An 875,957-nucleotide genomic window follows, 5' to 3' on the forward strand; every position below is an offset into this window, starting at 1 on the left:
CAACATACGCCACAAATTAGCAGATATATAGTTTTTTACTCCAAAAATTAAATAAAGGAAGATGCTATACATCTTAAAATATAGCCAATAGTAGCTTGTACATTTTTTAATATCGGAATTCAAAAAAAACTTAAACCGCACTCAGCCATTCCCTAAAAATACAAATTGACAATAAATTATTTAAAGTTTAAATATGCGTTCACTATAACTACATTCAAAATTTATTATAACTCGCTGAGATCATCATTAATAAGAAAAGCCATGTACTTGCCGGTAGAATTGGGAAATGTATGTTGTATGTTAAGAACAACTCCACCTATCCTGCCACTGAGCAGCTAATCAACCACGTTAAAAACGATTTACATTAAGATGAAATAGACTGCAAAAATGATAATAACGAGATTTTTTATCTAAAAGGAAGTAATTATTATAAATTTAATCAACTTACCTTTATTGGTATCTGTGCAAAAAAAGAAGACAGTGATTACCCTTCTTGCAGAACGATCAGGATTAACTCGGGAGAAGCACGATGAAAAAAAGGTTACCTTACCGTGGTTTACCTGACGATATTAGCTGCCGTCGCCATTTTCTGGGTCTATCAACTATTGCCTAAAGTTGTTTTACAGTGCGATTCTGAGCTATACCTGAAAAAACATTAATACCTATGATTCTGTTTCATTACTGGCAGATATGAGTATCTTTTTATCCCGCAATGGTGAGGGTTTTATAAAATTCACCGGAACGGCGCAGGATAAAACATCATCATATATATTAAATCGCGCTCTGCCATTCAACTACACCACCTTGGATAATAACGGTGTTTATACAGTCAACTTCACCACTCAAATTATAAGAGCTATTGATGATGTTCCAGATAATGTCTGGTCGAAATTCATTCAGACAACACGTGATGATGTACAGTATCTTGTCAGTGTAAAGAATATAGATAAAAACCTCTATGTCATTAATGGGTTATCATCTCCTGTGTTAATTTGTGCAACCCCCTGAATGACATCCCCTATCGCCAAAAGAAAGCCCCTTTATTTCTATGATTAATGAAGCAACTCGAGAGGTTGTGAGGTATTTGTCATTTTACCCATCACAAAAGCCAGATTGGCAGCGGCGACCAGCGAAGCGGCGTGGGCATCGGTACTCATCTGTTGTGCATTCAACAAGCCATTGGCCGCTTCGTTAGCGACCGTGATGGTACCTACACCATTAAGATAAGATTCCAGTGCAGCGTCATAGGTGATAAATGACGTTTTCACCAGATTGAGTGCCGCCTGATTAGACTCAAGTGCCGAGTGCAAAGTATCCGCCGCCACCACGATTTCACGCACCGCCAACTCCTGAGTTTTCTTAAATCCTTCCGCTGCAACTGCCGCACGAGACTCCGCCTCTTTGACCCGCGCCGCCCGTATCCCGCCATCGTAAAGAGGAACACTGACCCCCACCAAAATGCTAGAGGATGAAGTCTGCTGGCTAATCCCAGGTAGACCCTGAATATCAAAGCGCCCATCACCGCCTGCGACTGCTCCGGCAAGATAGACTTTTGGCAAAAAGTCGGCCTCAGTGGCTTTGATACCTGCCTTGGCAGCTTCAACCGCCGCATAGCTAGCTAACACATCAGGCCGCTGGGAAAGGGCCAGACGAATCATATTTTCGGTCGGCGTGCTGGCAACATCTGGCAAAGCGCGGTCTTCGGCATAAGCGATGTTGATATCTAATGAGGGAGAAACCCCCATCGCCCCCAGTAATGCCTGATAAGCATCACGTTCCGTACCTTTTGTCATTACGCGGCGCAGTTCAGACTGTGCCACCTGTTGGCGCGCCAACGCCACTTCGACGGTGGTGGCAATACCATTTTTTTGACGTTGTTCGGCAGCATCTTGAATCTTTAAGCTATTTTTCAGCGTTTGCTCTGCTATCTGCCTCTGGGTCTGCGCGGCACCATATTGGAAATAAGTCCGTGTGACATCGTAGATTAGCTTCTGATGCATCCCATTAAAGCTAACATTGGCGGCATAAGAGGTTTGTTTAGCTGCGTCAAGTAATGCACTACGCTGCCCGAAATCAAAGATAAGCCACTGTAATGCCAGCGCCGGAACAACTGCGCTCCCGGAGGTATTGACATCCTTATGGCTGCCAATCGCGTAAGGTAACGGTGTGCTGGTACTCTGGTAGCCACCAATAACACTGGCTGAAATGATCGGTAAAAATACCGCCTCCCCCATGCCGACAGCCAATGCAGCCTGTCGCGCTTGCTGCCAGGCAATGCGGGTATCTGGATTCTGATTCTGGGCAATATCAATCAGCTCAGGTAATGAGTAAAGATGTCCGCTCTTTATTGCCGGTGGCTGAGGAAGTTCTGCCACCAGCGGATTAGCTGGCACAGAGAAATTACCCGCGCCCGCAGCACTGCCCGTATTGGCATCCGTGACCCAAGGTTCGGAATAGGAGGCTGGCGCGAGGTCAAGTCGCTCAGTGGCACACCCCGTAATCAATATGCATAAGCCAGCCGCCGTGCAAATAAGGCCCATTTTGGCTATCCTGGCCATTAGTACCGCGTGAGTCGTCATGTCATCAAGTTCCCAGAAGTTCCCCGAGTCTTTTTATACGTTGCCCAATAGTCAGTTCAACTGGCGATAACCCCTGCCATGAAGATTCTCTCTCTGGCACGTGCTCGCCTTGTTGCGCGGTAATGTCACCGACAAGCGAGAGCTGACGCAGTTGTTCCACATCAGACGCCGACTTTTCAGTCGGTAGAAACAGCACTGGGCACAATTTACTCATTTCTGCCAGTATCGCGTACAAGCGTGCGCACTCTTCTCGTGAAGGGCGTAATTGTGCTGGCTCAAAGGGAACCAGTGCCAGTTCTTCTCGCGCTTGGGTAATCTCCGCCTCAATGGTTGTCGCTTCTCTTAGTGCCGCAGGCCGTGCATCAGGCGACAGCGCTGCCAAATTTGTCAGTCCCGTCAACGTGTTACTAATATGTATGCGCACCGCATCTACAATAGCCACCGGCCACAACCGGGTAAAAATCAAATACACCACCAGATTACCCAGTAAGATCCCAAGCACCCTATCGAGTGCCACCCCCAGATCTGTACTTGGCCCGAAGCCTTGCAACACCGTCAGCAGGAATGCCAGCCCGACCTGCACACCGGCATAAGCGATACGCTCGCTGCCACAGGAAACCCAAGCGGCCAATAGAATGCAGCCAAACACCAGCGCCATCAATTGACCAATATCGCTCAGGTAGGGAATAATGAAAATGATCGCCAGAACCCCCATTAACGCGCCGATCAAGCACCCGATAATCCGCAGTACCAGTTTATGCACTGTCTCACCGGTGGTACCTAACGCCGCGACATAGCAGGTGATCATGGCAGTATGGATATCCTGCCAATCCAATGCGGTATAGACCAGATAGCAAATTAGGGCGGCGGCGGTCGTCTTTAGCGCAAAACGCTGATGAGCAGGATTGGTCAGTGCATCTGCGGCAAAGAATGAGGATTTCGGGGCAGCCAAATCTTGCCCATTATCCGCATTCGCCAGTGCTAGCAGTGCGTTTCTGATTTCATTGATCTCATCACCCGCATTCTCAATAGCAAAGTGAGGGGTAACAGCAAGATTGCCCGCCGCTATCGCCTGTGCCGCATCGCAACAGTAGCCCGCGAGTTCAATACGCTCATTCTCTGGTGAGCCAGCAGATAAAGCTGACGTTGCCAATAGCAGGCGATAACTGCTTTTTACGGCACTTTCCAACCAGGCTGCTTCAGACGAGGGGCGTAGATGGAAGATACGTACAAAAAGCGCCCGCTGTTGATGCTCATTTTGCCCTTCCTGTAGTAGCTCGGTTAGCTTAGCCATATTGGTGGCATCGGGTTGGCGCAATGTCTCGGCTACGGTGAAAAGTCGCTCGGCTAAACTGGCCCGCAATAACGTCTGGGGTGCCCGGCCAAAGAAAAGGTTAAAGCCAATAATCAGCAACATCGGGGAAACCGCCATTAACCAGGCATACAACAGCCCCCGCGTTGCTACCTCACCCATAGGTATATCACTGAGCAGCGTCATCACAAACGCAATAACCAGCGCAATAATACTCCCCACCGGGCCGAGCTTACTGGCTGAGCCAAGATAGAGAAACAAAAACGAACTGACAATCAAGGCTGCCATGCGCAGTGGCGCGGCTTCCAACGTGAAATGAATAAGCAGAAACACCAGACCAACCACCAGCGACACCAGAATGGTGATAGCAATCGCCATCACCATGCTTTCTACGCCATCCGGTTTCATGACGAAAATAATCAGATAGCAACTGATCGCGGATTCCGGGATGCCATACACCATGGCAACCATAGCCATCAATGCACAGAGTGCAGCAACCCGCCAGGCCATCGCCACTCGCCCAGGGAAATAGGCTAAATCCGCTTTTGCCTGACGGATTATGCCACCGAGCGTACCGTCAGCAACCGTCGTCATTGCGCACAACAACCACAGCAGTCGCCCCGATTCGCATCAGGTCCTCCGGCGGTTTTTCCAGACTGATTCTCACTGGGAAACGCTGAACAACACGTACCCAATTTAATGATTTCGGGACATAAGGCAGACCACGTGGAATATTCAGCATATCCTCAGAGCTGACACCCCAACCAATCCCCTCAACTCGCCCCTGAATCGCACGCTGTCTGTCCGCCATGACATACACGGTAGCGCAATCCCCCACGTTGATATGCTTCAATTCCGTTTCACGGAAAAAGGCCGAGGCATGCCAATGTTCAGTATTGATAAGGGTAAAAATGGCCTGATCCGGGACGATAAACTCCCCGGCCGAGACCGTCAGCCCCACCACCCGACCATCATGGGGGGCACGTACTTGTGTATTCGCCAGCTCCCGTTCAGCAATAGCCAGCGCCGCGCGCCGTGCGACTACCAACGCTTCAGCGGCCGCAGTCGTGCTGACTAAAGCCTCCGCAGCAAATGACTGTTTTAATGCCTGTTTCAGGCTGACCTCGGCGTCGTGTTTCGCCGTCGCCGCATCATCGACCTGCTGGGCGGTGACATAACCTTTAGGGAGCAGAGGTTGTAGCCGGGCCAATGTCTGAGTCGCTAACTTGAGATTGGCTTGCGCCCGTACAATTTGTTCATTGGTAATCGCGGCATTGGATTGTTCAGCGACCACCGTCCGTTGCTGGGTATCGCGAGCAGCCTCTGCCATTTGCAATTCAGCTTGCGCCTGTGCGACTTGCAGCCGATAGAGATCCGGCTCGATGGTAAACAGCAGGTCACCCCGCCGAACTTTGCTGTTTTCCACGACATTAATCGAGATAATACGGCCAGGTACCGAACTGGCAACATGCACCACACTGGCCCCTAATTCTGCATCTTCAGATAATGGATTCAGTGTAGTCTGCCGCACGGAAAGCCAGCCTGATATCACTGCCGCGACGATGATAACGCCGGCGACGATGAGCGCCAGTTGCCGCTTACGCCCACTCCCTGATAGTTTATTCATATTCATCATTCATCGTGTAAACAGTAATAGGGAACTGATAAATGCCACAGCAAGCGCCAGGCAGACATACACCAACAGCCGCCATGGCAGCACCTCATCAATACCCATCCGAATAAACAGAATGCGAGCCATCACCGCCACAACTATTCCGATAAAAGCGCACGCCATCCAGGAAGGAAAGTAAGAGCCCACCAATGAAAATGAAGGCGCCGCTACGCCGGTGCAGCCGCTCAGAGCAATAACCGATAACAGAACTAACGACCCGCGCCATAAGTTCAGGTTGGTACTCGCTAACCCCCTGAAAAAAAACCACTCTGGCTTCCTAAGGGAAGTCATATCATTCATTATTCGGCCTCAGTTAATGTGGCGTTAACAGGCAGAAAAACAGCTATTCGATCATAAAAAGTCACTACAGATCGCTGCCCAACGTATTTTTGAAGATTTGCCCATCTTTCATAATGAGCCTGAATGCTTTCTCTGGCCGAGCAATGAGTTGAATATCACTCAGTGGATCACCATCAACCAGAATCAAGTTAGCCAGTGCGTCATTCTCTACCACACCCAACTTACCGGGATACGGGTTTCTTGGACCGGAGAAGGCACAGAGTTCAGCATTAACGCTGGTGGCCATCTTGAGAATTTCAAGCGGTGAGTACCAGCGAGTCAGCTTGGCCAATTGAGCACCCTGTCGGGTTGCCAGTCGGGCATCGAATAATGTATCGGTGCCCCACGCTGTCTTGATGTTATATTTTTTCGCCAACCTATAGGCCGTATCAGTACCGGCAACCATCTCAAGCTGCTTGGCACGTGATGCCGGACTGGCCATTGGCACCGCATCCTCGTCATCAAGGAAGGGTTGCAAGCTCCACCAAATGCCTTTTTCTGCCATTAACTGGACGGTCTCCTCATCCACCAACTGGCCGTGTTCGATACATTTAACCCCACCTTTAATCGCCATGGTGACCGCCCGTGCCGTATAAGCATGGACGGTGACATAGGTACCCCAATTCTCAGCCGCCGTAACTGCCGCTTGAATCTCTGGTACCGATCCCTCGGTCACACTTATAGAGTCATACATAGAGGCTACACCACCCCCTGCCATGTATTTGAGTTGCGACGCGCCTCGCATCAATTGTTCTCTGGCACGCAGTAACACCTGATCGGCACCATCGGCAATCGCCGTCATACCTACGCGTTCGGCATAACTCAAGGGGTCTGATGGCGTATGCGGTAATTCACCAATCAGACGGAAATCGCCGTGCCCACCAGTTTGAGTGATAAATGCGCCGGAAGGATAGATGCGTGGCCCGACCGTCACCTGCTCATCAATGGCGCGTTTCAAGCCAAAAACCGGCCCGCCCATATCACGCACCGTGGTGAAACCACGCATTATAGTCGCCTGCGCCTCTGCAATTGCCAGCGCCTGGATATAATTAAAATCTGCTGTCATCGCCGTCATCATTGATGGCCGAGCCATAATGGCGTGCCAGTGTGCGTCGATCAGCCCTGGCATCAATACACCGCCACCACCGTCTATCCGTTCCACATCCGGTGGCAATGCTTTATCAGCCGGCTCTACCGACTTGATCCTGTTACCTTCCACTAATACTTGCAATCCATCGCGCAAATGGTCTGAAACACCATCAAAAAGGCGAATATTAACAAAGGCCATCACACGCACAGTATTGGCCGCGACATCTCTTCTTTGCTGAGTCGCGCCTGGGATCGCCGCAGCAACGGTTGCCGCTGTTATAGGGGCAGAATGAGCAGCTTTCTGAGCAAACACCGTATTGATACGAACGAACGCCGGACTATGGCAAAGACAACAATCAGAATGAGTGTGGGGAAGCGCTATCAAAGGCATATGAGGCATTGTGTTCTCCTTATATGAACTCTCCCTCCATCAATAACTAGAGGGCCGGTTCTCAATCATAGAACAAATTTATTACGTAACGACTTATTTTAATGGAAAAAATCAACCAGAAATCGTGACAATGCTCTGATCCTGACATGATAAAGCGGATGTTGCCGTGATGAACCGACCTAAGCACGCCCTGCAAGTAGAACGTGCTTTTTACTCATTTCTGCTGTGCCGCCCACCAGGATAATAAGCGTAAACAAGAGGAGTAATAGTCTTCTTCTGGTTGTAATACTGCCGTTAATTGAGCAGCATCACCTAAGGTAAGATCCCGTATCGCCAGCATCCCAGGTGTCAGTGCATATTCCGCGGTAGCCCCCGTAACAACATTGACCCATGCCGGTGTTTTTAAACGCGAAAAACCTTGCCAATAGCCAATAAAAGGCGCCAATGTACTGCCATTATGTCCTCCCCAACTGAGATATAATGGAATACGCACCGCATCAAAACTAAAACGTGCAGGCCAACCATTGGCTGGTGCGAAACTACCATCCGACTGCAATGACACCCAATCAGTCGGCAAATTGACTTTGCCAAGCTTCATCGCTGATAACTGCTGGATAGCATCGTCATTCAAGTCTTTCCATATTTTCAAATGACTGTATTGGTAGAATGCATTCCAGGCTGGAAATATGTAATAAGACGGGTTGATCACAACATAACTGGTATGATTAAAACTTGCAGAGCCTGGCAATAATACATGATAACCGGCAAAGTTAATGACCGTGTGCTTAATAATAGCATTCTGTATCTGATTAGATTGACTCGTATAGTCGCGATTGTGCCATTTATCCCCAGCCAGTAATAATGCCCAAGCAATCAATATATCGCCATCTGTAGCATTATTTTTATCCGCAACTTTTACTTTAGCATTCGGCTCATAACGCCATGAAAATAATCCGGTATCTGCATTGTATAATGTCTTTTGAGTCCAACCCAATAATGAATCAAAGGTAGGCCGGTCATCATTGAATACGGCAAGTAGCATACCAAAACCTTGCCCTTCGGTATGGCTGATATCATGGTTACCCGTATCAACAATTCGGCCATCGGGCTTAAGAAACCGGCTTTTAAATTGTTCCCAGCCGGGCTGATAAGCCTGTACCCCGGTGGAAAACAGTAGGCCAAATAGCACACCGGCGGTAACAACAACACGCATGACCTTCATAATTAGCATAATATGCCTCAAATGCCGTTTTTATAACGGAACACTAATGGACCTTCGGTTTTATTATCCAGCCAACGGACATTCACTTCTGACTGCCCTCCCTGCTGCCTGAGCCACTCCTTATAAATACCTTCCAAAAATGTTGCAAATGCAGTTTTCCACTGCGACTGTTCAGTCAGATTGTCCGTGTCCGGCCATGCACAGTGACTTAACTGCATTTCCTGTTCATTCGCGGCAATGCGCAAAAATCCCCAATGATATCTGGACCATAGATGATTAATTTGATCTTCAAACTCACCCACGGTCTGACTTATCGGTAAGGGGTTATGCTGTGCCAGTTGAGTCCCCATGTTGCGGATAAAAGCCCTGCCATCCGCACTGTCAGCATTAGCCTGAATACCTGAAAAAAGCACTTGCACCACATTTTGCCATCCCGGCTGATGCTGCTGCTGACGGTAATAATCCTGTTGTTCCGAAAGATAGTTATTCTCTTGCATGATTATTTCCCATCCAACAAATATCTGAAGTAGACCAAGGCGGTAGTTTCGGAGTAGTCGCCAAAAGTATCATAGCCAACCTGTCCGCCGATCTGCATATTCTTCTGTAAGTTGTAACTGCCATCAGCCTTGAAGTTATATCCGATGCCATTTTTACTTTGCGCAGCATAACGGGATTCAGTGCTATAACCATCGCGCACCAATTGCTCCAGTTGAGCCTGCAACTCTGGATTATTCGGGAAATATTTACTCTCATCCTGCGAATAGGATTGATAGCCTACCGCCCCACCCAATTTATAATTCCAGTTACCATAACGTTGGCTATACTCAACCGGGAAAGAGACACTGACATAATCTTGCGGGCTGAAATAGCCCCCTTGACCGTAACTGAAATAACTGAGATTTTTAGAGAAATTCATATAACTGATATTGATGCCCGTTTTTAATTCACGGTCATCATAGCGGTAAGGACGAATATACGCGCCGACTGAAGAGTTAATTGAACCATTACTCGGAACATTATCACCGATATAATTGTAATAATTTAATCCTGCATAAAGGCCGGCATCGCCATCGTCATAGCTCAGGTTTAAGCCACCCCCATTCTTAGTGACTGCCCCCCATCGCGATCCGCTGATCTTATCGGTTGCACCCACGTATGAAAGCAAGCTATCCGTCACTGGCCGACGTTCTACTGTCATCGCCAGTTTAGCGAATTCGCCAAGCTTAGGTGCCCATTGCACGCCGCCAATAAGGGCACTCATATCTTGCCCTAACGGCGTGGTACCAATGTCGGCTTTATAATCTTCCCCCGCCAAGGCCAGGGCCAGTTCTACCCCTGACTCACTTTGTGAGCCTGGGGAGTCGGCGGTGAAATCATTTGGACTAAAGGTTTGGGCTGTGACCAGATTATTAGCCGCCAGTTGTTTAGCACTGTTGGCATCATTTTCCACTACCCTGGCATCAACACAACCTTGCGTTCCAGCACCTGCGCCATTACACGCACTTTCTCTATCCGCCTGAGCCTGCAATTGAGCAGTTGTCGCCGCCGCTAATACCGCCGCTGAGTTAGTTGCGGCAAGTGCTGATGTCTCTGTCGCATTTTTAACTTCCAAACCCTGCTGCAATGCCCCGGTACCAAAACGATTACTGCCCGTACCTGAGGTTGAACCTGCATTGAGGGATACCGGCGTGACGGTAAAACTCAGGCGGGAGGTATCAAAAGGCACACCGGAAAAGGTGAGCGGGGCTTTGGCTTCAGTCAATTGACTCAGGCCCGATTCACCATCGCGACTGCGAATACTGATATTGGCCTGCGCCCAACTGGCAGTTTTATCCTGTAAAGTATCCAGCATCTGATCAACTTGCTTCAGGGTGCCGTTTTGCGCAACGTTAGCGGTAGGTGCCAGATTATTGACGCCCTCCATGGCAGCGCCTTCTGTGCCCGCATTTTGCCACGGCAACACCGCGCCATAGCTTGAATTGGTCCGCGGCTGCGTGCGGGTGGTCTGGTTAATAAACGGATTGTCGCTAAGTTGTAAACCAGCAATATTCGCGCCACCAACACTGTCTGCCCCTTCCAGCCCAATCATTTTACCTTTGGCGGAACGTAACAAAGCCAGAGCCTGCTCATGATCCCCTTCAGCTTCCGCGACCCGGGCAGCAAGCAATAAGCGCTCAGGGGTTCTTGGCCCGCGCATGCCCAACATCAATTGTCTGGCGCTCTGGACATCACCATTAGCCAGTGCCACGTTTACCGCCCCTACCCGCGCCCCTTCATTAGTAGGATCACGTTTTAATAAATAAGCATAAACTTTACCGGCTTCATCATTCATTTTACCGGATTGGTAAAGACGCCCCATCGCCAGCATCAGGTCAATATTTTGCGGATCACTTTGTAGCGCAACAATCAACTTGTCATACGCCGCAGCATACTGGCCTTGCTCACGCAATGCATCGGCCTGATTGATAGTGGTCCCTAGTCGTAATCGACTGATCTCTATCGGCGAACTGCCACTTTGAATCGCGGGATTACTCAATAAGGCTTCCGCTTCTTGCGTCAGGCCAGATTGCGTCAAGACACTGATTTGTGCCGCATAATCGCCCGCCTTGCCATGAATGCCGTTATTGATATTTTTACGCACTAAACTAACCGCCGTGGTGCTGTCACCGGCAGCCATCAAATCTTTAGCCAGATTACCGACATCGGCAGGGGCGGTAGGCGGATTTTGTGCCAGTCCGCGCAATATTGCCGCAGCACTGGCTGAATCACCCTTTGCCAGAGCCGTTTCTGCTGTCGCTATTTTTTGATTGAACTCCACACGGTCAGCGAGCGCACGGACCTCTTTAGTTTGGCGGGCTGGCGGGATCTGATTGAGTAAAGCATTACTGGTTGCCCAATCTTTGTTTTCAGCGGCAAACAAAGCGGCAGCATATAGATTATCCGCCGGTGCGCCGGGAGCCGAAGCTTCAGCCATCAGACTTTGCGCCTGGGCTGTATTTCCTTGTTGTTGCAGTATTCTCGCCATATCCAGACGAACCCAGATATTCGATGGCTGCTTAGTTAGCGCCTGTTGTAACAGATTTAATGCCGCCGTAGGATCATTACGTTGCAGCGCTAATGCAGCCTCACGGCGAATCGGATCAACATTGATCCCAGCGGGCGCGGCGGCGGGTTTGAGATTGTTTGGCACGGTTTGTAGCACTTGCTGTGCCTCGGCATCATTCTTTTGCTGCCGCAATACATAATACAGCCCCAATTTCGCATCATTATTTTGCTGTTGCTGCGCCAGGATATTGCGGTAAGCCTGTTCAGCAGCACTCAAATCACCTTTGCGCCGCAACAAATCAGCCCGGAACAGCGCCACCGCAGTGCCTTTGTCCCCTGTGGCCTGTGCCAATGGGGCGCTCAATGCCAGCGCACCGTCAATATTCCCGCTGGCAAAGGCTTTTTTAGCTTTATCCAACTCGCCGTAGAAATGGGCATCTTGCGCTTGCGCCGCCAGTTGTGCGCTGTTTGCCCCACCTTGTTTGGCCGCCTGAGTCAGGTAGTTTTCTGCATTGGCGAAATCACCACTGCGCAAAGCGATAAATCCCAAACCCGCTAATGCATCGCCATCGTTAGGGTTGATCGCCAGCACTGACTCAAACTGGCTTTTCGCATTGGTTAAATCACCGCGATTAAGTTCACTGTAACCCTGGCCTTTTGCTGCTCCACCGATATTCTTTTTATAGTAATCGGCGACAACCTGATCATCGGGATGGCGTTGTTGATAGGCCTGATAAAGCCCTTCATCTGCCGGTTGCGGTGTTATCCACATCAGTGCCTGGCGCAAAGCAGCATCAGCTTCGCGGTTAGTCGCCGCCAGACTATTAAGCATGGCAATACCATCACGGCGGGTTGTCTGTTGGTAGGTCAGCACTTTACCCAGCGCCACGCGGGCAGCAACATCATTTGGGGACTGTGCTACACGTTGCTGTAATTCGGCAATAGCTGTTGGTAACGTCGCCGCATCCCCCGCCATGGTCAAATAATATTCTACCGCTAAATTATCCAACGGTTTATTACCGTTAAATAAATTCTGATAACTCTCAATCGCCTTGGGAATATTGCCCTGGCTGGCAAACTGGCGCGCTGCCGCTAATTGGCTCGGCGAAATGGACTGCATGACTTTGGCATTATCTAACGACTGCAAACGTGGGTCATCCGGGGAGGCCGCATTTAATTTTTTACGCCATTCAAGCGACTCGGCTTTATCCCCTTTTTCAGAGGCATAAAGGGACATTAGATATAAAGCATCAACGTTGGTAGGATCGACCATCAGGATCTTTTGCAGCGCGTTAGTCGCCAGATCATTATGGGCTTTCTCATGCCAGTAGGTGGCCTGATCTAACAATGCCTTTATCGCTGGCGTATTCTCTGCCGCCTGTCCCCAGACAGGGATTGCAGCAAATCCGACCATCCCAGTAAGCAACAGGGCATTAATCAATGGTGACTTTACATGACTTGATTTCATATCAACCCCGCTCCATACAATAGGCCCACATCATCAACAGTTTTATTATCATTCTTCAGGATCTTTGCCTAAGCGTATTGCTGCACGGCGTTTTAATAACCCAAACATGCTCACACCAATGATGACTGAGATCAGTAAAGCAAGTAACGCCAAAATCACGATATGCTGACTGGCATACCAGATAACCATTTGATACCAAGGCAGCTCACCACGAGGGAATTGCTCCCCAACACTAAAACTGCGCACACCATTTTCATTGGTAATAATCGCCAGATCACCACGCACGCCGGCATTAACCGTCGATAACTTCAAATCGCCGTGAATACTCGCTAATTGATCATCACCTGTTGCGGTTGCCAGCACCACGACCTTCTGCGGATTCCAGCCAGAACGGAAACTCAGGAAGCCGCGCCAGTTATCGGTCGATGAAAGGTAGCGATCGGCCTCAACTTGCTGGCGGAACCAAACCCCAGTGAGGTAATCCGCCAACTTTTCTAACGTCGACGGTTCTTTCACTGATAGCACACCATTTTCCAGGCCAAATGATGTCGCGGTTAATAGTGTTTGGGTGAAATCAGCATGGTCTAATGTCGACACCACCAAAATATCGTTATCAGCAAACAGTGAAATATCTTTTTCATTTGCGGACACGCCCAGCTTCACCTTGACGTGGATAACTGGCTTTCCGGTTGAATTACCGGCACGAGCCGCAAGACCAAGTAATGTACGAACTTCTGTTTTGCTTGGTTTTTCGGGCAATAATACCAAGGTTTGTGAGAAATCAGCCAAGCGGGTGAAAGGGAAGGATGCGCCGACAAAATACGAAAGATTAGGCAACAGGGTAAAGTGATGGGTGTGACTCAAGTCAATATAAGAATCAGGTTCGATACGGCTCTTAATATTATTGTTGTTTAGTAGATTACAGGGGGTTCCGGCTTTCGGATTAATCGCGAAATAGAACTCTAACTGGTTATCACCATAAATCAGATAAGGAGCCAAACGCAGGGTATAACTCTCCTGACGAGTATCGCCACCAACCGCCCGCCACAGGGACTCAATCAACCCCTTCTTATTTACCGGCAGGTTATACAAGAAAATATTGTTAATCGATACGTTAAGTTGGGAGCTATTTTCATCAATCCAGTCTTCAATCGGGAAACGGTAGCCGATATGGATGGGTATAGTTTCTCCATCCCACATAAATAGATCGGGTGCCGCCCGGAAATCAACATGAATACCGTCATGATAAATACCATTAGCAGTCAAAGCATCGAGATTTGGCACTAAAGATTTAAGTAATACGGGATGTTCAGTATTAATCCAGCGTGGAGCGTCATAGGGAATGCTACGCGGGATAGCTTGCGCTTTAACACTTAGGCTATTCGCCTCTGGCGGTAATGGCCCGGAAGTTAAACGCCATGCAGCCTGACGCAACTCCTCCTCATTATTGCCAATAACCAAGAGTAATTTAGCCACCGGATTGTGCGGGTTATCAATCAATTGCAGACTTGGGCCGGTGCTTTGCGGTAACACAAAATCACCGATATGCTCACCCGGCTTACCAAATAAAATACCATTACCTTCGGGTAGTGAATCAAATTGTACCGGGAAATCAATATCACGGTAATTAGCCTGATAACCAAACCATGAAGCAACACCGGCGGCAGCACCAATCACATCAGCACGAATATTAGCCGGGAATGCCATAACCACTTTGGTCTCTTTCATCTGCATAGCATCAAAGAATGGCCGGGGGAATAGTCCCAAATTCTTACCAATATTCAGTTGTTGCCCTTCTAATTGAATACTTGAGGTCGGTAAAATACTGACCCAAAATTTATTCAATTGATCTGTTTCACACTGCAATACCGTGTTGTCACCAGTAATACTCATACTCAGATTATTGGTCGCGACCACCATCGCCGCAGGGACATCAACTTGGTATATCGCGCTGTTTTCACTTGACGGCGTTAGTGGCAATGTCCCTAACGGCTGCCCGTTCAGCATTAACTGTAAGCTGTAATTCTTACCAGCCAGCTCTGATGATAATTTTAGCGCCAGAGATAGTTTTGCATTGGTAATCACCAAATCATTGGGTAACGTGAAGACAATGCCTGATTGCAATTGACCGCCACTTAACAGCAACCCATTGGGCTGCCCCATATCTTTAATGGTAATCGTGGTATTCACTATCGCGTTGTATGAGGCCGGGCGGGTCACCACTACCGTGTTATCAACTACGGGTGTCGGTAGAGTTGAATCATACAAAGGGCGGTTTTCAGGGGCGCTGGCGATTTGCGGGTAATTATCAACCGCAGGAGCCACTGCCCCAGCGGTTGAGTCATCACTGTTCGGCCGAGGTAATAAAGGGAAATCTCCCGCGGTGGCTGCATCTTCAGTTTGCTGTTCCTGGCCCGCGATACGATTAGTGTCTACAGCAAACCCATTGATGGGAAAAAATGCCAGAGAGCACGCGGCCACAACACCTGTAAACCACAATGACGGAAATATCTTGCTCAATATCCCTTTCATGCCGCATTTCCTTTTTTCTGGAGGGCCAGCTTTCTTTTTCTAGCCCGACGTTGCTTCCACGGCAGATAAAAGAGTTCAAACGCACAACGAATAATGCTGAGTAATGAATGTAATGGTCGATCCTGAGGATAAGGCTCGGTAATCCAGGCATCTGCACGGGCCAACACAATACGAACCAGTTCCCGACGTTTAACCAGTGGAATATCACCAAACATCAACCGCACAGCACCGAGTTCAACATCAATAAGCGTGACAGGTAGACTGACAGCACCGCGTTGTAACATCAGCTCCACCTCTTCAATACCCTCAGTTGGGAAATGTTGGTCTTTAATCGCCAGACGAACCCCGCCCATTGACAAGTCCAGGGTGTGAGTACGCAGTGATATGCCATTACTATAATGAATAATGGCCGGTAACTGGACGTCAATGCGGATCGTTTTACGTGTCTGACGAGTCTCGCGCGCAACAGAAATAGCCGCAAATAATAGAATGACACTGAAAGTAGCCCAGGCGATATTAAGTGCAATTACATTCGGATTAACACCAAAATAATCTGGCAATGCTACGCGCACTAATCCCCATATAATGCCGAGCAACATCAGAACAACTGCAATAATATGCGGTCGAACAATATTGAAATCGAAATAACTCTTATCCAGTAGGTCGCCTTTATCCGTCACGTTAAACTTGCCACGTTTTGGTGAAATCATCGTAACGATGGTTGGAATAACCAAATGGAATGCCATTACGGTTTCATAAACTTCACCCCAGAAAGAGTAGCGGAAGCGGCCATTACTGCGTGAGTTGATGGCAATAGACATAATTAAATGGGGCAAAACATAGGCGAAAATCAATTCGGCTGACGAGGCAATAATACTCTGGTTAAAGAGAAGATAGCCCAGTGGCGCGAGTAAAAAGACCACGCGTGGCAAACCAAATTGGTAATAAATCATGGCGTTGAGATAACACAAACGCTGAGGAAGGCTCAACCCACGCCCTAACAAGGGATTATCCACACGGAAAATTTGTGTCATCCCCCGCGCCCAACGGGTCCGTTGGATCACATGTAACGCCAAACGTTCAGTCGCCAGCCCCGCGGCGAGTGGGATGGAAATAAAGGCTGAGTTCCAACCTAAACGCTGTAATTTCAGCGCAGTATGGGAGTCTTCGGTGACTGTTTCTACCGCAAAACCACCAATTTCATCTAATGCCTTACGGCGAATAACAGCACAAGAACCGCAGAAAAATGCCGCATTCCAGTTATCGTTCCCTTGCTGAATAGGGCCATAAAAAAGGGCCCCTTCATTAGGAACAGAACGGCCTGTTGATAGATTGCGCTCAAACGGATCGGGGGAGTAAAAGTAGTGTGGCGTCTGGAGCAACGCCAACCGCTTATCAACCAGGAACCCACCCACCGTGGCCTGTAAAAAACCGCGGGTAGCTACGTGGTCACAATCAAAAACGCAGATTAACTCCCCCTGCGTAATCTTCATCGCATGGTTAAGGTTACCGGCTTTAGCATGACGGTTATCATTTCGAGTGATATAACCAACCCCTACATCCGCAGCAAATACAGCGAACTCAGTTCGTTTTCCGTCATCCAATACATATATTTTTATTTTTTCTTTTGGGTAATCAATACATTGGGCTGCCAGAATCGTATCTCTAACCACATCCAGACTTTCATTATAGGTAGGAATGTAAACATCAACCGTTGGCCATAAATCGGTATTCTCAGGCAGCGGTTCAATCGTTCGTTTTAATGGCCAAATAGTCTGTAAATAACTAAGACTTAGAATAATCCAGATGTAAAGTTCTGCACTATAAAGAAGTATGCCTAATATTGTCTCGGTTACAGAACCAAAATGAAGCGTTTCAGTCGTGCGCCAATAAATATATCGGGATGACATCAAAAATGACAATACTGTCATTACTATTGTTACTTTTCTGCTTTTACTTATGCCAAGTAAAAAGAACGCAGCAATGCTGAATAATGCAAAAATGTACTGCTTCTCACTGTCCATTGGTGTAACAACAACCAAGATAGCGATTGGAAATAACAGTAACAACAGAAGATAAAATTGAATTTTCTTCATCTTGAATTCAGCCAGTATTTAATAGAAGTCATGTTTAGGCGTAGAGTAAACCTCCCCCCCGCCGATCTTTATTCCCAAAATAGCTGCAACTTTTTTACTAATAAGCTCAATATCAAATGCGGCAGCTGACACGGGGCTGAAATCAATAATTGAACGTTGAGAAGCATTCGCTTCTGGCACACATTCATCCCGATGAATCATTCCTAACAATTTATCGCCCAGACGTTGATCAAAGAATTGTGAGACATCATGGCTGAGTTGACGACGATTATCACTTTGATTAACAACAAAATAGGTTCCCATTTTGTTATCTAAAGGGGCGCCGATAAGTTTGCCTTTCTCTATTTGAGGTAATAAAGATAAAGATGCAGTGTCTGCCAACATCACCACCAAATGCATATCCGCAATCCCTTGCATCGCTTTTAACGCCGGGCTTGGTCCCGGAGGAAAATCAGCGATAACCACTAATCCAGGATAATTGAGGACTGAATGTAGCCCCCGTTGTAAAAAATGTGGATCAGCCGTTAATTCATGCTCGAAAGCCAGACGTTTCGCTTCATCCACCTCGCCATAAGGCAAGACAAAGGTATTCGTTCCCGCTTTAAGGATAAATTGGCTCCAGTCAGATGCATTACCTGACTCAGAAACATAACCACGTTCATCCGACAAAGGGACACCAAAGTGCAAGCGCAGAGCATTTTGTACATCGAAATCAATAAGTAGAACCTTGCTACCACTACGTGCCAGTGAGTGCGCCAAATTGGCTGCAAAAGTAGTTTTACCGACACCACCTTTCGGTGAACATACACAAACTAACGGCATAAGGCGATGCTCTCTAACAACGTTTGTAAAGGAATATCCCGCGATGACTCGGCAAAAACAACCTGCTCTTTTGGTGGTTCTTTTTGTGAAAAAATGTTTTTAAATTCAGTTTTTTTACCTGATTCCAACGGGCCAGTTGGTGAGGATGAAAATTGTGTCGTAAGTATAGGTTTAGAAACCGCTTGCGGTATAGCAGGTTCGTTTAAATTGACTGGCTGCGGAGCTAGAGTATGGGCAACCGGTGGCGCAGGAAACAGTGATCGCATTGCGGCTGGCCGGTTTGTTACCTCGGTATTTAGCAGAGGATCACTATTTATAGCGTGAGGTTCACTCATCACGTTTAACACATCAGGCTCGGCGAACTCAGTGGCTGAAACAAGCTGAGGTGTCGGCTGTATAGTTCGACCATTTTCTAAAAATGAATCATTGTCTTGTGAAGCCAACTGTTTAATAAGCGGCCATGAAAAAGCATCCGCTTGAACTTCTTTTTCAGAAATTTCTTTATAATCAATATCGTGCATGTCTATTTTATCTTTGAACTGCTTAATATCATCATATTTATTCATAAATAACACACCTATTTTGATACAAAGCTCTGCAAATAAATTTGCATCATGGGTTTATTTTTTAAGGGTCGCCCACTAAAAAACTCCCCTGAATAATCTTGTTGACTCTGGAACTGATGATTGGTATCGGTTTAATACTGACATTAGCATAATGTCAGTATTTATATAGGTTATTAATACATTACGCAGTTCGTAACATCGGTGTTTGCGAGGGGGAGAGGGAAAGATATTTGAAATTGTCACTGCCCCGCCATTTTTATGACGGGGATTGAATAACTGGCCCAGAGGGGCTAATTTTGCAGGGGCATTTGATATAGCAAATTGATTAACACCAGTACGCCATAAAGTTTACGCAAGTACGGTCCAGACAGCGTTCACCAATCAGATAGCGGCGCAAAGCTTTCACTGTTGAGGATTCAGCCGCCACCCAGGCATAGAAACTACTGGCACCTTCGGCTCGCTCCCATAACACATCACCACCCAGACTATTCTCTGCTAATGATTGTGCCGCGACTTGCGCCGCAGCCGGAATTTGTACCCATTGACGTACCGCGTCAACTAACAAGCTGCCATGGGCGGGGTGATGCGACTTATCACGTGGCAACCAGTAAACCTGCGCAAACGGAAATCGCTCAAGATTGATGCAATCACCCACCAGCGGTACCTCAAAAAAAGCTTGAACATGTGGAGGGTTAGCTTGTAATGCCAGCTGTTCCAAAATAGCCACCGCCGCCGGTAATGCTGTTTCGTCGGCAATCAGTAACGCCTGCATCATCTGCGCTGGCGGGATCCACTCATAACCGCCACTGTCAGATTGATACTCGGCATTCGGCGCAACAACCTGAATGGCATCGCCTGGTTTGGCATGTGTTGCCCAAGCCGATGCTGGGCCGGTCACGCCGTGCAAAACAAATTCCACGTCCATCTCGTTCTGCTCAGCACGCAATGCACGCAGTGTATAAGTGCGCATTATCGGTCGCTGCTCTTTCGGGATAGCCAGGTAATTACGATACCAATCGTCGCCTTTTGATACCTGAGTAATCAGACCGTTGTCTGCGGGCAATAGCAGCTTAATACGCTGATCTGGCGCTTCAAGTTTCATACGATTGACTTCTGGCCCTTCAAATACGCAACGTAACAGTGACGGTGAGATATTTTCTTTTACTTTCAATTTGATATCGAAAACTCGGTAGCTTGATGCGCCGGACATGACAGTTACTCTCCCGCAGAATGTGCTGTGACCCGATGCTGGCACCACAGCCAGCCACTTATGCCGCCCAACAGAACGGCCATCATCAGAGCCGCAGCAATCAACTGCGACTCACCGTAAAATTTTGCTACTAACGGCACCATCAACGCACTCATGCCATAACCCAATGTATGGCTGGTCGCTATCACCCCGGAACCTTTGCCCGTGGATAATTTATCGTTCAGCATCAATTGGTAACCCGGCGTTGCCATCGCCGCACCGAAAGAAGCTAGCGCACACCCCGCATAGAATAATACCAATGGCTGGGTACACATCAATCCTAAACCACCTACCATGAATAACGCTGCCACCAACAGAAGCTGAGAGGGGCTGAAACGTTGGGGGCGTACCACCAAAAACTGAGCCAACAAGGTACAACCTGCGGCCACGCTAAGCAAAATTGCCACATGGTGGCTCACCATGGTGGCTGAATGCCTGAATAATTGGTTTAAATGCGGTGCCAGACCAAGCTGCATCAGGCTGACAACTGCCGCCAGCAGCAGTGCACAGAGTAAATAGGGTAGCATGCTGAAACGTAAATGATTTTGTTGATGTGCAGCCGGCGGCAATGGCGGATCATTGTATTGGCAACAGACCACCAACAGTGCGATCAATGGTGCTATTGCCATCAACCACAGCGGTGCCATTGGGTGTATTGAGAGGGCAAGAGCGGCACAAAGTGGGCCAAGAAGACGACCACAACTCAAGCCTGAACTGATGGTAGCTAATGCAGCCATGCGCTGCTCATACACTGCGCGCTGCAAGGCCCAGGTCTGGCAGGCGGGCACCATGCCTGAGACTGTCAGGCCATAGATAATACGTGCCACAATCAGCCCACCCAGCCCGACCATCTCCGGTAACCATCCCGCTGCTAAGCCCCATACCGCCAGCGTCAACAACACAAAACTTAGCAAGTAGCCAGCCAGCGCCATGATGACCACAAATTTACACCCACGAACCTCCGATTGCCGTCCCCACCACGGTGATCCGATCAAAAACAGCATGGATCCGAGGGTAAGTAAACCGGCCCACACCGACAGTGACAGATGTGTTCTGCTAACCAATACCGGTAACATGACCAATAAACCGTTCTGCCCAATCCCCAGCAAGCCGGCACAAAAGGCTAACGGCCAATTAGAAGAAGGTATATGCCCGCTTGAACGTGTTTCAGACTGTGATGAAATTTGCATTAAAAGTGAATTAACCGTTAATAACATAGGGGATTTATGCATATTTAATAGAAAAACTGTATCATAAGTTAATTGATAATGATAAATATTATTGATATAAGAATGATTCTCAATTGAATCAAGAGTGGCATGGAATAATGACTATCCAGTTAGAAACCGCGACAACCGATGTGGCTGCGCAATGTTTCCTCAACGCATTGATGCGTGAAACCCGGGACTGGCAAATCCTTCCGACAGCAAACAATCAACCCTATCCACAGCTCCATATCCCTCTTTCATCGTCACAAGCTATTCGTATTGCTTTACGCCATATATCCCCAACACAACATCATCACTATCTGTTCCCAGCCTATCTATATCAGCAGGACGATGGGGCGGGTACGGCACTTGGCATGGAACAGTTGGTGACCTTGTTGTTGGATAAACCCGCAGTAAAAGGTGACCTGTCAGATGAGGTGGTTACACGTTTCCGCCAGCGGGTTCTGGAAAGTCATGACAACACCCAACAGGCTATCAATATTCGTCTGGATTGGCCGTCACTGCGTGATAAGCCACTCAATTTTGCTCAGGCTGAGCAAGGCTTATTGGTCGGTCATGCCTTCCATCCAGCGCCAAAATCCCATGAACCCTTCAATGAAAAAGAGGCCCATCGCTATCTGCCAGACTTTGCCGCTCGTTTTCCACTACGCTGGTTTGCCGTGGATAAACGCTTTTTGTGCGGTGAGAGTCTCACCCTGACACTGCAACAACGTCTGCAACGTTTTGCCAGCGAGAGTGCACCACAGCTACTGGCACACTTTACCGATGATATTTGGCTGCTGCCGATGCACCCCTGGCAGGCTGATCACCTGTTGTCCCAGGAGTGGTGTCAGCAGTTGGTACAACTGAAAGCACTGCAAGACTTGGGTGAAGCAGGTGAACGCTGGCTGCCGACCAGTTCCTCGCGTTCGCTGTATAGCCCATCAAATCGCGACATGATCAAGTTTTCCCTCAGTGTCCGCCTGACCAACTCGGTACGTACGCTATCGGTAAAAGAAGTTAAACGTGGAATTCGCTTGGCCCGCTTGGCTCAAACCCCGCGCTGGCAAGCACTACAAACGCGCTATCCAACCTTCAGGGTCATGCAGGAGGACGGTTGGGCCGGTTTATGTTCCGCTGATGGCACGGTGCAAGAGGAGAGTCTGATGGTGCTACGCGACAACCTGTTGTTCAGCCAGCCAGATGCTCAAACCAATGTGCTGGTCACCTTAACTCAGGCCGCGCCAGATGGAGGCGACAGTTTGCTGGTTGCCGCAGTGCGCCGTTTGGCGGCGCGTCTAAATCTTCCGTTACGCCAGGCCACCCACTGCTGGCTGGATGCCTATTGCCAACAGGTCTTATTACCACTGTTCAGCACCGAAGCTGATTACGGTTTGGTGCTATTAGCCCATCAGCAAAACATTCTGGTAGAAATGCAACAAGACTTGCCGATCGGTATGTTGTATCGCGACTGTCAGGGCAGCGGCTTTACCCAAGATGCCACACCGTGGCTGGAAGAAATTGGCGAAGCCGGAGCGGAAAACCGCTTCACTGAACAACAACTACTGCGCTATTTCCCCTATTACTTGCTAGTCAACTCCAGTCTGGCAGTAACCGCCGCATTAGCGGCTGCCGGTTTCGACAGCGAAGAGAATCTGATGATGCGGGTCCGCGACGCACTCCATAACCTGCGGGCTACGGCTAAAAATACCCTTTGTTTAGATTACGTACTCGATAGCACGCATTGGAACTGCAAGGGTAATTTCTTCTGTTATCTGCATGACCACAATGAAAATACCATCGTTGATCCGGCAGTTATCTACTTTGATTTCGCAAACCCATTTCGTTTCCCTCACCAAGAGCGCCTGGGAGTTGCCCAATGATGCCACAAGCTAAGTTGATGCACTCCGCAGGCAGTTTTCGCTGTGAACAGTTGGAAAAAAATCTGACCCTCAGCTTAGGGTTGGACGGCAGCGCGGTATTGCACTCACCCGGACCATTGCCACAAGGCTGGCTGGTACCGGCATTGGATCAGTTGTTCGTTGCTGCACCGCAATTAACCGGTATTGCGTTGCCCTATGCAGAGTGGCGGGAAGAGCCGCAAGCACAGGCCGTGTTTGCCTTGAGCTATGGCGACTATCTGGCACGGGATCTATTTTATCAACTACCACTGTGGCTGGGAGCGGAACGCCATCGGGCGACTGATCAGATGCAGTATGACGCCGAGCAAGATATCTGGTTCCCACAACGTGCTGCGCGCCCTAACGGCGAAGTTTATCGCCGTTTCGATCCGCACATTAAACATACCCTGAGCTTCCGCTTACCGGAAATTGATCGCGACACAGAGCAGTTTACCCGCTGGATGAACTCGCCGCGCGTAGATGCTTTTTGGGAAATGAGTGGCCCGCTTGAGGTTCAGGCAGCGTATCTGCAACGTCAGTTGGATTCGCATTATTGCTATCCGCTCTTGGGTTGCTTTGACGATCAACCTTTTGGTTATTTCGAAGTTTATTGGGCAGCAGAAGACCGGATTGGTCGCCATTACCGTTGGCAGCCTTTTGATCGTGGACTACACATGCTGGTAGGTGAAGAGCGCTGGCGAGGAGCGCAATACATCCGCAGTTGGTTACGTGGCCTGACACACTATCTGTATCTGGATGAACCACGCACAACCCGGGTAGTAGCTGAGCCACGCGCCGATAACCAGCGCCTGTTCCGCCACCTGCCTGCCGCGGGCTACCACACCTTGAAAGAGTTTGATTTCCCGCATAAACGCTCGCGGCTGATAGTGAATCAGCGCGCAGATTTCTTCCAAGAGGGTACGGTATGACCACTGACAATTACGCCAACTGGCAGCGCGTTAACCGTCAGATGATCGCCAAGATCCTGGCTGAACTGGAATATGAACGCACCCTGTGTGCCGCGCCAGCAGGCCAGGCATGGATCATCACCTTACCGGGCGCGGTTTATCGCTTTAGTGCCGAACGGGGTATCTGGGGCTGGTTGCATATTGACCCCGCCTCATTGCACTGCGAAGGAGTGCCGCTGACCGCTGACCATATGCTACGCCAACTGGCGCAAGTGTTGCAGATGGACGATGCACAGGTTGCTGAACACCTGGAAGACCTCTATGCCACGCTGCGCGCAGACATGCAGTTACTCTCTGCCCGTCAGGGCATGAGTGCCGAAGATCTGATTGCCCTTGATGCTGATGCACTACAATGTCTGCTGGCTGGCCACCCAAAATTTATCTTCAACAAAGGCCGCCGTGGCTGGGGTCTAACCGCCCTGCATCACTACGCGCCAGAATATCAAGGGCAGTTCCGCCTGCATTGGGTCGCCGCCAAACGTGGCAGTTTTGTCTGGTGCGCGGATGCACAATTCCCGTTGGACAGGCTGCTCGACAGTGCGATGGATAGCTCGGAACGCCAGCGATTTGAGCGCCACTGGCAGCAGCTCGCGTTGAATGACGACTGGGTACCGGTGCCCTTACACCCATGGCAGTGGCAGCAAAAAATCGCCCTGCACTTCCTGCCACAATTAGCCGAAGGTGAATTGATCGAACTGGGTGAGTTTGGTGACCATTATCTGGCGCAACAATCATTACGTACCTTAACGAATGTCAGTCGCCGCGTACCATTTGATATCAAATTGCCACTGACCATCTACAACACCTCTTGTTATCGCGGCATCCCCGGTAAATATATCAGCGCAGGTCCTGCGGCTTCGCATTGGTTACAGCAAGTCTTTGCACAAGACCCTACGCTACGAGCAAGCGGTGCTGAGATCCTCGGAGAACCCGCTGCCGGTTATATGATGCACCAGACCTATGCCACCTTGAGTAAAGCGCCCTATCGCTATCAGGAAATGCTTGGCGTGATTTGGCGAGAAAATCCGTCCTGCTATTTACAACCGGGCGAACAGGCAATTTTGATGGCCACACTGATGGAAACCGATAATCAGGGGCATCCGTTGATTGCCGCCTATATTGCACGTTCGGGGCTGAGTGCCGAAGCCTGGTTAGCACAGATGTTTCGGGTGGTCGTGGTGCCAATGTACCACCTGATGTGTTGTTACGGTGTGGCACTGATCGCCCACGGCCAAAACATCACTTTGGTGATGAAAGACCACATTCCACAACGTGTGCTATTGAAAGACTTCCAGGGCGATATGCGCCTGGTTGATAAAGAGTTCCCGCAAGCGGCCTCACTGCCCAGTGTCGTGAAAGCCGTCACCGCACGCTTATCTGCCGACTACCTGATACATGACCTACAGACCGGGCATTTCGTCACCGTGCTGAGATTTATCTCACCACTGATGCATGTGTGTGGCATCAATGAACACCAATTCTATCAACTGCTGGCACAGGTACTGCAGCGCTACATGGCACAGCATCCAGACATGGCAGAGCGTTTCTCCCTATTTGATTTGTTTAAACCACAAATTATTCGTGTAGTCCTCAACCCGGTGAAACTCACCTATTCAGAGCAGGATGGTGGCAGTCGAATGTTGCCAAATTACTTGCAGGATCTGGATAACCCTCTTTATTTGGTCACCAAGGAGCTAGCCCAATGAATCAAACTTTAGATTTCATCGGCATTGGCATAGGCCCATTTAACCTCAGTATTGCCGCCCTCGGCAGCGAAGTTTCCGGCTTTAACAGCAAATTCTTTGAGCGTAAATCGCACTTTACCTGGCATCCCGGCATGATGGTGCCTGATTGCCACATGCAGACCAGCTTTTTGAAAGATTTGGTCAGTGCGGTGTCGCCAACCAATCCCTATAGCTTCCTTAACTACTTAGTCCAAAGGAAGAAATTCTACCGATTCCTGACGACTGAACACCGAACGGTTTCACGGGAAGAGTTTGCAGACTACCTCAGTTGGGCTGCCCATGGGTTGAGTTCGCTAGAGTTCAGCCAGGATATTCAGAGTGTGGATTTTGACGACCAGCAGCGCCATTTTGTCGTGACCACAACACGCAATGTCTACCATGCACGCCATGTTTGTCTGGGGATCGGCAAACGTATCAAGTTGCCGGAATGTGTCGGCGAGCAAAACGATCGCTGTTTCCATGCCAGTGAAATGGCACTGCGCAATCCCGATCTGGCCGGTAAACGTGTCACCATCGTCGGTGGTGGTCAGAGTGGAGCTGACCTGTTCCTCAACATCTTCCGCGCAGAGTGGGGCCAACCGAAACAGTTAGATTGGATTTCACGCCGGAATAATTACAACGCACTGGATGAAGCCGCTTTTGCCAATGAGTACTTCACCCCGGAATACGTTGACGGTTTCTATACTCTGAACGACAACGCCAAGCAACATATGCTGGCTGAACAGAAGATGACGTCTGACGGCATTACCAGTGAGTCGCTACTGGCTATTTACCGTGCTATGTACCATCAGTTTGAGGTGTTACGTGAAAAGCCTTGGGCGCGCCTGCTCCCTAGCCGCTCACTGACAGCGATGCATCCGCAAGGTAACGGTTACCAATTAGTCACCCATCACCATCTCGATCAGGGCAAAGAAACCTTTGACAGCGACGTGACTATCTTCGCGACCGGTTATCAACAGGAACGTCCGGCATTCCTTAAACCACTGGCCAGCCGCCTGATGACCACTGCCGATTATCAATACCGCGTGGCTCCCGACTTCACCCTCGATTGGCGCGGCCCACACGATAACTGCTTATTTGCAGTCAACGCCGGTATGCATAGCCACGGCATTGCAGAACCGCAGCTCAGCCTGATGGCTTGGCGATCGGCGCGTATTCTCAACCGGGTTTTAGGTCGTGAACAGTTCGATTTAACATCCACCCCGGCGGTGATCCAATGGCGCAGCCAGCCGCCGGCCGTTATCCCCCGCACAGATCCCCTCGTCCTTGAAACCGCAGGGGGGTTAGCTGCACGTGCGCGCGCAAATCACTTACTTGAGTAAGCTCATCGGGATGTGTTTGCAGGCTGCCTACCTGCAACTCCAATGAGTTTGGGTTTAAAACAATCGTTAAACCAACTTTAATTTTTAACATAACCTCCAATATGGGAAAAAGAGAATAACAATGAAACGCAGACACCTCTGGGTATTAAATCCGTGCCTGTTAGCTATGCTCGCGCCCGCAGCATGGGCAGAAGATCAAATGGTGGTTTCTGCCAGCCGCTCACACCGCAGCGTGGCCGAAATGGCACAAACCACCTGGGTGATTGAAGGTCAGGAACTCGAACAACAAGTTCAAGCTGGCAAGGAAATCAAAGATATTTTGGCGCAATTGATTCCTGGCATGGATGTTAGCAGTCAGGGCCGGACCAACTACGGTATGAATATGCGTGGCCGCTCAATGATGGTGATGATCGATGGCGTGCGCCTGAACTCTTCACGCAGCGACAGCCGTCAGCTTGACTCCATAGATCCGTTTAATATTGGGCATATAGAAGTTATCTCCGGTGCCACTTCGCTTTACGGTGGGGGTAGCACTGGCGGCTTGATCAATATTGTGACCAAAAAAGGTCAGGCAGAAAAACAGGTCGAACTACAAGTTGGCGGCAAAACCGGTTTTAACAGCCATAACGATCACGATGAGAATATCGGGGCTGCGGTGAGCGGCGGGAATGAGCAAGCATTCGGTCGTTTTTCTGTTTCCTATCAACGTTATGGCGGCTGGTATGACGGTAAAGGCGATGAGGTGTTGATCGATAATACCCAGACCGGCCTGCAATATTCCGGTCGCCTTGATGTGATGGGCACAGGTACCTTCAACATTGATGACCATCAGCAATTGCAGTTAACCACCCAGTATTTCAACAGCGAATCCGATGGCAAACACGGATTATATCTGGGGGAAAACTTCTCGGCAGTGACGGGTACCGGCCAGGCATCTAACAGCGGCAATCTGAACTCAGATCGTATTCCGGGCACTGAGCGCCATCTCATCAACCTGCAATACTCCAATACCGACTTCTGGGGTCAGGATTTGGTGGCACAGGTGTTTTACCGTGATGAATCATTGACCTTTTATCCGTTCCCAACCCTGAACAAAGCAGGTACTGCGGTAACCAGTATTGGTGCATCACAGCAGAAAACCGACTTTTACGGCGGTAAACTGACGCTAAACAGTAAACCCATCGACAGCCTCACGCTGACTTATGGTGTCGACGCGGAGCATGAAAGCTTCAACGCCAACCAGCAGTTCTTCAATCTGGCACTGGCACAGCAGTCTGGCGGGATGACCTTACAAAATGCCTACAATGTTGGCCGTTACCCAAGTTACACCACCACCAATCTCGCGCCGTTCCTGCAAACCAGCTATGACATCAACCCCATCTTTACCCTGAGTGGTGGAGTGCGTTATCAATACACCGAGAACAAGGTCGATGATTTCGTCGGCTATGCGCAACAACAAGCTATTGCTAACGGCAGCGCGACCTCCGCAGATGCAGTGCCAGGCGGGAAAACGGATTACAACAACGTCCTGTTCAATGCCGGTTTGCTGGCGCATCTGGCACAAAACCAGCAGACGTGGTTCAACTTCTCTCAAGGGTTTGAGATCCCCGATCTGGCGAAATATTACGGCTCCGGGACCTATCAGTTGGTCAATGGCCACTACCAACTGCAAAAAAGCGTCAACGTAAATGACTCCAAGCTGGAGGGTATTAAGGTTAATGCTTATGAATTGGGCTGGCGCTATACGGGTGATAACCTGCGCACTCAAATCGCCGGTTACTACTCACTGTCTGACCAAACTATTGCCATCAACAAAACAGACATGACCATCAGTGTGTTGCCGGACAAACGCCGGATCTACGGGGTTGAAGGCGCAGCGGATTATTTCTTCGAAGACAGCGAATGGAGTACCGGAGCAACATTTAACCTGATTAAATCTGAGACCAAAACTGACGGCAAGTGGCAGAAACTCACTGTTGATACCGCCAGTCCGTCAAAAGCCACCGCTTATGTTGGTTGGGCACCGGGTGATTGGAACCTGCGGGTACAATCCCAGCAGACCTTCGATGTGTCAGACAGTAAAGGCCGTAAACTTGATGGTTATAACACGATTGATTTCCTGAGCAGCTACACCTTGCCAGTGGGTAAAATCAGCTTCAGCATCGAAAACCTGCTGGATAAAGAGTACACCACCGTTTGGGGCCAGCGCGCACCAATTCTGTATAGCCCCACCTACGGAGCACCTGATCTCTATACCTATAAAGGACGTGGCCGTACCTTTGGTGTGAACTACTCTGTGTTGTTCTAATCACGGGATAAAAACGGGCGTAAATATATAGTTACGCCCGTTTTTCACCTTAACGATAATAGACCGCGATATGCTGATCTTGTACTTTTTCGATACGGATTTTTATATCGAAAATCTCTTCAAGAATATCGGGCTGCATAATCTCTGCGGGTGCCCCTCGATAAATAACCTCACCATTCTTCATCGCAATAATGTGGTCAGAATACGCAGAAGCAAAATTGATATCGTGGATAACGAGAATAATGGTTTTGTGCAATTCATCTGCGGCACGCCGCAATTGTTTCATCATCGCAACGCAATGTTTCATATCTAAATTATTTAATGGCTCATCCAGCAGGATATATTTTGTATCCTGACAAAGCACCATTGCTACATAGGCGCGTTGCCGTTGCCCCCCCGAAAGCTCATCAAGATAGCGATCCTTCAGCGGCACCAGATTAAGAAACTCCATCGCAGCATCAATATACTGACGGTCATTTTCGTTGAGCCGCCCTTTTGAATAGGGATAGCGCCCGAAGCCAACCAAATCTGCTACAGTCAGGCGGCTGGTGAAGTGATTTTCCTGACGTAAGACTGACAAAATAGTCGCCAGTTTATCGCCAGAGGTTTTCGCCACATCCAAACCATTAAACAGCACACTACCAATATCAGGCGCCAGCAATCGGCTCATAATCGACAATAACGTAGATTTGCCAGCACCGTTTGGTCCAATGATTGAAGTAACACCACCAGAAGGAATGCTCTCATTTATATTATTGAGAACCGCTGTATCCTGGTATTTTTTATTAATGTCATTAATTTCAATCATACCGGAGCCTTTTTTATTAAAAGATAAATAAACAGCACACCACCGACAAACTCAATAACCACCGATAATGTCCCAGACATATTCAGTAAGCGCTCCAAAATCAATTGCCCACCAACCAATGTAATGGTTCCCAGCAGAAAAACACCGGGTAGCAAATATTGATGGCGGAATGAACCAACAATTGGATAAGCCAAATTAGCGATAAGCAAACCTAAAAATGTCAGCGGCCCCACCAGTGCTGTAGAGATGGCGACCAACAGCGAGACCAGCAGCAAAATAGTGGTTATCTTTTTCTGATAGGCAACGCCGAGATTAATTGCGGTATTTCGACCAAGGGCGATAATATCGAGACAATGGCGCATGCGCCAAACAATAAGGCCCACAATCACAACTATCCCCGTAGAAACGGCAATAATCTCTGCTGGCGCTCGGGTAAAGGTGGCAAACACCCTCCCCTGCAATATGGCAAACTCCCCCGGCGAAAGAAGACGTTGCATCAGGCTCGATAGACTGCGGAACAACGTGCCACAAACCAAGCCAACCAGCAGCACCTTATGCAGATTGATCCCCACACCGGTCAGTAACCAACGGTAAAGAAACACCGAGAACAATAACAGCAGTGCCGACTCACAGAGAAATTTCCCCGTAATACCTAGCACTCTGAAACCATTGGCATCAACAAAAAACACCAACATGGTCTGGATGAGAATAAACAGTGCTTCTAATCCCATCACTGATGGCGTCAAAATACGGTTATTGGTTACTGTTTGGAATAAGACAGTAGCAACTCCCGCAGCAAAGGCCACCAACAGCATGGTGGCTAGAATAAGACCGCGATGCACCAGAATATACTGGATGTTGCTTCCCAGATTAATTGTCATGAAGATGACAATCGCAGCGACTGCAATAATGCTCAACAGTAACAACCGCTTTGCCGGTATGCTTAATGCCCGATTTGCGCCCTGAAGCCAATTCCCTTTTGATGAATACTCATTAACCTGCATGGCGTTTTGTCCTAACAATTAATAATAGGAAAACCAGTGCACCAATCGCGCCCAGAATAACGCTGGCAGGGATTTCAAATGGGTAGCTAATTAATCGACCAATAATATCGCATAACACGACCAGACCACCGCCACAAAGACTCACCCAAGGTATGGTTCGGCGCAGGTTATCTCCCATCGCCATACTGACAATATTGGGTACAATCAAACCGAGAAAAGGAAGCACGCCAATCACGACCACAACCACGCCGCTGATGATGGCTATAATAGACATTCCCGTCAGCATAACGCGTTGATAATTTAGCCCAACATTGACCGAGAAATCCCGCCCCATGCCTGCCACGGTAAAACGATCAGCGATTAGGCAGGCAATCAGCGTTAAGGCTCCCACTATCCACAACAACTCATAGCGACCCTGCAAGACACCCGAGAAATCACCAGACTCCCAACTGCCCAACGATTGCAGGAGATCAAACTCCATCGCCACAAAGGTTGTTACTGCACTAAATACCGCCCCCAGCATAATGCCGGTCAGCGGCACCATCAGCGCTGATTTCATCCGCATTCGCGCCAACAACATCATAAAAAGTGCCGTCCCCCCCATCGCGAATACCGTAGCCACCAACATTTTCACCATCACCGGAGCTGATGGACTGAAAACCATGACCAACAATAAACCAAGGCTGGCGGACTGGGTCGTACCCGCAATAGAAGGTTCGACAAAACGGTTCTGCGTCAGCATCTGCATGATGAGGCCAGCAACACTCATGGCGCTGCCAGCAAGGACTAATGCCAACGTTCGTGGCACCCGGCTAAGTATAAAGATGTCGCGCATATCGGGATCCGACCAGACATCGGCAAAAGTGACATGGCCGGCACCGATAAACAGGCTACAGATCATCAGGCCCAGTAAAATAACCAGGCCAACTAGAAAGCTAAGATTCTTCATCAGTGAGAATTACTGCGCTGGCGCTGATTTATCCAACACAGCACTGACCTTATCCATCAGTTTTGTATAACTCTGTACGCCACCGGCAATATAGAGCGAGGAAGAGTCGAGATAGATAACCTGATCATTCTGCCATGCTTTGGTTTTATGGATCAGTGGGTTATCAAGAATCTGTTGTGCCGATTGGCCTTCAGTACGCCCAATGGCATTGTCTCTATCCAGTACAAACAACCACTCAGGATTAGCATTGAGAATGAATTCAGAGGTCACTACATTCCCATGACTACCCGTTTGTTCGAAAGTGGCCGCAGGGGTGAAACCTAACTCATCAAACACAAAACCGAAACGGGAACCCGGCGTGTAGGCCGACATTTTCCCGCCGCTGACCATCACTACCATGGCTGATCCGGCATTAGCTGATTTTTGCTTTATCTCGTTTATCTGAGATGAGAATTTGCCCAGCAGTGCCTTCGCTTCTTCTTCTTTACCAAAGATAGAGGCCAGTTGCTCAGTACGCTGAGTCAGACTCTGGGTAAAGTGCTTGGTATCGACATCAAGTGCGATAGTCGGTGCGATAGCGCTAAGTTTGTCATAAGCATCATGAGCACGGCCACCGGCAATGATCAGGTCAGGTTTAGCCTGACTTAACGCCTCGTAATCGGGTTCGAATAATGTGCCAGCATTCAGGTATTCAGTGCCGCTGTATTTGGATAAAAATGCGGGTAGATGAGTACTGGTTTGCGGGACACCTGCCACCTTAATGTTCAGGGCATCGGCAGTATCGAGCACGGATGGGTTCAGTATGATGACTTTTTGCGGGTTTAGTGGAACCTGAGTAGTTCCTTGCGCATGTTCAATACTGATTTTGGCTGATTCTTCTGGCGCGGCAGATGAATCATCACACCCTGTCATCGCAACAGTTGCGGCCAGTAATGACGAAAATAAAGCTAGACGTAATTGCATTTTCTCTCCTGAAAAGTGGGGATGTAAATATCCTTGAGTGCTAACGCTAATGATTTGCATTACTAATGTCGGAATGATACCCATCTATGCATACGATGAACAGGTTCCGTCATCAAGCTTCTGATAAATTGACAGGATTAATAGATCGCTTAGATACATTTGGCAGAATTAATACACAGAAGAAAAAATCGTAAAATATTGTATTTACTTAATATAGTTACCAAATTAAATATGTTTATCATGACCTGATTATATTATGGAGAAATTATGAATTTTCTACGCCAATGCCACCAGTTCTCTTGCCCAAGGTAGATAGAGCTGCTCATCCGCCTATTCTTATCAGCACTAAAAATGGGCGAATGTCAGGCTTATAGGTCTATATTCAACGCGCAACAGCCTCTATTATCGATACGTAACTGCCGGTATTTATGATGCAGTTTAGTTTCAGATCGGCTCCGGCGAGTATCACTTTCAGCTCAGCTTCGGGGCGTTCTCTCCCACCGTCAAAGCTCCCCATCAAGAGCAGATCCATATTTTTCCCGAAGTGAGGGATATTACCTTCAGGAATAATGGTATCCATAATGAGGACTTTTCCATTAGGAAGCATGGCCTTACGACAATTATGGAGTATTAGTGTTGTCTTTTCATCCGGCCAGTCATGAGTGATATATTTTAATAAGTAAAAATCTGCCGGAGGACATGATTCGAAGAAACTGCCAGGCTGGGCCCCATTCCCGAACGAAACGCAACAAACCATCATGCGTTATGCAGCGAGTAGATACTCTAAAAATACCTCATTCGGTGAGCTGTATTCCAGAGATTTGCGCCCCCGAGTGTTGAGGATGTGCTCCAGTCTCGCAATATCTTCATCGCTGACGCCATTAAAATCGGTTCCTTTCGGATAAAACCGCCGTATCAGACCGTTGGTATGCTCATTCAACCCCCGCTCCCAGGAATGATAAGGCCGGGCAAAGTAAACCTTTGCGCCCGTTACCTGAGTGATGTCCTTATGTTTCGCAAACTCGGGTCCGTTATCTGCCGTCAGGGTTTTAAACTCGCAGAAAGTATTCGCCACGATGTCCCTGAACGCTTCCACGACGCTCTCAGCGCACTTATTGGGGAGTTTACGGATAATGACCTGCTTTGTGGCTTTGTCCACGACCGTCAGCAGGAATGACTTCTGGTCTTTGCCAAAAATCGTATCGATTTCAACATGCCCGGGAACCTGTTTGAGTTCAGCCTCAGCAGGCCTGTGCTCAATGCCAACCCTGTCCGGGATGGGCGTGCGTCCGGGCTCACCCGTATCATAGCGATAGCGTTTACCCCGGTGAGGGAGCTGAAGGTAAAGCTTACCGCCAGCCTGTCTGTCCGAACGGATATAGCGGTAGAGGGTATTTTTGCTGACGGCGATATCAAACTGGATTTTCAGTCTCCCAGAGATAACCTCAGGGGAGGTATGTACAGCCAGCGCCTGCCGGAGAAAGTCTTGTGTCTGCTGGCCCAGAGGGAAACAGGCATTGTGTGCCGAGGTGGCGCCCCGCCGTTGTCTGGCTAAGGCATCAGCGCGTCTGGAGGAGTAAAGTCCGTTGAAGGCGGGGTCCGTATTACGCCTGAGCTCCCGGCTCAGCGTAGAGCGAGAGACGCCGAGCTCTCTGGCAATGCAGGACTGATTAACGCCTTCAGCTTTTCGTTTTTCGATGTAAAAGCGCTCATGCTGAGTCAAATGTTTTCCCTTCATGCAACAGGGTCTCCGACAGGGTCAATACGGCTATTTTATCCGTACCTGACCGGTGGGTCACTTTGTTGCATTTCGTTTGGGAATTGGCGTGGAGCCTCCATCTTGAGTCATCCCCCAGTTCACCAAGACGATGTCTTTCCAGCACCGGAGCTTGATCGAACAAAATACCGTGCAGTGTCGTATTAGCCTGTAATACTTTTAGCAGCAATCCGCCTAACCCTCCCGCAATATCAACAACGGTGGCATGGTCTGGGAAATGATAGCTACGTACCAGAGCCAGGTTTTCCACCGCCGACATCCCGGTGTGAAAATCATATTCAGGAGAGCGAGTCTGTGGTTGCGACCAGTATTCGAAGAACGACACACCATACAGTTGTTTAAAAGCAGAGTGGCCGCAAACGCTTTCAACGATATTCCCCTGCGGGCCCCAAAATGTCTCATCGGTTAACATCAGTACAGCAGAACGAAGCGAATGCGAGGTCGCTGCACACAAAAACTTAGCCGCTGCCCGCAGTGATGAGTTGAAAAAGATGGAAAAGCTGACAGAGGTAATCATTATAGATTAAAATTTTTTCTCTATTTATCGCGTAAAAACTAATGTTCACATGCGATTATCTGGCAGATTGAGTCATCTCACCCAATAATAATCTCTGTAGGAATATGATGGCAAAGATTGTTATGGTGATGTTTATAAATGGTTATCTTATGTTTCGCTTAGTATACTTATTGGCATGTTATTCATAATTCTGGTGTGAGCAATATGTCGACTTATGCTGTGCGTAGTGTCATTTGGGTTGGGATATACCTTTTTTTTATTCTGGCCCCTCTGTTGGCATTATTAACCGGTACATTACCCCCAGCTCGAGATTTCTGGACGGAGTTTTCGATTGCCCTTGGTTATGCCGGATTGGCAATAATGGGGCTACAATTTGGTCTGACTGCCCGTTTTCGTTATGTCACCGAACCTTGGGGTGAGGATATTATCTATCACTTCCACCGCCGAATCTCTTTGATTGCAGTCGGGCTGGTTATCGCACATCCCTTAATCCTGTTTGTTGTTCGTCCAGAGTTATTGGCACTACTAAACTCCTTCGACGCGCCGTGGCGAGCCCGTTTTGCCGCCCTATCAACCTATGCATTAATTGCTTTGGTTATTACCGCATTGTGGCGAGTTCAACTAAAAATACGCTATGAAATCTGGCATTTATCTCACATTATTCTGGCCGTAGTGGCGGTTGTTGCCGGGGTCATGCATATGGTTGGCTGGGGGTTTTACCTCGACGACCCATTAAAAAGAGCACTTTGGGTTGGCCTGATTCTATTTTGGTTTGGTTTGCTACTGTATGTGCGGATAGTCAAACCGCTGTTTATATTGCGACGCCCCTATCGCGTGGTAGCAGTACGGCAGGAACGGGGTGATACCGCCACCTTAGTTATGATGCCCGATGGCCATGACGGTTTTCGTTTCACTCCCGGACAGTTCGGTTGGTTAACCATTTGGGGTAGCCCGTTTAACATTACCGCCCATCCGTTCTCTTTTTCATCCAGCGCACAGGTGAGTGACGGGCGCGTGGAAATGTCGATCCGCAATCTGGGGGATTTTACCTCTAACATACCTAAAGTCCCCATCGGGCAACGGGTCTATTTGGATGGTCCCTATGGAGCATTCACATTAGGAAATCCGGCAGACATGCATGTTCTGGTTGCCGGTGGTGTTGGGATAACGCCAATGATGAGTATGTTGCGAACACTGGCTGATCGCGGTGACCAACGGCCAGCCCTGCTACTTTATGGCAGCAAAGATTGGGAATCGATCACCTTTCGTGAAGAGTTAGAAGCATTAAAATCACGGCTTAATTTGGTCGTGGTTCATGTGTTGTCGAACCCCGCGCCAGACTGGACAGGGGAAAAAGGATTCATTGATGCCGAGGTGTTCAAACGGCACTTGCCCCCTCCCTATGCCAGTCACGAGTATTTTATATGTGGCCCCAATGTCATGATGGATGCTATCGAGTCTGCACTGAATGAAATCGGTGTTCCTATGTCGAAGTATCATTCAGAACGCTACAGTTTTGCCTGAGGAGTTTACCGATGCGACGTCTATTTGCTGAACGTTTAGTGATTGCCACGGCTGTGGTTGTGATTATGGTGGCGCTGCTATTTGCCTGGCTGCGGGTGGCTGGGTAACAGCATAAAAGCGGTCAAGAGAGCGCACACCACCAGATGGCAAACCGCACCTTGGCCGCACTGTATTGTTACCAAAACCCACAACTGACGTCATTGGCAGCAAAAATTGCTATAATGGGGCATGTTTAGTGTCGATATCGTCTTGCAAGTCCCCTTTATCTGGGGAATGACCTTACATCTACCCCTAACTCACCCGCGTGTAGATGTCGGTCGCCCTGCACCACAAGGTAACCCTGTTAAAACACTGCAACATCCATCAACGGGCCGTTTTATCGTCAAATGGCCGTAACCTCAAACTGTACAGACTTAAATAGGATCTAACTTACACAGAGCCAGGCCCACCCGCCTTTTCAGGTGTGTTCAACCGTCGTTGAGGCAGTTCAACGATATGGGTCTTGCCACAACTGAGATTAACTATGCTGACTCTGCTTCATCTGCTTTCTTCTGTCGCCCTGCTGGTGTGGGGAACACACATTGTTCGCACCGGTATCATGCGTGTTTATGGTGCCGATCTGCGCCGGGTTCTGAGCGCCAGTATTCAGAAAAAACCCACGGCTTTTATCGCCGGTATTGGTGTCACGGCGCTAGTACAGAGCAGTAATGCTACCGCGTTACTGGTTATCTCATTTGTATCGCAGGGGCTTATCTCCTTGTCGCCGGCCTTAGTAATTATGTTAGGGGCAGATGTCGGGACGGCTCTGATGGCGCGGGTGCTGACATTTGATCTCTCCTGGCTCTCACCGTTGCTAATCCTGGGTGGGGTTATTGTTTTCCTCGGTCAGCGCAAAAGTCGGATTGGTCAGATGGGGCGGGTAGGCATCGGTCTCGGGTTGATTATTCTGGCACTGCAACTGATTGTCACTGCCGCCGGGCCGATTACGCAAGCAACCGCCGTGCAAGCCATTTTTTCATCTCTGACCGGTGATACCATTCTGGCATTATTGATTGGCGCACTGTTCGCCATGATCAGTTATTCCAGTCTGGCCGCAGTATTGCTGACCGCCACACTGGCCGCTACCGGTTTAGTTCCACTAAATATCGCTCTCTGTATTGTGATTGGCTCTAATCTGGGCAGTGGTTTGCTGGCACTGATCAGCAGCCGTGGGCAGAATGCCATCTCCCGACAAGTGGTGCTGGGCAGCCTACTGTTTAAAGTGATCGGCTGTATTTTAGTCCTCCCTTGGGTCAATATGTTAGGGCAATGGCTCATTAGCCGTAATTTGCCCGCCGCCGAAGTCGTCATTTACTTCCACGTATTCTATAACCTGCTGCGCTGCTTGTTGATGCTGCCATTTGTTGGAGTGATGACTCGTATCTGTAGCCGATTAGTCAGCGATGACCAAACTACCCTACAACACTCGGCCCCGCGCTACCTTGATATTACCGCCATCGATACTCCTTCGTTAGCCTTAGCAAACGCAGTGCGGGAAACCCTGCGAATGGGTGATGTGCTGGAGCAGATGCTCGTGCGGTTTAAAGAAGTACTGGAGGGGAATAAACAGCAAAAGCATGAAGTCAGTTTGTTGGAAGATGAAGTCGACATGCTGTATAGCGCCATTAAACTCTATTTAGCGCAAATACAGCAGGATGAGTTGGGTGAGATTGATTCCCGTCGTTGGGCTGAAATTATTGATACGGCGGTTAATCTGCAACAAGCCGGCGATATTATTGGCCGCATGACTGCTGATGTGGCAGCCAAGTCACTCAATGCTCGTAAGCCATTTTCGGCCGAGGGGTTTGAAGAGTTAAATACCCTGCACACCCGTCTGGTAGCCAATCTGGATTTAGGAATGTCGGTGTTTTTATCCCGCGATATCAATAACGCCAAACGCCTACGTCGTGCCAAGCATCGTTTCCGTTTATTAAATCGCCGCTATTCTCACTCTCACGTTGAACGCCTGCATCAACAAAATGTGCAGAGTATTGAAACCAGCAGTCTGCACATGGGGCTATTAGGTGATATGAAACGTTTGAATTCACTGTTCTGCTCAACCGCATACCATGTGTTAGAAGTGCAGGAAGAGGCATTAGATTAAGGTAATAGCGGGGTTTACATTGAGGAAGGGGGCTATATACCCCCTCCCCTGATAAGCTATTTAGCGGCAAACAAGCAGATAGTTCGGGTTAACTCATACGATTTTACAAAGGAGCTAATTGGCAAAAATTCAAACGGTGAATGGAAGTTATGGGCTCCGGTGAAATAGTTTGGTGTCAATAACCCCTGAGTCGATAACGCTGCACCATCGGTGCCGCCACGCATTGGGATCACCTTAGGTTCAATATCCAACGCGGCCATGGCAGAGAAAATCAAATCAATCGCCTGGGTATCTTCACCTATCGAGTTGCTGATATTGCTGTAAACGTCGGTGACTGAATGGCTGATTTTCGCTCGTGGATACTTCGCTGCAATCTGTGTAACCACCTCACCAATTCGCTGTTTGCGTGCCTCGAATAACGCATTATCAAAATCGCGAATCGCAATCTTCAGTTTGGCGTGATTGGGGTTGGCAACCATATCAGTAAACCAGACATACCCTTCCCGCCCTTCAGTATGTTCCGGTGTTTCCTGTGGGTCGAACTGACTGATAATGTCATAAGCTACGCGGATAGGGTTGATCAGCACATTTTTGGCAGACATAGGATGAGCCGTTACCCCAACAATATCAATTTCGGCTGAGGCGGCGTTAAAGTTCTCAAATACCACCTCCCCCAGTTCGCAACAATCAATCGTGTAGGCGAAATCAACATCAAACCGTGCCAGATCCAACGCTTTGGCACCGCGCAAACCAATCTCCTCATCCGGCACAAATGCCACCACGATATCCCCATGGCAATCATCGGCACTCAGGTTCTCCAACAGCGTCATCACCACCGTGACCGCCGCTTTATTATCCGCCCCCAACACGCTGGTGCCATCACCAAAAATAATTTCTTCATCTTGGTAACGAAGGATTTCCGGGTGCTCTGATGTGCGCAGATAGATACCCTGTTCAGGATTCAGGCAGAGATCACTGCCGGTAAAGCGCAACCGCTGCGGGTGGATATCAGGCGATAAACCAACATCAACGGTATCAATGTGCGTAATGAAACCAATTCGTGGTGCGGCGGGTTGGTTGCCGGGTTTACGGGCAGTTACCGTCGCATAGGCATCAATGACGATATCTTCCAATCCTAACTGGCGCAGTTCTTCTGCTAACATTTGCGCCATCTTATGCTGCCCGACCGTGCTGGGTAGCGTCATTGACGCGCCATCACTCTGGCTGCTCACCGCCAGATAACGGAAGAAGCGTTGGGTCAGTTGTTCTGAGAGTGCCATTGTCATTTCTTATTCCTTATAGACTTAATTCATATCATCAGCATTGCAGGTAAACAGGGGATTAACTGCCAGCCGGATAGGTATACCCACTCTGGAATCCTAGCGGGATACCCAACCCCCAGAACAGATATAGCATCAGGGTTAATACAATGGTCAGCCCAAGAGTATAAGGCAACATCATGGCACAAAGCGTCCCAACCCCGGTTTTAGAGCAATACTGACGGCAATACATAATGATCAACGGATAGAAGGCAAACATCGGTGTCGAGATATTCACCGTTGAGCTAACACGGAAACTGGCCTGGGTCAGTTCAGGGGAGATACCAACTGCCATCAACATCGGGACTAATACCGGTGCCAGAATCGACCATTTGGATGAAGCCGATGTGATAATAATATCTAAGGCGCAAGACAGCAGAATCACCCCAAGAATAGTGAAACCGGCTGGCATTGCCAGGGTGCGCAGGAAATCCGCCCCAGAGATTGCCAACAACGTGCCGATATTGGAATGGCTGAATGAATAAAGAAACTGGGCGCAGAAGAAGCTGAACACTAAAAACGAAACCAATGAACGGGTAATATTTTCCATGCTGCTGGTAACGTCTTTGGTGCTTTTGAAGGTACCGGCACTAAAGCCATAAATCAGCCCGGGAATGGCAAACATAAAGAACAACAAGGGTACTATCGCCTGCATAATCGGTGCATCAGGGCGGGTCAGGCTGCCCTCGGGCGAGCGCAATAAGGAATTTTCCGGGTAAAGCGCAGCCGCCAGGCCAATCAGCATCAACAACATGGTCAACCCGGCTTTTTTAAACGCTTTACTCTCTTGAGCTGTCACTTTTTGCAGTTCATCACTGTTGTGGAGCACGCTGAGATCGTCATTTAATGGCATCGACTTAACCAGACGTGGCTCAACAATTTTCTCGGTAATAAACCAACACACCAAAATCACCGCAAAGGTACTGCCAAAGCTCAGGAAATAGTTACACAACACATTGACGTTATAACTCGGGTCAATTATATGTGCCGCACCTTGGGTGAAGCCCTGCATGATCGGATCGATAATCGATGGCGTGTAACTGGCAGAAAATCCGCCGGCCAAACCCGCGAAAGCGGCGGCGATGCCCGCCAACGGATGGCGACCACTGGCATAGAACATCATGGCAGACACTGGCATCAAAATAACATACGCCGAGTCAGATGCGACGTGACTCACCACCCCGATAAATATTACTGCGGGTGTCAAAATTCGTTGTGGCGTGACGTTAAGCATCTTTTTCAGCATCACCTGAATAAAGCCACTGCCCTCAGCAACCCCGATCCCTAACGTTGCCACAATAGTGATAGCCAGTGGTGGGAAGTTGATAAAATTTTTGACCATAGTGGTAATAAAGGTCACCAACTCAACGGGTGCCAACATATTAGTCACTTTAATCTGATCACCCGTCAGAGGGTGGTAATAGTCGAAATTGATAAATGACAATGCAAAGGAGAGCGCCCAGCACACACCCAATGCATAAATAAATAACATAGTGATATCTGGCATCGCATTACCGATACGCTCGATGGTATTCAGTATTCCGGTCTGCCGGTTTTCCTGCGGTTCTATAGCTGACATATCCTGTCCTTTCCCTGTAAAGCGGCCGAGGCCAAAACGGACAAGAAATACGCGTGACTTCCTGTCGCGAGAGAGTGATTGCGGGGTGTGGGAGAAAACAAAGCCAATATCTAACGGGGTGAAAAACTGATAAACCCTGTCAATACAAAACCAATAGATCAAACTAACTTAATGAATAATATAATATTTTTATGTTCAATTTTTTATAACAAAAATCTTAAATCGTCAATTTAATTTCATTACACATTTAATTTAATGCAATATTAAATACCATAATTTAAATAATGATATTAATTTAGCATCGTACAATACAGGAAACTCAGCTTAATAAGCTGCCAACAAAATAAATTCAAAATATAAAACCAAAAGAATCAACTACAGCCACCACTGTCATTAATATTTTTCAGTACAGCTTTAACCATAAAAAAACGGCACATACCTGATGATATGTGCCGTTAATGGCTTATAACGGCTGATTTCAGTTAGAAATTATATTTAACCCCTAACGTGATACTGCTGTCGCTGTAGCCATTATTACCCACTTGCTGGCCGACATTACCCCACAGATTCAGCTTGTTATTGATCTGGCCTTCGACACCCAATTTCAACTCAGCAATATTGGCTGCACCCGCTTGCTTCACGGTTATACCATCGAGGGTGGTGCCAAAATCTTTGGTGTTATGGACCCAATTGGCCTCAACATATGGCTTAAATGCCGGAACGTTGGCTTTTTCAGCGGTAGGTATTGGGCTGATAAAGGCCTTCACACCCAAGCGGGTTTGAATGTTGTTATTCCCCTCGCCGGAGACTACTGTGCCATTGGTTTCTGTATGAGAATCGGCTTTCACTCCCATCCACACCACTTGAGCTTTTGGCTGAATAAAGTAATTTTGGTTAACGCTCTGGCCCACTTTGAAGGCATAGCCACTCTCGACCGCAGCAGTGAACCCTTTCGAGTCATATTTCTCGGTGGTGAGATCTTGTCCATCAACCTGATTATTAAACCAACTGTATTGCAGCCAGGTGTCAACATAAGCACCGGTATTATCCTGACTATCAGCAAACCATGTGCCATATACCCCCACACTGTAGCCATCTACCGAACCGTTGGACCGATAACCGGTTTCCTGTGCCACAGAAGAGCTGCTGCTATTGGCATAACCCGCCATAACCCCGACGCGCCACAGATCTTGTGTGTTGCGGCTCCATTGCGCCACATCACCCCCCAACTGCATCACATATCGGTTATCTTGCGTTTTCAATTCGCCACTGTCATCACGGGAACGGTTATGGCTGCCTTCATTGCGTAACCACAGGCTGGTCGTTTTCTCTTCACCCGTAAAGACATCGGTATACACTGTTTCACCGGAGCGATCAGCCAAACTGGTTACAAACATTGAGTTGGCTGCGGCCAGGTTCGCGGTATAACTTGCCGGTTCAGGGCGGCGCTCATCTGCTTGAGTGCGCAGATACCAGTCACCATCGGTCGGCGAGCTAACACCACCTTGATACAAGAAGTACTCATAGGCACCCGCCACAGCACGACCATTCAGGGTAAACTGCCCGGCAGAATCGCCACCGACATCAATGATTTTGATGCCCTCAGAGGTCCGCGCACCATTACCACCAATATTGTTCACGGTGACAAAACTTTGCCCTGCGGTATTGCCAGTAATCAACAGCCGATCGGTTACTGATGAATCACCGGCCAGAATAGTATTGAAGACCACAGTGCCGTTATCGCCGGTATAATTACCATCAATAATGAAGGTCCCGAAATCGCCGCCGGTTAAGGCATTTGGCATAATCAGGTTGCCACGGTTTTCCACATTCCCTGTCACCTGGCCGTATCCACCTAATGAGCCGGTGTTAGTAATCAACACGTCACTGACCAGATTGACGACATTGGATGCCAGTGTGGCCACCAATGTACGGGCCAATGGTGACTCATTCACCGTCAGGGTCGAGGTGGCTGTTGAACTGCCCAGTTGCAGCAAACCGTTTTCAATCGTCGTCAAACTGGCACTGACTGTACCACTATCAATTTTTACCGTGCCGCTGCCACGTTTAACCAATGTACCGCTACCGCTGATCGCGTTGGATAAATTCCAGACTGACGCCGTATCCAAGATTAGCTCACCGTTGTTTGCAACACTGCTGCTCCCCAGATTGCCTGCATTATTGGCGGTCAACACCGTCCCTGCGTCAGTGGTAAATAAGCCCGAATAGCCACTATTGTCTGCGGCCAGTTGGACATTGGCACTGTTGGAAAGTTGGACGTTGCCGCTACCCGCCAACGCGTTCAGCAGCTCCCCGCTGGTATTATCCAGATTAAGCAGGCCGTTATTGTTAATCGCTCCCGAGCCTAGCCCTTGGACCTGATACAGATGTGCTGTCGCGCCACTGGCAATGTCAGTGCTGCCAGTAAAACCACTATTAGCTTGAGTGATACTCAGTAAACCGCCGGCCAGATCCAGCTCACCAACGCCCGTCAATACGCCATCAACCTGCCCGCCATTAGTGACGGTTAACTTGCCGCTATTGAAGTCCAATGTACTGCCGGTTTCAGTGGCTAACTGACCCACCGTCTGCTGAGTCCCGTTGAGATCCACATTCGTCGCCGTGCTCATCGCCAGCAGAGAAGTTTGCCCCAGTGCTGAATCCGCAGCCAGACGGACATTGCCTGCACGCACCCATGTCGCGCCGGTATAGCTGTTGGTCGAATTCGATAACGATGCAATGCTGCCGTCATTAGCGGAAACAAAGGCCAGGTCGCCACTGCCCGTCACCTGAGCGGAGAGATCATTAGCCTGTGTACCATTGTTTGCCAAGGTTGCCGTTAATATCAGCGCGTCATTACCTGTGCTCTGCAACTCCAACGCCTTCAGCCCATAATTGACGTACAACCCATCAAAACCGGTCCCGGTGGTCATGCCGTAATTAAACGAACCCAGTGCCGCCGGTGAGAGTGCACCAGGGTTAGAAATAGACTGATAAACGGTCGCACTTAACGGGTCACCAAGTGCATCAGATAACGTCAGCTCATGCCCGGTTCCGGTCGCAGCGCCGGAGGCCAAGGTCACAATGATCTCCCCTTCATCCAGTTGCATCACCGACAAACCGCCAAGATCTGGTGTGACATTCGCTGGTAAATTAACCCGAACCTCACCGCCACCGGTGGTATCGATATTATTCGCCGTGAGGGTTCCTAAGGAGCTGATGATACCTGAGTTATCCACCAGATTATTAAACAGCAACGTACCGCCATTGAGCGCCAGCCCACCGATATTCTGTACACCGTCGGCCACGGAGGCCAGACTGCCGCTGGATAATTTCAGTGTGGAATTCGTCAACGCTGTTGTATTCAAACCATCGATATTGAAAATGGTATTTTGCAAATTCACAATGCCGCTGAACGCACCGCCCACTGAAGAGCCGAAATCAAATGCCGTGCTGGCATCATTCTTCGCCACATTCAGTGTGCCGCTGCCGGTCAGTACATGGTCAAACAGCGCGATATCAGCCAGATTCAAGGTGGCATCCGTGATATCCACCGTGACCGCATTGTCCACACTGTTGGTGTTATTCAGGGTCACATCACTGCCGCCGGTGACCTGCAAGATACCGCTGCCGGTGACCGTATTGCCAAAGATGCCGTTAAAGCCGCTCAGCGCCAGAATATCCTGTGCGCCCGCCAGGGCCACAGAGGAAGCAGCCCCCAAATTATTGGTTGAGGCCACCGTCAATTTACTGCTGTCCGCCAGCGCATACTGACCGAGGAAGCCACTGTTATTGCCGGTCAGCGACACATTCGCACCATTGTTGATATCAACAGTTGAATCCGCCACGCCGCTGAGAGCATTGGCAACCGCGCCGCTAAGGCCGTTCAGCACCAGACTGGAGGTGGCGGTATCCAGATTCACAGTAGCGGTTGAAGCACCGAGATTACTGACTTGACCGACGCTCAACGTACCGGCAGCACCGATATGGTGTGCGCCGCTAAAGCTGTTAGTGCCGGTCAGGGTCACCGCAGCGTTGGTATTGATGTCGCCCGTGCCGCTCAGCACATTGGCCAGTGCCGCATTGGCCCCGTTCAGGTTTAAATCACCCAGCACATTAATGGTACTGCTGCCCAGTGTACCGGCCCCGTTCAGGGTTGCCGACGCGCCCGACGCAATCAGGGTCTGGCCGCTTAAGCCGCTGTTAGCACCACTGACTGCCAAGTCACCGCCGTTGATGTTCAGAGTACCCGCACCAGTCAAACCGCCGGTCGCCGTTGATACTCCGCCCGCCGCCAGATTCAGTGTCCCGCCCGCAATATTCAGGCTATTGCTGTTGGTCAGCGCCCCTGTACTACTCAGTACGCCGCCCGTACCCAACGTTACCGTACCAGCATTGGTCAGTGCGCCCACGGTTTGAGTGTGACCATTGATGTTGGCGCTGGCACCGCTGGCGATATCCAGTAATGACGTCTGACCAAAGGCACCGTTAGCCCCCAGGATCAGTTCACCGGCATTGACCGTGGTCGTGCCCTGATAGCTGTTACTGCCGTTGGCCAGCGTCAGCGCCCCATTGGTGGCATCCACCTGCAAACCGCCCACCCCTGATACCAGTGCATTCAGCTCTTTATTCGAGGTCGCGCTGCTGTCTGTTGCCAGCAACAAGGCATCGGCACCGTCCGTTAACAGTTCCAGCGCGCTCAGGCTGTAATTGACATACAAACCATTACTACCGCTGCCGTTGCTGCTGGTCAGACCGTAATTATGGGTGGCATTCGCTACCGTCGTCCCGCCCTGCAAGATGGCAGAGACCACGCCTTGCGCGGTGTCGGTGACCGTCGTGCCGTTGATCATCAGATTAAGACCGCTGGCCGCCCCACTCACCGTACCGGCATTAATCAGCGCCAGCATAATATCGCCCCGATCCTGATCGAGGATCGACAGATTCGGTGCCAGCACCGGATTCTGGTTAGTCCAACTGTCAGTGCCCGTCACGCTGATGGTGCCGCTGTTCAGCGCCAGATCAGTGACCGTCACCACACCGCTGGCCTGTGACTGCGGCGCTGCCCCGTCAAAAATCAGGGTGCCGCCACTCAGATCCAAGCCGTGCAACGTGCGATCATCCGTACCAACGGTGGTCACGTTATTGGCTGAGAGTTGCAGTGTGGCATTTGCCAGCGCGGCTGTGTTGCCCGCGTTTAACGCAAAGGTCGAGTTGGTCAGGTTCACAATGCCGCTGAACGCACCGCCCACTGAAGAGCCGAAATCAAATGCCGTGCTGGCATCATTCTTCGCCACATTCAGTGTGCCGCTGCCGGTCAGTGCATGGTCAAACAGCGCGATATCAGCCAGATTCAAGGTGGCATCCGTGATATCCACCGTGACCGCATTGTCCACACTGTTGGTGTTATTCAGGGTCACATCACTGCTGTCGGTGACCTGCAAGATACCGCTGCCGGTGACCGTATTGCCAAAGATGCCGTTAAAGCCGCTCAGCGCCAGAATATCCTGTGCGCCCGCCAGGGCCACAGAGGAAGCAGCCCCCAAATTATTGGTTGAGGCCACCGTCAATTTACTGCTGTCCGCCAGCGCATACTGACCGAGGAAGCCACTGTTATTGCCGGTCAGCGACACATTCGCACCATTGTTGATATCAACAGTCGAATCCGCCACGCCGCTGAGAGCATTGGCAACCGCGCCGCTAAGACCGTTTAGCACCAGATGGGAAGTGGCGGTATCCAGATTCACAGTAGCGGTTGAAGCACCGAGATTACTGGCTTGACCGACGCTCAACGTACCGGCAGCACCGATATGGTGTGCGCCGCTAAAGCTGTTAGTGCCGGTCAGGGTCACCGCAGCGTTGGTATTGATGTCGCCCGTGCCGCTCAGCACATTGGCCAGTGCCGCATTGGCCCCGTTCAGGTTTAAATCACCCAGCACATTAATGGCACTGCTGCCCAGCGTACCGGCCCCGTTCAGGGTTGCCGACGCGCCCGACGCAATCAGGGTCTGGCCGCTTAAGCCGCTGTTAGCACCACTGACTGCCAAGTCACCGCCGTTGATGTTCAGAGTACCCGCACCAGTCAAACCGCCGGTCGCCGTTGATACTCCGCCCGCCGCCAGGTTCAGTGTCCCGCCCGCAATATTCAGGCTATTGCTGTTGGTCAGCGCCCCTGTACTACTCAGTACGCCGCCCGTACCCAACGTTACCGTACCAGCATTGGTCAGTGCGCCCACGGTTTGAGTGTGACCGTTGATGTTGGCGCTGGCACCGCTGGCGATATCCAGTAATGACGTCTGACCAAAGGCACCGTTAGCCCCCAGGATCAGCTCACCGGCATTGACCGTGGTCGTGCCCTGATAGCTGTTACTGCCGTTGGCCAGCGTCAGCGCCCCATTGGTGGCATCCACCTGCAAACCACCCACCCCTGATACCAGTGCATTCAGCTCTTTATTCGAGGTCGCGCTGCTGTCTGTTGCCAGCAACAAGGCATCGGCACCGTCCGTTAACAGTTCCAGCGCGCTCAGGCTGTAATTGACATACAAACCATTACTACCGCTGCCGTTGCTGCTGGTCAGACCGTAATTATGGGTGGCATTCGCTACCGTCGTCCCGCCCTGCAAGATGGCAGAGACCACGCCTTGCGCGGTGTCGGTGACCGTCGTGCCGTTGATCATCAGATTAAGACCGCTGGCCGCCCCACTCACCGTACCGGCATTAATCAGCGCCAGCATAATATCGCCCCGATCCTGATCGAGGATCGACAGATTCGGTGCCAGCACCGGATTCTGGTTAGTCCAACTGTCAGTACCCGTCACGCTGATGGTGCCGCTGTTCAGCGCCAGATCAGTGACCGTCACCACACCGCTGGCCTGTGACTGCGGCGCTGCCCCGTCAAAAATCAGGGTGCCGCCACTCAGATCCAAGCCGTGCAACGTGCGATCATCCGTACCAACGGTGGTCACGTTATTGGCTGAGAGTTGCAGTGTGGCATTTGCCAGCGCGGCTGTGTTGCCCGCGTTTAACGCAAAGGTCGAGTTGGTCAGGTTCACAATGCCACTGAATGCGCCGCCCACTGAAGAGCCGAAATCAAATGCCGTGCTGGCATCATTCTTCGCCACATTCAGTGTGCCGCTGCCGGTCAGTACATGGTCAAACAGCGCGATATCAGCCAGATTCAAGGTGGCATCCGTGATATCCACCGTGACCGCATTGTCCACACTGTTGGTGTTATTCAGGGTCACATCACTGCTGTCGGTGACCTGCAAGATACCGCTGCCGGTGACCGTATTACCAAAGATGCCGTTAAAGCCGCTCAGCGCCAGAATATCCTGTGCGCCCGCCAGGGCCACAGAGGAAGCAGCCCCCAAATTATTGGTTGAGGCCACCGTCAATTTACTGCTGTCCGCCAGCGCATACTGACCGAGGAAGCCACTGTTATTGCCGGTCAGCGACACATTCGCACCATTGTTGATATCAACAGTCGAATCCGCCACGCCGCTGAGAGCATTGGCAACCGCGCCGCTAAGGCCGTTCAGCACCAGATGGGAAGTGGCGGTATCCAGATTCACAGTAGCGGTTGAAGCGCCGAGATTACTGGCTTGACCGACGCTCAACGTACCGGCAGCACCGATATGGTGTGCGCCGCTAAAGCTATTCGTGCCAGTCAGGGTGATGGCAGCGTTGGTATTGATGTCGCCCGTGCCGCTCAACACATTGGCCAGTGCCGCATTGGCCCCGTTCAGGTTTAAATCACCCAGCACATTAATGGCACTGCTGCCCAGCGTATCGGCCCCGTTCAGGGTTGCCGACGCGCCCGACGCAATCAGGGTCTGGCCGCTTAAGCCGCTGTTAGCACCACTGACCGCCAAGTCACCGCCGTTGATGTTCAGAGTACCCGCACCAGTCAAACCGCCGGTCGCCGTTGATACTCCGCCCGCCGCCAGATTCAGTGTCCCGCCAGTGATATCAAGGATACTGCTGTTGGACAGCACGCCGCTGTTCAGCACCCCACCCGTGCCCAACGTTACCGTACCAGCATTGGTCAGTGCGCCGACAGTCTGGCTGTGACCATTGATATTAGTATTAGTACCCGCCGCGGTTGTTAATCCAGAGGTCTGTCCCAGCGCATTATCGCTGCCCAGATTCAAGATACCGCCATTCACCAATGTGCTACCGGTGTAATCGTTCGTGGCATTGTTCAGCGTCATTTCGCTGTTATCCGCGCCAATAGCTAAATTACCCGTACCAGTCACTTTCGCCAGCAAGGTGTGATCAGCATTCACCGCGCCCTGTGACGTCAGCGTCAAACTTTGGCCGGAAAGTAACGTCAACTGAGTCAGACTTGACGTCACACTTAAGCCACCGCCATTGCCCGATAATCCGTAGTTATAAAGTGCCTCAGCAACTATATTGCTCCCCTGAGTAATATCTTCAGTTGTGCCATTACCCAGGCTATTACCCAAACTGTCTTGTAATGTCAGGAGCGCCAACTCAGGTGTAGAGAGCGTATTATTACTGCTGATTAATTGGGCTGAACTGCCAGTGTCCTGATCAAGTAAATTCCCGCCAGTGGTGAGAGCCGGATCAACTTGGATGATACTGCTATTCGTCACCGCCAACGTGTCAGTGACGATTAAGCTGCCAGAGCCAAATACTGTCGTCGCACCATTGAGGGTAAAGTTACCCAGTATCTGATTGCCACTGCCTACGGTCATCAACGTACCGCCAGAGGCCACAAACAACGCATTGCCCAATGTGCTGGTATTATCGCCACTCAGGGCAAAAACAGTGTTTTCCATATCAATCGTACCGGCGAATGCCGTGCCAGTATTAACACCAAAATTGAAAATGTTATTGGCAGTATCAATGTTCAGCGTGCCAGTGCCGGTCAGTGCATGGTCAAACAGCGCGATATCAGCCAGATTCAAGGTGGCATCCGTGATATCCACCGTGACCGCATTGTCCACACTGTTGGTGTTATTCAGGGTCACATCACTGCTGTCGGTGACCTGCAAGATACCGCTGCCGGTGACCGTATTACCAAAGATGCCGTTAAAGCCGCTCAGCGCCAGAATATCCTGTGCGCCCGCCAGGGCCACAGAGGAAGCAGCCCCCAAATTATTGGTTGAGGCCACCGTCAATTTACTGCTGTCCGCCAGCGCATACTGACCGAGGAAGCCACTGTTATTGCCGGTCAGCGACACATTCGCACCATTGTTGATATCAACAGTCGAATCCGCCACGCCGCTGAGAGCATTGGCAACCGCGCCGCTAAGGCCGTTCAGCACCAGATGGGAAGTGGCGGTATCCAGATTCACAGTAGCGGTTGAAGCACCGAGATTACTGACTTGACCGACGCTCAACGTACCGGCAGCACCGATATGGTGTGCGCCGCTAAAGCTGTTAGTGCCGGTCAGGGTCACCGCAGCGTTGGTATTGATGTCGCCCGTGCCGCTCAGCACATTGGCCAGTGCCGCATTGGCCCCGTTCAGGGTTGCCGACGCGCCCGACGCAATCAGGGTCTGGCCGCTTAAGCCGCTGTTGGCACCACTGACCGCCAAGTCACCGCCGTTGATGTTCAGAGTACCCGCACCAGTCAAACCGCCGGTCGCGGTTGATACTCCGCCCGCCGCCAGATTCAGTGTCCCGCCAGTGATATCAAGGATACTGCTGTTGGACAGCACGCCGCTGTTCAGCACCCCACCCGTGCCCAACGTTACCGTACCAGCATTGGTCAGTGCGCCGACAGTCTGGCTGTGACCATTGATATTAGTATTAGTACCCGCCGCGGTTGTTAATCCAGAGGTCTGTCCCAGCGCATTATCGCTGCCCAGATTCAAGATGCCGCCATTCACCAATGTGCTACCGGTGTAATCGTTCGTGGCATTGTTCAGCGTCATTTCGCTGTTATCAGCGCCAATAGCTAAATTACCGCTACCAGTCAGTTGAGCAGTCAGCAGTTTATTGGTATCCAATGCGCCCTGTGACGTCAGCGTTAATGTCTGCCCGGAGATTATTGCCAACCGAGTCAGCACAGAGGTTATGCTCAAGCCGCTACCGACGCCGGATAAGGTATAGTTATAAAGGGCTTGTGCTACCGTATTCGCCCCCTGAATAACACTCATTGAAGTATCAGGACCTAAACTCGCACCCGACAAATCCATGAGTGTCAGTCGCGCCAAATCTGTTGCTGATAGGGTATTGCTACTGTCAATTAATTTGACTGAGCTGCCAGTGTCTTGATCGAGTATGTTTCCGGCGGTACTCATGGCCGGATCGACTCTGATATTGCTGTCGTTTGTTACCGCCAACGTGTCGGCAGTAATTAAACTGCCATTAGAAAATGCAGAGGTACCGCCGTTGAGAATAAAATTACCTATCGCCTGATTGCTATTATCCACCGCAACCAGAGCCCCTGCAGACGCAATAAAGGAGGCATTGCTCAATGCGGCTGTATTATCACCACTCAGGGTGAAAACAGTGTTTTTCATATCAATCGTACCGGCGAATCCCGTGCCTGTATTAGCACCAAAATTGAAGGTGTTATTCGCGGTATCAATATTTAATAAACCGGTTCCCAACAGGGAGTTGTTATACGTAGCCACACCATTCAAATTCAGTGTGCCATCCAGTGAAAGGTTACTCGTCCCCAACTGATTGCTGTTGCTGACTGTTAGAGTACCGCTCTGATTCACTTGCCAATCGCCAGCAAAAGTACTGGCCTGGCTCAACGAAACATTAGCACCGTTATCAACAATGGCTAAACCATCCCCGCCGGCAACATGGCCTAATGAGGCGTTCAGTGTGCTATTGAATGTGCTGCCAAAAAGTAACTCGCTACTCGCGCTGATATTAATTGCCCCGCTACCGACGTTATCGTCAGAATTCAGGGTAATTTGGCTATCGATAAGATTGATATTGGTAAAGCCCTGTAACGACGTACCACTCGCCAGAGAATCAAATGAGTTATTGAAGTTCAGGGTATTTGAGCCACTACCGGCATTTAGAGCACCTAAATAAGTGCTCCCCAGCGTCATATTATTAAGAGTAAAAGTATCGTCGCCTGTGCCTGTTGTAATGGAGGATACCTGTGCGCCATTCTCGATAGTGACATTGTTATTCCCGTCACCCAGATTAATCGCACCATTACTTTGCGATGTGCTACCAAGAGCTAATGTATCGCTGCCGGAACCTGTGGTTAATGATCCATTCAATATCGAGTTATTATTGATTATATTTGCCGCTGTTCCGGCAAATGTCACCGCACCATTAATCGTCCCGTTATTATTCAATGTCTTTGCTGTGGTGCCTGCGAAATTAATCGCCGTTGCACCCGTTGCATTGATCAGGGTATTCGCACCAATAGTGGTCGCCGTTACTGCACCATCGGCTACTTGCAGCCCGGTGCCAGCACTGTCGGTCACATTAATGTCCAAATACGCATTACTGAGATCGACCCCACCAACAGAATTTATCCCGGTCCCCGCACCTGTCACATTAATAATATTATTGCCATTAACACTGTTGGCAAATGTCAGACCGGCCAGGCTATTTAGCGCAGTGCCCGTCACCGTGTTGAAGATGATATGGTTTAATGCCAGATTAACACCCGCCGCCTTTGAGAAAGCGGCACCGGTACCATTCAGATTAAGAATCAAGTCAGTCAAAACATGGCTATTGCTAGTGCCAGCAAAAGTTAAAGCATTCGCCGCACCCGTCGTGGTAATCGCCCCACCGACCATATTTAGCAACGCATTGGTTAGAACATTAATACCTGTTCCAGCACTGGCACTCACTGTGCCACCAGTATTATCAATATTGATTGTTTGTGCCGTGGCAGCTGAAACTGCAATCCCCGCCGTGGTGCTAGTAATCGAACCACTGTTGGTCAAACTAGCCGTGCCACTGCCATTATGGGTAAGGACTATCCCGGCAGTAGTACTGTTGATCGTGCCCGCGTTAGTGACATTAACCGTCCCACTACCGGTATCAGTGACACTGATACCGGTTGCTTTTCTGATAGTACCCTCAGCCTCATTACGAACGACCACATTGCCCGATGAGGCAGCACTGATATTAATCCCAGTACCCGCGGTGGTATTTTGCGTGCCATCAGAGATGGTCGCCGCTGAACGGATATAAATATTCCCCGTCCCTGCAAGGGTTTTGCTGGCAATAATCCCATCATTGGCCGCTCCGGCAGCAACAACAAGATTTGAACCCGCGGCCAGATTGTAGATAACATCATTAGGCGAGGCCGGACCATTGTAAATATATGAAGTTGTTGTCGTACTGGGGGCATTACTGATGACATCACCCGCCAAGTTATTCATGTTAATCACTGCACCGGAACCAAATAATCCGGTAACCGGATTATAAGAACCTATCTGTACACCATAGTTAGCCACCCCTAACGGGTTTTGGCTATCGATAGTCAGGGTTAATTTGGCACCATCATCAATCATATAGTTATACGAGGCCACGCCAACACCAAGAACACCGGGTCCATTAGTGAGCCGCGTGCCCGTAATATTAACATCGGCACCATTGGCAAAATGAAGCACGCTATTCGCTGCTGTATCATTACTCCAGAATACCGCCGGATAATCAGGGCTTGTTATCCCTGTTAAGTTGAAATGTCCCGTAAATGTAATATTACTGCCTAAAACTGATTGTCTATAAGTGCCAAAATTTAAGGTAATAGGCTGGGTAATATTGCCGAATATCACTCTACCGATCTTATTGGGTGCGACCGCAGCGCTATCAACACCCATCGCAACCAGTTTTCCATTGGGTACTGACTTGATGTTATCCAAAGTGACGTCTAACCGAGTCGTGTCGTCTTGTACATACACCAGTCGGGAAACTATGCCGCTTGTGATCGCAAGCGTTGACGTAATGTCGCCAAAGTTGACGAGTTGGAACGTTGCATTTTGCGAACTCCAGGCGGCATTGTTTGTGGTTCCTGCCGCCATGAGGAAAGCATAGTTCGCGTAGTTTAAGTTATAGCCACCACCATCAATCACCAGATTTTGCCGGGCATTTGCGGCTTGGTTTACTGTGATCCCCCCAGCATATGCAGTTGCAAGATTGATATCTGCTGTCAATAGGATCGTGGTGGCAGTACTTCCCGCCCCCGCACTACTTAATGCAGCGACTAAACCTGCCGCGGTTGATACCGTCACGCAGTTTGTGCCCATAGCAGCACAATCGCCGACACTGATAGCAAAAGCAGGTTGAATACCAAACACCCCCATCACGGCGGCGGCTACAATAGCTATTTTAGGAGAAAGATGTTTACCTGATTTCTCAAGTAAAGGTGTGGCTGTGGAGCCTCGCTGGGTAGTTTTTGATTTTTGTTTTCCCTTGGCAAACTCACCGACCGCAACCCATATACTCAAGGATATATTCCAAATAACTTTAAAAATTGCGTTCATATATATCCTTAAAAGATTAAAATCTTATTGAAAGTGTATTGATGGCATCGCACCTTACAAATCAGACGAAAGAGGAAAACGTCATAAACTAATGATTCAATAAGTAAGCGATTTTCGTTTAGAGGAGAGAGAGTCCCAGGCTATCAGTCGGCGAACACACCCAAGGTGCTTCGTTTTAAATCCAGCCATCTAAAGACTAAAATAAAGTTAACATCCAACATACCTTATCTATATGTCTTTATTTATACGTATATTTAAAAAATAGAACAAGATTTGTCCCATAAGAAAATATATTGAATGGTTATTTTTATCGGAATAAAAAACTATATTTAAAGAAAAAGTCAGCATTTAAATCTAACTTAAGAAAAATATCAAAATCAATCACCAACTAGACTTCAATTTACAGATGTATATTTTTTATTGATTATCATCAAAAAAAAGATTTATCACACAAAGAAAGAGAATAATCCTACAAGGAATTAGGAATTACATTACTTTAATTACAATGCATAGCCCCATTCCCGAACGAAACGCAACAAACCATCATGCGTTATGCAGCGAGTAGATACTCTAAAAATACCTCATTCGGTGAGCTGTATTCCAGAGATTTGCGCCCCCGAGTGTTGAGGATGTGCTCCAGTCTCGCAATATCTTCATCGCTGACGCCATTAAAATCGGTTCCTTTCGGATAAAACCGCCGTATCAGACCGTTGGTATGCTCATTCAACCCCCGCTCCCAGGAATGATAAGGCCGGGCAAAGTAAACCTTTGCGCCCGTTACCTGAGTGATGTCCTTATGTTTCGCAAACTCGGGTCCGTTATCTGCCGTCAGGGTTTTAAACTCGCAGAAAGTATTCGCCACGATGTCCCTGAACGCTTCCACGACGCTCTCAGCGCACTTATTGGGGAGTTTACGGATAATGACCTGCTTTGTGGCTTTGTCCACGACCGTCAGCAGGAATGACTTCTGGTCTTTGCCAAAAATCGTATCGATTTCAACATGCCCGGGAACCTGTTTGAGTTCAGCCTCAGCAGGCCTGTGCTCAATGCCAACCCTGTCCGGGATGGGCGTGCGTCCGGGCTCACCCGTATCATAGCGATAGCGTTTACCCCGGTGAGGGAGCTGAAGGTAAAGCTTACCGCCAGCCTGTCTGTCCGAACGGATATAGCGGTAGAGGGTATTTTTGCTGACGGCGATATCAAACTGGATTTTCAGTCTCCCAGAGATAACCTCAGGGGAGGTATGTACAGCCAGCGCCTGCCGGAGAAAGTCTTGTGTCTGCTGGCCCAGAGGGAAACAGGCATTGTGTGCCGAGGTGGCGCCCCGCCGTTGTCTGGCTAAGGCATCAGCGCGTCTGGAGGAGTAAAGTCCGTTGAAGGCGGGGTCCGTATTACGTCTGAGCTCCCGGCTCAGGGTAGAGCGAGAGACGCCGAGCTCTCTGGCAATGCAGGACTGATTAACGCCTTCAGCTTTTCGTTTTTCGATGTAAAAGCGCTCATGCTGAGTCAAATGTTTTCCCTTCATGCAACAGGGTCTCCGACAGGGTCAATACGGCTATTTTATCCGTACCTGACCGGTGGGTCACTTTGTTGCATTTCGTTTGGGAATTGGCGAACCGCTACGCCAACGGCTCCTACAAAACACAACGCTTCTACATCGACTCTGCCGCCAACGGACTGGATAAACACAGTGATCCGGCCCTCAGAAAAGCCGACGAAGATAACCGGGCGGAAATTCAAAAAACCACGGATAAAGAGCGCCAGAGCATGGCCGCTGCCGCTAAAGACGGTGAGTTTCTCCTTCTCCCTCAGGGGCCTAAGGACTTCGATGCGTCACTGGGACAGACCCAGTTACGCCAGGCCGCAGAGGAGTTCCGAGAGGATTATCAGGGAGTATCACGCACCAACACGCAGGAATGGTACTTTGAGCCGGTCTATGGGCTAAAAAACGCGATTTTCCTTCTGAGTACCGACGACCGATACCCGGAATGGCTGCGCATGAAAACCGCCGGTGAAGTGCGATGTACCGTGCTATTCCCTGTGGCCGGTGAAGCCAGTAATACCGAATTACCCGGGGGGCAGCTCCGCGCGCTGTTTGATGATCAGGTGCATGATTCCCGCGCCTGGTTTATGCACAATGCGTTTGGGGCGCGCGAACCCTGGGGCAGTTATTTTCTCGAGCGGATGATCTATTTTGGCGATAACAGCAATAAACCGCTGTCACCGCTGATGGTGGCGGGCGCGGTCGTTGGGGCGGCAACCCTGGTGGGCGGTGTCGCCTTTATCATTAAACAGAAAAAAATACAGGGTAAACTTCTGGGGTTGGCCGGCATGGCGGGAGCCATTTCGCTGGAAGCCCAGGCGATGGATATTCTGTCCGGTAAGCCGCTGCCCATGTTACCCGGCGCGGAACTGTTGCAGGCATTTACACTCCAGCCCGGGGCGATGGTTGCCCAGCAAAAAGGCGTCATTGAAGAGCAGCGACTGGCACAGGCAAAAGCCACCATTCAGGAAAGATGGCTGGCGCAGGCACAGTCTGCCCTGACCTCATAAAAAGCCCTTCGGGCCTTTTTTTATATCGACCTTAGAACAAACAAACGAAGGCAGACGGGAGGCCAAGCTTAAGGGGGTAAGATTTAGGAGGAAGGGGAACCGGAGCGACAGAAATAGCAAAGATGATAAGTATCGCACGTTCTACGGTCTATAAAATCATCGATGAGTCGAAAACGTGAGCGGCGACAGTCGATTTTTTAAAGTCAACATAGTGAAAATAAATGATTTTTAGCGATTAGGTTAGCATTATCGGGGAAATGTGCACGGAACCCCTATCACGCCGGATAATGGAACGGCGGTGGCGAATAAGGCGTACATGCGGCCACGGCGGTTAGTTGGGAACCAATAAGAAAGATAAAGAATGACGCCGGGATAGAATCCAGCCTCTGCAATTCCCAGCAAGCAACGCATTACGTAAAATGACATCGGTGTGGTGACAAAAGCCATCCCTGCCGAGATGATGCCCCAGGTGATCATAATGCGCGCAATCCACAACCGTGCCCCTACGCGGTGCAGCATCAGGTTACTGGGGATTTCCAGAAAGAAGTAGGCAATAAAAAAGATCCCGGCGCCGAATCCATACACCGCCTCTGAAAATTGTAAGTCATCCGCCATCTGCAATTTGGCGAAGCCAACGTTAACCCGATCTAAATAAGCGACGACATAGCACAGCATCAGTAAGGGTAAAATATGCCACGCAGCCTTGCGATAGGCATGGTTCTCCGCGGGGACCACGTTAGGTATCACTAATTGTTCAGTGGGTGATTCAGACATGATGGAGCCTCTTATTTTAGTTATTTGCAGGGGAACAAGGTTCAGCGAAAATCCGTTTGGTTATCGCGCTGGCGTTGTACAGAAATAGAGGATGTTAATTTTAGTTATTTAATGTTTAATAAAGTTAAAAGTAAGGGTTTTTTCAGCAAGTAAATGCGATTAAACTCACAATTGTTAACAATAGGTAAAGGAGGTAATGTAATGCTTTGATTTAAAGTGGATTTAAAATTCAAATTTTCACAAAAATAAACATCAATCCAGCTATAGCGAGTTATAAATGGAGGAACAATAGGGAATAGAGGGCAACAGGTGTGACCGGCACTGATGTAACAGGAAACTCGGTTGTATCGGCCAACAGACAAGAACACCACGATTTATCGATGCCGCTGAAAGGGAGGAGTATCTGTGCTGGTATGGGCGTCATGCTGTTGGTGGTGGCCATCAGTTAGCATCATGGGTTTTCTGGCAGTGAAAAGGGGTGGGCGCTGTATTTAATTGAAAGGACCGGGATAGCACCAAAAGGCGATAATCACGTGAATCGGTCAGCGTGGACGATGGTTAAGGGGGATAGGTGTGAAAATGTTGAATAGCAAAGGTGGTGTGCTTCAGCCATTAGTGATTGTTTGGGCACCGCTCACCTGAGCGGTGAAAATCAATCTTCATCAAAGCCGGAATTAAATAACTCAATCACTGCCGCCAGCGCCTGAATTTCATCAGGGCCGGTCGCTTCAACCTCAATCTGACGGCCTTTGGCTGAATCCAGCATCAGCAGTGCAATAACACTGCTGGCCTCAGCTTCGGTACCGCTATCGTTGCGTAACATTACTTCAGCATCAAAACTCTGAACCAGTTCGAACAATTTCATTGCGGGTCTGGCGTGCATCCCCAACTTGTTTTTGATCTCAACGGTCTGCTTGATTGTCATTATTTACGCTTTTCCAGAGTACGGTGGCGTGATTGGACATTTTTGCCGCGAGCGCGGAAATAATCGGCCAACTGTTCAGCGACATAAACCGAGCGGTGTTTACCACCAGTACAACCAATGGCAACCGTCAAATAACTGCGGTTATTGGTTTCCAGCATCGGCAGCCACTGTTCCAGATAGCTGCGGGTCTGATACACAAAGTTATGTACTTCGGTATGGCGATCCAGGAAAGAGATTACTGGCTTATCCAAACCTGTCATTGGGCGTAATTTAGGGTCCCAGTGCGGGTTTGGCAAGAAACGCACATCGAAAACATAATCGGCATCGATGGGGATACCGTGTTTAAAGCCAAAAGACTCAAACACCATCGTCAATTCGCGTTCACGTTTACCCAACAGGCGGGTACGCAGCATCTCAGCCAATTCATGCACTGACATTTCAGAGGTATCAATGATCAGATCAGCCCGTGAGCGCAGAGGCTCCAACAGGTCACTTTCTTCATCAATAGCACTTTCTAATGACAGGTTTTTGGTCGATAACGGATGCAAGCGACGGGTATCGCTATAGCGACGAATCAGGGTATTGCGATCGGCATCCAAAAACAGCAACTGTGGTGAAAAGCTGTCCGGCAGTTGAGTCATGGCATGTTCAAATACCTCAGGTGATTCAGGCATATTACGTACGTCTATGCTCACTGCGGCAGAGATATTCCTATCGGCAAGTGTACTCGCCAATTGCGGCAGCAGAACCACAGGCAAGTTATCGACACAATAAAAGCCCATATCTTCCAATGCGCGCAAAGCAACAGACTTCCCTGAACCGGAACGGCCGCTGACAATCATCAGCACCATGTGAGTAACTCCCCTTGGTATTTATCCCCGTCATCTTTCAAGTTGTAGGCGTGTTGAGCGCTTGCCCACATCTTGAAATTTATTGGGTATACATTAGAACCCTATATTCCGGCTACAAGATCCGGGCATAACGGATAAAATAGTTTCCACTTTCCCAATTACGCCGTTTCCGGTGGTAATTCAGTAATGATTTGATAGAGCTCATCATCACTTTGTGCTGCACGCAGACGCCGACACACTGTTTTATCAGCTAATCGCTTGGCCACTAAAGACAAAGTGTGTAAGTGAGTTTTACATTGATCTGCCGGAACCAACAAGGCAAATAACAGATCAACCGGTTGGTTATCAATAGCATCGAAGGCAATAGGTTGTTCCAGACGGATAAATACACCCACTGCACGCAGTGTGTCTTCTTCCAACTTGCCATGAGGTATCGCGATACCACTACCAATACCGGTGCTGCCCATACGTTCGCGGGTTAAGACAGCATCGAAAACCACCTGTGAAGGTAGGTTAAGTTGCTTGGCAGCCAACTCGCTGATAATTTCCAAAGCCCGTTTTTTACTTGAGCAATGTACGGAGCTTTTGGTGCACTCGATATTTAATACCGAGCTTAATTGCAATGCTGGATCGTTGATCATCTCATCTTTCACTTAAGCGCTGTTTTAAACCGTTTCCGGCGGGGATTCACTCCCGACGCTGGAAACGGTTATGTAGCGAGTGTAGAACCTTTATGGGTGAATATACCCTTTGTACTTGAAGCTACAGGGTTGTTCGCTATGTTTACTTACCCGAATCACTGACTTTAGTCAGTTCATCGAGATGAATAAGCCTGCTTGCAGAAATACGATTAAAATCGGTTTCTGGCCAATTTGTCATTCGTTTGCTGCCTACCTGCAACGCCATGTTCTTTGGGTATAACAGTCGCAAGGATTCTTAGTGTTGTTTCAATTTGTCTTTATGTTTGTTCAACTGGCGGGCCAGTTTATCAACCAAAATATCAATTGCGGCGTACATATCCTCCTGCTCTGAGCTTGCGTGCAACTCGCCTCCATTCACATGTACCGTTGCTTCTGCAATTTGTTTTACTTTCTCAACACTTAAAACCACATATACCTGGTTAATGCGATCAAAATATTGCTCAAGTTTGGCAAATTTAGTGGTAACAAACTCGCGTAATGCTTCGGTTATTTCGACATGATGTCCGGTAATATTGAGCTGCATAGTGTCTTCCTTCTCAGTTCAGGTCAAACCAACTGTTTACGCTGATTTGACGGCGGGATGGATAACGACTCTCGGTACTTCGCGACGGTACGCCGTGCCACCATGATGCCTTGTTCACATAATAATGTGGTCAGCTTACTGTCACTAAGAGGTTTAGCAGGATTTTCTGCTGCAACCAATTTTTTCACCAGTGCACGAATTGCAGTGGAAGAAGCTTCACCTCCGCTATCAGTATTGACGTGGCTGGAGAAGAAATATTTTAGCTCGAAAATACCCCGTGGACTGTGCAGGAACTTCTGCGTGGTCACGCGAGAGATTGTCGACTCATGCATATCCACAGCCTGGGCGATATCGGCCAGTACCATGGGTTTCATAAATTCAGGCCCATTCTCAAAAAACGCTACTTGCTGCTCTACAATACAACGCGCCACCTTCAGCAGTGTTTCATTGCGGCTTTCAAGACTTTTTATCAACCATTTTGCTTCTTGCAAATTGCTACGGATAAACTGCCCGTCACTGTCATTGCGGGTACTGCTACCCATCGCCGCATACTGCTGGTTGATTTTTAGGCGTGGAATGCTATCGGCATTCAGCTCGACCGTCCATTGATCTTTGTCTTTACGCACCAAAACATCGGGAATGACGTACTCGGACTCCCCGGTATTGATGGATTGACCCGGACGCGGATCCAGAGACTGAATCAGGCCGATCGCTTCTTTAAGTGTATCTTCTTTTAGCCGACTCAAGCGGATCATCGTACGGAAATCATGGTTACCCAGCAAATCCAGATAATCGCTAACCACCAGACGTGCTTCGGCAAGATAGGGGGTATCTTTGTCATATTGTGACAACTGTACCAACAGACATTCACGCAGGTTACGTGCCGCGACACCAATAGGATCAAAGTGTTGTATCCGCTTAAGCACCGCTTCTACTTCATCCAGTGCGACGTTCTCGTCCCCCATGCTTTCCAGAATATCTTCCAGTGGCACCGTAAGGTAACCGGTTTCATCGACCGCATCCACGATAGAGGTCGCAATGGCAACATCAGTATCAGAGAATGGGGTTAAATCCACTTGCCACATCAGGTAGTCTTGTAGCGTTTGGGTCGTTTCCCCTTGATAAACCGGCAACTCATCATCGCTATAATCATTGCCCATTCCTGATGGCGTGCCTGCGGTGTAGATCTCATCCCAGGTGGCATCAAGTGGCAACTCTTCGGGCATATCTTTTTGTTCCAGCGCCTCGCGGGTATCAAGCGATTCACTGTCTACGGTCTCTTTTGCATCTATTTCTTCATGAAGATCAGTTTGCTCAAGCAGGGGGTTACTCTCCAGCGCTAACTGAATCTCCTGCTGGAGTTCAAGTGTAGAAAGCTGCAACAAGCGAATAGCCTGTTGAAGCTGCGGAGTCATAGCCAGTTGTTGGCTGAACTTGAGTTGCAAACCTTGCTTCATAATGCGGTATCAATTTTCCTTTATAGATGAAGGAATATCCGTCATCTTTCAAATTGCAGGGGTATTGGCTGCCGGTTACTTGGCCGCACCTGCGGGCTAGCATAAATGCTGTTTAAATCGATTTATGACCGATTTTATTGTTTGCCGCCTTCCTGCACCTTGAAATCTATTGGGTATTGGAAAAAGGTCAGAGACGGAATTCTTCACCGAGGTAAACACGCTTAACTTGTTCGTCAGCCAGGATTTCCTGTGGCGTACCGTGAGCGATTAAATGACCCTGGCTTACGATATAAGCCCGCTCACAGACGTCTAACGTTTCACGCACGTTATGGTCGGTAATAAGAACGCCAAGACCACTGTCGCGTAGATGTTCAATAATTTTTTTAATATCGATAACGGAAATCGGATCAACCCCGGCAAAAGGCTCATCCAGCAGAATAAACTTAGGATTTGCCGCCAGTGCACGGGCTATTTCAACACGGCGGCGTTCACCACCGGAAAGCGATTGCCCCAAGTTGTCACGTAAATGGGTGATATGGAACTCTTCCATTAATTCATCAGCCCGTTCCTCACGCTGCTCAACAGAGAGGTCTTTACGGATCTCCAGCACCGCCATTAAGTTGTTAAATACACTCAGGCGGCGGAAAATAGAGGCTTCTTGCGGTAAATAACCAATACCGCGACGAGCGCGTTCATGGAGAGGCAAGAGGCTGATATCTTCGTCATCAATCACAATACGCCCGGCGTCACGCTGGACAATGCCGACGACCATATAAAAAGTGGTAGTTTTCCCTGCGCCGTTCGGCCCAAGCAGGCCCACTATCTCACCGGATTTCACATTGAGGCTTACGTCTTCGACCACTTTACGGCCTTTGTACGCCTTAGCCAGCTTTTCTGCGATTAATGTTGCCATAAATGATTACTTACTCTTCTTTTGGCCTGAAGCTGCTGGCCCTTTGTCTTGTAATTGGGACGGTAATAACACGGTGGTGACGCGGTTGCCTTTATCACTGAAGGCTTCCATCTGCTGTTTTTTCACCAGATAAGTGATGCGATCACCTTTGATATTACTATCAAGTTGCTCCAGATAAGCATTGCCAGTCAACACCACAAAATCATTTGCGACTTCATAACGCAGTTTCTGCCCATGGCCTTTTACGGGTTTGCCACTGTCTTGCATCTGGTAGAAAGTGACTGGATTACCATAACCTTCAATGACCATTTTGCTTTGATCACCGCCTGGGCGCGTAACCACGACTTTATCAGCTTTAATCTCAATGGTACCTTGCTTGATAACCACATTGTCGGTAAATGTGACAGTATTGGCCTCCATATCTAACGCTTGTTTAACGGAGTCAACCGTGACGGGCTGATCAGTATCACCCGTTAACGCCAGAGCGGGCAGGCTTGCGGCCAAAAGTGAACTGGCAAGCAAAAAATGACGAAGTTTATTTTTGGATTTCATAAGAGGTTTTAACCTTTTCAATCAGCTCAGCGGTTTTGTCCCGCAAGTTCCCACGCATTTTCATGCCGTTAGATGTGAATCCAACACCAAAGAGGGTAACTTCATCGTCTGAGGATACATCCTGAGTGATCAAATTAACCTGGGCGTTATCGGTTTTAATTTTTTGTAACTGTGCGTCTGGTGTCAGGCTATCAACTTCAACATGACCATACAAATACAGCATCTTATCATTGGTCAATTTGGCGCGGTCGGCGCGCACTGTCCAAGTAGCGACTGCATTCTCCGCAAACAGAGTCATGACCGGTTTGGTAAACCAGGTTAACTCTTGAGTGCTGAAGTTTTGTACGTCTTCAGCCACCAATTTATAATTCAATTGCCCGACCGGATTGAATACCACGGTCACAGTATGCTGGCTCTGCGAAGAGGGCTCATTATCAGTGGCCACGGTTTGCGTGTCCTGCTGATTAAAGCCGGATATATTCCAGCCAATCAATGCCAAAGCAATCAGTGCCAAGGATAATGTTATCCATAGTCTTGTTTTACTCATATCGACAATCCTTTGGCACCTTCAAGTTTATCTTGAGCTAATAATATCAAATCACATATCTCGCGTACTGCACCGCGCCCGCCATGGATTCGCGTCACATAATGTGCCTTGGGAAGAAGTAACGGATGGGCATCCGCGACTGCAACAGATAACCCAACTTGTGCCATGACCGGCCAATCAATCAGGTCATCCCCAATATAAGCAACCTGCTCAGGCTGGCATGCTAATGCTACCAACAATTCGTTATAGGCCACCAGCTTATCAGATTGCCCTTGATAAAGGTGGGTAATGCCTAAGGTGTTGGCGCGGTCTTCCAGTAATTTTGCGCGACGGCCAGTAATAATGGCCACTTCAATACCTGAGGTTATCAGGCAGCGGATACCATAGCCATCACGCACGTTGAAAGCTTTCAGCTCTTCGCCCTGATTACCCATATAAATCAGGCCGTCGGACATCACACCATCGACATCACAAATCAGTAGGCGAATTTTCGCCGCACGTGACATCACAGTGTCGGCTACTGGTCCATAGCATGTGTCCTGATATACGGTGTCGCTCATTTTTCCCTTCTTACTTGACGTTGCGGCGTTGTTAGCTGCTCTCTTTCACCCGAATCACTTGACTATGCAAGCTCATCGGGATGCATTCGTTTGCAGCCTAGCTGCAACCCCAATTAATTTGGGAAACTCTTCTTACTTGACGTTGCGGCGTTGTTAGCTGTTTTATTCACCAGACAGTCCACGGTTAGACCACGCCGGCTCTCAGCATGTCATGCATATGCACCACACCCAGCAACTGATCGCCATCTGCGACCAATACGGCGGTAATATGGCGCAACTCCATCAGGTTGAGTGCATCCACAGCCAACATGGTTGGAGGGACTCGAATACCGCCACTGGTCATTACATCTGCAATTTTCGCGTTATTCAGATCGACACCCAAATCAAATATTCGGCGCAAGTCACCGTCGGTAAAGATACCTTTAATCATCATCAAATCGTCACAGATGACAGTTAAACCCAGATTCTTCCGAGTAATCTCCAGTAACGCATCGCGTAATGACGCATCGGGACTGATGTGCGGGAGCTTTGCACCAGTGTGCATGATATCGCTGATTCGCAACAGTAACTTGCGCCCCAGTGCTCCGCCTGGATGGGAGAGAGCAAAATCTTCTTGAGTGAAGCCTCGGGCCTGTAACAATGCAACTGCAAGCGCGTCCCCCATCACCAAGGTGGCTGTGGTACTGGTGGTCGGCGCCAACCCTAATGGGCAGGCCTCTTGTGGGACCTTGATGCACAAATGAATATCGGCCGCTTTACCCATGCTACTTTCAGGATTATTGCTCATGCAGATTAGCGGAATTTTTTGGCGCTTTAGAACCGGGATGAGAGCGAGGATCTCGTTAGATTCCCCTGAATTAGAGATGGCGAGCACAATATCTTGTGGCGTGACCATGCCGAGATCGCCATGACTGGCTTCACCGGGGTGGACGAAAAAGGCAGGTGTTCCCGTGCTGGCGAAGGTGGCGGCAATTTTGCAACCAATATGGCCAGATTTGCCCATCCCCATAACTACAACTTTGCCATGGCAGTTAAATATTGCATCGCAGGCTTTGGCAAAATCGTCATTAATATATTGATCGAGTTGTGCCAGTCCTTCGCGCTCAATCTGCAGCACCTGTTTACCCGCCTGTTGAAAATCCACTCTTGGCAATGAGTTAATACCCGACGGTGAATCAGCTGCTGGCTGTAAATCATAAGAAGACATACTTGGTTCCCATTGAATGAACATGGTTATGCCACATTAAAGGGTGCAAAAAACAGCACCGCTAGATAAGCGATAAACCCACATAATAACAGAGCACCTGCCATATGACCGATGCGATGTTTACGCCCCAGGCAAAGAAGGGTAAATATCACACTGACACCGAGCATCACCCAATAGTCGCGCTGGAAAGCTTCTGGATTAATATCGCCAGGGGAGAGCAGAGCAGGTACACCTAACACAATCACAATATTAAAAATGTTCGAACCGATGATATTGCCGACCGCCATATCATCTTCCCCTTTCAGCGCGCCAGCGATAAAAGTAGCCAGTTCAGGCAAACTGGTGCCAATGGCAATAACAGTCAGCCCTATAACCAGTTCACTGACACCTGCGACCCGGGCAATGACCGTGGCATTATCGATAATCATTTTGGCCGAGAGTGGCAAGATAATGAAAGCTAACACTAACCACAAAAGAGCGACGGTATTGCTACTGTCTTGAGGCAATTCAGCCAACTGTTCGCGAGTCAGGATGTCATTGCCTTCCACATGGGCCAGACGGGCAATTTTCAGCATCAGAATAATAAACGCCGCTGCTGCTACCAGCAAAATAATACCATCTCCACGGCTGAGATGGTTATCAGCCAGCAGGAAACCACATAGCACCGTCACTACCAGCATCAACGGTAATTCACGGCGTAAAATCTCTGATCGTACTGTTAATGGGCGTATAAGGGCTGCACCACCGACAATCAGCAGTAAATTGGTAATATTAGAGCCAAGCACATTCCCAACCGCCATATCGGTTTGATTATTCAGTGCTGCAGTCACCGAAACGATCAACTCAGGTAGCGATGTGCCGATACCGACGATGGTCATCCCAATAATAAGGGGGGGGATGCCGAAAGAACGGGATAACACAGCGGCGCCATAAACTAATCGATCAGCGCCATACACTAATAAGACCAAGCCGATGATTAATAGTGTTATCGCAAGAGGCATGCAGAGTCCTTTATTAGGTATAATCCCGATCCGTTGGTAGAAGCTGACTGTTGGTAACCCATTTTCGGTGGAAAACAGCTAGCCCATGGGTAAAAACCACTAACAGCGTTTTACGCTCTTTTTTGAGTTAACCCTAATTTTGACTGTGAGTGCCAGAAAAGTAAAACTTATGGCAACTTTGGCTACGAAAAAGTGACAATAAGTTGCCAAAATACTTCCCATTGTGCTCGTTGCCGCCATTTGATGTAGCATTGGCGCTCGGATGAGTAATTAAAGGCCTAAAGGGACGAATGATAATGAAGCAATTGTCGTCGAATTTGATAGAGATCCGCGGGATGAGTTTTACCCGTGGTGAGCGTCCGATATTCGCCGATATCAACATGACGGTCCCCCGCGGCAAAGTGACTGCGATTATGGGGCCATCAGGAATTGGTAAAACCACATTGTTGCGCCTGATCGGTGGGCAACTTGTACCGGATGCAGGTGAAATCTGGTTTGATGGTGATAATATTCCGGCGCTTTCACGTCAGCGTTTGTATGATGTGCGTAAGAAAATGAGCATGCTGTTTCAATCTGGTGCGTTATTCACTGATTTGACCGTGTTTGAGAATGTGGCTTTCCCATTACGCGAACATAGCCGTTTGCCGGAGGAATTGCTGCACAGTACGGTGATGATGAAGTTGGAAGCCGTAGGGCTGCGTGGGGCGGCTAATCTGATGCCTGCCGAACTTTCCGGCGGTATGGCGCGGCGTGCTGCACTGGCAAGGGCCATTGCCCTTGATCCTGAATTGATTATGTTTGATGAGCCATTTGTGGGTCAGGACCCTATAACTATGGGGGTGCTGGTAAAACTGATTGATGAGCTGAATCATGCATTAGGCGTGACTTGTGTGGTGGTTTCCCACGATGTGCCTGAAGTCCTTAGTATTGCTGATTATGCCTATATTGTTGCCGATCAGCATGTTATTGCCGAAGGAACACCGGAACAGTTGCAAGCCAATAGCGATATGCGGGTGCGCCAGTTCCTTGATGGTATTGCCGACGGGCCGGTGCCTTTCCGTTTCCCAGCCGGTGATTATAAAACTGAGCTGTTATACCCAAAGTAATTGGAGTTGCAGGTAGGCAGTAAGCGAGCTATCCCCGATGAACTTACTCGGTTAAGTGGTTCGGGAGTTATCGTAGCTAACCCCCTGTAGCTTTAAATACGAAGGAGATAGGCTGATGGAGTATTCATGTTAGTACAGGCGTTAGCGTCTTTAGGGCGTAGGGGCATTAATGTCAGCGCATCCTTTGGTCGCGCGGGTTTAATGTTATTCAATGCCCTTGTCGGGCGGCCTGAACCGCGAAAACAATGGCCATTATTGGTTAAACAGCTCTATAGCGTCGGTGTGCAATCGCTACTGATTATCGTGGTTTCCGGTCTGTTTATCGGCATGGTTCTGGGGTTACAGGGCTTTTTGATCCTCACCACATACAGTGCTGAAGCCAGTCTTGGGATGATGGTGTCTTTATCACTGCTACGTGAGCTGGGGCCAGTGGTAACCGCACTGTTGTTCGCCGGTCGCGCCGGTTCTGCTCTAACCGCGGAGATTGGCTTGATGAAAGCCACTGAACAGATTTCCAGTTTGGAAATGATGGCAATCGACCCGCTGCGTCGAGTGGTGGCTCCCCGGTTCTGGGCAGGTCTTATCAGTATGCCATTATTAACCGCTATTTTTGTTGCCGTCGGTATCTGGGGTGGCTCTGTGGTGGGGGTTGACTGGAAAGGGATCGATGGCGGTTTCTTCTGGTCGGCGATGCAAAATGCTGTGGAGTGGCGTACCGATTTACTGAATTGCCTAATTAAGAGTCTGGTATTTGCTATTACTGTGACCTGGATTGCGCTGTTCAATGGTTATGATGCGATCCCAACATCTGAAGGGATTAGCCGGGCAACGACCCGTACCGTAGTGCATTCATCGCTGGCGGTATTGGGATTGGATTTTGTGCTGACAGCACTGATGTTTGGGAATTGAGTCGATGCAAACGAAGAAAAGTGAAGTCTGGGTAGGTTTGTTTATACTGATTGCTATTCTGGCGGTCGTATTTCTCTGCCTGAAGGTTGCGGATATCAAATCAGTAGGCAACCAGCCGACTTATCGAATTTATGCAACGTTTGACAATGTGGGTGGTCTGAAAACCAATTCGCCGGTCAAAATTGGCGGTGTTGTGGTGGGGCGGGTGGCTGACATCACGCTGGATACCAAAAACTACAGCCCACGTGTGGCGATAGATATTCAGCAACGTTATAACCATATCCCGGATACCAGCTCTTTGGCGGTACGCACTTCTGGCTTATTGGGTGAACAGTTCCTGGCACTAAATGTCGGTTTTGAAGACCCGGATATGGGCACCACTATTTTGAAAGATGGCGGTATAATTCAAGACACCAAATCTGCACTGGTGTTGGAAGATCTTATCGGCCAGTTCTTGTACAAGAGTGGCGGGGATGGTAATTCTGATGCGCCAGCAAGTGAGCCAGTAGCCCCAACGGCAGCGGCGCCCACTCCGACAGATAACGGCAGCTTACCTGCAACTCAACATCCTTAAGAGGGTCTCTGAATGTTTAAACGTTTACTTATGGTTGCGTTGCTGGTGGTAGCACCACTGGCGAATGCTGTCGATCAAACTAATCCATACCGAATGATGGATGAAGCCGCGCAAAGAACATTCACGCGCTTAAAAACCGAACAACCTAAGATCAAACAGAACCCAGACTATTTGCGCACCATCGTACGTGAAGAACTGTTGCCATTTGTCCAGATCAAATACGCCGGTGCGTTAGTCCTGGGTAGCTATTATAAAGCGGCGACCCCTGCGCAGCGCGAAGCGTACTTCAATGCGTTCAGTCAATATCTGGAACAGGCTTACGGTCAGGCATTGGCGCTGTACCACGGCCAAACTTACGATGTTGCACCAGACCAACCACTGGGTGATGCCAATATTGTTGCTATTCGCGTGACTATTCTTGATCCAAATGGCCGACCACCTGTGCGTTTAGATTTTCAGTGGCGTAAAAATAGCCAAACCGGTAACTGGCAGGCGTATGACATGATAGCCGAAGGGGTTAGCATGATTAGTACTAAGCAAAATGAGTGGGCTTCTATCCTGCGTCAGCAAGGGGTTGATGGCCTGACTAAGCAGTTGTTGATCGCCGCGAAACAGCCAATTACGTTAGATAAGCAATAATTATGGTAGATAAATTGAGCTGGCAGTCACAGCAAGAAACGCTGGTGCTGCGAGGTGAATTAGATCGTGAAACACTGTTACCACTTTGGCAGCAGCGTGAGGCGTTATTGGCGGGTAAGACTCATATTGATGTCAGCCAATTACAGCGTGTCGACTCATCCGGTCTGGCATTGCTGGTGCACTTTCGCGAACTGCATTCTCTTCATGAACCGGCAGGCAAACAAAGTGTCTCATTAACGATTACTGGTGTCAGTGATCGGTTGTCTACTCTAATTGAGCTGTACAACCTCCAGCACATCATTCCGGTAGAAATGGCTCGTTAGTTAAGTTCGCGGCTTTCTGTGTCGTCTATACCAAAAGCTATACCCAGGTAAGAAGGGTATAAAAGCCAAAGATATTCAAAGGCCCCTGTGCGTAACAACGAAACAGGGGCTTTTCTTTAGTTTCGGAGCTCGCCGTATTCCACTAATATGTTTGGCTGGCTATGCTTCACTTAAAAATAACGATCCTCTTAAAATAGAATGAATCTTATGGATACTAACGAAATTAAAGACGTGCTGATGCAAGCATTAGCATTACAAGAAGCGCATGTTACCGGTGATGGCAGCCACTTTCAGGTGATTGCTGTCGGTGAGTTATTTGCCGATATGAGCCGGGTGAAAAAACAGCAGGCTGTGTATGCGCCTTTGATGGAATATATCGCTGATAACCGTATTCATGCCTTATCAATTAAGGCCTATACGCCGCAAGAGTGGCAACGGGATCGCAAACTAAACGGCTTTTAATGCTGTTGGCCCGGGAGCTGTTTAACGAAGCGTCGACAGTTCTAAGGCGGGCAGTAAATTCGAATTGACAACAGAGAGTGGTCACAATGGATAAATTTCGTGTGCAGGGGCGGACTCGCCTAAGCGGTGAAGTCACTATTTCAGGAGCGAAAAACGCCGCATTGCCAATAATGTTTGCTGCATTGCTGGCTGAAGAACCAGTAGAGTTGCAAAATGTCCCAAAGCTAAAAGACATTGATACCACCATTAAGCTGCTCAGCCAATTAGGCACAAAAATTGAGCGTAATGACTCTGGTTCAGTTTTTGTTGATGCCAGCGGCGTGGATGAGTTTTGCGCTCCTTATGATTTAGTCAAAACCATGCGTGCCTCTATTTGGGCGTTGGGGCCACTGGTTGCCCGTTTTGGCAAAGGCCAGGTTTCTTTACCCGGCGGCTGCGCTATCGGTGCGCGTCCGGTTGATTTGCATATTTCCGGTTTGGAACAACTGGGTGCTGAAATCAAGCTGGAAGAGGGCTATGTTAAAGCGTCCGTCGATGGCCGCCTGAAAGGCGCGCATATCGTCATGGATAAAGTCAGCGTTGGCGCGACTGTTACCATTATGAGTGCTGCCACATTAGCTGAAGGCACCACCGTAATTGAGAATGCGGCCCGTGAGCCAGAAATTGTCGATACGGCTAATTTCCTCAATACGCTGGGTGCGAAAATCAGTGGTGCAGGTACTGACAGAATTACCATCGAGGGCGTTGCTCGCTTGGGTGGTGGTGTTTATCGTGTGCTGCCTGATCGCATTGAAACCGGTACTTTCCTGGTTGCTGCGGCCATCTCTGGTGGTAAGGTTGTGTGCCGTCAAACTCGGCCTGATACGCTGGATGCGGTATTGGCTAAACTGCGTGAAGCGGGTGCTGATATTGAGATTGGCGACGACTGGATAAGCCTTGATATGCACGGGCAGCGTCCGAAAGCGGTTACGCTACGCACTGCGCCGCACCCTGGTTTTCCAACCGATATGCAGGCTCAATTCAGCTTATTGAATTTGGTGGCGGAAGGAACCGGTGTTATCACTGAGACCATTTTTGAGAACCGCTTCATGCATGTGCCTGAGCTTATTCGGATGGGCGCACATGCAGAAATCGAGAGCAATACCGTGATTTGTTATGGTGTTGAGCAACTATCAGGTGCCCAGGTGATGGCCACTGATTTGCGTGCTTCAGCCAGTTTGGTATTAGCGGGCTGTATTGCTGACGGGGTAACTATCGTTGATCGTATTTATCATATCGACCGTGGCTACGAGCGTATCGAAGATAAATTGCGTGCCTTGGGTGCCAAGATTGAGCGTATAAAAGGCGAATAAACCCGCTAAAACGCAAGAAAAACAGATGCCAGCCGATGATATCGCGCTGGCATTTTTTATGGCTAAACTCTTCTTCTATCACGACGTAAGTGCAGTTGGCTGCTTTTTTACCCGAATTTCAAGATGACTATTACGGTTGTGGGGTTGTCTGATGACCTAGCACGGCATTTTGATCTAACTCGCTGATAGTGATTTGTGCCGTCATCTGTTGGCCGTTACGTAACAATAAGATAGGGATGGTGGTGCCGGGGCGGATTTCTGCTACCTGATCCATAGTTTCGATAACGGATGTCGCCGGTTTATTATTAACACTAAGGATGATATCGCCAATTTGCAGACCTGCATCTACTGCGGGGCCATGAGCTGATATGTCATTGACCTTAATCCCATGCACCCGATCCGTACTATTGCCGCTGGCATTGAAGGGCGGATATTCCTCGCCGGTAACTCCGATATAGCCACGTATCACTCGACCGTCACGGATAAGTTTCTCCATCACTTTGGTCGCAAGTGCTGTCGGAATCGCAAAACCAATCCCTTCCGGTGTTTCGCCGTTACTGCTCTTATCAAAGGACAGAGTGTTAATTCCCATCAGTTCGCCCAAGGTATTCACCAGCGCACCGCCAGAATTCCCCTGATTGATTGAAGCATCGGTCTGAAGGAAGTTTTGTCGCCCGGAATCACTTAAACCAATACGCCCAGTGGCGCTGATAATCCCTTGGGTGACGGTTTGGCCAAGGTTATAAGGGTTACCAATTGCCAGCACGACATCACCGATATGGGGGGCACGATTAATATTGATTGGAATTACTGGTAGGTTCACCGCATCAATTTTTAGTACCGCTAAATCAGTTAAGCCATCGGAACCCACGAGTAATGCCTCGGATACTCGGCCATTTTGTAGTGCCACAATTATCTGTTCAGCATTATTGATAACGTGCTTGTTGGTAAGGATATATCCCTTATCACTCATGATTACGCCAGAACCCAATGTACGAATAGCCAGTCCATCTTGTGTCGAGCTTAGGCTACGGTTATAGACATTAACCACCGCAGGGGCAGCTCTGCGTACCGCCTGGTTATAACTGGCTGGAGCCTCTTCATCTATGCTATTGCTCTTGCCGGAAAAGATATGGCCCGGACTACGGAGCATAGGTATTGCGACCAGCAAGACACCGGCAATAATTAGCCCCAAAATAATAGAACGCAATAGCTTAAGAAACATGAGGTTTAAGGCGTAAATGAATGGATGACAGGAGGATAGCATGAGTTTGGCGGACACAGCATTGTGCTGTGTCCGATTTTTCTGCAAATTAGCGTATTAACAGGTAAATATTCTCTTCACCGCGCACAATATTCAGTGCAATTACCGCCGGTTTCGCATCAAGGGCTTTGCGCAACTGAGTAATATCCTGAACCCGGACACGGTTTACAGCAATAATCACATCATCTTTCTGCAAACCAGATTGCGCTGCAGGTGAGCCTTTGGTCACGCTCTCAACTTTGATGCCCTTACTGCCCCCTTTTATTTCCCCATTGCTCAGGGATGCACCCTGCAATGATGGCGATAAGGTTTCTGCGCTAGTTGACGTTGGGCTGCTGTTTTCCAGGGTTACGGTGACTTCAAGCGGTTTCCCATCGCGCAGCATGCCAACTTTAATGGCTTTACCTGGCCCGGTGGTGCCCACTTTGGCCCGCAACTCAGCAAAGCTACTGATGGGTTTCCCATCAACAGAAACCAACACATCACCGGCTTTGATGCCTGCTTTAGATGCGGCTGATTTTGGTAGCACTTCACTGACAAAAGCACCACGCTGAGCATCAATATTAAAGGCTTTGGCCATGTCAGCGGTCATTTCGCTGCCACGAATGCCCAACAGCCCGCGCTTCACTTCGCCAAACTCAATCAATTGTTGGCTGAGGTTTTGCGCCATGTTACTTGGAATAGCAAAGCCGATACCGATGTTGCCGCCACCTGGGGCCAGAATTGCGGTGTTAATCCCAATCAATTCACCATTGAGGTTAACTAGCGCGCCGCCAGAGTTACCACGGTTGATGGAGGCGTCGGTCTGGATAAAGTTTTCCAACCCTTCCAAATTCAAGCCACTACGACCCAAGGCTGAAATAATCCCCGATGTTGCTGTTTGCCCCAGACCAAATGGATTACCGACAGCAACGGCAAAATCACCCACTCGCAGGTTATCGGAATCGGCCATTTTAATCGCGGTCAGATTTTTGGCATCGGTTAACTGCAATAACGCGATATCGGTTTGTTCATCACGTCCTAGCAGCTTCGCATCATATTCACGACCATCATTGAGCTGAACGCGAATTTTATCCGCATTATTGATAACGTGGTTGTTTGTCAGCACATAGCCTTTTTCGGCATTAATGATAACACCCGACCCTAACCCCTCGAATGGACGGCTGCTTTCTTTACCGGCGGGTGCATTCGGGCCAAAGAAGAATTTGAATTCTTCTGGCAAACGTTGCTGTTGTGCCTGTGTTCCTGACACATGAACACTGACTACCGCGGGCAAAACTTTTTCCAACATCGGTGCCAGGCTAGGGACTGCCTGCCCGGCTACTGCCGCTGGGAGAGCTGCTGCGTTCACCATTGGAACAGACGCGAGACCTAAGCCGACACTCAATGCCAGCGCACTAAGAAATAATGACTTTTTCTTCATTGATTTAAACTCTCTCAATACCTAACGGTGAATGAATAGGATGGATGGCTGTTACAGGCCCGTTGTAAATTAAGACTCTGGATTAGCTAAAAAATTCACTTATTTCAAAAGGCTACTGCTGTCCTAAATATAAGCATCCTAAGATATGGCTTGATATAAGGCTCGCTATGAAGCAATTCAAGGAGAGGTAAGTATAGAAGTGTAAATGTACTGACCACGGTAATGTGAGATACACCCCACCGTAGTCAGTATGATAGCTAAACGTGTGCTTAATCGCGGGTCTGATGCTCCGGGCGTAATAACCCCGATGCGCCTTCAGAGTAATCCCGAGGTGGCATTTTTACCGGTGCCTGATCATTATCTGCTTCAGATTCAGTCAGACGGTAGCGGAACGGGTTATCTTGCAGTGGCAAGTCCGGTAATAAGTTATTGGAGCTTTTCGCCATATGTTGGTAGAGCTGGCGATAGTCGCGAGCCATATTATCCAACAACTCAGCACTGCGGGCAAAATGCCCAACCAGTTCCTGACGGTATTCTTCCAAATCAGTTTTGCTTTTCTCCAGCTCATTTTGCAGCACTTGCTGCTGACGCAATTTGCGGTTGCCAAAGCGCATAGCCACCGCGCCAATCACGATACCAACAACCAACCCAATAAGCGCATACTCCCAGGTCATGATGACTCCTTTTTTGACTTCATTGTTCAGCAGGACTTTTTCACTTAATAATACCCACTATAACCGTTAACCTTGTCGGAGTGGAATCCTGATGCAACTTTGCTTATGGTTATCAGGCTTTCTTCGCAGTGGCAGTGTCGGTAAATGCGGCGATTGCCCGATAAATCAGCAACAAAGTCGCGCAAAAAGTAGATAACTATTTTATCAGGGATTGTTGATAAACATGCAACCAAGTACACCTACAGCACTTTACCAGCAGGCACTTGATGCTGGCGACTACCAACCTGATGAGGTACAACGGCGTGCTGTAGCACGGTTGGATAGGCTTTATCAGGAACTAAATCAACGCCAGAGTATAGCGCCGACCAGCACGAGTCTGCGCGGGCGGCTGAACCGTTTGATTGGGCGAGCTGTACCCCGGACCCCCATACGACCCGCCCAGGGGCTATATATGTGGGGCGGTGTTGGGCGGGGTAAAACCTGGCTGATGGATCTGTTTTTCCACAGCTTGCCGGGTGAGCGCAAGCTGCGACTGCATTTCCATCGTTTTATGCTACGGGTACATCAAGAACTGACTGAGCTGCAAGGTCATGAAAATCCGCTGGAGATTATTGCCGACGGTTTCAAAGCGCAGACTGATGTGCTGTGCTTTGATGAGTTTTTTGTCTCGGATATTACTGATGCCATGTTACTGGCGACATTGCTGGAGGCACTCTTTGCCAGAGGTATCACGTTGGTTACCACCTCCAATATTCCACCGGATAATTTGTATCATAACGGTTTACAGCGTGCCCGCTTCTTGCCAGCCATTGAATTGATTAAACAGTATTGTGATGTGATGAATGTCGATGCGGGGATTGATTACCGCCTGCGGACCCTGACTCAGGCAAATCTTTATCTGACGCCCTTGAATCCACAAACTGAACAGGCGATGGACGATATTTTTGTCAAACTGGCCGGTAAAGAGGGGGACCAAGCGCCGATACTGGAAGTAAATCATCGGCCATTGCCTGCTATTTGTTCAGCACAGGGTGTTCTGGCGGTAGATTTCCATACATTGTGTGAAGAAGCCCGCAGCCAGTTGGATTACATTGCGCTATCCAAACTCTATCACACGGTATTACTGCACAACGTCCACCGCATGGAGACGCGAGATGAGAATACGGCCAGGCGTTTTCTGGCACTCGTGGATGAGTTTTATGAACGGCGGGTAAAATTGATTATTGCGGCGGAAGTATCAATGTTCGATATTTATTGCGGTGAGCGCCTTAAATTCGAATATCAACGCTGTTTATCGCGGTTACAAGAGATGCAAAGTGAAGAGTATCTCTCTTTACCGCATCTGCCATAGGGATAATCTGCACGACCGTTATTCACTTCTGACCCGCTAAAATGCTATTCTGTGGTGGGCGATTTTCCTTCGCCCTAACTTAACATGTTTAATTTATACCTTTCTCGTCAAAAACAGTTCGATTTTTAACGTCGACTTCTCTATAATCTTGCGACCCCACGTTACAACAAAGTTTTTTTCCCAAAAACTTTGATAGTGCCGGCATTGGCTATTCGAAGGGGTAGGTTTGCTGGACTGATGGTCGTGTGAGCCTCAACTGTTTTTGAACGTTTGGGTGTTCACCAACGTGTAACTTATTAATTGGGTAAGCTTTTATAATGAAAACTTTCACAGCGAAACCAGAAACTGTAAAACGTGACTGGTATGTTGTTGACGCGAACGGTAAGACCTTAGGTCGCCTCGCTACTGAACTGGCTAGTCGCCTACGCGGCAAGCACAAGGCGGAATACACCCCGCACGTTGATACTGGTGATTACATCATCGTTCTGAACGCAGAAAAAGTTGCTGTAACCGGTAACAAGCGTACAGACAAGATTTATTACCGTCATACCGGCTACGTCGGTGGTATCAAACAAGCGACCTTTGAAGAGATGATTGCCCGCAGTCCTGAGCGTGTGATTGAAATCGCGGTTAAAGGCATGCTGCCGAAGGGTCCGCTGGGCCGTGCAATGTTTCGTAAACTTAAAGTTTACGCAGGTACTGAGCACAATCATGCGGCGCAGCAACCGCAAGTTCTGGACATTTAATCGGGATTATGGCAATGGCTGAAAATCAATACTACGGCACTGGTCGCCGCAAAAGTTCTGCTGCACGCGTTTTTCTTAAGCCGGGTAGCGGTAATATCGTTATTAACCAACGTAGCATCGAAGAGTACTTCGGTCGTGAAACTGGCCGTATGGTTGTTATGCAACCGCTCGTACTGCTAGATATGGTTAGCAAGTTTGACATGTACATCACTGTTAAAGGTGGTGGTATTTCTGGTCAAGCTGGTGCTATCCGTCACGGTATTACCCGTGCACTGATGGAATATGACGAGACTCTGCGCCCAGAACTGCGTAAAGCTGGCTTCGTAACGCGTGATGCGCGTGAAGTTGAGCGTAAGAAAGTGGGTCTGCGTAAAGCACGTCGCCGTCCACAGTTCTCCAAACGTTAATTTTTTGCCTTTATGGCATCAGATTAATGGCAAAAACCCGGTGTCTCACCGGGTTTTTTTATGCCTGAAAAACCACTTTTCATAGCATCACATATTATATTTTCGTTGCTAAACCGTTGTCTGATAAACAATTAATCACGAAATCGCAGCACCATCCCCACAAAACATGCAAAATCTGGTAAACTATCACCCACTTTTGTGCCTGTTCGGCGAACTGTTGGCGTCCGTGTATCTCCCTGGCTGAATAACTATCTCGACCAAGGCTTATTTACGGCAACAGCTGTCGAGATGACGAACCGGCGGTAAAACGACTCAGGATAGCAACCTAACCGTGGGCTATTCGCACTGTTTTCTAGATAATCTTGGAGGTTTTCATGGCTGTCGCTGCCAACAAACGTTCGGTAATGACGCTGTTTTCCGGCCCGACCGACATTTTTAGCCATCAAGTACGTATCGTACTGGCGGAGAAAGGTGTCAGTGTTGAGATTGAGCAGGTTGAAGCTGGTAATCTGCCGCAGGACCTGATTGACCTCAATCCCTACCAGACCGTTCCTACTTTGGTTGATCGCGAGTTAACATTGTATGAATCCCGTATCATCATGGAGTATTTGGATGAGCGTTTCCCTCATCCTCCATTGATGCCGGTATACCCTGTTGCACGTGGTAGCAGTCGTTTGATGATGAATCGCATCGAGAAAGACTGGTATTCCCTGATGCATAAGATCGAACAAGCTAATGCTCAGGAAGCTGAAGCAGCCCGCAAGCAGCTACGTGAAGCTCTGTTGTCTATCGCGCCGGTATTTAATGAAATGCCTTTCTTTATGAGCGAAGAATTCAGCTTGGTTGATTGCTATCTGGCTCCGCTGCTGTGGCGTTTACCTGTCTTAGGTATCGAGTTAACCGGTGCTGGCTCTAAAGAGTTGAAGGGTTATATGACACGTGTGTTTGAGCGTGATGCGTTCCTGGCTTCCCTGACTGAAGCTGAACGTGAAATGCACCTGAAAACCCGAGGTTAACTGTTATGGAGATGTCGGATATGTCTCCGCGCCGTCCCTATCTGTTGCGCGCATTTTACGAGTGGTTGATTGATAATCAACTGACTCCGCATCTGGTTGTGGATGTCACCCGGCCGGGTGTTTCGGTGCCGATGGAATTTGCCCGTGATGGGCAGATTGTATTGAATGTAGCACCGCGTGCCGTGGGTAATTTGGAGCTGGGTAACGAGGGTGTAAGTTTCAATGCCCGTTTCGGTGGCGTTCCTCGTCAAGTTACCGTGCCGATGGCTGCGGTAATGGCTATCTATGCGCGTGAAAACGGCTCTGGCACTATGTTTGAGCCTGAAGAAGCTTACGATTCTGATGCTGATGGCAATTTTGAGGCTTTCACAGAGGAAGGCAGCGAGACGGCACCGGCTGAGAACCTGACATTAGTCACTGGTGATACTCAGGTATCACAGGACGATAGTCATTCCCCGGATGATGAGCCACCAAAACCGCCACGTAGCGGTGGTCGCCCAGCATTACGGGTTGTTAAGTAACGAACAACACTGTTCTCTTGCACCAAGCGTTACCATACCCAATAAGGGCGTCATTAGCCGCCCTTATTATTTCTGCCAAATAACCAATAATTAAGACAGTTTTTTCAACTCAGCCAGACAACTATCACGTTGACTCATCATATCGCTATTTCTGATAGTCGATAAGGTATGAGATGCGCGCTGTTGGAAGCTGGCTTTGGCGGCACTGTCTTTGACATCTGCCGGTGCGGTACAAATATCTGATACTGTCAGTGTTTTACTGTCGCTCACCGCTTTTAGTACTGCGGCCGGGTTATAAATCAGTGCAGAAGAGAGTGCCGATTTCACCCCAGCAGTGAAATTCGCATTACCGGCATCGACCAGTTTAGGGGCCATGGCAATCCAGTTGTCATCACCCAGCTTAATATTATTTTCTACCGCAGGCAGTTGCCCCGCTTTTGCCAGCTCGGCTACCACAGCGCGCGCGCCACGCGCCTCAATATTATAACCAACTTCTTGATAATTCAAAGACATAGCCAATGTGCTGCTGCTGATCGCCAGCAAGCCGCCAGCAATAAAAAGTAAGTGAGATTTCATAACAGATAATCCTTTATTTAAAACAAGGCGTAATAATAAGGCTAGCCATGGGGTCAGGCCAAAAAACATAGATACAGAAAGTATAAGTACGGAAAGCATAAACCTATCGGAGCTCGGCCTTTACTATAGCGCTTCAGCTATAAATTGCTGCAAATAAGGTGGTTGAGATTGTTACAAAATCTTGAGTTGAAGTGGATGTGCGTGGAAAAAAAGCAGTAAAAAGGGCTGGATAACCAGCCCTCTAGTGTTAAGTCTATGGCAGGATACTTTTACTGTCAGACTTCCAGATAATTCATGATGCCATCTGCGGCTTTGCGGCCTTCAGCGATGGCTGTCACCACCAGATCAGAGCCACGGACGATATCGCCACCGGCAAAGATTTTCGGGTTACTGGTCTGAAACGCATTATCAGTGCTATCAGGGGCCACTACGCGGCCCTGCTTATCCAATGCCACGTCATGCGCCGCCAACCACTCCATGCTGTGTGGACGGAAGCCAAATGCCATTATGACAGCATCTGCTGGCAGCACATGTTCAGACCCTGGGATCTGCTCAGCCACGCTGCGGCCTTGTGCATCAGGTGCGCCCAGTTGGGTACGAACCATCTTCACACCACAGACGTTGCCGTTGTTGTTAACTTCGATGCTTAATGGTTGCAAGTTGAATTTAAACTCAACTCCTTCCTCACGGGCGTTTTTCACTTCCCGCTTGGAACCTGGCATGTTGACCTCATCACGACGATAGGCGCACACCACATCTGTTGCCCCTTGGCGAATCGATGAACGCACACAGTCCATTGCGGTATCACCGCCGCCCAGCACCACGACACGCTTACCTTCCATATTGATATATGGCTCGTGGACGGTCGCATCAAAGCCCATCAACTGCTTGGTATTGGCAATCAGGTATGGCAGCGCATCATAGACACCCGAGGCATCTTCATTTGCCAGACCACCGCGCATCGATTGGTAAGTACCCACACCGAGGAACACCGCGTCATACTCCTTCAGCAGCGCATCCATGGTGATATCTTTACCGATTTCAGTATTGAGTTGGAATTCGATACCCATCTCGGAGAAGATTTTACGGCGCTTAATCATCACTTCTTTTTCCAGCTTAAAGGCTGGAATACCGAAGGTCAGCAAGCCGCCAATCTCTGGATGGCGGTCAAATACCACGGCTTGTACGCCGTTGCGTGCTAATACGTCGGCACAGGCCAGCCCGGCAGGGCCAGCACCGATCACCGCGACACGTTTACCGGTCGGGTGAACATGCGACATATCAGGCTTCCAGCCCATCTCAATGGCTTTATCGCTGATGTAGCGCTCGATGTTGCCGATAGTCACCGCACCGAATTCGTCGTTCAGGGTACAAGACCCTTCGCACAGACGGTCCTGTGGGCACACACGGCCACACACTTCCGGTAAGCTGTTGGTCTGGTGGGCCAGATCCGCCGCTTCCATGATGCGTCCTTCGTTGGCCAGTTTCAGCCAATTAGGAATGTAGTTATGAACCGGGCACTTCCATTCGCAATAAGGGTTACCACAAGACAGGCAGCGGTCTGCCTGTGCTTTGGCCTGGGTTTCCGAAAACGGCTCGTAAATCTCAACAAATTCAATTTTACGGATCTTCAGCGGCTTTTTTGGCGGATCTACGCGCTGTAGGTCGATAAACTGATAAACATTCTGACTCATTTCAACCCCTTACTGCGCTTGAACCCGCAGCTCGGCTGCGGAACGGCTACGGTGGCCCAACAGTGCTTTCACGTCGCTGGATTTCGGTTTAACCAAAGCAAATTTGGTCACCCACTCTGGCCAGTTAGCCAGAATTTCTTCGCCACGGCTAGAACCGGTCAACTGAACATGCTCAGTGATCAGCCCACGCAGATGCTCTTCATGGATTGCCAATTGATCAACATCCAGGACTTCCACCAGCTCAGGGTTAACACGTTTACGGAATTCACCATCTTCATCAAGAACATAAGCAAAACCGCCGGTCATACCAGCACCGAAGTTAATCCCAGTGCGACCCAGTACGCAGACAATACCACCAGTCATGTATTCACAACCGTTATCACCGATACCTTCAACAACGGTGATAGCCCCAGAGTTACGCACGGCGAAACGCTCACCTGCACGGCCTGCGGCGAATAATTTGCCGCCAGTCGCGCCATAGAGACAGGTGTTGCCGACAATGCTGGCCTCATGGCTGCGGAAGTTAGAGCCGACAGGAGGGCGCACTGCAATACGGCCACCGGCCATCCCTTTACCGACATAGTCGTTGGCATCACCGGTCAGGGTTAACTCAACGCCACCGGCATTCCAGACACCAAAGCTTTGACCGGCAGTACCGGAGAAATAAGCTTTGATGGGGTCGGTTGCCAGACCTTGATCACCATGTTTAGTGGCAATCGCGCCCGACAGCGCGGCACCTACGGAACGGTCAGTATTACGGATATCGAAGTAGAACGTCTTGCTGTGTTTCGCTTCAATGTGCGGTTCAGCTTGCGACAGTAACTCTTTGTTCAGTATGCCTTTATCGAACGGAGGGTTACTTTCGGTACAATATAGTGCCTTACCCGGATGTGGCGTAGCGGTTTTCAGCATCGGCGACAGGTCCAGTTTATTCTGTTTGGCTGAGATGCCATCCAGCTCCAGCAGCATGTCAGTACGACCAATTAAATCAACCAGTTGGCTTACACCCAACTCAGCCATGATTTCACGGGTTTCCCGCGCGATAAACTGGAAGTAGTTAACCACCCTTTCAGGCAAGCCGTGATAATGGTCACGACGCAGTTTTTCATCCTGAGTTGCTACACCGGTGGCGCAGTTATTCAGGTGGCAAATACGTAAGTATTTACAACCGAGTGCCACCATAGGCCCGGTACCGAAGCCGAAGCTTTCTGCACCCAGAATCGCGGCTTTAACAATATCGACGCCGGTTTTCAAGCCACCATCCACTTGTAGACGGATTTTATGGCGCAGGCCGTTGGCAACCAGCGCTTGTTGCGTTTCAACTAATCCCAGCTCCCACGGGCAACCGGCATATTTCACTGAAGAGAGCGGGCTGGCACCGGTACCACCGTCGTACCCAGCAATGGTAATCAGGTCGGCATAAGCTTTCGCTACACCGGTAGCAATGGTACCCACGCCCGGCTCAGATACCAGTTTCACCGAAATCAAAGCTTTCGGATTGACCTGTTTCAAGTCGAAAATGAGCTGTGCCAGGTCTTCGATTGAGTAAATATCATGGTGCGGTGGTGGGGAGATCAATGTTACTCCCGGTACGGAATAGCGCAGTTTGGCGATATAGGGTGTGACTTTATCACCCGGTAACTGGCCGCCTTCACCCGGTTTTGCACCTTGTGCCACTTTGATCTGGATAACATCGGCATTTACCAGATACGCCGGTGTCACACCGAAACGACCAGAGGCCACCTGCTTAATACGAGAAACTTTATTCGTACCGTAACGGGCTGGATCTTCGCCACCTTCACCGGAGTTAGAGAAGCCACCCAGACTGTTCATGGCGATAGCCAATGATTCATGGGCCTCCGGGCTAAGTGCGCCGATAGACATTGCCGCCGTATCAAAGCGAGTAAACAGTGATTCAGCCGGTTCCACTTGATCCACCGGGATCGGGGTGCCTTGCGGTTTAATGGCTAACAGATCACGCAGTGTGGCAATCGGACGCTCATTAACCAGCTTGGCATAAACCTGATAATCGCTGTATTCACCACTGTGAACCGCTTTTTGTAAGGTGCTGACCACATCCGGGTTATACGCATGGTATTCGCCGTTGTGAACAAACTTCAATAAACCGCCCTGATCCAACGGCTTGCGTTTCAGCCAGGCACGTTTAGACAGATTTTGCAGATCCTGTTGGAAATCACTGAAGCTAGCTCCACCGATACGACTGACCACGCCCTGGAAACAGAGATTAGACAAATCACGATGCAGGCCAACCGCTTCAAACAGCTTGGCACAGCGGTAAGAGGCCACAGTTGAAATGCCCATTTTGGACATAATTTTGTATAGGCCCTTGTTGATCCCATTACGATAGTTAAGCATCACATCGCGATACTTCTTATCAATCGCTTGGCTATCAACCAATTTAGCCAATGATTCATAAGCTAAATAAGGGTAAATCGCAGTCGCACCAAAACCGAGCAGCACGGCGAAGTGATGCGGGTCGCGGGCACTGGCAGTTTCAACAATAATGTTGGCGTCGCAGCGTAGATTTTTCTCAACCAGGCGGGTCTGGATAGCGCCGACAGCCATTGGTGCGGGTACCGGCAGGCGGTTAGGGGCGATGGCACGATCAGACAGTACCAGCATCACGGCACCGTCACGGACTTTGCGCTCTGCTTCTTCACATAATCTCAGAACTGCTTGTTCCAGGTCAGTTTCGGCAGGGTCAAAGGTCAAATCCACACGATCAGCACGATAATGTTCCCCTTCCAACGTGGTTAACTGTTGGAAATCAGAGAACAACAGGATCGGCGATTTAAAGCTCAGCCGGTGCGCCTGACCTTCTGCTTCGCAGAACACGTTCATTTCACGACCGATACTGGTCGCCAGTGACATAACGTGTGCTTCACGCAGTGGATCGATGGGCGGGTTGGTGACCTGCGCAAATTGCTGGCGGAAGTAATCGTAAATAATACGTGGGCCGCTGGATAGCACCGCAAATGGGGTATCATCGCCCATTGAGCCGGTGGCTTCCTGACCAATTTCACCCAGCACACGGATGACTTGGTCCAGCTCTTCACTGCTGTAACCAAATTGCTTCTGGTAGGTTTCCAGTGTCGAATCATCTAACTGACGGCTACCCACCTGATCTTCTGGCAGATCTTCGAACGGCACCAGACGCTTAACGTTCTTCTCCATCCACTCTTTATACGGGTGGCGGCTTTTCAGATCGTTATCCGTTTCGGCTGAATGGAGGATCTTACCGCTGCGGGTATCGATCACCATCAGTTCACCGGGGCCGACGCGACCTTTTTCAATCACTTCATCGGGCTGATAATCCCAGATGCCCACTTCAGAAGCACAAGTGATCAGCTTATCTTTGGTGATAACGTAGCGCGCAGGGCGCAAGCCATTACGATCAAGGTTACAAGCGGCATAACGGCCATCTGACATCACAATCCCGGCCGGGCCATCCCACGGCTCCATATGCATGGAGTTGAAGTCAAAGAAGGCGCGCAGGTCGGTATCCATATCTGGGTTGTTCTGCCAGGCCGGTGGCACTAACAGACGCATGGCACGAATCAAGTCCATACCGCCACTGAGGAACAGTTCCAACATGTTATCCAGTGAACTGGAGTCAGAGCCGGTCTCATTGACGAAAGGAGCCGCATCCTGCAAATCCGGGATTAATGGCGTTTTGAATTTATAAGCACGTGCACGCGCCCATTGGCGGTTACCGGCGATGGTATTGATTTCGCCGTTGTGGGCCAGATAACGGAACGGCTGAGCCAGTGGCCAGCGTGGCACGGTATTGGTTGAGAAGCGCTGGTGGAACAGGCAGATTGCCGACTCCATGCGCAAATCAGCCAAATCAAGATAGAAGCGCGGTAGATCCGCAGGCATGCACAAGCCTTTATAGATCGTCACCAGATTAGAGAAACTACATACGTAGAAATCTTTATCTTCTGAAATACGCTTTTCGATACGGCGACGCGCCACAAACAGGCGGCGTTCCATATCACGTGGACGCCAGCCAGCAGGGGCGTTCACAAAAATTTGTTCAATCCGAGGCAGGGAGGAGAGGGCAATTTCACCGAGAACATCCGGGTTGGTCGGCACTTCACGCCAGCCGATAATCGACAGCGTTTCGTTTTGCAATTCTTCTTCTACAATGCGGCGGCTTGCCTTGGCGAGTTCTTCGTCCTGACTGAGAAACATCATGCCTACGGCATAGTTTTTGGCCAAACGCCATCCGCGTTCTTCAGCGACCATCCGGAAAAAACGATCCGGTTTTTGTAACAACAAGCCACAACCGTCGCCAGTCTTGCCATCAGCAAGTATCGCGCCACGGTGTTGCATGCGGGCCAGTGCGTGTATAGCGGTACGCACTACCTTATGGCTAGGTTCGCCTTCTATGTGGGCGATTAGGCCGAAACCACAGTTGTCCCTCTCAAGGGATTTATCGTACAACATATCAGTGAACCTCCCCAGGCTCTGCGAGACTCTCACAAACCGACTCCAGAAGGACATGGTTACATCAGGCGGGGTGGGCTGAGAGCCGCGTATTTCGCGACAAATCTGCTTTTCCGCCCTCCGCCAATGGCCTCTTGTGACGGTTCTCACAAGTGGTATAAGACTTGTTTTAAGAGGGAGTCTTAAATTACTGCATAATTATGACTAGACGTTTGCCCGTCTAGAAAGCTTCCAGCGGACCTCCAACTTAGCGAGAAAGAATACTCAGGTCAAATATAGGCTTAAGATATATCTTTAAGGTAATAAATGGGGTTATCACAATGAAAAATATATATTTATTGGTACTTTTAACCCATCTCATACTCAATGAGATAGGCGTGAAATTGTGAGCTGTCTCACTATAGTGCAATCGACAAATCTCTGCACCATGCTAGTGCTGGCGGGGATGTTAGAATTAAACTCTGCTATTTAAATATTTATTGGTTTATAAAACTATTTTTCACTGAATTGTAATAGAAGCGCTAACAGGTTGGTGGAAATAAGAAAATTTAATCATTGGTCAAGTGATTTTATTTGCATTTATAATGAATGGTTATGCGGGGTTGCACCCAAGGGCGTGGGAGTTGATCTCTGTCATCGCGAATTGCATCGCTAGCGGGTAGCCTTAAGCTCTTTTTTGACAGGCAGTGCCAAGATTATGCAGTTGCAGAAATTAGTCAATATGTTTGGTGCGGATTTACAGCGCCGTTACGGTGAAAAAGTGCATAAACTCACGTTGCACGGCGGGTTTAGCTGCCCTAATCGTGATGGAACACTCGGTCGAGGGGGCTGTACCTTTTGTCAGGTGGCTTCATTTGCCGATGAGAACATGCAGCAACAGAGTATTGCGCAGCAGCTAGCGGCGCAGGCAAAAAAAACTAATCGGGCAAAACGTTACCTGGCCTACTTCCAGGCCTATACCAGTACTTATGCAGAGGTTAATGCTTTAGCTGTGATGTATGAACAGGCTTTAGCCGAAGCTGACATTGTCGGTTTGTGTGTGGGAACCCGGCCCGATTGTGTCCCGGATGCGGTATTGGATTTATTGAGTAGTTATCACCAGCAAGGTTATGAAGTCTGGCTGGAGTTGGGGCTACAGACCGCTAATGATAAAACGCTCAAGCGTATTAACCGTGGGCATGATTTCGCCTGTTATCAGCAAACAGCCCGCCGCGCCCGTGCCCGTGGGCTGAAAGTATGCTGTCATTTGATTGTCGGCTTACCCGGCGAAGATAAGCCACAGAATATGGCAACGCTAGAACAAGTGGTGGCAACCGGTGTTGATGGGTTAAAACTGCATCCGCTCCATATCGTGGAAGGTAGCACGATGGGAAAAGCATGGCGGGCAGGGCGGTTGGCGGAACTGGCGTTGGAACAATATGTTGTGACTGCGGGTGAAATGATCCGCCATACTCCAGCGCAGATTGTCTATCATCGGATCTCTGCCAGTGCGCGCAGACCCACGTTGTTGGCCCCGTTGTGGTGCGAGAATCGCTGGACCGGTATGAATGAGCTGAATAATTATATGCTTACCCATGGCGGGCAAGCCTCGGGGTTGTGAGCGGCTACTGCGCGTGCGTATTCGGGGTTTAGGCTGTGCTCGCCATCCTCACGTAACTGGTATTTATAAGGGCAGGTGTACGCTCCGGTAGCTGCACCCAAACTACTTTCGCGCGCTACGCCCTGGCCTTTGCGAGCTGCCGATTGGCAGATAATCGGCTTATTTCCCAATCTCTCACCGTGATTTGCAATCTTTTCCACACTTCTAAGCAAGCCATCTTATCTCTTGGCGGTTTTACGGTATGATTTATACCCTTCGTCCTTGAAGCTACAGAGTTGTTAGCTACGCTCGCTCACCCGAATCACTTACTTGTAGTTGACCCTACATGAAAAAGCTCATCGGGATTCGCTTGCTGGCTGCCTACCTGCAACTCCAATGACTTTGGGTGTAGATTCCAAGGCATATTCAGAAACACTGACAGGGGTTGCTATGAAGCAAATCAGGGTATTAGCCCAGTACTACGTTGATTTAATGGTTAAGTTAGGACTGGTTCGCTTCTCACTGCTACTGGCCTCTGTGCTGGTGTTACTGGCCATGGTGGTGCAGATGGCGGTGACGTTGGTGCTGAGTGGCTCTGTTGAAACCCTCGATCTGGTACGTTCCATTTTCTTTGGTTTGTTGATTACGCCTTGGGCAGTCTATTTCTTGTCGGTAGTGGTTGAGCAATTGGAAGAGTCGCGCCAGCGCTTATCGCGTCTGGTTGAAAAGCTTGAAGTGATGCGTTATCGCGATTTAGAGCTGAATAAACAACTGACCGAAAATATTGCTCAACTCAATCAGGAAATTGTTGAGCGTGAAAAAGCGGAAAAAGCGCACCTACAAGTGGTTGATAAACTAAAAGAAGAGATGGGACACCGTGAGCAGGCGCAGGTTGAGCTGGGGCAGCAGTCGGCGTTATTGCGATCCTTTTTGGATGCGTCGCCAGATCTGGTTTATTACCGCAATGAAGATAATGAGTTCTCTGGCTGCAACCGGGCGATGGAGCTGTTGACGGGCAAGAGTGAGAAACAGCTGGTTGGGCTGACGCCCAAAGATGTCTATGCGCCGGATATCGCCGAAAAAGTGATGGAAACCGACGAGAAAGTCTTCCGCCATAACGTCTCTCTTACCTATGAGCAGTGGCTGGTTTATCCCGATGGCCGCAAAGCCTGCTTTGAACTGCGTAAAGTGCCCTTTTATGATCGTGTTGGTAAACGGCACGGATTGATGGGGTTTGGGCGTGATATAACCGAGCGTAAGCGCTATCAGGATGCGCTGGAGAACGCCAGTAGGGATAAGACTACCTTCATCTCAACAATCAGCCACGAGCTGCGTACGCCGCTTAATGGCATTGTTGGCCTAAGCCGTATCCTGCTTGATACCGAATTAGACAGCGAACAGCTAAAGTATCTGAAAACCATTCATGTCAGTGCTATTACTCTTGGGAATATCTTCAACGATATTATTGAGATGGATAAATTGGAAAGGCGTAAAGTCCAGCTTGATAATCAGCCAATTGATTTTACAGGTTTTATGGCAGATCTTGAGAACCTTTCGGGCCTGTTGGTTCAGCCAAAAGGGTTGAAGTTCATTATGGAACCGCAATTGCCGCTGCCGGAGAAAGTGATTACCGATGGCACCCGCTTGCGCCAGATTCTGTGGAACTTAATCGGCAATGCCGTGAAATTTACTCAGCAAGGTAAAATTGTGGTGCGGGTACGGCGTGAGGGGAGTGACCGTTTGATCTTTGAAGTAGAAGATTCAGGTATGGGCATCCCCGAAGATGAACAGGATAAGATTTTCGCCATGTATTATCAGGTGAAAGATCGCAATGGTGGCCGCCCGGCAACCGGTACTGGCATTGGTCTGGCGGTATCTAAACGCTTGGCACAAAGCATGGGGGGCGATATTACGGTGAAAAGTACCCAAGGGGCCGGTTCATGCTTTACCTTGACCATTAAAGCACCTGCGGTGCAGCAAGCCGCGAGTGTGCCATCAGGCGATGACATACCTCTGCCTGCGTTGCATGTATTGCTGGTGGAAGATATCGAGCTGAACGTCATTGTCGCGCGCTCGGTATTGGAGAAATTAGGCAACAGCGTTGAGGTGGCAATGAATGGCCATGATGCACTGGCGATGTTTAAACCTGATGATTTTGATTTAGTGCTGTTGGATATCCAGTTGCCGGATATGAGCGGGTTGGACATTGCGCGCCAAATTCGGGCGGAATATGTGGCAGAGTCATTACCACCACTGGTGGCATTGACCGCCAACGTACTTAAAGACAAAAAAGAGTATTTAGATGCTGGGATGGATGACGTGCTGAGCAAGCCGTTGTCAGTTCCTGCGCTCACGGCGATGATTAAGCAATTTTGGGATCATAAGCCCTCAACCTCGGCGAAAAAACAGGAGCATAAAGTGATGCAAAGCCATGAATCGTTACTTGATACTGCAATGCTGGAGCAATACATCGATTTGGTTGGCCCACAATTAATTCATCAAAGCCTGGAAATGTTTGAACAGATGATGCCCAGCTATTTGTCGGTGTTGGACTCAAACATGACGGCACGGGACCAAAAGGGCATTACCGAAGAGGCGCATAAGATTAAAGGCGCTGCCGGTTCTGTCGGTTTGCGTCATATCCAGCAGCTTGCACAGCAGATCCAAACCCCGACACTGCCAGCATGGTGGGATAACGTGCAAGATTGGGTCGATGAATTAAAATTAGAATGGCGCAATGATGTGCAGGTGTTACGTGAGTGGGCGGCGGAAGCTGAAAAAAAATAACCCCGACCGAGGCCGGGGTGCGCGAATACTGCGCCAACACCAGGGAAATCGTCAACCTGCGATACTCGTCATACTTCAAGTTACATGTGCGTTGGCTGATTTCATTCACCCCAGTCACTTACTTATGTAAGCCGCTGGGGATTCGCTCAGTTACCGCCTTCCAGTAATTCGAAATACTTAGGGTATATTATTTCGATTTCGAGTGGATTCGCAGGTTGTAAGGATTCTTCCATACATCATACAAGCAACAACATAGCAAATGTAAGCGCTCTTGTTACAAGATTCATTAAAATTTGTGATAGAGATTCGTCTTTGTCACTAGAACGGGTTAAGCGATTGACAGAGTAAGAAAAGGAGAGGTGTGATGAAAACGGTCGGTGTAGTGCTTAGTGGATGTGGGGTATTTGACGGTGCTGAGATACATGAGTCTGTCTTAACAATCCTGGCATTAGATCGTGCGGGCGCAAGTGTTTTGTTCTTCGCCCCCGATAAACCACAACTGCATGTTATTAATCATGTTACCGGCGAAGAAATGGTCGAGAAACGGAATGTGTTAGTGGAGTCGGCGCGCATTACTCGCGGCCAGATTAAGCCTCTTTCTTTAGCCAATTCAGAGCAATTGGATGCCTTGATTGTACCCGGTGGTTTTGGTGCCGCAAAGAACCTCTGCGATTTTGCAGCTCAAGGTTCTGAATGTGTTATTGACCCAGATTTATATAAACTTATTCAATCAATGCATAAGTCAGGTAAACCAATTGGTTTTATGTGTATTGCGCCAGTGATGTTGCCAAAACTGTTGGGTAAACCGATCCGTCTGACAATTGGTAACGATCCCGATACTATTGATGCAATTGAAGTTATGGGTGGAGAGCATGTTATTTGCCCTGCCGATGACGTGGTGGTCGATGCTGAGAATAAAGTGGTCACCACACCTGCCTATATGTTGGCAACATCAATTTCTGAAGCGGCTAAAGGGATTGATAAGTTGGTAACTAAGGTACTGGATTTAACCGAATGACGTTAGCCAGACGCAGATTAAACCAGCTATGGTATTGGGGAAAACGGGGCGTGATCGGCATCGTCACACTGTGGTTGGCGGGCATTTTGATTTTCGCTTTTTTGCCGGTCCCTTTTTCCATGGTGATGATCGAAAGGCAACTGGGCGCCTGGTTGACCGGTGATTTTTCCTATGTAGCGCACTCTGACTGGGTGCCGATGGATGAAATTTCGCCTTACATGGCGCTAGCAGTGATGGCGGCTGAGGATCAAAAATTCCCCGAGCATTGGGGATTTGATGTGGGTGCTATCGAATCGGCACTCTCCCATAATCAGCGCAATCAAAATCGTATCCGAGGTGCCTCGACTTTGTCACAGCAAACAGCGAAAAATCTGTTTCTTTGGGACGGGCGTAGCTGGGTGCGAAAAGGGTTGGAAGTGGGATTGACCGCCGGTATCGAACTGATATGGACCAAGCGCCGTATTCTGACGGTGTATCTCAATATTGCCGAGTTTGGTGAGGGCATTTTTGGTGTGGAAGCCGCTGCACGCCATTTCTTTAATAAACCCGCCAGTAAATTGAGTGCTTCAGAAGCCGCCTTGCTGGCAGCGGTCCTGCCTAATCCACTGCGTTTTAAGGTTAATGCGCCATCAGGTTATGTTATTTCCCGCCAGCAGTGGATTTTACGCCAGATGCGGCAGTTGGGTGGGAAAGACTTCATACAGGCGAATGATTTAGATTAATGGCTTGATGTTTTGGATAGCTAAAAATGGGCCTGGATTTCTCCCGGCCCATAATAGGATTGCTCTTTCTAACTAATTGATTATTTTACAATAGTAAACGCAGTGGTGACGTGCTTAACGCCACTAACCTGGCTGGCAATCTGTGCCGCTGATTGCCCTTCCTGCTGAGTCACCAGACCCAACAAGAACACTTCGCCGTTCTCGGTGGTGACTTTCACATTTGAAGATTTAACTGAATCTGCGGTCAGTAACTGTGAACGAACTTTGGTGGTGATCCAGGTATCCATTGAGGCGGTAGTCAGATCAACCGGCTTGCCTAAGCGCATCTCGTTATACACTTCCGTTGCGCCATCGACACCTGCGGCAATTTGTTTGGCGCGGTTAGACAGCTCTGCGGTTGGCGACTGCCCGGTCAGCAAAACTTTCCCTTGATAAGCGGTCACCACAAAGCGTGTTTGGCTTTTTATCTGCTGATCTTTGCTCAGCGCATTGACGACTCTGGCCTCAAGTGTGCCATCGTCTACCTGAGTGCCGACAGAGCGTGGGTCTGTGGCAGATTTAGTCGCAACGGCTGCGCTGCCGACAACCACGGCACCGACACAGCCTTGCAATAGCAGGGCGCTGAATAGCATGGCAAAAATATAACCAACCTTCATTCGTGCTCCTTTAATCGTCCTGATGAGGAAATAGAGTGTTATCAATTAAGTCACACAAGCAATTCACTGTGAGCATGTGCAATTCTTGAACGCGTGCACTGCGGTGCGAAGGTATACGGATTTCAACATCCTGCTGACCCAACAGGCCAGCCAGCTCACCGCCATCGTAACCGGTAAGGGCAACGATGGTCATATCACGGGTTACAGCTGCTTCGACCGCTTTCACAATATCACGGCTATTGCCACGAGTGGAAATAGCGAGCAAAACATCACCAGCATGGCCGAGTGCTCGTACCTGCTTGGCATAGACCTCATCATGTAAACGGTCGTTGGCAATAGCGGTCAGAACAACATTATCAGCATTTAACGCAATTGCAGGCAGACTTGGTCGTTCTGTTTCAAAACGGTTTATCATGCTGGCGGCAAAGTGCTGCGCGTTAGCCGCTGAAGTCCCATTGCCGCAGCAGAGAATTTTATTGCCGTTGAGCAGTGACTGAACCAACGTCATTGCTGCACGGGATATGGCATCAGGCAAAGCCTCAGCCGCGGCAATCTGGGTTTGAATACTTTCTGTAAAGCAGCCTTTGATTCTATCCAGCACGTTGATTTAATCCACTCAGTAAAATTAATATGCCCTTGGTACTTGAAGCCGCAGGGGTGTTGGCTACGTTCGTTACTCGACTCAGCCAGTGGAGCAATGCAAGTGACGTTAAAAATGGTTTACAACCAATTTGTCATTCTCTTGCCGGCAACCAGCGACTCCAACGTCTTAGGGCATAGCCCGGTAGTAAACCGGAAAAATTGTTAATCCGTATTGAAAGCATTAGGCAGCCACTCTACTTGGCTACCCGTGATGGCAAAAACATCAAAACGGCACGATGTTGTGGCAAAACTGGCGCCTCGCTGTGCCAGCCAAATGGTGGCAGCCCGGAGTAACCGCTGTTGTTTGCTGTGAGTGACGCTGGCAGCAGCGCCACCAAATAGGGCATTACGCCTAAAGCGAACCTCAACAAACACCCAAGTTTCCCCGTCGCGCATAATAAGGTCAATCTCACCACATTGGTAGGTGACATTAGCCGCCTGAAAAATTAAACCAACCCGCTCCAGATAGCTGCGGGCCTGATTTTCGTAATGTGTGCCAGTGTTCCGTTGGCTCATATTCCCTTCATCCTTGAAGTTGCAGGGTTGTTAGCTACATTCGTTACTCAGCCCGTCCATGGGCCTCGCCTCTGCGAGGCCGCTGCAAGCAGCGTTCAAATCTGTTCCAGACAGATTTGTCACCCGAATCACTTACCTGAGTAAGTTCATCGGGACTCGCTCATTTGCTGCCTACCTGCAACTCCAATGACTTTGGGAATACTCTTTATAATTGAAGTTGCAGGGGTGTTAGCTACATTCGTTACTCAGCCCGTCCATGGGCCTCGCCTCTGCGAGGCCGCTGCAAGCAGCGTTCAAATCTGTTCCAGACAGATTTGTCACCCGAATCACTTTACGCCGCCGGTACTACCATACCTTGACGGTATTGCAACCAAGGCAGCTTACGGGTAATAACACAATCGGCTGATGCCGTTAAATCACCGGTTGTACCGCTGACCTGGAAACCAGGAATTTGGCGCATTTGCGCAAAATGATTCGATAATGTCCACGCATCGATCCCCATGGCGTACAGGCGTACCAGCGAATAGTCGTTGGCATATTTAGCCGACGCCTGCTGCATTAGTGCTGGATTAGCACCGGCCATCAATGGAATATCACTAAACTGAATGCCTTCCATCTCCAAACGGTAATCCGGGCCAGCACCGGCCTGATAGCTACGTGAACTGGCAAACAGCGCCGGTTTGCTACGCGAGCTGGTGGCCATATCAATCATTGGTTTAATCAGTGTCAGTTCAGCCGGAGTCGCAATGATATAAACTGCATCAATGTTACCACCAGCGGAAGTGGAAACGACGGGCGCATCTACTGGTGGTGCCGGGATTGTCAGACCTGCAATGGTGACAGATGCTGGTGCCGCAGCAGGCGTGCCTGAAACGGCAACTGGCTGGCCAGTTAGCCGGATACCCGCACCACTGTTGATAGCTTGTTTCAGTTCAGCAGTTGAACCGAAGTTTTGCTGCAATACTGTTTGCCCACCCTGCTTCTGCCACTCTTCAGCGAAGGCTTTGGCGATACGATCGCCAAAAGTACCGCGCGGGGTCAGCAACAATGGCATTCTCTTTTCCTGCCCCCATAAATGATGCGCGGCATCGCGAGCTTCATCTTCTGGCGATAAGGCGAAGTAACAGATGTTGGGACTGTTAGTACTGGCTTCCGGCTGATTTAACGCCAAGATATTCAATGTACTTGTTGTGGCCTTCAGTTGTTCAACTTCAGGTTTAAGCAGTGGGCCGACAACCAAAGTCGCGCCATCCTGCTGGGCCTGAGCCAGTAATGCCGCAATAGGCTGCGTTGTTGTGTCGTAGACCTTTACCTGTGCATTGTTGGCGGCAACAGGAGCAGCTACCGGCGCCGGTGTGGTAATCGGTGCTACCTCAGCAGGTGTTGCAGCGGCGGTATCAGTTGGCGTGGTTGCTGCTGTATCGGGGGGCGCAGCAGCAGGTGCGGCTACCGGTAACCCATTTTGAGCGGCAGTGAAACCTTGCTGGATAGCATCGGCAAATACCTGTGCCGGGCCACTGAGTGGCAGCAACAGTGCAATTTTCGCCGTCGAGGCCTGGCTGAAGTTACTGATCTGCGTTAATCCCGTTGGCAGGGTTTTCGCTGCCGGGTTTTGAGGATAACGGTTCTGCCAGTCTTTAATAGCGGCTTTCAGTAGCTCGGGATCTTGTTTGTTATCCTGATACACACGCAGTAAATCCAGCCAACCTTGCAGCACGTTTTCATCTGCATTAATCACAATATTGTTCAATTCTTGTGGTGTCAGTTGTGCCAGAGATTGCCAGGTGCCATCAATATTGTCCTGATGGGCTTTATCTTTCAGTAACGGTTCCTGAGCGATAAACGCACGAATCAGTGGCAGAGTGGCTTTACCTTGATTGGCGGCAATTTGCGCCTGATAGAAACGAACTTGCTGGTTAGCCGAGAGTTGGGTCGCATCCAACTTACCAAGAATATCAGCAGCAGCAGGGTTATTTTTCTGCGCAATCAGCAGTTCTGCGGTCAGTAATTGCTGTTCCTGACGCTGCGTATCGCTCAGATTAGCCGGTAGTGTACCGAGCTGTTCTGCCGCCTGAGGCGTTTTCCCTTCACGTAACAGGGCACGAATGGCGAGTAATTGCCAGTCAGCCTTGTTATCATCACCACTCTGTTGCAACTGTTGCAGATAATAATCAGAGTTCGCGCTTGCTTCGTCCTGTATATTTGCGGGTGGCGGCGTCTGTGGCGCTCTGCCTGAACAGGCTGCCAGAATCAGTGCGGCCAGAACTACAGGGACAAGCCCTGCTTTGGAACGAACGAATGTTGAGGAAAGCATACTGTATCCAGTGATGTTTTTTTCAAGATGCTCAATATTAAATCGGTAATTCGGATGAAACAATGAATCAACACGATCGAGCAGTGATTTCTGCATCTACGCTTTATGTGGTACCCACCCCAATCGGTAATTTAGGGGATATTACCCACCGGGCGTTAGAGGTACTGAAAGGCGTTGATTTGATTGCGGCAGAAGATACACGCCATACAGGGTTGTTATTACAGCATTTTGCGATCAACGCCCGCCTGTTTGCACTTCATGACCATAACGAACAACAAAAAGCCGATCATTTGCTGGCGAAACTGCAAGCAGGCCAGAGTATTGCACTGGTTTCAGATGCAGGTACGCCACTTATCAACGATCCGGGCTACCACTTAGTGCGCCGTTGTCGTGAAGCGGGCATCAGGGTGGTGCCACTCCCGGGCGCTTGTGCGGCGATTACAGCACTTTCTGCCGCCGGTATTGCCTCGGATCGTTTTTGCTACGAAGGCTTCCTGCCTGCGAAAACCAAAGGACGTAAGGATACTCTGCAAGCGCTGATTGAGGAACCTCGAACACTGATCTTCTACGAATCAACGCATCGCTTGTTGGAAAGTTTACAGGACATGGTAACCGTACTTGGCCCACAACGCTATGTGGTACTCGCCAGAGAATTAACCAAAACTTGGGAGTCTATCCACGGCGCACCGGTTGGCGAGTTGTTGGCTTGGGTTCAGGAAGATGAAAACCGCCGCAAAGGCGAAATGGTCTTGATTGTCGAAGGACATAAAGTACAAGCCGATGATGCTTTACCGGCCGTTGCGTTACGTACTCTGGCATTATTGCAAAAAGAGTTGCCGCTGAAAAAAGCCGCAGCGTTGGCGGCAGAGATTCATGGCGTGAAAAAGAATGCGCTCTATAAGTACGCACTTGAGCTGCAAGATGGTGCTCAAGAGCAAGCGGAAGATGACATTCAACAGTAATGTGATTATAATCCGCCGCGGAGTTGACCAGACAGTCGCCGCTTCGCTGCCGTCCCTTTCGGGGGAGACAGGTGAAGGGGAGGAAAGTCCGGGCTCCATAGGGCAGGGTGCCAGGTAACGCCTGGGAGGCGCAAGCCTACGACAAGTGCAACAGAGAGCAAACCGCCGATGGCCCGCGTAAGTGGGATCAGGTAAGGGTGAAAGGGTGCGGTAAGAGCGCACCGCACGGCTGGTAACAGTTCGTGGCAGGGTAAACTCCACCCGGAGCAAGGCCAAATAGGGGTTCACATGGTACGGCCCGTACTGAACCCGGGTAGGCTGCTTGAGCCAGTGAGCGATTGCTGGCCTAGAGGAATGACTGTCCACGACAGAACCCGGCTTACCGGTCAACTCCACTCATTCCACAAGACCCCGCTTCGGCGGGGTTTTTGTTTTGTGCGATATGGTTTGCGAGGAATGACTGTCCACGACGCTTTTCATAAAAGAAAGCGGCTTACCGGTCAACGCCACTCACTCCACAAGACCCCGCTTCGGCGGGGTTTTTGTTTGGTCTTAACGCTTATAGCGTAAGGCATCCACGAACAACGAAAATGCGGTGGTATGCTGTCTGCGGCTCGGATAGTAGAGGTAATAACCGGGGAAAGGCTCACACCACTCTTTCAGCACCCTGATTAGATTGCCACTGGTAATTTTAGCTTTTACCGCATCCTCTGGTACGAATGCCAGACCAAAACCCATGACGGCGGCATCAATGCGTTGTCGCAAACTGTTAAAGGTCAGTTGCCCATCAACACGAACTCTTAATTCATGCCCCTCTTTTTCGAATTCCCACGCATAAAGGCCCCCCATTGTCGGCAGGCGCATATTGATGCAACGATGATTTTGCAGATCTGCCGGAGTGGTGGGTATGCCATATTTAGCCAAATATGAAGGTGAGCCAACGACAGCCATACTCATATCCGGCCCAATCCGTACCGCAATCATATCTTTTGCTACCTGTTCTCCAAGGCGGATGCCGGCATCAAACCGCCCGCTGACAATGTCAGTTAAGGTGTTATCGACCGTGATTTCCACATTAATGTCCGGGTAATCGGCGAGAAATGATTTCAGTACCGGCCAGAGGGTCGAGTCCACGGCATGCTCGCCAGCAGTAACGCGAATATTCCCCGCAGGCCGCTCGCGCATTTCGCTTAAGGCATCCAGTTCACTCTCAATTTCTGCAAAACGTGGTCCCAGACTATTTGCCAGTCTTTCGCCCGCTTCTGTCGGGGCAACGCTGCGGGTCGTGCGGGTCAATAAGCGAAGCTCAAGTCGTTCTTCCAACCCACGAATGGAATGACTTAAGGCCGATTGTGAAACCCCCAGTTTTGCCGCCGCTTTGGTGAAGCTTCGCTCCCTGGCAACCATAAGAAAGGAAATTAAATCGTTAAAATTCTCTTTTAACATCAGTCTCTATACCTGTTTATCTGCCTGTGTGTTCCAGTATAAATAAATTTATGAGTTAAATTCATATACACATGCGCATTTATCCATCTAATCCTCTGCTCGGACATTTGCTACCTTTTTTGCTACCGACATTTATTTAATGAATGCCTCGTAATGACAAATAAATTACAAGTAGGAGTAAAAGAAATGCAAAAGCGCACATTGGGTCGCAGTAATCTCGACGTGTCCGCCATGGGCTTAGGCTGCATGGGGATGAGTTTCAGTTATGGTCCGGCCGCCGATAAACAGGAGATGATCTCTTTGTTGCACAAAGCGGTGGACCTTGGCGTGACATTCTTCGATACCGCAGAGGTCTACGGGCCTTACACCAATGAAGTATTATTGGGTGAGGCGCTGGCACCTCTGCGCGATAAAGTGGTGATTGCGACCAAATTTGGTTTTCAGGCTGATCCGAACGGCGGGCCAAAATGGATCGGTTTAAACAGCCGACCAGAGCATATTAAAAAAGTGGCGGAAGCCTCACTCAAACGGCTGAAAACGGATGTTATTGATCTGTTTTATCAACATCGCGTCGATCCCAATGTACCCATTGAAGATGTGGCCGGTGCAGTACAGGATTTAATCAAAGAGGGTAAAGTAAAACACTTTGGTTTATCTGAAGCTGGGGCGGCGACCATTCGCCGAGCTCACGCTGTTCAGCCGGTAACCGCCCTGCAAAGTGAATACTCATTATGGTGGCGTAAGCCGGAGCAAGAAATCATACCAACGCTGGAAGAACTTGGCATTGGTTTGGTGCCTTATAGCCCACTGGGTAAAGGTTATCTGACGGGTAACATGAATCAATCAACCCAGTTTGCCAGTGATGATTTTCGTAGCACGTTACCACGATTTACTCCCGAAGCCTTGGCCGCTAATCAGGCGTTAATCACCTTGATTCAGCAGGTCGCTCACCAAAAGGGTAGCTCGCCTGCGCAAATCGCTCTTGCCTGGTTGCTGGCGCAGAAACCCTGGATTGTACCGATCCCCGGTACGCGCAGACTGAATCGGTTAGAAGAAAATATTGGTGCGGTGAATGTAGAGTTGACCACTGCTGATCTGCAACAGATTAATAACGCGGCTGCACAAGTAACGATAATGGGTGATCGCTATCCCGAAACATTGGAGAAGCTTACTGGATTGTAATTTGTTCGCTTAATATCAGAGCAGAAATAGAGGCAGGATTGCTACTTTACAGGCCTATACTCTCTAGGTAGCAATTTCCTTGAAACTAACTTTCCCTATACTCAAACCGTTTACCCTCGACGTTTTTTAAGGTTTATCGAGCTTCAAATCACAGTGTTTATGATACCGGAGATACATCATGACGATAAAAGTTCTCGGTTATGCAGCCAAATCCGCACAAGTTCCCCTTGCCCCACTCGAGTTTACCCGTCGCGATCCGCGTCCTGATGATGTGGTGATGGATGTGCTCTATTGCGGTGTCTGTCACTCAGACCTGCATCAGGCGCGTAACGACTGGGGGTTCAGCAGCTATCCGCTGGTACCCGGGCATGAAGTGGTTGGGCAAGTCACCGCCGTGGGTAAAAGTGTCACGAAATTCAAGGTGGGTGATTTTGCCGGAATTGGCTGCATGGTGGACTCCTGCCGAGTGTGCCAACCCTGTCAACAGGGTCTGGAGCAGTATTGTGCAGAGGGCAATGTGCAAACTTACAATGGTGTTGATCGTCACGACCATACACCAACCTATGGTGGCTACTCACAATCCATTGTAGCTTCTGAAGATTTTGTGCTGAAAATGCCTGCTGGTTTGGATTTGCAAGCTGCCGCGCCACTACTGTGCGCCGGTATTACCACCTGGTCGCCGCTGCGCCATTGGAAAGTGGGTAAAGGCAGTAAAGTCGCGGTAGTTGGCCTGGGTGGTTTGGGTCATATGGCATTAAAGCTGGCGAATGCATTAGGGGCTGAAGTGACGCTCTTTACCCGTTCACCGAGTAAAGAGGCTGATGCTCGTCGTTTAGGTGCACATCATATTGTGTTATCCACCGATGATGCACAAATGGACGCGACCAAAGGGCAATTCGATCTGATTATCGATACCGTGCCTTATGTCCATGATATCAACCCGTACATGCCGACACTGAATGTGGATGGCACCCTGGTATTTGTTGGTTTTCTTGGTGATCTTAGCCCAATGATAAACACCATGCCATTGATTCTGGCACGGCGTTCGGTGGCCGGTTCATGTATTGGCGGCATTGCTGAAACACAGGAAATGCTCGATTTCTGTGCTGAACACGGCATTGCTTCAGATATAGAGATGATCAAGATTCAGGATATCAACGACGCCTATGAGCGGATGCTGAAAAGCGATGTGAAATACCGTTTCGTGATCGATATGGCGTCGTTAAAACCGTAATTATACTGGGAGTCACGCGGGGGGAACCTCGCACTTTTCCCATTAAATCTTAGCTGGCGTGCTCGCCCATATTCACGCAGGCAAATCGATGAGCAGGGCACGCAGCGGCGTTTCAGCTTTAATCACCAGATGCCGTTCTTCTTGTACAAAAGCACCATCACCGCAGGTCAGGCGCTGAGTTTCACTGGCTTGCGGCCCATCCACCGTTACTGTTCCGTGAATGGATTGCAGATAAGCCCTTGGGCCGTGTAGGTCAATGGTGTACTGTTCGCCCGCGGCTAAATCCAGATGATGAATCCATACTTGCTGACGCAGTTTCAGGCTGCCCTGCTCACCGTCAGGAGACGCTAGTAGCCTTAGTGGCTGCGTGCATAATGACAGGTGCTGGGCGGGATTGCTTTCCTGCTCAGGGCAGGCATTGAGCCATAACTGAATGCGAGTTAATGGCTTATCAGTACTCAAATTATGCTCGCTATAGCTGACACCTGATTGAGCAGAAAAGAGCAACACATCGCCAGTTTTACCGCGCACATAGTTACCCAGACTATTTCGATACTCAGCCTCACCTTGTAAAATCAGGTTTAAAATATCAACCTGCGGATAAGTTCGTGGTTGAAATGAGGATCCCGGTGCTAACACTTCCTGATTCAAAACGCGCAGTGAGGCATAACCCAATAGCTTCGGGTCAAAATAGTGGCCGAATGAGAAAGTATAACGGGCTTGGAGCCAACCATAGTCAGCTTGCCCGCACTGTTTTGCTGTTCTGCATGTGATCATGACAATGATTGCCCTATCCTGATATTAATTGATAAAGAGATGGTAAGCGTCTGGACGACGGATTGTTAGCCAGTTAATCTGGTCGCTATATTCAAATTTCCTGATTGAGAAAATGATGGCCAAAGATCGGGCGCTAACGTTAGAAGCATTGAGAGTAATGGATGCTATTGACCGCCGTGGTAGTTTTGCCGCGGCGGCTGATGAATTGGGACGGGTACCTTCTGCGCTGAGCTATACCATGCAGAAACTTGAAGATGAGCTTGATGTGGTGTTGTTCGACCGCTCCGGGCATCGCACCAAATTTACCAATGTTGGGCGGATGCTACTGGATCGCGGGCGGGTGTTACTGGAGGCCGCAGACAAACTGACTACCGATGCTGAGGCACTGGCGCGCGGCTGGGAAACACATATCACGATTGTCAGTGAGGCATTGTCTCCGGCATGGAAACTGTTCCCGTTGATCGACAAACTGGCGCTCAAAGCTAATACTCAGGTCTCCATATTTACCGAAGTATTGGCCGGGGCATGGGAACGGTTGGAGCAAGGGCGGGCTGATATCGTCATTGCGCCCGATATGCATTTCCGTGCATCTTCAGAGATTAACAGCCGTAAACTGTACAAAGTGACCAGTGTCTATGTTGCCAGCCCAGACCACCCCATTCATTTGGAACCAGAACCTCTGTCAGAACTGACCCGAGTGAAATACCGTGGTGTCGCTGTAGCGGATACCGCTCGTGAGCGGCCAGTTATCACGGTGCAATTGCTGGATAAACAGCAACGTTTGACGGTCAGCACCATCGAAGATAAGCGGCGGGCCTTATTAGCTGGTTTGGGTGTGGCGACCATGCCCTATGAAATGGTAGAAAAAGACATTGAAGCGGGCCGTTTACGGGTTGTCGGGCCAGAGTTCAGCCGTGAGGCCGATATTATTATGGCATGGCGGCGCGACAGTATGGGGGAGGCTAAGTCGTGGTTCCTGCGAGAAATCCCTAGATTGTTCGCTAATAAGTAAACGGCTACTGCGCGTCGTCATACTGAGATTGTGCAGTGCTCACAATCCTCACGTACTACGTGTACGCTCCGGTTTTTCCGCGCTGTACGCACTTAGTCTGACTTAGCTCGCTACGCCTTAAGCTGTTATGGCTACTGCGCGTTAATCTGTTAATAAAGTGAAACGTGTATCTCGTCCATGTGGCTCCAGCAGGTCTTGCTGTGGGCCGATGGAGATAATCCCGTAAGGGTTTATAGTGCCGTGGCTGCGATAGTAGTGATTGCGGATATGGGCAAAATCTACTGTTTCAGCGACGCCTTGAATTTGATAAATATCGCGTAAAAAGCCATATAAGCTGAGATAATCGCTGATACGGCGCTTATCACATTTGAAATGAGTGACATATACCGGATCAAAACGCACCAATGTGGTCCATAAACGCAAATCCGCTTCCGTCAGTTGGCCTCCAGTCAGATATCGCTGTTTCACCAGAATCTGTTCCAGCTTGGCCAATGCATCAAATAAGGTATTAACTGCCTCGTCATAGGCTTCCTGTGTAGTGGCGAATCCCGCCTTATACACCCCATTATTGACCTGATCGTAAACCCACCCGTTGATATCATCAATATTACTGCGTAACGCTGTAGGGTAATAATCCCCCGCCTTGGCGCCGACGCCATCAAAAGCAGTATTGAACATACGAATGATATCGGCAGATTCATTGCTAACGACTGTCTGTTGCTGCTTATCCCATAACACCGGAACGGTTACCCGCCCGCTATAATTTGCATCGGCGCGCAGATAAAGCTGATAGAGATAGTCAAGATGATAGAGTTCGTCGCCGGTGGCGGCAGGGAAATCATTAGCGAAGGTCCAGCCATTCTCCAGCATCAGTGGATGTACCACAGAAACTGAAATCAGTGACTCTAAGCCTTTCAGTGTGCGCATGAGTAAAGTGCGGTGTGCCCATGGGCAGGCAAGAGAAACATACAGATGGTAACGGTGTGCTTCGGCTTTAAAGCCAGCTTTACCTTGTGGGCCCGCCTGCCCATCAGCAGTCACCCAATTGCGGAACTGTGAGGTACTGCGTTTGAAATGGCCACCGGTAGATTTTGTGTCGTACCAGATGTCTTTCCACATGCCGTCTACGAGCTGTCCCATCCAATCCCCCGTGTTCTTGAAATTGTAGCGTTGTTAGCTGCTCTTATTCACCCGAATCACTTACCTGAGTAAGTTCATCGGGATTAATGAGCCTCATCCTTGAGGCTCACCCTACGGCTAGACTATAAATGCTGTTCAAATTGGAAACCAATTTGTCATTCGCTTGCTGCCTGACTGCAACTCCAATTACTTTGGGGATTGCATTTTATAGTATAGCCTTACCACTTCTTACCCAGCAGGCGGTCAATACTGAAACCACCCGGGCCGGCAACCGCCAACACAATGAAACCGCCAGCGATGGTTAGGTTTTTCATGAACATCAACTGGTTAACGCCTTCCGCAAAGTTAGTGTGGAAGATAAGTGCCGTCAGAATAGTGAAACCCGCGGTGAACAGTGCAGTGGTACGGGTCAGGAAACCAAACAAAATTGCCAGACCGCCGCCAAATTCCAGCAAAATGGTCAATGGTAGGAAGAAGCCTGGGACACCCATCGCTTGCATATATTGTTGCGTGCCAGCATAGGCATCACCCATTTTGCCGTAACCGGCTACAATAAACAGAATCGGCATCAGAATGCGTGCTACCAACAGGCCAGTATCTTGTAATTTGTTCATCGACGACTTCTCCAAAAAGTTGTTCTATTAATGCCTGGCATCTGCGGGCGTTAATGGTTAATCAAAGGTGCTTGTGTGTGGTCGCTTGCCGGTGTTATCCCGCAAACTCCCTCGCCAATTCCCAAACGAAATGCAACAAAGTGACCCACCGGTCAGGTACGGATAAAATAGCCGTATTGACCCTGTCGGAGACCCTGTTGCATGAAGGGAAAACATTTGACTCAGCATGAGCGCTTTTACATCGAAAAACGAAAAGCTGAAGGCGTTAATCAGTCCTGCATTGCCAGAGAGCTCGGCGTCTCTCGCTCTACCCTGAGCCGGGAGCTCAGACGTAATACGGACCCCGCCTTCAACGGACTTTACTCCTCCAGACGCGCTGATGCCTTAGCCAGACAACGGCGGGGCGCCACCTCGGCACACAATGCCTGTTTCCCTCTGGGCCAGCAGACACAAGACTTTCTCCGGCAGGCGCTGGCTGTACATACCTCCCCTGAGGTTATCTCTGGGAGACTGAAAATCCAGTTTGATATCGCCGTCAGCAAAAATACCCTCTACCGCTATATCCGTTCGGACAGACAGGCTGGCGGTAAGCTTTACCTTCAGCTCCCTCACCGGGGTAAACGCTATCGCTATGATACGGGTGAGCCCGGACGCACGCCCATCCCGGACAGGGTTGGCATTGAGCACAGGCCTGCTGAGGCTGAACTCAAACAGGTTCCCGGGCATGTTGAAATCGATACGATTTTTGGCAAAGACCAGAAGTCATTCCTGCTGACGGTCGTGGACAAAGCCACAAAGCAGGTCATTATCCGTAAACTCCCCAATAAGTGCGCTGAGAGCGTCGTGGAAGCGTTCAGGGACATCGTGGCGAATACTTTCTGTGAGTTTAAAACCCTGACGGCAGATAACGGACCCGAGTTTGCGAAACATAAGGACATCACTCAGGTAACGGGCGCAAAGGTTTACTTTGCCCGGCCTTATCATTCCTGGGAGCGGGGGTTGAATGAGCATACCAACGGTCTGATACGGCGGTTTTATCCGAAAGGAACCGATTTTAATGGCGTCAGCGATGAAGATATTGCGAGACTGGAGCACATCCTCAACACTCGGGGGCGCAAATCTCTGGAATACAGCTCACCGAATGAGGTATTTTTAGAGTATCTACTCGCTGCATAACGCATGATGGTTTGTTGCGTTTCGTTCGGGAATGGGGCCCTGAGTTGATGAGAGAATGTTAGTTGAGAAGTTGAGAAGTTGTTAGCAAGTAAAACTGTCTGTTTTTATCAAAAAAACTGAAGTGTAAGCAGATTAAAGCCGAAAAATGGTCTGTTTAGGCATAAGAAATGGGGAAGGGCAGTCAGTAGCCCGCATGAGATACCGATATGCCACCAAGTGAAGTAACGGCAGGTTAACGTAAGAGAAAAGTGTTACGAAACAATCGGATAGTTCCCCATAACCCAACCGCCCGACGCGACCAGCGGATGAATTTACTCGGGTGGCGGATACCGTATAGCGCGACCAGGCTGGAGCCAATCATCAAATATTTTCGCATACCGACGATTTGTGCCCAACCGCGATCATAAGGTGCAGTGACCTCAAGCCAATGTGTGGCACTGTTGGCGAGATCCAGACGTTGCTGCTGGATCTCATGTAACAATGCGGCCTTTTCCTGTGCTAATTTACGGCGGCTCAACGCTCTTTCTCCAATAACTCGCGATCCGTTTCCAGTTGCTTACGGGTAGAACCCAGCAGTGTGGAGCGGCGCGCCTTGGTGAGAGTCCAGATAATACCGATTATCGCTAGTGCTAATAGCACGGCAGTGGTAGTGCCAAGCGCCATTAAACGATAGGCAGGATCAATACCCCATATGACTAATACCAGCAGACTCATCAACCCGAAAGCGGTAAACAGCAAGGTAATCCCTGCCATCATCAGCAACTGAACCAGTGTTGCTTTTTCCTCTTCCAGCTCAATAGCAGCCAGACGTACACGGGTTTCAACCATGCCTACCACAATGGTAGCGATACGATGAACAGTATCGAGGACCCCTTTACCGGGGCCCTGAGTGTGAGGAAGCTCAGCCATAATCAGCGGCGAGACAACAGAACGCCTAACACCACGCCGACAGCAGCACCGATGCCTACGCCAGTCCAAGGATTGTCGTGAACATAGGTATCTGCTTTATCAGCAATTTCTTTAGTTTGGGCTGCGATTTTATCGCCGGTTTCGCTCAGACGCTCGCGAGTATCTTTCAACGCGCTTTCCGCTTTGGCTCGCAGCTTTTCTAACTCAGCTTTCGGCTTATCGGTCGAAGTTTGCAGCACTTCTTCCAAAGTATCTGCCAGTGACTTAAGTTCAGCGCGTAAATGTTCAGAGGTTTTATCTTGTGGCATGTAATAGCTCCTTAACATAACTGAGGTGAATACATAACGTAGCGAATATTTTACAAGGTTAAAAGGTTAATAATCTTAAATAACCCTGATGAGTCGCCATTCTCGTATTTAAAACCGGAGTTGCTACTTTTGTGCCTGAGCTTGCTTTAACTCAGCTTGTGCTTCCACTAACTTCTTCTGCTGCTTGGTAATTTTGCTAGCATCACCTTTTTGCTGAGCCTCTTTTAACTCTTGCTGACGCTCAGTGACTTTGTGCTGCTTTTGTCTGATTTTTTGTTGTCGTTCGGCCTTTAGGCTCTCCGCCGTGCAATTGCTCTTTACTTCTTTTAAGGCTGTTGCCAGACCAGCAGCGCGGCGGGTATTGCCATGTTGTTTGGCATAATCTATCTGTTGTTGGATTTCTTTGGCTTTTATATCGCATTCATTGTCTACCACTGCCTGAGCAACATTACAAAACACGACAATGGGTAAAACCAACAGGAGAGAGTGACGTAACAACATAGTATTGCTTCCTTTTACAGCAAGAGTCAGGGACGAAACAGGTTGCCGTGAATGTTTAAGCATAGCGCTGAATTATGTGATACCCAAGTTTACCACAGGATTTTTTATAGATTAATCAGATATCAGCGGAATAAATGGACGAAAAACAAGAGATGACTACGGGGATTTCGCTCCCCGCAGCAATAATTATCCCACTTTCTGTGGGGTATTTCTGAATGCAGGCAACAGACGCTGACGTTTCTTGGACTCGCTCGAGACAATCACATAACCACTCGGCAAGATATCCTGTAAAACGACAATGGCTTCTTTCTGCTGTTCTGGGGATTCCAGGCTCACCACCAGGCTATCATCCTCTGGAGTGATGCTTTTTATCCGAATTCCACGTTGATCGAGATGTTGATACAGATAAAACCCATCAGGCAAGGACAACCCCTGTTGGTTAGGTCGAATTTTCAACGCACTTTCTGTGCGCAAAATGATCGGCGTAAACAACAGGGCTGCCAGCAACAACGCTGTAACTGGCAAGATAAGATAGTGCCAGACCGGGCGGCCGAAACGGCCCCTGAGGTTGATCACTCTGGCTTACCTTTATTATTGTCATTGCTATCGGCAACCGGCGGCGTATTTTTTTTGCGCCAAAGCACATATAAAGAACCAAACAAGCCAATCACCAATAGTGCCAGTGGCAATAACATCAGGACGAACATCACTTCGTCTTCATATTTTAGGAATACGGGGGTTTTACCAAAGGCAAAGCCCATGGTTGTCAGGATCAATACCCACAGGAAACCGCTCATCCAGTTGAAGAACTGAAAACGGGCGTTGTTCAGGCCTGAAAGCCCGGCAATAGTTGGCAACAAGGTACGCACAAATGCCAAGAAACGGCCTACCAGTAGGGCTGATAAACCATGGCGATGGAACAAATTATGGGCGCGCTGGTGGTAATGAGCGGGTAGATGAGACAACCAGCCCTGTACTACTTTCGTATTCCCCAGCCATCGACCCTGAATATAACTGACCCAGCATCCAAGGCTGGCGGCAGTAGTCAATACCACGAGGGTCACAGGGAAACTCATTGCACCTTTTGCAATCAGTACACCAACCAGAATCAGCAGACTATCGCCTGGTAAAAAGGCTGCTGGCAGCAAGCCATTCTCCAGGAAAAGTATGACAAACAGCAGGATATAAATGGCCCATACCAGAGACGGGTTCGCGAGTGTCTCATAGTCTTGTGCCCATAGAGCATGTAAGAGTTCTTTAATGATATCCATCTGGTATTCCTAAAACGTCATTGTTGTATACCCTTCTTACCTGACGTTGCAGCGGCGCTTTCTTACCCGAATCACTGAGATGCTAATCAATGGGCGGGATTCGTTCGTTTTGCCTGACTGCAATACCAATTACTTTGGGTATATTCGTTAGTTTATAAACACGACTCGCAAAAATAACGGATGGCTTTTCGTGTTTAAGCGATGGTTTTGATAAATGTGTTAAAAACAAACCAATTCGCTGATATCAATAGGTAAATATACTTCTCGCTGTAACTGCCTGGACAGCTACGACAACTGACCATCATGGTGGTAGGTAAGCATCCCGCTATATTGAATATTACTCTCTTTCCAGCCACCCACACGATTTTGCTGTGTCGATACATGGAACATCCAGTTGGAGTAGTTAAGCAGTGGCAGTGATTGCCTCGGCTGTTTGTATATTTCATCCGCCCGACTGTTGCGAGACATCGGCAGATATGCCCCAGACCATGAGTTATTGGCCAACGACGGATTGGCTGAGCCAGTAAACTTGGTGGCACCCAGCCGATTCTTTATGGCCGTTTTTTTGACCGGCAAACCCATCAGACGTAATTGGGAGGAGATGACCTTATTTTGCAGGTGCAGGTAAGGTGAAAATGCACTTACAGATGATGGCGTGTCGCTAACATCGTGGTGGTCATGATAAACAGAACTCAGCGCTGAGAGCGCCATGCCGGATGGGGTAGAATGAGTGGGCGATAGCAGGTTGCCGGAGACCGAACCGGCCCAGCCAGACACTGCAATAAATAGAGCAAACAACCAGCGCATGTTTTTGCGTTTCGCTCCCAAAGCACCCAAGTAAAAAAGTGCTGCCACTTTAGCAAAATAGCGGGATATGAAACAGGGAAATATAGAGACCTACTGGGTGTTTATTAAGCAATGGTTTAAAAATAGGCTTGATACTGACGTTTGTTGACAGAAGTCGACATTTACTGACTACAAAGCAGCATAATCAGACCGGGAAGAGAAAGAAAAGAATCAGTTTCTCTTCCCATGGCCTGCAACAATCCGGGCAAGGATCAGCTTTTACTATTCGCGACCATATTGTTATTCATCATCAGATTATCGAGATGAACAACGGGGTTTTCTGTGAATAAATAACGATCCACATTAAATTCAAAATCATCGGTAGTAGCACGAAACAGCATCTGCTTGGTATTTTCCAGATGTTGCCACATAGCAAGTTTACTGGCGTAAGGATCTTTACGCATCAGTGCCTCAAGGATCCTGTCGTGATCTTCGCACCAGCTCTCGATCGATTTATCATCGATATGCTCATGCAATTTGATCCAGTAAGGGTTATGTACCCGCTGGCTCCACATTTTTTCGACAATCGTTGCCATGGCGGTATTTTGGGTGGCCAGAGCAACCTGCACGTGGAATTTCAGATCCCATTGTGAATCACGGAAGCGATCTTCCTGGCGCGCATGCTTTTGGATCTCGATTAATTGCACGATATCTTGCCGCGTAACCTGAGTGGCGGCAAATTCAGCAATATTACTTTCGATCAACTGGCGGGCCTGTAATAGCTCAAAGGGGCCTGCGGTGGCGAATTCAATGCTGTGGTTGGGCATCACGAGGTGCTTTTGCTGATTCGACATCACGTGGATGCCGGAGCCTTTACGCACTTCGACGTAACCCTCTACTTCCAGCATGATAATCGCTTCACGGACCACGGTGCGGCTGACATTCATCTCTTCTGAAATGTAGCGTTCTGCCGGCAATTTATCCCCCACCGGATAAACACCCGCTTCGATGCGCTGCTTTAACTCTGCGGCTAACTGCTGGTACAACCGTCTGGTTTCTGTGAATTCCATGATTAAGGCTCTTGGGATCAATTGAGGCAGCAAATTTTGCGGCTCATTTTGTCTGGAAGGCATGATATCCCGAACGAGATACAATTGGACTTGTTATACCACTTATCCCTATTGGGTTCTAGTCATTGCTATCACAGTTGTGATGGAAAATACGTCCTAAACTCAGGGCAAAGAAGAAGTAAAAAGCCCGGTAAATGATTACCGGGCTGGAGTCGAACCAATGGCTCAATAATGACTAGTCAGATTAGTTCTGTCCGGCAGGTGCCTGTTGTATCGGATCGATTGCAGGTTCAACCGCCGGGCGGTTTTGCAGTACCGTCCAGATAACCACTACTGCTAACACATCAAATACCGCCAGTGCAGCAAACAGCGGGCTGAAGCCCATGGTGTCTGCCAACGCACCCACCACCAGAGCGAACATGGTACTGGCAGTCCAGGCCGCCATACCGGTTAACCCGTTGGCGGTGGCCACTTCGTTACGACCAAATACGTCGGAAGATAGCGTAATCAGTGCGCCGGACAGTGATTGGTGAGCAAAGCCCCCAACACACAGCAGTGCGATAGCGGCATAAGGGCTAGTGAACAGGCCGATAGTCCCCGGTGCAATCATTAACAGACCACCCATTGTTACCACCAACTTACGGGAAACAATCAGGTTAACTTTGAAGTGTTTCTGGAACAACGGCGGCAGGTAGCCACCCAAAATACAGCCTAGATCGGCAAACAGCATTGGCATCCAGGCGAACATGGCGATTTCTTTCAGGTTAAAGCCATAGGCTTTAAACATGAATAGCGGGATCCAAGCGTTAAATGTTCCCCAAGCTGGTTCTGCCAAGAAACGCGGGATCGCAATGCCCCAGAACTGACGGTTACGGATAATCTGCAATGCAGACATCTTTTTCGCGTTAGCAGTGGAGTGCTGTGCTTCCTGACCACTGAGGATGTATTCACGTTCTTCATCAGTCAGTTTTTTCTGGTCTTTCGGGTGTTTGTAGAGGATTAACCAGGCAATAGCCCAAATCAGACTGAGCACACCGGTGATGATAAATGCCATCTGCCAACTGTGCATCACGATAGCCCACACCACTAGTGGTGGTGCAATCATGCCGCCGATAGAGGAACCGACGTTAAAATAACCTACAGCAATGGAGCGTTCTTTTGCCGGGAACCATTCGCTACTAGCCTTCAGGCCCGCTGGGATCATAGCAGCCTCTGCCATACCTACCGCACCACGAGCGATAGCTAAACCGCCCCAACTGCTGGCTAACGCGGTACTCATACAGAAGATGGCCCACATAATGGCAAACATGGCATAGCCCACTTTGGTGCCCATCACATCCAGAACATAACCGGCTACCGGTTGCATCAGGGTGTAAGCAGCAGAATAAGCGGCAATGATGTAAGAGTATTGCTGTGTCGTGATATGTAACTGCTCTTGCAACGTCGGTGCGGCAACCGCAATAGCATTACGTGTTAAGTAACCCAATATGGTGCCGACGGTGACCAAAGCGATCATGTACCAGCGTAAGCCTTTAATTTTACGCATCATTTATAACTTTCTCCCAGTCTAAGATTACTGCTATGAAGCGCGACCTGTAGCGGCGTCTCATGGCGCAATTTGGTCCAACCTACATCGCTGTGCATGTGGTGGTACCCGACCCTGCTTAATTGACGTTACAGCGGTGTTAGCTGCTCTCATTCCCCCGCATCACTGACTGGAATCAGTTTTGCCGGATTCACTCGTTTGCCGCCGACCTGTAACACCAATTACGTTGGGTCATACCTTCTTATTGGCGTTGAGGCTACGTGCTGTCACGAGCTTCAACTGCTTTGGGTATCCCTTCCTATTGAGAGCAACTGTGCTGTAGCTGCTCTCATTCTTGCTTGTGTCTTCCCGCTTGGGTCAAATCAGCGCATTTGATAGAGCAATGCGGATGAGATGACTGAGGGCGACGCAACAATAACTTGTCATACAGATTTAAAAGTTGAGTGATATCACAAAAACCACTTTTCAATTAGGGAATAATAGAACCCGACAGACTTAGTGCCGCAAGGGGCTAAATAGATTATAAATGTTGAGTATTTGTTCTTTTTGTTAGGTTTTTGCGATCTCTATCGATAAAAAAATGCTGGACGATAGATGAAATTGGTGTGATAACTTCGCGATAACAGAGAGCAGTGCTCTAAGATGTACTCAAGTGAGGAACCTAATATGTCGCAGTTTTTGACCGAAGACTTTTTGCTGGACACCGAATTCGCCCGTCGTCTGTATCATGACTACGCAAAAGATCAGCCGATCTTTGATTATCATTGCCATTTACCCCCTGAACAGATCGCAGAAAACTACCGCTTTAAGAATCTGTATGACATCTGGTTGAAAGGTGACCACTATAAATGGCGTGCTATGCGGACTAATGGTGTAGCAGAACGTTTGTGTACCGGCGATGCCAGTGATCGTGAGAAGTTCGAAGCTTGGGCTGCCACGGTTCCACATACTATTGGTAACCCGCTGTATCACTGGACTCATCTTGAATTGCGCCGTCCATTTGGTATTACAGGTAAATTATTATCTCCTGCAACGTCAGAAGAGATCTGGCAACGCGGTAACGAATTACTGGCTCAGGACCGTTTCTCTGCGCGCGGCATTATGCAGCAGATGAATGTAAAAATGGTCGGTACCACTGATGACCCGATTGATGACCTACGCCACCATAAAGCTATTGCTGCTGATGGCAGTTTCAACATCAAAGTGTTGCCAAGCTGGCGTCCAGATAAGGCCTTCAACATTGAAGCCGCTGGTTTTAATGACTACATGCAACGCTTGGAAGCTGCCGCTGATACCTCTATCAGCCGCTTTGCCGATCTGTGCACGGCACTGAACAAACGGATGGACCACTTTGCCGCGCACGGCTGTAAAGTATCGGATCATGCCTTGGACGTCGTGGTCTACGGTGAAGCAGATGAAGCCACGTTGGATGCGATTCTGGCGCGCCGTCTGGCCGGTAATCAGCCCACTACTGAAGAGATCGCCCAGTTTAAAACCGCAGTGTTGCTATTCCTGTCTGGCGAATATCACCGCCGTGAATGGGTGCAGCAATACCACATCGGCGCTCTGCGTAACAATAACAGCCGCATGTTTAACCTGGTGGGGCCGGATATCGGTTTTGACTCCATCAATGACCAACCACTGGCGCAGCCACTGTCCCGTCTGTTGGATGCTCAGGGCCTGCGTAATGCATTACCAAAAACCATCCTTTACTGCCTGAACCCACGTGATAACGAAGTTATCGGCACGATGGTTGGCAACTTCCAGGGCGAAGGTGCTGCGGGGAAAATGCAGTTCGGTTCCGGCTGGTGGTTTAACGACCAGAAAGATGGCATGCAACGCCAAATGACCCAACTGGCACAACTTGGTTTGCTAAGCCGCTTCGTTGGCATGCTGACGGATAGCCGCAGCTTCTTGTCTTATACGCGCCATGAATACTTCCGTCGCATCCTGTGCCAGATGATTGGTCGCTGGGTGGAAGATGGCGAAGCTCCGGCAGATATTGAACTGCTGGGTTCAATGGTGAAAAACATCTGTTTCGATAACGCGAAGCAATATTTTGCCATCGAGCTGTAATCGCTTTGAATAACAAATAACAGGGCCGGTTAGCGGCTCTGTATAACTCTAACTCATTATTTATTTAACGCCCGGCTGCACTGCGGTAAAGACCTTCTCTACAAAGAAAGGATTGCCTGCAAAGCACGGACTGTCAGTAATGCCGGTCCATGGCTGTATGCGTTATGAGGTGAACCCTGATGCAAACTCTAAACCGTCGTGACTTTCCCGGCCGTAGCCACCCTGACAAGATCATTCAATTTGGCGAAGGTAACTTCCTGCGTGCTTTTGTTGACTGGCAGATTGATTTACTCAATGAACACACCGATCTGAATGCCGGGATCGTGGTGATCCGCCCGATCGATACTGATTTTCCACCGTCACTCAGTACTCAGGATGGTCTGTACACTGCGGTGATCCGTGGTTTGAATGAGCAGGGCGCAGCGGTGCGTGAATCCCGCCTGATCCGCTCAGTTAACCGTGAGATCAATATTTACCGTCAGTTCGATGAATATTTGGCGCTGGCCCGCGATGCCAATATCCGCTTTATGTTCTCAAATACCACCGAAGCGGGTATTGCCTGGAATGAAGCCGACCAATTCAGTGACGCACCCCCAAGCTCTTTCCCGGCTAAATTGACCCGTTTACTGTTTGAACGTTTCGAGCATTTTGCCAGTGCCGCAGATAAAGGTTGGGTGTTACTGCCTTGCGAACTGATTGATTACAATGGTGAAGCACTGCGCGAACTGGTGTTGCGTTATGCCAGTCACTGGCAGTTACCTGCCGCTTTCACCCAGTGGTTAACGGAAAACAATACTTTCTGTTCAACGCTGGTTGACCGCATCGTTACAGGCTATCCGCGTGATGAAGTGGCTGCCTTACAGACCGAACTGGGTTATCAGGACAGCTTCCTGGATACCGCAGAATACTTCTATCTGTTTGTTATTCAAGGGCCAAAAGAACTGGCTCAGGAACTGCGCCTCGATCAGCTTGAGCTGAACGTGCGTATCGTTGATGACATCAAACCCTATAAAGAACGCAAAGTTGCCATTCTGAACGGTGCACACACCGCGCTGGTACCCGTGGCATACCTCTCTGGGCTGGACACTGTCGGCCAGACGATGGATGACGCACAAATCAGCAGCTTTGTAGAGAAAACCATTACCGAAGAGATTGTACCGGTATTGGATTTACCAGAAGACGAATTATTGTCGTTCTCGCAAGCGGTATTAAGCCGGTTCCGCAACCCGTTCATTCAGCATCAACTGCTGTCTATCGCCTTGAATGGTATGACTAAATTCCGTACGCGTATTTTGCCACAGTTGCTAACCTACCAGCAGCAGCAAGGTAAGTTACCACCGCGTCTGACCTTTGCTCTGGCAGCCCTTATCGCCTTTTACCGTGGTGAGCGTGAGGGTCAAACTTACCCGTTGCAGGATGATGCTCACTGGCTGGAACGCTTTTCCACCTTGTGGAGTGGTGTAAAACACAGTGATATCACTCTGGCTGAGTTAGTTAACAGCGTACTGTCTGATGCGACCCATTGGGGGCAGGATTTGACCGCCGTTCCACAACTGGCCAACCAGGTGACAGAGCAACTGCAAACAATCATTGATCGTGGCATGAGAGCTGCGGTAGCGGCCTATAGCTAAAGGTTTAACTATGCAAAGTATTATAAAAATTCACCCGCTGGATAATGTTGCTGTCGCACTGCAAGACCTGGCCGCAGATGAAGTCATTGAAACCGGTGAGCTCAGCGTTAAGCTGGCTCAGCCGGTGGCCCGTGGCCATAAGTTTGCTTTAACAGCGATCGAACCGGGTCAGATGATCGTTAAGTATGGTTTGCCTATTGGCCATGCATTAATTCTCATCCAACCGGGCGAACATATTCATTCGCAAAATGCCAAGACTAACCTCAGTGATCTGGATGAGTATCAATATCAGCCGGAATTCAGTGACCTGCCACCACAAATGGCAGATCGTGAGGTACAAATCTACCGTCGTGCTAACGGTAATGTGGGGATTCGCAACGAATTGTGGATAGTGCCGACTGTTGGTTGCGTGAATGGCATCGCCCGCCAAATCCAGCAGCGTTTCCTGAAAGAGACTCAGGATGCAGAAGGTATTGATGGTGTTTATCTGTTCAGCCACCCATTCGGTTGTTCACAACTGGGTCAGGATCATGAAAATACCCGTACCATGCTGCAAAACATGGTACGTCACCCTAACGCGGGTGCGGTGCTGGTGATTGGCCTGGGTTGTGAAAACAATCAGGTAGATGTTTTCCAAACTACGCTGGGCAAGGTTGATGAAGATCGCGTGCACTTTATGGTCTGCCAGCAGCAGGATGATGAAGTTGAAGCCGGTTTAGAGCATTTACATGCGCTCTATCAGGTGATGCGTAATGACCAACGGGTGCCGGGCAAACTGAGTGAACTGAAATTTGGTCTGGAATGTGGCGGCTCTGATGGTTTGTCCGGTATTACGGCTAACCCTCTGCTGGGGCGCTTCTCTGACTATGTTATTGCGAATGGCGGAACTTCTGTACTGACCGAAGTACCGGAGATGTTTGGTGCGGAACGTATTCTGATGAGCCGTTGCCGCGATGAAGCGACTTTTGAAAAGACGGTCAGTATGGTCAATGATTTCAAACAGTACTTTATCGCTCACAACCAACCGATTTATGAAAACCCATCACCGGGTAATAAAGCGGGCGGTATCACCACATTGGAAGAGAAATCCCTTGGTTGCACCCAGAAAGCGGGTCAGAGCAAAGTGGTCGATGTACTGAAATATGGCGAGCGCTTGCAACGTCCCGGCTTGAACCTGCTCAGCGCACCGGGCAATGATGCGGTGGCAACCAGTGCTTTGGCGGGTGCTGGCTGCCATATGGTGCTGTTCAGTACTGGTCGTGGCACACCTTACGGTGGTTTTGTACCGACGGTGAAACTGGCAACCAACAGTGAATTGGCAGCGAAAAAGCCACATTGGATTGATTTTGATGCTGGTAAGTTGATTCACGGCACCTCAATGGACACCTTGTTGACTGAGTTTGTCGAGTTGATTGTCGACATTGCCAATGGTAAACCGGCGCGCAATGAAGTGAATGATTTCCGCGAACTGGCGATCTTTAAAAGTGGTGTAACCTTGTAAATAGTATGTCTTTCGAATAATATGAAACGGTGTTTTATTTTTTATAAATAAGCTCCGATACCCAAAGTAATTGGCGTCATAGGTAGGCCGCCCGCGAATAAACCCCGATGAGCTTACTCAAGTAAGTGATTCGGGTGACAAATCTGCCGAGCTGATTTGAACACTGCTTGCAGTGGCCTGAACGAGATAAAGCCCATGGATGGGCCGAGTAAAGGGCAGCTAACAATCCTGTGGCTTCAAGCACGAAGGGGGTTCATTATTAACAGTCAGACTCAGTGCGGGTAACTGCACTTCAGGACTCCCCACCATGACCTTCTATTGGTTTGCTCAATCCATTGGTGTACTGGCATTTTTTGTCGGTATCACCATGTTTTTCAACCGTGATGAACGGCGTTTCAAACTTCAACTTTCCGCATACAGTGCCATTATTGGTTGCCACTTCTTCCTGATGGGAGCCAGTGCTGCCGGCAGTAGTGCCATGCTTAACGCATTACGTAATCTGGTAGCCGCTAAAACGCGCAGTAATATTGCGATGATGGTCTTTATCATCCTGACGCTGACTTTTGGTATTTGGCGTATGCAACATGCGGTGGAAATATTGCCCATTTTTGGCACGGTAATTAGTACTTGGGCACTGTTTCGCACCCATGGGCTGACCACCCGTTGTGTGATGTGGGTCTCCACCGTCTGCTGGGTTATCCATAACGTATGGTTGGGCTCTATTGGTGGCTCATTAATTGAAGGCAGTTTCTTACTGCTAAACGGTTTTAATATTATCCGTTTCCGTCGCCTGCAACTTAAAGGAATAGACCCTTTCCGGGTTGAGAAGAAAGCGGTAAAAGAAGACGCCGCCCAATAAAACTGGGGGCTGTAATCGCCCCCACGGGTTATGACACTATCCTGATTCAGATGCTTTTACGGTTCGCCAGTGGATCTGGATTAGCCAATCTGGCATCGTCTGCCTGGCAGGCTGCGGCAGTGAACAGCACATCGGTGGAGGAGTTCAGGGCGGTTTCGGCTGAATCCTGTAACACACCGATAATGAAACCAACTGCGACCACTTGCATTGCTATTTCGTTTGGAATACCAAACATGCCGCAAGCCAATGGGATCAGCAACAGCGAGCCACCGGCAACCCCGGATGCACCACAGGCACAGACCGCAGCCACTACACTCAGCAACAGCGCTGTGGGTAAATCAACCGGAATACCCAGCGTATGTACCGCCGCCAGTGTCAGCACGGTGATAGTAATTGCCGCGCCGGCCATGTTAATGGTGGCACCCAATGGAATGGAGACTGAGTAAGTGTCTTCATTCAGGTTCATCTTCTTACACATTTCCATATTTACGGGAATGTTAGCCGCTGAACTGCGGGTAAAGAAGGCGGTTACACCACTTTCACGCAAGCAGGCAAAGACCAGTGGATATGGGTTACGGCGAATTTTCCAATACACAATCAGTGGGTTTATTACTAATGCCACCAGTAACATACAGCCAATTAATACGATGAGTAGCTGTGCGTAACCCAGTAACACGCCAAAACCCGTTTCTGCCATGGTGGAGGCAACCAAGCCAAAAATACCCAGCGGCGCAAAACGGATAACCACTCGTACCACTTTGGTCACCGCATCAGACATATCATTAATTAAGGCTTTAGTGGTATCCGCAGCATGACGCAAGGCAATACCCAAGCCCACGGCCCAGGCCAGAATGCCGATATAGTTGGCATTGAGCAGCGCATGAATCGGGTTAGCAATTATGCTGTTCAGCAAGCCTTTCAGTACTTCTACAATCCCACCGGGAGGGGTGATTTCAGCAGTATTGGTCGCCAGAATAAGGGTGGATGGGAACATAAAGCTAACCACCACAGCAATCAATGCGGCTGAAAAGGTACCCAATAGATACAAAAACAGAATAGGGCGGATACTGGTTTTTTGCCCCTGTTTATGGTTGGCAATGGAGGCCATGACCAGCATCAAAACCAATATCGGTGCAACAGCTTTCAATGCACCAACGAATAATGTACCGAGCAGACCAACGGCTGTAGCTGCAGGGGTAGAGACCACGGCCAAAATGATACCCGCCACCAAACCGACCAGTATTTGTTTAACTAAACTACCACGGGCGATAAACCCGATAAATCCAGATGGTGTCTTTTCCATAGTTTTCCAGTGATGCCTCTTCCCAAGTTAAACTTGTTTTATTTTTTTACCCATTTAGCACTCAAACCGGAACGGGACTGAGCGCTTATGTTCACACCTGTAACTTAATATTATTTGTAACTGGGTGTGTTTGCTTTGACAGTATAAGGGAATCTATTGGCGAGGAAAAAGACAATCAGCAAAATCCAATACGGATCAATATTGTATAACATTTCGTTTACATTTATGTGATCGTAATAACATTTGGTGAGTGGCGAAATATACGGGATAAATGCGGGGTTATTACTCCCCCGCATAATAGATTGTAGCGTCAGGCAGCTTACTTGTGGATAGTCTTATCTGCTGCTAAACGGCGGTCTGCACGATGATTTACCCAGACATTAATTAACAATGTCAGTGCCAGAATACCGGCTACCACACCTAATGAAATGCCAATAGGGATATGGAACAGGTCAATAATCATCATTTTGATACCGATAAACACCAGAATGACGGATAAACCATACTTCAACATTGAGAAGCGTTCGGCCACGTTTGCGAGTAAGAAATACATGGCACGCAGACCTAAAATAGCGAACAGATTAGAGGTCAACACAATAAAGGGATCGGTGGTCACCGCGAAGATAGCTGGGATGCTGTCAACGGCAAAAATCACATCACTTAGCTCAACCAGAATTAATACCAGCACTAGTGGTGTTGCATAGAGCAGGCCATTTTTACGCACAGTAAAGCGGTCGCCATGTAACTCATCCGTCATGCGTAAGTGATTACGAATCCAGCGAACCAGTGGTTTCTCACCGATGGGAGTATCGTCTTCTTTTGCCAATGCCATTTTGATACCGGTAAACAGCAGGAAAGCACCAAACAGATACAGGATCCAACTGAATTGCGACACCAGCCAACTGCCGGCGAAGATCATAATAGTACGCAGTACAATCGCACCCAGCACACCGTAAATCAGTACCCGGCGCTGCAAATTGGCAGGAACAGCAAAATAGCTAAACAGCATTAACCAAACGAAGACGTTATCTACGGCGAGTGCTTTCTCGATCAGATAGCCAGTCAGGAAGGCAAGTGCTTGCTTGTCGGCGATATCACGCCCCACTGTTTCGGCCAGATACCACCAAAAACCAGCATTAAACAGTAAAGACAAACTAATCCACACTAGAGACCAGCAGGCAGCCTGACGCAGTGTCATGGTTTGTGCACCACGACGCCCCTGTAGGAGTAAATCGATGGCAAGCATAATCGTCACGATAACAGCAAAACCACCCCACAATAAGGGAGTACCCACGGTATTCATCATTCATAAACCTCTTAAAAACAAAAACGGCCAACGTCGGAAGACGCTAGCCGCTATGTCTGAGCTGCAAGCAAACCTCGCCTTCCGGCAAGGTCTCACTTACAACACCGATAATGTAACAACACCCATAGGTGCTAGTACATAATGAGGTTGCCCGGTAACCGGGTGCTTTCGCACCGTAATGACGGCTGACCGGCAATGAAGTTACTCCCCTTTGCCGCGCAAAAATAATGGAAAATGGGCTGCTGGTCAATCATTGAAAGTAAATTAACTTACAGCCGGTGGCTGGGTATCGGCTGGGAAAATAACCCCAGTCTGGCGGCGAATATCTGTTTGAATACGCGAGGTGAGCAACGACAACTGCAAACCAGCGTGTTCTACCTGCGCATTTTCCACCAAATTGGCAAAAACCTCAGCTTCATACAGCATAGTATTAATATGCTGTGGCAGCGTCAGATCCACCGAATGGCCCCCTCTTGGGGTAAAGGCGATAGACAGACATTCAGAGATACTTTCAATAATCAGCGAACCATCCTCCCCCTGAATTTCACTGGGGATATCTGATTGGCTGACTTTTGAATGGATGAGAACCACATCAAAATCGCCATAATTCATACAGACGGTGCCGTGGGCATCGACCCCACTGGGGAGCAAACTGGCGCTGGCCAGTACTGATTTCGGCTCGCCCCATAATGCCAGTGCGCTAGCCAAACAGTAGTAACCAATATCCATGATTGAGCCATTAGAAAAGGCCGGGTTAAAGGTGTTGGGATTTTCGCCGTTCAGGTAGCGCTGGTAACGTGATGAATATTGGCAGAAGTTAATGGTGACTTTACGTAATTTTCCCACCTTGGGCAGTGCCTGCTTTAACTGAATAAAGTTAGGCAGATAGGCAGTTTTAAAAGCTTCAAATAGCACGACCTGATGTTCGCGGGCACAGGCAACCAGCGCTTCGACTTCAGCCAGATTTGATGCCAGCGATTTCTCGCAAATAACGTGTTTTTTATGGCTGAGGAACAATCTTGCCTGGGGATAATGTAGGGAGTTCGGGCTGGCAATATACACCGCATCAATCTGGTCACTCGTCGCCAAGGCTTCCAGATTATCAAAGCAGTCAGTAACGTTGTAATCATCGCCAAACTCTTGGGCCTGTTCCAGCTTACGGGAGTAAACGGCAACCAGTTTCATCTTGCCACTTTCGTGGGCGGCATCAACAAAGCGTGCGGTGATCCAATTAGTGCCAATAACAGCGAAGCGAATCATAGTGAACTCCGTTACTACAGAAGAAAAACACGTTGAACCGCCAGATGGTTACACCCACAGGGAGATTTTCTTGGCGAATTCCCTTCGTACTTGACGTTACAGGGGGCGCTATGTTCACTTGCTTGCCGCCTGTCTGCCCCTTGAAATCTATTCGGTATGGCTTTGTAAATCAAATACTAATAAATCGCACCAAACAGATCCAAATGAGTCAGATAGAGGCGAGTGTCAAACTCTAACTGATGATATTGCGGCTCCATATGGCAGCACAAACTATAGAATGCTTTGTTGTGATCTTTCTCTTTCAAATGCGCCAATTCATGAACCACTATCATTTTTAGGAAGGCTTCTGGCGCGTTTTTAAACACAGTGGCGACCCGAATCTCTGCTTTTGCTTTCAATTTGCCACCTTGCACCCTGGAAATTGCGGTATGCAGGCCGAGAGCATGCTTCATCACCTGAATTTTACTGTCGTAGGCCACTTTACTTAACGGCTGAGCGTTGCGTAGATACTGGTTTTTTAAATCAACCGTGTATTGATACAACATCTTATCCGTATTGTAATCATGGGATTGTGGATAGCGCTGACGTAATACATTCCCCAGACGCTGCTCGGTGATGAGTTGGCGTACCTGAGACTGTAAGTTTTCGGGATAACCTTGCAGATAAGTCAGTTCCTGCATATGTATTTGCTCTGGCTAAGTTAGGCAATCAATTGATGGCTGATATGGGCCGATAATAACGTTTTCCCATCGTTTAGACAAAATCCTATTGTGCAGTTGGGCCAAATCTAATGACTTAAATAAAAAGTATCAGTACCAGCATCACGTTACACTTTGCTGGTACTGGTTTTTCGTTAAGAAATTAGTATCTAACTAATTTAAAATTGGTAATTGATACCCAAAGTCGCTTGGGTATCTGAGTAATTGTGCTTACCTAACTGCTGACCAAGGTGGCTCCATAGCTTAAGGTTGTTATTGAACTTGCCCTCAACACCTAGTTTCAACTCAGCAATGTTGTTAATTCCTTGCGGTGTAATATGGGCATCATCCAGTAATAGCCCTTTATTCCCGTTGCTATTTATCCAATTAGTTTCAATGAACGGTTTGATTTTTAAGGTGTTAGTAGTAGATAAAGTATCAGTGCCAAGTTCTAGCGTTGTAAGTAATCCTAATTTGGTCGTAACCGTATTGTGCTCTTCTATCTTTATCTGTGGCCCGGTGAGTTCTTTATGTTGCAGCCCACTGCTACGTTGCAACAATACTTTCGCCTGCGGTTGTACAAATAACTTAGCCTTCTCTTTTTCGATCAATTGAATTTTGTAACCTGTTTCTAACGCCGAGGTGAATATATAAGACTTATAATTCGCACCGGTGACGACTTCTGGTGCCTTAACCTGATTATTAAACATTCCGTATTGTGCAAGTAAACCAATATAAGGCCCAAGTTGACTGATGTTGTTGGCATGCCAGACGCTATATAACCCTAAGTTATAGCCAACTACAGACCCATTAGCTTGATGCTGAGATGTGGTGGAATTGCTACGACTGCTGGCTTTACCGATACCGGCAGTTATTCCCAGAATTCCTAGATCATGTTCACCGCTGCTCCATTGGCTTATTTCGCCCCCTAATTGAGTTGAATAGCGGGTGCCTTTGGTGTGGAGTTGGTCCTGACCGGAGCTAAAGCGGGTTATCGCCCCATTGGTGTTTAACCACATGCCGGTAACTTTTTGCTCGCCCGTCATTGGGTCAATGTAGGGAGTTTCTCCTTGGCGATGCTGTAGGTCGTCAGTAATAAACATCTGTTGTGCAGCCATTTGGTTGGCAAGATAGCTACCGGCTTGCGGATTGTGGCCAATGACAAGTGTTGATTTAGCTATATTGTCTACGATATCCGCTCGTGGGATATTGATGCCTGCTTTCGGTTTTTTTCTCTCTTGTAGCTGCTGTTGTTTTTGAGCAATAGGCTCTGGGGAGAGCACTTTAGCAGCAACGGGTTTTATCGCCTGGAAGAGATCGCTGGCTTCAGTAAATACAGCACCTACTTCATCGAGTAAACTATCTTTACTATCAGCCCAGGCAGTTGTGCTACCCAATACTAATAACAGAGCGCCAATAGCTTTAGCACAAGGCGTTATACGATAAGGTGATAAATGGGCGTCAGTAGGTTGCAGTGTTTCTTTGCCACTATCGGGCTGAGTAATATTTGACATATACATTTTTTATTTACCTTCCTGGTAATTAATGTTAAAAATTTATCAATGACGAGATATATTATTTTCCAACGACAAACATTGGTTTCCTCTCAATGTGTTGCATTTGAATTTGGTTAAAATAAATATAATTTTTGATGCGATTTAATTAAATAATGATATATTAATTATTTAATTTGTTATGTGAATAAATAATAATATATAATTAATAAACTGTTTAAGTTCGTCTGGTTGGGTATTTTATATTGAGCCAAAAGAATTTGAGTCATTTGATAATGAGTTAACATGAAAGTAAGCTTTGGTAATGATTGGTATCAGGGTAAAATACGCCATTGATTAAGCTATGTTGAGCTATTGGTCAGATTGCTTATCAGGTCATGCCTCTGGCATTTCTGCCTTTTAGCTAGCTTTGGCCTTGCTAAAATGTCATTTAAGCAAAAAAACATTTTACTGATCGCCCGTTTTAGGGGATAAACAGCCCAAATTTATTATTCAGGAGCGGTGATGAGCCAACTCTTACTGGGAACGCAAAGCCTTGAGCTTGAGCGTTTTCCACCACAAGAAAATTCCAATACCCTACAGGCGTGGGAAGCAGCAGATGAATATCTGCTACAAAACATTGACTTAAGCCAAATTGATGGCCGCCCGGTGCTGGTATTTAATGATCAGTTTGGAACGCTGGCCTGCGCTTTACATGCTTATCGTCCATTCAGTGTCAGTGACTCTTATATGAGCCAGTTGGCGACGACGCATAACGTGCAGTTAAATCAGTTAGATGAAAATGCCGTTACCCTATTAAGCAGTATTGATGCGTTACCCGCCGCTCCTAAGCTGGTGGTGATTAAGATCCCTAAAGCTTTGGCGCTGTTGGAGCAGCAATTACGCGCATTGCGCCTGGTCGTAGCCCCAGATACGGTGATTATTGCTGGGGCGAAATCCCGCGATGTGCATAATTCAACTTTGCAATTGTTCGAAAAAATTCTTGGCCCGACCAAAACCACGCTGGCGTGGAAGAAATCCCGCCTGATTCACTGCGAAGTGGCAGATATTCCACTGGCAGATGCGCCGGAAACCACCGATTGGCCGCTGGCGAATACCGAATATGTCATCCATAACCATGCTAACGTTTTCTCTCGCAATAATTTGGATATCGGTGCGCGCTTCTTTATGGAGATCCTGCCGTATGATGTGGCGGGCAAAATCGCGGATCTGGGTTGTGGTAATGGTGTCGTCGGTTTAATTGCATTGGAACAAAATCCATTGGCAGAAATGCTGTTTGTCGATGAGTCCTATATGGCCGTTGCATCCAGTGAGCTGAATATCACCTATAACCGCCCACAAGACTTACCACGCTGTGAATTCATGGTAAGCCATGGTTTGGCCGGTGTTGAGCGTGAGTGCCTGCAACTGGTGCTATGTAACCCTCCGTTCCACCAACAGCATGCGGTCAGTGACCATGTGGCCTGGCAGATGTTCTGTGATGCTAAACGTTGTCTGAAGGTGGGGGGGGAACTGATGATTGTGGGTAATCGCCATCTGGACTATTTCCACAAACTTAAACGTTTGTTCGGTAACTGCGAAACATTAGATTCAAACCAGAAATTTATGGTGCTGAAAGCAGTGAAAACGGCATCATCCCGTTCCGAGGGTGGTGGTAGCGGCAGTCTTGATATGTCGTATAGCGATTTCTAAATACCCTTCGTACTTGAAGCCGCAGGGGTGTTAGCTACGTTCATTCACTCGAATCACTTACTTATGTAAGCTCATCGGGATTTGTTCACTTGCTGCCTACCTGCGACTCCAATTACTTTGGGTATTCCCTGCTTGAAGCCACAGGGGTGTTAGCTACGTTCTTTACTCGGCCCGTCCATGGGCCTCACCTCGTTGAGGCCGCTGCAAGCAGCGTTCAAATCAGCTCCCGGCAGATTTGTCACCCGAATCACTTACTTATGTAAGCTCATCGGGGTTTGTTCACTTGCTGCCTACCTGCGACTCCACTTACTTTGGGTATTCCCTGCTTGAAGCCGCAGGGGGGGGTCATGCCACCCCCTGTTTTGCTTATTCCTGCTTATATAGCCAGCGCCAGACGCGTCCCTTGATCAATTGCCCGGCGTGCATCCAGCTCAGCGGCGATATCAGCGCCACCAATCAGATGCACGGTTTTTCCCATATCCAGCAAGGGCTGATGTAATTCCCTACGCGGTTCCTGGCCCGCACAGATAATGATGGTATCGACGGGTAAACAGCTCGCCTGTTCTGCACGGGTGATATGCAAACCTTCATCATCAATGCTGTCGTAACTCACACTGTTAAGCATTTTCACCCCACGCATCGCCAGGCTGGTACGGTGGATCCAACCGGTGGTTTTACCCAAGCCTTCACCCACTTTACTGGTTTTCCGTTGTAACAAGAAAATCTGTCGAGGTGACGGATGCACTTTGGACCCCGTCGGGGATAATCCGCCACGATGTGCCAAATGTTGATCGATGCCCCATTCGCGACTGAATGCAGCACTGTCCAGACTGCTGGAATCACCGGATTGGCTGAGGTATTCGGCGGTATCAAAACCAATTCCCCCCGCACCAATAATGGCCACGCGCTCACCGACCGGTTTTTTATCGCGCAATACATCCAGATAAGTAAGGACTTTCGGATGCTCAATCCCCTTGATAGCTGGCAGGCGTGGCTGGATACCACAGGCGAGGATAATTTCATCAAAATCAGCCAACTGCTGTGGCTGTACCGAGGTATTTAGCTGCTGAATAACACCATGGAGCACCAACTGACGGCGGAAATAGCGCAGCGTTTCATAAAATTCTTCCTTACCTGGGATCTGCTTGGCAATGTTGAATTGGCCACCGATATCTGTTGCAGCATCAAATAGCGTCACTTGATGACCACGGCTGGCAGCGGTAACGGCGAAAGCCAGTCCGGCCGGCCCGGAACCGACGACGGCTAACCGTTTTGGTGTTTCTGTGGGGAGTATGGGCATTTCGCTTTCACGGCACGCGCGAGGGTTGACTAAGCATGAAGTGAGTTTGCCTTCGAAAATCTGGTCCAGACAGGCCTGATTGCAGCCGATACAGGTGTTAATTTCGTCGGCCCGATGTTGTGCTGCTTTTTGGACAAACGCCGCATCAGCGAGGAACGGGCGCGCCATTGACACCATATCCGCGCAACCATCAACCAGTACCTGCTCAGCAACCGCAGGGTCATTAATGCGGTTAGTGGTGATCAGCGGAATAGCCACTGCCCCCATCAATTTGCGCGTCACCCAACTGAATCCGGCCCGTGGCACCATGGTAGCGATAGTGGGAATACGTGCTTCATGCCAACCAATGCCAGTATTAATCAGGGTGGCACCGGCCTGTTCAACCGCCTGCGCCAATTGTTCAATTTCTTGCCAACTGGAACCTTCTTCCACCAGGTCAAGCATCGAAAGGCGGTAAATCAGTATAAAATCAGTTCCGGTCGCCTCACGGACTGCCCGCACAATTTCTACGGCAAAGCGCATTCTGCGGGTAAAGTCCCCGCCCCAGTCATCATCGCGCTGATTAGTTCTGGCAGCGAGGAACTGGTTAATCAAATAGCCCTCAGATCCCATCACCTCGACACCATCGTAACCCGCTTGTTTGGCAAGCTGTGCACAGTTGGCAAAGTCGGCAATAGTTTGCCGTACTTCATCACTACTCAATGCCTGTGGGGTAAAGGGGTTAATCGGCGCTTGCAATGCGGAAGGAGCCACGGGGTGTTTCTGATAGCTGTAACGGCCGGCATGTAGGATTTGCAGCGCGATCTTACCGCCCGCCTGATGTACTGCATCCGTCACGATTTGATGATGGGGGACTTGCGCCGCATCATTTAATACTGAGGCCCCCTGATACACCACGCCTTGCTTATTGGGGGCGATACCCCCGGTGACAATCAGGGCGACACCACCGGCGGCCCGCTCAGCATAGAATGCGGCCAAACGTTGAGGTCCATCGGGTAATTCCTCTAGCCCGGTATGCATCGAACCCATTAATACGCGATTTTTCAGGGTAGTAAAGCCAAGATCAAGGGGCGCGAGCAGGTGAGGGTAAGCTAACATTGCAGTCTCCATCGGGTGCATTCTGGCTATATTGCAGCAACGTAAATCTGCGCAATATCACCAAACCGTTATTGTTATGTCTCTGCCGCTCTGGCCGAATGCAGCAAGTGGTCGGATGAGATTTTTTATTCAAATTTAGACGGTGCAGTGCAACTTGGGAAATCGCAGTGTGCTGATTGTGATAGCCGTCATGAATATGACATCAGGGAAGGGGCAGTAACATGAAGTATTAAACGAAGGAATTATACCTATAAAGTATATCCCCTTCGTTTCTCGCGATGGCTATTTATAACTTGGCTATTAATCAGTCACCAAAAACCCGCAAGCGGTGGCCATCAGGATCTAAAGCCACAAAGGTATAGCCGAAATCCATCTGTAATGGTTGTTGCAAAATAGGTAAGCCGCGTTGTTGCCAGTCATTATATAACGATTGCACCGCCGCTTTATCGGTCAGGGCAAAAGCCACTTCACCGCCACCGCCCGTGGCTGTCGCCGCCGGTTCAACCGTATGTTTTGACCATAAGCCCAGCATTACCCCTGAATCCAGTGCAAACATGGCAAAGGTTGGGTGAAGTTCTACCGGTGCCTTTGCCAGCAAGTCACCATAAAACGTAGCGCTGTTGGCCGGGCTATCAACATAAAGAATAATGAAATTCGGATCTGCCATGGTTTTTCCCCTTATCCCTTTGGTACTTGAAATTGCAGCGCCCAAATCGGTGCTCGACCGGCCTACCTGAAATTCCAAATACTTTAGGTATGTCATCAAATGGATAGTTTTTTTGTTAACCGAATATCGCTTAACTGGGTTCTATCCTAGCGGGGCATACTGACAGTTTCTGTCAGTAGTGATTATTGATTTGTAGTGACAATAAAAAACTACGGTTTTGGTGGTGTCGACAGCAGCGACTGATCATCGATGCCTTCCGCTTCCCGCCACTGTTTTAGCAACAGCTGTCGGCGCTGAGGATAGCGTTGATCCGTAAGAGAAATAGCGCTTATTCGATCCGCGCGAAAGTTACGGATGGTTTGGCGTAGCTCACACCAGGCCACCACTACGCGCACCTGTTCAAAAAAACCGATAGCAAAAGGCCAGATGCGGCGACATGAGTTAGCCCCTTTCAGGTCTTGATAGGTAATATCCACTTTGCGCTCGGCACGGATTGCGCGGCGCAATACCGGTAGCGCCAGTTCACAGTCAGGCATATGGCCGACAGGGCCGATGAGCAGTGTCGAGGCATCTAATTCGTCACGTAAATCTGTAGGTAAAACCGCTGCGATTTTCGCCAAAGCATTACGGGCAGCGGCACTCAGATGGGTATCTCCACGCCCCATTCCCGAACGAAACGCAACAAACCATCATGCGTTATGCAGCGAGTAGATACTCTAAAAATACCTCATTCGGTGAGCTGTATTCCAGAGATTTGCGCCCCCGAGTGTTGAGGATGTGCTCCAGTCTCGCAATATCTTCATCGCTGACGCCATTAAAATCGGTTCCTTTCGGATAAAACCGCCGTATCAGACCGTTGGTATGCTCATTCAACCCCCGCTCCCAGGAATGATAAGGCCGGGCAAAGTAAACCTTTGCGCCCGTTACCTGAGTGATGTCCTTATGTTTCGCAAACTCGGGTCCGTTATCTGCCGTCAGGGTTTTAAACTCGCAGAAAGTATTCGCCACGATGTCCCTGAACGCTTCCACGACGCTCTCAGCGCACTTATTGGGGAGTTTACGGATAATGACCTGCTTTGTGGCTTTGTCCACGACCGTCAGCAGGAATGACTTCTGGTCTTTGCCAAAAATCGTATCGATTTCAACATGCCCGGGAACCTGTTTGAGTTCAGCCTCAGCAGGCCTGTGCTCAATGCCAACCCTGTCCGGGATGGGCGTGCGTCCGGGCTCACCCGTATCATAGCGATAGCGTTTACCCCGGTGAGGGAGCTGAAGGTAAAGCTTACCGCCAGCCTGTCTGTCCGAACGGATATAGCGGTAGAGGGTATTTTTGCTGACGGCGATATCAAACTGGATTTTCAGTCTCCCACAGATAACCTCAGGGGAGGTATGTACAGCCAGCGCCTGCCGGAGAAAGTCTTGTGTCTGCTGGCACAGAGGGACACAGGCATTGTGTGCCGAGGTGTCGCCCCGCCGTTGTCTGGCTAAGGCATCAGCGCGTCTGGAGGAGTAAAGTCCGTTGAAGGCGGGGTCCGTATTACGTCTGAGCTCCCGGCTCAGGGTAGAGCGAGAGACGCCGAGCTCTCTGGCAATGCAGGACTGATTAACGCCTTCAGCTTTTCGTTTTTCGATGTAAAAGCGCTCATGCTGAGTCAAATGTTTTCCCTTCATGCAACAGGGTCTCCGACAGGGTCAATACGGCTATTTTATCCGTACCTGACCGGTGGGTCACTTTGTTGCATTTCGTTTGGGAATTGGCGCACGATGGCTGACCCAGCGCGACCCTAATACCAGTGCTTCTATCTCTTCTTCGGAGAACATCAAGGGCGGCAGCATAAAACCTGGGCGCAGCACATAGCCCAGACCGGGTTCGCCTGCAATATCAGCGCCTTGCTGTTGTAGGGTGGCAATATCGCGATAAAGTGTCCGCACACTGATAGCCAGTTCCTCCGCCAGCGCAGCACCTGTTACGGGATAGCGATGGCGGCGTAGCACTTGAATCAGGTCAAGCAGACGCTGGCTGCGGGACATAATAGCTCTCGTCGGAGTATAAAAGCTGACTATAGCACCTTCAGTCAGGCCATTTTACTGGGTGGCAGCAAAACTAGGGAGCCATTGAGAATTTCCTCTGTAGCAAGCCGATAAGCCGCCTACCGTAGAGGCCGATAATCAGCCCACTGATAATCAGTATCATCGCGACAATTTTCGCGGCGGGAATGCTTTCACTAAAAATCATCACGGAACCTAGCAGGCCAAAAATCGGGACTAGCAAAGATAATGGCGCGACAACAGAAACCGGGTATTTGGTCAGTAATGAATTCCAAATCCAATAGGCAAACAGCGTATTGGGATAGACCTGAAATAGAATAGAGAACAGCGTGGTTACATCGAACTGGGTGGCTAACTCAGTAAAACCGCTGGAGCCATTAAATAAATAGCTCAGTAGAAATAGTGGGATAGGGGAAAATAGGCTCGACCAAACTAGAAAGGCAAAAACCTGTTTGGTATTGGCTTTTTTAATTATAATACTCACCAGCCCCCATACCACTGCACCGCACAATACCAATATCAGGCCAGTAGGCGTGACAGAACCATCACTGATGAAAATAATACTGATAAGCCCTAAGAGCGCAACGGCGATACCAATACATTGATATCTTGAGAGTTTTTCGCGAAACAGCAATGCGCCAAGGATCATGGTGAAGAACGCGCCGAATTGCAGCACTAACGAAGCGATTCCTGCGGAGACACCCGCTTTAATACCCAGATTGACAATACCCCATAAACCGATACCAAACAGTAGGCCGTAACCTATTATGTATCGCCATGAAGTATCAGGTTTTTTGATAAAAAGGACTGCGGGTAGGGCGCAGAGCGTGAAGCGAATCCCGGCTAAAATAAGCGGGTCTGCGGCAATCAGGCCAAGTTTTATTACCGAAAAATTAGCCCCCCAAATTGCGGTAATGCATAGAGCAATTAAAAAATCAGTTAGTTTCACGCAGCCTACCTAGGGTGAGAGAATTAGTCGGTTGTTGTTATTTCACAGTGGCAGTTCACAAACTGAGTAGTGATAATCAGTAGCGAACATGAGAATATTTCCAGGACAGCGGTATCGCAATTCAGGATACCACTGCGAATAATGTGTTATTAATTCTGTTTATATAAACCAGCGACCATAAAGCAGCTAAATGAACTAAATAGCATCTCAATCCCGACCAGAGTCGTAACCATGGTGATCGACATCAGTGGGCCAGCACTCACCAATAGATAGGTAATAATCAGATCTAAGACGCCGAGCAAGATTTGTAGCCATGCCCCCGGCATTCCCCATGTTCTAAAACCGGTTATCAACCGCATCACTCCACCAAAGGCAAACAGCACCGCCAGCACCACTGCCAGACTTATCATCCCTATTGCTGGATTGGTAATAAATACATAACCCATCACAATATATGCGATGCCGAGTAAAATACCGGTCACCATTGGCCAAAGATTATGGGAACGGTTGGTTACCATACCCACGATCATTGCAATCCCACTGAGTAGCAGTAGGACACCAATAATTTTGCTGAGAACAACGCTGGAGGCCAGTGGGTTAATAAGGCAAAAGATCCCGCCCAGTAATAGCAGGATTGCGATGACCCGCATGATAATCCGTTGTTTTTTTAAGGTACTTTCATCAAGGCTCATAAGGTATTTCCGATCTATATTCAGCATGACGATGACTCCTGTATAGTCTGAACTAGGTTATCGATAACTATCATGAGTATAGGTCGAACAATAGATGTATAAATAAAATCAATGATATTCAACTAATTATACTGTGGAATATTTCCTGTACGCCAGATGTGCAAATAGCATTGCAGTGGCACTTATCATCCCCCCCAGAATACAAACACCTGACCATCCCGCATTCGCATATACCATCGTTGCACTGATAGCTCCGATGGCGCTACCGATGGAATAGAACAACATATAGCCAGCAACCAGGCGGCTTTGGGCATCAGGACGTAGCGCCAATATGATGGTCTGATTGGTTACATGCACCGCCTGAACGGCAAAATCTAATATCACGACACCGATAACCAGCCACCAGAGTGAATGAGGCAAAAAAGCGATCGGCAGCCAGGAGAGCAGTAGTAACGCCAAGGCGACTTGCGTTGTTTTCACTCCCAACCCTCGATCTGCCAACTGCCCCGCATGAGCGGCGGCGAATGCGCCAGCGATACCTGCCAGCCCAAATAAACCTACCTGACTAGGCGATAATACGTATGGCGGGCTGCTGAGTGGTAACACCATTGCGGTCCACAGCACACTAAAAGCCATAAATATCAGTAAGGCCAGAGTAGACCGTACACGCAACTCGCGCTCACGGGTAAATAACCCCCACAGCGACAGCAGTAGCTGCCGATATGACGATACAGCCGGTTTGGCAACGGGTGGGATAATGCGATAAAGCATAATAACCATCAATAGCATCACTGCTGCGGAGCAAAAATAGACGGAACGCCAACCGGCAAAGTCGGCCATCGTACCTGAGATAAAGCGCGCGAGTAGAATCCCCAACACGATACCGCTGGTGATTTTACCCACTATTTTGCCTCTTTGTTGCTCTGGAGCCAGTGCCGCAGCAAAAGCCACAATCACCTGTACCACGACAGCCATCAGGCCGATAATCAGCATCGCCACCAAAAGTAGTGAAAAAGTGGGGGCAAGGCTAACCGAAATCAATGCCACAGCAGATAACAATAACTGCCCGATAATTAATTTTCGGCGATCCCACAGATCACCCAAAGGCACAATGAATATCAGCCCCAAGGCATACCCTGCCTGCGTCAGAGTAACCACCAGACCGATCGCCGACGGACTAACGTTAAGATCCGTTGCCATTGTATCGAGTAGGGGCTGAGCAAAATAGACATTGGCGACCGCCATGGCGGATACCATCGCCAAGAGTGGCACCACTATTGATGTGAGGTGTGGTGCCAGAGCTGTTTGTGGTAATCGCCGGGTGCGACTCTTTGCTGATTCTTTTCTGATGGACATAAAAATACCTGATGCCTTTCTGGTTTTTATTTGAAACCACTTAATTGATTTTTAACAGAGGTGGTTTTAATATGCAACCAGTTTATCCAGCAAATGATCGGAGTAAAAGAATGACTAAAACGAGTGAAGGCCAGATAGGGGCAGAAGAATGCCCGGTTGCCAGAGCGCTTAAGGTTTTGGGGGATCGCTGGTCACTCATGATAATTCGTGATGCTTTTGATGGGATCCGCCGTTTTGGTGAATTTCGGAATAACCTTGGCTTGGCAAAAAATATCTTGGCGGGTCGCCTGCGTGAGTTGGTTGAACACGGCATTCTGATGATAGTCCCGGCCTCTGATGGCAGTGCTTACCATGAATATGTGTTGACGGATAAAGGCCGCCAATTATTCCCTATTGTGGTCAGCTTGCGCCAATGGGGCGAAGATCACTTGTTTGCTGTTGGCGAAAAGCACTCTATTTTAGTTGATAATCAGAGTGGGCATCCCATCAGTAAGCTGACAGTATCCTCACAAAAAGGTAAGGTATTGGATGCCAGCGAATGCCATCGGGGAAAAGTGATTAAGCGGTAAGGAAGGTATCTGCGGCGGGAAACATAATCTCAATGGATATTAATGACAGGAAAGGCAAAATGGATTCTCGGATACTGGAAATACTGCAATACACATTGAAGCCAGGTAGTGGTGTGGAATTCCACCGAATTATGCAAGAGATCAGCATTCCCTTGCACGCCAGGGAGGGGATGGACGTCGTCGCTTATGGTCAATCGCTGCACGACCCAGATGCTTATTACCTGATGCGTGCCTTTGACAGTCAAGAGGCATTAGTGAATGCTGAGGCACGTTTTTACAGCAGTGACGGCTGGCTTGCTGGCCCGCGGGTGGCAATTGTTGAACGTATTGAAAATAGTCTCAAATCCGTAATATCGATGCCAACTGCCGCCATTGATGCTTTAAGAACGTAATTGGTCAATTCATAGCATTCTTATACTGAATACGTTATCAACTGATAACGTATTTAATTGCCTCTGGGATTGATTATTGCTCTGCCTGATAAGTGTCGCGTAAGAAAAGGGTTAGCACATCTTTTGGTGGTGTCACCTCACATTCAGACAGCAGCCACCCCACCGCGCCTCGGTGATAAGCACCATGATGCTCAACATGGGAAAACATCTCTTTTCTACTCATTGCCCCTTTTCCCCCATCGACAAATTTGAAGTTAATCATTTCATCCAATTGTTGTTCAACCAGAGAGTGAAGATACTCGAGATAGCGATTATCACTGATAGCAAAGGCGTTATTCAGCACCTCTAGAGGCGGTGTTTCAACCGTATTCAGCGCAGTATAACGGTGGGGAACTCCCTGAATATTGGCGATAAATATTTGATCAACTACATAAATATGATTCATCAGGCGAATCATAAGATGACGTTTATCTTTATAAGCCGCGGTATCAACATTGGCGATAGCGGAGAGGATCTCTTTATCAGCCCAGGCCTTGTATTGAAAAAGCATATCAAAGTGAGTAAGCACAGACATTTTCAGATCTCAGCGGAGAGTTAGATGGCTATTTTATAGTACGAGAATTATTGTAGGTCGTTAAGTAGCGTTGAATTTTAGCCGACTAAAACATTTCATCAACGAAGGGACTGTCTATTGAATATTCGGCAAGAAAATAGCAATGACCTATATATCTTAAGATAATTAGGTAAAGCGAGAGGCTTGGGGGATGAGTAAATTGCTATAACCTGAATCGATGACGTTATCGCCATCTCAAGGTGCTTTTCTCTTCTTCTACTAGAATATCCAGCCAATCCGCATTGAACAATTTTCGTTCAAATTGGCTAGCCACTGAGACAGATAAAATCAGATAAAGTGTAATTGTATCCGTGAGATTCCATTCAACAGTCTCTATTCAAGATTGTGCAGTTATGCTTCATTGAGTTGAGCAAATATAGCGCGGCGTCACTTTAATGTTTGTGTAACCAAGGATTTTATAATCAAATTGATGATTTATTAATCTAAATCAATAAGGATTTCTACTGATAGTCAAATACTCTCCTTTTCACAAGGAAGTACAAAATAATGTTTTTCCCTAAGAAATATTCAATATCAATTCTGGCATTAGCGTTTGTTTTATTCTCTTTCCCTACTTCCGCCAAAGTGACTAATTCATCTGATGACCATGTAAAACAGATGATTATCAACGAGTCTATAGAGTCGTACCCTGGCAACTGCCCATGTCCTTTTAACTCTGCCAGCAATGGAAGTAGTTGTGGAAAACGTAGCGCGTGGAGTCGGGCAGGTGGTTATTCCCCCATTTGCTATAAAAAAGAAGTTACCAAGGAAATGGTTACTGAATGGCGTGAATCTAACAAAGCCTAAGATATAAAATTTTTAGTACATGAATGGCAACCCACCCTAGAAAATGCTGCGACACAGGTTACCAGATACAAAAAAGCCAACTCGAAAGTTGGCTTAATATACTGATTTAACAGCTAAAATTTGGTGGCCCCTACTGGACTTGAACCAGTGACCAAGCGATTATGAGTGTCAAATTAATGAGTTACCGATAAATACCTTTCGTTATATTTCAACTATTTAACAACATCCTTGACACTGTATAAATACCCATAAATACTGGTTAATACCGCTCTGAGGTATCCCATAAGTATCCCAGAGCGACCAAGCGATTATTTGGGGATACCGTATTGTGAATCATTTTAAGTTTACTAAAGCCAGCATAGCGGCCTTGCCTCCAGATCCTGCTGGTGGACGACTGGAGTTCAGGGATACCGCCGTTAATGGTCTTATCCTGCGTGTTGGCGCTTCTGGCGTGAAGAGTTTCTGCATCTCTCGTAAACGGAATGGAAAGTTTATCCGGGCAACTCTTGGGCGTTTTCCTGATCTCAGTATCGAGAACGCCAGAGCCAAGGCTCTAGAGCTGCTTGGTGAAGTGGCCACCAATGGCAGAAATCCCAATGATGTTCGTCGTGTTCATGCAATGAGCAAGGTCACACTGGAAGATGCTATACAAACCTACATCGATAACCGTGGCCACCGCCTGAAACCCGTCACAGCAAAACAGTACCGTTCTATTCTTGGCAACTTCTCTGGTGATTGGATGAAGCAGCCTATGGCTAATATTAGCCGTGAGCGGGTTGAAGCCCGTCACAAAGCGGTTACTCAAGGCTCAGTGTGGTTCGGTAAAGATAAATCACTTTTACGAGCTGGTGTGGGGTCAGGGAGTCGGGCGCAAGCGGATCTATGGGCTAGGGCGTTAAGGGCTGTTTATCGCTTCTCCCATGACCACTATCGCGATGAGGAAGGTAAAACCCTCTTACCAGATCCGCCGACGATGGTTCTCAGCACTAAACGGCAGTGGCATGGAACAGTAAGAAAAACAGAGCGAATCAGGACTTATGACCTTGGACGTTGGTTGAGTGCTGTTGACCAGGTAAGAAATATATCAGCAGACGAGAGGGATGATGTGGCTTTGTCGGTCTGCGATGCTATTGAAATGGCGCTTTTTACGGGCCTAAGAAAATCAGAAGTATTTAATCTGACATGGGATCGGGTAAATGTTGGTGGGCGCTTCTTCTGGATAGATACTACCAAAAATGGCGATCCGCTTGAACTACCAATTACTGACACGTTGTTAAACCTTTTTCGTAGGCGGCTCAAGCTCAAATTAGGCGAACAACATTATGTATTTCCCGGTCAGAAAGGAATTATTACTGAACCGCGCCGAATAATAGCCAGAATAACGGAAGCCACAATCCCTTCTCCTAACCCTGACGGATTATTGCTAATACCTTTCAAGTGGCATGATGCGCGGCGCACGTTTGGCACTGTAGCGGAGTTGGTTGGCGTTGGATCATATATTCTTAAACGGTTGATGAACCACCGCACATTACGAAGTGCTGATGTAACCCAAGGCTACTTACATTTTGGGGCTGATGAATTGCAGGAGCCAGCCAGAAAGGTAGAGCGCGCGATTTTGGAACATGCAGGGTTGGTAGAAAAAATCGGTGCGATAGACCAGCGTTTGTTGTCACTGTTAGCAGATATGGATGATGAAGAAAAAAGACGAGTTCTTTTTCAGTTATCAAATCAAGAAATAAAAAGGAATGCATAATGAAAAAAAGAACATTAAGCGAATTAGAGGGTGATATCAATTTTTTTAATTCATTTATAAAAGAATGTGTCGATTCCACTGGAAATAGAGATATGAGTTTCAAGATACATGGCGAAATTATGTCTTATGAAAAAATCCAAAAGCTTTCATTAGAGGAAAGGCACAGTTTAGCGATCAATCTAATTAACGATAATGATTTTTTTGGGACTGAATCCTCGGCTGATATCCATAAATCAACAAGGGTACTTTACTTGCTTGGCTTTCGTGAGTTAGCTAGTTCGGTACAAAAATTAGCTGTTGAGTTTTCTATATCAAAACACTATGAAAAGAAAATAGAAGAACTAACCGTTCAGCTAGAACATAAAAAAATAACAAGCAAGGGCGGGATAGGGCGGACAAATAAGCATAAAGAGTTGGCATTGAAAATAGCATTAGATACATGGGAAAATATACCGAATGCTAGCATTAATAGCATGGGTCATAAAATATATGATCATCTGTATTTAAAAAGTAGAGAATTGCCAACAATAGATACCATTAAAACATGGCTTTCAAAATCAGGGTTAAACCCCGGAGTGGAACCCAAAGTAAATACCTATGATCTAGTGATTAAGTACTAAAACAGGTGGTTTAGTACTTAGCTAATTGCGAAACTACTTAAGTAAACAGTTAAGTAGTTTTCACCTCTTATAAAGTAATAATATGAATATTAAAGTATCTCTATCAATCACTATTCGTCACTGGAGATACTAATGGAATTTATTAAATCTCGACTCACCCGCAAAGAAGCCGCTGATTATATCGGTGTCAGCCCTCAGACTCTTGCAAATTGGGCTTGTACTGGCCGCGAATCCATTCCTTTCTACAAAATTGGTAAGAAAAAGGTTATTTATCATAAGGTCGATCTGGATACTTATCTTTCTTCTGCTCGTCAAAATTAAACTGCTTAATTAAGGTCTGAAATATGAAAACTAAAGATATGGCCGAATTCGGTCAGGTACAAACTCACGCCAAAATTCAGCCGGTCAATATTCCGGTTATTGAGTGGAATGCTATCCGGGTGGTAACAACCGAAACGTTAGCTATTGGTTATGGCGCTACGACATCCAATATCCGCGCCAATCTTTCTAATCACCGCTCTCGCTTTTTGGAGGGTGTTCATGTGATCACTCTAACCGGCGATGAAGTACAAATTTTGTGCGCTAATAATATTGACGCACAAATTTCGAACAAGGCTCGCAGCTTAACGCTATATACAGAGAAAGGCGCGGCCCGCATGTCAAAGATTGTTGATACTGATGAAGCCTGGTCATTCTTTGAGAAGATGGAAGACAGCTATTTCAGTAGCCGCCAGAATACAGCGCTATTACAAAACATCCCCGATTTTACTGATCCAGCTTCTGTTGCTCGTGCTTGGGCTGATGAATATGAGGCCAAAAATAAAGCGGTGGCCATTACCCATCAACAAGCCGAATACATTACTCAGCTCGAGAGCCTTTTCACCGAAGGCTTATCCCCTGTTCAGTTTTGTAAGCGTCTGAATGGCGTCAACACCAGCAAGGTAAGCGCCTACCTTCAATCTGTTGGATGGGTCTATGACGATAATCTAAACGGCCATAACGCGCGCTGGCGGGTTTATTCCTATGCGCGTGATCGATATCTGACGGAGAAGGCCAGTACGGTTAACCCGCCAGAGTCCGAAGGCTTCACCGCTTATAAGCCAGTTCTATTGCGTAAAGGGGCGGCATGGCTTTACCGGCGTTATCTGAAAGGTGAATTACCGATGAAAAGTAATTGGGACGGGAAATTTACGAACGATAAAGAGCTGGTGGAGGTGCAAGATGCAGGGGCTAAATAAAACAAAAGCGGCCCTGCAAGGCCGCCAATGTAACTACAGAAAAATTAAGCCAAGCCAGATTACCACACTGATCGATCAGGTCAATAATCTTGGGCGAGTAAAGGGATGCTCAGAAGTGAGCAACGGTTATAAGTTAACCGCGCCATTGGCGCAGTTCAACCGAGATACTCGCAAATTCCCGCACACCGAAAATTCCACGTATTTAAAATCATTCGCTACCTGGTGGGTATGTCCAAATCTGGATAGACCTGATATGTCGGATTGCCCCCAATGGGGGAAGTCTACGCCAATGGCTGACACCCTAAACAGGAATTCCGGCTTAGCCGCAGGGGGAATCCCACCCTCGAAACAAAATCATAGGGCTATAGTTCAACCCTTTGGTGCTTCCTTGGCCTTCTTGCGCTGGCGGCGTTTGATTTCGCCTTGCAAAGCAGATACTACAAATTGTCCGATGCTTTCGCCTTCCTCTTTGAGTTCTTCAACTGAGTTGGCAATATCGTGTGGGACACGAACATCAAATCTTTTTGATTTTGCATTTACAGATTTTGTCGCCATCACTGGTTTTCCTGTTTATTGGTGTCCGACAATAATACATGTTTTTTTCTGCATTGAAAGTATTGACTTGTCCGACACCTTACATCTATTCTGTGTCCGACACCTTGGTTATTCCCAAGGCGTAGAAACAGCGAAGCCCGGAAGTGTCTCACCACTAACCGGGCCTCTTACCACCAACGATAGGTTGAATATCGAGGTAGCTATGTTAAATCATACCCAAACTCGCCCTAAATATCAGTATCGTTTTCTGGCCCTGCATCGTTCAGATCGCAGTGCTGCACCCTGTCGCTTATCGGTCGAGGCTTTTACTGAGAAAGAAGCCCGTCAGGTTCTGTCTGCTCACTTCATCCTTTCCCTTGCTGCTCGTCTGCCAGTTCAGGAGGTTCGTCATGCGTAAATCAGAAATGACGGCAGTTATGACAACCCTTCAACAGGCGCAGAAGGCGAGTGCGGTTATTCGTGCACTTCGCTATTCACTTTGGGAACTTTCAAGCCATGAGATTGAAACACTGCTTGAAATGTCTTCGGAGTGTGTCGACTCAGCAACCGAATGTCTGATTAATCTTTCAGGCGAGGAGGTTAGCCATGCGTGAACTAAAAACCAATGAGCAGATAAACGTGCTGCGCGCCGCTATCACAGATATGGATTGTCTGTCACAGCATGCATTGTTGGAGATCGTAGCCATTACCGACATGTTGCTGCACTGGATGGAATCCCCAGAATGTTATCAACGCATGCATATGATGGCAGACGCGCTAAATCTCATCTCCTACAGGGCGCAGGAAACCATTGAGAATGTTGGGCGTGAAGCGGAATCAGTGGGTTGCGAATACATCGATCATGACCGTCAGCGCCGCCTAGTAGCTGCGAAAAAGTACAAGATGGGAGGGGCTGCCCATGGGTGATATTTATCATGTTCTTGTAACTCATGATTTTAGCAAGGTATCTGACGAGAAGTTAGATGAGCACAACAGTATCTACTGTGGTGCCAGTATGGCTATTAATTCTGCGATACAGGTTATCGGCAATCTGCTGCTGGAAGTTTCAGAGAGCGAAGGATATTCAGGGGAAGAAGCTATGCGCGACCTGCATTTAATAGGTTCGGTACTCAGACACCTTCCCCGCATGGCCCAAGCACTAGAGCAAAACGGTAGTTCTATTGCGTTCGAGCAAGAGAAGCGCAAGGGGGCCAAAAAATGATTAGCACATTGAAATTTAACGAATTGGAAAAGCGCGTTGCGGCCCTCGAGCTGGCACTAACTGCCATGCAACGTAAAGGCTCAGTACCGGAAGGGATGGCACCTCTTACCACTCTGGCGGCTGAAATGGGGCTATCCACCAGCAAAGCGGAAGAACTGGCGAGAAATTGTGGTGTGATGATAGTTCGTCATGGCAATGGTCACGCAGTGCATGAGGCTAAATTCCGTGAAGCGGCGCTGATCATTATCAAGGGTGCTAAGCGTAAATACGGTAGCAAGTACTGGTATCACCCGCTGATCGGCAAGTTCACCATGTCAGTGAGGCCACAGCCATGAGTAAGCCACAGAAGACTAGTGTTAACCAATGGCCCAATGAACTATTTTCCTGTGTTTATCGTTGGGTTAATGGTCGCCCGATTGAGAAAGCCGTGATAGCAAAAGCCATACTGCAAACCACAACGGGGACGCATCTCAATTGCCTGGCGGTAAGACTGGGTTCTTTCGCTATTGGGGCGGTTACGCCGGAGTGGTTAGCCGACAATGGCTTCCATTCAGCAAAATCACCGGAATACGCACGGGAGAAACGCGAAGCGGTTGTACTGGAATTTATCAGCCGTCCTGATCTGGTGGCGGTGTTAGCCAATGATGAGCGTATTAATTCTCTATTTAATGTAGTTCCCACTGCTGAACCAGCCGTAATCCCGGCACTTAACCAAATGGGGCCAAGCCAGCGCGGTGAGGTGCTTTTGGCCCGTTATGACGGTGATTTAGCCGTGCATGGCGATTCGGACGCTGTACACCACTACAACGGCATAATCTGGCAACCTGTTTCAGATAAGGCGCTGTCGCGTGAGATGGCGGCAATATTTATGGAATCGAGGGTTCCTTACTCCATGCCAGCCATGAAGAACGCCGTTGATACCATGAAATTGAGTCTGCCAATAATGGGTACCACAGCACGCAATCTGATTGGGTTTAGCAACGGTGTATTTGATACCCGAGAGGGGTTATTCAGAGAGCACCGTCAAGAGGACTGGTTATTGATCGCCAGTGATGTGGAGTTTATCCAGGCAGAGAAAGGGGAATCACTGGCCACCCACTCCCCCGCGTTCTGGAAGTGGCTTAACTGGTCAACGGCCGGTAATGCCCGGAAAGCCGATAGAGTACTGGCAGCACTCTATATGGTGATGGCGAACCGGTATGACTGGCAGCTATTTCTTGAGATAACCGGCGCTGGTGGTAGTGGTAAAAGTGTACTGGCGGAGATCTGCACCATGCTGGCAGGGAAAGCCAACACCGTATCGGCCAGTATGAAGGCACTCGAGGAGCCAAGGGAAAGGGCGCTGATTGTGGGGTACTCTCTTATCATCATGCCTGATATGTCGCGCTATGCCGGTGACGGGGCTGGGATCAAAGCCATCACAGGTGGGGATAAGGTCGCGATAGACCCGAAACACAAAGCGCCTTACTCGACACGGATCCCGGCTGTTATTTTGGCAGTGAACAATAATGCCATGTCATTTAGCGACCGAAGCGGCGGTATATCCCGGCGTCGGGTTATTTTCAATTTCTCGCAGGTGGTGCCAGAGAATGAGCGTGATCCGATGTTGTCAGAAAAGATAGAGGCAGAGCTGCCGGTTATCATTCGCCACCTACTGACACGCTTTGCAGATCAGGGAGAAGCTAAGCGGCTTTTGTTCGAACAGCAGAAATCAGAAGAGGCGTTGGCTATCAAGCGTGAAGGTGACTCGCTGGTGGACTTCTGCGGCTACCTAATGGCATCGGTGCAGTGTGACGGCTTGTTTATCGGCAATGCTAGCATTATACCGTTCAGCCCACGGAAGTACCTGTACCACGCCTATCTTGCTTATATGCAGAGTAATGGGTTGAGTAAGCCGATCTCACTTAACCGGTTCGCTACTGATATGCCGGGTTCAATGGCTGAGTATGGAAAAGAGTACATCAGGAAGAAAAGCACCAAAGGAAATATGCGCTCTAACATCCGGCTGGCTGATGATGCCGATGAGTGGCTACCGGCTGCAACAGGGGGTACAGAGTAAAAGTTATTGAATAAGTCTCCACCTGTCTCCACTCAGTAAAATATATATTATAAAACATGTAGTTAATGGGTGGAGACCTTTAAATAGAGTCTCCACCTAGTCTCCACCTCTCCACCCATTTCTAAAAAGGTGGAGGCCTAGAGTGGTGACTTACGGAGACTTAAAACAGGAGTCACCACCCATTATCATAATGATTTATATAGTGAAAATGGCTTGGGTGGAGAGGTGGAGACCTAAAAGCATAATTTATTTTTTTGATAAGAGGATTTGGTTATGAACAGTAAAAATAAAGATGAAATTACATATTCAAAAGTCAGTATTCAGAAGCTTGTCGAGCACAAAAATATGTTTGGCATTCCTGACGGTAAAAGTGATTTACAAATGATGCCCCTAAGCGAATACCGAGACATGGTTAAGCGAGAAGCATTCTTTTTTATCGATCACAACGGCTTCTTAAGACACCAGCTATCTGGTGAAATCTTTGCAGCCAGCAAGGAGCATTTGGATATTATTATTGAGCATCTGGCCGGAAAACGGCGGTTATTGGATGATGCTATGGACTGTGCCAAAGAGTAGTTTTGTAAATGTTTTGTCCTCATGTTTACCTGTGCTTACCCCTCGATATGTGAGGGGTTTTCTTTATTATTTTCATGTATATCTTGAAGGGTGACACTCCGACGGGAGCCGTCACTTTAGCCGTTTAACCCCCTGCGCGATGCCGGGTTTTCCTGCGAGACGCTGGAAGTGTTAAACGGCTTCCCTCCTGAATTGGTTTCCCGTCTGTATTCACACTTACGGAAACCACCATGAAAAAATTGTTAGAGTTACGCCAGAAGAAAGCCGAGTTAGCCACGCAAATGCGTTCCCTGCTGACCAAGGCCGAAGATGAAAAACGCAGCCTTACCCCCGAAGAAGCCACCCAGTTTGATGAAATCCGTGTTCAGGCAGATGCCCTAGTTACTGATATCACCCGTTATGAATCCCTTGCTGATGAAGAACGCACTCAGGGCGGTAAAGCCAAGCCTGTAGACGATGGTAAGAAAGTGACCAACGACGAGTTACGCCATTACATCATGACCGGCGAAACCCGCATGTTATCCACTACCGTGAATGAGAGCGGCGGCTATTCGGTTATCCCTGAGCTGGACAGTGAAATCATGCGCATGTTGGCTGATGAGTCCGAAATGCGCCAGATTTGCACCGTCAAAACCACCAAATCCAACGAGTATAAAAAACTTGTGTCCGTGGGCGGCGCGGCGGTAGGTCGAGGCGTAGAAGGTGAAGCCCGTCCCGAAACCGCGACGCCTAAGCTGGAAGAGGTCAGTATCAAGCTGAACCCTATCTATGCTTACCCGAAAACCACGCAAGAAATCCTTGATTTTAGTGATGTCGATATCATGGGCTGGTTGACCGAAGAAATCAGCGACACCTTTATCGAAACCGAAGAAACCGACCTGGTTAACGGTGACGGTACCAAAAAGGCCAAAGGCTTCTTGTCCTATCCTCGTGCCGCTACCGGTGACCGTGCTCGCCCATTCGGAACGCTGGAAAAAATGGTTGCTGCTGGTGATACCCCCACCGCTGACGAACTGATTGATCTGGTCTTCAAACTGCGCCGCCGCTACCGCAAAAATGCTGTATGGGTGATGAACTCCAACAGCGCCGCCATGCTGCAAAAGCTGAAAAACGGTAATGGTGATTATATCTGGCGTGACCGTCTGCAAGCTGGTGATCCGGATATGTTGCTGGGCCATCCCGTGCGCTATCTGGAAAATATGCCCGATGCTGAACCAGGTAAGCCGGTTATTGCGATAGGTGACTTCAAGCGCGGTTATTTCATTGTCGATCATGAAACTGGCACCCGTACCCGTCCCGACAATATCACCGAACCGGGCTTCTACAAGGTGCACACTGATAAGTATCTGGGCGGTGGGCTGGTGGACTCCAACGCGATCAAAGTTCTCGAAATCGCAGAGTAAGCAACAGGGGCTACGGCCCCTTTTTTGTCAGGGAGTTCACCAATGAAAGATACCGATTTTGAGATCCGCACCGCCAGCTTATCCACCAGCGATAAAAAGTTAGTGGGCTATGCCGTGAAATGGAATAGCCGCTCAGAGGTGTTGTGGGATGAGTTTGTAGAGCAGTTTGCCCCCAATGCCTTTAAAGCCAGCCTCGCCGCCGGTACCGATGTTCGTGCTTTGTTTGAGCATGACTTAACCGCGCTGTTAGGTCGCACCCAGTCAAATACCCTGGTACTGAATGAAGATGCTACCGGTCTGCGTTTTGAATTAACCCCGCCCGATACTCAGCTAGGCCGTGATGTGCTGACGATGGTTGAGCGTGGCGATATATCAGGCATGAGCTTTGGTTTCAGAGCATTAAAAGACCAGTGGGACAGTACCAAGCTGCCTTATGTCCGTACTGTGTTGGTGGCAGAGCTACGGGAAATCACCGTGACCAGCTTACCGGCCTACCGTGAAACGGATGTTCAGATTGCTAAGCGCTCACTGTTAGCCCAACACCCGGAGCTGGTGGATCTGTCCGTGCGCTCCTATTGGGCTTATCTGGCGGGGTTGTGATATGTGGCCGTTCAAACGCAAGACCGAAAGCCGAGCAATGACCATTGATGAGTTTATGGCGCTGGCTGGCATCCCCAATACGGGAGCTGGTGAACATGTGTCTGCTGCTACTGCTGAATCTCTGCCGGCTGTTATGAATGCTGTGACCGTTATCAGCGAAGCGGTGGCCTCGATGCCATGTTACCTGTACCGAGTTCAGAATGAGAAAAGAGAATGGTTATCGGAGCATCCAGTTGATTACCTGCTGAATGAATACCCGAATGACTGCCAGACACCTTACCAGTTCAAGCGCACGATGATGCGTCATTGTCTGCTGAACGGTAACGCCTATGCGGTTATCGACTGGGGCAAGGATGGCAAGCCGCAATCACTGCATTCTTACCCGCCTCGCGCCGTGGTACCCAAGCGACTGAGCAATCACCGATTCGCCTACACCATTACGCACCCAGACGGCACGGTAAAAACGTACCTTCAAGAAGAAATCTTGCACCTGCGACATGCTACTGAAGATGGTTTCCTTGGGCGTTCTCCGATCACTGTCTGCCGTGAAACCGTTGGGCTTGGACTGGCTCAACAACGTCATGGTTCGTCGGTGATGAATAACGGCCTGATGGCGTCCGGCGTATTGACAACCGGTGACTGGTTAGACGGGCCAAAAGGCGCTAAGGCATTGGAAGCACTGGAACGTTACAAAGGCGCACGGAACGCCGGTAAAACGCCGATTATCGAAGGCGGCATGAAGTACGAACAGTTAGGCATGAGCAATCAGGATGCTGAGTGGTTGGCCTCTCGCCGCTTCACCATTGAAGACATTGCCCGGATATTCAATATCAGCCCGATATTCCTGCAAGAGTATTCCAACAGCACCTACAGCAATTTTAGCGAGGCGAGTCGCGCTTTTCTGTCTCAGACCTTGCGCCCCTGGCTAACTAATTTTGAGCAACAGGTTAAAGCCTCTCTTCTGGTGGCCAGTCACCCGATTCAGGTTCGCTATCAGGTGGAGTTTGATACTGCTGACTTGCTACGGGCCAATCCTCAAGAACGTTTTCGCAGTTACGAAACCGCCATTAAATCTGGCGTGATGTCTCCGAATGAAGCGCGTGAGCGTGAGGGGATGCCAGCGTATGCCGGTGGTGAAGAATTCAGTCAGGCATGGAAACAAACGGTTGAAGTCAAAGGGAATACGAGTGAGGAAGATAAATAATGGCCGATTTAATTACCTTAGACGAGGTGAAGGAACACTGTCGAATTGATGGTGACTTGGATGACGTTACCCTGAAACTTTATCTTAGCGCCGCGCTGGAAGTTAGCCAGACCCATATCGGTAAACGGTTTGATACTGGCTTGGAGTTCACTCCGGCGATCAAGGTTGGATGTCTGATGTATATCAGCTTTCTCTATGAAAATAGAGAGATGGTAGCGGATGTTGATAAATCAGAAGTGCCTCTGACTATTTCTGCATTGTGGAGTACTTATCGTGATCCGGGGGTGTACTGATGCCAGTTCATCCACTTAAGCGCTGTAGTTATCCTGGATGCCGCTCACGGGTAAATGCTGGGCGCTGTGCTGAGCATAAACGTGAAGCCAACGCGCAGGTTACAGCCAACCGAGGCACCCGCACCACGCGCGGTTATTCCAACCGTTGGGGCAAGTACCGCCTGATGTATCTGAAAGCCAATCCCTTATGTGTCGATTGTGAGAAGAAAGGCACCTACACCCCAGCCAAGATAGTTGATCACATCATTCCGATTGATGGCGAGAGTGACGTGTTGTTCTGGCCTGAAAGTAATCATCAAGGTTTGTGTGCCAGTTGCCACAGTCGTAAGACCACCACGCAAGACCCGCTAACCAAACAGCAGCGCAAAGCGGGTAAGTTCCGTGAGCAAGAGGAAGCCGCCAGACATCGCAACGATTGGATATATGAGTACAACAAAAATGTGTGAAGAAGAGATGCAGCGATTAATCAACGAGTTACAGCGTAGTCGCGAGGGTTTTATACAGAGCCATCGCAAGGCGTCTAAGCAAGCCACAGGCAAGCGCATGACGGAGCGTGACCGTGAGCTAATGGATGCGTTCCGAAACCGGTGACGAGGCGCAGGGCTAGGGGTGGGGGAGGTTTGAGGACAAAGGGCCTCCCCTCTGGAACCACCCGCCTCCTCAAATTTTTACGCGCGGCACTTTTTTTCGTAGCAGTAAAGGCACAGGAAACAGCAATTTATGGCTAGACCACCCAAAGCCCCCACTTATTTAGATGAGATCGCTACCGCAGAGTGGAAGGCAAGAGCAAAGCAATTGATGGAGCGCGGCGATCTGATTGATGCCGATTGGCGAAACCTTGAATTGTATTGCCTCAACTACTCGATGTACCGCCGAGCCGTGGCTGACCTCGCGGCACGGGGTTTTTCGGTTGAAGGCTCTCGCGGTGCGACCACCACGAACCCTGCGTTGAAAGCCAAGTCTGACGCTGAGAAAATTATGATAAAAATGTCCTCACTGATGGGCTTTGATCCGGTATCCCGCCGCCGTAATCCGGTAGAAGTTGATGAGGAAGACGCGCTTGACCGCTTATAATCAGTACGCGCTGGAGGTGCAAGGTGGTAAAATACCCGCCTGTGAGCGGCTAAAACAAGCGGTAAATCGTTACTTTAACGACCTAAACAACCCACTTTATGCGTTCGACAGTGCCACTGTGGAGCGCTTTATTGCCTTCTCTCACCTTTGCCCCCACGTAAAAGGCCCGTTACGGGGCCAGCCTATCGCGCTGGAGCCGTGGCAGCAGTTCGCCTTTGCCTGTTTGCTCGGCTTCAAGGTGGCAGCGACAGGCCGCAGGAAATACCGCAGTGCTTACATTCAGGTACCCCGCAAGAATGCCAAATCAACGGTAGCCGCTATTCTGGCTAATTGGTTTCTGGTGATGGAACCGGGACAGCAGGATATCTATACCGCCGCTGTGAGTCGCGATCAGGCGCGTATCGTGTTTGATGATGCCCGTCAGATGAGCCTTATCTCAAAACCCTTGAGAAAGCGCCTTACTATCCAGCAGCACAAAATGATTTACGCCAAAACCAACAGCCTGTTAAAGCCACTGGCCTCCAAAGCCTCGACCATTGAAGGAACTAACCCCAGCCTGGCTGTGGTGGATGAGTACCACCTTCACCCGGATAACGCTGTTTATTCAGCGCTTGAGTTGGGAATGGGTGCCCGGCCAGAAGGGATACTCTTTGCCATCACTACAGCGGGTAGCAACGTGGTTTCAGCTTGTAAGCAACATTATGATTATTGCTGCCAGATATTGGCCGGTGAAGAACAAAACGAATCGTTATTTGCCCTGATCTACGAGCTGGACGACGAGAACGAGGTTGAGCAGCCGGAACAATGGATTAAGGCTAATCCTAACCTGGGTGTTTCTGTTGATATTACGGCACTGACTGACACCATCAATAAGGCGCGGGGCATTCCCTCGCAATGGGTCGAGATGCTGACCAAGCGTTTTAATATTTGGTGTCAGGGCGAAACACCGTGGATGGGTTCCGGTGCCTGGGATGCCTGTATAGCTGATTACAGCGAAGATGATTTAGCCGGGCTGGACTGTTACGCCGGGTTAGACCTGTCATCAACCAGTGATATTACCAGTGTGTGCTACTCGTTCCCGGTTGAGAACCGTGTATTGCTGCTTACCCGCCACTATATCCCCGAATCCCAGTTGAATAATGCCGCCAATAAGAACCGGACTATCTATCGGCAATGGGTTAAAAGTGGCTGGATACGTACCACACCGGGCGACTGTATCGATTATGACCGCATCCGTGATGATGTGCTGGCTGATAGTCAGCGGTTCAATATCAAGCTGACGGGGTTTGATACGTGGAACGCCACTCACCTAAGAACACAATTGCAGGGTGCCGGTCTGGATGTAGAGCCGTTCCCGCAGACCTACATGAAATTTAGCCCGGTTGCCAAGTCTGCCGAGGTATTTGTTAACCGCAAGGTGATTCAGCACAACGGCGATCCGGTCTTAGCCTGGGCGATGAGCAACGTTGTGATGGAAACCGACGCCAACGCCAATATCAAGCCAAACAAGAAGAAAGCCGCCAACAAGATAGACCCGGCTATTGCCTTTCTGATGAGCTTTGGCACTTATCAGATTGAACATGAAGATTTTGCCTACGCCTTGAGCGAAGAGCAGCAACAACGGCTTAAAGAGTTTAGCGGGGTATGAAAATGACTACTTTCACTGGCAGGATCATTAAAATCCCAAAGCGCGTTAAGACCCAAACAGGCAAGGTCATGGTGGTGGCCACTATTCAGGTTGAGACAAACAAACGGACGCCTTACCCGTTGCGAGTGGTTGGGTTTGATGTGTTGGCACTAGAGCTGATGTTATGTCAGTTCGGGCAGAGAATAACGGTAACTGGGTTTATTGGGTTTCATTGCGGTTATCAAATTACTGCAAAGTTAATACAGCATTGGGCATAGTTTAGTGTTCAAAGTAGGTATATTCATTATCTAATTGATTGAGGGATGGTGCTATATTTAGATATTACTTATAAAAAAGGAAATTTAACGTGGCAGGACAATTAGATGAAGCAGCGAAACAGATTCTAGGTACATTATTAGCTGATTTTACTGATCGGGAATTAAGTACCAATGATCTAAAAAAGACCTATGAGGGGCCTAAAATAGAAGTGCTTGCTACAGCGGTTTGTAATATTGATGATATTACCAAGGTAGACTTTGAAGTAGCATTCGCAGATCTTGAAAAAGCAAACTTAGTGAAAACCGGCCCAATGGAAGCTTACAAAAATAAGCCGGGGGGGAACTTCTTTGTAATTGCCTCATTTAGTAAACGTGAATACGCATATTTAACAGAAAATGGTTATAAAGCAGCAAGAAAAGCACCAAACAGACCTCAGCGGGTACAAAGAGTAGTTAATAATGTGCATATTTCTGGTGGGCATTTTAGCAATATGCAACTTGCAGCAGGTGAAAATGTACAACAGAGCATGAGCGTGAGTAGTGGTGACTCAGATAGCGTATCAAGATTGATTGCTATTTTGGAGGCGCAAGGGCTACAAGTAAGTAATGATCAGCGTGTGGGTATTGAATCGGCTGTATCGGAAGCTGAGCAAGGTAATGCAGGTACTGCAAAGTCATTTTTGGCAAAAGTGTGCGGCCCTATGTGGGAATCGCTGCAGCCAGTTATGTGGCCTATAGTCGGTGAAATTGTGAAGAAGAGCATGGGGTTTTAAGTAATACTCAAAATCATAAAGGTCGCTTAGTCGGCCTTTTTGTTTGCCTACGTTTAGCCAAACTATACTCAGTAATACCTATGGCAGGTATCCCATAAGTATCCCAGAAATAACAAAGGAGCTACGCTATTAACGTAACTCCTTGTTTTATTTGGTGGCCCCTACTGGACTTGAACCAGTGACCAAGCGATTATGAGTCGCGTGCTCTAACCAACTGAGCTAAGGGGCCAGACTTGGGCGCTGATTATACGGTAGTTTTTATACTGCGGTCTAGAGCTGATAAATCAGATGGCTGTTTTATGCACAAAATTAAGGTTTTTTACGCACATAGCAGGTAATTACGTGCGGATGCAGGCTTGAGAATCGGTGGTTTGGGACCAAAAAGAAAAACCCCGGCACGCCGGGGTTTTGTGTGTGTTTGCTGCTGTCACTAACGATTAATCGTCCAGGAAGCTGCGCAATACTTCAGAGCGGCTTGGATGACGCAATTTACGCAATGCCTTGGCTTCAATCTGACGAATACGTTCACGGGTTACGTCGAACTGTTTGCCCACTTCTTCCAGGGTGTGGTCAGTGTTCATATCGATACCGAAACGCATACGCAGAACTTTCGCTTCACGAGCGGTCAGGCCAGCTAACACATCGTGGGTGGCAGAGCGCAGGCTCTCTGATGTTGCAGAGTCCAGCGGCAGTTCCAGAGTGGTATCTTCAATGAAATCGCCCAGATGTGAATCTTCATCATCACCGATCGGGGTTTCCATTGAGATTGGCTCTTTGGCAATCTTCAGCACTTTACGGATCTTGTCTTCCGGCATCAGCATGCGTTCAGCCAGTTCTTCCGGTGTTGGCTCACGGCCCATCTCTTGCAGCATCTGGCGTGAGATACGGTTGAGTTTGTTAATGGTCTCAATCATATGTACCGGAATACGGATGGTACGCGCCTGATCCGCGATAGAGCGGGTAATGGCCTGACGAATCCACCACGTGGCGTAAGTTGAGAACTTATAACCACGGCGGTATTCGAACTTATCTACTGCTTTCATCAGACCGATATTGCCTTCCTGAATTAAATCAAGGAATTGCAGACCACGGTTGGTGTATTTTTTCGCAATAGAGATAACCAAACGCAGGTTAGCCTCAACCATTTCTTTCTTGGCACGACGCGCTTTCGCTTCACCAATAGACATACGGCGGTTGATGTCTTTCACTTGCTCAATTGTCAGACCGGTTTCTTCTTCGATCTGGCGCAGTTTCTGCAAGCTACGTTGAACATCGTCCGAGACATCTTTCAGTTTTTCAGACCAGGGTTTACCCATCGCAATTGCTGCGGCAAACCAGGTATCACTGGTTTCATTGCTGGCAAACAGAGTAACGAAGTTTTTCTTCGGCATTTTGCACTGCTCAACACACAGTTTCATGATGATACGTTCTTGAGTACGAACGCGATCCATCATGGTACGCATGTTGTTGACCAGATAGTCGAATTGCTTCGGTACCAGGCGGAACTGTTTGAACACTTCAGACAACTTCAGAATTTCAGCAGCAGCATTGGCGTGGCTACGACCATTTTTCTTGATTTCCATGCGTGCGTTTTCGTACTGCTCGCGCAAATCGCTGAATTTCTGGCGTGCCAGCTCTGGATCGATGCTGTTGTCGTCTTCTTCTTCGTCTTCGTCTTCATCTTCGTCGTCATCGTCATCCATCTCTGCGGTGGATAATTCAGAACCAACGTGAGTCGCCGTCGGCGCAATATCTTCTTCGGCGTTTGGATCAACAAAGCCGTTGATCAGGTCAGATAAACGGGCTTCACCCGCTTCAACGCGATCATATTGTTCTAACAGATAAGTAATCGCTTCAGGGTATTCAGCAACTGAACACTGAACCTGATTGATACCGTCTTCAATACGTTTGGCGATATCAATCTCGCCTTCACGTGTTAACAGCTCAACGGTACCCATTTCGCGCATGTACATACGCACCGGGTCGGTAGTACGCCCGATTTCGGATTCAACACTGGATAACACCTGCGCAGCAGCTTCTGCCGCGTCATCGTCGGTATCAGTGGTGTTCTCGGCCAGCATCAAATCATCGGCATCAGGTGCTTCTTCCAGCACTTGGATGCCCATGTCATTAATCATCTGGATGATGTCTTCGATCTGATCGGAATCGACGATATCTTCCGGCAGATGGTCATTGACCTCAGCATAGGTCAGATAGCCTTGCTCCTTACCACGGGTGACAAGTAGCTTCAGCTGTGACTGCGGGTTTTGCTCCATAAGACGGTATCCACACTTCAGAGTATTTGGGTTGGTGTCGGTCGGCGAAACCGCCAACAATAGCATTTGGGGCCTTTTTTTGTCGCCGCTGCCCGCTATGGCGGCATATTGTAGGGAGTCGCCCCCACATTTATCGGCAATTAAGCCGTTGGGTGTTTCATTTTTTTCTGGCTAATGCCAGATTCAAAGACCAAAGCTCTTTACGTTCTTCGGCGTTTAATCCATGTGTCCGGTCACGCGCTATCAGGGTTTCCTGACGTTGCTCCAAGATGGAGTCATACAGGCTCGTTAGCGTGTCGACAAAAGTCGGTTCGACCATGTCCTCAACAATCATGTGGTTCCATGTTGCGAGAGTTTCAAGCTGTTGGCTGAATTTATTATCCCGATACAGTTCCAATAACTGCCCGGTTGTCAGCCCTGGCTGAGCCAGACAAGTCTCAACCAACTCAATAAATAACGGTAAACCGGCTAACTTGGCTTGCTCGACGCCCTGTAGTGAGGGAATAAGTGTAGCTAGTTGTGGGTTTTGTACCAGTAGCCCTATAAGTATACGCATGGTTGTGCGTTTTAGCTGGGGCGGTTGGTAGGTATTCGTGTTTTCAGCCTGTTTTGGCATCAGCTTATCGAGCTGGCTATCATCGAGCAGGCCCAACTTATTACCGAGCTGCTGGCGCAGATAAAGACGTAATGTCTCACCGGGTACCTGACTGATTAAAGGTAGTGCCAGAGTGCTTAACTTGGCGCGCCCGTCGGGGCTGCTCAAATCCACCTGTGGCATCAACGTTTCAAACAAAAAGGTTGAGAGTGGCTGTGCCCCTTCCATCCGCTGTTCAAATGCGTCTTTCCCTTCTTTACGTACCAGAGTGTCTGGGTCTTCGCCATCGGGCAAAAACATAAAGCGTAGCTGACGGCCATCATTTAGATAGGGCAGCGCCGTTTCTAATGCTCGCCATGCCGCATCTCTGCCCGCCCGATCACCGTCGTAACAACAAATTACGTTATCGGTGGCACGGAATAATAATTGAATATGCTCCGCAGTGGTCGCGGTCCCCAACGAGGCAACAGCATAGTCAATACCAAATTGCGCGAGTGCTACCACATCCATATAACCTTCCACCACGAGTAAACGCGTTGGATTGGGATGATTCACTTGCGCTTCATACAAGCCGTAAAGCTGGCGGCCCTTATGAAAAATTTCTGTTTCTGGGGAGTTTAGATACTTTGGCACTCCGTCACCCAGAATTCGCCCGCCAAAAGCGATAACCCGCCCACGTTTATCGCGGATAGGGAACATGACGCGCTCACGAAAACGATCGTAAGTTCGCCCTGTATCATTAGTCACCAGCATTCCTGCATCGTTCAGCGCAGTACGGCTCTCACCATCACGGCCAAAACGTTTTAAGGCATTGTCCCAACCTGGGGGGGCAAAACCAATAGCAAAATGTTGGATGATTTCTTCACTCAAACCGCGATGCTTAAGATATTCGCGTGCCTGATTGGCATTCGAGCCGTTGAGTGACTGTTGATAGAATCCGCTAAGGCTTTCCATCAGTTGATAGAGACTTTGTCGTTGATGACGTTCGATCTGGGTGGTGCCGGTTCCTGCCTCGTAAGGCACTTCCAGCCCATGCATGGTGGCTAATTCCTCAATACTTTCGACAAATTCGAGTCTGTCGTAATTCATCAGGAAATCAACAGCGTTACCATGTGCGCCACAGCCGAAACAGTGATAAAACTGTTTTTCGCCGTTAACAGTGAATGAGGGTGTTTTCTCATGATGGAACGGACAGCACGCATGGTAATTTTTGCCTTGCTTCTTCAGCTTTACCCGTGCGTCGATAAGATCAACGATGTCGGTGCGCGCTAGCAAGTCATTGATAAATACGCGTGGAATTCGTCCAGCCATAAGCCCCTATTCGGTCAGTCCATAAACGAGAACAAGCCGCGCATTCCTTTCGGAAAGCACGGCCTTCGTATGCAACTACTCGATCTGCGCGTTCTTAGAACATAAAAAACTACGCGGTGGGGTTACCCCCGAAGAATTAATACAGACGAGTGCGGCGTGCGTTTTCGCGAGCCAATTTCTTCGCGTGACGTTTTACAGCAGAAGCTTTAGCGCGTTTACGTTCGGTAGTCGGTTTTTCATAGAACTCACGACGACGAACTTCAGCTAAAACACCCGCTTTTTCACAAGAGCGTTTGAAACGACGAAGAGCTACGTCGAATGGCTCGTTTTCACGTACTTTAATTACCGGCATGTGCCTCTCACCTCAATAGAAATCGGTTTGCTGCTGGCCAATCGCCAGCCTTCTCAAAATGGTGCGGAATTTTACTTCAATGGATGCTGCTTTGTAAAGCACCACAGCAAATTGAAACAGGCACGCCCCTGTGATGTCGCCCTCGTTCTTTACAAGAAAGTTGGTGCCGAGAGTGCGACGGCCGCTGATTATATACTAAACAAGGCTGTTGATCGAATTAATCAACACTCTTTTCAAATATGACCACTATCAACAACATTTAGGTGCTCAAAGCGTGAAAATGCCGTCTTTACCGTCAGAGATCATGACTGGCGGCGCTGTTATGCTAAACTATCGGCCGCACGTGAATGATGGGAAATGTAATGCGAGTTTTGGGTATAGAAACGTCCTGCGATGAAACCGGTATTGCAGTATATGACGATAAAGCCGGTCTGTTAGCTAACCAACTGTACAGTCAGGTTAAATTGCATGCTGATTATGGCGGTGTAGTGCCTGAGCTGGCTTCCCGTGATCATGTGCGCAAGACTGTACCGCTGATTCAGGCAGCATTGAAAGAAGCCAATCTGAGCGCTAAAGACATCGATGGTGTGGCGTATACCGCAGGCCCGGGTTTGGTTGGCGCATTGCTGGTCGGGGCGACAGTCGGCCGCGCATTGGCATTTGCGTGGGGGGTTCCGGCGGTGCCGGTCCACCATATGGAAGGCCACCTACTGGCACCGATGTTGGAAGAGAACGCACCAGAGTTCCCGTTTGTCGCTCTGCTGGTCTCTGGTGGTCACACTCAGCTAATCAGCGTGACCGGTATTGGTGAGTATCTGCTATTAGGGGAATCTGTCGATGATGCGGCAGGTGAAGCCTTTGATAAAACTGCAAAATTATTAGGCCTGGACTATCCTGGGGGGCCGATGCTGTCGCGTATGGCACAACAGGGTACGGCGGGTCGTTTTACTTTCCCGCGGCCAATGACCGATCGCCCTGGACTGGATTTCAGTTTTTCTGGTTTGAAAACGTTCGCCGCAAATACTATCCGTGCTAACGGTACCGATGATCAGACCCGTGCTGATATTGCCCGTGCATTTGAAGATGCAGTGGTTGATACGTTGGCGATTAAATCCAAACGAGCGCTGGATAAGACCGGCTTCAAACGTTTGGTCATTGCCGGTGGTGTCAGTGCAAACCGCACTTTACGTTCAAAATTGGCGGAGATGATGCAAAAACGGGGCGGTGAAGTATTCTATGCTCGGCCAGAGTTTTGTACTGATAATGGTGCAATGATCGCCTATGCTGGGTTGATCAGGCTGAAAAGTGGTGTGAGCAGTGAGTTGAGTGTTTCGGTTAGGCCGCGCTGGCCGTTAGCCGAGTTGCCGAAAGTCTGAGTGGGGCTGTGGCGGTGTTGCCGCGTCATCTCGTGATGCTCACATACTGATGTATGCTCCGCTCTCTCAATTCCTTGCGCCTTGCCTCGCTCCCGCTCAGCCATTCTAAGATTGGTGCCGAAAGTCTGAGCGAGGCTGCGGCGCTGTTGCCGCAGTCATTCAAAATGCTCATGGATGAGAGTCCACGCCGTTTTTTCATTCCTTGCGCCTTGCCTCGCTCCCGTTCAGTCATTCTCGTTTTGAGGAGAATCAATCTTCTTTCTCTTCCAACTCTGCGGCTTCTTCGGCCGGGGTTTTCTGCTTTTTCTTTCTGAGTTTATCCCAGATTTTACTTTCCTTGCCGCGCCATAAACGTTGAATGTTATCGTGGTGGCGCATCAAAATCAGGCAAGAGAGCATGGCGACTGGGAAGGTGAATTGAGGTTTAAACCACCAGACGTAGAAGGGCGCAATTAGCGCACTGATAATTGCGCCTAAAGATGAATACCCACTCAATAACACCGTCAACAACCAAGTACCGGTCATCAGACCGGTTAGATCCCAGCCGATAGGGGCGATGGCGCCAAAAGCAGTAGCAACGCCCTTGCCACCTTTAAAATGGAAAAAGACCGGATAGATGTGACCAAGACAAGCAGCGATAGCGGTCAAGCCAAGATACAGCGGGGAAACGTGCAGCAGGTAAGCAATCCAAACGGGTAACATGCCTTTCAGCACATCGAAAATCAGCACTGTTGCTGCGGCTGCTCGACCACCGATACGCAGCACGTTGGTCGCACCGGGATTACCGGAGCCATGTTCACGCGGATCTGGTAGCTTAGCAACCCGACACACCAGGATTGCACTGGAAATAGAGCCACACAAATACGCGAAGATAATCATGCCAAGCGCGATAGCACTCATAACACCGCCCTGTTGAATAATGATCGTTTTAATCGCAACATCAGTGGATAATACGCATATTCCGCTGGAAGTGGTATCCGGCAGGCGCAAAAACAGAGAATGACGTGATGGACATCGTATTTATTGAAGAACTTAGTGTCATAACCACCATCGGTGTTTATGACTGGGAGCAGACCATCCAGCAGAAGCTGGTGTTCGATATCGAAATGGGTTGGGATAATCGTAAAGCTGCTGCCAGCGATGATGTGAATGATTGCTTGAGCTATGCAGATATCAGTGATGCGGTGATACAACATGTAGAGTCACAGCGTTTTGCCTTGGTTGAGCGGGTGGCAGAAGAGATAGCCGAGCTGCTATTAGTCCGTTTCCAATCGCCGTGGGTGCGGATTAAAGTCAGTAAACCAGGGGCGGTGGCACAAGCCCGTAATGTCGGAGTGCTCATTGAACGTGGTCAACGACCTAACTGATTTTTTGTGTGTTGTGATGACATAAAAGTGCAACCCTGAATAGATAATGTAGTCTGATTGGTTGGTGTGATAATTATCGAGTTTGAACGGCATTGTTTTTTTAGCATATGGTTTTGTTAATCCTATGCTTTGTAACATTGCCGTTTTTTGTGTTTTCTATTACATGGCATTGGGTATCGTAGATGACGGATATGTATTCGCTGTTTGTGGCTGTTGTTTTAGGTGTGGTAGAGGGATTGACTGAGTTTTTACCCGTGTCATCCACTGGGCATATGATTATCGTCGGTGAGCTATTGGGCTTTACCGGCGACAAGGCAAAAACCTTTGAAGTTATCATTCAGTTAGGGTCGATTCTGGCGGTTGTCGTGGTGTTCTGGCGGCGGTTATTTGGCCTGATTGGTATCCATTTCGGCGCGGTACCTCATGAGGGGAAAACCAGCGGTCACCTGACTTTGGGCCATATTTTACTGGCAATGATCCCCGCCGTGGGGCTGGGGTTGGTATTCCATGACCTCATCAAATCGCTGTTTGATCCGAGAAATGTCATGTATGCCTTGGTTGCGGGTGGGGTGCTTTTGCTAGTCGCAGAATGGTTCAAACCTAAAAATCCTAAATCTGTTGGTTTGGATGATATTACTTACCGTCAGGCTTTCGCGATTGGCTGCTTCCAGTGTCTGGCGTTGTGGCCGGGGTTCTCCCGTTCTGGTGCCACCATTTCCGGCGGTATGTTGGTCGGTGTTAACCGTTATGCCGCGTCTGAGTTCTCCTTCATTCTCGCAGTGCCGATGATGATCGGGGCCAGTGGACTGGATCTTTATAAGAGCCTGCACTTCCTGACGCTGGGTGATTTACCGATGTTTGCCGTCGGATTTATCACGGCATTTATCGTGGCTCTGATTGCTATCAAAACCTTCCTTTCACTGATTAAACGTATCTCTTTTGTACCTTTCGCCATCTATCGCTTTGTGGTCGCGGCAGCCGTGTATTGGGTGTTTATGTAACATACCCGTTATACTTCAAGCTGCATGTGCGTTGGCTACGTTCATCACCCGAATCACTTACTCATGTAAGCTCATCGGGTTCTCTCGCTTGCCGCCTTCCTGCAACTCGAATTATTTAGGGTATAAAAAGTGCAGCGAAATATAAAAAAAGCCCTGATTAATCAGGGCTTTTTCGTTATGAATGGCTTTATTCTGACGCAATTACTTGAGTTTGTTTCCATTGGACTAATGCTTGTTGGCGGCGACGTTTAAGTTCGTCGCGAATGGCCAATCCTTGTAACCCGCTGGCGACTACTTCCTGCACTGATACGCTGCTGGCAATATGGAATGCGGCGCGCAAATAATCGCCCTGCGGATAAGGATTTTCTTCAAATCCGGTACGGCCTCGGGCATCAGCCTCACTGGTCATAATCATCTGCTCAAGACGTTCCGGTTTGCGCCACACATCAATGGCATCAAACAGTTTGAGTAGAGTTTCGGGGCGAAGCTTATTCACTGTATGGATAAGGTCATGGTATTCCGCCACCAGTTTCGCCAAGTCACGTATCGGATTAGGTACCCGTAAGCGCTGACATAACTGCTCAACCAATTTAACTCCAGCTGGGCCGTGGCCGTGATGGTGTGGCCAGAATTCTTTTGGTGTCAGACCTTTACCCAAATCATGGCAGAGAGCGGCAAAGCGGACATCAACCTCAGGGCTAAGTTGAGCCGCAATGGCTAATGTCATCAGCGTATGGATACCGGTATCAATTTCTGGATGCCACTTTTCGGGAGCTGGTACGCCAAATAAACGTTCAATTTCTGGAAATAGCACCGCCAGCGCACCGCAATCACGTAACACTTGAAAATAGATCTGCGGGCTTTGTGTTTTCAGCGCTTTCTCGGTCTCTTTCCATACTCGCTCTGGCGTCAGAGCCGATAGCTCGCCACTTTGTGCCATTGCTGCCATCAATGATTGAGTCTCAGCGGCGACGCTAAAACCTAAATGGGCAAAACGGGCAGCGAAACGGGCAACCCGCAGCACACGTAGTGGATCTTCGCCAAAGGCGTCGGAGACATGACGCAGTACTCTGTTTTCCAAATCTTGTTGGCCGTGGTAGGGGTCAATCAATTCCCCCTCGGCGCTACGGGCAATGGCATTGATGGTCAAATCGCGACGCAACAAATCCTCTTCCAGCGTGACATCTGGCGCGGCATAGCAGGTAAAACCGGTGTAACCTGCGCCGGATTTACGCTCGGTACGAGCTAGTGCGTATTCTTCATGGCTGACAGGGTGCAGAAACACGGGGAAGTCTTTACCAACCTGCTGATAGCCCTGTGTGAGTAACTGTTCCGGGGTGGATCCCACCACGACCCAATCCTGTTCGGTGACCGGCAGATTTAATAAGCTGTCGCGTACCGCGCCGCCGACCAGATAGATTTTCATATAAATCCTTCGTTCTTGACGTTGCAGCGTTGTTAGCTGCTCACTTGAATCACACTTTACCGCCTGGCGACAAAGGCTTGTTTCAGTATAGTTGGGGATGAGAATAGATTAAACAACCAGGCCACCCTGGCGGGCAGCCAAACGCGTCGATTTTACAGTCTTATTAAACGGCTATCAGTTCATCCAGCGATTGTTCTTTTTACGGCTTGGGATCAGATGTGGCAGTACCAGACCAAGGAGCAGGCCGATACCGGCAACACCGCCGCCGTACATAAACCATTGCAGGATAATGGTACGCTGTTTGTCATCTAATTGCAGATTCACAGCGCTGACTTTCTTCTGAGCAACCACTAACTGATTCTTTAGTGACTCGTTTTCTTTTTGCAGCTCGGAAATTACGCTGTCGCTGGCCGCGACCTTCTGTTGCATTTCAGCAGTGCGCTGATTCCAGCTATTATCAATATTAGCCAGCTTATCTGTCAGGATTTTGACTTGTTGTTCAAGGTCCGGTACCCGAATACGCAGACTTGGCGTTTCACTCAATTGATTCAGCGCGATCCAGGTGGTTTTCCCTTTACTGTCGCGGATTTGACCGTAATTTGTGCTGTCATCAACACTTATCAGGGCGACTTCATCTCCGCCTTTTAACGTGCCAACAATACGGTATTGGTTACCGGGACCGCTATGAACGTAGGTATCCAGCTCATCAGAGATGTAGCGTTTTTCTTCAGCGTGCGCGCCCCAGGAGATACTGAGACTTAGCATCGCGAGGCAAATTAGGCGTATTTTCAGCATTAGAGAGTCATTTATGAGTGAATTTATGGAACGATAGTAGTGTGTTCAGTTTGCCGACGCAACGCATAAACCGGAATGAGAACTATCTTACTCTCATAGCCAGCGCGGCTTTAGCCACTTTGTTGTTCATTTTAACCACGCTGAAAATTTGTCTTATGAAGCCTTATGGCAGACCTGTTAAAATAGAGGCTGACTCGGGGTAGCCACGCGGTTTTTTTGTGTAAAATAGCGAAGTCTGTGTAAAACAGGCAAACCGCCGCGAAAGAGGCATAATGCCCGTAAACTCGCAACATACCGGTGTGAATGAAATTATGACCGTTGAAATAGAATTAAAATTTATTGCTACTCCTGCGGCCATTGCCGCTTTGCCCGAGCGGCTTACATCCTGGCAAAGCCAGCATTCTGCGCCGCAGACGCTGACCAATATCTATTTTGAAACTGCCGATAAGCGGCTGCGCCAACATGATATTGGCTTACGTATCCGTGGTTATGATGGCCGTTACGAAATGACGGTTAAGACCGGCGGTAAAGTGGTCGGTGGTTTACATCAACGCCCTGAATACAATGTTGATATTGATAGTGACCAATTGGATTTGGCGCGTTTCCCTGCCGATATCTGGCCGAACGGTTGGGTGATTGAGACATTACAAGCAGAACTACAGCCGCTATTCCGTACGGATTTTACTCGAGAGAAGTGGGTAATTACTTACGGCGAGAGCGAGATAGAGCTTGCTGTTGATCAAGGCACTATCAGTGCCGGTGAGCTGTCGGAACCCTTGCACGAAATTGAGCTGGAACTGAAAAAAGGCAATCAGGCAGATTTGCTGGCATTGGCCGCAGAACTGGCACAAATTGGCGGTTTACGGCAGGGCAATCTGAGTAAAGCAGCCCGTGGCTATCATTTAGCACAAGGCAATCCACCTCGTGAATTGCGCCCGTTACTGGTGTTGCAGCCAGCGGCCAAATCCACCGTTGAGCAAGGTATGGTCGCAGGGCTGGAGATGGCCCTGGACCATTGGCAATACCATGAAGAGCTGTGGTTACGTGGCGAACCGGCCGCTAAAGCTATGATCATTGAAGCATTGGCAATGGTGCGTCAGTCATTAGCTATTTTTGGTGGTTTGGTCCCGCGCAAAGCCAGTACTGAATTGCGTGCCGGGCTGCTGGCGCTTGAACCGCAGTTAGAACCGAAGAATGTCGATGCTGAGCAGCTTTGCTATAGCAGTGATTACCTAAAATGTAAGTTAGCGCTCACATCTTGGCTGGTTACCTCTGGCTGGCGGCCATTTATGGATGCCAAAGCACAGACCAAGTTTGAAGGGTCATTCAAACGCTTCTGCGACATCATGTTGAGCCGCAGCGCTGCTGATCTGAAAGACGCTTTTGGCCAGCATCTGGATGACGATGGTTATTTGGCGCAACTCCCTCGCTTGAACCGGCAGATCATGTCTTTCCAATTGCTCTCAGGCTTCTATCCGCAGAGTGAATGGTTGCCGTATATCGATGGCTGGTTTGGTTTACAGCAGGAGATTATGCACCGTCAGGGTCACTGGCGTGATACCGCCCGTAAGGAAGCGCTTGCGCAGGCAGCCTTTTGGTTGAACGGTGCTGCTAGTTAATAGATAGCAGCTTGAGGAATGCTTTATGTTGCCACTCTCTTCGGATTTACAGATTCAGGCGCAGAATATACGACAGCGCTTTTATGAGTTACCGGCTCCGCCAGATTTACACGAGGAAGATATCTCTGTGCTGGCGTTGAGTGATTTTGTCAGTGATATGTTACTGATTCACCCTGAGTGGCTGGAGGAGTTGCATCAGCAACCCCCGCAACCGCAGGAGTGGCAATTTTATCCACAATGGTTAAATCTGGCGTTGGCCGAGGTACATGACGAAGCGGCATTATTAGCCGCATTGCGGCTGTTTCGCCGCCGGATGATGGTACGCATCGCCTGGTCACAAACACAGCAAACCAGTGTGACTACTGAGACCTTGCAACAACTGAGCGGGTTGGCTGAAAGCCTGATTTTGGCGGCGCGCGATTGGCTGTACCAGGCTTGTTGCCGTGAGTTCGGTACCCCCTCTAATGCCGAGGGGGTACCGCAGCCGCTGCTGATTTTGGGCATGGGCAAGTTAGGCGGCGGTGAACTGAATTTCTCCTCTGATATCGATCTGATTTTTGCCTACCCAGAAAACGGCCAGACCCAGGGTGGGCGTCGCCAGTTGGATAATGCCCAGTTCTTTACCCGCTTGGGGCAACGGCTGATTAAAGCGTTGGATCAGCAAACCATTGATGGTTTTGTCTATCGGGTGGATATGCGTCTACGCCCGTTTGGTGACAGTGGCCCGCTGGTACTGAGTTTTGCCGCGCTGGAGGATTATTACCAAGAGCAAGGGCGCGACTGGGAACGCTATGCGATGGTTAAGGCACGTTTGATGGGCGGGGCTGAAGACCACTACAGTAAAGAGCTGCGCCAGATGCTGCGGCCCTTCGTCTTCCGCCGCTATATCGATTTCAGCGTGATCCAATCGCTACGTAACATGAAAGGGATGATTGCCCGTGAGGTCCGGCGGCGTGGCCTGAAAGACAACATTAAGCTGGGGGCCGGCGGTATTCGTGAAATCGAATTTATCACGCAGGTATTTCAGCTTATTCGTGGCGGCCGTGAACCGCGCCTGCAAGAGCGGGCTTTACTGCCGACGTTGCAGGCAGTCGCCGAGCTGGGTTTATTGCCACCACAACAAGTGAACGACCTCAGCAGCAGTTATCTGTTTTTGCGCCGTTTGGAAAATCTGCTGCAAGCTATTGCTGATGAGCAAACCCAAACGTTACCCGGTGATGCACTGAATCAGGCCCGATTGGCTTGGGGCATGGGGTATACCGACTGGATAGAAATGAGTGCTGCACTGGAACACCATATGCAGGCGGTACGGTTGGTATTTGACGACCTGATTGGCGATGATACTCCCGATATCGGTGAAGATCCTCGTCATGGTTTGTATAAAAGCTTATGGCAGGATGTGCTCGAAGAGAGTGATTTAGCCCCTTTGACGCCACATTTAGACGAACCAGCCCGCCGGCAGTTGTTGACGACGATTAATGATTTCCGCCATGACGTTGATAAACGCACCATTGGTCCTCGGGGCCGTGAGGTGCTGGATCAACTGATGCCGCGCTTGTTCTCCGAGGTTTGCTCGCGCCCGGACGCCAATGTCGCCCTCAGCCGCTTGATTCAGTTGCTGCTCAGTATCCTTACCCGCACCACTTATCTCGAATTACTGGTGGAATATCATGCGGCACTAAAACATGTTATTCGCCTGTGTTCTGCCTCGCCGATGGTGGCCAGTCAATTGGCCCGCTACCCGCTGTTATTGGATGAGTTGCTTGATCCGCAATCGTTCTATCAACCACTGGAACCCGGTGCTTATCGCGATGAATTGCGCCAATACTTATTGCGGGTGCCGGAGGATGACGAAGAGCAGCAACTCGAGGCGTTGCGTCAATTTAAGCAAGCCCAGCAATTGCGTATTGCTGCTGGTGATATCACCGAGGCACTGCCGGTAATGAAAGTGAGCGATCACTTAACTTATCTGGCAGAGGCCATGATTGATGCGGTTATTCAGCAAGCCTGGGGGCAGATGGTGGCTCGCTATGGCCAGCCGAGCCATCTACAGCACCGAGAAGGCCGTGGTTTCGCCGTGATTGGTTATGGCAAGTTGGGGGGCTGGGAGCTAGGTTACAGCTCAGATTTGGATCTGGTGTTCTTGCTCGATTGCCCGCTGGATGTGATGACTGATGGCGAGCGTAGCATCGACGGCCGTCAGTTCTACCTGCGTTTGGCTCAGCGGGTGATGCATTTGTTCAGCACCCGCACCTCGTCAGGCATTTTATATGAAGTGGATGCTCGCCTACGGCCATCAGGTGAGGCGGGCATGCTGGTCAGCACCGTTGAAGCTTTCGCCGATTACCAACAGCATGAGGCTTGGACTTGGGAGCATCAGGCACTGGTTCGCGCCCGCATCGTTTATGGTGATCCTCAATTGCATCAACAGTTTGATACCATCCGCCAGCAAATTCTGTGCCGCCACCGAGAAGACCCACAATTGCAGCAGGAAGTGCGCGAAATGCGAGAGAAAATGCGCAACCATCTGGGCAGCAAACAGCGTGGTATCTTTGATATTAAGGCTGATGAGGGGGGGATTACCGATATTGAGTTTATCGCGCAATATCTGGTGTTGCGCTATGCGGCCAGCGAGCCACGGTTGACCCGTTGGTCAGATAATGTACGCATTTTTGAGTTGATGGCTAATTACGACATCATGGCACCGCAAGAGGCAGCAGCACTGACCCGTGCTTATGTCACCATGCGTGATGAGATTCATCACCTGGCATTGCAGGAGCTATCCAGTAAGGTTTCTGCTGACAGTTTTATCACCGAAAGAGAGCAAGTTGCTGCCAGTTGGCGAAAATGGCTGGTGACGTCAGATATTGTTGCCAGCGAATAAGATAAAGTGCAGCAGTGCCCGTTATGACTGGGTACGTCGGTTATTAATAGTATGCAAGGTGTCTGTGATATTATCCGGCACCACATATATTCGTCATACTTCAAGCTGCATGTGTGTTGGCCGCGCTCAATCGCCCGAATCACTTACTGGTCTTGACCTTAAGAAATAAGTAAGCTCGTCGGGATTCACTCGCTTGCCGCCTTCCTGCAACTCGAATTATTTAGAGTATAACAAACACAAAATTGGAGCGAAGAGATGTGTGTTTTCGGGGTTAATAACAGCTCACTTTGGGGGGCTAACGTATGAAAGTCACGCTGCCTGATTTTCGCCGCGCCGGTGTATTAGTCGTTGGTGATGTCATGTTAGACCGCTATTGGTATGGGCCAACCAGCCGGATCTCACCAGAAGCACCGGTGCCAGTTGTTAAAGTTGATACCATCGAAGAGCGCCCCGGTGGTGCTGCAAACGTGGCGATGAACATCGCATCCCTTGGCGCTATCTCTCGTTTAGTTGGGTTGACCGGCATCGACGATGCTGCGCGGGCGCTGACCAACAAGCTGAATGAAGTACAGGTGCGCTGCGACTTTGTTTCGGTGCCTACCCATCCAACGATTACCAAATTGCGGGTACTTTCCCGTAATCAGCAGTTGATCCGTCTGGATTTTGAAGAAGGTTTTGACGGTGTTGATCCGCAACCTATCTTTGATCGCATCCAGCAGGCGCTGCCACAGATTGGCGCACTGGTGTTATCCGATTATGCCAAAGGTGCATTGAACAGTGTGCAGCCGATGATCCAACTGGCACGTAATGCGAAAGTTCCAGTACTTATCGATCCTAAAGGCAGCGATTTTGAGCGTTATCGCGGCGCAACACTGTTAACCCCTAACTTATCTGAATTTGAAGCCGTCGTCGGTCACTGTAAAAATGAAGAAGAACTGGTCAGCCGTGGCATGAAGCTGGTGGCTGACTTTGAGCTTTCAGCTCTGTTGGTGACTCGCTCCGAACAAGGGATGACACTGCTACAACCGGGGAAACCCCCATTACATCTACCCACTCAGGCGCAGGAAGTGTTCGATGTGACCGGTGCGGGTGATACGGTGATTGGGGTATTGGCTGCGGCACTGGCTGCGGGTAATACGCTTGAAGAGTCATGCTTCCTGGCTAATGCTGCCGCCGGTGTCGTTGTTGGTAAGTTAGGTACCTCAACGGTTTCACCGATTGAGCTGGAAAATGCCATCCGTGGTCGTGCGGAAACCGGTTTTGGGGTGATGGATGAGCAACAACTGAAAAAAGCCGTTGCGCAGGCCCGTCAGCGTGGTGAAAAAGTGGTCATGACCAATGGCATTTTTGACATTCTCCATGCGGGTCATGTCTCTTATTTGGTTAACGCCCGTAAGCTGGGTGACCGCCTGATTGTGGCAGTGAACAGCGATGCCTCTACCAAACGCTTGAAAGGCGAAAAACGGCCAGTTAACCCACTTGATCAGCGCATGATTGTATTAGGTGCGTTGGAAGCTGTGGATTGGGTGGTGCCGTTTGAAGAAGATACGCCGCAGCGCTTAATTGCCGATATTCTGCCGGATTTGCTGGTAAAAGGTGGTGATTATAAGCCGGATGAGATCGCGGGCAGTGCCGAGGTTTGGGCCGCAGGCGGTGAGGTTAAAGTACTGAATTTTGAAGATGGAGTTTCCACCACCAATATTATTCAGTCAATCAAGAATGGCCGAGGCTAGTAGGTGGGTGGACTAAAACAGGAGTTGAGTCTGGCACAGGGAGTCGGGTTGCTGTCCACTTCACTGCTGGGAACGGGCGTTTTTGCCGTTCCTGCATTGGCGGCGATGCTGGCCGGAGACGACAGTCTATGGGCCTGGCCGATATTAATTATACTGGTTTTCCCGATTGCTATCGCGTTTGCTGCGCTAGGCCGCCATTTCCCTAGTGCCGCAGGGGCGGCCCACTTTGTGACAATGGCCTTTGGCCCGAAGTTGGGGAATGTCACTGGTTGGCTATTCTTGTCTGTTATTCCTGTTGGTTTACCCGCCGCCTTGCAAATTGCTGCCGGTTTCTGGCAGGCAACATTCGGCTGGAGCGATACTGGGTTGCTGATGGTGCAACTGGTCACTTTGCTGGTTATTTGGTTGCTTGGCACGCGCAGTGCAGGTTCCAGCGCCAATGTGCAAACATTGATAGCATTACTGGTCATTGCGCTGGTGGTGGCTATTTGGTGGCAGGGTGAGATTCATCCATCACAGATACCTTGGCCAAAGCTACAAGATATTTCTCCGCCGAATATGTTCAACGCGTTGGCCGTAATGTTCTGGTGTTTTGTCGGATTAGAAGCCTTTGCACATTTGGCGACAGAATTCCGCCATCCCGAACGTGATTTCCCACGCGCACTGATCGTTGGCTTACTCGTTGCTGGTGCGGTGTATTGGGGCTGTACCGTGGCGGTGTTGCATTTCCATGCTTATGGCGAACAACAGGCGGCTGCGGCGTCGTTGCCGGGCATTGTAGTGCAACTTTTTGGTCAGCATGCACTGTGGATAGCGTGCATTATTGGCTATCTGGCCTGTTTTGCCAGCGTCAATATCTATACCCAGAGTTTTGCCCGCATGGTGTGGTCGCAGGCGCAGGTTCGGCCTGAAAGCAAACTTGCGCAGCTTTCTGCCGGGCAAACGCCGGTTAACGCACTTACTGCCGTGGTGGGGAGTTGCCTGGTATTTGCGTTACTGATTTATTGGCTATCGCTGCCACTGGACCTGCTGATTGTTTATGCCAATGGCATTTTTGTGCTGATTTATTTGCTATGTATGCTGGCGGGGATTCGCTTATTGAGCGGGCGCTCGCGGGTGATGTCGGTGATTGGCAGTATTCTGTGTTGTGTATTGCTGGTGATGATAGGTTGGAAAAGCTTATACGCTTTACTGATGTTTTTCCTATTGTGGGTGCTGCTTTCCAGAATGCGGCCAGCGGCGATATCCTCGTAAACTCAGGGCGCGATATCGAACTGCGCCCTGATTATCACTACTGACATGCGACCAAGCGTTACTCGCCGGTTTTGTCATCACCGCTGTTATCATCAATAACGGCTGGGACGTTGTTGAATTTGGCTTCCAGCTCTGTCACGCGTTGTTCCAGTAACGCCAGTTTTTCTCTGGTGCGTAGTAACACTTGAGTTTGTACGTCGAACTCTTCACGATTAACCAAATCCAGTCGTGTTAATTGCGATTGCAGCACCAGACGAATTTTCTTTTCGACGTCTTCCCCGAATTCGCGAATTCCTTTCGGCATAGACTCATGCACCTGGCGGGCGATTTGTTCAATTTTTTTCGGGTCAATCATGATATTTCCCTAATGAGATGGATTACTGCTTATTAGTGTAATGCCTCACGTTGATTGTATAAACCTCCAAACATCTACATTTTGGTAATTGCCCAGACGAATCAATAGCGCTATAGTCATAGGGCTTATTCTCAGGGCGGGGTGCAAGTCCCCACCGGCGGTAAATTGTGGTGCGGCATATCTGTGTCGTGGTGCAAAAGCCCGCGAGCGCTCACGTTGTTTCTCTTGTTAAAGAGGGCAAGGTAGAGGTCAGCAGACCCGGTGTGATTCCGGGGCCGACGGTTATAGTCCGGATGGGAGAGAGTAACGGTATCTGCCGGGCTTATAGCTCGCTTGCGTTATTTCGGCTATTTCTATTTATATATGAAGCAATGTTATATATGAAAGAGTGGCCTTTTACTCCTCAAGACCGCCCTGATTCTGGTAATCCATAATTTTAATGAGGTTTTTTACCATGAATCAGACCCTTCTATCAGATTTTGGCACGCCTGTTGAGCGTGTAGAACGTGCTGTCGACGCGCTGCGTAATGGCCGTGGCGTTATGGTGTTAGACGACGAAAGTCGAGAAAACGAAGGTGATATCGTCTTTGCAGCTGAAGCAATGACTGTTGAACAAATGGCACTGACCATCCGCCACGGTAGTGGCATTGTGTGTCTGTGTATCACTGACGAACGCCGCCAGCAGCTTGATTTGCCGATGATGGTGACCAATAACTCCAGCCAGTTCCAGACGGCATTTACCGTGACAATTGAAGCGGCTAAAGGTGTTACGACCGGCGTTTCTGCGGCTGACCGTTTGACGACTATTCGTGCGGCCATTGCTGACAACGCTAAACCTGCTGATCTTAACCGCCCGGGCCATGTATTCCCGCTGCGTGGTCAGGTAGGCGGCGTATTATCGCGTCGTGGTCATACCGAAGCCTCTATCGATTTGGCAACACTGGCGGGCTACAAGCCAGCAGGTGTGTTGTGTGAACTGACTAATGACGATGGCAGCATGGCCCATGCACCAGAGGTTATTGAGTTCGCTAAATTGCATGATATGCCGGTAGTGACAATTGATGACCTGGCTGATTACCTCCAGTCTCAGGCAAGAAAAGCCAGCTAATAGAGTGGCGATATCAATGGATATTGCCTGCTGATGGTGTTGGTTTAAACACCGGGTTGCCTCTATTTTCCTGAATAGAGTGCGGCCCGGTTATTTCCTATCATGTCTTGACCCCTAAGTTAACCCTTCTCTGACTTTCCCCATTCAATTTTATTGAATATCTTCATCACTGTTATCTGGCTGTGCAATGAAAAAAAAGCGCGTAATGTATTTCTTATGATTTCAAGCGCCATTTTCTCTCTTAACAGTAAGGATTTCTTATGAACAGCTCTCGTATGCCTGCACTGTTTCTCGGCCACGGTAGCCCGATGAACGTGCTGGAAGAAAACAGTCACACTCAGGCATGGCGTACGTTGGGTGAGACTTTACCGCGTCCTAAGGCGATTCTGGCCGTCTCCGCCCACTGGTATACCCGTGGTACCGCAGTGACGGCAATGGAGCAACCTCGGACTATCCATGATTTTGGTGGATTCCCTCAGGCGTTATTTGATACCGAATATCCAGCGCCGGGTTCACCGGATCTGGCAGCACAAGTTCAGCAATTATTGGCACCTATCGTTGTGCGGGCTGATACCAGTGAATGGGGATTGGACCACGGTAGCTGGGGGGTATTGATTAAAATGTACCCTGAGGCTGATATTCCGGTGGTGCAATTGAGTATTGATGGTACGCAACCGGCGGCTTATCACTATGAGTTAGGTCGCAAGCTGGCAGTGCTGCGGGAGCAGGGCGTGATGATTGTCGCCAGCGGAAACGTCGTGCATAACTTGCGTATGGTTAGATGGCAGGGTGATAGCAGTCCTTATCCTTGGGCTGAATCTTTCAATCAATTTGTGCGAGACAACCTTAACTATCAAGGTGATAACCATCCTTTAGTGAACTTTATGCAACATGAAGGGGCTGCGCTATCTAATCCGTCACCAGAGCATTATCTACCACTTTTGTATGTGTTGGGGAGCTGGGACGGCGTCGAGCCGATTTCGATTCCCACTGATGGGATTGAGATGGGATCGCTCAGTATGTTGTCGGTAAGAATTGGATAGTTCGACGTTATAAAAAGAAAGGTTTGAACTGATAAAGTCAGCGAGCCAGGGGGTGACCACTCCTACGGGCGTTCAGGCGGTTTACACACTTGTATTTGAAACTAAAAGTAGCCCCAACGGAGTGTTTCCCCTTCATTTGACCTTGTCAGCAGTCTGAGGGAAAGCGAGTGCTTTCCCTTAAATTATGCGCAGCCTTAGCCCAAAATAATATGCGGGTAAAAACGCGACAGATCTTGGGTAATCAGTTCTCTGTCTTCACGCAAACCAATGCCACAGGGTTGATCATTCACTAGCCAGCTACCTATCAGGGTATAGCTGTCGCCGAACTTAGGCAGCGGATGGAATTGCTGCACAATCATGCCTTCTTCCCCGTATGGCCCGTCAACTCGGGCAACTTCTTTACCGTTTTCCACTATCTGGATATTGGCACCTTCCCGTGAGAACAGCGGCTTGGTGACATAATGGTCCATCTTCGGATGGTCATCTTCGGCAAAGTAAGCAGGCAACAGGTTAGGGTGATTTGGGAACATCTCCCACAGCAGCGGCAATAAGGCTTTATTAGAGATTATGCTCTTCCACGCAGGTTCCAGCCAGCGCACGCCAGCATCTTCCAACTTGGTTGAGAACATTTCACGGAACATAAACTCCCACGGATAGAGTTTGAACAAATTACTGATAACCTGATTATCCAGGTCAGTAAATTGGCCTTTCTCTCCTAAGCCGATCTCTTCCATAAACATGAATTCAGTTGGCAGACCTGCTTCCAGCGCGCAATCTTGCAAATATTGCACCGTGCCACGATCTTCTTCACTGTCCTGACAGCAGGCCAGATGCAGTAAGCTAAAACCATGGTTATCACGCAGGTCGACAAAGCGCTCAATCAACTTCTCTTGCATGCTGTTGTATTGATCAGAATCCTGACTCAAATTGCCTGCGTTGATCTGATCTTCCAACCATAACCATTGGAAAAAGGCGGCTTCATACAATGACGTTGGGGTGTCCGCATTGTTTTCCAGCAGTTTTGCTGGATTGATGCCGTCATAGGCCAGATCAAGGCGAGAATAGAGCGATGGCTGATGAGTTTTCCATGAGCTACGAACAAAATCCCAGCAGTGTTTTGGAATGCGGAATTTTGCCATCAGTTGATCGCTATTCACCACTTTCTCAACCACTTGCAGACACATCTGATGCAATTCTGCGGTAGTTTCTTCCAGCTCTTCAATCTGTGCCAGTGTGAATTCGTAATACGCATCCTCACACCAGTACGGCTCGCCATACATGGTGTGGAAACGGAAACCGAATTCAGTGGCTTTCTCGCGCCAGTCTGGGCGTTCGCTAATCGCTAAACGTTTCATTAATCAGACCTTAACCACCCATGCTGCGTGTGCTGGTTTTAGATGATGTCGCGGCACTACGTTGCATAGAAGACTGCTTAGCCACGGACTCACCAAAGCCACCACGAGTGATAGTGTTGGTTACCGCAGGCTTGGGTGCCATGGCGGTTCTTGGCACGTTCATGGTGCGGCCAGTGGTGGCTGAACCAAAGTTTTTACCTGTCGCATCAACAAACTTGCCATTCGCTGGGCTATTTGGCGCTTTCGATGTGAATAGTGGCTGGCTTGCACCACCGCCCATCATCCGGCCCATCATATAACCGGCCATTAATGGCATCCACATACTGCCACTTTGTTGTGGTGCGGCCGCCGTGGTTTCGCCAGAAGATGATGAAGATGTTGGTACCATGCCAGCTTGAGCAGGAGCCTGAGTACACTGAGATTCACCAAACTCTGCCACACAGTCTTCGCGGGTCGCATATTTTGGTGCAGTTTTAGCCGCTTCTTGTAATGCCGTGTTGTAAGCGGTGGTACATTCCGCGCTCTTGGACGGATTCGCCTGAGAGCAATCATCAGCATTTTGATACAAAGAGACGGTTTCATCGGTTTTTTCACAGCCAGCCAGCATAAATACAGCACTGACAGCTAAAGCTACGGGCGCAAGACGGTAATTGCGCCAGGATTTACGGAAAGTCTCTTGATTGATGTTTTGAGTCCGTTTCATCATTATTTATCTCATTTCAGGGCTTTTGTGCCCTTTCCCAGTAAGTACGCTCTAGAATAGGGGAAAGATGTACGAAATTAAAGCGTGGGGGCTTGCCAGCGGCAGACTTTACAAAGCTATACGAAATGCTGCGAGTAGCTTCGCTTTTTTCATTGGCAAAAAGTGCTTGGCAGCGAAGACGTAGGGCATAGAAACCGGGCACAGCCTGATGCTGCACCCGGAGAGTCCGAGTCCGTAAAAATCAGTTACGGAATGGATTGCCACTACGCGCCGCTGCTGGTGCTGCGGTAGCTGGTTGGCTTACAGAAGTAGCACGCGGTGCTGATTGAGCACTTTCGCCATCAGCATAAGCATTCTGGTTGGCATTGTCCGGTGCGAGACTGGTGGCTGAAGTTGGCACTGGCTTGTCCAATACGCCATTCAGTTGCATCAGATCGTCCATATTCAATGTCCCCAACGCGGATTGGATGTTTAACTGATTAATCAGATAGTTATAACGCGCGTCAGCTAATTGCTGTTTGGATTGATACAAGTTAGTCGTTGCAGTCAATACATCCAGAATAGTACGGGTACCCACCTGGTATCCGGCTTCCATGGCATCTAATGAACTTTGGTTGGAAATGACCACCTGCTCATAAGCCTTGATACTACTGATGGAGGCTGAAATATTATTGAATGAGGAGCGTACAGTTTGCACCACACTACGGTGCGCACTTTCTAGCTGTTCACTGGCACCGACGAAATTGTACTGTGCTTGTTTCACCGCAGAATTGGTGGCCCCGCCGCTATACAGTGGCAAACTCAGTTGCACACCAATTTGGTTTTGCCCAGCATCATTATTCACTTGCTGGCTGGTTGGTGACCCCCCACTGTAACGTGTATTGGTTACAGAAGATGAGGCGGTCAAATCGACCGTCGGCATATAACCGGTTTCTGCTGACTTAATTTGCTCACGAGCCAAATCTTGGCTCAAACGGGCAGAAAGCAAGGCAAGGTTACGTTTTTCAGCTTCTTTCAATAAGTTAGTAACTGCTTGTGGGCGCTCAGTCTTCAAGCGACTCACATTCAGTGATGCCAATTCAGGATAATAAACACCGGTGATCTGGCGCAGGTTTTCCAACGCGTTATCCAAATTGTTACGGGCAGTCACTTCTGCTGCTAACACGGTATCGTAGCTGGCACGGGCGTTTTGCACATCGGTAATTGCGACTAAACCTACATTAAACCGCTGGGTCGTTTGGTCCAACTGGCGATAGACCGATTGCTTCTGTGCTTCGGTGTAAGACAGGCTATCAATCGCTCTGAGTACGTTGAAATAGGCTGTTGCTGTGTTCAGGATCAGTGCCTGTTCGTCGGTCTGGAATGTGACATCCTGAATACCCGCCGCCTTTTCCTGTAAGGTCAGGGCGCGCCATTTAGACATATCAAAAATAGTTTGAGTCAGTTGCAGGGAGCCTGATGTCGCGTTGCTATCCGGGCTATCGGATGCATCACGGAAACCATTAGTATGGCTGTAACCTGCACCCAAACCGAGCTGTGGTAACAGCGGGCTGCGAGCTTGATTAATTTTTTCATATGCAGCATCGCGGTCAGCAGCCGATTTGCGTAAATCCGGGTTACTATCCCTGGCTTGCTTATAAACTTGCAGCAAGTTCTCTGCCTGGCTCATGGTACTGAAACCAGCCAGACTCAGCCCGATAAGAAGGGGGAGCAGTTTCTTCATTTGCAGTCCTTGTTGTGCAGCATTTGTGCGGCAATTTTACTATGGTAGCTGTCGATAGACGATATTGTTGCCGATTCTATCAGAGTCTGCCAATGGGATAAGGTGGCTGATTGTGCCATCTCGCCTTAATTTACTTAAATCTATCACAAAGCTAAATGAGTATTCAGACAACTCATCTGTATCGAGCTATCTTGGTCAAATAATCTTTATCAAAATCATTTCTATCGGCTAACTCTATGCCTGCTATTTTAAAATCCTGTATACCCGTCATACTGCAAGCTGCATGTGCGTTAGCTGCTTTCGTTAACCCCAGTCACTCACTTATGTAAGCTTATGGGGGATTATGAGCCTCACCCTACGGGCCAGCGCAGGCGCTGTGCAAAATGGTTTACAACCAATTTGTCGCTCAATTGCCGCCTTCCTGCAACTCTAATTATTTAGGGTATAGCCTGTGTAGTTTGGCTGTCATCAAAAATCACAATTAAGCTTGGATACTTAAGTAAGGAGAACAGTTAATGACGTCAGTACAATCTTCACCGGTGACCTTTGACAAGAATGATGTGGAAATTATTGCACGTGAAACACTTTACAGTGGTTTTTTTTCACTGAATTTATACCGATTCCGCCACCGCCTGTTTAACGGTGAAATGAGTGGTGAAGTTAAGCGTGAAATTTTCGAGCGTGGCCATGCCGCGGTGTTGTTACCCTATGATCCGGTGCGTGATGAAGTGGTATTGGTTGAGCAATTACGGATTGCCGCCATTGACAGTAGCCCGTCACCTTGGTTATTAGAAATGGTAGCCGGAATGATTGAAGAGGGTGAAACCGTTGAGGCGGTCGCCCGTCGCGAGGCGCAGGAGGAAGCCGGAATTGACATTGGCCGCTGTAAGCCGGTGCTCAGCTATTTAGCCAGCCCCGGGGGCACCAGCGAACGTTTGTCTATTATGGTGGGCGAAGTTGATGCGACAACGGCGAAGGGCATTCATGGCTTGGCCGACGAAAATGAAGATATTCGAGTGCATGTTGTTAGTCGTGAACAAGCTTGTCGTTGGGTTGAAGATGGTGCTATTGATAACGCAGCCTCAATCATTGCATTACAATGGTTGGCGTTGCACCATCAATCGCTGAGAGCAGAATGGCAGTCATAAAGAGAAAAAATAATGAGTAAGCGCTATACACCTGATTTCCCTGAGATGATGCGGATATGTGAAACGAACTTCGCACAATTGCGTCGTTTGATACCTCGCGTCGATGAAGTGGGCGAAAACGTGGCTTATCAGGTTAATGGCGGCAGTTATAGGCTGACAATTATTGAGTCAACCCGCTACACTTCGGTAGTAGAGATCGTGCAAACCGAGCCTGCGGTGAGTCACTGGAGCCTGCCATCGATGGTGGTGCGGCTTTATCATGATGCACAGGTCGCGGAAGTGTGTGCCAGTCAGCAGATCTACCGCTTCAAAGCAAGTTATGATTATCCGAATAAAAAGTTGCATCAGCGGGACGAAAAGCATCAAATTAACCAGTTTCTTGCTGACTGGTTGCGCTATTGTTTGGCGCATGGAGCGGTGGCAGTTCCGGTTTGTTAGACAGACTTATAACCTTGCCTACAGAGAGTGAAGAATCGTGATAATTCTGGTTGGGAAGGGTGCAAAAACAAGGACACCATTTGGAAAGCCTGTTTAAACTGCCTATGGCGAGTGGGGCCAAAGTCAGAATTTTACAAATAACAGATACCCACCTCTTCGCAGGTGAACATGAGACCTTGCTGGGTGTGAATACGTCCCGCAGTTATCGCGCTGTGTTGGATGCGATTATTGCTGAGCAACATCCATTTGATCTGATTGTTGCAACCGGTGATTTGGCGCAGGACCATTCGGTTGCTGCCTATCAAAATTTTGCGAAGGGTATTTCCCGTTTGCCGGCGCCTTGCGTATGGCTACCCGGTAATCACGATTTTCAACCGGCGATGGTAGATGCACTGGCGGATTCAGGCATTGCGCCTTCGAAGCAGGTTCTGGTTGGTGATAACTGGCAAATTCTGTTATTGGACAGTCAGGTATTCGGTGTTCCTTATGGTGAACTGAGCGATTATCAGTTGGAGTGGATGGAGCGTTGTCTGGTGGCTTACCCAGAACGCTATACGCTGATTTTATTGCATCATCACCCAATGCCATCCGGCTGCACTTGGCTTGACCAACACAGTCTGCGTAATGCGCATATGTTGGCGGTAGTGCTGGTTCGTTATCCGCGTGTTACCACCTTATTGTGTGGCCATATCCATCAAGATTTGGATCTCGATTGGTATGGTAAACGGCTGCTGGCCAGCCCTTCTACTTGTGTGCAGTTCAAACCGCACTGTACTAATTTTACGCTTGATACTGTGGCCCCGGGATGGCGCTACCTCGACTTACTGCCTGATGGAATACTTGAAACTGAGGTTCGTCGGTTAGCCAGTGATGAGTTCTGCCCGGACATGGACTCGGATGGTTATTGATGAGTACGCTTCTTTATATTCACGGCTTTAATAGCTCCCCCAGTTCGCTCAAAGCAACCACCTTTAAAAGTTGGTTGCAGCAGCACCATCCTCATATTGAGATGCTGACACCGCAATTACCGCCGTATCCGGCACAAGCAGCAGAAATGTTGGAAAACATTGTGATGGATAAAGCTGGGCAATCTATTGGTATTGTTGGTTCTTCCTTGGGCGGCTATTTTGCTACCTGGCTTTCCCAGCGTTTCAGCATTCCTGCGGTGGTTGTTAACCCGGCAGTGCGGCCTTTTGAGCTGCTCAGTGATTATCTGGGCGAGAATGAGAACCCCTACACAGGTCAACAATATGTGTTAGAGTCTCGACATATTTACGACCTGAAGGTCATGCAAATTGAAAAGTTGGAATCCCCAGATTTACTCTGGTTATTGCAACAAACCGGGGATGAGATCCTCGATTACCGTCAAGCGGTTGCTTATTACACCCCTTGCCGGCAAACAGTAGAATCAGGTGGAAATCATGCCTTTGTTGGCTTTGATCACTATTTCTCCCCGATTGTAACTTTTTTAGGGCTAGCGACTGCCTGATAACAGGCCGTATATGTGCCACCGATACAGCAGGTTTGGTATTACTACAATTTTGGTATTACTACCGTTGGGTATCGTTACTACAGTGGGTATTGCACTGGGGCCGAGATGGCCCACCAGGCATGTCACCGCCAGCCTTCCAACCATTAGCCGAATATTAATCAACCATGACTGAATCCAGCTATAACGCTGATGCCATTGAAGTACTCAGCGGTTTAGAACCAGTGCGTCGTCGTCCGGGCATGTATACGGATACCACGCGGCCAAACCACCTTGGTCAAGAGGTGATTGATAACAGCGTCGATGAGGCGCTGGCGGGCCATGCCCGGCGTATTGACGTTATTCTGCACGCCGATCAATCGCTGGAAGTGACTGATGATGGCCGTGGTATGCCTGTTGATATCCATCCAGAAGAAGGTGTTCCCGCCGTTGAACTGATTATGTGTCGGTTACACGCAGGCGGCAAATTCTCGAATAAAAACTATCAGTTCTCTGGTGGTTTGCACGGTGTAGGCATTTCAGTTGTGAATGCTTTATCCAAGCGAGTAGAGGTCACGGTGCGCCGTGATAGCCAAATCTACAGTATCGCCTTTGAAAATGGCGATAAAGTGCAGGAACTACAAGTTATCGGGACATGCGGTAAGCGCAATACCGGTACCAGCGTGCATTTCTGGCCGGATGTCTCATTCTTCGATAGCCCACGTTTCTCGGTTTCGCGTTTATCCCATTTGCTGAAAGCGAAAGCCGTGTTGTGCCCCGGCGTAGAAATCGTCTTTAAAGATCTGGTGAATAATACCGAGCAGCGTTGGTGCTATGCCGATGGCCTGACCGATTATCTGATGGAAGCTGTTGATGGCTTGATTACCCTGCCAGAAGCACCGTTTGTCGGCTCTTTTGCCGGTGATACTGAAGCGATTGATTGGGCGCTGTTGTGGTTGCCAGAAGGCGGTGAACTGTTGACAGAAAGCTACGTCAACCTGATCCCCACCATGCAGGGCGGAACTCACGTCAACGGTTTGCGTCAGGGTTTGCTGGATGCCATGCGCGATTTCTGCGAATACCGCAATATTTTGCCCCGTGGTGTCAAACTTTCGGCCGATGATATCTGGGAACGCTGTGCTTATGTGTTGTCAGTAAAAATGCAGGACCCACAATTTGCCGGCCAGACGAAAGAGCGGCTCTCCTCACGTCAGTGTGCTGCTTTTGTGTCCGGTGTGGTAAAAGATGCCTTCAGCCTATGGTTGAATCAGAATATACAAGCGGCAGAACAACTGGCTGAATTGGCCATTTCCAGTGCTCAGCGCCGTATGCGTGCGGCAAAAAAAGTGGTGCGTAAGAAGCTGACCAGCGGCCCGGCATTGCCCGGTAAATTGGCGGATTGTACTTCGCAGGATCTGAGCATGACCGAATTATTCTTGGTGGAAGGGGATTCCGCCGGTGGTTCGGCTAAACAGGCACGTGATCGTGAATATCAGGCGATCATGCCGCTGAAAGGCAAGATCCTAAATACCTGGGAAGTTTCGTCAGATGAAGTGCTGGCCTCGCAGGAAGTACACGATATCTCGGTAGCCATTGGTATCGATCCAGACAGCGAAGATTTGAGCCAACTGCGTTACGGTAAAGTTTGTATCCTGGCGGATGCGGACTCCGATGGTTTGCATATTGCCACCCTGCTGTGCGCCCTGTTTGTGCGTCACTTCCGGGCGTTGGTGCGCAACGGTCACGTTTATGTGGCGATGCCGCCACTGTATCGCATCGATTTAGGCAAAGAAGTGTTTTATGCCTTGGATGAAGAAGAGAAAACCGGTGTTCTGGAACAACTGAAGCGTAAACGCGGTAAACCCAACGTTCAGCGCTTTAAAGGGTTGGGTGAAATGAACCCGTTGCAGTTACGTGAAACGACCCTCGATCCGAATACTCGCCGTCTGGTGCAATTGACCATTGGTGATGATGATATTGATAAAACGCTAGCAATGATGGACATGTTGTTAGCGAAAAAGCGTTCCGAAGATCGGCGCAATTGGCTGCAAGAGAAAGGGGATACCGCTGAAATCGAAGTTTGATCGATGGCAGGGTTTAATAGATGAAAGTGACGTTAGAAGAGTTGCAGGCATTTACCTCGGTAGTTGACTGCGGCTCGATTACCGCGGCGGCAGAGCAACGTAGCCAGACCACATCGGGTATCAGCCGTGCATTGAGCCGATTGGAGCAAAAGCTAGCGACCACTTTGCTACGCCGCACCACCCGCCGGTTGGAATTGACCGAAGAGGGCGAGCTGTTTCTCAGCTATGCACGCCAGATTCTTGGCGCGGTGGATGATGCTGAGGAACAGATTGCTCTGCGGCGGTTGAAGCCTGCTGGTCGGTTGCGAGTGAATGCAGCAGCCCCCTTTATGCAGCACGTTATCGTGCCGATGATCAGCGGCTTTCGCGCCTTATATCCGCAAATCATTCTTGAACTGAATACCGACGATCTTAATATCGATCTGTTGGAGCAACGTACTGATATCGCGATCCGCATTGGTGCTTTGCGCGACTCCACTATTCATGCACGTTTGCTGGGTGCCAGCCGGGTGCGTATTCTTGCCAGCCCCGACTATCTGCAATGTCACGGTACCCCGCACACTATTGATGACCTCGCAAATCACAGTCTGCTCGGTTTCACTCAGCCTGAATTCCTTAATCAATGGTCGCTACCTCATTTGCCAGGCGGGCATTCGTCGATTATCCCGAATTTAGCGGCTTCCAGCGGCGAAACGCTACGTTTATTGGCTTTACAGGGTGAAGGGATCGTCGAACTCTCTGATTTTATGACGCGTAAAGATCAACTGGCGGGGCATTTGGTTGAAGTTATGGCGGATCAAACTCTGGAAACCTGGCAACCGATCAATGCGGTGTATTATCGCAATACACAACTTGCCGCGCGGATTACCTGTTTTCTCGATTATGTGAGTGAGCAGATTCAGTTGCAGGGGAGCCATTGGCTCAGATATTAGCGGCTAACACCGCTGCAACTTCAAGCCAGAAGGGTATTAGCCAAAGTAATTGGAGTTGCAGCAAGGCAGCAAACGAATGAATCCCGATGAGCTTACTCAAGTAAGTGATTCGGGTGAGTGAGAGCGGCTAACACCGCTGCAACTTCAAGCCAGAAGGGTATTAGCCAAAGTAATTTGAGTTGCAGCAAGGCAGCAAACGAATGAATCCCGATGAAGCTTACTCAAGTAAGTGATTCGGGTGAGTGAGAGCGGCTAACACCGCTGCAGCTTCAAGTAAGAAGGCTAAGATAAAATGTGAATGTTCACATCCAACACATCATCCTTAATCACTTCACGGTGTTGATGCATATGTTCCATCTGCAAATGTAACTCCAGATGATGCACACTTTGCCACTTCTCCAGCATGAAAATAGAGTCCGGCGAGTTCTTTTGCCAGTCAAGCTGGGTGGGAACGTCAACCATCGGCACATAACCGCCACAACCTTCCTCGGCCAGTACCGCCGGAATAAGCTTCTCAATTGCCTGTAATACTGCCTGACGGCGCCCTGGTTTGACTTTGATTTCTGCAAAAACGGTAATCATTACTGCCTCTATTTATCTCTGATAGGAAATCAAACGGCCTGATAGTTAAAGTTTTCGGCTAAATGCTGACGATAACGGCTGATGTCACCTTCAATGTCTGGTTGTTTAATCACATCATTACACATAAATGTTGGCAGAGGTTCCATACCAAGGAATTGGTTCGCTTTATGGAAATGCAGATAAACACCGTCAACGCCCACCCCATGGAAGAACTGTTTCGGGTCATTGAACGCTGCAAGTGGTGCGTTCCAGGTGACTGACAGCATGTAAGTTTTACCCTGAATCAAACCGCCAGAACCATAGCCTTTAGTGGCATCAGAACGGGTACGGCCATCACTGGCATACAGTTTGCCGTGACCTGCGGTAAAGACGTCATCAATATATTTTTTCAGGATCCACGGCTCACCCATCCACCAACCGGGCATTTGATAAATAACGGTATCGGCCCACAGATATTTTTCAATTTCACTTTCAATATCATAGCCTTCATCAACCGTGGTGATTTTCACCTGATGGCCGTTTTCACGTAGAAAGTCGGCAGCGACATTCGTGAGCGTGAGGTTAAGCACCCCTTTGGAGTGCGCAAACGCTTTCATGGCGTTAATAATTAATACATTACTCATTGATATAATCCTTGTGAAACGGTGGGCTAATAACCCAAAACAGCGGCCTACCCGGAATGCTGAGTATGCTAATGGTTTTTACGCGAGAGAAAAATGGACAATAATGCACAACACTATTGCTAAATAAGCAACAAAACCCTCTATTTAAACCTTTTAAGCTGTAAATGTGCGAAGCTCCCCGCATTGGATTTCATATGACAGAAACAGCAGAACAACAGTTTTGAGGCAGCTCTCAGAACGAAGTTAATACCTGGTAGCATATAGCTGCGTACCAAGTTATAGCGGTACACTGCTTGTCTTTTAGCGACACTCGTTTACTCAGGTCAGCGCCATTATGTCCCCTCATACTTTGCTCGTGATTGATGATGATGAAGAGATCCGCAGCTTGCTGACGGAATACTTCACTAAAGCGAATTTTCGTGTGCTTTCGCTACCTGATGGCGAACATTTGCTGACAACATTGAAGCAGGAGTCCGTGGATTTAGTCATTTTGGATGTCATGTTGCCTGGTGATGACGGCTTCACCCTTTGCCGCAAAGCACGGCAAGTATCGGCAGTGCCGATCATCATGTTGACGGCGGCATCTGATGAAAGTGACAAAGTGATTGGGTTAGAGCTAGGCGCAGATGATTATCTGGCTAAACCGTTCAGTGCCCGCGAGTTGCTGGCGCGAGTTAAGGCGTTATTACGCCGTAATCAAATTGTGCAAAGCCCTGGCATTGAGGCACGATTTTTGTGTTTTAACGGCTGGAAACTGGATTTAGTCCGGCGGGAGCTTATTGATCCGCAAAAGCAGAGTGAGCCGTTGTCGGGGATTGAATTTACGTTGCTCTCGTTATTTTTACGTCATCCCAATCAGATCCTCGACCGGGATCAAATCTCTGAGATAACCCGCCGACGGGAAAATAACCCTTTGGAGCGGGGGATTGATGTGCAAATCAGCCGCTTACGTCAGCGTCTACAAGATAGCCAGCGCTTACTACTGCGTACCCTGCGTAATCAGGGTTACATGCTGTGTTGTGATGTTACCCGTGAATATTGATTCGGGCCGTTATGTCCGTTGGCTACAGGATATGTTCCGGCCACTCTGGCCGCGTTCACTTTTGAGCCGCATGCTGTGCATGCTGGTGATTGCCCTGCTGCTGGCAGAAAGTATCTCTGGTTCAATTTGGTACCGTCAGTTTAGTCTGCGCAATCAGGCCAGTCTGGAAAGTACTATCAAAGGGCTGGTGCAAGGGATGCTGACTAGCTACAACTTTATGTCATCTCTGCCGTATAACTATCGCCATTTAGTGTTGCAACAACAATTGGCGTTAGGTGGCTCGCAGTTTTTTATTTCGATCAATAACCATGTATTGGATGAAGTGCAATTGCTGAACAGTCAGGCCGCCAGAACCGTGGTCTCGCAGGCAAAACAAGAACTGTGAACACAATTAGGGGAACGGCAGGCGGCGATTATCTCCCTGACACCCGCAGATCAACTGAAAGTTTTTAACGCTGGAGTTCTGGTTGATAATCTCCCCCCTGCCTGGGTACGTTTTGGTATCACTACATCCCATAAAGATGCGCCAGTATTAGTCATTCAGTTACAACTGAATTCCAATGAATGGCTGTTTCTGGCAGCACCACTGCCACCGCCTTATGATCAGTTAGAAAGCCCGTTGTTTAGCCTGCGTCAGGTCGGCTTTACCCTGTGTAGTTTGCTTCTGGTTTTACTTTTTACCTGGTGGCTGATTCGGCGTGAACTGAAACCATTAGCACGGCTAGCCCATGGCGCACTTGAACTCAATAGTTCACTGGACAGTGAACCATTGCCAGAGGAAGGCAGTGCAGAATTGGTTACCGCGACCCGTTCTTTCAATCAAATGCAAAGCCGTCTGCGCGCTTACCTGCATAATCGTGAAATGCTATTTACCGCTATCAGTCATGACTTGAAAACCCCGCTAACCCGCCTACGGTTGCGGGTAGAAATGCTAGAAGATGAGACTTTGGGGAAAAAATTTGAACGGGATGTCGCTGACTTGGAAATGATGGTCAAAGGCGCACTGCAAAGTATGAAGGATACTGATTTACATGAAAATATGGAGTCCATAGATATCATGAATTTGCTAAGGCAAACGATGGACGCCTATCTCAATGTTACTGTTTCCGGTAAAGCCAGCCCGATCTTTGGCCGCCCTCTGGCGATTAAGCGCCTACTTAATAACATCGTGGAGAATGGGCTGAACTATGGGCAGCGAGTAGAAATAATCCTGTCAGATCACCGAGATTACATCATGCTGTTTATCCGTGATTTTGGCCCCGGAATTCTCGAGGAGCAGTGGGAGAAAGTATTTAAGCCTTACTATCGTTTGCAACAGGATAACCGTGGCAGTGGGTTGGGGCTTGCTATCTCACGTAGCATTGCCAGAGCACATGGTGGTGAAGTGACATTACGTAATCATCCCGCCAGTGGGCTGATAGTTGAAGTCCGTTTACAACGCTATAACTGAGTCTAATACGCATGTTAAAGACACTATCTCTTATTTTTCTGCTGTTGGTCGCGACCAATGCCACTGCCGTTAACGTTGAAGTCCTGCATTATTGGACTTCATCCAGTGAGCAGGCGGCACTGTTATCGGTAAAACAGGCGCTGGCCGAAAAAGGGGATAACTGGCAAGATTTTGCTGTTGCTGGTGGTGCAGGAGAGAGTGCATACAGTGTATTGCAAACGCGTGCTATTGCCGGTAACCCTCCCGGGGCGGCGTTACTAGAAGGTAAGGCTATTGAGGAGTGGGCCAGACTGGGTTTTCTCTCTAGCCCTTATACGCCGGAGCAAACCGTTGAGTGGGATCAGGCTTTGCCTCTCGCCATCAAAGCCAACATTAAATATCGTGGTGAGTATGTTGCCGTACCGGTAAACATACATCGTATCAATTGGATGTGGATTAACCCGAAACCTTTCGCCAAATTGAAATTAGCCGTACCTACCACATGGGATGAGTTTTTTGCCGTAGCCGATAAGTTACAAGCTGCCGGGTACATTCCATTGGCACATGGCGGGCAGGCATGGCAGGACGCCACGGTGTTTGAGAATCTGCTGTTAGGCATGGAAGGCGGGGAATTCTACCGCCAGGTGTTTATGGAACAGCGCAGTAGTGCCATTACCAGCGAGAAGATGGTGCGAGTGCTGGAAAAGTTTCGCAAGCTTAAAGGTTATATCGACCCCGATGCCGCCAATCGTCCGTGGCATGAGTCGGTAGAAATGCTGCGCAGTGGTAAAGCTGCCATGATGATTATGGGCGACTGGGCCAAAGGCGAGATGATGCAGGATGGTGATAATCCCGGCCAAGCGTTTTTGTGTGCGCTGGCTCCCGGTACTCAGGGCTATTTTATTTATAACACGGACAGCTTTGCTATTTTGCAGCAAAACGGTAATCCAGTCGTGGTATCGGGCCAGCGCCATTTGGCTGATGTACTGATGGATAAGCAGTTTCAGGTTACGTTTAATAAACTAAAAGGCTCGATCCCCGCCCGAATGGATGTTTCTTTGCAGGATTTTGACTCCTGCGCGCAGCAGTCAGGCAAGGCGTTCCGTCAGGCGGAGGCCTCGGGTAAATTGCTGCCGAGTATGGCGCATTCGATGGCGACAGATGCACAAACCAAAGAGATCTTCTTCCACGTACTGAACTCCTTTTTTATCCATCCAGAGCAGACTCCGCAGCAGGCTGTGCAGCAGCTCAATACTGCCTTAATCGCGGTAAAATCTTAAGTTCAAGGCGTCAAAGCAGTACGCGCAAAATTAGAGAGTGCGAAAATAATTAGACCGTTAGCAATGTTAGCCAATGCTATTTAGCTTTTCCACCACCTCAGCGGAGAGTATCAATTCAGCACTGGCCAGGTTCTCCTGTAAATGTTGCGGTGATGACGTGCCAGGGATGAGCATGATATTTGGAGAGCGTTGCAGCAGCCAGGCAAGCGCAACCTGCATTGGCGTGGCCCCCAGTGACTGTGCGACTTCACTGAGTTGTGTCGACTGCAATGGTGTGAAGCCACCGAGCGGGAAAAAAGGAACCCAGGCGATATTCTGTGCAGCAAGCTCGTCGACAAGTAGGTCGTCATTGCGATTTGCCAGATTATACAAGTTCTGTACGCAGACAATGGGGGCGATTTTTTGGGCATCGGTGACCTGTTTTGCTGTCACGTTACTCAATCCAATATGGCGAATCAGCCCTCGCGCTTGCAGTTTGACCAGTGTCTCAAGGGGGGCGGCCAAGGAACCTTCTGCCGGTTGGTGGACAGCAAACATGCTACGCAAATTCACGACTTCCAACACATCAAGCCCAAGGTGACGTAGATTATCTTCGACCGCGCGGGTGAGTTCATCGGCGCTGAATGCCGGTAGCCAGTTCCCCGTCTTATCGCGTAGTGCGCCCACCTTGGTAACAATACACAGATCATTAGGATAAGGATGGAGGGCTCGTTTAATTAATTGGTTAGTAATATGCGGCCCATAAAAATCACTGGTATCAATATGTTGGACCCCTGATTTGATAGCGTCGCGCAACACCTGAATCGCCTGAGATTCATTCGAGGGTGGGCCAAATACACCTGGGCCAGCCAGTTGCATCGCGCCATAGCCGAGGCGATTAATCTGCCGATCGCCAAGTCGATAAGTAAGAGTACGTTGTGACATGGGATATCTCCTGAGTAAGTAACGCAATGATTGTAGCTGGCTTATAGCTGTGCAACTATCTGGCTAAATGAAGACAAGTTGTACGGAGTGGCGGACAATGCAAATTGATATTGCACTGCTTCATGCGGTGGTCGCGGTGGCAAAAGCGGGCGGATTTCGTGAGGCTGCACGCATGATAGGCAGTAATCCTTCGTATCTCAGCGATGCGGTGCGGCGGGTGGAACAGCAACTGGGTGTCCGGCTATTTCATCGAACCACTCGAACGGTGGCATTGACTGAGGTAGGTAGAGCACTGATGGAGCGGTTAATGCCTGCGATGAGCGAAGTTGATGCTGCACTGGATATTGTTAATCGCTTTCGTGATACCCCGTCGGGCACATTACGTCTAAATGTCCCTGTTAGTGCTGCGCGGCTGGTGTTGCCTGCCATTGTTCCTACTTTTTTGAAACGTTATCCAGACATTCAGTTAGAAGTGGTGGCCGAAAGCAACGTGCAGGACGTATTCCGTGATGGCTGCGATGCGGGTATCCGCTATGATGAATGTCTCGAGCAGGATGTAATTGCGCTTCCGATAGGAAAACGTCAGCAGCGCTTTGCTGTTGCCGCAGCTCCTGAGTATCTCGACCTGCATGGTCGGCCGGAACATCCGAGCGAACTCCTTAACCACCTCTGTATTCGTGGCCGTTATGCCAGCGGCATAGTGCCTGAATGGGAGTTTGAGCGAGACGGCGAGGTGGTGCGAGTTAAGCCAAATGGCCCGCTAATGGTTAGCATTGGTGCTGCCGTTGACCTTGCGGTGGCAACGGCGATTGCTGGCGGTGGGATAATCTATCTATTTGAAGAGTGGCTGCGACCCGCGATTGAACGTGGCGAACTTGAAGCAATTCTAACCCCCTGGTGGCAGCAGTTTTCAGGCCCATATCTGTACTATCCCGACCGTCGTCTTATCCCTTCACCACTCAAAGCGTTTATTGATTTTATCCGCGAACTAAATGGTTAACCATTTAGCGCCGCCATTATCTGGTGTCTGAAGCCAACCGGGTGATCATCAGGGTCTTAAGATAATCCGTCGCTTGAGTTTCAGCCCCCTGATCTATTTTGAATTATGGGATTATTAAATTCCCTCCGGCTCGTCATTTTCCTCATTGTTGGGTGTTTCACTGTCAACAACAAAATGAACGATTCCCCGCTTTCCCGCCGCCAGTGCCTGTTGAACCAATTCGCGGGCTGTAGGGATTTCATCTCGGTCTAGCACTGTTTCCGCCAGCATCTGCATATTGGTACCAGTAATCACTTCAAATTGAGGTTGATGCACACTCAATTGGACTGCACTGCGAAATGGGGAGCCCCCGAGCAAGTCGGTGAAGAACACCACACCGTGCTCAACAGGTAATGTATCCAGTGCCTGCTGTAACGCATGGTCTAGCTGTTGAGTACTCATACCCACCGGAAAGTCGACCGCAATGATTTGCGGTTGTGGGCCAATGACTTGTTCCACCGCGTTATACAATCCACTGGCAAAACGCCCATGGCCGGTGATGATAATGCTTACCATAAAAGGTCCTTGGGCGCTGGCCGTTAGCCAGCGCATTAAAGATTGAGACTGATTGAGGTGCTACAACACACCGAGCCATGACAGTGCGATAGACAATACAAAAGTCACCAGAATGAGCGTAACCGGGCTGACTTTCTTGGCGCGCAACAGGTAATACATCAGCAAGGTGTAGACCATGGGCAGCAGATTTGGGAAGACTTTGTCAAAGAAGGCTTCCTGAATAGAGACCTCGTGGCCCGCGGTCACCGCGACTTTTGCCGCCACGGTAATATGGACATACGAAGCAATCAGCCCACCAACGACTGTCACACCAAGGATGGTCGCTGCTCTGGAAATAGCCCCCGAACTGGCACGCAGTTTATCGATGGCTCTTACCCCCAAGGTGTAGCCCAGATGGGTCCATACCACGCGCAGTAAAAATAGCGCCAGATAAACCACGAAGAAGATGATTGGCCCCAAAATACTGCCCTGACTGGCAAAAGAGGCACAAACCCCCGCGACAATCGGCAATAAAGTGAACCAGAAAATAGCATCACCAATTCCCGCCAGTGGCCCGAACAACGCCACTTTCAACCCTTTGATCAGGTCTCGACTTTCGTGGCGTTCCTCCAGAGAGATCAGTAACCCCATCAGGAAACCAACCGCATTGGTGTTGGTATTAATAAACTCCAGATTATCTTTCATGGCGGCAGACAGAGCGGCTTTGTCATTGCCATAAATCTTCTTCAGCAACGGGGCTTGTGCACTAGCAAAACCAGTCGCCTGCATACGTTCGTAGTTAAAACCGGACTGTAACAGTGCTGACCGAAAACCCAATTTGGTGATATCCCGGCGCGTCAACTTGGTGGTTGGTTCAGTGTTGGTATCTGTCGTTGTTGGCAAGGTATTAGATTCCATCATTCATCTCCTCAGGAGCGGCAGCAGCATGGGCGGCTTTTTTCTGTTGGTTGTAATATTCGTAGATAGCGAAAGCCGTTCCCAGTAGCGCAACAGGCAACAGATTCTGTACCGGTATAAAGGTGACAAACAGGAAACCAATAATAAAGAAAGGGGTGAACGGGGTTTTCATCATAACTTTCAACAGTAAGCCGAAACCAACCGCAGGCAAGATACCACCGGCAACCTCAAAGCCATGAGTCAACCAGACTGGCATTGATCGTACCAGGCTTTGCATCGCGCCCTGTGAAACGTAAGCGCACAAGAATGTCACGGCGGCATAAGTCACAGCAACAATGGCGGTTAACAACAAGTTCAGCCGCCCGAGAGCTGCGCCATCAGCTTCTTCTGCATAACGGTCAGCCTTCTGCATAAAGAAGGAAAATGCTGAGTAATAGAACAAAATGATGTATTGCATTAAGAAGCTAAAGGGCAGGCCCAGTCCGATGGCCGTTTTCGCGTCGACACCGGTGCTGTGGGCAATCACGGTCGTCATAATACCTGCCAACACTGGGTTTGGTGGTTGGGTACCGCCAATCGGGGTCAGGCCAGTAAAGGCCAGTTCGGTCAATGCACCGGTAATCAAACCCGTTTGGATATCACCGAGAATGGCACCCGTTAAGGTACAAACGATTAGCGGGCGGAAGATATACAACGCTTCCAACCAAAAATCGATCCCGACAATCAGTGCCATGATTGCCAGCCCAATACCTTGCATCATTGTTATTTCATGCATAAATAATTCCGTCACCAAAGGCGTTGTAGGGCAGGGTATTATCGGATTAAGTCCGAGACTCTCAGATTGCTATACCCTGATGCGGCGGCTTTTTACTGGACTTTATCTTTGCCGTCACTCGGTGTGTCCTGAATAAAGACATTTACGTTATGCTGTTGAATTGCGTGCAGGTTGGCCAGATCGTTATCATCGACATACACTTTTTTGGTTAGCGGACGTTTGCCTTCCGAAAAATGCATATTCCCGACGTTCACGTCGCGGATAGGTACCCCGCCCTCAACCAAGCGGCGAGCTTCATCCGGTGTGCGACAGACGATAAAAATCTTCTGTTCAGCAGAGGCTTTACCAATAACATCAATGGTTTTCTGGATGGAGAAGAAACGGATCCCTAACCCCATGGACTCGGCGGTCATCGACATAATTTGCTGTTGGAGTTTGTCCTGCGCGACACCGTCGTCGGCAACTAATAACAGGTTTGCCCCAAGAGATGAGGACCACGCCACGCCGACCTGACCGTGAACTAACCGGTTATCGATGCGTAACAGCAGAATGTTGGGTGATGCCATGGGTATTCTCCTACTTCTATTGCAAGCGAAACGACATTGACTGCAAGCAAAAACGACATTGTCGCTGTGTGTTGATTTGCACGCCGTCGTCCCAACCACCGTTATCGGGGGAGCAAGTAAAAGTGGAAGGAAGTCCAGCGCATAGCCAGTATATGAAGGGAAGAGAAGCGGTAGGCTACATGATGATATCGTTTTGTTACCCCGTTGATAGAAAGGGCGGCAGATGTTGCAAGCTTGAAAGATAATGCTGTAAAGCTGAAAGATTGAGTTTATCTGTGGGTTATGACAGTAACCCCGCAGATGAGGTACTATCGCGGGCAGAAATCGACAATGAACTTGCGGTGCCGATCCGCTGAAGCCAGTGATCGCCATCCCAGAGTCTGAGGATAATTGAGTAATGAGTGATTTGACTCATGACGGTGCAGAACGCTTACCGCTGCACACCTTTACTGAAAACGCCTATCTGAACTATTCCATGTACGTCATCATGGATCGGGCGTTGCCGTTTATCGGCGATGGTTTGAAACCGGTACAACGGCGTATTGTCTATGCGATGTCCGAACTGGGGCTAAACAATAGCGCCAAATTCAAGAAATCAGCTCGTACCGTGGGTGACGTGTTAGGTAAATACCATCCACATGGTGACAGTGCTTGCTATGAAGCGATGGTATTGATGGCGCAGCCTTTCTCCTATCGCTATCCGCTGGTGGATGGGCAAGGGAACTGGGGGGCACCGGATGACCCTAAATCCTTTGCCGCCATGCGTTACACCGAATCTCGTTTATCCAAATACGCTGAAGTTTTACTGGGCGAACTGGGGCAAGGGACGGTTGACTGGGTGCCAAACTTCGACGGCACCATGCAGGAGCCGAAAATGCTGCCTGCGCGCCTGCCTAATATTCTGCTAAATGGTACTACGGGCATCGCCGTCGGTATGGCAACCGATATTCCGCCACATAACGTGCGTGAGATTGCACAGGCGGTACTGGCACTGATTGATAAACCCACGGCTTCACTGGAAGAGTTGCTGGAGTTTGTACAAGGGCCGGATTTCCCAACTGAAGCCGAAATTATCACGCCGCGTGATGAAATTCGTAAAATTTACCAGAATGGCCGTGGTTCAGTCCGTATGCGGGCATTGTGGAAGAAAGAAGACGGCAGCGCGGTAATTACTGCGTTACCGCATCAGGTTTCTGGTGCCAAAGTGCTGGAACAGATCGCCAGCCAGATGCGCGCCAAGAAATTGCCAATGGTTGAGGATTTACGCGATGAATCTGACCATGAAAACCCTACACGTCTGGTAATAGTTCCACGTACCAACCGGGTCGATCTGGATCAAGTGATGAACCACCTGTTCGCTACCACTGATCTGGAAAGAAGTTATCGTATCAATATGAATATGATCGGTCTGGATCATCGCCCATCAGTGAAAGGGCTATTAGAGATCCTGACTGAGTGGCTGGTATTCCGCCGCCAAACGGTACGTAACCGCCTGAATTACCGCTTGGAAAAGGTACTGAAACGGCTGCATATTTTAGAAGGTTTATTGATTGCCTTCCTTAATATTGATGAAGTTATTCATATCATCCGCACTGAAGATGAGCCAAAGCCACTGCTGATGCAGCATTTTGCCATTTCGGAAACGCAGGCTGAAGCTATCCTCGAATTGAAACTTCGCCATTTAGCCAAATTGGAAGAGGTGAAGATTCGTGGCGAGCAGGATGAATTAGCCAAAGAGCGTGATCAACTACAGGCATTGTTAGCATCAGAACGTAAACTCAACACGCTGATTAAGAAAGAGATTCAAGCTGACGCGGCCGCTTACGGTGATGATCGCCGTTCACCATTGACCGAACGTGGTGAAGCCAAAGCGATGAGCGAACATGACATTGTCCCTTCAGAGCCGGTTACCATTGTACTGTCTGAAATGGGTTGGGTGCGCAGTGCCAAAGGCCATGATATTGATCCGAGTGGATTGAGTTATAAAGCGGGTGATAGTTTCCGTGCTGCGGCTCGCGGTATGAGTAACCAACCGGTGGTGTTTATTGACTCAACTGGCCGTAGTTATGCATTGGATCCGCTGACCTTGCCTTCTGCGCGTGGGCAAGGGGAGCCACTGACCGGTAAGCTGACTCCGCCGCCGGGAGCAACCATTGAACAGGTATTGATGGCACCGGATGACCAGAAATTATTGATGGCATCGGATGCCGGTTATGGCTTCGTCTGTACCTTTAATGATTTAGTTGCTAAAAACCGTGCAGGTAAGACCATGATAACCTTGCCGGAAAATGCCAAAGCGTTGACGCCGTTAGAAATTCATGGGCCGGATGACATGTTGTTATCTATTACTGCCGCCGGTCGTATGTTGATGTTCCCGGTCGCGGATCTGCCTGAGTTATCAAAAGGTAAGGGTAATAAGATAGTCTCCATCCCATCGGCACAAGCGGCTGCGGGTGAAGATCGTCTGGCATGGTTGTTTGTCCTGCCACCTCAGACCTCCATCACTCTTCATTTTGGTAAACGTAAGCTCACCTTGCGCCCAGAAGACTTACAGAAATTCCGGGCAGAGCGGGGTCGGAAAGGTTCGCCGTTACCACGTGGCTTGCAGCGTATTGATCGGGTTGATGTTGATGCGCCGCCAGTACCAACCAATACCGAAGAGTAATCGTCGCTAGAAATGAATGACCACCCGGCTTGAGTTGCTGTGGTGGTCATTATTATATTGTTAGTCAGGCATCACCCCGTGAATGTAATCGATGGCAGGCGCAATTTGCGTGCGTTGTCGCGTTACATAATTATGGCGATGAATCTGCGCGGTATTTTGTGGGTAAGCCGTTATACTAGCGTCGATCGCATGTCTAAGAGTGAGTGTTTAAGAGGTTGTTATGCTATTAATTTTGCGCACGGTGCTGGCAGTTTTATATTGTATTCTGGTGTGTGTGTTTGGTTCGATTTATTGCCTGTTTAGGCCGCGAAACCCACGTAATCTTGCGACGTTTGCGCATCTGTTCGGTCGGATGTCGGTATTGTTCGGGATTACAGTTGAACAACGTATCCCCAAGGAAGCGGCGGACTACGGTACCTGTATTTATATCGCCAACCATCAAAATAATTACGATATGGTCACCATGTCGAATGTGGTTCAGTCCGGTACGGTCACGGTGGGTAAAAAGAGCCTGCTATGGGTGCCTCTGTTTGGCCCGCTATATTGGCTGACTGGTAACTTGCTGATTGATCGTGATAACCGCGCCAAGGCGCATGGCACTATTGCTCAGGTGGTTGAGCAGGTCAAAAAAAGAAATGTTTCTATCTGGATGTTCCCAGAAGGTACACGTAGCCGTGGCCGTGGGTTATTGCCATTTAAGACCGGTGCTTTCCATGCCGCTATAGCTGCTGGTGTGCCTATTGTGCCTATTTGCGTGTCCAGCACCAATAATATCAATTTAAACCGCTGGTCAAATGGCAAAGTCATTGTAGAGATAATGCCGCCCGTTGATACCAGTGGCTATGGCAAAGAGCGCGTGCGTGAATTATCGGAACATTGCCGCAACCTGATGCTGGCTAAAATTGAGCAGCTCGATGCCGAAATTGCCCAACAGGCAGAGCAGCAAGCGGCGGGAAAATAATACTATTGGCTTTTATTGATAGGTTATTGCGCGGCTTGTTTTGCTTAAAGTAAATTTTGGATTTCCATTTAAACGACTCTGGTCGTGAGCGTTTTGCCGTCCTTCAGCGTTATTCGCAGTCAGGCAAAATTTTGCAGTAGGTTTGATTGTGGTTTTCACGGAGAAGATATGTCACTCAGTCGTCGCCAGTTCATTCAGGCTACGAGCTTAGCGCTAGGCGCAGGTTCGCTGCCATTGAGGGCACAGGCTAATAGTACCCAGCAACCCCCATTACCGGTTCCACCCTTATTGGAGTCTCGTCGTGGGCAACCGCTGTTTTTGACGCTACAGCGTGCACATTGGGCATTCAGTGGCGGTCAAAAAGCCGCAGTCTGGGGGATTAACGGCATGTATCTGGGGCCGACAGTCAGGGTTTTCAGCGGCGATGATGTGAAGCTGATTTATAGCAACCGTCTGGCTGAACCGGTATCCATGACAATCAGTGGGTTGCAGGTTCCTGGTACTCTAATGGGTGGCGCGGCACGTATGATCTCCCCTGGTGTTGACTGGTCGCCGGTATTACCGGTACGGCAAGCGGCCGCAACCTGTTGGTACCACGCCAATACCCCTAACCGTATGGCACCTCATGTATATAACGGGCTGGCAGGGATGTGGCTGGTGGAAGATGAAATCAGTAAAGCGATGCCATTGCCGAGTCATTATGGTGTCGATGATTTCCCGATTATTATTCAGGACAAGCGGCTTGATAATTTTGGCGTGCCTGAATATGACCCGCCAGCCAAAGGTGGCTTTGTTGGCGATACATTGCTGGTCAATGGGGTGCAAAGCCCGTTTGTCGAAGTCTCCCGTGGTTGGGTTCGATTACGTCTATTAAATGCCTCTAACGCTCGTCGCTACATCTTGCAACTCAGTGATGGCCGCCCTTTGCATGTTGTTGCCAGTGATCAGGGTTTCTTGCCTGCGCCCGTGGCCGTACAGCAGCTTTCGCTGGCTCCCGGTGAGCGGCGCGAAGTGGTGATTGATATGTCACAAGGCAATGAAGTCTCCATCACGGCGGGTGAATCTGCCGGTATCATGGATAGGCTCCGTGGGCTGTTCGAACCCTCAAGTATTTTGATTTCTACGTTAGTGCTAACATTAAAACCAACCGGTTTATTGCCGCTGGTGACCGATAATCTGCCGATGCGTTTATTAGCCGACCAGATTTTGGACGGCAACGTGATTCGTTCCCGTGAGTTCCGTTTGGGTGATGATTTACCGGGCATTAACGGCGCTATTTGGGATATGAGCCGTGTGGATGCTCAGGCCCAGCAAGGGACTTGGGAGCGCTGGACTCTGCATGCCGACATGCCACAGGCATTCCATATTCAAGGGGTCTCCTTCCTGGTGAAGAATGTCAACGGCGCACCGGCGATGGCCGAGGATCGCGGCTGGAAGGATACTGTTTGGGTTGATGGTGATGTAGAGCTACTGGTGTATTTCAATCAGGTTTCCTCTGAGCACTTCCCGTTCTTGTACTACAGCCAGACACTTGAGATGGCGGATCGTGGCTCTGCGGGGCAGTTAGTGACACAGGCCGCACCAACACTTGGGTAAGGCGTTAGGTTAAGGGTTACCGGGTTCGGTTGATATAAGATTAGTGCTTACTTGGCCTCAGATGAGCAAAGAGCGAATATCAACCGCAACCTAATCCACTCTACATTCACTCACTTGATGGTGTGAGCCTGGTAATCAAAAGATATATCCTTCCTCTTTACGTGGAGAAATGCGTATAATCGCCGCCCGGTGATGATTTCTTAACCCGAACCACCTCAACTTTCCTCAATTCAAAGAGTGTTGCCATGAGTACCAGCTTGATCCAACCAGAACGTGACCTGTTTTCCTATCAGCCTTATTGGGCTGAATGTTATGGCACCGCGCCATTCTTACCCATGTCACGGGAGGAAATGGATATATTGGGCTGGGACAGTTGCGACATTATTGTTGTCACCGGCGATGCCTATGTGGATCACCCCAGCTTTGGCATGGCGATCATTGGTCGTATGCTGGAGGCGCAAGGCTTCCGGGTTGGAATTATTGCTCAGCCGGACTGGACCAATAAAAACGATTTCATGCGGTTGGGTGAACCCAATCTGTTCTTCGGCGTTACGGCTGGCAACATGGACTCGATGATCAACCGTTATACAGCCGATCGTAAGTTACGCCACGATGATGCCTATACGCCGGATAATCAAAGCGGCAAGCGACCTGATCGGGCCACTTTAGTCTATAGCCAGCGCTGCAAAGAAGCGTATAGCCATGTGCCGGTATTGCTCGGCGGTATTGAGGCCAGCTTGCGCCGCATTGCTCATTATGACTATTGGTCTGATACTGTGCGCCGTTCGGTTATCGTGGATGCCAAAGCGGACATGTTGGTCTACGGCAATGGCGAACGGCCTTTGGTTGAAGTGGCTCATCGCCTGGCGGCGGGTGAGAAAATTGCCGATATTCAGGATGTTCGCAACACGGTTGTGATGCGCAAAACTGCATTACCGGGCTGGAGTGGGGTTGATTCTACTCGCCTGGACAAACCGGGGCGTATTGAAGCCATTCCCAATCCGTACGGTGAAGATCTGCCGTGCGCCACTGATAGCATTCCTGAATCCGAAGCTAAACCGGTTACTGTTCGTGCCGCCAAACCCAAACCATGGGAAAAGACCTACGTCTTGCTGCCTTCTTATGAAAAAGTGAAGGCAGACAAAGTGTTATATGCCCACACCTCGCGGATTTTGCATCATGAAACCAACCCCGGTTGTGCACGGGCCTTGGTGCAAAAACATGGTGATCGCTATATTTGGATTAACCCACCGGCTATTCCACTGAGTACGGAAGAGATGGACAGCGTGTTTGCGCTACCCTACCAGCGTGTGCCGCACCCAGCCTATGGCAAATCGCCGATCCCCGCCTATGACATGATTCGCTTCTCGATCAACATTATGCGTGGTTGCTATGGCGGCTGTTCATTCTGCTCTATCACTGAGCATGAAGGGCGTATTATTCAAAGCCGCTCTGAAGATTCTATTATTCGTGAAATCGAAGAGATTCGCGACAAAGTCCCTGGTTTTACCGGTATTATCTCTGATCTTGGTGGCCCAACGGCTAACATGTATATGCTGCGCTGCCAGTCGCCGAGGGCAGAACAGACCTGTCGGCGTGCATCCTGTGTTTATCCTGAGATTTGCCCGCATATGGATACTAACCATCAGCCGACTATCTCTTTGTACCGCCGGGCGCGTGATCTTAAAGGGATTAAAAAGATCCTGATCGCCTCGGGGGTCCGCTATGACTTAGCAGTAGAAGATCCGCGCTATATCAAAGAATTAGCCAGCCATCATGTGGGTGGATATTTGAAAATTGCACCGGAACACACCGAGGAAGGGCCACTTTCCAAAATGATGAAACCGGGAATGGGCAGCTATCAACGCTTTAAAGAGTTGTTTGATACCTATTCCAAGCAGGCAGGTAAAGAGCAGTATTTGATTCCTTATTTCATCTCTGCCCATCCGGGCACTGAGGATAAAGATATGGTCAATTTGGCGCTATGGCTGAAGAAAAACCGTTTCCGTCTGGATCAGGTACAGAACTTCTACCCGTCGCCACTGGCTAACTCTACGACTATGTATTACACCGGTAAAAATCCGCTGGCGAAAGTGGATTATAAAAGTGAAGACGTCGTTGTACCGAAAGGGGATCGCCAGCGGCGGTTACATAAGGCCTTGCTGCGTTATCATGATCCGGCTAACTGGCCAATGATCCGTACTGCATTAGAGGAGATGGGGTTGCAACATCTGATTGGCGGCCGCCGGGAATGCCTGGTTCCGGCAGCGACAATCGAGGAACAACGTGAAGCTCGTCGGGCGCTGCGCCACCATACTCCGGCCCTGACGAAGCACACTGCTATCACCCGCCAGCGTCAGCCAGGTAGCCGAAGCACAACGTCTGCTATCAGCAAAAAACCGCAGGTTGCCAGTAGCACGCCAGTGGCAAAACCGTCAGTAAGCAAAACTGGGGCGAGAAAATCCCCGGCAAATCAGACGGCTGCCGGCGCAAAGGGCAAAGCTAAGCATCATTAAACTGAATACATCGCCTTGAACTCAGTTGTCAGACCCGAAAACATCCGGGTCAGGCCCGAGGCGTTTATTGCTGTCTAACTTCGAAATTGCCGTCAGTTCATCTTTATGCAATTTAAAATCAAACACTTCAAAGTTTTCCTTGATACGCGCCGGTGTTACCGATTTCGGGATAACGATCAACCCACAATCGAGATGCCAGCGGATCACGACCTGTGCAGGTGTTTTATTGTATTTTTGCGCTAACTGGCGAATAACGGTTTGATCGAAAACGCCCTCACCACCTTGGGCCAGCGGGCTCCAGGATTCGGTTGCAATATGATGGGTGGCATTCCACGAATGGAGCTGGCGCTGCTGTAGCAGTGGATGTAGCTCAATCTGATTGACGGTTGGCGCCACACCCGTTTCATCAATCAGCCGTTGCAGATGAGGAATCTGGAAGTTACAGACACCAATGCTGCGAATTAAACCTTGTTCTTTCAATTTGATCAGTTCACGCCAGGCACTAACGTAGTGATCCTGTGTTGGGTTGGGCCAATGGATCAGATAGAGATCGACATAATCGAGCTGAAGTTTGCTCAGGCTCTCTTCTAGTGCTTTTTTCGGATCCTGCTGGCTGTCATTCCACAGTTTAGTGGTAATAAATAGCTCATCACGAGCCACACCCGCCGCCTTCAGTGCCGAGCCGACACCCTGTTCATTTTTATAAATTGCCGCAGTATCGACAGAGCGATAGCCCACCTCGAGTGCTTTGCTGACAGCAAGCTGTGTTTCTTCAATCGTTGCTTGCCAAACGCCAAGGCCAAGTTGTGGCATCAGGTTGCCATCGTGCAATTTGATAATGGGTTGTGTTGCCATGTCTATCTCCTTCGCTGACTGATTGGGCTGTGTTTGCCCTGTTTACCCGTAATGTAAGTTTAGTCGTGATCATTCTATTTATGATCTTGCTAGCGATTAATCATGTGTGAGAAGTATCAAAATGTGCACAGATCTATCGGCGATCTGCCACTGAGAGATGAACAGCAAAATGCGTGGTAATAAGCTAAAGCCTAGCAGTTAATAACGATAGCACCCTTTTAACGGTAAGTGAAAAGAGTAAGTAGATGTTGAACAGAAGGCATCCTGTTCAACGATGCCTTCTGTGTTGAAAACTGTAAACTGGGCTGATGCTATTATTAGACCGCAGCTTCGTAGATACGTTTACTATCAGCTAAAGTGATATCACTGTGTTCGCCAAGCTGGGTCATACCGTGCTCTTCCAGTTTTTTAATCAAATCAGGAATAGAACTGCCATCCAGTTTGTAGGCCGACAGGCGAGTAGCAACGCCCATGCTTTCAAAGAAATGACGGGTAGCTTCAATTGCGGCATCGATGCGGTGCTCTTCGCTACCGTCACGTAGGCCCCAGACACGCTCCGCGTATTGCAGCAGTTTGGCGCGCTTTTGTTGCTTCTTCGCCACTAACAGAGCGGGCAGTACTACCGCCAGCGTCTGAGCATGGTCCAGACCATGGCGGGCGGTCAGTTCGTGGCCTAACATGTGTGTCGCCCAGTCTTGTGGCACACCGGCCCCAATCAGGCCGTTTAATGCCATAGTGGCACTCCACATAATATTGGCGCGCACATTGTAGTTTTCTGGCTCCGCCAATGCTTTCGGACCTTCCTCAATCAGGGTTAACAACAGCCCTTCAGCAAAGCGATCCTGCACTTTTGCATCAACCGGGTAAGTCAGATATTGCTCAATGGTATGTACAAAAGCATCGACAACACCGTTCGCGACTTGGCGCGGTGGCAAAGTATAAGTGACAACCGGGTCCAGCACGGCAAACAGTGGCTGGACAAAGGGTGAGAAGAAGTGCTGCTTATCACCGGTTTCACGGCGGCTGATAACTGCGCCATTGTTAGCTTCAGAACCGGTAGCAGGCAGAGTCAGTACTGAACCCATTGGCAGTGCTTCTTTAATATCGCTGCCAGTGGTTTGCAGAATATGCCATGGTTCTTGTGGGTAATTGACGGCAGCGGCGATGAATTTGGTGCCATCTAATACTGATCCCCCTCCCACCGCTAGCAGGAAGTCGATTTTCTCCGCCCGGCAAAGCGCAACAGCTTTCATCAGGGTTTCATAGGTTGGATTCGGCTCAATACCGCCAAACTCCAGGAAATCAAAGCCTTTCAGTGCCTGATGGACTTGATCCAGCACACCATTTTGTTTGATGCTGCCGCCGCCATAGGTAATCAAGATGCGGGCATCAGCAGGAATTTCTTTACTCAATTGTGCTATTTGACCAGTACCGAACAGCACTTTAGTGGGGGTATGGAGGGTAAAGTTTTGCATTATTTGTCTTCCAGCTTATGGGTGATGAACAATTATGGTAATCAAAACGCGACGTATTAGCCGGTGATGCAATGATTGTTTATTGCCGTACCATTGGCAGCCATTGTCGGCAACTTAGCGCGATACCTCAATGCACATTTCTGCCTTGCTCTTGCCTATTTCTCCAAAGAACTGTAGAAAATGCGGTAAATATTGCACAATTTATATCTGATCGTTTTGGTTGCTAGATTGTCTCAGATAACTCCAGTAAGTGAGAGTATATGGTTGAGGTTAATGATATTCAGGTACAGATGGCCGAAAAAATTACACGTTTGGCTAAGGGGAATGGCTTAACGCCCTCTGCTGTGCCACGGGTGAAAATTTTGTACTCCACAGTGCACCAGCCGCGCACTCCGGTAATGTACACCCCCAGTGTAGTCATCATATTCCAGGGGCACAAAGTGGGTTATCTGGGCAGTAAAGTGTTTCAGTATGATCCGAAAAATTACCTTATTCTGACGGTTCCACTGCCGTTTGAATGTGAAACTTTTGCCAGCCCTGAAATACCTCTGGCGGGAATATCGATTCATATAGACAGCCAGATGCTACAGGATCTGCTGATAGATATAGGTGATGATGAGCTGGATAAACCGTTCGGTAATACCTCTGGCGTCAATTCATCGGCGCTGACCGAAGAGATGCTGTGTGCCACCGAGCGCTTATTGGATGTGATGTCCAATCCCCGTGATGCCAGAGTGCTCGGCCCACAAATTGTGCGGGAAATTCTCTACTATGTGCTGTGTGGTCAATGCGGAGGAGCCTTGCAGGCGCTGGTTAACCGCCATGGGCACTTTAATCAAATTACCAAAACCTTGCGGCGTATTGAAAATCAATTTGCAGATAATCTGAATGTTGAGCAATTAGCGGCAGATGTGAACATGAGTGTTTCGGCGTTTCATCATAACTTCAAAGCCGTCACTAATACCTCGCCACTGCAATATCTCAAATCTTACCGGTTGCATCGCGCACGAATGATGATGTTGCACGATGGGCTAAAAGCCAGTACCGCAGCCAACAAAGTAGGGTATGAGAGTGCTTCACAGTTCAGCCGTGAGTTTAAACGCTATTTTGGCCTCACACCCAGTGAAGAGGTCGCTAAACTGCGGACTAACTGATTTTACGGCCCAGCGAATAATGGCAATAAAAAACGGCGCGGTGAGCGCCGTTTAACTGCTTGAGTCACGAGGCAAACACAGGGTTACTCAGTGACACTTTTACGTTTACACCACACCAACACCAGTGTGCCGACCAAACCAATCAGCAACAACACTATTGGTAAAATCATCAGTGCTGTCATCACCTGGTTTTCATAGTGCTTAACGAATGGGATATGACTTAGCGCGAAACCTAACCCAACGACACTCCCCACCCATAGCAGCCCGCTTAACCAATTAAAGAACTGAAAACGTGCACTGTTCAGGCCAGAAATACCCGCCAGCGTTGGCAGTAAAGTCCGTACAAAAGCGAGAAAACGGCCAATTATCAGGGCCGCCAAACCATGGCGTACAAACAGAGTATGGGCGCGTTGCCGATAATGAACCGGTAGCTGTAACAGCCACCTTTTAACTATTTTAGTATCGCCTAACCACAGCCCTTGCAGGTAACTGAGCCAACAACCCAAGCTGGCAGCAGTGGTTAAAATTATCATGGTCGGTAAGAACCCCATGACTCCCTTGGCAATTAATGCACCCGCCAATAGCAACAAACTATCACCGGGGAGGAAAGAAGCCGGTAGCAAACCGTTTTCTAAAAATAGGGTGGTAAAGAGAATGCCGTAAATGACCCAAATCACATTCGGATCGGCAAGTTTACTAAAATCCTGCTGCCATAAGGCATGAAGGATTTCGCGTAATACATCCATTTCTGTTCCTGTTTGCCTAGCGTGTGAGGATATTGTTGTAAGGACTGGTCTAGTGTATCCGTAATGGCGCGGATCCACATTGATCTTATCCTCAATAATCGAATTTTTGAGGGATATATACGTGTCGATGAGACTATTTGTGTAAGAGAGGATTAATGCGCGGATATTGTTACCGCGCATTAACAAATCAATCGTTCAGAAACCCTTACTGCACTGTTTTGATGCGCTCAAATCCTGCGGCCAAATCGTCCTGCAAATCTTGCACATTCTCCAGACCAATATGCAGACGGAACAGTGTGCCTTTTATCCCGTCCCCTTCATACTGACGAATGGCACGGATATTCTCCGGTTGATAACCTAGAATCAAGGATTCAAAACCGCCCCATGAAAAGGCCATACTGAAGTGGGTGAAATGGTCGAGATAAGCCTCTAACTGTTGCTGACTTAACTCTTCTTTTAATTCAAAAGAGAACAAGCCATTACAGCCAGTGAAGTCTCGTTTATAGAATTCATGGCCTTTGCAGCTTGGCAGGGCAGGGTGATAGACAGTGGCAACTTCCGGGCGCTGAGCCAGCCAGTTAGCAATTTCAATACTGCTTTTCTCGTGTTGTTTTAAACGCACGCCCAGTGTGCGCAATCCACGGCTAGCAAGATAAGCTGTGTCAGCATCAACCATTTGCCCCATCAGATAAGAGTCTTCCCGCAGTTGCTCCCAACAACGCGCGTTGGCAACGGCAATCCCCAGCATCGCATCAGAATGACCAATGATGTATTTAGTTCCTGATTGGATAGAGATATCAATACCAAAATCCAGTGCTTTAAACAGCACACCCGCAGCCCAGGTGTTATCCATCATAATAATGATGTCTGGTGAAACGGCCCGGATGGCTTGTACCATTGCCGGAATATCTTGTACTTCCATGGTGATGGAACCGGGTGACTCAAGGAATACCACTTTGGTTTTTGGGGTAATTAATGAGTCGATCCCGGCACCTATCATCGGATCAAAATAGGTCGTGGTGATATTCATGCGTGATAAAATTTTATCGCAAAAACTTTGGGCCGGCTCATAAGCAGAACCGGTCATTAGCACATGGTCACCCGTTGCGACAAATGACAAAATTGCGTTGCTGATAGCCGCGGCACCGCAAGGATAAAGGACGCAACCTGCGCCACCTTCCAGCTCTGTCATCGCCTCTTGCAGCGAGAAGTGAGTCAGGGTGCCTCGGCGGCCATAGAATAATTCGCCTTTTCCCCGATTGATAGTGGCATGCTTCTTCGCTTTTACCGAGTCGAAAACCAGCGATGAAGCTCGCTGGATCACCGTATTCACTGAGCCTTGAGTAAATCGTTTACTTCTGCCCGCACTGACTAAGGCTGTTTCCAGTTTTTCTGTCGTTTCTTTGTTTGCAGACATGATCGTGTCGTCACCTTTATATAGGATATGCTGTAGTTCCAGAGCCAGCATTCATTTTAGAGATATATTCCTTACGTTAGCATGATGATTGTTATGTGGGGGTAGCTTTCACCATGAAAAAAACTAAAGAGAGTGACGCGCTGTTTTCTGACGGTTTGTAATGGAGAAATTCTGTGTAAGTGGCAAAACAAGGGATTTATTAAGGAGTCTTGGTGAGAGTTCTTTAGTTCAATCAATCACTTCTTATCTTTATATCTAATGTTATCGGCATGGAATAATTAAGGTCGCTATCATTTCTATTAATTTACATAATTGTTTCAATCAGAATAATTCTCTTTCATTCTTAAAAAATCGTCTCAAATACTAATGATAATTACTATCAATTCCCGATTTGTTTGATATGATCGGCACCTGATTTCGTCCTTAAATTGATATGCATATTGGGTGGAGGCACAGCGTGAAAATAGCTGGCAAAGAGATTAAAGATAAATCATTCGTGCAAGGCCGGATGATAGCAGGCGTAATGGCATTATTGCTGGTGGCCGGTTTGGCAGGTCATGCACAGGCCGCGCCAGGCAACAGCAGTGCAGTCGCTGCATCTGTTGCTACACCAACAACTGCAACGTCAACCCCACTACCTACACCGGAAATCACACCGGTCGCTGCAAATGCACAAGCTGTTGCACCTGCAAACCCAGCACCTATGGTCCAGCCTCTGGCGGCACCTGTGCCACAAGGGTTGGCAATGGACTTATCTGTCTGGGGCATGTATCAGCATGCAGACGTCGTCGTTAAAGGGGTGATGATTGGTCTGGTGTTAGCCTCAATCGTAACCTGGACTATTTTGTTCTCCAAAGGTACTGAATTATTCCGTGCTCGCCGCCGTTTGCAGCAAGAACATGAAGTTATCGGGGCTGTGACTGATATGGATACCGCGTCTGAGCGGGCGGAGGCTTTTAGCACCGATAGCATTAGTGCCTTACTGCTACGAGAAGCGCAAAACGAGCGCCTATTGTCGACAGAATCCAATGATAACAATGGCATTAAAGAGCGTACGGCTTTCCGGTTGGAACGCCGTGTAGCAGCCATTGGTCGCCAAATGGGTAAAGGCAATGGATTCCTGGCTACTATCGGTGCAATCTCACCGTTTGTCGGGTTGTTTGGCACCGTGTGGGGCATTATGAACAGCTTTATTGGTATTGCTCATTCGCAAACCACCAATCTGGCTGTTGTTGCACCGGGTATCGCAGAAGCCTTGCTGGCAACGGCGTTAGGTCTGGTCGCAGCAATCCCTGCGGTAGTTATCTACAATATATTTGCTCGCTTAATTGGTAGTTACCGTGCACAGGTGGGTGACGTTGCCGCCCAAGTATTGCTGCTATTAAGCCGCGATCTTGATCTGGCGAGCAGCGCTGAGGCAAAGTCATCTAAGCATCCTCACCAATTGCGTGCGGGGTGATTTATGGCCATGCGTATGAATGACAATCTTGATGAAAGCGGTGAATTACACGAAATCAACGTGACACCCTTTATCGATGTAATGTTGGTACTGCTGATAATCTTTATGGTGGCAGCACCATTGGCAACAGTCGATATTAAAGTGGATTTACCAGCGTCTTCAGCGGTACCACAGCCGCGGCCGGAAAAACCGGTATTCCTGACAGTTAAAGCCGATAATCAGCTTTATGTCGGTGACCAGCAGGTTGACCGCGACACTCTGGCCGCGGCGTTGGATAAAATGACGCAATCCAATAAAGAAACCACTATCTTCTTCCAGGCGGATAAAGTGGTGGATTATGAAACTCTGATGAGCGTGATGGATGCGCTACGCAAATCAGGTTATCTCAAGGTTGGCTTAGTCGGTATGGAAGCGGGCATGGCAAAATAGCCTGCAACGCAGGCGCGGTTACGGTTGCCGCGCCTGACATTAATCTTTCGGCGTATTACGGCCCACTTCACTGGTATCTACCGCCCCCAACGCTTGTAGAAGGTCGCCTTCCAGTTCATGAGTATTTTGTGCTTCGTAGTAATTCTCCTCACCTACGCACTCTTTCCAATCGATATATCTTGGCGAACGGGTGTTATATAAAGGTTTATATCCAATAGCGATGAAAGCCATAGTGATCCCATTCTCTTTTATTTTTTTGCACATACCTTTTTTGATAAGGCTTTGTGTGACATAAAAACCTTTATTTTCTTTATGTGCACTTTCAAAGCTATCATTACCATCAGAAAGAATTATCATCAGCTTTTTATTGGTGTTAGAGCTGATTTCATTAAATAAATTATTAGCAGATAATATCCCTGAACTTATTAGTGTACCGCCTAAAGGGGACATATTAATCATATCATCGATAATCTCATTACTATCATGTTCATTTAATGAATAGGAGTTTGCTCGATTTAAACAAACGTAGCTATTGAATATGTCATCAACTGGAAAGTTAATTACTTTCGGTGGTATCACTGCGCTGTTGCGTGGTATTGAGTTTATCGTTGCAACGTAATCAATACTCTCTCCTATTATTTCAAGTTGATATAATTGTTGGAGGATATTTTGTGAGCGGGAAAGGAATGTATAAGCAGACTCTGCATCTTCAATATTTAATTCATCAATTTTATTTTTAGTGTCATTATATATCTCGCTGGTTACTTTCCCATATGCGATATGGTCAATATTTTCTAATCCCTCCAATCCAGGGAATTTTTTTAACCCAGATAATGTATATTTACGAAGGTAATCACCATTTGGGCTATGTTGCTTTGGCACAAAAGGTAAATGGCAATACTCCTTCGTTTGTGCACCGTTCCCAATACGCTGTTTAGTCCCCCATGAAAATGGTATAAACCCTATGGTATGTATATTCTCATTTTTTAAGATGTTATTATTGAGGCGGTTAAATATGTCTCTCAACGCATCTATTTTTTTTGGCTCGGATTCATTATGATTAAAATGATCATCCATTGAACCAGAGTAATCTGCGACAAATACTACATCTATATTCTCTATCGGTGCACTGATTATATTTTTTCTTGCTGCTCCTCTATCTGTTGCATTTATCATCGCACTAAAATTGGTTACTGGATTGTTAGTTAAAAATCTAGCCAAGTAGCTCATGTTGATCTCAGCCGCATACTCAATTCTGCCATTATTATTGATTATATCTATAGTCGGTGTTGAAAATATTTCTGCTGGCAGATAAGTATGAGCATAAGAACTCACTACGGCTTCATTCTGCGCTATTTGAGTTAAACTCGGAGTACTATGGTTATTTTCTACTGTCAGTGCTAATGTTGCTTGCTCCATTGCATCTGAGAGTTTGGCTTTTTTCTGTAAAAAATGAGTGAGCTCAAAAGAAAAAAATATTAGCCCAATAACCAAGGGCAAAAATATAATAAAGGGAAATAAGATAGCCCCTTGCTCATTCTTTATCAATGGCACCAATAGTCGTACTTTAATGTGAGTAAATATATTTTTTATCATAAATAGCCTTTTTTATAAATAAGTTCATCCTCGCTAGGATTAACGCTCGATAGTTACCGCTGATGACCTTAATATAGGGATGGGTTCTATCTGGCTAAACAACGCTTGATACCCTGTGGGGGCAGGTAAACATAAGGTTACCTGGTACAGTGGCACCCATCGGCCACGATTACTGTAAGGTGATAAATCGGCCATTTCACGCAATGACCTAATGGGGTGACAAGTACCGACGATAAACTCTTCACTCTTAGTATCATTAATAATCTTATTACCAGGTGCTGCCGATTCAGCGGGATTAAAATGTAATGTTTCAACTGTTATCGCGAAATTATCACTGAATATACCCGAAGTTAATAGCATATTGCTCGCCAGAGTTGTTAAATCATTAACATTATTTTGAGTTAGTATTTCATCATCAGAATATAACCTGTTCCTTTCCCGAATTATTCCGGCAAGCGAATATGATATCCGGTCTAGTTTACCTACGGTTGATTGATATTCAGTCACTGAAATAAATAGTTTTATTAATAGCATTATTATGAAAATGACAAATGAAAACTCAATAATAGCTGAACCATTATTATTTCCAATAAAGTCTATGTTATTTATTTTCTTGTACAAAAATCACCTCGCGAGATAGTTGGATATTAGCCCAGCGTGAGGGGATAGGAAAAAAAAGAGGTTGATAGATGTAAGTTACTGTGTATTTGGCCAGTGGCGACGTTTCTGAGTCTGAATATATCTGACTAATGAGGTCAGATATACTATTGCTAAATTCTACAGTAGTATTAATCGCATTATTATTTGTTATGAAAACACCTAAAATACCATTCTGAGCATTTAAACTTTGCCTCAATATGGCACTATTACTGCCCTCTCTATTCTTAGTCGATTTTACCGCTTCTGAAACCGCCAGATCTAAACTGGCAGAGATATAGAGCAAACGGCCTATCTCTGCACAAGAGAGTAACGTCAATAAAAATAGAACAAAGACTACCGTAAAATCAATAGTGACCGACCCCTCATTCGAACGGGAGAATTGCTCTCTTATTTTACTCATTTACGCACCTTTATCACTTAATCTCTCTTGCTGAAGGCTCTGAACTTGACTTAGGGCGAGTATTAACTCATCCGGGTCTTTAGCCATTTTTTCAGCAATAATGATTTTTTTTGCATAGGTTGTATCACCGAGTTGAATCAGTGAAAAGACCAGGTTATGTAACCTTAACGAGTTTTTTTTACCCGACAAATAATCAGGTAATAATATTCTCACTGCATCGCTATAACGGTTATCAAGCATTGCTACTACAGCAAGATTATTCATTGCCGTCCCATCAGAAATAAATAAGGCTCGCGACTTTTCAATAGCCACTTCTGCTTTATGCACTTCACCACTATTAGCCAATACAATGCCGTGTAAGTTGTGAGCTTCTGCATTATTAGGAGAAATAGTTAATAATTTATTTATAACTGTTATAGCATTTGTCGAGTCATTATTGTTAATCAAGTTTTTGGCTTGCAAAATATATACAGGCTCACTCGGTTTGTTAATCATCGGTTGTAAATAATATAAAGATGACTTGGTGTCGCCGGTAAGATAGTAGGCGTTAGCCAGTTTTAATCTTATCGCATCATCTTCTTTTTGTTTTAATCTGGTTCGGTATAAAGTGACCAATCCGGCATGATTATTTGCCTTTAGCAAGATACTCTCACGATATAGAAACTCTTTATTACTTATGCCACTATTCGTGGAGCAACCACTTATCATAAAAATTAAAAGTGAAACGGTAATAGTTTTTTTACATTGTTTGTACATATTTGAGTAACTCCAAAACGCTAGGTGATATAACTAACACAACAAAAGGAATAAGAATAAAAAGAAACATAGGGAAAGTCAGTTTTGTTGATAGCTTACTGTTTTTTTCTTCTGTAATTAACAATTGCATTTCTCTCATATCTTGAGAGAGTTTTATTAGTTGTTCATAAACGGTTGAGCCGAAACTGATGCTATATTGTAATGCACTGCAAAACATTTTTATTTCTGTTTCGGTTGATAGTTGTTGAAATTCTTTAATCGCACTCTCTAGCCCATTAATTTCTGCGCGCTTAGTTATTTTTTCTACGATTAAACTTAAATCGATATTTATTAATTTGAATCTTTTAGCCGTATAGCTTAGTGCGCTATCTATAGTCATTCCTGATTGGACACAGGCAGCGGTAATATCGATAAAAAAGGGTAGCGAATTTAACATTTTTTTTATTTTTTTATTCACAATATTTCTGGTAATAACTTTTGGTAGATATATAGTTGTTATCAGCATAAGCAAACAAATCATAAGGAAACTCATGCTACTAGTCGCTATGAAACTAGTTTTTACCAATATAATCATCACTATCAGAAATAGCGAAATAATCAATATCTTTAAATAAGTCACCTTATGAAGTATATAAGGTAATTTTATAAAAGAAGATAGCGCTATTTCTTTTTTATTTTTTGACTTTTTTATTTCACGTTTAGAGGATAAAATATGGTCATTGTTAATTTTATTATATATTTCTTTCTTATTGTATTTTTTCTTGCTAATGAGTAATGAGTAATGAGATAAAACCAAATAGTACCATGGCAATAAAAATTATATTCATAGTGCTTTCCTAAGCATTGACCTTATCAGTGCTATCCCAATTATCTCGCTGGAGATAATATAATAAAAAATAATCCTACCAGTAGGATGGTTCCACATTGACTCAATAATCGTTGGATCCATAAAGTAAAGAAAAAGAGAGAATACAAAAGGTATGATAGAGAGAATATTTACTGACATCCGTGTTTGTGCCGTCATAACGGCTTTCTTCTGTTCGGATGTTTTGCTTTTTGTGATCACTTGGGACAAACGACTGGTCAGTTCTCTTAATTGCCCACCTTGTTGCAAGTTAAGCAAAATGATGGTGATAAGAAAGTAAAACTCGGGGTAACGAAAGCGTTGATAGGCATCATAAAAAACAGTTTCAGGAGACTCACCTACATTCAATCGGCGGCAAATAAGGCTTAATTCATTCCCTAATGGCCCACCTACCTCTTTCCCACAACGTTCTAATACTTGGTTAATGCTGGTACCGCTACTGGCAGCCATATTAATCATCAACAAAACCTCTGGGAAATCTCTTTTAAATAGCGTGTGATTATTTTTACGCGAAAAGTGTATTTGAAAAAATATGATACTGAACAAAATAAATGTCAATACCACCAGAGTATTTATCCCAACCCATGTTTTATTTATAATGTAAATGCATATTGCATAACCGATAGGTATGGCTATATGCATTTTATTTTTGTTTATATCAATGCTTAATAAATAGCTCACCCATTCATTGGCTGTTTTTTTTAGTGATGACGTAAGGAAAAAATCATTGGTAGTGGTTTTTTTTGGGTTTTTAATTATGGTCTTCTTTATTTTTATCCATTTTAAGTTAATGAGTAAAAGTAATAGAATCCCAGATAAAAGTATTATGTTGTAAATCATTATTTCACCGTGGAAAAAATACTACTTAGTTCATTTGATAAGCTGTATATATCAGCATTCACCCTCACAGCAGATCGGCTGAATAAACCATGATTAATAAATTCTCCTTGGATTTTTCCCTGTTCGTCACGCTCTTTGGACGGTTCAAATGAGAATATGTTTTGTAATACGACATTGTCCCCCTCCATTCCCATAATTTCACTAATATGGCGTACCTTTCGTGAACCATCATTCATGCGTGAAACTTGCACAATAAGATTGATGGCGGAGGCAATATTTCGGCGAATAGTAAATATGGGCATATTAACTGGACCCATCATGATCATGCTTTCGAGTCGGGCAATAGCATCGCGGGGAGAATTAGCATGTAAGGTGGACATAGAGCCATTATGGCCGGTATTCATTGCCTGAAGCATTTCAAATGTTTCCTCACCACGGCACTCCCCGATAATGATCCTGTCGGGGCGCATACGCAGTGAGTTTATTACTAAGTCCCGCATCGTGATTTGCCCAGTATTCTCTAGCCCGGCGAGTCGTGTCTCCATCCGTACCACATGGGGCTGTTCAAGATTTAACTCGGCAGCATCTTCTAAGGTGATAACTCTTTCGTTTTCAGAAATATATTTTGATAATGCGTTGAGCAGTGTTGTTTTTCCTGAGCCTGTGCCACCAGAGATAATAATATTGACCCGGCAACTGGCTGCAATTATCAAGAAATTAGCCATATCACTGCTCATAGCACCCATATTAACCAGATCTTCTAGTTTTCGTTTGTTGGTACTGAATTTTCGAATTGAAAGTGCTGTGCCATCCAATGTGATTGGACCGATTGCCACATTGATTCGGCTACCATCAATTAGGCGTGCATCTGCTAACGGTCTACCTTCATCAATACGGCGATTGACTCTTTGCATCAGGCGTTTGGCAATATCAGTCAGTTGACTGTTATTAATAAAACGGCGGTTGGTTAAGGTTAGCAACCCATAACGTTCAACAAATATCTTTTCAGGGCCATTGACCATAATATCGCTAATAGACTCATCTTCCATCAGTTCTCTTAACGGGCCAAAACCGGTAATCTCATCGGCGATCGTTGCAATAATATCTTTTTGCTGCTGAGTATTTAATCTATATTCATTGTCATTAAATAAATCATCGTAGGTTTGTGAAAGTAAACCAAAAAGTTTGTCATAATCATCAACCAGATGTTCTACTTTATCGATATCAATGTTAGCCAGCATTTTTTCTCGTATTTCTTCTTGGATGATTAATGATATGTTCATTTTTAATTTTTACCTTTTAGAAGCTTTCTTAACCATGATTTTCTCTTGTTTGATAAATCAATGGTTATGCCTAATGTGTATTTAGCCAATTTGGTTATTATGGTTTTCTTTCGGCCAAAGTAATTTTTATCACTTAATGATTCCGTTGTTTTATGTATGAAAGGGATTCGTATATCTATCTTACGCCCAAGTAATGACGGGATATCTGAAGTATCCAGCATATCTCTTGTTATTGGTCTGCTTTCATTTAAACAGACTAATAGTCGGGTTGCTTGCCTGTTGTCTCGTTTAAATTTTTCATAAATATCAATAAACGTTTTAGCGACACGGACTGACATCATACTATTATCAAGCAATACGATAATGCAATTAGCGTGTTCTATATAATCAGTGAGTTTTTCTTTCGGTACGTTATGAATCGGTTGATCAAATACAATAAAATTGTGCTTTATATCTCTGTGTCCATCAATTTCAGCTATATCTTGCCCTTTACCAAACATAAGAGATAAATTATTTTGATATTCGGTTATTTCTGTAACCATCTTTTTTTCTGTAACAAGATCAAGATCCTGAGATCCATTATTGCCCTGTAATAATAGAGTTGGTGATTGCTTTATCTGTGTGATCGCGGTTGCTAAGTGATAACTGATCAGGGTGGTTCCGATGCCTCCCTTACAGCCCAATATACTGATAAAAAAGGCTTTCCTTTCAGACTCTATAGGGATGCCTTTGAGTAAATGTTGCGTCAATTCAGACAACTGCGACTTTATATTTAAGTATAATATGCCACGCTGAATGAATTGTTGGGCGATACCAATTGAATCAATATCGCCAACTAAAACACACCAACAGTCACGCGGGATAAGAATTTTTATTAAATCTAATGTTTTTTCAATATTATCATTACTCCCGATGTCAATAATAGCACCAATGGTTTTATCGGATAAATTTATTTTTGGCACGAGAAAAATACTCTCATCAAATGATTTAATATCATTAATATCGGCAAGCCTGACTTTCTCCGCGGTTTCTTCGCGCAGCCATTCCCTGCTGGAAATAATAGCAATGGTGTTTTTTATCTTATTATTTTTTTTGTTTATTGCATCTTTGTTAAGAATTAATTGCATATGTCACCATTAAAGGAAATTACTTTGATTGCGTTATTTTGAAAGAATTCTATTTTTATTTACTGCGCATCCTACTTCGCTATCCCGGGACATCCGATAATCATTGCGTTGATATTTGCATCGTCGCTCGTTATCTCTTAGCAAAACAGGTGTAGATAATGACTGGTTTTTATCTGTTGCTAACAAGTCTCTTTTAGCTAATGAACAGGCTTGGTCATTCTCATTTGGCTCGATAATAAATGAGGCATGCACAACGCTAGAGAAAAAAATAACACTGCTAACTATCCATAGTTTCATTTTATGAAACCTCCTTTTCGTAGGAATTCCTTAGCCACTTTTTTCCTTTTTATTTCCATTATATGAGTGAAATTAAATAAGCGTTCCAATGTTGATGTGTGCATAAAATCAGGTAATTCCACATCCTTTCCGGCAACCGGCTTCACCAGGCTGACGGTGGCGACGACCACCAGTTCAGTTTGATTTTTTTGCGTTTGTGCATTGCGAAAGAATGCCCCTAAAATAGGAATATCACCTATGAAGGGGATCTTTTTAAGGGATTCCCGCTCTGATTTACTGATCAATCCACCTAGAATAAAGCTTTCGCCATCACCAAGTTCTAATGTGGTCGCTGCCTTACGTGTGCGTAATGAAGGATAAGCATTACCCCCTTCGACGCTAAAGACTTTATCTACACTACTGACTTCTTCTTCCATACTAATGCGGATACGATTTTTCTCATTTACCTTGGCCGCAATGTTTAGCTTGATACCATAAGTTTTGTATTTAATTACGGTGCTGCTTTGGGTGGTATTAAAAAGTGGTATTTCGCCACCAACTAAAAATGAGGCACTTTCACCGGACAGTACCGATAGATTGGGTTCGGCCAGAATACGTGCAATTGAGTCATCATTAATGGCATGAACTAATGTACTAATTCCGGTGGCATTGAACTTTAAAAATTGAAAGGAGCCAACGGATGCTTCGTTGATACTGCTCCAATCTACCCCTATATTCTCACTAAAGTCTTTAGTCACCTCAGCAATGGTTAATTTCACATTTACTTGGTTAGATTCAGGGAGTTTAATCTTATTAATTACCCCTAAGTAATCAGGGTTATTAAAATGTTGGTCTTCGCGATTTTTCTCTCTTTTCTTGTTTATTGCTTCACCGACAATAGCTGCAATAGTGTCTTTCGCCTCTTCTGACTCTGCCTTACCCGTCAGCAGATAGCCATTACCAATTTTATTGATTTCTATGTTGCTATCAGGATATTCAATTTTTATTCTCTGATATGCTGAAGTAATGATGTCATTTACCATGACGGCAGTTTTTATCATTGGATTATTATCTTTATTAAATAAGATAAACTCTGCTATTCCTTCTTTTTTTGCATAAACAATAATGCTATTTTTACCAACCAGTTCATAATCAGCAATAGCAGCGGCAGAGACAAAAACAGTATCAATCGCCTCATCTGTTTTTATTATATATGACTCGCCTGATGATAAATAAACAGGCTTGGCATATGCATGATTGACAACTATTTGGCAGGTTGCAATGGCGAAGAGTAAAAACAGTTTATTCCAAATGATATATTCTGGCCTGGGTGTTCTCATCCTCTTAGCTCTCTTGTTATGCGTAGTTTAGGTATGATGTCATATATATTTGTTGATTGATTATTGCCAGTAACTATACTCGGCGCCAGAACGATATCTCCCGACTTTTCTGCGATATGAATGATGTCAAGTTCCTCTCTTTTAATTATGACGGATATATAACCAGTTACGACTTCTCCGGTCTTTTGATTTTTGTTGTTTTTTTCTGGTAATTCGTCTGTCGAATTCTTTTTTATTCTTATTATTCTCATGGCGGGTATGATTTCATTCAACGAAAAGGTTTGACTTTTTTTATCACTCAATTCTTTCGTGTTAATGACTGTGCCACTACTCATGCCTTTATTTTTATCTGTCTCAAGCACTCTTAATTGAAATGAGAGGGAATCACCTACTTGCAATGTATCTAACAAATACCCATTTTTCTGACTAATAGTGAATTTATAAATAATTTCACCTTTCTTTAAATTAAGGTAATTGAATTCATTACTATCGGGTGAAGCCAAAACTACGGGTGTAATATAAGAACCCGCTACAAGGTTTACTTTCAATAAATGACTGTTGATATCTGTTTTTCCTGATATGTTGCTTTTTATTAATTCACTTGATTCAGGTACCATGATGGCTTTTAGTGCATAATCGTTTTGAGTGAGTAGGGTACCTGAAGAGAGATCATGTGTTGACTGTGCCAGGACAATCTCAACTTCTTTTTCTTTATTTAAATCGACGAAATTATAGGGTGTATGCACATCAGGCTTGGTATTGATCATAATGCCGGCAGCCCCGATGGCGACAATCAAAATTGAAAATAATAAAAGAAACTTACGATTCATTAAAATAACCTTGTGTCATTATTAAGTTAATGTGGCTTGATATTTTAGGTGAATAGCGACAATGTAAAACCCGAGGTAATTGCAGCAGCATAGGGAACCCCTCGTTGTTGAATATCGTGTTTGTTAATCAATAAACCTATTATCATTACCACACCGCCCATAATGGCGGTATAGATAATGAAATCTAGTGATTGTTCTGCGGTGAGTGCCAGCAGCAATGCAGTAATGAGTTTTACATCGCCACCACCGATAAGTTTAAAATGAAATATTATATAGCCCATTAGTAAGGAAAAAAGTGGAATGGTGATGTTAACCGTGCTGTTTGTTGTATACCCCAATGCTATGGAACTGAATATAATAGAAATGATAAATTTATTACTGATAATTCGATTACATATATCGCTATAACAAACGAACAGTAGCTGTAATACTAGCAGTATTATTAAGGATGATTTTATTATATCCATCATTTTTCCTAAAACAAAAACATGGCAACGATAAGTTGCCATGTGAAAATCCTGATAAATATTAGAATGACGGTGCGACGCTGTTACCCCTATTAGCCCCCTGGCGCTGATACTGCTGTTCTAGCACTAGCAACGGCCCCATTTACTAACTCGATTAGGGTTGGCCTTGCTAACGTAATAAATACGCCCGCTAATGCAATCACCATAACGTACTCAATAATAGAACCACGGGTATCTTTCAGAAATCCTCGGGTTTTAAGTCGAGTAGCAACACAACCTTTATTGATTAAATCCATCATGTTCGTTTTCCTGTTAAATGGTAGGGGAGTATTCCCCATTTTTAAGTTTTAAATGTAAAGAGTCACTGCTCTTTATTTAGCTACTATCCGACTTGATATAATCAGCCTTGCTGGTAGTGACACCTATTTAACGTTTTTTTTCGCTTGCTGGCCTTTTTATTACCATCATTTAATCTTTTTAAATCACCCTCATCTTATTATCACTATCAGAAGTGCGGTTTATCCCCACTAAATAAGATAATAATAATTAGCGTTGAGAGAAATGAGAGCCAGCAGAAAGAGAAAAAGGCCAACAGAGAAATAAGTTTCTTCCAACGGTAACTGTGTAAAAAACTTTGTTGTGTCGCGATAGGTGATATTACGCTAGCCCCTGGCTTGAATGGTTGGGTTACTGGCGCAAGCTGCTCCTTATTAGATGCAGCAGTGATAAGGGGGTCTGCGTGCATTTGTTGTTCAGCTTCATCATTGATGACAATCTGACTAACAGAACCGGTATAGCGGACACCTTTACGTGGGATGGTATGTATAAGTGATTCTTTCAGCCCGACCTGAAGAAATGCTTTTCGCAACATATAGAGCTGCCCATAGTAGCTACTTTCACTTACAGCTCCGCGCTGTTCTTTCCATACCTGATTAATAATCTGCTCTTTTTCTGTTACACCACTAAGTAGCAGTTGTAAAAATCTAAGGTTATTTTCAGTTAATATTACCACCGAACCGTCAGGACCATTTAAGCAACGTTGCGTAGGGGAAAATAGCACCGTTCCTTCTAATTTAAACATAATCTCATTTGTCTCCATACTGATGGTTACCTATCCTATATAAGACGTTATGTGTTCTTTCAGTAATTTAAGATTATTAAGAGTGCCATACTTTGTCTCTATTCTAATTCTCAATCTTCTTTAAAGGCTATTTGTGTGTATTTTTGCATTTGATAATTATTATTAACAAGAAGTTAATTAATTTTGTTGTGGTGTTTTTTATTATGTTTCATTACATATTCTTACCTGAATTTCTCTTTTCATTTTATTTAAAGGGTTAAGTAAATTTAGTTTTCTATTATTCTTCTGTTTTTGCTTTTAGTCTTTCATTTTTATAATTTTACTCTATTAAATATAATATTTGTTTTTATTGGTGGCGAAAGTTAATAGACGATGATTTAGCAGGATAAATTTCTCTGGCAGGGCGATAACAACTGGGCTAACCGATATGAATTGATCGCAAGTGATAGTGTGTGGGGTGAAGAGTAAACTGTTAAAGTCTTAATCGCTAAACAGTGATAACTACAGTAGGTACCTTTATGACCATGGATTTATTTGATCAGTTGCCTCATGATCCCTGGATTGAAACGTTAGCGCCCGGTGCGGTTGTTTTACATCATTATGCACGGCAGCAGGCCGCATTATTATTTGCTGATGTTATTGCTATCACCACTGCCGCGCCTTTTCGCTATCTCATCACCCCCGGTGGTTACCGGATGTCGGTTGCCATGAGTAATTGTGGTCAGGTTGGTTGGGTGAGTGATAGGCAAGGTTATCGCTATAGCCCGGTTGATCCTTTGACTGAGAAAAGCTGGCCTGCCATTCCGGCAAGTTTTATGACATTAGCTGTTGATGCCGCGCAACAAGCGGGTTTCTCTCAATTTGAGCCAGATGCCTGCCTGATAAATCGCTACGAGGCAGGGGCTAAATTATCATTACATCAGGATAAAGATGAGCTGGATCTGCGTCAGCCAATAGTTTCGGTATCGCTGGGGCTAGCTGCGGTATTTCAATTTGGTGGGCTGACGCGTGAGGCTAAATGCCAGAGAGTCTTATTAACGGAAGGGGATGTTGTGGTCTGGGGTGGGCCTTCCCGTTTGAACTATCACGGTGTACTGCCATTGAAAGCCGGTTTTTCCGCTACGACCGGCGCTTATCGAATTAACTTAACCTTCCGTCGCACTCGCTGATTTGAGAGGTTATAAGAAAGTGTGAGAATGCCCTCAATCTTATCTGGCAAGAGTGAGGGCGATGAGAGTTTTATTGCTGTTGACTATCTTTTTTATGCAGCAACATATACACCGCAGGAATAACCAGCATCGAAAGCAGTGGTGCACTCACCATCCCGCCAATCATCGGTGCGGCAATACGTTGCATGACCTCTGACCCTGCCCCGCCGCCCCACATAATGGGAAGCAAGCCGGCCATAATAGTGGCGACAGTCATGGCTTTTGGTCGCACCCGCAGCACCGCGCCTTCATGAATAGCTGCACTCATCTGGCTGGCCGTCATAGCAATGCCGGGTTGCTGATGTTTTTTCACCGCCTGATTGAGATACAGCACCATTATTACACCAAATTCAGCGGCCACACCGGCCAGGGCGATAAAGCCCACCGCGGCGGCAACGGAAAAGTTATACCCCAAGCCATACAGCAGCCACACCCCGCCAATCAGTGCGAAGGGAAGCGTCGCCATGATTAATGCGGCATCGCGGACACTGCTGAACGTGACATACAACAAGACAAAAATGATCATCAGGGTAACCGGTAACACAATTTTCAGTTTTGCTGTTGCCCGTTCCAGGTATTCAAACTGCCCAGACCAGCTAAGGGAGACGCCTTCCGGCAGTTCCACTTGTTGTGCCACCGTTTGCTGCATTTCAGTTACGGCTGATTTCAAATCTCGCCCGCGCAGATCAACATAGACCCAGTCAGATAAGCGCGCATTTTCACTTTTCAGCATCGGTGGGCCTTCTGTCACCTTGATATCGGCCAGTTCCGCCAGTGCGACTTGCCCGCCACCGGCAGTCACTACCGGCAAATCACGCAATTTTTGCAGTGAATCACGTATTTCCCGTGGGTAGCGCAGGTTGATTGGATAACGTTCACGCCCTTCAATGGTTTCACCGATGTTTTGCCCGCCAATCACGGTTGCTACCAGTGATTGCAGTTCTTTTACTGAAACGCCATAGCGAGCGGCCCGTTGACGGTCAATGTTGATATCCACATAGCGGCCACCTGCCAGTCGTTCTGAGAGGGCCGAAGTCACACCTGGTACTTTGCGCACCACTTGTTCGATTTGCTGTGCCACCTGCTCAATTTGGTGCACATTTTTGCCATTCACTTTGATCCCAACCGGGCTTTTGATGCCGGTAGAGAGCATATCCAGCCGATTGCGGATCGGAGGCACCCACAGATTGGCGATACCGGGCACCTTGACGGTGGCGTCCAGTTCTTCGATCAATTTGTCCATGGTCATGCCAGGCCGCCATTGATCCTTGGGTTTAAAACGAATAGTGGTTTCGATCATGGTCAGAGGGGCCGGATCTGTTGCCGTCTCTGCTCTCCCGGCTTTACCAAATACTGTCGCTACTTCCGGTATGGTTTTTATCAAACGATCGGTTTGTTGCAGTAAATGGCTGGCTTCGCGTACCGAAATCCCCGGCAGTGTAGAAGGCATATACAGTAAATCACCTTCATCCAACGCGGGCATAAACTCGCTCCCCAGACGGCTTAATGGATACAGGGTTGCCAGCAGTAATATACCCGCGATAGCCAATGTAGTTTTTGGTCGTGCCAGTACGGCGGTTAACACCGGATGATAAAGGGCGATTAGCCCACGGTTAATGGGGTTGGCATTCTCATCAGGGATTTTGCCGCGAATAAAATAGCCCATTAATACCGGTACTAACGTAATGGCTAACCCCGCCGAAACAGCCATGGCATAGGTTTTGGTAAAAGCCAGCGGAGAGAACATCCGCCCCTCTTGCGCCTGTAATGTAAATACCGGAATAAACGATAAGGTGATGATCAGTAAACTGCAAAACAGCGCCGGACCGACTTCAATGGCCGCCTGCTCTGAAATGCGCCAGTAATCCTGACTGACCGGTGTTTTCCCCGGGTTATCTCGCCGCCATTGCTCCAACACTTTGTGCATATTTTCGATCATCACGATCGCGGCATCCACCATAGCCCCGATGGCGATGGCTATCCCACCCAGCGACATAATATTGGCATTGACCCCCTGATAGTGCATGACGATAAACGCCCCGAGAATCCCCAGGGGCAGGGTGATGATAGCCACCAATGCTGAGCGGAGGTGGAACAAAAACAGTGAACAGATCACCGCCACCACTAAAAACTCTTCCAGCAATTTGAATGATAAGCTGTCGATGGCCTGAGTAATCAGGTGTGAACGATCATATACCGGTACGATTTCTACCCCAGCCGGTAAGCTGCGCTGAATCTGTTGCAGCTTCTCCTTCACGCCGTTAATGGTTTCCAGTGCATTTTTGCCATAGCGCATCACAATGATGCCACCGGCAACTTCCCCTTCACCATTAAGTTCCGCCACGCCACGGCGCATTTCTGGCCCCATCCGCACGGTAGCGACATCGGACAGTAAAATGGGAATACCTGCACGAGCAGTGATCACGATATTCCTGAAATCATCCAGCGTTTTCAGGTAACCGCTGGCGCGCACCATATATTCTGCCGCCCCCATTTCTAGCACCGAACCACCGCCTTCCTGATTACTATCAGTAATGGCGCTGGCAATTTGTTGATGGGATAGATTCAGCGCCCGCATCCGTTCCGGGTCGAGAACGACTTGATATTGGCGCACCATGCCCCCGACACTGGCCACTTCAGAGACATTGGGTACTGTTTTCAACTCAAATTTTAGTGTCCAATCCTGCAAGGCACGCAGATCGGCCAGACTGTGTTTGCCAGTTCTGTCGATTAAGGCATATTCATAGATCCAACCCACCCCCGTGGCATCCGGTCCCAACGAGGCTTTGGCTTCAGCCGGCAAGGTAGCCTGCACCTGACTGAGATACTCCAGCACCCGTGAACGTGCCCAATAAGGATCAGTGCCATCATCAAACAGCACATAGACATAGGCGTCGCCGAACATCGAGAAACCGCGTACGGTTTTAGCACCAGGTACTGATAACATGGTGGTTGTCAGTGGATAAGTCACCTGATCCTCGACCACTTGTGGTGCTTTACCAGGATAACTGACACGGATGATCACTTGGGTGTCTGACAAGTCTGGCAGCGCATCCAGTGGGGTTTGTTGCAGTGACCAAATTCCCCACGCGGCCATCATCACCGCGCCAAGCAGTACCAACAGCCGATTGCGCAGTGACCAGCGGATAATGGCGGCAATCATAGGTGGCTCCTGTGGGTATCGATGCTGCTATTGCTTGTTACCGGCTGGATTTGGCGGATTTGTGCCCCTTGTTCATTGAGAGTGAAAGTGAAATTAACCTGACTACCAGCAACGATTTCCGGTGATAACGGCTCTGCCGGTAGTTGGAAGTCCATCGTCATCGCTCCCCATTTCAACGCCGCGATCGGGCCATGGGATAAGGTGATTGTTGAGCCGTTGATAGCGGTGACTGTTCCTTGCACCGAGTAGATATCAACAGGTGCTACGGCAGTGTTATTCGCTGTTGGCGTGGTATTCTCAGTTAAGGCGGGGGTATCCTCCATTTGTGGCAGAGCGCTTTGCAGACTGGCTTCTGAATCAATCAGGAATTGGCCTGAGGTCACCACCAACTGACCGGCGTTTAGCCCGGATTTTATCTCTGTCCAGCCGTCCTGAGTTTGCCCGGTACTGACATCCACCGGCTTAAAGTAGCCATTAGCTTCAGCCAGCAGCACCCGGTTACTATTGCCTGACATCAGCAAGGCTTCTTGTGGAATAGCCAATACCGGTTTTAGATTATCTGCTGGCGCGGATTGTACATTCAGGTACATGCCCGGTTTCAGCTTTTGTTGCGGGTTTTCCAGGACGATGCGCGCTTTTAAGGTGCGGGTAGCGAGATCCATATTAGGTAATAGCTCGCTGACGGTGCCGTGGAAGGTTTCACCCGGCCAACTGGCGGTCGTGGCGGTAATCGTACTGCCGATAGTGACTAAACTGGCTTGTGATTGCGGATAGTCCACCACTATCCATACCGGATCAAGGCTGGCTAACTCAAACAGTGATTGTGTCGCAGTCACTTGTGAACCGGCCCGAATATCCAACTTACTCACATAACCCTCAGACGGAGATCGTAATGTGACCCGCGTTTGCGGCTGGCCGCTTTTTTCGACACTGCGAATCACCTCTTCTGGCATAAATTGCAGTTGTAGCCGTTGGCGAGCGGCGGCCGTTAATTGGCTATCACCCAAGGTGCGGATTGCCAGATACTCTTGTTGCGCGGCACTCCAATCGGGAACCCATAATTGCGCCAATGGCTGATTTTTACTGACCGGTTGTTGATTGGCGCGTACATACAATTGTTCAATAATGCCGTTAGCCCGCGCCGCGATAACCTGCACGCTGCGCTCATCGGTTGCCACTGTGCCGTAACCGGCAAGACGATAGTTGAGTGATCGCATTTCCACCGCGGCAGTGCGCACGCCTAAATTCTGCTGTTGGCGGGGGCTGATGCTAACGCCGCCCTGCGCTACGGCTTCATCGGCATAGCGCGGCACCAACTCCATATCCATAAATGGCGATTTGCCAGGTTGGTCGAAACGCTGACCGGGGGACATAGGATCATACCAATACAGCACCTTACGGCTATTTTTTGCTGGTGTTTTTTCAACCACTATGGCTGCCGTGGTGGAGTGTTCTGAGGTGGGTTTAGCCAACAGATAACCGGCAACGCCACTGATCACGGCGACGGCCACCAGCGTCAAACTAGATAGCTTTTTCATCGCATGCTCTCCTGCGGGGTCAGATAACGGATGGCAGCCCAGGTACGGGCTAACTCTCTGGCGGCATTACTGGTATTGAGCTGGCTATCGAGCAGGGAGCGCCGTGCTTCCAGCACACTGCTTAAATCGCTTTTATTGGCCTGATACTGCGCCATAACCAATTTAACCCGTTGTTTTTGCAGTGGTATAACTTCATCAGTCTGACGCTGCCATAATTGCTGTGTGGCCTGATATTGCGCCAGCAGAGTATCGAGTTGCGCCCGGTGGTCGCGGGTGAGTAATGTAAGCTGGTCGTTGGCTTCCATTGAGCGCGACACATCGGCGGCATAGTCTTTATCCTGACGTTGTGAGCGGAATAGTGGCAAATCAACAGTGATCATGACGCCCGCCATATCGTCATACTCGTCAGCTCGTTTAGCGTAATAGACTTCGATCCCAACGTCCGGTGTGGCGGCAATGGCTGATTGTGCGGAGCGGGCTTTGGCAACGTCAGCTTCACGGCTGGCAAGCAATACTTCAGGGTGCTGTTGGATGGCATCACGCAACACGGTGATATCCGCCGGTAGGCGGGCGAAAGGAGGCAACGGGCCGCTGATATGCTTGACCTCTACACCGGTTAACTGCGTCAATTGGGTTTGTGCCAAGGCAACATCACGTTGTGCGGTGGTCAATCTATCCTGCATGGCAGATAACGTCAGGCGCGCATCCAATACACTGCTGGGTAATGCACCACCACTGGCAACACCGGCCCGTTGCAATGCGACCTGTTTTTCGCTTTCTTTTACCAGCACTTGCGCTGCGCCCACCGCCTGTTCGGTCAGGGCGAGATCAAGCCACGCCTGAGCCGTCTCTTTTTGCAGCCTGGTGCGGATAGTTTCACTGCCTGCTGCCGTTTTGCGCGCTTCAGCACTCAGGGTATCAGCCTTTCTTTGTCGCTTATCACTACTGATATAGTCCTGCATGATACCGACCCGCTGCATGGTCATGCCCTCGCGGGTGAAGCGGCGGGCATTACTGCCGCCGACGGGGAGGTTTTCAATACCAAACTTCAATTTTGGATCGGGCAGTTGCGTGGCTGAACTGGCCATATTTTCCAGTGCATTGACCTGATGCTGATTAGCTGACAGCTCAGCCGAGTAGCGTTCAGCGGAGATCAGCGCCTGTTCCAGTGTGATATCTGCCGCGTAGCTCACCGCTGGCAGAGTGAAAAGTGCCGCCATTAACAGTGCGGTAAATCCGAATGGCAGCTCAGCCGAGTAGCGTTCAGCGGAGATCAGCGCCTGTTCCAGTGTGATATCTGCCGCGTAGCTCACCGCTGGCAGAGTGAAAAGTGCCGCCATTAACAGTGCGGTAAATCCGAATGGCAGCGCAGCCGTGGGGCGCACCTGCTGTGGGTGATTCAGTAAAGGGGTCATCATTATCCCGCCTTATGGCCGCTGTGCTGAAATGGCAGTTAGCTGATAGCCTCGTTCGGTCTGGCGGAAACTGAATGTCACGGATGTACCTGCGGGTAATGGCTGTGCGGCCAGGCTCTCCGGCAGGTCAAATGTCATGGTCATCGGTGGCCAGTTCAATGCCGGAATGGCGCTATGAGCAATAGATACGCGGGTGGCATGCCAGGTTTTTATCTGGCCCTGGGAGTGATAGCTCTCTGCTGGCGCAGAATCCGCCATTATTGTATGACTATCATGAGACATCGGGCTATTTTCACTCATGGCCGGGCTGGCGGCGAACAGCGGAGAAGAAAACAGTAATACAGCAGATACAGCGCTAAATAAGATACGCATAGCAATAACTCCAAAACATAGAATAAGCACAACACACCACGATTAAGTGGCCTGAAGAAAACGGTTATTTATGTCTGGATCTATTCTCTAAAGCGGCAGAAAGCGATTTCAGTGGGGGGGCCGACAATGGGGGGGGTATGCCAGTCAACGCGCTGGACGCGTGGTGTTTGTTGCCTATCAGCCAATACTAACTCCGTATTGGTGGGTAAGGCTGCCAGCACCAACATGCCGCTGTCAGACTGGACAGAGTCAGGGATGCAGTGTTTTTCACATAAGGAGTCTTGCGCCTGACCATGAGACATATCCATCATTGATGGCATGTCGTGCATTTGGTTTTCTGTTGCTAAAGGGTCAGGCTGTATATGCCCTTGATGCTGGGTAAATACCGGCGAGGCAGAAGGGGCAATATCACACTGATGGCCGGCGATGGCCAACTGTGCGTTGAGAATTAGCCAGCAGGCAACCAGCAGCATACCGCACATGCGCATTTTACTGGCGCGCATCCGGTGCATAAGCTGTGGTACTCCCCTAAATGCTGGCATGTTTAACCTGAATGTGTGGTGATATTAAATAATGCTGCCAGCGAGTATAGGACCATCTCCCTGTTTTTAGAATGGTTTTATCGGGTTGCACTGAGTGAAATGAAAGGTTACCAAAACGTTAGTATGCTGAATTTATTCTATTTATTTCGATATCTGAAGTCGCAATGGGGGTTGATTAGAAGAAATATTTACTTTTCTTTAAGTTATTATCCAACGCCCGCTGAGTTATTAGCCCACACCGCTATGCATCAATCGGCGTGGGCTGAATAAGCCTAAGCCTTACCAGGCATAACTGACAGTAGCGGTGGCAACACGGCCACTGCCATAGAAGCAAGCTGCCATCTGTGCACAACTGGCAACATATTCTTTGTTGAACACATTGTTGACGTTAACCTGCAAACTGATGCCTTTCATCGCTGGCAGAGCTTGTCCCAGTTCATAACGCATCATCCAGTCATACAATGTCACCGCCGGGACTTTAAAGCTGTTCTTGGCATCACCCCAACTGGTGCCGATATAGCGGACACCAACACCGGTGGATAAGCCATCGACTACTCCTTTATCAAAGGTATACATTCCCCACAGTGAGGCGGAATGGCTTGGTGTGCGGGCTGGCATTTTGCCTAATTCAGCCAGTGTTTTGGTTTCACGCACTTTCCCTTTGGTGTAGGTATAGGCAGCAATCAGGTTGATATTGTCGTTAATCTCACTGTTTAACTGCGTTTCGATCCCCTGAGATTGCACTTCACCAATTGGGACGTTGTAGGCCAGTGCCTGGTCGTATTGGCTGATATTTTTCTGGCGTAAATCGTACAATGCGGTCGTCAACAAGGTGCTGCTGCCCGGTATCTGGTATTTGAGGCCAAGCTCAACTTGACGCGCGGTAACCGGGTCCAATGCCCCAGTCCCCGGCGCGCCTTTGGCGGTGCTAGGTTCAAATGAAGTACTGTAACTGATATACGGCGAGATACCGGAATCAAAGGCATACAACACACCAGCACGGCCGGTAAAGGCATGGTCGTCTTGTTGATCCTGAGTGGCGGTTTTGCGGCTTAGCGTTTTTAACTGTGACCAGTCATAGCGCCCGGATAAGAGGAAATTCCACTTATCCAGTTCAATTTGATCTTGTAAATAGACTCCCACCTGATCGAGTTTGGTCAGATCACTGCTATTGAGTGACAAGTCACTCTCTTTAATATTCAGACCATAGACAGGTGATACCCAATCCAGATTGTATTTTGTCTGCACGGTGCCCATAAAGAACTGACTATCAATACGGCTACGTTTGTAATCCAGCCCAGTCAGCACCGTATGGTTTAACTGCCCGGTCCAGAAATCAGCTTGCAGTTGGTTATCAACGGCAAACTCAGCCATGGTCTGGCGCTCGATTTGCGGGCGGCGAGTCATGGTGCGGTTATCTGGCAGCAAATTCATAAAGACCAGATACTTGTAATCTTGCTTGTTATAGCTGTAGCGCAGGTTCTGGCGGAATTTAAAGGTGTCATTGATATAATGCTCAAGGGCATAACCGACAGAGGTCTGCTCGCGTTCAGACTGATCAAATGACGGGTCGCTAACGTTAAAATCGTAAGGTATATGGCCGTATGCAGTACCAAACACGGTTCCAGTGGCTGGCAAGAAGTTACGTGAACCGGCTTTGGGTTCTTTCTGATAACTGGTCAGTAAGGTAAAGGTGGTGTCTTCGTTCGGGATAAAGGTTAATGCCGGGGCGATAGCAAAACGCTCCTGTTTAAAGGTATTTACGGCATCATCTTGTGTTCTGCCAAGCCCGTTCAAACGATAGAGTACTTTACCTTCATCATCCAACACGCCACCGAAGTCGAATGCTGCTTCAGCCAGGCTATTATTGCCTGCACCCACCTGCACTTTATGAATACTTTCCGCTGTTGGGCGTTTACTGACCATATTGATCAGGCCGCCGGGGTTCACCTGGCCGTAAAGCACTGATGCTGGGCCGCGGATTACTTCAATTCGTTCCAGCAGCCAGGGGTCTATCTGGCCTCCACGGCGTGCACCACCTAATGAGTTGTAGCTTAAGCCATCGAGAAAACGCGGGGCATAGCCAAAACCACGAATGATCACTTCGTCATTCATATTCGAGCCGCCACGGTATTCCGGCACGACACCGGCGGTATAGCGCAGGGCCTGTGCCACAGAAGCCGCTCCTTGATCTTGCATTTGCTGGCGGGTAATAACTGAAACTGATTGTGGGGTGCGGATCAGTGGTGTGTCAGTTTTAGTCGCGGTGGCGCTGTTTTTAGCGACGAAACCATCATCTTGTTGGCCGCTGCCCGGTTTGGCGACAACCACTAATTTATCTTCTTTAGCCGCAGTGGCCGCTAATGCGTTGAGTGACGGTATCAGTATCAAGGTGGTGGTGAATAATAAGGTCTTTGCTGTGCAGCCTGCGCGAAATGGCAATGTTGTTGGTATCTTCTTGCCAGAAATATCAAACATGATTTATCCCTACCTGGAAGTACAATAATGGAAAGTATTTGAACCTCATACGTCAGGTTCTTGATGCCAACCGGGCTTTATTTGCCTCTATTTAGCTTGGTTGTTACAAAAAAACGTTATATTCCAATCCAATAACCGTCGCATAGCACATCGCCCATATCTAAATTACGATGATAGGCTGGCACACTGGAGAGAATGCTTACTATGTTATTGCAAATAATAATACTTCTCAATATTATTTGTATTTAGGTAATAGCCTTATATATATTAAGCCTTATATCCATTTGTGATGGCGCACAGTCGCCGCGCTATCAATGAATAAAGACGTAATCATAAATAGACCGTGACCGGTGTGATGACATAAAGAGGGCAGCGTGTGAGAGTGGCGAGCGAATATCCAGAGAGTCAGCAGTTATTACAGGATCCTTCGGCGGGCAGTGAATCATGGTGGCAGCGCATCGCACAATGGGGAACGCCCCTGACTGAACCGGCAGCAGCTGGCAAAGTAAAGCTGACTTTCCTGTGGCGCGACCGACAAGGAAAGGCGCGTGATTCGGTATATAGCTGCGTGTATATCGATGTTAACGGCGTGACAGATCATCATAGTGTTAATCCTGAATCGCTCACTCGGCTGGGCCAGACGGATGTTTGGTATTGGCAGGCAGAGGTAGAGTCTGATTTTCGTGGCAGTTACAGCTTTATTCCCGTCTCAGCAGAGAAATGTTTGAATTTGCCAGCCGGTAGCCCGCAAGAACAGCGTCAGGCACAGCGCGATTGGTGGATCTCATTGATGGATCTCGCTGAGAACGATCCGTTAAACCCGATTGCCGCGCATTGCAGTTATCGCGGAATGACACTTTCTGCGGTTCATTTAGCCGATGCTTTGCCGCAAACGGCCTGGCAGCCAATCGATGCGGGTAAAATTCTGCCCGCCGAACCGCAACGTTTACAACTGATTAGTTGGCACAGCCAGTTATTGGGCAATAGTCGCAATGTGTGGATTTACTCAACGACAACCGGTGCTGAAGATAAAGCCGAACGCCCATTGGCTATCTTGCTGGATGGCCAATATTGGGCACTCAGGCAGCCGGTGTTTGGCATATTGGATAGTGAAACCGCCGCAGGGCATTTACCTGCTAGCGTCTATGTGTTGATCGACATCATTGACCAGACTCATCGTTCGCAAGAGCTGCCTTGTAATCAGGATTTCTGGCAGGCATTGCAAACAGAATTACTGCCGCAGATTGCATTGCAACAGGCTTTTACGGAACAAGCGTCTCGTACTGTGGTGGCCGGGCAGAGTTTTGGCGGGTTGGCATCGTTGTACGCTGGATTACATTGGCCACAGCGTTTTGGTTGTGTGTTGAGTCAGTCCGGTTCGTTCTGGTGGCCTGATGTTGATAATTTCAAGGCACTGACGGCGGGGACTGCTGAACGTCAGGGCTGGCTGACCGAGCAGGTGTATCAGGGATTGGGGGCGAGTCAGCCATTGAATATCTTTATGGAAGCAGGTCGCCGTGAAGATGTGATTTATCAGGTCAATCAAGCCATGAGTGCAGCGCTTCGTCAGGCAGGGCATCGGTTGCAGTATCGGGTCTATGCGGGTGGGCATGATGCTCTATGCTGGCGGGGGGGCTTAATTGATGGATTACGCTGTCTGTTAACCTGATCGACTGAGTTTTAACCGCCTTCGGCGAGCAGAGGGCAGACTCGCTCTCTGCTCGCTTGTGGATTAAATTTTAAATCGCCCCTTCGGTATCACCAATGGTGTATGTGAAACCGGATCATCAATGATCAAACACGGCATACCAAATACCTGCTCGACCAAATCTGCTGTGATCACCTCGCGCGGGTGACCTTGTGTAACTACCTGCCCGTCGCGCATGGCGATAATATGGGTAGCGTAACGACAGGCATGATTAAGATCATGCAGAACAGCAACCAAGGTATGGTTATGTTGCTGATTAAGGTTACTGAATAACTCCAATAAATCAATCTGATGGGCGATATCTAAATAGGTGGTGGGTTCATCCAGCAGCAGCAGCGGCGTCTGCTGTGCCAATACCATAGCTATCCATACTCGCTGGCGTTGCCCGCCAGATAATGCGTCCACTGATCTGTCAGCCAGTTCACTGACACCGGTGGCTTGCATAGCATTATTGACCGCCAGTTTATCGGCCTGTGTCCATTGCTGTAATAACTTCTGATGGGGATAACGGCCACGCGCCACCAAATCTAACACGCTGATACCGTCGGGTACTTGCGAACTTTGTGGCAACAAACCCAAATGACGTGCCACCTGCCGGGTATCAATGCTGGCGATATTCTTGCCGTCTAAAATTACCTGACCTGCTTGCGGTTTCAGCAAACGGCTCAGTGCGCGTAGCAGCGTTGATTTACCACAGGCATTGGGGCCGACAATCACCGTAAATTCACCATCAGGAATGGAGATGCTCAGGTTCTGGCTGATTATCTTACCGTCGTAGCCCAGTGTTAGGGCGTCGGCTTGTAAGCGGGAGGAAAAAACGCTGTGGTGTAGGGTGGCTGCAGGGGTAACAATACTCATGATCGCCCGGACTCCCGGATTAAAAGCCAAATAAGATACAGGCCGCCGATGCTGGTGGTAACCACGCCGACCGGCAATTGATTAGGTGGAAATAGGTGTTGGGCGCAGAGATCGGCGGCAACCAGTAATAAGGCGCCCATCAGTGCCGATGTGGTTAACGTCACTGAAGATGTGCCCGCCAGACGCCGTGCTATTTGTGGGGCGGCTAATGCAATAAAGGAGATAGGCCCGGCGGCGGCGGTGACGGCGGCCATTAGAATGACGCCAATCGCCATCAGGCTCAGGCGAGTTTTCTCAACGGGAACCCCTAAGGCACCAGCGGCATCATCGCCCATTTCCAGCAGTGGCATGCGGCGGCTAAGCAGCATTGCGGCTATCGTCGCGGCAAAGATAAACATCAGTGATGGCAGGCCCTTAGCCCAGCTCAGACCATTCAATGACCCCGCCCCCCAAGCCGCGGCAGTCATCGCTGACTCCAGTGATGCCGTGATTGTCAGCCAGGTATTGAATGCAGTGAGCATCGCGCCAATGGCAATGCCGACAATAATTAGCCGAAAACCTTGAATCCCTTGTCGATATGCCAGCAGATACACCGCAATAGCTGCCAGTAAGCCGCCAACCAAGGCGCTGCTGGCAATCTCGAAATAGTTCCCATTAAACAGAGTAATCGCTACTAGCGCACCGGTATAGGCACCCATATTAAAGCCGATGATGTCAGGGCTGCCAAGTGGGTTACGTACTAATGACTGAAATATTGCGCCACTGATACCCAGTGCGGCACCAAAAATAAGCGCCATCACTGCGCGGGGTAAGCGCCATTGATTGACGATAATATCCACTGCACCGCGGGTTTGCCCGAACAAGGCATTAAGTACCTGTTGAGGCATTAATGCCAGAGTTCCCGCCATTAATGCCAGCAGTGCGCCCAACAAACAGGCCAGTAGCAGCAGGCTGCAAACAACTAAACTGCGTGGTCGGATGCGTAAATTTATCGCGCCATCGGGGCGACCAAATAGCCACGGCGAGGTGACAGACTTCATAGCGCGGTCATCCTTTTGTTACGTCGAACTAGCCAGATTAGCAAAGGCGCGCCAATAAATGCCGTTACGACGGAAACCCGTAACTCGCCCGGCACCAAGAAGCGGCCAATAATGTCAGATACCAGCAACAGGATAGGTGTCATCACTAATGTGAATGGGAGAATCCAACATTGATTCGGCCCAACAATCCAACGGGCGATATGGGGGACCATCAGGCCAACAAAGGCGATAGGGCCAACGGCTGCGGTAGCGGCACCGCACAACAAGGTGACGGCGATGACCGCCCAAAATTGGGTTTGGATAATTCTGGCCCCAATCGCGGCCGCCAGATCCTCTCCCATATGCATCGCATTGAGTGGCCGAGCCAGCAACAGGGAGATCACACCGCCGAGCAGGATTGCCGGAGTGACGGCCAATACCACTGACATACTGCGGATATCCAATGACCCTGCCTGCCAGAAGCGCACCCGATCAAAGACCAGTGGATGTGTCAGTGATATGCCAGAGGAAATCCCCATTAACACAGCGCCAATCGCGACACCGGAAAGTGTTAGGCGCAGGGGATTAACGCGCCCGCCGCCCTGAGCACCGACCCAATACACCACCAGTGTGGTTAACATCGCACCGATAAAAGCGGAAATAATATAGCCCTGGATGGCATTAACGCCGAAAAAAATGATCCCGACGGCGACGGCAAAACTGGCTCCGGCATTGACGCCAAGAATACCGGGGTCAGCCAGTGGGTTACGGGTTAGGGCTTGCATGACTGCACCCGATAGCCCCAGCGCTGCACCGGCGAGTACACCAATCAAGGTTCGCGGCAGACGTGATTCAACGATCAAAATGCTATCGGCGCTGTGCTCTGTGCCGAGCAAACTCTGCCAGACCACGGAGAAAGGGATGGCTTTGGCACCGAGCATCAGGCTGGCAGCCATGACCAATAGCAACACAACAATGCTGAACAGCAGCAACAGCCCGCGTCGGCGCGCTGTTGGTACCTCTGACGTCGACACCAGTGTCAGCGGTTTTATTGAATATTGATCTGGAGAATAATCAGCAGGCATTGTAACTCTTCTTTAACAAATGATTATTGTTATCGATTTGATTATCATTATTATTTGGGTGAGATATGTTAGCACGCATTATTGTTAGAATGCATCGCTGTGGTAACGCAGGGGGAAATTTAGCCTGCTCGGTCACATTCCTGAATGCGCTCAACGTCAGAAGCGGGACTTACCCAATCAATGAGCAGGTTTAAACATCCCTTCAATTCGGGCTAACAGATTACTCGCACTGTAATAATCCAAGCGGAAAGTGTCATAACCCACGGCATAAACACGGTTGTGCTCAATCGCTGGAATATGAGCTAAAAATTTATTACTTTTCAATGCATCAACTGACGGTTGATCACCGGAGAAGAGTAAAATAGTCTCACCGTTCAGACCTTCAGCCAGCTTCTCGCCACCTAACTGAATAATATCCTTACGATGTCCCATACTGGTGTTACCTTTCACGGCTTCAGGTATTTCAGCGAGCCTAAAGCCCAGCTCCTGCAACAATTTGCCCTGTGCCGAGTCTTCAGTCCACAAGTTCGCGGTGCTACCGGCGGCTTGATAGACAAAAGCCGACGTTGGCTGCGGTGGTAAGGTAATACTCTGTTTCACCTCATTGAGCCGGTTGGCAAATTTATCAATCACATCTTTCGCATCGGTTTCATGGCCAGTTGCCTGCCCCAATATCATTGCTAACTCTTGCCAGCTTTTATCATCGTAATTAATCACTAAGGTTGGCGCGATAGCAGATAACTGCTCATACAATTTCACTGCCGAATCCCCCCCGGTGGCAGAAATAATAATTAAGTCAGGGTTCATGCCGGCAACAGCTTCGGCGTTTGGCTCAGTCTGATATATCGGTACCAGTTTTTTTGCCTGTGCGACAGCCGACCATTGAGTAAAGAACCCTTGATTATCTGCGACGGTGGAGCTGGGCGCGGTCGCTCCACTGGCAATCACCGGCGCATTGATCGCCAATAAGGTGCCAGTGATGGTGATGCTGGTGGAAACAATCCGTGTAGGTTGCTGAGTTAATGTGACCGGGCCTTTAGCCGTTTCCACCGTCCGGGACCATGCTGGTGAGTTGTCGTCTGCCGCTGATGCGTTGTTCTCCTCCGCGGGTTTACAGCCGGATAACCAAAATGTCAGACACAGCAAGCCCAGTAGGGCAGGCAGAGAACGGGATGTTTTACAGGCAGGTATATAGTGGGACATAACGGCGTTTTCTCTTTCTATTTAACGGTGCTAGGTCGTAATTTATCATGCCATAAAATGAATGGTAGTAATTATTATTCCTATTACTATTTGCAATGTGGTGAGTGAAAGGGAGGATTGGCGTGCTCATCTCCAAGACAGGAAACCTAGCGAAATATCGCACCAGTCAAACCATTTAGAGGACGATCAGTCGCATGCTGGCCATGACTCATTAGCATGGTTTAAGCCAATTCAGCCGGCCTCTGGGGGCTGCGGCTAGCGCGAATTAAGGTGTAATACCGGCCAGTGATCGTTGGCCGCTCTTCTTTTAGTATCACCGTCGCCGTGCTAAGCACATGCCTATATTGCAATGAATAAAATTGTTATTTCCCCAGCCTGGTTTCCTTGCTAAAAAAATACAGAATCAACCATAGCAAATAAATAGTTAAATTTTGCTGTATCGCGTGCCTGATGGTTTGATATGGATTTTTGTTATTATTTTATTTATCTCGCCCAATCGCATTTAATAAGATATTTAATTCTGCAATTGCAAAAACAGGTAATTCTCTATCTGTAAGTAAATTAATTGATTGGCTAACTATTCTAAGAGTTAATAGGTAATGGGGCGCTGTATTTATATTCAGAATAAATACATATAATGTGGAAACTACTGAACGTTGTTAATCAGTTTTCGATCAAGATTATCGAACGTTATTTACATTTTAATAGGTGAAATCAATCGGTTGTTTAATATTGATCGGTTATCTTGATCTTTTGTGTTGGTTTCATGCTATTTTGGTGATGAGTCCTGATAATTAACCTTTTTCCCTGCGGGGATTATCAGCGATAAACACCTTGAAATCTCAAGGAAATAAACTAAAAAAATAAGACACAGGGGTATTCCCGTGAATTTTCTAAAACATATCACCATCAGGATGGCGTTATTATCTATTCTTGTTATATTTTTGTTGCTTTGGGGAGGTGTCTCGACCTTTACATTATTTTCACTTAACCAATTGACGCATTCATTACATCTGAGTTCTAACCAACAAAAAAACATTAATATTATTAATCGGGGTAATGACCAATATTTTCGTGTGGTTACTCGTTTAAGTCGTGCCGCGGCATATCGTCAAAGCGGGGCAACTGCCGATGCTGATCGTGAATTGGCTTCAGCCGGTGTAGCACTAAAAAATACCCAAGAGAGTTTGGCGAAATTTAAACTGCAATCTCATGAGTCGATGGATCCATTACTGACAGATAAAACTATTCAAAGCTGGTCAACATTATTGAGTAATGGGATTGAACCGATGGCTAAAGCGGTGGCCGAGAATCGCTTCGAAGATTATAACAATTTGTTTAACAAAGATTATCCACCATTAAGCCGAGAGTTTGGCGCTACCGTCGAGAAGTACAATTCTGCGGTTGATACTGCAACAGAGGCTGCCAGTTTGCGGGTGGAGACATTAGTCGACTGGTGTCAACGGGCGCTTTTTGCTGCATTAATTGCCGGTGTTATCATTCTGTTCTTAACCGATCGCTATATCGTCAGTTATTTGGTGCGTCCGCTGGAGTCGATCAAGGTGCACTTTAAACGCTTAGCTGAAGGGCAGTTAGGCCGGCCAATGCCTGAGTTTGGCCGTAACTGCGTCGGGCAACTGATCCCTTACTTACGTGAAATGCAAAATAGTTTGGTGAATACGGTATCAACCATTCGCAACAGTACCGATGCGATTTATACCGGAGCCGGTGAAATTGCAGCAGGAAATGCGGATCTCTCTTCCCGTACCGAGCAACAAGCGGCGGCACTGGAAGAAACCGCGGCCAGTATGGAACAACTGAATGCAACGGTGAAACAGAACGCTGAAAACGCCCATCAAGCCAGTAAGTTGGCTGAGAATGCCTCTGCAACAGCGAAAAATGGCGGGCGGATTGTCAACGATGTCGTTGCCACTATGAGCAGTATTACGGAAAGCTCACGCCGTATTGCGGATATTATCGGTGTGATAAACAGTATCGCCTTCCAAACCAATATTCTGGCACTGAACGCAGCAGTTGAAGCGGCCCGGGCTGGTGAGCAGGGGCGCGGTTTTGCGGTAGTAGCAAGTGAAGTTCGTAATTTGGCCCAACGTAGTGCACAAGCGGCGAAAGAAATCGAAGGGTTGATCAGTGAATCGGTATCCCGAGTGAATATTGGCTCACAGCAAGTATCTGAAGCAGGGGAGACGATGAATAGCATCGTGCAGGCGGTGACCAATGTAACCGACATTATGGGCGAGATTGCCTCTGCTTCTGATGAGCAAAGCCGCGGTATTGGTCAAATTGGGCAAGCTGTCGCCGAGATGGACGGCGTCACACAACAAAATGCCTCTCTGGTACAAGAGTCTGCCGCTGCGGCTGCCTCGTTAGAAGAACAGGCACGGCAACTGACAGAAGCGGTCTCTGTTTTTAATTTATCAGATAATATGCAAGCCACTCATTCTTAGTTACGCTTTGATTCAATTTAATAAATAACAATTATTGTCGTAATAAATAGTAGAGAACAGCCACCGGATTGCGCTAAGAGTCAGCGCCGTCTGGTGGTTTTCTATTACCAGTTTTAGGTATTTAGCCACAAAAACGATATAGTGAGCTAGGTTGTTATTAGCTTTCAATAATAAAAAAATTCATGTTTTAATCGGGTTAAACAATGAGAATTGCTTACTTTCGCAGCATTTTATTTTTACTGGCGATGATTATTTCATCGTCATCTTTTGCCATTAACTGCCAGCGTGCAGCGACACCGGTTGAATATACTGTATGTGGTAATGAGGATTTACACTGGCTGGATCAGACATTTAGCGATATCTATCAGTCCATGTTGGTTAAATATGATACAGAAACAGTGTATCAGCAACGACAAATATGGGAAAAATCCCTTAACAGTTGTACCAGTGATAGCTGTATTCAGCGCGCCTATTTTCAGGGCATTGCCTCGATGTCTGATATTGACAAAAAATTTGACTGGGCTGGGCAGTGGTGGAATGTCACCAAAGGGAATGACCGGGGGGGCGTTATCAAAATAACCCGGGTTGCTGAGTGGGGATTTAGTATCGATAGCCGCGCCTGGTCAGGTGAGAATACCGGTAATTTTAGAGCTGAAGCGCGTAAAATTGAAGGGTTGGCGGTTGTTGATCTTATTGAAAATACAGCAAGCTGCCGGTTATTACTGATCCCGATAAAAGATGGTTCAATTCAGGTGCACAGCAATGGCAGTTGGGGTTGCCGAATTTCGATGCCTAAAGATGTCTTTATTGACGGGCAGTATATTCGGGCTGAAAAAGATCCGCGTGAGACTCCGAGCTTACTCTCGGTCGGTATTTTTACTGATACCAACAACGATAAACTTTTCCGTGAGTTAGTCGGCGACCATTACGCCCAGTTTGTCGCCTCAGCCAACGTCTATATTTATAGCAATGACCGGGATAACCGGGGGGCAAAAGTATTATCCACCTGGGTGCGAGGTGCAGCCAATAAGCGTGCATCAATCATTATGTATAACCGTGCCGGTTTGATGTGGGCCGCGTATGTTGCGCCTGAAAAAAATGGCACGCTGCGGGTTCACTATTTTACCAATGTGCCTGAAGATAAAGATAAAAGACCCAAAACGATTGTTGAATGGCAGCAGACCTTTATGGATAACTAATTATCCCCTTTGCCTTTGAAGCGGTAGGAATTAATGAGCCTCATTCTTGAGGCTCATCTACTTTTACTCTAAGGTACCAATCACATTCAGCGCCATATCATCAGGCACTTCGTTATAAGACAACACATTCAACCCATTGCAGAATAGTCGTGCATAGCGTGCAATTAATGGCCGCAATTGCGGGGTTACCAATAAAATAGGTTGGTGATTCTCTGCTTTCATCTGCTCTTTAATGATCGGCATATTCTGCTGCAACTGGGTCAGGATATTTGGGTCGACTGGGAAGTTATCCAATACCACTTTCCCCGCTTGCTGCGCCTGATTCAACGAGCCAAGCAACATATTTTCTAATTCGTTATTAATGGTATAAACCGCCAGGTTTTTGTCATCGCCATTGATACCATTGACGATACCGGTACGTAATGCGTAACGCACATCTGAGGTGAGGAGCAGTGAATCTTTGGTGATAGTGGCACTTTCTACTAAGGTGGTGGCGATGGTGACAATATCTTTCAGCGACACATTTTCGGTTAATAGCTGACGATACACCTTCAGCAATTGGCTAAAATTCAATCCGCCAGCCAAATCTTCAGCCAAACGTGGCGACAGCGACTCAAGCCGTTGGTGTAATAGGGTTATATCATCATAATTAAACAGTTCAGATAAATGGTCACGTACCACTTTATTCACATGGGTCGCGACCACACTGGCACAATCCACCACCTGATAACCGAAGTTTAGTGCCGTGGGCTTATCTTCCGGTGCTACCCATACCACGGCCAGGCCGTAAGTCGGATCGATTGCCAGTACACCATCAACCTCGCCGTATTGTTCCGCTGTTGGAATCGCCATCAGTTTATCAATATAAACATCGCCACCGGCGACTTTGACACCATTAATATTGATGGTGTATTGGGACGGTTTTAAGCGGAAGTTTTCCCGTACTTTGACTTCCGGTAATAGAATTCCGCAGGTTTCGGAGATGATTTGCCGCACCCCTCGCAGCCGCTGAATCAGCGGTCGGCCTTTTGATTCATCGACCAGTGTGACCAGCTTATAGCCCAAATTCAGGCCGATAGGTTCAACTATCGGAATATTTTCCCAGTTGAGGTTCAGGGCATTATCTTCAGAAATGGCTTGGTCGAGGATTGTAAGATCGGGCTCAGCATCCGCTTGCTGAATTTTTTTACTTTGCTGCCAAGCGGCGAACAGGAGTAATCCGGTGAAGCTGAGAAAGGCAAGATGGGGCATCCCCGGCACAATGGCGAGTATGAACATCACGAATGCCGCAGCATACAAGATAGTCGGTTTTGCCAACAACTGATCTTTAATTTCATCAGTCATGTCACCGCCATCACTCACCCGAGTGACAATAATTGCCGCCGCGGTTGCTAATAACAGGGACGGAATTTGTGCCACCAGACCGTCACCAATGGTCAACAATACATATTGTTGAAACGACTGGCTGGCGCTGAGATCGTATTTAAAGATACCGATACAGATACCGCCGATCACGTTGATCACCAGAATCATAATACCGGCGATGGCGTCACCGCGAACAAACTTGGATGCTCCATCCATCGCACCGTAGAAGTCAGCTTCGCTGGCCACTTCTTTACGGCGCAAGCGCGCTTGCTCCTGATTGATTAACCCGGCATTAAGGTCGGCATCAATCGCCATCTGTTTACCCGGCAGTGCATCCAAGGTAAAGCGGGCCGACACTTCAGAAATTCGCTCAGCACCCTTGGTTACCACCACAAAGTTGATTGTCGGGGTGGTATCAGAAGAGGAGCGGCAAGAGATTGTGGCGCAACTGAATGGGCAAACCATCTTTTCGCAGCAATCCTTTATTTCAATTCCCTCTAAAAGCAAAAGTGGCGGCGGCAAGTTCTCTGACAGCATTGATGGTAAGGAGCAAGCGAAAGAGACCAAAAGTAATCTGGCAGTTGAGGTGCCGGAACCGGAGCAATCTCTGGAAGAGGTGGTGGATAAATCACGTAAAGAAATGGAAGAGTTATCACGCATCATTATGCAAATTACTTCTGCCTACGATGCGCAATCCAACCTGCAAATGGAAGTGGTGCCACAAGGGCTACGTATTTTGATTCAGGATGATAAGCAGCGCGATATGTTCCAACGCAGTAGCGCAGTACTGACGCCGTTCTTCAGCCGTCTACTGGCTGAGTTGGCTCCGGCATTTAATGAGATGGACAATAAAATCATTATTACCGGCCATACCGATGCTTCCCGCTACCGTGATCAGATGTTGTACAACAACTGGAACTTGTCTGGCGAGCGGGCCTTGATGGCGCATAAAGCGCTAGTAAAAGGCGGGCTGGATGACGGTCGGGTATTACAAATCAATGCGATGGCTGATCAGATGCTATTGGACTCAGTCGAACCTCTTGCGGCTAAAAACCGCCGTATTGAAATTATGGTCTTAACCAAAACGGCTTCAGACACCTTATATCAGTTCTTTGGCAACCACGGAGAGAATGTAGTGAAACCGGCAGCGAAAAAAGCCGGATAGTTATGTTCATCTTTTCACCGCCCAGTCTACCCTCGAACCTTCAGGACTGGGCGGTGCTTTTTAATACAATGACTTAACTTAAGTTGCCATACCTACACGCTGAGTTCAGGCGGCAAAACCTAACGTGGTGTGATAGTGACGGTATTCCCATGGGTAGCAATGGTGACACGTTGCCCCGGTTGGAATTGGGTAACGCCCTGAGCTTGAACCACCAGGAAGGTGGTACCGTTATCGCGGCGCACTTCCAGTTCAACACCACTACTGCGATTCATCATACTCTGGACTTGTTGGCCGACTACGCCACCGGCAACGGCACCTGCTGCGGTTCCGAGACGGCGACCAGTACCGCCGCCAATGGTGTTACCCAGAAAACCACCCACCACAGCCCCACCGACCGCACCCGCAACATTATTCCCATCTCCGCCCTGAATAGTGACTGGACGGACAGAAACCAAGGTTCCGTAAGTTACAGCTTGAGCCTGGCCGGCCTGAGAACTGCTAAAAGTATCGCCCGAAAGGGTATTATTATTGGCGCAACCACTGAGAGTGGCGATGGCGAGGGTTACAACAATGAATGGTTTTATCATAAAGACCCTTCCTACTTGAAGTTGCTAACTTATAACCGATTGAATATTGACCGGTAAAATAATCATAGCACGACTTATTTGCTTATTAATTGATAGATAGATAAAAAGTAGAGTTAACTCAAATTTTATAGGACGATTAGCCCCAATCAGAGGGCATGTTATTGTCTCTCTGGCCGACAATTTACCGGCGAAAGTAAAATCACGGCAGTGGAAACACATTTAACTCTGCGTTAAGTGAAATTTATAACCTAATACACCTATAACAGATTGTCCCTCTGGCAAGTATTCGCTATCACTGTCATCGCCATGATCCATTTTGTAACATTAAGATTTATCATTAAAAATGACAAAACAGTCTGTTAGAGTTCTCAAACTGAATGAAATTGATAAGAATCCGATTTTCTGGCTGATTTAACAATTCGCACTAGGAATAATGATTAAATTAATAACTAATCATCTTGTATGATTTATATCCGCAGGTCTGGTTGGTTTCATTTTTTATAAAATGTTCAGGGAAGGGCTAATGCTTAACACTTTTTAGGTAGAATAATGACCTAATGAAATGTTAAAAAAATCAGTTTTAGTTAATAATTGATACCAACATGGCGACCTAAAGATTGTTTTTCGTACAGATTTTTACCGCTGGTGGTGAGTATCGACAAGCGTCAGGCCCCGCAAGGGTTTGTCGCATTTTGACCGTATTTCAAAGTGTGTTAATTCAACGTTTTCAATGGCAAATTACATTCTGATGATCAATTAAATTCACTTAAAAAAGGTAAATGATGCATTTCATCTTTAAGTTGGATGGAATTTTCATTTCCAGTTAAATAACTAAAGTAAGTAATATATAATTAAAGTCATTACATTAATTTACTATTTTGGGTTAATGATATTGAATTCCATCTGCATCCTCCGCATTACCTCCTGACAGATTTTTTATTTTCTGGCAAATGAAATGTTTTGCTGAAACGGTTTTAGTTCACAGATATTTACCCCTTTCAGACTCAATCAATTATCCATTGATAAAGATCAACTTAATTATATTTGCAGAGTTACAAACTATTAACAGAATATCCTTCATCTTTTTTCAAAGTGCAGGTGTGTTGGCTGCTCTCACTTACTCTAATCACTTACTTATGTAAGTTCATCGGGGTTCTTTCGTTTGCGGCCGCCCAGCATTTCGAAATCTATTGGATATAAGACCATGCTTTTTATAGGGATATGCCCATCATTAGTATCGGGTATGTGAACAATATAATAATAATGACAGGGGAAAAAACATGCTTTCCCAGCATGGCGTTAACCGTCGTGATTTTATGAAGCTTTGTGCAGCGCTGGCTGCCACCATGGGTCTCAGCAGTAAGGCTGCCGCAGAAATTGCCAATATGGTCGGTTCACCACAACGGCCGCCGGTCATCTGGATTGGTGCTCAGGAGTGCACCGGCTGTACCGAGTCACTGTTGCGCTCAACGCATCCCACCCTGGAGAATTTGCTGCTCAGTGTTATATCAATGGAGTATCACGAAGTGCTGTCAGCAGCATTTGGTGAGCAGGCGGAAGAGAATAAGCACCGCGCTATTGAACAGCATAAAGGGAAGTACATACTGGTGGTGGATGGTTCTATCCCACTGAAAGATGGTGGGATTTACTGCATGGTGGCGGGCAAACCTATTGTCGAGCATATTCGCGAAGCGGCGGAACATGCGGCAGCTATTATTGCCATTGGCTCCTGTTCTGCCTGGGGGGGCGTGCCAGCCACTGGTGGCAACCCAACCGGCGCGGTCAGTTTGCAAGCGGCGCTACCGGGGAAAACCGTGATTAATATTCCCGGCTGCCCGCCGAATCCGCATAACTTCCTGGCAACCGTCGCTCATATCATTACCTTTGGGCGGCCGCCGGCGTTGGATGCCAAGAACCGTCCTACCTTTGCCTATGGCCGTCTGATCCATGAAAACTGCGAGCGTCGCCCACACTTTGATGCCGGTCGTTTTGCCCGTCAGTTTGGTGATGAAGGGCATCGTCAGGGCTGGTGCCTCTATCACCTTGGTTGCAAGGGGCCGGAGACCTACGGTAACTGTCCAACCCTAGAGTTCTGCGATGTTGGTGGTGGCATCTGGCCGGTCGGCATCGGTCATCCGTGCTACGGCTGCAACGAAGAGGGGATTGGTTTTACCAAAAGCATTGCTCAATTAGCCAATGTCGAAAACCCAACACCACGCGCTGAAAAACCACAGATCCATAATGTGGAAGGTGGCAAGGTTTCTACCACCGCCACCGCGTTGCTGGGTGGGGTGGTGGGATTGGTTGCCGGTGTCAGCCTGATGACGGTGCGTGAGCTGGGGCGGCAACAGAAGCAGCGCCGTAAAGATGACGATCACTCATCGCGGGAGGAATAGCCGTGAACCGACGTCACTTTTTCAAATTAGCCTCGGGCGGTGTCTTGCTGGCGGGACTTTCCCCCAGCAGTAAAGCTGAGGTCCAAAACCGACCACCGATCCCCGGTGCGCTTGGCATGTTGTATGACTCGACGTTATGCGTCGGTTGTCAGGCGTGTGTCAGTAAATGCCAACAGATTAATCACAGCGAGTTTGCCGCGCACGGTGAAACCTACGCCGGTGGTGATGCTATCTGGTCAAATAACGACAAACTTAGCCCCTATACCAACAACATTATTCAGGTGTGGACCAGTGGTGCAGGTATCCATAAAGATCAGTTGGAAGATGGTTACGCCTATATCAAAAAGCAGTGTATGCATTGCGTTGATCCCAACTGTGTTTCCGTCTGCCCGGTCAGCGCACTGCGCAAAGATGCCAAAACCGGCATCGTTCACTATGACCCGGATATCTGTACCGGCTGTCGCTACTGCATGGTTGGCTGCCCGTTCAATGTGCCGAAATACGATTACGATAATCCCTTTGGCAAGATCCATAAATGTGAGTTGTGTAATCAGAAAGGGGGGGAGCGGCTCGACAAAGGCGGCTTGCCTGGTTGTGTTGAGGTGTGCCCGACCGGGGCGGTGATATTTGGTACCCGTGAAGCGTTGCTGTCAGAAGCCAAACGGCGGCTGACGTTAACACCGGGTGAGAACTATCGTTTCCCACGTCAGACACTCAGTGCCAACGACACGTACGAGCATCCGGTTGCCCATTATGATCCGCACGTATACGGCGAAAAAGAGGGCGGTGGTACGCAGGTGTTGGTACTGGCGGGTATTCCGACCGAGAAACTTGATTTGCCACCGTTGGCAGAACTGGCAACCGGTGCGCGTTCGGAGCATGTTCAGCACACCCTGTACAAAGGCATGATCCTGCCGCTGGCGGTACTGGCCGGTGTGACGGCGCTGGTGCATCGCAATACCCGCGATGAGCGCAAAGACAGTGATGCCGACACGCACGATAAAAAGGACGGTCCAGATGACGATGCATAAATCCAGTCCATTGGGTGGGCGGCTGGTCAGTTGGCCGGTGATGCTGCTAGCGCCTTTTGTGGTGTTATGCGCGCTGCTGATAGTTAAACGTTTGGTGCTCGGGCTGGGTTCAGTCAGTGATTTGAACGGCGGCTTCCCGTGGGGGATCTGGATCGCTTTCGACTTATTGGTGGGAACCGGTTTGGCCTGTGGCGGCTGGGCGTTGGCCTGGGCGGTTTATGTCTTTAACCGGGGCGAATATCACCCGCTGGTACGCCCGGCGCTGTTAGCCAGTTTATTTGGCTATGCGCTGGGGGGATTGTCGATCACCATTGATGTTGGCCGCTATTGGAACCTGCCTTACTTCTTTATCCCCGGTTACTTTAACGTCAATTCGGTATTATTCGAAACCGCCGTCTGTATGACCATTTATATCGGTGTAATGGCGCTGGAGTTTGCCCCCGCACTGTTTGAACGCCTCGGTTGGAAGGTTTCGCTCAAGCGGCTGAACAAAGTGATGTTTTTCGTCATTGCATTGGGTGCGCTGCTGCCGACTATGCATCAGTCCTCAATGGGTTCATTGATGATTGCCGCAGGTGCGAAGATTCATCCGCTGTGGCAAAGCTATGAAATGTTACCGCTATTTTCATTGCTCACCGCCGCCATTCTGGGCTTCTCTATTGTCATCTTTGAAGGCTCTTTGGTGCAGGCCGGACTGCGTGGGCGAGGTGCCAATGAAGCACCGCTGTTTACCCGGCTGACCACCATTATCGACCTATTCCTGCTGCTATTTGTCTTGCTGCGCTTGGGTGAAGTGGTAGTGCGGCACAAAATAGATTATCTGCTGCATTTCGACCGCTACGCTATCGCCTTTTGGGCTGAAATCGGACTGATGACTTTGCCGCTCATCATCTTCCGTATCCGGCGGGCCAGAGAAGATAGCCGCTTACTGTTTATCGGTGCGCTGTGCATGATTGCGGGCGCGGCGCTATGGCGGCTCAACTACTCGCTACTGGCCTTTAACCCCGGCGGTGGCTACAACTACTTCCCAACCACCAGTGAAATCCTGATCTCAATTGGCTTCGTCGCCATTGAGGTCTGCGCCTACATTTTATTGATTCGGCTATTGCCGGTGCTGCCTGCTCACGGGCAATTACATAAGAATAATCAGACAGAGGTAAAGCATGAGCCAACGCATCACCATTGATCCCGTCACCCGCATTGAGGGACACCTGCGGATCGACTGCGAAATTGAGGACGGCAAGGTCATTAAAGCCTGGTCCTCCGGCACCATGTGGCGTGGCATGGAAGAGATTTTACAAGGCAATGATCCCCGCGATGCCTGGATGATTGTGCAGCGTATTTGTGGCGTATGTACCACCATCCACGCTATCGCCTCGGTGCGCGCCGTGGAAAATGCATTGGGGATGGAAGTCCCAGTCAATGCGCAACATATCCGCAATTTGATTCTGGCCGCGCATAGCATCCATGACCATATCGTGCACTTCTACCAACTGTCGGCACTGGATTGGGTGGATGTCACCTCAGCGCTGCAAGCCTCGCCACAGAAGGCGGCCGCCATGTTGAGTGGCTTATCGAGCTGGCCACTGAACAGCGCGGAAGAGTTCAGCCGTGTACAGCAGAAAATCAAAGACCTGGTGGCCAGTGGGCAGTTAGGCATTTTTGCCAACGGCTACTGGGGCCATCCGGCAATGGCGTTGCCACCAGAAGTGAACCTGATTGCGGTAGCGCACTATTTGCAAGCACTGGAGTGCCAGCGCGATGCCAACCGCATTGTGGCGGTATTGGGGGGCAAAACACCGCACATTCAGAATCTGGCTGTAGGGGGCGTTGCCAATCCAATCAATCTAGATATGCCAAGTGTGCTTAATCTGGAGCGCTTGATGTTGGTGAAATCCTTCATCGACCGACTGGGCAGTTTTATCGAGCAAGTTTATAAAGTGGACACGGCGGTGATCGCTGCCCACTATCCAGGTTGGCTCAATCTGGGTAAAGGGGCGGATTACTATCTCAGCGTGCCGGAGCTACCGACCGATCGCAAAGGGGAGACTTTCCTGCTGCCGGGCGGCTATCTGGATAAGGGTACTTTCCGGCCGATTGCCAACCATAACGATCCTTATCTGATCAAAGGGATTGCCGAGAGCGGCAAACATGCCTGGTATCAAGATGACGAGCCGCTGGCACCGTGGGAGGGCAAAACCAACCCGAACTACACCGGCTGGCAGGAAGAGGGCAAATACTCGTGGGTAAAAGCGCCAACTTTCTACGGCAAAACGGTAGAAGTTGGGCCGCTGGCATGGTTGATGTGCGGTCTGGCGGCTGACCACGCGCCGACTAAACAGCATTTCAGCGATATTGGCGCGGCCTATCAGAAATTGAGCGGGCAGGCTATCACTCAAGATCAACTGCCATCGACGCTGGGTCGCATCATTGGCCGCGCAGTGCATTGTTGCGTGCTGCATGAAACGCTGGCTCAGCAATGGACGGCGCTGGTGGCCAATATCGGTACCGGCGACGTAGAAACTTTTATCAAACCGAATATTCCGTTAACTGGCGAAATCCGCGGTGTTGGCTTTGAAGAAGCGCCACGCGGCATGTTGTCGCACTGGGTGGTCATCAAAGACGGCAAAATCGCCAACTATCAGGCGGTGGTGCCCTCCACCTGGAACGCCGGCCCGCGTAACTACAATGACGAACCCGGGCCATACGAACAAGCGCTGGTGGGTACACCGGTTGCTGATCCGGCCAAACCGCTCGAAGTGGTGCGGACCATTCACTCATTCGACCCGTGTATGTCTTGTGCCGTACATATTGTTGATACAACGGGCAACGAAGTGACCAAAGTCAAGGTGCTGTGATGGGGATTTTGGTATTAGGTATAGGTAACTTATTACTCAGCGATGAAGCGGTGGGGGTACGTCTGGTTGAAGCATTGGAACAACGCTTTGAGATACCCCCAGGTGTTGAGGTGTTGGACGGCGGTACCGCCGGTTTAGAGCTGATGGAAGCGATGGCAAACCGCGAACATTTGATTGTTGCTGATGCGGTATTCACCGGCCAGCCTCCGGGCAGTGTCGCGGTGCTGCATGATAAAGAGATACCGGCTATGTTCAGCCGCAAAGTCTCGCCCCACCAGTTGGGGCTATGCGATGTGTTGATGGCACTGCAACTGACCGGTGAATCCCCGCGCCAACTGACATTGGTGGGCGTGGTGCCAGAATCTCTGGCGCCAGGAATTGGCCTGACACCGACGGTGATACAGGCGATGGAACCCGCGCTGGAACAGATTCTGGTCGCATTGCGCTTAAGCGGAATTACGCTCAACGCACGGGAGCAAAACCATGTCTGACTCCTTTGACGACACTGGCATTATCGGGCTGACGCAAAACCCGGCTCCTTTACTGGAGCAGGTTTTCAGCCAGATTGCCGCGGATGAGATGCGCGGCTTGCCATTCTACCGTGACCACATACCGCTACGCGCCTGTGGCTTTCAGTTATTTGAGCAGCAATGGGTGGGCGCGTTATTAACCCCGTGGATGCTGAGTTTAGTGGTATTACCGGGGCCGCAGCAAAGCTGGCCGCGTCGGGTGGTGGGTGAGCGCTTGATGCTGGCACTGCCATGCGGCACCATCAGTTTTACGCTCGGCGAAATAGCCGGTTGCGGCCAGTACCTGAGCCGCTCGCTGATGTCGCCATTGGACACTACGCTGCAAGCGGAACAGGCGCTGCTGCTGGCAGAACAGAGCGCTCGCATGGTGCTTTCACTGCCCATTAGCAATGCTGATGCACCGGCTAATCCACGGCGGCGGGCGTTGTTTAGTCAAATGACGAATCAGCATGCATGAAATCAGTTTATGCCTCAGTACGCTGGAGCTGATTGAAACACAGGCCAGGCTTAACGGGGCCAAACGAATAACGGCGGTATGGCTGGAGATTGGTGCGCTCTCTTGTATTGAGGAGAGCGCATTGCGTTTTAGTTTTGACGCGGCCAGCCGTGAGACATTGGCAGCTAATTGCCAATTGCATATCAATTACTTACCCGCACAAGCCTGGTGTTGGGAGTGTAGCGCCAGTGTTCAGATTGAACGGCACGATGCCGGGTGCCCGCATTGTGGCAGCCATGCTCTGCAAGTGGAGAGTGGTGACAGTTTGCAGGTAAAACAGATAGAAGTGGAATAATCCTGAAGGAGTGAATTCCTATGTGCACGACTTGTGGTTGCGCCAGCGGCGAAACAAAGATCGAAGGCGACGACAGTCACCATCATGACCACCCCAACGATGCCCAGCCGCAAAAAACTCAGCATAAACATAAATATGTTGCCAAAGGCACGCAGCCGGTCATTGTCCATCATCACTATTATTACCATCAGGGCGATGTTCATCATCACTATCACGGTAAAACGCCTGAACCGGTAGCGATACCGGAATCAGCTCAGCCGGAAGCTGAAACCTTTGCGCCACAAGTGCATGCCGATCAACAAGGGCTGCATTACGGACAGGGCGAGGCTGGCAGCCATGCACCGGGCATGGGTCAGCGCCGCTTGCTGCAAATCGAGCAAGACGTGCTGAGCAAAAATAACCAGTTAGCTCACCATAATCGTGAGCATTTTGTCGAACAACATATTCTGGCGCTGAATTTGGTTTCCAGCCCCGGTTCTGGCAAAACCACGCTACTGACCTCGACCTTGCAACTGCTGGCCGGGCAAGTGCCTTGCGCGGTAATTGAAGGTGATCAGCAAACCACCCATGATGCCGAACGTATTCGCGCCACAGGCGTACCCGCGATTCAGGTCAATACCGGTAAAGGCTGCCATCTGGATGCGCAGATGGTGCACGATGCGGCACACCGTTTAGCTCTGGCTGATGATAGCCTGCTGTTTATTGAAAACGTCGGCAACTTGGTGTGTCCGGCTAGCTTTGATCTGGGCGAACGCCATAAAGTGGCGGTATTGTCAGTTACTGAAGGCGAAGATAAGCCGCTGAAATACCCCCATATGTTTGCAGCTTCCACCCTGATGATTATCAATAAAATCGATCTGCTGCCCTATCTGGATTTTGATATTGAACAGTGCATTGCCTATGCCCGTCAGGTGAATCCTGATATTCAGGTGATTGCGCTGTCTGCCAGTAGCGGAGAGGGGATGGATTTGTGGCTGGAATGGCTGGAGACACAGCGATGTGCATAGGCGTTCCCGGCAAAATTGTGGCGGTGGGTGAAGACATTCACCAACTGGCATGGGTGGAAGTGAGCGGAGTGAAGCGTGAAATCAATATCGCACTGGTATGCGACGATACCCCGGCGGCATTGCTAGGTCAGTGGGTGTTGGTGCATGTTGGGTTTGCCATGAGCCTGCTTGACGAAGAAGAGGCACAACAGACACTGGCCGCGCTGGAACATATGCAGGCAGTTGGGCTGGATTGGGATGCCAGCGCTGCAAGCGAGGCACGCGATGCGTTACGTTGATGAGTTTCGTGATCCCGCATTAGTGAGCGCATTATTGCAACGGATCGAACAGTTATTGCCGCAGATCGCGGATCAACAGCGCTTGCCACTACAAATTATGGAAGTCTGCGGTGGGCACACTCATGCGATCTTCAAATTCGGCCTTGATCAACTGCTGCCTGAGGGGTTGGAGTTTGTCCATGGACCGGGCTGCCCGGTGTGTGTGTTGCCGATGGGCCGCATTGATAGCTGTTTGGAAATCGCCACGCATCCTGAGGTGATTTTTTGCACTTACGGTGATGCGATGCGTGTGCCAGGGCGCAATGGTTCGATGCTGGATGCCAAACGGCGCGGCGCGGATATTCGCGTGGTCTATTCGCCGTTGGATGCACTGACGCTGGCACAGCATAATCCTGATCGCCAAGTGGTGTTTTTTGGCCTCGGCTTTGAAACCACCATGCCTGCCAGTGCCTTAACCCTGCAACAAGCCAAACGGCTCGGGTTGACCAATTTCACTGTGTTCTGCCAGCACATCACCATCATTCCTACCTTGCGTAGCTTGCTGCAACAACCGGATGTGCGTATCGACGCTTTTCTGGCTCCCGGTCATGTCAGTATGGTGATTGGCACCACGCCCTATGGCTTTATTTGTGACCAATTCCACAAGCCATTGGTGGTTACCGGTTTTGAGCCGCTGGATATCTTGCAGGGGCTAGTAATGCTGCTTGAACAGATGGTCAGCGGGCGTTGTGTGGTAGAGAACCAGTATCGGCGTATCGTGCCGGACAGCGGCAACTTACTGGCACAACAGGCAATGACAGAGGTTTTTGTTGCTAAAGCCAGCAGCGAATGGCGTGGTTTGGGCGAAATCGCGGATTCCGGCGTACAACTCAGCCCTGACTATACCGAATTTGATGCCGAATTACGTTTCAAACCACAGCAGCAGCAGGTGGCAGACTCTCCACGATCTCGCTGTGGTGATGTGCTGACTGGGCGTTGCAAGCCTGATCAATGCTCACTGTTCGGCGGTGAGTGTACGCCAGACAATGCCTTTGGCGCGCTGATGGTGTCATCCGAAGGGGCCTGCGCCGCTTATTATCAGTATCGATAACCCTTGGTACTTGAAGCTGCTGAGGGGAGCTGCGTTCGCTTGCAGCGCCTACCTGCAACTCCAATGACTTTGGGTTATTAATAAGGTCACAACTAAATGAATAAGAAAGAGATTACTCTGGCCCACGGCAGCGGTGCCCGGGCAATGCAGAGCTTGATCGAATCACTGTTTCTGGCGGAGTTTTCCAATCCGGCGCTGAATGAACGGGAAGATCAGGCGCGTATCGCGCTGACGGATCTAACCGTACAGGGCGATCGGCTGGCGGTATCCACCGACAGCTATGTCATTGATCCGATCTTTTTCCCCGGCGGCGATATCGGCAAGTTGGCCGTGTGCGGCACAGCAAATGATGTGGCGGTCAGTGGCGCAACGCCACGCTATCTCTCCTGCGGTTTTATTCTGGAAGAAGGTTTGCCGATGGATGTTCTCACGCGCATTGTGCAATCAATGGCGGCTACCGCGCGGCAGGCGGGGATTCAGATAGTTACAGGTGATACCAAAGTCGTGCAGCGTGGCGCGGCGGATAAGATCTTTATCAATACCACCGGCATAGGAGTGATCCCCGCAGATATTCACTGGGGAACCGCGATGATCCGTGCTGGTGATCGGATCGTTGTCAGTGGCACTTTAGGTGATCATGGCGCGACCATTCTGAACCTGCGTGAAGGGCTGGGGCTGGAAGCAGAGCTGGTGAGCGATTGTGCACTATTGGCACCGTTGATCGCTCCGCTGCGATCTATTCCCGGAGTGCGGGCGTTACGTGATGCTACCCGTGGCGGCGTGACGGCGATCCTACATGAATTTGCGGCCGCCAGCGGTTGCGGCATGGAGATCAACGAATCAGATCTCCCCCTGAAACCGGCGGTGCGGGGTATTTGCGAATTGCTGGGGCTGGATGCACTCAACTTTGCCAACGAAGGTAAGCTGGTGCTGGTGGTGTCACCAGAGGCACAAGACGTGGTATTAACAGCGCTCCATAACCATCCACTCGGCCAGGATGCCGCCGTTATCGGGCAGGTGACTGAGAATAAACAAGTGCGCTTATGCGGTGCGTATGGTGTTTCGCGTAGATTGGATTTGCCTCTGGATGAGCCATTGCCCCGTATTTGCTGATCCCATTCGTCCTTGAAGCCGCAGGGGTGTTAGCTGCGTTCGCTCACCCGAATCACTGACTGATGTCAGCTCATCGGGATTTGCTTACTTGCTGCCTACCTGTAACTCCAATGACTTTTGGGAACCCATTCGCACTTGAAGTGACAGGCGATTAACTATTTGATAAGTGGGGAAATGTGCCGAATGGGTCGTAACGGCGTGAGCCGTCGAAGCGCCCATCGGTGCAGTCGCCCCGCAATCTCCGAGCTATAAAACAGGTTGCTGGCAGCCTTGTGAAGGAGTTTCTGTGGATAAAAATGGCCTCTGCCTGCGGGTAAAAGGTAAGGTGCAAGGCGTGGGGTTCCGCCCTTATATCTGGCAGCTTGCCCACCGCTTTGCGCTAAGGGGCGATGTCAGTAACGACAGTGCGGGCGTGACGATTCACTTGTGGCAATCACCGGCGCTGGCGGATTTCTTACAGGCACTGCCGCGTCATTGCCCGCCATTGGCACAAATTGATAGTGTCACCACCTCGCCCTACCATTGGGCGCAGCCGCCACTGGATTTTGTGATTCATCACAGCGGTGCCGGGCAGATGGATACGCAAATTGTACCGGATGCTGCAACCTGCGACGCCTGTTTGGCTGAAATGAACCATCCTGCCAATCGTCGCTACCGCTACCCGTTTATCAACTGCACCCATTGTGGCCCACGTTTTACTATTATTCACCGCATGCCCTATGACCGGCCTTATACCGCCATGCGCGAATTCCCACTATGTGCCGCCTGTCAGGCAGAATATGACCATCCGGCCGATCGCCGTTTTCACGCCCAACCCAATGCCTGTGCCGATTGTGGCCCGCAATTGTGGCTAACGGGGCGAGAGGGACAATCGATTGCGCACAACTTTGCGGCGCTAGAGCAAGCCGCAGCCGCCCTGTTGGCAGGAGATATTGTTGCCGTCAAAGGGCTGGGAGGATTCCATCTGGCGGTAGATGCCACCAATGCTGCTGCGGTGGCCCGTTTACGGCAGCGCAAGCAACGGCCTTCCAAGCCGCTGGCGGTGATGTTACCGCACGCCGACTGGTTATCACGCTGCGTGCAAAGTAACGATAGCGCCGCGTTATTACGCGTGTTACGTAGCCCTGCGGCTCCGATTGTGTTGGTTTCGTCGCGGGCTGATAGCCCGCTGTGTACGGCGCTGGCACCGGGCTTACCTGAAATTGGCGTGATGCTACCCGCCAATCCGTTACAACATTTGCTGCTGCAACAGGTCGGACGGCCTCTGGTGATGACCTCCGGTAATGGCCGTGGTAAACCCCCGGCATTGAGTAATGAGCAGGCGCTAGGTGCCCTGAGAGATATTGCTGACCACTGGTTATTGCACGATAGGCAAATTGTGCAGCGGGCCGATGACTCATTAGTGCGACTCACCGGCAGCAGTGCTGAAATGCTACGCCGAGCCAGAGGGTATGTGCCAGATGCTTTCGAGTTACCTCCGGGATTTAGCCAGCAGCCAGCAGTTCTGGCGCTGGGTGCGGATATGAAAAACACGTTTTGCCTGCTGCGTGATGGTAATGCAGTGTTGAGTCAACATCTGGGGGATCTGGAAGACCGCGATATCGCACAGCAACAGCAGCAGTTAGTGGCGCTGTTTTGTGATATTTACCATTTCACACCACAGGTGATAGCGGTGGATGCTCACCCCGGATACGTCAGCCACCAATTAGGGAAAACCCTGGCAGCACAGTGGAATATCCCTTGTGTTGACGTGCTACATCATCATGCCCATCTGGTGGCTTGTCTGGCAGAGCATGGCTGGCCTCGCGAGGGTGGGGCGGTGATTGGTGTGGCATTGGATGGGCTGGGTTATGGCGCTGATGGTCAATTGTGGGGCGGTGAATGCCTACGAGTAGATTATACGAGCTGTGAATATATTGGTGGCTTGCCCGCAGTGGCACTACCCGGTGGCGATCTGGCCTCGCGTCAACCGTGGCGTAACCTGCTGGCCCAGTTACAGCGCTATGTCCCCAATTGGCAACATTTGCCTGAGAGTGCGGTGATTCCTCAGCCGGAGGGTAGGGTATTGGCGCGGGCGATTGAGCGGGGGATTAATGCGCCGTTGGCCTCTTCAACTGGGCGCTTATTTGATGCAGTAGCGGCTGCACTCAATCTTGCCCCGCTATCGATAAGTTGGGAGGGCGAAGCCGCCTGCCAGTTGGAAGCACTGGCGCGACAAAGTGCGGTTTCAGTGCCGCCAGTGACGATGCCGCTGTGCGATAACCAACTGGACTTAGCCACTTTCTGGCAGCAATGGTTGGCTTATAATGCCACTCCGGCGGAGCGGGCCTATGCGTTCCATTTTGCTCTGGCCCAGGGATTTGCTACTTTGGCGCGGCAGGCGGCCCAGTATTATCGTATTGATACTATTGTCTTTTCAGGTGGGGTGCTACATAACCGGTTACTGCGTGAGTTACTTAGCGCACAACTGCATGATTTCCAACTGTTGCTGCCCCAGCGTCTGCCTGCCGGTGATGGTGGGCTGGCTCTAGGGCAAGCACTGATTGCCGCTGCGTCAAAATGCCATAAGTGATGATTATGGCTAATGGTGTTTGATTACCGCTAATTGTGTTAATAATAAAGCTCGTTGACTCGGGGTGCCTGCCGCTAAATGCGTAATGGCTGAGATTTTACCCGTATTACCTGATCTGGATTATACCAGCGGAGGGAAGTCGCGGTATCGTTGTTGAGTCCATAAACAACGGTCCCCCTTCTTGTTCGCCGGTGGGGGATATCATGAATACTATTCGCTCTGACTTTTCAATCGCTCCTCTCCCGTACCCTGATGCACTGGCGGCGGCCTGTTTGCAACAATTCCAAACTACACCGCCATTAGTCCATTGCCTGACTAATGAGGTAGTACAGTCCTTCACTGCCAATGTGTTACTGGCATTAGGGGCTTTTCCTGCCATGGTGGTTGAAGCTGAAGAGGCCGCACAATTTAGTACAATGGCGAACAGTTTACTTATCAATATCGGCACGTTACACCGCGCTCAGGCCGAATCCATGCTGGCGGCAATCCAGGCGGCAAATCAATCCTCTACCCCTTGGGTGCTGGACCCCGTTGCGGTCGGCGGGCTTGTCTATCGTACTGATTTTGCCCATCAATTATTAGCGCTAAAACCGGCGGCAATACGGGGTAACGCCTCGGAAATCATGGCATTAAGCGGTATGGCGACTATGGGGCGTGGGGTGGATAGTGTCGATTCTTCGGTGAGTGCACTGCCTGCTGCTCGCCAATTGGCACTACAGGTGCAGACTGTGGTTGCGGTTACCGGTGAGGTGGATTATATCACCGACGGCCTGCGTGATTTTGCCGTGACCGGTGGCGATAAGCTGATGACCCGGGTAGTGGGGACGGGGTGCGCACTTTCTGCCGTGGTAGCGGCATTTTGCGCACTGGAAGGCGACCGTTTACATCATGTGGCAACGGCTTGCCGGGTGATGTCACAAGTCGGCGGGCAGGTATCTCAGCAGGTGGCAGGCCCTGGTAGCTTTATTCCAGCTTTTCTAGATGGCCTTTATCAACTGAAAATAAGCGATCTGGTATAGCCTCTCCCCGGTTAACCTCTTAAAAATAGCGTTACCGCTCAGCCCTATCGCCTTGAGCGCCAGCGGCTGAACGGCCCTCAGTCATAATGTGTATTACGGATAAGAACTAATAAATCATCCAGTTTCATTGGCTTACCCAAGAAATAACCCTGAACTTCATCACACATCAGAGTCTGTAACTGCCCGAGCTGCTCGGCGGTTTCTACCCCTTCGGCGGTCACCGTCATGGACAGCGCATGGCCGAGGTTAATGATTCCTTCGACAATTGATTGGCCTTCATGTGACTCGGCCAGTTCATCGGTAAAGCTCTTATCAATTTTCAATCCATCGAACGGGAAGCGGCGCAGATAATTCAGTGAGGAATATCCAGTACCAAAGTCATCCATCGATAAGCGCACACCCAGGGTTTTCAATGCTGTCATGGTTTTAAAGGCACCATCGGCATCTTCAATCATTATCCGCTCGGTGATTTCCAGCTCCAATCGATGGCTAGGTAGCCCAGTGAGCAGCAGGACTTGGCGCACTCGTTCTATCAGGCGCTGGTTCCTGAATTCAACCGCAGAAATATTAACGGAAACAATCAGTGACGAGGGCCATGTCGATGCATCCTGACATGCCTGTAGCATGGTCCAGTCGCTAATTGAGGTGATAAGCCCCGTCTCTTCGGCCAGCGCAATAAATTGATCCGGCATCAGCAGCCCCAAAATCGGGTGGTTCCAGCGCACCAAGGCTTCAGCACCCGTCAGTTGTGTTCCCTCAATACGGTAGCGTGGCTGGTAATAAAGGTTAAATTCGTTGTGCTTAACGGCCTGACGTAAAAAACGCTCTAGCTCACTGCGTTGCATCAGGCGCTCATTCATTTCACTGGAGTAGAAGCTCCAACGGTTACGGCCACTGTTTTTAGCTTCATACATGGCAATATCTGCAAATCGTAATAGCTCTTCGGCTTGCATTGAGTCTTGAGGTGCCAGTGCAATACCAATGCTGGCCCCGATATAAATATCCTGATCATTTATCACGTAAGGACTTTCGATTCGGGTGATAACGCGCGTACAAAGCTGTTCAATTTCTTTGCGTGACGCAAGACCTGTGATAATTAGAACAAATTCATCTCCCCCCTGACGCGCGACTAAATCTTGATCACGCAAACAACTTCTTAGGCGTTCAGATACCTGATGCAGTACCAGATCACCGGTAACATGACCAAAAGTGTCGTTAACAGGTTTAAACTTATCCAAGTCAACATTGAGGATAACCAGCGGGTGGGGGGCCGCAGCTAAATGGCGTAACTTATTTTCCAGGAATTCTTTCATTCGCAGACGGTTGGGTAAACCGGTCAATGCATCATGTAGAGAGAGGTGCTGAATCCGTTCCTGTGCTTCTATTTCACGGGTGATATCCGATGCGGTGCCACGGAACCCAATGGTTTCGTTGTTTTGGATGATAGGTTTGGCATAAATACGGCAAATGCGTTTATCGCCTTTGGCGGAGAAATAAGTGCATTGCAACTCATTGCGAGATTCAGTCAGATGGGTGTGCTGTAACCAAGAGCGCAGCGGGATAATATCGCAATTTAACAGTGAATCAAGATTACGCCCCAGCCAGCGCTCCACACTTAATCCGGTAATGGTCAAAAACCGTTGCGACAGGTAGGTGATGCGTAAATCGGCATCGGTTTCCCATAACCAGTCGGTAGCAGCTTCGGCGACATGACGAAAGCGTTCTTCGCTGGCGATTAAAGCAGATTTGTTTTCATCCGCTACCCGTGCTTCTGACATCGCCCGCCGCAGAACTAACCAGCCGGTCAGCCCAAGAATCAATGCAACCAGCGTCAGTAGTGGGAGTAATATGTTGAGCAGTTGCGCGCCGGGCATATCCTGATTCCAATGCAGCGTCAATGCGCTGTTATCACTGGCAGATAATAGAACTGACGGGCTGGATGCCGCGTCTTTTTCATCCTCAGGGGTACGCAGTTGATGAATACCATAATCTTCGCCCAAGGTATTTAGCTCGGGCTGTGTCAGTAAATCGATAAACACCAGAACAGAGGGTGCTCCAGCCACTGTTTTAACGCGTGGATCACTACCAGTAGTTAAGGCCGCAGCCGCAACAATGGCCGGTTGCCCAGCCACGTCGATGGTTTCAGTTGCAATATATTGTTTGTCTGCCCGCGCTCGGGCGGCGTCAATCAACGGGGTTATATCTTTGTTGAGCCAATCGGGCAGGCTAATATCTTTCAGTTGCCCATTGATGACCGAATAACGGGTTTTTCCTAGCCCATCAACAACAAACACTCCCTCATAATTAAAGTCGCTATACAGTGACGGCCCCAGATTTTGGCTGACAAAAGCCCAGTCAGGATCGACTTTTACATGCAAATGTTCATAAGCATCACCCCAGAAAGCATTATCTTTTATTCGGGTTTTTATTGAGTCTTGCCGCATTTTCCAGGCTTTTTCTACCAGAAAACGACTTTGAGATGTCGCTCGTTCATTTAATTGCGAGGCGATATAGATAATGCCTACCGCTGCAATAATGATGGTTGCCCCAACCAGCAAGGCCATGGCCTGTAAAGTTTGTTTTGCAAAGAAAACATTATCTCCTTTTGCCCGTGATGGTGATTCTGGCTGGCTGGAGTCCGTCATAGTGAGTTCCCTTGGCACTTACAAAATTTAGGCTGATCCTAAATAGGATAAAACATCCATTTAATCAGCAGGAAGTGAAGACTCAGAAGAAATATAAACTAACATGAATATAATCTTAGTCTCTTATCATTATAGGTGTAATACGTTACCTTCTCTTTGGCCCGCAAAAGGTTGCGCGCTCTTTATGAAATTATCACTTTTTGCCGAGAGTAAGGAATGACCATGGTTACACTGAATTTGGTTTGGTCCACGCTAATCAATTACGTGCCACGAATCCTACGGACTCGGCTGAATTTGCTCTTGCTGTTGAGTCTTGTGACACATCAGGTTTTTGCAGCAGCACCGCTGCCTGCGGTTACTGTTTCGGTCGTAACCTCAATCACACCGGATACTGCGTTACAGTATTTGGGGCGCGTGGAGGCGATTCAGTCGGTGGATGTGACGACCCGCACCGAAGGGTTTATTGCTGCGCGGTTGTTTACCGAAGGGCAGATGGTCAAGCAGGGCTCTCTATTGTATGAAATTGATCCCGCGTTGCATCAGGCCGCAGTAACGCAGGCCCAGGCGCAGTTAGACAGTGCGACTGCCAGTGCTAATCATGCTCAGGTGAACCTCACCCGCTTACAGCGTTTGGGAAGTAATCGCTCGGTCAGCCAGGCGGAAGTTGACGAAGCACAAGCGCAGCGCGATATCAGCCGCGCGGCGGTAGCTCAGGCGCAGGCGAACCTGCAAATCCAGCAATTACAGCTCAGTTTTACCCGTATTTACGCGCCGATAACCGGTCAGATTGGTCACAGCCGTTTTAATGTCGGTAGCCTAATTAATCCTGCCAGCGGCACGTTGGTCAATATTGTCCAACTTGATCCGATTCGGGTAGCTATCGCAGTGAATGAACGAGATTACATTACAGCAACCTATCAGTTGTCGGTTACAGGTCCCTCTGCGGACAGCAGCACATTGCCGTTTGGCAACTTTACTCCTCGTATTCAACTGGCGAATGGTAAGCAGTACCCGGAACGCGGCGTTTTTGAGTCCGTTGATAATCAAATTGATAAACAGACCGGTACCGTTACCCTGCGTACCCGTTTTGCCAATCCACGGCATTTATTACTGCCCGGTGGGGTGGTGAATGTGTCGCTGGCAGCAGAAATGGCAAAACCGGTTACTGTCATACCGATTGCCGCATTGCAGCAGAATAAGCAGGGACACTTTGTTTTGGTGGTGAACGATAAAGATCAGGTCGATGTGCGGCAAGTGACGTTGGGTGAGCAGTTTGAACAACAATATGAAGTGACTGACGGGCTGAAAGTGGGCGAACGAGTGATTGTGGCAGGGCTACAACATGTCCGGCCAGGGATGACGGTTAGCGCCAGCGTTGCTACACCACTGACAGTAAATTAAGGGGAAGGCCAGATGCTGCATTTCTTTATCCGTCGGCCCAAGTTTGCCATTGTTATTGCACTGGTGATAACCATTGTTGGCTGGGTGTCGTTGTATGTGATTCCGGTGGAACAATATCCTGATATTACGCCACCGGTGGTTTCCGTGAGTGCCGTCTACCCCGGAGCCAGTGCCCGCGATGTTGCACAAGCCGTGGCCTCACCACTGGAAGCGCAGGTCAACGGTGTCAGCAATATGCTGTATATGGAATCGACCAGTGCTAATAACGGCAGTTATCAGTTAAGTATTACCTTTGCCAGTGGTACCGACCCCGATATGGCGGCGGTTGAGGTGCAAAACCGCATTTCTCAGGTGAGTGCTCAGCTGCCGGCGGAGGTGAATGAAAACGGTATTTCCGTGCGCAAACGGGCCTCTAACTTGTTGCTGGGAGTCAGTGTTTTTTCACCGAAACAAACCCATGATGCGCTGTTTGTCAGCAATTACACCAGTATTCAGTTGCGTGATGCCATTGCGCGTATCAATGGTGTCGGCGATGTGCAGGTATTTGGCGCGCGTGATTACAGCATGCGGGTTTGGCTCAATCCGCAACGGATGGAATCACTGAATGTCAGCGTGCAGGATATTGTCGCAGCATTACAACAGCAGAACGTACAGGCGGCTGCCGGGCAGATTGGCTCATCACCGTCGGTGCCCGGTCAGCAGCAAACCCTGACCATCAGTGGACAAGGGCGGCTAACGGACCCACAACAGTTTGCTAATGTGATTATTCGTAGCAATCCTCAGGGCGGCATGATTCGGTTAGGTGATGTTGCTCGCGTGGCGCTGGGGGCGCAGAACTATCAGGTCAGTGCGGCGCAAAACCAGACTAAATCGGCATTTTTAGTAGTTTATCCGGTACCGGGTGCCAACGCGTTAAATGTGGCTAATGGGGTACGGGATGAAATGGCTCGGCTATCAGCCTCTTTCCCGCCAGACCTGACGTATGAAATCAATTACGACTCCACCCTGCCGGTTACCGCAACATTGCATGAAATCGCAGTGTCACTGACGTTAACCTTAATTGTGGTATTGGCGGTGGTGTATCTGTTTTTGCAAAGTATGCGGGCGACTTTTATCGTCGCGCTTACCATTCCGGTCTCCCTGCTCGGCACCTTCGCTGTACTGTATATCTTTGGTTATTCGGCCAATACCCTGAGCCTGTTTGCCATTATTCTGGCGCTAACCATTGTGGTTGATGACGCTATTGTGGTGGTGGAAAACGTCGAGCGCTTATTATCGAATGACCCTGATCTGTCACCGGCGCAAGCAACCAGACAGGCAATGACTCAAATTGCCGGGCCGATTATCGCAACCACCCTGGTACTGATGGCGGTATTCGTGCCGATTGCTATTTTGCCAGGGATTATCGGTGAGCTATACCGGCAGTTTGCGGTAACACTGTCGGCGGCGGTGATTTTATCCAGTATCAATGCATTAACCTTAAGTCCGGCGCTGTGTGCGGTATTGCTGAAACGGCGCACATTGGCAGATACCGGTCTGTTCGGCGGTATTAATCGTGGGCTTGATCGCGCCCGCGACGGTTATGTTTCATTGACCAGCCGTATCAGTAGCCGAGCGGTATTCAGTATCGCCGCGCTACTGCTGGTGGGGCTGGCAACCTGGTGGGGTTACACGCGTTTACCCACCTCGTTCCTGCCGGAGGAAGATCAGGGGTACTTCTTTGTCAGTTTACAACTACCAGATGGGGCTTCGCTTAATCGGACTCAGACGGTGATGGACCAGATGTATCAAGTGGTTACTGATAATGATGCCGTCGAGGATGTGATAAAAATCACTGGCTTCAGTTTGCTTAGCGGCAACAACTCGCCCAATGCCGGATTTGCCATTGTGATGCTAAAACCTTGGGGGCAACGGCCTCATATTGATCGCGTGCTGGCCAGTATTCAGACCAATTTGGCCGCTATCCCTTCGGCGATGATCATGGCAGTAAACCCACCGGCTATTGCCGGGTTGGGCAGTGCTTCTGGATTTGATTTACGTATTCAGGCGCTGTTAGGCCAGTCACCGCAAGAGTTGGCGCAGGTGAGCCAGGGAATTATTTTTGCCGCTAATCAGGACCCGAAACTCAGCCGGGTATTTACCACCTTCAGCGCTTCGGTGCCTGAAACTAATCTGAGTATCGATCGTGACCGCGCCGCGCTGCTACAGGTACCGGTCAGCCGAATCTTCCAAACCTTGCAAACGTCACTTGGGGGAATGAATGCGGGAGATTTCACCCTGAATAACCGTATGTTCCGGGTGCAATTACAAAATGATATGGATTTCCGCCAGCGCACCGCTCAGATAAATAGTCTGAATGTGCGCAGTGACAATGGTGCATTGGTCAGTCTGGCAAATCTGGTGACGTTAACCCCCTCGGTGGGTGCGCCCTTTATCAGTAATTTCAACCAGTTCCCTTCGGTAGCCATCAGCGGTTCTGCGGCTGATGGTGCCAGCTCTGGTCAGGCAATGGCGGCGATGGAGTCGTTATTGGCACAGAATTTACCGTCAGGTTACAGCTATAGCTGGAGCGGAATGTCGTGGCAGGAGCAGCAAACCGGCGGGCAAGTGGTGTTTATCTATCTTGCTGCATTGGTCTTTGCCTATCTGTTTTTAGTCGCCCAATATGAGAGTTGGAGTATTCCGCTGGTGGTTATCCTCTCGGTGGTGTTTGCCGTAGGCGGGGCGGTAGCAGGGCTGGCGGCAATGGGGTTTGCCAACGATGTGTACGCGCAAATCGGCTTAGTGTTGCTGATAGGGCTGGCAGCTAAGAATGCGATTTTGATCGTCGAATTCTCTAAAGCCCGCAGAGAAGAGGGCGCGAGTATCCGTGATGCGGCACAGGAAGGTGCTAAGCAGCGTTTTCGTGCGGTTATGATGACTGCTATTTCGTTTATCCTCGGGGTGATGCCACTGGTTTTTGCCAGTGGAGCCGGGGCGATGAGCCGTCAAATTATCGGTATCACCGTGTTTGGTGGCATGTTGATGGCCACTGCGGTGGGGATACTGTTTATTCCCGCACTGTATCTGCATATTCAGCGACTGCGAGAATGGGTGAAAACCCGCAAAGAGGATTCTGGCAGCGACCCGCAACCTTGAGCCGATGTGTAAAAGTGAAAACCCGCCGCTGGCGGGTTTTTCCTTATTGTGGCTCAGGCTTTGTGGTAACTCATATCGCTATCCATCACTAAATGACAGTCGGCGGGCTGGCTGAACTGCAATACCTTGAACACATTAGGGCCGTCAGTGGCGAGGTAAAAATCCTCGGCCTGTTGTGGCGATAAACCGCCACGGATCTTGCGCTCAATCAGGCGATCCCGCAGTAATTCTGGGGCGGCATTAATATAAATAGTGTAATCAGCCAGTGCTTTCAACTGCTGCCAACCGGGTTGTTGCAGTAATAACCAATTGCCCTCCAGCACGATAATCGGTGCGTCGACAATAATGGCATCTTCAACCGGGTCATGTAACCGGCGGTCATAGGCAGGCCAGGTCGCTCCAGGTTGCTGCAAGCTGTGGATAGCCTGACGTAGCTTAGGCAAATCAAAGGTTTCTGGTGCTCCCTTTTTACTGCGTAACTGGTGGGCATCAAGGTAGTGATTGTAGTGGTGAAAGCCGTCCATAGGCAGACATTGTACCGGTGTTAGAGTGGTGTCACGTTGGGAAAGCCATTGCCAAAATGTGGCGAGGGTGGATTTACCGGTACCGGGTGGCGCGCATAAAAAAACCACCATGCGGCGCTGAAGCTGCTGTTGTTGCTGAGACAGTGAGGCTAATAGTGGCAGATGCAGATGAGTAATATCGCGGTCGGGAAAATGCGCGCTGTTCTGTAGCCCATTAATGTTAAGTTCCACTCTCATAAGTCAGTTCCTGTAATAATGACGTCACTGCCAACGTCAGCCCGGTTTTCACCATATTCCCGTAGCGGGTCTGATTAAAAATGGTGAAGTCAGAAAACTTCATCTTTTCAATCATTTGAAATAAGGTTTTATTCTGGGTCACGGCATTGAGATTACCCATAAATTCATAAACGATATCGTCATGAAACTCAGTAATATCTCCGGTTTTCTGCAAATGCTCACTGAGCTGAGAAAATAACAAAATATCGGCATAAACCGCTTTTGTTATTTGCCCCAACGCATAAATTAAGCGCAAAGAAACATCCAGACTGTCCAGTGGGCCTGACTTGGCTAATAAAGGCTTGACGGCGTATTCCTGAATATCTTCATCATTATTGATAAATAAATAGGGCAGAAGGCTTTTAATACCCTGAAATAAGATCTCATTGGCATTCAGCAGAAAATCATTGAGATTTTCAGGGCTGGCGAGCCTTTCGAGTACGTCATCTTCAGTTAATGCAGTCATCCTACCCTTAACACCATTATCGATAGTGGAGGGAGTTGATGATATTACAGGTGTTATCCAGCCCGTTAATCAAAAGTGTTTGGGTTTGAAGTTGGCCCCCATTTTTTTCCTTAATACCGGTGACGATATCACCCTGAGTTATGCCGGTTGCGGAAAAAATAATCTGCCCGGAGCGCACCAATTCGGTCAGAGAATAGACCTGATTAAGGTTAACCCCCATTTGCTGGCAGCGTTGGTGCTCCGTGAGGGCAATATCCCGATTCGTCACGCTTTCCCCTTTGGCCTGACAAAAGTCGATCAATTCAGCTTGCATATCGCCGCCCAAAGCACGAATGGCACAGGCCGAGATAACGCCTTCAGGTGCGCCGCCGATGCAATACATCACATCGGCCTGCCCGTTGGATAAGCAGGTCATCAGGCTGGCGGCCACATCGCCGTCCGCAATAGCATAAACTTTAACACCGAGTGCATTGGCCTGTTCGATAGCCTGCTGATGGCGCGGTTTGTCGAGGGTAATCATGCGTAACGTATTTAAAGGTTTGTTTAACTTAGCCGCCACACAGCGCAGGTTTTCTGCCAGTGAACGGCGCAAGTCAATGGAACCTTTGGCTTGTGCACCTACCACTAATTTTCGCATATACATATCAGGCGCATGTAACAACATCCCTCGTGGGGCAAAAGCAATCACAGCCAGCGCATTGGCTTGCCCCATCGCGACCATGCGGGTACCTTCAATAGGATCAACAGCAATATCAACAGGTGGTCCACCGGCACCGAGTTGTTCGCCAATATACAGCATCGGCGCATGGTCAATTTCGCCTTCTCCGATAACAATGCTTCCTTGCATCGTCATCTGATTTAAGGCCTCGCGCATGGCGCTGACGGCAACGCCATCAATAAGGTTTTTGTTACCGCAGCCGAGCAGTGGCCAGGCCGCCATTGCTGCTTGTTCGGTGGTGCGGAAAATATCATATGCCAGTGTTTTCACTCTCGACTCCGATATCCACGTTAAAGTGCGCTAACAGATAGTGTTCTGCTTTTTCATTCCAGACCCCATGAGTTTCGGCGACCAGTTCGGCTAATTGCGCAAATAATGGATCCGTTTTACCTCGTTCGGCAAAATCGTCAATGGCGGTGAGGGGCATGGTAATGCCGTTATAAATCAGTTTCTTGCCACCCGGTATATGGGGGAGGTTGAGCACCGTTTCAGGTACAGCATCCAGACCGCCAATATGAGTAATCATAAAAGAGGGTTGTATGCGTCGCTGGGCAGAAAGCGTAAGTGCCTCTTCCATGTCACCGGTAGAGCCACCAGAAGTACCGACAATATGCGTACTGGAGTAGTGGACGTGATAGAAGTTAAACGGCACTTTAAAGTGCTTATCTGTCGGGCCGGCAAAGAAGTTCAGGCAACCATCTTCTGCCAGCAAATCATCACCCAATTCAATGACTGCTGGCACAGCTGCGTAGACAAATACATCATCAAAACCCTGATTCCCCGTGAGTTGACGTAATGTATCGATGGGGTTATCCAGCTTGCTGCTGTTTATGTAAATCAGTTCGATACCTTTATCTGCTGCCTGTTTTCTTGGTAGTAGTTGCTCAGCACGAGCCAGACGGACTTCATCTATATCTACCACCACCACGCGGGCCGGTTTGATATCACCGTTGATGGCATAATCGATAGCCCCCATTCCCATTGGCCCGGCACAAGCCAATAGGGCCAGATTACCGCCGGGCTTAATGCCCATGCGGTGTTCATAAACATATTGTGTGGTGTGATAACTGGCGTGATAGGCTCCAATAATGCAACACATCGGTTCAGCCAGCGATGCGGCGGCAAAATAGTTGCCGTGATAAGGCAGTACACAGCCGAGATCAATAGCCAGCTTGGGAATAATCATGTAGGTGGCGTTACCGCCAAAATATTCGTAGCTGTAACCTGCTGAATAGCCACTGGGTAGCCCCATCGCAGGTTGCAACACAAAACGTTCACCAGCACGATAGCGGGTGGCTAAATTCTTACCGACTTCAACAATGACCCCCGCACATTCATGGCCAGTAATGGCAGGGTGTTGCGCCACATCACCCGGTACTCGTTTGTGCTCACTACCCAGCAAAGCTGCTTTGTAAGTCGACAGGCAGACGCTGTCGGAAATGACGCTAACCAGTAATTCGTCATCGCTGATCGGGGGTAATTCAAACTCACGTAGGCGGACATCTTGCTTACCGTATATTGCAGCCACTTTCGTTTTCATACTGATTCCTTTGGCTTATCACTTGTAGTCAATTGCTCGAATAAAATATCCAGAGCCTGGTCGCCAAGGTAATTTTTAATTAGAATCAATGGCTTGTCCGTCACGCCCTGTGCTCTGCCTTCAAGGCTGGCGTGGGTAACAATGATGTCAGCATCGGTTGGAATGTTTTCGATGGCGTAATGTTTTACCGCAATCGGGTAACCGGCTTTCTCCAGTTTTTTTCTAAACGTGGTTGCTCCCATGGCGCTGGACCCCATCCCGGCATCGCAGACAAAGGCTATCAACCGTACCGGATGATCATTGTTGAGGTGATTGGCCAATATGCCCTCGGCTTTTAGATTCTTCATGGCGGTTTGCGACTCTTCAAAGCTCTCTTCGCTGGTGGCTTTGTCCATTTTCAAGATGATGGAACCCACCAAGAACGAAACTGCAGTACCGGTAAAGACACCCGCACAGGTAGCTAGGAAACCACCGCGAGGGGTTAATGCCAGATACGCGAAGATAGAACCAGGACTCGGACCTGCAACCAGGCCAGCACCTAATAATTCAAAGACATATATGCCACTCATGGCGCCGGCGATCATGGCAATGATCATCAGTGGTTTCATAAGAACATAAGGGAAATAGAGCTCGTGGATACCGCCGAGGAAATGAATAATCATCGCGCCGGGTGCTGACTTCTTACTCATACCTTTGCCAAATAGTGAGAAAGCCAGCAGAATACCTAACCCTGGCCCTGGATTTGAGGCGACCATAAAGTAAATTGATTTGCCGTGGATAGCAGTTTCCTGCATTCCCAGTGGGTAATAGATTCCCTGGTCGATGGCATTATTCAGGAACAGCACTTTGGCAGGTTCATTAATCACCGCCAGTAGGGGTAAGAAGCCAGTAGACACCAGTGCTTCGATGCCTTGTTTGACCAGATTATTCGCCTCCATCACCGCCGGGCCGATCACTTCATAGGCCAGTAGGCAGAGCAACATGCCGCTGATACCGAGGGAGAAATTATTAATTACCATCTCGAAACCGGCTGGAATGTGTTTCTCCAATCGCTTATCGATATGTTTAATTAAATAACCCCCTAGTGGCCCCATCACCATCGCGCCGATAAACATCGGAATATCAGCACCAACAATAACCCCCATAGTGCCAATACCGCCCATCACGGCCCCGCGTTTACCCCCAATCAAATGCCCACCGGTAGAACCAATCATTAACGGTAGCAGGTAGGTAATCATCGGGCCGACCAACTTGCCGAAGTGTTCGTTCGGCGTCCATCCAGTCGGGATAAATAATGCAGTGATAAACCCCCATGCAATAAAAGCCCCAATATTAGGTATTACCATTGCTGTTAGAAAACCGCCAAAGGATTGTACTTTGGCGCGTATTGATTTATTAGCCATATTAATTCCTTGTTATTGTATTATCGGAATAGGTTAATAACGCTTAAGGATATCTTTTATATTTTCGGTGTTGGCAGCATTCAGTAATGATGTAATAGATTCATCGTCACAGAACATTTCACTTAATGCCTGAATAGCATAAATATGGGAGTCCGCATCTTTTGCTGCCAGGCCTATTAGTAATTTTACCGGTTCACTGTCAGCGTCGAAAATCACGCCTTTACGCAGCAATGTCAGGCTGAGTGCGGTGTGGTTCACGCCATTTTCAGGGCGGGCATGCGGCATAGCTATTTCTGGTGCCAAAATATAATAAGGCCCTATCTCACGTGTGGCATCTTTGATCGCCTGACTATATTCAGGTTTAACCGCATGATTATCGATTAGGCTTGCCATTGATAAATCAATAGCGTGTTCCCAATGCTCGGCGGAAGGATATATCGCAATACTATTTTCAGGAAAGAAATCGATAAGCGCCTGCATAGGGAGTCCTTATATTATTATTTTATCTTGGCGACCCATTAATTCATTCTCGTGGGCATTAACTGAAATTGAGCTTATTCTTGACGACGCGCTTAATCAAATCGATGAAAAAATGTGATCTGTGATACTAATGAAATGCAAACACTGAAAAACAGTAACTGTGATCACAATTATTTTATATAAATTAGTATTTGTATAAAAATGCAATAGTCTAAATTTGAATTTAATCACAAATATTTAATTTTAATAAATTATTGATTTTGTGATTTTCGTCTTGTTTGTGGCATTGCGTAATGCATTATTTGTGAAAATTAAAGTGAGTGCTGTACTCCCAGCAGCAAAACGATGTTTTTTTGACTGGATGAGGCGTACCTTCCTCGCGGTGCTGCATCTTCGTGCATTTGCCTCTAAAAAGTGCGGGGAAAGCGCACATACAGTGCTATCTCCCGTTACATCTCCTTTTCCCATTACTTAAAGTGCGGGTATTTCCGTTGTTCAGCGGTTATCTAGCATTTGGTACAAACATTGCTTTAGCCATAGACCGCACTATTACCATTAAATTTCTTTGATAGGGATAAGGTATGTCACAGGCGAAACAAGCACCGGAATTAAAACGTACGTTGGGCAGTTTTCAATTATGGGGTATTGCCGTCGGGTTGGTGATTTCCGGCGAGTATTTTGGTTGGAGCTACGGATGGGCGCAAGCGGGCACCTTAGGGTTCCTGTTTACCGCTCTGGGTGTGGCCGCGATGTACACGGCATTTATTTTTAGTTTTACCGAATTAACCACCGCTATTCCTCATGCCGGAGGGCCGTTTGCTTACGCTCACCGCGCTTTTGGCCCAACGGGTGGCTTTATTGCTGGTCTTGCGACGTTGATTGAGTTTGTATTTGCTCCTCCCGCCATTGCCATGGCAATTGGTGCCTATATTAATGTTCAATTCCCCGCAGTTGACCCAAAGTGGGTGGCGGTTGGGGCCTATCTGATATTTATGTCATTGAATATTCTGGGTGTCAGTATTGCTGCAACCTTCGAACTGTTGGTGACGATATTGGCCATTTTTGAGTTGCTGGTATTTATGGGCGTGGTCGCACCAGGCTTTGAAATCAGTAACTTTGTCAGAGGCGGTTGGGCTGGCGCGGATACATTCAGTATCGGGTCATTATCGGGGATTTTTGCCGCTATTCCCTTTGCTATCTGGTTCTTTTTGGCGATTGAAGGGGCTTCGATGGCTGCAGAGGAAGCAAAAGAGCCACAACGTACCATTCCGCGCGCCTTTATTGGCGGTATTTTGACCTTAGTGCTACTGGCATTAGGTGTGATGGTATTTGCCGGTGGGGTGGGCGACTGGACTAAGCTATCTAATATCAACGACCCACTGCCACAAGCAATGAAAATTATCGTTGGCAGCGACAGCGGTTGGTTACACATGCTGGTATGGCTTGGGCTGTTTGGTCTGATAGCCTCGTTCCATGGCATCATTATGGGCTATTCCCGCCAGATTTTTGCCTTGGCCCGCGCCGGTTATTTACCTAAGCCGCTGGCCAAAGTAAACCGCCGTTTCCGTACCCCACACCTGGCGATTTTGGCTGGTGGTGTTGTCGGGATTGGTGCTATTTTTTCTGACTCGTTGATTATTATTGGCGGCATGCCACTGACGGCAAATATTGTCACTATGTCGGTGTTTGGTGCCATCGTGATGTATATCATCTCAATGTTGTCATTATTCAAACTGCGACAAACAGAGCCACGCCTGACTCGCCCATTCTCCGCGCCGTTCTATCCGTTTGCGCCAGCATTGGCGTTAGTTTTGGCGGTTGTCTGTCTGATTGCGATGATCTATTACAACCCGCTGCTGGCTCTGATATTCGCTGGAATGATGTTGGTCGGTTATATTTATTTTCGTCTTACCCACCGTTCACGCGCTACTGCCGCATTTGATCCACAGCTCAGTGCTGCCGAGTGATCCATTCTTGCTATTAATGTCATCATTGTTCAGGCTGTTTATGCAGCCTGAACAACTAAGGGACGCAGTATGTACCAGACAACACTGAGCCATCGTAGTTACCACTTTGGCGATTTACGCGATTTGATGGCTAAAGCTTCACCGGCACGTTCGGGCGATTATCTGGCGGGCGTTGCGGCAGAAAGTGCTGAAGAACGCATGGCTGCCCGTATGACGCTGGCAGATCTGCCGCTAAAAACGTTTTTACAGCAAATGCTGATTCCTTATGAGCAGGATGAAGTCACACGGCTGATTATTGATAGCCACGACCCGCAGGCTTTTGCGCCAATAGCGCATCTGACCGTCGGCGATTTTCGTGACTGGTTACTCAGCGAGCAGGCCGACAGTGTGACGCTAGCGCAAGTCAGTGCTGGTATCACCCCAGAAATGGCCGCCGCGGTAAGTAAAATAATGCGTAATCAGGATTTGATTCTGGTGGCGAAAAAATGCCGTGTTATTACCCGATTCCGTAACACTATTGGCCTTGCCGGCCACTTAAGTGTGCGGCTACAGCCCAATCACCCCACGGACAGTTTGCCGGGTATCGCCGCCAGCATGCTTGACGGCCTGCTGTATGGCAGCGGTGATGCTGTGATTGGCATCAATCCCGCCAGTGACAGCTTGCCATTGTTAGAAAAACTTAATTATATGCTGGATGACGTGATAAGCCGCTTTGAGATCCCCACTCAATCCTGCGTATTAACGCATGTTACTAACACGATTAAGTTGATTGAACGCGGAGCACCGGTTGATTTAGTGTTCCAGTCTATCGCGGGCAGTGAAGCTGCAAATGCCGGTTTTGGCATCAATCTGGCTTTGTTGGAAGAAGCACACTGTGCGGCATTGAGCCTCAAGCGAGGCACTGTCGGTGACAATGTGATGTATTTTGAAACTGGGCAGGGCAGTTGTCTCTCCGGTAATGCTCATTTCGGGGTTGATCAACAAACCTGCGAAGCGCGTGCTTATGCGATTGCTCGCCGCTTCTCACCGTTACTGACTAATACTGTCGTCGGGTTTATCGGGCCAGAATATCTTTATGATGGTAAGCAGATTATCCGTGCCGGTTTGGAAGACCATTTCTGTGGCAAGTTACTGGGTGTCCCACTCGGTTGTGATGTCTGCTATACCAACCATGCTGAGGCGGATCAGGATGATATGGATACCTTGCTGACCTTACTGGGGACCGCTGGACTGACCTTTATGATGGGGGTGCCGGGAGCTGATGACATCATGCTTAATTATCAAAGCACGTCGTTTCATGATGCGTTGTATATCCGGCAATTGCTCGGTCTGAAACATGCACCAGAGTTTGGTCTGTGGCTAGAAAAAATGAATATTATGGATGCTCAGGGGCGCTTGCGTGATACCACGGCCAATCATCCGTTATTAGCGCAGTTGCCACCTATGGGGGCATTCTGATGAGCGGAAATGAGATAATAAACGGGGTGTTACATCGCAATTCGTGGGCGGTTTTGCGCCAGTTCACGGCTGCGCGTATTGCTCTTGGCCGTACAGGAGCAAGCTTACCTACTGAAGAGCTGTTGAAATTTGGTTTGGCACATGCGCAGGCACGGGATGCCGTGCACCAGCCTTTTATCAGCGAGGATCTTGCTAATCAACTGGCAGATTCAGGATTACAGACACTTACCGTCAACAGTGCCGCGCCGGATCGTGCAACTTATCTGCGCCGCCCGGATCTTGGCCGAAAGCTATCGTCGCAAAGCCGTGAACAGTTGTGTGCATGGCCTGATAAGCAAGCCGATATTCTGTTAGTTATTGGTGACGGTCTGTCATCGAAAGCGGTACACCGGCAGGCAATTCCTTTGGTGATGGCCTTACGACCTTATTTGCAAACGCTCGGCTTATCACTGGCCCCGATAGTGTTGGCTCATCAATCACGGGTAGCATTAGGGGATGATGCAGGGGAGTGTTTACAAGCCAAAGCGGTTGTCATGTTGATTGGTGAAAGGCCGGGGCTTTCTTCCCCGGATAGTTTGGGGGTTTATATGACTTGGGGGCCGAACACGCGGCGGTTGGAGTCCGAGCGCAATTGTATTTCTAATATCCGGCCAGAGGGTTTGGATTATCCTCAGGCGGCTTTTAAGTTAGCCTGGTTGTTGGAGCAATCTTTCCAACGGCATTTATCGGGGGTGCAGCTTAAGGACGAAAGCGATAACCCGGCCTTGCACGGGCGGGTAAGGCCAATTTACCCACTGATAACATGAGCAGTATATATGTCTGGATTTTTACGATGTAATGGCGGAAATTGCTATTTTTTGTGCTTTTAATTCGACTTTTAACATGTATTTTGGATAATGTTAAGTTATTCTATCTAAATGTTGCAGGCCGCTCTATCCTACACATCGCCTCGCTTTACAACTATTCTTATAAATATCTCACTAAATTTGAATTTTTTAACAGGTATTACTCCGCGTCATCATTTTCATGCTTTATGCAGTGGAGCTATTGGGAACATAAGGAAGAAACAATGGGACTACGAAGAAAGAGTGTTAAACCTATGCAACTCAATGATATTACAATCATTGATGATGCCAAACTGAAGAAGGCAATCACCGCAGCGGCGTTGGGCAACGCCATGGAGTGGTTCGATTTCGGGGTGTATGGTTTTGTCGCTTTTGCACTTGGTCAGGTATTTTTCCCCGGTGCTGATCCCGGTATTCAGATGATTGCTGCGCTGGCGACTTTTTCCGTTCCTTTCTTGGTTCGGCCCCTTGGTGGCTTATTCTTTGGTGCGTTAGGTGATAAATATGGGCGGCAAAAAGTCCTGTCCGTCACCATCATTATTATGTCGGTCAGTACCTTCTGTATTGGTCTGATTCCCTCTTATGCCTCGATAGGTATTTGGGCACCGATATTATTGTTATTGGCAAAACTGGCACAGGGTTTTTCGGTTGGTGGCGAATATACCGGAGCCGCTATTTTTGTGGCTGAATATTCACCCGATAGAAAACGTGGTTTTCTTGGCAGTTGGTTGGATTTTGGTTCCATTGCAGGTTTCGTATTAGGCGCTGGAGTCGTTCTGCTTATTTCCAGCATTGTGGGTGAAGCCAGTTTCCTTGAGTGGGGATGGCGTATTCCGTTCTTCGTTGCTGCGCCATTAGGATTAATCGGTATCTATTTGCGTCATGCACTTGAAGAGACACCGACCTTTCAACAGCACGTCGATAAAATTGATAATGATTCACGCCACAATATTGCCGAGCCACCTAAGGTTTCTTTCCGTGAGATTTTAACCAAACAATGGAAAAGCCTGATTATCTGTGTCGGGATGGTTATTGCCACCAACGTCACTTATTACATGCTACTGACCTACATGCCAAGCTACCTATCCCATAGTCTGCATTATTCTGAAGATCATGGTGTATTGATTATCATTGCAATCATGCTGGGTATGTTATTCGTTCAGCCTGTGATGGGATTAATGAGCGATAAATTTGGCCGTAGACCTTTTGTTATTTGTGGCAGTATTGGGCTGTTTATTCTCGCTATTCCCAGCTTTATTTTGATTAATAGCGGCATCATCGGTTTGATATTTTGTGGTTTGTTGATCCTGGCTATTTTGCTTAACTGTTTTACGGGGGTGATGGCCTCAATATTACCCGCAATGTTCCCAACCCATATCCGCTACAGCGCATTAGCTATCGCATTTAATGTGTCGGTGTTGGTTGCAGGGCTGACACCAACGGCCGCAGCGTGGTTGGTTGAAACAACGCAAAATCTGTTTATGCCCGCTTATTACTTAATGGTGGTGGCGGTTATTGGTTTGGTTACTGGAATATTTATGAAAGAGACTGCCAATATGCCACTGAAAGGGGCGACGCCAGCCGCGTCTGATCGGGCGGAGGCCAGAGAGATATTGCAGGAACACCATGATCATATCGAACACAACATTGATGATATTGATCAAGAAATAGCCGAACTTGAGAAAAAGAGAAAGAATCTTATCGCTCAACATCCTGATATTAATTAATCAGTTTTGAGGGGTACGTCAGAGTGTTAATTTGATTTATATCAATAAAATTCATTTCTATACAATGGTTTACCTTTCTATTCAAATCTGTCTTTGACCCTCCCCCAAGGGGAGGGTTTAGATTATCAGTCATTATTCCAACTTATCTAGAACATTTCCTCTTACTGGAAGGATACCATGACAGTGAAAAAGACATTTGCAACAACAGCCCGACTGGCTATTGTTGCTTTAGCTGCAGTCACTTTTAGCCATTTCGCCGCGGCGACGACACAAACGGAATTTTTGACTCAACATGGCTTAGCGGGAAAAACTACTGAGCAAATGATTGAGACCATCGATCAATCCAAACAAGAACGCCCTTTGGCATATTCAGCTTCGGTAACGAGTGCGGAACTCACCTTATCCGATGAACAACAGCGGTATTCTTTTCCCTTGGGTGATAAGTTCTATCTCTCATTCGCCCCCTATGTAAACCAAACTCACCCATGCTTCAATCACAGTTTGTCTGGCTGTCGTGGTGAATTGGCGAATACCGCATTTGATGTGAAAATTACCGATAAAGCCGGGAAAGTTATCCTGCAAGATACACTGACCAGCTATCAGAATGGTTTTATTGGTGTGTGGTTGCCACGCAATGCTGAGGGGACTATCGAAGTGAGTTATCAAGGCCTCAAAGCTGTATCACCTTTTGCGACCCAGGCTGAAAGCCAAACCTGCATGACAACATTGCAACTAAAAAAATAAACGACTTAACGGCAAATCTTAACAATCGATAGAATAATAATAACCAGCTTAGCGGCTGGTTTTTTATTTCCTCGTGGCTGTAATAATAGATGTTTTTCTTGCTACTCTCGAGTATTTTTTAAATTATTAAATCCTGTTTATACTCCTTATGACGAGGGATAATATCTGGCGTAAGTGATATTAAGTTTACGTTATGCTAAATGAAATGACTAAGAGAAATATAATTATTTATAAATTATTATTTTTACGATATAGTTCGCTCCTTTATGGTGAAAATACGCAAAATTAAAGGAAACCTATCCGTATACGTTATAACTTTCCTTTTTCTGTTTACTTGGTTACCTGTCTCTATAGCCGAGTTCATTAAGTGTAGAAGATTATATTATGTTTCAATTGATGCAGAGTGTTTTGACAAGTTCCTTTAATGCGGTCTGTATTATCTATCTTTGCATATCATTACCTTATCTTTATATTATTACCAGACAAAAACCTAATCAGTTACATTATAAAATTCTAATGGGCGTGATTGCCGGTTTTACTGCAACCTATCTTGCTGATTTTCATAACCAAACCAGTGCGACACTCTATGGGTTAATCATTAGTCCTATTGTCCTGACAGCATTAATTTTTGGCCCAATCCCCTTATTGATAAGCTATGCTATCCATGCGGTATTTGTATTTGGATTATCGCCATTTTATGATATTTTCATTATGTCTTTCATGTTTTTATCTATAGCGCTAAAAATTTGGGATAATAAAAGATATGCTACTTTTTTCCTTTCGGTTTTCATTCCACAATGTATAAATATTGCTTTGAATTTTGAACGGCTAATCTCTTTAGGATACCTTCCCCGTTCAATATTTAAATCCGCGATGAGCATTATTTTACTCTCGATACTCTATTTTATTTTTAGCCGCTTTCAAAAAACGTTTAGTAAATTCTCTATTTTGCAATTCCAATCCTCGACGGATCAACTGACTAAATTACCTAATAGATTCAGTATTAATCACCATTTGGATAATTTTAGAGAAACGCATAAGGACTGCTTTATTGCTTTGATTGATATAGATTTTTTTAAAAGGGTTAATGATAATCATGGACATTCTGCCGGTGATAAAATTTTATATGATATCGCCCAGGAACTAACGTCAGTGATTAGAGGAAATGATTTTCTGGCGCGGTATGGCGGTGAAGAATTTTTGCTGTTAATACATACCGCAGATAACAGAATTGCCAGTGAGATCTTGGTGCGGATAACTACACATATCCGCGATACGCTGTTTATTACACCGGACAACCACTCTCTCAACATTACGATATCTATCGGTGCAGCTTTATATGTTAAAGACACCTCATTTGATGATGCGATTAAGTCAGCCGACAAAGCACTCTACCGAGCGAAGAATGGTGGTCGAGATCAAGTTGTTTTTCATTAGGTTTTGTATGATTAGGCCATTGTGTAAGTCAGGATCTTTAACTTAGCATAGGCTTTTCCCCTAAGGCCTTTGTAGCTTAACAGCGGGTCCACATACATTGTAGAGGTTGGCGGTGACCAGAGAACATGTTGTTATTGTCATTGATATGCAAAATGGGGTTTTTGCTAATCCACGTTTTGATCGTGAAGGTCGCGTCGTTCGTATTAATCAGTTGATCGACCATGCTGACCAAGTCATTTTCATACAGCATGCAGAAGATGAAATGACACAAGGGAGTGAATTGTGGCAACTGCTACCGGAATTACATTACCCGCAGAATGCTATTTCTGTTACCAAAACAGCGTGTGATTCGTTTTATCTTACCTCGCTCGACACTATTATTGCCCAGCTAGGGGCTACTCATCTGACTATTTGTGGTTGTGCCACGGATTACTGTGTTGATACCACCATCAAAATTGCCGCCAGTAAAGGGTATGCTCTGACCATCGCTTCTGATGCCCATACCACTGCGGACCGGAAATATGCCACGGCTCAGCAGCTTATCGCGCAACATAATGAGGTTTGGTCTGAGCTGTCCATTCCGGGGAACCGTATCACAGTAAAAACGACGCAGCAGATCCTCGCTGACTGGCTGGATTAAATTCCTCTGGGCATACTCGCTTAGCACTATTTTATTAGGTGATGTGTGCCCATAGTCTGATGCGATACACTAGATAAAAATGATGAGTAGGAATAAGTAAACACCATCCAGATTACGTCTACGGTACTGATGATTTGGTAAGGTTCGCTGATATTATTCTTTTCTCTTATCACCCATCCATGTTTTTTTATCTTTAAAATAGAGAAATATCAAGAATTAATCTTGTGTTCATAGAACACGAATGGCGTATTTTATATAAGATTTATGGGACTATCGCCAATTCCCAAACGAAATGCAACAAAGTGACCCACCGGTCAGGTACGGATAAAATAGCCGTATTGACCCTGTCGGAGACCCTGTTGCATGAAGGGAAAACATTTGACTCAGCATGAGCGCTTTTACATCGAAAAACGAAAAGCTGAAGGCGTTAATCAGTCCTGCATTGCCAGAGAGCTCGGCGTCTCTCGCTCTACCCTGAGCCGGGAGCTCAGACGTAATACGGACCCCGCCTTCAACGGACTTTACTCCTCCAGACGCGCTGATGCCTTAGCCAGACAACGGCGGGGCGCCACCTCGGCACACAATGCCTGTTTCCCTCTGGGCCAGCAGACACAAGACTTTCTCCGGCAGGCGCTGGCTGTACATACCTCCCCTGAGGTTATCTCTGGGAGACTGAAAATCCAGTTTGATATCGCCGTCAGCAAAAATACCCTCTACCGCTATATCCGTTCGGACAGACAGGCTGGCGGTAAGCTTTACCTTCAGCTCCCTCACCGGGGTAAACGCTATCGCTATGATACGGGTGAGCCCGGACGCACGCCCATCCCGGACAGGGTTGGCATTGAGCACAGGCCTGCTGAGGCTGAACTCAAACAGGTTCCCGGGCATGTTGAAATCGATACGATTTTTGGCAAAGACCAGAAGTCATTCCTGCTGACGGTCGTGGACAAAGCCACAAAGCAGGTCATTATCCGTAAACTCCCCAATAAGTGCGCTGAGAGCGTCGTGGAAGCGTTCAGGGACATCGTGGCGAATACTTTCTGCGAGTTTAAAACCCTGACGGCAGATAACGGACCCGAGTTTGCGAAACATAAGGACATCACTCAGGTAACGGGCGCAAAGGTTTACTTTGCCCGGCCTTATCATTCCTGGGAGCGGGGGTTGAATGAGCATACCAACGGTCTGATACGGCGGTTTTATCCGAAAGGAACCGATTTTAATGGCGTCAGCGATGAAGATATTGCGAGACTGGAGCACATCCTCAACACTCGGGGGCGCAAATCTCTGGAATACAGCTCACCGAATGAGGTATTTTTAGAGTATCTACTCGCTGCATAACGCATGATGGTTTGTTGCGTTTCGTTCGGGAATGGGGCGCTGATCCGCACTGGCTTGCCAGCGTTTTTAATCAACACGTTGACACCGTTTTCCACCTGGCAGCGATTGTCTCCAGTCAGGCAGAAGAAGATTTTGATTTGGGTATGCGGATCAATTTTGATGCTACCCGCAGTTTACTCGAGCGCGCTCGCCAGCTTGGACACTGCCCTAAAGTGATTATCACCAGTTCAGTAGCGGTATTTGGCGGTGAGTTACCGGCTGTCGTGCCGGATGAACAGGTATGGTCGCCTCAGAGTTCCTATGGTACGCAAAAAGCATTAAACGATTTATTGTTAGCAGACTATAGCCGCCGGGGATTTGTTGATGGTCGTAGCCTGCGTATGCCAACCATTGTGGTACGCCCAGGAAAACCAAACCGCGCGGCCTCCAGTTTTGCCAGCGGCATTATCCGTGAGCCGTTGCAAGGTATTGACGTGGTTTGCCCTGTTAGCCTGCAAACACCGTTATGGCTGCTATCGCCGAAGATGGCAATTAATAATCTTATCCATGGTCACCAATTGGATACCAGTCAACTTAAGGGTGGGCGGGTGATTAATTTGCCTGGGCTATCTATTACCGTACAGCAAATGATTGATGCATTGCGGCGTATTGCGGGTGACGCTGTCGCTGATCACATTAAGATTCAGCAAGATCCATTAATTGAGAAAATCGTAAGCTCTTGGCCTGGGGATTTCGCAGCACATTATGCCAAAGCATTAGGCTTTAAGAGCGATAAGGATTTTGACAGTATCATCAATGATTTCATCCTCGGTAATTTACCTGGCAAGCTAGTCAAATCACTTGAATAGCGGGCGACAAAATCAGGTTGTATTCCCTCTGGTGATAATGCCATCCAGAGGGTAGCCATTGGCGTTAATCATCAGATAATTGAAACCAATCCTGATGAGTAATCGTTTGCTAATCGCAAAAATGCGGCTTTTACCCCTTGCAGAGAAACCACACGCGAGTATAATTCGCCACAATTTGCCGGGAGATATGATGGAAAGCCAAGTGCGTTTTGTTGAAAATGACCCTCTCGATGGTCGACAAAATTGCCTGCCAACAGGCAGCCAACTGCCGTTCTTTCTCCCGTTGCTAAACCGATCCCGTAAGGCCCCTCGTTGAGGGGCTTTTTTTTGTCTGCTGATCGGTGCCGAATTAAGCATTATCACCAATTAAAATATATACCCTAAATAATTCGAGTTGCAGGAAGGCGGCAATTGAGTAAATCCCCAGGAGCTTATTTATTTTAAGGTCAACGACAAGTAAGCCACCGGGGTGAGCGAAAGCAGCCAACACACATGCAGCTGGAAGTATAACGGGTCATAGAGGAGAGCGAAAAATGGCCAACACGTTGTATCACAAACATATCATCTCAATTAACGATTTATGTCGCGACGAACTGGAGTTGGTGCTGCGTACCGCCGCCAGCCTGAAAAGTAGTCCGCAACCTGAGTTGCTAAAACACAAAGTGATCGCCAGTTGCTTTTTCGAAGCCTCGACCCGCACTCGTTTGTCATTTGAAACCTCCATACACCGTTTAGGTGCCTCAGTGGTCGGTTTTTCTGATAGCAGTAATACCTCCCTTGGCAAAAAAGGCGAGACACTGGCAGATACTATGTCAGTCATCAGTACCTATGTGGATGCCATTGTCATGCGTCACCCACAAGAAGGGGCCGCCCGTCTGGCCGCTCAGTTCTCGGGGAATGTACCGGTAGTTAATGCCGGTGACGGTGCAAACCAGCACCCGACGCAAACGCTGCTCGATCTGTTCACCATCCAGGAAACCCAAGGCCGGCTGGATAACATCAATATCGCCATGGTCGGCGACCTGAAATATGGCCGTACCGTGCACTCACTCACGCAGGCGCTAGCCAAATTCACCGGTAACCGCTTCTTCTTTATCGCCCCGGATGCTCTGGCAATGCCTGCTTATATTCTGCAAATGCTGGCAGAAAAAGGTATCGAATACAGCCTGCACGAAAGCATTGAAGAAGTGGTGCCAGAACTGGATATTCTCTACATGACCCGGGTGCAAAAAGAGCGCCTTGACCCGTCAGAGTATGCCAATGTCAAAGCACAGTTTATCTTGCGGGCGGCTGATTTGAATGGCGCGAAAGAGAATCTCAAAGTGCTACACCCGCTGCCAAGAATTGATGAAATAACCACCGATGTCGATAAGACCCCTTATGCCTACTATTTCCAACAGGCAGGTAACGGGATTTTCGCACGTCAGGCACTGCTGGCACTGGTTTTAAACGCAGAATTGGCTCTTTAAGAGGGATTGAACATGACTCAGGATTACAAACTACAGGTTGAAGCGATTAAATGTGGCACTGTGATTGACCATATTCCGGCACAAATCGGCTTTAAATTGTTGTCGCTGTTCAAACTGACCGCCACTGATCAACGTATTACTATTGGATTGAATCTACCGTCTAAACGCTCAGGTCGTAAGGATTTGATTAAAATAGAAAATACCTTCCTGACAGAGCAACAAGCCAACCAACTGGCGATGTATGCACCGGATGCTACCGTTAACCGCATCGATAACTACGAAGTGGTGAAGAAACTGACCCTAAGCCTGCCAGAGCAGATCGATGGCGTTCTCACTTGCCCAAACAGTAACTGCATCAGCCACAATGAGCCAGTCGACTCCAGCTTTAAAGTAAAAGCGCAACAAGGTGAAATCCACCTTAAATGTAAATATTGCGAGAAAGAGTTTGATCACCAGGTAGTGCTGCAAGCGGATTAAGTGCTGCAAGCGGATTAATGCTCGGCTTAAGCGAATATTGCTGCCCGTTAATATTTACAATAGTGGCAATATTCGCAGCAATGCAACATCGCAAATTTGATTCGCGTGGGTTGCCGTAACCCACCCCATCTTTATAATATAGAAATAATTAAACCCAATAGATTTCATGGTGCAGGAAAGCGGCAAACGCTGGCCCGTAGGATGAGGCTTATAGTCCCGATGAGCGCAGCCAATATACCAGCAACATGAAAGATGACGGGTTCCTTCCGCATTACGTAACCAGGAGTCAACATGTCACGCAATATCAGCACTGAGCTCGCCCCTGCCGCCATCGGCCCTTATGTTCAAGGTGTCGATCTGGGTAGTATGATCCTCACGTCAGGCCAGATCCCTGTTGATCCAAAAACAGGTTTGGTCGCCGATGATGTATCAGCACAGACGCGTCAGTCACTGGAGAATGTAAAAGCTATCGTTGAAGCAGCGGGTTTGAAAGTTGCCGATATCGTGAAAACCACTGTATTTGTGAAAGATCTGAATGACTTCACCACCGTTAATGCCACTTACGAAGCTTTCTTTACTGAACACAATGCGCCATTCCCTGCGCGTTCATGTGTTGAAGTTGCGCGTCTGCCAAAAGATGTGAAGATCGAAATCGAAGCTATCGCGGTACGTCGTTAATTCTGATGTCATTGCGTCTACGGCTGGTGATTACCAGCCGTTTTTTATTGTTATCCTACTAATATTTTCTCTGTGCCTTTCACAATGCGCTATTGCAGATCATCATGATCATGATGTGGCAACTTTCTGCTCGGTAATAATGCACTACACTCACTAATTGCACCCTAATAGGGCTGAAATCGCTCTAATCCCCTTTATTTTGCCTGTTTTACGAGCTGGCACAGTTTATGCGTGATCACCAATACAGCCTGTTCTGTTAGCGAGGTGATAATGCTGAACATCGACCTTTCCGTATCACGATTTTTCGATGAAATGTTACTGGCTGAGGGGCAACACCGAGGCCATTACGATGCCTATTGGCAATGGTTACAACAGGCCGATCAGCTAACCATTGCGCGTAAGCGTCAAGAAGCTGCACTGCTATTTCACCGGGTAGGCATTACCTTTAATGTGTATGGTGACGATGATGGCGCAGAGCGATTAATACCGTTCGATAGCGTGCCACGCATTATTCCCGCCAGCGAATGGCAAATGCTGGATCGCGGCATTCGCCAGCGCGTACAAGCGTTGAATGCGTTCTTACATGATATTTACCATGAACAACATATCCTGAAAGCGGGCATTATTCCGGCCGAACAAGTGCTGGCGAATGACCAATATCAGCCCTGTATGCAAGGGGTTAACCTGCACCGTGATACTTATGCACATATCATCGGTGTGGATATGGTCCGCAACAACGATGGTCTCTATTACGTGCTGGAAGATAACCTGCGTACCCCGTCCGGCGTCTCGTATATGCTGGAAAACCGTAAAATGATGATGCGGCTCTACCCGGAGTTGTTTGCACAACAACGCATCGCACCTGTTGAGCGCTACCCTTCTCACCTGTTACAAACGCTGCGCGAAAGCACACCGGTCAACGACCCCACCGTCGTGGTGCTAACCCCGGGGCGCTTTAACAGTGCCTATTTTGAACACAGTTTTTTGGCTCAACAGATGGGGGTTGAACTGGTTGAAAGTGCTGACTTATTTGTCAAAGAAGGGGCAGTATTTATGCGAACTACCGCAGGCCCCTGCAAAGTCGATGTTGTCTACCGGCGGGTGGATGATGCCTTCCTCGATCCGCTGGCTTTCCGCCCTGACTCCATGCTCGGTGTCCCCGGACTACTGTCGGTATATCGCGCAGGTGGGGTGGTATTGGCTAATGCGATTGGTACTGGCGTCGCCGATGATAAATCCATCTATCCTTATGTCCCTGAAATGATTCGTTTTTATCTTTCCGAAGAACCTATTCTGGCGAATGTTCCCACCTGGCAATGCCGTCAACCCACTGATCTTTCATATGTATTAGCTAATCTGGATCAGATGGTAGTGAAAGAAGTTCATGGCGCCGGGGGATATGGCATGTTGATTGGCCCTGCGGCGGCACAAGCTGAAATAGCCCAATTCCGCCAATTACTCTTGGCGCGACCACAAAATTACATCGCACAAGAAACCCTCGCCCTTTCTACCTGCCCGACCTTTGTGAATAGCGGACTTGCGCCGCGCCATATTGATTTACGTCCTTTTGCCCTGTGTGTGTAGTGGTCAACTAAAATTGGCCACGGTAGTAGACTGTTCATAGAACAGCCGTTCGGATTCATTGGGCGTTAAGCCTCCGTTGTACCAGTGCGGGCGAAGTTCGCTGTAGTAACCCGTTATATATCGGGTGATTGCATTTCTGCCCTCCCCGAAGCTCTGGTAACCTGTCGTCGGTACCCATTCGGATTTCAGACTTCTGAAAAATCGCTCCATTGGCGCGTTGTCCCAACAGTTCCCACGCCGGCTTAGGCTCTGTTTTATCCGGTAACGCCACAGCAACTGACGGTATTTTTTACTGGTGTAATGACTGCCCTGATCGCTGTGGAACATCACTCCGCCTGGGCGTCCCCTGAGTTCCCATGCCATCTGTAACGCTTTACCCGTTAGCGCTGAGTCAGGTGAAAACGACATCGCCCAGCCTATGGGCTTGCGGGCAAACAGATCCAACACCACAGCCAGATAAGCCCAGCGCTTACCTGTCCAGATATAGGTCACATCGCCACACCAAACCTCATTCGGTTGGGTTACTGCAAACTGCCGCTCCAATAGATTCGATATATCAACATGCTCCTGCCCACCCCGTTTATATTTGTGTGTGGGACGCTGGCAACTTGTCATGTTCAGCTCTGCCATCAATTTTCCGGCAAGCCAACGCCCCAGTTTTACGCCCTTATTCGTCACCATTATGGCGATATTTCGGGCACCGGCTGACCCGCCGCTAGCATGCCAGACTTCGTTAACCAGGCTGCGTTTAATGGTGCGCTCGACATCTGGGACGCGTTCTCTGTTATGCCAGTACCGATAGCTGCTACGCTGAACATCAAAAGCCTTACACAGTGCTTTTACCGAATAAAGCGCTCTCAATTTATCGACTATCGCGAACTGTTCAACGAGTCCGACATCAAGAGAGCGGTGGCCTTTTTTAGAATTTCGTTCTCCATTTCAAGACGTTGAATCCTTTTCTTCATTTCCCGAAGTTCTATTTGTTCAGGCGTCAGTGGAAGCCCAACGGGGGTTTTACCCTGACGTTCCAATCTGAGCTTACCCACCCATCGGCTAAGGGCGGAAAGACTGACATTCATGGCTTTAGCGGCCTCCGAATGAGAGTATTTCTGGTCAACAACCAGCTTTGCCGCTTCGAGTTTGAATTCAGCCGTGAAATATTTGGTCATGGATCACCTGTAAAGTTATTGAGGCAAGAATAACACCTCTGGTCAGGTGGCCAAATTCACTATGCCACTACAGTGGTGCAGAAATTCGTTTAGTGCCTGGGGGCTTAACCCGAGTCGCACTGGCAGAAGGGTCGTTGGTCGTTAACTCTTCGCAAGGTGGCGGAACCAAGGATACCTGGGTATTGGAGGACGATGCATGCTAAGCCGAACAGCCAGTGAGCTTTATTGGATGGCCCGCTATCTGGAGCGGGCAGAAAACATCACCAGGGTGCTGGATGTCACCAACCGGTTATCGATGATGCCAACCAGCAATCGGGTGAATTTTGATCTACTGGTGCCACTCAGCCTGAGCAACACCCAGACACTGTTTATCGAGCACTATCCGCAGGTCTCGATGACCCACCTGTTGAATTTCTTCGTGCTCGACAGCAACAACCCCAGCAGTATTTTTAGTTGTTTGCAGATGGCGTGGAACAATGCCCATGCAGTACGCGGCAGCTTATCGTCCGAGGTTTGGGAAAGTATCAATGCCACCTGGATTGAGATGAAACAGCTACGCCGCCAAGGTATCAGCGCTACCGGAATTGATGCCTTTTTTGATTGGGTTAAGGAGCGCTCACATCTATTTCGCGGTGCGGTATATGGCACCTTGCTGCGCAGTGATGCACTGTATTTTATTCGATTGGGTACCTTGATTGAACGGGCTGACAGCACCGCGCGCCTATTGGATGTGAAAAACCAATTACTGGATAGCGACGATGACCCGGTACGCGAATACTACCGGATGGACACCTTATTACGCGCCGTCAGTGCTCGGGAGGCATACCACAGTTTATATAAGCAGCAACTGAGTCGGGAGGCGATTGCTGAGTTACTGATTTTACGCAATGAGATCCCGCGTTCGCTGCTGGCTTGCATTAACGATATGGAACAGCAGTTGGCGTTGATTGGTGGCAATCGTAGCAACCAACCTCGGCGGCTGGTCAATATTTTGCTTGCTGAGCTGCGATTTAGCAGCATTACGGATGTGATGGCCGACGGATTACACAGCTATCTGATGGATTTTTTAGGCAAGATCAACGCTATCGCTGACAGCATCCGCCAAACCTATCTGGAGGTCCAATGAGACTGAATGTCGATCACAGCACCCATTACACCTATGCACAACAGGTGCAACACAGCACTCAGTATCTGCGCCTGACCCCACAGGATTCAGCCCACCAGCGCATTTTATCCTGGCAACTGACCTTACCGGAAGAGGCCATTTGTACCACGGATGCCTTTGGTAATGTGCTACATGTACTCACCCTGGATAAGCCTCATCAAGCCATCACCATTCAAGCTCAGGGCGTGGTAGAGATTGCAGACAATGTAGAAGATGACAGCGGCGACCACCTCTCTCCACTGGTCTTTCTTCGCCACAGCCCATTGACTCAGCCAGATGCCGCCATTCGCCAGTTTGCTTCAGGTTATTGTCAGGGTGCTACCCACGCCGATGCGCAATTAGACTGCCTGACGCAAATGATGGGTGAATTGCTGGCAAAAATGCCCTATAGCCCCGGTACCACCACGGTACAGGACAGTGCGGCACAAGCTTTTGCCGCCGAACAAGGGGTCTGTCAGGATCACACCCACGTCTTTCTTGCCTGTTGCCGAAGTTTAAATATTCCGGCACGCTATGTGAGCGGCTATCTTTATACAGAATCCTCCAGTCATGTCGCGACCCACGCATGGGCAGAAGTGTGGCTGAATGGACACTGGCAGAGCTTTGATGTCACCAATAATACCTGTCAACCGAACCAGCATTTAAAACTGGCGGTGGGCATTGATTATCTGGATGCCTGCCCGGTGCGAGGTATTCGCCGTGGTGGTGGCTTTGAAGATATGCAGACCATCGCAGCCGTGCATATGTTATCTAACCCGCGACGCGATATGTCGCAATAAAGCGCGTTGCTGGCAAATAAAATAGCCCTAGTGAGATAGGCTCTAAGGATAATGTGTTATGACCTACTGTGTGGCCATGCGGCTGTCATCCGGGTTAGTGTTTGCCTCTGACTCCCGTACCAATGCCGGGGTGGATCATATTTCCACTTTTCGCAAGTTACACCTGTTTCAGCAAGAGGGTGAACGAACGCTGGTGGTGCAAAGTGCGGGGAATCTGGCAACCACACAGAGTATTGTCAGTTTGCTGCAACGCCGCTGTCTGGACCCGGAACAAACTAACCTGCTGAATGTGCGCTCGATGTATGAGGCCGCAACACTTCTGGGCGAGACGGTGCGCGAGGTGATTAACCGAGACAGCGGTGCGCAGCAAAACAGCGGCGGAACCGATTTTAACTGTAACCTGTTGTTAGGCGGGCAAATTAAAGGTGAAGGACTGCGGCTGTTTCATATTTATCCGCAGGGTAACTTTATTGAAGCCACGCAGGACACGCCCTATTTTCAAATTGGCGAAAGTAAGTACGGCAAACCGATTATTGATCGGGTGTTGAATTACCACACCACGTTGGATCAGGCCATGCAGTGCGCGTTGATCTCGATGGACTCAACCTTGCGCAGTAATTTATCCGTCGGTTTACCGCTAGACGTGATGATCTATTCACTCGATAGTTTCAGTACCGAACAGCAATATCGCATCACCGAAGATCACCCCTACTTTATGATGATCCGTAAGGGCTGGGGCGAGGGGCTAGTGAGTATTTTTGCGCAGTTACCCGCGCTAAAGCTGGGAGAGTGATTTAGTTTTGGTGATGGATAGGCTCTGGTTTCGGTTGATATGCATTCAGTGTTCACCTAACCATTGCGGCCTCCATCCTCGTCGGCAATATTCCTGATTGCGCTCAACGTCAAAAGAGAGTCAGAATCAAAACCATAGCGTTTTGTTTTGAATTGGCCTTTGAAGTTAAAAGCACATTTGAGCTGCCGAGCAAGGAGAGAAGCCACTGATCTGAACTAAATCATTCCCTCACCCAATAAATCCCCTCATATGCCCGCAACACCATCTCCTGCGGCTGGAAAGCACTTTCGCCGTAGCTGCTCATCAACAATTGCCAGTTACCGCCCAGCGCAATCTCCTCTGGCTGCCACTGTTGCGGTTCACCGCTCAGGTTAGCCACCACCAACAACTGTTTACCCTGCCAGTGGCGCAAGTAGCACCACAACTCTGGATGTTGCGGGCAGAGATCACGATAGTCACCAAAAGTGAACACATCATGTTGTTTACGCAGGGCTATCAGATATTGATAGGCATAAAACACCGAGTCAGCATCAGCCAGCGCGCTATCAACATTAATTTCAGCATAGTTACTGCAGGGTTCGATCCATGGGGTTCCCTGACTGAAACCGGCATTACGGCTGCGATCCCATTGCATCGGGGTACGACTATTATCACGGGATTTGGCTGCCAGAATCGCTAATAACTCGTCAGGATCGCGATCTTGTGCACTCAGCTCAGCAAACATATTCAGACTTTCGACATCACGGTATTGATTAATCGAGGTAAAATTAGGATTGGTCATGCCAATCTCTTCGCCTTGGTAGATATATGGCGTACCTTGCATACCATGCAGCACCATTGCCAGCATCTTGGCCGCTGGCACGCGCAGTGCACCTTCGTCACCAAAGCGCGATACAATGCGCGGCTGGTCGTGATTACACCAGAACAACGCGTTCCACGCACGGTTATGCATCCCCTGCTGCCACTGGTTAAATATCTGTTTGAGTTCCACCCGATCCGGCGGCATTAGCGACCATTTGGCCCCATTAAGATAATCCACTTTTAGATGATGGAAATTAAAGGTCATCGACAGCTCATCCCCGCCCAATGCGGCATAACGCTGGCAATGCTCAAGGCGGGTGGACGACATCTCGCCAACTGTCATCAGGCCGCGCGGTTGAAACACATCACGGCTCATTTCTTGTAAAAATTCGTGGATACGGGGGCCATCGGTATAGAAACGGCGGCCATCACCCGCAAAATCATCCGGGAAGTCTTGCTGTTTGGATACCAGATTAATTACATCCAGGCGCAAACCATCCACACCAATATCAGCCCAAAACTCGCACACTTTCTTCAGTTCATCACGTACCGGCTGGTGCTCCCAATTAAGATCCGCCTGCTCGGTAGCGAACAGGTGCAGATAATATTGGCCGCTTTCAGCATGCCATTGCCAGGCATTACCACCAAATTTCGAGCGCCAGTTATTCGGTAAATTATCACCCTCACCATCACGCCAAATATAGAACTGACGGTACGGGCTGTTGCGCTCCGCTGATGCTTTAAACCAGGCATGTTCAGTCGAGGTATGATTGAACACCATATCCATTACGATACGAATACCCCGCTGATGAGCAGCCGCAACCAAAGTTTTGAAATCATCTAAGCTGCCGTAAGCAGGGTCAATGGCACAGTAGTCGGCAACGTCATAGCCGTTATCCACTTGTGGCGAGACATAAACCGGTGTCAACCAGAGGGCATCAACGCCGAGTTTGTGCAGATAATCCAACCTTTGCGTCACGCCAGCCAGGTCACCATAGCCATTACCGGTGCTATCCTGAAAACTCTTCGGGTAAATCTGATAAATGACGCCGTTTTGCCACCAAGGGATAGGATTATTCATAGCAGACTCTTATTCGTAGTAAAAACAGAGAAAATTAAAGAAACAGCTCCGCCACAGGATAACCTTTGGCGGAGGAATACGATTTAGACCGGTAATTCGCCACGACTCTCTTTACGTTTGTAAACCAGTATAGTCAGCACCAATGGCACCACGATCGCCACTAACATTGCCACAGCATAAATCGCCCAGAACTGTGGTTTGATGGATAAAATACCAGGCAGGCCACCGACACCAATACCGTTCGCCATCACCCCAGTCAGACCACAAATGAGGCCCGCCAACGCAGAACCAATCATGGCGCACAACATCGGGAAGCGATATTTGAGGTTGATACCGTACATTGCCGGTTCTGTGACACCCAGATAGGCTGAAATTGCCGCAGGTACCGATATTTCGCGCTCATTGATCTTGCGGCTAATGATAATAATGCCCAATACCGCAGATGCCTGTGCGATGTTAGACAGCGCAATCAGCGGCCATACCGGTGTACCGCCCATGCTCTGAATCATCTGCATATCAATGGCTAACGTGGTCTGATGCACGCCGGTAATGACTAGCGGCGCATACAAGAAGCCAAACAGTGCGGCACCAATCGGCGCGAAGCTGCCTGTCATAACAGCTTTCACTCCCCAGGCCACACCATCACCAATCATGCGACCAAATGGCCCGATAAGCGTATGGGCGAGGAATACCGCCAGCAACAGGGAAACTACCGGCACCACCACCAAATAAAGATAGGCTGGAATGATTTTCTTCAGATTAGTTTCAATCCAACCCAGCGCCAAACCCGCCAAAATTGATGGAATGACCTGTGCCTGATAACCTACTTTCTCAATGGTAAACCAGCCAAAGTTCCAAACTTCGGGGATCTGTTGCCCCAGCAGGTAGGAGTTCATCAGTTGTGGTGATACCAAGGTGATACCCAACACAATCCCCAATACTGGGGTGCCCCCCATTTTCTTCACTGTCGACCAGCAGATAGCCACCGGTAGGTAGAAGAAGATGGCTTCGCCCAGCAACCAGAGAAAGTCGTAAATGGTTTTCCATGCCGGATACATCTGTGCCAGCGTTTTGCCATCAGACATCGGAATATCGCCAATCACATTACGGAAGCCAAGAATCAAGCCTCCGCTGATCAGCGCTGGCAGCAACGGGAAGAAAATCTCGGCAAAGTGAGAAATACCACGTTCAAACCAAGTCATGTTCTGCCGTGCAGCCAGTTTGGTCTGCTCTTTATCCACTTCATTCAGGCCAATTTTAGCAATCAGCGCTTGATAGTAATCGTCAACTTCAGGCCCGATAACCACTTGAAATTGCCCGGCATTAGTAAAGCAACCTTTAACCATCGACAGATTTTCAATTTCTTTAGGTGAAGCTTTAGAGGGGTCATTCAACACAAAGCGTAGCCGGGTAATGCAGTGGCTGACGGTGGCAATATTATCTCTGCCTCCCACCAGTACGATCAATTGATCGATATCTTGTTGTTTTACTTTGCTCATTTCAACGTACCTTTCGTAAAGGTGAGATAACGTGCGACTTATTCGTTTTTCTTAATAAAAGCAGTAGGGTCAGTCTTAAAGAAAAAATACATCGATAGCCTGTTAAATATACAGCTCATTAAAGATTAGCTATGTATTGATTTTTATGGAATGGGAACGTTCCCAACTTGCGTTAGAGATCACAATTTGACAACTTTTTATGATGTTATTGGCCGTAAACCATGGGTTCGCCCATCACGCACTCCCACCACACAGGGTGGGATTTCAGATAGCATCACGTCGAGAAAAGAAGAATCAGGCCAGTTGACCAGGAATGATAATTTGTTGAATTGATTGACTATGATTAAGTTGATCAAGTAATTGTTGGGCGGCTTTCACTCCTGCGGTGCCATAACCCAGCTCGACTGACAGGGTATTTGGGAACAAAAAGTGCAACAGCGGTGTATTACCAATGCCGCAGACCTGAATGTGTTGCAGGCTCTGCTGTTGTAAATACTTACTCACCCCCATAGCGATAGTGTCAGAGGCACACACCAGCGCCGAGGTATCGGGTTTTATCACCTGAGGTGCGAGCTGGAAGCCACTTTGATAACTCAGTTCACCCAGTGCAACTGTCGGTAGCAGGCCATGTTGTTGGCTGTAATCAAGATAAGATTGATGACGACGCATACCGGTAGTGGCATCCGACGGCTGCACGCCAATATAGCTAATATGCCGATGCCCCGCGTGACGTAATTTATCCATTAACAAGCGCACTGCCCCGTCGTCGTCGTAGCATACGGAAGAAAAACCCGCATACTCGCGCGCCAGCACCACCATTCGTTCCTGCCATGGCGAGAGCATTTCTGCGGTTAACCCAGTGAAACCAAACAAAATGACGCCATCTACATGGCGCTGTTGCAACACATGTAAATGTTCACTGACTAATTCAGGATCAAACTGGCTCTCCATCAGGATAGGGTCATAACCTTGCTGATAGAACAGTGGCAGCATCGTGCGCACCGCCTGATTTTCAGATGGCGAATCCAGACGCGAGACAATAATACCCACAACTTTATCACTCTGCCCCCGCATGGCTCGGGCTGATTTGGACGGGGTAAATCCCTGCTGACGGATGACAGCTTCCACTCGTTCACGAGTTTGTGGACTGACGCTACCTTCGTTATTCAATACCCGTGAAACCGTGGATTTTCCAACTCCACTCATGCGGGCAATGTCCTTTATGGTCAAACGGTTTTGCATGGTTTACCTAATGTTTAGGTTTGGAAACATATAATAAACTGATTATTTATATTACCGAAGTTGTGGGAAGTCTAGCATGCGCAGAATCAGACTCAGCGCATGATATCCCAATGACTCGCAGCATATTACTGCCCTAACGGCATATCTTACCGTCGGGGTGGTCTTTGGCGTGGCGAGAACAGTGATGCGGTTTAATGTCTGTTTAGCTGTTAGACAGCCGCTAACAATCTTTAAATAAAACCGGAGGTTAATTACCCAGTGGACCCTGTTCCCTCGACCTACACCTTTTGGTGTGTCCGGTAAGGTAATTCCCCATTCAGGGTGGCTGCTTTATCGGATAACAATCTGATAAGCGGTCACTACGCACGTCCTTGCGTTAGTTTCTGCTGATGATGTTTTTGCTCTCTCTACGGCAGATTTGCCGTGGGCGCAACATAAAGACCGTCCGACAAACGGCTTTGTGACATGACAGTAAGGCTCAAACCATGCAAGTTAAAAATTTCACCCGGCAGTTGCTCAATGTGTTGAGCCGTAACCTGCCTCGCCGCCTAATTCGCCGGGAAACCATGTTAGATGGCTTGCCGCAGGGAAGTGCGACAAAAGATTTGCCCGCAGCGCTGACTCAACAACGTTTGCAGTGCGCGAATGAAACGCCACCACAACTTTATCTGCGTTTTCAGAGCCACCCCGAAGGGTTAACGGAACAAGAAGCAGCAGCCATTCGCCTGCAAAATGGCAGTAATCTCATTGAAAATCAGCAAGCTACCAGTTGGTGGGTCCACTTATGGCACTGCTATCGCAACCCGTTTAACTTGCTGCTCACCATTCTGGCTCTGATTTCCTACGCCACCGAAGACCTCACCGCCGCATTGGTGATTGGTGCCATGGTGTTAATTTCCACCCTGATGCATTTTATCCAGGAAGCACGTTCTAACCGCGCTGCGGATGCTTTAAAAGCCATGGTCAGCAATACCGCAACCGTGGTGCGCAGTGATGCCCATACGGGCAAGAGCGAGCATCGCGAACTACCGATCTCTCAGTTAGTGCCTGGCGATATCATCAAACTATCTGCGGGCGATATGATCCCGGCGGATTTACGTATTCTGGTGGCCAAAGATCTGTTTATCAGTCAGGCCGCCTTAACCGGTGAGTCACTGCCGGTTGAGAAAGTGGCGCAATGCCGTGAGTGTGAGGAACAAAATCCACTCGAACGAGACACGCTGTGCTTTATGGGCACCAATGTCGTTAGCGGTTCGGCACTGGCTATCGTGGTGGGCACCGGTAACCAAACCTATTTCGGTCTGCTGGCAGAGCGTGTAACGCATCAGGATGAGCAACCTAATGCCTTCCAGAGTGGCATCAGTAAAGTCAGTTGGTTGCTGATTCGCTTTATGTTAGTCATGACACCTATCGTGTTGTTGATAAACGGTTTTACCAAAGGTGACTGGTGGGAAGCCGCGCTGTTCGCGCTCTCGGTTGCTGTGGGTTTAACCCCGGAAATGCTGCCGATGATCGTCACGTCGACGTTGGCAAAAGGGGCGGTGAAACTGTCCAGGCAGAAAGTGATCGTCAAGCGCTTAGATGCTATTCAGAACTTTGGCGCGATGGATATTCTGTGTACCGATAAGACCGGCACCCTGACGCAAGATAAAATTGTGTTGGAAAGCCACACCGATGTGTTTGGGGCCAATTGTGAGCGGGTGCTGCACTACGCCTGGCTCAACAGTTATTACCAAACGGGATTGAAAAATCTGCTGGATGTCGCGGTGTTATCTTCCATGGTTGAGTCAAAAGACTCAGAATCTCGGGCAGCCGATACGCTGGCGGGTTACCGCAAAATCGATGAAATCCCATTCGATTTTGAACGCCGTCGCATGTCAGTGGTAGTCAGCGATAAAGCGGATTATCACGAACTTATCTGTAAAGGCGCGCTGGAAGAGATGTTGTCCATTTGCCGTCATGTCCGCCAAGGGAGTGAAATTATCCCATTGACCGACGCGCTGTTGGCAAGCATCCGCCGCATTACCGATGAACAGAACCAGCAAGGACTGCGAGTGGTGGCGGTTGCCACCCGTATCATGCCAGCTTATCAGCAGGATTATGCTGTTATTGATGAATATGACCTGATCTTGGAAGGGTATATCGCCTTTCTCGATCCGCCGAAAGAGAGCACAGCGCCGGCGCTGCTGGCACTAAAACGCAATGGCGTTAACGTTAAAATTCTTACCGGTGACAACGAGTTAGTTGCGCGTAAGGTATGTAAAGATGTTGGATTATCTGTCGAGCATGTCTTGCGTGGCAGTGATATCGAACAGATGACGGAGACACAACTGACGGAGGCCACCCGCACCACCACGGTGTTCGCCAAGCTGACACCAATACACAAAGAACGTATCGTACAGAACCTGCGTAATGCCGGTCATGTGGTCGGTTTTATGGGGGATGGCATCAATGATGCACCGGCACTGCGTGCTGCTGATATTGGGATCTCGGTGGATTCAGCAGTAGATATTGCTAAAGAAGCCGCCGATATCATCTTGTTGGAAAAGAGCCTGATGGTGCTGGAGCAAGGGGTAATTGAAGGCCGCCGCACATTTGCCAACATGCTGAAATACATCAAGATGACTGCCAGCTCTAACTTTGGTAACGTCTTCAGCGTCCTGATTGCTAGCGCATTTTTGCCCTTCCTACCCATGCTGCCACTCCATCTGTTAATCCAGAATCTGCTGTACGATATTTCGCAGATTGCTATTCCATTCGATAACGTTGATGAAGAGCAACTGGCAAAGCCACAACGCTGGAACGCCGGCGATTTGGGGCGATTTATGGTGTTCTTTGGTCCGATAAGTTCTATTTTTGACGTACTGACTTTTTGCCTGATGTGGTGGGTATTTAAAGCCAATACACCAGAAATGCAGACGTTGTTCCAATCCGGTTGGTTTGTTGAAGGGCTGCTATCCCAGACCTTAATTGTGCATATGATCCGTACCCGTAAAATTCCCTTCATCCAGAGCCGCGCCTCTTGGCCGCTATGTCTAATGACACTGGCGGTGGTGGTCATTGGTATCGGGCTAACCTTCTCTCCACTGGCTGGATTCCTGCAATTGCAAGCGCTGCCACTCTCTTACTTCCCGTGGCTGATGGTGATCTTAACCGGCTATATGGTGACAACGCAGTTAGTGAAAGGGTGGTTTGTGAGGAGATATGGCTGGCAGTGATTTGATTATTAACCGCGTGAGTGTTGCGCCATCCACGGTGCAGCGGCTTGTCTCCTGTCACTCCGCGGTTTCACCGGAAATGGCGGTGAAACTGACGGCAGTTCTGGGAAGCACTCCGGCAATGTGGCTCCGCCTCCAGGCGGCTTACGATCTAGGGAAAGCAGAAGAGAGCATCGATATTTCAAATCTGACTAAATTGTACAAACCAGAACCCGTATCACTACATAGCTGATACGCTCCAACGCCCCTCGGTTTTTCAACGGCTGTCTACCACTCACGGATAGCCTTTTCTATTCCATCGCTAGAAATTTGCTTTGGCATAACTCAAATTCGACTCAAACAATCAATCGCTATCGCCTTGAAGCTATCAAAATGCTGACTGCTCAATAAACGGCTCATTGAACGCTCTCGCACAAAAGTAACGAACAAGTCGTAAATCGCCATCGCTTCTTCATAGTCAGTTTTACTGATAGCTAACAGGAAAATGACATGGGCTACCTCACCATCACCCCAGGCAATGCCATTGGGAGCCAACAGGGTAACCACCACGGTCTTTTTGGCTAACAGGCCGAGTGAGTGTGGCAGTGCAATCCCCTCCCCCAGCATAGTGGAGACAATCGCCTCACGCTCCACCACCGATGGGTAAAAGTCCGCATCAACGAACCCTTCCTCTTCCAACTGACTGCACACTTTTTTAAATAACTGCTCTTGTGTCATCGGCTGGTCGATAATCATAAAATGATTACTGTCGAAAAACTTTTCCAACATATAAGGGCGAGTGCGATCCACTAGCACCAACTTACCCAGTTGTTCTAACTGATATTCAGTCGGAAACGGTGACATTACTACCACCGGCTTATTCTTTTCCGCCAGACGTGAATTAGAAATAATAAAATCTTCGTCGATATGGTCGAGATTTTCGTAATCACGCAGGGAAATGGTTTGTGTCATCACGATCTGCGGATACTTACGAGCAATCTGTGCCTGAATCATTCGGGTAGTGGAGTTACCGGTATCACACACCAACATCACCTGTGGGTGACGTTGATAACCAATATTGTAATGGCGTTCCAACCCAACACCGATGTGCAGTACCAGATAGCCTATCTCATTCTCACTCAAGCTATAAGGCGTATATTTGCCCCAACTGGATACCGCCGCCAGTGTTACGTCATAAGCCATCGGATAGTGCTGTTTAATATTGGATAACAATGGATTAGGGATAGTTATTTGATACTTCACCCGCGTAATCATGGTCTTGATATGGGTGAGTAAATCAATTCGTAACTGCTTATCGCCCTGCAAATTGTAGTTATAGTGGGCGTTGATATAAGAGAGGATGTAATCCACCAATGTCTCTTCATCATCGGCGTTGATTTCACTGGGGCGACTGGTACCAGGCTGACTGACTTGCACTCGGCGGGCGGCAATATTGACCCGCAAATACGCTTCTTCTGCTGCCGAAATGTCTTTGCCCGATAATAGTTTCAACTCATTTGCCAAACGGCCGGAGGCGAGTTTGACCGCCTCATCCACATCTTCGGCATCAAAATCTGATAACGGATAACCGTCGGCGATGCGTTTTATCGCCACAGCACAGTAGAAAATAAGGTAGTGCTCACCCTCATCAGTTAGCCGTACCGCATATTGCGCCAATAGCTCATGCAGCAATCCCGTTAATTCGGGGATAGTCTGAATGTTAAGAAACTCATTTTTTAATAATGGGTTATCAGCATCTTGCAGATGTAGCTGAAACAAAAGGTCGGTCAAACACGTGCGGACAGCCAACTCGGCACCAAACAATTTCATGCCGTAGCGTGGCTTGGTTTCAATCGTCAGATGGTATCGGTTTAGCCTTTCTCTCACCTCAGCCATATCATTTTGCAATGTGCCACGGCTAACGAACCATTCATCAGCTAAATCTTCCAGCTTCAATGAAAAAGCAGAGGTCAGAAAACGGATTAACAGGTAATGCACTCGCTCATTGGCAGTTCGCGGGGTTAGGTGCATTTTGCGGTTTTGCTGCTGTAGAGCACGAAAGCGTTCAGCATCATCGATCATCAATCGGTAGCCAAAGCCACGGTTATGGATAAAGTGCGCACCATAATGTTCAAGGATCTCATTCAACGCCGTAATATCTGCCCGCACGGTACGTGTCGAAACCGCAAAACGTTTCGCCAGCTCATCCTGAGGCAGCGTTTCCGATTGCAATGCATCGAACATGTAGGCCAGACGTTGATAGGGAAATCTCACTGCTCCACTCCGTTATTCAGGGTGTATGGGCATCCCCCCGCCACCATGGCCAGAGGGGGAGCGTTATCTCACACGGCAACACAGGCCTTCACCGCTAGTGATTTTATATAAGGTAAATCAAATAATTACGGTACTATTTTTTTCACGATAGCTAATAAGGTTCGCACATCTTCTGGGCGAGTATTGCCCGTTTTGCTGTCGATTATCGAACTGTAGATATGCGGGATAATTTTCGTTACCCCAGCATCCAGTGCAATTTGTACGATTTGTTCAAAATTATCCAGACTGATGCCGCCGGTGGGTTCCAACCAGAAGCCGGTAGCAGCACAAGCCTCAGCCACAAAACGGTACTCATCGATAGAGTCCAGCCCGTTCATTGGGAAAAACTTTAGCGAACTGCCGCCCATATCTTTCAACATAGCAATGGCGGTGGTCACTGGAACAATCGCTTCCTTTTGCTGTGAACTGAGTGGCCCGGTGGAGATATTTACGTAACCCACTTTGCCGGTCGGCGAAATCAAGCCATTCACCACAGTATCATGCTGCCCCAATAAAGCACGACTTGGGCCAACACCAGTAAATACCTGATTCACATGTTGCGGTTGCACCTGCTGTGAAATCTGGCTGACCATTGTTGATTGCTTCGGATCCCCCGCGCCCAACCCTACCGACAGGGCATTATCGATAAGAGCTGCGTATTCGCGCATATCTTTGACTGCGCTGTCGACATCAGAATAGTTCTTCGATAGCACCCCCACCAGGACATGGCCTTCAGCGGCTTGATAAATCTCGCGTGCATTCTCTTTTGAACCGGCTAACACATTCAGGCACACCCGGTCACGGTAATAATTCGGGGTCAGTTTCATTGGTCAGGCTCCCTTAGCCAGGCGGTTAATGCAGGTATAAATTATCTCGAGTTGTGATGGCGTGACACTGCGCACATCCACTTCAATTTTGCCTTCATTAGCTTTATAGGCGCGGAAGTAGATAGCAATATCGCCATTTTTCAGCGCATCCACCAGATCCGGTGTCGAGCGCCCCATTTTAGCTTCATCAAAACTGATTTCAGTACGGGCAATATCACGCCCGGCAGCATCCCAAACCACTTTCGCAGACACGCCGTCAATGGTATTTAACTGACTGATAAATGGTGTCATTTTTTCTACCATTTGCTGGCCGGTCTCTTTTTCCAGCGTCATATAGCTTTCAATAGCACGGGTCAGGCCGAGAATACCCTCTTTACCCACTTTCATCGCCCGGCCAATACCACTTGATTGCAACTTCACCCAATCAATATAGGTTTTCTTGCCTAACACCAGCCCGCTGGTTGGCCCTTCAATAGCTTTGGCACCGCTGTAAATCACCAAATCTGCACCCATCTGGTAATAACATTGCAAGTCTTCTTCTGCGGCCGCATCAACAATTAATGGCAATTGATGCTTGCGCGCAATCACTACCGCTTGCTCAACGGATAGAATGCTTTTTTGCACACAATGGTGGGATTTTATATACAAGATCGCCGCAGTATTTGGCGTGATCGCCGCTTCCAACTGTTCCGGTAAACATTCGTTGGCATAACCGGCTTCCACCACTTTGCCTCCCCCCAGCGTCACCATGGTATCGACCGGCGCACCGAAGTTAACGTTATGGCCCTTCGGCAGAACAATTTCGTGTGGCACTGCGCGCGGGGCAGCATGTAGATTAACCAGTAAATTGGCATCATCTTTCACGATCACCGCAGCGACCGACTGAGCAATACCGGCAGAAGCACAGGAGACAACCACCGCGCTCTCAACATTCAGCAAATCAGCAATGTAAGCACCGGTCTTATTGACCAAATCTTTCATTTCGAAGTAATGGTTTAGGCCCAAATCTACCGCCTCAACCACATCCTGCCGTGGCGTTGAAACGCCCAACATCGTCATGCGACCAGAAGCATTAATTACATGTTTTAACTGGTATTTTTCATAGACTGAAGACATCTTTTGACTTCCCTTCGTCAGTTAATACTACGTCACCAGCAACGACCGCCGCCAGTGGCACCAGATATGTCTCACCGGTAACCGATTTACCTTCTGAATCACTGAATAGCTGAGGTTGCTGTTTCAGCTCAAAAATCGTCAGGTCAGCGTCATAGCCCGTTGCCAGCATCCCTTTGTGAGTCAAATGCAGGGCTTGCGCGGCATTTTCTGTCACACAAGCAATAACCTGTTTAAGGCTCAAACCGAGGGTGAAAAATTTGGACATCACCGTCGCCAGGCTGTGCACTGGCCCATTAATACGGTTGCGACAATAGATGTCGGAGCTGATGGTGTGCGGGTAAATACCTTGCTTGATGGCCAGTTCGGCAACATCAAAGCTGAAACTGGCACTGCCATGCCCAACATCCAGTAATACACCGCGTTTCAATGCACGTTGGATAGAATCACGCAAGGTCCCGGCAGGGGTCAGAATACGATTGGGCTTACCGTTATAGCAGTGAGTAATAATATCGCCTTGCGTTAACAAGTCGGCAATCTCATCCAAGTCCGGCGGGTTATTGCCAATATGTACCATCAAGGGTAGCTGATTATTTTCTTGTTGAATCTCTTTGGCTCGCACCAACGGTTTAATGCCGTTTTTACCGACCACGCTGCTGCTCATGCGGGCTTTAATACCGATAATAAAATCAGGATTACGGGCAATAGCCTGACTGACACTTTGCTTATCAATCTGCGTCATATCCGCTAATTCGTTTTGCGTCACGATGCCGGTTTTCGCAATATTCAGAAAAGCATAAACATGGGTTTTGGCGGTACGGGTTAGGCGGTAAAAATCATCCACATCATTGGCACCAGTGCTGCCGGCATCCACCACCGTCGTCACGCCACTGGCGACTCCGACCAAATCAGCTTCGTCATGATAAATAGGAGATGCGGGGTAACAATGCACATGGGAATCAATCCAGCCAGCACTGATGTAATATTTCCCGGCCAAATCCAACATTTTTTTAGCGCAAGAAACTGAAGGCTCGGCTTGATTATTATCTTCAGTGGTAATAGCCGCATCGACGGCCACAATTTTTCCATCATTAATTACGATATTAACCTGACGGCCGTCAACTAATAGTGCGCGTGTGATAATAAAGTCATACATTATCTTTATTCTCCATTATGTCCTTCTTACTTGACGTTGCAGCAGTGTTAGCAGGGTAAATATCCGGTAATTTGAATATTTACCCCTGACATCATGAAATAGCTACTGGGAAAATAGACCCTAAAATCATGGCACCCAAAATCGCCCCGCCAGTAATTGGTTTATTCCACAGATAAAACAGTAAAGCGCCACCTAAAGAACCAATCCCAATTGGAATTGATGCTGTTATGGCTGACAGGATAATCAATGGCCCGAGGAAACGGCCAGAGGAGTTACCGGCCCCCATCATAACGTCGGCACCATAAGTAGAATTACTTTGGTTAATCGTAAATTTACGCGCCAAAATAATCAGATAGCCGATAGCTAAACCAATAATCAGGCCGGTTACCAGTGAGGCGGCAAAATTATCCACCGGGAAGACAAATCCGACGCCCAGTAATAATGCTGGCACACCCAGACCAACACCGGTTTGAATCGCGCCACCAATATCTAAAATACCGACAAGCGAACCTTCAATAATACGGGCGAATAAGAAGCTGGCACCAAATGCCGCCACCGCACCATAAACACCGGTATCCATACCAGCACGTAGCATTGAAACAAATGCCACTTCGTTAAATGCACCGATACCATATAAATAATACATATGAGTACCCGCAAATACGCCGGAGGATAATAATCCTACAAAGATCGGAAATGACCAGTCGGCATACCAGAAATTATTCTTGGTTTGTTCATCCATCATCAAGCTCCTCTCGTTGTATTATTTTCCGCTCAATGCGTTATGAATGGTATCGAGCCAAACCGGCGCGCTCAGGCTAAATGACTCCAGGAATTTCAGATCGAATCCGCGGAAGAAACCACTGAGCACAAATAACAGAACAATCACTGTCATCATGATCTTAGTCACTTTATTCCAGCCGCTTTCCTCAACACCTTTACCAATTAAAATACCCAACACTAGACCAGGTACAGCGTTACCCATAATTAGCTGAGCCAACCCGCCAAAAATAGTGGCCCAGAAACCAGAGCGACGCCCGGCATCAATAGCCGCCAGCCAGAAAATAACCGGCATCACGGTGTTAACCAGAATATTTGCTGCTGGTACCAATACTTTAATGGCCGTAACCTGTAATGCTGCTGGTACCGCAGAAGCAGTGGTGTTTAGGAAACTGACAACAATAACCCCGATAATCCCGCAGGCAATTGCCATCTTTTTCGGGTTATGCATGGTTTCCGCTACATTACGATTTTTAATCATTAATGCGGCGACACCCCAGTTAGGAATGATGCGGTGGTCGACGTCCTGAGTAAAGGCACCTGCTGCCACCGAAGAGGCCCAGGCGTTGAAGAAGAAACCTAATCCAAAGGAGAAGTGCGATGCAGGATCTCCCTCGCATGAGTTCAGTTCGCCCAGGGTACGAAATGCCCCCATCCCCTGTATTGTCGGTGCATGAAACATACGGGCGGCCCCAACACCTACCCCCACACCGACCAGTCCGCCGATAATAATCGACTTAAAAAGAATGATTAGAAACATCAGTATATCCTTTTCATTTAGATATGAAGACGACCTTATCCGTATTAATAATTGTCACGTTCACGGTAATATCTAATTCAACGCTATATGTCTTTCTTTCACGCGGCAGGAAAAAGAATAAAAACTTCTCATTTTTAACTGATAATTCTGCGTTTAATACTTTTACGTCTTGTGGCTCAATCCGTAACAGAATATTTTGTGTCGATTTCAACACCGTATTCTGGACATTACCGAGTGCATTAGCGAAAGCTTTTTCCTTAGTATCGCCTTTACCTTTCACTTGCACCTGAGTGGTATATTGCTCTTTCATTACGGTTGACCGTATTTCTTGATATAAGCGTCGACTAATCTCTGGCCTAATTCTTCTTTATCCATAAATCCGAAGCCCAGCACTTTGCAGCCTTCATTTATTGCCGTCACGCCTTCTTCAACAGAACGCATGCCGTATTTTGCTTTGTAACCATATTTATTTTGCGCCGTAATAGCGCCCGCACCGCCACTGCCGCAGAATGAAATGCCAAAGTCAGCTTTTTCACTGTTCATCACATCACCCAATTTCATGTCTGCGGCAACACCGGGAATAACCACTACGCGGCCACCAGCCAATTCAACACCCTGGCCCACTTTTTGGCCTTTACCTAAACGGTCGCCAATCACAACGGTAATTTGACTCATAGTCACTTCTCCAGATCACTGTTTTATGGGTTATTGTCTTTCGCTACTTCAAAATGCACCGACAACAAATAGGCTTCTTCAATGGGCAAATTGGCAAATTTATCGACCACTTGCTGGGCCATTTGCATCGAATGTGCTGAAATCTCATCAAATAATGATTTATCCACTTCAGGTAATGGCTCACCAGTTATGGAACGCAATACCATGGCACGGATATGTGATGTCAACATTTGTTGCTGAACTTTATTGGTAAAAATATTTTCACTATTTAACATTGCGGTAATTTCAGCTAATACCCGCTCAGTAATAATCATTACCTCTTCTTTTCCAGGTTCCTCGGCGGCATTTAATGCGGCTACATCATTCACGCTGGCAATCCCCTATTTTTGCTATATCCGTCATACTTCAGGTTGTAGGGCCGTTGGCTACGTTTTCTCGCCCTAGTGATTTACTTCTGGGACTCACTCCTTTGCCGCCTACCCACAACTCGAATTATTTAAGGTCTGTAACAACTTTCTGATGATAAAGATAAGTTCAGTTATCTTCTCTCTGCGCTGTAACATCACCCTACCTGCAAGCGGAATAGCTGTGTAGCGGCTTTTTTTCCAGTTCAAAGTGGAAATGTAATGTACCGGTGGGATCACTTTCGCAAAAAACGCCTGTTAGATAGTTAACTTAATCATTAACAACAAAATAACTTTTATATAAATACGTCAGTGCGGTTTGTAGTGGAAAAAAGTTCGTGATCCTGATCTCTTTCTTTTCTAGTCAGAAGCGCCTAATATCAGATCAATATTAAGCTATTTTCTAACACCCCCTCTCCTATGGCGTGGGGGTGTTGTTTTTATGTTTTGCTGAAATTGAATTGGAGAGTGGTATGACCAAGCCAACCATCACGATTAACGAGCTGGATGCTGAACGTTTGGATGCGTTACTGGCGCAACCGGCTTTTGCCGGTACAGTGGTCGCTCAAGCGCTCAATGAAGAACTGGATCGTGCAGAAATTCTGCCACCAAACGCCATTCCGGCAGATGTGGTGACCATGAATAGCCGTGTGCGTTTTCGCGATCTGAATAACCAGGAAGAGCATATCCGCACGCTGGTGTATCCGGCATCGCTACAAGACAGTAACGAACAACTTTCCGTGATGGCTCCGCTGGGCGCGGCATTGCTGGGGCTGCACGTCAATGATGAAATTAGTTGGAAGCTACCAGGTGGGGATGAAGCCCGCATTACTGTGTTAGAACTGCTGTACCAGCCAGAAGCAGCCGGTGAATATCACCGCTAACACTATTACCAAAGCCATTGGCGTTACCGCCAGGCGGTAAATGGACAAGCCCCGAATCACTGACTCAAGTCAGTGATTCGGGTGAAAGGGATTATTAACGATACTTTTTATGGTAGGTATCGCGGGTCGGTTTAAAGTCTTGCGCTGCTTTTTTAGCTTCATCGAGCTTGCCTTGATTCGCTAATGCCAGCGCACCATCAATCTGCCCGATAAATAAGTCCAAACCATGACGGAAATCCTTCACCTCCGCGCTACCCTCGCCTTTACTCTTCAACTTGGTAGGTATGCCCTTTTGTGCATCCTGCGCCGCTGCACGCATCGCCTGCAAGCCTTGCTTCATCACATCAGTAGAGTCAGCCTTCAACACTTTGCCGTAATTATCAGCAATGGTTTCCATGTTATCAGCCACGCTGGCAGCCATCGCTAAAGTGCTGGCGCTGAGTAACACCGCCGCCATTAACGCCATCATTTTCTTACCCATGCTCACATTCCTTCTATACCCTTCTAACGTGGCGTTGCAGCAGGGTTTCGCAGCAAGACCAAATTGGGGATGGGATTATTGTTATTGAAATACTGATCATTAGTACATTGCTCACACTTAACATAGGCAATAGACACTGAAACTGACAATGATTTCTTGTAATCAATTAAGAAATGAGATGAGGGCTGAATAAAAATCAAAAAAAAAGCCAGCAACCAATGCCAGCTTTAGGTGTGAAGCTACACGATGTTATTCGCCCGCAATCTTCATCGCAGGTAATAAAACAGAGCCACACTGAATGTTACTGCGGGTTTCGATATCACTGCCTACGCTGACAATATTACGCAGCATATCTTTCAGATTACCGGCAATCGTTATCTCACTGACTGGATACTGAATCTCACCGTTTTCAACCCAAAAACCTGCCGCGCCGCGGGAATAGTCACCGGTTACGGTACTGACTCCCTGGCCCATCAGTTCAGTTACCACCAAACCTTTGTCCAATTGCTTCAGCATCCCGGCGAAATCCTGCCCCTGACCGGCAATACGCCAGTTATGGATACCACCAGCATGACCGGTACTTTGCAGCCCCAGTTTACGGGCTGAATAGCTGGTCAACAGATAGGTTTGCAGTACCCCATCTTTAACGATTTCCCGTTGTAAAGTACGCACACCTTCACTATCGAACGGGGTCGAAGCCAGACCACGCAGTAAATGTGGGTGCTCTTCAATAGTTAACCACTCAGGTAAAATCTGTTTACCCAAATGATCGAGCAAGAAGGTCGATTTACGGTAGATATTGCCGCCGCTGATCGCCGAAACCAAGTGACCAAACAAGCCGGTCGCCACTTCAGCGGCAAACAGCACCGGTGATTGCATGGTCGGCAGTTTACGTGGCGATAAGCGGGATAAAGTACGACGAGCGCACTCCTCACCAACCCATTCCGGGCTGGCTAAATCTTCCATCCGTCGGCCAATGGTATAAGCGTAATCTCGCTCCATATCACCATTATGTTCAGCGATAACGCTGCTGGAAAGCGAATGGCGACTTGAGCAATAGCTCTGTAACATGCCGTGGCTGTTACCAAACACCTTGATGCCATAATGGCTGTTAAAACTGCCACCTTCGGTATTGGTAATCCGCTTATCGGCCTGCAATGCAGCCTGCTCCGCCCGGGCGGCCAGCAAGATACCTTGTTCTGCATCCAAATCGCTCGGATGGAACAGGTCCAAATCAGGCGCCTCAAAAGCCAGCAGCGATTTATCTGCCGCGCCAGCGTAGGGATCAGGTGAAGTGTAACGAGCAATATCCAGCGCAGCCTGCACCGTGCGGGCGACTGCATCTGGATTTAAATCGGTGGTAGACGCGCTACCTTTACGCTGCTGGTGATAAACAGTAATTCCCAGCGCACCATCGCTGTTGAACTCCACATTTTCCACTTCACCAAAGCGAGTGCTGACACTAATTCCGGTGGTTTTACTTACAGCGACTTCGGCCGCATCAGAACCCACACGGGCCAATTCCAAAGCCTGTGCAACCGCTTGTTCCAGCGTTTTACGCTGTTCTGCAACTTGAGTGACTACTTTCATCAGTCTGCCATAATTAATGAGATAATCGTTCAGGAAAGAGTCGTAACACGACGACTTACACGGATACAATATAGAACGCCATGGTTCTGAGTCTATCAGAGATCTTTGTACTATTTCGCAGAAAGCCAACAACCTGCTACGATTAGCCTCTTTTTAAGGAATTTGACCATGAACAAACAGCCCGAAGATTGGCTAGATGAAGTCCCAGAAGATAAAGACGAAGATGACGATGAAATTATCTGGGTCAGTAAAAGTGAAATTAAACGTGATGCCGAAGCGCTGAAAGAACTCGGCACCGAGCTGGTTGAGCTGGGTAAAAATGCGCTGGAGAAAATCCAACTGGATGAAGATCTGCTGGCAGCCGTTGAACTGGCACAGAAAATCAAGAAAGAAGGCCGCCGCCGCCAGATCCAGTTAATTGGTAAAATGCTACGTGCCCGTGATGTAGAACCTATCCAAACCGCATTGGATAAGCTGAAAAATCGCCATAACCAACAAATCTCGCTGTTCCACAAGCTGGAAATGCTGCGTGACCGTTTGGTTGAAGAAGGTGATGTCGCGATCCCTACGGTGTTGGATCTATATCCAGATGCGGATCGCCAACAACTGCGTAGCCTGATACGTAATGCCCAGAAAGAGAAAGCCACTAACAAGCCACCGAAATCATTCCGTCAGATCTTCCAATATCTGCGTGAACTGTCTGAAAAGCAGCAATAATCGGGCGGGGCCGGGTCTGACTCGGCTCCCGACTCAAGAAGGCTAATTCACACTATATTGAAACGCAGGCTGCCTGCTAACTCCTCTTCCGCTTCCTCAAGCAGCAGCACAATCGCACCGAAGCGGCGTTTGTGGCGGTGATTGAAATGAATAAATTCAATCTCTACCGGTAAGGCTATCTCACCTGTGACCACATCCCACAGAGCATCCAGATTGGCGCCAAAATCTTCGCTCAGCGCAAATTTTTGGCAAAATGCGCGGTAAAATGCAGGAAGATCGGATATATGGTCAAAATCAAATACCACTTTTACCATCTTCTCACTCCATCCGAATGAAACGCTTGTAGTGATCCTGAGTTAGATAAATCAGGCCATCATTGGAGTACAGCAAACGATCGCTACCGCGATGCCCACAACGATAATTAACATCGGCTTCACGCCAGTTACGGCCTTTCGCCTCAGGCAGTTGGCGTTCACGGTTAGAAAAACGATCGCCGCCAATCGCTCTGCCTGGCAATACTTTACACAGATTGCCGTCTTTGGGATCCCAGCCCTGCGCACGCGCCTGCTGCTTGGTAAGGTAAAAATCCGGCAGGCGATGATGCACTTGTAGGTATTTAGCCACCTGCTGGTGCTGGGTCAATTGTTCAATCGATGCAGATGCCGATAAAGGTGGGCGTTCCAGATCCGCCGATTGACCGATATCACGCGCCGTGACACCGCCAATCCCCTGCAATGCCGCCACTGCCAGCAACAGTATTGCGCCCAGAATGGCCATAAGTCGTTTATTCATGGTTCTCCTTAACCCTCAGGCTGCCAATAGCTGTTGTGCTGCTCATTGCGATAACCCATGCCCACGTTTTATTCACCAATCCAATTTATAAATTACCCAAATGCAGGGTTTTGACTTCCATAAACTCATCTAACCCCAGCACTGACCCTTCACGGCCAAGGCCAGACTCTTTAACACCACCGAAAGGTGCCAGCTCAGTAGAAACTGAACTTTCATTGACACCAATCATACCGCTTTCCAACGCATCTGAAACCCGGAATACACGTTGTAGATTCTGAGTATAGAAGTAAGCTGCCAGCCCGAACGGCGTGTCATTAGCTCGTTTGATAACTTCCTCTTCGGTTTTGAAGCGGAAGCAGGCAGCCAGTGGGCCAAATGTCTCTTCAGAGGCGACTTTCATCTGCTCATTAGCATCGGCAATAACTGTAGGCTGGAAGAAATTTCCCCCCAGTTGATGACGACTGCCCCCCGCCAGCAGGCGACCGCCCTTCTCAAGCGCATCTTTGACGTGATCCTCAACTTTCTCCAGCCCGGCGAGATTAATCAATGGCCCCATATTGACGTCTTTATCCATACCATTACCAACATTCAGTTTTTTAACCTCAATGGCTAAACGGCTGACAAACTCGTCATACACACCATCCTGAATGTAAAAACGATTGACGCACACGCACACCTGCCCGGCATTGCGGAATTTACACGCCATCGCACCAGCAACTGCGGCATCCAAATCAGCATCATCAAACACGATATACGGCGCGTTACCGCCCAGTTCCATGGAAATTTTCTTCATGGTGGCTGCGGCATTACGCATTAAGGTTTTGCCAACTTCGGTTGAGCCGGTAAAGGAGATTTTACGCACTTCCGGGCTGGCCATGATGGCATCACTGATGGCATGCGTATCGCCCGCAACACCATTGAGCACGCCAGCGGGCACACCGGCTTGCTCTGCCAATGCCAGTAAAGCAAAAGCGGATAACGGCGTGTTATTGGCCGGTTTAATCAATCCGGTACAACCGGCAGCCAATGCTGGCCCCAGTTTGCGGGTTAACATTGCCAGCGGGAAATTCCACGGCGTGATGGCCGCCACCACACCAACCGGTTCGCGAGTTGCCAGAATGCGTGCCCCCTCTTTGGCTGGCGGAATAATCTCACCATTGGCACGTTTGGCCTGCTCACTAAACCATTGAATAAAGCTGGCGGCATAGGCGACCTCGCCTAAGGCTTCTTTCAATGGTTTACCTTGCTCAGAAACCATTATCTCAGCCAATGATTGCTGATGTTCCATAATCAACAAATACCAACGCTGAAGAATTTCCGCCCGCTGCTTGGCGGGTGTTTTTCGCCAAGCGGGGAAAGCCGCACTGGCGGCCTTAATCGCGGCTTCAGTTTCTTGGGTACCCGATTTAGCCACTTTCGCCACCAACTGGCCGGTAGCAGGGTTATGTACGTCGAAAGTGTCCTGCGCCTGATGCCATTTACCACCAACAAAATAGCCGATATGGTACACACCGTCGCTGTGTCGTTGGTTTTGTAATGGATTGTGCAATGGATCGCGTAATAGATTTTGTGCTGACATCTTGTCGACCTCCTGAGGGAAAGGATGCCCCCATCAATGGAGGGCGAGGAAGGTTGCTTCACTATGAAGTATATACCCAAAGAACTTGGAGTTGCAGGTAGGCTGCCAGTGAACACATCCCGATGAGCTGACTCAGGTCAGTGATTCGGGTCAGTGAGCGCCGCTAACAACCCTGTGGTTTCACTCTAAAGGGGATACTCAAAGTCATTGGAATCACAGGTAGGCTGCCAGTGAATGCATCCCGATGAGCTGACTCAGGTCAGTGATTCGGGTCAGTGAGCGCCGCTAACAACCCTGTGGTTTCACTCTAAAGGGGATACTCAAAGTCATTGGAATCACAGGTAGGCTGCCAGTGAATGCATCCCGATGAGCTGACTCAGGTCAGTGATTCGGGTAAGTGAGCGCCGCTAACAACCCTGTGGTTTCAAGGACGAAGAGTATCGCTAGATAAGCGCACTCTGATAACGATGCAACATATCCGCCAACCGCTTTACCGGGCGGATAACAGAATCAGGCGATTGATAATCGACTAATTTTTGCTGATATTGATCTAATTCCTGTAGTAAACGGGCGAAGTAATAGCGCCGCTTCTGGTCATTTTTGGCATTAATAACCCGATCGGCGGTATAGCGGATCTGTTTGTGAAAAGCACTCAATTCAGCATTAACTGGGATCTCGGTGTTATTGAGCCGCTGATGGGCGATGATCAGCGTCAATGCCAGTCGATACTTATCAATATCACCGGGGAACATCATCAATAATTGATTCAGTTGTTGATACAACGCCGGTAGATGGTTTTCGCTGCGGCGGACTTTATTGGTGGTCAATGCCGATACCGCACTGTAAACAAAGCGGTTTAGCAAGGTTCTGCCGGTTCGGTCCTTGGCATTATCGCGGATCAACAACAGCACAATCAGAGAAACGAAACAGCCGACAATCTGCCCCAACGCACTGTCGAGGAACATACTGACATTAAACTCCATCGGGTTGCTCAACACCATGATATTGATAGTACTGGCCAATGTTCCCAGCGAGCCAAGACGGCGCTTTTGCACTTCGATACCAATAATAAATGCCAGTAATCCCAGACTGATGCACAGCAACAGCATACTTTGCTGGGTCGCAGGGATAATAAACATGAAATAGAGCGCCCCAATAGGCAGCGCCATAATCACCCCTAGCAGGAAGTCGATCGCCACCATCCGTGGATTGGGGGTGCGCATTGCCAGTGAGGTCACCACCGCAATCATGACCATACAGCCCGCCCCAGATGTCCAGCCAGTCCACAGCCAGAATAGGCCGCCGATCGCCGTAGCAATACCGGTACGCAAGCCATTGATCATCGCATGATGACCTTCGGCTGAAACATGTTTGATTGGCTCATCGCCGTCCAGAATACCTTCTTCCACCCGGCTGATACTGCTGTTGGTATGAATCCCTTTTGATAGCAATAAATAACGTGTCGCCGCCCCCACCCAACTGCTGATGGTCGCAGGGATCGCCGCACTGTGACTGCCGCCAATATATTGACGCAATTTCTTCATCTGCTGATGAATTTCAGCCGGCGTCTCTGCCGGTTCACTCAGCATCACGTTCAGCTCGGCACTGAGTAAGTCGGGATGATTGATCAATACCAGATAGGTTTCGCAGGCTTGAGTGATCAGGGCTAATGACGCCGTGTGCAACACCCGTAAGCGGCGGTTACAACGCTGCCAGCGGGAAGATTCCATCATCAGATAACTACGCATCCCATTCAGTGCCGTGGTATTTTTAACCAGATCATTCCAGGCCCGATCGATATCGTTTTTTTCTGCCGGACGAATACATAACTGCAATAATTTATATTGATCTACCAGCACCTTATCGACCAGACGATCAATATCCTGCTTGATCGATCGTGGTGAAAACAGCAGATCCGCCATCACCGCGCAGACGATCCCCAGCACAATCTCGCTACAGCGCTCGACAGCAAACTGCGGTGTCAGTAATGGCGTTTCACCGGTGGTGACAATGATAATCAGCGCAGTGTAACCCGCCAGCCCGAATGCGTAAGAGTTCTCAACCCGAACCAGTGAGGAGATCCAAGTACAAACGCCAGCCCACAAACAGCAAAGCATCAGGGTTAATACTGGTGCTCTGATAGTCAGAACGATGATAACCAAACCACCAATACAGCCGATGAATGTCCCGATAATACGTAACCAGCCTCGATGACGAATCGCACCAGAGAATGGCTCACCGCCCGCAGCAAATGCCGGGCCAGCAGCAACAATGGCCGCCGTCAGCACCGACCAACGTGGTGTTTCCAATTGCAGATGAAAGCCCAGAAACAGCGCGGCCACAATGGCAAAACTGAGTTTGAACGCAAAGCGCAGGCGAATAAATGTCGGGCTGTTCATCTTAACCAAACTCACGCAGGCGATGCATCAACTTAACAATCGGTGAAGCCTGATTAGGATTGCGATCAGTCGCCCCGGTTATCACCACGGTAGCCGTCGTCCCTGCGGGATAGGGATGCTGTTGATCTTCACTGTCCAAACGGATCTTCACCGGTACTCGTTGCGCCAACCGCACCCATTCCAGATTATTGTCAATCGTCGCCAACCCTTTGCTATCGACACTGCTGCTGCTGTTGGTGACACCGGCGGAGACACTGTCGACAGTACCGTGCAAAATACGGTTGCTGCCCAGTGGGGTGATTTCCGCCCGATACCCGGCTTTAACCCCCTCCAGCTTGGTCTCTTCCAAATAGGCCAAAATATAGAAAGTATCTTTTTTCACCAGTGCAACAGCGGTAGCGCCACGGTTAATAAACTCCCCGGCATGAACATTCAGATTCGTCACCCAGCCTTGTGCAGGCGCGCGCACGGTGGTGCGTTCCAGATCAAGTTTGGCTAAATCTCGTACCGCGATAGCTTTTGCCAACTGATGCCTGGCGGTTTGTAATCCGTTGTTGGACTGGTCAATTTCTTCTTGTGACATCGCCTGAATCCCCAAACGTTGCCGCCGGCCGGATTCACGTTGTTTCTCCGCCGCCAGTGTTTGGTAATAGGCCACATCGGCCTCGGCTTCAGCCAACGCCTGCTGGTAGCGCGGTTGGTCAATAACAAACAAAATCTGCCCTTTCTGCACCAGTTGATTGTCTTTTACCGGCACATCGGTGATCAAGCCACTGACATCCGGTGCGATAGCCACCACATCGGCAGTGAATTTGGCATCACGGGTCCAGGGTGATTCGGTATAAAAAGCCCAAACTTTGAAAATAGCGATAACCGCCAGTAAAACCACCAATAAGGTGATGCCGATACGGATTATTTTTAATGAAAAAGTACTCACGGCGACCTCAGGAAAAAAGACGGGATATTAAATAGAAAAGACAACAATACAGCGCGGTATTAAAGAGTGCTGGATGCCAGACAAACTCATAAATACCAGTAGGTTGTAGCACACGGCGCAAAACAAAGAACAGCGCCAGCGAAAGGAGCAACTCAAAAAATATTGGCGGAAAAGAGAGGCCAAATATCACCATCACCGGAAGCAACGTCATTCTGTAGATCCTTTCTATTATAGGGTGCCGGTGAACCAGCCATAAGACTAACTTGTAGGTTAAACTTAACTAAGCAACATGACTGTAACCTTAGCGAGGCGAGATAACACTTCGACAGCGTGGCTTGCAAACCTAAAACGATTCTCCCGACAGCAGTATATTAGCCTGCTTATTATCACCTTATCTACGATGTGTGATCTAAATCACTTTTAAGCTACAGTTAACAATCAAGCGTTAGCAATCAACTCAGGGTGAACCATGGAAAGACTAAAACGGATGTCAGTATTTGCCAAGGTGGTTGAGTGTGGGTCTTTTACTGGCGCCGCACGGCAGTTAGAAATGAGTGTGTCGTCGATTAGCCAAACAGTGTCAAAACTGGAAACCGAGCTGAATGTTAAGCTGCTTAACCGCAGTACTCGCCGCATTGGTTTAACTGAGGCAGGCCGAATTTACTATCAGGGTTGTCGGCGCATGTTGCAGGAAGTACAGGAAGTCCATGAACAACTCTATGCCTTTAACAACACCCCAACCGGAACCTTACGCATCGGCTGCTCATCGACGATGGCACAAAATGTACTGGCAACGATGACAGCAGAGATGTTGAAAGAGTATCCCGGCCTATCCGTTAATCTGGTCACCGGCATTCCGGCACCGGATTTAATTGCTGATGGTTTAGATGTGGTGGTCCGCGTTGGTGCATTACAGGATTCGGGGCTATTTTCACGCCGCCTTGGTTCCATGCCGATGGTGGTCTGCGCCGCCAAAAGTTATTTAGCACAACATGGTACACCAGAAAAACCCAGTGATATGACCAATTTCTCCTGGCTGGAATATAGCGTGCGACCAGACAGTAACTTTGAGCTAATCGCGCCAGAAGGTATTACCACGCAAATATCGCCACAGGGCCGCTTTGTCACCAATGACTCACAAACCATGATCCGTTGGCTTAACGCGGGGGCGGGTATTGCTTACGCACCGTTAATGTGGGTAATAGAGGAAATTAAACGCGGCGAGGTGGAAATACTGTTTAAAAAATACCATTCAGATCCGCGCCCAGTATATGCGCTCTATACCGAGAAAGATAAAATGCCACTTAAAGTTCAGGTCTGTATCGACTATTTGACCGAGTACTTTAAACGAGTGGCTGAGGTATATCAGGGATATCGCTGAATATACTATAGCTATTGGATGCCCAGTTGAGAACTAAACTGAGCATCCAACTATCAACCCCTACGCCGTGCCACCCACCGTCAGATTGTCTAACTTCAAAGTAGGTTGGCCGACGCCAACTGGCAGGCTTTGCCCCTCTTTGCCGCAAACGCCGACACCTTTATCCAGCGCCAGATCGTTGCCGACCATCGAAATCTGCTGCATGGCTTCGATGCCAGAACCAATCAAAGTGGCCCCTTTCACCGCACGGGTGATTTTACCTTTTTCGATTAAGTAAGCTTCGGAGGTTGAGAACACAAACTTGCCGGATGTAATATCCACCTGACCGCCGCCAAAGTTAGGCGCGTACAGGCCATATTCCACACTGGCGATAATCTCTTCCGGTGTCGATTTACCGGCCAGCATATAGGTATTGGTCATCCGTGGCATTGGCAAGTGCGCGTAGGATTCACGGCGGCCATTACCGGTCGGTGCAACGCCCATCAGGCGCGCGTTCAACTTATCCTGCATGTAACCTTTCAAAATACCGTTCTCAATCAGCACGTTGTATTGGCCCGGCACCCCTTCATCGTCGATGGCCAAAGAGCCACGGCGACCTTGCATGGTGCCATCGTCCACCACGGTACACAGTTCTGAAGCCACCAACTTACCCATTTGGCCGCTGAAGACTGAGCTGCCACGGCGGTTGAAATCACCTTCCAAACCATGACCGACCGCTTCGTGCAACAATACACCCGGCCAACCTGCACCTAAGACTACTGGCATAGCGCCAGCAGGGGCGGCAACAGCCGACAGATTTACCAGTGCCATTCTGACCGCTTCATTGGCAAAGTTATCAGCTCGCACTTCGCCATCCACAGTTTCGAGGAAGTAGTCATAACCAAAACGACCACCACCACCACTGGCACCGCGTTCGCGTTTGCCGTTGTCTTCCACCAATACGCTGACCGACAGCCGCACTAATGGGCGCACATCTGCCGCCAGCGTGCCGTCGGTGGCCGCGACCAGGATTTGCTCATAGACACCGGTCAAACTGGCACTGACTTCCTGCACCCGCTTATCAGCAGCACGGGCCACTTTATCGACCCGATGGAGCAGCGCAATTTTATCTTCGCGCGACAAGCTTTGTAGCGGGTCTAGCAAGGGATAAAGCGCCTGATAGTGAATCTCACCCAAGGTATGCACTTTACCGTTACCGTTATCACGCACAATACTGCGTGCGGCATGAGCACTTTGTTGTAAAGCATTCAGGGTGATTTGGTCGGCATAAGCAAAACCAGTCTTTTCACCGCTGACCGCGCGCACACCCACACCCTGATCAATATTGTACGAGCCATCTTTGATGATGCTGTCTTCCAACACCCAGGCCTCGTGGTAGCTGGACTGGAAATACAGGTCAGCATAATCGAGGCGGCGTTCAGACAACTGCCCCAACACTGAGAACAAGTCCTGATGGTTCAGCTTGTTAGCAGCGAGTAACTGCTCACTGACAAACGAGAGGCTCATAGTTTTCACTCTTTAATTAGATGATGGTTTATGCGATGACGGCAACGGAGACGGCAGGAAGCGATTGTGCTGCAATACCGGCATCTGATTACGGATAATGTTCAAACCTGTGGTTTCAATTTTTACTTTTAAGGCAGCAACCGCATCTGGGTTCTGCCCTAATATTTTACCCCAGGCATCAACCGCCATAGTGTGGCCCCAGGTGCGGCGGGTGGCGCCATGACGCCCTACCTGTGCTGCGGCCAGTATCACGCACTGGTTTTCAATCGCCCGTGCGCGCAATAAAATCTCCCAGTGAGCTTCACCGGTCATTTTGGTAAAGGCCGCCGGCACCGAAATAATCTCAGCCCCCTGCGCCCGCAAAGCTTGGAATAAGCCTGGAAAACGTAAATCATAACAAACCGTCATGCCCAAGCGGCCTACCGGTGTATCAACCACCGTCAGTTGTTCACCCGGCTGATAAGTATCAGATTCACGATAGCGGCCATGAATATCGTTAATATCCACATCAAACATGTGAATTTTGTCGTAACGAGCTTTAAGTTCGCCCTGGTCATCAAACAGCAAGCTACTGGTAGTGATAAGCTCCGGTGACTCGCGGCTTATCATCGGCATGGAGCCCACTTGAATCCACACTCCGTAATGGCGTGCCATCTCGCGAATTTGCTGTTGCAGCGGCCCGTCATTATGTTGCTCGGCATGGTGTCGATAAGAGGCAGCATTGGCAAATAACAGTGCATTTTCCGGCGTCATAACCAGTTTAATACCAGAGTTTAACTGTTTGATCTGCTGCTCAATTTGAGCCAGATTGTCACGGGTATTTTCACCGCTGCATAACTGCAATAATGCAACATTGGCATTTTTCATGGCGCCTTACTCTCCTTTAGCTGGCGTAATACTTCATGGATGGTTGGTTGATCCAAGCTACCGGTAATCTGGTAACGAATCAGCGAAACCTTGCTCCATAATGGCCCTAATATCTTCGAGGCAGCAAATACCGCAGCCCCAACCACTGGGTTGATCGCAAAGGCTGTTGCGACGCCGACAGTGGCAGAAATCTCTGGTGTAATAACCGCTTCCATGGCTATCTGGCGTTTAACCAAGTCCACATTACCACTCATGGCAATATCGGCCGCCAATCCATCCACCACTAAATCATTGGTGTGCATTACACCATTGTTAATATTGGCCGTGCCCCGAATAGAATCAAACGCAAAGTCACGACTAAACGTATCACTAAAATCAAGCTGGAGCTTACGTAATAGTGCGTCAAAGCTGACCAAACGCAGTAACTGACCGGCGCGCCCACCACCGAGATCGCTCAGTTGGCCTCTGCCCAATCTACTCTTTAATGCCCCATTCAGGGTATTAATCTGTGGCTGCCACGGGACTCCACGCCAGTTAACATCGGCATTGATATCAAAAGAGGCATCTTTTATCGGTGTTGTCAGGCCGAAGAATGAAATGGTTTCATCGATCTTCGGCCCGCTCAGCGCGATATTAAGCGCGGTTTTATCGCCATTGCTGTCTTGCTGCCATTGGCCGGAAACTTTAGCCCGCCCATTGCCAGCCTCAATCAAGCCGTTAGTTAACGTCAGCACCGAGCCTTTCGGCGTCAGATCTGCGTTAATACGCCCAACATTTTGCCCCAGAATCCAACAAGATTTGCAGCGTAATTGCAGCGCAGGCCAATCACGGAACGAAATTTTACTGGCAGTTTGTGGCTCCTGCAACGCAGCTTGCGCCAGGGGATCTTGTGCTTCGTGCGTGGTCCATTGCGGGTTGTAATAAAGATAATCGATATCAGCATGCCATGGCCCATGTTCGGCCATCAGCAGGCTACCATCCACTTCCTGACCTTTTGCCGTGACGTGAGTACCGGTTAATAATGGCTCAACCAGCAGTGTCAGTTGGTGCCAAGCCTGCCCACCAACCAAAAGCTGTGGCGTCTGTAAAGTCAGCCGGGTAGGAAGTATCACATTGGATTTATTGCCTTTTATTTTTGCTGGTACTGATGCGCTAAAAGGTGTGCTGACACTGGTAAACTCCGGTGCCAGCAACGCCAACCAACTCTCACCATCCAGTGCCGGTAGTTTAAGGACCAAACCTTTATCCTCCGGCAGTGGCGGGACTTTTTTGCTGTCGGATTGCCAGATAGCCCGCGCCAGCTCTACTTGTTCTTTTTGCAACAACCATTGGCTATTGAATGTATTGTTGCTGCCAGCACTGCCGGAGAGGGTAAACGCCTCCAGCCCCCCCACCACCTGTACATGCATGGGTAATGCCTGACCACTTGTTTTATCTAGTGGAGCAGGTAAGTGACTGCTTACTTTCTTCAGGTCAGCCGTCAGATCAATTTTATAGTCTGGCTTGCCATTTTTCGGTAATTGTACGGCGACTTTGCCTTGCCAATTGGCGCTACCACTGAGCAATTTCGCGACATCAGCGGGAACGCCGGGCAACTTGGCCGGTAACCAGTCACCACGCAACCCAACATTCACCAAAAAGTTTTTTGGCTGCTCTTGCGTAGTGAAATCAACCGTCAATGGCTGCCCAAACCAGTTAGCGGATAAGGTATCGCTATCAAGATTGCCATCGTTGAAGCGGAACTTGCCACTGATGTTTTCCAGTTGGCTTTGCAATGGCTTCACCAACAAGCTGCTGTTATTGAGCGTCACTTCGCCGCTGGCGTGGGTAATACGGTCTTCTTCCAACGGAATATCCAAATGTAAGCGCCCACTAACTTTACCGCCGACTTGCAGCTCTTCCAGAGTTTCCGCCACAGAATCATGCAGTGGTGTCTCCGTAAAGTAGTCATGAATATCACGCCCTTCGCCAACCACTTCGGCGTCGACATACAGCTTTTCTTTCAGATAGTCAGGGATAATCGCGCTGATATTACTGCCAGTGACCTTACCCAACATCGCGTGAGGGGCATCCATCCACAAACCTTCGTTGAGGAAATTGAGGTCGATTGCCAAATTCTCTAACGCAGGCCAATCTGGTTGGAATTGGAAGGTGGCGTTACGCAGTGGCACATAAACCTGGAACTGGCCCTCTTTATGTTTATAAGGAAAATCATGAGGATTGCCGTTATAAATAAGTGTTGCGTTGTCTACCTGCCCACCCTGTAACGCCTCGGTCAGATAATCTGCCAACTTCTTACCCATCAGCGGTTCAGGGAAATAGCGCCATGCATCGGCCGCATCATACAGGCGGATGCCGGTCAGGATTTTCAGCCATGGCTGCCCAATATCGGGTTGCTGATAGTGGAAGCTGCCGTTGCCCCACAGCGATTTAGCTCGGACATCGAGCTGGTCACTCCACAGTTCCCAGCCTTTATCATCAATCTGCCAGTTGACTGTACCACTGGCCTGACTAACTTCCAGCGGCGCGCGGAACATATCACCATAAGGTAATAGGCTGTCTTTGAGATTGATATCCAACCGCCCACGCGCTGCGGAACCACTCAGCGCACCGGCAAAATTATTAACCCCCGGCAACAAATCCCATTGTTGCCAACTGATATTGTGCCATTTAGCCTGAAAACGGGTTTTTTCTGGTTGGCTGATAGGAATGTCCAATGCCAGTGCATCAATATTCCCTTGTGGCCGCAAATCCGCCCAACGATTCATCAGCTCAGGGGTAAAAAGTGACAAGGTCGGTAACAGTGGCCCCACCCGCTCCAACTGAATATTGGCGGCGCGAATGCGTAACTCCTGGGATTGGTCTGGGCCAATAAACTGCGTGTTCTCCGGTAACCACAGGGCAGATAAATGCCCTTTAGGCCATGCCTGACCATCGGTTTTCAGTCTTAGCTCCGGCGCATCAACCTGCCAACCATTACCCTGACGGCGGCCTTCCAACACAAAATCATCTACCGCCAACTGATGTGATTTGCCCGCGACAGTCCAATTGGCCTGCCCCTCACTGAGTAACACATTGCCACTGTAAATAGTGCCACTCTTGATACTCAGCCAGGCCGCCAGACTAAATTCCGCATTGTCCAGCCCGGTATTGGTGTGCAGCCAGCGGCTGATCCACGGTTTCAGGTCGATCTTGTCGGCCTGCATATAGACCATGCCATTATTTAGGATGCCCTGATTATCGTGTAGATCCATCCGCACCTGCACCACACCGTGCTGACCATTAATGGTCGACAGGCTGATCTGCCCCTCGGCGCGATGCCGGTTCCGGGAGTTAAGCCAAGTGAGTTGTGGAATCTCTAATTCAGCGCGCGGGCCAGATGGGGTGAGGAATGAGACACGACTGTTACGCAGATCAAAGTGATCTAATTGACGCAGGAAGATATCAGTCAGATTACTCGCTTCAAGATTGCGGCTGCTGTTTTGCTGCATATCCAGTGTGGTGTTCAAATCTAACTGTAACTGATAGAAGGTCATATCGCGGAACTGCCAGCGCCAGTGCAACAGTGACTGCCACACATCAAGCGCAAGGGTCACCCGCTGCACCTGCCAATCGGCTTTCGGCAATTTAGCGCGAATATCGCGCAATTCCAACGTTGGGCCGAACGGTTCCCACGATCCCTGCATGAACCCCACTTCCAGTGGAATACCGCTGATGGACTGAACCTTGGCCACGATTTGCAGACGATAGTCGTTGATGAGAGGCAGCATCATGCGTAGCCCACTGACCAACAGTGCCACCACAACAATCATTGTGGCGCCTGTCGCAAATATTATCCTGGGCAGTCGCCTCACACATCTCTCCTTGCTATCCGCTGCAAGTGTGGCAGCGGGAAATCTTACATCATCACCACATCAAACTGTTCTTGGTTATACAGTGGTTCAATCTGCACTTTGACCTGCTTGCCGACGAAGATCTCCACTTCAGCCAGAGCATGCGACTCCTCACCTTTCAGTGCTTCTCCTACCGCTGGAGACGCATAGACCAGGAAGCGATCAGAATCGTAAGCGTGGTGCACTCGGACAATTTCACGCAATATCTCATAGCACACGGTTTCTACCGATTTAACGGTGCCACGGCCACGGCAGGTTGGACATTCGTTGCATAAAACATGCTCGATGCTCTCCCGCGTGCGTTTGCGGGTCATTTCGACTAAGCCTAGCTGAGAGAAACCATTAATACTGGTTTTTACCCGATCTTTACTCAATGCCTGTTCTAATGAATGCAATACACGACGACGATGCTCTTCATTACTCATATCAATGAAATCAATAATGATAATCCCCCCCAAATTACGCATGCGTAGCTGGCGGGCAATGGCCTGAGTGGCTTCAATATTGGTATTGAAAATAGTCTCGTCGAGATTACGATGCCCCACAAAAGCACCGGTGTTGATATCCACGGTGGTCATGGCTTCAGTTTGATCAATAATCAGGTAACCACCTGATTTTAGCTCAACTTTACGTTCCAATGAGCGCTGGATTTCATTTTCAACATCGTAAAGATCGAAAATTGGCTGTTTGCCCGAGTACAAATCCAGCTTTGCAGTCATTTCAGGAATGTATTCGCTGGTAAATTCCACCAGCAGGTCATAAGTCAGCTTGGAGTCGATTCGGATTTTATCCAGTGCCGCACCGGCAAAATCACGCAGTACACGTTGCGCCAGTGCCATCTCGCCATACAACTTATATTTGGTGATATTGCGTTTCTTCCGCTCCTGGACTTTAGTCCACAGGCGCTTGAGGAAGGCAGCATCGGCTGATAGCTCTTCTTCGCCAATTCCTTCAGCGGCAGTACGGATAATAAAACCGCCCTGTTCATCGCAGTAAGCCGCCACGGTTTTTCTCAGACGTTCGCGTTCGACTTCACTTTCAATTCGCTGCGACACCCCAACATGGGCCGCTCCTGGCATGAGTACCAGATAACGAGAGGGTAGAGTGATATCCGTGGTCAAACGTGCGCCTTTGGTGCCGAGGGGGTCTTTCACCACCTGCACCATTAAATCCTGTCCCTGGCGCACCAGTTCAGCGATATCGCGCACATTGAAATTTTTCTGTTCATCCCCGGCCACGCATTCGGTGTGGGGCATGATATCGGAGGCATGGAGGAAGGCGGCCTTATCCAGACCAATATCGACAAACGCCGCTTGCATGCCCGGTAAAACCCGGCTGACACGACCTTTGTAGATATTACCGACGATCCCTCTTTTCGCTTCTCGCTCAATGTGTATTTCTTGCAAGATGCCACCATCAATGTAGGCAACTCGCGTTTCAGACGGTGTGATATTGACCAGTAATTCAGCTGTCATGTATTCCTCTCACATTACGTAGCGCAATGAAATTACTTAGTAATTCATGGGTTTCTACCAACGGCAGCCCCACTACGGCATGGTAACTGCCGGTAATGGTTCTGACGAAACAACCACCTTTCCCCTGAATACCGTAAGCGCCCGCTTTGTCCATGGGTTCACCGGTAGCAATATAGTCACTGATTTCCAACTGGGATAACACACGAAATGTCACATCTGTCACCACCATGGCAGATAATACATCTTGCCGATCAGCCAGAGACACCGCAGTAATCACCTGATGTTGCTGACCGGACAGCGCATTCAATATTCGCTGCGCATCGGTTTTATCCCGTGGTTTTTCTAAAACTTGCCCATTTAACACCACGATGGTATCGGCCCCTAATACCGGCAGATCCTGTGGTGCGACCTTCACCCCAGCCTGAGCTTTCTCCAACGCTAAGCGCCGGACATACTCTTGCGCACTCTCCTCTGGATGGCGTTGCTCTTCGACCTCGGTTTTCAGTACCTCAAAAGGGACATCAAGCAGGGCCAGTAATTCACGGCGACGCGGAGAGCCAGAGGCAAGATACAGGGCAGTCATGGGTCTTAAGTCCTTATTGCACCGCAAATTGGCGGCGAATTTTACGCATTAACAAGAATAGCCAAGGCCACAAAATACCGTTAATTACACTACTCCAGAATACTTCTGGGCGGAATGAGACATTAATCACTAAAAACTCAGACCAGAACACCACGACATCCATGGTGAGTGAAAGCAGCATCACGATGAGTGCCTGCTGCCACAGTGCCATATTGCGGAATAGTTGAAACTTAAAAGCGACCAGATAAGCAATAATACTGAGTGCCAGCGCTCGAACCCCAAGTGTTGAACCCAAAATAAGATCCATAATCAGCCCGAGAACAAAGCCGGTGCCAACATTCACACGGTGGGGTAATGCCATCACCCAATAAATTAATACCAATGCCAGCCATGACGGTCGGAACATATAAATCTGTTCCGGCCACGGCATAATTTGCAGCACCATGGCAATCAGGAAGGATAACCAGATAACCCAACGGCCATTGCTGCTGTAACGGTTCATGGCGATACTCCCGGCGCAGTCACTGCTGTTGGTGTGGCGGTTGTAGCGGCCGATGGTGCCGGTGGCCCCATAGCATCTGCGGCAGGCAGCACTTGTGACATCATCGGAGCCAGTCGTTCATTGGCTACGCGGCGAACTTCAGTTGGCGGCAATGGCATCTCGCCATTACGGTCGGCCCCCCACAATAACAACAAGTAGCGTAGGCGCTGTAAATCAGCGGTTGGTCGAGCCTGAATCACGGTATAAGCCCGCTGATTATCAACTTTGACAGAAGAGACCACCGCGACCGGATAACCTTCAGGGAAACGTCCACCTAACCCGGATGTCACTAATACATCACCAACGCGAATATCTGTATTACTGGGTAAGTGCTCTAGTAATAAATCATCGGTACAGCCACTCCCTGCGGCAATCACACGAATATCATTACGCAGCACCTGAATCGGTAGCGCATGGGAGGCATCACAAATTAATAATACACGGCTGGTTAGTTTACTCACCGCGACAACCTGGCCGACGACACCACGGTCACTGATAACCGGCTGGCCTTCGTATACCCCGTTGTTAGAACCTTTATCGATAACCACCTGATCACTGTAAGGATCTGTCCCGCTGGACATCACCTGCGTGACCATTTTTTGTTCATCCTGACGCAAAGGAGAACCCAGCAATTCACGTAAGCGGTTATTTTCCTGCTTAAATTGCCCGAGCAACTGAAGATCAGTATTTTTAAGCAACAACTCTTGGCGTAATGCACGGTTTTCCAACTCTAGCTGTTCACGGGTAGCCAGAGTTTCAGAAACGTTGTCGAGAACTTTGCGTGGCCCATTGGCCAGAAAATAGAAAGGGCTAACGGCAGTGTCCATATAGGTACGTATTTTGACAAACGTGCCCAATCGGCTATCAGCGATAACCAAAACAATGGCTGCAAGAACGGCAAAGAACAGTCGCAATTGCAGGGATGGACCCCGGCTAAAAATCGGCTTCATAAATTATGCGTATTCCTCGACGACAAAAGGAGGCGCTAAATCGGACGAATTTATCCTTCTTACGTTGAGTAAGCTGGATATCGATTCATCTGATCTAGTTCTCCTCCTTTTTGGCTGACTATTATTCTTCGCTGAACAAATCGCCGCCATGCATGTCGATCATTTCCAACGCTTTGCCACCGCCGCGAGCGACGCAGGTCAATGGATCTTCTGCCACCACTACCGGAATACCGGTCTCTTCCATCAGCAGGCGGTCCAGGTTACGCAGCAATGCACCACCACCGGTCAGCACCATACCGCGTTCAGAGATGTCAGAGGCCAATTCTGGCGGACACTGTTCCAGCGCAACCATTACCGCGCTAACGATACCCGTTAGCGGCTCTTGCAGCGCTTCAAGGATCTCATTGGAGTTCAGTGTAAAGCCACGAGGTACACCTTCAGCAAGGTTACGACCGCGCACTTCAATTTCCAGAACTTCATCACCCGGGTAAGCAGAACCGATGCTGTGCTTGATACGTTCGGCAGTCGCTTCACCAATCAATGAACCGTAGTTACGGCGCACATAATTAATGATCGCTTCATCAAAGCGGTCGCCACCGATACGGACAGAAGAAGAGTAAACTACGCCGTTCAGAGAGATAACGGCCACTTCTGTGGTACCGCCACCAATATCCACAACCATCGAACCGGTTGCTTCAGAAACCGGCAGCCCGGCACCAATAGCCGCAGCCATAGGCTCTTCAATCAAAAACACTTCACGAGCGCCAGCGCCCTGAGCGGATTCACGGATCGCACGGCGCTCAACCTGAGTAGCCCCGACCGGTACGCACACCAATACACGCGGACTTGGGCGCATAAAGCTGTTGCTGTGAACCTGCTTGATAAAGTGTTGCAGCATTTTCTCGGTAACAAAGAAATCGGCAATAACGCCGTCTTTCATTGGGCGAATAGCTGCGATATTGCCGGGGGTACGCCCAAGCATCTGTTTGGCATCATGGCCCACAGCCGCAACGCTCTTCGGTGAACCGGCACGATCCTGGCGAATAGCAACCACTGAAGGTTCATTCAGTACAATGCCTTGTCCTTTAACATAAATAAGGGTATTGGCGGTACCCAAGTCGATGGACAAGTCGTTGGAAAACATGCCACGAAATTTCTTAAACATAACGAAAGGATAATCCTGCAAGCTGGGGGCGGAAAATAAAATCCGCCTACTTTACCAACCACACGAAGCAGCGACAAGGCGCAAAAACGTCCTGATTCGGTGAAAAAGTAGCTGCGTTGTTGACATCTCGTTCCATCACGAACCCATATCGCTTGAAAAGGTTGAATAAACCCTCGGCACAACACAGATTCTGCGTAACGACCGGCGTAACACAGCACATAAAATCTAACATTTAACCTGATTCTCGTCGGAAGTAAGCGCCCACCAACGATTTACGGAAATGACTGGCACATTCTACGTTAATTTTTGCTCAACGATCAGGCTAAACATAGCCCTAATACGAATATTTTTTCTTTCCGGGGTTCAAAAGTGTTGGCGGAGCAAAAAAATTGCCCTGTCCACCATAAATCCCCTTATCCTTCAGCGTTTGCCATTCTTCACGGGTAAGCACTCCTGCGGCAAAAACTTTTGTATCCGTCCCCGCACAGGCACCGGTCAGACTTTCCACAAACAACTGATTTTCATAACGTAAATTAATGCTTCTTACTAACCCAGGATGAAGTTTAATCATTTCAACCCGCAGTGATTTGATGTAAGAGGTGCTAACAACCGTTAATCCGGCCTGCGACACCATCACCTTGCAGCCCACGCCAAGCAATAAACGCATCATCGGACGGATTTGGTCGATATGTTGACACACATCTGCCTCTGCAAGTTCAAAGATAATTCGCTTTCTATCAGACTTTCTGCATTGTAAGAGCGTATCACGCAGCCAACGCTGGAAAGAACGCTGCAATAATGAATCAACGCAGATAGAAAATGCCAGAGTTTCGTCCGGCCATAAAGCTAATAAAGGAATTATCCGATCAATTTTTTGACGGTCATAACGCTCAGCCAGACCGAGCAACTGCACTAATGGTGTAAATTCAGCAGCCAACAACTCTTGCTCACCATCATATATACGGCTGATTATTTCACGGTGATGAATTTTACCGTCAACAGTAATCACCGGCTTCTGATAAAGCCTTGGCCCGCCGTTAGCCAGCGTCTGCTCCAGCAAAGTACGCCATTTGACACTACCACGCCCTTTTTCTGACACTTGAGTATCGAATACATACCAGCCATTCCCCCCATACATCGCCGCATTTTTAGTCGCTTGTCCAGCATTATCCATAATCTGTTCAACGGACTCACCACTGCGATACGCCACAATCCCCATATGCAGCAATGATTCGCGGTCAATAACATGGGGTTCAGGTAACGCCCCGACCGCATGAACCAATTGGGCAGCCATAACATCGGCATCTTTCAGCGTCTTATGGGGCAGCAAAATCGCGATATCACTCTGATGGTAACGCGCTAATAGTGCAGAGGGATGACGAGCAACAAAAGAAGAAAGCAAGTTAATCAACGAATGCATCAGTTCTTGTACCTGCTGATGGTCATCCGTATCATTTAAACTATCAAAATCAGGCAACTGCACCATGATTACTACCCCATGGGCGCCCTCTTCCTCCAATTGGGTAGTGAGTTGATTATCAAAAAACTGGCGATTACTGAGACCGGTTTTGGCATCTCGGGCGGCAAAAGCGCGAATCAGTGTATCAACACGGTTACGCTCCTCCCTCACCTCTATCAATTCGGCCAATAGCCGATCAATGGCACGACTGGCGCAAGGCGGCCATTCATGTCCGTCGCTACTGATAGCATATTCACGTTCGCCGTTAAGAATACGCCTCGCTCGGCGCTCCAGTTTTTCCTGGCCTGCGGTCTGATCACGCAACCAACGAAAACTTAGCAGTAGCATCATGGCAATCACCACAACCACCAGCGATAAAACAGCCGCAGCGTACAGAGAGCGGGCGTAGCTGCTCAAAGGGTCAATATAGGTGAAATGCATCGAAGCCCCGGGTTGATGCAGCATCGGTACCACCAGGTTGCGGTGCCTGCTTTCGCTATTCCAGGGTGTATAAATTGCAGGGAGCTTGAGATGATATAGCGTGTTGGCTTGATCCTGAATGCTAAGCTCCACCACACCAACTGTTCGCATCATAATAGGCAGCCACTCTCGCGCTTTATCCGCCGGTTGCAGCAGAAGCGACTGATCATAAGCTGTCACGATACTTTGGAGACGATGCTCCATTTTTTTCTGGCACAAATAGAAGAAACTTACCGTGCTACCCAGTAGCACTAAGCACATAGCCGAGACGACCAGTAGCGTCATAAACGCAGAAAGTTTGGTTGTAAATCGCATCCCTTAGCCTTGCGAAGCGCAATTAAGTGAAGAAAAGTCCTCATTTCCCTTGAGGAGCACACTATATGACAAAAATAGGCTATAAAACTGACTTTTTACTTCATAATGCGACAATAACACAATATTTTCGCCCCTTTCCCTGATGTTCGATTAATCCCTCTTCAAAGGATAGCCATGATAAAAATCAATGAATTGATTTTTGTTCTTGATCAGGCTCGAAGGTTGCTGTTACCGCTATATTAGCTCACTCTTAACCCATCCCTTTTTTGAATTATCCACACTATTTATACCCAACGTTATTGGCGTTGCAGAAAAATATATCGGGAGAGTGATACATGCGAGCACTTGTACTTGAGCAAATTGAAGGCCGTACTGTCGCCGAAGTGCGTGAAATATCGCCCTCGCAATTGCCAGCCGGTAATGTCACGGTTGATGTCAATTGGTCCAGCCTGAATTATAAAGACGCGCTAGCCATCACCGGTAAAGGGAAGATTATCCGCGAATTCCCTATGGTTCCAGGCATTGATTTTGCTGGCACTGTTCACAGCAGTGAAGACCCACGTTTTCATATCGGTCAGTCAGTGTTACTGACCGGCTGGGGGGTGGGCGAAAATCATTGGGGCGGTTTAGCCGAGCAAGCGCGTGTTAATGGCGACTGGCTGGTCCCCATGCCTGAAGGATTGGAACCCCGAAAAGCCATGATTATCGGTACCGCAGGGTTCACCGCCATGTTGTGCGTCATGGCTTTGGAAGACGGTGGTGTCACCCCTGAAAGTGGCGAAGTGGTGGTCACCGGGGCCAGTGGTGGCGTAGGTAGCACTGCAATTGCCTTACTGTCGGCGCTCGGTTACCAGATTGCGGCGATCTCGGGTCGTGACAGCAACAGTGACTACCTGAAAAGTCTCGGTGCGCATCGGGTGCTCTCCCGCAATGATTATCTTGATGCGTCGCGCCCACTGGAAAAACAGTTGTGGGCTGGTGCAATCGATACTGTCGGCGACAAATTGCTGGCCAAAGTGCTGGCACAGATGAATTACAACAGCACCGTTGCCGCCTGTGGCTTGGCGGGTGGCTATACTCTGCCCACCACCGTGATGCCATTTATTCTGCGCAACGTGCGCTTGCAGGGCGTGGATTCGGTGATGACACCTCAACCGCGCCGCCAGCAAGCCTGGCAGCGGCTGCTGAAAATCTTACCTGACAGCTTCTATCAGCAGGCATCACAGTCCATCACGCTGGCAGATGCGCCAACTATCGCCGCACGCCTGCTGGCGAATGAAGTCACTGGCCGGACGTTGGTTAAAGTTCGCTAATTATTGATTTTACAAAAGTCACCGGGTGGATATTGCTACCACCCGGCCCTATCACTCCGCTCTCAGAAATTTCATATTTTTCCCAGCAGCCTCGCACTTGTGTCCATAAGCCGCCATGATTAATACCATAATGGTCAGTATGACTCCCCTGCCCGATGGAGTAGGTCTATGCACAACTTGTTCTCTCATTCAAAAAATAGTCTCCGTGGTAGCAGTACCAAACCACGCAAGCTGACCGAAGCTGACGTCACGCCGGAAAGTATTTTCTATCAGCGCCGCAAGGTGTTGCAGGCGTTGGGGATCACGGCGGCGTCACTGGCCTTGCCCACCGCGGCACAGGCCGACTTGTTGGCATGGTTTAAAGGCAATGATCGCCCTAAAGCGCCCTCAGGTAAGCCACTGGAGTTTACCAAATCAACGGTGTACCACCCGGATCTGGCGATGACGCCGGAAGAGAAAGTGACTGGTTACAATAACTTCTACGAATTTGGTCTGGATAAAGCTGATCCCGCCGCCAATGCTGGCACGCTAAAAACTGAGGGTTGGCAGATACGTATCGACGGTGATGTGGCTAAACCAATGACACTGGATATCGATGACCTGATAAAACGCTTCCCGCTGGAAGAACGCATTTATCGTATGCGCTGCGTCGAGGCCTGGTCCATGGTGGTGCCATGGATTGGTTTTGAGTTAGGGAAACTGCTCAAGCTGGTTGAACCGACCAGTAATGCCCGCTATGTCGCATTTCAAACGCTGTATGCACCGGATCAGATGCCGGGACAGGAAGACCGTTTTATTGGTGGCGGGCTAAAATATCCGTATGTCGAAGGCTTACGACTGGATGAAGCTATGCATCCACTCGCCTTTATGACTCTGGGGGTGTATGGCAAAGCCCTGCCACCGCAAAATGGTGCCCCGCTGCGGCTTATCACACCGTGGAAATATGGTTTTAAAGGGATAAAATCTATCGTTCATATTCGCCTGACCCATGATCAGCCGCCCACCACTTGGAACCTCAGTGCGCCTAACGAATATGGTTTTTATGCCAATGTGAATCCCCATGTCGATCATCCGCGTTGGTCGCAAGCTACTGAGCGTTTTATCGGCGCCGGCGGTATCCTTGATGTGCAGCGCCAACCTACTCTGCTGTTCAACGGTTATGCGGACCAAGTTGCATCCCTCTACCGTGGCTTGGATCTGCGGGAGAATTTCTGATGCGCCTGAGTCTACGGCAGATTAAAGGGTTAAAAGTGGCTATCTGGCTGGCAGCAGTGCTGCCTTTGCTGTGGCTTATTTTATCGGTTAATCAGGGTTGGCTCAGTGCCGACCCCGCCAAAGATATTCAGCATTTTACCGGCCGCATGACACTGAAACTATTGCTAGCTACTTTAGTGGTCACGCCGCTGGCGCGTTATGGTAAACAGCCCCTGTTGATCCGCTGCCGCCGGTTATTAGGCTTATGGTGTTTTGCCTGGGGAACCCTGCATTTAGTCAGCTACTCCTTGCTGGAACTGGGCCTGAGTAATATTGGCCTGCTGGGGCGCGAGCTGGTCACCCGCCCCTATCTGACATTGGGAATTATCAGTTGGTTATTGTTACTGTCACTGGCAGTCACCTCCACCTTATGGGCGCAACGAAAAATGGGACCCAACTGGCAAAAACTGCATAATTTGGTGTATGTTGTCGCCATCCTTGCGCCAATTCATTATCTTTGGTCGGTGAAAACGCTTTCGCCACTGCCGATTATCTACGCCGTGGCGGCGGTTATATTGCTGGCACTACGCTATAAAAAATTTCGGCAATGGTGCCGTTAGTGGCCGGAACTTATCATGATTCTCCCCGTCATAAATAATGCTGAACGCACAGTTCGCACTCTTTTCTATTGAATATCTTCGCTGATAAGACCAGTATTTAGCTGCTAATTGCTACGATATCATTATAATGCCCGACCTTAGTGCCGATCGCAGTGTCAAATTCGTCGTAAAAAGGTGACAAATCGGTGACATCAGGTTATTTTTTACGATGATGGACTAATTGCCGGAGATACCAGCACAATGTCGGATAAGTTGCACATTTTGCTTCTGAATGGCCCTAACCTGAATCTGCTTGGAACGCGTGAACCGGAAAAGTACGGTTACACTACATTGGCTGAGATTGTCAGTCAGTTAGAGGCTCAAGCTCAGGGATTGGATGTGGCGCTGTCTCATTTGCAGTCAAATGCAGAACACGCGCTGATCGATAGAATTCATCAGGCACGGGGTAATACCGATTTTATCCTGATCAACCCAGCAGCGTTTACGCATACCAGCGTGGCACTGCGTGATGCATTGTTAGGTGTACAGATCCCGTTTATCGAGATCCATTTATCTAACGTGCATGCCCGGGAGCCTTTCCGTCATCATTCATATCTCTCTGATATTGCAGTTGGCGTAATCTGTGGACTTGGCGCAGATGGCTACAACTTTGCTTTACAGGCAGCGGTAAATCGCTTGTCAAAATCCAACTAATGCAACACACAAAGAGTACGGAATCACACTCATGGATATTCGTAAGATTAAGAAACTGATCGAACTGGTTGAAGAGTCCGGCATTTCAGAGCTGGAAATCTCAGAAGGCGAAGAGTCAGTACGTATCAGTCGTGCTCCCGCCGCACCAAACTACCCAATGATGCAACAGCCATATGCTTTTGCTGCACCACAGCAACAGCCCGCACTGGCTGCCGCCGTTGCACCAGCACCTGCTGAAGCGGCTGCACCAGCAGCAATCAGTGGCCATATCGTGCGCTCCCCAATGGTCGGTACTTTCTACCGCACCCCGAGCCCGGATGCTAAAGCCTTCATTGAAGTAGGTCAGAAAGTTTCTGCTGGTGACACTCTTTGCATCGTTGAAGCGATGAAAATGATGAACCAAATCGAAGCAGATAAATCCGGTACTGTAAAAGCCATTCTGGTTGAAAACGGTCAGCCGGTTGAATTCGACGAGCCTCTTGTCGTCATCGAGTAACGAGGCGTTCCATGCTTGATAAAATCGTAATCGCTAACCGTGGTGAGATTGCGCTGCGTATCCTGCGAGCTTGTAAAGAGCTGGGGATCAAAACTGTGGCAGTTCACTCTACTGCGGATCGTGATCTTAAACATGTGTTATTGGCTGACGAGACTGTTTGTATTGGTCCCGCGCCTTCTGTTAAAAGCTATCTGAACATCCCGGCAATCATTTCTGCGGCTGAGATCACCGGCGCGGTGGCTATTCACCCCGGCTATGGCTTCCTGTCTGAAAATGCTGATTTTGCCGAACAGGTAGAACGTTCAGGTTTCATCTTTATCGGCCCACGTGCCGAAACTATTCGCCTGATGGGTGATAAAGTTTCAGCAATAAGCGCGATGAAGAAAGCTGGTGTACCTTGCGTACCTGGCTCTGACGGCCCATTGACTGACGACACTACCAAGAATAAAGCCTTTGCCAAACGTATCGGTTACCCGGTCATTATCAAGGCATCAGGTGGTGGTGGTGGTCGTGGCATGCGTGTGGTTCGTCATGATAAAGATCTCGAGCAGTCCATCAACATGACCCGTGCGGAAGCCAAAGCGGCTTTCAATAACGACATGGTTTATATGGAAAAATACCTTGAGAACCCACGCCATATCGAAGTTCAGATTTTGGCTGACGGTCAGGGTAATGCTATCTATCTGGCTGAGCGTGACTGTTCTATGCAGCGCCGCCACCAGAAAGTGGTTGAAGAGGCACCAGCACCGGGCATCACCAGCGAATTGCGCCGTTATATCGGTGAGCGCTGCGCGAAAGCCTGTGTAGAGATCGGCTATCGTGGTGCGGGGACTTTCGAGTTCCTGTATGAAAACGGCGAGTTCTATTTCATTGAAATGAACACCCGTATTCAGGTTGAACATCCGGTTACCGAAATGATCACCGGTGTGGATTTGATCAAAGAACAACTGCGTATCGCTGCGGGCCAACCTCTCTCCATCAAACAAGATGAAGTGAAGGTACACGGCCACGCCGTGGAATGCCGTATCAACGCCGAAGACCCGAATACCTTCCTGCCAAGTCCGGGTAAAATTACCCGTTTCCATGCGCCGGGCGGTTTTGGTGTGCGTTGGGAGTCTCATATTTACGCCGGTTATACTGTGCCACCATATTATGACTCCATGATCGGCAAGCTGATCACTTACGGTGAAAACCGTGACGTGGCGATTGCTCGCATGAAAAATGCGCTGGCGGAACTCATTATCGACGGTATCAAAACCAACGTTGAGTTACAGCTGCGCATCATGAACGACGAAAACTTCCAGCACGGTGGCACCAATATCCACTATCTGGAGAAGAAACTCGGGTTACAAGAAACCTGATATTTCGCCCTCCATGCTGTTAGTCTTTTATATCAAGGCCGGTTAATCACCGGTCTTTTTTCTTTTGAGACTTTATTTCGACTTATCTATCTGAAGTTATTGGTGTTGTAGTCGAGCGGCAATCTAATGAAATCCGATAAGTAAATTCGGGTGGGTGAGAGCGGCTAACAATGCTGTCGCGCCAAGTACAAAGGTATTATTACCCACAGTAATGGGCGTGACAGCCAGGCAGCAAACGAACACATCCCGATGAGCTGACTCACGTCAGTGATTCGGGTGGGTGAGAGCGGCTAACAACGCTGTCGCGCCAAGTACAAAGATATTATTACCCACAGTAATTGGTGTGACAGCCAGGCAGCAAACGAACACATCCCGATGAGCTGACTCACGTCAGTGATTCGGGTGGGTGAGAGCGGCTAACAACGCTGTCGCGCCAAGTACAAAGATATTATTACCCACAGTAATTGGTGTGACAGCCAGGCAGCAAACGAACACATCCCGATGAGCTGACTCACGTCAGTGATTCGGGTGGGTGAGAGCGGCTAACAACGCTGTCGCGCCAAGTACAAAGGGTATGGGGAGAACAATGGAAACAAGATTCATACAAGCCCACAAAGAAGCGCGCTGGGCCTTTGGTTTAACATTGGCTTATCTGGCTTGCTGGATATTGACTGCGTATTTACCCGGTAATATCCCCGGCATGACTGGCCTCCCGGCTTGGTTTGAAGCCGCCTGTATTGCGCTGCCACTGGTGTTTATTGTGTTGTGCGCTCTGATGGTGCGTTTCGTCTTCCGCGATATTCCGTTGGAGGATGAGAATGCAAACTGATGTTGTCCTGCCATTAGTGGGCTATCTGGCAATGGTATTTGGCTTATCAATTTATGCCTATACCCGCCAAAAAACCGGAAGTTTTCTAAACGAATACTTTATCGGCAATCGCTCGATGGGAGGATTCGTACTGGCAATGACCCTGACCGCCACTTATATCAGTGCCAGTTCATTTATTGGCGGGCCGGGTGCTGCCTATAAGTATGGCCTTGGCTGGGTGTTATTGGCGATGATCCAGTTACCTGCGGTCTGGCTGTCGCTGGGTGTTCTGGGCAAGAAGTTTGCCATTCTGGCGCGCCGCTATAACGCTGTAACCCTCAACGATATGCTGTATGCCCGCTATCAGAGCCGATTGCTGGTGTGGCTGGCCAGTATCAGTTTGTTGGTGGCGTTTGTCGGTGCCATGACCGTGCAATTTATTGGTGGTGCACGTTTACTGGAAACTGCGGCAGGCATTCCTTACGATACCGGCTTATTAATATTTGGTATCAGTATCGCGTTATATACCTCTTTTGGTGGTTTCCGCGCCAGTGTATTGAACGATGCCTTGCAAGGGCTGGTAATGTTGATCGGCACTATTTTGCTATTGGTTGCAGTGATCCATGCCGCAGGCGGGTTGCATAAAGCCGTCGATACACTACAACATATTGATCCAGCGCTAGTTTCACCGCAAGGTGGTGACAAGATCCTTGATTTGCCGTTTATGGCCTCGTTCTGGATCCTAGTGTGCTTTGGCGTGATTGGCCTGCCACATACTGCCGTGCGCTGTATTTCGTATCGTGATAGCAAAGCGGTACATCGTGGCATTATCATCGGCACCATTGTGGTCGCCATCCTGATGTTCGGCATGCATTTGGCTGGCGCATTGGGCCGGGCTATCCTGCCGGACCTGAAGATCCCCGATCAGGTGATCCCGACACTGATGATCACCGTGTTGCCGCCCTTTGCTGCCGGGATCTTTCTGGCGGCACCCATGGCGGCGATTATGTCGACCATCAATGCCCAGTTGCTGCAATCTTCTGCAACCATCGTGAAAGATTTATATCTCAATCTGTGGCCAGAAGAGTTGAAGAATGAACGCAAGTTGGCGCGTATTTCCAGCTTATCGACGCTTATTCTGGGACTGTTACTGTTACTTGCTGCCTGGCGGCCGCCAGAAATGATTATCTGGCTGAATCTGTTGGCCTTTGGTGGTCTGGAAGCGGTATTCCTCTGGCCATTGGTGCTGGGGCTGTACTGGGAGCGCGCCAATGCTCACGGAGCCCTTAGCTCTATGATTGTCGGTGCGGTATGCTATACGGTATTGGCCAGTTTCAATATTAAGATAGCCGGCCTACACCCGATAGTGCCGTCACTGGTGCTTAATCTGCTGGCGTTTTATATCGGTAATCAGTTTGGCGACAGGGCTAGAGCGCGGCAGCCCGTGGTAGTTAGCGCTGATTAGAAACGATTAATTTATATCAGCTCAATTATATACCCAATAGATTTCAAGATGCAGGAAGGCGGCAAGCGAGGGCATCCCGATGAGCTTACACAGTCAAGTGATTCGGGTGGCGTGAGCACAGCCAACACCCCTGCGACTTGAAAGATGAAGGGGATTGAGCTTTTGAGAGAAAAGTCATGCCTTGGATTCAACTAAAATTAAACACCACCGGCAATCAGGCCGAATCCCTTGGGGACGCATTGATTGAAAGTGGCGCGGTGTCAGTTACGTTTCAGGATACCCACGATAATCCGGTGTTTGAGCCGCTACCAGGCGAAACTCGACTGTGGGGCGATACTGATGTGATTGGCCTGTATGATGCTGAAACGGAGATGGCCGCAGTGATCGCCATGCTGGAATACAACCCGCAACTCGGTAAAGGCTTTATCCATAAGATTGAGCAGTTGGAAGATAAGGATTGGGAACGTGAATGGATGGATAATTTCCATCCGATGCGTTTCGGTGAGCGCCTGTGGATCTGCCCGAGCTGGCGTGATGTGCCGGACCCAACCGCGGTCAACGTGATGCTGGACCCCGGTTTGGCATTTGGTACCGGTACCCATCCAACCACCGCATTGTGTCTGCAATGGCTCGATGGCCTCAGCCTGGACGGTAAAACTGTTATCGACTTCGGTTGTGGCTCTGGCATCCTGGCAATTGCAGCGCTAAAACTCGGTGCAACGCGCGCTATTGGCATCGATATCGATCCGCAGGCCATTCAGGCCAGTCGTGATAACGCACAGCGTAACGGCGTTTCAGAGCGTCTGGAGCTGTATCTCGCCAAAGACCAGCCAGCAGACTTATCTGCTGATGTGGTGGTCGCCAATATTCTGGCAGGCCCCTTGCGCGAACTGGCGCCACTGATTAGTGTACTACCGGTAACCGGCGGTCATTTGGGTCTGTCTGGGGTACTGGCGACCCAGGCTGTGGGCGTCGCACAGGCTTACGAGGATAAGTTCACCCTCGACCCAGTGGCAGAGAAAGAAGAGTGGTGCCGTATTACCGGTATCAAGCAGTAAACGCGCAAAAACCGACTCCCCTGCCAGGGCTGTTAAACCTTAGCAGGGGCCATCACATCCCTTGCTGAGTTAGCATTTCTGGCAATCCACCACACTCTCTTTTTAATCAAAATGGGAGGTCTGACTCATTTCCATCTGTGCTTTATCATTGATTTGATGAATAAATCAGCACTTTCGACCAGACAGATGTAGCATAACTAGTCGATAATTGTGATGTTTAGGAGAAAATCCTGAAGCGCACAAATTAATCAATTTCAGTTAAAACCATGTTATATATGAATAAATAATTAATTAGCACAGCTTGGCGGGTATTTTATCGCTCTTTTTTCATCAATTGGTCAAAGTTTGGCCTTTCATCTGGGCGCAAAAATGCGTAATATACGCGCCCTTACGGACACAGTGTGGTCATTCTTTGTCTATGCGTATTGGACACTTCCAGCTTACAAATTGCCTGATTGCCGCCCCGATGGCTGGTATAACAGACCGCCCCTTCAGAGCGCTATGTCATGGCATGGGGGCTGGGATGACGGTATCTGAAATGCTCTCCTCGAATCCCGAGGTCTGGCGGACGGATAAGTCACGTTTGCGTATGGTTCATAGCGATGAGCCTGGGATTCGTACCGTGCAAATTGCCGGTAACGACCCGGATGAGATGGCAGCAGCAGCCAGAATCAATGTGGCTAATGGTGCACAAATCATCGATATCAATATGGGATGTCCGGCCAAGAAAGTGAATCGCAAGCTGGCAGGTTCTGCATTATTGCAACATCCTGATTTGGTTAAACAAATCCTCTCCGCGGTGGTTAATGCGGTAGATGCGCCAGTAACGCTGAAGATCAGGACGGGTTGGTCGACCGAACACCGTAATTGTATAGAAATTGCCCAACTGGCCGAAAATTGTGGTATACAAGCCCTGACGATTCATGGCCGAACCCGTTCTTGCCTGTTTAATGGTGAGGCGGAATACGACAGCATTCGGGCAGTTAAGCAGATTGTTTCCATTCCCGTTATCGCGAATGGCGACATCACTGACCCGCATAAAGCCAGAGCGGTGCTCGACTACACTGGGGCTGATGCTCTGATGATAGGACGTGCCGCTCAGGGAAGACCTTGGATCTTCCGGGAAATCCAGCATTATCTGGACACTGGGGAGCTGCTGCCACCGATGCCACTTGGCGAAGTGCAGCGCTTGTTAAACGGGCATATACGGGAATTGCACGACTTTTATGGTCCAGGCAAGGGATTTCGTATTGCACGTAAGCACGTCTCTTGGTATCTCCAGGAGCACGCCCCTAACGACCAGTTTCGGCGCACATTCAACGCCATTGAGGATGCCAGCGAACAGCTGGAGGCGTTGGAGGCATATTTCGAAAATCTTGCGTAAACAGAAAAAAGAGCTGACAGAACTATGTTCGAACAACGCGTAAATTCTGACGTACTGACCGTTGCAACCGTAAATTCACAAGATCAGGTGACTCAAAAGCCTTTGCGTGACTCGGTTAAACAAGCACTGAAGAACTATTTTGCTCAACTGAATGGTCAGGATGTGAGTGACCTGTATGAGTTGGTACTGGCTGAAGTTGAACAGCCATTGTTGGACATGGTGATGCAATACACCCGTGGCAACCAAACCCGCGCTGCCCTGATGATGGGCATCAACCGTGGCACGCTACGTAAGAAATTGAAAAAATACGGCATGAACTGATACTAGTCAGTTAAGTTGTTGTTTAAAAAGGCGTACTCCACACGGAGCGCGCCTTTTTTATTACGCAATCTCTACCCGATTGCGCCCTTGCTGTTTCGCTCGATATAGGGCTTCATCCGCCAGTTTGAGCGAATCTTCCAGCATACCCTCGCCATTCCAGTACGCCACGCCTAGCGAAATCGTAATAGGATGAATGTCCGATATCACCATCCTTTCTACATTTTGACGCAGCCGGTTGGCGACCTGTGTGGCCACATCCAACGTAGTACCCGGCAGCAACATCAGGAACTCCTCCCCTCCGCTACGACACAAGATATCCGTGTCACGGGAGCTATCGCGGATTTGGACTGCCAATTGCTTAATAACCTCATCACCAACGTCGTGGCCGTAAGCGTCATTAATCGACTTAAAGTGGTCAATATCCAGTGCAATAACCGAAAAATGCTGCCCAAGCTGTGAGATAGGCTCGAGGGTGATGGCCAATCCACGCCGGTTAAACAGGCCAGTCATGGGATCAGTTTGTGCCTCAAACTTCAATTTACCGATTTTCTTTTGCAACAAACTGATGCCAATCAATAGCGCCCGTTTGAGTTGGGTCGATTCGAAATACCAGGAAGGAATTTCCTTGATGCTGCTGGCAATATCGGGCTTATCCATATGGTTGGCACTGCCGGCGAGCAACCACAGCGGGCGGGCAATTAACCGGGATAACAGCCAAACACCCAGCAAAGTGAGTAGCGCCAATGGCGTGATATGACCAAGCCCTTTTAGCATTAAACCTTCCAGTGGCTTCAACGTTGACGCTTCGGGCCGCAAGGTAATGATTTCCCAACCGGAGGGTTCGACAATGGCATAGCCCGCTAGCATTGATTCGCCGCTAGTACTGGTAACCATCAAGCTGCCGTTAGTGGAGGTTTTTATCGCTTCCGTGATGGGTTTAGGTTCAAGTATTTCCCCGATACGGCTGGTATCTTGGTGATAAAGGATGCGCCGATCGCTGTCGAGCACCACGATATAGGAGCCATCACGATAATAATGCTCACCCAATAGCTCATTTAAAATACTTTGCTTGCGCAGGTAAATAGTACCGCCGATATAACCGCGATAACGTCCATCCGGCGTAAAGATGGGGGTCGAGATATTGATAACCAGATTATTTGCTGCCGATACATAAGGCTTACTAATTACCGGGCGACGTAGTTTTAACGCCTCCACTGACCCTGGTGATGTCAATACGTGACCTAATAACTGGAGATTGTCCGGGGATGTTGCGCGGATAACACCATGCGCATCCGTTATTACCACCGAGTTAAAACTATCGGTTTGGTATTTTAGCCGTGCGGTTTCCGCTTGCAGCGCCTCATGATCATCAAAATTCTTGGCGACAATCATACTGCTGTAATGCAGTTGCTTTTGCGCGCTTCTCAGGAAAATATCCGTACTGGATGCCAGTTTAGTCGCATAGACACGATTGGCTTCGAGTGTGTTATCAATCAGTAGCTGCCGCTGTACCCGATAACTGGCATAGAAACTGTTCGCTAGCGTCACAAAAGCGCTCATTACAGCTAGAATAAGGATTAGTCGACCTAAGTCGAGGCGGAAAATTTTGGCGGCAAGAATAGAGCGTAGCAAGACAGCCTTCCTGAGTCGATAAATGACTATGTTTAGCATGACGGTAACATGAAAATAAGGCGAGAATCCGCCTATATGTACACTGCTATCATATTTATCTCCTCAGATTAAGAGTTCTCACGCTATAGTCATTGTTAACAATTATCTATACTCAAAGTAATTGCCGTTACAGTAAGGTAACAAGCGAATCTCGTTGAGCTGACCAAGGTTCAGAGTGAAAACAGCTAACACTGCTGCAACGTCAAGTAGGAAGGGTATTGCTGACGAAGTCTGATTTGTACCGATAATAGGGGTTTGATTATGAATAAGCTGGTCATTGCCGTAGCACTTACAGCGACAGTATTAAGTGGATGTGCCAACAACAGAACTGCGTCTGGTGATACTTTCACCGCCTCTCAGGCACGACAAGTACAGACCGTAACCTACGGCACCGTTATCTCTGCACGGCCAGTCACCATTCAGGGCGGCAGTGAAAATAATGTGGCCGGTGCCATTGGCGGTGCTGTAGTCGGGGGCTTCTTGGGTAACACTATAGGTGGTGGCCGTGGTAATAGCCTGGCAACGGCAGGTGGTGCGGTAGCCGGTGGTATGGCAGGTCAAGGCGTGCAAAGCGCCATGAACCGTAGTGAAGGTGTACAACTGGAAATTCGCCGAGATGATGGCAGCAGTATCGTCGTCGTACAGGCACAAGGGCCAACGCGTTTCAGTGCAGGTCAACGCGTCATGATTGCCAGTGACCGTAGCGGCACAGTAACAGTTTCTCCCCGCTAAATTAACCAGCCGGGGGGATCCCCCTCCGGCTATGAGCGCATTAACACAAAATATTACCCCACAATTTAGCAACAACTTTTATCGGTGTAATAGGCTGTTTAGTAACATAAAAGGCATTACGTCGCACCCCATTCCAGATGAAAAAACCATTGATACTGATTATGATAGTCAAATATTGTGTTGCCACGAGGAATGTGTTGTGGTTAAATAGCCTCATCGGTTTGGAACACAGACCTTATGAAAGCAGTTTTAGTAAAGCAGTCCTCAGTTCAAGCGTTATCCATAGATATCCCTTCTCCGTGAGTCTCCTCCTAAGTGCCCAAATAAGTAATCCGCTGAAAAACAGACCACGTTCGCCGCACTATTGTGGCAAAAAATAATTGAAGGAAGTATCCCTATGTCTAATAAAATGACTGGTTTAGTAAAATGGTTTGACGCTGGTAAAGGTTTTGGTTTCATCACCCCTGCTGATGGTAGCAAAGATGTGTTCGTACACTTCTCTGCCATCCAGAGCAATGATTTCAAAACGTTAGATGAAGGTCAAAAAGTTGAGTTCTCTATTGAGAACGGCGCTAAAGGCCCATCAGCGGTAAACGTAGTCGCTCTGTAATACAGCGTGATTAGGGGAGCAGGTTGCCGATAGCGATGACGGCCAGACCCGAGCAGTGTAACCCGCTCTCCAAATAAAGTAATAAGCAGTACCCGGTTGACAGTAACATTTATGCAAGCAGTTTTAGTAAAGCAGTTCTCCGTATTAGCGTTATCAGACAGATACCTCTTCTTCGCGAAATTCCTTCTAAGTGCCCCATAAGTTGTACCCAAGCCTATCCGTTCGCCTATGGCGGCAATCAAAAATAATTGAAGGAAGTATCTCTATGTCTAATAAAATGACTGGTTTAGTAAAATGGTTTAACGCTGATAAAGGTTTTGGTTTTATCTCTCCTGCTGATGGTAGCAAAGATGTGTTCGTTCACTTCTCTGCCATCCAGAGTAATGATTTTAAAACCTTAGATGAAGGCCAAAACGTGGAGTTCTCTATTGAGAACGGCGCTAAAGGCCCAGCAGCGGTAAATGTTATTGCGCTGTAACAGCCAATAATAGATACCAAAACTATTGGAATAACGTACGATAGATGAAGGTGATAGCTCTGAGCAGTTACGTTATTTTGAATAAAAAGAACCCGCCTTGGTGCGGGTTTTTTTGTTGCCAAAAATAGAGCTACACTCAGAATAATATTCAATTGTCAGTAGGCAAAAAGTAATAAATCCAATAAGCAACGTTTATGCATTAATCTTTACCAATAGATTTAATCTGTCCGACGTTCCTCTACTCAGATTTACCCTGGCTTTACCTTCTCGTCTATTAATGCAAAATTACGTTGTTTTAACAGATAAAATCCCGCATAGGATAATTAATAAAGTAGAGTAACCGCTAAATTCCGTCTGAATTGTTCTCGCCAGAATAATATATATCTCCCGCTACGCATCCCCATCCCGAACAATATAAGAATGACTTTGATCAAAATGACTACGTTATTTTATCTATACAGTTATTTCATATAACCATCACCTTAATCATCTCATTATTACCGCTTTTTTCACTGGCGATGATTAACACTGCACATAAAATAGCATCAGGGTAAATAATCATGTCGATATTCAAAACACGTATAGGAAGGATGTTACTTATCCTATTTATTGGGATAGGTATCTGGTTTAGCCCCGTCCCGGAATCGGTAGACCCGCGCGCCTGGCACCTCATGGCGGTTTTTGCAGCGACGGTTATCGGCCTGATCTTGTCGCCATATCCGTTAGGCGCAATGGCGATATTCAGCCTGACAGTCGTTGCGGCTACAGGCTTGCTGAGTATCAAAGAAGTGTTAGCCGGTTTTGCTGACCCGACAATCTGGATGATCGCTTGCGCCTTCTTTATCTCACGCGGCTTTATTAAAACAGGTTTTGGCCGCCGGGTCGGTTATCTGTTTATCAGTAAGTTGGGCCACAGCTCGCTAGGTCTGGCTTATGGTTTGGTGCTGACCGATTTGCTATTCGCACCGGCGATGCCGTCTACCTCCGCCCGATGTGGTGGCATCATTACGCCGCTGTTTCGCTCAATTTCTGAAGCCTATGAATCGACACCAGAACGCGGTACCGAACACAAAATCGGGGCATTTCTGGTGCAATGTATCTTCCAGTGTAATGCCATTACCTGTGCGATGTTCCTGACCTCAATGGCCGGCAACCCAATGATTGGCAAACTGGCCGGTGAAATGGGGATTACCATTACCTGGACCAGTTGGGCATTGGCCGCCATCGTCCCTGGTTTAATCTCTTTGGCAGTAATCCCGTTGTTGCTGTATCGCTTCTACCCGCCAGAAATAAAGAAAACCCCGGAAATGCGTGCCTTGGCAATGGTGAAATTGAAAGAAATGGGGCCAATGAGCCGCAACGAATGGATTGTATTATCGGTCTTCGTCGGGCTGGTGACGCTGTGGGTATGTGGCGCAGCACTGAATATTGATGCCACCATGACCGCCTTTATTGGACTGGCAATTCTATTACTGAGTGGCGCGCTGACCTGGGATGATGTGATTGCCGAGAAAGAAGCCTGGCATACGGTGATTTGGTTTGCGGTACTGCTAACACTCGCCAGCCAACTGAATAAGCTGGGTTTTATTACCTGGTTTGGCTCATCAATTGCCGGTTCAGTGCAGGGGATGAACTGGGTGCCAATGATGGGAATCCTGCTGCTGGCGTACTATTACAGCCACTATATGATGGCCAGTGCCATCGCCCATATCAGTGCCATGTATGCCATTTTTGTCTCCATTGCTATTGCAGCAGGTGCTCCGCCAATGCTGACAGTATTGGTATTTGGTATGTTCAGTAACCTGTATATGGCAACTACCCACTACTCTGGCGGCCCGGCCCCTATCCTGTTTGGTTGTAACTTTATCCCACTGGCGACCTGGTGGAAGATTGGTTTCCTGATCAGTCTGGTGGTTATCCCTATCTGGCTGATTATCGGTAGCGCCTGGTGGAAAGTGCTGGGTTTCTGGTAATACATTGAAATATTGAGAATAAAAAACACCGCGCGATGACACTGGCGCAGTGTTTTTTATCGGTTAATTACTGCTGTTTACGTAATTCGATACCCACATCTCCACCAGGGTGCACCGCCAGTAGGGCCTGTTTAGTAAAACCTCTGCGTGCCATCAGGCAGGCACAGATAGCATCGAACAGGGCTAATACCAGAACAATAGATGTGGTTGCTAACATATTCAGCGGGTCTATCTCTTGCTTCACATGTGTTTTCAGCACCAAGGCAGATACCTGCGCGATAGCCGACTGCTCGTTTTCCGTTACACTGATAATCTGCACTTGCTTGCGTTGCAGCGTTGGCAGCAACCGGGTCAGCTCATCGGAATTCCCGCCACGAGAGATCAAAATGATGATGTCCTGTGACCCGAGGAAACCCAAATCGCCGTGCGCTGCATCAGTGGCATTCAGGTAAATCGCCGGTTGCTCTACGCAAGCCAGCATATGAGCAACCTTTCGTGCGGCAATACCTGATGTGCCCACCCCAGTTACCGCGATTTTGCCACGGCACCCAGCCAACATCTCCAGCACCTGCAACCACACCTGCGGATCGACATTATCCTTTAACGCCGCCAACTCGCGGCTATAAGTCATCCATGCGTCACTGGCTATTTGCCATTCATCACTCTGGCTCATCCTTCCTCCTGCATCAGTTCCTGATAACGCATATGGTCGTGATACATCTGGTGGAACACGCGGTATTTACGGTCGTAATAGGCTTTGATTTTGTTAGTTTGCGGTGTGACCGTTTTACCAATGCGGCTCATGGCAGCCATCGCCTCCGGCAGCGACTCAAACACACCTGCTGCGACCGTGCCCATCATGGCGCTGCCGAGCAACATGGCTTCACTCTCTTCCGGCAGTAGCATGGCACAACCCGTCGCATTAGCGTGTTCTTGTACAAAGATCGGGTTTTTAGTTCCGCCGCCGCTGGCCATCATAGTGTCAATGCAATAGCCGTTCTTATTCATGGTTTCGATGATATGCCGCGTTCCCAGCGCCAGCGCCTGAATGGTCGCCAAATAGCGTAACGCCATATCTTCAAAGGTGGTAGACAGCTTCAAGCCGGTAATAATGCCCGTCAGATTCGGATTCGCGCGCGGTGAACGATTACCGTGGAAGTACGGCAAAATGTGAATATCTTTGGTGAGGAAGGCGATATTCTCCGGTTCACCGGCAAGCTGGCGCAGAATATGATTTAGCGCCTCGTAAATAGTCTCACCTTTGCTTTTGGCCTGTGCCAACAGCTCTGGGTAACACGGATGTGTTTGAATAATATGGTCAATTAATGCTCCCGTCGCCGACTGTCCGCCCTCATTTAGCCAGTACTCCGGTAGAATAGCCGAATAATAGGGTCCCCAGATGCCGCCAATAAAATGCGCGGAACGTGACATCGCCATATGTGCCGTTGAGGTACCACCAATCAGCGCAATGCGCCGATCAAAATTGGCATTTTCGCCAGTCACACCACTGGCACCGAGGATGCCAATAGTGCCAGCATGGGCATCAATAATAGAAACACTGACCGCAGTACCAGGGATCAATCCCATTTCTGATGCCGCCCGTTGGCTAAGTCCACGGCCCAACGGCTCGCCCATCGGTTTAACGCTAGCACCGATTTTCGCCGCATTGTTGTCCAGCAAATCAGCCAGCCCGACCAATTTAAAATAGGACGGATCCCAGCGATCCTCATGGCCCAGATAAGTCCATTTACACACCGTAGAACAAAGCGAACGGGTTTCGTCTTTGGTCGCTCGCCAGGTGAGAAAATCCGGTAAATCAAACAGATGACCGACATTGCTCCACGTGGTTGGCATATGCTGTTTCAACCACAGCAGTTTTGGAGTTTGCATTTCAGGTGAAATCACGCCGCCAACAAACTCCAATACCGGATGTTTGGTGGCATTAATTCTTTCAGCCTGGGTAATGGCACGATGATCCATCCAGACAATTACATTCTGTTCGCTGCGCCCCGACGGGCTAACGGTCAACGGGTTGCCTTCTTTATCCAGCACCACCAGCGAACAGGTGGCATCGAACCCCAGCCCTTTCACTTGGATCGGGTTGATATCAGCCTGATTCACCGCATCTCGTACCGCATTACACACCGCCTGCCAGATATTATCGGAAGACTGCTCAACAAAATCCGCCTTGGGCTTAAACATGGTAATTTCACGGCTGGCCTGCCCGACCATGCGGCCCTGCAAATCGAATACTCCGGCCCTTGCGCTGCCGGTCCCTACATCTACGCCGATAAAGTAACTTGCCATTGTTGTATCCCTCAATTCTTAAGCCTTACGATTCTGTAATGCGATAAAGAGGATCAGCACCCCACCCCATAACGCCATGGTCAGGTAGCTACTCACCCCCAGCAAATTCAGGCCACTTTCCAATAGTTGCAGTACCACCAGCGCCAGGATCAAGCCGATGATGCGACCAAAGCCGCCATCCGGGTTAATGCCACCCAATACCGATGCCAGAATGGTGACTAATAGATAGGATTCGCCGTAACCGGCTTTGGCCGAGTTAAATTTCGCCATCATCAGGATAGCCGCCCCCCATCCTAATATGGCTGACAGGATATAGACCGCGACCTGTACCCGATGGGTATTCACGCCACTAAAACGGGTGGCCTGCTCATTGGAGCCGACCAGATAGATGCTACGCCCCAAGGTCGTGTGTTCCAAAAGCACCCACAGCCCAGTGGAGACCAGTAAAAACAAGATCATCGCGACTGGAATACCGGCGATATCACCACTGCCAATGTATTGAATCACCGGTGGGAAATCAGAGATCACGTCACCGTTGGACAATAAAATATTCAGGCCGGTAATCAATGTCATGGTGCCCAACGTCGCCAGAATTGGCGACACCCCGACCACTGAAATCAGTAAGCCATTCAACGCACCAATCACCACCGCCACCAGCAAGCCAGCAACTAATGCCAGTAACAGGAACAGCGGCTGATCAGGGTGGCTGACAATGATGGCAGCCATGACTAATGAGCAAGCGTTCGCTCCGGCAATAATGGATAAGTTAATACCGCCGGTCAGCATGGTCAGCCCCATCCCCAGCGCCAGCATGCCTAAAATCGGCAACTGCGAGGAAATAGACTGGAAGTTACCCAAGCTGAAGAAGCGTTGTCCCAAGGTCAATGAGAAGGCCAACATCACTGCCACCAGAATCAATAATTGCAGGCGGATAATGCGGTCGTTAGGAATAATTCGGTTTAGCCAGGTCATATCAGTGCTCCCTCAGCAATTTGCGTTTTTCATTCCATGCGGTGGTACTGATACTCACCAAAATGATTGCGCCGCTGAAAACCGTATGCCAGTAAGAGGAGACACTCAGCAGCGTCAGACCGTTTTGCAAAAATGCCAGCAACATCACGCCGAGCACGGTGCCACTGAGGGATCCACGGCCCCCCGTCATACTGGTGCCACCCAAGACCACGGCGGCCAGCACGGTCAGCTCAAACCCCATCAATGAGTTAGGTGCCACTGACTGGGAAATCTGCGCCTGTACCACCGCCGCCACCCCTGCCAGCATGCCCATGTAGCCATAGACGTAGAGATGCAAACGCAGAATATTAATGCCCAGGCGGGAAGCCGCATCCTTATTGCTGCCCATGGCAAAGATCTGCCGCCCAAGACGGGTGTAGTTCATCAATACACCGGTGAAAATGATGGTCGCCGCCAGGCAGAACAGCGGTAGTGTCAAGCCATAGTCATAGCCGTCACTGCCGGTAAACGAGAACCAGTTAATCCCGGTCATAAACCAGTCAGGGAAACCGTACAACCAGGTACCGTTGGTGAAATAAACCAGCAGGCCATAGAACAGATTCAGTGTGGCAATGGTGATAATTATCGCTGGGACTTTCAACCAATACACCAGCAACCCATTGATCAGCCCCAGCACTAAACCAACTGACATGGCCAGAACAAACGCTAGCGCGAAGCTGCCGCCATGGGTAATCACCCACGACGCCATGACATATTGCGCAATAGCCGTTACCGCCGGAAAGGAGATATCAATACCACCGGCAATCAGCACCACAAACAGGCCACAGGCCAGAATACCCAAAATGGCATAACTGGTGGCGACATCGGTCAGATTCCCTAAGGTCAGGAACTCCGGGCTTTTTACACTCAGTCCGATGACTAACAGTAATACCAATAGCCCAAGATAAAACTCATGTCGCCCCGTCAGTTGCCGCAGTTTTAGCTTATCCATTGACCACCTCGGCTACCTGTTGTTCGGTGCACTGATGCGGGTAAAACTCGGCCACCAGTTCACCTTTGCGCATCACTAATATCCGGTGACTGTTGTAGTAAGCCTCCGGGATCTCGTCACAAATCATCAATACCGCCATCCCCTGCTCTGCCAAGGCTTTGGCAATATGGTAAATCCCTTCTTTGTTGGCGATATCTACGCCGACGGTCGGAGAATCGAGGATCAAAATACGCGGTTGCGTCGCTACCCATTTAGCAATAGCGATGCGCTGTGCATTACCGCCCGATAACGTTTTGACCGGCAGGGCAGTATCGGACACTTTGATGTTCAGATCTTGCACCAGTTTTTTCACCAGCGCTGCGGCTTTGGCATGATCCAACAACCCACTGCGGGTATGTAATTTGTCAAAAACGGACACGATGGTGTTGTCATAGATCGATTGCTCCATGATCAATCCCTGTGTCAGGCGATCTTCAGAGACATAACCGATCCCGTGGCGGATCGCATCACGGTTGTTACGGAAATGCACTTGTTCACCGGCGACCCACACCTCGCCACTATCGGGTTGGGTCATGCCAAACAGGCTCAGACACAGTTCAGTACGCCCCGCCCCCAGTAACCCGGTGATCGACACAATTTCGCCCTGATGTAGGGTCAAATCGATGTTACGAAACTGCTCGCCACGACTCAGTTTTTTGATTTCCAGCAACGGCGTGGCTTCTGCCGCCAGTGGCGGTAACTGGCTGTAGGTAAAGCGCTGGCCGGTCATTAGGAACGCCAGCTCATGGCTGTCCAGTTCGCTGGCCGGCCAGGTACCAATTAGTTGGCCATCGCGCATGACACTGATTCTGTCGGCCACTTCCATCACTTCATCCAGCCGGTGGCTAACAAACACCACGCAGATACCTTGCGATTTGAGATCACGTACCACGTCCAGCAAGCCTTTCACTTCCTGACTGGTTAGCGAGGCAGTCGGTTCATCCATAATCACCAAGCGGGCATCGGCAGCGATAGCGCGGCAAATCGCCACTAACTGGCGGTCAGCAATAGAGAGTTGTTCAACTTTTTTATCAGGATCAAGGGTGACACCCACTCGCTGCATGGCGGCTAACGCACGCTCACGCATACTTTTACGCTTCACCCAAAAATCACCGCCTGGCAGATAACGGTGGACGGCAATATTTTCCGAAACGGTGAGATTAGGAAATAGCGACAAGTCTTGATATATCACCTGCACGCCATAGAAGAATGAGAGTTGCGGCGTAAACTGATGGAACAGCTTGCCGTCTATCAGGATACTTGCGCCTTTCTCTGGCTGATAAACTCCTGAAATCACTTTGATAATGGTGCTCTTGCCGCAGCCGTTCTGGCCTGCCAGACAGTGCACTTCTCCTTTATTCAGTGTGAGATTCACCTGATCCAGCGCCAGCACGCCGGGGAATCGCTTACTGATATTTTCAAGAGTGATAAATGCGTTGGCCTGAGTCATGACAATACCTTCCCTAACGCCATAAGCATGGCGCTATTTTTACAGCAATTCGGTGATGATGGTGAGGGCAACGGGGATGCTCTCCCGCTGCCTGATTTACTGCCAAACACGGCTCGTTAGCCGGTAATTCCCTGGTGTGGCGTCTGAAAATCAGAAACCTAATGTTTTCGCATTATCTTTAGTGACTTCAAGGATCTTGTTGAAACGGATCACGCCTTTCTCGCTATCCACATCGGCTTTACCCAAGCCTTCGATGGTCAAGTCTGGCGTGATTTTTTGGCCTTTCAGTAATTGATCTGCAATCTGCACCACAGCAAAACCGGCGTCTTTTGGATCCCACAACAGGGCTTTTTTGATATCACCACGCATCAGGTATGGCGCTGCCTGTGCAGGCATAGCGATGCCCACTACCGCGATTTGATCTTTCGCGCGTTTCTTAGCCACTGCTTGACCGGCACCAATTGGCCCCAGTGAACCAAAACCAATGATCCCTTTCATTTTCGGATAGGTTTTCATCAGATCCAGAGTAGTGGAGTAAGACTTATCAATGTTCTCAGCCACTGGCAGGCGTGGAGTGACTTCGAACATATCGGGGTATTTTTCTTTCTGGTATTTGATAGCATAATCCGCCCAAGCGTTATGCAATGGCACAGTCAGGGAACCCACATAAATCGCATAACCCCCGTTGCCCCCCATGGCTTTCGCCAGTTCGTCCATGTTGGCCTGAGCATATTTTTCACTATCGATGGTCTCAACATCCCACTGCCCGATACGTTGATCAGGAGATTCGTGAGTTAACACCACAATGCCTTTCTCTTGCGCTTTTTTCAGTACTGGTTCCAGCACTTTGGCATCGTTCGGCACCACAATGATGGCATCTACATTTTTGGCAATAAGGTCTTCAATGACTTTAACTTGTTGCGCCGGGTCTGGCGTGGCAGGCCCAACCTGATAAGCATTAACATCCAGTTTTTTTGCTGCTTCATTTACGCCAACTTCCATACGGGTAAACCAAGGAATACCGGTAACCTTCGCGACAACAGCAATTTCATATTTTTTCTCTGCCATCGTTTGCGTAGTGAACAGCATGCATGCGGAAACGACACATGCATTCAGTAATGCGAGATTAAGTTTCATAGCAATACCTTCTTGTTTTCTTTCAGATAACGGGTTGGTTGCGAGGTGAGAAGCCCGTAGTGTGACACCGTGACTGTTTTATTTTCATGTGACTGCTTTTCACACACATGAGATTAACAAAGGAACACAATAGGCTGCGCGACGAGTCAGAGTGAATTGTGATGAAAGCCCAAAAAAGTAAAATTTAATGATTTATTATGTTAATAATTGGTTAATTAAATATAAGAAAGAATAAATGTGATCAAATACAAAGATAATAAACACAAATAAACATCAAATTAATAACATTAAAAACACAAATTGAATTTATAACTCCCTCTGTGGCACGTCAATAACCCAAAAATAGAACAACGGTAACAATAATTAATCGAAATTGAGATGAGTCTCCCATTTTCCAGCCAGTTGACTTATTTTTCCTCGATTCTAAGGCACCATTTTCTGCGATATGCCGAACAGTAACGCAGTTTATATCGCGATAATTCCGCCAGCACATCTAGCGTTGATCTTTTTCTTTCATTTATCGCGAATATGGTATAATCCTCTGAAAGCCCCCATCGCTTATAGATAGCCTGCCTTCATGACCATCCCCTACGCGACCCCGCTTTTAATGTAAAAATTATGTCAATTGTCGTATTCACCAAAACGATAGTTGACCACCGGTGTCTGAAGAAATGTATCGCTATCGAGTTACATCCATATGCGTTACAAACCCGCACTTAACGCATAACGATAGAGTTCATATGATAAAGCCGCAGAAATTCCATATCTCACTGCTCCACCCGGGCTACTGGCTGACCTGGTTTGGCCTGGGGGTATTATTTCTGTTAGTCCAACTCCCCTACCCGCTGTTAAACAAGTTAGGAATTTGGTTGGGGCGTACCTCAATGCGCTTCCTGAAACGGCGGGTATCTATCGCCCGGCGCAATCTGGAACTTTGTTTCCCTGATATGGATAAGCAGACTCTTGAACGGACTATCGTCGGTAATTTTGAATCCTTAGGCATGGGGTTGCTGGAAACTGGCATGGCCTGGTTTTGGCCCGATGCGCGCATTAAGCGCTGGTTTACCGTGACGGGTCTGGATAACCTGAAAAAAGCGCAGCAAGGACAGCGCGGCGTACTGGTGATTGGCGTCCATTTTATGTCGCTGGAACTTGGCGGCCGCGTAATGGGGCAATGTCAGCCAATGATGGCGATGTACCGCCCGCATAACAATAAAGTGATGGAATTGGTGCAGACCTGGGGCCGTATGCGCTCGAATAAGGCCATGCTGGACCGTAAAGATCTTCGTGGCATGGTGCAGGCATTGAAAAAAGGTGAGGCTGTGTGGTTTGCACCGGATCAGGATTACGGCCCACGTGGCAGTGTGTTTGCACCACTGTTCGCCGTCAATCAGGCCGCGACCACCAGTGGCACTTTTATGTTGGCCCGGCTAGCCAAACCGGCACTGTTGCCATTGGTTTTACTGCGTAAAACAGATGGTAGCGGCTATGACTTGCTGATCCAGCCAGCATTAGAAGACTATCCGCTTGATGATGAGATAGCGGCCGCCAGCTATATGAACAAAGTTATCGAAAAAGAGATCATGCGCGCACCTGAGCAATATCTGTGGCTACACCGCCGCTTTAAAACCCGCCCAGCCGGTGCGCCATCGCTGTATTAAGCATCAACAAGATCTGTCATAAAAACCCGGCCTATGTCGGGTTTTTTATTAGCTAAAATCCACTCAATATCGCGGAGCTATAACTGCGCTTCAGCTTCATCGGGATCATCTATCGCATCGTCTGGTGTGATAAGCGCACGCCCTGGCAACGTTTTGCATGCAGGCCCACCGGTAGGAGGGGCTGTAGTGGGATAACTCTCCTGCGGCGAGACATAAACTGGCGTGGTTGCCACGAAGCCATCATTGAATGTGGCCTCGATAAAGGTCGCCTGCCAACCGGTAGCTGGCGTGCTAAGTGCAACTTCAAGGGTATTACCCGGGGCCACAGCCAACGGAAATGCGCTATATCTTACATCGCACGCATAGCGGAAATCGCGAGCATCGGGGTTAGCTGCGGTCCATAACAGCACCTTTTCTGGCGTCTCTGACAGACTAACCGTGACGGTTTGCACCTTATCTTTCATTACCAGAGTGGTATTCAACTGCGGCATCGGTGTGGCTTGCCGTAAACGGTTAACAAAGGTGATCAACGACTGTTCGCTAAATGCTTTAATACCGGAGTGACTAGAGTTAGGTGCCACCCGCAACGTTTTATCACCGGGTAATTTGTCATAATAAAAATGCGTATTATCAGGCACGTAGAAATCATCACCACTGGCATTAATAATGTATTTCGCAATACTGAGCCGGGGTTGATACTCGCTCGTCAGGTACTGTAGGGGATCCATAATCTGCATCAGTTTGGCGAAGCCGGGGGTACTCAGTTTCTTATCAATCTCTTCCTGATAGTAGGGGGTGAAGGCTATAGGCCAGTTGCCACCATAAGATTGATACATATGTTCCAATGCGGCGCGGGTATCCAGCAGATCAATCACAAAAGGCACAATAGCCTCCACACGTGAATCCGCAATTGCCGTCAGCCAACTAGTCCAGCCACGCTTGGATAAACCAGTGACAATAAAACTGTCTAAGGCTTTTTCCGGCAAGGCTTGTTGCGCCATGGTCATCGCCTGAGAAATCGCCGCCACCATCGGGACATGTAGCGGTAATATTGAACGGGCTTCTGGGGCATCTATAAATAAAGTCCAACTACGTGCAACACTATAATCTTCCTTACGCGGATTCCCATCTTGTTGATATTCAAGGTACTGATTGGGAATGGTGCTAATGGCAATCACCACCGTGTCAGTCGAGCGGGCAATATTTTGCAAGGTCTCGATAGCAAAATCACTAGGACCGGAGGGAGGAATGGTTTCAGTACCATAGTTGGTACCATTATTGATGACCACCAGCGCCTTGGTGGACGTGCTATTTTCGGGAATAAAGATCTCCACTTCATGCTGCCATGCAGCAGGGGAGACCAAGCTCTCCGGCGACCAATTCTGCGAGGTCAGTTGGTAACGGCGCCACTCCAACCCCGGCAGGTTTTCCTGACTGAGCAAGTTATAGATAAGTGGCTCTGCGGCCAGCTTTTCTCTGTAACAAGACAGAACCTGAGTAAAATCGGTATCACTGCATTTTGCAGTTTCAATATTCACCTGTGCCAGACAACTGGCGGTAAACAGCAATGGCAGCCCGCACATCAGGGCGGTTAAATAACGAGGCATAATCCTTATCCTTCTCTCTAATGTGTTTACGTTAAAACACTCCCAAGAGGATTAGATAACGGATCAGAGATTTAAAAAATCCGAATTTCACCTGTCTATGCCGCTTTTTATGTTATTACATTGACGAAATGTATACCTCAGTCTGGTTCAATTACTCTTACCTCTCGTTCATCGCTGTATATAAGAATTTTCTGCACTAAAAAGTATCAATCCGCCGTTAAATGCGCCATTTAAGTGCATCCTACCCGGTCAGAAATTACCTACAAAGAGTTAACGCTAAGTAATTACTCATATCATCAATGAAATGCAACTCTGGCATCCCATTTGCTAATACCAAACTGGCTACACGCCAACAGACAGCGACGGTGCATCACTGGTGCGCTACAAAATTAAAATAGGCTCGACTTTGCCTCACAGGACGCTTTCATGAAGAAAATAATGATTTCAACACTGGTTGCCGCCGCCTCATTAGTGGCATTAGCAGGTCAGGCCCACGCGGGCACTACTTTGGATGCGGTGAAGAAAAAAGGTTTTGTACAATGTGGTATCAGTGATGGATTGCCCGGCTTCTCCTATGCAGATGCCAGCGGCAAGTTCTCTGGTCTGGATGTCGATGTCTGCCGTGGCGTAGCTGCTGCCATCTTTGGTGATGCAGAAAAAGTAAAATACACCCCGCTGACCGCAAAAGAGCGTTTTACCGCCCTGCAATCGGGTGAAGTTGATATTTTGTCACGTAACACCACCTGGACTTCATCCCGTGATGCTGGCATGGGGATGTTATTTACCGGAGTGAACTATTACGACGGTATCGGCTTTCTGACCCACAATAAAGCGGGGCTGAAAAGCGCCAAAGAGCTGGACGGGGCGACGGTGTGTATTCAAGCCGGTACAGATACTGAGTTGAACGTCGCTGATTACTTTAAAGCCAATAAAATGCAATACACTCCAGTTACCTTCGACCGTTCTGACGAAAGTGCCAAGGCATTGGATTCCGGCCGCTGTGACACATTGGCCTCTGACCAATCACAACTGTACGCACTGCGTATCAAGTTAGGTAAACCAGACGAATTTATCGTATTACCGGAAGTTATCTCTAAAGAACCACTGGGGCCGGTTGTGCGCCGGGGTGATGAGGACTGGTTCGCCATCGTGCGCTGGACACTGTTTGCCATGTTAAATGCTGAAGAGATGGGTGTGACGTCGAAAAACGTCGAAGCACTGGCAGCAAAACCAACCACACCGGATATGGCACATCTGTTAGGTCAGGAAGGCAACTATGGTAAAGATCTGAAAGTGCCTAACGATTGGGTGGTTAAAATCGTGAAACAAGTGGGTAACTACGGCGAAAGCTTCGACCGTAACGTCGGTTTGGGCAGTGAGCTGAAAATAAAACGCGGCCAGAATGCGCTGTGGAACAATGGCGGTCTCCAGTACGCGCCTCCGGTTCGCTGATTACTGATTACCTCTCCGGCAGGCCCGCCCTGCCGGATGTATTATCCAGACCGAGGCCCACACTATGTCACAACGCCCAACCGTCAAAGGTGCCTTTTCGCTGACCAATCCAGCGGTACGCGCCTGGTTGTATCAAATTATCGCGCTATTGATACTGATCGGATGCGGTGCGTATCTTTTCCATAACACCATTACCAACCTGTCGACCCGGGGCATCACCTCCGGCTTTGCTTTCCTGAATAACAGCGCCGGTTTTGGTATTGTTCAGCATCTTATCGATTATGAGCAAGGTGATACCTACGGCCGGGTGTTTTTGGTCGGGTTATTCAATACCTTGCTGGTATCAGTATTATGTATTTTCTTTGCGTCGATCCTCGGGTTCTTCCTTGGGCTGGCGCGTTTATCTGATAACTGGCTGTTACGCAAACTGTCCACTATCTATATCGAGACATTCCGTAATATCCCGCCCTTGCTGCAAATCTTCTTCTGGTATTTCGCGGTATTACGCAATCTACCAGGGCCACGACAGAGTCTGGATGCCTTCGGTGTGGCTTTTCTCAGCAACCGTGGCTTGTATCTACCATCACCGGAGTTTGCTGCCGGTTTTATACCCGCCATACTCGCTGTGCTGCTGGCCGTTGTTATCATCGTGGCGCTGTATCGCTATAACCATTTCCGTCAGTTACATACCGGTCAGTTTCACCGCACTTGGCCGATTGCCTTACTACTGTTGATAGCCCTACCAGCAGCGGCCCATTTTCTGTATGGCTCGGCACTGCATTGGGATCTACCGCAGTTACGCGGCTTTAACTTTAAAGGTGGCCTGGTTCTTATCCCTGAATTGGCGGCCTTGACCTTGGCACTGTCGGTTTATACCTCGACCTTTATTGCTGAGGTGATTCGTTCAGGCATTCAGTCCGTGCCCTATGGTCAGCATGAAGCAGCCCGTTCACTGGCGCTGCCCAACACCGTCACCTTGCGCCAAGTTATTCTGCCACAGGCGTTACGAGTCATCATTCCGCCACTCACCAGTCAATACCTGAACATCGTCAAAAACTCCTCACTGGCAGCCGCTATCGGCTATCCAGATATGGTGTCGTTGTTTGCCGGCACAGTGCTGAACCAGACTGGTCAGGCGATAGAAACTATCGCCATTACCATGTCAGTCTATTTGGTTATCAGCCTATCCATTTCATTTTTAATGAATCTCTACAACCGGCGGATCGCGCTGGTAGAGCGCTAAGGGAAGCGAATGACGATGACACTAACCCGTGAACCACCCAGCACAGTACGGCCGGGCAACCCGTTAAGCCGGATGGTGTTTTGGGCGAGAAAGAATTTGTTTTCCAGTTGGACTAATAGTCTGCTGACGCTGCTGTGCCTGCGCCAATTCCCAAACGAAATGCAACAAAGTGACCCACCGGTCAGGTACGGATAAAATAGCCGTATTGACCCTGTCGGAGACCCTGTTGCATGAAGGGAAAACATTTGACTCAGCATGAGCGCTTTTACATCGAAAAACGAAAAGCTGAAGGCGTTAATCAGTCCTGCATTGCCAGAGAGCTCGGCGTCTCTCGCTCTACCCTGAGCCGGGAGCTCAGGCGTAATACGGACCCCGCCTTCAACGGACTTTACTCCTCCAGACGCGCTGATGCCTTAGCCAGACAACGGCGGGGCGCCACCTCGGCACACAATGCCTGTTTCCCTCTGGGCCAGCAGACACAAGACTTTCTCCGGCAGGCGCTGGCTGTACATACCTCCCCTGAGGTTATCTGTGGGAGACTGAAAATCCAGTTTGATATCGCCGTCAGCAAAAATACCCTCTACCGCTATATCCGTTCGGACAGACAGGCTGGCGGTAAGCTTTACCTTCAGCTCCCTCACCGGGGTAAACGCTATCGCTATGATACGGGTGAGCCCGGACGCACGCCCATCCCGGACAGGGTTGGCATTGAGCACAGGCCTGCTGAGGCTGAACTCAAACAGGTTCCCGGGCATGTTGAAATCGATACGATTTTTGGCAAAGACCAGAAGTCATTCCTGCTGACGGTCGTGGACAAAGCCACAAAGCAGGTCATTATCCGTAAACTCCCCAATAAGTGCGCTGAGAGCGTCGTGGAAGCGTTCAGGGACATCGTGGCGAATACTTTCTGCGAGTTTAAAACCCTGACGGCAGATAACGGACCCGAGTTTGCGAAACATAAGGACATCACTCAGGTAACGGGCGCAAAGGTTTACTTTGCCCGGCCTTATCATTCCTGGGAGCGGGGGTTGAATGAGCATACCAACGGTCTGATACGGCGGTTTTATCCGAAAGGAACCGATTTTAATGGCGTCAGCGATGAAGATATTGCGAGACTGGAGCACATCCTCAACACTCGGGGGCGCAAATCTCTGGAATACAGCTCACCGAATGAGGTATTTTTAGAGTATCTACTCGCTGCATAACGCATGATGGTTTGTTGCGTTTCGTTCGGGAATGGGGCGTCTGTGGCTGATGTGGCAATTGATCCCGCCATTACTGAATTGGACTATTTTTAACGCCAACTGGCTAGGTACATCGCGCACTGATTGTACCCGTGAGGGTGCCTGCTGGGTGTTTATTCATGCGCGCTTTGGCCAATTTATGTATGGCCTTTATCCTATTGAGCAGCGTTGGCGCATCAACACCACCTTGATCATCGGATTGCTGACGCTCATTCCATTATTCTGGCGCGCTATGCCACATCGAGGCCGCTATTTGGCGGTGTGGATGGTAGCGTACCCACTGCTGGTATGGTTGATGTTATATGGCGGTTTCCTCGGGTTAACCCGGGTTGAAACCCGCCAGTGGGGCGGCCTGACACTGACGCTGATCATCGCCGCAGTAGGTATTGCCGGTGCGCTACCGCTGGGGATTTTATTGGCCTTGGCCCGCCGTTCGAGTATGCCAGTGGTGCGTATTCTGTCAGTGGTATTTATTGAGTTCTGGCGCGGGGTGCCGCTAATCACCGTGCTGTTTATGTCCTCGGTGATGTTGCCACTGTTTATGACCGAAGGCACCAGCATCGACAAACTGATCCGTGCCTTGGTCGGGGTGGTGTTGTTCCAATCAGCCTATGTGGCAGAAGTGGTGCGTGGCGGGTTACAGGCCTTGCCCAGAGGACAGACCGAAGCCGCCGAGTCACTGGGGCTGGGCTATTGGAAAACCCAAGGGCTGGTTATTTTGCCACAAGCCCTGAAGATGGTGATCCCCGGGTTGGTAAACACCATTATCGCCCTGTTTAAAGATACCAGTCTGGTTATCATCATTGGTCTGTTTGATTTGTTCAGCAGCGTGCAGCAAGCCACCGTCGACCCTGCCTGGTTGGGGATGTCGACCGAAGGCTATGTCTTTGCCGCCGCTGTCTATTGGATTTTCTGTTTCAGCATGTCGCGCTACAGCCAGCATCTGGAAAAGCGCTTTCACACCGGACGTTCCACACATTGAGGCATAACATGAGCGACAATCAGCCAACTCCAGGCGATAAAATGATGATTACGCTGGAAAACGTCAATAAGTGGTACGGGCAGTTCCACGTATTGAAAGATATCAATTTACATGTGCGCCCTGGCGAACGCATCGTACTTTGCGGTCCTTCTGGCTCAGGTAAATCTACCACTATCCGCTGCATCAACCATTTGGAAGAGCATCAGCAGGGGAAAATCATGGTGGATGGCATCGAACTTAACGATGACCTGCGCAATATTGAACGGGTACGTACCGAGGTCGGCATGGTGTTCCAACACTTCAATCTGTTCCCGCACTTAACGGTGATGCAAAACTGCACGCTGGCACCAAGCTGGGTACGTAAGATGCCCAAGAAAGAGGCCGACGAATTGGCAATGCATTATTTAGAACGGGTGCGGATTGCAGAGCACGCCCATAAGTTCCCCGGCCAACTTTCCGGTGGCCAGCAGCAGCGGGTGGCAATCGCCCGTTCGCTGTGTATGAAACCCAAAATCATGCTATTTGATGAACCAACCTCGGCGCTGGACCCTGAGATGGTGAAAGAAGTGCTGGATACCATGATCAGTCTGGCAAATGAAGGCATGACCATGTTGTGTGTAACCCACGAGATGGGTTTTGCCCGCACCGTTGCCGATCGGGTTATTTTTATGGACCGTGGGGAGATAGTGGAACAAGCACCACCCGCCGAATTTTTCTCTAACCCGAAATCAGAGCGCACCCAGGCGTTTCTGGCGCAGGTTATTCATTAACTAATTCATTACGTTGGGTTTTCCATTGAGTACTTGCGGGTGAGGGTATCCTCACCCTTTTTTTGCCTTACTCTGCCACAATATCGTCAAACAGGATTCGGTCACGAGTGATATGCGATTGCGGACACAAGAATATGAACTCGACGTCGGTTTTCGCTGCCAGTTGATGCGCGGTATTAGGGTAGATGCAAAATACAGAACCTTTAGCAAAAACATCTACACGCTTATTTTTTAATTCTCCATCAATGACATCCGCAGTCCAGATAGCACCTTCACCCGAGAGAATAATATACCACTCCTCATCTTGAGCATGACTATGGCAACTCACGCGCTTGCCTTGCTTAACGCGAGTTCCATAAGCCTGCAAACCTTCTTTCTTAAACATTTCTGCAATTGAGATCCCAACGACGGGATCTTCTATAGCATTATCATAATTAAAACCGGATATATTGATCATGTAACACTTCCTTGTGGAAAATAGAGTAAATAATAAACTAGACTGCAAAGGGTAATCGTTATTTAATAACTTAACAACCCCCATTAATACTAAAACATTACCAATAATTAAATAGTAAATTAATTAAATGGTGAAATAATGAAAACTAACTTATTAGAGTCACTTAACGTTTTAATTCGCTTTTGGGCACAGAGTTCAGAGCCTTGGGGAGCGAAAGATAATAATTCAATATTTATTTATGCAAATAAAAAATACCATGAATTATTATCCTTACCGGATAAATTCAACGTAGAAGGACGACTCGATGGCGAACTCCCGGCATCAACATCGGAGTTTCAAAATGAATTTCAACAACATGACCGTAAGGTAGAGTTATCGCAAGATCGTATAACGTCAGTTGAAATACATGCATTTGAGGGGCACCCCTATTTTCAACCTTGGTTTTTTGATAAATATCCATTAATTGATGAAAATGGCGTATCTGTAGGAACTATTTTTCATGGTCGAGCGGTAGATAATATGATATTAACTCATTTAAATAAAATAAAAACACCCACATCTCTTGTATTCACACCACCATCTGACTTATTTTCCAGAAGAGAGTGGGAAGTGTTATTTTATCTTCTACATTCATTTTCCCATGTGGATATCGCCAGAAAAATTCATCTATCACCCAGAACCATCAGTAATACCATCCAAAGTCTCTATAGAAAAACAGGGGTTTCCAGCAAACGACAAATCATAGAATACTGCCATGAGAAAAATATCAATAATTATATTCCTCAGAGTTTCTTTGAATACACAGGTTCCTTCCCATTAACATAAAACCAATATCGAGTGACTCGTCCTTAAGGGTTGCTATTACCATAATAGAATATTTTATTGATTAGTGCGGGCCGCAAAGTTGATTCCGTTAGATAAACCGGCCACCGAACGGCAGCCGGATTTAAGAAACGTTAACCCTCTTTTTCGATCAGTAACGCTTCCAGCAAATCCAAATCGTGCAGCAGTTTTTGCAGCGTTTCATTGCTGATTTTCTGCGTCGCACGCAGGTGATACAGTTCCCCACGCTCGGCTCGTAATGCGGTTAAACGAAAACGCCGCTCCAGATTCTCAACCAGCAAGGTGTTCTCAATTTCATCCTTACTGCCGGTACGCCGTCGCAATGTCCCGATAACTCGTGAACTGATCTCTTTTAGCAACTCCGGGTCAATATTCTCCTCGCTGCTGGCTGCCAGCCGCTCTTCCATTTTATTCAGGCTAACAATTGCCACCTCGGCAGTCGCCGCCCGAGCGAAACGCACTTCTTCACGGCTGGCACTTTTATCTGCTACCACCACACCACGCAGCAATGGCGGCAAAGCAATCACCCCGATAATAACCGACAGCAGAATCACGCCGGTGGCGATAAATACCAACTGGTAACGGGATGGGAAGGCTGAACCATCGCTGAGGAATAACGGAATAGAGAGGACACCGGCAAGAGTAATCGCTCCCCGTACCCCTGCAAACGATGCCACCCACAGTTCACGTGTGGTGTAATTGCCAAACTCCAGTGGCCGTTTGGTCAGGATGCGTTTACTGATTTTCTTCATCGACCATAGCCAGCTAAAGCGCAGTACCAACAACGCACCATAAATAATGGCAACATCCGCGAAGAGGTTCCAGGTTTGAATGGTTGGGTCCAGTTCAGCCTGTATGATTGATGTTTCCAAAATCCCCGGTAATTGCAGCCCCAACAGGATGAACACCATGCCGTTAAACACAAACTCCAGCATCGACCACACGCTGTCGGCACGTAACCGCATCGTCAATGGTGCGTTTCGGATAACCCCGGACTGACTGATGGTCATCCCTGCCGCCACTGCGGCCAGAATGCCGGAGACGCCAATATGCTCAGCAATCAGATAAGAAGCGAATGGCAACAGCAGCAGTAAGACAATTTGTGTTGCCGGATCATCACCACTCCAGCGGCTCATCAGGCGCAGTGACTTACTGTATAGCCAGGTTACCGCCACACCAGCCAGCAGGCCACCAATCGCCACTTTTAGGAACTCAAGTGTGGCACCAGACACGGTAAAGACCATCGTCCCCATTGCCACCGCAATGGCAAACTTTAGCGCAACCAGACCAGAGGCATCATTCATCAACGCCTCCCCTTCTAATACGCCCATAATCGATTTAGGTATGCGCCCTTTCCCCACAATGCCGGATAATGCCACAGCATCGGTTGGCGACAATACCGCCGCCAGTGCAAACGCGGCTACCAGCGGAATACCCGGCACCATCCAGTAAATCAGATAGCCGATACCCACCACGGTGACCAGCACCAATGCCAGCGCCAGACCAAATATCTCCCGCCCATGGTGAATAAACTCTCGTGTCGGTGTTTTCCAGCCGTCGGCAAAGAGCAGCGGTGGAATAAACAGCACCAGGAATAATTCCGGGTCAAAATCGACATGCAAACCAAAGTGGGGAAAGGCCAACAAGGCACCACAGACAATCTGCATCAGAGGAAGGGGGATTTGAAACGGCAACATCCGAGTGACAACGCCGGAAAGCGACACCACCAGAATCAGGATGAGGATTGTAAAAAAAATTTCCATGCTTTCCTTAGACTCAACTCAACACAACTCAATATAAGATTTAACCTCACCCGCCCGTAGACAGGGCCGGAGTTTAGCTTTTGATAGTAGATCACTTTTTTGTTAAACGGGGAAAAAACCTGTAACTGATGGCAGGAAAAAACAAAGAAAATAGGGTTATTAAAAACCGCTGTGGCATCGGGACAGCGTCACCCCGATGCCAGCAAAAACTCATCGCTTAGATTGCCCAGCCACCCGCATAGAATGCCACTAACGCGATAGCGATAATCACGGTACCGATATTCAGTTTACGCCATTCACCGGAACAGATACGGCCAATAACCAGCGAGCTGAAGCCCAACATAATACCGGTGACGATATTACAAGTCAGCACGATAAACACAGCACAAAGCAGGCCAGACATCGCATCAACAAAGTCTTCGAAATCCAGTTTGGAGACGTTGCTCAACATCAGCAACCCTACATACATCAGAGCCGGTGCCGTCGCATAAGCCGGAACCAAATAGGATAGTGGCGACAGGAACAGCATCAGCAGGAACAAAATACCTACCACGGTGGCGGTCAAACCGGTTTTACCACCAGCGGCAGTACCGGCGGCAGATTCGATATAAACCGCAGCAGGCGCAGCGCCCACCAAACCAGCAAAAATGCTGCTAACGGAGTCAGATGTCAGAGCTTTACCGCCGCTGATGATCTGGCCGTCTTTATCCAACAAATTAGCCTGACCCGCTACCGCGCGGATAGTCCCGGTGGCATCAAATACAGCAGTCATCACTAATGCCAATACACTTGGCAGCACCACAGGTTTCAATGCACCCATGATATCAAGGCTGAAAATCAATGAATTACCGTTAGCATCCGCCAGGCTAGGCATCGCAAACAGCCCTTGATAGGTCACACTCGGATCAAAAATCAGGCCGATAACCGAGATGGCGATGATCACCAGCAGAATGCCACCCGGCACTCGCAGTTTTTCCAGACCGAAAATCACCGCCAGCCCTAGCAAAGTCATTATGACCGGGAAAGAGGTAAATGCACCCAGTGCAACCGGTAAACCTTCAATCGGGTTTTTGATAACCAGGCCGACACCGTTTGCTGCAATCAGCAACAGGAACAAGCCGATACCGATACCGGTACCATGTGCCACGCCCATCGGCAAATTACGCAATATCCATGAACGGATACCGGTCACAGAGATAATAGTGAACAGCACCCCCATCAGGAATACTGCCCCCAATGCCACAGGAATACTGATGTGTTGCCCCAGCACCAAGCTGAATGCCGTAAACGCTGTCAGTGATATGGCGCAACCAATCGCCATCGGCAAGTTGGCCCACAACCCCATCAACAAAGAACCAAGACCGGCAACCAGACAGGTTGCCACAAACACCGCTGTTGGTGGGAAACCCGCTTTGCCAAGCATACTTGGTACAACAATGACCGAGTAGACCATGGCGAGAAAGGTTGTCAGGCCAGCCAGCACTTCCTGGCGTACATTACTGCCGCGTTCACTAAGCTTGAAAAATGCATCAAGCGAACCTTTTGGCGTTACTGCCCGGTTCACTTGAGGGTTGGTGCTAGACATGGTTATGTCCCCTGTGTGTCATTTTAAAGTAGTCAGCAAGTCAGGCGCCCTTCCCTACGTAATCGTTTCCGTTTTTGCCGATTAACTCGACAACGCCTCCAACATCTTCATGGTGGAGAAAATAGCAAACGATTAGCTGGAAGCACGCATGACTGAAAAAAATCGAAGAAAAACTACAATAAGCGTCATTGTTGCAGGCAGTTTGGACGCGGCCAGCGCGCAAAAACCGGAGCGTACACTCGGTACGTGAGGATTTTTAGCACTGCCCAAGTTCAAAATGGCAAATAAAATAGCCTTATTGTAAGGCAAACGATTATCTAGCTATTCGTAGCGACTAATCAACACCAGATAGCGACATTTATTGCATTTTTTTACATTAATTTGTCGGGGGAGCATTAATTTGACGGGAAACAAAAGTGTGAGTAGCCTCACACTCATTTACTTTGCGTGGCAATGATGCCGAATCATCGGTTATCAGCCTTCCAGTTTGTAGGCTCCGCCCTTCTCAATCGCCTGTTGGTAGGCTGGGCGCTGATGAATGCGCACTAAGAAATCTTGCAGTTTCAGGAACCCCTCAAGACCACCACGGGTGTTGATTGCCTCGATAGGAAAACTCATCTGAATATCCGCCGCGCTGAAATCACTGCCAGCAAACCACTGATTATTCGTCAAATGCTGTTCCAGATAATCGCGGTGAGTAGCAATTTGCTTATTCAGATAACTTTTCTGTACGCCATCACCCAGAGCCTTGGCAACCGGGCGAATAATCCACGGCACAGGCGGCCCACCCAATCGGCTAAAGATAAGTTTCATCACCAGCAATGGCATCAATGAACCTTCGGCATAATGCATCCAGTAACGGAACTGTTGACGATCATAGTGACCGGTGGGTTTAAATAGCCCCTGTGCATCATAGGTTTCCTGTAAATACTCAATAATGGCACCAGACTCCGCCAAGGTGAGATCACCGTCAGTAATCACTGGTGATTTTCCCAATGGATGGATTTTTTTCAATTCTGGTGGTGCCAGTAAGCTGCCGGGGTCGCGCTGATAGCGCTTCAACTCATAAGGAACTTGCAGTTCCTCCAGCATCCACAAGATACGTTGTGAACGTGAATTATTCAGATGGTGAACCGTGACCATGACCAAGCTCCATATGATGAACATAAGAGTATTGATTATAGTGATAAAAGAATTTTTTGGTTTGCAAAGCTGCCAATACCAATTTTAAGAAAGCAAAACAGATATATCGAGGTATAAAAATCTCATCCCTCAGGCGCGGCTTAAAACCAACAAAAAGCCCCGCCAAGGCAGGGCTTTATTTTCCTAATCAGCACTGTTGTGCTTAAAAAACAGCGCAATCAGAAGGGGAAAGGACAGCTGAGATTGAGAATGTAAAGTTTTATCCCCGGCCCCAAGGCGATTTGGAGTAATAATCTAATTGAAATTCTCTTGAACGTAAATTATCAATCCAAAAAAAGCAATATATTTGTCAAAACCTTACTGTGCTTGGCCTCACGATCGAGCCCCTTCGCTGTCTCAGCAGCTCCTGTGAGGCCATAAGCCCGAACCTATAGTGACCACTCACGGGCATCATTACAAGTCGAAATAGACCGGTGAGCAACTTCTTCAGTCAGCGGGCTTAGTACTGGATGTCTATTTGCAAAAGCTTAAAATCTTTGAGCTTAGAATTAATGACGGCGATAAGCTTCCTTCTTTCTATATTATACTGTCCGGCTCGCTCGGCTAAATGGCCGGGGGCTTTTGACTCTCTCTTTACATCTCGAAGAAAAGACTGATACAGCGTCTCTAGAGAGGATTCTATTTTGCAAACGAATTTTTGATATTGTTCGTCGCCAATCATGCTGGACGGGATGGTTTGCGCCACTAAACTTCTTGACCAATTATCGTAGAGAAACCCTGTTTTTAACATTGCTTTCGTCGCAACTAAGGCTTGCTGAAAATCCGGATAATCTCTCTCATGAATAAAGTTATCAGTGAATGCATTTCGATCAAAAGACAATCTAACTGCAGCCAGATGATTTTTAATTTCAGACGCACCGAAGCTTTCTTGAAAAGCCATGTAGCTTGACGACATAACCGCATGCGACCTATTGATGAATTGATTAATCTCATCCCAAAACCATAGCTGGACTTTGAACTTTATCGTCCCTGAAGAATTTAGTAGATTGACATGATTTTGTAGCTTTGCATCCGTCCTTGCTGTTGTGGCAATAATGAAAAGGTCTAGGGCAGGGGTAAATTTCCTCGCCTTAATTATTTCGTCATCGACATGCTTAATTGTTAAACTAGGATTCTTAGTTTCTTTGCACTGTATCCCTATACACTTTTCAAGAATATCAGTCGCATATACATCAACCCCATCCTGACGCTGCCCTTGCCTACCATACTCTTGAACGGACTCTCCAACGTATTTTGATCTTGCCACATCACCCATCAATGTTTGAAAGTCCTGCCAATTAGCAGGTGGAGGCATGAAAATTTGGATTTGATTCATTCTTGACCTTTATATTAGCGCTAGCTTTATGAAATCAAATAACCACAAGCATATCACATAGTCAGTGGGATTTTATTCGTACTTTTGTCACGTTTAATCTACGCTCATGCTTAAGCCACTGAAGTTTGTGTATCAAATCAGGATCACGACATAAAATGAGTAAAGGTGACATGATCTGTACGCATGTTACGAAGCTTATAACATTGTGTCTATGGCCTGCTTGCTGTCGAGTACTGCCAACAAAATGACTGGCTCGGGTCAACTTCTGCCCGTCGAGGTAACTTGTGCGCTGGTCAACTCCCATGCAAATCATTGGTCAGGGCAATAAAGTCACCCCCACATGAGACGAATACACTCAACTTCTTGTTCCTTTGCATGAGGGATATTTAGAACACCCCCAGAATTTAGTGCCCGCTCGTTTCCCCTTGCGAGCTGTGCGCCGTATCATTGGCGCAGCACATACAGGACAGGAATTCGATGCTGACGACACTGAAGGGCCGATTGCAGAGGAACGAGCAGGAGTCGCCGTCGCCTGATTTCGAGAAGATTGCACGATGGAGCTTTTCGGAATTTCAATTGTAACGACCGCAGGTGAAGGCACTTTAATCCCTAATGCCGTGCAGTCCTGTTGTGCCTTTGCTCGATCGGAAAGTGCCTGTAAGAAAGATTGATCTGGCGCAGTCCTAGCTAAGACGCATCGTGGTGCTGCAACTTGTAACGCAGCTAGGCCCGAACGAAGCTTTTTCTGCAAATCATTCTGTTTAGCCGCTGATGCGGAGCGCGCTGCGCTCTCGGCTTGGACATCAGATGGATTTGAAGAAGTGTTATAGCGGAACTTAGCTTCGTGACTCTGGCGCCATGCAAGCATTTTTCCAGTCAATGCCTCACCAAACCCCGGCACCGCCCGAACAGCAGAAGCCGTAATATCAGCAGCGGTCTCGATACCAAAGGAAGCCAAAGTAGCAGTCTTCGCAGGCCCGATACCTGGTATTGTTGCGCGTCTTATCAGGAACCGATCCAAGAAGTCTATTCGCTGACGCGCCTCACGTGTCGACTTCAGCTTTATCAGCACCTGCGCGAGATCCCCCTCAACCTGCCGATATTGGGACACACAATCTTCCAATTCGGCACGTAAAACAAAAATCTCCTTCAAGCCAATTCGCTGCAAATGTGCCATGGAAAGCAAACGCACCCGACTATCAGCATCCACGTAAGACTTGAGAAATGGCGCTGAATCCACCTTGGCCTTAGTGAGCAACGCGACTAGACCGAAAAGGCCCAGGCCTCCCCACAGGAGTCCTAACAGAGGCACGCTTATAAAGCCGATGATTGCCGCCAGGAGTGCTAGGACGCCGTAGATGGCTTTCTTTTGACCGTTGTTTTTTACATGTTTAACTGCCGCACTGGGCGTGGCTACATTTCCGCTCCAGGTAGGCAGGACCTCTTCAGGCCGAGGGATACGTACCGCTTTGATAGCTGCCCATACAGCGTCAAGATCGAAAGGGCCCGCAGTAGGAACACTCCCCACGACGAGCCCCAGCGGGAACATTTCGAAGCCGGACTGACTTGCGAGCCGACACCAAAGACAACTCCCTGCAGCACTAGGAAAGTAGTGAGTCGGTACATTTGCACATTGACGCAGGCCTGCTTCGAGGCCTTGAAGCAAACTTACCCACGCAACCGGATCCGGACGAGAGGCAGCAGCAAGACCGAAAGCCGACTCAAATGCGGCGGCAACCAATGGAGGGAAATCCGCCAATAGCACCGAGCCGGGCGGGGGGGTGGTACGTGTATCGTTGCGTCGCTCAACTGAAAAGGCAAAGCGGTTCTGTGCAATCGACTGTCCTAGACTGAGATCCGCACCACTAAAACGGCCGGAATAGGGGTGCTTACCCATGACCAGCAATTGGAAGATGGCAACTGCAAGACCAAAGTTGTCATGAGCCTGAGTGCGTTTGACACTACTAAAGCTAATTCCATGGAGTTCTGGCGGCGTAAAGTCTTCCATACCAACAACACAAGGATAGGACTGCCCGTTCAAACTAAACTGAAAACTATCGGCATCAATCAGTGCAACGGTGGCGTCCTGAGCTACCAGAACCCCGGAATGGTTGAGATCCCCAATTATACAGCCCGCTTGATGCACTGTTGCGACGGCACGCGCGACGTTTTGCGCAACACGCACTAGAAACCGATAGTCTGCTTTGGGGAATTGGATTTTGCGTGATTTCGGGCTGTACAGCTCATGAAGCGGCCTGTATCCCGAGACAAGCCGCATAGAAAAACCAGCGAAGTTACCCGAAGAATCAGTAACTATCTCAGATGGGAAAGCCACCAAAGTGGTCGCATCCGCCAACCGCCCCTCTACCATCGCCCTAACCTTACTTTCGCGAGAGCGCCTAAGCTCAGCCTTGTAGATTTTCACTGCACGATCGGCACGTCCCACCAGCGCGTACACATCCCCCTCGCCTCCTTTGCCGAGGCGCTTATCGATCTGCTCATTCTTACCGGCGATCCTTACCGGCGGCGCATTCATCGACATGAAACGAGGATGAGGGTTTTGTCATCATCCGTCCGCTCACAGATCGCAGGACTGTTCAGGTATCGAGCAAGTGCGCCTGACAACTCAACCAAGCGCCCCTCCACTGCTACCTGGTCTACCGGCTTAATCATCGGATCAAAGAACCGAGCAAAGGGCTGCTGTGTTGCTTGCTCCAAAGCGACTGACTCCAACCCATCCGAAAATAAAGCGAAGGCGTCATACTCAAAATCCAAACTAAAGGTTCGCAACCTAACTTCAGGATCATCCGTAACAAAGTAGGTCGTCGACGCGAACTCTCCGTTTTCTGGCCAGCATAAGGCCTCCCATACACCAGCCTTACGAGCGACAAGCGCACTGTCGCCGATCTGCAAAGCCAAGACACGCCCTTTGAAAACCACGAGCATCACCAGCGTAGCAGCGAACTGTCGCCGGGTAACACCACGCCGTGCTGCTGCCTCGGAGAGACGGTCTCGCACCAGATCAATCCAACACAGGATCAGCTCATTATCTGGCAAGCTGTCATTACGTCCGAACCATGATCGGAAGTTAGCTATCAGGCTGCGGCAAACCAAGGACGCGCCTTGCCCACCGTAACTCGCGCTGCCCGCCCCGTCGGAGACCACCGCACAGAACGTATGCGAGTTGATCCGAGTAACGCTGTAGGCATCCTGCTTTCGCGTCCCAATGCGTTGATGGGACGTGCCGATACATGAAGCCGCAGCCCAACGCCAGCGAGGGTTATCCAGCAACGGCCCAGCCCTCTGGACCAGTCGGGTTGGCGAGAGGAACAGCATCCCCCGGGTTGGACTGCGATACGGCGCTTAGCGAGCTGGAAAGCCAAGCAAAGAGCTCGCGAAACGCCAATCCCTTCAGCTTCAATGGCTGACGTGTACCCAACTGAGAAAGAGAAGTCATATCCGCACCGTCAACACCAACAGAGTAGAACATGAATTCCTTACGCTCCTCACCTTCATGGACGCGTCGGCGCGCCTCCTGCCAATCATCAGTTGGAGCACCATCGGTAATTAGAAATACCCAAGGACGGTAGTACTTCACGCCATTGGAGCGGTAACGGTCCTTTCGTTCGCGCAATAGATCCAGTGCCCGCACAACAGCTTCTCCCATTGGCGTCACACCACTTGCTTCCAGCACCTCGGGGAAAAATCCATCGACCGTCGTAAACTCAGTACGAACGTTGACGGGACCAAAGGTCACCACTGCCAACTCCACACGTTTCGCCGCCATCGCATCAGCGTACAGGTCATCTTTGAATGACTGCAAAGCATCGTTCAGCATCTGGATGGGCGCACCATTCATAGATCCAGATGTGTCCAACAAAAGTATGCAAGGGCACCGTTGCTCGGGATTTTCAGCAAACTCTGCGTCTGCAAACGGCTGCTGCTCGAAATCGCTCATGTTGTCCCTTTATCCTTTTCCATGACGAGACTGTCGTGATAGCACGATACCAGTACGTACTAAAAAACGCACAAAATGATCAAGATGAAACCCAGGCGGCAATCTCAAAGCATCCCAGTCAGCTTTGCTAGCACAGCCACAAAGTATCCACTGACGATCGAAAGCCCGATAAGTCCCCAAGGCCGTGTCCACCATCCCCCATCTGGGTTAGGTGGCATGGTTTGCTGCAAAATGTTGATCTGGCCAATCAAATTGGCAGAGATTGATGTGCCAACTGGTGTACGACTCCCCATCATCGAATTATGCCACTGCATTTCTTCGACGCGATCAATCTGACGCTGAATGCGAGCCCGGAGCCGTCGACCGGCAAGCACCAATTGCTTGCCCACGATCATGACACCAACAAGGCCCAAAAAAAGTAGATTCCCATAGGTAAATGGGTCTGCCTGATTGATGGTCGGCACGTTCCGCCAGACGAAACCGATGTAAGGCGCGGTTAGTTCAAATATGGCCGCAATAAAGTTTTGAATTATCACGCCAAACCGCCAGAGCAGAGCCGAGTCATTCATGCTCTGCGCCGTACGATATATGGCCATAAGAAGACTGATAAAATAGAAGAGTGCTCCGGTGAATAGAAGACCACCGCCAACACATCGTTGAGTTCGAGAAAGCATTACTGCCTGTTTTATATTCATAAGCCTTCCTTTTGAATCACCCCAACTAGAGGCAAATGTTTGCCCAGACGCTACTAGCGATCGCAGCACCAGACTCTTATACTAAGGATTAACGAAGTGAAACTATTGAGCAACGGTATATATAAAACATACAGACACCTTCACCGCGCTTTAACCGTATTCCAGCCCGCCCTCCAAATATACTCATTGTTTTGACCAAACTACGGAGCCTTCTCTTATCCAAAAATGGCACTTACAAACGCTATGTTGGTGTACTGACGGCGCAATCGTGGGACGTCCCCAGAAATCCTGCTCTACAGTCCAACGAGGCCTCCGATCAGGGCTCAACGAGAGCGAGATGCTGGAGTTACATCCTCCTGGGCAGGTGAGGCAAGCCCATTTGCTAATCTCACCATCAATTACTAACCAAAGCTCACCAACAGGGATCACGGTCTTGCCCGGGTGGCGAGAGACCTCCTTTATCAAATACTCGGCTTTCAGCCATCCAAACCGACGCAACGTAGTAGCGAAAAAATACCGCATGTTTCACCCTATCACGCCGAGAAACGGGTTGACGTCCCCGCGTCCCCAAACTGTTTCGTTGGAGCAAACAGGGCACCCTTGCATAGGCTTACAGGTCATGGAGCGGTCTTCTACGCGATCAAATCGACGAATCCGATTGTGAACCATGCCCTCTCCACCCCGGAATCCTGTTAGCCCTTGGATGAGCTCATCCACTGCGGCGCAGGCTATGCTTGTGGTAAACGTTACGACAGCCGGAGCAGGATCCCCCCCGCCGTCAACATAAGCTTCAGCCTTACGACGCTCATACTCGATAGGATCGCTACGCTGCAGTCCTTCGGCGGCGGCTCTCTGCGGATTGACGACCCCAAGACACATCAGGCAGGGGGAGCCCGGCTTAATAGTGGTGACCCGTCCCGTCATTTCATATTCGGTTCCACCTCTTGCGGAGCGCATACGCAATCCCAAATCAACAAGCGGGACACCATAAAAGTGAGCGAAACGGTTCAATGTCAGCCGTCCCTGGTTGTCGTCCGTGCATCCGAAAAGTACATCACAGGACTTCAACACATCACGGAGCATTGGATTGCCTACCCAAGCCTTGCTCGTGACCACGTGCGTACCAAGCCCCCAAACCTCGATTTCACGAGCAAGAATGTCCACCTTGGCCAACTGATCCCGTACATCATCTGCTCGTGAGCCATGCACACGATTGAGGTTCGTCGTGTCGATTGTGTCATTGTCGATTAGCGCAAGATGCCCAACGCCTAAACGTGCCAACAGTGAAACTACCGCACTGCCTGTGCCTCCACAGCCGATTACACCCACACGCAGCGAACGAACGATAGGATTGAATCCCTTGCCAAAGAGTGCCGCCTGGCGATCTAGCATCCCGGACTTTTCATGGTGCTTCTGACGCTGCCGAATGTCTATTTTGTTACCGACAATGGAGATCTTCGAAGCATCTGTAGTCGCGGTAGGTGATGTCCAAAGGCGTCCGGCGATGGCCCCGTTCTCCCCGAATACTAGACTTGCGAGTCCCAAACTCCGCTTGTTGAATGCTGTGCGGGCCAGCTCAGCCTCATTACGATCATCTTGGTCAGAAAAAAAAGCATCTGCACGAGGGTGGGTGTGAACCAAAGCAGGTATCAGTTCACGATCTTGTGCAACTCCCAACAGTTGCATAAAACCCTTCGTGGACCACGTCACGTGGACAGATGAGGAGGAAATAACCTCGCTTGGGGGGATCGGAACTACTTCGTGCGAGATCAATCGGATCCGTGGGTGTTTTGACCAAGGATCCTCATTGATCTCAGCTCTTCCGAAAAGGACGTAGGCAGCAGCCTCTGAACCGTCCTCTCGGTAAAGCAGCGCACGAAGCGCCGCTTCATGAGATTCGATCAAAGTAATATCCAACGTTGCGCCGGACATTACTTGGCCTCCATCAACGCATGCTCAATGCGCTTGATCATGGTGTGCAGACCATCAACTCCTGGCCGCCATGCACTATTGTGCCGAGACCAGCGCTGCCAGTTGCGTCCGGAGAAAACGTGTGGCTGATCTGCACATGTCGCATACCGACCTACCGTCACCAGTTTCAACCACGGATCGCAGAAAAACATATCAGGCGCAACCGGCGCGTGTCAAGGTAGTTGTCGCCTCAGTTAATTCATGCGGCCAACGTTTCACGTTCCGGATTTAACCAGACCTCATCCTGCCGGTGCCAGTTTCTCGTTGAACCTGACCACCGATGTGGATTCTGCATTTTCGCCGCTTCATAGACCGATTTACGCTGCGCCAGTAGTGCCCGATCTTCACCTCTGTGTCGTTGCCCTGGTGTGACGTAACGGATACCACTGTGCCGATGTTCTTCGTTATACCAGCCAACGAAGGTTTCTACCCACGCCTGCGCATCCTCCAGCGTCGCGAAGCCCTTCTCCGGCCAGCTCGGCACGTATTTCAACGTCCTGAACAGCGATTCAACATACGCGTTATCGTTGCTCACCCGTGGCCGGCTGTGCGACGGGGTTATCTTAAGTTCCGCAAGCTTTACCTGCAGCACCTGTGACTTCATCGGGGCTCCGTTATCCGCATGCAGTACCAGCGGCTCCTGCCAACAGCGTTCGCTCAGCACTGTCCGATTCATCAGCTCTGCCGCATGCTCACCACTTTCAACCAAGTGAACCTCGTGACCGACGATTTTGCGGCTGAACACGTCTTCTATCAGGTACAGATAGAACCAGTGTCCTGCCGTCAGCGACCTCAGCCAGGTAATATCCCATGACCACACCTGATTCGGTGCCGTCGCCCTCCAGGTCGATAGCGGCTTGCTTTGCGCTACCCTCTGCCGACCACGGTGCGTTGTTTCGCCAGCACGTCTTAGTATCCGATAAAACGTTGACTCACTGGCGATATAGCGCTTTTCATCCGCCAACAAAGGAACGATTTGCGTCGGTGGCAGGCTGGCGAACCGCAGTTCATGACAGAGGGCTAAAACCTGTTGTTCCTCTTCGGCAGTGAGTTTGTTCTTCGGGATGGGCCGTGACGCCGTGGGTCTGCGGTCATGCGTCCCTTTTCCCCAACGCTGTAATGTTCGCTCACTAAGCCCAATAGACTGGCAAGCCTCGCTCAGCCTCGCGCCTGCAGCAACGGCTTCCTTTACGATTGTCATCAATCGCAGCCTGTCCGGAGTCGGCGTCATTCGTCCCCGTTTTCCTCGACGAACAACGCCTTGAACTTTTTTTGCAATATCAGCAATGCCGCAGCCTCAGCCAACGCCTTATCCTTGCGGGCAATTTCACGCTTAAGCTGATGAATTTCGTTTTGCTGTTTCTTGACGAGTGCTTTCTCTTCACGCGGATCTGGCTGCATTATCTCATTCTTCCACTGCTGAATTTGCTCAGGGTAGAGCCCTTTACGGCGACAGTACTCAGCAACAGCATGGGCGGAAAGAGGTGCCGTTTCAACCAGGATGGCAAAACGAGCCTCACGGGACCATTGCTGCGGGGTTTTTACCTCAACGTGGGTGCTCGCGGTCGAAATACCTGCCTTGGAGCGCCAGGTGTAAAGCGTATTGACAGGGATCCCCTCAGAGCGTGCAATCTGAACAACCGGCTGATTGTGTGGTGGCATCATTCTGGCAATCACAGCGGCTTTAAGCTCAGGTGAATACGTTTTCATTCTTGTTGTCTCCAGCCCCTTGGATGTTTTCAGTTAGAGGCGACAACTACCCTGACATGGGGGGCAGAGCGCGCCGCAGTTGCATGGCTGGATGAACGCTCACAGAATTTTGATCCTGATAGAGATGATCCTGGCTCAATCTACGAAGCCTCCGAAGAAGCAGGTATCGAGTTTTATCTTCTTCTCGATGAAATGCGCATGCAGACGCGACTGAGCGTAGTAGCAGGAATGTTCCACAACTGGGAAAAGAAGCTTCGAGGATGGATTACAGATGAGATGCGTCACTGGCATCGCGGCCCCGCCGCGCTAACGAAGGTTTGGTCTGCCGACTTCCCATCGATCATGTCCTTGTTGGACAGCTTGGGATGGTCTATTTCTAGTCAAGAATACTTGCAGACCTTGAATGGTTGCCGGTGCCTTGTGAACGTCTACAAGCATGGAGACGGGAAAGCGCTTGCAGATCTGAAGCAGCAATGCCCGGAGTACTTAACTGATCCAATTCAGTCGGATCACACCCTCTCCGCTACCGATCTGGACTGGCTAGACCACACGCATTTAACCGTGAGCGACGATCAGATAAAACGAATCTCTGACGCAATTATCGAGTTCTGGAAGAATGTTCCTCCCAACATGTTTGATCATGATGGTCTGAACCCACCTGCCTGGTTCCTCAAAGCGTTAAGGCTAGACGACGATCTCAGTGCCTGATGCACTCAGCATCTAAATGACCGGCCCAGCTTCGCTCATCACGCCAAAGCACTCATATCTCTACCGTGACCACCGTTCGCGCTTAGAGCACTTGCCTGGGCACTACAGTGAAGATATCGCTATCTGCGCCTACCCTTTTACCAGCCTTGTGGGCCCGCCCCAATGCTGCAAAATAGACTATTGTGACATTCTGGCGGAAATCGGCTTTTCGAAGAGCTACACACCTCATTTTTAGGGCTCTCCGCACGGAATCGCGAAATCGCGACCCACACTTGTTTACAAGTAGTATAAATAGCGCTGTGTGACATTCCAGGTGAAAGACATGAGCGAAACCTCTATTGCGGAGATCCTGAAACGTGAAGGGCCAATGCTGAGCAGCGACCTAGCGAAACTGCTGCAGCAGCGGTACGGCCTGAATCCAACGGCCGCCAGAAAACGCGTTGAACGAGGCAGCGATGGAGTTAACAAACTGAGCCAAATCGTTTTTCCTCACCGGGCACGCTTTGTGTACCTGGAGCAAAGCTACGGATCCGAGTACTTTTTCTACAACCTGATGGAAGCGCTGAAAAAAACGCGTAGCGCGTATTACCTGGCTTTGAGGGCGCTAGAGCTGCGCGATAACTTGATGCCTCGAGCGCATTTCCTCATCGCGTGCGGCGCTCCCATCGCCCAGAAGAGACACATCTCTGCAGAAAGCCTGCTCGAACGACTAATCAAAGCTGGGTTAGTCAAGGAAGTTGATCTTCCCGCTGGACAGACCTCGATTATGCGATGTGATAACGAGCACCTGTCGAACATTCCAGCGATGTGGGCAAAAATGAAAGGCCGCCTAATTGCAGAGAAGGTCACACTCCTGGCCGTAAAAGACTGGGCGAGAAACCTTGGGATGGTGAGCTACGAGTCGGTTGAGACGAGGGACGACGAGAATCGCGAATCGTTGCCAAAGGTCGGCACATTCAATTGGGACCTAGCGGGCCCCTCATATCTACATCCAATGCGGACCTACACAAGCACCACTTTGAAACCTGGCTTTTTCGTTTGCGATATAGCCCTGAACGGATGGATCTCCCCGGACGATGTAGGCGCGTTCCTGCACAAATGCGCCACTCTCCGCAGCTTACCAAAAGTCGGAAAATGCCTTCAGGTATTCGTTGCTGAGGCCTATCAAACTGAGGCATTTGCGCTGCTGAAAGGTGAAGGCATCATCCCGGCGACCACTGAATCCCTCTTTGGCCACGACGTAGCTCTTGCGCTGAAAAACCTATGTAACGTTCTGAACGACACCGCCAAACTCATAGAAAGCCCTGCTGCTTTAGACCAAGTCTTCAACGACCTTTCGCGTATAGAGGGGGCGTCCTATTCGTTGCGTGGAAGTCTTTTTGAATTTGCAGTGGCACAGATCGCGAGGTCTACGTTCGCCGGATACGATCAAGAGATGAATCGCATCGTGAAAGACGTGATGGGGAAACAGGCCGAAATCGACGTTCTCGCGGTGCGTAAAAATCATGATGTTATCTTCATTGAGTGCAAGGGTATCCATCCAGCTAGCACCGTTGACGACAAGGAAGTGATCAAATGGCTGGATAAGCGAATCCCAGTGCTAAGGGGAGCTGCGAAAATCCATTCGGACTGGGCAACTCTGCCCCAGCGCTATGAGCTGTGGACTAGTGGCAAGTTTTCAGAGAAAGCATTAGCCCTAGTGAGCGCCAGACAGGCAGAAAGCAGCAAGCTGGTGATCCAGCTCCGCGACGCTGAATATGTTCTCGCTGAGGCCAAAGCCAGCAAGGAGGCAGGTCTGCTGAAGACATACGAGCAACATTTCGTGAAACATCCTATGCAGGAATTCGAGGCCGAGAAGAGACGGCAACAGCGCCGCGAGGACCGAGCAGCGAAGCGCCGCTCGGCAATCCCTGCCATGCCTCCATCACTTATTACATTGCCGACAATGGCCGATGCCACGAAGAGCGTTGCAGTAGGCCCCGAACTCTTAGGAAGGCTCAGTAATGTGCCTTCAGATGCTGCGCCTTGCATTACCGTTGACAACAACGATCTGTAGTTGTGACTTAAAGTATAAAACAGCCTAACTCAGTCACTAAAAGCGATATGTTGACTAATAACAGTAATCACAAACACGTGAAAACCGCCCGTGCGTGTGCTAAATAACTACGCTTTCTTATCAACTCGTGTAGATGGACGAACAATTCGTGCACGCTTGATGGCTGCGTCAGAACGTTCACGGTCTATCACAGGAAGTGGCATATCCAGTTGAGATTCATGTAAACCATGATTGGAAGCATTGTACTGCCAAATAAGGAAACGCTGCATCAGCATTGAATTTCGTTTCTTAAGCACGTCGATCTCCGCCTCCAAGCGAGCAATTCTGTCTGCCGCCATCCTCAAACTGGACGGCAGAGGCACCCGAACTACTTGCTCTTTACTTTTGCTTTTAGCCCAAACAAATGCGTCTTTTATTTCCGAATGAGAGGAAAGGGATTGTCGAGTTGGACGTTTCCCAACTACGGGCGACAGACGCTCACATAATAGCTCCCAGCTAAGCTGCCCCTCCCAACCAAACAAAAGGTCAACCGCAGCTTGAATATCAGTCGGAGTTAGGTGTTTAGCCATTACATAAACTCAATAAGGTTAGACAACGTTTTGGAAGACTCATCATCCAATCGACCAGATACGTCGTCATGATTCGCAGCGAGGGCCCTGGAAGCATGGCTTGGAGCAAAATCAGTTTTAATTCGTATGAGGGCTCCTTCTTCGACCGCATCATCCCTGAAGATCCCTACCAGTTCACGCAAACGGACAGCCGAAAGCGAATGGTGCTCATACCAACGGTCGGCACCAGCGTAGCCTGCGGCCATTGCTGACTCAGCTTCAGCAAGCTGCTCCTCGATCTCGCGCAAATCCTGTTCAAGTTGTGCTCTGTTAGCCGTCCGTTTTTCACACAAATGCTCATTGCAGTTCAGACAATCACGAAACATACCGCATGGAGAAGATGAAAAATCGTGCGTGCACCACCCCCACTTACTCTTATGGATCGCCCCCTTTGGAGCCAGATTGTATGCTTCACGATCTACTGGCTCACAGTGGATCAGGATTGCTCTATCGTGCGCAGACTCAGCCTGCAACCGCTCATATCTGTCGGCAACCTCTGAAGGAGTGATGTGGTTGTAAACTCTATTTTGTTTGGGGTCTGCACGCCCAGCAAACCTCGCAATTTCATCCTCACTCATACCTCCCCTATGACCCATTGTGTCGATCATGTGACGCATTTGGTGGGTGGTGATTTTCATCTCAGTACCGTCTACGTGCTTGTAGCCGTACCGTTTGAAAATGCTACTGTGGTTCACACCCTCGCCCAAAGACTCCCTTGGAGACAAATCATTATTCATAATATTTGCGTCTGGCATCCAAGGAAGGACGCGGACAGTACCGCGCTGTGCATGAAGACTGTTGGCTTGCATTGCAAGCAAAGCACCACTGTATTTGATTCCTGCTTCCTTATTAACCCAGGGAAATTCATCAGGAACACGAGACTTAATTTTACCCCACAGGCTGTCCAACGTTATGGAGTCGCCACGGCTAAAGCCATAAGAATAGTACATCCGCTGGCAAGCTTCACTATGACTCAAATTAAAACCTAACGCTTCACACGCCTCGATTTCAGAAAGTGATTTAGCCCAATCTTGAGAGACATAATCGGAATGAATAAACATGGTATCAGGATGTTGTTCTAACCACTCCGCTAAACTGCGCCCCTCCTCTGTCAACTTTGTAATACGATCAATGGCTGTCTTCACAACCTCAACCATTACCGTGGGAACCCATTTAATATTCCAGCCAAAGCCTTTTCCTGAGTAATAACGAAGTCCGAACACCGGATTTCCATCTTTATCATGATCTGAGTGTTGGCAAGCCAAGGGCAGCGTTAATACTTCTGATATCCGTACCGAGCCACTCATCAAAAGCGCGAACACGCTAGACGTGAAAATATCTCTCGGAGTATCGCCACAGCTTGCAAAAATATCAGCCATAGCAAGTACTGCATCAGGGTGAGGCAGTTTTTTATCGCGCTCCTCTCTGCCCGACTTACCGGTTCTTTTACCTCCTTCGGTTGGGCGAGCAATTGGATTCCTCCAGTCCCCGCAAGAGTGGCTGACAAGCTTGTGAGTGGTAACAAATTTTGCCAAGCGCTCTAGCTCTCTACCACATTGGTAAGCAGCACCAGAATAATGCTCGCGTGCCACGATGGCAGCGCGATCTAGCACAGTAGTATCAAGTTCAGATATGTCGGGAGAAGGCGATCGTTCGGAAAGGACGAACTCCAAGACCTTGAGCGCCTTAGTTTCATTTTTAGTGCCCGTAGGATTATGACCCTGTTGATAGCGAAAGTATGCTTTCGCAAACGAAATGAACGGCTCGCCCATACGATCATCTACTGAATGCGACCTAGAACTGGAGCCAAGCTTGGTGAAATTTGCGACTTTAGGCCATATCCAAGCAGACCAATCTGTATTTGCCCCAAAAACAGTGAGTTCTTCCTGGCACTTCCTGATGAAAAGGTCCAAGTTTTGGACTGAGTCCAAGTCTGAACGACTGGAAAATTGAAATAGATTACTCACTGCTCCACCTCAGACTTACGGTTAGCGCATTTCAAGATAACTTCAGCAACGGCTGCAATCGTTCGATCCAAGACGGACGCTACTGCCAGATCACCAGTATCCAATAGCAACCGCTGACGCTCCTCCAAAAGCTCAGCGTAGAAATCTTCATGCGGCGCATCTAACCAAGGTTGGAAACTTACACACGTATAGCAGGGGCGCGGGACGTTCATCCCACAATAAGAAAAGCTACCGCATGTACCGACTTCACCCTTGCGGTGTCGTACTCGGCTGGCTGGATCAGCGCCACGGATAGCATCCAACTCAGAATCAACCAGATTCCCAGAGAAGGCCTGAGCAAAACGCGCCAACTGAAAGCCCAGTGCTGCATCAATTTTTTTTATGTGCTCAGGTACGTTTAGAGTATAGACATCCACATGTTGAATATCTGAATGGTCCAACAATTCAGCGATAACATATTTACTCATGCCCTCACGAGCTGCACGAGTACCCAAGGTATATCTGAAACGCTTAGGGAAAACGTGCAAATATCCATCAGTGCGGTGCGAATGAATCTCACCAAGTTCAACAGCCCGTTTGACTGCAAGATCGATTACCTCGGTACGAGCATGCAATTGCTCACCCGGAAGCGCCGCGAGAAACCTTTGCCTAGAAGCAGAAAAATTAGTCTTAGGCCCGAAAGACTGAAGCTTTCGTCTCGCTGGAAAAAGAGGAACTAGGCCAAGTTCTTGATCGTTTACTTGATAGCCCATCGCCTGAACAGCTTTAAGTACCTTGGCGCGATGATTGAATAGAACATCGTATAGATCCCGAGTCAGCTGAAATGTTTTAAACTCGTCCCGAAAGTCTGCTCCCTCTTGTTTCGCACGAGGTATAAGCAAAAGATACTTGGCTGCTCCATCGCTACCGTCGACCTTTATCAGGTCTTTGCATTTGAGATGCGTTATCTGGATAGGTCGCCGTCCCGTGCTGCTCGTGAGAAGACAAATAGATAGCTCGTAAAGACTTAGGTCGCCTTCCTCATAAGCGAAGATTGCACCTTCATTAAAAGCCATTAGCTCAAAGTCAGACATCGGTCCCTGAGTAGGATCCATACTTTTGACGGCTTGGCCTTTCGCGCCGCCGGGCAATCGCCAACCATCCACCATTTCTACCACATCTTTGTTGATGCCCGGCAGTCGAAATGCTAGCCAACGTCTTAGGAAAGGCCGGACTCGATGGAGATGCGCGTAATCCCCATGTAGCGAAGCTTTGAAGTTTATGAGCTGATGGGTATCCAACTCGCCGTTCGTTGCAGAGAACAAATGGTAAACTGAGTTAGCCACTGCCAGGACCGAAGAGCCCGCTTGAGTAGTCGCATAATGTTCGAAGAGCTTGCGCACTGAATACTGATACTTGTTGGGTGTCCGTTCCATGACCAGCCCCATATTCAAACTACTGTCTTTCGACAATTTCCATAAGGTATCGGAACTGTCGAACTCGTAACCGAGGACTGACCTAAGCACTGAACCTACTGATCCAGCGCCCGTCGAGATGATCAGATTTGATAACTCAGTCATTTCGGCCCCCTGCTACTGGCCGCAGCGTTTTTTCCTGGAGTGCAAGACCAAACTCCGTGGCTTTACGCCTATCAGCACGTTTATTGTAGGTTGCCGCAGTTCCACTCCCCAGCTTCCACCCCATCAGCATTGATCGAAGCCGCTCTTCTTCGGCGGCGCCCAACTTCCTTTCATCAGCAAGGTCAGAAAAACGCTCATTCCAGTAGTGCCTCAACTGATGACCAGTAAAATCTCTAAGCGGAGGAATATGGGTACGCAAGGAATTGACAACGTCCTTATACCCTGCAATAGACAATGGCTGGCCTAACGTAGGGCCAGCCTTGTGCGTTACAAAAAGATATCCATGCTTACGAGCGCCGGGAACTTTCCTTCTGTACGTCAGAATATACTCCTGCACAGCCTTGATCACATGAGCTTTACAAACCAACTCTCTGTCGTTCGTTTTGACCAGAGGCTGTTTTACACGCGGATCAGATTTTTCATCCGCGCGCCTGACAATGTAAATGCGATTTGAATGAAAGTTTATGTCTTCACATTTGATATTCAGAAGCTCCCCCCTCCTTATACCAAGCTCGTACAAAAGGGTGAACATTAACTTATTTCTAGACTGCACACCGCCATCGTCCCACATACGATAAGATGAGTCAGGCCTTAACACCTCGCGAATTGCCGAGGCAGTTACATCGTCCAACCCATTGTCACGATACAGAAGATTTCTTTTTTTATTTAAAGGTCTGATGTCTTTCATCGCTGACAGAACCCTAGCTAAAGCTTCAGGATCTACTGGTGATTTCAGATACCGACCGGCAAGCCAAGATACGTAATCGACTGCAGCTCCGGTTCGCGCATACACGATTTCCTTCGAGACATAGACCTTCCCCGCAAAGCAGGTACGCGCTAATCCCTCGGGCTGAGCCAGTAAACGCCTCTGCATATACCCACGCAGGGCTTCTATCTCGTAGTTTTCTACCACTACGCCTTTGGAAAACCGATCTATCAGATTGATCCCACGCTCTGACAATATTTGAAGGAACACGCATAAATGGCCAGCGGTGTTTGCAAGCGTAGATGAGGAGAGGCTACGGTTACGGACTTGAGTCGTGAGATAGAGGTTGGGGTAGTAAAGTGGCATCCCCTGCATGTCCGTGATCACGCATGCCCGCTCTCCATCGTCGAATACGAACTCCTTCGTCTTCGCCACTTTCTCAATCCTAGTGATCACATTATTCTTTACACTTTTCACTAACTATCCCCCCAGGCCGCGTTTCGGTCCAAAATTTAACTTTTTCAGGGGCAAATAAAAAGCCCCGGTTGCTTATGCGCCGGGGCTTTCAGGGTAAAACTTTACATCAAGTATCTGAGCCGTATCCTAGAACGGGATATCATCATCGAAATCCATTGGTGGCTCATTGCCGCCTTGTGGTTGTGCTGCTGGTGCAGACTGGGCCGGACGTGAAGTCTGACCGCCGCTGAACTGGTTACCACCTTGTGGCTGCTGAGGTTGACCCCAACCACCTTGCGCCCCGCCGTCTTGTGGTGCACCACCACCTGCCGGAGCAGCGCCGCCCTGACGGCCACCCAGCATTTGCATGGTGCCGCCCACATTAACCACAACTTCTGTGGTGTATTTCTCAACACCAGCCTGATCTGTCCATTTACGAGTTTGCAGTGCGCCTTCAATATAAACCTGAGAGCCTTTACGCAGATATTCACCCGCCACTTCTGCCAGTTTGCCGAACAACACCACACGGTGCCATTCAGTTTTTTCTTTCTGCTCGCCGGTGGCTTTATCACGCCAGCTTTCGGAAGTGGCCAGGGTGATATTGGCAACAGCTCCGCCGTTTGGCATGTAGCGGACTTCCGGGTCTTGGCCCAAATTCCCGACCAAAATCACTTTGTTTACGCCTCTGCTGGCCATGTGAACTCTCCTGATGAAGTAAATTTTGTACAGTATAAACGAGTAAGTTTAACACGCTAACTGCTAAACGGCACAGTAGATCATAACTGCGAAATGTGTTGCAGTTTTATCATGACATCTGCCTTAATTGCACTCGAATACTGGATATCCATTCAGGTTTTTTTGTGTCATAATTATCCGTTTCGTACTGGCTGTGTCCTTTTTTGACGTTGCAAAATGCGTCTATACATTACTCAAAGTAATTGGAGTTGCAGGTAGGCGGCAAGCGAGCGAGTCCCTATGAGCTTACAGCCAGTAAGTGATTAGGGTGAGTGAACGCAGCCAACAACCCTACGGCTTCAAGTACGAAGAGTAAAAAAGGGCGCGGGAGAGGCTCAGTTTACATCCGGGAAGTGTTTGAATGGATAATATAGAAGTTCGGGGCGCTCGCACCCATAATCTTAAGAATATCAACCTGATTATCCCGCGCGACAAACTGATCGTGGTCACCGGTCTATCGGGTTCAGGCAAATCCTCACTGGCTTTTGATACCTTGTATGCCGAGGGGCAACGCCGTTATGTTGAGTCTCTTTCCGCCTATGCGCGCCAATTTCTATCGCTGATGGAAAAACCGGATGTCGACCATATTGAAGGTCTGTCACCGGCAATCTCCATTGAGCAAAAATCAACTTCGCATAACCCACGCTCGACTGTGGGTACCATCACTGAAATCCATGATTATCTGCGTTTGCTGTTCGCCCGTGTCGGTGAACCACGCTGCCCAGATCACGATGTTACGCTAGCCGCGCAAACCGTCAGTCAGATGGTGGATAACGTCATCAGTCAGCCGGAAGGCCGCCGCTTGATGTTACTGGCTCCGGTGGTAAAAGATCGCAAAGGCGAACATACCAAAACGCTGGAAGGTCTGGCTATGCAGGGCTATATCCGGGCGCGGATCGATGGCGAGGTGTGTGATCTGTCTGATCCACCGAAATTAGAACTGCAAAAAAAACATACCATTGAAGTGGTGGTCGATCGCTTCAAAGTGCGTGAAGATCTGGCTCAGCGTCTGGCTGAATCATTTGAAACGGCACTGGAGCTTTCTGGTGGTACTGCCGTCGTTGCCGATATGGACGACCCTCACGCCGAAGAGTTGCTGTTCTCCGCCAACTTTGCCTGCCCGATTTGCGGCTACAGTATGAGTGAGTTGGAACCACGCCTGTTCTCCTTTAACAACCCGGCGGGGGCCTGCCCAACTTGTGACGGCTTAGGGGTACAGCAGTTCTTTGATCCAGACCGTGTATTACAGAATCCAGAGCTGTCGCTGGCGGGTGGTGCCATCCGTGGTTGGGATCGCCGCAACTTCTATTACTTCCAGATGCTGCGTTCACTGGCAGATCATTATAAGTTTGATATCGAAACGCCATTTAACTCGCTTGATAGCGCGATACAGCACGCCGTTTTATACGGTTCTGGCAAAGATACCATTGAATTCAAATACATTAACGATCGGGGTGATACCACCGTTCGCCGCCACCCATTTGAAGGGGTGTTGCACAATATGGAACGTCGCTATAAAGAGACGGAGTCCAGTGCAGTACGTGAGGAACTGGCCAAATATATTAGCAATCGCTCCTGTGCTTCATGCCACGGTACTCGCTTGCGCCGCGAAGCGCGTTATGTGTTTGTCGAAAACACCACTCTGCCCGAGATTTCTGAACTGAGCATCGGCCACGCACTGACCTTCTTCCAAAACATGAAACTAAGTGGTCAGCGGGCGCAAATTGCTGAGAAAGTGCTGAAAGAGATTGGCGATCGGCTGAAGTTCTTGGTTAACGTCGGGCTGAATTATCTGTCGTTGTCCCGTTCGGCGGAAACACTGTCTGGTGGTGAAGCGCAACGTATCCGTTTGGCCAGTCAAATTGGCGCCGGCTTGGTGGGTGTCATGTATGTACTGGATGAACCGTCCATCGGTTTGCACCAACGTGATAATGAACGGTTGCTGGAAACATTGATTCATCTGCGCAATCTGGGTAACACCGTGATTGTAGTGGAACATGATGAAGACGCTATCCGCGCAGCCGACCATGTGATTGATATTGGCCCGGGTGCGGGTGTGCATGGTGGTGAGGTGGTGGCCGAAGGGACCGTTGAGGCCATCATGGCTGAACCTAAGTCACTGACCGGTCAGTTCCTTAGCGGCAAACGAGAAATCGCCATCCCTGCGCAACGCGTGCCGGGGGACCCAACCAAAGTGTTAAAACTGATTGGCGCCAGCGGCAATAACCTGAAAGATGTCACGCTGACACTGCCGGTCGGGCTGTTTAGTTGTATTACCGGGGTTTCTGGCTCAGGTAAGTCAACGCTGATCAACGACACCTTATATTGTATCGCCCAGCGCCAGTTGAACGGCGCGACCAGCAACGAACCGGCGCCATTCCGTGAAATTCAAGGCTTGGAGCATTTCGATAAAGTCATCGATATTGACCAAAGCCCGATTGGCCGGACGCCGCGCTCTAACCCGGCGACTTATACCGGTATCTTTACCCCCATTCGTGAGCTGTTTGCCGGTGTTCCTGAATCACGTACCCGTGGTTATACGCCAGGCCGCTTCAGCTTTAACGTCAAAGGGGGCCGTTGTGAGGCCTGCCAGGGCGACGGGGTGATTAAAGTCGAAATGCACTTCCTGCCCGATATCTATGTGCCATGCGACCAGTGTAAAGGTAAGCGTTATAACCGTGAAACGCTGGAAGTAAAATACAAAGGTAAAAGTATCCACGAAGTGCTGGCGATGACTATCGAAGAGGCTCGCGAGTTCTTTGATGCGGTTCCGGCATTGGCGCGTAAGCTGCAAACACTGATGGATGTGGGCCTGTCCTATATCTGTCTGGGGCAATCTGCGACTACGCTGTCGGGTGGTGAAGCGCAACGGGTGAAACTGTCGCGTGAATTATCAAAACGCGGCACCGGTCAGACGCTCTATATTCTGGACGAGCCGACTACCGGCCTGCATTTTGCTGATATTCAGCAACTGCTGGCGGTGTTGCATCAGCTGCGCGATCAGGGCAATACCATTGTGGTCATTGAGCACAATCTGGATGTGATTAAGACTGCTGATTGGATTGTCGATCTGGGGCCAGAAGGCGGTAGTGGCGGTGGCGAGATTCTGGTCGCCGGTACACCAGAGACTGTTGCAGAATGCGCCGCGTCACATACTGCACGCTTCCTCAAGCCAATGCTGCAACGTAAGTAGAGCATCAATTAATCTATCAGCATCCAAAATCATTGGAGCTGCAGGTTGGCAACCCGTGAACAACAAATCAGCCAGGCCCAAGGATGGGCCAAATAATGAACCAGGCTAACAACCCTGCAACTCCAAGTACCAAGGGGGTATCAAACAGCCAGCTCCTGTCGCCTATGTTCCGGTAACCCCTGCAATACCAATTGATAAGAGCGGTCAATTAACGAGTAAAATTGTGAGTTCGGTAATTGTCCATCCAGAAACACCGTGTTCCAGTGCGCTTTATTCAAGTGTTCACTCGGCACGATCTCCGGATGTTGCTCTCGCAAACTCTCCGCCAACTCAGGGCTGGTTTTTACCGAAATAGAGGGCCGCCCACCAATTTCACCCACCATCGCAAACATCACATCGGCTACTTTAATCTGATTGGTCTGCCATTCCTCATGATCACTCTGCTCTGCCCCCGGTTTAGACATGCAGTATTCCAATAATGCTGAATTATTCATTGGGTTATCTCCTGTAATGGGCCAGTGCCGTCTAGCGAAAGGGCCTCATAGCGTATTCATTCCATCGGATACAGCAACATGCTGAAGTATTAGCTTGCACTTATAACAGAAGATTTACTGTGAGCGATGAATGATCATTGGGCATGGGTCTGCCACCTTATTTAGTATATTCTTTAATCGATTTACAGCCATTGGCGAAGAGCTAACCAGACAGGTTATGTAGATAAGTGACGGAAAGATGGTGGAAAAAATAAAGCAAAAAGGCGATATTTCTATCGCCTTAAACAGTTCGTCGTGTTAGATAACGCGATAACTAATTACTGTACTGCCGCAAACGCAGCCGCTACTCGCTGAACATTACTGTGGTTGACACCTGCCATACACATCCTGCCGCTGGCAATCAGATACACGCCAAACTCGTCACGCAGACGATCCACTTGTGCAGCACTAAAACCGGTATAGCTGAACATGCCACGCTGTTGCATTAAGTAATCAAAATTGCGATTGGGTAGTGCTGCCTTCAAGGCTTCCACCAACGTGCTGCGCATTTCAATAATACGCCGACGCATCTGCTCCACTTCAGCCTGCCATTGCGCCCGTAACTCGCTGTCATGCAGTACTTTTGAAACAACCTGTGCACCAAAGTTTGGCGGGCTGGAATAGTTACGCCGCACCGTGGCTTTCAGTTGCCCCAATACCCGACCAGCAGCTTCTTCACTTTCACATACCACGGAAAGGCCACCGACCCGTTCGTTATACAGAGAGAAGATTTTAGAGAAGGAGTTACTGACCAGACAGGGTAATTCCGCTGCCGCCATGGCTCGAATCGCATAAGCATCTTCATTCAGCCCAGCACCAAAACCCTGATAGGCAATATCCAGGAACGGGATCAGATCCCGGTCTTTAGCCACGCCAATAACCTGATCCCACTGTGCATTCGTCAGATCAGATCCAGTTGGGTTATGGCAGCAAGGATGGAGCAAAACAATGCTTCTGGCCGGTAACTGCTGCAACGTTGCCAGCATTTGATCGAATTTTACGCCCAGCTTGTCATTATCAAAGTACGGGTAGGTATTCACCTTAAACCCTGCGCCACTGAAAATAGCGACATGGTTTTCCCACGTAGGGTCACTGACCCACACCTGAGAATCTGGGAAATAGGAATGAAGGAAATCAGCACCCACTTTCAATGCACCGGAGCCACCAACAGTTTGGATAGTCGCTACTCGTTGCTGAGCCAGCATAGGGTGATCGCTGCCGAATAGTAGCTGCTGAATAGCAGTACGATAAGATTGCAGACCTTCCATCGGCAAGTAAACCGGTGTCCCATGTGGCTGAGCATTCAATTGGGTTTCAGCGGTATCCACTGCCTGCATTTGCGGGATCTCACCCTGCTCATTGTAATAAAGCCCGATACTCAGATTCACTTTATGTGCTCGGCTATCGGCTTTAAAACTCTCCATCAATGACAGGATCGGGTCACCTGCATAGGCATCAACATTTTGGAACACGGCGCTGCTCTCCTAGATTGATAATAATTGTCTATACCTTGATTAGTCAGCTTACCTTATTCCCCTAAATATTCCATCGCTACACGGGAGGTCAGCTTGGTGATCAATTCATAGGCACTGATACCGGTGTAAGCTGCGATCTTCTCAACCGGTAAATCCGCCCCCCACAACAGCACTTCATCACCGACTTTGTCGCTGCTATCTGGCCCAAGATCAACTGAAATCATGTCCATCGATACCCGCCCCACAATGTGCACTTCGCGGCCATTGACCCACATCGGCGTACCCGATGGTGCGCTGCGCGGATAACCGTCACCGTAGCCAATCGCCACCACACCCAGGCGCGTATCACGTTCACTGACCCAAGTTCCGCCGTAGCCCACGGGCTCACCGGCTTTATGTTCACGTACAGCAATCAGGCTGGATTTTAATGCCATCGCTGGCAGTAGACCAAAATGGCTGGCATAAGGTTCATCCAGCGGCGAAACGCCATACAGTATGATACCGGGACGAACCCAATCACGATGCGCTTGCGGCCACAGCAAAATACCGCCAGATGCAGCAATAGACTGTTTACCCGGTTTGCCAATAGCAAAGGCGTCAAAACACGCCAGTTGCTGGCGGGTAGTATCCACTTCAGGTTCGTCGGCACGACTGAAGTGGCTCATAATATTAACTGGCTGACTAACGTTGCCACAAGCACATAGCCGCTGGTAGAAGGCTTCGGCCTGCTCAGGACGGACGCCTAAACGATGCATACCGGTATCGAGCTTCATCCAGACATTGATCGGAGCAGGGAGATTGGCCGCTTCCAGCGCTTCTAATTGTTCAATACTGTGTACTGCGGTTTCAATCCGGTTAGCCACCAGAATAGGCAAGTCCTCTGCGGTAAAAAACCCTTCCAGCAGTAGAATAGGTTTTACAATTCCGCCAGAACGTAGCATCAGAGCTTCGCCGATGCGCGCGACGCCATAGCAATCGGCATCCTGCAAAGTATGTGCTGTTTCTAATAACCCGTGGCCATAAGCGTTTGCTTTCACAACAGCAATCAGGCGGCTTTGTGGCGCCATGCGCCGTACCTGATGCAAGTTATGTCGCAGAGCGCGGCGGTCGATTACTGCTGTTGCCGCTTTCATTTCTTATCCTTAATAATTGATGTTATACCCAAAGAACCTGGTGTTGCAGGTCGCCGGCCAGCGAGGGTTCCGCGTGAGTCATCGCCGCTAACAACCCTGCAGCGTCAAGGACTAGGGGGAAACTATTCGTCGTCGTACTGTGGACCGGCATAGTTATCAAAGCGCGACCATTGACCGTTAAATTTCAGCCGGACAGATCCGATCGGACCGTTACGCTGTTTACCCAAAATAATCTGCGCGATCCCTTTCTCATCACTGTTCTCGTGATACACCTCGTCACGATAGATAAACATGATTAAGTCCGCATCTTGTTCGATAGAGCCGGATTCACGTAAGTCGGAGTTAACGGGCCGTTTATCAGCACGTTGCTCCAAACTACGGTTAAGCTGTGATAACGCCACTACCGGGACTTGCAACTCTTTCGCCAGAGCTTTGAGTGAGCGCGAAATCTCGGCGATTTCCAACGTTCGGTTATCAGAAAGAGACGGCACCCGCATCAATTGCAGGTAGTCGATCATAATCAGACTCAAACCACCATGTTCGCGGAAAATACGCCGCGCGCGGGAGCGCACTTCTGTCGGTGTCAGACCGGATGAGTCATCGATGTACATATTGCGTTTTTCCATCAATATGCCCATGGTGCTGGAAATACGCGCCCAATCCTCATCATCGAGTTGGCCGGTTCGGATACGGGTCTGGTCAACATGTGACAGCGACGCCAGCATACGCATCATGATCTGATCGCCGGGCATCTCCAAACTGAAGATCAATACCGGTTTTTCCTGCATCATCGCGGCGTTTTCACACAAGTTCATCGCAAACGTGGTTTTACCCATTGATGGACGCGCGGCGACAATGATCAAATCTGATTTCTGTAAACCGGCGGTTTTTTTATCAAGGTCGGTAAAGCCGGTTGAAACACCGGTCACCCCATCATGGGGCCGCTGATAAAGTTGCTCAATTCGCGCGACCGTGGCTTCGAGGATTTGATCGACACTTTTCGGCCCTTCATCTTTACTGGCGCGGCTTTCAGCTATCTGAAACACTTTGGATTCAGCCAAATCCAGCAGATCTTCACTGCTACGCCCTTGGGGATCATAACCGGCGTCAGCTATCTCATTAGCGACCGAGATCATTTCACGAACTACCGCACGTTCGCGCACGATATCAGCATAGGCACCAATATTCGCCGCACTTGGGGTGTTTTTCGATAACTCTGCCAGATAGGCAAATCCCCCCACCGAATCCAGATCGCCTTTTTGCTCTAGCGACTCAGACAAGGTGATCAAATCGATAGGTTTGCTGTTTTCCAGCAAACGCTGCATTTCAGTAAAGATTCGGCGATGCGGGCGGCTGAAGAAGTCATTGCTGGCAACGCGTTCTGACACGTTATCCCAGCGTTCATTATCCAGCATCAAACCGCCCAACACGGACTGCTCTGCCTCCAGCGAATGAGGCGGGAGTTTCAGCCCTTCCATCTGGCGGTCTCGTGGCTCTGTCATATTGTTGGTTGGTTTTTTTGCGGCCATGAAGAGTGTTCTTTACCTTTGTTGCGATAGGAAAATATCGAATAGAAAATATAACGGCCTAGTATATACACAAAGTAATTGGAGTTGCAGGTAGACCGCAAATGAATGGAGCTGATGAGTTCAGAAAGTTCGCTAATGAGGAAAAAAAAAGCCGCCCACATTGCCGCACCGTCTTATTCGCAGAGGTAATAATATTCCCTATTACATATCGGTATTAGCCAGATCTTGGCACTCCGTGCAGAACCCTGTAGGGTGAAAATACACCTATCTATAGGAGCTACCATGGCAAAGCATATCCAATTCAGTACCACTGGCGGGCCGGAAGTGTTGCAATACCTTGACTTTACCCCTTCTGACCCTGCAGCACATGAAGTTCAGGTAGAAAACAAAGCGATCGGTATTAACTATATCGATACTTATGTTCGCAGTGGGCTTTATTCACCATCACAGTTTCCCAGTGGGTTGGGAACAGAGGCGGCGGGAATTGTCACTAAAGTTGGTTCGTCGGTTAACACAATCAATGTCGGTGACCGGGTGGTATATGCCCAATCAGCTCTCGGGGCTTACAGCGAAGTGCATAATGTTGCGGCAGAGAAGATTGCCATACTTCCTGACAACATCTCTTTCGAGCAGGCCGCAGCATCATTCCTCAAAGGGCTGACCGTCCACTATCTGTTGCGCCAAACCCACGAGATAAAACCGGGTGAGGTATTCCTATTCCATGCGGCGGCGGGTGGTGTCGGACTAATTGCTTGCCAGTGGGCGAAAGCGCTTGGTGCTAAGCTTATCGGCAGTGTTGGCTCTGATGAAAAGGCCGAATTGGCAAAAGCCGCTGGCGCCTGGGCCACGATTAACTATCGTACAGAAAATATCGCCGAGCGGGTGGCAGAGCTGACTAATGGCGAGAAAGTGGGTGTGGTGTATGACTCGGTTGGGAAAAGTACCTGGCTGGATTCGCTTAATAGCCTTAAGCGCAGAGGCTTGATGGTGAGTTTCGGTAATGCCTCCGGCCCAGTGACAGGAGTAGATCTTGCCATCCTGAACCAAAAAGGCGGGCTATATATTACTCGCCCCTCCCTCAACACTTATGTCACCAATCGGCAAGAGTTAGCAAGTGCCAGCCACGAACTGTTTTCACTGATTGCTGGCGGAGCCATTAATGTCGATGTGGCAAAAGCACAGCAATTCCCGTTGCGTGATGCTCACCGTGCCCATCAAATCCTAGAAAGCCGCCAGACCACAGGATCCAGCTTGCTGATACCCTGAGTTGTTTGGCCATTCCTAAGGTAATATTGTTGAAAAAACAAAGGGCTCCGATTAGGGAGCCCTTCTTTACAACGCTTTCTTTGATGCACATGTAGGGGTACAGCAGCGTATTCTGTCAGAGCTAACTGCCGTTTATACGGCTATTTTTACCTCTGGCAGGGATGAAAATGCGATACCAAATCGTATCGGTTAGCATCCTAGCAAGCACGCCCGAGAAAAAATACGTTTTCCCTCTGATTCGCCCCACTAATCTTTCAGGCTGTGATCGCTACCGCAAGAAAGGGAAATTTTAGTAACGCCGGACTATCGGTTTCTGCATCGAACGCCATATCCAGACGGCCACAACCGCCAGAATCAACCAAGGTAGCAGCTTAATCATCATGACGAATAAGCCCCCTACCATCATAAAAGCAGCAGCCACCAGTAATGCAGCGAAGATCCCTAACAGGGAAATACCGGTTACCATCAGCATGATAAAAAAGCCGATAACAAAGAGAATTTCAAACATGGCTGGCTCCTTAATAATTGTGTATGTCCCACAACCACATCATTAAATATAACGAACAAATCGGGGATTTTATAAGAAGTATTACAAGAAGCATGCCAACTTTAACATATCAGCTAATTCATTGAATTTAATGATTAAGTAATATTAACATCTACCAGAAAAATGGATAGGCATGGTCAATTTGACTAACTTATAGCTAATTTACTATTCTATTATACTCAAAGTAATTGGCGTCGCAGGTAGGCAGCAAGTGAACGCATCCCGATGAGCTTACACAGTCAAGTGATTTGAACGCTGCTTGCAGCGGCCTCGCCTTGCGAGGCCCACCGGATGGGCCGAGTCACTAGCGTAGCTAACAACCCTGCGACTTCAAGGACGAAGGGTATAAGGCCGAGTGACCAGCGCTAAGGCTTGCTCTACTACAGCAACGCCAGCACCAGGCTTATGGGCATTTTCGCTTAGATGGCGACGCCATTGACGCGCACCAGGAATTCCCTGAAAAATCCCAAGAATATGCCGGGTGATGTGGCCCAAATAAGCGCCGCGAGACAACTCCTGTTCGATATAAGGATAAAGCGCTTCAATCGCCTTAATGCTATCGACCACTGGGGCATTTACATCAAATAGTTCGCGATCCACTTGGGTCAAAATGCTTGGATTTTGGTAGGCTTCACGGCCCATCATTACCCCATCAAGATGTTTAAGATGCTCTTTGGCTTCAGCCAGCGTTTTCACACCACCATTAATGGCAATAGTCAGTGTTGGGAAATCACGCTTGAGCTGATAAACCCGCTCATAATCCAGCGGTGGCACTTCACGGTTCTCTTTCGGGCTAAGCCCTGAGAGCCAGGCTTTGCGAGCATGAATGGTAAAGATATCGCATTCGCCACGGTCCGCCACCGTTTGCACAAACTCGCATAAGAACTCATAGCTATCCAGTTGGTCAATGCCGATACGAGTTTTAACGGTGACAGGAATAGAAACCACATCGCGCATAGCTTTAATGCAGTCAGCGACCAGTTCAGCCTCACCCATCAGGCAAGCGCCAAAACGACCATTTTGTACCCGATCAGACGGGCAACCCACATTTAGGTTTATTTCATTGTAGCCGCGTTGTTCAGCCAATTTGGCACAATGGGCCAGCGCCTGCGGGTCACTGCCTCCAAGTTGCAGTGCCACCGGATGATCCTGTTCGCTATAAGCCAGATAGTCAGCTTTACCATGAATAATGGCACCGGTGGTGACCATTTCGGTATATAACAAGGTCTGCTTGGTTAACAAACGATGAAAATAACGGCAATGACGATCGGTCCAATCGAGCATCGGCGCGACGGAAAAACGTTGTAGAGGGTAGTGTGGCTTATTGGCCGGGGTGCTGGAAAAAGTCTGGGCTGCGTGCATTTACGGTGATTTCATCGGTTATTATTTCATCAAATACCCTTTAAAGTTGCCCGCCGAGCGAACCCTACAAAGGGATGGAATGAGTAATTATACCATAGAAGCTGACCATAGCTGCCTGTGTGATAATTGAACTCTACGACTGATCGTTCTGTCATCGAATCCTGTGAATTAACAAAAGTGTGATACCCACCTTCCCTTCGTTTTTTCACCTATCGGCGATTAACGCTAAATATGGTAAAATCATTTCAATTCAAATGCTGCGGGATGGATATCATGAAACCTATCGATGAGGAAAAGCTGCTGGCTCAGGCTGAAAGTCTGTGTCAACAACGTAACGTCCGGCTGACACCGCAACGTCTTGAAGTACTACGCTTAATGGCACAACAACCTGGCGCAATCAGTGCCTATGACCTGTTGGATTTGTTGCGTGTGTCTGAGCCACAAGCCAAGCCTCCAACTGTTTATCGCGCATTGGATTTTTTGCTGGAGCAAGGGTTTATTCACCGCGTCGAGTCAGCTAATAGTTATGTGCTATGTCATCATTTTGAAGAGCCAACCCATACTTCAGCGCTATTTATCTGTGATCGGTGCAAAATAGTCACTGAACGCACCACCGTGGGCATTGAAGAGGCATTGTCACAGTTAGCAAAACAATCAGGTTTTGTGCTGCGTCACAGTGTGGTTGAAGCGCACGGTTTATGTGCTGAATGCGGGGAAGTTGAAGCATGCGAAAGCCATGAGCATTGTGACCATGACCACTCTATTGTTACTAAAAAGAAATAGCTGCGTACCTAATTGAAGTTGCAGCAATGTTAGCTGCTCTCCAATTACTTTTGCCTTATACCCGTCATACTTCAAGCTGCATGTGTGTTGGCTGCTCTCAATAACCCGAATCACTTACTCATGTAAGCTCATCGGGATTAATGAGCCTCATCCTTGAGGCTCACCCAGCGGGCTAGCATAAATGCTGTACAAATCGGTTACCGCCTTCCTGCAACTCGAATTATTTAGGGTATAGATAGAGATCCCTGGTGGGTATATATCGGTTAGCAAAAAGTAGACTGCCGCGAGCAATGCGACAGGGTAATAATTAATAATAAGGCACGTCCTTGTGCAGATGTAGATATAAATACAGGTGAGCTAGAATAGCTTTTATTAAAATAACCTCACCGCTTCAATATAATTGGAGTTGATACACCAATAACTAGACGGGGTTGATTAACAATGCATATTCTATGAAACGAGAGACCCGATTAATTTATATCAATATCAGTTTAATTCCATTTAATGCTGTTACCAGCGATATTTGCTGTGGTCTTCCCAGGCTTTGACTTCTTTCTCGGCTTGCTCTTTCTGATAGCCGTATTTCTCCTGGATTTTACCCACTAGCTGGTCACGCTTACCTTCGATTACCGTTAAGTCATCGTCAGTCAGCTTGCCCCATTTTTCTTTCACTTTACCTTTAAACTGCTTCCAGTTACCGTCGGCTTGATCTTTATTCATAATATCTCCGTTACCTTGGGATTAGTCAGTTTATTTAATTCAATACGATAAACATTCTCTATTGATAAAAACAACCACATTTAAATTAGTCACTCACAGTCATAATTTAAAATTAAACTTCGTTGTTTCGCTTACCGTACGAATAACTATAGCAGAGGATACTAGCAATTAAAGTCAGGATAATATTAATCACTGAGATTATAGCTATAAAGTAAAAATAAGCACTGATATTATTCAGTTAAAACAGTAGGTAATAACTTATTGTCGGAATCGTCTCAATCTAAATAACTTTTCCATACTTGGAGCTGTAGCAGGCTAGCTGTACTTGTTACTTGGCCCCTTCCCAGACATCACCTCTGAGAGGCCGCAGCAAGCAGCATTCAAATTTTCTCCCCGCAGATTTGTCATCCAAATCATCTACTTGTCGTTAGCATTGATCGGAATTAGCGAGCTTCTTTGCGGCTGCCTGCCTGCAACGTCAATTAATTTGGGCGTCTGAATCGTTTAATGGGGTCATTAATAATAAAAAGCCGCTCCTGAGCAGGAACGGCTTATCAGTTCAATATAAAACGCTAATGTTAGATCCAGTCACCATTACGGATAACACCGACGGCCAATCCTTCAATAGTGAAGCTTTGTTCGCGCAGATCGACAATAATCGGTTGGAACTCACTATTTTCTGGCAAAAGCTGTACGATATTACCTTGTTTTTTCAAGCGTTTTACCGTCACTTCATCATCAATTCGTGCCACTACAACTTGCCCGTTACGCACATCTTGCGTTTTATGCACCGCTAATAGGTCGCCATCCAGAATACCGATATCTCTCATCGACATCCCATTAACCCGCAACAGAAAATCTGCACTCGGTTTAAACATTGATGGGTCTACTTTGTAGTGCCCTTCAATATGCTGCTGTGCCAGCAAAGGTTCACCTGCGGCAACCCGACCAATCAGTGGCAGGCCATCTTCTTCTTCCATCAGCAAACGAATGCCACGGGAAGCGCCAGAAACAATCTCAATGACGCCTTTACGGGCCAGTGCTTTTAAATGCTCTTCAGCGGCGTTAGGAGAGCGAAACCCCAGACGCTGCGCAATTTCGGCACGGGTCGGTGGCATGCCGGTTTGCGCTAAGTGATCGCGAACCAGGTCATAAACCTCTTGCTGTCTGGTAGTAAGTGCTTTCATTCCGCCCCCTGTTTGTTTATACAGTCTTGCTGTGAGTATATACAGGTAAGCGGGTGTTGGGAACCAAAGAGTGAATAAAAACAGGGATTAATCACAGCTTATTTCTGCGGCATTGTTCGTCATAACATTAACCGGCATGCTGGCAAAGTACGGTTATCCAAACAAATAACGCTAACAAGATAGCGAGGAATACCGCCGCGGACCCCATATCTTTGGCGCGGCCCGATAGCTCATGGAACTCACTGCCAATCCTGTCCACTACCGCCTCAATCGCACTGTTAATGACTTCGATAATTATCACTAAAACCACGCTACCAATTAATAAAAGGCGTGCGATAGCATCTACATCCAGCCAGAAGGCCAGTATGATAGCGATTATGGCAGCAACAGCTTCCTGACGAAATGCCGCTTCGTTTTTCCAGGCAGCCGTTAAGCCTTTCACAGAATAACCGGCCGCTTTATAGACTCGGGCCAGCCCTGTTGATTGATTCGCCATGTTTTATTGCCTTTATCTTAAGTTAATGATGATTTTTGCCGCTTTCTGTTGTCTTATCACCACAGATCTCAAAACCAGTTTCTGGTATCCTTGCGACGAATTGCTAACAAGAGGCTTCATGTAGTTATGTCAGGTTGGCGTAAAATATATTATAAGTTATTGAATTTACCACTTAAAATGTTGGTAAAAAGCAAGGTTATTCCGGCAGACCCTGTGACTGAGTTAGGGCTAGACCCCTCTCGTCCTATTCTGTACGTTTTGCCTTACAATTCTAAGGCTGATTTGCTGACTTTGCGAGCGCAGTGTCAAGCACAAGACCTGCCCGACCCATTGATTCCATTGGAAATCGATGGAGTGCAACTGCCCAGCCATGTGTTTATCGATAATGGCCCGCGGGTCTTTCGCTACTACGCGCCTAAACAGGAATCGGTAAAGCTGTTCCACGACTATCTGGATTTGCACCGCAATAATCCCGAGTTAGATATCCAGATGTTACCGGTTTCCGTGATGTTTGGTCGTTCGCCGGGGCGTGAAGGCCACGGAACACCCCATCTGCGCGTGCTTAACGGAGTGCAAAAATTCTTCGCGGTATTGTGGCTGGGTCGCGATAGTTTTGTGCGTTTCTCTACCACAGTTTCACTGCGCAGGATGGCCAGCGAGCACGGTACCGATAAAACTATCGCCCACAAACTGGCTCGCGTAGCGCGGATGCACTTCTCCCGTCAACGCCTGGCAGCGGTTGGCCCTAGTCTGCCTGCCCGGCAGGATCTGTTCAAAAAGTTGCTGACATCAAAGGCGATTGAAAAGGCCGTCGCCGATGAAGCGCGGACCAAGAAAATCTCCCATGAGAAAGCACAGCAAAATGCCATTACGCTGATGGAAGAGATCGCAGCCGACTTCTCATATGAAGCCGTGCGCCTGTCTGACAGAGTATTGAGCTGGACGTGGAACCGTTTGTATCAAGGTATTAACGTCCATAATGCAGAACGGGTGCGGCAGTTGGCGCAAGATGGCCATGAAATCGTCTATGTGCCTTGTCATCGCAGCCATATGGATTATCTGCTGCTCTCCTACGTGCTTTATCATCAAGGGCTGGTGCCGCCGCATATTGCCGCCGGGATTAACCTTAACTTCTGGCCTGCCGGGCCTATCTTCCGCCGTTTGGGCGCGTTCTTTATTCGTCGCACCTTTAAAGGCAACAAACTCTATTCAACGGTTTTCCGCGAGTATTTAGGTGAACTGTTCACCCGTGGTTATTCAGTTGAATACTTTGTTGAAGGAGGCCGCTCACGTACCGGCCGCCTGCTGGAGCCAAAAACTGGCACACTGTCGATGACCATTCAGGCGATGTTGCGTGGTGGCTCACGTCCAATCACTTTGGTGCCGATTTATATCGGTTACGAACATGTGATGGAAGTGGGTACCTATGCCAAAGAGCTGCGTGGTGCGACCAAAGAGAAAGAGAGCCTGTTGCAGATGCTGCGGGGCTTGCGTAAGTTGCGTAACCTCGGTCAGGGCTATGTCAACTTTGGTGAACCGATCCCGTTGACCACCTATCTGAACACCAATGTACCGCAATGGCGTGATGCCATTGATCCGATTGAAGCTCAGCGCCCAAGCTGGCTGACACCGGCGGTAAATGATTTGGCCGGTAAGATCATGGTGAGAATAAATAATGCGGCAGCAGCGAATGCCATGAACTTGTGTTCTACCGCATTGTTAGCCTCACGTCAGCGTTCACTCACCCGTGAGCAGTTGCTTGAGCAACTTGATTGCTATCTGCAACTGATGCGTAATGTGCCTTATGCGAAAGATGTCACTGTGCCGGATAAAACACCGGAAGAGTTACTTAATCACGCCTTGAATATGAATAAGTTTGAGGTGGAGAAAGACAACATTGGTGACATTATCATCCTGCCACGGGAACAAGCCGTGCTGATGACCTATTATCGCAATAATATCCAGCACTTACTGATGCTACCGTCACTGATAGCCAGCATGGTGATGTACCACCGCCGCATTACCCGTGACGAATTGTTGCGCCAAATCAGTATGATTTATCCGATGTTGAAAGCTGAACTGTTCCTGCATTACAGCAAAGAGCAGTTACCACAGACGCTGGACACGCTGATAGATGAACTGGCCCGCCAGCAGTTGATTTGTGACAAAGGCACCGAACTAGTGCTGAATCCGGCCCGAATTCGCCCACTGCAATTACTGGCCGCCGGTGTGCGGGAAACCCTGCAACGATACGCGATTACCCTGTCGCTGCTCAGTGCCAATCCGAGCATTAACCGTGGAGCGCTGGAGAAAGAGAGCCGTATCATGGCGCAGCGATTGTCTGTTCTGCACGGGATTAACGCACCAGAATTCTTCGATAAAGCGGTATTTTCAACACTGGTCGGTACCTTGCGTGAAGAGGGATATATCAGTGACAGTGGTGACGCGGTTCAGGAACATACGTTGGAAGTTTACAATATGCTGAGTGCGTTGATGACGCCGGAAGTGAAACTGACTATCGAGAGTGTCAGTATGCCAGCCGAAACCAGCAATCAACGGCCAGAATCCGAGGCAGAGGATAAATCGGAAGATTGATTCCTCAAGCCGCTAAACAAAAATGGCCGGATTCATCATCTGGCCATTTTTTTGACTGTTTTCCAGAAACGTATTTACTGCCAATAACTAATCAGAATCCCTAAAAACAACACCAGCCCTACGTAATTATTATTCAAAAACGCACGGAAGCAGGCGTCGCGGTCACGCTGCACAATCATCTTTTGTTGGTGGATAAACAAGGCACCCGCCAGCAGGATTGACCAATAGAATGCGCCGCCCAACCCCATCAGCCAGCCGATAGCAACCATCAACACCAGTGTAGCCAGTTGCAGTAAACCTATAATCAGCTTGTCATGTTGACCAAATAAAATCGCCGTGGACTTAACTCCAATTTTCAGGTCATCGTCGCGATCAACCATTGCGTATTGCGTGTCATAAGCGACGGTCCAGCAGATGTTCGCCAGCAATAACAGCCAACAAACCAAGGGTAAGCTCTCACTCACCGCAGCGAATCCCATCGGAATTGACCAACCAAAAGCTGCGCCTAATACCACTTGGGGTAGATGAGTGACCCGCTTCATAAACGGATAAATCCAGGCTAACGCCAGTGCTGCCAATGATAACCAAATGGTCATGCTATTAAGGGTTAACACCAGACCAAACGAGAGCAGTACCAAAACGACAAACAGGATTTTGCTCTCTCGTTCACTGATAATGCCACTGGGTAACGGGCGGGATGCGGTGCGTTTTACAAAGCCATCAATATTTCGGTCAGCATAATCATTGACGACACAACCAGCCGCACGCATAAAAAACACACCCAACACAAACACAATCAGTATTTTGGTTTCTGGGATACCCTGCCCTGCCAGCCATAATGCCCACAGCGTCGGCCACAATAGCAATAACGAGCCAATAGGCTTATCAATCCGCATTAAACGGCAATAAGCCTGCCATTTGGTCTGAACAGTACTTCCCTTCAATTTATCCATCTCCAAAATCTTACTACGGCTTAAACCGAATACAGTGGCGAGGCCGGTAAAAAAACTTCCGTCAGTAACAGGGGTTTGCCTGACAGACGCAGCAACGAGCGGCGCGCCCAAAGTTCATTCTGCCGCCCTACTTGAATATAATCACGGCTTAAATTGTCCCCACCAAATAAATAGCGCCCGAGTGGGAGGGTGCCCAAATCCACCAGCGCCCTATCCGGCCCAGACAGTGTCTGCTCGGGGATAACCGTGCGACCAAGCAGCCAAGGCTCATTATCACCACACAAAATGATTTCCCGCAGCCAATAGCGTTCGCTTACAGGTAAGTGCTCCGCATCTTCCCCTAACTCATTACGCGTAATAAAGCATTCTCGCTGGGGTTCGACATGAACCCGTTGGCAATGCTGCTCAAAACGCCGGGTCATCGACCCCAACTCCATCAACCAATCAGCGATAGCAGTTGGTAAATTCGGCTGCTCAATGGCACACCATTGGATAGGTTTTATAATTGATGCATCGCCGGTAGACATGCAGTTTGCTCCCTGCTGGGAAGAAAATATCGCCCCCCGCTAATTCGTAGATAAGGGGGCATTGTAGCGCAGATTAGCTCCCCAGCGACATCAGGTTGCTTTTTTTAATACGGCTAACAAACTAAACTCTTCAATATGTTCAAAGATAAATCCAGCCCGCATTTTTATACCCCGATCTGGCTTGCCACTGTTCGGTTCACTTAGTGAATAATACCCATCCTCAGCATCACCGAAATCGATAGGGTAGAAAGTGTTGGTTTTTTCATCATATAAAACATTATTAAAATTCAAGTCATTATGGATGATATTGCAATAGCCTAAATTGTCCAGCATACGTAAAAAGCTTTCCTTCGCACCTGGCGGGAAAACTTTAGTATTAATCTCTGCCAACGTTTTGCCTGGCACTCGGTACATTCTTATATAATGTATATCACCCTTGCTAATTAACTCCGCAGCGCCTTCGCCGTAGTATCGATTAAAAAACTCAACTTCTTTCTTGAATACCTTATCTATAAGGTATGGATCTTTCGTACCTATTTTCTTGAGAAGAAAACCGGGGTTATTGGCATCAAGATAGATTTCAGCTGTCAATCCGCTGCCAATTTTCTTGCCTAATTTAATGGCAGGATTAAATTCAGGATTAGTCGCTTTTGATAGCGTTGGCCCGCCCCCTGGTAACCTGCCCTGCCGGCTAAATTCAGGGCCTTGTTTCAAGACAACACCCACGTCCTTACCGGTGGTTAAGTCGACTTCCCAATAGGTCGCGCCGCCCCCCTGTCTGACCCAAGCTTCACGCATTCCACCAGAGACGAGTGGATCTTTTAGCTCAACCCATTGCACTTCAACTGGCTTTCCAGGCGGGCTTGGTATCGTCTGACGCGTTGGTATCACTTCGCCTTCCGCAACCGGCAAACGGGAAGGTATAACAGGCCGTGACGGAGGAGCCAAAGGACCCGATGGCTTTACGCCCAGTGGCGAATTTTCAATCAATTTCACCCCGCGTTCCATTCCCCTGAGCTGACCCGCCTCCATCACCATAGCCACCATACCCGCTGCCATATTTTCATTTTCGTTACGGGAACGCGGACCTTCGACTCTGGCGATAGTACACATCGGGTTAGGTAGTGGGAGTTTACACACCCAACTCTCTTCTAACGATGTCCAGGCCGTGCGCCAAAAACGCGAATTTTCAGTTTCTGGCCGATAGTCCTTGGCAAGGGCATTGATTTTATCTTGTAGCGCACCACTCTCTGGCCGCTGACCTTTCTCAATTAATGTTTTGATTGCCTGAGAGCGAACTGCCGGATGCGATTTTATCCACTCATGATATTCAGTTTTTTTCGCATCTAGCGTCTTATAAACATCAATCGACCTACCGTTCTTACCAGGCATCGACATATTGGCGACAAAGCGATTGCTTGCATCCCGACGCCGTTTAAATTCATTAACAGGTGAATCATTTTGCTTATGCGGGTCGCTATAACGGTAATAATAAGCTCTGGAATCATCGACTTTTTCCACCCCAGCCTCTGTCAGGATCTCTCTTATCGCCTGATCGTCATCAAAAGCGGCGGGAAGATGGCGATAGGCTAGACGCATATCGAGATAAGCGAGTTGTCGCTCTATTTTTTCTTGCGCTGTTTTATAAAGTCGATAATGCGCCAAAATATATAAGGGGTGGCTTTGCTCAGTAAGTTGAGCCAGCGATTTAAGGTCCGATACAAATCTTTCATGTTCCACGTCAATGGCTGTACCGGCAACGACGTTGTCTACCATTAGATTTATTCTATTAAAGGTGACTTGAGCTGACTCAGACAAATGGGACACATCGATTGATCCGGCTATTCTTTTGATGACACCAGCCGTTTGCTCTACGGTCAGAGGCTCGACTTCATTAGATTGGCTGAAGTGAGATAAGAAGATTGCCGTCGGACTGTAGCGCGCTCCACCGCTCTTATGTAATTGCTCTTCTTCCTGAAGTAATAATGTATACAGTTGCTCGGTATTCTTATCTACCAACTCATCAAAAGCCCTACCTTGCAATTGATAATGTAACTTAAGTGTAGTTTTGAGCGAAAACGCCAAACTGCCTACTGCGTGTTCGAAATCGATAAATTGAGTGAAATCCTGTTGGCTACAGGCATCAAATCCAATCTGTCCGCATCCGGTTAAAATCATTTCCCCCAATTCCAGCGACTCCTTTTTCAGATAGCTGCCCTGGGCATTTTTCGGTGCAAATCCATTAGCAAGATAGGCCTCTGGTGCTTGCAATATCGTAGGCTGAGCATCCATCCCTTCATGGATAACCCTTAACACCCTGACCGCTCTGGAAACCGCTAGTTCCGGCGAATCTAGATGCTCCAGCCCCCAATCGTTTAAATCCGCAGTGGAAATTCCTGCTGTTTCACCATAGCGATTGCCATAATGGGAATGGTTATAAAGTATCGCCGCCTGAAGCTTGGTCTCTTTATTTTCAGGCCGATAAACTGCCATGGATAATTCAGCCAGCGTGGGCTGATACTCTTGATTCAACCACCAGGCAAGACTCAGGGCGGCGAGTGGCGTCAGTTTTTCTGCTGTGGATAGTGTCAGGCTCTTTTGGCATAACTTAAACAGGATATCCCGCTCCAGGCTGATAACACGAGCTTTTTCATACCCTTGAGCCGCGGTTAACCCAGGCCTTAAATGTGATAAATCATCTAAACTATTTGCAAACTCCAATCCCTCTACAGCATGGAGTTGTAGATAAAAATCCACAATTCGCCCGACTCGGGCGTCACTGATTGCTGGAAATTGTTGCGTCCACGTTTTCTGATCCAGGACTCTGGCACTATCAATTAACTGCATCGCCTGACTGAAAACAGGATCCGACGTCGAACTTACATTGGGCAGCTCTTGTGCCATCTTTTCTAATAACTCATGGTCTCTTGCCGTCACCTTTAATGGCAATATCTTCTCTTCCTGAAGGGATGTAAACTGAGCCATGATAGAACTCATAGTTAACAATGAAAGATTATCTTCTGTGATCGGCGGGGCCCACGGTTGCGCCATAAATGGAATCGGCCACGACTGTAGCGTGGCCGATAGGCAGAGTTGGTTTTCCTTCGGCATCAATAGCACCTTAATTTGAATGGATAAACAATAAACCGTCATTCAATTTATGATATCGGCGCAAGCTCAATCGCATGCCTTTTAAATTCTCATTTAATCTTTTTCTTTCTAGCAAAAAACTAAATAAGTGAGTTTGAGATTTAAAGCAGAATTAACCAAAACAAGGTGTCGCGAAGATAACCAATAGCAAAACGAGGCGTTGCGAGCAGCAGTAGCTGTATATAAGACCCAACGAAAAAAGGTGCGCCAAAGCGCACCAACCATCTAGCCATATTCGGCAGTGCCGGGATTTAACCCTTGCCTTTTACACTACCAATAAAGGTTTTTCGGGCTGAAGTTGAGCCCAAATGTTCCGCCTCGTTCAACAATTTCAGCGCCTTATCGACATCACCGGCTTTCACCGCATCTTTAATCGCCTGGTTGAAGTAGTTTTCAGTGTCGCTCAGCATTGGCTCCGCAGGTTTTATCGGTGCGGGTACTGCGGCTGGCGTAGGTTGAACCGCACTGCCGACCACGACTGGAGCCGAAGCCGGTGCTGACTGTATTAAGCCAATCATAACGTTGCCCATCCCCTGCTCAGCAGTTGCCTTGATTTTCAGGTTGCCTGTCGGGGTGTGTTTCGCAATAGGATCTGGGATATCCGGTACCGCATTGCCGACACCCATGGCATAAGCTTTAGCCGGATCAAGTAACTTGGTGGTTTTTGCTAAATCGTCACGGGTGGTATAAACCAGCAGATAAATTTGTTTCTGGCCCAGTGCCGGGGTCAGTTTCATCACCCCTTGCAGACGATCACTGGTCATAATGCCCGCTTTTTCATAAGTGAAATAGCTGGATGGATAGTAAGCCGCTGGGCGCATTTGCTCGTCCAGCACTAAAACGCTAGGGGAAAAGAGCTGATTATCAGTCACTAAACTGCTAAGTGTAATCTCCATCGATCCACGATCGGCGGGTAAAGCAAAAGCGGCAACAGCCCCTTCAACATTCCCTTGAGAGATTTGTGGACTCGCCGCAGTCAGTTTGATGTCCTGCGTAGTCGGTGGCACTAATGGCTGCCATGGTAACTGCTGTAAGGTGGCGGTACTGATCGTCGGCGCGATAGAAACATTCGCCGGAGAAATAGTTGACTCTGCTTGCACCGCCAGAGGTGCTGTAACCCCTAAAGCCAATGCCAGACAAAGTGACAGTAGATTCTTTTTCATTGTTATTACCCTCATACATTGAGCGTCAGCGCTAACTGTGCACAGGCAAGGTCGGCAGAGTTAACCAAATCCCCGTCATACTTCAAGCTGCATGGGCGTTGGCTGCAACTCGAATTATTTAGGGCATCTCACTTTTCTTGTTTAAACAATCAAACAGCCGCCCCAAAGGGCGGCTGCATCATGCTGTTACCACCAAGCTTCGAATTGCGCACCAAAGGTGACTTCGTTGCTCTTACCGCGGCTATCAGTACCGATAGTCCCGTTTTGTGCCAGACCGTTGTCCGCGCTACCGCTGACATCGTTATAGCCCCACTTCTCATCCCAGTTGGCATAAGTTGCGAAGACACGAATTGCCGGGCGTGACCAGATGCTATCGCCTGCCTGCCACTGTTGTGCCAGAGTCAGTTTGTACTGGCCGTTACGGTCACCGGTACGTTGTGACTTAACATTGTCGTAGCCCGCTTCCAGCAAGGTACTCATGATTGGGGTCCATTTGTACATCGGACGCACCCCCACGCTGTACCAAGTGGTGCCGTTTTGGTTGTCCCAGTCAGTGTCCTGATACAACGCGACGTACATCATGTCCCACTTCTCAGCCAGGTTGATGGCACCGTGGTCGATAACACGTAATCTGTTACCGTTGTTATTAACGTTTGCACCTTCAGAGTGACCTGATTGTGATGATGTCATTGAATCTGTTGCGTATTGCACCACGAACTTGTTAAAGCCACCCATCATGCTTTGGGTATGTTCAACCGTCAGCATGACACCATCTTTAGAGGCATCAGGAGCTAACGCGTAGTCGTCCTGAGTATTGGCGCGGCCATAATCCACACCAAACTCCAAAGTGCCGCCTGGGTTAGTTTCTAAACCGGCTAAACGCACATCGAACACATCATTAGCAGTGTGGTCAGCATCTTTACGGGCATTATCGATCCAGGCACTTGAACCACCCGCTTCTGAGTTACGGGTTGCTGCCAGAGATAACTTACCGAAGCCCAGATCAATAGCTTCTACACCTGCACCTAGACCTGAGATATCCCAGTAGTAGAAGTCAATCATATGGACGTCATGACGTTGATAGAAGCGTTTACCGGCCCACATGGTGGAACCCGGTAACCATTCGATCAGGTTTTTACCCTGCACGTTAGCCTCACGGAATGCAGGAGATGTTGACTCCCAGTCATTCTGTTGTGAAACGGAGTACGCCACGTTGGTATCGAAGTAGAAGCTCTTGTCGCCTTCTTTCCACAATTCCTGGCCTAATTTAATTTCCGCATACGTTTCACACTCGTTACCCAGACGGTATTTACTTTGGGCGCCAGTGGCTTTGAAACATTGCTGTTCGCCACCGCTTCCTGTCCAACCGATACCGGAACGTGCATACCCGTGGAAATCAACAGCCATAGCTTGAGTAGAAAGAACACCAGCGGCAACAGCCAGTGCTATCGGTAACTTGCGCAGAGTAGTCATCAGTAATCTCCTGTTATATTTGCCTGTCGGCATGCGTGCTTTACATTCTGCTTTGGCTAGACGCCCAGTTCCTGGTACAACCGCTTACACGCAGTGCCGTCCTCACGGAACAGATGACAGCGTTGCGGCGGCAGGCCAATAGCGAATGTTGCACCTTCTTCTACCAGCACCACGTCGTTCTGGCGGTAGACCAGGTTCTGACGTATTGCCGGGATTTGGATGTGAATTTGAGTTTCATTACCCAGTTGCTCTACCACCTGAATCTCACCTTCCAGCGTGACTTCAGAGGCACTGCTTGGCAGCAGATGTTCCGGGCGAATACCCAAAGACATATTTGCACCGACCTGAACCTGAGTACCTTCCACCGGCAGCCACACTAACTGGCCATTTGGATTTGGCAGTTCAATCTGTACCTGACGAGGTTCAACGGCGGTCACTTTAACCGGTAAAAAATTCATTTTTGGCGAGCCAATAAAGCCCGCGACAAAGCGATTAGCTGGGTAGTGATACAGCTCCAGCGGCTTGCCGACCTGCGCAACATTGCCGGCATCCAGCACCACAATCTTGTCTGCCAGCGTCATCGCTTCCACTTGGTCATGGGTGACGTAAATCATGGTGCGTTGCAGGCGCTTGTGGAGGCGCGAGATCTCAATGCGCATCTGCACCCGCAGTGCCGCATCCAGGTTGGACAGGGGTTCATCGAGCAGGAATACATCCGGCTCAGCGACCAGTGTCCGGCCAATTGCCACACGCTGGCGTTGACCACCGGATAGCGCTTTTGGCCGCCGGTCCAGCAGGTGAGCCAGTTGCAGCACTTCGGCTACCTGATTCACCCGTTGGTTAATTTCGGCTTTCTTCGCACCCGCCAATTTCAGACCGAACGACATGTTCTCTGCTACCGACAGATGGGGATAAAGTGCATATGACTGAAACACCATGCCAATACCGCGTTCAGATGGCGGCACTTCGTTCATCCGTTTGCCACCAATCAGCAACTCACCCGAGGTTATGTCCTCAAGACCGGCAATCATCCGCAGCAGCGTTGACTTTCCACACCCTGATGGGCCAACAAACACCACAAACTCACCGTCATCGATTTCCAGATTGATATCTCTGGAGATCACCGCCTCACCAAAGGCCTTATAAACGCCGCTCAGCGTTACATTAGCCATCTGTTACTCCTTTGCTTACGCAAACAACTTTTCATATGAACCTGAATGAAGAAAAATGGCGGAAGCAAACCCCGGCATAACCCATCGATTACTCCCAGCCCCTGATGACTCTCGTCGCACTGCGCGTCGTACCGCCATGCTTAGAGCAGGTTGCCTCGGACGACGTCGCGGCCTGAGTATAGGGCTGCACATTGCTTAACGCTTCAAGGTGCTGATCTGTCTGGGTGATAATTAACCGAACAACCACATTTTGTTGGCGACGGTGTTTCAATGCTGCCGATAGTGCGCGAGTGGCACTATTTGGTAATCATCCGTAACAAAGTTTTTCATGGGGGAGGAGATGGGAGGATGAGGGAACGACCCGCGTGGGCAGAAGTTCCACTGGAAAGACAAATACGTGATCTGGCTAGCAAATTTCGACCTGCATTAATGTGTCTGACACCACAGAATAGCCAGCAGTGTTAACTGGGTCACAATAACCTACTGGGGGGCGTAGAGGGGGGGAGGATGATGGTGTATCCGGTTGTGACTCAATATGTCGGCGTAGTGTTTTGGTCAGTGTAATAAATAATTTGCAGCCCAACATTTTTTGCAGCGCTGCCACACCCTCCTCACTTAGTGATTCACGGCTACACCAGCCTGAAAATGGGCTACAGAATTCGCAGCTAATGATTCACAAGAAAGTCGATACCCACAAAATTGGATAAAAGGATTGGATTATGACTCGCAGCTTCACAAAATCCGGCATTGGTAAGACCGCACGTGTTTTGGCTCTTTCAGCATTAGCCACGCTGGTGCTCTCTTCCTCTGCTTTTGCCAAGATTGAAGAAGGTAAACTGGTTATCTGGATCAATGGCGATAAAGGTTATAACGGGTTGGCGGAAGTCGGTAAGAAGTTCGAGAAAGATACCGGCATCAAAGTCACTATCGAGCATCCAGATAAATTGGAAGAAAAATACCCGCAAGTGGCTGCCACTGGCGATGGCCCGGACATTATCTTCTGGGCTCATGACCGCTTTGGCGGTTACGCACAATCCGGTTTACTGGCTGAGCTACACCCTTCTAAAGCCTTCCAAGACAAACTGTTCCCGTTCACTTGGGACGCCGTTCGCTTTAATGGCAAACTGATTGGTTACCCGGTCGCGGTTGAAGCACTGTCTCTGATTTACAATAAAGACTTAGTGAAAGAAGCACCAAAAACGTGGGAAGAAATCCCAGCGCTGGATAAAATCCTGCGTGCCAATGGCAAGAGCGCCATCATGTGGAACCTACAAGAACCGTACTTCACCTGGCCGGTTATCGCCGCTGACGGTGGCTATGCCTTCAAACTCGAAAACGGTGTATATGATGTGAAAAACGTTGGCGTGAACAATGCTGGCGCGAAAGCGGGTCTACAATTTATTGTCGATCTGGTGAAGAACAAGCACATCAATGCCGATACAGATTACTCCATTGCAGAAGCGGCCTTCAACAAAGGCGAAACAGCAATGACCATCAATGGCCCATGGGCATGGTCCAACATTGATAAGAGCAAAATCAATTACGGTGTGACCTTGTTGCCAACCTTCCACGGCCAGCCATCCAAACCGTTCGTCGGCGTGTTGACTGCCGGTATTAACGCCGCCAGCCCGAATAAAGAACTGGCAACTGAATTCCTGGAGAACTACCTGTTAACTGATCAGGGTCTGGCTGAAGTGAATAAAGACAAACCTCTGGGCGCAGTGGCACTGAAATCATTCCAGGAACAACTGGCAAAAGATCCACGCATTGCTGCAACCATGGATAACGCCACCAAGGGTGAAATCATGCCAAATATTCCACAAATGGCGGCTTTCTGGTATGCCACCCGCAGTGCGGTACTGAACGCCATCAGCGGGCGTCAGACAGTTGAAGCGGCATTGAACGACGCAGCAACGCGTATTACCAAATAACAGTTTCACCTGCAAAAGGGCACGATTCGTCGTGCCCAGCACCACTTGCTGTAACACTATAACAATACTCAAAGTACGAAGGGAATATTATGCAGTTATCCCACACCGAGTTCGAAAGTCGTAAAAAGAAAACCGCCTGGTGGCAGAGTGATGTGCTTAAATGGCTGATTATCGGCACATTAAGTCTATTCACCTGCTACTTGATCGTCTTGATGTATGCTCAGGGTGAATATCTTTTTGCCATCGTGACGCTAATTTTGGTGAGTCTGGGGCTGTATGTCTTTGCCAATCGTCGCGCCTATGCCTGGCGCTATGTTTATCCCGGCGTGGCAGGTATGGGGCTGTTTGTGCTGTTCCCACTGATTTGCACTATCGCTATCGCTTTTACCAACTACAGCAGTACCAACCAATTAACCTTTGAGCGTGCCCAATCAGTATTAATGGATCGGCAGTTTCAGACCGGTAAAACCTTTACCTTTGGCCTTTATCCCAGTGATAACCAATGGCGTTTGCAGCTTACCAACCCTGATGACAGCTCTGTTCTGATTTCCGCACCTTTCAGCCTTGATACGACGGGTGAGAAAAAAATCACAGTCGCCCCCACCAGCACTGAACAGACCGGCGAACGCGCGTCACTGCGTATCATTACTCAGAATCGCCAGGCACTCGCTGAGTTGGTGGCACTGCTGCCCAGTGGTGGCGAACTGCGCATGAGTTCACTGCGCCAGTTTTCAGCGACCAGCCCACTCTATAAACTGGGCGCTGACGGTAAAGAGCTGCTCAATCAGCAAACCGGGGTTATCTATCGGCCAAACCCTGATGTCGGTTTTTACCAAGCCATTAACGCCGACGGCCAGTGGCAAAACGAAAAACTCAGTCCCGGCTTTACTGTCACTATCGGCTGGAAAAACTTCCTGCGGGTGCTGCATGATGAAGGGATACAGAAGCCTTTTATCTCCATTTTTATCTGGACCATTATTTTCTCGCTACTGACCGTGGTACTGACCGTTGCCGTCGGTATGGTTTTAGCCTGCGTGGTGCAATGGGACTCGTTGAAAGGCAAAGCGGTTTATCGCGTGCTGTTAATACTGCCCTATGCGGTACCGTCGTTTATTTCAATCTTGATTTTCAAAGGGTTATTTAACCAAAGCTTTGGTGAAATCAACCTGATGCTAAGTAGCCTGTTTGGCATCAAGCCCGCCTGGTTCAGTGACCCTATTACCGCGAAAAGCATGATTTTGATCGTCAACACCTGGCTCGGCTATCCCTACATGATGATTCTGTGCATGGGGCTACTCAAAGCGATTCCCGAGGACTTATATGAAGCCTCGGCAATGGATGGCGCAGGCCCGTTCCAGAACTTCTTCCGTATCACGTTGCCACTGCTGATTAAGCCGCTGACACCGCTGATGATTGCCAGCTTCGCCTTTAACTTTAACAACTTTGTGTTGATTCAGTTATTGACCAATGGCGGCCCGGATATGATTGGCACCACCACGCCAGCAGGCTATACCGACTTGCTGGTCAGCTACACCTACCGTATTGCCTTTGAAGGGGGCGGCGGCCAGGACTTTGGCTTGGCGGCAGCGATTGCCACCCTGATTTTCATTCTGGTCGGCGCGCTCGCGATACTGAATCTGAAAGCCAGCAAAATGAACTTTGACTAAGGAGGAGATGCAAATGGCAATGGTTCAACCTAAATCCCAGCGTTTGCGTCTATGGGGCACTCATTTTCTGATGTTGTGCTTTATCGCGCTGATTATGTTCCCGTTACTGATGGTAATTACCATCTCGCTGCGGCCCGGCAACTTTGCGACCGGTAGCCTGATCCCAGATCAGATTTCATGGGAACACTGGAAACTGGCGCTGGGTATGAGTGTGACTCACGCTGATGGTAGCGTAACCCCACCGCCGTTCCCGGTGATGTTGTGGTTATGGAACTCCATCAAGATTGCGGCCATTACCGCCATTGGGATTGTCACGCTCTCCACTACCTGCGCTTACGCCTTTGCCCGCATGCGTTTTCGCGGTAAAAGCACCCTGCTGAAAGGCATGTTGATCTTCCAGATGTTCCCAGCAGTGCTGTCACTGGTGGCGTTATATGCTTTATTCGACCGTATCGGACAGTATCTGCCATTTATCGGGCTGAATACCCACGGCGGGGTGATTTTTGCTTATATGGGCGGCATCGCCCTGCACGTCTGGACCATCAAAGGCTATTTCGAAACCATTGATAACTCACTGGAAGAAGCCGCGGCACTGGATGGCGCAACCCCATGGCAAGCTTTCCGACTGGTGCTGTTACCCCTGTCGGTACCGATTTTAGCCGTGGTGTTTATTCTGTCGTTTATCGCTGCTATCACCGAAGTCCCGGTGGCATCACTGCTATTGCGTGATGTGAACAGCTACACGCTGGCGGTGGGTATGCAGCAATATCTGAATCCGCAAAACTATCTGTGGGGCGATTTCGCCGCTGCTGCGGTACTGTCTGCCATTCCCATCACCGCAGTCTTCCTGCTGGCACAACGCTGGCTGGTAGGTGGCTTAACGGCCGGTGGGGTGAAGGGTTAACGATATCATCATTCTAAATTTCATCACCCAATACCCAAAGTAATTGGAATTGTAGCAAGGCAACAAACGAGTGAAGCCCGATGAGCTGACTTAGGTCAGTGATTCGGGTGAGAGAGTGCAGTAAACAAAGCTACAATTTCAAGTAAGAAGGGTATTTTTTCCCTCTGGTACTGTGTCTTTAGGGCGGCCGTAATGGCCGCCATTTTTATTCTCTTTTTAATCTTTCGGTATTCGCCAAATACAACGTCACCACCAGCAACAATATCGAACCAGAATAAATTAATGTATCGATTGGGTTTTCATGATCAACGATGATCAAGCGGATAATCGCGGTGATGCCGATATAGATAAAATAGCGCAACGGGAAGTGATAACCCGACTCAAAATACTTAACAATCAAAGCAATAAACTCAAAGTACAGGAAATAAATTACAATCCCTTCAATCAGCATGTAAGAAGATGCATCCTGATTATTGACGAATAAGACCTTACCAAGATGGAAGGTTTCTTTTATCAAAAAGACCACCAAAATAGCGGCCAATGCAATCAACCCCACATTCAGTAAACGCTGTAGATTTTTGGCTATCCATTGAGAACGCGAATTTTTGGCCATAAATACTCCCATTGAAAGTAGGTGAAATAATCCGGGCCGAAAAAAAGCCCCTTACTGGGTAAGGGGCTAATAAGCACGGATCAAAGAGCTTAAGCCCGCAAGCTTAACGCCAGTTCTTGAAACGGTTAATCAACGCATTGGTAGAACTGTCATGACTGGTTACGTTTTTATCATCTGTCAGTTCTGGCAAGATGCGATTAGCCAGTTGTTTACCCAGCTCAACACCCCATTGGTCGAAGGTATAGATATTCAGGATAATCCCTTGGGTGAAGATTTTGTGTTCATACAGCGCAATCAATGCACCCAGGCTGAACGGCGTAATTTCACGCAGCAGGATGGAGTTGGTTGGGCGATTGCCTTCAAACACTTTAAATGGCGCGACATGAGCCACTTGCTCAGGGGTTTTGCCTGCCGCAGCAAATTCAGCTTCAACTTCAACTAGTGATTTGCCAAATGCCAGTGCTTCGGTCTGGGCAAAGAAGTTCGACAGCAGCTTCGCGTGATGATCACTCAGTGGGTTATGACTGATAGCCGGTGCAATAAAGTCACAAGGAACCAATTTGGTGCCCTGATGGATCAACTGATAGAACGCATGTTGGCCGTTAGTACCTGGTTCACCCCAGATAATAGGGCCGGTCTGGTAATCCACTGGGGTACCGTTACGATCCACATACTTACCATTAGATTCCATATTGCCCTGCTGGAAGTAAGCTGGGAAACGGTGCATGTACTGATCGTAAGGCAGGATAGCTTCGGTTTCTGCACCGAAGAAATTGTTATACCAGATGCCGATCAATGCCAGCAGGATAGGCAGGTTGTGCTCCGCAGACGTTTCGGCGAAGTGTTTATCCATGGCATGCGCACCACTCAGCAGTTGTTCGAAGTGTTCGAAACCAACCGACAGCGCGATAGACAAACCAATGGCGGACCACAGCGAGTAACGGCCACCAACCCAATCCCAGAATTCAAACATATTGTTGGTATCAATGCCAAACTCACCCACAGCTTTGGCATTGGTCGACAATGCAGCAAAGTGTTTGGCGACATGTTCCACAGAAACCGCAGTAGACAGGAACCAGTCACGCGCACTGTGGGCGTTGGTCATGGTTTCTTGGGTAGTGAAGGTTTTTGATGCCACCAGGAACAGCGTGGTTTCTGGGTTCAACGGTTTCAACGTTTCAGCAATATGGGTGCCGTCAACGTTTGAAACGAAATGCATATTCAGATGATTTTTGTACGGGCGCAGTGCTTCAGTCACCATGTAAGGGCCGAGATCTGAGCCGCCGATACCGATGTTCACCACATCAGTAATCGCCTTGCCGGTATAACCTTTCCAGTCACCGCCAATCACGCGGTCACAGAACTGTTTCATTTTAGCCAGCACCGCATTCACTTCTGGCATCACATCCTTGCCATCCACCACAATCGGGGTGTTAGTGCGGTTACGCAAAGCAATATGCAGTACTGCGCGGTCTTCAGTACGGTTGATTTTTTCACCGGAAAACATGGATTTAATCGCACCGGCCAGATCAGTTTCCTTCGCCAGAGCTTGCAGCTTTTCCATAGTTTCGCTGGTAATGCGGTTTTTGGAGAAATCCACCAGCATTTGATCATCAAAAGTGGCTGAAAACTTGCTAAAACGCTGGTCGTCCTCGGCAAACAGACTGCTGATGGTGACATCTTTCATCTGCTCAAAGTGTTGCTGTAACGCTTTCCAGGCAGCGGTTTGACTAGGATTAATATTTTTCATAGCGGCGCTCTTCTAGGCTTAAGGATAATGAAACGAATGGGTTAATTGTATCCTGTTCGGGTGTGATTGAGATCTCTTTTCTTGCGATAGGTGCTATCTCTCGAAACAACACTTGATCTCATCCCTGTTTTCGCAGTGTGTCATTGTCTAACAGTATCTATTGCCAAAGTAATGGTAGTGGCAGGTAGGCAGCAAGCAAACGCATCCCGATGAGCTTACTCGGGTAAGTGAACGTAGCTAACACTCCAGCAGCTTCAAGTACCAAGGGAATAGTCAATTTAGTGATATCACAGCGCATATTATTAAAGATGAAAATACCTCATAGCCATTTCATTGACAGAAAGTCGATAACCCGTTATTTCCTTGTACAGAGATAAATACTGATGCCCTCCGAGATGGCATCCCTGATACGAGGTTTTTTTAGATGATTCAAGCAGCACCCCAGCAGAGCCGCAGCGCCCCTTCTGCGACCGTGGTTGCCAAATTTGGTGGCACCAGCGTGGCAGATTTTGCTGCCATGAGTCGCAGCGCCGATGTGGTTTTATCGAACCCGGACGTTCGTTTGGTTATCTTGTCAGCTTCGGCTGGAATTACCAATCTGTTGGTCGCCCTTGCCGATGGCTGTGAGCCTGAAAAGCGTGAACTTCATTTAGCAGAAATTAGTCGAATTCAATCCGATATTCTAGCCAAACTCGGCAATCCGGTGGTTATCCGCGATGAAATTGAACGCATGCTGGAAAACATCGCCATGCTGTCTGAAGCGGCCAGTCTGGCAACGTCTGCGGCGTTAACCGATGAACTGGTGAGTCACGGCGAATTGATGTCTACACTGCTGTTTGTCGAGCTAATACGCCAGCGTCAGGTGGCAGTGGAATGGTTTGATGTACGTAAAATCATGCGAACCAATGACCGTTTTGGTCGTGCTGAACCGGATACCCAATTGCTGTCTGAATTAGCTCAAACGCAATTGGCCCCGCGTATCGCGCAGGCCATTGTTGTCACACAAGGCTTTATCGGCAGTGAAAGCAAAGGGCGCACCACTACCCTTGGCCGTGGCGGTAGCGATTACACCGCCGCGTTACTGGGTGAAGCACTGAATGTTGGCCGCATTGATATCTGGACAGATGTCCCTGGGATTTATACCACCGATCCACGGGTGGTTCCGGCAGCAAAACGCATCGATAAAATTGCTTTCGAAGAAGCGGCTGAAATGGCGACATTTGGTGCCAAAGTCTTGCATCCGGCCACCCTGCTGCCAGCCGTGCGCAGTGATATTCCAGTGTTTGTCGGCTCAAGCAAAGACCCAGCGGCTGGCGGCACCTTAGTCTGTAATGAAACCGAGAGTCCACCACTGTTCCGTGCCTTGGCATTGCGCCGCAAACAGACGCTGCTGACCTTACATAGCCTGAATATGTTGCATGCACGTGGTTTTCTGGCGGAAGTATTTAATATTCTGGCGCGCCACAATATTTCAGTTGATTTGATAACCACCTCTGAGGTGAGTGTCGCACTAACTCTCGATACTACAGGCTCGACATCAACGGCAGGCAGTCTGCTGACTACCTCACTGCTGACTGAACTCTCCTCACTATGTCGGGTTGAAGTGGAAGAGAATCTGGCGTTGGTAGCGATTATCGGCAATAACCTGTCACAAGCTTGTGGCGTCGGTAAGGAAGTATTCGGTGTCCTTGACCCATTCAATATCCGCATGATTTGCTATGGCGCCAGCAGCCATAACCTGTGCTTCCTAGTGCCAGGGAATGATGCTGAAAAAGTGGTGCAAACCCTGCATCACAATCTGTTTGAGTAACAATTTATTTGAATAATACGCTGTTTGAATAACACGGCTTGAGTCAGAGTAAAAACTAACTATACACTGCTAACAACAACAAACTGATAACACTGACCGGGCGATTTCGTCCGGTTTTCTTATATCTGACACTGACGACTAAGGACTTTCGCTTCATGTTAGTAAAAATCACCCGGCTGTTCCCGCTGTGGGCGCTGCTGCTGTCAGTCGCGGCCTATTTCCGCCCGACCACCTTTATCGGTATCGGGCCTTATGTCGCCCCGTTACTAATGTTGATCATGTTTGCTATGGGGGTCACTCTGCGGCTGGATGATTTCAAGCGTGTACTCTCGCGCCCAGCACCGGTAGCCGCGGCAACTTTCCTGCATTATCTGATTATGCCGCTCACTGCCTGGATTCTGGCGATACTATTCCGTATGCCACCGGACTTGTCTGCCGGTATGGTACTGGTAGGCAGCGTTGCCAGTGGGACAGCATCTAATGTGATGATTTATCTGGCCAAAGGAGATGTCGCGTTATCAGTGACCATCTCTGCGGTTTCTACCCTGGTGGGGGTTTTTGCCACGCCATTACTGACCCGTTTATATGTCGACGCCACCATCAGTGTTGACGTCGTGGGAATGCTGAAAAGTATTCTGCAAATCGTGGTCATCCCTATTAGCGCAGGGCTGATTATCCATCACACCTTTACTAAAACGGTGAAACGCATTGAGCCTTATCTACCGGCGATGTCGATGGTCTGTATTGTCGCTATCATTAGTGGCGTGGTCGCCGGTAGCCAGAGTCATATCGCTTCAGTGGGTTTCGTGGTGATTATTGCGGTTATCCTGCATAACGGTATTGGCCTGTTAAGTGGTTACTGGGGCGGGAAACTGTTCGGCTTTGATGAATCTACCTGCCGCACACTGGCCATTGAAGTCGGTATGCAAAACTCAGGACTCGCGGCTACGTTGGGTAAAATTTACTTCTCGCCACTGGCTGCCCTACCCGGCGCATTGTTCTCGGTCTGGCATAACCTCTCCGGTTCACTACTGGCGGGCTACTGGTCAGGTAAACCAGTAGAGAAAGATAAAAAGTAATACCAAAGAGTATAAATGCCCGAACCATTCGGGCATTTTCAATTTTTCTGTTTCTTTTTATTCCCCGCTTTAGACAGAAAAACAACATCAATAACACCCAGCATTACCCTGATAATATTTAAAATAATTCTGAAAACAGTCACTCAATAACCGCTTAATATTAAAAAATTATTATCTTTCCCTTCTCTCTGAATATTCCTTAATTATTATCCTCAATCCGCCGTCTCTACTCTTTAGGGACGGTAATAGTGCTGCCCGTAAATTTGACTCAAGGACGGAAAGGACTGGGTCCACTCATCGCGTTATACCCAGGAAATTCCCCCCACAAACATCATGATAAAAAAACGTACCGCATTATGTTTTTTATTGAGCACGGGCGCTCACGCTAACATGACTCCGGGGGTAGATATTCCCTCTCCGATCAATGAATCACGCCAGAACTTACAGAACAGCAGCACTGAAATTAATCACTTAATAGAAGAGCGTCGTCTGCCTCATGTTAAACAGCCTGAGGCAGAGATAGAAACGCCCGAAAATAGTGCACCTGAATTAGATGATAACGCGCAATGTCTTCCCATTAGCGGCGTCTATATTCAGGGTATTACCTTATTGACTGAGGCGGATTTAGAGACTTTAAGCCCAATACCGGAGCAATGTATTGGTAGCGAAAACATTAATCTGTTGGCGCGTGAACTCACTCAACTTTATCTTAACAAAGGTTATATTACCGCCCGCGTCCAGTTTATTCCTCCCGATAACGAGGGCGAATTGGGTTTCGATGTAACTGAAGGTTTTATTGAGAGCATCGAAAGTGTTGACCCAGAATTAAACGGTGAAAATGTTTTCCCCAATATGATCGGGGAACCATTAAATATTAAACAACTCGACCAAGGGCTCGATCAAGCTAACCGTTTACCCTCCAATAAAATAACTGTTGATATTTTACCAGGAAAAGAGGCGGGCGGCTCAATTCTCAGATTGAGTAATATCCGGTCAAAACCCTGGCATCTGACAACATCCCTGGATAATTATGGTAATAAAAGTACCGGTAAATGGTTAAGCCGCAATGCATTTTCTTTCGATAACCCCCTTGGGTTATCAGATTCTCTCAGCTTAAATATCAGCAGTACCACCGATAATCCACAGAAAAACCATAGCCGCGCCTATTCACTGTTTTATTCCGTTCCTTATGGCGCATTGACCTTTAGTGGGTTTGGCAGTTATTCCGAATACCTTTATCCGGTGCAGTTACAATTCAATACCATCGAACTACAAGGTAAAACCCAGCAGCATGGCTTACGCACCGATTATGTTTTCTATCGCGACCAAGACCAAATTAATGGCTTAAGCGCACAACTAACCTATAAACAGGCTGAAAACTACTTTAACGAACAGAAAATCGCCGTCAGCAGCCCGACACTGACGGTATTTGAATTAGGTATTAATCATCTGCACATCCTGCCCACCGGCATATTCAATGTGAATGTCAGCATTGAACAGGGATTATCCTTATTGGGTGCAGATCAAAACATATCAGCCAGCTATCAAGACAGCCAATTCACCAAAGCTAAAGCCGCTGTGACTTCCAATCAATATTTCAAACTGTTTGATGATTTCTATCTGTTTAGCAATCAGTTCTATGGCCAATACACCCGTGACCGATTACCGGGCGTTGAATGGTTGAGCGTCACCGACAGCAACGCTATTCGTGGCTTTAGTCGCAATACCTTATCGGCGGATCGAGGCTGGTATCTCCAGAATACCTTGTCGCGCAACTTTACACTCGGCAACACCACCCTAACCCCGCGGTTAGGGGCAGATGTGGGTCGTATACAACAATCATCGCCAGGCTGGAGCAGTGCTATGGGGTTAAGTGCCGGCATCAATCTCAGTTACCGCGATATCAAACTGGATATTGAAGCCAGCCGTGGCCACTTATTGTCCGGTAAAACAGAGAATAAAGACCCTACTCAGATTCTGGCGCGCTTCTCTTATTCCTTTTAATTAATCCGCTGCCAGCGAAAGCCAATTTTTATCAATACCAAACTATATGACAAAAATGGAGAAGTAAAAATGAAACAAAATAAGTTCAAGCTCTCCCCGGCAGGAAAGCTGGCGGCAGCCGTTGCTATTATTTCAGTATCAGTGGCCACCTGTTATGCTGCTGGGATTGTCGGTGCCGGTGATCCTGCCCACAATCCAGCAATTAATACGGTAAATGGCGTCCCAGTCATCGATATCGTAAAACCCTCAGCATCGGGGTTATCACATAACCAATATAATGAATTTAACGTTAACAAAGCGGGAGCCGTGCTTAATAACTCTCTCAGTACCGGTCAATCACAACTTGCCGGGCAATTATCTGCCAACCAGAACTTAAATGGTCAAGCAGCCAGTATTATTTTGAATGAGGTTATCAGCCGTAACCCTTCATTATTATTAGGTAAGCAGGAAGTCTTTGGCATGGCAGCTGACTATATTCTGGCTAACCCTAATGGAATTACCTGTAATAGCTGTGGTTTTATTAATACCAATCGAAACTCACTGGTAGTCGGTAATCCGCTAGTAGATCAAGGTAATTTACAAGGCTTTGATACTCGCAATAACACCAATTTATTAAATATAACAGGTTATATATCAACAGTTGGGCCAATAGACTTAATTGCGCCACGTATTAATATGCTGGGAGCTGTAGACTCCAGAGAGAGCATTAACATCATCCTCGGGCAAAATAAAGTTAGCGTTGACGGGGAGATATTAGAATCACAAAAATATGTGGATTCAGCATACGACAGTAAAATATTTGGTGGTATGCAGGCCAATAGAATTCGTATTGTTAACACCGCAGAAGGTAATGGGGTAAATATGTCAAGTGGGTATTCTGCCCGTGACTCGATAGAAATTTTAACACCGGGAAGATTGAATCTTGATGTTGATTCCGATCCAAATTTGAATTATAACCCGACCCCCGCCAACTTAAGCGGTAAAGATATCACAGTCAGCGCCGGTGATATCTTTACTTCAGGCGATATTATTGAATCATCTTCTGGCGGTTCGACAACACAGACACTCAAACGCACCAAAATTAAAGGCGCAAATATTTCAATTATTGCCAAGAAAAAAAATCATCTTAGTGCCGCCATCATTGATGGTAAAAACATCACTATTCAAGGTGGGGATATTAAACTGGATACAGAGAAACTCACTAATACACAGGCCAATGGCTATTCAGAAAAGGGTGGGTGGGGGCTACATAACTGGAGCAAATCTGAAGATAATAAAAACCAACAACAAACAGTTATTGGAACCACTATTATTGCGGAGAATAACATCTTTCTTAAATCAACCAAAGGGGATATAAAATTATCAAGCTCTTCTGTAAGGGCAGGCGATAATCTTTCAGTCAAAGCGGAAAAAGATTTACAACTCAAAGGCCAGATTGAACAAAGCTCAAAGCATGAAAAAGGCCATAACTATGTGCAAATGAGAGAGGATAAATCTTGGGACAATAAAGAAAACACTCAAACACTCAATAAAACCATGCTACAAGCCGATGGGAATTTGGGTTTAACGGCAGAAGGAAAAATTACCGGCAATGGTGTTAAGGCATCAGCTGGCGGCGATTTATTAATCAATGCCAATGAAGTCAAGATTGATGTGGAAAAGACCAAAAATCAGAAAACAACAAATGGTAAAAATGAACAAAATTTAGGGCTAGGGGGTATCGATCATAATAACAACAATAAGAATGCAGAAACCAATCACCGTTCTGAAATAATCGCTGATGGAACAATTCTAGTTATAGGTAATAAAGGTGTTTCCATTACCGGCAGTCAAGTCAAAGGTACCAAAGATGGTTATATTCAGGCAGATCAAGGCGGCATTAAGATTGATAACGCCATTAGTACCACCACCACTAAAATTGATGAGCGTACCGGTGTCGCCTTTAATATTACTGGCAGTTCCCATAAAGCCAATAATAGCGATGAAAAAGTTATCGGCAGCGAATTAGCGTCAGATGCTAATCTCAAAATAATCAGTAAAGATAATGTTGATGTTATTGGCAGTATGGTAGCAAGTGCCGGTGAACTGGGTATTGAAACGCTAGGTGAAGTTAATGTTAAAGCCGCTCAAGCCCAACAGAAAATTGATGAGCAGAAAAGCAAACTTACTATCTCGGGCTTTACCAGCGATGATGGTAACAACCAATACCAGGCAGGTTTGAAACTGAATCACAGCAGTGAGAGCGAAAAAACTGACAGCATCAAAAATCACGCTGCGTCACTGCAAGGTGGCACAGTCAAACTGGACGCCCAAAAAGACATCACATTTATCGGCTCTAACATCACTGCCACCAAAGGCGATGCAGAAATTAAAGGCGAAAATGTTTCATTTGTCGCTACGCAAGACACTCTCTCCAGCAATAAAACCAAAGAAACCGTTGGGGTTGATTTCCACTACACCGGCGGCATGGATAAAGCCGGCAGTGGTGTAAACGTAGGCTACGAAGATACCCAAACCAGCACTGACAAATCAACCTCCGTGGTCTCGGGTTCACAGGTAGCGGGTAATCTGAATATCACCGCAACACAAGACGTCACCAATCAGGGAACGGACCATAACGTCGGTGGCGCTTATCAGGCTCAGGGCGATAATATCCATAATCTGGCCGCTGAGAATAGTGAAAAAACGCATACCAAAACCACCAAGGTTGATGTCGGTTATGAGGCCAATATTGCTTATGGCGAAGTGACCCGCCCGGTTGAAAAAGTGATAGCCGATGGGCAAAAACTGGATATTGGCGGCATGGTTGAAGCGGTAGGCGAAGTGGGCGCGCCTAACGCTGGGATAGATCTTGCGGCTAAAGGTGGAACCAAAGAGACCCACCTCAACAGTAACCAATCTGTCGTAACATCAATCAAAGGCGGTAACATCGCGCTCAATGCCAACGGCGAAGTCAAAGATCAAGGCACAAAATATCAAGCGGACAAAGGAGCCATTACGCTGGATGCATCGCGTCATACCTTTGAAGCTACCGTTAATCGTGTTGACCAACATGTTACAGAAACCTTCGGCGAAGCCGATATTCGAGTTTACACCTCTACAGGCAAAGACATTACCCTTGATGGTAAGGGCAAAGGGGGATCGACAGATCAGCATATAAAAGGTGAAATTGCGCAAGTTGGTAGCATGAACGCAGCAAATGGCGTCAATATCAATGTGAAACAGGATGCGAGCTATCAAGGCACAAATATCAATGCAGGTAGTGGCAAAACTACGGTTAGCGCAGGCGGTAATATTGTTTTTGATCAAGTCACTAACCACACCAGTGAAAACCATAATAACGTTGAGGCTAATGCCAAAGCGAACCTTGGTACTAACGTCGGCAGTAAAAACTTCAGTGCCGGTTTAGGTGGCGGTAACAGTAAGGGGCAAAGCAGTACCTCCGTTGCCCAAGTCAGTCATCTGCAAGGCCAGCAAGGTATTGAGCTGAATGCAGGGAAAGATTTGACACTCACCGGCACCTCGTTCGGCAGTAAAGAACAAGCTACCGGTGATATTCTGCTGGCAGCCGGTGGCAAAGTCGATATTCTGGCCGCGCAATCACAGGGGTCGAAGCAGGATATGACCTGGTCAGCCAGTGCCAATGCGGGTATGAGTACAAGCAGTGGTACCGATAAAAATGGTAAAGGGATAAAGGCAGGCGCAGAAGTTAACGTTGCTAATAAAGACGAGTCAGCCACCAAACATCAAGGCAGTGTGATTAACAGCAATGGCGCAGTCAACATTAAAGCTGGCGGTCACGATAACCAAGCCATCCATATGCAAAATGCCAATATCACCAGCCAGCAAACCACACTGACGGCAGATAATGGCGGCATCATGCTGGAGTCAGCACAAGACCAGGAACACAAAAACAACTGGAACTTCACAGCCGGCGCCAATGGCAACCAAAATAGCTCTTTCAATAAAGATGATAAAGGGGTGGTCGACAAGCAAAGTAGCGAAAAACTCCATAATATCAGCGCTAAATTGGATGTCGGTGTTGAAAAACTGAATGCTGTAATGCAACAAAACACCCATATCAATAGCAACAATATCGCCCTGAATAGCGCCAAAGACACTGCTCTAGCGGGTGCTATGCTCAAAGCTAATGATATTACTGGCACTATCGGCGGTAACTTGAAAGTGCAAAGCCGTGAAGATGTCCGACAGGAAGTTAATGTCAACACTGGCTTGAGTTTCAATCACAGTAACGAGAAACAAGACAGTATGATTAATCAGGTAGCCGATGCGACCCCAATCGGCTCGGATAAAGTGAAAAAAAACCTGACCACTAAATCCAATAAGTTATTCGATAAAGTTAAAAAGCAATATGACCAAGTTTCAAGCTACTTTGGTTCTAAAGAAGAAGATAACGTACAACCCCTCAGCTATACCAAAAAGGGGAGCAATGAAACGCTAACCGAGTCTAAGGAAGAAGCAGAAACCGAAGATAAATGGCGGCAGAAAGGTGCCAAAGCAGCAGGCAAAAAAATCAAAAGTAATGTTCAGGATGAACAAGTCAAAGGTGGCAGCGGCAAAGCTAAAGTTGAAGTGGAAGTCGTTGAAAATAAAGCGGTTGAAGAACAATCAGCCATTAGCGGCACACAGTCAGTTAATTTGAACGTAGCCGGTAAAACTGAACTAATCGGTGGAAAAATAACCAATAGTGACAGCGATGTAAACTTACAAACCAATGGTCTGGAATTACAGGATATCAACGGCAAACACACCCAGGGCGGAGCGAGAGTAAATGCATCGTCTAAAGTTACCGAGATAATTGGTGGTGGCGTCAGTGAAATGATGGAAGGCAAAACACCGCTGCTAGGCGCTCATGGTGGCTCCGAACAGAAAAATGCCGTAGCCGGTGTGACGCGAGGCTAAAGCGCGCAAACCACTTGGTTAAAGAGCATTAAAAAAGGAGATAGTCATCACGGCTATCTCCTTTCATTTTACTTAACAACTAACTTAACGATCAGTCGGCATCATAACCCAAGTTCGGGGCTAACCAGCGCTCAACCTCCGCTACCGGCATCCCCTTACGGGCGGCATAATCTTCCACCTGATCACGCTGAATCTGTGCCACCGCAAAGTATTTACTGTCTGGATGGCTGAAATACCAGCCTGATACCGAGGCACCCGGCCACATGGCGTAGGATTCGGTCAACTTCATGCCCGTGTGAGTTTCTACATCCAGCAACTGCCAGATTTGGCCTTTTTCAGTATGTTCCGGGCAAGCCGGATACCCCGGTGCTGGGCGAATCCCTTGGTAGTTCTCGCGCACCAATTCCTCGTTGCTCAGGTTTTCATTCGGTGCAAAGCCCCAATACACCTTACGTACCCGCTCATGCAGATATTCTGCAAAAGCTTCTGCCAGACGGTCTGACAAGGCCTTAATCATGATTTTATTGTAATCATCATGCTGAGCATCATAAGCCTCGGCCAAGGCATCTTCTTCCAAGCCACCAGTGACAGCAAATGCTCCGTAGTAATCAATCTTGCCACTAGATTTAGGTGCAACATAATCTGCCAGGCAATAGTTCGGGAAGTCGGTCTTCTCGGTTTGTTGGCGCAGATGATGGCTGACCACCAGCACATCCTCACGCCGCTCATCGCGATAAACTTCGATATCATCGCCGACGCTGTTAGCTGGGAATATCCCCACCACGCCTTTCGGATGCAGCAAGTTTTCTGCCGACAATTTATCCAGCAGTTCATTGGCATCGGCAAATAGGCGTTTAGCCTCTTCGCCGACCACCTCATCTTCCAAAATACGTGGGTATTTACCCGCCAACGACCAGGTCATAAAGAATGGCGTCCAGTCGATATAATTGCGCAGAGTTTCGATACTGGCCTCGACAGGCTGCACACCTAATTTATGGGCAACTGGCGGCGTATAACTTTCCCAATCGATTACGGTTTGGTTATCCCGCGCGATTTGTAAACTGACCGGCGGAGTTCGCGGTTTTTTACGTGCATGCTGAATACGGACGGTTTCATATTCTTTGCGCGTTTTTGCTACGAAATCATCACGCTGCGTGTCAGATAACAACGCTGAAACCACGCCAACGCTGCGTGAGGCATTGGAGACGTAAGTGGTGGAACCACTGTAGTTCTGTTCGATTTTAACCGCGGTATGGGCTTTCGAGGTGGTCGCGCCGCCAATCAATAACGGCAAGGTAAAACCCTGTCGCTCCATCTCTTTGGCAACGTTAACCATTTCATCCAGCGACGGGGTTATCAGGCCGGACAAGCCGATGATATCGACCTTTTCCTCCCGCGCCGTGCGCAGGATTTTTTCGGTCGGCACCATCACACCCAGATCGATGATCTCATAGTTATTACACTGTAAAACCACACCCACAATGTTTTTGCCGATATCGTGCACATCACCTTTAACCGTTGCCAGCAGAATTTTGCCCGCGGTAGTGCCTTTCTGCTTACTGGCTTCAATATAAGGTTCGAGATAGGCTACTGCCTGTTTCATCACTCGGGCAGATTTTACCACTTGTGGCAGGAACATTTTCCCTTCACCGAACAGGTCACCAACCACATTCATCCCGGCCATCAATGGCCCTTCGATAACCTCGATTGGCCGCTCAGCCTGCTGACGGGCTTCTTCGGTATCCAGCTCGATAAACTCAGTGATGCCTTTAACCAGTGAATATTCCAGCCGTTTTTTTACATCCCAGCCACGCCACTCCGCTTGTTGAATCGCCACTTCACCACTTTTGCTGCTACGATATTTTTCGGCCAGATCCAACAACCGCTCAGTGCTGTCGCTACGGCGATTAAGGATCACATCTTCCACCGCATCACGCAGCTCATCCGACAGATCATCATAGATCGCCAGTTGGCCAGCGTTGACGATCCCCATATCCATGCCATTACGGATAGCGTAATAGAGGAAAACAGCATGGATCGCCTCACGCACCGGATCATTACCGCGGAATGAGAAGGAGACGTTGGAGACACCACCTGAAATCATGGCATGAGGGAGCTCAGCTTTGATATCGGCGCATGCTTCAATAAAGTCGACCGCATAGTTGTTATGCTCTTCAATCCCCGTCGCCACGGCGAAAATATTGGGATCGAAGATGATGTCTTCCGGCGGGAAGCCGACAGTTTCGGTCAATATCTTATAAGCGCGGCGACAGATTTCGATTTTACGCGCACGGGTATCCGCCTGCCCGGTTTCATCAAATGCCATCACAACCATGGCAGCACCATAACGGCGCACCAGCTTAGCGTGATGGATAAAGGCAGCTTCGCCCTCTTTCATCGAAATAGAGTTAACAATTCCTTTGCCTTGAATACATTTCAGGCCTTTTTCGATCACATCCCACTTAGAGGAGTCGATCATGATTGGCACCCGGGCGATATCTGGTTCACCGGCAATCAGATTGAGGAAGCGCACCATCGCGGCTTCTGCGTCCAACATCCCCTCATCCATATTGATATCGATGATCTGCGCGCCGCTTTCAACCTGTTGGCGGGCTACATCCAGCGCTTCATCATATTTATCTTCTTTTATCAGCCGCTTAAAACGAGCCGAACCGGTGACGTTGGTGCGCTCGCCGACGTTAACAAATAGCGAGTTAGCATCGATAGTCAGCGGTTCCAGACCAGCCAGACGGCAAGCCACTGCAATATCCGGCAACGGGCGCGGAGGGACGCCAGCGACGGCTTTAACCATCGCCGCAATATGTCGTGGTGTGGTACCACAACAACCACCGACAATATTCAAAAATCCAGCCCGTGCCCACTCACCAATCTGTTCGGCCATCTCTTTGGCTTCCAGATCGTATTCACCAAAAGCATTAGGCAAACCGGCATTCGGGTGCGCACTGACATAATATTCAGAGATACGGGATAACTCCGCCACATATTGACGTAATTCATCCGGCCCCAACGCGCAGTTCAGGCCAAAAGAGAGCGGTTTAACGTGGCGCAGCGAGTTATAAAAAGCTTCTGTGGTTTGGCCTGATAATGTCCGGCCCGAGGCATCGGTAATAGTGCCGGAAATCATCACCGGCAACAGCACACCCATGGCTTCAAATTCAGACTCAACAGCAAAGGTAGCCGCTTTCGCATTAAGGGTATCGAAGACCGTCTCGATCATAATCAGATCAACACCACCTTCAATCAAGGCGCGGGTAGACTCCCGATAAGCCTCAACCAACTGATCAAAACTGACATTACGGAACGCCGGATCATTAACTTTAGGCGAGATCGACGCGGTACGGTTGGTCGGGCCAAGAACCCCGGCAACATAGCGCGGCTTTTCTGGGGTACGGGCGGTCCATTCATCAGCGCAAATCCGAGCCAACCGAGCAGCTTCATAGTTAATTTCGGCTGACAGCGACTCCATCTGATAATCCGCCATCGCAATGGTGGTGGAGTTAAATGTATTGGTTTCGAGAATATCAGCGCCCGCTTCAAGGTAGGCATTGTGAATGGCGATAATGACTTCCGGTTTAGATAGCACCAATAAGTCGTTGTTGCCTTTCAGATCACTTGGCCAATCAGCAAAGCGCGCTCCACGATAATCAGCCTCTTCCAGCCGATAGCTCTGGATCATCGTGCCCATACCACCGTCCAGCACCAGGATCCGTTGTGCCAGTTGCTGATGCAATTGCTTAACCTTATTGTTTAATACTGTGTCCACCACTGTCTGTCGCCTCTTTACCCTGTTGCTTTGCCATTACCCGACGCATCTTGGTTGTTTATTTGTATCAGACATGCTGAAAAATTCATCCCTATATACCCAATAGATTTCGAGTTGCAGGTCGGCGGCAACGAAATGAACCCAAGGAGTTGAGATAACTCAATGACTTGGGTGAGTGACGGCAGCCAACAACCCTGCATCTTGAAAGATGACGGGTATAAACCCGTCTGTCATCCTAGCACAAGTTATCAATGTAATGAGTCCGCTAGCAGTTGAGACTTTTTCAGGTAGAGAAACCGACTCATCGGATGAGCGTTTTCTATCGTTTGCATGCATAATTGAAAAACGAAAATGAATTCCATAAAAATAGATGAGAGGTGGATTTATGGCGTTACCGATTCCGATTAAGCGGGGGAAAAAACCCAAGGCAGCTGCACAAACTACCCCTGCAGCAACCGGTCAGGTTCAGTCATTAACGCGCGGCCTTAAATTACTGGAATATATTTCCGAATCACAAGGCAGTGTCGCCCTGACGGATTTAGCACAACAGGCGGGGTTACCGAATTCTACCACTCATCGCCTGCTGACAACCATGCAACAGCAAGGTTTTGTCCGTCAGGTGGGGGATTTAGGGCTTTGGACCATGGGGGCTCACGCCTTTATTGTCGGCAGTAGCTTCCTGCAAAGCCGCAATTTGCTGGCCATGGTGCATCCGATGCTACGCCGTTTGATGGATGAATCAGGCGAAACCGTCAACCTGGCGGTGCTCGACCATAGCGACTACCAGGCCATTATTATCGATCAAGTACAATGTACTGCGCTAATGCGCATGTCAGCCCCCATTGGTGGCAAACTGCCAATGCATGCTTCCGGTGCGGGTAAAGCCTTTCTCTCTACCCTGACAGATGATCAATTAGTGCAGTTGTTACATAAGAAAGGGCTGCACGCATATACCCAACATACCCGTACCAATCCAGCCAGCCTGAAAGAGAATCTGGCACTGACTCGCAAGCAAGGTTATTCATTTGATGATGAAGAACATGCCCTCGGCTTGCGTTGTATCGCCGCTTGTCTGTTCGATGAACACCATGAAGCCTTTGCCGCAATCTCTATCTCCGGCCCGGTATCACGCATTACCGACGACCGCGTCACCGAACTTGGCGCACTGGTTATTCATGCTGCGAAAGAAATCACTCAATCCTATGGTGGCGGGAATCGTAATTAGTTAAAAAATCGAATGCATAAAAACTTTTTCGTTCGGTGAGAACAGGCAGATGGTAAAGACGCCGTAGATTAAGCGCAATGATCGACGGGTTTACCGCGCCTCGGGGCGCTCCGGTCGCTTACGCGCTTGTATTCAATCAAGGCGTAGCGAGCGAAAGGAGTTTGGGTACGCCCTGCGCGCAGAACCCGGAGCGTATATGTAATACGTGAGGAGTTCGAGCACAGCGCAAACCCAAAATCCGCACGCGCAGTAGCCGTTAATTTAACGTCCGCTGGGAGAAGCGCTGCTTACGGCGATAGGCAAAAACATCCTCCACATGCCCGTCCCTAATACGCTGCTGCAACCCACGCCAATAGCTGGCGTGAAACAGGTCGCTGTGCATCTCCTCAAAAAAATGCCGTATTTTCAGATCAGTGCATAAGAAATGACGAAACTCTTCAGGGAATACATCATTGGGCGATACGCTATACCACGGCTCGCTGGCCATCTCATCTTCCGGGTAGCGCGCTGGCGGAATATCGCGGAAATTCACCTCTGTCATATAGCAAATTTCATCGTAATCATAGAACACCACGCGACCATGGCGGGTCACACCAAAGTTCTTAAATAACATATCACCGGGGAAGATATTTGCCGCAGCCAACTGCTTAATGGCATTACCATACTCCTCGATAGCATCCTTTAGTTGCTGATCATTGGCCTGCTCCATATAAAGGTTCAATGGCGTCATCCGCCGCTCCATATAGAGATGCTTAATAATGATTTGGTCGCCTAAATCTTCTAACTTTTCCGGCACTTCCCGTTGTAGTTCGGCCAGTAACTCCGGGCTTATCCGCTGCTTATCAATAACAAAATTCTCATACTCTTGAGTATCCGCCATGCGCCCGACGCGGTCATGCTCTTTAACCAATTGATAGCACTCTAAAACTCGTGCCTGGCTGACCTCTTTTTGCGGCGCAAACTGATCCTTAATGACCTTAAATACCCGATCAAATGACGGTAGGGTAAACACCAGCATCACCATGCCTTTAACCCCTGGGGCGATAATAAACTGTTCACTGGATTGATGAACAAAGGTGAGGTATTCACGATAACTTTCAGTTTTGCCGTGTTTCTGGCAACCAATTGCCATATACAGCTCAGCTGTCGATTTACCCGGTAATATTTCCCGTAGCCATTCCACCATTGCCGCTGGCAGCGGGGCATAAACCATAAAGTAAGAGCGAGCAAAACCGAACACAATGCTGGCCTCCGCTTTACCGGTGAGGCAAGTATCAATAAATAGGGCGCCAGATTCATTGTGATGGATGGGGAGCAGGAAGGGATAAACCCCTTCAGCCAACCGCAACTTACCGACTAACCAAGCCGCTTTATTGCGATAAAACAGTTCATTAGCGATTTGAAACCGTGCGCCTATCAGTTGCTCATCAGGGAATGCTTGCCGAAGAGCCTCTGTGATATAGCCGATATCACGCGGCAGATCTTCCCACGGCAAACGTAGCGGCAAATCACTAAGAACCATCTGCAACATGCCACTCAGATCCCCTTTTGGGGAAAAATCGCGCGCTAACGGGCGGGGGATCTCACGAAAGCGCCGCTCCGGTTGCGAGCTGAAAACAAACAGCTTATCCGGCGTTAAATCACGGTGCTTAAACAAGCGGCAGTAAACAGAATTAAAAAAACTCTCCGCAATTTCAAAACGCGGGTAATCCGGCAACAACTCGGTGTAGATCTCTTTTACCCGTGCCAGAAATTCTGCATCAAAACAGCGCTGATCGGTGATGTGCTTTAGTTGCTCAACCACCAGACCGACATGGTGGTCATAGAGGTGAATACGCTTCTTCATCGCCTGCTGAACGGCATGCCAGTCCGCCTGCTCAAAACGGTGTTGAGCGCTGGCAGTAACCTCTAGAAAGCGACCATATTGTGCATCGAAGCCCTGCAAGATTGTCTGAGCGATTAATCGTTCCAGTTTTACCGCCATACTCACCCCCGCCATACGGAACAGAGCCTGCATATGCAGGCTCCTGAAAGACACGCGTTCAATCAAACCGCATTTAGAATTGCTGTTCTTCCGTCGAGCCAGTCAATGCCGTCACCGATGATTCGCCACCCTGAATGATATTGGTGACTTTATCAAAGTAGCCCGTACCCACTTCTTGCTGATGGGATGCAAAGGTATAACCGCGCTCAGCTGATACAAATTCTGGCTGCTGCACTTTCTCAACATAGTGCTTCATGCCTTCGCCCTGCGCATAAGCATGGGCTAAATCAAACATGTTGAACCACATGCTGTGGATGCCTGCCAGGGTAATAAACTGGTATTTGTAACCCATCGCCGACAGATCATCCTGGAAGCTGGCAATCTGCTGGTCGGTCAGATTCTTTTTCCAGTTAAATGATGGCGAGCAGTTATAAGCCAATAATTTACCAGGGAATTTCGCATGAATCGCCTGCGCGAAGCGTTTAGCCAGTTCCAGGTCCGGCGTAGAGGTTTCACACCAGACCAAATCAGCATAAGGGGCATAGGCCAAACCACGGCTGATCGCTTGCTCAATACCGGCATGTGTGCGGAAGAAGCCTTCGGCTGTGCGCTCGCCGGTCACGAATTCACTGTCATATGGGTCGCAATCAGAAGTCAGTAAATCAGCCGCATCGGCATCAGTACGGGCAATCAACAAGGTTGGCACACCCAGAACATCGGCGGCTAAACGGGCAGCAACCAATTTTTGAATCGCTTCTTGAGTCGGCACCAACACCTTACCGCCCATATGACCACATTTCTTCACCGCAGCCAGTTGGTCTTCAAAATGCACCCCCGCCGCGCCAGCTTCAATCATAGCTTTCATCAATTCAAAAGCATTCAGCACACCACCAAAACCGGCTTCAGCATCAGCCACAATCGGCAGGAAATAGTCGGTATACCCTTTGCTACCCGGTTCAATATTATTCGACCACTGAATCTGATCCGCGCGGCGGAAGCTATTATTAATTCTTTTAACCACCGCAGGGACCGAGTCGACTGGATATAACGACTGATCGGGATACATGCTAGAGGCGGTATTCGCATCGGCGGCAACCTGCCAGCCCGACAGATAAATTGCCTCAACACCGGCTTTCGCTTGTTGCAGAGCCTGACCACCGGTTAACGCACCGAGACAGTTGATATACCCTTTGCGCGCACCACCATGCAGTAATTCCCACAGTTTATGTGCTCCGTGCTGCGCCAGCGTGCATTCAGGATTTACTGAACCGCGCAGTTTAATCACCTCTTCTGCGCTATATGGTCGGGTGATACCTTTCCAGCGCGGCGATGTCCATTCCTGTTCCAACTGCTGAATTTGTTGAGTACGAGAGGTAGTCATGGCGATATTCCTTATTATTCAATTTTGTAGGGTTAAATAGGGTGTGATACCCAAAGTCATTGGAGTTGCAGGTAGGCAGCAAGCGAACGAATCCCGATGAGCTGACACAAGTCAGTGATTCGGGTGAACGAACGTAGCTAACACCGCTGCGGCTTCAAGGACGAAGGGTGTTTTAGGCCAGTAATGCATAGCCTGGTAGCGTCAGGAAGTCGATAAGCTCGTCTTGTGTTGTAATTCGCTCCATCAGACGCGCGGCTTCTTCAAACCGCCCGCCATCAAAGCGCTCTGCGCCAAGCTCAAGCTTCACTACCTGCATTTCTTCACTCAACATGCTGCGGAACAGTTCTTTGGTCACCGTCTGGCCATTACTCAAGCTTTTCTGGTGATGGATCCATTGCCAAATAGAAGTACGCGAAATCTCTGCTGTTGCGGCATCTTCCATCAGGCCATAAATTGGTACGCACCCATTGCCAGAGATCCATGCCTCAATATATTGCACTGCCACCCGAATATTGGCTCGCATCCCTTCTTCAGTACGATCGCCAGTGCAAGGCTCCAATAACTCAGCAGCCGTGATCGGTTTATCCTGATCACGCGTGACCTCTAACTGATTTGGCCGTGAACCTAATACCCGATTGAAGACCTCCATCACGGTATCTGCCAGCCCTGGGTGCGCAACCCAAGTACCGTCATGGCCATTGCTGGCTTCCAACTCTTTGTCAGCACGAACTTTATCCAGTACCAGAGCATTCTTTTCTGCATCTTTATTCGGGATAAAGGCCGCCATGCCGCCCATCGCCAACGCACCACGCTTATGACATGTCTTGATCAGCAGGCGAGAGTAGGCACTGAGGAAAGGTTTCGTCATCGTCACTGACTGGCGATCCGGTAATACACGATCACTGTGATTCTTCAGCGTTTTGATATAACTAAAGATATAGTCCCAACGGCCACAATTGAGAGCAACAATATGATGGCGCAGGTGGTAGAGGATCTCGTCCATCTGGAATACTGCGGGTAATGTTTCAATTAATACCGTGGCTTTGATGGTGCCTTGTGGTAAATCGAAACGTTGCTCAGTAAAGTTGAAAACATCACTCCACCAGGCGGCTTCCTGATAGGATTGCATTTTTGGTAAATAAAAATAAGGGCCGCTACCTTTGGCCAGTAATTGCTTATAGTTATGGTAGAAATACAATGCGAAATCGAATAAGCCTCCGGGGATTGCTTCCCCTTGCCATTTAACATGTTTCTCTGGCAAGTGCAGGCCGCGAACCCGGGCAATCAATACGGCAGGATTAGGTTTTAACTGATAAATTTTGCCAGATTCATTTGCATAAGAAATTGTGCCTTTTACCGCATCACGCAGGTTAATTTGACCCTCGATAACCTTATCCCAGCTCGGTGCTAATGAATCTTCAAAATCGGCCATAAAGACTTTCACATTGGCATTGAGGGCATTAATCACCATCTTGCGCTCAACCGGCCCGGTGATTTCCACTCTGCGGTCACGTAAGTCTGTAGGAATACCTTGAATCTTCCAGTCACCATCACGAATGGAATTGGTTTCCGAAATAAAATCAGGTAAAGCACCCTGATCAATGGTCTGTTGCCACGATGCCCGTGCAGCAAGGAGTTTGTTCCTCGGCTCAGCAAACTTCACCACCAATTCGGTCAAAAATTCGATGGCCTCATCTGGCAAAACTTGCCGCTCAGCAGCATTAAAATGCGGTGTGAAAACTAACTCCGTGCCAACTAACTGTTGTGTCATTACCCTTCCCCTTACCAATCTCACTTCATTCACATCAACGCTAACGTAGCGTCACTCTTGGATTCTTATCGGGTAATGCCTTCCGGCTGGAAATTTAAGGCTGGATTTCATGGTTATTTTTCACCCCGACAGGACTAAGAATAATCAATTAATCATTAAAATCAAAAACGATTTCCATTTTTATTTAAAATATTTTTTTAATCTTTATTTATCATATTGTTAACATAGGTATGTGTTATAGACAGATAGGAATAGGCTTCCATTACTAGCGTTTTTCGAAGATAACTCATTGTTTAGCAAAGAGATCAGACCAGTTTATCGAAGGGGAATAAGCTTTTTTACTGGGGAATAATAGACAGGCGGCATCGATTCAGCCGCCTTTATTAACATTTGAGGTGATAAAAAGTCAGTCGAGCGTAGGATTCATATGGCGCAAATCAAATGGGGTGATTTGGTACACGTAGTAGTTCAGCCAGTTCGCAAACAGCAGATGACCGTGGCTACGCCACGATGCTTTTGGTGGTAAAGAAGCATCGTCATCAGGGAAGTAATTGAGTGGAACTTGTGGGTTAAGACCGGCGGCCACATCACGCTGATATTCACCCGCTAGCGTGTCGACGTCGTATTCAGGATGACCGGTAACAAAAGCCACTCGCTTATCTTTACTGGCAAACAAATAAGCTCCAGCCTCTTCTGATGAGACTAGGATATCCAAATCTGTATATTGCTTAAGCACCTCAAGTGGGAAATCGGCATAGCGAGAATGAGGTGCCAGGAATGTTTCATCAAACCCTCGGGTGAGTAGTGCCAGTGGCTCTCGAGTTTGGTGTTGGTAAATACCAGAGAGTTTGACCTCGCGAGTCATCTTAGGAATGCCATACAGGATATTTAAGGCCGCCTGTACCGCCCAGCATACGAACAAGGTTGAGGTCACGTGGTCCTTTGCCCAAGCAATAATACGCTCGATCTGTGGCCAGTATGCGACGTCACAAAAATCAACTAAACCGAGAGGTGCGCCAGTCACGATCAACCCATCAAAATTCTGATCCTGGATATCTTCAAAGTCACAGTAGAAGTTATTCAGATGCTCTGCTGGCGTATTTTTTGACTCACGGCTATCAATGCGCAGCAATTGGATATCAATCTGTAAGGGTGAGTTAGAGAGTAAACGTAGGAATTGATTCTCCGTCTCAATTTTTTTAGGCATTAGATTCAGAACCAACACCTTCAGGGGACGAATTTCCTGAGTTTTCGCGCGCGATGAGGTCATCACAAAGACATTCTCATTGCGTAAGAAACTCACTGCGGGTAATTCATCAGGAACCCTAATTGGCATGCCTATATCCTCAATATATCCGTTTATACGTTTAGACTTCTAGATGCCTGAAGATAGCGGGTTTTCAGTAAAAAGTCGAGTGATCTGCCACAACCTGAAAATGTTTCATTACCACCATCTCAATAGCACTTAGTGCAGTGAACAGTCGGCATATATTTTCGATACTGCCAAAATGCAAAAACCCTCTACAAATGCAGAGGGTTATCATTTTCTATGACTCTATTTTTGAGGGCTATCTGTGATTTAGCTACATTTTCAGCATACAACAAACTCGTCACTAACATCTATTTTCGGATAGCACAAAAGCAAAAACCCCACGCTTTTGGCATGGGGTCTTTACTTGATTTGATACCTGGCAGTGTCCTACTCTCGCATGGGGAGACCCCACACTACCATCGGCGCTACGGCGTTTCACTTCTGAGTTCGGCATGGGGTCAGGTGGGACCACCGCGCTATTGCCGCCAGGTAAATTCTTTTCTACTACTACCGAACTTTAGCCCATGTAACTGGTGCTGATACCCAGAGTCGAACTGGGGACCTCACCCTTACCAAGGGTGCGCTCTACCAACTGAGCCATATCAGCACAACTAAATTTGATGCCTGGCAGTGTCCTACTCTCGCATGGGGAGACCCCACACTACCATCGGCGCTACGGCGTTTCACTTCTGAGTTCGGCATGGGATCAGGTGGGACCACCGCGCTAAGGCCGCCAGGCAAATTCTGTCTAAACTAACCCGCTATGTAATCCTACACACAGCCAGCAAGCCCAATCTCGGAACTTCGCTGAAAATTTCTATCTCTCAAATCTAAAACACCTTTGGTGTTGTAAGGTTAAGCCTCACGGATCATTAGTACTGGTTAGCTCAATGCATCGCTGCACTTACACACCCAGCCTATCAACGTCATAGTCTTTAACGTTCCTTCAGGGGGCTTAAAGCCCCAGGGAAGACTCATCTCGAGGCAAGTTTCCCGCTTAGATGCTTTCAGCGGTTATCTCTTCCGAATTTAGCTACCGGGCAATGCCATTGGCATGACAACCCGAACACCAGTGATTCGTCCACTCCGGTCCTCTCGTACTAGGAGCAGCCCCTCTCAATCTTCCAACGCCCACGGCAGATAGGGACCGAACTGTCTCACGACGTTCTAAACCCAGCTCGCGTACCACTTTAAATGGCGAACAGCCATACCCTTGGGACCTACTTCAGCCCCAGGATGTGATGAGCCGACATCGAGGTGCCAAACACCGCCGTCGATATGAACTCTTGGGCGGTATCAGCCTGTTATCCCCGGAGTACCTTTTATCCGTTGAGCGATGGCCCTTCCATTCAGAACCACCGGATCACTAAGACCTACTTTCGTACCTGCTCGAGCCGTCACTCTCGCAGTCAAGCTAGCTTATGCCTTTGCACTAACCTCACGATGTCCGACCGTGATTAGCTAACCTTCGTGCTCCTCCGTTACTCTTTGGGAGGAGACCGCCCCAGTCAAACTACCCACCAGACACTGTCCTCACCCCGGATCACGGGGCCGAGTTAGAACATCAAACATTAAAGGGTGGTATTTCAAGGTTGGCTCCATGCAGACTGGCGTCCACACTTCAATGCCTCCCACCTATCCTACACATCAAGGCTCAATGTTCAGTGTCAAGCTATAGTAAAGGTTCACGGGGTCTTTCCGTCTTGCCGCGGGTACACTGCATCTTCACAGCGAGTTCAATTTCACTGAGTCTCGGGTGGAGACAGCCTGGCCATCATTACGCCATTCGTGCAGGTCGGAACTTACCCGACAAGGAATTTCGCTACCTTAGGACCGTTATAGTTACGGCCGCCGTTTACTGGGGCTTCGATCAAGAGCTTCGCCTTGCGGCTGACCCCATCAATTAACCTTCCAGCACCGGGCAGGCGTCACACCGTATACGTCCACTTTCGTGTTTGCACAGTGCTGTGTTTTTATTAAACAGTTGCAGCCAGCTGGTATCTGCGACTGGCTTCGGCGCCGGGAGCAAGTCCCATTACCTAATGCCAGCGTGCCTTCTCCCGAAGTTACGGCACCATTTTGCCTAGTTCCTTCACCCGAGTTCTCTCAAGCGCCTGAGTATTCTCTACCTGACCACCTGTGTCGGTTTGGGGTACGATTTAATGTTACCTGATGCTTAGAGGCTTTTCCTGGAAGCTTGGCATCAACTACTTCACCACCGTAGTGGCTCGTCATCACACCTCAGCGTTGATAAGCAACCGGATTTACCAAGTCGCTCCGCCTACATGCTTAAACCGGGACAACCGTCGCCCGGCTAGCCTAGCCTTCTCCGTCCCCCCTTCGCAGTAACACCAAGTACAGGAATATTAACCTGTTTCCCATCGACTACGCTTTTCAGCCTCGCCTTAGGGGTCGACTCACCCTGCCCCGATTAACGTTGGACAGGAACCCTTGGTCTTCCGGCGTGCGGGTTTTTCACCCGCATTATCGTTACTTATGTCAGCATTCGCACTTCTGATACCTCCAGCAACCCTCACAGGTCACCTTCAACGGCTTACAGAACGCTCCCCTACCCAACAACGCCTAAGCGTCGCTGCCGCAGCTTCGGTGCATGGTTTAGCCCCGTTACATCTTCCGCGCAGGCCGACTCGACCAGTGAGCTATTACGCTTTCTTTAAATGATGGCTGCTTCTAAGCCAACATCCTGGCTGTCTATGCCTTCCCACATCGTTTCCCACTTAACCATGACTTTGGGACCTTAGCTGGCGGTCTGGGTTGTTTCCCTCTTCACGACGGACGTTAGCACCCGCCGTGTGTCTCCCGTGATAACATTCTTCGGTATTCGGAGTTTGCATCGGTTTGGTAAGTCGGGATGACCCCCTAGCCGAAACAGTGCTCTACCCCCGAAGATGAGTTCACGAGGCGCTACCTAAATAGCTTTCGGGGAGAACCAGCTATCTCCCGGTTTGATTGGCCTTTCACCCCCAGCCACAAGTCATCCGCTAATTTTTCAACATTAGTCGGTTCGGTCCTCCAGTTAGTGTTACCCAACCTTCAACCTGCCCATGGCTAGATCACCGGGTTTCGGGTCTATACCTTGCAACTAGACGCCCAGTTAAGACTCGGTTTCCCTACGGCTCCCCTATTCGGTTAACCTTGCTACAAAATATAAGTCGCTGACCCATTATACAAAAGGTACGCAGTCACCCAACAAAGTAGGCTCCCACTGCTTGTACGTACACGGTTTCAGGTTCTATTTCACTCCCCTCGCCGGGGTTCTTTTCGCCTTTCCCTCACGGTACTGGTTCACTATCGGTCAGTCAGGAGTATTTAGCCTTGGAGGATGGTCCCCCCATATTCAGACAGGATGTCACGTGTCCCGCCCTACTCATCGAGTTCACAGCAAGTGTGTTTTGGTGTACGGGACTATCACCCTGTACCGTGCGACTTTCCAGACGCTTCCACTAACACACAAACTGATTCAGACTCTGGGCTCTTCCCCGTTCGCTCGCCGCTACTGGGGGAATCTCGGTTGATTTCTTTTCCTCGGGGTACTTAGATGTTTCAGTTCCCCCGGTTCGCCTTGCATGGCTATGTATTCACCATGCAATAGTGCAACGAATTGCACTGGGTTTCCCCATTCGGGTATCGTCGGTTGTAACGCTTCATATCAGCTTACCGACGCTTTTCGCAGATTAGCACGCCCTTCATCGCCTCTGACTGCCTAGGCATCCACCGTGTACGCTTAGTCGCTTAACCTCACAACCCAAAGGTGTTTTTCGTTATTGGTGTGGCTGTGAACACACTCTGCTATGTTGTGCAGTGCGCGCAATCCTCATGAATGTTAAGTTCACTCCGGTTGCTGTGCGCTGTACGCCTTGCTGAGTGTCTTCTCGCTCACACTGCAACAATGATTACCCATTGGCATTGCGATTATTGAGAGACTCTAATACAGGTTAATCCTTACCTCAGTAATTCTACGGAGAGATAAGTTTCAGCTGTAATGTTTCAATTTTCAGCTTGTTCCAGATTGTTAAAGAGCAATATTTCACAACACACTGTGCCTTACGACCGCAGTACGTTTTGAAATAGTTTTTTTATATGGTGGAGCTAAGCGGGATCGAACCGCTGACCTCCTGCGTGCAAGGCAGGCGCTCTCCCAGCTGAGCTATAGCCCCATATAAAAAGCAAAATACCTTATCGGCATAACTCATTCTCAGACAAGGCGCAGTCACGCGACGTTTATGGGTATAAACGAGTGTGTCTGTAACGCACTATGAGGATGAGTTGGTGGGTCTGAGTGGACTTGAACCACCGACCTCACCCTTATCAGGGGTGCGCTCTAACCACCTGAGCTACAGACCCAACAAGGTACTAAAGCCCGACTAATCTCTCAGTCCGGCCTTATTTGCTCGTTACTTTCTATCAGACAATCTGTGTGGACACTACGCAATGCGTATCGTTAGGTAAGGAGGTGATCCAACCGCAGGTTCCCCTACGGTTACCTTGTTACGACTTCACCCCAGTCATGAATCACAAAGTGGTAAGCGCCCTCCCGAAGGTTAAGCTACCTACTTCTTTTGCAACCCACTCCCATGGTGTGACGGGCGGTGTGTACAAGGCCCGGGAACGTATTCACCGTAGCATTCTGATCTACGATTACTAGCGATTCCGACTTCATGGAGTCGAGTTGCAGACTCCAATCCGGACTACGACAGACTTTATGTGGTCCGCTTGCTCTCGCGAGTTCGCTTCACTTTGTATCTGCCATTGTAGCACGTGTGTAGCCCTACTCGTAAGGGCCATGATGACTTGACGTCATCCCCACCTTCCTCCGGTTTATCACCGGCAGTCTCCCTTGAGTTCCCACCATTACGTGCTGGCAACAAAGGATAAGGGTTGCGCTCGTTGCGGGACTTAACCCAACATTTCACAACACGAGCTGACGACAGCCATGCAGCACCTGTCTCACAGTTCCCGAAGGCACCGAAGCATCTCTGCTAAGTTCTGTGGATGTCAAGAGTAGGTAAGGTTCTTCGCGTTGCATCGAATTAAACCACATGCTCCACCGCTTGTGCGGGCCCCCGTCAATTCATTTGAGTTTTAACCTTGCGGCCGTACTCCCCAGGCGGTCGACTTAACGCGTTAGCTCCGGAAGCCACGCCTCAAGGGCACAACCTCCAAGTCGACATCGTTTACAGCGTGGACTACCAGGGTATCTAATCCTGTTTGCTCCCCACGCTTTCGCACCTGAGCGTCAGTCTTTGTCCAGGGGGCCGCCTTCGCCACCGGTATTCCTCCAGATCTCTACGCATTTCACCGCTACACCTGGAATTCTACCCCCCTCTACAAGACTCTAGCTTGCCAGTTTCAAATGCAGTTCCCACGTTAAGCGCGGGGATTTCACATCTGACTTAACAAACCGCCTGCGTGCGCTTTACGCCCAGTAATTCCGATTAACGCTTGCACCCTCCGTATTACCGCGGCTGCTGGCACGGAGTTAGCCGGTGCTTCTTCTGCGAGTAACGTCAATCAATCGTGCTATTAACACGACTGCCTTCCTCCTCGCTGAAAGTGCTTTACAACCCGAAGGCCTTCTTCACACACGCGGCATGGCTGCATCAGGCTTGCGCCCATTGTGCAATATTCCCCACTGCTGCCTCCCGTAGGAGTCTGGACCGTGTCTCAGTTCCAGTGTGGCTGGTCATCCTCTCAGACCAGCTAGGGATCGTCGCCTAGGTGAGCCATTACCCCACCTACTAGCTAATCCCATCTGGGCACATCCGATGGCGTGAGGCCCTAAGGTCCCCCACTTTGCTCTTGCGAGGTCATGCGGTATTAGCTACCGTTTCCAGTAGTTATCCCCCTCCATCAGGCAGTTTCCCAGACATTACTCACCCGTCCGCCGCTCGCCGGCAAAGTAGTAAACTACTTCCCGCTGCCGCTCGACTTGCATGTGTTAGGCCTGCCGCCAGCGTTCAATCTGAGCCATGATCAAACTCTTCAATTTAAGATTTGTTTGATTTGCTGCTAATAAAAGCAGCGATGCTCAAAGATTACTTTCTGCAAATATGCATTCGAACCGAAGTTCAAATGTGTACTGCTTTGGTCACTCTTCAAGACTTTGATATTTCTTCTGCCTGCCGAAACAGGCTTCGATATCGTCTTGCGAGTGCCCACACAGATTGTCTGATAAATTGTTAAAGAGCAGTGCGTTAGCAACCGGTGGTTGGTAACGCGAGGTGCGCATATTACGCTTTCCTCATTCAGAGTCAACTACTAATTTCGTTGAATTTCTCTGTTCTCTTTGCCGGTCACTTAACTACTTGATTCGTTGTGTGCCGTCTCGATGGATGCGCATTATAGGGAGTTCCGCGCCGCCCGCAACCGCTAATTTCAATAAAAATGACTGTTTGCTGCATTCCACAGCAAAACCCCGCTTTATACCCAGTTGTGCACAAACTTATCCACAGATTGAATCTGCACTCAAAATTGACGAGCATCACGCAATCGTTTTCGCTACAATTCCCCGCGGCGAAAAAGAGTGACCTTGTCGGCAAAATATCGATGACATGATGTGATTTTTTATAAAACTGGGGAATACCACTCAGGATAAAGCGTATTTTATTGTGGTAGAGGATGAATCGCCCTGCTGAAAGCAGCAAAGAGTGGCATTGCTCCCTATTTGGGACGTTATCTGAGTTTGTTCCTCTCTATATAGTTATCTATATAAGAAGGTAGGATTCAGATAACGCTCTATTGAATGATTGCGAAGAATAACTGCGACTCCAAAGCCAAGGGATAAAACCATGCAACAACGCCGCCCAATCCGCCGTGCTCTACTCAGTGTGTCTGACAAAGCCGGTATCATCGAATTCGCCGCCGCACTTTCTCAGCGTGGCATCGAGTTACTTTCCACCGGTGGAACTGCCCGCCTGCTGGCCGATGCGGGTCTGCCCGTCACTGAGGTTTCTGACTATACCGGTTTCCCGGAAATGATGGACGGACGCGTTAAAACGTTGCATCCAAAAGTGCATGGCGGCATTTTGGGCCGTCGTGGTCAGGATGATGGCATCATGGCTCAACATGATATTCAGCCAATTGATATTGTTGTCGTGAATCTATATCCGTTCGCTCAGACAGTTGCTCGCCCAGATTGCTCACTGGAAGATGCAGTTGAGAATATCGATATCGGTGGCCCTACCATGGTGCGCTCCGCCGCCAAGAACCATAAAGATGTCGCTATCGTGGTCAAGAGTAGTGACTACCCCGCCATTATTACTGAGCTAGATAATAATGAGGGTTCGTTGACGTATCCAACCCGCTTTGATCTGGCTATCAAGGCGTTTGAACATACCGCCGCCTACGACAGCATGATCGCCAACTACTTCGGCGCGCTGGTGCCAGCTTATCATGGTGACACAGAGCAACCATCAGGCCGCTTCCCACGCACACTGAATCTTAACTATATAAAGAAACAAGATATGCGCTACGGTGAAAACAGCCACCAGCAAGCGGCTTTCTATATAGAAGAAGAGGTTAAAGAGGCATCTGTGGCTACCGCACAGCAATTACAGGGTAAAGCGCTCTCCTATAACAACATCGCAGATACCGATGCGGCGTTAGAATGTGTGAAAGAGTTCAGTGAGCCTGCCTGTGTGATCGTCAAACATGCCAACCCATGCGGCGTGGCGATTGCTGATTCTCTGCTCGCCGCTTATGAAAAAGCCTATAAAACTGACCCAACCTCTGCTTTCGGCGGCATTATTGCCTTTAACCGTGAATTGGATGCCGAAACCGCCAGCGCCATTATCAGCCGCCAGTTTGTTGAAGTCATTATTGCACCCGCGGTCAGCACAGAAGCACTGGCATTGCTCGCCGCCAAACAAAATGTCCGTGTTCTGACCTGTGGCCAGTGGCAGGAGCGTGCTACCGGTCTGGACTTCAAACGCGTCAATGGTGGTTTGCTGGTCCAAGACCGCGATTTAGGTATGGTGACTGCAGCCGATCTGCGTGTGGTGTCCAAGCGCCAGCCGACGGAGCAAGAACTGCGTGATGCACTGTTCTGCTGGAAAGTAGCCAAGTTCGTAAAATCCAATGCCATTGTCTATGCGCGCGACAATATGACTATCGGTATAGGCGCAGGCCAAATGAGCCGTGTCTATTCTGCCAAAATCGCTGGTATCAAAGCAGCGGATGAAGGATTAGAAGTGGCCGGTTCTGCCATGGCCTCCGATGCTTTCTTCCCGTTCCGTGACGGTATCGATGCTGCTGCATCTGTCGGGATCAGTTGTGTTATCCAACCGGGCGGTTCAATCCGTGACGATGAAGTCATTGCTGCGGCTGATGAGCATGGCATCGCTATGATCTTTACCGACATGCGCCATTTCCGCCATTAATTAACCCGCTTAACGGAGTCATCTGATGAATATTTTGATTATTGGTAATGGCGGGCGTGAACATGCGCTGGGCTGGAAAGCAGCACAGTCGCCTTTAGCGGGCAAAATTTATGTCGCACCGGGCAATGCCGGCACAGCGCTAGAATCTGGTTTAGAAAATGTCGATATCGCGGCAACGGATATTGCGGGTCTGTTGGCCTTTGCCCAGAACCATGATATTGGCCTGACCATTGTCGGCCCGGAAGCACCGTTAGTTATTGGTGTGGTTGATGCTTTCCGCGCAGCCGGTTTGACCATTTTTGGGCCAACGCAAGCCGCGGCTCAGTTGGAAGGATCTAAAGCTTTCACGAAAGACTTCCTGGCGCGCCACAATATCCCAACTGCGTTTTACCAGAACTTCACCGAGGTGGAGCCTGCTTTAGCCTATGTTCGTGAAATCGGTGCACCGATCGTGATTAAGGCTGATGGGCTGGCCGCCGGTAAAGGCGTGATTGTTGCGATGACGTTGGAAGAAGCAGAAACCGCCGTTCATGACATGCTGGCAGGCAATGCCTTTGGTGATGCAGGCCACCGTATCGTGGTGGAAGAGTTTCTCGACGGCGAAGAAGCCAGCTTTATCGTGATGGTTGATGGTGAAAATGTATTACCAATGGCCACCAGCCAGGACCATAAGCGGGTTGGCGATGGTGATACCGGCCCGAATACCGGTGGTATGGGGGCATATTCCCCGGCACCGGTAGTCACTGATGAAGTTCATCAGCGAGTGATGGAAAGTGTTATCTGGCCGACAGTGCGCGGTATGGCGGCAGAAGGTAATGTCTATACCGGCTTCCTCTATGCCGGTCTGATGATTTCCGCTGACGGGCAACCAAAAGTGATTGAGTTCAACTGTCGCTTTGGTGACCCGGAAACTCAACCCATCATGCTACGCATGCGTTCAGACTTGGTTGAATTGTGCTTAGCCGGTGCGCAAGGCAAATTGAATGAGAAGACCTCTGACTGGGATGAGCGCCCATCGCTGGGTGTGGTGTTGGCCGCTGGCGGTTATCCGGCAGATTATCGCCACGGTGATGTCATTCATGGATTACCACAGCAGGAGGTAGCTGACGGTAAAGTGTTCCACGCCGGAACCAAACTGAATGGCAATAATGAAGTCGTCACTAGCGGCGGTCGCGTATTGTGTGTAACTGCGCTGGGTGCCACCGTCGCCCAGGCACAGCAAAACGCGTATCGGTTAGCTGAAAATATTCAGTGGGAAGGGGCTTTCTACCGTAAAGACATTGGTTATCGGGCGATTGCTCGCGGTAAATAAATCTACCCTTGTATTCTACGGGCGCAGCTTGCTGTGCCCTGCTTCTTATCAGGTCTCACAAACTACCGGCTGTCGGCTCCCAGCGGCAGAAGTCCTGATTGGCAACCAACAGCAATTGCTGACCCTCCGACGAATCCAACCACGCGACGCCCAGAGGTTGCGCACTGCCCTCTCCCCGTTTGCTCAGCCATGCCTGTGAGTTATCGTCAACTTTCAATCGCAACGTCTTCTTATCACAGGTGGTAACCACACCATCTCGCCACTGTCCCTGAATTAACCTGACATTTCCGGCGCGCAGTGCACTGCTCTGTTCGAGAATTCGTTTCGCTTCCAACTGATAGACCGCGATATTATCCGCAGAGAGCTGCTCACGCCGTTCGGCCAACTGGCGCTGCATAAAACTCACCTGTCCTTGTTCATCAAAACGCAGCTCGACGCTCTGCGGGTTATGACCCAAATCGTTGCGCCGAATTTCCCGCAAAATGCCATTTTGATATTCGTAGAAGGTTACGCGAGTGTTGTCCCCGGAATAGGGGCTGTAGACGCTCATCAGCACTTGTGGCTGCTGCTGCGCATTATCCTGACGCCATAAACGAACGACACCGCTATCGGCGATATATCCGCTGGCACTAAATTGAGGGGAACCTGACTGACTGCTACAGGCGCTGAGACCAAAGGCTAAACCGAGGGTCATCAGCACCCGCTGCATAAACAAAAGGGGCTTTGCCACCCCCCTGCTTATTATTTTCACTGACACACTATTAAGATTTAACAGAATCTTTCAGTGCTTTACCAGAAACAAACGCTGGCACATTAGCTGCAGCAATTTTGATTTCTTTACCAGTCTGTGGGTTGCGGCCAGTGCGCTCATTACGATGGTTTACCTTGAAAGTACCAAAACCAACCAATTGTACTGGATCACCGTCTTTCAGAGATTCGGTAATTGCAGCCAGTGTGGATTCCAAAGCAGCTTTAGCTTGTGCTTTAGAAAGGTCCGCTTTGTCCGCGATTACGTCAATCAGTTGAGTCTTATTCATAAGTTATCCTTACAGTGTGTTTATCGTTTGCAAAGCATCGAGTGCGACGGATATGCCGATGGACAGCACTCTCCTGCATACACGCCCCGATAGCCACTTTTTTTCGCCCCCCAAATGTAGAACAGACAGGGGGCAGATGTGAAGCCTTAAGACGTGACAAATCAGGCGTTAAATCACGTTTTCTTGCCTTATTGCGTTAAATTTATGCCAATGTTGCTAACAGCCGCTTCCCGCAGGTCAGATCGTAGCCCTTTTATCAGATCTAAGTCGCGCTCTTCACAGTCAGCTAACAGACGGAAAATCTCCCATTGGATATCCCATTCTTCTTCAATCGCAGGCAAAATTTTCAGTTCTTCATCGGTCATTTCTTTACCGGCCAACGTCATTTCCAACATTGCAACGGTACGAATTGATGCTTCGCTGATAGCGACAGCATGTTCCAGTGTTTCACCACTCAAACGCGAATGGATGGCCTCGCCCAATGCAATACAGGCATCGATGGCAGGATAAACACCGTAGATAGCATAGTCATCGGCTGAAGGAATTGCCTCTTCCAGCTTCTCTAACTGGCTATCAAAGTTAACTTTTGCGTCTTTTACGACCAAAGTTTCCCAGATCAGGTCCAGAATACGCCGGTAAACAGCCGGGTCGCCAAATTCAGTTTCCAGACAAAATTGCTGATAGTTGGGATACATCCGCTCGCATAAGCAAGCCATGAAAGTCAGGTGTTGCCAACTTTCCAGCTTCTCGAGACGTAGATGAATCGGATTACGTATCATTATAAGTTCTCATTATTCATTATCTGCGCGGCAGTGTACCCGAAATTAAATCATATCCCTATGGTTGCCAAGTAAATCAGGATTTTTCCGCACCCAACGCTGAAATTGCGGGCGGTTTGAGGCGATAGCATCAGCCCAACGGGTTGGCTCAGGCAAACGGTAGCCCGCCATGCAAGCCTGTACCCACGCCAAAGCACTGCTAACACTGACCCGATGACCGGGCGAGATAAACAGTGGATTGCAACGGACTTTGCTACGCCACACCCAGCCAAGTTGCTCATCACCATCAATGAGTGGTTGTAATGCGCCGTTATCGCTCTCTAGCGGCAGAGAGTGCCCACACAGGCGACTTTTGGCGACACCAATGGTCGGGACATCAACCAACAGCCCAAAATGGCTGGCAACGCCTAAACGACGCGGATGTGCGATACCTTGCCCATCAACAAACACCAGTTGAGGCCGTTGCTGCAACTGCCCCCAGGCGGCTAATAATGCAGGATATTCACGGAAAGAGAGTAAACCGGGGATATACGGCAGTGAAGTTGCCACGCGGGCAACCTGATATTCCACCAGTTCTAGCGAGGGATAACGCAAAATCGCGATAGCAGCACGGGTAATCTCCCCCTGCTGCTCAAAACCAACATCCGCACCGGCAATAAAGTGCACTGACCCACTATCAAAATCATCGTGAAGAATAATTTCAGATGCTCGTTGTAACTGTTCTGCCCGTAACGCTTTGGTATCTATCATCGGCCAACCTCCCTCGAGCTTGAAGCTACAGTACGGTTACCTGCCGCCCCAATGACTTTGGGTATAAGCGATTAGTTTTGATGATAAGGCTTTGATAATGTATGCACTGCATCAACAAAAGCCCCTGCATGTTCTGGCGGGACATCCTGATGAATGCCGTGCCCCAGATTAAACACATGCCCTTCACCCTGGCCAAAACTTGCGAGAATAGTACTCACTTCCTGCTCAATACGGGCAGGTGGTGCGTATAGCACAGAGGGGTCCATATTGCCTTGCAGAGCGACCTTATCACCCACCCGACGGCGCGCATCGCCGATATCCGTGGTCCAATCCAACCCTAATGCATCACAACCGGTAGCAGCCATTGCTTCCAGCCATTGCCCGCCACCTTTGGTGAACAAGGTCACCGGCACCCGACGCCCGTCGTTTTCGCGGATCAGGCCATCGACGATTTTATGCATGTAGTTCAAGGAGAATTCAAGATAATCACGCCCTGTCAGTACCCCACCCCAAGTATCAAACACCATCACAGATTGAGCGCCAGCTTTGATTTGCGCATTGAGATACAAGATGACGCTATCGGCCAGTTTATCCAGTAGCAGATGCAGGGTTTGCGGCTCGGCATACATCATTTTCTTCAGTTTGGTAAACGCTTTGCTACTACCACCTTCAACCATATAGGTTGCCAGCGTCCATGGGCTGCCGGAAAAACCAATTAATGGCACCGCACCTTTCAGCTCACGGCGAATGGTTCTTACCGCGTTCATCACATAACCTAATTCCTCTTCTGGGTCGGGAATGGGTAACTTTTCGACGTCGGCGCGACAAGTAATCGGGGATTGGAAGCCTGGGCCTTCACCGGTTTCAAAATAGAGCCCCAGCCCCATAGCATCGGGGATGGTCAGAATGTCTGAAAACAGAATCGCGGCGTCCAATGGATAGCGACGTAATGGCTGCATCGTCACTTCACAAGCCAGTTCCGCATTTTTGCACAGCGACATAAAATCCCCGGCAACCGCGCGGGTAGCTTTATATTCCGGCAAATAACGGCCCGCCTGACGCATCATCCATACCGGCGTTACATCTACCGGTTGACGCAATAAGGCTCGCAGATAGCGATCGTTTTTCAACTCATTCATGGTGGAGCTCCCTTAATTATCTGGCGGCCATCTTTTAGCGGACCATATTGTAGCATGTCAGATAATACTTTCCTGCTAACTGCCGCCGCTATTAAGGGCGTGATAATGACTCACTCTCGTGGGGTTTAAACTGCGTCGGCTATGAGGTTAGCGCTTCAGCACTCCCTTCTGATTAGATCAACTCACGGTGCTCGCGGCATAACACCACGGTATCTTCAATTAATCGTCGTGCTACGGTGCCTGGCGGCGGCAGTAATGGCAATTGGTCATAACGATACCAACCGGCATTTAGCAGCTCTTTAGGGTCATGTCGCAATTCACCACTGTCATACTCGGCCATAAACGCCATCATCAGTGAATGGGGGAACGGCCAAGGCTGTGATGTTACGTAGCGCAGATTTTTAATGTGAATATTACTTTCTTCTAAAACTTCACGGGAAACCGCCTGCTCCAGAGTCTCACCCACTTCGACAAAGCCTGCCAATACGGTATTAATGCCGCCACGATGCCGTACATGCTGCGCCAATAAAATTTCATCATCACGGCGAATGGCAACAATCACACAAGGGGCGACTTGTGGGTAATAGCGCTCACGGCAGTGATTACACAGACAAGCCCACTCGGAACGGCTGGCCTGCATTTGGTGACCGCAATAACCACAAAAACGGTGAGAACGATAAAACTCTGCCAGTTGCACACCACGCCCAGCCAATTGGAACAAGCCGCGATCCACATCCAGTAATTGCCGCACGGAACCCATATCAGTAGACATCATCTGACGGATCAACCATACCGCCTGCCCTTGCCATTCACCGATTTGCCTTGCCGTTGCGCCCTGCAATGACCAATTAGCGGCATTACCTTGTGGTAACTCCCCTTTCGGCAACCATAATTTGTTTTCATGACTGACAATCCACCAGCCACTTTCTTTACCTGTAAGTTGTAGTTCCATATCGTTGTTGCACAACCTCGACTTCACTGGCAATCTAGAATCCGGCTTGTTACATTTTTGTAACCCACTATTACTTTTCCTTACTCACGGGGTCGTTCATGCTCAACCGACTAGAAAGCCTGACTCAACGCGTTGGCGGCAGTAATGAATTAATTGATCAATGGCTTCATGCGCGTAAAGAACTGTTAGTTTCATATTGCACAGTGATCGGTATTAAGCCGCAAAAAGAAAAGCATACCCCGCTTAACGAAAAAGCGCTGGAGAACTTTTGCCATAATTTAGTGGATTATCTCTCTTCCGGGCATTTTCATATCTATGACAGAATTATCAAACAGGTGGAAGGCGCGTCTAGCCCAAAAATGGCGCTGACGACCAAAGTGTATCCTGCGTTAAAAAATAATACTCAAACGATCATGACATTCCATGATCGTTATACCAACATTGAGATCGATCAGGACAGTTGTATCGAGTTTCAACAAGCATTATCTGATATCGGCGAAGCCCTTGATGCCCGTTTCCGCTTGGAAGATCAATTGATTCAATGGGCAGCCGAGTCATGGCAAGCCGCCCAGCCAGTTATTCAAACAGGGCCGGTAAAATAGCCCGCTGAACAGCACGGGCTTGTAGTTTTAATTCAACCTCATATACTGGGGTTTCTTGTCGGAGTGCCTAGCACCTGTTTTCTTAGGAAAGCAAACGCAGGCTGAGACCGTTAATTCGGGATCCGCGGAACCTGATCGGGTTAATACCCGCGAAGGGAACAAGAGTAATTTATCGCTACAGGCCCGGTCTCTATCCTTACAGGTAGCTGCCGGTTACTGGCCAACATCGTTACTCCCGCCAAGCTCCAGACAAGCAATTTTCCCTATAAACCACACTGGTAGGAATTGCTATGTCTAATAATACAACCACTAAAAGTTCATCACGCCCACGTAAACCTATTCCACGTAAACAACAACGTGAACAAGCTCAACAGTTTATTGATACTTTGCAAGGTGTCACTTTCCCCAACTCCCAACGTATTTACCTACAAGGCTCACGGCCAGATATTCTGGTACCGATGCGCGAAATCCAGCTCAGTCCGACACTGATTGGCGGTGGCAAAGACGCACCACGCTATGAAGATAACGAAGCCATCCCGGTGTATGACACTTCCGGCCCATATGGTGACTCAAATGCCAAACTGGATGTTCACAGCGGGTTACCCAAATTACGCGATAGCTGGATAGCTGAACGCCAGGATAGCGCCGCACTGACCTCTGTCAGCTCTGGCTTCACCCAACAACGTTTGGCCGACGAAGGCTTGGATCATTTGCGTTTTGAGCATCTGCCACACCCGAAGAAAGCCATCACAGGCAAATGCGTCACCCAACTGCATTACGCCCGTCAGGGTATCATCACGCCAGAGATGGAGTTTATCGCGCTGCGAGAAAATATGGGCCGTGAACGTATTCGTGGTGAGGTACTACGCCAGCAGCATCCAGGACAGGCTTTTGGCGCTAACCTGCCAGAAAATATCACTGCCGAATTTGTACGTCAGGAAGTGGCGGCGGGCCGAGCTATCATTCCCGCCAATATAAACCATCCAGAATCTGAGCCGATGATTATTGGTCGTAACTTTTTAGTGAAAGTGAATGCCAATATCGGTAACTCTGCGGTGACCTCCTCCATCGAAGAGGAAGTAGAAAAACTGGTGTGGTCAACCCGCTGGGGTGCCGATACCGTGATGGACCTGTCCACTGGCCGCTATATCCATGAAACCCGTGAATGGATCCTACGTAACAGCCCGGTCCCTATTGGTACCGTTCCTATCTATCAGGCGCTGGAAAAAGTAAATGGTGTGGCCGAGAACCTAACCTGGGAAATGTTCCGTGACACACTGTTAGAGCAGGCCGAGCAAGGGGTGGATTACTTTACTATCCATGCCGGTGTGTTGTTGCGCTATGTACCGATGACCGCCAAACGCTTGACCGGTATCGTCTCCCGTGGTGGTTCAATTATGGCGAAGTGGTGCCTTTCCCATCATCAGGAAAACTTCCTGTATCAGCATTTTCGCGAAATCTGCCAGATCTGTGCGGCCTATGATGTCTCACTGTCACTGGGTGATGGCCTACGCCCTGGTTCCATTCAGGATGCCAATGATGAAGCCCAGTTCGCTGAGCTGCATACCTTGGGTGAATTGACCAAAATCGCCTGGGAATATGATGTCCAGGTGATGATTGAAGGCCCCGGTCATGTGCCGATGCAGATGATTCGCCGCAATATGACGGAAGAGTTGGAACACTGCCATGAAGCGCCATTCTATACCTTAGGCCCGCTAACTACGGATATTGCGCCGGGTTATGATCATTTCACTTCAGGTATTGGGGCCGCCATGATTGGTTGGTTCGGTTGCGCCATGTTGTGTTACGTCACACCGAAAGAACATCTTGGCCTGCCTAATAAAGAGGATGTGAAACAAGGTCTTATTACTTATAAAATCGCCGCCCATGCCGCAGACTTGGCCAAAGGCCACCCCGGTGCGCAGATCCGCGATAACGCCATGTCGAAAGCGCGCTTTGAATTCCGCTGGGAAGATCAGTTCAATCTGGCGCTTGATCCAGAAACCGCACGAGCCTATCACGACGAAACCCTACCGCAGGAGTCCGGCAAAGTGGCCCACTTCTGCTCAATGTGCGGGCCGAAATTCTGCTCGATGAAAATCTCTCAGGAAGTCCGCGACTATGCCGCTACGCAAGAACAGGCTGTGACGCAAGAGCTAGCAGCGACACAAGAAACAGCAGCCCAACCGATCGAAATTTTACAATCAGGTATGGAACAGATGTCAGCGGAGTTCCGCTCTCGCGGCAGCGAGCTGTATCACAGCCCCGTTAACCTCAAGAGCGAGGCCAATAATGAACCTGTCTAATCATGCCTCATTTTCTGCAAAGAAAGGTTTCCCTGCGACGGTACAGCGTCTTGGTCTCTATCCCGTCGTCGATAGCCTACTTTGGATAGAGCGCCTGCTTGCCGCAGGTGTAACCACAATACAACTACGTATCAAAGAGTTAGATGATGCGCAGGTAGAACAAGACATTGCCGCTGCCATAGCGTTAGGCAAACGCTATCAGGCACGCTTATTTATCAATGATTATTGGCGGCTGGCGATTAAGCATGGTGCCTATGGTGTTCATCTGGGTCAGGAAGATTTGGAAACAGCCGACTTGGCCGCGATTCAGCAAGCTGGATTACGGCTGGGCGTATCAACCCATGATGAGCAGGAACTGGCGATAGCTAAAGCTGTCCGGCCCTCTTATATCGCCATGGGCCACATCTTCCCCACACAAACCAAGCAAATGCCGTCATCACCACAAGGGTTGACGGTACTCAAGCAGATGGTCGACAACACGCCAGGCTACCCGACCGTTGCCATCGGCGGTATCAGCATTGAGCGCGTACCGGCGGTCCTGGCCACGGGTGTCGGTAGTGTAGCGGTCGTCAGTGCCATTACCCTGAGTGACGATTGGCAGCAGGCAACAGCACAATTACTGCACCTGATTGAGGGCAAGGAGCTGGCTGATGACAAACAAGTATGAGTTGAGTGACAGCGAATTCTTGCGCTACAGCCGCCAGTTATTACTGGAGGATATCGGCCCTGAGGGCCAGTTGAAGCTGAAAAGTGCCTGTGTGCTGATTATCGGCCTTGGCGGCCTTGGTTCGCCTGCTGCGCTCTATTTGGCGGCAGCCGGTGTCGGTAAGCTATTACTGGCTGATGATGACCAACTGGAACTGACCAATTTACAGCGCCAAATCCTGTATCGCACCACAGATATCAGCCAAACATCCTCAGCTAATCAAAGTAAAGCACGGTTAGCCCAACGTCATTTGCAAAGCCTCAATCCGTTGATTGTAATTGTCCCATTTGATACGCGGCTGCTAGGTGCGGCATTGGCCGATGCGGTAGCTAACGCTGATTTGGTGCTGGATTGCAGCGACAACATGGAGACGCGCCATCAGGTAAATTCAGCCTGTATCACTGCACAAAAACCATTAATTAGCGGTAGTGCCGTGGGATTCAGCGGGCAATTGCTGGTGATTGAGCCGCCTTATTCTCAAGGCTGCTACACCTGTCTATATCCCGATAAAGAATTACCACAACGTAACTGCCGTACTGCTGGCGTATTGGGGCCGGTGGTCGGCGTCATTGGTACCTTGCAAGCACTGGAGGCCATCAAGATGTTGGCAGGACTGCCGTCGGCACTGAGCGGGAAATTACGCTTATTCGATGGCAAGCAGCAGAGCTGGAGCACCCTGCAACTGACTCGGGCCAAGCATTGCCCTGCCTGCGGAGGTGCACAGTGAAAACGGGTTATATACAGATTGTGCTCAATGATCAGCCATTAGAAGTGGTGAGCAATATCACTGCGGCAATGCTGCTCAATCAGCTCAAACGCCACCAGCCGGGTACGGCTCTGGCAATTAATCAGGTCATCGTCCCCCGCACTGACTGGGAAAAATGCCAGTTACACGCGGGTGATAACATTTTGCTATTCCAAGCGATTGCCGGGGGCTGACATGCTGAAGATCGCCGATACCACTTTTACCTCACGTTTATTTACCGGTACGGGAAAATTCTCCACCCCGGAACTAATGCTGGAAGCATTGCGCGCCTCGGGGTCACAACTGATTACTATGGCGATGAAACGGGTTGATTTACGGGCAGGGAACGATGCAATTCTTGCGCCCTTGCAACAATTAGGTGTGCGTTTGCTGCCTAATACCTCGGGGGCCAAAACTGCGCAAGAGGCTGTATTTGCCGCCCGTCTGGCGCGTGAAGCGCTGGGTACCCATTGGATAAAATTGGAAATTCATCCCGATGTGAAGTATTTACTGCCTGACCCAATAGAAACCCTGAAAGCCGCCGAAATACTGGTGAAAGAGGGATTTGTTGTTTTGCCTTACTGTGGTGCGGACCCAGTATTGTGCAAGCGGCTGGAAGAAGCAGGCTGCGCTGCCGTCATGCCATTGGGTGCACCGATTGGCTCAAATTTGGGCTTACGTACCCGCGACTTTCTGCAAATCATTATCGAGCAGGCCAAAGTGCCCGTGGTAGTCGATGCTGGAATTGGTGCGCCAAGCCATGCGCTTGAGGCAATGGAATTGGGAGCTGATGCCGTGCTGGTCAATACCGCAATTGCCGTGGCACGCTCACCCGTACACATGGCGCATGCTTTCCGTTTGGCGGTTGAATCCGGTGAATTGGCGCGTCAGGCGGGGCTTGGCAACCAACAGTTTGGCAAGGCCATTGCCACCAGCCCACTGACTGGCTTTCTCAGCCAGTTAGAGGAGGAGCATCATGTCTGAAGATTTCAGCCAACACTGGCAACAATTAGATTGGGATGATATTTCTCTGCGTATTAACAGTAAAACCGCCGCTGATGTTGAACGGGCCATTAATGCCGTCAAACCGAATCGCGACGACTTAATGGCGTTGATTTCGCCCGCAGCACTGGCTTATCTCGAACCGATGGCGCAGAAGGCTCAACAATTAACCCGCCAGCGTTTTGGTAACACGGTGAGTTTTTATGTGCCGCTCTACCTTTCTAATCTGTGTGCTAATGATTGCACTTATTGTGGTTTCTCGATGAGCAATCGCATCAAGCGCAAAACCTTAGATGAAGCAGAAATCATCCGTGAGTGTGATGCTATCAAAGCGCTAGGCTTTGAACATCTGCTACTGGTCACTGGTGAACATCAGGCAAAAGTAGGAATGGATTACTTTCGTCGTCACTTCCCAGTCATCCGTAGTCGATTCAGTTCACTGATGATGGAAGTTCAACCATTGGCGCAAGAAGAGTATGCGGAGCTAAAAACGTTGGGATTAGACGGTGTGATGGTTTATCAGGAAACCTATCACCCAGCGACTTACCAGCAACATCACTTGCGCGGGCACAAGCAAGATTTTCACTGGCGACTGGCAACCCCAGATCGTCTCGGTCGGGCTGGGATCGACAAGATCGGACTAGGTGCGTTGATCGGGCTGTCTAATAGTTGGCGCACGGACTGTTATATGCTGGCGGAGCATCTGTTTTATCTGCAACAGACCTATTGGCAAAGTCGCTACTCTATTTCGTTTCCACGACTACGACCTTGTGCGGGCGGTATCGAGCCTGCATCTCTGATGAGTGAGCCGCAACTGCTGCAATTGATCTGTGCTTTTAGATTGTTTGCCCCCGATGTGGAACTGTCGCTATCTACCCGTGAATCACCTTTCTTCCGCGACAATGTCATTCCGGTCGCGATTAATAATGTCAGTGCGGGTTCCAAAACTCAGCCTGGTGGGTATGCAGATAATCATCCAGAACTTGAGCAATTTGCTCCGCATGATAATCGCACACCGGAGCAGGTAGCACTGGCATTGACACAGGCGGAGTTACAGCCGGTGTGGAAGGATTGGGATCGCCATTTAGGGCGTTCTCTGCAATAAACCGGCCGTTTAAATCCTAAAAAAAGCAAAAAAAACCGCCCCGTAAGGAGCGGTTTTTACGTTGGTGAACAACAAAGAGATTAGTCTTTGCTATTACCAAAACCGGCGTTAAGCAATTCAGCCAGGTTAGCCGTTGCTTCATCCGCGCTAACTTGCGGTACAACGGGAACTTCACCCAGAGCTTTACGGCGTGCACGATCCTGATGATAAGCGTAACCGGTACCGGCTGGGATCAGACGGCCCACGATTACGTTTTCTTTCAGGCCACGCAGTTCATCACGTTTACCGGCAACTGCCGCTTCAGTAAGAACGCGCGTGGTTTCTTGGAACGAAGCCGCAGAGATGAAGGACTCGGTCGCCAAGGATGCCTTGGTGATACCCAGCAGGTCACGCGTGAACGTAGCCTCGATTTTGCCTTCGGCTGCCAGCTTACGGTTAGCGATTTTAACGCGAGACATTTCTGCCTGCTCGCCTTCCAGGAAGTCAGTGCTACCTGAATCAACGATGGTGCCTTTACGCAACATCTGACGAACGATAACTTCGATGTGTTTATCGTTAATCTTAACGCCTTGCAGACGGTAAACTTCCTGCACTTCGTTGGTGATGTAACGGGTAACTGCGTGAACGCCACGCAGACGCAGAATGTCATGTGGAGATTCTGGGCCATCGGAGACCACGTCACCGCGTTCTACAATTTCACCTTCGAACACGTTGAGCTGACGCCATTTCGGAATCATCTCTTCGTATGCATCGCTACCATCCAACGGTGAGATAACCAGACGACGTTTGCCTTTGGTCTCTTTACCGAACGAGATGATCCCGCTGATTTCAGCCAGGATTGCAGGCTCTTTCGGACGACGTGCTTCGAACAAGTCAGCAACACGTGGCAGACCACCGGTAATATCCTTGGTACCGCTTGATTCCTGAGGAATACGCGCCAGGGTATCACCCGCACCGATCTGAATGCCATCTTCCAGCTGTACAATCGTTTTACCTGGCAGGAAGTATTGAGCAGGCATATCAGTACCTGGGATCAATACATCGTCGCCTTTGGCGTCAACGATTTTCAGTGCCGGACGCAGGTCTTTACCGCTACCGGTACGCTCTGCACTATCCAGTACTACCAGAGAAGACAAACCAGTCAGTTCGTCGGTCTGGCGGGTAATGGTCTGGCCGTCAACCATGTCCGCGAAGCGAATGAAACCGCTCACTTCGGTCACAACTGGCATGATGTGCGGATCCCAGTTAGCAACGGTTTCGCCGCCCTGGACTTCTGCGCCATCGCCTTTAGCCATTACAGCACCGTAAGGCACTTTGTAGCTTTCTTTAGTACGGCCGAATTCGTCGATCAGCTTCAGCTCGGTATTACGAGAAGTAATAACCAGCTTGCCCGCTGCATTGGTAACGAACTTGACGTTGCTCAGTTTCAAGCTGCCTTTGTTCTTAACCTGAATGCTGGACTCTGCTGCCGCACGAGATGCCGCACCACCGATGTGGAACGTACGCATCGTAAGCTGGGTACCCGGCTCACCGATTGACTGCGCTGCAATAACACCAACTGCTTCACCTTTGTTGATAATGTGACCACGTGCCAGGTCGCGACCATAGCAGTTTGCACACACACCAAAGTCAGTTTCACAGCTTACTACTGAACGAACTTTAACGCTGTCGACGGAGTTTTCTTCTAACAGATCACACCATTTTTCGTCCAATAGGGTGTTACGCGGAACCAGAATATCAGCCGTACCCGGCTTGATAACTTCTTCTGCAGTCACACGACCCAGAACGCGATCGCGCAGTGGCTCTTTAACATCACCACCTTCGATAACCGGGGTCATCACGATACCGTTATGGGTACCACAATCGTCTTCGGTTACCACCAGATCCTGTGCCACGTCAACCAAACGACGGGTCAGGTAACCGGAGTTCGCAGTTTTCAATGCGGTATCCGCCAAACCTTTACGCGCACCGTGGGTTGAGATGAAGTACTGAAGTACGTTCAAACCTTCACGGAAGTTCGCAGTGATTGGCGTTTCAATGATCGAACCATCTGGCTTGGCCATCAGACCACGCATCCCTGCCAGCTGACGAATCTGTGCAGCAGAACCACGCGCACCGGAGTCGGCCATCATAAAGATGCTGTTGAATGACACTTGCTGTTCGACAACGCCGTCACGGTTGACAACATCTTCTACAGACAAGTTATCCATCATCGCCTTGGCAACACGTTCGTTAGCCGCGGCCCAGATATCGATCACTTTGTTATAACGTTCGCCTGCGGTTACCAGACCAGATTGGAACTGCTCCTGGATCTCGGCAACTTCAGTTTCAGCTTCTTCGATGATCCCTGCTTTCGCTTCTGGGATAACCATGTCATCGATACCTACAGAGGCGCCTGAGCGTGCTGCGTAAGCAAAACCGGTGTACATGATCTGGTCAGCAAAGATAACCGTTGGCTTCAAGCCCAGGATGCGGTAACAGGTGTTCAGCATCTTGGAGATAGCTTTCTTGCCCAGCGGCTGGTTCACGATAGAGTAAGGCAGGCCTTTCGGGACGATCATCCACAAAATAGCACGGCCAACTGTCGTATCGATGATGCTGGTACGCGTAATGCTTTCGCCTTCGACATTACGAATTTCTTCAGTAATACGCACTTTTACGCGAGCATGTAGCGATGCCAGGCCACCACGATAAATACGTTCAGCTTCTTTCGGGCCAGTCAGAACCATGCCTTCGCCTTTGGCGTTAACACAGTCGCGGGTCATGTAATACAGACCCAATACAACGTCCTGAGAAGGAACGATGATTGGCTCGCCGTTCGCTGGTGACAGGATGTTGTTGGTAGACATCATCAACGCACGCGCTTCTAACTGAGCTTCCAGTGTTAGCGGTACGTGAACAGCCATTTGGTCACCATCGAAGTCGGCGTTATATGCCGCACAAACCAATGGGTGCAACTGGATTGCCTTACCTTCGATCAGAACCGGTTCAAACGCCTGGATACCCAAACGGTGAAGGGTTGGTGCACGGTTCAGCAGCACTGGGTGTTCGCGGATAACTTCATCCAAGATATCCCAAACCACAGCTTCTTCACGCTCAACCATCTTCTTGGCGGCTTTAATGGTGGTAGCAAGACCACGCAATTCCAGCTTGCCGTAGATGAACGGTTTGAACAGCTCAAGAGCCATTTTCTTAGGCAGACCGCACTGATGCAGACGCAGGTATGGACCAACGGTGATAACCGAACGACCTGAGTAGTCAACACGTTTACCCAGCAAGTTCTGACGGAAACGACCTTGCTTACCTTTGATCATGTCAGCCAGTGACTTCAACGGACGCTTGTTAGAGCCGGTAATCGCACGACCGCGACGGCCGTTATCCAGCAATGCATCTACTGCTTCTTGCAGCATACGCTTTTCGTTACGTACGATGATGTCAGGAGCCGCCAAGTCCAGCAGGCGCTTCAGACGGTTGTTACGGTTGATCACGCGACGATACAAATCGTTCAGATCAGAAGTCGCAAAACGACCACCATCCAACGGAACCAATGGACGCAAATCTGGCGGCAACACAGGCAGCACGGTCAGGATCATCCACTCTGGCTTATTGCCAGACTGTACGAACGCTTCCAGCAGCTTGATACGCTTAGTCAGCTTCTTACGCTTGGTTTCAGAATTTGTTTCGTTCAATTCTTCACGCAGGATCTCGCACTCAGCTTCCAGATCCATGTTTTTCAACAGGGCCTGAATCGCCTCGGCGCCCATTTTCGCGTCGAACTCATCACCAAACTCTTCCAACGCGTCCAGATACTGCTCTTCAGTCAGGATCTGACGACGTTCCAGGTTGGTCATACCGCCTTCAACAACCACATAGGATTCGAAGTACAGTACACGTTCGATGTCACGTAATGGCATATCCAGCAGTAAACCGATGCGGGATGGCAGCGATTTCAGAAACCAGATGTGCGCAGTTGGAGAAGCCAGTTCGATGTGACCCATACGCTCACGGCGCACTTTGGTTTGAGTCACTTCAACGCCGCATTTCTCACAAATAACACCACGGTGTTTCAAACGCTTGTACTTACCGCACAGGCATTCGTAATCTTTTACTGGGCCAAAGATACGGGCACAGAAAAGGCCGTCACGTTCTGGTTTGAACGTACGGTAGTTAATGGTTTCCGGCTTTTTAACTTCACCGAACGACCATGAACGGATCATGTCTGGCGATGCCAGAGCAATTTTGATCGCATCAAACTCTTCGGTCTTAGTTTGCGCTTTCAGAAACTTTAATAAGTCTTTCACGGATTGGCTCCTGTCGGAGTTAGACCTGATAGGCGCTCAAAACGAAATTTGAGCGCCCCTGTGACCAGTGCGAACCACCAGCAGACTCCCGGCTGTAAGAGTCTGCCGTCTGGCGAAGAGTTACTCTTCTTCCAGCTCGATATTGATGCCCAGCGAGCGGATTTCTTTCAACAATACGTTGAAGGACTCCGGCATGCCTGGTTCCATACGGTGATCGCCATCCACGATGTTTTTGTACATCTTGGTACGGCCGTTTACATCGTCGGACTTGACGGTAAGCATTTCCTGCAATGTGTACGCGGCGCCATAAGCTTCCAACGCCCACACTTCCATCTCACCGAAGCGCTGACCACCGAACTGAGCCTTACCACCCAGCGGCTGCTGAGTAACCAGGCTGTAAGAACCGGTAGAACGCGCATGCATCTTGTCATCAACCAAGTGGTTCAGTTTCAGCATGTACATGTAGCCGACAGTAACCTGACGTTCAAATTGCTCGCCGGTACGGCCGTCAAACAGAGTAATCTGACCAGAAGTTGGCAGACCACCTAGCTGTAACAGTTCCTTGATCTCTTTCTCTGTCGCGCCGTCGAAGACTGGTGTTGCAATTGGCATACCTTTTTTCAGGTTCTCAGCCAGACGCAATACTTCGTCATCGGTGAAGGTGCTCAGATCAACTTTCTGACAAACGTTGTCGCCCAGATCGTAGGCTTTCTGGATGAACTCACGCAGTTTGGCAACTTCTTCCTGCTTCTTCAGCATGGCGTTGATTTTCTCGCCAATGCCTTTCGCTGCCATCCCTAAGTGGGTTTCCAAAATCTGACCGATGTTCATACGCGATGGTACGCCCAGCGGGTTCAGAACGATGTCTACCGGCGTACCGTTTTCATCGTAAGGCATATCTTCGATCGGGTTAATTTTGGAGATAACACCTTTGTTACCGTGACGACCGGCCATCTTGTCACCCGGTTGAATCTGACGTTTAACCGCCAAATACACCTTGACGATCTTCAGCACGCCTGGTGCCAAATCATCACCTTGGGTGATCTTACGACGCTTGGCATCCATCTTCTTCTCGAATTCGGATTTCATTTCGTCGTACTGCTCCGCCAACTGTTCCAGTTGGTTTTGCTTGTCTTCGTCGGTCAGGCCCAGTTCGAGCCAACGATCACGTGGTAACTTGCTCAGCTTGTCAGCTTCGATGCCACCAGAAACCAGTACTGCATGGATACGTGCAAACAGGCCCGCTTCCAGGATCTGCAACTCTTCAGTCAGGTCTTTCTTAGCCTGCTTCAGTTGCATCTCTTCGATTTCTAACGCACGTTTATCTTTTTCTACACCGTCGCGAGTAAAGACTTGTACGTCAATAACCGTACCGGAAACACCGTTTGGTACACGCAGAGAAGAGTCTTTAACATCAGACGCTTTCTCACCGAAGATCGCACGTAACAGCTTCTCTTCTGGCGTCAGTTGGGTTTCACCTTTAGGTGTTACCTTACCAACCAGAATGTCGCCGCCAGTCACTTCAGCACCGATATACACGATACCGGACTCATCCAGTTTGGACAGTGCAGCTTCACCCACGTTCGGGATATCAGCCGTTATCTCTTCTGGCCCCAGCTTGGTGTCACGGGACACACATGCCAGTTCTTGAATGTGGATGGTGGTGAAGCGATCTTCTTGTACCACGCGCTCGGAGACCAAGATGGAGTCTTCGAAGTTGTAACCGTTCCAAGGCATGAACGCTACGCGCATGTTCTGACCCAATGCCAGTTCGCCCAGATCTGTTGATGGGCCATCTGCCAGCACGTCGCCGCGCTCGATTGGCTCACCCAGATTCACACACGGCATCTGGTTGATACAGGTGTTCTGGTTTGAACGGGTGTATTTGGTCAGGTTATAAATATCAATGCCTGCTTCGCCCGGATACATTTCGTCTTCGTTAACTTTAATAACGATACGGGATGCATCTACGTATTGAACCGTACCGCCACGTTTGGCTACAGAGGTTACCCCTGAGTCAACCGCTACTGCACGTTCCATACCAGTACCCACCAGCGGCTTATCAGCACGCAGAGTAGGAACCGCCTGACGTTGCATGTTCGCACCCATCAATGCACGGTTGGCGTCATCGTGTTCCAAGAATGGAATCAGAGAAGCACCAACAGACACCACCTGTTGAGTGGAAACGTCCATATAGTCTACTTGGTCGCGGCTAAACAGGCTTGATTCGCCTTTGCTACGACAAGTGACCAAGTCTTCAATGAAGCGGCCGTCTTCGTCCAGGTTGGAGTTCGCCTGAGCGATAACGAAATTGCCTTCTTCAATAGCAGACAGGTAGTTAATTTCATCGGTCACCACACCATCGCGTACGCGACGATAAGGTGTTTCCAGGAAACCATACTCGTTGGTCTGTGCGTAGACAGACAAGGAGTTGATCAGACCGATGTTTGGACCTTCTGGCGTTTCGATTGGACATACGCGACCGTAGTGAGTCGGGTGTACGTCTCGAACTTCAAAGCCAGCACGTTCACGGGTCAAACCGCCCGGGCCCAATGCAGAGATACGGCGTTTATGCGTAATCTCAGACAACGGGTTGTTCTGGTCCATAAATTGTGACAACTGGCTGGAACCGAAGAACTCTTTCACCGCCGCCGAAATCGGCTTGGCGTTGATCATGTCCTGAGGCATCAGAGTGTCGAGGTCACCCAGAGACAAACGCTCTTTAACTGCACGCTCAACACGAACCAGACCTACACGGAACTGGTTTTCAGCCATTTCACCAACGGAACGAATACGACGGTTGCCCAAGTGGTCGATATCATCCACTTCGCCGCGACCATTACGGATATCGATGAGCTTTTTCATCACTTCGGTGATGTCTTCTTTGCTCAGGATACCGGAACCTTCGATTTCGTCACGCAGCAGGGAACGGTTGAACTTCATCCGGCCAACCGCTGACAAATCATAGCGGTCTTCAGAGAAGAACAGGTTCTCAAACAGATTTTCAGCAGCTTCACGTGTTGGTGGCTCACCAGGACGCATCATGCGGTAGATCTCAACCAAGGCGCTCAAACGATCGCTGGTTGGGTCAACACGCAGGGTCTCGGAGATATAAGCACCGTGATCCAGGTCGTTGGTGAACAATGTTTCGATATGCTTGTGGCCAGACTGGCTCAGTTTAGCCAGTAAATCCAGTGACAGCTCCATGTTGGCTGCACAGATAAGCTCACCGGTGTTCGTATCGATATAGTCTTTTGCAACCACTTTACCGGCAATGTATTCAACCGGAACTTCGATGCGATCAATGCCGTCTTTTTCAAGCTGGCGAATATGACGCGCAGTAATACGACGCGCTTTCTCGACGTAAACTTTGCCATTCGCTTCAATATCAAAGGATGCCGTTTCACCGCGCAGGCGCTCTGGAACTAATTCCATCTGCAGCTTGTTGTCACGAATCTCAAAGACCACTTTCTCGAAGAACAGATCCAAGATCTGTGCAGTGGTGAAACTCAATGCGCGCAGAATGATGGTTGCAGGCAATTTACGACGACGGTCAATACGGACAAACAGGTTGTCTTTCGGGTCAAACTCGAAATCTAACCATGAACCGCGGTAAGGGATGATACGTGCGTTGTACAGCACTTTACCCGATGAATGGGTTTTACCCTTATCACTGTCAAAGAATACGCCAGGGCTACGGTGTAGCTGAGATACGATAACCCTCTCAGTACCGTTAATGACAAAGGTACCGTTTTCGGTCATGAGTGGAATTTCACCCATGTAGACTTCTTGTTCTTTGATGTCTTTGACCGTACCTTCAGGAGCTTCGCGCTCATAGATTACCAGACGCAGCTTAACGCGTAGCGGTGCGGAATAGGTCACACCACGGATCTGGCACTCTTTAACATCAAATACAGGTTCACCAAGACGGTAGCTAACGTATTGCAGCTCCGAATTGCCACTGTAGCTCTGAATTGGAAAAACAGAACGGAATGCTGCTTCCAGACCGTGCTGCCCTTCGGGATCTTGCTCGATGAATTTCTGGAACGAGTCAAGTTGGATAGAAAGGAGATAAGGTATGTCCAGAACTTGTGGACGTTTACCAAAATCCTTACGAATACGTTTTTTCTCGGTATAGGAGTAAACCATAGGGTTCCTCAGCTCGCTGAAAAGTCGACCCACTCTGTCTGCCCCGAACATAGGACAGTTCATGCAACACTATTATTTAGAATGAGAAGTTGAAACACTTCTCGAAATACTCTTTTCTATCACTCTTAAACCATTTCATCGCGTTACTTTGACTACCGAGCTACCCGAGTGGGTCGTAGCTGAGAACGCAGTATATTAAGTCGTAAATAGAAAGGAATATTGGGGGGTTAGTCAGCCGCTAAACAGTGTGAAATGCGACTAACGCCCTACAGCGCAAAAAGGCTGATGACTAAAAAGTCACCAGCCATCAGCCTATAAGTTAGGCTGCGAACTCAAAGCTAAACTTACTTGATCTCAACAGAAGCACCAGCTTCTTCCAGAGATTTTTTCAGAGACTCAGCTTCGTCTTTGTTCACGCCTTCTTTCAGAACTGCAGGTGCAGACTCAACCAGATCTTTAGCTTCTTTCAAGCCCAGGCCAGTTGCGCCGCGAACAGCTTTGATTACTGCAACTTTGTTGTCGCCGAATGAAGCCAGAACAACGTTGAATTCAGTTTGTTCTTCTACAGCTTCAGCAGCAGCAGCAGGACCTGCAGCAACAGCAGCAGCTGAAACGCCGAATTTCTCTTCCATAGCAGAGATCAGTTCAACGATTTCCATTACAGACAGAGCTGCAACGCCTTCCAGAATTTGGTCTTTAGTGATAGTTGACATAACAAGTGTTCCTAAAATACAGAAATAGTTTATACGTTAAAAAGCAGTGACTGACAAAAGTGAGGGCGATTAAGCCGCTTCAGCTTCTTTCTGATCACGCAGCGCAGCCAGAGTACGAACCAATTTGCCAGCAGCGGCTTCTTTCATGGTTCCCATCAGACGTGCGATTGCTTCTTCGTAGGTTGGCAGAGTTGCCAGGCGGTCGATCTGAGCCGCAGGGATTAACTCGCCTTCAAAGGCTGCTGCTTTAACCTCAAATTTTGCATTATCTTTAGCAAATGCTTTGAACAGACGAGCAGCTGCGCCCGGGTGTTCAGAAGAGAATGCGATCAAGGTTGGACCAACAAACGTGTCTTTCAGGCATTCGAATTGAGTGCCTTCAACAATGCGGCACAGCAAGGTGTTACGAACAACTTGCATGTGAACGCCAGCTTCACGACCTGCTTTACGCAGTTCAGTCATTTTGTCAACGGTAACGCCACGAGAATCCGCAACAACCGCAGACAGCGCACCTTTGGCTACTTCTTTAACTTCAGCAACAATCGCTTGTTTGCCTTGAAGATTTAGTGCCATTAGTTCTTGCTCCTGGATTAACCGGAGAGTAATTCCCCGGAACTCACGTCACCCAATCCACTACAAAATGCAATGAACGGGCGTTGAAAACACGGTGAGCAGAATTCAGCAAGGACAATTCTTTATAGGAAAGAAAAAAATGCTTTAGGTTCTGTCACCGTCTACGCAGGAAATTAAGTGTCTTACGACACACCTGCGGTCTTGGACGGAGGCTTGGATAAGGCCAAGCTCCAACCGAAAATTCTGGTGTTCTGCTGATAAGTAACCCCATCAACAGAAGCATGGGCGTAAGATTCTAGACAAACCTTACGCCCACGTAAAGCGATAAAATCAATTCGTGATTAGATCACTACTGCTGACAGACCGCTTTGATCGATTGCAACGCCAGCACCCATGGTGGTGGAGAGGCTGATTTTCTTGATATAAACGCCTTTCGCTGTAGCAGGTTTAGCACGCTTCAGCGCAACAACCAGAGATTCTAAGTTTTCTCTCAACTTATCTGAGTCGAAATCAACTTTACCAATGGTAGTGTGGATAATACCGTTTTTGTCGTTGCGATAACGAACCTGACCTGCTTTAGCATTCTTAACTGCTTCAGCAACGTTAGGAGTAACAGTACCCACTTTAGGGTTAGGCATCAGGCCACGTGGACCCAAGATTTGGCCCAATTGACCTACAACGCGCATTGCATCTGGGGAAGCAATAACAACGTCGAAGTTCATTTCGCCTTTCTTGATCATATCAGCCAGGTCTTCCATACCTACCAATTCAGCGCCTGCTTCTTTCGCAGCTTCAGCGTTTGCACCCTGAGCGAAAACAGCAACGCGTACTGAACGGCCAGTACCATGTGGCAACACAGTTGCACCACGAACGTTCTGGTCAGATTTACGTGCGTCGATACCGAGGTTAACGGCAACGTCTACACTTTCTACGAATTTAGCAGTAGCCAGCTCTTTCAGCAGGGCAACAGCTTCGTTGATATCGTATTGCTTAGTCACATCAACTTTGTCACGGATCACGCGCATGCGCTTGGTCAGCTTAGCCATTTATTAACCCTCCACTACCAGGCCCATGGAACGAGCAGTACCTTCGATTGAACGCATCATGTCGTCAATTGAAGCACCAGTCATATCCGCAGCTTTGGTTTCTGCGATTTCACGGACCTGAGCACCGGTCACAGTCCCTACTTTGTCTTTGTTCGGCTTGCCAGAACCAGACTTAATACCTGCCGCTTTTTTCAGCAGAACTGCTGCTGGCGGGGTTTTAGTAACGAAAGTGAAAGAGCGATCAGAATAAACAGTAATAACAACAGGGATCGGCAGGCCTTTTTCAATGCTTTCAGTCTTAGCATTGAACGCTTTACAGAATTCCATGATGTTAACACCCTGCTGACCCAAAGCTGGACCAACTGGTGGACTTGGGTTCGCCATACCAGCTGCTACTTGCAGCTTGACATAGGCTTGTACTTTCTTAGCCATTTACGATTTCCTCGATTTGGGTAGTATCGCCTCGCGTTCGAGGCTCCCCGTGTTTTGTCTCGCTATTATTTACGATGAAATAAGTTGCCACGGATGACAAAAAGCAAGACATCTAAAAACAAAAGGCGCGAAATTATATTTTAATTTCGCGCCTAAGACAAGACTCAAATTTCAATCACTGCTGAAAAATGAATCAGCCTTTTTCTACCTGACTGAAATCCAGCTCGACCGGTGTTGCACGGCCAAAGATAGAAACAGATACTTTCAGGCGGCTCTTCTCGTAGTCCACTTCTTCAACAACACCGTTAAAGTCGGCAAATGGACCATCGCTGACACGCACCAGTTCACCTGGTTCAAACAGTGTTTTAGGACGTGGTTTATCACCCACTTGTTGAAGACGATTCATAATCGCATCAACTTCTTTATCACTGATTGGTGCAGGGCGATCGGATGTACCACCGATAAAGCCCATTACACGTGGCACGCTACGCACTAAGTGCCAGCTGGCATCGTTCATCACCATCTGGACCAGTACATAGCCTGGGAAGAATTTGCGTTCACTTTTACGACGTTGACCACCACGAATTTCGACGACTTCTTCCGTTGGAACCATGACTTCGCCAAACAGCTCTTCCATGTCATGTAACTTGATATGCTCACGCAGCGATTGAGCTACGCGGCCTTCAAAACCGGAAAACGCCTGAACGACGTACCAACGCTTTTTTGGTGCTTCAGACATCTTAGAACCTCAGGCCAGTAATAAATGATACCAGGCGGACTAGGATACCATCTAGCCCCCATAGAATCAGTGACATTACAGCAGTTACCGCAGCAACGATTAACGTTGTATGCAGAGTTTCCTGACGGGTAGGCCAAATCACTTTACGCACTTCCGTGCGTGCTTCACGAGCAAACGCTACAGTGGCTTTACCTTTTGCCGTCATCAATGCAACAGCACCGGCAACAGCGATAATTACTACAACTGCCAACGCACGCAACGGCAGGCTGTAATCACGGAAATAATAGTTACCAACAATAGCTGTAACTAATAATACAGCAACGATTAGCCATTTAGCCGTTTCCAGGCCGCGTCCGCTCCCTGGAGCCTCGGTATTCGCACTCATAAACCAACCTGTCACTATGATTCAGAACAACAACTTTGCTTCGCATCGCAAAGCAAACCAAGCCGAAGGATGCTCTAGAGACTCTCTAATCGGCACCACTCGGCACTATTCGCCGTATTTCCAGAGCCCATCTCACCAGTAATTATGATGAAAAAACCACTGATGAGATAGGTTCTAGCATGACAACGTAGAAAAAGGGCATCAAATGATGCCCTTTTATCGCATGTCGCGTCAAATCTTATTCAATGACTTTAGCAACAACGCCGGCACCTACCGTACGGCCGCCTTCACGAATTGCGAAACGCAGACCATCATCCATTGCGATAGGCGCAATCAGGTTAACAATCATTTGAATGTTATCACCTGGCATCACCATCTCAACGCCGTCTGGCAATTCAATAGTACCGGTTACATCCGTTGTACGGAAGTAGAACTGAGGACGGTAACCTTTGAAGAACGGAGTATGACGGCCGCCTTCGTCTTTGCTCAGAATATAAACTTCTGATTCGAATTTAGTATGTGGCTTGATAGAACCTGGCTTAGCTAATACCTGACCACGCTGTACGTCATCACGTTTAGTACCACGCAGCAGAACACCAACGTTCTCACCCGCGCGGCCTTCGTCCAGCAGTTTGCGGAACATTTCAACGCCAGTACATGTTGTTCTAATGGTATCGATAATACCAACGATTTCAACTTCTTCACCAACTTTAACAATGCCACGCTCTACACGGCCAGTGACAACTGTACCACGGCCTGAGATAGAGAATACGTCTTCGATTGGCAGCAGGAATGGTCTATCGATTGCACGCTCAGGCTGTGGGATGTAGCTATCCAGTGCCTCAGCTAATTCAATAATTTTTGCTTCCCATTCTGGCTCGCCTTCTAACGCTTTCAGCGCTGAACCACGGATAACGGGAGTATCGTCGCCAGGGAAATCGTATTGAGACAGAAGTTCGCGGACTTCCATTTCTACCAATTCCAGCAATTCTTCATCGTCAACCATGTCACACTTGTTCAGGAAGACCAGGATATAAGGAACACCAACCTGACGACCTAACAAGATGTGCTCGCGAGTCTGTGGCATCGGGCCATCAGTTGCAGCAACAACCAAAATCGCGCCGTCCATCTGAGCAGCACCGGTTATCATGTTTTTAACGTAGTCGGCATGCCCTGGGCAGTCAACGTGCGCATAGTGGCGCGACGGGGTGTCATATTCAACATGTGACGTGTTGATGGTGATACCACGCGCTTTCTCTTCCGGAGCGTTGTCGATCTGGTCGAATGCACGAGCACTACCGCCGTAGGTTTTAGCCAGTACGGTGGTGATTGCAGCAGTTAGGGTAGTTTTACCATGGTCAACGTGGCCAATAGTACCCACATTAACGTGCGGTTTTGTACGTTCAAACTTTTCTTTAGACATCGATTGTCCCTCTAAGACACGGAATCGGTGGTTTCACCACATCAACCAAGCGCATGCTTGCTGAATCCATAACACAGAAAGAAAATCAGGGGACGAGAGAATGAGAAATGGTGCTGATAGGCAGATTCGAACTGCCGACCTCACCCTTACCAAGGGTGCGCTCTACCAACTGAGCTATATCAGCACATCTTGGAGCGGGCAGTGGGAATCGAACCCACATCATCAGCTTGGAAGGCTGAGGTAATAGCCATTATACGATGCCCGCATCTTAGAACTCGGCTACCTGACTTAATCTGCAGAAATTTGAAAGGAAGGGCTTGGCCACTTCACTCTTCATCGAGAGCGGTGCTCTCGCCTTGAGTGTGTATTAGGAGTTCGATCTTCTGAATCACCCTGAGACTCAAGGTTAAATATGGTGGTGGGGGAAGGATTATTCGTCACTTCGCTCCTCACCCTTCGGGCCGCCGCTGCGCGTCGTTGACTCGCTACGCTCGGCTCGAACCTTCGTCGAAGGTTTTCACCTTCCCCTTAAGTAACTCATTTAGATTCATGACACTGAATCGGCTTGAGACTCAAGAGTAAATATGGTGGTGGGGGAAGGATTCGAACCTTCGAAGTCGATGACGGCAGATTTACAGTCTGCTCCCTTTGGCCGCTCGGGAACCCCACCTAAATTTTAGTACTTGAATGGTGCCGGCACCAAGAGTCGAACTCGGGACCTACTGATTACAAGTCAGTTGCTCTACCAACTGAGCTATGCCGGCATCAAGTGCAGCGCATTCTAGGTAGAGCGAGCTTATGATGCAACAAAAAAATTGCATAAGTCGACCTTTCGCTCACAAAACAGCCACTTTTTAAAAGCCAGATGTATTATTAACCATAGTTAGCTCATTTCACATCCAGCACACCCGCTTTTGTAATCAACGCCATGAATGAAAAATTCCCCCTTAAATGAGTTCACCTCTCATTGTGCCACCAATTTTAGTACCACTGACTGAGTATAAATTTAGTTTTGCGCCTCAAAAAAGGGAGAGTGCCCCAATTGAGTGCATCTCGTCTAAAAAAATATTGCTCCAATGAGGGTAATCACACTACTCATATTTGGCTTGTTTATTGCTTAAACATAGACATAAGCATAGACCAGCAGCGGTTGAGGAGTTTTATCATGAAGATAGTTTTACTTAATGCGGCAACATTGCCTATATATCGCAGTGAGCTGGCAAGTTTACTGATTGATGCCGTAGCTCATGGGGCATCTGTAGGCTATGACTCCCGCTCTCTGTCGCAGAAAGAAGCTGAGAGCTATTACGATGGTCTGCGCCCGGCCATCGCCAAAGGAGCATTACTATTATGGATAGCACGCGATGAGATGGGGATTACTGGAACTATCCAATTAGACCTTTGCCAAAAGCCAAATGGTTTAAATCGAGCCGAAGTGCAGAAATTATTGGTGCATAGCCGTAGCCGTCGTACTGGTATTGGGCACAAATTGATTCTCGCGATGGAGAGTACCGCGGTTCAACTACGCCGTGGATTGCTATATCTCGATACTCAAGCAGGTTCTCCTGCTGAATCTTTTTACCGTGCACAAGGTTATCGTTGCATGGGAGAAATTCCGGATTATGCCTGCACACCCGATGGCAGCTATCATCCGACCGCAATCTATTTCAAACGTTTATTTTCAGTAAATCAATCACACACTGCCATAGCCAGTTGATGACCGTGATTGTTATCTATAAAAAGGGTAGAACCTACCATCTGTGTTCTTAATTGATTGGAATAGCAACGTACATCAAATAAATCACTCACTAAGCACAAAAATGTCTACGCCAAAAAGCAAGCTGCCTATAATATGCAGCTTGTTTCTTATCTGGAGTTGGCGTCCAGCGCCTTTCCCAACCTGCGTTAACAGGCAGAATTTGGCTTATGACAAAAAGAGATCAATCTTTAGCGACGCCTTATCTACAGTTCGATCGTACTCAGTGGGCAGCCTTGCGCGACTCAGTACCATTGACACTAACAGAAGAAGAAATCGTTAAACTCAAAGGGATTAACGAAGACCTTTCATTAGATGAAGTGGCACAGATATACCTGCCACTTTCGCGCCTGCTTAACTTTTATATTAGTTCTAATTTGCGGCGACAGGCGGTTCTGGAACAATTCCTTGGAACTGATGGCCAGCGTATTCCCTATGTCATTGGCATTGCAGGCAGTGTTGCTGTCGGTAAAAGCACCACCGCGCGCTTACTGCAAGCGTTACTGAGCCGCTGGCCGGAACATCGCAGTGTAGAACTGATTACAACAGATGGTTTTCTTTATCCCAATAAAGTCCTGAATGAGCGTGGGCTGATGAAGAAAAAAGGATTCCCACAATCCTATGATATGCATAATCTGGTGAAGTTTGTCTCAGAAGTAAAATCAGGGACAGGTTATGTTACGGCGCCGGTTTATTCTCATTTAATATATGATGTTGTCCCTGACGGTAATAAGATCATCAAGCAACCTGACATTCTCATATTAGAGGGCTTAAATGTTCTACAAAGTGGAATGGATTACCCTCATGATCCGCACCATGTATTTGTCTCTGATTTTGTAGACTTCTCTATATATGTCGATGCCCCTGAAGATTTACTTCAAAGTTGGTATATAAACAGGTTCCTTAAGTTTAGACAGGGTGCATTTTCCAATCCTGATTCTTATTTCCATAATTATGCTAAATTGCCTGAAGCAGAGGCAATCAAGATTGCCACTCAATTATGGAAAGAGATTAACGGATTGAATTTAAAGCAAAATATACTACCAACGCGTGAGCGTGCCAGTCTGATAATGACTAAAAGTGCCAACCATGCCGTTGAGAGTGTACGTTTGAGAAAATAGCCAAAGTGGGAGGTTCTAGCCTCCCATCTATTATAAGATTAAACGCCACGTAGAGATATTTCACCGCCAATATAAGGTTTTACATTGCCATTTTGCTCTAATAATAATGCACCTTGTTGGTCAATACCTCTAGCAATACCAAATATCTCTTGATTGCCAATAATCAATTTCACAGGGCGATCAAGGTAATTGTCCATTTCTCGCCAACGAGAAATAAAAGCAGATAAGCCTTCGTTTTCAAATTTAACGACTGCAAGTCGTAATTCAGATAACAGTTCAGCCGTCAGTTTATTACGATCAATATTAACACCCGCTTCCTGTAAGTTGATCCAATCCTGACTGATGACGTTAGTCGTTGATTCACGCATTGTTAAATTAATGCCGGCACCAATTACCAACTGAGCAGCATCTCCTGTTTTCCCTGTGAGTTCTACCAATATACCTGCCAGTTTTTTATCATTTAAATACAGGTCATTTGGCCATTTTACACGAACCTGCTCAGCTCCGAGTTTACGTAGAACCTCAGCCATAACAATCCCAACCACCAGGCTTAATCCCATTGCAGCAGCAGGGCCTTGCTCCAGCCGCCAGAACATAGATAAATAAAGATTCGCACCAAAGGGAGAGATCCACTGACGTCCCCGTCTTCCTCGCCCTGCATGTTGGTATTCAGCCACACAAGCATCGCCAGACTTCAATTCAGTAATGCGGTCTAATAAATATTGATTCGTCGAGTCGACGACAGGCAAGATAGCCACCTGGCCTGCGGGGAGATAATTTAATATTGTTTGTTCATTAAGCAGTTGAATAGGTGCAGGTAAACTATAGCCCTTACCAGGGACAGTAAAGACATCTAGTCCCCACTCTCTGATAGTTTGCATATGCTTGTTAATTGCGGCACGACTCATCCCAAAGGTTTCGCCTAATTGCTCTCCTGAATGGAAAGCACCATCAGCTAATATGCCAATCAACCGTAAAGGGATTTTAATATCTTTCACGACAAACACTCCACAGCATTAACCTCACCATTACTTGCGATAAATCGCACTTCTGGTTCCAACCAGATTGCAAATCTCTTAGCAACTTGCTGACGGATATAACTGGCAAGGCCTATCACATCCTGACCTGTCGCTTCTGCTAGGTTAATCAACACTAGCGCCTGCTGCTGATGCACCGCCGCACCGCCAATCTGATATCCCTTAAGCGCACATTGATCGATAAGCCAACCAGCAGCCAGCTTAACAGACCCATCGGGTTGCAGGTAATGGGGCGCATTGGGGTAGCGCTTTACAATCTCTTCAGCTACAGCGGCATCCACAACTGGATTCTTAAAAAAACTGCCTGCATTGCCGGTCACTGCGGGATCGGGTAGCTTACTACGCCGCATGGTACAAACTGAGTTGAATATCTCTTCTGCTGTAACTGTCGATGGATCCATTCGCGTTAGATCACCATAGCCCAATGTTGGGATCCATGATTTTACCAATTTAATGCCTACGGCTACGATGGCAAATCCATGACCATAGTGATGCTTAAAAATGCTGTCGCGATAGCCAAATTGACAATCTTTAGCGGAAAGGCGTAGCACTGTACCCTTATCCATATCAAGTAAATCAACGTATTCGCATACCTTTTGCAGCTCAACACCATAAGCACCAATATTCTGAATGGGTGCAGAACCGACACAACCTGGGATTAACGCCAGATTTTCTAGGCCTGGCATGTTATTTAGTAATGAATAACAAACCAATTGATGCCAATTTTCTCCAGCCCCAACATGCAGGTGCCAGGCAATATCATCCTCAGTAGAAGTGATACCCTTAATCCGATTAAGTAATACTGTTCCTGAATAGTTTTCAATAAACAGCACGTTGCTGCCTTCGCCAAGTAAAAGCACTGGCTGATGCTTAGAAACAGACTCATGCCAAGCATTAATCAATTCTTCAGGTGAGTTAACGCTAATTACTTTGCTCGCATAAGCTGCTAATGCAAAAGTATTGAGATGTTTTAGCGGGGAATGTTGATTCGACATGACATTGGATACTCATTCTAACTAGTTCTGGCGCTAGTCTAACCGATCATAATACTCATATTGTATTTTGTTTTAACTGAAGGTAAAAAAAGCCACCTATCAAGGTAGCCTTTTATTTTATTCATCGCTGTGACGGCCGGATTTGACTCACCTGCCCCTGCAATATTTGACTCGTCTGACTATGAGCCCTGCGACGCAACCACTCTAAGGTCACTATTTATACCTATTTCACTATTCTGCCCATAGCAAAAACCCCACGCTTTTGGCATGGGGTCTCGGCTTTATTTGATGCCTGGCAGTGTCCTACTCTCGCATGGGGAGACCCCACACTACCATCGGCGCTACGGCGTTTCACTTCTGAGTTCGGCATGGGATCAGGTGGGACCACCGCGCTATGGCCGCCAGGCAAATTCTGTCTAAACTAACCCGCTATGTAATCCTACACACAGCCAGCCAGCCCAATCTCGGAACTTCGCTGAAAATTTCTATCTCTCAATCTAAAACACCTTTGGTGTTGTAAGGTTAAGCCTCACGGATCATTAGTACTGGTTAGCTCAATGCATCGCTGCACTTACACACCCAGCCTATCAACGTCATAGTCTTTAACGTTCCTTCAGGGGGCTTAAAGCCCCAGGGAAGACTCATCTCGAGGCAAGTTTCCCGCTTAGATGCTTTCAGCGGTTATCTCTTCCGAATTTAGCTACCGGGCAATGCCATTGGCATGACAACCCGAACACCAGTGATTCGTCCACTCCGGTCCTCTCGTACTAGGAGCAGCCCCTCTCAATCTTCCAACGCCCACGGCAGATAGGGACCGAACTGTCTCACGACGTTCTAAACCCAGCTCGCGTACCACTTTAAATGGCGAACAGCCATACCCTTGGGACCTACTTCAGCCCCAGGATGTGATGAGCCGACATCGAGGTGCCAAACACCGCCGTCGATATGAACTCTTGGGCGGTATCAGCCTGTTATCCCCGGAGTACCTTTTATCCGTTGAGCGATGGCCCTTCCATTCAGAACCACCGGATCACTAAGACCTACTTTCGTACCTGCTCGAGCCGTCACTCTCGCAGTCAAGCTAGCTTATGCCTTTGCACTAACCTCACGATGTCCGACCGTGATTAGCTAACCTTCGTGCTCCTCCGTTACTCTTTGGGAGGAGACCGCCCCAGTCAAACTACCCACCAGACACTGTCCTCACCCCGGATCACGGGGCCGAGTTAGAACATCAAACATTAAAGGGTGGTATTTCAAGGTTGGCTCCATGCAGACTGGCGTCCACACTTCAATGCCTCCCACCTATCCTACACATCAAGGCTCAATGTTCAGTGTCAAGCTATAGTAAAGGTTCACGGGGTCTTTCCGTCTTGCCGCGGGTACACTGCATCTTCACAGCGAGTTCAATTTCACTGAGTCTCGGGTGGAGACAGCCTGGCCATCATTACGCCATTCGTGCAGGTCGGAACTTACCCGACAAGGAATTTCGCTACCTTAGGACCGTTATAGTTACGGCCGCCGTTTACTGGGGCTTCGATCAAGAGCTTCGCCTTGCGGCTGACCCCATCAATTAACCTTCCAGCACCGGGCAGGCATCACACCGTATACGTCCACTTTCGTGTTTGCACAGTGCTGTGTTTTTATTAAACAGTTGCAGCCAGCTGGTATCTGCGACTGGCTTCGGCGCCGAGAGCAAGTCTCTTTACCTAATGCCAGCGTGCCTTCTCCCGAAGTTACGGCACCATTTTGCCTAGTTCCTTCACCCGAGTTCTCTCAAGCGCCTGAGTATTCTCTACCTGACCACCTGTGTCGGTTTGGGGTACGATTTAATGTTACCTGATGCTTAGAGGCTTTTCCTGGAAGCTTGGCATCAACTACTTCACCACCGTAGTGGCTCGTCATCACACCTCAGCGTTGATAAGCAACCGGATTTACCAAGTCGCTCCGCCTACATGCTTAAACCGGGACAACCGTCGCCCGGCTAGCCTAGCCTTCTCCGTCCCCCCTTCGCAGTAACACCAAGTACAGGAATATTAACCTGTTTCCCATCGACTACGCTTTTCAGCCTCGCCTTAGGGGTCGACTCACCCTGCCCCGATTAACGTTGGACAGGAACCCTTGGTCTTCCGGCGTGCGGGTTTTTCACCCGCATTATCGTTACTTATGTCAGCATTCGCACTTCTGATACCTCCAGCAACCCTCACAGGTCACCTTCAACGGCTTACAGAACGCTCCCCTACCCAACAACACCTAAGTGTCGCTGCCGCAGCTTCGGTGCATGGTTTAGCCCCGTTACATCTTCCGCGCAGGCCGACTCGACCAGTGAGCTATTACGCTTTCTTTAAATGATGGCTGCTTCTAAGCCAACATCCTGGCTGTCTATGCCTTCCCACATCGTTTCCCACTTAACCATGACTTTGGGACCTTAGCTGGCGGTCTGGGTTGTTTCCCTCTTCACGACGGACGTTAGCACCCGCCGTGTGTCTCCCGTGATAACATTCTTCGGTATTCGGAGTTTGCATCGGTTTGGTAAGTCGGGATGACCCCCTAGCCGAAACAGTGCTCTACCCCCGAAGATGAGTTCACGAGGCGCTACCTAAATAGCTTTCGGGGAGAACCAGCTATCTCCCGGTTTGATTGGCCTTTCACCCCCAGCCACAAGTCATCCGCTAATTTTTCAACATTAGTCGGTTCGGTCCTCCAGTTAGTGTTACCCAACCTTCAACCTGCCCATGGCTAGATCACCGGGTTTCGGGTCTATACCTTGCAACTAGACGCCCAGTTAAGACTCGGTTTCCCTACGGCTCCCCTATTCGGTTAACCTTGCTACAAAATATAAGTCGCTGACCCATTATACAAAAGGTACGCAGTCACCCAACAAAGTAGGCTCCCACTGCTTGTACGTACACGGTTTCAGGTTCTATTTCACTCCCCTCGCCGGGGTTCTTTTCGCCTTTCCCTCACGGTACTGGTTCACTATCGGTCAGTCAGGAGTATTTAGCCTTGGAGGATGGTCCCCCCATATTCAGACAGGATGTCACGTGTCCCGCCCTACTCATCGAGTTCACAGCAAGTGTGTTTTGGTGTACGGGACTATCACCCTGTACCGTGCGACTTTCCAGACGCTTCCACTAACACACAAACTGATTCAGACTCTGGGCTCTTCCCCGTTCGCTCGCCGCTACTGGGGGAATCTCGGTTGATTTCTTTTCCTCGGGGTACTTAGATGTTTCAGTTCCCCCGGTTCGCCTTGCATGGCTATGTATTCACCATGCAATAGTGCAACGAATTGCACTGGGTTTCCCCATTCGGGTATCGTCGGTTGTAACGCTTCATATCAGCTTACCGACGCTTTTCGCAGATTAGCACGCCCTTCATCGCCTCTGACTGCCTAGGCATCCACCGTGTACGCTTAGTCGCTTAACCTCACAACCCAAAGGTGTTTTTCGTTATTGGTGTGGCTGTGAACACACTCTGCTATGTTGTGCAGTGCGCGCAATCCTCATGAACGTTAAGTTCACTCCGGTTGCTGTGCGCTGTACGCCTTGCTGAGTGTCTTCTCGCTCACACTGCAACAATGATTACCCATTGGCATTGCGATTATTGAGAGACTCTAATACAGGTTAATCCTTACCTCAGTCATTCTACGGAGAGATAAGTTTCAGCTGTAATGTTTCAATTTTCAGCTTGTTCCAGATTGTTAAAGAGCAATATCTTAAACACGACTCGTTAAAGTCATCTTTAAGATATTCAGTTGATAATGTCTTTCACACATTATCGGCGTGGCGTCCCCAAGGGGATTCGAACCCCTGTTACAGCCGTGAAAGGGCAGTGTCCTAGGCCTCTAGACGATGGGGACACAAAAATTTCTACTGAATCACTGATTCAGTATTTTTGTGTAAAGGTGAGAATGTGGTGACACATTCGAACGACTGATGCAGTAAAAACTCGATACCGAGGTCTTATTGCACAATCATCACCCTCATCAACAGGTGCTCTTGCTCATTTACATTCATCAGACAATCTGTGTGGACACTACGCAATGCGTATCGTTAGGTAAGGAGGTGATCCAACCGCAGGTTCCCCTACGGTTACCTTGTTACGACTTCACCCCAGTCATGAATCACAAAGTGGTAAGCGCCCTCCCGAAGGTTAAGCTACCTACTTCTTTTGCAACCCACTCCCATGGTGTGACGGGCGGTGTGTACAAGGCCCGGGAACGTATTCACCGTAGCATTCTGATCTACGATTACTAGCGATTCCGACTTCATGGAGTCGAGTTGCAGACTCCAATCCGGACTACGACAGACTTTATGTGGTCCGCTTGCTCTCGCGAGTTCGCTTCACTTTGTATCTGCCATTGTAGCACGTGTGTAGCCCTACTCGTAAGGGCCATGATGACTTGACGTCATCCCCACCTTCCTCCGGTTTATCACCGGCAGTCTCCCTTGAGTTCCCACCATTACGTGCTGGCAACAAAGGATAAGGGTTGCGCTCGTTGCGGGACTTAACCCAACATTTCACAACACGAGCTGACGACAGCCATGCAGCACCTGTCTCACAGTTCCCGAAGGCACCGAAGCATCTCTGCTAAGTTCTGTGGATGTCAAGAGTAGGTAAGGTTCTTCGCGTTGCATCGAATTAAACCACATGCTCCACCGCTTGTGCGGGCCCCCGTCAATTCATTTGAGTTTTAACCTTGCGGCCGTACTCCCCAGGCGGTCGACTTAACGCGTTAGCTCCGGAAGCCACGCCTCAAGGGCACAACCTCCAAGTCGACATCGTTTACAGCGTGGACTACCAGGGTATCTAATCCTGTTTGCTCCCCACGCTTTCGCACCTGAGCGTCAGTCTTTGTCCAGGGGGCCGCCTTCGCCACCGGTATTCCTCCAGATCTCTACGCATTTCACCGCTACACCTGGAATTCTACCCCCCTCTACAAGACTCTAGCTTGCCAGTTTCAAATGCAGTTCCCACGTTAAGCGCGGGGATTTCACATCTGACTTAACAAACCGCCTGCGTGCGCTTTACGCCCAGTAATTCCGATTAACGCTTGCACCCTCCGTATTACCGCGGCTGCTGGCACGGAGTTAGCCGGTGCTTCTTCTGCGAGTAACGTCAATCAATCATGCTATTAACACGACTGCCTTCCTCCTCGCTGAAAGTGCTTTACAACCCGAAGGCCTTCTTCACACACGCGGCATGGCTGCATCAGGCTTGCGCCCATTGTGCAATATTCCCCACTGCTGCCTCCCGTAGGAGTCTGGACCGTGTCTCAGTTCCAGTGTGGCTGGTCATCCTCTCAGACCAGCTAGGGATCGTCGCCTAGGTGAGCCATTACCCCACCTACTAGCTAATCCCATCTGGGCACATCCGATGGCGTGAGGCCCTAAGGTCCCCCACTTTGCTCTTGCGAGGTCATGCGGTATTAGCTACCGTTTCCAGTAGTTATCCCCCTCCATCAGGCAGTTTCCCAGACATTACTCACCCGTCCGCCGCTCGCCGGCAAAGTAGTAAACTACTTCCCGCTGCCGCTCGACTTGCATGTGTTAGGCCTGCCGCCAGCGTTCAATCTGAGCCATGATCAAACTCTTCAATTTAAGATTTGTTTGATTTGCTGCTAATAAAAGCAGCGATGCTCAAAGATTACTTTCTGCAAATATGCATTCGAACCGAAGTTCAAATGTGTACTGCTTTGGTCACTCTTCAAGACTTTGATATTTCTTCTGCCTGCCGAAACAGGCTTCGATATCGTCTTGCGAGTGCCCACACAGATTGTCTGATAAATTGTTAAAGAGCGTTCGTTACCCGTTTGCCTTTCGGCGAATCTTACGGTAACGCGGGAGGAAGATAATACGCTTTCCCGCTGAAGAGTCAAGAGTTTCTTTGGTTTCTTTCGAAGTCAAAATCATTCTTTTCGCTTCCTGACCCGGCGAAGTCTGTTTCGTTGTTCCCGGTCAGTGGAGGCGCATTATAGGGAGTTCCTGACAGCCTGCAACCCCTAATTTGAAAAAACTTTTCAACCGCGTTTTATTTCAACGATTTGCCGTGATAAACGGCATTATTGCTATTTTTTGTACTGTAGCGCCAAAAAATCCTGAGAAAAACTGCTTACCTGTTGCCAATCCGTATATTCAACTTCTTTACTGGTATCCGTTTCGCCGCCCGTCATACGCATAATAAGTTGAATCATCACCCGGTCTATCCAGCGATAACGGGGATAACGCAAAGCGCCCGCAAATACCGTACATAGCGTTGGCTGCCACGGGGTACTGAGTAAGAACTTACGCACATAGGCATTGGTTTGCGGGGATCGCTTTTCCGGCTTGCGTGCTGTCAGATTCACTGCAAAGAACGCACTCGGCATCTGATTAAGTTGTTCAACGTGTTTGTTGACGAATTTACTCAATACTGGGCTGAAGTGCCCATAACGCACCGACGCACCAATCATGACTTGCTGGTATTGATTCAGATCGATTTGCCCTACCTGCGATAAGTCCTGTATTTCACAGGTAGCTGCCGCTGATAACTGTTTAGCTATATAAGAAGCAATAGTCTGTGTTTGGCCATCTCGGCTGGAGTAAAGAATCAGAACTTTCATTGCAATGTTCCTTATGCAGAATTACTCACGCCAGAATGTTGGAGTGAATAGAACCAGCAGGGTGAAAACTTCTAACCGACCAAATAGCATGGTGATCACCAATATCCACTTAGCGGCCGGGTTCATCGACGTGAAGTTATCAGCTACCACCCCCAGACCAGGGCCAAGGTTATTCAGCGTCGCAGTCACCGCTGCGAAAGCAGAGAACTCATCAACACCGGTCGCGATAATAGCCAGCATGCTAATAATAAATACCAGAGCATACGCGGAGAAGAATCCCCAGACCGCCTCCAGGATTCGTTCCGGCAGCGCCCGCCGCCCCAATTTGATGGTATAAACCGCATTCGGGTGGACCAGTCGCTTTAACTCACGCGAACCTTGCAGGTAGAGCAACAGAATACGGATAACTTTCAGGCCGCCACCGGTTGAGCCCGCACAACCACCAATAAACGCAGAACATAATAAGAGTATCGGCAGGAACAACGGCCATTTTGAAATACTGTCAGTGGTGAAACCCGCAGTAGTAGCCATTGATACTACTTGGAAAAATGCCTGATTTATCGTCTCCAGACCGGATTTATAGACATTATGATACCAAAGCACCAAGGTACACACGGCGACCAGTGTCAATTGGACAAAGATAAACATACGGAATTCAGGGTCACGCCAATAAACTTTTAAACTGCGCCCACTCAATACCGCGAAGTGCAAACCAAAGTTACAACCAGAAATCAGCAAGAAGATAGCGATAATGGTGTTAATAGTTGGGCTGTTGAAGTAACCGATACTGGCGTCATGGGTCGAGAAGCCGCCAATCGCAATTGTCGAGAAGCTGTGGGAGATTGCATCAAATACCGACATCCCTGCCCCCCATAAAGACAGCGCGCAAGCAATGGTCAGTAAGACATAGATAAGCCACAGGGTTTTAGCTGTCTCCGCAATGCGGGGCCGCATTTTATTATCTTTCAATGGGCCAGGCATTTCCGCCCGATAGAGCTGCATTCCCCCGACCCCCAAGATAGGCAGGATAGCCACCGCTAACACGATTATCCCCATACCGCCGAGCCATTGCAGCATTTGGCGATAAAATAGAATGGCTTTCGGCAGTGAATCTAACCCTACTAATGTGGTCGCGCCAGTAGTAGTCAGCCCGGAGAATGATTCAAAGAATGCATCCGTTAATGAAAGATTAGGCCGCTCTGAGAATAAGAAAGGTAATGCCCCTACACTGCCCAGCACCGTCCAGAACAGAACCACGATGAGAAAGCCCTCACGAGGCTTTAACTCATGCTTCTGTTTTCGGTTCGGCAACCAAAGAAAGAGGCCAATTGCCAGAGCAACAAAAAAGGTTTCGCTGAAGGCACGGCCGGCACCATCACGATAGATCAATGCCACCAGTCCGGGAATAAACATTGTTCCAGAGAATAAGATGACCAGCAGACCAACAATACGGGTTATGGCACGAAAATGCATTCCGGCACGTTCCTTAGCAATTCACTTGGATGGGGATTATTGCGAAATGGGCGTCAATTGCAACGTACCACGACTGAGATCACGCAATTTGTCCCCAACCTGACTGGCTTGAGTTGCTGGCAAAGAGAGATGAAGCGTTACGAATTGTGCGTACTCACTCCGTATAATCTGGCCTTCAACCTGCTGTAACAAGGTTTCTACTATGGCAAGCTGCCCATAGTCACACTGCAAAGTATATTCTACCTGTGGGACTTTATATTTTACTTCGATCTGTTTTAACGCTTGTTGAACACCGCTACCATAAGCCCTTACTAACCCACCAGTACCGAGTTTGATGCCACCATAATAGCGCACAACTACTGCGGTTATCTCACCAATGCCACTCCCCATCAGTTGAGCCAAGATAGGTTTACCCGCAGTACCTGAGGGCTCACCATCATCAGAAAAACCTAATTGCTGCGAATCCGTCGGCTTGCCGGCAACAAAAGCCCAGCAATGATGCCGGGCGGTGGGATGCTGCTGCTTAACCTGCTGAACAAAATCTTTCGCTTCACTCACCCCACTGGTATGGGCCAGCAAGGTGATAAAACGACTTTTTTTGATCTCTTCGCTGATAGTCACCGGACTTGCAGGGATTAGATAAGGCTGCATCAGGCCAGTTTCAGGTCACGTGTCATGTTCTCAACCCGGTTATCGTGAATAACGATATTATCTTCTATACGAATACCGCCATAAGGCTTCAGCGCATCAATACGTTCCCAATTGAAATACTTGCTGAACTCACCGTTACGCCAAGGTGCCAGCAGAGATTCGATGAAGTACAGACCCGGCTCAATAGTCAGTACCATACGCGGTTGTAAAATACGCGTACAACGCAAGTAAGGATATTTGGATGGTGCGCCAAGATGGGTGCCTTTATCATCTTGCATAAAACCAGCAGTATCATGCACTTGTAGCCCAAGAGGATGGCCTAACCCGTGCGGCAGGAATGGGCAGGTAATGCCTTGTTCGACCATGGCCTCTTCACTGATACCGGTAACCAGATGATGCGTACGCAATAACTTCGCAATGCGCTGGTGCATCTGGATATGGTAATCGGTATAGCGCTCACCACTTTTAATGGTTTTGATCAGTTCAAGCTGCTCGGTATTAAGGTCATTAACCAAGGCGGCAAAATCGCTATCACTGTTTGCGGCGTAAGTGCGAGTCAGATCTGCGGCATAACCGTTATATTCCGCACCGGCATCCATCAAGAAACTACGCATTTCTGCCGGAGGCTGATGTTCGAACGTGGTGTAATGAAGTACCGCCGAGTGTTCATTCAGCGCAACAATATTATCGTAAGGGACATCAGTATCACGATGACCGGTAGCCATCAGATAGGCCAGATTGATATCGAACTCACTCATACCGGACTGGAATGCTTCATGTGCTGCACGATGGCCGACAACTGCCGTCTTTTGTGCTTCACGCATACAAGCCAGTTCATAATCCGTTTTATAAGAACGATAGAAATGCAGGTAATCCAATACTGGTTGCGGGTTAATGTTTTCAGCACTAAACCCCAGCGCCTGCGCACGTTGTTGGGCATAACCGATATAGGCCACACGCTCCCGTTGCACCGGTAATTGCTGGGCAATATCATCTGCATTGGCTAATGGCTGGATATCGATAGCCTTGGTCCAGAAGCTATCTGGTAATGGCTCAACACTGTGCCAATAATCAACTGGGGAATAAAACCATAATTTTGGTGTATTAACCCCATCGACCCATAACCAACAGTTTGGTACTTGAGTGACCGGCACCCAAGCTTTGAACTGCGCATTGGCTTTAAAAGGATAGTCACGGTCATCGAGAAAAATACGTTGTAACTCACCGGAATGAATCAGTAAAGCGTCTAACTGATGGCGTTCCAGCACATCGCGGGTGCGCTGTTGTAGAGTGGATAAATGTTCGTTATATAAAGAAGCCAGCGTTTCCATCACAGTACCCTTTGCTATTAGAACTTAATTTTTTTCATCTTATCATAGTCGCCAGAATCATGTTTTAGCGACCGCTTATCTGCCTATCAAATACATTACCCGCCCCCCAAAACTGAATATTTCCCCCTCTAATCCACTGCGAATAAATATGATAGAAATCAATTACCCCATCTGAATGACTGTGATCTTCACTGCAAAAAATCAATCTCTTATTTGCAATTCGTTAACAAAATATCCACACTTCCTGAATATCTGGTCATACCAGATCACATGCGCTTATTCAGGAGATAGATATGCTCTACCAAAGCGAAACACTACAGCTTCACTGGTTGGAAAACGGCATTGCCGAGTTGGTGTTTGATGCACCGGGTTCAGTAAATAAGCTGGATACTAAAACTGTAGCCAATCTGGGTGAAGCCCTAACGGTGTTAGAGAAACAAAGCGAACTCAAAGGGTTGCTGTTGCGCTCCGCCAAAGCGGCCTTTATCGTCGGTGCCGATATCACCGAATTTTTATCCCTGTTTAATGCCCCACCAGAAAAGCTGCACCAGTGGTTGGTTTTTGCTAATGATATTTTCAACCGTCTGGAAGATTTACCGGTTCCGACCATTTCTGCGATCAATGGATATGCATTAGGTGGTGGCTGTGAATGTATTCTGGCCACAGATTTCCGTGTTGCCTCGCCAGAAACACGGATCGGTCTGCCGGAAACCAAGTTGGGCATCATGCCAGGCTTTGGCGGTTCTGTGCGGTTACCACGTTTGTTAGGTGCGGACAGTGCATTAGAAATTATTGCCGCAGGCAAAGATGTGAATGCCGCTGAAGCATTAAAAATTGGTTTGGTTGATGCCGTTGTCACCCCCGAAAAACTGGCCGATGCCGCCCTAATCATGCTGAAACAGGCGATTGACGGCAAGCTGAACTGGAAAGCCGCGCGTCAGCCGAAACTTGACCCACTGAAACTCAATTCAACTGAAGCGGCCATGTGCTTTACCATTGCTAAAGGCATGGTGATGCAAGTCGCCGGGAAGCACTACCCAGCACCACTGGTTGCAGTAAAAACCATCGAAGCTGCCGCTAAACTTGGCCGAGCTGAAGCATTGAAACTGGAAACCAACAGTTTTGTCCCGTTGGCAGGTTCCAATGAAGCACGCGCGTTAGTTGGGATATTCCTCAACGACCAATTTGTGAAAGGGCAGGCGAAAAAACTGTCGAAAGGTGTTAGTGCACCGAAACAAGCAGCAGTTTTGGGCGCCGGGATTATGGGGGGTGGGATTGCCTATCAGTCAGCACTGAAAGGTGTGCCAGTCATTATGAAAGATATTAATGACAAATCCCTGATTCTGGGGATGAACGAAGCGGCCAAATTACTGAATAAACAGTTGGAACGCGGCAAAGTGGATGGCCTGAAAATGGCAAACATTTTAGCGACTATCCAACCCACTCTGGATTACACCGGCATTGAGCGTGCTCAGGTCATTGTGGAAGCGGTAGTGGAAAATCCCAAAATCAAAGCTGCGGTGCTGGCAGAGGCTGAAGCACTGATCGGCGAAGATACGGTACTTGCTTCTAATACCTCTACAATCCCTATCGACCAACTCGCAAAATCACTTAAACGCCCTGAGAATTTCTGCGGTATGCACTTCTTCAACCCCGTGCACCGCATGCCGTTGGTTGAAATCATTCGTGGCAGCAAAACCTCAGATAAAACCATCGCTGCGGTGGTGGCATACGCCACACAAATGGGTAAAACACCAATAGTGGTTAATGATTGCCCAGGCTTCTTCGTTAACCGCGTGTTATTCCCTTATCTGGCTGGCTTTGGCATGTTGGTTAGAGACGGTGCTGACTTCCGCCAAATTGATAAAGTGATGGAAAAACAGTTTGGCTGGCCGATGGGACCAGCCTATCTGCTAGATGTCGTGGGTATTGATACCGCACACCATGCACAAGCCGTGATGGCCGTTGGCTTCCCTGATCGGATGAACAAAGATTATCGCGATGCGGTTGACGTGATGTTCGATAACCAACGATTTGGCCAAAAAAATGGCCAAGGCTTCTACCGCTATACCCAAGATGCAAAAGGTAAGCCGCGTAAAGAAAATGACGAAATTGTGGATAACTTGCTGGCAACAGTTAGCCAACCGATTCAGAAATTCAGTGACGACGATATTATTGCCCGCACCATGATACCGATGATCAATGAAGTGGTGCGATGCCTGGAAGAAGGCATTATTGCCAGCCCAGCCGAAGGTGATATGGCGTTGGTATATGGTCTTGGCTTCCCTCCTTTCCACGGGGGCGTGTTCCGTTATCTCGATACTATCGGCAGTACAAACTATGTCGAAATGGCCCAGCGCTATGCTCACCTTGGCGCGCTGTATCAAGTCCCCGCAGGGCTGAGAGCCAAAGCTGAACACAACGAAAGCTATTATCCTGTGGCAGCAGCGCTGCTTGATGTTTCTACCAGTCAACCGGCATGAGGTCTGAAAATATGGAAAATGTAGTCATTATTGATGCCGTCCGTACACCTATGGGCCGCTCCAAAGGGGGCGCATTCCGTCAGGTTCGGGCTGAAGATCTCTCCGCTCACTTAATGCGTGAGGTTCTGAGCCGTAATCCTGGGCTAAACGCGGCCGAAATTGACGATATCTATTGGGGTTGTGTGCAGCAGACATTGGAGCAGGGTTTTAACATCGCTCGCAATGCTTCTTTACTGGCAGAAATCCCCCATAGCGTACCAGCCGTTACTGTTAATCGCCTGTGTGGTTCATCAATGCAAGCTTTACATGATGGTGCCAGAGCCATCATGGTGGGTGATGCACAAATCAGTTTGATTGGTGGCGTAGAGCATATGGGTCATGTGCCAATGAATCACGGTGTGGACTTCCATCCTGGTATGGGCCGAACTGTGGCTAAAGCCGCCGGAATGATGGGATTAACTGCTGAAATGCTGGCAAAAATCTACAATATCAGCCGCCAATCTCAAGATGAATTTGCTGTTCGCTCTCACCAACGCGCTTATGCCGCGACTCAGACGGGCCATTTTGCCAGTGAGATTGTCGCCACCAATGGGCATGATGCTGATGGTATCCTGAAACGTTTTGATTTCGATGAAGTTATTCGCCCGGAAACTAATCTCGCAGGTTTGGCAGCATTGCGCCCAGCCTTTGATCCGGTCAATGGCACGGTGACTGCCGGAACATCATCTGCATTATCCGACGGCGCTTCTGCCATGCTTATCATGAGTGAATCCCGAGCTAAATCATTAGGTTTAAAACCGCGAGCCCGTATTCGCTCAATGGCCGTGGTGGGTTGCGATCCGTCAACCATGGGTTATGGCCCCGTGCCCGCTAGCCAATTGGCATTAAAACGTGCCGGGCTAACCTTGGAAGATATTGGTTTATTTGAATTAAACGAAGCGTTTGCAGCTCAGTCGCTGGCTTGCATGAAAGGGTTGGGTCTGCTGGAAAGCATGGATGACAAAGTGAACCTGAATGGGGGCGCTATTGCATTAGGCCATCCACTGGGTTGTTCAGGTGCTCGTATCTCTACCACCTTACTTAATCTGATGGAACGCCGTGACGTGCAGTTCGGTTTGGCAACCATGTGTATCGGTTTAGGCCAAGGCATTGCGACCATTTTTGAACGCGTATAACCTCCAAACGAATTAACCTGAAAAATATTAAGGGCCTGAATACAGGCCCTTATAACCGCTGTACCTGGTGTTTAGTTGCCGTTTTCCCGCCTGTCAGGGGCGGGCTTTTTTTATCCGCGATACAAACAACAATATGGATAAAATTTTAATATACCCAAAATAATTGAAGTTGCACTAAGGCAGCTAACACCGATGCAGCTTCAAATATGACTGGTATATTAGATAAAGGCGAAAGCATCACCATAGATATGCGCTTCCTGAGCGCCGCGCTCAGCACAAAAACGCTCACGAGCAATTTTAGCCATTTCAAAACGGCCAGCGATATAGATATCTTGCTCAGCAAGAGAGCCATAGTCTTGTAATACAGCACTCAATACCGTTCCTGTGCGGCCACGCCACCCATCTTCCGGCTGCTCTACCACTGGGATAACTTTCAACTGTGGATACTTAATTGACAGCGCTTCCAGCTCGTTTAGATCATATAAATGCACGGCTTCGCGCCCACCCCAATAGATAGATACTTCACGGTCAGGTTGCTCGGCTAATGCCGCCAATAAAATTGAACGCACATAGGAAAAACCAGTGCCGCCAGCAATCAGGACCAATGGACGTTCACTACCCTCACGGAACCATGCTTCTCCGTGAGGAATATCCACATCCAGCGTTTTCTCTTTCAGAATACGGTCCATCACTGCCATGGCGTACAGATTCAGTTCCGACGCCCCGATATGCAGCTCGATAAAGTCTTGCTGCAACGGCGTGGATGCCATAGAGAATGGGCGCTTATCACGCTCGTCCATTACTACCATCAAATACTGCCCAGCACGGAAAGAAAACGCAGATGCAGGCACCAATTGCACCCGGTACACCGTATCGGTAATGGCCTCTACGGAGGTTACTTTACAGCTTAAAGTTGTCATGCCTTCCCTCTGTCGGGTCATCAAATGCAAAACCAAGGACAAAATCGACGCCGGTTAGCGTTTCGTCTCTTTGTCACTGAAAATGGCGAGCTCATCCCAAATAGCATCAATACGGGCGCGAACGTCTTCATCCATTTTAATTGGACGCCCCCATTCACGCGAAGTCTCAGCAGGCCACTTATTGGTGGCATCCAGCCCCATTTTCGATCCTAAACCGGAAACCGGTGAAGCGAAATCCAAATAATCTATTGGTGTATTTTCAATCAACACCGTATCGCGGGATGGGTCCATTCGGGTCGTAATTGCCCAAATGACATCATTCCAATCACGAGCATTAATATCATCATCACAAACAATAACAAATTTTGTATACATAAACTGACGTAAAAACGACCAAACCCCCATCATTACGCGTTTAGCATGCCCTGCATATTGTTTCTTGATGGTTACAACAGCCAGCCGGTATGAGCACCCCTCGGGCGGAAGATAGAAATCAACAATTTCCGGGAATTGCTTTTGTAAAATAGGAACAAACACTTCATTCAGCGCAACCCCCATCACCGCAGGTTCATCCGGTGGACGACCCGTATAAGTGGAATGGTAAATTGCATCTTTGCGCTGAGTAATATGTGTGACCGTAAAAACAGGGAAGCTATCTATCTCATTATAATAACCCGTATGATCACCATAAGGGCCTTCTGGCGCCATATCACCCTGCTCAATATATCCTTCCAATACAATTTCTGCACTCGCAGGAACTTCAAGTGAGTTGGAAAGGCACTTTACGACCTCTGTTTTATGCCCGCGCAACAAACCAGCAAAAGCATATTCAGACAGCGTATCGGGAACCGGGGTTACCGCAGCCAGAATAGTCGCAGGATCTGCGCCCAAGGCGACGGCGACGGGGAAACGTTCACCGGGGTGTGCTTCACACCACTCTTGATAGTCCAAAGCGCCGCCACGATGGGATAACCAGCGCATAATTAATCTGTTTTTACCCAACACTTGTTGGCGGTAGATACCCAGGTTTTGCCGTTCTTTATGCGGGCCACGCGTAATAGTCAGCCCCCACGATACTAACGGAGCTGCATCCTCAGGCCAGCAATGCATAACTGGAATGCGGCTAAGATCGACATCATCGCCCTGCCAAACTTGCTCCTGACAAGGAGCCGAACTCAAGCATTTCGTTGGCATATTCAACACTTGCTTAAATTTCGGCAGTTTATCGAATAAATCACGGAAACCTTTCGGCGGATCCGGCTCTTTCAGGAAAGCCAACAACTTGCCAACATCTCGCAGTGCGCTGACATCTTCTTGCCCCATGCCCATGGCAACCCGTTTGGCCGTACCAAACAAGTTACACAATACGGGCATTGTGTAACCCTTAGGGTTTTCAAACAGTAATGCAGGCCCACCGGCGCGTAAGGTACGGTCGGCAATTTCTGTCATTTCCAGATAGGGATCAATGGGCTGGCTAATACGTTTAAGTTCACCCCTCTGTTCCAGCAACGAGAGGAAGTCACGTAAGTCACGGTATTTCATGCTGATCATTTCGGCGGCTATGTGATGCGCCATTATAGGCTGTCTTTATAGCAGTTGCTGTCTTTTTGTTAAAAATGAATACAGGCTCACTCAAAAAAATATCATGCTGCAATTTATCGCTAATTATCATCAGTACAAATATGATTTTGTCGATATAAAATAGACTAAATCTTTGTATAACAAACTATATATCCTGACTGATGTATTCTTCCTCTCTATATATATCCTTCTACTTTTGTTATGCTGCCAAGTAGTACTTAAAGGCATGTGAAATTATGAAACACTGGCATTTATTATATTGTAAACGTGGTCAGCTTTTGCGCGCCAAAGAACATTTAGAGCGGCAAACTGTGGATTGCTGGACACCGATAGTGACTATCGAAAAGATAGTGCGAGGGAAACGCATTGAGGCGACTGAGGCCTTATTCCCTAACTATCTGTTTGTGGAGTTCGATCCTGAACATATTCACACCACAACAATCAGCGCAACACGTGGTGTAAGCCACTTCGTCCGTTTTGGCGCACAACCCGCTGTGATCCCAGCAATTGTTATTGCCGAGATGCAATCTCATACAACGGATAAAATCATTGCTCCAGAGGTGCCGGTTCCAGGCGATATCGTGACGATCACTGAGGGTGTTTTTGCTGGGTTACAGGCGATTTATACTGAACCAGACGGTGAAGCGCGCTCAATGTTGTTACTGAACATGCTTAATAGCCAAGTGATGCAAAGTTTGGATAATCGTCAATTCGAAAAGCAATAATATATCTGCCAAGGTAGGCACGCTCGGTACCTACCTTATCAACAACCATCCCCATGGCTTAACGTTGCATATGATCGTCATGTAACCATTGTGCGACTTGCTTGGCGAAATAAGTTAATACCCCATCAGCACCGGCACGCTTAAAGCACAACAGAGACTCCATAACGGTTGGTTTCTCTTGCAGCCAGCCATTCTGGAAGGCAGCCATATGCATAGCATATTCGCCTGACACCTGATAGGCGAAGGTCGGCACACCAAAGGTATCTTTCACCCTACGTACCACATCCAAATATGGCATCCCCGGCTTAACCATTACCATATCAGCACCTTCCTGCAAGTCCTGAGCAATCTCTTGTAAAGCCTCATCACTGTTGGCCGGGTCCATCTGATAGGTTTTCTTATTCCCACCTTTCAGATTACTGCTAGAGCCAATGGCATCACGGAATGGGCCATAGTAGCAAGACGCATATTTCGCTGAATAGGCCATAATTTGCGTATTCACCAACCCTTGTAGCTCTAGTTGATCGCGCACTGCACCGATGCGTCCATCCATCATGTCGCTTGGCGCGACAATCTCGGCACCAGCCTCGGCGTGTGATAACGCCTGACGGACTAAAATCTCTTTAGTGATGTCATTAATGACATAACCATCGGTATCAATTACCCCATCTTGCCCGTGGGTTGTATAAGGATCGAGAGCAACATCAGTAAGGATACCTAACTCTGGTACTGCGTCCTTTAACGCACGCACGGTTCTTTGTACTAAGCCATTCGGATTATAGGCTTCTTCGGCATGTAATGATTTCAAGCTAGATTCAATAACTGGAAACAGCGATATGACCGGCACACCTAGCTTAGCTATGGCCTCAGCTTCTTTCACTAGCAGATCGATCGTCATACGTGAAACACCCGGCATTGACGGAACGGCTTGCTGTTGGTTGGTCCCCTCCATAACAAACACCGGATAGATCAGATCATTGACTGTCAGCTGATTCTCTGCGACCAGACGACGACTGAAATCATGACGGCGCACACGGCGCATACGGCGACCAGGGAAGGTGCCCGGAAATGCATAGCTCATCTTGTTCTCCTAACTCAAACCAACCGGAAAATCCGGCGGGCGTTTTCATCAGTTTTCTGCCCCAGCCATTTAGGGTCTTCTTGTCGCCAGACAGCAACCTGCTGGACGATATGGGGTAGAAAGCAGGGTTCATTGCGGCGGGATGCCGGCTTAGGATGTAAATCCCTTGGCAATAAATAGGGGGCATCTGTTTCTAGCAACAATTGCTGAACAGGAATACGTGGCAGTAACGCCCGCAGCTCAAGACCACGACGCTCATCGCACACCCAACCGGTAATACCAATAGATAAGCCTAATGCCAGACAAGAGTCCAACTCATCAGCCGTGCCAGTAAAACAATGCACAACCGCAGCGGGGAGCTTATCTAGCCAAGGCGCAAGCAAGGCAATGAAACGTTCGTGGGCATCGCGGCAATGTAAAAATACCGGCAGTTCGAGTTCGGCAGCCAGCGCCAGCTGTGCAGTAAATGCGACTTCTTGTGCTACTGGAGTAGAAAAATTGCGGTTAAAATCCAGTCCGCATTCACCAATAGCGACTACTGCCGCATTCGCTGCTAATAATCTGATTTGCTGTTCAACATCTATTTGCCAACAACTCGCCTGATGGGGATGAACACCCGCAGTTGACCAGCAGTAGCCGGGATAGGCAAGGGTAAGCTCCAGTGCCGCCTGACTTTCTTCAGCATCAGTACCAGTAATAAGCATACCGGTAACTGCAGCAGTTTTGGCTCTGTTGACCACTTGATCGTAATCTTTGGCAAATTGCGCGCTGGTTAAATTCACACCAATATCAAACATGAACGTTCCAAAACAGAAGCCGCCTCAAAGGGCGGCTAAAATATCCAGGCATATACCCACAGATTTAAGGTACTTTCGGATGGCTATCCGCGTCTTCATCCTCTTCGTCAATATCTACCCGGCGTTGCTTACCCGTATAAAAACGAGCAAAGAACACCCCAACCTCAAAGAGCAGATACATCGGGATCGCCAATAATGTCTGAGACAGTACATCTGGCGGGGTGAGAAGCATGCCGACAACAAAAGCGCCGACAAATACATAAGGGCGTTTTTTCTTCAATGCCTCGGGCGTTGTAACCCCTGCCCAGCACAGTAGAATTATCGCAATTGGGACTTCAAAAGAAATACCAAAAGCCATAAAGAGCGCCATAACAAAATCAAGGTATTTAGTGATATCCGTGGCAATCAGCACGCTTTCCGGTGCTGTTTTGGCAAAAAAACCAAAAGCTAACGGGAAAACCACAAAGTAAGCAAATGCCATACCCAGATAAAACAATAGGCTGCTGGAGATAAGCAGCGGCACCATCAGACGGCGTTCATGCTTATATAACGCTGGGGCAATGAAAGCCCACACCTGATAAAGGATCATCGGTGCGGAAACAAACACCGAGACCATCATGGTCAATTTAATCGGGGTAAAGAAAGGTGATGCAACATCTGTTGCGATCATACTGGCACCGGCGGGCAACTGTTTGATTAACGGTGCTGATACCAAGTGATAAATATCATTGGCAAAAAATACCAATACCAGAAAAACCACCAAAATAGTGATTATGCAATTCAATAGCCGCTTACGCAGTTCTATCAAATGAGTGATTAAGGGTTGGGTATCATCAACAGCCATGTTTACCGATCGCCGCCAGGTTGGTGAGTTCGAGATTGTTCAGTACTGAATGAATCAGTGCTATGGGAGTCAGTTGCGGTAGTTTGGACCTTGGTTACGGATGGATTCGTAACAGTCACAAGATCCCCGGCTACAGTAGGAATAGGCTTAACAGATTCCTCAACCTGAACTACGGGTTTCTCAACGCCAGCAGGCACAGTTTCAACAGTTGGTTTAATTGTCACCAACGCGCCCGCATTATCGACATCAGGAATTTGCGGTGATGCCGAAACTTGAGTTGCGGACTCCGCAGGCGTAACACCATCATGAATCGCTTCCGGCTCAGTCACCAGTGGATTATGGATAGTATGCGGTGCCTGGGAGCTAACGTCTGAGTGATAAGAACGTTTCAGCGCTTCTGCGGCTTCCTTAAGTTCATCCATCGAAGCTTTCAACTCCGGTGTCAGATTCTGCAAGCCAGCCTGTTCTGCTTTTTTCAGGCTGTCTTGCAACTCTTGAATCTTAAGTTCTTGTGCCAACTCGTTTTGTACGGTTGCCGCCAGTGAACGTAGTGTACGAATCCAACCGGCAACCGTTCTTACAGCAACCGGTAATCTTTCCGGCCCAAGCACGACTAGGCCGATCACAAGTACCAGCAGCAGTTCACTAAACCCGATGTCGAACACAGCTTATCCCTGCTCTTTGTCGTGACTCTTAGACTCTTCAGCTTTAACTACCGGCTGCTGTTTTTCAGTAATCGATTTTGCAAAATCAGCATCATTGCTGGTTTTATCAGTGTTAGTTGGAGGAGTCTGTGGATCATCACCAATTGCCTTTTTAAAGCCTTTGATGGATGCACCCAGGTCTGACCCCAAAGTCCGCAGTTTGTTCGTGCCAAACAGCAGAACGACAATCACGGCAATGATTAACAACTGCCAAATACTTATACCGCCCATCACATTCACCTCTATATTACAGGGGTTATTCCACAGAGGGCCGCATTATACGTCATACTGCCTCTTTGGATACTAATCTAACTTACCGCATTTTGAACTCGCGCATAGCGTTTTTAACTGATGAATGACTTCTTGAACAACTTTTACATAACACTCATACATAACGCCCAAGCTATGCTCTCGCCCATTAACCGGCACTCTTAGCAATAAACAAATTAACTGGTTCGTCGCCAACCGATAAACCAAGCCAATGCGCCTGCGATAATACATCCCGTAGAGATTTCTACCGCATCCGCCAAAAATAAAATGGTACCACTGACTAATAGTGTAGCGCCAACACCGAACAAATACCGTGACTGACCCTGACGTTGTTGCTGACCTTGCATCTGGGTGGTTAGTTTATCAACACTTTGCTGTAATAATTTATGTTGCTGCAAGCTGTCGTAAACCAATTCCGGCAACTCAGGAAATTTTTCTGCCCAAAAAGGTGCCTTTTCTTTCAATGCCCGGATAACAGCAGGTAGACCGACTTGATCCCGTAGCCAGCTTTCCAGGAACGGTTTCGCTGTTGTCCAGAGATCAAGCTGAGGATACAACTGACGACCCAAGCCTTCGACATACAATAAGGTTTTTTGTAGCAGAACCAACTGTGGCTGCACTTCCATATTAAAGCGGCGCGCAGTGTTAAAGAGATTCAACAACACATGTCCAAACGATATTTCGGCCAGTGGTTTTTCAAAAATGGGTTCACAAACAGTGCGAATAGCGAACTCAAAATCCTCAACATTGGTATCACGGGGAACCCAGCCTGAATCAACGTGCAGTTCCGCAACCCGCCGATAATCCCTATTAAAGAAAGCAATAAAGTTTTCAGCCAGATAGCGCTTATCTGCTTTGTTCAGTGAGCCTACAATACCGCAGTCAATACCGATGTAAAGTGGATCATGAGGATGCTCATAGCTGACAAAAATATTCCCCGGATGCATATCTGCATGGAAAAAACTGTCACGAAAAACTTGGGTGAAGAAGACTTGAACCCCACGTTCGGCCAGCAACTTCATATTGGTACCTTGGCTTTCTAAAGCCGTAATATCAGATACCGGAATGCCGTAAATACGCTCCATCACCAATACACTTTCCCGGCAATAATCGGAATAGACTTCGGGAATATAGAGCATTGGGCTGTTTTCAAAATTACGACGTAATTGGATAGCATTAGCTGCCTCACGCAGCAGGTTCAGCTCATCAAGCAGAGTTTTTTCGTATTCACGCACCACTTCGCGTGGCCGTAATCTACGTCCATCAGGCAACAACTTAGGTACCCAGCCAGCCAGCCGGTACATCAAGCGCACATCTGCTTTGATAATCGGCAAGATATCAGGGCGAATCACTTTCAGGACCACTTCCTGACCGTTCTCTTTTAAACGCGCCGTATGTACCTGAGCAATTGAGGCGGAGGCCAAAGCTTGCTGATCAAAATCGTCAAACCAGGTTTCTAATGGCCCACCCATTGCTATTTCAATATACTTTCGTGCGAGTGCGCCATCAAATGAAGCAACCCGGTCTTGTAATAGGGCAAGTTGATCGGCAATTTCCGGTGGGAAGAGATCACGGCGAGTGGACATCATCTGACCAAATTTGATCCAGACTGGTCCTAATTCTTGTAAGGCAAGGCGTAAACGCTCACCCAATGGCTTATCTTTATGTCGATTCGGCAACCAGAAAAACAGATGACGGCCAATACGTAGTGGTAACGTCAAACGGATATTCGGGATTAACTCATCTAACCCGTAGCTCAAGAAAACCCGAATAATTAGATACAGGCGCCGAAGTTCTCCTGGCGTCATTATTTTTTCTCCATGGTTGCCAATCTGGCATTCAATGCCTCAGTTGCACGGGCTGTGGCATCAACCTCTTCGTTAAACCACACCACTTCCAGCGGTGCTGGAGCCACTTTCCATTCTTCGGTTATTGCTTCAGCCAGATAGTGTTGTTGCTGCTGCAATTGCCCACTCAGAAAATAGCTACTTTTATGCGCAACCTGCCCGATGGTTTCCGCGGCAATATCACCGATATAGGGCGCCAGCCACTCAGCCGGATCCCACTCAGCAAGATCCAAAAGCGCGACAACTTGCTGAACCACTTGTATATCGCCTTCAACAATCAGTTTACCGCTACGCATCAAAGGTGAAAGTTGCTGGCGATCCCGCAATTTTGCCAACACAGCAACTTCCGTTTTAACTATGCAATCAGCATCACCATCCCATTGACTTAACACGTCAACCTGCCGTTCACTAAATACCAGCAGCAAAGGAAAATTGATCTCACGTAACTCGATCCGCAGGACTTTTCCTACCAAGCGTAAACGCGCAGCCTTCATGCTTTTATCGCGAAACAGCACACTGTTTAATGATGTTTCTATCGCAGCAGTAATGAGTTGCGACAGCAACATAGGTTTCAGTAAGAAGGTTTTAGATATCAGTGATTTTAGCGGCATAGCCATATTCCTGTTAAAACTTAAAGCCCCGATGTAACGCAACAATGCCACCGGTTAAATTGGAATAGGTTACGTTTTCAAACCCGGCATCTACCATCATGCCTTTCAGCGTTTCTTGATCGGGGTGCATCCGAATAGACTCCGCTAAATAACGGTAACTTTCAGAGTCCTGGGCCACAAGTTCGCCAATCTTGGGCAAAATATGGAAGGAATAAGCATCGTAGGCTTTGCTCAAAGGTTCCAGAAGTGGTTTGGAGAATTCGAGAACCAACAAACGACCACCGGGCTTTAATACCCGAAACATAGAGCGTAAGGCTTTTTCTTTTTCGGTTACATTTCGCAGGCCAAATGAAATGGTAATACAATCAAAGTAATTATCAGGGAAAGGTAAAGCCTCAGCATTAGCCTGCACATAACTGACATTACCTACAATACCTTTGTCACGTAGCTTTTCTCTACCCATACGCAACATCGATTCATTGATATCAGCCAGAACCACTTCACCCTGCTCACCCACAAGGCGAGAGAACTTGGCCGTTAAATCTCCGGTGCCACCCGCCAGATCTAATACCCGTTGACCGCGCCGAACACCACTACAGTCAATGGTAAAACGCTTCCAAATACGGTGAACACCGAACGACATCAGGTCATTCATCAGATCGTATTTGGCGGCTACGGAATGAAAAACTTCTGCCACCATGCCTTCTTTCTGTTCTTTGGCTACGGTGCGGAAACCAAAATGAGTGGTTTCCTTCTCCTGATCTACCATTTTCTGTGCCTGCTTTTCAGTCAATCTTTCGAGGAAGTGTACCAGAACTCCGATGAAAGCCCCACCTCACCTGGTATTAAGGTAACTGCTTATTCGCAGTATTCTCAACATCATACAGAAGAGGACCATGCAACTAACCCTGATACTTCAGCGGTGCCGAATCATTTATATCCTTCTTACACAAAACTACAGCGGCATTAGTAGCTCTCATCCGCGTCACTGATTATAAGCTAACTCAGCGGTGCCACTCATGTTGCCTTACTGCAATCCTGATTGCTTTGGATATGTCTCTGACTCAGCATCATCAGATAGCGCTAAATCGCCTTCTGGTTGATGCTCAGCGCTGGCTCTTTCTGCCAGTAATGGGCTAATAGGCCGTTTTACCTCGACCCCCAGAGTGCGAAAACTTTCTACTTGCCCAATCAGGTTACCACGGCCTTGCGACAGTTTGTTCATTGCCTGACGATAACTTAGGTGCGCTTTATCGAGGCTTTGCCCCAACGACTCCATATCATCAACAAATAAGCGCAACTTGTCATAGAGTTTGGCTGCCCTATCGGCAATACGCTGTGCATTCTGGCTTTGATGCTCGTAACGCCATAAATTAGTAATCGTCCGCAAAGCCACCAGCAATGTTGTCGGGCTAACCAACATAATATTGTGCTGTAGTGCTTCACTTATCAACTCTGGCTGGCGATCAATGGCCACCAGAAATGCAGGTTCCACCGGAATAAACATCAATACATAATCAAGCGACCGCAACCCCGGAAGTTGTTGGTAATCCTTACGGCCTAACATTCTAATATGGGCGCGCAGCGATGATAAATGCTCATTGAGTGCTACTTCTCGCTCAGCGTCATCTTCGCTATTAAAATAGCGCTCATATGCAACCAACGACATTTTAGCGTCAATCACCACATCTTTACCCTGTGGTAAGCGCACAATGACATCTGGCTGCATACGACTGTTGCTATCAAGCTTTACACTTACCTGAGTTTGATACTCATAACCTTCACGCAGCCCAGAAGCTTCAAGCACTTTAGCCAGAACGACTTCCCCCCAGTTCCCCTGCGTTTTATTATCACCTTTCAGTGCTTTAGTCAGGTTTAGTGCTTCTCGCGCCATTTGAGCATTCAATTGTTGCAGACTGCGTATTTCATGGGTCAGCGTGTGGCGCTCTCTGGCTTCTTGTCCAAAGCTATCCTGAACCTGACGGCGGAAACCATCCAACTGTTCCCGTAAAGGCAGTAATAAGCGGTCCAGACTTTGTTTATTTTGTTCGTCCGCACGACGGCCAGTTTGTTCAAAGATGCGGTTCGCCAGATTTTCGAATTGTGTGGTCAGCCGCTGTTCACTGTTAATGAGAAGTCGCTGTTTTTCCTCGCCAGTCAGACGTGTTTCTTCCAAACGGATAGTGACTTCGCGCAGTTCCGCCTCTTGGGCGCTATTCACTTCTCTTTGAGCACGGAGTTCTTGATTGAGTTGATCACATTCATTACGCCAATGAGCTAACTGTTGCAGTTTTTCAGCATTTGCTGCCAATTGGCTGTGCAAACTACGTTGTTCCAATTCATCTTGCCGTAATTGCTGCTCATTGCGCTGTAAAGCAGTTTGTAGCTCGACAATATTCTGCTGCGCCTGCTGTAAGGACTGCTCTAGTAATCGCCGTTCTATATCCTGTTGCGCTTTATTCCGTTGCTGGTACAAGCTGGCAATTAGCCAACCAATAAGTCCACCGATAAGGCAGCCTGCCAGTCCATAAAATAAACTGATATCCACGGTTATCTCCCCATTAACCTATTGTCAGTCAAGGTAAGGGGATACTGTATGGATGTCCAGAGTGTTTTTCCGTTACATGCTATCTTGCGAAGCTGTGCGCATAAATAACACACAGTCCAAAAAACGCTCACCTTGCGACCCCAAATAGGTTAAAACAGCTATCCATTGACGAACGGCGTGCCACTTACGTACTTAATCTATCCAGTGAGATAGCCATTGAATGCCGAACGCGCCCGGAGCCAGAATACCGAAGGCCCAAATTAGAGCGGAAGTGATGTTGGCTAACTGAAAGTAGAACTTTGGCATAGCACAGATCCCGGCAACCAAAGGAACAACTGCGCGTAGTGGGCCAAAGAAGCGGCCAATAAACGCGCCAAAGAATCCCCAACGCTCAAAGAATGCATGGCCACGAACGAGTAACTGAGGATTGCGAGAAAGTGGCCACAAAGTGCCTACTCGGTCTTTGTAATGGACACCAACCCAATAGGAGAGCCAGTCGCCAAAGAAAGCACCTGCCGCAGCAGCGGCCCAAATGGGCCAGAAAGAGATACCACTTTCACCGATTAGCGCCCCCAATCCGAGCAAGATAACCGTTGCAGGTAGCAGTAAAGAAAGAAAGGCGAGCGACTCACCAAAAGCCAGAATAAAGACGATAGGAATCGCCCATGCTTCGTGTTCACGAACAAAATCGATAACGATAGTAATGACATCATTCAGGGTCACATGCATTTTCCTGTTAGCAACATAGTTGCTATTAGCATACCCAATGTGTCGTGATCTTTGTTTAACAAAAAATAAACGGCCGGAAGATTCCGACCGTTTATAGACTCAAGATCATTGCCGTTACAGCAAGGCTGCCAACGAACGAATCCTAATAATCTGACTCAAATCAGTGATTCGTTTAAGCCGGAGCCACTAGCCACACTGCAACTTCAAGTAAGAAAGAGTGCAGGTTAATACAATGAATCAAAGATATCAGGCGTTAGCCGTCACTACTTTATTGCCAGCCATTTCAGCAGAGCGGCGGATCCACAATTCACGCCATTTTTTCAGTGCTGATATCAGGATAATGACGCCCAGTGTCATCATAATAATCGAGATGATGCCATTGAACAGATTGTAGCCCTTAGCTGCTGAGTTGAAATACACGTGAGTGATCATCCAGTAACCAGCATAGTTTACGGTTACAAACAGATAGGCCAGTGGAATAACACAGGTCAGCATGTAAATACGTTTGGTTGCCAACCGCAGAATAATAGTGGCACCAATGATTAAACCAACAGAAGCCATTAATTGGTTTGATACGCCGAATAACGCCCAGACAGAGTTGATATCACCTGAGTTAAGCAGGTAACCCCACAGTGCGCAGGCAATAACACTGCATGCCAATGTACCTGGTAACCAATCAGTACGTTTCAGTGGTGCCCAAATATCACCTAAGAAGTCTTGCAGCAGATAACGAGCAACACGCGTGCCGGAGTCAACAGCAGTCAGAATAAATACCGCTTCAAACATAACAACAAATTGGAAGAAGTAAGCCGCCAGACTGCTGAACCATGGCACACGAATGAAGATATCCGTCATACCAACAGCTAAGGTTACCGCACCACCGGTACGACCATAGAGATCCAGGCCAATTTCCTGACTCAGTTTTGGCAAGTTCACCACTTCCATACCGAGCATGCTCCAGGCTTCAGCGGAAGAGTTAATCGCAAAGTAGTCAGCAGGATGCAAGGAGGTTGCCGCGATCAAGGCCATAACCCCAACCATACATTCGGCCAGCATCGCACCAAAGCCGACGGGTAAGATATCACTCCATTTGTCGATCTGTTTTGGTGTTGTCCCTGAGCCGATAAAGGCATGGAAACCAGAAATGGCACCACAGGCAATGGTAATAGAGATAAACGGCCAGACTGGGCCTGCCAACACCGGGCCTCCACCATGAATAAACTGGGTCAATGCCGGGAATTGAATTTCAGGGTTAATAAATACAACTCTAACAATCAACGCACCGAATACACCGATCTTCATAAAGCTGGAAAGATAACCACGAGGGGTTAATAGCATCCACACAGGGAGGGCGGTCGCAAAGAAAGCATACATTGGCAGGATGATACTGACGGTATCCGCTTTCAGCATTAACCAATCGCCCAGCCAGATTCCTTCAATATAAGGGCCGACAAATACGCACACCATGATAGCAGCGATACCGACATAAGAAGCGCCCTTCATGCTGCCAGTCATGCGCTCCCATAAGCCAACGCAGATAGCGATAGGGATTGTCATGAACACGGCGAAAGTACCCCAAGGGTTACGTTCCAGTGCATGTACCACCACCATCGACAACCCGGCCATGGTAATAGTAATGATGAACAACATTGCCAGACCGGTACACCAGCCAGCAACCGGACCAAGCTCTGATTTTGCCACTTCCGACAGGGATTTCCCCTGATGTTTCATGGAAGCAAACAGCACAACCGTATCGTGAACCGCGCCGCCGATCACACAACCGATCAGCAACCACAGAAAACCAGGTAAATAACCATATTGGGCTGCCAGCACAGGGCCGACCAATGGACCAGCCGCAGCGATTGCCGCAAAGTGGCTACCAAAGTTCACCCATTTTTTAGTTGGAACGTAATCTTTACCATCTTCGAAGGTGTGGGAAGGTGTTACTTCACTGTCATCGACGCGCAAAACCTTACGAACAAAAAAGATACCGTATAAACGGTAGCAGATCATAAGGATACACGCTGAAGCGATAACAAAGGTAATCGCATGTTGCATGAGCATTCTCTCCAGGGAATTTGTCAGGCGTTAACATACGCCTGACCCCTAAGAGAAATATCAGCGATCTGGTTAAGCGGTAGTTTGTATCATTAAGCGGTTAAAAAGAGCCACCCAGTGGTGACTCAATATCATAAAGATCAGAAAGAGTGCGGGTAGATAAACCACTACTCTAAAAAATAGGACTGTAACTTTTTGCGCTCAGCGCTACCCAGGCCGAACTCCTGTTGCAACCACTGTTCACGACTACCATAACGCTGTTGAATACTACGCAGAGCAGTTTGAATAAACTCTTCTTTGGCCGATAAGACAAAAGCGAATTGCCCTAACGCTTGGTCATTCAGTTTGAGTGCCAACTCTGCCAGCATATGCTCACGGAAAGGGGCCAGAGTGGTTTCAGTCAACAGATAATCTTCCAATACCGTCGATTCATCGGCACCCAAGGCAAATAACACCAGTGCAGAACCAATACCAGTACGGTCTTTCCCGACAGCACAATGTTGTACCACACCCGCAGCAGCATGCTCCGAAGATGCGCAATTTTGCAACAATCCAACCAGTTGTTTATAGGCTTGATTATTAAAAGGCAGCCGGCGATAAAGCTCTAACATAAAACCACGGGCATCAAATGCCGCTAATGTCTCGTTAGTCAGTTTTTCCAAATTGGCATTGACTTCACTGCTCAGCGGGTTGGCCGGAATATTGTGATAACTGGCGCCAGTCCACACCACATCTGGTTTAGCCTGAACTTCATCGGCATCGCGATAATCAAGAATTTGAGCGACGGAGCCACTACTGAGGAAATCACAATCTCTGGTACTTAAGCGGTCGAGTGAACCTGAGCGGAACAGCAATCCGCGCTTGATACGCCGCCCATCAGCAGCCTGATTACCGCCAAGGTCACGAAAATTAATACCGCCATCAAGTGCGATTAGGGAGGGATGGGATAGAGCAGTTTTCGTCATATTTTCCTCTTATTATTGTTCTTTATAAGAGTGATGACCTTAGCAGATAAACCGGAAAAATAAAAAACGGGCCAGAAGACTGACCCGATAACAGACAGTTTGTTGACTCGCCAATCGTCGCTATTAGCTCAGACGGCGGGCCTAGATCAAATGACGAGCTGCTTCTACCACAATTTTCACCGCGTCACTTTCAGTCGCTTTCATAGTTTCTTCGTTTGGGATCTCTTGCTGGGTGCGATTTACAATTACCCCTGCGACCATGCCGGCACGCAAGCCCTGGCTGGCACACATGGTGAGCAAGGTTGCAGATTCCATTTCATAATTCATCACGCCCATAGATTGCCATTCTTCCATGGAGCCTTTAAAACGGCTGACAACACGACCAGAGAAGGTGTCATAACGCTCCTGCCCCGGATAGAAGGTATCGGAAGAGGCGGTCACACCAATATGAGTAGTCGCCCCCACTGATTTGGCAGCATTAACTAATGCAGTGGTGCAGGTAAAGTCAGCCACTGCTGGGAACTCCATCGGCGCAAAGTGCAGGCTGGCTCCGTCTAAACGTACAGCGGCGGTGGTAACCAACACATCACCAACATTAATATGTGGCTGAATAGCACCAGTGGTACCAATACGTAGGAAAGTCCGTACACCAAGCTGTGCCAGCTCTTCAACCGCAATAGAAGTCGATGGGCCACCGATACCCGTTGAGCAGACGATCACTGCTTTGCCATCCAATTCGGCGCGCCACGAAGTAAATTCACGATGAGAGGCCAAATGTACTGGGTTATCCATCAATTTAGCGATTTTCTCAACACGCTGTGGATCACCCGGAACGATAGCCAGAGTCGCCCCTTGCAGATCATTTTTAGTCAGGCCCAAGTGAAAAACGTCAGATTTAGCCATGTGTGAGAGTCCTCTTTCATGAGAGATGTTGTAGGGAGGTGCAAAGAAATACTTTACTCAAAATTATCACTTTATTTCGTGATGACAGTCACCTTGCCAAAAGAAATGAATTACACGATACATTTTAAATGTGACAAAAATCACATTTAATGGCAGTTAAGACTATTTTTTAGACAAAGCTGGCGAGAAATGACAATTATACCCAAGCTGATTACAGTTGCAGCTAACACCACTGCAACGCCAAGTACGAAAGGTATATTTCTCTATAAGCAGGAATGATAGACCAATATCCTGCTATCAATTGCTAACTGCTATCAATTGCTAACTTCTATCGATTGTTAAACTCTATCAACTATTAGTCTGAGTTATAAAATTCAAGATATGAATCACCAAAAATTATAATTACAAAAAACCTGATCTCATTAATCTCAAAGATTACCTATAGTTAAACTCGGCAATAGCAAAAATCGGGGAGTAATGGGTAATTCAACTCGGTAATTTTTTCTCATATCGCAAGGAGACTACAGTGAAAACTGATCAACTTATGACTCCCAGGCAGGCGGCAGACGGTTTCACCTCTGCGGTAGGCCCACTGGCCTCGACGACCCGCCATACCGATCAACAAGGTATTCACTGCACAGAAACCACCATTCCGTCTCAGGGCGATGAATTACCGGCCTATATTGCCAAACCGGCCCAGCAAAACGGGTCATATCCGGTGGTTATTGTCGTGCAAGAAATCTTTGGCGTACATGAGCATATTCAGGATATCTGCCGCAGACTAGCTAAACAGGGGTATCTGGCCATTGCACCTGAGCTGTTCTTCCGCCAAGGCGATGCCAAAGAATATGATGACATCAATGCATTAGTGAAAAATCTGGTGGGTAAAGTGCCAGACCGTCAGGTTATGGTGGATCTTGATCATGCAGCGCATTGGGCATCACGCCATGGTGGGGATACCAGTAAACTGGCCATTACCGGATTTTGCTGGGGTGGACGGATTGCGTGGTTGTATGCGGCCCATAACCCACAGTTAAAAGCGGCAGTGGCTTGGTATGGCAAACTGGTCGGTGAAAAAACCTTACTGTTACCCAAATCTCCGGTTGATGTCGCGATTGATCTCAATGCTCCGGTGCTAGGGTTGTATGGCGGCAAAGATGGCAGTATTACGCAAGAACATATCGATACTATGCGTCAGGCATTACGTGCAGCAAATGCCGATGCAGAAATCATTGTTTATCCAGATGCTGGGCATGCTTTTAATGCTGACTACCGCCCAAGTTATCACGCCGAATCCGCACTGGATGGCTGGCAGCGGATGCTCGATTGGTTTGATCAACATGGTGTTGCCGCCAATCCCATATCTGAATAAGTGAAATAACGGCAATAAAAAGGGCGCGAGATGCGCCCAGAATTTAACGATTAGACTGAGATAGCATCAGAGTTGTTCTGCACGCAAACGCTGCGCAGCCAGTACCATGTTTGCCAGTGCCTGACGGGTTTCTGGCCAGCCACGCGTTTTCAAACCACAATCCGGGTTAACCCACAAACGTTCTGCCGGGATACGTTGAGCGGCTTTACGTAGTAATGCTTCAATCCACTCCACACTTGGCACATTCGGCGAGTGAATATCATAAACGCCGGGCCCAATTTCATTCGGGTAAGCAAAATCTTCGAATGATTCGAGCAATTCCATATCTGAACGAGAGGTTTCGATGGTAATCACATCAGCATCTAGCGCAGCAATGGAATCCATGATGTCATTAAACTCGCAATAACACATATGAGTATGAATCTGGGTGTCATTCTGCGCGACAGCCGCATTCAGTTTAAAGGCATCGATGGCCCATTGTAGATACGCTTGCCAATCGGCACGGCGCAGGGGTAAGCCTTCACGCAGCGCAGGCTCATCAATCTGGATGATACCAATACCGGCTTTCTCCAGATCTTCCACTTCATCACGCAGCGCCAGTGCAATTTGTTTGGCGATGGTTTCACGGCTAACATCTTCGCGCGGGAATGACCAACACAGGATAGTGACCGGGCCGGTCAACATGCCTTTTACTGGTTTGTCCGTCAGCGATTGAGCATATTTGGCCCATTCAACCGTGATAGCTTGCGGGCGGCTGATGTCACCAATAATCACTGGCGGCTTAACACAACGGGAACCGTAGCTCTGCACCCAACCATTTTGGGTAAAAACGAATCCATCCAGATGTTCGCCAAAATATTCAACCATATCATTACGTTCTGCTTCACCATGAACCAATACGTCCAGACCTAAACGCTCCTGTTCAGCAATGGCTTGCTTGATATGTTCGCTGATACCGGTGCGGTAGTTTTTCCCATCCAAACGGCCTTGCTTGAAGTCCAGACGCAGGCCACGGATCTCAGTAGTTTGCGGGAATGAACCGATAGTGGTGGTTGGCCAGGCCGGTAAGTTAAAGCGCTTACGCTGCGCTTCAGCGCGGCCTTCATAAGGCAGTTGGCGTTCAATATCCTGTGCAGTAATGGCCGCCAGACGTTGCTCCACCTGCGTATTATGAACACGACTGGAGGATTGACGGGCACGGATCGGCGCACTGTACGCAGCTAACTCGGCCAGTTTGGCTTCGCTCGGCGCGTTTAATGCTTGTGTTAATAATGCCAGTTCAGCGCATTTTTGCAGCGCAAAGGCAAACCAGCTTTTCACTTCTGCATCAAGACGTGTTTCTTCACTTAAATCAATCGGGCTGTGTAATAAGGAGCAAGAGCTACCCAACCATAATGGGCGACCATTAACCTGTGGTTGCAGGCGCTCGAACCAGTTGCTAAGGTCAGCACGCCACACGTTACGGCCATTAATCACCCCCAGCGAGAGCAGCCACCCTTTTGGCAATTTTGTATCCAGAACAGCAATATCATCTTTGCCTGCAACCACATCAACATGCAGACCTTGCACTGGCAACTCACGGATAACGTCAAGGTTATGGCCGATGCTGTCGAAATAGGTGGTCAGCAACAATTTAACCTTGCCTTCCAGCACCTGATAAGCCGACTGATAAGCGTCCAGCCACTCTGGTGGTAACTCCAGTACCAGTGCAGGTTCGTCAATCTGTACCCACTCAATGCCACGTTTCGCTAATTCAGCCAGCACTTGTTGGTACACCGGGAGGATATCTTGCAGCAGAGAGAGACGGTCAAACTGCTCGCCTTTAACTTTACCCAGCCACAGATACGTTACCGGGCCCAGCAATACTGGTTTGATTTTGTGACCTAATGCCAGCGCTTCGTCCACCTCATCCAGCAGTTGAGTCCAGCCCAGTTTGAACTGCTGACCTAGTTGGAACTCTGGCACCATGTAGTGATAATTGGTGTTAAACCATTTAGTCATTTCCGCCGCTGCCGCAGGCTTACCGGTTGGTGCACGGCCACGGCCAATACGGAAGAGCGTATCCAAATCAATAGAACCATCCGTATTTTGATGGCGCTCTGGGACGTTGCCCAACAGCAGGCTGGTGGTCAATACATGGTCATACCACGCGAAGTCACCGACCGGCACCAAATCAATACCTGCTTGCTGCTGCTGTTGCCAATGGCGGGCGCGCAATTCACGACCCACATTGAGCAGTTCTTCTTGCGTGGAGTTGCCTGCCCAGTAACTTTCTTGTGCTTTTTTCAGTTCACGTTTCAGACCTACACGCGGAAAACCCAGTGTGTGATTTAAAATTGTCATCGTCATATTTCCCATTTAGCCATCCAGATGTTTACACATCCATAATCAGCAGGTACTGTATAATCCACAAGCGCATTTTGTTCACTGTCACTGTGAAGGACTCTCATGATCGAACTGAAACACTTACGCACCCTGCAAGCTTTGCGTAATACCGGCTCGCTGGCGGCGGCGGCAACGCAACTTCATCAGACACAATCGGCCTTGTCTCATCAATTCAGCGATCTGGAACAACGTCTGGGCTACCGTCTGTTTGTGCGTAAAAGCCAGCCGCTACGTTTCACTACGCAGGGAGAGATCTTGTTACAACTCGCAGAACAAGTGCTGCCACAAATTAAACAGGCACTGCAAACCTGCAATGAGCCGCACCAAACTGCGCTGCGCATCGCCATCGAATGCCATAGCTGTATTCAGTGGCTGGCACCTGCCTTGGATAACTTCCACAAAAACTGGCCGCAAGTGGCGATGGACTTCCAATCAGGCGTGACTTTCGATCCTCAACCCGCCTTGCAGCAAGGGGAGCTGGATCTGGTGCTGACATCAGATATCTTGCCGCGCAGTGGTCTGCACTATTCGCCAATGTTTGATTTTGAGGTGCGTCTGGTGCTGGCACCAGACCACCCATTAGCCAATAAGGCCCGCATCGAGCCGGAAGATTTAGCGCAAGAAGTGTTAATGATTTATCCGGTACAGCGGCAACGGTTAGATGTCTGGCGGCATTTCCTGCAACCCGCGGGGGTAAATCCGCCGCTGAAGAATGTGGATAATACTTTGCTACTGATTCAAATGGTGTCAGCACGCATGGGGATCGCCGCCCTACCACATTGGGTGGTAGAGAGTTTCGAACGTCAGGGATTGGTCGTCACTAAAACGCTGGGAAATGGTTTATGGAGCCGGTTATACGCGGCCGTCCGTGATGGAGAGCAGCGCCAACCGGTTACTGAAGCTTTTATTCGTTCGGCCCGGCAACACGCTTGCGAGAGTCTGCCGTTTGTAAAGAATGCGGAGCGACCCAACGCCGGTGTACCCATAGCGAAGCCATTATCACAATGGCCCCAATGATAAAACTGGGCCAATGGGGCTTTTCTTGCCAAATCGCCAGATTCACCAGCAGCCCAGCCGGAACATGCACGTTATTCATGATCCCCAAGGTGCCAGCATCGACTTGTGTCGCGCCATAGTTCCACATGAAATAACCTAGCGCAGAAGCCCCGACGCCCAGCCACACCAACACGCCCCACTGCAATTGCGTCGTGGGTAGTTTTTGTGGGTTACCAAAGGCAAACCAGGCAACAACCGCGACGGCGAAAGCACCAATATAGAACCATGAGAATGCCACATGCTGTGGGATCGGGTGGACTTCCATCAAGCGTTTGTAGCCCACTTGTCCGATGGCAAAACAGAGGTTTGCCGCCTGAACCAGCAGTAGCCCCCACCAAAAATGCTCGCTCAAATGGTCGTAGCGAATGATAGCCGCCCCGACTACTGCCAGTAACGCACTCAGAGCATAGCCCCAGCGCAGACGCTGGCGGCGCAGTAAATCATAGATCAAAGTGACATACAGCGGGGTCATCACCGTGAACAGCAAGAATTCCGGTACCGTCAGGTAGAGATAGGCACGGAAGCTGAACAAGTACATGATACCTAACTGAATTGAGCCCACGGCCATGTACAGCAGAATCACCCGCCAGTGGATGTTTTTCCAGCGCAAGAACGGCAAAAAGACCAGCGCGGCTAGCCCAACCCGCATTAGCACAGAGAACCAACTATCCACCTGTCCTGCCAGATATTCGCCAATCAGGCTAAATGAAAATGCCCATAAAATGGTGGTAACGACCAGTAACAACACGATAGTTTGGCTCATTGAGAATGATAAAGTGCAATTGTAGCGGAAGCCACAACGCAACTTTGCACAAACTAGGTTTACATCTGCTCGTATTTAACCCAGTCGAACTATCTTCATCTCAGGTACTATTCCAATAATCACCTAAGAGTTACATTCCCACGCCGATAATGGTCAGGATTAACGGTGTTGTGACCGCGGCAAGCACTGTAGACATCACCAAACTGGCGGCGGCTGGGCCAGTCAGTACATTAAACTGGCGTGACATCAGATACACATTCACGCCGGTAGCCATTGACCCCAGTAATACCACCACCTGCGTTTCCAGCGCTGGCAGGCCCATCGCCCATGCCAATGCCCAGATCACCATCGGCTGAACAATCAATTTGAGAAAACAGATCGCACTGCTGATTTGCCAGCCTTCCGTGACGCGATATTCCGCCAGCCCCATTCCCAATACAATCAGCGACAACGGCGGTGCTACCTGCCCTAACATGGTTACAGGTTGATCAATAAACTGCGGTAATTGCAGGCCAGTCAGGCTGAATAAAGTGCCGGAAATAATTCCTATAATCAGAGGGTTAGTCAGCACGCTACGAGCAGTTTTCGCAAAGCCCTCCAGTGTTGGCGAGCCATTGCGCGCCCACTCCACCGAGATGGTGACTAATGTCCAGAGGATCAGGCCGTTAAACACCAAAACCAGCGCCACTGCTGGGATAGATTTCTCCCCCAACATAATGGTGGCAATAGGCAGGCCCAGCATCACGTTATTAGAGAAAATGCCGCCGAGGGCAAAAACGGAACCGGACACGCCATCCAGATGAAATATCCGGCTGGCAACAATCCGCCCGATAACAAACACCACTAGACAACTACCAAAAAAGGCAATCAGCAGGCGTGCATCCACCGCTGGGCGCTCAGAGAAATCGCACATCATACGAAACAGCATAGCGGGCAATGCGAGGGAGAAAACAAAGCGGGTCAGGCCATCAGTTATGGCAGAGGGCCACTTACCAAATCGTACCAAACAGTAACCCAGCGCAAGCAGCACAAATAACGGTGAAGACAACACAATCTGGTGCCAGAGCGAAATAACAAAGGCGGGCATGGTTCACTTCCTGTCAAGCCGGGCCAGGTCAGCCCGTAAATGTAAGAATGACTGACCTACTCTGTTTCCTGTTTTATTTATATCAAAGTCATTGGAGTTACAGGTAGGTATGCAGCAAGCTAACCCCCTGTAGCTTCAAGGACGAGGGCATATCAAATCTATACGGTCAGTACAGATACAGTCAACGCCCCACTTTAACAATTCCTGCGCGCGCGCTGGTTGGTTGACGGTATAGACCAAAATACGCAGCCCGGCGGCTTTGAGTAACGCTACTCGCTCCGCGGTCAACTGTTTGTAGTTAATGTGCAAAGAGACACAATCCAACTGACGGGTCATCGCCTGCCAGTTGTCATCCCATTTATCCAACAATAAACCACGTGGCAGCTCAGGTGCGGCGTGCTGGGCTGCAGCTAATGCATCAAACGAAAAAGAGGACAATAACGGCGGTATCGCCTGACCTTGCCACAACAAGCGGGCAGCCAGTGCAATAGCTCGGCCAGTGGCTATTTCAGTGCCAGTGGTGGGTTTAATCTCGATATTAGCAGCCATATCATGCTGTGCACAGCGAGCTGCCACTTCGGATAAAAGAGGCAGGCGCTCACCACGAAATGCTGTGCTATACCAGTCTCCGGCATCTAATTGAAAAAGTTTTTCCCATGACAAATCACCGGCAACTCCCCAGCCATTACTGGTGCGTTCCAGCGTATCGTCATGCAATAGAAATATCTGGCCGTCGTGCGATAATTTTACGTCAAACTCAATCATCTTGTGGCCATAACGAGCGCCAACATCAATGGCTGCTAAGGTGTTTTCCGGTGCCAGTGAACCACCACCGCGGTGAGCGACGATCGAAGGGTAAGGCCAGTTTTTACTCATGATTCCATCCGTAGTCCGCTATCTGAATCAAAAAAGTGCAGCGCCGTTGGTGGTAAATATAAATGTAATGTACTGCCCACCACAGGCATTTCCTCGTGGGATAGGCGGGCAATAACACTCTGTCCACCCCACTGACCATGTGCCAGATTATCTGCACCCAACAATTCCAGCGTCAATAGTGGCATCGGTATACCCTGCGCCGAAGTTACCTGCTGAATATGCTCCGGGCGAATGCCGAGGGTCAAGCGCCGATCCGCCCATTGTGGCCGAGGCTGTTCCAACGGCAGAGTTAGGCTATCAGATAAAATAAAGGCGTGCCCATCTGGGCTGACAGTGCCAGCTAACAGGTTCATCGCCGGTGAACCGATAAAACTGGCCACAAACAGTGTCGCTGGCCGTTGGTAAACCTCGCTTGGCGTACCAATTTGTTCGGCAACCCCTTTATTCATCACAATCACCCGCTGAGCCAATGTCATCGCCTCAACCTGATCATGGGTCACATATAGACTGGTGGTTTTTAGTCGGCGGTGCAACTGTTGCAGCTCAAGGCGCATCTGCACCCGCAGTTTGGCATCCAGATTGGAAAGTGGCTCATCAAACAAGAAAACCGCCGGTTCACGCACAATGGCCCGCCCCATTGCCACCCGCTGCCGCTGGCCGCCAGATAGTTCACGCGGTTTACGTTTTAGTAGCGGTTGCAGTTCCAGAATACGTGCGGCTTCATCCACTCGCTGGCGGATCTGCTCTTTGCCAAAACCACGAATTTTTAGGCCATAAGCCATGTTGTCAAACACACTCATGTGGGGATACAGCGCGTAGTTCTGAAACACCATCGCGATGCCACGATCTTTGGGTTCCATATGGGTAACCCGCTGATTATCAATATAGATATCACCACTGGTGGTGCGCTCCAATCCAGCAACCATACGCAGCAGCGTCGATTTACCACAGCCAGAAGGGCCAACCATTACGATGAATTCACCGTCGGCGACATCTAAATCAATTTGTTTAATCACTGGCGTGACGCCGTCATAAGATTTGGTTACTGCCTGAAGTTTTAAACATGCCATATCAGATTACTTCTCACTGTCTACCAGGCCGCGTACAAACCAACGCTGCATCGGAAGGACCACCGCGACCGGTGGAATTAAAGTCAGGATCATCGCTGCCATCACCTGATTCCATTGGGTTGGCGCACCTGAGCTAGAGATCATGCTCCTTATCCCAGCCACCGCGGTGCCCATAGAGGTATCGCTGGTAATCAAAATTGGCCAAAGATATTGGTTCCAACCATAGATAAAAGTGATCACAAACAGCGCGGCCAAATTAGTTTTAGATAGTGGCAATACGATATCCCAAAAAAAGCGCATCGCCCCGGCACCGTCAATGCGCGCCGCTTCCAATAGCTCATCGGGCAGGGTCATAAAGAACTGGCGGAATAAGAACGTTGCAGTGGCTGACGCCATCAGCGGCAGGGTCAACCCGGTATAACTGTCGAGCATATTCAGGTTCGCAATCACCTGAATTGTTGGGAAAATACGCACTTCCACCGGCAGCATCAGGGTCAGGAAAATCAACCAAAAAAACAGGTTACGTAGCGGGAAGCGAAAGTAAACGATGGCATAAGCAGACAACATCGACACGGTGATTTTGCCAACAGTAATCGCAAACGCCATCACGAAACTGTTAAACAGCATCAACCCGAAAGGCGCACTGTTATTCCCCACCCCGACATGCCAGATGTGGCTAATGTTCTGCCACAAATAGGGCCCGGGGATCAGGGTCATCGGTACCTGAAACACTTGAGTGTCATCCAGCGACGCGGCAACAAAAGCCACATACAGTGGGAACAGGATCAGTAACACGCCGATAATCAGCATGACGTGACAAAAAATGTCCAGCCCACGACGATTCTCAATCATTGGTAACGCACCTTACGTTCAACAAAACGGAACTGGATAACCGTCAGGCCAATCACCAGTAACATCAGCACCACCGACTGAGCGGCAGAGCTAGATAAGTCCAGGCCAGCAAAGCCTTCGCGATAAATTTTATAAATCAGGGTCGTCGTGGCTTGCATCGGCCCACCGCCCGTCGCCGCATCGATAACGGGGAAAGTATCGAAGAAGGCATAGACCAGATTCACCACCAGCAGGAAGAAACTGACCGGTGAAATCAGCGGCAGCACCAGATTAAAGAAGCGGCGTACTGGTCCGGCGCCGTCAATTGCAGCGGCTTCAACCAATGAGCGCGGAATGGATTGCAGCGCGGCAAGGAAAAACAGGAAGTTATAACTGATTTGCTTCCATACTGAAGCCAACACCACCAAGAACATGGCCTGCCCGCTGTTTTGCGCGTGGTTCCAGTTGTAACCCAATGTGGCAAGGAAATGTGTTATCAACCCCAGCCCCGGATTAAACAGGAAAATCCACAATACAGCAGCGATAGCAGGGGCCACCGCATACGGCAGAATCATTAAGGTTTGATAGATACGGCTGCCGCGCAGAACGTAATCCACCATGGCGGCCAGAAACAGCGAAACAATCAAACCAATACCAGCCACCAACGAGCTAAAAATCAGCGTGGTATAAAACGAAGCCAAATAGTATTCATCCTGAAAAAGCTGAATAAAGTTACTCAGCCCGACAAATTTATTGGAGAGGCCAAAAGGGTCCAACATTTGTACCGAGTACCACAGCGCCTCCCCGGCAGGCCACAGGAAGAAAACAGCGGTAATGGCCAGTTGGGGCAATACCAACAGGTAAGGCAACCAACTACAGGAGAAACCGGGACGGGAAGGTGACATAAAATTAACCGTTTCTCAGATGTGATATTGATTACACCAGCGTGCTAATTGAAAACGTGACGCCCTAATTTAATACCGCACAGCACTATTTGTTGGCGTTATTGGCGCAGGCAGTTTGGGTGCGAACAGTGCACCCAAACTGGCAAGTAGAGTAGCCAAATAACCTTATTGATTAGCTTGTTCAAAGCGGCGTAGTAACACATCACCACGTTTAACGGCGCTATCCAACGCTTCTTGAGCTGTCTTCTTACCGGTCCACACCCCTTCCAACTCTTCATCTACCACGGTACGGATCTGTGGCATGTTGCCCAGACGCAAGCCTTTGGTGTACGGCAATGGCGGTTTGTTCAACATCTGGCGAGTCGCCACGTCAGCACCTGGGTTCTTATCATAGAAACCTTGCTGTTTAGTCAGCTCATAGGCTGCCGTCGTAATCGGTAGGTAACCTGTCTTCTGATGCCATTCAGCAGCAATTTCCGGTTGAGCCAAGTATTGCAGGAATTCAGCGACACCTTTGTAAGTATCTTTATCTTTGCCATCCATCACCCACAGACTGGCACCGCCGATAATGGCGTTTTGTGGTACATTTTTCTCGTCAGAATCGTAAGGCATCATGCCAACGCCATAGTTAAATTTGGCGTAATGGCGAATATCCGCAAGGGAACCTGAAGAAGCAGTGGTAATGGCACAATCACCGTTATAGAACTTGGCAGTGGACTCATCTTTGCGGCCAAAATAGGTGAAATCGCCTTTTTTATTCATATCTGACAGCAACTGGATGTGCTTAATCTGTACTGGCTTATTGAATTCCAGTACCGCATCGGTGCCATCAAAGCCATTGTTACGGCTGGCAATAGGTTGGCCGTGCCAGGCACTGAAGTTTTCAATTTGAATCCAACCCTGCCAGCCGCTGGCGTACCCACAGCTTGAACCCGCAGCGCGCAGTTTTGCAGTATCGGCCGCCAATTCCTGCCATGTTTTTGGCGGTTGATCCGGGTTCAGCCCTGCTTTCTTAAAGGCATCTTTGTTGTAGTACAACACGGGAGTGGAACTGTTAAATGGTTGAGATAATAAGTGACCGGTTTTGGCATCGGTGTAATAACCGGCCACTGTTGGCACAAACACCGATTCATCAAATTTGATATTGGCATCTTTAAATACTTGGAATACCGGCTTAATCGCCTTGCTGGCCATCATGGTGGCAGTGCCCACTTCATACACCTGCAAGATTGCGGGGGCTTTACCCGAGCGAAACGCGGCTATCCCTGCCGCCAGGCTCTGTTCGTAGTTCCCTTTATATACAGGTACGATTTTATAGTCGCTATGGGACTGGTTAAATCGGTCAGCTAATGAATTAACCTCGACACCTAACTCCCCTTCCATCGAATGCCAAAAAGGAATTTCAGTCACTGCCATCGTATTGGCACTAAATGCCAATGTCAGCGCAATACCAAGCGATGTCTTACGAATGATTTTATTAAACATATTGGCCCCTGAATAAATCCGTATAGCTCACATCAATGAATTACTGTGGACAAGTGAGCGAAATAAATCAGTTTTTGTTCGCAAGCAAACATGACACCCTTTCATGACGGAAATATAACAATTACATGACATAAAAATGACATAAAAATAAACAAGACATGTCAACATCATTAATTACCCCAATAACACAAACCATTATAAAAATAAAATTACCACCATTTAAAAAACAATATTAAATTAAAAAAACTTAAAAACCCACACGTAAACACTAAAAATTCCATCAAGAATAAATATTAATAATATTACACCAGCCATCCATAACAATATTAAATGCAATATAATCAGCACAATAAAATAGGACTAACTCTTACTTGAAAAAATACCATTTAAAATGTTAGTGTTCTTTCCGGCTTATGTGGAAGTGTATTAACATGACTTTTAACACCCTCATTATCATCACCATAAAAGCCACAAGCATCATTAATCCCTTTCCAGTTGGATAAGGATTTTATATATAACGGACTATCAGGTATTTAATAATGAAAAAGACGCTACTTTCTATTATTACTATGGCGATATTAACCACCAGTGTTAGCGCCAATGCGAATGTAATGGCAAGTTTACAATCTGGTATAAATAACGCTCAAATTCAAGGTATTCAGAGTATGAATCAGTCTGATCAGAGTGTATATTTCAAACCTGCATTAACGAAAGAGATTACGGTTGAATTAGAAGTACCTCAAATAGTCAAATTTTCCAAATCAAATGGTGACGAACTGAGTTTAATTAAACTTAGCATGAACTCCACCATGAACTCATACAAGGCGACAGAGAACATCCGAGTAGAATCTAATGGCGACAGTAAAGTTCGTATTGGCCTTGGAAAACCATTTGATTTAGTGTCTAACAATGGTTCAAGAATACAATCTACCCCTACCGTAATGATAGGTAATACGATGCTGAGTAGAGCTGCTAATGTTGGGCTTGGTGGTCATATGGCAACATTCCCCTTAACTAACTCAGTACTCGATACCACTCTAGACATTAGCGTAAACGGCAACGGACTTAAGTCTGCCGAAGTATACACTGGCACACTTAATCTAGTTATTGAAACGGCTGCATAACTCAGTAAAACATTATAATTTCCTTATTATTAACACATACAGTCAGGGGGTAAACTCCTGGCTGCATGCTCCTTTGAACCAAAAACATAACGTAATGGTGTAACCAGAACCATTACCATAGAAATATATTATTCAAAGGGAGAAGGCATATCGCAATAGTAGTTAACAGTGGAATGGAATCCTATGACAAACAATCTAATGATTAATAAGGCCACTTTACTTGTTTTATTACTTGCTACAATTATTCCAGCACAGGCAGAAGAGATAACAATCGAACAATTAATACCTGTTGGTTTTTCCGCTGTGGAAGAAAATAATACACTACAATTACTGGGTATATTAGAGGGCAAAACATTACCCAGTCCATTTTTTTTCTCGGAAAAAAAACAGCAGTTAAGTTTTGATCAACAACAATATCGCAACAACCATATTGATGAACAATCAATTATTCTATTAGAAAATATTTTACCCCAAATACCTTATTTGCAATGCCAGAATGGCTGCGATTATATCTTATCTAATCATCGCGTCACCGTAGATAAGGTCAATAATGTAGTAACGGTAACCAATAACAGCAACCGTTATTTAATGCCTGTCACCACTTGGGGATTGGTCCATAATCAATCCTTTGACCTGCGTATGACTACAGAAAATTACCGCGCTATTTCAGGCCGAGGGCAAGGATATATTGGTCTACCCTTGCAATCTTTTGGCTTCGCTAATTGGTTTTATAACACTAGCCGTTCAAAAAACAGTTATCACGCCACACACCAGCCCCAATATCAACAGCAAACTCAAATAGGTATCGATAGTTGGTATTTGCAAAAGAACTTCCAAGCACACTACCTACGGGCAGGTAAACAAAATAATCTGGATAACAGTGCTGGCAGCATTCATACCCTGATTAACCCTGCTTTAGACCAATTCGTGACGCTGGGTAGCCAAAGTTACTTAACTATTAATAAGCCCTCCGCGGGCAGCTTAGTGCTATATGCCACCAGCGATGGCGATTTCGAAATCTATCGCGATAACCAACTTATCCGCCGAATCCCTGCCCAACTGGGCCGTAATGAAATTGATTACAACCAACTTCCCGGCGGCTATTACAACGTTGAGGTCCGGTTAGTCGACCGTACAGGGAAAGTCGTCAGCCAGGAAAGCCAAACCATCAGTAATATTAACACTCAAACCAATAATGGCTGGTTCCTGACTATGGGTAAAGGAATGGCGCGTAGCCATAGCTCTCCCCACCTGATGCAGTTTGGCCGCAGTATGAACCTGCAAAGCGTGCAAGCTAATATCACGCTACTCAAAGATAGCGCCAGCCACTGGGCAGCAGAAGGGAATATTTCGCGCCCCTTTATTTTTTCTGATCTCGACCTTACCCCTACTCTGGGCGTGATGTCTGGCGAAAAACGTGATGGCGGATATCTGCGCATAACCGGTGGAAGCACCGTACTAGGATATGCCTCTGTATCCCGTTATCAAACACCAGGTGTGTCTATATACGCACCAAATGCGGGTAGCACATCAGCTTCTTATAGTCGCCAATTGGGGCCAATCCAACTGAGCTATCAATTCAATCAATTTAGCACCAGCCAGCAGCACCGTATCCAAAGCCGCTGGGACTGGCGACGGCCGCAATATAACCTTGCGCTGTCCCTTGCTGTACAAAAAGGCGGGCAATGGAACAACCAGAATAATTACGGTGTATTTCTTAATACCACACTCTCCTTTCTCAAAAGCAGCGCCAGCATCAACAGTGCCTATGATCAGCAGCAGTTGGTTACCAGTGCCAGTTATCAAAAAGAATTTAACGATAACTATGGCAACAGCACCTTGGGTATTGATGGCAGTGCCAGTGGGAAAACATCCAGCATCGGCAGCTTTGCTCATCGCAGTGGCAGCCGTGGTGATGTATCGGCACGAATGGGAGTTGATAACAAGATAGCCAATGGCAGCATCAGTTATAGCGGCATGCTGGCTATCAGCCCGCAAGGCATGGCATTAGGCCGCAGCAGCTACAGCGGAACCGCATTACTGATAGAGACACCGGACTTAGCTGGCACGCCATATAGCTTCAATGCGGAAGGCCATCCGATAACCGGCGCGGGTACTTACGCTATACCGATTCCACGGTATCAGGACCGTTTCTTTGTGCAAACACATATCGAACGCAATGACCTGGATATGAATATTCAGTTACCCGTCAATATTGCTCGCGCCCATCCTGGGCAAGTTTTTTCCAGTAAGGCCGATATCACATTGAACCTGCTTTACAGCGGTTTTCTCAAGGATGAGCACGGGCAACCTGTTAGCGGGGTTATTCAGGAAACTGGAGATACCGTCCACCCCAATGGACTATTTTCTATTCACTCTCGTGCCAAGCTGAAAAATATTCAGGTTCAAAACCACTTAGCCCGTTACCGCTGCAATATGAGCCAGCAACGCGATCATATTTATCTTTGTCACTTAGATTAATACCAACAGGAATTGTTATGAAATATGCCTATTTACTCTCCACTATCGCCTTCTTGTTGGTACCGATTACCGCCACTTATGCGCAGTTAGTGGCTATCCCTACCCGTACCACAGTGGAATCACTGGACCAACACCGGACAATCCAAGTCTATAACAGCGGTGATAAGCCACTGTATCTGGATATCACACTACAACGAGTAGACAACCCCGGGGTGCATCCTGAACAGAAAACACTGATAAGTGATATCTCGCAGCCTGAAATGATTTTTAACCCCAACCGGATTACTTTAGGACCGAAACAGAAGCGTAATATTAGACTATTGCCCTTAAAATCTCCGACGCAGGAAACGCTGTATCGGCTGTATATCAACCCGGTAGTCGATATCAAAGCTGTCGGTCAGCATGAGGACAAAAGCAAAATCCATGCTCCCATGACCATCAGTATTGGTTATGGTGTGTTGATTCATCATGTACCCCCTTTAACTGCACAGACTCGTCACTCGCAGCATCAATGCTTGCCGGGCGGTCATCTCATGCTTACCTCCAGCGGCACGGTTCATAGCAAATTTGAGCAACTGAACTCCGGCGACAAGACAGATAGCCTGAATCTATATCCCGGAACCCCCATCACCCTGTCAACCAAACGACTCAGCGGTAAGGTAGATAATGAAACGTTTACTGTTCATTGCGGCTAGCCTCCTGCCGCCCTCGGTTTTCAGTGCCATAGATATTCAGCCACATGTGCTGGAAATAGAGCAGGAAAGTACGGTGGTGACAGTAACTAATTACGGTTTAGACCCTGAGTACGTGACAGTTCAACTGTACCAGCTTAATAACCCAGGTGAGTCGCCAGAACAAGAATCACTAACCTCGGTAGGCGAACAGCGACATCCCGCACTATTTGCATTCCCAGCAAAACTGACTCTGGGACCAAAGCAGAGTGGGAGAATATTTCTTAAAGCACTTAGCACGCCGGATAAAGAGCAGGTATATCGACTCGCAGTAGTACCGGTTAATAACTTGCAAGTTACCGGTGGCCATACTGCCGTGTTGGGGGTGCAGTTAAGTTATATGGGATTGGTCAGGCATCTGGCGGCATCACCGCAACCCCAGTGGGCACACCGCTGTCTTGACGGGGGGATGGTGTTGGAGAATACCGGTAACACCCGCCTACAGTGGCGTCAGTTGAAAACCCAGGAACAGGATATAGAGGACTTTAATCTCTATCCCGACCAACATCGGCAGCTGGCGGTCAGTGATGTACGAGGAATGATCGAGGATAAGCCCTTCAACTTGCGATGTATCGCAGGGTAAAGATAAGGAACATTATGAATATCATAAAAATCATCGCCCTATCCCTATTACTCCCCTCACAGGCAAGGGCAGATTCAATTCCTCTGGGGAATATCGATGTCAGGTTAGAAGTGACAGCACACCCCAGGATCGAGGTTGAAAAGCCACAAGGGGGTTGGTATAGCAGTATAAAACTGGAAAGTAGCCCCGAAAATCACTTGCTGTATCAAAAGGAACTCCCAGTAGTCGTCAAGCTACGCAGGCAAGAAGGATTTCGAATTTCGGTGAAAAATCCACTGATACTGACTCGTCACTCTACTGTATTGACGGGAGCAGATCAGGCATTCTCCCCCGCGCAAGTGCGCTGGGGCACGGATCGCGCCAACCTGCGCGTGTTATCAGCCATCCCTGAGACATTCAACATAACCCAGGGTAGAACCCGCCAAACCAGTACCGACTATATATTACATATTTCAGCATTAGCGCCCAGTGGGCCAAATTCCGCAGGGAAATATCATGGGCAGCTAACATTAATATTTGAAACGAATAGCTGAAATAAATAACTGATAGTCATGGAGAGATAATCAAGTGAATGTTAAATACAGACTATTCCTTATGGGGCTATTATTGCTAATAATTCAGCCTATAGCTATGGCAAACCTCTATTTTTATCCCTACACCCAACAATACTCTAATTGCAAAATCAAACTAAACGCTGATGACAGCGTGGAGGTTTATTTTCGGGCGATGCTGAAAGATTTATATTCCTCATCAGGAACAATGGTAAATGGAAAGCATATATTAGCCTGGGGAAAATTACTAAATATCCCAACTGATGAGATGAGAAATATCGGGTTACCTAACCGGCGTGCGCTCCTGTCACTTTATTTCTATAAAGCTGATGGTTCACGAGATTTCAGTATTCAATTTAATGATATCACTAATCTTTCGCTCAATGGCGAAGCGCCCTCAGATTCGAATGATAATACTCAGGAAATACTGTTCAACCGTGATCTCAAATCATCACCCTTTGACAAGAAGTATTACTATGTTTCATTCAAGGTTGCCGCACATGTCCTCAAGGATATCAGAATCGGTGCAACTGTAGGTGGTGCGATCCATTACAAAGGGCAATATCACTCATTGATGTCATCTACTGGCGTTTCCTTTGGTCAGAATGGCAAACAATGCACACTCTTTAATCCTCAGGCAGACGTGGCACCAGAAGCCCTTAAAATTGATCCTAAATTCCGTATGGACGCAAAAACATGGCAATTGAAGTCTTTCGATTTAGATGAATTACTTGAGAAAATTGAGCGCGGCGCTAAAGGGAAAAGCGTACACGCGCCATTGATTAATCCAGTAGGTAACCGTTTTTGTATCCGCTATCGCGCCACCGGGATTCAACGGACGCGTTATATGATTAGCGCCACCAACCGAAATGGATTAGCAGCAAACACTGTACATTTTCAGTTAAAGGAAGCTGAGAGTGATAAGACCATCGGTTATACCGTGGAATTTCAAAGCCAAGCAGGTAATACGAAAAACTTTTTACTGCCAAAAGAGAAAAAGTTTATTCAGTTGAGAAATGATAATAACGGTGAGATGTGCTGGTCACCACGCATACGGCTTTATAATACCAAGACAACCGATAAAGGAAGTTATAGCGATACACTCAATTTCACTATTACACCACAGGCATGATGCCGAACAGCTAGAAGCTAGCTTTATGATTAGCTAATAACTAAGGCCCGGAAACGGGCCTTCATAGATAATGAAAAACGACGATTTAACCGCCCAGATAAGCTGAACGCACGGCTTCATTAGCTAACAACGCAGCCCCCGTGTCTTCCAGAACAATACGACCATTCTCTAGTACATAGCCACGATCTGCTAACTTCAAAGCCTGATTCGCATTCTGCTCAACGAGGAAAATAGTCATTCCTTCTTCTCGTAATTGTTGAATAGTATCAAATATTTGCAGAATGATTATCGGCGCTAATCCTAATGAGGGTTCATCCAGTAACAGTAATTTTGGCTGGCTCATCAGGGCACGGCCTATCGCCAACATCTGTTGCTCGCCACCAGACATGGTTCCTGCTCGCTGAGCCCGACGTTCAAATAATCGCGGGAACAAGTCGTAAACCCGTTCAATACGTTGCTGATATTGCTGACGATCAGCGAAAAATCCCCCCATCGCCAGATTTTCTTCAACCGTCATCCGGGAAAATACCCGTCGGCCTTCAGGAACAATCGCAATCGCCTCACGCATAATGCGTGCGGTCTGCCAATCCGTAATATTCTGCTCACCAAAAACAATACTGCCCTCGGTCGCACGAGGCTCACCACACAATGTCCCCAACAGTGTGGTTTTACCCGCACCGTTAGCACCAATCAGTGTAACGATCTCACCTTGTTGAATATGCAGGCTAACCTGATGCAATGCCTGAATTTTGCCGTAATGGGCTGAAACGTTATTAAATGACAACATGTTATGTTTATGCCTCGCCCACTTTTTATTTACCCAAAAATACTTCTACTTAAAAATAAGTTATTCGCCCAAATAGGCCCGGATCACATCCGGGTTATTACGGATTTCGCTGGGTGTGCCTTGTGCTAACGGCGTTCCCTGATTGACCACATAAATGCGATCAGAAATTCCCATCACCAGTTTCATATCATGTTCGATTAACAATACCGAGACTTGGTGTTGGTCACGTAACTCCATAATCAACTGATTCAGTTCATCAGTCTCTTTGGGGTTCAATCCCGCAGCGGGCTCATCTAACATCAATAGCTCAAGGCGAGTCACCATGCAGCGGGCAATTTCCAGACGACGCTGCTGACCATAGGCCAAATTCCCCGCCTGTCGGTTTGCCAGCTCTAATAGGCCGACACGCTCCAACCAAGTGGCTGCACGCTCCAACGCGTCGGCCTCTGCTCGCCGAAAACCGGGGGTTTTCAGCAAACCGGCAAAAACCCCACTTTTAAGGTGCTGATGCTGAGCCACCAGCAGGTTCTCCACCACCGTCATTTCACGGAACAGACGCACATGCTGGAAAGTACGAATCACCCCCATTCGGGCAATCATCTGGCCGGGCAGCCCTTCAAGATGACGATCACGTAACTTAATCGTGCCGCCAGTCGGGCGGTAAAAACCGGTTAGGCAGTTAAAAATTGTGGTCTTACCTGCCCCATTAGGGCCAATCAGCGAGACAATCTCACCCTGATTGAGGGTCAGACCCACATTGTTCACCGCCAGTAACCCACCAAAACGCATGGACAGCCCTTCAACTGCTAACAAAGGTTGCGTATTCATACCTGCTCCCCTTTTTTAGCTTTTATCTCTGCGACTTTTAGCTTTAGCTGTGGCCGTTTCATTGGCAGCAACCCTTGTGGACGCCAAATCATCATCAGTACCATCAATGCACCTAACAGCAACATACTGTAAGCATTGAGGTCACGCATTAATTCCCGCGAAACCACCAGCAATACCGCCGCCAGGATGACCGCGAACTGCGACCCCATGCCACCTAACACCACAATCGCTAGCACGAAAGCCGATTCAACAAAGGTGAAGGATTCAGGACTAACGAAACCCTGTCGGGCGGCAAACAAAGTACCGGCAAAACCAGCAAACGCGGCACTGATAGTAAATGCGGTCAGTTTGATTTTGGTTGGGCTAAGGCCCAATGAGCGGCAGGCGATTTCATCTTCACGCAATGCTTCCCATGCTCGGCCCAGCGGCATACGCAGCAGTCGATTGATCACAAACAAGGTCAGGATCACTAATAACAACGCCACCATATACAAGAAAATGATACGGTCACTAGGATCATAAGTCAGGCCAAAGAAGTTGTGGAAAGTATCCCAACCGCCATCCTTCGCAGTGCGGCTGAACTCTAAACCAAATAGTGTTGGTTTTGGAATTTGGCTAATCCCATTCGGGCCACCGGTGATTTCCGTATTATTGAGCAGCAAAATACGTACAATTTCACCAAAACCCAAAGTGACAATCGCCAGGTAATCCCCCCGCAAACGTAATACTGGGAAGCCCAACAAGAAGCCAGACAGTGCTGCGACTATGCCAGCCAGCGGTAAACTCTCCCAAAAACCTAAACCGTAATAGTGATTCAACAGCGCATAGGTATAGGCACCAATGGCATAAAATCCACCGTAGCCTAGTACCAGCAGGCCAGATAGCCCCACGACAACGTTCAATCCCAACCCCAACATGACATAAATCAACGTCAGGGTCGCAATATCCACTGAACCTCTGGAGACCAGGAACGGCCAGGCGATTGCGGCGATAATAATTGCTGCGGCTAATAGTTTTTGACGGGGGCTGGTGCCATCAAAACTAGGCAATACCCATGCCGGACCAGAGACTTTTTTAATACCTTGCTGGATGTACGGGCGCACCAGTTGGAAGAAAAACACCACGATACAACCCGCGCCAATCCACAGCCAGCGGACTTCTGCCGCCCCTTGCACAATGAGTTTGGTGCCGTCTAACTGCAACTGCAAACCCATTACAAACGAGGCAAGGACGAAGAGCACAAAACTGGAAATAATGGCATTAACAAAGTTGAGTTGTTTCATACTTTTTCAACCTCTGGACGGCCTAAGATCCCAGTAGGCATAACAAGCAGCACCACAATCAGCAATGCGAATGAAACTGCATCTTTGTATTCAGTGCTTAGATAAGCAGAAGTTAATGCTTCAGCCACACCCAGAATCAAGCCACCGATCATCGCGCCAGGAATACTACCAATGCCACCCAATACGGCTGCGGTGAAGGCTTTCATACCGGCCATAAAACCAATATATGGGTTGATAACCCCATAGAACTGGCCAAGTAATACCCCTGCCACGGCGGCCATCAATGCCCCGATAACAAAGGTCAGCGAGATAACCCGGTCAGTATTAATACCCAGCAGGCTCGCCATTTTTAAGTCTTCAGCACAGGCACGGCAGGCACGCCCCATACGGGAATAGCGGATAAATAAGGTTAATGCCAGCATCGCCAAGAAAGTGACTACCCAGATGGTCAGTTGCATGGTGCTGATGGTCGCGGCAAACCCATTGGTTTCTGCCAAAGTCCATTGCCCAGTAACCAAACTCGGTAGTGCTAAATCCCGTGAGCCTTGCGTCAGGCTGACGTAGTTTTGCAGGAAGATTGACATCCCAATCGCCGAGATCAGTGCAATCAAACGCTTGGAGCTACGAACCGGCTTATAGGCCACCCGTTCAATACTCCAACCATAAGCACTGGCGATCACGATAGAGACGAGAAAAGCAGAGCCGATCAATAACCAGCTAGCGTCGATCCCCATCATCATCAATGCGGCGATCACGATAAACGAAACGTAGCTGCCGATCATATACACTTCGCCGTGAGCAAAGTTGATCATGCCGATAATGCCGTACACCATGGTATAACCAATGGCGATCAGCGCATACGTGCTGCCCAACGTAACACCGTTGAACATCTGTTGCAGAAAATAAAGAAACTGCTCTGACATACCCTAACCCTTTGATTCACTTGCCTGGCTGCCCTAGCCAACTGCGCCAAATCTACTGTGTGCAGAGAGGAAAATCCCCCCGAAACATGGGGGGATGCAGTTGGTAAAAGGGGCCGGGTTGCTGCGGGAGCAACCCTACAACTTAATGATTCTAATATTATTGTTATTTGACCGCAGTTGAAGAACCATCTGCGTGCCATTCAAAAATACCGAATTCAAACCCTTTCAAATCGCCTTTTTCATCCCAACTCAATGGCCCCATCACTGTTTCAACCGGCTTACCGGTTTTCAGATCTTTGACCAAATCAGCCGGCTCTTGGCTGCCGCTACGTTCCATTGCTGTGGTTAGCGATTGCAATGCAGCATAGGTTGTCCAAACAAACGGACCGGTTGGGTCAAGTTTCTTCGCTTTCAGCGCATCAACAATAGGCTGGTTAGTTGGCACCTGATCATAACGTTTCGGTAATGTCACCAGCATGCCTTCAGAAGCGTCACCAGCGATATTAGATAGTGAGGAGTTACCAACACCCTCTGGCCCCATAAAGCGAGCTGTCAGACCTGCTTGCTTCGCCTGACGCAGGATCTGCCCCATCTCTGGGTAGTAACCACCAAAGTAGACGAAATCGACATTCTCTTTCTTCAGACGAGCCACCAACGTAGAGAAATCTTTATCACCCGCGGTCACGCCTTCAAACAGCACCACTTCGGTACCTTGCTTTTTCAAGCTGTCACGTACAGAACGCGCCAAGCCTTCACCGTACTGCTGCTTATCGTGTACCACTGCAATACGTTTAGGCTTAATAGTCTCAATGATATATTTGGCAGCGGTTGGGCCTTGATCAGAATCCAAACCGGTGGTGCGCATGATCATTTTGTAACCACGCGTGGTCAGATCGGCATTGGTTGCAGCAGGAGTGATCATAATCACACCTTCATCTTCATAAATGTCTGAAGCAGGCTGAGTTGAAGAAGAGCACAGATGGCCGATAACATAACGAATACCGTCGTTAATGACTTTGTTGGCAACGGCGACAGCTTGTTTCGGGTCGCAGGCATCATCGTATTCCACGCCAACCAGTTTATCGCCTTTGATTCCACCTTTGGCATTGATATCAGCAATAGCCTGACGTGCGCCGGTAAATTCCATGTCACCATATTGGGCAACCGGGCCTGACATCGCGCCAACAATGGCGACTTTAATGTCTTTAGCCAGTACAGAGTGGCTCATCGCCATTGCTATACACCCAGCCAGCAACACTTTACCTTTTGTTAATTTCATCCGCGAATTCCCCATCTGTCATTGTGAACGTGCTTGTTGTGTCGGTCTTAACGTTTTATCGAATGTAACGTTTTATTCATAAGTAATAATGATTTAGTCTCAAAAGTAATAGATTTCTCTAATAAGACTTTATTTTTCATGTCATTAAACAGGAGTTTTATGCTGCAAATCAACTAGGACAAGCAGAAACAAGCGGTGTAAACAGCATAAAATTAGGATTAAATTGAATGGGTTTTACTCAAATGATAGTGGGTTGTGCTGGTTATGTGATCTTTTACTCCGGTAAAACTCGGAAAATGCAGTAGCGAAAAAACATTTTCCGCCGTGAACGTACAGAAAAACTTACACAACGCTCTGGTCTGTGATCTAGTACAATAAACCACAGCCCCATTACCCTTACTTTTTTGTGGTCTCTCGACGATGAAACTGACTATTGAACGATTAACAACCCTTACTCATCAGGATCTTATCGATTTAGCGAAGATCTGGCCTGAACAACAGCCAACGCTCTGGCAGCAGTGGATTAACGATGGTAAGCCGCTGTTTGGCGCGCGTTTTAACGAGCGTCTATTAGGTGCAGTCAAAATCACGGTGAATGGTCAGCAGGCTGAGTTTCAGGATTTGTATGTCAGAGAGGTGACTCGTCGCCGTGGCGTGGGATTATATTTGATCGAAGAAACGCAGCGTCAGTTACCGACAGTACAGCACTGGCAACTTAAGGATGAGCAGGTTATAGCCGAACAACATGAGGCGATGGATGGTTTTATGCACGCCTGTGGTTTTAGCCGTGGCACACAAGGCTGGCACAAATAGCCAGTATCAATAAAATAGCGATCTCAGCTCATTTGGTTTTGCTAGATAAAGCGGGTTTTGCTAAATAAATTTTGTTGATGAAGAGTGCCAAAAAAGCAAAAGGGCGACATTAATAAATAATATCGCCCTTCATGTTACGTCATATCCCGTTGTAACCTAACATCACAGTTGTGTTTAGCTGCAATGCTAATGGTTTTGGGTATATGTATTAGGCTTCAATCGCCATGCGTAATTTTTTCATCGCGTTTTTTTCAAGCTGACGCACACGTTCAGCAGATACACCGTACTGATCGGCCAGTTCCTGCAACGTTGACTTGTTGTCATCGTCCAACCAACGGGCGCGAATAATATGCTGGCTCCGCTCGTCCAATCCTTCCAACGCATAAGACAATTTATCTGCCGCATGGTTATCCCAGTTATCCTCTTCAATGCCATCAGCAAAATCAGAGGTTTTATCCTGTAAATACAGGACCGGCGCCATGGATTGGCCATCACGTGCTTCGTCATCTGGAGATGGATCAAATGTCATATCCTGTGCGGACATGCGTGATTCCATCTCGCGAACATCTTTACTGGTCACACCCAGTTCTTTGGCAACCAGCTCGACTTCATCCTGATTAAACCAACCCAGACGCTGCTTGGTTTTACGCAGGTTGAAGAACAATTTACGCTGAGCTTTGGTGGTTGCGACTTTGACAATTCGCCAGTTACGCAGAACATATTCGTGAATTTCTGCTTTGATCCAATGTACCGCAAAGGACACCAGACGTACCCCGACTTCAGGGTTAAAACGGCGAACCGCTTTCATCAAGCCAATATTACCTTCCTGAATAAGGTCAGCCTGTGGCAAACCATACCCGGAATAGTTGCGGGCAACATGAGCGACAAAGCGCAGGTGAGACAGGATAAGCTGTTTAGCCGCTCCCAGATCGCCCTGGTAATGCAGCCGTTCAGCCAGCTCCCGTTCTTCCTCTGCGGTCAGCATCGGATAGGCGTTGGCGGCCCGAATATAGGCTTCCAGACTACCTTGGGGTACTAAGGCTAAAGTTTGCATTTCTTTGGTCATTCAAAACCCTCTCATTGCATGTTTAGTGCAGTTTTGTCTCAGCGCAGATATTTTAGCATCTGCTTAAACAGATTCAAGCGCTGGGCACATTATCATTTCACTGTGTTATTGGACTGGTTATTGCCGTAAAAGTTCATACTAGATCACACTTTTTGACTCTGGATCTTAGCAGATAACCGGTCAAGCGGATCAAGAAGTGTAGATGGAATTCACTACAGCAAATACCTCTTTCCCTGCTTTAGTTCAACACCGCAGGGAAAGAGTATAACAAACATTCTTTACTGCGGTGTAAATCGACGTAAATGTTGGACCGTTGCCAGCCACGCTGCAATCCAGCCGATCATGGCAGAGATCAACACCAGCAACAGGCACTCATCCCAGCTCAAGCCATGTAAGGTAAATTGGGTACCGAACACCGCTGCCACCTGCGTAACCACCGAGCCAAGCTTCCATACCAGCCCTTCTGATAGGATCAGAGATAACACCGCACCACCAAATCCCAGCATTGCCCCGCCGTTCAGGAACGGCCGCAGAATGAACCCATCCGTTGCACCAATCAACTTCATAACATTGATAGTATCGCGGCGGCTAAAGATACTCAGACGCACACTGTTACCAATTACCAGGAACACGGCAACCACCATCAAAACACCAATCATGGCCGCGACCTGCCCGACCAGGCCTGTCAGCGCGGCCAAACGGGCAAACCAGCTATCATCCATGCGGACTTCAGCCACCCCTTCCACCTTACTAACCCGATCACGCAGGGTATCCAGCGTCCCTGAGCTTTGGAAATCCAATTGAGGGGTGATGATGGCAACAGCGGGCAGCGGATTTTCTTCCAGCATATCCAGCGCTCCACCAAAACCGGACCAGTTGCGGAACTCACCCATCGCTTCTTCCCGCGACAGATAATTAACCTTCTCCACACCTGCTTCCGCTTTCAGCGTAGTCACCACGTTCTCAGCTGCGTTATCGTCCAGTGCTTTATCTAAATAGACCGTCAGTTGTGGGGTTGGATACCATTGATCTGCCGCCTGACTGACGTTCTTCCACACGATATAGCATACGCTTGGCAGTGTTAACGAAATGGCAATCACCATCACCGTTAACAGTGTCGCCAATGGCTGGCGCATCATATCGGCAATGGCATTAACCCACGAATAGCGCCACTGTTCACGCCAACCGCCTTTTAGCGCTTTGGTTTTTGCTTTCTGTGCGTTATTCGCCATGATGCGCTCCTAACATCCGCCCCTGACTCAATGTCAGAATCGGGTAGCGCCGCCGGGCAATCAACGACGTATCGTGGGTTGCCATCAACACGGTAACGCCCACACGGTTAAATTCTTCAAACAAACGCAAAATACCTTCGGATAATGCATCGTCTAAGTTACCCGTCGGTTCATCAGCCAGTAATACTGCCGGTTTATTCACTACCGCCCGAGCAATGCCTACACGCTGTTGCTCACCGCCGGAAAGTTGAATTGGGAAGTTTTTCGCCTTATCCAACAACCCTACTTTATCCAGTGCTGCGGATACTCTGCGGCGAATATCTTCAGTGCTGGCACCAGCAATAATCAATGGCATAGCGACATTGTCATATACCGTTCTGTCCAACAACAGGTGATGATCCTGGAAGATCATCCCGATCTGGCGACGCAGGAAAGGTACTTCTCGGTTTTTCAAGCGACTTATATCGTGACCACCAAACCATATATGACCGGCACTGGGGCGCTCGATACCACAAATCAGTTTCAGCAGGGTGCTTTTCCCTGCACCGGAATGGCCGGTCAGAAACGCCATTTCCGCTGGGCGCAGATGAAAATCGACCCCTTGGAGCGCCTGTCGTCCGCCCAGATAAGCTTTACTGACCTGTTCAAAGCGAATCATCCGTATTAGTCCTCTCGGGCAAAAAGAGCCTCAATAAAATCGTCAGCCTTAAATGGCCGCAAATCTTCTATACCTTCCCCAACACCGATATAACGGATTGGGATTCCGAACTGATCTGCGATGGCAAAAATCACCCCGCCCTTGGCGGTACCATCCAGTTTAGTTAGGGTAATTCCGGTCAGACCGACTGCTTCATTAAACAGTTTCGCCTGACTCACCGCATTTTGTCCGGTACTGGCATCTAACGTCAGCATAACCTCATGGGGGGCGTCGCCGTCCAGCTTTTTCATCACTCGGACAATCTTCTTCAACTCTTCCATCAGGTGGGCTTTATTTTGTAAACGCCCGGCAGTGTCCGCCAGCAGCACATCAATACCTCGGGCTTTCGCTGCCTGAATAGCATCGAAAATCACCGAAGCAGAGTCTGCACCGGTATGCTGTGCCACCACGGCAATCTTGTTACGATCCCCCCAAACTTGCAGTTGTTCTACCGCAGCCGCGCGGAAAGTATCACCCGCCGCCAGCATGACAGATTTACCTTCAGCCTGGAATTGACGCGCCAGTTTCCCGATGGTGGTAGTTTTCCCCACACCATTAACGCCAACCATTAAGATAACAAAGGGATTTTTGCCACTGACATCCAATGGCTTGTCTACTTTAGACAGAATTTCAGACATTTCCTCTTTAAGCTTGCCATATAACGCTTCGGCATCTTTTAGCTGCTTACGACTGGCATGTTCGGTTAGAGAGGTAATAATTTTACGGGTAGTTTCGACGCCAACGTCGGCGATCAGGAGCTGTTCTTCTAACTCTTCAAACAGATCGTCGTCGATTTTCTTACCACTAAACAGCCCCATAAAACCGGAGCCAAGATTCTGCTTGGTTTTAAGTAAGCTGCGTTTTAAACGAGCAAAAAAACCTTCTTTGGTTGGGCGTTCTTGTTCCTGAACCGCTACCGGCACAATTTCGTTTACCGCTTCAAGCTCTGTTTGTGACTCAAATTCTTCTTCAATTACTGCTGTTTCGCCGCTAACCTCGACCCACGGCTCTTCCACAATAGCTTGTGGCGTAGAGACATCGAGAACCAGGTTATCTTCTGTCAATGGCAGTTCTGGCGCACTGACGGTGCCTTCATCCCATTGAGCAACATTATCGTCTTCATTCTCATGTTGTGAGAAATGATGTTGTAAATACTGAGGATCAGAAGAGAAATCTATCGGTTCTTCAACCCCCTGCGCTGTAGGGTCTACATCCAGCTCAGGCAGAATTTCAGCCGCGGCTTCACTGACAACGGCGCTATCCCATTCACCCGGTGCGGCAGTGACATGCTCTTCTACCTCAACAGGTGGATGCTCAGATGCTATCTCAATCTGTTTCTCACTGATGGCTTGCTCTTCAGCATGCTCAGCAACACCTTCTTTTTCAGTAGCCAATGGCTCTGTTGGTTGTTCTTCATTCTGACGGCCAAGGCCCAGCCAGGAAAAAAAACCACGTTTTTTTTCTTTTGCCATTTGCGACTACACTCCTCGCGGTTTAATCATGGCTTTACCCTTATGACTTCGGGTTTGCATAAAATAAGATAATAGTTTGCAAGTCTATCACTTTCCCCTGAACAGCAACACGCGCACGATGCTGGTTTCTATTGTGAATTCAGTCAACAAAGGTTTAACGTTTCCCCCACACAGCAGTCGTAGGTAGAATAGCGATTAACTCTTTTATTCAGCGCTGCAATACTGACCAACTTTCAAGCAAAGCAATCTATGGCAAAACGACCTACAACACGATCGACAACCCAACGATCTAGCGCAAAACCGGCGGTACATCAGGCAGCGGGGCAGATCCGCATCATTGGTGGCAAATGGCGAGGCCGTAAATTGCCCGTGCCTGATAGCCCAGGGCTACGCCCAACCACTGACCGGGTCAGAGAGACACTGTTTAACTGGCTGGCACCGATGATTCAGGGTGCCCGGTGTCTGGATTGCTTTGCTGGCAGCGGCGCATTGGGGCTGGAAGCGCTATCCCGTTATGCCGGTGAAGCCATATTATTAGAAGCCGATCGGCATGTCGCCAAGCAACTTGGCAGCAATCTGGCATTATTGAGTGCCGAGAATGGTCAAGTAGTGAATACCAATTCTTTGCAGTGGCTGGCTCAACCGGGGCAGCCTTTTGATCTGGTATTCCTTGATCCCCCTTTCCGTAAAGGCTTGTTAGCTGAAACCATCACACTGCTGGAGCAATATAACTGGCTGGCAGAACAGGCTTGGATTTACGTTGAAGCTGAGGCTGAAAGTGCCGCTGCGGATGTCCCCGGCAGTTGGCAGTTACATCGCGAGAAAATTGCCGGTCAAGTGGCCTATCGTCTCTATATTCGTAATGAACAGACTCACCAACACGCTGTATCAGCGGAAGAACTGGAGCAACACCATGTGGATTAATCTCGGCCGGTTATTGATGTTAGGGGTATGGTTTTTCTTACTGCTAAATCTGTTCCAACCCTTCCCTAAACCATTGAGATACTTTATTAATGTTGCCATGATATTTATGGTTTTGATGCATGGTTTGCAACTGGTTCTACTCAAATCTACACAACCTAAAGATCAACCGATCAGTGGCTTGCAGCAACTTAAAATCTTTGTGTTCGGTGTCTTTGAATTACTGGCCTGGCAAAAGAAGCAACCATCACTGCCTAAAAAATAAACTTATCTGCCGCCTGCAACTTCAAGTCTATTGGATATACCTTGGTTGTAGCGGCAAATTGTTGATTGCAGGCTGACTTATTTGGCGACAGATTTAGTCGGGGACTGACGTCGGGGTAAAACCAATATAGCGGGAGCCTTGTAAACGTAACGTTCCCTGTGCGCCTTGTACAATACTATTATACGCCTGCTGTGGCAGTATCACTTTGATTTCACGGTTACTTTTCACCTCAATACTACTGATAAGTGGCTGGAAAGTAACTTCATAGCGTTTTTCTTCTGCGACAATTTCTTCGCGCTGCCTTGAGCGACGATTGGGCGCTAATACTTCTCGTTTATTAATGACTTCAACTTGTAAACTGCGCACCAGCGCTCGGTCATTTTCTGTATCCTGCCGTTTTTTTTGCCAATACTGACGGGTCGCCAATACGGCTATCAGTACCACCACAGCAATCAATAATAACGGAGGTTTATTCATACACTACCCATCAGGACTTATTGCCCGGCAGATAGGGGAAACTCATCACATTACTGCCCAATTCAGAGATCCGAGCGCTGCCCTTTTCCGTCACGGCATCGATACGAATCACCGAATGAAGAGGAATATAGCTGCGGTTAACACCTGAAAATTCTGTTTTCAGTTTTTCAGTTGAAGGGTCCACCAGCAATGTTGATTGACTATCAAAGACAAAATCAGCAATTTCAATAAACCCAAACAAGTTACTCGGGCCTACCTCACGGACATAGAGCTGATAATTCTTACCGTTATTTATAAATTGAATACGATAAAGCAATTGTTCATTGGCCATGGCGCTACTGCCTCTATCCCTTGATTTAGCGAAAGGAAATCGGCCTTAACATAACATGTGGGCCAAACAACACCAAGATCTCCGCTGGCGGATGGTGCCGCTAAATCTGATTATGCGGACTGTTACGCATTAAGTGGCACAAATCATGCAAATCACAATAGCGTCGCTATCGCTCTTGGCTTCCATCCCTTACACTTGATGAATGTATACTCGGAGTCATTAGCATTACGGATTATCATTACAACACAGGTACTTTCACTAAAACCTGCATAGAAAAAAGGATAAATAATGAGCTGGCCATTCCTTGCCGTATTTTTTTCTGGTTGGTTGTTTGTTGATGCAACTTACCGAGGCCCACGCTGGCAGCGTTGGGTATTCAAACCTGTCACCCTGTTACTTTTACTGTTACTTGCCTGGCAAGCACCTATTCTTGGTCCTGTCGGCTATCTCATTGTCTTGGGCTTACTTGCGACTCTGGTAGCTGATGCATTATTACTGCTACCCAGTGAGCGCTTACTTTATGCTCTGGGCGCATTCTTCCTTTCCCATTTACTCTATACCATCAGTTTTGCCAGCCAGATGACATTCACGCTGTTCTGGCCTCTTCCATTGGTTTTGATCGTGATTGGCGCATTACTGATAGCCACTATCTGGACACGGCTGGAAGATATGCGCTGGCCAGTGATCGCTTTCGTTGGCATGACGTTACTGATGGTCTGGATGGCGGGCGAACAATACTTTGCCCGCAGCACAGATTTAAGCTTCTCTCTGCTGGCAGGTACCGTGTTACTGCTGGTTTCGCATAGCATTTGGCTACTGAATCGCTATCGTTTTTCATTCCGGGCTTCAGATGCAATTGTCGCTGGCTGCTACTTTGTCGGGCATTTCCTGATTGTCCGGTCGCTGTATTTGTAACTAAATCAGTACCGCAATACGTTTTTAGCCGTTTGAGCTGCGTGCTCCACCAAAGGGGCGCGCATTTCAATGCGCTGGATACGCTCACTTTAGTCATACCCTGCCAGGTAGCAAAAATCCCATTTAGCAATTACTCTCATTTCCCTCTTGACTCTGGAGTTGACTCCAAGGTGTAGAGTGCTGCAATACCTGTTACATGCTTTCCAGGAGGCACCATGCATTCACATTCTGAACATCAGCATCCAACGGATACACACAACAACTGTGGCTGTGGTCACACTCATGCCAAACAACAAACCGGTTGCAGCAGCCAGAAAACAACCAGTGCCAGCAATGACAGCTCAGACTCAGTGAGTGAACACTCACATAATGATGGGGGTTGCTGTAGTCAGGGCCAAAGCGATGAGGGTGATGACGAAAGCGACATACTCGCGCCAGCGATATCTGCAGATAACCAGCGCTTCAGTTGGCAGGTCAAAGGGATGGACTGCCCAAGCTGTGCCCGAAAAATTGAAAATGCCGTCAGTAATCTGGTCGGGATTGAAAATGCAAAAGTCCTCTTTGCCACAGAAAAATTAGTGGTTGATGCACGCATAGATATCCGCCCTCAAGTCGTGAATGCAGTCACTCAGGCTGGATTCACTCTGGTCGATACCCAATCAAGCGCAGGAAGTAAAGCCGCTGCGCCAGAATCACGCCTGCGCGAATACTTACCTATCGCATTATTAACCACACTGATGCTTATCAGTTGGGGGATCTCGTTATTCAGCCTTGAACTAAGTGAGTTTGCCTTCACTGCAACCACCATTGTCGGTCTGATCCCGATCACCGCCAAAGCCTGGAAGCTTATCCGCTCTGGGACTCCCTTCGCCATTGAAACCTTGATGAGCGTGGCAGCTATCGGGGCGATGTTTATTGGCGCAACCGCTGAAGCGGCCATGGTATTACTGCTGTTTATGGTCGGCGAACTGCTCGAATCTTATGCCGCAAACCGTGCACGCCGTGGGGTAACTGCCCTGATGGCACTGGTGCCAGAAGAGGCACTGTTGTTAAAAGACGGTGAGCGTAGGCAGGTTCCTGTCGCCAGTTTGCGCCCCGGCGATATCATCGAAATCTCGCCCGGTGGCCGCTTACCCGCAGATGTCGAACTAATGACCCCTTTTGCCAGTTTCGATGAAAGCGCCCTCACCGGAGAATCTATCCCTGTTGAACGTCAGCAAGGCGAAAAAGTTGCGGCCGGGAGCTTATCGGTCGATCGCGCCACTGAAATGCGAGTTATCTCAGAACCCGGCAATAATGCTATTGACCGTATTCTGCAACTAATTGAATTAGCAGAAGAACGCCGAGCACCCATTGAGCGTTTCATTGACCGCTTCAGTCGTATTTATACGCCAGCGATCATGCTGCTTTCAGCGCTGGTCATGTTAGTACCGCCTTTGGCTTTCGCCGAACCTTGGGAAACCTGGCTGTACCGCGGCCTGACACTATTACTGATAGGTTGCCCATGTGCGTTGGTTATCTCCACACCTGCGGCAATTACATCTGCATTAGCGGCGGCAACCCGCCGTGGTGCATTGATCAAAGGGGGGGCAGCACTGGAGCAGTTGGGCCGAATTCAAACGGTTGCCTTTGACAAAACCGGCACCCTGACCGAGGGCAAACCTAAAGTTACCGATATTCTGCCTATAGCCGGTGTGAGTGAAACCCGCCTGTTAGCGTTGGCCGCCGCCGTTGAAGCTGGCTCCCACCATCCGTTAGCGATCGCTATTATGCAACGCGCACAGCAAAACACCCCAATATTGCCACTGGCGAGTGAGCGTCGAGCTCTGGCGGGGGTGGGTGTTGAAGGTGTGGTTAATGGTCTGACGGTGCGCGTCAGCGCCCCCAGTAAGTTGCCCCCACAGTTATTGACTGCTGAGTGGCAAACACAGCTCGACCAGTTGGAAAGCAGCGGTAAAACAGCCGTCGCCGTGCTGGAAGATGAAACGCTAATTGGTTTATTGGCATTACGTGACACGTTACGAACTGATGCCAGGCAAGCCATTGATGCGCTGAAGAAGTTAGGTATTCAGGGGGTGATGCTCACTGGCGATAATCCACGAGCCGCAGCGGCAATTGCCGGTGAATTGGGGATTGATTACCGCGCCGGATTACTGCCCGCCGATAAAGTGCAAGCGGTTATGGCATTGAATGCGGCACAACCTACGGTGATGGTCGGTGATGGCATCAATGATGCTCCGGCGATGAAAGCAGCCAGTATTGGTATTGCCATGGGTAGTGGCACCGATGTGGCATTGGAAACAGCCGATGCCGCGTTGACCCACAACCGGTTAACCGGATTAGCAGAAATTATTCTGTTATCACGGGCGGCCAACGCCAATATCCGCCAGAACATTACTATCGCACTGGGCCTAAAGGGAATCTTCCTGGTTACCACACTACTGGGCTTAACCGGTCTCTGGTTGGCAGTATTAGCAGATTCCGGTGCTACCGCCTTAGTAACAGCCAATGCGTTACGGCTACTGCGCAAGCGGGATGTTTGAATCAAGCATCGGTTCTGATAATTGGGGCAGAGGCGGGTGTTACTGCGCTTTTGCCCCTTTCTTGACTAAATACCGATACGGCGTCTGCCCGATATCTTGTGCCAACAACTGATGGTCCATAAAACGGCAAAAACCGGGAATATCGCGGGTGGTGGCAGGGTCGTCAGCAATAATTAGTAGAGTTTGGCCATCTTCCATGTGCCGGACCGTTTTTCGCACCATCATCACCGGCTCAGGGCAGCGCAGGCCCAGTGCATCAAGTGTTTTGTCTGGATTGGCAAAAATATCGGTCATGGTGAGTCTCTTGTTGGTCGTTATGGGTTTGCTAGCAGTATAAAGATAAAATATAAGCCCGTGTGCGAAGGCGGATAGTTTACCCCGTCGATTTTTAGGCGCAAGCGACGCTAACGTTTGCGTTAAAATTAGCCATTGCATTCGTTGCGCAAACGCGTATTATGCCGCCGCGTCGCAGAAATTGCGGCACATTCTGTTTGGGTTCCCTCACCCCAATAACCAAAAAGGTCACATTTATGTTTTCGTTTACTGCCCAACAGCGGATGACCGCTTTGGTATGGCTGTCGCTATTCCATATTGTCATCATTACCTCCAGCAACTACCTGGTGCAATTACCGATCGCTATCTTCGGTTTTCATACCACTTGGGGCGCTTTTACTTTTCCGTTTATCTTCCTTGCCACTGACCTGACTGTACGGATTTTTGGTGCTCCTTTGGCGCGCCGGATCATTCTGTCGGTTATGGTGCCAGCGTTGCTGATTTCATATCTGATTTCAGCCCTGTTTTATCAGGGGAGTTGGCAGGGGTTACCGGCATTAACCAGCTTTAACTTGGTGGTAGCCCGTATCGCGATTGCCAGCTTTATGGCCTATGTACTCGGCCAGATTCTGGATGTTCAGGTATTTAACCGCCTGCGTCAGCGCAGTGCCTGGTGGGTTGCCCCTACTGCTGCCATGTTCTTTGGCAATATCAGTGACACCATGGCGTTCTTCTTTATTGCGTTCTATCGCAGTACTGACCCATTTATGGCTGCAAACTGGGTAGAAATCGCTTTGGTGGATTATAGCTTTAAGCTGCTGATCTGCATGTTGTTCTTCCTACCCGCCTATGGCGTGATGCTCAATGTATTGCTGAAATATTTTGCCCGACAGACCGAACAGCAAGCACTAAAGCAGGCTACTGCCACTGAACAATAGATTGCTTTTAGCGTCTGAATAAGGTGCGATAAGGCCATACCCAGATTAGTTGGCGTTGCAGGGGTGTCACTAACCCCCTGTAAGTTCAAGTAACAAGGGGATATTAATCATCAATAAAGGGATTCCCATGCATAAAATAACCAAATTTCTTGCTGTCGGTCTGTTGGTTGCAGGATTAAGTGCTTGTGATGGCAACAGCAATAGTAACGTGGGCCAACCGGTCAGCCTGCTGGAAGGCAAAGTGGCCTTCAGCTTGCCGGCAGACTTGTCTGATCAAAGCGGAAAGATGGGCAATCAAGCGAATAACATGCACGTTTACGCCAATAAAACCGGCGATAAAGCAGTTATCGTGATTTTAGGTGATAACACCAATGAAGAACTGGAAGTACTGACAACGCGTTTAGCAGACCAGCAACGCGCCCGTGATGCTAACCTGCAAGTCGTCACCAATAAAGCCATTAAAATTGACGGACAACCGTTCCAGCAGTTAGATAGCATTATTACCAGTGGCGGCCAGAAAGCCTATTCGTCTGTGTTGATGGGTAAAGTCGATAACCATTTGATGACAATACAAATTACGCTGCCCGCAGATAATCAGCAGCAAGCTCAGACTGAAGCCGAATCGATTATTAGCACGCTCAAGCTAAAATAGTATTCCTTAACAGAGCGCGGCTCATCAGCGCTCTGCCTGCATTATCCTTTTCCAAAATTAAGCTAAAGCCAGTGCCAATAAAGTGATGGGATGTTCGCATTTTTTGCTGGTCGACATTTCAATCTGCCACTTACAGGTTTCACAATCGGTAATCACCAAATCAACCCCACTCTCCTCGATTTGCTGGAACAGTGAGGCACCAATCCCTTGCGATGTTGCGTAGTTCTCTGATTTAAAACCGTAAGTTCCGGCAATCCCGCAACACTGCGAATCCAATACCACCAGCTCAATACCGGGGATACGCTGTAGCAAAGCCAGGGTATAGGCCGTCCAGCCCATTTTCTCCATATGGCAAGGTGTGTGATAGGCAATACGCAACGGCGTATTGTTTGCCGAGAACAGCGCTTTCAACGGTAAGTCGCGCCCCTGATCCAATAAGCGGTAGAGATAGCGTGTCGCCAACTCCACTTTGTCGCGCACGGGTGCAGTATCAACATCTAACAAGTGCGGATACTCATCACGCAAGGTAAAGGTGCAACTTGATGAAGTTGCTACTACCGGGATATCCCGCCCGATAACCGCATCAGTCAGGGATTCCAGATTCACCCGTGCCTGTTTTTTCGCCTGCTCAATAAATCCATTAGCAATCAGGGGTACGCCACAGCATTTTTCCCGTTTAAGTAATTGAACGCCAATGTTCATCGCATTGAATACACTGACTAAATCTTTACCTAACTGGGGATGATTGTAATTTACGAAGCAGCCATGGAAAAATGCCACCTGTTCGCTATATTGCTGCTGTTTTTCAGCTTGTTTACGATACCAGCGGCGAAAGGTACCAAACGAGTATTTTGGTAATTCACGCCGATGATCAATTTTCAGCGCTTTATCCAACAAGGCACGCACCGGTTTCAAACCGGTGACCGCATTCACTACCGGTGCAAACGGTGTTGAGAGGGTGCCCATGATATCGGTATGACTGAGGATCGCATCGCGCAGTTTGGGTTTATTGCTGCTGTAACTGGCTTTAGCACGTTGGATGATGTCGCCGATTTTAACATCGGACGGGCATGCCACTTCGCAACGTTTGCAGTTCGTGCAATATTTCAATGCATCGTCATACAGTGCCGGATCTTTCAAACGTAAGCGCTCACCATCAGGGCCAGCCTGCTTCGGCCCCGGATAAAGCGGGTTAACCTTGGCGACCGGGCAATAAGTGGTGCACACCGTACACTTAATACAACTTTCAAAACTGTTATCCCGTGCCAAGTGTTTATCCTGCGGCAAATGTTGATTCTGAGAAAAAGTGTTGCTGTCTCCGTTCTGCGGTAACCACGTCATAATGTCACCTCCATTGCGTTGACAATCTGCTCTGCAACAAACAGTGCGCTGGTTAGTGAAACCCCTGCGCCACAGCCTTGTTGCAACGGATCGTATCCCCCCAGTACCGCACCGATAACATGTAGATTATCCAGTGCAATACCCCCACGTAGCGCCCGTAACCGGTTATCAGTGTTAACCCCAAATTGCAGATAAGGCTGGGGCGCAAACATATTGCTGCGGCTCCAGTCGGCACGGTTCGGTAGCGATAAAATATCCAGATCCAGTATCGGTTCGTAAACATGCTCAAAAGTGGCCACTAACCCATTGCTAAAGAAGCTACCGCTGGCCAGCACCATCTGGGCGGCACGCAACGGAATATCGCCATGGTTACGGCTATAAAGCCCAGTAATCCGGTCCCCCACCAGCTCAGCACGTAATACCGCATCACCGGGCATGACAATGCCCCCCAATTGCTGGAAGCGATGGCGCAGAGCCTGATGTAATCGCATACCAAGTAACGACGGTGGTAGCGTCGGCAGCAGTTGAATGGGTTTCCCGACTGCGGCTCGCAATGCTTCCAGTGGCGCAGACACATCCAGCCCGATACAAGCTGGCAGCAAAATCATTTCTGCTGCTGATGACAGACGGGATAACTCATCCGCCAGCGGTTGCAGGTTTTCTGGTAAATCCAGCACACGAGCAATATTGACCGCACGAAATTCGCTAGGGTTATCCCGCAGACGATCAAGCGCCGGTAAATGCAGATAATCTGGCGTCGCATCAACACCTTGCTCTTGTAAGGCGCTGGCAACCATTTGTGGTTGGAAATCGAGGAAACCTTCAATACCAATTACCGCGACTTTTTGCCACGGCAGCGGGCCTTCCAATGGTGCAACCGGGATATCCGCCGGGCTGAGCCAGGTTGGCCGGCAACTGCCCAACGGCGTAAGCCGCAGGTGGTTCTTCGCCGCGCTGCCCACCAATTTCAGGCCGCACCGCTGTAAAAGGGATTCAGCTTCTTGTGCTAATTCACCCACTTGTGCCACTTGCCCCATCTTGCTATAGGGGTGTTCAGGCGCTAATTCAGCCAAGGTCGCGAGTGCGGATAATGGCTGGCTGACTGCCTGCCCATCCGGTAATTTTGCCAATAGATCCAAAGAGCCGGAGGAAAAGTGCAGCGCATTTTGCCCAGCGCTGACAATCGCACAATATTTGCCTTGCTCAGCCAGGCGGATACCGCACGCCAGACCAGCCAAGCCACCACCGATGATAATGACATCAAATTTCATCTGGTTTCTCCTGAACGTTGGCCGCAGGCGGGGTGTCATCCAGACCACACAGCCCTTGATAGACCCAGTGCGTAAATTCACTCTCCCGCAAAGCATCGCCCCAAGCTATCGGGCGCACACCTTTCCAACGCTCATTAAGAAATTGCACCAGCTGTTCACGGGATTGCTGCGGCGTGGTCACTTTAAAGCGGCTGAGTAAACCCGCGGCCCGGCAGGCACAGAGTTCACCCTGACAGGTCCCCATGCCAACACGGGTACGACGACGTAAATCCAGTAGGTTATTGACCGATAGCGATTCAATCGCATAGCGCACTTCGCCGGCAGTCACTGCCTCGCATTCGCACACCAGGCTATTATCCAGCCGGTTTCCGGCCAATAGTTGTGTCGCGCGATCCCCATGGCGATAAACCGCTGAGCCACGAATACTGGCAGGCAGAGAAATGACTTTGCTGAGAGTTTGCTCCGCTGATTGCTGTGAACCGGGTAGTGGCGCTTGGGCGGTGGTACAGGCTGCGGTAATACCTAATTTTTCACACACTTTATCTGTTGCCCACTCCGCCATCAGACGGTAGGTCATCAGCTTGCCACCGGTAATGGTGATAAAACCTTCCAGACCATCGCGGTTAGCATGATCCAGTAACACAATGCCACGGCTGACATTGCGCCCCGACGGGTCATCATCACTGGCAACCAGCGGCCTGACACCGGCGTAAGCACGTAAGATGCGCGTTTGCGCCAACTGGGGTGAAAGTTTTGATCCTTCGCGGATTAAGGTATCCACCTCTTGTGCCGTTACTACCATATTATCGATTTGATCGTATTCAATATGGGTTGAGGTCGTCCCGATCAATGAGATGGTGTCGCCCGGAACCAAAATATCAGCATCAGCCGGTTTACGACAGCGGTTGATCACCATGTTGTTGATCCGATGACCCAAGATCAACAGAGCACCTTTTGCCGGAAACATGCGGATACGAAGATCAGCATATTCAGCAATATGTTGCCCCCAGATCCCCGCAGCGTTGACCACTATTTGTGCATGAATATCATACTGGCGCTGATTCTTATGATCGAAAACGCGCACGCCGCTCACCCTATCACCGTGGCGTAGCAAGCCAATAACTTCGTGATAAGTCAGTACATTCGCACCGTGCTCACGCGCATCCAGCATATTCGCGGCAGTTAAACGGAAGGGATCGACGGTACCATCTGGCACGCGGACGGCAGCAATCAATGTCGGATTAGCAGCAGGCTCCAGCCGTAAGGCCAGCTTTGGATCAATGGCTTCGGCCTCGATACCGGCGTCCTGGCAGCGCGCGATAAATTGCTGCTGATATTCCAGCGAGTCTTCCGGCAACGTGATAAACAGGCCATCCGTTTGCTCAATACAATGGCGTGCAATACGTTTCAGAATACGGTTTTCTTCAATACATTCGCGGGCAGATTCGCCATCAGTTACCGCATAGCGTGCGCCGCTGTGTAGCAAGCCATGGTTACGGCCAGTCGCACCAGTGGCAATGTCATGCCTCTCCAAGAGCGTACAGGCTAAACCACGGCGAGCGCAGTCACGGGCAATCCCGGCACCGGTCGCACCACCACCAATGATGATGACATCCGTTTCTGTGTAAGGAGAACTGTTCGTCATGAAGGACCCCACATTATCAGACAGCCGCCTGGCGGCTAATTATGCGTCTATTGAGCCACAATCTTTAAGGTTATTGTTTGATAAGGAACAAAAACGAACGAAAAACGAAAGCAATGTGGTGTTTAAAAACCATGATTGTGATCAAAGTCACAGGTAATTTGTCATTGTGGGTTTCAAAATGTTAACCAATCGCTCAAAATTGCCGCCGCTTTCATATAACTGTAACAAATGAGCCATCACTCACAGATAAGTTATGCGAATTTATCTAGCATGGCGCTCGTTATGGAACATAAACGACAGCAAGTTAGCCGTTTAACTACCGGGTAGATACCAGGCTATACCGGGGTCAAAAACTACAAAAAAGCCATCGGAGGCACTCATGTTGAGTATTTTTAAGCCCGCGCCGCATCAGGCCCGGCTTCCAGCAGAACAGATTGATCCCACCTACCGCCGCCTACGCTGGCAAATCTTTATGGGCATCTTTTTCGGTTACGCCGCCTACTATCTGGTGCGTAAAAACTTTACTCTCGCCATGCCGTATTTGATCGAACAAGGGTTCTCTCGCGGGGATCTGGGCTTCGCGTTATCGGGTATTTCTATTGCCTACGGTTTCTCAAAATTCATCATGGGTTCGGTTTCTGACCGGTCTAACCCACGGATATTCCTCTCTGCCGGTTTGATTCTCGCCGCCGCCGTGATGCTGTTTATGGGCTTTGTGCCTTGGGCAACATCTAGTATCGCCGTGATGTTCGTGCTGCTGTTCTTATGTGGCTGGTTCCAGGGTATGGGTTGGCCGCCATGTGGCCGTACTATGGTGCACTGGTGGTCGAAGAAGGAACGCGGCAGTATCGTGTCAGTCTGGAACTGCGCCCATAACGTCGGTGGTGGCTTACCACCATTACTGTTCCTGCTGGGGATGGCGTGGTTTAACGACTGGAAAGCTGCACTCTACATGCCTGCTTTTGGTGCCATTCTGGTGGCATTGATTGTCTTTGGTCTGATGCGTGATACCCCTCAATCCGTGGGCTTGCCGCCGATTGAAGAGTACAAAAACGACTATCCAGACGACTACAGTGAAGAAGCAGAAGAAGAACTGACCGCTAAACAGATCTTCATGCAATACATATTGCCCAACAAACTGTTGTGGTACATCGCAATTGCTAACGTTTTTGTTTATTTACTGCGTTACGGCATCCTCGACTGGTCACCGACCTACCTGAAAGAAGTGAAACACTTCGCACTGGATAAATCCTCATGGGCTTATTTCCTGTATGAATACGCTGGTATTCCAGGGACGCTGTTGTGCGGTTGGATGTCCGACAAAGTGTTTAGAGGTAACCGCGGGGCCACCGGTGTGTTCTTTATGACTCTGGTGACTATCGCTACCATCATTTACTGGCTGAACCCGGTCGGTAACCCAGGTATCGATATGGCCTGTATGATCACCATCGGCTTCCTGATCTATGGCCCGGTAATGTTGATTGGCTTACATGCGCTTGAATTAGCACCGAAAAAAGCAGCAGGGACCGCAGCGGGCTTCACCGGCTTGTTCGGTTATCTGGGCGGCTCGGTAGCAGCGAGTGCCATCGTCGGTTATACCGTGGACTACTTCGGTTGGGACGGCGGCTTTATGGTCATGATCGGCGGCAGTATCTTGGCTGTTCTGTTACTGATCGTTGTGATGTTTAGTGAGAAAAAGCATCACGCAGAGCTGGCTAGAAAACAGGGCTTATAAGTTCATCTAGTTACGTTTTTTCAGGCTGTGTCGTTATTGATGGATTTATAGCGACATAGCCTTTTTCATACCCTGAGATTGATAAATGGAGCACTATCAATGCAAACCCACATCAAAACCCTGTTGGCGAGTATTATTCTGGCATCCTCAGTTACCGGTATGGCTCAGGCCACCGAGCAGTCATCAGTAGTCACCAAACCGTCGGCAAGCAAAGTTGTCATCGCACATCGTGGTGCCAGTGGTTATCTGCCGGAGCATTCACTGCCCGCTAAAGCCATGGCCTACGCACAAGGTGCGGATTATCTTGAACAAGATTTGGTGATGACCAAAGATAATGAGTTGGTGGTTCTGCACGACCATTATCTGGATCGCGTGACCGATGTGGCTGAGCGCTTCCCCGATCGCGCACGCAAAGATGGCCGCTATTACGCCATTGATTTTACGCTACCAGAAATTAAATCACTGAAATTTACCGAAGGCTTTGATATTGATAAAGATGGTAAGAAAGTGCAGAGCTATCCGGGCCGTTTCCCGATGGGCAAATCTGACTTCCGTGTACATACCTTCCAGGAAGAGATTGAATTTGTTCAAGGTTTGAATCATTCGACCGGTAAAAACGTTGGGATTTACCCAGAAATAAAAGCACCGTGGTTCCATAAACAAGAAGGGAAAGACATCTCAACCAAGGTGTTGGAAGTACTGAAACAGTACGGTTACACCACCAAGGGCGATAAAGTTTATCTGCAATGCTTTGATGCCAATGAATTAAAACGCATCAAAAACGAGCTGGAACCGAAGATGGGTATGGACCTGAAACTGGTCCAACTGGTGGCTTATACCGACTGGAATGAAACCTACGAACAGAAACCTGATGGCAAATGGGTCAATTACAGTTACGACTGGATGTTCAAGCCAGGAGCGATGAAGCAAGTAGCACAGTATGCCGATGGCATCGGCCCTGACTACCATATGCTGGTGGTTGAAACCTCTACGCCGGATAACATCAAGCTGACCAATATGGTCAAAGATGCGCATGCCAACAATATGATGGTTCACCCGTACACCATCCGTGCGGATAAGCTGCCGAAATACACGACTAACGTCAATCAGCTATTCGATATTATCTACAATCAAGCGCAGGTTGACGGGGTGTTTACTGACTTCCCGGATCAAGGTGTGCAGTTCCTGCAAAAACAGGGGCAACACCAGTAAGTTGATGCTCTGAGATAACGGAATAAACCAGTGGCGCAATTATGTTTAATGCGCCACTTTTTCGCTTACGAAAAATTTAATTTACTTCGGTAAATCAGTTAGTTATCTGTTCCTAAAAACATCTTACGCAAATAGTGTGGTACTGCATCATCGGCGTTTGAACCTATCACTTCCAGATTCGGTAACATGTCTTTTAGCCGTTGATGCGCATCACGCATGATGCAGCCTTTGCCAGACATCGACAGCATTTCCAGGTCATTCATACCATCACCAAAAGCGATACATTCTTTCAGTGAATAACCGATAATTTTGGCAACTTGATCAAGCGCATGCCCCTTAGAGACACCGCCGCCCATCACTTCCAGACAGGTTGGGAAAGAAAAACTGACATTAACTCGATCGCCCCAACGTGCATTGATGGCTTCTTCTAAAATCAACAACTTGTCATGATCTTCACAGGTGAAGTAAACCTTACACACACCATCGGTTGGCAGTAATGCAGGTTCAAATACCTGATAATTAAATACCGACTCACGGAAAAATTCTTTCTGTGCCGGGCTTTCACGGTTCATAAACCATTCGTCGTTCAGGTAGACGTTGGTCAGGATATCCGGGTTATTGTGCTCAATATTGTACAAATCACGCGCAATATCTGCATCAAGGTTATGACTAAAAATCAGCTCTCCCGCCGTGTTGTGCACCCGTGCGCCATTGGAGGTAATCATGAAGGCACTGATTTCCAAGCTATCGCGGATTTGTGCCACATCGATATGATGGCGACCAGTGGCAAACACAAAATGCACGTCGCGCTGCGTCAGCAACTTGAGTGTTTCTTTAGTATATGGCGTTAAAAGATGATCAGGTGATAGCAGGGTGCCATCTAAATCGGAAGCAACAACATGATACATAGCGGTATGTTCTAACCTCTGGTGGCGTCGGAGCCATAATGGCCGACTGATGATTGATGTTGCGCGAAAAAGCGCAATATGGCGCTCAGCGCCTCGGCACGAAGCTGGTCCCGCTCGAACAGGATCTCATGGCGTGCACCTTGAACTCTCTTAGGTTGTCCCCCTTCGCAAGGGTGTCCTGCCAAAGTCATTGCCTGAGAAAAAGCATCATGAGCCGGGTTATGTACTACCCGATCCTCACTGGCTTGTAATAATAGAACCGGCGTGGTTATCTTTTCTGCTTGCGCGATAATTTGCTCGCCCACCAGCAGACTTTCTCGGATCCAATGATAGGTTGGCCCACCAAGACGTATTTCCGGTGTATCCGCATATTGGCGTAAATAGCGGCGATATCGCTCACGGCTATGGGTTAACACATTGACCAGATAGGGCAGTGGCCGCCACTGGCCGGTACCAATAGCATAATAGTCGCGCAGCGTTTGATGCCTTTCGGCCCAGTCGACAATGCGGTGAGCCAACCAGCCGGGCATCGGTAAGTGGATACCAAACATCGGAGCACATAATGCTACCGCATTAAACACATCCGGTTCTCTGGCCAGAAAACGCGTTAGAATTGCACCACCCATTGAATGAGCCAGGGCAAATCGCTGCTGATAATGGCTATCAGTTATTTCGCGCTGCACTAACTGCGCAAAATCCTCAATATAATCATCAAACTTAATCACATGACCACGGTTACCATCCTCAAGCAAGCGACCCGACCGCCCTTGCCCACGATGATCCAGCACTATCACATCATAGCCTTGCTGAAACAGATCATAAGCCACTTCAGGATATTTAACGTAACTTTCAATGCGGCCGGGCACCACCACCACCACTCGAGTGTGTTGTGGTGCACGAAAGCGGACATAGCGAATCGGAATATCATCGACGCCGATAAACTCATCCTCATCTCGCTGTTGCCAAAAATCTAACAGCGGCCCGTTAACAAAAGCAGCAAACTGCTCTTCACGCGTTAACCAGCTATTGTCTAACGGCATAGCGTGGCTCGATATAGCATGACCTTGTAAATCATGACTGATGACATCCTTTGACCGGAATTGCTCAATGTTCAATACACCTGATATTCTGGTAAACCCAGTCGTTCTGTGAGCCATAGCACAACTATTAGCAATAGAGTATTGTGGCATAAATTTATGCATTCAGGGAGCTTTGCCGATGACCTTAGACTGGTGGTTAACCTATCTACTGACCACATTGATCCTCAGCCTGTCCCCTGGTTCTGGGGCCATTAACACCATGAGCACCGCCATCAGCCACGGTACGCGCGGGGTTGTGGCCTCAATTTGCGGGCTGCAATTGGGATTAGCCGTGCACATTGTATTAGTTGGCGTGGGGTTGGGTGCACTGATTTCACAATCCTTGCTGGCATTTGAAATACTAAAATGGCTTGGTGCGGCTTACTTAATCTGGCTTGGGATTCAGCAATGGCGCGCTGCCGGTGCGCTGGATCTGCATGCGCTAGCCAACAGTATGCCGCGGCGAAAACTGTTTAAACGCGCGGTGTTTGTTAACCTTACCAACCCAAAAAGCATCGTTTTTCTAGCGGCATTATTCCCACAATTTGTGCTGCCACACCAACCGCAAGTGGCGCAATATCTGATTCTCGGCACCACCAGCGTGGTGGTTGATATTATTGTGATGATTGGTTACGCCACCCTCGCTACCCGAATTGCTGGCTGGATTAAATCACCACAACAAATGAAATTACTGAACCGGATATTTGGTGGCTTATTTATGCTGGTAGGCGCGTTATTGGCAACCGCCAGAAAAGTGTAATGCTAATTCAAACAAATGATTACCCAACCGGCATCATCTGCCAGTTGGGGCATTAATTAGCGCGATAAGATCAAATGGATACCAAAACCGGCAAACAGTACCCCCGCCAGTCCATCAATCCATTTTGATAAACGCTGATAGCCACGGCGCATCACCGGCAAGGCAAATACGCAGGCGACAATAGTGAACCAAACGAAGGTTTCACCAACAATCAGCACAAACAAGCCCCAGCGCGCACCCGCACTGACGTCATCGCCAACAAATAGTGAGAACACACTGCCGAAATAGATAACGGCTTTCGGGTTCGACAGATTAGTCAGGAAGCCGCGCAGGAAGGTCCGACCACGGGCGGGTAATGCAACTTGAACCACCCCCTCGCTACCATGACGTTTGGCTCGGGCAGATTTCAGCAGTTGCCACCCCATCCAGCACAGATATAGCCCACCACCGACCATAATAATCTGATGTAACCACGCCATTTTCTGCAAGATAAGGTTCAACCCCATCAGCGCCACACCAGCCCAGATAACAATTCCCAGCGAGATCCCGACCACCCCCATCATCGCCTCACGGCGCGAACGGCTGGCTGCAGTTTGCGAGACAAAAAAGAAATCCGGCCCTGGGCTCATTAATGCAACCAGATGGACCAGCGCAACGGTAAGGAATAGCATCAACATGATAGATTCTCATATACCCTGCGAACCGAAAATCGCAGCGGCGTTAGCGAAAGGCGACCGGTTAGTCGTCGTTGTTGTCTACATGGTCGCGGATCATCGCCATAAACGGCGCGCCAAAACGCTCCAGTTTGCGTTGCCCAACACCATTGACGCTCAACAGCTCGCTGGCAGTAATCGGCATCTGTTCCGCCATCTCCAGCAAGGTAGCATCGTTAAACACCACATAAGGCGGAATATTGCCTTCGTCAGCGATAGATTTACGCAACTTGCGCAATTTGGCGAACAACTTGCGATCATAATTGCCGCCATAAGATTTTTGATTAGCGCTACTGCGCACTTTCAGGCTCTGAATACGCGGCACTGCCAATTGTAACGGCAATTCAGCACGCAGAATCGGGCGAGCGGCCTCAGTCAGTTGTAACGCTGAAAACATTGCGATATTTTGGCTCAGCAACCCGAGATGGATAAGCTGGCGCAATATACTGACCCAGTGTTCGTGGCTTTGTTCGCGGCCAATCCCATACACTGATAACTTGTCATGACCCATTTCACGGATACGCTGGTTATTCGCCCCGCGCAGCACCTCGACAATATACCCCAGACCAAACCGCTGTCCGACACGATAAACACACGAGAGGGCTTTTTGTGCATCAGCCAACCCATCGTAGCGCTTCGGCGGATCGAGGCAAATATCACAGTTACCACACGACTGCTGTTTACCCTCACCAAAATAGTTGAGCAGCACCAGACGACGACAAGTCTGCGCCTCCGCAAAAGCGCCCATAGCATTTAATTTATGCCGTTCAATATCTTGCTGTGCCCCTGCTGGTTTCTCTTCCAGACAGCGACGTAACCACGCCATATCCGCCGGATCGTACAGCAACATGGCTTCAGCAGGCAGGCCATCACGCCCGGCACGGCCGGTTTCCTGATAATAAGACTCGATAGTGCGCGGGATATCAAAATGCACCACAAAGCGGACGTTGGGTTTGTTAATCCCCATACCAAAGGCCACGGTCGCGACCACCACTTGCAGATCATCGCGCTGGAATGCTTCCTGCACCTGTCCCCGACGCTCGTTATCCAGCCCGGCATGGTAGGCCGCCACACTTAAGCCACGGCTCTGCAAACGGGCGGTGGTGTCTTCCACTTTTGCCCGGCTGTTACAATAGATAATGCCACTTTTGCCGCGTTGGTCTTGCACAAAACGCCATAATTGATCGAGCGGTTTGAACTTCTCTACCAAGGTGTAACGGATATTGGGGCGGTCAAAACTGCTGACTTGAATCAGTGGCTGATCCAGATTAAGCAGACGAACAATATCCCCCCGCGTCGCGTCATCCGCCGTGGCAGTGAGCGCAATAACCGGTAAATCAGGGAAACGTTGCTTTAACTGGCCTAGAGCACGATATTCCGGGCGGAAATCATGACCCCATTGAGAAATACAGTGCGCCTCATCCACCGCCAATAAAGCTGGCCGCCACTGATACAATTGATCGAGGAAACTCTCCATGACCAAGCGTTCTGGAGCAATATACAGCAGCTTAATCTGACCGCTACGGCAACCGTCCATCACGGCTAACTGTTGTTCACGCGTTTGCGACGAGTTTAAGCACCCCGCACCAACGCCGTAGGCCAGCAGTTGGTCGACCTGATCCTTCATGAGCGAGATCAACGGAGAGACTACCAGCGTCAACCCATCCGTCACCAGTGCCGGAATCTGATAACACAAGGACTTACCACCACCGGTAGGCATCACTACCAGACAGTCTTGCCCTGATAGGGTGGCGTTGATAATTTCCTGTTGTCCGGGCCGGAATTGCTGATAGCCGAAAGTATCTCGCAATACCTGCACTGCCAGTAATTCCCTATTTATCACTGCTGCGGTCGACACACTCTTCCCCAACTATAAGATCTGCACAGGCCGGTTAACCGGCCTGTGTCTGAAACTTTTCTAACGCCGGATGACGTTAAAGGACATCGTTTAACATGATACCCACACCCACCCGTGTTTGCCTAAAGTTATAGTCAATCATTGACTCACCATAGCCACTGAACACTTGGGTATAGAAACGAACATGCTTGGTGATAGGATAGCTCCAGCCCATTTCTGCGCCGCCGTAACCGGTATTCCAGTTATAATGGCCATCCACGCTGAATACACTGTCACCCAAGGCATAACCGACTTTCAGACGATAATAACCCATGTATTTATTGATATCCGGGTTGTCATCTTTCTCGTCGCTTTCTGGCAGACGATACCAAGGCTTCAAGTCAATTTCTAAATTGCCACGCTGTGCCATCACACGGGTGTATACACGATCCCAGCTACGTGAGGTTGGATCCGCTTTACCGTTAGACTGGTGGTTATAACCAAACTCTACTTCACGGAAAGTCCAGCCCGCCAACTCGTAATCAGTTGCCCATGCCAGGAACAGTTGCGGTTCATAGTTTGTTTCGCGGAATGGCGAGGACTCATCACTATTGGATGCCTGCCACCAAGAACGTTGCGTATAAGAAGCACCCAGTAATGAGTTATCACCGGCAATACCACGCCAAATAGGGAAACCTAAACTCAGTTGGAATTTAACTTCATCCCTCTTGGCATTTTCAGCCCAATCATAAGAGCTGATAGCATCTTTATTGATATTACTGGTATAGGTATATAACAGATAGTTTGTTTCATATGGATAAAGCAGAAACGGATTATCGTGATCCTGCAACATTGCCGCAATAATACTACCACGCACCTCAGGTGCATCATGAATCTTCTCAACCGTTGCAGCTTCTGCCTGTGCCAACGTTGGCACCAGTAACAGCGCTATCAGTATCCGCCAAAATCTTCCCATTATTCCCCCATCACCTTACGGATTATTTCTATTTGTAATGAAAACAGCTCATTCTACACACAAATGTTATCTGATATTAGTGTTGTTTATATTTATGGCTTAACGGCTGGAAAACAACAAAACAGAAGCATAAAATAAACAATTCGTTAACTTACACTATGATTGCTTATCGGCAACCAAGAAGAGAATAGGGAAAAATGCCAGTAACAACTTTAACGTTAGAGGATGCTCGCCGCATGATTGGCGAAGTATTTGTGTATCACATGCCATTTAACCGTGAGCTTGGTCTGCGATTAACCCGTTTCGAGCAAGATTACGCCGAGATTGCTTTCGATAATAATGACAAGTTAGTTGGCAATATTGCACAACGAATTTTGCATGGTGGCGTTATTGCCGCAGTGCTGGATGTTGCTGCCGGACTGGTGTGCGTTGGGAATAGCCTGGTACGCCATGAACCGCTCATTAAAGAACAATTGCAAATGAAGCTGGCTAAAATGGGCACTATCGATCTGCGTGTTGACTATCTACGCCCCGGCCGAGGCGAGCATTTTATTGCCAGCAGCAGTATTTTACGCAGTGGCAATAAAGTGTCGGTTGCCCGGGTTGAGCTGCATAATGAAAGCCAAATGCATATCGCTAGCGCAACGGCAACTTATCTGGTTGGCTGATTTGCCCGTCAGCGGTGATGATTCGTAACGCGAAGTTAAGTACACTCACCGCATCTCCTTTCTTGTCCCGAGCTACACCATGGATAAACAACGAACCCGTCAGGGCATTTTATTTGCTCTGGCAGCCTATTTTATTTGGGGTATTGCCCCAGCTTATTTCAAGCTCATCCAGCAGGTGCCGGCTGATGAAATTTTGACTCATCGGATTATCTGGTCATTTTTCTTTATGTTGATTCTGCTAACTGTTAGCCGCAATTGGCCACAGGTACGCAGTGCCTGTAGAAACGGCAAACGCCTGTTATTGCTAGCAGTTACTGCTGTGTTGATTGCCAGTAACTGGCTGTTGTTTATCTGGGCGGTAAACCACAATCATATGCTGGAAGCCAGTTTGGGCTATTTCATTAACCCGCTAGTAAATGTGTTATTCGGCATGTTGTTTCTGGGTGAGCGCTTTCGTCGCATGCAGTGGGTTGCGGTGGCATTAGCGTTCGGCGGGGTATTGATTCAATTATGGCAGTTTGGCTCGCTACCGATAATCGCCCTGGGACTCGCGATAAGCTTTGCTTTATACGGTCTGATTCGTAAAAAACTCGGGATAGATGCCCAAACCGGCATGCTGGTGGAAACTATGTGGCTATTGCCGATAGCAGCGGTGTATCTGTTCTTTATTGCCGATAGCCCAACCAGCCACATGAGCACCAATGCGTGGTCGCTTAACCTGTTATTGGCAGCAGCCGGGGTGATTACCACTATCCCGCTACTGTTCTTCACCGCCGCCGCCACTCGCTTAAAACTATCGACATTGGGCTTTTTCCAATACCTCGGGCCAACGTTGATGTTTATTCTGGCGGTAACCTTCTACGGCGAAACCATTGGCAACGATAAAATGGTGACTTTCGCCTTTATCTGGGCGGCACTGTTGCTGTTCACATTGGATGCGCTCTACACCCAACGTAAGCGCCGCGCCTAGATAGCAAGCCGACAAAAATGCCCGGTTACTCATCGAGTTATGATATTGGTAACCAAAGAACTTGAAGTTGCAGGTAGGCTGCCAGTGAACTCATCCCGATGAGCTTACACAGTCCAAGTGATTCGGGTGCGTGAACGCAGCTAACATCCCTGCAGCTTCAAGGGCGAAGGTTAGGTTAGGTTAGAGCCAGTTCTTGCGTTTGAAATACAAGTACGGTGCTAAACCCGCGATAATCATCAAACTGATCGCGCCCGGATAGCCAAATGACCAGCGCAATTCCGGCATAAACTCAAAGTTCATCCCGTAGCTGGATGCCACCAGTGTTGGCGGCAGGAACACCACCGATACCACCGAGAAGATCTTGATAATCCGGTTCTGCTCGATATTGATAAAGCCCATTGCTGCCTGCATCAGGAAGTTAACCTTCTGGAACAGGGATTCATTGTGTGGCAATAGGGATTCAATATCGCGCAATACCTCACGGGCTTGCTCCAGTTGACCACTCGGCAAGCGGGCTTTACGTACCAAGAAATTCAGTGCTCGCTGGGTATCCATCAGACACAAGCGCACTTTCCAGCCGATATCTTCCTGTTCCGCTAAGGTAGACAACGCGGCGTCATATTCATCACCTTGCTGCCCTTCCATAATGACGCGACTTAAGGCTTCCAAATCGCTATAAATGTTTTCGATTTCATCGGCTAGCTGCTCAATTTTGGTTTCGAACAGATCCAGCAACAGCTCATAGGCATTGCCATCAACCAGTGTTTGGTTACGCGCCCGCATCCGATATAAACGAAAAGCCGGTAACTCGCGCTCACGCAGGGTATACAGGCGACCATCACGGATGGTAAATGCCACGGTTGAGTTACCCGCATGGTCTTCAGCATCTTCATAATAGAAGAAGGAGTGGATATGTAGGCCATCCTCATCTTCAAAGAAGCGGGCGGAAGCCTCGATGTCGTCCAACTCTGGCCGGGTCGCCAGGCTTTGCCCTAACTCAGACTGGACGCGTTCGCGCTCCCCTTCTTCCGGTTCAACTAAGTCGACCCAAATTGATGAGGTCAGATCATCTGACTCATCTGATTCATCCAGCTCCAAACGGGATAAGCGATTGTTACTTAATTTAAATGCGCTCAGCATGTGCCAAAACTCCCTTGCGGTGATGGATAGGGATAACGCATTGAAGCACAGAAACAGCGAGGTATTGATAAATACTCTATGTTTCAGACCATAAGGAGATCTGACTCACAGCGACGGCTTAGCGGGGCCGCTGACAACCACGAAGGCTATCAGCAAATATGAGGATAGCCTTAGAAGTTGCACCATATGAACAGGTTATTGAGCCAGTATCTACTGGGTGTGTCCAAGGCGAATGTCCTCATCAAGAATAGTGCGCGCATGTTACGCCGAGAAGAAAAAGACTGTCAACCGGTTAAAAGTAGTTAATAGGTGAGCTTTATTTTTAGTTGTTACAGACACAACAGGCGATAACACATCTTGGCGGCAGCTATCTGGCATAAACTGGCTAAAAAGCAAAAAAAAACCGAAGCCAACATCGACTTCGGTTTTGTGTATCCTGCATCTTCATTTAGCCAAAAACCGGCAAAATTCACAAAACAGGCTTTCCCTTTGGTATTGGCAAAATATCAACGCTTTATATTTTTAAACTGTTTGGTGGTGTCCGTTAGTGCAATTTCAGTCGGCAGACGTTCCATCGAACTGGCACCATAAAAACCGTCACATTGCGGGCAGTTATCCATAATGTATTGGGCATCTTCTGGTGAGGAAATTGGCCCACCGTGACACAGCACAATGATATCTTCACGTACCGCTTTTGCCGCCGCAGCCCAGTCATTAATCAGAGGCACACAGTCCGCCAGTTTCAGTGCCGTGTCCGCACCGATGTTACCGCCAGTCGTCAGCCCCATATGTGGCACAATAATGTCAGCACCCGCTTGTGTCATGGCAACCGCATCGGCGGCACTGAAAACATATGGGGTGGTCAGTAAATCTTTTTCGTGAGCCAGGCGGATCATATCCACTTCCAAGCCATACCCCATGCCAGTCTCTTCCAGATTGGCACGGAAGTTACCGTCAATTAACCCAACGGTTGGGAAGTTCTGCACGCCAGAAAAACCCAATGCTTTCAATTGGTCCAAAAAGTGATCGAACTGACAGAATGGGTCAGTACCATTCACTCCCGCCAGCACTGGCGTATTTTTGACTACCGGCAGCACTTCTTTGGCCATATCGACCACGATTTCATTGGCATTCCCGTAGGCCAGCAAACCTGCCAGCGACCCACGCCCCGCCATACGATAGCGGCCTGAGTTATAGATAACGATAAGATCAATTCCACCAGCCTCTTCACATTTAGCTGACAGCCCTGTGCCCGCACCGCCACCGATAATCGGCTCACGGCGGGCAATCATTTCCCGAAATTTGGCTAAAATGGCCTGGCGTTGAAATTTTGGCATATATCTCTCCACGAATAAAATGGCCCTAATGGGATGGGCTCTTTGTTATTTCTTTAAAGTTTTCTACTGCGGCCTGGGCAAATTCTGGGTCATTGATGTTGAACGGATAGTGCACCAAGCGGCGTTTATCCGTTTGAATGACGGTCTCTTCCAGCGTATCAATAAAGGCTTTCAACGCTTTTTCATCCCAGAATGGCTGGCCCGGCGCATCCAATGCTGAGAATCCGCCGGCTGGAATTAAGAAGCGCACTTCACCCTGACAACGATTGAGCTTTTCACCAATCCAGCGTGCCATTTGAATATTCTCTTGCTCGGTGGTGCGCATCAGTGTCACTTGGGCGTTATGTTTATAGAACAAGCGATCGGCATATTTAGCCGGAATAGTTGCCGGGCTGCCGAAGTTGACCATATCCAATGCACCGCAAGAGCCGACATACGGGATGTTGCTGTGAGCAATAGCATCGAAGCGTTCCGGCCCACAGGCCAATACCCCGTCAAATAACAGGTCGCAGACCTCGGTGGTGGTCAGATCAAGTGCCCCCGCCAGCAAGCCACTTTCGGCCAGTTTTTCCATAGCTTTGCCGCCGCTACCTGTGGCGTGGAACACCAAACAGTCATATTCGTCTGATAATGCGGCACTGACGGCCTGAATACAGGGAGTTGTCACACCAAACATGGTCAAGCCCAGCGCCGGTTTATCATCAACCAGTAACTCTTCTTTGGCGAAATAGACTGCTCCGGCAATCTGGTGAGCGGCATTACTCAGTACACGACGAGAAATGCGGTTAAGCCCGGCAATATCGGTGACGGAATACATCATGGCGATATCACTGGCACCGATGTAACCTGAAACATCACCAGAAGCCATGGTAGATACCATCAGTTTAGGAATACCAATCGGTAAGCTTTGCATCGCCGGTGTAATCAGCGCGGTGCCGCCGGAACCTCCCAGACCTAATAACGCGGCCACATCATCACGGCTGGCAATAAAACGCTCAAAAGCGACGGCCATTGCACTTATCGCCCGCCCCCTATCACCACAGAACACCGCCTGACGCCCATCGGGGTGATGGCCCGCTACTGTCTCGGCAGAGATATCTGCGCCACTGGCTCGTTGGCCTTCTTTAGTCGATAAATCCACCGTGACCGTTGTTAGCCCGGTTGCTTTAATCAATTCACTGACATATGTCAGCTCTTCGCCTTTGGTATCTGTGGTAGTCGCGATAAAAATATGACGAGGCATCTGAACATCCTTCTATGAATGCGCGTGTAGCTCACTTCTTTTTATTGGAAGTTTATTTTCTACTTACAGCCGAACAACGAAGCGAGTTGGTTAAGATAGAATCATATTGAGACTAGAGTATCATTTTCGCAAAGGATACTGCTGATTTTTGAGACTAGAGTCTCAAAATTAGTTTGCAGGTGAAATGCATTCATGGCGATTTGTGCGGTCGGTTTGTTATAGTGAGCGCAGATACTCGTTATTGACCATGGAGTGACCGTGCATAATCAGGATAAACAGGAGCGCGTCTCTCCATCACTGACCACCATCAAAGCCAGAACCCGACGGTTACTGATCGATACGGCGATGTCGATGTATGAACAAGGGACATTTCCGTCGATAACAGACGTAGCAAATGCGGCGCAACTCTCGCGCGCTACGGCTTATCGTTATTTCCCGACGCAAAGTGCGTTGGTTTCTGCCATGGTCGATGAAAGCCTTGGGCCGATATTGGCATGGCAGCCTACCCAACCAGATGCTCGGCAACGCATTGCAGAACTACTCTCTTTTGCTTATCCACGCATGTTGCAACACGAAGGTGTACTTCGTGCCGCGCTGCATCTGTCATTGCAACAATGGGCGGCTGACCGCAGCAATCCTAACAGTGAAGAAAAGTTGGTGCGTGGTAACCGTAAGCGGTTATTGAAGCTGGCTGTCGAGCCGCTGGAAGGGAAGTTGTCACCGGAGGCCTTGCAACGGGTGATCTATGCTTTCTCGTTAATCTATGGCTCAGAAGTGTTTATGGTGCTGAAAGATATTTGGCATTTGGATGATGCGGGTATTCAGGATGTGACGCAGTGGATGGGGAAAGCGATTTTGTTGCAGGCTGAAACCGATGCCAAGCAAGCGCCTCAGGATGAGAGCCGCTAATGCCGCGGCTACATTAATTACCCAAAGTTATTGGCGTTGCAGCAAGACAGCAAATGAACGCATCCCGATGAGCTTACACAGTCAAGTGAGAGCCGCTAACACCCCTGCGGCGTCAAGACCGCAGGGTAAATTTATACGGCTTCTAATCGGGCGTAAGCCGCGACCAACCACTTAATCCCCTCTCCGGGGAAAGCAATTTGCAACCGGCTGTGTTCGCCGCTACCTTCCAGATTAACCACGGTACCTTCACCAAATTTAGGATGACGCACCCGCTGACCCAGTGAGAAACCACTGTCATTTTCATTCATCGGCGTCCCCATATTGCGGTGGTTAACCGGGCGAGAAACCGTTGCACGTAGCCGTACTTCTTCGACGCATTCCTGCGGCAGTTCGCCGATAAAGCGGGATGGCCGATGATTCACTTCTTTGCCGTACAGACGGCGGCTCTCAGCATAGCAAAGTGTCAGTTTCTGCATCGCGCGGGTGACCCCGACATAGGCCAGTCGGCGCTCTTCTTCCAAGCGGCCACCTTCATCCAGTGACATCTGGCTCGGGAACATCCCCTCTTCCATACCCACAATGAACACCTGTGGGAACTCTAAGCCTTTCGCGGAATGGAGAGTCATTAATTGCACTGCATCCTGATAAGCATCGGCCTGCCCCTCTCCCGCTTCCAGCGCTGCATGAGACAAAAATGCCTGTAGTGGCATCAGGTCCTGATCTTCATCCTGATAACTGTATTGGCGGGTCGCATTGACCAGCTCTTCAAGGTTCTCAACGCGCGCCTGACCCTTTTCACCTTTTTCCTGTTCGTACATCGACCACAAACCGGAATCACGAATCACTCGGTCACTTTGGACATGCAACGGCATATCCGCCGTTTCATGAGCCAGGGAGTCGACCAGCTCAACAAACCGTTGCAGCGCAGAGGCTGCGCGGCCTGCCAGCACTTTTTCCTGCAACATGGCACGGGTTGATTGCCACAGCGTTAGCTGACGGTCACGGGCGGTTTGGCGCACCACATCTAAGGTGCGATCGCCAATACCGCGAGTAGGTGTATTGACCACTCGCTCAAAAGCCGCATCATCATTGCGGTTGGAAATTAGCCGCAGATAAGCCAGTGCATCTTTAATCTCTTGACGTTCGAAGAAGCGCTGACCGCCATAAATACGGTACGGCATCGCGGTCTGCAATAGTGCTTCTTCCAAAACACGCGATTGGGCGTTGCTACGATACAAGATGGCACAATCATTCAGAGCACCACCGTTGTCCTGCCAGGCTTTGATGCGGTTAACCACAAAGCGCGCTTCATCCAGTTCGTTAAAGGCGCAATAGAGTGAGATCGGTTCGCCTTCGGCACCGTCCGTCCACAGGTTTTTCCCCATGCGGCCATCATTATTGGCAATCAGAGTATTTGCTGCCGTCAAAATATTGCTGGTAGAACGGTAATTCTGCTCCAACCGGATGGTTTCAGCGCCGGGGAAATCTTTCAAGAAGCGCTGGATATTTTCCACCTGCGCCCCACGCCAGCCATAGATTGATTGGTCATCGTCACCGACAATCATCACATTAGAACGGTCACCTGCCAGCAGACGGATCCAGGCGTATTGGATATTGTTGGTATCCTGAAACTCATCCACCAAAATGTTGGTGAAGCGTTCACGATAATGATTAAGAATATGGGGTTTGTTTAGCCACAATTCGTGTGCTCGCAGCAACAGCTCGGCAAAATCTACCAGACCGGCGCGGTCACAAGCTTCCTGATACGCCTGATAGATACGCAGCCAGGTGGCTTCAACCGGATTGCCATAGCTCTCAATATGCTGTGGCCGTAATCCTTCGTCTTTTTTGCCGTTGATGTACCACATCGCCTGACGCGGTGGCCATTGTTTATCATCTAAATTCAGTGCTTTAACCAAACGTTTTAATAACCGTAGCTGGTCGTCGCTGTCGAGAATCTGAAAATCCTGCGGCAAGTTAGCATCCATATGGTGAGCGCGCAGCAAGCGGTGCGCCAACCCATGGAAAGTCCCAATCCACATTCCGCCCTGACTGGTGCCAATCAAGTGTTCAATACGGTGGCGCATTTCGGCCGCCGCTTTATTGGTGAACGTCACTGCGATAATTGAGTACGGAGACGCATTTTCTACTGATAACAACCAGGCAATGCGATGAACCAGCACCCGGGTTTTGCCACTGCCTGCACCGGCCAGGACCAACAGGTTGCAGCGTGGCGCAGCCACGGCTTCGCGTTGTTTTTCATTCAGGCTGTCGAGCAGATCAGAAACGTCCATAGGCACCGTTTATCGGGTAAGGGAAAATAGCTAAATCGCCGAGTATGCGGGTATTTTGCCACCATTCCACTGTGAATTTATACAGATTTATTGCAGGGGATTATAGCAATGCTGTCAGGGAAGCCAACTGAGAAATCTCAATATGTGGCAATAAGCGGCTATCACTGGCCGTCATCAGGTTCTGCTGACGGTCATTAATCCAGCAAGCCTGCATACCGCAACGTAGCGCACCGGCGACATCGGTGGTCAAATCATCACCCACATGCAGAATCTGTTTGAGTGGGATATCCAGATGGTTTGCCGCTTTATGGTACATATCGCGGAAAGGCTTGGCACGGCCATGGGGGCCGGAGCGCAGCACAAACTGGAAGTATCGATCCAGACCACAGGCTTTAGGGTCGGCATTACCATTGGTGATAGCCACCAGCGGATAATGCTCCGCCAGCGCGCTCAAAGTGTCATGGGTGGCCGCTGGCACATAAATACGGCTACGCCATAGGGCAAAGTTCTCCATGGCTGCATCAGCGCCACATTGCGCCTCAGACTTACTTAAGCCATGACGTATCAAGCCCAGTTCAATCGCATGCCAACGCCACTGGGTAACATCGTGATAGATGCCCGGGTCCTGCGCCAGCAATTCAGCGCGAAAACGGTGAAAATCAGCAGCCTGTAACTGCGCCAGATTGGGATGATACTGCTGTAAGAATGCCACCGACTCTTGTTCAGTGCGGGTAATCACTGGCCGATTATCATACAGGGTGTCATCCAAATCGAAGCTAATGGCGGAAATACTCTCGAGTGGGCGATAAAAATGCATCAGGATTTGCCTCGTTTGGCGCGTGGATGAGCAGCATCATACACTGTCGCCAGATGTTGAAAGTCGAGATGAGTATAAATTTGTGTGGTCGTCAGATTGGCGTGGCCCAGTAGCTCCTGCACCGCACGCAAATCACCACTGGATTCCAACATGTGAGTGGCGAAAGAGTGGCGCAATTTGTGTGGGTGAATATGGCTGCTGACACCTTGCTTTACACCCCATTCGGCAAAGCGTTTTTGCACATTGCGCGCTGAAATTCGCTTACCGGTATTGGCTAAAAAGATAGCATCGTCACCAGGTTCAAATAACTCGCGCAGTTCCAGCCAATGCTCTAACCAGGTCACTGCGGTCCTGCCAATCGGCACTTTACGCTCTTTACTGCCTTTCCCCATCACCCAGACTTCACCGCTGGCTAAATCTACGTGTTTGCAGTTCATGCCAACCAGTTCGGATAGACGCAAACCCGCGCCATACATCACTTCCAGCATCGCCCGATCACGGACTGCCAAGGGATCATTGAGGTCGATATCCAACAGTTTATCGACCTCATCGACATCAATATTTTTTGGCAGATGGCGGCCTGAACGCGGTGTACTCACCCCTTTTGCGGGGTTGGCCTGCAATACGCCCTGACTCACCAGCCAATCAAGAAAGCTGCGCAAAGCTGAGAGGCGCAGCGCAAGGCTTGAGGAATGTAAACCGGCACGTTTACTGCGAGAAACCAGTGACCGCACCTGAGCCGCGTCAAGCTGCTGCCAGTGCACCAGGCCCATTTGCTCGCCCATTTCCATCAGTGCCTGTAGCTGGCGTCGATAACTGGTAATAGTCAATGGACTGAGCTGACGCTCAACTTTGAGATAACGCAAGAAAGCCTCTACCTGCTGGGCAAGTGAGGCACTGAATTCGGTCATACCGGCTCTATCCAACGCTCCAGCAGGCTCGGCAATAACGTTGATAACTGATTCAGCATCACGGTACCCATGCCCTGCTGATAATGTTGCGTATCACGGCTGCTGAAGATAATGACACCTAGATCGCCATCTTTGCCCAGTAACGAGAGTGCGACCGACCCTACCTGCTTGGCCTGAGGCAATAACAACAGCAGTTCCGGCCCGTTCAAACCGCCCAGATAATGGTTATCGCTCCCCAAACGCTGAATGCGTAGTGGCTCGAAGGCGTGACGGGCAAGTGCCAAATGGGTGAAATCAGACGGCGCACCAATATGCCAGCGGTCACTGAATAAGCGCACATTAGCACCTGCCAAGCCGAAGTCGCGTGCCCAGCGCTGCAAGCGATTAAGCATATCTTGCAAGCTGCTGGCCGCAGCCAAATTGCTTTGTAGTTGCAGCAAGCGATTAAACAACACTTCATTCAAGCCCGCCTGCTCCATTAGCAAGGTGATCTCTTCTTCCAACTGACCAATCTGATTACGTTGTCGCCCTAGCTGCCACTCCACCAGCGAGACACTGCCGCGAACAGGATGAGGAATATGCATCTGTTCGACCAGACGGGCATTGCGGATAAAAAAGTCAGGGTTTTGCAATAAGTACTGCATGACAGCATCGTCGTCCAACTCGATGCCAGCTAACGCCTGCTCCTCATAACTTTTCATTTAACACCCGTTCCTATAGCCAACGTAATTGGAATTGCAGGTAGGCAGCCAGCAAGCGAATCCCGATGAACTTACTTAAGTAAGTGATTCGGGTGAGTGCGCGCAGCGAACAACCCTGCAGTTTCAAGTACGCAGGATATTATAAATGAATGAAGCCATCATATACATGTGTTGCCGGCCCGGTCATATACAGTGGGTGGCCCGGCCCTTTCCAACTGATATGCAAACTGCCGCCTGGCAGTTCAACATGAACCTCTTCAGCCAACAACTCTTGCTGGATCCCCACCGCCACTGCTGCACAAGCACCGCTACCACAGGCTTGCGTTTCGCCAGCACCACGCTCATACACCCGTAAGCGAATATGCTCGCGGCTAACCACCTGCATAAAACCAATATTAGCCCGTTCGGGGAAGCGTTCATGGCTTTCCAATACTGGACCCAGCAAGGCAACATTAGCAACCGAAACATCATCAACCTGCATCACACAGTGAGGATTGCCCATTGATACCACGCCGCACAACACCGTATGTTCCGCCGCGCGTAAAATGTAGGTTTTCTCTGCTTTAGTTGCTCTGAAAGGCACCGTTTGCGGGTCAAAATTGGGCTCGCCCATATTGACACAAACCAGCTCGTCTTCAGTAACACTCAATATCATGCGGCCAGTTTGGGTACTCACACTGATATCACGTTTATTGGTCAACCCTTTCAACCGAACAAACCGAGCAAAACAACGTGCACCATTGCCACACTGAGAAACTTCGCTGCCATCGGCATTAAAAATACGGTAGTGAAAATCCAGCTCAGGATCATAAGGCGGTTCAACCACCAGCATCTGATCAAAGCCCACGCCAGTGTGCCGGTCTGCTAATCGACGAATTAACTCCGGCGAAAAGTAAACATTTTGGGTAACTGCATCGACAACCATAAAGTCGTTGCCAAGACCGTGCATTTTGGAGAACTGCATTTCATACTCCGCTGACTTTCATTTACCGGCTAAATTTGGCACGGGCAAATTAAATACTGACTCAATCTGGCTGCGATAAAAATAATTACTGCGGCCCGGCAATAGATTTTGTCTGGTTGGTACCTGACAGGTCCTGCTGGTTTCGCTCTACCTGACCACTATCCGGTTGCGCGGTTTCTACTTTTGGTTTGTCAGCGGGTGGAAAATATAACGGGCCTTTCAAGCCACAACCCGCCAGTGCGAATACCATCATCGCCGCCAGCGGCCAACATAATTCTTTTTTCATTTTTAACGCCTGTAAATTGTTTTAGCACCTATTATACCCAAAGAATCTGGCGTTGCAGGTTGGCCGCAAACGAATCCCAATGCACTTACATCGGTAATTGATTCGGGTGAGTGCACACTGCTAACCCCTGCGGCTTCAAGTATGAAGGGTATAATCGCATTAATACTTGTGATTCATGCGTCCATGCTCTCTATAATCGCAGGTGGATCATGAAAAGCAATAGGAATTGAATATGAACGATAGCGAGTTTCATCAGTTAGCCGATCAATTGATGCTTTACATTGAAGAGACACTGGATGGTTTTAGCGGCGATAGTGATGTCGATTATGAAACTAATGGCGGAGTGATGACCCTGACATTCGAAAATGGCAGTAAGATTGTTATCAACCGCCAAGAGCCACTGCATCAGGTATGGTTGGCGACTAAAGCGGGTGGTTACCATTTCAATTATCGTGAAGGCCACTGGTATTGCTCACGCAGCGGCGAAGAATTCTTCGCCAAATTATCGCAAGCGGCTAGTGCGCAGGCAGGTGAAGAGGTGAGTTTTATCTAGGCGCATGCGGCTTCAAGGACACAGGTCATTCCCCAAAGTCATTGGAGTTGCAGGTAGGCAGCCAGCAAACGCATCCCGATGAGCTGACTCAAGTCAGTGCTTCGGGGGACAAATCTGTCGGGAGCAGATTTGAACGCTGCTTGCAGCGGCCTCAACGAGGCGAGGGCCACGGATGGGCCGAGTAACTAGCGCAGCTAACACCCCTGCGGCTTCAGGGACACAGGGGAAATTAATGTAACTGCAACTGCTGCGCAGGCTGGCTTGGCTCTTTGTCGACGATATATAGATGGGATAACGTGTTGCTGCGAAAAGGGATCACTTGGGTACGGCCATCTAATTGCACAATTTGGTAGAACTGCGGCAGGTTGAAGTTAATAAAGCTGGAGCCGTAGGTAAAACGGTCGTGAGACGATGAATAAAAACGGCTGACATCTCGCACCAACTCCTCTTTACTGCCCTCACAGTGGTGATAAACCTCAACGCGGTTTGATTCATCCAAAATATAAATGTTAAAGCCTTTTTCATCTGCGGTGCCTTCGAAGAAGAACTGAATGATCCCTTCGCTGGCAAAACCGTCCACCACTGGCGGCAGATGAATTTGATCGGTTTCTACCTGAATCGATAACCCATGCAGTTTGTTATTAGAAATCGCACCGTAAAATTCGACCGCATTTTCCAATTTTTGAACGGAAACACTCAGGCGTTCAAAGAACAAACCCCAGGTCTGGCCGGAAACTCGTACCGCTTTAAAACGGCCCGGTTCCTGACGGGTACTGGATAAGCGCAACTCAATACACTCGGAAACCAACTGCTGAATGCGGGTACGAATCAAACCACGCAAATGCTGGCTGTAACAGAACACATCCACTGACTCCGGCGGAGCCGCATCCTGATGCATTTTGCCTAAAATGGTTTTCAATGCTTCCAACACTGCCTGCTCACCACTGAAATGCAAGGTTCGAACTTCATTCCAGGAGTTGCGATACAGCAAATCGATACTGCCCACCAGACACTGCTGCTGCTCGCCAAAACTGAATACATCCAGTTTACGGAAATCAAAATGCACCACCTGATTGCGGAAAGCCGCTGTCGGGTCATGCTCTAAATTGACGATAATCGCCAAATGGCGAATCTCACACGGGCTATAGAGTGCTTTAGGTGTCGGTGCAGGCAAGCGCAACGGGAAGTGGTGAGAGATATCCGTCACCAATTCTTGCAATTTCACCGTATCGCACAGATTGGCGCTTTTAATATGTAGCCGTGTCTTGCTGGTCAACAGGCCGTTGAAATAGGCCCAGGACACCAGTTTGTTCAGGTAACGGTTATATTCCAGCGGCTGGTGACTCACAATCGCATCCATAGAGGGCGCTTGATTATATAAGTACCAACCCGCGCGGTTAGCACGACCTGCCGGAACATGAATGAAAGTCAGATGTTCTTCCGATAAATCCGGTGAAATTTGCGGGTTAACCAGCGTCACTTTGCCAGGTAAAGCTTCAAATGCCGCGTACAGTTTACGGGTCAAAACGCCGATATCCTGCGGACTGGCACTGACACTCAGATTGTTGCGCCGCGCGAAACGGATCAAATTGCGATAACTCTGCATCATCGCATCCAACAGCTCGTTATGCGCTTCACGTACCCGCTCAATCTTCCAGTTAGCACGGTTATCCAGCACCGCCAAACTCTCGTCACTCCAACCCCATTCACTGACCAGTTGGCTGAGGATTTCACGCCGCCAGCCGACACTCGCCGGGCTACGGGACAGTTTTTCGCACACTTTCAGATAGAAACAACGCCGCACCAAATTCAGACGGGTAGTGTCATTGATTTGGGTCAGATAGCGAGTGACGCGATCAAGCATCATGCAATAAGCATCAAGACCGAAGGCCACAATTTCACCGGCATGCAGGCGCTGTTTGATCTCCATCGCCAGCAATTGAGAATTGGGGTATTCCCACGAATACGCTTCCAGCAATAAGGTTTTCAGCACCGCCTTATAGGGCGAATCGATACTTTTATACAATTGCCACAAACTGGCACCGAAATACTCTTCGGCTGACAGGGTGCTCAAACCGCCCAAATCCAGCCACTCATTCGGTGTTAATACGCCCTGCGCATAGAGCGACAGTACGTAATCGTCATAATTATTTTCTTCTTCAACCGGAACCATATTCCACAGAATACGTTTCCCTGCCAGACGAACCGCGCTGCGGTAAAACTCATCCAGCAATAATATGTGTTGGGTTGAACCGCAATCTTCGCCCCCCAAGCTGCCACTGGCATTATGGCGGAAACGGTTTTCATCTATCAGGAAGAAGCTGACTTCAACACCCATTGATGCAGCCCATTTTTCCAGCAAACTGCATTTTTGTTGCAAGCGGTTACGCTCTTCAGAATCGAGCCAGGCCTGATGGCACACCCAAACATCAAGATCTGAAGTATGGCATTGCCCAATAGAGGAAGTGCTACCCATAGAATAGACGCCGGTAATCGGCAGTTCGCCGCCGACACTCTGTTGCAAAGGTTCGCCCCACTTGGCTTCAACCTCAGACAGATAATCCTGTTGCGTTTCATTGGACGTAAAAAGGCAGACGCCATGGGGAACGTTACCATCAAGGTAACCCGGCATCAGTGGATGATGATGATGTAGTAGGGTCGGTAGCAGACTGTAGACCTTTTGGAAGGCTGGCCCCATAGCCGCCAAGGCGCGATCGACTCGTAATTGGTTGATCGCATCCAGTCGCTGTTTCAGTGTCTCGATGTAGAGGTACAAGACGTCTCGCCTGGTTATTCCGGTGCTTAGAATTGTTCCGGTGCTTAGAAAAAAACCCGCGTCCCAGATTCGTTTATTACTTTTTTTGACTTTCAGCGAAAAATGTACTTTTTGTTGTACTGACCAAAAAACATTTTGTTTGAAGACATTTTGTTTGAATAACAATTAACGAATTATTGCTGGAAACGTGATCAATCTAACACCTTGCCGATTGACCGTAAAGCTATCCCTACAATTGTAATGTCTATCTATCCCTTTCTTAGCTGACATTCACAGGTAGCTTGGCTGATAACGACGCCGTGGTATTAAGGAAGAAGTTATCCCGCCATGTATTTGTTACAATAGCTGCTTTCTTGTGCTCTTATCCGTCGTCTTTATGTGGCTATCGCACTGACAGCATTCACTGGTCAATGATAGGATGGGCCGCAAAATATAAAACGGTAACAAGCAATGTTAGACAAAATTATTCGAATTGCCACGCGACAAAGCCCGCTCGCCTTATGGCAAGCACATTATGTTCAACATTTACTGCAAGCCAATCACCCCGGCTTGCAGGTTGAGTTGGTCCCAATGGTTACCCGTGGGGACATCATTCTGGATACCCCACTGGCAAAAGTCGGTGGTAAAGGCTTGTTCGTCAAAGAGTTAGAGCTGGCCCTACTGGAAGACCGTGCGGATATCGCCGTCCACTCCATGAAAGATGTGCCTATCGCCTTCCCTGAGGGCTTGGGTCTGGTCACCATTTGTGAACGCGATGATCCGCGTGATGCTTTTGTATCGCCACATTTTGCTCATCTCGATGATTTACCTGCGGGCAGCATCGTCGGCACCTCCAGCTTGCGTCGCCAGTGCCAATTGCGCGAGCGTCGCCCGGACCTGATTATCCGCGACCTGCGGGGTAATGTAGGCACTCGCCTTGCCAAGCTTGATAACGGCGATTACCACGCGATTATACTGGCGGTTGCGGGCCTCAATCGCCTGGGATTGGCATCGCGGATTCGCTACGCCATGCCCGCCGAGGAGTCGTTACCGGCTGTCGGTCAGGGTGCAGTCGGCATTGAATGCCGCCTGGATGACGATTTTACCCGCCAACTGCTGGCACCACTCAATCATCGTGCAACCGAGCTGCGAGTGTGTGCCGAGCGAGCCATGAACACCCGTCTCGAAGGAGGCTGTCAGGTGCCGATCGGCAGCTATGCTGAGTTAGAAGGCAACACGCTGTGGCTCCGTGGATTAGTCGGTGCGCCGGATGGCAGTGAGATCATTCGCGGTGAGCGCCGTGGCCCTGCTGAGAATGCAGAGCAAATGGGGATTGAGCTGGCCGATGAGTTACTATCACGTGGTGCGCGCGCAATATTGGCCAATGTTTATCAGGATAACCCCCCACTATGACCATTTTGGTAACCCGTCCATCTCCTGCTGGAGAGCAGTTAGTCAGTCGCCTGCGTGCGCTGGGCCGGGTTGCCTATCATGCGCCATTGATTGATTTCTCTCCGGGGATAGACCTGCCTAAACTACCGGCATTGCTCCAAGATATGCAAGCTGGCGATCTGGTATTTGCGTTATCACAGAATGCTATCCGCTACGCTAACCCACTGTTAAAAAGAAATAACCTGTTATGGCCAGCACAGTTATCTTATTATGCTATTGGCCGTACCACCGCATTGGCATTGCATACTGCCAGCCGTTTGCATGTCACCTTCCCCCCTATGGGGGAGACCAGCGAGATGCTGTTATCATTACCAGACCTGCAAACACTGTCCGGTAAAAAGGTGCTGTTACTGCGCGGTAACGGCGGGCGGGAACTGCTAGGCGAAAGCCTGGCACAGCGAGGAGCGGCAATTACCTACTGTGAATGTTATCAACGCAGCCCCATCTTTTATGATGGCAGTGAGCAAAGTGCGCATTGGCAACGTGCGGGGGTCAATATTCTGGTAGTGACTAGCGGCGAAATGTTACAACAGATCTATACTTTAGTTCCTGATTACTATCGTTCTTCGTGGCTGCTACGCTGCCGCCTGGTTGTAGTGAGTGAGCGTTTGGCTGCCCTGGCCGCCCAAATGGGCTGGCGTGATACCCGGGTGGCAGAAAATGCGGATAATGACGCGCTGATCCGCGCGCTACAAGACTTTCAATAAACCTGAAACCTGACTATGGGATGCCCAATATGACGGAACAAAATACCCCATCCGCACCAGTGGAAGAGACAACCACTGCGGTTGAGAGGCACCAACAGCCAGAACCTGAAGGCCGCCGGGAGAAACGAACCGGCCCAATTCTGGGTGCCATTGCTATTGCATTGGCTATCGCGCTGGGTGCCGGGCTTTATTATCACGGACAGCAGCAGGCTCAGTTACAAGATGTGGCGAATATCGCGCTACAAGAACAGTTGGCTGAACTAAAACAGAGCCAATTGCAGGAAAAACAGCAGCTTGAGTCATTACTACAACAGCAAGGCAAAGCGCTGGAAGCAGCAGATCGTCAGCAAACCTCGCTGATCCGCCAACTTAATGAATTACAGGAAAAAGTCGCTACTATTTCGGGTAGCGATGCCAAAACATGGCTACTGGCCCAGGCGGATTTTCTGGTGAAAATGGCGGGGCGCAAACTGTGGAGTGATCAGGATGTCGCCACCGCAGCGACTTTACTGAAAAGTGCCGATGCCAGTCTGGCTGACATGAATGACCCAAGTCTTATCGACGTACGCCGCGCACTCACCGAGGACATCAGTACCCTTTCGGCGGTAAGCCAGGTGGATTTTGACGGCATTATCCTCAAACTGAATCAGCTGTCGAATCAGGTGGATAATCTACGTTTGGCTGATAATAATACCGATGATTCGCCGATGGATGCCGATAGCGATGAGCTGTCCAGTTCATTAGCCGAATGGCGTCAGAATCTGACCAAAAGCTGGCACAGCTTTATGTCTGATTTTATTACTATCCGCCGCCGTGATAGTAGCGCAGAGCCACTGCTGGCACCGAATCAGGATGTTTATTTACGCGAGAATATTCGCTCCCGCTTGCTGGTCGCGGCTCAGGCAGTCCCTCGCCATCAAGACGAAGTGTACAAACAGTCACTGGAGACTATCTCCACTTGGGTTCGCGCTTATTTCGATGTGAATGACCCGAGCACCAAAGCTTTTCTGGATGAGCTAGAGAGCCTGAGTCAACAGTCAATCTCAATGGACGTACCTGATCAATTGAAGAGCCAGCCAATGCTGGAAAAATTGATGCAAACCCGGGTTCGTAACTTACTGGCACAACCGCCAGTTGCCGCTCAGGGGGAATAAGTATGCTGCGAGTTTTACTGTTATTCCTTATCCTGACCGCTGGCATCGTCCTCGGCCCCATGTTGGCTGGGCACCAAGGCTATGTATTGATTCAAACTGACAACTATAACGTTGAGACCAGCGTGACCGGTCTGGTGATTATATTGGTGCTGGTATTGGTCGCGTTCCTTATCATTGAATGGATACTGCGCCGTATTTTCCGCACCGGTGCCCGTACCCGTGGTTGGTTTATGGGCCGCAAACGCACCCGCGCTCGTAAGCAAACCAAAGCTGCATTGATCAAACTAGCCGAAGGGGATTTCAAGCAGGTTGAAAAGTTGCTCACCCGTAATGCCGATCATGCTGAACAACCGATGGTGAACTACCTGCTGGCTGCGGAAGCTGCCCAACAGCGTGGCGATGAATTCCGTACCAATCAATATCTGGAACGAGCAGCAGAAGTTGCTGATACAGATCAGTTGCCGGTAGATATCACCCGAGTGCGCATTCAACTGGCGCAAGGCCACGTTCATGCGGCCCGCCATGGGGTGGATCGTTTATTGGATCAAGCTCCACGTCACCCAGAAGTGCTGCGTCTGGCTGAACAGGCTTTCCTGCGTACCGGTGCTTACAGTTCATTGCTGGAAATTTTACCCGCGATAAGCAAAGTGCAGGTCCATACGCCAGAAGAAATCGCCGCATTGGAGCAGCAAGCTTATATTGGCATGATGAATCAATGTATGGCGGAAGAAGGCAGTGATGGTCTGAAACGCTGGTGGAAAGATCAAAGCCGTAAAGTCCGCAATGAGATCCCGCTGCAAGTCGCACTGGCAGAACATCTAATTGAGTGTGACGATCATGATGTCGCCCAGCAAATCATTCTGGATGGCCTGAAGCGTCAGTATGATGAGCGCTTAGTACTCCTGATCCCACGCTTAAAATCAGGTAACCCAGAGCCGCTGGAGAAAGCATTGCGCCAGCACATCAAGCAGCATGGCGCGACCCCGCTACTTAATAGCACCTTGGGCCAACTCATGCTAAAACACGGTGAATGGGAGAAGGCCCACGAAGCCTTTAAAGCAGCGCTTGAGCAGCGTCCAGACGGTTATGACTATGCATGGCTAGCTGATGCCCTGGATAAACTGCATCGCCCTGAAGATGCAGCGCAGGCGCGTCGTGAGGGGTTACTGTTGACCTTGCGGCAGAATGGGGAATCGCTCTGACCATTAGCAAAACAGCAATCTAAAGGCTCCTACGGGGCCTTTTTTCTGCTCCTGATTCGGGGGACAAATCTGTCGGGAGTAGATTTGAACGCTGCTTGCAGCGGCCTCAACGAGGCGAGGCCCACGGATGGGCCGAGTAACTAGCGTAGCTAACAACCCTGCGGCTTCAAGTAGCAAAGAATACCCAAAGTAATTGGAGTTGCAGGTAGGCAGCCAGCAAACGCATCCCGATGAGCTTACTCAGGTAAGTGATTCGGGTAAGTATGCGCAGCTAACAACCCTGCAGCTTCAAGTACGAAGGGTATGCAAAAAAAAACGCTTGCCGGAAAGGCAAGCGTCTAAAATTTTCAGGTCTACAGACAACAATGTCGGCGCCTCACTCAACGTTATGCCCGGTATGTGATGAAGATATTCGACATCGTTTACATGGACAATAGGCACCCTAAAATCGGCTCTGCATCATCTCTGGGTTTATGAAGCTAATTTGGCTATAAACACCACGCTATCATAATAAGTGAGATGAGCATCTACAGGGTAGATATTGCACTTAGCGTGCCAACTCCATCTAACCGAGAGCAATTTCATCTAATTACCCGCAAGTAAGCGTTTAATTGACTGATAAATAATAAATTTATTTTCATCCTAATAGATGATGCGATACAACGCACCAGCCATCGCGCGACCAATACTGTCTAAGTGATCTGTCGCTACAAAACGACGTTATAACTCATCATTGTTTTTCTTTATGTTTATCATAATCTTATATGTCTCTGTTTGGAGACAAAGCCTCTGCCTTTTGTCGCAAAAAACCAACACCTATTCTTTTACCTGATAAATCACCAGTCTGGTCACCCTATAGGACTAATTTGATCAAAGGGTGCCAACAAAGGTTCTAATACAAGGAGGACAGACTGTGAGGTCGGATTAGCGACCGTCAATACAACAGGATGAAAAGAGAGGGCTATGATGGGGAATCGATATTATACCGACGAAAAAAAACCCCGCATTGCGGGGTTTCTTCTGAAATTGGTCGGCGAGAGAGGATTCGAACCTCCGACCCACTGGTCCCAAACCAGTTGCGCTACCAAGCTGCGCTACTCGCCGATTTCTTACTGTTGACTCTACATGGTCTTTCGACCTATGTCCATGTAAATATTAATGAATATCTACATGTTTGTGTGGTGCGAAGGGAGGGACTTGAACCCTCACGTCCGTAAGGACACTAACACCTGAAGCTAGCGCGTCTACCAATTCCGCCACCATCGCATGTTCCACAAAATTTGGGGTGGCTAATGGGGCTCGAACCCACGACAACTGGAATCACAATCCAGGGCTCTACCAACTGAGCTATAGCCACCATAACTTCTTTACAGCTTACTTCGTCGTACGCGGCAATCTTACCACCGCAGCTCTTGCACACAAAATTAATGGTGCGCCCGACAGGATTCGAACCTGAGACCTCTGCCTCCGGAGGGCAGCGCTCTATCCAGCTGAGCTACGGGCGCTTAGCGCCGTTGCGGGTGAGGATACTACGGTTTTAATACTTGGCTGTCTAGTGCTTTTTTAGAAGAAATGGTGTGTTTGCTTACGCTTTGCACACTCTGCCGCAAAAGTTAGCCATTAATAGCCCCCCCTTGCCTTGTTCGCTGGTTTTCCCCCCATGTCAGGGTAGTTGTCGCCTCTAACTGAAAACATCCAAGGGGCTGGAGACAACAAGAATGAAAACGTATTCACCTGAGCTTAAAGCCGCTGTGATTGCCAGAATGATGCCACCACACAATCAGCCGGTTGTTCAGATTGCACGCTCTGAGGGGATCCCTGTCAATACGCTTTACACCTGGCGCTCCAAGGCAGGTATTTCGACCGCGAGCACCCACGTTGAGGTAAAAACCCCGCAGCAATGGTCCCGTGAGGCTCGTTTTGCCATCCTGGTTGAAACGGCACCTCTTTCCGCCCATGCTGTTGCTGAGTACTGTCGCCGTAAAGGGCTCTACCCTGAGCAAATTCAGCAGTGGAAGAATGAGATAATGCAGCCAGATCCGCGTGAAGAGAAAGCACTCGTCAAGAAACAGCAAAACGAAATTCATCAGCTTAAGCGTGAAATTGCCCGCAAGGATAAGGCGTTGGCTGAGGCTGCGGCATTGCTGATATTGCAAAAAAAGTTCAAGGCGTTGTTCGTCGAGGAAAACGGGGACGAATGACGCCGACTCCGGACAGGCTGCGATTGATGACAATCGTAAAGGAAGCCGTTGCTGCAGGCGCGAGGCTGAGCGAGGCTTGCCAGTCTATTGGGCTTAGTGAGCGAACATTACAGCGTTGGGGAAAAGGGACGCATGACCGCAGACCCACGGCGTCACGGCCCATCCCGAAGAACAAACTCACTGCCGAAGAGGAACAACAGGTTTTAGCCCTCTGTCATGAACTGCGGTTCGCCAGCCTGCCACCGACGCAAATCGTTCCTTTGTTGGCGGATGAAAAGCGCTATATCGCCAGTGAGTCAACGTTTTATCGGATACTAAGACGTGCTGGCGAAACAACGCACCGTGGTCGGCAGAGGGTAGCGCAAAGCAAGCCGCTATCGACCTGGAGGGCGACGGCACCGAATCAGGTGTGGTCATGGGATATTACCTGGCTGAGGTCGCTGACGGCAGGACACTGGTTCTATCTGTACCTGATAGAAGACGTGTTCAGCCGCAAAATCGTCGGTCACGAGGTTCACTTGGTTGAAAGTGGTGAGCATGCGGCAGAGCTGATGAATCGGACAGTGCTGAGCGAACGCTGTTGGCAGGAGCCGCTGGTACTGCATGCGGATAACGGAGCCCCGATGAAGTCACAGGTGCTGCAGGTAAAGCTTGCGGAACTTAAGATAACCCCGTCGCACAGCCGGCCACGGGTGAGCAACGATAACGCGTATGTTGAATCGCTGTTCAGGACGTTGAAATACGTGCCGAGCTGGCCGGAGAAGGGCTTCGCGACGCTGGAGGATGCGCAGGCGTGGGTAGAAACCTTCGTTGGCTGGTATAACGAAGAACATCGGCACAGTGGTATCCGTTACGTCACACCAGGGCAACGACACAGAGGTGAAGATCGGGCACTACTGGCGCAGCGTAAATCGGTCTATGAAGCGGCGAAAATGCAGAATCCACATCGGTGGTCAGGTTCAACGAGAAACTGGCACCGGCAGGATGAGGTCTGGTTAAATCCGGAACGTGAAACGTTGGCCGCATGAATTAACTGAGGCGACAACTACCTTGACACGCGCCGTTTTATAGACGTTTTATCCCCTTCATACTTGAAGCCGCAAGGATGTTCACTGCTCTCGGTACCCGACCCTTCCATGGACCGGGCCTCTACAAGACTACTTACTGCAAACAGCATTCAAATCGGTTCCCAGCAGATTCGTCATTCGCTTGCGGCCTACCTACAACGCCAATTACTTTGGAGATGTTTCAGCAACGTTGTGTTTATGCATTCTCAGTCCGAAATAACATGCCGACACCAATCCAAGGAAAATCACCCCGACTAACAAAGATAAACGGGTATCAGGGTTAATCCCCATCCCGACCAGTACACATATCAAGAAAGCGATAGTTAGATAGTTTACATACGGGAACATGATGGATTTAAACGGATGCTGCTTTAACGCTTCTTTATGTACCTGGCGGAAACGCAGCTGGCTAACGAGGACCACAAACCACGGCACCATGCCCGGTAATACACTGGCACTGTAAACATAGACAAACACCTGCTGTGGATTTGGAATAATGTAATTAAGGCTTGACCCCACCAGCAGACACAGAATCGTCACCGCAATACAGTAAACTGGCACACCGCTGGCCGACAGCTTAGTCAGGCAGGCAGGTAACTGGCGATTTTTCGCCAGTGCATACAACATACGCCCGCCGCTATACATACCGCTGTTACAGCCTGACAGTGCCGCAGTCAGCACCACGAAGTTAATAATACCCGCAGCTGAAACTATCCCAATCTTGGCAAATGTCAGGACAAACGGGCTGCCTTCCGTGCCGATACCATTCCACGGGAAGATAGTGACAATGACAAATATCGCGCCAACATAGAAAATCAGGATGCGCCATAAAATATTATTAATGGCTCGCTTTAATGTCACTTGCGGGTTTTTAGCCTCACCGGCGGTGATACCCACCAGCTCAACCCCCTGATAGGACGCCACCACAATACACAAAGCAAACATGAATCCTTTCCACCCGCCGGCAAAAAAGCCGCCATGGGCTGTCAGGTTATCAAAACCAATCGCTTGTCCGTGATTACCAAAACCGAAGAAGATAACCCCCAACCCCACCAGAATCATCACAATGATGGTGGTAACCTTGATCATCGCGAACCAGAACTCCAGCTCACCATATAATCTGACCGCCGCCAGATTAGCCAGCGCCACTATGGCCACCCCGGCAATCGCAGGTAGCCATTGTGGAATTTCTGGGAACCAAAACTGAACGTATACCCCAATCGCGGTAATTTCTGATATCCCTACCGCTATCCACATAAACCAATAACCCCAAGCCGTTAGATAGCCGAAATAGGGGCTAAGATACTTATGGGCATAGACGGCAAAGGAGCCGGCAACCGGCTCCAGATAAAGCATTTCGCCCATGGCCCGCATAATAAAGAATACAAATAAGCCAGCAATGATATAAGCCAGCAATACCGAAGGCCCGGCCCATTTTAGGGTGCTGGCGGACCCCATAAACAACCCGACGCCAATTGTCCCACCTAACGCTATCAGTTCGATATGCCGGGCTTCCAACCCACGGTGTAATCCTTTTTTCTCTTCGTTATCTGCCATATATCCTCTGTGAACTGATGATGTGTCTGCTCCGGCTTTCCCGGTTGTTTTTATTAATTAATCTATTGTTTTTATTAAAAATAGACGTTTTTCACACAAAAAAATCTAACGACTGCACCAACGTGTTCAGCCTAATGATGACTACTTTAATTTATGCAAGTTAACGAATAGGGAAACCACCCACAATAAAAGGCGATTATGAGCACATAACCCTAACCGGCCGGTATCCTTCCGTATCTGGGTCAGATTAGCAAACAGGAAACTAAAACTTTATGGAATAAAAATTAAAGAATCGATTCCAAAATGGAATTAAGGCGTGATGATATTGGTAGAAGGAATAAATGCGAGAGGTTTTATAACAGCAGGGTTGGTGAAACCCTGCCCAAAAGACAATATTACAGACGGCCGCTGTAATAATAACCAACAAACTTAAGCAACTTGAACTGACGCCGGATACGACTTGGTTGCGCCAGCAGGCGATAAAGCCACTCCAGCCCCATGTTCTGCCATATCTTAGGTGCACGTTTGACATGACCGGTAAAGACGTCATAGGTGCCACCAACGCCCATATACAGTGCATCGGGATAGAACTTACGGCAGTCACGCATAAACATTTCCTGTTTAGGCGATCCCATGGCGACAGTCACTATCGCCGCGCCACTAGCCGCTATTCTCGCAAACAGGGCTTCGCGCTGCTCTGGTGTAAAATAGCCATCCTGGCTACCCACCAGATTCACATTCCATTGCGCGCGTAATTTAGCTTCAGTTTCTGCCAACACGTCAGGTTTACCGCCCACCAAAAAGACCGGCGTCCCTTGCTGCCCGGCACGCTGCATGAGTGCTTCCCACAAATCTGCACCCGCTACCCGTGACAGCTTCGCCTGTGGGTATTTACGACGAATCGCACGCACCATACTGATACCGTCGGCATACAGATATTCAGCCTCGGTGATCAACTCACGCAACGCCGCATCATCCTCAGCTTTGAGCAGTTTCTCTGCGTTCATTGCCACCAGCGTTCCGGTCTTCACCGGGCCGCTGCTTAGCAAATGATCCAGCGTTTGAGCCATATCACGAAAGCCCCAAATCTCGAAACCACGGACATTATATTTTGGAATAACAGTATTCGGTTCCATTACGATCCTTACAGTTGGCGGCCCGTTTCAGGAGTGGATGAACGCTTCGGCTTGTTAACCCGACGCTGTAACTGTTGCGTTATCAAACCCGCGGTATCGAACAACCAATACAACAATTTTGCCAGTACCAGACAGGCACCAAAAATCACGCAGAAAAACACCACGCGTGACACAAACGAATCTAATCCTTCCCGTGCCAATACAATGATGTTAAATACCGCACCAAAACAGAAACTTTGCAGAATTGCCGCTTTATAACGGTTGTTTTCTGCTTTGCCTTGTTCGTAGAGCCAATCGAACCATTTAATGATTAATCCTACGACAATAGCACCCAGTGGAATAAACAGCACCCCGCCCATTACCACCAAAGAACCGATCAGGGTTGGAGAGATAGCCAGCCCGGAGTGATTATCCAGCACATCCCAAGTAAAGTAATTGGCGGTATTAAGTACCAAGTCTGGACGCTCCGGCCAAAGCGAACTGGGAATAAAGACATAAAAATCACGAATAATCGGTGCCAGCCCTTGGAAATCTATTTTGTCGTAGTTTTGTAGCAGCAGCCCTAGGTTTTCCCACGGCGAGAAGGTATCCCGTGTCAGGTAGAGGAAAGTGTAAAACGCCTCTGCGCCGTTCACATCCAAACCATAGCGTTTCAGGGCCAGCCAGAACATACCAACAATCCCAAAGACACCTGCCGCAGCCAACATCCACAAGGTTATCCAACCGCGAACGATACCGATAAACAGGAATAATGAGAACGCGATAATGATATTAGCGCGGGTACCGCCGACGATAACATAGGTCAGGATGCCAAACGCCACCGTGCTTGCCAGGAAGAAAAACCAGGCGCGCATATCTTGTTTCAAGAAATAGACCACCAACATCGCCGGGATAAAGAAGTAGAAAAAGCGCTTCAGTGCCACACCCGAAACATCACTGGAGAAGATTTTGCTGTAGGAATCGAGCTTAAACAACAGGAAACCATTTTGCATAAAGAAGATGCCGACAGTGCCAATAGCCACCAGTGCCAACAGTATCCAGGTCAGATTAGTTTCCACCCGATTCATGGTGAATACCGGCGCCCGTGGCTGGCTGCGCGGCTTAGTCAGGCGAGTTTTGTAACTCACATAATAAATGCCATAAAAGGCCGTGGCCGACAGCATTGCATACAATAAGTACTCAACCGGCACCACCGCGACCCCGAACTGAAACACCAGCATACAAGTCAATGGGAAGCCAAAATAGAAAGTCAGCAGGTAAAGCATTGAAAACAGCACATTGAAGTTAAAACGAACCCGCCGAAACTCCTGATAGGTTAATGTCAGGATAAAAATAACTGCCATCAGATAGACGCAGAAAAGACCACCAAATTGCCCCAGCGTCATGGGTGTTCTCCTGCGGCCAACGCCAGCGCCTGCTGCCAACCTTCGATATAATTTGGATTAAAGAAAGCGATAGATTGCTTATCCAGCCCGGCTAATTGGCGTTGTGCCTCACGGATCAACGGCTCATCCAATGAGTCACCATAGAAAAGTACCGGAATATGCTGCTCAGCCAAGTCTTGCCAGAAAGGGTTTTTGCGACTCAAGACAAAAGGCACACCAAATTGCGTTAATAAACATAAGGTGCCGATACCTTGCTGCCGATTAAAAATAAAATAGCCCAAATCGCATTCACGCAGGATATTCAGATAATCATCGAACGGGATCTGTTCTGTCAGGAGACGCAGATTTTCTGCGGCAAACAGCGCCAGCCCAGCTTGCCTGACCTGCTCGATATACAGCTCATTATTAGCCGGATACCCCATCGGCAGAATAACCCGGGCATCAGGGCCAAATTGCTGATGAATGGCCTGCAACGCCTCGATATGACGATTGGTGGTATCACCAGAGTTCCCCACCAGAATAGTCATCGGGCCAGCTAACGACTTTTCGATGTTAACCCCCGTCAATGCCGGATCCATACGGGTTGGGAAATAGAGCAACGATGCGGGCACCCGAGGATGACGCTGCTGAAAATGGATTAAGTCGCCACGGGTCGCAAAAACATGACCAACCCGCCCTTGAGCAATACGGCGCAACAGGTAAAACAGGCGAAACTTCCAGCTTTTGGCATCTTCATATAAATCAGCGCCCCAAATATGCCAGTAAACCTGGCGTGGCTTGATTTTGCCACTCAGTAGGGCCAGCCACAGGGTGGCATTAAACTGACCATGCCAGAAGAAGCGCGTGCTGCGATCAGCTTGTGCACGGGCGATAACCGCCTCAGCCAAAGCTTTCTTGCTGCTGTGCGTTTCGATATCCAACTGAGGGAATGACGAAAAAGGTGCTGTCTCTTTTGCCGCGACCATAAAATGCCGCACCTGTTCTATCGGCGTACGCGTTGCCAGCACGTCATTAAAGAAGCGCAGCACAGTCAGATTATGGTGCGGGATATCAGATCCCAGTACATGAATCAGGGTTGTCATTTTTTTCTACTGTAAAGAGTGTCTACGGTGATGAATGTCTACGATACATAATGAATACGCAGCTACAGAGCGCAAAATAGACGATATAAGTTGCCATATAGGCCTGTGCTGCACCTAAAGAGCCATTCATTGGAATTAACCAATGGGCAAACCCGGTCAACAGTAAGAACTGACTCACTTCCGTCAGAATGTAAAAGCGCAAAGAGGCTTTGGCAATCACCAGATAGCCAAACACATACGACCCGACTTTCAACACATCGCCCACCAACTGCCAGGCAAAAAGGTCACGCATGGCGGTAAACTGGTGCGAAAACAGCAGCCAGATAGCAAAATCACGTAACAGCCACACCATCAAACTGGCGGTCGCCACTGCCGGTAAGACAAACTTCAGTGAGCGCAGGATTTCACGAGAGATATCCGCTTTAGCTTTGAGCCTTGAGAGTGTGGGTAGCAAATAGACCGTAAATGACGCCGTAATAAATTGTAGATAAGCATCTGAAATACTGCTTACCCCCTGCCAGATCCCGACGGCATCCCAACCATACTGATCTGCCAGCAAGTTACGCATCATCACATAGGCGACTGGCAAGGTCACTGAGGTAATCAGTGCCATGATGGTAAACTTACCTAAATGGCTGGCTAATGCCTTGTCCCAGCTAAGTTTAAGATAACTTAGGGGGATAGTCTTGCGGCGAATCAGCATGGCTGCCGCAGGTATCACCACCAGCGCGGGGACTAATGCCAACCCCACTAATGCGCCGGGATAACCGCCGATACGAAAGCAAAGATAATACGCCACGACACCAATCAGACTGCCGCCTATCACCGCCAGCGCATTACCCATGGCGTCGCGATAGCCTTTGAGGATCGCCAGAAACAGGTTGGCGTAGGCAATACCCATCTGGATAAGCGCCACTGCGCGCACCACATTCTGGTAATCCCCATGGCCGAATAACGCAAAACTAACAGGTTTAGCTGCCAGCAAAAAAATTAACGCCAGCAGAGTGGAGAACCCCAACACTATCGCTGAAGAGGTACCCAGCACCGCACGTAAACGTTCAGGTTGTTGATGATATTCAGCAACATACTTAGTAATACCGTTAAAGATACCCGCGCCGGAGAGCACGCCTAATACCGTAATTAGCTGGCGAAAATTACCTGCCTGCCCAACGCCGCTGGGACCAAAGGTCACCGCCAGCAGCTTAACCACTAACAACCCTACGCCGATTTTAATCAGCGTAGAGCCAGCAGTCCAAATCGATGCTTTTGCCAGAGACATATCAGGCGAAGAAACTCAGAACAGTATTAATGACCGTTTTCTGATTCACATCAGTCAGGTTAAAGAAGATAGGCAAGCGAACCAGACGCTCACTCTCCTTAGTGGTAAAGCGGTCTTCACCCGCCATACGGCCAAATGCCTCACCTGCCGGGCAACCATGCAACGGAATATAATGGAATACCGCCATAATCTCAGCTTCTTTTAAGTAGCTGATAAAATTAGAACGATCGTCAATATCGCGTAGTTTGATATAAAACATATGCGCATTTTGCGCCACATCACCGGGGATCACTGGCAAATCAATGCGCCCAGCATCAGCCAACGGTTTGAAAGCATCATAATAGGTTTGCCACAGCGCCAAACGGCGTTGGTTAATCTGTTCTGCGGCTTCCAACTGGCCCCACAGATACGCGGCCTGTAAGTCAGACATCAGATAGCTAGAGCCGATATCACGCCAGGTATATTTATCGACCTGCCCACGGAAGAACTGGCTACGGTTGGTACCTTTTTCGCGAATGATTTCAGCGCGATCTATCAGTAACGGGTCATTAATGAGCGTCGCGCCACCTTCACCGCCAGCCGTGTAATTCTTGGTTTCATGGAAACTAAAGCAGCCGATATGGCCAATAGTCCCCAACGCTTTGCCTTTGTAGGTGGACATCACGCCCTGAGCGGCATCTTCTACCACAAACAAATTATACTTTTTCGCCAACGCCATAATGGTATCCATCTCACAGGCAACACCGGCATAATGGACTGGCACGATAACCTTGGTTTTATCGGTAATCGCTGCTTCAATCTTGGTTTCATCGATATTCATGGTATCTGGGCGGATATCGACAAACACCATTTTTGCCCCACGCAGCACAAAGGCATTCGCGGTGGAAACAAAGGTGAAACTCGGCATGATCACTTCGTCGCCGGGTTTGATATCCAGTAACAACGCAGCCATTTCCAGTGAGGCGGTGCAAGAAGGTGTCAGTAAAACTTTCGGACAACCGAAACGCTGCTCCATCCACTGCTGACAGCGACGGGTAAACCCACCATCACCGCATAATTTACCGCTAGCCATCGCGGCCTGCATATAACCAAGTTCGGTGCCTACTACCGGTGGAGCGTTAAATGGAATCATCTCATCCCCTGCATAACCAATACGCGGTGCTCTCAATAGCAGCACCACTGCGAATATAAAGACGTAAAGCAGCAATATTGCTCATCTGTGTGGCTACCCGTAATCGCTGTAACCCATGACTCTGGCACCACTGCTTTGCCGCCGACATTAACGATGAACCAACACCTTTACCCTGTGCCTCGGGGAATACCGCCAACAAGCCAATACGCGCACTGCCATCTTGCAAGTCTCGTAGCGTCACAAACCCCGCTGGCTGGCCCAACGTATCAGTCACCAATAAACATTGATGGTCGAACGTGCCCAATACGGCTTTTTCTGCCCACAATGCATAAAATCGGCCACTGTCCTGCGGGTCATACCACGGCGCACGGAAACGACTTAATGCAAAGGCATTGGTGGCGACGCTGCGCAATTGCGGGATATCCGCCGCCGTTGCAACTCGGTGTCTGGATACAGTGACATCTGCCTCAGATAAAGCATTTTCCGTGCCAATTACATTTTTTACATCAATGGCTAACGAGAGATCGACTTCTCCTTCAACCAGATGGAAATCAAGTTGACCAAGAGAGTCAATGAGATCAAGGCGATGGGTAGGTACTTTAGCTTGGGTAAGCGTAAAAGCGTCCAACTCAGCCGGATTAAGCTGCGAGGCTGAGTCGGAGAAAATCAGTTTTGCACTGTGGCGCTGGAAAAATTCACTTTCCCAGTCCAAGGGCTCAATACTGGCGTGGACGGGCATGTAACAGATCCAATAGATATTTGCCGTAACCGGTTTTGGCTAGTGCAGTCGCCGCACGCCTGACACCGTCATCATCCAACCAGCCATTACGCCAGGAGATCTCTTCCAGACAGGCAATTTTGAAACCTTGACGTTTTTCAACGGTTTGTACAAAGGTACTGGCCTCAATCAGGCTGTCATGCGTTCCTGTGTCCAGCCAGGCAAAACCACGGCCTAAGAGCTCAACGGTTAATTCATCACGTTCCAGATACATCTGGTTGATACTGGTAATTTCCAGTTCACCACGCGACGATGGTTTAACTTTTTTAGCAAAATCAACAACTTGGTTATCATAAAAATAAAGCCCGGTCACCGCCCATTTGGATTTAGGCTGACTTGGTTTCTCTTCGATAGACAACGCGCGGAAATTGTCATCAAACTCCACCACACCAAAACGCTCGGGATCCATCACCTGATAACCGAAAACGGTTGCCCCTTTGGTCCTTTCCGCCACATGTTTCAGTTTCGGGCTAAAACCTTGACCAAAGAAGATATTATCGCCAAGAACCAAGCAGCAAGGTTCATTGCCGATAAATTCTTCCCCGATAATAAATGCCTGTGCCAATCCGTCGGGACTCGGTTGTGCGGCATAACTCAGATGAATACCAAACTCATCACCATTACCCAGCAAGCGCTGAAACGACGGCAAATCTTCTGGGGTGGAAATAATCAAGACGTCACGGATCCCTGCCAGCATCAGCACTGACAGCGGATAGTAAATCATCGGTTTATCATAGACGGGAAGCAGTTGCTTAGAAACGCCACGGGTGATGGGGTGCAAACGGGTACCAGAACCACCAGCCAGAATTATGCCTTTCATACGATCTCCTGAAACATACAATCTCCTGAAACCATCAGGCAGACGTTATACACAGGCAAAACATCATGCAAACTACTGGATGACGTCATCCCAGTGATTAATAGACTACGAACCTATCGTCAGTCACTTAAGCCCAAACGCTCACCCGCGTAAGAACCATCCTGAACCCGCCGCCACCACGATTCATTATTCAAATACCACAATACGGTTTTGCGGATGCCACTTTCGAAGGTTTCCTGTGGCCGCCAGCCTAATTCCCGCTCAATTTTGCCGGCATCGATGGCATAGCGCATATCATGGCCTGGACGGTCTTTGACATAAGTAATCAGGTCACGGTAATGCACAATTCCGGCCGGTTTGGCGGGGATAAGTTCATCCAGAAGTGTACAAATGGTCTCAACCACCTCAAGATTTTTGCGCTCATTATGGCCGCCAATATTGTATGTTTCGCCCACCACACCTTCGGTAACCACCTGATACAAGGCCCGCGCGTGGTCTTCGACATACAACCAGTCGCGTACCTGTGCGCCATTGCCATACACCGGCAACGGTTTACCCGCCAGTGCATTCAGAATAACCAGTGGTATCAACTTCTCAGGGAAATGATATGGACCATAGTTATTTGAGCAATTAGTTACCAGCGTCGGTAGGCCATAAGTCCGCAACCAGGCACGAACTAAATGGTCACTGGACGCCTTAGACGCTGAATAAGGGCTGCTTGGCGCATAAGGTGTAGTTTCGGTAAACAGATCATCAGTACCGTGCAGATCGCCATATACCTCATCGGTCGAGATATGGTGGAAGCGAAACGCCTGCTTCGCCTCAGCACTCAGTTGCTGCCAGTAATGACGCGCCGCCTCTAACAGGGTGTAAGTGCCCACCACGTTAGTTTCGATAAAGGCCGCAGGGCCATCAATCGAGCGGTCCACATGGCTTTCTGCCGCCAGATGCATCACCACATCCGGCTGATAGTGCGCAAAAACCCGATCCAATTCGGCGCGATCGCAGATATCTACCTGCTCAAACGCATAACGTTCGTTCTGGGCGACAACAGCTAGTGACTCCAGATTACCGGCGTAGGTGAGCTTATCCACCACCACTACGCTGTCTGAGGTACCATCGATAATATGTCTTACCACCGCAGAGCCGATAAAACCGGCCCCGCCTGTGACTAGAATACGTCTCAACGCCATACTCCTTTGGTGTCAACAATCCACGATTGCTTCACATCTTCAGGTTTAATTGCTTTGAATTGGCGGTGATCGACCAACATCACCAGCACATCCGCTTGCTGCAACGCAGTCGCGGTGTCTTTCAGTGTCACGTGACCTGCCAGTGATTTTGGCAGTTGCTCAACATTAGGTTCAACTACCAATGTTTCGCCGATATGCCATTCGGCGATCAAATGGGCAATTTCGACTGCCGGGCTTTCACGCAGGTCATCAATATTGGGTTTAAATGCCAAGCCAAAGCAGGCAATTTTTACTTCAGAGGCGCGCTTATTGGTGGCAGCCAAACAATCAGCAACGGCGGCTTTAACCCGATCCACCACCCACAATGGTTTGCCGTCATTCACCAAACGTGCCGTGTGGATCAAGCGTGCCAATTGTGGATTCTGTGAAACGATAAACCATGGATCAACCGCGATACAGTGACCGCCCACACCTGGACCTGGCTGCAAAATATTTACGCGTGGGTGACGGTTCGCCAGGCGAATCAGTTCCCACACATTGATGCCCTGCTCATCACAAATCAGTGACAACTCATTGGCAAAAGCAATGTTAACGTCGCGGAAGCTGTTTTCCGTCAGCTTACACATCTCAGCGGTGCGGGAGTTAGTCACCACACATTCGCCTTCGAGGAAGATTTTATACAACTCACTGGCACGGGCGGAGCATTTCGGCGTCATACCACCGATAACGCGGTCATTCTGAATCAGTTCAACCATGACCTGACCGGGTAACACACGTTCAGGGCAGTAGGCGATGTTGATATCAGCATCTTCACCGGCTTGCTGTGGGAAGCTCAGATCCGGGCGCACTTCAGCCAGCCATTGGGCCATTTGTTCAGTCGCACCAACTGGAGAGGTGGATTCCAGAATGACCAGATCACCTTTTTTCAATACTGGGGCGATAGATTTAGCGGCTGATTCAACATAAACCATATCCGGTTCGTGATCGCCTTTAAACGGTGTCGGTACGGCAATAAGAAACGCATCAGCTGCCAGCGGTTTGGTCACCGCTTGCAGGTAACCGCCTTCAACAGCAATCTTCACCACTTTATCTAAATCCGGCTCCACGATATGGATAGCACCGCGATTAATGGTTTCAACAGCATGGGCGTTGACATCAACCCCAATCACTTTCTTCTTGCGCGACGCGAAAGCAGCAGCAGTTGGCAGACCAATGTACCCAAGACCGATAACAGAAATAGTTTCAAAACTCATAACGTCACCTGATGATTCTTTAAAGCTTCAAGGATGCGTTGACAGGCATGCCCGTCACCGTAAGGATTATGCGCCCGTGTCATTTGATGATAGGCAGTTTCATCAGTGAGCAAGCGGGTCACTGCATCGACAATTTTATTAATATTAGTGCCAACCAACAGAACCGTACCGGAATCGACTGCTTCCGGGCGTTCGGTGGTATCACGCATCACCAGCACCGGCTTACCTAATGAAGGCGCTTCTTCCTGAATACCGCCAGAATCGGTCAGGATCAGGTAAGCGTGGTTCATCAGATAAACGAATGGCAAGTAATCTTGCGGGTCAATCAGAATGATATTATCAATACCCTTCAAGATACGATTGACCGGCTCACTGACATTCGGGTTGAGATGCACCGGATAAACCACCTGCACCTCGGGGTGCTTAAGGGCAATTTCAGCTAACGCACTGCAAATCCGCTCAAAACCACCACCAAAGCTCTCACGACGGTGACCCGTGACCAAAATCATCTTCTTACTGGTATCAAGGAACGGGTAGCGTTGCGCCAGGCTGGAGCGTAACTCCGGGTTATTCATCACCCGATCCCGCACCCAGAACAGCGCATCGATCACCGTATTGCCGGTGACAAAAATGCGGTTCGCCGGTACCATCTCACGGAGCAGGTTTTGGCGGGAATTCTCGGTCGGCGCGAAATGGTACATAGCAAGATGCCCCGTCAGTTGACGGTTGGCCTCTTCCGGCCACGGAGAATAGAGATTCCCTGTGCGCAATCCAGCCTCGACGTGGCCGACAGGAATACGGTGATAAAATGCTGCCAGGCTGGTTGATAGTGTCGTGGTCGTATCGCCATGAACCAAAATAACGTCTGGCTTAAATTCTGCTAGAACAGGCTTTAACCCTTCCAAAATACGGCAGGTTATTTCCGTCAATCCCTGTCCCGGTTTCATGATATTTAAATCATAGTCCGGTTGAATCTCAAATAAGCGTAACACTTGATCCAGCATCTCGCGATGCTGGGCCGTCACGCAGACTCTCGATTCAAAGGCTTCATCCTGAGCCAAGGCATGCACCAGAGGAGCCATCTTAATGGCTTCAGGCCGGGTGCCAAAAACAGTCAACACTTTCACAGTGAATCTCTTTAAGGTCAGTTAGCCGCAGACAACGCCTGCAAGTTGGGCGCACAATGCGCCCATTAACGATTTATACTCTTTTTACCTGGCGCTGCTACATGGCCGTTTTACCCGACGGCAACGCCAATGAATTACGCTGGTATACTGGTACGACGAACCAACACCACCCCAGCCCCAACCAGTGCACCAATCGCACCCCACATAATCAGCAGGAAAATACGGCGCGGACTATCACGGGTAACTGGATCTTCCGGTGTACGTAAGTAGCGATATGTCTGGAACGTTTTATCCAACGTTGGACCGACGTTCAATGTTGCCAGCATGGCACGGTTCTGATCGTAATCAATATCAAAACTTGGTCCGGTAGCCTGTAATGTTTCCAAACGGGCTTCAAGCATCGGTTTACCCAGCATAAACATCTTGGAATCTGGTAACTGCTCTGCCGGAGTATCTGTTTGGTTTCGGTTAATTCCTTGCTGACCTGCGACTTTCAATGCTTGCTTAACTGCCGTCACTTCACGATCAAACACCGCTTGAGCGACCGCTTCTTGCCGTTTAACTTGTGCTTTCATCGATTGAGTACGAGCCGCCCATGCCCCTTGAATCTCATCATTCAAATGGCTAGCTGCACGCTGACTGGCAAAATCAATATAACCACGGAGTAATTTATTGGAATCACTGGCCGTTTCTGCCGTCAATTTAATGCTGTCATTCAGCATTTTCTTGTCATCGCGTGGGGTGAAAACAATATTGTTTATCAGCTCATCCAGTAATGCGGCATCAGCCTTGGCATCACCTTCCAGACGCTGTTTGTAGTAATCACTTTGCAGCCAGAAATCACGACGGGTATCGTAAGCCGCAAGTTGGGTAATAAACTCACCATAAGCTTCGTCAGAGATACCGGGTTGCTCACTGGCAACTCCGCTATTGATGCGAGTATCCAGATTACGTAAAAACTGCTGCTGAGAATAAAAACCACCCAAATTATTGACTGTTGGCCGGTCAGTAATGGCTGTTGCACTCCACTGTTGTTTCACCAGATAGGAAACACCCAGCGCGATTGCAGCAAAAAGAATTGCCATACCGATAATCCACACCTTACCGCGCCAAAGAGTACGGAACAGGCTGCGGATATCTAATTCGTTATCCACAGTAGGCTCATTATGGGTAGACCCTGTTTTATCAGTCGACATCGATTCTGGTTTCATCACTGCCTAAAAGCCTCAGGTTAAGATTCATGCTTATTTTGCGATGCACGACGCATCCGACGCTTCATCCGTTTGATAAAACGTGCCACACGCCATGCTCGTTTAATGCAGTAGCCATACAACAGAAATGCAAGCAAGAATAATGCCAACATCACCCATTCAGGGACAAATGTCAGCCTTTCGCCAATAACACCAATCGCCGCTAACAACGCTGCCGCCAGTGTAATTAAGACAAATGCCTGCCGTGAGGTAAAACCGGCACGCATAATCAAGTGGTGGATATGTTGACGGTCTGGTGAGAAAGGACTCATTCCTTTACGTAAACGTCGGTACATGATGGCAATCATATCCATCAATGGAATTGCAATAATCCATAATGCAGTCACCGGGTTAATCGGATGGGAATTCCCTTGTGTGGTTTGCAGCAACATCCAAATAGCGGTGAAGCCAATTAGCGTACTGCCCGCATCACCCATAAAGACTTTATAGCGACGCCCTAATAACCCAAGGTTTAACAGAATATAAGGCAAGATAGCGGCTATCATGGCAAAGCACCATAATGCCAATGCCATCAGCCCGCTTTGATACAATAGAATACCCATGGCACCGAAGGAGACACAAGACAACCCCCCCAGTAAACCATCAATACCATCCACCATATTGAAAGCATTTATCGCTGCCCACACCGCGAACAGTGTGACGACATAGCCAAATGGCCCTAATGACATCTCCCACGGACCAAAAGCATGTCCCAGGCTCCGCAAATAGAGCCCTGCGACTACCATCATGGCGATACCCACCAATGCCTGAACAAAGGCACGGATTTTTACACTGATATCAAAGCGATCATCTAAAGCACCAATGAACACCAATAAACCGGCGCAACCGAGATAGAGTCGGAAATGAGGGATCTGCTGATTGGTTATCAGAAAGGTAAAACAAATACCCGCAAACACGGATATTCCGCCCACTAATGGAATCAACCCTTGGTGACGTTTGCGATAATTAGGTTTATCAACAAGTCCGATTTTCTTGGCAACTTTGCGAGCAACAAATAAAAATGCCAGAGAAAACAGGAATATAACAAATATCTCAGTACTCATAGTGAGTAAGTTCACGTTTAACCGCTCTCTGCAAAAATGATACGACAGCTTAGCATGCGGCTTGGCACATACCATGCCTTCCCCACGCTTTCAGTTATTTCCGAATATGATGACAGCCTTGCTTGTTATTCCCAACTCTATTTTTTGCTATTTTCTCATTGGTAATGAGAATAACTACCAAAATAGCCATAAATTATGGAATGCCCATCACTTAATGGATAACAAACCCAACTATCGTATATTCCAAAAGCAAAAAACACCACGACTGTGCGTGGCGTTTTGACTGATTTTACTCGACTTACGAACGTCTCATATTATCGAAGAACTGATCGTTAGTTTTCGCTGTTGCCAGTTTACTGATGAGGAACTCCATCGCATCGATTTCACCCATTGGATGAAGAATACGGCGCAAGATCCACATTTTTTGCAGCTCTTCAGTGGTGGTCAGCAGCTCTTCTTTACGTGTACCAGAGCGGTTGAAATCGATGGCTGGGAACACACGTTTTTCGGCAATTTTGCGCGATAAATGCAGTTCCATGTTGCCGGTACCTTTAAATTCTTCATAGATAACTTCATCCATTTTAGAACCGGTATCAACCAATGCCGTGGCAATGATGGTCAGGCTACCGCCCTCTTCAACATTACGTGCAGCACCAAAGAAACGCTTAGGACGATGCAAGGCGTTAGCATCCACACCACCTGTCAGCACTTTGCCTGAAGCAGGAACTACGGTGTTGTATGCTCGGGCCAGACGAGTAATGGAGTCCAGCAAGATGATAACGTCTTTTTTGTGCTCAACCAGACGTTTCGCTTTCTCGATAACCATTTCAGCTACCTGAACGTGACGGGATGCTGGCTCATCAAAAGTGGAAGCAATAACTTCACCCTTAACCAGACGTTGCATCTCAGTCACTTCTTCAGGACGTTCGTCAATCAGCAATACCATCAAGACGCAATCAGGGTGATTGTAAGCAATGCTGGTAGCGATGTTCTGCAACAGCATAGTTTTACCCGCTTTAGGCGGTGCCACAATCAGACCACGTTGACCGCGACCGATTGGCGAGGCCAAATCAAGTACACGGGCAGTTAAATCTTCTGTCGAACCATTACCACGTTCCATGCGCAGACGAGAGTTGGCATGTAATGGGGTTAAGTTTTCGAACAGGATTTTGTTACGGGCGTTTTCCGGTTTGTCGTAGTTAACTTCGTTAACTTTTAACAATGCAAAATAACGCTCACCCTCTTTCGGCGGACGAATCTTACCGGCAACGGTATCACCAGTGCGAAGGTTGAAACGGCGAATTTGGCTTGGGGATACATAGATGTCGTCGGGACCGGCGAGGTAGGAGCTGTCTGCAGAGCGGAGGAAACCAAATCCATCCTGCAATATCTCCAATACACCGTCACCGAAGATATCTTCTCCACTTTTCGCGTGCTGCTTAAGAATAGAGAAAATAATATCTTGTTTACGCATCCGGGCCAGGTTTTCCAGCCCCATATTTTCGCCAAGTGTTATCAGATCAGAAACCGGCGTGTTCTTTAATTCGGTAAGATTCATAATGGTGGGTTCTTAAACTCGGGGTATGTCTCGAACTATGGTCGTGAATGGTATGGCAGCGTCATCCGTGCCTGTTTAATGGGACATTCAATCACCGGCCTTGAACAAACTACGCAAGTAATGACTTACGCGGGATTTGCGCGACACAACGGTCAAAAGATTGAAGGTACCTTAGACTGATTTGTAAAACCGTTAGACTGTCAAAAAACTGATTGAGTTCATAATCATTCTCAACACACATTATTTCGACATAGAGTAAAGCTTTAGATTCAAACTATTTAGGTGCTACAGACTATTTATTAGATGCTAAAGAGTAAATTAGATACTAAAGAATAAGCTAGATGCTATAAACCCGGACTCGATACACAGGAATGTTCTATATGCAGTAGAGTAAACTTAACACGCTTCTTTGCAGGCGTCTAGCGGTCAGTGTGAGAAATCACAACTGCCGCTAAACATACCCTACAGCCTTGCAGCCACAGCCGTGTTAGCCGCTATTACAACTCAGCCCATCCATGAACCTCACCTCGTTGAGCCCGCGGCAAACAGTGCTCAAATCTGCTTCTGACAGATTTGTCGCCCGAATCACTAACCTTAGTCAGATCATCGAAGTTCACTTGCTGCAACGCCAACGACTTTGGGTATTGACGGCTAATACCGCTTACAGATTTGCATCCAAGAAGGCTTTAAGCTGGCCTTTAGACAAGGCACCCACTTTGGTGGCCACTACTTCACCGTCACGGAATAACAACAGTGTAGGGATACCACGGATACCGTATTTCGGTGCCGTGCCCTGATTATCATCAATATTCAATTTAGTGATGGTCAGTCTGCCTTCATACTCTTCAGCAATTTCATCCAAAATCGGAGCAATCATCTTGCACGGACCACACCATTCAGCCCAGAAATCGACCAGAACCAGGCCGCTGGCTTTCAGCACGTCAGTGTCGAAGCTGTCGTCACTCAGGTGAATAATTTTATCGCTCATGTTCTACTCCAAAGGATTGTGTCTACCTCGTTGGTGTAGCATTAACCAACAATAGGATGACTTTATTTCACCGGATACGCTTTCGTAAAGCAATAGTTAGCTGATATTCTACCACACTATGAGCAAAACACACTTGACCGAACTGAAGTTTTCCGACTTCGCCCTGCACCCGCTAGTTATAGAAGCTCTTGAAAACAAAGGGTTTCATAACTGTACGCCGATCCAGGCGTTAGCATTGCCACTCACCCTCTCTGGGCGTGATGTAGCGGGTCAGGCGCAAACAGGTACCGGCAAGACGCTGGCATTCTTAGCGTCTACTTTCCATTATTTGCTTTCTCACCCGGCTGAAGAGGGTCGCCAGACTAATCAACCACGCGCATTGATTATGGCACCAACGCGTGAATTAGCAGTACAAATTCACTCCGATGCGGAATCACTTTCCCAGATGACTGGCCTGAAATTAGGCTTGGCTTATGGTGGTGACGGCTACGATAAACAGCTTAAAGTGCTGGAAAGTGGCGTTGACATTCTGATCGGTACTACTGGCCGTTTAATCGACTACGCGAAACAAAATTATATTAACCTCGGTGCGATTCAGGTTGTGGTTCTGGATGAAGCTGATCGGATGTACGATCTGGGCTTTATTAAAGATATCCGCTGGCTGTTCCGCCGTATGCCTTCCGTTGATAAACGTTTAAACATGTTGTTCTCTGCCACACTCTCGTACCGGGTACGTGAATTGGCATTCGAACAAATGAATAACGCTGAATATGTTGAAGTGGAACCGTTACAAAAAACCGGCCACCGCATTCAGGAAGAGCTGTTCTACCCTTCAAATGAAGAAAAAATGCGTCTGCTTCAGACGTTGATAGAAGAAGAGTGGCCAGACCGCTGTATTATTTTTGCCAATACCAAACATCGTTGTGAAGAGATCTGGGGTCACTTGGCTGCTGATGGTCATCGTGTTGGTTTACTGACCGGTGATGTGGCACAGAAAAAACGCCTTCGTATTTTGGAAGATTTTACCAAAGGTGATTTGGATATTCTGGTTGCTACCGATGTTGCCGCCCGTGGCTTGCACATTCCACTGGTCACCCATGTGTTCAACTATGACCTACCTGACGACTGTGAAGACTATGTTCACCGCATTGGCCGTACCGGTCGTGCTGGCGAAAGTGGTCATTCTATCAGCCTGGCATGTGAAGAGTACGCGTTAAACTTACCGGCTATCGAGACCTACACCGGTCATAGCATTCCGGTAAGCAAATATAATAGCGATGCGCTATTAACTGATTTGCCGGCGCCAAAACGTCTGGCCCGTACCCGTACCGGGAATGGTCCACGCCGTAACTCTGCCCCACGTCGCAGTGGTGCACCACGGAATAACCGTAAGCGACCGAGCTGATAAATGATGCTAAGTTCCACCTCACTTTATGCTGCCATCGATCTTGGCTCCAACAGTTTCCATATGTTGGTAGTACGTGAGGTGGCAGGCAGTATCCAGACGTTGGCCCGAATCAAGCGGAAAGTCCGTCTGGCTGCGGGTCTGGATAGTCAAAACCATTTATCACAAGAAGCGATGGAACGCGGCTGGCAATGTCTGAAGCTCTTTTCAGAACGTTTGCAGGACATTCCTTTGGACCAGATCCGGGTGGTTGCAACTGCAACCCTGCGTCTTGCCTCAAATGCTGAAGAGTTCCTGCAAACTGCAATCGACATTCTTGGTTGTCCGATTCAGGTCATCAGTGGCGAAGAAGAAGCTCGTCTGATTTATCATGGTGTGGCACATACCACCGGTGGGCCGGAGCAGCGGCTGGTGGTGGATATCGGCGGTGGTAGCACCGAACTGGTCACCGGCAATGGTGCTCAAGCGAACATTCTCGTCAGTTTATCAATGGGTTGCGTCACCTGGCTGGAACGTTATTTTAGCGATCGCAATCTGGCAAAAGACAATTTTGAGCGTGCGGAACTGGCTGCTCGTGAGATGATCAAACCGGTCGCGAAACGTTTTCGTGACCATGGCTGGCAAATTTGTGTTGGAGCATCGGGTACGGTTCAGGCCCTACAAGAAATTATGGTTGCTCAGGGCATGGATGAACTGATCACGCTGGCCAAATTACAACAGCTCAAGCAGAGAGCCATTCAGTGCGGCAAGTTGGAAGAACTGGAGATTCCCGGTTTAACACTAGAGCGAGCGCTGGTTTTCCCCAGTGGTTTGTCTATCTTGATTGCGATATTTCAGGAACTGGCAATTGACAGTATGACACTGGCTGGCGGCGCGCTGCGCGAAGGGCTAGTCTACGGCATGCTTCATTTACCGGTCGAGCAAGATATTCGTAGCCGGACAGTGCGCAATTTGCAGCGCCGTTATTTACTCGATATCGAACAAGCCAAGCGCGTGAGCAAGTTGGCCGATAATTTTTTGCTACAGGTAGAAAAAGAGTGGCAACTCGATAGTCGATGTCGGGAGTTATTGCAAAATGCCTGTTTGATTCATGAAATTGGTCTAAGTGTCGATTTTAAACATGCTCCCCAACATGCTGCTTATCTGATCCGCAATCTAGACCTACCCGGTTTTACCCCCGCGCAAAAGCTATTACTGTCCGCATTGTTGCAAAACCAGAGTGATACTCTCGATTTGTCCCTGTTGAATCAGCAGAATGCATTGCCGGTGAATATGGCACAGCGTCTGTGTCGAATCCTGCGTCTGTCGATTATTTTCTCCAGCCGTCGGCGGGATGATACCTTACCAGCCGTCAGGCTTCGGGCCACGGGCGAGGTTCTTTATGTGCTGCTACCCCATGGCTGGTTACAACAGCACCCTTATCGAGCAGAGGCGCTGGAACAGGAAAGCCATTGGCAAAGCTATGTCCAATGGCCACTGTCATTAGAAGAACTTAATTAAATTCTTTGCTGTTGGGCGGCCTGAGTCGCCCTATCCCCTCATCCTTCACACTGAAATCTCTACAAAACCATCAGATTGTGATCATCCTCAGCTTAAAAAAGAAACATTGTGTGTATTTTTATAAAACGACGTTTCTTTTTTGGAAGAGGTAACAATGCGAGCACAGCTTCAACGTCCACATAGCTTGGCTATGTTGGTAATGATGTCCAGTCTGATAGCCAGCACCCCAACGGCAATTGCAGCTAAAACAAGTGCCCACGATGCCCCTCAACAGCTTCAGGTTCCTACTCTCGCTTATGATGAGAGCACTATTGTATTAGTGTGGAAAGCACCAGAAGACACAGGTAAAATTGTCGATTATCAAATTTATTCTGCTGGAAAGCTGCTGGGTAAAGCCAGTGATAACAATAATAAATTCTCTCCCGCCAAGCCCTATATCGATCACTTTTATGCCAATGATAAAGATAATTTCCAGCATAAGATTGTGCTACAAAACTTCACCGTTGATGGCCTGAAACCCGATACCCGCTATCAATTCACGGTAAAAGCCCAATATGCTGATGGCTCGTTATCCGCTGCCAGTAATCTTGTTACGGCAAAAACCAGCGCCAAACCACAAATCGTCAACGTGCGCGACTTCGGCGCAGTTGATGATGGCAAGACATTGAATACCAAGGCGATCCAACAGGCAATCGATAGTTGTAAGCCAGGCTGCCGGGTTGAAATCCCCGCGGGTACTTTCAAAAGTGGCGCGCTGTGGCTAAAAAGTGATATGACCCTCAACCTGCAAGCAGGTGCAACACTATTAGGCTCAGAGAACCCTGATGATTATCCAGCGGGTTACCGTTTATATCCCTATTCCACCATTGAGCGCCCAGCCTCACTGATCAATGCCATTGACCCGAATAAAAGCACACCAGGGACTTTCCGCAACATCCGTATTACCGGTCCGGGGGTGATTGATGGTAATGGCTGGCAACGGGCAAAAACGGCTGAAGTGACCGATGAGCTAGGTCATCCATTGCCACAATATGTGGCGAGCAAAAACAGCAAAGTGCATGAAGATGGGATTCTGGCTAAAAATCAGGTTGAGAAGGCTGTTTCTGATGGTATGGATTTGAAAAATGCCTATGGTCAACGTCGCTCCAGCCTGATGACATTGCGCGGTGTAGAGAACGTCTATCTGGCAGGTTTTACCGTACGTAACCCCGCATTCCACGGCATTATGAATCTGGAAAACCACAACGTGGTCGCCAACGGTTTAATTCATCAAACCTATGATGCAAACAACGGTGATGGTATCGAGTTTGGTAATAGCCAAAATGTAATGGTGTTTAATAACTTCTTTGATACTGGCGACGACTGCATCAATTTTGCTGCCGGTACTGGAGAAAAAGCACAGCAGCAAGAGCCGATGAAAGGTGCATGGCTGTTTAATAACTATTTCCGTATGGGCCACGGTGCCATTGTAACCGGTAGCCATACCGGTGCCTGGATTGAGGATATTCTGGCGGAAAACAACGTGATGTATCTGACCGATATTGGCCTGCGTGCCAAGAGCACCAGCACCATTGGTGGTGGCGCCCGTAACGTGACATTCCGTAATAATGCCATGCGCGATTTGGCCAAACAGGCGGTAGTGATGACGCTGGACTATGCCGACAGTAATGCCAATATCGACTATCCACCAGCTAAAATACCGGCTCAATTCTATGATTTCACAGTAAACAATGTGACATTAGATAATATAACCGGCAAAAACGCTGCGATTGAAATCAAAGGCGATACGGCAAACCAAGCCTGGCACCGTTTGGTACATGTCAACAATGTGCAATTGAAACAGGTAAACCCAACCGCTATCAGTGATTTACGTGACAGTGAATTTAATAACGTGGTCTTTACTGAGTTACGGGGTGATACCCCTTGGCACTTCAGCGACGTGAAAAACGTGACTGTCGATGGCAAACCCGTAACGCCTTAGCGGGGTAAAAACGGGCAGACCAAGACACTGCCCGTTACTGTTTTCGCCTTCGTGGCAATTCTTAGCTTTCACTACTGTTTCTTCGCATTCGCTAATTGCGCACGAATATTGGCCAGATGACTCTGGCCTTTCTGCATCCGCTCTTCCGGGCTAACAGCTTTGCGCTCATCTTCCCATTTCAAGTCGTCTTGCGGTAACTCCATCAGAAAGCGACTGGGTTCCGGCCGAATCAGCTCACCATACTGCCGCCGCTCTTTGCACAAGGTAAAGAACAACTCACGCTGGGCGCGGGTGATACCCACATAGGCCAAGCGCCGCTCTTCATCTACATTATCTTCATCGATACTGCTTTGATGCGGCAGCAAGCCCTCCTCCATGCCAACCAAAAACACATAAGGGAACTCCAGCCCTTTGGAGGCATGCAAGGTCATTAATTGCACTTGATCCACTTCTTCATCACTTTCTCCCCGCTCCATCATGTCGCGTAGGGTAAAACGTGTAACGACCTGAGTGAGTGTCATCGGCTCATTCAGCTCAGAGCCTTCCAGCATTTCAGTCATCCAACTGAATAAGAGATTAACGTTCTTCATCCGCATTTCTGCTGCTTTTGGGCTGGGAGAAGTTTCGAACAACCAACTTTCATAATCGATGCCGTGAATCAGATCGCGTACTGCCGCCACTGGCTCACGTTCTACCAACCGAATAATACTATCTATCCAGTGCGTGAAACGCTGCAATGACTCCAGACCACGGCCTTTCAGATGCTCGCCTAATCCCAAATCAGAACTGGCTCGAAACAGGCTTTTATTACGTAAATTGGCCCATTCCCCCAGTTTTTGCACGGTCGTTGAACCAATCTCACGCTTGGGTGTATTCACGATACGTAAAAATGCACTGTCATCGTCCTGATTGGTCAATACCCGCAAATACGCCAATAGGTCTTTGATCTCTGGCCGCGAGAAAAATGAATCGCCTCCCGAAATACGATAAGGGATACGGTTTTGCATCAGTAGCTTTTCGAACAACCGCGACTGATGGTTACCGCGATACAAAATGGCGTAATCACTGTATTGAGTCTTTTTGACAAAGTGATGGGCGATAAGCTCACCGATCACTCTTTCCGCCTCATGATCTTCATTATTGGCAGTGATCACTTTCAGCTCATCGCCATAACCCAGCTCAGAAAAGAGTCTCTTTTCAAAAACATGGGGGTTATTGGCAATCAGAATATTTGCCGCCTTTAGAATACGGCCCGAGGAGCGGTAATTTTGCTCCAGCTTGATCACCTGCAATTGCGGGAAATCTTCATTCAATAAGACTAAGTTCTGTGGTCGCGCTCCGCGCCATGAATAGATAGATTGGTCATCATCACCGACTACGGTAAAACGCGCCCGGTTGCCCACCAGTAATTTAACCATTTGATATTGGCTGGTATTGGTATCTTGGTATTCATCGACCAGTAGGTATCGCAGACGATTTTGCCAGCGTTCGCGCACGTCCAGATTGTTTTGCAGCAGCAGTGTCGGCAGGGTGATAAGGTCGTCGAAATCCAACACATTGCAGGCTTTCAAATGGGCGTCATATAAGCCGTAGCAATGCACAAACAGCTTATCACGCTCGGATCGCGCCAGTGCCGCAGCCGCCGCTGGCGAGAGCAGATCATTCTTCCAGTTGGAGATCTGGGATATCAATTGTTGCAGTAACGTTTTATCGTCTTCCAACCACTTGTGGGTCAGATCTTTCAATAGCCCCAATTGGTCCTGTGCATCAAACAGCGAGAAGTTGGATTTCATCCCCAACGCCACATACTCTTTTTTGATAATCTCTAATCCCAGAGTATGGAAGGTTGCTATCATCAAGCCACGTGCTTCTTTACGCCCCAATGTTTGCGCCACACGTTCTTTCATTTCACGCGCCGCTTTATTGGTAAAAGTCACCGCCGCAATATGTTTCGGTTGATAGCCACACTGGCGGATCAAATGGGCAATCTTGTTAGTGATAACTCTGGTTTTGCCCGATCCCGCACCGGCCAACACCAGGCAGGGGCCAGTAACGAATTCGACGGCTTGTTGTTGGCTGGGATTTAATCGCATGGCACTCGGAAGCTCAGTGGGTTAACGGGGGAACAGGATTGTAGCAGAAAGCGGTCGGCGAAAAAAAACCACCTGCTGTTTTTGATTTGTAAAACGCTCGCCACAGTGGCCCCATTACGACCAAAATACGCTACACTGGCGCGCTTCAAGCCCTATTGAAGATAACCTTCGTTCAAATAACTATGTAGTCTAAATAACTTAGTGGTGATTGTTACTATGGCAAACAAAGCTTCTGCACTGCACATTTTGGTTGATGATGAAAAGCAGGCAAACGATATTCTGGCGCAATTGAATAACGGTGCAAATTTCCAAGAGTTAGCGAAAAAATTCTCTAACTGCCCGTCAAAACGTAATGGCGGCGATTTGGGCGAGTTCAATAAAGGGGATATGGTCCCAGCTTTCGATAAAGCGGTATTTAGCTGCGAACTGCTGCAACCTTATGGACCGGTTAAGACCCAGTTTGGATATCACATTATTAAAGTGTTATATCGTAACTAAGTTAGTGATGCGCCACCTTTCTGGCGGCGCAATAACTCAGTTTTAGTCCAGTGGCTCTCATCTGACGTAATCCTCATGCTATAAGGTTATTTTTAATAAATAATATTATGGATATTATATCCCTCATGATTTTATCTATACTTTCTATACAAATACTTTACAAAATAACCAGTAAAATTATATTGAAAAGCTATTTTTAGGTGCTAGAAAACAGCAAAACCAAGATTTTTTAACAAAAACAACAAGAAAGATCCCATTAGTTGTTTTATTTTAAATAAAAAACCATTTAAATACAATAAGTTGAGAGATAATTTATAGATACACAGTTTTTGTAGGAATATTCCCACATAGATTGGTTCGTTTATCTGATGTGAAGTTAAGACAGCTTTCTATATTATCTCCCTCATCAAGTAACAGACGTGGCGGAATAATTACCACCGATTTACTTAAACGAAAAGAATGTGGAAAGCTGACAAGTATAATCGAATAACATTCGCACATATAGTCATTAACCCACTTCATATCTATTAAGTTAAGTATTCATTCATATTTAAATTCGAATGAATGCTCACCCACATTTAATTATTATATTGGAGTTTTAAATGAACAAGTTAACTTTGGCTATGGCGTTATTCTCAGCATCTACAACTATTGCAATGGCAGCAAGTAATAATACAATTACTTTCCAAGGTGAAGTCACAGCACAAACCTGTTCTGTTACCGTCAACGGCGTTGATGCCAACCCAATGGTATTGCTGCCAACTGTATCCAGCAGCGATTTGGATGCTTCAGGGAAAACAGCAGGTAAAACGGCCTTTACCCTGGGTGTATCTGGTTGTGCAGTTGGCCCTGATGATATTGATGTCAAAACTGTTTTCGTCGCTAACCAAGTCACAGCTTCCGGTAACTTAAAAAATACCGGCACAGCAGCAAACGTTGAGCTTCAATTGCTGAAAGACACAACAACGACTTCGGGTATCGATCTGAATAGTGGTTTGGCGCAAGATGGTATAGTGTTAAAGGCTGGTGATACAGCAGCAGAGCATGATTTTGCAGTTCAATATTTTGCAACTGGACAAGCAGGCGCTGGTTCTGTGATCGCATCAGTACAATATGCAGTTTCTTACCTGTAATACCTGCTTTGCCGAATAGGATATACTTTAACTAATTGGCGCTGCAATCAGGCAAAGTAAATGACAAATCGGTCATAGACCTTTTTGAATAGCATTTATGCTAGCCCGCAGGGTGAGCCTCAATGAGGCTCATTAATCCCGATAATCTTCACAATAGTGATTCGGGTAAAGTTCCCCGATGTGTATTCAGCAGCTTCAAGCACCAACAAAATAGCTATTCGGCCAGTTTCATTCAGAGGGTATCCCCATGATGGTTAACATACATAGCTACAGTTATCGTTATCTGTTCATCGCGTTATTAATTCTTATGGGCATCTCTTCTGCTAAAGCCAGCGTCATCATGACGGGTAGCCGAATTATATATTCGGCGGGCGAAAAAGAGCACAGCGTACAATTAACAAATAAAGACAACTTCCCCAATGCGGTTCAGGTCTGGCTAGACAGTGGTGATGCCCAATCAACACCAGAAACAGGCAAAGCACCCTTTATCGTCACACCACCGTTCTTTCGCATGGAAGCCAATGCGGGACAAACATTGCGGCTGAAATATACCGGTAGCGGCCTGCCAACAGATAGAGAATCCGTGTTCTATCTTAATTTTTTACAGGTGCCTCCCGTCAACAAAGCAGAAAAAAGTAATAAAATGTTAGTGTTGATGCGTAACCGCATTAAAGTATTTTATCGACCTGAAAGTATTACTGGCCGTGTTGATCAGGTCTCCAGCGCACTGACTTTCAGTGTGCGCCAACGTGGTAAAGATGTTGTTGTAACAGGGAAAAACCCAACAGGATTCTATGCCACCATTGCCAGTGGTGAAGTTGTTGGCAGTGGTAAAAAACTTAAAATGAAATCCGAGATGATTTCACCGATGTCTCAAGCAGAATGGGTTATCCCAAATTCATCTGTACCTTCTAATGCTATTGTTAATTTCCTGATAGTGAATGATTTCGGCGGGCAAGATACCGGAAGTTATCGTATTTAGCCGGTAAAGGAAGATTTATGAGGCTTGCACGCGCTTCTGTGAAGAGAAAATTCTTTGGACGCAAGAAAGCATTAACACTATGTATTGCTTTAATCTTACATGTTGATACGGCTTTGGCTCAGGATGGGGTTCCGTGCACATTTCCACGAAAATGCTAAACGTTTCGATAAAAATATCTATTTTTCATTATGTTAACTTTTCAAATTAATCCTGCTTCTTCCTCACTATTTAGTGGATCAACATCTTCTAGGATACTGTCTAGGCTCGTGATTGCTGGCTGTTCTTCAAAAGTATAGTTACCCCCCAGAAGGATATGACCCCAAGCAACCGGGGATAAATTAGCAAGCATCTCAATAGCCTTTTCATTCCCTTGTTTTTCAAATTTATCAATTAATCCAGATAGTATTGCTGCATTATAATAAATAATACAGTTTGCTATCAGTCTGGCACAATCATTCCATTGATCTATCTGGTAGTCATCACCGCCACGAAACTGATTTCCATTAACTGAGGCTATCGCTCTTCTCAACTGATGATAAGCCTCACCTCTATTTAGGGCCTGCTGAACAAATTGCCTTAACGTTTTATTATCAGCGTAATCCAGAACGTAAATACATCTAATCAGCCTGTCATATTCTCTCAGAGCTGCGAGCGTTTTGCTGCTACGTTTAGTATTAGATAACTTTTTAATTACTGTGCTTTGTACAGTTGTTTTCCGGCTCAAAGAACAAATGATATGCTGTATATTATCCCATTCCTGCATGATGAGTTTATGATTAAACTCTTTCTTCAGTTTAATTATTAATTCATCTTTATCTAGAATGATTTCAAACAACTCATTAAATATCTTTTTAAATTTCGCATATCGTGGAGAGAACTGATATGCAAAAATATCAAGAATGGCAAAGTTTATATTGTTGACACCATGACTATCCGTTGCCAGAGATTTTGGCTGTATTTCACTTGAATTATTATAAAGTAGATCGAATGCAAAATGTCCTTCATACTCATTTGGAGAAATGACAACTGTTTTTAATGGCACATGATTGGATACCAGCGTCATGGATGAAACACCTTCTCCTTTTCGAAAGTACTTGGCAGAAAATCGGGCCTTGAAAGTATTTATTCTGCATGTGTGCTTCTGACCATCAATACTTCCAAAGGGTGACTCTTCATTTATTGTCCAGTATTTAAATACAGAAAGTTTGGCTATTGCATCCGATATGATGATATTTGCCTGTTCCGTCGTATCAGGACGAATGAATTTTTCATTTACGTCTCTCAATACCCCTATACTTCTGTCCGATGAAAATGCCATCCGATGAACACCATAGTTTGCACCATTGCCAAATATGCAGGCCAGGAGATCGTTGTCATTTGCTTCCAGATTATTCTTTCTGGATGTTATAGCATTAAAAGTTGACAGAAACCCTGTTTCTTTATTGACATATTTCATCACATCAATAATTCCGATGTTTTTTATTTGATTGTAAACCGGATTGTCAATACTGGTTTTCCATTTTTTACTTGCCAGACTCCATTGTAGCTTGTTTGATTTCGGCAGTCTTTTTACAAATTCATTTGCATCTGAATTTATACTTATACTTACTTTCTTTAACTGATCATTAAAGTTATTTTTAAGTTCTGATAGAGTCTGGGCTATGGGGGTAATCATTCTCTTCAGACCGGTCTTTTCTATCAGTATAGATTTATCTTTATCCCAGATCTCAGGAGCAATCAGATCATCCTCCAATCGTTTGTTTTGCTCGCTTTCTGATGCGTAAATCCTACCGTTTTCCAGCATGTTAGACACTCTGGTGTACATATGAAACTCGAAGCGGGATGTATTAACAGCTCCTTCGTTTACAATGTAAGATTTCTCGGCTGGGCGAATTATCCGCTGATCTGTGATGTCCAGTCGTCCTTTTTCTTTTAAATCCGTCCGGGACGTTTCAATTTGCTTACCTATGACAGAATGCTCTTTGTCATAAACAATATCAATGGCCATAAATAACTTTCTGATAGAGTTGGCGACTTTAAGATGGTTACTGTCAATGTACTGCCACTGGTATTCAATTTTGTCGATATTATTCTTGTCAAAGAATTGACTGACGAGATGCATATCTTCTCTGGATATAATTTCAAATACTTTTCTTCGAATATCACCAAAAGGCGTGTTGTCATCAATGCTTTCATCGATGAAATGGTTAAATACACTACCAGCAAATTTCAGTTTTTTATTTATTAAGTCAACTTCCTCAATCATGCGTTGCTTTGCAGATATCGATGAAGCTTCACTGTGTTTTTTTATAAGGTAACGAAAGGCAGTGATGGTTTTATCATTAATCTCTCTGTATCTGAAATATAAATAACAACATAAATAGAGAGTTCCCTGCCATTTCGGGTGTCGCTTAAGGCTGAACGCAGTACTGTGTTTCACTATTGTGGCATAATATGACATATTCCCCTTAGATATGCCCAATGAGTTAACAGTTTCCTTTATCTCATGGTAAATGTCGCTGATAGTTTTATGCGTGCTAAGTTCTTTTCCTATTTCAGATGGTGAAAAGTCTTTTGCATTTCCATTGCTCCCGCGTATATTATTCAATTTCCCTTCATCGTGTAAAATAGAATTAATTTTTTTGACTGTGGCATCAGTCATTCTTTTTGAAAGGATATTCAGGATGCGTTGCCTTTCCGAATTTAATGCTTCAGATACAAGATCCTGAACCGTACTGTAACCCGGAAGTGCAATTTTCTTCTGTCCTAGAAAAGCCAGCAGTTCGTCAAAAATATATCGGGGATCCATACTTATTGTGGCTACGTCATTCAGGCGAAAGGTCATCTCTTTTTTCAGTGGTGGGGTTAACTGTATAAAACCAAGGATTGATAACATGCGCTTAATTAACCAAGTGATAGTACTCCTGGGAATGTCAATCTCCATATCCGGATTTTCTTTCGGATAGAAATTCCGGACAATATATTTTATATCTTTCTTTACGCTTCGTGATGTAAATTCCGGGATCACTGGTTTATATCTGAAATAGCCTATAAGTAATATTATATATACTCTACTTTCTATTTTTATAATTTTATAATTTTATTTACCGTCCTACGAAGATTACTCTCTAATGAGAAGTACTCTTCCCTCTCTGTAGTGCTGAATGAAGGAGGCTCATATAATTCATTTATCTCATTACGGGTTAATATACTGATTCTTGTTTTACCTTTATGCATAATTCCCTCTGCATGTTAAGTCTGTGTTACATAAACTAGATGTCCGAAATATTATAAATTATCAGACACAGTAAAACGGGTTTATCTGTGTGTCTATTAAATCGTAATTTTGGCATAATATACACATCATGTCTGATATTCGATTTAGGGTACATTTTATGCGAACTTTTGGTTATGCGCGGGTCTCAACCAGCCAGCAGTCCCTCGATATTCAGATACGGGCGCTTAAAGAGGCAGGGGTGAAAGCCAACCGCATTTTTACCGACAAAGCATCGGGTAGCCATACTGACAGAGAGGGGCTAGATCTGCTGCGTATGAAGGTGGAGGAAGGTGACGTCATCCTGGTCAAAAAACTCGACCGGCTTGGCCGCGACACTGCCGATATGATCCATCTGATAAAAGAGTTCGATATTCAGGGGGTCGCTGTACGGTTTATTGACGACGGGATTAGCACTGACGGTGAAATGGGGAAAATGGTGGTTACCATCCTGTCAGCCGTAGCACAGGCCGAACGCAGAAGGATCTTAGAGCGCACGAATGAAGGCCGACAGGAAGCCAAGCTGAAAGGCATCAAATTTGGCCGCAGACGTACCGTGGACAGGGACGCCGTGCTGATGCTTCACCAGAAAGGCACTGGTGCAACGGAAATTTCCTGTCAACTCAGAATTGCCCGCTCCACGGTTTATAAAATTCTGGGAGACGAAAAGATCTCGTGATGCTCCTTGATTTATATATTAACATTATAATAATTAATGGTTTTAAGACGTTAGATGGAACTTTTCGGGGCGATGAGTGCCCGGAATCCCAAATATTACTAAACCGTTTGCTTTGCGCCCGGCACATGAACAAAATCACGGATACAATAAAGGGAATTAATGATGAAAATAATCAGCCGTACCCTGTTAGTGGGGGCTTTTTTACTGGCGGGAAGCAGCCAATTCGCCCTCGCGGGCACCATCGAAGCTGTTAACCACACCAAATGGGCCATCAACCAGTTCAGCGTCAACGGACAGTCTGGCATCGATGCCATCGGCCCATTCCAGGGCGGCGGCGGTGGCTGCTGTTACGGCGCACCACCACAATGGAAACCGGGAATGACGGTCAGAATAGATTGGGAAACAGGGGTGGGAACTGACGATGATTTTCCTGGGTATGAGAACAGTGAAAAAGCTTTGGCGTGGGCTAGAAAAATAAAGGCCATGAATAAAAAACATACCCTGACAGTTCCTGTACCCGCTTATACCTCCGGTGGAAAAACATGTGGGATCACCGTTCACTTTATGCCCTGCGACCAAATTAAAGTCACCACCAGTTGCTACGAGTATGGCCATCCTAACTACCCCATTAAAGAGCCTTTACGGATGACGGAGCCTAAAGTATGTCCGAGATAACAACCGATCTGGTCTGGTATCCCCCCCAATTCCCCGAACAGGGCCGACTTCCGGCTCACGCGGCTCTGGTCGGTCAGAACTGCCGTCAACAGGACAGCCATGAACGGGCCTACCACAATGAGTTGTGCCTCGCAACAGGACGCCGCGTCATGCCCCCCTGCTGCAAGACCCTGCACATCAGCCTGTTCTTTGACGGCACCGGCAACAACATGAATCACGACCTGTACGTGGCCGACCCGAAACACCCCACCAATATTGCCCGCCTGTTTCGAGCCACCATCGGCCAGGGGCAGGCCGGAGGACTTGCCAGCAAAAACGCTGCGCTGACAGATATGCCGCAAAGCGCCGACAACAAGTATTACAAATACTATATGCCGGGCGTCGGTACCCCGTTCCCGGAAATTTCAGACCTCGATTTCAGCATGCGCGGCCTCGCTGCCGCCACGCACGGCGAAGATCGCATCAACTGGGGGCTGCTGCGCATCATTGATGCCCTCAGGCGCACAACAGGACTGGAGCGAATGGACGACAGTACCTGCTGGAAATCCGTTCAAACAATGGCAACATCGATGGCCTCCTTCGGCCTGACCGGCAGCAGTAACCGCTATGAAGAATTCCAGCGCCTTCTCAAAAAGCCTGACCTGTTAAAATCTCTGCGCACGGCCTTGCAGCCAGCAGAACCGGGAAAGCCAAAACTGCTGGGTATCAAGCTGTACGTCTACGGGTTTTCACGCGGCGCGGCCGCAGCCAGGGCTTTTATCAGTTGGCTCAGTGAACTGCTGCCAAAACCGCAGGGCGATGAGGAAAAACCAGAACAGTGTCTGATGGTCGGTGACCTGAAAATCCCCCTCAGCGTAGAGTTTATTGGCCTGCTGGATACAGTCGCCTCCGTGGGTATTCCCCACATGGCCCCGATTGCGGAAGGCCACATGGGTTGGGCCGACGGTAACCAGGCGCTGCCTGACGAGAAAATTTACGGTGGTCTGATAAAACGCTGTGTCCATCTGGTGTCTTCCCACGAGCAGCGGCTCTGCTTCCCCCTTGATTCCATTCGCCGCACCGATGGAAAGTACCCGGCCAACAGCGAAGAGGTGGTGTACCCCGGTGTACATTCAGATTTGGGCGGTGGATATCCGCCAGGCGACCAGGGAAAAGCTAACGACAAAGACCAATTAGATAGATATCTTTTATCGCAAATACCGTTACATGACCTTTATGCCAATGCGTTTTCTGCTGGAGCACCGTTAAAAGTACCGCCATCCTCCCTTTCTGATGATTTGAAAAAAGATATCTGGCGGAAATTACCCCCAGACCTTCAATTAGAATTCTTTATAGAACCGACGCTCGTCAGCCGCTTCAATGCATGGCGTACGCTGACATTAAACCTGCCGCCGGCAGAGAAAAAGATCAGCAACGAACAGGCCTCGACATACCAGCCACTGCGCGCGGCCGTCAGCCTGGAAAAAGCCATGGAAGAACAAACGGCGTGGATCACCGCCTGGCGCATCAACCGCTACGCCAACGGCTCCTACAAAACACAACGCTTCTACATCGACTCTGCCGCCAACGGACTGGATAAACACAGTGATCCGGCCCTCAGAAAAGCCGACGAAGATAACCGGGCGGAAATTCAAAAAACCACGGATAAAGAGCGCCAGAGCATGGCCGCTGCCGCTAAAGACGGTGAGTTTCTCCTTCTCCCTCAGGGGCCTAAGGACTTCGATGCGTCACTGGGACAGACCCAGTTACGCCAGGCCGCAGAGGAGTTCCGAGAGGATTATCAGGGAGTATCACGCACCAACACGCAGGAATGGTACTTTGAGCCGGTCTATGGGCTAAAAAACGCGATTTTCCTTCTGAGTACCGACGACCGATACCCGGAATGGCTGCGCATGAAAACCGCCGGTGAAGTGCGATGTACCGTGCTATTCCCTGTGGCCGGTGAAGCCAGTAATACCGAATTACCCGGGGGGCAGCTCCGCGCGCTGTTTGATGATCAGGTGCATGATTCCCGCGCCTGGTTTATGCACAATGCGTTTGGGGCGCGCGAACCCTGGGGCAGTTATTTTCTCGAGCGGATGATCTATTTTGGCGATAACAGCAATAAACCGCTGTCACCGCTGATGGTGGCGGGCGCGGTCGTTGGGGCGGCAACCCTGGTGGGCGGTGTCGCCTTTATCATTAAACAGAAAAAAATACAGGGTAAACTTCTGGGGTTGGCCGGCATGGCGGGAGCCATTTCGCTGGAAGCCCAGGCGATGGATATTCTGTCCGGTAAGCCGCTGCCCATGTTACCCGGCGCGGAACTGTTGCAGGCATTTACACTCCAGCCCGGGGCGATGGTTGCCCAGCAAAAAGGCGTCATTGAAGAGCAGCGACTGGCACAGGCAAAAGCCACCATTCAGGAAAGATGGCTGGCGCAGGCACAGTCTGCCCTGACCTCATAAAAAGCCCTTCGGGCCTTTTTTTATATCGACCTTAGAACAAACAAACGAAGGCAGACGGGAGGCCAAGCTTAAGGGGGTAAGATTTAGGAGGAAGGGGAACCGGAGCGACAGAAATAGCAAAGATGATAAGTATCGCACGTTCTACGGTCTATAAAATCATCGATGAGTCGAAAACGTGAGCGGCGACAGTCGATTTTTTAAAGTCAACATAGTGAAAATAAATGATTTTTAGCGATTAGGTTAGCATTATCGGGGAAATGTGCACGGAACCCCAGGATGAGCCACAAAACCTCGAGTTCGATGAATCTCTGTTTTTAGGGACCAATTTTGCTTCAGGTTTGAATCAACTCAATAAAGAGAATTCTGCCACAGCCGGAAATTACGATGCTGTCGATGTCTTGGTTAATAACAAACCGTTTAAACGCACTACCATTGAATTTATTAAGAACGCTGACTCATCAGAGGTTTACCCCTGCCTGAGTGATGAATTCTTAACTGCGGCTGGCGTTGTTCTTACTGGCAAAGACAGTACTGCAACCAAAGAACCTAATACGCTCAAAACAGAATCCGCCCCCTCGGATACTGCGGCTTCGTCTACAGAACAATGCAAGCCGCTGGCTGAGCGGGTAAAAGGTGCCTCTTTTCATTTTGACCAAGCCAAACTTCGTCTAGAATTGTCGATCCCACAAGCTTTGTTGCAAAACCGGCCCAGAGGTTATATCGAGCAAAGTGAATGGCAGGAAGGCGAAAAGCTCGCATTCATTAACTACAGTTCCAACTTTTATCGCAGTGAGACGCAGTCTCAGCAAAACAACACCTCTGATTACGGCTTTGTTGGCTTAAAAAGTGGCCTCAATCTCGGATTATGGCAACTGCGTCAACAATCAAACGTACGTTATTCCAGTAATGATAATAGCAGCGATACCCAATGGAATAATATTCGTACTTATGTCCAGCGCCCTATCCCCCAATTGGATAGTCAATTAACGCTGGGCGAAACCTTCACCGACAGTACATTATTTGGCACCATGTCGTTTCGTGGCGTTAAAATGGCAACCGACCAACGTATGTGGCCAGAATCCATGCGTGGCTTTGCCCCTGAAGTTCGTGGTGTTGCCAGTACCAATGCGCGGGTGGTTGTTAGCCAGAATGGGCGTGAAATTTATGAAACTACGGTTGCGCCTGGCCCATTCGTTATTAACGATTTATATAGCACCACCAGTCAGGGTGACCTCAATGTTGAGGTGATTGAAGCGAATGGTAGCCGTTCGACATTTACCGTGCCATTCAGTGCCGTCCCGGACTCAATGCGCCCAGGTGTTAGCCGTTATAATGCGGTGGTCGGCGAATCTCGTGATTTCACCAATATTGATAACTATTTCACTGACTTCACCTATGAGCGCGGTCTTACCAATCAGTTAACTGCGAACAGTGGCCTGCGTTTAGCGCAAGACTATACGGCACTCCTTGTCGGTGGCGTATTAGGTACCCCCATCGGGGCCTTTGGCCTCAATACTACCTACTCTCATGCTAAAGTTGAAAATGATGACACGCAGAATGGCTGGCGGATGCAAGCAACCTATAGCCAGACATTTAATCAAACCGGGACCACATTTTCATTGGCCGGATATCGCTATTCAACCAAAGGATATCGCGATTTAAATGACGTTTTTGGTGTGCGCTCAACGCAAAAAAATGGCGGGACATGGGATTCAACAACCTATAAACAACGCAGCCAGTTTACAACCTCAATTAACCAGACGTTGGGCAATTATGGTCAACTCTCTGCATCAGCGTCGACCAGTGATTATTATAATGATACGCAACGAGATACGCAGTTACAGCTAAACTATTCAAATAGCTACCAAGATGTCAGTTATAACCTTGCCATTAGCCGTCAGCGCACTGTTTATACCTCAACCCAATATAATTGGGATGACGATACGACGAATCAGACGACAACGCGCTACGGTAATACTGAAAATATTGCGACGCTAACGGTGTCTATCCCACTCAATATTGGAAATAAAAATCAATATTTATCGATGTCCGCTAGCCGTAATCCCAAAAGTGGTAATAGCTATCAGACGTCATTATCAGGTACCGCCGGTGAACGAAACAGCTTTAACTATTCAGTGAATGCCGGCTATGACGACAGCAATATCAGTAGCAGTTCAAATAACTGGGGGGCAAATGTGCAAAAACAATTCCCTAATGCGACCGTCAATGGCAGCTATTCCCGCGGCAATAATTACACCCAATATGGTGTTGGTGCTCGCGGAGCCGCAGTAATACATAGTAAAGGTATGACACTCGGACCTTATTTGGGCGAGACCTTTGGTTTAATTGAAGCGGATGGTGCTCAGGGTGCAACAGTACGAAATGCACAAGGGGCGAGAATTGATAATAACGGATTTGCCTTGGTGCCATCATTAACACCCTATAATTACAATACGGTGGGTTTGGATACTAAAGGTATTAATCGCAATACTGAACTGAAAGAGAATCAAGGCCGCGTCGTTCCTTATGCCGGGGCCGCAGTGAAAGTCAAATTCGAAACTCTGAAAGGCTATGCTGTGTTAATTCAAACCCAAACCAATGACGGCGGAGGGTTACCACTGGGTGCCGATGTTTATAACAGCAAAAATGAAATTGTCGGGATGGTAGGTCAAGGGAATCAGATCTACGTACGTGTAAAAGACGACAAAGGCTTACTTTATGTGCGCTGGGGTGAGAACAGCAGTGAGCAGTGTGAATTACCTTATACTTTTGATGGTCAAGATACCGAGCAGGATATTATTCATATAACAGGCAGTTGCCACCGTTAACAATTATGAGAAAAATAATGTTAAGAACAACAGAGCAGTTAATATCTTGCAAACTATCACGGCCAACAGCCACTGCCGGTCACCGCCGCCAGCGTATTGCGGCTGGAATGATATTATTTATAGGGTTATGCAGCACCTCAGCATGGTCAACCTGTACCCGGATTACGATACAAAGTCAGCTTGGTGTTGGCGATGGTACGGCAAGTGACTGGGCGGGTTCTCTGGATTATAATAATGGCTCACTCGGCTTGCCGGGCCTTATTGACCTTAGCACGGCGGCGAATTTTCAACCCGATGGGACATTATTAGCCGCAGGTACCTCTGACTTCACCACCTTTGCCCTGAACACCGGTTATGACCCTAATCGGGTGCTATTTCGCTGCGCTGCGGCCGATGTTGATCAACTCTTCGAAATGTATGCTACTAACGGAGATAATGACTTTGGTGGTAAAAATGAAGATGGTGCCATTGCCGGTAATGTTCCCTCTGGTTTTGCCACCTATGTCCGCAATGTTGTTATCAGGCTTACAAATCTATCCACTGGCGAGTATTACTCGCGCTTATGGAAAGGGCGGCGCTTAACCGACCTGGATAAAGACAGCAGTGGCCGTATTTTAGTCAAAGCCAAGAATTTCAGTAACCTGTATACCGAGCTGTTTCGTATTGATTATGCCCGTGCCAGCACTAACAATGCAGCCTCTTACCTGTATGCCTATACCCAACCCAATGCTTATATCGCGTTTAAAGGGCCAGGGATTAGTGGCCCTATTGAAGGAACTGACTCAGTATCAAACTGGCCCGGCTGGTATGCTACCTGGCCTGCCTCTATTGGATTGTACAATTATGTCACTTTCCGTCGAACCACGATTTGTGCGGTAACCAATTTTACCCCCACAGTGATATTACCGAGAATTTCTGTGGCAGAGCTGAACAGCGGCAGCACCACTTCTGCTGAATTTAAAGTAGACTTTCAGTGCCAGACCGGCGTGACATCAGGTGTCACTGCTGGCACGGTAGCAATGGGCTTTCTGGTACCCGCAGCAAATGCCGCTAAAGCGCAAGCTTTGGGATTAATGAACGGCAGTGGCGGGATCAGCCACTTGGTGTCAGATAGTTATGGTTCTGCCGGAACAGCAAGCGGTGTAGGCATCCGTATCTACCGCAATAATAGCCCGATTTATCTGCTATCAAAGAATGTAACTCAAACCGGTAATAACGCCGGCTGGTATGGCATCTTCCAGGGCGCCCAAGAAATAACCGGCACGGTGAGTGGGGGTAATAGTTACACTGAGAACTTTCGGGCTGAGTTAACTAAAATCAGCGGGCAAACTGTGACACCAGGAGCGGTGAATGCACATGCGCAAGTGGTTATACGTGTCCAATAATATGTTTTTCAGACACATAAATAGTGGGATTGGTGGGTTACTTTTGTTGCTTATGGTTACCAGTATACCGGCCACGGCAAGTGTCATTGCGGAAAGAACACGTATTATCTTCAGTGAAGGTAGCACCGAAGAGTCACTACAACTGGTTAACAGCAATAGCTATCCGGTGGCAGTGCAGGTCTGGGTGGATGACGGTGATTTGACCGCAACACCAGAGAAGTCTATTTCACCGGTATTAGTGTTGCCTCCGCTATTTCGGCTACAACCACAGGCACAACGTAGCCTGCGATTGATCTTATCGGGGGCCAGTAAATTACCCGTTGATAGGGAGTCTGCATTTTGGCTCAATGTTTACGAAATTCCACCGAAGGTGACCCCTAAAACTGAGGATGAATCTTTCGTCACGCTGGCCTTGCGCATGCAATACAAAGTATTTTACCGCCCTAAAAATTTACCAGCCCCAGGAGATACTTTAGGTAAGGCGTTAACCTTTACTCTTGAGACAAAAAGCGATACCGCCCTGATTCAGGTTGATAACCCGACGCCTTATTATGCATCATTAGCCTCACTGACATTAGGCTCAACTGAAAGCCTGCCAGATATGGTTGCTCCTTTTTCGAAGCTCGATTTTTCGCTCAATCGTTTACCCCCAGCAGGCAGCAAGACGGTCAATTTTGTCTTAATTGATGATTTAGGTAACCGAAAGGCATTTAGCAGCAATTTAAAATAAAAAATTAATGAATATAAACTGTCGCAGAGACAGTTTATATTCTGGTTTCTAATTACCACAACCAGTCATATATCTTGCCCCGCCCTATTCCACTTCTGATTCAAGTCTAATTACCGATAATAAGATCTATTCTTGATTGCTCTATTCTATTAAAGCTTATTGTGTTTATAAAAAATCACTCCACCTGCATTTCCAGTGAAATACCCAATTGCATTATGCATCCTTCAATAAAACTTTCGGCAACTTGTAATTGACGTCGAATCTCCCGTTCATTACATTTTTTCAATCGGGCAATAGAGGCTTTAGATTGCCCATACACATAATGTCGAAGGATAAGTTCCAGTTCTTTTTCTCGCGAGGCCCGCTGTAAATTTCCTATTGTTTTATCAATGGCTAATCCGTCATTATCGCAACATGACTCTACCTGTCTATTGCTCGTCACCAATCCCTTAAACCCGCTAGCGATATGAGGATAATCCAGATGAGAGTTATCCCTAGCCCATACACCCCAACGCGTCAAAACAGTTTGGATATCACTCATTACTGCTCTCCTTTTATATTTAAATGCCTTTTCATTTATTTGATTAATATCACCCACAAAAAAGACCTCACTAATTAGCAAGGTCTATTAATTAATAATATTGAGAAACAATAGATATACCCATAATGTGTATAACCACGATTAACACCTTACAAGATTTTTTTCGGGCCGGGATAGGATTAATTTAATAAATCTCACCCCCATGAAATACATAGGCATTAAGATAGAAAAGTTAACACATCCTCATCCGAACTTAGAGCTATTTATATTATATAACCGACTCATTAATTACAGAATTATAAATCATGCAAATATAAACCACCATAAAGACGGCCCATATTATTAATTAACGATATAAGTTACTCTTTGAATCCAGGCTTGCCATTTTCGGCTCGCCATTTTTTAATGAATTTAATAACTCCCTCGGGGCTATCCTCCACTCCAGTCTCAGGATAATAAAGGATATCAGTACCATTAGGGTGTTCTGTAATTTTTACAATATGATTTACAAGTTCGTCATGCTCCTCTTCTGAAGAGAATTCACCAATAAATAATAAATTAATCAACTCTAGAAATTCATTTTCAGTATAGTCTGTTAACTCTTTTTTAAGTTCCATATTATTTCCCTCTATTTCCGGAGTGAATATTAATGTGCCGTTTCGGTGTCATGATTCTTAGGTTTTCAATATTGTAAGCCTCTCCTCCGTTATTTATAAACTTAACATTATGAATTTCATATTTTTTCCTATCACCAATTTGCTCTATGGAAGGTGGGTATGGGGCTCGTTGATTTAGCATTTCGACGTAGTTAGTTTTATTAAACTGCCCAGACAGTTCAGGGTCATTCGCACCTCCTGCCAAAACGCTTCCCTAAATCCATCAAAACTACTGAACGTCCTGCCACGTAATTTATCGGCAATCTGTACTGGGATCGGAGCTCCCAGCCACTAATAATCTGAGGACCAAATGATATAATAAATGAGTGTTTATATTTTATTAACTAATTAATAAAATATAAACCGCCAGAAAGGCGGCCTATATTTTTACTTAACGATATAAGTTACTCTTTGAATCCAGGCTTGCCATTTTCGGCTCGCCATTTTTTAATGAACTCAAGAATACCTTCGGGACTATTATCAACGTCTGAATCGGGATAAAATAGCAATCCATTCCCGTGAGGATGCTCAGTGAGCATTACAAAATGATGAATAAGAGCATCATGTTCCTTCTCTGAAACATCTACGGCCCAAATTTTTTTTAAAAAAGCTAAAAATTCCAACTCAGTATATTCACTTATACTATTTTTTAATTCCATTACTCGCCTCCAGTCTTTGAGTGAATATTTACATGTCGTTTTGGTGTCATTACCCTTATATTTTCAATGTCATAAACTGCACCATCATCACGAATAAATTTAATATGATGAAGCTCAAATTTCTCTCTTCCTCCTACTTGCTCAGTTGGTATTGGATATGGAGCATAACCACGTTTCATTCTATTCTGGTTTAAAGGTGAGAACTGCCCAGATAGCTCAGGGTCATTCGCAACCTCCTGCCAAAACGCTTCCCTAAATCTATCAAAACTACTGAACTTCCTGCCACGTAATTTATCGGCAATCTGTACTGGGATAGGTGCTCCCAGCCCCTTACCCGCCTCTGCCAGCCAAACGCCTGCAACTTGCTGCCCACGACCGGTTACTTCACCCGGCTCATCCCGTGGCGTTTTAAAATAAATATACACCGGTTCCAGCCCCGACGCTGCCGGGAACCAAATGATGTAATCGTGGAAATCACCCTCTTCCAGAGCCAGAAATATTAAGCCCGGCTTGGTAGCCAGGAAGGTGATATCAGCCCCAGTATGCGACGGAACAACCGGTGCACTGGGCGGTTGTGGCAATACCGAGCTGATATCCATGCCGGGCGGTTTTGCTGGCGTAAAAATAAAGGTGCGTGGCGGCTGACTGTCGGTGGTAAAAGTATAAACACCTTTTGATTGATCAAATTGGGCAGTGGCAACCTTTACCTTAGCGGCAATATTTGCGGCACCGGTTTTTACTGCATAAACATCCGTCCAATCATCCTGATCCGTCATCAGCATTCTGACAGGAAGATCAATTTCACCTTGCTGCGGTAGCGGTGTTGCAGGGGGTAACCCCATTTCGCTAAGCGGGAAGCTACCCACAAGTGCAGGTTTATCTGGCCCTCCCCCTACCTTGGTTGGGTAGAAACCAGAACCAACAGTCATTGCTATTGAAGGGGGGAGCAATCGTACTGAATCTCGCCAATGCTGTCCGTAACGTGGCGCTAAATCCTCTGGCTACCGGGGAACTTAAGGCAATCGTCCCCATTCCTACCCCGGCAAAACCAGGCGTCTGGGTACTTCCTTTCGGATGAGCCGGTAAAGAAAAGCTATTGTGGCGAATAGCTATTTGCTGTTTAGCAAAGCCGTCTGCCGCTTCTGCCGCCAGTTGCTCACGTTCAACGCGCTGTTGCCATTCAGCTATCTCTATTGCCCGCTGCTCATCCTTAATTTGCCACCGTTCTGTTACTTCGGCATTCCATTGCTCAAACTCAGCAGGTCGCAGCCATTCTGCGGTTTCTGCCGTCAAAGATGCATTCTCAACATTAGCTCTAACCTGAGTTAAATGCTGCTCAGCATTATTGACGGCATTTATAGCCATATCTAATTGGTGTTGAATAGAATCTAAAGCCAACTGAGCCGTGTTAATATTAGCCTGATAAGCCAACAGGTGTTTACGCAACAGATCATAATGCCCAATCGTTAACGCCTGCATGAGCAACCCAGCATGATATCCATAGTATTCCATCTCTTCTGGACTCATGCCATCAGGGAAGGGATCAAAGGCTTCACCGCCAATATTTAATAGATTCTCCAGCTCCTGGCGGTTCTTTATCTCAATGTCGAACATAAAACGGTATCTAGAACTACTCGATATAGAGATGAATTCTTCGATTTCATCTCTAAAAGGGTATCGATCAGGATCGTCTAAAAGACGCCCTTCCCAGGTCCCCTTAAGCTCATCCAGTGCCGCCTGATAGGGTACAATATTATTCTGTTCCAGGGCCAAAGCGTCATTCGCTTGGCTTACCTGGTATTCCGCCGCTTCAACCGGATAATTGGCATCCCATGGTGCTTGTTTTTGCCGATTTTCCTCCTCCACCTGCGTAATCTGCTCTGGCGTCAATACGGTCGTGACCGAGATATAGACTGGGTCAGTATTCGCTTCTGCGGGGAAGTAGACAATCGCGTCATGGCTGTTACTTCCCAGTGGAGAAAATACCGGTGTTACAGGGCTATCCCTCACCTCACGAATACCGCTTGGTTGCGTTGCCGTGGGAGGGGAAGAACTCGTATCAATATGGATGTGGATAGATGGCATCCCATTGAGGATCTGAGCGGTAAATACTCCTGTCCGATCAGTGGGTTTAGCCTGTACTACTGGCACCGTAATCGGCACATGTTTGGATTTCACTACCGCGATTTTCTGCACACCATCCTGTACCACATCATGCAGCCGGACATTAGCCACTACTGCTGATTGTGTGGGTAATTGTGCCAATGGCACGCTGATGATGCGCTCGGCAGGCAGGGTGACGACCGTGCGCCGGGTCACTGACATATCATCTTTCGCGATTTCAGAGGGTGCCAGCAACATGCCAACAACCCCGGCGAACCGCCCGACATAAGGCGCCGCGTCCACAGCAAACATCGCCATCCGCGTAAGAGCCAGATCAAGTGCCGCAGCAACTACCTTTGGTTTAAGCAGCGTAAACCCCCATTCACCAGCAACCAGTGATAGGGGAACGGCAACACCGGGGACTATTGCTACTTGTAGCTCTGGCCTTTGTGCCAGATTAGGGGGACTTGGAGGATTGCCGCGATGACGTGAACGGTTATTGCCACCTCGATTACCGCCAGAACGGCTACCGAACTTGCTTGGATTATAATTGCGAATAGCCCCATAGGGGGTTTGCGATACTCCCCACCCTCTACCTTTATTAGGATTTCCAGCACTAAGCCCTCTCGGCACGCCCTTGACGCCATCAGTTGAGCCACGGCGGCCCTGACCCATTACATTACTGTGTCCTTTTCCCATACTTTATTTCCTTATTTAAGTTTTTATAATTAACGAGAATATTGACTGCTAAACCTATTTATCTTTTTCACCTCCTTAACATTATTTAAATGTCATGAGTTTTATTCTTTAGCTTTGCCAGACCCACAAATAAAAACACCCCGCTAATTAGCGAGGTGCGTTATTACCTTCATAAGAATATTATGATTAATAGAGTTTAATACTGAGTTTGTCTGCGATGTGTTAAACCACGATTAACACCTTACAAGATTTTTTTCGGGCCGGGATAGCATTAATTTAATAAATTTTCGCCTGCAAGATATGGCTTAAATTTGAGATAAAAAAAAGCCGCTGCCATTATTTAATGGCAGCGGCCTGTTTCACGCAGAGTTAAACGCCGCTAACAATGCCGCGACGTCAAAGACAAAAGGGACTTAGCCCGCAACTGCAATACGCTTCATATCGGTCATATAGCCACGCAGTTTGTGACCTACGGCTTCAATTGGGTGGTTACGAATGGCTTCATTCACATCACGCAGTTGCGCGTTATCAACCGCAGTACCGGCAACGCTCTTACCCAAATCCCCTGCTTGCAGTGAATCCATGAATTTGCCTTTCAGCAACGGAACCGCCGCGTTCGCGAACAGATAGTTACCGTATTCAGCCGTATCAGAAATAACCACGTTCATTTCATACAAGCGCTTACGGGCAATGGTGTTGGCGATCAATGGCAGCTCATGCAGTGATTCATAATATGCAGACTCTTCGATGATACCGGAGTCAACCATAGTTTCGAATGCCAACTCAACACCAGCTTTCACCATGGCAATCATCAATACGCCGTGGTCGAAATATTCTTGCTCAGAGATTTTGCCTTCAAACTGTGGCGCATTCTCGAATGCTGTTCTGCCGGTCTCTTCACGCCAGCCCAGCAATTTAACATCGTCTTGCGCCCAATCAGCCATCATACCGCTGGAGAAAGCACCGGAGATGATGTCATCCATATGCTTTTGGAACAACGGAGCCATGATTTCTTTCAACTGTTCAGACAGCGCATAAGCCCGCAGTTTAGCCGGATTGGACAGACGGTCCATCATCAGCGTAATCCCGCCTTGTTTCAGCGCTTCGGTAATGGTTTCCCAACCGAACTGAATCAGTTTCTCAGCATAAGCCGCGTCAGTACCTTCAGAAACCAGCTTATCGAAACACAGCAATGAACCGGCCTGCAACATACCACACAGGATAGTCTGCTCACCCATCAGATCAGATTTTACTTCCGCAACGAAAGAGGACTCCAACACACCCGCGCGATGGCCACCGGTTGCTGCCGCCCAAGCCTTGGCAATCGCCATGCCTTCGCCTTTAGGATCGTTTTCCGGGTGAACCGCGATCAGCGTCGGCACACCAAAACCACGTTTGTATTCTTCACGAACCTCAGTGCCAGGGCATTTCGGCGCTACCATCACAACGGTGATGTCTTTACGAACTTGCTCACCCACTTCAACGATATTGAAGCCATGAGAATAACCCAGTGCTGCACCATCTTTCATCAGTGGCTGAACTGCCTGAACCACTGCGGTGTGCTGTTTGTCTGGTGTCAGGTTAACCACCAAATCAGCCTGTGGGATCAACTCTTCGTAAGTGCCTACTTTGAAGCCATTTTCAGTCGCTTTACGCCATGAAGCACGCTTCTCGGCAATCGCTTCTTTGCGCAGAGCGTAAGCCACGTCCAGACCAGAGTCACGCATGTTCAAGCCTTGGTTCAGACCTTGTGCGCCACAACCGACGATCACCACTTTTTTACCGTTCAGGTAGCTTGCTTCATCGGCAAATTCGTCACGTGCCATAAAGCGACACTTACCTAATTGCGCCAACTGCTGACGCAGGTTCAATGTGTTGAAATAGTTAGCCATGGTATTACTCCGTTCGGGTTCTGTTTTGTGGGTGCAGCTATTTATTTTGGTTACTGCAAACGAATATTGTGTTTGTGTAGCTAATGTTGTGTGTTGCTGTTTTTCACATCCCCTGTCTGGGCCGGGGATTATCTTGGATTCACTATATGACAGGAAACACATTGCTGAAATTGATATATTAACAATGTGACGTTGCAAATTCTGCAATACAGTTTATTTCTTATGCAATACAATAGCTCTTCTCACCTAAGAGGCTGTCTGTTATGGATTTACGTGACCTGAAATTGTTTCTGCATTTGGCTGAAAGCCGCCACTTTGGCCGCACGGCTAAAGCGACACACGTCAGTCCATCCACCCTATCGCGCCAGATTCAGCGGCTGGAGGAGACGCTCGGACAGCCCCTGTTTTTACGAGACAACCGCACGGTGCAACTGACCGATGCCGGTACACAGCTCAAGGCTTTTGCTCAACAGACATTGCTACAGTACCAACAGCTGCGCCATGCCTTGGGTCAGCACGGGCCATCACTCAGTGGCGAACTGCGGCTATTTTGTTCAGTCACCGCCGCCTATAGCCATTTACCCCCCATTCTCGATCGTTTTCGCGCACGTCATCCGTTGGTTGAAATCAAACTCACTACCGGTGATGCCGCCGATGCGGTAGATAAAGTGCAATCGAATGAGGCTGATCTCGGTATTGCTGGTCGCCCTGAAGTGCTCCCCACCAGCATCGCCTTTACCCAGATTGGCGAGATTCCGCTGGTTTTGATTGCGCCAGCCCTGCCTTGCGCAGTGCGTTCACAGGTCTCGGTGGAACAGCCCGATTGGGCCACGGTCCCCTTTATTTTGCCTGAGCATGGCCCATCACGAAAACGCATTGATTTGTGGTTCCGCCGCCAGCGCATCAGTAACCCATTGATTTATGCTACGGTTTCCGGCCATGAAGCAATTGTATCAATGGTAGCATTGGGCTGCGGTGTGGCACTGATCCCATCAGTGGTGGTGGATAACAGCCCGGAACCGGTGCGCAACCGCATTTCCTTGCTGGATGATATCTCGTTGGTCGAGCCATTTGAGCTGGGTGTGTGTGTGCCCAAAAAACGGCTCAATGAGCCGTTGATCGAAGCATTTTGGGGGCTGCTGTAGTTTACAATCGTGAAGCGTAATTTATGGCGGGAACAAGATTCCTCGGCCCCAGAGTTAAAGGATTACACATAGTCGCCTCCACAGGAGCAGGAGCGCTCTCTTTGGTAGGGAAACTGTTTATCGAATCGGTCAGTTGGCAGGTGTCGCTTTGCAAGTTGTTGGTAATGTTTACGTTGGGATAGGTATCAACCAGGTTATAAGTGATTTCACCAGCAGCATTAGTTTTCTGTTCAGCGCGGTGCGTTATATTATTTTTAGCATCGAAACTTTGTTTTACTACCACTGTTTCGCTCAATTGTACTGCCTTTTTAACTGGGTCATAACTAAAACTTTCAACGACCCTCTTAGTCATATTATTGTTAGAATCAAAGTGCTCGATAGCCTGATTTATCGTATTGGTAGCTGCATCAAAGGTTTTCACTTTAACCGTCTTATTGCTTGCAGCATCAATGTGTTCTCTTGTTACAATTTGCCTAACGATCTCCCCTTTGCGACGCGTTGTTTCAATTGTTGTCGTCCCATCACGCATTGAATAAGACCGAATTGAGTTTTGCAGAGGATTCAAACGGTTACTTAGCGGCGTAGGGGGTATGTAGTCAGGTACCGGTGACTTAATTGATGCCTTAATCAAGGCTAATGTTTCACTCATATAAAATCTCCATATATTATTCAAACCATGAGAAACAATAAACATTCAACAATGTGGTAATTAACTGCGATATTATTAATCTCAATTAATAAATCCACAGATGATATTACGCTGCACTAATACTGAATTTCATTTGGAATGCTTATTTTTGAGAATATATAAGAAGATTAAATATAACTAAGTGGAAATAAAAAACTCAGCGCTTATTAGCCCTGAGTTTTATTGTGGTTGATAGGTATTCACCGCCACTTCATCCAGCCAAAACTTAACCCGCCAAAAAGAACTTAAACGCCGGGTTGTTGGTTTCATCATGGCAATCATAGCCCAAAGCGGCCAAGTGCTCTTCAAATTGCGGCTCAGAATCTGACAACTCAAACCCTGCCAATACCCGACCAAAATCAGTGCCATGGCTACGATAGTGGAACAAAGAGATATTCCAGTGCGTACCTAATGTATGCAAGAACTTCAGCAATGCGCCCGGTGATTCAGGGAATTCAAAGCTGTACAGCCGCTCACGCAATGGTTTGGAAGGTCGACCACCCACCATATAACGCACATGCAGTTTGGCCATCTCGTCGTCAGATAGGTCCACCACCTGATAATCTTTTGCCTGTAGCTCAGCCAATATCTCTGCCCGCTCGGCATAGCCGCGCGTCAAACGTACCCCTACGAAAATGCAGGCATTATCGGCATCCGCATAACGGTAGTTGAATTCAGTGACCGAACGCCCCCCCAGCAACTCGCAGAAACGGAGAAAACTGCCTTTTTTCTCGGGGATAGTTACGGCCAGCAAAGCTTCACGCTGCTCGCCCAGCTCACAACGTTCTGACACATAGCGCAGACCGTGGAAGTTCACGTTAGCACCGGACAGCACATGGGCCAGACGTTCGCCTTTGATATTATGCTGCTGAACATACTTTTTCAGGCCCGCCAGCGCCAAAGCACCAGAAGGTTCGGCGATGGCACGCACATCTTCAAATAAATCTTTTACTGCCGCACAGATAGCATCACTGTCGACGGTTATCACCTCGTCCAAATACTCTTGGCACAGGCGGAATGGCTCATCGCCAATACGTTTAACGGCGACACCCTCGGCAAATAACCCAACACGGGCCAGGTCAACCGGCTTGCCCGCATCCAGTGCGGCACGTAAACAAGCTGAGTCTTCCGCTTCAACCCCGATCACTTTAATCTGCGGCATCAGTTGCTTGATAAGCACCGCCACACCGGCCACCAGCCCACCGCCACCGACCGGGACAAAAATCCGATCAAGGTGTGCGTCTTGCTGGAGTAACTCCATCGCCAGCGTCCCCTGCCCGGCGATAACGGCCGGATGGTCAAACGGCGGCACAAAGGTATAACCCTGCTGCTGGGATAACTCGATAGCTTTGCCTTTGGCTTCATCGAAATTGGCACCGAACAGCAGCACCTCACCACCAAAACCGCGCACGGCATCCACTTTGATGTCAGCGGTTGCTACCGGCATCACGATAAGTGCCTTGATACCCAGCTTACTGGCTGAGAGGGCGACACCTTGCGCATGATTACCGGCAGAGGCGGTTATCACACCACAGGCTTTCTGCTCTTCTGTCAGACCCGCCAGCATCGCATAAGCACCACGCAGCTTAAAACTGTGCACTGGCTGGCGATCTTCACGTTTAACCAAAATAGTATTAGCCAGGCGGGAAGAGATTTTTTCCATCACTTGCAACGGGGTGACTTGCGCCACCTCATACACCGGCGCGCGCAATATCGCCCGCAGATATTCTGCCCCGCAAGGGGCAGCAGATAAGGGTTGTGATACCGCCATGGGTATTAGCCTCCCAGCTTACTTTTGTCGCGCACAGCACCTTTGTCGGCGCTGGTTGCCAGCAGAGCATAAGCGCGCAGTGCATAAGAAACCTGACGTTCGCGGGCTTTAGGCGACCAGGCAGCATCGCCACGGGCTTCTTCCGTTTCACGACGAGCAGTCAGCTCAGATTCGCTCACATCCAACACAATGCCACGGTTCGGGATATCGATATCAATGAAATCGCCATCCTGCACCAGACCAATCAGGCCGCCACTGGCCGCTTCTGGTGAAACATGACCAATCGACAAACCAGACGTCCCGCCGGAGAAACGGCCATCAGTCAGCAAAGCACAGCTCTTGCCTAATCCCATGGATTTCAAATAAGTGGTCGGATAGAGCATTTCCTGCATCCCCGGCCCACCTTTTGGCCCTTCGTAACGGATAACGACCACGTCACCCGCCACAACTTTACCGCCGAGAATCGCTGCTACCGCATCATCCTGACTCTCATACACTTTTGCCGGGCCACGGAAGGTCAGGCTCTCTTTATCCACACCGGCGGTTTTAACAATACAACCGTTCGCGGCGATATTGCCGTACAGCACAGCTAAACCGCCGTCTTGGCTGTAAGCATGTTCGCGAGTACGGATACAACCCTCTTCGCGGTCAGTATCCAGTGATGGGAAGCGGCAATCCTGCGAGAAGGCTTTAGTGGTACGAATACCCGCCGGGCCCGCGGCGTACATCTGCTTGACCCCTTCGTCACCGGTAAGCATCACGTCATAGGTTTCCAGCGTATCGGTCAGATTCAGCCCCAACACATTACGCACCTCGCGGTTAAGCAAGCCAGCCCTGTCCAGTTCGCCTAAAATACCCATAACCCCACCTGCACGGTGCACGTCTTCCATATGGTATTTCTGCGTGCTCGGCGCGACTTTACACAAATGAGGCACCTGACGAGATAAACGGTCGATATCGCTGATATCGAAATCAACCTCCCCTTCCTGTGCTGCGGCCAGTAAGTGCAGCACGGTGTTGGTCGAGCCGCCCATCGCGATATCCAGCGTCATAGCGTTTTCAAATGCGGCTTTGTTCGCGATGCTGCGCGGCAAGGCACTAACATCATCCTGTTCGTAATAACGTTTAGTCAGCTCAACAATGTGCTTACCAGCATCGAGGAACAGTTGTTTACGGTCAGCATGGGTCGCCAACAGTGAACCGTTACCTGGCAGCGCCAGACCCAGCGCCTCATTTAAGCAGTTCATCGAGTTGGCAGTAAACATCCCCGAGCAGGAACCACAGGTCGGGCAGGCAGAGCGTTCAATCTGCTCACTGTCGGCATCACTGACATTCGGGTTTGCGCCCTGGATCATGGCATCCACCAGATCCAGTTTGATGATTTTATCGGACAGCTTGGTTTTACCCGCTTCCATCGGGCCGCCGGACACAAAGATCACCGGAATATTCAAACGCAGAGACGCCATCAGCATCCCTGGGGTAATTTTGTCGCAGTTAGAGATACACACCATGGCGTCCGCGCAATGAGCGTTAACCATGTATTCTACGGAGTCGGCAATCAATTCACGTGAAGGCAGTGAATAGAGCATGCCGCCGTGGCCCATCGCGATCCCATCATCCACCGCAATAGTGTTGAACTCTTTAGCCACGCCGCCAGACGCTTCAATTTGCTCCGCTACCAGCTTGCCTAAGTCGCGCAAATGAACGTGGCCCGGTACAAACTGGGTAAATGAGTTAACCACTGCAATAATCGGTTTGCCGAAGTCATCATCGGTCATACCGGTAGCGCGCCACAGTGCACGAGCGCCGGCCATATTGCGGCCATGAGTGGTGGTATGGGAACGGTACTTAGGCATTGTCTCTTCACTCCAATGTATTCTGTGTTGCAGGTGGCGAACGAACCACCTGCTGATTCTGTCTGTCAGTTTTTATTGATTATTGATTGATTGGATCCAGCCAACCGTACTTATCTTCAGTTTCACCGGTGAACAGGCCAAAGAATGCTTGTTGGATCTTGGTGGTAACCGGGCCACGTTTACCAATACCGACCTGAATACCATCCACGCTGCGTACCGGGGTAATTTCTGCCGCAGTACCGGACATAAATACTTCATCCGCCAAATAGAGAGATTCACGTGACAACACTTGCTCACGCACTTCCAGACCCATATCTTTCGCCAGTTTGATAATCGCATCACGGGTGATACCCGGCAGGGCTGAAGAGGTAAACGGCGGCGTGAACAGGATGCCATCTTTTACTTCAAATAGGTTTTCACCCGCACCTTCAGACAAGAAGCCATGAATATCCAGCGCAATCCCTTCCTGATAGCCGTGACGGCGTGCTTCGCTGCCCACCAACAAGGAGGACAGGTAGTTACCACCGGCTTTTGCCGCAGTTGGAATGGTATTTGGTGCCACACGGTTCCATGAGGACACCATGGCATCAATGCCTTGCTCCAACGCTTCCGCACCCAGATAAGCACCCCATGGGAACGCGGCGATTATCACATCTGTTTTATAGCCATCTGGCGGGTTCACACCCATACCGACATCACCAATAAACACTAACGGGCGGATATACGCGCTGGTCAGATTGTTTTTACGCAATGTCGCACGGCAGGCTTCCATCAGCTCATCAACCGACTGGGAAACCGGCATACGATAAATTTTAGCTGAGTCATGTAAACGCTGCATATGTTCGCGGTGACGGAAAACTACCGGCCCTTTGTGGGAGTCGTAGCAACGGACACCTTCGAAGACTGACGTGCCGTAGTGTAACGCGTGAGACATCACGTGAACTTTAGCCTCTGCCCACGGAACCATGTCACCGTTAAACCAAATAAAATCAGCTTTCTTCGTCATTCTTTTCTTTCCTTGTGGCGCATCAGGCGCGTATCTGTAATGTATTAGGTTGTAGGATCTCGACGCAGGCGACATCCATAAGCTTACTTAACTGAGAAGACAGTAAATCGACAGGTCGCCCGCTGGCAACGGTCAATTCAATATTAATATTCTCAGCATTAATCATTGGCGACATATTCATAGCACAAACCTGGAAGCCACGGTGCCGCACAACCCGCAATACACGCTCTAACATTTCAGGGCGGAAGCGGGCTTGGATAGAGATTTGATGTTGGATAGAGGATTGATGGTGCATCATGAGATTTTCTCCAGCATGGTTTCATTACCTGCGCCTGGCGGCACTAACGGCCAAACGTTTTCGAGTTCGTCGATGGAAACCTGGAGCAGATAAGGGCCTTCGCTGTTAAACAGCGCATCCAGAGCGGCGTCGACTTGGTCTTTGCGGGTGATACGTTGGCCGGGGATATTAAACGCACTGGCCAGTGTGATGAAATCGGGGTTATCAGAAAGATTGGTTTCGCTATAACGTCCATCAAAAAACAGTTGCTGCCACTGTCGAACCATACCCAATCGCTGGTTATCTAATAATACGATTTTCAGCGGTAACTGTTTTCGTTTTATCGTGCCCAACTCCTGAACATTCATCATAAACGAACCGTCACCGGAGATACAGATAACCATGTCATCAGGACGGGCCATTTGTGCGCCAACCGCGGCCGGCACACCAAAACCCATCGTGCCCAAACCGCTGGATGTGATGAAATTCTCAGGTCGGGTAAAGTTCATATGCTGCGCCGTCCACATCTGGTGCTGGCCCACATCGGTAGTCACTACCGCTTGTGGTGCTTTGCGTTCAGATATCTGCTTCAGTAACAACGGAGCATAAATTGCCTGGCCAGGGTGATCGTAGCGCCAGCTATGCTGGTGTTTCAATGCCATGACCTCATCACGCCACGGCTGGATATCCAACGGTTGCTGTAATGCGGGCAGCAATACTTTCAAATCGCCCTGCAACGCGACATGCGCCTGACGCAATTTACCCAATTCAGCCGGGTCGATATCCATATGGATAACTTTTGCTTTTGCGGCGAATGTATTCAGCTTGCCGGTGACACGGTCATCAAACCGCGCGCCAACCGCTATCAATAAATCGCAATCCTGCACCGCAAAGTTTGCGGCTTTAGTGCCATGCATCCCCAGCATACCCAGATAGCACGGATGATTAGTATCCGGTGCGCCTAAACCCTTCAGAGTGGCAACCGCAGGAATACCCGTTACCTCGATAAAAGCACGTAAAGCAGGAACGGCCTGTGCCATGCCAACCCCGCCACCGACATACAACATCGGTTTTTGCGCGGTTGCCAGCATATCCCAGGCTTGTTGTAACTCGGCAGCAGAATCAACAAGATGCTCTTCAACTGGCATCAGGTGCGGGGTTAAATCACCCACAGCTAACTGAATATCCTTCGGAATATCGATTAAAACCGGTCCAGGGCGGCCACTGGTAGCAATGGCAAACGCCTCCGCCATGATACCAGGCAACGCCTCTAATGATTCAACCAGAAAACTGTGTTTGGTACAGGCAAGTGACAAACCCAATACGTCAATCTCCTGAAAAGCATCAGTACCGATTAAAGCAGACCCCACCTGACCGGTGATAGCAATGACCGGCACTGAATCCAGCAATGCATCAGCCAAACCGGTGATCAGATTAGTGGCTCCAGGTCCAGAAGTGGCAATACACACCCCGACTTTACCGGTTGCACGGGCATAGCCAATGGCAGCAATCGCAGCACCTTGCTCATGGCGGCAGAGCAAATGCTCGACACCACCATCATACAAAGCATCGTAGACAGGCATTATTGCCCCACCCGGATAGCCGAATACCGTATCAACACCCTGCGCACGCAACGCTTGAACCACCCACTGAGCACCATTCATAGTTATTTCCCCGACCTTTCGCGGGAGGCACAGGATTTTATTCTGTTGTGCATTTTATGTTCCTCGCGTCTTTAACGTACCAATAAAAAACCCCCGGACCTTTCGGTGCGGGGGTTCTCTTGAGATTAAGGCTTGATTTTTATGCCTTTATTCGTCCAAGTGCAGCCCCGCACGGTGGGATAATAATCACCACCACGCTAATTAGGACTAGGTTAATCACTTGGACAATCGCTTTCATAATTAGGTTGTTCATCTGTCAGTGTCGAACGAATACCTACAGAGTTATCACAGTTATTGGTTATCTGACAATATTTATTTAAATTATTATTCTGTGAGCCGCTACACGATATGACACAAATATATTATTTATCAATTAGTAATACTCATATCAGTAGTTTGGCCATTTTTTGCGTACCGTATCGCAATTTTTAATTTTGATACTTCCCTTGCATCGAAATTTCTCGCGAGCGTTCGCAAATCAATTCTTTTTCGCTGTACTCAAAAAAGACCTAGGGCACACTGCTGCGGCTACCTCATATCTCAGCCCGGTCGATTAATAAAAGTCCCGGTAGCCCTACGGCAAAGGAAAGCAGCATGTCACTGGCAACCATTCATACCCGCGCCACATTAGGCATTCAGGCCCCACCGGTTACAGTAGAAGTTCATATCAGCAATGGGCTCCCCGGATTGATTTTGGTCGGATTACCGGAAACCACCGTAAAAGAGGCTCGAGATAGGGTTCGGAGCGCATTAATCAACAGTGGATTCACCTTTCCGGCGAAACGTATCACTGTTAGTTTGGCACCGGCAGACTTGCCGAAAGAGGGTGGCCGCTATGATCTCCCTATCGCTTTAGCAATACTGGCAGCGTCAGAACAGATTCCTGCGGATAAATTAACCCACTATGAGTTCTTGGGTGAGTTAGCCCTATCAGGGGCGCTAAGGCGGGTTAGCGGCGCAATTCCGGCAGCACTCGCCAGTAGCCAAGTTCAGCGGCAATTAATTCTTCCGGTCGCGAATAATCTTGAGATAGGTCTTATTCCACAAGGTAACAGCCGGGTTGCCGATCACTTGTTAGCCGTGTGCGGTTTTTTACAGGGTGAAAATACCCTTGCTCAGGGCCAGCTAGTTGAATCTACACCAGAGTGGGATAGCAGCCTCGACCTGCAAGATATCATTGGGCAGTCACAGGCTAAGCGAGCCTTAGAAATTGCTGCGGCGGGGGGCCATAACCTGCTATTACTCGGGCCACCAGGAACGGGCAAAACGATGCTGGCAAATCGGTTAACTGGATTATTGCCGCCGCTGACGGATCAAGAGGCATTAGAGGCCGCGGCCATTAACGGTCTACTGCACAGTAACGTGCTACCCGCCCAATGGCGTTGCCGGGCTTTTCGCGCCCCCCACCATAGCGCCTCAATGGCGGCACTGATTGGCGGTGGTTCTATTCCACGCCCCGGTGAAATCTCATTGGCGCACAATGGTGTACTCTTCCTGGATGAATTACCTGAATTTGAACGTCGGGTGCTGGATTCACTGCGCGAGCCACTGGAATCAGGCGAAATTATCATTTCTCGTGCAGCGGCTAAAGTGTGCTTTCCTGCCAAAGTGCAACTGATTGCCGCAATGAACCCCAGCCCCAGCGGCCATTATCAGGGTGTCCATAACCGTACACCGCCACAACAGATTCTGCGCTATCTGGCAAAATTGTCGGGGCCGTTTCTGGACAGGTTTGATTTGTCGATAGAGGTGCCATTGCTGCCATCAGGTATGCTGGGGGCTCAGAAACATCAAGGGGAAAGCAGTGAAACGGTCAGGCTACGAGTATTGCAGGCAAGGCAGAGGCAATTGGATCGAGCAGGGAAGATAAATTCTCAGCTTAATAGCCAAGAAATTGCCGAATATTGCTCCCTCACTCCTGAGAATGCGGCCTTTCTGGAGCAAGTCCTGCTGACGCTGGGTTTGTCGGTACGCGCCTGGCACCATATTTTAAAAGTAGCGCGGAGCATTGCCGATCTCGCTCAGGAGAATTACATCCAAAGAAATCATCTTTCGGAAGCACTGAGCTATCGTTGTATGGACCGGCTGCTGTTGCAGTTACACAAGAGCCTGATGTAAATAGGGGAGAAAAAAATCCACTATTATCAAACACCTCTCTGATATCCAAAGTCATTGGAATCGCAGGTAGGCAGCAAGCAAACGCATCCCGATGAGCTTACTCAAGTAAGTGATTCAGGTAAGAGCGCGCCGCTAACACCCCTGTGGTTCCACTAACGAAGAGTATTATCCAAAGTCATTGGAATCGCAGGTAGGCTGCAAGCAAACGCATCCCGATGAGCTTACTCAAGTAAGTGATTCGGGTAAGAGCGCGCCGCTAACACCCCTGTGGTTCCACTAACGAAGAGTATTATCCAAAGTCATTGGAATCGCAGGTAGGCTGCAAGCAAACGCATCCCGATGAGCTTACTCAAGTAAGTGATTCGGGTAAGAGCACGCCGCGAACACCCCTGCGATTTCAAGGACGAAGGATAAGAGGGGATTAATCGTCGCTATCGGTATAATCTTCCACCGCATCCATCTGCGGCTTGCCGCCTGATAGAGTATGGAATCGTTTAGGACGACGAGTTCGGGTCACATATTTGGACCAGACTTTCTCCTCGGCACTGACGGGCTCACGTTCGCCGCGACAAACAGCAACAAACAACTGTTCTTCTTCCGTTACAGGCTGGCGTTTTCCGAGATCGAGTTCGTTGAAGGCGTAGCCATGGCGCTCTAGTAATTGCGCCTCTTTAATGGTGAAATCGCCGTGGCGCGAGAACCCGCGAGGATAATGCTTATTATCAAAAAAACGATTGGTCGTGATGAAGCTATCCGCCATCTGACACGCTCCTAATTCTCTCATGGTCGTGCTGTTTATGGCGCGGAGTATTAGATAGGCTTGACAGCGTGTAAAACAAAACATTTAAATCTTAACGACAAAAAAAATTGGAGATGGGTTTGGATACCGAATTACTGAAAACCTTTTTGGAGGTCAGTAGGACTCGCCACTTTGGTCGCGCTGCTGAATCTTTGTACTTAACACAGTCGGCGGTAAGTTTTCGTATCCGTCAGTTGGAAAATCAATTAGGTGCAAATTTATTCACTCGTCATCGCAATAATATTCGTCTGACACCTGCGGGAGAACGTTTGGTGCCTTACGCAGAAACACTGATGAGTACCTGGCAACTAGCCAAAAAAGAGGTTGCTCACTCACTACAGCATACCGAGTTGTCCATTGGTGCAACCGCCTCACTGTGGGAGGCATACCTCACTCCGTGGTTGCAACAATTATATAAACAACGAGAGGCATTGCGCCTTGAGGCGCGGATTGCACTGCGGCACTCGCTGGTGAAACAGTTGCACGAGCGGCAACTGGATTTATTGATAACGACCGAACCGCCTAAAATGGATGAACTGGCAAGCCAACTGTTAGGGCATTTTTCGCTGCGACTATTTTCTTTTGAGCCGATTGATTTATCGAAAGAAACTGAGCCAGACGCCGAGCATAAAAATGCAAATGAGGCACCTTACATCAAGCTTGAGTGGGGAGCTGATTTTCATCAGCAAGAGAATAGATTGCTGGAGAGCGAGCAAATGCCGGTATTAACGACCACATCGGCACATTTGACCCGGCAGCTATTGGAAACCACCGGTGGCTGTGCTTTCCTGCCCGAACACTGGCAAAAAGAATACCCTCAATTGGCCATGAACGCTGATATGCCAGCTATTGTGCGGCCACTGTATGCTGTTTGGTTGCAAAACAGTGACCAGCAAACATTGATTCGACAACTGTTAAAAACACCGATGAATAACGCAGCTCAGAGCGCTATACGGGATTAAGTGGCGGCGACTGAGGGCGAGCACGCCGGTTCAGATAAAAAGCACTCATCGCCTTCTGAATCGCAATAAAGCTAAATAATAATATTCCGATGACAATTTTGGTCCACCATGAGCTAAGTGTGCCATCGAATGTGATATAGCTCTGAATCAACCCCTGAATCAAGACGCCAAACAGCGTGCCGAAAACTGTCCCGATACCACCGGTAAGTAATGTGCCACCGATAACGACTGCGGCAATGGCATCTAGCTCAACACCACTGGCTGCTAATGCATAGCCAGCAGAGGTATAGAGTGAGAAAACGATTACCGATAGCGCGGCTAACGTGCTCGATAACATATAAATTTTAATTGTCGTTTGCCTGACAGGAACACCCATCAGTCCGGCAGAAACGCTATTACCGCCAATGGCATAAACATTATGGCCAAAGCGGGTTCGATGAGCCAACAGAATGCCAAATGCCACAACCATTAGCATGATGAAGGCTAATAATGTGAATCGCCCGCCACCAGGAACTTTCCAGGCATAATTCGCCAGCGTGGCATAAAGTGGGTGATCAATAGGTATCGACTCTTCAGAGACGATAAAACTCATACCACGAACGAAGAACATCCCAGCCAGAGTAATAATAAACGCAGGGAGTTTCAGAGAATCAATAATCCATCCCATCAATGCACCAAACATCGCCCCCATAACTAAGACAATGGCAAAAGCATACATTGGGTGAATACCATAAGTTCCGATTAACTTAGCCAATAACACGCCAGTAAATGCAATTACCGACCCAACCGATAAATCGATGCCGCCCGATAGAATAACGAAAGTCATCCCTACGGCGACGATGCCCAGAAAAGCATTATCAGTCAGTAAATCACACCACACTCGGGTGGAGGAGAAACTGGGGAACTGACTGAGACAAAAAGCGTATCCCAGAATAAAAACGGCGATAGTAATCAGCAAAGGAATATTGCGCTTTAACATTATTTTCGCCTCGTGAAGATATGGCTAAATGAGATCATCGGTGACTGCACAATCAAGACGGCTAATACCACAATAGCTTTAAGGACTAGGTTAAATTCTGGCTGATAACCTGAAAGTAAGATCCCTGTATTCATCCCTTGAATAATCAAAGCGCCAATAACCGAAAGCAAAAGATTAAACCGCCCTCCCATTAAAGATGCACCACCAATGACTACCGCCAGAATTGCATCCAGCTCCAGCCATAAACCAGCATTGTTAGCATCGGCACCACGAATATCTGCCGTCACAATAATGCCAGCGACCGCTGCACAGATACCACAAATCACATACACGGCAATCAGCACCAAGCGAGTACTCACTCCCGCATTACGTGCTGATCGTAAGTTGATACCAACGGACTCAATGAATAGACCCAGTGCTGTTTTTCGGGTCAATAACCACACTATAATCAACATACTAAATGCGATGACTACTGACATCGGCAAATACATCAGCGTGCTGCTACCCAACTTCGCCAAGCCACCTGTATCAAATGTAACAATCTGCCCCTCAGTAATAAGCTGGGCTATCCCCCGTCCTGCCACCATTAACATTAAGGTGGCCACAATCGGTTGGATTTGTAATACCGCCACTAAGAAACCGTTCCATAAACCACATAACGCGCCAACCGCAAGGGCGGCGACTAATACCGTGGGTAAAGGATATCCAGCACTGGTCAGTGTGGCTGCAGTTGCACCGGCTATTGCCATTACCGCACCAACCGACAAATCAATGCCGCCAGTAGCAATGACCAGTGTCATACCTAATGCCAGTAAAGCAACGGGAGCACCGCGATTTAGAATATCGATGACACTGCCAAACAACCGTCCATCCTGAATATGGATCGAGAAAAAGTTCGGGGCGACTAAACTATCAATCAATAAAATGACCGCCAGAGCACCAAATTGAGTGGCACCTTTCGGCAAGACCCATTTAACTTTGCGCGGTCGTTGCGGCATTGACAGGCTCCTATTAACCATGAAGTAACTCCTTATTGCACCGCGATCGCCTGCATGATGGCAGGAACGGAAATCTCATCGTGACCGAGTTGTGCAATATGTCGACGGTCACGCAGAACAATGACGCGATCGGCATAACCTGCCAATTCCTCTAATTCGGAAGAGATAATTAACAGTGCCAGCCCTTCATCACACAGTTTCTCAATCAGCCGAATAATTTCAGCATGCGCCCCCACGTCAATACCGCGCGTTGGCTCATCTAAAATCAAAAATCGAGGTTTTGTGGCAAGCCAGCGCGCTAATAAAACTTTTTGCTGGTTTCCACCGGAGAGATACTGAATTTGTTGCTCAGGGCCAGGAGTACGAATACCAAGCTGCTGAATGAATTGCTCAGCAATTTGCGTTTGTTCCCGCATTGAAAGTGGCCTTAGCCATCCGCGCTGGGCCTGTAAGGCCAGAATAATATTCTCCCGAACTGTTGCAGCACCGACGATGCCATCAGTTTTACGATCTTCTGGGCAATAGCCAAAACCGAATTTTGATGCCGTGCGTGGTGTTCGGATCTTAACGGGCTTGCCTTGTATTTTGGCCTCCCCAGTATCCGGTGTCGTAACACCAAAAATTAATTGCGCAGTCTCGGTGCGCCCAGACCCCAATAGCCCAGCAAGTCCGACAATTTCACCAGGAGAAACAGCCAAATCGAAGTTTTCCACCACACCCCGCCGACCATAGTTTTTAAACTCAACCAGTGGGTTGCTTGCCACAATATTATGTTCACCACGTTTGAGTAATTGCTCATCAAAGCTATGACCCAACATCATCTGAACCAATTCGATACGGGGAAGTTCTGCGGTTGTTTTAGTGCCAACAAGTTTGCCATTGCGTAAGACAGTAATACGATCACTGATCCGATAAACCTGATCGAGGAAATGCGTCACGAATACCATACCGATACCCTGATCTCGTAACTGACGCAAAATATCCAGCAACATACTGACTTCTTTAGCATCTAAACTTGCCGTTGGCTCATCCAGAATAAGTACTTTTGCTGATAGATCGACCGCACGAGCAATGGCGACAATCTGTTGTATTGCAATAGAAAAGTTAGCTAACGGTTGCTGCACATCTAATGTAAGACCATAGCCCGTTAGCAGCTTTTCTGCCTGTAGATTCATTGTGCGATGGTCAATTAGCCCCCAACGTAATGGCTCACGGCCAATGAATAGATTTGCCGCAACAGATATATTGGGCAGCAAGTTGACCTCTTGATAAACAGTGCCAATCCCCAGTTTCTGGGCATCCGCAGTATCAAGGGGACAAATGGCCTTACCATCTAAATAAACTTCACCGGCGGCCCGCTTATAGACCCCAGTTAATGCTTTGATTAAAGTCGACTTTCCTGCACCATTTTCCCCTAACAATGCGACAACTTCACCGCGAAGCAGAGAAAAATCGACAGAGTCCAATGCCTTAACACCAGGAAATTCAACTGACAAGCCACGGACTTCTAGCAGTGTTTCCATCAGATGTACCCACGTTCAAAAACGACTCAGATATTGCCCAAATACAGGTGACGAAAGCAGGCGGGGCAAGCCCCGCCATTTGAATCAATAACCAAGGCTCTTCTTAGATTCGTATTCCTGTTTAGCCGTATCAGGCTGTAACAGACGAGATTCTGTCTGGATAAACTTAGGCGGTTGGGTGCCATCTTTCTTCAGCGCAATTAATGCATCGAAAGCAGGGCCTGCCATATTCGGTGTCAACTCAACAGTAGCATTAGCCTCTCCGCTACCCATCGCTTTAAAAATATCAGGAACGCCATCGATGGATACAATTTTGATCTCTGAACCCGGCTTCAACCCGGCTTCTTTAATGGCTTGAATGGCACCTATCGCCATATCATCGTTATGTGCATAGACAGCACAGATGTTCTTACCGTTTTGCTCCGCTTTAATGAAACTCTCCATTACTTCTTTGCCTTTACTCCGTGTGAAATCCCCGGACTGAGAGCGAATTATTTTTACGTTAGGTGCCGACGCTATCCCGTCAGCAAAACCTTTCTTACGGTTAATAGCCACACTCGAGCCAACAGTGCCTTGTAGTTCAACAACATTACAAGGTTTACCTGCCACATCTTTCAGTAGCCACTCACCAGCGACTTTACCTTCATATACACTGTCTGAAGCCACTGCGGCGGTGTACAGGGAGGGGTCATTCACCTCTATCATTCGGTCAAGCAGGAATACCGGGATTTTAGCTTCTTTCGCTTCCTGCAAAACCGGTGTCCAACCCGTTGCAACCACAGGAGCAATAAAAATGGCATCAACACCCTGAGCAATAAACGATCTAACAGCCTTGATTTGGTTCTCTTGTTTTTGTTGAGCATCCGCGATTTTTAATGTAATACCGCGCTTTTCAGCCTCTTGTTTAGAAACCTTAGTTTCCGCAGAGCGCCAACCGGACTCTGAACCAATTTGAGAAAAACCCACGACTAGCGGAGCCGCTTGGACTGCACTACACATTGCCGCTGTTACAGCTGCTGCTAACAGTAAACGCCTGTACATATTTCTCTCCTCACTTGTCATCGTCGAGCCGCTGACTCACTACCATTCCGAAGAACAGTTAAGGTAATCATTCAGGTCATTTACTGTCCTGAGCATCGGCCAATTTGCAAATTATGTTGTTCTAAAAGCATATGATGTTTTTTAAGGTGAGCTTCCTGATAGCTAAAATGTTAATTAGTTTTAGTACATTTTGTAAAAGTAATAATGAGCAACGTCACACCACAGAATAACAATCGTTTTGTACATAAATTCAGCTAAATAGGTATGCATTGGGAACGTTACCTTTTAAAACTTTGTCAGGTTTAAAAAAGAACTGTTGTTAATGGCAGAATATTGTTCGAACAAAAAGATCTTTTCGGAATTGGTAAAATGGATGGAAAATATGAGGGAATAGAGGCCAGAACAGAGGTCAAGATAAAAGCAGAACTATGTTAAAGAAGTAGTGTAAGTGTATCGACGTATCATAAATGTACTAATTACGATTTTTGGGCATAAAAAAACCCCTCGCTTTCGCGAAGGGCTATTTATATGGCAGGGGCGGAGAGACTCGAACTCGCGACACCCGGTTTTGGAGACCGGTGCTCTACCAACTGAGCTACGCCCCTAAATTATGCTTAACATTATGCCTGCTAAGATAAGCAGGCATAATTTAAATAAGTGGCGGAACGGACGGGGCTCGAACCCGCGACCCCCTGCGTGACAGGCAGGTATTCTAACCAACTGAACTACCGCTCCACCGATTCTTTTACGCGTATCTTCCCGATACTTACCCTTGACAGGGCCAGCGCTCCGCGCTGTGCAAAACCGCTCTAAGCGATTTTGTTAGTTACCAGATGTCACTCTGGTAACTCGTGTTTGATGCCTGGCAGTGTCCTACTCTCGCATGGGGAGACCCCACACTACCATCGGCGCTACGGCGTTTCACTTCTGAGTTCGGCATGGGATCAGGTGGGACCACCGCGCTATGGCCGCCAGGCAAATTCTGTCTAAACTAACCCGCTATGCAATCCTGCACACAGCCAGCCAGCCCAATCTCGGAACTTCGCTGAAAATTTCTATCTCTCAATCTAAAACACCTTTGGTGTTGTAAGGTTAAGCCTCACGGATCATTAGTACTGGTTAGCTCAATGCATCGCTGCACTTACACACCCAGCCTATCAACGTCATAGTCTTTAACGTTCCTTCAGGGGGCTTAAAGCCCCAGGGAAGACTCATCTCGAGGCAAGTTTCCCGCTTAGATGCTTTCAGCGGTTATCTCTTCCGAATTTAGCTACCGGGCAATGCCATTGGCATGACAACCCGAACACCAGTGATTCGTCCACTCCGGTCCTCTCGTACTAGGAGCAGCCCCTCTCAATCTTCCAACGCCCACGGCAGATAGGGACCGAACTGTCTCACGACGTTCTAAACCCAGCTCGCGTACCACTTTAAATGGCGAACAGCCATACCCTTGGGACCTACTTCAGCCCCAGGATGTGATGAGCCGACATCGAGGTGCCAAACACCGCCGTCGATATGAACTCTTGGGCGGTATCAGCCTGTTATCCCCGGAGTACCTTTTATCCGTTGAGCGATGGCCCTTCCATTCAGAACCACCGGATCACTAAGACCTACTTTCGTACCTGCTCGAGCCGTCACTCTCGCAGTCAAGCTAGCTTATGCCTTTGCACTAACCTCACGATGTCCGACCGTGATTAGCTAACCTTCGTGCTCCTCCGTTACTCTTTGGGAGGAGACCGCCCCAGTCAAACTACCCACCAGACACTGTCCTCACCCCGGATCACGGGGCCGAGTTAGAACATCAAACATTAAAGGGTGGTATTTCAAGGTTGGCTCCATGCAGACTGGCGTCCACACTTCGATGCCTCCCACCTATCCTACACATCAAGGCTCAATGTTCAGTGTCAAGCTATAGTAAAGGTTCACGGGGTCTTTCCGTCTTGCCGCGGGTACACTGCATCTTCACAGCGAGTTCAATTTCACTGAGTCTCGGGTGGAGACAGCCTGGCCATCATTACGCCATTCGTGCAGGTCGGAACTTACCCGACAAGGAATTTCGCTACCTTAGGACCGTTATAGTTACGGCCGCCGTTTACTGGGGCTTCGATCAAGAGCTTCGCCTTGCGGCTGACCCCATCAATTAACCTTCCAGCACCGGGCAGGCGTCACACCGTATACGTCCACTTTCGTGTTTGCACAGTGCTGTGTTTTTATTAAACAGTTGCAGCCAGCTGGTATCTGCGACTGGCTTCGGCGCCGAGAGCAAGTCTCTTTACCTAATGCCAGCGTGCCTTCTCCCGAAGTTACGGCACCATTTTGCCTAGTTCCTTCACCCGAGTTCTCTCAAGCGCCTGAGTATTCTCTACCTGACCACCTGTGTCGGTTTGGGGTACGATTTAATGTTACCTGATGCTTAGAGGCTTTTCCTGGAAGCTTGGCATCAACTACTTCACCACCGTAGTGGCTCGTCATCACACCTCAGCGTTGATAAGCAACCGGATTTACCAAGTCGCTCCGCCTACATGCTTAAACCGGGACAACCGTCGCCCGGCTAGCCTAGCCTTCTCCGTCCCCCCTTCGCAGTAACACCAAGTACAGGAATATTAACCTGTTTCCCATCGACTACGCTTTTCAGCCTCGCCTTAGGGGTCGACTCACCCTGCCCCGATTAACGTTGGACAGGAACCCTTGGTCTTCCGGCGTGCGGGTTTTTCACCCGCATTATCGTTACTTATGTCAGCATTCGCACTTCTGATACCTCCAGCAACCCTCACAGGTCACCTTCAACGGCTTACAGAACGCTCCCCTACCCAACAACACCTAAGTGTCGCTGCCGCAGCTTCGGTGCATGGTTTAGCCCCGTTACATCTTCCGCGCAGGCCGACTCGACCAGTGAGCTATTACGCTTTCTTTAAATGATGGCTGCTTCTAAGCCAACATCCTGGCTGTCTATGCCTTCCCACATCGTTTCCCACTTAACCATGACTTTGGGACCTTAGCTGGCGGTCTGGGTTGTTTCCCTCTTCACGACGGACGTTAGCACCCGCCGTGTGTCTCCCGTGATAACATTCTTCGGTATTCGGAGTTTGCATCGGTTTGGTAAGTCGGGATGACCCCCTAGCCGAAACAGTGCTCTACCCCCGAAGATGAGTTCACGAGGCGCTACCTAAATAGCTTTCGGGGAGAACCAGCTATCTCCCGGTTTGATTGGCCTTTCACCCCCAGCCACAAGTCATCCGCTAATTTTTCAACATTAGTCGGTTCGGTCCTCCAGTTAGTGTTACCCAACCTTCAACCTGCCCATGGCTAGATCACCGGGTTTCGGGTCTATACCTTGCAACTAGACGCCCAGTTAAGACTCGGTTTCCCTACGGCTCCCCTATTCGGTTAACCTTGCTACAAAATATAAGTCGCTGACCCATTATACAAAAGGTACGCAGTCACCCAACAAAGTAGGCTCCCACTGCTTGTACGTACACGGTTTCAGGTTCTATTTCACTCCCCTCGCCGGGGTTCTTTTCGCCTTTCCCTCACGGTACTGGTTCACTATCGGTCAGTCAGGAGTATTTAGCCTTGGAGGATGGTCCCCCCATATTCAGACAGGATGTCACGTGTCCCGCCCTACTCATCGAGTTCACAGCAAGTGTGTTTTGGTGTACGGGACTATCACCCTGTACCGTGCGACTTTCCAGACGCTTCCACTAACACACAAACTGATTCAGACTCTGGGCTCTTCCCCGTTCGCTCGCCGCTACTGGGGGAATCTCGGTTGATTTCTTTTCCTCGGGGTACTTAGATGTTTCAGTTCCCCCGGTTCGCCTTGCATGGCTATGTATTCACCATGCAATAGTGCAACGAATTGCACTGGGTTTCCCCATTCGGGTATCGTCGGTTGTAACGCTTCATATCAGCTTACCGACGCTTTTCGCAGATTAGCACGCCCTTCATCGCCTCTGACTGCCTAGGCATCCACCGTGTACGCTTAGTCGCTTAACCTCACAACCCAAAGGTGTTTCTTATGTTCAAGTCGGTTGCGCGTCGTGAATACAGCGTTGTGCGGTACTCGGAATGCTCATGAACATGAAGTTCACTCCGCTTCCTCTGTGCCGTACGCCTTGCCTTCACTTAGCTCACGCGACTCTCTTCATCAGAATGCACATTGGCATTGCGATTATTTGAGAGACTCTAATACAGGTTAATCCTTACCTCAGTCATTCTACGGAGAGATAAGTTTCAGCTGTATTGTTTCAATTTTCAGCTTGTTCCAGATTGTTAAAGAGCAATATTTCACAACACACTGTGCCTTACGACCGCAGTACGTTTTGAAATAGTTTTTTTATATGGTGGAGCTAAGCGGGATCGAACCGCTGACCTCCTGCGTGCAAGGCAGGCGCTCTCCCAGCTGAGCTATAGCCCCATATAAAAAGCAAAATACCTTATCGGCATAACTCATTCTCAGACAAGGCGCAGTCACGGGACGTTTATGGGTATAAACGAGTGTGTCTGTAACGCACTATGAGGATGAGTTGGTGGGTCTGAGTGGACTTGAACCACCGACCTCACCCTTATCAGGGGTGCGCTCTAACCACCTGAGCTACAGACCCAACAAGGTACTAAAGCCCGACTAATCTCTCAGTCCGGCCTTATTTGCTCGTTACTTTCTATCAGACAATCTGTGTGGACACTGCGCAATGCGTATCGTTAGGTAAGGAGGTGATCCAACCGCAGGTTCCCCTACGGTTACCTTGTTACGACTTCACCCCAGTCATGAATCACAAAGTGGTAAGCGCCCTCCCGAAGGTTAAGCTACCTACTTCTTTTGCAACCCACTCCCATGGTGTGACGGGCGGTGTGTACAAGGCCCGGGAACGTATTCACCGTAGCATTCTGATCTACGATTACTAGCGATTCCGACTTCATGGAGTCGAGTTGCAGACTCCAATCCGGACTACGACAGACTTTATGTGGTCCGCTTGCTCTCGCGAGTTCGCTTCACTTTGTATCTGCCATTGTAGCACGTGTGTAGCCCTACTCGTAAGGGCCATGATGACTTGACGTCATCCCCACCTTCCTCCGGTTTATCACCGGCAGTCTCCCTTGAGTTCCCACCATTACGTGCTGGCAACAAAGGATAAGGGTTGCGCTCGTTGCGGGACTTAACCCAACATTTCACAACACGAGCTGACGACAGCCATGCAGCACCTGTCTCACAGTTCCCGAAGGCACCGAAGCATCTCTGCTAAGTTCTGTGGATGTCAAGAGTAGGTAAGGTTCTTCGCGTTGCATCGAATTAAACCACATGCTCCACCGCTTGTGCGGGCCCCCGTCAATTCATTTGAGTTTTAACCTTGCGGCCGTACTCCCCAGGCGGTCGACTTAACGCGTTAGCTCCGGAAGCCACGCCTCAAGGGCACAACCTCCAAGTCGACATCGTTTACAGCGTGGACTACCAGGGTATCTAATCCTGTTTGCTCCCCACGCTTTCGCACCTGAGCGTCAGTCTTTGTCCAGGGGGCCGCCTTCGCCACCGGTATTCCTCCAGATCTCTACGCATTTCACCGCTACACCTGGAATTCTACCCCCCTCTACAAGACTCTAGCTTGCCAGTTTCAAATGCAGTTCCCACGTTAAGCGCGGGGATTTCACATCTGACTTAACAAACCGCCTGCGTGCGCTTTACGCCCAGTAATTCCGATTAACGCTTGCACCCTCCGTATTACCGCGGCTGCTGGCACGGAGTTAGCCGGTGCTTCTTCTGCGAGTAACGTCAATCAACCGTGCTATTAACACGATTGCCTTCCTCCTCGCTGAAAGTGCTTTACAACCCGAAGGCCTTCTTCACACACGCGGCATGGCTGCATCAGGCTTGCGCCCATTGTGCAATATTCCCCACTGCTGCCTCCCGTAGGAGTCTGGACCGTGTCTCAGTTCCAGTGTGGCTGGTCATCCTCTCAGACCAGCTAGGGATCGTCGCCTAGGTGAGCCATTACCCCACCTACTAGCTAATCCCATCTGGGCACATCCGATGGCGTGAGGCCCTAAGGTCCCCCACTTTGCTCTTGCGAGGTCATGCGGTATTAGCTACCGTTTCCAGTAGTTATCCCCCTCCATCAGGCAGTTTCCCAGACATTACTCACCCGTCCGCCGCTCGCCGGCAAAGTAGTAAACTACTTCCCGCTGCCGCTCGACTTGCATGTGTTAGGCCTGCCGCCAGCGTTCAATCTGAGCCATGATCAAACTCTTCAATTTAAGATTTGTTTGATTTGCTGCTAATAAAAGCAGCGATGCTCAAAGATTACTTTCTGCAAATATGCATTCGAACCGAAGTTCAAATGTGTACTGCTTTGGTCACTCTTCAAGACTTTGATATTTCTTCTGCCTGCCGAAACAGGCTTCGATATCGTCTTGCGAGTGCCCACACAGATTGTCTGATAAATTGTTAAAGAGCGTTCGTTACCCGTTTGCCTTTCGGCGAATCTTACGGTAACGCGGGAGGCAGATAATACGCTTTCCCGCTGAAGAGTCAAGAGTTTCTTTGGTTTCTTTCGAAGTCAAAATCATTCTTTTCGCTTCCTGACCCGGCGAAGTATGTTTCGTTGTTCCCGGTCAGTGGAGGCGCATTATAGGGAGTTCCTGCCAGCCTGCAACCCCTAATTTGAAAAAACTTTTCAACCGCTGAATCTTTAGTCAAAACGCCTTTAAATTGGCAGTTTTTGCAGCACCGGGAAGCCATAACCCTGCAAAACGGGTAATAAAACGTCAGTATCTGCATTCAACGCCAGGCAGTAAGCAATATTATCTTCCTGAGAAGAAACTACATTTTCTTGAGAAGAGATGAGCCAGGCAGTGCGACGAGCAATTGCGGCACCGGAATCGACCATGCGAGTACCTTCAGGCAACACTTGCGCCAACTCTTCTACTAATAGAGGGAAATGAGTGCACCCCAATACAATGGTGTCCGGCGGCTCACGCATTGCCAACCATGGGTGGAGGATTTTCTTTAATGTTTCGATAGGTACAGCACCACCATGCAACTTGGACTCTGCCAGTTCCACCAGCTCAGATGAACCCAGCAATTCAATTTTGCAATCGGTAGCAAAGCGCTCAATCAAGTCTCGTGTATAAGAAGCATGTACCGTGCCACGGGTAGCCAATAAGCCAACAACACCATTGCGGGTTAATCGCACCGCCGGTTTGATAGCAGGAACAACCCCAACCACAGGGAATGCAAAGCGTTCACGTAAAGCAGGAAGTACTACTGTGCTGGCGGTGTTACAGGCAATGACGACGATTGCCAGCGGATGGCGCTGCTGCACCGCAGTGACAATTTCCAGAACGCGTTCAACGATAAACTCACCGGACTTCTCCCCATAAGGGAAAGCGACATTGTCGAAAGCATATATATAGTGGAGATCCGGCAACAACTGCCGAATCTCTTGATAGACAGATAGCCCGCCAACACCTGAGTCAAAAATCAGTGCTGTCGGGCGAGGGGCAGTATCAGCCTTAGAAGTTATAGCTTCCGGTGAGGTAATACTCTCGTCCAGCGGTTTTATAGCCATAAGCCGTTTCGTAATCTTTATCAAACAGGTTAGCAATTCTACCACGAACTGTAAGATGAGAAGTAACCGGATAACTCGCTGAAACATCTACCGTGCTATAACTCGGTAATTCACGTTGAGTCGAGCTATAGGCTGAGGTGCTATTGTCATAGCGTTTACCGTAGTACTGATAAGAAACGTCCATATCCAGATTGAACATTGTCCAATCTAATTGATACTTGGCTTGCTGTTTAGAACGACGGGCTAAAACTTCATTATTCTTATCATTACGCGGATCCATATATTGCAATGTGATCTGGTGATTGAAAATGCCGGTATCGACGCTACCTGTCCATTCAACCCCTTTTATCGTTGCCGAATCAACATTGTAATACTGCCCTTTGTATGTATTTGGGTCGGAGAAGTAATCGATCAGGTTTTCAATTTTGTAGCGATAAGCAGACAAACGCCAATCAAGTGGGCCAGTCAATCCTTCCAGACCTGCCTCCCATTGGCGGGACTCCTCAGGTTTCAAATCACTGTTTGATATGATATCAAAGCGCTGCGAACCATACTGCTGACCCAGTGACGGGGCCAAAAATCCTGTTCCATAGGATAATGTCGCACGATAATCGGGGATAAATTCCCAACCTGCGGCGGTTTGCCAGGTCTCATGCCAGCCAAACTGCTCATCTTTATCTTCACGGCCCGAGGCTTCCAGCGTCACACTACCTATCTTCTGCTGCCCGCTAAGATACAAACCGGTATTATCCCGCTTATATGTATCAGAGATAGTGGTACTCGATGAGGTCAAACGCTGTTGCTGCCAGTCAACGCCAGCACTCAGCGTTGCACTCTCAAAACTGTATGTATTACCCCATTGCACGTTACGCTGATCCATATCGTCCAGCGTAGTCGCCTCGCCATAACGCCCATATTGGCTGCTGTAGTTATAATCTTTGTATTTCTGATAGCTACCGATTAATTGAGAGGAGAAAGCCCCCGCAGCATAACGTAGCCCTGCGTCATAAGTATGGTTATATAATCGCTCCTCATCGCCACTGTAAGCAGGGGAAGAAATACTGCCAACATCGTAATCAGTATTGTTGGTGTAACCATAACCTCTGACGAAACCGGATATATCTTGGTTGAACTGATGCTCTAGCCCTACCCAAAAATTTTTATTACGAAAACCATCCCGATCGCTATCCACTGGATTAGGTGAGTCGGGTTTAATGTTAAAACCGTTCGTGGTTTGATAGCCGCCCGCTATCGTCGCTAAAGTATCACCAAAACGTTGGCGAACGCTGCCGTCATATTGCTGGTAACCTTTAGAACCAACCCCGGCATTAATCTGCCCACCTTCCTGGTCTGACTGTGTAATCACGTTAATTACACCACCAATCGCCCCAGAGCCATATACGGCAGAGCGAGGCCCGCGAATATATTCAACACGTTGCACCAGAGAGAGAGGTATTTGATTAAAGTCGACACTATTGATGATACCGGTTCGCGCCAGAGGAATGCCATCGATCAGCACTAATACATGGCGGGCTTCGGTACCACGGATATACATAGAAGAGCCTTGGCCTAGCCCCCCGGTTTGGGCAATATCCACGCCAGGTAGCCGGCGCATCACTTCATTGAGGCTTTTTGCCTGCCAGCGGTCGATATCATCACGCGTTACTACATCGGTGGGTGCCAATACCGTGGAAACTGGCTGTTTGAAACGGTTGGCGGTAACCACCATTTCGTCTTTATTACCTGTTGTGGTGCTGTCCTGGGCCCATCCAGAAAATGCCGTCACAGAAAGGGCTGTGATCAGCGTATATTTTTTAATTGTCATGAATACAAGCATCCAAACTCAATTGGCGGATGCCGCAGTGCCATGGCCGATAGTTCGCGACGACCACGCATATTGCGACGTAATACCGGCAGGTCTTCGGGCTTGGGATCTCTGATGTCACGTCTTCTTCATTACTTAAATGAATTAATACCGTGAAATAGAGCTGGCGATGACTTCCCGCCCTTGCGGACAGTGTCTGGTTGAAACCTATCGCCGTAACTTCCCCTTACCGCTGCGCGTCAGCTCCGGATTTACACCGGATTCCCTTTTAACTCGTAGGTGTTTAAGTAACAGCATGAGGCCGGACCGCAATGCTACGATCAAGTAAAATAGATGTCTAGACTTCCATCCTCGTTATAGGGAATAAACACAACAAAACTGGACATCACTCCCACTTTCCCTACAATCCGCAGCAATACCTCTCTTTTATAATGGCCAGACGAGAAGAAACATGACTCCCGACATCCTGCCAACAGACAGTTACGACCAACAACTGGCGGAAAAATCTGCCCGTCTTCAGACGATGATGTTGCCGTTTCAGGCACCTGCTGCGGAAATATTCCGTTCTCCGGCAGAGCATTACCGCATGAGAGCCGAGTTTCGCGTTTGGCACGATGAAGATGACTTGTACCACATCATGTTTGACCAGCAGACCAAACAGCGTATCCGTGTTGAACAGTTCCCGGTGGCAAGTTTGTTGATCAATCGTCTGATGAGTGCGCTGATGACGGCCATCAGGGCCGAACCGATTTTGCGGCGTAAACTGTTCCAGATTGATTACTTATCTACCCTAAGCGGTAAATTGATCGCCTCTTTGCTGTATCACCGTCAATTAGATGAAGAGTGGCAGCAGAAGGCGCTGGAATTGCGTGAAAAGCTACGCGAACAAGGTTTTGATCTGCAACTGATTGGCCGGGCATCGAAAACTAAAATCATGCTAGATCACGACTATATCGATGAAGTGTTACCGGTTGCTGGGCGTGAAATGATTTATCGTCAGGTGGAGAATAGTTTCACCCAACCGAATGCAGCAGTGAATATTCATATGCTGGAATGGGCGATTGATGCCACTAAAAACGCCAGCGGTGATTTATTGGAGTTGTATTGCGGTAATGGTAATTTCTCGTTGGCGCTAGCACGCAATTTTGCACGGGTGTTGGCAACAGAAATCGCTAAACCCTCAGTGGCAGCAGCACAATACAATATCGCGGCAAATAATATCGATAACGTGCAAATTATCCGCATGTCGGCTGAAGAGTTTACCCAGGCAATGCAAGGTGTACGCGAGTTTAACCGTTTGAAGGGTATTGATCTGAGCAGTTATAACTGCGAGACCATTTTTGTCGATCCCCCGCGCAGCGGGCTGGATAGCGAGACAGTCAAGCTGGTACAAGGTTATCCGCGTATCCTTTATATCTCCTGTAACCCTGAAACGCTGTGCGCCAATCTGGAACAGTTACAACAGACACATAAAATCAGCCGATTAGCACTGTTCGATCAGTTCCCCTACACCCATCATATGGAGTGTGGGGTATTGCTGGAAAAGCGCGGCTGACAGGCAATAGATAAGTAAAAGGGCAACGCGATGTTGCCCTTTTTCGTTTTAAAACATATCGCTTTCAGGTTATTGCGGCTGCTGGTTATCCGAATTATCTGGCTCAGATTCTGATTGCACCAACTTACGTGCTTTTAGCTTAAACAAGATCCAGAACACCAACACGACACAGAGAATAGAAGGAACGAAATTAGAACCAATTGCCGGATGCTCAACCCGAACAATCGCGCTATACAGCAAAATCCCGAGCAGGAAACACGCGGAGGCCAGTACTGGCAAGCCATGTGGCATGGCGAAATTGAGGTAGCGCTGATGCAAACAATATACGGCTAATATTAACGTTAGCAGCGGAAAAACTGAAAAAGGCACAAACGCGCTGAATAACGTGTTAAATGAACCATTTATTGCCAGGCCAGTAATCAACGCCAGCAGCAGGGTGCCGATTTCACGGCGAGACTGTTCCATCATTTTCCTTACCTTATTAAGTGCGAGATACGGCGAGTTTTTCCTGCTCGCGGCGATACCAATAATAAGCGCCCTTGGAGATCATCCGCAGTTGTAAGACCAAGCGTTCCTCTAACTGTCGCCGTTGTTCAATATCCACGTCCAGCACTTCTGCACCAGCACTGAAGACAATTGTGACCATGGCCTCAGCCTGAGCTTCAGTGAAGCTGCGTGGCATGTGGTTTTCCAATTCGAGGTAATCTGCCAGCTCAGCAATAAAATGCTGAATTTCACGAGCCACTGCGGCACGAAATGCGGCGGACGTGCCGGAACGCTCGCGCAGCAATAAGCGAAATGCATTCGGGTTATTACCGATAAATTCCATAAATGTAGATACGGAGGTACGGATAACACTGCCGCCCTTGGCAATCCGCTGGCGAGCCTGACGCATCAGTTGGCGCAACATCAGGCCGCTTTCATCGACCATTGTCAGGCCAAGTTCGTCGACATCGCGAAAATGCCGGTAGAAAGAAGTCGGTGCGATACCAGCTTCGCGAGAGACTTCCCGCAAGCTAAGGCTGGCGAAACTCCGCTCAGCGCTCAGTTGGCTGAACGCCGCTTCGATAAGGGAACGACGAGTCCGCTCTTTTTGTTGTGCTCTGACGCCCATAATCGTGCCCAAGGGATATCCAAATTCTCAATCTAAGATATATAGTCAGCAATATACCAAACTTTATAGTAACAACCGTTATACAAACGTATCATCCCAATACTGAATTGCCGCTTTACAACACACATCACGGTGATTTACCCATGGTTGATTGATTTATACCTGTCATCTTTCAATTTACAGATGTGTTGGCTGCATCTTGAAATCTATTGGGTATCTGGTTGGGATGATGTTAATGTATCGTTGTAATTTTGTATAAGAATAGGTCTCTCCTACATGCAACAGCACTTCCATTTTGATGCCATTGTTATTGGCTCGGGTCCTGGCGGTGAAGGTGCCGCTATGGGGTTGGTCAAGCAAGGTGCCCGTGTTGCCGTAATTGAACGGTATAATAATGTGGGCGGTGGATGTACCCATTGGGGCACTATCCCTTCCAAAGCTTTGCGCCACGCCGTTAGCCGTATTATCGAATTCAACCAAAATCCACTCTACAGCGACAATGCCCGAACCATCAGTTCTTCTTTCGCTGATATTTTAAACCATGCTGATCGTGTTATTAATCAACAGACACGTATGCGTCAGGGTTTTTACGATCGCAATCACTGCCATATGTTTTCAGGCGATGCCAGCTTTATTGATGCCAATACTATCAATGTGCGTTATGCCGATGGCACCAACGATACACTACGCGCTGATAACATTGTGATTGCTACAGGTTCACGCCCCTATCGCCCGGCGAATGTTGATTTTAGCCATGAACGGATTTACGACAGCGATACCATTTTACAGCTCAGCCATGAACCTCAGCACGTCATTATCTATGGCGCAGGGGTTATTGGTTGTGAATATGCTTCAATCTTCCGTGGTTTGAGCGTCAAAGTTGATTTAATCAATACCCGCGACCGCCTACTGGCCTTCCTTGATCAGGAAATGTCAGATGCCCTCTCTTACCACTTCTGGAATAACGGTGTCGTTATCCGTCACAACGAAGAGTTTGAGCAAATTGAGGGAACCCTTGATGGGGTTATTGTCCATCTGAAATCAGGTAAAAAGGTCAAAGCAGACTGCTTGTTGTATGCCAATGGTCGTACCGGTAATACCGGCGGTTTAGGGTTGGAAAACATCGGCCTGGAAGCTGATAGCCGTGGTCTGCTGAAGGTCAATAGCATGTACCAGACAGCGCTGCCCCATGTGTATGCGGTGGGTGATGTGATTGGTTACCCGAGTCTGGCCTCTGCGGCCTATGATCAGGGGCGTATCGCGGCACAAGCAATGATCAAAGGCGAAGCCAACGTTCATTTGATCGAGGATATTCCGACGGGTATTTACACCATCCCGGAAATCAGTTCGGTTGGGAAAACCGAGCAAGATTTGACCGCGATGAAAGTGCCCTACGAGGTCGGCCGGGCGCAATTTAAACATCTGGCGCGCGCGCAAATCGTCGGGATGGATACCGGTAGCTTAAAAATCCTGTTCCATCGAGAAACCAAGCAGATCTTGGGTATTCATTGCTTTGGCGAACGTGCAGCGGAAATTATCCACATCGGACAGGCGATTATGGAACAGAAAGGAGAAGGTAATACTATCGAATATTTCGTTAATACAACCTTCAACTATCCGACGATGGCTGAAGCCTATCGTGTGGCAGCACTGAACGGTTTAAACCGCCTGTTCTAGCTTTTCCTTTATAACATCTGGATTCATACGCGGTTGCATGTGTTCACGTATCGCCTCGGCCAGTTGCTCATAGCGGCCACGCAGTGGGGAACCGGGGCGGTACACCAACGCGATAGTGCGTTTAGGCACAGGCTTGTAGCACTCCAGATAGCATACGCCATCACGCTTGCGCTCATTCGGTACCGCCAACGACGGCAGCAAAGTAATGCCGCTCCCCGCAGCCACCATATTACGCAGAGTTTCCAAACTGGTGGCGCGGAAATGGGTGTCTTCCTCTGCACCGGCCTGGAAACAGAAGCCCATCGCCTGATCGCGCAGGCAGTGGCCATCTTCCAACATCAATAATTTCTCACCCGCCAGCTCATGCATTTGCACTCTGTCACGATCGGCCCATGGATGATCGGCATAAATAGCCAGGCTCATCGGCTCATCAAATAGCGGAACTTCGATAAAAGCTTCGGTCTCTTTGACCAGTGCCAGAATGGCACAGTCCAGCTTGCCACTGTCCAACTGAGCCAGAAGATTCTGGGTTTGTGCTTCATGCAGATACATTTCCAATTTCGGGAATGCCTTATGCAACATGGGAATGATTTGCGGCAACAAATAAGGCCCGACAGTAGGTATCAGGCCGATATGCAGTGGACCGGACATGCTTTCGCCCTGCAAGCTGGCCATCTCTTTCAGTACCTTTACTTCTCGCAATATAGTTCTGGCTTGTTCCACTAGCAACAGCCCAGCCTGCGTAAACAAGACCTTACGGCTAGTGCGCTCCAGCAACATCACGCCCAACTCATCTTCCAGCTTACGAATCTGACCACTTAATGTGGGTTGGCTGACATGGCAAGAGTCGGCAGCACGCCGGAAATGCCTGAATTCAGCCAGCGCCACCAAGTATTCTAAATCACGAATATTCATCTGTGCTCCGCTTTATGATAGCCATTGACGATAGATAAGATAGCAATCAGTGATTAGATCTATCAAGTGATAAAATGAATAATGTGCCCCAACGAAAAGATATTCATAAAAATTTAAATATTTTATTTTTTAATTAAGGAGTTACAGATGTTTACTAGCCAAGAAGGTAAAAAAATCCCACAAGTAACTTTCCATACCCGTCAGGGGGACCAGTGGGTTGATGTAACCACTGACGATTTGTTCAGCAATAAAACAGTGATTGTATTTTCACTACCGGGTGCATTTACCCCGACTTGTTCTTCCAGCCATCTGCCACGCTATAACGAACTGGCCGCTGTGTTTAAACAGCACGGTGTTGATAGCATTCTGTGCGTATCAGTCAACGATACCTTCGTGATGAATGCCTGGAAAGCTGATCAGCATGCTGAAAATATTACTTTCGTTCCAGATGGTAACGGCGAATTCACCAAGGACATGAACATGCTGGTTGAGAAAGCTGGTCTGGGCTTCGGTCCACGTTCATGGCGTTACTCGATGCTGGTGCGTAACGGTGTGGTTGAGAAAATGTTTGTGGAGCCAAATAAGCCGGGTGACCCGTTTGAAGTGTCCGATGCCGATACCATGCTGAAATATCTGGCACCCGACTTTAAAGTACAGGAGTCGGTATCTGTCTTTACCAAACCGGGCTGCCCATTCTGTGCCAAAGCGAAACAAATGCTGCAAGAACGCGGGATTCAGTATGAGGAGATCGTGCTGGGTAAAGATGCGACAACCGTCAGCTTGCGTGCTGTCACTGGTCGTGGAACTGTGCCACAAGTATTTATCGGTGGCCGTCATATTGGTGGCAGTGATGATTTGGAAAATTACTTATCTGCTTAATAATATTAATAGAGTGAAGATAATGTGAATACCCAAAGTCATTGGAGTTACAGGTAGGCGGCAAGTGAACTCATCTCGATGAGCTTACTTATTTTTAAGGTCAAGACCAGTAAGTGATTCGGGTGACAAATCTGCCGGGAGCAGATTTGAACGCTGCTGGCAGCGGCCTCGCAGAGGCGAGGCCCAAGGATGGGCCGAGTAACAAATGTAGCCAGCAACCCTGTAGCTTCAAATACGAAGGGTATACTTGGTAGGCTTCGGCCTACCCTTTTTATGTTAGGAGCAGACATGAAAACCTTAAACGTTGATGTCGCCGTAATTGGCGGCGGCACTGCCGGACTTGGCGCTTATCGCGCTGCCAAACTGTCAACCCCAAGTGTGGTGATGATTGAAGGTGGCGAATACGGTACCACCTGTGCACGCGTTGGTTGCATGCCATCCAAACTGCTGATTGCAGCAGCCGAAGCCGTACATCATATTGAAAAAGCGCCTAAATTTGGTATTCACCCGCAAGGCGATATTCTGATTAATGGCCGTGAAGTGATGAGTCGTGTTAAACGTGAGCGCGACCGGTTTGTTGGTTTTGTGCTGGAGGGTGTAGATAACATTCCAGCTGCGGACAAAATTCAAGGCTATGCCCGTTTCATTGATGATAATACGCTACAAGTTGATGATCATACGCGTATTGTTGCGCAGCGTATCGTGATTGCGACTGGCTCCCGCCCAACCTGGCCCACAGCCTGGGATGAGCTGGGTGACCGACTGATAGTTAATGATGATGTGTTTAGCTGGGATGACCTACCCGAATCTGTTGCGGTATTCGGACCTGGTGTTATTGGTCTGGAACTCGGTCAGGCACTGCACCGGCTGGGCGTTCAAGTAAAAATGTTCGGTGTCGGTGGTGGTGTTGGCCCACTGACTGACAGCATTGTACGTAATTACGCCGCGAAAACCTTGGGTGAAGAGTTCTATCTTGACCCAGACGTGAAAGTGGAAGTCATGCAGCGTGAGGGGGATAAAGTCTTTATCCGCTATCTGGATAAAACCGGTAAACCGCAAGAGACCATGGTTGATTACGTGTTAGCTGCCACTGGTCGTCGCCCTAATGTGGATAAACTGGGTCTGGAAAATACGTCCCTCATTCTGGACGAACGAGGGGTTCCGCAAGCTGATCGACTTACCCTGCAAACCAGCGTGCCACATATCTTTATCGCCGGTGATGCCAGTAACCAATTACCATTACTGCATGAGGCTAGCGATCAAGCCCGTATCGCCGGAGTGAATGCAGGTGGATTCCCTGAAGTGGTTCCCGGCTTACGTCGCAGCCCTATCTCGGTTGTTTTCTCTGACCCACAAATTGCGATGGTAGGCTCAACCTTCCGTGAGTTATCACAAAAATTCAGTGCATGTGGTTGTTTTGAAATCGGTGAAGTCTCTTTTGAAAATCAGGGGCGCTCGCGTGTCATGCTGAAAAACAAAGGTATTTTGCGCGTTTATGGCGAACAGGGAACCGGCCGTTTCCTCGGCGCCGAGATGATGGGGCCGAGTGCCGAACATATCGCACATCTGTTAGCTTGGGCACATCAACAACAGATGACCATCAATCAAATGCTGGATATGCCATTTTATCACCCAGTCATTGAAGAAGGCTTGCGTACTGCGCTGCGTGATTTACAGTCCAAGTTAAGGTTGGGTACCGATGAGGCTGAACGCTGCCTGCGCTGCCCAGGTGACTAATTTAACTCACGGAAGTTTTTTTGTTTTCCCACACCGGGCTTTATGCCCGGTTTTTTATTCCTTATTTTGCGCACTGCTTCCATGAATTGAATCATCCCGCTTGGCATCTGAAGCCGTAATGCCCACTATTTGTTCAATTCTAGTCGTTTTAAAACGGCACTAGTGGGTCTATCACTATTGATTTGATACCACTAATGATACTAAAATGGAGGTACTATGAAAGACATGGACAGTCGGGTTGCTCAGATTAAAGCTAACCCCGCTGGGGTTAAATTCCGCGAACTCGTCAAAATCTGTAATTTTTACTTTGGCTTTCCCAGGCATTACTCCAGTAGTCATCATGTCTATGGTACTCCCTGGCAAGGAGACCCTCGGATCAACATTCAAAAGGACAGCAGCGGAATGGCCAAATTTTATCAGGTAAAACAGGTGATCGCTGCATTGGCTAAACTCGAGGAAATGGATAATGGTTAACATCGAACACTATACGTATCGGATTACTTGGTCGGCAGAAGATAATGAGTTTGTTGGTTTGTGTGCGGAATTCCCTGGCTTGTCATGGCTTGCAAAAGAGCGCTTCGAAGCCTTGGCAGGTATCACTGCGTTGGTTGCCGATATTCTGCGCGACATGCAGACTCATGGTGAAATACCACCACAACCCTTGGCAGAAAAGCATTATAGCGGGAAACTGGTTCTTCGCTTACCACCGGAACAGCACCGGCGTCTGGCAATTAATGCCTCGGAGGAAGGGATTAGTCTAAACCGCTATCTGTGCGCTCGGTTGGCTATCTGAATAAGACTAAACAGGGCGAAGTTTATCCCCTGTTTAGCCAAACTACTCGCCTTATAGATTGCCGTGCTCGTCACCGCTATTACTCGCGTTTATTTTTTAAATCAAAACCAATGGGCAGAGCTAATGTTATTTGCCCATGCAATAACAACTCGGCAGGTGGTTTAGGTAATGGCTGAGCACGTTTAATAAGTGCCAATGCTTCATGATCTAAAATAGCGGCCCCACTGCTTTTTATAAGCTGAGCAGATAGAACATGCCCATCTTTATTGACCACAAAACGGATAGTGGCGATGCCTTGTTGTCGCTGTTTTCTGGCTCTGGGTGGATAGCGTTTAAACTCCACCAGATGCCCTTGCAAGCGGCTTCGCCAATTCATTTTAACCTTTTATTTATGCACGGAATCACTATTTGCTGCGGCAGCAATTTGATGGCTCTCGCCAGATAGTGTTGTGCTGGCTACGGCTGCTGGCGGAGAAGGCTTATTGCGGTTTTCTGGTGTTTCCTCAATGACAGGTTTACGCGGTTTCATTACTTGCTGTTGTGGACGTTTTATTTTCACTGGTTCTTCTACAGGTTCTTCTTCAGTGATTTCCACCTCTTTCTCAACTAGCAGTACAGCATTAGGTTGCTCAGGTGCTGTCAGCAAATTACTCACGTCTTCTGGTTGAGCTTCCTGTTGTTCAACCTGCGGTTCGTTAAAAGTCTGTTGTATTCCCACCACCGGATTTTGTTCCACGTTTTGGGTGAACTGCGTTTCTGCCGACAAGGTAAGCATCACTGCCGCCGGGGCGTCATCAGGATGTTTAACCAGTACAGATTCGGTACTCAGCAACCAGAGCAGGTACATATGGGTGCTGCTGGTAAACATGGCACTCCCCCACCAAAGAAGAGTGCGGGTATTATTTTTTCTTATCATCATGAATTAAATCGCCATATTCCTTTATCTTCCATGAGTTACCAACAGTGACTCGCCAAAAGCGTTATTCTTCAGCAAATGCTACATGCAGGCGATCCGCTAACGGTTTAAACAGATAATTGAGTAATGATCTTTCCCCGGTTCGGATAAAGACATCAACAGACATACCGGGCCGGATGGCCAACTCGGTTTGAGACATATCAATAGCGACGGTTAAAGGGTAATAAGGCTGTGAGGTTTGCGGATGCTGTATACGGTCGGCCCCAACATGTAATACAGAACCGTATAATTTAGGGGTATTACTCTGATTAAAAGCAGAAAAATTGAGATCAACGGGTAAGCCTGCTCTGGCCTTATCAATTAGCTCTACTGGTAACTGGGCTTCAACTAATAATGGTTGCCCACTGGGGACCAGTTCCATTAATGTTTGCCCGCTACTCACCACGCCTCCCACCGTATGCTGAGCCAGAGCAATAACCGCACCACTGACTGGGGCATATATCCGGGTATTATCCAACTCATATTCTGCTATGCTCAAACGCTGCTTCAAGTCTTGGGTATTTTGCTGCGCTTTCGCTAATTGCTCACGATTCTCACTTTGATACTGTTCACGCCGTTGTGAAATATGCTGTTCGGTTTCATCAATTAGTTTATGAGCCTCTTCAATATCACTGGTATCCTGCTCTACCCGTGCATGGAGTGATATCGCCTGACGCTCCATATCCAGTAACTGATTGTTAGCAACATGACCATTTTTCGCCAACAGTTGAACACCTTGTAATTGTCGCTGGAATAAGTCCGATTGACGCTGATTATTACGCCGCATCACCTGCAAACCATTCAACCGGTCTTGATGACGCGTAATTTGTACGGATAAGCGAGCAATCTCACTCAATTGAGCCTGGCGACGGTGATGGAAAAGTTGTTGCTGCAAGACAATATTACGTTCAACCAGCGGTTGGGTTGGATGCAGGAGTAATGTTTCAGGAAAAATAATTTCGCTCACACCATCCTGCTCAGCGGTTAAGCGAGCCTCCTGCGCCAAAGCACTTAAGTACTGATTTTTCAGGCTATCCCGCTGACTACGAATCACTGAATCATCCATGGTGATGAGTAATTGCCCTATGGTTACCTCTTCCCCTTCAGCAATATGTAACTGTTGGATACGCCCCCCTTGCAGGGGCTGGATAACTTTGCGATTTTCAGCAACCACAACCTGGCCAATAACCGCAATCCCTTTATCCAGTGGTGCCAGCGCAGCCCAAAGTAAAAAACCAATAAAACCACCGACAACCAGTAACCCACCAAGATTTAGATAGTAGCAACTATTTATCTGTGGCCGTAATCGGTTTTGCTGCTGATGGTTTTCATCAGTAACTGGAAAACGGCTTGATTCAGGTAGCATTGTTTTATCTCCCTCCGTGGTGTTTATTTTTGTGATGCGGTGCGAATGGGAGCAACGTCATATGACACCCCACTACCCCAGCCATTACGCGTGTTAAATGCTTTGGTCTCAGGTTCAACTGCTGCTTTATCTTTTATTTTCAATATGCTCTGAGTACGATCAAACAGCTCTATTTGCCCACTTTTTAAAAACAATAAGTAATCACTACCCGATAACAGTTCTGGTTTATGGGTGACCATCACAATCGTGCTGCCCTGCTGTTTTAGCTGGCAAATGCCAGCTAATAAGGCTTTTTCACCTTCTTTATCCAAACTGGCATTTGGCTCATCTAATACGATAAGCCTTGGTATCCCATACACAGCCCGCGCCAAGGCGATTCGCTGCCGCTGGCCGCCGGATAACCCTTCGCCTTCGTCTCCTAGCTGAGAGTCATAGCCTTGCGGTAGATGCAGAATCAAGTCATGCACATCGGCTAATTGTGCGGCAGCAATAACTTTTGCATTATCAATCGGGCCAAAACGCGCAATGTTTTCAGCAATTGAACCGCGAAATAGCTGAATATCTTGGGGTAGATAACCAATAAAGGCCCCTAAATGGCTTTTATCCCACTGAGAAATGTCTGCACTGTCTAGACGAACCGAGCCACTGAATGCAGATTGGCTTGCGACCAACAACTTCGCCAGAGTGGATTTACCACTGCCTGACGGCCCCAAAATGCCAAGCACATCACCGGGTTGCAGTTCAAAGTTGATAGATTGCAATACCGGAATATGTGTTCCCGGTTTGCAAACTGTAAGTTGTGTGACGCTTAATTTGCCCTGTGGAGGCGGCAAAATCATACCAGTAGCGGGTTGAGGCTGTTGCGCCAACAGATAAGAGAGACGTTGGTAGGCCAGTCGCGTGTGACTCCACTGTTTCCAAACCGCAATCAGTTGATCAATTGGCCCTAACACCCGACCGACCAAGATAGAGCCAGCAATCATCACACCTGCGGTAATAGCACCATCGATTACCAACAACGCGCCTAGCCCCAACATCATAGATTGCAACGCCTGACGGCTAGATTTGGATAAAGCCGTCACGCGGCTGCTTTTATCGCTGGCAACATTTTGCTGATAGAGAAATTGAGAGTGTTGCCTCAGCCAGCGTTCACGTAAGGCTTTTAACATCCCCATTGCTTGGATGGCATCTGCATTGCGCAAATTCGCATTAGCATGCTGTGTTGCTTGTGCCGTGATTATTGAGGCTTCTTTTAGCAGCTTTTTACATATCCAATGATTGAGCCAAGCCAAAAATATCAATATACAAGCGCCGGCGGCTGCCAGTGCCCCCAGCCAAGGGTGGAGGAGAAAAATCACCAGCAAATACAACGGGAACCACGGCGCATCAAAAAAGGCAAACAAAGCACTGCCCGTCGCGAACTGGCGCAGAGAAGTTAAATCATTCAATGCCTGAGCCGCAGGTGTTTTATGGCCCATAAGTTGGGAAGCAAAAGCAGCATTAAAGACTCGTTGATTAAGCTGCATATCAATACGTGTGCCCAGCCGAATAACTACCGCACTGCGAATCCATTCTAATAGTCCAATAAAGGCAAATATGCTCAATACTAGAATCGTCAGCATTAATAGCGTCATGGTATTCGCTGAAGCGAGAACACGATCATAAACTTGTAGCATGTAGATTGCGGGTGCCAACATCAGCAGATTGATTACAGCAGTAAATAGCCCTATACCCCAGAGACTTTTTTTATGATGGGCCAGAGCTGAGAATATCGTTGGCGATGCCGACGAAGAGCTAGCGTTTTTGCTTGATTCCATGGCATCAATTTCCATACAGAATGTATATTCTTCGTAATAATTCCTGCGACTGATATTAAATTAAAGTAATATATATTTATCAGAACAGATTGATGTTCAAAAGAAAGTCATTTTCAGAAAAGCAACAAAATGAACTACCGCCTATATAGTAATAAAAAGTGAATTAGAGGATATGGCGGTAGTATTATTTTTCTAACCAGAAAGTCATTTGTCGGTTGTCTTTATTACGCGGCTAATAATATGTCACTCCCGTCAGTTACACCAATAGTGTCAATAACCGGCATATCAACAATAACGTCAAACTGAGTGGCAGTCGCCATATCGTTAAGTGGTATGTTTACATCAATACCTTGGGCTTTGAGGAGTTCCAGCATAGGGGTAGCATTACCTCTCAATAAATTGTAAATGCCTTCACCCTCGCCACCTTGGTAAGGTTTTCCTGGCTCTGCATGCATCGTTCTGGACAATGAACATACCGAATAATAAAAATCACCGTCAATACTTAAACCATCTAGTCTCAACTGTACTTGATCAAGCTGCTTAGGGGTATTAGAGGTGTTATCTGCATTAGGAACAAATGAATTACCAAATTCTAAGGATTGGATGTAATTCCCCCGTTCCATGAAGCCATTATCGCCCAATAGAGTTCCACCAATAATTAGCGCGGCTGGCCCATCTGGGTTTTGAAATTCAGCCAGAGCGATTCTATTATTATCCATATCAGTGCCGCTGGAAAAAGTATAATTATCATGGATGTTGGGTATGTTAATTAAGTCACCATAAGCCGCAGCCCACTGGTGAGCATAAGAGGAAATAGTTTCATATTTAATTGATTCATTGTATTTTAGAGTTACTGTCATAATGATATCCTTTTAATTTTAAATAATACTTTATCATTGAACAATCTTTACTACTGAATAAATTATTTAATCCACTTAAATAATTTTAAAGTTAATATACAACACTAACTTTGTTAAACGTTAAGCGGCTAATAATAGCTCACTGCTATCAGCCACGGTGTCAATGACGGGTATATCAACAATAACGTCAAACTGACTGGCAAGCGCCAAGTCTTTGAGTGGCGTGTTTACATCTACACCTTGGGATTCGAGTATTTTTAGTATGGAAGCGTTATTGCCTCTCAGCAAGCCATAGACACCAAGATCCATATCACTCGGATAGCTATTATCTCTAAGCATTGCATAAAGGATCTCTAAAACAGAGATATCAATATCACTTGAGATATCTAATCCGCTGAATTTCAGTTGCACTTGCTGGAGTTGAAGCTGATGAAACTGAGGATCCTCCAAGTTAATATCAGGAATAGGAATTAAATTCGCACCAAATTGCAGACTTTCGTTTTCACCGGGGATTATGGGAGACACTTCGGATAACTTCACTCCGTGAGCTTCCATAACCATCGCCGCGTGTACTCCCTTAGATTCCATCACTATTGCAGATTTACTTTGAGGGGAGCTATTTTGAATCGCGAGTTTTATACCAACGGTGGGTGGATTTGGACCAGCCGAGTAAATACTATATCCTCCGTCACCCGATTTTTGAGCTATATCACCAAAATCAGTGGCCCACCAGTAGGTATAAGAAGAGATAGTTTCATTTTTAAATTCTTCATGATACTTAATCGTCACAGTCATATTAAAATCCCTTTAATTAAAAATATCACTCATCATTAAGTTATATTATTCTGTAGGTAAATTAATCTGCGAATTTTAATCTAATATTTAAAATATCAATATGAACCACCGCCGCAGCCAAGAAGAAACCAGATCTACCAGAGTACGGTGGTGGCGCACTTATACTCATTACAAATACACTGACACATATTACACAGCAGCGAGAATCAACCAGAAAATCCTTTCCCGGCGGTTCTATTTATTAAGCGGCTAACAACATATCGCTGCTTTCAATCACACCAACGGTATCAATCATTGGTGCATCTGACGCCATAACGTCAAATTGGCTGGCGATTGGCATATCCTTCAGTGGGGTATTCACATCAATACCCTTAGCGGCGAGGATTTCCAACAATGGTTCTGCATTGCCTCTCATCAAACCGTAGGTGGCTTTATGCATATCCCCTTGATGGTTTTCTACCATTGTTTTGGTAGGGTCATATTCACCGGTTAGATCTATGCCACTCAATTTCACTTCCACTTGGTCAAGCTGTTTACCAGTGATATCTGAGTTATCTTTCAAGTTTTTACCCAACTCCAAGTTTGCCATTTTCCCGTGGAAGGTATGGTGGGCCATATTATAGTTCAAATCACCCTCTACGATCATTGCAGTACTAGCACCACTATGAGAGCTGCCAATTGAATATTGGTTACCACTAAACCACCCCCCGCCAGAAAATTGACCAACGTCCTTGGCATAGCCTGGTGCCTGCGTGTCTTTTATATCACCATGAATGGTAGCCCACTGCTGAGTATAAGAGGTTAGAGTGTCGTTACTGAATTGGCTTTGATATTGGATCGTTACTGTCATGATAAATTTCCTTATTGTTAACAACCATTATATGACTCATCACTGAGTCAGTGTGACTACAGACGAAGTTATTATTCCATCTGAAGATTTTAAATTCATATTTAGTATGTTTATTTAAGGCTTCATATTTAACATTGATAACTAAAATTTATATTCAAAACCGCCCTGAATAGTTCGACCACGATTTGGCGCAAAAAAAAGTGAATCACCATAACTGACTATATAAGCGCGATTAGTTATATTTTCTATTGTGCTACGCAAAGTTAAATTATTAGTTACCTTATAACTAGCATAAAGATCAAATAAGGTATATTTCGGCCAATCCGCAACATAAGCGGTATTAGCGTGGCCGTAGCTATTAATAACCGATGCGTCTTGATGTCCTTTGTTATAGCGAATAATGGTGCCGAGATCTAGCTTTTTATCAAATAATCTTCCACCTAAAGTTAAACTGCCACGATCACCGGGCAAATAAGCAGAAGAACCAAATAAGTTATTCCCCGCCAAGCAATCAATCATATTGTTCATGTTATCATTTTCGAGAGGATAAATACCATCCTTATTAGATGTAAAGGTTTGCGCTCCACCTAACCAAGCCCTTTTAGAACAAAAGTTATTAACACCAATCATTCTGGTATAATTTAAACTGGTATAAAAAAAACCCATGTCATAGCTTAATTGATATTCAAGACCACGAAAACGGGCTGCCAATAAATTATTAATGTAGGTAGCATTTGCAAAGGAACCGTAACCTAGCAGTGGTTTGGTCTTGGATAATTCAAGATTAATATAATTGCTGACGCGGGTATCAAAGTAGGCCATTTTGGCCACCAGGCGGTCTTGTTCACTAAACAGATTACTGTGTTGAATATTAATGCCCGCTTCCCAGGCTTTGGAATGCTCTGCGGCCAGAAACGGATTGGGCAAAATCCAGCCGTGACCATGTGCACTGCCGGTCGCCAGCACTTCGGTAATCGCCGGTGGCCGCCAGGATTTGCCGTAATTACCAAAAAACTCCAGCCACTGCACACCAGGTTTGATACCGATAGCCAAGGTGGGCGAAAGCTGTTGTTCACGGCGATCCACATCCCAGGTCATTTTGACCGTGTTATTATAGGAGCACCGCCTGTTTTCAGCGAGATGTTGCTCATGTATCTTTGTGTTGCATGGGTTTTCACGGGAATAGTTGCTAAGGAAAGATTTGCTCTGCATCCAGGTATTACCCTTTAAGCGAAATTGATCATAACGCAGGCCACCTTCCAGCCGCAGCCAGTCTGCATGTTCGTAATTCAACTGGGCAAAGGTGCTGGTCATGGTGCGCTTGCCGGGTGGGGTGACACCCAGCATTGTTTCTTGAGTTGAGTTGCCGGTGGAGCGGTCACTAAACCACTCGAGGCCATATTTGACTTGTAATTGATGGTGGTCGGCGAAGGTAAAGTAATTGGTATTTTGCAGTTGTAAACCACGGGTGTTCAAACGGGTTTGAGTCCAAAACTTTTTACAAAAAACGGCATCAGAACACAGGGTATCGGTTTCATCATTGGTATCAACGTAATAGATTTTAGCCGCCACATCCAGCCAGGCAATATGTTCAGGCTTGAGGCTATAATCCAACCCTATACTACGGTTCAGCACATCACTTACGCTGCTCTTTTTCCAGCCCATTTTAATTCTACGGTAGGGATCTGACTTATCGACAATCTGCGTTAACATACTGGCATTGGGGCTATTTATTTGCGTTTGCAAATAGCTGAGTACCAGCCGTTGGTCGGCGGGCAAATTCCAGCCCAGTTTAGCGAGCCGTGAGCTCATTTTATAGTTGGCAAATTCAACTTTGTTATTTGTAATTTCTCTGCCTAAAACTGGGGCGGCTTCTCTGCCAAAACGAAGAGCACCAATATCCCCTTTATTGCCGGGCCAATAATCTTTTAGATTGCGCTCACTGGCAGCAATTAATAGATCACCATATTCATTACCCAGCGCCAGGACACCACCACCAATAAACTGAGTGCCATTATCACCGGTCATGGCACGTATTTGCCCCCCCAGTTCTTTGCCCGGTTCGAGGAAATCACTGGCATTGACTGTATTAAAGGTGGCAACCCCACCAATGACGCCAGCACCGCCCATACCGCTGGTGGCCCCCTTTTCAATCACAACACTACTCAATATTTCTGGATCGATATACATCACACCATGGCGCTGACCATGACCGCTTTTCATAAAGTTTTGCCGCATGCCGTCAATATTCATATTGACGCGGCCGTAGTCTTGGATACCACGGATATTCACGGAAAGCGCGGGGTCTTGCTGGCTGACGCTGGAATAGACACCGGGAGTTTGTTCCAATATATCTGCCGCATGGCGGGCAGGGCGATTATCCAATTGTTCGCGAGAGATTTCACTGACTGAGTGCAGCTCATCATATACCCAGTCACCGTCCTGGGAGTTATTCGCTCCTTCTACCTTGAGTTTATCCAATAGCATATCATTTTCAGCCGAAGGGGTTACCGTTGCCTCCGCACGAACTTTGCCAGAATAGCCTTGCGCTGTTGCCAGAGCTATAAATATACCAAGGGCAATTTTATTCATTGAGGTTATTATTTTTCTTTTATCTCTCACTATATTGTCCATTTATTAGATTTCATCCTTACGATATGAATATAATTAACCTGTTAACTATTTTAGTTCTTGAATAGCAGACGTGATAATGGCCAGCAATAAATCTAATGCCGGATAACCAGAGATGTTTGAACAAAGGAAAGTCATTATCTATTAACGATATGACTGACCTTTTTCAAAATAGAAAAATCATAAAGAATTAAATCTAATAGCAGCCCAGCCACTTTATTAATGGATCAGGTAATGCAGGAATAAAATAGGTTTTCGGCTATTTTGAATTATATGTCTCTATTTTTAATCTTAGTAGAGGTTTCACTACAACGCCACTGGTTGATAATGATTATCATAATCACTAAGAGGTATAAACTCAACTGAATATTAAAATTAAAATCTTATTAGGCTGAAAATATTGGTTTTATAACGTAGATTAAATAAGAAAAATAATCGTTAGAGTAACGTCAATCAAAATAAAACAATATGAAAAATAACATGTAAATTATTTCAAATACGTTTAAATGTAAAATGGGCCACTATAAAGCGGCCCATTATCAATATTAATAGCTAACTAATTAAATTAGGCGTGCTTTCGCTTCGACAATAGCAGAAGCCACTTGCTGTGGTGAGACCCCACCTTTAGCAACACGTTTATCCAGGCAAGATTGCAATGCCAGAATCGGATAAACATCATCGCCAATCACTGCGCTGAACTTCTGCAAATCAGCCAGCAAGAGTGCTTCCAGCGCTTTACCCTGACGAATAGCTTCAACGACCGCTTCACCAACAATATGGTGCGCCTCACGGAAGGGTACGCCCTTGGCGACCAGATAATCAGCCAGTTCAGTGGCATTGGCGTAACCCTGTTCTGCCGCTTCTTTACAACGTGGCCGTTTTACCTGAATACCGTCTAATACCAGCGCCGCCATATGCAGGCAATCGAGCCAGGTATCCAACGCATCAAACAGCCCTTCTTTGTCTTCCTGCATGTCTTTGTTATAAGCAAGAGGCAAGCCTTTCAACGTCATCATCATTCCGGTCAATGCACCTTGTACCCGGCCACATTTACCACGGATTAATTCCAACGCATCTGGGTTTTTCTTCTGTGGCATCAAGGAAGAACCGGAGGTCACACGATCCGATAAATCAACAAAAGCCGCTTCGCCACTGTTGAAGAAGATCAGATCCTCAGCAAAACGAGACAAATGCACCATGCCGATGCTGGCATCAGACAGTAGCTCTAAGACGTGGTCGCGGTCTGAAACACTGTCGAGGCTGTTGCGAGTGGCAGAGGCGAAACCTAACCAGCTAGCCAGTTGTTCGCGATCGATGTCATAGGCAGTACCTGCCAATGCCCCACTGCCCAATGGGCTGACATCCAAGCGCGTCAGGGTATCTTGCAGTCGGCTTTGGTCACGCGACAGCATTTCTGCATACGCCAGACACCAGTGAGCAAAAGTCACCGGTTGAGCACGTTGCAAGTGGGTATAACCCGGCATGACGGCATCCTGATTCGCTTCGGCTGTGGCAACCAGCGCCTGCTGCAACTGCTTAACCGCAGTTTGTAATTCAGTAATCTGGAATTTGCACCACAATTTCAGATCGGTCGCCACCTGATCATTACGGCTACGGCCGGTATGCAGTTTTTTACCTAAATCGCCAACTTTATCAATCAGTTTGGTTTCGACCCAACTGTGAATATCTTCAGCATCACTGTGCAAGATAGCCTGCGGATCGGCCTGCACTTCTTTTTGCAATGCATCAAGTGCCTGTTCCAGTTGTTGCTGTTCGGTAGCCGTTAATACCCCAACCGTCACCAGCGCTTTCGACCAGGCAACAGAACCGATAATATCCTGCTCCGCCAGCCGATAATCAAACCGCAGTGAATCGTTGAATTGCTTGAAACGCTGATCTGCCGCCTGACTGAACCGCCCGCCCCACAATGCCATAATCTTTCTTCCCTAGTTTCAGAATAAAAACTCATAATATACCCAAAGTAGTTGGAGTGGCAGCAAGGCAGCAAACGCACGAATCCCGTTGAGCTGACTCAAGTCAGTGATTCGGGTGAGTAAGAGCCGCTAACAGCGCTGCAACTTCAAATAAGAAGGGTATTTAGGCCAGAATACGTGTGCCAATTGGCTCACCATTAAACAGTGCCGGTAACTGATCCGCATGACGCCAACTGGCAATATCTACCGGGCGGCCTAGTGAGCGTGCTGCATCCAGTGCTGCGTTCACTTTAACTACCATACCATCGGTGATGATGCCTTGAGCAATGAGTTGCTCGGCCTTTTGCGCCGTCATTTCAGCAATCCGTTGGCCTTTACCATCCAGTATGCCACTAACATCAGACAACAAGATCAAATCTGCCCCAAGGGTGGCGGCTAACGCGGTGGCTGCCTGATCGGCATTCACATTCATCAGTTGGCCGTCGGCAGTAATACCAATGGAGCTGATAATGGGCATGTAATCCGCAGTCAGCAAGGTATTCACCAAAGTAGGTGATCCCGGTTGAGCATTACCCACATGCCCCAGCTCGGCATCCAGTAGCGTTACCGAGACGGTTCCACCATCGCCCAGACACAAGCCAACAGCATTAATATTATGTTTCACCGCCCAAGACAGCAGGGTTTTGTTAGCGGTGCCAGCCAGTGCGCCGGTAATGATATCAATCTGATCAGCAGGGGTGACGCGTAAGCCGTTTTTCTTCACTACTGGCAAAGCGAGTTTTTTCATCAGAATGTCAACCAGACAACCGCCACCGTGCATAATCACTAGCGGGCGCTCATGCTTTTCGCGATAAGTCACCAATGCAGTAAACAGGCGTTCCAGCGCTTCTTCGCTGTCGAGCAACACGCCACCTAATTTAATGACTAACGGATTCATCATTTTTGCGCCTTATTTAATCGGGTAAAATTTATGGGTTTACAGGCATGACCGCAACCAGCAATTTCGGCTAGTGACTTACCTTGCCCCACAACAGAGACTCGGTTTCTGTAAAACCAAAACGTATATTCATGCATTGTACAGCCTGAGCTGCCGCACCTTTCAGTAGGTTATCTTCAGTAGCGACAATAATTAAATGTTCGCCTTGCACCGAGAAACCAATATCGCAGAAAGGCAAACCAACCACCGCTTTCAACGCGGGAACACCCTGCTGATACAACCGCACCAGCGGTTTATCCTGATAAGCATGGTGATACGCGTCGGCAATATCTTGCGCCGTAATACCCGCGTTCAGACGGCAGGTAATGGTCGCCAAAATGCCCCGGGCGAAATTACCCAAGTGCGGGGTAAAAATAACTGGCGTGCCAAGGTGAGCCACAATTTCTGGATGATGACGATGATTAAACAAGCCGTAGGGCTGTAAACTCACTTCACAGAAACTGTTGCCGATACTGGCCTTACGCCCTGCGCCGCTGACGCCACTGACCGCATTAATCACCGGCCACTGTGCTTCATTCAATAATTTGCTATCAACCAACGGCTTAAGCGCTAATTGCGATGCGGTTGGATAACAGCCTGGTACCGCGATCAACTGTGCCTGCTTAATCTCTTCTGCCTGCCATTCAGCAAGCCCATAGACGGCTTTATCCAGCCAATCGGGATGTTTATGTTCAAAACCATAATACTGACGGTAAAACGCCGTATCTTTAACCCGAAACGCACCGGAGAGATCGAATACTACACAACCGGCAGCTAAAAATTGCGGCGCTAAATCATGGCTGACCTCGTGGGCGGTAGCGAGGAACACAACATCAACCCCTTTTGCCGCCTGAGCCACATCCACCAAGGGTTGCAGCGGGAGATCAATAATGCCTTTTAGCTGCGGATGCAGGTCAGAAAGTAATTTTCCTGCATCTGCACTTTGCGCTGAAACCGTTAAACCGGTTATGTTCATATGTGGGTGACGACTCAGGTAAGCCGTAAGCTCCGCTCCGGCATAACCACTGGCACCAACAATTAGCGTATTCAACATGGGTTCAGTTCACCTTACCCTGCTTACTTGACGTTGCAGCAGTGCTTATTACTCACTTGCCGCCTACCTGCAACTCCAAGTACTTTGGGTATAAAAATGTAATTCGGTATAAAGACATAAGTAGTCAAAACCGGTATTTGGGTTTTCAGCAAGGTTTTGCTGTTCCCCTCGTGATTGAGCGTTGACATTTTCGTAAATTTAAGGGTGTTTTTCGGTTCCCTTACGCTCAAGCTTAATGTATTTTTATTCATAATTACTGCATGAATATTGATACTATCCTAACCAAAGGCTGTCAACAGTGAAGATGAAATTACCTCCATTTATTGAGCTGTATCGGGCGTTAATCGCGACGCCATCGATCAGCGCAACCGATAGCGCTCTCGATCAAAGTAATGAGGCGTTAATCAACTTGTTGGCCGGATGGTTTGCAGACTTGGGTTTTCGTGTCGAGATCCAACCCGTGCCCGATACACGCCACAAATTTAATCTGCTTGCCAGCATTGGAGAAGGCAATGGTGGATTATTGCTGGCGGGTCATACCGATACAGTGCCTTTTGATGAAGGGCGTTGGACGCGCTCACCGTTCACCCTGACCGAACATGACAATAAGTTGTATGGTTTGGGTACCGCCGACATGAAAGGCTTTTTCGCCTTTATTCTGGATGCGGTGCGCGATATCGATGCCAGCAAACTGAGCAAGCCGCTGTATATTCTGGCAACCGCCGATGAAGAAACCACCATGGCAGGCGCGCGCTACTTTGCCGCCTCCAGCCAGTTGCGCCCAGATTTTGCCATTATCGGTGAGCCAACCTCGCTGCAACCGGTGCGGGCGCACAAAGGGCATATTTCCAATGCTATCCGAATTACCGGTCAGTCTGGGCATTCTAGCGATCCGGCACGTGGGGTGAATGCCATTGATTTAATGCATGAATCTATCACTCAATTGATGAAGCTACGCACCAAGTTGCAAGAGCGTTATCACAATCCGGCGTTTACTATTCCGTATCCCACCATGAATTTTGGTCATATTAACGGCGGTGATGCGGCAAACCGTATCTGTGCTTGCTGCGAATTGCATATGGATATCCGCCCGTTGCCGGGCCTGACATTAAGTGATCTGAATGAGTTAATGACCGAAGCGCTGACACCGGTAAGCCAGCGCTGGCCAGGCCGTTTGAGCATTGACGAACTGCATCCACCGATCCCAGGCTATGAATGCCCAACCGATCACCATATGGTAGGGGTTATCGAGAAATTATTGGGTGAGCGTACCGCGGTGGTGAACTACTGCACCGAAGCGCCGTTTATCCAGCAAGTGTGCCCAACTCTGGTGCTGGGACCCGGTTCGATCGATCAAGCCCATCAGCCAGATGAATTTATCGATATGGCCTTTATCGAGCCAACCCGCGAGCTGATTGGTCAGTTGGTTGACCATTTCTGCCAGCAGTAATTACCTCTTATGGGGTAGGCGATCAATTTTGCCTATTAGGAAGACTGATAACCTGACCTTGGTAATTAAATTTCAGCAATATCCCTAAAATTGATGTTTTTTTGCTAAAAATAGTGTCAATTGGAGTATGGAATTGAACGTGGCGAGTGGAATTGTCCATCTCGGCCTTTTGGGTGAAATTAATTTACAAAAAGAAACCATAAAAGTTTATACCCAAAGTCATTGGCGTTGCAGGTAGGCAGCAAGTGAAAGACAAATCGGTTGAAGACCGATTTGAACAGCATTTATGCTAGCCCGCAGGGTGAGCCTCTTTGAGGCTCATTAATCCCGATAAGCTGACACCGGTCAGTGATTCAGGTGAGTAAGCGTCGCTAACCACCCTGCGGCGTCAAGGGCGAAGGGGATATGGGTCAGGGGTCATATGAACGAACAATATTCCGCAATGCGAAGTAACGTCAGTATGCTCGGTACGCTACTCGGGGACACCATCAAAGAAGCGCTTGGTGAACACATCCTTGAAAAAGTAGAAACCATCCGTAAATTATCCAAATCTTCGCGTGCTGGTAATGAAGCGAGCCGTCAGGAACTGCTGACCACGCTGCAAAATCTGTCCAACGACGAGCTGCTGCCGGTAGCCCGTGCTTTTAGCCAATTCCTCAATCTGACGAATACGGCAGAGCAATATCACAGTATTTCACCACACGGTGAAGCCGCAAGTAACCCAGAAGCTCTGGCCCAGCTTTTCACTCGCTTAAAAGATAAAAAGCTGAGTGAGAAAGATATGCGCAGCGCGGTTGATGAGTTATCCATTGAGTTGGTGTTAACCGCTCACCCAACCGAAATTACACGTCGCACCCTGATCCACAAACTGGTGGAAGTGAATACCTGCCTGAGCCAGTTGGATCACAATGACTTAGCCGATTACGAACGCAACAAGATCATGCGTCGTTTGCGCCAGTTAGTTGCACAATCGTGGCATACTGACGAAATTCGTAAAATACGCCCTTCCCCAGTAGATGAAGCCAAATGGGGCTTTGCCGTGGTTGAAAACAGCCTGTGGGAAGGTGTGCCCGCATTCCTGCGTGAGTTTAACGAGCAGTTACAAAACTCGCTCGATTACCGCTTGCCTGTAGAGGCCGTGCCAATACGCTTCACTTCTTGGATGGGGGGGGACCGTGACGGTAACCCGAACGTTACCGCTGAAATTACCCGCCATGTGCTGTTACTCAGCCGTTGGAAAGCCACCGACCTGTTCTTGCGTGATATTCAAGTGTTGGTATCAGAGCTGTCCATGTCGGAATGTACCCCGGAACTGCGTGAATTGGCCGGTGGCGAAGAGGTGGTCGAACCTTATCGCGAATTAATGAAACGCGTCCGTACCCAGTTGACCAATACTCAGGCTTATCTGGAAGACCGTCTGAAAGGCGAACGTGTCTTGCCACCGACTGATTTGCTGGTGAGTAATGACCAACTGTGGGACCCACTTTACGCCTGTTATCAGTCTCTGAAAGCCTGTGGCATGGAGATCATTGCTAACGGCCAACTGCTGGACACCCTGCGCCGCGTACGCTGTTTTGGTGTGCCATTGGTGCGTATCGATGTACGCCAGGAAAGTACCCGCCACACCGATGCCATCGCTGAACTGACCCGTTATCTGGGCCTCGGCGATTATGAAAGCTGGTCTGAGGCGGACAAACAAGCCTTCCTGATCCGCGAGCTGAACTCCAAGCGCCCACTGGTTCCGCTGAAATGGGAACCGAGTGCTAATACACAAGAAGTGCTGGAAACGTGCCGGGTGATTGCCGAAGCACCACAAGGCTCTATCGCCGCTTACGTTATCTCCATGGCTAAAGTGCCATCAGACGTGCTGGCAGTACATTTACTGCTGAAAGAAGCGGGTTGCCCATTCACGCTGCCAGTTGCGCCATTGTTCGAAACCCTTGATGACCTGAACAATGCCGACGAAGTAATGACCCAGTTGCTAAATATCGACTGGTATCGCGGCCTGATCCAAGGCAAGCAGATGGTGATGATTGGCTATTCCGACTCGGCAAAAGATGCCGGCGTAATGGCAGCATCCTGGGCGCAATATCGTGCGCAAGATGCGTTGATCAAAACCTGTGAGAAGGCCGGTATCTCTCTGACACTGTTCCACGGTCGTGGCGGTTCTATCGGCCGTGGCGGTGCGCCTGCACATGCAGCCCTGCTCTCTCAGCCTCCGGGTAGCTTAAAAGGCGGCTTACGCGTCACTGAACAAGGCGAGATGATCCGCTTTAAATTTGGGCTGCCGGAAGTCACTATCAGCAGTCTGGCGCTGTATGCCGGAGCGATTCTGGAAGCCAATCTGTTACCGCCGCCAGAGCCGAAGAAAGAGTGGGTTGAGGTGATGGACATTCTATCGGACGCTTCCTGCGATATGTATCGCGGCTACGTGCGTGAGAATCCTGAGTTTGTCCCTTACTTCCGCGCCGCGACCCCAGAGCTGGAATTAGGTAAGTTGCCATTGGGTTCTCGCCCGGCAAAACGCCGTGCGGATGGCGGAGTCGAGAGCTTACGTGCCATTCCATGGATTTTCGCTTGGACACAAAACCGCCTGATGCTACCTGCCTGGCTGGGTGCAGGGGCCGGTTTGCAAAAAGCGATTGATGCCGGTAAGAAAGAAGTATTAGCCACGATGTGTCGTGACTGGCCATTCTTCTCTACCCGTATCGGGATGCTGGAAATGGTGTTCGCCAAAGCTGATTTGTGGCTGGCGGAGTATTACGACCAACGTTTAGTGGATAAATCACTGTGGCCGTTGGGTCAGCAATTACGTGACCAGTTAGCCGCGGATATTAAAGTGGTGCTGGCTATCGCCAACGATGACCACTTGATGGCTGATTTACCGTGGATTGCGGAATCGATCGCGTTGCGTAATGTGTATACCGATCCACTGAACGTGCTGCAAGCTGAGCTGTTGCACCGTTCGCGCCAGCATGAGCACCCAGATGCCCGTGTTGAGCAGGCATTGATGGTGACTATCGCCGGTGTCGCTGCGGGCATGCGCAATACAGGTTAACCATTGATTTTGGGGGAAGCGATTCCCCTGATTATCTTTTGTTTACTTGATGATTATGATGAAAAGGGGCCAGCGCCCCTTTAACAACTTACGGCCTCACCCCAAGAGTATGGCAAATCGCATAACTCAACTCTGCCCGATTCAAGGTATAGAAATGGAAATCCTTCACCCCTTCACGGCTTAAAATCTTCACCATATCCATCGCCACTGAGGCACCCACCATTTTGCGCGTCTCAGGATCATTATCCAGCCCTTCGAAAATACTGGTCATCCAGTGTGGTACCCGCACGTTGGTCATGGTGGCAAAGCGCTGAAGCTGTTTAAAATTGGATACCGGTAAAATGCCCGGCACGATTTCAACGTCGATGCCGGTAGCCACACAGCGGTCGCGAAAACGCAGATAGCTCTCAACATCAAAGAAGAACTGGGTAATTGCCCGGTTAGCACCCGCATCAATCTTACGTTTGAGGTTGATCAGGTCAGCTTGCGCGCTTTTAGCTTCAGGATGGACTTCTGGATAAGCCGCCACCGAGATATCAAAATCCCCTACGTCTTTCAGCAAGGTCACCAAATCAGATGCGTACATTTCTGGTTTACCACTATCCGGTGGCAAATCCCCTCGCAGAGCAACGATATGACGGATACCGCTGTTCCAGTAATCGGTAGCAATATCACGTAACTGAGTCGGTGAAGCATCAATGCAGGTCAGATGTGGTGCGGCTTCCAGGCCAGTGCGCTCTTTTATCCCTTTGATGATGCTGTGGGTACGATCGCGCTCGCCAGAGTTCGCGCCATAAGTCACCGAGACAAACTTGGGTTTCAGGGTGCTCAGACGATCAATCGAACTCCACAGGGTCTCTTCCATCTCGCTGGTGCGCGGCGGGAAAAACTCAAAAGAAACATTAATCTGACCCTGCAACTCTGACAGACTTTGATTCAGCGCTTCCCGCTGGTTGGCGTGGAAAAAACTCATACCCTGTTACTCCATTGTCGTTATGACGACTTATGTTATCTGTTACCGCTCATTTATGAGCGTCTATACGTTTAGACGGCTAAATAGAAAATGACGGAAGTTGGCTAAAGAGTCAACTTTTAAATAAGTTTAGGGTGATGATTAATCTTCACACGCCATACGCGGAAAATTCATGTAGACCTCTAACCCTTGAAGTTACAGGGGTTCGCGGTATTCGCTTACAGCCTGTCAGCAATATGCGCTCTTGGGGACCGGCATTAAAGAGGGGATGGGTTAAAGAGGCAGTTTCGCCTCCTCCGCTTAAGCAGAAGAGGCAAGTTAATGCAAATTACAGCAATTGAGACAGGCGGTTTAAATCAGACTGAATTGCACCAGCAGTAACATCACGCCCGGCACCTGGGCCACGAATGACCAGTGGGTTATCGCGATACCAACGGCTCTCAATGGCAAAGACGTTATCGCACGGCAGCAATGAGGCCAGCGGATGGTCAGCACGGACTGCTTCAACGCCCACTCGAGCCTTACCATTAGCATCAAAGCGTGCCACGTAACGTAACACCAACCCCATCTCATTCGCGGCTTCTAAGCGCTGAATCATTTGCTGATTCAATGCTTCGCCATTTTCAAAGAACTGATCTACCGACCCCACATCAGCACCAGCAGGCACCAGCGACTCCACCCGCACCTGATTCGGTTCAATGTCATAACCCGCTTCACGGGCCAGAATCACCAGTTTACGCATCACATCCTGGCCTGAAAGATCCACCCGTGGATCTGGCTCAGTCAGACCTTGTTGCCAGGCTTGATCTACTAATTCGGTAAAGGGTACCGTGCCGTCAAATTGCAGGAATAACCACGACAGCGTGCCGGAGAAGATACCACTGATCGCCAAGATACTGTCGCCGCTATCACGTAGATCACGCACCGTGTGGTTAACCGGTAAGCCAGCGCCCACCGTGGCGTTGTACAGCCAGTGGCGGCCGGTTTTGGCAAAAGCATCGCGAATTTGGCGGTAGTTATTGCTACTGGATGCTCCGGCCAGTTTGTTGGCGCTGATGACGTGGAAACCGTAGCTGGCGAAATCCAGATATTGTCCGGCCAGCGACTCACTAGCGGTCACATCCAGCACCACCAAATCATCAAACGGGTGTGCTCGCATCCATAAAAACAGCGACTCTTCATCCTGCTCTTTGGCTTCGTCATCATAAAATGCCAATGTCCGACTGGCATCCAGCCCATCGTAACTTAACAGGCTGCGGCGGCTATCCACCACACCTGCTAGCACAAACTCAAAACCACTGCGCGCCGAGATATTCTTCTGCTCGCGGGCGAACAGTTCCAGCCAGCGGGCACCAATATTACCTTTGCCAAACAGCATCAGACCAATGCGTTTTTCTGCACGGAACAGTGACTGGTGCAAGCCCTGAATCAGGTGTTCAGTCGGACCAAGGCGCAAAACGGCCACCATGCTGATCCCATCTTCTGCCTGCCAAATAAACTCAACTGGCTGATCTTTTAACTGTTGGTAGAACCGGTGGCTGTGCAGTGGGTTCTTGCAAACCCCCGCGCCCACCAGTGCGACCAGTGCCAGCCCTTCGCGTAGGGATAATTTACCCGGCAGCGCGGCATCTTCCAGCACTCTTAGTGCACTGTTAACTACTTCGGAGGTATAGCAGAGTTGCAACAGATTGCGATCGGGATGAATACCGGTGGCTAGCGGTTTGATTTGCGCACGTTTGAGTAGCAAATCAATCTCTTTCTGCGCCAGCGAGAAATCGTGATGACCGGCAATCTGCAATTCGATCAGGCAGACATCATCATGGCTGGTAACGATTTTCGCCCCCGAACCTGATGCCAGTACGCGCTCAATGCGGGTTGAACCCTGCTCTGGCTGATAACTACAACGCAGTTGTAAATCGATATCGCTGCCTGAAACCGGCTGTAGCGTGCGGGTATGCAGCACCGGTGCTGCCAGACGGGCCAATTCACTGGCTTCATCCAATCGTAGCAAAGGTAACAGACAGGCATCTTTTACTTTGCGTGGGTCAGCACTGTATACCCCAGCAACATCACTCCAGATGGTCACGCGCTCGACACCCGCCAGCGCCCCGACTTGTGTCGCCGAGTAGTCACTGCCGTTACGCCCCAGCAGCACGGTTTCACCGGAATTACTGCGCGAGATAAACCCTGTCACCACCAAACGTTGATGTGGGTGCTGGGCCATTAATTGTTGTAACAGCGGGTAAGAACGGCCTTCATCGATTTGTGGTTGTGCCGCACGCTCTGCACGCAGGAAACTACGGGCATCCAGCCAGGTGGCGTTCATATCCTGCTTGTTCAAAACCGCCGCCATCAAACGGGCGGACCAAATCTCACCGTGCCCCACCACTTCGGCGTAAATTGCATCGTCGACTTTGTTATCCAGCAGGCCCGCCAGACGCTCCAAATCATGGATAAACTCACTAATCAGCGGTTCGGCCATTTCTGGAGACAATAAACCACTGATCAGATCATGTTGATAACGACGTAAATTTTGTTGCACCTGATGAGCAGAAAGACGATCACTTTGGCTCAGTTTCAACCAGCTAATCAGTTGGTTGGTGGTACTGCCTGCCGCAGACACCACCATCAGATCACCAGGATGACTGTAATTGGCCATAATATTGGCCACCCGCAGGTAACACTTCACATCCGCAAGGCTACTACCACCAAACTTATGCAGTTGACGGCCGGTCACCGCCGCTGCTACCGCTGTTGCATTCATGCTTACCTCGTTCCCGCCAACTGGAAAGCATTTTCCAAATCGGCAATCAAATCTTCGCTGTCTTCAATACCCACGGAAATGCGCAACAAGCTGTCAGTAATACCTGCGGCAATGCGCGCTTCTGGTGCCATACCGGCATGGGTCATGGTCGCTGCATGGGAAATCAGACTTTCCACACCGCCCAAAGACTCCGCCAGAGTAAATAACTCAAGGGCTGAGAGGAAGCGACGCAGTAGCTGTTCATCACCATCAAGCTCAAAACTGAGCATCGCACCGAAACCAGACTGCTGACGGCAGGCAATTTCGTGGCCGGGATGTTGTGGCAGAGAAGGATGATACAGCTTTTTCACTAAAGGCTGCTGCTGTAAATAACGAACAATCTCATCCGCGTTACGTTGCTGCTGAGCCATACGTGGCGACAAGGTACGCAAACCGCGTAATAACAGGTAGCTATCAAATGCTGCCCCCGTTACCCCGATATTATTCGCCCACCATGCCAGCTCAACCGCCAGCTCAGGATCTTTGGCAATTACCGCACCAGCGACCACATCAGAGTGACCATTTAGGTATTTAGTACAGGAGTGAACCACCAAATCCGCCCCTAAAGAGAGTGGCTGCTGCAAGGCAGGGCTGAGGAACGTGTTATCACAAACCGTCAGAGCACCTACTGCATGTGCCGCCTTGCAGATAGCGGCAATATCTACCACCCGTAGCAGCGGATTACTGGGTGTTTCAATCAATATGAGCTTGGGTTTTTCCGCCAAGGCCCGGCTCAATGCCGTTTCATCACCCTGATCGACAAACAGCACCCGATAAGCACCGCGCTTGCTCAGACTATCGAATAAACGATAACTGCCGCCGTAACAGTCGTGTGGGGCGACCAGCAAGTCACCCGGTTTTAGGAATGTGGTGCAAACCAAATGAATCGCCGACATCCCGCTGCTGGTCATGACTGCACCCGCACCACCTTCCAGTTCCGCCAGTGCACGCTGTACCACATCGCGCGTCGGATTCCCGCGACGTGAATAATCATGTGCGCGCGGCTGATTAAAATCGATAAAATTATAGGTACTGGAGAGGTGAATCGGGGGGACAACGCAGCCGTATTGCTCGTCATCGTTCAACCCGCTACGGACTGCTATTGTTGCCTGTTTACGCGTCATATGGATTTCCACCAGCCGGTTATCAAGAAAATGTTACGCCAGATTAGACGCACAAATTACGGACGTCAATACATCTGGACATCTAAACTTCTTTGCGTATAGATTGAGCAATGGAATAATAACCGCTAAAATTGTAGAGGCTTTAACTATCTTAATGATGTCAGTGAGTTTTCGGTGGTGTTTTGTTTAACCGCAAGGACCGTATCGAAAGGTAACGGCTATCAATAAGTAGTAAAATGATTAAATGGGTGATGTTGCTCTAGTAAAATCGACATTTATTTAGTGAGAACAGCGAAGATCGGGCATAATTGGCCGGTTTTCAGAATTTTGTATTTTCCCGACAAATTTAAGGTGTCCCATGGCTGAGTGGAACGGCGAGTATGTCAGCCCTTACGCTGAACACGGTAAGAAAAGCGAACAGGTCAAAAAAATTACGGTATCCATTCCGCTGAAGGTGTTAAAAATCCTCACCGATGAACGGACCCGCCGTCAGGTGAACAACCTGCGCCACGCCACCAACAGTGAATTGTTGTGTGAGGCCTTTTTGCATGCATTTACCGGCCAGCCGCTACCGAATGACGAAGACCTGCGTAAAGAACGTAGCGATGAAATCCCGGAAGCCGCGAAAATTTTAATGCGTGAGTTGGGTGTTGACCCCGATACCTGGGAATACTAATCCCCAGCGACCACTCGGTTCATTAGTCATAGTGAACCTGAAATGTAGAAACAAAAAAGGCACCCGAAGGTGCCTTTTTCATCTGACGGGCAATAATTACTTCTTAGCGCCCGGCATGCTGAAACGCTTGTTAAAGCGGTCAACACGGCCACCGGTAGCAACATCACGCTGCTTGCCAGTGTAGAACGGGTGGCATTCGCCGCACACGTCCAGATTCAGGTCATGACCAACAGTAGAGTTGATCTTGATAACGTTACCGCAAGAGCAAGAAGCAGTAACTTGTTCGTATTTAGGGTGGATACCTTGTTTCATGGAAAACCTCTATATTTAGGCCGTGTCGCTATCCAGCCCTGTTCCGCCAGACACCACACGATTGATAAATAACAATTTGATTGTTAACGAACAGCTGCGGATAAAGTAAGCAACGGTTGTTAACAGGATTTGATATCGAATTATACCAAAGGCGGCGAATCATACAGAATTTGACCAAACCGCGCAATCGAATCCGCACATTGTGAAGCACGCAGTGTAAACTGTTCAATCTTTATTTAGACCCGTCATACTTCAAGTTGCATGTGCGTTGGCTGTGCTCAATAACCCGAATCACTTACTCATGTAAGCTCATCGGGATTTTCTCGCTTGCCGCCTTCCTGCAACTCGAATTATTTAGGGTATAGGCCAATTGTACTTATTTAGACCAATTTTAGTTATCAGGATGAAAACACATGTCCGTTGTTCAAGTGGCATTACCCGTACCGTTGGCCCGTAGCTTTGATTACCGTTTAGACAGCGCCATGGCCTGCCCGGTGGTCGGTGCTCGCGTTAGTGTGCCATTTGGTAAACGCAAAGCCATCGGAATTGTGGTGGGTATCAGTGATACCAGCACATTCCCCCTTGAACAACTGAAAGCCATTGACGCCGTTCTGGATGAGCGCAGCTTATTCCCACCCAGCTTGTGGCGCATTCTCTGCTGGGCAACCGAGTATTATCATTACCCGATAGGTGAAGTGCTGTTCCATGCTCTACCTATTCTGTTGCGCCAAGGGAAGCCTGCCCAATCTGCGCCGTTGTGGCAGTGGTTCGCAACCGAACAAGGGCGAGCCACACCACCGGAAAGCTTAAAACGCGCCCCGAAGCAGCAACAAGCGCTTGCCGCATTATTGCAAAAACCGGTCTATCGCCATCAAGTTAATGAAATGGCACTCACCGAAAGCGCATTGCAGGCATTACGCAGTAAAGGGCTAATTGACCTGCGGGCACAGGAAATCGCGACTACCGATTGGCGCAACGGCTTCGCCGTTCTGGGTGAGCGCCTGCGGCTGAATACCGAGCAGGCAACCGCCGTTGGGGCGATTCGCAGTGAAGATACCCAGTTTGCAGTCTGGCTGCTGGCTGGGGTGACCGGCTCCGGTAAAACAGAAGTTTATCTGAGCGTGCTGGAAAATATTCTGGCACAAGGCCGCCAGGCGTTGGTTTTAGTCCCTGAGATCGGCCTGACCCCACAGACTATCGCTCGTTTTCGCGAAAGGTTTAACGCCCCCGTTGAGGTGCTCCATTCAGGTTTAAATGACAGCGAACGTTTGTCCGTCTGGCTACGGGCGCGTAACGGCGAAGCCGCAATTGTTATTGGTACCCGCTCGGCACTGTTTACGCCGTTTTCCCGCCTCGGGGTCATTATTATCGATGAAGAGCACGACAGCTCTTATAAACAGCAAGAAGGCTGGCGGTATCATGCCCGGGATTTAGCCGTATTTCGGGCCCGTGAAGAAGGCATTCCTATCGTGATGGGCACGGCGACCCCGGCGCTTGAGACCCTGCACAATGTGCAAATGGGTAAATATCGCCAGTTGACGCTATCTAAACGGGCGGGGAATGCCAAACCCGCCGTACAGCATTTGCTCGATTTAAAAGGCTTACCGCTTAAAGTTGGCCTCTCTCAGCCACTGCTAAAACGGATGAAAACCCATTTACAGGCCGATAATCAGGTAATTTTGTTCCTGAACCGCCGTGGCTATGCTCCCGCGCTACTGTGCCATGAGTGTGGCTGGATTGCTGAATGCCAGCGTTGCGACCACTATTACACCTTGCATCAAAATCACCGTCAGTTGCGCTGCCACCATTGCGACAGCCAGCGCCCGGTGCCTCAGCAATGCCCAAAATGTGGTTCAACCCATCTGGTCTCTGTCGGTGTTGGCACTGAACAGTTAGAGAACGAACTGGCTCCTCTGTTCCCGGATACTCCCATCACTCGAATTGACCGCGATACCACCAGCCGCAAAGGCTCGCTGGAACAGCATTTGGCTGATGTCCATCAAGGGGGAGCGCGCATCTTGATTGGTACCCAAATGTTGGCTAAAGGGCATCACTTCCCTGATGTCACGCTAGTGGCCTTGCTGGATGTCGATGGCGCACTGTTCTCGGCAGATTTCCGTTCGGCAGAACGGTTTGCCCAGCTTTATACACAAGTTTCAGGTCGTGCCGGGCGCGCGGGTAAGCAAGGTGAAGTTATTTTACAAACACACCACCCTGAGCATCCACTGCTGCAAATTTTGCTGCAACAGGGCTACGATGCCTTTGCCAAACAGGCCCTAGAGGAACGTAAAAGCGTATTTTTACCGCCTTATACCAGCCATATCATCGTGCGCAGTGAAGATCACGATAACCAGCAATCCGCGCTGTTCCTGCAACAATTGCGTAATTTACTGGAAGCCAGCCCACTCAAAGATGATGCATTGTGGATTATGGGGCCAGTGCCCGCATTGCAGGCCAAACGCAGTGGACGCTTCCGTTGGCAATTGCTGTTACAGCACCCTTCACGGCAATTGCTACAACGGCTGATTAAAACCTCTCAGCCGCTAATCAATACATTGCCGCAGGCACGTAAGGTTAAGTGGACGTTGGATGTTGACCCAATAGACAGCTAATTCCCCGCCTTAATTAATGCCAATAACGTTGAGTACTCTCTCTTTCACTTGGGGAATTTATTGTTTGATCTGTGCCACAAAGCAATCGATTACCCCGCTTTCTGCGAGCCAGTTCGAAAAAACCTACTTATGTCACACTTTTTATGCAAATTAGGTAACAAATCACCCCCACTATCTGTATAGAATGACGGAAAGCCTGCATTAAGCATCAGTGCTGGCTCGGAGCCAGAGCAAGGAGAAAGGCGTTGGAACATAAGAAAGAATTCACGATGGCTACCATGAAAGACGTTGCTGAAATGGCAGGTGTTTCAACTGCGACGGTGTCACGCGCACTGATGAACCCGGAAAAAGTGTCAACAGTAACCCGGCAAAAAGTGGAGCAAGCTGTTCTGGCGGTGGGTTATTCTCCTCATGCTTTGTCCCGCAATATTAAACGTAATGAATCGCGCACGATTCTGGTTATTGTACCGGATATTAGTGACCCGTTTTTTGCTGATATCATTCAAGGGATTGAGTATGCGGCAGCCCAGCAAGGTTATCTGATCTTAATTGGCGATTGCGCACAACAAACCCAGCAAGAGCGTAGCTTCGTTAACCTGATCATTACCAAGCAAATTGATGGCATGTTGTTGTTAGGTTCCAATCTGCCTTTTGATGCCAGCAAAGAAGAGCAGCGCAATTTGCCGCCAATGGTGATGGCAAACGAGTTCGCTCCTGAACTGGAACTGCCAACGGTACATATCGATAATCTGACTGCCGCTTATGAAGCGGTTAATTATCTACATGAATTGGGGCACAAACGTATTGCCTGTGTTGCCGGGCCGGAAAGTTTGCCGCTAAGTCATTATCGGCTCCAGGGCTATATTCAGGCACTGCGTCGTAATGGTATCGCTGTCGACAGTGACTATATTATGCGCGGTGACTTTAGCTATGAAGCTGGCGCAGAAACCTTTGCGGTGCTGATGGCATTACCTCATCCCCCAACAGCAATATTTTGTCACAATGATGTGATGGCGATAGGCGCGATGTGGCAGGCAAAGAGAATGGGACTACGTATCCCGCAGGATGTCTCGCTGGTAGGCTTTGACGATCTGAAGTTGTCACAGTATTGTGATCCCCCTTTGACCACCGTGGCTCAACCACGTTATCAAATTGGTCAGCAAGCCATGTTACTATTACTTGAGCAGCTACAAGGGCATTCAGTACAAAGTGGCTCCCGGTTGTTAGACACCGAGTTAATTGTCAGGGAAAGTACTGCTGCGCCTAAACGCTAGGCAAATATTCAGGGGTTCAGTAACATGACGGACTTATTCCATCATCAAGACGCAGCGAAACGATAGTGGCACAAAGAGATTATGTAAGCCGAGGGCGCTCAGGAGCGCGGCGCAAAAGCACCAGCCGGAAAAAACGCAGTGCTCCAGCAGTATCTAAAACCGTGGTGGCGCTGGCCGTCGCGCTATTAGTGGTATTTGTTGGTGGCCTCTATTTCATCACCCATAATAAGCCGGGTGAGCTTCCGTTATTGCCCAGCCATGATCCTCGTACCGGTAATGGGTTACCTCCCAAACCCGAAGAACGCTGGCGTTATATTAAAGAGCTGGAAAACCGTCAGATTGGTGTCCCAACACCTACAGAGCCCTCTGCTGGTGGCGAAGCCAATTCTAAAACGCAACTGACTAATGAGCAGCGCCAATTGCTAGAGCAGATGCAGGCAGATATGCGCCAGCAGCCAACGCAGTTATCAGAGGTTCCGTATAACCAAGGGATGACGGTGCCACGCTCTGCTGTGACCATCAAACCACCGGTCACGACCCTGCAACAGCAGCCGCTAACACCGCCGCGCCAGACTACCGCGCCGGTACAGCAGCAGACGCAGGTACAATCGCCTGTGGCTACCCCACAACGCGCGCAACCGGCAGCTCCGGTAACACCGGCCGTTACACCGCCGAAACCGGAAAAAGAGAAAGAAAAAGCACAACGTTGGATGGTGCAGTGTGGTTCATTCAAAGCCATCGATCAGGCCGAATCTATCCGCGCCCAATTGGCATTTGGCGGTATCGAAAGCCGCATTACCAGCGGTGGTGGCTGGAATCGTGTGGTCCTTGGCCCTTACAGTACCAAAGCAGCCGCTGATAGTACCTTGCAACGTTTGAAAGGCGCGGGTCAATCAGGATGCATTCCCCTCGCTGTAGGGGGTTGAAAAGTCGCAATCCTCCCCCATTTATAATCTCAATATACCCCGTGCTGTTTTTTGACAGGCAGTACGGGGACTCATTCAGTCTGCAACGAGGGTCCGCTCGTGACAACAATTGTAAGTGTACGTCGTAATGGTCATGTCGTTATTGGTGGTGATGGCCAGGTCACTCTGGGTAATACCGTAATGAAGGGTAATGCCAAAAAAGTACGCCGCCTTTATAACAATAAAGTGATTGCGGGCTTTGCTGGCGGTACTGCCGATGCCTTTACGCTGTTTGAGCTGTTTGAGCGCAAACTGGAGATGCATCAAGGCCACCTGACTAAAGCGGCTGTCGAGTTAGCCAAAGACTGGCGTACTGATCGTATGTTACGCAAGCTTGAAGCACTACTGGCTGTAGCGGATGAAACAGCATCACTCATCATTACCGGCAACGGCGATGTTGTTCAACCAGAAGACGACCTGATTGCTATCGGTTCCGGTGGGCCTTATGCCCAATCTGCCGCGCGCGCGCTGTTAGACAATACTGAATTAAGTGCCAAAGATATCGTTGAGAAGTCTCTGAGCATTGCGGGGGATATCTGTATCTATACCAACCGCTTCCAAACCATCGAAGAATTAACGTATAAAGCGTAAGGATAGAGTGACATGTCTGAAATGACCCCACGCGAAATCGTCAGCGAACTTGATAGCTACATCATCGGCCAGGATAAAGCTAAACGTGCGGTGGCAATTGCCCTGCGTAACCGCTGGCGCCGTATGCAGCTCAATGAAGAGTTGCGTCACGAAGTTACCCCTAAAAACATTCTGATGATCGGTCCAACCGGTGTCGGTAAAACTGAAATTGCTCGCCGTCTGGCAAAATTGGCCAATGCGCCATTTATCAAAGTTGAAGCGACCAAATTCACCGAAGTGGGTTATGTTGGTAAAGAAGTGGATTCTATTATCCGCGATCTGACCGATGCGGCTGTGAAAATGGTTCGCCATCAATCAATTGAGAAAATGCGTTACCGGGCTGAAGAGTTAGCCGAAGAACGTATTCTGGACGTGTTGATTCCACCGGCAAAAAATAACTGGGGCCAGCCGGATGAAACACAAGAGCCATCCGCTACCCGCCAGGCTTTCCGCAAAAAATTACGTGAAGGGCAACTGGACGACAAAGAGATTGAAATCGATCTGGCTGCTTCGCCGATGGGGGTTGAAATCATGGCACCTCCTGGCATGGAAGAGATGACTAACCAGTTACAATCTATGTTCCAGAACATCGCTGGTCAGAAACAAAAACCGCGTAAAGTCAAAATCAAAGACGCGTTCAAACTGCTGATTGAGGAAGAAGGCGCGAAACTGGTCAATCCAGAAGAGCTGAAACAGCAGGCGATTGATGCCGTTGAACAACACGGGATCGTGTTCATCGATGAAATCGATAAAATCTGTAAACGCGGTCAAACGTCAGGCCCGGATGTGTCCCGTGAAGGGGTACAGCGTGACTTGCTGCCATTGGTCGAAGGTTGCACCGTATCAACTAAACACGGCATGGTGAAAACTGACCATATCTTGTTTATTGCCTCCGGCGCATTCCAGGTGTCCAGCCCGTCAGATCTTATCCCGGAATTGCAAGGCCGCCTGCCAATCCGCGTTGAATTGCAGGCGCTGACCACCGATGATTTCGAGCGTATCCTGACCGAGCCAAGTGCCTCATTAACCGAGCAGTACAAAGCGCTGATGGCTACTGAAGGGGTTACCGTTGAATTTACTCGCGAAGGTATCCGCAAAATTGCTGAAGCAGCATGGCAAGTTAACGAGCGCACCGAGAATATCGGCGCACGCCGCTTGCATACCGTGCTGGAGCGTTTGATGGAAGATATCTCCTATGACGCTAGCGAAAGTAATGGTCAATCCATCACTATTGATGCTGTATATGTTGGTAAGCATCTTGATGAGCTGGTAGCAGATGAAGATCTGAGTCGTTTTATCCTATAATTCGCTTTATATCTTTATGCTGGATAAAATAGTCCGTCAGGACAATATCGAGTGGGAGGCATCGCCTCCCACTGTTGTTTTTTGACAGACATAATGTTTTTAACACGCCGATATGGGCGGACCAGACTCCTAATATAATAAAATGAAGCGAAACATGAGCCTATCAACCAACACCAGCCAGACCCAGGCTTGGCTGGAAAGCCTGCGACCACGAACCCTGCCACTGGCCTTTGCCTCAATCGTTACCGGTTCAGCCCTTGCTGTCTGGCTCGATAGTTTTAAACCTGCCGTAGCACTCCTCGCCTTATTAACTGCTGGCCTGCTGCAAATTCTATCTAATCTGGCTAATGATTACGGTGATGCCATCAAGGGCAGTGATACTGAAGAGCGTATCGGGCCATTGCGCGGGATGCAAAAAGGGATGATTACCCGCCAGCAGATGAAAGTGGCGCTGATTGTCACCGTTATTCTGACGATTATTTCCGGTATCGCACTCATTGCTGTGGCCTGTGAAAAACCCAGCGATGTTTTAGGCTTTTTATTGCTTGGGTTAATGGCAATTGTGGCAGCTATTACCTATACCGTCGGTAGCAAACCCTATGGTTATATGGGGCTGGGTGATATTTCAGTACTGGTCTTCTTCGGCTGGCTGAGTGTCGCGGGGACTTACTATCTCCAGGCTGGGCACTTTGACACTATCGTGATGTTACCCGCCACGGCCTGCGGTTTACTGGCAACGGCGGTTTTGAATATTAATAATTTGCGCGATATTGAAAACGACGCAGCTAATGGTAAAAACACGTTGGCAGTGCGTTTGGGGCCGGTGGTCGCACGTTATTATCATGCCATATTAATCGCGGCAGCAATTTTGTGCCTGGCAATATTCACACTTCAGAATTTGCATAGCTGGGCCGGCTGGATCTTTATTCTAGCCGTTCCGTTACTGGTCAAACATGCGCTGTTTGTACTGCGTGAGCCTACTGCTGCGGGTATGCGCCCAATGCTTGAGCATATGGTTAAAGCCGCATTACTGACCAACGTTCTGTTTGCTGTCGGTCTGGTATTCAGTTAATCCCAGCGGTTTGTTCTTCAAACCTTCTCCGGGCCACACCCCATAAAGGCCAGCCCGGATAAATTTAACAATTGATGATTTTGCCAACAGCAGCCAGAAAGGGATATACTTAATCTCCCAGCCGCAACCAGACGTTAATCCTATGAAATATGATACTTCCGAACTCTGTGATACCTATCATGAAGAGGTAAATGTGGTAGAACCACTGTTCTCCAATTTTGGGGGGCGCACTTCATTTGGTGGCAAGATTACTACTGTAAAATGTTTCGAAGATAACGGCTTGTTGTTCGACCTGCTTGAAGAAAATGGTCTGGGCCGTGTTCTGGTCGTCGATGGCGGTGGCTCAGTGCGCCGTGCATTAATCGATGCTGAGTTAGCTGAATTAGCATTGAAAAACGAGTGGGAAGGCATTGTGGTTTACGGTGCTGTGCGTCAGGTAGACGATCTGGCGGAGTTAGATATCGGTATTCAGGCAATGGCCGCAATTCCGGTAGGTGCGGCAGATGAAGGCATTGGTGAGAGCGACATCCGTGTGAACTTTGGCGGTGTAACATTCTTCTCTGGTGACCACTTGTACGCAGATAACACTGGGATCATCTTGTCAGAAGAACCACTGGATATTGAATAATATCCCTCTGATTTTCATAAGAAAGGGCGATATTGATATCGCCCTTTTTGCTACTTCGTATTTGCAGTAGCTACGTGACAAGCCGCCTTCAACAACCGATTACGGTTGCGTTAAGCCAGCTAGCACTTAGACTTCTTCCATCTTTCCCAACAGTGCCCGCAGACGATCCTGCCAAACATGCTGCTCTTGTTTTAGTTGCTCATTTTCGCGCACTAAGGCTTCACGGCCACCAGCAGCATCCTGAACTTCTTGGGACAGGGTGTTATTCTTCTCTTTCAGCTCTTCAATTTCCATCTGTAGCAAAGTGATGGTATCAATCGCCTGCTGAACTTTAACTTCCAATTTCTCAAATACTTCAAATGACATTCTTCGGTCCCCTTATGGTAGCAAGGCGTACATCTTTTGGTCGCAGTCATCATTCTTAGCCGACGTCGCCGTATTAACTAAGTCACCGTATCTACTGAGCTGACACTCGGCAGATGAAACTGCTGTGAATACTTATCGCGCTATATATCCATCGAACTAGGTGTAACAAGCGCTATGTTCTAACGCGTTCCTTTGCAGAGGCAACGCAGCTTGATAAAAACGATGCTCTTGATAAACCGATTGTATGTAGCCAGCCCCCCCCTGTCTAGCGCCATACCGGTACAAACCACACTCTGTAGCAATTTCGTGTCAGTAACTATCAGCAAAAACCGAAAAACCGCTATGACCCATCCTGTAAAATTATACATGCCTTTAACAACTGATAGCGAAACCACTGGTCTGATCACACTTTCAAAGTCCCTTAACAGCCGTGAATAACGCGAAATCGCTCATTTTTATGACACACCACACACATTTTGATTTCGCTATTTCTCGTTTGTGCTCGTTAACGATAAATTTACATCACTCCCTTCGCGGTTCGAAGGGCAAAAATAAGAAATACCGTATAAATCTCTGTCTGTAGGACATCTACTATGAGCCAAACCGCTAGTTCGACGTTGAAGGGCCAGTGTATTGCGGAGTTTCTCGGTACCGGTCTGCTGATCTTTTTTGGTGTAGGCTGCGTTGCTGCATTGAAGTTGGCTGGAGCCAGTTTTGGGCAGTGGGAAATCAGTATCATTTGGGGCCTGGGTGTTGCCATGGCCATCTATTTGACAGCAGCAATCTCAGGTGCACATCTTAATCCGGCCGTAACCATTGCATTGTGGTTATTCGCTTGTTTCGATCGCCGTAAAGTTCTCCCTTACATTGTGGCGCAGGTTGCCGGCGCATTTTGCGCTGCCGCGTTAGTGTATGGCCTCTATTACAACCTGTTTGTCGATTTCGAACAAACGCACCAAGTGGTTCGCGGTAGCGCCGAGAGCCTGAATCTAGCCGGAATCTTCTCAACTTATCCAAATCCACATATTTCTGTGTTCCAGGCCTTCCTGGTTGAAACAGTGATTACTGCCATTCTGATGTGTCTGATTCTGGCACTGACCGATGATGGTAACGGTATTCCACGCGGCCCACTGGCTCCTCTACTGATTGGTATCTTGATTGCCGTTATCGGTGCATCTATGGGTCCATTGACTGGGTTTGCATTGAATCCAGCACGTGACTTTGGTCCAAAGGTATTCGCTTATCTGGCAGGTTGGGGCGAAATTGCCTTCACTGGCGGGCGTGATATTCCTTACTTCCTGGTCCCTATTTTCGGGCCTATCGTCGGTGCATTACTCGGTGCTTTCGGTTATCGCGCCCTGATTGGCCGCCATTTACCGTGCGATGTGTGCGTGGTTGATGATGAAGAAACCACGGTAACGACCACAGAACGTAAAGCATAAATAATAGATACTACCCAATAGATTTACGGCAACTTAAAAGTAGGCTAACTATGACAACTGAAAATACTACTCAAAAGAAATACATTGTCGCGCTTGATCAGGGAACCACCAGCTCCAGAGCCGTGGTGCTGGATCATGATGCCAATATCGTGAGTGTTTCTCAGCGCGAATTCACTCAAATTTACCCTAAAGCCGGTTGGGTTGAACATGACCCGATGGAAATCTGGGCGACGCAAAGCTCAACACTGGTTGAAGTACTGGCAAAAGCCGGTATCAGTTCTGACGAAATCGCCGGTATCGGTATTACCAACCAACGTGAAACCACCATTGTTTGGGATAAAGTAACTGGGAAACCAGTGTATAACGCCATTGTTTGGCAATGCCGTCGTACTGCTGATATCTGCGAAAAACTGAAAAAAGAAGGGCTGGAAGAGTACATCCGTTACAACACCGGCCTGGTGGTCGACCCTTACTTCTCCGGCACCAAAGTGAAATGGATCCTTGATAACGTCGAGGGTGCCCGTGAGCGCGCTGAACGCGGTGAGTTACTGTTTGGTACGGTGGATACCTGGCTGGTATGGAACATGACCCAAGGCCGCGTACACGTTACGGATTACACAAACGCATCACGTACCATGATGTTTAATATCCGTACCAAAGAGTGGGATGACCGTATGCTGAAAGCGCTGAATATTCCGCGCGCTATGCTGCCTGAAGTCCGTCCATCCTCAGAAGTTTACGGCCAGACCAACATTGGTGGTAAAGGCGGGACCCGTATTCCAATCGCAGGGATCGCGGGTGACCAGCAAGCGGCCTTGTTCGGTCAGCTTTGTGTACAACCCGGCATGGCTAAAAATACCTACGGAACCGGCTGTTTCTTGTTGATGAATACCGGTACAGAAGCCGTTCAGTCTACTCATGGCCTGCTGACTACTATTGCCTGCGGCCCACGAGGTGAAGTTAACTATGCACTGGAAGGCGCGGTATTTATTGGCGGCGCATCTATCCAGTGGCTGCGTGATGAGCTAAAACTGATCAGTGATGCTACCGACTCCGAATATTTCGCCACTAAAGTGAAAGACAGCAACGGCGTATACGTAGTGCCAGCGTTCACCGGCCTCGGTGCACCTTATTGGGACCCGTATGCCCGAGGTGCGATTTTCGGCCTGACACGTGGGGTTAACAGTAACCACATTATCCGTGCAACCCTTGAATCGATTGCTTACCAGACGCGTGATGTACTGGATGCGATGCAGGCAGATGCCGGCGAACGTCTGAAATCACTGCGTGTGGACGGTGGTGCGGTGGCGAATAACTTCCTGATGCAGTTCCAGGCCGATATTCTGGGTACCCGCGTTGAACGCCCAGCGGTTCGTGAAAGTACCGCTCTCGGTGCTGCGTTCCTGGCAGGTCTTGCGACTGGCTTCTGGAGTGATCTGGATGAAGTGAAAAGCAAGGCAACGATTGAGCGCGAATTCCGCCCAGGGATTGAAACCACTGAACGTGATGTTCGCTACCGTGGCTGGAAGAAAGCCGTGGCGCGTGCCCAGGCATGGGAAGAGCACGAAGAGTAACGGCCCGCTTGTTTTACACTGTTTTTTGTAAACCAAAGGCGCCATCATTCCTGATGGTGCCTTTTTATTGTGAAAAATCTCATCCCGCCAAAAGACACCCCTACGGCTTTACTTCGCAAAGATGGTAGAATTCCTGCTTACATCCTTCTTCTATTACCCTAAATAATTCGAGTTGCAGAAAGGTGGCAAGCGAGAAAAGCCCCAAGAGCTTACATTAAGTAGGTGACTGGGATGAAAAATCTGCTTGCAGCGGTCTCGCCTTGTGAGGCCCATTGACGAGCCAAGTAACGAGCGTAGCCAACGCACATGCAGCTTGAAGTATGACGGGGATACAGGTCTAACCATGAAACGTGAACTAGCCATCGAGTTTTCCCGTGTCACCGAAGCTGCCGCGCTGGCAGGCTATAAGTGGCTGGGCCGGGGCGATAAGAATGCCGCCGACGGCGCTGCCGTACGGGCCATGCGTATTATGCTCAATCAAGTCAATATTGATGGGCAGATTGTTATCGGTGAAGGTGAAATCGATGAAGCACCGATGCTTTTTATCGGTGAAAACGTGGGGACCGGTCAAGGTGATGCGGTTGATATTGCGGTTGACCCGATTGAAGGCACCCGTATGACCGCCATGGGCCAGGCAAATGCGCTGGCGGTGCTGGCGGTGGGAGATAAAGGGACATTTTTACATGCCCCGGATATGTACATGGAAAAGCTGGTAGTTGGACCGGGAGCCAAAGGGGCTATCGACCTTAACCTACCGCTGGAACAAAACCTGCGCAATATCGCCATCAAGCTCAATAAACCCTTGAGTGATTTAACTGTTATCACACTGGCTAAACCACGCCATGACGGTATCATCGCTGAAATGCAGCAACTTGGGGTGAAAGTGTTTGCCATTCCAGATGGCGACGTGGCAGCGTCCATTTTGACCTGCATGCCAGAAAGCGAAGTCGATGTGATGTACTGCATCGGTGGTGCGCCTGAAGGTGTCATTTCTGCTGCGGTGATCCGTGCACTGGATGGCGATATGCAAGGCCGCTTGTTGCCACGCCATCAAGTTAAGGGCGATAACGAAGATAACCGCCGTATGGGTGAACAAGAATTGATTCGTTGCAAATCCATGGGTATTGAAGCAGGTAAAGTGCTGTTATTGGGGGATATGGCCCGTAATGACAATGTGATTTTCTCTGCAACCGGTATTACCAAAGGCGACTTGCTGGAAGGGATTTATCGTAAAGGCAACATGGCGACCACTGAGACACTGCTGATCCGGGGTAAATCCCGCACTATCCGCCGTATCCGTTCGACCCATTTCCTTGATCGCAAAGACTCAGCATTACACGAGTTCTTGCTGTAAACCGCCCCGTGAATCTTTTTCGTCCTCTTTGAGCAAAAAATAAAACGGGTACCGCATTAAATCAGTACCCGTTTTTATCTGCCGACTTAAGCATGATGCTCTTGTGGTTGCATCCGATGAGATAACGGCCACCAACACAGCAAAATCAGAATTGCCATGGCAAACATCAGTAGCCCCAAACTAAATTGCCCGGTTTGTGGCAGCATAGCTGACAACCAGGTAGCCAATCCTGATCCCATATTCTGCAATCCCCCCACTAATGCCCCTGCCGCACCGGCCAGGTATGGAAACGGCTCCATGGCACCGGTAGTTGCCAGTGGGAACAGCATTCCAGCGCCAAAGAAGAACAACGCTGCCGGTATCACCAGCGTCCAGATATTCATGATGCCGAACCAACCAGGGATCCACATCATCAACCCGGCCAGCAGGCAACTGATAACCGAATGCCACATCAGGCTGTGAAAGGTTTTACCTTCGCGCCCGGCATACCATGCACCGAAAAATGCGGCTGGGATCGGCAAAATAAACAGAATACTGACCATCATACCGCTCAGCCCCAGCACCCCCCCCATCAACACGCCGGCACTGGCTTCAAATACGGCAATCCCGGCCAACGCTCCAATCAACATGATTAAATAGCAGCTAAAGGCCCGGTCAGAGAGTAACAGGCGGAAGCTGGCCAACATTCGCCGCTTTTCAGTTTGCTGTGGCCGAGTCTCCGGCAACCAGCGGAACATACAAAACGCCACACCACCACACAGAAATAGCAAGAACGCATAGCAAGCGCGCCAGCCAAATAGACTGGCCAGCACTCCACCGATAACCGGTGCCATTAAAGGGCTGACTAAAATACCCATATTTAACATACTGTTGGCGTAGCGTAGCGCCGTACCGGCATATAAATCCCGTGGCATGGTGCGTGCCATCACACCTGCAACTCCCGTCCCCATCCCCTGCAAAGCGCTGGCAGCAACCAACATGGTCAGGCTATCCGCCAGCCAAGCCCCAAGCGCCCCCAACATGAATATCATCATACCAACCAGAATCACCGGCCGGCGACCAACCCGGTCTGATAGCGGGCCATAAATCAATTGTGAAAAACCATAGGTCAATAGATACGCTGCCATCACGCGCTGCACCACTCCGGTGCGAACCGATAAATCACGGGCGATATCCGAGATAACCGGCACATAAATGGTTTGCGCCATCTGACCAACGGCAACCAGGAGGATCAACATAACCAGCAGGTGGAAATTTTCTATTTTTCTCATTGTCTTAACTAGTCTATTAGCCGGACTACGTGCCACATTGATATTGAAAAAGTGACACACCTCACTATTGGCGCATAAGCTAACAAATCTAGAAATTTTAGCGAGCCAGCACGACATATTGCCAAATGGCCAACTGGCAGATAAAAACACCATGGCCGTAAAGTAAACTGTCCAGATGAACCTTGATGGAGAAGAGATGTGTTTAAATATTGGAAAATAATTATACGATAAGCCTGTTTTTTGAACAGAACAGATCGTTATATTAGGGTGCTCCAGCGCGGTAAAGCATTTATGCGGCAATCGTGAATAATGGCATAACCTAAAAGCAATACATGGAGAGAGATAATTTAAAAGCGGTAATCATTGACGCTAAATAAATCTGTTGCGTATCGATAGTGGTTAAATAATGTTCTAAACGTACAATAATTTCCGTTTCCTGAGCGGACCTCAAAATTAGCAATTGTATTAATAGAGTTCTGAATAAAAATGTGACTAAAAAATACTATAAAGACCCCACAAAATAGTCTATACCAATTAATATCCCCCCGGTATCATTCAGCGAGTTTTATATTTACTGATACACTTTGTTTTTTATTAAATTATTTTTCATACAATAACATCATATTATGAGTAACAGGATTTAAAATCACCGGTTGAATAAGCCAAATCATCAATATAAGATTTATTTGCACCACTCATGGCTAATAAAGTCGATGGGTGAAATCTCAACCTAAAGAGGTGATATATGTCTAACTGGAATGATATAGCAAGTATATATAAATTAAGTATTTATATTTCCAATGGTGAGAAATCGACTTCTATCTATGCCAATGGTAATAATCAAATACCCGTAGATATAATTATTGAAGCTAGAGATAAAAAAATAACCCAGTATTTTTATCCAGCGATGAAATATACGACCATATTAATCTCGTCGATTATAAAAATACGCCTATTCCCAGCAGGATATTAACCAAATCAAAAGTGGCTGGGGAATATGTTTATCCTGTTCTCAAGAAAATATCACGAGACAATCCCGGTAACCCTTGTCACTTCTATTTATCTGTTCCTAAAGTTTCAGAGTCCCCACTCAAAGTATATGTTCAGGTTTTCATTAACGATCCCAATACTGGGACCAAAATAGAGTATACAACGGCACAAATAAACAATAATAACAATAATAACAATAATAACAATGCAATACCTGACTATATATCAATGAGAATTCTCCCGGCGAGAATATTCACTGATAATGATTTGGACATTTTGACTAAACAAGAAAACCGTGTTGACGGCTATAACAGTATCTTGAGAAAGTATTACGTCCGATTTAAATCGACAGATAATACCATTACCCATGATGCTTTATGTGATCAGAGATACTGGTTCTATTATAGACAGCAAGGTAACTATAAAGGCTGTTCTACCTCAACTGATAGCTCAATTGATATTAGCTCAGCTAACTATACTGCCAAATTTCAAGTGTCGAACTCCTGGACCATTAGCGTTACCTCGAAAAATCATGAGGAACGCGGTATCTGTTTCTGGTCTTATCGCCTATGGTACGGTGCGCTATGGTCTTATAACGATTGGTCTAAATCTCTGCATTTCTTCTTACATGACCAATACGGTAACAGAGCTGATATTGACGTAAAATCTAATGGCGACCAGGACATATCCTTCCATGTCTTGGCTTAGTTCACCTTGCATTCATCCCATTGCTTAACCGTGATTTATTATTAAAAGTAGTTTCAGTTTTACCGACTGGGCTACTTTCATTTCAATATTAAAAAAACTCAATGGAGGTCATTTATATGACTCAAGTGGCTAACTATTTCACTCAGAGTGGTAATTTCATCAGTGCAGCCTTAGGCGGCGTTGACCCGAGAACCGGTTTATATTCATTTTCTTTTCCTATTGCCAGTGTGGTGGCTAATAACAATTTAGGGCCGGAAATAGATGTATCACTACATTATAATATGTTTGATAATAATAACATTGGCCTTGGCATGGGGTTTTCATTTTCTTTCTCACAGTATGATGCACTAAATAAAGTTTTGTATTTATCAACAGGTGATAAATACCATATTTATGAAAGTGCTAACGGCGTAGAAATTGAGCAAAAAAAATTAAGCTCTTTTAAATTCGAGCGTAATAATGATAACTATATTATTACTTATAAATCAGGTGTGGTCGAAATATTAGAAGGCAGGAATTCAGGTCAAAATATTAAAAATGTTATTTCAGTAATTTCTCCGTTAGGGCATGAAGTTCATTTTAACTGGATATTTAAAGGTTTCAAGCGTCTAGCCAGCATCCGAGATGCCAATAGAGAATTACTTAAAATAAATTACGACGATGCGATATTCCCTGAAATTACTATTTTTTCAGGGACGCAGGAACAGCGCACGCTACAATTTCAGTTGTTCAACAAACGATTGCAAAAAATAACCTTAGTTGATAATAAGTATCAATGGGTTATGGCCTATACTGGCGAGGGTTATATTGAACAGGTGACTTATCCATCCGGCTTAATTGAAAACGTTGATTACCAAAATAACTTGATGCGCTTTCCTGAGAATGCCGTGCCCGCGTTGCCTGCCGCCGTCAGACACACTATCACCCCCGGAACTGGGCAGCAAAAGTTGGTCACCCTCTACGAATATACCAACACGAACTATTTAGGCTTTGCCAGTGGCGTGAATTTCTTACCAAATAGCGATAATGCTTATCGGATCCTGACGGATTACCAATATGGATCAACGGAAACTCAACTCGGTGATAAGCACAATATTGTTATTACCCGTAGATACAATAATTTCCATCTCATTACGCGGGAAAGCACCCAACAAGGCAGCTGTTCATGTACTGTAGAAACTGAGTATTACGCCCAAAAAGGCACCCCTTTTGACCAACAGCCCGCACAATTTCAGCTCCCCAAACAAACCACAACGACGTTTCTTGATACCAGCAAACCGGCAACCGAACAACGCCGCGTTGAAATAACGAAAACTGAATTTGATCTCTGGGGCAACCCAACGAAGGAAGAAAATCCTGATGGTTCGGTGGTAGTGACCCGTTGGTACGCCAGCCAGGGGGAGGAAAACTGCCCAGCGGAACCCAACGGTTTTGTGCGATTTATAAAACAACAAAAACTCATCCCTGCCGAATCCGCTTATACCACGCCAATCCGGACCTGCCGTTTTACCTACCAAAGACTCGGCAATACTCCGTATGTGGTGCAAGAGAAGAAATTCTTTTATCGCGACGACCAGTTGTTGTCGCAACAGAACCTAATGTCAATAAGTGACGCTAATGACGCCGAGTTTGGGCGAATTATTGCCATTAACGAGGACATGTATGAGCTGTCAGATAGCGGCAAGCAATTCACCAGCACTCAGCGTTTTACAACTCAAATACAAAGTGGTTTATTAACTCAAATAGCAAAATTTATCGGCTCTGACGGTGTAACCAGTACGGTAACTCACACTCGCTCCGCTTATACTGGGCTGTTGTATGCAAAAACCGATGCTCAAGGTATTACTACGCATTATCAATACGATGAAATGGGCCGTCTTACCTCCAGAGTTACCTGCCCTGGCACTCGCTATGAAAATACGACCCGTTGGGACTACCTGATCGATGGCGAAGGGAAGCTTTCCACTACTGAAACAGATGCCGCAGGTAATAAGCTTCGCACCTATTTTGATGGTCTGGGTCGCACATTACGCCAACAGCAGTCGAATGCGGGAGAGACACCTTCTTGGTATGAAATTCAGTCTTATAGCTATAACCTGTTAAATGAAATCACCGCAGAGAAAAGCAGTGATTGGTGGATAGCGAAAAATCAGCGGCCTGAACAATATGCCATTAACTCGGCTCATACTTATGATAATTGGGGGGAAATAACTAAAGCCGCTGGCAGCGACGGCATTACGCGTTGGCAAGTGAATGACCCTATTCAGCTTACCCAAACTCTCCACCAGAGTGGTAACAACAATAACCGTGAGATCGACAGTGGTAGCAGCAAAATTCAATACGATATCAATCTACGCCCTCTGAGCACGACCCGTATTGACACTGCCGGAAAGCCACAGGGAGTGTGCCACTATGCTTACGATGGACTGGGCCGCTTATGCCGAGAAGAAGATGAACTTGGGCATGTCACTTTACATACCTATGATGCTTACGACCGGCTGGTCAGCCAAACTACAGCAGACGGCAGCATAGTAACCCGCACCTACCCCGGCTATTTAAAGGGCAATTATGTAGCCTCACTCACCCTTACGGGTAAGAATTCAGCAGGAAAAACCCAGCATTGGCTACTAGGTACTCAGAATTTTGATAGCCTGGGGCGGCTGATCGAAAGCTCCAGCTGTGGCCGAACTACGTCCTATCGCTATCAGGAAGCATCACCCGTTCCGTTCAGTATCATCACCCCTGAGAAGGAAGTGATTAATCTATCTTACATTCCCGAACTGAATAATTCGGTGCAATCTCTCAACGCAAACGGTGTCACCCAAGAGTTTAGCTATGACCCTATTAGTGGCCGGCAGTTGGACGCCAAAGAAACTGACAGTGTCGATACTCAATTTTCCTGGCACCCTTCCGGCAGTTTGAAAACCGAAACAGTGATCCATCACCAAGATTCCCCCCGTGCCAGTCATTATCGCTGGACGCTGCGTGGTAGCAACACCACTTTTACCGATATCACCGGCGCACAAACCCGCTATAACCGAAATACTGACGGCAGAATAATTGAAGTTGCGGATGATGATCTGAATGCACGGCTAAGTTATAACCCGTTAGGCTACCTTGCCAGCTTGCTGATTACCGATGGAACAACGCAGAACAGCCTGAAAACTCAGCTAGCTCACGATGATTTTGGCCGGGAAACATCCCGTAAGGTGACTGATAGCAAAGGCATAGAAATCATCATATTACAAACATGGCTGGCAAACGCTCAGTTGGCTACTCGTATCACCAAACACAATAATATCACCATTCACACTGAAAATTACGGCTATGATAAACGTAATCGTTTGGTCAGCTATGTCGCGACCGGAAGCAACCTGTCACCCGCGCCTAATGGCATGATGTTATCTGCACAACGCTACGCTTATGATGCTCTGAATAATCTGACCCACCTGGAAACCACTTTCTCCGATGGCACTACCGACAGTGTAGTGTACCGATATCTCAATGATGACGATCCCACACAATTAACCTCAATAACTCATACGCATCCTAATTATCCCGCCAGTATTGCCCTCGACTATGATGCCAATGGGCGCATGATTAAAGATGAATCGGGCCGCACGCTCACCTACGACGTAACCGGTCGTCTTATTGGCATAAACGGAGAGAATATCGCAGGCGGTAGCTACAGTTACGATGCACTGAACCGACTGGTGGCCCAGAACGTCAGTGATGGCGATAAGCGAGTGTTGTATTACCAAGGAAATGAGTTAGTCAACGAAGTCATAACATATCAGGCAAGTAATAATCGATTGATTAAACTGGGTCATGCCTGTCTGGGGGTAAAAGAGCTCAGCCATCTTACCCTGACGGCCACCGATAACCATGATAATTTGCTCTGGTCACGAGAGGTAGCTAACAGCAGCGGTACTCTCAACACTTGGTCACCCTACGGCTATGGCTACACGCCTTCCCCGTTACCGGGGTTTAATGGCGAACGCCTCGATCCGGTTAGTGGAAGCTACCATTTAGGTAACGGTTATCGTGCCTACAACCCTTTACTAATGCGATTCAACTGCCCGGATAGCCTCAGCCCGTTTGGCGCTGGCGGCATTAATCCATATGCTTACTGCGCAGGAGATCCTATTAATCGCCTAGATCCAAGCGGTCACCTGAGCGGAAGCGCCATTGCTGGGATCGTGTTGGGCTCTCTGGGATTATTGGCAGCTATATTTAGCGCCGGTGCATCAATAATTGCCGCTGGCAGCGTGATGACAGCAATCAGCTCAGCTTCAGCAATATCACTGGTGGTTGGCTCGATGGGCGTTGCTTCAGATGTAATATCTATTGTGAGCAACGCTATTTCCGATAGTAATCCCGAAGCATCCTCAGTATTGGGATGGATATCACTGGGAACAGGGATTTCCGGGCTGGCAGGAGGCGTGGGCCGTGGCGTTTATAAAGGTATCTCCCGCGCCACATCGGGGCTGAGAACACGAACTGCTAATATTCTGGAAAAAGGCTTATCAGGCCGTGGTAGCCCAGTTGCGGCCAGAACATGGGCTTCTGAAGATCTGATGACGTTTTATCGCGGTGACGATCGTTCACCGGAGGCCATCAGAAAAGCGGGTGGATTCTACCCCAGAAACGGTGATTCCTCGAAAGACGTGCTTACGCGATTTAAAAAAGCCTTTAGTGAAGACGCCGCTGGGCATTCCCAGGCGCATGTACGTCAAGGCAATCCTGATTATATTTCCTTTGGTACCGATCTCGATTCAGGCGGCTATGCTGACACCCGCAGCTATTTTTATGAAGTTAAAATTCCAGGCATGCGTCAGCAAAACATTACCGCTGAGGTGATCGGCACTCAATCGGTTAGAACCGGCCCCAAAGTCAGTGCGCCGCGATTGCTGCTTGACGGTCATTCGGTGGATACGTCTAATTTTGTTGCCATGTTACCAGCACGTACCGTCGAGGCCACTTTCGTAACACCAGTACCGATACAATTCATTAGCCGTTATCGAATGAAAGGTGGTAGTTGGATGAGTTTTTGACCTGAGATAGTAATATGATGCCCCCTATCAATTTGGATGAAACGGCAGTTCCTGCAAGACAAGGGGGGACGCGATGATAATACCAGTAGAAATCATAGCCCAGTGTCATTTTCAGAATGATGACAGAGGTCCAAGGACGAAAGGCATAACATTTTATCGATAATGTTTTTCAACCAAATGCTCTAAAATATCGCCATCGCTTTAGGCATCACTTCAGATAAGTATATGATGGGAAAGAATTATGGCTGAATGGGTTAGTGGCAAAATTACTCACATCGAACACTGGACCGACTCGTTGTTCAGTATTCGGGTCAATGCGCCAATTGACTCCTTTACCGCCGGTCAATTTGCCAAGCTGGCATTAGATATCAACGGCGAGCGGGTACAGCGGGCTTATTCCTACGTTAATGCGCCAAGTGACGACAATCTGGAGTTTTATTTGGTCACAGTACCGGAAGGCAAACTCAGCCCACGGCTGGACCAGTTGCCCGTAGGCGGTGAAGTGATGGTTACCAAGCAAGCGGCGGGCTTCTTTGTGCTAGAAGAGATCCCCGATTGCGATACCTTGTGGATGTTAGCCACCGGCACCGCGATCGGCCCCTATCTGTCAATTTTACAGGAAGGGCGTGATTTAGAACGCTTCAAAAATCTGGTGTTGGTCCATGCGGCACGTTTCGCCCGTGATCTCAGCTACCTGCCACTGATGCAACAACTTGAACAGCGCTACAACGGCAAGTTACGTATCCAAACAGTGGTGAGCCGTGAAGAGTCCCACGGTTCATTGACCGGCAGAGTTCCGGCCTTGATTGAGAATGGCTCACTGGAAGCCGCTGTCGGCCTGAAAATTGACGCGCATGACAGCCATGTAATGCTATGCGGTAACCCGCAAATGGTACGAGACACCCAGCAATTGCTGAAAGAACAGCGTGAGATGCGTAAACATTTACGCCGCAAACCGGGGCATATGACCAGCGAGCAATATTGGTAATAGACAGTATTGTCAAAGCTAACCAACTGATAGTAAAGGGCCATATGGCCCTTTTGGCTTTATCAAACCCTATTCACTGTGGTGTTTTATCAGCCAGAAACTTCACCGGTACCGCTTCTGGGCCAAAACGATTGTCACCCTCGGTACCGAGAAATGCGCCACAATCAATAAACATCATGACAATAATTAGTGTGGGAATAAACCGCCCAACACCCCATTGCCAGATGGGCGCTAGCATCTGCCAGTTACCGGCCATCAGCATCCAGGCCAGTACCACCAAAAATGCCCACCAACCGGCTTTATTACGGTCATGAAGCCGTTTAACCACCACTGCCGCCGTTGGCCACAGCAAAAAAACTATCGCAAAAGCCGCAGTCTGAATGGGTAACCAATCCTTACCTGCCAGCGTAAAAACAACCAGCATCGCCAACAGCCACAAACTAATCCAGATCCAAAAGTCCCGCCGCCCGATACGGCCTTTAAACGAGAAACACCACTGCTGTATTGTCATCAATGAACCGATCCATTTACCTGATATAACCTAAAGTTGATGTATACCCTAAATAATTCGAGTTGCAGGAAGGCGGCAACTGAGCGAGTCCCCAAGAGCTTACACAAGTAAGTGACTGGGGTGAACGAAGGCAGCCAACACACATGCAGCTTGAGGTATGACGGGTATACACAATAGAGTACCCCAATGCCGCAACTAACCTATAATCTTTGCAGTGAATTTTGACAATCACACTCAATTACCGCTTTAATCCCCTACACACACTTCTAACGACGGCATAAGTCATGAGAAAAGAGAGAGTCGCGATACTGGCAATACTGCTGCTAATAGCAACAGTTAGCCGCGCTCATGCCGACCCCGCAGACGACAGCGGTCAGCCAACGGAAGAGGCTCAGCCGACCGCGCCTTATCTACTTTCTGGCGCGCCAACTTTTGATTTAACACTGGTCAAATTTCGTGAAAGCTATAACCGCACGAATCCAACACTGCCTCTCAGTGAGTTTCATGCGATTACAGTAAAAGATGATCTGCCCCCACTGACTCGGGCTGCCAGTAAGATTAATGAGAATCTCTATGCTTCAACCGCACTGGAAAAAGGTACCGGTAAGATTAAGACCTTACAAATTACCTATTTGCCGATAAAAGGGAGTGAAGAGAAACCGGCCCGACTAGTGGCTGTCAATTATATGGCAGCCCTGATGCGCCAGTTTGAGCCCACACTCACGCTCCAGCAAAGTCTTGATAATGTGCAGCAACTGCTGACACAAGGTAAAGATTCGCCTTTCTATGCCCATCCGGTTGGCGCAATTCGCTATGTGGTAGCGGATAACGGCGAAAAAGGGCTAACTTTCGCTGTTGAACCGATTAAGCTGTCACTATCTGAAGCATAGTCTTGCCGCAATTAATGACGAAAAGCAAAGCCATTGCCACTAATCATCTCTATACTGTTGGACAGGTAAACTGCCTGTCGGGCAGTCATTATTATTGACCCTCGCGTCCCCTTGTTGGAGGAAGAAACATGCGTCATCCATTAGTTATGGGTAACTGGAAGCTGAACGGTAGCACTAACATGGTCAAAGAGCTTATCGCTGGCCTGCGTACAGAACTGAGCACCGTTGACGGTTGTGGTGTTGCTATTGCCCCACCGACTATCTATCTGAATCAAGCTAAGCACGAGTTGGCAGGTAGCCGCATCGCTCTGGGTGCACAGAATGTTGATGTGAACCTGTCTGGTGCATTTACCGGTGAAACCTCTGCTGACATGCTGAAAGATATCGGTGCGCAATACATCATCATCGGTCACTCTGAGCGCCGTACTTATCACAACGAAAGTGATGAATTCATCGCCAAGAAATTTGGTGTATTGAAAGAAGCCGGTCTGATCCCCGTTTTATGTATTGGTGAATCCGAAGCAGAAAACGAAGCGGGCCAAACTGAAGCAGTCTGCGCCAAACAACTGGATGCCGTGCTGACTACTTTGGGCGTAAAAGCGTTCGAAGGCGCAGTCATTGCTTATGAACCAATTTGGGCAATCGGTACTGGCAAATCAGCCACTCCGGCACAGGCTCAGGCAGTTCATAAATTCATCCGTGACCATATCGCGAAACAAGATGCCGCGGTTGCAGCACAAGTTATCATTCAGTACGGCGGTTCTGTTAACGACAAAAACGCAGCAGAGCTGTTCACCCAGCCTGATATCGATGGCGCACTGGTTGGCGGTGCATCACTGAAAGCGGATGCTTTCGCGGTTATCGTGAAAGCAGCAGCGAAAGCTAAAAAAGCCTAATTCAGGTTCTAAGTTACTGATTAAGCTGGGGCAGATGATGCTCCGGCTTTTTTATTAAAATTTTCATGAAACTCTTTTTTATATAAATCAATTCCGTCAGTGCCAATTGGGCCAAGAAATTTGCTTATTTCCGCGCTTTTTCCTGCAATATTATTAAGGTGACATTCAACATAAGTCTTTTTCTGCGCATCAAAAAAATGAATAATATTACTGCCTTTAAATTTAATCACATTACAGGCATGCCCTTGTGTCGCCCCCGGTAACATGCGCAACATAGCTGGCCGATGAATCACAAGGACACCATTTAACTCGTCAGTGGGTTGATATTGCTGTAGCTGAGTCAACAGTTCATCAACAGACTTAGCACTCTTATCTAGCAACCCCATATTCCCTTTGACATCCCCACCTCTCAGTTCGGGTATTGCAAGATAAACCGTATTCTTCTCAAATGTTTCAGCCACGGCGGTGGCACAAGAAGCACAGTTAGTTTGCCCAAAACCATGAATGCCGAAGTATGCCAGCAAAGCAGCGAGTGGTCGTAGTAACAGAGGCGGCTTACCCTTACTATTGCCTATATTTAACAAATAGCCTGTTAGATAATTCTCTTTGGTACCAAAAATGGAGTAGTTACTGGGCTTAATGCCAAAGGAGGCTTTCTCATTTGTTATGGCTAATGTTGGTGGTGTATAGCTCTCAGTGATAACTGCTGAAGCGGCATCCCATTCATCAGGTTCACATATAATTGACACGTTACTATACAGTGATTCAGTACTCCCACCCCTCGATAATGCCCTCAATGGCGGACTTAATGGGTCCAAACCTGGATTATCTATCAAGCTCGTACTTGAAACGCCACGAATGCTCATAATTCTCTCCGCATAATTTGCCACATTTATTAGACCAAATAACTCAATAGCGCATTTAACACGTGCTGGCGAATTACGCGGTTTTTATCTGTAAGAAAGAGATGAATTGTGAAAATAATCAGAGGGTTAAAATGGTTAATAAAACAAAGCGCCCGCAAGCATTAACCTACGGGCGCTGAGTCTACTACGGCTATAAAAATGTTATTATTTTATCGTTTACTTATTTCATCAAACACGCCACCAGTGGCGAAATGTGTCTGCTGTGCTTTGGTCCAGCCACCGAACACTTCATCGATAGTAAACAACTTCAATTTCGGGAACTCGTTGGCGAATTTAGCCGCCACTGCCGGATCCCGTGGCCGATAGTAATTCTTGGCAGCAATAGTCTGGCCTTCTGGCGAATAGAGGTATTTTAAGTAAGCATCCGCCACTTCCCGGGTACCACGCTTATCAACCACTTTATCCACTACAGATACCGTCGGTTCAGCTAAAATAGAGACACTTGGCGTGATGATATCAAACTTGTCTTTACCTACTTCATTCACCGCCAGCAGAGCTTCGTTCTCCCAGGCAATCAGCACATCGCCAATACCGCGTTCAACAAAGGTATTCGTGGCACCACGCGCGCCGGAGTCCAACACTTCCACATTCTTATACAGCGTTTTAACGAATTCCTGCGCTTTAGCCTGATCATTATTGTTGTGTTCTAACGCATAACCCCATGCCGCCAGATAGTTCCAACGCGCGCCACCCGAGGTTTTCGGATTAGGTGTAATGACCGAAATTCCTGGTTTCACTAAATCTGACCAGTCATGAATCTGTTTCGGGTTCCCTTTACGTACCAAGAACACGATAGTTGAGGTATACGGCGCAGAGTTATCAGGCAGGCGCTTAATCCAGTTTTTATCAATACGACCACGCTCAGCAATAGCATCGACATCATATGCCAGTGCTAATGTCACCACATCAGCTTCAATACCATTAATAACCGAGGTCGCCTGCTTACCGGAACCGCCATGTGATTGACGCACCGTCACCTTATCACCGGTTTGCTGTTGCCAATGCTTACTGAATGCCTGGTTATATTCCTGATAGAATTCACGTGTCGGATCATATGACACATTCAATAGTTGGATATCTTTTGCCATGGCACCTGATGCCAGCAGCAGTAATGACAGACCTACACCCCATTTACGCATTGACCCGCTCCCATAAATATTGTTATTAATTAAATAGTTATTAACCTATACCCTAAATAATTCAAGTAGCAGGAAGGCGGCAAGGGAGATAATCCCGATGAGCTTACATAAGTAAGTGATTAGGGTTATTGAGTGTAGCCAACACATACGCAGCTTGAAGTATGACGGGTATAAATTGTAATCAACTAAATTGGTTGACCTGATACTGAGCGTGCCAGAAACTTCCCGCGCAATTAAAGAATAAAAAAGTTTTGATTATATCAATACGAAATATACAGGCAGCACGACCAATAAATATCAAGCAATCGACACACCGGTGGTCTGAGAAATAGCAGGCATAAATGCAAAAAGCCCCCGGCATGCGGAGGCTTTTATATTGGATAGCAGACTGTTTTAGAACAATTTTTTAGCTGTGTCGTACCAATCTTCTTTAAATTTACTTTTCTTGTTCTCTGGCGCAATACAAACAGAGATAAGTTCATGCACCATTTTCTCGTTTTGTACGCCAACGCAGAAACCACCTTGCGTATAGTCGTGGTCTTCCAACAACAAGTCGACGGCATAAGCACCCATACGGGAAGCCAGAATGCGGTCATAGGCTACTGGTGCACCACCACGCTGAATGTGGCCTAATACAGTGCCACGGGTTTCACGGCCGGTTTCTTTCTCGATATATTTAGCCAGTTCGTCGATATCATCCAGTTTTTCAGTAATAGCAACGATAGCGTGCTTTTTACCTTTCGCGATGCCAGCTTTGATTTCATCAACCAAATCATCACGTTTGAATTCGACTTCAGGAATAGCAATAAACTCACAACCACCAGCAATGGCAGCCGCCAAAGTCAGGTCACCACAATAACGACCCATCACTTCAACGATAGAGATACGTTGGTGTGAAGAGGAGGTATCACGCAGACGGTCAATCGCTTCAACCACGGTCCCCAGTGCAGTGAAGAAACCGATGGTATAGTCAGTACCGGCCACATCGTTATCGATGGTGCCCGGTAAACCTACACAGTGGATACCACCCTCTTTGGTCAGCAAGTCTGCACCGGCATAAGAACCGTCACCACCGATAACCACCAGGCCATCGATACCCCGGTCTTGCATGTTCTTCAGGGCCACTTTACGTTTTTCTGGATCACGGAACTCAGGAAAACGTGCAGAACCCAGGAAGGTACCACCACGGTTAATCATATCGGACACGCTATAGCGGTCCAGTTTTCTCATGCGATTTTCATACAAGCCCAGGTAGCCATCTTCAATACCGTAAACTTCTAATCCTGCTGACAAAGCGGCACGAACAACCCCACGAATGGCTGCGTTCATACCTGGCGCGTCACCGCCGCTTGTTAGTACACCGATTTTTTTGACCATGACTACCTCTAAACTTGTAGATGCGATTTTTAAAATTCTTTATTTGCTAATTTTGTCTTGCACAAGAGACCCGTACAGAAAACCAGCTTTATGAGATTAATATCGGATATTATAGCAAAAACACCAAGCTGAATTGATTCAAGTCATGCCATCTGGCGGTATTTTCTTCAACACTGAACCATAATGTAACCACAGTTTACCTGTCGTTAATGAAGAAATTATAACTCCCAATGCGCATGGCGCTCTTTCGGCACCACAGAGCAGGGATCTTGATGGATAAGTACATCGGCACCGGGGAATCGGTGCAACAGTGCGCGTTCAACTTCCTCAGCTAAGATATGTGCTTCCATCAATGGCATCATATCTTCCATTTCAAGATGAAGTTGAATAAAGCGTGTTGGCCCCGATTGGCGGGTACGCAGATCATGAGCACCAATCACGCCCGGCCATGACATCACAATATCAATAATCTGCTGGCGCTCGTCATCAGGCAATGCCCTGTCCAGCAAGGCTTGAACCGCTTCATATCCCATACGTAACGCACTATAGAGAATATAAACACCAATACCCAATGCAAACAACGCATCAGCCCAGTGAAAACCATACCAACTTAATGCCAATGCAATAAGAATAGCACCATTCATCATGACGTCAGATTGATAGTGCAACATGTCGGCGCGAATGGCCTGGCTGTGGGTTTTTCGTATCACCCAACGCTGAAAAGTGACTAATATCAATGTACTGAATAATGCAATTAAGGTGACCCAGATACCTATACCTGGATCTTGCACTGGTTGCGGTGACGCCAAATGCTGAAAACCCGTCAGGAACAGGAATAACGCCGAGCCGGAAATAAACATGCTTTGTGCCAGTGCGGCCAGTGACTCAGCCTTGCCATGACCAAAAGTGTGCTCTTCATCGGCGGGTTGCAGAGAGTAACGCACCACAAAAAGGTTTGTCAGAGAAGCGGCCAGATCCACCAGAGAGTCAACCAACGCCGCCAACAAACTTACCGAACCGGTATGCCACCAGGCAAAAATTTTAATAATCAGTAAGGTTGATGCCAGCCCTGTCGCACTGAGCGCGGCAGCTTTAACCAAACGCGCATATTGCGGATCCATAACTTATCCTAAATGATATTTTAGAATTATGAGTATACGGAAATGGAATAAAAAAAGCCCTCCATCATGGAGGGCGAAAGACAGGGATGGTGTCTATGGCAAGGAAAACAGGGTATTACAGGGTACTACTTACTTCTGGGCAGAAGAGGGTTGTGCTGCTGGCGCCTGCTGCATTTTCTCAATGCGCTGCTGGTGCTTTTGGTTCAAGACAGCTTTTTGCTCTGGAGTGAGCAAGTTAAACATTTGGTTACGAACTTTGGCCATTTCGACCTGACGTTCAATCTGGTCCTTGGACATTTTCTCAGCCTGCGCTCTTACCGCAGCTTCATCGAATTTATCGGCGGTAATCAGCTTGTGCATTGCGTCTCTGTCCGCCATATCAAGGCGTGGCTGGCCTTGGCGAGACTGGCGCATCAGGTCACGCATTTGCTGACGCTGTTGTTCTGTCAGATTGACGCCGTCAAACATGTTATGGTGACCGCGACCATCTTTCTTGTTCATCATCGCACTATCACCGTGGCACCAGCTATCAGTGGCCCCGGTCTTATCGGCGGCGAAGGCGGCTTGAGAGCCTAGAACTAACATTGACGCCATGATTAACGTTGTTACTTTAGTTACTTTGCGCATTATTAACTCCTGGGTTCTGTCTGCTAAGCGATTTGCTGCTATGCGATTCAATGTGAAGCAGTCTATCGCTCCTGCTGCAAACAAGCGTCAGCGCATGTAAAACTGGGGTCAGTGCATGTAAAGCTAAGTAAAGTCATGGAATACCGGCAATTGTTAACGTATTTTGCGTCAAGAGGAGAAATAACCATGCATAAAATCCTATTAGTTGATGATGATCGTGAATTGACGTCGCTGTTGAAAGAATTACTGGAAATGGAAGGCTTTAATGTTGTTGTTGCCTATGATGGCGAACAGGCGTTAAACCTGCTAGATAACTCTATCGACTTGTTATTGCTAGATATTATGATGCCGCGTAAAAACGGTATCGAAACTTTGAAAGAATTACGTCAACATCACCAGACCCCTGTCATTATGCTGACTGCTCGTGGCAGTGAATTGGATCGGGTGCTTGGCCTTGAGCTGGGCGCTGATGATTATCTGGCAAAACCGTTTAATGATCGTGAGCTTGTGGCGCGTATCCGTGCCATTTTGCGCCGCTCGAACTGGAGCGAACAACAGCAAAATGTCGATCAAGGTGCGCCAACACTGGACGTTGATTGCCTGCAATTGAATCCAGGCCGTCAAGAGGCTACCTTTGAAGGCCAATCGCTGGAATTGACCGGGACTGAATTTACCTTGCTCTACCTGCTGGCTCAGCATCTCGGTCAGGTAGTCTCGCGGGAGCATCTCAGCCAGGAAGTGCTGGGGAAACGGTTAACACCTTTTGACCGTGCTATTGATATGCACATTTCAAACCTGCGCCGTAAGCTGCCGGATCGCAAAGACGGGTTACCTTGGTTTAAAACTCTGCGTGGTCGCGGATATCTGATGGTATCAGAAACATGATTAACAGTTTAACGACGCGAATTTTTGCTATTTTTTGGTTCACCTTAGCACTGGTATTAATGCTGGTATTGATGGTGCCAAAGCTCGACTCGCGTCAACTGACTGCCTTGCTCGACAGTGAACAGCGCCAGGGAACAATGCTCGAGCAACATATCGAAGCTGAACTGGCCAGTGACCCCGCCAATGACCTGATGTGGTGGCGCAGGCTTTATCGCGCCATCGAAAAATGGGCACCACCGGGCCAACATCTCGTGTTAGTCACCACTGAGGGCCGTGTCATTGGCGCTCAACGTCACGAAATGCAAATTGTCCGTAATTTTATCGGCCAGTCTGATAACTCAGATCAGCCGAAAAAGAAGAAATATGGCCGTGTCGAGATGGTCGGCCCCTTCTCTATCCGCGATGGTGAAGATAACTATCAGCTCTATCTGATACGCCCGGCCAGTAGCCCGCAATCTGATTTTATCAATTTGATGTTTGACCGCCCGCTGCTGCTATTGATTGTCACCATGCTTATCAGTGCGCCACTGCTGCTATGGTTGGCTTGGAGTCTGGCAAAACCGGCTCGTAAGTTGAAGAATGCCGCCGATGATGTGGCGCGGGGTAATTTGAAACAGCACCCTGAGCTGGAGTCCGGCCCACAAGAGTTTTTGGCCACCGGTGCCAGTTTTAATCAGATGATCAGTGCGCTCGATAGAATGGTTGTGGCCCAACAACGGCTGATTTCTGATATCTCCCATGAGTTGCGCACGCCACTTACCCGCCTGCAACTGGCGACCGCGTTGATGCGACGTCGTCATGGTGAGGGGAAAGAGCTGGAACGTATCGAAATGGAAGCACAGCGACTGGATAGCATGATCAATGATTTACTGGTGTTATCCCGTAGCCAACATAAAAACGAGCTACATCGCGAACCCATTAAAGCGAATGATTTATGGTCTGACGTGCTGGAAAATGCCCAGTTTGAAGCAGACCAAATGGGCAAAACTCTGGAAGTCACCGCACCTCCCGGGCCATGGACCCTATTTGGCAATCCCGCAGCACTTGATAGCGCGCTGGAGAATATCGTGCGTAACGCACTGCGTTACTCTCATCATCACATTGCGGTGGCATTCAGCTCTGATAATCAGGGTATTACTATCACTGTCGATGATGATGGCCCCGGTGTTAGCCCGGAAGATCGTGAACAAATATTCCGGCCGTTCTACCGCACTGATGAAGCGCGGGATCGCGAATCAGGTGGTACGGGTTTGGGATTGGCGATTGTCGAAACAGCCGTCAATCAGCATCGCGGATGGGTGCGGGCTGAAGATAGCCCATTAGGGGGCTTGCGCTTGATACTGTGGTTGCCGCTGCATCCACTTAAGTCTTAATCTATCGTACCTCTGCCCGATCATCTGGGATCGGGCAGATCTCTGCTATCACGGTTTGCTGACCTCTTCTCCCTGCCCCTCTTTTTCCAGCAACAGCTTTTTGCGCTCAATCCCCCAACGATAGCCTGACAACGTGCCATCCTGGCGAATAACCCGGTGACAAGGAATAGCAATCGCCAGCATATTGGCAGCACAGGCACCGGCTACCGCACGCACCGCTTTGGGCGAACCTATTCTGGCGGCGATATCAGCATAACTGGCGGTCTCACCTACCGGTATTTCCCGCAGTGCCTGCCACACCCGCTGCTGAAAAGCGGTGCCCTGAATATCCAGTGGCAAATCTAGCCCGAGCTGAGGAGCCTCAACCAACCCCACCACCTGCGCGAACCATTGCTCAAACTCAGCATCGCCGCCAATTAACTCTGCTTGTGGAAACTTATCCTGTAGCTGCTGCACCAACAGCGCTGGGGAGTCACCCAGCAAGATGGCGCAAATACCCAGCTCACTTTTTGCCATCAGAATCGCACCGAGAGAACTTTCTCCGACGGCAAAATGCAACGTGACATCACGCCCGCCACTGCGGTAGCGGGTCGGTGTCATCCCCAACAACTGATTCGATTGCTCATAAAATCGGCCATTAGAGTTATAACCGGCTTCAAAGATAGCGTCAGTTACCGAGCCTTGCCCCGCTAATTGTGCACGAATACGCGCACTGCGCGTTGCACTGGCATATGCCTTAGGGGTCAACCCGGTAATGGCTTTAAATAAACGATGGAAATGAAAAGCACTGAGATTCACCTGCGCCGCTAGCTCATCAAGTTTAAGTGGCGTCTCGGCCTGCTCAATTAAGCGGCATGCCCGACTGATTTTGTCTGCATGCTGCTGTGACAGTGGTAATTCAGTGGGCTGACATCGTTTACAGGGCCGATAACCGGCCTGTTCAGCAGCATGATTATCGGCAAAGAATTCAACATTCTCTGCTTTAGCCTGACGGGACGGGCAAGAGGGGCGACAATAAACACCGGTCGTTTTCACTGCATAAACGAACTGGCCATCGGCTGTTTTATCCCGATTAACGATCGCATCCCAGAATGTATCTTTCGTCCGGATCATGGTAAATACCCCGTTGGTAGTGACTGTGGTAATCAGCATATAAAACCGCCACTGCTTACACTCTCCGCTGCTTGCTTTTAAATTATTGTGCGTGCTACTGACATTAGCAACCGCTGCACAGAGGGGAGGTTTCTGATATCCTGCGCCCCTCATTATTGGGGGACATATGCTTAATATCGTTTTATTTGAACCTGAAATTCCGCCCAATACCGGTAATATCATCCGGTTATGTGCGAATACCGGCTGCCAGCTCCATCTGATTAAACCTTTAGGTTTCACCTGGGATGACAAACGCTTACGCCGTGCAGGTCTTGATTATCATGAGTTTGCCAGTATTAAGCATCACCATGATTATCAGGCCTTTTTAGATTGTGAAAATCTCGACAGTGCGCAGCCTGCCCGATTATTTGCACTAACCACCAAAGGGACGCCAGCCCACAGTGCAGTAAGCTATCAAGCTGATGATTACCTGTTGTTTGGTCCTGAAACCCGTGGCTTGCCCGCCAGTGTTTTGGATGCGTTACCTGCTCAACAGAAAATTAGGATTCCGATGCAAGCCGATAGCCGTAGCATGAATCTGTCAAACGCGGTGTCAGTGGTGGTGTATGAAGCCTGGCGGCAATTAGGTTATCCGGGTGCGTTACTGAGAGAGTCGTTGTTTTAGCCAAAATGTGTCGGTGATCAGCTAGCAACCCAATAGAAAGGTGTATATCCAAGGTAATTGGAGTTGTAGCCAGGCAGCAAACGAACTCATCCCGATGAGCTGACATAAGTCAGTGATTCGGGTGAGTAAGAGCAGCTAACACCGCTACAGCTTCAAGTACGAAGGAGATGATCAGATGCCGTCGCCGTACTCAAACCCATGGGTAATCCCATTGAAATGCTGGTCCATATCCAATGACGGCTTATCACTTTCGGGTTTACCAACGATGCGGGCAGGTACCCCTGCTGCGGTGGTATGAGCGGGAACCGCCTGCAATACAACGGACCCGGCACCAATTTTCGCACCGCGTCCAACCTCGATATTCCCCAAAATTTTTGCCCCAGCCCCAATCATCACACCTTCACGGATCTTCGGATGACGATCACCGCTGGTTTTACCGGTCCCCCCTAAAGTAACCGATTGCAGGATCGATACATCATTCTCAACTACTGCCGTTTCGCCAATAACAATACCGGTCGCGTGGTCCAACATGATGCCGCAACCAATGGTAGCCGCAGGGTGGATATCAACCCCAAAAGCAACAGAGACTTGATTTTGAAGGTAAATAGCTAACGCTTTACGATCCTGCGCCCACAACCAATGACCGATACGATAAGCCTGTAAAGCGTGGAAACCTTTGAGATACAGCAGTGGTGTAGAGTATTTATCAACGGCCGGGTCACGTAGCCGCACCGCCAGAATATCCCTCGCGGCCGAAACTATCATCTGAGCATCTGCACGATAAGCATCCTCAACTACCTCACGGATGGCAATAGCAGGCATGATCGGATTAGCCAGTTTATTCGCGAGAATATAACTCAGGGCACTGCCTAAATTCTCATGCTTCAATAATGTCGCGTGAAAAAAGCTCGCCAGCATGGGTTCACACTCAGCCAGTGCTCTTGCTTCTGATTTAATGCTACTCCAGACCAGTTCTAACTCTTCTGACGACATTACCTACTCCTGCCCATAAAAAATTGCCCAAGGGAACGACCAAGGCAACTATACCCATATTCGTTGAGGTCACCGCAGTGTTAGCGGCAACACCAATGACTTTAGGTATGTAGTTATTATTTTATTCCGCCAAACCCGCGTAACCGATCAAATGCCGCTTTTCTCATCTTTTTTGGTCCGACCCAATAAGGTCAATGCCGCTTCACGGGCATTTTTGTGACAATAGAGCACTTGATAGATCTGTTCAGTTATCGGCATTTCAACACCATGGCGCTGGGCTAATGCCAGAACTTCTTTGGTATTGCGGTAACCTTCAACCACCTGACCAATCTTGTCCTGCGCTTCTTGTACCCCTAACCCTTGGCCCAGCATAATACCAAACCGGCGGTTACGAGATTGGTTATCTGTGCAGGTTAGCACCAAATCACCCAAGCCTGCCATGCCCATAAAGGTGGAAGGGTCGGCACCCAATGCAGAACCCAGCCGCGTCATTTCGGCCAAACCTCGGGTTATCAGTGCAGTACGGGCATTCGCACCAAAACCAATGCCATCGGACATCCCGGCACCAATCGCAATCACGTTTTTCACCGCACCGCCAAGCTGCACCCCGATAAAATCAGCATTACTGTAAACCCGGAAGCTTTTGCCACAGTGCAATAACTGTTGCAGGTCTTCGCTAAATTGCGCATCGGTTGATGCCAGCGCAATTGCCGTCGGTAACCCTGCTGCCAACTCTTTAGCAAAGGTTGGGCCAGACACCACCGCCAGCGGGATAGTTTCACCCAACACTTCGCGCGCCACATCCGCCAGCAAGCGGCCAGTTTCGGCCTCAAGCCCTTTGGTCGCCCAAACGATACGTGCATCTTTGCGTAAATGTGGTTTCAACTGATGCAATACCGCACCGAAGACATGGCTAGGTACCACGACTAACACATCGCGGCTGGCTGCCAGCGCACGTGCCAGATCGGTTTCCAGTAATAAGGTATCTGGGAAAGGAACATCGGGTAGGAAAGCTTGGTTACAACGATCACGTTGCAAAACCTGAATATGCTTAGGGTCATGACCCCATAACACGACTTGATGGCCATTACGCGCCAGCGTAATGGCTAATGCGGTGCCGTAAGATCCGGCACCGATTACAGTCATTGAAGCATTGATGGTGTTCATCAGGCATCCTGACGTTGTTCAGCACCTTCGCCGTCAGCCTGCTGTTGCAGATAGTTCATGAACAGGGCATCAAAGTTAACCGGTGCCAAATTAAGCTGTGGGAAAGTACCACGAGAAACCAGGCTGGTGATGCATTCGCGAGCATACGGGAACAAAATGTTCGGGCAGTATGCACCTAAGCAATGCGCCAACTGGGTACCATCGATACCCGCGATGGAGAAGATACCACCCTGCTGAACTTCACACAGGAATGCAGTTTCTTCACCCAAAGAGGCGGTTACCGTCACTCGCAGTACCACTTCATACACATCTTCAGCCAGTTGACTAGAAGCAGTATCAAGATCAAGTTTAACTTCTGGTTGCCAATCCTGCTGGAAAACCTGCGGGGCATTTGGTGCTTCGAAAGAGATATCTTTGGTGTAGATACGCTGGATCTGGAAAGCCATCTCTGTGTTGTTTTGTTCGGACATGTGTATAAATACCCTAAGTTAGACGTCTGTATTAAATAGCACTGCCGCCGTGGGCTCTGTCCATCAAATTAATGGGACCCACTGACGAGTTAAAGCAGCGGATCAAGCCCACCGCGCGCATCCAGGGCGTGTAAATCATCACAGCCACCGATATGCTGCCCATCAATAAATACCTGAGGCACAGTCGTCCGCCCACTCCGAGCAATCATCTCTTCGCGTTTGGCCGGATCACTATCAATTGCGATTTCATGGAAAGCAGCACCTTTGTGGTTCAGCAGTGCTTTGGCACGATGGCAGAACGGGCAGGTTGCTTTGGTATAAATCTCAATCTTCGCCATGGATACACCTCAGTTAACATTATAATTTATTGATATAGCGAATTTTTATAACAAATACGGGTACAGCTCAATACTCATATCACTAAAACGCAGGCAATATGATTACTTGCCGCGCGCCAGTGGTAGATTCTCGCCACTCCAACCGGAGATACCTTCTTTCAAGGTAAATACGCGTTCAAAGCCTGCTTTGTTCAGCAGTTCAGCCGAAGCACGAGAGGTTGTCCCAGTAGCACAAACCACAATGATAGGCTGTGTTTTGTGTTTTTCCAATTCAGCCAAATTACCGTTTTTAATGTCGCTTGGCAGCAAATTAATAGAACTGGCGATATGGCCTTTGCGATAATCATCACGTGTGCGGATATCAACCACAACCGCATCTTCTTTGTTAATCAGACGCGTCGCTTCACCACGGGTAATCTCTTTCACTTTAGAGAGAGAGGTTTTAAAGCTGGTGAAAATTACGGCGACGAACAACGCCACCCAAGCCAGACTCAAAACCGGATGCTGGCTAATGAATTGCATAATTTCTTGCAACATGGGGGTAAAAACTCCCGTTAGTTAGGGGATAATATTCAAGGTCACAGAGTATACCTGCGCGTTGCGGCAAATACAGCCAATATGCAAGTGCTATTGCAGAAACTGCGAGCCATTTCGGAAACTTTTGTCGTCTAAATGATGACAATTACGCAAAACCCCACGCCAATGTTGATCTCTTTGGGCTATTTTTAACCGGTTTTGTAGTAAATTACCGCCTTCGTTCTGGCGGTGTAAATACGTTAACGTAAATAGCCGAGTGTACATAGCCGCGCATATCGTTGGATGTTCGCTGCTATTTGACACTTGGACTTATAAGAAAGAGGTTATGCAATGTCGAGCACTAAAAAACCACTGGTACTGACTATTCTTGATGGCTATGGTCACCGCGAAGAGCAGCAGGATAATGCCATTCTGAATGCTAAAACGCCGGTTATGGACCGTTTATGGCAGCAACAGCCTCATACTTTAATTGCCGCGTCCGGTCTGGATGTTGGCCTGCCAGATGGGCAAATGGGTAACTCTGAAGTGGGCCACGTCAACCTGGGAGCTGGTCGCATTGTTTATCAGGACTTGACCCGTCTCGACAAAGAGATCAAAGACGGCGACTTTTTCACTAACTCAACCTTAACAGCAGCGATTGATAAAGCGGTTAAAGCAGGCAAAGCGGTCCACATTATGGGTCTGTTATCTGCCGGTGGTGTACACAGCCACGAAGACCACATTCTGGCGATGGTTGAACTGGCCGCCAAACGCGGTGCGACGGCTATTTATCTGCACGCATTCCTCGATGGACGTGACACTCCGCCGCGCAGTGCGGAATCTTCACTGAAACGATTCACTGAGAAATTTGCCGCGCTGGGTAAAGGTCGCATCGCTTCTATTATTGGTCGTTACTATGCGATGGACCGTGATAACCGCTGGGATCGCGTACAACTGGCTTACGATTTGCTGACTCAGGCAAAAGGTGAATTCACCTTCGATAACGCCGTCGCAGGTTTGCAAGCAGCTTATGCCCGTGATGAAAACGATGAATTTGTCCGACCAACTGTCATTCAGGCGGCTGGCGAAGCCGATGCGGCGATGAACGATGGCGACGCGCTGATCTTCATGAACTTCCGCGCTGACCGCGCCCGTCAAATCACCCGCAGCTTTGTTAATGCCGATTTTGACGGTTTCAAACGCGATAAAGTAGTTAATTTCGGCGATTTCGTTATGCTGACCGAATATGCAGCGGATATTAAAGTGGCCTGCGCTTACCCACCAGCATCACTACAGAATACCTTCGGTGAGTGGCTGATGAAGCATGACAAAACCCAGTTACGTATTTCCGAAACTGAAAAGTATGCTCACGTCACTTTCTTCTATAACGGCGGCGTTGAAGAACCATTTAAAGGCGAAGACCGTATCCTGATCAACTCACCGAAAGTTGCCACTTATGACCTGCAACCGGAAATGAGTTCAGCAGAACTGACTGAGAAACTGGTCGGCGCTATCGGCAGTGGCAAATATGATGTGATAATTTGTAACTATCCGAACGGCGATATGGTTGGTCATACCGGTGATTACGATGCTGCGGTGAAAGCAGTAGAAACACTGGATAATTGTATTGAACAAGTGGTTGCTGCCGTAAAAGCCGCCGATGGCCAATTGCTTATCACCGCCGACCACGGCAACGCTGAGCAGATGCGCGACCCGGCAACCGGTCAGGCCCATACCGCCCATACCAGCCTGCCAGTGCCACTGATTTATGTCGGCAATAAAGGGGTTAAAGCGGTGGAAGGTGGCAAACTTTCAGATATCGCACCAACCATGTTGTCACTGATGGAAATGGAAATCCCGCAAGAGATGACTGGTAAGCCGCTGTTCATCGTGGAATAATCCTTCGTTATGAAGGAAAAGGCGTCATTTGCAAAATTAATGGTTACGGAAGATGCCATTACCACCAGCCGAGATACAGTTTCTCGGCTGTCCGGTCAGTTGGTGCGTCGCCCGTGGTCAGCACTGTACGCCAGCGTTTTTTGCGCTGGCGTATTGCTATTGCCATTATCCGGCACGGCAGCAGATGCCCCCGTTACAGCAAAAACCGCACAAAGCAAAGACCAGTTGAAGACCATTCAGCAGGATATTGCCGAAAAAGAAAAAAGTGTTCAGCAACAAAAGCAGCAACGCAGTTCATTGCTGGATCAGTTGAAACAACAGGAAAATACCATTGCTCAGGCCAGCCGCAGCCTGCGTGACACCCAAGGTACCCTGACTGAGTTAGACCAAGAAATATCCCGTCTCACCTCCTCGATTGAGAAACTCGAGAGTAAACAATCCCAGCAACAAAATATTCTGTCTAAACAACTTGATGCTGCCTTTAAACAGGGCCAACACAGTGGTTTACAGCTTATTTTAAGTGGCGAAGAGAGCCAGCGCAGTGAGCGTATTCTGGCTTATTTCAGTTACCTCAATGAAGCACGACAGCAATCTATTGAAGAGCTGAAACAGACTCGTACCCATCTCTCTGCCGAGAAAAAAACGCTGGAGCAAAAGCAAAATCAGCAAAAAACCGTGTTGAATGAGCAGAAAACTCAGCAGCAAAAACTGGAACAAGCACGTACCGCACGCAAGAAAACCCTGACCTCGCTGGAAGCTTCACTGGAAAAAGATCAGCAAGGCCTGGCTGAGTTAAAACTAAACGAAACCCGCTTGCGTGATCAAATAGCCAAAGCAGAACGAGAAGCGAAAGCTCGCGCCGAACGAGAGGCCAAAGAAGCCGCTCGGGTACGCGAACAGATAAAAGTTAAAGAACAACAAGCCAAGAAAACCGGTTCTAGCTACAAACCAAGTGAAAGTGAGCGCTCATTAATGGCACGCACTGGCGGCCTTGGTCGCCCGGATGGGCAAGCTGTCTGGCCGGTCCGTGGTAATGTAACTCATCGTTTCGGTGAAGCCTTACAAGGTGAACTACGCTGGAAAGGCATGGTTATCTCTGCACCAGAAGGCAGTGAAGTAAAAGCGATCGCCGATGGCCGTGTCTTATTGGCTGACTGGCTGCAAGGCTATGGTTTGGTTGTGGTTATCGAGCATGGTAGAGGGGATATGAGTTTGTATGGCTACAATCAGAGTGCACTAGTCAATGTGGGTGCTCAGGTGAAAGCTGGCCAACCGATCGCCCTTGTGGGTACCAGTGGCGGCCAGGGTGAACCATCACTCTATTTCGAAATCCGCCGTCAAGGACAAGCAGTTAACCCACAACCTTGGTTAGGACGATAGCGAACAACGTTAGGGAACTTGTATTGCACTATTTCAACACACGCCGATTTATCATTGTAACCGCCCTACTCATCGCTAACGCCGCACAGGCGGGCAAACTTTCTATTGTGATTGATGACTTTGGTTATCGCCCCCAGAACGAAAACAAGATTTTACAGATGCCATTGCCTATTTCAGTGGCTATCCTACCGAATGCGCCTTATGCCAGAGAGATGGCCGTCAAAGCCCATAATCAAGGGCGCGAAATACTGATTCATTTGCCGATGGCTCCCCTAAGCAAACAACCGCTGGAGCGCGATACATTACAGCCATCAATGAGCAGCGAAGAGATTCAGCGCATCATGCGCCAGGCGGTGAATAATGTCCCCTATGCCAAGGGCATGAATAACCATATGGGCAGCGCAATGACCTCCAGTTTCTCCGGCATGCAGAAAGTGATGCGGGAGCTGGACCACTATCAGCTCTATTTCCTCGATAGCGTGACCATCGGTAATAGCCAAGCGAGCCGTGCCGCAGAGGGGACTCAGGTTAAGGTCATTAAGCGCAAAGTCTTTTTGGATGACTCACAAAATGAAGCGGCGATCCGCCAACAGTTTAACCGTGCGGTAGAACTGGCTCGTCGTAATGGTTCGGCTATTGCTATCGGGCACCCCCATCCGGCCACCATTAAAGTGTTGCAACAAATGTTGCCTCAGTTACCTGCTGATATCGTATTAGTCCGGCCAAGTGCACTTCTCAATGAGCCGGTACAAAACAATACGCAAAATAACAGTGGCGGCATGTTGTCGGGTAAAACCAAACTACCTGGCTCAACCCAAGGCGATCGCCTGAAAGCTATCAAGCAATGCAAAGCGAAAGAGGGCTATGTAGCGGAGAAAATCTACGCAGACAGGATGTTTAGCATCATAGGTGAGAGCTTGATGCAAAGCCCTGCGGTGGTCTTTGTTCAGCGGCATTGGCAGCAATACTTCCCGCCAGTAGCGCCAGTTATTCCGGTGGATAAACCAAAATCGAATAACCAAGACGGCGATAAACCGAAAGCGGATAAGCCTTAATAAAACGGGGCAATCATCACCTGACTGCCCCGCTCTCAATCCTGCAGCTTCAAGGCCGAAGGGAATTCCCAAAGTCATTGGAGGTGCAGGTAGGCGGCCAGCAAACTCATCCCGATGAGCTTACATAAGTAAGTGATTCGGGTTAGTGCGCGCAGCCAACACCCCTGCAACTTCAAGGCCCGAAGGGAATATTTTAGTCCCAGCTTAAAACCACCTTACCCGACTTACCCGAACGCATCGCATCAAACCCTTGCTGGAACTCATCAATAGAGAAACGATGAGTGATTATCGGGGTTAAATCCAAGCCAGATTGAATTAGTGCTGCCATTTTGTACCAGGTTTCAAACATTTCACGGCCATATATCCCTTTGATAAACAGCCCTTTGAAGATCACCTGATTCCAGTCGATAGACATATCAGAGGGAGGTATCCCCAGCATTGCGATACGCCCACCATGATTCATTGAGTTAAGTAATGAACGGAACGCCGGTGGCGCACCTGACATTTCCAGACCGACATCAAACCCTTCAGTCATGCCCAGTTCAGCCATCACATCCGTCAGATTCTCTTTACTAACGTTAACGGCACGGGTTACACCCATTTTACGCGCCAGATCCAGGCGATATTCATTCACATCAGTGATAACAACATGGCGAGCGCCAACATGCTTACACACGGCTGCAGCCATGATACCAATCGGGCCAGCACCGGAAACCAGCACATCTTCACCCACTAAATCAAAGGATAACGCGGTATGCACCGCATTACCGAAGGGGTCAAAAATAGCGGCTAGCTCATCAGAAATATTGTCTGGAATTTTGAACGCATTGAAGGCAGGAATGACCAAATACTCAGCAAAAGAACCAGGGCGGTTAACCCCAACCCCCACGGTATTACGGCACAAATGAGTACGACCACCACGGCAATTACGGCAATGACCGCAGGTAATATGACCCTCGCCAGACACCCGATCACCAATATTAAAGCCTTTCACTTCCTGACCAATGGCGACAACTTCACCAACATATTCGTGGCCAACCACCATTGGGACGGGGATCGTTTTTTGCGACCATTCATCCCAATTATAAATATGCACATCGGTACCACAGATAGCGGTTTTGCGAATTTTGATCATGATATCGTTGTGCCCCAGCTCTGGTGGCGGCACATCGGTCATCCAGATACCTTCTTCGGCCTTCAGTTTAGACAATGCTTTCATGAACATTCCTTACGCAATAACGTTAAGTTGTTTGCCGATACGCACAAAGGCTTCAATAGCCCGCTCGACTTGCTCTGTCGTATGATCCGCCGACATTTGGGTACGGATCCGCGCCTGGCCTTTCGGTACCACCGGATAGAAGAAGCCGGTAACGTAAATACCCTCTTTCAGCAAGGCATTGGCAAATTTTTGCGCAAGTGCCGCATCACCGAGCATGACAGGAATGATGGCATGATCAGCGCCAGCCAATGTGAATCCGGCGGCACTCATTTTCTCGCGGAATAAACGCGCATTCGACCATAAGCGATCACGCAGTTCAGCGCCGTCTTCCAATAGCGATAACACTTCAATAGAAGCCGCTACTATTGCTGGAGCCAATGAATTTGAGAACAAGTAAGGCCGTGAACGCTGGCGCAACCACTCAACCACTTCTTTGCGGCCAGCGGTATAACCGCCTGACGCCCCACCCAGTGCTTTACCCAAAGTACCGGTGATAATATCAACGCGATCCATTACTTCGCAGTATTCATGAGTGCCACGACCATTAGCCCCCACAAAACCCACAGCATGGGAGTCATCGACCATCACTAATGCCTGATACTCATCCGCCAAATCACAAACACCTTTCAGGTTGGCAATGACACCATCCATGGAGAACACACCGTCAGTGGCAATCATAATATGACGCGCACCATCTGCTTTGGCTTGTTTGAGTTGGACTTCCAGTTCGCTCATATCGTTATTGGCATAACGGTAGCGCTTGGCTTTACATAACCGTACACCATCAATGATTGAAGCATGATTCAGCGCATCAGAAATAATGGCATCTTCTGGCCCCAGCAGGGTTTCAAACAAACCGCCGTTAGCATCAAAACAAGAAGAGTAAAGAATGGCATCTTCCATACCGAGGAAACTGGCTAGCTTCTGCTCTAACTCTTTATGTGTGTCTTGGGTACCACAAATAAAACGAACCGACGCCATACCAAAACCATGAGTATCCATGCCTTGCTTAGCGGCTGCGATCAACCTTGGGTGGTTGGCCAGGCCCAAATAGTTATTGGCGCAGAAATTAATAACACGGCTTCCATCAGCTACAGCAATGTCTGCTTGCTGGGCGGTGGTGATAATTCGCTCGTTTTTATACAACCCTTCAGCACGGGTAGTTATGAGTTGTTGTTCTAATTGCTGATAAAAAGGGTGTCGATTAAATGGCTGGGACATTCAGTTATCTCCAAGATGGGCAATTTCACAGTACATTTTACTGATTAGTGAGTGAACTGACGAGGAACCTTGTCTTATATTATAAAAAATGCAGTACATATCACGGTGAACAATCCTAAAGCGCATAGAAACCGTGAGATTAAGCCCCTTGCGGCTGTGCGCTATCCTATGAAATGTTATGATAACGCCAACTAGAGTGTGGGGCATTGTGCCCGACCAAGAAGATTAGCAAGGGTGAACCTGATGATTATCGTCACTGGCGGCGCCGGTTTCATTGGCAGCAATATCGTTAAGGCACTGAATAATATCGGTTATAAAGATATTCTGGTTGTTGATAACCTGAAAGACGGCACTAAATTCGTCAATTTGGTTGATCTGGATATCGCTGATTACATGGATAAAGAAGATTTTGTCGCCAGTATCGTTGCCGGTGATGACATGGGTGATATTGATGCTATTTTCCATGAGGGTGCCTGTTCTTCCACCACCGAGTGGGATGGCAAGTACATGATGGATAACAACTATCAATACTCTAAAGATATCCTGCACTTCTGTCTGGATCGCGGCATTCCGTTTTTATATGCCTCTTCTGCTGCCACTTACGGTGGGCGTACCGATAATTTCATCGAAGATCGTCAGTACGAACAACCACTTAACGTTTATGGTTATTCCAAATTCTTGTTTGATCAGTATGTGCGCGAGATTCTGCCGCAAGCTGATTCGCAAATTTGTGGTTTCCGTTATTTCAACGTTTATGGCCCACGCGAAGGGCACAAAGGCAGCATGGCAAGCGTTGCCTTCCACCTGAATAACCAGATCAATGCGGGTGAGAATCCTAAACTCTTCTCCGGCAGTGAAAACTTCAAACGCGATTTCATCTATGTGGGTGATGTGGCTGACGTTAACCTGTGGTTCTGGCAAAACAATGTCTCCGGCATTTTCAACTGTGGTACCGGTCGCGCAGAATCTTTCCAGGCTGTTGCCGATGCGGTAGTAGACTTCCACCACAGTGGACCTGTGGAATACATTGAATTCCCTGAAAAACTGAAAGGTCGTTATCAGGCATACACCCAAGCTGACCTCACCAAGTTGCGTGCTGCGGGTTACGACAAGCCGTTCAAAACCGTCGCTGAAGGCGTCAACGAATACCTGGCCTGGCTCAATCGCTCAGTCTAAATTACTTGCTGCAAGGAATTGATAAACGGTATGAAAATACTGGTCATCGGCCCTTCTTGGGTTGGCGATATGATGATGTCGCAAAGTCTTTACCGTACCCTGAAGGCCGAATATCCGGCAGCAGATATTGATGTGATGGCACCTGCGTGGTGCCGTCCGCTTTTGGCCAGAATGCCAGAAGTGCGTCATGCAATCCCCATGCCCTTAGGCCATGGGGCTTTTGCTTTTGATGAACGTCGTCGCTTGGGTTTAGCCTTACGTGAAACCGGCTATGACCGTGCCTATGTGCTGCCAAACTCATTTAAATCCGCCCTGATACCTTATTTTTCAGGGATTAAGCAACGCATTGGCTGGCGTGGCGAAATGCGCTACTTCTTGCTCAATGATATGCGTATCTTGGATAAACAAGCCTTCCCTATGATGGTTCAGCGCTATGTCGCACTGGCCTATGATAAAGAAAAAATCCATTCAGCCGACGATTTACCGCAACCTTTGCTATGGCCGCAATTGCAGGTTCGGGATGAAGAAATTGCCGAGATTACTGCGTCATTCAATTTGACTGATAACCGGCCAATCGTGGGTTTCTGCCCAGGCGCTGAGTTTGGTCCGGCAAAACGCTGGCCACATTATCACTATGCTACGCTGGCCCAGAAACTGATTGATACTGGCTATCAGGTCGTCTTATTAGGTTCAGCTAAAGATAATGAAGCCGGTGAAGAGATCCGCCAGACTTTGGGCGAAAATTCCCGCGAATTCTGCCTCAATCTGGCGGGGCAAACCTCGCTGGAACAAGCGGTGGTATTGATTGCAGCCTGTAGTGCGGTAGTCAGTAATGACTCCGGTTTAATGCATGTTGCTGCTGCATTAAATAAGCCATTAGTGGCCTTATATGGCCCAAGCAGCCCGGATTTCACCCCACCACTGTCCGATAAAGCTACGGTCATTCGCCTCATTACCGGCTATCACAAAGTGCGCAAAGGCGATAGCGCGCAAGGCTATCATCAGAGTTTGATTGATATCCAGCCAGAACAAGTGATGGCGGCCCTTGAGAAACAATTATCGGCTCGCCAAAGCACTGTCAGTGAGGCCGATTAATGCATGTATTGATCGTTAAAACCTCTTCTATGGGCGACGTTTTACACACGTTGCCCGCACTGACCGATGCGATGAATGCTATGCCAGAGATTCGCTTTGATTGGGTGGTAGAGGAAGGGTTCAGCCAAATACCCAGTTGGCACCCGGCGGTGGATCGAGTGATTCCGGTTGCCATCCGCCGTTGGCGTAAGAATTGGTTTGGTAGTGATACCCGGCAGGAACGCTGTGATTTTAAACGTGTTGTGCAGCAGCGCCGTTATGATGTGGTGATTGATGCTCAGGGGCTAATTAAAAGTGCCGCACTGATTACCCGTATCGCCAAAGGGGTTAGACATGGCCCAGATTGCAAAAGTGCCCGCGAACCCTTTGCCAGTTGGTTTTATAACTGCCGTCATGAGATTGATACTAAACAACATGCTGTTGAGCGCATACGCCAACTGTTTGCCAAAAGCCTTGGCTATGACAAACCTGACAGCTATGGCGATTATGCTATCGCGCAGCGCTTTTTAAGCCAGTTACCCAGCGATGCTGGCCAGTATTTGGTTTTTCTGCACGCAACAACCAGAGACAGCAAGCACTGGCCTGAAAGCCATTGGCTGCAATTGATCGAGCTGGTTGCACCCACCGGTTTAAAAATCAAGTTACCATGGGGGGCGGAACATGAGTATCAACGCGCGTTACGATTAGCGGAGCATTTTCCGCATGTTGAGGTCTTGCCTAAACTCAGCCTCCAGCAGGTGGCAGAGGTTCTGGCGGGTGCAAAAGCCGTCGTTTCCGTTGATACCGGCCTCAGCCACCTGACCGCAGCGTTGGATCGCCCCAATATTACCCTGTTCGGTCCAACTGACCCTGGGTTAATTGGTGGCTACGGGAAAAACCAGATTGCGGTGATTTCCGAACAAAAAAGCATGGATACTATTACGGCTGAAACTATTATGGCGCGATTGGAAGCACTGATTTCATAAGCGACTATTGTTTGTTTTCCGTGATTTATTCATGCCAGGAATTCTATCTGCCAGTATTTATCATGTAATAACAAGCGACTCTGGTAATTATCAGATTCGCTTGTTATGGGTTGTCTGATTATCTTTCTAACCTATTATCCAACAAGAGATGGCGGCTAATACATAGCTTCAATTAACATCAACACCTGACTGTTAAGAATTTCTAATTAATTATTTAAATAATTAATAACGCGACTCGCTGATATCCTCCGAATAACGGCTCACCAATTTATCGGTCACACCATTAATTACTAAATATCATTCCATCAAAGTAGAGGCTTCAATAAATAGCGATATACCGCCAAAAATAGGCATATTTCCAGATAAAAATATCACCAAATAATAACTTACTGGTATCTATGGCTATACATTTAAGCGCAACAAGAAATAATGATAATCACTCTCATCTTTAAGCACGCAAAATCAATTTTATCGCTGCCCAATTACTGAAATTTGTTAAAAATTATATTCTTTTTTATGAATAGTCTGGCCCTACTCCGGCTATCAGGCTGGCCCAGTTGAAAAGAGCCTTTCTTGCTCAAATATGGTATTATTCTTAATAATCCATATTAATGAAATTGATAGAATGTTGCTGCGTTTATATCAGGTACTGCTCTACCTTATTCAACCTTTGATTTGGCTGCGGTTGCTGTTACGTAGCCGTAAAGCCCCCGCTTATCGCAAGCGTTGGGGGGAACGCTATGGTTTTTGTGCCGGTAAAGTTGTCGCTGGCGGTATCATGCTGCATTCAGTTTCAGTCGGTGAAACACTGGCCGCGATCCCTTTAGTCAGGGCATTACGTCACCGCTACCCATCACTGCCCATTACCGTGACCACCATGACACCTACCGGTTCTGAGCGTGTCCAATCTGCGTTTGGTAAAGATGTTCACCACGTTTATCTGCCTTACGACCTCCCCGGCTCGGTGAACCGTTTTCTTGATCAGGTCAATCCTAAGCTGGTCATTATCATGGAAACAGAACTGTGGCCGAATCTTATCAATGCGCTGCATCGTCGCAAGATCCCACTGGTGATTGCCAATGCACGTCTTTCTGCCCGTTCTGCCGCTGGCTATAAGAAAATCGGTAGTTTTATCCGTAATATGCTGCAACGCATCACACTGATTGCTGCACAAAATCAAGAAGATGGCGACCGTTTCATCGAACTGGGCCTAAGACGTTCTCAGTTGACGGTAACGGGCAGCCTGAAATTTGATATTTCCGTCACCCCTGAATTAGCAGCCAGAGCCGTAACATTACGCCGCCAATGGGCACCGCATCGCCCGGTGTGGATTGCAACCAGTACTCATGACGGCGAAGAAGCCATTTTGCTGGAGGCTCACAGCCAATTGCTGCAACACTTCCCGACATTATTGTTGATTTTGGTACCTCGTCATCCCGAACGTTTCCCGAAAGCGGTTGAACTGACACAGAAAGCAGGGCTGAGTTATACCTTACGTAGCAAAGGTGAAATCCCTTCTGGCAGTACACAGGTTGTGATTGGCGATACCATGGGTGAACTGATGCTGCTATATGGTATTGCCGATCTGGCCTTTGTCGGTGGAAGCCTGGTTGAACGTGGTGGTCATAATCCATTGGAAGCCGCGGCCCATGCCATTCCGGTGTTGATGGGGCCACATACATTTAACTTTAAAGACATCTGTGCCAAGCTGGAACAGGCTGAAGGGTTGATAACCGTAACAGATACCCTATCGCTGGTAAAAGAAATCACCGTGCTGCTAACAGATGAAGATTGCCGCCTCTATTATGGTCGCCATGCAGTTGATGTGTTGCATGAAAACCAAGGTGCACTACAGCGGCTATTACACTTGCTGGAGCCTTATCTGCCGCAACGGAGCCACTAAATGAGTGCAAGAAAACGCCTGTCAGTGGTGATGATTGCCAAGAATGAAGCCTCATTGCTGGCGGATTGCCTGGCATCAGTGAGCTGGGCTGATGAAATAGTGGTATTGGATTCAGGCAGTGAAGATGAAACCATCGCGCTGGCTCAGCAATATGGCGCTAAAGTCTACTGTAACGAGCAATGGCCGGGTTATGGTAAACAGCGGCAATTAGCTCAACAGTATGCCAGTGGTGATTATATTCTGATGCTGGATGCCGATGAACGAGTAACCCCTGAGCTTAAAGCAGCTATTGAAGCGGTACTTATCGCACCGGAGGAAGGCGCAGTTTATAGCTGTGCACGGCGGAACCTGTTTTTAGGCCGTTTTATGCGCCACAGTGGCTGGTATCCAGATCGAGTAACTCGGTTATATCCGCATCATCAGTTCCAATATAACGATAATTTGGTGCATGAATCGCTCAATAGCGGCTCAGCAAAAGTTATCCCGTTGAGCGGTGATTTATTGCATCTAACTTGCCGTGATTTCTTTGCTTTTCAACGTAAACAACTGAGTTATGCAAAGGCGTGGGCCACTCAGCGCCATCAGCAAGGTAAGAGTTGCAGCTACTTCTCTATTCTCAGCCATACTCTTGGGGCTTTCTGTAAAACATGGTTATTACGTGCAGGTTTCCTCGATGGTAAACAAGGGCTATTGCTGGCAGTCGTAAACGCGCAATATACCTTTAATAAATATGCGGCTCTGTGGGCATTGAGCCACCAATATCAGAAAAGCGAGAACTCATGACCACCAAAGCCATCTATCCGGGGACATTTGATCCCATAACCAATGGGCATTTGGACTTAGTGACACGTGCCGCTGCCATGTTCAGCCATGTCATCCTGGCTATTGCCGACAGTTCCAGCAAAAAACCGATGTTTACACTGGCAGAACGCGTGGCATTGGCCAAAGAAGTGACCGCACCTTTGAAGAATGTAGAGGTTTTAGGATTCAGTGAACTGATGGCTGAGTTCGCCAGAAAACATGATGCTAATATTTTGGTACGAGGCTTACGCTCAGTATCAGACTTTGAGTATGAATGGCAACTGGCCAATATGAACCGTCACCTGATGCCAAAACTGGAAAGTGTGTTCCTGATGCCATCAGAAAAATGGTCGTTTATCTCTTCCTCATTGGTGAAGGAAGTGGCGCGCCATGGGGGAGATATCACGCCGTTCCTTCCGGTACCGGTCACCAAAGCGCTAATGAGTAAACTGGCCTGACTCTTTATTTACGCGATACCCTATATAGCCAAAGTTAATTGGCGTTACCGGTAGGTGGTAAGCGAACATAGCTCACAACCCAGCGGCTTCAAATACGAAGGGTATACGATTAATGCTGGCAGTGGCGGCAAAAAAACGTGCTGCGCTGCCCATGTTTCGCAATTTCAATCAGATGCCCACAACGGCGACATGACTCGCCTGCCCGCCCGTACACCTGCAACTCCTGCGCAAAGTAACCAGGCTTACCGTCTGACTGTAGAAAGTCGCGCAATGTAGTGCCCCCCTGCTCAATGGAATGCAGCAACACGGCTTTTATTGTGGCCACTAGCAGTACAATTTCAGCGTTGGTTAATGAACCGGCGGCACGGTCAGGCAAAAGACCCGCGGCAAACAAGGATTCACTGGCGTAAATATTGCCAACACCAACTACCACTTTATTATCCATCAGCCACTGTTTAATCACGGTGCGCTTATTACGTGATTTATCAAACAGATATTGGGCAGAAAATTCGTCGCTCAGTGGTTCTGGCCCTAAATGTGCTAATACATTGCTGGTTTCAAGGTCTTTTGCCCACAACCAGGCACCAAAGCGCCGTGGGTCGGTATAACGCAATATTTTGCCATTACTGATCACCAAATCGACATGGTCGTGTTTTTCAGCTTCAGTTTCTTCAGATAATATCCGTAAGCTACCTGACATTCCCAGATGGACGATAATCCAGCCAGTTGGCAGTTCTATTAGTAAATACTTGGCCCTACGCTGAACACTGAGCACCGGCTGATCACTCAAAGCCAGAATTTCATCGGATACCGGCCAACGCAAACGGGCATTTCTAACCACCGCGTAAAGAATAGTTTGGCCGACAAGATAAGGTTCGATCCCGCGTCGGCTGGTCTCAACTTCTGGTAATTCAGGCATGTAACCTCCCTAAACGTATCTCACTGAACTTTATATAATAAAAAACCCGGCCGAAGCCGGGTTTTCATAATCCACCAAAATTAAAATTATTTAATTTTAGCTTCTTTATAGATCACGTGTTGACGGACAACTGGATCGAATTTCTTCAATTCCAATTTTTCCGGCTTAGTACGCTTGTTCTTCGTAGTGGTATAGAAGTGACCAGTACCAGCAGAAGAAACCAGCTTGATCTTCTCGCGAACACCTTTAGCCATGATTCAGTTCCTTAATACTTCTCACCGCGGGCACGAATTTCGGCCAAGACCGTTTCGATACCCTTCTTATCAATAACACGCATACCTTTAGCAGATACACGCAGAGTTACAAAGCGCTTCTCGCCCTCAACCCAAAAACGGTGAGAGTGAAGGTTCGGCAGAAAACGGCGTTTGGTCGCGTTCATTGCGTGGGAACGGTTGTTACCGCTCACCGGGCGCTTGCCAGTAACTTGGCAGACTCGGGACATGTCTATTCTCCAAAAATCAAATCAGCTCGAGCTTCGTATAGGATTTGGCCGCCTCGTCAGGCTTTAGAGCCCATCTCAGCAAATTCACTGAGAAGACTCACTGTCATCAGGTCAGAAACCCCTGCCACCAGGCTATAAACCTGCTGAGATAGGCTCTTCACGCCAAACCCAAGATTCTCAAAGGTGGCGTAGTATACGCTCTGAAGCGTAAGTGCTCAAGTCCCGAACAGCTAAAGATCCTGAAAGGATCAATTATTATTGCTCTAAAGCCATCCCCGTTCAGCAAATGAGACACATTCACCCCGGCCAACCACTAAATGATCGAGCACACGAATATCTAATAATGAGCAGGCTTTTATCACCTGCGTAGTAATCAAACGGTCGGCTTGGCTCGGTTCAGCCTTACCCGAGGGGTGATTATGCGCCAGAATCAGCGCGGCGGCATTAACCTTCAGCGCTTCACGCACAATTTCTCTCGGATGGACCTCAACGCTGCTAATGGTACCAGTAAACATCTCCTCATGGCGAATAACACGATGCTGGTTATCCAAAAACATGACTAAAAAAATCTCTCGTTCGCGGTGGGAAAGAATATTTTGTAGAAACTTTTGGGTAATTTCGGGATTTTGCAGAACACTTTCCCGCATCAGGTGGGATGAAAAACAACGGCAGGCCAGTTCTGCAATAGCTTGAATTTGGCTGTATTTAGATGCACCAATCCCTTTTTGAGCACATAACGTCTGATAATCCGCCGACATCAGCCCATGAAGTGAGCCAAACTCTTCAATCAGATATTCAGCCATCTGCATTACGTGTACTCCCGGAATACCGGTACGCAGAAAAATAGCGAGTAACTCGGCATCGGTCAGCATGGCTGCACCGTATTTCAGTAATTTCTCCCTTGGGGCTATCTGCCCATACCATTCATCCATCCTTTGGCTCCTGTAATCCCAGAACAGCACATGCAGCATGACAGAAGGCTTTCTGCCTGGCGAACTCATGATTAAGTGCATGCGAAACGCTTCGCAAATTTGATGATTGATGACATCAAGCGACAGCCCGATAGCTAATCTACTCAGTGGTTATGCTAAAATATTGCCTCTTACAGCTTTCATTCGGACAATCATGATGACGGGACTTTCCGGCAAACATATTGTGCTCGGGATTAGCGGAGGTATTGCCGCGTATAAATCTCCTGAGCTGGTACGCCGCTTGCGCGACAGGGGCGCAGAAGTGCGTGTGGTGATGACGACCGCCGCCAAAGCGTTCATTACGCCGCTCACGTTGCAGGCAGTCTCGGGCTATCCCGTCTCAGATGATTTACTCGATCCGGCGGCAGAAGCCGCCATGGGCCATATTGAGTTAGGTAAATGGGCTGATCTGGTCATCATGGCTCCGGCTACGGCTGATTTGCTGGCCCGGGTTGCTGCGGGGATGGCAAATGACCTACTGACCACGGTTTGCCTGGCCACAGCAGCCCCTATTGCGGCTGTTCCGGCCATGAATCAACAGATGTACCGTGCTACGGCCACCCAAGCGAACTTGCAGACTCTCGCTAATCGCGGAATGTTGCTGTGGGGGCCGGACAGCGGCAGCCAGGCTTGTGGTGATGTGGGGCCGGGAAGAATGCTGGACCCGCTGGAAATCGTCGCACTGGCAGACAGTCATTTTTCTGCAAAACAAGACCTGCAACATTTGAGTGTCATGATTACCGCAGGGCCAACGCGTGAAGCACTTGATCCGGTGCGCTTTATCAGTAATCAAAGTTCGGGCAAGATGGGCTTCGCAATTGCTCAGGCCGCCGCCGCGAGAGGCGCTAAAGTCACGCTGATTGCAGGCCCGGTGAATCTCTCCACGCCGACGGGTGTTAATCGCATTGATGTTGTCAGTGCTCTTGAGATGCAGCAGGTCGTGCAGAACACCGTAGCCCAGCAGAATATTTTTATTTCTTGTGCTGCGGTAGCAGATTACCGTGCAGAGCAAGTTTCTGATGAGAAAATAAAAAAACAGGGTGATGAAATCACCCTTAAGTTGGTGAAAAACCCGGATATTGTTGCTGGCGTGGCTTCGATGGCTAAAAATCGACCATTTGTGGTTGGATTTGCTGCCGAAACCCAGAATGTGGAAGAATACGCGCGACAAAAACTAGTGCGAAAGAAGCTGGATCTGATTTGCGCTAATGATGTATCGCTCGCAGAGCATGGTTTTAACAGTGATACCAATGCCTTGCACCTTTTTTGGCTGGCTGGAGAGAAACGTTTACCGCTCAGCGATAAACACCTCCTCAGTCAGCGTTTAATAGACGAGATTGTCAGCCGTTATGATGAAAAAAATCGACATTAAAATTCTGGACCCACGTGTTGGCAATGAATTTCCTTTACCAACCTATGCTACAGAAGGTTCTGCCGGGCTGGATTTACGTGCCTGTCTGGACGAGGCAGTTGATTTACTGCCGGGGCAAACCACATTGTTACCTACCGGCTTAGCCATACACATCGGTGATAGTGCTTTAGCCGCCGTCATTCTGCCGCGCTCCGGTTTGGGGCATAAGCATGGCGTGGTATTAGGTAATCTGGTGGGGCTGATTGATTCCGATTATCAAGGGCAATTGATAGTGTCAGTCTGGAACCGTGGTCAACAGGCTTTTACCATCGAACCCGGTGAACGCATCGCTCAGATGGTATTTGTTCCCGTAGTACAAGCAGAATTCAATTTGGTTGAGGATTTTGACCAAAGTGAACGTGGTACCGGTGGTTTTGGTCATTCTGGGCGCCAATAACCTACCCTAGACCTCAATATCGTAAAAAAGCTATCACATAAGCCGCCGGGGCTTGGTACCCAGTGCGGCCGATATTTGGGTTTTTGTTATTAAGTCATTTTTAGCAAGGGTCTACTCGGACATGGCAGAAAAACAGAATACGAAAAGGAACAGGCGCGAGGAAATTTTGCAGGCTTTAGCGCAGATGCTGGAATCCAGTGATGGTAGCCAACGCATTACTACCGCTAAACTTGCCGCCAATGTGGGGGTTTCTGAAGCAGCGCTTTATCGACATTTCCCCAGTAAAACGCGGATGTTCGATAGCCTGATCGAGTTTATTGAAGATAGTCTGATGTCCCGCATTAATTTGATTCTGCAAGATGAAAAAGAGACGTTTAATCGCCTCCGGCTAATCCTGCTACTGGTATTAGGGTTTGCAGAACGCAACCCCGGCCTGACCCGAATCATGACCGGGCATGCACTGATGTTTGAACAAGATCGTCTGCAAGGGCGGATTAATCAACTATTTGAACGTATTGAAGTGCAATTGCGTCAAGTTTTGCGCGAGAAAAAACTGCGTGATGGGCAAGGTTTTATACATGATGAAGCGCTATTGGCGACTCAACTACTGGCATTTTGTGAAGGGATGCTTTCGCGCTTTGTCCGTTCAGAATTCCGCTACCGGCCAACACAAGAGTTTGACGCCCGCTGGCCACTGATTGTGGCGCAGTTGCAATAAGCTCAGTCGCGGCAGTCACAAAACCTATAAAAAAAGGGCCTGATGGCCCTTTTTGCTGGCTTAGCAATAGAGTGGCTAGATACCGTATTCCTTGCGATATTCACGCACCGCGGCCAGATGATCAGCCATTTCTGGTTTTTCTTCCAGATAACTTATCACATCACTCAACGTCACAATCGCAATCACTTTGCAGTGATAATCACGTTCAACTTCCTGAATCGCTGAAATCTCACCACGGCCACGTTCCTGACGGTCCAATGAAATCATTACGCCAGCCAGGGTCGCGCCCTGTGCATTGATAATCTCCATTGATTCACGAATAGCAGTACCAGCGGTTATTACATCATCCACCAGCATGACTCGGCCTTGTAACGGGCTACCTACCAGACTGCCGCCTTCCCCGTGATTTTTCGCTTCTTTACGGTTAAAACAGTAAGGCACATCGCGTTCATGATGCTCTGCCAATGCAACAGCCGTCGTCGTCGCAATTGGGATACCTTTGTATGCTGGCCCGAACAACAGATCGAACTCCACACCACAATCTACTAAGGCAGCGGCATAAAAACGCCCGAGTTTTGCCAGATCCAGCCCGGTATTAAACAATCCGGCATTAAAGAAATAGGGGCTAATCCGCCCAGACTTCAGGGTAAATTCGCCAAACTTCAACACCTGCTTGTTAAGCGCAAACTCGATAAAATCGCGCTGATAGGCTTTCATGGGTACTTCTCCTCTCCAGATTGTGACTGTTCTTGTTAACTGCTTTATTAACTGACTCGATATCTAAATTGCAGGCAAAAAAAAGGCGACTAGCAAGTCGCCTTAATCAATTATTGTGCTAACACTGCTTTCTGCGCCTGGAAAATAGTCTCTATTCCCCCACGGGCCAGAGCCAGCAACGACAAGAGTTCTTCGTGACTGAATGGTTCGCCTTCTGCGGTGCCCTGCACCTCAATCATCCGGCCATCTTCCATCATCACCACATTCATATCCGTTTCTGCGGCAGAATCTTCTACATATTCCAGATCGCAAAGGGCCTCGCCTTTAACGATACCGACAGAAACCGCAGCAACCAGACCTTTCATTGGGTTCGCTTTCAATTTACCCGCCGCGACCAGTTTATTCAGTGCATCGGCCAGAGCCACACAAGCACCACTGATTGAAGCAGTACGGGTACCACCATCAGCCTGCAACACATCGCAGTCTAAGGTGATAGTGAACTCACCTAATTTTTTCAAATCAACCGCAGCACGTAAAGAACGGGCAATCAGGCGTTGAATCTCTAAAGTACGGCCACCTTGTTTACCTTTCGCGGCTTCACGGGCATTACGGCTATGAGTAGCACGCGGCAACATGCCATATTCAGCAGTTATCCAGCCCTGCCCTTGGCCTTTGAGAAAGCGCGGAACACCCTCTTCGACCGTGGCGGTACACAATACTTTGGTATCGCCAAACTCAACCAATACTGAACCTTCAGCGTGTTTCGTGTAATTACGGGTCAGGGTGAGTGGGCGGACTTGTTGTGCTGCTCGGTCTGCTGGACGCATGGGCTTTCTCCGGCTTTAAATCGATATTGGTCGCGCATTATACGGCCTTAGTGATGTAATGCCTATCCTGCCTGCGCCTCGGAGGCTATAATCGCTGCATCTTTTCTTTAAAACGGGTACGCAACAATGATCCGCAGCATGACCGCTTACGCTCGGCGTGACATTAAGGGTGAATGGGGTAGCGCAGCCTGGGAGCTGCGTTCCGTTAACCAACGCTATTTAGAAACCTATATTCGCTTACCTGAACAATTTCGCAGTCTGGAACCAGTTATCCGCGAACGCATCCGTGGCCGCTTAACGCGCGGCAAAATTGAGTGCAACCTGCGTTTTGAACTGGATGCTAACGCACAAAGCTCTCTGATCCTTAATGAAAAACTGGCAAAGCAGTTAGTTGAGGCCGGTAACTGGGTCAAAATGCAAAGTGATGAAGGCGAGATAAATCCGGTGGATATTCTGCGCTGGCCGGGTGTCATGGCCGCTGAAGAGCAGGATCTGGACGCAATCAGTACCGAGCTAATGCAAGCATTGGATATCGTGCTGGATGACTTTATCGTTTCCCGCGAAACAGAAGGTGCGGCACTGAAAACCCTTATCGAACAGCGCCTTGATGGTGTTAGTGCGGAAGTGATTAAAGTCCGTGCGCATATGCCAAATATCTTGCAGTGGCAACGTGAACGCTTGCTCAATAAGCTGGAAGAAGCGCAAGTCCAACTGGAAAATACCCGTCTGGAGCAAGAATTGGTGTTGATGGCGCAACGTGTCGATGTTGCCGAAGAGCTAGATCGCCTGGAAGCGCACGTTAAAGAAACGCACAATATTCTGAAGAAGAAAGAAGCGGTAGGCCGTCGCCTTGATTTTATGATGCAAGAATTTAACCGCGAATCGAATACGCTGGCATCAAAGTCTATCAATGCCGACGTGACCAACTCCGCTATCGAACTGAAAGTACTAATCGAGCAAATGCGCGAGCAGATTCAGAATATTGAGTAAGTTATCACGCTAGCACTCACTAAGTCTCACTGCCCCTCGAAGTACACCTCAAGCCCGTGTCACTACGGGCTTTTTTAGCGCTATAAATTTTTATGGTCGAATACTTTCTGCAACCATATATTCCCCCTGGGGTTGATTGAATTTTCAGCAATGGAAATGTAAATTTAAGAAGTAACAACATGCGTACATATGCCTCAATCCAAGCCAGAGCCAATACTTCAGAAGTTCTGAACTCTGCAACTCACGATGAACCGATGGGAATTGCTTGCAAAGAGAGTAGCGCCGTAGTGGTGAAAAGGTTATTTAATGGTTTGTGATATACACTAACCACAGCTCATGCTTAGTATCACCCGTCCTAGGTTACTATTCAGTCTGAGTCAGGTGAATCAATGGGAAAGGTTTCCCCTCGCCATCCAATTCTGAGCGACCGATTTTTATAAATCCGCATTTTAGATAAAAAGTTAATGCCGCTGGATTTTGCTCATTCACATCCACACGCAACTTTCCCTTTAAATGCTGAGCATGAACCAGCAACGCTTTACCAATACCTTTACCGTGATAAGCGGGATCAATAAACAACGTTTCTACTTTGTTACTATCCAGGCCGATAAATCCTACGATCTCGGTACTATTTTCAAATAACCACACCTCCAGAGCAGGTAAATAGATATCCCGCACCTGTGGCAAATAAAACTGAATATCAGTTTCGGTTAAGAATAAATGTGTTTCTCTTACTGCGAGTTCCCAAACCTCAACCAAACGGGATATATCCGCAAGTGTCGCCTTTCTTATCATCTATACCTCAAATTTTCACCTCAGAGACAAGCGTAATTATCACTGACCGTAGAAGGATGAAACAAGACCGTATTTGTTCCAAACAACGCGAGGTGAGCACTTTTTTCCCTAGCCATCAGGTGTATGTTGAATAAATATAATCAGTTACTGATTAATCGCTTAACGATAGTCGCAAATAATACTCATGTCAGTGTAGAGTATGTAGGTAAGGAGAAAACATGCAGTTAACCGTATTAGTTGATAATAATACCTTGATAGATAAGTACCTTACCGCCGAACCTGGTGTCTGCTATCACTTACGAATTGACGAAAAATCATTTCTTTTTGATACCGGTTACTCCGATGTTTTTCTGAGTAATGCGGCCATTTTAGGCATTAACCTGACTGAGATAGACAGTATTGTCCTTTCTCATGGGCATAACGACCATAGCTGGGGGCTAAACCACCTTGCACAGCATCTTGATCGGGTAAACCATCAATATGCCAAGAAAATAAAGATTGTTGCTCATCCCAATGCTTTTCTGCCGAAATACTATGAAGATAAATCTATAGGGGCTAATTTACCGGCGGATGGTTATCCGATGCTTTTCGAACGGGTCGAACAGCCTGGGGTATATTACCTTACCGATAATTTACTCTTTTTAGGGGAGATTGCGCGTAACAACGATTTCGAAGGGCTAGAGCCTATTGGCGAAACTGTCGATTGCTGCGGCCATAAAGTTGAAGATTTTGTTACCGATGATAGTGCAATGGTTTATACCAGCCCTGAAGGTATCGTAATAATCACAGGCTGCTCTCACTCTGGTATCTGCAATATTATCGATTATGCTATTAAAGTTACCAACGATAAACGTGTGCGTGCAGTTATTGGCGGCTTTCATTTATTAAATGCCAGTAGTGAGATTCTATCCAGAACATCTGACTATTTTAAACAACTCAATGCTAAAGCAGTTTATCCCTGCCACTGTACTGATCTTAAAGCCAAAATAGCCCTAGCTAATACAGTTAATATTGAAGAAGTCGGCGTTGGCATGATACTGAACTTTTAGTAATTAAAGTGCCCAATTTGAGCAGTAATAACGAGAATCATCTGATTATTATAATTCCATAATATTTGTAAGTGTTTGTGTATGGCAAGAGGTTTAAAGCTAATGCATAATCCCTGCTGGAATTTTAACGCTCAAATAAGAAGGATTTCGTAATGCTTAAGAATGTACTTTTTTTCGATGCTTTGCTAACACCAAAAATTCTTACTGGTTTATATTGGCTTTTACTGGTGCTCATCATTATTTCCGGCGTATTTGTAATGATAAATACCAGCGTCATCGGCGGCTTTTTTAGCATCCTTGCTGGTGGCCTTACTTCTCGAATCTGTTTTGAAATGATCATGATCGCATTCAAAAACAATGAATATCTGAAAAGAATCGCAGAAAAACCATAATTGGGATTTGGGTATTCTTACTTCATTTGAAATGGAATACCCTAATTGCTCACCATTTTGCTGTTGTAGTGATGTTAACCCGCCCAAAGTCACACTTCTCTCCCTCGAACAAGCGGCTCTTCTTCATTATTTTATCAATTAAAATATTTTGTACAAATCAATGTAACAATATAAAAAATATGATGTTTTTTTATTTTTCCCATGCTTACCTTTCTTCTTATGCCACAATTTGAGAGCAGAAAGGGCATTTAATATGTTTATGACTACTATCTAATATCAGGTATGAAGAAATTACACATATACTTTATTGGTTGGTCGGTCTAGACAGGGTCGTTTTATAAGGGCCAGAATTACCACCATCACAGGGTAAGCCAGAAATAGCGTTGCTTAAATTTTCTGGCTAAGGTAAGTAAAAGACACATATACACTTTTAGGGGATCGCGTATGTTCGAAGACCAAAACACATCGATCCTTGATACCTATTTTGGTACCCATAGCCCTTTTTGGCGACTGGCTTTTGATAGTCAAGCTTTAGAGTTGTCAGCGATTAAAGGGACTACAAATATTGCTATTCCCCTTAATTCAGTTCAAACAATGAAAATTCGGGGCTTAACCGGCATTACTGCCAGTTTAGATATTGAAATCGAGATTTATGGTAATCCACTTCATTTACATCTGGTGGGCCGTAAAGTTAATGACAAAGAATGGGGCGGAACGGCTTCCGCGTACGCGGATACTGAATCAGTAGCGCGCGATTTAGTAATGGGGCTTTCCTTTGCAGAACAAGTGGTTTCTGAAGCTAACTCAGTCATTGTGATTCTCGATAAAGATGGTTATGTACAGCGTTTCAATCACCTTAGCGAAGAATATACCGGTAAAAAAGAACAAGATGTCATTGGTAAAAATGTTTACGACTTGTTTATGACAGCCAAAGAGGGAGCCTCATCACGTAAAAATATTGAGGGCTTCTTCCAGCGCGGTGCATCTTACGAAGTTGAGCGTTGGGTTAATACCGTAAAAGGAAAACGTCTCTTTTTATTCCGCAATAAGTTTGTTCACAGTGGCAGTGGCAAAAACGAGCGTTACCTTATCTGTTCTGGTACCGATATTACTAAAGAAAGGCGTGCTCAAGAGCGTTTGCGGATTTTGGCTAATACCGACATGATTACTGGCCTGCCTAATCGCCACGCTATTCATGAACGTATTAATAGCGCGATCCTAACTCGTGGTGATTCTTCGGTGGGGATTATTTACCTCGATCTCGATAATTTTAAAAAAGTGAACGACCATTACGGTCATATGTTTGGTGATCGCTTACTGAAAGATGTCTCACTCGCCATTTTAAGTTGTTTGGGTGAAAGTGAAATGCTTGCCCGGTTAGGCGGTGATGAGTTTATTGTTCTGGTCGAGAATGCCTCGATGAGCTTACTGGAGGCAACTACACAGCGTATTCTCAACCGCATGAAATTGCCCTTCCGAGTAGGATTGATTGAAGTATATACTGGGTGCTCTATCGGGATAGCACTGTGCCCTGAACATGGCGATACACTAGAGAATATTATCCGTAGCGCAGATACTGCCATGTACACCGCAAAAGAACATGGAAAACAGACCTATTCGATTTTTTCACAAGAGATGAATAAGAAAGTATCTGAATACGTCTGGCTAGATACCAATTTACGTAAGGGTTTAGAACAACATCAATTACAAGTTTTTTACCAACCCAAGATATCTGCCAAAACGGGTAAAGTTCATAGTGTCGAAGCATTAGTCCGATGGTTATCACCTGAGCGTGGTTTAATCGCCCCACTTGAATTTACGGAATTATGTAGCAGCCGCACAAGTTTTTATCCCGCCTAAGCCGTATCGTTTCCCCTTCAATACCACAGGGGAAATCACATGGCAGAATCACACGTTGTATCAGGTCTAGTTTCAAAGCGCGAAGAAATTGCAGGACAAATTTCAATTTTTCAATCAGAAATTGGGCGCTTGCAAAGTTCGCTTTCACATTTGGATAATACCATTAAGCTGTTTGCACCGCAGTATGATTTACGCACCATAAAAGGCAAGCGCACTTACACGAAAAGCAAGAATTTTGAGCGAGGTGAAGCGCAGCGCATGACGCTGGATGTATTGCGGGAGTTAAAAAAGCCGTTATGTAGTCGTGAAATTGTTGATGAACTGCTAGAGCGTAAAAATATTGAATCGACTACGGCGAATATTGTGAATTTACAGAAAAATATTTTAACGATATTGCACAGCTTGGAAAAACGCAACATCATCGCTCAAGTAGATAACTCTGGCGGTGTGTTAAAATGGAAAATTGCTTAGGCCGCTAAACGCTCAGCTTGACGCTTATTCCCTTGCCAATATCCGCACCAGTCATGGTGCGTTTTTGTTTTTACGCACTTGGTTAAAATATCTGTAAAGATTTTACCGTTCGGCCAGCGGCGAGTATCTTCACGATAAGCCGCTTCATTCGCATAGTTCGCTAAATATTCAATGCCGAATTTATGCGTTTGGCCATACTGCATTCTGCGAAACCGCGCAAAATAACTTTCAGCCATGTTGTTGCTAACGCCGTCATCGGTTGAATATTCGGTTTGATGATTTACGCGCTTGGTATCGTATTTGGCGTGGAGCGGGTCATACGCAGGGCTTTCATCCGCAAAAATAGTTGAGCCTTGCACTACAACACGATCAGCCAATTTAATTACATCCGCTTGGTTCTCAGACTTCACTACAAATGTAATCGTTTTAGTTGCGCCGATAGTTGCGTCATTTGAATTATTTTGATTTTGTAGTGCCGTTGGTAACGCACGTTGACGAAACACCAATACGCAGCGTTTGGTTGGCTTTTGGTGAATGGCTAAACGTCTATCAATACGATCTGCTTTTTTGTTCTTGGGGCGAATGTGGCCGTTTACATAAGCGCCGTCAATATGAACTTCACCCGACAATTGCGCCATGTCACGCTGCTCCATCAATGACTCACGGATTTTATGCGCAAGAACAAACGCGGTTTTGTATTGCACACCTAAATCGCGTCCAAGCTGTAAAGCAGAAATACCTTTAACGGCATTGGTGTAAATCGCAATGGCCGCCAGATAAATACGCAAAGGTAATTTATGAAAAGCAAACACGGTGCCGCTAGTAACTGAAAACGTATGGTTGCAATCTTTGCAGCGCCATTGGCGGCGAACGCGGATAAAGTAATGCTTATTCAACACGCCGCACAAGGGGCAAGCCACGTTATCGCCTTTACCCCAGCGCACTTCTTTGAAGGTTTCAAATGCTTGTTGTTCGGTTAGCTCAAATACTTGGCGAACGGACAAGGTGCGGGCTTGGGCTGAGAGGAGGAAGTGTTGTTTGTTGCTCATGTTTATCACCATATTGGATAACTACATATCGTATATGATATATCTAAAAATACTCATGCGCAACAGATAAATAACGTATATGATGATATAAATATCCTTAAAGGGGCTTTGCAATGACTGAAAAATGGGAGCAGAAAGCAAAAGGCTTGCTTAAATCAGAGCTTAAAAGGCGGGATTTAACTTATTCACAGCTTTCAGAAAAACTTGCCGCCGTTGGCATAACCGAAACACCAGAAAACATTGCCAATAAAATAAGTCGCGGTAAATTTTCAGCAGTGTTTCTTATCCAGTGCCTTGAAGTTGTAGGGTGCCATACGCTTAGACTTGAAATATAAATTTTGTTTGCGCTATAACGCGCATGGAGCAATAGCTTAATGAGTAAAAACGATAATACTAGCCAACAGCCAACAGCCAACAGCCAACAGCCAACAGCCAACAGCCAACAGCCAACAGCCAACAGCCAACAGCCAACAGAATTTAGTTGCAGAACTAATTGATCTGCTGTCAAGCGATGATCGGTTGGTTTCAGAAGGAAAATTAGTAAAAAATAAAATCATTGAACTCGCTCTCAATCTCGACCCATTATTACTTCAATATTTATTGAAAGCGGAAAGCTTAAAGCGTCACTTTTTTTCTGTGGTTGGCGATATTTTAGTCTTTGATAAAATTAAATTTCAGCGATTCGTCAGCAACAAACAATTTCTACCTGATAGTTACACGTCTTTTAAAAATAAGATTGGCCTAACATCTAACGATGAGTACATAAGTAGCTCAAAAGACGTGGTGCTTGCTTGGCCGTATAAGGATTGTGTTCTTGAGGGTGGGCAAGATAGAGAAGATGCAAAGCGCGATGAAATATTTTGGAATGAAACCTTAGCGCCAGATCAAATTGATCGTTTATTGTCTCCTAAAGCCTTGGTAAATTTTAAAAAAATTGACAGTAATGGTGAGCATGCGGTACAGGCCATAGATGAGTCTGACAACCTGTTAATTAAAGGTAACAACTTGCTTGCACTTTGCACGCTTAAAAAAACACACAAAGGGAGGGTTAAATTAATTTACATAGACCCTCCATATAATACGGGGGGAGATAGCTTTCAATATAACGATAATTTTAACGAAAGTACGTGGCTTACCTTCATGAAAAATAGAATTGAAGCTGCAAAACCACTGTTAAAAAACAATGGAGTTATTTTTGTACAATGTGATGACAATGAGCAGGCACCGTTAAAAATAATGCTTGATGAAATTTTTGGTAAGGCTAACTTCGTAGAAACATTTATATGGAAAAATACAGATAATGCACCAGCACTGTCTAAAAAATCACGGAAAAACATAGAATTTATACATTGCTATGAAAATAATTATGATAGTAGCTCGTTATATGTGGGTAGAGAAAGTGACAATGATGATGCACCTTTATTAAATAGCGGAAATCCGATAACTATATTGGAGTTTGAGCCTGAAATTATAAAAATAAAACTGCCTGATGGAATTTATCAGGCCGGCCAGCGTGACAAGATAGAGCTTTTGGATGATTTGAATGTTAAAAATGGATTAAATGCCAACAAAGTTAGACTTAAAGGTCGATTTAAATGGCAGCAATCATTTTTAAATAATGAAATTTTATCAGGTACATATTTTTTAATAAAATCAGATAAGTTTTCGATTCGGTATCAAAGGAAAAATTCATCAATAATGGCACCAGACAAGCTATTAGATGATGTGTATCTATCCAAAGCTATCGGGGTGGAAACCAATGAGGATTCAAAAAAACACATTGATTCTTTAAATTTAAATTTCTCATCCTTCCCTAAGCCTGAATCGCTAATTTCATTTTTGATTAAATCTGTCACAAATGAGGATGACTTAGTGCTTGATTTTCATCTGGGTAGCGGCACAACAGCGTCTGCTGCTCATAAAATGAAAAGGCGATATATAGGCATAGAGCAAATGGATTATATACAGCCTGTCGCAGTAGAACGTTTAAAAAAGGTTATTTCCGGCGAGCAGGGAGGTATATCAAAATCAGTTAACTGGCAAGGAGGCGGGAGCTTTGTTTATTGTGAATTAGCCAAAGCTAATCAAACCTTCGTTGACTGCATTCAAGATGCAAAAACTAACGAAGAGCTAATTGAAATTTGGTACACCTTGCAAAGTAAAGCATTCCTCTCTTATCGCGTTAACCCCGCTGAATTTGATGCCTCTAAGCACGAGTTTGAAGAGCTAAGTATTGAAGATCAAAAAACGTTTCTGATTGAAGTATTGGACAAAAATTTGCTTTACGTTCCACTAAGTGAAATTGATGACGAAACCTATGCAATCAGCGATGCTGATAAGCAATTAAATCGTCGGTTTTTTGGATTGGAGTCATTATGATTAAAACACTCCATCAAACACTCATAGAAGAGCTTGGCAAGCGGGAAATTGAACGCACCGTTATACCTGATTCGATTTCAAGAAACCTGAACCCTGCTTTTCCCATGCGCCCCTATCAAGAGCGGGCTTTTAAATTATTTATTAAATATTGGGAAGAGGCTTTTGATGGTAAGCCACGGCAGAATCATCAATTACTGCTACACATGGCGACAGGTAGCGGTAAAACACTAATGATGGCTGGTCTTATTGCTTATCTTTACAGCAAAGGCTATAGAAACTTTCTATTTTTTGTAAACAGCAGCAATATTATTAACAAAACGAGAGATAACTTCCTCAACCAAAATTCTGTTAAATATTTATTCAATGAAACCATTAGTTTTGGTGATAAGCGCGTTGAGCAGCGTGAGGTTGACAGTTTTCAGTCCGTGAGTGGCGATGACATAAATATTGTCTTTTCGACAATACAAGGGCTTCCCTTTGCGCTTAATACGCCAAGGGAAAACAGTATCACTTATGATGATTTTGAGAATCATAAAATAGTTCTGATCTCTGATGAAGCGCACCATATCAACGTAGACACTAAGAAAAACAGAGCCGTTGATCAAGAAGAGTTATTTGAGGTGCTGTCTTGGGAGGGTACTGTAGAAAAAATATTTAATGCGAACCCACAAAATATATTGTTAGAGTTTACGGCAACTATTGATTTCAACGATGAGGCGCTAAGTAAAAAATATCTACCCAAGTTACTATTTGATTATCCGCTTAAAGAGTTCCGCAAAGATGGATACTCAAAAGAGGTTAAAGTTCTGCAAGCAGATTTGCCGCCATTTGAGCGAGCAATTCAAGCGGTATTGCTTAGCCAATATCGCCGAAAAATATTTGAAAAGCACAAACAGCTTATCAAGCCAGTTATTTTATTTAAATCTAAGACGATCAAAGATAGCCAATCATTTTTTGAAGAGTTCAAGCAAGGCATTAAAAGTCTTACGCCATCAATGCTTGATTCATTAAGGAAGCGCACAGATGAGCCAACTATATCAAAAATATTTGAGTATCTTGCAGGGAACAACATTACTCTGGAAAATTTAATTTCCGAACTGAAAGAGGATTTTTCAGAAGAAAAGCTAATCTCTGTCAACAGTAAAGAGGAGAGCGAAGCCAAACAGCTTGCGGTTAATTCTTTAGAGAGTAATGAATATAGAGCAGTCTTTGCCGTGGACAAGCTAAATGAAGGGTGGGATGTTCTCAACCTTTTCGACATAGTGCGTCTTTACGATACTCGTGACGGAAAAGCTGGCAAGGTTGGCAAAACGACCATGAGCGAGGCTCAGCTCATTGGGCGTGGGGCTAGATACTGCCCATTTAAAGTATCACCTGAACAGCCGCTGTTTGAGCGCAAGTTTGATTCAGATTTGGATAACGAAATCCGAATTTGCGAAGAACTGTTTTACCACAGTGCGTACAACCCAAAATATATTCAGGAGCTTAATACGGCCTTGCAGGAAATAGGCATGAAAGCAAAAGACACACGGGAGCGTAAAGTTAGCCTAAAAGAGTCATTTAAAAATACACCTTTGTATAAGGCTGGGCACATTTATTTGAATCAACGTATTAAATACAGCAGGCAGGATATTGTTGGCTTAGAGAGCAGTATTATTAACCAAACACATAAGGTTTCCCTGCGGACTGGATATACAAAGAGCCTTGTGGCGTTTGACTCTATAGTAAATGATTCAGGTGCTGCGAAAAAAAGTAAGGATTATTACATCGCTGAATTTGGTCTTGCTGTTATTAGAAAGGCAATTCAACGACTAGAGTTTTATGAGTTTTCTAACCTTAAAAAATATCTGCCTAACCTGAAGTCTATCCGTGAATTTATTGTTAGCGAAAGCTATCTTGGGAAAATTAAAGTTGAAATAACAGGGCTAGAAGATGAGGTATTAAATTTAAGTGCCGATTGCCAGCTAGATGCAGTCATACAAATACTCGAAGCCATATCAGATGTTATAGCCTCTGACAAAATCGAGTACAAAGGCTCAAAAAAATTCGAGCCTCAAATGATGAAGTCTGTATTTACCGATAAGACACTCAATTTTATGCTTGATGATGGCGGCGACAAAGAGTTTGGTCGCTCAATGAGCGATGCAACCGAGACGGCAAACCATTTGCATTTAGATTTGAGCACAAAAGCGTGGTTTGTATTCAATGATTGCTTTGGCACATCCGAAGAAAAGCTTTTGATTAAATATATTGATAAGAAATATAACGACTTAGCCAAAGTTTATTCAGAAGCATACTTAATTCGCAATGAAAAACATTTCAAGGTGTATGCGTTTGACGATGGCAGGCCATTCGAGCCTGACTTTGTGCTTTATCTAATTGGTAAAGAAGAAAAAGACACTATGCACTACCAAGTCTTTATAGAGCCGAAAGGTTCACACTTGCTTAAAGCTGACGAGTGGAAAGAAAAATTTCTTATGAGCATCAAAGATAGCTTTGAGGTAGAGCAATTATTTTCAAACAAAAAATACGTTGTTTGGGGACTGCCGTTCTATAACTACGCCGAACGTATGCCTGAATTTGAGGAAGGTTTTAACGAGCTAATATCGTAAAAACCTGTGCGTGAACAAAAAGGCGCATAAGCTTTTGATTTTAAAAGGTTTGTGCGGCTGCTACATAATTCCGTGAATTTATCTCCTATGCCGAAGAATCCGGGTTGATCGGACCATTGGGAAAATGGGTACTGCAAACCTCAATGCAACAAGCGGTAAATTGGAAAAAACGTGGAATTAACTTGCGGGTGGCAGTCAATGTGTCAGCCAGGCAATTAATTGATGAAGCTATCGTAACCAGTTTTATTGAGTCTCTTGAATCCAGCGAATTAGAATCAAGTTTGGTTGATGTTGAATTAACCGAAAGTTGCTTAATTGATGATGAAGATGCAGCTATCAATATCATGAAACAACTACGTCACTTGGGTGCTCAGGTTCATTTGGATGACTTCGGCACTGGCTATTCTTCACTTTCTCAATTGGCCCGTATCCCTATTGATGCCATTAAATTGGATCAAAGTTTTGTTCGTGATATTGATAATAATCCTATTTCACAATCTCTGGTTAAAGCCATTATCGTTGTCGCTGAGGCACTTAAAATGCGGGTGATTGCAGAAGGTGTGGAAACTAAAGGGGAAGAAGAATTCCTGGATTCTATTGGCATTGATGAAAAGCAGGGATTTCTTTACGCCAAACCAATGCCCGCAGATGAACTGGAGCATTGGCTGGTAACACAACACCCTCACCTTTCATTGGATTAGGTGCATAACGTTATATTGCTTTTGGCATTGCCGAAGTATGCCGGTCTTGTAACGTAACCAACCGTTCGATATAGGCAATATCTTTCGGCTCAATAGAAAATGCAGAATCAACCCAATCCTCAGTGATATCCATCAGTTCTGAACGCGTTAATTGTAAAACACGTTGCCGGACCCTAATCATCGCTCTCATACCATTTAACTTCGGCCTGATCGTATCTATAAAGGTGCGAGTAGCAAGATAAGCATCTCCCGGCTGAAATAACTTATCAACTAAGCCACGCCCCATTCCCGAACGAAACGCAACAAACCATCATGCGTTATGCAGCGAGTAGATACTCTAAAAATACCTCATTCGGTGAGCTGTATTCCAGAGATTTGCGCCCCCGAGTGTTGAGGATGTGCTCCAGTCTCGCAATATCTTCATCGCTGACGCCATTAAAATCGGTTCCTTTCGGATAAAACCGCCGTATCAGACCGTTGGTATGCTCATTCAACCCCCGCTCCCAGGAATGATAAGGCCGGGCAAAGTAAACCTTTGCGCCCGTTACCTGAGTGATGTCCTTATGTTTCGCAAACTCGGGTCCGTTATCTGCCGTCAGGGTTTTAAACTCACAGAAAGTATTCGCCACGATGTCCCTGAACGCTTCCACGACGCTCTCAGCGCACTTATTGGGGAGTTTACGGATAATGACCTGCTTTGTGGCTTTGTCCACGACCGTCAGCAGGAATGACTTCTGGTCTTTGCCAAAAATCGTATCGATTTCAACATGCCCGGGAACCTGTTTGAGTTCAGCCTCAGCAGGCCTGTGCTCAATGCCAACCCTGTCCGGGATGGGCGTGCGTCCGGGCTCACCCGTATCATAGCGATAGCGTTTACCCCGGTGAGGGAGCTGAAGGTAAAGCTTACCGCCAGCCTGTCTGTCCGAACGGATATAGCGGTAGAGGGTATTTTTGCTGACGGCGATATCAAACTGGATTTTCAGTCTCCCAGAGATAACCTCAGGGGAGGTATGTACAGCCAGCGCCTGCCGGAGAAAGTCTTGTGTCTGCTGGCCCAGAGGGAAACAGGCATTGTGTGCCGAGGTGGCGCCCCGCCGTTGTCTGGCTAAGGCATCAGCGCGTCTGGAGGAGTAAAGTCCGTTGAAAGCGGGGTCCGTATTACGCCTGAGCTCCCGGCTCAGGGTAGAGCGAGAGACGCCGAGCTCTCTGGCAATGCAGGACTGATTAACGCCTTCAGCTTTTCGTTTTTCGATGTAAAAGCGCTCATGCTGAGTCAAATGTTTTCCCTTCATGCAACAGGGTCTCCGACAGGGTCAATACGGCTATTTTATCCGTACCTGACCGGTGGGTCACTTTGTTGCATTTCGTTTGGGAATTGGCGCACGACTGTTAGCATTACGATTCCGGCTGGGCCTGCCAATCTTCAAATATGACCATTCAGAGCATTAAGTCAGGTACGTGAAGGTTTACTCCTCAAGTTGGAACCCGCTAATATTCTGTTGCGATAAAAAGTCAGCCATAGCTTGCACCTCTGGGTGGTGTAAGAAATGAGTAATCTGTTTTGCTCGAATCGGCCCAATACCCGGTATTAAACTCCACTCGGCGATACTGCGTTGTTGTAGTGACCGCCATTGAGAATTGACAAGTGTACCCTGCGCAAAACCCAATGCCTGTAGCCATTGGGAAAAGGGTTTTTCCCTTGTGCTTTGAAATTGCTGATAAATATTTTCAGCACGGGCTATCCCTATGCCAGGAACATCCGCTATTTGGTCTTTCGTGAGAGATAGCCACCCCACCAAATCATTGATCAGCCCATGATGGATCAGCTCTCGCCAATATCCACTACTAACACTTTGTATATCTAGTCCTTTTTGGCCACTAAGCCATGTCAAACGAGAGAGAAGTTGCGGCTCACATTCAGGAGGGATAAGGCGAAAACAGCTCAATTGATGAAATTGATCCTCTGCTGGAGGAGTGAACGTCTGCCGTTGGCTTACCCGCCAAACAACACTATCCAACCGTGGAATACCATGCCCGGCCAGTGCGATAACGATTTGATCGCCAGATGTAATATCCCACTGCCGCCAACGCGCGACCGAGCCAACATTCACTCGCCGAATCCATTTGTCATCAATTTTTACTGGTGAAACCTGTAAAACGACTGTCACTCTACCAGTGCGGCCTATCGTGAAATGTATATCTTTAATTTCAGCAAGTTGCTGCTGTGGTGGGTATTTCCACGCCACAACCCAGTGCCCCGGAACGGCCTGCCAGTAGCGTCCGGCTGGCTCCTGTTCCTGACGGATAACAACGCCATCAGTTACAAAAGGCAGCGGTGTTTGCAACCAGTGTTTGCGAAAGTGTGCAACATCGCGACTTGATACTATTGGTTTGCTGTATTTAGCGGTCAAGGGGAAGCCCATCGCTTGCAATAGTGTCCCTTTCTCCACCATGCTGCTTGGTCCATCAGGCCATGCCCATATAAAAATGCCCAATTGGGGTAGTAATGCCGCTGGAGACTTACGCATAAGTGCGCCAGCAACTGTCGCCCTGGCATTGGCACCACCAGACGATGCTTGTTGATGGTCGTCCATTTGCAGGAATAGCTCCCCTTGCAGCGTTAACCAGGGAGGAGCGGTAGCAATATATTGAGGAATAGCAGTAATAAATGGTGCTTTGTCAGTCCAGTTCTGGCCTTTCAAACCATTTCCTCGACTGAGAAGTTGCATCAGTTTTCCATCCTGATACACCAGTGTTACTGCAACGCCATCTATTTTAGGCTGCACCCAGAGATTTTTCCGCCCCACCATCCAATCAGCCAGTGCAACTTCATTTTTAAGTTTTTTTAGTCCGGTATGCGCAACCGGATGAAGAAACTTCCCATTACCAGGAGTAAGTCTGTTTTCCTGTTTGTCCGGCAATAAATGGCATGACTGCCATAACTGCAATTTTTCCTGCAATTGATCGTAAACATCATCGGCATGCACGCTAATACCTTGCTGATGGTAAGCCACATTCCACTTATCCAGTTGTTTCTTGAGTGAGTTAATTTCAACCGACATTCTTTCTGGCGGCCATTCAGGGCAGATAGCTTCCGCTCTGGAGGACCAATGTATAAAACTGACTATCAACAGAACAAATATTTTTAAATTCAGCATGCTCATAAGTCCCTTTCCTTGGTGGCCGGAAGTAAAACCTGAAATGTCTTATCCGTCGAAGACCAAAAAAATTAAATGCGGGCGCTACCGAAAAATAGTTTTCTGCTTACAGCAACAAATGAAAATTACGCAATCTTCGCCGCAAAATCAGAAAATCGAGCTGTTTACAGACGAAACATTCAGGTGAAATGTGTTGTAACGCTGCATGACGCGTAGCAGCCGTGTATACTGTGCGGAGATTCACACTTCTGCTTTCTATATACACCCAAAGTAATTGGTGTTGCGGATAGGTAGCAAGCGAGCAAATCCTGATGCGCTGACTAAAGTCAGTGTTTTTGGAGAGAGGGCTGCTAGCGCCGTTGCAACGTCAAGTAAGAAGGGTATATCAACCTAATCAACTGAAACGTCATCATGGTCCAAGGCACGCTATACATCGTTTCCGCGCCCAGTGGGGCAGGGAAATCAAGCCTGATTCAGGCTTTGTTAAAAACACAACCGCTGTACGACACGCAGGTTTCTATTTCCCATACCACGCGTGCAATACGTCCGGGTGAGAATCACGGTGAACATTACTTCTTCATTTCTAAAGAAGAGTTTTGCCAGATGATTGATGACGATGCTTTCCTTGAGCATGCCAAAGTATTTGAAAATTACTATGGCACCTCACGTTTGGCGATTGAGCAGGTTCTTGCAACCGGTGTCGATGTATTTTTAGATATTGATTGGCAAGGTGCGCAGCAAATTCGCGCAAAAATGCCCACTGCACGCAGTATTTTTATTTTGCCGCCATCCAAGGAAGAATTGGATCGCCGCTTGCGAGGCCGTGGACAAGATAGCGAAGAGGTTATCGCTAAGCGAATGGCGCAAGCTGTCGCCGAGATGACCCATTACGCTGAATATGATTATTTAATCGTAAATGATGATTTCAATCTGGCTTTATCTGATCTGAAAACCATTATTCGCGCAGAACGACTGCGTTTAGGCCGCCAGAAACAGCGGCATGACGCTTTAATCACCAAATTATTGGCAGACTGAACCGAGTTTCAGTATCATGCCCCGTCATTTCGTCACCTGTGGAGTAGCAGAATTATGGCACGCGTAACTGTTCAAGACGCTGTAGAGAAAATTGGTAACCGTTTTGACCTGGTGTTGGTCGCTGCTCGTCGGGCACGTCAAATCCAGTCCGGCGGTAAAGACGCACTGGTTCCAGAAGAAAACGATAAAGTTACTGTGATTGCGCTGCGCGAGATTGAAGAAGGCCTGATTACTAATCAGATTCTCGATGTTCGTGAACGCCAAGAACAGCAAGAGCAGGAAGCCGCAGAGATCCAAGCGGTAACCGCGATTGCTGAAGGTCGTCGTTAATTAGACAGCGAGTCTGCCTTGTACCTGTTTGAAAGCCTGAATCTGCTGATTCAACGTTACCTGCCAGAGGAGCAGATTAAGCGCCTCAAACAGGCATATCTTGTTGCACGTGATGCTCACGAGGGTCAGACACGCTCCAGTGGTGAGCCTTATATCACTCATCCTGTTGCTGTGGCCTGTATTCTCGCGGAGATGCGGCTCGATTACGAAACCTTAATGGCGGCGTTATTACATGACGTCATTGAAGATACTCCTGCTACATATCAAGATATGGAGCAGTTGTTTGGGAAAAGCGTAGCCGAGCTGGTCGAGGGTGTTTCTAAACTCGATAAACTGAATTTTCGTGACAAGAAAGAAGCTCAGGCGGAAAATTTCCGCAAAATGATCATGGCGATGGTGCAGGATATCCGCGTTATTTTGATCAAACTGGCTGACCGCACACATAACATGCGAACGCTGGGTTCCTTACGCCCAGATAAACGTCGCCGCATTGCACGTGAAACCCTTGAAATATACAGCCCACTGGCCCATCGGCTGGGTATCCATCATTTAAAAACCGAGCTGGAAGAGCTGGGTTTTGAAGCGCTCTACCCCAATCGCTATCGCGTAATTAAAGAAGTGGTGAAAGCCGCACGTGGTAACCGCAAAGAGATGATTCAGAAAATCTTGGCGGAGATTGAAGGGCGTCTGACTGAGGCCGGTATTCCTTGCCGAGTCAGTGGTCGTGAAAAGCATCTCTATTCCATTTATTGCAAAATGAACCTGAAAGAGCAGCGCTTTCACTCCATCATGGATATCTATGCTTTTCGGGTTATCGTCAAAGAAGTCGATACTTGCTACCGCGTGTTGGGTCAGGCTCACAGCCTGTATAAGCCACGCCCCGGTAGAGTGAAAGACTATATTGCCATCCCTAAGGCTAACGGCTATCAATCGTTACATACCTCATTAATCGGCCCTCATGGGGTTCCGGTCGAGGTACAGATTCGTACTGAAGATATGGATCAGATGGCCGAAATGGGGGTTGCTGCACACTGGGCTTATAAAGAGCAGGGTGAGTCTGGCACCACCGCACAAATTCGCGCTCAGCGCTGGATGCAAAGCTTGCTGGAGTTACAGCAAAGTGCAGGCAGCTCATTTGAATTTATTGAAAGCGTAAAATCTGATTTATTCCCTGATGAGATTTACGTTTTCACCCCAGAAGGGCGCATCGTTGAATTACCTGCCGGTGCGACACCTGTCGACTTTGCCTATGCCGTGCATACCGATATTGGCCATGCCTGTGTAGGTGCGCGTGTTGACCGTCAGCCCTACCCGCTTTCTCAGTCACTGAACAGTGGCCAGACCGTTGAGATTATTACCGCTCCGGGTGCTCGGCCAAATGCGGCCTGGCTGAACTTTGTTGTCAGCTCGAAAGCGCGAGCCAAAATTCGCCAGTTGCTGAAAAACCTGAAACGTGATGAATCGGTGAGCCTTGGCCGCCGGTTACTGAATCATGCGTTAGGAAATGGTCGAAAACTGTCTGATATTTCTGAAGATAATATCAAACATGAACTGGACCGTATGAAACTGGCGACGCTAGATGATTTGCTAGCAGAAATTGGCTTGGGTAATGCGATGAGTGTGGTAGTGGCCAAAAACCTGTTGGGTGACCTATCAACGCTGGCGACCTCTGGCACCCGTAATCTGGCAATCAAGGGTGCCGATGGTGTCCTAATTACCTTTGCCAAGTGCTGCCGTCCTATCCCCGGTGACCCGATTATTGCTCATATCAGCCCAGGCAAAGGTTTGGTTATCCATCATGAGTCTTGCCGTAATATCCGTGGCTACCAGAAAGAGCCTGAGAAATTTATGGCGGTTGAGTGGGATCAAGAGACTGAACAAGAGTTCATTGCTGAAATTAAAGTCGATATGTTCAATCAGCAAGGTGCTTTGGCAAATCTGACTGCGGCAATCAATGCAGCCGAATCTAATATTCAGAGCCTGAATACTGAAGAGAAAGATGGCCGGGTATACAGTGCCTTTATTCGCCTGACTACCCGTGACAGGGTCCATCTGGCTAACATAATGCGTAAGATTCGTATCATGCCAGATGTGGTTAAAGTCAGCCGTAATCGTAACTAACGCCTATGAATCCTCAACGCTATGCGCGGATTTGTGAAATGCTGGCTACCAGGCAGCCGGACCTAACGGTTTGCCTGGAGCAAGTACATAAACCTCATAATGTATCCGCTATCATTCGTACAGCTGATGCTGTCGGTATCCATCAAGTACATGCAATTTGGCCAACGACTCAGATGTATACACGACTCTCTTCCGCGGCCGGCAGCAACAGTTGGGTACAAGTCAAAACACACACTCATATTAGCGATGCCATTGCTCATCTGAAATCACAGAACATGCAAGTTCTGGCAACGCATCTGTCTGATAATGCTGTCGATTTTCGTGAAATAGACTATACCCGCCCAACCTGTATTTTGATGGGACAAGAGAAGACCGGTATATCTGAGGAAGCGTTAGCACTCGCGGACCAAGACATCATTATTCCGATGATCGGCATGGTGCAATCACTCAATGTTTCTGTCGCGTCTGCGTTGATTTTATATGAAGCCCAACGGCAGCGGCAAAATGCAGGTATGTATCAGCGAGCAAAAAGTGTCTTGCCCGAAGATGAGCAGCAACGATTACTGTTTGAGGGGGGGTATCCGGTATTGGCACAAGTCGCCAAACGGAAAGGGCTACCTCAACCACATATTGATGAGCAGGGTCAGGTTATTGCCGATGCACAATGGTGGTCTGCCATGCAAGCCACGGAGTCTTAAATGAAAGGCCGCCTGCTGGATGCAGTACCCCTCAGTACACTTTCCGGTGTTGGCTCAAGTCAGGCTGGGAAGCTGGCTAAAATGGGGTTGGAAACCATCCAAGACCTACTGCTTCACCTCCCACTGCGTTATGAAGATCGTACTCGCCTGTATCGTATTGGCGATTTAATGCCTGGCCTCTCGGTTAATGTTGAGGGCGAGGTTCTACGTTCTGATATCACCTTTGGCCGCCGCCGCATGATGACCTGCCAAATCAGCGACGGTAGTGGTATTCTCACTCTGCGTTTCTTTAACTTCAACGCTGCGATGAAAAACAGTTTGTCTCCGGGCAAGCATGTTATCGCCTACGGCGAAGTCAAACGGGGCAATACCGGGGCGGAAATCATTCACCCTGAATATCGGGTGCATGGCGAGAACATTGGCGTTGAATTACAAGAGTCCCTGACACCCGTTTATCCCACCACCGAAGGGATTCGTCAGGCGACCTTGCGCAAACTTATCGATCAAGCGCTGGCGATGCTGGATACTTGTGTTATTGCCGAATTATTGCCGATTGAGTTAAGCCGCTCACTCATTAGCTTGCCAGAAGCTATTCATACCCTGCATCGCCCACCAGCAAATATTCAGTTGACTGATTTAGATCAAGGCAAGCATCCTGCACAGCGGCGATTAATCATGGAAGAGCTAGTCGCTCATAACCTCAGTATGTTGGCTGTCCGGGCCGGCGCGCAAAGCTATCGGGCATTACCGCTATTGGCAGAGCAACAGCTCAAACAACGTTTTCTGGCCGCGCTACCTTTCAGCCCCACGCATGCCCAGCAACGGGTAGTGGCGGAGATTGAGCAGGATATGACCCATAACTTCCCGATGATGCGATTGATTCAAGGGGACGTTGGCTCAGGAAAAACATTGGTTGCAGCCCTGGCCGCGCTACGGGCAATTGCTCACGGCAAGCAGGTTGCTTTGATGGCACCCACCGAATTACTGGCAGAACAACATGCCTCCACTTTCCGCCAATGGCTAGAACCGTTGGGGCTGCAAGTGGGCTGGCTGGCTGGCAAGCAAAAAGGTAAAGCCCGTATAGCACAGCAAGAAGCTGTCGCCAGCGGTCAGGTTGCAATGGTTGTTGGCACCCATGCGATGTTTCAAGAACAGGTGCAGTTCTCTGGACTGGCGCTGGTTATTATTGATGAACAACATCGTTTTGGTGTTCATCAACGGCTCGCTTTATGGGAAAAGGGCGAGGAGCAAGGTTTCCATCCACATCAACTCATTATGACCGCGACCCCAATTCCAAGAACGCTGGCCATGACTGCCTATGCAGATCTTGATACCTCAGTAATTGATGAGCTTCCGCCAGGTAGAACACCGGTGACTACAGTGGCAATCCCTGATACCCGCCGCAGTGATGTTATCCAGCGAGTTAAAAATGCCTGTCTGGAAGAGGGTCGGCAAGCTTATTGGGTCTGCACACTGATTGAGGAATCTGAAGTCCTGGAAGCGCAGGCCGCCGAAGTAACTTGTGAAGAACTGAAAATTGCTTTGCCGGAAATTAAAGTCGGTTTAGTTCATGGGCGCATGAAAGGACCAGAAAAACAGGCAGTTATGCAGGCATTTAAACAGGGTGAGTTGCAGCTATTGGTGGCAACCACAGTGATCGAGGTTGGGGTCGATGTGCCTAACGCCAGCCTGATGATAATCGATAACCCGGAACGCTTGGGGTTAGCGCAATTACATCAGTTACGAGGCCGTGTCGGCCGTGGTGCTGTCGCCTCTCATTGTGTATTACTCTATAAAACGCCGTTGAGTAAAACCGCCCAGATGCGTTTGCAAGTGTTGCGTGATAGTAATGATGGCTTTGTCATTGCCCAGCGAGATTTAGAAATCCGTGGACCGGGCGAATTGTTGGGAACACGGCAAACTGGAAGTGCGGAGTTCAAAGTGGCTGATTTACTGCGCGATCAGGCGATGATTCCCGAAGTCCAACGGGTAGCTCGCCATCTGCACCAGCAATATCCTGAACATGCACGCGCATTGATTGAGCGCTGGCTACCAGAGCGAGCGCGTTACACTAACGCTTAATAAATAAGGGGCAAGTAAACTCGCCCCAGAGTACAGCTACCCTACCACCGCCGGGAATATTGGCAGTAAAAGATAAAGCTTAATCACGATCGCATTAGCGATATCAATAAAGAATGCACCTACCATTGGCACCACTAAGAACGCCAGATGAGATGGGCCAAAACGGTCAGTAATCGCTTGCATATTGGCGATTGCAGTCGGTGTTGCACCCAGACCAAAACCACAGTGCCCCGCCGCCAGTACCGCTGCATCATAGTTTTTTCCCATGATGCGATAAGTGACAAAGATAGCGTACAACGCCATCGCCAGTGCCTGAACTGACAAAATTACCAGCATCGGTAATGCCAGTGAAGCCAGCTCCCAGAGCTTCAAACTCATCAGTGCCATTGCCAAAAACAGTGACAGACTGACATTGCCCAGCACTGATACCGCACGATCAAAGACTTTATAGAAGCCGATTGCCGACAACGTGTTACTGAGGATAACCCCGACAAACAGCACACAAACAAAGATTGGCAGTTCAAACATCGTGCCCTGCAACCAACCCGCAATCACATTGCCTGCCATCAGGCAGATAGCTATCATGGCGATGGTTTCAACTAACACCAACGAGGTGATCATGCGCCCCGCCGAAGGCTTTTCAAATGCGGAAGGGACTTCGCTGTCCTCCGGCGTACCATCGGGTGTGGAAGAGCGCTTCACCAGGTAGCGGGCTACCGGGCCACCAATCAATCCCCCCAGCACCAAACCAAATGTTGCACAAGCCATAGCAACTTCTGTTGCATTTTCAAAGCCATAGCGTTCAGAAAAGAGTTTACTCCACGCAGCACCAGTACCGTGCCCACCTGATAAGGTAATTGAGCCAGCTAGTAACCCCATCAACGGGTCTAGCCCCATCAATTTAGCAAGCGCAATACCAATTGCGTTCTGCATGAGCAACAAACCAATGACCACAAACACAAATACGCTCAAAGCTTTGCCGCCAGCACGTAAGCTAGCCAGATTGGCATTCAAACCAATAGTTGCAAAGAATGCCAGCATCAAGGGATCTTTGAGCGACATATCAAAACTGATTTCCCAGCCAAGAGTCTTTTGCATCAGCAACATCAAGAAGGCAACCAACAAACCGCCGGCTACTGGTTCAGGAATAGTGTATTTTTTCAGGAATGGGACAGTTTGTACGAGTTTTCGGCCTAATAATAAAACCAAGCAGGCCGCGACTAGCGTGCCATAGGTATCGAGATGAAACATCTTGGTACTCCATGCGATTGAAATATCGATTAAAAATATGACGTTAGACAGTTCCTTAAAAACGCCAAAACAGTTAAGGAAGGGATTAGAAGAAAAAACGCCGCCCATTACAAGTTTAGTAATAGAAAAATGCAGGTGAGCACCGAATAGAATTATTTTTAAAAACGCAGCGCAACCGATTGCTTTTGTGAGCCGGATCATTAAAATGCCCTCTTTGCCGATCCGGGAATGCCACTCCATGTCTACGCAATCCGCCGAGCTTGATACTCCACAGCAAGCAGCCACTCGCCCCAGCGAATTGATTTACCGTTTAGAAGACCGCCCCCCACTCGCCCAAACATTGTTCGCTGCTTGCCAGCATTTATTGGCGATGTTTGTCGCAGTGATAACCCCTGGCTTATTGATTTGTCAGGCGCTGGGACTACCAGCGGAAGATACCCAACGCATTATTAGCATGTCGCTATTTGCCTCCGGCTTGGCATCGTTACTGCAAATTAAAACCTGGGGGCCAGTTGGCTCTGGCCTCTTATCGATTCAGGGCACCAGTTTTAACTTTGTTTCGCCATTGATTATGGGTGGCCTGGCGCTAAAAAACGGCGGCGCAGATATCCCAACCATGATGGCGGCACTGTTTGGTACGCTAATGGTGGCGTCCTGCACCGAAATTATACTTTCCCGCTTCCTGCATCTGGCGCGCCGCATTATCACCCCACTGGTATCTGGTATCGTGGTGATGATCATCGGTTTGTCATTGATTCAGGTTGGGCTGACATCAATTGGCGGCGGTTATGGTGCAATGAGTGACCATACCTTTGGCGCACCGAAAAACCTGCTATTAGCGGGTGCCGTATTAGTCGTGATTATTCTACTGAACCGCCAGCGCAACCCGTATTTGCGTGTGGCCTCTTTAGTCATTGCGATGGCCGTGGGTTACTTGCTGGCCTGGTCGTTGGGTATGTTGCCAGAGAGCCGCCCGGTGGTAGATACCGCGCTGATCACTATCCCAACACCACTCTATTATGGCCTCTCCTTTGATTGGAATCTGCTGGTACCACTGATGTTAATCTTCATGGTGACCTCACTGGAGACCATTGGTGATATCACCGCGACCTCGGATGTCTCTGAACAACCTGTTCATGGCCCGTTGTATATGAAACGCCTGAAAGGTGGTGTGCTGGCGAATGGTTTGAACTCCATGCTGTCGGCAGTGTTCAACACCTTCCCTAACTCCTGCTTCGGCCAGAACAATGGCGTGATCCAGTTGACCGGTGTTGCCAGTCGTTATGTCGGTTTCGTTGTCGCACTGATGCTGATTGTTCTGGGCTTGTTCCCGGCGGTTGCAGGTTTCGTGCAACATATTCCTGAACCAGTGCTGGGGGGCGCCACGCTGGTGATGTTCGGTACCATTGCAGCTTCCGGCGTGCGTATTGTCTCTCGTGAAACACTCAATCGGCGCGCTATTATGATTATGGCTCTGTCATTGGCAGTTGGTATGGGTGTGGCACAACAGCCATTGATTCTACAATTCGCGCCAGATTGGGTAAAAACGCTGCTTTCTTCCGGGATTGCTGCCGGTGGTATTACTGCCATTGTGCTTAACTTACTCTTCCCACAAGAAAAATAATCTTTACATCAACACGTCAATGAAATGGCCGGTCGTAAACGATCCCGGCCATTTTTTTATCGCCGGATAACTGATTGTCTATTGAGCTCATGGACAAATTACGGCATAAACAGGGTTCCGTATCACCGACAGGCGTGGAAAGACCGGATGAAATTTCTCGGGAAAGTGCTGCTAACGTTATTACTACTACTGGTGCTGTCCGTAGTGCTGTGTTACGTATTGCTCCAAACCAGTTGGGCTGCCGGTTGGCTGAGCCGTTGGGTTAGTGATAATAGTGAATATCGCCTCTCTCTGGGTAAAATAGACCACTCATGGTCCCAACCGGGACAAATCAGTTTCAGTGATATCACTCTGGGCCGGGCCAATCAGCCTCCGTTTCTTGTTGCCCAACAAGCGCTGTTTGGCCTGAGTTGGCGGCAACTGACCGAGCCTCGTCACCTTCTCAGTCTCAATCTGCAAAATGGTCGTTTAATCCTCAGTAACAGCCCATCACCGCTGCCATTACAGGCTGATACCTTGCAGTTGACTAATATGGCCCTCGATACCACTCTTGAGGCGAAAAACTCAGCAACTCAGTGGAAGATTGCGGGTCAGCAAGTGACTGGCGGTTTGGTGCCTTGGCAGCCACAACCGGGTAATAGCCTTGGCGAAAATGCTCAATTTCAGTTTAGTGCCGGTTCTTTAACCATTAACGGTATTACCGCGCAACAACTTTATCTGCAAGGCTCGATACAGAAAAATGCCCTGACCCTAACCAATTTTGGGGCAGATATCGCGCAGGGTGAATTGACCGGTAACGCCAGCCAAGCGGCTGATGGCAGTTGGCTGGTCGATCGCCTGCGGCTCAGCAATATTCGCCTACAAACACCAGCATCGATAGATGATGTTTGGAATACATTCTTACAACTCCCGCCGATTACGCTAAAACGGTTTGATTTAATTGATGCGCGAGTAGAAGGGAAAAGCTGGGCATTTAATGACCTCGATTTGACGCTAAAAAATATCACGTTTAAACAAGGCGATTGGCAAACAGAGGATGGCGAACTGTCCTTCAATGCCGGTGATATTATCAAGGGTAATATTCATCTGATTGACCCAATAGCAACATTTACTTTATCTCCGGCTGGCGTCGCAATTAATCAGTTCTCAACCCGCTGGCAGGATGGTCTATTAAGAACTCAGGGGAATTGGGCGCGCGATACTCATCGCCTGCAATTGGATGAACTGACACTGGTCGCGCTGGTTTACACTCTGCCTGCCGATTGGAAGCAACAATGGCAACAAACATTGCCAAACTGGCTATCCGAGGTGTACGTCGGCAAGCTTAGTGCTAATCGTAACTTGTTGATTGATATCAGCCCTGACTTCCCCTTCCAGATTACATCGCTGGACGCCGCAGGCACTAACTTACTGTTGGCAAAAAACCATCAGTGGGGTGTATGGTCTGGCTCATTAATGTTGAATGCAGGTAATGCGACATTTAATAAAAATGATATTCGCCGTCCGTCACTGGCCCTCAATGCCAATGAACAACAGATTACATTTAGTGAGTTAAGCGCATTCACCAAAGAGGGCTTACTGGAGTCCACCGCCAGTATTGACCAAACGCCTGCCCGCGCCTTATCACTGGCGCTGACCGGCCGTTCTGTCAATCTGGATATCTTGCAAAACTGGGGTTGGCCAGCATTACCGTTGCATGGCCTGGGCAACCTAAAATTACAGATAAAAGGAAGTCTGGCTGCCGATACACCATTGAAACCTACTGTTAGCGGCTCTCTACAAGCTACTGACAGCAATGGGCAACAAGTCAATCAAACTATGCAGCATGGTGAAGTGCATAGCGTAGCGGGGCAATAAGGGCGTTTTACACTGCCCTACCAGATTGCTGCTGGGTGACAACGCCGATTACATGATATTTTTCATGTAATCGGCACAGAAGTTTGTCCTACATAAGAGGGAACGAACCCGAATATTCAAAGAAACTCTGCGGCACATAATTATTAATTTTATTTTCATAACAATACTCTATAACCTGCCGTTTACTGGTTACACCGGCTTTTCTATAGATGCTTTGGATTATATTGCAGACTGACCTGGTTGATAAATGGATTTTTTTAGCAATCTCTTTACTTGAGAAAGCATGTAAAATATAAAACAATACCTCCCATTCTCTTTTGGTGAATAATGCAGATGGAGGTGTAAAGATAAGTGATATCGGAACTTTTATTTTATTTAAACGCGTTAACATTATATCTTGTACGGGCCGCCCATGACAAATAACTCCTTGGGATATGCCATGTTCATCTATTAGTGGGTATTTGTCACTAAAATAAGGTGTGAAATATGAACGGCCATCATATAGCTGAATATCAACTGATGCTACGCGGTCCTGTGATAATTCTACCTGACGATCCTGCTGCTGAAATTCGTCCTGAAAATCTGCTGATGGCGTAGGAATCTCACCATCTAACCGACCTTCAAGGTTGTATTTTCCAGGTAAATTGAATAATTTATAAACTCGTCTATTGGCATAAATAAATCTTGATTGATTATCTTTTACCGCCCAAGGTTCAGAACTGTGTTCCCAGAACCGGATTAATATCTCAAGCGATTGCTTTAGGTTTTTTTCCATTTCAATCCTCCCATTATATTTAGTTTTACTTACCCAGCCAGTGGGAAGGAACCCGAGTATTCAAAGAAGCTCTGCGGAACATAATTATTTATCTTATTTTCATAACAATACTCAACAACCTGTTTTTTACTGGTCACACTGGCCTTTCGATAGATTTTTTGAGTTATATTACAAACTGTTCTGGTGGATAAATGGATTTTTTTAGCAATCTCTTTACTTGAGAAAGCATGTAAAATATAAAACAACACCTCCCATTCTCTTTTAGTAAATAATTCTGATGGCGGGGTAAAGATAAGTGAGGTGGGGACTTTTATTTTACCTAAATTTGTTAACAACATATCATGCACAGGTCTTACATGGAAAATAACACCTTGCGATATCCCATCGCTATCTATTAACGGATATTTGTCACAGAAATTAGGCTTAAAATAGGAAAGGCCATCCCACTCATGTATTTCAACCGCTGTTATACGATCCTGCAATAGCTCTACCTTACGGTCATGCTCTTGAAACTCAACCTCAAAATCTGATATTGGAGTGGGAAGTTCGCCATCAGACCGCCCCTCTACACAGTATTTATCCGGTAAAGCTAATAATTTATTGAATCTGTTATTTGCATAAATAAATCTTGATTGATTATCTTTAACCCCCCAAGGTTCTGAACTATGCTCCCAAAACCGTATTAATACCTCAAGCGAGTTTAGTAATGTCTTATCCATCATTACTTTCCCCTTAAATTTACGTTACCTTTCCCCGCAAGCGGAAAAGAACCTGAGTATTCAAAGAAACTTTGTGGTACATAGTTATTAATTTTCTTCTCATAACAATATTCTATAACCTGTTTTTTACTGGTCACACCGGCCTTTCGATAGATATTTTTAATTATATTGCAGACTGATCTGGTTGATAAATTAAGCTTTTTAGCAATGTCAGGGCTTGAAAAAGCATGTAAAATATAAAATAACACCTCCCACTCTCTTTTGGTAAATGACTCTGATGGCGGGGTAAAGATAAGTGAGGTGGGGACTTTTATTTTATTTAAATGCGTTAATATTATATCTTCTACTGGCCTGGCATGAAAAATAAGCCCCTGTGAAATGCCGTTTTTATCTATTAATGGATACTTATCACAAAAGTAAGGTTGAAAATAGGAACGTCGCTCAAATGCATGGATTTCAATCGTTGTCGCACGTTCTTTCGATAATATCGCCTGACGGTCATGTTCCTGAAATTCAGTCTGAAACTCTGCCGTTGGCGCAGGAAGTTCGCCATCTAATCGCCCTTCCACACTAAATTTATCAGGTAAGCCTAATAATGTACCAAACCTATTATTTGCATAAATAAACACTGACTTGTTATCCTTAACCCCCCAAGCTTCCGAACTATTTTCCCAAAATGGTATTAACATTTTAAGCGAGTTTAGTAGTTTTTTATCCATTTGAACCACCCTCTTAACGTTAGTTTTGCCTTACTCTTCGAATAATCATCCGCCCTCGATAATCGATGAACCTACTGGGCCATATCTCTCGAGGGGAAACACCGATAGCGTCTGCAATAATTACTTCTCCCTTGGGCCACGGGCGTGTTAGCGCGTTAGCTAATGTACTTGGCGAAAGCCCGCTCTCTCTTGATAATGCTGCTAGTGAGCCTTTTGCTTTCCGTATTGCAGCTAAAATATCTTGTCTATGCCAATCTCTATCCATTTTAATTCACTCCCATTAAAAAATTTATTATAAATTCCTTAATTAAATGACTCAGACTAGTTTAGATTTATCTATAGTTAGCTATTTAATAAATAATATTAAGGGTTGATTTATATTTATAAATAGCAAACAGCAGATGTTAATTTATTAAATAACTATTACGCTGTATGATCCAGTGCATTAGTTACTCTTTTTTAAAAAAACCAAATAAAACAACCCTGCATTATTTAGCTAAACATAAATTATAGATAATTTAACGATGATAAATTAAAGAAAAGGTTAAGAAAGGAGGTTTATAAAATCACACTAAAAAATATTGAAGTAAACCGATAAACAACTCGATAGCACCGTTTATCGGTTTACTATTTCAAATTACTCATTAATTAACTAATAACTAGCCATAAACCAACAAATTCATAGCCACTGAGTTGTTCAAAGAGTTCAGCTGTTGGATTACCCCAATCATTATCACGAACTCCGGTGGCGGGATCGTAATAAAGTCCGTCGGAACCACGAGCTAACATGTGAAGAGCTTGCGGGCCGGAAGCCACACAAATCAATTGTACTTGCCCATGAGCCGGCTCTACATAAACAGCATCCGTATGTACATTTGGCTCCCCTACCACCGCCACACAGGCAGCTTGCTCAGCTGGATACAACGCCCCCAAGGCATATAAGCCAGCAGCGGTGATATTCACCGATACCACCCGTGCGAAATCTATCGCCACAGCAGCCATTGCCGCAGGTGAGTTATATCCGCCACCCGCAACGTTTGCCCCACCATCGGGGTTAAGTATCCCAGTCAGACCATAGATCTTATCCTTAGCGTTAATAAAATCATCGTCTTGTTGAATGACATTATTATTTTCTCCATAAGTGATAATGGTACTTTCCGGCCACAGTGCAAATGCAGCCAATGTGGCAGTTAATGCATAAGCACCACACTCATTACTGAGCGGTGGCTGAGTCAGTTGACTAACAGGATTCGGAAATTGGCCCAATAATAGATTTAGCGAAATACTGGTTGTTAGATTAGGCATATAGCCTCCTCATAGAAATAATAAATAGGGGAGTACAGGTACGGCACTGTTGATCAGGCAGGCCGTACACGCGTGTTTTTATCAAGCAGCGCTAACCGTCCAGGTGCCCTGAGGGTTATAAGTAACATTGAATGCGGTCACACCTTGGGTGGTATCACATATCGCGGACCCAACTGAAGACGTAGAGAAGTTAATAACCGTCCCCGCCTGATAGGTACCCGTTTGGACATAAAAACTCAGCACTGGCTGACAATCGATATTTTTGCTTGGTTCTGCATTGATGAAACTCGACAGTACGCTACTGCCACTGGCACTTTGCACCGCCAACCCCGCGTTAAATACATCTGTGACGGGGTTAAATGCAGGAGTGACAATACGATAAGCACCAGGTTGCACCCCCTCGGTATAAGTCGCGGGAGACAGACCAAGAGAAGGATCAACCGACATTACCGTGGTGTTTGCTGTTTGTACTCCAGCGGTAATAGAGGTCAAATCGACAGGCTGGCTTGAGGTGATATATCCTGAATCTTGCCCAACCAACAAGCTTGGTAGTTGAGATTGCGCTCCAGCATAAAATTGCATTAAACATTCAAAGGTCAGTACAGAACCCGAGCTGGCAAAAGGTGATAACACTTCCTGATAAATACTGTTGGAGTAAACTTTAGCGCCACCGGTATAAATCGCCGGTTTTTGGAAGAAAAAGAAATCCTGCGCTGTCGGGCTGTTATTGATTACGTTAATTGTATATAGAGTACTCATAGTGTGTTCCTTATAAATAAGAGGGAGACATCATTAGGTAGTACATCCGATATTCGCTCTACCCACAGTACAAATTGCAACCTGTGTGCCAACTAGATAATCAATTGATTTTTAATAATTAATTAAAATCTAAGGGGTTTAAAAACACCTAGGATGGACGATACTGTCCAAGTGAGAGACGGTGATTGGTCGAAAACGTCCATGCCCCAGAATGCCGCTTCACTCCGGCTTATCCAGTTCAGCCAGCAACTGAATTGCCCGGCTGACAAAAGGTGGAACATGGTGAGAGTCGATGCTTTTCAGAATGGAAGACAGCAAGGCAACCGCCCCATTCCCGAACGAAACGCAACAAACCATCATGCGTTATGCAGCGAGTAGATACTCTAAAAATACCTCATTCGGTGAGCTGTATTCCAGAGATTTGCGCCCCCGAGTGTTGAGGATGTGCTCCAGTCTCGCAATATCTTCATCGCTGACGCCATTAAAATCGGTTCCTTTCGGATAAAACCGCCGTATCAGACCGTTGGTATGCTCATTCAACCCCCGCTCCCAGGAATGATAAGGCCGGGCAAAGTAAACCTTTGCGCCCGTTACCTGAGTGATGTCCTTATGTTTCGCAAACTCGGGTCCGTTATCTGCCGTCAGGGTTTTAAACTCACAGAAAGTATTCGCCACGATGTCCCTGAACGCTTCCACGACGCTCTCAGCGCACTTATTGGGGAGTTTACGGATAATGACCTGCTTTGTGGCTTTGTCCACGACCGTCAGCAGGAATGACTTCTGGTCTTTGCCAAAAATCGTATCGATTTCAACATGCCCGGGAACCTGTTTGAGTTCAGCCTCAGCAGGCCTGTGCTCAATGCCAACCCTGTCCGGGATGGGCGTGCGTCCGGGCTCACCCGTATCATAGCGATAGCGTTTACCCCGGTGAGGGAGCTGAAGGTAAAGCTTACCGCCAGCCTGTCTGTCCGAACGGATATAGCGGTAGAGGGTATTTTTGCTGACGGCGATATCAAACTGGATTTTCAGTCTCCCACAGATAACCTCAGGGGAGGTATGTACAGCCAGCGCCTGCCGGAGAAAGTCTTGTGTCTGCTGGCCCAGAGGGAAACAGGCATTGTGTGCCGAGGTGGCGCCCCGCCGTTGTCTGGCTAAGGCATCAGCGCGTCTGGAGGAGTAAAGTCCGTTGAAGGCGGGGTCCGTATTACGTCTGAGCTCCCGGCTCAGGGTAGAGCGAGAGACGCCGAGCTCTCTGGCAATGCAGGACTGATTAACGCCTTCAGCTTTTCGTTTTTCGATGTAAAAGCGCTCATGCTGAGTCAAATGTTTTCCCTTCATGCAACAGGGTCTCCGACAGGGTCAATACGGCTATTTTATCCGTACCTGACCGGTGGGTCACTTTGTTGCATTTCGTTTGGGAATTGGCGACCGCTTCAGCTTTTCGTCGCGATTGCCCTAACAAACGAGCCAGTTCACTGGTAGCAATAATTTGTGCGGGAATAATACCCAACGTTTGCGCACTCGCGATGGCGCAGCGAAAGCCTTGTTCAGCGCCAACAATGTCATTCAATGCCAGTCTGGCACGGGCTTTGACGACCATCAACTCACTAAGATAGGCGCGTTCTTGATACTTAAATGCCAAGTCCAATGCCTGTGACATCAGTACATCACATTGTTGCGGCTCACCTGATTGCAGCAATAACTCGCCACGTTTCCATGCCTGGAAGGAGTGAAAAAGCTTTCCTCCTTGGCACAACAGATGGCTATCATAACCCTCAATCATATGCTGTTCAGCCTGAACATAGTCATGCTGCATGAGCAAATAACACCCCTTCAGTACCTTCCCTAACCCCTGATAAAAAGTAAATCCATATTGCTGCGCCTGCACTGCTAATTCGTGGGTCAAGCGACCTAAACTGTCACGGTCTTCGAACAAGCAAGCAAGCCACGCCGCGCCCCGTAAGGAGATAACCCGATGAAAAGCAATAATGTCTTCCCCCATAGCACGTGAGGCCAGTTTTTGGGCTACCTCTCTGGATTTTTTAAATTCACCTAGTTGAAATAAAGCCAGCCCTTTCAGGGTCAGTGCCATGCCAACCAAATCCAATCCTTGTTGATCAGCATACTCGCAAGGGGTAGTCAGTAACTTACTGCGAGCTAAACATGTTAAGACTTCTTGATTATCCCCCAACCAAAATAGGGTACTGGCAAGAGCGATATGTGCTTTACTCCATATTGACGCGGTTTTTTCAGTCAGGCCCCATTGCAGTAACTCCTGAGCCAGAGTGCGGACATGCGGTAAATCAAGGGTCACCAACTGGGCCGACCAACGCCAAAAGAGTAATCCTGCCAGCTCAGACTCATCACCTGCTTTTTTACCTAGCGCGATGGCATCATTATGATATTTAAGCGCATCATGGCTTAACCAACCATAAAGTATTTGATAGCTGATACTGAGTTGGCGATAGAGCTTGTAATGAAGCTGTCGAACCTCTTCATCCAAGGTGATTCCCAGCAGTAGTTGTAACCCTTTCTGTAAATCAACGATGGCTTCATGGTAGGCGGAGCAATTCATTAACCGCATACCTTCCTGCAAGTGTTGTAATACTATTGGCCGTTTATCCATCCGGCCATGAATTCGCCGTTCCACTGACTTACGACTAATCCCTAATAGTTGTGCCGCTGCTGTTTTATTACCGGTAGTACGCTGCAACGCTCGGTCTATCAATAACTGCTCCACCGCAACGAGCTTATCAGCCCCCGGCAATGCCAGCATGGCATCAGCAAGCAGGTCAGATGACACTTTCACTTCGAGTTGTGAGGTTGGCATAAAGGTATCCAACACCTCACGCGTAATTAAATGGCTATCAGATAATGCCGCAAGCCTGTCGACCAGATTGCGCAACTCCCGCACATTACCCGGCCAAGGATACTGCTGTAAGTAAGACATAGCCTGGGAATTGAAAACTAACGGGTGAGTTTGTAACCCTGAGAAATAGTCAATTAATGCGGGGATATCCTCCCTTCGCTGGCTGAGAGCAGGAATATCCAGAGTAATGACACCTAAGCGGTAATAAAGGTCTTCCCTAAAAACACCACTTTTTACCTGAGCAAGTAAATTTCGGTGAGTGGCAGCGACCACTCGCCCATTAAAGTGGCGAATGTCGCTGCTGCCGATAGGCCGGAAAGTACGAGTTTCCAATGCACGCAATAACTTAGGCTGTACTGACAAAGGCATTTCACCTATTTCATCTAAAAACAGCGTGCCATTACCGACCATTTCCAGATGACCACGCCGATCGCCAGAGGCACCAGTAAATGCACCTTTGACATGACCAAATAGCTCAGCTTCAACCAAATGCTCAGGGATTGCGCCACAGTTGAGATCAATAAATGGAGCTGAAGGATTTTTGCTACGTTGGTGTATCAGTTGGGCAATAACTTCTTTTCCACACCCAGTAGGGCCACAAATCAGTAAAGTTTGTTGTGATGGCGCAACCCGGTCAACTAAACGTAAAAGTTGCTTAAATGCTGCGGATGAACCAATAACATTAATTGATGTTTTCTCATTACATACCATCATAACTCCCTCCTTGACACCAAGGATGGGGAATCAAAATCGAACCATCTGGAGGTGATTGCTGTGATTCAAAAAGAAATAAGACAAGTATCTACGCATGATTTTATTTAATTATATCAATCATATTTAGTATATTGGTCAGTGGGTAACACTGAGAAAATTACTTTTTGATTCGCCTCCAAAAAATGATCAATCAGAAACATGAATATATAACTGTAAGTTATCTATTGAATATTGCACATACCACAGCAAAGAATTCGATAAATTAGTGCGAGGGGTCACAGGAAAAGAATGTATAGATAGAACGCGGGAGGATAAAAGAAAGTTATAAATGTACACCCGCTCATTTGTTATCAGTAAAGCGGGCATAGCGGAGGGCGTGAATTAACTCACGGCATCCTCTCCAGCAGCAACTGGCAACACCATGTAAGTTCCTGAAAAAACAGCACCAGCATCTTCATCACCGAATAGATTCACGTCTAACTGCACTCTGGCACGACGGCCACGGGCCAATCTATCCAGATCACCACTCAGGGAGCTTAGCTCAGCCACTGCCCGGGGCCGACCAGTAACCGGCGCACTGTAACGAATGTGGGCATCAGCGAGAATAATCGTGCCGCCCAAATGGCGCTCACGCAATAATAGCCAAATCAAGCCCCAGCCCGTCAGGGTCGCCAACGAAAAAAGGCTACCAGCAAATAAGGTATGGTGAGGATTTTGATTACCCGCCTCTGGCATGGTAGTGACAAAACGCTGGCCGGTATATTGGCTGATGCGCACCCCCATTTTTTCACTAAGCGGAATATGGTCGTACCAGGCTTGCTGCAACTGACCGCACCAATCAGGGCGATGCAGAATATCGTCCATGGTCACAACCGGTTTTATCATTAAAAAGTGGCGCACAGGTGTGGTTTGCGGGGCGGTTATTTCCCCCTGGCTGACAAAGCCCAGCTTGGCGAAGAAATCTACCGCATCTTCACGCGCGCTACACACAACTCGCTTCACCCCCTCCTGCCGCGCAACTGACTCTAAGGTCATTGCCACCAGCGTTCCCAAACCTTTGGCGCGCACTGATGGGTCAACGGCCAAAAAACGAATCGCAGCCTCATTATCTGCATTGATATATAACCGCCCAATAGCGACAGGTTTACCCTGCTCATCCACCACCATTTGATGATGGGCCATCGCATCATAAGCATCTTTCTCTGAGCCAACCGGTTGGTGCAACGGCTTGCGTAACATTTCCCAGCGGAATTGATAATAATCTTTGAGTTCTTGTTCTGTTATGGGCACACGCAAGTGATACATAGAAGCATTCTCTCTTTAAAATTATCAATAAAATAACCCTCAGTTTTGGGCACTATTCTGCCTCTAGACCTGTAACCAGAAAGTCACTGGGCCATCGTTTACCAAACTGACTTTCATATCTGCGGCAAATAATCCCGTTTCCGTTTTTACACCACGCTCACGACACAGGGCAACAAAATACTGATAAAGCCGATCAGCTTCTGCCGGAACTGCACCACGGGAAAAGCTTGGTCTCATGCCTTTTTGCGTATCTGCCACTAGTGTAAATTGCGAGACGACTAGCACACTGCCACCAGCTTGCAGGACGTTGAGATTCATTTTATCGTTCTCATCGCCAAAAATCCGGTACCCCAAAACCTTTTCACATAGACGCTGTGCTTTTTGCTCGGTGTCCTCTTGTTCGACCCCCAGCAATATCAATAATCCAGGCCCAATCTCACCGACAATATTCCCATCTACGACAACACTGGCGCTAAGCGCCCGTTGAATCAACGCAATCATAATGCCTTACATCTCCTGACTCTGGTTTTCCTCAATGACCACTTTAGACCGCTGTGCTCGATACTCACCCAAGGTCACGGTGATTTCTGCCCCCAGTAACACGATGCACCAACTCCAGTAAACCCAAAGGAATAAGATGGGGATAACCGCCAGCACCCCGTAAATCAACTGATAAGACGGAAACAGCGTGATATACATCGTGAATCCTTTCTTACCCAATTCGAAGAGCAATGCAGCCACCAGCGCACCAATAAGTGCATCCCGGGCAGGCACCCGTACTGTCGGAACCACACTGTACAATAACCAAAAAGAAACCCAGGAAATCAAGAGAGGAAATAGCCGTAATGTCTCATCAATCATGCTGTCTACCTGGGCATTTGCCAGCCATTGCAATGAAAGCAGGTATGAGCTGATCACCATACTGGCCCCGACGAGAATTGGCCCTAATGTCAGTACCATCCAATAAACGGCAAATGAAAACACCAGTGACCGGTGAACCTTACTGCGCCAGATAATGTTAAGCACACTGTCGACGGAGTAAATCAGCAGCAGTGCTGTCACAATCAAGCCGCAGGTGCCCACCACCGTCATACGATTTGAGTTGGCAACAAACTGCTCAAGGTAGTTTTGGATAATATCGCCAGTGGCAGGCATAAAATTGGCAAATATGAAGGCTTTCAATTTTATGCTGATATCAGCAAACATGGGAAAAGCCGCGAACAGAGCAAAAATCACAGTGACCAATGGCACTAGAGAAAGTAATGACACATACGCCAGATGCCCAGCCAGCATGGTTAACCCATCTTTATCTATTCGGGTGTAAAGCATTCGCCCGAACGTAATGTAGGGTTTTAAAGATGCAGATAAGCGAAAACGCAGAAAACTCGCCATGTTTATCTCTCAGTCAATACCGGTGTTTAGGCTCGGTTATGGGTTAGCGTGATATTTAAGGCTAACCCATTAACGTCTGGAGTAAGAACTTATCAGGGAAAATAAGCAGGAATAACCTTTCGGTCTATGACATGAATTGCGGTGATACCTACAATTCTGGCTGCAACAACATTTGCTTCAACATCATCAAAGAATACCGCCTGCTCCGCCGGGATGTTTTCCGCACTCAGCACATGCTGATAAATTCTCGCTTCCGGCTTGCGCATGCCCAAATCCTGGGACAGATACATATGGTCAGCGGCAGCCACCACTTCAGGGTAATGTTGGGGCCAGTGATTACAATGCAGCCGGTTAGTATTGGATAACACCACCACCCGATGCCCTTCCTGACGCAACTTTTGCATAATGGCGATCACTTCCGGGCGCAAAGCGACAAATACCGCCTGCCAGCCTTCGGCAAACTGTTCAAAACTTAGAGATAGCCCCATCTCATCACTGAGCTGGTGAGCAAACTCTTCATCGCTAATTTCACCGCGCTCATGCTGCTGGAAGACCTCGCCCATGGTAAACCGCTCACTCAACGTCGCCAGCGGGACACTGCTTAATTTGCTCCAAACGCCCAATACGCGTTTGAAGTCGATATCGACAATCACATTACCTAGATCAAAGATATACAGCATGGCGCTCTCCCAATTAGATGGTGAGTTTCACTGTAACGGGAAAAGGGAAAACTGAACAGAGAGAGGAAGAAAAAGGAGGGGTCAGTCAGGAAAAATAATATTTTTATAACAATGGCAAAAAAATAGGATGTATCCTCAAAAACCTTGGAGTTGCAACAAGGCAGCAAGTGAACTTATCCCGATGAGCTTACTCAGGTAAGTGATTCGGGTTAGTAAGCGAAGCTAACACAGTTGCAGCTTCAAGGGTGCGGCGAATAGAACTCAGGGCGCAGCTAGCGCCCTAAGTATCAGCAGTACCAAGAAGAATTAACCTTCTTTAGGACCACGACCTGCACGCTTACGATCGTTTTCCGTCAAGTGACGCTTACGGATACGAATTGATTGCGGGGTAACTTCTACCAATTCATCGTCATCGATGAATTCCAGTGCCTGTTCAAGAGTTTTCTTCAAGAAAGGAACCAGAGTGGTTGCTTCGTCAGTACCGGATGCACGCATGTTGGTCAGTTGCTTACCGGTCAGGCAGTTTACAGTCAGGTCGTTAGAACGTGAGTGAATACCGATGATCTGGCCTTCATACACTTCAGTCGCGTGACCAATAAACAGCTTGCCGCGGTCTTGCAGTTTGTACAGTGCGAATGCCACAGCTTTACCCTGACCGTTAGAGATCAGTACGCCGTTTTGACGTTGGCCGATCTCGCCTGGACGCACATCATCGTAGTGACTGAATGTGGAGTACAGCAGACCAGTACCAGAAGTCATAGTCATGAATTCAGTACGGAAGCCAATCAGGCCACGGCTTGGGATCATATAATCCAGACGAATACGACCTTTGCCGTCTGGAACCATGTCCTTCACGTCACCCTTACGCTCACCCATGGCTTGCATTACTGCGCCCTGGTGCTGTTCTTCGATATCCAGAGTTACGCTTTCAAATGGTTCTTGATTACGGCCGTCGATAACACGGTTGATAACTTTAGGACGGGAAACAGCCAGCTCGAAACCTTCGCGGCGCATGTTTTCGATCAGAACCGACAGGTGAAGTTCACCACGGCCTGATACGCGGAATGCGTCAGCATCTTCAGTTTCTTCAACACGCAGTGCTACGTTATGAATCAGCTCTTTGTTCAAACGGTCAAGGATCTGACGTGAAGTCACGTACTTGCCTTCTTTACCACAGAACGGAGAGGTGTTAACGCAGAAATACATGGTAACAGTTGGTTCATCAACAGACAGTGCTGGCAATGCTTCAACAGCATTCACATCACAGATAGTGTCAGAGATGTTCAACTCGCCCAAACCGGTGATAGCAACGATATCACCAGCTTCAGCCATAGTTGCTTCGATACGTTCCAGACCCATATGGCCCAGTACTTTAGCGATTTTACCGTTGCGGGTCTTACCTTCGCTATCGATAACAGTAACTTGCTGGTTAGGCTTAACAACACCACGTTTGATACGGCCGATGCCGATAACACCTACGTAGTTGTTGTAGTCCAACTGGGAGATTTGCATCTGCAATGGACCAGTGCTGTCTACGTCTGGTGCAGGCACATGGTCGATGATTGCCTGATACAGCGGAGTCATGTCTGCCGACATATCATTGTGGTCTTCGCCCGCAATACCCATCAATGCTGATGCGTAAATGATAGGGAAGTCCAGTTGTTCGTCAGTGGCATCCAGGTTTACGAACAGGTCGAACACCTGATCGACAACCCAATCTGGACGCGCGCCAGGACGGTCAACTTTGTTGATAACCACGATTGGTTTCAGACCATGAGCAAAGGCTTTCTTGGTCACGAAACGGGTCTGCGGCATCGGGCCATCCATTGCATCGACGACCAGCAGCACAGAGTCAACCATAGACATTACACGCTCAACCTCACCACCGAAATCGGCGTGTCCTGGGGTATCCACGATGTTGATGCGGTAGTCTTTCCAGTTAATGGCGGTATTTTTCGCGAGGATGGTTATCCCACGCTCTTTCTCCAAATCGTTGGAGTCCATTACACGTTCAGTTGCTTCAGCACGTTCACCGAACGTACCAGATTGTTGTAGCAACTTATCAACCAGGGTAGTTTTCCCATGGTCAACGTGCGCAATAATGGCGATGTTACGCAGATTCTCGATCACAGCTTTTTTGCCTCAGGCATTTAGAAATAGCGCGCTATTGTACACGTATTAAGCGAGGGACTAAACAAGATCACAAACTTCTCTTATAAACAACCTGACGGCGGTTAGTTTGTGATCCCTTTCACGGTGCAAAAATAGCCTCTCGGCCCACCTTTGCACCAATACAGTGCCCAACGACGCAAATGAAGCACCAAAATAGTGCAATATAACTATCCTGGTGCATACTGAATATCAGCAGACCCCTATGATATGGCATAAACGGGGCGTTTGGAAAGTTGGCATAGATTTCGCAACAGACTTTATGACGCAGTTTAGCATGAATAACGGTCATGAAAAATCAGCATGAGCGTTAGCCTGAATAAAAAGATAACTGAACACCCAAACGATAATCGTTCCACGACGACTATGACAAATCCAGGAGATATAAGTATGTCCGCTGAACATGTTTTGACGATGCTGAATGAGCACGAAGTGAAATTTGTTGATTTGCGCTTCACCGATACCAAAGGGAAAGAGCAGCACATCACTATTCCGGCTCATCAGGTCAACGCTGACTTCTTCGAAGAAGGCAAAATGTTTGATGGCTCCTCGATTGGTGGCTGGAAAGGCATTAACGAATCCGACATGGTACTGATGCCAGACGCCAGCACCGCTGTTATGGATCCGTTCTTCGAAGATTCCACACTGATTATCCGTTGTGACATTCTTGAGCCAGGTACCCTGCAAGGCTATGATCGCGACCCACGTTCAATCTCAAAACGCGCAGAAGAATTCCTGAAATCTTCAGGTATCGCAGATACCGTGCTGTTTGGGCCAGAACCAGAATTCTTCCTGTTTGACGATGTTCGTTTTGGTAGCAGCATCCGTGGCTCTCATGTCGCTATCGATGACATCGAAGGCGCATGGAACTCCAGCACCAAATACGAAGGCGGCAACAAAGGCCACCGTCCGGCAGTGAAAGGCGGTTACTTCCCAGTTCCTCCGGTTGATTCTTCACAGGACCTGCGTTCTACCATGTGTCTGACCATGGAAGAAATGGGCCTGGTAGTAGAAGCGCATCACCATGAAGTGGCTACCGCAGGTCAGAACGAAGTGGCTACTCGCTTCAATACCATGACCAAGAAAGCCGATGAAATTCAGATCTACAAATATGTGGTGCACAACGTGGCACACGCATTCGGCAAAACTGCGACCTTTATGCCAAAACCAATGTTTGGTGATAATGGTTCAGGCATGCACTGCCATATGTCGTTGTCCAAGAACGGTACTAACCTGTTCGCCGGTGACAAATATGCTGGCCTGTCTGAAATGGCGCTGTTCTACATCGGCGGTATCATCAAGCACGCAAAAGCAATTAACGCCTTGGCTAACCCAACGACTAACTCCTACAAGCGTTTGGTCCCAGGCTACGAAGCTCCGGTCATGTTGGCATACTCTGCCCGTAACCGTTCAGCTTCTATCCGTATTCCAGTGGTTGCCAGCCCGAAAGCACGTCGTATTGAAGCACGTTTCCCGGATCCAGCCGCTAACCCATACTTGTGCTTCGCAGCACTGCTGATGGCTGGCCTTGATGGCATCATCAACAAAATTCACCCAGGTGATGCGATGGACAAAAACCTGTATGACTTGCCACCGGAAGAAGAAGCAGAAATTCCAAAAGTTGCAGGTTCACTGGACGAAGCTATGGCTGCACTGAACGAAGACCGCGAGTTCCTGACCCGTGGTGGCGTGTTCACTGACGACGCTATCGATGCTTATATCGAACTGCGTAAAGAAGAAATGGACCGCGTTCGTATGACTCCGCACCCAGTTGAGTTCGAACTGTATTACAGCGTTTAATTTTAGTTTACCCAATAGATTTCAAGGTGTAGGAAGGCGGCAAGCGAGAGAATCCCGATGAGCTTACACCAGTAAGTGATTCGGGTGAGTGAGAGCAGCCAACACACCTACAACTTGAAAGATGAAGGGTTGTTGCCGTGGAAACTTTTGGCCCATCTTCGGATGGGCTTTTTTCTCCACTTTTCGTTTTCGTCATATTTCCTCTGGCTCAGTCACGACTGAACCGATTAGGATGTATTCACCAAAAGAGTGCAGGAGTCTGCGTAATGGCAACAGGCACGCTGCCCGATGCTGGGCAGATCCTTAATTCTCTCATTAATAGTATTCTGCTATTAGATGATGATTTGGCTATCCATTATGCCAATCCCGCTGCGCAGCAACTTCTGGCGCAAAGCTCTCGTAAACTTTTTGGTACACCCCTGCCCGATTTATTAGGCTATTTTTCTCTTAACATCGACCTGATGCGGGAAAGTCTGATCGCCGGTCAAGGTTTTACCGATAACGAGGTGACCGTAGTTGTTGATGGCCGCGCGCATATTTTGTCGCTGACAGCACAATCACTGCCAGAAGGTTTTATATTGCTGGAAATGGCGCCGATGGATAATCAGCGTCGGTTAAGCCAAGAACAATTACAACATGCACAGCAAGTCGCAGCCCGTGATCTGGTTCGTGGGCTGGCTCATGAGATTAAGAACCCGTTAGGTGGCTTACGGGGGGCAGCACAATTATTGTCTAAAGCATTGCCTGATCCGGCATTGTTGGAATATACCAAAGTGATCATTGAGCAGGCAGACCGCTTGCGTAACTTAGTTGATCGCTTATTAGGCCCACAACGGCCCGGTCAACACATCACACAAAGTATCCATCAGGTTGCTGAACGGGTTTGTCAGTTAGTCTCGCTGGAAAAACCAGATAATGTGACGTTAATCCGTGACTATGACCCAAGCTTGCCTGAACTGGCCCATGATCCAGACCAAATTGAACAAGTGTTGCTGAATATCACTCGCAATGCATTACAGGCTTTGGGGGGAGCTGGCGGCACTATTACGCTGCGCACCCGTACTGCGTTTCAGATAACACTGCATGGTATGCGCTATCGTTTGAGCGCTCGCATTGATATTGAAGATGACGGTCCGGGCGTTCCAACGCAATTACAAGATACCGTGTTCTATCCGATGGTAAGTGGTCGCGAGGGGGGAACTGGCCTTGGCTTGTCTATCGCCCGTAATCTTATCGATCAACATTCGGGTAAAATTGAATTCAACAGTTGGCCGGGACATACCGAATTCTCGGTTTACCTGCCTATTCGCCAGTGAGGTTTCTATGCAACGAGGGATAGTCTGGATCGTCGATGACGATAGCTCCATCCGCTGGGTGCTTGAACGTGCACTGACTGGAGCAGGTCTGAACTGTGCAACCTTCGATACCGGTAACCAGGTGTTGGATGCACTCGCGACACAAACCCCGGATGTGTTGTTATCGGATATTCGCATGCCTGGCATGGACGGATTAGCCCTGCTGAAACAGATTAAGCAGCGCCACCCGATGCTCCCGGTCATCATAATGACGGCACATTCTGATTTAGATGCTGCGGTCAGTGCCTATCAGCAAGGGGCTTTTGATTACCTGCCTAAACCTTTTGATATTGATGAAGCCGTAGCTCTGGTTGAGCGGGCTATCAGCCATTATCAGGAGCAGCAGCAACCGGCACGCAGCCAACCAGCCAGCGGCCCAACCGCTGATATCATTGGCGAAGCACCGGCGATGCAAGACGTTTTCCGTATCATCGGCCGCTTATCTCGTTCTTCTATTAGTGTGCTGATTAACGGTGAGTCGGGTACCGGTAAAGAGTTAGTGGCCCATGCGTTACATCGCCACAGCCCACGGGCTAAAGCGCCGTTTATCGCGCTGAATATGGCGGCGATCCCGAAAGATTTAATTGAATCTGAATTATTCGGCCACGAGAAAGGTGCCTTTACCGGCGCGAATCAAGTGCGCCAAGGTCGTTTTGAACAAGCCGATGGCGGCACACTGTTTTTAGATGAAATCGGTGATATGCCATTGGATGTACAGACCCGCCTGCTACGCGTGCTGGCTGATGGTCAGTTTTATCGCGTCGGGGGTTACGCACCGGTCAAAGTAGATGTTCGTATTATTGCCGCTACCCACCAAAATCTGGAGCTGCGTGTTCAGGAAGGTAAATTCCGTGAGGATTTATTCCATCGTCTGAATGTGATTCGGGTACATCTGCCACCGCTGCGTGAACGTCGTGAAGACATTCCGCGTTTGGCTCGTTACTTCTTGCAAGTGGCGGCTAAAGAGTTAGGTGTGGAAGCCAAAAATCTGCACCCTGAGACCGAAGTGGCGCTAACCCGTCTGCCTTGGCAGGGTAACGTGCGCCAACTGGAAAACACCTGTCGCTGGCTGACGGTGATGGCTGCCGGGCAGGAAGTACTGACTCAAGATTTACCTTCTGAATTGTTTGAAACCAGCACGCCAGATGCTTCAGGTCAGCGGACGCCGGACAACTGGGCAACCCTATTGGCACAATGGGCTGAACGCGCCCTACGTTCCGGTCATCAGGATCTGTTATCTGAGGCACAGCCGGAAATGGAGCGCACGCTGTTAACCACGGCATTACGCCATACTCAAGGTCATAAGCAAGAAGCGGCACGTCTGCTGGGTTGGGGCCGCAACACCTTAACGCGGAAGTTAAAAGAGCTGGGAATGGAGTAGTTGGGAGAAAGAGAGTAATTCCTGCCTAAATTCCCCCTCAAGGTAATGTTGACCATTGAGGGGGACATCATCAGATCACGCGTGAAAACTGCTGCTTGCGCGCCTGTTTCCGTAAATAGATATCGAAACACATACAAATATTACGAATCAGTAAGCGCCCGCGCGGTGTTACCCGAATGCCTTTATCATCCCGCTCCACCAGCCCATCGTGTTCGAAAGGCGCTAGTAGCTCAAAATCTTCAGCAAAATAATCTGCAAAACGAATACCATACTGCTGCTCAATCGGCTGATAACTGATTTGGAAATTACAAATCAGCGTTTTAATCACATCACGGCGCAAGCAATCATCTTCAGTCATCGCCAAACCACGCCACAGCGCATTGCCACGCTGCTCCACGAAGGAATAGTAAGTCTTCAAATCTTTTTCATTCTGCGCATAGCTGTCACCCAACATGCTGATAGCAGAAACCCCCAAACCGAGTAAATCACTGTCGCCTTGGGTGGTATAACCTTGGAAATTACGGTGTAATTCACCTTCACGCTGCGCAATGGCTAATTCATCATCTGGCCGGGCAAAATGATCCATACCAATAAATTGATAGCCAGACTCAGTTAAGAAACTGATGGTGTGCTGCAAAATATCTAGCCGCTGTTCGGCGCTCGGCAGATCGGCATCTTTAATTTTACGTTGAGCAGCAAACAGACTCGGTAAATGTGCGTAATTGAACACACTCAGGCGATCAGGATTCAGCTCTGCCACCCGTTTGAGGGTAAAAGCAAAACTCTCTGGTGTCTGTTTTGGCAAACCATAAATCAAATCGATATTGGTTGAGTTAAAACCAAGGGCTTTAGCGCGGGCAATCAGGGCAAAGATAAAATCCTCATCCTGCTCACGATTAACCAGCCGTTGAACCTCTTTATTAAAATCTTGCACCCCCATGCTTAGGCGGTTAAACCCCTCAGCACGCAGGTGATCAAGGACATCCAGTTCAATTTCACGTGGGTCTACTTCTATTGATTGCTCAGCACCGGGCAGGAAATCAAAGTTTTCACGTAGCAGATTCATCAGGTGGGTAATTTGTATTTTATTCAGGTAAGTGGGCGTACCACCGCCCCAGTGCATCTGGCTAACCTGACGCCCAACAAATAACGCCGCACGCTGGCGGATCTCTTTTTCCAAGACCGCCAGATACTCATCAGCTTTATGCTGTTGCCGCGTCACCAGCTTATTGCAGCCGCAGAAATAACACAGCTTATGGCAAAACGGGATATGCACGTACAGCGACAAAGGCCGTTGTGGGTAACGCTTCACTGCCTGTTGAAAAGCAGATTCATTATAATCTTCACTGAATTCAAGCGCAGTGGGGTACGACGTATAGCGCGGCCCTGAATAATTATATTTTTGAATCAGGGATAAATCCCAAACTATAGCCTGCTCAGACATGTTCATTCCTTCCGATATTTGCGCCTACCGGGCCGGTTAGAGGGCAGATGTTTTCGTTGTCTGGCCGCAGTAGCACTGCGCAACCGCTTTCTTCGTTGCGACAGTAGCCATAGTTTACCCAATAACCACACTAGATAACATGTAAGCAGTAGGGCTATTATCAGGATCACCCAATTCATGGTTTAAAATGTATCTTTTGGGTTACCGCGTTTCAGCAATTGCAAAATGTCTTCCTGCTTTTCTTCTGGCGCTTCGTCATCTTCATCGTCGCCCAATTCAATACCCAATTGTTCCATTAGGGCATCAATACGATCCAACGTCAGATCAACATAAGCCTGATCTTCTTTGCTCAATACTTCATCATTATCCAGACGATCCAGCAATGCATCCAGACGCTCATCGTTTTCCAGCTTAGACAGCTCTTCTTCCGGCGTCAGACGTGGCTTAGCTTCAACTTTAGCCACCGGCTTAGTGGTTGGCTTAGCTTTAACCTTACTCTCAACCACCAGCGGCACGGGTACTTTACTGCCGATACGTGGATCTTTCTCTTGAGTCTCGGACTGGCCCTTCTTATTGCTGCCTTCTACATTGGTTCTCGCCCCTGAGCGATTGCCACTATGTTTCTTCTGACGTTTACGCTCGCGAGCTTCAATATCAAGCTCTACACGGGTCTTTCTAATACGCTTAGGCGTCGCGGTACCTTTAGGGGCCGCAATATTCGCGCGTGGTGCTTTATTTGGCTGCTTCATAACCTGTGCTCTTAAATGGGTAAATAAGTATGGGATCGGATTTAGTATAGGATTGGGCCGGAATCTAGCAGAAAGAAGAGAAAGAAAAAAGGCGGCAGATTAACCTGTCGCCCTTTTTCGCATCTTCTGCGGAAGGATATCCTTACAGCACACTCCCTGCACTGACATAACAACCGGATATCTCCCTCCTGCAATGCGCCATCCTTGTCATATCTGCGGCCCTCAAGGCAACTCAACCAGCGCGCCTGCCAGTATACCTGAACCCTGTTACTTGAAGGGTATAAAAGATAAACCCCCTTTTTTTTGCCTGATGCAGTTATAATCGCTGCATGTAAGCTATCTCTCACGGAGACGACAAATTTTGACTATTAGAAACTATAACTATCACATGACCCACTTCGTCATCAGTGCTCCGGATATCCGCCATCTGCCACGTGATGAAGGTATTGAGGTGGCATTTGCTGGCCGTTCAAATGCCGGTAAATCGAGTGCACTTAATACGTTAACTAACCAGAAAAGTCTGGCCAGAACCAGTAAAACACCCGGCCGTACTCAGCTAATTAACCTATTTGAAGTCGTTGACGGTATTCGTCTGGTTGACTTACCGGGCTATGGCTATGCTGAAGTCCCGGAAGAGATGAAACTCAAATGGCAACGCGCGCTGGGTGAGTATTTGCAAAAGCGTAACTGTCTGAAAGGATTAGTTGTGTTGATGGATATTCGCCATCCACTGAAAGATTTAGATCAGCAGATGATTACCTGGGCGGTTGCGGTTGGCACCCCGGTTCTATTATTGCTGACCAAAGCGGATAAGCTGGCTTCGGGCGCCCGTAAGGCTCAATTGAACATGGTGCGAGAAGCGATTATTCCATTTATGGGTGATATTCAGGTTGAAGCTTTCTCTTCTTTGAAGAAGATTGGCGTCGAAAAACTACGGGAAAAACTGGATACCTGGTTTAGCGAGATACCACCAGAAGTTATGATTGATGATTATGACGATGAAGGTGAGTGAGTAAGCGCTAACAGCAGCCCGCAAGGGCTGTTATCCCCAAGGGTGATGTTTTATATCGCCCTGAGTTAATACCTGGCAATACCACTTCCCCCTAGAGTAAAAAAATCATCAACCCGTATTTTCACGGGTAATGCCGGGCTGTTTTCCTATCGGTTCGCGAAAAGTGCTCACAAATCCCAATAAAAAACGCCCCAGTCAATAAATGACTGGGGCGGCTAATATATAGCCAAATCCGATTACGTGAAGTAAAAGGTCTGAAAGATAGAACATCTTACCTCTGTACCCTACGTCTGTAACTCTACATCATTTTTTCGCGGGGCAAAAGAATTTTTTGTTGTATAGTTACACAAATTGGCACGATTCAGCGCACATCTTCCCCGCATAATGGCGGATAAATGTAGCTTAATTACATAAAATGCTTTATTTATCGCCACTTACCCACAAAGCTAGTGAGCCTGGTCCCAGTTATCACCAACACCGACATCCACCTTCAGTGGTACCGCCAGTTGCATACTCTGCTCCATCAGTTCACGAATCTTTTGTTCCGCGCTTTCCAATACACTTTCATGCACTTCAAACACCAATTCATCGTGTACCTGCATGATTACCCGCACCAATGGTTCTGGTTCCTGTTGTAACCAGGCATCCACTGCAATCATTGCCCGTTTGATAATATCAGCGGCGGTACCTTGCATTGGCGCATTGATAGCTTCACGTTCAGCAGCTTTACGGCGAGTTGCATTACGAGAATGAATGTCTGGCAAATAGAGGCGACGGCCATCCAGCGTGGTGACATAACCTTGATCGGCGGCTTGCTTACGTGTGCGCTCCATGTATTCCAACACACCGGGATAGCGCTCAAAATAGAGATCCATGTAGCGCTGCGCCTCTCCACGGGGAATGCTTAGCTGCCGCGCCAGACCAAAAGCGCTCATACCATAAATAAGACCAAAGTTAATCGCCTTGGCACTGCGGCGTTGTTCAGTTGTGACCTTTTCTAGTGGCATACCAAAGACTTCCGCAGCTGTCGCACGGTGGATATCTTTTCCCGCAGCAAATGCAGCTAATAGCCCTTTATCCTGCGACAAGTGCGCCATAATACGCAGCTCAATCTGTGAGTAGTCAGCCGCCATAATGCGATAGCCTTTAGGCGCAATAAAAGCCTGCCGTATACGACGCCCTTCTTCATTCCGCACTGGAATGTTTTGCAGGTTAGGATCACGTGAGGACAAACGCCCTGTCGCGGTCACCGCCTGGTGATAAGAGGTATGGACCCGGCCCGAAATTGGGTTAATCATCAACGGCAGCTTGTCGGTATAGGTACTTTTCAGCTTAGCCAGACCACGATATTCAAGGATCACCTTCGGCAACGGGTAATCTAATGCCAGCTCAGCCAACACTTCTTCATTAGTTGACGCGGCCCCGCCAGGGGTTTTCTTCAAGATGGGCAGTTTTTGTTTTTCGTACAAGATGGTCTGAAGCTGCTTAGGTGATGCCAGGTTGAACGGCTCTTCAGCCAATTCATGAGCCTGTTTTTCTAACTCATCAAGGCGGATAGTCAGCTCTTTTGAATGTGCGGCCAAGATATTCTGGTCAATCAAGACACCAGTACGCTCGATGCGAGACAGAATTGGCAATAGCGGCATCTCAATTTCCTGGAATACCCGCTTTAACCCTTCACTTTGTTGCAGTTTTGGCCACAGCACCAAATGCAACTGTAGCGTAACGTCGGCATCTTCTGCGGCATAAGGGCCTGCTTGTTCCAACGCAATTTGATTAAAGGTCAGTTGGTTTTTACCCTTACCGGCGATCTCTTCAAAGGTAATAGTTTTGTGGTTGAGATAACGTTCTGCCAGACTATCCATATCATGGCGACCAGCAACACTGTCTAAAACGTAAGATTCCAGCATAGTATCGAAAGCGATACCGCGCAGCTCAATGCCATAACGTGCCAGCATGCTTTGGTCAAACTTGAGATTCTGGCCAACTTTAAGGGCTTTATCGTCTTCCAGTAGTGGTTTTAGCGTGGCCAAAACCCAATCCCGGTCGAGCTGTACAGGAGAGTCCAAATAATCATGCGCCAAGGGTAAATAAGCGGCTTCGCCTGGTGCAACGGCAAAAGAGATACCAATTAAATTGCTGCTAAGCGTATCCAGGCCGTCAGTCTCAGTATCAAACGCGAAAACCTCTGCTTTTTTGAGGCGCTCAATCCACTCTACTAAGGATTTCTCATCCAAAATGGTCTGATAATTTTCTTGTGATAGTACTGCGGTGACCTCAACCGCATCAGCTGGCTCTACTGCCACAAAAGCTTTATTACTTGTTTGTGCCGTTGGCCGATCTTTTTTACCGTCCAGCCATTTGCCCGCTTCTACATCCACTAACCAGCGCTTAAATTCATAACGGCTGAATAACTGATGTAATTGATCATCATCTGGGGGGGAAACTTTTAGCTCATCACAAGTCACATCCAATTCAACATCTGTTTTAATGGTGGCTAATTTATAGGAGAGATAAGCAACATCTTTATTCTGCTCTAACTTGGCTGACATGGTTTTGGCACCACGGAATGTCAGTGTGGATATTTTATCCAAATTACTGAACAGCGCATCCAGCCCACCCAAACCTTGCAATAAAGCTTGTGCGGTCTTTTCGCCAACACCTGGAACCCCTGGAATATTGTCTGAGGAGTCCCCCATTAGTGCTAGAAAATCAATAATCAATTCAGGAGGTACACCATATTTTTCACAGACTTCCTGTGGCCCCAAAATAGCGTTATTCATTGTATTGATTAAAGTGATATTTGGCGTAACTAATTGCGCCATATCCTTATCACCGGTACTGATTAATACAGCATGACCTGCTTTTTCAGCTTCCTGCGCTAAAGTACCAATAACATCGTCGGCCTCAACACCGGAGACAACCAATAAAGGTAGCCCCATTGCCTTAACCATTTGGTGCAACGGCTCAATTTGAGCTCGCAAATCATCTGGCATCGGTGGCCGGTGGGATTTATAGTCAGCGAAAAGCTCATCACGGAATGTTTTACCTTTAGCATCGAATACTACCGCTACATGGCTAGGACGATATTGCAGCAATAGACTGCGCAACATGTTCAACACGCCGTACATCGCACCCGTTGGTTCACCGCTGCCGTTGGTCAGTGGTGGGAACGCATGGTAAGCACGATAGAGGTAAGAGGAACCGTCAACGAGGATCAATGGGTTTTCTGCAATCTGGGCCATAGGGTTTCTTCATCTTTATTCAGCAAGGTCTAACGCTAAGAATGCCATAGCTGGCGACAAGAGACGAATTTTAGCGTCCATTGTTGTGCGAAAGAGAGCATTTTTACGTAGTGATCCTGAAGATCCAATCTGTGGATAACTTTGTGAGTAAAAGCATGTGCAGATTATATCTGCTCTACTTATTTTTTAGAGGTAATATTTAAAATTATAATAATCATATAGTTACATTCATTGTTTTTTTATTTTACTGTCATTTTTTCTTTATCTAAATTGTGGATATTACTTATTCAGTTACAGTCTTAAGGTAAATAAATTCCACGGGTGGATAATTTAGTGTTCTCTCTTTTTTATTACCCACCATCAAGTCGTTTTCTCTTTTTAGCATCGCTAATATCCGTATTTATCCATCACTGAAATAAATAAATCTATCGAAAACAACATGGAAAAAAATATAAAATCAGTATTTAGTCGTATTACTGTCACATTAGTAAATATGATGATTCCGTGGCAGAGATAGATACAGAATTGAAGTGCTGATGACAATGTAGGTATTGGATAAGTGAAAGAGGAGCTAACAAAAGCCAGCTCCTCCTTTTGTACAATTACTTTTGGGTCAGTAGGAACTTAACGACATCCGCATACTGTTTAACATAGGTATCCATTGAGCTGGTATCCATGCCATCATTCTTAATCATATATTTGCCATTAACAAACATGGCTGGCACACCACGTAATTGTAAATCTTCAGCCGCTTTTTGTTGTTGAGCAACCAGTGATTTAACGACAAAACTATTTAATGCTGCATCATAATCTTCGCCACTCACACCCGCTTTAATAAAGACATTACGAATATCATCAGGGGTTTGAATAGTTTGTGTTTTCTGTACACCTTCAAACATCAGTGGGGTAATTTTTTCCTCAACACCCAATGCCATGGCAACAGCCCATGCCTGAGTCAATTGCTTACCTAATGGCCCAAGGAACTCAACATGGTATCGAGTCATTTTTGTCCCTTCTGGCAGTGCTTTTTTTACTGCCTGAGGGATATGATAAACTTCTTCAAACTGAAAGCAGTGCGGGCAATAGAAAGAGAAAAACTCTAAAACCTGAGGCTCACCCGTTACTGGTTTATTTAACGTCTGGTACTGGGTTCCATCCGTAAACTGTGCGGCAGATGCACTGAATGCCATCACCATGCCAACGAGAGCTAACCATACATTTTTCATACTATAACAATCTCCATTATCTTAGCTTTAGTACATTGGCATCAGCTGCAAAGGGGGTACCTGCAACAGCTTAACCTGTTCTGTAAATGATGCAGTCTGCTGTAACCAAAAATCAGACTCCGCCATCCACGGAAAACTTTTCGGAAATGCAGGGTCCTGCCAACGTCTGGCGACCCATGCAAGGTAATAAACCATGCGCATTGCGCGTAAAGGTTCAATCAATGCAAGTTCACGCTGATCAAAATCAGCAAATTCACCATAAGCTTCCAGCAAGATATCCAACTGGATCAATTGCTCTCTGCGCTCGCCGTGTAATAACATCCACAAATCCTGAACCGCCGGACCATTTCTGGCATCATCCAAATCGACGAACATTGGCCCATCACGCCACAAAATATTACCAGGATGGCAATCACCATGTAGCCGCAACGGCTGCCAATCGGTGTGCCAATACTGCTTAATGGTGGCGATCAACAGATCGGTTGCCGCCAGAAACTTGTCTTTCTGTTTTGCCGGCACTAACACACTGCTGGCCAGTAACTGACGTGGCTCGGTCAGATATTCCTCAATACCCATCGTTGGCCGGGCAACAAAAAGTCCATCGCTACCCACCTGATGAATTCTGCCGAGAAAACGGCCCACCCACTCCAGTTGATCAAGATTGTCTATTTCATATTGCCGCCCACCGACACTTGGGAACACAGCAAAGAAAAAGCCGCCATGAGTATGCAAAGTTTCGCCGTTTAGCGCTAATGGGGCGATAACCGGAATCTCAGATTCTGCCAAATCAAGCGAGAATCGATGTTCCTCGATAATTTGTTCACTGCTCCAACGCTCGGGACGATAAAACTTCACCACATACCGTTTACGATCTTCATCCATAAACTGATAGACGCGGTTCTCATAACTATTAAGCGCGGTTAACCCTGAATCCACCCGTAATCCTACAGCCTCAAGGGCGTCCATAATCAGGTCTGGAGACAAAGTCTGAAAATTAAAAGCAGAATTGTTCATAACAACATTCAGTCTGTATAAGTAACAGCGGCGTGCTGAGAATAAGAAATAGTATCATTAAAGCCCCCTCCCTACGCAGACAGGAGTGTGACTAATCTTTAATGATGCCACGAGCTCTCAATAATGCTGTTTTAAAATCCTCTTCATAATCCTTTTTCAGTCCTGGAATCACTTCCGTTGATGCCGAGCCACGCATTTTCAGATGATAAATAAGAATATCGTCTGTCAAATCTGCGAAATTACCTTCAAAACCAGCTTCCTCTGACAATTTTTGTAAAAACTGCACCAGATTTAAATCAGGTTCTTGCTGCCAGGCCGGATGTAAAAGCTCAATCAGTTCATTAACACGATGACATTTCATAGCGAAGTTATCCTATTCAAAAATATGCTGACAAAGTAGCAGGGATATTCACACAGGGAAAGAGAGCCTATTGTCAATAAAAGTAAATCCTGACCTGTTCACCTATTTGAAGATACAATCCCATAGTCAGTTTAATACCGTGGAGTGATAGAAATGCGACCTAATATTACAGGCGTTATTCTTGCTGGAGGCCTTTCGTCCAGAATGGGCGGAAATGATAAAGGATTAATCTCCCTAAATGGAAAGCCACTGTATCGACATGTGATTGATAGGTTAAGACCTCAGGTTGAGAATTTACTGATTAATGCTAATCGTAACCAAGCCCTCTATCAACAAAGTGGCGTTCACGTCATTAACGATATCATTACTGGCTTTGTAGGCCCATTGGCTGGCATGCATGCTGGATTAAGCCATTCAACTACCGAATGGGTTGTCTTTGCTCCCTGTGACGTTCCTATGCTTCCACTTAATCTGGTTTCTCAACTCTGGCAGTCAAAAGGGCAGGCTCTTGCTGCTTATGTTAGTGATAACGAGCGTGAGCATCCAACATTAGCTTTAATGCATGTTAGTCTTAAACCAACGCTAGCAACGTATCTGGCAAAAGGGGAGCGTAAGTTAATGATATTTATGACGAGTATCAACGCGCAAAGAGTGGTATTCGATGAACAACCCAATCAATTCAGTAACCTAAATACTCCCGCAGATTGCGAGTTATGGGAACAAACTAAAAGAGAGCCATTATGAGCAGCAAGACGCCCCCGTTACTCGGTATAGCCGCGTACAGTGGTACAGGAAAAACAACCTTACTAAAACATCTGATCCCCTTACTTCAACAGCGCCAAATCCGCGTTGGCTTAATCAAACATACTCATCACAATATGGAAATTGATACGCCGGGCAAAGACAGTTATGAATTGCGTAAAGCTGGAGCCCATCAAACGTTAGTTGCCAGTGATTGCCGCTGGGCATTAATGACAGAAACACCAGAACAGCCTCCGATGGATCTTCACTATCTGGCTAGTCGATTAGATACATCAACTATCGATTTGATTTTGGTTGAGGGCTTTAAGCACGAGCCGATCAGCAAAATTGCTCTTTATAGAGCAGCTGTAGGTAAGCCTTTCGCTGGTTTGATTGATGAATACGTTATCGCTTTGGCAAGTGACGAGCCGATAGATACTGTAGTAAAGCAATTAGATATTAATCAACCAGATCAGATCGCAGAGTTTATTTATAGCTGGCTCAAGATGGATCAGTCAGAGCTATAAAAACAAAAAAAGCCACCTATCAAGGTAGCCTTTTGTTTTATTCATCGCTGTGACGGCCGGATTTGACTCACCTGCCCCTGCAATATTTGACTCGTCTGACTATGAGCCCTGCGACGCAACCACTCTAAGGTCACTATTTATACCTATTTCACTATTCTGCCCATAGCAAAAACCCCACGCTTTTGGCATGGGGTCTCGGCTTTATTTGATGCCTGGCAGTGTCCTACTCTCGCATGGGGAGACCCCACACTACCATCGGCGCTACGGCGTTTCACTTCTGAGTTCGGCATGGGATCAGGTGGGACCACCGCGCTATGGCCGCCAGGCAAATTCTGTCTAAACTAACCCGCTATGTAATCCTACACACAGCCAGCCAGCCCAATCTCGGAACTTCGCTGAAAATTTCTATCTCTCAATCTAAAACACCTTTGGTGTTGTAAGGTTAAGCCTCACGGATCATTAGTACTGGTTAGCTCAATGCATCGCCGCACTTACACACCCAGCCTATCAACGTCATAGTCTTTAACGTTCCTTCAGGGGGCTTAAAGCCCCAGGGAAGACTCATCTCGAGGCAAGTTTCCCGCTTAGATGCTTTCAGCGGTTATCTCTTCCGAATTTAGCTACCGGGCAATGCCATTGGCATGACAACCCGAACACCAGTGATTCGTCCACTCCGGTCCTCTCGTACTAGGAGCAGCCCCTCTCAATCTTCCAACGCCCACGGCAGATAGGGACCGAACTGTCTCACGACGTTCTAAACCCAGCTCGCGTACCACTTTAAATGGCGAACAGCCATACCCTTGGGACCTACTTCAGCCCCAGGATGTGATGAGCCGACATCGAGGTGCCAAACACCGCCGTCGATATGAACTCTTGGGCGGTATCAGCCTGTTATCCCCGGAGTACCTTTTATCCGTTGAGCGATGGCCCTTCCATTCAGAACCACCGGATCACTAAGACCTACTTTCGTACCTGCTCGAGCCGTCACTCTCGCAGTCAAGCTAGCTTATGCCTTTGCACTAACCTCACGATGTCCGACCGTGATTAGCTAACCTTCGTGCTCCTCCGTTACTCTTTGGGAGGAGACCGCCCCAGTCAAACTACCCACCAGACACTGTCCTCACCCCGGATCACGGGGCCGAGTTAGAACATCAAACATTAAAGGGTGGTATTTCAAGGTTGGCTCCATGCAGACTGGCGTCCACACTTCAATGCCTCCCACCTATCCTACACATCAAGGCTCAATGTTCAGTGTCAAGCTATAGTAAAGGTTCACGGGGTCTTTCCGTCTTGCCGCGGGTACACTGCATCTTCACAGCGAGTTCAATTTCACTGAGTCTCGGGTGGAGACAGCCTGGCCATCATTACGCCATTCGTGCAGGTCGGAACTTACCCGACAAGGAATTTCGCTACCTTAGGACCGTTATAGTTACGGCCGCCGTTTACTGGGGCTTCGATCAAGAGCTTCGCCTTGCGGCTGACCCCATCAATTAACCTTCCAGCACCGGGCAGGCGTCACACCGTATACGTCCACTTTCGTGTTTGCACAGTGCTGTGTTTTTATTAAACAGTTGCAGCCAGCTGGTATCTGCGACTGGCTTCGGCGCCGGGAGCAAGTCCCATTACCTAATGCCAGCGTGCCTTCTCCCGAAGTTACGGCACCATTTTGCCTAGTTCCTTCACCCGAGTTCTCTCAAGCGCCTGAGTATTCTCTACCTGACCACCTGTGTCGGTTTGGGGTACGATTTAATGTTACCTGATGCTTAGAGGCTTTTCCTGGAAGCTTGGCATCAACTACTTCACCACCGTAGTGGCTCGTCATCACACCTCAGCGTTGATAAGCAACCGGATTTACCAAGTCACTCCGCCTACATGCTTAAACCGGGACAACCGTCGCCCGGCTAGCCTAGCCTTCTCCGTCCCCCCTTCGCAGTAACACCAAGTACAGGAATATTAACCTGTTTCCCATCGACTACGCTTTTCAGCCTCGCCTTAGGGGTCGACTCACCCTGCCCCGATTAACGTTGGACAGGAACCCTTGGTCTTCCGGCGTGCGGGTTTTTCACCCGCATTATCGTTACTTATGTCAGCATTCGCACTTCTGATACCTCCAGCAACCCTCACAGGTCACCTTCAACGGCTTACAGAACGCTCCCCTACCCAACAACGCCTAAGCGTCGCTGCCGCAGCTTCGGTGCATGGTTTAGCCCCGTTACATCTTCCGCGCAGGCCGACTCGACCAGTGAGCTATTACGCTTTCTTTAAATGATGGCTGCTTCTAAGCCAACATCCTGGCTGTCTATGCCTTCCCACATCGTTTCCCACTTAACCATGACTTTGGGACCTTAGCTGGCGGTCTGGGTTGTTTCCCTCTTCACGACGGACGTTAGCACCCGCCGTGTGTCTCCCGTGATAACATTCTTCGGTATTCGGAGTTTGCATCGGTTTGGTAAGTCGGGATGACCCCCTAGCCGAAACAGTGCTCTACCCCCGAAGATGAGTTCACGAGGCGCTACCTAAATAGCTTTCGGGGAGAACCAGCTATCTCCCGGTTTGATTGGCCTTTCACCCCCAGCCACAAGTCATCCGCTAATTTTTCAACATTAGTCGGTTCGGTCCTCCAGTTAGTGTTACCCAACCTTCAACCTGCCCATGGCTAGATCACCGGGTTTCGGGTCTATACCTTGCAACTAGACGCCCAGTTAAGACTCGGTTTCCCTACGGCTCCCCTATTCGGTTAACCTTGCTACAAAATATAAGTCGCTGACCCATTATACAAAAGGTACGCAGTCACCCAACAAAGTAGGCTCCCACTGCTTGTACGTACACGGTTTCAGGTTCTATTTCACTCCCCTCGCCGGGGTTCTTTTCGCCTTTCCCTCACGGTACTGGTTCACTATCGGTCAGTCAGGAGTATTTAGCCTTGGAGGATGGTCCCCCCATATTCAGACAGGATGTCACGTGTCCCGCCCTACTCATCGAGTTCACAGCAAGTGTGTTTTGGTGTACGGGACTATCACCCTGTACCGTGCGACTTTCCAGACGCTTCCACTAACACACAAACTGATTCAGACTCTGGGCTCTTCCCCGTTCGCTCGCCGCTACTGGGGGAATCTCGGTTGATTTCTTTTCCTCGGGGTACTTAGATGTTTCAGTTCCCCCGGTTCGCCTTGCATGGCTATGTATTCACCATGCAATAGTGCAACGAATTGCACTGGGTTTCCCCATTCGGGTATCGTCGGTTGTAACACTTCATATCAGCTTACCGACGCTTTTCGCAGATTAGCACGCCCTTCATCGCCTCTGACTGCCTAGGCATCCACCGTGTACGCTTAGTCGCTTAACCTCACAACCCAAAGGTGTTTCTTATGTTCAAGTCGGTTGCGCGTCGTGAATACAGCGTTGTGCGGTACTCGGAATGCTCATGAACATGAAGTTCACTCCGCTTCCTCTGTGCCGTACGCCTTGCCTTCACTTAGCTCACGCGACTCTCTTCATCAGAATGCACATTGGCATTGCGATTATTTGAGAGACTCTAATACAGGTTAATCCTTACCTCAGTCATTCTACGGAGAGATAAGTTTCAGCTGTATTGTTTCAATTTTCAGCTTGTTCCAGATTGTTAAAGAGCAATATCTTAAACACGACTCGTTAAAGTCATCTTTAAGATATTCAGTTGATAATGTCTTTCACACATTATCGGAGTGGCGTCCCCAAGGGGATTCGAACCCCTGTTACAGCCGTGAAAGGGCAGTGTCCTAGGCCTCTAGACGATGGGGACACGAAGTTCCGATTAAACCGAGATCTAACCGTTTCGCATCAGCATGAGTCGAAACTCACGACATCAACAGGTGCTCTTGCTCATTTACATTCATCAGACAATCTGTGTGGACACTACGCAATGCGTATCGTTAGGTAAGGAGGTGATCCAACCGCAGGTTCCCCTACGGTTACCTTGTTACGACTTCACCCCAGTCATGAATCACAAAGTGGTAAGCGCCCTCCCGAAGGTTAAGCTACCTACTTCTTTTGCAACCCACTCCCATGGTGTGACGGGCGGTGTGTACAAGGCCCGGGAACGTATTCACCGTAGCATTCTGATCTACGATTACTAGCGATTCCGACTTCATGGAGTCGAGTTGCAGACTCCAATCCGGACTACGACAGACTTTATGTGGTCCGCTTGCTCTCGCGAGTTCGCTTCACTTTGTATCTGCCATTGTAGCACGTGTGTAGCCCTACTCGTAAGGGCCATGATGACTTGACGTCATCCCCACCTTCCTCCGGTTTATCACCGGCAGTCTCCCTTGAGTTCCCACCATTACGTGCTGGCAACAAAGGATAAGGGTTGCGCTCGTTGCGGGACTTAACCCAACATTTCACAACACGAGCTGACGACAGCCATGCAGCACCTGTCTCACAGTTCCCGAAGGCACCGAAGCATCTCTGCTAAGTTCTGTGGATGTCAAGAGTAGGTAAGGTTCTTCGCGTTGCATCGAATTAAACCACATGCTCCACCGCTTGTGCGGGCCCCCGTCAATTCATTTGAGTTTTAACCTTGCGGCCGTACTCCCCAGGCGGTCGACTTAACGCGTTAGCTCCGGAAGCCACGCCTCAAGGGCACAACCTCCAAGTCGACATCGTTTACAGCGTGGACTACCAGGGTATCTAATCCTGTTTGCTCCCCACGCTTTCGCACCTGAGCGTCAGTCTTTGTCCAGGGGGCCGCCTTCGCCACCGGTATTCCTCCAGATCTCTACGCATTTCACCGCTACACCTGGAATTCTACCCCCCTCTACAAGACTCTAGCTTGCCAGTTTCAAATGCAGTTCCCACGTTAAGCGCGGGGATTTCACATCTGACTTAACAAACCGCCTGCGTGCGCTTTACGCCCAGTAATTCCGATTAACGCTTGCACCCTCCGTATTACCGCGGCTGCTGGCACGGAGTTAGCCGGTGCTTCTTCTGCGAGTAACGTCAATCAACCGTGCTATTAACACGATTGCCTTCCTCCTCGCTGAAAGTGCTTTACAACCCGAAGGCCTTCTTCACACACGCGGCATGGCTGCATCAGGCTTGCGCCCATTGTGCAATATTCCCCACTGCTGCCTCCCGTAGGAGTCTGGACCGTGTCTCAGTTCCAGTGTGGCTGGTCATCCTCTCAGACCAGCTAGGGATCGTCGCCTAGGTGAGCCATTACCCCACCTACTAGCTAATCCCATCTGGGCACATCCGATGGCGTGAGGCCCTAAGGTCCCCCACTTTGCTCTTGCGAGGTCATGCGGTATTAGCTACCGTTTCCAGTAGTTATCCCCCTCCATCAGGCAGTTTCCCAGACATTACTCACCCGTCCGCCGCTCGCCGGCAAAGTAGTAAACTACTTCCCGCTGCCGCTCGACTTGCATGTGTTAGGCCTGCCGCCAGCGTTCAATCTGAGCCATGATCAAACTCTTCAATTTAAGATTTGTTTGATTTGCTGCTAATAAAAGCAGCGATGCTCAAAGATTACTTTCTGCAAATAAGCATTCGAACCGAAGTTCAAATGTGTACTGCTTTGGTCACTCTTCAAGACTTTGATATTTCTTCTGCCTGCCGAAACAGGCTTCGATATCGTCTTGCGAGTGCCCACACAGATTGTCTGATAAATTGTTAAAGAGCGTTCGTTACCCGTTTGCCTTTCGGCGAATCTTACGGTAACGCGGGAGGCAGATAATACGCTTTCCCGCTGAAGAGTCAAGAGTTTCTTTGGTTTCTTTCGAAGTCAAAATCATTCTTTTCGCTTCCTGACCCGGCGAAGTATGTTTCGTTGTTCCCGGTCAGTGGAGGCGCATTATAGGGAGTTCCTGACAGCCTGCAACCCCTAATTTGAAAAAACTTTTCAACCGCGTTTTATTTCAGCAAAAATAGGCTAAAAGACCAATGTTTAAACAATTATTAAGCTAAACATTCACTACCAGTGTTAAACAGTAGAGTAAAATAGATATATAAGAAGACAGATAGGACAAATCACCATGCAACTAAATACCCAACAACAGGCCGCCCAGCGAAATCTCTCTTACCTGTTGGCTGAGAAGATTGGCCAGCGAATTCTCGCCGGAGAATATGCAGCCGGCAGCATACTGCCTGGTGAGATAGAGTTGGGGGAGCAATTTGGTGTTAGTCGTACTGCCGTTCGTGAAGCAGTAAAGATGCTGGCAGCAAAAGGGATGTTATTACCCCGCCCACGCATTGGTACCCGAGTGATGCCACAAACAAATTGGAACTACCTTGATCAGGAGTTACTCACTTGGTGGCTGAACAGAGAGAATTTCGATCAAGTGATGCAACACTTCCTTATATTAAGAACCTCACTTGAGCCTCAAGCCTGTTCATTGGCAGCCATTAATGCCAATGAGCAACAGCGAGCATTGTTAGCATCACTGATTGCAGAGATGCGTGCGTTAGATACTCACTTTAATCGTGAAAAATGGATTCAAGTGGATGCTCAATTTCATCAGTTAATATATGAAGCCAGTGGTAATCCGTTTTTGACCTCTTTCGCCAATTTGTTCAGTTCGGTTTATCACAGCTATTTTCGCGCCATTACCGGCGATGAAGTGATTAAGCTGCAATACCATCAGGATATTGTTGATACAATTTTGGCAGGTGACAGTCAGGGAGCCTTGCTGGCATGTCAGGTATTATTAACAGATAAAAATTAACGGCTAGCTGTTCTATCTATATATATAAAGAAGGTGCTCACACTCACCCCTATAATCAGGACGAACAATGATAAAATCTGCACGCAGTATGGCGGGCCTTCCTTGGCTAGCTGCCATGGCCTTCTTTATGCAGGCTTTGGATGCCACCATACTGAATACGGCACTCCCATCAATTGCTGAAAGCCTTAACCGCTCACCACTGACCATGCAGTCAGCAATTATCAGCTATACCCTGACGGTCGCGATGTTGATTCCAGTGAGTGGCTGGCTAGCGGACCGTTTTGGTACCCGACGGGTATTCATTCTGGCTGTATCTCTATTTACGCTAGGGTCATTACTGTGTGCACTTTCAGATTCATTGGCTTTTCTGGTGGCCTCCCGAGTTATTCAAGGGGTGGGTGGCGCAATGATGATGCCTGTGGCCCGGCTTGCGCTGATCAGGGCTTACCCACGCAGTGAATTATTGCCGGTTCTGAATTTTGTCACTATCCCAGGGTTAGTCGGCCCGGTGATGGGGCCACTATTAGGTGGATTACTGGTGACCTATACCACTTGGCATTGGATCTTTATCCTTAATATTCCTATCGGCTTACTGGGCATCTTTTATGCCCGTAAATATATGCCGGACTTCACCATGCCTAAACGTGCCTTTGATATTATCGGTTTCCTGCTATTTGGTAGCAGTTTGGTCCTGATATCAGTAAGTCTGGAGATAATGGGCCGACCGGATATCGCCAGCTATCTGCCAGTCACGGTGTTACTGAGTGGTTTATTGATGTTGCTCTTCTATATATTCCACGCTAAAGGTCATCCAAATCCATTGATTGGTTTACCGCTATTTAAAAACCGAACATTCTCGGTTGGGATTGCCGGTAACGTGGCCTCGCGTTTAGGGACTGGCTGCGTTCCTTTCCTAATGCCACTGATGTTGCAGGTCGGATTTGGCTATTCCGCTATTATTGCCGGTTGTATGATGGCCCCAACCGCCATTGGTTCGATGATGGCAAAATCTGCCGTTACTCAAGTATTACGTTCACTGGGTTATAGGACTGTATTGGTAGGTATTACGGTTATTATCGGAGTGCTGATTGCGCTATTTGCGCTGCAATCACCGGGCATGTCGCCGTGGATGATGATATTGCCGCTGTTTGTCTTGGGGATGGCAATGTCGACACAGTTCACTGCGATGAATACCATCACACTGGCTGACTTAACCGATAACAATGCCAGCTCAGGTAACAGTGTTTTGGCGGTAACCCAACAACTGGCCATTAGCTTTGGCGTTGCCATTAGTGCGGTGGTATTGCGGTTTTATGATGGGTTATCGTTTGGTGGCAATGTCGATCACTTCCACTACACCTTTATTACAATGGGAATAGTGACATTACTTTCATCCATGGTGTTCTTATTACTGAAACCAAATGATGGCGACAATCTAATTCAAGGCCGTAATAGCAAAAAAGCCACACAACCTGCGGAGAGTGAAGTTTAACAACTGACCACCGATCCCCGCTCGATTAGCTCGGGAGTGAGAATCAGAACTTGTGGTTCCGCTTCCGGGTTATTCAATCGATGAATCAGTGTATCAATAGCCAGTTCACCAAGGGAGTCTTTTGGTTGATGGATAGTGGTCAATGGCGGTGTCATATATTGTGCGATTTCAATATCATCGTAACCAATAACCGCTATATCTTGTGGTATCGATAACCCCGCCTGATGCAATGCCTGATAAACCCCAACAGCCATCGCATCATTACTGGTAAATACCGCTTCTGGCGGTTCCGGTAGCGCAAGCAACTGTTTCATGGCGACTAAACCGCCACAAAATTCAAAATCACCGGCAACTTCATAACCGGATGGAATAGGTAAACCTGCGCGATCCATAGCCTGACGGTACCCTTCCAAACGTTCTTTGGCAGGGGTTTTATCTTGTGGGCCAGCAATACAGGCAATTCGGGTATAGCCTCTGGCAATCAAATATGAGGTTGCCATTTCGCCACCCAATAATGAATTATCCTGAATCACGTCATTGACGCCCTCAAAGGGTGCCCAATCCATCATGATTATCGGTAATGACGGGTAGCAACGCAGAATATCTTGAGAAGGGCGGTGATTTTCAGTGCACATCAGTAGCAGACCATCGACGCGCTTTTGCATCAGAGTTTCAATGCTACGGCTCATGCGATCGATATCGCCTTCGGTATTGCATAGAATCAAACTGTAACCACGCTCATAGCAACTGCGCTCCACGCCACGGACTACTTCAGCATAAAATGGGTTGCTACTGGCGGTAACCAACATACCAATGGTACGGGTTTGATTGAGTTTCAAACTACGAGCCAGTGCTGAAGGGGCATAGTTGAGCTGTTTGATAGCAGCCAGCACTTTGTCGCGAATAGGATCACTGACAAAGCGGTTTTTATTAATAACATGTGAGACTGTTGACGTAGATACACCCGCCAGGCGGGCGACGTCTTTCATGGTGGCCAAAGTTATACCTGGCCTTGTAGGAAACTGTCTATCTCTGCACGCCACGGAATAGAGGGCTGCGCGCCGGGGCGAGTCACCGCGATAGCGGCTGCTGCGTGAGCAAAACGTACTGCTGAGTCCATTATCTGACCTTCCAATAACGCAGTTAATAATGCGCCATTGAATGTATCACCAGCAGCAATAGTATCTACGGCGTTAACCTTGAACCCGGCAACCAATTTCCCTTTACCTTGTTCACTAAGCCATACGCCACGGCTACCCAATGTAATGATTACGGTAGCGATGCCTTTATCATGCAGAATTTGCGCTGCTTGCGCTGCGTCATCATCCTGATCAATATGAATCCCCGTTAAACGCTCGGCTTCTGTTTCATTCGGAGTAATCATATCCACCAGCGTTAATAGCTCGTCCGGTAATTCACGAGCTGGTGCCGGATTAAGAATAACCTGTGTTTGATGCAGCTTCGCCAATTTAGCGGCAGCAATAACTGTCTCAAGTGGTGATTCCAGTTGCATCAATAATGCATCTGCATCGATAACTTGCTGCTGGTAGCGACCAAGATATTCAGGTGTAACTGCCGAGTTAGCACCGGCATTGATACCAATGACGTTTTCGCCTTCACCATTCACGAAAATCAAAGCAACACCGGTTGTGGTATCCGCTACAGCCTCGATTGGCGCAGTATCAATGTTATCGTTGGCTAATTGCTGGCGCACCCGGTCACCAATATCATCTTTACCCACACAGGCAATAAACGCGATGTTTGCTCCGCTACGGCCAGCAGCTACCGCCTGGTTAGCACCTTTGCCACCAAACGCCACTTTATACTGCTTCCCGATCACCGTTTCACCTGGGCGCGGAAACTGCTCAACATTCAGAATATGGTCGGCATTGATGCTGCCCAAGACCACCAGTTTGCCTGTTTTCATCGTATTTATTCCTTTGTGAATGACACCGCCACCCGTAACGTTTTGTTTTCCGTTTTAGGGTAGCGGCGTTATATGCCCTGCTTTTCGATATTATTTAGTCACTAATTTCAAATCAACCGGGATAACGGCCTGCACTTTCTCGCCTTTCAATACTTTATCAGCGGTTTGCACGCCAATAACACCAATCTGGTCAGGGCGTTGAGCGATAGTTGCGCCCAGTTTGCCGCCTTGAACGGCTTTAAGACCGTCGTCGGTGCCATCAAAACCAACCACTAGCACATCGGCTTTACCGGCTGTTTGCAAGGCACGCAGTGCGCCCAGTGCCATCTCGTCGTTCTGTGCGAATACAGCCTGAACATTCGGGTGGGCGGTCAGCAGGTTCTGCATCACATTCAAACCTTTAGTACGATCAAAATCAGCAGGTTGGCTGGCTAACAGTTGGAATTTATGTTGATCCATTGACTGCTTGAAGCCTTCACCACGTTCACGGGCCGCAGACGCCCCCGCAATCCCTTCCAACTGAATCACTTTGGCATCATTACCCAATTTTTTGGCAATGAAATCACCGGCCATTTTGCCACCAAAACGGTTATCGGAGGCAACGTGACTCACCACAGTGCCAGAGTTTGCCAAACGGTCGAGTGTGATAACCGGGATATTGGCCTTATTTGCCATTTTGACTGCGTTACCGACTGCATCGGAATCAGTTGGGTTAATCAGCAACAGTTTGGTGCCGCGAACCGTCAGATCCTGCACGTTAGCCAGTTCTTTCGCTGGGTTATTTTGAGAATCCAATACCACCAGGTTATAGCCGAGTTTATCCGCTTCTTTTTGCGCGCCGTCTTTCATTGAAACAAAGAACGGATTATTCAACGTGGAAACTACCAGTGCGATGGTGTCTTTTGCCAGTGCGTTAGCACTTACGGTGGCGCTCAGGGCAACAACAGAGATCAAGGTAGCTAGTTTCTTCATTTTCATGGTCGCAATTCCTGTAGGGAGTTAGGAGGTTATTTGCTGCTTTTATTGTCTACCAATACCGCCAGCAGGATAACCACTGCCTTTACGATCATTTGGTAGTAAGAGGAGACACCCAATAAATTCAAACCGTTATTTAAAAAGCCGAGGATTAACGCGCCAATCAGGGTGCCGACGATCCGCCCCTTACCCCCAGCAAGGCTGGTACCCCCAAGAACCACGGCTGCGATTGCATCCAGTTCATAGCCAGTACCGGCTGTAGGTTGTGCCGACGACAGGCGGGCCACTTCGATAATCCCAGCCAGTGCCGCTAACAATCCACATAATGAATAAACAATAATCTTAACTTTATCTACGCTAATACCAGAGAGCCGTGTTGCTGACTCATTGCCACCCAATGCGTAGATATAGCGGCCCAGGCGAGTGTGGTGCAACATGTACCACACAGCAATAAAGACGATAGCCATCAACCAGATTGGTGTTGGTATACCCAATGGGCGCCCGATACCGAACCAGCCAAAAGTATCAGCCACATCAGTAAAACCGGTATTTACTGGGCTACCATTGGTGTAAACCATAGTAACGCCACGTAATAACAGCATCATGACCAGAGTGGCAATGAACGCTTGTACCTTACCTTTAGCGACAATGACCCCGGTTATGGCACCAATAAATGCCCCTAGCGCCAATGCAGCTGCGACGGCAACCAAAGCATTCACTTCCAACCCAACAATAGATGCCGCTACTGCGCCAGTCAGTGCCAATAATGACCCGACAGACAAATCAATACCGGATGTCAGGATAACCAGCGTCATACCCACCGCCATAATGGCATTGACAGAAGTCTGCTGGAGAATGTTAAACATGTTATTTAGGGTAAAGAAGTTCGGGCTTAGTGACGAAACCACAGCAATCAGCACCAGCAGCGCAATCAGTGATTTTTGTTCTAATAACCATTCTTTACTGAACCAGCGTTTTGTCTGGATAGCTTGGGAACTCATATCTGATTACTCCTGCTCTACTCGTCATATTTCAAGCCGCATTTGCGTTAGCTTCCTGCAACTCGAATTATTTAGAGTGTAAATAAATTATTTTTCAATAAATCACGCTTGCCAACGGCTGCCGCCATCAACACTTCCTGGGTAGCCTGTTCAATAGAGAACTCGCCGCTTAGCTGGCCTTCATGCATCACAAGAATGCGGTCACTCATGCCCAGCACTTCCGGCATTTCTGAGGAAACCAGAATGATGCTCAACCCTTCTTGTTTGAATTGGTTGATTAATTGGTAAATTTCTTTTTTAGCCCCGACGTCGACACCACGGGTAGGTTCATCAAGGATCAACACTTTAGGACGGGTCATTAAACCGCGTGCAATAGCCACTTTCTGCTGGTTACCACCGGATAACAAACCAATAGGTTGTTCCATGGAAGGTGTTTTAATATTAAATAAACGAATGAAATCCGATACCGCCTGCTGCTCTTCAGCATGCTTGAGCGAACCACCTGAACGGCTAAAATAACGCAATGCAGTCAAAGACATATTCTCTTTAACTGACATTCCAAGTACCAAACCATCCCGTTTGCGGTCTTCAGAAATATAGACAATGCCATTTGCCAGACCATCTTGTGGTGAATGGGTGACAACTTCGCGGCCATCCAACATCACAAAACCTGATTTACGCGGTAGCGCGCCATAGATGATTTTCATCAGCTCGGTGCGACCAGCCCCCATCAGACCGGCAACCCCCAAAATTTCGCCACTGTATAAAGTGAAACTGACATTTTTGACGCCCGGGCCGCATAGCTGTTTGACCTGCAAACGCTTTTCACCACGGGGTATATTCAAGCGCGGGTACTGTTCTTCCAGCTTACGGCCCACCATCATCTCAATCAGTGAGTTTTCAGTCAGACTATCAACCGGTTTTTCGGCAATAAATTGCCCATCACGGAATACTGTGACGTCGTCGCAAATCTCAAAAATCTCTTTTAGCCGGTGAGAGATATAAACAATCCCGCGACCTTCCGCTTTTAGTTCTTTAATCACATTAAACAGAGAGGCGGTTTCAGTGTCGGTGAGTGCATCGGTTGGCTCATCCATAATGATCACCTTGGATTCAAAGCTCAGCACTTTGGCGATTTCCACCATTTGCTGATCACCAATGGAAAGCTCGCCCACCAGCCGATGGCTGCTGTAACTGATATTAAGGCGCGCCAGCAGTAAATCGGCTTCGGCATACATCTTTTTCCAATCGATGCTGCCAAAACGATTAACAAACTCACGCCCTAAGAAGATGTTTTCTGCGATAGTTAATTGAGGAATCAGGTTAAGTTCCTGATGAATAATGCCAATGCCCGCTTCCTGCGAGTCTTTTGGGCCATTAAACGCCACTTCCTTACCCATAAAATACTGACTGCCAGCATCTTTACTGTAGATGCCGGTCAGCACTTTCATCATGGTCGATTTTCCAGCGCCATTTTCGCCTACCAGTGCCATCACCCTGCCGGGATAGACACTCAGTGCGGCACCGGAGAGTGCTTTAACGCCGGGAAAGGCTTTATCAATCCCTTTAAGTTGCAGCAAAGGTTGCATAAATGCCTCAGAAGGTTACGCCGGAACAGAGAATGACATTAGCAAAGGGGGAACATTCCCCGCTACGGATCACTGCCCGGCTTTGTTTGGTTTGCTCTTTAAAAGCCTCATGGCTGATATAGCGCAAAACAATTTGGTTTCCCTGGTGCTGCTCAAGTTGTGATAGTTGCGCGAGTAACGCTTCATGGAGTTGCGGATTATTTTTAACGATCTCCTCCGCCAAGACTGCACTTTCAACCTGCATTTCTTGTGTTACCACCTCAAGAACCTGAAGAAATCCAGGGACGCCTCGTGTCAGTGCCAGATCGATACGTGTGGTGGTTGCCGGTATCGGCAGCCCCGCATCACCTATCACAACCTGATCGGTATGGCCCAGGCGGGAGATAACAGCGGAAATATCAGAATTAAGTAATGCGCCTTTTTTCATTTTCTACTCCAACAGCGAAACGTTTCGCTGATACTGAGTTTAGAAAAATAGCCGCAGAAGGCAAACCCAATTTGATGAAATTGTGATCGCCATCGAAACGTTTCGCTGAACAGTGGGAAAAGAAGAAGAATAGGTACAAAAAAGGCCGTTAATCATAACGGCCTTTCAGATTAAATCTCTACCTGCGTCCCAAGCTCAATCACCCTATTCGGTGGGATCTCAAACTGGTCAGCTGCACGCAGCGCATTCCGACTGAGCGCAATAAATAACTTACCGCGCAGGAACAGGTACCACGGCCGCTTGGTAAGGATTAGCGACTCATGGGACATAAAGAATGAGGTTTCCATCATCTGGCATGGCAACCCCTCCAGGCCGCAGCGATGGAAGATTTCTTCCACATTCGGTGTTTCACGCCAACCATAACTGGCCACCACTCGCCAAAACGTCGGGGAGAGTTGTTCGATGGTTACCCGGTTCACATTGTGCACATACGGCGCATCTTCAGTTCGCAATGTCAGTAGCACAACCCGTTCATGCAACACCTTATTATGTTTAAGGTTATGCAACAGCGCGAAGGGAATGACATTCATTGCGCGCGACATATACACAGCAGTACCCGTAACCCGCACTGGGGGGGATTTCTCCAATGAAGCAATCATCGCTTCCAGTGAATTACCGTGTTCATGCATACGGCGCAGCAAACCGAAACGTTCACTTTTCCAGGTAGTCATGATGATAAACATCACCAGCCCCAGAGACACTGGCAACCAACCACCGGAGAACAATTTCAACGCATTGGCAGAGAACATAGGGACATCGATAATCAGCAAAATCACCAGTAAGATGCCGACAAATACCCGATTCCAGTGCCAGTTTTTCAATGCCACGATGCAGAACAGAATACTGGTTATCACCATGGTACCGGTTACGGCGATACCGTACGCGGCCGCCAGGTTACTGGAACGTTCGAAGCCAACAATAACCAATACCACCGCCAGATAGAGAGTCCAGTTAATGACCGGGATATATATCTGACCAGACTCCATTTCGGAGGTATGAATAATCCGCATTGGCGGTAAATAGCCTAGGCGAACCGCCTGCCGGGTGAGCGAGAATACACCGGAAATAACCGCCTGCGAGGCAATAACGGTCGCCAGGGTTGCCAGAATTAACAGCGGAATCAATGCCCAGTCAGGAGCTAATAAGAAGAAGGGGTTTTTGATAGCTTCAGGATTTTTCAGCAATAACGCGCCCTGACCAAAATAGTTCAGTACTAATGAGGGCAAAACCACGGTAAACCAGGCTAAACGAATAGGGAATTTACCAAAATGGCCCATATCTGCATATAAGGCTTCCACCCCAGTTATCGCCAGTACAACTGCGCCAAGCGCATAAAACGACACGGATTTATATTCAGTAAAGAAACCTATTGCCCATTTAGGATTCAGCGCAACCAATACTTCTGGATTTGCAATAATACTGCGTAAACCAAGCAGTGCGATCGTCAGAAACCAGACCAGCATAACGGGAGCGAATAATTTACCGACACTGCCGGTACCGTGCTTTTGAATCACAAACAGCAGGGTGAGTACCGCAATGGAGCAGGGAACAATATAAGGGTCTAATGCTGGGGCTGCTATTTCTAGCCCTTCAATGGCCGACATAACGGATATTGCCGGGGTGATGACCACCTCACCATAAAAGAAACTGCCGCCAATTAACCCGAGAATCACCAGTATTGAGGTGGCTCTGGAAGAGGTATTACGCCCTGCCAAAGACATTAACGTTAAAATGCCCCCTTCGCCGGCGTTATCGGCCCGCATGACATAGGTAAGATATTTAATCGAGACAATCAGGATAAGCATCCAGAAAATCAGCGATAAAAAGCCAAACACCACGTCCGGGCGGACATCAAAACCATAATGACCAGAAAAGCACTCTCTCAAGGTATAGAGCGGGCTGGTACCAATATCACCGTAAACTACCCCTATTGCCGCCAGGGTTACCGCCGATAAAGACTGTTTATGTTCTGTGCTCATAATTGATTTCTTTTTGCTAGAACATCCATAAGCTGATGCGTGCGTTTAAGAACCTTAATCCTCGGTTCTGTATTGTTTATACGCCCACCAAAAGGCGCACAGTATGCACGATTTCAATGGATTGCCTACTCTTAAATAGGCACCTAACAGAGCGAAAATTCATCAACTACAAATAACTGATGATATAAAAATTCTACGAATCAACGAACTATCTTATTAATAAAACCAGCGATCCCATGAAGAAAAGATGGTTTATTCCTTTTTATCAGGTAAAAATCAATCAACTAACGGAACATGTAGAACAATTATGGCGCAATCATCACAATTAGCAGAAAGAATCTCCCGCTTAAGCAGTGCCCTTGAAAGTGGTCTGTATGAAAGACAGGAAGCTATCCGCTTATGTTTGCTGGCCGCCCTCAGTGGCGAGAGTGTTTTTTTGCTCGGCCCACCGGGAATTGCCAAAAGCCTGATTGCCCGCCGCCTGAAATTTGCCTTCCGTAATGCCCGTGCATTTGAATATCTGATGACCCGTTTCTCAACACCGGAAGAGGTGTTTGGCCCCCTCTCGATTCAGGCATTGAAAGAGGAGGGACGCTATCAACGGATGACAGGCGGTTACCTGCCGGAGGCTGAAATCGTCTTTTTGGATGAGATCTGGAAAGCCGGCCCGGCAATTCTAAACACCTTGCTGACAGCGATTAATGAACGGCGCTTTAGAAATGGTGATCGGGAAGACAGCATCCCTATGCGATTACTCGTTACTGCCTCTAACGAGCTGCCTGACGCTGATAGTAGCCTGGAAGCACTTTATGACCGCATGTTGATCCGTCTATGGCTGGATCGCGTACAAGAGAAGCAGAACTTCCGCTCACTACTGCTCAGCCGACAGAATGAAAATCATAATCCGGTGGCAGAAAATCTCAGTATCAGCGATGAAGAGTTCTATCAGTGGCAACCGTTGATCGACAAAATCACCTTACCGGATCACTGTTTTGAGCTTATTTTTCAGTTACGTCAACGGCTCAGTGCGCAAGAACAAGCGCCCTATGTCTCAGATAGACGTTGGAAAAAAGCGCTACGCCTGTTACAAGCCAGTGCTTTCTTTAGTGGCCGCAGTGAAGTGACACCCATCGACTTAATCTTGCTGAAAGATTGCCTGTGGCATGACCTCAGTTCGCTTAAGCTGCTGCAACAGCAGCTTGAACAGTTATTAACCGAGCAGGGATATCAACAGCAAAGCCTGTTAATGAAACTACAGCATGTTCAGGGTCAGTGGTTGCAGCACCAACAACAGCAAAGTGACCATCAAGCGCTAACCGTCGTCAAACAAAGCGGTATGTTCAGCCGCAAATCCCAATATGCTCTACCAGACGACCTGACAGACAGCACTTTGACGCTTTTGCTGCAAAAACCGCTCAGCCTGCATGATATTCAAGTTACCCATTTGCAAATAGAAAAAGATGCCCTCGCTCAATGGTTGAACAAAGGAGGGAGCTTGCGCGCTAAATTAAATGGTGTCGGTTATGCCCAATCCATTGATGCAGAAATTGATGATAAATTGCATATCACAATACTAGATATCAGCCGCCAACCCTCCACACTTTCCCAACCGGGCACGGCAACTGTCAGTGTTCCCCTGGAATTGCTGGTGGAATTAACCACAGTAGAACATAGTCTTGCCGAACAACGGTGGCTATTCAGCCAACACCAGCCATGTTTATTCACTCCCTCCTCATGGCTTGCCAAAGTCGAGGCCAGCTTGTTGCAGGTGGCAGAACAACTTAAACAGCAACAGCAAAAAATGCGCGGACACTGACAGATGCTCAGCCTGGCAACATTGGATATGCTGCTATCGATAAGTGAGGGTGAGCTTATCGAAGAGATGGTGATCGGGCTATTGGCGTCACCTCAATTAGCACTATTTTTCGAAAAATTCCCGCGAATTAAACGGGCGCTAATGAAAGATATTCCTGGTTGGAAGCAAAACTTACAGCAGCGTATCCGCGAGGCTAAAGCTCCGGCTACTCTGGCAAATGAGTTTTCCCTATACCAACAAAGCTTGTTGGAAAGTAGCCCACTATTTTATGTGCATCTGCCAGATATTGTGGCTCAGTTACAGCAATGGCAATCGCCCTTTGCTTCACAAGCCAATACATTGCTACAAACCGCTGATTTAGCCAGAAACCCTCAACCCGGCGATAGTTTACAAACCTTATTTTTACAGCGTTGGCGTGTCAGTCTAACGCTACAAACCATCACCATTCATCACCAGTTACTTGAGCAAGAGCGGGAGCAACTTCTGGCTGAACTCCAGCAGAGATTGGCGCTCAGTGGGGCATTAGAACCTGTACTGGCAACCAATGATGGGGCAGCAGGGCGGCTTTGGGATATGAGTCAGGGCCACTTACAGCGTGGCGATTATCAATTGCTCCTGCAATACGGTGACTTTCTACAACAACAACCCGAATTACAACAACTGGCCGAGCAATTGGGTCGTAGCCGTTCAGCAAAGGCACAACCGACACCAGAGGCTCGCTTTGAACCTTATACTGTCATGGTTCGCCAGCCCGATACAGTGCCAGAGGAGGTCAGTGGCATTCATCAAAGCAATGATATTTTGCGATTGCTCCCGACGGAACTGGTGATGTTAGGGATGAGCGAGCTGGAATTTGAGTTTTATCGCCGTTTACTGGAGCGCCGCTTACTCACTTACCGTTTGCAGGGTGACAACTGGCAGGAGAAAACCTTACAGCGCCCGGTCAGTCTTAAAAGCAATGATGAACACCCTCGCGGCCCTTTTATCGTCTGTGTCGATACCTCAGGCTCCATGGGCGGATTTAACGAACAATGTGCCAAAGCATTTTGTCTGGCTCTGCTTCGAATTGCACTGGCAGATAATCGCCGCTGTTACATCATGCTATTTGCCACTGAAATAATTCACTACGAGCTATCTGCTGCCAGTGGTATTGAGCAGGCGATTCGTTTTCTTGGCCAACATTTTCGCGGAGGTACCGATCTGGCTGCTTGCTTAGCCAGCACATTAAATAAAATGGAAGATAGAGAATGGTATGACGCAGATGCAGTGATCATTTCAGATTTTATCGCCCAACGTTTACCAGACGAATTAGTCAGAAAGATTAAAATCCAGCAACAAGCCCACCAGCACCGTTTTCATGCTGTTGCCATGTCTGCGTATGGTAAGCCCGGTATCATGCGAATTTTCGATCATATCTGGCGTTTTGATACTGGGCTAAAAAGCCGCTTGATGCGCCGCTGGAAGCGCTAGTTAAGCAGGCCGGCACCAACGTTTATCGACAACCCCAATATCGTCATATTAAAGATAAATGATAACACTGACTGCAAGAGTACTACGCGGCGGATATCTGACGTGCCGGTAGAGACATCGGCAGTTTGGCAAGCCACACCAATGGTAAATGAGAAATAAAGGAAATCCCAATAGGAAGGCGTGGTTATCTCTTTGGGGAAAAGTAACGGTAGAACCGTTTCTGATTTATCGCGGCGCATATAAAACAAATGTGCGTAGTGCATAGTAAAAGCGGTGGATAATAATAACCATGAAACTAATAACGTCAGCCCTGTCAGGACCAAATGGAACGCCTTGGCAGAGCCTGAGAGCTGATTCGCCGTGCTCAATTCAAATAAAATAACCAGAATACTGGCCAGACACGCCATGCTGACAATACTCAGCACCATACTGGCACTTTCATCCTGCACCCGGGCTATTTTGCTGATTTTCGTCGAATCAGTGCGTAATAATTGCAACCATAAAAACAGTAAATAAAGCCAGGCGGAAACATTCCAACTCACCATCAGACGCAGCAATACCGAGTAATGTGTTGGCAGCAGGAAATAAGTGACAACACCCGCGCCAACCGAAAACAACAATCGTGGCCGAGCGTGTAAATAGTGCTTTATAGGATGAAAAAGGGCCATAATATCAACAACCTTGCATATAGTGATATTTAAAATATTTATATATCACTACAGCATAGATTAAAAACCCACAATTATATTGGGAATCAATAATCCCCAATATAATTGGTGTTGTAGGTAGGCAGCAAGCGCACTCCCCCCTACAACATCTAGTATTAAGGGGATTTACAGCAGGCCTTCAACCTTCTCGCTAATTTCTGGCCCCCATACGCCACATTGAACCTGACCGATATGTTGCTGTTGCAGCAATAACATCACTAAACGAGACTGGCCGATACCGCCACCGATAGTTTGCGGCATTTCACCACTCAGCAGTGATTGGTGCCATTCCAGTTTCAGACGATCTTCATCAGAAGTCAGTGCCAATTGGCGTTTAAGTGCCTCAGCATCAACACGTATCCCCATGGATGAGATTTCAAACGCGTCTTCAAGAACAGGGTTCCAGACAATAATGTCACCGTTCAAGCCCGCAAAACCTTCAGCACTCGGCGACGTCCAGTCATCATAATCTGGCGCTCGGACATCATGAGATTTACCGTCAGCCAATTTACCACCGATGCCAATCAGGAATACAGCTCCCAGCTCTTTAGCTATCGCACGTTCGCGGCCTTTAGCATCCAGGTCAGGGAAACGCGCACGCAGGCTTTCGCTGTGGATAAACTGAATATTCTCTGGCAGGAATGGCTTCACACCAAATTCAGCACTGATCGCTACTTCAGTTTCTTTAATAGCGGTATAAATCTTGTTAACAGTGGATTTCAGATAAGCCAGGTTGCGTTCACCATCTCCCATCACGCGTTCCCAATCCCACTGATCGACATACACAGAATGAATAGCACTCAGGCGATCTTCATCAGGGCGCAATGCTTTCATATGAGTATATATCCCTTGGTCAGCACCAAAATCAAAGCGACCCAAGGTTTTGCGTTTCCATTTAGCTAATGAATGAACGACTTCAAAAGTTGCATCCGGCAATGTCTTCACTTTTACCTGAACGGCTTTCTCTGAACCTGAAAGGTTATCTTGAGTACCATCACCCACACGACTCAGGATTGGTGCCTGTACTTCAATCAGACCCAGTTGTTGTTCTAATTGACGGGAAAAGAATGATTTTACGAAGCTGATTTGTTGTTGTTTTTGGATAAATTGTTTTTTCATTGCCGTTTTCTCGATTCGTTATTACTGATTATGCTAATTAGGTTATGCCACCTGGCTTGACATCGATTAAGCAACATAATGAGGGTTAAATTCAATATCCAACAAATAATATTGCCTTTTCACTTTTAATAATTCATTTTTATGGGTATTAAATTAAGTAATCGTTAAAAAAAGGAGGCAAATATGGGTGAAATTTATCAAATCGATAATCTCGATCGCGGCATCCTGAACGCATTAATGGAAAATGCACGCACACCTTATGCTGAATTGGCAAAAAATTTTGGCGTGAGTCCAGGAACTATCCATGTGCGAGTGGAGAAAATGCGCCAGGCGGGGATCATTACCGCGGCTTGTGTTCACGTTAATCCAAAAAAACTCGGGTATGACGTGTGTTGCTTTATCGGTATTATTTTGAAAAGTGCCAAAGACTACCCGTCGGCACTAAAAAAACTGGAAGGTTTAGAAGAAGTTGTAGAAGCCTATTATACCACCGGCCACTACAGCATTTTTATTAAAGTGATGTGTAAGTCAATAGATGCGCTCCAGCAGGTACTTATCAACAAGATCCAGACTATCGATGAGATCCAGTCAACGGAGACACTTATCTCCCTGCAAAACCCCATCATGCGTACCATTGTGCCTTGAGCACTAAATAACTATACCCACATTATCCACAGGTAGATCCCAGCTGATTCACAGCGTACAATACCGGCTCTTTACTTCGGTTGGGTTCTTTATGGCTGACATTACCTTGATCAGTGGCAGTACACTCGGCAGCGCTGAATATGTTGCTGAACATTTAGCTGAGAAATTAGAAGAAGCAGGTTTTTCTACAGAGACGCTGCATGGCCCTGAATTAGACGAGCTTACGCTTGAGGGTACGTGGCTAATAGTCACATCAACCCACGGTGCGGGTGATCTCCCAGATAACCTTCAACCATTATTAGAACAAATCGAACAACAGAAGCCTGATCTTTCTCAAGTGCACTTTGGTGCTGTTGGTTTGGGCAGTTCAGAATATGACACTTTCTGCGGTGCAGTGAGAGCATTGGATCAACAATTGATCGCACAAGGCGCCAAACGTTTGGGTGATATTTTAGAAATTGACGTCATACAACATGAAATTCCCGAGGATCCGGCAGAGGTTTGGGTCAAAAATTGGATTAATTTGCTCTAATTTGATTAAAGATCACGCGAACGAATGTGGATAAGTATGCTTAAAAGCAGGGTAAAACCGGTACATATCCACATAACAACCTTGGTACCTCAGAGTGCCTGTGCATAACATGGCATTTAGATCCCAGCTTATACGCAATAGGATCACCGATCATTCACAGCAAACGATCTTCCTTAATACTATGATCTTCCATGTGAATAATCACTTATCCACAGAGGATCATGATCCTAATAAGAGATCTAATAAAGAGATCTTTAAATAAAAAGATCTTCTTTTAATTAAGGGGGATCCTAAGCCGCTTGGTCGAAAGTCTAAACTTGAGTAGAATCCCCCACCCCAGGGCAAACACAGAAATTCGCATAACGGCGAGGTGCAGTACCATGTTTTATCCAGATCAATTTGACGTCATCATCATTGGTGGTGGCCATGCCGGCACGGAAGCTGCAATGGCAGCGGCACGCATGGGACGTCAGACCTTATTGCTGACGCACAACATCGACACACTGGGACAAATGTCTTGTAACCCAGCGATTGGCGGTATCGGTAAGGGACATTTGGTAAAAGAGATCGATGCTCTGGGTGGTCTGATGGCCATGGCGACTGACCAAGCGGGTATTCAGTTTAGGATACTAAACGCCAGCAAAGGGCCAGCGGTAAGAGCGACCCGAGCTCAGGCTGACCGTGTGCTGTATCGCCAGGCAGTACGTACCGCATTGGAAAACCAGCCAAACCTGATGATCTTTCAACAGCCAGTTGAAGATCTGATTGTTGAAAATGATCGCGTTGTGGGTGCAGTCACCCAAATGGGTCTTAAATTCCGAGCGAAAGCGGTGGTATTAACCGTTGGTACTTTCCTCGACGGAAAAATTCATATCGGTCTTCAGAACTACAGTGGTGGTCGTGCTGGTGATCCGCCATCCATCTCATTGTCACAGCGTTTGCGTGAATTACCACTGCGCGTTAATCGCCTTAAGACCGGTACTCCACCACGTATTGATGCGCGGACCATTGATTTTAGCCAATTGGCTCCTCAGTTCGGTGATACGCCTATTCCAGTATTTTCATTCTTGGGTAATGCTAGCCAGCATCCAGAACAAATGGCTTGTCATATCACCTACACCAATGAAAAAACCCATGAAGTGATCCGCAATAACTTGGATCGTAGCCCAATGTATGCCGGGATCATTGAAGGGATCGGGCCACGCTACTGTCCGTCGATCGAAGACAAAGTCATGCGTTTCGCCGATCGTAATTCACACCAGATCTTCCTTGAACCAGAAGGTCTGACCAGTAATGAGATCTATCCGAACGGTATTTCAACCAGCCTGCCTTTCGATGTACAGATGCAAATCGTCCGTTCAATGAAAGGGCTAGAAAATGCCCGTATCATTCGACCAGGTTATGCCATCGAATATGATTTCTTTGATCCACGTGATTTGAAACCGACCTTGGAAAGCAAATATATCCACGGTCTGTTCTTTGCTGGGCAAATCAATGGCACTACCGGCTATGAAGAAGCAGCGGCTCAAGGGCTGCTTGCAGGGCTTAATGCGGGCCGCTTCGCTAACGATGACGATGGATGGTCACCTCGCCGCGATGAAGCTTACCTTGGCGTGCTGGTGGACGATTTAAGCACCCTTGGCACCAAAGAACCGTATCGCATGTTTACCTCTCGCGCAGAGTATCGCTTGATGCTGCGTGAAGATAACGCGGATCTGCGCCTGACTGAGATGGGCCGTAAATTGGGGTTGGTTGACGATGCTCGTTGGGCACATTTCAGCAAGAAAATTGAGCAAATTGAAAAAGAACGTCAACGTCTGCGTGATATCTGGGTACATCCACACTCAGAAAACGTTTCTGAGATCAATGCATTACTAAAAGCGCCGTTGTCTAAAGAAGCCAATGGTGAAGAATTACTGCGTCGGCCTGAAATTGATTATCGTTTGCTGACAACCCTAACCTCTTTTGGCCCAGCATTAACAGATCCACAAGCTGCGGATCAGGTTGAAATTCAGGTTAAATATGAAGGGTATATTGCGCGTCAGCAGGAAGAAATTGAAAAACAACTGCGCAATGAGAATACTCTACTGCCGGCTGATCTGGATTATCGTCAGGTGTCTGGTTTATCGAACGAAGTCATCGCTAAACTGAACGATCACAAACCTAACTCAATCGGACAAGCCTCGCGTATTTCTGGCATTACCCCAGCAGCAATCTCTATTTTATTGGTTTGGCTGAAAAAACAGGGGTTGTTACGCCGTAGTGCCTAACAACCGACGTTTGCCTGCATTGCTAAGGGATAAGCAGTGCAGGTAAGTTCTTCTTTGCTTCAGGCCACAACTAACGGTTCAAACCACTGCCAAGCTAGATTATCATTCCTCATCCCGGCCCTTTTCATGCTGACTGAACGAGCTTAGTCAGAGGATATTGTTGTGTTAAAAAAATTAGATTCCCTGCTAAATGCCGCAGCTATTGTGTTACCTGAACAGCAAAAATTACAGTTGATAGGCTATGTAGAACTGCTGCATAAGTGGAACAAAGCTTACAATCTGACTTCTGTTCGTGACCCACAGCAAATGCTAGTGCGACATATTCTGGATAGTATTGTGGTTAACCCACATTTGCAGGGTGACCGGTTTATTGATGTGGGCACCGGCCCTGGGCTTCCTGGGATACCGCTGGCAATTGTACGGCCTACTGCGCACTTTACGTTGCTAGATAGCTTGGGTAAACGTGTACGCTTCTTGCGTCAGGTACAGCACGAACTGGGCTTAAATAATATTGAGCCAGTGCAAAGCCGAGTTGAGGACTTTGCCGCAAAACCGCCATTTGATGGTGTAATAAGCCGTGCATTTGCATCTCTACAAGATATGCTGTCTTGGTGTCACCATTTGCCAGCTAAGCCTGAAGGGCGCTTTTATGCGCTTAAAGGGGTGAGGCCGGACGATGAGTTAGCCGTACTGCCGGAGGGTATTAGCCTTGAATCGGTCGTGCGATTGCAGGTGCCAGAGTTGGAAGGTGAACGCCATCTGGTCATTCTTAAGTCAAACTAACTTTGTTATTTATCAAAAAAATGTAATAAATCCTTGGCGGATGGTAGGAAAATTATCGTATTTATTATTTTTAATATCGATAAGTATTTCTTCGCTTACTATCGTACCGGCAGATTATATTTTACGTGTTGTTTACAAAAACAGCGATAACAGATGGCATAACTATATTGAAAGCTGGCAAATAGTCACTTTAGTCATTACTTTAGCTGTGCCATCACTCTTTTTATGTAGACGAAGTGTTGCTTGATTATTATCTGAAATGTCAACGGGAAGTTTTTACTAAGTAGATAAGTTGTTCGATAATAGTTTAATTTTAACATTATGATTTATAAAAATTTTTAATGGCTCTTTTCGTTAAAGACAAACAGAAGCTTTATGGGATATAAATCAGTTTGTTTTAAGTTTTGTGATCAGTTGCACGCTTTATTGGTAATGGTTGGAATCGTCAGACAATTAAATGGGGGCTTTATTCCGAGGCTTTTCTTGTGAAAATAGTCCGAAAGAAGAAAATTTAAATAATTGTTCACCTTTTCGCTACTTATCGATTGAATTCGTTTGAGTGGCCCGTATAATTTGCTCGTTTTTTGCTGCTTGACTCAATGGGGTAAAAGGCAGTTTTATACCTCACTCAGCATACCCTTAGTGTGGTTCGGAGAGAACAAACGTCATGCCTGTATCCCTTTACAGTCGGAAAATCGCACGAAAGCTGCTGTTTTTGCAGTTAATGACTTTTGTTGTTCTCAGTGCTGCTTTTGGCTTTAAAAGCCTGGAATGGAGTGCTTCTGCTCTGGCAGGAGGATTGGCGGCTTGGTTGCCCAGCGCCATGTTTATGTTGTTTGCTTGCCGCCATCAGGCAAAAACAGCAGCTCCAGGTCGTGTTGCGTGGTCGTTTGCCATTGGCGAAGGGTTAAAAGTTATCATGACGATAATTTTGCTGATTGTGGCTTTGGGGCTGTTTAAAGCAGCGTTTGCGCCACTCGGTTTAACCTATTTGGCGGTGCTGATTGTGCAGATATTGGCACCGGCTGTGATTAGCGGCTACCGTACTTAACCGTTATCGTATTTAACTACAAAAAGGGTAAGAGGCATCATGTCTGCATCAGGAGAAATCTCTACTCCAAGGGACTACATAGGTCACCACCTGAATAACCTTCAGTTGGACCTGCGTACCTTTGAGTTGGTCAATCCCCACTCACCTGGCCCTGCAACGTTCTGGACGTTGAACATTGACTCTTTGTTCTTCTCTGTCGTGCTGGGGTTAGCTTTTCTGTTTGTGTTCCGCAAAGTCGCGGCAGGTGCCACCAGTGGCGTGCCTGGCAAATTGCAGACTGCTGTTGAGTTAATTATCGGTTTTGTCGATAACAGCGTGCGGGATATGTACCACGGCAAAAGTAAAGTCATAGCACCATTAGCCCTGACCGTGTTTGTTTGGGTTTTATTGATGAACATGATGGACTTACTGCCAATCGATTTACTGCCTTACATCGGTGAACATGTCTTTGGGTTACCTGCATTGCGCGTGGTACCTACTGCGGACGTGAGTATTACCTTGTCCATGGCATTGGGTGTCTTCATCCTGATTCTGTTCTATAGCATCAAAATGAAAGGTGTAGGCGGCTTCGTAAAAGAACTCACGATGCAGCCGTTCAATCACCCGATATTTATTCCAGTTAACTTAATTCTGGAAGGTGTCAGCCTGCTGTCCAAACCCGTTTCACTCGGTTTGCGACTGTTCGGCAACATGTATGCGGGTGAGTTGATCTTCATCCTTATTGCGGGTCTGTTGCCGTGGTGGTCACAGTGGATGCTCAGTTTACCTTGGGCTATCTTCCACATACTGATTATTACGTTACAAGCCTTTATCTTCATGGTTCTAACGATTGTCTATCTGTCGATGGCGTCCGAAGAGCACTGATTTTCTTAATATACCCTAAATAATTCGAGTTGCAGGAAGGCGGCAACTGAGCGAATCCCGAGGAGCTTACATAAGTTAAGTTACTGGGGTGAACGAAGGAAGCCAACGCACATGTAGCTTGAAGTATGAAGTGTATAACACTACTGCGTTTAACTGAAATAATTGGAGACTGTCATGGAAAACCTGAATATGGATCTGCTGTACATGGCTGCCGCTATAATGATGGGTTTAGCGGCAATCGGTGCTGCGATCGGTATCGGCATCCTGGGTGGTAAATTTTTGGAAGGCGCTGCACGTCAGCCTGACCTGATTCCTCTGCTGCGTACACAGTTCTTTATCGTCATGGGTCTGGTTGACGCCATCCCTATGATCGCTGTTGGTCTGGGTCTGTACGTGATGTTTGCTGTCGCGTAAGTAGAGTTTTCTCTACCGTGAACTACACCAAACTATTAACTTTTAAAGAGGCATTGTGCTGTGAATCTTAACGCAACAATCCTCGGCCAGGCCATCGCGTTTGTCCTGTTTGTCCTGTTTTGTATGAAGTATATATGGCCGCCAATTATGGCTGCCATCGAGAAGCGTCAAAAAGAAATTGCTGACGGTCTCTCTTCTGCAGAGCGTGCCAAAAAAGATTTGGACTTAGCGCAAGCCAATGCGACCGACCAACTGAAGAAGGCTAAAGCAGAAGCACAGGTGATCATCGAGCAGGCAAGTAAACGCAAAGCTCAGATCCTTGATGAAGCTAAAACTGAAGCCGAACAGGAACGTAACAAAATCGTGGCGCAAGCGCAGGCAGAGATCGACGCCGAACGTAAGCGTGCTCGTGAAGAGTTGCGTAAGCAAGTCGCGATGTTGGCTATAGCTGGCGCCGAGAAGATCATCGAACGTTCCGTGGATGAAGCTGCTAACAGCGACATCGTTGATAAACTGGTCGCTGAACTGTAAGGAGGGAGGGGCTGATGTCTGAATTTGTAACTGTAGCTCGCCCCTACGCCAAAGCAGCTTTTGACTTTGCTGTTGAGCACCAGGCGGTTGATCGTTGGCAGGATATGCTAGCGTTTACTGCCCAAGTGACGCGCAATGAACAGATCGCTGAATTGCTTTCCGGTGCTGTAGCACCTGAAACAATGTCTAAGACGTTTATTGCAGTCTGTGGTGATCAGCTCGATGAACCCGCACAGAACTTCATTCGAGTTATGGCGGAGAATGGCCGTTTACTGGTTCTTCCTGAGGTGCTACAGCAGTTTATTCAACTGCGTGCCTCGCTGGAGTCGACCGTCGACGTCGAAGTGAGCTCTGCGAGCCCACTGAAAGACGAACAGCTAGCTAAAATTGCTGCTGCGATGGAAAAACGTCTATCACGCAAAGTTAAGCTGAATTGCAAAATCGATAAGTCCGTAATGGCCGGCGTAGTAATACGTGCAGGCGATATGGTGATAGATGGCAGCGTTCGCGGTCGTCTAGAACGCCTGGCGGACGTCTTGCAGTCTTAAGGGGACTGGAGCATATGCAACTGAATTCCACCGAAATCAGCGAACTGATCAAGCAGCGCATTGCTCAGTTCAATGTGGTGAGCGAAGCTCACAATGAAGGTACTATTGTTTCCGTCAGTGACGGGATCATTCGCGTACACGGCTTAGCCGATGTTATGCAGGGCGAGATGATCGCACTGCCAGGCAACCGTTACGCAATCGCACTGAACCTGGAGCGCGACTCCGTAGGTGCTGTAGTTATGGGTCCGTACGCCGATCTTGCCGAAGGCATGAAGGTTAAATGTACTGGCCGTATCCTGGAAGTTCCCGTCGGTCGTGGCCTGTTGGGTCGCGTCGTCAATACTCTGGGTGAACCTATTGATGGTAAAGGTCCGGTAGAAAACGACGGCTTCTCAGCTGTTGAAGCTATCGCACCTGGCGTTATCGAACGTCAATCCGTTGATGAGCCTGTTCAGACGGGCTATAAGTCAGTGGATGCCATGATCCCAATTGGTCGTGGCCAGCGTGAATTGATCATCGGTGACCGTCAGACAGGTAAAACTGCTTTGGCGATTGATGCGATCATCAACCAACGCGATTCCGGCATCAAATGTGTGTATGTTGCTATCGGCCAGAAAGCCTCTACTGTTGCTAACGTAGTGCGTAAACTGGAAGAGCATGGCGCTTTGGCTAATACCATTGTGGTTGTAGCTACCGCCTCAGAATCTGCAGCATTGCAGTACCTGGCACCTTACTCCGGTTGTGCTATGGGTGAATATTTCCGCGACCGCGGTGAAGATGCGCTGATTATTTATGATGACCTGTCTAAACAGGCTGTTGCATATCGTCAAATCTCCTTGCTGCTCCGTCGTCCACCAGGTCGTGAAGCTTACCCTGGCGACGTATTCTACCTCCACTCCCGTTTGCTGGAGCGTGCTGCGCGTGTTAACGCCGACTACGTTGAAGCCTTTACCAAGGGTGAAGTGAAAGGTAAAACCGGTTCTTTGACCGCATTGCCAATCATTGAAACTCAAGCAGGGGACGTTTCCGCGTTCGTTCCGACTAACGTAATTTCGATTACCGATGGTCAGATCTTCCTGGAATCCAGCCTGTTTAACGCCGGTATTCGTCCTGCGGTTAACCCAGGTATCTCCGTATCTCGTGTGGGTGGTGCAGCGCAAACCAAGATCATGAAAAAACTGTCCGGTGGTATTCGTACTGCTCTGGCACAGTATCGTGAACTTGCTGCGTTCTCCCAGTTCGCATCCGATTTGGATGATACAACACGTAAACAGCTGAGCCACGGTCAGAAAGTGACCGAGCTTCTGAAACAGAAACAATACGCACCGATGTCTGTTGCGCAGCAATCTCTGGTTCTGTTCGCAGCTGAACGTGGTTATCTGGGTGATGTTGAGTTGGCGAAGGTAGGTAGCTTTGAAGCTGCGCTGTTAGCGTTTGCTGACCGTGAGCATGCCGAGCTTCTGCAACAAATCAACCAAACTGGCGCGTACAACGATGAGATCGAGGGCAAGCTGAAAGGCATCCTTGATACATTTAAGGCAACCCAGTCCTGGTAACGCTATGCGGCCTTGCTTTTCATTAGAAAAGCAGGCCGTCTGGTAATGAGGAGAAGCAGAAATGGCCGGCGCAAAAGAGATACGTTCCAAGATCGCCAGCGTGCAAAACACGCAAAAGATCACCAAAGCCATGGAGATGGTCGCCGCCTCCAAAATGCGTAAATCGCAGGAACGCATGGCGGCCAGCCGTCCTTATGCAGAAACTATGCGTAGTGTGATTGGTCACCTTGCGTTAGGTAATCTGGAATATAAACATCCGTACCTGGAAGAGCGTGACGTTAAGCGCGTTGGGTATCTGGTGGTTTCTACAGACCGTGGCTTGTGCGGTGGTTTGAACATTAACCTGTTCAAAAGACTGTTGGCTGAGATGAAAGGTTGGTCTGAAAAAGGCGTTGAATGTGATTTAGCGCTGATTGGATCAAAAGCAGCTTCTTTCTTTGGTTCCGTGGGTGGCAAGATTGTCGCTCAGGTTACTGGCATGGGGGATAACCCTTCCTTGTCAGAGCTTATCGGGCCAGTCAAAGTGATGCTGCAAGCCTATGATGAAGGTCGTCTGGATAAGCTGTATATCGTTAATAACAAGTTTATCAATACGATGTCTCAGGAACCACGGATCATGCAGCTACTACCGCTTCCGCCTGCGGAAGATGGCGAGCTGAAGAAGAAATCCTGGGATTACCTGTATGAACCCGATCCTAAAGCATTGCTGGATACCCTCCTGCGTCGCTATGTGGAATCGCAAGTTTATCAGGGCGTCGTTGAAAACCTGGCCAGCGAGCAGGCCGCGCGAATGGTAGCGATGAAAGCCGCCACCGATAACGGCGGTAGTCTGATCAAAGAGCTGCAGTTGGTTTACAACAAGGCTCGTCAGGCCAGCATCACTCAGGAACTCACCGAGATCGTCGGGGGAGCCTCCGCGGTTTAACCAGGTTATTACCCTAAATAGTTCAGATTGCGAAACGGCGGCAACTGAGCAAATCCCCTGGCGCTTGCTAATAAAGTAAGCAACTGGGGTGAGAAAAAGCAGCCAACGCCCCAGCAATTTGAAGTATGACGGGTAAACGTATTACGTAGAGGATTCAAGATGGCTACTGGAAAGATTATCCAGGTAATCGGCGCCGTAGTGGACGTCGAATTCCCCCAAGACGCTGTACCAAAAGTGTACAACGCCCTTGAGGTTGAAGGCACTGCTGAGAAGCTGGTGCTGGAAGTTCAGCAACAGCTAGGCGGTGGTGTTGTTCGTTGTATCGCAATGGGCTCTTCCGATGGTCTGAGCCGCGGGTTGAAAGTCATCAACCTGGAACACCCAATTGAAGTGCCGGTTGGTAAATCAACTCTGGGCCGTATCATGAACGTATTGGGTGACCCAATCGACATGAAAGGTCCGATCGGTGAAGAAGAGCGTTGGGCAATCCACCGTGAAGCGCCTTCTTACGAAGAGCTTGCCAGCTCACAAGATTTGTTAGAAACCGGTATCAAAGTAATGGACTTGATTTGCCCGTTCGCTAAGGGCGGTAAAGTGGGTCTGTTTGGTGGTGCGGGTGTTGGTAAAACAGTAAACATGATGGAGCTTATTCGTAACATCGCGATCGAGCACTCAGGTTATTCTGTATTTGCCGGTGTGGGTGAGCGTACTCGTGAGGGTAACGACTTCTACCACGAGATGACGGACTCCAACGTTCTGGACAAAGTATCCTTGGTGTATGGCCAGATGAATGAGCCACCAGGTAACCGTCTGCGCGTTGCTCTGACCGGCCTGACCATGGCGGAGAAATTCCGTGATGAAGGTCGTGACGTACTGTTGTTCATCGATAACATCTATCGCTATACCTTGGCCGGTACGGAAGTATCCGCACTGCTGGGTCGTATGCCATCAGCGGTAGGCTACCAGCCAACGCTGGCAGAAGAGATGGGTGTGTTGCAGGAACGTATTACGTCCACCAAGACGGGTTCAATCACTTCTGTTCAGGCCGTTTACGTGCCTGCGGATGACTTGACTGACCCATCACCAGCAACCACCTTTGCTCACTTGGATGCAACCGTCGTTTTGAGTCGTCAAATCGCCTCTTTGGGTATTTACCCTGCGGTTGACCCACTTGACTCCACCAGCCGTCAGCTTGATCCGCTGGTTGTTGGCCAGGAGCACTACGATGTAGCGCGTGGCGTGCAGTCTATTCTGCAACGTTACCAGGAGCTGAAAGACATCATCGCAATCTTGGGTATGGACGAGTTGTCAGAAGATGACAAACTGGTTGTATCCCGTGCGCGTAAAATTCAGCGCTTCCTGTCTCAACCGTTCTTCGTGGCAGAAGTCTTTACCGGTTCACCGGGCAAGTTCGTTTCGCTGAAAGATACCATTCGTGGTTTCAAAGGCATCATGAACGGCGACTATGACCACTTGCCGGAGCAGGCGTTCTACATGGTTGGCACCATTGAAGAAGCAGTGGAAAAAGCCAAGAAACTGTAACGCTGTTGACTGGAGGGTGACATGGCTGCAATGACTTACCATCTGGATGTTGTGAGCGCAGAGAAGAAGATGTTCTCTGGCGTGGTACAAAAAATTCAGGTGACGGGTAGTGAAGGCGAACTTGGGATTTTCCCTGGTCACGCCCCACTGCTCACTGCCATTAAGCCTGGCATGATACGTATCGTGAAGCAGTTCGGTGAGGAAGAGTTTATTTATCTTTCTGGCGGCATCCTTGAGGTGCAACCGAGCGTTGTGATCGTATTGGCTGACACAGCTATTCGCGGAACTGATCTGGACGAAGCTAAAGCGCTGGAATCTAAGCGTAAAGCCGAAGATCATATCAACAACTCCCACGGCGACGTCGACTATGCTCAGGCATCCGCTGAATTGGCGAAGGCGATTGCGAAATTACGCGTAATCGAACTGACCAGGAAGGCGATGTAATTTTATACTAATGGGTTGCGTTAACTCGTTGATTTATAAAATTACTATATATACTCAGGTCATTGGGGTTGCAGGTAGGTAGCAAGCTAACGCTACTGCAACTTCCAGTACGAAGGTATAAATAAAAAATAGAATGCCAGTCAGTAAATCTGATTGGCATTTTTTTTTACCTATACATCAGATAACACAGATACTCGCCTTTTGTTTATCTCCCTTAATCCGCTTTCCTACTATTTAGTTAAGCCTCAGCTAAACTCAAAGCGTTTCTTTCTGAAAACTCTTGTTTCTTGTCGTAAAATAAGTGGTTAATAGCGTAAATATGTACATGTGTTTTGACAAAAACAGCACGGGAAGCGTCGCTGATCGCAGACACTTTTCGCCCCATTTTTTCGTTACATGACGAGTAGCAACAACCCTTTAACCATGCGGGTTGAGTACATTTTTCGTTGAGAAATATGTAGTAATTATTTCGCTAAACAGGTTTACTTCCGTCTATTAAATTGGAGTTATCAGGTTGCTTATGTCTAACAGCTCAATGAGTGTAGTCATCCTTGCCGCAGGTAAGGGAACACGCATGTATTCCGACCTTCCTAAGGTGTTACACCCATTGGCAGGTAAGCCGATGGTTCAGCATGTTATTGATGCGGCCATGAAGCTGGGTGCAAAAAACGTTCATCTGGTTTATGGGCACGGCGGCGATCTGCTGAAAAAGACGCTATCCGATCCCTCTTTGAACTGGGTATTACAAGCTGAACAGTTGGGTACCGGGCACGCGATGCAACAAGCCGCACCGCACTTTGCTGACGATGAAGATGTGCTGATGCTATACGGCGATGTGCCGTTGATCTCTGTGGATACCTTACAGCGACTGCTGGCGGCGAAGCCACAAGGCGGCATTGGCTTGTTGACCGTGAAGCTGGATAACCCAAGTGGTTATGGCCGTATCGTGCGTGAGAATGGCGACGTGGTGGGGATTGTTGAGCATAAAGATGCCAGTGATGCACAGCGCGAAATTAATGAAATCAACACCGGAATACTGGTTGCTAATGGGCGTGATCTAAAGCGCTGGCTATCACTGTTGGATAACAATAATGCTCAAGGTGAGTTTTATATCACCGATATTATTGCATTGGCACATGCTGATGGTAAGAAGGTTGCTGCGGTTCACCCCGCTCGGTTGAGTGAGGTTGAAGGGGTAAATAACCGCCTGCAACTCGCTGCTCTAGAGCGTGTATACCAGTCTGAGCAGGCTGAGAAACTGTTATTGGCCGGTGTGATGTTACTGGATCCCGCGCGCTTTGATTTGCGCGGAGAATTAACACATGGTCGTGATATTACTATCGATACCAATGTCATCATTGAAGGTCATGTGACTTTAGGTGATCGGGTTCGTATTGGTAGCGGATGCGTACTGAAAAATTGTGTGATCGGTGATGATTCTGACATTAGCCCATATAGCGTATTAGAAAACTCACGCCTGGATACTGGCTGCTCTGTTGGGCCATTTGCCCGCCTGCGCCCAGGTGCTGAATTAGCTGAAGGCGCACATGTTGGTAACTTCGTTGAAATCAAAAATACCCGCTTGGGTAAAGGCTCGAAAGCGGGTCATCTTTCCTATTTGGGCGATGCCGAGATTGGTTCGGGCGTAAATATTGGCGCAGGAACCATAACTTGCAACTATGATGGAGCTAATAAGTTTAAAACTATTATTGGCGATGATGTCTTTGTTGGGTCCGATACTCAATTGGTCGCGCCGGTCACTGTTGCAAAGGGTGCCACTATCGCTGCGGGAACTACCGTAACTCGCGATATTGCGGAAAATGAGTTAGTGCTTAGCCGTGTTAAACAAGTCCATGTTCAGGGCTGGCAGCGTCCGGTGAAGAAAAAATAAGCTATACCCGTTATATTTCAAGCTGCATGTGCGTTGGCTGCGTTCAATCACCCCAGTTACTTACTGGTCTTTGACCTTAAAATAAGTAAGCTTCTGGGGATCTGCTCAATTGCTGCCTTCCTGCAACTCGAATTATTTAGGTTATATTAAAACAGCCCCTTCAATATCGTTTATTCTTTGAAGGGATGTTTTGCCCTGTGTTTTTGGTTTATCTATTGATGCTGAAAACACAGAGCAAAACATAATAATCCCCAACTCTACAGGCTCGGGGAACCCGGAAAATCAGGTCACTGACATCGACAAGGTTCTAAAAGAACCTTACATAGGAATAAAATAGATGTGTGGAATTGTTGGCGCAGTAGCGCAACGTGATATCGCTGAGATTCTGATCGAAGGTTTACGTCGTCTTGAATACCGTGGCTATGACTCTGCTGGTTTAGCAGTGGTTGACGCTGAAGGTAATATGACGCGTTTACGTCGGGTGGGTAAAGTACAGGCGCTGTCTGATGCTGCCGAAAATCAGGCTTTACATGGTGGCACCGGGATTGCACATACCCGTTGGGCTACCCATGGTGAGCCATCGGAAGCCAATGCGCACCCTCATGTTTCTGACTATATCTCTGTGGTACACAACGGCATTATTGAGAATCACGAACCTTTACGTGAATTACTGATTGGTCGTGGCTACCGTTTCAGTTCTGAAACAGATACTGAAGTTATTGCTCACTTGGTGCACTGGGAGCTACAGCAAGGTGGATCTTTGCTGGAAGTGGTTAAGCGTGTTATCCCGCAATTACGTGGCGCTTACGGCACTGTCGTTATGGATAGTCGTGACCCAAGTCGTTTGGTGGCTGCGCGTTCCGGTAGCCCATTAGTGATTGGTTGTGGTGTAGGTGAAAACTTTATTGCCTCTGACCAACTGGCGTTATTACCCGTGACTCGCCGCTTCATCTTCCTGGAAGAAGGTGATGTGGTTGAAGTAACTCGCCGTAGCATCGCAATTTTTGATAAACAGGGTAATGCTATTGAGCGCCCTGAAATTGAATCTCAGGTGCAGTACGATGCCGGTGATAAAGGTGTCTACCGCCATTACATGCAGAAAGAGATTTATGAACAGCCAATGGCGATTAAAAATACGCTGGAAGGCCGTTTAAATCATGGTGTAATTGATTTATCTGAACTTGGCCCTAAAGCGGATGCATTATTGGCAAATGTTCAACATATTCAAATTATTGCCTGTGGTACCTCTTATAACTCAGGCATGGTTTCGCGTTATTGGTTTGAATCATTAGCCGGTGTGCCTTGTGACGTAGAGATTGCGTCTGAGTTCCGTTACCGCAAATCCGCTGTGCGCCCAAATAGCCTGTTGATCACCTTGTCACAATCAGGTGAAACTGCCGATACCTTAGCTGCTCTGCGCTTATCAAAAGAGTTGGGGTATTTGGGGTCGCTGGCTATTTGTAACGTCGCTGGCTCATCGCTGGTGCGTGAATCAGATTTAGCGTTAATGACCAAAGCCGGTACTGAGATTGGCGTAGCATCAACGAAAGCCTTTACCACTCAGTTGACAGTATTACTGATGCTGGTGGGGCGTATTGGCAAGCTGAAGGGCGCTGATGCCAGTCTGGAGCAGAATATTGTTCATGCGTTACAGGCTCTACCTGCTCGTATTGAACAGATGTTGTCTCTGGATAAAACCATTGAAGCGCTGGCTGAAGGTTTCTCTGATAAACACAATGCCTTGTTCCTTGGTCGCGGTGATCAATATCCGATTGCGATGGAAGGCGCGCTGAAACTTAAAGAGATCTCTTATATTCACGCTGAAGCTTATGCTGCAGGTGAGTTGAAGCACGGTCCATTGGCATTGATTGATGCTGATATGCCGGTCATCGTGGTTGCGCCAAATAATGAATTGTTGGAAAAACTGAAATCCAACATTGAAGAAGTGCGTGCCCGTGGCGGTTTGCTGTATGTGTTTGCTGATCAAGATGCCGGTTTCACTGACAGTGAAGGGATGAAAATCATTCAGTTACCACATGTAGAAGAGATTATCGCGCCTATCTTCTATACCGTGCCACTACAGTTACTCTCTTACCATGTCGCGCTAATTAAAGGCACCGACGTGGACCAGCCACGTAACTTGGCAAAATCAGTCACGGTTGAATAAGCTGCGATAGATATAGCACAAAATATTGTGGGCGGATGAAATAGCCGTTAACTCGAAAAGTCCGGTTATGCTGTTTAAAAGCATACCGGATTTTTTTATGACCAAATTAAAACAGTCATTGTCAGGAATCGGCAAAAGTTACGTTGCCGGTTTTTTAGATAGCTGCCGCTATCATCAGTTTATATATAAAAACACAATATATTACCCAACGACACTTTAATGCCACAGCGTCGTTGGGAGAGTGTCAAGGGACATAAATAATTTCGAAGGTCGAGGTTAAATCTCTAAGCTCTTTCCTTGCCCCATCCTGGTAATGAATCTGCACATCATAATGGTAGATCAGCTTTTCTTGCGGATTAAGAATGAGTTGCAAGGCCGACACTTTCACTTCTAAGGTTTTGGTAGGCTGCTCGCTATTCAGTGCTATCGTCTGGTGGTTGATGCTGATTAGTATCTGTTCTATGGGGTTCGGGCCGGTGGGATCATAAGCACCCTGGCTGCTGATAAACTTCAGCGTTTTGACAATTTCAACTGGGGTGGAATTATCGATAAACAGCTGGGGATTATTTTTATATGCAACCGGCATCCTGAGCTGTACCGGGATATTGTCAGGGCTAAAGCCTTCCTGTTTAACTTCCAGCTCGCCATTGAGCAACAGATGCTGTGCCGTGGTATCAAACAGCGCATCCCAAATTTTTGCAAACTGCGCCGATGGCAGCGTGAACGAATCAATAATACCGCTTTGCAGGTTTACTATTGCGTTGGTTTCTTCGGTTTTCCCCGCCGGTAATGACAACCGTAGTTTAAGGCTATGCGCACTGGAAAAAGGGATCAACTTACCCTGTGGCTGGGATTGGATAAAGGTAGTTTCGGCGTCGCTAATGCGTTGTCTGCCCACCTTGGGTAGCAAGAAATAGTCAAAGGTCACATTAAACTGAGCCACCTCTGTTGCCCCTTCTGGTGCAGAAAAGGAGATCGACAACATGGGTTTATTATTGTCATTGCTGTTACTGGCCAGTTGAAACGTATCGGGTAAATAATAAAGATAATCTTTACGAATATTATCCTGATAATAGTTATACCAGTATTGATGATATTCTATTGGTGTGAGAATTAATTCAAAACGTGGATTCGGTGGCGCAATGCCGCGGTAGATATAAGGATAATAATTTTCCGCAAAATAAAATATTTTAGGATCAGTAATAGTATTCAGCAGGCCGGTATCAGATTTGATGGCGATCACCAACGTGGTTTGCGCATCGTAGTTGGATAAGGCTCTTAATAACGCATCTCGCTGCTCAAGTCGGGTTAGTTTTAGTTGAGCCTGATATTGCCGTTCAGCTTTGAGTGCCACGTCCTGAAATATCATTTCATTGAATTTGCCAAACTGATTGAAATTGAGCACTACATAAGGCATTTCCTGAATGTTTTTGTTGAGAAAAAAACTCAGTACCATCGTCCAACTAATGCCATCTGTTATGGTTTCAATCTGATAGCGTATTTCGCCAGAGACATTCTCGGTACTGACCTGTGCTATCAATTCATCGGATAATGGCGTTAGAGTTGTCCGTAATTTTCTGGTCAGATTAACATTGTCGGTAAACTGCTGCTGCGCGTTTTCCAGAATAATTTTGTTTAGCGTGACCAGATCATTGAGAAAGATGTTCATAGGTATCCTTCGTATCATAGAGAACAGAACAACGCCTTAGCGCTGATAAATAGGATGAGGTCCACAGATACTGCCCATCGTGACGACGATAGAGTGGTATTTCCCTAGCACTATTGGCAAGCTGCCATTTTTTTAACGGCGTAATAATGTCAGATAGTGTATCGATACCGATATTTTGGGCATATTCAAGTGTGGACAACCATTCGGCGGGATGAGCGTAGTAGGGGGTTAATTGGGTTATTCTCTGATATTCGTTTTGGCTCCAGACGACGGCTTTATTCAGCATGGTGATAATACGATAATAAGCCGGTAGGGTTGCGCATTGTTCGCCATAAAAACGATACAGTAAAATTAGCGCATTGGTATTAACACAGCAGTCGAGCTGGCTAATCTCATTATTTTGTTTCATCCAAGTGTGGAAGGTTTGACATTCAGCCCATTGATGCTGTAGTTCGGTAAGTCGGGCATCAACCTTCTGTAGCTGATAGCCATTCATCTCAATCAGCGTCAGGCGAACGGCGTCAGGCGAAATACGGCCAAATTTGTATAACATTTCGGTAATTATCGCCGTGTCATCAATATCGGCGTCAATCATCTGGCCGTTCATCCAACGGGGATGAGCGTGACGAGGCCAGAAACTGAAATGACCGGGGCGGGTTTCACAACTAGCGAGAAAATCCAGCGCGCGATCAATATAGGGAGCCGTTTGCTCGGTGTAGTCGAGCGTCCTTAATACCTGAGCAGTGACAAAAGCATTGGCATCCTGATGCCACTGGCCGTCGGGTGTTCTGACGCTGGACAGGAATGCCCCGTTTTCTGATTGCTGTTGTCGGAGGATTGCATCTGGCGACATGCCGCGCGGCGGCGGCGGGCTACGGTCTGGTAGGGCAACCTCGCGCCAAAGGTCGTTCTGCGGGCTGAAGGTACAACTGACGCCGCACCTTGCCTGTGCATCAACCGTAAAGCCGATGACATTAAACTGAAGAGGCACATTCTCCTTGAGCAACGCTTGTAGCAGCGGCATGGGCTGTGCCACGTGCTGCAATAGCTCACCAATCTTGATGGCAGCCTGCGCGTTGCCGCCTAAAAAGCGCGGCGCCATAGTAAACAGGCTAAAACTTTCCAACTGGCGTCGATGGTTATAGACCAGGCTGAAACCATAGGTGGTGGCGGGGAATTCATCTGGATTAGGCATGTTAGCTAATACCTGCCTGAGCAGCGCGGCCAGCGGAGGAAACCCACGTTCAATACCAAATAACCGCATAACGTTGGCAATGTCTGCCAGCGTTATTTCTGCGCTGTGCCACTGATAATAATATTCAGTTGGTGTGTCAGGGTTATCTGGGTAATAGCCAATCATCAACAGCGATAGTCCGGCTGCGGTTAACTGATGCAGGGGATAATCGCTATTGGCGTGATTTAGCGGGGAGGCATACAGAGCGATTAATGCTTGATTATTTGGCGGTACTTCGGAGTAAACCTTGGTTTTAATGCCGTCAGCGGTATATTTCCGCCCCAACCATGAGCCAAATTTTAGCGCTTGGGTAGGCGTATCCGGCCGTTGTATTCGAGCAATGTGTGCGAAGCAGGATGCAGACGAGTCTGACGAGGCGTGTGGGTAATTTTCCGCACTGAAGGCCCCAATATCACGAGCCTGGGTGAATAGCGGGAGAAAAGTATCAAACGTGCAAGCCACAGCCTGCGGTTTTATGCTGGATGTCGTGAACTCCAGTGGGCAACCGTTATAAGCCAATAGACTGGTATTAAATGCCGCAGACAGCAGCCCCGATGCCATCCGTTTCTGGCTAAAACGGTGAATGTCGGGTAATAGCGTGCCTGCTAAATCCGGCACATGATGGCATAAAGTGGTTACCAGGGCGTCCAATGCCGCTGGTAACACCGCAACGCGTTCAACCATGATTATTTACCGTAGCTCATGTCGGAATAACGATGGCAGGCGGATTATCTGTACCGTCGACCAACCGGGTATGCCCGCCGACCTCAAGATAGGTAATCGTATAATGAACCGTCCAGGGTTTCTCTGTCAGGCAGCGATACTTGAAGGTTTGCGCTTTGGTTTTATCGGGATTAAAGGAGAACTTCTTGGTTTTCTTTTGTTCTTTGTCATCAAGATAAGTGAGTTCAACCAGCACCTGATTGTATTTATCCCAGGAGAACTGGCGATCGAGGAAAATATCAATTTCATTGAAAGTGAGTAAATTACTCGGATCGAGACCGATGGTGGTAGAAGCGGTTTTGAATTTTGACTGATAGCTGCTGTTACCTTCCCAGCCGGAGCTGCTCGCTGATTTAAAAATAAACTCGCCTTGAATATCGAGTAATTCATTTTTGTCTTTGCTTCTGGCAATATTTTTCCGCCATTCTTTACCGTCCTCGGTAAAGGCATCACTGGTATAGACATTGTTATTGTAGCTGGCTTGAAATGCTGCCGCTTTGATACCGAACTCTTCAAAGCCATCAGGGCCGAAGATTTGCAGTTCGATTTTCTGAAAGAACGGATCATTGACGTTTACTTCAATAAAATAAGGTTTATCTTTTTGGGCTTTTAACGTGTCGGTGCCGATAAAGTTTTGTGGTACGGCGGCCTGAGTAATCGCTTTTGATGAAGTGTAGTTAAAGGATAAGGTTTTATGCTCGGTAATGTTGACCACTTTTAATTCCAATGATGCGCAGGGGAAAAGACCGCCTTTCCCTTTTTCATCTTTACTGCCAATCAATGATTCCAGAATGGAAGCGCTGGCTGATTTTGCCTGCTCATTACTTTCTGCGTTTGGTTTAATGGTTGCGTTGAAAAATATCTTTAGTAGTTCTTCTTTGACAAACTGTAATGCCCACTCTTTTTCTTTGGTCGCCTGATCGCCGGGCATACTTTCGGTCACTTTAATCACGAGTTTTTGATCTTGCTCCAGTTTCTTAATCACGCTGTCAAAGCCGAGCCAAAAACTTGCCGGTGTCTCGACCGGAATAGGAATATTAATGCCAAACTTAGCACCGAATTCCTTATAAACGCTGTCAAATTCCGCTGTAACATCCACTTTCAATGCTGGGGTGATACCGGTATAAGTGAGGTTGTAAGCCACCGCCGCTGGTGCCTGCGCTTGATTAAACGCAGCCTCCAGAATAACCGCCTGTTGTGGCGTCAGTTTGGCACTGAAAATGGCGGTGTTATTACCAAATAGGCTAGAGCTTTGTGCGCTAATCAACTGGCCGTTGGAATTTTGTGCATCCAGAACAAAAAAGTTCACAGTACCATTATTAAACGGTACTGGCGCTTTACGGGCATTTTTCGGCTTGATCTTCAGTTTATTCAGGTAATCGGTAAACGCGGTGTTGAGTTCGCCTTCATCGACGGCAGTATTGACCTCAAAGTTTATGTACCCGCCCTGTTGGTTGGCGTCATCACCGGTGTATTTAATTAATGAAAATACCGGTTTCCCATCGCGTACGGCAATATGAATATCACCGGGCAAATACCAAAATTGGTTTTCATCTGAATCATCAGAAAAAAACGTGATGTTTTTAATCGTGGCGGTTTTTTCTCTCAGTAATAACATGATATTTCCTCATGGTCAGTTAGTAATATTGATCTGTTCTTCATCGGTAATGAGTTTTTTATTTTCAACGCCGCCGTCATTATCAATAATCATGATGTCGAGATTAATAAACAGTAATGTCGGGTCGGGTTGATCTGCGCTAAATAATGCAGGTTCTGACTGGTCTTCAGAGAAATAAAATGCTTCCTTTAACGTGTTCATGGCGAATTGGTTATAGCAGTAAGTCACATTGACTAGAACCTGTGTGATTCTTTCCCAGTCAAAAGCTGGGGTGATTTTCAGCGTTCTTTGTTTATAGAGTCGTGAAGATATGCTGACATCCTGGCTGGTGGGTTGGTCTAACCTTACTGGTATATGGGGAGTGTTAGCGCTAATGCTATATTCTTTGATTACCGAAAAAGTATAGCATTCAGGATCTGGTAGCATGATGCTGTATTCTTCTGACGGTTTTTTCTCGGTGATGTGGAAGTTTTTTGATGTGCTGTTTTCTTTGTTTTCAATATGGGTACAGGTGATATTTACCAATATTGATGTATACCATGCCCAGTTGAATCTTTTTTCTGTGGCAATAACGAAATGATAACGGCTATATAACGATTCAATGTCTAAAAAAATTTCGGTTAAGGATGTGCTCATGATGGCTGAACTGACAAACATCACACCACCGACCGGATGGTTAAAATATAATGTGAACTGATACTCCACCGGCCAGGACATTTTTTTTGTTACAGGGTCGATAATGGCGGAAAAATGGAACGTTTTGGCCGCCATATTATTTCTGGAAAAAACTAACGGGGACCGCGTGTTACCATAAGTCAAATTGAGCGCCACCAATTGAATATTTTCGTCTAACTCAGATGTCAGCAGTTGAGCTTTTATGCTGCGGTAAGAGAAAAAATCATCCTGAAGCTCGTGATAGCTTACGACGTCGATGGCATCATAATGGCTCTGGCTAACCAATGTGGCAAAAAGCGCTTGAGGATAGAGAGATCGTCGCACTACCGTAGTTTCGGTGATTCGGGCACTGAGCGTACGTTTATCAATATCTTTAACTGAGATGTTTTGTAATTGGAAACCAAATTTAGGCGCAGGGGCTGTTTTTATTTGACCAAATACTGGGGTGAAAAATTCGCAAGTCAGAATCGTGCTCAATTCAGCCGTGGCTTGTTTCATATAATGGTCGGGATTGGTATTTCTTACCTTGATAGTAACCAGCTTATTACTGATTAAGGTTTCGGAAATATCATCAATATTAAAAGAAAAAATCAGCGCATTAAAACCGAATGAGATTTTCAGATATTCATATACCTGATCCCATTGGGCATCAAGTTCAAAGGTTGAGGGGGGTAATTGTTGCAGGTAGTCGATTTTATAACTGACGGCAATCGGTGCTGATTCCGGTTGCTGAAGCAGCGCGACGATTCGCTCAATATCATTCGTATCAGTCAGTGCGGCCATGATGTAGCAAAACTGATTATTCCCCAGCGAGGTGTGATTCAGCAGTTGAGGCATAGCTTGTGGAATACAGAGCGTGGCAGTGCTGGCAATAATTTGTAAGGGGAGCAGGGTCGCGTCCGGCGGAATATCGGGATTATCCCGCGCCGCTGCCTGTGCTGCAGCCATACTGCTGTTCAGTTGTGTCTGCAATGAGAGTATTGCGTAGTAAGTCGTCGGTTGTGCGGTGGCGCTGCTCCTGAATATTTGATAATGCACTTCGGGAATAGCCTGCTCATTTACCAAAATACTGGGTGCCAACGCGCTATAATAATAAACTTGGCTACCTGGCATTGCATTAATAAAACCGATAGTTTGTTCCGTTATTCTGTTATCCATGGGGGTGTCCATGTTGAATAAAAAACAATCAACCGAGCATCAGTCATCAATGCAATGACCGATGCTCTGCCTATCCAATAGTAATGAACACTGTTCATCACCGCCTCAACGGGAGGGCCGGTTCAGAGGCAGCACATCTGGCCGCCGCTACACCAGAAGAATGACGGGCCATTAACACTTCACCACCACCGCGACCGATGAACCGGTTACCTTGCCCTCAATTGGCTTGGGATCGCGCTCATCATTGTAAATAATGGTGCCGCTATAGGTGATTTCAGGAATGTCATCTGTGCCATCGGGTAAAAATTCGAAGGTAAGGTCGCGGCGGGTGGTGGTATCCACGAGATCTTTTTCTTCCAGATTAATCGATTTAGTCTGTTTAAACTTGTAGGTCTTATAGTTCACCATCATGTCGAAGATGATAATTAGTACATCTTTCTTCGGTGCGATGAAAAATATGGAGTAGGTCGTTTTCCTCGGTAAGGCATTCATTATTTGAATCTGGTTCGCACGGGTGCCACCATATCCGGGCAATTGCGGAGATGGTTCAATACCTGGTTCGATGTAAGTAAAATTACCACCATCCCGGGTATAATAACTGGTGGTGAAATAAATGGGATTCTCTGGCTTCATGCCTACTGGATAAATAAAAGGTTTTGGCTGCGTGGAAACATTCAATACCTGAGTATCGCTTTTTAATTCTACGCCATCGCCAATTCCCAAACGAAATGCAACAAAGTGACCCACCGGTCAGGTACGGATAAAATAGCCGTATTGACCCTGTCGGAGACCCTGTTGCATGAAGGGAAAACATTTGACTCAGCATGAGCGCTTTTACATCGAAAAACGAAAAGCTGAAGGCGTTAATCAGTCCTGCATTGCCAGAGAGCTCGGCGTCTCTCGCTCTACCCTGAGCCGGGAGCTCAGGCGTAATACGGACCCCGCTTTCAACGGACTTTACTCCTCCAGACGCGCTGATGCCTTAGCCAGACAACGGCGGGGCGCCACCTCGGCACACAATGCCTGTTTCCCTCTGGGCCAGCAGACACAAGACTTTCTCCGGCAGGCGCTGGCTGTACATACCTCCCCTGAGGTTATCTCTGGGAGACTGAAAATCCAGTTTGATATCGCCGTCAGCAAAAATACCCTCTACCGCTATATCCGTTCGGACAGACAGGCTGGCGGTAAGCTTTACCTTCAGCTCCCTCACCGGGGTAAACGCTATCGCTATGATACGGGTGAGCCCGGACGCACGCCCATCCCGGACAGGGTTGGCATTGAGCACAGGCCTGCTGAGGCTGAACTCAAACAGGTTCCCGGGCATGTTGAAATCGATACGATTTTTGGCAAAGACCAGAAGTCATTCCTGCTGACGGTCGTGGACAAAGCCACAAAGCAGGTCATTATCCGTAAACTCCCCAATAAGTGCGCTGAGAGCGTCGTGGAAGCGTTCAGGGACATCGTGGCGAATACTTTCTGCGAGTTTAAAACCCTGACGGCAGATAACGGACCCGAGTTTGCGAAACATAAGGACATCACTCAGGTAACGGGCGCAAAGGTTTACTTTGCCCGGCCTTATCATTCCTGGGAGCGGGGGTTGAATGAGCATACCAACGGTCTGATACGGCGGTTTTATCCGAAAGGAACCGATTTTAATGGCGTCAGCGATGAAGATATTGCGAGACTGGAGCACATCCTCAACACTCGGGGGCGCAAATCTCTGGAATACAGCTCACCGAATGAGGTATTTTTAGAGTATCTACTCGCTGCATAACGCATGATGGTTTGTTGCGTTTCGTTCGGGAATGGGGCATTGAGCACAGGCCTGCTGAGGCTGAACTCAAACAGGTTCCCGGGCATGTTGAAATCGATACGATTTTTGGCAAAGACCAGAAGTCATTCCTGCTGACGGTCGTGGACAAAGCCACAAAGCAGGTCATTATCCGTAAACTCCCCAATAAGTGCGCTGAGAGCGTCGTGGAAGCGTTCAGGGACATCGTGGCGAATACTTTCTGCGAGTTTAAAACCCTGACGGCAGATAACGGACCCGAGTTTGCGAAACATAAGGACATCACTCAGGTAACGGGCGCAAAGGTTTACTTTGCCCGGCCTTATCATTCCTGGGAGCGGGGGTTGAATGAGCATACCAACGGTCTGATACGGCGGTTTTATCCGAAAGGAACCGATTTTAATGGCGTCAGCGATGAAGATATTGCGAGACTGGAGCACATCCTCAACACTCGGGGGCGCAAATCTCTGGAATACAGCTCACCGAATGAGGTATTTTTAGAGTATCTACTCGCTGCATAACGCATGATGGTTTGTTGCGTTTCGTTCGGGAATGGGGCCAGGAACTGACAAGGAAGGCTGGAATAATCCAGCGTCAGTATTTTGTTATTACTGGTTCGTTGCTCGCTGACGAGGGAGAGATATCCATTGGCGGTTGGGTAGCTAACGCGAATGTGGTACTGATATTCGCCATTCAAGCTGAACGTATTATTAATAAATGTGAAGGCCAAATAACTCTGACTGGGTATCAATAGCAGGGTTTGCTGTTGTCCAGCAGGATAAAGCTCGCCCGGAGGTAAAATGATTTGTATATCAATAAACGCCCCGTCTTTAAGACCCTGTGGGACAGCGTAAAGGATGTTAATCCGCAGGCTACCGTCTGGCAGCGCAGGTGCGGTTATCTGGTGGATAACCTGTTCGGGAGCCTCTTTGGCAATTTGTTGTGCCGTGGCAAAGGGATCCAATAAAAAGCAGATGGGGCGCTGGGTTAGCTCAACGCGTTTTAAATCAATTATCAGACGACGCTGTTTCTGGGGGAGCAACAGACAAATATAAGTAGTATTGGTGTTGGCGTTACCGATATAGGGCGATCCCAACGTGTTGAACAGACGATCGAGCAAAGCCTGCGCGAATAATAGCGCTTCTGCCGGGTTGGTTGAGGAGAAGGCTGGCGAGATTAGCAGCGGTAGCCGGGACAGATTTTCGTACATGTACTGAGTAAGCAACATGTAGGGAAACGCGATCCGGTTGTTGGACACCGGTTGGGCGTCTTTAACATTGGCCGCCAGTTCGGCAATTAACTGGCCGGGATCGCAATCTAGTGTGTAGTTCAGCCGTGGCGATACACCTTCGACAAAGCCATCGATACGAGCATTAAAGCCAACAATATTATCCAGCAACGTTTTTTTCATCAGTTGCGTGGTATCTGCATCAAGCGAGATCAAAAATTGAATCGACTGCGCCGAATACCAGGTCGGATCGTAATCCTGATGGGTTAATGCTGAATCATGGTCAGGTGGTGAGCGGAAACTTAGCTTATAGGGGATAACCGGCAAACCTTGGATAGCCTTCCCTGGGTGTTGGCGATTGAATGCCTCAAGTGCGCCGCCGCTGGCAAATTGTAGCTCAGCGGTAAAATCAAGGTCGCCGTAGATAATGTTGCTGCTTAGGCTGAGGATCACATCCAGTGCAAAGGCCAACGGATCACCAGCAATCAGGACGAAGGGTTCTGGATATAAATAATAGACATCAGACTGCTGACAGACGGCAACGACGCGCAGCTTGTCATCGGTGATAATTTGCTGAAAATCAGGATAACCAATAAACATATCAATCAATTACCTTATGGTTTTAATATGGTTTTGATAATCCTGACGCCATTCTTCCGGTAGCTGGTTTAGGATATTCACCGAGCGATGGTGGTAGGCCTCTTCGTAGTGATACTGCATCGTGCTATCGCCAACTAGCACGCCTGTGGCATACATGGTGCTGCTACTTTCTGTCAGATCTTTGATGGGGTCGTCAGTGGAAAGGTGCAGGTTGTACACCTCAATTTCGCCGTGTTGTTTGTTGATACGGCTGATAGCACAGTCACACTCTGGGGTTAGCAGTCGACTGGTCAGAGTCAATTCACTCGCCAGTTTCACTCCGGTGGTAGTGCAAAAGGGGTGGCCCAGACTGGTGATAAGGGTTTTGAGCTGGCCGCTACTATCCCTGACTTCAATCTCAAGATAGTTTTGCTCCGTGCCGGTAATCACATCTTCGACTCTTAACGCTCGCCCATCCTGCGATTGCACCCATTCACCAATAAAGATGTCGTCAATGGCTTTTTCTTTACCATCCTGCATCAAAATGGGAGTGCCTTTACCTAAACAACCATAGGTAATCTGCATGGGTTTTAGTGTGTTGGTATTTAAAAAGCGCTGTTCAGGATCGAACGGACCGGGAGCATTGGTAATAAAACTGGCTACACTCGCTCCTTCAATTTGTAATGTCACTTTAAAGATATAATAAACCCGCTCACCGGAATCAAAATCGGGACGTTTGAATTTAAGCCAGTCTAGATCCCACGATAAAACGTTGCCATTAATTCGGGTTTTAGCGTCGTCAAAGAAATTAAAGTCATTGGCAGGGGTGATCGGATCGCCGCCCTGACGTTCGCGGACCAGATAAATTGAGTTATACGCGTTTATAGGCTTGCCATTATTTAAATCAATATTGCCGAAGTAGGTTACGCTGCCTTTTATCGGTACGGTGACATTGCCGTCAAAATTATTAAAGTAGTCACAGTCGCTTTCTTGACGGGCCAGACAGATTTTTATCAGATTATTTTTATTTAAATCAGCAGGTGAATCATTTTGAATTAATTTTGGGTAACTTTGTGTGGTAACAATTTCGGCCCCGTAAACTGTCTGGTTATTCACCGTTTGGGCGAAGGTATAGATGATATTAACCGGATAGCGGGTTTGTTTTAAACTGGCCGGGAAGGTGCCATTAGCCTGGATGGGACAATTAGCAGTATAAATATAGTTCTTTTTACATTGTACTGTTCCCGCAGGGCTGCCTGATTCGTCAAAAATACCTAAGGTTTGCGTGATGTTTACGGCTGACACCGGCAACGAACCAATGGCATTTGCTGAGAACGTTTGCCCATCAGTAGAATCCAGGCTGACGATGCTGTGTACCTGTTGTGCGCTATCGCTATCCCCCATCGCCAGTGAGCTGACGGCATATTTAGCCAGTTTGTGGTTTGCCCAGAGCTGACTGAAATTAGGACAACGAACGAGGCTGATACCTGCCAGTCCCAGTTGAATATCATAAAATTTCACCAGCAGCGGATCGTTGGTATTAATTATAAATACACCGGTGTTTGCATATTTATTAATTACACTGCTAATAATATTATTTTCAGAAAAACTATTTTTTCCTGAGGGCATAGTTGCAGATTGCATAATATCATTTCCCAATGAGTTTGCTGTGATTATCTATACGAAAATTCTCTAAAGCATAGGGCGTTTGATAGAATATAGAGACAAATATTCAGCGTAATAAAACAAGATGTTGGCTTAGTAACTCAAAAGCATTGACTGAAAATTTATATTTTCTATCTTTCGTATGCTGCCAGTTTTATGTAGGTAGCCGCGTTGGTTACTTGTTCTACCCGAGAGTCTGGCTCGGAAAGAGCCAATATGTTGTTAAGACAGAAATATTTTCTCCTGAGACGATGATTTTTTTGTGTGTAATATTGAAAATTTATTAAAATGGTGACGGTGTTCAATAGAGTAAATTAATTCAGTGTTACTCAGTATCGTAACCCTAGAAAATAATGTTAGCAGCAATGCAAAAAAAAACCACTGAGGAAATAGAGAATAGAGGGAAGCCGTCTGGGAAAATGTGCACAGCAGGATGGTGATGAGAATGAAATAATAGGCTTTATATTCGTATTTTTATTGAGTTTCCTCTCCTTATTCTTTTATCTTACGTTTACTCATCCAATTTGTTGAATATGCTCAGCGCTGAGCATAAATACAACATTATTCAATTGAATTCATTCGTTAATATAATGGATTAAACGTGATAAAAAACGACGTTATTTTATCAGAAACGATTTCGTCGTATCGAACCCACAGCGCAACGCTACTTGAAAGCGGTGACCAACCACGATCACAACTGAAGTTATTACAAATAAAAAGATAAAAAATAGTCTAATCTAATGATAAATAATGATTTTATTTTAACACCAGCAGCTTGTCATATAACTGTAATATTTCATACATTTTTCTGTCATTAAACTGTCCTATTTTCCCTCCTGCACCATACTTAATCTGATGAAAACAATTTATACACTTGGTACTTGAGTTGCAGCGTTGTTAGCTTGGTTCATTACTCAGCCCATCCTGCAATACCAGGTTCTTTGGTATAGAGTTAATTCTAATATCCCATTAGGAGGGATTATGAAACTGATGCGTACCACCGTAGCCAGCATTGTGGCAGCGACTTTATCTATGACCACTGTGTCCGCGTTCGCTGCTGCAAGCCTGACAGGTGCAGGTGCGACATTCCCCGCGCCGGTGTATGCCAAGTGGGCAGATTCTTATCAGAAAGAAACAGGTAACAAAGTTAACTATCAAGGGATCGGCTCTTCAGGTGGCGTAAAACAAATCATTGCCAATACTGTTGATTTCGGTGCTTCTGATGCGCCATTAGCAGACGATAAGCTGGCGGCTGAAGGTTTGTTCCAATTCCCAACTGTGATTGGTGGTGTGGTGCTGGCCGTTAATATCCCTGGCATCAAATCTGGTGAACTGACTTTAGACGGTAAAACACTGGGTGATATTTATCTGGGTAATGTGAAGAAGTGGAATGACCCGGCGATTGTGAAGCTGAATCCGGGCGTTAAATTGCCAGATCAAAATATTGCAGTGGTGCGCCGTGCTGATGGTTCTGGCACTTCATTCGTATTCACCAGCTATCTGGCTAAAGTGAATGCGCAGTGGAAAGAGAAAGTGGGTGCAGGCTCAACGGTTAACTGGCCGACCGGTTTAGGTGGTAAAGGTAACGACGGTATTGCGGCATTTGTTCAGCGCTTGCCAGGTGCCATTGGTTATGTGGAATACGCTTATGCCAAACAAAATAACCTGGCTTACACCAAACTGGTTTCAGCCGATGGCAAACCAGTCAGCCCAACAGAGCAAAGCTTTAGCGCTGCGGCCAAAGGTGTAGACTGGAGCAAAACGTTTGCTCAAGACTTAACCAATCAGAAAGGTGATGATGTTTGGCCAATTACCTCTACTACTTTCATTTTGGTGCACAAAGAGCAGAAAAATGCGGCTAAAGGCACTGAAGTACTGAAGTTCTTTGATTGGGCATACAAAAACGGTGCTGAACAAGCTAATGCGCTGGATTACGCCACATTACCAAAAGAAGTGGTTGAACAGGTTCGTGCAGCTTGGAAAACCAATGTTAAAGACAGCAACGGTAAGCCAATCTTCTGATTGAAGTTAGTTTTGCCTGTAATAATTTATTTATAAGATATTGATTTAATATACCCAAAGTAATTGAAGTTGCAGGTAGGCGGCAAGTGAACGAACCCCGATGAGCTGACTCAGGTCAGTGATTCGGGTGAGCGAACATAACCAATAACCCTGCGGCTTCAAGTACGAAGGGAATTAACACCCGGATGAGAAGAGAGTCTATGGCTGATTATAAGCCGACTACCAAAGCACCGAGCAAATACGGTGACATCATTTTCAGCGCGCTGGTTAAACTGGCTGCGCTGATTACGCTATTTCTGCTGGGCGGCATTATCATTTCATTGATTGTTGCTTCTTGGCCAAGTATTCAAAAATTTGGTTGGGCTTTCCTGTGGACCAAAGAATGGGATGCCCCGGCTGAGCAGTTTGGTGCATTAGTGCCGATTTATGGCACAGTTGTCACCTCTGTTATCGCCTTACTTATTGCAGTCCCGGTCAGTTTTGGTATTGCCTTGTTCCTGACTGAGCTGGCCCCTAACTGGCTAAAACGCCCACTGGGTGTGGCTATCGAACTATTAGCGGCTATCCCTAGTATTGTTTACGGGATGTGGGGTTTGTTTGTTTTCGCTCCCTTATTTGCCCGCTATTTCCAAGAACCCGTCGGCAACGTGATGTCTGGCATCCCGATTGTGGGTGTGTTGTTCTCAGGCCCGGCATTCGGTATTGGTATTCTGGCCGCAGGTGTCATCCTGGCCATCATGATTATTCCTTACATTGCAGCGGTTATGCGCGATGTGTTTGAGCAAACCCCGGTGATGATGAAAGAGTCAGCCTATGGTATTGGCTGTACCACTTGGGAAGTTATCTGGCGCATTGTGCTGCCTTACACCAAAAACGGTGTGATTGGCGGTGTGATGCTGGGCCTGGGGCGCGCTTTGGGTGAAACCATGGCAGTGACCTTTATTATCGGTAACACCTACCAACTCGACAGTTTCTCACTCTTCATGCCAGGGAACAGTATCACCTCTGCGTTAGCGAATGAGTTTGCTGAAGCGGAGTCCGGTTTACATACTGCCGCGCTGATGGAATTGGGCCTGATATTGTTCGTGATTACCTTTATCGTGCTGGCGTTATCTAAGTTAATGATTTTGCGTCTGGCTAAGAAAGAGGGGCGCTAAGATGGCGACAATGGATATGCAAAGTGATGCGACGCTACTGGAAACCCGCCGTAAAAAGCAGGCCTGGCGTCGCCAAAAGAACCGTATAGCCTTACTGCTTTCAATGGCTACCATGGCGTTTGGTTTGTTTTGGTTGGTGTGGATTTTGTTCTCCACCGTGACCAAAGGAATTGACGGCATGTCTTTGGCGCTGTTTACCGAGATGACTCCGCCACCCAATACCGCGGGTGGTGGTTTGGCTAACGCCATTGCCGGCAGTGGTTTATTGATCTTATGGGCCACAGTCATTGGCACCCCTCTGGGTATCATGGCGGGGATTTACCTGGCTGAATATGGCCGTAAATCCTGGTTGGCGGAAATTACCCGCTTTATAAATGATATTTTGCTATCAGCACCTTCCATCGTGGTCGGTCTGTTTGTCTACACCATCGTGGTTGCCAAGATGGAGCACTTCTCCGGTTGGGCTGGGGTGATTGCATTGGCGCTGTTACAAGTGCCGATTGTTATCCGTACTACTGAGAACATGCTCAAGTTGGTACCAGATAGCCTGCGTGAAGCTGCCTATGCCCTGGGAACACCGAAATGGCGCATGATATCGGCTATTACGCTGAAAGCGTCTATCTCCGGTATTTTGACAGGCATCTTGCTCGCGGTAGCACGTATTGCCGGTGAAACAGCACCCTTGCTGTTCACATCGCTCTCCAACCAGTTCTGGAGCACTGATCTGAGCCAGCCTATCGCTAACTTGCCGGTTACTATATTTAAATTTGCCATGAGCCCATTTGCCGAATGGCAACAACTGGCTTGGGCAGGGGTGCTGCTAATTACCCTGTGTGTATTGTTACTGAATATTCTGGCTCGGGTTATTTTCGCGAAGAAAAAGTATTAATCGGCTGCGTAAGTATCAGCATTGAGTAATGAAAATACCGAATCGCCAATAAATTTCAAAATGCGGCTACGGCGGCATTGGCTAAAAGAGAGAAGTCTTGATGAGTATGGCTACTGACATCAATAACAGCAAAATCCAGGTTCGCGATCTGAACTTCTACTATGGCAAATTCCATGCGCTAAAGAATATCTCGCTGGATATTGCTAAGAACCAGGTCACAGCATTCATCGGGCCATCAGGTTGCGGTAAATCTACTCTGCTGCGTACATTCAATAAAATGTATCAGTTGTATCCTGATCAACGTGCTGAAGGCGATATTTTATTGGACGGTCAGAATATCCTGACTGACAAACAAGATATTGCGTTGTTGCGGGCTAAAGTTGGCATGGTTTTCCAAAAACCGACCCCGTTCCCGATGTCGATTTACGATAACATCGCCTTTGGTGTGAAACTGTTCGAAAACTTGTCCCGTGCTGATATGGATGAACGGGTGCAATGGGCGCTGACCAAAGCGGCATTATGGAATGAAACCAAAGATAAATTACACCAGAGTGGTTATAGCTTGTCAGGCGGGCAGCAGCAGCGTTTGTGTATTGCCCGTGGTATTGCTATCCGCCCTGATGTATTGCTGTTGGATGAGCCTTGCTCAGCGTTGGACCCTATATCCACCGGTAGAATTGAAGAGTTGATCAGCGAATTGAAGTCCGATTACACGGTAGTTATTGTGACGCATAACATGCAGCAAGCTGCACGTTGCTCAGACCACACTGCATTTATGTATCTGGGCGAGCTAATCGAATTCAGTGATACCGATACCCTGTTTACTGCGCCACAGCAGAAACAGACGGAAGATTATATTACTGGTCGCTATGGCTGATCGGCCTATCCCCGTAATACTTCAAGCTGCATGTGCGTTGGCTGCTTTCGTTCACCCCAGTCACTTACTTGAGTAAGCTCCTGGGGATTCGCTCAATTGCCGCCTTCCTGCAACTCGAATTATTTAGGGTATACATCAATTTCGCCTACTTACACGTACGGGAAGTATTATGGATAACTTGAATCTGAATAAACATATTTCCGGCCAGTTCAATGCAGAACTTGAACATATCCGCACCCAAGTATTGACCATGGGTGGACTGGTGGAACAACAATTATCTGACGCGATCACCGCAATGCATAATCAGGACGGTGAACTGGCGAAGCAAGTAATTGCAGGCGATAGAAAGGTCAATATGATGGAAGTGGCGATTGATGAAGCCTGTGTGCGCATCATTGCCAAACGTCAACCTACGGCCAGTGATTTACGCTTGGTGATGGCGATTATTAAAACTATCTCTGAGCTGGAGCGCATCGGTGACGTAGCAGATAAAATCTGCCGTACCGCGCTGGAAAAATTCTCTCATCAGCATCAGCCTTTGTTGGTTAGTCTGGAGTCTTTGGGCCGCCATACGGTGCAAATGTTGCATGATGTGCTGGATGCTTTCGCACGTATGGATTTGGACGAGGCTATTCGGATCTATCGCGAAGATAAAAAGGTTGATCAGGAATATGAGGGCATCGTGCGGCAATTGATGACTTATATGATGGAAGATCCGCGAACTATCCCAAGTGTACTGACTGCCCTGTTTTGCGCTCGCTCTATTGAGCGTATTGGCGACCGCTGTCAGAATATTTGTGAGTTTATCTTCTATTTCGTCAAAGGGCAGGATTTCCGCCACCTTGGTGGCGATGATTTAGAGAAACTGCTTTCCAGTAAGACTGAAAAATAACGATTTCCCCAATCATCCTGGCGAATTAGGCAGGTTGGGGATTGTTTTTTGTATTTGCCCTCCTTTTTTGAACAATATAAGATAACTCTATATTGTTTCATGTTTGTTTATATTCTAAATCCTAATTTGTTGACATAATAAAATAGCATTGTGTTCCTCTGTTTTTATATATTCCTGATAATTTTGTTATAGGTGGGAAATATATTTTCCTTTTGACGGAAGATGTATTTCCTATATCTAAATTGTTTTTGGTGATATTTAAATTTCAGCTTAACATGATTATTTTGGTATGTTTTTACGCGGGAGCGGGATAAGTGAACATGGGTCTGTATACACACAAAAATGTAACGCTTAGCCTATTTTGGTTGCTATGGATAGCATGTTTAGTGAGCTATATAGTCTACAATTTATTTTTTTATCTACTGCTTGCTCCTACTCTATTCCTTATCTTTATCTTGATAAAAATTATGTTTAAAAAGAAAACTAACAGTAATAATGAGGTGTTTCCTGTGACGAATATTCCCCATAAAGCCCATTCACCATTAACTGATTTGTCACCAGATACAACTAAAACAAATACCGTTATCGCCGCAGGTACGCAATTAACAGGTGATGTTAGGCTTGATGGCGACATTCAAATTTATGGTGTAGTGGTCGGCGATATTATCGTTAGTGATGGCACCATAAGGCTGATGCGCAGTGGCAAGATTGAGGGTAATTTAACCGCACCACACATTACGGTGGATGGACGTATTGAAGGGATCTGTGTTTCTGATCATCTGGAAATTCTGGAAAATGGACGTTTAAACGGCATTGTGAAAGGCAGTAATTTCTCAATCAAGAAAGGTGGCGTCTTTATCGGTCAGTCTGAGATAACAGAGGAACCTGACAGCCAAAGCAAGGGTAAAGTAAAACCTGCTGTAATAGTGCCCCAGGAAAAGGCTAATACAGAAGAAGCCCGATCTGATGCCATTTCCAGTAGCAAATAATTCTGTCAGTTCACTTTTTTCTAATACATGCTAATAACACGATTGGGCTAAATTTTAGGGCTACGATCGTGTTACTTGCTCACTTTTTTGGGTGTTTTTTCATCGATTATTTTTTTATTTGCTGAATATACAGCATTTTTCAACCTACAACTTCAGAAACAGGCTTTGGGATGCACTCTAAGGCTCCCTATTCTCCTCATTTTCCTTTGCCACCGATCCCACTTTCTTTGCCAATATAATCAGACTAATTGACTGAGATTAATTAGTTATAAATATATCGTTTTATATTATTTCCTGACCTAACGCCGAATTGATAGCTTATCCACATCGCAACATCTCAATCATCTTAGGAGCTTTCAATGAAGCAATCTCTGTCCACAAAAAAAAGCGCACTGGCATTAACGCTGTTAGCGGGTCTGGCGACGCTGTCTGGTGCAGCCCACGCTGATAAACTGGATGATATCAAGCAAGCGGGTGTGGTGCGGATTGCTGTTTTTGATAGTAATCCTCCATTTGGTTATATCGACCCGCAGACTAAAAAGCTGGTGGGATATGACGTGGACGTGGCGAATGCTATCGCGAAAGATCTCGGTGTAAAAGTAGAACTACGCGCCACTAACCCGGCCAACCGTATTCCATTACTGACATCGAAGAAAGTTGATCTGATTGCGGCAAACTTCACTATTACTGATGAGCGCGCTAAGGAAGTTAACTTCAGCCTGCCATATTTCGCTACGGGTCAGAAATTTATCGCGCATAAAGGTGTGCTAAAGACACCTGAAGATATCGGCAAATTACGTATTGGTGCGGATAAAGGTACGGTTCAGGAAATTACCCTGCGGGAGCATTATCCAACCGCAAAAGTGATTTCTTACGATGATACACCGCTGGCATTTACTGCTTTGCGTAATGGTAACGTTCAAGCTATCACCCAGGATGATGCGAAACTTGTCGGCCTGCTCGGTAACTTACCGGCGGCACAAAAAGCTGATTTTGAGATCTCACCGTTTAGTATTACCAAAGAGTACCAAGGGGTTGGTATTCCTAAGGGTGAAGAGCGCTTAACGGCAAGTATTAACGAAACACTGGTGAAATTGGAAAAAGATGGCGAAGCGGCGAAGATTTATGATCGTTGGTTTGGCCCAGCAACCAATGCAGCCCAGCCGCGCGGTGAGTTTAAATTTGCGCCACTGGATCAGCAACCTAAAGCCTAATATATCCTTCGTCCTTGAAGTGAGAACATTAAAGCCCTGCATTGTCACGATGTGGGGCTGCTTGCATTGTAATCCGTTAGTGATTAACACCATGGGGGATAGGTAAGATGGATTTTACAACACAGCTAATAATAACTATTGAGATGCTTTTAGCGCGATATGGGTATCAAGACCTATGAATCTACATCATCTCACTGATTGGTTGTTGGCCCCGCAATATCTTAACTGGCTGTGGCAGGGGTTTCTGCTTACGTTGTGGATTTCTGCCTGCACGGTGGTTGCTGCCACGTTATTAGGCTTTTTGCTCGCTGCCGCCAGAGATAGTGAACTTAAAGTGCTGCGGTGGTTTGCTGTTGGCTATAGCACGCTATTTCGCAATACGCCGCTGCTGATACAACTGTTCTTTTGGTATTTTGCTGCCAGTCAGTTTCTGCCTGCTTCCTGGGTTCCATGGCTCAATACGCCCCATGAAATCACCTTTATCGGACTCACGTTAAGTTGGCCTTCTTTTGAATTTTTAGCCGGGTTTATCGGGCTAACCCTCTATTCCACGGCGTTTATTGCTGAAGAATTACGTTCTGGGATCAGCGGTGTCGCTAAAGGACAAAAATACGCGGCACATGCGCTGGGGTTAACGGGCTGGCAATCGATGCGCCATGTGGTGTTGCCGCAGGCGTTGAAAATTGCCATGCCGCCATTGTTGGGCCAGTACATGAATATTATTAAAAACTCCTCTTTAGCGATGGCTATCGGGGTGGCTGAGCTTTCCTATGCTTCTCGTCAGGTTGAAACCGAAACATTGCGGACATTTCAAGCCTTTGGGGTGGCAACAGTATTGTATATCGCCATTATCGCGTTGATTGAAGCCTGGGGCATGTGGCGTCAACAGCGAACCACAATCAGGGGGCATTGAGATGGATTTTACAATTATTGCTGATAACTGGACTTATCTACTGTGGGGTACTTTCCCTGATGGCCCTCTGGGTGGGGCGGCATTAACCCTGCTGATCAGTATCATGGCTGGAGTGGCCTCCGCAATCTTAGGGACCGTGGGGGTATTGCTGGCAATGTCTCGTGGTGTTTGGGCGGGCGTATTGGCGGCTTTTTTGGGCTTTTTCCGCGCCATCCCGGTGATAATGCTGATTTTTTGGACTTACTTCCTGCTGCCAATTGTATTTGGTGTGGATATCCCCGAAATCACCACGGTGGTGTGTGCACTGGCATTGATTGCTTCCGCCTATCTGGCGCACGCAGTAAAAGCGGGGATTGTGGCGATTGGTGCAGGGCAGTGGCAGGCTGGGTTGTCGCTAGGTTTTAACCGCTGGCAGGTTTTATGGTTTGTGGTCTTGCCGCAAGCATTGCGCATGATGGTGCCATCATTTATCAATCAATGGATTTCATTGATTAAGGACACATCGCTGGCTTATATAGTTGGGGTGAATGAACTGACTTTTCTGGCAACTCAGGTTAATAACCGCAGCATGGTTTATCCAATGGAAGTGTTTCTGTTTGTCGCGTTGGTCTACTTCGTTTTATGCCTGGCTTTGGATTTATTGGCAAATGGCCTTAACCGCCGTTTTAGCCCACAGCATGCTATTAAGAAACAAAGTGCCATTAAACGTTCATGGCGCTGGTTGAGTCATAAACCAGCGCCGTCGGCACACTAATGATGAGTAATCTGCCAGCCTCTTTCGCGCCACAAGTCAGGCAGTTGCTGCATATCATCAAACATGGTGACTAGCGGGTGGTGTATCGGCTGGTTGTGTGGATCGGCGCAGTAGTAAAATACCGGTATACCTGCGGCAATCCCAGCGTGGGTGCCGGCCGCGGAGTCCTCCACCAAAATGCAGTGCTCGGCGGCCACCTGCATCTCTTTTGCCGCGTGATAAATCAGCGCGGGATCAGGCTTCCAACGCTGAATGTCGTAACCGCTATAGAGGCGCGTATCAAAGAAAGACAGCAGGCCAGTCAGGCCAAGGGAGTGCTGCATTTTGCTCACTGGCCCGTTGGAGACCACGCAGACGGGCAGGGTGATTTGCTCCAATAGCGCTTTTGCCCCAGCAATAGGCTGTAATTCGGCATCAAACAGGCGTGCAACCTCAGCGCGGTAGAGTTTTTCCAGCGTTGCTATTGATTCATCCAGACCGTTTTCTTTACTCACCAGCGCGACTATTTCATTCAGTTTTACCCCTTTAAAACGCTTAATCACCTCTTCCAGCGACAGGTGAATACCGTAATGGGCAAACATCACGACGTATGCACGACAACACAGAACTTCACTGTCAACCAAGGTGCCATCGCAATCGAACATGACGCATTCAATGTTATTCACTCTACTTATCCTTAAATTGTGCAGATCTACGTTCACTTCACTTTAATCATCCTGAGTAAGAATGCGATGTTTATTGACCCTACTAGCAGAAAAACTAATGACAAGTTAATAAAATACAACGGGTTGAATAATATGCAGTCATAATGAAGGCGTTGTTGCGCAACAGTGAAGATAAAAAATAGCCAAAAAAGAGTGTGATCCCGCTCTAAACAATAGTTTTTTGTTATAGGATATCCCCCGACTATCACTCCCTTCTGTGGAACTCTTCGAATGAGTAAACCAAACCTTGATACTGAGCAGGGGCTGCTCGAACGTGTATTTAAACTGAAACAGCACGGTACCACGGCACGTACTGAGTTGATTGCCGGTATCACTACCTTTTTGACTATGGTCTATATCGTGTTCGTAAACCCCCAGATTTTAGGGGTTGCGGGTATGGATGTGCGGGCTGTTTTCGTGACAACCTGCCTGATTGCCGCCTTTGGTAGCATCTTTATGGGCTTATTGGCTAACTTACCGGTAGCACTGGCTCCGGCGATGGGGCTTAACGCTTTCTTCGCTTTTGTGGTGGTTGGCGCGATGGGTATTTCATGGCAAGTCGGCATGGGTGCTATTTTCTGGGGCGCAATCGGTTTCCTTTTACTGACCATTTTCCGCATCCGGTATTGGATGATTGCTAACATCCCACTGAGCCTACGGGTGGGGATTACCAGTGGTATTGGCCTGTTTATTGCCATGATGGGGCTGAAAAATGCCGGTATCGTGGTGGCAAACCCGGATACCTTAGTCGCGGTAGGTAATTTGACTTCTCACAGTGTGCTGTTAGGTGCGCTGGGCTTCTTTATTATTGCGGTTCTGGCCTCTCGCAATATCCACGCTGCGGTGCTGGTGTCGATTGTGGTCACCACGCTGATTGGCTGGGCGCTGGGTGATGTGCATTACTCTGGCATTTTCTCCATGCCGCCAAGTGTGACTTCGGTGGTCGGGCAGGTGGATTTAGCCGGAGCGCTGAATATAAGTATGGCGGGGATCATTTTCTCCTTCATGCTGGTTAACCTGTTCGATTCATCCGGCACATTAATCGGCGTCACGGATAAAGCGGGCTTAACCGACCACAAAGGCAAGTTCCCGCGCATGAAGCAAGCGCTGTACGTAGATAGCATCAGCTCGGTAGCCGGTGCTTTTATCGGTACCTCATCGGTGACCGCGTATATTGAAAGCTCCTCAGGGGTGTCTGTCGGGGGTCGTACTGGTTTAACGGCCGTTGTGGTTGGTATCTTGTTCCTGCTGGTGATGTTTGTGTCACCCCTGGCCGGTATGGTGCCTGCTTATGCCGCTGCCGGTGCGTTGATTTATGTTGGCGTGCTGATGACATCTAGCCTGTCACGGGTGAAGTGGGATGATTTGACTGAAGCCGTTCCTGCGTTTGTTACCGCGGTGATGATGCCGTTTAGTTTCTCTATCACTGAAGGGATCGCGCTGGGCTTTATCTCTTATTGCCTGATGAAGCTGGGCACTGGCCGTTGGCGTGAAATCAGCCCATGCGTAGTGGTTGTTGCGCTACTGTTTGTGCTGAAAATTGCCTTTGTTGATCACTGATAGCCGATCATAAAAACGCCCCCCTTTCGACACCGAGGGTGGGGGCGTTGTCGTTATAATCTTATGCTTTTAACTGAGCGCTGATTTGCTCCAGTGCCTTTGTCGCACATTGTGCGTCCAAATGCCCGCCCGGTGCACCGGCAACACCCACTGCACCGACCACCTCATCCCCTGCTTTCACTGGCACGCCCCCCCCTAACAGCAAGAACCCTGGAATGTCTTTCAGGTTGTTGGCCGCAGGTGTCTTTTGGCTGTTTTCCATCACTTGCCCGCTTGGGGTTTTAGTCGATAGTGCCGTAAAGGCTTTTTGCTCGCTGGCTTTAACGGTGTGCGGACCGGCATTATCAGCACGTAATACAGTTTTGATGATCCCAGCACGGTCAACCACAGTTACCGCCACGTTGTAACCATCCGCCTGGCAAACAGCGAGGGTGCGGCTGGCCAAATCGGTGGCCAGCGCCTGAGAGATATTACGTTCAGTGTTCAGACCCGCAGCAGAGGCTTGAGCTATCAGGCCAATGAATAAGGCGGAGGTCAGGGCAATAGGCTTGATCATATAAAATCCTTATTGTTAGCGAAGTGATTTCATCACTGTGCCGCTATGTTACGGCGATAAGTGGTGAAAAAACATTCGGCTAACTACCCGTTTTACTCCGTACTTCTACCTATTCCCTTCGGACTTGGCGCCGCAGGGTTGTTATCTGCGCTCACGCATCCACATCACTTGACTGCGTAAGCTCATCGGGATTATGAGCCTCATCAGAGGCTCACCCTACGGGCCACGCAGGCGCTGTTCAAAATGGTTTACAACCAATTTGTTGTTCACTTGCTGCCTACCTGCAACACCAATTACTTTGAGTATATTATTGGTAGGATATAGGAGTAATTATGAATAAGTGATGCCAGCGAGTTGACCTCCAGCTTGGAGAATATATTCGCGCGGTGCGCTTCAACGGTTCGCGGTGAAAGTGACAACATATGGGCGATTTGCTTGCTGGTTTCCCCTTGGATAATCAGCGCGGCGACTTCCCGCTCGCGGGGTGAGAGCTGGCTAAGTAACTGTTGATAGCTCACTTGCTGCTTTTTCACTGCCAGCGCTTGCTCATGTTGCTCCAGTGCCATGCCGACCGCCTCGATCAGCACATCGGCGTCGATAGGTTTGGTCAAAAACTCCAGCGCTCCACCTTTAAATGCCCGGCGGCACAATTCAATATTACCGTGCCCAGTCATTATGATGACCGGAAGAGTGCTATCACGGCATTGAATGGCTTCTAATACTGCCATCCCACTCTTACCCGGCATTCTGATATCCAGGAGTACGCAACTTGGCTGGGTTATTGCCAATGTATCGAGGAAATGCTGGCCGTCACTGAATGCTTTTACTTCCCAGCCCAGGGTGGCGAGTAATGCGGTTAGCGCGGCGCGAACACCGTCATCGTCATCAATCAGATAAATGTGTTTTGTCATGCGTATTCTCGCCAATCAGGGGAAAGGTTAGGGTAAAACAAGCCCCGCCATATTCACTGTTTGCGGCTTTTATGTCACCTCCCATTCGCTGTACCAATGTCTCACACAGGGTTAGCCCTAATCCCAGGCCACTCTCGCGAGTGGTATAAAAAGGTGTGAACAGGTGGTCTAACTGCTGATGGCTTAGCCCCGGCCCATTATCTTCTATCTGAATTAGCCATTGCTGTGGTTGCTGGCGGGCAGTGAAATAAATTAACGGGGTCGCAGTATGTTGTACGGCATGGATAGCATTACTGAGTAAATTATGCAGAATTTGCTCCAGCCATAAAGGATCGGCCGAGAGTGGCGGTAAATTCGCTGGAATACTATTCACAACCGTTACTTTGCTGGCGGCTATCTCATTACTTAATAAAGCATTCACGCGTAACCAGATATCCGCTACCACCACCGGTTGTAAATTCACCTGCCCACGGCTGAGTAATGTGCGTAGCCGCTCCAGTAGCGCCGAAATCCGTTTGATTTGCTCAACTGACGCCCGTAGCAGTGGGGTAATCTTGTCGTCCTGCGCGGGTAATAACCGCAGAGCGGTTTGGTTATACGTCAGGGTGGCAGTGAGCGGCTGGTTCAACTCATGGGCGATACCTGTGGCAATTTCCCCCATGGCATTGAGTCTGGCTTGATCAGCAAATTTAGCCCGTTGTTCGGCGCGATTGCGGTATTGCGCCAACTGCTGCCAACGGTGCCAACCATAGAGGGTAGCTCCCCATATGAGTGAAAGCAGGAGGGCAGTTAACCAAGGCAGGTCACGCCAAAGAGGAGTTGCATAGCCAGTTAACGCAAAGGATTGAGCGCCCTCTCCCAATGGTTTTTGCCATTGCCAAAAGCTGTCTGGATTTGGCTTGCCCAGCACAGCTAACAGATGTTGCTGATAGCGCAATGTTACGCTGTCGAAATTTTCTGGTAAACCCACTACCTGTAACAGTTTTAACCCATTAATCTGCAAGCCACTGCCATTGTATGAGTTCGATAGCTGATAATCACCGCCGTGAACTTGCAGCGTTAACTGGCCTGCTTTTGATTTGTCGGCTTTAGTTTGGCTAATTGCGACTAATTGCGGGAAATGGCGCTGTAGTTGCGACAGTTGGTTTGGTTCAAGAGTCAGAAACAAAATAGCCTGTTGCTGGGCTAATTGCTGGCTCAATTCACGGTGGGTAATACGAAATTCGGCCTCACGCTCAGCTTGCTGCTCATTTAAACCATACCAACCCAGCCAGAGAGTGGATATCAGGGTCAGGATAAGCCAGACAGTGATTTTAACGGCCATTTAGCAGCATCCAACATGTGTGGGTCAAGAGAGTAACCCCCAATCACCAGCGGCCAGTGGGGGTTTTGAATCATGGGTTACTTCACGCGGACACGATCAATATAGGTCGCAAAGGCTGCTAGTTGGCTGGTAAGGAAATCCAGCGTTCCTTGATCAATCAACGCCTTGGCATGCTCATCCACTTTGCTTTGAATCACGCCACCCATAAATTCAGGCTTATTCATCACCATCGCATCAAGGAAAACCAGGATCTGACGTAAGTGATACTGGCAACGTGCTCCACCCACCGGCCCCATTGAGCTGGTTTGAATAGCAACTGGCTTGCCTGCCAGTGGTTGGTTTGGCAAGCGAGACAACCAGTCGATCGCATTCTTCAATCCACCTGGCACCGAATAGTTATATTCCGGTGTGACGATGATAACCCCATCAGCTTGACGAATCTGCTCAGCAATAGCTTGAACTGTAGCCGGGAAGCCGTCTTCCTGCTGAACATCAGCATCATAAAGCGGAATATCACGAATAGAAGGCAGTGCTTCAATGGTGACGCCTGAAGGCGCTAATTTAGGCAGTGCGCGGGCTACCATCGCATTGTAAGAACCATTACGCAGGCTACCCAGTAGGGTAACAATTTTAAGGGATTGCTGTGGCATGACATACTCCCGTTCAGTAAATGGATGAGGCTTTATACCCGTCATCTTTCTCATTGCAGGTGTGTTGGCCTCTCACCTGCATTTTGAAATCTATTGGTTATTTGTTACCAGAGTAGGCCAAACTTATGCGACAAAACAATGACTATCTCGCGTATGACGACATTTAAACATCACTTAAATTGGTGTTAGGGGGGAATTATTACGCTGAAACTGTGACCGCAGGAGAGGAACGGAAAAATCGTTTTTATCAGTCATCAAGTCTGTGCGCAAAATGCCGTTAATAGATCTGGAGCTATCCAGCTCTCTTAATTGAGCGACACGATAATGCTAAAAACCACTCAAGCCCGCTTTACCTTACTCGTCAGTGCGTTTTTTATTTTATTACTGATAATCACCGTGGTGGTTATTCAGCTTTTTGTGACACCACAACTCAAACAATCTGAAAGTACCATTGTCGGTAATAGCGTTGACCAAATTGCGACGGCAATCACGGCGCAAATGAACAAAGTGGAAGCGCAAGCCCGCAGCATTACACAGGCTGTTGCCATTATGGACAGCAATACCATTGATCAACTATTACCGGGGCTGGTGGATCAGTACGGCGACAGTAATGTGTTTGGTGGTGGCATTTGGCCATTACCTAATAAACGTGAGCAAGGGGTGACTAAGTTCAGCACTTTCTTTGCCCGTAATGGAGAAAATAAGTTAACGGTCAACACCCATTGGAATTCACCAGAATCACAAAATTATTTTGAGCAACCATGGTACAAAGATGGCTTAAATGCGCCTAAAGGCTTCTGCGCGTGGGCTAAGGCCTACCAGGATGATGCCAGCCCACAGCCAAGAACCAACTGCGCGATGGCAATTTATAAAGGTGACGAGGCCTACGGTGTTTCAACCATTGACGTTACTTTAGGTTTCTTTAACCGTTTGGTTAAAGAAATGGAACAGAAAGTGAATGGCACTATTCTGATTGTCGAAGCTGATGGCAAGATTGTCGGCAGCAGTGCTCTGGCGGATGGCAAAGCCGAATTAAAAAATCTGTCTGACTTTGCGGCCAACTCGCCGATGGCGGCTGAAACCCAGCGGTTATTGCCGCAGTTAAAAGATCAAAAAGCACTGGAGAGTGAATTTGATGTCGACGGTACCTCTCACACCCTGTTTATTCGCCCGATCGCCAATAGCCCGTGGTATTTGGTTACTGACTTACCAACCAGTTTATTGGTGAAACAGAGCCACGCCATCCTGTTGCATCTGGGGTTAGTACAGATTCCAATTATGCTGTTATTGCTCTTGTTCCTGGTGTTTTCTATCCGCGTCTTTATGAAACGCTTAGCGGCTTTGAAAGAGAATATCACTGCATTATCGGCGGGAGGGGCTGATTTGACTCAGCGCTTACCGGAAAGCAATAGCCCAGAATTCAATGCAATTAACCAAAGTTTCAACAATTTTATCGACTATTTACAGCAAATGATGCGGCAAGTCGGTGAAAGTAGCCTGGCTATTGCCTCAGCATCGCGCCAGATAGCTAGCGGTAATCTGGACTTATCCGCCCGTACTGAAGATCAGGCCAGTTCAATCGCCAATTCCCAAACGAAATGCAACAAAGTGACCCACCGGTCAGGTACGGATAAAATAGCCGTATTGACCCTGTCGGAGACCCTGTTGCATGAAGGGAAAACATTTGACTCAGCATGAGCGCTTTTACATCGAAAAACGAAAAGCTGAAGGCGTTAATCAGTCCTGCATTGCCAGAGAACTGGATGTCTCTCGCTCTACCCTGAGCCGGGAGCTCAGACGTAATACGGACCCCGCCTTCAACGGACTTTACTCCTCCAGACGCGCTGATGCCTTAGCCAGACAACGGCGGGGCGCCACCTCGGCACACAATGCCTGTTTCCCTCTGGGCCAGCAGACACAAGACTTTCTCCGGCAGGCGCTGGCTGTACATACCTCCCCTGAGGTTATCTGTGGGAGACTGAAAATCCAGTTTGATATCGCCGTCAGCAAAAATACCCTCTACCGCTATATCCGTTCGGACAGACAGGCTGGCGGTAAGCTTTACCTTCAGCTCCCTCACCGGGGTAAACGCTATCGCTATGATACGGGTGAGCCCGGACGCACGCCCATCCCGGACAGGGTTGGCATTGAGCACAGGCCTGCTGAGGCTGAACTCAAACAGGTTCCCGGGCATGTTGAAATCGATACGATTTTTGGCAAAGACCAGAAGTCATTCCTGCTGACGGTCGTGGACAAAGCCACAAAGCAGGTCATTATCCGTAAACTCCCCAATAAGTGCGCTGAGAGCGTCGTGGAAGCGTTCAGGGACATCGTGGCGAATACTTTCTGCGAGTTTAAAACCCTGACGGCAGATAACGGACCCGAGTTTGCGAAACATAAGGACATCACTCAGGTAACGGGCGCAAAGGTTTACTTTGCCCGGCCTTATCATTCCTGGGAGCGGGGGTTGAATGAGCATACCAACGGTCTGATACGGCGGTTTTATCCGAAAGGAACCGATTTTAATGGCGTCAGCGATGAAGATATTGCGAGACTGGAGCACATCCTCAACACTCGGGGGCGCAAATCTCTGGAATACAGCTCACCGAATGAGGTATTTTTAGAGTATCTACTCGCTGCATAACGCATGATGGTTTGTTGCGTTTCGTTCGGGAATGGGGCAATTGAACAAACCGCAGCCTCAATGGATGAACTTACCAGCACGGTGAAACAAAATGCGGATAACGCCAGTCACGCCAACCAATTGGCGAGAGATGCTTCTACTGTTGCGGTGAAAGGTGGCAAGGTGGTGAAACAGGTGGTGGATACCATGGGTTCAATCAATCATTCATCGAAGAAAATAGTCGATATCATTAGTGTGATTGACAGTATCGCCTTCCAAACCAATATATTGGCACTTAATGCGGCGGTAGAAGCAGCAAGAGCGGGTGAACAAGGCCGTGGTTTTGCGGTGGTGGCATCAGAAGTGCGTAATCTGGCGCAGCGTTCAGCGACATCTGCTCGTGAGATTAAAAAACTGATCGAGGACTCGGTGGCTGATATTGCCATTGGTACTGGCTTGGTGGCTGACGCGGGAACCACTATGGATGATTTAATGAGCGGGGTGTCCAATGTGGCGGCATTAATGAATGAAATCATGTCATCCAGTCAGGAACAAAGTTTGGGTATCGAACAGGTTAATCTGGCAATCAATCAGTTGGATAATTCAACACAGCAAAATGCGGCGCTAGTGCAACAAGTTGCTGCTGCGGCTCAGGCGATGCAGGATCAAACTTTACAGTTGGAGAGTGTGATTAGCGGCTTTAAAGTTTAATTTTATACCTGTCATACTTCAAGCTGCAGGTGTGTTGGCTACGTTTAATCATCCGAATCACTTACTTATGTAAGCTCATCGGGATTATGGGCCTCTAATGAGGCTCACTCTGCGGGCCAGCGCAAGCGCTGTTCAACATGGTTTACAACCAAGTTGTTATTCACTTGCCGCCTTCCTGCAACTCGAATTATTTAGGGTATATATTGCAATTATGCCAAAAATCTGACCCCTTTTGCTCGCCGAAAAGGGGTTTTTTTATCACTCACGGCGAATTTTACTGGCAAATAAATTACCCAGCGATTGGATGAGCTGTACCGTAATAATCAATACAATCGCGGTAGTGACAGTTACGAACGTATCAAAGCGCTGATAGCCATAGGTTATAGCCAGATCACCAATCCCACCGCCGCCGACAGTACCTGCCATGGCGGTAGCACCAATCAAGCCAATGGTGGCTGTGGTCAGTGCCAATATCAAAGATGACAGTGCTTCGGGTAATAGAAAATACCAAATCGCCTGAAGGGGCGTGGCACCCATCGATTTTGCTGCCTCGAGAATTCCGGGGTTAACATCCAATAATGAATTTTCTACTAATCGGCCAATATAAGGTGCGATAAAAATAATCAATGGCACGATGGCTCCTGGTGTTCCGATAGTGGTATTCACGATCAAGCGGGTAAGTGGGATAATCGCTACCATCAAAATAATAAAGGGCAGTGATCGGATGATATTAATCACTGGGTTAAGAATATTATAAAAAGTGCGATTGTTAATTAGCCCTCCGGGCCGGGTTACCACCAATAAGATTCCCAGTGGGATACCAATAAGAGAACCGATCACCAATGAAATACTGACCATAACCAGTGTGTCGTGTAGCGCCTGGACAAATTGGTCCAACGTAATTGCGGTTTCGATCATTAATGTATTTCCTGTATATCAATTCCTGTTCCAGCCAGGTGCGTGACGGCACTATCAATGAGGTTGTTGTCACCGCTTAACAGCAGCACCATATGACCCAATGTGGTGTCTTGTATCTCCGACATGTTGGCAAATAGAATATTCACGCCCACATCATATTGCCTGATAAGTTGATTTATCACCGGTTGCGTCGCAATCGCCCCCATAAATGCTAAACGAAATTGGCGGCCAGCATGACTGCTATCTAACAGTTTTCTCACACTATCGGGCAGGCTGTCCTTGATCACGGTGCGGACGAAATTAAGGGTTGTGGGGTGAGTGGGGTGGCCAAAAACCGTTAATACCGAACCCTGCTCAATTATTTGGCCGTTTTCCATAACCGCGACCTTATTACAGATTTTTTGAATGACGGACATTTCATGGGTAATCAGCAACACTGTAATATTGTATTGCTGATTAATTTTCTTCAGTAATAATAAAATCTGGGCGGTAGTTTGTGGATCCAGTGACGATGTGGCCTCATCACACAGCAGAATTGATGGATTGGTTGCCAGAGCACGAGCAATACCTACCCGCTGCTTCTGCCCCCCCGATAATTCATTAGGAAAACTATGGCTCTTATCACCTAACCCAACAAAATCCAGCAATTCAGCGACGCGCTCCTGAATGAATTTTTTATTTTTACCTAATAAGATGAGCGGCATAGCTACATTCTTAAAAACAGTTTTTGACTCCAGTAAGTTAAAATTCTGGAATATCATTCCGATGTTTTTTTTAAGTAGCCTGAGTTGCTCATGACTAAAATCATGTAGATTATTACCATCAATAATCACATCACCGGATGTTGGACTTTCCAATGAGTTTACCATTCGTAATAAGGTGCTTTTCCCTGCACCACTATAACCGATAATGCCAAATATATCGCCATCTTCGATGGTTAAACTAACATTATTAAGCGCTTGTAGCTTTACACCTTTACGTTCAAAGGTTTTAGAAATATGCTGAAGTTCAATCATCAGATTATTCCATTACTTAAGATAATCAGGCAGCATATAACCGGTGTATTTCTCATTTCCTAGAATGTATTTTTTGAACTCCGCCGAGTGGTATCCCGCAATAATATCCTTGGCAAATTCTGCATCTTTATTTTTACCGGCGACAGTTACCACATTCACAAACTGTGTGGTTGGTTTTTCAAGTTGCAGTGCTGAGCTGAGTTTTATACCGTTAGATACAGCAAAATTACCCTGAATAGCACCAAAGTCGACATCGGGTAATGCTCTGACTTGCTGGGCATTATCCATTTCTTTGATCACCAGATGGTACGGATTTTCTGCTATGTCTTTTTGCGAGAAGGTCGCTGGATCAATTTTTTCCTTTAGCTTTATCCAGCCGATAGATTGCAACAACAGTGCTGCGCGGTACTCATTTGAGGGCTGGTTAGGGACTGAAATCAAAGTACCTTCTTTGGGTTTTTGGTCTTTTTGGCTTTGCTGATATTTATCAGAATACAGTCCCATCGGTGGCGTTGGAACCTGAACAATACCGGTATTATCAATCCGCAGACGCTCATTTATCGCTTGCAGATAAATAGGGTGTTGCATGATATTGCCATCAATCTCGCCAGTGCTAACGGCATTATTAACCTGGATGCCATCATTAAAATCTTTATATTCGATGCGATAACCTTTGTTGATCAGATAAGGGGCTACACCTTTTTCAAATTGTTCTTTATAAGGGCCAGGATTAAATCCCAATTTGATAACTTTATTTTCTTCACTATGGGCATTTAGTGAAGTAACAATAATTAAACTAAATAAAGGTATCGTCAGTGAAGGTATTCTCATCATAATTTCCCTGTGGAATAGTGTTAATTTAGTCTCTACCAGAGGCTTTATTTATTATGTTGCCGGTTATTCTTTTAGCTAAAAGCGGGATAACTAAGAATGAAATCATTCAAACATTGCGGGGATGAAGCGTAAACGAAGAAAATGATCTTAGCTTATCTATAATAGAGATAATGGATTTAGTGTTTTTTATTAGGCGATTGGGACGAAAGGCGGATTATCAACCCGCTGCGTACAAATTGCGCAGCGGGTTCTATCGCTATAACCGGAGTTTAGCCCTGAATCAGATTAGGGATTTTTACATCAGGATTTACGTCAGCGTCATAATCCACACCGTCGACGGCAAACCCAAACAGGTTTAAGAACTCAGTCTTATAACCGGTAAAGTCGGTCAATTGGTAGATATTGTCATTGGTGACTTGATCCCACAACGCTTGTACCTGGTTTTGAATTCCTGGTGCCAGTTCTTTGTAGTCAGCACGCAAACGGCCATCGGCGTCCAGATGCGGTGCCTCACCACACAAGCTGTCTTTATACAGCGAATAAACTTGCTCGATGCAGCCTTCATGAGTGCCTTTTTCTTTCATCACCTTGAATAGTAATGACAAATACAGTGGCATCATTGGGATAGCGGAACTTGCCTGAGTCACTACCGCTTTCAACACGGATACCCGGGCATCACCGCCGCCATGGGCAGCTAAGCTATCGCGGATAGTCAGAACTTTTTGGTCCAGATCCTTTTTGGCTGCGCCAATAGAACCGTTCCAATAGATATCATGAGTGATTTTTTCACCCAGATAAGTAAAGGCGGTAGTTTGTGCCCCTTCAGCCAGCACGCCAGCTTCCAGTAGTGCATCAATCCACATCTGCCAGTCTTCGCCACCCATCACTGCTACCGTGTTGTCTATCTCGGTTTGAGTTGCGGGTTGCAGCACAACTTCTTTGATAACTTCTTTATCGGTATCCAGGCCACGGAATTTAACTTCATGGCCGATTGGCTTCAGTGTGGAGTTAAACACTTCGCCGGTTTTTGGATGAGTGCGGCGCGGCGAGGCCAGGCTATAGATAACCTGATCAACCTGACCCAGATCTTGCTTAATAGCCTCGATGGTCAGTCGTTTGATCTCATCGGAGAAAGCATCGCCATTGATGCTTTTCGCATACAGGCCTTTCTGCTCAGCAAACTTGTGGAAAGCTGCGCTGTTGTACCAGCCGGAGGTCGCCGGTTTACCTTCTTCTCCTGGGCGTTCAAAGAAAATACCCAGCGTATCGGCACCACAACCAAATGCTGCTGTGATTCGAGCTGCCAGCCCGTATCCAGTTGACGCACCAATCACTAATACTCGTTTTGGGCCGTTAGCAATTGGGCCTTCTGCTGTGACATAGTCGATTTGCTTTTTGACGTTAGCTTCACAGCCCGCCGGGTGAGCAGTCACACAGATAAAGCCGCGTACACGTGGTTTTATAATCATGGATACCTCAGTTTATGAATAAAGTTAAGTGTTCGAGCTACCGTCGGTCGAGACTCTAACAGTTCGGACTCATAGAGTCAGATTATCAAAATTAGCGATAATCTGCTCCAGCTCTATAACATCACACTCATTTTCCGATACAAAAACTGGAGAAAATGCGCCCCAGTAAGTCATCTGAGCTGAATTCGCCGGTAATTTCACTCAATGACTGTTGTGCTAAACGTAGCTCTTCCGCCAATAACTCACCGGCGTAAGCGCTTACTAACTGTTCGTGGCCTTGCACCAAATGCTGGGCAGCGGTTTCCAACGCTTGCAAATGGCGTCGGCGAGCCAGGAAGCCACCTTCGGTGTTACTGGTAAAGCCCATACTCTGCTTAAGATGGCTACGCAGCAGGTCAATACCTTCGCCGGTACGGGCCGATAAGCGAATAAGTGAGTGACCATTCACTTCGGTTAACCCCAGCGATTCACCTGTGACATCCGCTTTATTGCGCACCACGGTGATGGGCAGAGTCGATGGTAGGCGGGCCATAAACTCAGGCCAGATAGCGGCCGGTTCGGTGGCATCAGTCGTCGTACCATCAACCATAAACAGTACGCGATCTGCTTGTTCTATCTCATTCCACGCCCGTTCGATGCCAATGCGCTCAACTTCGTCACTGGCTTCACGTAAGCCAGCAGTATCGATGATATGCAATGGCATCCCATCGATATGAATATGTTCCCGTAAAACATCACGAGTTGTGCCTGCGATATCGGTTACGATTGCAGCTTCACGGCCCGCTAACGCATTGAGCAGGCTTGATTTACCGGCATTTGGGCGGCCGGCAATGACCACTTTCATCCCTTCACGCAACAAGCTGCCTTGCCGTGCTTCAGTGCGCACCTGCTCAAGATCGGCCATCACACCGTTCAACTGGCCTTCAATCTTGCCATCAGAAAGGAAGTCAATTTCCTCATCTGGGAAGTCAATGGCAGCTTCGACGTAGATTCGCAAGTGAGTAAGTGCTTCCACCAATTGATGGATTTTAACTGAAAATGCACCCTGCAATGAATTTACTGCTGAGCGGGCGGCTTGCTCCGAGCTGGCATCAATCAGGTCGGCAATCGCTTCTGCTTGAGCCAAATCCAGCTTGTCGTTTAAAAACGCGCGTTCAGAAAACTCACCCGGACGAGCAATGCGCAGCCCTGGCAGCGCCAGAATGCGTTTTAACAGTAAATCCAGTATAACCGGACCACCGTGACCTTGCAGTTCCAGCACGTCCTCGCCAGTAAAGGAATTGGGGCCGGGGAAGTAGAGAGCGATACCTTGGTCTAATGTACTGCCATCAGTATCTTTAAACGGCAGATAATCGGCATAGCGAGGCTTGGGCAATTTGCCCAAAACCGCCTGCGCCACGTCTGCGGCAGCACGACCTGAAACACGTAAAATACCAACACCACCACGGCCTGGCGGGGTTGCTTGTGCCACGATAGTATCAGTGGTGCTCATGGTTATTTCTCTCTTTAAAAGGATAAGGCGGTCATATAGCTATGACCGCCTCATATACCCTTCTTAATTGCAGTCGCAGCGTTTGTTAGCTGCTCTCCCCCAGTTACTGACGTATGCCAGTGACTGGGGTATCTATCATGTTAAGACTGTTTCTTCTTATCGCGGCTATGTAAACCACGTTTTTCCAGACCACGATAAATCAACTGCTGTTGCAGGATGGTCACCAGGTTACTGACGATATAGTACAGTACCAGACCAGCCGGGAACCACAGGAAGAACACAGTGAAGATAACTGGCATAAAGGTCATTATCTTCTGCTGCATTGGGTCCGTCACGGTAGTTGGTGACATCTTCTGAATGAAGTACATGGTGATACCCATCAGAATCGGCAGAATGTAGTACGGGTCTTGTGCTGACAGGTCATGAATCCACAGGATGAACGGCGCATGACGCAACTCAACGGAACTCATCAACATGTAGTACAACGCCAGGAAGATTGGCATCTGAATGACCAGCGGTAAGCAGCCACCCAGCGGGTTAACCTTCTCAGCTTTGTACAGCGCCATCATCTCCTGACTCATACGCTGCTTATCGTCACCGATACGCTCACGCATGGCAGCCAGTTTAGGCTGTAGCAAACGCATTTTCGCCATCGAGGTGTATTGCGCTTTTGTCAGCGGGTACATGATACCGCGCACGATAAAGGTAATCACGATGATGGAGAAGCCCCAGTTACCGACAAAGCTGTGAATGAATTTCAACAGTTTGAACAGTGGCTGAGAAATAAACCATAACCAACCATAATCAACAGTCAGGTCCAGATGTGGCGCAATGGCCGCCATTTTGTCCTGAATTTCTGGGCCAACCCATAAGGTAGCACCCAGCTGTTTCTGCTCACCCGGTTGAATAATAACTGGCGCACCTTTAAAGCCGATAGCCGCCAGACCATTACCCAAATCAGAAGAGTAGAAGGTGTTGGTTTCATTAGCTGCCGGGATCCAGGCGGTTGCAAAATACTGTTGCAACATGGCTACCCAGCCACCTTTGGTGGTGATGTCCATATTTTTGTCTTCGATATCACTAAAGCTGTATTTTTTATATTTAGTGTCATCAGAAGAGTAAGCCGCGCCACGATAGGTGTGCAGCGCAAAGTTATTGCTGCCGGTATCACGGTGTTTAGGCAAATTGATGCTTTGCTTCAACTGACCAAACAGCGTCAGCTCCAGCGGGGCAGCAGAGGCGTTTTTAACGTGATAATCCACGCCAATGGCGTAATCGTTACGTTTTAGCACAAAAGTCTTGGTGAAAACGGAGCCATCTTTGCCGGTAAAGGTCAATGGAATACGCAGTTCATCCTGACCGTCAGCCAATACAAAGCTGGTTTGAGGCGCTTCAAACAGTGGGCGCTCACCGTTAGCTGGATTATCCGGGCCGCTTTTGCCTGTCAGACCGCTTTGCGCCTGATAGATGAAAGCTGGAGTGGTTTCCAGTAATTCGAAAGTTTTATCTGAACCCAGAGCATCCGGGTAAGCCAGCAGGTTAGCCTGCTCGATGTCACCACCACGGGTATTAATGGTCAGAGACAGCACATCAGTTTTTACAGTAATCAGTTGACCCTGACCACTGCCGGGCACAGCCTGGCTTGCTTTATCACCGGTAGCAGTATTCGCAGTCTGTTGCGTGGTCTGAGCTGCTGGTTGTGGACTGTTGTCCACTTGCCAGGCTTGCCAGATCATGAAAGACACGAACAGCAGAGCGATGAGTAGAAGATTGCGTTGCGAATCCATCGTTAGTGTTCTCTGTTATCGTCGGGTTTCGGCGGCACGGGATCATCGCCACCTGGGTTCAAAGGGTGGCATTTTAATACGCGTTTCAGTGTTAACCAACTGCCTTTTATCATCCCAAACCGGCGCAATGCCTCAATTCCGTAATGAGAGCATGTCGGATGGAAACGACAACGCGGCCCCAGCAGCGGACTAATCACGAGCTGATAGCCCCTGATTAGCCCGATCAGGATGCGGGAGCCTGGCGACAGTGGCGACGCCATAATTTTTCCAAAGCTTCCGTCAACGCACGGTTATCGAGGTCAGCCACACCCTTTTTCACCAAAACGACAAAATCCATAGACGGTAACGTATGCTGATGCAAACGGAAGCTTTCGCGTGTGAGGCGCTTTATCCGGTTACGTTCGTGAGCACGTTTGACATGTTTTTTGGCGACGGTAAGACCGATGCGGGGATGCCCCAGCTCGTTCAGGCGGCCGAGGATGGTGATTTGCGGCGTGCCAGCCCGTTGTGGCTGCTGGAAGACAAAAGTGAAATGACTGGGAGTTAACAAACGTAACTCCCTAGGAAATGCTAGCTTAACCACTGAGATGGTTAGCTTTTATTACTTAGAAACAGTCAGACGAGTACGGCTTTTCGCACGACGGCGAGCCAGAACTTGACGACCATTTTTGGTGGCCATACGAGCACGGAAACCGTGGCTACGGTTGCGCTTCAATACGGACGGTTGGAAAGTGCGTTTCATAGCGATTTCTACCTAAACTTAAAATAATTACTGATTCAGTAAACGCGTTTGGCTGCTCGGAGTGAAGACACCGACGCCTCAATCGCAACATATAAAGAAGCGGGATTGTAATAATTGTACAGTCCTGAGTCAATTGACATTGCGCCCGCCCGCACAGAAGTTTTCTGTATCGGGAGTTTACCAAGAGCCTGCCCGTGTTCACCGCTGGTTTCTTTTTGGCCAAAGCCATCAAGAACACAGGCATCACACGTAGGGCTGAGGATTATACGGACTCCCAGACAAATCGCAAGGATCGCCGTGAGATCCTTTGTGGATTAATCAGGATCAGTTGTTAGAAAAGGGGAAGGTGATACCAGTATATTCTGAAATATTTTGCGATCATTGCTGATGAGGGACACGAAAAGCTGTGCACTGGGTTACACTCCTAACAGAAGTTATGTCCTGTGGATAAAAAGGATCTAATCTGTGAGGAAGGGGAGGATCTATTGCTCCTTTTGCGCTATGATCCGCCATTCCGATCGCATCCGCTACTCTGGATCACTACTCCGGGATCGTAGGGGGATGTTAGTCGTAAAAACAACCGAAAAACGGTTCGCATGTCACTTTGGCTTGCTACAGGCCATATTGGCGTGTGTCAAAAACGATGAGTTACAAAAAATCCTGATTTCTTTCTTTTATTGATCTTGTTCGAGTGGAGTCCGCC

At 48.2% G+C, this 875,957-nt stretch carries 716 protein-coding genes, 18 tRNA genes, 13 rRNA genes, 2 other RNA genes, 23 pseudogenes and 4 riboswitches; of the genes and pseudogenes, 323 read left to right on the forward strand and 449 right to left on the reverse strand.

All coding sequences use genetic code 11. The annotated features are described in order from the left end of the window. The first annotated feature begins 690 nt into the window (after positions 1 to 690). Positions 691 to 1,008, forward strand: coding sequence for a FidL-like protein (locus ACWJJO_RS19010; protein ID WP_442820505.1), 318 nt, complete (start codon positions 691 to 693; stop codon positions 1,006 to 1,008). Positions 1,009 to 1,052: 44 nt separating this feature from the next. On the opposite strand, the gene ACWJJO_RS19015 is transcribed toward ACWJJO_RS19010, so the two are convergent. The 14 genes from ACWJJO_RS19015 to ACWJJO_RS19080 form a co-directional block, all read right to left on the reverse strand. Next, positions 1,053 to 2,579 (reverse strand): TolC family protein, encoded by a 1,527-nt coding sequence (locus tag ACWJJO_RS19015; protein WP_442820504.1) that lies wholly within the window; start codon positions 2,577 to 2,579, stop codon positions 1,053 to 1,055. Positions 2,580 to 2,583: 4 nt separating this feature from the next. Further along, positions 2,584 to 4,485, reverse strand: coding sequence for an FUSC family protein (locus ACWJJO_RS19020; protein WP_193784777.1), 1,902 nt, complete (start codon positions 4,483 to 4,485; stop codon positions 2,584 to 2,586). Next, positions 4,469 to 5,518, reverse strand: a complete 1,050-nt coding sequence (gene mdtN, locus ACWJJO_RS19025; RefSeq protein ID WP_083164071.1) for a multidrug transporter subunit MdtN — start codon at positions 5,516 to 5,518, stop codon at positions 4,469 to 4,471. The genes ACWJJO_RS19020 and mdtN overlap by 17 nt, the downstream gene beginning before the upstream one ends. Positions 5,519 to 5,527: 9 nt before the next feature. Next, positions 5,528 to 5,863, reverse strand: a complete 336-nt coding sequence (locus ACWJJO_RS19030) for a YtcA family lipoprotein (protein ID WP_193784776.1) — start codon at positions 5,861 to 5,863, stop codon at positions 5,528 to 5,530. A gap of 64 nt (positions 5,864 to 5,927) precedes the next feature. After that, the gene (locus ACWJJO_RS19035) at positions 5,928 to 7,391 is read right to left on the reverse strand and encodes a metal-dependent hydrolase family protein (RefSeq protein ID WP_481091402.1); all 1,464 of its coding nucleotides are present in this window, start codon (positions 7,389 to 7,391) and stop codon (positions 5,928 to 5,930) included. Between the two features lie 205 nt (positions 7,392 to 7,596). Continuing rightward, positions 7,597 to 8,613 carry a family 8 glycosyl hydrolase gene (locus ACWJJO_RS19040; protein ID WP_083162557.1) on the reverse strand — a complete coding sequence of 339 codons (1,017 nt, stop codon included), beginning with the start codon at positions 8,611 to 8,613 and terminating at the stop codon, positions 7,597 to 7,599. Positions 8,614 to 8,621: 8 nt separating this feature from the next. Beyond that, complete coding sequence (gene bcsD, locus ACWJJO_RS19045; RefSeq protein WP_083162555.1) at positions 8,622 to 9,101, reverse strand: cellulose biosynthesis protein BcsD; 480 nt, start codon at positions 9,099 to 9,101, stop codon at positions 8,622 to 8,624. Between the two features lie 2 nt (positions 9,102 to 9,103). Continuing rightward, on the reverse strand, positions 9,104 to 13,117 hold the full coding sequence (locus ACWJJO_RS19050) for a cellulose biosynthesis protein BcsC (RefSeq protein ID WP_481091403.1): 4,014 nt from the start codon (positions 13,115 to 13,117) through the stop codon (positions 9,104 to 9,106). Between the two features lie 48 nt (positions 13,118 to 13,165). After that, on the reverse strand, positions 13,166 to 15,649 hold the full coding sequence (bcsB, locus tag ACWJJO_RS19055; RefSeq protein WP_481091404.1) for a cellulose biosynthesis cyclic di-GMP-binding regulatory protein BcsB: 2,484 nt from the start codon (positions 15,647 to 15,649) through the stop codon (positions 13,166 to 13,168). Beyond that, positions 15,646 to 17,745 (reverse strand): UDP-forming cellulose synthase catalytic subunit, encoded by a 2,100-nt coding sequence (gene bcsA, locus ACWJJO_RS19060; RefSeq protein ID WP_481091405.1) that lies wholly within the window; start codon positions 17,743 to 17,745, stop codon positions 15,646 to 15,648. The genes bcsB and bcsA overlap by 4 nt, the downstream gene beginning before the upstream one ends. Before the next feature lie 18 nt (positions 17,746 to 17,763). After that, a complete protein-coding gene (bcsQ, locus tag ACWJJO_RS19065; protein ID WP_481091406.1) occupies positions 17,764 to 18,567 on the reverse strand; it encodes a cellulose biosynthesis protein BcsQ in 804 nt (267 codons plus the stop codon). Then, positions 18,558 to 19,133, reverse strand: coding sequence for a cellulose biosynthesis protein BcsO (gene bcsO / locus ACWJJO_RS19070; protein ID WP_083162543.1), 576 nt, complete (start codon positions 19,131 to 19,133; stop codon positions 18,558 to 18,560). Before bcsO ends, bcsQ begins: the two co-directional genes overlap by 10 nt. 325 nt (positions 19,134 to 19,458) lie before the next feature. Further along, on the reverse strand, positions 19,459 to 20,343 hold the full coding sequence (locus tag ACWJJO_RS19075) for a siderophore-interacting protein (RefSeq protein WP_481091407.1): 885 nt from the start codon (positions 20,341 to 20,343) through the stop codon (positions 19,459 to 19,461). A gap of 5 nt (positions 20,344 to 20,348) precedes the next feature. Further along, positions 20,349 to 21,572 (reverse strand): MFS transporter, encoded by a 1,224-nt coding sequence (locus ACWJJO_RS19080; protein ID WP_481091408.1) that lies wholly within the window; start codon positions 21,570 to 21,572, stop codon positions 20,349 to 20,351. A gap of 137 nt (positions 21,573 to 21,709) precedes the next feature. On the opposite strand from ACWJJO_RS19080, the gene ACWJJO_RS19085 reads away from it, so the two are divergent. From ACWJJO_RS19085 to ACWJJO_RS19105, 5 genes are all read left to right on the forward strand, one after another. Next, the gene (locus ACWJJO_RS19085) at positions 21,710 to 23,473 is read left to right on the forward strand and encodes an IucA/IucC family protein (protein WP_372569630.1); all 1,764 of its coding nucleotides are present in this window, start codon (positions 21,710 to 21,712) and stop codon (positions 23,471 to 23,473) included. Next, on the forward strand, positions 23,470 to 24,420 hold the full coding sequence (locus tag ACWJJO_RS19090; RefSeq protein ID WP_481091409.1) for a GNAT family N-acetyltransferase: 951 nt from the start codon (positions 23,470 to 23,472) through the stop codon (positions 24,418 to 24,420). The genes ACWJJO_RS19085 and ACWJJO_RS19090 overlap by 4 nt, the downstream gene beginning before the upstream one ends. Continuing rightward, complete coding sequence (gene iucC, locus ACWJJO_RS19095) at positions 24,417 to 26,165, forward strand: aerobactin synthase IucC (protein WP_420073624.1); 1,749 nt, start codon at positions 24,417 to 24,419, stop codon at positions 26,163 to 26,165. Before ACWJJO_RS19090 ends, iucC begins: the two co-directional genes overlap by 4 nt. After that, positions 26,162 to 27,526, forward strand: a complete 1,365-nt coding sequence (locus tag ACWJJO_RS19100) for a lysine N(6)-hydroxylase/L-ornithine N(5)-oxygenase family protein (protein ID WP_083162531.1) — start codon at positions 26,162 to 26,164, stop codon at positions 27,524 to 27,526. Before iucC ends, ACWJJO_RS19100 begins: the two co-directional genes overlap by 4 nt. 121 nt (positions 27,527 to 27,647) lie before the next feature. Continuing rightward, positions 27,648 to 29,834: a TonB-dependent siderophore receptor gene (locus tag ACWJJO_RS19105; RefSeq protein WP_420073623.1), complete on the forward strand. Its 2,187-nt coding sequence runs from the start codon at positions 27,648 to 27,650 to the stop codon at positions 29,832 to 29,834. Positions 29,835 to 29,883: 49 nt separating this feature from the next. Here ACWJJO_RS19105 and ACWJJO_RS19110 read toward each other — a convergent pair whose 3' ends face one another. The 7 genes and pseudogenes from ACWJJO_RS19110 to ACWJJO_RS19140 form a co-directional block, all read right to left on the reverse strand. Further along, on the reverse strand, positions 29,884 to 30,642 hold the full coding sequence (locus ACWJJO_RS19110) for an iron ABC transporter ATP-binding protein (protein WP_083162527.1): 759 nt from the start codon (positions 30,640 to 30,642) through the stop codon (positions 29,884 to 29,886). Further along, positions 30,639 to 31,646, reverse strand: coding sequence for an iron chelate uptake ABC transporter family permease subunit (locus ACWJJO_RS19115; RefSeq protein WP_372569634.1), 1,008 nt, complete (start codon positions 31,644 to 31,646; stop codon positions 30,639 to 30,641). Before ACWJJO_RS19115 ends, ACWJJO_RS19110 begins: the two co-directional genes overlap by 4 nt. Beyond that, positions 31,636 to 32,595, reverse strand: a complete 960-nt coding sequence (locus ACWJJO_RS19120) for an ABC transporter permease (protein ID WP_083162523.1) — start codon at positions 32,593 to 32,595, stop codon at positions 31,636 to 31,638. Before ACWJJO_RS19120 ends, ACWJJO_RS19115 begins: the two co-directional genes overlap by 11 nt. Positions 32,596 to 32,604: 9 nt before the next feature. After that, the gene (locus tag ACWJJO_RS19125) at positions 32,605 to 33,558 is read right to left on the reverse strand and encodes a siderophore ABC transporter substrate-binding protein (protein ID WP_083162521.1); all 954 of its coding nucleotides are present in this window, start codon (positions 33,556 to 33,558) and stop codon (positions 32,605 to 32,607) included. Positions 33,559 to 33,940: 382 nt separating this feature from the next. Further along, positions 33,941 to 34,282, reverse strand: a pseudogene (locus tag ACWJJO_RS19130) (methyltransferase); the annotation flags it as partial. 39 nt (positions 34,283 to 34,321) lie between these two features. Then, positions 34,322 to 35,296 (reverse strand): IS30 family transposase, encoded by a 975-nt coding sequence (locus ACWJJO_RS19135; RefSeq protein ID WP_481090518.1) that lies wholly within the window; start codon positions 35,294 to 35,296, stop codon positions 34,322 to 34,324. Positions 35,297 to 35,375: 79 nt separating this feature from the next. Continuing rightward, positions 35,376 to 35,810, reverse strand: a pseudogene (locus tag ACWJJO_RS19140) (methyltransferase); the annotation flags it as partial. A 246-nt stretch (positions 35,811 to 36,056) separates the two neighbouring features. On the opposite strand from ACWJJO_RS19140, the gene ACWJJO_RS19145 reads away from it, so the two are divergent. The 3 genes from ACWJJO_RS19145 (at position 36,057) to ACWJJO_RS19155 (ending at position 39,519) form a co-directional block, all read left to right on the forward strand. Then, positions 36,057 to 37,376 carry a ferredoxin reductase family protein gene (locus ACWJJO_RS19145; RefSeq protein ID WP_083162517.1) on the forward strand — a complete coding sequence of 440 codons (1,320 nt, stop codon included), beginning with the start codon at positions 36,057 to 36,059 and terminating at the stop codon, positions 37,374 to 37,376. Between the two features lie 228 nt (positions 37,377 to 37,604). After that, entirely contained in the window at positions 37,605 to 37,772 is a 168-nt protein-coding gene (locus ACWJJO_RS19150; protein WP_193784775.1) for a hypothetical protein, read from the forward strand. Positions 37,773 to 37,899: 127 nt separating this feature from the next. Further along, the gene (locus ACWJJO_RS19155; RefSeq protein ID WP_420073781.1) at positions 37,900 to 39,519 is read left to right on the forward strand and encodes a Na/Pi cotransporter family protein; all 1,620 of its coding nucleotides are present in this window, start codon (positions 37,900 to 37,902) and stop codon (positions 39,517 to 39,519) included. A gap of 56 nt (positions 39,520 to 39,575) precedes the next feature. On the opposite strand, the gene pepT is transcribed toward ACWJJO_RS19155, so the two are convergent. The 4 genes from pepT to ACWJJO_RS19175 all read right to left on the reverse strand — a co-directional run bounded on the left by pepT (position 39,576) and on the right by ACWJJO_RS19175 (position 57,381). Further along, positions 39,576 to 40,805: a peptidase T gene (gene pepT / locus ACWJJO_RS19160; protein WP_442850632.1), complete on the reverse strand. Its 1,230-nt coding sequence runs from the start codon at positions 40,803 to 40,805 to the stop codon at positions 39,576 to 39,578. 55 nt (positions 40,806 to 40,860) lie between these two features. Further along, on the reverse strand, positions 40,861 to 42,417 hold the full coding sequence (locus ACWJJO_RS19165) for an AbgT family transporter (RefSeq protein WP_083162511.1): 1,557 nt from the start codon (positions 42,415 to 42,417) through the stop codon (positions 40,861 to 40,863). A gap of 482 nt (positions 42,418 to 42,899) precedes the next feature. After that, on the reverse strand, positions 42,900 to 55,856 hold the full coding sequence (locus ACWJJO_RS19170) for an autotransporter outer membrane beta-barrel domain-containing protein (protein WP_481091410.1): 12,957 nt from the start codon (positions 55,854 to 55,856) through the stop codon (positions 42,900 to 42,902). A gap of 550 nt (positions 55,857 to 56,406) precedes the next feature. Then, a complete protein-coding gene (locus tag ACWJJO_RS19175) occupies positions 56,407 to 57,381 on the reverse strand; it encodes an IS30 family transposase (protein WP_481090518.1) in 975 nt (324 codons plus the stop codon). Between the two features lie 62 nt (positions 57,382 to 57,443). On the opposite strand from ACWJJO_RS19175, the gene ACWJJO_RS19180 reads away from it, so the two are divergent. Both ACWJJO_RS19180 and ACWJJO_RS19185 read left to right on the forward strand, forming a co-directional pair. Then, the gene (locus ACWJJO_RS19180) at positions 57,444 to 58,409 is read left to right on the forward strand and encodes a T6SS phospholipase effector Tle1-like catalytic domain-containing protein (RefSeq protein WP_481091411.1); all 966 of its coding nucleotides are present in this window, start codon (positions 57,444 to 57,446) and stop codon (positions 58,407 to 58,409) included. Between the two features lie 31 nt (positions 58,410 to 58,440). Then, a pseudogene (locus ACWJJO_RS19185) lies at positions 58,441 to 58,588 on the forward strand (helix-turn-helix domain-containing protein); the annotation flags it as partial. 85 nt (positions 58,589 to 58,673) lie between these two features. Here the strand turns inward: ACWJJO_RS19185 and ACWJJO_RS19190 are convergent. The 12 genes and pseudogenes from ACWJJO_RS19190 to ACWJJO_RS19245 form a co-directional block, all read right to left on the reverse strand. Next, positions 58,674 to 59,183: pseudogene (locus ACWJJO_RS19190) on the reverse strand (MFS transporter); the annotation flags it as partial. A 652-nt stretch (positions 59,184 to 59,835) separates the two neighbouring features. Next, positions 59,836 to 60,108 carry a PTS phosphocarrier protein NPr gene (gene npr, locus ACWJJO_RS19195; protein WP_019212424.1) on the reverse strand — a complete coding sequence of 91 codons (273 nt, stop codon included), beginning with the start codon at positions 60,106 to 60,108 and terminating at the stop codon, positions 59,836 to 59,838. After that, positions 60,108 to 60,959 (reverse strand): RNase adapter RapZ, encoded by an 852-nt coding sequence (gene rapZ / locus ACWJJO_RS19200; RefSeq protein ID WP_019212425.1) that lies wholly within the window; start codon positions 60,957 to 60,959, stop codon positions 60,108 to 60,110. Before rapZ ends, npr begins: the two co-directional genes overlap by 1 nt. A 158-nt stretch (positions 60,960 to 61,117) precedes the next feature. After that, positions 61,118 to 61,600 (reverse strand): PTS IIA-like nitrogen regulatory protein PtsN, encoded by a 483-nt coding sequence (gene ptsN, locus ACWJJO_RS19205; RefSeq protein WP_032906970.1) that lies wholly within the window; start codon positions 61,598 to 61,600, stop codon positions 61,118 to 61,120. A 295-nt stretch (positions 61,601 to 61,895) separates the two neighbouring features. Continuing rightward, positions 61,896 to 62,183 (reverse strand): ribosome hibernation promoting factor, encoded by a 288-nt coding sequence (gene hpf, locus ACWJJO_RS19210; protein ID WP_004392031.1) that lies wholly within the window; start codon positions 62,181 to 62,183, stop codon positions 61,896 to 61,898. Between the two features lie 23 nt (positions 62,184 to 62,206). Then, entirely contained in the window at positions 62,207 to 63,640 is a 1,434-nt protein-coding gene (rpoN, locus tag ACWJJO_RS19215; protein ID WP_083162264.1) for an RNA polymerase factor sigma-54, read from the reverse strand. A gap of 187 nt (positions 63,641 to 63,827) precedes the next feature. After that, a complete protein-coding gene (lptB, locus tag ACWJJO_RS19220) occupies positions 63,828 to 64,553 on the reverse strand; it encodes an LPS export ABC transporter ATP-binding protein (protein WP_083162266.1) in 726 nt (241 codons plus the stop codon). A 6-nt stretch (positions 64,554 to 64,559) separates the two neighbouring features. Continuing rightward, complete coding sequence (lptA, locus tag ACWJJO_RS19225; protein ID WP_050087620.1) at positions 64,560 to 65,105, reverse strand: lipopolysaccharide ABC transporter substrate-binding protein LptA; 546 nt, start codon at positions 65,103 to 65,105, stop codon at positions 64,560 to 64,562. Next, a complete protein-coding gene (gene lptC / locus ACWJJO_RS19230) occupies positions 65,089 to 65,652 on the reverse strand; it encodes an LPS export ABC transporter periplasmic protein LptC (protein ID WP_083162268.1) in 564 nt (187 codons plus the stop codon). Before lptC ends, lptA begins: the two co-directional genes overlap by 17 nt. After that, on the reverse strand, positions 65,649 to 66,212 hold the full coding sequence (kdsC, locus tag ACWJJO_RS19235) for a 3-deoxy-manno-octulosonate-8-phosphatase KdsC (RefSeq protein ID WP_083162270.1): 564 nt from the start codon (positions 66,210 to 66,212) through the stop codon (positions 65,649 to 65,651). Before kdsC ends, lptC begins: the two co-directional genes overlap by 4 nt. A 184-nt stretch (positions 66,213 to 66,396) precedes the next feature. Then, on the reverse strand, positions 66,397 to 67,419 hold the full coding sequence (kdsD, locus tag ACWJJO_RS19240) for an arabinose-5-phosphate isomerase KdsD (RefSeq protein WP_481091412.1): 1,023 nt from the start codon (positions 67,417 to 67,419) through the stop codon (positions 66,397 to 66,399). Positions 67,420 to 67,445: 26 nt separating this feature from the next. Then, positions 67,446 to 68,420, reverse strand: a complete 975-nt coding sequence (locus ACWJJO_RS19245; RefSeq protein WP_102970525.1) for a calcium/sodium antiporter — start codon at positions 68,418 to 68,420, stop codon at positions 67,446 to 67,448. Positions 68,421 to 68,716: 296 nt separating this feature from the next. On the opposite strand from ACWJJO_RS19245, the gene mlaF reads away from it, so the two are divergent. The 7 genes from mlaF (at position 68,717) to murA (ending at position 73,785) form a co-directional block, all read left to right on the forward strand. After that, entirely contained in the window at positions 68,717 to 69,526 is an 810-nt protein-coding gene (mlaF, locus tag ACWJJO_RS19250; protein ID WP_083162272.1) for a phospholipid ABC transporter ATP-binding protein MlaF, read from the forward strand. A gap of 126 nt (positions 69,527 to 69,652) precedes the next feature. After that, positions 69,653 to 70,435, forward strand: coding sequence for a lipid asymmetry maintenance ABC transporter permease subunit MlaE (gene mlaE, locus ACWJJO_RS19255; protein WP_083162274.1), 783 nt, complete (start codon positions 69,653 to 69,655; stop codon positions 70,433 to 70,435). 4 nt (positions 70,436 to 70,439) lie between these two features. Further along, positions 70,440 to 71,009: an outer membrane lipid asymmetry maintenance protein MlaD gene (mlaD, locus tag ACWJJO_RS19260; protein ID WP_083162276.1), complete on the forward strand. Its 570-nt coding sequence runs from the start codon at positions 70,440 to 70,442 to the stop codon at positions 71,007 to 71,009. Positions 71,010 to 71,021: 12 nt separating this feature from the next. Next, positions 71,022 to 71,648: a phospholipid-binding protein MlaC gene (gene mlaC, locus ACWJJO_RS19265; protein WP_372560437.1), complete on the forward strand. Its 627-nt coding sequence runs from the start codon at positions 71,022 to 71,024 to the stop codon at positions 71,646 to 71,648. 2 nt (positions 71,649 to 71,650) lie between these two features. Next, entirely contained in the window at positions 71,651 to 71,971 is a 321-nt protein-coding gene (gene mlaB / locus ACWJJO_RS19270; RefSeq protein WP_083162280.1) for a lipid asymmetry maintenance protein MlaB, read from the forward strand. A 207-nt stretch (positions 71,972 to 72,178) separates the two neighbouring features. Beyond that, positions 72,179 to 72,433, forward strand: coding sequence for a BolA family iron metabolism protein IbaG (ibaG, locus tag ACWJJO_RS19275; protein ID WP_004710915.1), 255 nt, complete (start codon positions 72,179 to 72,181; stop codon positions 72,431 to 72,433). A gap of 86 nt (positions 72,434 to 72,519) precedes the next feature. Then, the gene (gene murA / locus ACWJJO_RS19280; RefSeq protein ID WP_372560438.1) at positions 72,520 to 73,785 is read left to right on the forward strand and encodes a UDP-N-acetylglucosamine 1-carboxyvinyltransferase; all 1,266 of its coding nucleotides are present in this window, start codon (positions 72,520 to 72,522) and stop codon (positions 73,783 to 73,785) included. Between the two features lie 130 nt (positions 73,786 to 73,915). Here the strand turns inward: murA and degS are convergent, their stop codons facing one another. The 3 genes from degS to zapG all read right to left on the reverse strand — a co-directional run bounded on the left by degS (position 73,916) and on the right by zapG (position 77,146). Beyond that, a complete protein-coding gene (gene degS, locus ACWJJO_RS19285; RefSeq protein WP_083164037.1) occupies positions 73,916 to 75,010 on the reverse strand; it encodes an outer membrane-stress sensor serine endopeptidase DegS in 1,095 nt (364 codons plus the stop codon). Positions 75,011 to 75,098: 88 nt separating this feature from the next. Beyond that, positions 75,099 to 76,472: a serine endoprotease DegQ gene (gene degQ / locus ACWJJO_RS19290; protein ID WP_083162284.1), complete on the reverse strand. Its 1,374-nt coding sequence runs from the start codon at positions 76,470 to 76,472 to the stop codon at positions 75,099 to 75,101. A gap of 269 nt (positions 76,473 to 76,741) precedes the next feature. Further along, the gene (gene zapG / locus ACWJJO_RS19295) at positions 76,742 to 77,146 is read right to left on the reverse strand and encodes a Z-ring associated protein ZapG (protein WP_004714934.1); all 405 of its coding nucleotides are present in this window, start codon (positions 77,144 to 77,146) and stop codon (positions 76,742 to 76,744) included. Between the two features lie 223 nt (positions 77,147 to 77,369). Here zapG and zapE point away from each other — a divergent pair, with 223 nt between their 5' ends. The 5 genes from zapE (at position 77,370) to sspB (ending at position 81,187) form a co-directional block, all read left to right on the forward strand. Further along, complete coding sequence (gene zapE / locus ACWJJO_RS19300) at positions 77,370 to 78,497, forward strand: cell division protein ZapE (RefSeq protein WP_420072720.1); 1,128 nt, start codon at positions 77,370 to 77,372, stop codon at positions 78,495 to 78,497. 317 nt (positions 78,498 to 78,814) lie between these two features. After that, on the forward strand, positions 78,815 to 79,243 hold the full coding sequence (rplM, locus tag ACWJJO_RS19305) for a 50S ribosomal protein L13 (RefSeq protein WP_049612536.1): 429 nt from the start codon (positions 78,815 to 78,817) through the stop codon (positions 79,241 to 79,243). 14 nt (positions 79,244 to 79,257) lie between these two features. Then, positions 79,258 to 79,650, forward strand: coding sequence for a 30S ribosomal protein S9 (gene rpsI / locus ACWJJO_RS19310; protein WP_049612534.1), 393 nt, complete (start codon positions 79,258 to 79,260; stop codon positions 79,648 to 79,650). Between the two features lie 374 nt (positions 79,651 to 80,024). Beyond that, positions 80,025 to 80,666, forward strand: coding sequence for a stringent starvation protein SspA (gene sspA, locus ACWJJO_RS19315; RefSeq protein ID WP_442820463.1), 642 nt, complete (start codon positions 80,025 to 80,027; stop codon positions 80,664 to 80,666). A gap of 5 nt (positions 80,667 to 80,671) precedes the next feature. Continuing rightward, positions 80,672 to 81,187: a ClpXP protease specificity-enhancing factor gene (sspB, locus tag ACWJJO_RS19320; protein ID WP_083162290.1), complete on the forward strand. Its 516-nt coding sequence runs from the start codon at positions 80,672 to 80,674 to the stop codon at positions 81,185 to 81,187. Positions 81,188 to 81,277: 90 nt separating this feature from the next. Here sspB and ACWJJO_RS19325 read toward each other — a convergent pair whose 3' ends face one another. The 3 genes from ACWJJO_RS19325 to gltB all read right to left on the reverse strand — a co-directional run bounded on the left by ACWJJO_RS19325 (position 81,278) and on the right by gltB (position 87,927). Next, positions 81,278 to 81,763: a hypothetical protein gene (locus ACWJJO_RS19325; protein WP_420072721.1), complete on the reverse strand. Its 486-nt coding sequence runs from the start codon at positions 81,761 to 81,763 to the stop codon at positions 81,278 to 81,280. A gap of 275 nt (positions 81,764 to 82,038) precedes the next feature. Then, the gene (locus tag ACWJJO_RS19330) at positions 82,039 to 83,457 is read right to left on the reverse strand and encodes a glutamate synthase small subunit (protein ID WP_083162294.1); all 1,419 of its coding nucleotides are present in this window, start codon (positions 83,455 to 83,457) and stop codon (positions 82,039 to 82,041) included. A 9-nt stretch (positions 83,458 to 83,466) separates the two neighbouring features. Continuing rightward, positions 83,467 to 87,927 (reverse strand): glutamate synthase large subunit, encoded by a 4,461-nt coding sequence (gene gltB, locus ACWJJO_RS19335; protein WP_083162296.1) that lies wholly within the window; start codon positions 87,925 to 87,927, stop codon positions 83,467 to 83,469. Between the two features lie 697 nt (positions 87,928 to 88,624). On the opposite strand from gltB, the gene mnmL reads away from it, so the two are divergent. The 4 genes from mnmL (at position 88,625) to mtgA (ending at position 94,033) form a co-directional block, all read left to right on the forward strand. Further along, positions 88,625 to 89,527: a tRNA modification radical SAM protein MnmL/YtqA gene (gene mnmL, locus ACWJJO_RS19340; RefSeq protein WP_481091413.1), complete on the forward strand. Its 903-nt coding sequence runs from the start codon at positions 88,625 to 88,627 to the stop codon at positions 89,525 to 89,527. A 429-nt stretch (positions 89,528 to 89,956) separates the two neighbouring features. Continuing rightward, a complete protein-coding gene (gene arcB, locus ACWJJO_RS19345) occupies positions 89,957 to 92,293 on the forward strand; it encodes an aerobic respiration two-component sensor histidine kinase ArcB (RefSeq protein WP_481091414.1) in 2,337 nt (778 codons plus the stop codon). Between the two features lie 364 nt (positions 92,294 to 92,657). Then, positions 92,658 to 93,311: an isoprenoid biosynthesis glyoxalase ElbB gene (elbB, locus tag ACWJJO_RS19350; RefSeq protein ID WP_481091415.1), complete on the forward strand. Its 654-nt coding sequence runs from the start codon at positions 92,658 to 92,660 to the stop codon at positions 93,309 to 93,311. After that, positions 93,308 to 94,033 carry a monofunctional biosynthetic peptidoglycan transglycosylase gene (gene mtgA / locus ACWJJO_RS19355; protein WP_083162304.1) on the forward strand — a complete coding sequence of 242 codons (726 nt, stop codon included), beginning with the start codon at positions 93,308 to 93,310 and terminating at the stop codon, positions 94,031 to 94,033. The genes elbB and mtgA overlap by 4 nt, the downstream gene beginning before the upstream one ends. A gap of 80 nt (positions 94,034 to 94,113) precedes the next feature. Here mtgA and dolP read toward each other — a convergent pair whose 3' ends face one another. From dolP to ACWJJO_RS19375, 4 genes are all read right to left on the reverse strand, one after another. After that, complete coding sequence (gene dolP, locus ACWJJO_RS19360; RefSeq protein WP_005166550.1) at positions 94,114 to 94,689, reverse strand: division/outer membrane stress-associated lipid-binding lipoprotein; 576 nt, start codon at positions 94,687 to 94,689, stop codon at positions 94,114 to 94,116. A gap of 10 nt (positions 94,690 to 94,699) precedes the next feature. Next, positions 94,700 to 95,290 (reverse strand): DnaA initiator-associating protein DiaA, encoded by a 591-nt coding sequence (gene diaA, locus ACWJJO_RS19365; RefSeq protein WP_004710884.1) that lies wholly within the window; start codon positions 95,288 to 95,290, stop codon positions 94,700 to 94,702. A 203-nt stretch (positions 95,291 to 95,493) separates the two neighbouring features. After that, complete coding sequence (locus tag ACWJJO_RS19370) at positions 95,494 to 95,847, reverse strand: YraN family protein (RefSeq protein WP_083162306.1); 354 nt, start codon at positions 95,845 to 95,847, stop codon at positions 95,494 to 95,496. 331 nt (positions 95,848 to 96,178) lie between these two features. Next, positions 96,179 to 98,161 (reverse strand): penicillin-binding protein activator, encoded by a 1,983-nt coding sequence (locus ACWJJO_RS19375; RefSeq protein ID WP_083162308.1) that lies wholly within the window; start codon positions 98,159 to 98,161, stop codon positions 96,179 to 96,181. Positions 98,162 to 98,223: 62 nt separating this feature from the next. On the opposite strand from ACWJJO_RS19375, the gene rsmI reads away from it, so the two are divergent. Then, positions 98,224 to 99,123, forward strand: a complete 900-nt coding sequence (gene rsmI / locus ACWJJO_RS19380) for a 16S rRNA (cytidine(1402)-2'-O)-methyltransferase (RefSeq protein WP_083162310.1) — start codon at positions 98,224 to 98,226, stop codon at positions 99,121 to 99,123. A gap of 19 nt (positions 99,124 to 99,142) precedes the next feature. Beyond that, positions 99,143 to 99,521: RNase P RNA component class A (gene rnpB / locus ACWJJO_RS19385), an RNA gene on the forward strand. A gap of 154 nt (positions 99,522 to 99,675) precedes the next feature. Here the strand turns inward: rnpB and ACWJJO_RS19390 are convergent. Then, positions 99,676 to 100,569 (reverse strand): LysR family transcriptional regulator, encoded by an 894-nt coding sequence (locus ACWJJO_RS19390; RefSeq protein WP_481091416.1) that lies wholly within the window; start codon positions 100,567 to 100,569, stop codon positions 99,676 to 99,678. Between the two features lie 186 nt (positions 100,570 to 100,755). Here ACWJJO_RS19390 and ACWJJO_RS19395 point away from each other — a divergent pair, with 186 nt between their 5' ends. Both ACWJJO_RS19395 and ACWJJO_RS19400 read left to right on the forward strand, forming a co-directional pair. Then, positions 100,756 to 101,751, forward strand: coding sequence for an aldo/keto reductase (locus tag ACWJJO_RS19395; protein ID WP_083162314.1), 996 nt, complete (start codon positions 100,756 to 100,758; stop codon positions 101,749 to 101,751). A 178-nt stretch (positions 101,752 to 101,929) separates the two neighbouring features. Continuing rightward, complete coding sequence (locus ACWJJO_RS19400; RefSeq protein ID WP_083162316.1) at positions 101,930 to 102,985, forward strand: NAD(P)-dependent alcohol dehydrogenase; 1,056 nt, start codon at positions 101,930 to 101,932, stop codon at positions 102,983 to 102,985. A gap of 72 nt (positions 102,986 to 103,057) precedes the next feature. Here the strand turns inward: ACWJJO_RS19400 and ACWJJO_RS19405 are convergent, their stop codons facing one another. Beyond that, complete coding sequence (locus ACWJJO_RS19405; RefSeq protein WP_083162317.1) at positions 103,058 to 103,762, reverse strand: pirin family protein; 705 nt, start codon at positions 103,760 to 103,762, stop codon at positions 103,058 to 103,060. A gap of 115 nt (positions 103,763 to 103,877) precedes the next feature. Here ACWJJO_RS19405 and ACWJJO_RS19410 point away from each other — a divergent pair, with 115 nt between their 5' ends. Further along, a complete protein-coding gene (locus tag ACWJJO_RS19410; RefSeq protein ID WP_083162318.1) occupies positions 103,878 to 104,774 on the forward strand; it encodes a LysR family transcriptional regulator in 897 nt (298 codons plus the stop codon). 141 nt (positions 104,775 to 104,915) lie between these two features. On the opposite strand, the gene ACWJJO_RS19415 is transcribed toward ACWJJO_RS19410, so the two are convergent. Further along, the gene (locus ACWJJO_RS19415) at positions 104,916 to 105,914 is read right to left on the reverse strand and encodes a glutathione S-transferase family protein (protein WP_420072729.1); all 999 of its coding nucleotides are present in this window, start codon (positions 105,912 to 105,914) and stop codon (positions 104,916 to 104,918) included. A gap of 218 nt (positions 105,915 to 106,132) precedes the next feature. Beyond that, positions 106,133 to 106,528, reverse strand: coding sequence for a DoxX family protein (locus tag ACWJJO_RS19420; RefSeq protein WP_004714887.1), 396 nt, complete (start codon positions 106,526 to 106,528; stop codon positions 106,133 to 106,135). 201 nt (positions 106,529 to 106,729) lie between these two features. On the opposite strand from ACWJJO_RS19420, the gene ACWJJO_RS19425 reads away from it, so the two are divergent. Then, the gene (locus ACWJJO_RS19425; RefSeq protein ID WP_481090518.1) at positions 106,730 to 107,704 is read left to right on the forward strand and encodes an IS30 family transposase; all 975 of its coding nucleotides are present in this window, start codon (positions 106,730 to 106,732) and stop codon (positions 107,702 to 107,704) included. A gap of 232 nt (positions 107,705 to 107,936) precedes the next feature. Here ACWJJO_RS19425 and ACWJJO_RS19430 read toward each other — a convergent pair whose 3' ends face one another. The 9 genes from ACWJJO_RS19430 to ACWJJO_RS19470 all read right to left on the reverse strand — a co-directional run bounded on the left by ACWJJO_RS19430 (position 107,937) and on the right by ACWJJO_RS19470 (position 114,098). Then, a complete protein-coding gene (locus ACWJJO_RS19430) occupies positions 107,937 to 108,221 on the reverse strand; it encodes a YqjK-like family protein (protein ID WP_372569689.1) in 285 nt (94 codons plus the stop codon). Further along, entirely contained in the window at positions 108,218 to 108,613 is a 396-nt protein-coding gene (locus tag ACWJJO_RS19435; RefSeq protein ID WP_083162321.1) for a phage holin family protein, read from the reverse strand. Before ACWJJO_RS19435 ends, ACWJJO_RS19430 begins: the two co-directional genes overlap by 4 nt. 2 nt (positions 108,614 to 108,615) lie before the next feature. Then, on the reverse strand, positions 108,616 to 108,921 hold the full coding sequence (locus tag ACWJJO_RS19440; protein WP_083162322.1) for an ElaB/YgaM/YqjD family protein: 306 nt from the start codon (positions 108,919 to 108,921) through the stop codon (positions 108,616 to 108,618). 123 nt (positions 108,922 to 109,044) lie between these two features. After that, the gene (locus ACWJJO_RS19445; protein WP_102970527.1) at positions 109,045 to 109,422 is read right to left on the reverse strand and encodes a DUF1090 domain-containing protein; all 378 of its coding nucleotides are present in this window, start codon (positions 109,420 to 109,422) and stop codon (positions 109,045 to 109,047) included. 186 nt (positions 109,423 to 109,608) lie between these two features. Continuing rightward, positions 109,609 to 109,998, reverse strand: a complete 390-nt coding sequence (mzrA, locus tag ACWJJO_RS19450) for an EnvZ/OmpR regulon moderator MzrA (RefSeq protein WP_083162323.1) — start codon at positions 109,996 to 109,998, stop codon at positions 109,609 to 109,611. After that, positions 109,995 to 110,693, reverse strand: coding sequence for a DedA family protein (locus ACWJJO_RS19455; protein ID WP_083162324.1), 699 nt, complete (start codon positions 110,691 to 110,693; stop codon positions 109,995 to 109,997). Before ACWJJO_RS19455 ends, mzrA begins: the two co-directional genes overlap by 4 nt. 285 nt (positions 110,694 to 110,978) lie before the next feature. Continuing rightward, complete coding sequence (locus tag ACWJJO_RS19460; RefSeq protein WP_193784768.1) at positions 110,979 to 111,500, reverse strand: hypothetical protein; 522 nt, start codon at positions 111,498 to 111,500, stop codon at positions 110,979 to 110,981. 251 nt (positions 111,501 to 111,751) lie between these two features. Continuing rightward, the gene (gene exuR / locus ACWJJO_RS19465; protein WP_083162325.1) at positions 111,752 to 112,549 is read right to left on the reverse strand and encodes a transcriptional regulator ExuR; all 798 of its coding nucleotides are present in this window, start codon (positions 112,547 to 112,549) and stop codon (positions 111,752 to 111,754) included. 244 nt (positions 112,550 to 112,793) lie between these two features. Further along, positions 112,794 to 114,098 carry an MFS transporter gene (locus tag ACWJJO_RS19470; protein ID WP_083162326.1) on the reverse strand — a complete coding sequence of 435 codons (1,305 nt, stop codon included), beginning with the start codon at positions 114,096 to 114,098 and terminating at the stop codon, positions 112,794 to 112,796. Between the two features lie 663 nt (positions 114,099 to 114,761). Here ACWJJO_RS19470 and uxaC point away from each other — a divergent pair. The 4 genes from uxaC (at position 114,762) to ACWJJO_RS19490 (ending at position 120,162) form a co-directional block, all read left to right on the forward strand. Next, complete coding sequence (gene uxaC, locus ACWJJO_RS19475; protein ID WP_442850603.1) at positions 114,762 to 116,171, forward strand: glucuronate isomerase; 1,410 nt, start codon at positions 114,762 to 114,764, stop codon at positions 116,169 to 116,171. A gap of 179 nt (positions 116,172 to 116,350) precedes the next feature. Beyond that, positions 116,351 to 117,802, forward strand: coding sequence for a tagaturonate reductase (locus ACWJJO_RS19480; protein WP_481091417.1), 1,452 nt, complete (start codon positions 116,351 to 116,353; stop codon positions 117,800 to 117,802). Positions 117,803 to 117,812: 10 nt separating this feature from the next. Next, positions 117,813 to 119,303 carry a UxaA family hydrolase gene (locus ACWJJO_RS19485; protein WP_083162332.1) on the forward strand — a complete coding sequence of 497 codons (1,491 nt, stop codon included), beginning with the start codon at positions 117,813 to 117,815 and terminating at the stop codon, positions 119,301 to 119,303. A 307-nt stretch (positions 119,304 to 119,610) separates the two neighbouring features. Further along, positions 119,611 to 120,162, forward strand: coding sequence for a YgjV family protein (locus tag ACWJJO_RS19490; RefSeq protein ID WP_083162334.1), 552 nt, complete (start codon positions 119,611 to 119,613; stop codon positions 120,160 to 120,162). Positions 120,163 to 120,208: 46 nt separating this feature from the next. Here the strand turns inward: ACWJJO_RS19490 and sstT are convergent, their stop codons facing one another. The 5 genes from sstT to ACWJJO_RS19515 form a co-directional block, all read right to left on the reverse strand. Continuing rightward, on the reverse strand, positions 120,209 to 121,465 hold the full coding sequence (sstT, locus tag ACWJJO_RS19495; protein ID WP_083162336.1) for a serine/threonine transporter SstT: 1,257 nt from the start codon (positions 121,463 to 121,465) through the stop codon (positions 120,209 to 120,211). A gap of 319 nt (positions 121,466 to 121,784) precedes the next feature. After that, positions 121,785 to 122,771: a TerC family protein gene (locus ACWJJO_RS19500; protein ID WP_083162338.1), complete on the reverse strand. Its 987-nt coding sequence runs from the start codon at positions 122,769 to 122,771 to the stop codon at positions 121,785 to 121,787. Positions 122,772 to 123,035: 264 nt separating this feature from the next. Beyond that, complete coding sequence (locus ACWJJO_RS19505) at positions 123,036 to 124,031, reverse strand: Gfo/Idh/MocA family protein (RefSeq protein ID WP_083162340.1); 996 nt, start codon at positions 124,029 to 124,031, stop codon at positions 123,036 to 123,038. Positions 124,032 to 124,207: 176 nt separating this feature from the next. Next, on the reverse strand, positions 124,208 to 124,711 hold the full coding sequence (locus ACWJJO_RS19510; protein ID WP_005192896.1) for a M48 metallopeptidase family protein: 504 nt from the start codon (positions 124,709 to 124,711) through the stop codon (positions 124,208 to 124,210). 197 nt (positions 124,712 to 124,908) lie between these two features. Beyond that, positions 124,909 to 126,249 (reverse strand): autotransporter outer membrane beta-barrel domain-containing protein, encoded by a 1,341-nt coding sequence (locus tag ACWJJO_RS19515; RefSeq protein WP_083162344.1) that lies wholly within the window; start codon positions 126,247 to 126,249, stop codon positions 124,909 to 124,911. Between the two features lie 498 nt (positions 126,250 to 126,747). Here ACWJJO_RS19515 and rlmG point away from each other — a divergent pair, with 498 nt between their 5' ends. Further along, positions 126,748 to 127,935 carry a 23S rRNA (guanine(1835)-N(2))-methyltransferase RlmG gene (gene rlmG / locus ACWJJO_RS19520; protein WP_481091418.1) on the forward strand — a complete coding sequence of 396 codons (1,188 nt, stop codon included), beginning with the start codon at positions 126,748 to 126,750 and terminating at the stop codon, positions 127,933 to 127,935. Between the two features lie 376 nt (positions 127,936 to 128,311). On the opposite strand, the gene ACWJJO_RS19525 is transcribed toward rlmG, so the two are convergent. The 8 genes and pseudogenes from ACWJJO_RS19525 to ACWJJO_RS19560 form a co-directional block, all read right to left on the reverse strand. After that, positions 128,312 to 130,333 (reverse strand): oxidoreductase, encoded by a 2,022-nt coding sequence (locus ACWJJO_RS19525; protein WP_420072768.1) that lies wholly within the window; start codon positions 130,331 to 130,333, stop codon positions 128,312 to 128,314. 304 nt (positions 130,334 to 130,637) lie between these two features. Beyond that, positions 130,638 to 131,000 carry a VOC family protein gene (locus ACWJJO_RS19530; RefSeq protein WP_442847504.1) on the reverse strand — a complete coding sequence of 121 codons (363 nt, stop codon included), beginning with the start codon at positions 130,998 to 131,000 and terminating at the stop codon, positions 130,638 to 130,640. A 209-nt stretch (positions 131,001 to 131,209) separates the two neighbouring features. Continuing rightward, positions 131,210 to 131,665, reverse strand: coding sequence for a helix-turn-helix transcriptional regulator (locus tag ACWJJO_RS19535; protein WP_481091419.1), 456 nt, complete (start codon positions 131,663 to 131,665; stop codon positions 131,210 to 131,212). Positions 131,666 to 131,696: 31 nt separating this feature from the next. After that, entirely contained in the window at positions 131,697 to 132,671 is a 975-nt protein-coding gene (locus ACWJJO_RS19540; RefSeq protein ID WP_481091420.1) for an IS30 family transposase, read from the reverse strand. A gap of 90 nt (positions 132,672 to 132,761) precedes the next feature. Beyond that, positions 132,762 to 133,031: pseudogene (locus ACWJJO_RS19545) on the reverse strand (helix-turn-helix transcriptional regulator); the annotation flags it as partial. A 73-nt stretch (positions 133,032 to 133,104) separates the two neighbouring features. Next, positions 133,105 to 133,998, reverse strand: coding sequence for an EamA family transporter (locus ACWJJO_RS19550; RefSeq protein WP_372569682.1), 894 nt, complete (start codon positions 133,996 to 133,998; stop codon positions 133,105 to 133,107). Between the two features lie 149 nt (positions 133,999 to 134,147). Then, entirely contained in the window at positions 134,148 to 134,717 is a 570-nt protein-coding gene (locus ACWJJO_RS19555; RefSeq protein ID WP_032907485.1) for an HdeD family acid-resistance protein, read from the reverse strand. Between the two features lie 99 nt (positions 134,718 to 134,816). Further along, a complete protein-coding gene (locus ACWJJO_RS19560; RefSeq protein ID WP_102970529.1) occupies positions 134,817 to 136,046 on the reverse strand; it encodes an MFS transporter in 1,230 nt (409 codons plus the stop codon). A 110-nt stretch (positions 136,047 to 136,156) separates the two neighbouring features. Here ACWJJO_RS19560 and ACWJJO_RS19565 point away from each other — a divergent pair, with 110 nt between their 5' ends. Continuing rightward, positions 136,157 to 136,615, forward strand: a complete 459-nt coding sequence (locus ACWJJO_RS19565; protein WP_083162352.1) for a winged helix-turn-helix transcriptional regulator — start codon at positions 136,157 to 136,159, stop codon at positions 136,613 to 136,615. 59 nt (positions 136,616 to 136,674) lie between these two features. Next, positions 136,675 to 137,007, forward strand: a complete 333-nt coding sequence (locus ACWJJO_RS19570) for an NIPSNAP family protein (protein ID WP_083162354.1) — start codon at positions 136,675 to 136,677, stop codon at positions 137,005 to 137,007. A 73-nt stretch (positions 137,008 to 137,080) separates the two neighbouring features. On the opposite strand, the gene ACWJJO_RS19575 is transcribed toward ACWJJO_RS19570, so the two are convergent. Continuing rightward, positions 137,081 to 137,581 (reverse strand): DinB family protein, encoded by a 501-nt coding sequence (locus tag ACWJJO_RS19575; RefSeq protein ID WP_083162356.1) that lies wholly within the window; start codon positions 137,579 to 137,581, stop codon positions 137,081 to 137,083. A 546-nt stretch (positions 137,582 to 138,127) separates the two neighbouring features. On the opposite strand from ACWJJO_RS19575, the gene ACWJJO_RS19580 reads away from it, so the two are divergent. From ACWJJO_RS19580 to ACWJJO_RS19600, 5 genes are all read left to right on the forward strand, one after another. Continuing rightward, a complete protein-coding gene (locus tag ACWJJO_RS19580) occupies positions 138,128 to 138,427 on the forward strand; it encodes a hypothetical protein (RefSeq protein ID WP_083162358.1) in 300 nt (99 codons plus the stop codon). 328 nt (positions 138,428 to 138,755) lie between these two features. Then, positions 138,756 to 140,180 carry an integrase arm-type DNA-binding domain-containing protein gene (locus ACWJJO_RS19585; protein WP_481091421.1) on the forward strand — a complete coding sequence of 475 codons (1,425 nt, stop codon included), beginning with the start codon at positions 138,756 to 138,758 and terminating at the stop codon, positions 140,178 to 140,180. Then, positions 140,180 to 140,800, forward strand: a complete 621-nt coding sequence (locus tag ACWJJO_RS19590) for a hypothetical protein (RefSeq protein ID WP_481091422.1) — start codon at positions 140,180 to 140,182, stop codon at positions 140,798 to 140,800. The genes ACWJJO_RS19585 and ACWJJO_RS19590 overlap by 1 nt, the downstream gene beginning before the upstream one ends. A 132-nt stretch (positions 140,801 to 140,932) precedes the next feature. Then, complete coding sequence (locus ACWJJO_RS19595; protein ID WP_481091423.1) at positions 140,933 to 141,121, forward strand: helix-turn-helix domain-containing protein; 189 nt, start codon at positions 140,933 to 140,935, stop codon at positions 141,119 to 141,121. Positions 141,122 to 141,144: 23 nt separating this feature from the next. Further along, positions 141,145 to 142,038: an ORF6N domain-containing protein gene (locus tag ACWJJO_RS19600; protein ID WP_481091424.1), complete on the forward strand. Its 894-nt coding sequence runs from the start codon at positions 141,145 to 141,147 to the stop codon at positions 142,036 to 142,038. 369 nt (positions 142,039 to 142,407) lie between these two features. Here the strand turns inward: ACWJJO_RS19600 and ACWJJO_RS19605 are convergent, their stop codons facing one another. Further along, on the reverse strand, positions 142,408 to 142,593 hold the full coding sequence (locus ACWJJO_RS19605) for a YlcI/YnfO family protein (protein WP_427226051.1): 186 nt from the start codon (positions 142,591 to 142,593) through the stop codon (positions 142,408 to 142,410). A 202-nt stretch (positions 142,594 to 142,795) separates the two neighbouring features. Between ACWJJO_RS19605 and ACWJJO_RS19610 the strand changes: the two genes are divergently transcribed. The 16 genes from ACWJJO_RS19610 to ACWJJO_RS19685 all read left to right on the forward strand — a co-directional run bounded on the left by ACWJJO_RS19610 (position 142,796) and on the right by ACWJJO_RS19685 (position 153,681). Further along, a complete protein-coding gene (locus tag ACWJJO_RS19610) occupies positions 142,796 to 142,990 on the forward strand; it encodes a host cell division inhibitor Icd-like protein (RefSeq protein ID WP_048618050.1) in 195 nt (64 codons plus the stop codon). After that, positions 142,983 to 143,186, forward strand: coding sequence for a hypothetical protein (locus ACWJJO_RS19615; RefSeq protein WP_481091425.1), 204 nt, complete (start codon positions 142,983 to 142,985; stop codon positions 143,184 to 143,186). Before ACWJJO_RS19610 ends, ACWJJO_RS19615 begins: the two co-directional genes overlap by 8 nt. Then, positions 143,179 to 143,499 carry a hypothetical protein gene (locus tag ACWJJO_RS19620; RefSeq protein WP_481091426.1) on the forward strand — a complete coding sequence of 107 codons (321 nt, stop codon included), beginning with the start codon at positions 143,179 to 143,181 and terminating at the stop codon, positions 143,497 to 143,499. Before ACWJJO_RS19615 ends, ACWJJO_RS19620 begins: the two co-directional genes overlap by 8 nt. After that, the gene (locus ACWJJO_RS19625) at positions 143,492 to 143,794 is read left to right on the forward strand and encodes a hypothetical protein (protein WP_481091427.1); all 303 of its coding nucleotides are present in this window, start codon (positions 143,492 to 143,494) and stop codon (positions 143,792 to 143,794) included. Before ACWJJO_RS19620 ends, ACWJJO_RS19625 begins: the two co-directional genes overlap by 8 nt. Next, positions 143,791 to 144,129: a hypothetical protein gene (locus ACWJJO_RS19630; RefSeq protein WP_481091428.1), complete on the forward strand. Its 339-nt coding sequence runs from the start codon at positions 143,791 to 143,793 to the stop codon at positions 144,127 to 144,129. The genes ACWJJO_RS19625 and ACWJJO_RS19630 overlap by 4 nt, the downstream gene beginning before the upstream one ends. Continuing rightward, positions 144,126 to 145,853: a DNA primase family protein gene (locus ACWJJO_RS19635; RefSeq protein WP_481091429.1), complete on the forward strand. Its 1,728-nt coding sequence runs from the start codon at positions 144,126 to 144,128 to the stop codon at positions 145,851 to 145,853. Before ACWJJO_RS19630 ends, ACWJJO_RS19635 begins: the two co-directional genes overlap by 4 nt. Before the next feature lie 273 nt (positions 145,854 to 146,126). After that, complete coding sequence (locus ACWJJO_RS19640) at positions 146,127 to 146,429, forward strand: hypothetical protein (RefSeq protein WP_481091430.1); 303 nt, start codon at positions 146,127 to 146,129, stop codon at positions 146,427 to 146,429. 230 nt (positions 146,430 to 146,659) lie between these two features. Then, on the forward strand, positions 146,660 to 147,832 hold the full coding sequence (locus ACWJJO_RS19645) for a phage major capsid protein (RefSeq protein WP_481091431.1): 1,173 nt from the start codon (positions 146,660 to 146,662) through the stop codon (positions 147,830 to 147,832). A gap of 42 nt (positions 147,833 to 147,874) precedes the next feature. Further along, a complete protein-coding gene (locus tag ACWJJO_RS19650) occupies positions 147,875 to 148,432 on the forward strand; it encodes an HK97 family phage prohead protease (protein ID WP_481091432.1) in 558 nt (185 codons plus the stop codon). A 1-nt stretch (position 148,433) separates the two neighbouring features. Next, the gene (locus ACWJJO_RS19655; protein ID WP_481091433.1) at positions 148,434 to 149,636 is read left to right on the forward strand and encodes a phage portal protein; all 1,203 of its coding nucleotides are present in this window, start codon (positions 148,434 to 148,436) and stop codon (positions 149,634 to 149,636) included. Continuing rightward, positions 149,636 to 149,929 (forward strand): head-tail connector protein, encoded by a 294-nt coding sequence (locus ACWJJO_RS19660; RefSeq protein ID WP_481091434.1) that lies wholly within the window; start codon positions 149,636 to 149,638, stop codon positions 149,927 to 149,929. The genes ACWJJO_RS19655 and ACWJJO_RS19660 overlap by 1 nt, the downstream gene beginning before the upstream one ends. Further along, on the forward strand, positions 149,929 to 150,375 hold the full coding sequence (locus ACWJJO_RS19665; RefSeq protein ID WP_481091435.1) for an HNH endonuclease signature motif containing protein: 447 nt from the start codon (positions 149,929 to 149,931) through the stop codon (positions 150,373 to 150,375). The genes ACWJJO_RS19660 and ACWJJO_RS19665 overlap by 1 nt, the downstream gene beginning before the upstream one ends. Beyond that, on the forward strand, positions 150,353 to 150,520 hold the full coding sequence (locus ACWJJO_RS19670; protein ID WP_481091436.1) for a hypothetical protein: 168 nt from the start codon (positions 150,353 to 150,355) through the stop codon (positions 150,518 to 150,520). The genes ACWJJO_RS19665 and ACWJJO_RS19670 overlap by 23 nt, the downstream gene beginning before the upstream one ends. 129 nt (positions 150,521 to 150,649) lie before the next feature. After that, positions 150,650 to 151,003: a phage terminase small subunit P27 family gene (locus tag ACWJJO_RS19675; RefSeq protein ID WP_481091437.1), complete on the forward strand. Its 354-nt coding sequence runs from the start codon at positions 150,650 to 150,652 to the stop codon at positions 151,001 to 151,003. Beyond that, positions 150,990 to 152,651 (forward strand): terminase large subunit, encoded by a 1,662-nt coding sequence (locus ACWJJO_RS19680; RefSeq protein ID WP_481091438.1) that lies wholly within the window; start codon positions 150,990 to 150,992, stop codon positions 152,649 to 152,651. Before ACWJJO_RS19675 ends, ACWJJO_RS19680 begins: the two co-directional genes overlap by 14 nt. 346 nt (positions 152,652 to 152,997) lie before the next feature. Next, entirely contained in the window at positions 152,998 to 153,681 is a 684-nt protein-coding gene (locus ACWJJO_RS19685; RefSeq protein WP_050919664.1) for a hypothetical protein, read from the forward strand. A gap of 152 nt (positions 153,682 to 153,833) precedes the next feature. On the opposite strand, the gene ACWJJO_RS19690 is transcribed toward ACWJJO_RS19685, so the two are convergent. The 4 genes from ACWJJO_RS19690 to rpsU all read right to left on the reverse strand — a co-directional run bounded on the left by ACWJJO_RS19690 (position 153,834) and on the right by rpsU (position 158,215). Next, a tRNA-Ile gene (locus ACWJJO_RS19690) sits at positions 153,834 to 153,910 on the reverse strand. A gap of 208 nt (positions 153,911 to 154,118) precedes the next feature. Then, positions 154,119 to 155,957, reverse strand: a complete 1,839-nt coding sequence (gene rpoD, locus ACWJJO_RS19695) for an RNA polymerase sigma factor RpoD (RefSeq protein ID WP_005190373.1) — start codon at positions 155,955 to 155,957, stop codon at positions 154,119 to 154,121. Between the two features lie 157 nt (positions 155,958 to 156,114). Next, positions 156,115 to 157,863 (reverse strand): DNA primase, encoded by a 1,749-nt coding sequence (gene dnaG, locus ACWJJO_RS19700; protein WP_083162362.1) that lies wholly within the window; start codon positions 157,861 to 157,863, stop codon positions 156,115 to 156,117. Between the two features lie 136 nt (positions 157,864 to 157,999). Then, positions 158,000 to 158,215, reverse strand: a complete 216-nt coding sequence (gene rpsU / locus ACWJJO_RS19705) for a 30S ribosomal protein S21 (RefSeq protein WP_001144069.1) — start codon at positions 158,213 to 158,215, stop codon at positions 158,000 to 158,002. Positions 158,216 to 158,577: 362 nt separating this feature from the next. Between rpsU and tsaD the strand changes: the two genes are divergently transcribed. Beyond that, on the forward strand, positions 158,578 to 159,591 hold the full coding sequence (gene tsaD / locus ACWJJO_RS19710; protein WP_083162364.1) for a tRNA (adenosine(37)-N6)-threonylcarbamoyltransferase complex transferase subunit TsaD: 1,014 nt from the start codon (positions 158,578 to 158,580) through the stop codon (positions 159,589 to 159,591). A gap of 249 nt (positions 159,592 to 159,840) precedes the next feature. Here the strand turns inward: tsaD and plsY are convergent, their stop codons facing one another. Further along, positions 159,841 to 160,491: a glycerol-3-phosphate 1-O-acyltransferase PlsY gene (plsY, locus tag ACWJJO_RS19715; protein WP_032911234.1), complete on the reverse strand. Its 651-nt coding sequence runs from the start codon at positions 160,489 to 160,491 to the stop codon at positions 159,841 to 159,843. 107 nt (positions 160,492 to 160,598) lie between these two features. Between plsY and folB the strand changes: the two genes are divergently transcribed. Then, positions 160,599 to 160,958 carry a bifunctional dihydroneopterin aldolase/7,8-dihydroneopterin epimerase gene (folB, locus tag ACWJJO_RS19720; RefSeq protein WP_050086684.1) on the forward strand — a complete coding sequence of 120 codons (360 nt, stop codon included), beginning with the start codon at positions 160,599 to 160,601 and terminating at the stop codon, positions 160,956 to 160,958. 182 nt (positions 160,959 to 161,140) lie between these two features. Further along, the gene (gene bacA, locus ACWJJO_RS19725) at positions 161,141 to 161,959 is read left to right on the forward strand and encodes an undecaprenyl-diphosphate phosphatase (RefSeq protein WP_083162366.1); all 819 of its coding nucleotides are present in this window, start codon (positions 161,141 to 161,143) and stop codon (positions 161,957 to 161,959) included. 187 nt (positions 161,960 to 162,146) lie between these two features. On the opposite strand, the gene ACWJJO_RS19730 is transcribed toward bacA, so the two are convergent. Then, positions 162,147 to 163,385, reverse strand: coding sequence for a multifunctional CCA addition/repair protein (locus tag ACWJJO_RS19730; RefSeq protein WP_083162368.1), 1,239 nt, complete (start codon positions 163,383 to 163,385; stop codon positions 162,147 to 162,149). Positions 163,386 to 163,559: 174 nt separating this feature from the next. After that, on the reverse strand, positions 163,560 to 164,180 hold the full coding sequence (locus tag ACWJJO_RS19735) for a TIGR04211 family SH3 domain-containing protein (RefSeq protein ID WP_083162370.1): 621 nt from the start codon (positions 164,178 to 164,180) through the stop codon (positions 163,560 to 163,562). A 311-nt stretch (positions 164,181 to 164,491) separates the two neighbouring features. Between ACWJJO_RS19735 and ACWJJO_RS19740 the strand changes: the two genes are divergently transcribed. The 4 genes from ACWJJO_RS19740 (at position 164,492) to yjeH (ending at position 171,670) form a co-directional block, all read left to right on the forward strand. After that, on the forward strand, positions 164,492 to 165,799 hold the full coding sequence (locus ACWJJO_RS19740) for a CYTH domain-containing protein (protein ID WP_372569920.1): 1,308 nt from the start codon (positions 164,492 to 164,494) through the stop codon (positions 165,797 to 165,799). A 25-nt stretch (positions 165,800 to 165,824) separates the two neighbouring features. Continuing rightward, positions 165,825 to 168,683 (forward strand): bifunctional [glutamate--ammonia ligase]-adenylyl-L-tyrosine phosphorylase/[glutamate--ammonia-ligase] adenylyltransferase, encoded by a 2,859-nt coding sequence (gene glnE / locus ACWJJO_RS19745; protein ID WP_481091439.1) that lies wholly within the window; start codon positions 165,825 to 165,827, stop codon positions 168,681 to 168,683. Positions 168,684 to 168,985: 302 nt separating this feature from the next. Further along, the gene (hldE, locus tag ACWJJO_RS19750; RefSeq protein ID WP_481091440.1) at positions 168,986 to 170,416 is read left to right on the forward strand and encodes a bifunctional D-glycero-beta-D-manno-heptose-7-phosphate kinase/D-glycero-beta-D-manno-heptose 1-phosphate adenylyltransferase HldE; all 1,431 of its coding nucleotides are present in this window, start codon (positions 168,986 to 168,988) and stop codon (positions 170,414 to 170,416) included. Positions 170,417 to 170,419: 3 nt separating this feature from the next. Beyond that, positions 170,420 to 171,670 carry an L-methionine/branched-chain amino acid transporter gene (yjeH, locus tag ACWJJO_RS19755; protein ID WP_083162374.1) on the forward strand — a complete coding sequence of 417 codons (1,251 nt, stop codon included), beginning with the start codon at positions 170,420 to 170,422 and terminating at the stop codon, positions 171,668 to 171,670. A 58-nt stretch (positions 171,671 to 171,728) separates the two neighbouring features. Here the strand turns inward: yjeH and ubiK are convergent, their stop codons facing one another. After that, the gene (gene ubiK / locus ACWJJO_RS19760) at positions 171,729 to 172,025 is read right to left on the reverse strand and encodes a ubiquinone biosynthesis accessory factor UbiK (RefSeq protein ID WP_083162376.1); all 297 of its coding nucleotides are present in this window, start codon (positions 172,023 to 172,025) and stop codon (positions 171,729 to 171,731) included. Positions 172,026 to 172,148: 123 nt separating this feature from the next. Continuing rightward, a riboswitch (FMN riboswitch) is annotated at positions 172,149 to 172,334 on the forward strand. A 145-nt stretch (positions 172,335 to 172,479) separates the two neighbouring features. Between ubiK and ribB the strand changes: the two genes are divergently transcribed. Next, positions 172,480 to 173,133: a 3,4-dihydroxy-2-butanone-4-phosphate synthase gene (ribB, locus tag ACWJJO_RS19765; protein WP_083162378.1), complete on the forward strand. Its 654-nt coding sequence runs from the start codon at positions 172,480 to 172,482 to the stop codon at positions 173,131 to 173,133. A 260-nt stretch (positions 173,134 to 173,393) separates the two neighbouring features. Beyond that, positions 173,394 to 174,176, forward strand: coding sequence for a 4,5-DOPA-extradiol-dioxygenase (gene ygiD / locus ACWJJO_RS19770; protein ID WP_083162379.1), 783 nt, complete (start codon positions 173,394 to 173,396; stop codon positions 174,174 to 174,176). A gap of 194 nt (positions 174,177 to 174,370) precedes the next feature. Here ygiD and ACWJJO_RS19775 read toward each other — a convergent pair whose 3' ends face one another. The 3 genes from ACWJJO_RS19775 to tolC form a co-directional block, all read right to left on the reverse strand. Further along, positions 174,371 to 175,531 carry a glutathionylspermidine synthase family protein gene (locus tag ACWJJO_RS19775; RefSeq protein ID WP_083162380.1) on the reverse strand — a complete coding sequence of 387 codons (1,161 nt, stop codon included), beginning with the start codon at positions 175,529 to 175,531 and terminating at the stop codon, positions 174,371 to 174,373. Between the two features lie 10 nt (positions 175,532 to 175,541). After that, positions 175,542 to 176,234 carry a DUF1190 family protein gene (locus ACWJJO_RS19780; RefSeq protein ID WP_083164047.1) on the reverse strand — a complete coding sequence of 231 codons (693 nt, stop codon included), beginning with the start codon at positions 176,232 to 176,234 and terminating at the stop codon, positions 175,542 to 175,544. Positions 176,235 to 176,475: 241 nt separating this feature from the next. Continuing rightward, on the reverse strand, positions 176,476 to 177,957 hold the full coding sequence (gene tolC / locus ACWJJO_RS19785) for an outer membrane channel protein TolC (RefSeq protein ID WP_083162381.1): 1,482 nt from the start codon (positions 177,955 to 177,957) through the stop codon (positions 176,476 to 176,478). Between the two features lie 515 nt (positions 177,958 to 178,472). On the opposite strand from tolC, the gene nudF reads away from it, so the two are divergent. The 6 genes from nudF (at position 178,473) to ACWJJO_RS19815 (ending at position 184,027) form a co-directional block, all read left to right on the forward strand. Then, positions 178,473 to 179,105: an ADP-ribose diphosphatase gene (nudF, locus tag ACWJJO_RS19790; protein ID WP_481091441.1), complete on the forward strand. Its 633-nt coding sequence runs from the start codon at positions 178,473 to 178,475 to the stop codon at positions 179,103 to 179,105. 12 nt (positions 179,106 to 179,117) lie between these two features. Further along, complete coding sequence (locus ACWJJO_RS19795) at positions 179,118 to 179,543, forward strand: DUF1249 family protein (RefSeq protein WP_050086674.1); 426 nt, start codon at positions 179,118 to 179,120, stop codon at positions 179,541 to 179,543. A gap of 80 nt (positions 179,544 to 179,623) precedes the next feature. Beyond that, the gene (cpdA, locus tag ACWJJO_RS19800) at positions 179,624 to 180,451 is read left to right on the forward strand and encodes a 3',5'-cyclic-AMP phosphodiesterase (RefSeq protein ID WP_481091611.1); all 828 of its coding nucleotides are present in this window, start codon (positions 179,624 to 179,626) and stop codon (positions 180,449 to 180,451) included. Then, positions 180,451 to 181,032 carry an esterase YqiA gene (yqiA, locus tag ACWJJO_RS19805; protein ID WP_372560484.1) on the forward strand — a complete coding sequence of 194 codons (582 nt, stop codon included), beginning with the start codon at positions 180,451 to 180,453 and terminating at the stop codon, positions 181,030 to 181,032. Before cpdA ends, yqiA begins: the two co-directional genes overlap by 1 nt. Before the next feature lie 167 nt (positions 181,033 to 181,199). Further along, positions 181,200 to 183,095 (forward strand): DNA topoisomerase IV subunit B, encoded by a 1,896-nt coding sequence (gene parE, locus ACWJJO_RS19810; RefSeq protein ID WP_083162386.1) that lies wholly within the window; start codon positions 181,200 to 181,202, stop codon positions 183,093 to 183,095. 20 nt (positions 183,096 to 183,115) lie between these two features. After that, on the forward strand, positions 183,116 to 184,027 hold the full coding sequence (locus tag ACWJJO_RS19815; protein WP_442847509.1) for a LysR substrate-binding domain-containing protein: 912 nt from the start codon (positions 183,116 to 183,118) through the stop codon (positions 184,025 to 184,027). A gap of 282 nt (positions 184,028 to 184,309) precedes the next feature. On the opposite strand, the gene ACWJJO_RS19820 is transcribed toward ACWJJO_RS19815, so the two are convergent. Further along, complete coding sequence (locus tag ACWJJO_RS19820; RefSeq protein WP_083162388.1) at positions 184,310 to 184,609, reverse strand: putative quinol monooxygenase; 300 nt, start codon at positions 184,607 to 184,609, stop codon at positions 184,310 to 184,312. A gap of 29 nt (positions 184,610 to 184,638) precedes the next feature. Beyond that, positions 184,639 to 185,232: an NAD(P)H-dependent oxidoreductase gene (locus tag ACWJJO_RS19825; RefSeq protein ID WP_481091442.1), complete on the reverse strand. Its 594-nt coding sequence runs from the start codon at positions 185,230 to 185,232 to the stop codon at positions 184,639 to 184,641. Positions 185,233 to 185,566: 334 nt separating this feature from the next. On the opposite strand from ACWJJO_RS19825, the gene ACWJJO_RS19830 reads away from it, so the two are divergent. The 4 genes from ACWJJO_RS19830 (at position 185,567) to ACWJJO_RS19845 (ending at position 188,983) form a co-directional block, all read left to right on the forward strand. Further along, a complete protein-coding gene (locus ACWJJO_RS19830) occupies positions 185,567 to 186,274 on the forward strand; it encodes a response regulator (RefSeq protein ID WP_442820475.1) in 708 nt (235 codons plus the stop codon). Beyond that, on the forward strand, positions 186,264 to 186,659 hold the full coding sequence (locus ACWJJO_RS19835) for a hypothetical protein (protein WP_481091443.1): 396 nt from the start codon (positions 186,264 to 186,266) through the stop codon (positions 186,657 to 186,659). The genes ACWJJO_RS19830 and ACWJJO_RS19835 overlap by 11 nt, the downstream gene beginning before the upstream one ends. Positions 186,660 to 186,893: 234 nt before the next feature. Continuing rightward, a complete protein-coding gene (locus tag ACWJJO_RS19840) occupies positions 186,894 to 187,724 on the forward strand; it encodes an ATP-binding protein (protein ID WP_481091444.1) in 831 nt (276 codons plus the stop codon). Positions 187,725 to 187,735: 11 nt separating this feature from the next. Further along, a complete protein-coding gene (locus ACWJJO_RS19845; RefSeq protein WP_083162390.1) occupies positions 187,736 to 188,983 on the forward strand; it encodes an ABC transporter substrate-binding protein in 1,248 nt (415 codons plus the stop codon). 66 nt (positions 188,984 to 189,049) lie between these two features. On the opposite strand, the gene ACWJJO_RS19850 is transcribed toward ACWJJO_RS19845, so the two are convergent. Then, a complete protein-coding gene (locus ACWJJO_RS19850; protein ID WP_083162391.1) occupies positions 189,050 to 189,907 on the reverse strand; it encodes an aldo/keto reductase family oxidoreductase in 858 nt (285 codons plus the stop codon). 97 nt (positions 189,908 to 190,004) lie between these two features. On the opposite strand from ACWJJO_RS19850, the gene ACWJJO_RS19855 reads away from it, so the two are divergent. Beyond that, positions 190,005 to 190,907 (forward strand): LysR family transcriptional regulator, encoded by a 903-nt coding sequence (locus tag ACWJJO_RS19855; RefSeq protein WP_083162392.1) that lies wholly within the window; start codon positions 190,005 to 190,007, stop codon positions 190,905 to 190,907. Between the two features lie 114 nt (positions 190,908 to 191,021). On the opposite strand, the gene agaF is transcribed toward ACWJJO_RS19855, so the two are convergent. The 4 genes from agaF to agaB form a co-directional block, all read right to left on the reverse strand. Beyond that, the gene (gene agaF / locus ACWJJO_RS19860) at positions 191,022 to 191,462 is read right to left on the reverse strand and encodes a PTS galactosamine/N-acetylgalactosamine transporter subunit IIA (protein WP_083162393.1); all 441 of its coding nucleotides are present in this window, start codon (positions 191,460 to 191,462) and stop codon (positions 191,022 to 191,024) included. 60 nt (positions 191,463 to 191,522) lie between these two features. Further along, positions 191,523 to 192,359: a PTS galactosamine transporter subunit IID gene (gene agaD / locus ACWJJO_RS19865; protein WP_193784865.1), complete on the reverse strand. Its 837-nt coding sequence runs from the start codon at positions 192,357 to 192,359 to the stop codon at positions 191,523 to 191,525. Beyond that, positions 192,349 to 193,134: a PTS galactosamine transporter subunit IIC gene (gene agaC / locus ACWJJO_RS19870; protein WP_083162397.1), complete on the reverse strand. Its 786-nt coding sequence runs from the start codon at positions 193,132 to 193,134 to the stop codon at positions 192,349 to 192,351. The genes agaD and agaC overlap by 11 nt, the downstream gene beginning before the upstream one ends. Positions 193,135 to 193,226: 92 nt before the next feature. Continuing rightward, positions 193,227 to 193,700, reverse strand: coding sequence for a PTS galactosamine transporter subunit IIB (gene agaB, locus ACWJJO_RS19875; protein ID WP_004390117.1), 474 nt, complete (start codon positions 193,698 to 193,700; stop codon positions 193,227 to 193,229). Between the two features lie 397 nt (positions 193,701 to 194,097). Here agaB and parC point away from each other — a divergent pair, with 397 nt between their 5' ends. The 4 genes from parC to ACWJJO_RS19895 all read left to right on the forward strand — a co-directional run bounded on the left by parC (position 194,098) and on the right by ACWJJO_RS19895 (position 201,438). Continuing rightward, on the forward strand, positions 194,098 to 196,365 hold the full coding sequence (gene parC, locus ACWJJO_RS19880; RefSeq protein ID WP_005188260.1) for a DNA topoisomerase IV subunit A: 2,268 nt from the start codon (positions 194,098 to 194,100) through the stop codon (positions 196,363 to 196,365). 220 nt (positions 196,366 to 196,585) lie between these two features. Continuing rightward, positions 196,586 to 197,326 carry a 1-acylglycerol-3-phosphate O-acyltransferase gene (locus ACWJJO_RS19885; protein ID WP_083162401.1) on the forward strand — a complete coding sequence of 247 codons (741 nt, stop codon included), beginning with the start codon at positions 196,586 to 196,588 and terminating at the stop codon, positions 197,324 to 197,326. Positions 197,327 to 197,494: 168 nt separating this feature from the next. Next, positions 197,495 to 198,922: a cell division protein FtsP gene (gene ftsP, locus ACWJJO_RS19890; protein ID WP_372560495.1), complete on the forward strand. Its 1,428-nt coding sequence runs from the start codon at positions 197,495 to 197,497 to the stop codon at positions 198,920 to 198,922. A 245-nt stretch (positions 198,923 to 199,167) separates the two neighbouring features. Further along, complete coding sequence (locus ACWJJO_RS19895) at positions 199,168 to 201,438, forward strand: YgiQ family radical SAM protein (RefSeq protein WP_481091445.1); 2,271 nt, start codon at positions 199,168 to 199,170, stop codon at positions 201,436 to 201,438. A 21-nt stretch (positions 201,439 to 201,459) separates the two neighbouring features. On the opposite strand, the gene dkgA is transcribed toward ACWJJO_RS19895, so the two are convergent. Continuing rightward, complete coding sequence (gene dkgA / locus ACWJJO_RS19900) at positions 201,460 to 202,293, reverse strand: 2,5-didehydrogluconate reductase DkgA (protein ID WP_083162407.1); 834 nt, start codon at positions 202,291 to 202,293, stop codon at positions 201,460 to 201,462. A gap of 317 nt (positions 202,294 to 202,610) precedes the next feature. Beyond that, positions 202,611 to 203,768: an alcohol dehydrogenase gene (gene yqhD, locus ACWJJO_RS19905; RefSeq protein WP_083162409.1), complete on the reverse strand. Its 1,158-nt coding sequence runs from the start codon at positions 203,766 to 203,768 to the stop codon at positions 202,611 to 202,613. 260 nt (positions 203,769 to 204,028) lie between these two features. On the opposite strand from yqhD, the gene ACWJJO_RS19910 reads away from it, so the two are divergent. Next, positions 204,029 to 204,922, forward strand: coding sequence for an AraC family transcriptional regulator (locus tag ACWJJO_RS19910; RefSeq protein WP_083162411.1), 894 nt, complete (start codon positions 204,029 to 204,031; stop codon positions 204,920 to 204,922). A gap of 83 nt (positions 204,923 to 205,005) precedes the next feature. On the opposite strand, the gene ACWJJO_RS19915 is transcribed toward ACWJJO_RS19910, so the two are convergent. Then, positions 205,006 to 205,668, reverse strand: coding sequence for a DedA family protein (locus ACWJJO_RS19915; protein WP_083162413.1), 663 nt, complete (start codon positions 205,666 to 205,668; stop codon positions 205,006 to 205,008). Positions 205,669 to 205,873: 205 nt separating this feature from the next. Beyond that, positions 205,874 to 207,085, reverse strand: a complete 1,212-nt coding sequence (gene metC, locus ACWJJO_RS19920) for a cystathionine beta-lyase (RefSeq protein ID WP_083164051.1) — start codon at positions 207,083 to 207,085, stop codon at positions 205,874 to 205,876. Between the two features lie 457 nt (positions 207,086 to 207,542). On the opposite strand from metC, the gene exbB reads away from it, so the two are divergent. Then, positions 207,543 to 208,544 carry a tol-pal system-associated acyl-CoA thioesterase gene (exbB, locus tag ACWJJO_RS19925; protein ID WP_083162415.1) on the forward strand — a complete coding sequence of 334 codons (1,002 nt, stop codon included), beginning with the start codon at positions 207,543 to 207,545 and terminating at the stop codon, positions 208,542 to 208,544. Between the two features lie 3 nt (positions 208,545 to 208,547). Then, a complete protein-coding gene (exbD, locus tag ACWJJO_RS19930) occupies positions 208,548 to 208,973 on the forward strand; it encodes a TonB system transport protein ExbD (RefSeq protein WP_083162417.1) in 426 nt (141 codons plus the stop codon). A gap of 39 nt (positions 208,974 to 209,012) precedes the next feature. On the opposite strand, the gene ACWJJO_RS19935 is transcribed toward exbD, so the two are convergent. The 14 genes from ACWJJO_RS19935 to ACWJJO_RS20000 all read right to left on the reverse strand — a co-directional run bounded on the left by ACWJJO_RS19935 (position 209,013) and on the right by ACWJJO_RS20000 (position 220,512). After that, positions 209,013 to 210,569 carry a pilus assembly protein gene (locus tag ACWJJO_RS19935; protein WP_481091446.1) on the reverse strand — a complete coding sequence of 519 codons (1,557 nt, stop codon included), beginning with the start codon at positions 210,567 to 210,569 and terminating at the stop codon, positions 209,013 to 209,015. A 39-nt stretch (positions 210,570 to 210,608) separates the two neighbouring features. After that, positions 210,609 to 211,190, reverse strand: coding sequence for a tight adherence pilus pseudopilin TadF (gene tadF, locus ACWJJO_RS19940; RefSeq protein WP_372569672.1), 582 nt, complete (start codon positions 211,188 to 211,190; stop codon positions 210,609 to 210,611). After that, positions 211,171 to 211,629, reverse strand: a complete 459-nt coding sequence (locus ACWJJO_RS19945) for a TadE/TadG family type IV pilus assembly protein (RefSeq protein WP_420074007.1) — start codon at positions 211,627 to 211,629, stop codon at positions 211,171 to 211,173. Before ACWJJO_RS19945 ends, tadF begins: the two co-directional genes overlap by 20 nt. Then, positions 211,630 to 212,385 carry a tetratricopeptide repeat protein gene (locus tag ACWJJO_RS19950; RefSeq protein ID WP_193784771.1) on the reverse strand — a complete coding sequence of 252 codons (756 nt, stop codon included), beginning with the start codon at positions 212,383 to 212,385 and terminating at the stop codon, positions 211,630 to 211,632. It abuts the gene before it with no gap. Beyond that, complete coding sequence (locus ACWJJO_RS19955) at positions 212,369 to 213,181, reverse strand: type II secretion system F family protein (protein ID WP_481091447.1); 813 nt, start codon at positions 213,179 to 213,181, stop codon at positions 212,369 to 212,371. Before ACWJJO_RS19955 ends, ACWJJO_RS19950 begins: the two co-directional genes overlap by 17 nt. A gap of 27 nt (positions 213,182 to 213,208) precedes the next feature. Further along, the gene (locus ACWJJO_RS19960; RefSeq protein WP_481091448.1) at positions 213,209 to 214,090 is read right to left on the reverse strand and encodes a type II secretion system F family protein; all 882 of its coding nucleotides are present in this window, start codon (positions 214,088 to 214,090) and stop codon (positions 213,209 to 213,211) included. Continuing rightward, positions 214,090 to 215,373: a TadA family conjugal transfer-associated ATPase gene (locus ACWJJO_RS19965; RefSeq protein WP_372569669.1), complete on the reverse strand. Its 1,284-nt coding sequence runs from the start codon at positions 215,371 to 215,373 to the stop codon at positions 214,090 to 214,092. Before ACWJJO_RS19965 ends, ACWJJO_RS19960 begins: the two co-directional genes overlap by 1 nt. Before the next feature lie 2 nt (positions 215,374 to 215,375). Beyond that, positions 215,376 to 216,500, reverse strand: coding sequence for a CpaE/TadZ family protein (locus tag ACWJJO_RS19970; protein ID WP_481091449.1), 1,125 nt, complete (start codon positions 216,498 to 216,500; stop codon positions 215,376 to 215,378). Between the two features lie 33 nt (positions 216,501 to 216,533). Further along, complete coding sequence (locus ACWJJO_RS19975) at positions 216,534 to 216,797, reverse strand: hypothetical protein (RefSeq protein WP_481091450.1); 264 nt, start codon at positions 216,795 to 216,797, stop codon at positions 216,534 to 216,536. Next, on the reverse strand, positions 216,794 to 218,116 hold the full coding sequence (locus tag ACWJJO_RS19980; RefSeq protein ID WP_481091451.1) for a type II and III secretion system protein family protein: 1,323 nt from the start codon (positions 218,114 to 218,116) through the stop codon (positions 216,794 to 216,796). The genes ACWJJO_RS19975 and ACWJJO_RS19980 overlap by 4 nt, the downstream gene beginning before the upstream one ends. Beyond that, on the reverse strand, positions 218,113 to 218,946 hold the full coding sequence (locus ACWJJO_RS19985) for a tight adherance operon protein (RefSeq protein WP_372569666.1): 834 nt from the start codon (positions 218,944 to 218,946) through the stop codon (positions 218,113 to 218,115). The genes ACWJJO_RS19980 and ACWJJO_RS19985 overlap by 4 nt, the downstream gene beginning before the upstream one ends. Before the next feature lie 44 nt (positions 218,947 to 218,990). Continuing rightward, positions 218,991 to 219,413: a prepilin peptidase gene (locus ACWJJO_RS19990; RefSeq protein WP_442821411.1), complete on the reverse strand. Its 423-nt coding sequence runs from the start codon at positions 219,411 to 219,413 to the stop codon at positions 218,991 to 218,993. A gap of 92 nt (positions 219,414 to 219,505) precedes the next feature. Continuing rightward, positions 219,506 to 219,712 (reverse strand): pilus assembly protein, encoded by a 207-nt coding sequence (locus ACWJJO_RS19995; protein WP_372569665.1) that lies wholly within the window; start codon positions 219,710 to 219,712, stop codon positions 219,506 to 219,508. Positions 219,713 to 219,918: 206 nt separating this feature from the next. After that, positions 219,919 to 220,512, reverse strand: coding sequence for a winged helix-turn-helix domain-containing protein (locus ACWJJO_RS20000; protein WP_372569664.1), 594 nt, complete (start codon positions 220,510 to 220,512; stop codon positions 219,919 to 219,921). Between the two features lie 500 nt (positions 220,513 to 221,012). Between ACWJJO_RS20000 and alkB the strand changes: the two genes are divergently transcribed. Further along, positions 221,013 to 221,663 (forward strand): DNA oxidative demethylase AlkB, encoded by a 651-nt coding sequence (gene alkB, locus ACWJJO_RS20005; protein ID WP_481091452.1) that lies wholly within the window; start codon positions 221,013 to 221,015, stop codon positions 221,661 to 221,663. Between the two features lie 70 nt (positions 221,664 to 221,733). Here alkB and ACWJJO_RS20010 read toward each other — a convergent pair whose 3' ends face one another. The 6 genes from ACWJJO_RS20010 to ACWJJO_RS20035 form a co-directional block, all read right to left on the reverse strand. Continuing rightward, positions 221,734 to 224,865, reverse strand: a complete 3,132-nt coding sequence (locus tag ACWJJO_RS20010; RefSeq protein ID WP_481091453.1) for an efflux RND transporter permease subunit — start codon at positions 224,863 to 224,865, stop codon at positions 221,734 to 221,736. Beyond that, positions 224,862 to 226,403 carry an efflux RND transporter periplasmic adaptor subunit gene (locus ACWJJO_RS20015; protein ID WP_481091454.1) on the reverse strand — a complete coding sequence of 514 codons (1,542 nt, stop codon included), beginning with the start codon at positions 226,401 to 226,403 and terminating at the stop codon, positions 224,862 to 224,864. Before ACWJJO_RS20015 ends, ACWJJO_RS20010 begins: the two co-directional genes overlap by 4 nt. After that, positions 226,400 to 227,623, reverse strand: a complete 1,224-nt coding sequence (locus ACWJJO_RS20020; RefSeq protein WP_481091612.1) for a TolC family protein — start codon at positions 227,621 to 227,623, stop codon at positions 226,400 to 226,402. The genes ACWJJO_RS20015 and ACWJJO_RS20020 overlap by 4 nt, the downstream gene beginning before the upstream one ends. Before the next feature lie 207 nt (positions 227,624 to 227,830). Continuing rightward, on the reverse strand, positions 227,831 to 228,190 hold the full coding sequence (locus tag ACWJJO_RS20025; RefSeq protein ID WP_442850620.1) for a copper-binding protein: 360 nt from the start codon (positions 228,188 to 228,190) through the stop codon (positions 227,831 to 227,833). Positions 228,191 to 228,270: 80 nt separating this feature from the next. After that, on the reverse strand, positions 228,271 to 228,702 hold the full coding sequence (locus ACWJJO_RS20030; RefSeq protein WP_442820485.1) for a hypothetical protein: 432 nt from the start codon (positions 228,700 to 228,702) through the stop codon (positions 228,271 to 228,273). A gap of 309 nt (positions 228,703 to 229,011) precedes the next feature. Next, entirely contained in the window at positions 229,012 to 231,210 is a 2,199-nt protein-coding gene (locus tag ACWJJO_RS20035) for a TonB-dependent siderophore receptor (protein ID WP_083162440.1), read from the reverse strand. Positions 231,211 to 231,586: 376 nt separating this feature from the next. Between ACWJJO_RS20035 and fes the strand changes: the two genes are divergently transcribed. Then, complete coding sequence (fes, locus tag ACWJJO_RS20040; RefSeq protein WP_481091455.1) at positions 231,587 to 232,879, forward strand: enterochelin esterase; 1,293 nt, start codon at positions 231,587 to 231,589, stop codon at positions 232,877 to 232,879. 63 nt (positions 232,880 to 232,942) lie between these two features. On the opposite strand, the gene ACWJJO_RS20045 is transcribed toward fes, so the two are convergent. From ACWJJO_RS20045 to fepB, 4 genes are all read right to left on the reverse strand, one after another. Beyond that, positions 232,943 to 233,776: an ABC transporter ATP-binding protein gene (locus tag ACWJJO_RS20045; RefSeq protein WP_153046288.1), complete on the reverse strand. Its 834-nt coding sequence runs from the start codon at positions 233,774 to 233,776 to the stop codon at positions 232,943 to 232,945. Next, positions 233,773 to 234,816 (reverse strand): iron-enterobactin ABC transporter permease, encoded by a 1,044-nt coding sequence (gene fepG, locus ACWJJO_RS20050; protein ID WP_372569657.1) that lies wholly within the window; start codon positions 234,814 to 234,816, stop codon positions 233,773 to 233,775. The genes ACWJJO_RS20045 and fepG overlap by 4 nt, the downstream gene beginning before the upstream one ends. Beyond that, positions 234,813 to 235,880 carry a Fe(3+)-siderophore ABC transporter permease gene (gene fepD, locus ACWJJO_RS20055; RefSeq protein WP_083162446.1) on the reverse strand — a complete coding sequence of 356 codons (1,068 nt, stop codon included), beginning with the start codon at positions 235,878 to 235,880 and terminating at the stop codon, positions 234,813 to 234,815. The genes fepG and fepD overlap by 4 nt, the downstream gene beginning before the upstream one ends. 177 nt (positions 235,881 to 236,057) lie before the next feature. Beyond that, positions 236,058 to 237,083 (reverse strand): Fe2+-enterobactin ABC transporter substrate-binding protein, encoded by a 1,026-nt coding sequence (gene fepB / locus ACWJJO_RS20060; RefSeq protein ID WP_481091456.1) that lies wholly within the window; start codon positions 237,081 to 237,083, stop codon positions 236,058 to 236,060. A gap of 884 nt (positions 237,084 to 237,967) precedes the next feature. Between fepB and ACWJJO_RS20065 the strand changes: the two genes are divergently transcribed. Both ACWJJO_RS20065 and ACWJJO_RS20070 read left to right on the forward strand, forming a co-directional pair. Further along, positions 237,968 to 239,548, forward strand: a complete 1,581-nt coding sequence (locus ACWJJO_RS20065; RefSeq protein WP_083162449.1) for a methyl-accepting chemotaxis protein — start codon at positions 237,968 to 237,970, stop codon at positions 239,546 to 239,548. Positions 239,549 to 239,751: 203 nt separating this feature from the next. Next, the gene (locus tag ACWJJO_RS20070; protein ID WP_083162451.1) at positions 239,752 to 240,747 is read left to right on the forward strand and encodes a lysozyme inhibitor LprI family protein; all 996 of its coding nucleotides are present in this window, start codon (positions 239,752 to 239,754) and stop codon (positions 240,745 to 240,747) included. Between the two features lie 63 nt (positions 240,748 to 240,810). On the opposite strand, the pseudogene ACWJJO_RS20075 reads toward ACWJJO_RS20070, so the two are convergent. Further along, a pseudogene (locus ACWJJO_RS20075) lies at positions 240,811 to 242,514 on the reverse strand (flagellar biosynthesis protein FlhA); the annotation flags it as partial. Between ACWJJO_RS20075 and lafU the strand changes: the two are divergent. Beyond that, positions 242,477 to 243,277: a putative lateral flagellar export/assembly protein LafU gene (lafU, locus tag ACWJJO_RS20080; protein ID WP_481091613.1), complete on the forward strand. Its 801-nt coding sequence runs from the start codon at positions 242,477 to 242,479 to the stop codon at positions 243,275 to 243,277. The pseudogene ACWJJO_RS20075 and the gene lafU sit on opposite strands and share 38 nt — an antisense overlap. Positions 243,278 to 243,396: 119 nt before the next feature. Here lafU and ACWJJO_RS20085 read toward each other — a convergent pair whose 3' ends face one another. Beyond that, positions 243,397 to 243,864, reverse strand: a complete 468-nt coding sequence (locus ACWJJO_RS20085; protein WP_083162455.1) for an outer membrane lipoprotein — start codon at positions 243,862 to 243,864, stop codon at positions 243,397 to 243,399. 1,263 nt (positions 243,865 to 245,127) lie between these two features. Between ACWJJO_RS20085 and hybO the strand changes: the two are divergent. The 13 genes and pseudogenes from hybO (at position 245,128) to thiM (ending at position 258,549) form a co-directional block, all read left to right on the forward strand. Then, positions 245,128 to 246,260 (forward strand): annotated as a pseudogene (gene hybO / locus ACWJJO_RS20090) (hydrogenase 2 small subunit). A 2-nt stretch (positions 246,261 to 246,262) separates the two neighbouring features. Next, complete coding sequence (hybA, locus tag ACWJJO_RS20095) at positions 246,263 to 247,291, forward strand: hydrogenase 2 operon protein HybA (protein WP_481091457.1); 1,029 nt, start codon at positions 246,263 to 246,265, stop codon at positions 247,289 to 247,291. Further along, on the forward strand, positions 247,278 to 248,477 hold the full coding sequence (gene hybB / locus ACWJJO_RS20100) for a Ni/Fe-hydrogenase cytochrome b subunit (protein WP_372569651.1): 1,200 nt from the start codon (positions 247,278 to 247,280) through the stop codon (positions 248,475 to 248,477). The genes hybA and hybB overlap by 14 nt, the downstream gene beginning before the upstream one ends. Next, positions 248,455 to 250,149, forward strand: coding sequence for a hydrogenase 2 large subunit (hybC, locus tag ACWJJO_RS20105; RefSeq protein ID WP_372569650.1), 1,695 nt, complete (start codon positions 248,455 to 248,457; stop codon positions 250,147 to 250,149). The genes hybB and hybC overlap by 23 nt, the downstream gene beginning before the upstream one ends. Beyond that, positions 250,149 to 250,640 carry a HyaD/HybD family hydrogenase maturation endopeptidase gene (locus tag ACWJJO_RS20110; protein ID WP_083162463.1) on the forward strand — a complete coding sequence of 164 codons (492 nt, stop codon included), beginning with the start codon at positions 250,149 to 250,151 and terminating at the stop codon, positions 250,638 to 250,640. Before hybC ends, ACWJJO_RS20110 begins: the two co-directional genes overlap by 1 nt. Beyond that, positions 250,633 to 251,136, forward strand: a complete 504-nt coding sequence (hybE, locus tag ACWJJO_RS20115; RefSeq protein ID WP_083162465.1) for a hydrogenase-2 assembly chaperone — start codon at positions 250,633 to 250,635, stop codon at positions 251,134 to 251,136. The genes ACWJJO_RS20110 and hybE overlap by 8 nt, the downstream gene beginning before the upstream one ends. Further along, positions 251,129 to 251,470 carry a hydrogenase maturation nickel metallochaperone HypA gene (gene hypA, locus ACWJJO_RS20120; protein ID WP_083162467.1) on the forward strand — a complete coding sequence of 114 codons (342 nt, stop codon included), beginning with the start codon at positions 251,129 to 251,131 and terminating at the stop codon, positions 251,468 to 251,470. The genes hybE and hypA overlap by 8 nt, the downstream gene beginning before the upstream one ends. Positions 251,471 to 251,490: 20 nt before the next feature. Then, entirely contained in the window at positions 251,491 to 252,477 is a 987-nt protein-coding gene (gene hypB / locus ACWJJO_RS20125; RefSeq protein WP_481091458.1) for a hydrogenase nickel incorporation protein HypB, read from the forward strand. After that, entirely contained in the window at positions 252,468 to 252,755 is a 288-nt protein-coding gene (hybG, locus tag ACWJJO_RS20130) for a hydrogenase maturation factor HybG (RefSeq protein WP_083162471.1), read from the forward strand. Before hypB ends, hybG begins: the two co-directional genes overlap by 10 nt. Then, positions 252,742 to 253,845 carry a hydrogenase formation protein HypD gene (hypD, locus tag ACWJJO_RS20135; RefSeq protein WP_083162473.1) on the forward strand — a complete coding sequence of 368 codons (1,104 nt, stop codon included), beginning with the start codon at positions 252,742 to 252,744 and terminating at the stop codon, positions 253,843 to 253,845. The genes hybG and hypD overlap by 14 nt, the downstream gene beginning before the upstream one ends. Before the next feature lie 96 nt (positions 253,846 to 253,941). After that, complete coding sequence (gene hypE / locus ACWJJO_RS20140; RefSeq protein WP_481091459.1) at positions 253,942 to 254,958, forward strand: hydrogenase expression/formation protein HypE; 1,017 nt, start codon at positions 253,942 to 253,944, stop codon at positions 254,956 to 254,958. A gap of 286 nt (positions 254,959 to 255,244) precedes the next feature. After that, positions 255,245 to 257,530, forward strand: coding sequence for a carbamoyltransferase HypF (hypF, locus tag ACWJJO_RS20145; RefSeq protein WP_442820491.1), 2,286 nt, complete (start codon positions 255,245 to 255,247; stop codon positions 257,528 to 257,530). Positions 257,531 to 257,580: 50 nt separating this feature from the next. Beyond that, positions 257,581 to 257,684, forward strand: a riboswitch (TPP riboswitch). 49 nt (positions 257,685 to 257,733) lie between these two features. Beyond that, positions 257,734 to 258,549 (forward strand): hydroxyethylthiazole kinase, encoded by an 816-nt coding sequence (gene thiM, locus ACWJJO_RS20150; protein ID WP_083162479.1) that lies wholly within the window; start codon positions 257,734 to 257,736, stop codon positions 258,547 to 258,549. Positions 258,550 to 258,626: 77 nt separating this feature from the next. Here thiM and ACWJJO_RS20155 read toward each other — a convergent pair whose 3' ends face one another. Then, positions 258,627 to 261,194: a bifunctional diguanylate cyclase/phosphodiesterase gene (locus ACWJJO_RS20155; RefSeq protein WP_193784773.1), complete on the reverse strand. Its 2,568-nt coding sequence runs from the start codon at positions 261,192 to 261,194 to the stop codon at positions 258,627 to 258,629. Positions 261,195 to 261,416: 222 nt separating this feature from the next. Between ACWJJO_RS20155 and ACWJJO_RS20160 the strand changes: the two genes are divergently transcribed. Then, the gene (locus ACWJJO_RS20160) at positions 261,417 to 262,595 is read left to right on the forward strand and encodes an efflux RND transporter periplasmic adaptor subunit (protein WP_442850627.1); all 1,179 of its coding nucleotides are present in this window, start codon (positions 261,417 to 261,419) and stop codon (positions 262,593 to 262,595) included. A 12-nt stretch (positions 262,596 to 262,607) separates the two neighbouring features. Continuing rightward, positions 262,608 to 265,733 (forward strand): efflux RND transporter permease subunit, encoded by a 3,126-nt coding sequence (locus ACWJJO_RS20165; RefSeq protein WP_481091460.1) that lies wholly within the window; start codon positions 262,608 to 262,610, stop codon positions 265,731 to 265,733. Between the two features lie 53 nt (positions 265,734 to 265,786). Here the strand turns inward: ACWJJO_RS20165 and ACWJJO_RS20170 are convergent, their stop codons facing one another. From ACWJJO_RS20170 to ACWJJO_RS20195, 6 genes are read right to left on the reverse strand one after another with little or no spacing between them, the layout of a single operon-like run. Then, positions 265,787 to 266,494 carry a nucleoside/nucleotide kinase family protein gene (locus tag ACWJJO_RS20170; protein ID WP_083162487.1) on the reverse strand — a complete coding sequence of 236 codons (708 nt, stop codon included), beginning with the start codon at positions 266,492 to 266,494 and terminating at the stop codon, positions 265,787 to 265,789. Next, positions 266,478 to 266,999, reverse strand: a complete 522-nt coding sequence (locus ACWJJO_RS20175; RefSeq protein WP_083162489.1) for an MltR family transcriptional regulator — start codon at positions 266,997 to 266,999, stop codon at positions 266,478 to 266,480. Before ACWJJO_RS20175 ends, ACWJJO_RS20170 begins: the two co-directional genes overlap by 17 nt. A 16-nt stretch (positions 267,000 to 267,015) precedes the next feature. After that, positions 267,016 to 267,939 (reverse strand): class II fructose-bisphosphatase, encoded by a 924-nt coding sequence (gene glpX, locus ACWJJO_RS20180; protein WP_372569916.1) that lies wholly within the window; start codon positions 267,937 to 267,939, stop codon positions 267,016 to 267,018. Positions 267,940 to 267,967: 28 nt separating this feature from the next. After that, complete coding sequence (locus tag ACWJJO_RS20185; protein WP_372569640.1) at positions 267,968 to 269,257, reverse strand: zinc-binding dehydrogenase; 1,290 nt, start codon at positions 269,255 to 269,257, stop codon at positions 267,968 to 267,970. Then, positions 269,254 to 270,660, reverse strand: a complete 1,407-nt coding sequence (locus ACWJJO_RS20190) for a PTS mannitol transporter subunit IIBC (RefSeq protein WP_102970533.1) — start codon at positions 270,658 to 270,660, stop codon at positions 269,254 to 269,256. The genes ACWJJO_RS20185 and ACWJJO_RS20190 overlap by 4 nt, the downstream gene beginning before the upstream one ends. Positions 270,661 to 270,693: 33 nt before the next feature. Continuing rightward, a complete protein-coding gene (locus ACWJJO_RS20195; protein ID WP_083162495.1) occupies positions 270,694 to 271,140 on the reverse strand; it encodes a PTS sugar transporter subunit IIA in 447 nt (148 codons plus the stop codon). A 581-nt stretch (positions 271,141 to 271,721) separates the two neighbouring features. Here ACWJJO_RS20195 and eat point away from each other — a divergent pair. The 13 genes and pseudogenes from eat to ACWJJO_RS20260 form a co-directional block, all read left to right on the forward strand. Continuing rightward, on the forward strand, positions 271,722 to 273,107 hold the full coding sequence (gene eat / locus ACWJJO_RS20200) for an ethanolamine permease (RefSeq protein WP_083162497.1): 1,386 nt from the start codon (positions 271,722 to 271,724) through the stop codon (positions 273,105 to 273,107). 69 nt (positions 273,108 to 273,176) lie between these two features. Then, positions 273,177 to 274,565, forward strand: coding sequence for an ethanolamine ammonia-lyase subunit EutB (locus ACWJJO_RS20205; RefSeq protein ID WP_372569638.1), 1,389 nt, complete (start codon positions 273,177 to 273,179; stop codon positions 274,563 to 274,565). Beyond that, positions 274,565 to 275,371: an ethanolamine ammonia-lyase subunit EutC gene (eutC, locus tag ACWJJO_RS20210; RefSeq protein WP_481091461.1), complete on the forward strand. Its 807-nt coding sequence runs from the start codon at positions 274,565 to 274,567 to the stop codon at positions 275,369 to 275,371. Before ACWJJO_RS20205 ends, eutC begins: the two co-directional genes overlap by 1 nt. Before the next feature lie 263 nt (positions 275,372 to 275,634). After that, positions 275,635 to 277,137, forward strand: a complete 1,503-nt coding sequence (gene proP / locus ACWJJO_RS20215; protein WP_083162503.1) for a glycine betaine/L-proline transporter ProP — start codon at positions 275,635 to 275,637, stop codon at positions 277,135 to 277,137. 183 nt (positions 277,138 to 277,320) lie between these two features. Continuing rightward, positions 277,321 to 277,881, forward strand: coding sequence for a copper-binding periplasmic metallochaperone CueP (cueP, locus tag ACWJJO_RS20220; protein WP_481091462.1), 561 nt, complete (start codon positions 277,321 to 277,323; stop codon positions 277,879 to 277,881). Positions 277,882 to 278,265: 384 nt separating this feature from the next. Next, positions 278,266 to 279,318, forward strand: coding sequence for a GGDEF domain-containing protein (locus ACWJJO_RS20225; protein ID WP_227746581.1), 1,053 nt, complete (start codon positions 278,266 to 278,268; stop codon positions 279,316 to 279,318). A 112-nt stretch (positions 279,319 to 279,430) separates the two neighbouring features. Further along, positions 279,431 to 279,958, forward strand: a complete 528-nt coding sequence (locus ACWJJO_RS20230) for an isochorismatase family protein (protein WP_083162507.1) — start codon at positions 279,431 to 279,433, stop codon at positions 279,956 to 279,958. A 363-nt stretch (positions 279,959 to 280,321) separates the two neighbouring features. Further along, positions 280,322 to 281,296: an IS30 family transposase gene (locus tag ACWJJO_RS20235; protein WP_481090518.1), complete on the forward strand. Its 975-nt coding sequence runs from the start codon at positions 280,322 to 280,324 to the stop codon at positions 281,294 to 281,296. Positions 281,297 to 281,334: 38 nt separating this feature from the next. Then, positions 281,335 to 282,144 (forward strand): annotated as a pseudogene (gene denD / locus ACWJJO_RS20240) (D-erythronate dehydrogenase); the annotation flags it as partial. Positions 282,145 to 282,677: 533 nt separating this feature from the next. Then, a complete protein-coding gene (gene pyrB, locus ACWJJO_RS20245) occupies positions 282,678 to 283,613 on the forward strand; it encodes an aspartate carbamoyltransferase (protein ID WP_083162258.1) in 936 nt (311 codons plus the stop codon). A 12-nt stretch (positions 283,614 to 283,625) separates the two neighbouring features. Continuing rightward, complete coding sequence (gene pyrI / locus ACWJJO_RS20250) at positions 283,626 to 284,090, forward strand: aspartate carbamoyltransferase regulatory subunit (RefSeq protein WP_083162256.1); 465 nt, start codon at positions 283,626 to 283,628, stop codon at positions 284,088 to 284,090. 291 nt (positions 284,091 to 284,381) lie between these two features. Next, positions 284,382 to 284,768: a 2-iminobutanoate/2-iminopropanoate deaminase gene (gene ridA, locus ACWJJO_RS20255; RefSeq protein WP_083162254.1), complete on the forward strand. Its 387-nt coding sequence runs from the start codon at positions 284,382 to 284,384 to the stop codon at positions 284,766 to 284,768. A 270-nt stretch (positions 284,769 to 285,038) separates the two neighbouring features. Continuing rightward, positions 285,039 to 286,343 (forward strand): annotated as a pseudogene (locus ACWJJO_RS20260) (circularly permuted type 2 ATP-grasp protein); the annotation flags it as partial. A gap of 12 nt (positions 286,344 to 286,355) precedes the next feature. On the opposite strand, the gene ACWJJO_RS20265 reads toward ACWJJO_RS20260, so the two are convergent. Next, a protein-coding gene (locus tag ACWJJO_RS20265) for an IS3 family transposase (RefSeq protein WP_481090614.1) occupies positions 286,356 to 287,521 on the reverse strand; the annotation gives its coding sequence in 2 pieces (ribosomal slippage) (positions 286,356 to 287,266 and positions 287,266 to 287,521; 1,167 coding nt in all). A gap of 71 nt (positions 287,522 to 287,592) precedes the next feature. Between ACWJJO_RS20265 and ACWJJO_RS20270 the strand changes: the two are divergent. The 4 genes and pseudogenes from ACWJJO_RS20270 to ACWJJO_RS20285 form a co-directional block, all read left to right on the forward strand. Further along, a pseudogene (locus tag ACWJJO_RS20270) lies at positions 287,593 to 287,724 on the forward strand (hypothetical protein); the annotation flags it as partial. Beyond that, entirely contained in the window at positions 287,718 to 288,647 is a 930-nt protein-coding gene (locus ACWJJO_RS20275; protein WP_083162250.1) for an alpha-E domain-containing protein, read from the forward strand. The pseudogene ACWJJO_RS20270 and the gene ACWJJO_RS20275, both read left to right, overlap by 7 nt. Beyond that, positions 288,644 to 289,465, forward strand: coding sequence for a transglutaminase family protein (locus tag ACWJJO_RS20280; protein ID WP_372560426.1), 822 nt, complete (start codon positions 288,644 to 288,646; stop codon positions 289,463 to 289,465). The genes ACWJJO_RS20275 and ACWJJO_RS20280 overlap by 4 nt, the downstream gene beginning before the upstream one ends. A 58-nt stretch (positions 289,466 to 289,523) precedes the next feature. Then, complete coding sequence (locus tag ACWJJO_RS20285) at positions 289,524 to 290,258, forward strand: proteasome-type protease (RefSeq protein ID WP_083162246.1); 735 nt, start codon at positions 289,524 to 289,526, stop codon at positions 290,256 to 290,258. A gap of 220 nt (positions 290,259 to 290,478) precedes the next feature. Here the strand turns inward: ACWJJO_RS20285 and treC are convergent, their stop codons facing one another. The 3 genes from treC to treR all read right to left on the reverse strand — a co-directional run bounded on the left by treC (position 290,479) and on the right by treR (position 294,881). Beyond that, positions 290,479 to 292,140: an alpha,alpha-phosphotrehalase gene (gene treC / locus ACWJJO_RS20290; RefSeq protein WP_481091463.1), complete on the reverse strand. Its 1,662-nt coding sequence runs from the start codon at positions 292,138 to 292,140 to the stop codon at positions 290,479 to 290,481. Between the two features lie 83 nt (positions 292,141 to 292,223). Continuing rightward, entirely contained in the window at positions 292,224 to 293,639 is a 1,416-nt protein-coding gene (gene treB, locus ACWJJO_RS20295) for a PTS trehalose transporter subunit IIBC (RefSeq protein ID WP_083162242.1), read from the reverse strand. 294 nt (positions 293,640 to 293,933) lie between these two features. Continuing rightward, the gene (gene treR / locus ACWJJO_RS20300) at positions 293,934 to 294,881 is read right to left on the reverse strand and encodes a trehalose operon repressor TreR (RefSeq protein WP_083162240.1); all 948 of its coding nucleotides are present in this window, start codon (positions 294,879 to 294,881) and stop codon (positions 293,934 to 293,936) included. A 485-nt stretch (positions 294,882 to 295,366) separates the two neighbouring features. On the opposite strand from treR, the gene mgtA reads away from it, so the two are divergent. Together mgtA and ACWJJO_RS20310 are read left to right on the forward strand one after the other, a co-directional pair. Continuing rightward, positions 295,367 to 298,099: a magnesium-translocating P-type ATPase gene (gene mgtA, locus ACWJJO_RS20305; protein ID WP_481091464.1), complete on the forward strand. Its 2,733-nt coding sequence runs from the start codon at positions 295,367 to 295,369 to the stop codon at positions 298,097 to 298,099. Continuing rightward, positions 298,086 to 298,331: a HigA family addiction module antitoxin gene (locus ACWJJO_RS20310; RefSeq protein WP_372569700.1), complete on the forward strand. Its 246-nt coding sequence runs from the start codon at positions 298,086 to 298,088 to the stop codon at positions 298,329 to 298,331. The genes mgtA and ACWJJO_RS20310 overlap by 14 nt, the downstream gene beginning before the upstream one ends. Before the next feature lie 92 nt (positions 298,332 to 298,423). On the opposite strand, the gene ACWJJO_RS20315 is transcribed toward ACWJJO_RS20310, so the two are convergent. From ACWJJO_RS20315 to ACWJJO_RS20355, 9 genes are all read right to left on the reverse strand, one after another. Then, entirely contained in the window at positions 298,424 to 300,352 is a 1,929-nt protein-coding gene (locus tag ACWJJO_RS20315) for a BglG family transcription antiterminator (protein WP_372569701.1), read from the reverse strand. 125 nt (positions 300,353 to 300,477) lie between these two features. Further along, complete coding sequence (dagF, locus tag ACWJJO_RS20320) at positions 300,478 to 301,218, reverse strand: 2-dehydro-3-deoxy-phosphogluconate aldolase (RefSeq protein WP_420072715.1); 741 nt, start codon at positions 301,216 to 301,218, stop codon at positions 300,478 to 300,480. A gap of 3 nt (positions 301,219 to 301,221) precedes the next feature. Next, entirely contained in the window at positions 301,222 to 302,334 is a 1,113-nt protein-coding gene (locus ACWJJO_RS20325) for a DgaE family pyridoxal phosphate-dependent ammonia lyase (RefSeq protein WP_083162230.1), read from the reverse strand. Beyond that, a complete protein-coding gene (locus ACWJJO_RS20330) occupies positions 302,318 to 303,487 on the reverse strand; it encodes an amidohydrolase/deacetylase family metallohydrolase (protein WP_372569704.1) in 1,170 nt (389 codons plus the stop codon). The genes ACWJJO_RS20325 and ACWJJO_RS20330 overlap by 17 nt, the downstream gene beginning before the upstream one ends. Before the next feature lie 91 nt (positions 303,488 to 303,578). Continuing rightward, positions 303,579 to 304,229 carry a DUF4310 family protein gene (locus ACWJJO_RS20335; RefSeq protein ID WP_481091614.1) on the reverse strand — a complete coding sequence of 217 codons (651 nt, stop codon included), beginning with the start codon at positions 304,227 to 304,229 and terminating at the stop codon, positions 303,579 to 303,581. A gap of 21 nt (positions 304,230 to 304,250) precedes the next feature. Next, positions 304,251 to 305,027: a DUF4311 domain-containing protein gene (locus ACWJJO_RS20340; protein ID WP_481091465.1), complete on the reverse strand. Its 777-nt coding sequence runs from the start codon at positions 305,025 to 305,027 to the stop codon at positions 304,251 to 304,253. A gap of 13 nt (positions 305,028 to 305,040) precedes the next feature. Further along, positions 305,041 to 305,337: a DUF4312 family protein gene (locus ACWJJO_RS20345; protein ID WP_083162226.1), complete on the reverse strand. Its 297-nt coding sequence runs from the start codon at positions 305,335 to 305,337 to the stop codon at positions 305,041 to 305,043. After that, positions 305,337 to 305,702: a glycine-rich SFCGS family protein gene (locus ACWJJO_RS20350; RefSeq protein WP_083162224.1), complete on the reverse strand. Its 366-nt coding sequence runs from the start codon at positions 305,700 to 305,702 to the stop codon at positions 305,337 to 305,339. Before ACWJJO_RS20350 ends, ACWJJO_RS20345 begins: the two co-directional genes overlap by 1 nt. A 23-nt stretch (positions 305,703 to 305,725) precedes the next feature. Continuing rightward, entirely contained in the window at positions 305,726 to 306,070 is a 345-nt protein-coding gene (locus tag ACWJJO_RS20355; protein WP_083162222.1) for a PRD domain-containing protein, read from the reverse strand. A 509-nt stretch (positions 306,071 to 306,579) separates the two neighbouring features. On the opposite strand from ACWJJO_RS20355, the gene rnk reads away from it, so the two are divergent. After that, a complete protein-coding gene (gene rnk / locus ACWJJO_RS20360; protein ID WP_083164033.1) occupies positions 306,580 to 306,990 on the forward strand; it encodes a nucleoside diphosphate kinase regulator in 411 nt (136 codons plus the stop codon). A gap of 94 nt (positions 306,991 to 307,084) precedes the next feature. On the opposite strand, the gene cybC is transcribed toward rnk, so the two are convergent. Further along, entirely contained in the window at positions 307,085 to 307,471 is a 387-nt protein-coding gene (cybC, locus tag ACWJJO_RS20365; RefSeq protein ID WP_083162220.1) for a cytochrome b562, read from the reverse strand. A 249-nt stretch (positions 307,472 to 307,720) separates the two neighbouring features. Continuing rightward, on the reverse strand, positions 307,721 to 309,061 hold the full coding sequence (pmbA, locus tag ACWJJO_RS20370; RefSeq protein ID WP_083162218.1) for a metalloprotease PmbA: 1,341 nt from the start codon (positions 309,059 to 309,061) through the stop codon (positions 307,721 to 307,723). Between the two features lie 168 nt (positions 309,062 to 309,229). On the opposite strand from pmbA, the gene yjgA reads away from it, so the two are divergent. Then, positions 309,230 to 309,778: a ribosome biogenesis factor YjgA gene (gene yjgA, locus ACWJJO_RS20375; protein WP_083162216.1), complete on the forward strand. Its 549-nt coding sequence runs from the start codon at positions 309,230 to 309,232 to the stop codon at positions 309,776 to 309,778. A gap of 47 nt (positions 309,779 to 309,825) precedes the next feature. Here the strand turns inward: yjgA and ACWJJO_RS20380 are convergent, their stop codons facing one another. The 6 genes from ACWJJO_RS20380 to aaeX all read right to left on the reverse strand — a co-directional run bounded on the left by ACWJJO_RS20380 (position 309,826) and on the right by aaeX (position 315,696). Continuing rightward, a complete protein-coding gene (locus tag ACWJJO_RS20380; protein WP_083162214.1) occupies positions 309,826 to 310,092 on the reverse strand; it encodes a barstar family protein in 267 nt (88 codons plus the stop codon). Positions 310,093 to 310,096: 4 nt separating this feature from the next. Then, a complete protein-coding gene (locus ACWJJO_RS20385; protein WP_193784767.1) occupies positions 310,097 to 310,570 on the reverse strand; it encodes a ribonuclease in 474 nt (157 codons plus the stop codon). Positions 310,571 to 310,655: 85 nt separating this feature from the next. Then, positions 310,656 to 312,149: an NAD-dependent succinate-semialdehyde dehydrogenase gene (locus ACWJJO_RS20390; protein WP_420073001.1), complete on the reverse strand. Its 1,494-nt coding sequence runs from the start codon at positions 312,147 to 312,149 to the stop codon at positions 310,656 to 310,658. A gap of 443 nt (positions 312,150 to 312,592) precedes the next feature. Beyond that, positions 312,593 to 314,548 carry a p-hydroxybenzoic acid efflux pump subunit AaeB gene (aaeB, locus tag ACWJJO_RS20395; RefSeq protein ID WP_442850590.1) on the reverse strand — a complete coding sequence of 652 codons (1,956 nt, stop codon included), beginning with the start codon at positions 314,546 to 314,548 and terminating at the stop codon, positions 312,593 to 312,595. Between the two features lies 1 nt (position 314,549). Beyond that, positions 314,550 to 315,485: a p-hydroxybenzoic acid efflux pump subunit AaeA gene (gene aaeA / locus ACWJJO_RS20400; protein ID WP_050087662.1), complete on the reverse strand. Its 936-nt coding sequence runs from the start codon at positions 315,483 to 315,485 to the stop codon at positions 314,550 to 314,552. Between the two features lie 7 nt (positions 315,486 to 315,492). Further along, positions 315,493 to 315,696, reverse strand: a complete 204-nt coding sequence (aaeX, locus tag ACWJJO_RS20405) for a p-hydroxybenzoic acid efflux pump operon protein AaeX (RefSeq protein ID WP_083162208.1) — start codon at positions 315,694 to 315,696, stop codon at positions 315,493 to 315,495. A gap of 258 nt (positions 315,697 to 315,954) precedes the next feature. Between aaeX and aaeR the strand changes: the two genes are divergently transcribed. Beyond that, on the forward strand, positions 315,955 to 316,866 hold the full coding sequence (aaeR, locus tag ACWJJO_RS20410) for an HTH-type transcriptional activator AaeR (RefSeq protein ID WP_050087664.1): 912 nt from the start codon (positions 315,955 to 315,957) through the stop codon (positions 316,864 to 316,866). A 60-nt stretch (positions 316,867 to 316,926) separates the two neighbouring features. Here aaeR and tldD read toward each other — a convergent pair whose 3' ends face one another. The 9 genes from tldD to csrD all read right to left on the reverse strand — a co-directional run bounded on the left by tldD (position 316,927) and on the right by csrD (position 330,100). Next, complete coding sequence (tldD, locus tag ACWJJO_RS20415) at positions 316,927 to 318,372, reverse strand: metalloprotease TldD (protein WP_083162204.1); 1,446 nt, start codon at positions 318,370 to 318,372, stop codon at positions 316,927 to 316,929. 12 nt (positions 318,373 to 318,384) lie between these two features. After that, positions 318,385 to 319,239 (reverse strand): deaminated glutathione amidase, encoded by an 855-nt coding sequence (gene nit1 / locus ACWJJO_RS20420; RefSeq protein WP_083162202.1) that lies wholly within the window; start codon positions 319,237 to 319,239, stop codon positions 318,385 to 318,387. Continuing rightward, positions 319,236 to 323,093 (reverse strand): AsmA2 domain-containing protein YhdP, encoded by a 3,858-nt coding sequence (gene yhdP / locus ACWJJO_RS20425; RefSeq protein ID WP_481091466.1) that lies wholly within the window; start codon positions 323,091 to 323,093, stop codon positions 319,236 to 319,238. The genes nit1 and yhdP overlap by 4 nt, the downstream gene beginning before the upstream one ends. Before the next feature lie 44 nt (positions 323,094 to 323,137). Continuing rightward, complete coding sequence (gene rng / locus ACWJJO_RS20430) at positions 323,138 to 324,607, reverse strand: ribonuclease G (RefSeq protein WP_481091467.1); 1,470 nt, start codon at positions 324,605 to 324,607, stop codon at positions 323,138 to 323,140. After that, positions 324,597 to 325,190 carry a Maf family protein gene (locus ACWJJO_RS20435; RefSeq protein WP_083162198.1) on the reverse strand — a complete coding sequence of 198 codons (594 nt, stop codon included), beginning with the start codon at positions 325,188 to 325,190 and terminating at the stop codon, positions 324,597 to 324,599. The genes rng and ACWJJO_RS20435 overlap by 11 nt, the downstream gene beginning before the upstream one ends. A gap of 13 nt (positions 325,191 to 325,203) precedes the next feature. After that, entirely contained in the window at positions 325,204 to 325,692 is a 489-nt protein-coding gene (gene mreD, locus ACWJJO_RS20440) for a rod shape-determining protein MreD (protein ID WP_032906981.1), read from the reverse strand. Further along, entirely contained in the window at positions 325,689 to 326,681 is a 993-nt protein-coding gene (mreC, locus tag ACWJJO_RS20445; RefSeq protein WP_083162196.1) for a rod shape-determining protein MreC, read from the reverse strand. Before mreC ends, mreD begins: the two co-directional genes overlap by 4 nt. A gap of 121 nt (positions 326,682 to 326,802) precedes the next feature. After that, positions 326,803 to 327,846, reverse strand: coding sequence for a rod shape-determining protein MreB (mreB, locus tag ACWJJO_RS20450; protein ID WP_002228205.1), 1,044 nt, complete (start codon positions 327,844 to 327,846; stop codon positions 326,803 to 326,805). A gap of 334 nt (positions 327,847 to 328,180) precedes the next feature. After that, entirely contained in the window at positions 328,181 to 330,100 is a 1,920-nt protein-coding gene (gene csrD / locus ACWJJO_RS20455) for an RNase E specificity factor CsrD (protein ID WP_102970523.1), read from the reverse strand. Between the two features lie 335 nt (positions 330,101 to 330,435). On the opposite strand from csrD, the gene acuI reads away from it, so the two are divergent. The 11 genes from acuI (at position 330,436) to fis (ending at position 340,813) form a co-directional block, all read left to right on the forward strand. Next, on the forward strand, positions 330,436 to 331,413 hold the full coding sequence (gene acuI, locus ACWJJO_RS20460) for an acrylyl-CoA reductase (NADPH) (RefSeq protein ID WP_372569711.1): 978 nt from the start codon (positions 330,436 to 330,438) through the stop codon (positions 331,411 to 331,413). 168 nt (positions 331,414 to 331,581) lie between these two features. Beyond that, a complete protein-coding gene (gene msrP / locus ACWJJO_RS20465; protein WP_083162192.1) occupies positions 331,582 to 332,628 on the forward strand; it encodes a protein-methionine-sulfoxide reductase catalytic subunit MsrP in 1,047 nt (348 codons plus the stop codon). Continuing rightward, positions 332,628 to 333,227 carry a protein-methionine-sulfoxide reductase heme-binding subunit MsrQ gene (gene msrQ, locus ACWJJO_RS20470; protein WP_442847488.1) on the forward strand — a complete coding sequence of 200 codons (600 nt, stop codon included), beginning with the start codon at positions 332,628 to 332,630 and terminating at the stop codon, positions 333,225 to 333,227. The genes msrP and msrQ overlap by 1 nt, the downstream gene beginning before the upstream one ends. Positions 333,228 to 333,467: 240 nt before the next feature. Then, the gene (aroQ, locus tag ACWJJO_RS20475) at positions 333,468 to 333,920 is read left to right on the forward strand and encodes a type II 3-dehydroquinate dehydratase (protein ID WP_083162188.1); all 453 of its coding nucleotides are present in this window, start codon (positions 333,468 to 333,470) and stop codon (positions 333,918 to 333,920) included. Between the two features lie 31 nt (positions 333,921 to 333,951). Then, positions 333,952 to 334,416 carry an acetyl-CoA carboxylase biotin carboxyl carrier protein gene (gene accB, locus ACWJJO_RS20480; protein WP_004701474.1) on the forward strand — a complete coding sequence of 155 codons (465 nt, stop codon included), beginning with the start codon at positions 333,952 to 333,954 and terminating at the stop codon, positions 334,414 to 334,416. Positions 334,417 to 334,427: 11 nt separating this feature from the next. Continuing rightward, positions 334,428 to 335,777 (forward strand): acetyl-CoA carboxylase biotin carboxylase subunit, encoded by a 1,350-nt coding sequence (accC, locus tag ACWJJO_RS20485; RefSeq protein ID WP_083162186.1) that lies wholly within the window; start codon positions 334,428 to 334,430, stop codon positions 335,775 to 335,777. 586 nt (positions 335,778 to 336,363) lie between these two features. Next, complete coding sequence (locus tag ACWJJO_RS20490; protein WP_481091468.1) at positions 336,364 to 336,606, forward strand: YhdT family protein; 243 nt, start codon at positions 336,364 to 336,366, stop codon at positions 336,604 to 336,606. Then, positions 336,596 to 338,050: a sodium/pantothenate symporter gene (panF, locus tag ACWJJO_RS20495; protein WP_372560387.1), complete on the forward strand. Its 1,455-nt coding sequence runs from the start codon at positions 336,596 to 336,598 to the stop codon at positions 338,048 to 338,050. Before ACWJJO_RS20490 ends, panF begins: the two co-directional genes overlap by 11 nt. A 176-nt stretch (positions 338,051 to 338,226) precedes the next feature. Continuing rightward, positions 338,227 to 339,108, forward strand: coding sequence for a 50S ribosomal protein L11 methyltransferase (gene prmA / locus ACWJJO_RS20500; protein WP_083162179.1), 882 nt, complete (start codon positions 338,227 to 338,229; stop codon positions 339,106 to 339,108). 418 nt (positions 339,109 to 339,526) lie between these two features. Continuing rightward, positions 339,527 to 340,492 carry a tRNA dihydrouridine synthase DusB gene (dusB, locus tag ACWJJO_RS20505; protein ID WP_083162177.1) on the forward strand — a complete coding sequence of 322 codons (966 nt, stop codon included), beginning with the start codon at positions 339,527 to 339,529 and terminating at the stop codon, positions 340,490 to 340,492. Between the two features lie 24 nt (positions 340,493 to 340,516). Then, the gene (fis, locus tag ACWJJO_RS20510) at positions 340,517 to 340,813 is read left to right on the forward strand and encodes a DNA-binding transcriptional regulator Fis (RefSeq protein WP_002210061.1); all 297 of its coding nucleotides are present in this window, start codon (positions 340,517 to 340,519) and stop codon (positions 340,811 to 340,813) included. A 60-nt stretch (positions 340,814 to 340,873) separates the two neighbouring features. Here fis and ACWJJO_RS20515 read toward each other — a convergent pair whose 3' ends face one another. Further along, entirely contained in the window at positions 340,874 to 342,433 is a 1,560-nt protein-coding gene (locus ACWJJO_RS20515) for a sensor domain-containing diguanylate cyclase (RefSeq protein ID WP_083164029.1), read from the reverse strand. Positions 342,434 to 342,745: 312 nt separating this feature from the next. Here ACWJJO_RS20515 and ACWJJO_RS20520 point away from each other — a divergent pair, with 312 nt between their 5' ends. From ACWJJO_RS20520 to ACWJJO_RS20535, 4 genes are all read left to right on the forward strand, one after another. Beyond that, entirely contained in the window at positions 342,746 to 343,216 is a 471-nt protein-coding gene (locus ACWJJO_RS20520; RefSeq protein ID WP_083162175.1) for an outer membrane lipoprotein, read from the forward strand. Between the two features lie 397 nt (positions 343,217 to 343,613). Next, on the forward strand, positions 343,614 to 343,826 hold the full coding sequence (cspE, locus tag ACWJJO_RS20525; RefSeq protein ID WP_005163090.1) for a transcription antiterminator/RNA stability regulator CspE: 213 nt from the start codon (positions 343,614 to 343,616) through the stop codon (positions 343,824 to 343,826). A gap of 265 nt (positions 343,827 to 344,091) precedes the next feature. Continuing rightward, positions 344,092 to 344,304: a transcription antiterminator/RNA stability regulator CspE gene (gene cspE / locus ACWJJO_RS20530; RefSeq protein WP_083162167.1), complete on the forward strand. Its 213-nt coding sequence runs from the start codon at positions 344,092 to 344,094 to the stop codon at positions 344,302 to 344,304. 560 nt (positions 344,305 to 344,864) lie between these two features. After that, positions 344,865 to 346,277, forward strand: coding sequence for an anion permease (locus ACWJJO_RS20535; protein WP_481091469.1), 1,413 nt, complete (start codon positions 344,865 to 344,867; stop codon positions 346,275 to 346,277). 67 nt (positions 346,278 to 346,344) lie between these two features. On the opposite strand, the gene ACWJJO_RS20540 is transcribed toward ACWJJO_RS20535, so the two are convergent. The 6 genes from ACWJJO_RS20540 to ACWJJO_RS20565 form a co-directional block, all read right to left on the reverse strand. Beyond that, positions 346,345 to 346,950: a KpsF/GutQ family sugar-phosphate isomerase gene (locus tag ACWJJO_RS20540; protein ID WP_083162165.1), complete on the reverse strand. Its 606-nt coding sequence runs from the start codon at positions 346,948 to 346,950 to the stop codon at positions 346,345 to 346,347. After that, complete coding sequence (locus tag ACWJJO_RS20545; protein ID WP_083162163.1) at positions 346,947 to 348,584, reverse strand: FGGY-family carbohydrate kinase; 1,638 nt, start codon at positions 348,582 to 348,584, stop codon at positions 346,947 to 346,949. The genes ACWJJO_RS20540 and ACWJJO_RS20545 overlap by 4 nt, the downstream gene beginning before the upstream one ends. Before the next feature lie 18 nt (positions 348,585 to 348,602). Then, a complete protein-coding gene (locus ACWJJO_RS20550) occupies positions 348,603 to 349,556 on the reverse strand; it encodes an ABC transporter permease (protein ID WP_083162161.1) in 954 nt (317 codons plus the stop codon). A 1-nt stretch (position 349,557) separates the two neighbouring features. Further along, positions 349,558 to 350,547, reverse strand: a complete 990-nt coding sequence (locus ACWJJO_RS20555; RefSeq protein ID WP_032907665.1) for an ABC transporter permease — start codon at positions 350,545 to 350,547, stop codon at positions 349,558 to 349,560. Next, the gene (locus ACWJJO_RS20560) at positions 350,540 to 352,036 is read right to left on the reverse strand and encodes a sugar ABC transporter ATP-binding protein (RefSeq protein ID WP_050073816.1); all 1,497 of its coding nucleotides are present in this window, start codon (positions 352,034 to 352,036) and stop codon (positions 350,540 to 350,542) included. Before ACWJJO_RS20560 ends, ACWJJO_RS20555 begins: the two co-directional genes overlap by 8 nt. Positions 352,037 to 352,186: 150 nt before the next feature. Beyond that, positions 352,187 to 353,173 carry a substrate-binding domain-containing protein gene (locus ACWJJO_RS20565; protein ID WP_481091470.1) on the reverse strand — a complete coding sequence of 329 codons (987 nt, stop codon included), beginning with the start codon at positions 353,171 to 353,173 and terminating at the stop codon, positions 352,187 to 352,189. A 740-nt stretch (positions 353,174 to 353,913) separates the two neighbouring features. Here ACWJJO_RS20565 and lpxP point away from each other — a divergent pair. After that, positions 353,914 to 354,834, forward strand: coding sequence for a kdo(2)-lipid IV(A) palmitoleoyltransferase (lpxP, locus tag ACWJJO_RS20570; RefSeq protein WP_481091471.1), 921 nt, complete (start codon positions 353,914 to 353,916; stop codon positions 354,832 to 354,834). 77 nt (positions 354,835 to 354,911) lie between these two features. Here the strand turns inward: lpxP and ACWJJO_RS20575 are convergent, their stop codons facing one another. Continuing rightward, on the reverse strand, positions 354,912 to 356,441 hold the full coding sequence (locus ACWJJO_RS20575; RefSeq protein ID WP_442850585.1) for a PhoPQ-activated pathogenicity-related family protein: 1,530 nt from the start codon (positions 356,439 to 356,441) through the stop codon (positions 354,912 to 354,914). A 426-nt stretch (positions 356,442 to 356,867) separates the two neighbouring features. Between ACWJJO_RS20575 and ACWJJO_RS20580 the strand changes: the two genes are divergently transcribed. From ACWJJO_RS20580 to ACWJJO_RS20605, 6 genes and pseudogenes are all read left to right on the forward strand, one after another. Further along, positions 356,868 to 357,893, forward strand: coding sequence for an amino acid ABC transporter substrate-binding protein (locus ACWJJO_RS20580; protein ID WP_083162157.1), 1,026 nt, complete (start codon positions 356,868 to 356,870; stop codon positions 357,891 to 357,893). A 64-nt stretch (positions 357,894 to 357,957) separates the two neighbouring features. Next, entirely contained in the window at positions 357,958 to 359,136 is a 1,179-nt protein-coding gene (locus tag ACWJJO_RS20585; RefSeq protein WP_481091472.1) for an amino acid ABC transporter permease, read from the forward strand. A gap of 9 nt (positions 359,137 to 359,145) precedes the next feature. Beyond that, positions 359,146 to 359,277, forward strand: a pseudogene (locus ACWJJO_RS20590) (amino acid ABC transporter permease); the annotation flags it as partial. 89 nt (positions 359,278 to 359,366) lie between these two features. After that, on the forward strand, positions 359,367 to 360,341 hold the full coding sequence (locus ACWJJO_RS20595; RefSeq protein WP_481090511.1) for an IS30 family transposase: 975 nt from the start codon (positions 359,367 to 359,369) through the stop codon (positions 360,339 to 360,341). A 31-nt stretch (positions 360,342 to 360,372) separates the two neighbouring features. Beyond that, positions 360,373 to 361,362 (forward strand): amino acid ABC transporter permease, encoded by a 990-nt coding sequence (locus ACWJJO_RS20600; protein ID WP_481091473.1) that lies wholly within the window; start codon positions 360,373 to 360,375, stop codon positions 361,360 to 361,362. Between the two features lie 8 nt (positions 361,363 to 361,370). Continuing rightward, the gene (locus ACWJJO_RS20605; protein ID WP_042568985.1) at positions 361,371 to 362,132 is read left to right on the forward strand and encodes an amino acid ABC transporter ATP-binding protein; all 762 of its coding nucleotides are present in this window, start codon (positions 361,371 to 361,373) and stop codon (positions 362,130 to 362,132) included. A 67-nt stretch (positions 362,133 to 362,199) separates the two neighbouring features. Here ACWJJO_RS20605 and ACWJJO_RS20610 read toward each other — a convergent pair whose 3' ends face one another. Continuing rightward, positions 362,200 to 362,589 carry a cupin domain-containing protein gene (locus tag ACWJJO_RS20610; protein ID WP_442820451.1) on the reverse strand — a complete coding sequence of 130 codons (390 nt, stop codon included), beginning with the start codon at positions 362,587 to 362,589 and terminating at the stop codon, positions 362,200 to 362,202. 138 nt (positions 362,590 to 362,727) lie between these two features. On the opposite strand from ACWJJO_RS20610, the gene ACWJJO_RS20615 reads away from it, so the two are divergent. After that, on the forward strand, positions 362,728 to 363,414 hold the full coding sequence (locus ACWJJO_RS20615) for a helix-turn-helix transcriptional regulator (protein WP_083162149.1): 687 nt from the start codon (positions 362,728 to 362,730) through the stop codon (positions 363,412 to 363,414). 131 nt (positions 363,415 to 363,545) lie between these two features. On the opposite strand, the gene ACWJJO_RS20620 is transcribed toward ACWJJO_RS20615, so the two are convergent. From ACWJJO_RS20620 to ACWJJO_RS20675, 12 genes are all read right to left on the reverse strand, one after another. Further along, the gene (locus ACWJJO_RS20620) at positions 363,546 to 365,195 is read right to left on the reverse strand and encodes a Na+/H+ antiporter (protein ID WP_083162147.1); all 1,650 of its coding nucleotides are present in this window, start codon (positions 365,193 to 365,195) and stop codon (positions 363,546 to 363,548) included. A 217-nt stretch (positions 365,196 to 365,412) separates the two neighbouring features. Next, complete coding sequence (locus ACWJJO_RS20625; RefSeq protein ID WP_083162145.1) at positions 365,413 to 366,780, reverse strand: NCS2 family permease; 1,368 nt, start codon at positions 366,778 to 366,780, stop codon at positions 365,413 to 365,415. Positions 366,781 to 367,254: 474 nt separating this feature from the next. After that, positions 367,255 to 367,923, reverse strand: coding sequence for a glutathione S-transferase family protein (locus ACWJJO_RS20630; RefSeq protein WP_481091474.1), 669 nt, complete (start codon positions 367,921 to 367,923; stop codon positions 367,255 to 367,257). Between the two features lie 499 nt (positions 367,924 to 368,422). Further along, a complete protein-coding gene (locus ACWJJO_RS20635) occupies positions 368,423 to 369,298 on the reverse strand; it encodes a hypothetical protein (RefSeq protein WP_481091475.1) in 876 nt (291 codons plus the stop codon). A 355-nt stretch (positions 369,299 to 369,653) separates the two neighbouring features. Then, positions 369,654 to 371,834: a protein kinase domain-containing protein gene (locus tag ACWJJO_RS20640; protein WP_481091476.1), complete on the reverse strand. Its 2,181-nt coding sequence runs from the start codon at positions 371,832 to 371,834 to the stop codon at positions 369,654 to 369,656. Then, the gene (locus tag ACWJJO_RS20645; RefSeq protein ID WP_481091477.1) at positions 371,831 to 372,589 is read right to left on the reverse strand and encodes a PP2C family serine/threonine-protein phosphatase; all 759 of its coding nucleotides are present in this window, start codon (positions 372,587 to 372,589) and stop codon (positions 371,831 to 371,833) included. Before ACWJJO_RS20645 ends, ACWJJO_RS20640 begins: the two co-directional genes overlap by 4 nt. Next, the gene (locus ACWJJO_RS20650; protein ID WP_024678116.1) at positions 372,579 to 373,256 is read right to left on the reverse strand and encodes a vWA domain-containing protein; all 678 of its coding nucleotides are present in this window, start codon (positions 373,254 to 373,256) and stop codon (positions 372,579 to 372,581) included. Before ACWJJO_RS20650 ends, ACWJJO_RS20645 begins: the two co-directional genes overlap by 11 nt. Before the next feature lie 104 nt (positions 373,257 to 373,360). Then, positions 373,361 to 373,951 carry a YniB family protein gene (locus tag ACWJJO_RS20655; RefSeq protein WP_470384304.1) on the reverse strand — a complete coding sequence of 197 codons (591 nt, stop codon included), beginning with the start codon at positions 373,949 to 373,951 and terminating at the stop codon, positions 373,361 to 373,363. Positions 373,952 to 374,134: 183 nt separating this feature from the next. After that, positions 374,135 to 374,473 (reverse strand): ubiquitination-like system serine protease family protein, encoded by a 339-nt coding sequence (locus ACWJJO_RS20660; protein ID WP_470384305.1) that lies wholly within the window; start codon positions 374,471 to 374,473, stop codon positions 374,135 to 374,137. A 3-nt stretch (positions 374,474 to 374,476) separates the two neighbouring features. Then, positions 374,477 to 375,883, reverse strand: coding sequence for a ThiF family adenylyltransferase (locus tag ACWJJO_RS20665; RefSeq protein ID WP_481091478.1), 1,407 nt, complete (start codon positions 375,881 to 375,883; stop codon positions 374,477 to 374,479). Then, positions 375,883 to 376,074, reverse strand: coding sequence for an E2/UBC family protein (locus ACWJJO_RS20670; protein WP_481091479.1), 192 nt, complete (start codon positions 376,072 to 376,074; stop codon positions 375,883 to 375,885). The genes ACWJJO_RS20665 and ACWJJO_RS20670 overlap by 1 nt, the downstream gene beginning before the upstream one ends. Before the next feature lie 47 nt (positions 376,075 to 376,121). Next, positions 376,122 to 377,632 (reverse strand): IS3 family transposase gene (locus ACWJJO_RS20675; RefSeq protein WP_481090522.1). Its coding sequence is split into 2 segments (ribosomal slippage): positions 376,122 to 377,197 and positions 377,197 to 377,632, totalling 1,512 coding nucleotides; the frame shifts between segments, so codons are not numbered across the junction. 198 nt (positions 377,633 to 377,830) lie between these two features. Here ACWJJO_RS20675 and ACWJJO_RS20680 point away from each other — a divergent pair. Both ACWJJO_RS20680 and ACWJJO_RS20685 read left to right on the forward strand, forming a co-directional pair. Next, entirely contained in the window at positions 377,831 to 378,340 is a 510-nt protein-coding gene (locus ACWJJO_RS20680) for a hypothetical protein (protein ID WP_481091480.1), read from the forward strand. A 322-nt stretch (positions 378,341 to 378,662) separates the two neighbouring features. Beyond that, entirely contained in the window at positions 378,663 to 380,396 is a 1,734-nt protein-coding gene (locus tag ACWJJO_RS20685) for a PDDEXK family nuclease (protein WP_481091481.1), read from the forward strand. Positions 380,397 to 380,503: 107 nt separating this feature from the next. On the opposite strand, the gene ACWJJO_RS20690 is transcribed toward ACWJJO_RS20685, so the two are convergent. The 5 genes from ACWJJO_RS20690 to ACWJJO_RS20710 all read right to left on the reverse strand — a co-directional run bounded on the left by ACWJJO_RS20690 (position 380,504) and on the right by ACWJJO_RS20710 (position 386,448). After that, positions 380,504 to 380,965 (reverse strand): hypothetical protein, encoded by a 462-nt coding sequence (locus ACWJJO_RS20690; protein WP_080269447.1) that lies wholly within the window; start codon positions 380,963 to 380,965, stop codon positions 380,504 to 380,506. Further along, positions 380,965 to 382,776 carry an integrase gene (locus ACWJJO_RS20695; protein ID WP_481091482.1) on the reverse strand — a complete coding sequence of 604 codons (1,812 nt, stop codon included), beginning with the start codon at positions 382,774 to 382,776 and terminating at the stop codon, positions 380,965 to 380,967. Before ACWJJO_RS20695 ends, ACWJJO_RS20690 begins: the two co-directional genes overlap by 1 nt. Positions 382,777 to 382,967: 191 nt before the next feature. Continuing rightward, positions 382,968 to 384,530 carry a site-specific integrase gene (locus ACWJJO_RS20700; RefSeq protein WP_481091483.1) on the reverse strand — a complete coding sequence of 521 codons (1,563 nt, stop codon included), beginning with the start codon at positions 384,528 to 384,530 and terminating at the stop codon, positions 382,968 to 382,970. Next, complete coding sequence (locus tag ACWJJO_RS20705) at positions 384,523 to 385,773, reverse strand: site-specific integrase (protein WP_481091484.1); 1,251 nt, start codon at positions 385,771 to 385,773, stop codon at positions 384,523 to 384,525. The genes ACWJJO_RS20700 and ACWJJO_RS20705 overlap by 8 nt, the downstream gene beginning before the upstream one ends. 126 nt (positions 385,774 to 385,899) lie before the next feature. Next, positions 385,900 to 386,448, reverse strand: coding sequence for a single-stranded DNA-binding protein (locus ACWJJO_RS20710; protein WP_083162141.1), 549 nt, complete (start codon positions 386,446 to 386,448; stop codon positions 385,900 to 385,902). Positions 386,449 to 386,848: 400 nt separating this feature from the next. Between ACWJJO_RS20710 and uvrA the strand changes: the two genes are divergently transcribed. Further along, positions 386,849 to 389,680 (forward strand): excinuclease ABC subunit UvrA, encoded by a 2,832-nt coding sequence (uvrA, locus tag ACWJJO_RS20715; protein ID WP_083162139.1) that lies wholly within the window; start codon positions 386,849 to 386,851, stop codon positions 389,678 to 389,680. Positions 389,681 to 389,820: 140 nt separating this feature from the next. Here the strand turns inward: uvrA and ACWJJO_RS20720 are convergent, their stop codons facing one another. The 4 genes from ACWJJO_RS20720 to dnaB all read right to left on the reverse strand — a co-directional run bounded on the left by ACWJJO_RS20720 (position 389,821) and on the right by dnaB (position 394,350). Next, complete coding sequence (locus ACWJJO_RS20720; protein ID WP_083162137.1) at positions 389,821 to 390,174, reverse strand: MmcQ/YjbR family DNA-binding protein; 354 nt, start codon at positions 390,172 to 390,174, stop codon at positions 389,821 to 389,823. A gap of 317 nt (positions 390,175 to 390,491) precedes the next feature. Continuing rightward, positions 390,492 to 391,685 (reverse strand): amino acid aminotransferase, encoded by a 1,194-nt coding sequence (locus ACWJJO_RS20725; RefSeq protein ID WP_083162135.1) that lies wholly within the window; start codon positions 391,683 to 391,685, stop codon positions 390,492 to 390,494. A 56-nt stretch (positions 391,686 to 391,741) separates the two neighbouring features. Continuing rightward, positions 391,742 to 392,821, reverse strand: a complete 1,080-nt coding sequence (gene alr / locus ACWJJO_RS20730) for an alanine racemase (RefSeq protein ID WP_083162133.1) — start codon at positions 392,819 to 392,821, stop codon at positions 391,742 to 391,744. 122 nt (positions 392,822 to 392,943) lie between these two features. Next, positions 392,944 to 394,350: a replicative DNA helicase gene (dnaB, locus tag ACWJJO_RS20735; RefSeq protein ID WP_005191462.1), complete on the reverse strand. Its 1,407-nt coding sequence runs from the start codon at positions 394,348 to 394,350 to the stop codon at positions 392,944 to 392,946. A gap of 282 nt (positions 394,351 to 394,632) precedes the next feature. Between dnaB and ACWJJO_RS20740 the strand changes: the two genes are divergently transcribed. Beyond that, positions 394,633 to 395,616: an NADPH:quinone reductase gene (locus ACWJJO_RS20740; protein WP_481091485.1), complete on the forward strand. Its 984-nt coding sequence runs from the start codon at positions 394,633 to 394,635 to the stop codon at positions 395,614 to 395,616. Positions 395,617 to 395,905: 289 nt separating this feature from the next. Here ACWJJO_RS20740 and pspG read toward each other — a convergent pair whose 3' ends face one another. Together pspG and dusA are read right to left on the reverse strand one after the other, a co-directional pair. Then, the gene (pspG, locus tag ACWJJO_RS20745; RefSeq protein WP_083162129.1) at positions 395,906 to 396,124 is read right to left on the reverse strand and encodes an envelope stress response protein PspG; all 219 of its coding nucleotides are present in this window, start codon (positions 396,122 to 396,124) and stop codon (positions 395,906 to 395,908) included. A 369-nt stretch (positions 396,125 to 396,493) separates the two neighbouring features. Further along, a complete protein-coding gene (dusA, locus tag ACWJJO_RS20750; protein ID WP_372560374.1) occupies positions 396,494 to 397,525 on the reverse strand; it encodes a tRNA dihydrouridine(20/20a) synthase DusA in 1,032 nt (343 codons plus the stop codon). 273 nt (positions 397,526 to 397,798) lie between these two features. Between dusA and zur the strand changes: the two genes are divergently transcribed. Continuing rightward, a complete protein-coding gene (zur, locus tag ACWJJO_RS20755) occupies positions 397,799 to 398,308 on the forward strand; it encodes a zinc uptake transcriptional repressor Zur (protein ID WP_083164027.1) in 510 nt (169 codons plus the stop codon). Between the two features lie 510 nt (positions 398,309 to 398,818). Here zur and ACWJJO_RS20760 read toward each other — a convergent pair. From ACWJJO_RS20760 to ACWJJO_RS20770, 3 genes are all read right to left on the reverse strand, one after another. Beyond that, positions 398,819 to 399,028 carry a CsbD family protein gene (locus tag ACWJJO_RS20760; RefSeq protein ID WP_004391853.1) on the reverse strand — a complete coding sequence of 70 codons (210 nt, stop codon included), beginning with the start codon at positions 399,026 to 399,028 and terminating at the stop codon, positions 398,819 to 398,821. A gap of 578 nt (positions 399,029 to 399,606) precedes the next feature. Continuing rightward, complete coding sequence (gene lexA / locus ACWJJO_RS20765) at positions 399,607 to 400,215, reverse strand: transcriptional repressor LexA (protein ID WP_005191485.1); 609 nt, start codon at positions 400,213 to 400,215, stop codon at positions 399,607 to 399,609. 127 nt (positions 400,216 to 400,342) lie between these two features. Then, positions 400,343 to 400,711, reverse strand: a complete 369-nt coding sequence (locus ACWJJO_RS20770; protein ID WP_372569721.1) for a diacylglycerol kinase — start codon at positions 400,709 to 400,711, stop codon at positions 400,343 to 400,345. A gap of 126 nt (positions 400,712 to 400,837) precedes the next feature. Between ACWJJO_RS20770 and plsB the strand changes: the two genes are divergently transcribed. Next, a complete protein-coding gene (gene plsB, locus ACWJJO_RS20775) occupies positions 400,838 to 403,306 on the forward strand; it encodes a glycerol-3-phosphate 1-O-acyltransferase PlsB (protein WP_372569722.1) in 2,469 nt (822 codons plus the stop codon). A 74-nt stretch (positions 403,307 to 403,380) separates the two neighbouring features. Here plsB and ubiA read toward each other — a convergent pair whose 3' ends face one another. The 7 genes and pseudogenes from ubiA to ACWJJO_RS20810 form a co-directional block, all read right to left on the reverse strand. After that, a complete protein-coding gene (gene ubiA / locus ACWJJO_RS20780; protein ID WP_083164025.1) occupies positions 403,381 to 404,250 on the reverse strand; it encodes a 4-hydroxybenzoate octaprenyltransferase in 870 nt (289 codons plus the stop codon). Between the two features lie 29 nt (positions 404,251 to 404,279). Beyond that, positions 404,280 to 404,786, reverse strand: a complete 507-nt coding sequence (ubiC, locus tag ACWJJO_RS20785; RefSeq protein ID WP_083162109.1) for a chorismate lyase — start codon at positions 404,784 to 404,786, stop codon at positions 404,280 to 404,282. Between the two features lie 90 nt (positions 404,787 to 404,876). Then, a complete protein-coding gene (locus tag ACWJJO_RS20790; RefSeq protein WP_372569723.1) occupies positions 404,877 to 407,897 on the reverse strand; it encodes an OspG family effector kinase in 3,021 nt (1,006 codons plus the stop codon). Between the two features lie 290 nt (positions 407,898 to 408,187). Further along, the gene (gene malM, locus ACWJJO_RS20795; protein ID WP_420072969.1) at positions 408,188 to 409,099 is read right to left on the reverse strand and encodes a maltose operon protein MalM; all 912 of its coding nucleotides are present in this window, start codon (positions 409,097 to 409,099) and stop codon (positions 408,188 to 408,190) included. Positions 409,100 to 409,285: 186 nt separating this feature from the next. Continuing rightward, entirely contained in the window at positions 409,286 to 410,572 is a 1,287-nt protein-coding gene (locus ACWJJO_RS20800) for a maltoporin (RefSeq protein ID WP_481091486.1), read from the reverse strand. 56 nt (positions 410,573 to 410,628) lie between these two features. After that, positions 410,629 to 411,744 carry a maltose/maltodextrin ABC transporter ATP-binding protein MalK gene (gene malK / locus ACWJJO_RS20805; RefSeq protein ID WP_005191494.1) on the reverse strand — a complete coding sequence of 372 codons (1,116 nt, stop codon included), beginning with the start codon at positions 411,742 to 411,744 and terminating at the stop codon, positions 410,629 to 410,631. A gap of 15 nt (positions 411,745 to 411,759) precedes the next feature. Then, a pseudogene (locus ACWJJO_RS20810) lies at positions 411,760 to 411,991 on the reverse strand (hypothetical protein). Positions 411,992 to 412,463: 472 nt separating this feature from the next. Between ACWJJO_RS20810 and malE the strand changes: the two are divergent. From malE to malG, 3 genes are all read left to right on the forward strand, one after another. After that, positions 412,464 to 413,675: a maltose/maltodextrin ABC transporter substrate-binding protein MalE gene (gene malE / locus ACWJJO_RS20815; protein WP_481091487.1), complete on the forward strand. Its 1,212-nt coding sequence runs from the start codon at positions 412,464 to 412,466 to the stop codon at positions 413,673 to 413,675. A gap of 89 nt (positions 413,676 to 413,764) precedes the next feature. Further along, positions 413,765 to 415,342, forward strand: coding sequence for a maltose ABC transporter permease MalF (gene malF / locus ACWJJO_RS20820; protein ID WP_083162099.1), 1,578 nt, complete (start codon positions 413,765 to 413,767; stop codon positions 415,340 to 415,342). Positions 415,343 to 415,355: 13 nt separating this feature from the next. Continuing rightward, the gene (gene malG, locus ACWJJO_RS20825) at positions 415,356 to 416,246 is read left to right on the forward strand and encodes a maltose ABC transporter permease MalG (RefSeq protein ID WP_481091488.1); all 891 of its coding nucleotides are present in this window, start codon (positions 415,356 to 415,358) and stop codon (positions 416,244 to 416,246) included. A gap of 205 nt (positions 416,247 to 416,451) precedes the next feature. Here malG and psiE read toward each other — a convergent pair whose 3' ends face one another. Then, complete coding sequence (gene psiE / locus ACWJJO_RS20830; protein WP_004705335.1) at positions 416,452 to 416,859, reverse strand: phosphate-starvation-inducible protein PsiE; 408 nt, start codon at positions 416,857 to 416,859, stop codon at positions 416,452 to 416,454. A gap of 103 nt (positions 416,860 to 416,962) precedes the next feature. Next, on the reverse strand, positions 416,963 to 418,609 hold the full coding sequence (gene pgi / locus ACWJJO_RS20835; protein WP_481091489.1) for a glucose-6-phosphate isomerase: 1,647 nt from the start codon (positions 418,607 to 418,609) through the stop codon (positions 416,963 to 416,965). 424 nt (positions 418,610 to 419,033) lie between these two features. Between pgi and lysC the strand changes: the two genes are divergently transcribed. The 4 genes from lysC to ACWJJO_RS20855 all read left to right on the forward strand — a co-directional run bounded on the left by lysC (position 419,034) and on the right by ACWJJO_RS20855 (position 428,425). Next, positions 419,034 to 420,419 carry a lysine-sensitive aspartokinase 3 gene (lysC, locus tag ACWJJO_RS20840; protein ID WP_083162095.1) on the forward strand — a complete coding sequence of 462 codons (1,386 nt, stop codon included), beginning with the start codon at positions 419,034 to 419,036 and terminating at the stop codon, positions 420,417 to 420,419. 155 nt (positions 420,420 to 420,574) lie between these two features. Next, a complete protein-coding gene (gene panS / locus ACWJJO_RS20845) occupies positions 420,575 to 421,498 on the forward strand; it encodes a ketopantoate/pantoate/pantothenate transporter PanS (protein WP_083162093.1) in 924 nt (307 codons plus the stop codon). Between the two features lie 333 nt (positions 421,499 to 421,831). Continuing rightward, complete coding sequence (locus ACWJJO_RS20850) at positions 421,832 to 423,502, forward strand: ShlB/FhaC/HecB family hemolysin secretion/activation protein (protein ID WP_083162091.1); 1,671 nt, start codon at positions 421,832 to 421,834, stop codon at positions 423,500 to 423,502. 69 nt (positions 423,503 to 423,571) lie between these two features. Then, entirely contained in the window at positions 423,572 to 428,425 is a 4,854-nt protein-coding gene (locus ACWJJO_RS20855) for a hemagglutinin repeat-containing protein (RefSeq protein ID WP_481091490.1), read from the forward strand. 91 nt (positions 428,426 to 428,516) lie between these two features. Here the strand turns inward: ACWJJO_RS20855 and metH are convergent, their stop codons facing one another. Next, entirely contained in the window at positions 428,517 to 432,212 is a 3,696-nt protein-coding gene (gene metH / locus ACWJJO_RS20860) for a methionine synthase (RefSeq protein ID WP_420073464.1), read from the reverse strand. 382 nt (positions 432,213 to 432,594) lie between these two features. On the opposite strand from metH, the gene iclR reads away from it, so the two are divergent. Beyond that, a complete protein-coding gene (gene iclR / locus ACWJJO_RS20865) occupies positions 432,595 to 433,434 on the forward strand; it encodes a glyoxylate bypass operon transcriptional repressor IclR (protein WP_420073463.1) in 840 nt (279 codons plus the stop codon). A 256-nt stretch (positions 433,435 to 433,690) separates the two neighbouring features. Here the strand turns inward: iclR and aceK are convergent, their stop codons facing one another. The 12 genes from aceK to ACWJJO_RS20925 all read right to left on the reverse strand — a co-directional run bounded on the left by aceK (position 433,691) and on the right by ACWJJO_RS20925 (position 446,132). Beyond that, positions 433,691 to 435,418, reverse strand: coding sequence for a bifunctional isocitrate dehydrogenase kinase/phosphatase (gene aceK, locus ACWJJO_RS20870; RefSeq protein ID WP_420073466.1), 1,728 nt, complete (start codon positions 435,416 to 435,418; stop codon positions 433,691 to 433,693). A gap of 73 nt (positions 435,419 to 435,491) precedes the next feature. Next, entirely contained in the window at positions 435,492 to 436,799 is a 1,308-nt protein-coding gene (gene aceA / locus ACWJJO_RS20875; RefSeq protein WP_481091491.1) for an isocitrate lyase, read from the reverse strand. A 172-nt stretch (positions 436,800 to 436,971) separates the two neighbouring features. Next, the gene (gene aceB / locus ACWJJO_RS20880; protein ID WP_372569728.1) at positions 436,972 to 438,570 is read right to left on the reverse strand and encodes a malate synthase A; all 1,599 of its coding nucleotides are present in this window, start codon (positions 438,568 to 438,570) and stop codon (positions 436,972 to 436,974) included. A gap of 406 nt (positions 438,571 to 438,976) precedes the next feature. Then, the gene (gene metA, locus ACWJJO_RS20885) at positions 438,977 to 439,906 is read right to left on the reverse strand and encodes a homoserine O-acetyltransferase MetA (RefSeq protein WP_372560358.1); all 930 of its coding nucleotides are present in this window, start codon (positions 439,904 to 439,906) and stop codon (positions 438,977 to 438,979) included. Positions 439,907 to 440,256: 350 nt separating this feature from the next. Then, positions 440,257 to 440,372: ribosomal RNA gene (gene rrf / locus ACWJJO_RS20890) — 5S ribosomal RNA — on the reverse strand. 41 nt (positions 440,373 to 440,413) lie between these two features. After that, positions 440,414 to 440,489, reverse strand: a tRNA-Thr gene (locus ACWJJO_RS20895). A 15-nt stretch (positions 440,490 to 440,504) separates the two neighbouring features. After that, positions 440,505 to 440,620 (reverse strand): 5S ribosomal RNA (rrf, locus tag ACWJJO_RS20900). A gap of 113 nt (positions 440,621 to 440,733) precedes the next feature. Next, positions 440,734 to 443,641 (reverse strand): 23S ribosomal RNA (locus tag ACWJJO_RS20905). Positions 443,642 to 443,984: 343 nt separating this feature from the next. After that, positions 443,985 to 444,060 (reverse strand) — tRNA-Ala (locus ACWJJO_RS20910). A gap of 110 nt (positions 444,061 to 444,170) precedes the next feature. Continuing rightward, a tRNA-Ile gene (locus tag ACWJJO_RS20915) sits at positions 444,171 to 444,247 on the reverse strand. Positions 444,248 to 444,349: 102 nt separating this feature from the next. Then, a 16S ribosomal RNA gene (locus ACWJJO_RS20920) occupies positions 444,350 to 445,892 on the reverse strand. The 16S, 23S and 5S rRNA genes sit together here with 3 tRNA genes alongside, the layout of an rRNA operon. 99 nt (positions 445,893 to 445,991) lie before the next feature. Further along, positions 445,992 to 446,132: a hypothetical protein gene (locus ACWJJO_RS20925; protein WP_162484277.1), complete on the reverse strand. Its 141-nt coding sequence runs from the start codon at positions 446,130 to 446,132 to the stop codon at positions 445,992 to 445,994. A gap of 559 nt (positions 446,133 to 446,691) precedes the next feature. On the opposite strand from ACWJJO_RS20925, the gene purH reads away from it, so the two are divergent. Together purH and purD are read left to right on the forward strand one after the other, a co-directional pair. Continuing rightward, complete coding sequence (gene purH / locus ACWJJO_RS20930; protein ID WP_481091492.1) at positions 446,692 to 448,281, forward strand: bifunctional phosphoribosylaminoimidazolecarboxamide formyltransferase/IMP cyclohydrolase; 1,590 nt, start codon at positions 446,692 to 446,694, stop codon at positions 448,279 to 448,281. A 25-nt stretch (positions 448,282 to 448,306) separates the two neighbouring features. Further along, on the forward strand, positions 448,307 to 449,593 hold the full coding sequence (purD, locus tag ACWJJO_RS20935; RefSeq protein ID WP_083162073.1) for a phosphoribosylamine--glycine ligase: 1,287 nt from the start codon (positions 448,307 to 448,309) through the stop codon (positions 449,591 to 449,593). 55 nt (positions 449,594 to 449,648) lie between these two features. Here purD and ACWJJO_RS20940 read toward each other — a convergent pair whose 3' ends face one another. The 6 genes from ACWJJO_RS20940 to nudC form a co-directional block, all read right to left on the reverse strand. After that, positions 449,649 to 450,302 (reverse strand): DUF1481 domain-containing protein, encoded by a 654-nt coding sequence (locus ACWJJO_RS20940; RefSeq protein WP_102970519.1) that lies wholly within the window; start codon positions 450,300 to 450,302, stop codon positions 449,649 to 449,651. Between the two features lie 52 nt (positions 450,303 to 450,354). After that, positions 450,355 to 450,630, reverse strand: a complete 276-nt coding sequence (hupA, locus tag ACWJJO_RS20945; RefSeq protein WP_004876782.1) for a nucleoid-associated protein HU-alpha — start codon at positions 450,628 to 450,630, stop codon at positions 450,355 to 450,357. Between the two features lie 188 nt (positions 450,631 to 450,818). Further along, positions 450,819 to 451,409 carry a YjaG family protein gene (locus tag ACWJJO_RS20950; protein WP_005192306.1) on the reverse strand — a complete coding sequence of 197 codons (591 nt, stop codon included), beginning with the start codon at positions 451,407 to 451,409 and terminating at the stop codon, positions 450,819 to 450,821. A gap of 45 nt (positions 451,410 to 451,454) precedes the next feature. Further along, positions 451,455 to 452,159, reverse strand: coding sequence for a deoxyribonuclease V (nfi, locus tag ACWJJO_RS20955; protein ID WP_372569730.1), 705 nt, complete (start codon positions 452,157 to 452,159; stop codon positions 451,455 to 451,457). Positions 452,160 to 452,230: 71 nt separating this feature from the next. After that, positions 452,231 to 453,298, reverse strand: coding sequence for a uroporphyrinogen decarboxylase (gene hemE, locus ACWJJO_RS20960; RefSeq protein ID WP_481091493.1), 1,068 nt, complete (start codon positions 453,296 to 453,298; stop codon positions 452,231 to 452,233). A gap of 172 nt (positions 453,299 to 453,470) precedes the next feature. Continuing rightward, entirely contained in the window at positions 453,471 to 454,250 is a 780-nt protein-coding gene (gene nudC / locus ACWJJO_RS20965) for an NAD(+) diphosphatase (RefSeq protein WP_372560011.1), read from the reverse strand. A 98-nt stretch (positions 454,251 to 454,348) separates the two neighbouring features. Here nudC and rsd point away from each other — a divergent pair, with 98 nt between their 5' ends. From rsd to thiH, 7 genes are all read left to right on the forward strand, one after another. Continuing rightward, positions 454,349 to 454,852 carry a sigma D regulator gene (rsd, locus tag ACWJJO_RS20970; RefSeq protein WP_083162065.1) on the forward strand — a complete coding sequence of 168 codons (504 nt, stop codon included), beginning with the start codon at positions 454,349 to 454,351 and terminating at the stop codon, positions 454,850 to 454,852. Between the two features lie 49 nt (positions 454,853 to 454,901). Next, positions 454,902 to 455,027, forward strand: a riboswitch (TPP riboswitch). Between the two features lie 115 nt (positions 455,028 to 455,142). After that, the gene (thiC, locus tag ACWJJO_RS20975) at positions 455,143 to 457,158 is read left to right on the forward strand and encodes a phosphomethylpyrimidine synthase ThiC (protein WP_102970518.1); all 2,016 of its coding nucleotides are present in this window, start codon (positions 455,143 to 455,145) and stop codon (positions 457,156 to 457,158) included. Continuing rightward, entirely contained in the window at positions 457,145 to 457,825 is a 681-nt protein-coding gene (gene thiE, locus ACWJJO_RS20980; RefSeq protein ID WP_083162063.1) for a thiamine phosphate synthase, read from the forward strand. Before thiC ends, thiE begins: the two co-directional genes overlap by 14 nt. Next, positions 457,809 to 458,591, forward strand: a complete 783-nt coding sequence (locus ACWJJO_RS20985) for a HesA/MoeB/ThiF family protein (RefSeq protein WP_481091494.1) — start codon at positions 457,809 to 457,811, stop codon at positions 458,589 to 458,591. Before thiE ends, ACWJJO_RS20985 begins: the two co-directional genes overlap by 17 nt. Beyond that, entirely contained in the window at positions 458,588 to 458,803 is a 216-nt protein-coding gene (thiS, locus tag ACWJJO_RS20990) for a sulfur carrier protein ThiS (RefSeq protein WP_083162059.1), read from the forward strand. The genes ACWJJO_RS20985 and thiS overlap by 4 nt, the downstream gene beginning before the upstream one ends. A 1-nt stretch (position 458,804) precedes the next feature. Next, the gene (locus ACWJJO_RS20995; protein WP_442821352.1) at positions 458,805 to 459,593 is read left to right on the forward strand and encodes a thiazole synthase; all 789 of its coding nucleotides are present in this window, start codon (positions 458,805 to 458,807) and stop codon (positions 459,591 to 459,593) included. Next, a complete protein-coding gene (gene thiH / locus ACWJJO_RS21000; protein WP_481091495.1) occupies positions 459,586 to 460,716 on the forward strand; it encodes a 2-iminoacetate synthase ThiH in 1,131 nt (376 codons plus the stop codon). The genes ACWJJO_RS20995 and thiH overlap by 8 nt, the downstream gene beginning before the upstream one ends. Positions 460,717 to 460,796: 80 nt before the next feature. Here thiH and rpoC read toward each other — a convergent pair whose 3' ends face one another. The 14 genes from rpoC to ACWJJO_RS21070 all read right to left on the reverse strand — a co-directional run bounded on the left by rpoC (position 460,797) and on the right by ACWJJO_RS21070 (position 475,241). Beyond that, complete coding sequence (rpoC, locus tag ACWJJO_RS21005; protein ID WP_005192331.1) at positions 460,797 to 465,017, reverse strand: DNA-directed RNA polymerase subunit beta'; 4,221 nt, start codon at positions 465,015 to 465,017, stop codon at positions 460,797 to 460,799. A 120-nt stretch (positions 465,018 to 465,137) separates the two neighbouring features. Next, positions 465,138 to 469,166, reverse strand: a complete 4,029-nt coding sequence (rpoB, locus tag ACWJJO_RS21010) for a DNA-directed RNA polymerase subunit beta (RefSeq protein ID WP_083162047.1) — start codon at positions 469,164 to 469,166, stop codon at positions 465,138 to 465,140. 344 nt (positions 469,167 to 469,510) lie between these two features. Beyond that, positions 469,511 to 469,879 carry a 50S ribosomal protein L7/L12 gene (gene rplL / locus ACWJJO_RS21015; protein ID WP_004876762.1) on the reverse strand — a complete coding sequence of 123 codons (369 nt, stop codon included), beginning with the start codon at positions 469,877 to 469,879 and terminating at the stop codon, positions 469,511 to 469,513. Between the two features lie 69 nt (positions 469,880 to 469,948). Further along, a complete protein-coding gene (gene rplJ, locus ACWJJO_RS21020) occupies positions 469,949 to 470,452 on the reverse strand; it encodes a 50S ribosomal protein L10 (protein ID WP_083162045.1) in 504 nt (167 codons plus the stop codon). Between the two features lie 341 nt (positions 470,453 to 470,793). After that, positions 470,794 to 471,498 (reverse strand): 50S ribosomal protein L1, encoded by a 705-nt coding sequence (gene rplA, locus ACWJJO_RS21025; protein WP_049614735.1) that lies wholly within the window; start codon positions 471,496 to 471,498, stop codon positions 470,794 to 470,796. A 3-nt stretch (positions 471,499 to 471,501) separates the two neighbouring features. Further along, positions 471,502 to 471,930: a 50S ribosomal protein L11 gene (rplK, locus tag ACWJJO_RS21030; protein ID WP_004712403.1), complete on the reverse strand. Its 429-nt coding sequence runs from the start codon at positions 471,928 to 471,930 to the stop codon at positions 471,502 to 471,504. A gap of 193 nt (positions 471,931 to 472,123) precedes the next feature. Beyond that, positions 472,124 to 472,669, reverse strand: coding sequence for a transcription termination/antitermination protein NusG (nusG, locus tag ACWJJO_RS21035; protein WP_002210671.1), 546 nt, complete (start codon positions 472,667 to 472,669; stop codon positions 472,124 to 472,126). 1 nt (position 472,670) lies between these two features. Beyond that, a complete protein-coding gene (gene secE / locus ACWJJO_RS21040) occupies positions 472,671 to 473,054 on the reverse strand; it encodes a preprotein translocase subunit SecE (protein WP_005192343.1) in 384 nt (127 codons plus the stop codon). A gap of 238 nt (positions 473,055 to 473,292) precedes the next feature. Next, positions 473,293 to 474,477, reverse strand: a complete 1,185-nt coding sequence (gene tuf / locus ACWJJO_RS21045) for an elongation factor Tu (RefSeq protein WP_042568960.1) — start codon at positions 474,475 to 474,477, stop codon at positions 473,293 to 473,295. A 108-nt stretch (positions 474,478 to 474,585) separates the two neighbouring features. Then, positions 474,586 to 474,661: transfer RNA gene (locus ACWJJO_RS21050), tRNA-Thr, on the reverse strand. A 6-nt stretch (positions 474,662 to 474,667) separates the two neighbouring features. Next, positions 474,668 to 474,742 (reverse strand) — tRNA-Gly (locus ACWJJO_RS21055). 148 nt (positions 474,743 to 474,890) lie between these two features. Next, positions 474,891 to 475,018, reverse strand: a non-coding RNA gene (locus tag ACWJJO_RS21060) — RtT sRNA. A 44-nt stretch (positions 475,019 to 475,062) separates the two neighbouring features. After that, a tRNA-Tyr gene (locus tag ACWJJO_RS21065) sits at positions 475,063 to 475,147 on the reverse strand. A gap of 18 nt (positions 475,148 to 475,165) precedes the next feature. Then, positions 475,166 to 475,241: transfer RNA gene (locus ACWJJO_RS21070), tRNA-Thr, on the reverse strand. Positions 475,242 to 475,642: 401 nt separating this feature from the next. On the opposite strand from ACWJJO_RS21070, the gene ACWJJO_RS21075 reads away from it, so the two are divergent. Together ACWJJO_RS21075 and coaA are read left to right on the forward strand one after the other, a co-directional pair. Further along, positions 475,643 to 476,194 (forward strand): GNAT family N-acetyltransferase, encoded by a 552-nt coding sequence (locus ACWJJO_RS21075; RefSeq protein WP_083162043.1) that lies wholly within the window; start codon positions 475,643 to 475,645, stop codon positions 476,192 to 476,194. Positions 476,195 to 476,403: 209 nt separating this feature from the next. Then, positions 476,404 to 477,354, forward strand: a complete 951-nt coding sequence (coaA, locus tag ACWJJO_RS21080) for a type I pantothenate kinase (protein WP_083162041.1) — start codon at positions 476,404 to 476,406, stop codon at positions 477,352 to 477,354. A 38-nt stretch (positions 477,355 to 477,392) separates the two neighbouring features. Here the strand turns inward: coaA and birA are convergent, their stop codons facing one another. The 10 genes from birA to pepQ all read right to left on the reverse strand — a co-directional run bounded on the left by birA (position 477,393) and on the right by pepQ (position 489,442). Next, positions 477,393 to 478,352 carry a bifunctional biotin--[acetyl-CoA-carboxylase] ligase/biotin operon repressor BirA gene (gene birA, locus ACWJJO_RS21085; RefSeq protein ID WP_083162038.1) on the reverse strand — a complete coding sequence of 320 codons (960 nt, stop codon included), beginning with the start codon at positions 478,350 to 478,352 and terminating at the stop codon, positions 477,393 to 477,395. After that, the gene (gene murB, locus ACWJJO_RS21090) at positions 478,349 to 479,386 is read right to left on the reverse strand and encodes a UDP-N-acetylmuramate dehydrogenase (RefSeq protein WP_083162036.1); all 1,038 of its coding nucleotides are present in this window, start codon (positions 479,384 to 479,386) and stop codon (positions 478,349 to 478,351) included. Before murB ends, birA begins: the two co-directional genes overlap by 4 nt. A 290-nt stretch (positions 479,387 to 479,676) precedes the next feature. Further along, a 5S ribosomal RNA gene (rrf, locus tag ACWJJO_RS21095) occupies positions 479,677 to 479,792 on the reverse strand. A 112-nt stretch (positions 479,793 to 479,904) separates the two neighbouring features. Continuing rightward, a 23S ribosomal RNA gene (locus tag ACWJJO_RS21100) occupies positions 479,905 to 482,812 on the reverse strand. 357 nt (positions 482,813 to 483,169) lie between these two features. Continuing rightward, a tRNA-Glu gene (locus ACWJJO_RS21105) sits at positions 483,170 to 483,245 on the reverse strand. Between the two features lie 198 nt (positions 483,246 to 483,443). Further along, positions 483,444 to 484,986 (reverse strand): 16S ribosomal RNA (locus tag ACWJJO_RS21110). A 467-nt stretch (positions 484,987 to 485,453) separates the two neighbouring features. Beyond that, entirely contained in the window at positions 485,454 to 485,987 is a 534-nt protein-coding gene (hemG, locus tag ACWJJO_RS21115) for a menaquinone-dependent protoporphyrinogen IX dehydrogenase (protein WP_083162034.1), read from the reverse strand. A gap of 21 nt (positions 485,988 to 486,008) precedes the next feature. Then, the gene (trkH, locus tag ACWJJO_RS21120; protein WP_083162032.1) at positions 486,009 to 487,460 is read right to left on the reverse strand and encodes a Trk system potassium transporter TrkH; all 1,452 of its coding nucleotides are present in this window, start codon (positions 487,458 to 487,460) and stop codon (positions 486,009 to 486,011) included. A 36-nt stretch (positions 487,461 to 487,496) separates the two neighbouring features. Next, positions 487,497 to 488,111, reverse strand: coding sequence for an IMPACT family protein (locus ACWJJO_RS21125; protein ID WP_083162030.1), 615 nt, complete (start codon positions 488,109 to 488,111; stop codon positions 487,497 to 487,499). After that, positions 488,111 to 489,442, reverse strand: coding sequence for a Xaa-Pro dipeptidase (pepQ, locus tag ACWJJO_RS21130; protein WP_083162028.1), 1,332 nt, complete (start codon positions 489,440 to 489,442; stop codon positions 488,111 to 488,113). The genes ACWJJO_RS21125 and pepQ overlap by 1 nt, the downstream gene beginning before the upstream one ends. 293 nt (positions 489,443 to 489,735) lie before the next feature. Between pepQ and fadB the strand changes: the two genes are divergently transcribed. Together fadB and fadA are read left to right on the forward strand one after the other, a co-directional pair. Continuing rightward, complete coding sequence (gene fadB, locus ACWJJO_RS21135) at positions 489,736 to 491,925, forward strand: fatty acid oxidation complex subunit alpha FadB (protein ID WP_372569737.1); 2,190 nt, start codon at positions 489,736 to 489,738, stop codon at positions 491,923 to 491,925. Positions 491,926 to 491,936: 11 nt separating this feature from the next. Then, positions 491,937 to 493,100: an acetyl-CoA C-acyltransferase FadA gene (gene fadA, locus ACWJJO_RS21140; protein WP_372569738.1), complete on the forward strand. Its 1,164-nt coding sequence runs from the start codon at positions 491,937 to 491,939 to the stop codon at positions 493,098 to 493,100. A gap of 218 nt (positions 493,101 to 493,318) precedes the next feature. Here the strand turns inward: fadA and fre are convergent, their stop codons facing one another. Together fre and ubiD are read right to left on the reverse strand one after the other, a co-directional pair. After that, on the reverse strand, positions 493,319 to 494,020 hold the full coding sequence (gene fre, locus ACWJJO_RS21145; protein ID WP_083162022.1) for an NAD(P)H-flavin reductase: 702 nt from the start codon (positions 494,018 to 494,020) through the stop codon (positions 493,319 to 493,321). 54 nt (positions 494,021 to 494,074) lie between these two features. After that, positions 494,075 to 495,571 carry a 4-hydroxy-3-polyprenylbenzoate decarboxylase gene (gene ubiD / locus ACWJJO_RS21150; protein ID WP_083164017.1) on the reverse strand — a complete coding sequence of 499 codons (1,497 nt, stop codon included), beginning with the start codon at positions 495,569 to 495,571 and terminating at the stop codon, positions 494,075 to 494,077. 266 nt (positions 495,572 to 495,837) lie between these two features. Here ubiD and rfaH point away from each other — a divergent pair, with 266 nt between their 5' ends. Beyond that, positions 495,838 to 496,326: a transcription/translation regulatory transformer protein RfaH gene (gene rfaH / locus ACWJJO_RS21155; RefSeq protein WP_481091496.1), complete on the forward strand. Its 489-nt coding sequence runs from the start codon at positions 495,838 to 495,840 to the stop codon at positions 496,324 to 496,326. Positions 496,327 to 496,384: 58 nt separating this feature from the next. Here rfaH and hemB read toward each other — a convergent pair whose 3' ends face one another. The 13 genes from hemB to udp all read right to left on the reverse strand — a co-directional run bounded on the left by hemB (position 496,385) and on the right by udp (position 509,683). Beyond that, positions 496,385 to 497,407 carry a porphobilinogen synthase gene (gene hemB / locus ACWJJO_RS21160; protein WP_083162018.1) on the reverse strand — a complete coding sequence of 341 codons (1,023 nt, stop codon included), beginning with the start codon at positions 497,405 to 497,407 and terminating at the stop codon, positions 496,385 to 496,387. 14 nt (positions 497,408 to 497,421) lie between these two features. Next, a complete protein-coding gene (tatD, locus tag ACWJJO_RS21165) occupies positions 497,422 to 498,204 on the reverse strand; it encodes a 3'-5' ssDNA/RNA exonuclease TatD (RefSeq protein ID WP_372569739.1) in 783 nt (260 codons plus the stop codon). A 64-nt stretch (positions 498,205 to 498,268) separates the two neighbouring features. Further along, on the reverse strand, positions 498,269 to 499,048 hold the full coding sequence (gene tatC, locus ACWJJO_RS21170) for a Sec-independent protein translocase subunit TatC (protein WP_481091497.1): 780 nt from the start codon (positions 499,046 to 499,048) through the stop codon (positions 498,269 to 498,271). A gap of 2 nt (positions 499,049 to 499,050) precedes the next feature. After that, positions 499,051 to 499,713, reverse strand: coding sequence for a Sec-independent protein translocase protein TatB (gene tatB / locus ACWJJO_RS21175; protein WP_083162012.1), 663 nt, complete (start codon positions 499,711 to 499,713; stop codon positions 499,051 to 499,053). A 3-nt stretch (positions 499,714 to 499,716) separates the two neighbouring features. After that, positions 499,717 to 499,983, reverse strand: coding sequence for a Sec-independent protein translocase subunit TatA (gene tatA, locus ACWJJO_RS21180; protein ID WP_083162010.1), 267 nt, complete (start codon positions 499,981 to 499,983; stop codon positions 499,717 to 499,719). A 215-nt stretch (positions 499,984 to 500,198) separates the two neighbouring features. Then, positions 500,199 to 501,830 carry a ubiquinone biosynthesis regulatory protein kinase UbiB gene (ubiB, locus tag ACWJJO_RS21185; RefSeq protein WP_083162008.1) on the reverse strand — a complete coding sequence of 544 codons (1,632 nt, stop codon included), beginning with the start codon at positions 501,828 to 501,830 and terminating at the stop codon, positions 500,199 to 500,201. Beyond that, positions 501,830 to 502,480 carry a ubiquinone biosynthesis protein UbiJ gene (gene ubiJ, locus ACWJJO_RS21190; RefSeq protein WP_481091498.1) on the reverse strand — a complete coding sequence of 217 codons (651 nt, stop codon included), beginning with the start codon at positions 502,478 to 502,480 and terminating at the stop codon, positions 501,830 to 501,832. The genes ubiB and ubiJ overlap by 1 nt, the downstream gene beginning before the upstream one ends. Positions 502,481 to 502,493: 13 nt before the next feature. Then, positions 502,494 to 503,249 carry a bifunctional demethylmenaquinone methyltransferase/2-methoxy-6-polyprenyl-1,4-benzoquinol methylase UbiE gene (ubiE, locus tag ACWJJO_RS21195; RefSeq protein WP_083162004.1) on the reverse strand — a complete coding sequence of 252 codons (756 nt, stop codon included), beginning with the start codon at positions 503,247 to 503,249 and terminating at the stop codon, positions 502,494 to 502,496. A gap of 258 nt (positions 503,250 to 503,507) precedes the next feature. Next, entirely contained in the window at positions 503,508 to 505,028 is a 1,521-nt protein-coding gene (gene rmuC / locus ACWJJO_RS21200) for a DNA recombination protein RmuC (RefSeq protein ID WP_193784764.1), read from the reverse strand. Between the two features lie 192 nt (positions 505,029 to 505,220). Then, positions 505,221 to 505,751, reverse strand: a complete 531-nt coding sequence (locus ACWJJO_RS21205; RefSeq protein WP_083164014.1) for a DedA family protein — start codon at positions 505,749 to 505,751, stop codon at positions 505,221 to 505,223. 252 nt (positions 505,752 to 506,003) lie between these two features. Then, positions 506,004 to 507,815, reverse strand: coding sequence for a carbon starvation CstA family protein (locus ACWJJO_RS21210; RefSeq protein ID WP_481091615.1), 1,812 nt, complete (start codon positions 507,813 to 507,815; stop codon positions 506,004 to 506,006). A gap of 167 nt (positions 507,816 to 507,982) precedes the next feature. Continuing rightward, entirely contained in the window at positions 507,983 to 508,780 is a 798-nt protein-coding gene (locus ACWJJO_RS21215; protein ID WP_083162000.1) for a tyrosine-protein phosphatase, read from the reverse strand. Positions 508,781 to 508,921: 141 nt separating this feature from the next. After that, positions 508,922 to 509,683, reverse strand: a complete 762-nt coding sequence (gene udp / locus ACWJJO_RS21220) for a uridine phosphorylase (protein ID WP_005187884.1) — start codon at positions 509,681 to 509,683, stop codon at positions 508,922 to 508,924. A 526-nt stretch (positions 509,684 to 510,209) separates the two neighbouring features. Here udp and ACWJJO_RS21225 point away from each other — a divergent pair. Next, positions 510,210 to 511,055 carry a dienelactone hydrolase family protein gene (locus ACWJJO_RS21225; RefSeq protein ID WP_372569743.1) on the forward strand — a complete coding sequence of 282 codons (846 nt, stop codon included), beginning with the start codon at positions 510,210 to 510,212 and terminating at the stop codon, positions 511,053 to 511,055. Positions 511,056 to 511,121: 66 nt separating this feature from the next. On the opposite strand, the gene metE is transcribed toward ACWJJO_RS21225, so the two are convergent. Next, complete coding sequence (gene metE, locus ACWJJO_RS21230) at positions 511,122 to 513,398, reverse strand: 5-methyltetrahydropteroyltriglutamate--homocysteine S-methyltransferase (protein WP_481091499.1); 2,277 nt, start codon at positions 513,396 to 513,398, stop codon at positions 511,122 to 511,124. A gap of 105 nt (positions 513,399 to 513,503) precedes the next feature. On the opposite strand from metE, the gene metR reads away from it, so the two are divergent. After that, positions 513,504 to 514,457, forward strand: coding sequence for an HTH-type transcriptional regulator MetR (metR, locus tag ACWJJO_RS21235; protein ID WP_083161998.1), 954 nt, complete (start codon positions 513,504 to 513,506; stop codon positions 514,455 to 514,457). Here metR and ACWJJO_RS21240 read toward each other — a convergent pair. The 7 genes from ACWJJO_RS21240 to ugpB form a co-directional block, all read right to left on the reverse strand. After that, positions 514,345 to 515,244 carry a carboxylate/amino acid/amine transporter gene (locus ACWJJO_RS21240; RefSeq protein ID WP_032906902.1) on the reverse strand — a complete coding sequence of 300 codons (900 nt, stop codon included), beginning with the start codon at positions 515,242 to 515,244 and terminating at the stop codon, positions 514,345 to 514,347. The genes metR and ACWJJO_RS21240 overlap by 113 nt on opposite strands. Positions 515,245 to 515,389: 145 nt before the next feature. Beyond that, positions 515,390 to 516,346 carry an AEC family transporter gene (locus tag ACWJJO_RS21245; protein ID WP_083161997.1) on the reverse strand — a complete coding sequence of 319 codons (957 nt, stop codon included), beginning with the start codon at positions 516,344 to 516,346 and terminating at the stop codon, positions 515,390 to 515,392. A 135-nt stretch (positions 516,347 to 516,481) separates the two neighbouring features. After that, positions 516,482 to 517,222 (reverse strand): glycerophosphodiester phosphodiesterase, encoded by a 741-nt coding sequence (gene ugpQ, locus ACWJJO_RS21250; protein WP_481091500.1) that lies wholly within the window; start codon positions 517,220 to 517,222, stop codon positions 516,482 to 516,484. Then, positions 517,219 to 518,292: a sn-glycerol-3-phosphate import ATP-binding protein UgpC gene (locus ACWJJO_RS21255; RefSeq protein WP_083161994.1), complete on the reverse strand. Its 1,074-nt coding sequence runs from the start codon at positions 518,290 to 518,292 to the stop codon at positions 517,219 to 517,221. Before ACWJJO_RS21255 ends, ugpQ begins: the two co-directional genes overlap by 4 nt. Positions 518,293 to 518,298: 6 nt before the next feature. Continuing rightward, positions 518,299 to 519,144: a sn-glycerol-3-phosphate ABC transporter permease UgpE gene (gene ugpE / locus ACWJJO_RS21260; RefSeq protein ID WP_481091501.1), complete on the reverse strand. Its 846-nt coding sequence runs from the start codon at positions 519,142 to 519,144 to the stop codon at positions 518,299 to 518,301. Then, positions 519,141 to 520,028, reverse strand: a complete 888-nt coding sequence (gene ugpA, locus ACWJJO_RS21265; protein ID WP_083161990.1) for a sn-glycerol-3-phosphate ABC transporter permease UgpA — start codon at positions 520,026 to 520,028, stop codon at positions 519,141 to 519,143. The genes ugpE and ugpA overlap by 4 nt, the downstream gene beginning before the upstream one ends. 165 nt (positions 520,029 to 520,193) lie before the next feature. Further along, the gene (gene ugpB / locus ACWJJO_RS21270; protein WP_083161988.1) at positions 520,194 to 521,513 is read right to left on the reverse strand and encodes a sn-glycerol-3-phosphate ABC transporter substrate-binding protein UgpB; all 1,320 of its coding nucleotides are present in this window, start codon (positions 521,511 to 521,513) and stop codon (positions 520,194 to 520,196) included. 539 nt (positions 521,514 to 522,052) lie between these two features. Between ugpB and ACWJJO_RS21275 the strand changes: the two genes are divergently transcribed. The 6 genes from ACWJJO_RS21275 to ACWJJO_RS21300 all read left to right on the forward strand — a co-directional run bounded on the left by ACWJJO_RS21275 (position 522,053) and on the right by ACWJJO_RS21300 (position 528,115). Beyond that, complete coding sequence (locus tag ACWJJO_RS21275; protein WP_420072781.1) at positions 522,053 to 522,637, forward strand: CS1 type fimbrial major subunit; 585 nt, start codon at positions 522,053 to 522,055, stop codon at positions 522,635 to 522,637. Positions 522,638 to 522,820: 183 nt separating this feature from the next. Continuing rightward, the gene (locus ACWJJO_RS21280; protein ID WP_481091502.1) at positions 522,821 to 525,118 is read left to right on the forward strand and encodes a TcfC E-set like domain-containing protein; all 2,298 of its coding nucleotides are present in this window, start codon (positions 522,821 to 522,823) and stop codon (positions 525,116 to 525,118) included. A gap of 17 nt (positions 525,119 to 525,135) precedes the next feature. Beyond that, positions 525,136 to 525,813, forward strand: coding sequence for a pilus assembly protein (locus ACWJJO_RS21285; protein ID WP_481091503.1), 678 nt, complete (start codon positions 525,136 to 525,138; stop codon positions 525,811 to 525,813). After that, positions 525,785 to 526,432 carry a hypothetical protein gene (locus ACWJJO_RS21290; protein WP_083161980.1) on the forward strand — a complete coding sequence of 216 codons (648 nt, stop codon included), beginning with the start codon at positions 525,785 to 525,787 and terminating at the stop codon, positions 526,430 to 526,432. The genes ACWJJO_RS21285 and ACWJJO_RS21290 overlap by 29 nt, the downstream gene beginning before the upstream one ends. A 14-nt stretch (positions 526,433 to 526,446) precedes the next feature. Next, entirely contained in the window at positions 526,447 to 526,965 is a 519-nt protein-coding gene (locus tag ACWJJO_RS21295; RefSeq protein ID WP_083161978.1) for a fimbrial protein, read from the forward strand. A 34-nt stretch (positions 526,966 to 526,999) separates the two neighbouring features. Next, positions 527,000 to 528,115 carry a hypothetical protein gene (locus ACWJJO_RS21300; RefSeq protein ID WP_442848243.1) on the forward strand — a complete coding sequence of 372 codons (1,116 nt, stop codon included), beginning with the start codon at positions 527,000 to 527,002 and terminating at the stop codon, positions 528,113 to 528,115. 85 nt (positions 528,116 to 528,200) lie between these two features. On the opposite strand, the gene livF is transcribed toward ACWJJO_RS21300, so the two are convergent. The 5 genes from livF to ACWJJO_RS21325 form a co-directional block, all read right to left on the reverse strand. After that, entirely contained in the window at positions 528,201 to 528,902 is a 702-nt protein-coding gene (gene livF / locus ACWJJO_RS21305; protein WP_083161973.1) for a high-affinity branched-chain amino acid ABC transporter ATP-binding protein LivF, read from the reverse strand. Positions 528,903 to 528,962: 60 nt separating this feature from the next. Further along, positions 528,963 to 529,730 carry a high-affinity branched-chain amino acid ABC transporter ATP-binding protein LivG gene (gene livG / locus ACWJJO_RS21310; RefSeq protein WP_481091504.1) on the reverse strand — a complete coding sequence of 256 codons (768 nt, stop codon included), beginning with the start codon at positions 529,728 to 529,730 and terminating at the stop codon, positions 528,963 to 528,965. Continuing rightward, the gene (locus ACWJJO_RS21315) at positions 529,727 to 531,013 is read right to left on the reverse strand and encodes a high-affinity branched-chain amino acid ABC transporter permease LivM (protein ID WP_083161969.1); all 1,287 of its coding nucleotides are present in this window, start codon (positions 531,011 to 531,013) and stop codon (positions 529,727 to 529,729) included. Before ACWJJO_RS21315 ends, livG begins: the two co-directional genes overlap by 4 nt. Beyond that, positions 531,010 to 531,936 carry a high-affinity branched-chain amino acid ABC transporter permease LivH gene (gene livH, locus ACWJJO_RS21320; RefSeq protein WP_083161967.1) on the reverse strand — a complete coding sequence of 309 codons (927 nt, stop codon included), beginning with the start codon at positions 531,934 to 531,936 and terminating at the stop codon, positions 531,010 to 531,012. The genes ACWJJO_RS21315 and livH overlap by 4 nt, the downstream gene beginning before the upstream one ends. A gap of 163 nt (positions 531,937 to 532,099) precedes the next feature. After that, the gene (locus ACWJJO_RS21325; RefSeq protein ID WP_083161965.1) at positions 532,100 to 533,215 is read right to left on the reverse strand and encodes a branched-chain amino acid ABC transporter substrate-binding protein; all 1,116 of its coding nucleotides are present in this window, start codon (positions 533,213 to 533,215) and stop codon (positions 532,100 to 532,102) included. A gap of 420 nt (positions 533,216 to 533,635) precedes the next feature. Between ACWJJO_RS21325 and panM the strand changes: the two genes are divergently transcribed. After that, positions 533,636 to 534,028 (forward strand): aspartate 1-decarboxylase autocleavage activator PanM, encoded by a 393-nt coding sequence (gene panM / locus ACWJJO_RS21330; RefSeq protein ID WP_083161963.1) that lies wholly within the window; start codon positions 533,636 to 533,638, stop codon positions 534,026 to 534,028. Between the two features lie 208 nt (positions 534,029 to 534,236). Here the strand turns inward: panM and rpoH are convergent, their stop codons facing one another. The 4 genes from rpoH to ftsY all read right to left on the reverse strand — a co-directional run bounded on the left by rpoH (position 534,237) and on the right by ftsY (position 538,495). After that, positions 534,237 to 535,094, reverse strand: coding sequence for an RNA polymerase sigma factor RpoH (rpoH, locus tag ACWJJO_RS21335; RefSeq protein ID WP_004391342.1), 858 nt, complete (start codon positions 535,092 to 535,094; stop codon positions 534,237 to 534,239). Positions 535,095 to 535,372: 278 nt separating this feature from the next. Next, positions 535,373 to 536,326, reverse strand: coding sequence for a permease-like cell division protein FtsX (gene ftsX, locus ACWJJO_RS21340; protein ID WP_481091505.1), 954 nt, complete (start codon positions 536,324 to 536,326; stop codon positions 535,373 to 535,375). After that, positions 536,316 to 536,984, reverse strand: a complete 669-nt coding sequence (gene ftsE / locus ACWJJO_RS21345; RefSeq protein WP_019213191.1) for a cell division ATP-binding protein FtsE — start codon at positions 536,982 to 536,984, stop codon at positions 536,316 to 536,318. The genes ftsX and ftsE overlap by 11 nt, the downstream gene beginning before the upstream one ends. Positions 536,985 to 536,989: 5 nt before the next feature. Beyond that, positions 536,990 to 538,495: a signal recognition particle-docking protein FtsY gene (ftsY, locus tag ACWJJO_RS21350; RefSeq protein ID WP_083161959.1), complete on the reverse strand. Its 1,506-nt coding sequence runs from the start codon at positions 538,493 to 538,495 to the stop codon at positions 536,990 to 536,992. A gap of 249 nt (positions 538,496 to 538,744) precedes the next feature. Here ftsY and rsmD point away from each other — a divergent pair, with 249 nt between their 5' ends. After that, positions 538,745 to 539,419, forward strand: a complete 675-nt coding sequence (gene rsmD / locus ACWJJO_RS21355) for a 16S rRNA (guanine(966)-N(2))-methyltransferase (protein WP_083161957.1) — start codon at positions 538,745 to 538,747, stop codon at positions 539,417 to 539,419. Further along, positions 539,409 to 539,681, forward strand: a complete 273-nt coding sequence (locus ACWJJO_RS21360) for a DUF1145 family protein (protein ID WP_032906890.1) — start codon at positions 539,409 to 539,411, stop codon at positions 539,679 to 539,681. Before rsmD ends, ACWJJO_RS21360 begins: the two co-directional genes overlap by 11 nt. Before the next feature lie 93 nt (positions 539,682 to 539,774). On the opposite strand, the gene ACWJJO_RS21365 is transcribed toward ACWJJO_RS21360, so the two are convergent. Both ACWJJO_RS21365 and ACWJJO_RS21370 read right to left on the reverse strand, forming a co-directional pair. Further along, positions 539,775 to 540,158, reverse strand: coding sequence for a DUF2500 domain-containing protein (locus ACWJJO_RS21365; RefSeq protein WP_083161955.1), 384 nt, complete (start codon positions 540,156 to 540,158; stop codon positions 539,775 to 539,777). 10 nt (positions 540,159 to 540,168) lie between these two features. Then, a complete protein-coding gene (locus tag ACWJJO_RS21370) occupies positions 540,169 to 540,489 on the reverse strand; it encodes a DUF1820 family protein (RefSeq protein ID WP_083161953.1) in 321 nt (106 codons plus the stop codon). Positions 540,490 to 540,777: 288 nt separating this feature from the next. Here ACWJJO_RS21370 and ACWJJO_RS21375 point away from each other — a divergent pair, with 288 nt between their 5' ends. Both ACWJJO_RS21375 and ACWJJO_RS21380 read left to right on the forward strand, forming a co-directional pair. Then, the gene (locus ACWJJO_RS21375) at positions 540,778 to 541,404 is read left to right on the forward strand and encodes a lysoplasmalogenase (protein ID WP_083161950.1); all 627 of its coding nucleotides are present in this window, start codon (positions 540,778 to 540,780) and stop codon (positions 541,402 to 541,404) included. Positions 541,405 to 541,619: 215 nt separating this feature from the next. Continuing rightward, positions 541,620 to 543,947: a zinc/cadmium/mercury/lead-transporting ATPase gene (locus ACWJJO_RS21380; RefSeq protein WP_481091506.1), complete on the forward strand. Its 2,328-nt coding sequence runs from the start codon at positions 541,620 to 541,622 to the stop codon at positions 543,945 to 543,947. Positions 543,948 to 543,986: 39 nt separating this feature from the next. Here the strand turns inward: ACWJJO_RS21380 and tusA are convergent, their stop codons facing one another. Continuing rightward, entirely contained in the window at positions 543,987 to 544,241 is a 255-nt protein-coding gene (tusA, locus tag ACWJJO_RS21385; RefSeq protein WP_083161945.1) for a sulfurtransferase TusA, read from the reverse strand. A 236-nt stretch (positions 544,242 to 544,477) separates the two neighbouring features. Here tusA and ACWJJO_RS21390 point away from each other — a divergent pair, with 236 nt between their 5' ends. Further along, positions 544,478 to 545,158: a 7-cyano-7-deazaguanine/7-aminomethyl-7-deazaguanine transporter gene (locus tag ACWJJO_RS21390; protein WP_372560056.1), complete on the forward strand. Its 681-nt coding sequence runs from the start codon at positions 544,478 to 544,480 to the stop codon at positions 545,156 to 545,158. Between the two features lie 127 nt (positions 545,159 to 545,285). Further along, the gene (locus ACWJJO_RS21395; RefSeq protein ID WP_083161941.1) at positions 545,286 to 545,810 is read left to right on the forward strand and encodes a DcrB family lipoprotein; all 525 of its coding nucleotides are present in this window, start codon (positions 545,286 to 545,288) and stop codon (positions 545,808 to 545,810) included. Between the two features lie 57 nt (positions 545,811 to 545,867). Here the strand turns inward: ACWJJO_RS21395 and glpC are convergent, their stop codons facing one another. Genes glpC through glpA form a run of 3 tightly spaced genes read right to left on the reverse strand, consistent with a single transcriptional unit; the run spans position 545,868 to position 550,067 of the window. Continuing rightward, positions 545,868 to 547,151 carry an anaerobic glycerol-3-phosphate dehydrogenase subunit GlpC gene (glpC, locus tag ACWJJO_RS21400; protein WP_102970517.1) on the reverse strand — a complete coding sequence of 428 codons (1,284 nt, stop codon included), beginning with the start codon at positions 547,149 to 547,151 and terminating at the stop codon, positions 545,868 to 545,870. Then, a complete protein-coding gene (gene glpB, locus ACWJJO_RS21405) occupies positions 547,148 to 548,422 on the reverse strand; it encodes a glycerol-3-phosphate dehydrogenase subunit GlpB (RefSeq protein WP_083161939.1) in 1,275 nt (424 codons plus the stop codon). Before glpB ends, glpC begins: the two co-directional genes overlap by 4 nt. Next, on the reverse strand, positions 548,412 to 550,067 hold the full coding sequence (gene glpA, locus ACWJJO_RS21410; RefSeq protein ID WP_372569753.1) for an anaerobic glycerol-3-phosphate dehydrogenase subunit A: 1,656 nt from the start codon (positions 550,065 to 550,067) through the stop codon (positions 548,412 to 548,414). Before glpA ends, glpB begins: the two co-directional genes overlap by 11 nt. On the opposite strand from glpA, the gene ACWJJO_RS21415 reads away from it, so the two are divergent. The 3 genes from ACWJJO_RS21415 to glpQ all read left to right on the forward strand — a co-directional run bounded on the left by ACWJJO_RS21415 (position 550,066) and on the right by glpQ (position 553,014). After that, positions 550,066 to 550,224 carry a hypothetical protein gene (locus ACWJJO_RS21415; protein WP_481091507.1) on the forward strand — a complete coding sequence of 53 codons (159 nt, stop codon included), beginning with the start codon at positions 550,066 to 550,068 and terminating at the stop codon, positions 550,222 to 550,224. The genes glpA and ACWJJO_RS21415 overlap by 2 nt on opposite strands. 222 nt (positions 550,225 to 550,446) lie before the next feature. Further along, positions 550,447 to 551,802: a glycerol-3-phosphate transporter gene (glpT, locus tag ACWJJO_RS21420; RefSeq protein WP_083161935.1), complete on the forward strand. Its 1,356-nt coding sequence runs from the start codon at positions 550,447 to 550,449 to the stop codon at positions 551,800 to 551,802. Positions 551,803 to 551,901: 99 nt separating this feature from the next. Beyond that, a complete protein-coding gene (gene glpQ / locus ACWJJO_RS21425) occupies positions 551,902 to 553,014 on the forward strand; it encodes a glycerophosphodiester phosphodiesterase (protein WP_481091508.1) in 1,113 nt (370 codons plus the stop codon). A gap of 98 nt (positions 553,015 to 553,112) precedes the next feature. Here glpQ and yigL read toward each other — a convergent pair whose 3' ends face one another. Beyond that, positions 553,113 to 553,922, reverse strand: coding sequence for a sugar/pyridoxal phosphate phosphatase YigL (gene yigL, locus ACWJJO_RS21430; protein WP_083161931.1), 810 nt, complete (start codon positions 553,920 to 553,922; stop codon positions 553,113 to 553,115). 11 nt (positions 553,923 to 553,933) lie between these two features. Continuing rightward, positions 553,934 to 554,962 carry a lysophospholipase L2 gene (pldB, locus tag ACWJJO_RS21435; RefSeq protein WP_083164008.1) on the reverse strand — a complete coding sequence of 343 codons (1,029 nt, stop codon included), beginning with the start codon at positions 554,960 to 554,962 and terminating at the stop codon, positions 553,934 to 553,936. Positions 554,963 to 555,140: 178 nt separating this feature from the next. Here pldB and rhtB point away from each other — a divergent pair, with 178 nt between their 5' ends. After that, complete coding sequence (rhtB, locus tag ACWJJO_RS21440; RefSeq protein ID WP_005188003.1) at positions 555,141 to 555,761, forward strand: homoserine/homoserine lactone efflux protein; 621 nt, start codon at positions 555,141 to 555,143, stop codon at positions 555,759 to 555,761. 56 nt (positions 555,762 to 555,817) lie between these two features. Here the strand turns inward: rhtB and rhtC are convergent, their stop codons facing one another. The 3 genes from rhtC to pldA form a co-directional block, all read right to left on the reverse strand. Beyond that, a complete protein-coding gene (gene rhtC / locus ACWJJO_RS21445; RefSeq protein ID WP_083161929.1) occupies positions 555,818 to 556,438 on the reverse strand; it encodes a threonine export protein RhtC in 621 nt (206 codons plus the stop codon). Positions 556,439 to 556,499: 61 nt separating this feature from the next. Then, the gene (gene recQ / locus ACWJJO_RS21450; protein ID WP_083161926.1) at positions 556,500 to 558,332 is read right to left on the reverse strand and encodes an ATP-dependent DNA helicase RecQ; all 1,833 of its coding nucleotides are present in this window, start codon (positions 558,330 to 558,332) and stop codon (positions 556,500 to 556,502) included. Positions 558,333 to 558,408: 76 nt separating this feature from the next. Next, the gene (gene pldA / locus ACWJJO_RS21455) at positions 558,409 to 559,287 is read right to left on the reverse strand and encodes a phospholipase A (RefSeq protein WP_083161924.1); all 879 of its coding nucleotides are present in this window, start codon (positions 559,285 to 559,287) and stop codon (positions 558,409 to 558,411) included. Positions 559,288 to 559,484: 197 nt separating this feature from the next. Here pldA and ACWJJO_RS21460 point away from each other — a divergent pair, with 197 nt between their 5' ends. Then, positions 559,485 to 559,955 carry a thioesterase family protein gene (locus ACWJJO_RS21460; protein ID WP_083161922.1) on the forward strand — a complete coding sequence of 157 codons (471 nt, stop codon included), beginning with the start codon at positions 559,485 to 559,487 and terminating at the stop codon, positions 559,953 to 559,955. A gap of 79 nt (positions 559,956 to 560,034) precedes the next feature. Further along, entirely contained in the window at positions 560,035 to 560,925 is an 891-nt protein-coding gene (gene rarD / locus ACWJJO_RS21465) for an EamA family transporter RarD (RefSeq protein WP_083161919.1), read from the forward strand. A 180-nt stretch (positions 560,926 to 561,105) separates the two neighbouring features. Here rarD and corA read toward each other — a convergent pair whose 3' ends face one another. From corA to ACWJJO_RS21480, 3 genes are all read right to left on the reverse strand, one after another. After that, positions 561,106 to 562,065: a magnesium/cobalt transporter CorA gene (gene corA / locus ACWJJO_RS21470; RefSeq protein ID WP_005188027.1), complete on the reverse strand. Its 960-nt coding sequence runs from the start codon at positions 562,063 to 562,065 to the stop codon at positions 561,106 to 561,108. Between the two features lie 506 nt (positions 562,066 to 562,571). Then, complete coding sequence (locus ACWJJO_RS21475) at positions 562,572 to 563,402, reverse strand: phosphoenolpyruvate hydrolase family protein (RefSeq protein WP_083161917.1); 831 nt, start codon at positions 563,400 to 563,402, stop codon at positions 562,572 to 562,574. A gap of 25 nt (positions 563,403 to 563,427) precedes the next feature. After that, positions 563,428 to 564,645 carry a Tm-1-like ATP-binding domain-containing protein gene (locus ACWJJO_RS21480; RefSeq protein ID WP_083161915.1) on the reverse strand — a complete coding sequence of 406 codons (1,218 nt, stop codon included), beginning with the start codon at positions 564,643 to 564,645 and terminating at the stop codon, positions 563,428 to 563,430. Between the two features lie 258 nt (positions 564,646 to 564,903). Here ACWJJO_RS21480 and ACWJJO_RS21485 point away from each other — a divergent pair, with 258 nt between their 5' ends. Further along, the gene (locus tag ACWJJO_RS21485) at positions 564,904 to 565,554 is read left to right on the forward strand and encodes a TetR/AcrR family transcriptional regulator (RefSeq protein ID WP_102970516.1); all 651 of its coding nucleotides are present in this window, start codon (positions 564,904 to 564,906) and stop codon (positions 565,552 to 565,554) included. 131 nt (positions 565,555 to 565,685) lie between these two features. Here the strand turns inward: ACWJJO_RS21485 and uvrD are convergent, their stop codons facing one another. The 6 genes from uvrD to lptM form a co-directional block, all read right to left on the reverse strand. Further along, entirely contained in the window at positions 565,686 to 567,848 is a 2,163-nt protein-coding gene (uvrD, locus tag ACWJJO_RS21490) for a DNA helicase II (RefSeq protein ID WP_050073972.1), read from the reverse strand. A gap of 100 nt (positions 567,849 to 567,948) precedes the next feature. Further along, positions 567,949 to 568,665, reverse strand: coding sequence for a 5-amino-6-(5-phospho-D-ribitylamino)uracil phosphatase YigB (gene yigB / locus ACWJJO_RS21495; protein ID WP_083161913.1), 717 nt, complete (start codon positions 568,663 to 568,665; stop codon positions 567,949 to 567,951). Then, positions 568,665 to 569,576: a tyrosine recombinase XerC gene (xerC, locus tag ACWJJO_RS21500; protein ID WP_083161911.1), complete on the reverse strand. Its 912-nt coding sequence runs from the start codon at positions 569,574 to 569,576 to the stop codon at positions 568,665 to 568,667. Before xerC ends, yigB begins: the two co-directional genes overlap by 1 nt. Beyond that, entirely contained in the window at positions 569,573 to 570,277 is a 705-nt protein-coding gene (locus ACWJJO_RS21505) for a DUF484 domain-containing protein (RefSeq protein WP_083161909.1), read from the reverse strand. Before ACWJJO_RS21505 ends, xerC begins: the two co-directional genes overlap by 4 nt. Positions 570,278 to 570,416: 139 nt before the next feature. Beyond that, positions 570,417 to 571,241 carry a diaminopimelate epimerase gene (gene dapF / locus ACWJJO_RS21510; RefSeq protein WP_372569757.1) on the reverse strand — a complete coding sequence of 275 codons (825 nt, stop codon included), beginning with the start codon at positions 571,239 to 571,241 and terminating at the stop codon, positions 570,417 to 570,419. Positions 571,242 to 571,326: 85 nt separating this feature from the next. Next, complete coding sequence (gene lptM / locus ACWJJO_RS21515) at positions 571,327 to 571,527, reverse strand: LPS translocon maturation chaperone LptM (RefSeq protein WP_083161905.1); 201 nt, start codon at positions 571,525 to 571,527, stop codon at positions 571,327 to 571,329. A 232-nt stretch (positions 571,528 to 571,759) separates the two neighbouring features. Here lptM and cyaY point away from each other — a divergent pair, with 232 nt between their 5' ends. Beyond that, positions 571,760 to 572,080 carry an iron donor protein CyaY gene (cyaY, locus tag ACWJJO_RS21520; RefSeq protein WP_083161903.1) on the forward strand — a complete coding sequence of 107 codons (321 nt, stop codon included), beginning with the start codon at positions 571,760 to 571,762 and terminating at the stop codon, positions 572,078 to 572,080. A 229-nt stretch (positions 572,081 to 572,309) separates the two neighbouring features. On the opposite strand, the gene ACWJJO_RS21525 is transcribed toward cyaY, so the two are convergent. Beyond that, a complete protein-coding gene (locus ACWJJO_RS21525) occupies positions 572,310 to 574,856 on the reverse strand; it encodes a class I adenylate cyclase (RefSeq protein WP_083161901.1) in 2,547 nt (848 codons plus the stop codon). A 450-nt stretch (positions 574,857 to 575,306) separates the two neighbouring features. Between ACWJJO_RS21525 and hemC the strand changes: the two genes are divergently transcribed. Genes hemC through hemY form a run of 4 tightly spaced genes read left to right on the forward strand, consistent with a single transcriptional unit; the run spans position 575,307 to position 579,350 of the window. After that, positions 575,307 to 576,248 (forward strand): hydroxymethylbilane synthase, encoded by a 942-nt coding sequence (gene hemC / locus ACWJJO_RS21530; RefSeq protein ID WP_372569759.1) that lies wholly within the window; start codon positions 575,307 to 575,309, stop codon positions 576,246 to 576,248. After that, a complete protein-coding gene (hemD, locus tag ACWJJO_RS21535; protein WP_083161896.1) occupies positions 576,245 to 576,994 on the forward strand; it encodes a uroporphyrinogen-III synthase in 750 nt (249 codons plus the stop codon). The genes hemC and hemD overlap by 4 nt, the downstream gene beginning before the upstream one ends. 29 nt (positions 576,995 to 577,023) lie before the next feature. Beyond that, on the forward strand, positions 577,024 to 578,148 hold the full coding sequence (gene hemX / locus ACWJJO_RS21540; RefSeq protein ID WP_083161894.1) for a uroporphyrinogen-III C-methyltransferase: 1,125 nt from the start codon (positions 577,024 to 577,026) through the stop codon (positions 578,146 to 578,148). 2 nt (positions 578,149 to 578,150) lie between these two features. Continuing rightward, complete coding sequence (hemY, locus tag ACWJJO_RS21545) at positions 578,151 to 579,350, forward strand: protoheme IX biogenesis protein HemY (RefSeq protein WP_372569760.1); 1,200 nt, start codon at positions 578,151 to 578,153, stop codon at positions 579,348 to 579,350. A 1,027-nt stretch (positions 579,351 to 580,377) separates the two neighbouring features. Here the strand turns inward: hemY and ACWJJO_RS21550 are convergent. The 4 genes from ACWJJO_RS21550 to ACWJJO_RS21565 all read right to left on the reverse strand — a co-directional run bounded on the left by ACWJJO_RS21550 (position 580,378) and on the right by ACWJJO_RS21565 (position 580,855). Further along, positions 580,378 to 580,454, reverse strand: a tRNA-Pro gene (locus ACWJJO_RS21550). Between the two features lie 75 nt (positions 580,455 to 580,529). Next, a tRNA-Leu gene (locus ACWJJO_RS21555) sits at positions 580,530 to 580,616 on the reverse strand. Positions 580,617 to 580,631: 15 nt separating this feature from the next. Continuing rightward, positions 580,632 to 580,707: transfer RNA gene (locus tag ACWJJO_RS21560), tRNA-His, on the reverse strand. Between the two features lie 71 nt (positions 580,708 to 580,778). Then, a tRNA-Arg gene (locus ACWJJO_RS21565) sits at positions 580,779 to 580,855 on the reverse strand. A gap of 213 nt (positions 580,856 to 581,068) precedes the next feature. Between ACWJJO_RS21565 and ACWJJO_RS21570 the strand changes: the two genes are divergently transcribed. After that, positions 581,069 to 582,579 (forward strand): IS3 family transposase gene (locus tag ACWJJO_RS21570; protein ID WP_481090522.1). Its coding sequence is split into 2 segments (ribosomal slippage): positions 581,069 to 581,504 and positions 581,504 to 582,579, totalling 1,512 coding nucleotides; the frame shifts between segments, so codons are not numbered across the junction. Between the two features lie 204 nt (positions 582,580 to 582,783). Here the strand turns inward: ACWJJO_RS21570 and thrP are convergent. The 15 genes from thrP to trxA form a co-directional block, all read right to left on the reverse strand. Continuing rightward, the gene (gene thrP, locus ACWJJO_RS21575) at positions 582,784 to 584,175 is read right to left on the reverse strand and encodes a bifunctional threonine/serine APC transporter ThrP (RefSeq protein WP_083161890.1); all 1,392 of its coding nucleotides are present in this window, start codon (positions 584,173 to 584,175) and stop codon (positions 582,784 to 582,786) included. A 395-nt stretch (positions 584,176 to 584,570) separates the two neighbouring features. Beyond that, complete coding sequence (wecG, locus tag ACWJJO_RS21580; protein ID WP_083161888.1) at positions 584,571 to 585,311, reverse strand: lipopolysaccharide N-acetylmannosaminouronosyltransferase; 741 nt, start codon at positions 585,309 to 585,311, stop codon at positions 584,571 to 584,573. 8 nt (positions 585,312 to 585,319) lie between these two features. Continuing rightward, positions 585,320 to 586,696: an ECA oligosaccharide polymerase gene (wzyE, locus tag ACWJJO_RS21585; RefSeq protein ID WP_083161886.1), complete on the reverse strand. Its 1,377-nt coding sequence runs from the start codon at positions 586,694 to 586,696 to the stop codon at positions 585,320 to 585,322. After that, a complete protein-coding gene (locus ACWJJO_RS21590; protein ID WP_481091509.1) occupies positions 586,693 to 587,778 on the reverse strand; it encodes a TDP-N-acetylfucosamine:lipid II N-acetylfucosaminyltransferase in 1,086 nt (361 codons plus the stop codon). The genes wzyE and ACWJJO_RS21590 overlap by 4 nt, the downstream gene beginning before the upstream one ends. A 22-nt stretch (positions 587,779 to 587,800) precedes the next feature. After that, positions 587,801 to 589,057 carry a lipid III flippase WzxE gene (gene wzxE, locus ACWJJO_RS21595; RefSeq protein ID WP_083161882.1) on the reverse strand — a complete coding sequence of 419 codons (1,257 nt, stop codon included), beginning with the start codon at positions 589,055 to 589,057 and terminating at the stop codon, positions 587,801 to 587,803. Between the two features lies 1 nt (position 589,058). Further along, on the reverse strand, positions 589,059 to 590,189 hold the full coding sequence (gene rffA, locus ACWJJO_RS21600; protein WP_420073278.1) for a dTDP-4-amino-4,6-dideoxygalactose transaminase: 1,131 nt from the start codon (positions 590,187 to 590,189) through the stop codon (positions 589,059 to 589,061). A gap of 1 nt (position 590,190) precedes the next feature. After that, a complete protein-coding gene (gene rffC, locus ACWJJO_RS21605) occupies positions 590,191 to 590,928 on the reverse strand; it encodes a dTDP-4-amino-4,6-dideoxy-D-galactose acyltransferase (protein ID WP_481091510.1) in 738 nt (245 codons plus the stop codon). Beyond that, positions 590,906 to 591,787 (reverse strand): glucose-1-phosphate thymidylyltransferase RfbA, encoded by an 882-nt coding sequence (gene rfbA / locus ACWJJO_RS21610; RefSeq protein WP_420073276.1) that lies wholly within the window; start codon positions 591,785 to 591,787, stop codon positions 590,906 to 590,908. Before rfbA ends, rffC begins: the two co-directional genes overlap by 23 nt. Before the next feature lie 119 nt (positions 591,788 to 591,906). Beyond that, positions 591,907 to 592,980: a dTDP-glucose 4,6-dehydratase gene (rffG, locus tag ACWJJO_RS21615; protein WP_481091511.1), complete on the reverse strand. Its 1,074-nt coding sequence runs from the start codon at positions 592,978 to 592,980 to the stop codon at positions 591,907 to 591,909. Continuing rightward, positions 592,971 to 594,233, reverse strand: a complete 1,263-nt coding sequence (gene wecC, locus ACWJJO_RS21620; RefSeq protein WP_083161874.1) for a UDP-N-acetyl-D-mannosamine dehydrogenase — start codon at positions 594,231 to 594,233, stop codon at positions 592,971 to 592,973. Before wecC ends, rffG begins: the two co-directional genes overlap by 10 nt. Beyond that, entirely contained in the window at positions 594,230 to 595,360 is a 1,131-nt protein-coding gene (gene wecB / locus ACWJJO_RS21625) for a non-hydrolyzing UDP-N-acetylglucosamine 2-epimerase (protein WP_083161872.1), read from the reverse strand. Before wecB ends, wecC begins: the two co-directional genes overlap by 4 nt. 134 nt (positions 595,361 to 595,494) lie before the next feature. Beyond that, positions 595,495 to 596,571 carry an ECA polysaccharide chain length modulation protein gene (gene wzzE / locus ACWJJO_RS21630; protein WP_193784859.1) on the reverse strand — a complete coding sequence of 359 codons (1,077 nt, stop codon included), beginning with the start codon at positions 596,569 to 596,571 and terminating at the stop codon, positions 595,495 to 595,497. A 20-nt stretch (positions 596,572 to 596,591) separates the two neighbouring features. Next, positions 596,592 to 597,689, reverse strand: coding sequence for a UDP-N-acetylglucosamine--undecaprenyl-phosphate N-acetylglucosaminephosphotransferase (gene wecA, locus ACWJJO_RS21635; protein ID WP_083164000.1), 1,098 nt, complete (start codon positions 597,687 to 597,689; stop codon positions 596,592 to 596,594). 283 nt (positions 597,690 to 597,972) lie between these two features. Beyond that, positions 597,973 to 599,232, reverse strand: a complete 1,260-nt coding sequence (gene rho, locus ACWJJO_RS21640; protein WP_004704159.1) for a transcription termination factor Rho — start codon at positions 599,230 to 599,232, stop codon at positions 597,973 to 597,975. A gap of 661 nt (positions 599,233 to 599,893) precedes the next feature. Then, positions 599,894 to 600,220: a thioredoxin TrxA gene (gene trxA / locus ACWJJO_RS21645; RefSeq protein WP_004714235.1), complete on the reverse strand. Its 327-nt coding sequence runs from the start codon at positions 600,218 to 600,220 to the stop codon at positions 599,894 to 599,896. A 118-nt stretch (positions 600,221 to 600,338) separates the two neighbouring features. Between trxA and rhlB the strand changes: the two genes are divergently transcribed. The 3 genes from rhlB (at position 600,339) to ACWJJO_RS21660 (ending at position 605,106) form a co-directional block, all read left to right on the forward strand. Then, the gene (rhlB, locus tag ACWJJO_RS21650) at positions 600,339 to 601,625 is read left to right on the forward strand and encodes an ATP-dependent RNA helicase RhlB (protein WP_005190253.1); all 1,287 of its coding nucleotides are present in this window, start codon (positions 600,339 to 600,341) and stop codon (positions 601,623 to 601,625) included. Positions 601,626 to 601,631: 6 nt separating this feature from the next. Continuing rightward, positions 601,632 to 603,125: an exopolyphosphatase gene (ppx, locus tag ACWJJO_RS21655; protein WP_481091616.1), complete on the forward strand. Its 1,494-nt coding sequence runs from the start codon at positions 601,632 to 601,634 to the stop codon at positions 603,123 to 603,125. A 154-nt stretch (positions 603,126 to 603,279) separates the two neighbouring features. Next, the gene (locus ACWJJO_RS21660; RefSeq protein ID WP_083161868.1) at positions 603,280 to 605,106 is read left to right on the forward strand and encodes a glycosyl hydrolase family 28 protein; all 1,827 of its coding nucleotides are present in this window, start codon (positions 603,280 to 603,282) and stop codon (positions 605,104 to 605,106) included. Positions 605,107 to 605,177: 71 nt separating this feature from the next. Here the strand turns inward: ACWJJO_RS21660 and rep are convergent, their stop codons facing one another. Continuing rightward, positions 605,178 to 607,199, reverse strand: coding sequence for a DNA helicase Rep (gene rep, locus ACWJJO_RS21665; RefSeq protein WP_420073273.1), 2,022 nt, complete (start codon positions 607,197 to 607,199; stop codon positions 605,178 to 605,180). A 216-nt stretch (positions 607,200 to 607,415) separates the two neighbouring features. Here rep and ppiC point away from each other — a divergent pair, with 216 nt between their 5' ends. The 3 genes from ppiC (at position 607,416) to ACWJJO_RS21680 (ending at position 609,812) form a co-directional block, all read left to right on the forward strand. Further along, a complete protein-coding gene (gene ppiC, locus ACWJJO_RS21670) occupies positions 607,416 to 607,697 on the forward strand; it encodes a peptidylprolyl isomerase PpiC (protein WP_004704164.1) in 282 nt (93 codons plus the stop codon). A gap of 602 nt (positions 607,698 to 608,299) precedes the next feature. Further along, positions 608,300 to 608,830, forward strand: coding sequence for a fimbrial protein (locus ACWJJO_RS21675; protein ID WP_372569768.1), 531 nt, complete (start codon positions 608,300 to 608,302; stop codon positions 608,828 to 608,830). Positions 608,831 to 609,080: 250 nt separating this feature from the next. Next, positions 609,081 to 609,812 (forward strand): fimbrial biogenesis chaperone, encoded by a 732-nt coding sequence (locus ACWJJO_RS21680; RefSeq protein WP_193784857.1) that lies wholly within the window; start codon positions 609,081 to 609,083, stop codon positions 609,810 to 609,812. A 199-nt stretch (positions 609,813 to 610,011) separates the two neighbouring features. Here ACWJJO_RS21680 and ACWJJO_RS21685 read toward each other — a convergent pair whose 3' ends face one another. Further along, entirely contained in the window at positions 610,012 to 612,840 is a 2,829-nt protein-coding gene (locus tag ACWJJO_RS21685) for a Tn3 family transposase (protein WP_481091512.1), read from the reverse strand. Positions 612,841 to 613,207: 367 nt separating this feature from the next. Between ACWJJO_RS21685 and ACWJJO_RS21690 the strand changes: the two genes are divergently transcribed. The 7 genes and pseudogenes from ACWJJO_RS21690 to ACWJJO_RS21720 all read left to right on the forward strand — a co-directional run bounded on the left by ACWJJO_RS21690 (position 613,208) and on the right by ACWJJO_RS21720 (position 621,830). Then, entirely contained in the window at positions 613,208 to 613,765 is a 558-nt protein-coding gene (locus ACWJJO_RS21690; RefSeq protein WP_481091045.1) for a recombinase family protein, read from the forward strand. Positions 613,766 to 613,927: 162 nt separating this feature from the next. Next, the gene (tli1a, locus tag ACWJJO_RS21695) at positions 613,928 to 614,440 is read left to right on the forward strand and encodes a Tli1a family immunity protein (RefSeq protein ID WP_481091581.1); all 513 of its coding nucleotides are present in this window, start codon (positions 613,928 to 613,930) and stop codon (positions 614,438 to 614,440) included. After that, positions 614,428 to 616,887, forward strand: a complete 2,460-nt coding sequence (locus ACWJJO_RS21700; protein WP_481091026.1) for a T6SS phospholipase effector Tle1-like catalytic domain-containing protein — start codon at positions 614,428 to 614,430, stop codon at positions 616,885 to 616,887. The genes tli1a and ACWJJO_RS21700 overlap by 13 nt, the downstream gene beginning before the upstream one ends. A 31-nt stretch (positions 616,888 to 616,918) precedes the next feature. Then, a pseudogene (locus ACWJJO_RS21705) lies at positions 616,919 to 617,066 on the forward strand (helix-turn-helix domain-containing protein); the annotation flags it as partial. Positions 617,067 to 617,159: 93 nt separating this feature from the next. Then, positions 617,160 to 619,715 (forward strand): annotated as a pseudogene (locus ACWJJO_RS21710) (fimbria/pilus outer membrane usher protein); the annotation flags it as partial. Between the two features lie 107 nt (positions 619,716 to 619,822). Further along, a complete protein-coding gene (gene stbD, locus ACWJJO_RS21715; RefSeq protein ID WP_193784856.1) occupies positions 619,823 to 621,100 on the forward strand; it encodes a fimbrial usher protein StbD in 1,278 nt (425 codons plus the stop codon). Then, the gene (locus ACWJJO_RS21720) at positions 621,066 to 621,830 is read left to right on the forward strand and encodes a fimbrial biogenesis chaperone (protein ID WP_102970512.1); all 765 of its coding nucleotides are present in this window, start codon (positions 621,066 to 621,068) and stop codon (positions 621,828 to 621,830) included. Before stbD ends, ACWJJO_RS21720 begins: the two co-directional genes overlap by 35 nt. 175 nt (positions 621,831 to 622,005) lie before the next feature. Here ACWJJO_RS21720 and ACWJJO_RS21725 read toward each other — a convergent pair whose 3' ends face one another. The 7 genes and pseudogenes from ACWJJO_RS21725 to ilvC all read right to left on the reverse strand — a co-directional run bounded on the left by ACWJJO_RS21725 (position 622,006) and on the right by ilvC (position 628,380). Next, positions 622,006 to 622,371 (reverse strand): antiterminator Q family protein, encoded by a 366-nt coding sequence (locus ACWJJO_RS21725; RefSeq protein WP_083161860.1) that lies wholly within the window; start codon positions 622,369 to 622,371, stop codon positions 622,006 to 622,008. Between the two features lie 359 nt (positions 622,372 to 622,730). Next, positions 622,731 to 622,988 (reverse strand): bacteriocin immunity protein, encoded by a 258-nt coding sequence (locus ACWJJO_RS21730; protein ID WP_481091513.1) that lies wholly within the window; start codon positions 622,986 to 622,988, stop codon positions 622,731 to 622,733. Position 622,989: 1 nt separating this feature from the next. Then, positions 622,990 to 623,315, reverse strand: a pseudogene (locus tag ACWJJO_RS21735) (HNH endonuclease). Positions 623,316 to 623,431: 116 nt separating this feature from the next. Then, a complete protein-coding gene (locus ACWJJO_RS21740; protein WP_050136300.1) occupies positions 623,432 to 623,686 on the reverse strand; it encodes a bacteriocin immunity protein in 255 nt (84 codons plus the stop codon). Further along, positions 623,686 to 624,615 carry an S-type pyocin domain-containing protein gene (locus ACWJJO_RS21745; protein ID WP_420073942.1) on the reverse strand — a complete coding sequence of 310 codons (930 nt, stop codon included), beginning with the start codon at positions 624,613 to 624,615 and terminating at the stop codon, positions 623,686 to 623,688. Before ACWJJO_RS21745 ends, ACWJJO_RS21740 begins: the two co-directional genes overlap by 1 nt. Continuing rightward, positions 624,563 to 626,488 (reverse strand): colicin-like bacteriocin tRNase domain-containing protein, encoded by a 1,926-nt coding sequence (locus tag ACWJJO_RS21750; RefSeq protein ID WP_481091514.1) that lies wholly within the window; start codon positions 626,486 to 626,488, stop codon positions 624,563 to 624,565. The genes ACWJJO_RS21745 and ACWJJO_RS21750 overlap by 53 nt, the downstream gene beginning before the upstream one ends. Before the next feature lie 413 nt (positions 626,489 to 626,901). Then, entirely contained in the window at positions 626,902 to 628,380 is a 1,479-nt protein-coding gene (ilvC, locus tag ACWJJO_RS21755; protein ID WP_083161846.1) for a ketol-acid reductoisomerase, read from the reverse strand. Between the two features lie 263 nt (positions 628,381 to 628,643). Between ilvC and ilvY the strand changes: the two genes are divergently transcribed. Next, on the forward strand, positions 628,644 to 629,525 hold the full coding sequence (gene ilvY, locus ACWJJO_RS21760; RefSeq protein ID WP_005190304.1) for an HTH-type transcriptional activator IlvY: 882 nt from the start codon (positions 628,644 to 628,646) through the stop codon (positions 629,523 to 629,525). 1 nt (position 629,526) lies between these two features. Here ilvY and ACWJJO_RS21765 read toward each other — a convergent pair whose 3' ends face one another. From ACWJJO_RS21765 to ilvL, 7 genes are all read right to left on the reverse strand, one after another. Beyond that, positions 629,527 to 630,174 (reverse strand): hypothetical protein, encoded by a 648-nt coding sequence (locus ACWJJO_RS21765; RefSeq protein WP_420073695.1) that lies wholly within the window; start codon positions 630,172 to 630,174, stop codon positions 629,527 to 629,529. A 265-nt stretch (positions 630,175 to 630,439) separates the two neighbouring features. Beyond that, positions 630,440 to 631,984, reverse strand: coding sequence for a threonine ammonia-lyase, biosynthetic (gene ilvA / locus ACWJJO_RS21770; protein ID WP_083161842.1), 1,545 nt, complete (start codon positions 631,982 to 631,984; stop codon positions 630,440 to 630,442). 5 nt (positions 631,985 to 631,989) lie between these two features. Further along, complete coding sequence (gene ilvD, locus ACWJJO_RS21775) at positions 631,990 to 633,840, reverse strand: dihydroxy-acid dehydratase (protein WP_083161840.1); 1,851 nt, start codon at positions 633,838 to 633,840, stop codon at positions 631,990 to 631,992. Positions 633,841 to 633,919: 79 nt separating this feature from the next. Continuing rightward, positions 633,920 to 634,846: a branched-chain amino acid transaminase gene (locus ACWJJO_RS21780; RefSeq protein ID WP_083161838.1), complete on the reverse strand. Its 927-nt coding sequence runs from the start codon at positions 634,844 to 634,846 to the stop codon at positions 633,920 to 633,922. A 22-nt stretch (positions 634,847 to 634,868) separates the two neighbouring features. Further along, positions 634,869 to 635,141: an acetolactate synthase 2 small subunit gene (ilvM, locus tag ACWJJO_RS21785; RefSeq protein ID WP_372560674.1), complete on the reverse strand. Its 273-nt coding sequence runs from the start codon at positions 635,139 to 635,141 to the stop codon at positions 634,869 to 634,871. After that, positions 635,141 to 636,787, reverse strand: a complete 1,647-nt coding sequence (ilvG, locus tag ACWJJO_RS21790) for an acetolactate synthase 2 catalytic subunit (RefSeq protein ID WP_083161836.1) — start codon at positions 636,785 to 636,787, stop codon at positions 635,141 to 635,143. Before ilvG ends, ilvM begins: the two co-directional genes overlap by 1 nt. A 139-nt stretch (positions 636,788 to 636,926) precedes the next feature. Beyond that, positions 636,927 to 637,025, reverse strand: coding sequence for an ilv operon leader peptide (ilvL, locus tag ACWJJO_RS21795; protein WP_071817873.1), 99 nt, complete (start codon positions 637,023 to 637,025; stop codon positions 636,927 to 636,929). Positions 637,026 to 637,381: 356 nt separating this feature from the next. Here ilvL and ACWJJO_RS21800 point away from each other — a divergent pair, with 356 nt between their 5' ends. Next, positions 637,382 to 638,905 (forward strand): YifB family Mg chelatase-like AAA ATPase, encoded by a 1,524-nt coding sequence (locus ACWJJO_RS21800; RefSeq protein WP_372569773.1) that lies wholly within the window; start codon positions 637,382 to 637,384, stop codon positions 638,903 to 638,905. A 421-nt stretch (positions 638,906 to 639,326) separates the two neighbouring features. Here ACWJJO_RS21800 and ACWJJO_RS21805 read toward each other — a convergent pair whose 3' ends face one another. Beyond that, positions 639,327 to 639,665, reverse strand: a complete 339-nt coding sequence (locus tag ACWJJO_RS21805; RefSeq protein WP_005190326.1) for a MaoP family protein — start codon at positions 639,663 to 639,665, stop codon at positions 639,327 to 639,329. A 119-nt stretch (positions 639,666 to 639,784) separates the two neighbouring features. Here ACWJJO_RS21805 and hdfR point away from each other — a divergent pair, with 119 nt between their 5' ends. Beyond that, positions 639,785 to 640,666: an HTH-type transcriptional regulator HdfR gene (gene hdfR, locus ACWJJO_RS21810; protein WP_083163991.1), complete on the forward strand. Its 882-nt coding sequence runs from the start codon at positions 639,785 to 639,787 to the stop codon at positions 640,664 to 640,666. On the opposite strand, the gene yjfF is transcribed toward hdfR, so the two are convergent. From yjfF to btuB, 13 genes are all read right to left on the reverse strand, one after another. Then, positions 640,653 to 641,645: a galactofuranose ABC transporter, permease protein YjfF gene (yjfF, locus tag ACWJJO_RS21815; RefSeq protein ID WP_481091515.1), complete on the reverse strand. Its 993-nt coding sequence runs from the start codon at positions 641,643 to 641,645 to the stop codon at positions 640,653 to 640,655. The genes hdfR and yjfF overlap by 14 nt on opposite strands. Further along, on the reverse strand, positions 641,645 to 642,664 hold the full coding sequence (gene ytfT / locus ACWJJO_RS21820; protein ID WP_083161830.1) for a galactofuranose ABC transporter, ATP-binding protein YtfT: 1,020 nt from the start codon (positions 642,662 to 642,664) through the stop codon (positions 641,645 to 641,647). Before ytfT ends, yjfF begins: the two co-directional genes overlap by 1 nt. 11 nt (positions 642,665 to 642,675) lie before the next feature. Further along, positions 642,676 to 644,166, reverse strand: a complete 1,491-nt coding sequence (gene ytfR / locus ACWJJO_RS21825; RefSeq protein ID WP_083161828.1) for a galactofuranose ABC transporter, ATP-binding protein YtfR — start codon at positions 644,164 to 644,166, stop codon at positions 642,676 to 642,678. A gap of 84 nt (positions 644,167 to 644,250) precedes the next feature. Beyond that, positions 644,251 to 645,207, reverse strand: coding sequence for a galactofuranose ABC transporter, galactofuranose-binding protein YtfQ (ytfQ, locus tag ACWJJO_RS21830; RefSeq protein ID WP_481091516.1), 957 nt, complete (start codon positions 645,205 to 645,207; stop codon positions 644,251 to 644,253). A 529-nt stretch (positions 645,208 to 645,736) separates the two neighbouring features. Beyond that, positions 645,737 to 645,812 (reverse strand) — tRNA-Trp (locus ACWJJO_RS21835). A 53-nt stretch (positions 645,813 to 645,865) separates the two neighbouring features. Further along, positions 645,866 to 645,942: transfer RNA gene (locus ACWJJO_RS21840), tRNA-Asp, on the reverse strand. A 125-nt stretch (positions 645,943 to 646,067) separates the two neighbouring features. After that, positions 646,068 to 646,183, reverse strand: a 5S ribosomal RNA gene (gene rrf, locus ACWJJO_RS21845). A gap of 112 nt (positions 646,184 to 646,295) precedes the next feature. Beyond that, positions 646,296 to 649,203 (reverse strand): 23S ribosomal RNA (locus ACWJJO_RS21850). Positions 649,204 to 649,548: 345 nt separating this feature from the next. Continuing rightward, positions 649,549 to 649,624 (reverse strand) — tRNA-Ala (locus tag ACWJJO_RS21855). A gap of 110 nt (positions 649,625 to 649,734) precedes the next feature. Then, positions 649,735 to 649,811: transfer RNA gene (locus tag ACWJJO_RS21860), tRNA-Ile, on the reverse strand. Between the two features lie 102 nt (positions 649,812 to 649,913). Then, positions 649,914 to 651,456, reverse strand: a 16S ribosomal RNA gene (locus tag ACWJJO_RS21865). A gap of 449 nt (positions 651,457 to 651,905) precedes the next feature. Next, on the reverse strand, positions 651,906 to 652,769 hold the full coding sequence (gene murI / locus ACWJJO_RS21870; protein WP_481091517.1) for a glutamate racemase: 864 nt from the start codon (positions 652,767 to 652,769) through the stop codon (positions 651,906 to 651,908). Continuing rightward, on the reverse strand, positions 652,714 to 654,594 hold the full coding sequence (gene btuB, locus ACWJJO_RS21875; RefSeq protein ID WP_481091518.1) for a TonB-dependent vitamin B12 receptor BtuB: 1,881 nt from the start codon (positions 654,592 to 654,594) through the stop codon (positions 652,714 to 652,716). The genes murI and btuB overlap by 56 nt, the downstream gene beginning before the upstream one ends. A gap of 70 nt (positions 654,595 to 654,664) precedes the next feature. Beyond that, positions 654,665 to 654,915, reverse strand: a riboswitch (cobalamin riboswitch). A gap of 130 nt (positions 654,916 to 655,045) precedes the next feature. On the opposite strand from btuB, the gene trmA reads away from it, so the two are divergent. Continuing rightward, complete coding sequence (trmA, locus tag ACWJJO_RS21880) at positions 655,046 to 656,149, forward strand: tRNA (uridine(54)-C5)-methyltransferase TrmA (RefSeq protein ID WP_442821378.1); 1,104 nt, start codon at positions 655,046 to 655,048, stop codon at positions 656,147 to 656,149. Between the two features lie 69 nt (positions 656,150 to 656,218). Here trmA and ACWJJO_RS21885 read toward each other — a convergent pair whose 3' ends face one another. Further along, entirely contained in the window at positions 656,219 to 656,617 is a 399-nt protein-coding gene (locus ACWJJO_RS21885; RefSeq protein WP_083161822.1) for a YijD family membrane protein, read from the reverse strand. A 13-nt stretch (positions 656,618 to 656,630) separates the two neighbouring features. Then, on the reverse strand, positions 656,631 to 657,263 hold the full coding sequence (gene fabR / locus ACWJJO_RS21890) for an HTH-type transcriptional repressor FabR (RefSeq protein WP_005192099.1): 633 nt from the start codon (positions 657,261 to 657,263) through the stop codon (positions 656,631 to 656,633). Between the two features lie 276 nt (positions 657,264 to 657,539). Here fabR and sthA point away from each other — a divergent pair, with 276 nt between their 5' ends. Beyond that, positions 657,540 to 658,940, forward strand: coding sequence for a Si-specific NAD(P)(+) transhydrogenase (gene sthA / locus ACWJJO_RS21895; protein WP_083161820.1), 1,401 nt, complete (start codon positions 657,540 to 657,542; stop codon positions 658,938 to 658,940). Here the strand turns inward: sthA and oxyR are convergent. Further along, on the reverse strand, positions 658,923 to 659,855 hold the full coding sequence (gene oxyR, locus ACWJJO_RS21900; protein WP_083161818.1) for a DNA-binding transcriptional regulator OxyR: 933 nt from the start codon (positions 659,853 to 659,855) through the stop codon (positions 658,923 to 658,925). The genes sthA and oxyR overlap by 18 nt on opposite strands. Positions 659,856 to 660,002: 147 nt before the next feature. Here oxyR and ACWJJO_RS21905 point away from each other — a divergent pair, with 147 nt between their 5' ends. The 4 genes from ACWJJO_RS21905 (at position 660,003) to ACWJJO_RS21920 (ending at position 663,264) form a co-directional block, all read left to right on the forward strand. Continuing rightward, entirely contained in the window at positions 660,003 to 660,734 is a 732-nt protein-coding gene (locus tag ACWJJO_RS21905; protein WP_481091519.1) for a glutathione peroxidase, read from the forward strand. Positions 660,735 to 661,022: 288 nt separating this feature from the next. Next, on the forward strand, positions 661,023 to 662,471 hold the full coding sequence (locus tag ACWJJO_RS21910; protein ID WP_420073480.1) for a dihydrolipoyl dehydrogenase: 1,449 nt from the start codon (positions 661,023 to 661,025) through the stop codon (positions 662,469 to 662,471). 216 nt (positions 662,472 to 662,687) lie between these two features. Further along, positions 662,688 to 662,945 carry a toxin HicA gene (locus tag ACWJJO_RS21915; RefSeq protein WP_083161812.1) on the forward strand — a complete coding sequence of 86 codons (258 nt, stop codon included), beginning with the start codon at positions 662,688 to 662,690 and terminating at the stop codon, positions 662,943 to 662,945. After that, positions 662,938 to 663,264, forward strand: coding sequence for a type II toxin-antitoxin system HicB family antitoxin (locus tag ACWJJO_RS21920; protein ID WP_083161810.1), 327 nt, complete (start codon positions 662,938 to 662,940; stop codon positions 663,262 to 663,264). The genes ACWJJO_RS21915 and ACWJJO_RS21920 overlap by 8 nt, the downstream gene beginning before the upstream one ends. Before the next feature lie 79 nt (positions 663,265 to 663,343). Here ACWJJO_RS21920 and ACWJJO_RS21925 read toward each other — a convergent pair. From ACWJJO_RS21925 to argC, 10 genes and pseudogenes are all read right to left on the reverse strand, one after another. Beyond that, positions 663,344 to 664,183, reverse strand: a pseudogene (locus ACWJJO_RS21925) (energy transducer TonB family protein). Positions 664,184 to 664,244: 61 nt separating this feature from the next. After that, positions 664,245 to 665,585 (reverse strand): HlyD family type I secretion periplasmic adaptor subunit, encoded by a 1,341-nt coding sequence (locus ACWJJO_RS21930; RefSeq protein ID WP_420073481.1) that lies wholly within the window; start codon positions 665,583 to 665,585, stop codon positions 664,245 to 664,247. 23 nt (positions 665,586 to 665,608) lie between these two features. Continuing rightward, the gene (locus tag ACWJJO_RS21935) at positions 665,609 to 667,402 is read right to left on the reverse strand and encodes a type I secretion system permease/ATPase (protein WP_481091520.1); all 1,794 of its coding nucleotides are present in this window, start codon (positions 667,400 to 667,402) and stop codon (positions 665,609 to 665,611) included. A gap of 224 nt (positions 667,403 to 667,626) precedes the next feature. Further along, a complete protein-coding gene (locus ACWJJO_RS21940) occupies positions 667,627 to 668,262 on the reverse strand; it encodes a heme acquisition protein HasA (RefSeq protein WP_372569778.1) in 636 nt (211 codons plus the stop codon). 120 nt (positions 668,263 to 668,382) lie between these two features. Then, positions 668,383 to 669,057, reverse strand: coding sequence for a heme acquisition protein HasA (locus tag ACWJJO_RS21945; RefSeq protein WP_420074092.1), 675 nt, complete (start codon positions 669,055 to 669,057; stop codon positions 668,383 to 668,385). 241 nt (positions 669,058 to 669,298) lie between these two features. After that, positions 669,299 to 669,907, reverse strand: a complete 609-nt coding sequence (locus tag ACWJJO_RS21950; protein ID WP_420073915.1) for a heme acquisition protein HasA — start codon at positions 669,905 to 669,907, stop codon at positions 669,299 to 669,301. A 141-nt stretch (positions 669,908 to 670,048) separates the two neighbouring features. Further along, positions 670,049 to 672,541, reverse strand: a complete 2,493-nt coding sequence (locus ACWJJO_RS21955) for a TonB-dependent hemoglobin/transferrin/lactoferrin family receptor (RefSeq protein ID WP_481091521.1) — start codon at positions 672,539 to 672,541, stop codon at positions 670,049 to 670,051. A gap of 557 nt (positions 672,542 to 673,098) precedes the next feature. Continuing rightward, the gene (argH, locus tag ACWJJO_RS21960) at positions 673,099 to 674,472 is read right to left on the reverse strand and encodes an argininosuccinate lyase (RefSeq protein WP_083161800.1); all 1,374 of its coding nucleotides are present in this window, start codon (positions 674,470 to 674,472) and stop codon (positions 673,099 to 673,101) included. A gap of 163 nt (positions 674,473 to 674,635) precedes the next feature. Beyond that, the gene (gene argB, locus ACWJJO_RS21965) at positions 674,636 to 675,412 is read right to left on the reverse strand and encodes an acetylglutamate kinase (RefSeq protein ID WP_481091522.1); all 777 of its coding nucleotides are present in this window, start codon (positions 675,410 to 675,412) and stop codon (positions 674,636 to 674,638) included. A gap of 67 nt (positions 675,413 to 675,479) precedes the next feature. Then, positions 675,480 to 676,502, reverse strand: coding sequence for an N-acetyl-gamma-glutamyl-phosphate reductase (gene argC, locus ACWJJO_RS21970; RefSeq protein WP_083161798.1), 1,023 nt, complete (start codon positions 676,500 to 676,502; stop codon positions 675,480 to 675,482). Between the two features lie 304 nt (positions 676,503 to 676,806). Between argC and argE the strand changes: the two genes are divergently transcribed. Both argE and ppc read left to right on the forward strand, forming a co-directional pair. Further along, the gene (gene argE, locus ACWJJO_RS21975) at positions 676,807 to 677,952 is read left to right on the forward strand and encodes an acetylornithine deacetylase (RefSeq protein ID WP_193784854.1); all 1,146 of its coding nucleotides are present in this window, start codon (positions 676,807 to 676,809) and stop codon (positions 677,950 to 677,952) included. A 421-nt stretch (positions 677,953 to 678,373) separates the two neighbouring features. Continuing rightward, positions 678,374 to 681,010: a phosphoenolpyruvate carboxylase gene (gene ppc / locus ACWJJO_RS21980; protein ID WP_083161794.1), complete on the forward strand. Its 2,637-nt coding sequence runs from the start codon at positions 678,374 to 678,376 to the stop codon at positions 681,008 to 681,010. Between the two features lie 88 nt (positions 681,011 to 681,098). Here the strand turns inward: ppc and metF are convergent, their stop codons facing one another. The 3 genes from metF to metB form a co-directional block, all read right to left on the reverse strand. Beyond that, positions 681,099 to 681,983 carry a methylenetetrahydrofolate reductase gene (metF, locus tag ACWJJO_RS21985; RefSeq protein ID WP_083161792.1) on the reverse strand — a complete coding sequence of 295 codons (885 nt, stop codon included), beginning with the start codon at positions 681,981 to 681,983 and terminating at the stop codon, positions 681,099 to 681,101. 328 nt (positions 681,984 to 682,311) lie between these two features. Continuing rightward, positions 682,312 to 684,747 carry a bifunctional aspartate kinase/homoserine dehydrogenase II gene (locus ACWJJO_RS21990; protein WP_083161790.1) on the reverse strand — a complete coding sequence of 812 codons (2,436 nt, stop codon included), beginning with the start codon at positions 684,745 to 684,747 and terminating at the stop codon, positions 682,312 to 682,314. Between the two features lie 2 nt (positions 684,748 to 684,749). Beyond that, entirely contained in the window at positions 684,750 to 685,910 is a 1,161-nt protein-coding gene (gene metB / locus ACWJJO_RS21995) for a cystathionine gamma-synthase (RefSeq protein WP_083161788.1), read from the reverse strand. Positions 685,911 to 686,268: 358 nt separating this feature from the next. Between metB and metJ the strand changes: the two genes are divergently transcribed. Beyond that, entirely contained in the window at positions 686,269 to 686,586 is a 318-nt protein-coding gene (metJ, locus tag ACWJJO_RS22000) for a met regulon transcriptional regulator MetJ (protein ID WP_004392248.1), read from the forward strand. Between the two features lie 96 nt (positions 686,587 to 686,682). Here the strand turns inward: metJ and rpmE are convergent, their stop codons facing one another. Next, on the reverse strand, positions 686,683 to 686,898 hold the full coding sequence (gene rpmE, locus ACWJJO_RS22005) for a 50S ribosomal protein L31 (RefSeq protein ID WP_083161786.1): 216 nt from the start codon (positions 686,896 to 686,898) through the stop codon (positions 686,683 to 686,685). A gap of 413 nt (positions 686,899 to 687,311) precedes the next feature. Here rpmE and priA point away from each other — a divergent pair, with 413 nt between their 5' ends. From priA to rraA, 7 genes are all read left to right on the forward strand, one after another. Continuing rightward, a complete protein-coding gene (priA, locus tag ACWJJO_RS22010; protein ID WP_372560120.1) occupies positions 687,312 to 689,510 on the forward strand; it encodes a primosomal protein N' in 2,199 nt (732 codons plus the stop codon). 245 nt (positions 689,511 to 689,755) lie between these two features. After that, positions 689,756 to 690,784 (forward strand): DNA-binding transcriptional regulator CytR, encoded by a 1,029-nt coding sequence (gene cytR, locus ACWJJO_RS22015; RefSeq protein WP_083161782.1) that lies wholly within the window; start codon positions 689,756 to 689,758, stop codon positions 690,782 to 690,784. A gap of 65 nt (positions 690,785 to 690,849) precedes the next feature. Further along, a complete protein-coding gene (gene ftsN, locus ACWJJO_RS22020; protein ID WP_083161780.1) occupies positions 690,850 to 691,710 on the forward strand; it encodes a cell division protein FtsN in 861 nt (286 codons plus the stop codon). A 99-nt stretch (positions 691,711 to 691,809) separates the two neighbouring features. After that, complete coding sequence (gene hslV / locus ACWJJO_RS22025; protein WP_005190517.1) at positions 691,810 to 692,340, forward strand: ATP-dependent protease subunit HslV; 531 nt, start codon at positions 691,810 to 691,812, stop codon at positions 692,338 to 692,340. A gap of 12 nt (positions 692,341 to 692,352) precedes the next feature. Continuing rightward, positions 692,353 to 693,684: an HslU--HslV peptidase ATPase subunit gene (hslU, locus tag ACWJJO_RS22030; RefSeq protein WP_083161778.1), complete on the forward strand. Its 1,332-nt coding sequence runs from the start codon at positions 692,353 to 692,355 to the stop codon at positions 693,682 to 693,684. Positions 693,685 to 693,838: 154 nt separating this feature from the next. Then, on the forward strand, positions 693,839 to 694,756 hold the full coding sequence (locus ACWJJO_RS22035; RefSeq protein ID WP_083161776.1) for a 1,4-dihydroxy-2-naphthoate polyprenyltransferase: 918 nt from the start codon (positions 693,839 to 693,841) through the stop codon (positions 694,754 to 694,756). 142 nt (positions 694,757 to 694,898) lie between these two features. Continuing rightward, complete coding sequence (rraA, locus tag ACWJJO_RS22040) at positions 694,899 to 695,384, forward strand: ribonuclease E activity regulator RraA (protein ID WP_083161774.1); 486 nt, start codon at positions 694,899 to 694,901, stop codon at positions 695,382 to 695,384. A 126-nt stretch (positions 695,385 to 695,510) separates the two neighbouring features. Here rraA and zapB read toward each other — a convergent pair whose 3' ends face one another. After that, positions 695,511 to 695,750 carry a septal ring assembly protein ZapB gene (gene zapB / locus ACWJJO_RS22045; RefSeq protein WP_004704796.1) on the reverse strand — a complete coding sequence of 80 codons (240 nt, stop codon included), beginning with the start codon at positions 695,748 to 695,750 and terminating at the stop codon, positions 695,511 to 695,513. Positions 695,751 to 696,343: 593 nt separating this feature from the next. On the opposite strand from zapB, the gene ACWJJO_RS22050 reads away from it, so the two are divergent. The 3 genes from ACWJJO_RS22050 to glpX (ACWJJO_RS22060) all read left to right on the forward strand — a co-directional run bounded on the left by ACWJJO_RS22050 (position 696,344) and on the right by glpX (ACWJJO_RS22060) (position 700,120). Beyond that, positions 696,344 to 697,192, forward strand: a complete 849-nt coding sequence (locus ACWJJO_RS22050) for an MIP/aquaporin family protein (protein ID WP_083161772.1) — start codon at positions 696,344 to 696,346, stop codon at positions 697,190 to 697,192. Positions 697,193 to 697,242: 50 nt separating this feature from the next. Beyond that, on the forward strand, positions 697,243 to 698,766 hold the full coding sequence (gene glpK / locus ACWJJO_RS22055) for a glycerol kinase GlpK (protein ID WP_083161770.1): 1,524 nt from the start codon (positions 697,243 to 697,245) through the stop codon (positions 698,764 to 698,766). 343 nt (positions 698,767 to 699,109) lie between these two features. Beyond that, the gene (glpX, locus tag ACWJJO_RS22060; RefSeq protein WP_083161768.1) at positions 699,110 to 700,120 is read left to right on the forward strand and encodes a class II fructose-bisphosphatase; all 1,011 of its coding nucleotides are present in this window, start codon (positions 699,110 to 699,112) and stop codon (positions 700,118 to 700,120) included. A gap of 86 nt (positions 700,121 to 700,206) precedes the next feature. On the opposite strand, the gene emrD is transcribed toward glpX (ACWJJO_RS22060), so the two are convergent. Continuing rightward, positions 700,207 to 701,391, reverse strand: coding sequence for a multidrug efflux MFS transporter EmrD (gene emrD, locus ACWJJO_RS22065; protein WP_372560122.1), 1,185 nt, complete (start codon positions 701,389 to 701,391; stop codon positions 700,207 to 700,209). Positions 701,392 to 702,136: 745 nt separating this feature from the next. Here emrD and ACWJJO_RS22070 point away from each other — a divergent pair. From ACWJJO_RS22070 to fpr, 4 genes are all read left to right on the forward strand, one after another. Beyond that, on the forward strand, positions 702,137 to 702,364 hold the full coding sequence (locus ACWJJO_RS22070) for a hypothetical protein (RefSeq protein WP_442821384.1): 228 nt from the start codon (positions 702,137 to 702,139) through the stop codon (positions 702,362 to 702,364). A 293-nt stretch (positions 702,365 to 702,657) separates the two neighbouring features. After that, the gene (locus ACWJJO_RS22075; RefSeq protein WP_481091523.1) at positions 702,658 to 703,089 is read left to right on the forward strand and encodes a hypothetical protein; all 432 of its coding nucleotides are present in this window, start codon (positions 702,658 to 702,660) and stop codon (positions 703,087 to 703,089) included. Positions 703,090 to 703,205: 116 nt separating this feature from the next. Beyond that, complete coding sequence (locus ACWJJO_RS22080) at positions 703,206 to 708,143, forward strand: RHS repeat-associated core domain-containing protein (protein ID WP_481091524.1); 4,938 nt, start codon at positions 703,206 to 703,208, stop codon at positions 708,141 to 708,143. Positions 708,144 to 708,384: 241 nt separating this feature from the next. Further along, the gene (fpr, locus tag ACWJJO_RS22085; protein WP_083161762.1) at positions 708,385 to 709,131 is read left to right on the forward strand and encodes a ferredoxin--NADP(+) reductase; all 747 of its coding nucleotides are present in this window, start codon (positions 708,385 to 708,387) and stop codon (positions 709,129 to 709,131) included. Positions 709,132 to 709,204: 73 nt separating this feature from the next. Here the strand turns inward: fpr and ACWJJO_RS22090 are convergent, their stop codons facing one another. After that, the gene (locus tag ACWJJO_RS22090; protein WP_083161760.1) at positions 709,205 to 709,642 is read right to left on the reverse strand and encodes a DUF805 domain-containing protein; all 438 of its coding nucleotides are present in this window, start codon (positions 709,640 to 709,642) and stop codon (positions 709,205 to 709,207) included. A gap of 284 nt (positions 709,643 to 709,926) precedes the next feature. Here ACWJJO_RS22090 and ACWJJO_RS22095 point away from each other — a divergent pair, with 284 nt between their 5' ends. Both ACWJJO_RS22095 and tpiA read left to right on the forward strand, forming a co-directional pair. Beyond that, complete coding sequence (locus ACWJJO_RS22095) at positions 709,927 to 710,532, forward strand: DUF1454 family protein (RefSeq protein WP_481091525.1); 606 nt, start codon at positions 709,927 to 709,929, stop codon at positions 710,530 to 710,532. 128 nt (positions 710,533 to 710,660) lie between these two features. Then, positions 710,661 to 711,428, forward strand: coding sequence for a triose-phosphate isomerase (gene tpiA / locus ACWJJO_RS22100; protein ID WP_083161756.1), 768 nt, complete (start codon positions 710,661 to 710,663; stop codon positions 711,426 to 711,428). Positions 711,429 to 711,448: 20 nt separating this feature from the next. Here the strand turns inward: tpiA and ACWJJO_RS22105 are convergent, their stop codons facing one another. The 5 genes from ACWJJO_RS22105 to cpxP all read right to left on the reverse strand — a co-directional run bounded on the left by ACWJJO_RS22105 (position 711,449) and on the right by cpxP (position 716,618). Further along, on the reverse strand, positions 711,449 to 712,294 hold the full coding sequence (locus ACWJJO_RS22105) for a hypothetical protein (protein WP_372569783.1): 846 nt from the start codon (positions 712,292 to 712,294) through the stop codon (positions 711,449 to 711,451). A 209-nt stretch (positions 712,295 to 712,503) separates the two neighbouring features. Further along, positions 712,504 to 713,493: a sulfate ABC transporter substrate-binding protein gene (locus tag ACWJJO_RS22110; protein ID WP_083161754.1), complete on the reverse strand. Its 990-nt coding sequence runs from the start codon at positions 713,491 to 713,493 to the stop codon at positions 712,504 to 712,506. 393 nt (positions 713,494 to 713,886) lie between these two features. After that, entirely contained in the window at positions 713,887 to 714,870 is a 984-nt protein-coding gene (gene pfkA / locus ACWJJO_RS22115) for a 6-phosphofructokinase (protein WP_083161752.1), read from the reverse strand. 218 nt (positions 714,871 to 715,088) lie between these two features. Next, complete coding sequence (gene fieF, locus ACWJJO_RS22120) at positions 715,089 to 715,991, reverse strand: CDF family cation-efflux transporter FieF (RefSeq protein WP_083161750.1); 903 nt, start codon at positions 715,989 to 715,991, stop codon at positions 715,089 to 715,091. Positions 715,992 to 716,120: 129 nt separating this feature from the next. Beyond that, positions 716,121 to 716,618 carry a cell-envelope stress modulator CpxP gene (cpxP, locus tag ACWJJO_RS22125; RefSeq protein ID WP_083161748.1) on the reverse strand — a complete coding sequence of 166 codons (498 nt, stop codon included), beginning with the start codon at positions 716,616 to 716,618 and terminating at the stop codon, positions 716,121 to 716,123. A 186-nt stretch (positions 716,619 to 716,804) separates the two neighbouring features. On the opposite strand from cpxP, the gene cpxR reads away from it, so the two are divergent. After that, on the forward strand, positions 716,805 to 717,503 hold the full coding sequence (gene cpxR, locus ACWJJO_RS22130) for an envelope stress response regulator transcription factor CpxR (RefSeq protein ID WP_005190576.1): 699 nt from the start codon (positions 716,805 to 716,807) through the stop codon (positions 717,501 to 717,503). Beyond that, the gene (cpxA, locus tag ACWJJO_RS22135; RefSeq protein WP_372569784.1) at positions 717,500 to 718,876 is read left to right on the forward strand and encodes an envelope stress sensor histidine kinase CpxA; all 1,377 of its coding nucleotides are present in this window, start codon (positions 717,500 to 717,502) and stop codon (positions 718,874 to 718,876) included. The genes cpxR and cpxA overlap by 4 nt, the downstream gene beginning before the upstream one ends. 48 nt (positions 718,877 to 718,924) lie before the next feature. Here cpxA and ada read toward each other — a convergent pair whose 3' ends face one another. Beyond that, complete coding sequence (gene ada, locus ACWJJO_RS22140; RefSeq protein WP_372569785.1) at positions 718,925 to 720,028, reverse strand: bifunctional DNA-binding transcriptional regulator/O6-methylguanine-DNA methyltransferase Ada; 1,104 nt, start codon at positions 720,026 to 720,028, stop codon at positions 718,925 to 718,927. A gap of 127 nt (positions 720,029 to 720,155) precedes the next feature. On the opposite strand from ada, the gene trmL reads away from it, so the two are divergent. Next, positions 720,156 to 720,653, forward strand: coding sequence for a tRNA (uridine(34)/cytosine(34)/5-carboxymethylaminomethyluridine(34)-2'-O)-methyltransferase TrmL (gene trmL, locus ACWJJO_RS22145; protein ID WP_083161744.1), 498 nt, complete (start codon positions 720,156 to 720,158; stop codon positions 720,651 to 720,653). A gap of 171 nt (positions 720,654 to 720,824) precedes the next feature. Here the strand turns inward: trmL and cysE are convergent, their stop codons facing one another. From cysE to ACWJJO_RS22170, 5 genes are all read right to left on the reverse strand, one after another. Then, positions 720,825 to 721,646 (reverse strand): serine O-acetyltransferase, encoded by an 822-nt coding sequence (gene cysE / locus ACWJJO_RS22150; protein WP_005190588.1) that lies wholly within the window; start codon positions 721,644 to 721,646, stop codon positions 720,825 to 720,827. Positions 721,647 to 721,793: 147 nt separating this feature from the next. Continuing rightward, complete coding sequence (gene gpsA / locus ACWJJO_RS22155; RefSeq protein ID WP_083161742.1) at positions 721,794 to 722,813, reverse strand: NAD(P)H-dependent glycerol-3-phosphate dehydrogenase; 1,020 nt, start codon at positions 722,811 to 722,813, stop codon at positions 721,794 to 721,796. Continuing rightward, the gene (gene secB / locus ACWJJO_RS22160) at positions 722,813 to 723,283 is read right to left on the reverse strand and encodes a protein-export chaperone SecB (protein WP_032907531.1); all 471 of its coding nucleotides are present in this window, start codon (positions 723,281 to 723,283) and stop codon (positions 722,813 to 722,815) included. The genes gpsA and secB overlap by 1 nt, the downstream gene beginning before the upstream one ends. Positions 723,284 to 723,372: 89 nt before the next feature. Beyond that, the gene (grxC, locus tag ACWJJO_RS22165) at positions 723,373 to 723,621 is read right to left on the reverse strand and encodes a glutaredoxin 3 (RefSeq protein WP_083161740.1); all 249 of its coding nucleotides are present in this window, start codon (positions 723,619 to 723,621) and stop codon (positions 723,373 to 723,375) included. A gap of 102 nt (positions 723,622 to 723,723) precedes the next feature. Then, positions 723,724 to 724,158: a rhodanese-like domain-containing protein gene (locus ACWJJO_RS22170; protein WP_083161738.1), complete on the reverse strand. Its 435-nt coding sequence runs from the start codon at positions 724,156 to 724,158 to the stop codon at positions 723,724 to 723,726. 330 nt (positions 724,159 to 724,488) lie between these two features. On the opposite strand from ACWJJO_RS22170, the gene gpmM reads away from it, so the two are divergent. Genes gpmM through ACWJJO_RS22185 form a run of 3 tightly spaced genes read left to right on the forward strand, consistent with a single transcriptional unit; the run spans position 724,489 to position 728,471 of the window. Next, positions 724,489 to 726,036, forward strand: a complete 1,548-nt coding sequence (gene gpmM, locus ACWJJO_RS22175; protein WP_481091526.1) for a 2,3-bisphosphoglycerate-independent phosphoglycerate mutase — start codon at positions 724,489 to 724,491, stop codon at positions 726,034 to 726,036. Positions 726,037 to 726,045: 9 nt separating this feature from the next. Further along, on the forward strand, positions 726,046 to 727,416 hold the full coding sequence (gene envC / locus ACWJJO_RS22180) for a murein hydrolase activator EnvC (protein ID WP_372569787.1): 1,371 nt from the start codon (positions 726,046 to 726,048) through the stop codon (positions 727,414 to 727,416). 23 nt (positions 727,417 to 727,439) lie between these two features. Next, on the forward strand, positions 727,440 to 728,471 hold the full coding sequence (locus ACWJJO_RS22185; RefSeq protein ID WP_442821388.1) for a divergent polysaccharide deacetylase family protein: 1,032 nt from the start codon (positions 727,440 to 727,442) through the stop codon (positions 728,469 to 728,471). Between the two features lie 193 nt (positions 728,472 to 728,664). Here ACWJJO_RS22185 and tdh read toward each other — a convergent pair whose 3' ends face one another. Together tdh and kbl are read right to left on the reverse strand one after the other, a co-directional pair. Beyond that, positions 728,665 to 729,690, reverse strand: a complete 1,026-nt coding sequence (gene tdh / locus ACWJJO_RS22190; RefSeq protein WP_083161728.1) for an L-threonine 3-dehydrogenase — start codon at positions 729,688 to 729,690, stop codon at positions 728,665 to 728,667. Positions 729,691 to 729,699: 9 nt separating this feature from the next. Beyond that, positions 729,700 to 730,911: a glycine C-acetyltransferase gene (kbl, locus tag ACWJJO_RS22195; protein ID WP_083161726.1), complete on the reverse strand. Its 1,212-nt coding sequence runs from the start codon at positions 730,909 to 730,911 to the stop codon at positions 729,700 to 729,702. A 243-nt stretch (positions 730,912 to 731,154) separates the two neighbouring features. Here kbl and rfaD point away from each other — a divergent pair, with 243 nt between their 5' ends. From rfaD to coaD, 6 genes are all read left to right on the forward strand, one after another. Then, the gene (gene rfaD, locus ACWJJO_RS22200) at positions 731,155 to 732,087 is read left to right on the forward strand and encodes an ADP-glyceromanno-heptose 6-epimerase (RefSeq protein WP_083161724.1); all 933 of its coding nucleotides are present in this window, start codon (positions 731,155 to 731,157) and stop codon (positions 732,085 to 732,087) included. A gap of 30 nt (positions 732,088 to 732,117) precedes the next feature. Further along, positions 732,118 to 733,182: an ADP-heptose--LPS heptosyltransferase RfaF gene (gene rfaF, locus ACWJJO_RS22205; protein WP_083161722.1), complete on the forward strand. Its 1,065-nt coding sequence runs from the start codon at positions 732,118 to 732,120 to the stop codon at positions 733,180 to 733,182. Beyond that, complete coding sequence (gene rfaC / locus ACWJJO_RS22210) at positions 733,182 to 734,147, forward strand: lipopolysaccharide heptosyltransferase RfaC (RefSeq protein ID WP_083161720.1); 966 nt, start codon at positions 733,182 to 733,184, stop codon at positions 734,145 to 734,147. The genes rfaF and rfaC overlap by 1 nt, the downstream gene beginning before the upstream one ends. Before the next feature lie 625 nt (positions 734,148 to 734,772). Beyond that, positions 734,773 to 736,050 (forward strand): lipid IV(A) 3-deoxy-D-manno-octulosonic acid transferase, encoded by a 1,278-nt coding sequence (gene waaA, locus ACWJJO_RS22215; RefSeq protein ID WP_442821389.1) that lies wholly within the window; start codon positions 734,773 to 734,775, stop codon positions 736,048 to 736,050. Further along, a complete protein-coding gene (locus tag ACWJJO_RS22220; RefSeq protein ID WP_372560142.1) occupies positions 736,051 to 736,833 on the forward strand; it encodes a glycosyltransferase family 2 protein in 783 nt (260 codons plus the stop codon). Then, positions 736,830 to 737,309, forward strand: coding sequence for a pantetheine-phosphate adenylyltransferase (gene coaD / locus ACWJJO_RS22225; RefSeq protein WP_083161716.1), 480 nt, complete (start codon positions 736,830 to 736,832; stop codon positions 737,307 to 737,309). The genes ACWJJO_RS22220 and coaD overlap by 4 nt, the downstream gene beginning before the upstream one ends. Positions 737,310 to 737,418: 109 nt before the next feature. On the opposite strand, the gene mutM is transcribed toward coaD, so the two are convergent. The 4 genes from mutM to radC form a co-directional block, all read right to left on the reverse strand. Further along, positions 737,419 to 738,228, reverse strand: a complete 810-nt coding sequence (mutM, locus tag ACWJJO_RS22230; RefSeq protein WP_083161714.1) for a bifunctional DNA-formamidopyrimidine glycosylase/DNA-(apurinic or apyrimidinic site) lyase — start codon at positions 738,226 to 738,228, stop codon at positions 737,419 to 737,421. An 86-nt stretch (positions 738,229 to 738,314) separates the two neighbouring features. Beyond that, the gene (gene rpmG / locus ACWJJO_RS22235) at positions 738,315 to 738,482 is read right to left on the reverse strand and encodes a 50S ribosomal protein L33 (protein WP_004392084.1); all 168 of its coding nucleotides are present in this window, start codon (positions 738,480 to 738,482) and stop codon (positions 738,315 to 738,317) included. A gap of 11 nt (positions 738,483 to 738,493) precedes the next feature. Continuing rightward, positions 738,494 to 738,730: a 50S ribosomal protein L28 gene (rpmB, locus tag ACWJJO_RS22240; RefSeq protein WP_005164747.1), complete on the reverse strand. Its 237-nt coding sequence runs from the start codon at positions 738,728 to 738,730 to the stop codon at positions 738,494 to 738,496. A 263-nt stretch (positions 738,731 to 738,993) separates the two neighbouring features. Further along, positions 738,994 to 739,662 (reverse strand): RadC family protein, encoded by a 669-nt coding sequence (gene radC / locus ACWJJO_RS22245; RefSeq protein WP_083161712.1) that lies wholly within the window; start codon positions 739,660 to 739,662, stop codon positions 738,994 to 738,996. 193 nt (positions 739,663 to 739,855) lie between these two features. On the opposite strand from radC, the gene coaBC reads away from it, so the two are divergent. The 3 genes from coaBC to slmA all read left to right on the forward strand — a co-directional run bounded on the left by coaBC (position 739,856) and on the right by slmA (position 742,227). After that, positions 739,856 to 741,073 carry a bifunctional phosphopantothenoylcysteine decarboxylase/phosphopantothenate--cysteine ligase CoaBC gene (coaBC, locus tag ACWJJO_RS22250; RefSeq protein ID WP_193784756.1) on the forward strand — a complete coding sequence of 406 codons (1,218 nt, stop codon included), beginning with the start codon at positions 739,856 to 739,858 and terminating at the stop codon, positions 741,071 to 741,073. Continuing rightward, positions 741,051 to 741,509, forward strand: coding sequence for a dUTP diphosphatase (gene dut, locus ACWJJO_RS22255; protein ID WP_481091527.1), 459 nt, complete (start codon positions 741,051 to 741,053; stop codon positions 741,507 to 741,509). The genes coaBC and dut overlap by 23 nt, the downstream gene beginning before the upstream one ends. Positions 741,510 to 741,630: 121 nt before the next feature. Then, positions 741,631 to 742,227, forward strand: a complete 597-nt coding sequence (slmA, locus tag ACWJJO_RS22260; RefSeq protein WP_005191076.1) for a nucleoid occlusion factor SlmA — start codon at positions 741,631 to 741,633, stop codon at positions 742,225 to 742,227. 75 nt (positions 742,228 to 742,302) lie between these two features. On the opposite strand, the gene pyrE is transcribed toward slmA, so the two are convergent. Beyond that, on the reverse strand, positions 742,303 to 742,944 hold the full coding sequence (gene pyrE / locus ACWJJO_RS22265) for an orotate phosphoribosyltransferase (protein ID WP_083161707.1): 642 nt from the start codon (positions 742,942 to 742,944) through the stop codon (positions 742,303 to 742,305). A 110-nt stretch (positions 742,945 to 743,054) separates the two neighbouring features. Then, entirely contained in the window at positions 743,055 to 743,771 is a 717-nt protein-coding gene (gene rph, locus ACWJJO_RS22270) for a ribonuclease PH (protein WP_083161705.1), read from the reverse strand. 126 nt (positions 743,772 to 743,897) lie between these two features. Here rph and ACWJJO_RS22275 point away from each other — a divergent pair, with 126 nt between their 5' ends. Both ACWJJO_RS22275 and ACWJJO_RS22280 read left to right on the forward strand, forming a co-directional pair. Beyond that, entirely contained in the window at positions 743,898 to 744,761 is an 864-nt protein-coding gene (locus ACWJJO_RS22275; RefSeq protein ID WP_005191086.1) for a YicC/YloC family endoribonuclease, read from the forward strand. Positions 744,762 to 744,940: 179 nt separating this feature from the next. Beyond that, positions 744,941 to 745,078, forward strand: a complete 138-nt coding sequence (locus ACWJJO_RS22280; protein WP_193784755.1) for a hypothetical protein — start codon at positions 744,941 to 744,943, stop codon at positions 745,076 to 745,078. A 46-nt stretch (positions 745,079 to 745,124) separates the two neighbouring features. Here ACWJJO_RS22280 and ACWJJO_RS22285 read toward each other — a convergent pair whose 3' ends face one another. Further along, entirely contained in the window at positions 745,125 to 745,556 is a 432-nt protein-coding gene (locus tag ACWJJO_RS22285; protein WP_083161676.1) for a GNAT family N-acetyltransferase, read from the reverse strand. Positions 745,557 to 745,774: 218 nt separating this feature from the next. On the opposite strand from ACWJJO_RS22285, the gene ACWJJO_RS22290 reads away from it, so the two are divergent. The 4 genes and pseudogenes from ACWJJO_RS22290 (at position 745,775) to ACWJJO_RS22305 (ending at position 749,328) form a co-directional block, all read left to right on the forward strand. Next, positions 745,775 to 746,605 carry an MBL fold metallo-hydrolase gene (locus ACWJJO_RS22290; protein WP_083161674.1) on the forward strand — a complete coding sequence of 277 codons (831 nt, stop codon included), beginning with the start codon at positions 745,775 to 745,777 and terminating at the stop codon, positions 746,603 to 746,605. Between the two features lie 152 nt (positions 746,606 to 746,757). Then, positions 746,758 to 746,997 carry a DUF4282 domain-containing protein gene (locus tag ACWJJO_RS22295; RefSeq protein WP_083161672.1) on the forward strand — a complete coding sequence of 80 codons (240 nt, stop codon included), beginning with the start codon at positions 746,758 to 746,760 and terminating at the stop codon, positions 746,995 to 746,997. Positions 746,998 to 747,441: 444 nt separating this feature from the next. Then, positions 747,442 to 748,815, forward strand: a pseudogene (gene pdeR, locus ACWJJO_RS22300) (cyclic di-GMP phosphodiesterase); the annotation flags it as partial. A gap of 81 nt (positions 748,816 to 748,896) precedes the next feature. Further along, entirely contained in the window at positions 748,897 to 749,328 is a 432-nt protein-coding gene (locus ACWJJO_RS22305; protein ID WP_481091528.1) for a hypothetical protein, read from the forward strand. Here ACWJJO_RS22305 and ACWJJO_RS22310 read toward each other — a convergent pair. Then, entirely contained in the window at positions 749,325 to 750,377 is a 1,053-nt protein-coding gene (locus tag ACWJJO_RS22310) for an IS1595 family transposase (protein ID WP_481091529.1), read from the reverse strand. The genes ACWJJO_RS22305 and ACWJJO_RS22310 overlap by 4 nt on opposite strands. A gap of 113 nt (positions 750,378 to 750,490) precedes the next feature. Between ACWJJO_RS22310 and ACWJJO_RS22315 the strand changes: the two genes are divergently transcribed. The 5 genes and pseudogenes from ACWJJO_RS22315 to ACWJJO_RS22335 form a co-directional block, all read left to right on the forward strand. Further along, positions 750,491 to 750,712, forward strand: coding sequence for a DUF6471 domain-containing protein (locus ACWJJO_RS22315; protein ID WP_481091530.1), 222 nt, complete (start codon positions 750,491 to 750,493; stop codon positions 750,710 to 750,712). A 39-nt stretch (positions 750,713 to 750,751) separates the two neighbouring features. Continuing rightward, positions 750,752 to 750,874: a hypothetical protein gene (locus ACWJJO_RS22320; protein WP_481091531.1), complete on the forward strand. Its 123-nt coding sequence runs from the start codon at positions 750,752 to 750,754 to the stop codon at positions 750,872 to 750,874. 22 nt (positions 750,875 to 750,896) lie between these two features. Beyond that, a complete protein-coding gene (locus tag ACWJJO_RS22325) occupies positions 750,897 to 752,756 on the forward strand; it encodes a DNA methyltransferase (RefSeq protein WP_481091532.1) in 1,860 nt (619 codons plus the stop codon). Continuing rightward, positions 752,753 to 755,368 carry a DEAD/DEAH box helicase family protein gene (locus ACWJJO_RS22330; protein ID WP_481091533.1) on the forward strand — a complete coding sequence of 872 codons (2,616 nt, stop codon included), beginning with the start codon at positions 752,753 to 752,755 and terminating at the stop codon, positions 755,366 to 755,368. The genes ACWJJO_RS22325 and ACWJJO_RS22330 overlap by 4 nt, the downstream gene beginning before the upstream one ends. Before the next feature lie 71 nt (positions 755,369 to 755,439). Next, a pseudogene (locus ACWJJO_RS22335) lies at positions 755,440 to 756,069 on the forward strand (EAL domain-containing protein); the annotation flags it as partial. A 10-nt stretch (positions 756,070 to 756,079) separates the two neighbouring features. Here the strand turns inward: ACWJJO_RS22335 and ACWJJO_RS22340 are convergent. From ACWJJO_RS22340 to ligB, 3 genes and pseudogenes are all read right to left on the reverse strand, one after another. Continuing rightward, positions 756,080 to 756,349 (reverse strand): annotated as a pseudogene (locus ACWJJO_RS22340) (crotonase/enoyl-CoA hydratase family protein); the annotation flags it as partial. A gap of 37 nt (positions 756,350 to 756,386) precedes the next feature. Next, positions 756,387 to 757,361 (reverse strand): IS30 family transposase, encoded by a 975-nt coding sequence (locus ACWJJO_RS22345; protein WP_481090518.1) that lies wholly within the window; start codon positions 757,359 to 757,361, stop codon positions 756,387 to 756,389. Between the two features lie 174 nt (positions 757,362 to 757,535). Beyond that, the gene (ligB, locus tag ACWJJO_RS22350) at positions 757,536 to 759,233 is read right to left on the reverse strand and encodes an NAD-dependent DNA ligase LigB (RefSeq protein WP_372569801.1); all 1,698 of its coding nucleotides are present in this window, start codon (positions 759,231 to 759,233) and stop codon (positions 757,536 to 757,538) included. A 405-nt stretch (positions 759,234 to 759,638) separates the two neighbouring features. Between ligB and gmk the strand changes: the two genes are divergently transcribed. From gmk to recG, 5 genes are read left to right on the forward strand one after another with little or no spacing between them, the layout of a single operon-like run. After that, positions 759,639 to 760,262, forward strand: a complete 624-nt coding sequence (gene gmk / locus ACWJJO_RS22355) for a guanylate kinase (RefSeq protein ID WP_005191120.1) — start codon at positions 759,639 to 759,641, stop codon at positions 760,260 to 760,262. Positions 760,263 to 760,316: 54 nt separating this feature from the next. Then, positions 760,317 to 760,592 (forward strand): DNA-directed RNA polymerase subunit omega, encoded by a 276-nt coding sequence (gene rpoZ / locus ACWJJO_RS22360; RefSeq protein ID WP_004392061.1) that lies wholly within the window; start codon positions 760,317 to 760,319, stop codon positions 760,590 to 760,592. Positions 760,593 to 760,610: 18 nt separating this feature from the next. After that, positions 760,611 to 762,713: a bifunctional GTP diphosphokinase/guanosine-3',5'-bis pyrophosphate 3'-pyrophosphohydrolase gene (spoT, locus tag ACWJJO_RS22365; protein WP_083161661.1), complete on the forward strand. Its 2,103-nt coding sequence runs from the start codon at positions 760,611 to 760,613 to the stop codon at positions 762,711 to 762,713. Positions 762,714 to 762,718: 5 nt separating this feature from the next. Further along, the gene (gene trmH / locus ACWJJO_RS22370) at positions 762,719 to 763,411 is read left to right on the forward strand and encodes a tRNA (guanosine(18)-2'-O)-methyltransferase TrmH (protein ID WP_083161659.1); all 693 of its coding nucleotides are present in this window, start codon (positions 762,719 to 762,721) and stop codon (positions 763,409 to 763,411) included. After that, on the forward strand, positions 763,412 to 765,493 hold the full coding sequence (recG, locus tag ACWJJO_RS22375; RefSeq protein ID WP_083161657.1) for an ATP-dependent DNA helicase RecG: 2,082 nt from the start codon (positions 763,412 to 763,414) through the stop codon (positions 765,491 to 765,493). Positions 765,494 to 765,529: 36 nt separating this feature from the next. Here the strand turns inward: recG and gltS are convergent, their stop codons facing one another. Continuing rightward, complete coding sequence (gene gltS / locus ACWJJO_RS22380) at positions 765,530 to 766,744, reverse strand: sodium/glutamate symporter (RefSeq protein WP_083163981.1); 1,215 nt, start codon at positions 766,742 to 766,744, stop codon at positions 765,530 to 765,532. 238 nt (positions 766,745 to 766,982) lie between these two features. Between gltS and ACWJJO_RS22385 the strand changes: the two genes are divergently transcribed. Next, a complete protein-coding gene (locus tag ACWJJO_RS22385; protein WP_083161655.1) occupies positions 766,983 to 768,368 on the forward strand; it encodes a uracil-xanthine permease family protein in 1,386 nt (461 codons plus the stop codon). A gap of 147 nt (positions 768,369 to 768,515) precedes the next feature. Then, positions 768,516 to 770,225 (forward strand): AsmA family protein, encoded by a 1,710-nt coding sequence (locus ACWJJO_RS22390; protein ID WP_372569805.1) that lies wholly within the window; start codon positions 768,516 to 768,518, stop codon positions 770,223 to 770,225. Positions 770,226 to 770,313: 88 nt separating this feature from the next. Here the strand turns inward: ACWJJO_RS22390 and ACWJJO_RS22395 are convergent, their stop codons facing one another. The 14 genes from ACWJJO_RS22395 to typA form a co-directional block, all read right to left on the reverse strand. Further along, entirely contained in the window at positions 770,314 to 771,000 is a 687-nt protein-coding gene (locus tag ACWJJO_RS22395; RefSeq protein ID WP_481091534.1) for a helix-turn-helix transcriptional regulator, read from the reverse strand. A gap of 29 nt (positions 771,001 to 771,029) precedes the next feature. After that, positions 771,030 to 771,719, reverse strand: coding sequence for a helix-turn-helix transcriptional regulator (locus ACWJJO_RS22400; RefSeq protein WP_083163979.1), 690 nt, complete (start codon positions 771,717 to 771,719; stop codon positions 771,030 to 771,032). Positions 771,720 to 771,721: 2 nt separating this feature from the next. Beyond that, on the reverse strand, positions 771,722 to 772,438 hold the full coding sequence (locus tag ACWJJO_RS22405) for a helix-turn-helix transcriptional regulator (protein ID WP_442821396.1): 717 nt from the start codon (positions 772,436 to 772,438) through the stop codon (positions 771,722 to 771,724). Between the two features lie 19 nt (positions 772,439 to 772,457). Further along, the gene (locus ACWJJO_RS22410) at positions 772,458 to 772,703 is read right to left on the reverse strand and encodes a helix-turn-helix domain-containing protein (protein WP_083161647.1); all 246 of its coding nucleotides are present in this window, start codon (positions 772,701 to 772,703) and stop codon (positions 772,458 to 772,460) included. Between the two features lie 383 nt (positions 772,704 to 773,086). Further along, on the reverse strand, positions 773,087 to 773,743 hold the full coding sequence (locus tag ACWJJO_RS22415; protein ID WP_083161645.1) for a T3SS effector IpaJ family cysteine protease: 657 nt from the start codon (positions 773,741 to 773,743) through the stop codon (positions 773,087 to 773,089). A gap of 81 nt (positions 773,744 to 773,824) precedes the next feature. Further along, positions 773,825 to 774,502, reverse strand: coding sequence for a hypothetical protein (locus tag ACWJJO_RS22420; RefSeq protein WP_083161643.1), 678 nt, complete (start codon positions 774,500 to 774,502; stop codon positions 773,825 to 773,827). A 219-nt stretch (positions 774,503 to 774,721) separates the two neighbouring features. Next, positions 774,722 to 774,862, reverse strand: coding sequence for a hypothetical protein (locus ACWJJO_RS22425; RefSeq protein ID WP_481091535.1), 141 nt, complete (start codon positions 774,860 to 774,862; stop codon positions 774,722 to 774,724). A gap of 3 nt (positions 774,863 to 774,865) precedes the next feature. Continuing rightward, entirely contained in the window at positions 774,866 to 775,840 is a 975-nt protein-coding gene (locus ACWJJO_RS22430; RefSeq protein ID WP_481090511.1) for an IS30 family transposase, read from the reverse strand. Further along, positions 775,812 to 778,085, reverse strand: coding sequence for a sigma-54 interaction domain-containing protein (locus ACWJJO_RS22435; RefSeq protein ID WP_481091536.1), 2,274 nt, complete (start codon positions 778,083 to 778,085; stop codon positions 775,812 to 775,814). The genes ACWJJO_RS22430 and ACWJJO_RS22435 overlap by 29 nt, the downstream gene beginning before the upstream one ends. Before the next feature lie 381 nt (positions 778,086 to 778,466). Then, the gene (gene fabY, locus ACWJJO_RS22440; RefSeq protein ID WP_083161639.1) at positions 778,467 to 779,390 is read right to left on the reverse strand and encodes a fatty acid biosynthesis protein FabY; all 924 of its coding nucleotides are present in this window, start codon (positions 779,388 to 779,390) and stop codon (positions 778,467 to 778,469) included. A gap of 63 nt (positions 779,391 to 779,453) precedes the next feature. Beyond that, entirely contained in the window at positions 779,454 to 779,891 is a 438-nt protein-coding gene (gene dtd / locus ACWJJO_RS22445) for a D-aminoacyl-tRNA deacylase (RefSeq protein WP_442821397.1), read from the reverse strand. Positions 779,892 to 779,897: 6 nt separating this feature from the next. Further along, entirely contained in the window at positions 779,898 to 780,782 is an 885-nt protein-coding gene (locus tag ACWJJO_RS22450; RefSeq protein ID WP_083161635.1) for a virulence factor BrkB family protein, read from the reverse strand. Positions 780,783 to 780,874: 92 nt separating this feature from the next. Further along, the gene (yihX, locus tag ACWJJO_RS22455) at positions 780,875 to 781,462 is read right to left on the reverse strand and encodes a glucose-1-phosphatase (RefSeq protein ID WP_083161633.1); all 588 of its coding nucleotides are present in this window, start codon (positions 781,460 to 781,462) and stop codon (positions 780,875 to 780,877) included. Positions 781,463 to 781,768: 306 nt separating this feature from the next. Then, on the reverse strand, positions 781,769 to 783,592 hold the full coding sequence (typA, locus tag ACWJJO_RS22460; RefSeq protein ID WP_042568870.1) for a ribosome-dependent GTPase TypA: 1,824 nt from the start codon (positions 783,590 to 783,592) through the stop codon (positions 781,769 to 781,771). A 429-nt stretch (positions 783,593 to 784,021) separates the two neighbouring features. On the opposite strand from typA, the gene glnA reads away from it, so the two are divergent. The 3 genes from glnA to glnG all read left to right on the forward strand — a co-directional run bounded on the left by glnA (position 784,022) and on the right by glnG (position 788,167). Further along, positions 784,022 to 785,431, forward strand: coding sequence for a glutamate--ammonia ligase (gene glnA, locus ACWJJO_RS22465; protein WP_004392048.1), 1,410 nt, complete (start codon positions 784,022 to 784,024; stop codon positions 785,429 to 785,431). A gap of 266 nt (positions 785,432 to 785,697) precedes the next feature. Then, positions 785,698 to 786,747, forward strand: a complete 1,050-nt coding sequence (gene glnL / locus ACWJJO_RS22470) for a nitrogen regulation protein NR(II) (protein WP_083161629.1) — start codon at positions 785,698 to 785,700, stop codon at positions 786,745 to 786,747. Between the two features lie 7 nt (positions 786,748 to 786,754). Further along, positions 786,755 to 788,167: a nitrogen regulation protein NR(I) gene (gene glnG / locus ACWJJO_RS22475; RefSeq protein ID WP_042568869.1), complete on the forward strand. Its 1,413-nt coding sequence runs from the start codon at positions 786,755 to 786,757 to the stop codon at positions 788,165 to 788,167. A gap of 70 nt (positions 788,168 to 788,237) precedes the next feature. Here the strand turns inward: glnG and hemN are convergent, their stop codons facing one another. Then, entirely contained in the window at positions 788,238 to 789,611 is a 1,374-nt protein-coding gene (gene hemN, locus ACWJJO_RS22480) for an oxygen-independent coproporphyrinogen III oxidase (RefSeq protein ID WP_481091537.1), read from the reverse strand. A gap of 182 nt (positions 789,612 to 789,793) precedes the next feature. After that, positions 789,794 to 790,360, reverse strand: a complete 567-nt coding sequence (gene yihI, locus ACWJJO_RS22485; RefSeq protein ID WP_083161625.1) for a Der GTPase-activating protein YihI — start codon at positions 790,358 to 790,360, stop codon at positions 789,794 to 789,796. Positions 790,361 to 790,721: 361 nt separating this feature from the next. Between yihI and yihA the strand changes: the two genes are divergently transcribed. Beyond that, positions 790,722 to 791,372 (forward strand): ribosome biogenesis GTP-binding protein YihA/YsxC, encoded by a 651-nt coding sequence (yihA, locus tag ACWJJO_RS22490; protein ID WP_032907610.1) that lies wholly within the window; start codon positions 790,722 to 790,724, stop codon positions 791,370 to 791,372. Between the two features lie 225 nt (positions 791,373 to 791,597). On the opposite strand, the pseudogene spfP reads toward yihA, so the two are convergent. From spfP to ACWJJO_RS22515, 5 genes and pseudogenes are all read right to left on the reverse strand, one after another. Beyond that, positions 791,598 to 791,642 (reverse strand): annotated as a pseudogene (spfP, locus tag ACWJJO_RS22495) (small protein SpfP); the annotation flags it as partial. A gap of 176 nt (positions 791,643 to 791,818) precedes the next feature. Then, positions 791,819 to 794,617, reverse strand: a complete 2,799-nt coding sequence (polA, locus tag ACWJJO_RS22500) for a DNA polymerase I (RefSeq protein ID WP_420073476.1) — start codon at positions 794,615 to 794,617, stop codon at positions 791,819 to 791,821. 602 nt (positions 794,618 to 795,219) lie between these two features. After that, entirely contained in the window at positions 795,220 to 795,843 is a 624-nt protein-coding gene (gene dsbA, locus ACWJJO_RS22505; RefSeq protein ID WP_420073924.1) for a thiol:disulfide interchange protein DsbA, read from the reverse strand. 27 nt (positions 795,844 to 795,870) lie between these two features. Further along, positions 795,871 to 796,857 (reverse strand): serine/threonine protein kinase, encoded by a 987-nt coding sequence (locus ACWJJO_RS22510; RefSeq protein ID WP_083161619.1) that lies wholly within the window; start codon positions 796,855 to 796,857, stop codon positions 795,871 to 795,873. A gap of 91 nt (positions 796,858 to 796,948) precedes the next feature. Continuing rightward, positions 796,949 to 797,218: a YihD family protein gene (locus ACWJJO_RS22515; RefSeq protein ID WP_083161617.1), complete on the reverse strand. Its 270-nt coding sequence runs from the start codon at positions 797,216 to 797,218 to the stop codon at positions 796,949 to 796,951. Positions 797,219 to 797,371: 153 nt separating this feature from the next. On the opposite strand from ACWJJO_RS22515, the gene mobA reads away from it, so the two are divergent. Then, complete coding sequence (gene mobA, locus ACWJJO_RS22520) at positions 797,372 to 797,962, forward strand: molybdenum cofactor guanylyltransferase MobA (RefSeq protein WP_193784754.1); 591 nt, start codon at positions 797,372 to 797,374, stop codon at positions 797,960 to 797,962. Continuing rightward, positions 797,959 to 798,486 (forward strand): molybdopterin-guanine dinucleotide biosynthesis protein MobB, encoded by a 528-nt coding sequence (gene mobB / locus ACWJJO_RS22525; RefSeq protein WP_372569814.1) that lies wholly within the window; start codon positions 797,959 to 797,961, stop codon positions 798,484 to 798,486. Before mobA ends, mobB begins: the two co-directional genes overlap by 4 nt. Before the next feature lie 210 nt (positions 798,487 to 798,696). Here mobB and rrf (ACWJJO_RS22530) read toward each other — a convergent pair. The 4 genes from rrf (ACWJJO_RS22530) to ACWJJO_RS22545 all read right to left on the reverse strand — a co-directional run bounded on the left by rrf (ACWJJO_RS22530) (position 798,697) and on the right by ACWJJO_RS22545 (position 803,945). After that, a 5S ribosomal RNA gene (gene rrf, locus ACWJJO_RS22530) occupies positions 798,697 to 798,812 on the reverse strand. Positions 798,813 to 798,924: 112 nt separating this feature from the next. After that, positions 798,925 to 801,832, reverse strand: a 23S ribosomal RNA gene (locus ACWJJO_RS22535). A 359-nt stretch (positions 801,833 to 802,191) separates the two neighbouring features. After that, a tRNA-Glu gene (locus ACWJJO_RS22540) sits at positions 802,192 to 802,267 on the reverse strand. 135 nt (positions 802,268 to 802,402) lie between these two features. After that, positions 802,403 to 803,945 (reverse strand): 16S ribosomal RNA (locus ACWJJO_RS22545). A 552-nt stretch (positions 803,946 to 804,497) separates the two neighbouring features. On the opposite strand from ACWJJO_RS22545, the gene ACWJJO_RS22550 reads away from it, so the two are divergent. Continuing rightward, positions 804,498 to 805,187 (forward strand): FadR/GntR family transcriptional regulator, encoded by a 690-nt coding sequence (locus tag ACWJJO_RS22550; protein WP_083161611.1) that lies wholly within the window; start codon positions 804,498 to 804,500, stop codon positions 805,185 to 805,187. A 67-nt stretch (positions 805,188 to 805,254) separates the two neighbouring features. Continuing rightward, positions 805,255 to 806,679: a multidrug transporter subunit MdtD gene (gene mdtD / locus ACWJJO_RS22555; protein WP_083161609.1), complete on the forward strand. Its 1,425-nt coding sequence runs from the start codon at positions 805,255 to 805,257 to the stop codon at positions 806,677 to 806,679. Here the strand turns inward: mdtD and rbsR are convergent. The 7 genes from rbsR to kup all read right to left on the reverse strand — a co-directional run bounded on the left by rbsR (position 806,676) and on the right by kup (position 814,637). Then, the gene (rbsR, locus tag ACWJJO_RS22560; RefSeq protein ID WP_481091538.1) at positions 806,676 to 807,677 is read right to left on the reverse strand and encodes a ribose operon transcriptional repressor RbsR; all 1,002 of its coding nucleotides are present in this window, start codon (positions 807,675 to 807,677) and stop codon (positions 806,676 to 806,678) included. The two genes, mdtD and rbsR, sit on opposite strands and share 4 nt — an antisense overlap. Before the next feature lie 2 nt (positions 807,678 to 807,679). After that, positions 807,680 to 808,606 carry a ribokinase gene (rbsK, locus tag ACWJJO_RS22565; RefSeq protein WP_083161605.1) on the reverse strand — a complete coding sequence of 309 codons (927 nt, stop codon included), beginning with the start codon at positions 808,604 to 808,606 and terminating at the stop codon, positions 807,680 to 807,682. 90 nt (positions 808,607 to 808,696) lie between these two features. Next, positions 808,697 to 809,584, reverse strand: a complete 888-nt coding sequence (rbsB, locus tag ACWJJO_RS22570) for a ribose ABC transporter substrate-binding protein RbsB (protein WP_083161603.1) — start codon at positions 809,582 to 809,584, stop codon at positions 808,697 to 808,699. A 29-nt stretch (positions 809,585 to 809,613) separates the two neighbouring features. Further along, the gene (rbsC, locus tag ACWJJO_RS22575) at positions 809,614 to 810,582 is read right to left on the reverse strand and encodes a ribose ABC transporter permease (RefSeq protein WP_083161601.1); all 969 of its coding nucleotides are present in this window, start codon (positions 810,580 to 810,582) and stop codon (positions 809,614 to 809,616) included. 71 nt (positions 810,583 to 810,653) lie between these two features. Then, positions 810,654 to 812,171, reverse strand: coding sequence for a ribose ABC transporter ATP-binding protein RbsA (rbsA, locus tag ACWJJO_RS22580; RefSeq protein ID WP_083161599.1), 1,518 nt, complete (start codon positions 812,169 to 812,171; stop codon positions 810,654 to 810,656). A gap of 7 nt (positions 812,172 to 812,178) precedes the next feature. Next, on the reverse strand, positions 812,179 to 812,598 hold the full coding sequence (rbsD, locus tag ACWJJO_RS22585) for a D-ribose pyranase (RefSeq protein WP_083161597.1): 420 nt from the start codon (positions 812,596 to 812,598) through the stop codon (positions 812,179 to 812,181). 170 nt (positions 812,599 to 812,768) lie between these two features. Then, the gene (kup, locus tag ACWJJO_RS22590; RefSeq protein ID WP_083161595.1) at positions 812,769 to 814,637 is read right to left on the reverse strand and encodes a low affinity potassium transporter Kup; all 1,869 of its coding nucleotides are present in this window, start codon (positions 814,635 to 814,637) and stop codon (positions 812,769 to 812,771) included. A 307-nt stretch (positions 814,638 to 814,944) separates the two neighbouring features. On the opposite strand from kup, the gene ravA reads away from it, so the two are divergent. Both ravA and viaA read left to right on the forward strand, forming a co-directional pair. Next, a complete protein-coding gene (ravA, locus tag ACWJJO_RS22595; RefSeq protein ID WP_481091539.1) occupies positions 814,945 to 816,453 on the forward strand; it encodes an ATPase RavA in 1,509 nt (502 codons plus the stop codon). Between the two features lie 3 nt (positions 816,454 to 816,456). After that, a complete protein-coding gene (viaA, locus tag ACWJJO_RS22600; RefSeq protein WP_083161591.1) occupies positions 816,457 to 817,923 on the forward strand; it encodes an ATPase RavA stimulator ViaA in 1,467 nt (488 codons plus the stop codon). Here the strand turns inward: viaA and ACWJJO_RS22605 are convergent. Both ACWJJO_RS22605 and asnA read right to left on the reverse strand, forming a co-directional pair. Then, a complete protein-coding gene (locus ACWJJO_RS22605) occupies positions 817,920 to 818,591 on the reverse strand; it encodes a DUF1345 domain-containing protein (RefSeq protein WP_083161589.1) in 672 nt (223 codons plus the stop codon). The two genes, viaA and ACWJJO_RS22605, sit on opposite strands and share 4 nt — an antisense overlap. A 165-nt stretch (positions 818,592 to 818,756) precedes the next feature. Continuing rightward, positions 818,757 to 819,749: an aspartate--ammonia ligase gene (gene asnA / locus ACWJJO_RS22610; protein WP_005192864.1), complete on the reverse strand. Its 993-nt coding sequence runs from the start codon at positions 819,747 to 819,749 to the stop codon at positions 818,757 to 818,759. Positions 819,750 to 819,932: 183 nt separating this feature from the next. Between asnA and asnC the strand changes: the two genes are divergently transcribed. The 15 genes from asnC to glmS all read left to right on the forward strand — a co-directional run bounded on the left by asnC (position 819,933) and on the right by glmS (position 835,912). Then, a complete protein-coding gene (asnC, locus tag ACWJJO_RS22615; RefSeq protein WP_083161588.1) occupies positions 819,933 to 820,394 on the forward strand; it encodes a transcriptional regulator AsnC in 462 nt (153 codons plus the stop codon). Between the two features lie 91 nt (positions 820,395 to 820,485). Beyond that, positions 820,486 to 820,926 carry an FMN-binding protein MioC gene (gene mioC / locus ACWJJO_RS22620; RefSeq protein ID WP_005192870.1) on the forward strand — a complete coding sequence of 147 codons (441 nt, stop codon included), beginning with the start codon at positions 820,486 to 820,488 and terminating at the stop codon, positions 820,924 to 820,926. A 380-nt stretch (positions 820,927 to 821,306) separates the two neighbouring features. Continuing rightward, positions 821,307 to 823,196, forward strand: a complete 1,890-nt coding sequence (mnmG, locus tag ACWJJO_RS22625) for a tRNA uridine-5-carboxymethylaminomethyl(34) synthesis enzyme MnmG (protein ID WP_442849020.1) — start codon at positions 821,307 to 821,309, stop codon at positions 823,194 to 823,196. 162 nt (positions 823,197 to 823,358) lie between these two features. Then, positions 823,359 to 823,979, forward strand: a complete 621-nt coding sequence (gene rsmG / locus ACWJJO_RS22630; RefSeq protein WP_083161586.1) for a 16S rRNA (guanine(527)-N(7))-methyltransferase RsmG — start codon at positions 823,359 to 823,361, stop codon at positions 823,977 to 823,979. Between the two features lie 667 nt (positions 823,980 to 824,646). After that, positions 824,647 to 825,030, forward strand: a complete 384-nt coding sequence (atpI, locus tag ACWJJO_RS22635; RefSeq protein WP_481091540.1) for a F0F1 ATP synthase subunit I — start codon at positions 824,647 to 824,649, stop codon at positions 825,028 to 825,030. Between the two features lie 39 nt (positions 825,031 to 825,069). Further along, the gene (atpB, locus tag ACWJJO_RS22640) at positions 825,070 to 825,894 is read left to right on the forward strand and encodes a F0F1 ATP synthase subunit A (RefSeq protein ID WP_005161179.1); all 825 of its coding nucleotides are present in this window, start codon (positions 825,070 to 825,072) and stop codon (positions 825,892 to 825,894) included. Between the two features lie 174 nt (positions 825,895 to 826,068). Beyond that, positions 826,069 to 826,308: a F0F1 ATP synthase subunit C gene (atpE, locus tag ACWJJO_RS22645; protein ID WP_004393045.1), complete on the forward strand. Its 240-nt coding sequence runs from the start codon at positions 826,069 to 826,071 to the stop codon at positions 826,306 to 826,308. Positions 826,309 to 826,368: 60 nt separating this feature from the next. Beyond that, positions 826,369 to 826,839 carry a F0F1 ATP synthase subunit B gene (gene atpF / locus ACWJJO_RS22650; RefSeq protein ID WP_005186686.1) on the forward strand — a complete coding sequence of 157 codons (471 nt, stop codon included), beginning with the start codon at positions 826,369 to 826,371 and terminating at the stop codon, positions 826,837 to 826,839. Between the two features lie 14 nt (positions 826,840 to 826,853). Beyond that, positions 826,854 to 827,387 (forward strand): F0F1 ATP synthase subunit delta, encoded by a 534-nt coding sequence (gene atpH, locus ACWJJO_RS22655; protein WP_372560177.1) that lies wholly within the window; start codon positions 826,854 to 826,856, stop codon positions 827,385 to 827,387. Between the two features lie 14 nt (positions 827,388 to 827,401). Next, positions 827,402 to 828,943 (forward strand): F0F1 ATP synthase subunit alpha, encoded by a 1,542-nt coding sequence (atpA, locus tag ACWJJO_RS22660; protein ID WP_481091541.1) that lies wholly within the window; start codon positions 827,402 to 827,404, stop codon positions 828,941 to 828,943. A gap of 61 nt (positions 828,944 to 829,004) precedes the next feature. After that, entirely contained in the window at positions 829,005 to 829,868 is an 864-nt protein-coding gene (gene atpG, locus ACWJJO_RS22665; protein WP_002220756.1) for a F0F1 ATP synthase subunit gamma, read from the forward strand. Positions 829,869 to 830,027: 159 nt separating this feature from the next. Further along, on the forward strand, positions 830,028 to 831,410 hold the full coding sequence (gene atpD, locus ACWJJO_RS22670; RefSeq protein ID WP_083161584.1) for a F0F1 ATP synthase subunit beta: 1,383 nt from the start codon (positions 830,028 to 830,030) through the stop codon (positions 831,408 to 831,410). A 21-nt stretch (positions 831,411 to 831,431) separates the two neighbouring features. Next, complete coding sequence (locus ACWJJO_RS22675; protein WP_004393020.1) at positions 831,432 to 831,854, forward strand: F0F1 ATP synthase subunit epsilon; 423 nt, start codon at positions 831,432 to 831,434, stop codon at positions 831,852 to 831,854. 520 nt (positions 831,855 to 832,374) lie between these two features. Beyond that, on the forward strand, positions 832,375 to 833,745 hold the full coding sequence (gene glmU, locus ACWJJO_RS22680) for a bifunctional UDP-N-acetylglucosamine diphosphorylase/glucosamine-1-phosphate N-acetyltransferase GlmU (protein ID WP_083161583.1): 1,371 nt from the start codon (positions 832,375 to 832,377) through the stop codon (positions 833,743 to 833,745). A gap of 337 nt (positions 833,746 to 834,082) precedes the next feature. Continuing rightward, complete coding sequence (gene glmS, locus ACWJJO_RS22685) at positions 834,083 to 835,912, forward strand: glutamine--fructose-6-phosphate transaminase (isomerizing) (protein ID WP_083161582.1); 1,830 nt, start codon at positions 834,083 to 834,085, stop codon at positions 835,910 to 835,912. Between the two features lie 244 nt (positions 835,913 to 836,156). On the opposite strand, the gene ACWJJO_RS22690 is transcribed toward glmS, so the two are convergent. The 5 genes from ACWJJO_RS22690 to ACWJJO_RS22710 all read right to left on the reverse strand — a co-directional run bounded on the left by ACWJJO_RS22690 (position 836,157) and on the right by ACWJJO_RS22710 (position 843,736). Further along, positions 836,157 to 837,581 (reverse strand): hypothetical protein, encoded by a 1,425-nt coding sequence (locus tag ACWJJO_RS22690; protein ID WP_481091542.1) that lies wholly within the window; start codon positions 837,579 to 837,581, stop codon positions 836,157 to 836,159. Next, the gene (locus tag ACWJJO_RS22695) at positions 837,562 to 839,499 is read right to left on the reverse strand and encodes a prenyltransferase/squalene oxidase repeat-containing protein (protein WP_420073200.1); all 1,938 of its coding nucleotides are present in this window, start codon (positions 839,497 to 839,499) and stop codon (positions 837,562 to 837,564) included. The genes ACWJJO_RS22690 and ACWJJO_RS22695 overlap by 20 nt, the downstream gene beginning before the upstream one ends. Before the next feature lie 16 nt (positions 839,500 to 839,515). Beyond that, the gene (locus tag ACWJJO_RS22700; RefSeq protein WP_372569823.1) at positions 839,516 to 841,156 is read right to left on the reverse strand and encodes a hypothetical protein; all 1,641 of its coding nucleotides are present in this window, start codon (positions 841,154 to 841,156) and stop codon (positions 839,516 to 839,518) included. A 15-nt stretch (positions 841,157 to 841,171) separates the two neighbouring features. Beyond that, positions 841,172 to 842,989, reverse strand: coding sequence for a hypothetical protein (locus ACWJJO_RS22705; protein WP_372569824.1), 1,818 nt, complete (start codon positions 842,987 to 842,989; stop codon positions 841,172 to 841,174). Between the two features lie 171 nt (positions 842,990 to 843,160). After that, positions 843,161 to 843,736, reverse strand: a complete 576-nt coding sequence (locus ACWJJO_RS22710; protein ID WP_481091543.1) for a hypothetical protein — start codon at positions 843,734 to 843,736, stop codon at positions 843,161 to 843,163. A gap of 52 nt (positions 843,737 to 843,788) precedes the next feature. Here ACWJJO_RS22710 and ACWJJO_RS22715 point away from each other — a divergent pair, with 52 nt between their 5' ends. Then, the gene (locus ACWJJO_RS22715) at positions 843,789 to 844,763 is read left to right on the forward strand and encodes an IS30 family transposase (protein ID WP_481090518.1); all 975 of its coding nucleotides are present in this window, start codon (positions 843,789 to 843,791) and stop codon (positions 844,761 to 844,763) included. A 14-nt stretch (positions 844,764 to 844,777) separates the two neighbouring features. Then, positions 844,778 to 845,182 (forward strand): annotated as a pseudogene (locus tag ACWJJO_RS22720) (IS30 family transposase); the annotation flags it as partial. On the opposite strand, the gene ACWJJO_RS22725 reads toward ACWJJO_RS22720, so the two are convergent. Together ACWJJO_RS22725 and ACWJJO_RS22730 are read right to left on the reverse strand one after the other, a co-directional pair. Then, positions 845,158 to 846,606 (reverse strand): hypothetical protein, encoded by a 1,449-nt coding sequence (locus tag ACWJJO_RS22725; RefSeq protein WP_481091544.1) that lies wholly within the window; start codon positions 846,604 to 846,606, stop codon positions 845,158 to 845,160. The pseudogene ACWJJO_RS22720 and the gene ACWJJO_RS22725 sit on opposite strands and share 25 nt — an antisense overlap. Before the next feature lie 9 nt (positions 846,607 to 846,615). Next, entirely contained in the window at positions 846,616 to 848,229 is a 1,614-nt protein-coding gene (locus tag ACWJJO_RS22730; protein ID WP_481091545.1) for a Hint domain-containing protein, read from the reverse strand. A gap of 1,002 nt (positions 848,230 to 849,231) precedes the next feature. On the opposite strand from ACWJJO_RS22730, the gene pstS reads away from it, so the two are divergent. The 9 genes from pstS to ACWJJO_RS22775 all read left to right on the forward strand — a co-directional run bounded on the left by pstS (position 849,232) and on the right by ACWJJO_RS22775 (position 857,957). After that, complete coding sequence (pstS, locus tag ACWJJO_RS22735) at positions 849,232 to 850,272, forward strand: phosphate ABC transporter substrate-binding protein PstS (protein ID WP_083161568.1); 1,041 nt, start codon at positions 849,232 to 849,234, stop codon at positions 850,270 to 850,272. Between the two features lie 200 nt (positions 850,273 to 850,472). Further along, the gene (pstC, locus tag ACWJJO_RS22740; RefSeq protein ID WP_005186724.1) at positions 850,473 to 851,429 is read left to right on the forward strand and encodes a phosphate ABC transporter permease PstC; all 957 of its coding nucleotides are present in this window, start codon (positions 850,473 to 850,475) and stop codon (positions 851,427 to 851,429) included. A gap of 1 nt (position 851,430) precedes the next feature. Further along, entirely contained in the window at positions 851,431 to 852,318 is an 888-nt protein-coding gene (pstA, locus tag ACWJJO_RS22745) for a phosphate ABC transporter permease PstA (RefSeq protein WP_005186725.1), read from the forward strand. 100 nt (positions 852,319 to 852,418) lie between these two features. Continuing rightward, positions 852,419 to 853,195 (forward strand): phosphate ABC transporter ATP-binding protein PstB, encoded by a 777-nt coding sequence (gene pstB, locus ACWJJO_RS22750; RefSeq protein ID WP_004713904.1) that lies wholly within the window; start codon positions 852,419 to 852,421, stop codon positions 853,193 to 853,195. 169 nt (positions 853,196 to 853,364) lie between these two features. Beyond that, complete coding sequence (phoU, locus tag ACWJJO_RS22755; RefSeq protein ID WP_049612252.1) at positions 853,365 to 854,087, forward strand: phosphate signaling complex protein PhoU; 723 nt, start codon at positions 853,365 to 853,367, stop codon at positions 854,085 to 854,087. Between the two features lie 320 nt (positions 854,088 to 854,407). Then, a complete protein-coding gene (locus tag ACWJJO_RS22760) occupies positions 854,408 to 855,076 on the forward strand; it encodes a bactofilin family protein (RefSeq protein ID WP_372569829.1) in 669 nt (222 codons plus the stop codon). A 359-nt stretch (positions 855,077 to 855,435) separates the two neighbouring features. Continuing rightward, entirely contained in the window at positions 855,436 to 856,290 is an 855-nt protein-coding gene (locus tag ACWJJO_RS22765) for an ABC transporter substrate-binding protein (protein ID WP_083161564.1), read from the forward strand. Between the two features lie 175 nt (positions 856,291 to 856,465). Then, positions 856,466 to 857,203, forward strand: a complete 738-nt coding sequence (locus ACWJJO_RS22770; protein ID WP_083161562.1) for an amino acid ABC transporter permease — start codon at positions 856,466 to 856,468, stop codon at positions 857,201 to 857,203. A gap of 1 nt (position 857,204) precedes the next feature. Next, complete coding sequence (locus tag ACWJJO_RS22775) at positions 857,205 to 857,957, forward strand: amino acid ABC transporter permease (RefSeq protein WP_481091546.1); 753 nt, start codon at positions 857,205 to 857,207, stop codon at positions 857,955 to 857,957. Here ACWJJO_RS22775 and yieH read toward each other — a convergent pair. Next, the gene (yieH, locus tag ACWJJO_RS22780) at positions 857,954 to 858,622 is read right to left on the reverse strand and encodes a 6-phosphogluconate phosphatase (RefSeq protein WP_083161558.1); all 669 of its coding nucleotides are present in this window, start codon (positions 858,620 to 858,622) and stop codon (positions 857,954 to 857,956) included. The genes ACWJJO_RS22775 and yieH overlap by 4 nt on opposite strands. A 270-nt stretch (positions 858,623 to 858,892) precedes the next feature. On the opposite strand from yieH, the gene ACWJJO_RS22785 reads away from it, so the two are divergent. Then, positions 858,893 to 860,221 carry an NCS2 family permease gene (locus ACWJJO_RS22785; RefSeq protein WP_005186735.1) on the forward strand — a complete coding sequence of 443 codons (1,329 nt, stop codon included), beginning with the start codon at positions 858,893 to 858,895 and terminating at the stop codon, positions 860,219 to 860,221. Between the two features lie 61 nt (positions 860,222 to 860,282). Here ACWJJO_RS22785 and ACWJJO_RS22790 read toward each other — a convergent pair whose 3' ends face one another. From ACWJJO_RS22790 to ACWJJO_RS22805, 4 genes are all read right to left on the reverse strand, one after another. Further along, positions 860,283 to 860,777 carry a GlcG/HbpS family heme-binding protein gene (locus tag ACWJJO_RS22790; protein ID WP_005186737.1) on the reverse strand — a complete coding sequence of 165 codons (495 nt, stop codon included), beginning with the start codon at positions 860,775 to 860,777 and terminating at the stop codon, positions 860,283 to 860,285. 293 nt (positions 860,778 to 861,070) lie between these two features. Continuing rightward, the gene (locus tag ACWJJO_RS22795) at positions 861,071 to 861,688 is read right to left on the reverse strand and encodes a response regulator transcription factor (protein WP_083161556.1); all 618 of its coding nucleotides are present in this window, start codon (positions 861,686 to 861,688) and stop codon (positions 861,071 to 861,073) included. Further along, positions 861,663 to 863,012, reverse strand: coding sequence for a sensor histidine kinase (locus tag ACWJJO_RS22800; RefSeq protein WP_481091547.1), 1,350 nt, complete (start codon positions 863,010 to 863,012; stop codon positions 861,663 to 861,665). Before ACWJJO_RS22800 ends, ACWJJO_RS22795 begins: the two co-directional genes overlap by 26 nt. A 77-nt stretch (positions 863,013 to 863,089) precedes the next feature. Then, complete coding sequence (locus ACWJJO_RS22805; protein WP_083161552.1) at positions 863,090 to 863,662, reverse strand: NADPH-dependent FMN reductase; 573 nt, start codon at positions 863,660 to 863,662, stop codon at positions 863,090 to 863,092. A 324-nt stretch (positions 863,663 to 863,986) separates the two neighbouring features. Between ACWJJO_RS22805 and ACWJJO_RS22810 the strand changes: the two are divergent. The 3 genes and pseudogenes from ACWJJO_RS22810 to ACWJJO_RS22820 form a co-directional block, all read left to right on the forward strand. After that, positions 863,987 to 865,276, forward strand: a pseudogene (locus ACWJJO_RS22810) (cache domain-containing protein); the annotation flags it as partial. 55 nt (positions 865,277 to 865,331) lie between these two features. Then, a complete protein-coding gene (locus ACWJJO_RS22815; RefSeq protein WP_481090514.1) occupies positions 865,332 to 866,306 on the forward strand; it encodes an IS30 family transposase in 975 nt (324 codons plus the stop codon). Positions 866,307 to 866,342: 36 nt separating this feature from the next. After that, positions 866,343 to 866,996: pseudogene (locus tag ACWJJO_RS22820) on the forward strand (methyl-accepting chemotaxis protein); the annotation flags it as partial. 258 nt (positions 866,997 to 867,254) lie between these two features. Here the strand turns inward: ACWJJO_RS22820 and ACWJJO_RS22825 are convergent. From ACWJJO_RS22825 to rpmH, 9 genes are all read right to left on the reverse strand, one after another. Then, a complete protein-coding gene (locus ACWJJO_RS22825) occupies positions 867,255 to 867,914 on the reverse strand; it encodes a methionine ABC transporter permease (protein ID WP_372560194.1) in 660 nt (219 codons plus the stop codon). Further along, the gene (locus ACWJJO_RS22830) at positions 867,914 to 868,930 is read right to left on the reverse strand and encodes a methionine ABC transporter ATP-binding protein (protein WP_372560195.1); all 1,017 of its coding nucleotides are present in this window, start codon (positions 868,928 to 868,930) and stop codon (positions 867,914 to 867,916) included. Before ACWJJO_RS22830 ends, ACWJJO_RS22825 begins: the two co-directional genes overlap by 1 nt. Positions 868,931 to 868,942: 12 nt before the next feature. Beyond that, positions 868,943 to 869,761: a MetQ/NlpA family ABC transporter substrate-binding protein gene (locus ACWJJO_RS22835; RefSeq protein WP_193784852.1), complete on the reverse strand. Its 819-nt coding sequence runs from the start codon at positions 869,759 to 869,761 to the stop codon at positions 868,943 to 868,945. A 272-nt stretch (positions 869,762 to 870,033) separates the two neighbouring features. After that, entirely contained in the window at positions 870,034 to 871,233 is a 1,200-nt protein-coding gene (fabV, locus tag ACWJJO_RS22840) for an enoyl-ACP reductase FabV (protein WP_420072750.1), read from the reverse strand. A 127-nt stretch (positions 871,234 to 871,360) separates the two neighbouring features. After that, positions 871,361 to 872,725: a tRNA uridine-5-carboxymethylaminomethyl(34) synthesis GTPase MnmE gene (gene mnmE / locus ACWJJO_RS22845; RefSeq protein WP_372569833.1), complete on the reverse strand. Its 1,365-nt coding sequence runs from the start codon at positions 872,723 to 872,725 to the stop codon at positions 871,361 to 871,363. 140 nt (positions 872,726 to 872,865) lie between these two features. After that, positions 872,866 to 874,512: a membrane protein insertase YidC gene (gene yidC, locus ACWJJO_RS22850; RefSeq protein ID WP_372569834.1), complete on the reverse strand. Its 1,647-nt coding sequence runs from the start codon at positions 874,510 to 874,512 to the stop codon at positions 872,866 to 872,868. A gap of 2 nt (positions 874,513 to 874,514) precedes the next feature. After that, positions 874,515 to 874,772 carry a membrane protein insertion efficiency factor YidD gene (yidD, locus tag ACWJJO_RS22855; RefSeq protein WP_032906726.1) on the reverse strand — a complete coding sequence of 86 codons (258 nt, stop codon included), beginning with the start codon at positions 874,770 to 874,772 and terminating at the stop codon, positions 874,515 to 874,517. Then, the gene (rnpA, locus tag ACWJJO_RS22860; protein ID WP_025380108.1) at positions 874,736 to 875,095 is read right to left on the reverse strand and encodes a ribonuclease P protein component; all 360 of its coding nucleotides are present in this window, start codon (positions 875,093 to 875,095) and stop codon (positions 874,736 to 874,738) included. The genes yidD and rnpA overlap by 37 nt, the downstream gene beginning before the upstream one ends. An 18-nt stretch (positions 875,096 to 875,113) precedes the next feature. Then, positions 875,114 to 875,254: a 50S ribosomal protein L34 gene (gene rpmH / locus ACWJJO_RS22865; RefSeq protein WP_004393543.1), complete on the reverse strand. Its 141-nt coding sequence runs from the start codon at positions 875,252 to 875,254 to the stop codon at positions 875,114 to 875,116. Between the last annotated feature and the right edge of the window lie 703 nt (positions 875,255 to 875,957).

The organism is Yersinia antarctica (assembly GCF_056636475.1).

Coding starts and splice junctions, on each gene's coding strand:
- ACWJJO_RS19010 (WP_442820505.1), top strand. CDS start 691: ATGAGTATCTTTTTATCCCGCAATGGTGAGGGTTTTATAAAATTCACC.
- ACWJJO_RS19015 (WP_442820504.1), bottom strand. CDS start 2,579: ATGACGACTCACGCGGTACTAATGGCCAGGATAGCCAAAATGGGCCTT.
- ACWJJO_RS19020 (WP_193784777.1), bottom strand. CDS start 4,485: ATGACGACGGTTGCTGACGGTACGCTCGGTGGCATAATCCGTCAGGCA.
- mdtN (WP_083164071.1), bottom strand. CDS start 5,518: ATGAATAAACTATCAGGGAGTGGGCGTAAGCGGCAACTGGCGCTCATC.
- ACWJJO_RS19030 (WP_193784776.1), bottom strand. CDS start 5,863: ATGAATGATATGACTTCCCTTAGGAAGCCAGAGTGGTTTTTTTTCAGG.
- ACWJJO_RS19035 (WP_481091402.1), bottom strand. CDS start 7,391: ATGCCTCATATGCCTTTGATAGCGCTTCCCCACACTCATTCTGATTGT.
- ACWJJO_RS19040 (WP_083162557.1), bottom strand. CDS start 8,613: ATGCTAATTATGAAGGTCATGCGTGTTGTTGTTACCGCCGGTGTGCTA.
- bcsD (WP_083162555.1), bottom strand. CDS start 9,101: ATGCAAGAGAATAACTATCTTTCGGAACAACAGGATTATTACCGTCAG.
- ACWJJO_RS19050 (WP_481091403.1), bottom strand. CDS start 13,117: ATGAAATCAAGTCATGTAAAGTCACCATTGATTAATGCCCTGTTGCTT.
- bcsB (WP_481091404.1), bottom strand. CDS start 15,649: ATGAAAGGGATATTGAGCAAGATATTTCCGTCATTGTGGTTTACAGGT.
- bcsA (WP_481091405.1), bottom strand. CDS start 17,745: ATGAAGAAAATTCAATTTTATCTTCTGTTGTTACTGTTATTTCCAATC.
- bcsQ (WP_481091406.1), bottom strand. CDS start 18,567: ATGCCGTTAGTTTGTGTATGTTCACCGAAAGGTGGTGTCGGTAAAACT.
- bcsO (WP_083162543.1), bottom strand. CDS start 19,133: ATGAATAAATATGATGATATTAAGCAGTTCAAAGATAAAATAGACATG.
- ACWJJO_RS19075 (WP_481091407.1), bottom strand. CDS start 20,343: ATGTCCGGCGCATCAAGCTACCGAGTTTTCGATATCAAATTGAAAGTA.
- ACWJJO_RS19080 (WP_481091408.1), bottom strand. CDS start 21,572: ATGCAAATTTCATCACAGTCTGAAACACGTTCAAGCGGGCATATACCT.
- ACWJJO_RS19085 (WP_372569630.1), top strand. CDS start 21,710: ATGACTATCCAGTTAGAAACCGCGACAACCGATGTGGCTGCGCAATGT.
- ACWJJO_RS19090 (WP_481091409.1), top strand. CDS start 23,470: ATGATGCCACAAGCTAAGTTGATGCACTCCGCAGGCAGTTTTCGCTGT.
- iucC (WP_420073624.1), top strand. CDS start 24,417: ATGACCACTGACAATTACGCCAACTGGCAGCGCGTTAACCGTCAGATG.
- ACWJJO_RS19100 (WP_083162531.1), top strand. CDS start 26,162: ATGAATCAAACTTTAGATTTCATCGGCATTGGCATAGGCCCATTTAAC.
- ACWJJO_RS19105 (WP_420073623.1), top strand. CDS start 27,648: ATGAAACGCAGACACCTCTGGGTATTAAATCCGTGCCTGTTAGCTATG.
- ACWJJO_RS19110 (WP_083162527.1), bottom strand. CDS start 30,642: ATGATTGAAATTAATGACATTAATAAAAAATACCAGGATACAGCGGTT.
- ACWJJO_RS19115 (WP_372569634.1), bottom strand. CDS start 31,646: ATGCAGGTTAATGAGTATTCATCAAAAGGGAATTGGCTTCAGGGCGCA.
- ACWJJO_RS19120 (WP_083162523.1), bottom strand. CDS start 32,595: ATGAAGAATCTTAGCTTTCTAGTTGGCCTGGTTATTTTACTGGGCCTG.
- ACWJJO_RS19125 (WP_083162521.1), bottom strand. CDS start 33,558: ATGCAATTACGTCTAGCTTTATTTTCGTCATTACTGGCCGCAACTGTT.
- ACWJJO_RS19135 (WP_481090518.1), bottom strand. CDS start 35,296: ATGAAGGGAAAACATTTGACTCAGCATGAGCGCTTTTACATCGAAAAA.
- ACWJJO_RS19145 (WP_083162517.1), top strand. CDS start 36,057: ATGTCGACTTATGCTGTGCGTAGTGTCATTTGGGTTGGGATATACCTT.
- ACWJJO_RS19150 (WP_193784775.1), top strand. CDS start 37,605: ATGTTTAGTGTCGATATCGTCTTGCAAGTCCCCTTTATCTGGGGAATG.
- ACWJJO_RS19155 (WP_420073781.1), top strand. CDS start 37,900: ATGCTGACTCTGCTTCATCTGCTTTCTTCTGTCGCCCTGCTGGTGTGG.
- pepT (WP_442850632.1), bottom strand. CDS start 40,805: ATGACAATGGCACTCTCAGAACAACTGACCCAACGCTTCTTCCGTTAT.
- ACWJJO_RS19165 (WP_083162511.1), bottom strand. CDS start 42,417: ATGTCAGCTATAGAACCGCAGGAAAACCGGCAGACCGGAATACTGAAT.
- ACWJJO_RS19170 (WP_481091410.1), bottom strand. CDS start 55,856: ATGAACGCAATTTTTAAAGTTATTTGGAATATATCCTTGAGTATATGG.
- ACWJJO_RS19175 (WP_481090518.1), bottom strand. CDS start 57,381: ATGAAGGGAAAACATTTGACTCAGCATGAGCGCTTTTACATCGAAAAA.
- npr (WP_019212424.1), bottom strand. CDS start 60,108: ATGACAATCAAGCAGACCGTTGAGATCAAAAACAAGTTGGGGATGCAC.
- rapZ (WP_019212425.1), bottom strand. CDS start 60,959: ATGGTGCTGATGATTGTCAGCGGCCGTTCCGGTTCAGGGAAGTCTGTT.
- ptsN (WP_032906970.1), bottom strand. CDS start 61,600: ATGATCAACGATCCAGCATTGCAATTAAGCTCGGTATTAAATATCGAG.
- hpf (WP_004392031.1), bottom strand. CDS start 62,183: ATGCAGCTCAATATTACCGGACATCATGTCGAAATAACCGAAGCATTA.
- rpoN (WP_083162264.1), bottom strand. CDS start 63,640: ATGAAGCAAGGTTTGCAACTCAAGTTCAGCCAACAACTGGCTATGACT.
- lptB (WP_083162266.1), bottom strand. CDS start 64,553: ATGGCAACATTAATCGCAGAAAAGCTGGCTAAGGCGTACAAAGGCCGT.
- lptA (WP_050087620.1), bottom strand. CDS start 65,105: ATGAAATCCAAAAATAAACTTCGTCATTTTTTGCTTGCCAGTTCACTT.
- lptC (WP_083162268.1), bottom strand. CDS start 65,652: ATGAGTAAAACAAGACTATGGATAACATTATCCTTGGCACTGATTGCT.
- kdsC (WP_083162270.1), bottom strand. CDS start 66,212: ATGAGCGACACCGTATATCAGGACACATGCTATGGACCAGTAGCCGAC.
- kdsD (WP_481091412.1), bottom strand. CDS start 67,419: ATGTCTTCTTATGATTTACAGCCAGCAGCTGATTCACCGTCGGGTATT.
- ACWJJO_RS19245 (WP_102970525.1), bottom strand. CDS start 68,420: ATGCCTCTTGCGATAACACTATTAATCATCGGCTTGGTCTTATTAGTG.
- mlaF (WP_083162272.1), top strand. CDS start 68,717: ATGAAGCAATTGTCGTCGAATTTGATAGAGATCCGCGGGATGAGTTTT.
- mlaE (WP_083162274.1), top strand. CDS start 69,653: ATGTTAGTACAGGCGTTAGCGTCTTTAGGGCGTAGGGGCATTAATGTC.
- mlaD (WP_083162276.1), top strand. CDS start 70,440: ATGCAAACGAAGAAAAGTGAAGTCTGGGTAGGTTTGTTTATACTGATT.
- mlaC (WP_372560437.1), top strand. CDS start 71,022: ATGTTTAAACGTTTACTTATGGTTGCGTTGCTGGTGGTAGCACCACTG.
- mlaB (WP_083162280.1), top strand. CDS start 71,651: ATGGTAGATAAATTGAGCTGGCAGTCACAGCAAGAAACGCTGGTGCTG.
- ibaG (WP_004710915.1), top strand. CDS start 72,179: ATGGATACTAACGAAATTAAAGACGTGCTGATGCAAGCATTAGCATTA.
- murA (WP_372560438.1), top strand. CDS start 72,520: ATGGATAAATTTCGTGTGCAGGGGCGGACTCGCCTAAGCGGTGAAGTC.
- degS (WP_083164037.1), bottom strand. CDS start 75,010: ATGTTTCTTAAGCTATTGCGTTCTATTATTTTGGGGCTAATTATTGCC.
- degQ (WP_083162284.1), bottom strand. CDS start 76,472: ATGAAGAAAAAGTCATTATTTCTTAGTGCGCTGGCATTGAGTGTCGGC.
- zapG (WP_004714934.1), bottom strand. CDS start 77,146: ATGACCTGGGAGTATGCGCTTATTGGGTTGGTTGTTGGTATCGTGATT.
- zapE (WP_420072720.1), top strand. CDS start 77,370: ATGCAACCAAGTACACCTACAGCACTTTACCAGCAGGCACTTGATGCT.
- rplM (WP_049612536.1), top strand. CDS start 78,815: ATGAAAACTTTCACAGCGAAACCAGAAACTGTAAAACGTGACTGGTAT.
- rpsI (WP_049612534.1), top strand. CDS start 79,258: ATGGCTGAAAATCAATACTACGGCACTGGTCGCCGCAAAAGTTCTGCT.
- sspA (WP_442820463.1), top strand. CDS start 80,025: ATGGCTGTCGCTGCCAACAAACGTTCGGTAATGACGCTGTTTTCCGGC.
- sspB (WP_083162290.1), top strand. CDS start 80,672: ATGGAGATGTCGGATATGTCTCCGCGCCGTCCCTATCTGTTGCGCGCA.
- ACWJJO_RS19325 (WP_420072721.1), bottom strand. CDS start 81,763: ATGAAATCTCACTTACTTTTTATTGCTGGCGGCTTGCTGGCGATCAGC.
- ACWJJO_RS19330 (WP_083162294.1), bottom strand. CDS start 83,457: ATGAGTCAGAATGTTTATCAGTTTATCGACCTACAGCGCGTAGATCCG.
- gltB (WP_083162296.1), bottom strand. CDS start 87,927: ATGTTGTACGATAAATCCCTTGAGAGGGACAACTGTGGTTTCGGCCTA.
- mnmL (WP_481091413.1), top strand. CDS start 88,625: ATGCAGTTGCAGAAATTAGTCAATATGTTTGGTGCGGATTTACAGCGC.
- arcB (WP_481091414.1), top strand. CDS start 89,957: ATGAAGCAAATCAGGGTATTAGCCCAGTACTACGTTGATTTAATGGTT.
- elbB (WP_481091415.1), top strand. CDS start 92,658: ATGAAAACGGTCGGTGTAGTGCTTAGTGGATGTGGGGTATTTGACGGT.
- mtgA (WP_083162304.1), top strand. CDS start 93,308: ATGACGTTAGCCAGACGCAGATTAAACCAGCTATGGTATTGGGGAAAA.
- dolP (WP_005166550.1), bottom strand. CDS start 94,689: ATGAAGGTTGGTTATATTTTTGCCATGCTATTCAGCGCCCTGCTATTG.
- ACWJJO_RS19370 (WP_083162306.1), bottom strand. CDS start 95,847: ATGAGCCAACGGAACACTGGCACACATTACGAAAATCAGGCCCGCAGC.
- ACWJJO_RS19375 (WP_083162308.1), bottom strand. CDS start 98,161: ATGCTTTCCTCAACATTCGTTCGTTCCAAAGCAGGGCTTGTCCCTGTA.
- rsmI (WP_083162310.1), top strand. CDS start 98,224: ATGAATCAACACGATCGAGCAGTGATTTCTGCATCTACGCTTTATGTG.
- ACWJJO_RS19390 (WP_481091416.1), bottom strand. CDS start 100,569: ATGTTAAAAGAGAATTTTAACGATTTAATTTCCTTTCTTATGGTTGCC.
- ACWJJO_RS19395 (WP_083162314.1), top strand. CDS start 100,756: ATGCAAAAGCGCACATTGGGTCGCAGTAATCTCGACGTGTCCGCCATG.
- ACWJJO_RS19400 (WP_083162316.1), top strand. CDS start 101,930: ATGACGATAAAAGTTCTCGGTTATGCAGCCAAATCCGCACAAGTTCCC.
- ACWJJO_RS19405 (WP_083162317.1), bottom strand. CDS start 103,762: ATGATCACATGCAGAACAGCAAAACAGTGCGGGCAAGCTGACTATGGT.
- ACWJJO_RS19410 (WP_083162318.1), top strand. CDS start 103,878: ATGGCCAAAGATCGGGCGCTAACGTTAGAAGCATTGAGAGTAATGGAT.
- ACWJJO_RS19415 (WP_420072729.1), bottom strand. CDS start 105,914: ATGGGACAGCTCGTAGACGGCATGTGGAAAGACATCTGGTACGACACA.
- ACWJJO_RS19420 (WP_004714887.1), bottom strand. CDS start 106,528: ATGAACAAATTACAAGATACTGGCCTGTTGGTAGCACGCATTCTGATG.
- ACWJJO_RS19425 (WP_481090518.1), top strand. CDS start 106,730: ATGAAGGGAAAACATTTGACTCAGCATGAGCGCTTTTACATCGAAAAA.
- ACWJJO_RS19435 (WP_083162321.1), bottom strand. CDS start 108,613: ATGGCTGAGCTTCCTCACACTCAGGGCCCCGGTAAAGGGGTCCTCGAT.
- ACWJJO_RS19440 (WP_083162322.1), bottom strand. CDS start 108,921: ATGCCACAAGATAAAACCTCTGAACATTTACGCGCTGAACTTAAGTCA.
- ACWJJO_RS19445 (WP_102970527.1), bottom strand. CDS start 109,422: ATGTTGTTACGTCACTCTCTCCTGTTGGTTTTACCCATTGTCGTGTTT.
- ACWJJO_RS19455 (WP_083162324.1), bottom strand. CDS start 110,693: ATGGATATCATTAAAGAACTCTTACATGCTCTATGGGCACAAGACTAT.
- ACWJJO_RS19460 (WP_193784768.1), bottom strand. CDS start 111,500: ATGCGCTGGTTGTTTGCTCTATTTATTGCAGTGTCTGGCTGGGCCGGT.
- exuR (WP_083162325.1), bottom strand. CDS start 112,549: ATGGAATTCACAGAAACCAGACGGTTGTACCAGCAGTTAGCCGCAGAG.
- ACWJJO_RS19470 (WP_083162326.1), bottom strand. CDS start 114,098: ATGATGCGTAAAATTAAAGGCTTACGCTGGTACATGATCGCTTTGGTC.
- uxaC (WP_442850603.1), top strand. CDS start 114,762: ATGTCGCAGTTTTTGACCGAAGACTTTTTGCTGGACACCGAATTCGCC.
- ACWJJO_RS19480 (WP_481091417.1), top strand. CDS start 116,351: ATGCAAACTCTAAACCGTCGTGACTTTCCCGGCCGTAGCCACCCTGAC.
- ACWJJO_RS19485 (WP_083162332.1), top strand. CDS start 117,813: ATGCAAAGTATTATAAAAATTCACCCGCTGGATAATGTTGCTGTCGCA.
- ACWJJO_RS19490 (WP_083162334.1), top strand. CDS start 119,611: ATGACCTTCTATTGGTTTGCTCAATCCATTGGTGTACTGGCATTTTTT.
- sstT (WP_083162336.1), bottom strand. CDS start 121,465: ATGGAAAAGACACCATCTGGATTTATCGGGTTTATCGCCCGTGGTAGT.
- ACWJJO_RS19500 (WP_083162338.1), bottom strand. CDS start 122,771: ATGATGAATACCGTGGGTACTCCCTTATTGTGGGGTGGTTTTGCTGTT.
- ACWJJO_RS19505 (WP_083162340.1), bottom strand. CDS start 124,031: ATGATTCGCTTCGCTGTTATTGGCACTAATTGGATCACCGCACGCTTT.
- ACWJJO_RS19510 (WP_005192896.1), bottom strand. CDS start 124,711: ATGCAGGAACTGACTTATCTGCAAGGTTATCCCGAAAACTTACAGTCT.
- ACWJJO_RS19515 (WP_083162344.1), bottom strand. CDS start 126,249: ATGTATATGTCAAATATTACTCAGCCCGATAGTGGCAAAGAAACACTG.
- rlmG (WP_481091418.1), top strand. CDS start 126,748: ATGAGCCAACTCTTACTGGGAACGCAAAGCCTTGAGCTTGAGCGTTTT.
- ACWJJO_RS19525 (WP_420072768.1), bottom strand. CDS start 130,333: ATGTTAGCTTACCCTCACCTGCTCGCGCCCCTTGATCTTGGCTTTACT.
- ACWJJO_RS19530 (WP_442847504.1), bottom strand. CDS start 131,000: ATGGCAGATCCGAATTTCATTATTCTTTATGTTGATAGCCCGGCCAAC.
- ACWJJO_RS19535 (WP_481091419.1), bottom strand. CDS start 131,665: ATGGGGCGTGGAGATACCCATCTGAGTGCCGCTGCCCGTAATGCTTTG.
- ACWJJO_RS19540 (WP_481091420.1), bottom strand. CDS start 132,671: ATGAAGGGAAAACATTTGACTCAGCATGAGCGCTTTTACATCGAAAAA.
- ACWJJO_RS19555 (WP_032907485.1), bottom strand. CDS start 134,717: ATGCTGAATATAGATCGGAAATACCTTATGAGCCTTGATGAAAGTACC.
- ACWJJO_RS19560 (WP_102970529.1), bottom strand. CDS start 136,046: ATGTCCATCAGAAAAGAATCAGCAAAGAGTCGCACCCGGCGATTACCA.
- ACWJJO_RS19565 (WP_083162352.1), top strand. CDS start 136,157: ATGACTAAAACGAGTGAAGGCCAGATAGGGGCAGAAGAATGCCCGGTT.
- ACWJJO_RS19570 (WP_083162354.1), top strand. CDS start 136,675: ATGGATTCTCGGATACTGGAAATACTGCAATACACATTGAAGCCAGGT.
- ACWJJO_RS19575 (WP_083162356.1), bottom strand. CDS start 137,581: ATGTCTGTGCTTACTCACTTTGATATGCTTTTTCAATACAAGGCCTGG.
- ACWJJO_RS19580 (WP_083162358.1), top strand. CDS start 138,128: ATGTTTTTCCCTAAGAAATATTCAATATCAATTCTGGCATTAGCGTTT.
- ACWJJO_RS19590 (WP_481091422.1), top strand. CDS start 140,180: ATGAAAAAAAGAACATTAAGCGAATTAGAGGGTGATATCAATTTTTTT.
- ACWJJO_RS19595 (WP_481091423.1), top strand. CDS start 140,933: ATGGAATTTATTAAATCTCGACTCACCCGCAAAGAAGCCGCTGATTAT.
- ACWJJO_RS19600 (WP_481091424.1), top strand. CDS start 141,145: ATGAAAACTAAAGATATGGCCGAATTCGGTCAGGTACAAACTCACGCC.
- ACWJJO_RS19605 (WP_427226051.1), bottom strand. CDS start 142,593: ATGGCGACAAAATCTGTAAATGCAAAATCAAAAAGATTTGATGTTCGT.
- ACWJJO_RS19610 (WP_048618050.1), top strand. CDS start 142,796: ATGTTAAATCATACCCAAACTCGCCCTAAATATCAGTATCGTTTTCTG.
- ACWJJO_RS19615 (WP_481091425.1), top strand. CDS start 142,983: ATGCGTAAATCAGAAATGACGGCAGTTATGACAACCCTTCAACAGGCG.
- ACWJJO_RS19620 (WP_481091426.1), top strand. CDS start 143,179: ATGCGTGAACTAAAAACCAATGAGCAGATAAACGTGCTGCGCGCCGCT.
- ACWJJO_RS19625 (WP_481091427.1), top strand. CDS start 143,492: ATGGGTGATATTTATCATGTTCTTGTAACTCATGATTTTAGCAAGGTA.
- ACWJJO_RS19630 (WP_481091428.1), top strand. CDS start 143,791: ATGATTAGCACATTGAAATTTAACGAATTGGAAAAGCGCGTTGCGGCC.
- ACWJJO_RS19635 (WP_481091429.1), top strand. CDS start 144,126: ATGAGTAAGCCACAGAAGACTAGTGTTAACCAATGGCCCAATGAACTA.
- ACWJJO_RS19640 (WP_481091430.1), top strand. CDS start 146,127: ATGAACAGTAAAAATAAAGATGAAATTACATATTCAAAAGTCAGTATT.
- ACWJJO_RS19645 (WP_481091431.1), top strand. CDS start 146,660: ATGAAAAAATTGTTAGAGTTACGCCAGAAGAAAGCCGAGTTAGCCACG.
- ACWJJO_RS19650 (WP_481091432.1), top strand. CDS start 147,875: ATGAAAGATACCGATTTTGAGATCCGCACCGCCAGCTTATCCACCAGC.
- ACWJJO_RS19655 (WP_481091433.1), top strand. CDS start 148,434: ATGTGGCCGTTCAAACGCAAGACCGAAAGCCGAGCAATGACCATTGAT.
- ACWJJO_RS19660 (WP_481091434.1), top strand. CDS start 149,636: ATGGCCGATTTAATTACCTTAGACGAGGTGAAGGAACACTGTCGAATT.
- ACWJJO_RS19665 (WP_481091435.1), top strand. CDS start 149,929: ATGCCAGTTCATCCACTTAAGCGCTGTAGTTATCCTGGATGCCGCTCA.
- ACWJJO_RS19670 (WP_481091436.1), top strand. CDS start 150,353: ATGAGTACAACAAAAATGTGTGAAGAAGAGATGCAGCGATTAATCAAC.
- ACWJJO_RS19675 (WP_481091437.1), top strand. CDS start 150,650: ATGGCTAGACCACCCAAAGCCCCCACTTATTTAGATGAGATCGCTACC.
- rpoD (WP_005190373.1), bottom strand. CDS start 155,957: ATGGAGCAAAACCCGCAGTCACAGCTGAAGCTACTTGTCACCCGTGGT.
- dnaG (WP_083162362.1), bottom strand. CDS start 157,863: ATGGCTGGACGAATTCCACGCGTATTTATCAATGACTTGCTAGCGCGC.
- rpsU (WP_001144069.1), bottom strand. CDS start 158,215: ATGCCGGTAATTAAAGTACGTGAAAACGAGCCATTCGACGTAGCTCTT.
- tsaD (WP_083162364.1), top strand. CDS start 158,578: ATGCGAGTTTTGGGTATAGAAACGTCCTGCGATGAAACCGGTATTGCA.
- plsY (WP_032911234.1), bottom strand. CDS start 160,491: ATGAGTGCTATCGCGCTTGGCATGATTATCTTCGCGTATTTGTGTGGC.
- folB (WP_050086684.1), top strand. CDS start 160,599: ATGGACATCGTATTTATTGAAGAACTTAGTGTCATAACCACCATCGGT.
- bacA (WP_083162366.1), top strand. CDS start 161,141: ATGACGGATATGTATTCGCTGTTTGTGGCTGTTGTTTTAGGTGTGGTA.
- ACWJJO_RS19730 (WP_083162368.1), bottom strand. CDS start 163,385: ATGAAAATCTATCTGGTCGGCGGCGCGGTACGCGACAGCTTATTAAAT.
- ACWJJO_RS19735 (WP_083162370.1), bottom strand. CDS start 164,180: ATGCTGAAAATACGCCTAATTTGCCTCGCGATGCTAAGTCTCAGTATC.
- ACWJJO_RS19740 (WP_372569920.1), top strand. CDS start 164,492: ATGACCGTTGAAATAGAATTAAAATTTATTGCTACTCCTGCGGCCATT.
- glnE (WP_481091439.1), top strand. CDS start 165,825: ATGTTGCCACTCTCTTCGGATTTACAGATTCAGGCGCAGAATATACGA.
- hldE (WP_481091440.1), top strand. CDS start 168,986: ATGAAAGTCACGCTGCCTGATTTTCGCCGCGCCGGTGTATTAGTCGTT.
- ubiK (WP_083162376.1), bottom strand. CDS start 172,025: ATGATTGACCCGAAAAAAATTGAACAAATCGCCCGCCAGGTGCATGAG.
- ribB (WP_083162378.1), top strand. CDS start 172,480: ATGAATCAGACCCTTCTATCAGATTTTGGCACGCCTGTTGAGCGTGTA.
- ygiD (WP_083162379.1), top strand. CDS start 173,394: ATGAACAGCTCTCGTATGCCTGCACTGTTTCTCGGCCACGGTAGCCCG.
- ACWJJO_RS19775 (WP_083162380.1), bottom strand. CDS start 175,531: ATGAAACGTTTAGCGATTAGCGAACGCCCAGACTGGCGCGAGAAAGCC.
- ACWJJO_RS19780 (WP_083164047.1), bottom strand. CDS start 176,234: ATGAAACGGACTCAAAACATCAATCAAGAGACTTTCCGTAAATCCTGG.
- tolC (WP_083162381.1), bottom strand. CDS start 177,957: ATGAAGAAACTGCTCCCCCTTCTTATCGGGCTGAGTCTGGCTGGTTTC.
- nudF (WP_481091441.1), top strand. CDS start 178,473: ATGACGTCAGTACAATCTTCACCGGTGACCTTTGACAAGAATGATGTG.
- ACWJJO_RS19795 (WP_050086674.1), top strand. CDS start 179,118: ATGAGTAAGCGCTATACACCTGATTTCCCTGAGATGATGCGGATATGT.
- yqiA (WP_372560484.1), top strand. CDS start 180,451: ATGAGTACGCTTCTTTATATTCACGGCTTTAATAGCTCCCCCAGTTCG.
- parE (WP_083162386.1), top strand. CDS start 181,200: ATGACTGAATCCAGCTATAACGCTGATGCCATTGAAGTACTCAGCGGT.
- ACWJJO_RS19815 (WP_442847509.1), top strand. CDS start 183,116: ATGAAAGTGACGTTAGAAGAGTTGCAGGCATTTACCTCGGTAGTTGAC.
- ACWJJO_RS19820 (WP_083162388.1), bottom strand. CDS start 184,609: ATGATTACCGTTTTTGCAGAAATCAAAGTCAAACCAGGGCGCCGTCAG.
- ACWJJO_RS19825 (WP_481091442.1), bottom strand. CDS start 185,232: ATGAGTAATGTATTAATTATTAACGCCATGAAAGCGTTTGCGCACTCC.
- ACWJJO_RS19830 (WP_442820475.1), top strand. CDS start 185,567: ATGTCCCCTCATACTTTGCTCGTGATTGATGATGATGAAGAGATCCGC.
- ACWJJO_RS19845 (WP_083162390.1), top strand. CDS start 187,736: ATGTTAAAGACACTATCTCTTATTTTTCTGCTGTTGGTCGCGACCAAT.
- ACWJJO_RS19850 (WP_083162391.1), bottom strand. CDS start 189,907: ATGTCACAACGTACTCTTACTTATCGACTTGGCGATCGGCAGATTAAT.
- ACWJJO_RS19855 (WP_083162392.1), top strand. CDS start 190,005: ATGCAAATTGATATTGCACTGCTTCATGCGGTGGTCGCGGTGGCAAAA.
- agaF (WP_083162393.1), bottom strand. CDS start 191,462: ATGGTAAGCATTATCATCACCGGCCATGGGCGTTTTGCCAGTGGATTG.
- agaD (WP_193784865.1), bottom strand. CDS start 192,359: ATGGAATCTAATACCTTGCCAACAACGACAGATACCAACACTGAACCA.
- agaC (WP_083162397.1), bottom strand. CDS start 193,134: ATGCATGAAATAACAATGATGCAAGGTATTGGGCTGGCAATCATGGCA.
- agaB (WP_004390117.1), bottom strand. CDS start 193,700: ATGGCATCACCCAACATTCTGCTGTTACGCATCGATAACCGGTTAGTT.
- parC (WP_005188260.1), top strand. CDS start 194,098: ATGAGTGATTTGACTCATGACGGTGCAGAACGCTTACCGCTGCACACC.
- ACWJJO_RS19885 (WP_083162401.1), top strand. CDS start 196,586: ATGCTATTAATTTTGCGCACGGTGCTGGCAGTTTTATATTGTATTCTG.
- ftsP (WP_372560495.1), top strand. CDS start 197,495: ATGTCACTCAGTCGTCGCCAGTTCATTCAGGCTACGAGCTTAGCGCTA.
- ACWJJO_RS19895 (WP_481091445.1), top strand. CDS start 199,168: ATGAGTACCAGCTTGATCCAACCAGAACGTGACCTGTTTTCCTATCAG.
- dkgA (WP_083162407.1), bottom strand. CDS start 202,293: ATGGCAACACAACCCATTATCAAATTGCACGATGGCAACCTGATGCCA.
- yqhD (WP_083162409.1), bottom strand. CDS start 203,768: ATGCAAAACTTTACCCTCCATACCCCCACTAAAGTGCTGTTCGGTACT.
- ACWJJO_RS19910 (WP_083162411.1), top strand. CDS start 204,029: ATGGTTGAGGTTAATGATATTCAGGTACAGATGGCCGAAAAAATTACA.
- ACWJJO_RS19915 (WP_083162413.1), bottom strand. CDS start 205,668: ATGGATGTATTACGCGAAATCCTTCATGCCTTATGGCAGCAGGATTTT.
- metC (WP_083164051.1), bottom strand. CDS start 207,085: ATGTCTGCAAACAAAGAAACGACAGAAAAACTGGAAACAGCCTTAGTC.
- exbD (WP_083162417.1), top strand. CDS start 208,548: ATGGCCATGCGTATGAATGACAATCTTGATGAAAGCGGTGAATTACAC.
- ACWJJO_RS19935 (WP_481091446.1), bottom strand. CDS start 210,569: ATGATAAAAAATATATTTACTCACATTAAAGTACGACTATTGGTGCCA.
- ACWJJO_RS19945 (WP_420074007.1), bottom strand. CDS start 211,629: ATGAGTAAAATAAGAGAGCAATTCTCCCGTTCGAATGAGGGGTCGGTC.
- ACWJJO_RS19950 (WP_193784771.1), bottom strand. CDS start 212,385: ATGTACAAACAATGTAAAAAAACTATTACCGTTTCACTTTTAATTTTT.
- ACWJJO_RS19960 (WP_481091448.1), bottom strand. CDS start 214,090: ATGATTTACAACATAATACTTTTATCTGGGATTCTATTACTTTTACTC.
- ACWJJO_RS19965 (WP_372569669.1), bottom strand. CDS start 215,373: ATGAACATATCATTAATCATCCAAGAAGAAATACGAGAAAAAATGCTG.
- ACWJJO_RS19970 (WP_481091449.1), bottom strand. CDS start 216,500: ATGCAATTAATTCTTAACAAAGATGCAATAAACAAAAAAAATAATAAG.
- ACWJJO_RS19975 (WP_481091450.1), bottom strand. CDS start 216,797: ATGAAACTATGGATAGTTAGCAGTGTTATTTTTTTCTCTAGCGTTGTG.
- ACWJJO_RS19980 (WP_481091451.1), bottom strand. CDS start 218,116: ATGAGAACACCCAGGCCAGAATATATCATTTGGAATAAACTGTTTTTA.
- ACWJJO_RS19985 (WP_372569666.1), bottom strand. CDS start 218,946: ATGAATCGTAAGTTTCTTTTATTATTTTCAATTTTGATTGTCGCCATC.
- ACWJJO_RS19990 (WP_442821411.1), bottom strand. CDS start 219,413: ATGGATATAATAAAATCATCCTTAATAATACTGCTAGTATTACAGCTA.
- ACWJJO_RS19995 (WP_372569665.1), bottom strand. CDS start 219,712: ATGATGGATTTAATCAATAAAGGTTGTGTTGCTACTCGACTTAAAACC.
- ACWJJO_RS20000 (WP_372569664.1), bottom strand. CDS start 220,512: ATGGAGACAAATGAGATTATGTTTAAATTAGAAGGAACGGTGCTATTT.
- alkB (WP_481091452.1), top strand. CDS start 221,013: ATGACCATGGATTTATTTGATCAGTTGCCTCATGATCCCTGGATTGAA.
- ACWJJO_RS20010 (WP_481091453.1), bottom strand. CDS start 224,865: ATGATTGCCGCCATTATCCGCTGGTCACTGCGCAATCGGCTGTTGGTA.
- ACWJJO_RS20015 (WP_481091454.1), bottom strand. CDS start 226,403: ATGAAAAAGCTATCTAGTTTGACGCTGGTGGCCGTCGCCGTGATCAGT.
- ACWJJO_RS20020 (WP_481091612.1), bottom strand. CDS start 227,623: ATGGCGGCACTTTTCACTCTGCCAGCGGTGAGCTACGCGGCAGATATC.
- ACWJJO_RS20025 (WP_442850620.1), bottom strand. CDS start 228,190: ATGCGTATCTTATTTAGCGCTGTATCTGCTGTATTACTGTTTTCTTCT.
- ACWJJO_RS20030 (WP_442820485.1), bottom strand. CDS start 228,702: ATGCACCGGATGCGCGCCAGTAAAATGCGCATGTGCGGTATGCTGCTG.
- ACWJJO_RS20035 (WP_083162440.1), bottom strand. CDS start 231,210: ATGTTTGATATTTCTGGCAAGAAGATACCAACAACATTGCCATTTCGC.
- ACWJJO_RS20045 (WP_153046288.1), bottom strand. CDS start 233,776: ATGAGTATTGTTACCCCTGCAGCCACCCTACACCACAGCGTTTTTTCC.
- fepG (WP_372569657.1), bottom strand. CDS start 234,816: ATGAAGTCTGTCACCTCGCCGTGGCTATTTGGTCGCCCCGATGGCGCG.
- fepD (WP_083162446.1), bottom strand. CDS start 235,880: ATGCCTGCTGATTATTCTCCAGATCAATATTCAATAAAACCGCTGACA.
- fepB (WP_481091456.1), bottom strand. CDS start 237,083: ATGTCCCACTATATACCTGCCTGTAAAACATCCCGTTCTCTGCCTGCC.
- ACWJJO_RS20070 (WP_083162451.1), top strand. CDS start 239,752: ATGAGAATTGCTTACTTTCGCAGCATTTTATTTTTACTGGCGATGATT.
- ACWJJO_RS20085 (WP_083162455.1), bottom strand. CDS start 243,864: ATGATAAAACCATTCATTGTTGTAACCCTCGCCATCGCCACTCTCAGT.
- hybB (WP_372569651.1), top strand. CDS start 247,278: ATGACGATGCATAAATCCAGTCCATTGGGTGGGCGGCTGGTCAGTTGG.
- hybC (WP_372569650.1), top strand. CDS start 248,455: ATGAGCCAACGCATCACCATTGATCCCGTCACCCGCATTGAGGGACAC.
- ACWJJO_RS20110 (WP_083162463.1), top strand. CDS start 250,149: ATGGGGATTTTGGTATTAGGTATAGGTAACTTATTACTCAGCGATGAA.
- hybE (WP_083162465.1), top strand. CDS start 250,633: ATGTCTGACTCCTTTGACGACACTGGCATTATCGGGCTGACGCAAAAC.
- hypA (WP_083162467.1), top strand. CDS start 251,129: ATGCATGAAATCAGTTTATGCCTCAGTACGCTGGAGCTGATTGAAACA.
- hypB (WP_481091458.1), top strand. CDS start 251,491: ATGTGCACGACTTGTGGTTGCGCCAGCGGCGAAACAAAGATCGAAGGC.
- hybG (WP_083162471.1), top strand. CDS start 252,468: ATGTGCATAGGCGTTCCCGGCAAAATTGTGGCGGTGGGTGAAGACATT.
- hypD (WP_083162473.1), top strand. CDS start 252,742: ATGCGTTACGTTGATGAGTTTCGTGATCCCGCATTAGTGAGCGCATTA.
- hypE (WP_481091459.1), top strand. CDS start 253,942: ATGAATAAGAAAGAGATTACTCTGGCCCACGGCAGCGGTGCCCGGGCA.
- thiM (WP_083162479.1), top strand. CDS start 257,734: ATGAATACTATTCGCTCTGACTTTTCAATCGCTCCTCTCCCGTACCCT.
- ACWJJO_RS20155 (WP_193784773.1), bottom strand. CDS start 261,194: ATGACGGACTCCAGCCAGCCAGAATCACCATCACGGGCAAAAGGAGAT.
- ACWJJO_RS20160 (WP_442850627.1), top strand. CDS start 261,417: ATGGTTACACTGAATTTGGTTTGGTCCACGCTAATCAATTACGTGCCA.
- ACWJJO_RS20165 (WP_481091460.1), top strand. CDS start 262,608: ATGCTGCATTTCTTTATCCGTCGGCCCAAGTTTGCCATTGTTATTGCA.
- ACWJJO_RS20170 (WP_083162487.1), bottom strand. CDS start 266,494: ATGAGAGTGGAACTTAACATTAATGGGCTACAGAACAGCGCGCATTTT.
- ACWJJO_RS20175 (WP_083162489.1), bottom strand. CDS start 266,999: ATGACTGCATTAACTGAAGATGACGTACTCGAAAGGCTCGCCAGCCCT.
- glpX (WP_372569916.1), bottom strand. CDS start 267,939: ATGGCGGCCTGGCCACTGCTCGGCTGCGGTAACAAAAACCTTATTGAT.
- ACWJJO_RS20185 (WP_372569640.1), bottom strand. CDS start 269,257: ATGAAAACGAAAGTGGCTGCAATATACGGTAAGCAAGATGTCCGCCTA.
- ACWJJO_RS20190 (WP_102970533.1), bottom strand. CDS start 270,660: ATGGCTAATAAATCAATACGCGCCAAAGTACAATCCTTTGGCGGTTTT.
- ACWJJO_RS20195 (WP_083162495.1), bottom strand. CDS start 271,140: ATGCAGGCGCTTATCGATTTCTTTCCTGAAAATAGTATTGCGATATAT.
- eat (WP_083162497.1), top strand. CDS start 271,722: ATGTCACAGGCGAAACAAGCACCGGAATTAAAACGTACGTTGGGCAGT.
- ACWJJO_RS20205 (WP_372569638.1), top strand. CDS start 273,177: ATGTACCAGACAACACTGAGCCATCGTAGTTACCACTTTGGCGATTTA.
- eutC (WP_481091461.1), top strand. CDS start 274,565: ATGAGCGGAAATGAGATAATAAACGGGGTGTTACATCGCAATTCGTGG.
- proP (WP_083162503.1), top strand. CDS start 275,635: ATGGGACTACGAAGAAAGAGTGTTAAACCTATGCAACTCAATGATATT.
- ACWJJO_RS20225 (WP_227746581.1), top strand. CDS start 278,266: ATGTTTCAATTGATGCAGAGTGTTTTGACAAGTTCCTTTAATGCGGTC.
- ACWJJO_RS20235 (WP_481090518.1), top strand. CDS start 280,322: ATGAAGGGAAAACATTTGACTCAGCATGAGCGCTTTTACATCGAAAAA.
- pyrB (WP_083162258.1), top strand. CDS start 282,678: ATGGCCAACACGTTGTATCACAAACATATCATCTCAATTAACGATTTA.
- pyrI (WP_083162256.1), top strand. CDS start 283,626: ATGACTCAGGATTACAAACTACAGGTTGAAGCGATTAAATGTGGCACT.
- ridA (WP_083162254.1), top strand. CDS start 284,382: ATGTCACGCAATATCAGCACTGAGCTCGCCCCTGCCGCCATCGGCCCT.
- ACWJJO_RS20275 (WP_083162250.1), top strand. CDS start 287,718: ATGCTAAGCCGAACAGCCAGTGAGCTTTATTGGATGGCCCGCTATCTG.
- ACWJJO_RS20280 (WP_372560426.1), top strand. CDS start 288,644: ATGAGACTGAATGTCGATCACAGCACCCATTACACCTATGCACAACAG.
- ACWJJO_RS20285 (WP_083162246.1), top strand. CDS start 289,524: ATGACCTACTGTGTGGCCATGCGGCTGTCATCCGGGTTAGTGTTTGCC.
- treC (WP_481091463.1), bottom strand. CDS start 292,140: ATGAATAATCCTATCCCTTGGTGGCAAAACGGCGTCATTTATCAGATT.
- treB (WP_083162242.1), bottom strand. CDS start 293,639: ATGAGCAAAGTAAAACAACAAGATATCGATCAATTGATCGTACTGGTG.
- treR (WP_083162240.1), bottom strand. CDS start 294,881: ATGCAAAACCGTTTGACCATAAAGGACATTGCCCGCATGAGTGGAGTT.
- mgtA (WP_481091464.1), top strand. CDS start 295,367: ATGCAAGTTAAAAATTTCACCCGGCAGTTGCTCAATGTGTTGAGCCGT.
- ACWJJO_RS20310 (WP_372569700.1), top strand. CDS start 298,086: ATGGCTGGCAGTGATTTGATTATTAACCGCGTGAGTGTTGCGCCATCC.
- dagF (WP_420072715.1), bottom strand. CDS start 301,218: ATGAAACTGACCCCGAATTATTACCGTGACCGGGTGTGCCTGAATGTG.
- ACWJJO_RS20325 (WP_083162230.1), bottom strand. CDS start 302,334: ATGTCTTCAGTCTATGAAAAATACCAGTTAAAACATGTAATTAATGCT.
- ACWJJO_RS20330 (WP_372569704.1), bottom strand. CDS start 303,487: ATGTATGACTTTATTATCACACGCGCACTATTAGTTGACGGCCGTCAG.
- ACWJJO_RS20335 (WP_481091614.1), bottom strand. CDS start 304,229: ATGGATGAACAAACCAAGAATAATTTCTGGTATGCCGACTGGTCATTT.
- ACWJJO_RS20340 (WP_481091465.1), bottom strand. CDS start 305,027: ATGTTTCTAATCATTCTTTTTAAGTCGATTATTATCGGCGGACTGGTC.
- ACWJJO_RS20345 (WP_083162226.1), bottom strand. CDS start 305,337: ATGAAAGAGCAATATACCACTCAGGTGCAAGTGAAAGGTAAAGGCGAT.
- ACWJJO_RS20350 (WP_083162224.1), bottom strand. CDS start 305,702: ATGAGTCAAATTACCGTTGTGATTGGCGACCGTTTAGGTAAAGGCCAA.
- rnk (WP_083164033.1), top strand. CDS start 306,580: ATGACCAAGCCAACCATCACGATTAACGAGCTGGATGCTGAACGTTTG.
- cybC (WP_083162220.1), bottom strand. CDS start 307,471: ATGGGTAAGAAAATGATGGCGTTAATGGCGGCGGTGTTACTCAGCGCC.
- pmbA (WP_083162218.1), bottom strand. CDS start 309,061: ATGAAAGTAGTCACTCAAGTTGCAGAACAGCGTAAAACGCTGGAACAA.
- yjgA (WP_083162216.1), top strand. CDS start 309,230: ATGAACAAACAGCCCGAAGATTGGCTAGATGAAGTCCCAGAAGATAAA.
- ACWJJO_RS20380 (WP_083162214.1), bottom strand. CDS start 310,092: ATGGTAAAAGTGGTATTTGATTTTGACCATATATCCGATCTTCCTGCA.
- ACWJJO_RS20385 (WP_193784767.1), bottom strand. CDS start 310,570: ATGAATAAACGACTTATGGCCATTCTGGGCGCAATACTGTTGCTGGCA.
- ACWJJO_RS20390 (WP_420073001.1), bottom strand. CDS start 312,149: ATGTCAGCACAAAATCTATTACGCGATCCATTGCACAATCCATTACAA.
- aaeB (WP_442850590.1), bottom strand. CDS start 314,548: ATGAACAGCCCGACATTTATTCGCCTGCGCTTTGCGTTCAAACTCAGT.
- aaeX (WP_083162208.1), bottom strand. CDS start 315,696: ATGACGTTGCTTCCGGTGATGGTGATATTTGGCCTCTCTTTTCCGCCA.
- aaeR (WP_050087664.1), top strand. CDS start 315,955: ATGGAAAGACTAAAACGGATGTCAGTATTTGCCAAGGTGGTTGAGTGT.
- tldD (WP_083162204.1), bottom strand. CDS start 318,372: ATGAGCCTCTCGTTTGTCAGTGAGCAGTTACTCGCTGCTAACAAGCTG.
- nit1 (WP_083162202.1), bottom strand. CDS start 319,239: ATGAAAAATGCCAATGTTGCATTATTGCAGTTATGCAGCGGTGAAAAT.
- rng (WP_481091467.1), bottom strand. CDS start 324,607: ATGACAGCTGAATTACTGGTCAATATCACACCGTCTGAAACGCGAGTT.
- ACWJJO_RS20435 (WP_083162198.1), bottom strand. CDS start 325,190: ATGACTGCCCTGTATCTTGCCTCTGGCTCTCCGCGTCGCCGTGAATTA.
- mreD (WP_032906981.1), bottom strand. CDS start 325,692: ATGAACCGTTACAGCAGCAATGGCCGTTGGGTTATCTGGTTATCCTTC.
- mreC (WP_083162196.1), bottom strand. CDS start 326,681: ATGAAGCCGATTTTTAGCCGGGGTCCATCCCTGCAATTGCGACTGTTC.
- mreB (WP_002228205.1), bottom strand. CDS start 327,846: ATGTTTAAGAAATTTCGTGGCATGTTTTCCAACGACTTGTCCATCGAC.
- csrD (WP_102970523.1), bottom strand. CDS start 330,100: ATGCGATTTACAACCAAACTTTCTGCGTTTATGACGCTACTGGTCGTC.
- acuI (WP_372569711.1), top strand. CDS start 330,436: ATGCGAGCACTTGTACTTGAGCAAATTGAAGGCCGTACTGTCGCCGAA.
- msrP (WP_083162192.1), top strand. CDS start 331,582: ATGCACAACTTGTTCTCTCATTCAAAAAATAGTCTCCGTGGTAGCAGT.
- msrQ (WP_442847488.1), top strand. CDS start 332,628: ATGCGCCTGAGTCTACGGCAGATTAAAGGGTTAAAAGTGGCTATCTGG.
- aroQ (WP_083162188.1), top strand. CDS start 333,468: ATGTCGGATAAGTTGCACATTTTGCTTCTGAATGGCCCTAACCTGAAT.
- accB (WP_004701474.1), top strand. CDS start 333,952: ATGGATATTCGTAAGATTAAGAAACTGATCGAACTGGTTGAAGAGTCC.
- accC (WP_083162186.1), top strand. CDS start 334,428: ATGCTTGATAAAATCGTAATCGCTAACCGTGGTGAGATTGCGCTGCGT.
- ACWJJO_RS20490 (WP_481091468.1), top strand. CDS start 336,364: ATGGAAACAAGATTCATACAAGCCCACAAAGAAGCGCGCTGGGCCTTT.
- panF (WP_372560387.1), top strand. CDS start 336,596: ATGCAAACTGATGTTGTCCTGCCATTAGTGGGCTATCTGGCAATGGTA.
- prmA (WP_083162179.1), top strand. CDS start 338,227: ATGCCTTGGATTCAACTAAAATTAAACACCACCGGCAATCAGGCCGAA.
- dusB (WP_083162177.1), top strand. CDS start 339,527: ATGCGTATTGGACACTTCCAGCTTACAAATTGCCTGATTGCCGCCCCG.
- fis (WP_002210061.1), top strand. CDS start 340,517: ATGTTCGAACAACGCGTAAATTCTGACGTACTGACCGTTGCAACCGTA.
- ACWJJO_RS20520 (WP_083162175.1), top strand. CDS start 342,746: ATGAATAAGCTGGTCATTGCCGTAGCACTTACAGCGACAGTATTAAGT.
- cspE (WP_005163090.1), top strand. CDS start 343,614: ATGTCTAATAAAATGACTGGTTTAGTAAAATGGTTTGACGCTGGTAAA.
- cspE (WP_083162167.1), top strand. CDS start 344,092: ATGTCTAATAAAATGACTGGTTTAGTAAAATGGTTTAACGCTGATAAA.
- ACWJJO_RS20535 (WP_481091469.1), top strand. CDS start 344,865: ATGTCGATATTCAAAACACGTATAGGAAGGATGTTACTTATCCTATTT.
- ACWJJO_RS20540 (WP_083162165.1), bottom strand. CDS start 346,950: ATGAGCCAGAGTGATGAATGGCAAATAGCCAGTGACGCATGGATGACT.
- ACWJJO_RS20545 (WP_083162163.1), bottom strand. CDS start 348,584: ATGGCAAGTTACTTTATCGGCGTAGATGTAGGGACCGGCAGCGCAAGG.
- ACWJJO_RS20550 (WP_083162161.1), bottom strand. CDS start 349,556: ATGACCTGGCTAAACCGAATTATTCCTAACGACCGCATTATCCGCCTG.
- ACWJJO_RS20555 (WP_032907665.1), bottom strand. CDS start 350,547: ATGGATAAGCTAAAACTGCGGCAACTGACGGGGCGACATGAGTTTTAT.
- ACWJJO_RS20560 (WP_050073816.1), bottom strand. CDS start 352,036: ATGACTCAGGCCAACGCATTTATCACTCTTGAAAATATCAGTAAGCGA.
- ACWJJO_RS20565 (WP_481091470.1), bottom strand. CDS start 353,173: ATGAAACTTAATCTCGCATTACTGAATGCATGTGTCGTTTCCGCATGC.
- lpxP (WP_481091471.1), top strand. CDS start 353,914: ATGATAAAGCCGCAGAAATTCCATATCTCACTGCTCCACCCGGGCTAC.
- ACWJJO_RS20575 (WP_442850585.1), bottom strand. CDS start 356,441: ATGCCTCGTTATTTAACCGCCCTGATGTGCGGGCTGCCATTGCTGTTT.
- ACWJJO_RS20580 (WP_083162157.1), top strand. CDS start 356,868: ATGAAGAAAATAATGATTTCAACACTGGTTGCCGCCGCCTCATTAGTG.
- ACWJJO_RS20585 (WP_481091472.1), top strand. CDS start 357,958: ATGTCACAACGCCCAACCGTCAAAGGTGCCTTTTCGCTGACCAATCCA.
- ACWJJO_RS20595 (WP_481090511.1), top strand. CDS start 359,367: ATGAAGGGAAAACATTTGACTCAGCATGAGCGCTTTTACATCGAAAAA.
- ACWJJO_RS20600 (WP_481091473.1), top strand. CDS start 360,373: ATGGGGCGTCTGTGGCTGATGTGGCAATTGATCCCGCCATTACTGAAT.
- ACWJJO_RS20605 (WP_042568985.1), top strand. CDS start 361,371: ATGAGCGACAATCAGCCAACTCCAGGCGATAAAATGATGATTACGCTG.
- ACWJJO_RS20610 (WP_442820451.1), bottom strand. CDS start 362,589: ATGATCAATATATCCGGTTTTAATTATGATAATGCTATAGAAGATCCC.
- ACWJJO_RS20615 (WP_083162149.1), top strand. CDS start 362,728: ATGAAAACTAACTTATTAGAGTCACTTAACGTTTTAATTCGCTTTTGG.
- ACWJJO_RS20620 (WP_083162147.1), bottom strand. CDS start 365,195: ATGGAAATTTTTTTTACAATCCTCATCCTGATTCTGGTGGTGTCGCTT.
- ACWJJO_RS20625 (WP_083162145.1), bottom strand. CDS start 366,780: ATGTCTAGCACCAACCCTCAAGTGAACCGGGCAGTAACGCCAAAAGGT.
- ACWJJO_RS20630 (WP_481091474.1), bottom strand. CDS start 367,923: ATGGTCACGGTTCACCATCTGAATAATTCACGTTCACAACGTATCTTG.
- ACWJJO_RS20635 (WP_481091475.1), bottom strand. CDS start 369,298: ATGAATCAAATCCAAATTTTCATGCCTCCACCTGCTAATTGGCAGGAC.
- ACWJJO_RS20640 (WP_481091476.1), bottom strand. CDS start 371,834: ATGAATGCGCCGCCGGTAAGGATCGCCGGTAAGAATGAGCAGATCGAT.
- ACWJJO_RS20650 (WP_024678116.1), bottom strand. CDS start 373,256: ATGAGCGATTTCGAGCAGCAGCCGTTTGCAGACGCAGAGTTTGCTGAA.
- ACWJJO_RS20655 (WP_470384304.1), bottom strand. CDS start 373,951: ATGAATATAAAACAGGCAGTAATGCTTTCTCGAACTCAACGATGTGTT.
- ACWJJO_RS20660 (WP_470384305.1), bottom strand. CDS start 374,473: ATGCGGTATTTTTTCGCTACTACGTTGCGTCGGTTTGGATGGCTGAAA.
- ACWJJO_RS20665 (WP_481091478.1), bottom strand. CDS start 375,883: ATGTCCGGCGCAACGTTGGATATTACTTTGATCGAATCTCATGAAGCG.
- ACWJJO_RS20670 (WP_481091479.1), bottom strand. CDS start 376,074: ATGTTTTTCTGCGATCCGTGGTTGAAACTGGTGACGGTAGGTCGGTAT.
- ACWJJO_RS20680 (WP_481091480.1), top strand. CDS start 377,831: ATGCAGACGCGACTGAGCGTAGTAGCAGGAATGTTCCACAACTGGGAA.
- ACWJJO_RS20685 (WP_481091481.1), top strand. CDS start 378,663: ATGAGCGAAACCTCTATTGCGGAGATCCTGAAACGTGAAGGGCCAATG.
- ACWJJO_RS20690 (WP_080269447.1), bottom strand. CDS start 380,965: ATGGCTAAACACCTAACTCCGACTGATATTCAAGCTGCGGTTGACCTT.
- ACWJJO_RS20695 (WP_481091482.1), bottom strand. CDS start 382,776: ATGGGCGAGCCGTTCATTTCGTTTGCGAAAGCATACTTTCGCTATCAA.
- ACWJJO_RS20700 (WP_481091483.1), bottom strand. CDS start 384,530: ATGACTGAGTTATCAAATCTGATCATCTCGACGGGCGCTGGATCAGTA.
- ACWJJO_RS20710 (WP_083162141.1), bottom strand. CDS start 386,448: ATGGCCAGCAGAGGCGTAAACAAAGTGATTTTGGTCGGGAATTTGGGC.
- uvrA (WP_083162139.1), top strand. CDS start 386,849: ATGGATAATATAGAAGTTCGGGGCGCTCGCACCCATAATCTTAAGAAT.
- ACWJJO_RS20720 (WP_083162137.1), bottom strand. CDS start 390,174: ATGAATAATTCAGCATTATTGGAATACTGCATGTCTAAACCGGGGGCA.
- alr (WP_083162133.1), bottom strand. CDS start 392,821: ATGAAAGCGGCAACAGCAGTAATCGACCGCCGCGCTCTGCGACATAAC.
- dnaB (WP_005191462.1), bottom strand. CDS start 394,350: ATGGCCGCAAAAAAACCAACCAACAATATGACAGAGCCACGAGACCGC.
- ACWJJO_RS20740 (WP_481091485.1), top strand. CDS start 394,633: ATGGCAAAGCATATCCAATTCAGTACCACTGGCGGGCCGGAAGTGTTG.
- pspG (WP_083162129.1), bottom strand. CDS start 396,124: ATGTTTGAAATTCTCTTTGTTATCGGCTTTTTTATCATGCTGATGGTA.
- dusA (WP_372560374.1), bottom strand. CDS start 397,525: ATGCACGCAGCCCAGACTTTTTCCAGCACCCCGGCCAATAAGCCACAC.
- zur (WP_083164027.1), top strand. CDS start 397,799: ATGAAACCTATCGATGAGGAAAAGCTGCTGGCTCAGGCTGAAAGTCTG.
- ACWJJO_RS20760 (WP_004391853.1), bottom strand. CDS start 399,028: ATGAATAAAGATCAAGCCGACGGTAACTGGAAGCAGTTTAAAGGTAAA.
- lexA (WP_005191485.1), bottom strand. CDS start 400,215: ATGAAAGCACTTACTACCAGACAGCAAGAGGTTTATGACCTGGTTCGC.
- ACWJJO_RS20770 (WP_372569721.1), bottom strand. CDS start 400,711: ATGGCGAATCAATCAACAGGGCTGGCCCGAGTCTATAAAGCGGCCGGT.
- plsB (WP_372569722.1), top strand. CDS start 400,838: ATGTCAGGTTGGCGTAAAATATATTATAAGTTATTGAATTTACCACTT.
- ubiC (WP_083162109.1), bottom strand. CDS start 404,786: ATGTCTACCGGCGATGCATCAATTATAAAACCTATCCAATGGTGTGCC.
- ACWJJO_RS20790 (WP_372569723.1), bottom strand. CDS start 407,897: ATGCCGAAGGAAAACCAACTCTGCCTATCGGCCACGCTACAGTCGTGG.
- malM (WP_420072969.1), bottom strand. CDS start 409,099: ATGAAAAAGAATCTACTGTCACTTTGTCTGGCATTGGCTTTAGGGGTT.
- ACWJJO_RS20800 (WP_481091486.1), bottom strand. CDS start 410,572: ATGACTACTCTGCGCAAGTTACCGATAGCACTGGCTGTTGCCGCTGGT.
- malK (WP_005191494.1), bottom strand. CDS start 411,744: ATGGCTAATGTAACGCTGAGCGGCGTTTATAAGGCCTTTGGTGAGGCG.
- malE (WP_481091487.1), top strand. CDS start 412,464: ATGACTCGCAGCTTCACAAAATCCGGCATTGGTAAGACCGCACGTGTT.
- malF (WP_083162099.1), top strand. CDS start 413,765: ATGCAGTTATCCCACACCGAGTTCGAAAGTCGTAAAAAGAAAACCGCC.
- malG (WP_481091488.1), top strand. CDS start 415,356: ATGGCAATGGTTCAACCTAAATCCCAGCGTTTGCGTCTATGGGGCACT.
- psiE (WP_004705335.1), bottom strand. CDS start 416,859: ATGGCCAAAAATTCGCGTTCTCAATGGATAGCCAAAAATCTACAGCGT.
- pgi (WP_481091489.1), bottom strand. CDS start 418,609: ATGAAAAATATTAATCCTAGTCAAACCGCTGCCTGGAAAGCGTTACAG.
- lysC (WP_083162095.1), top strand. CDS start 419,034: ATGATTCAAGCAGCACCCCAGCAGAGCCGCAGCGCCCCTTCTGCGACC.
- panS (WP_083162093.1), top strand. CDS start 420,575: ATGTTAGTAAAAATCACCCGGCTGTTCCCGCTGTGGGCGCTGCTGCTG.
- ACWJJO_RS20850 (WP_083162091.1), top strand. CDS start 421,832: ATGATAAAAAAACGTACCGCATTATGTTTTTTATTGAGCACGGGCGCT.
- ACWJJO_RS20855 (WP_481091490.1), top strand. CDS start 423,572: ATGAAACAAAATAAGTTCAAGCTCTCCCCGGCAGGAAAGCTGGCGGCA.
- iclR (WP_420073463.1), top strand. CDS start 432,595: ATGGCGTTACCGATTCCGATTAAGCGGGGGAAAAAACCCAAGGCAGCT.
- aceK (WP_420073466.1), bottom strand. CDS start 435,418: ATGGCGGTAAAACTGGAACGATTAATCGCTCAGACAATCTTGCAGGGC.
- aceA (WP_481091491.1), bottom strand. CDS start 436,799: ATGACTACCTCTCGTACTCAACAAATTCAGCAGTTGGAACAGGAATGG.
- aceB (WP_372569728.1), bottom strand. CDS start 438,570: ATGACACAACAGTTAGTTGGCACGGAGTTAGTTTTCACACCGCATTTT.
- metA (WP_372560358.1), bottom strand. CDS start 439,906: ATGCCAATTAGGGTTCCTGATGAATTACCCGCAGTGAGTTTCTTACGC.
- ACWJJO_RS20925 (WP_162484277.1), bottom strand. CDS start 446,132: ATGCGCACCTCGCGTTACCAACCACCGGTTGCTAACGCACTGCTCTTT.
- purH (WP_481091492.1), top strand. CDS start 446,692: ATGCAACAACGCCGCCCAATCCGCCGTGCTCTACTCAGTGTGTCTGAC.
- purD (WP_083162073.1), top strand. CDS start 448,307: ATGAATATTTTGATTATTGGTAATGGCGGGCGTGAACATGCGCTGGGC.
- ACWJJO_RS20940 (WP_102970519.1), bottom strand. CDS start 450,302: ATGCAGCGGGTGCTGATGACCCTCGGTTTAGCCTTTGGTCTCAGCGCC.
- hupA (WP_004876782.1), bottom strand. CDS start 450,630: ATGAATAAGACTCAACTGATTGACGTAATCGCGGACAAAGCGGACCTT.
- ACWJJO_RS20950 (WP_005192306.1), bottom strand. CDS start 451,409: ATGATACGTAATCCGATTCATCTACGTCTCGAGAAGCTGGAAAGTTGG.
- nfi (WP_372569730.1), bottom strand. CDS start 452,159: ATGATAGATACCAAAGCGTTACGGGCAGAACAGTTACAACGAGCATCT.
- hemE (WP_481091493.1), bottom strand. CDS start 453,298: ATGAATGAGTTGAAAAACGATCGCTATCTGCGAGCCTTATTGCGTCAA.
- nudC (WP_372560011.1), bottom strand. CDS start 454,250: ATGGAACTACAACTTACAGGTAAAGAAAGTGGCTGGTGGATTGTCAGT.
- rsd (WP_083162065.1), top strand. CDS start 454,349: ATGCTCAACCGACTAGAAAGCCTGACTCAACGCGTTGGCGGCAGTAAT.
- thiC (WP_102970518.1), top strand. CDS start 455,143: ATGTCTAATAATACAACCACTAAAAGTTCATCACGCCCACGTAAACCT.
- thiE (WP_083162063.1), top strand. CDS start 457,145: ATGAACCTGTCTAATCATGCCTCATTTTCTGCAAAGAAAGGTTTCCCT.
- ACWJJO_RS20985 (WP_481091494.1), top strand. CDS start 457,809: ATGACAAACAAGTATGAGTTGAGTGACAGCGAATTCTTGCGCTACAGC.
- ACWJJO_RS20995 (WP_442821352.1), top strand. CDS start 458,805: ATGCTGAAGATCGCCGATACCACTTTTACCTCACGTTTATTTACCGGT.
- thiH (WP_481091495.1), top strand. CDS start 459,586: ATGTCTGAAGATTTCAGCCAACACTGGCAACAATTAGATTGGGATGAT.
- rpoB (WP_083162047.1), bottom strand. CDS start 469,166: ATGGTTTACTCCTATACCGAGAAAAAACGTATTCGTAAGGATTTTGGT.
- rplL (WP_004876762.1), bottom strand. CDS start 469,879: ATGTCAACTATCACTAAAGACCAAATTCTGGAAGGCGTTGCAGCTCTG.
- rplJ (WP_083162045.1), bottom strand. CDS start 470,452: ATGGCACTAAATCTTCAAGGCAAACAAGCGATTGTTGCTGAAGTTAAA.
- rplA (WP_049614735.1), bottom strand. CDS start 471,498: ATGGCTAAGCTGACCAAGCGCATGCGCGTGATCCGTGACAAAGTTGAT.
- rplK (WP_004712403.1), bottom strand. CDS start 471,930: ATGGCTAAGAAAGTACAAGCCTATGTCAAGCTGCAAGTAGCAGCTGGT.
- nusG (WP_002210671.1), bottom strand. CDS start 472,669: ATGTCTGAAGCACCAAAAAAGCGTTGGTACGTCGTTCAGGCGTTTTCC.
- secE (WP_005192343.1), bottom strand. CDS start 473,054: ATGAGTGCGAATACCGAGGCTCCAGGGAGCGGACGCGGCCTGGAAACG.
- tuf (WP_042568960.1), bottom strand. CDS start 474,477: ATGTCTAAAGAAAAGTTTGAACGTACAAAACCGCACGTTAATGTGGGT.
- ACWJJO_RS21075 (WP_083162043.1), top strand. CDS start 475,643: ATGAAGATAGTTTTACTTAATGCGGCAACATTGCCTATATATCGCAGT.
- coaA (WP_083162041.1), top strand. CDS start 476,404: ATGACAAAAAGAGATCAATCTTTAGCGACGCCTTATCTACAGTTCGAT.
- murB (WP_083162036.1), bottom strand. CDS start 479,386: ATGTCGAATCAACATTCCCCGCTAAAACATCTCAATACTTTTGCATTA.
- hemG (WP_083162034.1), bottom strand. CDS start 485,987: ATGAAAGTTCTGATTCTTTACTCCAGCCGAGATGGCCAAACACAGACT.
- trkH (WP_083162032.1), bottom strand. CDS start 487,460: ATGCATTTTCGTGCCATAACCCGTATTGTTGGTCTGCTGGTCATCTTA.
- ACWJJO_RS21125 (WP_083162030.1), bottom strand. CDS start 488,111: ATGCAGCCTTATCTAATCCCTGCAAGTCCGGTGACTATCAGCGAAGAG.
- pepQ (WP_083162028.1), bottom strand. CDS start 489,442: ATGGAAACGCTGGCTTCTTTATATAACGAACATTTATCCACTCTACAA.
- fadB (WP_372569737.1), top strand. CDS start 489,736: ATGCTCTACCAAAGCGAAACACTACAGCTTCACTGGTTGGAAAACGGC.
- fadA (WP_372569738.1), top strand. CDS start 491,937: ATGGAAAATGTAGTCATTATTGATGCCGTCCGTACACCTATGGGCCGC.
- fre (WP_083162022.1), bottom strand. CDS start 494,020: ATGACAACTTTAAGCTGTAAAGTAACCTCCGTAGAGGCCATTACCGAT.
- ubiD (WP_083164017.1), bottom strand. CDS start 495,571: ATGATCAGCATGAAATACCGTGACTTACGTGACTTCCTCTCGTTGCTG.
- rfaH (WP_481091496.1), top strand. CDS start 495,838: ATGAAACACTGGCATTTATTATATTGTAAACGTGGTCAGCTTTTGCGC.
- hemB (WP_083162018.1), bottom strand. CDS start 497,407: ATGAGCTATGCATTTCCGGGCACCTTCCCTGGTCGCCGTATGCGCCGT.
- tatD (WP_372569739.1), bottom strand. CDS start 498,204: ATGTTTGATATTGGTGTGAATTTAACCAGCGCGCAATTTGCCAAAGAT.
- tatC (WP_481091497.1), bottom strand. CDS start 499,048: ATGGCTGTTGATGATACCCAACCCTTAATCACTCATTTGATAGAACTG.
- tatA (WP_083162010.1), bottom strand. CDS start 499,983: ATGGGCGGTATAAGTATTTGGCAGTTGTTAATCATTGCCGTGATTGTC.
- ubiB (WP_083162008.1), bottom strand. CDS start 501,830: ATGACGCCAGGAGAACTTCGGCGCCTGTATCTAATTATTCGGGTTTTC.
- ubiJ (WP_481091498.1), bottom strand. CDS start 502,480: ATGCCGCTAAAATCACTGATATCTAAAACCTTCTTACTGAAACCTATG.
- ubiE (WP_083162004.1), bottom strand. CDS start 503,249: ATGGTAGATCAGGAGAAGGAAACCACTCATTTTGGTTTCCGCACCGTA.
- ACWJJO_RS21210 (WP_481091615.1), bottom strand. CDS start 507,815: ATGCAACATGCGATTACCTTTGTTATCGCTTCAGCGTGTATCCTTATG.
- ACWJJO_RS21215 (WP_083162000.1), bottom strand. CDS start 508,780: ATGACGAAAACTGCTCTATCCCATCCCTCCCTAATCGCACTTGATGGC.
- udp (WP_005187884.1), bottom strand. CDS start 509,683: ATGGCTAAATCTGACGTTTTTCACTTGGGCCTGACTAAAAATGATCTG.
- metE (WP_481091499.1), bottom strand. CDS start 513,398: ATGACAATTTTAAATCACACACTGGGTTTTCCGCGTGTAGGTCTGAAA.
- metR (WP_083161998.1), top strand. CDS start 513,504: ATGATCGAACTGAAACACTTACGCACCCTGCAAGCTTTGCGTAATACC.
- ACWJJO_RS21245 (WP_083161997.1), bottom strand. CDS start 516,346: ATGCCCGCCTTTGTTATTTCGCTCTGGCACCAGATTGTGTTGTCTTCA.
- ugpQ (WP_481091500.1), bottom strand. CDS start 517,222: ATGAGTAAAAACTGGCCTTACCCTTCGATCGTCGCTCACCGCGGTGGT.
- ACWJJO_RS21255 (WP_083161994.1), bottom strand. CDS start 518,292: ATGGCATGTTTAAAACTTCAGGCAGTAACCAAATCTTATGACGGCGTC.
- ugpE (WP_481091501.1), bottom strand. CDS start 519,144: ATGATTGAGAATCGTCGTGGGCTGGACATTTTTTGTCACGTCATGCTG.
- ugpA (WP_083161990.1), bottom strand. CDS start 520,028: ATGTCACCTTCCCGTCCCGGTTTCTCCTGTAGTTGGTTGCCTTACCTG.
- ugpB (WP_083161988.1), bottom strand. CDS start 521,513: ATGTTTAATAAAATCATTCGTAAGACATCGCTTGGTATTGCGCTGACA.
- ACWJJO_RS21275 (WP_420072781.1), top strand. CDS start 522,053: ATGAAAAAGACGCTACTTTCTATTATTACTATGGCGATATTAACCACC.
- ACWJJO_RS21280 (WP_481091502.1), top strand. CDS start 522,821: ATGACAAACAATCTAATGATTAATAAGGCCACTTTACTTGTTTTATTA.
- ACWJJO_RS21285 (WP_481091503.1), top strand. CDS start 525,136: ATGAAATATGCCTATTTACTCTCCACTATCGCCTTCTTGTTGGTACCG.
- ACWJJO_RS21290 (WP_083161980.1), top strand. CDS start 525,785: ATGAAACGTTTACTGTTCATTGCGGCTAGCCTCCTGCCGCCCTCGGTT.
- ACWJJO_RS21295 (WP_083161978.1), top strand. CDS start 526,447: ATGAATATCATAAAAATCATCGCCCTATCCCTATTACTCCCCTCACAG.
- livF (WP_083161973.1), bottom strand. CDS start 528,902: ATGTTGTCATTTAATAACGTTTCAGCCCATTACGGCAAAATTCAGGCA.
- livG (WP_481091504.1), bottom strand. CDS start 529,730: ATGAATACGCAACCTTTGTTAGCAGTTGAAGGGCTGTCCATGCGTTTT.
- ACWJJO_RS21315 (WP_083161969.1), bottom strand. CDS start 531,013: ATGAAACAACTCAACTTTGTTAATGCCATTATTTCCAGTTTTGTGCTC.
- livH (WP_083161967.1), bottom strand. CDS start 531,936: ATGTCAGAGCAGTTTCTTTATTTTCTGCAACAGATGTTCAACGGTGTT.
- ACWJJO_RS21325 (WP_083161965.1), bottom strand. CDS start 533,215: ATGAAATTAACAAAAGGTAAAGTGTTGCTGGCTGGGTGTATAGCAATG.
- panM (WP_083161963.1), top strand. CDS start 533,636: ATGAAACTGACTATTGAACGATTAACAACCCTTACTCATCAGGATCTT.
- rpoH (WP_004391342.1), bottom strand. CDS start 535,094: ATGACCAAAGAAATGCAAACTTTAGCCTTAGTACCCCAAGGTAGTCTG.
- ftsX (WP_481091505.1), bottom strand. CDS start 536,326: ATGGCGAATAACGCACAGAAAGCAAAAACCAAAGCGCTAAAAGGCGGT.
- ftsE (WP_019213191.1), bottom strand. CDS start 536,984: ATGATTCGCTTTGAACAGGTCAGTAAAGCTTATCTGGGCGGACGACAG.
- ftsY (WP_083161959.1), bottom strand. CDS start 538,495: ATGGCAAAAGAAAAAAAACGTGGTTTTTTTTCCTGGCTGGGCCTTGGC.
- rsmD (WP_083161957.1), top strand. CDS start 538,745: ATGGCAAAACGACCTACAACACGATCGACAACCCAACGATCTAGCGCA.
- ACWJJO_RS21360 (WP_032906890.1), top strand. CDS start 539,409: ATGTGGATTAATCTCGGCCGGTTATTGATGTTAGGGGTATGGTTTTTC.
- ACWJJO_RS21365 (WP_083161955.1), bottom strand. CDS start 540,158: ATGAATAAACCTCCGTTATTATTGATTGCTGTGGTGGTACTGATAGCC.
- ACWJJO_RS21370 (WP_083161953.1), bottom strand. CDS start 540,489: ATGGCCAATGAACAATTGCTTTATCGTATTCAATTTATAAATAACGGT.
- ACWJJO_RS21375 (WP_083161950.1), top strand. CDS start 540,778: ATGAGCTGGCCATTCCTTGCCGTATTTTTTTCTGGTTGGTTGTTTGTT.
- ACWJJO_RS21380 (WP_481091506.1), top strand. CDS start 541,620: ATGCATTCACATTCTGAACATCAGCATCCAACGGATACACACAACAAC.
- tusA (WP_083161945.1), bottom strand. CDS start 544,241: ATGACCGATATTTTTGCCAATCCAGACAAAACACTTGATGCACTGGGC.
- ACWJJO_RS21390 (WP_372560056.1), top strand. CDS start 544,478: ATGTTTTCGTTTACTGCCCAACAGCGGATGACCGCTTTGGTATGGCTG.
- ACWJJO_RS21395 (WP_083161941.1), top strand. CDS start 545,286: ATGCATAAAATAACCAAATTTCTTGCTGTCGGTCTGTTGGTTGCAGGA.
- glpC (WP_102970517.1), bottom strand. CDS start 547,151: ATGACGTGGTTACCGCAGAACGGAGACAGCAACACTTTTTCTCAGAAT.
- glpB (WP_083161939.1), bottom strand. CDS start 548,422: ATGAAATTTGATGTCATTATCATCGGTGGTGGCTTGGCTGGTCTGGCG.
- ACWJJO_RS21415 (WP_481091507.1), top strand. CDS start 550,066: ATGAAGGACCCCACATTATCAGACAGCCGCCTGGCGGCTAATTATGCG.
- glpA (WP_372569753.1), bottom strand. CDS start 550,067: ATGACGAACAGTTCTCCTTACACAGAAACGGATGTCATCATCATTGGT.
- glpT (WP_083161935.1), top strand. CDS start 550,447: ATGTTGAGTATTTTTAAGCCCGCGCCGCATCAGGCCCGGCTTCCAGCA.
- glpQ (WP_481091508.1), top strand. CDS start 551,902: ATGCAAACCCACATCAAAACCCTGTTGGCGAGTATTATTCTGGCATCC.
- yigL (WP_083161931.1), bottom strand. CDS start 553,922: ATGTATCATGTTGTTGCTTCCGATTTAGATGGCACCCTGCTATCACCT.
- pldB (WP_083164008.1), bottom strand. CDS start 554,962: ATGCCGTTAGACAATAGCTGGTTAACGCGTGAAGAGCAGTTTGCTGCT.
- rhtB (WP_005188003.1), top strand. CDS start 555,141: ATGACCTTAGACTGGTGGTTAACCTATCTACTGACCACATTGATCCTC.
- rhtC (WP_083161929.1), bottom strand. CDS start 556,438: ATGTTGATGCTATTCCTTACCGTTGCGCTGGTCCATCTGGTTGCATTA.
- pldA (WP_083161924.1), bottom strand. CDS start 559,287: ATGGGAAGATTTTGGCGGATACTGATAGCGCTGTTACTGGTGCCAACG.
- ACWJJO_RS21460 (WP_083161922.1), top strand. CDS start 559,485: ATGCCAGTAACAACTTTAACGTTAGAGGATGCTCGCCGCATGATTGGC.
- rarD (WP_083161919.1), top strand. CDS start 560,035: ATGGATAAACAACGAACCCGTCAGGGCATTTTATTTGCTCTGGCAGCC.
- corA (WP_005188027.1), bottom strand. CDS start 562,065: ATGCTGAGCGCATTTAAATTAAGTAACAATCGCTTATCCCGTTTGGAG.
- ACWJJO_RS21475 (WP_083161917.1), bottom strand. CDS start 563,402: ATGCCAAAATTTCAACGCCAGGCCATTTTAGCCAAATTTCGGGAAATG.
- ACWJJO_RS21480 (WP_083161915.1), bottom strand. CDS start 564,645: ATGCCTCGTCATATTTTTATCGCGACTACCACAGATACCAAAGGCGAA.
- uvrD (WP_050073972.1), bottom strand. CDS start 567,848: ATGGACGTTTCTGATCTGCTCGACAGCCTGAATGAAAAACAACGCGAA.
- yigB (WP_083161913.1), bottom strand. CDS start 568,665: ATGCATTTTTATCGCCCACTCGAGAGTATTTCCGCCATTAGCTTCGAT.
- xerC (WP_083161911.1), bottom strand. CDS start 569,576: ATGACCGAATTCAGTGCCTCACTTGCCCAGCAGGTAGAGGCTTTCTTG.
- ACWJJO_RS21505 (WP_083161909.1), bottom strand. CDS start 570,277: ATGAAAAGTTATGAGGAGCAGGCGTTAGCTGGCATCGAGTTGGACGAC.
- dapF (WP_372569757.1), bottom strand. CDS start 571,241: ATGCAGTTCTCCAAAATGCACGGTCTTGGCAACGACTTTATGGTTGTC.
- lptM (WP_083161905.1), bottom strand. CDS start 571,527: ATGAAAAAAGAATTATGTTGGCCGCTGGCGGCGATGATGGTATTCGCA.
- cyaY (WP_083161903.1), top strand. CDS start 571,760: ATGAACGATAGCGAGTTTCATCAGTTAGCCGATCAATTGATGCTTTAC.
- hemC (WP_372569759.1), top strand. CDS start 575,307: ATGTTAGACAAAATTATTCGAATTGCCACGCGACAAAGCCCGCTCGCC.
- hemD (WP_083161896.1), top strand. CDS start 576,245: ATGACCATTTTGGTAACCCGTCCATCTCCTGCTGGAGAGCAGTTAGTC.
- hemX (WP_083161894.1), top strand. CDS start 577,024: ATGACGGAACAAAATACCCCATCCGCACCAGTGGAAGAGACAACCACT.
- hemY (WP_372569760.1), top strand. CDS start 578,151: ATGCTGCGAGTTTTACTGTTATTCCTTATCCTGACCGCTGGCATCGTC.
- thrP (WP_083161890.1), bottom strand. CDS start 584,175: ATGGCAGATAACGAAGAGAAAAAAGGATTACACCGTGGGTTGGAAGCC.
- wecG (WP_083161888.1), bottom strand. CDS start 585,311: ATGGAACCGAATACTGTTATTCCAAAATATAATGTCCGTGGTTTCGAG.
- wzyE (WP_083161886.1), bottom strand. CDS start 586,696: ATGACGCTGGGGCAATTTGGTGGTCTTTTCTGCGTCTATCTGATGGCA.
- ACWJJO_RS21590 (WP_481091509.1), bottom strand. CDS start 587,778: ATGACAACCCTGATTCATGTACTGGGATCTGATATCCCGCACCATAAT.
- wzxE (WP_083161882.1), bottom strand. CDS start 589,057: ATGTCTCTGGCAAAAGCATCGATTTGGACTGCTGGCTCTACGCTGATT.
- rffA (WP_420073278.1), bottom strand. CDS start 590,189: ATGATTCCATTTAACGCTCCACCGGTAGTAGGCACCGAACTTGGTTAT.
- rffC (WP_481091510.1), bottom strand. CDS start 590,928: ATGCCCGTCCACGCCAGTATTGAGCCCTTGGACTGGGAAAGTGAATTT.
- rfbA (WP_420073276.1), bottom strand. CDS start 591,787: ATGAAAGGCATAATTCTGGCTGGTGGTTCTGGTACCCGTTTGCACCCC.
- rffG (WP_481091511.1), bottom strand. CDS start 592,980: ATGGCGTTGAGACGTATTCTAGTCACAGGCGGGGCCGGTTTTATCGGC.
- wecC (WP_083161874.1), bottom strand. CDS start 594,233: ATGAGTTTTGAAACTATTTCTGTTATCGGTCTTGGGTACATTGGTCTG.
- wzzE (WP_193784859.1), bottom strand. CDS start 596,571: ATGAAACCAGAATCGATGTCGACTGATAAAACAGGGTCTACCCATAAT.
- rho (WP_004704159.1), bottom strand. CDS start 599,232: ATGAATCTTACCGAATTAAAGAACACGCCGGTTTCTGATCTGATAACA.
- trxA (WP_004714235.1), bottom strand. CDS start 600,220: ATGAGCGATAAAATTATTCACCTGAGTGACGACAGCTTCGACACTGAC.
- rhlB (WP_005190253.1), top strand. CDS start 600,339: ATGAGCAAAACACACTTGACCGAACTGAAGTTTTCCGACTTCGCCCTG.
- ppx (WP_481091616.1), top strand. CDS start 601,632: ATGCTAAGTTCCACCTCACTTTATGCTGCCATCGATCTTGGCTCCAAC.
- ACWJJO_RS21660 (WP_083161868.1), top strand. CDS start 603,280: ATGCGAGCACAGCTTCAACGTCCACATAGCTTGGCTATGTTGGTAATG.
- rep (WP_420073273.1), bottom strand. CDS start 607,199: ATGCGATTAAATCCCAGCCAACAACAAGCCGTCGAATTCGTTACTGGC.
- ppiC (WP_004704164.1), top strand. CDS start 607,416: ATGGCAAACAAAGCTTCTGCACTGCACATTTTGGTTGATGATGAAAAG.
- ACWJJO_RS21675 (WP_372569768.1), top strand. CDS start 608,300: ATGAACAAGTTAACTTTGGCTATGGCGTTATTCTCAGCATCTACAACT.
- ACWJJO_RS21680 (WP_193784857.1), top strand. CDS start 609,081: ATGGTTAACATACATAGCTACAGTTATCGTTATCTGTTCATCGCGTTA.
- ACWJJO_RS21690 (WP_481091045.1), top strand. CDS start 613,208: ATGCGAACTTTTGGTTATGCGCGGGTCTCAACCAGCCAGCAGTCCCTC.
- tli1a (WP_481091581.1), top strand. CDS start 613,928: ATGAAAATAATCAGCCGTACCCTGTTAGTGGGGGCTTTTTTACTGGCG.
- ACWJJO_RS21700 (WP_481091026.1), top strand. CDS start 614,428: ATGTCCGAGATAACAACCGATCTGGTCTGGTATCCCCCCCAATTCCCC.
- stbD (WP_193784856.1), top strand. CDS start 619,823: ATGATATTATTTATAGGGTTATGCAGCACCTCAGCATGGTCAACCTGT.
- ACWJJO_RS21720 (WP_102970512.1), top strand. CDS start 621,066: ATGCACATGCGCAAGTGGTTATACGTGTCCAATAATATGTTTTTCAGA.
- ACWJJO_RS21725 (WP_083161860.1), bottom strand. CDS start 622,371: ATGAGTGATATCCAAACTGTTTTGACGCGTTGGGGTGTATGGGCTAGG.
- ACWJJO_RS21730 (WP_481091513.1), bottom strand. CDS start 622,988: ATGGAACTTAAAAAAGAGTTAACAGACTATACTGAAAATGAATTTCTA.
- ACWJJO_RS21740 (WP_050136300.1), bottom strand. CDS start 623,686: ATGGAATTAAAAAATAGTATAAGTGAATATACTGAGTTGGAATTTTTA.
- ACWJJO_RS21745 (WP_420073942.1), bottom strand. CDS start 624,615: ATGACTGTTGGTTCTGGTTTCTACCCAACCAAGGTAGGGGGAGGGCCA.
- ACWJJO_RS21750 (WP_481091514.1), bottom strand. CDS start 626,488: ATGGGAAAAGGACACAGTAATGTAATGGGTCAGGGCCGCCGTGGCTCA.
- ilvC (WP_083161846.1), bottom strand. CDS start 628,380: ATGGCTAACTATTTCAACACATTGAACCTGCGTCAGCAGTTGGCGCAA.
- ilvY (WP_005190304.1), top strand. CDS start 628,644: ATGGATTTACGTGACCTGAAATTGTTTCTGCATTTGGCTGAAAGCCGC.
- ACWJJO_RS21765 (WP_420073695.1), bottom strand. CDS start 630,174: ATGAGTGAAACATTAGCCTTGATTAAGGCATCAATTAAGTCACCGGTA.
- ilvA (WP_083161842.1), bottom strand. CDS start 631,984: ATGGCGGTATCACAACCCTTATCTGCTGCCCCTTGCGGGGCAGAATAT.
- ilvD (WP_083161840.1), bottom strand. CDS start 633,840: ATGCCTAAGTACCGTTCCCATACCACCACTCATGGCCGCAATATGGCC.
- ACWJJO_RS21780 (WP_083161838.1), bottom strand. CDS start 634,846: ATGACGAAGAAAGCTGATTTTATTTGGTTTAACGGTGACATGGTTCCG.
- ilvM (WP_372560674.1), bottom strand. CDS start 635,141: ATGCACCATCAATCCTCTATCCAACATCAAATCTCTATCCAAGCCCGC.
- ilvG (WP_083161836.1), bottom strand. CDS start 636,787: ATGAATGGTGCTCAGTGGGTGGTTCAAGCGTTGCGTGCGCAGGGTGTT.
- ilvL (WP_071817873.1), bottom strand. CDS start 637,025: ATGAAAGCGATTGTCCAAGTGATTAACCTAGTCCTAATTAGCGTGGTG.
- ACWJJO_RS21800 (WP_372569773.1), top strand. CDS start 637,382: ATGTCACTGGCAACCATTCATACCCGCGCCACATTAGGCATTCAGGCC.
- ACWJJO_RS21805 (WP_005190326.1), bottom strand. CDS start 639,665: ATGGCGGATAGCTTCATCACGACCAATCGTTTTTTTGATAATAAGCAT.
- yjfF (WP_481091515.1), bottom strand. CDS start 641,645: ATGTTAAAGCGCAATATTCCTTTGCTGATTACTATCGCCGTTTTTATT.
- ytfT (WP_083161830.1), bottom strand. CDS start 642,664: ATGGTTAATAGGAGCCTGTCAATGCCGCAACGACCGCGCAAAGTTAAA.
- ytfR (WP_083161828.1), bottom strand. CDS start 644,166: ATGGAAACACTGCTAGAAGTCCGTGGCTTGTCAGTTGAATTTCCTGGT.
- ytfQ (WP_481091516.1), bottom strand. CDS start 645,207: ATGTACAGGCGTTTACTGTTAGCAGCAGCTGTAACAGCGGCAATGTGT.
- murI (WP_481091517.1), bottom strand. CDS start 652,769: ATGGCTATAAAACCGCTGGACGAGAGTATTACCTCACCGGAAGCTATA.
- btuB (WP_481091518.1), bottom strand. CDS start 654,594: ATGACAATTAAAAAATATACGCTGATCACAGCCCTTTCTGTGACGGCA.
- trmA (WP_442821378.1), top strand. CDS start 655,046: ATGACTCCCGACATCCTGCCAACAGACAGTTACGACCAACAACTGGCG.
- ACWJJO_RS21885 (WP_083161822.1), bottom strand. CDS start 656,617: ATGATGGAACAGTCTCGCCGTGAAATCGGCACCCTGCTGCTGGCGTTG.
- fabR (WP_005192099.1), bottom strand. CDS start 657,263: ATGGGCGTCAGAGCACAACAAAAAGAGCGGACTCGTCGTTCCCTTATC.
- sthA (WP_083161820.1), top strand. CDS start 657,540: ATGCAACAGCACTTCCATTTTGATGCCATTGTTATTGGCTCGGGTCCT.
- oxyR (WP_083161818.1), bottom strand. CDS start 659,855: ATGAATATTCGTGATTTAGAATACTTGGTGGCGCTGGCTGAATTCAGG.
- ACWJJO_RS21905 (WP_481091519.1), top strand. CDS start 660,003: ATGTTTACTAGCCAAGAAGGTAAAAAAATCCCACAAGTAACTTTCCAT.
- ACWJJO_RS21910 (WP_420073480.1), top strand. CDS start 661,023: ATGAAAACCTTAAACGTTGATGTCGCCGTAATTGGCGGCGGCACTGCC.
- ACWJJO_RS21915 (WP_083161812.1), top strand. CDS start 662,688: ATGAAAGACATGGACAGTCGGGTTGCTCAGATTAAAGCTAACCCCGCT.
- ACWJJO_RS21920 (WP_083161810.1), top strand. CDS start 662,938: ATGGTTAACATCGAACACTATACGTATCGGATTACTTGGTCGGCAGAA.
- ACWJJO_RS21930 (WP_420073481.1), bottom strand. CDS start 665,585: ATGCTACCTGAATCAAGCCGTTTTCCAGTTACTGATGAAAACCATCAG.
- ACWJJO_RS21935 (WP_481091520.1), bottom strand. CDS start 667,402: ATGGAATCAAGCAAAAACGCTAGCTCTTCGTCGGCATCGCCAACGATA.
- ACWJJO_RS21940 (WP_372569778.1), bottom strand. CDS start 668,262: ATGACAGTAACTCTAAAATACAATGAATCAATTAAATATGAAACTATT.
- ACWJJO_RS21945 (WP_420074092.1), bottom strand. CDS start 669,057: ATGACTGTGACGATTAAGTATCATGAAGAATTTAAAAATGAAACTATC.
- ACWJJO_RS21950 (WP_420073915.1), bottom strand. CDS start 669,907: ATGACAGTAACGATCCAATATCAAAGCCAATTCAGTAACGACACTCTA.
- ACWJJO_RS21955 (WP_481091521.1), bottom strand. CDS start 672,541: ATGGACAATATAGTGAGAGATAAAAGAAAAATAATAACCTCAATGAAT.
- argH (WP_083161800.1), bottom strand. CDS start 674,472: ATGGCATTGTGGGGCGGGCGGTTCAGTCAGGCGGCAGATCAGCGTTTC.
- argB (WP_481091522.1), bottom strand. CDS start 675,412: ATGATGAATCCGTTAGTCATTAAATTAGGTGGCGTGTTGCTCGACAGC.
- argC (WP_083161798.1), bottom strand. CDS start 676,502: ATGTTGAATACGCTAATTGTTGGTGCCAGTGGTTATGCCGGAGCGGAG.
- argE (WP_193784854.1), top strand. CDS start 676,807: ATGAAATTACCTCCATTTATTGAGCTGTATCGGGCGTTAATCGCGACG.
- ppc (WP_083161794.1), top strand. CDS start 678,374: ATGAACGAACAATATTCCGCAATGCGAAGTAACGTCAGTATGCTCGGT.
- metF (WP_083161792.1), bottom strand. CDS start 681,983: ATGAGTTTTTTCCACGCCAACCAGCGGGAAGCGCTGAATCAAAGTCTG.
- ACWJJO_RS21990 (WP_083161790.1), bottom strand. CDS start 684,747: ATGAATGCAACAGCGGTAGCAGCGGCGGTGACCGGCCGTCAACTGCAT.
- metB (WP_083161788.1), bottom strand. CDS start 685,910: ATGACGCGTAAACAGGCAACAATAGCAGTCCGTAGCGGGTTGAACGAT.
- metJ (WP_004392248.1), top strand. CDS start 686,269: ATGGCTGAGTGGAACGGCGAGTATGTCAGCCCTTACGCTGAACACGGT.
- rpmE (WP_083161786.1), bottom strand. CDS start 686,898: ATGAAACAAGGTATCCACCCTAAATACGAACAAGTTACTGCTTCTTGC.
- priA (WP_372560120.1), top strand. CDS start 687,312: ATGTCCGTTGTTCAAGTGGCATTACCCGTACCGTTGGCCCGTAGCTTT.
- hslU (WP_083161778.1), top strand. CDS start 692,353: ATGTCTGAAATGACCCCACGCGAAATCGTCAGCGAACTTGATAGCTAC.
- ACWJJO_RS22035 (WP_083161776.1), top strand. CDS start 693,839: ATGAGCCTATCAACCAACACCAGCCAGACCCAGGCTTGGCTGGAAAGC.
- rraA (WP_083161774.1), top strand. CDS start 694,899: ATGAAATATGATACTTCCGAACTCTGTGATACCTATCATGAAGAGGTA.
- zapB (WP_004704796.1), bottom strand. CDS start 695,750: ATGTCATTTGAAGTATTTGAGAAATTGGAAGTTAAAGTTCAGCAGGCG.
- ACWJJO_RS22050 (WP_083161772.1), top strand. CDS start 696,344: ATGAGCCAAACCGCTAGTTCGACGTTGAAGGGCCAGTGTATTGCGGAG.
- glpK (WP_083161770.1), top strand. CDS start 697,243: ATGACAACTGAAAATACTACTCAAAAGAAATACATTGTCGCGCTTGAT.
- glpX (WP_083161768.1), top strand. CDS start 699,110: ATGAAACGTGAACTAGCCATCGAGTTTTCCCGTGTCACCGAAGCTGCC.
- emrD (WP_372560122.1), bottom strand. CDS start 701,391: ATGAGAAAAATAGAAAATTTCCACCTGCTGGTTATGTTGATCCTCCTG.
- ACWJJO_RS22070 (WP_442821384.1), top strand. CDS start 702,137: ATGTCTAACTGGAATGATATAGCAAGTATATATAAATTAAGTATTTAT.
- ACWJJO_RS22080 (WP_481091524.1), top strand. CDS start 703,206: ATGACTCAAGTGGCTAACTATTTCACTCAGAGTGGTAATTTCATCAGT.
- fpr (WP_083161762.1), top strand. CDS start 708,385: ATGGCTGAATGGGTTAGTGGCAAAATTACTCACATCGAACACTGGACC.
- ACWJJO_RS22090 (WP_083161760.1), bottom strand. CDS start 709,642: ATGACAATACAGCAGTGGTGTTTCTCGTTTAAAGGCCGTATCGGGCGG.
- ACWJJO_RS22095 (WP_481091525.1), top strand. CDS start 709,927: ATGAGAAAAGAGAGAGTCGCGATACTGGCAATACTGCTGCTAATAGCA.
- tpiA (WP_083161756.1), top strand. CDS start 710,661: ATGCGTCATCCATTAGTTATGGGTAACTGGAAGCTGAACGGTAGCACT.
- ACWJJO_RS22105 (WP_372569783.1), bottom strand. CDS start 712,294: ATGAGCATTCGTGGCGTTTCAAGTACGAGCTTGATAGATAATCCAGGT.
- ACWJJO_RS22110 (WP_083161754.1), bottom strand. CDS start 713,493: ATGCGTAAATGGGGTGTAGGTCTGTCATTACTGCTGCTGGCATCAGGT.
- pfkA (WP_083161752.1), bottom strand. CDS start 714,870: ATGGTCAAAAAAATCGGTGTACTAACAAGCGGCGGTGACGCGCCAGGT.
- fieF (WP_083161750.1), bottom strand. CDS start 715,991: ATGGATCCGCAATATGCGCGTTTGGTTAAAGCTGCCGCGCTCAGTGCG.
- cpxP (WP_083161748.1), bottom strand. CDS start 716,618: ATGCGCAAAGTAACTAAAGTAACAACGTTAATCATGGCGTCAATGTTA.
- cpxR (WP_005190576.1), top strand. CDS start 716,805: ATGCATAAAATCCTATTAGTTGATGATGATCGTGAATTGACGTCGCTG.
- cpxA (WP_372569784.1), top strand. CDS start 717,500: ATGATTAACAGTTTAACGACGCGAATTTTTGCTATTTTTTGGTTCACC.
- ada (WP_372569785.1), bottom strand. CDS start 720,028: ATGCTGATTACCACAGTCACTACCAACGGGGTATTTACCATGATCCGG.
- trmL (WP_083161744.1), top strand. CDS start 720,156: ATGCTTAATATCGTTTTATTTGAACCTGAAATTCCGCCCAATACCGGT.
- cysE (WP_005190588.1), bottom strand. CDS start 721,646: ATGTCGTCAGAAGAGTTAGAACTGGTCTGGAGTAGCATTAAATCAGAA.
- gpsA (WP_083161742.1), bottom strand. CDS start 722,813: ATGAACACCATCAATGCTTCAATGACTGTAATCGGTGCCGGATCTTAC.
- secB (WP_032907531.1), bottom strand. CDS start 723,283: ATGTCCGAACAAAACAACACAGAGATGGCTTTCCAGATCCAGCGTATC.
- grxC (WP_083161740.1), bottom strand. CDS start 723,621: ATGGCGAAGATTGAGATTTATACCAAAGCAACCTGCCCGTTCTGCCAT.
- ACWJJO_RS22170 (WP_083161738.1), bottom strand. CDS start 724,158: ATGTTGCAAGAAATTATGCAATTCATTAGCCAGCATCCGGTTTTGAGT.
- gpmM (WP_481091526.1), top strand. CDS start 724,489: ATGTCGAGCACTAAAAAACCACTGGTACTGACTATTCTTGATGGCTAT.
- envC (WP_372569787.1), top strand. CDS start 726,046: ATGAAGGAAAAGGCGTCATTTGCAAAATTAATGGTTACGGAAGATGCC.
- tdh (WP_083161728.1), bottom strand. CDS start 729,690: ATGAAAGCATTGTCTAAACTGAAGGCCGAAGAAGGTATCTGGATGACC.
- kbl (WP_083161726.1), bottom strand. CDS start 730,911: ATGTCCCAGCCATTTAATCGACACCCTTTTTATCAGCAATTAGAACAA.
- rfaD (WP_083161724.1), top strand. CDS start 731,155: ATGATTATCGTCACTGGCGGCGCCGGTTTCATTGGCAGCAATATCGTT.
- rfaF (WP_083161722.1), top strand. CDS start 732,118: ATGAAAATACTGGTCATCGGCCCTTCTTGGGTTGGCGATATGATGATG.
- rfaC (WP_083161720.1), top strand. CDS start 733,182: ATGCATGTATTGATCGTTAAAACCTCTTCTATGGGCGACGTTTTACAC.
- waaA (WP_442821389.1), top strand. CDS start 734,773: ATGTTGCTGCGTTTATATCAGGTACTGCTCTACCTTATTCAACCTTTG.
- ACWJJO_RS22220 (WP_372560142.1), top strand. CDS start 736,051: ATGAGTGCAAGAAAACGCCTGTCAGTGGTGATGATTGCCAAGAATGAA.
- coaD (WP_083161716.1), top strand. CDS start 736,830: ATGACCACCAAAGCCATCTATCCGGGGACATTTGATCCCATAACCAAT.
- mutM (WP_083161714.1), bottom strand. CDS start 738,228: ATGCCTGAATTACCAGAAGTTGAGACCAGCCGACGCGGGATCGAACCT.
- rpmG (WP_004392084.1), bottom strand. CDS start 738,482: ATGGCTAAAGGTGTTCGCGAGAAGATCAAGCTGGTTTCTTCTGCTGGT.
- rpmB (WP_005164747.1), bottom strand. CDS start 738,730: ATGTCCCGAGTCTGCCAAGTTACTGGCAAGCGCCCGGTGAGCGGTAAC.
- radC (WP_083161712.1), bottom strand. CDS start 739,662: ATGGATGAATGGTATGGGCAGATAGCCCCAAGGGAGAAATTACTGAAA.
- coaBC (WP_193784756.1), top strand. CDS start 739,856: ATGATGACGGGACTTTCCGGCAAACATATTGTGCTCGGGATTAGCGGA.
- dut (WP_481091527.1), top strand. CDS start 741,051: ATGATGAAAAAAATCGACATTAAAATTCTGGACCCACGTGTTGGCAAT.
- slmA (WP_005191076.1), top strand. CDS start 741,631: ATGGCAGAAAAACAGAATACGAAAAGGAACAGGCGCGAGGAAATTTTG.
- pyrE (WP_083161707.1), bottom strand. CDS start 742,944: ATGAAAGCCTATCAGCGCGATTTTATCGAGTTTGCGCTTAACAAGCAG.
- rph (WP_083161705.1), bottom strand. CDS start 743,771: ATGCGTCCAGCAGACCGAGCAGCACAACAAGTCCGCCCACTCACCCTG.
- ACWJJO_RS22275 (WP_005191086.1), top strand. CDS start 743,898: ATGATCCGCAGCATGACCGCTTACGCTCGGCGTGACATTAAGGGTGAA.
- ACWJJO_RS22280 (WP_193784755.1), top strand. CDS start 744,941: ATGCGTACATATGCCTCAATCCAAGCCAGAGCCAATACTTCAGAAGTT.
- ACWJJO_RS22285 (WP_083161676.1), bottom strand. CDS start 745,556: ATGATAAGAAAGGCGACACTTGCGGATATATCCCGTTTGGTTGAGGTT.
- ACWJJO_RS22290 (WP_083161674.1), top strand. CDS start 745,775: ATGCAGTTAACCGTATTAGTTGATAATAATACCTTGATAGATAAGTAC.
- ACWJJO_RS22295 (WP_083161672.1), top strand. CDS start 746,758: ATGCTTAAGAATGTACTTTTTTTCGATGCTTTGCTAACACCAAAAATT.
- ACWJJO_RS22305 (WP_481091528.1), top strand. CDS start 748,897: ATGGCAGAATCACACGTTGTATCAGGTCTAGTTTCAAAGCGCGAAGAA.
- ACWJJO_RS22310 (WP_481091529.1), bottom strand. CDS start 750,377: ATGAGCAACAAACAACACTTCCTCCTCTCAGCCCAAGCCCGCACCTTG.
- ACWJJO_RS22315 (WP_481091530.1), top strand. CDS start 750,491: ATGACTGAAAAATGGGAGCAGAAAGCAAAAGGCTTGCTTAAATCAGAG.
- ACWJJO_RS22320 (WP_481091531.1), top strand. CDS start 750,752: ATGAGTAAAAACGATAATACTAGCCAACAGCCAACAGCCAACAGCCAA.
- ACWJJO_RS22330 (WP_481091533.1), top strand. CDS start 752,753: ATGATTAAAACACTCCATCAAACACTCATAGAAGAGCTTGGCAAGCGG.
- ACWJJO_RS22345 (WP_481090518.1), bottom strand. CDS start 757,361: ATGAAGGGAAAACATTTGACTCAGCATGAGCGCTTTTACATCGAAAAA.
- ligB (WP_372569801.1), bottom strand. CDS start 759,233: ATGAGCATGCTGAATTTAAAAATATTTGTTCTGTTGATAGTCAGTTTT.
- gmk (WP_005191120.1), top strand. CDS start 759,639: ATGGTCCAAGGCACGCTATACATCGTTTCCGCGCCCAGTGGGGCAGGG.
- rpoZ (WP_004392061.1), top strand. CDS start 760,317: ATGGCACGCGTAACTGTTCAAGACGCTGTAGAGAAAATTGGTAACCGT.
- trmH (WP_083161659.1), top strand. CDS start 762,719: ATGAATCCTCAACGCTATGCGCGGATTTGTGAAATGCTGGCTACCAGG.
- recG (WP_083161657.1), top strand. CDS start 763,412: ATGAAAGGCCGCCTGCTGGATGCAGTACCCCTCAGTACACTTTCCGGT.
- gltS (WP_083163981.1), bottom strand. CDS start 766,744: ATGTTTCATCTCGATACCTATGGCACGCTAGTCGCGGCCTGCTTGGTT.
- ACWJJO_RS22385 (WP_083161655.1), top strand. CDS start 766,983: ATGTCTACGCAATCCGCCGAGCTTGATACTCCACAGCAAGCAGCCACT.
- ACWJJO_RS22390 (WP_372569805.1), top strand. CDS start 768,516: ATGAAATTTCTCGGGAAAGTGCTGCTAACGTTATTACTACTACTGGTG.
- ACWJJO_RS22395 (WP_481091534.1), bottom strand. CDS start 771,000: ATGGAAAAAAACCTAAAGCAATCGCTTGAGATATTAATCCGGTTCTGG.
- ACWJJO_RS22400 (WP_083163979.1), bottom strand. CDS start 771,719: ATGGATAAGACATTACTAAACTCGCTTGAGGTATTAATACGGTTTTGG.
- ACWJJO_RS22405 (WP_442821396.1), bottom strand. CDS start 772,438: ATGGATAAAAAACTACTAAACTCGCTTAAAATGTTAATACCATTTTGG.
- ACWJJO_RS22410 (WP_083161647.1), bottom strand. CDS start 772,703: ATGGATAGAGATTGGCATAGACAAGATATTTTAGCTGCAATACGGAAA.
- ACWJJO_RS22415 (WP_083161645.1), bottom strand. CDS start 773,743: ATGCCTAATCTAACAACCAGTATTTCGCTAAATCTATTATTGGGCCAA.
- ACWJJO_RS22420 (WP_083161643.1), bottom strand. CDS start 774,502: ATGAGTACTCTATATACAATTAACGTAATCAATAACAGCCCGACAGCG.
- ACWJJO_RS22425 (WP_481091535.1), bottom strand. CDS start 774,862: ATGATGGTTTGTTGCGTTTCGTTCGGGAATGGGGCGGTTGCCTTGCTG.
- ACWJJO_RS22430 (WP_481090511.1), bottom strand. CDS start 775,840: ATGAAGGGAAAACATTTGACTCAGCATGAGCGCTTTTACATCGAAAAA.
- ACWJJO_RS22435 (WP_481091536.1), bottom strand. CDS start 778,085: ATGATGGTATGTAATGAGAAAACATCAATTAATGTTATTGGTTCATCC.
- fabY (WP_083161639.1), bottom strand. CDS start 779,390: ATGTATCACTTGCGTGTGCCCATAACAGAACAAGAACTCAAAGATTAT.
- dtd (WP_442821397.1), bottom strand. CDS start 779,891: ATGATTGCGTTGATTCAACGGGCGCTTAGCGCCAGTGTTGTCGTAGAT.
- ACWJJO_RS22450 (WP_083161635.1), bottom strand. CDS start 780,782: ATGGCGAGTTTTCTGCGTTTTCGCTTATCTGCATCTTTAAAACCCTAC.
- yihX (WP_083161633.1), bottom strand. CDS start 781,462: ATGCTGTATATCTTTGATCTAGGTAATGTGATTGTCGATATCGACTTC.
- glnA (WP_004392048.1), top strand. CDS start 784,022: ATGTCCGCTGAACATGTTTTGACGATGCTGAATGAGCACGAAGTGAAA.
- glnL (WP_083161629.1), top strand. CDS start 785,698: ATGGCAACAGGCACGCTGCCCGATGCTGGGCAGATCCTTAATTCTCTC.
- glnG (WP_042568869.1), top strand. CDS start 786,755: ATGCAACGAGGGATAGTCTGGATCGTCGATGACGATAGCTCCATCCGC.
- hemN (WP_481091537.1), bottom strand. CDS start 789,611: ATGTCTGAGCAGGCTATAGTTTGGGATTTATCCCTGATTCAAAAATAT.
- yihI (WP_083161625.1), bottom strand. CDS start 790,360: ATGAAGCAGCCAAATAAAGCACCACGCGCGAATATTGCGGCCCCTAAA.
- polA (WP_420073476.1), bottom strand. CDS start 794,617: ATGGCCCAGATTGCAGAAAACCCATTGATCCTCGTTGACGGTTCCTCT.
- dsbA (WP_420073924.1), bottom strand. CDS start 795,843: ATGAAAAATGTATGGTTAGCTCTCGTTGGCATGGTGATGGCATTCAGT.
- ACWJJO_RS22510 (WP_083161619.1), bottom strand. CDS start 796,857: ATGAACAATTCTGCTTTTAATTTTCAGACTTTGTCTCCAGACCTGATT.
- ACWJJO_RS22515 (WP_083161617.1), bottom strand. CDS start 797,218: ATGAAATGTCATCGTGTTAATGAACTGATTGAGCTTTTACATCCGGCC.
- mobA (WP_193784754.1), top strand. CDS start 797,372: ATGCGACCTAATATTACAGGCGTTATTCTTGCTGGAGGCCTTTCGTCC.
- mobB (WP_372569814.1), top strand. CDS start 797,959: ATGAGCAGCAAGACGCCCCCGTTACTCGGTATAGCCGCGTACAGTGGT.
- ACWJJO_RS22550 (WP_083161611.1), top strand. CDS start 804,498: ATGCAACTAAATACCCAACAACAGGCCGCCCAGCGAAATCTCTCTTAC.
- mdtD (WP_083161609.1), top strand. CDS start 805,255: ATGATAAAATCTGCACGCAGTATGGCGGGCCTTCCTTGGCTAGCTGCC.
- rbsK (WP_083161605.1), bottom strand. CDS start 808,606: ATGAAAACAGGCAAACTGGTGGTCTTGGGCAGCATCAATGCCGACCAT.
- rbsB (WP_083161603.1), bottom strand. CDS start 809,584: ATGAAAATGAAGAAACTAGCTACCTTGATCTCTGTTGTTGCCCTGAGC.
- rbsC (WP_083161601.1), bottom strand. CDS start 810,582: ATGAGTTCCCAAGCTATCCAGACAAAACGCTGGTTCAGTAAAGAATGG.
- rbsA (WP_083161599.1), bottom strand. CDS start 812,171: ATGCAACCTTTGCTGCAACTTAAAGGGATTGATAAAGCCTTTCCCGGC.
- rbsD (WP_083161597.1), bottom strand. CDS start 812,598: ATGAAAAAAGGCGCATTACTTAATTCTGATATTTCCGCTGTTATCTCC.
- kup (WP_083161595.1), bottom strand. CDS start 814,637: ATGAGCACAGAACATAAACAGTCTTTATCGGCGGTAACCCTGGCGGCA.
- ravA (WP_481091539.1), top strand. CDS start 814,945: ATGGCGCAATCATCACAATTAGCAGAAAGAATCTCCCGCTTAAGCAGT.
- viaA (WP_083161591.1), top strand. CDS start 816,457: ATGCTCAGCCTGGCAACATTGGATATGCTGCTATCGATAAGTGAGGGT.
- ACWJJO_RS22605 (WP_083161589.1), bottom strand. CDS start 818,591: ATGGCCCTTTTTCATCCTATAAAGCACTATTTACACGCTCGGCCACGA.
- asnA (WP_005192864.1), bottom strand. CDS start 819,749: ATGAAAAAACAATTTATCCAAAAACAACAACAAATCAGCTTCGTAAAA.
- asnC (WP_083161588.1), top strand. CDS start 819,933: ATGGGTGAAATTTATCAAATCGATAATCTCGATCGCGGCATCCTGAAC.
- mioC (WP_005192870.1), top strand. CDS start 820,486: ATGGCTGACATTACCTTGATCAGTGGCAGTACACTCGGCAGCGCTGAA.
- mnmG (WP_442849020.1), top strand. CDS start 821,307: ATGTTTTATCCAGATCAATTTGACGTCATCATCATTGGTGGTGGCCAT.
- atpI (WP_481091540.1), top strand. CDS start 824,647: ATGCCTGTATCCCTTTACAGTCGGAAAATCGCACGAAAGCTGCTGTTT.
- atpB (WP_005161179.1), top strand. CDS start 825,070: ATGTCTGCATCAGGAGAAATCTCTACTCCAAGGGACTACATAGGTCAC.
- atpE (WP_004393045.1), top strand. CDS start 826,069: ATGGAAAACCTGAATATGGATCTGCTGTACATGGCTGCCGCTATAATG.
- atpH (WP_372560177.1), top strand. CDS start 826,854: ATGTCTGAATTTGTAACTGTAGCTCGCCCCTACGCCAAAGCAGCTTTT.
- atpA (WP_481091541.1), top strand. CDS start 827,402: ATGCAACTGAATTCCACCGAAATCAGCGAACTGATCAAGCAGCGCATT.
- atpG (WP_002220756.1), top strand. CDS start 829,005: ATGGCCGGCGCAAAAGAGATACGTTCCAAGATCGCCAGCGTGCAAAAC.
- atpD (WP_083161584.1), top strand. CDS start 830,028: ATGGCTACTGGAAAGATTATCCAGGTAATCGGCGCCGTAGTGGACGTC.
- ACWJJO_RS22675 (WP_004393020.1), top strand. CDS start 831,432: ATGGCTGCAATGACTTACCATCTGGATGTTGTGAGCGCAGAGAAGAAG.
- glmU (WP_083161583.1), top strand. CDS start 832,375: ATGTCTAACAGCTCAATGAGTGTAGTCATCCTTGCCGCAGGTAAGGGA.
- glmS (WP_083161582.1), top strand. CDS start 834,083: ATGTGTGGAATTGTTGGCGCAGTAGCGCAACGTGATATCGCTGAGATT.
- ACWJJO_RS22690 (WP_481091542.1), bottom strand. CDS start 837,581: ATGAACATCTTTCTCAATGATCTGGTCACGCTAAACAAAATTATTCTG.
- ACWJJO_RS22695 (WP_420073200.1), bottom strand. CDS start 839,499: ATGGTTGAACGCGTTGCGGTGTTACCAGCGGCATTGGACGCCCTGGTA.
- ACWJJO_RS22700 (WP_372569823.1), bottom strand. CDS start 841,156: ATGTTATTACTGAGAGAAAAAACCGCCACGATTAAAAACATCACGTTT.
- ACWJJO_RS22705 (WP_372569824.1), bottom strand. CDS start 842,989: ATGGATAACAGAATAACGGAACAAACTATCGGTTTTATTAATGCAATG.
- ACWJJO_RS22715 (WP_481090518.1), top strand. CDS start 843,789: ATGAAGGGAAAACATTTGACTCAGCATGAGCGCTTTTACATCGAAAAA.
- ACWJJO_RS22725 (WP_481091544.1), bottom strand. CDS start 846,606: ATGTTTATTGGTTATCCTGATTTTCAGCAAATTATCACCGATGACAAG.
- ACWJJO_RS22730 (WP_481091545.1), bottom strand. CDS start 848,229: ATGCAATCTGCAACTATGCCCTCAGGAAAAAATAGTTTTTCTGAAAAT.
- pstS (WP_083161568.1), top strand. CDS start 849,232: ATGAAACTGATGCGTACCACCGTAGCCAGCATTGTGGCAGCGACTTTA.
- pstC (WP_005186724.1), top strand. CDS start 850,473: ATGGCTGATTATAAGCCGACTACCAAAGCACCGAGCAAATACGGTGAC.
- pstA (WP_005186725.1), top strand. CDS start 851,431: ATGGCGACAATGGATATGCAAAGTGATGCGACGCTACTGGAAACCCGC.
- pstB (WP_004713904.1), top strand. CDS start 852,419: ATGAGTATGGCTACTGACATCAATAACAGCAAAATCCAGGTTCGCGAT.
- phoU (WP_049612252.1), top strand. CDS start 853,365: ATGGATAACTTGAATCTGAATAAACATATTTCCGGCCAGTTCAATGCA.
- ACWJJO_RS22760 (WP_372569829.1), top strand. CDS start 854,408: ATGGGTCTGTATACACACAAAAATGTAACGCTTAGCCTATTTTGGTTG.
- ACWJJO_RS22765 (WP_083161564.1), top strand. CDS start 855,436: ATGAAGCAATCTCTGTCCACAAAAAAAAGCGCACTGGCATTAACGCTG.
- ACWJJO_RS22770 (WP_083161562.1), top strand. CDS start 856,466: ATGAATCTACATCATCTCACTGATTGGTTGTTGGCCCCGCAATATCTT.
- ACWJJO_RS22775 (WP_481091546.1), top strand. CDS start 857,205: ATGGATTTTACAATTATTGCTGATAACTGGACTTATCTACTGTGGGGT.
- ACWJJO_RS22785 (WP_005186735.1), top strand. CDS start 858,893: ATGAGTAAACCAAACCTTGATACTGAGCAGGGGCTGCTCGAACGTGTA.
- ACWJJO_RS22790 (WP_005186737.1), bottom strand. CDS start 860,777: ATGATCAAGCCTATTGCCCTGACCTCCGCCTTATTCATTGGCCTGATA.
- ACWJJO_RS22795 (WP_083161556.1), bottom strand. CDS start 861,688: ATGACAAAACACATTTATCTGATTGATGACGATGACGGTGTTCGCGCC.
- ACWJJO_RS22800 (WP_481091547.1), bottom strand. CDS start 863,012: ATGGCCGTTAAAATCACTGTCTGGCTTATCCTGACCCTGATATCCACT.
- ACWJJO_RS22805 (WP_083161552.1), bottom strand. CDS start 863,662: ATGCCACAGCAATCCCTTAAAATTGTTACCCTACTGGGTAGCCTGCGT.
- ACWJJO_RS22815 (WP_481090514.1), top strand. CDS start 865,332: ATGAAGGGAAAACATTTGACTCAGCATGAGCGCTTTTACATCGAAAAA.
- ACWJJO_RS22825 (WP_372560194.1), bottom strand. CDS start 867,914: ATGATCGAAACCGCAATTACGTTGGACCAATTTGTCCAGGCGCTACAC.
- ACWJJO_RS22830 (WP_372560195.1), bottom strand. CDS start 868,930: ATGATTGAACTTCAGCATATTTCTAAAACCTTTGAACGTAAAGGTGTA.
- ACWJJO_RS22835 (WP_193784852.1), bottom strand. CDS start 869,761: ATGAGAATACCTTCACTGACGATACCTTTATTTAGTTTAATTATTGTT.
- fabV (WP_420072750.1), bottom strand. CDS start 871,233: ATGATTATAAAACCACGTGTACGCGGCTTTATCTGTGTGACTGCTCAC.
- mnmE (WP_372569833.1), bottom strand. CDS start 872,725: ATGAGCACCACTGATACTATCGTGGCACAAGCAACCCCGCCAGGCCGT.
- yidC (WP_372569834.1), bottom strand. CDS start 874,512: ATGGATTCGCAACGCAATCTTCTACTCATCGCTCTGCTGTTCGTGTCT.
- yidD (WP_032906726.1), bottom strand. CDS start 874,772: ATGGCGTCGCCACTGTCGCCAGGCTCCCGCATCCTGATCGGGCTAATC.
- rpmH (WP_004393543.1), bottom strand. CDS start 875,254: ATGAAACGCACTTTCCAACCGTCCGTATTGAAGCGCAACCGTAGCCAC.